At 55.4% G+C, this 922,746-nt stretch carries 844 protein-coding genes, 18 tRNA genes, 62 pseudogenes and 6 riboswitches (2 of these 930 cut by a window edge); of the genes and pseudogenes, 580 read left to right on the forward strand and 344 right to left on the reverse strand.

Features of this window, described 5'->3' with window-relative positions:
• Both N6V40_RS05600 and N6V40_RS05605 read left to right on the forward strand, forming a co-directional pair.
• Window positions 1–267, forward strand: a pseudogene (locus N6V40_RS05600) (L-lactate permease) (it extends 1,445 nt beyond the left edge of the window).
• A gap of 26 nt (window positions 268–293) precedes the next feature.
• The gene (locus tag N6V40_RS05605) at window positions 294–1,001 is read left to right on the forward strand and encodes a FadR/GntR family transcriptional regulator (RefSeq protein WP_262199335.1); all 708 of its coding nucleotides are present in this window, start codon (window positions 294–296) and stop codon (window positions 999–1,001) included.
• Window positions 1,002–1,146: 145 nt separating this feature from the next.
• Here the strand turns inward: N6V40_RS05605 and N6V40_RS05610 are convergent, their stop codons facing one another.
• Together N6V40_RS05610 and N6V40_RS17605 are read right to left on the reverse strand one after the other, a co-directional pair.
• Complete coding sequence (locus N6V40_RS05610) at window positions 1,147–1,500, reverse strand: SDR family NAD(P)-dependent oxidoreductase (RefSeq protein ID WP_262199336.1); 354 nt, start codon at window positions 1,498–1,500, stop codon at window positions 1,147–1,149.
• Window positions 1,398–2,045 carry an SDR family NAD(P)-dependent oxidoreductase gene (locus N6V40_RS17605; RefSeq protein ID WP_396268425.1) on the reverse strand — a complete coding sequence of 216 codons (648 nt, stop codon included), beginning with the start codon at window positions 2,043–2,045 and terminating at the stop codon, window positions 1,398–1,400. Before N6V40_RS17605 ends, N6V40_RS05610 begins: the two co-directional genes overlap by 103 nt.
• 7 nt (window positions 2,046–2,052) lie before the next feature.
• Between N6V40_RS17605 and N6V40_RS05615 the strand changes: the two genes are divergently transcribed.
• From N6V40_RS05615 to N6V40_RS05625, 3 genes are all read left to right on the forward strand, one after another.
• Window positions 2,053–2,532 carry a MarR family winged helix-turn-helix transcriptional regulator gene (locus N6V40_RS05615; RefSeq protein ID WP_262199337.1) on the forward strand — a complete coding sequence of 160 codons (480 nt, stop codon included), beginning with the start codon at window positions 2,053–2,055 and terminating at the stop codon, window positions 2,530–2,532.
• A gap of 608 nt (window positions 2,533–3,140) precedes the next feature.
• A complete protein-coding gene (locus N6V40_RS05620; protein ID WP_262199338.1) occupies window positions 3,141–3,911 on the forward strand; it encodes an SDR family oxidoreductase in 771 nt (256 codons plus the stop codon).
• Window positions 3,901–4,956 carry an L-idonate 5-dehydrogenase gene (locus N6V40_RS05625; protein WP_262199339.1) on the forward strand — a complete coding sequence of 352 codons (1,056 nt, stop codon included), beginning with the start codon at window positions 3,901–3,903 and terminating at the stop codon, window positions 4,954–4,956. The genes N6V40_RS05620 and N6V40_RS05625 overlap by 11 nt, the downstream gene beginning before the upstream one ends.
• 74 nt (window positions 4,957–5,030) lie before the next feature.
• On the opposite strand, the gene N6V40_RS05630 is transcribed toward N6V40_RS05625, so the two are convergent.
• On the reverse strand, window positions 5,031–5,585 hold the full coding sequence (locus N6V40_RS05630) for an OsmC family protein (RefSeq protein WP_262199340.1): 555 nt from the start codon (window positions 5,583–5,585) through the stop codon (window positions 5,031–5,033).
• Window positions 5,586–5,618: 33 nt separating this feature from the next.
• Window positions 5,619–5,739: riboswitch (SAM riboswitch) on the reverse strand.
• Window positions 5,740–5,853: 114 nt separating this feature from the next.
• Here N6V40_RS05630 and N6V40_RS05635 point away from each other — a divergent pair.
• Window positions 5,854–9,093: a DEAD/DEAH box helicase gene (locus N6V40_RS05635; protein WP_262199341.1), complete on the forward strand. Its 3,240-nt coding sequence runs from the start codon at window positions 5,854–5,856 to the stop codon at window positions 9,091–9,093.
• 15 nt (window positions 9,094–9,108) lie between these two features.
• Here the strand turns inward: N6V40_RS05635 and N6V40_RS05640 are convergent, their stop codons facing one another.
• The 3 genes from N6V40_RS05640 to N6V40_RS05650 form a co-directional block, all read right to left on the reverse strand.
• Complete coding sequence (locus tag N6V40_RS05640) at window positions 9,109–9,552, reverse strand: MarR family winged helix-turn-helix transcriptional regulator (RefSeq protein ID WP_131089165.1); 444 nt, start codon at window positions 9,550–9,552, stop codon at window positions 9,109–9,111.
• Window positions 9,553–9,562: 10 nt separating this feature from the next.
• Window positions 9,563–10,363, reverse strand: a complete 801-nt coding sequence (locus N6V40_RS05645) for an NAD(P)-dependent oxidoreductase (RefSeq protein ID WP_262199342.1) — start codon at window positions 10,361–10,363, stop codon at window positions 9,563–9,565.
• Between the two features lie 196 nt (window positions 10,364–10,559).
• A complete protein-coding gene (locus N6V40_RS05650; protein ID WP_262199343.1) occupies window positions 10,560–11,882 on the reverse strand; it encodes an enolase C-terminal domain-like protein in 1,323 nt (440 codons plus the stop codon).
• A gap of 101 nt (window positions 11,883–11,983) precedes the next feature.
• Here N6V40_RS05650 and N6V40_RS05655 point away from each other — a divergent pair, with 101 nt between their 5' ends.
• Complete coding sequence (locus N6V40_RS05655) at window positions 11,984–12,937, forward strand: LysR family transcriptional regulator (protein WP_131089162.1); 954 nt, start codon at window positions 11,984–11,986, stop codon at window positions 12,935–12,937.
• 31 nt (window positions 12,938–12,968) lie between these two features.
• Here the strand turns inward: N6V40_RS05655 and N6V40_RS05660 are convergent, their stop codons facing one another.
• From N6V40_RS05660 to N6V40_RS05685, 6 genes are all read right to left on the reverse strand, one after another.
• Window positions 12,969–13,898 (reverse strand): AEC family transporter, encoded by a 930-nt coding sequence (locus tag N6V40_RS05660; protein WP_262199344.1) that lies wholly within the window; start codon window positions 13,896–13,898, stop codon window positions 12,969–12,971.
• Window positions 13,899–13,915: 17 nt separating this feature from the next.
• A complete protein-coding gene (locus N6V40_RS05665) occupies window positions 13,916–14,857 on the reverse strand; it encodes an AEC family transporter (RefSeq protein WP_262199345.1) in 942 nt (313 codons plus the stop codon).
• 127 nt (window positions 14,858–14,984) lie between these two features.
• Complete coding sequence (locus N6V40_RS05670) at window positions 14,985–16,313, reverse strand: enolase C-terminal domain-like protein (RefSeq protein ID WP_262199346.1); 1,329 nt, start codon at window positions 16,311–16,313, stop codon at window positions 14,985–14,987.
• A 3-nt stretch (window positions 16,314–16,316) separates the two neighbouring features.
• Window positions 16,317–17,918, reverse strand: coding sequence for an aldehyde dehydrogenase (NADP(+)) (locus tag N6V40_RS05675; protein ID WP_262199347.1), 1,602 nt, complete (start codon window positions 17,916–17,918; stop codon window positions 16,317–16,319).
• Window positions 17,919–17,957: 39 nt separating this feature from the next.
• Complete coding sequence (kdgD, locus tag N6V40_RS05680) at window positions 17,958–18,896, reverse strand: 5-dehydro-4-deoxyglucarate dehydratase (protein WP_262199348.1); 939 nt, start codon at window positions 18,894–18,896, stop codon at window positions 17,958–17,960.
• Window positions 18,897–19,028: 132 nt separating this feature from the next.
• Window positions 19,029–19,928 carry a LysR family transcriptional regulator gene (locus N6V40_RS05685; RefSeq protein ID WP_262199349.1) on the reverse strand — a complete coding sequence of 300 codons (900 nt, stop codon included), beginning with the start codon at window positions 19,926–19,928 and terminating at the stop codon, window positions 19,029–19,031.
• Window positions 19,929–20,078: 150 nt separating this feature from the next.
• On the opposite strand from N6V40_RS05685, the gene N6V40_RS05690 reads away from it, so the two are divergent.
• From N6V40_RS05690 to N6V40_RS05710, 5 genes are all read left to right on the forward strand, one after another.
• On the forward strand, window positions 20,079–21,080 hold the full coding sequence (locus tag N6V40_RS05690) for a Bug family tripartite tricarboxylate transporter substrate binding protein (RefSeq protein WP_131089155.1): 1,002 nt from the start codon (window positions 20,079–20,081) through the stop codon (window positions 21,078–21,080).
• A gap of 42 nt (window positions 21,081–21,122) precedes the next feature.
• The gene (locus tag N6V40_RS05695) at window positions 21,123–21,704 is read left to right on the forward strand and encodes a tripartite tricarboxylate transporter TctB family protein (protein ID WP_262199350.1); all 582 of its coding nucleotides are present in this window, start codon (window positions 21,123–21,125) and stop codon (window positions 21,702–21,704) included.
• A gap of 21 nt (window positions 21,705–21,725) precedes the next feature.
• Window positions 21,726–23,261 carry a tripartite tricarboxylate transporter permease gene (locus tag N6V40_RS05700; protein WP_262199351.1) on the forward strand — a complete coding sequence of 512 codons (1,536 nt, stop codon included), beginning with the start codon at window positions 21,726–21,728 and terminating at the stop codon, window positions 23,259–23,261.
• Entirely contained in the window at window positions 23,258–23,650 is a 393-nt protein-coding gene (locus N6V40_RS05705) for a universal stress protein (protein ID WP_131089152.1), read from the forward strand. The genes N6V40_RS05700 and N6V40_RS05705 overlap by 4 nt, the downstream gene beginning before the upstream one ends.
• 424 nt (window positions 23,651–24,074) lie before the next feature.
• Complete coding sequence (locus tag N6V40_RS05710; protein WP_262199352.1) at window positions 24,075–25,433, forward strand: gluconate:H+ symporter; 1,359 nt, start codon at window positions 24,075–24,077, stop codon at window positions 25,431–25,433.
• Between the two features lie 108 nt (window positions 25,434–25,541).
• Here N6V40_RS05710 and N6V40_RS05715 read toward each other — a convergent pair whose 3' ends face one another.
• The 4 genes and pseudogenes from N6V40_RS05715 to N6V40_RS05730 all read right to left on the reverse strand — a co-directional run.
• Window positions 25,542–26,228: a FadR/GntR family transcriptional regulator gene (locus N6V40_RS05715; RefSeq protein WP_262199353.1), complete on the reverse strand. Its 687-nt coding sequence runs from the start codon at window positions 26,226–26,228 to the stop codon at window positions 25,542–25,544.
• Between the two features lie 68 nt (window positions 26,229–26,296).
• The gene (locus tag N6V40_RS05720) at window positions 26,297–27,430 is read right to left on the reverse strand and encodes an L-talarate/galactarate dehydratase (protein WP_131089149.1); all 1,134 of its coding nucleotides are present in this window, start codon (window positions 27,428–27,430) and stop codon (window positions 26,297–26,299) included.
• Window positions 27,431–27,627: 197 nt separating this feature from the next.
• Window positions 27,628–28,182, reverse strand: coding sequence for an NAD(P)-dependent oxidoreductase (locus N6V40_RS05725; protein ID WP_262199354.1), 555 nt, complete (start codon window positions 28,180–28,182; stop codon window positions 27,628–27,630).
• Window positions 28,107–28,619, reverse strand: a pseudogene (locus N6V40_RS05730) (2-hydroxyacid dehydrogenase); the annotation flags it as partial. The pseudogene N6V40_RS05730 and the gene N6V40_RS05725, both read right to left, overlap by 76 nt.
• A 274-nt stretch (window positions 28,620–28,893) precedes the next feature.
• Here N6V40_RS05730 and N6V40_RS05735 point away from each other — a divergent pair.
• The 6 genes from N6V40_RS05735 to N6V40_RS05755 are packed head-to-tail and all read left to right on the forward strand — an operon-like array spanning window position 28,894 to window position 34,663.
• Window positions 28,894–30,465, forward strand: coding sequence for an ABC transporter substrate-binding protein (locus N6V40_RS05735; protein ID WP_262199355.1), 1,572 nt, complete (start codon window positions 28,894–28,896; stop codon window positions 30,463–30,465).
• A 26-nt stretch (window positions 30,466–30,491) separates the two neighbouring features.
• Window positions 30,492–31,532: an ABC transporter permease gene (locus N6V40_RS05740; protein WP_262199357.1), complete on the forward strand. Its 1,041-nt coding sequence runs from the start codon at window positions 30,492–30,494 to the stop codon at window positions 31,530–31,532.
• Window positions 31,532–32,554 (forward strand): ABC transporter permease, encoded by a 1,023-nt coding sequence (locus tag N6V40_RS05745; protein ID WP_131089145.1) that lies wholly within the window; start codon window positions 31,532–31,534, stop codon window positions 32,552–32,554. The genes N6V40_RS05740 and N6V40_RS05745 overlap by 1 nt, the downstream gene beginning before the upstream one ends.
• Window positions 32,551–32,742 carry a hypothetical protein gene (locus N6V40_RS17295; protein ID WP_315973778.1) on the forward strand — a complete coding sequence of 64 codons (192 nt, stop codon included), beginning with the start codon at window positions 32,551–32,553 and terminating at the stop codon, window positions 32,740–32,742. Before N6V40_RS05745 ends, N6V40_RS17295 begins: the two co-directional genes overlap by 4 nt.
• Window positions 32,739–33,614, forward strand: a complete 876-nt coding sequence (locus tag N6V40_RS05750) for an ABC transporter ATP-binding protein (protein WP_315973779.1) — start codon at window positions 32,739–32,741, stop codon at window positions 33,612–33,614. Before N6V40_RS17295 ends, N6V40_RS05750 begins: the two co-directional genes overlap by 4 nt.
• The gene (locus N6V40_RS05755) at window positions 33,611–34,663 is read left to right on the forward strand and encodes an ABC transporter ATP-binding protein (RefSeq protein ID WP_262199360.1); all 1,053 of its coding nucleotides are present in this window, start codon (window positions 33,611–33,613) and stop codon (window positions 34,661–34,663) included. The genes N6V40_RS05750 and N6V40_RS05755 overlap by 4 nt, the downstream gene beginning before the upstream one ends.
• A 98-nt stretch (window positions 34,664–34,761) precedes the next feature.
• Here N6V40_RS05755 and N6V40_RS05760 read toward each other — a convergent pair whose 3' ends face one another.
• On the reverse strand, window positions 34,762–36,705 hold the full coding sequence (locus N6V40_RS05760) for a S8 family serine peptidase (RefSeq protein WP_262199361.1): 1,944 nt from the start codon (window positions 36,703–36,705) through the stop codon (window positions 34,762–34,764).
• A 565-nt stretch (window positions 36,706–37,270) separates the two neighbouring features.
• On the opposite strand from N6V40_RS05760, the gene N6V40_RS05765 reads away from it, so the two are divergent.
• The 9 genes and pseudogenes from N6V40_RS05765 (at window position 37,271) to N6V40_RS05805 (ending at window position 43,497) form a co-directional block, all read left to right on the forward strand.
• Window positions 37,271–38,200, forward strand: coding sequence for an N-acetylglucosamine kinase (locus N6V40_RS05765; RefSeq protein WP_262199362.1), 930 nt, complete (start codon window positions 37,271–37,273; stop codon window positions 38,198–38,200).
• A gap of 97 nt (window positions 38,201–38,297) precedes the next feature.
• Window positions 38,298–38,534: pseudogene (locus tag N6V40_RS05770) on the forward strand (Rieske 2Fe-2S domain-containing protein); the annotation flags it as partial.
• Between the two features lie 80 nt (window positions 38,535–38,614).
• The gene (locus N6V40_RS05775; protein WP_262199363.1) at window positions 38,615–39,757 is read left to right on the forward strand and encodes an NAD(P)/FAD-dependent oxidoreductase; all 1,143 of its coding nucleotides are present in this window, start codon (window positions 38,615–38,617) and stop codon (window positions 39,755–39,757) included.
• Window positions 39,754–41,010, forward strand: coding sequence for an MFS transporter (locus tag N6V40_RS05780; protein ID WP_262199372.1), 1,257 nt, complete (start codon window positions 39,754–39,756; stop codon window positions 41,008–41,010). The genes N6V40_RS05775 and N6V40_RS05780 overlap by 4 nt, the downstream gene beginning before the upstream one ends.
• A 2-nt stretch (window positions 41,011–41,012) precedes the next feature.
• A complete protein-coding gene (locus tag N6V40_RS05785; RefSeq protein WP_262199373.1) occupies window positions 41,013–41,525 on the forward strand; it encodes a DedA family protein in 513 nt (170 codons plus the stop codon).
• A 53-nt stretch (window positions 41,526–41,578) separates the two neighbouring features.
• On the forward strand, window positions 41,579–42,067 hold the full coding sequence (locus N6V40_RS05790) for an Lrp/AsnC family transcriptional regulator (RefSeq protein ID WP_131089137.1): 489 nt from the start codon (window positions 41,579–41,581) through the stop codon (window positions 42,065–42,067).
• Window positions 42,068–42,269: 202 nt separating this feature from the next.
• Window positions 42,270–42,509, forward strand: a complete 240-nt coding sequence (locus tag N6V40_RS05795; RefSeq protein ID WP_262199374.1) for a hypothetical protein — start codon at window positions 42,270–42,272, stop codon at window positions 42,507–42,509.
• 266 nt (window positions 42,510–42,775) lie between these two features.
• Window positions 42,776–43,147 (forward strand): hypothetical protein, encoded by a 372-nt coding sequence (locus tag N6V40_RS05800; RefSeq protein WP_131089135.1) that lies wholly within the window; start codon window positions 42,776–42,778, stop codon window positions 43,145–43,147.
• Window positions 43,148–43,308: 161 nt separating this feature from the next.
• Entirely contained in the window at window positions 43,309–43,497 is a 189-nt protein-coding gene (locus N6V40_RS05805; RefSeq protein WP_131089134.1) for a hypothetical protein, read from the forward strand.
• Here N6V40_RS05805 and N6V40_RS05810 read toward each other — a convergent pair.
• Window positions 43,494–43,715 (reverse strand): LapA family protein, encoded by a 222-nt coding sequence (locus N6V40_RS05810; protein ID WP_131089133.1) that lies wholly within the window; start codon window positions 43,713–43,715, stop codon window positions 43,494–43,496. The genes N6V40_RS05805 and N6V40_RS05810 overlap by 4 nt on opposite strands.
• Complete coding sequence (locus N6V40_RS05815; protein ID WP_131089132.1) at window positions 43,708–44,364, reverse strand: TetR/AcrR family transcriptional regulator; 657 nt, start codon at window positions 44,362–44,364, stop codon at window positions 43,708–43,710. Before N6V40_RS05815 ends, N6V40_RS05810 begins: the two co-directional genes overlap by 8 nt.
• 105 nt (window positions 44,365–44,469) lie before the next feature.
• On the opposite strand from N6V40_RS05815, the pseudogene N6V40_RS05820 reads away from it, so the two are divergent.
• The 4 genes and pseudogenes from N6V40_RS05820 to N6V40_RS05835 all read left to right on the forward strand — a co-directional run bounded on the left by N6V40_RS05820 (window position 44,470) and on the right by N6V40_RS05835 (window position 48,852).
• Window positions 44,470–45,896, forward strand: a pseudogene (locus N6V40_RS05820) (flavin monoamine oxidase family protein).
• Between the two features lie 3 nt (window positions 45,897–45,899).
• Entirely contained in the window at window positions 45,900–46,772 is an 873-nt protein-coding gene (locus N6V40_RS05825; RefSeq protein ID WP_262199375.1) for a universal stress protein, read from the forward strand.
• A gap of 87 nt (window positions 46,773–46,859) precedes the next feature.
• The gene (locus tag N6V40_RS05830; protein ID WP_131089129.1) at window positions 46,860–48,383 is read left to right on the forward strand and encodes an APC family permease; all 1,524 of its coding nucleotides are present in this window, start codon (window positions 46,860–46,862) and stop codon (window positions 48,381–48,383) included.
• Window positions 48,384–48,447: 64 nt separating this feature from the next.
• Window positions 48,448–48,852 (forward strand): arsenate-mycothiol transferase ArsC, encoded by a 405-nt coding sequence (locus N6V40_RS05835; protein ID WP_131089128.1) that lies wholly within the window; start codon window positions 48,448–48,450, stop codon window positions 48,850–48,852.
• Here N6V40_RS05835 and N6V40_RS05840 read toward each other — a convergent pair.
• Complete coding sequence (locus N6V40_RS05840; protein ID WP_131089127.1) at window positions 48,849–49,337, reverse strand: Lrp/AsnC family transcriptional regulator; 489 nt, start codon at window positions 49,335–49,337, stop codon at window positions 48,849–48,851. The genes N6V40_RS05835 and N6V40_RS05840 overlap by 4 nt on opposite strands.
• A gap of 236 nt (window positions 49,338–49,573) precedes the next feature.
• On the opposite strand from N6V40_RS05840, the gene N6V40_RS05845 reads away from it, so the two are divergent.
• Window positions 49,574–49,780, forward strand: a complete 207-nt coding sequence (locus N6V40_RS05845) for a helix-turn-helix domain-containing protein (protein ID WP_262199376.1) — start codon at window positions 49,574–49,576, stop codon at window positions 49,778–49,780.
• On the opposite strand, the gene N6V40_RS05850 is transcribed toward N6V40_RS05845, so the two are convergent.
• A complete protein-coding gene (locus N6V40_RS05850; protein ID WP_262199377.1) occupies window positions 49,767–50,555 on the reverse strand; it encodes a MerR family transcriptional regulator in 789 nt (262 codons plus the stop codon). The genes N6V40_RS05845 and N6V40_RS05850 overlap by 14 nt on opposite strands.
• A gap of 462 nt (window positions 50,556–51,017) precedes the next feature.
• Here N6V40_RS05850 and N6V40_RS05855 point away from each other — a divergent pair, with 462 nt between their 5' ends.
• The 7 genes and pseudogenes from N6V40_RS05855 to N6V40_RS05885 all read left to right on the forward strand — a co-directional run bounded on the left by N6V40_RS05855 (window position 51,018) and on the right by N6V40_RS05885 (window position 56,257).
• Complete coding sequence (locus tag N6V40_RS05855) at window positions 51,018–51,623, forward strand: hypothetical protein (protein ID WP_262199378.1); 606 nt, start codon at window positions 51,018–51,020, stop codon at window positions 51,621–51,623.
• A 14-nt stretch (window positions 51,624–51,637) separates the two neighbouring features.
• The gene (locus tag N6V40_RS05860; RefSeq protein ID WP_262199379.1) at window positions 51,638–51,835 is read left to right on the forward strand and encodes a hypothetical protein; all 198 of its coding nucleotides are present in this window, start codon (window positions 51,638–51,640) and stop codon (window positions 51,833–51,835) included.
• A gap of 24 nt (window positions 51,836–51,859) precedes the next feature.
• Entirely contained in the window at window positions 51,860–52,513 is a 654-nt protein-coding gene (locus tag N6V40_RS05865) for a peptidyl-tRNA hydrolase (protein ID WP_262199380.1), read from the forward strand.
• A gap of 86 nt (window positions 52,514–52,599) precedes the next feature.
• A complete protein-coding gene (hutG, locus tag N6V40_RS05870; RefSeq protein WP_262199381.1) occupies window positions 52,600–53,556 on the forward strand; it encodes a formimidoylglutamase in 957 nt (318 codons plus the stop codon).
• Window positions 53,557–53,690: 134 nt separating this feature from the next.
• Window positions 53,691–54,634 (forward strand): annotated as a pseudogene (locus N6V40_RS05875) (metal ABC transporter substrate-binding protein).
• Window positions 54,631–55,386: a metal ABC transporter ATP-binding protein gene (locus N6V40_RS05880; protein ID WP_131089122.1), complete on the forward strand. Its 756-nt coding sequence runs from the start codon at window positions 54,631–54,633 to the stop codon at window positions 55,384–55,386. The pseudogene N6V40_RS05875 and the gene N6V40_RS05880 overlap by 4 nt, the downstream one beginning before the upstream one ends.
• Window positions 55,387–55,427: 41 nt before the next feature.
• Window positions 55,428–56,257: pseudogene (locus N6V40_RS05885) on the forward strand (metal ABC transporter permease).
• 91 nt (window positions 56,258–56,348) lie between these two features.
• Here the strand turns inward: N6V40_RS05885 and N6V40_RS05890 are convergent.
• Both N6V40_RS05890 and N6V40_RS05895 read right to left on the reverse strand, forming a co-directional pair.
• Window positions 56,349–57,308, reverse strand: coding sequence for an HNH endonuclease family protein (locus N6V40_RS05890; RefSeq protein WP_262199382.1), 960 nt, complete (start codon window positions 57,306–57,308; stop codon window positions 56,349–56,351).
• Between the two features lie 205 nt (window positions 57,309–57,513).
• On the reverse strand, window positions 57,514–58,185 hold the full coding sequence (locus N6V40_RS05895; protein ID WP_262199383.1) for a metal-dependent transcriptional regulator: 672 nt from the start codon (window positions 58,183–58,185) through the stop codon (window positions 57,514–57,516).
• A gap of 288 nt (window positions 58,186–58,473) precedes the next feature.
• Here N6V40_RS05895 and N6V40_RS05900 point away from each other — a divergent pair.
• From N6V40_RS05900 to N6V40_RS05935, 8 genes and pseudogenes are all read left to right on the forward strand, one after another.
• Window positions 58,474–59,483: pseudogene (locus tag N6V40_RS05900) on the forward strand (substrate-binding domain-containing protein); the annotation flags it as partial.
• A gap of 19 nt (window positions 59,484–59,502) precedes the next feature.
• Window positions 59,503–59,937 (forward strand): ATP-binding cassette domain-containing protein, encoded by a 435-nt coding sequence (locus tag N6V40_RS05905; protein ID WP_262199384.1) that lies wholly within the window; start codon window positions 59,503–59,505, stop codon window positions 59,935–59,937.
• 14 nt (window positions 59,938–59,951) lie between these two features.
• Window positions 59,952–61,016 carry a sugar ABC transporter ATP-binding protein gene (locus N6V40_RS05910; RefSeq protein WP_262199385.1) on the forward strand — a complete coding sequence of 355 codons (1,065 nt, stop codon included), beginning with the start codon at window positions 59,952–59,954 and terminating at the stop codon, window positions 61,014–61,016.
• A complete protein-coding gene (locus N6V40_RS05915; protein ID WP_262199386.1) occupies window positions 61,017–61,985 on the forward strand; it encodes an ABC transporter permease in 969 nt (322 codons plus the stop codon).
• 40 nt (window positions 61,986–62,025) lie between these two features.
• On the forward strand, window positions 62,026–62,964 hold the full coding sequence (locus N6V40_RS05920) for a substrate-binding domain-containing protein (protein ID WP_262199387.1): 939 nt from the start codon (window positions 62,026–62,028) through the stop codon (window positions 62,962–62,964).
• A 74-nt stretch (window positions 62,965–63,038) separates the two neighbouring features.
• On the forward strand, window positions 63,039–63,962 hold the full coding sequence (locus N6V40_RS05925; RefSeq protein ID WP_262199388.1) for a ribokinase: 924 nt from the start codon (window positions 63,039–63,041) through the stop codon (window positions 63,960–63,962).
• A gap of 34 nt (window positions 63,963–63,996) precedes the next feature.
• On the forward strand, window positions 63,997–64,380 hold the full coding sequence (gene rbsD, locus N6V40_RS05930; RefSeq protein ID WP_262199389.1) for a D-ribose pyranase: 384 nt from the start codon (window positions 63,997–63,999) through the stop codon (window positions 64,378–64,380).
• A 159-nt stretch (window positions 64,381–64,539) separates the two neighbouring features.
• Window positions 64,540–64,983 (forward strand): hypothetical protein, encoded by a 444-nt coding sequence (locus N6V40_RS05935; RefSeq protein ID WP_131089112.1) that lies wholly within the window; start codon window positions 64,540–64,542, stop codon window positions 64,981–64,983.
• Window positions 64,984–65,015: 32 nt separating this feature from the next.
• Here the strand turns inward: N6V40_RS05935 and N6V40_RS05940 are convergent, their stop codons facing one another.
• Window positions 65,016–65,954, reverse strand: coding sequence for a carbohydrate kinase family protein (locus N6V40_RS05940; RefSeq protein WP_262199390.1), 939 nt, complete (start codon window positions 65,952–65,954; stop codon window positions 65,016–65,018).
• Between the two features lie 196 nt (window positions 65,955–66,150).
• On the opposite strand from N6V40_RS05940, the gene N6V40_RS05945 reads away from it, so the two are divergent.
• Window positions 66,151–67,338 carry a glycoside hydrolase family 32 protein gene (locus tag N6V40_RS05945; protein WP_262199391.1) on the forward strand — a complete coding sequence of 396 codons (1,188 nt, stop codon included), beginning with the start codon at window positions 66,151–66,153 and terminating at the stop codon, window positions 67,336–67,338.
• A 107-nt stretch (window positions 67,339–67,445) separates the two neighbouring features.
• A complete protein-coding gene (locus tag N6V40_RS05950; protein WP_262199392.1) occupies window positions 67,446–68,252 on the forward strand; it encodes an oxygenase MpaB family protein in 807 nt (268 codons plus the stop codon).
• 9 nt (window positions 68,253–68,261) lie between these two features.
• Here N6V40_RS05950 and N6V40_RS05955 read toward each other — a convergent pair whose 3' ends face one another.
• A complete protein-coding gene (locus N6V40_RS05955) occupies window positions 68,262–68,744 on the reverse strand; it encodes a DUF6328 family protein (RefSeq protein ID WP_262199393.1) in 483 nt (160 codons plus the stop codon).
• Between the two features lie 166 nt (window positions 68,745–68,910).
• On the opposite strand from N6V40_RS05955, the gene N6V40_RS05960 reads away from it, so the two are divergent.
• Together N6V40_RS05960 and N6V40_RS05965 are read left to right on the forward strand one after the other, a co-directional pair.
• Window positions 68,911–69,261: a hypothetical protein gene (locus tag N6V40_RS05960; protein ID WP_262199394.1), complete on the forward strand. Its 351-nt coding sequence runs from the start codon at window positions 68,911–68,913 to the stop codon at window positions 69,259–69,261.
• An 83-nt stretch (window positions 69,262–69,344) separates the two neighbouring features.
• Window positions 69,345–71,799, forward strand: a pseudogene (locus N6V40_RS05965) (ABC transporter).
• Window positions 71,800–71,831: 32 nt separating this feature from the next.
• Here the strand turns inward: N6V40_RS05965 and panD are convergent.
• Window positions 71,832–72,227: pseudogene (gene panD, locus N6V40_RS05970) on the reverse strand (aspartate 1-decarboxylase); the annotation flags it as partial.
• A gap of 108 nt (window positions 72,228–72,335) precedes the next feature.
• Complete coding sequence (gene hutH / locus N6V40_RS05975; RefSeq protein ID WP_242632488.1) at window positions 72,336–73,877, reverse strand: histidine ammonia-lyase; 1,542 nt, start codon at window positions 73,875–73,877, stop codon at window positions 72,336–72,338.
• 957 nt (window positions 73,878–74,834) lie between these two features.
• Here hutH and N6V40_RS05980 point away from each other — a divergent pair.
• The 3 genes from N6V40_RS05980 to N6V40_RS05990 all read left to right on the forward strand — a co-directional run bounded on the left by N6V40_RS05980 (window position 74,835) and on the right by N6V40_RS05990 (window position 76,300).
• Window positions 74,835–75,005 (forward strand): hypothetical protein, encoded by a 171-nt coding sequence (locus tag N6V40_RS05980; protein WP_262199395.1) that lies wholly within the window; start codon window positions 74,835–74,837, stop codon window positions 75,003–75,005.
• A 187-nt stretch (window positions 75,006–75,192) separates the two neighbouring features.
• Window positions 75,193–75,702, forward strand: a complete 510-nt coding sequence (locus N6V40_RS05985) for a Dps family protein (RefSeq protein ID WP_131089098.1) — start codon at window positions 75,193–75,195, stop codon at window positions 75,700–75,702.
• A 160-nt stretch (window positions 75,703–75,862) separates the two neighbouring features.
• Window positions 75,863–76,300 carry a hypothetical protein gene (locus N6V40_RS05990; RefSeq protein ID WP_262199396.1) on the forward strand — a complete coding sequence of 146 codons (438 nt, stop codon included), beginning with the start codon at window positions 75,863–75,865 and terminating at the stop codon, window positions 76,298–76,300.
• A gap of 242 nt (window positions 76,301–76,542) precedes the next feature.
• Here N6V40_RS05990 and hutU read toward each other — a convergent pair.
• The 6 genes and pseudogenes from hutU to cobA all read right to left on the reverse strand — a co-directional run bounded on the left by hutU (window position 76,543) and on the right by cobA (window position 82,752).
• Window positions 76,543–78,211, reverse strand: a pseudogene (gene hutU, locus N6V40_RS05995) (urocanate hydratase).
• A gap of 390 nt (window positions 78,212–78,601) precedes the next feature.
• The gene (locus N6V40_RS06000) at window positions 78,602–79,630 is read right to left on the reverse strand and encodes a S66 family peptidase (protein ID WP_262199397.1); all 1,029 of its coding nucleotides are present in this window, start codon (window positions 79,628–79,630) and stop codon (window positions 78,602–78,604) included.
• A 160-nt stretch (window positions 79,631–79,790) separates the two neighbouring features.
• Window positions 79,791–80,564, reverse strand: a complete 774-nt coding sequence (locus N6V40_RS06005; protein WP_262199398.1) for an IclR family transcriptional regulator — start codon at window positions 80,562–80,564, stop codon at window positions 79,791–79,793.
• Between the two features lie 87 nt (window positions 80,565–80,651).
• Window positions 80,652–81,638, reverse strand: a complete 987-nt coding sequence (locus N6V40_RS06010) for a uroporphyrinogen-III synthase (protein ID WP_315973804.1) — start codon at window positions 81,636–81,638, stop codon at window positions 80,652–80,654.
• Window positions 81,617–81,751, reverse strand: a complete 135-nt coding sequence (locus N6V40_RS06015) for a hypothetical protein (protein WP_262199399.1) — start codon at window positions 81,749–81,751, stop codon at window positions 81,617–81,619. Before N6V40_RS06015 ends, N6V40_RS06010 begins: the two co-directional genes overlap by 22 nt.
• Window positions 81,751–82,752: a uroporphyrinogen-III C-methyltransferase gene (cobA, locus tag N6V40_RS06020; protein ID WP_262199400.1), complete on the reverse strand. Its 1,002-nt coding sequence runs from the start codon at window positions 82,750–82,752 to the stop codon at window positions 81,751–81,753. The genes N6V40_RS06015 and cobA overlap by 1 nt, the downstream gene beginning before the upstream one ends.
• Before the next feature lie 290 nt (window positions 82,753–83,042).
• On the opposite strand from cobA, the gene N6V40_RS06025 reads away from it, so the two are divergent.
• Window positions 83,043–83,717, forward strand: a complete 675-nt coding sequence (locus tag N6V40_RS06025; protein ID WP_262199401.1) for an alpha-ketoglutarate-dependent dioxygenase AlkB family protein — start codon at window positions 83,043–83,045, stop codon at window positions 83,715–83,717.
• A 100-nt stretch (window positions 83,718–83,817) separates the two neighbouring features.
• Here N6V40_RS06025 and N6V40_RS06030 read toward each other — a convergent pair whose 3' ends face one another.
• Window positions 83,818–84,681: an endonuclease/exonuclease/phosphatase family protein gene (locus N6V40_RS06030; protein WP_262199402.1), complete on the reverse strand. Its 864-nt coding sequence runs from the start codon at window positions 84,679–84,681 to the stop codon at window positions 83,818–83,820.
• 124 nt (window positions 84,682–84,805) lie between these two features.
• On the opposite strand from N6V40_RS06030, the gene N6V40_RS06035 reads away from it, so the two are divergent.
• The gene (locus tag N6V40_RS06035) at window positions 84,806–86,032 is read left to right on the forward strand and encodes an MFS transporter (RefSeq protein ID WP_262199403.1); all 1,227 of its coding nucleotides are present in this window, start codon (window positions 84,806–84,808) and stop codon (window positions 86,030–86,032) included.
• On the opposite strand, the gene N6V40_RS06040 is transcribed toward N6V40_RS06035, so the two are convergent.
• A complete protein-coding gene (locus tag N6V40_RS06040) occupies window positions 86,029–86,454 on the reverse strand; it encodes a VOC family protein (protein ID WP_262199404.1) in 426 nt (141 codons plus the stop codon). The genes N6V40_RS06035 and N6V40_RS06040 overlap by 4 nt on opposite strands.
• Window positions 86,455–86,645: 191 nt before the next feature.
• On the opposite strand from N6V40_RS06040, the gene N6V40_RS06045 reads away from it, so the two are divergent.
• A tRNA-Ala gene (locus tag N6V40_RS06045) sits at window positions 86,646–86,718 on the forward strand.
• 216 nt (window positions 86,719–86,934) lie between these two features.
• Complete coding sequence (locus N6V40_RS06050) at window positions 86,935–87,351, forward strand: hypothetical protein (RefSeq protein ID WP_262199405.1); 417 nt, start codon at window positions 86,935–86,937, stop codon at window positions 87,349–87,351.
• Window positions 87,352–87,456: 105 nt separating this feature from the next.
• Here the strand turns inward: N6V40_RS06050 and N6V40_RS06055 are convergent, their stop codons facing one another.
• A complete protein-coding gene (locus N6V40_RS06055) occupies window positions 87,457–88,089 on the reverse strand; it encodes a GntR family transcriptional regulator (protein ID WP_262199406.1) in 633 nt (210 codons plus the stop codon).
• Between the two features lie 152 nt (window positions 88,090–88,241).
• Here N6V40_RS06055 and N6V40_RS06060 point away from each other — a divergent pair, with 152 nt between their 5' ends.
• From N6V40_RS06060 to N6V40_RS06075, 4 genes and pseudogenes are all read left to right on the forward strand, one after another.
• Window positions 88,242–89,459: a sarcosine oxidase subunit beta family protein gene (locus tag N6V40_RS06060; protein WP_262199407.1), complete on the forward strand. Its 1,218-nt coding sequence runs from the start codon at window positions 88,242–88,244 to the stop codon at window positions 89,457–89,459.
• Between the two features lie 11 nt (window positions 89,460–89,470).
• Window positions 89,471–89,770, forward strand: a complete 300-nt coding sequence (locus tag N6V40_RS06065; RefSeq protein WP_262199408.1) for a sarcosine oxidase subunit delta — start codon at window positions 89,471–89,473, stop codon at window positions 89,768–89,770.
• Window positions 89,767–92,662: pseudogene (locus N6V40_RS06070) on the forward strand (sarcosine oxidase subunit alpha family protein). The gene N6V40_RS06065 and the pseudogene N6V40_RS06070 overlap by 4 nt, the downstream one beginning before the upstream one ends.
• Window positions 92,655–93,260 (forward strand): sarcosine oxidase subunit gamma, encoded by a 606-nt coding sequence (locus N6V40_RS06075; protein ID WP_262199409.1) that lies wholly within the window; start codon window positions 92,655–92,657, stop codon window positions 93,258–93,260. The pseudogene N6V40_RS06070 and the gene N6V40_RS06075 overlap by 8 nt, the downstream one beginning before the upstream one ends.
• A 19-nt stretch (window positions 93,261–93,279) precedes the next feature.
• Here N6V40_RS06075 and N6V40_RS06080 read toward each other — a convergent pair whose 3' ends face one another.
• From N6V40_RS06080 to N6V40_RS06095, 4 genes are all read right to left on the reverse strand, one after another.
• Window positions 93,280–93,507 carry a hypothetical protein gene (locus N6V40_RS06080; RefSeq protein ID WP_131089082.1) on the reverse strand — a complete coding sequence of 76 codons (228 nt, stop codon included), beginning with the start codon at window positions 93,505–93,507 and terminating at the stop codon, window positions 93,280–93,282.
• A gap of 4 nt (window positions 93,508–93,511) precedes the next feature.
• The gene (locus N6V40_RS06085) at window positions 93,512–94,690 is read right to left on the reverse strand and encodes a S8 family serine peptidase (protein ID WP_262199410.1); all 1,179 of its coding nucleotides are present in this window, start codon (window positions 94,688–94,690) and stop codon (window positions 93,512–93,514) included.
• 119 nt (window positions 94,691–94,809) lie between these two features.
• A complete protein-coding gene (locus N6V40_RS06090) occupies window positions 94,810–95,523 on the reverse strand; it encodes an SDR family oxidoreductase (RefSeq protein ID WP_262199411.1) in 714 nt (237 codons plus the stop codon).
• A gap of 44 nt (window positions 95,524–95,567) precedes the next feature.
• Window positions 95,568–96,644, reverse strand: a complete 1,077-nt coding sequence (locus N6V40_RS06095; protein ID WP_262199412.1) for an alkene reductase — start codon at window positions 96,642–96,644, stop codon at window positions 95,568–95,570.
• Window positions 96,645–96,809: 165 nt separating this feature from the next.
• Between N6V40_RS06095 and N6V40_RS06100 the strand changes: the two genes are divergently transcribed.
• Window positions 96,810–97,412, forward strand: coding sequence for a TetR/AcrR family transcriptional regulator (locus tag N6V40_RS06100; RefSeq protein WP_262199413.1), 603 nt, complete (start codon window positions 96,810–96,812; stop codon window positions 97,410–97,412).
• Between the two features lie 94 nt (window positions 97,413–97,506).
• Here N6V40_RS06100 and N6V40_RS06105 read toward each other — a convergent pair whose 3' ends face one another.
• The 4 genes from N6V40_RS06105 to N6V40_RS06120 are packed head-to-tail and all read right to left on the reverse strand — an operon-like array spanning window position 97,507 to window position 101,159.
• Window positions 97,507–98,301, reverse strand: coding sequence for a strictosidine synthase (locus tag N6V40_RS06105; protein WP_262199414.1), 795 nt, complete (start codon window positions 98,299–98,301; stop codon window positions 97,507–97,509).
• A 39-nt stretch (window positions 98,302–98,340) separates the two neighbouring features.
• The gene (locus N6V40_RS06110; RefSeq protein ID WP_262199415.1) at window positions 98,341–99,195 is read right to left on the reverse strand and encodes an alpha/beta fold hydrolase; all 855 of its coding nucleotides are present in this window, start codon (window positions 99,193–99,195) and stop codon (window positions 98,341–98,343) included.
• A gap of 46 nt (window positions 99,196–99,241) precedes the next feature.
• On the reverse strand, window positions 99,242–100,237 hold the full coding sequence (locus N6V40_RS06115) for an NADP-dependent oxidoreductase (RefSeq protein WP_262199416.1): 996 nt from the start codon (window positions 100,235–100,237) through the stop codon (window positions 99,242–99,244).
• A gap of 52 nt (window positions 100,238–100,289) precedes the next feature.
• Window positions 100,290–101,159, reverse strand: coding sequence for an alpha/beta fold hydrolase (locus tag N6V40_RS06120; protein ID WP_262199417.1), 870 nt, complete (start codon window positions 101,157–101,159; stop codon window positions 100,290–100,292).
• A gap of 114 nt (window positions 101,160–101,273) precedes the next feature.
• On the opposite strand from N6V40_RS06120, the gene N6V40_RS06125 reads away from it, so the two are divergent.
• From N6V40_RS06125 to N6V40_RS06140, 4 genes are all read left to right on the forward strand, one after another.
• A complete protein-coding gene (locus tag N6V40_RS06125) occupies window positions 101,274–101,924 on the forward strand; it encodes a TetR/AcrR family transcriptional regulator (RefSeq protein ID WP_131089074.1) in 651 nt (216 codons plus the stop codon).
• A complete protein-coding gene (gene lpdA, locus N6V40_RS06130) occupies window positions 101,908–103,317 on the forward strand; it encodes a dihydrolipoyl dehydrogenase (protein WP_131089073.1) in 1,410 nt (469 codons plus the stop codon). Before N6V40_RS06125 ends, lpdA (N6V40_RS06130) begins: the two co-directional genes overlap by 17 nt.
• Before the next feature lie 81 nt (window positions 103,318–103,398).
• Complete coding sequence (locus N6V40_RS06135) at window positions 103,399–104,604, forward strand: NAD(P)/FAD-dependent oxidoreductase (RefSeq protein WP_262199418.1); 1,206 nt, start codon at window positions 103,399–103,401, stop codon at window positions 104,602–104,604.
• A gap of 48 nt (window positions 104,605–104,652) precedes the next feature.
• Complete coding sequence (locus N6V40_RS06140; protein WP_131089071.1) at window positions 104,653–105,093, forward strand: universal stress protein; 441 nt, start codon at window positions 104,653–104,655, stop codon at window positions 105,091–105,093.
• Here the strand turns inward: N6V40_RS06140 and N6V40_RS06145 are convergent.
• A complete protein-coding gene (locus N6V40_RS06145; RefSeq protein WP_315973780.1) occupies window positions 105,090–105,419 on the reverse strand; it encodes a CHY zinc finger protein in 330 nt (109 codons plus the stop codon). The genes N6V40_RS06140 and N6V40_RS06145 overlap by 4 nt on opposite strands.
• Before the next feature lie 168 nt (window positions 105,420–105,587).
• Here N6V40_RS06145 and N6V40_RS06150 point away from each other — a divergent pair, with 168 nt between their 5' ends.
• Window positions 105,588–106,967 (forward strand): MFS transporter, encoded by a 1,380-nt coding sequence (locus N6V40_RS06150; RefSeq protein WP_315973781.1) that lies wholly within the window; start codon window positions 105,588–105,590, stop codon window positions 106,965–106,967.
• A 665-nt stretch (window positions 106,968–107,632) separates the two neighbouring features.
• Here N6V40_RS06150 and N6V40_RS06155 read toward each other — a convergent pair.
• Window positions 107,633–108,556 (reverse strand): LysR family transcriptional regulator, encoded by a 924-nt coding sequence (locus N6V40_RS06155; protein ID WP_131089069.1) that lies wholly within the window; start codon window positions 108,554–108,556, stop codon window positions 107,633–107,635.
• Window positions 108,557–108,695: 139 nt separating this feature from the next.
• On the opposite strand from N6V40_RS06155, the gene mmsB reads away from it, so the two are divergent.
• From mmsB to N6V40_RS06185, 7 genes are all read left to right on the forward strand, one after another.
• Window positions 108,696–109,619, forward strand: coding sequence for a 3-hydroxyisobutyrate dehydrogenase (gene mmsB / locus N6V40_RS06160; protein WP_262199419.1), 924 nt, complete (start codon window positions 108,696–108,698; stop codon window positions 109,617–109,619).
• A gap of 8 nt (window positions 109,620–109,627) precedes the next feature.
• A complete protein-coding gene (locus N6V40_RS17300) occupies window positions 109,628–110,080 on the forward strand; it encodes an alcohol dehydrogenase catalytic domain-containing protein (RefSeq protein ID WP_315973782.1) in 453 nt (150 codons plus the stop codon).
• A complete protein-coding gene (locus N6V40_RS17305) occupies window positions 110,035–110,718 on the forward strand; it encodes a zinc-binding dehydrogenase (RefSeq protein ID WP_315973783.1) in 684 nt (227 codons plus the stop codon). Before N6V40_RS17300 ends, N6V40_RS17305 begins: the two co-directional genes overlap by 46 nt.
• A gap of 16 nt (window positions 110,719–110,734) precedes the next feature.
• A complete protein-coding gene (locus N6V40_RS06170) occupies window positions 110,735–111,799 on the forward strand; it encodes an ROK family transcriptional regulator (protein ID WP_131089066.1) in 1,065 nt (354 codons plus the stop codon).
• A gap of 68 nt (window positions 111,800–111,867) precedes the next feature.
• Window positions 111,868–112,677: a polyphosphate--glucose phosphotransferase gene (ppgK, locus tag N6V40_RS06175; protein ID WP_131089065.1), complete on the forward strand. Its 810-nt coding sequence runs from the start codon at window positions 111,868–111,870 to the stop codon at window positions 112,675–112,677.
• Between the two features lie 7 nt (window positions 112,678–112,684).
• Window positions 112,685–113,155, forward strand: a complete 471-nt coding sequence (locus tag N6V40_RS06180; protein WP_262199420.1) for an HAD family hydrolase — start codon at window positions 112,685–112,687, stop codon at window positions 113,153–113,155.
• Window positions 113,146–113,499: an HAD hydrolase family protein gene (locus N6V40_RS06185; protein ID WP_262199421.1), complete on the forward strand. Its 354-nt coding sequence runs from the start codon at window positions 113,146–113,148 to the stop codon at window positions 113,497–113,499. The genes N6V40_RS06180 and N6V40_RS06185 overlap by 10 nt, the downstream gene beginning before the upstream one ends.
• Here the strand turns inward: N6V40_RS06185 and N6V40_RS06190 are convergent.
• From N6V40_RS06190 to N6V40_RS06200, 4 genes and pseudogenes are all read right to left on the reverse strand, one after another.
• Window positions 113,496–114,704: an amidohydrolase gene (locus N6V40_RS06190; RefSeq protein WP_262199422.1), complete on the reverse strand. Its 1,209-nt coding sequence runs from the start codon at window positions 114,702–114,704 to the stop codon at window positions 113,496–113,498. The two genes, N6V40_RS06185 and N6V40_RS06190, sit on opposite strands and share 4 nt — an antisense overlap.
• 12 nt (window positions 114,705–114,716) lie before the next feature.
• Complete coding sequence (locus N6V40_RS17310) at window positions 114,717–115,118, reverse strand: hypothetical protein (protein ID WP_315973784.1); 402 nt, start codon at window positions 115,116–115,118, stop codon at window positions 114,717–114,719.
• A gap of 87 nt (window positions 115,119–115,205) precedes the next feature.
• Window positions 115,206–115,433, reverse strand: coding sequence for a hypothetical protein (locus N6V40_RS17315; RefSeq protein ID WP_315973785.1), 228 nt, complete (start codon window positions 115,431–115,433; stop codon window positions 115,206–115,208).
• A gap of 9 nt (window positions 115,434–115,442) precedes the next feature.
• Window positions 115,443–116,187 (reverse strand): annotated as a pseudogene (locus tag N6V40_RS06200) (DUF5058 family protein).
• A gap of 241 nt (window positions 116,188–116,428) precedes the next feature.
• Between N6V40_RS06200 and N6V40_RS06205 the strand changes: the two are divergent.
• Both N6V40_RS06205 and N6V40_RS06210 read left to right on the forward strand, forming a co-directional pair.
• Complete coding sequence (locus N6V40_RS06205) at window positions 116,429–116,857, forward strand: Lrp/AsnC family transcriptional regulator (protein WP_131089062.1); 429 nt, start codon at window positions 116,429–116,431, stop codon at window positions 116,855–116,857.
• An 87-nt stretch (window positions 116,858–116,944) separates the two neighbouring features.
• Window positions 116,945–117,394 carry an Lrp/AsnC family transcriptional regulator gene (locus N6V40_RS06210; RefSeq protein WP_131089061.1) on the forward strand — a complete coding sequence of 150 codons (450 nt, stop codon included), beginning with the start codon at window positions 116,945–116,947 and terminating at the stop codon, window positions 117,392–117,394.
• Window positions 117,395–117,534: 140 nt separating this feature from the next.
• Here the strand turns inward: N6V40_RS06210 and N6V40_RS06215 are convergent, their stop codons facing one another.
• The 4 genes from N6V40_RS06215 to N6V40_RS06225 form a co-directional block, all read right to left on the reverse strand.
• The gene (locus N6V40_RS06215; protein ID WP_242632487.1) at window positions 117,535–118,938 is read right to left on the reverse strand and encodes an NAD-dependent epimerase/dehydratase family protein; all 1,404 of its coding nucleotides are present in this window, start codon (window positions 118,936–118,938) and stop codon (window positions 117,535–117,537) included.
• A 163-nt stretch (window positions 118,939–119,101) separates the two neighbouring features.
• Complete coding sequence (locus N6V40_RS17610) at window positions 119,102–119,890, reverse strand: sodium:solute symporter family transporter (protein ID WP_396268459.1); 789 nt, start codon at window positions 119,888–119,890, stop codon at window positions 119,102–119,104.
• On the reverse strand, window positions 119,878–120,606 hold the full coding sequence (locus N6V40_RS17615; RefSeq protein ID WP_396268461.1) for a sodium:solute symporter family transporter: 729 nt from the start codon (window positions 120,604–120,606) through the stop codon (window positions 119,878–119,880). The genes N6V40_RS17610 and N6V40_RS17615 overlap by 13 nt, the downstream gene beginning before the upstream one ends.
• 134 nt (window positions 120,607–120,740) lie before the next feature.
• Window positions 120,741–121,703 carry a LysR substrate-binding domain-containing protein gene (locus N6V40_RS06225; RefSeq protein WP_131089059.1) on the reverse strand — a complete coding sequence of 321 codons (963 nt, stop codon included), beginning with the start codon at window positions 121,701–121,703 and terminating at the stop codon, window positions 120,741–120,743.
• 264 nt (window positions 121,704–121,967) lie between these two features.
• Here N6V40_RS06225 and N6V40_RS06230 point away from each other — a divergent pair.
• Window positions 121,968–125,459 (forward strand): annotated as a pseudogene (locus tag N6V40_RS06230) (bifunctional proline dehydrogenase/L-glutamate gamma-semialdehyde dehydrogenase).
• Between the two features lie 68 nt (window positions 125,460–125,527).
• On the opposite strand, the gene N6V40_RS06235 reads toward N6V40_RS06230, so the two are convergent.
• A complete protein-coding gene (locus N6V40_RS06235) occupies window positions 125,528–126,127 on the reverse strand; it encodes a hypothetical protein (protein ID WP_131089057.1) in 600 nt (199 codons plus the stop codon).
• Window positions 126,128–126,264: 137 nt separating this feature from the next.
• On the opposite strand from N6V40_RS06235, the gene N6V40_RS06240 reads away from it, so the two are divergent.
• A complete protein-coding gene (locus N6V40_RS06240) occupies window positions 126,265–126,816 on the forward strand; it encodes an acyl-CoA thioesterase (protein ID WP_131089056.1) in 552 nt (183 codons plus the stop codon).
• A 3-nt stretch (window positions 126,817–126,819) separates the two neighbouring features.
• On the opposite strand, the gene N6V40_RS06245 is transcribed toward N6V40_RS06240, so the two are convergent.
• Together N6V40_RS06245 and N6V40_RS06250 are read right to left on the reverse strand one after the other, a co-directional pair.
• A complete protein-coding gene (locus N6V40_RS06245; protein ID WP_131089055.1) occupies window positions 126,820–127,431 on the reverse strand; it encodes a phosphoribosylanthranilate isomerase in 612 nt (203 codons plus the stop codon).
• On the reverse strand, window positions 127,428–128,414 hold the full coding sequence (locus N6V40_RS06250) for an acyl-CoA thioesterase (protein WP_131089054.1): 987 nt from the start codon (window positions 128,412–128,414) through the stop codon (window positions 127,428–127,430). The genes N6V40_RS06245 and N6V40_RS06250 overlap by 4 nt, the downstream gene beginning before the upstream one ends.
• 88 nt (window positions 128,415–128,502) lie before the next feature.
• On the opposite strand from N6V40_RS06250, the gene N6V40_RS06255 reads away from it, so the two are divergent.
• Genes N6V40_RS06255 through N6V40_RS06265 form a run of 3 tightly spaced genes read left to right on the forward strand, consistent with a single transcriptional unit; the run spans window position 128,503 to window position 133,712 of the window.
• The gene (locus tag N6V40_RS06255; RefSeq protein WP_262199423.1) at window positions 128,503–130,245 is read left to right on the forward strand and encodes an ABC transporter ATP-binding protein/permease; all 1,743 of its coding nucleotides are present in this window, start codon (window positions 128,503–128,505) and stop codon (window positions 130,243–130,245) included.
• Window positions 130,242–132,002 (forward strand): ABC transporter ATP-binding protein, encoded by a 1,761-nt coding sequence (locus tag N6V40_RS06260; RefSeq protein ID WP_262199424.1) that lies wholly within the window; start codon window positions 130,242–130,244, stop codon window positions 132,000–132,002. The genes N6V40_RS06255 and N6V40_RS06260 overlap by 4 nt, the downstream gene beginning before the upstream one ends.
• Before the next feature lie 39 nt (window positions 132,003–132,041).
• The gene (locus N6V40_RS06265) at window positions 132,042–133,712 is read left to right on the forward strand and encodes an FMN-binding glutamate synthase family protein (RefSeq protein ID WP_396268465.1); all 1,671 of its coding nucleotides are present in this window, start codon (window positions 132,042–132,044) and stop codon (window positions 133,710–133,712) included.
• A 91-nt stretch (window positions 133,713–133,803) separates the two neighbouring features.
• Here N6V40_RS06265 and N6V40_RS06270 read toward each other — a convergent pair whose 3' ends face one another.
• The 4 genes from N6V40_RS06270 to N6V40_RS06285 all read right to left on the reverse strand — a co-directional run bounded on the left by N6V40_RS06270 (window position 133,804) and on the right by N6V40_RS06285 (window position 136,794).
• Complete coding sequence (locus N6V40_RS06270) at window positions 133,804–134,868, reverse strand: enoyl-CoA hydratase/isomerase family protein (RefSeq protein WP_262199425.1); 1,065 nt, start codon at window positions 134,866–134,868, stop codon at window positions 133,804–133,806.
• An 89-nt stretch (window positions 134,869–134,957) separates the two neighbouring features.
• Window positions 134,958–135,863 (reverse strand): LysR family transcriptional regulator, encoded by a 906-nt coding sequence (locus N6V40_RS06275; RefSeq protein WP_131089049.1) that lies wholly within the window; start codon window positions 135,861–135,863, stop codon window positions 134,958–134,960.
• Between the two features lie 46 nt (window positions 135,864–135,909).
• Window positions 135,910–136,173, reverse strand: a complete 264-nt coding sequence (locus N6V40_RS06280; RefSeq protein WP_262199426.1) for a hypothetical protein — start codon at window positions 136,171–136,173, stop codon at window positions 135,910–135,912.
• Between the two features lie 147 nt (window positions 136,174–136,320).
• Window positions 136,321–136,794 (reverse strand): Lrp/AsnC family transcriptional regulator, encoded by a 474-nt coding sequence (locus N6V40_RS06285; protein WP_207306473.1) that lies wholly within the window; start codon window positions 136,792–136,794, stop codon window positions 136,321–136,323.
• Window positions 136,795–137,038: 244 nt separating this feature from the next.
• On the opposite strand from N6V40_RS06285, the gene N6V40_RS06290 reads away from it, so the two are divergent.
• Complete coding sequence (locus tag N6V40_RS06290; protein ID WP_262199427.1) at window positions 137,039–138,277, forward strand: MFS transporter; 1,239 nt, start codon at window positions 137,039–137,041, stop codon at window positions 138,275–138,277.
• An 80-nt stretch (window positions 138,278–138,357) separates the two neighbouring features.
• On the opposite strand, the gene N6V40_RS06295 is transcribed toward N6V40_RS06290, so the two are convergent.
• The 3 genes from N6V40_RS06295 to N6V40_RS06305 form a co-directional block, all read right to left on the reverse strand.
• Window positions 138,358–139,350 carry an LLM class flavin-dependent oxidoreductase gene (locus N6V40_RS06295; protein WP_131089046.1) on the reverse strand — a complete coding sequence of 331 codons (993 nt, stop codon included), beginning with the start codon at window positions 139,348–139,350 and terminating at the stop codon, window positions 138,358–138,360.
• Between the two features lie 127 nt (window positions 139,351–139,477).
• Window positions 139,478–139,681 (reverse strand): cold-shock protein, encoded by a 204-nt coding sequence (locus N6V40_RS06300; protein WP_013349999.1) that lies wholly within the window; start codon window positions 139,679–139,681, stop codon window positions 139,478–139,480.
• 294 nt (window positions 139,682–139,975) lie between these two features.
• Window positions 139,976–141,493 carry an MFS transporter gene (locus N6V40_RS06305; RefSeq protein ID WP_262199428.1) on the reverse strand — a complete coding sequence of 506 codons (1,518 nt, stop codon included), beginning with the start codon at window positions 141,491–141,493 and terminating at the stop codon, window positions 139,976–139,978.
• Window positions 141,494–141,591: 98 nt separating this feature from the next.
• Here N6V40_RS06305 and N6V40_RS06310 point away from each other — a divergent pair, with 98 nt between their 5' ends.
• The 3 genes from N6V40_RS06310 to N6V40_RS06320 are packed head-to-tail and all read left to right on the forward strand — an operon-like array spanning window position 141,592 to window position 143,449.
• Window positions 141,592–142,179, forward strand: coding sequence for a TetR/AcrR family transcriptional regulator (locus N6V40_RS06310; RefSeq protein ID WP_262199429.1), 588 nt, complete (start codon window positions 141,592–141,594; stop codon window positions 142,177–142,179).
• Window positions 142,180–142,193: 14 nt separating this feature from the next.
• Window positions 142,194–143,063 carry an MFS transporter gene (locus N6V40_RS06315; protein ID WP_262199430.1) on the forward strand — a complete coding sequence of 290 codons (870 nt, stop codon included), beginning with the start codon at window positions 142,194–142,196 and terminating at the stop codon, window positions 143,061–143,063.
• On the forward strand, window positions 143,024–143,449 hold the full coding sequence (locus N6V40_RS06320; protein ID WP_262199431.1) for a hypothetical protein: 426 nt from the start codon (window positions 143,024–143,026) through the stop codon (window positions 143,447–143,449). Before N6V40_RS06315 ends, N6V40_RS06320 begins: the two co-directional genes overlap by 40 nt.
• 31 nt (window positions 143,450–143,480) lie before the next feature.
• On the opposite strand, the gene N6V40_RS06325 is transcribed toward N6V40_RS06320, so the two are convergent.
• Together N6V40_RS06325 and N6V40_RS06330 are read right to left on the reverse strand one after the other, a co-directional pair.
• A complete protein-coding gene (locus N6V40_RS06325) occupies window positions 143,481–144,140 on the reverse strand; it encodes a trimeric intracellular cation channel family protein (protein ID WP_131089042.1) in 660 nt (219 codons plus the stop codon).
• 62 nt (window positions 144,141–144,202) lie between these two features.
• Window positions 144,203–144,742 carry a DUF1697 domain-containing protein gene (locus tag N6V40_RS06330; protein ID WP_131089041.1) on the reverse strand — a complete coding sequence of 180 codons (540 nt, stop codon included), beginning with the start codon at window positions 144,740–144,742 and terminating at the stop codon, window positions 144,203–144,205.
• Between the two features lie 79 nt (window positions 144,743–144,821).
• On the opposite strand from N6V40_RS06330, the gene N6V40_RS06335 reads away from it, so the two are divergent.
• Complete coding sequence (locus N6V40_RS06335) at window positions 144,822–146,765, forward strand: S9 family peptidase (RefSeq protein ID WP_262199432.1); 1,944 nt, start codon at window positions 144,822–144,824, stop codon at window positions 146,763–146,765.
• Window positions 146,766–146,786: 21 nt separating this feature from the next.
• Here N6V40_RS06335 and N6V40_RS06340 read toward each other — a convergent pair whose 3' ends face one another.
• Window positions 146,787–147,188 carry an Hsp15 family ribosome-associated heat shock protein gene (locus N6V40_RS06340; protein ID WP_131089039.1) on the reverse strand — a complete coding sequence of 134 codons (402 nt, stop codon included), beginning with the start codon at window positions 147,186–147,188 and terminating at the stop codon, window positions 146,787–146,789.
• A gap of 37 nt (window positions 147,189–147,225) precedes the next feature.
• Window positions 147,226–147,582, reverse strand: coding sequence for a hypothetical protein (locus N6V40_RS06345; RefSeq protein WP_131089038.1), 357 nt, complete (start codon window positions 147,580–147,582; stop codon window positions 147,226–147,228).
• Window positions 147,583–147,675: 93 nt separating this feature from the next.
• Between N6V40_RS06345 and N6V40_RS06350 the strand changes: the two genes are divergently transcribed.
• From N6V40_RS06350 to N6V40_RS17625, 7 genes and pseudogenes are all read left to right on the forward strand, one after another.
• Entirely contained in the window at window positions 147,676–150,096 is a 2,421-nt protein-coding gene (locus N6V40_RS06350) for a Tex family protein (RefSeq protein WP_262199433.1), read from the forward strand.
• A 145-nt stretch (window positions 150,097–150,241) separates the two neighbouring features.
• The gene (locus N6V40_RS06355) at window positions 150,242–150,742 is read left to right on the forward strand and encodes a ferritin (protein WP_131089036.1); all 501 of its coding nucleotides are present in this window, start codon (window positions 150,242–150,244) and stop codon (window positions 150,740–150,742) included.
• Between the two features lie 88 nt (window positions 150,743–150,830).
• Window positions 150,831–151,559: an SH3 domain-containing protein gene (locus N6V40_RS06360; protein WP_262199434.1), complete on the forward strand. Its 729-nt coding sequence runs from the start codon at window positions 150,831–150,833 to the stop codon at window positions 151,557–151,559.
• Window positions 151,560–151,786: 227 nt separating this feature from the next.
• Window positions 151,787–152,137, forward strand: coding sequence for a transposase family protein (locus N6V40_RS17620; RefSeq protein WP_131089034.1), 351 nt, complete (start codon window positions 151,787–151,789; stop codon window positions 152,135–152,137).
• Window positions 152,058–152,990, forward strand: coding sequence for an ISAs1 family transposase (locus N6V40_RS06365; protein ID WP_396268627.1), 933 nt, complete (start codon window positions 152,058–152,060; stop codon window positions 152,988–152,990). Before N6V40_RS17620 ends, N6V40_RS06365 begins: the two co-directional genes overlap by 80 nt.
• A 185-nt stretch (window positions 152,991–153,175) precedes the next feature.
• Window positions 153,176–153,566, forward strand: a pseudogene (locus tag N6V40_RS06370) (integrase core domain-containing protein); the annotation flags it as partial.
• Entirely contained in the window at window positions 153,541–153,726 is a 186-nt protein-coding gene (locus tag N6V40_RS17625) for an IS3 family transposase (RefSeq protein ID WP_131089032.1), read from the forward strand. The pseudogene N6V40_RS06370 and the gene N6V40_RS17625, both read left to right, overlap by 26 nt.
• Before the next feature lie 370 nt (window positions 153,727–154,096).
• Here N6V40_RS17625 and N6V40_RS06375 read toward each other — a convergent pair whose 3' ends face one another.
• The 3 genes from N6V40_RS06375 to N6V40_RS06385 all read right to left on the reverse strand — a co-directional run bounded on the left by N6V40_RS06375 (window position 154,097) and on the right by N6V40_RS06385 (window position 157,268).
• The gene (locus tag N6V40_RS06375; RefSeq protein WP_262199436.1) at window positions 154,097–155,479 is read right to left on the reverse strand and encodes an NAD-dependent succinate-semialdehyde dehydrogenase; all 1,383 of its coding nucleotides are present in this window, start codon (window positions 155,477–155,479) and stop codon (window positions 154,097–154,099) included.
• Window positions 155,480–155,749: 270 nt separating this feature from the next.
• The gene (gene mgrA, locus N6V40_RS06380) at window positions 155,750–156,811 is read right to left on the reverse strand and encodes an L-glyceraldehyde 3-phosphate reductase (protein WP_242632485.1); all 1,062 of its coding nucleotides are present in this window, start codon (window positions 156,809–156,811) and stop codon (window positions 155,750–155,752) included.
• Window positions 156,812–157,130: 319 nt separating this feature from the next.
• Window positions 157,131–157,268 (reverse strand): hypothetical protein, encoded by a 138-nt coding sequence (locus N6V40_RS06385; RefSeq protein ID WP_165477297.1) that lies wholly within the window; start codon window positions 157,266–157,268, stop codon window positions 157,131–157,133.
• Window positions 157,269–157,429: 161 nt separating this feature from the next.
• Between N6V40_RS06385 and N6V40_RS06390 the strand changes: the two genes are divergently transcribed.
• Both N6V40_RS06390 and hrpB read left to right on the forward strand, forming a co-directional pair.
• Window positions 157,430–158,215, forward strand: coding sequence for an alpha/beta fold hydrolase (locus tag N6V40_RS06390; protein WP_262199437.1), 786 nt, complete (start codon window positions 157,430–157,432; stop codon window positions 158,213–158,215).
• Window positions 158,212–160,779 carry an ATP-dependent helicase HrpB gene (hrpB, locus tag N6V40_RS06395; RefSeq protein WP_262199438.1) on the forward strand — a complete coding sequence of 856 codons (2,568 nt, stop codon included), beginning with the start codon at window positions 158,212–158,214 and terminating at the stop codon, window positions 160,777–160,779. The genes N6V40_RS06390 and hrpB overlap by 4 nt, the downstream gene beginning before the upstream one ends.
• A 74-nt stretch (window positions 160,780–160,853) precedes the next feature.
• On the opposite strand, the gene N6V40_RS06400 is transcribed toward hrpB, so the two are convergent.
• On the reverse strand, window positions 160,854–162,086 hold the full coding sequence (locus tag N6V40_RS06400) for an acyl-CoA dehydrogenase family protein (protein ID WP_131089029.1): 1,233 nt from the start codon (window positions 162,084–162,086) through the stop codon (window positions 160,854–160,856).
• Window positions 162,087–162,188: 102 nt separating this feature from the next.
• Window positions 162,189–162,875, reverse strand: a complete 687-nt coding sequence (locus N6V40_RS06405; RefSeq protein WP_131089028.1) for a TetR/AcrR family transcriptional regulator — start codon at window positions 162,873–162,875, stop codon at window positions 162,189–162,191.
• A gap of 160 nt (window positions 162,876–163,035) precedes the next feature.
• On the opposite strand from N6V40_RS06405, the gene N6V40_RS06410 reads away from it, so the two are divergent.
• Window positions 163,036–163,467, forward strand: coding sequence for a DoxX family membrane protein (locus N6V40_RS06410; protein WP_131089027.1), 432 nt, complete (start codon window positions 163,036–163,038; stop codon window positions 163,465–163,467).
• Between the two features lie 103 nt (window positions 163,468–163,570).
• Window positions 163,571–163,750 carry a CsbD family protein gene (locus N6V40_RS06415; RefSeq protein WP_131089026.1) on the forward strand — a complete coding sequence of 60 codons (180 nt, stop codon included), beginning with the start codon at window positions 163,571–163,573 and terminating at the stop codon, window positions 163,748–163,750.
• 86 nt (window positions 163,751–163,836) lie between these two features.
• Here N6V40_RS06415 and N6V40_RS06420 read toward each other — a convergent pair whose 3' ends face one another.
• The 3 genes from N6V40_RS06420 to N6V40_RS06430 all read right to left on the reverse strand — a co-directional run bounded on the left by N6V40_RS06420 (window position 163,837) and on the right by N6V40_RS06430 (window position 166,340).
• Entirely contained in the window at window positions 163,837–165,282 is a 1,446-nt protein-coding gene (locus N6V40_RS06420) for a DHA2 family efflux MFS transporter permease subunit (RefSeq protein WP_131089025.1), read from the reverse strand.
• 60 nt (window positions 165,283–165,342) lie between these two features.
• The gene (locus N6V40_RS06425; RefSeq protein ID WP_262199439.1) at window positions 165,343–165,549 is read right to left on the reverse strand and encodes a PhzF family phenazine biosynthesis protein; all 207 of its coding nucleotides are present in this window, start codon (window positions 165,547–165,549) and stop codon (window positions 165,343–165,345) included.
• A 98-nt stretch (window positions 165,550–165,647) separates the two neighbouring features.
• Window positions 165,648–166,340 (reverse strand): PhzF family protein, encoded by a 693-nt coding sequence (locus N6V40_RS06430; RefSeq protein ID WP_262199440.1) that lies wholly within the window; start codon window positions 166,338–166,340, stop codon window positions 165,648–165,650.
• Between the two features lie 306 nt (window positions 166,341–166,646).
• Here N6V40_RS06430 and N6V40_RS06435 point away from each other — a divergent pair, with 306 nt between their 5' ends.
• Window positions 166,647–167,663, forward strand: coding sequence for a mechanosensitive ion channel family protein (locus N6V40_RS06435; protein ID WP_262199441.1), 1,017 nt, complete (start codon window positions 166,647–166,649; stop codon window positions 167,661–167,663).
• 79 nt (window positions 167,664–167,742) lie between these two features.
• Here the strand turns inward: N6V40_RS06435 and N6V40_RS06440 are convergent, their stop codons facing one another.
• Both N6V40_RS06440 and N6V40_RS06445 read right to left on the reverse strand, forming a co-directional pair.
• Window positions 167,743–168,387, reverse strand: a complete 645-nt coding sequence (locus N6V40_RS06440) for a YqaJ viral recombinase family protein (protein WP_262199442.1) — start codon at window positions 168,385–168,387, stop codon at window positions 167,743–167,745.
• A gap of 64 nt (window positions 168,388–168,451) precedes the next feature.
• Window positions 168,452–168,712, reverse strand: a complete 261-nt coding sequence (locus N6V40_RS06445; protein WP_131089022.1) for a thioredoxin — start codon at window positions 168,710–168,712, stop codon at window positions 168,452–168,454.
• A gap of 129 nt (window positions 168,713–168,841) precedes the next feature.
• Between N6V40_RS06445 and N6V40_RS06450 the strand changes: the two genes are divergently transcribed.
• From N6V40_RS06450 to N6V40_RS06460, 3 genes are all read left to right on the forward strand, one after another.
• The gene (locus N6V40_RS06450) at window positions 168,842–169,582 is read left to right on the forward strand and encodes an ABC transporter ATP-binding protein (protein ID WP_165477296.1); all 741 of its coding nucleotides are present in this window, start codon (window positions 168,842–168,844) and stop codon (window positions 169,580–169,582) included.
• Window positions 169,579–170,904, forward strand: coding sequence for an ABC transporter permease family protein (locus tag N6V40_RS06455; protein WP_165477295.1), 1,326 nt, complete (start codon window positions 169,579–169,581; stop codon window positions 170,902–170,904). The genes N6V40_RS06450 and N6V40_RS06455 overlap by 4 nt, the downstream gene beginning before the upstream one ends.
• Window positions 170,905–171,096: 192 nt before the next feature.
• Window positions 171,097–172,155 (forward strand): ABC transporter substrate-binding protein, encoded by a 1,059-nt coding sequence (locus N6V40_RS06460; RefSeq protein WP_262199443.1) that lies wholly within the window; start codon window positions 171,097–171,099, stop codon window positions 172,153–172,155.
• 3 nt (window positions 172,156–172,158) lie between these two features.
• Here N6V40_RS06460 and N6V40_RS06465 read toward each other — a convergent pair whose 3' ends face one another.
• Window positions 172,159–172,959: an MBL fold metallo-hydrolase gene (locus N6V40_RS06465; RefSeq protein WP_262199444.1), complete on the reverse strand. Its 801-nt coding sequence runs from the start codon at window positions 172,957–172,959 to the stop codon at window positions 172,159–172,161.
• A gap of 20 nt (window positions 172,960–172,979) precedes the next feature.
• Here N6V40_RS06465 and N6V40_RS17630 point away from each other — a divergent pair, with 20 nt between their 5' ends.
• Genes N6V40_RS17630 through N6V40_RS06480 form a run of 4 tightly spaced genes read left to right on the forward strand, consistent with a single transcriptional unit; the run spans window position 172,980 to window position 176,994 of the window.
• Window positions 172,980–173,369: an iron chelate uptake ABC transporter family permease subunit gene (locus N6V40_RS17630; RefSeq protein WP_396268479.1), complete on the forward strand. Its 390-nt coding sequence runs from the start codon at window positions 172,980–172,982 to the stop codon at window positions 173,367–173,369.
• Complete coding sequence (locus N6V40_RS17635) at window positions 173,351–174,028, forward strand: FecCD family ABC transporter permease (RefSeq protein WP_396268481.1); 678 nt, start codon at window positions 173,351–173,353, stop codon at window positions 174,026–174,028. Before N6V40_RS17630 ends, N6V40_RS17635 begins: the two co-directional genes overlap by 19 nt.
• A complete protein-coding gene (locus N6V40_RS06475; protein WP_262199445.1) occupies window positions 174,025–175,086 on the forward strand; it encodes a FecCD family ABC transporter permease in 1,062 nt (353 codons plus the stop codon). Before N6V40_RS17635 ends, N6V40_RS06475 begins: the two co-directional genes overlap by 4 nt.
• A 3-nt stretch (window positions 175,087–175,089) precedes the next feature.
• Window positions 175,090–176,994 carry an SIP domain-containing protein gene (locus N6V40_RS06480; protein ID WP_131089016.1) on the forward strand — a complete coding sequence of 635 codons (1,905 nt, stop codon included), beginning with the start codon at window positions 175,090–175,092 and terminating at the stop codon, window positions 176,992–176,994.
• Window positions 176,995–177,084: 90 nt separating this feature from the next.
• On the opposite strand, the gene N6V40_RS06485 is transcribed toward N6V40_RS06480, so the two are convergent.
• A complete protein-coding gene (locus N6V40_RS06485) occupies window positions 177,085–177,558 on the reverse strand; it encodes a MarR family winged helix-turn-helix transcriptional regulator (protein WP_262199446.1) in 474 nt (157 codons plus the stop codon).
• A 103-nt stretch (window positions 177,559–177,661) separates the two neighbouring features.
• Here N6V40_RS06485 and N6V40_RS06490 point away from each other — a divergent pair, with 103 nt between their 5' ends.
• A complete protein-coding gene (locus N6V40_RS06490; protein WP_262199447.1) occupies window positions 177,662–179,506 on the forward strand; it encodes an ABC transporter ATP-binding protein in 1,845 nt (614 codons plus the stop codon).
• Here N6V40_RS06490 and N6V40_RS06495 read toward each other — a convergent pair.
• Window positions 179,503–179,988, reverse strand: a complete 486-nt coding sequence (locus N6V40_RS06495; RefSeq protein ID WP_262199449.1) for a MarR family winged helix-turn-helix transcriptional regulator — start codon at window positions 179,986–179,988, stop codon at window positions 179,503–179,505. The genes N6V40_RS06490 and N6V40_RS06495 overlap by 4 nt on opposite strands.
• A 228-nt stretch (window positions 179,989–180,216) precedes the next feature.
• Here N6V40_RS06495 and N6V40_RS06500 point away from each other — a divergent pair, with 228 nt between their 5' ends.
• On the forward strand, window positions 180,217–181,326 hold the full coding sequence (locus N6V40_RS06500; protein ID WP_262199451.1) for a glutathione S-transferase C-terminal domain-containing protein: 1,110 nt from the start codon (window positions 180,217–180,219) through the stop codon (window positions 181,324–181,326).
• A gap of 190 nt (window positions 181,327–181,516) precedes the next feature.
• A pseudogene (locus N6V40_RS06505) lies at window positions 181,517–182,457 on the forward strand (RNase H family protein).
• A gap of 83 nt (window positions 182,458–182,540) precedes the next feature.
• Here the strand turns inward: N6V40_RS06505 and N6V40_RS06510 are convergent.
• Window positions 182,541–183,992 (reverse strand): APC family permease, encoded by a 1,452-nt coding sequence (locus N6V40_RS06510; RefSeq protein ID WP_131089010.1) that lies wholly within the window; start codon window positions 183,990–183,992, stop codon window positions 182,541–182,543.
• Window positions 183,993–184,255: 263 nt separating this feature from the next.
• On the opposite strand from N6V40_RS06510, the gene N6V40_RS06515 reads away from it, so the two are divergent.
• From N6V40_RS06515 to N6V40_RS06565, 11 genes are all read left to right on the forward strand, one after another.
• The gene (locus tag N6V40_RS06515) at window positions 184,256–184,918 is read left to right on the forward strand and encodes a serine hydrolase domain-containing protein (protein WP_262199452.1); all 663 of its coding nucleotides are present in this window, start codon (window positions 184,256–184,258) and stop codon (window positions 184,916–184,918) included.
• Between the two features lie 20 nt (window positions 184,919–184,938).
• Complete coding sequence (locus N6V40_RS06520) at window positions 184,939–185,415, forward strand: serine hydrolase (protein ID WP_262199453.1); 477 nt, start codon at window positions 184,939–184,941, stop codon at window positions 185,413–185,415.
• A 64-nt stretch (window positions 185,416–185,479) separates the two neighbouring features.
• Window positions 185,480–186,268, forward strand: a complete 789-nt coding sequence (locus N6V40_RS06525) for an SGNH/GDSL hydrolase family protein (protein ID WP_315973786.1) — start codon at window positions 185,480–185,482, stop codon at window positions 186,266–186,268.
• A 101-nt stretch (window positions 186,269–186,369) separates the two neighbouring features.
• A riboswitch (glycine riboswitch) is annotated at window positions 186,370–186,467 on the forward strand.
• 164 nt (window positions 186,468–186,631) lie between these two features.
• A complete protein-coding gene (gcvP, locus tag N6V40_RS06530) occupies window positions 186,632–189,478 on the forward strand; it encodes an aminomethyl-transferring glycine dehydrogenase (protein WP_207306472.1) in 2,847 nt (948 codons plus the stop codon).
• 12 nt (window positions 189,479–189,490) lie between these two features.
• The gene (gene gcvT, locus N6V40_RS06535; protein WP_131089008.1) at window positions 189,491–190,618 is read left to right on the forward strand and encodes a glycine cleavage system aminomethyltransferase GcvT; all 1,128 of its coding nucleotides are present in this window, start codon (window positions 189,491–189,493) and stop codon (window positions 190,616–190,618) included.
• 60 nt (window positions 190,619–190,678) lie between these two features.
• Window positions 190,679–191,059: a glycine cleavage system protein GcvH gene (gcvH, locus tag N6V40_RS06540; RefSeq protein WP_131089007.1), complete on the forward strand. Its 381-nt coding sequence runs from the start codon at window positions 190,679–190,681 to the stop codon at window positions 191,057–191,059.
• Window positions 191,059–192,381, forward strand: coding sequence for a serine hydroxymethyltransferase (gene glyA, locus N6V40_RS06545; protein WP_262199454.1), 1,323 nt, complete (start codon window positions 191,059–191,061; stop codon window positions 192,379–192,381). The genes gcvH and glyA overlap by 1 nt, the downstream gene beginning before the upstream one ends.
• A gap of 187 nt (window positions 192,382–192,568) precedes the next feature.
• Window positions 192,569–193,978: an L-serine ammonia-lyase gene (locus N6V40_RS06550; protein ID WP_131089005.1), complete on the forward strand. Its 1,410-nt coding sequence runs from the start codon at window positions 192,569–192,571 to the stop codon at window positions 193,976–193,978.
• A gap of 400 nt (window positions 193,979–194,378) precedes the next feature.
• Window positions 194,379–195,488: an NADH:flavin oxidoreductase/NADH oxidase gene (locus N6V40_RS06555; protein WP_131089004.1), complete on the forward strand. Its 1,110-nt coding sequence runs from the start codon at window positions 194,379–194,381 to the stop codon at window positions 195,486–195,488.
• A gap of 161 nt (window positions 195,489–195,649) precedes the next feature.
• Window positions 195,650–195,892, forward strand: coding sequence for a hypothetical protein (locus N6V40_RS06560; protein ID WP_242632480.1), 243 nt, complete (start codon window positions 195,650–195,652; stop codon window positions 195,890–195,892).
• A 148-nt stretch (window positions 195,893–196,040) separates the two neighbouring features.
• The gene (locus N6V40_RS06565) at window positions 196,041–196,757 is read left to right on the forward strand and encodes a baeRF2 domain-containing protein (RefSeq protein ID WP_242632547.1); all 717 of its coding nucleotides are present in this window, start codon (window positions 196,041–196,043) and stop codon (window positions 196,755–196,757) included.
• 117 nt (window positions 196,758–196,874) lie between these two features.
• Here the strand turns inward: N6V40_RS06565 and N6V40_RS06570 are convergent, their stop codons facing one another.
• The gene (locus tag N6V40_RS06570) at window positions 196,875–198,119 is read right to left on the reverse strand and encodes a CPBP family intramembrane glutamic endopeptidase (RefSeq protein ID WP_131089003.1); all 1,245 of its coding nucleotides are present in this window, start codon (window positions 198,117–198,119) and stop codon (window positions 196,875–196,877) included.
• A gap of 135 nt (window positions 198,120–198,254) precedes the next feature.
• Here N6V40_RS06570 and N6V40_RS06575 point away from each other — a divergent pair, with 135 nt between their 5' ends.
• From N6V40_RS06575 to N6V40_RS06585, 3 genes are all read left to right on the forward strand, one after another.
• On the forward strand, window positions 198,255–199,505 hold the full coding sequence (locus tag N6V40_RS06575; protein ID WP_131089002.1) for a YibE/F family protein: 1,251 nt from the start codon (window positions 198,255–198,257) through the stop codon (window positions 199,503–199,505).
• 69 nt (window positions 199,506–199,574) lie between these two features.
• Window positions 199,575–200,552, forward strand: a complete 978-nt coding sequence (locus N6V40_RS06580) for a metal ABC transporter solute-binding protein, Zn/Mn family (RefSeq protein ID WP_131089001.1) — start codon at window positions 199,575–199,577, stop codon at window positions 200,550–200,552.
• Window positions 200,553–200,572: 20 nt separating this feature from the next.
• The gene (locus N6V40_RS06585; protein WP_262199455.1) at window positions 200,573–201,691 is read left to right on the forward strand and encodes a CDP-glycerol glycerophosphotransferase family protein; all 1,119 of its coding nucleotides are present in this window, start codon (window positions 200,573–200,575) and stop codon (window positions 201,689–201,691) included.
• 7 nt (window positions 201,692–201,698) lie between these two features.
• Here the strand turns inward: N6V40_RS06585 and N6V40_RS06590 are convergent, their stop codons facing one another.
• The 3 genes and pseudogenes from N6V40_RS06590 to arr form a co-directional block, all read right to left on the reverse strand.
• Complete coding sequence (locus N6V40_RS06590; protein ID WP_262199456.1) at window positions 201,699–203,189, reverse strand: gamma-aminobutyraldehyde dehydrogenase; 1,491 nt, start codon at window positions 203,187–203,189, stop codon at window positions 201,699–201,701.
• 71 nt (window positions 203,190–203,260) lie between these two features.
• Window positions 203,261–204,706: an NAD(P)/FAD-dependent oxidoreductase gene (locus N6V40_RS06595; RefSeq protein WP_262199457.1), complete on the reverse strand. Its 1,446-nt coding sequence runs from the start codon at window positions 204,704–204,706 to the stop codon at window positions 203,261–203,263.
• Between the two features lie 342 nt (window positions 204,707–205,048).
• Window positions 205,049–205,426: pseudogene (arr, locus tag N6V40_RS06600) on the reverse strand (NAD(+)--rifampin ADP-ribosyltransferase).
• A gap of 140 nt (window positions 205,427–205,566) precedes the next feature.
• Here arr and N6V40_RS06605 point away from each other — a divergent pair.
• Entirely contained in the window at window positions 205,567–206,379 is an 813-nt protein-coding gene (locus N6V40_RS06605; RefSeq protein ID WP_131088997.1) for a shikimate 5-dehydrogenase, read from the forward strand.
• A gap of 109 nt (window positions 206,380–206,488) precedes the next feature.
• Here N6V40_RS06605 and N6V40_RS06610 read toward each other — a convergent pair whose 3' ends face one another.
• From N6V40_RS06610 to N6V40_RS06625, 4 genes and pseudogenes are all read right to left on the reverse strand, one after another.
• Window positions 206,489–206,965 carry an HtaA domain-containing protein gene (locus N6V40_RS06610; RefSeq protein WP_131088996.1) on the reverse strand — a complete coding sequence of 159 codons (477 nt, stop codon included), beginning with the start codon at window positions 206,963–206,965 and terminating at the stop codon, window positions 206,489–206,491.
• Window positions 206,966–207,029: 64 nt separating this feature from the next.
• Complete coding sequence (locus N6V40_RS06615; RefSeq protein ID WP_131088995.1) at window positions 207,030–207,497, reverse strand: hypothetical protein; 468 nt, start codon at window positions 207,495–207,497, stop codon at window positions 207,030–207,032.
• Between the two features lie 96 nt (window positions 207,498–207,593).
• Window positions 207,594–208,967: an aspartate aminotransferase family protein gene (locus N6V40_RS06620; protein ID WP_262199458.1), complete on the reverse strand. Its 1,374-nt coding sequence runs from the start codon at window positions 208,965–208,967 to the stop codon at window positions 207,594–207,596.
• A gap of 7 nt (window positions 208,968–208,974) precedes the next feature.
• Window positions 208,975–210,470, reverse strand: a pseudogene (locus N6V40_RS06625) (CoA-acylating methylmalonate-semialdehyde dehydrogenase).
• Between the two features lie 82 nt (window positions 210,471–210,552).
• Between N6V40_RS06625 and N6V40_RS06630 the strand changes: the two are divergent.
• The 3 genes from N6V40_RS06630 to N6V40_RS06640 all read left to right on the forward strand — a co-directional run bounded on the left by N6V40_RS06630 (window position 210,553) and on the right by N6V40_RS06640 (window position 213,828).
• Window positions 210,553–212,079 carry a PucR family transcriptional regulator gene (locus tag N6V40_RS06630; RefSeq protein WP_262199459.1) on the forward strand — a complete coding sequence of 509 codons (1,527 nt, stop codon included), beginning with the start codon at window positions 210,553–210,555 and terminating at the stop codon, window positions 212,077–212,079.
• Between the two features lie 61 nt (window positions 212,080–212,140).
• A complete protein-coding gene (locus N6V40_RS06635) occupies window positions 212,141–212,731 on the forward strand; it encodes a hypothetical protein (protein ID WP_262199460.1) in 591 nt (196 codons plus the stop codon).
• Window positions 212,728–213,828, forward strand: a complete 1,101-nt coding sequence (locus tag N6V40_RS06640) for an HNH endonuclease signature motif containing protein (RefSeq protein ID WP_262199461.1) — start codon at window positions 212,728–212,730, stop codon at window positions 213,826–213,828. Before N6V40_RS06635 ends, N6V40_RS06640 begins: the two co-directional genes overlap by 4 nt.
• 64 nt (window positions 213,829–213,892) lie before the next feature.
• Here N6V40_RS06640 and N6V40_RS06645 read toward each other — a convergent pair whose 3' ends face one another.
• The 3 genes from N6V40_RS06645 to N6V40_RS06655 all read right to left on the reverse strand — a co-directional run bounded on the left by N6V40_RS06645 (window position 213,893) and on the right by N6V40_RS06655 (window position 216,963).
• Complete coding sequence (locus N6V40_RS06645; RefSeq protein WP_262199462.1) at window positions 213,893–214,951, reverse strand: ImmA/IrrE family metallo-endopeptidase; 1,059 nt, start codon at window positions 214,949–214,951, stop codon at window positions 213,893–213,895.
• Window positions 214,952–215,119: 168 nt separating this feature from the next.
• Window positions 215,120–216,499 carry an aspartate aminotransferase family protein gene (locus N6V40_RS06650; RefSeq protein WP_131088989.1) on the reverse strand — a complete coding sequence of 460 codons (1,380 nt, stop codon included), beginning with the start codon at window positions 216,497–216,499 and terminating at the stop codon, window positions 215,120–215,122.
• A complete protein-coding gene (locus N6V40_RS06655; RefSeq protein WP_131088988.1) occupies window positions 216,496–216,963 on the reverse strand; it encodes an Lrp/AsnC family transcriptional regulator in 468 nt (155 codons plus the stop codon). The genes N6V40_RS06650 and N6V40_RS06655 overlap by 4 nt, the downstream gene beginning before the upstream one ends.
• 217 nt (window positions 216,964–217,180) lie before the next feature.
• Here N6V40_RS06655 and N6V40_RS06660 point away from each other — a divergent pair, with 217 nt between their 5' ends.
• The 8 genes from N6V40_RS06660 to rpsN all read left to right on the forward strand — a co-directional run bounded on the left by N6V40_RS06660 (window position 217,181) and on the right by rpsN (window position 223,000).
• Window positions 217,181–218,407 (forward strand): ABC transporter substrate-binding protein, encoded by a 1,227-nt coding sequence (locus tag N6V40_RS06660; RefSeq protein WP_131088987.1) that lies wholly within the window; start codon window positions 217,181–217,183, stop codon window positions 218,405–218,407.
• A gap of 60 nt (window positions 218,408–218,467) precedes the next feature.
• On the forward strand, window positions 218,468–219,601 hold the full coding sequence (locus tag N6V40_RS06665) for an ABC transporter ATP-binding protein (RefSeq protein WP_131088986.1): 1,134 nt from the start codon (window positions 218,468–218,470) through the stop codon (window positions 219,599–219,601).
• The gene (locus tag N6V40_RS06670; protein ID WP_131088985.1) at window positions 219,598–220,500 is read left to right on the forward strand and encodes an ABC transporter permease; all 903 of its coding nucleotides are present in this window, start codon (window positions 219,598–219,600) and stop codon (window positions 220,498–220,500) included. Before N6V40_RS06665 ends, N6V40_RS06670 begins: the two co-directional genes overlap by 4 nt.
• A gap of 1 nt (window position 220,501) precedes the next feature.
• The gene (locus N6V40_RS06675; protein ID WP_131088984.1) at window positions 220,502–221,299 is read left to right on the forward strand and encodes an ABC transporter permease; all 798 of its coding nucleotides are present in this window, start codon (window positions 220,502–220,504) and stop codon (window positions 221,297–221,299) included.
• A 150-nt stretch (window positions 221,300–221,449) separates the two neighbouring features.
• Window positions 221,450–221,950: a MarR family winged helix-turn-helix transcriptional regulator gene (locus N6V40_RS06680; protein ID WP_131088983.1), complete on the forward strand. Its 501-nt coding sequence runs from the start codon at window positions 221,450–221,452 to the stop codon at window positions 221,948–221,950.
• Between the two features lie 332 nt (window positions 221,951–222,282).
• Window positions 222,283–222,519 (forward strand): 50S ribosomal protein L28, encoded by a 237-nt coding sequence (gene rpmB / locus N6V40_RS06685; RefSeq protein WP_060702424.1) that lies wholly within the window; start codon window positions 222,283–222,285, stop codon window positions 222,517–222,519.
• Window position 222,520: 1 nt separating this feature from the next.
• Window positions 222,521–222,691, forward strand: a complete 171-nt coding sequence (rpmG, locus tag N6V40_RS06690; RefSeq protein WP_022874359.1) for a 50S ribosomal protein L33 — start codon at window positions 222,521–222,523, stop codon at window positions 222,689–222,691.
• A gap of 3 nt (window positions 222,692–222,694) precedes the next feature.
• Window positions 222,695–223,000, forward strand: a complete 306-nt coding sequence (rpsN, locus tag N6V40_RS06695; protein WP_131088982.1) for a 30S ribosomal protein S14 — start codon at window positions 222,695–222,697, stop codon at window positions 222,998–223,000.
• Between the two features lie 79 nt (window positions 223,001–223,079).
• On the opposite strand, the gene N6V40_RS06700 is transcribed toward rpsN, so the two are convergent.
• The 3 genes from N6V40_RS06700 to N6V40_RS06710 are packed head-to-tail and all read right to left on the reverse strand — an operon-like array spanning window position 223,080 to window position 226,129.
• On the reverse strand, window positions 223,080–223,673 hold the full coding sequence (locus N6V40_RS06700; RefSeq protein WP_262199466.1) for a DnaJ family domain-containing protein: 594 nt from the start codon (window positions 223,671–223,673) through the stop codon (window positions 223,080–223,082).
• Window positions 223,670–224,197, reverse strand: a complete 528-nt coding sequence (locus N6V40_RS06705; protein ID WP_262199468.1) for a GNAT family N-acetyltransferase — start codon at window positions 224,195–224,197, stop codon at window positions 223,670–223,672. The genes N6V40_RS06700 and N6V40_RS06705 overlap by 4 nt, the downstream gene beginning before the upstream one ends.
• Before the next feature lie 9 nt (window positions 224,198–224,206).
• Complete coding sequence (locus N6V40_RS06710; protein ID WP_262199469.1) at window positions 224,207–226,129, reverse strand: FAD/NAD(P)-binding protein; 1,923 nt, start codon at window positions 226,127–226,129, stop codon at window positions 224,207–224,209.
• A 290-nt stretch (window positions 226,130–226,419) separates the two neighbouring features.
• Between N6V40_RS06710 and N6V40_RS06715 the strand changes: the two genes are divergently transcribed.
• From N6V40_RS06715 to N6V40_RS06805, 20 genes are all read left to right on the forward strand, one after another.
• Window positions 226,420–227,496 (forward strand): amino acid ABC transporter permease, encoded by a 1,077-nt coding sequence (locus N6V40_RS06715; protein WP_131088978.1) that lies wholly within the window; start codon window positions 226,420–226,422, stop codon window positions 227,494–227,496.
• Window positions 227,493–228,299 (forward strand): amino acid ABC transporter ATP-binding protein, encoded by an 807-nt coding sequence (locus tag N6V40_RS06720; protein ID WP_131088977.1) that lies wholly within the window; start codon window positions 227,493–227,495, stop codon window positions 228,297–228,299. The genes N6V40_RS06715 and N6V40_RS06720 overlap by 4 nt, the downstream gene beginning before the upstream one ends.
• A 25-nt stretch (window positions 228,300–228,324) precedes the next feature.
• Window positions 228,325–229,290, forward strand: coding sequence for an ABC transporter substrate-binding protein (locus N6V40_RS06725; protein ID WP_131088976.1), 966 nt, complete (start codon window positions 228,325–228,327; stop codon window positions 229,288–229,290).
• On the forward strand, window positions 229,290–230,375 hold the full coding sequence (locus tag N6V40_RS06730) for an LLM class flavin-dependent oxidoreductase (RefSeq protein ID WP_131088975.1): 1,086 nt from the start codon (window positions 229,290–229,292) through the stop codon (window positions 230,373–230,375). The genes N6V40_RS06725 and N6V40_RS06730 overlap by 1 nt, the downstream gene beginning before the upstream one ends.
• On the forward strand, window positions 230,372–231,289 hold the full coding sequence (locus tag N6V40_RS06735; RefSeq protein WP_262199473.1) for an LLM class flavin-dependent oxidoreductase: 918 nt from the start codon (window positions 230,372–230,374) through the stop codon (window positions 231,287–231,289). The genes N6V40_RS06730 and N6V40_RS06735 overlap by 4 nt, the downstream gene beginning before the upstream one ends.
• Window positions 231,290–231,397: 108 nt before the next feature.
• The gene (locus N6V40_RS06740) at window positions 231,398–232,726 is read left to right on the forward strand and encodes an LLM class flavin-dependent oxidoreductase (protein ID WP_131088973.1); all 1,329 of its coding nucleotides are present in this window, start codon (window positions 231,398–231,400) and stop codon (window positions 232,724–232,726) included.
• A complete protein-coding gene (locus tag N6V40_RS06745) occupies window positions 232,723–232,962 on the forward strand; it encodes a hypothetical protein (protein WP_262199474.1) in 240 nt (79 codons plus the stop codon). Before N6V40_RS06740 ends, N6V40_RS06745 begins: the two co-directional genes overlap by 4 nt.
• The gene (locus N6V40_RS17640; RefSeq protein ID WP_396268499.1) at window positions 232,917–233,276 is read left to right on the forward strand and encodes a transporter substrate-binding domain-containing protein; all 360 of its coding nucleotides are present in this window, start codon (window positions 232,917–232,919) and stop codon (window positions 233,274–233,276) included. Before N6V40_RS06745 ends, N6V40_RS17640 begins: the two co-directional genes overlap by 46 nt.
• The gene (locus N6V40_RS17645) at window positions 233,264–233,692 is read left to right on the forward strand and encodes a type 2 periplasmic-binding domain-containing protein (protein WP_396268501.1); all 429 of its coding nucleotides are present in this window, start codon (window positions 233,264–233,266) and stop codon (window positions 233,690–233,692) included. The genes N6V40_RS17640 and N6V40_RS17645 overlap by 13 nt, the downstream gene beginning before the upstream one ends.
• 22 nt (window positions 233,693–233,714) lie before the next feature.
• Window positions 233,715–234,263: an SDR family NAD(P)-dependent oxidoreductase gene (locus tag N6V40_RS06755; RefSeq protein WP_262199704.1), complete on the forward strand. Its 549-nt coding sequence runs from the start codon at window positions 233,715–233,717 to the stop codon at window positions 234,261–234,263.
• A 62-nt stretch (window positions 234,264–234,325) separates the two neighbouring features.
• Window positions 234,326–234,709 carry a hypothetical protein gene (locus tag N6V40_RS06760; protein ID WP_262199475.1) on the forward strand — a complete coding sequence of 128 codons (384 nt, stop codon included), beginning with the start codon at window positions 234,326–234,328 and terminating at the stop codon, window positions 234,707–234,709.
• Window positions 234,710–234,882: 173 nt separating this feature from the next.
• Window positions 234,883–235,167: an HU family DNA-binding protein gene (locus N6V40_RS06765; RefSeq protein WP_061954273.1), complete on the forward strand. Its 285-nt coding sequence runs from the start codon at window positions 234,883–234,885 to the stop codon at window positions 235,165–235,167.
• 272 nt (window positions 235,168–235,439) lie between these two features.
• Window positions 235,440–235,724: an HU family DNA-binding protein gene (locus N6V40_RS06770; RefSeq protein WP_028268375.1), complete on the forward strand. Its 285-nt coding sequence runs from the start codon at window positions 235,440–235,442 to the stop codon at window positions 235,722–235,724.
• A 152-nt stretch (window positions 235,725–235,876) separates the two neighbouring features.
• Window positions 235,877–236,485 (forward strand): hypothetical protein, encoded by a 609-nt coding sequence (locus tag N6V40_RS06775; protein ID WP_131088970.1) that lies wholly within the window; start codon window positions 235,877–235,879, stop codon window positions 236,483–236,485.
• A 43-nt stretch (window positions 236,486–236,528) separates the two neighbouring features.
• Complete coding sequence (locus N6V40_RS06780; protein WP_131088969.1) at window positions 236,529–237,128, forward strand: copper resistance CopC family protein; 600 nt, start codon at window positions 236,529–236,531, stop codon at window positions 237,126–237,128.
• Between the two features lie 194 nt (window positions 237,129–237,322).
• A complete protein-coding gene (locus N6V40_RS06785; RefSeq protein ID WP_131088968.1) occupies window positions 237,323–239,377 on the forward strand; it encodes a bifunctional copper resistance protein CopD/cytochrome c oxidase assembly protein in 2,055 nt (684 codons plus the stop codon).
• Entirely contained in the window at window positions 239,370–240,140 is a 771-nt protein-coding gene (locus tag N6V40_RS06790; RefSeq protein ID WP_131088967.1) for a hypothetical protein, read from the forward strand. The genes N6V40_RS06785 and N6V40_RS06790 overlap by 8 nt, the downstream gene beginning before the upstream one ends.
• A gap of 139 nt (window positions 240,141–240,279) precedes the next feature.
• Window positions 240,280–242,187: an NHL domain-containing thioredoxin family protein gene (locus tag N6V40_RS06795; RefSeq protein WP_131088966.1), complete on the forward strand. Its 1,908-nt coding sequence runs from the start codon at window positions 240,280–240,282 to the stop codon at window positions 242,185–242,187.
• Window positions 242,188–242,321: 134 nt separating this feature from the next.
• Complete coding sequence (locus tag N6V40_RS06800; protein ID WP_262199482.1) at window positions 242,322–242,999, forward strand: MFS transporter; 678 nt, start codon at window positions 242,322–242,324, stop codon at window positions 242,997–242,999.
• Entirely contained in the window at window positions 242,951–243,571 is a 621-nt protein-coding gene (locus N6V40_RS06805; protein WP_262199484.1) for an MFS transporter, read from the forward strand. The genes N6V40_RS06800 and N6V40_RS06805 overlap by 49 nt, the downstream gene beginning before the upstream one ends.
• Window positions 243,572–243,578: 7 nt before the next feature.
• Here N6V40_RS06805 and N6V40_RS06810 read toward each other — a convergent pair whose 3' ends face one another.
• The 8 genes and pseudogenes from N6V40_RS06810 to N6V40_RS06845 form a co-directional block, all read right to left on the reverse strand.
• Window positions 243,579–244,601 carry a hypothetical protein gene (locus N6V40_RS06810; protein ID WP_131088965.1) on the reverse strand — a complete coding sequence of 341 codons (1,023 nt, stop codon included), beginning with the start codon at window positions 244,599–244,601 and terminating at the stop codon, window positions 243,579–243,581.
• A 63-nt stretch (window positions 244,602–244,664) separates the two neighbouring features.
• A complete protein-coding gene (locus tag N6V40_RS06815) occupies window positions 244,665–246,209 on the reverse strand; it encodes a helicase HerA-like domain-containing protein (RefSeq protein WP_262199486.1) in 1,545 nt (514 codons plus the stop codon).
• Window positions 246,210–246,227: 18 nt separating this feature from the next.
• Window positions 246,228–246,995 carry an amino acid ABC transporter ATP-binding protein gene (locus N6V40_RS06820; RefSeq protein ID WP_131088963.1) on the reverse strand — a complete coding sequence of 256 codons (768 nt, stop codon included), beginning with the start codon at window positions 246,993–246,995 and terminating at the stop codon, window positions 246,228–246,230.
• Window positions 246,982–247,646, reverse strand: a pseudogene (locus N6V40_RS06825) (amino acid ABC transporter permease). The gene N6V40_RS06820 and the pseudogene N6V40_RS06825 overlap by 14 nt, the downstream one beginning before the upstream one ends.
• A gap of 82 nt (window positions 247,647–247,728) precedes the next feature.
• Entirely contained in the window at window positions 247,729–248,544 is an 816-nt protein-coding gene (locus N6V40_RS06830; protein ID WP_131088961.1) for an amino acid ABC transporter substrate-binding protein, read from the reverse strand.
• Between the two features lie 88 nt (window positions 248,545–248,632).
• Complete coding sequence (locus N6V40_RS06835) at window positions 248,633–249,562, reverse strand: AEC family transporter (protein ID WP_131089818.1); 930 nt, start codon at window positions 249,560–249,562, stop codon at window positions 248,633–248,635.
• Between the two features lie 70 nt (window positions 249,563–249,632).
• A tRNA-Gly gene (locus N6V40_RS06840) sits at window positions 249,633–249,703 on the reverse strand.
• A gap of 96 nt (window positions 249,704–249,799) precedes the next feature.
• Window positions 249,800–250,291: an SseB family protein gene (locus N6V40_RS06845; RefSeq protein ID WP_131088960.1), complete on the reverse strand. Its 492-nt coding sequence runs from the start codon at window positions 250,289–250,291 to the stop codon at window positions 249,800–249,802.
• Between the two features lie 111 nt (window positions 250,292–250,402).
• On the opposite strand from N6V40_RS06845, the gene N6V40_RS06850 reads away from it, so the two are divergent.
• Both N6V40_RS06850 and N6V40_RS06855 read left to right on the forward strand, forming a co-directional pair.
• Window positions 250,403–252,109, forward strand: a complete 1,707-nt coding sequence (locus N6V40_RS06850) for a fumarate hydratase (protein WP_131088959.1) — start codon at window positions 250,403–250,405, stop codon at window positions 252,107–252,109.
• Between the two features lie 183 nt (window positions 252,110–252,292).
• A complete protein-coding gene (locus N6V40_RS06855; RefSeq protein WP_131088958.1) occupies window positions 252,293–252,634 on the forward strand; it encodes a hypothetical protein in 342 nt (113 codons plus the stop codon).
• Window positions 252,635–252,657: 23 nt separating this feature from the next.
• Here the strand turns inward: N6V40_RS06855 and N6V40_RS06860 are convergent, their stop codons facing one another.
• Window positions 252,658–253,527, reverse strand: coding sequence for a M15 family metallopeptidase (locus tag N6V40_RS06860; RefSeq protein ID WP_262199488.1), 870 nt, complete (start codon window positions 253,525–253,527; stop codon window positions 252,658–252,660).
• Between the two features lie 195 nt (window positions 253,528–253,722).
• On the opposite strand from N6V40_RS06860, the gene dcd reads away from it, so the two are divergent.
• The gene (gene dcd / locus N6V40_RS06865; protein WP_131088956.1) at window positions 253,723–254,304 is read left to right on the forward strand and encodes a dCTP deaminase; all 582 of its coding nucleotides are present in this window, start codon (window positions 253,723–253,725) and stop codon (window positions 254,302–254,304) included.
• 62 nt (window positions 254,305–254,366) lie between these two features.
• On the opposite strand, the gene N6V40_RS06870 is transcribed toward dcd, so the two are convergent.
• On the reverse strand, window positions 254,367–255,689 hold the full coding sequence (locus N6V40_RS06870; protein ID WP_131088955.1) for an MFS transporter: 1,323 nt from the start codon (window positions 255,687–255,689) through the stop codon (window positions 254,367–254,369).
• A gap of 225 nt (window positions 255,690–255,914) precedes the next feature.
• Here N6V40_RS06870 and N6V40_RS06875 point away from each other — a divergent pair, with 225 nt between their 5' ends.
• The 7 genes and pseudogenes from N6V40_RS06875 to mnhG all read left to right on the forward strand — a co-directional run bounded on the left by N6V40_RS06875 (window position 255,915) and on the right by mnhG (window position 262,235).
• Window positions 255,915–257,885, forward strand: coding sequence for a proton-conducting transporter transmembrane domain-containing protein (locus N6V40_RS06875; protein ID WP_262199491.1), 1,971 nt, complete (start codon window positions 255,915–255,917; stop codon window positions 257,883–257,885).
• Complete coding sequence (gene mbhE / locus N6V40_RS06880; protein ID WP_262199493.1) at window positions 257,876–258,883, forward strand: hydrogen gas-evolving membrane-bound hydrogenase subunit E; 1,008 nt, start codon at window positions 257,876–257,878, stop codon at window positions 258,881–258,883. Before N6V40_RS06875 ends, mbhE begins: the two co-directional genes overlap by 10 nt.
• Window positions 258,880–259,218, forward strand: a pseudogene (locus N6V40_RS06885) (Na(+)/H(+) antiporter subunit C); the annotation flags it as partial. The gene mbhE and the pseudogene N6V40_RS06885, both read left to right, overlap by 4 nt.
• Before the next feature lie 106 nt (window positions 259,219–259,324).
• Entirely contained in the window at window positions 259,325–260,926 is a 1,602-nt protein-coding gene (locus N6V40_RS06890) for a Na+/H+ antiporter subunit D (RefSeq protein WP_131088952.1), read from the forward strand.
• Window positions 260,927–260,938: 12 nt separating this feature from the next.
• Window positions 260,939–261,571, forward strand: coding sequence for a Na+/H+ antiporter subunit E (locus N6V40_RS06895; RefSeq protein ID WP_262199495.1), 633 nt, complete (start codon window positions 260,939–260,941; stop codon window positions 261,569–261,571).
• Window positions 261,568–261,834, forward strand: coding sequence for an MrpF/PhaF family protein (locus tag N6V40_RS06900; RefSeq protein ID WP_131088950.1), 267 nt, complete (start codon window positions 261,568–261,570; stop codon window positions 261,832–261,834). The genes N6V40_RS06895 and N6V40_RS06900 overlap by 4 nt, the downstream gene beginning before the upstream one ends.
• The gene (gene mnhG, locus N6V40_RS06905) at window positions 261,834–262,235 is read left to right on the forward strand and encodes a monovalent cation/H(+) antiporter subunit G (RefSeq protein WP_131088949.1); all 402 of its coding nucleotides are present in this window, start codon (window positions 261,834–261,836) and stop codon (window positions 262,233–262,235) included. Before N6V40_RS06900 ends, mnhG begins: the two co-directional genes overlap by 1 nt.
• A gap of 88 nt (window positions 262,236–262,323) precedes the next feature.
• Here mnhG and N6V40_RS06910 read toward each other — a convergent pair whose 3' ends face one another.
• Window positions 262,324–262,575 carry a DUF4235 domain-containing protein gene (locus N6V40_RS06910; protein WP_131088948.1) on the reverse strand — a complete coding sequence of 84 codons (252 nt, stop codon included), beginning with the start codon at window positions 262,573–262,575 and terminating at the stop codon, window positions 262,324–262,326.
• A 74-nt stretch (window positions 262,576–262,649) separates the two neighbouring features.
• A riboswitch (TPP riboswitch) is annotated at window positions 262,650–262,773 on the forward strand.
• A 65-nt stretch (window positions 262,774–262,838) separates the two neighbouring features.
• Here N6V40_RS06910 and N6V40_RS06915 point away from each other — a divergent pair.
• Entirely contained in the window at window positions 262,839–263,459 is a 621-nt protein-coding gene (locus N6V40_RS06915) for an ECF transporter S component (RefSeq protein ID WP_262199497.1), read from the forward strand.
• Window positions 263,456–265,783, forward strand: a complete 2,328-nt coding sequence (locus tag N6V40_RS06920; RefSeq protein WP_262199499.1) for an ATP-binding cassette domain-containing protein — start codon at window positions 263,456–263,458, stop codon at window positions 265,781–265,783. Before N6V40_RS06915 ends, N6V40_RS06920 begins: the two co-directional genes overlap by 4 nt.
• Here N6V40_RS06920 and N6V40_RS06925 read toward each other — a convergent pair.
• Window positions 265,780–266,655: an aminodeoxychorismate lyase gene (locus tag N6V40_RS06925; RefSeq protein WP_262199501.1), complete on the reverse strand. Its 876-nt coding sequence runs from the start codon at window positions 266,653–266,655 to the stop codon at window positions 265,780–265,782. The genes N6V40_RS06920 and N6V40_RS06925 overlap by 4 nt on opposite strands.
• A 192-nt stretch (window positions 266,656–266,847) precedes the next feature.
• Here N6V40_RS06925 and cls point away from each other — a divergent pair, with 192 nt between their 5' ends.
• Window positions 266,848–268,320, forward strand: a complete 1,473-nt coding sequence (cls, locus tag N6V40_RS06930) for a cardiolipin synthase (RefSeq protein WP_262199503.1) — start codon at window positions 266,848–266,850, stop codon at window positions 268,318–268,320.
• Here the strand turns inward: cls and N6V40_RS06935 are convergent.
• From N6V40_RS06935 to N6V40_RS06955, 5 genes are all read right to left on the reverse strand, one after another.
• Entirely contained in the window at window positions 268,307–270,322 is a 2,016-nt protein-coding gene (locus N6V40_RS06935; RefSeq protein ID WP_262199505.1) for a chorismate-binding protein, read from the reverse strand. The genes cls and N6V40_RS06935 overlap by 14 nt on opposite strands.
• Entirely contained in the window at window positions 270,309–270,818 is a 510-nt protein-coding gene (locus N6V40_RS06940) for a low molecular weight protein-tyrosine-phosphatase (protein ID WP_262199507.1), read from the reverse strand. The genes N6V40_RS06935 and N6V40_RS06940 overlap by 14 nt, the downstream gene beginning before the upstream one ends.
• Before the next feature lie 90 nt (window positions 270,819–270,908).
• Window positions 270,909–271,532 (reverse strand): LysE family transporter, encoded by a 624-nt coding sequence (locus tag N6V40_RS06945; RefSeq protein ID WP_022874312.1) that lies wholly within the window; start codon window positions 271,530–271,532, stop codon window positions 270,909–270,911.
• Window positions 271,529–271,825 carry a hypothetical protein gene (locus N6V40_RS06950; RefSeq protein WP_396268504.1) on the reverse strand — a complete coding sequence of 99 codons (297 nt, stop codon included), beginning with the start codon at window positions 271,823–271,825 and terminating at the stop codon, window positions 271,529–271,531. The genes N6V40_RS06945 and N6V40_RS06950 overlap by 4 nt, the downstream gene beginning before the upstream one ends.
• On the reverse strand, window positions 271,795–272,040 hold the full coding sequence (locus tag N6V40_RS06955; protein ID WP_262199512.1) for a hypothetical protein: 246 nt from the start codon (window positions 272,038–272,040) through the stop codon (window positions 271,795–271,797). Before N6V40_RS06955 ends, N6V40_RS06950 begins: the two co-directional genes overlap by 31 nt.
• Before the next feature lie 217 nt (window positions 272,041–272,257).
• Between N6V40_RS06955 and N6V40_RS06960 the strand changes: the two genes are divergently transcribed.
• The 9 genes from N6V40_RS06960 to N6V40_RS06995 all read left to right on the forward strand — a co-directional run bounded on the left by N6V40_RS06960 (window position 272,258) and on the right by N6V40_RS06995 (window position 284,162).
• On the forward strand, window positions 272,258–274,309 hold the full coding sequence (locus N6V40_RS06960; RefSeq protein ID WP_262199514.1) for an MMPL family transporter: 2,052 nt from the start codon (window positions 272,258–272,260) through the stop codon (window positions 274,307–274,309).
• Window positions 274,310–274,694: 385 nt separating this feature from the next.
• The gene (locus tag N6V40_RS17650) at window positions 274,695–274,835 is read left to right on the forward strand and encodes a DEAD/DEAH box helicase (protein ID WP_396268507.1); all 141 of its coding nucleotides are present in this window, start codon (window positions 274,695–274,697) and stop codon (window positions 274,833–274,835) included.
• 2 nt (window positions 274,836–274,837) lie between these two features.
• Window positions 274,838–276,130, forward strand: a complete 1,293-nt coding sequence (locus tag N6V40_RS06965; protein ID WP_396268509.1) for a DEAD/DEAH box helicase — start codon at window positions 274,838–274,840, stop codon at window positions 276,128–276,130.
• A 298-nt stretch (window positions 276,131–276,428) separates the two neighbouring features.
• Entirely contained in the window at window positions 276,429–277,295 is an 867-nt protein-coding gene (locus N6V40_RS06970; protein ID WP_262199515.1) for a pullulanase X25 domain-containing protein, read from the forward strand.
• Between the two features lie 8 nt (window positions 277,296–277,303).
• Window positions 277,304–279,547, forward strand: a complete 2,244-nt coding sequence (gene pulA / locus N6V40_RS06975) for a pullulanase-type alpha-1,6-glucosidase (RefSeq protein ID WP_262199516.1) — start codon at window positions 277,304–277,306, stop codon at window positions 279,545–279,547.
• Between the two features lie 555 nt (window positions 279,548–280,102).
• Complete coding sequence (gene dnaK / locus N6V40_RS06980) at window positions 280,103–281,956, forward strand: molecular chaperone DnaK (protein ID WP_131088940.1); 1,854 nt, start codon at window positions 280,103–280,105, stop codon at window positions 281,954–281,956.
• 13 nt (window positions 281,957–281,969) lie between these two features.
• Window positions 281,970–282,551 (forward strand): nucleotide exchange factor GrpE, encoded by a 582-nt coding sequence (locus tag N6V40_RS06985; RefSeq protein WP_262199517.1) that lies wholly within the window; start codon window positions 281,970–281,972, stop codon window positions 282,549–282,551.
• 85 nt (window positions 282,552–282,636) lie between these two features.
• A complete protein-coding gene (locus N6V40_RS06990) occupies window positions 282,637–283,614 on the forward strand; it encodes a DnaJ C-terminal domain-containing protein (protein ID WP_131088938.1) in 978 nt (325 codons plus the stop codon).
• Between the two features lie 119 nt (window positions 283,615–283,733).
• Window positions 283,734–284,162, forward strand: a complete 429-nt coding sequence (locus tag N6V40_RS06995) for a heat shock protein transcriptional repressor HspR (RefSeq protein WP_131088937.1) — start codon at window positions 283,734–283,736, stop codon at window positions 284,160–284,162.
• On the opposite strand, the gene N6V40_RS07000 is transcribed toward N6V40_RS06995, so the two are convergent.
• Window positions 284,159–284,785, reverse strand: a complete 627-nt coding sequence (locus tag N6V40_RS07000; protein WP_131088936.1) for a GNAT family N-acetyltransferase — start codon at window positions 284,783–284,785, stop codon at window positions 284,159–284,161. The genes N6V40_RS06995 and N6V40_RS07000 overlap by 4 nt on opposite strands.
• Before the next feature lie 51 nt (window positions 284,786–284,836).
• A complete protein-coding gene (trmB, locus tag N6V40_RS07005; protein ID WP_131088935.1) occupies window positions 284,837–285,694 on the reverse strand; it encodes a tRNA (guanosine(46)-N7)-methyltransferase TrmB in 858 nt (285 codons plus the stop codon).
• A 124-nt stretch (window positions 285,695–285,818) separates the two neighbouring features.
• Here trmB and N6V40_RS07010 point away from each other — a divergent pair, with 124 nt between their 5' ends.
• On the forward strand, window positions 285,819–286,229 hold the full coding sequence (locus tag N6V40_RS07010; RefSeq protein ID WP_131088934.1) for a YccF domain-containing protein: 411 nt from the start codon (window positions 285,819–285,821) through the stop codon (window positions 286,227–286,229).
• Window positions 286,230–286,300: 71 nt separating this feature from the next.
• On the opposite strand, the pseudogene N6V40_RS07015 reads toward N6V40_RS07010, so the two are convergent.
• The 3 genes and pseudogenes from N6V40_RS07015 to N6V40_RS07025 all read right to left on the reverse strand — a co-directional run bounded on the left by N6V40_RS07015 (window position 286,301) and on the right by N6V40_RS07025 (window position 288,739).
• Window positions 286,301–287,484, reverse strand: a pseudogene (locus N6V40_RS07015) (TerC family protein).
• Window positions 287,485–287,746: 262 nt separating this feature from the next.
• Window positions 287,747–288,214 (reverse strand): GNAT family N-acetyltransferase, encoded by a 468-nt coding sequence (locus N6V40_RS07020; RefSeq protein WP_131088932.1) that lies wholly within the window; start codon window positions 288,212–288,214, stop codon window positions 287,747–287,749.
• Between the two features lie 30 nt (window positions 288,215–288,244).
• Window positions 288,245–288,739, reverse strand: a complete 495-nt coding sequence (locus tag N6V40_RS07025) for a DinB family protein (RefSeq protein ID WP_131088931.1) — start codon at window positions 288,737–288,739, stop codon at window positions 288,245–288,247.
• A 114-nt stretch (window positions 288,740–288,853) separates the two neighbouring features.
• Between N6V40_RS07025 and clpB the strand changes: the two genes are divergently transcribed.
• Complete coding sequence (gene clpB, locus N6V40_RS07030) at window positions 288,854–291,442, forward strand: ATP-dependent chaperone ClpB (protein ID WP_131088930.1); 2,589 nt, start codon at window positions 288,854–288,856, stop codon at window positions 291,440–291,442.
• Window positions 291,443–291,529: 87 nt separating this feature from the next.
• Here clpB and N6V40_RS07035 read toward each other — a convergent pair whose 3' ends face one another.
• Complete coding sequence (locus N6V40_RS07035; protein ID WP_262199518.1) at window positions 291,530–292,189, reverse strand: septum formation family protein; 660 nt, start codon at window positions 292,187–292,189, stop codon at window positions 291,530–291,532.
• Window positions 292,190–292,410: 221 nt separating this feature from the next.
• On the opposite strand from N6V40_RS07035, the gene N6V40_RS07040 reads away from it, so the two are divergent.
• Complete coding sequence (locus tag N6V40_RS07040) at window positions 292,411–292,629, forward strand: DUF3073 domain-containing protein (protein ID WP_131088928.1); 219 nt, start codon at window positions 292,411–292,413, stop codon at window positions 292,627–292,629.
• 190 nt (window positions 292,630–292,819) lie between these two features.
• Window positions 292,820–293,710 carry a Sir2 family NAD-dependent protein deacetylase gene (locus tag N6V40_RS07045; protein WP_131089816.1) on the forward strand — a complete coding sequence of 297 codons (891 nt, stop codon included), beginning with the start codon at window positions 292,820–292,822 and terminating at the stop codon, window positions 293,708–293,710.
• An 81-nt stretch (window positions 293,711–293,791) separates the two neighbouring features.
• Here N6V40_RS07045 and purM read toward each other — a convergent pair.
• From purM to N6V40_RS07070, 5 genes and pseudogenes are all read right to left on the reverse strand, one after another.
• Window positions 293,792–294,930: pseudogene (gene purM, locus N6V40_RS07050) on the reverse strand (phosphoribosylformylglycinamidine cyclo-ligase).
• Window positions 294,931–295,010: 80 nt separating this feature from the next.
• Entirely contained in the window at window positions 295,011–296,534 is a 1,524-nt protein-coding gene (gene purF, locus N6V40_RS07055) for an amidophosphoribosyltransferase (protein WP_131088926.1), read from the reverse strand.
• A 13-nt stretch (window positions 296,535–296,547) separates the two neighbouring features.
• Entirely contained in the window at window positions 296,548–296,967 is a 420-nt protein-coding gene (locus N6V40_RS07060; protein ID WP_262199519.1) for a hypothetical protein, read from the reverse strand.
• Window positions 296,968–296,971: 4 nt separating this feature from the next.
• Window positions 296,972–297,351, reverse strand: a pseudogene (locus tag N6V40_RS07065) (sterol carrier family protein).
• Window positions 297,352–297,429: 78 nt separating this feature from the next.
• Window positions 297,430–298,392, reverse strand: a complete 963-nt coding sequence (locus N6V40_RS07070; RefSeq protein WP_262199520.1) for an asparaginase — start codon at window positions 298,390–298,392, stop codon at window positions 297,430–297,432.
• Window positions 298,393–298,539: 147 nt separating this feature from the next.
• On the opposite strand from N6V40_RS07070, the gene purD reads away from it, so the two are divergent.
• Entirely contained in the window at window positions 298,540–299,826 is a 1,287-nt protein-coding gene (gene purD, locus N6V40_RS07075; RefSeq protein ID WP_131088922.1) for a phosphoribosylamine--glycine ligase, read from the forward strand.
• 14 nt (window positions 299,827–299,840) lie between these two features.
• Window positions 299,841–300,746, forward strand: a complete 906-nt coding sequence (locus N6V40_RS07080) for a phosphoribosylaminoimidazolesuccinocarboxamide synthase (protein WP_262199521.1) — start codon at window positions 299,841–299,843, stop codon at window positions 300,744–300,746.
• A gap of 86 nt (window positions 300,747–300,832) precedes the next feature.
• Here the strand turns inward: N6V40_RS07080 and N6V40_RS07085 are convergent, their stop codons facing one another.
• From N6V40_RS07085 to N6V40_RS07100, 5 genes are all read right to left on the reverse strand, one after another.
• On the reverse strand, window positions 300,833–302,641 hold the full coding sequence (locus N6V40_RS07085) for an ABC transporter ATP-binding protein (RefSeq protein ID WP_262199522.1): 1,809 nt from the start codon (window positions 302,639–302,641) through the stop codon (window positions 300,833–300,835).
• Window positions 302,638–304,461: an ABC transporter ATP-binding protein gene (locus N6V40_RS07090; RefSeq protein WP_262199523.1), complete on the reverse strand. Its 1,824-nt coding sequence runs from the start codon at window positions 304,459–304,461 to the stop codon at window positions 302,638–302,640. The genes N6V40_RS07085 and N6V40_RS07090 overlap by 4 nt, the downstream gene beginning before the upstream one ends.
• Before the next feature lie 175 nt (window positions 304,462–304,636).
• A complete protein-coding gene (locus N6V40_RS17655; protein ID WP_396268519.1) occupies window positions 304,637–305,074 on the reverse strand; it encodes a metallophosphoesterase in 438 nt (145 codons plus the stop codon).
• Window positions 305,044–305,589 carry a metallophosphoesterase gene (locus N6V40_RS17660; protein ID WP_396268521.1) on the reverse strand — a complete coding sequence of 182 codons (546 nt, stop codon included), beginning with the start codon at window positions 305,587–305,589 and terminating at the stop codon, window positions 305,044–305,046. Before N6V40_RS17660 ends, N6V40_RS17655 begins: the two co-directional genes overlap by 31 nt.
• A 133-nt stretch (window positions 305,590–305,722) precedes the next feature.
• Complete coding sequence (locus N6V40_RS07100; RefSeq protein ID WP_262199524.1) at window positions 305,723–308,182, reverse strand: transglycosylase domain-containing protein; 2,460 nt, start codon at window positions 308,180–308,182, stop codon at window positions 305,723–305,725.
• Between the two features lie 138 nt (window positions 308,183–308,320).
• Here N6V40_RS07100 and N6V40_RS07105 point away from each other — a divergent pair, with 138 nt between their 5' ends.
• From N6V40_RS07105 to N6V40_RS07115, 3 genes are all read left to right on the forward strand, one after another.
• On the forward strand, window positions 308,321–308,476 hold the full coding sequence (locus N6V40_RS07105; protein ID WP_165477294.1) for a Sp36 family protein: 156 nt from the start codon (window positions 308,321–308,323) through the stop codon (window positions 308,474–308,476).
• 32 nt (window positions 308,477–308,508) lie between these two features.
• A complete protein-coding gene (locus N6V40_RS07110) occupies window positions 308,509–308,985 on the forward strand; it encodes a RidA family protein (RefSeq protein WP_262199525.1) in 477 nt (158 codons plus the stop codon).
• Window positions 308,986–309,046: 61 nt separating this feature from the next.
• Window positions 309,047–309,961, forward strand: coding sequence for an NUDIX hydrolase (locus tag N6V40_RS07115; protein WP_131089815.1), 915 nt, complete (start codon window positions 309,047–309,049; stop codon window positions 309,959–309,961).
• Window positions 309,962–310,027: 66 nt separating this feature from the next.
• Here N6V40_RS07115 and N6V40_RS07120 read toward each other — a convergent pair whose 3' ends face one another.
• Window positions 310,028–310,705, reverse strand: a complete 678-nt coding sequence (locus tag N6V40_RS07120) for a Crp/Fnr family transcriptional regulator (protein WP_131088916.1) — start codon at window positions 310,703–310,705, stop codon at window positions 310,028–310,030.
• 203 nt (window positions 310,706–310,908) lie between these two features.
• On the opposite strand from N6V40_RS07120, the gene N6V40_RS07125 reads away from it, so the two are divergent.
• Window positions 310,909–312,099: a MarP family serine protease gene (locus N6V40_RS07125; protein WP_262199527.1), complete on the forward strand. Its 1,191-nt coding sequence runs from the start codon at window positions 310,909–310,911 to the stop codon at window positions 312,097–312,099.
• Window positions 312,100–312,105: 6 nt separating this feature from the next.
• On the opposite strand, the gene aroQ is transcribed toward N6V40_RS07125, so the two are convergent.
• Both aroQ and acs read right to left on the reverse strand, forming a co-directional pair.
• Window positions 312,106–312,558: a type II 3-dehydroquinate dehydratase gene (gene aroQ, locus N6V40_RS07130; protein WP_262199528.1), complete on the reverse strand. Its 453-nt coding sequence runs from the start codon at window positions 312,556–312,558 to the stop codon at window positions 312,106–312,108.
• 125 nt (window positions 312,559–312,683) lie between these two features.
• The gene (gene acs, locus N6V40_RS07135; protein ID WP_131088913.1) at window positions 312,684–314,687 is read right to left on the reverse strand and encodes an acetate--CoA ligase; all 2,004 of its coding nucleotides are present in this window, start codon (window positions 314,685–314,687) and stop codon (window positions 312,684–312,686) included.
• A gap of 175 nt (window positions 314,688–314,862) precedes the next feature.
• Here acs and nth point away from each other — a divergent pair, with 175 nt between their 5' ends.
• The 4 genes from nth (at window position 314,863) to N6V40_RS07155 (ending at window position 316,329) form a co-directional block, all read left to right on the forward strand.
• Entirely contained in the window at window positions 314,863–315,657 is a 795-nt protein-coding gene (gene nth, locus N6V40_RS07140; protein ID WP_262199530.1) for an endonuclease III, read from the forward strand.
• Window positions 315,654–315,818: a hypothetical protein gene (locus N6V40_RS07145; protein WP_262199532.1), complete on the forward strand. Its 165-nt coding sequence runs from the start codon at window positions 315,654–315,656 to the stop codon at window positions 315,816–315,818. Before nth ends, N6V40_RS07145 begins: the two co-directional genes overlap by 4 nt.
• Window positions 315,819–315,895: 77 nt before the next feature.
• The gene (locus tag N6V40_RS07150; protein ID WP_262199705.1) at window positions 315,896–316,168 is read left to right on the forward strand and encodes an NUDIX hydrolase; all 273 of its coding nucleotides are present in this window, start codon (window positions 315,896–315,898) and stop codon (window positions 316,166–316,168) included.
• Window positions 316,169–316,173: 5 nt separating this feature from the next.
• Window positions 316,174–316,329: a hypothetical protein gene (locus tag N6V40_RS07155; RefSeq protein WP_262199534.1), complete on the forward strand. Its 156-nt coding sequence runs from the start codon at window positions 316,174–316,176 to the stop codon at window positions 316,327–316,329.
• A gap of 11 nt (window positions 316,330–316,340) precedes the next feature.
• Here N6V40_RS07155 and N6V40_RS07160 read toward each other — a convergent pair whose 3' ends face one another.
• Window positions 316,341–317,705: a bifunctional 3'-5' exonuclease/DNA polymerase gene (locus tag N6V40_RS07160; protein ID WP_262199706.1), complete on the reverse strand. Its 1,365-nt coding sequence runs from the start codon at window positions 317,703–317,705 to the stop codon at window positions 316,341–316,343.
• A gap of 11 nt (window positions 317,706–317,716) precedes the next feature.
• On the reverse strand, window positions 317,717–317,989 hold the full coding sequence (locus N6V40_RS07165) for a hypothetical protein (protein ID WP_262199535.1): 273 nt from the start codon (window positions 317,987–317,989) through the stop codon (window positions 317,717–317,719).
• A gap of 144 nt (window positions 317,990–318,133) precedes the next feature.
• Between N6V40_RS07165 and N6V40_RS07170 the strand changes: the two genes are divergently transcribed.
• From N6V40_RS07170 to N6V40_RS07200, 7 genes are all read left to right on the forward strand, one after another.
• Window positions 318,134–319,198, forward strand: coding sequence for a CpaE-like family protein (locus tag N6V40_RS07170; protein ID WP_262199537.1), 1,065 nt, complete (start codon window positions 318,134–318,136; stop codon window positions 319,196–319,198).
• The gene (locus N6V40_RS07175) at window positions 319,195–320,409 is read left to right on the forward strand and encodes a TadA family conjugal transfer-associated ATPase (protein ID WP_262199538.1); all 1,215 of its coding nucleotides are present in this window, start codon (window positions 319,195–319,197) and stop codon (window positions 320,407–320,409) included. The genes N6V40_RS07170 and N6V40_RS07175 overlap by 4 nt, the downstream gene beginning before the upstream one ends.
• Before the next feature lie 163 nt (window positions 320,410–320,572).
• A complete protein-coding gene (locus N6V40_RS07180) occupies window positions 320,573–321,118 on the forward strand; it encodes a type II secretion system F family protein (RefSeq protein ID WP_165477292.1) in 546 nt (181 codons plus the stop codon).
• Window positions 321,115–321,651 carry a type II secretion system F family protein gene (locus N6V40_RS07185; protein ID WP_262199539.1) on the forward strand — a complete coding sequence of 179 codons (537 nt, stop codon included), beginning with the start codon at window positions 321,115–321,117 and terminating at the stop codon, window positions 321,649–321,651. Before N6V40_RS07180 ends, N6V40_RS07185 begins: the two co-directional genes overlap by 4 nt.
• A gap of 141 nt (window positions 321,652–321,792) precedes the next feature.
• Entirely contained in the window at window positions 321,793–321,975 is a 183-nt protein-coding gene (locus N6V40_RS07190) for a DUF4244 domain-containing protein (RefSeq protein WP_131088905.1), read from the forward strand.
• 3 nt (window positions 321,976–321,978) lie between these two features.
• Entirely contained in the window at window positions 321,979–322,326 is a 348-nt protein-coding gene (locus N6V40_RS07195; RefSeq protein WP_262199541.1) for a TadE family type IV pilus minor pilin, read from the forward strand.
• Window positions 322,323–322,703, forward strand: a complete 381-nt coding sequence (locus tag N6V40_RS07200) for an Rv3654c family TadE-like protein (protein ID WP_131088903.1) — start codon at window positions 322,323–322,325, stop codon at window positions 322,701–322,703. The genes N6V40_RS07195 and N6V40_RS07200 overlap by 4 nt, the downstream gene beginning before the upstream one ends.
• 27 nt (window positions 322,704–322,730) lie before the next feature.
• Here N6V40_RS07200 and N6V40_RS07205 read toward each other — a convergent pair whose 3' ends face one another.
• The 3 genes from N6V40_RS07205 to N6V40_RS07215 form a co-directional block, all read right to left on the reverse strand.
• Window positions 322,731–325,061, reverse strand: coding sequence for a DNA 3'-5' helicase SftH (locus N6V40_RS07205; RefSeq protein WP_131088902.1), 2,331 nt, complete (start codon window positions 325,059–325,061; stop codon window positions 322,731–322,733).
• A gap of 100 nt (window positions 325,062–325,161) precedes the next feature.
• On the reverse strand, window positions 325,162–325,524 hold the full coding sequence (locus tag N6V40_RS07210; RefSeq protein ID WP_262199542.1) for a GNAT family N-acetyltransferase: 363 nt from the start codon (window positions 325,522–325,524) through the stop codon (window positions 325,162–325,164).
• Window positions 325,518–325,817, reverse strand: coding sequence for a hypothetical protein (locus N6V40_RS07215; protein WP_262199543.1), 300 nt, complete (start codon window positions 325,815–325,817; stop codon window positions 325,518–325,520). Before N6V40_RS07215 ends, N6V40_RS07210 begins: the two co-directional genes overlap by 7 nt.
• Window positions 325,818–325,981: 164 nt before the next feature.
• Between N6V40_RS07215 and N6V40_RS07220 the strand changes: the two genes are divergently transcribed.
• Window positions 325,982–326,881, forward strand: coding sequence for an oxygen-dependent tRNA uridine(34) hydroxylase TrhO (locus N6V40_RS07220; protein ID WP_131088900.1), 900 nt, complete (start codon window positions 325,982–325,984; stop codon window positions 326,879–326,881).
• 57 nt (window positions 326,882–326,938) lie between these two features.
• Here N6V40_RS07220 and N6V40_RS07225 read toward each other — a convergent pair whose 3' ends face one another.
• Window positions 326,939–327,082, reverse strand: a complete 144-nt coding sequence (locus N6V40_RS07225; protein WP_262199544.1) for a hypothetical protein — start codon at window positions 327,080–327,082, stop codon at window positions 326,939–326,941.
• A 53-nt stretch (window positions 327,083–327,135) separates the two neighbouring features.
• Window positions 327,136–327,516 carry a hypothetical protein gene (locus tag N6V40_RS07230; RefSeq protein WP_262199545.1) on the reverse strand — a complete coding sequence of 127 codons (381 nt, stop codon included), beginning with the start codon at window positions 327,514–327,516 and terminating at the stop codon, window positions 327,136–327,138.
• 73 nt (window positions 327,517–327,589) lie between these two features.
• Here N6V40_RS07230 and N6V40_RS07235 point away from each other — a divergent pair, with 73 nt between their 5' ends.
• The 7 genes from N6V40_RS07235 to proC all read left to right on the forward strand — a co-directional run bounded on the left by N6V40_RS07235 (window position 327,590) and on the right by proC (window position 335,589).
• A complete protein-coding gene (locus N6V40_RS07235) occupies window positions 327,590–328,921 on the forward strand; it encodes a DUF7059 domain-containing protein (protein ID WP_262199546.1) in 1,332 nt (443 codons plus the stop codon).
• A complete protein-coding gene (locus tag N6V40_RS07240) occupies window positions 328,906–329,178 on the forward strand; it encodes a hypothetical protein (protein ID WP_262199547.1) in 273 nt (90 codons plus the stop codon). The genes N6V40_RS07235 and N6V40_RS07240 overlap by 16 nt, the downstream gene beginning before the upstream one ends.
• Window positions 329,179–329,201: 23 nt before the next feature.
• A complete protein-coding gene (locus N6V40_RS07245) occupies window positions 329,202–329,852 on the forward strand; it encodes an ArsR/SmtB family transcription factor (protein WP_131088897.1) in 651 nt (216 codons plus the stop codon).
• A 193-nt stretch (window positions 329,853–330,045) separates the two neighbouring features.
• Entirely contained in the window at window positions 330,046–332,805 is a 2,760-nt protein-coding gene (gene topA, locus N6V40_RS07250) for a type I DNA topoisomerase (RefSeq protein ID WP_262199548.1), read from the forward strand.
• Window positions 332,806–332,837: 32 nt separating this feature from the next.
• Entirely contained in the window at window positions 332,838–333,857 is a 1,020-nt protein-coding gene (locus tag N6V40_RS07255) for a Ppx/GppA family phosphatase (RefSeq protein WP_131088895.1), read from the forward strand.
• Window positions 333,858–333,917: 60 nt separating this feature from the next.
• On the forward strand, window positions 333,918–334,742 hold the full coding sequence (locus tag N6V40_RS07260) for a sugar phosphate isomerase/epimerase family protein (protein WP_262199549.1): 825 nt from the start codon (window positions 333,918–333,920) through the stop codon (window positions 334,740–334,742).
• A 4-nt stretch (window positions 334,743–334,746) separates the two neighbouring features.
• Window positions 334,747–335,589 (forward strand): pyrroline-5-carboxylate reductase, encoded by an 843-nt coding sequence (proC, locus tag N6V40_RS07265; RefSeq protein WP_262199550.1) that lies wholly within the window; start codon window positions 334,747–334,749, stop codon window positions 335,587–335,589.
• Between the two features lie 91 nt (window positions 335,590–335,680).
• Here proC and N6V40_RS07270 read toward each other — a convergent pair whose 3' ends face one another.
• Both N6V40_RS07270 and N6V40_RS07275 read right to left on the reverse strand, forming a co-directional pair.
• Window positions 335,681–336,352, reverse strand: a complete 672-nt coding sequence (locus tag N6V40_RS07270) for a potassium channel family protein (RefSeq protein ID WP_131088892.1) — start codon at window positions 336,350–336,352, stop codon at window positions 335,681–335,683.
• A complete protein-coding gene (locus N6V40_RS07275) occupies window positions 336,345–337,778 on the reverse strand; it encodes a TrkH family potassium uptake protein (protein WP_131088891.1) in 1,434 nt (477 codons plus the stop codon). The genes N6V40_RS07270 and N6V40_RS07275 overlap by 8 nt, the downstream gene beginning before the upstream one ends.
• Before the next feature lie 207 nt (window positions 337,779–337,985).
• Here N6V40_RS07275 and N6V40_RS07280 point away from each other — a divergent pair.
• From N6V40_RS07280 to N6V40_RS07300, 5 genes and pseudogenes are all read left to right on the forward strand, one after another.
• Window positions 337,986–339,154 (forward strand): annotated as a pseudogene (locus tag N6V40_RS07280) (acetoin utilization protein AcuC).
• Between the two features lie 94 nt (window positions 339,155–339,248).
• Window positions 339,249–339,692: an ArsR/SmtB family transcription factor gene (locus N6V40_RS07285; protein ID WP_396268530.1), complete on the forward strand. Its 444-nt coding sequence runs from the start codon at window positions 339,249–339,251 to the stop codon at window positions 339,690–339,692.
• 157 nt (window positions 339,693–339,849) lie between these two features.
• A complete protein-coding gene (gene gdhA, locus N6V40_RS07290) occupies window positions 339,850–341,193 on the forward strand; it encodes an NADP-specific glutamate dehydrogenase (protein ID WP_131088889.1) in 1,344 nt (447 codons plus the stop codon).
• Window positions 341,194–341,449: 256 nt separating this feature from the next.
• Window positions 341,450–341,674: a helix-turn-helix domain-containing protein gene (locus tag N6V40_RS07295; protein ID WP_131088888.1), complete on the forward strand. Its 225-nt coding sequence runs from the start codon at window positions 341,450–341,452 to the stop codon at window positions 341,672–341,674.
• Window positions 341,675–341,812: 138 nt separating this feature from the next.
• On the forward strand, window positions 341,813–341,911 hold the full coding sequence (locus N6V40_RS07300) for a 30S ribosomal protein bS22 (RefSeq protein ID WP_005504750.1): 99 nt from the start codon (window positions 341,813–341,815) through the stop codon (window positions 341,909–341,911).
• Between the two features lie 101 nt (window positions 341,912–342,012).
• Here N6V40_RS07300 and N6V40_RS07305 read toward each other — a convergent pair whose 3' ends face one another.
• Together N6V40_RS07305 and N6V40_RS07310 are read right to left on the reverse strand one after the other, a co-directional pair.
• Entirely contained in the window at window positions 342,013–342,414 is a 402-nt protein-coding gene (locus tag N6V40_RS07305) for an HAD family hydrolase (protein ID WP_262199551.1), read from the reverse strand.
• A 65-nt stretch (window positions 342,415–342,479) separates the two neighbouring features.
• Window positions 342,480–342,818: pseudogene (locus N6V40_RS07310) on the reverse strand (HAD family hydrolase); the annotation flags it as partial.
• A gap of 62 nt (window positions 342,819–342,880) precedes the next feature.
• On the opposite strand from N6V40_RS07310, the gene N6V40_RS07315 reads away from it, so the two are divergent.
• Both N6V40_RS07315 and N6V40_RS07320 read left to right on the forward strand, forming a co-directional pair.
• Window positions 342,881–343,126: a glutaredoxin family protein gene (locus tag N6V40_RS07315; protein ID WP_315973789.1), complete on the forward strand. Its 246-nt coding sequence runs from the start codon at window positions 342,881–342,883 to the stop codon at window positions 343,124–343,126.
• Window positions 343,127–343,192: 66 nt separating this feature from the next.
• Entirely contained in the window at window positions 343,193–343,828 is a 636-nt protein-coding gene (locus N6V40_RS07320; RefSeq protein ID WP_131088886.1) for a redox-sensing transcriptional repressor Rex, read from the forward strand.
• A gap of 101 nt (window positions 343,829–343,929) precedes the next feature.
• On the opposite strand, the gene N6V40_RS07325 is transcribed toward N6V40_RS07320, so the two are convergent.
• A complete protein-coding gene (locus tag N6V40_RS07325; protein WP_262199552.1) occupies window positions 343,930–344,721 on the reverse strand; it encodes a hypothetical protein in 792 nt (263 codons plus the stop codon).
• A gap of 178 nt (window positions 344,722–344,899) precedes the next feature.
• Between N6V40_RS07325 and N6V40_RS07330 the strand changes: the two genes are divergently transcribed.
• From N6V40_RS07330 to ccsB, 5 genes and pseudogenes are all read left to right on the forward strand, one after another.
• Window positions 344,900–345,562 carry a histidine phosphatase family protein gene (locus N6V40_RS07330; protein WP_262199553.1) on the forward strand — a complete coding sequence of 221 codons (663 nt, stop codon included), beginning with the start codon at window positions 344,900–344,902 and terminating at the stop codon, window positions 345,560–345,562.
• Between the two features lie 4 nt (window positions 345,563–345,566).
• Entirely contained in the window at window positions 345,567–346,190 is a 624-nt protein-coding gene (locus N6V40_RS07335) for a TlpA family protein disulfide reductase (RefSeq protein ID WP_207306468.1), read from the forward strand.
• 8 nt (window positions 346,191–346,198) lie between these two features.
• Window positions 346,199–346,954 carry a cytochrome c biogenesis CcdA family protein gene (locus N6V40_RS07340; protein ID WP_131088883.1) on the forward strand — a complete coding sequence of 252 codons (756 nt, stop codon included), beginning with the start codon at window positions 346,199–346,201 and terminating at the stop codon, window positions 346,952–346,954.
• Between the two features lie 95 nt (window positions 346,955–347,049).
• Window positions 347,050–348,581: pseudogene (locus N6V40_RS07345) on the forward strand (cytochrome c biogenesis protein ResB).
• A complete protein-coding gene (ccsB, locus tag N6V40_RS07350) occupies window positions 348,574–349,638 on the forward strand; it encodes a c-type cytochrome biogenesis protein CcsB (protein ID WP_131088881.1) in 1,065 nt (354 codons plus the stop codon). Before N6V40_RS07345 ends, ccsB begins: the two are co-directional and overlap by 8 nt.
• A 279-nt stretch (window positions 349,639–349,917) precedes the next feature.
• On the opposite strand, the gene N6V40_RS07355 is transcribed toward ccsB, so the two are convergent.
• Window positions 349,918–350,322 (reverse strand): PLD nuclease N-terminal domain-containing protein, encoded by a 405-nt coding sequence (locus N6V40_RS07355; protein WP_131088880.1) that lies wholly within the window; start codon window positions 350,320–350,322, stop codon window positions 349,918–349,920.
• 53 nt (window positions 350,323–350,375) lie between these two features.
• On the opposite strand from N6V40_RS07355, the gene N6V40_RS07360 reads away from it, so the two are divergent.
• Entirely contained in the window at window positions 350,376–350,666 is a 291-nt protein-coding gene (locus N6V40_RS07360; protein WP_131088879.1) for a DUF4229 domain-containing protein, read from the forward strand.
• 141 nt (window positions 350,667–350,807) lie between these two features.
• Here the strand turns inward: N6V40_RS07360 and N6V40_RS07365 are convergent, their stop codons facing one another.
• From N6V40_RS07365 to N6V40_RS07380, 4 genes are all read right to left on the reverse strand, one after another.
• Window positions 350,808–351,692: a 1,4-dihydroxy-2-naphthoate polyprenyltransferase gene (locus tag N6V40_RS07365; RefSeq protein ID WP_262199554.1), complete on the reverse strand. Its 885-nt coding sequence runs from the start codon at window positions 351,690–351,692 to the stop codon at window positions 350,808–350,810.
• A gap of 75 nt (window positions 351,693–351,767) precedes the next feature.
• A complete protein-coding gene (locus N6V40_RS07370) occupies window positions 351,768–352,895 on the reverse strand; it encodes an AMP-binding protein (RefSeq protein ID WP_262199555.1) in 1,128 nt (375 codons plus the stop codon).
• A gap of 27 nt (window positions 352,896–352,922) precedes the next feature.
• Window positions 352,923–353,885: a 1,4-dihydroxy-2-naphthoyl-CoA synthase gene (locus tag N6V40_RS07375; protein ID WP_131088876.1), complete on the reverse strand. Its 963-nt coding sequence runs from the start codon at window positions 353,883–353,885 to the stop codon at window positions 352,923–352,925.
• Between the two features lie 176 nt (window positions 353,886–354,061).
• The gene (locus tag N6V40_RS07380; protein ID WP_131089811.1) at window positions 354,062–355,477 is read right to left on the reverse strand and encodes an MFS transporter; all 1,416 of its coding nucleotides are present in this window, start codon (window positions 355,475–355,477) and stop codon (window positions 354,062–354,064) included.
• Between the two features lie 361 nt (window positions 355,478–355,838).
• On the opposite strand from N6V40_RS07380, the pseudogene N6V40_RS07385 reads away from it, so the two are divergent.
• The 3 pseudogenes from N6V40_RS07385 (at window position 355,839) to N6V40_RS07395 (ending at window position 358,730) form a co-directional block, all read left to right on the forward strand.
• Window positions 355,839–357,061: pseudogene (locus tag N6V40_RS07385) on the forward strand (thiolase family protein).
• Window positions 357,062–357,063: 2 nt separating this feature from the next.
• Window positions 357,064–357,856, forward strand: a pseudogene (locus N6V40_RS07390) (enoyl-CoA hydratase/isomerase family protein).
• A 2-nt stretch (window positions 357,857–357,858) separates the two neighbouring features.
• A pseudogene (locus N6V40_RS07395) lies at window positions 357,859–358,730 on the forward strand (3-hydroxyacyl-CoA dehydrogenase family protein).
• 78 nt (window positions 358,731–358,808) lie between these two features.
• On the opposite strand, the gene N6V40_RS07400 reads toward N6V40_RS07395, so the two are convergent.
• Window positions 358,809–359,711: a serine protein kinase RIO gene (locus N6V40_RS07400; protein ID WP_131088872.1), complete on the reverse strand. Its 903-nt coding sequence runs from the start codon at window positions 359,709–359,711 to the stop codon at window positions 358,809–358,811.
• Between the two features lie 140 nt (window positions 359,712–359,851).
• Here N6V40_RS07400 and N6V40_RS07405 point away from each other — a divergent pair, with 140 nt between their 5' ends.
• The 3 genes and pseudogenes from N6V40_RS07405 to N6V40_RS07415 all read left to right on the forward strand — a co-directional run bounded on the left by N6V40_RS07405 (window position 359,852) and on the right by N6V40_RS07415 (window position 364,889).
• A complete protein-coding gene (locus tag N6V40_RS07405; RefSeq protein ID WP_262199556.1) occupies window positions 359,852–360,583 on the forward strand; it encodes a tyrosine-protein phosphatase in 732 nt (243 codons plus the stop codon).
• An 84-nt stretch (window positions 360,584–360,667) separates the two neighbouring features.
• Window positions 360,668–362,790: pseudogene (gene paaZ, locus N6V40_RS07410) on the forward strand (phenylacetic acid degradation bifunctional protein PaaZ).
• Window positions 362,791–363,110: 320 nt separating this feature from the next.
• Complete coding sequence (locus tag N6V40_RS07415) at window positions 363,111–364,889, forward strand: carbohydrate-binding module family 20 domain-containing protein (RefSeq protein ID WP_262199557.1); 1,779 nt, start codon at window positions 363,111–363,113, stop codon at window positions 364,887–364,889.
• 51 nt (window positions 364,890–364,940) lie between these two features.
• Here N6V40_RS07415 and N6V40_RS07420 read toward each other — a convergent pair whose 3' ends face one another.
• The 7 genes and pseudogenes from N6V40_RS07420 to N6V40_RS07450 all read right to left on the reverse strand — a co-directional run bounded on the left by N6V40_RS07420 (window position 364,941) and on the right by N6V40_RS07450 (window position 371,620).
• Window positions 364,941–365,678: a nicotinamide mononucleotide transporter gene (locus N6V40_RS07420; RefSeq protein WP_262199558.1), complete on the reverse strand. Its 738-nt coding sequence runs from the start codon at window positions 365,676–365,678 to the stop codon at window positions 364,941–364,943.
• Between the two features lie 196 nt (window positions 365,679–365,874).
• A complete protein-coding gene (locus N6V40_RS07425) occupies window positions 365,875–366,489 on the reverse strand; it encodes a TetR/AcrR family transcriptional regulator (RefSeq protein ID WP_131088868.1) in 615 nt (204 codons plus the stop codon).
• Window positions 366,490–366,521: 32 nt separating this feature from the next.
• Window positions 366,522–367,841 (reverse strand): phenylacetate--CoA ligase family protein, encoded by a 1,320-nt coding sequence (locus tag N6V40_RS07430; RefSeq protein WP_262199559.1) that lies wholly within the window; start codon window positions 367,839–367,841, stop codon window positions 366,522–366,524.
• Window positions 367,842–367,873: 32 nt separating this feature from the next.
• Window positions 367,874–368,320, reverse strand: coding sequence for a hydroxyphenylacetyl-CoA thioesterase PaaI (paaI, locus tag N6V40_RS07435; protein ID WP_131088866.1), 447 nt, complete (start codon window positions 368,318–368,320; stop codon window positions 367,874–367,876).
• Between the two features lie 115 nt (window positions 368,321–368,435).
• Window positions 368,436–369,047: a GrpB family protein gene (locus tag N6V40_RS07440; protein WP_262199560.1), complete on the reverse strand. Its 612-nt coding sequence runs from the start codon at window positions 369,045–369,047 to the stop codon at window positions 368,436–368,438.
• Window positions 368,969–369,448, reverse strand: a complete 480-nt coding sequence (locus N6V40_RS07445) for a GNAT family N-acetyltransferase (RefSeq protein ID WP_262199561.1) — start codon at window positions 369,446–369,448, stop codon at window positions 368,969–368,971. Before N6V40_RS07445 ends, N6V40_RS07440 begins: the two co-directional genes overlap by 79 nt.
• A 20-nt stretch (window positions 369,449–369,468) precedes the next feature.
• A pseudogene (locus N6V40_RS07450) lies at window positions 369,469–371,620 on the reverse strand (S9 family peptidase).
• 200 nt (window positions 371,621–371,820) lie between these two features.
• On the opposite strand from N6V40_RS07450, the gene N6V40_RS07455 reads away from it, so the two are divergent.
• From N6V40_RS07455 to N6V40_RS07495, 9 genes are all read left to right on the forward strand, one after another.
• Window positions 371,821–373,287, forward strand: coding sequence for an amino acid ABC transporter substrate-binding protein/permease (locus N6V40_RS07455; protein WP_396268538.1), 1,467 nt, complete (start codon window positions 371,821–371,823; stop codon window positions 373,285–373,287).
• Between the two features lie 26 nt (window positions 373,288–373,313).
• Entirely contained in the window at window positions 373,314–374,039 is a 726-nt protein-coding gene (locus N6V40_RS07460) for an amino acid ABC transporter ATP-binding protein (protein WP_262199707.1), read from the forward strand.
• 201 nt (window positions 374,040–374,240) lie between these two features.
• Window positions 374,241–374,690 (forward strand): DoxX family protein, encoded by a 450-nt coding sequence (locus tag N6V40_RS07465; RefSeq protein WP_262199562.1) that lies wholly within the window; start codon window positions 374,241–374,243, stop codon window positions 374,688–374,690.
• Window positions 374,691–374,831: 141 nt separating this feature from the next.
• Window positions 374,832–375,818, forward strand: a complete 987-nt coding sequence (paaA, locus tag N6V40_RS07470; RefSeq protein ID WP_131088862.1) for a 1,2-phenylacetyl-CoA epoxidase subunit PaaA — start codon at window positions 374,832–374,834, stop codon at window positions 375,816–375,818.
• Between the two features lies 1 nt (window position 375,819).
• Window positions 375,820–376,110 carry a 1,2-phenylacetyl-CoA epoxidase subunit PaaB gene (gene paaB / locus N6V40_RS07475; protein ID WP_131088861.1) on the forward strand — a complete coding sequence of 97 codons (291 nt, stop codon included), beginning with the start codon at window positions 375,820–375,822 and terminating at the stop codon, window positions 376,108–376,110.
• On the forward strand, window positions 376,107–376,967 hold the full coding sequence (gene paaC / locus N6V40_RS07480) for a 1,2-phenylacetyl-CoA epoxidase subunit PaaC (protein ID WP_131088860.1): 861 nt from the start codon (window positions 376,107–376,109) through the stop codon (window positions 376,965–376,967). Before paaB ends, paaC begins: the two co-directional genes overlap by 4 nt.
• Before the next feature lie 31 nt (window positions 376,968–376,998).
• Window positions 376,999–377,496, forward strand: a complete 498-nt coding sequence (gene paaD / locus N6V40_RS07485) for a 1,2-phenylacetyl-CoA epoxidase subunit PaaD (RefSeq protein WP_262199563.1) — start codon at window positions 376,999–377,001, stop codon at window positions 377,494–377,496.
• Window positions 377,493–378,653, forward strand: coding sequence for a 1,2-phenylacetyl-CoA epoxidase subunit PaaE (paaE, locus tag N6V40_RS07490; RefSeq protein ID WP_262199564.1), 1,161 nt, complete (start codon window positions 377,493–377,495; stop codon window positions 378,651–378,653). The genes paaD and paaE overlap by 4 nt, the downstream gene beginning before the upstream one ends.
• An 18-nt stretch (window positions 378,654–378,671) precedes the next feature.
• A complete protein-coding gene (locus N6V40_RS07495) occupies window positions 378,672–379,457 on the forward strand; it encodes an enoyl-CoA hydratase/isomerase family protein (RefSeq protein ID WP_262199565.1) in 786 nt (261 codons plus the stop codon).
• A gap of 97 nt (window positions 379,458–379,554) precedes the next feature.
• Here N6V40_RS07495 and N6V40_RS07500 read toward each other — a convergent pair whose 3' ends face one another.
• The gene (locus N6V40_RS07500; RefSeq protein ID WP_131088856.1) at window positions 379,555–380,007 is read right to left on the reverse strand and encodes an Lrp/AsnC family transcriptional regulator; all 453 of its coding nucleotides are present in this window, start codon (window positions 380,005–380,007) and stop codon (window positions 379,555–379,557) included.
• Window positions 380,008–380,232: 225 nt separating this feature from the next.
• On the opposite strand from N6V40_RS07500, the gene pdhA reads away from it, so the two are divergent.
• The 4 genes from pdhA to N6V40_RS07520 all read left to right on the forward strand — a co-directional run bounded on the left by pdhA (window position 380,233) and on the right by N6V40_RS07520 (window position 385,188).
• Window positions 380,233–381,396 (forward strand): pyruvate dehydrogenase (acetyl-transferring) E1 component subunit alpha, encoded by a 1,164-nt coding sequence (gene pdhA, locus N6V40_RS07505; RefSeq protein ID WP_262199566.1) that lies wholly within the window; start codon window positions 380,233–380,235, stop codon window positions 381,394–381,396.
• Between the two features lies 1 nt (window position 381,397).
• The gene (locus tag N6V40_RS07510; RefSeq protein WP_262199567.1) at window positions 381,398–382,480 is read left to right on the forward strand and encodes an alpha-ketoacid dehydrogenase subunit beta; all 1,083 of its coding nucleotides are present in this window, start codon (window positions 381,398–381,400) and stop codon (window positions 382,478–382,480) included.
• On the forward strand, window positions 382,481–383,920 hold the full coding sequence (locus N6V40_RS07515; protein ID WP_262199568.1) for a dihydrolipoamide acetyltransferase family protein: 1,440 nt from the start codon (window positions 382,481–382,483) through the stop codon (window positions 383,918–383,920).
• A 254-nt stretch (window positions 383,921–384,174) separates the two neighbouring features.
• Window positions 384,175–385,188: a hypothetical protein gene (locus N6V40_RS07520; RefSeq protein WP_262199569.1), complete on the forward strand. Its 1,014-nt coding sequence runs from the start codon at window positions 384,175–384,177 to the stop codon at window positions 385,186–385,188.
• A 32-nt stretch (window positions 385,189–385,220) separates the two neighbouring features.
• On the opposite strand, the gene N6V40_RS07525 is transcribed toward N6V40_RS07520, so the two are convergent.
• Window positions 385,221–386,084 (reverse strand): phosphatase PAP2 family protein, encoded by an 864-nt coding sequence (locus N6V40_RS07525; RefSeq protein WP_131088851.1) that lies wholly within the window; start codon window positions 386,082–386,084, stop codon window positions 385,221–385,223.
• An 80-nt stretch (window positions 386,085–386,164) separates the two neighbouring features.
• Here N6V40_RS07525 and N6V40_RS07530 point away from each other — a divergent pair, with 80 nt between their 5' ends.
• The 3 genes and pseudogenes from N6V40_RS07530 (at window position 386,165) to menD (ending at window position 391,236) form a co-directional block, all read left to right on the forward strand.
• Window positions 386,165–387,160, forward strand: coding sequence for an o-succinylbenzoate synthase (locus tag N6V40_RS07530; RefSeq protein ID WP_131088850.1), 996 nt, complete (start codon window positions 386,165–386,167; stop codon window positions 387,158–387,160).
• Window positions 387,161–387,283: 123 nt separating this feature from the next.
• Window positions 387,284–389,385: pseudogene (locus tag N6V40_RS07535) on the forward strand (PhoX family protein).
• A 150-nt stretch (window positions 389,386–389,535) separates the two neighbouring features.
• On the forward strand, window positions 389,536–391,236 hold the full coding sequence (menD, locus tag N6V40_RS07540; RefSeq protein WP_262199570.1) for a 2-succinyl-5-enolpyruvyl-6-hydroxy-3-cyclohexene-1-carboxylic-acid synthase: 1,701 nt from the start codon (window positions 389,536–389,538) through the stop codon (window positions 391,234–391,236).
• A 106-nt stretch (window positions 391,237–391,342) separates the two neighbouring features.
• Here the strand turns inward: menD and N6V40_RS07545 are convergent, their stop codons facing one another.
• The 4 genes from N6V40_RS07545 to N6V40_RS07560 form a co-directional block, all read right to left on the reverse strand.
• Complete coding sequence (locus N6V40_RS07545) at window positions 391,343–392,125, reverse strand: amino acid ABC transporter ATP-binding protein (protein ID WP_131088848.1); 783 nt, start codon at window positions 392,123–392,125, stop codon at window positions 391,343–391,345.
• Window positions 392,126–392,138: 13 nt separating this feature from the next.
• Entirely contained in the window at window positions 392,139–392,930 is a 792-nt protein-coding gene (locus N6V40_RS07550) for an amino acid ABC transporter permease (RefSeq protein WP_131088847.1), read from the reverse strand.
• A 110-nt stretch (window positions 392,931–393,040) separates the two neighbouring features.
• Window positions 393,041–393,829 (reverse strand): ABC transporter substrate-binding protein, encoded by a 789-nt coding sequence (locus N6V40_RS07555; RefSeq protein WP_131088846.1) that lies wholly within the window; start codon window positions 393,827–393,829, stop codon window positions 393,041–393,043.
• Between the two features lie 171 nt (window positions 393,830–394,000).
• Window positions 394,001–395,338, reverse strand: a complete 1,338-nt coding sequence (locus N6V40_RS07560) for an isochorismate synthase (protein WP_262199572.1) — start codon at window positions 395,336–395,338, stop codon at window positions 394,001–394,003.
• Between the two features lie 289 nt (window positions 395,339–395,627).
• Here N6V40_RS07560 and N6V40_RS07565 point away from each other — a divergent pair, with 289 nt between their 5' ends.
• Window positions 395,628–396,725: a polyprenyl synthetase family protein gene (locus N6V40_RS07565; RefSeq protein WP_131088844.1), complete on the forward strand. Its 1,098-nt coding sequence runs from the start codon at window positions 395,628–395,630 to the stop codon at window positions 396,723–396,725.
• A 72-nt stretch (window positions 396,726–396,797) separates the two neighbouring features.
• Here the strand turns inward: N6V40_RS07565 and N6V40_RS07570 are convergent, their stop codons facing one another.
• The 3 genes from N6V40_RS07570 to N6V40_RS07580 are packed head-to-tail and all read right to left on the reverse strand — an operon-like array spanning window position 396,798 to window position 399,166.
• On the reverse strand, window positions 396,798–397,310 hold the full coding sequence (locus tag N6V40_RS07570; RefSeq protein ID WP_131088843.1) for an HIT family protein: 513 nt from the start codon (window positions 397,308–397,310) through the stop codon (window positions 396,798–396,800).
• The gene (locus N6V40_RS07575) at window positions 397,310–397,744 is read right to left on the reverse strand and encodes a hypothetical protein (RefSeq protein WP_131088842.1); all 435 of its coding nucleotides are present in this window, start codon (window positions 397,742–397,744) and stop codon (window positions 397,310–397,312) included. Before N6V40_RS07575 ends, N6V40_RS07570 begins: the two co-directional genes overlap by 1 nt.
• Window positions 397,745–397,762: 18 nt before the next feature.
• Complete coding sequence (locus N6V40_RS07580) at window positions 397,763–399,166, reverse strand: PucR family transcriptional regulator (protein WP_262199573.1); 1,404 nt, start codon at window positions 399,164–399,166, stop codon at window positions 397,763–397,765.
• Window positions 399,167–399,280: 114 nt separating this feature from the next.
• Between N6V40_RS07580 and N6V40_RS07585 the strand changes: the two genes are divergently transcribed.
• The 3 genes from N6V40_RS07585 (at window position 399,281) to gabT (ending at window position 402,582) form a co-directional block, all read left to right on the forward strand.
• On the forward strand, window positions 399,281–400,888 hold the full coding sequence (locus tag N6V40_RS07585) for a sodium-dependent transporter (protein WP_131088840.1): 1,608 nt from the start codon (window positions 399,281–399,283) through the stop codon (window positions 400,886–400,888).
• Window positions 400,889–400,890: 2 nt separating this feature from the next.
• Complete coding sequence (locus N6V40_RS07590) at window positions 400,891–401,043, forward strand: methionine/alanine import family NSS transporter small subunit (protein ID WP_131088839.1); 153 nt, start codon at window positions 400,891–400,893, stop codon at window positions 401,041–401,043.
• Between the two features lie 195 nt (window positions 401,044–401,238).
• Window positions 401,239–402,582, forward strand: a complete 1,344-nt coding sequence (gene gabT / locus N6V40_RS07595) for a 4-aminobutyrate--2-oxoglutarate transaminase (protein ID WP_131088838.1) — start codon at window positions 401,239–401,241, stop codon at window positions 402,580–402,582.
• Window positions 402,583–402,678: 96 nt separating this feature from the next.
• On the opposite strand, the gene rarD is transcribed toward gabT, so the two are convergent.
• Window positions 402,679–403,617 (reverse strand): EamA family transporter RarD, encoded by a 939-nt coding sequence (gene rarD / locus N6V40_RS07600; protein ID WP_262199574.1) that lies wholly within the window; start codon window positions 403,615–403,617, stop codon window positions 402,679–402,681.
• Between the two features lie 261 nt (window positions 403,618–403,878).
• Between rarD and htpX the strand changes: the two genes are divergently transcribed.
• Window positions 403,879–404,757 (forward strand): zinc metalloprotease HtpX, encoded by an 879-nt coding sequence (htpX, locus tag N6V40_RS07605; protein ID WP_131088836.1) that lies wholly within the window; start codon window positions 403,879–403,881, stop codon window positions 404,755–404,757.
• 106 nt (window positions 404,758–404,863) lie between these two features.
• Here the strand turns inward: htpX and N6V40_RS07610 are convergent, their stop codons facing one another.
• Complete coding sequence (locus N6V40_RS07610) at window positions 404,864–405,352, reverse strand: YajQ family cyclic di-GMP-binding protein (protein ID WP_131088835.1); 489 nt, start codon at window positions 405,350–405,352, stop codon at window positions 404,864–404,866.
• 181 nt (window positions 405,353–405,533) lie between these two features.
• On the opposite strand from N6V40_RS07610, the gene N6V40_RS07615 reads away from it, so the two are divergent.
• Window positions 405,534–405,615: transfer RNA gene (locus tag N6V40_RS07615), tRNA-Tyr, on the forward strand.
• A gap of 138 nt (window positions 405,616–405,753) precedes the next feature.
• Entirely contained in the window at window positions 405,754–406,128 is a 375-nt protein-coding gene (trxA, locus tag N6V40_RS07620) for a thioredoxin (protein WP_131088834.1), read from the forward strand.
• A 23-nt stretch (window positions 406,129–406,151) separates the two neighbouring features.
• On the opposite strand, the gene N6V40_RS07625 is transcribed toward trxA, so the two are convergent.
• Window positions 406,152–407,123, reverse strand: a complete 972-nt coding sequence (locus tag N6V40_RS07625) for a DNA-3-methyladenine glycosylase family protein (protein WP_131088833.1) — start codon at window positions 407,121–407,123, stop codon at window positions 406,152–406,154.
• Window positions 407,124–407,253: 130 nt separating this feature from the next.
• On the opposite strand from N6V40_RS07625, the gene N6V40_RS07630 reads away from it, so the two are divergent.
• Both N6V40_RS07630 and N6V40_RS07635 read left to right on the forward strand, forming a co-directional pair.
• Window positions 407,254–408,618, forward strand: coding sequence for a cystathionine beta-synthase (locus tag N6V40_RS07630; RefSeq protein WP_131088832.1), 1,365 nt, complete (start codon window positions 407,254–407,256; stop codon window positions 408,616–408,618).
• A gap of 25 nt (window positions 408,619–408,643) precedes the next feature.
• A complete protein-coding gene (locus tag N6V40_RS07635; protein ID WP_131088831.1) occupies window positions 408,644–409,801 on the forward strand; it encodes a cystathionine gamma-synthase in 1,158 nt (385 codons plus the stop codon).
• Between the two features lie 81 nt (window positions 409,802–409,882).
• On the opposite strand, the gene N6V40_RS07640 is transcribed toward N6V40_RS07635, so the two are convergent.
• Entirely contained in the window at window positions 409,883–410,299 is a 417-nt protein-coding gene (locus N6V40_RS07640; protein WP_262199575.1) for a hypothetical protein, read from the reverse strand.
• A 305-nt stretch (window positions 410,300–410,604) separates the two neighbouring features.
• Between N6V40_RS07640 and N6V40_RS07645 the strand changes: the two genes are divergently transcribed.
• On the forward strand, window positions 410,605–412,527 hold the full coding sequence (locus N6V40_RS07645) for a DEAD/DEAH box helicase (RefSeq protein ID WP_131089806.1): 1,923 nt from the start codon (window positions 410,605–410,607) through the stop codon (window positions 412,525–412,527).
• A 118-nt stretch (window positions 412,528–412,645) separates the two neighbouring features.
• Here N6V40_RS07645 and thiC read toward each other — a convergent pair whose 3' ends face one another.
• Both thiC and N6V40_RS07655 read right to left on the reverse strand, forming a co-directional pair.
• Window positions 412,646–414,388 carry a phosphomethylpyrimidine synthase ThiC gene (gene thiC / locus N6V40_RS07650; RefSeq protein ID WP_262199576.1) on the reverse strand — a complete coding sequence of 581 codons (1,743 nt, stop codon included), beginning with the start codon at window positions 414,386–414,388 and terminating at the stop codon, window positions 412,646–412,648.
• Window positions 414,384–414,493, reverse strand: a riboswitch (TPP riboswitch). It overlaps the preceding gene by 5 nt.
• 175 nt (window positions 414,494–414,668) lie before the next feature.
• A tRNA-Thr gene (locus tag N6V40_RS07655) sits at window positions 414,669–414,739 on the reverse strand.
• A 519-nt stretch (window positions 414,740–415,258) separates the two neighbouring features.
• On the opposite strand from N6V40_RS07655, the gene N6V40_RS07660 reads away from it, so the two are divergent.
• A tRNA-Thr gene (locus N6V40_RS07660) sits at window positions 415,259–415,330 on the forward strand.
• Window positions 415,331–415,377: 47 nt separating this feature from the next.
• Window positions 415,378–415,451, forward strand: a tRNA-Met gene (locus N6V40_RS07665).
• Between the two features lie 220 nt (window positions 415,452–415,671).
• Here N6V40_RS07665 and N6V40_RS07670 read toward each other — a convergent pair.
• The gene (locus tag N6V40_RS07670; RefSeq protein ID WP_242632471.1) at window positions 415,672–416,454 is read right to left on the reverse strand and encodes a GTP pyrophosphokinase; all 783 of its coding nucleotides are present in this window, start codon (window positions 416,452–416,454) and stop codon (window positions 415,672–415,674) included.
• A gap of 340 nt (window positions 416,455–416,794) precedes the next feature.
• On the opposite strand from N6V40_RS07670, the gene N6V40_RS07675 reads away from it, so the two are divergent.
• The 8 genes from N6V40_RS07675 (at window position 416,795) to N6V40_RS07705 (ending at window position 421,908) form a co-directional block, all read left to right on the forward strand.
• A complete protein-coding gene (locus N6V40_RS07675; RefSeq protein WP_262199577.1) occupies window positions 416,795–417,667 on the forward strand; it encodes a DUF2797 domain-containing protein in 873 nt (290 codons plus the stop codon).
• A gap of 87 nt (window positions 417,668–417,754) precedes the next feature.
• A complete protein-coding gene (locus tag N6V40_RS07680) occupies window positions 417,755–418,030 on the forward strand; it encodes a hypothetical protein (RefSeq protein WP_262199578.1) in 276 nt (91 codons plus the stop codon).
• Between the two features lie 99 nt (window positions 418,031–418,129).
• A complete protein-coding gene (locus N6V40_RS07685) occupies window positions 418,130–418,576 on the forward strand; it encodes an FAS1-like dehydratase domain-containing protein (protein ID WP_131088825.1) in 447 nt (148 codons plus the stop codon).
• Between the two features lie 2 nt (window positions 418,577–418,578).
• Complete coding sequence (locus N6V40_RS07690; RefSeq protein WP_131088824.1) at window positions 418,579–419,019, forward strand: MaoC family dehydratase; 441 nt, start codon at window positions 418,579–418,581, stop codon at window positions 419,017–419,019.
• 2 nt (window positions 419,020–419,021) lie between these two features.
• A complete protein-coding gene (locus tag N6V40_RS17320; RefSeq protein ID WP_315973790.1) occupies window positions 419,022–419,312 on the forward strand; it encodes an MFS transporter in 291 nt (96 codons plus the stop codon).
• On the forward strand, window positions 419,297–420,223 hold the full coding sequence (locus N6V40_RS07695) for an MFS transporter (protein ID WP_396268633.1): 927 nt from the start codon (window positions 419,297–419,299) through the stop codon (window positions 420,221–420,223). Before N6V40_RS17320 ends, N6V40_RS07695 begins: the two co-directional genes overlap by 16 nt.
• 53 nt (window positions 420,224–420,276) lie before the next feature.
• Window positions 420,277–421,338 carry a UDP-N-acetylmuramate dehydrogenase gene (locus N6V40_RS07700; RefSeq protein ID WP_131088822.1) on the forward strand — a complete coding sequence of 354 codons (1,062 nt, stop codon included), beginning with the start codon at window positions 420,277–420,279 and terminating at the stop codon, window positions 421,336–421,338.
• 45 nt (window positions 421,339–421,383) lie between these two features.
• A complete protein-coding gene (locus N6V40_RS07705; RefSeq protein ID WP_262199579.1) occupies window positions 421,384–421,908 on the forward strand; it encodes a GNAT family N-acetyltransferase in 525 nt (174 codons plus the stop codon).
• Between the two features lie 72 nt (window positions 421,909–421,980).
• Here the strand turns inward: N6V40_RS07705 and asd are convergent, their stop codons facing one another.
• From asd to N6V40_RS07750, 9 genes are all read right to left on the reverse strand, one after another.
• Window positions 421,981–423,099, reverse strand: a complete 1,119-nt coding sequence (gene asd, locus N6V40_RS07710) for an aspartate-semialdehyde dehydrogenase (protein WP_262199580.1) — start codon at window positions 423,097–423,099, stop codon at window positions 421,981–421,983.
• A gap of 112 nt (window positions 423,100–423,211) precedes the next feature.
• Window positions 423,212–423,439 carry an NF038396 family protein gene (locus N6V40_RS07715; RefSeq protein ID WP_131088819.1) on the reverse strand — a complete coding sequence of 76 codons (228 nt, stop codon included), beginning with the start codon at window positions 423,437–423,439 and terminating at the stop codon, window positions 423,212–423,214.
• A gap of 7 nt (window positions 423,440–423,446) precedes the next feature.
• Window positions 423,447–424,022 carry a dihydrofolate reductase gene (locus tag N6V40_RS07720; protein WP_131088818.1) on the reverse strand — a complete coding sequence of 192 codons (576 nt, stop codon included), beginning with the start codon at window positions 424,020–424,022 and terminating at the stop codon, window positions 423,447–423,449.
• Window positions 424,019–424,822, reverse strand: a complete 804-nt coding sequence (locus tag N6V40_RS07725) for a thymidylate synthase (protein ID WP_262199581.1) — start codon at window positions 424,820–424,822, stop codon at window positions 424,019–424,021. Before N6V40_RS07725 ends, N6V40_RS07720 begins: the two co-directional genes overlap by 4 nt.
• An 86-nt stretch (window positions 424,823–424,908) precedes the next feature.
• Window positions 424,909–425,232, reverse strand: coding sequence for a GNAT family N-acetyltransferase (locus N6V40_RS07730; protein ID WP_131088816.1), 324 nt, complete (start codon window positions 425,230–425,232; stop codon window positions 424,909–424,911).
• 128 nt (window positions 425,233–425,360) lie between these two features.
• Window positions 425,361–426,374, reverse strand: coding sequence for an NUDIX hydrolase (locus tag N6V40_RS07735; protein ID WP_315973791.1), 1,014 nt, complete (start codon window positions 426,372–426,374; stop codon window positions 425,361–425,363).
• Window positions 426,374–428,590, reverse strand: a complete 2,217-nt coding sequence (locus N6V40_RS07740; protein ID WP_262199582.1) for an RNA degradosome polyphosphate kinase — start codon at window positions 428,588–428,590, stop codon at window positions 426,374–426,376. The genes N6V40_RS07735 and N6V40_RS07740 overlap by 1 nt, the downstream gene beginning before the upstream one ends.
• A gap of 85 nt (window positions 428,591–428,675) precedes the next feature.
• A complete protein-coding gene (gene mshD, locus N6V40_RS07745) occupies window positions 428,676–429,632 on the reverse strand; it encodes a mycothiol synthase (RefSeq protein ID WP_262199583.1) in 957 nt (318 codons plus the stop codon).
• A gap of 51 nt (window positions 429,633–429,683) precedes the next feature.
• Complete coding sequence (locus tag N6V40_RS07750) at window positions 429,684–430,352, reverse strand: winged helix-turn-helix transcriptional regulator (RefSeq protein WP_131088812.1); 669 nt, start codon at window positions 430,350–430,352, stop codon at window positions 429,684–429,686.
• Between the two features lie 126 nt (window positions 430,353–430,478).
• Here N6V40_RS07750 and N6V40_RS07755 point away from each other — a divergent pair, with 126 nt between their 5' ends.
• The 3 genes from N6V40_RS07755 to N6V40_RS07765 all read left to right on the forward strand — a co-directional run bounded on the left by N6V40_RS07755 (window position 430,479) and on the right by N6V40_RS07765 (window position 433,196).
• Complete coding sequence (locus tag N6V40_RS07755; protein WP_262199584.1) at window positions 430,479–431,219, forward strand: hypothetical protein; 741 nt, start codon at window positions 430,479–430,481, stop codon at window positions 431,217–431,219.
• 277 nt (window positions 431,220–431,496) lie between these two features.
• Window positions 431,497–432,111 carry a heme-binding beta-barrel domain-containing protein gene (locus N6V40_RS07760; RefSeq protein WP_131088810.1) on the forward strand — a complete coding sequence of 205 codons (615 nt, stop codon included), beginning with the start codon at window positions 431,497–431,499 and terminating at the stop codon, window positions 432,109–432,111.
• A 2-nt stretch (window positions 432,112–432,113) separates the two neighbouring features.
• Entirely contained in the window at window positions 432,114–433,196 is a 1,083-nt protein-coding gene (locus N6V40_RS07765; protein WP_262199585.1) for a CAF17-like 4Fe-4S cluster assembly/insertion protein YgfZ, read from the forward strand.
• Window positions 433,197–433,278: 82 nt separating this feature from the next.
• Here N6V40_RS07765 and N6V40_RS07770 read toward each other — a convergent pair whose 3' ends face one another.
• The 4 genes from N6V40_RS07770 to N6V40_RS07785 all read right to left on the reverse strand — a co-directional run bounded on the left by N6V40_RS07770 (window position 433,279) and on the right by N6V40_RS07785 (window position 436,435).
• On the reverse strand, window positions 433,279–434,307 hold the full coding sequence (locus tag N6V40_RS07770) for a 6-phosphofructokinase (protein WP_131088808.1): 1,029 nt from the start codon (window positions 434,305–434,307) through the stop codon (window positions 433,279–433,281).
• A gap of 257 nt (window positions 434,308–434,564) precedes the next feature.
• Window positions 434,565–434,807 carry a PspC domain-containing protein gene (locus tag N6V40_RS07775; protein WP_131088807.1) on the reverse strand — a complete coding sequence of 81 codons (243 nt, stop codon included), beginning with the start codon at window positions 434,805–434,807 and terminating at the stop codon, window positions 434,565–434,567.
• 40 nt (window positions 434,808–434,847) lie between these two features.
• On the reverse strand, window positions 434,848–435,096 hold the full coding sequence (locus N6V40_RS07780) for a hypothetical protein (RefSeq protein WP_131088806.1): 249 nt from the start codon (window positions 435,094–435,096) through the stop codon (window positions 434,848–434,850).
• A 13-nt stretch (window positions 435,097–435,109) separates the two neighbouring features.
• On the reverse strand, window positions 435,110–436,435 hold the full coding sequence (locus N6V40_RS07785; protein WP_262199586.1) for a PspC domain-containing protein: 1,326 nt from the start codon (window positions 436,433–436,435) through the stop codon (window positions 435,110–435,112).
• A 126-nt stretch (window positions 436,436–436,561) separates the two neighbouring features.
• Between N6V40_RS07785 and N6V40_RS07790 the strand changes: the two genes are divergently transcribed.
• Together N6V40_RS07790 and N6V40_RS07795 are read left to right on the forward strand one after the other, a co-directional pair.
• A complete protein-coding gene (locus N6V40_RS07790; protein ID WP_131088804.1) occupies window positions 436,562–437,827 on the forward strand; it encodes an ATP-binding protein in 1,266 nt (421 codons plus the stop codon).
• Complete coding sequence (locus N6V40_RS07795) at window positions 437,824–438,492, forward strand: LuxR C-terminal-related transcriptional regulator (protein WP_131088803.1); 669 nt, start codon at window positions 437,824–437,826, stop codon at window positions 438,490–438,492. Before N6V40_RS07790 ends, N6V40_RS07795 begins: the two co-directional genes overlap by 4 nt.
• Window positions 438,493–438,572: 80 nt before the next feature.
• Here N6V40_RS07795 and N6V40_RS07800 read toward each other — a convergent pair whose 3' ends face one another.
• A complete protein-coding gene (locus N6V40_RS07800; RefSeq protein WP_131088802.1) occupies window positions 438,573–439,772 on the reverse strand; it encodes a pyridoxal phosphate-dependent aminotransferase in 1,200 nt (399 codons plus the stop codon).
• A gap of 272 nt (window positions 439,773–440,044) precedes the next feature.
• Here N6V40_RS07800 and N6V40_RS07805 point away from each other — a divergent pair.
• From N6V40_RS07805 to N6V40_RS07840, 8 genes are all read left to right on the forward strand, one after another.
• A tRNA-Trp gene (locus N6V40_RS07805) sits at window positions 440,045–440,117 on the forward strand.
• Window positions 440,118–440,234: 117 nt separating this feature from the next.
• Window positions 440,235–440,483 carry a preprotein translocase subunit SecE gene (gene secE, locus N6V40_RS07810; RefSeq protein ID WP_131088801.1) on the forward strand — a complete coding sequence of 83 codons (249 nt, stop codon included), beginning with the start codon at window positions 440,235–440,237 and terminating at the stop codon, window positions 440,481–440,483.
• A gap of 72 nt (window positions 440,484–440,555) precedes the next feature.
• A complete protein-coding gene (gene nusG, locus N6V40_RS07815) occupies window positions 440,556–441,392 on the forward strand; it encodes a transcription termination/antitermination protein NusG (protein WP_131088800.1) in 837 nt (278 codons plus the stop codon).
• A 130-nt stretch (window positions 441,393–441,522) separates the two neighbouring features.
• Entirely contained in the window at window positions 441,523–441,954 is a 432-nt protein-coding gene (rplK, locus tag N6V40_RS07820) for a 50S ribosomal protein L11 (protein ID WP_022874150.1), read from the forward strand.
• 138 nt (window positions 441,955–442,092) lie between these two features.
• On the forward strand, window positions 442,093–442,797 hold the full coding sequence (gene rplA / locus N6V40_RS07825; RefSeq protein WP_131088799.1) for a 50S ribosomal protein L1: 705 nt from the start codon (window positions 442,093–442,095) through the stop codon (window positions 442,795–442,797).
• Window positions 442,798–443,150: 353 nt separating this feature from the next.
• The gene (gene rplJ, locus N6V40_RS07830) at window positions 443,151–443,672 is read left to right on the forward strand and encodes a 50S ribosomal protein L10 (RefSeq protein WP_131088798.1); all 522 of its coding nucleotides are present in this window, start codon (window positions 443,151–443,153) and stop codon (window positions 443,670–443,672) included.
• 72 nt (window positions 443,673–443,744) lie between these two features.
• A complete protein-coding gene (rplL, locus tag N6V40_RS07835) occupies window positions 443,745–444,119 on the forward strand; it encodes a 50S ribosomal protein L7/L12 (RefSeq protein WP_131088797.1) in 375 nt (124 codons plus the stop codon).
• 148 nt (window positions 444,120–444,267) lie between these two features.
• On the forward strand, window positions 444,268–445,437 hold the full coding sequence (locus N6V40_RS07840) for an acyltransferase family protein (protein ID WP_262199588.1): 1,170 nt from the start codon (window positions 444,268–444,270) through the stop codon (window positions 445,435–445,437).
• On the opposite strand, the gene N6V40_RS07845 is transcribed toward N6V40_RS07840, so the two are convergent.
• On the reverse strand, window positions 445,391–445,888 hold the full coding sequence (locus tag N6V40_RS07845) for an aminoacyl-tRNA deacylase (RefSeq protein ID WP_262199590.1): 498 nt from the start codon (window positions 445,886–445,888) through the stop codon (window positions 445,391–445,393). The genes N6V40_RS07840 and N6V40_RS07845 overlap by 47 nt on opposite strands.
• Window positions 445,889–446,632: 744 nt before the next feature.
• Between N6V40_RS07845 and rpoB the strand changes: the two genes are divergently transcribed.
• The 18 genes from rpoB (at window position 446,633) to rpsQ (ending at window position 468,858) form a co-directional block, all read left to right on the forward strand.
• The gene (rpoB, locus tag N6V40_RS07850) at window positions 446,633–450,139 is read left to right on the forward strand and encodes a DNA-directed RNA polymerase subunit beta (RefSeq protein ID WP_262199591.1); all 3,507 of its coding nucleotides are present in this window, start codon (window positions 446,633–446,635) and stop codon (window positions 450,137–450,139) included.
• Window positions 450,140–450,237: 98 nt separating this feature from the next.
• On the forward strand, window positions 450,238–454,128 hold the full coding sequence (locus N6V40_RS07855; protein WP_131088793.1) for a DNA-directed RNA polymerase subunit beta': 3,891 nt from the start codon (window positions 450,238–450,240) through the stop codon (window positions 454,126–454,128).
• Between the two features lie 689 nt (window positions 454,129–454,817).
• Window positions 454,818–455,192, forward strand: coding sequence for a 30S ribosomal protein S12 (gene rpsL / locus N6V40_RS07860; protein WP_047119685.1), 375 nt, complete (start codon window positions 454,818–454,820; stop codon window positions 455,190–455,192).
• Entirely contained in the window at window positions 455,192–455,662 is a 471-nt protein-coding gene (rpsG, locus tag N6V40_RS07865; RefSeq protein ID WP_096283700.1) for a 30S ribosomal protein S7, read from the forward strand. Before rpsL ends, rpsG begins: the two co-directional genes overlap by 1 nt.
• Before the next feature lie 69 nt (window positions 455,663–455,731).
• Window positions 455,732–457,846, forward strand: coding sequence for an elongation factor G (gene fusA, locus N6V40_RS07870; RefSeq protein ID WP_131088792.1), 2,115 nt, complete (start codon window positions 455,732–455,734; stop codon window positions 457,844–457,846).
• 239 nt (window positions 457,847–458,085) lie between these two features.
• Complete coding sequence (gene tuf, locus N6V40_RS07875) at window positions 458,086–459,276, forward strand: elongation factor Tu (protein WP_131088791.1); 1,191 nt, start codon at window positions 458,086–458,088, stop codon at window positions 459,274–459,276.
• A gap of 159 nt (window positions 459,277–459,435) precedes the next feature.
• Window positions 459,436–463,194 carry a hypothetical protein gene (locus tag N6V40_RS07880; RefSeq protein WP_262199593.1) on the forward strand — a complete coding sequence of 1,253 codons (3,759 nt, stop codon included), beginning with the start codon at window positions 459,436–459,438 and terminating at the stop codon, window positions 463,192–463,194.
• A gap of 434 nt (window positions 463,195–463,628) precedes the next feature.
• A complete protein-coding gene (gene rpsJ / locus N6V40_RS07885) occupies window positions 463,629–463,937 on the forward strand; it encodes a 30S ribosomal protein S10 (RefSeq protein ID WP_013349689.1) in 309 nt (102 codons plus the stop codon).
• Window positions 463,938–463,957: 20 nt separating this feature from the next.
• The gene (gene rplC, locus N6V40_RS07890; protein ID WP_131088789.1) at window positions 463,958–464,608 is read left to right on the forward strand and encodes a 50S ribosomal protein L3; all 651 of its coding nucleotides are present in this window, start codon (window positions 463,958–463,960) and stop codon (window positions 464,606–464,608) included.
• A gap of 4 nt (window positions 464,609–464,612) precedes the next feature.
• Window positions 464,613–465,215, forward strand: coding sequence for a 50S ribosomal protein L4 (rplD, locus tag N6V40_RS07895; RefSeq protein ID WP_131088788.1), 603 nt, complete (start codon window positions 464,613–464,615; stop codon window positions 465,213–465,215).
• Window positions 465,212–465,514, forward strand: a complete 303-nt coding sequence (rplW, locus tag N6V40_RS07900; protein WP_131088787.1) for a 50S ribosomal protein L23 — start codon at window positions 465,212–465,214, stop codon at window positions 465,512–465,514. The genes rplD and rplW overlap by 4 nt, the downstream gene beginning before the upstream one ends.
• Before the next feature lie 32 nt (window positions 465,515–465,546).
• A complete protein-coding gene (gene rplB / locus N6V40_RS07905; RefSeq protein WP_131088786.1) occupies window positions 465,547–466,386 on the forward strand; it encodes a 50S ribosomal protein L2 in 840 nt (279 codons plus the stop codon).
• A 12-nt stretch (window positions 466,387–466,398) separates the two neighbouring features.
• Window positions 466,399–466,680 carry a 30S ribosomal protein S19 gene (gene rpsS, locus N6V40_RS07910; RefSeq protein ID WP_013349684.1) on the forward strand — a complete coding sequence of 94 codons (282 nt, stop codon included), beginning with the start codon at window positions 466,399–466,401 and terminating at the stop codon, window positions 466,678–466,680.
• Between the two features lie 59 nt (window positions 466,681–466,739).
• Entirely contained in the window at window positions 466,740–467,102 is a 363-nt protein-coding gene (gene rplV, locus N6V40_RS07915) for a 50S ribosomal protein L22 (protein WP_022874133.1), read from the forward strand.
• A complete protein-coding gene (rpsC, locus tag N6V40_RS07920; RefSeq protein WP_315973792.1) occupies window positions 467,103–467,888 on the forward strand; it encodes a 30S ribosomal protein S3 in 786 nt (261 codons plus the stop codon).
• The gene (rplP, locus tag N6V40_RS07925; protein WP_131088784.1) at window positions 467,889–468,305 is read left to right on the forward strand and encodes a 50S ribosomal protein L16; all 417 of its coding nucleotides are present in this window, start codon (window positions 467,889–467,891) and stop codon (window positions 468,303–468,305) included.
• 2 nt (window positions 468,306–468,307) lie between these two features.
• On the forward strand, window positions 468,308–468,571 hold the full coding sequence (gene rpmC / locus N6V40_RS07930; RefSeq protein ID WP_131088783.1) for a 50S ribosomal protein L29: 264 nt from the start codon (window positions 468,308–468,310) through the stop codon (window positions 468,569–468,571).
• A complete protein-coding gene (gene rpsQ / locus N6V40_RS07935; RefSeq protein ID WP_013349679.1) occupies window positions 468,571–468,858 on the forward strand; it encodes a 30S ribosomal protein S17 in 288 nt (95 codons plus the stop codon). Before rpmC ends, rpsQ begins: the two co-directional genes overlap by 1 nt.
• A 312-nt stretch (window positions 468,859–469,170) precedes the next feature.
• Here rpsQ and N6V40_RS07940 read toward each other — a convergent pair whose 3' ends face one another.
• Complete coding sequence (locus N6V40_RS07940; protein ID WP_207306467.1) at window positions 469,171–469,890, reverse strand: helix-turn-helix domain-containing protein; 720 nt, start codon at window positions 469,888–469,890, stop codon at window positions 469,171–469,173.
• Window positions 469,891–469,958: 68 nt separating this feature from the next.
• Between N6V40_RS07940 and N6V40_RS07945 the strand changes: the two genes are divergently transcribed.
• The 20 genes and pseudogenes from N6V40_RS07945 to rplQ all read left to right on the forward strand — a co-directional run.
• Entirely contained in the window at window positions 469,959–470,480 is a 522-nt protein-coding gene (locus N6V40_RS07945; protein WP_131088782.1) for a VOC family protein, read from the forward strand.
• 188 nt (window positions 470,481–470,668) lie between these two features.
• The gene (locus tag N6V40_RS07950) at window positions 470,669–471,475 is read left to right on the forward strand and encodes an endonuclease/exonuclease/phosphatase family protein (protein WP_262199598.1); all 807 of its coding nucleotides are present in this window, start codon (window positions 470,669–470,671) and stop codon (window positions 471,473–471,475) included.
• 479 nt (window positions 471,476–471,954) lie between these two features.
• Entirely contained in the window at window positions 471,955–472,323 is a 369-nt protein-coding gene (gene rplN / locus N6V40_RS07955; protein WP_058254887.1) for a 50S ribosomal protein L14, read from the forward strand.
• Between the two features lie 2 nt (window positions 472,324–472,325).
• Window positions 472,326–472,670 carry a 50S ribosomal protein L24 gene (gene rplX / locus N6V40_RS07960; protein ID WP_131088780.1) on the forward strand — a complete coding sequence of 115 codons (345 nt, stop codon included), beginning with the start codon at window positions 472,326–472,328 and terminating at the stop codon, window positions 472,668–472,670.
• Window positions 472,670–473,239, forward strand: a complete 570-nt coding sequence (gene rplE / locus N6V40_RS07965) for a 50S ribosomal protein L5 (RefSeq protein ID WP_131088779.1) — start codon at window positions 472,670–472,672, stop codon at window positions 473,237–473,239. Before rplX ends, rplE begins: the two co-directional genes overlap by 1 nt.
• Before the next feature lie 57 nt (window positions 473,240–473,296).
• Window positions 473,297–473,695, forward strand: coding sequence for a 30S ribosomal protein S8 (gene rpsH, locus N6V40_RS07970; protein WP_013349671.1), 399 nt, complete (start codon window positions 473,297–473,299; stop codon window positions 473,693–473,695).
• A 20-nt stretch (window positions 473,696–473,715) separates the two neighbouring features.
• Entirely contained in the window at window positions 473,716–474,252 is a 537-nt protein-coding gene (gene rplF, locus N6V40_RS07975; protein WP_131088778.1) for a 50S ribosomal protein L6, read from the forward strand.
• A gap of 2 nt (window positions 474,253–474,254) precedes the next feature.
• Window positions 474,255–474,626 carry a 50S ribosomal protein L18 gene (gene rplR, locus N6V40_RS07980; RefSeq protein WP_131088777.1) on the forward strand — a complete coding sequence of 124 codons (372 nt, stop codon included), beginning with the start codon at window positions 474,255–474,257 and terminating at the stop codon, window positions 474,624–474,626.
• A gap of 29 nt (window positions 474,627–474,655) precedes the next feature.
• Window positions 474,656–475,333 carry a 30S ribosomal protein S5 gene (gene rpsE, locus N6V40_RS07985; protein WP_207306507.1) on the forward strand — a complete coding sequence of 226 codons (678 nt, stop codon included), beginning with the start codon at window positions 474,656–474,658 and terminating at the stop codon, window positions 475,331–475,333.
• A 3-nt stretch (window positions 475,334–475,336) separates the two neighbouring features.
• Complete coding sequence (rpmD, locus tag N6V40_RS07990; protein ID WP_131088775.1) at window positions 475,337–475,543, forward strand: 50S ribosomal protein L30; 207 nt, start codon at window positions 475,337–475,339, stop codon at window positions 475,541–475,543.
• 2 nt (window positions 475,544–475,545) lie between these two features.
• The gene (gene rplO, locus N6V40_RS07995; RefSeq protein ID WP_131088774.1) at window positions 475,546–475,998 is read left to right on the forward strand and encodes a 50S ribosomal protein L15; all 453 of its coding nucleotides are present in this window, start codon (window positions 475,546–475,548) and stop codon (window positions 475,996–475,998) included.
• A gap of 254 nt (window positions 475,999–476,252) precedes the next feature.
• The gene (gene secY, locus N6V40_RS08000; RefSeq protein ID WP_131088773.1) at window positions 476,253–477,557 is read left to right on the forward strand and encodes a preprotein translocase subunit SecY; all 1,305 of its coding nucleotides are present in this window, start codon (window positions 476,253–476,255) and stop codon (window positions 477,555–477,557) included.
• The gene (locus N6V40_RS08005) at window positions 477,554–478,126 is read left to right on the forward strand and encodes an adenylate kinase (protein ID WP_262199599.1); all 573 of its coding nucleotides are present in this window, start codon (window positions 477,554–477,556) and stop codon (window positions 478,124–478,126) included. Before secY ends, N6V40_RS08005 begins: the two co-directional genes overlap by 4 nt.
• A gap of 120 nt (window positions 478,127–478,246) precedes the next feature.
• Window positions 478,247–479,080: a type I methionyl aminopeptidase gene (gene map / locus N6V40_RS08010; RefSeq protein ID WP_262199600.1), complete on the forward strand. Its 834-nt coding sequence runs from the start codon at window positions 478,247–478,249 to the stop codon at window positions 479,078–479,080.
• A gap of 236 nt (window positions 479,081–479,316) precedes the next feature.
• Window positions 479,317–479,538 (forward strand): translation initiation factor IF-1, encoded by a 222-nt coding sequence (gene infA / locus N6V40_RS08015; RefSeq protein WP_013349662.1) that lies wholly within the window; start codon window positions 479,317–479,319, stop codon window positions 479,536–479,538.
• 99 nt (window positions 479,539–479,637) lie between these two features.
• A complete protein-coding gene (gene rpmJ / locus N6V40_RS08020; protein WP_013349661.1) occupies window positions 479,638–479,751 on the forward strand; it encodes a 50S ribosomal protein L36 in 114 nt (37 codons plus the stop codon).
• Between the two features lie 148 nt (window positions 479,752–479,899).
• A complete protein-coding gene (gene rpsM, locus N6V40_RS08025; protein WP_022874115.1) occupies window positions 479,900–480,274 on the forward strand; it encodes a 30S ribosomal protein S13 in 375 nt (124 codons plus the stop codon).
• Window positions 480,275–480,317: 43 nt separating this feature from the next.
• Window positions 480,318–480,719, forward strand: coding sequence for a 30S ribosomal protein S11 (rpsK, locus tag N6V40_RS08030; RefSeq protein ID WP_131088770.1), 402 nt, complete (start codon window positions 480,318–480,320; stop codon window positions 480,717–480,719).
• Between the two features lie 165 nt (window positions 480,720–480,884).
• A pseudogene (locus N6V40_RS08035) lies at window positions 480,885–481,887 on the forward strand (DNA-directed RNA polymerase subunit alpha).
• Between the two features lie 83 nt (window positions 481,888–481,970).
• Window positions 481,971–482,426, forward strand: a pseudogene (rplQ, locus tag N6V40_RS08040) (50S ribosomal protein L17); the annotation flags it as partial.
• Window positions 482,427–482,532: 106 nt separating this feature from the next.
• On the opposite strand, the gene N6V40_RS08045 reads toward rplQ, so the two are convergent.
• Together N6V40_RS08045 and N6V40_RS08050 are read right to left on the reverse strand one after the other, a co-directional pair.
• Window positions 482,533–482,973, reverse strand: a complete 441-nt coding sequence (locus N6V40_RS08045) for a hypothetical protein (RefSeq protein WP_262199603.1) — start codon at window positions 482,971–482,973, stop codon at window positions 482,533–482,535.
• A 175-nt stretch (window positions 482,974–483,148) separates the two neighbouring features.
• A complete protein-coding gene (locus tag N6V40_RS08050; protein ID WP_262199605.1) occupies window positions 483,149–483,592 on the reverse strand; it encodes a hypothetical protein in 444 nt (147 codons plus the stop codon).
• A gap of 182 nt (window positions 483,593–483,774) precedes the next feature.
• Here N6V40_RS08050 and truA point away from each other — a divergent pair, with 182 nt between their 5' ends.
• The 5 genes from truA (at window position 483,775) to N6V40_RS08075 (ending at window position 489,022) form a co-directional block, all read left to right on the forward strand.
• Complete coding sequence (gene truA, locus N6V40_RS08055; RefSeq protein WP_262199607.1) at window positions 483,775–484,710, forward strand: tRNA pseudouridine(38-40) synthase TruA; 936 nt, start codon at window positions 483,775–483,777, stop codon at window positions 484,708–484,710.
• A 328-nt stretch (window positions 484,711–485,038) separates the two neighbouring features.
• Window positions 485,039–485,482 carry a 50S ribosomal protein L13 gene (gene rplM / locus N6V40_RS08060; protein ID WP_131088764.1) on the forward strand — a complete coding sequence of 148 codons (444 nt, stop codon included), beginning with the start codon at window positions 485,039–485,041 and terminating at the stop codon, window positions 485,480–485,482.
• A gap of 38 nt (window positions 485,483–485,520) precedes the next feature.
• The gene (rpsI, locus tag N6V40_RS08065) at window positions 485,521–486,021 is read left to right on the forward strand and encodes a 30S ribosomal protein S9 (protein WP_131088763.1); all 501 of its coding nucleotides are present in this window, start codon (window positions 485,521–485,523) and stop codon (window positions 486,019–486,021) included.
• Window positions 486,022–486,191: 170 nt separating this feature from the next.
• Window positions 486,192–487,538, forward strand: coding sequence for a phosphoglucosamine mutase (gene glmM, locus N6V40_RS08070; RefSeq protein WP_262199609.1), 1,347 nt, complete (start codon window positions 486,192–486,194; stop codon window positions 487,536–487,538).
• A 146-nt stretch (window positions 487,539–487,684) separates the two neighbouring features.
• A complete protein-coding gene (locus tag N6V40_RS08075; RefSeq protein WP_262199610.1) occupies window positions 487,685–489,022 on the forward strand; it encodes a UDP-glucose dehydrogenase family protein in 1,338 nt (445 codons plus the stop codon).
• Window positions 489,023–489,093: 71 nt separating this feature from the next.
• Here N6V40_RS08075 and N6V40_RS08080 read toward each other — a convergent pair whose 3' ends face one another.
• From N6V40_RS08080 to N6V40_RS08095, 4 genes are all read right to left on the reverse strand, one after another.
• Window positions 489,094–490,389 (reverse strand): M20 family metallo-hydrolase, encoded by a 1,296-nt coding sequence (locus N6V40_RS08080; protein WP_315973793.1) that lies wholly within the window; start codon window positions 490,387–490,389, stop codon window positions 489,094–489,096.
• 27 nt (window positions 490,390–490,416) lie between these two features.
• A complete protein-coding gene (locus tag N6V40_RS08085) occupies window positions 490,417–492,090 on the reverse strand; it encodes an amidohydrolase (protein ID WP_262199612.1) in 1,674 nt (557 codons plus the stop codon).
• Window positions 492,087–493,742 (reverse strand): thiamine pyrophosphate-dependent enzyme, encoded by a 1,656-nt coding sequence (locus N6V40_RS08090; RefSeq protein WP_262199613.1) that lies wholly within the window; start codon window positions 493,740–493,742, stop codon window positions 492,087–492,089. The genes N6V40_RS08085 and N6V40_RS08090 overlap by 4 nt, the downstream gene beginning before the upstream one ends.
• Window positions 493,743–493,837: 95 nt before the next feature.
• Window positions 493,838–495,160, reverse strand: coding sequence for an MFS transporter (locus tag N6V40_RS08095; RefSeq protein WP_262199614.1), 1,323 nt, complete (start codon window positions 495,158–495,160; stop codon window positions 493,838–493,840).
• Window positions 495,161–495,322: 162 nt separating this feature from the next.
• On the opposite strand from N6V40_RS08095, the gene N6V40_RS08100 reads away from it, so the two are divergent.
• Complete coding sequence (locus N6V40_RS08100; protein ID WP_262199615.1) at window positions 495,323–496,507, forward strand: RsbRD N-terminal domain-containing protein; 1,185 nt, start codon at window positions 495,323–495,325, stop codon at window positions 496,505–496,507.
• Between the two features lie 102 nt (window positions 496,508–496,609).
• Here N6V40_RS08100 and N6V40_RS08105 read toward each other — a convergent pair whose 3' ends face one another.
• From N6V40_RS08105 to glmS, 3 genes are all read right to left on the reverse strand, one after another.
• Window positions 496,610–498,058, reverse strand: a complete 1,449-nt coding sequence (locus N6V40_RS08105) for an NAD(P)H-hydrate dehydratase (RefSeq protein ID WP_262199616.1) — start codon at window positions 498,056–498,058, stop codon at window positions 496,610–496,612.
• Between the two features lie 157 nt (window positions 498,059–498,215).
• A complete protein-coding gene (locus tag N6V40_RS08110) occupies window positions 498,216–498,566 on the reverse strand; it encodes a holo-ACP synthase (protein WP_262199708.1) in 351 nt (116 codons plus the stop codon).
• 90 nt (window positions 498,567–498,656) lie between these two features.
• Window positions 498,657–500,528 (reverse strand): glutamine--fructose-6-phosphate transaminase (isomerizing), encoded by a 1,872-nt coding sequence (gene glmS / locus N6V40_RS08115; protein WP_262199617.1) that lies wholly within the window; start codon window positions 500,526–500,528, stop codon window positions 498,657–498,659.
• A 167-nt stretch (window positions 500,529–500,695) separates the two neighbouring features.
• Here glmS and coaA point away from each other — a divergent pair.
• The 24 genes and pseudogenes from coaA (at window position 500,696) to N6V40_RS08225 (ending at window position 526,568) form a co-directional block, all read left to right on the forward strand.
• A pseudogene (gene coaA / locus N6V40_RS08120) lies at window positions 500,696–501,654 on the forward strand (type I pantothenate kinase).
• Window positions 501,655–501,776: 122 nt separating this feature from the next.
• Window positions 501,777–502,175, forward strand: a complete 399-nt coding sequence (gene mscL, locus N6V40_RS08125; RefSeq protein ID WP_131088752.1) for a large conductance mechanosensitive channel protein MscL — start codon at window positions 501,777–501,779, stop codon at window positions 502,173–502,175.
• Between the two features lie 173 nt (window positions 502,176–502,348).
• The gene (gene alr, locus N6V40_RS08130; RefSeq protein ID WP_242632470.1) at window positions 502,349–503,518 is read left to right on the forward strand and encodes an alanine racemase; all 1,170 of its coding nucleotides are present in this window, start codon (window positions 502,349–502,351) and stop codon (window positions 503,516–503,518) included.
• A complete protein-coding gene (gene tsaE, locus N6V40_RS08135) occupies window positions 503,511–504,089 on the forward strand; it encodes a tRNA (adenosine(37)-N6)-threonylcarbamoyltransferase complex ATPase subunit type 1 TsaE (RefSeq protein ID WP_262199618.1) in 579 nt (192 codons plus the stop codon). The genes alr and tsaE overlap by 8 nt, the downstream gene beginning before the upstream one ends.
• Window positions 504,082–504,759, forward strand: coding sequence for a tRNA (adenosine(37)-N6)-threonylcarbamoyltransferase complex dimerization subunit type 1 TsaB (tsaB, locus tag N6V40_RS08140; RefSeq protein ID WP_262199619.1), 678 nt, complete (start codon window positions 504,082–504,084; stop codon window positions 504,757–504,759). Before tsaE ends, tsaB begins: the two co-directional genes overlap by 8 nt.
• A complete protein-coding gene (gene rimI / locus N6V40_RS08145) occupies window positions 504,756–505,235 on the forward strand; it encodes a ribosomal protein S18-alanine N-acetyltransferase (RefSeq protein ID WP_262199621.1) in 480 nt (159 codons plus the stop codon). The genes tsaB and rimI overlap by 4 nt, the downstream gene beginning before the upstream one ends.
• A pseudogene (tsaD, locus tag N6V40_RS08150) lies at window positions 505,232–506,310 on the forward strand (tRNA (adenosine(37)-N6)-threonylcarbamoyltransferase complex transferase subunit TsaD). Before rimI ends, tsaD begins: the two are co-directional and overlap by 4 nt.
• A gap of 336 nt (window positions 506,311–506,646) precedes the next feature.
• Window positions 506,647–506,787, forward strand: coding sequence for a hypothetical protein (locus tag N6V40_RS17325; protein ID WP_315973794.1), 141 nt, complete (start codon window positions 506,647–506,649; stop codon window positions 506,785–506,787).
• On the forward strand, window positions 506,769–507,539 hold the full coding sequence (locus N6V40_RS17330; RefSeq protein WP_315973795.1) for a family 43 glycosylhydrolase: 771 nt from the start codon (window positions 506,769–506,771) through the stop codon (window positions 507,537–507,539). Before N6V40_RS17325 ends, N6V40_RS17330 begins: the two co-directional genes overlap by 19 nt.
• A complete protein-coding gene (locus N6V40_RS17335) occupies window positions 507,497–508,120 on the forward strand; it encodes a GH32 C-terminal domain-containing protein (RefSeq protein WP_315973796.1) in 624 nt (207 codons plus the stop codon). Before N6V40_RS17330 ends, N6V40_RS17335 begins: the two co-directional genes overlap by 43 nt.
• A 65-nt stretch (window positions 508,121–508,185) precedes the next feature.
• Window positions 508,186–509,522: pseudogene (locus tag N6V40_RS08160) on the forward strand (ABC transporter substrate-binding protein).
• A gap of 70 nt (window positions 509,523–509,592) precedes the next feature.
• Window positions 509,593–510,474 carry a carbohydrate ABC transporter permease gene (locus tag N6V40_RS08165; protein ID WP_262199709.1) on the forward strand — a complete coding sequence of 294 codons (882 nt, stop codon included), beginning with the start codon at window positions 509,593–509,595 and terminating at the stop codon, window positions 510,472–510,474.
• Window positions 510,475–510,506: 32 nt separating this feature from the next.
• Window positions 510,507–511,388 (forward strand): carbohydrate ABC transporter permease, encoded by an 882-nt coding sequence (locus tag N6V40_RS08170; RefSeq protein ID WP_262199710.1) that lies wholly within the window; start codon window positions 510,507–510,509, stop codon window positions 511,386–511,388.
• A gap of 38 nt (window positions 511,389–511,426) precedes the next feature.
• Window positions 511,427–512,404, forward strand: a complete 978-nt coding sequence (locus tag N6V40_RS08175; RefSeq protein WP_396268573.1) for a LacI family DNA-binding transcriptional regulator — start codon at window positions 511,427–511,429, stop codon at window positions 512,402–512,404.
• A gap of 102 nt (window positions 512,405–512,506) precedes the next feature.
• Window positions 512,507–514,066: a glycoside hydrolase family 32 protein gene (locus tag N6V40_RS08180; RefSeq protein WP_262199623.1), complete on the forward strand. Its 1,560-nt coding sequence runs from the start codon at window positions 512,507–512,509 to the stop codon at window positions 514,064–514,066.
• Between the two features lie 228 nt (window positions 514,067–514,294).
• A complete protein-coding gene (locus N6V40_RS08185) occupies window positions 514,295–515,863 on the forward strand; it encodes a type I restriction-modification system subunit M (RefSeq protein ID WP_262199624.1) in 1,569 nt (522 codons plus the stop codon).
• Window positions 515,860–517,107: a restriction endonuclease subunit S gene (locus N6V40_RS08190; RefSeq protein ID WP_262199625.1), complete on the forward strand. Its 1,248-nt coding sequence runs from the start codon at window positions 515,860–515,862 to the stop codon at window positions 517,105–517,107. The genes N6V40_RS08185 and N6V40_RS08190 overlap by 4 nt, the downstream gene beginning before the upstream one ends.
• A 3-nt stretch (window positions 517,108–517,110) precedes the next feature.
• On the forward strand, window positions 517,111–518,169 hold the full coding sequence (locus tag N6V40_RS08195) for an AAA family ATPase (RefSeq protein ID WP_262199626.1): 1,059 nt from the start codon (window positions 517,111–517,113) through the stop codon (window positions 518,167–518,169).
• Window positions 518,166–521,207 (forward strand): type I restriction endonuclease subunit R, encoded by a 3,042-nt coding sequence (locus N6V40_RS08200; protein ID WP_262199627.1) that lies wholly within the window; start codon window positions 518,166–518,168, stop codon window positions 521,205–521,207. Before N6V40_RS08195 ends, N6V40_RS08200 begins: the two co-directional genes overlap by 4 nt.
• A complete protein-coding gene (locus N6V40_RS08205; RefSeq protein ID WP_262199628.1) occupies window positions 521,207–522,424 on the forward strand; it encodes a Shedu anti-phage system protein SduA domain-containing protein in 1,218 nt (405 codons plus the stop codon). Before N6V40_RS08200 ends, N6V40_RS08205 begins: the two co-directional genes overlap by 1 nt.
• A 107-nt stretch (window positions 522,425–522,531) precedes the next feature.
• Window positions 522,532–523,932: an ATP-dependent nuclease gene (locus tag N6V40_RS08210; RefSeq protein ID WP_262199629.1), complete on the forward strand. Its 1,401-nt coding sequence runs from the start codon at window positions 522,532–522,534 to the stop codon at window positions 523,930–523,932.
• Between the two features lie 38 nt (window positions 523,933–523,970).
• Window positions 523,971–524,555, forward strand: coding sequence for a hypothetical protein (locus N6V40_RS08215; RefSeq protein ID WP_262199630.1), 585 nt, complete (start codon window positions 523,971–523,973; stop codon window positions 524,553–524,555).
• Window positions 524,548–525,972 carry a UvrD-helicase domain-containing protein gene (locus N6V40_RS08220; protein WP_262199631.1) on the forward strand — a complete coding sequence of 475 codons (1,425 nt, stop codon included), beginning with the start codon at window positions 524,548–524,550 and terminating at the stop codon, window positions 525,970–525,972. The genes N6V40_RS08215 and N6V40_RS08220 overlap by 8 nt, the downstream gene beginning before the upstream one ends.
• 14 nt (window positions 525,973–525,986) lie before the next feature.
• Window positions 525,987–526,568, forward strand: a complete 582-nt coding sequence (locus N6V40_RS08225; protein ID WP_262199632.1) for a hypothetical protein — start codon at window positions 525,987–525,989, stop codon at window positions 526,566–526,568.
• 198 nt (window positions 526,569–526,766) lie between these two features.
• On the opposite strand, the gene N6V40_RS08230 is transcribed toward N6V40_RS08225, so the two are convergent.
• The 6 genes from N6V40_RS08230 to N6V40_RS08255 all read right to left on the reverse strand — a co-directional run bounded on the left by N6V40_RS08230 (window position 526,767) and on the right by N6V40_RS08255 (window position 534,187).
• Window positions 526,767–528,134 carry a hypothetical protein gene (locus N6V40_RS08230; protein ID WP_262199633.1) on the reverse strand — a complete coding sequence of 456 codons (1,368 nt, stop codon included), beginning with the start codon at window positions 528,132–528,134 and terminating at the stop codon, window positions 526,767–526,769.
• A 54-nt stretch (window positions 528,135–528,188) separates the two neighbouring features.
• Window positions 528,189–528,938, reverse strand: a complete 750-nt coding sequence (locus N6V40_RS08235; protein WP_262199634.1) for a hypothetical protein — start codon at window positions 528,936–528,938, stop codon at window positions 528,189–528,191.
• A 78-nt stretch (window positions 528,939–529,016) separates the two neighbouring features.
• Window positions 529,017–530,186: a metallophosphoesterase family protein gene (locus N6V40_RS08240; RefSeq protein WP_262199635.1), complete on the reverse strand. Its 1,170-nt coding sequence runs from the start codon at window positions 530,184–530,186 to the stop codon at window positions 529,017–529,019.
• Window positions 530,187–530,478: 292 nt separating this feature from the next.
• Window positions 530,479–531,801: an MFS transporter gene (locus N6V40_RS08245; protein WP_315973797.1), complete on the reverse strand. Its 1,323-nt coding sequence runs from the start codon at window positions 531,799–531,801 to the stop codon at window positions 530,479–530,481.
• Between the two features lie 11 nt (window positions 531,802–531,812).
• Window positions 531,813–532,718, reverse strand: coding sequence for a carbohydrate kinase family protein (locus N6V40_RS08250; protein WP_262199637.1), 906 nt, complete (start codon window positions 532,716–532,718; stop codon window positions 531,813–531,815).
• Window positions 532,715–534,187 (reverse strand): glycoside hydrolase family 32 protein, encoded by a 1,473-nt coding sequence (locus N6V40_RS08255; RefSeq protein ID WP_262199639.1) that lies wholly within the window; start codon window positions 534,185–534,187, stop codon window positions 532,715–532,717. Before N6V40_RS08255 ends, N6V40_RS08250 begins: the two co-directional genes overlap by 4 nt.
• Before the next feature lie 122 nt (window positions 534,188–534,309).
• Between N6V40_RS08255 and N6V40_RS08260 the strand changes: the two genes are divergently transcribed.
• The 9 genes from N6V40_RS08260 to N6V40_RS08300 all read left to right on the forward strand — a co-directional run bounded on the left by N6V40_RS08260 (window position 534,310) and on the right by N6V40_RS08300 (window position 543,971).
• Entirely contained in the window at window positions 534,310–534,846 is a 537-nt protein-coding gene (locus N6V40_RS08260; RefSeq protein ID WP_262199640.1) for a LacI family DNA-binding transcriptional regulator, read from the forward strand.
• 97 nt (window positions 534,847–534,943) lie between these two features.
• Entirely contained in the window at window positions 534,944–535,336 is a 393-nt protein-coding gene (locus tag N6V40_RS08265; RefSeq protein ID WP_262199642.1) for a substrate-binding domain-containing protein, read from the forward strand.
• 404 nt (window positions 535,337–535,740) lie between these two features.
• The gene (locus N6V40_RS08270; RefSeq protein WP_262199643.1) at window positions 535,741–536,766 is read left to right on the forward strand and encodes a LacI family DNA-binding transcriptional regulator; all 1,026 of its coding nucleotides are present in this window, start codon (window positions 535,741–535,743) and stop codon (window positions 536,764–536,766) included.
• A 44-nt stretch (window positions 536,767–536,810) separates the two neighbouring features.
• A complete protein-coding gene (locus N6V40_RS08275) occupies window positions 536,811–538,487 on the forward strand; it encodes an ABC transporter substrate-binding protein (RefSeq protein WP_131088732.1) in 1,677 nt (558 codons plus the stop codon).
• 73 nt (window positions 538,488–538,560) lie between these two features.
• Entirely contained in the window at window positions 538,561–539,538 is a 978-nt protein-coding gene (locus N6V40_RS08280) for an ABC transporter permease (RefSeq protein WP_262199644.1), read from the forward strand.
• Window positions 539,539–539,543: 5 nt separating this feature from the next.
• Complete coding sequence (locus N6V40_RS08285) at window positions 539,544–540,518, forward strand: ABC transporter permease (RefSeq protein ID WP_131088731.1); 975 nt, start codon at window positions 539,544–539,546, stop codon at window positions 540,516–540,518.
• A complete protein-coding gene (locus N6V40_RS08290) occupies window positions 540,515–541,432 on the forward strand; it encodes an ABC transporter ATP-binding protein (RefSeq protein WP_262199645.1) in 918 nt (305 codons plus the stop codon). Before N6V40_RS08285 ends, N6V40_RS08290 begins: the two co-directional genes overlap by 4 nt.
• On the forward strand, window positions 541,429–542,376 hold the full coding sequence (locus tag N6V40_RS08295) for an ABC transporter ATP-binding protein (RefSeq protein ID WP_262199646.1): 948 nt from the start codon (window positions 541,429–541,431) through the stop codon (window positions 542,374–542,376). Before N6V40_RS08290 ends, N6V40_RS08295 begins: the two co-directional genes overlap by 4 nt.
• Window positions 542,373–543,971 carry a glycoside hydrolase family 32 protein gene (locus tag N6V40_RS08300; RefSeq protein WP_262199647.1) on the forward strand — a complete coding sequence of 533 codons (1,599 nt, stop codon included), beginning with the start codon at window positions 542,373–542,375 and terminating at the stop codon, window positions 543,969–543,971. The genes N6V40_RS08295 and N6V40_RS08300 overlap by 4 nt, the downstream gene beginning before the upstream one ends.
• Window positions 543,972–544,091: 120 nt before the next feature.
• Here N6V40_RS08300 and N6V40_RS08305 read toward each other — a convergent pair whose 3' ends face one another.
• Entirely contained in the window at window positions 544,092–544,922 is an 831-nt protein-coding gene (locus tag N6V40_RS08305; RefSeq protein WP_131088728.1) for a fumarylacetoacetate hydrolase family protein, read from the reverse strand.
• A gap of 452 nt (window positions 544,923–545,374) precedes the next feature.
• On the opposite strand from N6V40_RS08305, the gene N6V40_RS08310 reads away from it, so the two are divergent.
• Together N6V40_RS08310 and N6V40_RS08315 are read left to right on the forward strand one after the other, a co-directional pair.
• Complete coding sequence (locus N6V40_RS08310) at window positions 545,375–547,657, forward strand: MFS transporter (RefSeq protein ID WP_262199648.1); 2,283 nt, start codon at window positions 545,375–545,377, stop codon at window positions 547,655–547,657.
• 5 nt (window positions 547,658–547,662) lie between these two features.
• Window positions 547,663–548,130, forward strand: coding sequence for a MarR family winged helix-turn-helix transcriptional regulator (locus tag N6V40_RS08315; protein ID WP_242632543.1), 468 nt, complete (start codon window positions 547,663–547,665; stop codon window positions 548,128–548,130).
• A gap of 120 nt (window positions 548,131–548,250) precedes the next feature.
• On the opposite strand, the gene N6V40_RS08320 is transcribed toward N6V40_RS08315, so the two are convergent.
• From N6V40_RS08320 to N6V40_RS17345, 4 genes are all read right to left on the reverse strand, one after another.
• Complete coding sequence (locus tag N6V40_RS08320) at window positions 548,251–550,635, reverse strand: DUF262 domain-containing protein (protein ID WP_262199649.1); 2,385 nt, start codon at window positions 550,633–550,635, stop codon at window positions 548,251–548,253.
• Window positions 550,636–550,853: 218 nt separating this feature from the next.
• On the reverse strand, window positions 550,854–551,996 hold the full coding sequence (locus tag N6V40_RS08325; RefSeq protein ID WP_131088724.1) for a glutamate--cysteine ligase: 1,143 nt from the start codon (window positions 551,994–551,996) through the stop codon (window positions 550,854–550,856).
• Window positions 551,997–552,150: 154 nt separating this feature from the next.
• A complete protein-coding gene (locus tag N6V40_RS17340) occupies window positions 552,151–552,747 on the reverse strand; it encodes a THUMP-like domain-containing protein (protein ID WP_315973798.1) in 597 nt (198 codons plus the stop codon).
• A gap of 8 nt (window positions 552,748–552,755) precedes the next feature.
• On the reverse strand, window positions 552,756–553,391 hold the full coding sequence (locus N6V40_RS17345; protein WP_315973799.1) for a DUF8688 domain-containing protein: 636 nt from the start codon (window positions 553,389–553,391) through the stop codon (window positions 552,756–552,758).
• Window positions 553,392–553,840: 449 nt separating this feature from the next.
• Here N6V40_RS17345 and N6V40_RS08335 point away from each other — a divergent pair, with 449 nt between their 5' ends.
• From N6V40_RS08335 to guaB, 7 genes are all read left to right on the forward strand, one after another.
• Entirely contained in the window at window positions 553,841–555,397 is a 1,557-nt protein-coding gene (locus N6V40_RS08335) for an amino acid permease (protein WP_165477287.1), read from the forward strand.
• Window positions 555,398–555,591: 194 nt separating this feature from the next.
• Complete coding sequence (groES, locus tag N6V40_RS08340) at window positions 555,592–555,888, forward strand: co-chaperone GroES (protein ID WP_022874060.1); 297 nt, start codon at window positions 555,592–555,594, stop codon at window positions 555,886–555,888.
• 33 nt (window positions 555,889–555,921) lie between these two features.
• A complete protein-coding gene (gene groL / locus N6V40_RS08345) occupies window positions 555,922–557,526 on the forward strand; it encodes a chaperonin GroEL (RefSeq protein WP_262199650.1) in 1,605 nt (534 codons plus the stop codon).
• Between the two features lie 206 nt (window positions 557,527–557,732).
• Window positions 557,733–558,167 carry a hypothetical protein gene (locus tag N6V40_RS08350; RefSeq protein WP_262199651.1) on the forward strand — a complete coding sequence of 145 codons (435 nt, stop codon included), beginning with the start codon at window positions 557,733–557,735 and terminating at the stop codon, window positions 558,165–558,167.
• 302 nt (window positions 558,168–558,469) lie between these two features.
• Entirely contained in the window at window positions 558,470–558,721 is a 252-nt protein-coding gene (locus N6V40_RS08355; protein ID WP_262199783.1) for a hypothetical protein, read from the forward strand.
• Window positions 558,688–560,562 carry an acyltransferase family protein gene (locus N6V40_RS08360; protein ID WP_396268636.1) on the forward strand — a complete coding sequence of 625 codons (1,875 nt, stop codon included), beginning with the start codon at window positions 558,688–558,690 and terminating at the stop codon, window positions 560,560–560,562. Before N6V40_RS08355 ends, N6V40_RS08360 begins: the two co-directional genes overlap by 34 nt.
• 121 nt (window positions 560,563–560,683) lie before the next feature.
• Window positions 560,684–562,189 carry an IMP dehydrogenase gene (gene guaB / locus N6V40_RS08365; protein ID WP_262199652.1) on the forward strand — a complete coding sequence of 502 codons (1,506 nt, stop codon included), beginning with the start codon at window positions 560,684–560,686 and terminating at the stop codon, window positions 562,187–562,189.
• Window positions 562,190–562,342: 153 nt separating this feature from the next.
• Here the strand turns inward: guaB and N6V40_RS08370 are convergent, their stop codons facing one another.
• The gene (locus tag N6V40_RS08370; RefSeq protein WP_262199653.1) at window positions 562,343–562,903 is read right to left on the reverse strand and encodes a hypothetical protein; all 561 of its coding nucleotides are present in this window, start codon (window positions 562,901–562,903) and stop codon (window positions 562,343–562,345) included.
• 848 nt (window positions 562,904–563,751) lie between these two features.
• On the opposite strand from N6V40_RS08370, the gene N6V40_RS08375 reads away from it, so the two are divergent.
• From N6V40_RS08375 to N6V40_RS08395, 5 genes are all read left to right on the forward strand, one after another.
• Window positions 563,752–564,795, forward strand: coding sequence for a LacI family DNA-binding transcriptional regulator (locus N6V40_RS08375; RefSeq protein WP_262199654.1), 1,044 nt, complete (start codon window positions 563,752–563,754; stop codon window positions 564,793–564,795).
• A 92-nt stretch (window positions 564,796–564,887) separates the two neighbouring features.
• Window positions 564,888–565,988 (forward strand): MFS transporter, encoded by a 1,101-nt coding sequence (locus tag N6V40_RS08380; protein ID WP_262199655.1) that lies wholly within the window; start codon window positions 564,888–564,890, stop codon window positions 565,986–565,988.
• Between the two features lie 32 nt (window positions 565,989–566,020).
• On the forward strand, window positions 566,021–566,209 hold the full coding sequence (locus N6V40_RS08385) for a hypothetical protein (protein WP_262199656.1): 189 nt from the start codon (window positions 566,021–566,023) through the stop codon (window positions 566,207–566,209).
• 28 nt (window positions 566,210–566,237) lie between these two features.
• Window positions 566,238–567,023 carry an SDR family oxidoreductase gene (locus N6V40_RS08390; RefSeq protein ID WP_131088716.1) on the forward strand — a complete coding sequence of 262 codons (786 nt, stop codon included), beginning with the start codon at window positions 566,238–566,240 and terminating at the stop codon, window positions 567,021–567,023.
• Window positions 567,024–567,034: 11 nt separating this feature from the next.
• Window positions 567,035–567,967, forward strand: coding sequence for a 3,5-dioxohexanoate:acetyl-CoA acetone transferase (locus N6V40_RS08395; protein ID WP_262199657.1), 933 nt, complete (start codon window positions 567,035–567,037; stop codon window positions 567,965–567,967).
• Window positions 567,968–568,107: 140 nt separating this feature from the next.
• Here N6V40_RS08395 and N6V40_RS08400 read toward each other — a convergent pair whose 3' ends face one another.
• Entirely contained in the window at window positions 568,108–568,545 is a 438-nt protein-coding gene (locus N6V40_RS08400) for a VanZ family protein (protein ID WP_131088714.1), read from the reverse strand.
• Window positions 568,546–568,655: 110 nt separating this feature from the next.
• Window positions 568,656–569,870, reverse strand: coding sequence for an MFS transporter (locus N6V40_RS08405; RefSeq protein WP_131088713.1), 1,215 nt, complete (start codon window positions 569,868–569,870; stop codon window positions 568,656–568,658).
• A 111-nt stretch (window positions 569,871–569,981) separates the two neighbouring features.
• Here N6V40_RS08405 and N6V40_RS08410 point away from each other — a divergent pair, with 111 nt between their 5' ends.
• The 11 genes from N6V40_RS08410 to N6V40_RS08460 all read left to right on the forward strand — a co-directional run bounded on the left by N6V40_RS08410 (window position 569,982) and on the right by N6V40_RS08460 (window position 586,325).
• Entirely contained in the window at window positions 569,982–570,566 is a 585-nt protein-coding gene (locus N6V40_RS08410; protein WP_131088712.1) for a sugar O-acetyltransferase, read from the forward strand.
• Window positions 570,567–570,570: 4 nt separating this feature from the next.
• Entirely contained in the window at window positions 570,571–571,167 is a 597-nt protein-coding gene (locus N6V40_RS08415) for a TetR/AcrR family transcriptional regulator (protein ID WP_131088711.1), read from the forward strand.
• A gap of 153 nt (window positions 571,168–571,320) precedes the next feature.
• Entirely contained in the window at window positions 571,321–572,133 is an 813-nt protein-coding gene (locus N6V40_RS08420) for a BtrH N-terminal domain-containing protein (RefSeq protein WP_262199658.1), read from the forward strand.
• Between the two features lie 5 nt (window positions 572,134–572,138).
• Window positions 572,139–572,636, forward strand: a complete 498-nt coding sequence (locus N6V40_RS08425; protein ID WP_396268638.1) for a DUF4872 domain-containing protein — start codon at window positions 572,139–572,141, stop codon at window positions 572,634–572,636.
• Window positions 572,637–572,790: 154 nt separating this feature from the next.
• Window positions 572,791–573,942 (forward strand): GuaB3 family IMP dehydrogenase-related protein, encoded by a 1,152-nt coding sequence (locus tag N6V40_RS08430; RefSeq protein ID WP_131088710.1) that lies wholly within the window; start codon window positions 572,791–572,793, stop codon window positions 573,940–573,942.
• 745 nt (window positions 573,943–574,687) lie between these two features.
• Window positions 574,688–577,525: a hypothetical protein gene (locus tag N6V40_RS08435; RefSeq protein WP_262199659.1), complete on the forward strand. Its 2,838-nt coding sequence runs from the start codon at window positions 574,688–574,690 to the stop codon at window positions 577,523–577,525.
• 986 nt (window positions 577,526–578,511) lie between these two features.
• Window positions 578,512–579,300, forward strand: a complete 789-nt coding sequence (locus tag N6V40_RS08440; protein WP_131088708.1) for an SURF1 family cytochrome oxidase biogenesis protein — start codon at window positions 578,512–578,514, stop codon at window positions 579,298–579,300.
• A gap of 41 nt (window positions 579,301–579,341) precedes the next feature.
• Window positions 579,342–579,806 (forward strand): DUF3817 domain-containing protein, encoded by a 465-nt coding sequence (locus N6V40_RS08445; protein WP_131088707.1) that lies wholly within the window; start codon window positions 579,342–579,344, stop codon window positions 579,804–579,806.
• Between the two features lie 148 nt (window positions 579,807–579,954).
• Window positions 579,955–581,541 (forward strand): glutamine-hydrolyzing GMP synthase, encoded by a 1,587-nt coding sequence (guaA, locus tag N6V40_RS08450; RefSeq protein WP_131088706.1) that lies wholly within the window; start codon window positions 579,955–579,957, stop codon window positions 581,539–581,541.
• Window positions 581,542–581,763: 222 nt separating this feature from the next.
• Window positions 581,764–586,008 (forward strand): DUF4011 domain-containing protein, encoded by a 4,245-nt coding sequence (locus tag N6V40_RS08455; RefSeq protein ID WP_242632541.1) that lies wholly within the window; start codon window positions 581,764–581,766, stop codon window positions 586,006–586,008.
• On the forward strand, window positions 586,008–586,325 hold the full coding sequence (locus N6V40_RS08460; protein ID WP_131088705.1) for a hypothetical protein: 318 nt from the start codon (window positions 586,008–586,010) through the stop codon (window positions 586,323–586,325). The genes N6V40_RS08455 and N6V40_RS08460 overlap by 1 nt, the downstream gene beginning before the upstream one ends.
• 7 nt (window positions 586,326–586,332) lie before the next feature.
• Here N6V40_RS08460 and N6V40_RS08465 read toward each other — a convergent pair whose 3' ends face one another.
• From N6V40_RS08465 to N6V40_RS08475, 3 genes are all read right to left on the reverse strand, one after another.
• Entirely contained in the window at window positions 586,333–586,974 is a 642-nt protein-coding gene (locus tag N6V40_RS08465; protein WP_165477285.1) for an RcpC/CpaB family pilus assembly protein, read from the reverse strand.
• Between the two features lie 153 nt (window positions 586,975–587,127).
• Window positions 587,128–587,517: a 5-formyltetrahydrofolate cyclo-ligase gene (locus N6V40_RS08470; RefSeq protein WP_262199660.1), complete on the reverse strand. Its 390-nt coding sequence runs from the start codon at window positions 587,515–587,517 to the stop codon at window positions 587,128–587,130.
• A 5-nt stretch (window positions 587,518–587,522) separates the two neighbouring features.
• Window positions 587,523–587,741 carry a 5-formyltetrahydrofolate cyclo-ligase gene (locus N6V40_RS08475; RefSeq protein ID WP_262199661.1) on the reverse strand — a complete coding sequence of 73 codons (219 nt, stop codon included), beginning with the start codon at window positions 587,739–587,741 and terminating at the stop codon, window positions 587,523–587,525.
• Between the two features lie 86 nt (window positions 587,742–587,827).
• Here N6V40_RS08475 and N6V40_RS08480 point away from each other — a divergent pair, with 86 nt between their 5' ends.
• Window positions 587,828–588,448 (forward strand): GNAT family N-acetyltransferase, encoded by a 621-nt coding sequence (locus tag N6V40_RS08480; RefSeq protein WP_262199662.1) that lies wholly within the window; start codon window positions 587,828–587,830, stop codon window positions 588,446–588,448.
• Between the two features lie 180 nt (window positions 588,449–588,628).
• A complete protein-coding gene (locus N6V40_RS08485) occupies window positions 588,629–589,489 on the forward strand; it encodes a hypothetical protein (protein ID WP_131088701.1) in 861 nt (286 codons plus the stop codon).
• A gap of 87 nt (window positions 589,490–589,576) precedes the next feature.
• On the opposite strand, the gene N6V40_RS08490 is transcribed toward N6V40_RS08485, so the two are convergent.
• Window positions 589,577–590,083: an Lrp/AsnC family transcriptional regulator gene (locus N6V40_RS08490; RefSeq protein WP_262199664.1), complete on the reverse strand. Its 507-nt coding sequence runs from the start codon at window positions 590,081–590,083 to the stop codon at window positions 589,577–589,579.
• Between the two features lie 112 nt (window positions 590,084–590,195).
• Here N6V40_RS08490 and N6V40_RS08495 point away from each other — a divergent pair, with 112 nt between their 5' ends.
• The 4 genes from N6V40_RS08495 (at window position 590,196) to N6V40_RS08510 (ending at window position 593,950) form a co-directional block, all read left to right on the forward strand.
• On the forward strand, window positions 590,196–590,666 hold the full coding sequence (locus N6V40_RS08495; protein ID WP_131088699.1) for an NUDIX hydrolase: 471 nt from the start codon (window positions 590,196–590,198) through the stop codon (window positions 590,664–590,666).
• A 40-nt stretch (window positions 590,667–590,706) separates the two neighbouring features.
• Entirely contained in the window at window positions 590,707–591,612 is a 906-nt protein-coding gene (locus N6V40_RS08500; protein WP_131088698.1) for a glycine betaine ABC transporter substrate-binding protein, read from the forward strand.
• A 107-nt stretch (window positions 591,613–591,719) separates the two neighbouring features.
• Window positions 591,720–592,940, forward strand: coding sequence for a pyridoxal phosphate-dependent aminotransferase (locus N6V40_RS08505; protein WP_131088697.1), 1,221 nt, complete (start codon window positions 591,720–591,722; stop codon window positions 592,938–592,940).
• Between the two features lie 146 nt (window positions 592,941–593,086).
• Window positions 593,087–593,950, forward strand: a complete 864-nt coding sequence (locus N6V40_RS08510) for a PPK2 family polyphosphate kinase (RefSeq protein WP_131088696.1) — start codon at window positions 593,087–593,089, stop codon at window positions 593,948–593,950.
• 6 nt (window positions 593,951–593,956) lie between these two features.
• Here the strand turns inward: N6V40_RS08510 and N6V40_RS08515 are convergent, their stop codons facing one another.
• Together N6V40_RS08515 and xseA are read right to left on the reverse strand one after the other, a co-directional pair.
• A complete protein-coding gene (locus tag N6V40_RS08515) occupies window positions 593,957–594,184 on the reverse strand; it encodes an exodeoxyribonuclease VII small subunit (RefSeq protein ID WP_131088695.1) in 228 nt (75 codons plus the stop codon).
• 22 nt (window positions 594,185–594,206) lie between these two features.
• Window positions 594,207–595,468: pseudogene (xseA, locus tag N6V40_RS08520) on the reverse strand (exodeoxyribonuclease VII large subunit).
• Window positions 595,469–595,764: 296 nt separating this feature from the next.
• Between xseA and N6V40_RS08525 the strand changes: the two are divergent.
• The 7 genes from N6V40_RS08525 (at window position 595,765) to N6V40_RS08555 (ending at window position 601,567) form a co-directional block, all read left to right on the forward strand.
• Complete coding sequence (locus tag N6V40_RS08525) at window positions 595,765–596,955, forward strand: SH3 domain-containing protein (RefSeq protein ID WP_131088693.1); 1,191 nt, start codon at window positions 595,765–595,767, stop codon at window positions 596,953–596,955.
• 100 nt (window positions 596,956–597,055) lie between these two features.
• Window positions 597,056–598,153: a 4-hydroxy-3-methylbut-2-enyl diphosphate reductase gene (locus N6V40_RS08530; protein ID WP_131088692.1), complete on the forward strand. Its 1,098-nt coding sequence runs from the start codon at window positions 597,056–597,058 to the stop codon at window positions 598,151–598,153.
• Between the two features lie 62 nt (window positions 598,154–598,215).
• Window positions 598,216–599,301 (forward strand): redox-regulated ATPase YchF, encoded by a 1,086-nt coding sequence (gene ychF / locus N6V40_RS08535; RefSeq protein ID WP_131088691.1) that lies wholly within the window; start codon window positions 598,216–598,218, stop codon window positions 599,299–599,301.
• Between the two features lie 527 nt (window positions 599,302–599,828).
• Complete coding sequence (locus N6V40_RS08540; RefSeq protein WP_131088690.1) at window positions 599,829–600,071, forward strand: type II toxin-antitoxin system prevent-host-death family antitoxin; 243 nt, start codon at window positions 599,829–599,831, stop codon at window positions 600,069–600,071.
• Between the two features lie 12 nt (window positions 600,072–600,083).
• Window positions 600,084–600,341 (forward strand): type II toxin-antitoxin system RelE family toxin, encoded by a 258-nt coding sequence (locus tag N6V40_RS08545; RefSeq protein WP_131088689.1) that lies wholly within the window; start codon window positions 600,084–600,086, stop codon window positions 600,339–600,341.
• A complete protein-coding gene (locus tag N6V40_RS08550; RefSeq protein ID WP_262199665.1) occupies window positions 600,338–600,676 on the forward strand; it encodes a hypothetical protein in 339 nt (112 codons plus the stop codon). Before N6V40_RS08545 ends, N6V40_RS08550 begins: the two co-directional genes overlap by 4 nt.
• 438 nt (window positions 600,677–601,114) lie before the next feature.
• On the forward strand, window positions 601,115–601,567 hold the full coding sequence (locus N6V40_RS08555) for a GNAT family N-acetyltransferase (protein WP_242632461.1): 453 nt from the start codon (window positions 601,115–601,117) through the stop codon (window positions 601,565–601,567).
• Between the two features lie 26 nt (window positions 601,568–601,593).
• Here N6V40_RS08555 and N6V40_RS17665 read toward each other — a convergent pair whose 3' ends face one another.
• The gene (locus tag N6V40_RS17665) at window positions 601,594–601,767 is read right to left on the reverse strand and encodes a DUF2316 family protein (protein WP_207306506.1); all 174 of its coding nucleotides are present in this window, start codon (window positions 601,765–601,767) and stop codon (window positions 601,594–601,596) included.
• 256 nt (window positions 601,768–602,023) lie between these two features.
• On the opposite strand from N6V40_RS17665, the gene N6V40_RS08560 reads away from it, so the two are divergent.
• From N6V40_RS08560 to N6V40_RS08580, 5 genes are all read left to right on the forward strand, one after another.
• Window positions 602,024–603,274 carry a COG4705 family protein gene (locus tag N6V40_RS08560; protein WP_262199666.1) on the forward strand — a complete coding sequence of 417 codons (1,251 nt, stop codon included), beginning with the start codon at window positions 602,024–602,026 and terminating at the stop codon, window positions 603,272–603,274.
• An 82-nt stretch (window positions 603,275–603,356) separates the two neighbouring features.
• Entirely contained in the window at window positions 603,357–604,034 is a 678-nt protein-coding gene (locus tag N6V40_RS08565) for a response regulator transcription factor (RefSeq protein WP_131088686.1), read from the forward strand.
• The gene (locus tag N6V40_RS08570; protein ID WP_131088685.1) at window positions 604,031–605,317 is read left to right on the forward strand and encodes a sensor histidine kinase; all 1,287 of its coding nucleotides are present in this window, start codon (window positions 604,031–604,033) and stop codon (window positions 605,315–605,317) included. The genes N6V40_RS08565 and N6V40_RS08570 overlap by 4 nt, the downstream gene beginning before the upstream one ends.
• A 212-nt stretch (window positions 605,318–605,529) precedes the next feature.
• A complete protein-coding gene (locus N6V40_RS08575) occupies window positions 605,530–605,979 on the forward strand; it encodes an SRPBCC domain-containing protein (RefSeq protein WP_242632460.1) in 450 nt (149 codons plus the stop codon).
• A gap of 60 nt (window positions 605,980–606,039) precedes the next feature.
• Complete coding sequence (locus tag N6V40_RS08580; protein WP_262199667.1) at window positions 606,040–606,309, forward strand: hypothetical protein; 270 nt, start codon at window positions 606,040–606,042, stop codon at window positions 606,307–606,309.
• A 123-nt stretch (window positions 606,310–606,432) separates the two neighbouring features.
• Here the strand turns inward: N6V40_RS08580 and N6V40_RS08585 are convergent, their stop codons facing one another.
• The 3 genes from N6V40_RS08585 to N6V40_RS08595 form a co-directional block, all read right to left on the reverse strand.
• Complete coding sequence (locus tag N6V40_RS08585) at window positions 606,433–607,110, reverse strand: alpha/beta hydrolase (RefSeq protein WP_242632459.1); 678 nt, start codon at window positions 607,108–607,110, stop codon at window positions 606,433–606,435.
• Window positions 607,080–607,394, reverse strand: a complete 315-nt coding sequence (locus N6V40_RS08590) for a hypothetical protein (RefSeq protein ID WP_242632458.1) — start codon at window positions 607,392–607,394, stop codon at window positions 607,080–607,082. The genes N6V40_RS08585 and N6V40_RS08590 overlap by 31 nt, the downstream gene beginning before the upstream one ends.
• Window positions 607,395–607,482: 88 nt before the next feature.
• Window positions 607,483–607,779 carry a DUF4287 domain-containing protein gene (locus tag N6V40_RS08595; protein ID WP_131089798.1) on the reverse strand — a complete coding sequence of 99 codons (297 nt, stop codon included), beginning with the start codon at window positions 607,777–607,779 and terminating at the stop codon, window positions 607,483–607,485.
• Between the two features lie 160 nt (window positions 607,780–607,939).
• Here N6V40_RS08595 and N6V40_RS08600 point away from each other — a divergent pair, with 160 nt between their 5' ends.
• Window positions 607,940–608,983, forward strand: a complete 1,044-nt coding sequence (locus N6V40_RS08600; RefSeq protein WP_262199668.1) for a GNAT family N-acetyltransferase — start codon at window positions 607,940–607,942, stop codon at window positions 608,981–608,983.
• Window positions 608,984–609,020: 37 nt separating this feature from the next.
• On the opposite strand, the gene N6V40_RS08605 is transcribed toward N6V40_RS08600, so the two are convergent.
• Window positions 609,021–609,524, reverse strand: coding sequence for a mycothiol transferase (locus tag N6V40_RS08605; protein ID WP_131088683.1), 504 nt, complete (start codon window positions 609,522–609,524; stop codon window positions 609,021–609,023).
• 137 nt (window positions 609,525–609,661) lie between these two features.
• Here N6V40_RS08605 and N6V40_RS08610 point away from each other — a divergent pair, with 137 nt between their 5' ends.
• A complete protein-coding gene (locus tag N6V40_RS08610) occupies window positions 609,662–610,495 on the forward strand; it encodes a hypothetical protein (RefSeq protein ID WP_262199669.1) in 834 nt (277 codons plus the stop codon).
• An 86-nt stretch (window positions 610,496–610,581) separates the two neighbouring features.
• Here N6V40_RS08610 and N6V40_RS08615 read toward each other — a convergent pair whose 3' ends face one another.
• From N6V40_RS08615 to N6V40_RS08625, 3 genes are read right to left on the reverse strand one after another with little or no spacing between them, the layout of a single operon-like run.
• Window positions 610,582–611,349, reverse strand: coding sequence for an Rv2133c family protein (locus tag N6V40_RS08615; RefSeq protein WP_262199670.1), 768 nt, complete (start codon window positions 611,347–611,349; stop codon window positions 610,582–610,584).
• Window positions 611,346–611,873: an Rv2134c family protein gene (locus tag N6V40_RS08620; protein ID WP_262199671.1), complete on the reverse strand. Its 528-nt coding sequence runs from the start codon at window positions 611,871–611,873 to the stop codon at window positions 611,346–611,348. The genes N6V40_RS08615 and N6V40_RS08620 overlap by 4 nt, the downstream gene beginning before the upstream one ends.
• Window positions 611,874–611,883: 10 nt before the next feature.
• Window positions 611,884–612,567 (reverse strand): Rv2135c family putative phosphatase, encoded by a 684-nt coding sequence (locus N6V40_RS08625; protein WP_131088679.1) that lies wholly within the window; start codon window positions 612,565–612,567, stop codon window positions 611,884–611,886.
• A 143-nt stretch (window positions 612,568–612,710) separates the two neighbouring features.
• Between N6V40_RS08625 and N6V40_RS08630 the strand changes: the two genes are divergently transcribed.
• Window positions 612,711–613,544, forward strand: coding sequence for an MBL fold metallo-hydrolase (locus N6V40_RS08630; RefSeq protein WP_131088678.1), 834 nt, complete (start codon window positions 612,711–612,713; stop codon window positions 613,542–613,544).
• On the opposite strand, the gene N6V40_RS08635 is transcribed toward N6V40_RS08630, so the two are convergent.
• The 5 genes from N6V40_RS08635 to N6V40_RS08655 form a co-directional block, all read right to left on the reverse strand.
• Window positions 613,523–614,005, reverse strand: coding sequence for a DUF8821 family protein (locus N6V40_RS08635; protein ID WP_262199672.1), 483 nt, complete (start codon window positions 614,003–614,005; stop codon window positions 613,523–613,525). The genes N6V40_RS08630 and N6V40_RS08635 overlap by 22 nt on opposite strands.
• Before the next feature lie 64 nt (window positions 614,006–614,069).
• Complete coding sequence (locus tag N6V40_RS08640) at window positions 614,070–615,269, reverse strand: acyl-CoA dehydrogenase family protein (protein ID WP_262199673.1); 1,200 nt, start codon at window positions 615,267–615,269, stop codon at window positions 614,070–614,072.
• Window positions 615,259–616,857 carry a fatty acyl-CoA synthetase gene (locus N6V40_RS08645; RefSeq protein ID WP_262199675.1) on the reverse strand — a complete coding sequence of 533 codons (1,599 nt, stop codon included), beginning with the start codon at window positions 616,855–616,857 and terminating at the stop codon, window positions 615,259–615,261. The genes N6V40_RS08640 and N6V40_RS08645 overlap by 11 nt, the downstream gene beginning before the upstream one ends.
• A 27-nt stretch (window positions 616,858–616,884) precedes the next feature.
• Window positions 616,885–618,033: an acetyl-CoA C-acetyltransferase gene (locus N6V40_RS08650; RefSeq protein WP_131088674.1), complete on the reverse strand. Its 1,149-nt coding sequence runs from the start codon at window positions 618,031–618,033 to the stop codon at window positions 616,885–616,887.
• Between the two features lie 83 nt (window positions 618,034–618,116).
• Window positions 618,117–618,965, reverse strand: a complete 849-nt coding sequence (locus tag N6V40_RS08655; protein WP_262197322.1) for an alpha/beta fold hydrolase — start codon at window positions 618,963–618,965, stop codon at window positions 618,117–618,119.
• 187 nt (window positions 618,966–619,152) lie between these two features.
• Here N6V40_RS08655 and N6V40_RS08660 point away from each other — a divergent pair, with 187 nt between their 5' ends.
• Window positions 619,153–619,659 (forward strand): 2'-5' RNA ligase, encoded by a 507-nt coding sequence (locus N6V40_RS08660; protein WP_262197324.1) that lies wholly within the window; start codon window positions 619,153–619,155, stop codon window positions 619,657–619,659.
• A gap of 37 nt (window positions 619,660–619,696) precedes the next feature.
• Here N6V40_RS08660 and N6V40_RS08665 read toward each other — a convergent pair whose 3' ends face one another.
• The 3 genes from N6V40_RS08665 to N6V40_RS08675 all read right to left on the reverse strand — a co-directional run bounded on the left by N6V40_RS08665 (window position 619,697) and on the right by N6V40_RS08675 (window position 621,248).
• On the reverse strand, window positions 619,697–620,029 hold the full coding sequence (locus N6V40_RS08665; RefSeq protein ID WP_262197325.1) for a YhaZ family DNA alkylation repair protein: 333 nt from the start codon (window positions 620,027–620,029) through the stop codon (window positions 619,697–619,699).
• Window positions 620,030–620,073: 44 nt separating this feature from the next.
• Window positions 620,074–620,817 (reverse strand): DNA alkylation repair protein, encoded by a 744-nt coding sequence (locus N6V40_RS08670; protein ID WP_262197327.1) that lies wholly within the window; start codon window positions 620,815–620,817, stop codon window positions 620,074–620,076.
• 134 nt (window positions 620,818–620,951) lie between these two features.
• The gene (locus N6V40_RS08675; RefSeq protein ID WP_131088670.1) at window positions 620,952–621,248 is read right to left on the reverse strand and encodes a Fe-S cluster assembly protein HesB; all 297 of its coding nucleotides are present in this window, start codon (window positions 621,246–621,248) and stop codon (window positions 620,952–620,954) included.
• A 189-nt stretch (window positions 621,249–621,437) separates the two neighbouring features.
• Between N6V40_RS08675 and N6V40_RS08680 the strand changes: the two genes are divergently transcribed.
• The 7 genes from N6V40_RS08680 (at window position 621,438) to N6V40_RS08710 (ending at window position 627,085) form a co-directional block, all read left to right on the forward strand.
• Complete coding sequence (locus N6V40_RS08680) at window positions 621,438–622,028, forward strand: GNAT family N-acetyltransferase (protein WP_262197330.1); 591 nt, start codon at window positions 621,438–621,440, stop codon at window positions 622,026–622,028.
• 88 nt (window positions 622,029–622,116) lie between these two features.
• Window positions 622,117–622,884 (forward strand): isocitrate lyase/PEP mutase family protein, encoded by a 768-nt coding sequence (locus N6V40_RS08685; RefSeq protein WP_131088668.1) that lies wholly within the window; start codon window positions 622,117–622,119, stop codon window positions 622,882–622,884.
• A 54-nt stretch (window positions 622,885–622,938) separates the two neighbouring features.
• A complete protein-coding gene (locus N6V40_RS08690; protein ID WP_262197331.1) occupies window positions 622,939–623,619 on the forward strand; it encodes a VOC family protein in 681 nt (226 codons plus the stop codon).
• Between the two features lie 129 nt (window positions 623,620–623,748).
• Window positions 623,749–624,507, forward strand: a complete 759-nt coding sequence (locus N6V40_RS08695; RefSeq protein WP_262197332.1) for an alpha/beta fold hydrolase — start codon at window positions 623,749–623,751, stop codon at window positions 624,505–624,507.
• A gap of 126 nt (window positions 624,508–624,633) precedes the next feature.
• Complete coding sequence (locus N6V40_RS08700; RefSeq protein WP_131088665.1) at window positions 624,634–625,095, forward strand: GNAT family N-acetyltransferase; 462 nt, start codon at window positions 624,634–624,636, stop codon at window positions 625,093–625,095.
• Between the two features lie 4 nt (window positions 625,096–625,099).
• Window positions 625,100–625,531, forward strand: coding sequence for an OsmC family protein (locus N6V40_RS08705; RefSeq protein ID WP_131088664.1), 432 nt, complete (start codon window positions 625,100–625,102; stop codon window positions 625,529–625,531).
• Between the two features lie 294 nt (window positions 625,532–625,825).
• Entirely contained in the window at window positions 625,826–627,085 is a 1,260-nt protein-coding gene (locus N6V40_RS08710) for a mechanosensitive ion channel (RefSeq protein WP_131088663.1), read from the forward strand.
• 83 nt (window positions 627,086–627,168) lie between these two features.
• On the opposite strand, the gene N6V40_RS08715 is transcribed toward N6V40_RS08710, so the two are convergent.
• Window positions 627,169–628,203: a GNAT family N-acetyltransferase gene (locus tag N6V40_RS08715; RefSeq protein ID WP_131088662.1), complete on the reverse strand. Its 1,035-nt coding sequence runs from the start codon at window positions 628,201–628,203 to the stop codon at window positions 627,169–627,171.
• Between the two features lie 11 nt (window positions 628,204–628,214).
• A riboswitch (TPP riboswitch) is annotated at window positions 628,215–628,319 on the forward strand.
• On the opposite strand from N6V40_RS08715, the gene N6V40_RS17670 reads away from it, so the two are divergent.
• The 8 genes from N6V40_RS17670 to N6V40_RS08750 all read left to right on the forward strand — a co-directional run bounded on the left by N6V40_RS17670 (window position 628,317) and on the right by N6V40_RS08750 (window position 634,728).
• The gene (locus tag N6V40_RS17670) at window positions 628,317–629,015 is read left to right on the forward strand and encodes an NAD(P)/FAD-dependent oxidoreductase (RefSeq protein WP_396267613.1); all 699 of its coding nucleotides are present in this window, start codon (window positions 628,317–628,319) and stop codon (window positions 629,013–629,015) included. Its footprint overlaps the riboswitch before it by 3 nt.
• Window positions 628,988–629,443 (forward strand): FAD-dependent oxidoreductase, encoded by a 456-nt coding sequence (locus N6V40_RS17675; protein ID WP_396268641.1) that lies wholly within the window; start codon window positions 628,988–628,990, stop codon window positions 629,441–629,443. Before N6V40_RS17670 ends, N6V40_RS17675 begins: the two co-directional genes overlap by 28 nt.
• Complete coding sequence (gene thiS / locus N6V40_RS08725) at window positions 629,440–629,685, forward strand: sulfur carrier protein ThiS (RefSeq protein ID WP_131088660.1); 246 nt, start codon at window positions 629,440–629,442, stop codon at window positions 629,683–629,685. The genes N6V40_RS17675 and thiS overlap by 4 nt, the downstream gene beginning before the upstream one ends.
• Window positions 629,686–629,687: 2 nt before the next feature.
• The gene (locus N6V40_RS08730) at window positions 629,688–630,506 is read left to right on the forward strand and encodes a thiazole synthase (RefSeq protein ID WP_131088659.1); all 819 of its coding nucleotides are present in this window, start codon (window positions 629,688–629,690) and stop codon (window positions 630,504–630,506) included.
• Complete coding sequence (locus tag N6V40_RS08735; RefSeq protein ID WP_262197336.1) at window positions 630,506–631,663, forward strand: ThiF family adenylyltransferase; 1,158 nt, start codon at window positions 630,506–630,508, stop codon at window positions 631,661–631,663. Before N6V40_RS08730 ends, N6V40_RS08735 begins: the two co-directional genes overlap by 1 nt.
• Window positions 631,664–631,707: 44 nt before the next feature.
• Window positions 631,708–632,193 carry a GNAT family N-acetyltransferase gene (locus N6V40_RS08740; RefSeq protein WP_262197338.1) on the forward strand — a complete coding sequence of 162 codons (486 nt, stop codon included), beginning with the start codon at window positions 631,708–631,710 and terminating at the stop codon, window positions 632,191–632,193.
• Between the two features lie 206 nt (window positions 632,194–632,399).
• The gene (gene typA / locus N6V40_RS08745) at window positions 632,400–634,307 is read left to right on the forward strand and encodes a translational GTPase TypA (protein WP_131088656.1); all 1,908 of its coding nucleotides are present in this window, start codon (window positions 632,400–632,402) and stop codon (window positions 634,305–634,307) included.
• Window positions 634,288–634,728: a hypothetical protein gene (locus N6V40_RS08750; RefSeq protein ID WP_262197339.1), complete on the forward strand. Its 441-nt coding sequence runs from the start codon at window positions 634,288–634,290 to the stop codon at window positions 634,726–634,728. The genes typA and N6V40_RS08750 overlap by 20 nt, the downstream gene beginning before the upstream one ends.
• Before the next feature lie 71 nt (window positions 634,729–634,799).
• Here the strand turns inward: N6V40_RS08750 and N6V40_RS08755 are convergent, their stop codons facing one another.
• The gene (locus N6V40_RS08755) at window positions 634,800–635,309 is read right to left on the reverse strand and encodes a helix-turn-helix domain-containing protein (RefSeq protein WP_131088654.1); all 510 of its coding nucleotides are present in this window, start codon (window positions 635,307–635,309) and stop codon (window positions 634,800–634,802) included.
• Window positions 635,310–635,413: 104 nt separating this feature from the next.
• On the reverse strand, window positions 635,414–635,644 hold the full coding sequence (locus N6V40_RS08760; RefSeq protein WP_131088653.1) for a putative acetyltransferase: 231 nt from the start codon (window positions 635,642–635,644) through the stop codon (window positions 635,414–635,416).
• A gap of 214 nt (window positions 635,645–635,858) precedes the next feature.
• Here N6V40_RS08760 and fdxA point away from each other — a divergent pair, with 214 nt between their 5' ends.
• From fdxA to N6V40_RS08780, 4 genes and pseudogenes are all read left to right on the forward strand, one after another.
• A complete protein-coding gene (fdxA, locus tag N6V40_RS08765; RefSeq protein WP_131088652.1) occupies window positions 635,859–636,182 on the forward strand; it encodes a ferredoxin in 324 nt (107 codons plus the stop codon).
• Between the two features lie 11 nt (window positions 636,183–636,193).
• Window positions 636,194–637,308 (forward strand): annotated as a pseudogene (dapC, locus tag N6V40_RS08770) (succinyldiaminopimelate transaminase).
• A 98-nt stretch (window positions 637,309–637,406) separates the two neighbouring features.
• Complete coding sequence (locus tag N6V40_RS08775) at window positions 637,407–638,696, forward strand: citrate synthase (protein ID WP_131088650.1); 1,290 nt, start codon at window positions 637,407–637,409, stop codon at window positions 638,694–638,696.
• Window positions 638,697–638,833: 137 nt separating this feature from the next.
• Window positions 638,834–639,442: a hypothetical protein gene (locus N6V40_RS08780; RefSeq protein ID WP_131088649.1), complete on the forward strand. Its 609-nt coding sequence runs from the start codon at window positions 638,834–638,836 to the stop codon at window positions 639,440–639,442.
• 89 nt (window positions 639,443–639,531) lie between these two features.
• Here the strand turns inward: N6V40_RS08780 and dapD are convergent, their stop codons facing one another.
• Window positions 639,532–640,488 (reverse strand): 2,3,4,5-tetrahydropyridine-2,6-dicarboxylate N-succinyltransferase, encoded by a 957-nt coding sequence (dapD, locus tag N6V40_RS08785; protein WP_262197342.1) that lies wholly within the window; start codon window positions 640,486–640,488, stop codon window positions 639,532–639,534.
• 82 nt (window positions 640,489–640,570) lie between these two features.
• Between dapD and dapE the strand changes: the two genes are divergently transcribed.
• Entirely contained in the window at window positions 640,571–641,647 is a 1,077-nt protein-coding gene (gene dapE, locus N6V40_RS08790; RefSeq protein WP_262197344.1) for a succinyl-diaminopimelate desuccinylase, read from the forward strand.
• 78 nt (window positions 641,648–641,725) lie between these two features.
• On the opposite strand, the gene N6V40_RS08795 is transcribed toward dapE, so the two are convergent.
• The 4 genes from N6V40_RS08795 to N6V40_RS08810 form a co-directional block, all read right to left on the reverse strand.
• Complete coding sequence (locus N6V40_RS08795) at window positions 641,726–642,583, reverse strand: amino acid ABC transporter permease (RefSeq protein WP_262197346.1); 858 nt, start codon at window positions 642,581–642,583, stop codon at window positions 641,726–641,728.
• Window positions 642,584–642,635: 52 nt separating this feature from the next.
• The gene (locus N6V40_RS08800) at window positions 642,636–643,313 is read right to left on the reverse strand and encodes an amino acid ABC transporter permease (RefSeq protein WP_131088645.1); all 678 of its coding nucleotides are present in this window, start codon (window positions 643,311–643,313) and stop codon (window positions 642,636–642,638) included.
• A gap of 138 nt (window positions 643,314–643,451) precedes the next feature.
• On the reverse strand, window positions 643,452–644,279 hold the full coding sequence (locus tag N6V40_RS08805) for a glutamate ABC transporter substrate-binding protein (protein ID WP_131088644.1): 828 nt from the start codon (window positions 644,277–644,279) through the stop codon (window positions 643,452–643,454).
• 31 nt (window positions 644,280–644,310) lie between these two features.
• Window positions 644,311–645,042, reverse strand: coding sequence for an amino acid ABC transporter ATP-binding protein (locus N6V40_RS08810; RefSeq protein WP_207306504.1), 732 nt, complete (start codon window positions 645,040–645,042; stop codon window positions 644,311–644,313).
• A 177-nt stretch (window positions 645,043–645,219) separates the two neighbouring features.
• On the opposite strand from N6V40_RS08810, the pseudogene N6V40_RS08815 reads away from it, so the two are divergent.
• From N6V40_RS08815 to N6V40_RS08825, 3 genes and pseudogenes are all read left to right on the forward strand, one after another.
• A pseudogene (locus tag N6V40_RS08815) lies at window positions 645,220–645,995 on the forward strand (TIGR00730 family Rossman fold protein).
• Window positions 645,996–646,003: 8 nt separating this feature from the next.
• On the forward strand, window positions 646,004–646,348 hold the full coding sequence (locus N6V40_RS08820; protein WP_131088641.1) for a DivIVA domain-containing protein: 345 nt from the start codon (window positions 646,004–646,006) through the stop codon (window positions 646,346–646,348).
• Between the two features lie 123 nt (window positions 646,349–646,471).
• Entirely contained in the window at window positions 646,472–646,639 is a 168-nt protein-coding gene (locus N6V40_RS08825) for a DUF3117 domain-containing protein (RefSeq protein ID WP_131088640.1), read from the forward strand.
• Window positions 646,640–646,706: 67 nt separating this feature from the next.
• On the opposite strand, the gene N6V40_RS08830 is transcribed toward N6V40_RS08825, so the two are convergent.
• A complete protein-coding gene (locus N6V40_RS08830) occupies window positions 646,707–647,372 on the reverse strand; it encodes an O-methyltransferase (protein ID WP_131088639.1) in 666 nt (221 codons plus the stop codon).
• Window positions 647,373–647,512: 140 nt separating this feature from the next.
• Between N6V40_RS08830 and sigE the strand changes: the two genes are divergently transcribed.
• On the forward strand, window positions 647,513–648,130 hold the full coding sequence (sigE, locus tag N6V40_RS08835; protein WP_262197348.1) for an RNA polymerase sigma factor SigE: 618 nt from the start codon (window positions 647,513–647,515) through the stop codon (window positions 648,128–648,130).
• Between the two features lie 78 nt (window positions 648,131–648,208).
• Window positions 648,209–648,613 carry a sec-independent translocase gene (locus N6V40_RS08840; protein ID WP_131088638.1) on the forward strand — a complete coding sequence of 135 codons (405 nt, stop codon included), beginning with the start codon at window positions 648,209–648,211 and terminating at the stop codon, window positions 648,611–648,613.
• Window positions 648,614–648,622: 9 nt separating this feature from the next.
• On the opposite strand, the pseudogene N6V40_RS08845 reads toward N6V40_RS08840, so the two are convergent.
• The 3 genes and pseudogenes from N6V40_RS08845 to N6V40_RS08860 all read right to left on the reverse strand — a co-directional run bounded on the left by N6V40_RS08845 (window position 648,623) and on the right by N6V40_RS08860 (window position 651,628).
• Window positions 648,623–649,725, reverse strand: a pseudogene (locus N6V40_RS08845) (Mrp/NBP35 family ATP-binding protein).
• The gene (locus N6V40_RS08855) at window positions 649,722–650,336 is read right to left on the reverse strand and encodes a DUF1003 domain-containing protein (protein WP_131088636.1); all 615 of its coding nucleotides are present in this window, start codon (window positions 650,334–650,336) and stop codon (window positions 649,722–649,724) included. Before N6V40_RS08855 ends, N6V40_RS08845 begins: the two are co-directional and overlap by 4 nt.
• A gap of 42 nt (window positions 650,337–650,378) precedes the next feature.
• A pseudogene (locus N6V40_RS08860) lies at window positions 650,379–651,628 on the reverse strand (magnesium transporter MgtE N-terminal domain-containing protein).
• Between the two features lie 132 nt (window positions 651,629–651,760).
• Here N6V40_RS08860 and N6V40_RS08865 point away from each other — a divergent pair.
• Window positions 651,761–652,645 carry a YflT domain-containing protein gene (locus N6V40_RS08865; RefSeq protein WP_262197351.1) on the forward strand — a complete coding sequence of 295 codons (885 nt, stop codon included), beginning with the start codon at window positions 651,761–651,763 and terminating at the stop codon, window positions 652,643–652,645.
• A gap of 89 nt (window positions 652,646–652,734) precedes the next feature.
• Here N6V40_RS08865 and N6V40_RS08870 read toward each other — a convergent pair whose 3' ends face one another.
• Complete coding sequence (locus tag N6V40_RS08870; RefSeq protein ID WP_262197353.1) at window positions 652,735–654,282, reverse strand: aminopeptidase P family protein; 1,548 nt, start codon at window positions 654,280–654,282, stop codon at window positions 652,735–652,737.
• Window positions 654,283–654,347: 65 nt separating this feature from the next.
• Between N6V40_RS08870 and N6V40_RS08875 the strand changes: the two are divergent.
• A pseudogene (locus N6V40_RS08875) lies at window positions 654,348–655,192 on the forward strand (PHP domain-containing protein).
• Here N6V40_RS08875 and N6V40_RS08880 read toward each other — a convergent pair.
• From N6V40_RS08880 to N6V40_RS08905, 6 genes are all read right to left on the reverse strand, one after another.
• The gene (locus N6V40_RS08880; RefSeq protein ID WP_396268643.1) at window positions 655,177–656,061 is read right to left on the reverse strand and encodes a DNA-methyltransferase; all 885 of its coding nucleotides are present in this window, start codon (window positions 656,059–656,061) and stop codon (window positions 655,177–655,179) included. The pseudogene N6V40_RS08875 and the gene N6V40_RS08880 overlap by 16 nt on opposite strands.
• 78 nt (window positions 656,062–656,139) lie before the next feature.
• The gene (locus tag N6V40_RS08885; RefSeq protein WP_262197355.1) at window positions 656,140–657,765 is read right to left on the reverse strand and encodes a DEAD/DEAH box helicase; all 1,626 of its coding nucleotides are present in this window, start codon (window positions 657,763–657,765) and stop codon (window positions 656,140–656,142) included.
• A gap of 252 nt (window positions 657,766–658,017) precedes the next feature.
• On the reverse strand, window positions 658,018–659,469 hold the full coding sequence (locus N6V40_RS08890) for an RNB domain-containing ribonuclease (protein ID WP_131088630.1): 1,452 nt from the start codon (window positions 659,467–659,469) through the stop codon (window positions 658,018–658,020).
• A 121-nt stretch (window positions 659,470–659,590) separates the two neighbouring features.
• Window positions 659,591–659,812 carry a DUF3107 domain-containing protein gene (locus N6V40_RS08895; RefSeq protein ID WP_131088629.1) on the reverse strand — a complete coding sequence of 74 codons (222 nt, stop codon included), beginning with the start codon at window positions 659,810–659,812 and terminating at the stop codon, window positions 659,591–659,593.
• A gap of 64 nt (window positions 659,813–659,876) precedes the next feature.
• On the reverse strand, window positions 659,877–660,500 hold the full coding sequence (locus N6V40_RS08900) for a TetR/AcrR family transcriptional regulator (RefSeq protein WP_131088628.1): 624 nt from the start codon (window positions 660,498–660,500) through the stop codon (window positions 659,877–659,879).
• A 137-nt stretch (window positions 660,501–660,637) separates the two neighbouring features.
• Window positions 660,638–661,978 (reverse strand): glutamyl-tRNA reductase, encoded by a 1,341-nt coding sequence (locus N6V40_RS08905; RefSeq protein WP_262197356.1) that lies wholly within the window; start codon window positions 661,976–661,978, stop codon window positions 660,638–660,640.
• A 146-nt stretch (window positions 661,979–662,124) separates the two neighbouring features.
• Here N6V40_RS08905 and hemE point away from each other — a divergent pair, with 146 nt between their 5' ends.
• The 9 genes from hemE (at window position 662,125) to hemL (ending at window position 670,936) form a co-directional block, all read left to right on the forward strand.
• Entirely contained in the window at window positions 662,125–663,180 is a 1,056-nt protein-coding gene (gene hemE / locus N6V40_RS08910) for a uroporphyrinogen decarboxylase (protein WP_262197358.1), read from the forward strand.
• Between the two features lie 97 nt (window positions 663,181–663,277).
• Window positions 663,278–664,834, forward strand: coding sequence for a protoporphyrinogen oxidase (gene hemG, locus N6V40_RS08915; protein WP_262197359.1), 1,557 nt, complete (start codon window positions 663,278–663,280; stop codon window positions 664,832–664,834).
• A gap of 97 nt (window positions 664,835–664,931) precedes the next feature.
• The gene (gene hemQ / locus N6V40_RS08920; protein ID WP_131089795.1) at window positions 664,932–665,618 is read left to right on the forward strand and encodes a hydrogen peroxide-dependent heme synthase; all 687 of its coding nucleotides are present in this window, start codon (window positions 664,932–664,934) and stop codon (window positions 665,616–665,618) included.
• A complete protein-coding gene (locus N6V40_RS08925; RefSeq protein WP_262197360.1) occupies window positions 665,615–666,820 on the forward strand; it encodes a ferrochelatase in 1,206 nt (401 codons plus the stop codon). Before hemQ ends, N6V40_RS08925 begins: the two co-directional genes overlap by 4 nt.
• A complete protein-coding gene (gene hemC / locus N6V40_RS08930) occupies window positions 666,817–667,791 on the forward strand; it encodes a hydroxymethylbilane synthase (RefSeq protein WP_262197362.1) in 975 nt (324 codons plus the stop codon). Before N6V40_RS08925 ends, hemC begins: the two co-directional genes overlap by 4 nt.
• A 10-nt stretch (window positions 667,792–667,801) precedes the next feature.
• Window positions 667,802–668,311 (forward strand): uroporphyrinogen-III synthase, encoded by a 510-nt coding sequence (locus tag N6V40_RS08935; protein ID WP_262197363.1) that lies wholly within the window; start codon window positions 667,802–667,804, stop codon window positions 668,309–668,311.
• Window positions 668,312–668,319: 8 nt separating this feature from the next.
• Window positions 668,320–668,619: a uroporphyrinogen-III synthase gene (locus N6V40_RS08940; protein WP_262197364.1), complete on the forward strand. Its 300-nt coding sequence runs from the start codon at window positions 668,320–668,322 to the stop codon at window positions 668,617–668,619.
• A gap of 20 nt (window positions 668,620–668,639) precedes the next feature.
• Window positions 668,640–669,623, forward strand: coding sequence for a porphobilinogen synthase (gene hemB, locus N6V40_RS08945; protein ID WP_262197365.1), 984 nt, complete (start codon window positions 668,640–668,642; stop codon window positions 669,621–669,623).
• Between the two features lie 5 nt (window positions 669,624–669,628).
• The gene (hemL, locus tag N6V40_RS08950) at window positions 669,629–670,936 is read left to right on the forward strand and encodes a glutamate-1-semialdehyde 2,1-aminomutase (RefSeq protein ID WP_262197366.1); all 1,308 of its coding nucleotides are present in this window, start codon (window positions 669,629–669,631) and stop codon (window positions 670,934–670,936) included.
• Between the two features lie 188 nt (window positions 670,937–671,124).
• Here the strand turns inward: hemL and N6V40_RS08955 are convergent, their stop codons facing one another.
• From N6V40_RS08955 to N6V40_RS08970, 4 genes are all read right to left on the reverse strand, one after another.
• Window positions 671,125–671,973 carry a MetQ/NlpA family ABC transporter substrate-binding protein gene (locus N6V40_RS08955; protein ID WP_131088619.1) on the reverse strand — a complete coding sequence of 283 codons (849 nt, stop codon included), beginning with the start codon at window positions 671,971–671,973 and terminating at the stop codon, window positions 671,125–671,127.
• Window positions 671,974–672,084: 111 nt separating this feature from the next.
• Window positions 672,085–672,750 carry a methionine ABC transporter permease gene (locus N6V40_RS08960; protein ID WP_262197367.1) on the reverse strand — a complete coding sequence of 222 codons (666 nt, stop codon included), beginning with the start codon at window positions 672,748–672,750 and terminating at the stop codon, window positions 672,085–672,087.
• 3 nt (window positions 672,751–672,753) lie between these two features.
• Window positions 672,754–673,746 (reverse strand): methionine ABC transporter ATP-binding protein, encoded by a 993-nt coding sequence (locus N6V40_RS08965; RefSeq protein ID WP_262197368.1) that lies wholly within the window; start codon window positions 673,744–673,746, stop codon window positions 672,754–672,756.
• 246 nt (window positions 673,747–673,992) lie between these two features.
• Window positions 673,993–674,676, reverse strand: a complete 684-nt coding sequence (locus N6V40_RS08970) for a 3'-5' exonuclease (RefSeq protein ID WP_131088616.1) — start codon at window positions 674,674–674,676, stop codon at window positions 673,993–673,995.
• Between the two features lie 88 nt (window positions 674,677–674,764).
• On the opposite strand from N6V40_RS08970, the gene N6V40_RS08975 reads away from it, so the two are divergent.
• The 4 genes from N6V40_RS08975 to N6V40_RS08990 all read left to right on the forward strand — a co-directional run bounded on the left by N6V40_RS08975 (window position 674,765) and on the right by N6V40_RS08990 (window position 681,675).
• Window positions 674,765–675,049, forward strand: coding sequence for an MGMT family protein (locus N6V40_RS08975; RefSeq protein ID WP_262197369.1), 285 nt, complete (start codon window positions 674,765–674,767; stop codon window positions 675,047–675,049).
• A 106-nt stretch (window positions 675,050–675,155) separates the two neighbouring features.
• Window positions 675,156–678,362: an ATP-dependent helicase gene (locus N6V40_RS08980; protein ID WP_262197371.1), complete on the forward strand. Its 3,207-nt coding sequence runs from the start codon at window positions 675,156–675,158 to the stop codon at window positions 678,360–678,362.
• A complete protein-coding gene (locus N6V40_RS08985; RefSeq protein ID WP_262197372.1) occupies window positions 678,359–680,614 on the forward strand; it encodes an ATP-dependent helicase in 2,256 nt (751 codons plus the stop codon). The genes N6V40_RS08980 and N6V40_RS08985 overlap by 4 nt, the downstream gene beginning before the upstream one ends.
• Window positions 680,533–681,675, forward strand: a complete 1,143-nt coding sequence (locus N6V40_RS08990; protein ID WP_262197373.1) for a RecB family exonuclease — start codon at window positions 680,533–680,535, stop codon at window positions 681,673–681,675. The genes N6V40_RS08985 and N6V40_RS08990 overlap by 82 nt, the downstream gene beginning before the upstream one ends.
• 32 nt (window positions 681,676–681,707) lie before the next feature.
• On the opposite strand, the gene N6V40_RS08995 is transcribed toward N6V40_RS08990, so the two are convergent.
• Entirely contained in the window at window positions 681,708–683,060 is a 1,353-nt protein-coding gene (locus N6V40_RS08995) for a phosphotransferase (protein WP_262197374.1), read from the reverse strand.
• A gap of 316 nt (window positions 683,061–683,376) precedes the next feature.
• Between N6V40_RS08995 and nudC the strand changes: the two genes are divergently transcribed.
• From nudC to N6V40_RS09010, 3 genes are all read left to right on the forward strand, one after another.
• Window positions 683,377–684,171, forward strand: coding sequence for an NAD(+) diphosphatase (nudC, locus tag N6V40_RS09000; RefSeq protein WP_262197375.1), 795 nt, complete (start codon window positions 683,377–683,379; stop codon window positions 684,169–684,171).
• Complete coding sequence (locus N6V40_RS09005) at window positions 684,168–686,291, forward strand: ATP-dependent DNA helicase UvrD2 (protein ID WP_262197377.1); 2,124 nt, start codon at window positions 684,168–684,170, stop codon at window positions 686,289–686,291. The genes nudC and N6V40_RS09005 overlap by 4 nt, the downstream gene beginning before the upstream one ends.
• Before the next feature lie 84 nt (window positions 686,292–686,375).
• A complete protein-coding gene (locus tag N6V40_RS09010) occupies window positions 686,376–686,987 on the forward strand; it encodes a M48 metallopeptidase family protein (protein WP_131088609.1) in 612 nt (203 codons plus the stop codon).
• A 65-nt stretch (window positions 686,988–687,052) separates the two neighbouring features.
• Here N6V40_RS09010 and N6V40_RS09015 read toward each other — a convergent pair whose 3' ends face one another.
• Window positions 687,053–688,411, reverse strand: a complete 1,359-nt coding sequence (locus tag N6V40_RS09015) for a zinc-dependent metalloprotease (protein ID WP_262197378.1) — start codon at window positions 688,409–688,411, stop codon at window positions 687,053–687,055.
• A 254-nt stretch (window positions 688,412–688,665) separates the two neighbouring features.
• On the opposite strand from N6V40_RS09015, the gene N6V40_RS09020 reads away from it, so the two are divergent.
• The 6 genes from N6V40_RS09020 to N6V40_RS09040 all read left to right on the forward strand — a co-directional run bounded on the left by N6V40_RS09020 (window position 688,666) and on the right by N6V40_RS09040 (window position 693,555).
• Window positions 688,666–689,532: a YlbL family protein gene (locus N6V40_RS09020; protein WP_262197379.1), complete on the forward strand. Its 867-nt coding sequence runs from the start codon at window positions 688,666–688,668 to the stop codon at window positions 689,530–689,532.
• A gap of 41 nt (window positions 689,533–689,573) precedes the next feature.
• Window positions 689,574–689,780, forward strand: coding sequence for a hypothetical protein (locus N6V40_RS17680; protein WP_396268645.1), 207 nt, complete (start codon window positions 689,574–689,576; stop codon window positions 689,778–689,780).
• Between the two features lie 127 nt (window positions 689,781–689,907).
• Window positions 689,908–692,946, forward strand: a complete 3,039-nt coding sequence (locus N6V40_RS09025; protein WP_396267630.1) for a UPF0182 family membrane protein — start codon at window positions 689,908–689,910, stop codon at window positions 692,944–692,946.
• A 61-nt stretch (window positions 692,947–693,007) separates the two neighbouring features.
• A tRNA-Met gene (locus N6V40_RS09030) sits at window positions 693,008–693,081 on the forward strand.
• A 154-nt stretch (window positions 693,082–693,235) separates the two neighbouring features.
• A tRNA-Met gene (locus tag N6V40_RS09035) sits at window positions 693,236–693,309 on the forward strand.
• A gap of 172 nt (window positions 693,310–693,481) precedes the next feature.
• A tRNA-Met gene (locus N6V40_RS09040) sits at window positions 693,482–693,555 on the forward strand.
• 109 nt (window positions 693,556–693,664) lie between these two features.
• On the opposite strand, the gene N6V40_RS09045 is transcribed toward N6V40_RS09040, so the two are convergent.
• On the reverse strand, window positions 693,665–694,396 hold the full coding sequence (locus N6V40_RS09045; protein WP_262197382.1) for a PspA/IM30 family protein: 732 nt from the start codon (window positions 694,394–694,396) through the stop codon (window positions 693,665–693,667).
• Window positions 694,397–694,466: 70 nt separating this feature from the next.
• A complete protein-coding gene (locus N6V40_RS09050) occupies window positions 694,467–696,533 on the reverse strand; it encodes a TPM domain-containing protein (protein WP_262197384.1) in 2,067 nt (688 codons plus the stop codon).
• A 638-nt stretch (window positions 696,534–697,171) separates the two neighbouring features.
• On the opposite strand from N6V40_RS09050, the gene N6V40_RS09055 reads away from it, so the two are divergent.
• The 5 genes and pseudogenes from N6V40_RS09055 to N6V40_RS09075 all read left to right on the forward strand — a co-directional run bounded on the left by N6V40_RS09055 (window position 697,172) and on the right by N6V40_RS09075 (window position 701,081).
• Window positions 697,172–698,143: a S1C family serine protease gene (locus N6V40_RS09055; RefSeq protein WP_262199713.1), complete on the forward strand. Its 972-nt coding sequence runs from the start codon at window positions 697,172–697,174 to the stop codon at window positions 698,141–698,143.
• Window positions 698,137–698,355 (forward strand): annotated as a pseudogene (locus tag N6V40_RS09060) (PDZ domain-containing protein); the annotation flags it as partial. The gene N6V40_RS09055 and the pseudogene N6V40_RS09060, both read left to right, overlap by 7 nt.
• 189 nt (window positions 698,356–698,544) lie before the next feature.
• A complete protein-coding gene (locus N6V40_RS09065) occupies window positions 698,545–699,366 on the forward strand; it encodes an electron transfer flavoprotein subunit beta/FixA family protein (RefSeq protein ID WP_207306462.1) in 822 nt (273 codons plus the stop codon).
• Between the two features lie 12 nt (window positions 699,367–699,378).
• Window positions 699,379–700,323, forward strand: coding sequence for an electron transfer flavoprotein subunit alpha/FixB family protein (locus N6V40_RS09070; RefSeq protein WP_262197386.1), 945 nt, complete (start codon window positions 699,379–699,381; stop codon window positions 700,321–700,323).
• Window positions 700,320–701,081, forward strand: coding sequence for a PIG-L deacetylase family protein (locus tag N6V40_RS09075; protein WP_262197387.1), 762 nt, complete (start codon window positions 700,320–700,322; stop codon window positions 701,079–701,081). The genes N6V40_RS09070 and N6V40_RS09075 overlap by 4 nt, the downstream gene beginning before the upstream one ends.
• A 111-nt stretch (window positions 701,082–701,192) precedes the next feature.
• Here the strand turns inward: N6V40_RS09075 and N6V40_RS09080 are convergent, their stop codons facing one another.
• From N6V40_RS09080 to N6V40_RS09090, 3 genes are all read right to left on the reverse strand, one after another.
• Window positions 701,193–701,759 (reverse strand): anti-sigma factor domain-containing protein, encoded by a 567-nt coding sequence (locus N6V40_RS09080; protein ID WP_262197388.1) that lies wholly within the window; start codon window positions 701,757–701,759, stop codon window positions 701,193–701,195.
• Window positions 701,760–701,882: 123 nt separating this feature from the next.
• Window positions 701,883–702,344 (reverse strand): tRNA (cytidine(34)-2'-O)-methyltransferase, encoded by a 462-nt coding sequence (locus N6V40_RS09085; protein ID WP_131088600.1) that lies wholly within the window; start codon window positions 702,342–702,344, stop codon window positions 701,883–701,885.
• Between the two features lie 44 nt (window positions 702,345–702,388).
• Window positions 702,389–703,288 carry a J domain-containing protein gene (locus N6V40_RS09090; protein WP_262197389.1) on the reverse strand — a complete coding sequence of 300 codons (900 nt, stop codon included), beginning with the start codon at window positions 703,286–703,288 and terminating at the stop codon, window positions 702,389–702,391.
• A gap of 114 nt (window positions 703,289–703,402) precedes the next feature.
• Between N6V40_RS09090 and N6V40_RS09095 the strand changes: the two genes are divergently transcribed.
• The gene (locus tag N6V40_RS09095) at window positions 703,403–704,305 is read left to right on the forward strand and encodes a diacylglycerol/lipid kinase family protein (RefSeq protein WP_262197390.1); all 903 of its coding nucleotides are present in this window, start codon (window positions 703,403–703,405) and stop codon (window positions 704,303–704,305) included.
• Here N6V40_RS09095 and N6V40_RS09100 read toward each other — a convergent pair.
• Genes N6V40_RS09100 through folP form a run of 3 tightly spaced genes read right to left on the reverse strand, consistent with a single transcriptional unit; the run spans window position 704,289 to window position 705,972 of the window.
• Complete coding sequence (locus N6V40_RS09100; protein WP_262197391.1) at window positions 704,289–704,756, reverse strand: dihydrofolate reductase family protein; 468 nt, start codon at window positions 704,754–704,756, stop codon at window positions 704,289–704,291. The genes N6V40_RS09095 and N6V40_RS09100 overlap by 17 nt on opposite strands.
• Window positions 704,696–705,031, reverse strand: coding sequence for a dihydrofolate reductase family protein (locus N6V40_RS09105; RefSeq protein WP_262197393.1), 336 nt, complete (start codon window positions 705,029–705,031; stop codon window positions 704,696–704,698). The genes N6V40_RS09100 and N6V40_RS09105 overlap by 61 nt, the downstream gene beginning before the upstream one ends.
• 14 nt (window positions 705,032–705,045) lie before the next feature.
• Window positions 705,046–705,972, reverse strand: coding sequence for a dihydropteroate synthase (gene folP, locus N6V40_RS09110; protein ID WP_131088596.1), 927 nt, complete (start codon window positions 705,970–705,972; stop codon window positions 705,046–705,048).
• Window positions 705,973–706,085: 113 nt separating this feature from the next.
• On the opposite strand from folP, the gene N6V40_RS09115 reads away from it, so the two are divergent.
• From N6V40_RS09115 to mnmA, 3 genes are read left to right on the forward strand one after another with little or no spacing between them, the layout of a single operon-like run.
• Window positions 706,086–706,904, forward strand: a complete 819-nt coding sequence (locus N6V40_RS09115) for a hypothetical protein (RefSeq protein WP_262197394.1) — start codon at window positions 706,086–706,088, stop codon at window positions 706,902–706,904.
• A gap of 20 nt (window positions 706,905–706,924) precedes the next feature.
• Window positions 706,925–708,160: a cysteine desulfurase family protein gene (locus N6V40_RS09120; RefSeq protein ID WP_262197395.1), complete on the forward strand. Its 1,236-nt coding sequence runs from the start codon at window positions 706,925–706,927 to the stop codon at window positions 708,158–708,160.
• On the forward strand, window positions 708,157–709,293 hold the full coding sequence (gene mnmA, locus N6V40_RS09125) for a tRNA 2-thiouridine(34) synthase MnmA (protein ID WP_131088593.1): 1,137 nt from the start codon (window positions 708,157–708,159) through the stop codon (window positions 709,291–709,293). Before N6V40_RS09120 ends, mnmA begins: the two co-directional genes overlap by 4 nt.
• A gap of 108 nt (window positions 709,294–709,401) precedes the next feature.
• Here mnmA and N6V40_RS09130 read toward each other — a convergent pair whose 3' ends face one another.
• Window positions 709,402–709,761 (reverse strand): hypothetical protein, encoded by a 360-nt coding sequence (locus tag N6V40_RS09130; RefSeq protein WP_131088592.1) that lies wholly within the window; start codon window positions 709,759–709,761, stop codon window positions 709,402–709,404.
• Window positions 709,762–709,987: 226 nt separating this feature from the next.
• Here N6V40_RS09130 and N6V40_RS09135 point away from each other — a divergent pair, with 226 nt between their 5' ends.
• The 13 genes and pseudogenes from N6V40_RS09135 to secA all read left to right on the forward strand — a co-directional run bounded on the left by N6V40_RS09135 (window position 709,988) and on the right by secA (window position 727,077).
• Complete coding sequence (locus N6V40_RS09135) at window positions 709,988–711,616, forward strand: ABC transporter substrate-binding protein (protein ID WP_262197398.1); 1,629 nt, start codon at window positions 709,988–709,990, stop codon at window positions 711,614–711,616.
• Window positions 711,617–711,758: 142 nt separating this feature from the next.
• Window positions 711,759–712,847 carry an ABC transporter permease gene (locus N6V40_RS09140; RefSeq protein WP_262197400.1) on the forward strand — a complete coding sequence of 363 codons (1,089 nt, stop codon included), beginning with the start codon at window positions 711,759–711,761 and terminating at the stop codon, window positions 712,845–712,847.
• 2 nt (window positions 712,848–712,849) lie between these two features.
• Window positions 712,850–713,867 (forward strand): annotated as a pseudogene (locus tag N6V40_RS09145) (ABC transporter permease).
• Window positions 713,833–715,529, forward strand: a pseudogene (locus N6V40_RS09150) (dipeptide ABC transporter ATP-binding protein). The pseudogenes N6V40_RS09145 and N6V40_RS09150 overlap by 35 nt, the downstream one beginning before the upstream one ends.
• A gap of 98 nt (window positions 715,530–715,627) precedes the next feature.
• A complete protein-coding gene (locus N6V40_RS09155; protein WP_131088587.1) occupies window positions 715,628–715,999 on the forward strand; it encodes a chorismate mutase in 372 nt (123 codons plus the stop codon).
• Window positions 715,992–717,050, forward strand: coding sequence for a uroporphyrinogen decarboxylase/cobalamine-independent methonine synthase family protein (locus tag N6V40_RS09160; protein ID WP_262197402.1), 1,059 nt, complete (start codon window positions 715,992–715,994; stop codon window positions 717,048–717,050). Before N6V40_RS09155 ends, N6V40_RS09160 begins: the two co-directional genes overlap by 8 nt.
• A 135-nt stretch (window positions 717,051–717,185) precedes the next feature.
• Window positions 717,186–717,866, forward strand: coding sequence for an MtrAB system response regulator MtrA (gene mtrA / locus N6V40_RS09165; protein ID WP_131088585.1), 681 nt, complete (start codon window positions 717,186–717,188; stop codon window positions 717,864–717,866).
• A complete protein-coding gene (gene mtrB, locus N6V40_RS09170; RefSeq protein WP_262197403.1) occupies window positions 717,863–719,671 on the forward strand; it encodes an MtrAB system histidine kinase MtrB in 1,809 nt (602 codons plus the stop codon). Before mtrA ends, mtrB begins: the two co-directional genes overlap by 4 nt.
• Entirely contained in the window at window positions 719,671–721,374 is a 1,704-nt protein-coding gene (locus N6V40_RS09175; protein ID WP_262197404.1) for an LpqB family beta-propeller domain-containing protein, read from the forward strand. Before mtrB ends, N6V40_RS09175 begins: the two co-directional genes overlap by 1 nt.
• A 90-nt stretch (window positions 721,375–721,464) precedes the next feature.
• A complete protein-coding gene (locus tag N6V40_RS09180; RefSeq protein ID WP_262197406.1) occupies window positions 721,465–722,232 on the forward strand; it encodes a ComF family protein in 768 nt (255 codons plus the stop codon).
• 168 nt (window positions 722,233–722,400) lie between these two features.
• A complete protein-coding gene (gene hpf, locus N6V40_RS09185) occupies window positions 722,401–723,096 on the forward strand; it encodes a ribosome hibernation-promoting factor, HPF/YfiA family (RefSeq protein ID WP_131088581.1) in 696 nt (231 codons plus the stop codon).
• Window positions 723,097–723,300: 204 nt separating this feature from the next.
• A pseudogene (locus N6V40_RS09190) lies at window positions 723,301–724,295 on the forward strand (winged helix-turn-helix domain-containing protein).
• A 133-nt stretch (window positions 724,296–724,428) separates the two neighbouring features.
• Complete coding sequence (secA, locus tag N6V40_RS09195; protein ID WP_131088579.1) at window positions 724,429–727,077, forward strand: preprotein translocase subunit SecA; 2,649 nt, start codon at window positions 724,429–724,431, stop codon at window positions 727,075–727,077.
• Here the strand turns inward: secA and N6V40_RS09200 are convergent.
• Genes N6V40_RS09200 through N6V40_RS09210 form a run of 3 tightly spaced genes read right to left on the reverse strand, consistent with a single transcriptional unit; the run spans window position 727,074 to window position 728,371 of the window.
• Window positions 727,074–727,607 (reverse strand): Rv3235 family protein, encoded by a 534-nt coding sequence (locus N6V40_RS09200; protein ID WP_262197408.1) that lies wholly within the window; start codon window positions 727,605–727,607, stop codon window positions 727,074–727,076. The genes secA and N6V40_RS09200 overlap by 4 nt on opposite strands.
• Before the next feature lie 45 nt (window positions 727,608–727,652).
• Window positions 727,653–727,898 carry a LysM peptidoglycan-binding domain-containing protein gene (locus tag N6V40_RS09205; protein ID WP_262197409.1) on the reverse strand — a complete coding sequence of 82 codons (246 nt, stop codon included), beginning with the start codon at window positions 727,896–727,898 and terminating at the stop codon, window positions 727,653–727,655.
• On the reverse strand, window positions 727,895–728,371 hold the full coding sequence (locus tag N6V40_RS09210) for a hypothetical protein (RefSeq protein WP_262197410.1): 477 nt from the start codon (window positions 728,369–728,371) through the stop codon (window positions 727,895–727,897). Before N6V40_RS09210 ends, N6V40_RS09205 begins: the two co-directional genes overlap by 4 nt.
• A 122-nt stretch (window positions 728,372–728,493) precedes the next feature.
• On the opposite strand from N6V40_RS09210, the gene N6V40_RS09215 reads away from it, so the two are divergent.
• The 5 genes and pseudogenes from N6V40_RS09215 (at window position 728,494) to N6V40_RS09235 (ending at window position 737,467) form a co-directional block, all read left to right on the forward strand.
• Window positions 728,494–729,054, forward strand: coding sequence for a hypothetical protein (locus tag N6V40_RS09215; RefSeq protein WP_262197411.1), 561 nt, complete (start codon window positions 728,494–728,496; stop codon window positions 729,052–729,054).
• Window positions 729,055–729,145: 91 nt separating this feature from the next.
• Complete coding sequence (locus tag N6V40_RS09220; RefSeq protein ID WP_131088575.1) at window positions 729,146–729,808, forward strand: CpaB family protein; 663 nt, start codon at window positions 729,146–729,148, stop codon at window positions 729,806–729,808.
• Window positions 729,805–731,076 (forward strand): MinD/ParA family ATP-binding protein, encoded by a 1,272-nt coding sequence (locus N6V40_RS09225; RefSeq protein ID WP_131088574.1) that lies wholly within the window; start codon window positions 729,805–729,807, stop codon window positions 731,074–731,076. The genes N6V40_RS09220 and N6V40_RS09225 overlap by 4 nt, the downstream gene beginning before the upstream one ends.
• A gap of 101 nt (window positions 731,077–731,177) precedes the next feature.
• Window positions 731,178–735,970: pseudogene (locus N6V40_RS17685) on the forward strand (NAD-glutamate dehydrogenase).
• Window positions 735,971–735,979: 9 nt separating this feature from the next.
• A complete protein-coding gene (locus tag N6V40_RS09235; RefSeq protein WP_131088573.1) occupies window positions 735,980–737,467 on the forward strand; it encodes a sensor histidine kinase in 1,488 nt (495 codons plus the stop codon).
• Window positions 737,468–737,543: 76 nt separating this feature from the next.
• Here the strand turns inward: N6V40_RS09235 and N6V40_RS09240 are convergent, their stop codons facing one another.
• Window positions 737,544–738,392, reverse strand: a complete 849-nt coding sequence (locus N6V40_RS09240; RefSeq protein WP_262197414.1) for a LysM peptidoglycan-binding domain-containing protein — start codon at window positions 738,390–738,392, stop codon at window positions 737,544–737,546.
• Window positions 738,389–739,261: a LysM peptidoglycan-binding domain-containing protein gene (locus tag N6V40_RS09245; RefSeq protein WP_262197416.1), complete on the reverse strand. Its 873-nt coding sequence runs from the start codon at window positions 739,259–739,261 to the stop codon at window positions 738,389–738,391. Before N6V40_RS09245 ends, N6V40_RS09240 begins: the two co-directional genes overlap by 4 nt.
• Window positions 739,262–739,467: 206 nt before the next feature.
• Here N6V40_RS09245 and N6V40_RS09250 point away from each other — a divergent pair, with 206 nt between their 5' ends.
• Window positions 739,468–739,821 carry an Rv2175c family DNA-binding protein gene (locus N6V40_RS09250; protein ID WP_262197417.1) on the forward strand — a complete coding sequence of 118 codons (354 nt, stop codon included), beginning with the start codon at window positions 739,468–739,470 and terminating at the stop codon, window positions 739,819–739,821.
• 108 nt (window positions 739,822–739,929) lie between these two features.
• Here N6V40_RS09250 and N6V40_RS09255 read toward each other — a convergent pair whose 3' ends face one another.
• On the reverse strand, window positions 739,930–741,036 hold the full coding sequence (locus N6V40_RS09255) for a polyprenyl synthetase family protein (RefSeq protein ID WP_262197418.1): 1,107 nt from the start codon (window positions 741,034–741,036) through the stop codon (window positions 739,930–739,932).
• Between the two features lie 162 nt (window positions 741,037–741,198).
• Between N6V40_RS09255 and dinB the strand changes: the two genes are divergently transcribed.
• The 25 genes and pseudogenes from dinB (at window position 741,199) to nrdR (ending at window position 769,577) form a co-directional block, all read left to right on the forward strand.
• Entirely contained in the window at window positions 741,199–742,365 is a 1,167-nt protein-coding gene (gene dinB / locus N6V40_RS09260) for a DNA polymerase IV (protein ID WP_262197420.1), read from the forward strand.
• 181 nt (window positions 742,366–742,546) lie between these two features.
• Window positions 742,547–742,930, forward strand: a complete 384-nt coding sequence (locus N6V40_RS09265; protein WP_262197421.1) for an SCO2097 family morphological protein — start codon at window positions 742,547–742,549, stop codon at window positions 742,928–742,930.
• Between the two features lie 532 nt (window positions 742,931–743,462).
• On the forward strand, window positions 743,463–743,876 hold the full coding sequence (gene mraZ / locus N6V40_RS09270) for a division/cell wall cluster transcriptional repressor MraZ (protein ID WP_131088567.1): 414 nt from the start codon (window positions 743,463–743,465) through the stop codon (window positions 743,874–743,876).
• Between the two features lie 171 nt (window positions 743,877–744,047).
• Window positions 744,048–745,040 carry a 16S rRNA (cytosine(1402)-N(4))-methyltransferase RsmH gene (gene rsmH, locus N6V40_RS09275; RefSeq protein ID WP_131088566.1) on the forward strand — a complete coding sequence of 331 codons (993 nt, stop codon included), beginning with the start codon at window positions 744,048–744,050 and terminating at the stop codon, window positions 745,038–745,040.
• Window position 745,041: 1 nt separating this feature from the next.
• Window positions 745,042–745,821, forward strand: a complete 780-nt coding sequence (locus tag N6V40_RS09280) for a cell division protein FtsL (RefSeq protein WP_262197422.1) — start codon at window positions 745,042–745,044, stop codon at window positions 745,819–745,821.
• A 73-nt stretch (window positions 745,822–745,894) separates the two neighbouring features.
• A complete protein-coding gene (locus tag N6V40_RS09285) occupies window positions 745,895–746,317 on the forward strand; it encodes a hypothetical protein (protein ID WP_262197423.1) in 423 nt (140 codons plus the stop codon).
• 14 nt (window positions 746,318–746,331) lie between these two features.
• Complete coding sequence (locus N6V40_RS09290) at window positions 746,332–747,708, forward strand: peptidoglycan D,D-transpeptidase FtsI family protein (protein ID WP_262197424.1); 1,377 nt, start codon at window positions 746,332–746,334, stop codon at window positions 747,706–747,708.
• A complete protein-coding gene (locus tag N6V40_RS09295; protein ID WP_131088564.1) occupies window positions 747,702–749,294 on the forward strand; it encodes a UDP-N-acetylmuramoyl-L-alanyl-D-glutamate--2,6-diaminopimelate ligase in 1,593 nt (530 codons plus the stop codon). Before N6V40_RS09290 ends, N6V40_RS09295 begins: the two co-directional genes overlap by 7 nt.
• A 136-nt stretch (window positions 749,295–749,430) precedes the next feature.
• Window positions 749,431–750,801 (forward strand): UDP-N-acetylmuramoyl-tripeptide--D-alanyl-D-alanine ligase, encoded by a 1,371-nt coding sequence (murF, locus tag N6V40_RS09300; RefSeq protein WP_262197425.1) that lies wholly within the window; start codon window positions 749,431–749,433, stop codon window positions 750,799–750,801.
• Window positions 750,798–751,901, forward strand: a complete 1,104-nt coding sequence (gene mraY, locus N6V40_RS09305) for a phospho-N-acetylmuramoyl-pentapeptide-transferase (RefSeq protein ID WP_131088562.1) — start codon at window positions 750,798–750,800, stop codon at window positions 751,899–751,901. Before murF ends, mraY begins: the two co-directional genes overlap by 4 nt.
• Window positions 751,883–753,427, forward strand: a complete 1,545-nt coding sequence (gene murD / locus N6V40_RS09310; protein WP_262197426.1) for a UDP-N-acetylmuramoyl-L-alanine--D-glutamate ligase — start codon at window positions 751,883–751,885, stop codon at window positions 753,425–753,427. The genes mraY and murD overlap by 19 nt, the downstream gene beginning before the upstream one ends.
• Before the next feature lie 43 nt (window positions 753,428–753,470).
• Window positions 753,471–754,721 carry an FtsW/RodA/SpoVE family cell cycle protein gene (locus N6V40_RS09315; protein WP_262197427.1) on the forward strand — a complete coding sequence of 417 codons (1,251 nt, stop codon included), beginning with the start codon at window positions 753,471–753,473 and terminating at the stop codon, window positions 754,719–754,721.
• A gap of 91 nt (window positions 754,722–754,812) precedes the next feature.
• A complete protein-coding gene (murG, locus tag N6V40_RS09320; protein WP_131088559.1) occupies window positions 754,813–755,934 on the forward strand; it encodes an undecaprenyldiphospho-muramoylpentapeptide beta-N-acetylglucosaminyltransferase in 1,122 nt (373 codons plus the stop codon).
• 4 nt (window positions 755,935–755,938) lie between these two features.
• Window positions 755,939–757,336: a UDP-N-acetylmuramate--L-alanine ligase gene (gene murC / locus N6V40_RS09325; RefSeq protein ID WP_262197428.1), complete on the forward strand. Its 1,398-nt coding sequence runs from the start codon at window positions 755,939–755,941 to the stop codon at window positions 757,334–757,336.
• A 61-nt stretch (window positions 757,337–757,397) separates the two neighbouring features.
• Window positions 757,398–758,132 carry a cell division protein FtsQ/DivIB gene (locus tag N6V40_RS09330; protein WP_131088557.1) on the forward strand — a complete coding sequence of 245 codons (735 nt, stop codon included), beginning with the start codon at window positions 757,398–757,400 and terminating at the stop codon, window positions 758,130–758,132.
• Window positions 758,133–758,351: 219 nt separating this feature from the next.
• Window positions 758,352–759,545, forward strand: a complete 1,194-nt coding sequence (gene ftsZ, locus N6V40_RS09335) for a cell division protein FtsZ (RefSeq protein ID WP_262197430.1) — start codon at window positions 758,352–758,354, stop codon at window positions 759,543–759,545.
• A 20-nt stretch (window positions 759,546–759,565) separates the two neighbouring features.
• Entirely contained in the window at window positions 759,566–760,288 is a 723-nt protein-coding gene (locus N6V40_RS09340) for a purine nucleoside phosphorylase YfiH/LACC1 family protein (RefSeq protein ID WP_262197431.1), read from the forward strand.
• A 125-nt stretch (window positions 760,289–760,413) separates the two neighbouring features.
• Complete coding sequence (locus tag N6V40_RS09345; RefSeq protein WP_262197432.1) at window positions 760,414–760,968, forward strand: cell division protein SepF; 555 nt, start codon at window positions 760,414–760,416, stop codon at window positions 760,966–760,968.
• Between the two features lie 22 nt (window positions 760,969–760,990).
• Window positions 760,991–761,287, forward strand: a complete 297-nt coding sequence (locus N6V40_RS09350; RefSeq protein ID WP_131088553.1) for a YggT family protein — start codon at window positions 760,991–760,993, stop codon at window positions 761,285–761,287.
• A gap of 229 nt (window positions 761,288–761,516) precedes the next feature.
• Window positions 761,517–762,290 carry a DivIVA domain-containing protein gene (locus N6V40_RS09355; protein ID WP_262197434.1) on the forward strand — a complete coding sequence of 258 codons (774 nt, stop codon included), beginning with the start codon at window positions 761,517–761,519 and terminating at the stop codon, window positions 762,288–762,290.
• Window positions 762,291–762,399: 109 nt separating this feature from the next.
• Complete coding sequence (gene lspA, locus N6V40_RS09360) at window positions 762,400–762,969, forward strand: signal peptidase II (RefSeq protein ID WP_262197435.1); 570 nt, start codon at window positions 762,400–762,402, stop codon at window positions 762,967–762,969.
• Between the two features lie 32 nt (window positions 762,970–763,001).
• A pseudogene (locus N6V40_RS09365) lies at window positions 763,002–763,909 on the forward strand (RluA family pseudouridine synthase).
• Between the two features lie 111 nt (window positions 763,910–764,020).
• Entirely contained in the window at window positions 764,021–767,584 is a 3,564-nt protein-coding gene (dnaE, locus tag N6V40_RS09370; RefSeq protein ID WP_262197436.1) for a DNA polymerase III subunit alpha, read from the forward strand.
• A gap of 69 nt (window positions 767,585–767,653) precedes the next feature.
• Window positions 767,654–769,006 carry a histidinol dehydrogenase gene (hisD, locus tag N6V40_RS09375; RefSeq protein WP_262197437.1) on the forward strand — a complete coding sequence of 451 codons (1,353 nt, stop codon included), beginning with the start codon at window positions 767,654–767,656 and terminating at the stop codon, window positions 769,004–769,006.
• 82 nt (window positions 769,007–769,088) lie between these two features.
• Window positions 769,089–769,577, forward strand: a complete 489-nt coding sequence (gene nrdR / locus N6V40_RS09380; RefSeq protein WP_131088548.1) for a transcriptional regulator NrdR — start codon at window positions 769,089–769,091, stop codon at window positions 769,575–769,577.
• 80 nt (window positions 769,578–769,657) lie between these two features.
• Here nrdR and map (N6V40_RS09385) read toward each other — a convergent pair.
• Window positions 769,658–770,532: pseudogene (map, locus tag N6V40_RS09385) on the reverse strand (type I methionyl aminopeptidase).
• Between the two features lie 134 nt (window positions 770,533–770,666).
• On the opposite strand from map (N6V40_RS09385), the gene N6V40_RS09390 reads away from it, so the two are divergent.
• Window positions 770,667–770,861, forward strand: a complete 195-nt coding sequence (locus N6V40_RS09390) for an SPOR domain-containing protein (RefSeq protein ID WP_131088546.1) — start codon at window positions 770,667–770,669, stop codon at window positions 770,859–770,861.
• A gap of 123 nt (window positions 770,862–770,984) precedes the next feature.
• On the opposite strand, the gene panB is transcribed toward N6V40_RS09390, so the two are convergent.
• Window positions 770,985–771,821 carry a 3-methyl-2-oxobutanoate hydroxymethyltransferase gene (gene panB, locus N6V40_RS09395; RefSeq protein ID WP_131088545.1) on the reverse strand — a complete coding sequence of 279 codons (837 nt, stop codon included), beginning with the start codon at window positions 771,819–771,821 and terminating at the stop codon, window positions 770,985–770,987.
• 137 nt (window positions 771,822–771,958) lie between these two features.
• Here panB and glnA (N6V40_RS09400) point away from each other — a divergent pair, with 137 nt between their 5' ends.
• The 3 genes from glnA (N6V40_RS09400) to N6V40_RS09410 are packed head-to-tail and all read left to right on the forward strand — an operon-like array spanning window position 771,959 to window position 776,877.
• A complete protein-coding gene (gene glnA, locus N6V40_RS09400) occupies window positions 771,959–773,299 on the forward strand; it encodes a type I glutamate--ammonia ligase (protein WP_131088544.1) in 1,341 nt (446 codons plus the stop codon).
• A gap of 53 nt (window positions 773,300–773,352) precedes the next feature.
• The gene (locus N6V40_RS09405) at window positions 773,353–776,379 is read left to right on the forward strand and encodes a bifunctional [glutamine synthetase] adenylyltransferase/[glutamine synthetase]-adenylyl-L-tyrosine phosphorylase (protein WP_262197440.1); all 3,027 of its coding nucleotides are present in this window, start codon (window positions 773,353–773,355) and stop codon (window positions 776,377–776,379) included.
• 6 nt (window positions 776,380–776,385) lie between these two features.
• Window positions 776,386–776,877 (forward strand): DUF1990 domain-containing protein, encoded by a 492-nt coding sequence (locus N6V40_RS09410; RefSeq protein ID WP_262197441.1) that lies wholly within the window; start codon window positions 776,386–776,388, stop codon window positions 776,875–776,877.
• A gap of 33 nt (window positions 776,878–776,910) precedes the next feature.
• Here N6V40_RS09410 and N6V40_RS09415 read toward each other — a convergent pair whose 3' ends face one another.
• From N6V40_RS09415 to N6V40_RS09470, 12 genes are all read right to left on the reverse strand, one after another.
• Window positions 776,911–777,267, reverse strand: coding sequence for a hypothetical protein (locus N6V40_RS09415; protein ID WP_262197443.1), 357 nt, complete (start codon window positions 777,265–777,267; stop codon window positions 776,911–776,913).
• Window positions 777,268–777,674: 407 nt separating this feature from the next.
• On the reverse strand, window positions 777,675–778,010 hold the full coding sequence (locus tag N6V40_RS09420) for a hypothetical protein (protein ID WP_262197444.1): 336 nt from the start codon (window positions 778,008–778,010) through the stop codon (window positions 777,675–777,677).
• Window positions 778,007–778,324, reverse strand: a complete 318-nt coding sequence (locus tag N6V40_RS09425; RefSeq protein ID WP_262197445.1) for a hypothetical protein — start codon at window positions 778,322–778,324, stop codon at window positions 778,007–778,009. The genes N6V40_RS09420 and N6V40_RS09425 overlap by 4 nt, the downstream gene beginning before the upstream one ends.
• On the reverse strand, window positions 778,324–779,172 hold the full coding sequence (locus N6V40_RS09430) for a phage major capsid protein (RefSeq protein WP_262197447.1): 849 nt from the start codon (window positions 779,170–779,172) through the stop codon (window positions 778,324–778,326). The genes N6V40_RS09425 and N6V40_RS09430 overlap by 1 nt, the downstream gene beginning before the upstream one ends.
• Window positions 779,173–779,299: 127 nt before the next feature.
• Window positions 779,300–779,725 (reverse strand): hypothetical protein, encoded by a 426-nt coding sequence (locus tag N6V40_RS09435; protein ID WP_262197449.1) that lies wholly within the window; start codon window positions 779,723–779,725, stop codon window positions 779,300–779,302.
• A gap of 227 nt (window positions 779,726–779,952) precedes the next feature.
• Window positions 779,953–780,303 (reverse strand): hypothetical protein, encoded by a 351-nt coding sequence (locus tag N6V40_RS09440; protein WP_262197451.1) that lies wholly within the window; start codon window positions 780,301–780,303, stop codon window positions 779,953–779,955.
• A 12-nt stretch (window positions 780,304–780,315) separates the two neighbouring features.
• Window positions 780,316–781,605, reverse strand: coding sequence for a phage portal protein (locus N6V40_RS09445; RefSeq protein ID WP_262197452.1), 1,290 nt, complete (start codon window positions 781,603–781,605; stop codon window positions 780,316–780,318).
• An 11-nt stretch (window positions 781,606–781,616) separates the two neighbouring features.
• On the reverse strand, window positions 781,617–783,071 hold the full coding sequence (locus tag N6V40_RS09450) for a terminase large subunit domain-containing protein (RefSeq protein WP_262197453.1): 1,455 nt from the start codon (window positions 783,069–783,071) through the stop codon (window positions 781,617–781,619).
• A 620-nt stretch (window positions 783,072–783,691) separates the two neighbouring features.
• Window positions 783,692–784,315, reverse strand: coding sequence for a hypothetical protein (locus N6V40_RS09455; protein WP_262197454.1), 624 nt, complete (start codon window positions 784,313–784,315; stop codon window positions 783,692–783,694).
• Between the two features lie 115 nt (window positions 784,316–784,430).
• Entirely contained in the window at window positions 784,431–784,658 is a 228-nt protein-coding gene (locus N6V40_RS09460) for a hypothetical protein (protein WP_262197456.1), read from the reverse strand.
• Window positions 784,651–785,118, reverse strand: a complete 468-nt coding sequence (locus N6V40_RS09465; RefSeq protein ID WP_262197458.1) for a hypothetical protein — start codon at window positions 785,116–785,118, stop codon at window positions 784,651–784,653. The genes N6V40_RS09460 and N6V40_RS09465 overlap by 8 nt, the downstream gene beginning before the upstream one ends.
• Window positions 785,119–785,210: 92 nt before the next feature.
• Window positions 785,211–785,405 (reverse strand): helix-turn-helix domain-containing protein, encoded by a 195-nt coding sequence (locus N6V40_RS09470; protein ID WP_262197459.1) that lies wholly within the window; start codon window positions 785,403–785,405, stop codon window positions 785,211–785,213.
• A 97-nt stretch (window positions 785,406–785,502) separates the two neighbouring features.
• Here N6V40_RS09470 and N6V40_RS09475 point away from each other — a divergent pair, with 97 nt between their 5' ends.
• Window positions 785,503–786,045: a helix-turn-helix domain-containing protein gene (locus N6V40_RS09475; protein ID WP_262197461.1), complete on the forward strand. Its 543-nt coding sequence runs from the start codon at window positions 785,503–785,505 to the stop codon at window positions 786,043–786,045.
• Window positions 786,035–787,156 carry a site-specific integrase gene (gene xerC, locus N6V40_RS09480; protein WP_262197462.1) on the forward strand — a complete coding sequence of 374 codons (1,122 nt, stop codon included), beginning with the start codon at window positions 786,035–786,037 and terminating at the stop codon, window positions 787,154–787,156. Before N6V40_RS09475 ends, xerC begins: the two co-directional genes overlap by 11 nt.
• Window positions 787,157–787,170: 14 nt before the next feature.
• On the opposite strand, the gene glnA (N6V40_RS09485) is transcribed toward xerC, so the two are convergent.
• Entirely contained in the window at window positions 787,171–788,595 is a 1,425-nt protein-coding gene (glnA, locus tag N6V40_RS09485) for a type I glutamate--ammonia ligase (RefSeq protein ID WP_131088540.1), read from the reverse strand.
• 285 nt (window positions 788,596–788,880) lie between these two features.
• Between glnA (N6V40_RS09485) and N6V40_RS09490 the strand changes: the two genes are divergently transcribed.
• A complete protein-coding gene (locus N6V40_RS09490; protein ID WP_131088539.1) occupies window positions 788,881–789,318 on the forward strand; it encodes an RDD family protein in 438 nt (145 codons plus the stop codon).
• A gap of 74 nt (window positions 789,319–789,392) precedes the next feature.
• Here the strand turns inward: N6V40_RS09490 and N6V40_RS09495 are convergent, their stop codons facing one another.
• The 3 genes and pseudogenes from N6V40_RS09495 to lipB form a co-directional block, all read right to left on the reverse strand.
• A complete protein-coding gene (locus N6V40_RS09495; protein ID WP_131088538.1) occupies window positions 789,393–790,145 on the reverse strand; it encodes a DUF4191 domain-containing protein in 753 nt (250 codons plus the stop codon).
• Window positions 790,146–790,314: 169 nt separating this feature from the next.
• On the reverse strand, window positions 790,315–791,313 hold the full coding sequence (gene lipA, locus N6V40_RS09500) for a lipoyl synthase (protein WP_131088537.1): 999 nt from the start codon (window positions 791,311–791,313) through the stop codon (window positions 790,315–790,317).
• 32 nt (window positions 791,314–791,345) lie between these two features.
• A pseudogene (lipB, locus tag N6V40_RS09505) lies at window positions 791,346–792,005 on the reverse strand (lipoyl(octanoyl) transferase LipB); the annotation flags it as partial.
• Window positions 792,006–792,011: 6 nt separating this feature from the next.
• Here lipB and N6V40_RS09510 point away from each other — a divergent pair.
• Window positions 792,012–793,610: a serine/threonine protein kinase gene (locus N6V40_RS09510; protein WP_131088535.1), complete on the forward strand. Its 1,599-nt coding sequence runs from the start codon at window positions 792,012–792,014 to the stop codon at window positions 793,608–793,610.
• Between the two features lie 76 nt (window positions 793,611–793,686).
• Here the strand turns inward: N6V40_RS09510 and N6V40_RS09515 are convergent, their stop codons facing one another.
• From N6V40_RS09515 to N6V40_RS09530, 4 genes and pseudogenes are all read right to left on the reverse strand, one after another.
• Window positions 793,687–794,037: a hypothetical protein gene (locus N6V40_RS09515; protein WP_131088534.1), complete on the reverse strand. Its 351-nt coding sequence runs from the start codon at window positions 794,035–794,037 to the stop codon at window positions 793,687–793,689.
• A 106-nt stretch (window positions 794,038–794,143) separates the two neighbouring features.
• A complete protein-coding gene (gene sucB / locus N6V40_RS09520) occupies window positions 794,144–795,874 on the reverse strand; it encodes a 2-oxoglutarate dehydrogenase, E2 component, dihydrolipoamide succinyltransferase (RefSeq protein ID WP_131088533.1) in 1,731 nt (576 codons plus the stop codon).
• Window positions 795,875–795,990: 116 nt separating this feature from the next.
• Window positions 795,991–797,369, reverse strand: a pseudogene (gene lpdA / locus N6V40_RS09525) (dihydrolipoyl dehydrogenase).
• A gap of 285 nt (window positions 797,370–797,654) precedes the next feature.
• A pseudogene (locus tag N6V40_RS09530) lies at window positions 797,655–799,165 on the reverse strand (leucyl aminopeptidase).
• A 259-nt stretch (window positions 799,166–799,424) separates the two neighbouring features.
• Here N6V40_RS09530 and N6V40_RS09535 point away from each other — a divergent pair.
• The 4 genes from N6V40_RS09535 to N6V40_RS09550 all read left to right on the forward strand — a co-directional run bounded on the left by N6V40_RS09535 (window position 799,425) and on the right by N6V40_RS09550 (window position 804,297).
• A complete protein-coding gene (locus N6V40_RS09535; protein ID WP_131088530.1) occupies window positions 799,425–800,387 on the forward strand; it encodes a proteasome assembly chaperone family protein in 963 nt (320 codons plus the stop codon).
• The gene (locus tag N6V40_RS09540; protein WP_131088529.1) at window positions 800,384–801,646 is read left to right on the forward strand and encodes an MFS transporter; all 1,263 of its coding nucleotides are present in this window, start codon (window positions 800,384–800,386) and stop codon (window positions 801,644–801,646) included. The genes N6V40_RS09535 and N6V40_RS09540 overlap by 4 nt, the downstream gene beginning before the upstream one ends.
• An 83-nt stretch (window positions 801,647–801,729) precedes the next feature.
• A complete protein-coding gene (locus N6V40_RS09545) occupies window positions 801,730–802,833 on the forward strand; it encodes a DUF4192 family protein (RefSeq protein WP_262197465.1) in 1,104 nt (367 codons plus the stop codon).
• A gap of 252 nt (window positions 802,834–803,085) precedes the next feature.
• The gene (locus tag N6V40_RS09550) at window positions 803,086–804,297 is read left to right on the forward strand and encodes an RNA polymerase sigma factor (RefSeq protein WP_262197466.1); all 1,212 of its coding nucleotides are present in this window, start codon (window positions 803,086–803,088) and stop codon (window positions 804,295–804,297) included.
• A gap of 115 nt (window positions 804,298–804,412) precedes the next feature.
• Here the strand turns inward: N6V40_RS09550 and N6V40_RS09555 are convergent, their stop codons facing one another.
• Window positions 804,413–804,637: a DUF7455 domain-containing protein gene (locus N6V40_RS09555; protein ID WP_131088526.1), complete on the reverse strand. Its 225-nt coding sequence runs from the start codon at window positions 804,635–804,637 to the stop codon at window positions 804,413–804,415.
• 221 nt (window positions 804,638–804,858) lie between these two features.
• On the opposite strand from N6V40_RS09555, the gene N6V40_RS09560 reads away from it, so the two are divergent.
• Window positions 804,859–806,967, forward strand: coding sequence for a DNA gyrase/topoisomerase IV subunit B (locus tag N6V40_RS09560; RefSeq protein WP_131088525.1), 2,109 nt, complete (start codon window positions 804,859–804,861; stop codon window positions 806,965–806,967).
• A gap of 88 nt (window positions 806,968–807,055) precedes the next feature.
• Here N6V40_RS09560 and N6V40_RS09565 read toward each other — a convergent pair whose 3' ends face one another.
• Window positions 807,056–808,018 (reverse strand): M56 family metallopeptidase, encoded by a 963-nt coding sequence (locus tag N6V40_RS09565; protein ID WP_131088524.1) that lies wholly within the window; start codon window positions 808,016–808,018, stop codon window positions 807,056–807,058.
• Window positions 808,019–808,041: 23 nt separating this feature from the next.
• A complete protein-coding gene (locus tag N6V40_RS09570; protein ID WP_131088523.1) occupies window positions 808,042–808,413 on the reverse strand; it encodes a BlaI/MecI/CopY family transcriptional regulator in 372 nt (123 codons plus the stop codon).
• A 349-nt stretch (window positions 808,414–808,762) separates the two neighbouring features.
• Here N6V40_RS09570 and N6V40_RS09575 point away from each other — a divergent pair, with 349 nt between their 5' ends.
• Genes N6V40_RS09575 through cydC form a run of 3 tightly spaced genes read left to right on the forward strand, consistent with a single transcriptional unit; the run spans window position 808,763 to window position 814,742 of the window.
• On the forward strand, window positions 808,763–810,355 hold the full coding sequence (locus N6V40_RS09575) for a cytochrome ubiquinol oxidase subunit I (protein ID WP_131088522.1): 1,593 nt from the start codon (window positions 808,763–808,765) through the stop codon (window positions 810,353–810,355).
• Between the two features lie 23 nt (window positions 810,356–810,378).
• Window positions 810,379–811,404: a cytochrome d ubiquinol oxidase subunit II gene (cydB, locus tag N6V40_RS09580; RefSeq protein ID WP_131088521.1), complete on the forward strand. Its 1,026-nt coding sequence runs from the start codon at window positions 810,379–810,381 to the stop codon at window positions 811,402–811,404.
• A 26-nt stretch (window positions 811,405–811,430) separates the two neighbouring features.
• Complete coding sequence (gene cydC, locus N6V40_RS09585) at window positions 811,431–814,742, forward strand: thiol reductant ABC exporter subunit CydC (RefSeq protein ID WP_262197467.1); 3,312 nt, start codon at window positions 811,431–811,433, stop codon at window positions 814,740–814,742.
• Window positions 814,743–814,826: 84 nt separating this feature from the next.
• On the opposite strand, the gene N6V40_RS09590 is transcribed toward cydC, so the two are convergent.
• Window positions 814,827–817,439 carry a DNA gyrase/topoisomerase IV subunit A gene (locus N6V40_RS09590; protein ID WP_262197468.1) on the reverse strand — a complete coding sequence of 871 codons (2,613 nt, stop codon included), beginning with the start codon at window positions 817,437–817,439 and terminating at the stop codon, window positions 814,827–814,829.
• Window positions 817,440–817,537: 98 nt separating this feature from the next.
• On the opposite strand from N6V40_RS09590, the gene N6V40_RS09595 reads away from it, so the two are divergent.
• From N6V40_RS09595 to N6V40_RS09605, 3 genes are read left to right on the forward strand one after another with little or no spacing between them, the layout of a single operon-like run.
• Window positions 817,538–820,198 (forward strand): bifunctional acetate--CoA ligase family protein/GNAT family N-acetyltransferase, encoded by a 2,661-nt coding sequence (locus N6V40_RS09595; RefSeq protein ID WP_262197470.1) that lies wholly within the window; start codon window positions 817,538–817,540, stop codon window positions 820,196–820,198.
• Between the two features lie 50 nt (window positions 820,199–820,248).
• The gene (locus N6V40_RS09600) at window positions 820,249–820,836 is read left to right on the forward strand and encodes a DUF5998 family protein (RefSeq protein WP_131088517.1); all 588 of its coding nucleotides are present in this window, start codon (window positions 820,249–820,251) and stop codon (window positions 820,834–820,836) included.
• A 20-nt stretch (window positions 820,837–820,856) separates the two neighbouring features.
• The gene (locus N6V40_RS09605; RefSeq protein ID WP_131088516.1) at window positions 820,857–822,023 is read left to right on the forward strand and encodes an alkaline phosphatase family protein; all 1,167 of its coding nucleotides are present in this window, start codon (window positions 820,857–820,859) and stop codon (window positions 822,021–822,023) included.
• Between the two features lie 77 nt (window positions 822,024–822,100).
• Here N6V40_RS09605 and sepH read toward each other — a convergent pair whose 3' ends face one another.
• Window positions 822,101–823,159: a septation protein SepH gene (gene sepH / locus N6V40_RS09610; RefSeq protein WP_131088515.1), complete on the reverse strand. Its 1,059-nt coding sequence runs from the start codon at window positions 823,157–823,159 to the stop codon at window positions 822,101–822,103.
• A gap of 260 nt (window positions 823,160–823,419) precedes the next feature.
• Between sepH and N6V40_RS09615 the strand changes: the two genes are divergently transcribed.
• Window positions 823,420–823,719 (forward strand): DUF4193 family protein, encoded by a 300-nt coding sequence (locus N6V40_RS09615; RefSeq protein ID WP_131088514.1) that lies wholly within the window; start codon window positions 823,420–823,422, stop codon window positions 823,717–823,719.
• A gap of 84 nt (window positions 823,720–823,803) precedes the next feature.
• On the opposite strand, the gene N6V40_RS09620 is transcribed toward N6V40_RS09615, so the two are convergent.
• A complete protein-coding gene (locus N6V40_RS09620) occupies window positions 823,804–824,340 on the reverse strand; it encodes a DUF3093 domain-containing protein (protein WP_131088513.1) in 537 nt (178 codons plus the stop codon).
• A gap of 141 nt (window positions 824,341–824,481) precedes the next feature.
• On the opposite strand from N6V40_RS09620, the gene dut reads away from it, so the two are divergent.
• The 4 genes from dut (at window position 824,482) to N6V40_RS09640 (ending at window position 826,865) form a co-directional block, all read left to right on the forward strand.
• Window positions 824,482–824,937 (forward strand): dUTP diphosphatase, encoded by a 456-nt coding sequence (dut, locus tag N6V40_RS09625; protein ID WP_131088512.1) that lies wholly within the window; start codon window positions 824,482–824,484, stop codon window positions 824,935–824,937.
• A gap of 42 nt (window positions 824,938–824,979) precedes the next feature.
• Window positions 824,980–825,696, forward strand: coding sequence for a DUF3710 domain-containing protein (locus N6V40_RS09630; RefSeq protein ID WP_131088511.1), 717 nt, complete (start codon window positions 824,980–824,982; stop codon window positions 825,694–825,696).
• Between the two features lie 2 nt (window positions 825,697–825,698).
• The gene (locus N6V40_RS09635; RefSeq protein WP_131088510.1) at window positions 825,699–826,073 is read left to right on the forward strand and encodes a hypothetical protein; all 375 of its coding nucleotides are present in this window, start codon (window positions 825,699–825,701) and stop codon (window positions 826,071–826,073) included.
• Between the two features lie 63 nt (window positions 826,074–826,136).
• Window positions 826,137–826,865: a DUF3159 domain-containing protein gene (locus N6V40_RS09640; RefSeq protein ID WP_262197471.1), complete on the forward strand. Its 729-nt coding sequence runs from the start codon at window positions 826,137–826,139 to the stop codon at window positions 826,863–826,865.
• On the opposite strand, the gene N6V40_RS09645 is transcribed toward N6V40_RS09640, so the two are convergent.
• The gene (locus N6V40_RS09645; protein WP_131088508.1) at window positions 826,862–827,527 is read right to left on the reverse strand and encodes a potassium channel family protein; all 666 of its coding nucleotides are present in this window, start codon (window positions 827,525–827,527) and stop codon (window positions 826,862–826,864) included. The genes N6V40_RS09640 and N6V40_RS09645 overlap by 4 nt on opposite strands.
• 14 nt (window positions 827,528–827,541) lie before the next feature.
• Window positions 827,542–828,219: a potassium channel family protein gene (locus N6V40_RS09650; protein WP_262197473.1), complete on the reverse strand. Its 678-nt coding sequence runs from the start codon at window positions 828,217–828,219 to the stop codon at window positions 827,542–827,544.
• A gap of 144 nt (window positions 828,220–828,363) precedes the next feature.
• Here N6V40_RS09650 and N6V40_RS09655 point away from each other — a divergent pair.
• The 3 genes and pseudogenes from N6V40_RS09655 to acnA all read left to right on the forward strand — a co-directional run bounded on the left by N6V40_RS09655 (window position 828,364) and on the right by acnA (window position 834,606).
• Window positions 828,364–830,357, forward strand: a pseudogene (locus tag N6V40_RS09655) (APC family permease).
• A 26-nt stretch (window positions 830,358–830,383) separates the two neighbouring features.
• Complete coding sequence (locus N6V40_RS09660; protein WP_131088505.1) at window positions 830,384–831,706, forward strand: class I SAM-dependent RNA methyltransferase; 1,323 nt, start codon at window positions 830,384–830,386, stop codon at window positions 831,704–831,706.
• A gap of 164 nt (window positions 831,707–831,870) precedes the next feature.
• Window positions 831,871–834,606 (forward strand): aconitate hydratase AcnA, encoded by a 2,736-nt coding sequence (gene acnA, locus N6V40_RS09665; RefSeq protein ID WP_262197474.1) that lies wholly within the window; start codon window positions 831,871–831,873, stop codon window positions 834,604–834,606.
• A gap of 92 nt (window positions 834,607–834,698) precedes the next feature.
• Here acnA and N6V40_RS09670 read toward each other — a convergent pair whose 3' ends face one another.
• Window positions 834,699–835,313 (reverse strand): class I SAM-dependent methyltransferase, encoded by a 615-nt coding sequence (locus N6V40_RS09670; protein ID WP_165477274.1) that lies wholly within the window; start codon window positions 835,311–835,313, stop codon window positions 834,699–834,701.
• An 80-nt stretch (window positions 835,314–835,393) separates the two neighbouring features.
• On the opposite strand from N6V40_RS09670, the gene N6V40_RS09675 reads away from it, so the two are divergent.
• From N6V40_RS09675 to N6V40_RS09705, 7 genes are all read left to right on the forward strand, one after another.
• Window positions 835,394–835,933: a GNAT family N-acetyltransferase gene (locus N6V40_RS09675; protein ID WP_262197475.1), complete on the forward strand. Its 540-nt coding sequence runs from the start codon at window positions 835,394–835,396 to the stop codon at window positions 835,931–835,933.
• 196 nt (window positions 835,934–836,129) lie between these two features.
• Complete coding sequence (gene dxs / locus N6V40_RS09680) at window positions 836,130–838,097, forward strand: 1-deoxy-D-xylulose-5-phosphate synthase (protein WP_131088501.1); 1,968 nt, start codon at window positions 836,130–836,132, stop codon at window positions 838,095–838,097.
• A complete protein-coding gene (locus tag N6V40_RS09685) occupies window positions 838,094–838,684 on the forward strand; it encodes a DUF402 domain-containing protein (protein ID WP_131088500.1) in 591 nt (196 codons plus the stop codon). The genes dxs and N6V40_RS09685 overlap by 4 nt, the downstream gene beginning before the upstream one ends.
• Before the next feature lie 41 nt (window positions 838,685–838,725).
• The gene (locus tag N6V40_RS09690) at window positions 838,726–839,295 is read left to right on the forward strand and encodes a hypothetical protein (RefSeq protein WP_131088499.1); all 570 of its coding nucleotides are present in this window, start codon (window positions 838,726–838,728) and stop codon (window positions 839,293–839,295) included.
• Between the two features lie 126 nt (window positions 839,296–839,421).
• The gene (locus tag N6V40_RS09695; protein ID WP_396267668.1) at window positions 839,422–839,790 is read left to right on the forward strand and encodes a GNAT family N-acetyltransferase; all 369 of its coding nucleotides are present in this window, start codon (window positions 839,422–839,424) and stop codon (window positions 839,788–839,790) included.
• A gap of 14 nt (window positions 839,791–839,804) precedes the next feature.
• On the forward strand, window positions 839,805–840,140 hold the full coding sequence (locus N6V40_RS09700) for a hypothetical protein (protein WP_131088497.1): 336 nt from the start codon (window positions 839,805–839,807) through the stop codon (window positions 840,138–840,140).
• Window positions 840,137–840,454 (forward strand): hypothetical protein, encoded by a 318-nt coding sequence (locus N6V40_RS09705; RefSeq protein ID WP_262197477.1) that lies wholly within the window; start codon window positions 840,137–840,139, stop codon window positions 840,452–840,454. The genes N6V40_RS09700 and N6V40_RS09705 overlap by 4 nt, the downstream gene beginning before the upstream one ends.
• Before the next feature lie 84 nt (window positions 840,455–840,538).
• On the opposite strand, the gene argG is transcribed toward N6V40_RS09705, so the two are convergent.
• The gene (gene argG / locus N6V40_RS09710; RefSeq protein WP_262197479.1) at window positions 840,539–841,966 is read right to left on the reverse strand and encodes an argininosuccinate synthase; all 1,428 of its coding nucleotides are present in this window, start codon (window positions 841,964–841,966) and stop codon (window positions 840,539–840,541) included.
• 132 nt (window positions 841,967–842,098) lie between these two features.
• Between argG and N6V40_RS09715 the strand changes: the two genes are divergently transcribed.
• Window positions 842,099–843,073 (forward strand): aldo/keto reductase, encoded by a 975-nt coding sequence (locus N6V40_RS09715; protein WP_262199715.1) that lies wholly within the window; start codon window positions 842,099–842,101, stop codon window positions 843,071–843,073.
• Between the two features lie 91 nt (window positions 843,074–843,164).
• Here N6V40_RS09715 and N6V40_RS09720 read toward each other — a convergent pair whose 3' ends face one another.
• The 9 genes from N6V40_RS09720 to msrB all read right to left on the reverse strand — a co-directional run bounded on the left by N6V40_RS09720 (window position 843,165) and on the right by msrB (window position 853,127).
• The gene (locus N6V40_RS09720; protein ID WP_131088494.1) at window positions 843,165–843,638 is read right to left on the reverse strand and encodes a QcrA and Rieske domain-containing protein; all 474 of its coding nucleotides are present in this window, start codon (window positions 843,636–843,638) and stop codon (window positions 843,165–843,167) included.
• Between the two features lie 118 nt (window positions 843,639–843,756).
• Window positions 843,757–845,880 carry a 3-hydroxyacyl-CoA dehydrogenase NAD-binding domain-containing protein gene (locus tag N6V40_RS09725; protein WP_262197480.1) on the reverse strand — a complete coding sequence of 708 codons (2,124 nt, stop codon included), beginning with the start codon at window positions 845,878–845,880 and terminating at the stop codon, window positions 843,757–843,759.
• Window positions 845,881–845,890: 10 nt separating this feature from the next.
• Window positions 845,891–847,141 (reverse strand): thiolase family protein, encoded by a 1,251-nt coding sequence (locus N6V40_RS09730; protein WP_262197481.1) that lies wholly within the window; start codon window positions 847,139–847,141, stop codon window positions 845,891–845,893.
• Between the two features lie 123 nt (window positions 847,142–847,264).
• On the reverse strand, window positions 847,265–848,515 hold the full coding sequence (locus N6V40_RS09735; RefSeq protein WP_262197482.1) for an HRDC domain-containing protein: 1,251 nt from the start codon (window positions 848,513–848,515) through the stop codon (window positions 847,265–847,267).
• 50 nt (window positions 848,516–848,565) lie between these two features.
• Complete coding sequence (locus N6V40_RS09740) at window positions 848,566–849,204, reverse strand: DUF3000 domain-containing protein (protein WP_131088491.1); 639 nt, start codon at window positions 849,202–849,204, stop codon at window positions 848,566–848,568.
• A 60-nt stretch (window positions 849,205–849,264) separates the two neighbouring features.
• Complete coding sequence (locus tag N6V40_RS09745) at window positions 849,265–850,326, reverse strand: threonine aldolase family protein (protein WP_262197483.1); 1,062 nt, start codon at window positions 850,324–850,326, stop codon at window positions 849,265–849,267.
• Window positions 850,327–850,416: 90 nt separating this feature from the next.
• The gene (locus tag N6V40_RS09750; protein ID WP_262197485.1) at window positions 850,417–851,100 is read right to left on the reverse strand and encodes an SDR family NAD(P)-dependent oxidoreductase; all 684 of its coding nucleotides are present in this window, start codon (window positions 851,098–851,100) and stop codon (window positions 850,417–850,419) included.
• Window positions 851,101–851,145: 45 nt separating this feature from the next.
• Entirely contained in the window at window positions 851,146–852,531 is a 1,386-nt protein-coding gene (locus N6V40_RS09755; RefSeq protein WP_262197486.1) for a DUF6421 family protein, read from the reverse strand.
• 158 nt (window positions 852,532–852,689) lie between these two features.
• On the reverse strand, window positions 852,690–853,127 hold the full coding sequence (msrB, locus tag N6V40_RS09760) for a peptide-methionine (R)-S-oxide reductase MsrB (protein ID WP_131088488.1): 438 nt from the start codon (window positions 853,125–853,127) through the stop codon (window positions 852,690–852,692).
• 62 nt (window positions 853,128–853,189) lie between these two features.
• Here msrB and N6V40_RS09765 point away from each other — a divergent pair, with 62 nt between their 5' ends.
• The gene (locus tag N6V40_RS09765; protein WP_262197488.1) at window positions 853,190–854,413 is read left to right on the forward strand and encodes an alpha/beta hydrolase family protein; all 1,224 of its coding nucleotides are present in this window, start codon (window positions 853,190–853,192) and stop codon (window positions 854,411–854,413) included.
• Window positions 854,414–854,502: 89 nt separating this feature from the next.
• Here the strand turns inward: N6V40_RS09765 and N6V40_RS09770 are convergent.
• The 3 genes and pseudogenes from N6V40_RS09770 to N6V40_RS09780 all read right to left on the reverse strand — a co-directional run bounded on the left by N6V40_RS09770 (window position 854,503) and on the right by N6V40_RS09780 (window position 856,411).
• Window positions 854,503–854,837: pseudogene (locus N6V40_RS09770) on the reverse strand (YbaK/EbsC family protein).
• A 222-nt stretch (window positions 854,838–855,059) separates the two neighbouring features.
• Entirely contained in the window at window positions 855,060–855,500 is a 441-nt protein-coding gene (locus N6V40_RS09775) for a SufE family protein (protein WP_131088485.1), read from the reverse strand.
• Window positions 855,497–856,411: a sulfurtransferase gene (locus N6V40_RS09780; protein ID WP_131088484.1), complete on the reverse strand. Its 915-nt coding sequence runs from the start codon at window positions 856,409–856,411 to the stop codon at window positions 855,497–855,499. The genes N6V40_RS09775 and N6V40_RS09780 overlap by 4 nt, the downstream gene beginning before the upstream one ends.
• A 214-nt stretch (window positions 856,412–856,625) precedes the next feature.
• On the opposite strand from N6V40_RS09780, the gene zapE reads away from it, so the two are divergent.
• On the forward strand, window positions 856,626–857,666 hold the full coding sequence (gene zapE / locus N6V40_RS09785) for a cell division protein ZapE (protein ID WP_262197490.1): 1,041 nt from the start codon (window positions 856,626–856,628) through the stop codon (window positions 857,664–857,666).
• A gap of 24 nt (window positions 857,667–857,690) precedes the next feature.
• Here zapE and N6V40_RS09790 read toward each other — a convergent pair.
• From N6V40_RS09790 to N6V40_RS09830, 9 genes and pseudogenes are all read right to left on the reverse strand, one after another.
• Window positions 857,691–858,874, reverse strand: a pseudogene (locus tag N6V40_RS09790) (benzoate/H(+) symporter BenE family transporter).
• A 132-nt stretch (window positions 858,875–859,006) separates the two neighbouring features.
• A complete protein-coding gene (locus N6V40_RS09795) occupies window positions 859,007–859,228 on the reverse strand; it encodes an antitoxin (protein ID WP_131088481.1) in 222 nt (73 codons plus the stop codon).
• A 162-nt stretch (window positions 859,229–859,390) separates the two neighbouring features.
• A tRNA-Gly gene (locus N6V40_RS09800) sits at window positions 859,391–859,466 on the reverse strand.
• An 18-nt stretch (window positions 859,467–859,484) separates the two neighbouring features.
• Window positions 859,485–859,560: transfer RNA gene (locus N6V40_RS09805), tRNA-Gly, on the reverse strand.
• A 23-nt stretch (window positions 859,561–859,583) separates the two neighbouring features.
• A tRNA-Val gene (locus N6V40_RS09810) sits at window positions 859,584–859,655 on the reverse strand.
• Between the two features lie 52 nt (window positions 859,656–859,707).
• Window positions 859,708–859,780, reverse strand: a tRNA-Gly gene (locus tag N6V40_RS09815).
• A gap of 48 nt (window positions 859,781–859,828) precedes the next feature.
• Window positions 859,829–859,900: transfer RNA gene (locus N6V40_RS09820), tRNA-Val, on the reverse strand.
• Window positions 859,901–859,925: 25 nt separating this feature from the next.
• A tRNA-Cys gene (locus N6V40_RS09825) sits at window positions 859,926–859,996 on the reverse strand.
• A 54-nt stretch (window positions 859,997–860,050) separates the two neighbouring features.
• Window positions 860,051–860,123: transfer RNA gene (locus N6V40_RS09830), tRNA-Gly, on the reverse strand.
• 192 nt (window positions 860,124–860,315) lie between these two features.
• Here N6V40_RS09830 and N6V40_RS09835 point away from each other — a divergent pair.
• From N6V40_RS09835 to hisF, 14 genes and pseudogenes are all read left to right on the forward strand, one after another.
• Complete coding sequence (locus tag N6V40_RS09835; RefSeq protein ID WP_242632450.1) at window positions 860,316–861,158, forward strand: PD-(D/E)XK nuclease family protein; 843 nt, start codon at window positions 860,316–860,318, stop codon at window positions 861,156–861,158.
• 93 nt (window positions 861,159–861,251) lie between these two features.
• Window positions 861,252–861,815 (forward strand): peptide deformylase, encoded by a 564-nt coding sequence (gene def, locus N6V40_RS09840; RefSeq protein WP_131088480.1) that lies wholly within the window; start codon window positions 861,252–861,254, stop codon window positions 861,813–861,815.
• Between the two features lie 3 nt (window positions 861,816–861,818).
• Window positions 861,819–862,751 (forward strand): methionyl-tRNA formyltransferase, encoded by a 933-nt coding sequence (gene fmt / locus N6V40_RS09845; protein WP_262197492.1) that lies wholly within the window; start codon window positions 861,819–861,821, stop codon window positions 862,749–862,751.
• A complete protein-coding gene (locus N6V40_RS09850; protein ID WP_131088478.1) occupies window positions 862,748–864,274 on the forward strand; it encodes an RsmB/NOP family class I SAM-dependent RNA methyltransferase in 1,527 nt (508 codons plus the stop codon). The genes fmt and N6V40_RS09850 overlap by 4 nt, the downstream gene beginning before the upstream one ends.
• Window positions 864,275–864,299: 25 nt before the next feature.
• Window positions 864,300–864,962 carry a ribulose-phosphate 3-epimerase gene (gene rpe, locus N6V40_RS09855; RefSeq protein ID WP_262197494.1) on the forward strand — a complete coding sequence of 221 codons (663 nt, stop codon included), beginning with the start codon at window positions 864,300–864,302 and terminating at the stop codon, window positions 864,960–864,962.
• Window positions 864,963–865,003: 41 nt separating this feature from the next.
• Window positions 865,004–865,141: riboswitch (FMN riboswitch) on the forward strand.
• Window positions 865,142–865,255: 114 nt separating this feature from the next.
• Window positions 865,256–865,956, forward strand: a pseudogene (gene pnuC / locus N6V40_RS09860) (nicotinamide riboside transporter PnuC).
• Between the two features lie 12 nt (window positions 865,957–865,968).
• Window positions 865,969–866,244: pseudogene (locus N6V40_RS09865) on the forward strand (riboflavin biosynthesis protein RibD); the annotation flags it as partial.
• A gap of 155 nt (window positions 866,245–866,399) precedes the next feature.
• Window positions 866,400–867,005: a RibD family protein gene (locus tag N6V40_RS09870; RefSeq protein ID WP_262199716.1), complete on the forward strand. Its 606-nt coding sequence runs from the start codon at window positions 866,400–866,402 to the stop codon at window positions 867,003–867,005.
• 32 nt (window positions 867,006–867,037) lie between these two features.
• Window positions 867,038–867,661 carry a riboflavin synthase gene (locus N6V40_RS09875; RefSeq protein ID WP_262197495.1) on the forward strand — a complete coding sequence of 208 codons (624 nt, stop codon included), beginning with the start codon at window positions 867,038–867,040 and terminating at the stop codon, window positions 867,659–867,661.
• Window positions 867,661–868,908: a 3,4-dihydroxy-2-butanone-4-phosphate synthase gene (ribB, locus tag N6V40_RS09880; protein WP_262197497.1), complete on the forward strand. Its 1,248-nt coding sequence runs from the start codon at window positions 867,661–867,663 to the stop codon at window positions 868,906–868,908. Before N6V40_RS09875 ends, ribB begins: the two co-directional genes overlap by 1 nt.
• Before the next feature lie 27 nt (window positions 868,909–868,935).
• Window positions 868,936–869,427: a 6,7-dimethyl-8-ribityllumazine synthase gene (ribH, locus tag N6V40_RS09885; protein WP_262197498.1), complete on the forward strand. Its 492-nt coding sequence runs from the start codon at window positions 868,936–868,938 to the stop codon at window positions 869,425–869,427.
• A gap of 71 nt (window positions 869,428–869,498) precedes the next feature.
• Window positions 869,499–869,762 (forward strand): phosphoribosyl-ATP diphosphatase, encoded by a 264-nt coding sequence (locus N6V40_RS09890; protein WP_131088472.1) that lies wholly within the window; start codon window positions 869,499–869,501, stop codon window positions 869,760–869,762.
• A gap of 138 nt (window positions 869,763–869,900) precedes the next feature.
• Window positions 869,901–870,749, forward strand: a complete 849-nt coding sequence (hisG, locus tag N6V40_RS09895; RefSeq protein WP_131088471.1) for an ATP phosphoribosyltransferase — start codon at window positions 869,901–869,903, stop codon at window positions 870,747–870,749.
• Between the two features lie 20 nt (window positions 870,750–870,769).
• Window positions 870,770–871,540, forward strand: a complete 771-nt coding sequence (gene hisF, locus N6V40_RS09900) for an imidazole glycerol phosphate synthase subunit HisF (RefSeq protein ID WP_262197502.1) — start codon at window positions 870,770–870,772, stop codon at window positions 871,538–871,540.
• A 55-nt stretch (window positions 871,541–871,595) separates the two neighbouring features.
• On the opposite strand, the gene N6V40_RS09905 is transcribed toward hisF, so the two are convergent.
• The 5 genes from N6V40_RS09905 to N6V40_RS09925 form a co-directional block, all read right to left on the reverse strand.
• Entirely contained in the window at window positions 871,596–872,405 is an 810-nt protein-coding gene (locus N6V40_RS09905; RefSeq protein WP_262197503.1) for a hypothetical protein, read from the reverse strand.
• Window positions 872,406–872,671: 266 nt separating this feature from the next.
• Window positions 872,672–873,190, reverse strand: coding sequence for a DUF6318 family protein (locus N6V40_RS09910; protein ID WP_262197504.1), 519 nt, complete (start codon window positions 873,188–873,190; stop codon window positions 872,672–872,674).
• 414 nt (window positions 873,191–873,604) lie between these two features.
• A complete protein-coding gene (locus N6V40_RS09915) occupies window positions 873,605–874,249 on the reverse strand; it encodes a DUF6318 family protein (protein ID WP_262197505.1) in 645 nt (214 codons plus the stop codon).
• Window positions 874,250–874,511: 262 nt separating this feature from the next.
• A complete protein-coding gene (locus N6V40_RS09920; RefSeq protein WP_262197507.1) occupies window positions 874,512–875,105 on the reverse strand; it encodes a DUF6318 family protein in 594 nt (197 codons plus the stop codon).
• A gap of 225 nt (window positions 875,106–875,330) precedes the next feature.
• Window positions 875,331–875,972: a TIGR03085 family metal-binding protein gene (locus N6V40_RS09925; protein WP_262199718.1), complete on the reverse strand. Its 642-nt coding sequence runs from the start codon at window positions 875,970–875,972 to the stop codon at window positions 875,331–875,333.
• Window positions 875,973–876,106: 134 nt separating this feature from the next.
• On the opposite strand from N6V40_RS09925, the gene hisI reads away from it, so the two are divergent.
• From hisI to pyk, 11 genes and pseudogenes are all read left to right on the forward strand, one after another.
• Window positions 876,107–876,508: a phosphoribosyl-AMP cyclohydrolase gene (hisI, locus tag N6V40_RS09930; RefSeq protein ID WP_262197508.1), complete on the forward strand. Its 402-nt coding sequence runs from the start codon at window positions 876,107–876,109 to the stop codon at window positions 876,506–876,508.
• Window positions 876,509–876,542: 34 nt separating this feature from the next.
• Complete coding sequence (locus tag N6V40_RS09935) at window positions 876,543–878,114, forward strand: anthranilate synthase component I (RefSeq protein WP_262197509.1); 1,572 nt, start codon at window positions 876,543–876,545, stop codon at window positions 878,112–878,114.
• On the forward strand, window positions 878,111–878,704 hold the full coding sequence (locus N6V40_RS09940; RefSeq protein WP_262197510.1) for a Trp biosynthesis-associated membrane protein: 594 nt from the start codon (window positions 878,111–878,113) through the stop codon (window positions 878,702–878,704). Before N6V40_RS09935 ends, N6V40_RS09940 begins: the two co-directional genes overlap by 4 nt.
• 154 nt (window positions 878,705–878,858) lie before the next feature.
• Window positions 878,859–879,107: an HGxxPAAW family protein gene (locus N6V40_RS09945; RefSeq protein ID WP_131088463.1), complete on the forward strand. Its 249-nt coding sequence runs from the start codon at window positions 878,859–878,861 to the stop codon at window positions 879,105–879,107.
• Window position 879,108: 1 nt separating this feature from the next.
• A pseudogene (trpC, locus tag N6V40_RS09950) lies at window positions 879,109–879,929 on the forward strand (indole-3-glycerol phosphate synthase TrpC).
• A 106-nt stretch (window positions 879,930–880,035) separates the two neighbouring features.
• Window positions 880,036–881,382: a tryptophan synthase subunit beta gene (gene trpB / locus N6V40_RS09955; protein ID WP_131088461.1), complete on the forward strand. Its 1,347-nt coding sequence runs from the start codon at window positions 880,036–880,038 to the stop codon at window positions 881,380–881,382.
• Window positions 881,383–882,165, forward strand: coding sequence for a tryptophan synthase subunit alpha (gene trpA / locus N6V40_RS09960; RefSeq protein ID WP_262197512.1), 783 nt, complete (start codon window positions 881,383–881,385; stop codon window positions 882,163–882,165).
• Window positions 882,165–883,168, forward strand: a pseudogene (gene lgt, locus N6V40_RS09965) (prolipoprotein diacylglyceryl transferase). The gene trpA and the pseudogene lgt overlap by 1 nt, the downstream one beginning before the upstream one ends.
• A 610-nt stretch (window positions 883,169–883,778) precedes the next feature.
• A complete protein-coding gene (gene gltB / locus N6V40_RS09970; RefSeq protein ID WP_396268648.1) occupies window positions 883,779–888,398 on the forward strand; it encodes a glutamate synthase large subunit in 4,620 nt (1,539 codons plus the stop codon).
• Window positions 888,391–889,860 (forward strand): glutamate synthase subunit beta, encoded by a 1,470-nt coding sequence (locus N6V40_RS09975; RefSeq protein WP_131088458.1) that lies wholly within the window; start codon window positions 888,391–888,393, stop codon window positions 889,858–889,860. Before gltB ends, N6V40_RS09975 begins: the two co-directional genes overlap by 8 nt.
• Before the next feature lie 85 nt (window positions 889,861–889,945).
• Window positions 889,946–891,456 (forward strand): annotated as a pseudogene (gene pyk / locus N6V40_RS09980) (pyruvate kinase).
• Window positions 891,457–891,638: 182 nt separating this feature from the next.
• On the opposite strand, the gene N6V40_RS09985 reads toward pyk, so the two are convergent.
• Window positions 891,639–891,723 (reverse strand) — tRNA-Leu (locus N6V40_RS09985).
• A 188-nt stretch (window positions 891,724–891,911) separates the two neighbouring features.
• Between N6V40_RS09985 and N6V40_RS09990 the strand changes: the two genes are divergently transcribed.
• The 4 genes from N6V40_RS09990 to N6V40_RS10005 all read left to right on the forward strand — a co-directional run bounded on the left by N6V40_RS09990 (window position 891,912) and on the right by N6V40_RS10005 (window position 894,955).
• A complete protein-coding gene (locus N6V40_RS09990; RefSeq protein WP_131088456.1) occupies window positions 891,912–892,529 on the forward strand; it encodes an ANTAR domain-containing response regulator in 618 nt (205 codons plus the stop codon).
• A gap of 306 nt (window positions 892,530–892,835) precedes the next feature.
• Window positions 892,836–894,068 (forward strand): inorganic phosphate transporter, encoded by a 1,233-nt coding sequence (locus tag N6V40_RS09995; RefSeq protein ID WP_131088455.1) that lies wholly within the window; start codon window positions 892,836–892,838, stop codon window positions 894,066–894,068.
• Complete coding sequence (locus tag N6V40_RS10000) at window positions 894,065–894,313, forward strand: hypothetical protein (protein WP_131088454.1); 249 nt, start codon at window positions 894,065–894,067, stop codon at window positions 894,311–894,313. Before N6V40_RS09995 ends, N6V40_RS10000 begins: the two co-directional genes overlap by 4 nt.
• Window positions 894,314–894,409: 96 nt before the next feature.
• Window positions 894,410–894,955: a dihydrofolate reductase family protein gene (locus N6V40_RS10005; RefSeq protein ID WP_131088453.1), complete on the forward strand. Its 546-nt coding sequence runs from the start codon at window positions 894,410–894,412 to the stop codon at window positions 894,953–894,955.
• On the opposite strand, the gene N6V40_RS10010 is transcribed toward N6V40_RS10005, so the two are convergent.
• The gene (locus N6V40_RS10010; RefSeq protein ID WP_262197517.1) at window positions 894,952–895,311 is read right to left on the reverse strand and encodes a hotdog fold thioesterase; all 360 of its coding nucleotides are present in this window, start codon (window positions 895,309–895,311) and stop codon (window positions 894,952–894,954) included. The genes N6V40_RS10005 and N6V40_RS10010 overlap by 4 nt on opposite strands.
• Before the next feature lie 210 nt (window positions 895,312–895,521).
• Between N6V40_RS10010 and polA the strand changes: the two are divergent.
• From polA to rpsA, 3 genes and pseudogenes are all read left to right on the forward strand, one after another.
• Window positions 895,522–898,133: pseudogene (polA, locus tag N6V40_RS10015) on the forward strand (DNA polymerase I).
• Between the two features lie 145 nt (window positions 898,134–898,278).
• Window positions 898,279–899,595, forward strand: a complete 1,317-nt coding sequence (locus N6V40_RS10020) for a GNAT family N-acetyltransferase (RefSeq protein ID WP_262197519.1) — start codon at window positions 898,279–898,281, stop codon at window positions 899,593–899,595.
• A 217-nt stretch (window positions 899,596–899,812) separates the two neighbouring features.
• Window positions 899,813–901,288, forward strand: a complete 1,476-nt coding sequence (gene rpsA, locus N6V40_RS10025) for a 30S ribosomal protein S1 (protein ID WP_131088449.1) — start codon at window positions 899,813–899,815, stop codon at window positions 901,286–901,288.
• A gap of 326 nt (window positions 901,289–901,614) precedes the next feature.
• On the opposite strand, the gene N6V40_RS10030 is transcribed toward rpsA, so the two are convergent.
• The 3 genes from N6V40_RS10030 to N6V40_RS10040 form a co-directional block, all read right to left on the reverse strand.
• A complete protein-coding gene (locus tag N6V40_RS10030) occupies window positions 901,615–903,330 on the reverse strand; it encodes an HNH endonuclease signature motif containing protein (protein WP_262197521.1) in 1,716 nt (571 codons plus the stop codon).
• Between the two features lie 63 nt (window positions 903,331–903,393).
• A complete protein-coding gene (locus tag N6V40_RS10035) occupies window positions 903,394–904,563 on the reverse strand; it encodes a class I SAM-dependent methyltransferase (RefSeq protein WP_262197523.1) in 1,170 nt (389 codons plus the stop codon).
• On the reverse strand, window positions 904,560–905,234 hold the full coding sequence (locus N6V40_RS10040) for a YigZ family protein (RefSeq protein ID WP_262197525.1): 675 nt from the start codon (window positions 905,232–905,234) through the stop codon (window positions 904,560–904,562). Before N6V40_RS10040 ends, N6V40_RS10035 begins: the two co-directional genes overlap by 4 nt.
• An 84-nt stretch (window positions 905,235–905,318) precedes the next feature.
• Here N6V40_RS10040 and coaE point away from each other — a divergent pair, with 84 nt between their 5' ends.
• From coaE to N6V40_RS10065, 5 genes are all read left to right on the forward strand, one after another.
• A complete protein-coding gene (gene coaE / locus N6V40_RS10045; RefSeq protein WP_262197526.1) occupies window positions 905,319–905,843 on the forward strand; it encodes a dephospho-CoA kinase in 525 nt (174 codons plus the stop codon).
• A gap of 15 nt (window positions 905,844–905,858) precedes the next feature.
• Window positions 905,859–906,107: a hypothetical protein gene (locus N6V40_RS10050; protein ID WP_262197528.1), complete on the forward strand. Its 249-nt coding sequence runs from the start codon at window positions 905,859–905,861 to the stop codon at window positions 906,105–906,107.
• A 74-nt stretch (window positions 906,108–906,181) separates the two neighbouring features.
• On the forward strand, window positions 906,182–908,269 hold the full coding sequence (gene uvrB, locus N6V40_RS10055) for an excinuclease ABC subunit UvrB (RefSeq protein WP_131088445.1): 2,088 nt from the start codon (window positions 906,182–906,184) through the stop codon (window positions 908,267–908,269).
• Window positions 908,270–908,512: 243 nt separating this feature from the next.
• Window positions 908,513–909,550 carry a TerC/Alx family metal homeostasis membrane protein gene (locus N6V40_RS10060; RefSeq protein WP_262197529.1) on the forward strand — a complete coding sequence of 346 codons (1,038 nt, stop codon included), beginning with the start codon at window positions 908,513–908,515 and terminating at the stop codon, window positions 909,548–909,550.
• Window positions 909,551–909,647: 97 nt separating this feature from the next.
• Window positions 909,648–910,100 carry a MarR family winged helix-turn-helix transcriptional regulator gene (locus N6V40_RS10065; protein WP_262197530.1) on the forward strand — a complete coding sequence of 151 codons (453 nt, stop codon included), beginning with the start codon at window positions 909,648–909,650 and terminating at the stop codon, window positions 910,098–910,100.
• A 131-nt stretch (window positions 910,101–910,231) separates the two neighbouring features.
• Here N6V40_RS10065 and N6V40_RS10070 read toward each other — a convergent pair whose 3' ends face one another.
• Both N6V40_RS10070 and N6V40_RS10075 read right to left on the reverse strand, forming a co-directional pair.
• Window positions 910,232–911,518: an alpha/beta fold hydrolase gene (locus tag N6V40_RS10070; protein ID WP_262197532.1), complete on the reverse strand. Its 1,287-nt coding sequence runs from the start codon at window positions 911,516–911,518 to the stop codon at window positions 910,232–910,234.
• A gap of 2 nt (window positions 911,519–911,520) precedes the next feature.
• On the reverse strand, window positions 911,521–912,006 hold the full coding sequence (locus tag N6V40_RS10075) for a GNAT family N-acetyltransferase (RefSeq protein ID WP_262197533.1): 486 nt from the start codon (window positions 912,004–912,006) through the stop codon (window positions 911,521–911,523).
• A 38-nt stretch (window positions 912,007–912,044) separates the two neighbouring features.
• Between N6V40_RS10075 and N6V40_RS10080 the strand changes: the two genes are divergently transcribed.
• Window positions 912,045–912,821 (forward strand): metal-dependent hydrolase, encoded by a 777-nt coding sequence (locus tag N6V40_RS10080; RefSeq protein WP_262197534.1) that lies wholly within the window; start codon window positions 912,045–912,047, stop codon window positions 912,819–912,821.
• Here N6V40_RS10080 and N6V40_RS10085 read toward each other — a convergent pair.
• The 3 genes and pseudogenes from N6V40_RS10085 to N6V40_RS10095 form a co-directional block, all read right to left on the reverse strand.
• A complete protein-coding gene (locus tag N6V40_RS10085) occupies window positions 912,818–913,012 on the reverse strand; it encodes a hypothetical protein (RefSeq protein ID WP_262197536.1) in 195 nt (64 codons plus the stop codon). The two genes, N6V40_RS10080 and N6V40_RS10085, sit on opposite strands and share 4 nt — an antisense overlap.
• Before the next feature lie 36 nt (window positions 913,013–913,048).
• Window positions 913,049–913,453 carry an NUDIX domain-containing protein gene (locus N6V40_RS10090; RefSeq protein WP_262197537.1) on the reverse strand — a complete coding sequence of 135 codons (405 nt, stop codon included), beginning with the start codon at window positions 913,451–913,453 and terminating at the stop codon, window positions 913,049–913,051.
• Window positions 913,454–913,459: 6 nt separating this feature from the next.
• A pseudogene (locus tag N6V40_RS10095) lies at window positions 913,460–915,989 on the reverse strand (DEAD/DEAH box helicase).
• A 76-nt stretch (window positions 915,990–916,065) separates the two neighbouring features.
• Here N6V40_RS10095 and N6V40_RS10100 point away from each other — a divergent pair.
• Window positions 916,066–916,701 carry a methyltransferase domain-containing protein gene (locus N6V40_RS10100; protein ID WP_315973671.1) on the forward strand — a complete coding sequence of 212 codons (636 nt, stop codon included), beginning with the start codon at window positions 916,066–916,068 and terminating at the stop codon, window positions 916,699–916,701.
• A gap of 139 nt (window positions 916,702–916,840) precedes the next feature.
• Here N6V40_RS10100 and N6V40_RS10105 read toward each other — a convergent pair whose 3' ends face one another.
• Together N6V40_RS10105 and N6V40_RS10110 are read right to left on the reverse strand one after the other, a co-directional pair.
• Complete coding sequence (locus N6V40_RS10105) at window positions 916,841–917,236, reverse strand: phosphatase PAP2 family protein (RefSeq protein ID WP_262197539.1); 396 nt, start codon at window positions 917,234–917,236, stop codon at window positions 916,841–916,843.
• Between the two features lie 362 nt (window positions 917,237–917,598).
• Complete coding sequence (locus N6V40_RS10110) at window positions 917,599–918,252, reverse strand: MBL fold metallo-hydrolase (RefSeq protein WP_131088437.1); 654 nt, start codon at window positions 918,250–918,252, stop codon at window positions 917,599–917,601.
• A gap of 94 nt (window positions 918,253–918,346) precedes the next feature.
• Here N6V40_RS10110 and N6V40_RS10115 point away from each other — a divergent pair, with 94 nt between their 5' ends.
• The 4 genes from N6V40_RS10115 to uvrA all read left to right on the forward strand — a co-directional run.
• The gene (locus N6V40_RS10115) at window positions 918,347–918,724 is read left to right on the forward strand and encodes a GntR family transcriptional regulator (RefSeq protein ID WP_131088436.1); all 378 of its coding nucleotides are present in this window, start codon (window positions 918,347–918,349) and stop codon (window positions 918,722–918,724) included.
• A gap of 177 nt (window positions 918,725–918,901) precedes the next feature.
• Complete coding sequence (locus N6V40_RS10120; protein ID WP_131088435.1) at window positions 918,902–919,333, forward strand: PQQ-binding-like beta-propeller repeat protein; 432 nt, start codon at window positions 918,902–918,904, stop codon at window positions 919,331–919,333.
• 27 nt (window positions 919,334–919,360) lie between these two features.
• Entirely contained in the window at window positions 919,361–919,900 is a 540-nt protein-coding gene (locus tag N6V40_RS10125; protein ID WP_131088434.1) for a hypothetical protein, read from the forward strand.
• Window positions 919,901–920,589: 689 nt separating this feature from the next.
• A protein-coding gene (uvrA, locus tag N6V40_RS10130) for an excinuclease ABC subunit UvrA (protein ID WP_131088433.1) crosses the window boundary here: on the forward strand, window positions 920,590–922,746 show its 5' portion. Its footprint extends 714 nt past the window's final position; 2,157 of the gene's 2,871 nt are visible here — the first part of the coding sequence; it begins with the start codon at window positions 920,590–920,592; its stop codon lies off the right edge, out of view.

The raw sequence follows: 922,746 nt of genomic DNA on the forward strand, positions 1-922,746 counted from the left end.
GCGTTGTTTGCCAAGCTGCAGCAGACCGCTGGTGTGAATGCGGGTATTGACCCCAACCTATTGGTGGCTGCTAATACCTCAGGTGGTGTGGTCGGCAAGCTGATCTCCCCGCAGAACCTTGCGATCGCCGCAACCAGCGTGAAGATGGAAGGCCAGGAATCGGTCATCCTCAAGAAGGTCGCCGGATGGTCTGTAGGCATGCTGCTGGTGCTGTGCTGTTTGGTTTACCTGCAGTCCACCCCGGTGCTTTCGTGGATGCTTCCGTAGTTCTTTGACCGGCTAAAATAGATTCGATGCCTATTAACCCAGCTCCGCGTGCGTACCAGGTCGTGCTTCAAGCAATTGAGGAAGATCTGCTGACCGAGAAGCTGTCCGTTGGGGACCAGCTTCCAGGCGAACGTGCGCTCGCGGAGCAACATGGGATTTCTCGTGCCTCGGTGCGAGATGCCATTCGCATCCTTGATGTGATGGGCATAATTAAGACTTCCACGGGCTCCGGACCCAACTCCGGGGCCGTGATCATCTCCAACCCTTCGGCCGGGATCTCCCAGGCCTTGCGCCTGCATTTGGCGGCTAAGGGCATCAATGTTCGCGAGATCGTTGAATCGCGCATTCTGCTCGAGACCTGGGCTGCGCAAATGACTCCGCGCGATCCAATCCAGGCAAAGCAGGTCATTGAGCGCACTGCTGTGTTGATTATGCGTATGGATGACGCGCAACTGTCCCGCGAATCCTTCCATCGTATTGATGCCGAGTTCCACGTACTGCTGGCTTCCATGGCCGGCAATGCGGTGGTGGAGTCCATGATGGAATCGCTGCGCAACTCGATTAGTGACTATGTTGCGGCATCGATTCCTGACGACGAATCGTGGCAACCTGTGGTCAAGGTTTTACGCCGCCAACACAAGGCCATCCACCATGCTTTTGCTACTGGCCAGCGTGAACGAGCAGCGCAGCTGCTCGAAGAACACATCACTTGGTTCTACTCGCAGACGCACTAGATCCCCAAATTAGTCCGGAACCCACGTCTTCGTCTACGGGCAATACCCCAAGGCGCAGCAGGAAGACATCGATCTTAAATATGTGTTCATGGTGGCGGCCCTGCTCTACTCCAAGCCTTTAGGGACCGCCCTGTTTGGTTGGCGATTATTCGGAGGCGCTGGCTTCTTGATTCCGGTAGCGAGTCGCGAGCTCAGATCCAAGATTTTCGCCCATGATGCGGCGTTCAATTCCGGTAAATTGCTCTACTAGTTGTTCATCTTCCAGTCCGGGAAGACAAACGACTTCCCCGAGCGAGAATCCTACCCACCCTGCCTGAGCTACGTCTTCGGCCGTCATGGCACGGGGGCCCTGCGACTTTCCACCGTTCCATTCCGTGGACACCAAACCCGGGCACACTACAGTTGCCTGCACCCCGGTGCCGTGCAACTCCGATGCGAGAACTCGGGTAAAAGCCATCGTCCCTGCCTTAGCTCCCACGTACAGCGCGCGCTGTGGCAACGTTGCACTTGTGCCGGGCGTTCCCGACGACGAGTTAGTACCCGGGGTTGGTCGGCACCCGCACTAAATGCGAGGTTGGAGGCAACACTGATGATTCCACCCCGCCCGCGTCCCAGCATGCCGGGGAGTGCTGCTCTGGCCAGGACCGGTGTGACATCAGCATTTAGTGTCCAAGCTCGATCCAGCTCACCGGGGTCGATTTCTGCGAACGGCCCATAAGCGCTGACTCCTGCATTTGATACGAGGACATCAATGTCACCGGCAGCGGCACGTTCAACTGCGCGTTTCAGGCCTGCTTTCTCGGAGAGGTCTACGGTCAGGGTTTCTGAGCTTGCTCCCGCGTCGGAAAGTCGCTCGGCTAGCGCTGCTAGCCTGTCTGCTCTCCGGGCGACAAGTACTAAGTCGTGGCCCGCCTCGGCAAGAACCGTTGCCATGGCGGCGCCGATCCCAGAACTAGCTCCTGTGATGAATGCGATTGGTCGAGACATATTGACTCGAAGTGTTGACGAGTATAAAGCGTTTGATAGATGACAATGAGTGTACATTAAAGTTATGAGTGAAAATTCTATGGCGGAGACCCCGGATCCCCGAGCCCGAGTAATTTGGGCGTTGCGTCGGGCGGAGCTGGCAGTGCAGAACCTGAAAGACCGTCAGCTTCGAGCAGTGGGGTTACGCTCCTCGCACTACGCGTTGCTCGCATCGGTGAGCGCCGAACCGGGGCTTGCTGGAGCCACGCTTGCACGTCGACTCAACGTCACTCCTCAGGCAATCGCTTCTCTGGCCACCCGGTTGGAAACACTCGGCCTCATTGAGCGGAAGGTTCATCCGCGGCACGCGCAAGTGCAGGAATTGTATTTGACTGATGCAGGGCGTACCGCGTTGAACGCAGGCGAGGCCATCGTAGATGACCTTGAAGAACGGGTTGTTGAATTGCTCGGTGCCGAAGAAAGCGAGCATCTGCGGGTGGTCCTTGATCGGCTGGCGGAGCTATTGCCTGCAGAACGCACCGGAAACGAAGTGGCTAATGATTGACATCAGGGGCGTTGCTCAATGAGTTCCTTGAAGATCCGGAAGCATCTGAAAAGAATTACCTTGGGCGCAAACTTGCCGTCGAATTGACCTCACCTCGCGCGGGGCAAAGCATGTACTCGACGCCGGTAATTGAGGGATCCGATCGATCGCACGGCGAGCTACTTGCAGTTTTAGTTCTTCCTTATGGATCCAAGGCTAAAGCTTCGTTCCGAACTCTGGAGGGTATCGCGCCAGAAGGTCGTCTCGTGCTCACCGGTGAGTGCCGAATGGTGGCAAATGAGAACGTTCTGGTATTCAAAAACTGTTCCATCGCGAAAAGTTAGTTTTCGTGGACCCATAGTGTGACTGGCGGAAATGTGCGCTGCTCGACAGGGTGACCCTGCCGAACTTGCGGAAAAGCATTCCCAGCCACCCATGGCGGCTGGAGATTCTTTAAGCCATCAACTGCTCGTCCAGCAATTCATAAATCGTACTTTATTGCAACGTGCGTTACATATATCTGATATCTTTTGAGGGAGCGACGGGGCTACTTTTTGGATACACCACTAGGCCAAGGCCGGTGATGGGTTCCCGTCGGTGAATTATCGACACTTCTTGCGAGGGAATTCATGAGTCAACTTTTTGACCTATCCGGACGTTTGGCCCTGGTCACCGGGTCCTCCCGCGGCATTGGCCGCGAACTTGCCCGAGCGCTAGCCGATGCCGGCGCGACCGTCATTCTTCATGGACGCGATGAGCAACGCTTGGCCCAAACCGTTGCCGAATTTAGCAGCCATTACGGCACCGAAAAAATTCACAGTGCATGCTTTGACGTCACTGATGACGCGGCAGTACGTGAAAATATCGAGGCCATCGAAAAGAACATCGGTGCCATCCGCATCTTGGTCAACAACGCTGGAATTCAGCACCGTGTGCCAATGCTTGAGCTGGAACTAGCTGACTGGCAGCGCGTCATTGATACCAACCTGACCAGCGCGTTCTTGGTAGGACGCGAAGTTGCCCGTGGCATGGTGCAGCGCGGTGAAGGCAAGATCATCAACATCTGCTCGGTACAAACCGACCTGGCGCGCCCCACCATTTCCGCGTACACCGCGGCCAAGGGTGGCCTGCGAAACCTCACCCGCGCCATGACCGCCGAATGGGCTGGTTCCGGACTGCAAATTAATGGCATCGCACCTGGCTACATCCACACCGAAATGACCCAGAACCTCGTTGATGATGAGAAGTTCAACTCTTGGATCTTGGGCCGCACACCAGCAGCCCGTTGGGGAACCGTTGAGGACTTGGCGGGCCCGGCCGTATGGCTGGCCTCGGATGGTTCCAACTACGTCAACGGACAGACTATCTTTATCGACGGAGGCATGAGCGTTGTCGTCTAACACCCTAGCTACTAGCACCGAAGCCGTTGTTGCCCACGCGGCAGGGGATCTACGCGTTGAGCAGATCGAACTAGCCGCACCGGCTGCAGATGAAGCACGCATTTCCATCGCCTACGGCGGTATCTGCGGATCAGACCTGCATTACTGGAGCCATGGTGCTGCCGGTGAATCCATTCTTAAAGCACCTATGGTCTTAGGCCACGAGATTGTTGGCACCGTCCTGCAGACGGCCGCCGATGGCACTGGGCCAGCCGCCGGCACCAAAGTCGCCGTGCATCCGGCAACTCCCGGCGAAACTGGAGAACCTTATCCAACCGAACGTCCCAACCTGTCTCCAGGCTGCACCTATTTAGGATCTGCAGCCCGCTATCCACACACCGAAGGTGCGTTCGCCCGCGAGGTCAACCTACCTGCTCGGATGTTGCGCGCTCTACCCGAGTCCCTTTCACTACGTGATGCCGCGTTGGCGGAACCAGCAGCAGTGGCCTGGCATGCAGTTTCACGTGCGGGAGATGTTGCTGGAAAGCGCGCACTGGTCATCGGTGCCGGCCCCATTGGAGCTTTGGCAGTCGCCGTGCTCAAGCGCGCCGGAGCCGCAGAAATCATTGCGGTGGACATGCATGACAAGCCACTTCAGATCGCAACAAAGCTCGGTGCGACCTCAACCCTGCGGGCGGATGATCAAGAGTCCATCGGCAAGGTTAATGCCGACGTGGTGATCGAGGCTAGTGGCAACTACCGTGGTCTGGCCTCGGCAGTACGCGGTGCTACGCGCGGTGGACGAGTAGTCATGGTTGGCCTGCTACCAACCGGTGAGCAGCCAGCACTGATCTCGCTTGTCATCACCCGTGAACTAGAACTCGTCGGTTCATTCCGTTTTAACGACGAAATTGACCACGTTCTTGCTGCCTTGGCCGACGGGTCGTTACGGATCTCGGATGCTGTCACCCACGAGTTCCCAGTGGGCCAAAGTCTTGAAGCCTTTGAAACGGCCAAGGATGCTTCCACCTCGGGCAAGGTCCTACTGGATTTCCTTAGCGAATAATCCATTACTGTAAAACGCACTGCGGTGGCCCTGAAATTCGGGTCACCGCAGTGCGTTTTTTGGTTCAGCTGAGACTAATTATTAGCTTCAACAACGTGCACCGAGGTAGTCACCGGCACCGGGTTGACGAACAAGTCCAATACTGGGCAGTGAGCATCCACAGCCTGGCGTAGTTCTTCATAACGCTCTGCGGATTCAGGACCCGCAATGTGCACCTGCAAGTCCACGGAGGAGAAGCCCGGACGAATTGTTTCATCAATGCCAAACAGGCCACGAACATCAAGCTGGCCATCAGCGGTGATCTGCACATCATCTACTTGGATGCCCAAGTTTTCCGCGTACAGACGGTAAACAACTACTTGGCAGGAAACCAACGCTGCCAAGGCATATTCCACCGGGCTGGCCGCGATGTCGCTGCCTCCCAGTGCAGCTGGTTCATCAACGGTAAAGCTGTGCTTGCCGGCCCTGATGTTACTGGCTACAGAGTCGAATCCTTCGCCGCGAACACTAAAGGTGAGTTGTGCGCTCTGTGGGGCTGCCGAAATGCGTTCACCCCATCCAGTGCCAGCTTCTTGTAAGCGCGCAGAGCGATCTTCGGCCACGGAAAGTTTCTTGGTTGCGGTAGGCATAAGAGGTGTTCTCCCTTTTCTGACGCAAGGGTGCGCCATCGTTTACGCTTCTTGACTCTCAGGATGCGTCGAATCTTCACCTGGGGCACCCGGCACAATGGCTAGAGGGTTGCCGTCCACTCAGCCAGGGCCGTAGTGAGTGGAACTCGTGATTCAGTGATTCATTTTTATCCTTGAGTACCGCTGCGAGTAAAGCATTCGCTTAACTTTTCGTCATTACGAAGCTGTCGGTAACCGTCGATAGGATGGAGGGTAGCAACCGGCTCTATTGCGTACACAACGATTGGCGGATATGGAATACCAGCTGACTATCAAAAACTTGGACTTGGTACTGGACCAGGACACGTTGGAGATTGGTGCGTTCTACTATCAGTCGGGAAAGGTCTCGCACGTTGAACGCCACGTTGAAGCCGGTCTTACTCAAGTGCGCGGACAGGTGCTCGGCGCGCAGGTGAACGCAACCTTCCGATTTGAAGCGCAAGGGATTTCATTTGAAGGTGGTTGCAGCAAACACCCCACCAGTACTCGCTGCGAAGAAGTCGCCGCGTTATTGATTGAAACCATTAACGAAGATGATGAGCCTCTGTACGTTACCGACGGTGCGGGGCGGCCGCATGACTGGCAACGTCAAGCGGTGCCGCAGTGGGAACGTAGTCTTAACCGCCTATTGCCCGTCATCGATGATGAACCGGACGTCGCCCAAGAGCCGCTGGGCCTCATTCTAAAAATCGTTAGCGAACCACGCTACGGTAGCGATGATGCCCTGACCCTTCAGGCTCGCCCGGCGCGACAAGGTACCAAGAGCCCATGGATTCAGACCGGAGTAAGCTGGAAGTCTGTGGCCTTTGACAAGCGGTTCTCCAAAGAACAGCGCCGTGCCATGAGCGAACTAGACCAGCTACGAGAGCAGGCTGAAAAGCAAAAATACGGCTATGTCTGGGATGTTAAAGACTGGATCTCGTTAATGGATCTACCGGGCAAAGATTTGCTCGAAGCCTTCACCGCGCTGCAAGCAGCCGGAGTGCAGATCATCAACGGAAGTAGCAACGCCAAGCCCGCTGTGACCTTCAGCCCTGAGCCGGCCAATGCTTTTGTAGATCTGCGCCGGGGTGAAGATGGCTTGACCATGGAAGGGTTCATTTCCGCGCCTGATCCACAAGATTCACATGTACTCCCTGTCGGAAATCCACCGACTTTTTTGGTGTACTCGGCTAAGCCGTTGACCAAGGCCAAAGACTGGGGACTGGCAGAATTTGCTGAGCCTGTTTCAGCGGAACTTGCCTCTTTTATTGCTTCTGGAGTTCAGTTCGTTCCAGCAGTAGATGTTCCGCGTTTTGAGGAAAAACATCTTGAACGCATGCGCCACTTGGCCCCGCTGAAAAGCGTTGACGTTAGCTATAAAATTCCTGCCCCTGCTCGTCCCGTCCTGCGGCTGGCTGTATCTAGCAGCCCAGAAGTTGTCGCCCTGCGCTATTCGTGGAAGTACCCGTCCAAGGCGCCACGGCAACGTGGCATCGAGAAGGAAATCCTAGCCTCGATCAAGGACAAGCTTGGCGACGACGCTGCCTTGGGACCAGCGAACTCTTCGGGCATTTTTGAAGATCAAGACCTGAGCATGTCTCAGTCCATCGACTTCTTGGTTTATACCCTTCCGCTGCTCGAAGAGCACCCGGACGTATTAATCGAAGCGCAAAACCGTCTGCCAAAGTACCAAATTAATGACGCGCCAGCCACCGTTGCCGTTGAAGCTGGAGAAAGCACCGGAGACTGGTTCGACCTTTCGATTGAAGTCACGATTGATGAGGTCAAGGTACCTTTCCCTCAACTACTCGCAGCGCTGACTCGGCATGAGGACTACCTTGTCTTAGATGATCTGACTGTCATTCCCATCGCCGGTGCTGACTTTGCTCAGCTACGTCAACTGGTTAATGAAGCTGGGGAACTGGGCACAGTTGAAGGCGATACGATTCGCATCCACAAGCTGAGCATCGACTGGTGGCAAGAATTGCTGGACTTGGGCATCATTGAAGCTCAGCACAACGCCTGGCTAGAAACCATGAACGAGCTGACCAGTGGCGAGGAACTTGCGCCCGTAGCTCTGCCAGAAAGTTTCAAAGCGAATTTGCGCCCGTACCAGGAGCAGGGACTGGCCTGGCTGAATTTCTTGCGTACCCACTCACTGGGTGGAGTGCTCGCAGATGACATGGGCTTGGGTAAAACCGTCCAGTTGCTGGCCTGTCTGGAACAAGCTCGCACGGAAAACCCTGATCAAAAGTTCTTGGTTCTTGCCCCGACCTCGGTGGTGGGTAACTGGATCAATGAAGCGCAGCGTTTCGCGCCGAACCTTCGTACGCGGGGGATTAGCTCCACGTCAAAAAAGGCCGGGCAGAGCATCAAGGATCAGTTGGGTGACGCGCAGCTGATTGTCACTAGCTACACGATCTTCCGACTGTCCTATGAAGAGTTTGAAGCTGCCGGATTCTCCGTGATGATCATGGATGAAGCGCAACAGCTGAAGAACCACACCTCAAAGGGCTATAAGCAAGCGCGCCAGTTGCCGGTGCCTTGTAAGTTCGTTGTCACTGGTACGCCGATGGAAAATAATCTCCTTGAGCTGTGGGCTCTGGTTTCCTTGGCTGCCCCTGGACTGTTGGGCGGACAGAAGGCCTTCAAGGATATTTATCAGAAGCAGATTTCCGACGGTGATAAAGAAAGACTCGATCGTCTTAAGAGCCGGTTGCGTCCATTTGTACTTCGACGCACCAAGGAACAGGTGGTTCCGGAACTTCCAGCAAAAACCGAACAGATTCTGGAAGTTGAGCTGGAACCAAGTCACCGTAAGGCCTATGACCGTCGCTTCCAGCGGGTACGACAAGAAGTGCTCGGATTGGTTGATGACGTAGATTCCAACCGTTTCAAGATTTTGCAGTCGCTCACGTTGCTACGCCAACTGGCCTTAGATCCGTCCTTGGTCGGTGAAGGTGACGGCCCGAGCGCCAAGCTTGAGCTACTACGAGAACTGATGGCCGACGCAGTGGCTGAAGGACACAAGATCTTGGTCTTCAGCCAGTTCACCAGCTTCTTGACCAAGGCGCGGGACGTTGCCGTATCGCTAGATATTGAGCACGGTTACCTAGATGGTTCCACTAGTGGAATCAAGCGAAAAGAAATGATCGATGGGTTCAGCAATGGGGACTTCCCGGTCTTCTTCATCTCGTTGAAGTCCGGCGGTTTTGGTATCAACCTCACCGCTGCTGATTACTGCATCTTGTTGGATCCTTGGTGGAATCCGGCAGCGGAAGCTCAGGCCATTGACCGTGCACACCGCATTGGTCAGGAACGGCCGGTTTACGTGTATCGTCTGGTCGCCAAGGACACCATCGAGTCCAAGGTGCTGGCCTTACAAGCCAAAAAGACGCAGCTGTTTAATGACGTTTTGGGTGACGAATCGGAGGCTGGTCAGCAGTCTGCCTTGAGCGCTGATGACTTCTTAGCTTTGATGCAGTAGCTTGAATCGTTGTCTTTAGGTCAGCTCTTCGAAACTGATGTTCAGTCGGTGCAACAGCTGTCCAAAGTTTTGTAGTTCGCTAGCTTCCCATTCGGTGAGCTGGCGGCGCAGTTCCTGACGCAGGGTGTTTCCGCTGTCGCGCCACTTGTCTCTAGCCAGTGCCGTGGCAGAGACCAGTTGAGCGCGGCCGTCAGAGGGATCCTGGGTTCGGTTCACTAGGCCCAAGGACTCTAGCTGCTGAACCAGTCGAGAAATAGTTGCCTTATCTAGACGAAGCTTCTCGGCCAAAGCGCCCTGTTGCTGAGCATCTTCGCGGATGACAAGTCCGAGCAGGCGGTAACCAGGCGCTTGCAAGTCCGGGTGGACCGCTTTTGCGCGGCGAACGATCATATCTCGTGCGTGCAAAAGTATGGCAGTGAACTCATCTTCAACCGTCTGCAACAGCGTTTCATCTTGCATAGTCACTATTCTAGGGAGTCGAGGCCACCTCAGGAGAAATTAGTCCTTTGCGCTGTTCAGCTACCGAGGCAAAGCCATTGATATTGGAGCAGATTTCCTTCACCCGTGAAAGAAAAGTTTCTCGCGAGTGCCCCGAATAATGTGGTGTGGCAATGACCAATGGATGTGCAGCCAACCGTTGGGTTAGCGCGGGCGCAACGGTGCCTGTCGGAGCGTCCCACCAGACGTCTATTGCTGCTCCGCCAATGAGCTGTTGATCTAATACGTCAATGAGCGCTGGCGCGTTCACTATCGGTCCACGCGCAACATTGACCAACAGTGCGTCACTACGCATCATCGAGAGTTCAGTAGCGCCGATAAGATCTCTTGTTGCATCAGTCAGTGGTAGGCAAAGAACCACCACATCGCTGCATTCAAGAAGTTCGGGCAGATGCTCCATGGATTTCACCCAGTGAAGATTTTGGTTATCAGTTGAAGGCTCGCTCGGGTTTCGGCGCACCGCTACCGCTTTGGCCCCCAGGGCTGTGACTGCCGAGAGGGTGTGTTGGCCAATTGCCCCCATTCCAATGAATCCCACGGTTAGGTCCTTGACGGTACGGAACAGGGAAATGTTGGGATCTGTTGCGAGAGTGCGCCAGGTGCCCTCGGTCAATTCACGGGTGATGCTGAGCAGGCGCCGTTCGTGGGCGAGGATGGCCATCACTACGTATTCTGCGATGGAACGTTCGTGGTGGGAGGTCGTCGCAACTTGGGTGGACTCGGGCAGGTACTTCAGCGCCACGCGGTCAGTGCCGGCTCCGGTGACATGCACTAGACCGGCTGTACAGCGTTGTGCGTCTTGGTCGGAAAGTCTTGCGCACACCAAAACGTCCGCCTCGGCGATCTGCCTTGACTGTTCGTGGGGGCAAGCGATGCAACAAACTTCCAGGTGTGTCTGGTGCCCAACTGACGGAAAAGGGATTCAAAGCGGCTGACGATGGGGTCGGTCACCACGATCTGTAGTGGCCTTACCATCGTGGACTCTTCAGCTCATAGGTGGGATCGATGGACTGCATGTAGCTGGTATCGTCACGTTGCTTCAGCCCACAGTCAAGGTATTGCTGATGCATCCGCTCAAGGGCTTGCGTATCGAGTTCCACGCCCAGTCCAGGACCGGTTGGAACTTGGACCTTACCGTCTTGAATCGTCAGTGTTCCGGCCACGATGACATCGTCTTCCTCGAGTTTCCAAGGCCAGTGGGTATCGCAGGCGTAGTCAATATTCTCGGTGGCCGCCGCTAACTGAATCATGGCCGCGAAGCTGATCCCTAAATGAGAATTCGAGTGCATCGAAAGGCTCAGACCAAAGGTCTCTGCGATGCCGGAAAGTAGTTTGGACCGGCTCAAGCCGCCCCAGAAGTGATGATCGGACAGGACGATGTCTATAGCTTGCGCTTTGATGGCTGGCTGAAGATCAGCAAAAGAGACCACGCACATGTTGGTGGCGATTGGCAGGTTGATGGCTGCGCGCACGGCAGCATTATCGGCAATCCTCAGGCAAGGATCTTCCAAGTACTGCAGGGATGCTTCCAAACGGTGCCCGACTTCTATTGCCGTTGGCACGCTCCACACACCATTGGGGTCTAAACGCAGTGGGATGTCGGGAAACTCTTGGTGTAACGCCTCGATGGCGGCAGCTTCTTGGTCCGGCGGGAAGACCCCACCCTTGAGTTTCAATGCCTTGAATCCGTAGTCAGTGACCATCTTGCGGGCTTGGGCCACGATCCCTGCAGGGTCTATGGCCTCGCCCCACTTGTCGCTTTCACGTCCGGGATGATTTGCCCACTTGTAAAAGAGATAGCCACTGAAATCAACGTATTCGCGTATTGCGCCGCCGAGCAACGTGCTGACCGGTACTCCCAGGACCTTGCCTTGGATATCGAGGCACGCAACGTTGAATGCGGACAGTACTCGGTCATCTAACGAGGTCGTTGTGACCATGCCTCCGGTGCCGTGTCCGCCTTGTCCGTTGTCCTGCACTAGAGACTCAGAGACGAGTCGTGAGATGAGATTCAGATTAAACGGGTCGGCACCTTTCAGAGCAGAAGCTGCTCGACGTAGCCGCGCGACGTGGGCCTCGTCGCCGTAGGTTTCACCTAGCCCGTAGTGTCCTGTATTTGTATGCACCACCACGATTGCTCGCAACGCAAACGGTTCGTGTACTCCCACGGAATTAAGCAAGGGCGGATCCGCGAAAGCGACGGGAGTGACTTCAATTCTTTCCACTCGGCATGATGTTGATTCGCTCTGCGGCGATTGGCTAGAGACTTGCTGCGTCGTTGCATCCAGCATGGCGGGCTCCCTTGGTCGTGTAGGTCTAGACTCACCATAGAAGCCGTTATTGATACCTGTCCAAGCTAATTTATGCAATCAACGATTCAAGGAGAGCATTGATGTTTTCGCTCATTCAACTGGAGTCCTTCGTCGCTGTTGCTGAAGAACTCCACTTCGGTGCTGCCGCTGAACGACTCAACATGACTCAGCCGCCGCTGAGCCGACAGATCCAATTGCTGGAACGTGAATTATCCGCCAAGCTCTTCACCCGCACCTCGCGCAATGTGCAACTAACCGCTGCTGGCGAGGTGCTGCTCCCCAATGCCCGCAGACTTTTGGAGTTGAGCCGACGCACCAGCATGGAAGTCTCCCGTGTGTCTACCGGGGACTCTGGAACGGTGATCGTTGGTTACACCTCAGTGGCTGGCCAATCTGTTCTGCCGGCCTTACTGTCTACCGCTGCCCGTCATCTGCCGGATGTCACGCTGGTTCTGCGAGAAGCCGTTTCCATTGACCAACTCGACGCGTTGAGCAGCGGAAATATTGATGTTGGTCTATTGCGCCCAGTCGTCAATCGGGGAGGAGTGCAATCATGTCTGGTGAAAAAGGACCGACTGGTGGTGACTCTTCCAGCAGGACACTATTTGGCCACCGGCAAGGGTGTCTTGATCAAAGAATTGGTGGGGCTCCCACTGATGATGTATTCAACCAATGAAGCTAGGTACTTTTACGATCTGGTGATTCGGCTCTTCGATTCCGTGGGAAGCAAACCAACCATTACCCAAATTGCCAGCCAGATTCCTGCGCTCATGGCTTTGGTTGCCGTGGGGCTCGGGGTGTCGTTGGTGCCGGCCAGCGCCATGGACTTTGCGCCACCTGGAGTGGTTTTTGAAGAACTAACTAGCCCTGACGGACTACAAAATTTGAACCATTCTGACATCTTTATTGCTTGGGAAGAAGGTTCGGTGAATCCGGCTGCGCAACGACTACGCGAAGTCTTTATTGACTCTCTGGAAAATGTTGAAGGAACAGCGATTCCCGACAAGACTGCTTCAACCGATCGGCCTGAGTAGGCCAAAGCTGTGTTGCCGGGTCATTGGTGAATTAGTGGTGCAACAAACCAGCAAAGGCCAACATGACCGGAATACCTAGAATCGTGGTGACCAGAACGGTGTCCTTGGCAATGGTAATTCCGGCGTTGTAGCGATCAGCGTTGACAAAAATATTCTGCGCGGTAGGCAGTGCCGCCATGATAATCGCGATGTATTGACCGGTGGCGTCGAGCCTGAACAACCAGGCTGCCAGAACCCAAGCTAGGAGTGGGTGAACAACCAGCTTGAGTGCTGTTGCCACCCATACTTCGGTTCGGCGTTGTGTTGCCTTTTGCAATGGTTTAGAGCCCACCAGAGAAATGCCGAAGCCAAGAAGCATGGCCGGAATCGAAGCTCCGGCAAGCAGTTCTATGGGTGTCAGCAACAACTGTGGTGGCATCCAATGGAAGATGGAACAAGCCAACCCGGCTGCCGAAGCAATAATCATCGGGTTTGATAGCGTGCGAATCAGGAGGCTTCGCGCACCGGCTTCCCGGTTGCTTGTAGCCTTTTCCATCATCGACAGTGACACCGGAGTCATGATGGCCATCTGAAACAGGGCCACGGGTGCAGCGATAGAGATATCCCCCAACGCATAGAGCGCGATGGGCAGGCCTAGGTTTCCGGCATTCACCGTGGAAGCGGCCATGGAGCCGATTGTTCGTTCTGCAGCAGAGCGTTTAAAGAGCCACCGCGAGAGAAAATGGAAAAGTACAAACACAACGCTGGACGAAATTCCGGCGATAAACAGCTGAGAGCCGAGGGCTTCTTGAGGATTGGCGCCGGCAATTGTGGTGAAAAGCAAAGCGGGCGAGGCAATGAAGAAGGTGAGACGATTGAGGATCATTCGCCCTTCAGGGCCGAAGACATTCTTCTTTCCAGCCCAATAGCCAATGCCAATAATGGCCCAGATACCGAAAAATCCCTCGAAGACACCAAACATGAGACGGGCTTGAACTCCTAGCTCAAAAGGAACGTTGCGAGCAATGCTACCGGGATGGATAAAAATGTACTGGCCAGAATCACTTCACGAGGAACCGTAGGTTTCAGTGAGAACTGCTGACTGAACAACAGAACGTTCTGCGCGGTGGGCAAAGCGGCCATGACAACTACACCCATGAGATCCGTTAACTCAAGACCAAAAACAAACCGACCCAAAGCCCAAGCAATGCACGGCATGAGCAACACTTTGAACGCGCTACCCAAAAAGACTTCAGGCCGTCCTTCCTTTTCAGCCAATGGCTTTTGCCCATACAAGGACATGCCAAAGGCCATCAGCAACAACGGAATGGAGGCATTACCGAGCATCTCCAAAGGTGCGTGCAACACTTCGGGAAGTCTGAGATGGATGAAAGAAAAGCAGGCACCAATGGCGGTTGCGACAGTCACCGGGTTAGCGATGGATTTCAAGACGGTTCGGCCCAGCGGAAGGTTCTGCGTATCCGGGTTCAGTTTGCGCGAGATCACCGCAAACATACACAGGTAGGCTGGCGCGATGATCAACAACTGAGCTATCAAGACGGAAACTGCAGGGGTAGTACTACCCACCGCATACAGCGCCAGGGGAATGCCGATGTTCCCGGCATTGACGTAACTGGTTGCCATGGCGGCCGCCGGGAGATGGCGGGCCGGAGTCTTGAGGAAAATTCTGGAGACCACCGCGAAGAGCGCACCGGTGAGCACGGCAGTCAACAGCGCTATAGGTGTGAACACACCCAGAACTAATCCAAGGTCGGCGTCTGCGAGCAAGATGAACATCAAGGCAGGGTTGGTGATGTAGTAGATCAGCGGGGTCAGCCCGTTGGAAATGGCTTGCCGCTTACTCGGGAGAAATTTTGCTGTCGCCAGACCTACCCCGATAAGGATTAGGACTATCGCGAACCCTTGCATCACGCCGTGCATATCTTCTCCTGCTTACACTTCTCTATGACTGCGTTGAGGCCTACCAACACCACAGTGGGGACAGCCGGGACAACATCAAATGTTGTTCCAACCGCCCCCATGGTCATCACTTATTCAGAGTCAATACTTAGCGAACCAACGCTGGGCTCTTGGAATCAAAGCTCCAGCCTGGAATCAGATATTGCATTGATACCGCGTCATCGCGTGATCCGAGTCCGTGCTGCAAATACAGCTCGTGAGCCTCGTTGACACGCGCTCGGTTCAGGGTGACCCCAAGACCGGACTGTTGCGGAACTTGGATTTCTCCGTCGCGAATCTGCAGTGGTTCTTCGGTCAGCTCTTGACCGTCCTGCCAGATCCAGTGGGTATCCAACGCCGTGATGTCTCCTGGCGCTGCAGCCCCGGCTTGGGTGAACATGGCCAAGGAAATATCAAAGTGGTTATTTGAGTGAGAACCCCACGTAAGCCCAAACTCGTCACACAATTGGGCAACCCGAACGGAACCGGACATGGTCCAGAAGTGCGGATCCGCCAGTGGAATATCCACGGCGTTGGTGCGCACTGCGTGGGACATTTCGCGCCAGTCGGTGGCAATCATGTTGGTAGCGGTCTGCAAGCCGGTGGCACGACGGAACTCGCTCATCACTTCGCGTCCCGAGAACCTGCCCTCAGGTCCACAAGGATCCTCAGCGTAAGCCACAACTCCGCGCATACGCTTGCCCAAACGGATAGCGTCTTCCAACAACCATCCGCCATTAGGATCCAAGGTAATACGCGCATCAGGGAATCGTTCCTTGAGCGCAATCACCGCATCCACTTCAGCGTCGCCTGCCTGGACACCGCCCTTGAGCTTGAAGTCTTTGAACCCGTAACGTTTCTGAGCGGCTTCAGCCAAGCGGACCACAGCTTCTGGTGTCATAGCCTCTTCGCGGCGAACCTTCTCCCAGTCATCCGCGCCATGAGGTTCGCGAAGATATGGAAGATCGGTGGCGTCGGGATTGCCCACGTAGAAGAGGTAGCCCAGCATTGGTACTGCTTCACGCTGCTGACCGTCACCCAGTAGCTCTGCTACCGGCACACCAAGGTGTTGTCCGTGCAGATCCAACAGCGCAGACTCAACGGCGGTAACTGCGTGGACCGTGGTGCGCAGATCAAAAGTTTGCGCTCCACGTCCACCCTTGTCGCGGTCTGCGAAACGGCTGGAAATCTGTCGCAGCAAGGAACGGTATTTGGCTACTGGTGCCCCATGGATGAGCTTTCCAGCTTCTTCAATAGTTGAGCGAATTGCTTCGCCTCCAGGTACTTCACCTAAACCGGTGCGTCCATCAGAGTCGGTGATGATGGCAATATTTCGGGTGAAAAAGGGGCCGTGGGCACCGGAAAGATTCAGCAACATCGAATCGTGGCCGGCGACCGGAATGACCTCTACCGAAGCAATAGTTGGTTGTGCACTCATAGATTATTCTCCTGCTAACTTCAGCGTGCCATCGATGCGACGATTCAGATTCCATGGATTCTCATCTGCCAAAGGCTGGGGCAAGAGCGAATCAGGGAAGTTCTGGTAAGCCACAGGACGCAAGAAGCGTTCGATTGCTAACGTGCCAACAGAAGTGGTCTGTGGGGCAGAGGTAGCCGGGAACGGACCGCCGTGGACCATCGCATCGCCAACTTCAACACCGGTAGGCCAGCCGTTGATCAAGATACGTCCAGCCTTGGTTTCCAAGACGGGAAGAGCTTGGGCAGCAACCGGATAATCCGACTCGTTGAGCTGCAAGGTCGCGGTGAGCTGGCCTTCGAGCTGCGAGAGCGTGCTAACCAATTCTTCAGCGCTGTTGTAGCGGATGACCAGCGAAGCTGCTCCGAAAATTTCTTCCTGAAGGACAGGATTGGTCAAAAGCTGTTCTACACCAGCAGCGAAGATGACCGGTCCAGGTGCATTTTCGCTGTCACCTTCGGCACCACGTCCGAGCAGTTCTACGCCGTCCTGCTTTTCAAGGGCAGAAACACCCTCGGTCCACGCGTTGTAGATCCCCTCGGTCAGCATGGTCTGGCCGGTGCTAGACGTAGTAGCTGGAGCAATAGCCTTTACAAAGGCGTCGCCTGCCGCACCCTGTGGAGCAAAGACCAAACCTGGAGCGGTGCAGAGCTGACCGGAGGACCCGGTGACGGATCCTAGGTACGCCTTGGCATGGCCTTCTGGATCTTCAGCCAAGGCACCTTCGAAGAAGATGACAGGGTTGATGGCGCTCATTTCTGCGTACACCGGAATCGGTTCAGGTCGTGCTGCTGCGGTGGCCATCAACGCGGTACCGCCGGAACGTGATCCGGTAAAGCCAACAGCCTTGATCACTGGATCAGCTACCAGCGCCTGACCGATGGAGGCTCCCGGACCATAGATCAAGGAGAAAACACCGGCGTGCAGGCCAGCGTCGGTGACCGCCTGGGTGATGGCGCGGCCAACAATTTCACTGGTGCCCGGATGAGCATTGTGCGCTTTGAAAACTACCGGGCAACCGGCAGCCAAAGCAGAAGCGGTGTCGCCACCGGCGGTGGAGAAGGCCAGCGGGAAGTTCGAGGCACCAAAGACGGCCACTGGACCCAGCGGGATCTTGCGCTGTCGAATATCTACGCGAGGCAATGGGGTTCGCTCTGGCAATGCTGGATCGATGCGCACACCACGGAAATCACCCTGGCGAACGACCTTTGCGAACAGACGCAGCTGGCCGGTGGTACGGCCGCGCTCGCCGTTCAGGCGCGCTGCGGGCAGGCCGGTTTCGGCCATGGCGCGTTCCACGAGCTCTTGACCGACAGCTTCGATGTTATCGGCGATGGCTTCGAGGAAAGCTGCATGCTTTTCTGGATCCAGAGCACGGAAGGAATCAAAGGCTTCGGCCGCCGCGGAGGTGGCAAGCTTCAGTTGCTCGGTATCGATCAGGCTGTAGCCCGGTTCTAGCGGCTGGTTGGTGGCAGGGTTAAAACCGTTAACGGTCCGTCCGGTGCCGGTAGTACTTTGACCTGCGAGAATCGACTGCCCGGTGAGTTGCTCGATGTTGGTAGTCATGGTGCTCCTTGCGATTCGAAAAATTGCCAGTTCAGTTTTTTACAGTGCGGCGCCGGCAGGAACGATGCCGGCCTTCTGGATCAGTGCCGAAAGATCCGCTAGATCAGCTTCAGTGAGGTCCTGCAGTGGTGGGCGCACCGAGCCGGAGTCGCGACCAATGGCCTTCAGGCCGCCCTTGACGATGGACACTCCGTAGCCCTTGACGCGGTCGCGGATATCCAAGTACGGCAGAACAAAACGGTTCAGCTTTTCGTTGATTGCCACACGGTCCTGCGCACGAACGTCCTTGTAGAAGTCCAGTGCAAATTCAGGAACGAAGTTGTACATGGCTGAGGAGTAGGTGCTCATTCCCAGCTGCAACAGTGGAAGTGCGAAAGTCTCTGCGGTAGGCAGGCCACCGAGGTAGAACAGGCGGTCACCGTTCTTCGCGTAGACCTTGGTGATCTGCTCAATGTCGCCCAATGCGTCCTTGAAGCCAATGAAGTTTTCGTGGTTATCTGCCAGTCGCGCCACGGTGTCTGCGGAGTAGACAGCGTTGGCACGGTTGTAAACAATCACGCCAGTTTTGGTCGAGGAGCAAATTTTGGAGACGTGCTGGTACAGGCCTTCCTGGTCACATTCGGTCAGGTAAGGAGGCAGGAGCAGCAGTCCCTCGGCGCCAGCAGCCTCGGCGTCCTGGGCGTTCTGGATGGCCTGCTTGGTTGATCCACCTGCCGAGGCAAGAACTGGAACACTGGAACCGGCTTCTTCAACGGCCATGCGAACAACCTTGGCTGATTCTTCCGGGGTCAAGGTGAAGCCTTCACCGGTGCCACCGGCTGCGAACAAGCCCGCCACATCGAAGCTGGACTGCCACGCTAGGTGCTTGCGGTAGTTGGCCTCATCGATTTCGAGGTTCTCATCAAAGGCGGTGACTGGGAATGAGAGCAGTCCGTCTTTGAGCTTGTTTGCAAGTTCGGAAGGTGTGTACTGAGCCATGGGGGTTTCCTTTGTGTTTTTCTTCCAACGTCCGTAGTCCGTAGGAATCAAGTAAGAGTTGAATTGCTATTACTCTCACCCTAGGAACACTCAGTGATGCATGTCCAAGCCCATATTTGTATTGTTTGATACCTACTCGGCATCATTGTCGTGCAAGCTTCCGCGAACTATGGAGACCAGTCGTTCCAGCGCGGGGTTTTTGGAAGTCCTACTCCAGATGGCGTGCAGCTGCACCGGGTCCTCGCGGACCTCGGGTAGGCGCAGATAACTCACGCCGGAAACGCCGAGAAGTTTGGCGCTCTCTGGAACAAAAGCGATTCCACGTCCGGCTGCGACCAAAGCGATCATGGTCAAAATCTGGCTCACGGTATGCCGCACGTTTTTATGCTCGATATCAATCATGCGCACAACGAGGTCATAAAAGTAGCGGGCCTTGGTAGGCGAATGCATGATCAGCGGTTCATCGCGTAGATCTTCAAAGGTGAGACTTCGATTCAGTTGAGCCAATGGATGATCCGATGGCACTGCCACTACCAAACCTTCCGAGAACAGCAGGGCAGACTCAAATAAGGTTTCGTCAAAGGGTGGGCGGGCTAGTCCAAGGTCTAGGTCGCCATCAAGTAATGCGACTACTTGTTCGCTGGTCACCATTTCAGATAGGTCCACATGAACCTGCGGCATCTGTGCCGAAATTTCCCCAAGCATTGGCCCGAGCAGGCTGAAGCCAGAAGCGGCGGTAAAGCCAATGCGCAGTTCGCCGAGTTGGCCAGCTGCGATCCTTCGCGCATTATCCGGAGCACGTTCGGCTGCGATGACCAGTCTTCGGGCGTCTTGCAAAAATGCCTGGCCCGCCACGGTGAGGGCGACCCTGCGGTTATCTCTTTCCAATAACTCGACGCCAACGGTGCGTTCCAGCTTCTGGATTTGGCGGCTCAACGGGGGCTGAGTCATGTTCAGCCTCTCGGCAGCGCGGCCGAAATGTAGTTCTTCTGCCACCGCAACAAAGCTTCTGGCCTGATCCAGAGTAAACATTCAATACCTTTCGGGAATCACTCCATGCACATTCAACCTTGGACATGCATCACTTCAAGTTTCTACGCTATACCCGAGACCAACAAGGTGACTCGCCTCACGTAAGGATTCAAAATTGGTCGCTCGCACTCAAACTCGCAGGAGAAAAACATGAAAAACCGTATGGCTCGTCGCACGCTACTTGCCCTTTCGTCCGCCGGTGTTGTGCTGGCACTCAGCGCTTGCGGTGGAAACGTTGGGGGAGGGAGCGCCGACTCGGCGCAATTCCCATCTGGCCCGGTCACCCTCACCGTAGGACAGGCTCCAGGCGGGTCTACGGATTTGATTGCCCGCGCTGCCGCTGAAGGAATGGCCGATTCCCTCGGTGTATCAATGCCAGTGGTCAACAAGCCAGGGGCCAACGGCGCATTGGCTACTAAAGAGGTAGCTGCTATGAAGGCAGATGGCCAGAACCTGGTCTTGCTCAACGCTTCACTGATCACCATCACGCCGCTGGCTGTTTCTGAAAACGAAACTGTTTCCCTTGATGACCTCGATGTTCTGATGGGACTTTCGCAGGACGACTACGTCATGGTTGCAAGCAAGGCCTCGGGCCTGAAGAACATTGACGACATCAAGAAGAGCGAGAAGAAACTGTCCTTCGGCACCACCGGGGTGGGAACCGGATCGCAGCTGGCCCAGGAGCTGTTGCTCGCTCAAGCTGATATCGAAGGCACCACCGTACCGTTCGACTCAGGATCACCGGCATTGACCGCAGTCATGGGTGACCAAGTCCAGGTATCAACCATTCAGCTGGGCGAAGCTAAGCCACAGATTGATGCTGGCACCGTGGTGCCAATTACGGTCTTCTCCAAGGAACGCAATGAGTTTCTGCCCGATGTTCCGACTGCTGTCGAATCCGGCTATGAAGTTCCAGTCTCGCAGTACCGTGCCATAGCGGCTCCTAAGGGCTTGAGTGATGAAGCAAAGGAGAAGTTGGTAGCTTCCATCAAGGACGCCACCGCAGCTGATAGCTACAAGTCCTTCAACAAAAAGAACCTGCTCAGCACCCACGAGATCAGCGGCGAAGAGGTTGTCTCGGAATGGACGGAGTTGGCAGAGACCTATAAGAAACTAACCGATGAGCACGAGATTTCCCTCGCTGGCAAGTAGCCGGTAGACACCGATAGGAAACTCGAAAGCGAGAATCTCAGGATGAAACTCATAGACGCGAAACACTCGCGGCAAGATTCAAAAGAGCAAGCTACCAGCGCGCAACCGGCAGAACAGGTTCAGGAAGCTGAGGCGCTCACACCAGATGAATTGGCAGCTCAGTGGGAAGCTGAAGCGGCTGAACCAGCGGGACCAATCGCAAATTTGCTCTCTTCGTTGGTAGTTTTGGGCCTGAGCATTGCTGGCATGGTGCTGTCCGTGGGTCTGGGCCTAGGTACACCAGCTGCGCCGGCGGCGGGCATGTGGCCCTTTGTCATTTCACTCATCGCAGCTGTCATGGCAGTCGCGCAAATAATTATTGGGCGCGCTGGTGGCAGAGACGGCGAGAAGTTCAGCGCAATGAGTTGGTACGCCGCAATCGGGTTCGCAACGCTGATCTTGATGGTTGTACTGATGCCAGTCATCGGCTTTGAAATCCCATCACTACTCCTGTGCTTCGTATGGATGCGATGGCTAGGCGGTGAACGCTGGAGGTCCGCAACGATCTACTCAATTCTGATCGTTGCAGCCTTCTACGCAATCTTCATCGCTGCCCTGGGCACAACGATCCCTCGACTCTTCTAAAGCACGCAAAGGCTGACTCGCATGGAATTCTTTGGACCAGTCCTAGACGGATTTAACGTCGTCCTGGACCCCACCAACCTTTTGTACTGTTTGCTGGGCGTTGTTGTTGGCATGCTCATTGGTGTGCTGCCGGGCCTGGGCCCGGCAGCTACAATCGCCATCTTGCTTCCCATGACCTACGGCGTTGAACCAGTCACCGCCATCATCATGTTGGCCGGAATTTTCTACGGTGCACAATACGGCGGAACCATTACCTCGGTACTGCTCCGCCTGCCCGGTGAAGCCAGCTCAGTGGTCACTGTCTTTGACGGTTACGTTATGGCTAAGCAGGGTAGAGCAGGGGCGGCCCTAGGTATCGCTGCCATTGGCTCATTCTTTGGCGCCACCGTCTCGATTATCGGTTTGACCTTTCTGGCGCCACTCGTTGCCAGCTTCGCTCTGGATTTCGGTCCGCCGGAATACACGGCTCTGGCGATGCTCGGCATCCTGCTGGTAGCAACGATCTCCGGCGGAACCAAAATCAAGGCAATCATCGCCGCTGCTGTTGGCTTGTTCCTGGCAACAATCGGTCGCGATGGATTTACTGGAGCCGAGCGTTTTACCTTCGGTAATCTCTCGCTGGCCGATGGCATCGACTTTGTTCCCATCGCCATGGGACTATTTGGTCTCGGCGAAATCCTATACAACCTTGAAGAACGCCATCGTGCAGCCACTGCGCCGGTGAAGGTTTCAAATGTTTGGCCGAAAGGCAAAGACATCAAGGAAGCATCCGGGGCCATCGGTCGTGGCTCAGTTCTCGGCTTCTTCCTCGGCATTCTTCCTGGTGGTGGGGCAACCATTGCTTCGCTAGCTTCCTATGCAATGGAGAAGAAGACCGCAAAGGATCCTTCGCGCTTTGGAAGGGGCGCCATTGAAGGCGTTGCTGGACCAGAATCGGCCAACAACGCCGCAGCTACCAGCTCATTCATTCCTCTGCTGACGCTGGGCATCCCGGCCAATGCGACGATGGCAATAATCTTTGGTGCACTGCTAATTCAGGGCATTACCCCTGGGCCGCAGCTGATCAATGATGATCCTCAGTTGTTCTGGGGCGTTGTGAATTCGATGTATATCGGCAATATTCTCTTGTTGATCATGTCGATTCCGCTCATTGGTGTATTCGTAAAAATCCTCCGTGTGCGCGCTGCAATCTTGGCTCCGATCACTGCCCTGATCACCATGCTTGGTGCATACACCATTCGAAATTCAATGTTTGACGTGTTGCTAGTCGTGCTCTTCGGTGCCATTGGTTATCTCATGAAAAAGTTTGGTTTTGAACCAGGTCCTCTGGTGTTGGCGTTCGTGCTCGGTAGCTTGCTCGAATCGAATCTTCGTCGGTCATTGCTTGTGCTTGAAGGCGACCCAACAGGATTCTTCACCCGTCCGATTTCGGCGACCCTGTTGGTGCTGTTTGTCTTCGTCGCCATTTGGCCAGTTATAAAGAGCGCAATTGATAAGCGAAAGACGAGCTCAACTACCAGTGCTGTAGTTGCAGACAAAGAAAAGGAAAACGCATGAGTATCATCGTCGGATACGTTCCCTCGAATGTAGGGGAAGCCGCCGTGGCTGCGGCGATCAAAGAAGCAAGTCTGCGCGATGAGCAGTTGCTCATCGTTAATTCCTCTCGCGAGGGATCGTTAGTAGACAAGAACACTGCTTCAGAAGAAGACCTGGCCCGTGTCTTGGACGCGGCACTTAGTGCTGGAGTCAAAGCACAGGTCATCGAGTCAACTTATCGCGATGATCTAACTGAAGAGTTCTTGGGGCTTGCTGACAAGCATCAGGTCTCGCTCATTGTCATTGGATTGCGCCAGCGTTCTCAGGTCGGCAAATTCATCATGGGATCCCAGGCTCAGCGGATCCTACTGCAGGCGGAGCACCCAGTTCTGGCCGTCAAAGCGTCATGACTCGTTAGGCGTAGTCAAAAGATATATTCGGCAGGTCGTGGGCTCTCGGTTGGAGAGTCCCGCGGCCTGCTTTTTTGCGTCAAAAACGAGGGCGACTAACTGTAGAGAAGATTCAAAAAGTATGGTGATGCTGATCACAAAACTGCGGAAAATTGGCGAGGGTGGAGGGCGAGTCGAACGGTAGGCGGAGGGGATTTCTTGGCTTATCTGCGCGGATTTCAGGAGCCGGCGACCTGAGTTCGAGTCGCACTGATGCCAGCTAGGTATCAATGAATGCGGTTCGAGTCTTGGACGGACAGAAATGAACTCACTAACGTGATTGGTGGCACATGGACTTATGCGCCAGCTCACTTTGTAGCACTGTGAACGCAGTCCATTCGATGCCCAGATTCTTTTCCTGCCCCTGCTCTAGATTGGAGCCTCAATGCCATTGCTCATCGTCGCGCTGGCTGTCGTTGTTCTGTTGATCCTTATGATGAGGTTCAAGCTCAACGGATTCATTTCCCTCATTCTTGTCGCCACACTTGTCGCATTCTGGGCGGTGGCTACTGACTCGCTCACCATCGACGGCGAGGCGGCCGGGATCGCAGATATCCCCGATATCATCGCGGACGGTTTGGGCGGGCAGCTTGGCGGAACGGCTATCGTCATTGGCATTGGCGCGATGATTGGCCGTGTCATGGGTGACGCAGGCGCAGCGCAACGCATTGCGAAAAAGATTCTCTCTGTTTTTGGAGAACGTGGTGTCCAGTGGGCCATGGTCATTTCGGCGATGCTGATCGGTGTCACCATGTTCTACGAAGTCGCGTTCGTGATTTTGGTACCGGTGGCATTTACCCTTGTTCGCGCCACCAAGGTCAATCTGTTGTGGGTGGGATTGCCTATGTCGATCTCGCTGTCGACAATGCATTCGTTCTTGCCACCGCACCCGGGTCCAACGGCCGTTGCGGGGCTATATAACGCTTCAGTAGGTCTGACTCTTGCGTACGGGCTGATGATCGCTATCCCGGTCGGTGTTGCCATCGCGATGACCTGGCCACGTCTGGCTTTCGTGAAGAAGATGAATCCGCAAATGCCCGCTGGTCTGTTGGCGGAAAAAGAATTCAAGGATGAAGAACTTCCGTCCACTGCGATGTCCTTTATCGTTGCTCTGCTTCCCATCGTGCTGATTGCCGGATCGGAAGTAGCGCGTATGACGCTGGAGATGAGTGAAAGCTTCAGCAATGTTTTGGAGCTTCTTGGTTCAGCTGAGATGGCCTTGCTGATCGCATTGATCGTCGCAATTTTCGCTTTTGGGCCGATGAGTAATCGCAGCATGAGCCAAGTTGCTAAATCCATGAGCGAGGCAGCCCGTGCGATGGCCATGATCCTCTTGGTTATTGGTGCCGGTGGTGCATTCAAGGAGGTTCTGGTCTCGGCGGGAATTGCCGACTACATTGCGGAAACGACGTCTGGGTGGGATCTTAGCCCGTTGGTCCTTGCGTGGCTCATTGCCGTGATTCTGCGTATTGCACTGGGCTCGGCAACTGTTGCTGTCTCGACCGCGGCCGGCATCGCCGCTCCACTGGTTGTGGCCACCGGGGCCTCGCCGGAGCTGATGGTCCTGGCTACGGCTTGTGGTTCCATTGCATTCAGTCACGTAAATGACCCGGGGTTCTGGATGTTCAAAGAATATTTCAACCTCAACGTGGGCCAAGCCATCGCGGTGCGCACTACCTACACCACCACGTTGGCGGTCTTGGGCCTGGGTGGGGTTCTGTTACTCAGCCAGTTCATTGCCTAAAAATGCAGAAACCCTTTGTGGCCTGTGCGGAGAACTCCGCACAGGCCACGAAGGGTTTGTCTATAACTGGGGCTGCCGCTGAAAGCAACGTGCTTTGCTCAGCTCGGCTTAGGCCTCAGCCTGTAGTCGCTTCACTGAATTTGCTAGGTGCAATCTCATGGCCGCAGAGGCCAACTGAGGGTTGCCCGATGCGATGGCTTCATGGATAGCGCGGTGCTCGGCTGCGACAGAATCTAACCTGTGGCTGTCGATAGAATCTGTGGCATCTAGTCGGCGACGAGGCATGGCAATCATGCCGGGGCCAAATGTTTGAACGGCTTGAGCAAAGTACGGATTGCCGGTGGCCCTAGCCACGGCAAGATGGAATTCATAATCGCAGCTCATGCTCACCGAGGCGTTGCCCAAGGAAGCTTCAAAACCCTGAAGCGCCGATTCCATTGCCGAGAGGTCTGACTCAGAAGCGCTAAGCGCCGCACTGGCCGCGGCTTCGGTTTCAAATCCCATGCGGAATTCGATCAGTTCTCGGCGTTCATCCAAGGTGCGTGGGATCAGTGGCCGAGTTTCAACCATGGCAGCAGGTGGGGGAGTCAGTGCAAAGCTACCGGCTCCGCGCCGAGTGTAGATCAGACCTTCAGCCTGCAGGCGCGTAATGGCTTCGCGCACCACGGTACGAGAAACACCATGGGAAGCGATCAACGTGTTTTCACTCGGAAGCTTTTCGCCAGCGACTATGTCTCCAGAGCTGATTCGTTCACGTAGGTGCTCTACCAACGAAGAGGCCAGATTGGGTTTCATGCTCTGCATCCTTAAGCATAAGCGCCGATCCCCGCCAGAGGCGGGCATCGGCGCTGGTGGAGGAGGAACTATGGGCGTCCGAATTCAACGGTGTCCGTGGTCCACGCGCGAGCTTGGTCGCTGAAGGTGAACCCGAGGCCTGGGCGGTTCGGGACCAGCATCCGACCGTCCTTGGTTTCCAGATGTTCGTTGAATAGTGGGTCCAACCAGTCGAAGTGCTCTACCCATGGCTCGCGTGGGTAAGCTGCCGCCAGATGAAGGTGGATCTCCATGGCGAAGTGAGGTGCCAAGTCCAGTCCGGCTTGATCGGCGAGCGTGGCTAAGCGCAGGAACTGGGTGATGCCACCAACGCGTGGAGCGTCCGGCTGGATGATGTCGCAGGCGCGGGCTTCGATCAAGCGTTCATGCTCAGCGACCGAGGCCAGCATCTCGCCGGTGGCGATGGGAGTGTCTAGGGCTGCGGCGAGAGCCGCATGTCCTTCAGCATCGTAAGCATCCAATGGTTCTTCGATCCAGACCAGATCAAACTGCTCTAGCTTGCGGCCCATGCGAAGTGCGGTGGCGCGGTCCCACTGCTGGTTGGCGTCGACCATGAGGGGCACGTCGGGGCCGATGTGTTCGCGCACGGCAGCGACACGACGCAAGTCCTCGGCACTGTCTGGCAGGCCGACCTTGATCTTGATGCCACCAATTCCTTCCTCGATGGACTGGCTGGCGCGTTCCTTGACCTCTTCGATTGAAGCGTTAAGGAAGCCGCCTGAGGTGTTGTAGGTGCGTACCGAGTCGCGGTGCGAGCCCAAGAACTTGGCCAGTGGAAGTCCGGCACGCTTGGACTTCAAATCGTAAAGTGCGATATCCAAGGCAGCTAGGGCCTGGGTGGCAACACCTGAGCGTCCAACGGAAGCGCCGGTCCAGAGTAGCTTGGTGTAGAGCTTGGCGATGTCGTTGGGGTCCTCGCCGATCATGGTTTCGGCGACTTCCTTGGCATGAGCGTACTGAGCTGGACCGCCAGCACGCTTGGAGTACGAGAACCCCATGCCTTCATGGCCCTGCTCGGTGGTGATTTCTGCGAAGAGGAAGACGACTTCGGTCATCGGCTTTTGGCGCCCGGTGAAGACCTTGGCATCTGAGATCGGGGTGGCCAGCGGCAGTCGTGCGGTGGAGAGCTTAACGTGGCGAATGGCGTCTGGGGTGTAAGTCATGAAATCTGTGCTCCGATGAACAGGGGTGAACATTGCTTTCAACTTATCGTATAAGTTGGCAACTTATCTCACAAGTGTTTTTTGCAGAGAAATATCTTTGATTTTTTCTACCCGGTAAATTGGCGCGCACGAGTACTAGCCCATCCGTATTTTCCGGATGGGCTAGTACTCGAAGGGATCTGTGGCGCGCTTCTTGGTTATGAAATTGGCGTAAGCAGCGAACGATCCGCAAGGTAGGAACGCAGGTTATCTAAAGTCAGTGCGGCCATATCGGCTCGTGTTTCGTTGGTCCCGCTACCAAGGTGGGGGAGCAGGATAACATTCTCTAATTCCAAAAGCTCTGCCGGCACATGTGGTTCGTTTTCAAAAACATCCAGCCCGGCGCCGGCGATTTTCCCAGTGCTCAGTGCGTCAATGAGGGCTGACTCGTCAATCACGGTTCCGCGGGCGATGTTGATGACAAAGCCTTGTGGTCCAACGGCGGATAAAACTTGGGCATCCACCAACTTGGCCGATTGTGCTCCTCCGGCCGCTGCCACAATAAGGACTTCAGTCTTGGCTGCGAGGTCAACTGCTGAGTGGTGGTAGGTGTAGTTCGAGTCGGGCTTCTGGTTGCGGTTGTGATAGTGGATTTCACACCCAAAGGCTTCCAGCCTGGTGGCAATGGCTTGGCCAATGCGCCCCAGCCCAAGGATGCCGACCTTCTTTCCGCTGGCGCGGGTGGCGAGGGAAAATTCTTGCCCGGAACCCATGAGCCATTGCGGACAAATCTCTCGGCTGCACCCAAGCTGCGCAGGGTGACCAGGTAGAGACCTAAGGCGGTGTCGGCAACACAATCATTGAGTACCTCGGGGGTGTTGCTGATCTTGATGCCACGAGCGATGGCCGTCTTGGTGTCCGTGGCGTCGTAGCCGACACCAAAGTTGATGATCGCCTCCAGCGCAGGTAATCGAGATAAAAGATCGGTGTCCACGCCAAAGCGTCCAGAGCAGACTGCCACGCGGATCTGCTCGCCGTGGGCCGTGAGGAACGCCTCGCGTTCCGGCTCGGTTTCCGGAAGAGCAAGGCTGGAGAAATCCTCGGACAAGCTTTGGGCCACAGTGGGATTTACTGGTCCAACGCGAAGGATCTGTTCGCCGGCGATGGGTGCGGTGACTTGTGGCGCGGACGCGCTGATATTCGTGGGCATAACTGCATCGTAGGGATCATGATCGATTCACGTCCAACACGCAAATTGGATAGATCAATGCTCTTGAGGCATGGATGCCCCGTAAGCCTTGGAATGTAGCGCAAGTCACACTTGGCCTACTGTGCGGTACGCACTCCCGTGCCTCATCAGGCGATTCTCTGCACGGCCCAAAGCCTTGACCGGGCCCATCGAGCGGTCAAAGCTGTGCTTACGAACTTCGGCGGAAAACCCGCCTGATCACCCTTGCTCATCGCACCGTCGCGAAGGAAACGCAATGCTCTTAGTAACTCCACGCTCCCGCCGCATCCCACTGGCCTTAGCCGCCTCTGCGCTACTTGGCACCACTGCACTGTCCGGTTGCTCGGTCGCCAACTCTGAAGATGCTGCCGGTGGGTCATCGGCACCCAGCGACACCCTGCGCGTTGTGCTCCAGCAGGAGCCACCTACCCTCGAAGCCTGCGAGTCCAACCTGACCAGTACCGGTGTGGTCATTCGTTCCACCATCACCGAACCACTGGTAGAAAGAAACCCAACCAGCGGTGAACTGGAGCCCAGGCTTGCTACCCAATGGTCCAGCAAAGATGATCAGACCTGGACGCTGAAGCTACGCGAGGGTGTGAAATTCCATGACGGATCTGACTTCAACGCAGATGACGCCATTGCCACCATCGACCGCGCGGTCAATTCCAAGCTCGGCTGCAACGTCGAAGGCTACGTCTTTGGCGACGATGACCTGAAACTCAAAAAAGTCGATGACTACACTATTGAAGTGACAGCAGCCAAGAAGGACCCGATCCTTCCATTGCGCCTGTCCTTCCTAGAAGTTGTCCCTAAAGAGACATCTACGACCGAAAAAGTACGCGAACCAATTGGCACCGGCCCCTACCAGATTGAAGACTGGCAGGCAGGGCAAAGCATTAATGTGGCAGCGTTCGCCGACTACTGGGGCGAGGCCCCTGCCTATTCCAAGGCCAACTATCAGTGGCGTTCGGAAGGTAGCGTCCGGGCAGCCATGATCACCTCGGGTGAAGCCGATATCGCAACAGGGCTAAGCCCAGAAGACAACATTGGGGATTTGGGAGTTTCCTACCCAAACAATGAAACCGTGGCTCTGCGCATGCACGCCGACACTGCACCATTTGATGACATCCGCATCCGTCGTGCGGTGAACTACGCGATCGATAAAGAATCGATTGTCGCTTCCCTCTACGCAGGTCGCGACAAGGCCGCGGCCCAGCTGGTACCTTCCGGAGTAGTTGGACACAGCGATGACTTGCCCGTCTGGGAATTCAACCTCGACAAGGCCAAGGAGCTAGTTGCGGAAGCCAAAGCTGATGGCACGGACGTGTCAGCTCCAATCAACTTGGTAGTTCGTACCGCACAGTTCCCCAAGATTCAGGAACTAGCTCAGGTGATCCAAGAACAGCTCACCCAAGCCGGACTCACCGTGAATTTGAAGATGCTTGAGACCAGCCAGCACCTGACCTACCAGGTTCGTCCATTCCCTACCAAGGATGATGGGGCCATCATGCTGATGACCCAGCACGGAAACCAAGCCGGTGACGCAGCCTTCACCGTGGATCAGTACATGACTTCCAAGGGCGCGCAGTCAGCCTTTGGTACCCCGGAACTGGACAAGCTCATTGCCCAGGCTGATGCCGCATCAGGTGATGACCGCCAAGCTGCCTTCGAAAAGGTCTTCAAGTACCAGAATGACGAAGTTGTTCAATTTGCTCACATCGCTCACCAGACCGGCATGCTCGGTATTTCCTCTTCGGTAGCTTACGAGCCGAATTCTTCCAGTGGAGACGAATTGCGTCTTGCTGAAGTCACTGCGGCAAAGTAACCAACGGCAACTGAAAGTACAGCAACATGCTTACCTATTTGCGTAAAAGAATCATCGCCTCGGCGCTGCCACTGGTGGTTGTCATCGTTGGTGTCTTCGCGCTGGCCAGAATGACCGGTAATCCGGCAGCACTGTATCTACCGCTGAATGCCACTGACACAATGCGCGCAGAATTCGCTGCACGAAACGGGCTAGACCAACCGATCTGGGTGCAGATGGCCCAGTATTTCGGTGGGATCTTCCGCTTCGATTTTGGAACGTCCATGCGCACCGGACAGGACGCTGCGCAGATGGCGCTGCGGGCCTTCCCGGCAACCCTGCAGCTGGCGGCCACCACGATGATCATCGCCATCATCTTGGCGCTCATCGTTGGCTCGGCCGCTGCGATGAAGCCCAACGGCATCCTGGATCGTTGCAGCTCCTTCATCTCCATGACCGCTGCCTCGATCCCGGACTTCTGGTTGGCCATCGTAGGCATCTGGGTTTTTGCCATCACGCTAGGGGTGGTTCCAACCTCCGGTGTAGTCGGTGCAGCAGCCTGGTTCCTGCCCGTAGCCACCTTGGTCATGCGCCCCTTTGGCACGCTGGTCCAGGTGATTCGCGGGGCCATGGTCTCGGCGTTATCTGAACCGTATATCAAACTGGCACGTTCCAAAGGCGCGACCGAGTATCGGGTTATTGCCCAGCATGCCTTGCGCAACGCCGCCGCCCCTGGGCTGACGGTGGCAGGGGACCTGACCGTTGGACTGGTCAACGGTGCCGTGGTGGTTGAGACGATCTTTGGCTGGCCGGGAATCGGCAAGCTCATGATCGACTCAATTTTGCAAAGAGACTTTGCAGTGCTCCAAGCCTGTGTGCTGCTCACCGCGGTGGCCATCTTTGTGCTCAATATCCTGATTGATCTTGGCTACGCGCTACTAGATCCTCGGGTCCGGCCAAGCGCCGGCGCACGTCAACGTCGCAAGGCACGCGCCGCTCAAGGTCCAACCCAAGGATCTGAAAACCGCACGCTGGCGCCAGTTGGACCAGCGCTGAGCACGAGCGAATCTTCGAGGGGGAATCACTGATGTCAGCACTAGAGATGGCACCGCCAGCTAAGGATGAACGTCCCGAGCCGAAGAATCGGCGCAAGGCGAAGACTCAAAGTGAGAGTCGTGTTTCGATGTTCACCATGTTGCTACGCGACAGATTCGCCACGGTGGCTGCAATTTTCCTCAGCTTGGTGGTGCTCACCGCGATCTTTGGTCCCGCACTGATGGGTGAACACGCCACAGCGCAGAACTTGATGTTCATGAATAAGGCACCTTTTGACCCGGCCAACGGATGGCTTTACATCCTAGGCTCGGATTCTCTGGGCCGTTCAGTACTGGCCCGCATTGTGGTTGCCACCCAAACAACACTCCTAGTTGCCGTTCCTGCAGTATTGGTGGCCCTGCTCCTTGGCTCATTGTGGGGTGTCTGGGCGGGTTACCACCGTGGACGTCGCGAAGCCATTTCCATGCGCATCGCAGATATCATCATGTCCTTCCCTTCATTGTTGCTGGCTGTGGTGGTGCTCTTTGTCTTCAGCCCTTCGGCAGCAAATATCGTGCTGATCCTGGCGATCACTCGCATCCCGATTTACCTTCGTACCGCACGAGCAGAATCGGCCGAACTGCAGTCACGAACTTTTGTGGATGCAGCCCGCACCTTCGGAACAAATCCCAACGCGATTATTGTTCGCCACGTCATTCCAGTGGTCACTCCGACACTGTTAACCTTGGCTACTTTGGAATTCTGTTTTGTCATGCTCGCCGAGTCCTCACTTTCATTCCTTGGAATTGGTATCCAGCCACCAGACGTCTCTTGGGGACTGTTGGTTGCCCAAGGCCGGCAATATCTGCAGACCGCCTGGTGGTTATCCATCCTTCCCGGTTTAGCCATTGTGCTCACCGCGGTAGCCGCCAACGTGCTTGCTGCATGGATGCGTATTGCTACGGATCCAGCCCAACGCTGGCGCCTGGAACTGGACCGTAAAAGTACCAAGGCGTTTGAAAAGGCCACACGCCAGGCTGCAAAGATGCAGACCAAGAAAGGCAACGACAAATGATGACCGAAATACTTGAACCAACCTCCCGCACCCAGTCAGCAGACCAGGCCGTTCTTGAAGTCAAAGGTTTGGATGTCGACATTCGCACACCCAAAGGAATTGTCCGTGTGGTGAGCCAGGTCGGCTTCAGCGCACGTCGCGGCAAAACGTTGGCGTTGCTGGGGAATCTGGCTGCGGTAAATCGATGACGGCAAAGGCTATCGCCGGATTGCTTGATCCGGTGGCGTCCGTTGCGGGAGGCGTTGCGCGTCTTGATTCAAAAGATCTCTTTTCCATGACTGCCAAGCAGCGCCGGAAAGCGGCGGGAGAAGGGCTAGGGATTGTTTTTCAGGATGCCCTTGCCGCGCTCAACCCGGTGTACACCATTGGAACCCAACTCGGAGAAGCATTCAGAATCCACCGTGGGGCCAGCAGAAAACAGGCCAAAGTTGAGGCCATTGAACTAATGCGCAGGGTTGGTATCCCGGAACCCGAGACACGGGTTAATTCCTACCCGCATCAGTTCTCCGGTGGCATGCGCCAACGAATTCTGATTGCCATGGCTGTGGCCTTGAGCCCGAACTTGTTGATCGCTGACGAACCAACAACGGCGCTGGATGTCACCGTTCAGGCGCAGATCATGCAGTTGTTGAGAAATCTTCGCGAGCAAGAAGATATGGCGGTGGTGCTCATTACCCACGACCTCGCTGTAGTTGCTGAAGAAGCTGATGACGTGTGCGTGATGTATGCAGGCAATGTGGTGGAACAAGGAAGCGTTGACACCGTATTCACTCGGCCAACGCACCCTTATACCAAAGGTTTGCTTTCTTCCGTCCCCACCGATTCGCAGCGCGGAGCAGGCCTGAATTCCATCCCGGGCAGTCCACCAGAACTGAGCAAGATTCCCTCGGGGTGCGTTTACCAGGACCGCTGTCCGTTGGTTGCGGCCGTCTGCCGCGAGCAACGTCCGGCCCTGCGTGAAACCGGCCCGGGGCAGAGTGCTGCTTGCCATTTTGCTGAGCAGGTCGCCACGAGCCAAACCACTGAAGAACGTCTTGCTGTAGGAGATGATGAAAAATGAGTACTGTTCTTGAAGTTCAAGATCTTGCCAAGACATTTCATGTGGCCTCCGGCGCCGCGGGAACACGAGAGCTCAAGGCACTAGACGGAATCAATCTGAGCGTAAAACGCGGAGAGACCCTAGGCCTGGTTGGGGAGTCAGGCTGCGGAAAATCAACGCTAGCTCGTACCCTGATGATGCTGGAGCAGCCCGATGGTGGGACGGTGCGTTTTGATGGGCAGGACCCCTTTGCGCTGCGCGGCAAGCAGTTGCTGGCATGGCGGCGTAGGGTGCAAATGGTGTTTCAGGATCCCTTTGCCTCGCTGAACGCACGAATGACCGCCGGGCAAATTATCACCGAACCTTTTGCTACCCACAAAGATCTGTATCCCAGCGCTGCAACTCGAAAGCAGCGCTTGAACGAACTGCTTGACTTGGTGGGACTGCGCGCCACCGATGCTGATAAATCACCGCAGGAGTTCTCCGGCGGGCAGCGTCAGCGCATTGGTATTGCTCGCGCTTTGGCCTTGGGTCCGGATTTGATCATCTTGGACGAACCAGTTTCTGCCTTGGATCTTTCGGTACAGGCTCAGGTGCTAAATCTGCTCAACGATCTTCAGCAGCAACTTGGCGTCAGCTATATCTTCATTTCCCATGACCTGTCTGTAGTTCGCCACGTGACGGACCGAGTGGCTGTCATGTATCTGGGACGAATTATTGAAACCGGGTCTACCGAGCAGGTCTTCGATTCACCCCTGCATCCTTATACGGCCTCGTTGATGTCGGCCTCGCCAAAGTTGGACCCTGCGCTACGACCCGTGAATCGCATAGTGCTTCAGGGTGAATTGCCTTCTCCTTTAGATCCGCCCTCGGGTTGCCGATTCCGCACGCGGTGCTGGAAGGCGCAGCCGATCTGCTCGGCAGAGCGACCGGAAAGCCGAACCCGCGAAGCTGGTGGCAAGATCTTGTTGGGCATGCCCGGCGATAGCGTCAATGCCGGGCAACAGTTCGCGGAGTGCCACTTCCCGGTCGAATCGGCCGCGGAAGCCGGACTGGCAGTTTCTGCCTAACTCAAGGGGCAGTGGGAGCCAAGTCTTGAATACAAGAATAGTGAAGCCGGCGCTGACCGGCTTCACTATTTTTTGGTTCTTGATACTTCTTTAGAGGACTAGCTGGTGGCTAGCGAGGTGTCGTCGATGCGGAAGGTTGTTGCCTGGGAGCTGTCTTCAACACCCCTGAAACGCAAGGTGACGGTCTTGCCGCGGTAGTTGTTCAGGTTGATGCTTTTCTGCGCGTAGGACGAGCTTGCGTCGAGGTTTGACCATGTACCGACGTTGTAGGTGCTTGAACCATCGAGTACCTGAACGGTGAGCTTGTCGTATTGGGTAGACGCAGTGGTTTCGTCAGTCAGCACCCGCAGGTAGAACTTCAAATCTGCAGTGGTAGCAGTAGAAGGAATGGCGACCTGCTGATCCAGGGTGTAGGTGCTTGCTGTACCCCATCCGTTGAGACCGGCCAAACCGTTGCCGGTGCGAGCAGCTGTTCCGGTTTCAAAGGTGTCGGCACGATTGGCGGTCCAGGAGTCGGCACCGCTTTCAAAGCCTGGGTTCTTCAGCAGATTGCCGCTGGGCTCGGGAGTTGGCTCCGGGGTGGTTCCACCCAGGTTTGTCATGATCTTCGTGGCATCGACCAAGCCTGCACCACAGCCGATGCTGCAACCGCCTGGCATAGCGCGGGTGCCGTTCTTCAACACGGTTTCCACCTGAGCAGGGGACATGGATGGGCTGACGGACTTCATCAGAGCCACCATTCCTGCCACGTGTGGTGTAGCCATGGAAGTGCCTTGGTAGAAGGTGTAACCCTGGCTTGATGGGGTGGTGGTGCCGGTGTTGATAGTGGAAAGAATGCCTTGACCTGCGTAGCGGGTGTCGCCACCAGGTGCGGTCACGTCAACTGCAGAGCCGTAGTTTGTGTAATACGACGGTGCTCCCGATGGGTTGCTGGCAGCTACCGTAATCACGTTGTTGCAGTTTGCTGGGCGTGAGTTCGAAGCGTTTTGGCTTTCATTACCTGCCGCTACCACTACGGAAGTTCCACGAGAGACTGCGCTATCGATAGCTGCTTGGTACGTGGTTCCGCAGACTCCACCGCCACCGAGCGACATGTTGATGGTGTCAGCCGGGGTCGAGTTGGCTGGGATGCCAGACACGGTGCCACCGGAGGCCCAGATGATCGCATCTGCGATATCCGAGAGGCTGCCACCGCACTTCGCTAGGACGCGTACCGGTTGGATCTTGGCGTTGGGTGCAACTCCGGCGACGCCGCTGGAGTTGCCGGTGACTGCCGCGACGGTGCCAGCTACGTGGGTGCCGTGCCATGAGGAGTTTCCGGCGTAACTGCTGCCGCATTCGCCAGCTGCGTACCAGTCGCCCTGGTCTTGTGGGTTGGAATCTCGGCCGTTGCCGTCACGCGCCGAAGTTGAGCTGGAAACGAAGTCATAGCCTGAAATCACGTTGGAGTTCAGGTCCGTATGGGAGGTGATTCCGGTGTCCAAGACGGCCACAATACTGCCGGTGCCGGTGCCGATGTCCCACGCAGAAGGGATACGCATGCCGTTGGTTCCGTGGAAGTCCCATTGTTCGCTGTAGCGGGTGTCGTTGGGCGATAGGGAGATCTCCATCAGGGCATCAGGCTCGACTGCTTCAACCAGTCCAGACTTGGCAATTTCTGCCATAAACTCTTCGGCGTCGGCGCCCTTGAGTTTCTTGTCAGCCTTGAGAACAAAACCTCCGGTGGCCATGGCGCGCAGTTCCTTGACCGAAACTCCGGCCTCCTTGGCTGCATTGCCCCAAGCCTTGGCCCGGCCCTGCTTGTCGGCGCTCTGGGTTGACACCTTGTAAGTGACGATGAACTGGTCGTAGGACTCACCGGACTGGGGTGAACCGATCGTAACCTTCGCATCGTTGCTTGGTGCGGGAGCGGACTTTTCTGCCGGTGCCGTTACGGGCTGTGCTGAGGCGGGCATTGCGCCGGCCCCTAAGCCGGCCAAACCGATCACAACTGCGGTGGACGCAGCCAAGGATCGTCGAAGTGGGGTAGAAAAACGTGCCATTGATGTTCTCCTTAGTGGGTTTTGGGCGCACAAGGTTCGGTGATCAAGCGAAATGGGGTGTGCCGATATGGAGCGTAGCGCCTGCGATATCCAGAAAGGAAGTAGTTCTCAAATAAATCTTTTACATTCCTGCATGTGCTAAAAACTCACTTCACACTTTCACTGCAGGGAATCCAACGATTTTCAAGGCTTCGAAAAATGAATGCCAGTTACTTGCGCGATAAGGTGTTCTAAAAATTTCAGATTCGCGCTGACTACGGCAAACGCCTAACTATTTTTCGTGACTCATGGAATTTATTCGAGACGTACCGTGGGTCAGGCCGAGAATAAAGTGAAAGTTTCGACGACTTCTAGCGCGGAGAAGCGGGTCTATGATTCATTGCCTAATTCATTGAGTAATCGGTGCGGTGATTTTCCTGAGGATGCTACGTCAAGTAGTTACGACTGCTCACCTGACGATTGCGTGACTCGCAGCGAAGTCCTCGGTCCAAAAATGCGAGCTCTTGGGGCACCCGGACGGGTTCTCAAAGTAATCTGAAAACCAAGCACAAACAGGAGCAGGTAGATGACAACTGGATTATTGGCCGTTGACGGTGGGCAAAGCGGGATCAAACTTCGTCTTGAATTTGATGGTAAGCGCACTGACTCGAAATTCTCTGGTGTCCAAACCGACGAGCCGGTCCTGCCCCAGTTGGCGCGCGTGATCAATGAGTTCATCGCAGCAAGCACGGTGGACATTGGCACGGTAACCGTAGGCACCACCGGGTTAGTCAAAGAAGAACACGACGCACATCAACTCTTCAAGCTGATCGACTCAGCCACAGTTGAACGTGTTGCCTTGGCCCATGACTCGGTCACCAGCTACCTCGGGGCCCTGGGTAACGAACACGGCGCCGTGGTTGCTGCCGGTACCGGAGTGGTAACCCTCGGTGTTGGCCCTGGCAGCGTAGCCCGAGTTGATGGGTGGGGCCATATTATGGGCGACGCCGGTAGTGGTTACTGGATTGGCCAGCAAGCACTCATCGCAGTGATGCGTGACTTTGACGTACGCGGACAAGCCACCGCACTCACCGCTGCTGCGCAAGAACGTTGGCCCGATCTATCCGAGGCCTACATTGACTTACAAGCACTACCCGACAGGGTTTCTACGGTGGCCTCCTTTGCTACCACCGTTGCCGAACTTGCCTTCAGTGATGCCATTGCTGCACAGATCTGTCGCAGAGCCGGAGAGGAACTGGCTGATTCGATTGCCACAGCCTTGCGGCGCGTCGGCTTAGAGAAGCGCGACGGGAACGTTCCAGTAGCCGCAATCGGTGGTGTGTTTGAAGGTGAGTATCTGAAAGCTGCCTTCGAGACGGAGCTGCACCGACTACACCCCGGAGTGCAGATTCAGTCTGTCACCGGATCAGGGTTGGACGGAGTGCAACTGTTGGCGCAACTACCCGCCGATCATGCCCTGCAGGAGCTGGTCTCGCGCTACGGCTTTGGGAACTAGTCAGAAAAGCACAGTCATCGTGATCTGCCAGCTAGGTGCTGGCGATCAATAGATGACAAGATGAGACTGATCAGTATTGAGCATTAAAGGAGTCATCGTGAGCTATCGAGTCGGTCCCGTAGATCTAGTCCCAGAAGGCGAATCCCTGCTGGTAGATTCCAAGGACAGCGGTGCCACCGAAGACATTGCGATCTTCCATGCCGAAGACGGCAACTTCTATGCCCTTCAAGACGAGTGCACCCACGAGGTCGCGTCCCTCTCCGATGGGTGGATTGAAGACTGCTCGGTGGAGTGCCCAATTCACTCCTCAACCTTTGATCTAAAGACCGGCCGAGTGCAGTGCATGCCAGCAACGGTAGACGCGCGCACCTACACGGTGAACGTCGTGGATGGTTTTTGGAGCTCGAAGTCTAAATGCCTTCGGTCCACATCATCGGCGGTGGCGTTGCCGGTTACACCTTGGCGCGCGAACTGGTGCAAAAGCAGTATGCCGGTACCATTACGATCAGCGACGCCCAGGGCTTACCCTATGATCGTCCGGCGCTGAGTAAAGCCTTGCAGGTTGAGCCCTTTGCTCCGGTTGCTTGGTACCAGCAGCACCGTATCAACCTCATCCAAGAAACAATCACCGAGGTTAAACTGCCAGATTCGGAAACGGATTGGGTTGTCCTCGCTACCGGTACCGTGCCGAATCGGCTAAGTCTGCCCGGGGCTGAACACGCACACACGCTGCACACCGCGGCCGACGCTGTGGCACTGGCAGAAATTATCGATTCGGCCATGTTTGGCTTCCAAGTGGTGGTCATCGGGGCCGGACTGATTGGTGCCGAATTTGCTTCCACCGCTAGCATGCTCGGCGCACAGGTCACCCTGATTTCTAATAATGACGCTCCACTAAGCGCCATGCTCGGCCAGGATTTGGCCGAACAACTACACGCTGAACATGCACAACGTGGCATTCGAACCATCACCGGAACTACAAGCAGCATCGCTGCGGATCATGTAGTTGTGGACGGTGAGCGCATCGAAGCTGACTTGATCGTTAGCGCCATCGGTGTCCAACCAGATACCGCGTTGGCTGCCTCCATGGGATTAGCCGTGGACAACGGCATTGTGGTCAACGCGCAGCAACGCTCCATCACACAGCCACAGGTACTGGCCATCGGGGATGCGTCCCGGCACCAGGGCGCTCGCCGGGCTGTGCACTGGGAAGCTGCTATGGAAGATGCGGCCCAAGCGGCAGCAACCATCCTCGGCACGGACCCAGTAAAGCGTTCGGTGCCGTGGTTCTGGTCCGACCGCCATGAGATGCATGTGGAAAGTGTCGGCGATTTTGATCAAGCGGTGCGTACCGTTCATCGTTACAACCGTCGCGGTAAGATCCAAGTGACCTTCGGGCTAAATGCTCAGGGTGCTTTGGTGGCAGCTAGCATGATTGATGGTGGGCTGATGGCCAAGGCCGTGAAGCGGCTGATCGCTCGGTCTGCCTCGCTCAGCGTTGAAGAATTGGAGGACCCGAGTGTGGGACCTCGCGAATTAGGGCGGAACGGACAATGAGCACAGCCGAACCAGCGAAGCTACCTTTGGCTCTGCAGGTGCCTACCCAGCGAGTGAGCCGCGGCTGGATTGCAGCGGTAGTCACCGTCCACATTGGTATCAATGTCGGCTTCTTCGCCCCCATTCAGGTGCTCCTCGGACTGCATGCCGAGCAACTGGACGCTAGTCAAAAGGGCGCCATCTTGTCCTTGGTGACCGGCGTGGGAGCGGCCGTGTCCATGGTTGCTAATCCACTTTTTGGTGCGCTCAGTGATCGCACTACCTCTCGATTTGGCCGTCGAATTCCGTGGGTATTGTGCGGAACCCTCTGCGGGGCTCTCGCACTGTTGCTCATGTCAACGGCCCATACCGTGGGACTTTTGGTCCTTGGCTGGGCCTTGATGCAGGCTGCTGGAAACGCTGCGGTAGCTGCCATCTTTGCTGCCATTCCGGATCGTGTCCCGGTAGAACAACGCGGCATTGTGGGTGGATTAGTAGCGTTGGGACAAACCTGCGGTTCGCTCATCGGTGCGGTCATCGGCATGGTTGCCGCTGGAGATCTAGTCTTCGGCTACGCGTTAGTCGCCATCGCTGTGGCCATTTGCGCGGTACCTTTTGTCTTGATGCGCAAGGACTCGGTGCTACCCAAGGCAGCATTGGAACCCATCACGGCGTTGCAGTTTGCTCAAAGTTTCTGGATCAACCCGGTCAAGCACAAGGACTTCGGCTGGGCCTGGCTGACTCGGTTCTTGCTCTACCTCGGCAGCCAGCTGTGCCTGGTCTACCTCTTGTACTTCCTGCAAGACGCCATTGGTCATCCAAACCCGGCACAGGGTGTTTTGGTGCTGACCGCCGTCTATGCGTTCTGCGTTATTTTCTCTTCGGTGATATCCGGAAAACTTTCGGATCGCGATGGTAAGCGTAAGAAGTACGTCATCATTTCTTCAGTGATTGTCGCCTGTGCAGCAGGGGTTATGGCAGTCTCATCTACCTTTGCCATGGCACTGATTGCTGCGGTGCTGCTAGGCATCGGATTTGGTGCCTACCTTGCGGTGGACTTCGCCTTGCTGACGCAGGTGCTTCCTACAGCCGATTCACGCGGCAAGGATCTTGGCATGATCAATATTGCCAATTCCTTGCCTCAGGTGGTCGCCCCGCTGGTGGCTTGGCTGGCAGTGACTTGGCTTGGTGGCTATCCGACCTTATTCCTTTGCTCGGTAGTCGTCTCGCTTCTTGGCGCAGTGCTGGTGCGAAAAATTAAGTGTGTTCCATAGCCTTGGGTGACTCTATCTCGTGGTTGATCAACGACGCACCTTTTGGGGTGACGTTGTTGTTCTTCTTTCTTGGCGCCTTCACTCGTGGCAACGCGACGTACTGGGTGGGCCGCGGGATTGCCAAGGGTGTGGAGCGTAGCCGCTTTGAGAAGCGGCTTCACGCTCCGGGGTATCTCAAAGCCCAAAGGTTCATCCAACGCTGGGGTGCACTAGCGGTTCCGTTGAGTTTCTTGACTGTGGGTGTGCAAAGCGCGGTCAACCTCTCTGCTGGGATAAGTAAGATGCCACTGCGTCGATATGTCCCGGCCGTGGCACTTGGCGCGGCATTGTGGGCCTTGATTTACACAAGTATTGGTATGGCTGTGTTCTACGCGTGGTTGGCGTTGGACTGGCCATGGATTGTGGCAGGCATTGTCCTGCTAGCCATAGTCGCGTTTGTTGTCCTTCGCTGGCGCACTCGCGAGCGCGAGAAGCAGGCGCCGGATGCAGAACAACCTTCAGAAATAAAGGGCTGACCGGCCGTATGATGAGTGGGTCAAACCGCGAACACTGAGAGTAGGTACGGCAAATGTCGCTGAACTTATCCAAGTCAGAGAATAGTCCTGTGCAGCTCGATGAAATCGACCGCAAGCTGTTAGCTTTGCTGAGCAAGAACTCACGGCGAACAAATAACTCGTTGGCGCAGGAGCTCGGTATCGCGGCTTCGACCTGTTTGGCACGGTTGAATGCTTTACGCGATTCCGGAGTGATTTCTCGCTTCACCATCGAGGTGGATCCGCAGGTCTTGGGGCGCGAATTGGAGGCGTTGATCTTTGTGAAGATCCGCCCGGGCGCCCGACATCTTATGTCTAACTTTGCTAGTGAAATGCGTTCCAAGTCTGGGGTGCGCCAGCTGTTCTTCTTGGGTGGTGCCGATGACTTTGTCTTGCATGTGGCGGTGCGCAACTCTGCCGACGTGCGACAGTTTGTACTTGATAACCTTTCAGCTAATCCTGCCGTTGCGACCACACAAACTTCTCTGGTGTTCGAACACGGGCAGGGAAGTGGCGAATTTTAGGCCTTAAGCTCAGGCGAAGTACCCCGCAGATTTTCGTAGGAGTGATCCACGCAATGGGCCTACTTCGAAGAAATGTGCTAAACTTGTTGTTCTTCTCTTAGCAATACCGCGGTCCTCTGGCCGTCAAAGATTTACTTTGACCAAACGGATGGACCACATACGGAAGCGACTGAAGAATGGGGAGGTCGAGAAGATAATGAATTTGGAAACAACAATCGTAACGGCCGTGGTGACTCTGGCGGTTTTGGCCATCGTGAGCATCGTGATGGTTCTTCGTTACAAGCAAGAACACCAGACAGAAATTCGCCAGGCTCTGGTGGCCAAGGCCTATAAGTATGGGATTGCCTCGCCTGAGGACCTATCAAACCATGATCTGAACATGCAGATCCGCGAGGCCAAGCGCCAGCGCAAGAACAATGAGAACGATTTGAAAACTGTCTAAACAGATTCATCGTTAGAGCATTCGGCCCCAGGTTGATCAAACAGCCTGGGGCTTTTGCATGCCAAAAAGCTGCCACAAAAATGTAGGTCAATTGTTTTGGCGCTATGTCCCCGGTCACCGAAAAACTCGATTTAGCCCCAGAACCGTGCGGATTGCATCACAAGTGCGTGTGTGGTTCTCGACAAAAGACTTCCGCAGCTAAAACGGTTCAGAAATGATGGTTATAGCTGGAAAGACGTGATGGAAATGAACTAGGAGCAACAGGTATGGCAACGATCCCTTTGGGCGAAGATATTCTTTTGGCACGGCACGGTGCCAACATCGTTAAGCTTCGCCAGGATCGTAAGACCCGTTCAACTGTTGCTGTGTTGCGTGATGGTCAGATGGATACCGCATCCAACTTGCTCACCTTTTCCACCCCATCACTGAGCCCGGCCGCCAGCTTTGGTCGAGGTGCGGTGCGGTACCTGAATGATGAAGCTGAAGTGAGCCGCGGTGAGGTCCGTTCTTTGATCAAGATTTCCTTTGGCTTCAGCGCTGTGATGGGCATTGTTTTTGGCGGACTGGTTTTGGCTCTGTACAAAGTCGGCGGAAACGAAGCGATCCAGTCGCTGACATATATGGGTGGCGCTCAGTAGACCCTGCGGTGCGAAATTGATGGTGAGGTTCCAAGATAACTTGGGAGCTCGCCATTTCTTTTTGTGGGCAGAAAACTTTGAACGCGGCACGCCTTATAGCTCTCGTTTTTCTTCACCCGCAGGCATAGGATGACCAGAACTAGGCGAACAAGGAGCAGGCCATGCGTTTTGTTTTGGAAGTCAACTTCGATACCGAGAACATGCAACTCAAGCCGCTAGAAGAGCTTCAACGGATTCTGGGGGACTGGTCGCAACGCGTGGCCATGTATCCGCTGGAACCGGGGTCTCAAGAAGATGTCTACGACTCGCAGAATGAAGAAGTCGGAGAATGGGCAATCTTAGAAGACTAATCTCGGCGCTTGGAAATCCATCCGATCACATAGCCGACCGCCAGGGTTACTAGTAGGACCAGCCATAGTGGTGCCGCGGAGTGGATCAAGAAAAACTCCACACGCACATAGGTCAGGTTCTGCAAGATAAATACCAGAGCGAGAATCACCAAGGCGATGGCCGTGATCTGCTTGGCGTTTAGCGCGAATCGGCTGGGCTTGCGCTCCGGGTCAGTCATTGCTTTTTCCTGTCGCTAAGAGCCCATCGATGATGGCCGCGAGACCACGCTGGAATGAATCATCGCTGGTATTGAGCTGTGTTTCGCGTTGTGCCGCCACCGCTTGGGTGAAGTGTGGGGTGAGATCTTGGTGGTTGCTGGTATCAAAAATATCGTGGGGTGCTGCGGTGTCCATGGCCGAACCAAAGATAAAAGATTCCAAAGCAACAATGGTCGGAATGATCGTCTTCTCGGCCAGTCCGAAGTCTTTGAGACCTTGAGCTACACGCTCATACATGCCCAAGGTGCGTGGCGAATCCGAGACTGGAAGCACCGCAATAATGGGGATGAGCGGAATGTGCCGACTGAAAATATTACGGTAGTTGGTCGCCCAAAGAACTAAGGCATTTCGCAGTGGTTCTGTATCAAAAACTGACGTATCGATATCTGCCATGATCAGTTCCTGAATCCACTGCATCAGATCATGTTTTGAATCCACATGGTTATACAAAGCCGAGGGTGAAACACCTAATGACTTGGCCAGGCGCTGCATTGTTAGTGATTCATAACCACCATCGGAAACCAGTTCCAACGCGTTGACGGTAATACGTTCCCTGTTGAGCACCGCCTTGCGTGGTCGCCCTGCGCGCCTGGTTCCGGATTCTGTCATTCGTTCTCTCCCTGACGTGGGTTGCTTCACAACTCGATGTTCTTCCCCTATGCTATATGACAAGTAAATGAACCGAATTCATTTTATTGTTTGAGGGAGCTTTTCATGGAACATCTGGAACGCGACGTAGTTGTCATTGGCGCTGGCCCATCGGGTCTGACCGCAGCCTACGAGCTGAACAAAGCAGGCAAGTCTGTCGCCGTACTCGAAGCTCGAGATCGTGTGGGCGGCCGCACCTGGAGCGACCAGATGCACGGAGCCACCATCGAAATCGGCGGTCAGTGGATCAGTCCCGATCAAACTGGTCTCTACTCGCTGATCAACGAGTTGGGCATCGAAACCTTTGAACGCTACAAGGCCGGCAAAAGTGTCTACCTCAACGAGCAGGGTGAAGCCATCGTTTATGAGGGCGAAGACTTCCCCGTCTCCGAAGACAGCGTGGCCGAAATGAACAAGCTCATCGGCATCATGAACGAACTGGCCGCACAAATGAATCCAGACAAGCCATGGGAACACCCACAGGCCCAAGAGCTGGACATGGTTTCCTTCCACCACTTCCTGCGTCAGCACTCCTCGGACGAACTAGCCTGCAACAACGTCGGCCTCTTTATTGCCGGTGGCATGCTCACCAAACCAGCCCATACCTTCTCTGCACTTCAAGCAGTATTGATGGCTTCCTCGGCGGGATCCTTCGACAACCTCGTTGATGAAGATTTCATCCTTGACCGCCGCATCGTTGGCACCATGCAGGGCGTATCCAAGACGGTTGCTGCGCGGCTGGGTGAAGAAATCGTATTCCTGAATAACCCAGTGCTGAAGCTGGAATGGAATGATGACGGGGTGGTAGCTCACGGTGAGACCGTCACCGTGTCCGCCAAGAAGGTTGTGGTGGCAATTCCACCTAACCTGTACTCGCGAATCACTTACGTTCCTGCGCTTCCACGCAAGCAGCACGTCACCCATCAGCACCAGTCCATGGGCTTGGTCATCAAGGTGCACGCCGTTTACGAAACCCCGTTCTGGCGCGAAGATGGACTGTCGGGAACCTGCTTCGGGCCCAACGCACTAGTCCAGGAACTCTACGACAACACCTACACCGGAGAAAGCACCGGAACCTTGGTGGGCTTCATCTCGGATCTGAAAGCTGACGAGATGTGGGAACTGGACGATGAGGCACGTCGCGAAGCCATCCTGCAGGGCATTGCCGACTACCTTGGCGAGAAAGCGCTAGATCCAAGGTCTTCTACCTCTCGGATTTCGCTTCTGAAGAATGGACCCGCGGAGCTTACGCAACCAGCTATGACCTAGGTGGCCTGCACCGCTTTGGCCCAGTCCAGAACGATAACCTCGGACCAATCTATTTCTCCTCCTCGGACTTGGCCGGCGAAGGCTACCAGCACGTGGATGGCGCGGTACGTATGGGTCGCCGCTCGGCCGCACGCATCATCGCAGAACTTGATGGCACCAGCTACGACGAGAACTACGATGGCGTGCAGACGCTGACCTCTACCGCAGATAAGGTCAACGCCTAAATCATGAAATTGCTTGTAGGTTACACCGCCGATGAACGCGGTGCCGAAGCTATCGAACTGGCCAGCGCGCTTGTTACATCCACCCCGGATGCGTCCTTGCACATTGCCATTGTGCTTCCGGCTGCTGCACCCTTTAGCGCTGTCTACCCGGGTGGAGATCATGGATATTCAACCATTCTCTCCGCTCAAGTAGACCAGTGGGCAAAACACGCCCTGACGCTGGTGCCCGAAGGAATCCAGGCCTCGGTGGTGGCGAGATCAGTCTCCTCCGTGGCCGAAGGGCTGATTTCGCTGGCTCAACAGGTTGATGCTGACGGCATCGTGCTCGGCGGCCGCAAACGTCACCGGGCAGGGTTCTTCATGCCCGGGGCAATCGCCAACGCGTTGTTGCACTCCTCGCCAGTTTCGGTGTTCATGTCCTCACCGACTGCTATAGAAACCTTGCGAGCTGCCAACGGCAAGCTCACCAGGCTGACCGCCTTTGTGGGGGACCGGCCCGGAGCTAAAGACGTCATTGAACTCTCGGCCCAAATTGCTACAGCCTGCGCAGTACCACTTCGAGTAGCAACCCTAGTTTTGCCCTACGACGTTCAAGACCCAGACCGGGATCTTGATGCCCACGTTCAGGCAACCAGCGATTACCTTTCGCAACTGACAGCGTCCATGGAATTGGACGCCACTATTGACGTTGTTGTTGGGCGCAACCTCGATGAAGCAACTGGCCAGCTTTCCTGGCAAGACGGCGATCTCGCCTTGCTTGGCTCAGCACGCTTAGCGGCTGCCCGCAGGCTCTTTATCGGGCCTAAAGCCCAACGTATCCTTGGCAAGCTTTCGGTGCCCATGGGTGTTATCCCTAACCCGGGATCAGGCAACTAGCTTCACTTTTTAGATCTTGAAGGAAGGGTGGCTCGGTACTTCTGACCGACGCACTTATCGCCTCACTAAAGCAAAAGGTAAACCAACATGTCGCAAGACTTGAGGCAGGATTCTAATCCTGCAGCCGCTGAAACCGGTTTGCACGAAAAAGGGCTCTCCAAGGGCACCGTAGGCGTTATGGGCCTGGTGGTCATCGGAATTTCCAGTATCGCCCCGGCCTACACCCTCACCGCAGGACTGGGCGCAACGGTGGCTGAAGTAGGCACCAGTCTTCCAGCTATCTTGCTAGCAGGGTTCTTGCCCATGCTGTTGGTGGCCTTGGGCTACCGAGAGCTAAACAATGCCATGCCCGACTCAGGGACCTCGTTCACCTGGGCTACCCGTGCCTTCGGACCAATGATTGGTTGGATGGGCGGTTGGGGGCTGGTGGCTGCCACGGTGATTGTCCTTTCAAATCTGGCCGCTGTCGCAGTTGATTTCTTCTACATCCTGCTGGCCCAACTGACCGGTCACGACGAGATCGCTGAGCTGACCACCAATCTGTGGATCAACATTCCCACTACCTTGATCTTCATCGCTGTTGCCGCCTTCATCTCCTATCGAGGCATGAACGCAACCAAGGTCTTCCAGTACGGTCTGGTCGCGTTCCAGGTAGCGGTGCTGTTGCTGTTCGCGGTGATGTCCTTTACCTCGAACCAACCTTTTGACCGAACCCCGATTACCTTGGAAATGTTCAACCCAGCTGGCGTTGAGAGTTTCTCGGCCTTTGCCGCCGGCATTTCACTGTCTATCTTCGTTTTCTGGGGTTGGGATGTCACCCTGACCATGAACGAAGAAACCACGGATCCTAAGAAGGTTCCGGGCCGAGGTGCGACGTGGACTGTTCTGCTGATCATGGCGCTGTACGTAGCAGTATCCCTCGGTGTGCTGTACTGGGCGGGCGTGGGAACCACAGGTTTAGGCGCTGGAAACCCGGAAAATCAGGAATCAATTTTCGCTGTGCTCTCCGGTCCAGTGATGGGTCCGCTGGCCTTGTTGATGTCTTTGGCAATCCTCTCCTCCTCGGCAGCCTCGCTGCAGTCCACCATGGTTTCCCCGGCACGTACTTTGCTGGCCATGGGCTACTACAAGGCCTTGCCCACCAGCTTCGCAAAGATCTCTCCACGATTCATGTCGCCTTCGGTGGCTACCTTTGTTACTGCTGCCGCAGCTGCAGTGTTCTACGTGGTTACCCGTCTGGTCTCTGAAAATGCCCTCTGGGATACGATCACCGCGCTTGGCCTGATGATCTGCTTCTACTACGGGCTGACCGCATTGGCTTGCGTTTGGTATTTCCGTGCAGAGCTCTTCAGCAGTGCAAGAAACGTCATCTTCAAATTCCTGGCACCACTCATTGGTGGCGTGGTTTTGCTGGTGTTGTTCTTCGCCACGGCCTTCGAGTCGATGGACCCCGACTACGGTTCAGGATCCAACATTGGGGGAGTAGGAATGGTCTTCATTCTTGGCGTCGGAGTTCTGCTGCTTGGTGTCGTAGTCATGATCTACATGCGGATCACCCAGCCATCCTTCTTCAAGGGAGAAACCATCAAGACCTACAAGCCAATCAAGTAACTACAAAAAGAATCTTTGGCATTGAACCACCCACGAAACTCTTCGTGGGTGGTTCAATTGGTTCATGGCTAACTCGGTGCTTTTCATCTGCTCACGCAATGCCGGCAAATCTCAGATGGCTGCCGCGCTCATGGACTATATTTCTGACGGCAAAGTCACCAGCTATTCGGCTGGCACTAATCCGGGCTCTGGCATCAATCAAGAAGCTGTGGCCGCGTTGTCGCAGGCCGGGGCCGACATGTCAGGCGGAACGCCGAAGCCTATTGATCCGCAGATTGTGGATCAGGTGGACCGGGTCATCATCTTAGGTACAGATGCGCACCCGAACCTTGCCCCGACGGTGAACGCGGAACGCTGGGTGACCTATGAACCCAGTGAAGATGGAATCACCGGCGCTGAGCGCATGAATCTCATCCGAGATGAAATTGCTGAGCGAGTCAGGGAACTCTTCCACGAGCTGGAAGACTAGTGCTTGTCTTTGCTGAGTTTCTTTAGCAGTTCAGTGGTGCGGTAAGGAATTACGTCGCGCAGAATCATTGAGGTTGAGGTACGGGTAATGCCCGGGCACAGTCGAATCTCTTCACTGACGCGGTAGAGATCATCTGGATCCGTCGCCGAAACACGAATCAGTAAATCGGTGTCGCCAGCAGGTGCAACACATTCCAAAACCTCAGGGATCTGGCGAAGGGCTGCGATGGCTTCATTCAGGCTGGCCTGATTCAGTTCAGCACTGACAAAAGCACTGACACCGCGCCCCATGGATGCAGGCAGGATGCGAGCGGTGTTTGGACGCAATGCACCGGAGTGGGCCAGACGTTCCAAGCGAGTCTGAACAGTGCCTCGGGCTAGGCCCAGTTGCTGCGCCAACATCATGATCGGAACACGTGGATCAGCATCAAGCGCCAGCAGGATACGTCGGTCGGTTTCATCGAGCTGATACGTATCCGAATTCATATACTGGTCTCCTGTGACAGGTTGTGATGCGCGTGCGTAAGTACCTTCTTAGGATTTTAGTCAATATGACCAGTTGAGCCCAAATGTGTTGCGCGGACTGCCCGATAATGTTGCGTAAAAACCGGCGCTCCATGCCAGTAAAAGCGGTTTCGCGTCATCCGTGATCTCTTGTCCACATAAGCGTGCTTCACCGATGTTTTGGGAAGTAATCCAAGTACCCTATTGCTATGAGGTTTATGCGCTTGGAAGATGTTGCTGAGGAGCTTAATGTAAAGCTTCCTCAAGTCCGCGCCCTAGTAAAAAGCGGCGAGCTACCAGCAATCCAAATTGGTGGCCGTGGCATGTGGCGCGTAGAACGCGTCGAGTTGGAAAACTATATTCAGCAACGCTATGCGCAAGCTCGCGAAGAGAACACGAACGACTCCACTCTTAGGGCTGAGTAGTGTTCTTCAGATAGAACTTCAGGGCGTCACGTACCAGCGGCGCATGTCCGCCATAGTTCTTAGCAAACCGTTCGTCGGCGACGTACATGTCGGCCAAAGATTCAATGTATTGAGCATGTTTCTCAGGATCTTCAGCACCCAATGGCGTTCCCGGAACGGAAGATAACCATTGCACGTGACGTGCGGCCAGCGACTGGGCCACCTCGCTTTCTGCACTCACTTGGTCGTTGCCGGCCTGGATCCACGCGTCGTTTAGTTCTTGAACCAGCGCGAAGAATTCACTGTGCTCTTGCTTAGTCTTACTGCGCCACCATTTATTTGAGCTGTTGTAGGCCTCGGACCCCCAACGCTCGGTGACTTCTTGTTTGTACTGCTCATTGAATCCGTCAAAGCTCGTTTCGGGTTTCATAGTCTCTCCAGTTTCTAGTGCGGTAATTGAGTGCTTCAGGGCGAGAATCTGCCGGTCTAACGTTTCTCGTTGAAGCTGCAGCTGCTCGACGTGCTTCTTGAGCGCCTCACGTTCATCGCTTTGGCGCTCTAAGATCTCGGCGATATTTTCTAAGCTAAGTCCCATGTCCTTGAGTACCAGAATTCGTTGAAGTCGAACCAGCTGGTCTTGGGCGTAGAAGCGGTAGCCGTTTGAAGCCACGCGGTGCGGGCTAAACAGTCCGATGTGGTCGTAATGGCGCAGGGTGCGGCTGCTGATCCCTGCGGTCCGAGCCAAATACGCAATAGAGAATTCGTCAGGCTCTTCAAAGTTTGTTGGCTCGTTCATAGGCCACACGCTACCGGTTGACGCTACGTCAATGTCAACGAGTAGCTAAGAATCTGTTATTCGCAACTTGTGATTCAGGTCTCTCGACAGAATGGCGGAAAATTCTAGGTAAAAGTGATTCTCATTGATCATATTGACTACTGTGTCGACTGCTCGTTGCGCACGGTGAATCATGTGTAGTTCAATGAAATCAGACGACGTTGGAAAGGTAATCGCCGAATCCAATTACGACCTAACGTGTTTGTAGACCACCTGCATCTGCATCGCTAAATAAGAACTGGCCACCCACGCCAGGACTTGGTGAAAGAACTTTATCGATGGCTCGTGAGCATTCCTGTTTGCTGGAATGCTTGCGGGCCATCTTTTTGTGAGCCCACCTAAACTGCGAACATACCTCGTGCCCTTCGCGCAGTGCCCGGTCGGCTCTGGAACAATGAGCCCGTAGGTACATGAAGGAGCATTGTGGGTTCAATGAGGCGCGTCTGGCAAAACTGGTGGATGCAATTAGTCGGTGGCATTTTGATGGCGGCCATCGCTGTCTTGCCGTGGTTGTGGATCGGTGAAAAAGACCGAGCGATACTCCCGGTAGCTAGTGACGATGCTCTTGGATTGATTATCGTATTCGCTTTGACAGCACTGCTTGGTAGCTGGTGTGTTCGCCGAGTAGGTCGAGGACGAACCGGATTCGCGGTGGTGACCGCGGTAGGAATGTTCCTTGGCATGCTTGCCCTTGGTGCTCAAGGAATTCAAGCGACAAACCCGGCGGCGTTTAGTGGAGATCTGTCCAAAGCTTCAGTACACCAGCTCTGGGTATTTGGTTCGCTTCTGGTCATTAGCCAAGCGTGGTACTTCTTGAGCGCAAAGTTGCGTTTACCCGTGGCAGCACTGTTCTACGCCATGTTGGCGGTCAGCCTTGGGTACTGGTTGCAGATCGTTGCTTCGCTCATCGCCGGCGCCCAAAGTTATGCGATCTATCTGGGCTATGCAGGTGCTTTGATCTTGGGCCTCATCCTTGGTTTTGTTGGATTCCTGCGTGCCTCGAATCTGATTTTTGGGTACTGTCCTTAGCTATCCAATGGGTCATGCCCGCGGTAGTGGACAGTGCAGCGCGCGTCATCCAATCAGAGGTTGGTTTCGCCAAGGGGCTGCGTGCTTTTGGTAAGAACTTCAGCGCAACCGTGCTTGAGGTGCCATGGCAAACGCCATTGATTATCAGCCTTGCTACGGCCATGCTCACCAGCGTCATTATCGTGATCGTTCGCAAGGCACGTAGGCGCTAGGGCGATACGACCTAGAATGAACTCATGGATGAACTGCGCGAACGCGATCCCGAAGAACTGGTCCAACCCATAATCTTGAGGATCGACAAAGAAGATCCTTCAACTGAAGATGAGGGGCTTTCGGCAGTTTCTCGCGCAGCGGTCATTGCATACCTTCAGGACCCGCATAACGAGGACTGGCAGAAGTGGGCGGAACAAGCTTTCGCTAAGTCGGTGCGGCGAGCGAATCCCAAGATGTTCGCAAAGGTCCTTGAAATGTTCCCAGAGCAAATGGTTAGCGAAGTGGGCAAGGCTCAAGCTGTCGGTTTGCCACCGCTTCCGGCCGCGGATCTTCCCAAGCTGATTGCCAAGCTTCAGGTCTCAGGCACGCAGCTACCCAAGAGCGATGAAATCCTTGATTCTAAAGTAATCATCGCCGTCAATGCCTCCCTTGAAATGTCTACCGGCAAGGCAGCCGCTCAGTGTGCCCACGCGTTGTTTGCATGGTTGACCGAAAGCAGAGGTCAAGACATTGAGGGATGGCTCAAAGTGCATGCTCCGGTAGGGATTCGACACCTGCCTAAAAAGGACTTTGAAGTATTGTCACGGCGAGCAAGTGGGCCGGTGATCCAGGATGCCGGCCGTACCGAGATTGAACCCGGATCTACTACCGCATTTGTTCTCGTTCAAGCCGACTAGCAAGAACGTCTGCTGAGTCTGGAATGTCAGACAGCGTCTGAAACAATGCTCTGGTTGATTCCAGTCGAGTCTGTTTTGCTGTAGTTATGGGCGAACTACCAGAAGCACAACAAAACTCCGTGGACCGAGTCGCACCAAAATGGGCTGGTCGAGTCGACGCAGATGGTCCTGAGCATACGCGCTGGCATCAGCGTGTGAGTGAACAGGTTCAGTCAGATCTTCCTGGTGCAGTAGCGCTGATCGGGTTCTGCTCGGATGCAGGGGTGCAACGCAATCAAGGACGCACCGGTGCAGCTGATGGCCCCGCTAGCTTGCGGGCCGCGCTGAGCCCCTTGGCCATCCATAGCCAGCGGCCACTAGTGGACTTAGGCGACGTTGTGGTTACCGGTGACGATTTGGAGCAGGGCCAGGATCGGTTAGCAGCAGTGGTGGAGCAAGCCTTGGATGCCGGCGCTCTGCCGATAGTGCTTGGCGGTGGGCATGAAACCGCCTACGGGACAGCCAGTGGATTACTGAATTTCTTGGCTGCGCAGCCGTCGAAACGCATTGGCGTTCTTAATCTTGATGCCCACTTTGATCTGCGTGATGAACCTCGACGCAGCAGTGGCACACCGTTCCTTGACATTGCCCGAGTCATGGAGAAATCTGGGCGAGAATTCAACTATGCCGTTGTGGGGATCAGCCGTCCGAGCAATACCTCGGCTCTCTTCGCCAGGGCTGACAAGCTAGGTGTTAGCTACTTGCTTGATGAGCAGTGTCAGCCAGATCGCGCGCAGCGTTTTGTCTCCGAATTCTTGGATCGTATCGACGTGCTGTACCTGACCATTGACCTTGACGTATTGCCCGCAAGCGTGGCTCCCGGGGTTAGTGCTCCCGCCGGATTTGGCGTTGCTTTTGAAGTCATTGATGCCGTGTGCCGTCAGGTTGTGCAGAGTGGAAAGCTAGCTGTCGCAGATGTTGTTGAGCTCAACCCGAAATTTGATGTTGACTCTCGAACCGCGCGTAGCGCAGCGCGACTGATCTACCATCTTGCGGTGGGGTAACGGCGTCATTAGATTGATTGTTTGACCCCTCAAACATTATCCTGTGTGCAAGCGAAGTTTGTCGCTCGCGTTCTCTTGCAACGAGGCAGGAGTAGGGCCACGAAGCTCAGGATTTGAGGACACAAGTGCTAATAATGTCCGGACTGCGCAAGCCATCGCGCATGATGGCATTGCTTGTTGTGTCGTTTTTGGTGGTGGCTACGGGATGTACTCCGGCAAGTAAGTCGCAGCCGGGTATGGCCGAATCAGCTGACTCCCGACCTGTGGTGATCACGACCTTTACCGTGCTGCAGGACATCGCTCAAAACGTTGCAGGCGATCACCTGCGGGTGGAATCACTGACTCGTCTAGGAGCTGAAATCCACGGTTATGAGCCAACCCCCGATGACCTGCGCCGTGCCTCCCAAGCTGATTTGATCCTGGATAACGGGCTAAACCTTGAAGCGTGGTTCGCCCAATTTGTTCAAGAGAGCCCGGCACCGCATGTCACCGTCAGTGACGACATCACGCCGATTGGAATTGTTCAGGGGAAGGTGCTGGCAAACCGAACCCTCACGCCTGGATGAGTCCAATGAACGTGCAAAAATACGTGAACCGGATGGCAGAGGCCTTCAGCAAACTTGATCCAACCAATTCCGCTGACTATCAAGCTAACGCCAAGCGGTATCAAGCTGAACTACAAAAAGTTCAAGATGATCTTGCCACGGAACTCAAATCAATTCCCGCGCAGCAACGGGTCTTGGTTACTTGTGAAGGTGCCTTTAGCTACCTAGCTAAAGATGCCGGGCTCAAAGAAAAGTACCTTTGGGCGGTCAACGCGGAATCTCAGGCGACGCCACGCAAGGTCGCCTCCACCATTGACTATGTACGAGAGAACCACGTTCCTGCAGTCTTCTGCGAATCAACCGTATCTGATGCGGCGATGCAACGAGTGGTGGAATCTACCGACGCAAAATACGGCGGAACACTGTACGTAGATTCACTCTCAGAAGCTGATGGACCAGTGCCGACTTACCTGGAACTAATTACGCACGATACCCAGCTCATTGCCCGATCGTTGAAAGGCCAAACGCCATGATCGCCACAAGTACTACTGAGCTGGCCGTTGACGTATCGTCGGCCACCGTTCATTACGGTCCCGTACTGGCCTTGGACAACGCATCGTTGGCGCTGGCCCAAGGCACTGTCTGCGGATTGGTGGGCATGAACGGATCCGGGAAGTCCACACTCTTCAAAACGATCATGGGCCAAATCAAGCCCGACAGTGGGAGCGTAAAAATCGGTGGTACCGATCCGCTCCAAGCGCGTAAGAGCGGAATGCTCGCCTATGTTCCACAGAGCGAAGCGGTGGATTGGAACTTTCCCATATCAGTACGCGATGTTGTGATGACTGGACGGTACGGACAAATGGGATGGAGTCGGCGGGCCAAGAAGAAGGACCATGCGGCAGTCAACGAAGCGTTGGAACGGGTGGAACTGACCGAGTACGCAGACCGGCAAATCGGCCAACTTTCCGGAGGTCAGAAGAAACGTGCCTTCGTTGCCAGATGCATCGCCCAAGGTGCCAGCATCATGCTGCTAGATGAACCGTTCGCCGGCGTAGATAAACGCAGTGAAGCAACCATCACCACGCTACTGCGCGAAATTGCCGATGATGGTGGAAGCATCTTGATCTCCACCCATGATTTGCAGGCCCTGCCACAGCTCGCTGATGAAGCGGTGCTGTTGATGCGCAAGGTCCTGATGCACGGTGCACCCGAGGTCGTGCTGCAGGCAGAGAACTTGGCGTTGGCCTTCGGGCTAGATCCGATGAAACGAGATGTCTCATGAACCTACTTGAACTGCTCGCCGAGCCCCTGAGCTACACGTTCATGATCCGCGCCTTGTCGGTGACGGTTATTGCTTCCGTGCTCTGCGCGGTACTTTCTTGCTGGCTGGTGCTTATTGGCTGGTCCTTGATGGGTGACGCGGTCTCGCACGCAGTATTGCCAGGGGTCGTCTTGGCCTACATCGTTGGAGCGCCGTTTGCACTGGGAGCATTGATCTTTGGATTCTTGGCGGTGGCGCTCATCGGGGAGTGCGGGACACCACCAAACTGAAAGAAGATGCCGCGATAGGCATCGTCTTCACCATATTGTTTTCTTTCGGGCTGGTTCTCATCTCTGTCACTCCAAGCCACATCGATCTCAACCACATTATCTTCGGCAATCTATTGGGTGTCTCTGCTGAGGATCTGTGGCAAGTACTGATCTTGGGAGCGGTGACCTTCTCAATTCTGATCTTCAAACGTAAGGACTTCACGCTCTACGCTTTTGACCAGACTCACGCACACGCATTGGGAATGAACCCACGACTGATTGGTGCAGTACTTCTCGGGTTGCTGGCCATGACATCCGTGGTTGCCTTGCAAGCTGTCGGAGTCATCTTGGTCGTCGCGATGCTAATCATCCCCGGGGCCACAGCCTTCTTGCTGACTGACAAGTTTTCAAAGATGTTGATCATTGCACCGGCGCTCGCTGCGTCTGCCGGAATATTGGGCGTCTACGTAAGCTACTTCCTCGACGCATCCACCGGCGGCATGGTGGTTCTAGCTCAAGGTCTAATCTTCACCGTGGTCTACCTGTTCAGCCCTCGGCAAGGATTGATTGCCGCTTACATAGCAACAAAAAATCGGCGCAAGTCATTGGCGGCCGCTAGCTAGATCGAGTTCTCGAATGTCAATGAATCGGTTGTCGCTTCAGCAGAAAAGAACATGGCGGAGGTCAAAGACCTCCGCCATATTCATATCCTGATTATGCGCGCCAGCGAAGCTTTCCGTTGGCATCGTATTTGCAGGTGTACAGCTTGCCTGCGGCAGATTTTCCACGCTTGCCCTTGTCCACGTTCTTGCAGTAAGAACCAGGATGTACGGTGCCCTTGACCGTGCCAGGGGACTTTGTGGTCTTCTTCTTTGGAGTAGTTTTTGGCGTTGAACCAGCAGGCTTAATTGCGGTGACTTTGGCGCCCTTTTGGTTCCTGCAAGAGTTCAGCACCTTGGTCATGGCGTTCTTTTCGGGTTTTGTCACCGAAAGCGCGTACTTTTTCTTGACGCTAATTTGTGTGGCCACGTATTGGCAGCGGAAGCTCTTATTCTTTGGCAACCACTCAGCTGTATTCTTCTCGCCCTTCTGGCGATTAGCGGACGCATCAGCAGCAATAAGGTTCAGCGGATCGTTAGCTAGGGCCTGACGCTGAGATTGTGAAAGCTTCTGCGCGCCGGAAATCCACGCATTTTTCAGGGCGACCACGTGGTCAATATCGACGCTTCCAGACTTGACCTTCCAATTGATCCTCTTGCCGGTGTACTTGTCGTTCAACGTACCGGAAGCGACCGTGCACTTCTTGCGATCCTTGAACTTCACCTTAGACATATCTCGGGAGAGTGTGTCTTGGCGTTCGTCGCACTTGTCCTTGTCGAAGTCTTTCCAGCCGTTGCCGAATTTCTTGTTTCGGTTGTATCCAGTAGCGGCAGCTTTACCCTTGACCGATAGCGACTTGAGCATAGTCGTGGCTTTGGGACCGTTGAGCTTGGGCCCGGCGCTGACCTTCTTGGAGCTGGTCGAAGCGCGTTCGATGACCAAGGTCTGACCTGCGGACAACGGCGCTGGAACTGTTTCAGAAACGCTGGCCAACGACGGCGAATCTGCTGGGGCACTGCAACCGGCGAGAACCAGAATTGCAGCGCAGAGCAGGGCAAAGATTTTCCTAGGCAAGGTGAAGTCTTTCGGCAGGAAGGAATACGAGTGATGACCAAAACTCGGTGGATCGATCCAAGGATAAGAAACTTGAACTTTTCAGTAAGTTTGGTTGATTCATACTCTAATCCACATTCCGACAAATAAGCCGTTTGGGGATTGTTACTTGTGTTAGCGCAGCATTTGAAAGCTTCGACAAATGCTTTGTAGGTACCGCATCAAGCTACGTGGGAGACCCAAACTGCGGTGCTTGCACGGGCTCCGAGCTGAGCGGCTGATTTTTTCCAGCGACCTTGACGGTGATGGTGTCAGAGAAGTCCTCTGCAACCGAAACGCTGAGCTGAACTCCAACTCGGATGTCTTGATCCGAGAAATACTGAAGTAACTGCGAATCATCATCAGCAATGCGCTCGACTACAACGCGGCTGCCGTCTGCAGCGTCACTGAGATTGATTGCTTCTGGGATGCTGATGTGACCTTCGGCGGTGGGAATGGGATCGCCATGAGGATCACGGGTTGGATGATCCAAGAGATCGTCAATGCGCTTAATCATGAAATCAGAGACGGCGTGCTCTAGATTTTCGGCCTCGTCATGCACCTGGTCCCAGCGGTAGCCAAGCATCTGGACAAGGAAAGTCTCAACTAATCGATGGCGCCGAACCATGGCCATCGCGTAGCCACGGCCTAAGTTGGTGAGGGTGACGGCACCGTATGGAGTATGGTTCAAAAGACCCTGCTGTCGCAGCTTACTCAATGCGCCGGAGACCGTGGAAAGCTTCATGCCAGCTTTGGCCGCAATGACGCTGGCTGTCACTGGATCGCTGGACCACTCAGTGAGTCCAAAGATGATCTTGAGATAGTTTTGCGCGCTATCTGAGAGCTGGTTTACCGACACGTTTTCAATCATAGTCATCGGTCGGTGGCGTGGTGTGAAAAGTAGTGAGTTGATTGTCGGTTTTGTGCGTGAATAAATCTGAATTATTAGGTGCGCTGTGCGACATGCGTGATAAAGCCTCAGATCAACATCAATAATTTTGGAGATGATCGCTGGGCTAGTTGGATCTTGAGATCGTTGGTGTTGACAATGTTATCCGAGTGGTGGAAACTGTGTAATCGATTCCATGGAATCGATTACACGAAAGCAAAGGGGCTCAACGCGATGAACGCCGTCACCATCAAAGACGTGGCACTGGCAGCCGGAGTATCTTCGGCCACTGCCTCGCGCGTTCTCTCCGGACACTCTGCAACTTCTGCCGATTCCCGCGAAAAAGTTGAAGCCGCTGCCAAGAATCTGGGCTTCGTTCCCAACGCTCAGGCACGTTCCCTTCGCTCCACCAAAACTGACACCATCGCACTGCTGATTTCTGATGTGCGCAACCCCTACTTCTCTGATTTGGCTCATGCCGTAGAACAGCAAGCGCTGGCGGCCGGCATGATGACTTTCATTGGTAACGCCAATGAAGACACCGCCCAGCAGGACCAGTTCCTCGCTGCAATGCTTTCGCGTCGAGTAGACGGTCTCATCGTGGTTCCTCAGGGACTGGACGAAGAAGACGAACGCCCTAGCGAAATGATGCAGCGGATCATCAGTTCAGGTACTCCAATGGTCTTTGTGGACCGCACACTTCCTGAACTGAACGTTCCTTCCGTTTCAGCATCAAGTAGCGAAGCATTGGGGGAGGCAATTGGTGAGCTCAAAAATTGGGCCACCGAAATATCGCCTTCCTCGGTGGACCAGCCCACGCTTCCACCGCTCGTGAACGCCACCGTGCCTTTGATGAAGCGCTGCTGGCAAATGCTCTGGAATCAAACGCAAATCTGCACTTCGCCGGTGACTTCCAAGCCGAGTCAGGCGCGGACGGAGCTCGCTGGCTGCTGAACCACCCGCTGAAACCCACTGCGGTCATCATCGCAGATGCGCCTATGGCTATCGGTGCTCTCACGGTGTGGCGAGAGGCCGGAGTTCGGGTGGGCCCGGAACTATCGGTCATCGCTTTTGACGAGGTGGATGCGATGCTCATGCACCATCCGCCGATTGCAACCATCAGCCATGACCTGCGCGCAATGGGTCGTGCAGCAGTCACTGCCTTGCAAGCTGTGATGGGCAGCAATGAACCAGAACCCCAAGAATTTATTAGCCAATTCACCAACCGGGCGTCCCTCGCCCAAGCCCCGGAAACTACCGGCGCCTAGGTGCATGGAAGGAACAAAAATGAGTAATGACGCTCTGCTGGTCCTGGACAAGGTCTGCAAGTCGTTCGGCCCAGTACAGGTCATCGAGGACGTGACAGTCGAAGTGTATGCCGGCAAAGTCTCGGTACTGCTCGGCGAAAACGGTGCAGGTAAGTCCACGCTGATCAAAATGATCGCAGGCGTGCATGAACCTGATGCGGGGCAGATCCTGTTCAAGGGACAGCCCGTAAGGATCCGCGACACCAAGACCTCCGAGGCGCTAGGTATCGCGACCATTCACCAGGAACTAAATCTGGTCCCGTCGATGACTATCGCCGAGAACATCACGCTGGGACGAGTGCCCCGCAAATTCGGTATTATCAACCGCCGTGAAATGCGTAAGATTGCCCGCGATGCATTGGCCAAGCTGGAACTGGACCTAGACGTGAACACCCCGGTGGGGAGTTGGGCCTAGCCCAGCAGCAATTGGTGGAAATCGCCAAAGCCTTGAGTCTTGATGCGCGAGTGATGATCTTGGATGAGCCCACCGCAGCATTGACCACCACGGAGATCGAGCACCTGTTCCGTGTGGTCAACCAGCTGAAAACCCAAGGTGTTGGCATGGTCTTCATCAGCCACCACCTCGATGAAATCGCCGCCATCGGTGACTACGTCAACGTACTGCGCGACGGTAAATTTATCGCCACAGTTCCTGCGGACACCGACGAAAATGAACTTGTTCGTCTGATGGTCGGCCGGGATATCGATGCACAGTTCCCACGCGTAGCCACCGAGGTCAGCGGACAGCCGTTATTGACCGTTGAGCACCTGTCAGAAGGAGCGCTCAAGGACATCTCACTGCAGATTCGTCCCGGTGAAGTTGTCGCACTGGCTGGGTTGATGGGCGCTGGGCGTACCGAGTTGATTCGGGCCATCGCAGGGGCTGACAAGTACGCATCGGGCACTGTGAAGGTGTCGGGTAAAAAGCTAACCAGCTATGACGTGGCGGCCGCTACCCGCGCGGGGATCGGACATGTTCCTGAAGACCGCAAAACTCAGGGATTAGTCCTTGATGCGTCGGTAGCCGAAAACATTGGTTACGCCACCATGGCTGCCACCGCAAAAAATGGTCTGGTGGATCGCAAGGGTCAGAAGGCTCGTGCACAGAAAGTCGCTGAGCGCCTACGCATTCGCATGGGCAGCATCGATGCGCCAATCCGTTCATTGTCCGGTGGCAACCAGCAAAAGGCAGTGTTTGGCCGCTGGTTCACTGCAGGGGCGAAGGTGCTACTGCTCGATGAACCCACCCGTGGCGTGGACGTCGGCGCCAAGATAGAAATCTACGAACTAATCAACGAAATCACGGCCTCCGGAGGCTGTGTCTTGATGGCTTCCAGCGAGCTGCCCGAAGTACTGGGCATGTCTGACCGCATCTTGGTGATGAGCCAAGGGCGTATCGCCGGAGAACTATCCACTAAAGAAGCAACCCAGGACGCCATCATGGCCCTGGCTATTAGCAATGTGCATCGCGAAGAAGAGATGGGAATTAAATAAATGAGCAGCGTAGCTACTGCCCCGAAGAAGGGCTTCGATTTCAAAGCATTCTTGGCCAATAACGGCGCGCTGGTTGGTTTGGTAATTCTCTGCCTAGCCCTCTTCATCGCGACACCTCGATTCTTGACCGGGCCTAACCTGCTGAACATTGGCATCCAGGTTTCCACCATCGCCGTGATGGCCTTTGGCATGACGTTCGTGATTGTTGCCGCCGGCATCGATCTCTCGGTCGGCTCGGTCGCGGCCCTTTCCGCCATGGGTTCTTCCTATGCAGTGACCACCTCGGGCCTGCCAGATGCTCTGGCTATCCCCGTCGGTTTGGCCATCGGTGCTCTTTCGGGTTGGGTCACCGGCGCAATGAGCGCCTACGGTAAGTTGCCTACCTTCATCGCGTCGCTGGCAATGCTCACGGTGGTTCGCGGTTTGACCTTGGTCATCTCAGACGGCCGTCCAATTTCCACCGCTTCCTCGGTGTCGTGGTTAGGTGATGACCTTGGTCCGATCCCTATGCCAATCATCATTTTGGTAGTTTCCGGTTTGCTGGCTGCCTTCGTATTAAACCGGACCGTCATGGGCAAGAATGCCTTTGCGGTAGGTGGCAATACCGAAGCGGCTCGACTCTCGGGTATCCCAGTCAAGCGTGTATTGGTGACCGTCTTTGTGATTTCCGGACTGTTCGCCGCACTGTCGGGCATGATCTTGGCTGGTCGTTTGGATTCGGCGCAGCCAACCTTGGCATCAGGCTACGAACTGGACGCCATTGCAGCCGTCGTCATCGGTGGCGCTTCGCTTTCAGGTGGCGTCGGACGAATTTCCGGCACGCTCATCGGTGCCTTGGTCCTAGCCGTCATTCGTAACGGCCTGAACCTGCTCTCAGTTTCCGCTTTCTGGCAGCAAGTAGTTATTGGCGCGGTTATCGCGATTGCCGTCGGCTTTGACGTGCTGCGCCGTAAGAACGTCAAACACTAATTTTTCAAATACTCAGCCTCTGTTCAAAGGAGAACAACTCATGAAAAAACTGATTCGCACCACCGCAGCCATCACCCTTTCACTCGGCCTTGCTGCCTCTTTGGCAGCCTGCAACCGTGGCGAAACCGCAGCCGACGGAGCTTCGGCGACCTTGGCAGTTTCCACCTTGAATAACCCATTCTTCGTGGACCTGCGAGACGGCGCTCAGGCTGAAGCCGATGCTTTGGGCATGGATCTTTCTGTAGTAGATGCACAGAACGACTCCGCTACTCAGGCCAACCAGCTGGCTACCGCTGCAACCAACGGTTCAGCTGGCGTCATCATCAACGCTGTTGATACCGAAACCGCAGAGGCCGGCCTGGCCCCAGTGGTGAAGGCAAACTTGCCAATCGTTGCAGTGGACCGCGCGGTAGGCAACACCAAGGTCGCTTCCTTTGTCGCCTCAGATAACGTGGCCGGTGGTGAACAGGCGGCTAAGGCGCTGGCCGAGTCGCTCAAGGGCAAGGGAAAGATCATCGTTCTTGAAGGCGTTCCTGGTGCCTCAGCAACCAACGAACGCGGTGAAGGATTCACCAAGGGTCTCAAAGAGTTCAAAGACATCGAAGTTGTTTCCAAGCAGACCGCTAACTTTGACCGTGCCGAAGCCCTGGACGTAGTCACCAACCTGATGCAATCCAACCCAGACGCCGTTGGCGTACTGGCCATGAACGATGAAATGGCATTGGGCGCAATTCAGGCTTTGGGCGATAAGGCCGGCAAGAGCGTAAAGGTCTTGGGCTTTGATGGCACCGAAGACGGATTCAAAGCAGTGAAGGCTGGCAGCATGGTGGCAACCATCGCGCAGAACCCAGCAGAGTTGGGCAAGCAGTCGGTGCAGATGCTCTCCAAGGCTATTAACGGTGAAGACGTTGAAGCTAATGTGCAGGTTGCAGTAGATACTGTTGATTCGAAGAACATCGCAGAGTACTCCGGCAAGTAATCTTCAAGTAGCAGTATCAAGCTAAACACCGGCATTCACCGGCCGTCGGTTGAGAGAATCAGAAGGAAATAACCATGCAGCAGGACATCCAGGTCACCATCGTGGGCTCAAGCAATGTAGACATCACCGCGTTGATGGCACGTTTGCCCGGCCCAGGAGAGACCGTGCTGGCTAATTCCTACCAACTCTCACCCGGCGGCAAAGGTGCCAACCAAGCCTTGGCTGCTCAACTGGCCGGAGCGGCTACCGAATTCATCGGCGCTGTAGGCAACGATTCACACTCTGAAGTTGCCTTGGGTCAAATGCAAGAAGCAGGCGTGAAACTGGACCGGGTGGCCCGAAGTAGCGAACCGACCGGTGTGGCCATTATTCAGGTGGACTCGGCGGCAGAAAATTCCATCGCCGTGGTCTCAGGAGCCAACTCCACCGTCACCGATGAGGCGGTCAAAGCAGCAGGGGCTATTAACGGCATTCTGGTTCTACAAGGTGAAATCCCTGCTTCCGGCATCAAAGCCGCGATGGATGCGGCCACCGATCGCATTGTGCTGAACCTGGCACCAGTGATTGAACTGGAACGTGAATACCTGCTCAAGGCCAACCCTTTGGTAGTCAACGAGCATGAGGCTGAAGCGGTGCTCCAGCAGCTGAACCCGCACCCAGTCCGTGAATTTGATGGCAAGTATGAGCGACTGGCCAACATGCTGGTGGAAGAGGGCATCGCCAGCGTGGTCATCACGCTCGGGGCCAACGGCTGCCTAGTTGCGGACCGTGTGGCCCTAGACAATGGTGGGGTCCAAGTTCGTGCACTGCCCGCGGTAAAGGTCAAAGCAGTAGATACCACCGGTGCCGGTGATGCATTCACCGGTGCCGTGGCGGCACGGCTAGCTCATGGTGACGACCTTGCTCAGGCCGCAGAATTTGCCGGTAAATTTGCGGCCCTGACGGTACAGGCACACGGTGCCCAAGCTTCCTACCCGCGTTCGATCACGAACCTCTAAAACAACTTTTAAGCAAGACTCAAAGGAAGCCTTCGTGCTGAAATCTGAAATTCTCAACGCGCCATTACTTGGAGCGCTGGCTACCTGTGGCCATACCGATACCGTGGTGATTGCCGACTGTGGTTTGCCGCTTCCCAAAGGACCAACGGTGATCGACCTGGCTCTGGTTCAAGGTCTATTGAGCTTTGAGCAGGTGCTTGATGTGCTGGTCCGCAATATGGTGATCGAGCACAGCACTTTGGCTACGGAAGCCAAAGACAGTTCAGTCCAAGAGCTCTGCGAGATCAAGGGGCTGGAGCTTGGATTCATCTCCCATGAAGAGCTCAAAGCAGAACTGCCTGCAGCCAAAATCATTGTGCGCACTGGGGAATCAACTCCCTACGCCAACGTGATCCTGCACTGTGGAGTCGCTTTTTAGTACTCCCGGAATGCCGGTGACTACGATAAAGGTACCGGCCCATAAAAGACTGGCAAGATGGCTTGTCGTAACTTGTGGCACCAATGCATAGGGCCGAACAGCGAAGTTGCCGATTAGATGAATCACAGCTTTTCCGCATATTTTGAAAGGTCCACAGGGTTGGAAACGTACGTTAGAAACCGACTCTATGCGCAGATTCTGTCGTTGCCGGTTTTCACACTTTTAGCATTATTTGTCGATCTGGGAGTAAGTAAGTCGCAGGACACTCCGTTTGGTTACTACACCCTGTGGGGCGGCGTCCTCATTCCCTTTACCTCTGTCATGTTTTTTGCTTTTGCGCCGACAATTCTTAGAAAGACTCGCTCGGTGATTCGTGATCTCGTAGGAGTTTTTGCGGGCGCGACGCTATTCGGTGTAGTGGTCAGTATTGCCACTTGGAATCCGAGCAGCCATCAAGCTGACACAGCCGATTGGAATAACAGCCTTGGCCTCGTCTATTCACCGATGCTTGGCATTATTGTCATGGCATTGTTCGGTGTTATCGCGGGAGTCATTGAATACTCACTGCAGCGACGGGCTCGAATCCGGCATGGTGCAAACTAGTGCTGCTGAGCTACTTTTCTAATCTGACCGAACTAGTTCGCAGCTAGTTCTTGCTCTTCCAACAATGCCGTCAGCTCCTGGAGAGTTGGTGGCATGGCGCCCGAGCGACGAACAGCTACGGCGCCTGCGGCGACGGCACTGTGGCCCAGCTTTTCGAGCTGCGTAGTTGTCAGATTTGCCGTTCCGAGTGCGAGCAGGCCATGAAGCAGGGCGGACATGAACGAGTCTCCAGCGCCGATAGTATCGGCCACTTCGCTGAGAATTGCAGGGATCTGCACTTGCGAAGTATTGCTGGTCAGTTCTGCTCCGTCGCCGCCACGAGTGAGCACGACGAGCTTGGGGCCAAGGGCCAGAATAGTCGTAGCTACCTGCTGCTGATCTAGTTCTGGGTACAACCATTCGGCGTCTTCATCGCTGAGTTTCACCACATCGCACAGTGAGGCCATACGTTCAAAGGTGGACAGGGCCAAGTCGTGTTCGCCCACCAACGCCGGACGGATATTCGGATCATAGGTGACCAATGCCTGACCCTTGGCTTGGGCCAACAGTGCCGCCACGGCTTCAGCGCCAGGCTCTAAGAAGGTAGCGATGGATCCGGCATGAACAATCTTTGGCATCGGGTCAATGGTGTGTGGTGCGAGATCCCAGTTGATATCAAATTCGTAGCGGGCCGAGCCATCAGCTGCCAGTACCGCGGTCGCCGAAGCAGTGCGCTCTAGGTTCACCGAACCGGGCAGCAACTGTACGTCGGCGGCAGCTAGATGTGACTGAATTTTTGCGCCAAATTCGTCATCACCCAAGGCGGTAAGCAGTGCAACAGGTACACCGAGTCGACCTAACCCAAAGGCTACGTTGGCAGGTGAACCACCCGGGTGGTCAACAGAGCCTTGATCGGTGGCGACAATGTCGATCAGCGCTTCGCCGATGACCAGGATCTCGTGCGATGGGGTTGGTGCGGCGTTGGTAGTCATTATGTCTTCTCTTAGCTGGGCGGTGGGGCGAAAATGGCGGAAATTAGGGCACTGGGCACGGTGTGTGGTTCCGTGCCCAGTGCCCCTAGATAGTACAGGGCGTTAGCCCAACTTAGGCCGTGGCGGCACCGGTCATGATGGCCAGGTCGGCACCGCCACCTCCCCAGAATTCACCATCTCTAAGGATCGCATTGGCATGCTCGTTGGTGGTGGACACCGGCGTAATGACCCTAGCCAACAACTAGAAGTGCAGTTGATGGTGGGCGGCAAGATCGTGGACACCATCGCCGGAGACAACGCCGGAGCAATGAACTGGAAATCATGGGAGGTGGCCCAATACAAAGGCCAGAAAGCCCAGATCAAGGTCGTTGATCAGGCTACCGGCGGTTGGGGACACCTCACCTTGGACAATCTAGTTCAGACCGATGAACAAGTTGTTCCACGCTCAGATGAGACCACAGTGAATCTGGTGGTTGACGATAAGACCGTGCGCACCACTACAGGCTCAGATAGTGAGAGCCTGGACTTCTCCTCATGGAATGTTAAAGAGTTCGCTGGCAAGCAGGCCCAAATCGAGATTGTTGATAACAATCGGGACGGTTGGGGGCATATCCTTGCCGATGAATTTACGCTTTCGGACACTGCAGCAAAGTCCTCTTTGGAGAGCTATGACTGGTTGGACTACGGACGTGATTACTACGCGTCGGTTTCCTTCGGGAACATGCCACAGGACCAGCGAATCATGCTTGGTTGGATGAACAACTGGGACTATGCCAATGACATTCCCACTGATCCGTGGCGTAGTGCAAATTCGCTGCCACGCCAGGTAGGACTGACTCAAACCGCAGAAGGACCTCGGCTTACCCAGAAGCCGGTTGACCAGGTCAAGACCTTAGGAAGCAAGCCAAGCTACATCGAAAGCAATCGCTCGATCGCTGAAGGAACCCGCACGCTACCATCCCAGGCCTCAGGATCTATCGCCAAGGTGGATCTGACCTTTGATCCAGGAACTGCAAAGACTTCGGGCATCACCGTACATGGGGATGCTAAGAGTTCAACAGTGATCGGTTACGACGCGGATTCAAAGAAGGTTTACGTTGACCGCACCAATTCAGGGAACGTGGGCTTCAACCCTAACTTCGCTTCCGTTGAAGAAATGCCGGTGAAGCTCAACAGCAATGGCGAGGTAACCCTACAGGTTTACCTTGACCGTTCTTCGGTAGAAGTTTTCGCTCAGAACGGGCAGCGCACCCTCACCGACCAGGTCTTCCCGAACCAGGGAGCAGATCAGTTGGCGCTCTTTGCCAAGGGAGGCACTGCGAAACTCAAGACACTGAAGGTCACCCCATTGCAGCAATCGATGTTCACCAACACCGATAAATAGCAACACATCGGTGTAAACCAGTGTGGATGCTGCCACGAAAGAAATTCGTGGCAGCATCCACACTGCACTTAAGCGAACCATCTATTTTGACGCCTAAAATCAGAGTCATGAGTCAGCAAGGTTCTGAAAGCCGAGGTCGCGAGCAGTTCACTCGAATTGCCCCGGAAGCCGGCCTGCTACTAGGCGCTGGACGCGCAATCCTCATGCAGCTGGCCCACCCGCAGATCGGACAAGCTATCGCAGAACATTCGGATTTTGCCAGCAACCCACTTAGCCGGCTAATTCACACCTTGGGCTACATTTATGCGCTCAGTAATGGCACCGCCGAACAACAGCGCAAGATAATCCGTCATGTAGATAACGCACACCGCAACGTGCGCGGCACGAGGGATCTGGGCAAGGGAACGCCGGCCTATTCTGCCTTGGATCCCAAGTTGCAATTGTGGGTTGCCGCTACGCTCTACGACTCAGCCCGAGTGATCGCCGCTCAAGTGTTGCCTCACGAAGTTGAGCATGACGAACAGCTGTATCGGCAATACGCCCAGCTAGGTGATGCCCTGCAAATGCCAACGGACTATTGGCCTTCAACGCTTCAAGAGTTTGACCAGTACATGACCACAACGTTGGCGTCCTTACAGGTCACTGACCAAACAAGAGCCTTAGCCAACGAATTGTTTCTAGGCCGCAATGCGCCGTGGTGGATTCGGCTAGGGCTACCGCTGATGCGGGACGTGACTATCGCTCAACTGCCGCGGGCAGTGCATGAACAATTTGGGTTTGATCTCACCCAAAAAGTCCAACGACGCAACCGGGTGACGGTGAGTTTTGTGCGCATGGGTACGCGCATCTTGCCTGTTCGGCTTAGGCGCTTACCCATGCGCATGATGCTACGACGAATCGATCGTATGGTTTAGCTTCGGGAATTAGTCGCCAGATTCGCGTGCGTGACTTGGAATCAAAATCCGTGGCAGTGCGAGCAAAAGGAACAGGGTGACTACAACCAGTGAGCCACCGACCCACGCTCCAAGTTGCCAACCAAAAAGCACCTGCAGGACAAACCAAACACAACCCGAAACTAGCAGGCCCACGCCTATGCCAACGATTTTTAGCACAATGTGGCCCAGCTGGACGGTCTGATCCTTGAGGCGTTGACCGAAGAAATAACGGTGGACAGCCACAGGGGTAATCATCAGAAGAATTAGTAACGTTGCAGCGATCAATAGCGCTATGTAGATCATCTCCTCGGGCCGGTTGAGAATGTCAAACCTAGCCTGGAAGGGCAGCACAACCAGGAACGCAGCAAGGATCTGCACGCCGGTCTGCATCACACGCATTTCTTGAAGTAGTTCGTTCCACTTGCGGTGCGAATCGCTATCTTGGCTATCCGGATAAGAAGGTGTGTTCATTAGAAGACTCCTGAGAAGTATCGTCAATTCGAAACTGCCATCTGATCTCAAAGACTATGTTAATTGTTGGCACCTCACCTGCTAACAAATATAGTCGGCGAGCCTAAAGTGTCGGCGCTCACGGCTAGATTGGGCAGACCCGCATCAACTAACCAGGGAGGAAACGATGGCGCCGGCAAATAGCTCAAGTAGCCGCCTTGATGTTTGGAGCATGCCTAGCCGAGGGATCACGTGGTGTGACTGCGGAGCGGACCACGAGCTAACCGAAGAACATGTGTTCAATACCTTGATAGATATCGGGCTGAACCCATCACACATGCTCACCCACAGTGAGCTTGTTGAGCTGACCGCAGAAGTGTGGAGCTACGACGAAGTCTGTCGCTTTTTCCACCTTGCACTCGAAGAATCAGCACAACGGATTCATGGTGGAATCGATGAAAGATATCCACTGCGCGAAGCCCTATCCATTGTCGGATACTTCTCCAAAACGTGGCAGGGCTGTCCAGAGGCAGACTGATCCAGCTGGGACGATGAGTCGGGGCACTGAGCTGCAGACGCAGAAATTGGGCTGAGTTGAACCGGACGGATACTGTGGAGAAGATGAACAGCTTTGCATCGCCTCAGCCAACGGCCACGCAGGACGGATTTATCCATGTTCGTGGTGCCAACGAAAATAACTTGGACAACGTGGAAGTGCGGATCCCACGAGATTCAATGGTCGCCTTCACCGGGGTCTCCGGGTCGGGAAAGTCATCACTGGCTTTCGGGACAATTTTTGCCGAATCCCAGCGCCGCTTCCTAGAATCGGTAGCACCTTACGCACGTCGACTCATCGCCCAGGGCCACACACCCAAGGTTGAGTTCATCTCCGGTTTGCCTCCAGCGGTCGCATTACAACAGCGACGTGGTGCCGCAAGCTCTCGCTCAACAGTAGGAACACTGACAACCCTGTCGAATTCGGTGCGCATGCTGTTCTCTCGTGCGGGCACCTATCCTCAGGGTGCTTCCCGGCTGGACTCTGATGCGTTCTCTACAAATACTGCGGTGGGTGCCTGCCCCCAGTGCCACGGTGTAGGCACAGTTCATTCAGTCACCGAGAAGACTCTGGTTCCGGTTCCCTCATTGAGTATTCGAGACGGGGCAATCGCGGCTTGGCCCGGAGCATGGCAAGGAAAAATCTTCGGGACATCACCTCACACCTGGGCTATGACATTGACTTGCCCTTTGAACAGTTTTCTAAAGAAACACGAGATTGGTTGTTATTCACTGAGGAACAGCCTGTCGTAGAAGTCACCCCAGAGCGAGACCGTGTTGCCAAACCCTATAAGGGAAAATTCTGGAGCGCTGAACGCTATGTTCGCCATACCGTCGCGACGTCCAAGAGCGAGAACCTCCGGGCAAAAGCACTGGAATTCATGATCTCTCAGGACTGCCCTGAATGTTCCGGGACCGGTTTCCGACCAGAAGCACTACGGGTCAGCTTTGCTGGGCTGAACATCTCTGAATTCAACAATGAATCCATGCAGACACTGGCGCAGTTGTTGCGTCCTTTCGCCCACCAAGCCGGTGGTGAAGCGAAAGCCGATGTGGTGAGCACCATCAGCGCTGATCTGCTGGGTCGGATTGAAGTCCTTGTAGATCTCGGATTGGGTTACTTGAGCTTGGACCGTGCCACCCCGACCCTGTCGCCGGGTGAGACTCAACGATTGCGTATCGCCACCCAGCTACGCGCAGGTCTCTTCGGGGTCATCTATGTCCTTGATGAACCATCGGCAGGATTGCACCCGGCTGATGTTCAACCGCTCATTGAGGTACTTTCTGCACTCAAAGCGGAAGGAAATACCGTCTTTGTGGTGGAGCACAATATGGATGTGGTTCGCCGTGCACAGTGGATAGTCGATGTGGGCCCTGGAGCTGGCAGTGGAGGTGGCCGCGTTCTCTACAGCGGGGACGTGGCGGGCCTTAATAAAATTGAAGAGTCGGTGACTCGAAAATTCTTGGATCCAGAACCGGTTGCACGCCGTGAGCTCAGGACGGCAACACAATGGCTTGAACTGCGCGGGATCAATCTGCACAACCTAGTGGACGTGGAAGCGAAATTCCCCTTGGGAGTTTTGTCCAGCGTGACTGGGGTATCAGGTTCAGGAAAATCAAGCCTTGTCACCGGAGCATTGGCCCAAGCCGTTGGCGGGGCAGCTAGTCAAGCTTCCGACGACGACGCCGAGGTAGTTGAGCACGCATCCATTACAGATATCACGGGTGCTGAGCAGGTTAATCGTGTGGTGCTCATGGATCAGAAACCTATTGGCCGGACCCCACGTTCAAATGTGGCTACTTACACCGGGCTCTTTGACGCGGTCCGGAAAATCTATGCGCAGCTGCCTTTGGCTAAGGAACGGAACTACAACGCTGGCCAATTCTCATTCAACGTTGCAGGGGACGCTGCGAAAACTGCCTAGGCGAAGGATTCTTGGAAATTGAGTTGCTCTTTTTGCCAGGAACTTACGGCCCCTGCCCGCAGTGTCATGGGACTCGCTACAACGAACAAACTTTAGAAGTTGAATACCGGGGCAAGAACATCGCGCAGATTCTTGAACTCAGTGTCACCGAAGCCGAGGAATTTCTGGCTGATATACCTGCTGCTGCCCGAGCACTGGCGACCTTGCGAGAAGTCGGATTGGGCTACCTTCACCTTGGCCAACCGGCAACTGAAATGTCCGGTGGTGAAGCCCAACGCATCAAGTTGGCTACCGAACTGCAACGTCAGCGCCGTGGTCATACGCTTTATTTGCTTGATGAGCCGACTACGGGATTGCATCCTGCCGATGTTCAACTTCTGGTCTCCCAGTTGCAACAGCTTGTGGATCAAGATAATACGGTGATCGTGGTTGAGCACCATATGGATGTGGTTGCTGCCAGTGACTGGGTCATTGATATGGGTCCAGCAGGTGGCGACGGCGGTGGACGCATCGTTGCTGAGGGCACACCAGAACAGGTGGCACAAAACAAGGCCAGCCGAACTGCGCAATATCTTGCGCGTCGACTGGCCTCGTAAACGTAGTTAATTGCTGCGTAGCTGAGCGAATGGGGAGTCTGCACACCATCGGCTACAGCTTCAGCCGGGTCATCACCGAGGTGAATGATGCGGTTATCAGCATCTACGTGAACCACGCTAGGCACGTAGTTGCGGGCCTCGGCATCTTCCATTTGTGCGTAGCTGATCAAGATGACTAGATCGCCGGGGTGAACCAAATGTGCAGCAGCACCATTAATTCCAATGACACCACTGCCTGGTTCACCAGCGATGGTGTAGGTTTCCAAGCGTGCGCCGTTGGTGATGTCCACGATGCTCACCAGTTCTCCGGGCAAAATATCCGAGGCCTCCAGCAACTGCGAGTCAACGGTTACTGAGCCGACGTAGTGCAGGTCGGCTTGGGTGACGGTTGCCCGGTGGATCTTGGACTTGAACATGGTGCGTTGCATAAGACGTTTCTTTCACATCAGGTGAGTGGTTTCCCAGTAGTAAAGTTTACGCTTCTTCACGAGCACAGAACTTTTCTGACTGGGAAATCACATCCCTTGGCTACTTCTCTAGGCGGGAAGGTGCTCTCGCAGTACTCGGTGCACCGCACCGGTTGCCAGTAGCTGATCTGCAGCTTCTAGCTCAGCGGAAAGGAAGCGGTCCTCGCCTGGACCTGCAACTTTGGTGCGCAACAGTTCAAGTACCGCGCCGGTGCCGGCGCCCGGCTGCAACGGAGCTCGCATGTCTAGTGCTCGGCCAGCAATGAGCATTTCCACTGCCAAGATACGGCGCAAATTTGCTACCGAGGTGCGCAGTTTGCGAGCTGCATGCCAGCCGAGGGACACGTGGTCTTCCTGCATGGCAGAGGAGGGAATGGAATCAACGCTGGCCGGAACTGCCAGACGCTTGTTTTCCGCGACCAGACCAGCTTGGGTGTATTGGGCAATCATCATGCCCGAATCAACTCCGGGATCATCGGCCAGGAAGGCTGGCAGGTCACGCGAACGGGCAGGATCAAGCATGCGGTCGGTGCGACGCTCGGCGATAGAACCCAAGTCGGCTACTGCAATGGCCAGGAAGTCCAAGACGTAGGCCACCGGTGCACCGTGAAAGTTTCCGTTTGAGGTGACTTCTCCACTAGGAAGAACCACTGGGTTATCAATTGCTGCGGCAAGTTCGCGGGTGGCAACCATTCGCGCGTGGGTGATGGTGTCGCGCACCGCGCCGGTAACCTGCGGTGAGCAGCGAAGTGAGTAGGCGTCCTGAACTCGGCCATCACCTTCACGGTGGGAATTGACGATAGGGGAGTCGGACAACAACGCATACATGTTGGCAGCGCTTCGGCCTTGGCCCGGATGCGGGCGAAGCGCCTCATGTAGTTCAGCGCGGAATACCTGTGCGGTGCCCATCTGAGCCTCAACGCTCATGGCTGCCGTGGCGTCAGCGATATCGGCTAATTCTTCAAGATCTGCCAGAGCCATCAATAGCTGACCGAGCATTCCGTCGGTGCCGTTGACTAGTGCCAGACCTTCTTTTTCGGCCAATTCAACCGGGGTGATTCCGGCTTCAGCTAGCAGCTCGGGCACTGGGCGCTGCACACCGAAGCGGTCGGTTGCTTCGCCTTCACCCATGAGTACAAGGGCGCAATGGGAGAGTGGGGCGAGATCCCCTGAACATCCCAAGGAACCGTATTCGCGCACAACTGGAGTGATACCAGCGTTGAGCAATCCAATCATGGTTTCTAGCACTACAGGGCGTACGCCGGTGCGGCCCGATGCCAGAGTCTTGGCGCGCAAGAACATCAGCGCGCGCACGACCTCGCGCTCCACTGGTGCACCCATGCCCGCAGCGTGGGAACGAATCAGTGAACGCTGAAGCTTGGCACGGTCTTCGGGAGCAATGTGGCGTGTTGCTAAAGCACCGAACCCGGTAGATATTCCGTACACGGGAGTGTCCGCGGAAGCCAGAGCATCAATATGAGCGCGGACAGAAGCAAGTTCTTCAAGTACCGAGGCGGAAATCTCGATGTGTGCATCAAGGCGGGCTACTGCGATGACATCCTCGGCCGTGACACCGCGAAGTTCAAGGGTTACTGGGGTCGAAGAAGTCATGAAAATCAGTCCGTTCGTTACTGTACAAGGTGGTCTCCAGCTTCTATTGTTCGGCAGTAACGATTGGTTGGTGGGGGATAATCAGGGGTTATGTCTGAAATACCGGACGTGGTGTGATCGGTGTTTAGAAACCTTGATCTACGCGAGAATGAGCGTTGGGGTCAAGAGTATTGGACTGGCCACAGTCTTGTCCCGAAGCATTCCTATTTCGCCAAGCCACTGTTCTTCACCTGCATGCAGTTCCCAACGAGTCTGAAGATCTGTCCATCGCCATTCAGGTTCATTCTCGAGAGCGCTTTTTCTCGGTGGCTTGAGACTCGTCCCGCTTAAAATTCTTCCGGACGGAATCCTCTGAAGTCTTTTTGGGAACAATACCCGTTCCGGAAGCCACACCTTCTGGATTCTTGCGGCGCTCAGTTACAGTGCCTTCAATGGGAGCTGCACTGCGAACAATAGTTTTTGCAGAACTTGAGGATGATGGCTCAGATTCGGAGGAGCTTTGAATTCTCACGCACCCTGCAAGTGAGGTTGCGAGAAGTCCGATCGCTACTGCGAGCCCGTAGTGTCTTGCTAGGGATGAGTCCATGGCCAACCTCCCGGTTCAGTAGCTTGTCGTTTAGGTTTTAGCGTCTGAATATTCATTGTCCATCTGCGCTGAGCTAAAAGATCAACGATGTAGAAATCAAATTGGCGTTTGCGGGAAAGCGCAGGTCAAATGCCACTAGTTCTGCGCAGTAAACAGGCCTACCCTGTACCTATCATCAACTCTGTGTGCCAAGTGCGCGCGAACGGGAGGCAATGTGGGAACAACAGTCCAAGGACAGCCTGGTGAACTGTAGCCATCACGAGTTACGGCGTATCCAGTGGTCCATTCAATGATGAATTACCTTGGAGCGGACAGATGCCTAAAAAATTCACGGGATAGGTCTTGTTGTTGGTGGAGGACTCATCGCCACCTTGTTTCTCTTATTCATATTCACCGCCTCAGTAAGCGGGGCCGGCGCCTTGACTCCAATGTGGCTCGGAGTCATTTGGGGTGGCCTGGCCATGGCATGGGGAATCTTCCGGATGGTCGCCGGTCCTTCAACGTTGGACCGTGTGAACGGTGGAACCGACGCCGGAGCATAACGATCACTGGCGAGCAATTGTTGCTCGCCAGTTTTTTGAGTCTTGACGCGTTATGGCCACTTGCTGAATGTCTTCTCAAAATTGTTGATTCAATTCGGAATCGCCGTGCAGCGGAAGTAACGTGCAAAGAAGTGCACCGGAACTCAACCGGTGTCGGCAACGTCAACTTCAATGCAAGGGAGATGCCATGACAGACATCAAGAAAACCACAGCTAAGAAAACGACGAAGGAAAATGCCGAGCAGGGCTTTATCGCTCCAGCCTCACTTGGCGACGCTTTGCAGAACGTGCTTGTCCAGCTTCTTGACCTGCAACTGGTTGGCAAACAGATCCATTGGAACGTAGTGGGTCCAAACTTCAGGGATCTACATCAGAACCTCGACGAGATTGTAGACATTGCCCGCCGTGGCTCAGACGAAATTGCTGAGCGCATGCGTGCACTTCACGTCACTCCAGATGGATTGGCTGCAACGGTCACCAAGTACAGCAAGCTGGAGCAACCAGTTAACACCGAAATCCTGACCACAGATGCAGTTGACATGGTGGTCAAGGCACTGCAGAGCACAGTGGGTGTCATCCGAGAAGTGCATGATCCGGTGGACGAAGCGGATCCAACCACCGCTGACATCTTGCACCAGTACATTGCTGATCTAGAGCAGCAGGCATGGTTCATCAGCGCGGAAACCCGACGCCCATAATTAGCGCCATTCCGACCGGCCACTGAAACGAATGCCGCTTAGATAGTAAAATGTCGCCTTGTCTCTGAAAATTCAGAGACAAGGCGACGTCTTATTGAACTGGATCCGTAGAGCCTAGCTCTACGGAAACACCGCAACTGCAATCAGTGAAAGCAGCCGAGTGCTAGAGCGAAGATTAGAACCCCTCGTTCTGGCCCTGGTTGCCGAAGCCTTGTTCTTCGTTGTCGTCACCGAACGATCCGCGGTTGGACTGTTCACTGTCATCACCGAGGGACTGCTCGCTGTTGCTGTCACCGTACGAGCCCTGGCTCGACTGCTGGTCCTGGCCTCCGCCATAGGACTGCTCGCCGGACTGTTCGTTACCGCCGCCGAAGGAGTCCTGGCTCGACTGCTGGTCCTGGCCACCGCCGTAGGACTGCTCGCTCGACTGTTCGTTACCGCCACCGTACGACTGCTCTTCGTTGCCGCCGCCGTACGACTGCTCTTCGTTGCCGCCGCCGTACGACTGTTCTTGACCGTTCTGCTGGTCATTCGACGAGCCGAAGCTGTCGTTTTCTTCCGACTGGTTGTTCTCGAAATTTCCGAACTGCTGGTTTGAATCCTGCTCAGACATGATGTCCTCCGTGGGTCGGTAGTTCCTGACCTGACCCACGCTATGCAGGAGTAAATTCTCCTTCAAGACCTAATCGGAAGCTTTGAGGTATTCGTCATTACACGTTAAGAAACCGTTCATTGTGTCCATGTCAGACGCAATTTTTCGTTCTTTGACAGCTGACGAAGCAAGGGTTAGCGTGCATTGCCAGTAGATCAACAGGCAATGCACGCTAACTAATCATCAGATCATTTGCCGTTCATAGGAATACGCACGGAGCGCTCTTTGGCGACTTCAATGGCCCGGTCGTAACCGGCGTCCACATGCCTGATGACACCCATGCCTGGGTCATTAGTGAGCAAGGCTTCCAGCTTCGCGGCTGCTAGCTCGCTGCCGTCAGCCAACGACACTTGGCCGGCGTGGATCGAGCGACCCATGCCAACTCCGCCTCCATGATGAATCGATACCCACGATGCGCCTGAGCTGGCAGCGGTCAGCGCATTGAGCAACGGCCAGTCCGCAACTGCATCGCTGCCGTCCTTCATCGCTTCAGTCTCACGGTAAGGCGAAGCTACAGAGCCTGAGTCCAAGTGATCGCGGCCGATGACGATTGGTGCTGATATTTTGCCCTCGGCAACTAGCTGGTTGAACAGTAGCCCTGCCTTTTGGCGCTCGCCGTAACCCAACCAGCAGATTCGAGCGGGCAGCCCTTCAAATTCGACATGCTCTTGAGCGGCGTCGAGCCAACGATGAAGATGCTCATTGTTGGGGAAGAGATCCTTCAGGGCTTGGTCGGTGACCTTGATGTCTTCCGGATCTCCGGACAGAGCCACCCAGCGGAATGGGCCAAGTCCTTCACAGAAGAGCGGACGAATGTAGGCAGGAACAAAACCAGGGAACTCAAAAGCGCGGTCGAAACCACCCTTTCTGGCTTCGTCGCGAATGGAGTTTCCGTAATCGAAGACTTCGGCGCCGGCATCTTGGAAGCCAACCATGGCTTCGACGTGCTTGGCCATGGATGCTTGAGCTTTTTGGTGAAGCCAGCAGGATCCGCCGAGGCCTGCGACTGCCACTGATCCAGAGAGAATTCCAACGGAAGATAGCTCAGTGGGTCATGGGCGCTGGTCTGATCGGTGACGATATCGAAGGTGAACTCACCGGCCTTGTGGCGTTCGAGCAAGGCGGGGAAAATCTCTGCCGCGTTGCCAGCGTAGCCAACGGACAGCGCCCTGCCCTCGGCCTTGGCAGCAAACACCTTTTAAGAGCTTGCTCCAAATCCAGTTCTACATCGTCTAAGTATCGCTTGGACAAGCGACGGCGCAAGCGTGCCTCATCAACATCGATGATCAGTACGGCACCGCCATTGAGCGTCACCGCTAGTGGTTGTGCCCCGCCCATGCCACCGCAACCGCCGGTCAGCGTGAGGGTTCCAGCAAGAGAACCATTAAAACGCTTGTCAGCAATGGCAGCGAAGGTTTCATAGGTGCCCTGCAAGATGCCTTGAGTTCCGATGTAGATCCAAGATCCAGCGGTCATCTGCCCGTACATCATCAGGCCTTCGGCTTCCAGCTTGCGGAAGTGCTCCCAGTTGGCCCAATCACCTACGAGATTTGAGTTGGCGATGAGTACTCGTGGTGCCCATTTGTTGGTCTTGAAGACGCCAACAGGTTTACCCGACTGCACCAGAAGAGTTTCATTGTCTTCAAGATCCTTGAGCGTTTCCACGATGGCATCAAAGGCTTCCCAAGAACGGGCTGCCTTGCCGGTGCCGCCGTACACCACTAGATCATCAGGGCGCTCTGCCACCTCTGGGTCAAGGTTGTTCATCAGCATGCGCAAGGGGGCTTCGGTGGCCCATGACTTTGCATTCAGTTGAGTGCCCCTGGGGGCGCGGACGACGCGGGCTTCGTGGCTCATGACAATTCCTAACAATGTAACGTAGCTAACTATTTACATCATTGGCCATCGGGCAACGACTGAATACCTCCGAACAGGTAGAGCTGTCCGGTATTTCAGAATGCGTAAGAATTTGGGTCCGCTGAATTGGACCAGCCAGGATTCGCTGACCGGTCTAATCATCAAATCGCGTATGAACCCAAGAGCATCAGCAAGGCGACGCCGTGCCAGGCGGACCACATGCCTAGCAGCATGTGGTCCAACAGATCGCTTGAGCTAATGACCAATAATTTGGAGCTTCGAGTTCCATACGATGCCGAACTCCTAGAAGGGGCCGCACTAGCCGTCAGTGGGGCATGAACTAGAAATGGGGCCATTTTTGACGCAGTGGACTGAACTATCCGGCTCGAATCAGGCCAGCGTCTGTGCTAAATATTGCTCCTTGTCGGTGAACACTAACCGTCCTTGGGCTCCATTGATGATGGCTAGATGTGGTGGAACGTGACCGCATTCAGCGTTACCGATGATGGGAACGTCGAGCGTTCCCAGAGCGTCGAGAACTGCCTCGTTTTGGGTGAGAGTGTCAGAATCTGGTGCGCCAGTACGCCCGACAAGGATGGCGGCGGCTCCGTCAAAGAATCCAGCCAAACGCATGCCGTGCAGATGACGGCAGATCGTGGTGGCCTCGACGCCGGATGCTTCAATGTAAACGATTAGCGGATCGGCCGGGTCGTTCCGCAAGGATTCGGTTCTCAGATACGGAGTGCCGGCAAGATTGGCAAGCGTTTCGATGCATCCACCAATCAACCGACCTGACACGCTCACTTCATCGAGCCCTGCATCCAAGCGCTCCCAAGTTCCCTTGCCGTTCCATGCATGTTCGGTGGCTTCTGGCTCCACGCTCCAGTCATCCCAGTCGTTGATTCTGTAAACGCCTGGTGGAGACTGTTTGAAAGTGTCACCAGCAGATAATGAAGCGACATCAAGCCAGGACCGCAATGAATCGGGAACCCCATAAGGCGTGTCCATCAGGTTGCCGCCGTGGATGGTTGCATTTCCGGTTAACAAGGTGAGGGGCGCGATCAACGTTGAAATGTCGGAGTATCCCACAAGCCAGGTCGGCTCCGCCGCGGAGATTGCCTCAAAATCCAGATGAGGCAATATGTCGATAGCTGTGACTCCACCCCATGGCGGAACGACGGCCTTGATTTTCGGATCAAGGAGCATCCTCATGAGTTCTTCGGCGCGTTGTTCGACCGGCGCACTAATGTGTGTAGCGCCATCCATGCAGTTACCAAGATCCACCACAAAACCCAGATCTCGCAGGTGTTGTAGAGCGAAATCAAGACGCCCCACGAGCTCGCTTGGAACACCGCTTGATGGTGATGTAACGCCGATGATGTCACCGGTCATGAGCGGCTGCGGGTATCGAATCTCCATGGATTCATACTTCCATGCCAATCCAAGTGAGCCCAGAATACATTCCACGTGTCGTCTTCTTAAGCTGACGTTAGTGTTGAATTTGAATACGTAGCTGAACCACCGCTTTCGGCATGAATCCCTCGCAAGTGTAAACCTTGACTGCAGGTCGTATTTACGCCTAACTCAGTCGGCGTCCTTGGATCCGCGTGGTCAAGGCTGCCGCCGTGGACCGGATCTGTGTCAGCAGTTTGTCCCATTGTTGCTCTGGGACGCGGTCTGCGAGGAAAGTGACTGCGATAGCAGCAACTGGCCAATTATTCGCATCACGAATTTCCACTGCAAGAGAGTGGAAGTCTGGGGTGACGTCCCCGCGTTCTATTGCATATCCGCGTTGTGCACACTGTTCTAGTTCGCGCCGCAATTGCGAATAGTTGGTGATCGATGAGTGTTCTACTCGATCCGAAAAGCTGGCCGCATTGGGGTAGAGGGCTCGGGCCTGGGACTTGGGCAGCGCCGCCAAAATGGCACGCCCCGAAGCGGTGAGGTGCGAGGGAAGTCGAACACCTACGTCGGTGACTAGTGAGGGGCGGCCCTTGGCGCGTTCTTCCACGATGTACAGAACGTCCGAACCATGGAGGATGGCCAGATGCGCGCTTTCTCCGACCTTATCCACCAGCTGCGCGATTAGTGGTGCCCCAAGTCGAGCCAGAGGTTCCTGGCGGGTGTAGGCGCTTGATAATTCGAAGGCGGCAATGCCTAAACCGTAGGATTTTTCTTCCGGGTAATGGGTGATAAATCCTTGATCAAGCATGACTGAGAGTAGCTGGTAGACGCTCGAACGTGGAAGTTCCAACAAGGTGGCAATCATAGCGGCCGGAGTGGGAGTTTTCCTGCTGGCTAAAAGCCTAAGAATCCTCAAGGTGTTATCGGCTGCGGGGACCTTACTGCCCATGGGACCTCCTTAGTACATGGTGCTCTGTCTGCAAGACACTCTAGTCTTGGGCAGAGCTCAGGTAGCTATTGAGGTCCCGTCAGTGGTTTATACGTTCAGCCGGTAGCCGCGTTTGATCACGGTGGTGATGATTTCCGGCTGTGGCAAGGCCCGGCGCAAACGACTCAGGGTCATATCCAAGGCATGACGCGAGCTCACCTCAGGCAATGCGGCACCTAGCTCATCACGAGAGAGCACACTGCCGCCGGCCTCGATTAGGGCCCGGACCAATTCGGCCTGACCGGGAGTCAACTCGCAGTTTTGATCATCAATGGACAGCGTTCGTCCGCGTAGTTGTACCTGCCCGTGGACCGTTTCTGCTTGCAGGGTACCTAGCGAGCCGAGGTGCTCAACGAGCTGACCGATCATCGCACCCATGCGGTGGCGTTCGGGAACCAAGGGGCTGATGCCGGCTTCTTCCAAAGGCGAGGCAGTGACCGGCCCAACGGTGGCCACGGCTACACGCTCGGCTAGTGAGCGCTGCAGGGCAGGCAAGCGATTGCGAGCATTGGCTGCCGCAAACAGTGCGTGCACACTTGGTGCACTGGTGAAGGTCACCGCATCAAAGTGGGCGGCGCATAGTCCTTCAACCAAGGCGGAGATCCCGGTGTCGCTGCTGGTGTCTTGCCAACGGTAGGGCTCTACCTTGATCACTCGCTTGGCACCTAGCTCACGAAGCTGCTGCGGCATCCCGTGATCCGAGTCAGCGTGCAACTGCAGGGCCACCGTGGCGCCTTCAAGCTTGCCCTTAAGCAACTCGATGAGTGTAGAGCTGCGTCCATCCTTAGCCAACGCGGCAGGTTCAAGACCCAGTGCACGGACCGAACCGTGGGCTTTGGCCCCACGAACATAGAGATCGGACTGGCTGAACGCGGTAATCAGGTCATCACCAATACCAGCAGCCTCAGCGGTGTCCAGCCAGCGGCGGAACCCGTAAGCGGTGGTAATCACCACAACTTGAGGTTTGGCCTCGATGAGTTTGTGCGTCTGGGCTAGCAGCTGTTGTTCATCATCTAGCGGGGCCAGGCGAAGCAGGGGGTGTGCGTGACTTCGGCGCCACGGCGTTCAAAAGCTTCAATCAGTTCAGCTGAGCGACGGTCACTGGTAACCGCAATTCGGAATCCGGCTAAAGGTTTGACGATATTCATTAGGCGGTCTCCAAAATTTGTTCTGTAGGTACCGCTTGAACCAGTGATTGTGGCAAGGCGGCAACTTCACCAATGACAATCACTGCAGGATTTGAGTGATTGCGGGCTGTGCCAGCCAACTGATCAAGTTGGGTGTGGCTGGTGCGTTGGATGTCCGTAGTTCCGGACTGGATGATGGCACACGGCATATCCTTGGGCATGCCTACTTGAAGAAGTCCAGAGACGGTCTGCTCCACGGTGCCCATGCCCATCAGAATCACGATGCTGCCACCAAGCTTGGCAAGGTGTTCTAGCTGATCCAGGCTCAGCGGGTCATGGCCGGAAACGACGGTAAACATGGTGTTCACCCCGCGTGCGGTGACCGGGATACCGGCTGCGCCAGGCACCGTGATGCAGGAGCTCAACCCTGGAATCACGCTGACTGGAACATTGGCTTCGGTGGCCGCAGCAACTTCTTCAAATCCGCGACCGAAGACAAATGGGTCTCCACCTTTTAGTCGAACCACTTTGGCTCCGGCCTTGGCCGACTGAATCATCTGGGCTTCAATTTCACGTTGGGTAAGTTTGTGGTGCCCCGGCAGTTTGCCGGCGTCGATGATTTTTGCCTGCGGTGCCAGTACGGCCAGGTGCTCGCTAGGACCTAATCGGTCAGCGTAGATCACTTCGGCTTCGGCCAGCGCACGCACTCCGCGAAGGGTCATAAGATCCAAAGCTCCGGGGCCTCCGCCGAGCAGAGTAATTGAACCGGCAGGAGCAGCTGGCTGAGCGCGCATCACCGGGATTCGCGCGGTGCTCACCACAGGGTCGAAGCGTTCTGGCTCTGCATCACAAACCACCAGCAAGCCGGCCTGGCCGATTAGCTCAGCGGCCTGCTGCGGATCCTCGGCGAACAGCAGTGTGCTTCCCTGGGCCAAAAAGCTCCCCGCAACGGTTCTGTTTGCGGTGCGGTTACCAACAATCAACACCATGCACTGGGCAAGTTCGAGGTCAACGCCGATCATGATTGCCTCGATCCTTGCCGGAATTTCGTGTATGACATGGTGTGCTCCTTGGAATAAGTAGGTGCTTTCCAGCCTAGAGTGCCAGCTTTTCCCAGAGGTATCGCAAATGTTTCGGCTGTAATAATTCGAATAAAGGTTAACCTTCTGGAAATCTTCGAGTCGGTAGGAAGAAACACGACGACATTAGTGTGATTAGTGTTGCAAGGCACTGGGCCGGTCAACCTGCAAAATTCAGTGAGCGAATACACGGGAGCTTGCCGGTCGATGCCTGCAACAGGCACGCTGGGTACATGGAGTCACTATTTGATGACAGTGCCTTTGAACGCACCGGGGGACAAGTTCGTCCCGGAGCGTGGCACCTGCCCGGTTGGCTAAGCCCTACCGCGCAGGATTGGATTGTCGCACGCTTTTTCCAGTGGGGACACGGACCCGTTCCTCCCCACCGCACGCAAATTAATGGTCATCCCATGAGCGTGCAATCTTTAAGTTTGGGCTGGCACTGGAGTCCCAACCGGTACTCAAAAACCGCCGATGACCTCGGCGGTGCACCAGTGGCACCCATGGAACAATGGTTGGTTCGTTTAGGCCAGCAAGCACTCGCAGAAGCTACCGGTGATGCCGCACGTGCTGCCGCCTACCAACCGGACGCAGCCATTGTGAATTTTTATGATCAGCACGCCACGATGGGCATGCATCAAGATGCCGAGGAACGTATCAACGCCCCGGTGGTATCTCTTTCCATCGGGGACTCGGCAACCTTCCGGCTTGGGAATACGGAAAATCGCAATCGTCCCTGGCAAGAACTGCGCTTGGCTTCAGGAGACCTATTCATCTTTGACGGCCCGGCGCGCTTTGCCTATCACGGGGTGACAAAGATCCATCCGGGTACCGCCCCGGCCGACTGTCAGTTGGGCGCCGGACGCATCAACATCACCCTCCGACAGACCGGTCTGAGCGAAAGTTAGCTGCTTTAGCTATCCAAATCGACGGTGGCTTGCAGGGCGTAATGGTCAGAATCGCCAATCTCTAGGCGTTCAAGTCCGGCAGACTCGACCCCACGCAGCATCACGTGATCAATGCCCAGCATCGGGAAGGGGAGCGCGGCCAAGTCAAGGCCAGTCCCCACTTGCTGTATTTGGCCTCATCCATGGCCTTGGCAATGGGTGCAAAGTGACGGTCGGTGCTGGTGGCGTTAAAGTCACCGGCGGCAACAATCTTTGCTGATTGATCTTTGGAGACGAAGTTAGCCAGCGACGCTAGCATCATGTCGCGTTCATCGTGTCCGGTAGGACGTGCCGAGGCAGCATGAACTGAATACAGTCGCACGGTACTTTGCCCGGTATTCACATCAACGCGTAGGGCTCGATTCCAACCCAGCCCCAAATCTAGTGGTTCCGGGTTCTCCAGCGGGTAGGCACTCCACACTCCGACGGTACTGACCATGTACTTGTAAGGATGAGATTTGGCCAGTTCTTCACTGATCTGGTCTTCTTGGCCCTCGCCGATTTCTTGCAGAGTAATAACCTCTGCCCCTGCGTCAGCTAGCTCCTTGGCTGCCTGCACACCGGCTGATTCGTGCACGTTTTGGGTCGCGACTTTCAGGGCGGCCTGCGGTGCACGTTGGGTAGCGGGGATGAAGTTTGGTCCAAACAGGACCGCCCAGACAACCACCGGAACAAGTAGGCCGATGAAGCTAGCCCGGCCACGCACCACTAGAGCGATAAGGAATAGCACCGGGATACCCAGTCCTGCCCAGGGAGCCAAATTATCTACAACAAGTCCAAGTCCCAAGACATCGGGGATCTGTTGGTGGAATACCAAGAGCCCTGCCAGCGCTAGGCAGAGCAGAACAAAAAGATCCTCGCGATAATCAACGAGATCGGAAGGCGTTGGTGCGATGCATGAGACATAGGACTTAAACAGTGGCACAAAATACTGTGGGATTCGTAATTTTCAGCTGGAGAAGTACCCCGGCGATTCGACACAGTCACTACGATAGGAATAGAGCGCCGAGGATGCCGCGATCAAGCAACAGCCTAGAATTGAGTACTAAATGACTGCCTACCTGTCCGGCGGAAAATTATTATTGGCGATCCTCGCTCTGGCCATGGGTGGCTTTGGTATCGGCGTTACCGAATTTTCAATGATGGGCCTGCTTCAGGAAGGCGCCACCGATCTAAATGTCAGCAACTCACAAATGGGTCTGATGATTAGCGCTTACGCCATGGGTGTAGTTATTGGTGCGCCCGTACTGACCGCTATGGCTGCGAAAATCCCACGCAAGCGTGCGGTGCAGCTGCTGATCCTTTTCTTCACCCTGGCAAATCTTTCCTCGGCTTTTGCTCCTGATTACAACACCATGCTTATTACCCGTTTCCTTGCTGGGCTTCCCCACGGTGCGTACTTTGGCTTGGCCGGTGTGCTGGCCGGTAGCTTGGTTCCAGGAACCATGCGTGGCCGCGCCATTGCGTGGGTCATGCTGGGGTTGTCGGTAGCCAACGTCGGTGGTGTTCCGCTGGTAACCATGCTTGGACAGCAAGCTGGCTGGCGCTCAATGTTCTACATTGTTGCCTTTATCGGATTGGTGACCGCCGCACTGATTACGCTCTTTGTTCCATGGCGCAAGGTAGAAGCCGGAGCAAGTATTCGACGTGAACTTACCGCTTTGAAGAGTCCCCAGATCTGGTTGGCCATGGCCACCGGAATCGTGGGCTTCGGTGGTTTCTTCGCGGTGTATTCCTACATCTCCCCAACCTTGACCGAAGAGTCCGGGCTGGCCATCAACCTAGTACCTATTGCCTTGGCGCTGTATGGCCTGGGCATGGTGATTGGTTCTTTGATTGGTGGCCGCTTGGCTGACTGGTCGGTGTTTGGTGCCATCAAGCTTTCGAGCATCCTGATGGCTGCAACCATGCTGGTCTTCGCCGCTGTGGCTAGCTGGGTCATCCCAACGATGATCATGGTCTTCATTTTGGGTGCCGTTGGGTCCCTGTTGATTCCAAGTTTGCAGACCCTGCTGATGGACTCGGCACCGCATGCCCAGTCCCTAGCTGCCTCGCTGAATCACTCGGCACTGAACGTGGCTAATGCCTTGGGCGCGGCCTTGGGCGCGGCAGTGATTTCCGCTGGCTTCGGTTACCGTGCACCGTCGTTGGTGGGCGCAGGGTTGGCCGTCTTGGGCTTGCTCATTGCTTTGATTACGCAGATGCGTGCCAAGAAGATTGGCCTGCTCGTGGGCCGAGACGCTGTCGCGGCCCGCGAGCATACCGTTGCTGATTAGCCGCGAACAGCTGAAATATTGAACATCCAGACCACGCCGAACTTGTCGCGGAGCTGACCGAAGGAGTCGCCCCACGGGGCCTTCTCCAATGGCATTTCGATAGTGGCGCCTTCACCGAGGGTTTCCCACCACTTGTGGAGCACGTCGTCGTCGGCGGTGTTGGTGGCGTCGCTGCTTAGAGCGATGACGCCGTTGCCGGTGACGTTCATTTCTGGCGGGGTATCCGAGGCCATCAGGTGGATTCCGCGTTCAATGAACAGTGAAGAATGCATGATCAAATCAGCCGTAGCTGGATTGCCGTCGTTCATTCCCTCCTGGAAAGTCATCATCGATAGCTCGCCGCCGAGGGCTGCGTTATAGAATTCCATGGCTTCGCGGGCATCACCGGCGAAGCGAAGGTATGGGGTCATTCCAATGGCCATGGGAACGCGCCTTTCACTCAATGTCTGTTGGAACCGATCGGCCCCGAGATCATTCTTACCACTGTGCACGGACAATTAGAATAGTGGCCTGTGATTAGGGTCTCTGAGAGCGGATTTGGTGTTTTTCGATACCCTCCGGTAGAGTTTTATCTCGGTTCAACGATAGAAATATCAATGAATCCAACTCTATTGGGGGTATGGCGCAGTTGGTAGCGCGTCTGCATGGCATGCAGAAGGTCAGGGGTTCGAATCCCCTTACCTCCACAAATTTGAATAAAGATCTCTCGGTCAATTGACCGGGAGATTTTTCTTTTCCTCACGCGAATCCGAAGATCTCCTCTGGTTGGCTCCTAGGACCTTCAACGTTGGCCTAGGGTATCGGATTCTTTGTGTATGCAGGATGACAAGAACACTCGCTGCTCGGGGTAAATCATCCGCAAGTAGGGTGTACTTCCCAAGTGAAGGTGTGAAAATAAAAGAATGAATTCACGCTCGGGTCTCGTCCTTTTAGGCGCAGTATTTCTCGCTGTGCCATCGTTGGCTGGGTGTTCGATAGCGGACCCGCAGCGTGCTCTGACTCTGCAGGAGCTTGTAAACTCCGACAGCCAGGGATCAGTAGATGTCACGACTCAGCCGGAAGAAAATACTGAAATTGCCTGCGCAGCATCGGTGGATTGCGTTGAAAGCTACAGCACCACAGAGGCCAACTATTTTCGATTCGAGAGCAAAGACCGCGCCAAGGAATTCGGCGATACGCTTCAGGACGGGTTCACAATGAACTACATCGTCATGGACTTTGCGGGCAAAGACGCTTCTGTGGAGCACCAGCTATGGGCGATGCAAGAACTAGCAGGTACATGGAATGACTACGAAGGAGACTTTCCAGACCGTCGCTAGTGATCCTGCTTGATCGCTTCCCATGATGAACCCGAAATCGTGGCGAGGGGCCCAAGAGAATGGATGGTTCACGCGAGGCAGGTGAGAGGCACCGACAGGCGGAACCTAGAGTACTGCGCGCACCGAAGACTCGAAGCTGGCGATATGTTCGCGGGCAAGCTCGCTGGCGGTAGATGGGTCTTGATCCAGTACGGCCTGTAACAACGCCTGATGTTCGGCGATGTGTTCTTCAATGCTTGGCAAGCGATCCAAGGTCAGACACCAGATGCGGGTAGCTAGGTTGTCCAACCTGATCAGCGTCTCTTCCATGTGATGGTTTGCTGCAGCTTGGTAGATCAGCCGGTGTACCGCCAAATCATTTTCCATCAGCGTGCGCCGGGACTCATCACCCTTGAAGTTCGTAATGGCGTGCAGGGTCTGTTCAATCTGGGCACGTAACGATCCGCCGCCTAATGCTGCCGCGCGATCAGCTGCCAGTGGCTCTAGGGCAAGGCGGACTTCGGTGATGGCCGCAAGTTCAGTGATGTCCACCCGCGTGGCAAAGGTTCCGCGACGCGGATAAGAATGAACTAGATGGTCAACTTCCAAGCGCTTGAGAGCTTCGCGTAGGGGAGTGCGCCCGATGTTCAGTTCTTGCACCAAGGCAGCCTCATTGATCGGCTCACCTGGAGCAATGTCCAACATGATTAAACGGTCGCGCAGTATCTGGTAGGCGCGATCTGAGAGAGATTCACTCACTGAAGTCCTCCTGCTGTGCGTAGCATCCACGTAATTTTCGCCAACCCATTGACCGGGTTTCGTTTTCTATCATACAGTGAATTGCAGATTGATATATCAGTTGTCGGCAATTCATACATTGAAATGGTCCTGGCGGAGATTGGAGATTCACTGTGGCTGATCTGCTACCTGAGCACCCGGAGTTCCTGTGGGCGAACCCGGACCCTAAAAAGTCTTATGACGTAGTTATCGTCGGCGGAGGTGGCCACGGCTTGGCTACTGCGTACTTCTTGGCGAAGAACCACGGCATCACCAACGTGGCAGTCATAGAAAAGGGTTGGTTGGCTGGCGGGAACATGGCCCGCAACACCACCATCATCCGCTCGAACTACCTCTGGGATGAATCGGCTGGCATCTACGAAAAGTCACTGAAACTCTGGGAACAACTACCCGAAGATCTGGAATACGACTTCCTCTTCTCCCAGCGCGGTGTTCTAAACTTGGCTCACACCCTAGGCGACGTACGCGAATCGGTACGTCGTGTGGAAGCTAATAAGCTCAACGGGGTAGACGCAGAATGGCTTGACCCATCCCAGGTCAAGGAAGCCTGCCCCATCATCAATACCAGCGACAACATCCGCTACCCGGTCATGGGCGCCACCTGGCAGCCACGCGCCGGTATCGCCAAGCACGACCACGTTGCCTGGGCCTTCGCCCGCAAAGCCAATGAGCTGGGCGTAGACATCATCCAGAACTGCGAAGTCACCGGCTTCATCAAGGATGGCGAGAAGGTTACCGGAGTGAAGACCACCCGTGGCACCATCAACGCCGGCAAGGTCGCACTAGCTGGCGCCGGGCACTCCTCGGTACTGGCCGAAATGGCCGGATTTGAACTGCCCATCCAGTCCCACCCACTGCAGGCACTGGTCTCCGAACTCTTTGAACCGGTACACCCCACGGTAGTCATGTCCAACCACATCCATGTCTACGTCTCCCAAGCTCACAAGGGTGAACTGGTGATGGGTGCAGGCATTGACTCGTACAACGGTTACGGTCAGCGCGGTGCGTTCCACGTGATTGAAGAGCAGATGGCAGCGGCCGTGGAACTTTTCCCAATCTTCGCCCGAGCCCACGTATTGCGTACCTGGGGCGGCATTGTGGACACCACCTTGGACGCCTCACCGATTATTTCCAAGACCCCAATCCAGAACCTGTATGTGAACTGCGGCTGGGGCACCGGAGGGTTTAAGGGCACCCCGGGTGCTGGCTTCACGCTGGCACACACCATCGCCCACGATGAGGCCCATCCGCTAAATGCCCCATTTAGCTTGGAACGATTTGAAACCGGCCACCTGATCGATGAACACGGCGCGGCAGCCGTCGCACACTAGGAGCAGCCACCATGATGCTAATTGACTGCCCGCACTGCGGGCCACGCAATGAAAACGAATTCGGCTACGGCGGAGAAGCACACGTTGCCTATCCAGAAAACCCGGCCGAGCTAAGCGACAAAGAATGGTCTCGTTACCTGTTCTACCGCGGCAATAAAAAGGGCATTTTTGCCGAACGCTGGGTCCACTCCGGTGGCTGCCGCAAGTGGTTCAACGCCCTACGCGATACCGTCAGCTACGAATTTTTGGCCGTTTATGGCGCCGGCGAGGCGCAACCTGAGATCCAGCAGCTTCAAGGAGGCACCCGATGAGCAAGCCGCAACGTCTGAGCGAAGAGCTCAGCTCACGTGCCCGGATCAACCGAGACGAACCGCTGAACTTGAGCATCGATGGTCACCAAATCTCCGCCTTCCGCGGAGACACCGTCGCCAGTGCGATGTTGGCCAACGGGATTCGTGCCTGTGGTCCCTCGCTCTACCTGAAGCGCCCGCGCGGCATTCTGGCCGCCGGGGTAGAAGAGCCCAATGCACTGATTACCGTGGCTGCTCGTCATGAAGCAGACATCAACGAATCCATGCTTCCGGCAACGACCGTCTCGGTCACCGAGGGCGTAGCCGTTAGCCTGCTCTCCGGTTTGGGTGTGCTGGATCCAAATACCGACACTGCCTACTATGACCACGTACATGTACACACCGATGTCCTGGTGGTTGGTGCAGGTCCTGCCGGTTTGGCCGCAGCGCGTGAAGCCTCGCGCTCCGGCGCCCGGGTAATGCTCCTCGATGAGCGCCCCGAAGCTGGCGGAACACTTCTGGATACTGCCGGCGAGCAGATTGATGGACAGGATTCCACCGACTGGATCAGCGAAGTGGTCGGTGACTTGGCGCAGGCCGAGGAGACCACACACCTGCAGCGCACCACGGTTTTTGGCTCCTATGATGCCAACTACCTGGTGGCTGTTGAACGTCGCACCGTGCACCTCGATGCTGCGGTTGCACCCGGTGTTTCCCGCGAACGCATCTGGCACATCCGTGCCGGACAGGTCGTGCTGGCTACCGGCGCCCACGAGCGTCCGGTGGTATTTGAAAACAATGACCGCCCGGGCATCATGCTTGCCGGTGCGGTGCGCAGTTACTTGAACCGTTACGGGGTTCGTGCAGGGAGAAGATCGCGGTCTTCACCACCAACGACTCTGCCTACCAATTGGTCAGCGAATTAGCTGCCTCCGGTTCGGTGGTGGCAGTGGTTGATGCACGGCAGAACATTTCCGCCGCGGCCGCTCAAGCGGTAGCCGACGGGGTGCAAGTCATCTCGGGCTCTGCTGTGGTTGATACCGAAGCCAATGAGGAGGGGAGCTTTCAGCCATCTTTGTTGCCACCTTAGATGAACAGCGTGAGCTGGGCGAAGTAACCCGCATTGATGTCGACGTGCTGGCTGTGGCCGGTGGCTTCAACCCGGTAGTACACCTGCACTCGCAGCGCCAGGGCAAGCTGGACTGGAATACCAGCATTCATGCTTTTGTCCCCGCCAACGCGGTAGCCAAGCAGCATTTGGCTGGTGCCGTGACTGGACTGCTTGATACCGCTAGCGCCTTGTCCACGGGCGCTGCCACCGGTGCAGCCGCAGCGAGCGCTGCCGGTTTTGACACCGTTGCTCGGGTGCCACAGGCCCTGGATGCAACGATGGGTGAAACCCGTCCGGTCTGGCTGGTGCCCTCACGATTTGGTGATGACGCAGCAAACTACAAGTTCCACTTTGTGGACCTGCAGCGTGACCAGACAGTAGCTGACGTACTGCGCGCTACAGGCGCTGGCATGCAGTCGGTGGAACATATCAAGCGTTACACCTCGATCTCTACCGCTAATGATCAGGGCAAGACTTCCGGTGTAGCTGCTATCGGTGTGATTGCCGCGGTTCTGGGCATTGAAAACCCGGCCACCGTTGGCACCACCACCTTCCGTGCCCCGTACACCCCGGTGGCATTTGCCGCCTTGGCTGGACGCAACCGCGGGGACCAGTTGGATCCTGCACGGTTGACCGCCATGCATTCCTGGCATGTAGAGCACGGGGCAGAATTTGAAGATGTTGGACAGTGGAAGCGCCCTTGGTACTACCCACAAGCCGGCGAAGACATGGAAACCGCGGTTTACCGTGAGTCCAAGGCCGTACGTGAATCGGTGGGCATGCTTGATGCCACCACCTTAGGCAAAATTGAAATTCGCGGAGCAGACGCCGCAGAATTCCTGAACCGCATCTACACCAACGGCTACACCAAGCTCAAGGTTGGCATGGGGCGCTACGGCGTGATGTGCAAGCCCGACGGCATGATCTTTGATGATGGTGTAACCCTGCGTTTGGCTGAAGATCGCTTCTTGATGCACACCACCACCGGTAACGCTGCGGCGGTACTGGACTGGTTGGAAGAATGGTTGCAGACCGAATGGCCAGAGCTGGACGTGGTGTGCACCTCGGTGACCGAACAGCTAGCCACCGTAGCAGTAGTGGGGCCAAAGTCCCGCGAAGTAATCGCCAAGCTCGCCTCCAGCGTTGATGTCTCCAACGAAGCTTTTAAGTTCATGGCATTCCAAGACATCGTGCTGGATTCCGGGATTGAAGCACGACTATCGCGCATCTCCTTCTCTGGAGAATTAGCCTTTGAAATTGCCATCCCGGCTTGGCATGGACTCAAGGTTTGGCAGGACGTGTACGAGGCCGGCCAAGAATTTGGTATCACCCCCTATGGCACCGAAACCATGCACGTACTGCGTGCAGAAAAGGGCTTCATTATTGTCGGTCAGGACACCGACGGTACGGTCACCCCGCAAGATGCCGGTATGGATTGGGTTGTTTCCAAGCTTAAGGACTTTGTCGGTAACCGCTCCTACTCACGAGCAGATAACCAGCGCGAGGACCGCAAGCACCTGGTCTCGGTGTTGCCGGTAGATAAGAACCTACTCTTGCCAGAAGGTGCAGCACTGGTATCGGTGGAGGAACTGGCTGCCGAGGGGATCACCCCAATGGACGGCTGGGTCACCAGCTCCTATAACTCGGCTGCATTGGGCCGAACCTTTGGTTTGGCGCTAATCAAAAATGGGCGCAACCGCATTGGTGAAACCCTGCGAACCCCGGTAAATGGCCAGCTTGTTGAGGTCACCATCGGTGAAACCGTCCTCTTTGACCCGGAAGGAAGCCGTCGAGATGGCTAATGACACTTTGATCAAAAATGAAACACGTGTGTCCCCTGCAGCGCACCTGTACCAAGAAATGGCTGACGCTTCGGTGCCCGGGGCATTGTCGTTGAGTGAAGTTGCCTTCAGCACCAAGGTCTCGGTGCGTTGTGCACCGGGCAGTGCTGGCTTTGACGCCGTGGCAACAGCTACCGGTGTGGGTTTGCCTCAAAAGGTCGGAGAGGTGCGTGGTGAAGTGGATACCGTGGCAGTGCTCTGGTTGGGCCCGGACGAGTTCTTGGTGGCGGCCCCGGAGGATGCGCAACTGGCGGCTAAACTCGATCAAGCTCTAGGGGAAAATCCAGGACAGGTAGTGGACCTTTCGGCCAACCGCAGCGTGCTGGAACTTACCGGCGCTAAAGCCCCGCTGGTGCTACGCAAGAGCTGTCCGGCAGATCTTCATCCACGAGCATTTGCGGTGAATCACGCGATCACTACATCACTGGCTAACATTCCAGTATTGCTCTGGCGTACCGGTGAAGAAAGCTGGCGGATCATGCCGCGAGCTTCCTTCACCGAGCACACCGCGCGTTGGCTCATTGATGCGATGATCGAATTTCGTACCGAATCGATCTAGCCGGGTTAGCCTGGACGGGCTACTCGTCTAGTGCGCGGTAGGTGCGTTGGGCATCCACCGATTGCACGGAATCTAATCCACGTAACTGTGTAGCAACCTGCTCGCTGCCCTGACCAATAACTTGGCCCAGGGCAGCGAGCACTCGTTTAACTTGTAAACCGTGAGATTCAAGTTCACTCACCGCGCCGGTGGCTTCAATGCCTTCGGCCAGCGTGATGACATATACCGGTAATTCAGAGTCGGACATGAGCCTAGCTTTCTGCGCTGGTGGGGGCTTGGGCCAGGCCGGCACCCACATCGGTGGTCGGCAAAGACAGGCTGCGAGCTTCTTGGACTAACTTGTCCCACAGTTCTTGGGCTCGTAGTCCGGTGGATTCGGCCAGCAGTGCAGCAAGCCCGGCCACATGCGGGGTAGCCATGGAGGTACCACTGATGGTGTTGTAGCGTTGCGAGCCTGGCCACGAAGAATAAACATCTACACCAGGACCGGCAATGTCCACCTCGCCGCCCTCGGTGCTGATCGCTTGGGCCGAGAAGTCAGCGACCGCCAGTTTTGAGTCCACCGCGGCCACCGCCATGATGTACGGGCTATTAGCTGGTGCACCTACAAAGCCGGGGTTTCCCGCGGACCGCTGGGCATTGTTGCCGGCGGCGGCCACGATCAAAGATCCTAGTTCCAAGGCGCGCCGGCCTGCGGTGACATAGGGCGGGTGCACGGTTTTAACATCTGCGCCCAGAGACATCGAAATGACTTGGCATTTGTTTTCCAAGGCCCAGTTAATGCCAGCGAGGATAGTGGAGTCAGAACCTGAGCCGTCGGCGCCGAGCACCTTGCCGGCAAAGATATTCGCCTCGCTGGCCACGCCATAACCCGGGCCTTGCTCAGGAGTGCGTGGTCCACAGGAGGTGCCGATGCAGTGGGTTCCATGACCGTGGCTGTCGGCAGCATCTTCGCCGTCCACCAGGGATTTGGTGGTGACGTTGCGTCCGGCAAAATCCGGGTGGTTAGCATCAAAGCCGGTATCCAGAACCGCGAGGTTGATGCCCTTGCCGGTGTAAGAGCTGAGATCTGCGCCCACAGCTTGCAGTCCCCAAGTGAACTGCCCCGTGTCGGTGAAACTGTCCTTGGCTACAGCATCCGGAAGGATGCGGTAGATCAGTTCGGGTACCACCTCGGCTGGCAATTGGTGGCCTGCGCAGCGTTGGCGGAAATCATCAAGCTGGTCAGCTTTGCTGGTGACCACCGCGATGCCCAACATTGGGAAGTACTCGCTGATGGAGTAGCCCTGTTCGGTTAGCAGTTGAGGAACTTGCTGCTCGCGAGCTTCGGCAGCGATGCCCGGGGTTGCCGGATCCGCCGAATCAAAGATGATCACAAAGCGGTCGGGAACTTCGGTGGCTGCTGAGCGTGGAGAGTTTTTGCTGAACATGTCGGGCTCCTTGCTGGTTCGTGGACGTTGCACCTGCGAGTGCTTCGTACTGTACAAGCAAGGCCCGACAAGTCACCATGCCCGCCGTCCAATACCCAGCGAGCTTTTACTTGGCTGCTTTACTTGACCTGTGCCAGCTGTGGGTACAAGGCTTCCAAAGGAGCAGAAAGTCCGGACTTCACCTGAACCGAGGTTTCGTCAGCTAGAACTTCAAATTCTCCAGCCTCGGTAGCGTCAAGCACCTTGGTCACCAGAACTGATGGATCCAGTTTTGGTTCGGTGGCATGCGCCGCCATTGCGGTATCAACGTAGCCCACGTGCACGCCGACTACTTGAACGCCTGCTGGCTGCAGTTCGAGGCGCAGGGAGTTGGTCGCTGACCACAGGGCTGCCTTGGTAGCCGAGTAGATCCCTGCCACGGCGTACCAGGAGAGCGCCGAGTGGATATCGATGATCGCGGTGTTCCCGCCCTTGGCCGAAAGCACTGGTGCGTAGGCACGAGCCAGGAAGAGTGGGCCGAGGAAGTTGGTCTCGACATTGGCCCGGATTTCTTCGTCGCTCTGGACGAGGATTTCTGAGGTGCTTACGCCTGCGCCTGCGTTGTTGATCAATACGGTGACATCTGGTGCGGCTTCGACGGCGGCCTTGATGGATGCAGAGTCGGTGACATCCAGGGTCAGCGGTACAACACGCTCGTCATCCCAAACTTGTGGGTTGCGGGCCGAGGCGTAGACCTTGGCTGCGCCACGGGCCAGAGCTTCGCGGACAAAGTGTCCACCGATTCCGCCGTTTGCGCCGGTGACTAGAACTACTGCATCTTTAAGTGAAGTCATGAGAATGCTTCCTACTTTCTTTCGTGAATTTGTTTCTGTTGGTTTTAGGCGTGAGCCAGGGTTGGGTAGTCGATGTAGCCCTTTGCTCCACCGACATAGAGTGTGGCTGGGTCCAAATCATTAACCGGTGCGTCGGTACGTAGGCGTTCAACAACATCTGGGTTAGCTAGGGCAATGCGTCCCAGCGGTTCGATGTCTGCCAATCCTGCCTCGATGTCCGCACCGATAGTTTCGCGTTCGCGGCCATAGCGCACTACCAGCACGGCCGTTGGCCACGACTGGCGCAGGGAGCGCAGTAGTGCGTCATCGCCCAGGTGATGAACGTGCAGGTAGACCAGATTCAGTTTGGCCAATTCGCCGACCAAGTGTTGGTACTGGGCATGGACATCTGCTGGCTCGCCCTCGAACAGGCCTCCGAGTGGGAAAGCAGGCGAGATGCGGATGCCGGTGCGATCCGCTCCAATTTCTTCGGCAACCGCCTGAGTGACCTCAACGACAAAGCGTGAACGATTTTCTACCGAGCCACCGTATTCGTCGGTGCGTTCGTTGGCATTTGGGGCCAGGAACTGGTGCAACAGGTATCCGTTAGCGGCGTGGATTTCTACACCGTCAGCTCCAGCCGCGATGGCCGAAGCAGCTGCGTGACGGAATTCGCCAATGACTTCTTGGATATCTTCGCGGCTCAGTTCGCGTGGCACGGGAGTCTGCTTTTTACCCTCAAGGGTGAAGATCTCTTGCTCGGCGGAGATCGCTGACGGCGCTACCGGCTGACGATGATGTGGGGTGTTATCCGGGTGAGCCGAGCGGCCAGCGTGCATGAGCTGAATGAACAGGTGCCCACCTTCAGCATGAACCTCATCAGCGACCTTGCGCCAGCCTGCGATGTGCTCTTCGGTGTAGATGCCTGGGGTGTTGAAGTAGCCCTGGCCGTCAGCCGATGGCTGGGTTCCTTCGGTGATAACCAAGCCGAGGGATGCGCGCTGTGCGTAGTACTGTGCGACATGCTCGCCCGGGGTGCCGTCTGCATTTGAGCGGTTGCGGGTCATCGGCGCCAAAGCAAGGCGGTGGGGGAGTTCGATCCGGCCGAGAGTGAACGGCTGCCAAAGGGACGGGGAAGTCATAACGAGCGGTTTCCTTATCTACTAATTGTGGGCACTGTCCTAGGGTTGAGGCCTTGTTGCCTCACGCCATCGTGGAAGAATGGAAGGTGTAAATTTCCAACCCCAGCAAACGGTGACTATAATCAAAACTGAGTGTAGTCATAGTTTATTCCCGGAGGATAAAAAATGTCAGTGGCGTCCCAGCCCCTAGGGCGGCGTGAGCGGAACAAGCAGGAAAAGCTTGAACGCATCACCGCGGCCGCCAGTAAGCTCTTCGCCAAGTACGGCGTAGACGAAGTGACCACACAACAAATTGCCGACGCTGCCGATATCGGCACTGGTACACTATTCCTGTATGCCAAGAACAAAGGCGAACTGCTACTGCTGGTGCAAAATCTGCACTATGCGCAGTCTCTGGAACGCGGATTGTCGGCAGCGAATAAGACCTCCACTGCGCTGGATGGAATTCTGGCCTTTATTGAACCAATCGTTGAATGTAACCGCGTCCAGGTAGAAAATGGCCGTACCTACCTGCGTGAGATGGTTTTTGGAGATCCGGAAGAACCTCACCACGCTGAAGCCTTAGCTATCGTTGAGCAGACTCAAGCGGCCACGGCGGACCTTCTAGTCGAGCGCTCCCATATGCCGCAGGATCAGGCAAAGAGTTTTGCTTCGGTGATCTCAGCGATCATGTTCTTGGAATTGTCTGCGACGGTCAATGCCCAGTCCAGCAACTCGGAAATCATGGGGCGACTTCGCACCCAAATTTCCTCGATACTGCCAAGCTAAGCCGAGGCAATCAAGCAGTGCACTAAGGCCTGCGCTATTCGGTCAGTGGGTTGGACTGACCGATTGGCGCAGGCCTTAACAATTTGCCGGGCGGCTAGGATTCGGGTGCTGCGAGAATCTCGCCACCCTTTACGTAGCGCAGGGTCGTTTCCACATCGTAGGCGTGAACTGCCGAGGTAAAAGGCGCAATTAGCTCCGAAAGATTGGCAGCCTGACCTCCAGCGAAAAATTTCTCACGCGCCTCGTCGTCAACAAAGCCAAGAATCACCGAAGCATGTAAATGCTGGTCCTCAGGATTATCGTGCGCCACATTTGGGGTATCCCACAGCTTCTGACTCCAAGGCAGAAATACCTGGGTGCGAAGTTCAGTAAGCACCCCGGTCTCTACTAGAGCTGGTACCAAAGTTTTCTTCACGAACTTATGGAAGGCCACCGTGCCGGTGTCCTTGCCGCGGCGTAGGTACAGCACTGCGCGAGATCCCGGATGGGACCCAGGAGCCACGTCGTACCACCGGGACGAACTCGGAGGTCCGGCGTAGAGCAAGGTGCGGCGGAAGACATTAACCTCGTCTGCAAAGGCCAATGCAGTTTGCTCGCGCCCAGCCAAAGGGGACAGAGCATTTTCAAAGGTTACTTCGGCGATGCCGTCAATCTTCCGATCCTCGGGAATGAGCGTCTCCAAGGACGGGCGGGCTGGCCACCGTCCAGGATTAGCTTCTGCCAGATGAATCTGCCGATATTCACTCAAGCCCGGAGTATTGGCGATAATCCCCGAATGGGGGCCTTTCCAATAGTCCATGCCGGTTTGGCGTGGCTGGTCCTTGCACATCCACAGCAAGATCGATGAAGTGAAGTGCTTAGCGACCTCTGGTTTTGCTTTCTCACTCATGTTCAGGCCTTCCAATTGATTTTTGCGAAGAAAACGGGACTACTCGGACAGGAACTCGGCGGCGACCGGCGCGAACTTCTCCCAGTACTGGAAGACGCCACCGTGACCGGAGTTCGGGTAAATGATCAGTTCGGATCCGGCGATGCGCTGGTGTAGGTCTACCGAAAGGATCGATGGAACCATCCGGTCATGATCGCCATTGGCGATCAAAGTTGGGATGGTGATCTTTGACAGATCTGAAGGTGCCGAACGGCCAAACTTCACGATGGCCTTGAGCTGGGTTTGCAGCGCTTTAAATGCGATGTCCTTGTCGCGGTCAACGGTGCGCTCCTTCAAACGCTCCACAAAAGCCTTGCCAGCTTTTTTGCCTTCCTTGTTGCGTTCGAAGAACAAGAATTCTTTAGGATCTGAGCGGGTGATGGTGGCGCGGAAGATGTCCCAGTAGGTCACCGCAACCACCTTGTCGATGTTCCGGCCGCCACGTGGTCCGGTGCCGGTGAGCACCAATTTCCGCACCAGATCTGGGTGCTTGACCACTAGGTCCTGAGCGATGAAGCCACCCATAGAGAACGAGAAGATATCGATCTTGTCGTAGCCCAGTGCGGTAATGAAGTTGTACGCATCGTCAGCGGCTGCCTCCAAGGTGTCGGGAACTGTGCCAGAAGATGCGCCTACGCCGCGCTGATCAAAGGTGATAACGTGGCGGTTTTTTGCGATGGCATCAACAATGCGTGGGTCCCAGTTATCCAAGGTTGCTGCCAAGTGGACAAAAAAGACAACCGGGATGCCGCCCTTTGGGCCCAACTCGCGGTAGGCAAAATTGACGCCACCGGCACTGATGGTTTTTGCCGGTGCTTGCGCGTAGGAAGTGATGACTGGTTCATTTGTGGACATGATTTCTGCTCCTCCTGAGCTTGGGGAATGCTAAATGGTATGAGAACTAGGCGCCGAGGATAACAACTTTGCCTCGGGCGCCACCCTTGGCTAGAGCTTCCAAAGCTTGAGGTGCCTGATCAAATTCAAAGGTCTTGCCAACTACCGGATTGAGCACATCATTGTCGATGAGCTTGGCGATTTTGCGCAGCTGTTCGCCGCTGGCATCCATGAACAAGAACTCGTAGCTGACCCCAAGTTTCTTGGCCTGCTTGCGGATTTTGGCGCTCAACGCGGTGACGGCCAAACGGAACACTACGTTCAGACCCGCCTTAGCTGCGAAGGCAGGATCTGGTGGTCCTGAGATGCCGATGGCCTTGCCGCCCGGACGCAGGATACGCAGTGATTTCTCCAGGTTTTCGCCGCCGAGTGAATCGAGCACTAGATCGTATCCGGAGAGTTCCTTTTCGAAGTCCTGGTTGCGGTAGTCAATAACTTCATCGGCTCCCAGCTCGCGGACAAAGTCGGCATTCTTGGCAGACACAGTAGTGGCCACATACGCACCGAGGTGCTTGGCGAGCTGGATCGTGATTGAGCCAACGCCACCGGCGCCAGCATGGATCAGCACCTTCTGTCCCGGCTGAATATTTGCGCGGACTACTAGGGCCTGCCATGCAGTGAGCGCAACCAACGGCAACGAAGCGGCCTCTGCGATAGTGATGGTGGTTGGAGCCAAAGCAACGTCGGCCTCATCGATGGCGATGCGTTCGGCAAAGGTGCCAATGCGGAAATCGCGGGGGCGAGCGTAGACCGTGTCCCCGACTTTGAATCCGCGGACCTGGGAGCCGACACTGATGACAGTACCGGCAACGTCGTGGCCAAGGACTAGCGGAGTCTTGTAGGGAAGGATGGTTTTGAATTCGCCTTCACGAATCTTTTCGTCCAGCTGGTTCACGCCAGCTGCCAGTACCTTCACCAGTACGTCGTGCTCGCCGAGGGTTGGCTCGGGAACGTTGGTCTCGCTGAGCGTACCTTTGTATTTATCGATAGCGAATGCTCGCATGTTATGTGCTCCTCTTGGCTGATGTATGGATATTTGTCGAAACGTCGCTCGGTCAGCGACTCAAGAATTTAGTGATGGTTTGTGAAATTGATGCACGGTGTTGGGAGACAACACCATGCCCGGCGTCCGGGTAGATCTGCACCTGCGTTTGGGGGAGTACCCGCTTGAGCGCTTCGGTGTTTTCTGGGAAGACCATTGCATCAGAATCGCCGTGCAAATCTAGTACGGGGCCAGTGAACCCCAGGGTCACGGGCGTCGCTTGGCCCCAACGTTTGACTGCGCGTAACTGGGCCACTAATACGTTCGGCGCTACCGGCTTGTCGCGACTGCTGGTTCGGAGCTTGAGCCGAGCCTGATACCCTTTGGAGGCTTGCTTGCCGTTGTCAGTTTTTGTGAAAAACAAGACGGAGGTGGGGTTGGTCAAAGTGATTGCCCCACGTAGGACACCGCGGATGAAAGTCTTGGTCATTTGCGTCAGTCCAGGACCGCTCTGCGGTCCGGTCCCGGCGAAGACTACGCGGTTCACTAATTCGGGTGCTTGGCGTAGGACTTCCAGTGCCACCATCCCGCCCATGGAGAGCCCAAATAGATCAATTTGAGCTAGGCCTAATGCTCGGATGGTCGCTATCGCATCTTGAGCCATGGCCTCGAAATTATCTTGCGGTGTTCCGGTAGAAGCACCCACGCCGCGGTAGCCAATCAGGATGACTCGTCGCGTGGCGGCGATGGGGTCGATGAGTTCTGGATCCCAGCTATCGAGGTTCGCGCCCAAATGGGTCAGCCCGACCAGGGGCAAGCTCTCATCCTGAGCATTACCAAGTTCGCGGTAGATGAATTGTGCCCCGGCGGCATCCACCGTGCGATTTTCCGCAGCAACAAGCGATGCTGTGGCACCGTGATCTTCGTTAGGTTGCTTTGTCATTTGCGCTGTGTGCTTCCTGCCTTGTTCGCTGTGAGGATGAAAGGTTTTCATCTCCATGCTTCCGAGTATACTCAATTATGAGCAAGCTCAGATATTTTTGTCAAGGGAGGAAATATGAAGTCGGTCTATGCTCCCCGTGGTCGCAGGGAACGGGCTAAAGAAGAAAAACTTAAGCGAATTTTGTCCGCAGCCAGCTACCTGCTCGCTAAAGAGGGAATCAACAGTGTCACAACGCAACAGGTTGCTGACAAAGCAGATATCGCTATCGGAACCCTGTACCTCTACGCGGGAACCAAAGCGGAGCTTTTGATTATGGTGCAGAACCAAAAATTCGCCACCGCAATCGAAGAAGGGCTGGCTGCCGACACCTTGATTAAGGGGCCGGAGCCTCACCCCGTTCGAGACCTCATGGCTCTGATAGACCCGGTGCTGACCTGTATTCGAGAGCATCCAGAAAATGGTCGCACCTACATGCATGAGCTAGTTTTTGGCGACCCCGCAGAACCTCATCGAGCCGAGGGACTGGCCCATGCCCAGCGCTGGGAACAAGGAATGCGAAAGGTGCTCTCGGAGTACGCTGGCCTTGACGCAGCGATACTCGCTCGTGTGATCACCTCGATAGTCCATGTCACTGCAACGGCCACCATGTACCTAGATGACTCATTGCCTGTCATCCGCGCCAACGTTGAACAGCAGATCGCAGCAATCTTGCCAAGAGAAACAAATCTGTATCTAAAGGAGAACTTCCATGAACACCAGCACTAATCACTTTGACGTTGTAGTTCTCGGCGCGGGCCCCGGTGGTTATGTCGCCGCTATCCGTGCCGCACAACTGGGCAAATCGGTGGCCGTCATTGAAAAGCAGTACTGGGGTGGGGTGTGCCTTAATGTGGGCTGTGTTCCTTCCAAGGCCCTGCTGCGCAACGCTGAACTTGCTCACACCTTCACTCATCAAGCTGAACAGTTCGGCATCCGCGGAGAGGTGGACTTTGATTTCTCGGTCGCTTTTGACCGCAGTCGCACCGTAGCCGAGGGAAGAGTTAAAGGTGTGCACTTCCTCATGAAGAAAAACGGCATCACCGAGATCAACGGACTGGGTAGCTTCAGCGACGCTCACACCCTTCAGGTTCAGCTCTCCGAGGGCGGAAGCCAAACCGTCACTTTTGACAACGCCATCATTGCAACGGGCTCCACTGTGAAACTGCTGCCAGGGGTGGAAATAAGTAAGAACGTGGTGACCTTCGAGTCCCAGATCCTTTCCCGAGAACTGCCAAACTCCATGGTGATCGTCGGTGCCGGAGCCATTGGGATGGAATTCGCCTATGTCCTTGCCAACTATGGAGTCGAGGTCACGATTATTGAATACCTTGACCGGGCTCTACCCAATGAAGATCCAGAAGTTTCCAAAGAGATCGCCAAGCAGTATAAGAAGTTGGGTATCACCCTGCTCACCTCGGCCTCGGTGAATACTGTCGAAGATGATGGATCCTTAGTGACCGTGACCTATACACCGAAGGGTGCTGAACCCAAAAGCATCGTTGTGGACAAGGTGCTAATGTCCGTGGGCTTTGCTCCACGCACCGATGGCTATGGGCTGGAAAATACGGGCATCACATTGACCGATCGCGGTGCCATCGGTATCGACGACTACATGCGCACCAATGTGCCACACCTGTACGCGATTGGAGATGTGACCGCAAAGCTGCAGCTGGCCCACGTGGCTGAGGCCCAGGGCGTCGTGGCAGCGGAAACCATCGCCGGCGCAGAAACCCAGACGCTGGGAGACTACCGGATGATGCCACGTGCGACCTTCTCGCAGCCGCAGGTTGCCTCCTTCGGGCTAACTGAACAGCAAGCGCGAGATGACGGCCACGAGCTGAAAATTGCTAAGTTCCCATTTACCGCCAACGCAAAAGCGCACGGCCTGGGTGAACCCGGAGGATTCGTGAAAATCATTGCCGATGCCCAGTATGGTGAGCTGCTCGGTGCACACCTGATCGGTGCCGATGTGGCTGAGCTGTTGCCAGAACTCACGCTCGCTCAAAAGTGGGATCTGACCGCGACCGAACTTGCCCGTAACGTGCACGTTCACCCGACGTTGGGAGAAGCTTTGCAGGAAAGTTTCCACGGGCTTACTGGACACATGATCAATCTCTGAGTGAGTCGATTAAGTCCTTGCCAAGCACAGCCTCCGGGTGTGAGTATCGAGGTACATGGTTGTCGAGGAATCGGGTGCAGCATGGAATCGATCGTTGTCCTTGGTGGGGGTTTAGCCGCTGCAAGCGTCGTGAGCGAATTACGTGAGCGTGGTTATTCCGGGAAGCTGACTTTGATCAGTGATGAAACCGATTTGCCTTATGAACGTCCGCCGTTATCTAAAGGCTTCTTGCAAGGCAAGGAAGAGCCAGCGGACTTCATCGTTCATGACTCCACTTGGTACTCCGAACATGGGGTTGCTCTGCGTCTGGGTGTGGCCGGGATCAGCATTGAAGCGGAACAGCAACGAGTACTGCTAGCGGATGGCGATTCGGTGAGCTATGACCATCTGGTTCTAGCCACCGGATCGCGGGCCAGCCTCGGGAAAGAGGCTCCGATTGCCGGCTATGACTTGCCTGGTGTGCACGTGTTGCGGACGCTGAATGACGCAAAGTCTCTGCGTGAGGACATCACTGAAGGAACGCAAGTAGCCGTGGTCGGCTCTGGCTGGATTGGTATGGAGGTCGCTGCCTCGGCGCGTCAGAGCGGAGCGCGGGTCACCGTGTATTCGCCAACCGACGTTCCGCTGAGCAAGGTTTTTGGCGAGCGCTTCGGAAACTATCTCTTGGAGCTACATCAACGTCACGGTGTCGATGTGCGTACAGCACGGGTACAGGGCATCGAACGAGCGGACGGGCATCTGCAAGTGTATTCGGATGCTGGATCCTCCCGTGCTGACGTTGTAATCCTAGCGATGGGTGCGGTTCCGAATCTGGAACTAGCTGAAACTGCGGGGTTGGACGTGGACGGTGGCGTAGTTGTTGACCAGAGCCTACGAAGTAGTAATCGACAGATTCTCGCAGTGGGAGATATTGCCCAAGCTTTTAACACACATCTCGATCGCCACCTGCGCGTAGAACACTGGGATAACGCAATACGCCAAGGGAAGCTGGCCGCCGCAACGCTCACCGGCGCTGATGAGTCCTCTGACTGGTTGCCGTACTTCTTTACAGACCAGTTTGATCTGGGTATGGAATATGTTGGCCACAGTTCACCGGATGACACAACGGTGATCCGTGGAGATACTGAATCTGGAGAATTCATTATATTCTGGCAGCACGGCCAGACGGTGACTGCTGCGGCCAACGTGAATATTGGGGACGTCAACGATACGTTGCGGACGCTGGTGGGGCGGAACATCGACGCGGAACGTTTGGCCGATGTGCAGATTGATTTGACGCAACTTTAGTTCGGGATTTTTGGTGAATACCGGTTCGTTAGAAAGCAGGAACAGCTGATGGGCACGATGGTTTTGGGTGTGGAACCTGGAATGAATGCAGCCGTGTTGGCGGCCGCTGGAAAGCTGGCGAGAGAATTGCATGCACGTCTGGTGTGCGTTTATGCAGACTCTGGACGGATCATGACGCAAAAGTTGGCCGCCGGAGACCTGTTAACCTCGGCGGGCAAAGTCTCAGAGGAACTAGCGTGGGAGATTTCCTCGGTGATTACTGGTGTCGAATTCGAAACCTACACAGTTGCCGGCGACCCAGCAAAGGTGCTCAGCGCAGTAGCCGAGCAACTTGATGCTCAAATGATTGTTGTCGGTACTCGAAGAGCTGGCTTGCGCAACAGAATGACTGAAATCATTGACGGCTCCATTGCCGTCACCTTGGCGCACAAACAGCTGCGCCCCGTATTGGTTATTCCTCGACAGCCTGAAGCTGCGGAAGATTTCTAGGACGACAATTCAAAATACAGATTTTCGTGGAGTTTGCAGCCGGGGTTGAATAGCGCTTGGCAGTGCGGGCATGAAGATGAAGCACGGTATTCATCAATGCTTAGTTCGCAGCGGCAAACTCCGCAGAGAACTGCGGGTTGATCAAACTTATCTGCCGGCCAAAGTTGGGCCGGATGATCAGCCAATTCGGCGTGGCAGAGGTGGCACGGGTAATAGGTATCGCAGCAGACGTGCTTGAGCGCAATCACGTCGTTGAGCTGATGATAGTGAGCGCATCTGGTTTGTTCATCCATCTGCACACCACGCAAATTCACGTTTATCGCCACGGGACCTCCTAAGAACTTGATGGCCTGTGCAAAAAAGCACGCCGAATGTGCACAATCTGTTTCCTACTATGCACCGTTGCGACTATCTTTGACGATGTGATCCGGGTCATACTCTCTGGTGAAGCTGGTTCCGATGGGGTGACTGGCAAGGGCGTTAGGAAATAAATCGTGGCCAGTGAAACGTCAACAAAATCTGAACGCAAGGGATTGCGCAGGGTAGTAGCGGCTTCCATGGCAGGAACTGTGGTCGAGTGGTATGAATTCTTCCTCTATGCCACCGCCGCCACTTTGGTATTCAACAAGATCTTCTTTCCAGACAACGGCAATGACCTCGACAACATCATCAAAGCCTTCCTCACCTACGCGGTGGGATTCATCGCTAGGCCAATCGGTGGCATTGTCTTTGGACACTTTGGCGACAAGTACGGCCGCAAGCACCTACTACAGGTGGCCATCGTCTTGGTCGGTGCAACGACCTTCTTGATGGGCTGCCTGCCGACCTTCCATTCAGTTGGCTACGCAGCACCAATCATGCTGGTCGCCTTGCGCTTCCTTCAGGGATTTGCTGTGGGTGGCGAGTGGGGCGGCGCGGTGCTGCTAGTAGCCGAACATGCTCCGAGTAAGGAACGTGGATTCTGGGCCTCCTGGCCACAAGCTGCTGTTCCAGTCGGAAACCTGCTGGCAACCGTGGTGCTGTTGGTTCTGTCTTCCACCTTGAGCGACGAAGCTTTCTTGGCCTGGGGTTGGCGTATCGGTTTCTGGCTTTCAGTAATTATCGTCATTGTTGGCTACTACATTCGTACTCGTGTTTCGGACGCACCAATTTTCCAAGAAGCAAAAGCTGAGCTGGAGCAGAATGCTGCCGTCGGCTATGGTGTCGGAGAAGTATTCAAGCGCTACCCACGCGGCGTCTTCACCGCAATGGGACTGCGATTTGGTGAGAACATCATGTACTACATGGTGGTGACCTTCTCGATCACCTACATGGCCACTCAGTTGAAGATGGTGACCTCAACCATCTTGGGCCTGATGCTCATTGCCCACGTCATTCACGCAATCTTGGTTCCGCTGGTTGGACGCTTCACCGATACCCGCGGGCGCCGTCCGGTTTATGCCACTGGCGTTATCCTCATGATGGTCTGGGGTGTAGTGGCATTCCCAATGTTCAACACTGCCAACCTTGGCATCATCCTTGCCGCTATCGTGCTGGGACTTGCGATACACGCACTGATGTATGCTGGCCAGCCAGCCATCATGGCTGAAATGTTCCCAACCCGCATGCGCTACTCAGGTGTTTCCTTGGGCTACCAGGTCACCTCGATCGTGGCCGGTTCCATGGCACCGATCATCGCTACCTGGCTACTGAAGGTCTACGGATCTTGGGTTCCGGTGGCTGGTTACATTGTCTTCGCAGCACTGGTCACCTTGGTCGCAGTCTTCTTCATGTGTGAAACCAAGGGAACTGACTTGAGTGCCATTGACGAAGCGGACCGTTTGGCTACTGATGGTGAGGTTGAAGTAGCAAAGCATTTGAAGATGCAGAAGTAACAGCTTCTTCGATAGCCAAGAAGGTGGTCAGTTCATCACAGAGCTGGCCACCTTCTGTTTTTCTATTGCGTAGGTGCGGAGAACCCAGCGGAGCTTTCCGGGGCGCGGGCGTAGACTTTTCGTCTGGGAAAAACACGTCCAAGGAGAAAAAGATGCAACCGTGCCGACTGTATATTGTGGGCGCCAGCGGATCAGGAACAACGACGCTAGGTAGGGCCGTGGCCACTGCTTGGTCGGTGCCTCATGCTGATTCGGATGACTACTTCTGGCTCCCCAGCGTTCCGCCCTACGTTCAAGCACGGCCCGTCAAAGATCGGGTGGTTCTGATGCTTAGCATGTTTGTGCCACGCGCCGCCTGGGTCTTATCAGGCTCGGTTAATGGGTGGGCAGATTTGGTCTTACGACAATGTGATGCCGTGGTCTTTTTGTCCTTGGACCCTGCGGTGCGCCTCAGCCGGACCAGGCAACGCGAATTGATCCGTCGTGAGGGGAGGATATCGACAGTGCTGCCTTTGACGAATTTATGCACTGGTCCCAAAGTTACGACGATCCACAATTTCACGGTCGAAACCGGGCTAAACATGAAGCGTGGTTGGATACGTTGAATTGCCCTGTACTGCGCCTTGATAGTTCGCGCAGCGTGCCAGAGCTGTGTGAAGCGGTGCTTAGTTGGGAGCCTGCTCAGGGAACGGAAGAATAAACCAATCCCCATTGGCTGCTGCATCATTCAGCGCTCGAACGGTCGCCTGCACGGCCTTGCTGCGCAGAGCTTCCTCGCGGCCGACAAGCCAATATTCCGAGAGATAACTGAACTGATCGTGCAGCACCGGAATCAGATTCGGGTAATGCTTAGATAAGAAAACGGGGAGTAATCCGAGACCAGCATGATTCATTGTTGCTGCGTACTGCACGGCAATGCTGGTCGAGGAAATTGCTCGCCGCATAGGCGGTAGATGACTGGTCGCCTCGTCGAGCTTGTCCACGGTCAGAGCGGTGTCGATGTAGTAGTTCAGGCTATGCCTAGCCAGCTCTGAAAGTTGTTGCGGAGTTCCATGGACTTCTAGATATTCGGCGGTAGCGTATAGTCGCAATTCATAGTCCATGAGTTTTGTGGAAGCCGCTTTACGGACGTTGGGCTGTCCAATGACTATTTCCAAATCCATGCCGGTGCGAGTCTGCCGCGCACGCGTGGTTTCCGAAACAATTTCAAAAACCAACTGCGGATGACGGGCCTGCAACTTAGCCAAAGCAGGGGCAGCAAGATGAGCGCTGAACGCATCAGGCGCTGCCAAGCGCACGTGACCGGCGAGCGCTGGGGAATCGTCCTCGGTGCTGATCGCTGCTACCGCCTGCTCGATGGCCTCGGCACTGGCCATGGCATGGCGTCCGAGGTCCGTTAGTTCCCAACCGTTGGGTGTCTGTGTCAGCAGGTGGCCGCCCATGGCCTTTTGCAGGGCGTCGATGCGCCGGGAGATTGTCGAGTGGTTCACCCCGAGTACAGCTGCCGCTGCGGTGTAGCGACCCAAGCGTGCCACGGTGAGCAAAGCAATGAGGGATTCGAGGTGGCGGTAATCGATCTGACGGTCCATAGAACCAGTCTGCCATGGGCAGTGTGCGCCAGCGCACACTGCCCATGCGCAATTAGATTGCTCCCAAACATTGAGTGCCCCTAGCAGAGCAACCTACGCTGGCTTGAGAAGACAAAACTCAATGGTGAGGGGATATTCGATGAGCACGTACGCATGGATTGGTCTAGGCAATATGGGCGGACCGATGACCGCCAACCTCGTTGCAGCAGGTCATCAGGTGCTGGGCTTTGATCTCAACGAGGATGCCTGCAATACCGCGGCCCAAGGCGGGGTACAGATCACCAGTTCGGTCCTCGAAGCCATTGATGGTGCCGAAGTAGTCTTCACTATGCTGCCCAAGGGGCAGCACGTGCGCTCGGTGTATGAAGGTGAGGCAGGAATCTGGGCCAACTCCACCAAGGACATGTTGCTCATTGATTCCTCTACCGTGGACATCGAAACTTCACGCTATATCCATGAAGGTTCTACCCAACGTGGTTTGAACTTTGTTGATGCCCCAGTCTCTGGTGGCATTTCCGGGGCAGCTGCAGGAACCCTGGCCTTCATGCTTGGCGGTGCGCAAGAACTCATGGAGCGGGCAACCAACTATATTGCCCCGATGAGTGGGCGGACCATCATCGCAGGTACGGCCACTATGGGCATTGCCGCCAAGATCTGCAACAACATGATGCTCTTTATTGATCTGATGGCTAGCGCCGAAGGCTCTCAGCTGGCCGAAAAGCTCGGACTGGATCCCAAGGTGTTCTGGGAGATCGCTTCGGTCTCGTCGGGCAAATCCTGGGCGCAACAAACCTGGTACCCGGTCCCGGACATTATCGACACTGCCGCGGCCAACAATAATTTTGAGGCCACCTTCCGTGCGGATCTAGCGCGCAAAGATATCGGCCTTGCCTTAGATGCCGGGGAAAGCACCGGGGTGAGCTTGCCGGCGGCGACACTAGCCCGGGAACAATTTGATGAGCTAATTGCCCAAGGGCTGGGGGATAAGGACTGCTCGTTGATCGTCAAAAACCTCTTGCCTGACGGTGCGGTCCGCGGGTGGAACCCAGAGCAGGCAGGCTAAGGGTGCGCTTGATCCAGGCCGCCGTTCTTGAACAACGAGAGAATCAGCAACCCTACGCCGAACACCAACCGCTTTCATTGCGTGAAGTGCAGCTTGATGAACCTGGTCCTGGCGAAGTGCTGGTGCGCATCAACGCCGCGGGGTTATGCCATTCTGATCTATCGGTGATTGATGGCAACCGGCCACGGCCTCTACCTATGGTGCTTGGACATGAATCGGCGGGCATTGTGGAACAGGTCGGTGCCGGGGTGCAGCTGGCAGTGGGCCAGCAAGTCATTTCGGTGTTCCTGCCACGCTGCGAGAAGTGCCAAGCCTGCGCCACCGGAGGAAAGCTACCCTGCACTGCCGGTACCGAAGCCTATACCGCAGGAACGTTGCTCACTGGCACTCGCCGGCTGCAGATGGATGGCCAGGGGTGCACCACCATCTGGGTGTCTCTGCCTTTGCTACTTATGCCGTGATGGATGCACGCAGCGTGGTGCCGGTAGGAGCTGATATTCCCGCTGAAGTAGCTGCCGTACTTGGCTGCGCGGTACTCACCGGTGGCGGGGCCCTGCGCAATGCAGCCAAAGCTACGGGTGCAGAAGATGTCGCGATCGTTGGGCTCGGCGGAGTAGGCATGGCCGCTTTACTGGTGGCAGTAGGTCAACGCACCACAGGCAAGATTCTGGCGATAGATGCCAATGAAGACAAATTGACCACAGCCTTGGAACTAGGTGCTGACGAAGCCTGTACACCGCAGGATCTTTCCGGGCGTAGCGCCAGCATCGTGATTGAAGCTGCGGGACACCCACGAGCTTTTGAAACCGCGCTGGCCGCTACCGCTGTTGGCGGGACGCTGGTGACCGTGGGGCTTCCTGCACCAGGGGCGATGAGCAGCATTGAACCACTGTCGCTGACGGCTGGGGCAAGAACCATCATCGGCAGCTACATGGGCTCAGCCCTTCCAGCCAACGACATTCCCTGCTACGCAGGCTTATGGCGCGCAGGAAAACTGCCAATCGAGAAGTTGGTGCGTACCCGGCCGATGGCGCAGATCAATGAGGCGTTAGATGAATTGGCTCAGGGGCGTTCAGTTCGCCAAGTACTGCTGCCTTGACCAGTAGGATTGAGGGGTGACTGATTCGACCGCCGGTCCACGAGCACTGGCAACTCTGACCGACATCCGGGTGTTTGATTACCTGTGCACCGCACCGGCGACGCGCACCCAGATTTCTGCCGACCTTGGCATCTCCAAACCCACTGCTTCTCAAGCGATCTCACGATTGCAGGAGAACGGTTTGGCCCTGGCCATTGACCGTCCCTCTGAAACGAAGCGCGGACGTACCCCAGAACGCTACGCGCTACGCGCCGAGTTTGGTCACCTGCTCGCATTGTGCCTGCAAGCCGAATCCTTGCAGGTTCGCGCCACCGATCTGGCGGGCAACATTTTGGTGGATCGGCTCTACGCTTTGACCCCGCACAGTAGCGCCGAAGAAGTCGAAAAGATGGCGGCCACGGAGATCACCCGGGTACACAAGCAGTTGCGCTCGCCGTTGCTTGCTGCTGCAGTCAGTCAGGCAGCTCCGGTGCTCCGTGAGGATTCAGAACGCGTAGTTCCCACCGAGATTTTCCCTGCCTCAGGCGCCAACTTGGCTGGACTCTTTGATCAGAAGACGCCAGTGGTTTTGGACAATGACGTGAACTGGATGGCGGTAGCCGAAGCCGAGAACAGCGACGGCTCACTAATGATGCTCTACATCGGTGCCGGTCTTGGTGCTGGATTGGTCATTGACGGAAAGCTTCATCGCGGACGTCACGGTACTGCCGGCGAACTGGAGAACCAGCTGCTCGGTGAAAAGAACCTACGCGAAGTATTGGGTGAAGCTGGCATGTTCCAGACCCGCGTGCTCTGGGAGAAGCTGGCAGATCAGCGCACGTGGAAACCTTTCCTGAGGCCACTGAGCCAGGTGGTGGCGAATTTGGTCGGTTTTGTTGACCCGCAACAGCTGGTCGTTAGTGGGCCTGCGGTCACCGAAGAATTGTGCCAAGCACTGGCTGACGAGGTTAATGATCGATTGCTGGTTCCAGTGCATGTTCATTCTTCTGCACTCGGAGCCCAGGCTGCCGCACATGGAGCCATTGCTGGTGCGCGCGAAGTCGCATTAGATAAACTTTGGGAAAACTACCGCGAACGTTGACCAAACGGCGGAACCAATATATCGTAAAGAGTCCTTAAAATTTCTTTGCACCGCTGGGGAGAATCCTGATGGCATCATCTGACGCATCGGCAAGTAAGTCGCAGTACGCTGCCATCGGCCTTGACATGGGCGGATCTTCGATCAAGTACGCCTTGGTCGGTACCGACGGAAAACTTGTCGAAAGTACCGTGAATAAGGCGACCACCCCAGAGGGTGCTCACCCAGATGCTGTGGCCGAAGTTATGGCGCAGATCATCATCGATTTGCAGAAGGTCACCGGCGAGGATCTTGCCGGCATTCCCGTGGGAGTCACCGTGCCAGGCATCGTCATTGACGGTGTAGTGCACTCGGCAGCAAACATCGACAAGGCATGGATCGGCCTTGACGCCACCACCATGCTCGGCAAAGTCTTGGGCCGCGAAGTCCACGTGCTCAACGATGCAGATGCCGCAGGCGTAGCTGAAGTCTTTGCTGGCGCAGGTTCCAAGGACGGCATTCCACTCAAGGGCAGCACCTTGTTGCTGACCCTGGGCACCGGAATCGGTTCAGCATTCTTCCGTGATGGTGTGCTCTTCCCTAACGTGGAATTTGGCCACCTAGAAATCGACGGATTTGATGCTGAAAGCAAGGCAGCCGCACGCGTTATGCGCGAAGAGGACCTGAGCTGGGAGCAGTACATTCAGCGACTGCAGCGCTACCTGTCGCACGTTGAATTCTTGTGCAGCCCTGACTTGATTGTCATTGGCGGCGCAATCTCCGAGGACCACGAGCACTTCTTGCCTAAGCTGGAGTTGCGCGCAAAAGTTGTGCCTGCGCAATTCAACAACGCCGCCGGAGTGTTGGGCGCAGCGCAGCGCGCCATGCATCCAAACAACTAAGGAACTAATGCATACCATTGACCCGAACGCCCAAATTAAGCTCGTTGCCGTTGACATGGACGGCACCTTTTTGGACGGAGACGGTCAAATCCCGGATGACGCTTGGGGCGTGATTGACCAGCTTCAGGCTCGCGGCATCAAGTTTGTGCCCGCCTCAGGCCGGCAGTTCGCCACCCTGCGCGAGCAGTTCGCGCAGCTCGGCGAAATCGCCATCATTGCCGAAAACGGCACCGTGGTGATGGATGGCGACAAAGAAATCTACTCCAACATCATCGATTCGGCATCTGTGGATGCGGTCATTGATGCGGTCCGAGCACAAGAAGCGCTGGATGCTGGATTGGTGTTGTGCGGACGACGTACTGCCTATGTTGAACGCAATGACGAAGAATTCATGCAGGCAGTCGCACCGTACTACCGTGCAGTTGAGGTCGTTAAAACCTCAATGACGTTGATGATGAAATCATCAAGATGGCAGTGAACGTTGGCACCAGCAAGGTCCAAGAAATGGCTGATGTGCTTGATGTTCCGCTGCAGGTTGTCATCTCTGGAAGCCACTGGGTTGACGCCATGAACCACGGTGTACACAAGGGACTAGCTCTTGGTGCGCTGCAAAAGGAACTAGGCATCAACGACGACGAAACTGTCGTGTTTGGTGATTACCCTAATGATCTGGAAATGATCAAGGCAGCCACCTACTCCTTCGCCATGGCCAACGCCCACCCCGACGTTGCCGCGGCCGCGAACTTCACGGCCCCAGCCAATACCGAACACGGTGTGCTGCAGGTCTTGCGCGCCTACCTTGACGGGCGCACAGCCCTCTAGCGCCCCAAGTAGTGCATTAATCCTGCCACCGCAGCAAGAACTCCGGTATCCAGAGCTCCACGGTATTCCGGCAGGAAGAACGGCGAATGGTTGACCGCAGGTGAAGTATCTTGTGGGTCAGCGCCGCCAAACATCCAAAAGACATTGGGCACGCCGATGGCATCGGCCAGTGCGCCAAAGTCTTCGGATCCCATCGCTGGGGGAGCCAAGCGGATCTGATCTTCTCCGAACTCTTCACCAAATGCCGGTACCAGCTGTTCGGTGTGCTGCGGATCGTTGTAAAGACGAGGGAAAGTATACAACTCGGTGATCTTCGGTTGTGGCGCATCGGATGCCTCAGCTTCTGCATTGATGATGCGAGTGACAGCGGCAAGCACCTTGGCACGTACCGGGTCGGTAAGCGTGCGGATATTTAAGGTGAACACCGCGGAATCTGGAATGATATTTTCCTTCAGCCCAGCGTGGAAGGAACCACAAGTCACCACGGCAGAATCCAATGGGTTGAGCTCGCGTGAGGTGATGGTCTGCAATCGGGTAATGATGTTGGCGCCCAGCACTATCGGATCAATAGAATCCTGCGGCTGGGATCCGTGGGCTTGTTTGCCGTAGAGGGTCACCTCCAAGGAGTCGGCCATCGCCATGGCAGATTCAGGGGTCACCGAGATCGTGCCGGTGGCAAAGGGGAAAACATGCTGGCCCAGCACCACCTGCGGAAGTGGAACCTTCTCCCATAATCCGTCGGCCACCATGGCGCTAGCTCCGGCGCTGGTTTCCTCACCCGGCTGGAAAATGAAGATGACGGTGCCCTGCCACGAAGTGGAACTGCGGACCAAGATTCGTGCCGTAGCCAGCGCACTGGCCCTATGGGTGTCGTGCCCGCAGCCATGCATCACCGGTACCTCGGTGCCGTCGGAAAGCGTGCCGCGTGCGGTCGAAGCATAGTCGACCTTGGTGTCCTCCTGGATGGGCAATCCATCACTATCGGCCCGGAAAGCCACCACTGGTCCCCGACCATTTCGCAGGATGCCCACCACACCGGTGCCCCCGCACCGGAAGTTTTCGATGCCCATATCGGTGAGCTGTGATTCGATGAAGCTGGCGGTATTGTGCTCCTGCATCGACAGTTCCGGACTCTGGTGCAGGTGCAGGTAGTCCTGGTGTAGTTTGTTGGTATCGATCTCGGTGAGCTGAAGTGTGGTTTGCACGGGGAGTACCTCTTAGCTTTCTGAAGTGTAGGTTTTCTTGCGGTCGCGCAATACCCAGGAAAAGACGGTGGAGCAGATAACCACGATGGCGGTAGCGAACATCGCCAAGGATGGGGCTAGAGGGACAAACACAAAGGTCATCAGCAGCGCTAATACGATGGCAATCACGGTGGGTCGCAACGACTTCATCGCCACAATGCTCTGGACCAATACCGCCCCCATCAGTGACGGCAGAATGTACAGTCGGGCCACGTCGGTGATCTCTGCGGGAATCAGCGAAACCAGCCACGTTCCCAGCAGACCTACCAGAAGCAGCAAGCTGGTCAGGTGCACCGTTGCCGCACCACAGATAGCCATCACCGCAGCCAAGTCCCCGCGTTTGGTGCCAGGCTTGGCCAATGGTGGACTGAGCAACGATGGCCGCTGGCAGTAGCTTATTGGAGATGTTGCCGATCATGAACGCCTGGTACATGGCAGCAGATCCAAGAATCGGGAAGTACGTCAGTGGCTCGACAATCCAGAGCACTCAAAGGTTCCGGCCACGGCGAGGAACGCCACCCAGACCATGGACCCGGTGATCTCCAGTCCGCTGAAGAACGCGATGTAAATTGGACCAATCAGTGATAGCACCAGTCCAATGATCATGGTGTTTCGACCATAGCGGCTGGTTTGCTTTTCAAAGCGCTCGATCGAGGCATCAGCGCTGGAAAGTTGTGGTGTCGCAGTCATGATGATTCCTTAAGCGGTGTGCAAGAAATAGGCGGCAATAATCGAGACGACGATGGAAATACCCAACGCCCATTCCTTCAGCCATTTGAGCTGAAGCGTCTTGGCCAGATAGAGGCACAAGCCCATCATGGCCGCGGAGATGAAGACCAGAATCATGTGGACGTTGGACTTTGGCAGTTCCGCGATGGTCAACGCGCTGAAAGCCCCGAGCAGAGCTGCGGTAGGCACCAGAGCCATCACCGCAGGGTTACGTTTGGCTAGATTATTTCCACCTTTTTTGAGCAGTGGAGTCATGATCAAGGTGCAGATCATCCACATTGCACCGGAAAGGCTCATGGCCATAAAGGCCACACCGAAGACCTGCTGGGTGTAAGTCTCACCGCCGAGGGCAGCTCCCATGGTGCTGGCCGAAATGCTGGCTGAGCCGGTTTCTGCAGCGGCCGATCCGATCAACCCGATGCGTACCAAAACGGCTGGGGTGCCGAAAAGCGCCAACATGCGATGGCTACTAGCACCACGGCGAGGGATGGGCCGATGGACGCAACAGCGCCAGCACGTAAGGATTCCTTGACTTCCGCCAAGGGCATGTCCACATGCGGTGCTGCCTTTTTACGGCCCTGGTGTAGAGCACGCACTGTACAAAGATGACTGCAAAGACACCTAGTGCGCAGAACCAAAGTACTGGGGAGTTGGCAAGTGCCCAGATGTCTGTGGAACCCGGATCACCTGCCGCCATAATCTGTTGCGTTTTCATTAGCGCTTCTTGCCCTGCGAACCATTGATATGAGGCACGTCTCTTTGGGTCTCAACGATCCGCTATCACAGTACAGCTGACAAGATCTGAAAGGTTTAGCCAGATTCTTGTCTAAACACCCAGTTTGATGCGCAGTTCTCACCTGAAAATGGAGGAAATCGCGCCATTTCAGTTGAAACAAAATGGTATCTAGGCGCAAAAGTGATTGCTTATTGGGGAGTTTGGCCTGAAATTTGAATCTATGGCTGATATTCAAGTATTGGGTGAAGTGGAACGACGTATCGTCGTTGCGCTTCAGGTAGATGGCAGAGCAACATGGCGAAAGATTGCCAAAGTCATTGGTGAACCGGAAAGAACGGTCGCCCACTATGGTTCAGCATTGTTAGATGAAGGCAAGGTCAAAGTTGCAGCCATCGCTCATCGTAAGGCCGCGGTCATTGCTTCACTCAAGTGCGCGCCTGGAACTATACCTGTAGCCATTGAAGCTATCTCGCAGCGCTCAGATACTTCATTCACTTACATGGTTACCGGCGAGAGTGACGTGGTTAGCGAACTACATTATGACGGTGGGCTTGAAGACATTCTGACCTTGCAATTGCCGGCAACACCCGGACTGAGCAGCATTCAGAGTTATCCGATTCTGAAATACTTCAAGACTGTTCGAGCGTAGAGGGCAGGATCGCTCAGCGATGCTCAGGAAGCCGCGCTCACTCCCAGCGCAGGTGGGGAACTCACCACGTGGAATCCTGCCGATGGCATGACCGATATTGATCGCTTGATTGTTGAGGTCCTGCGCAACAATGGCCGGGCAAGTATCGACAGCATTTCTCGGCAGGTGAGGATGAGCGAAACTTCGGTTTCGCGCCGAGTGGACGCCCTGCTACGAGGAGAACATATCAGTATTCGCACGTTGGTTGATCCTGCGCTGATGGGGTTCCAAGTCGAAGCACTATTGCGGATTCAAGTTTCACCAGCCAGCGTGGACGCGGACGGGAATAAGCTCAAAACGTTGCCACAGGTCCGCTATGTAGCGGCAGTGGCTGGAGACGCTCAGCTGCTGGTAGAGGTCACTGTTGCTAGTCAGCGGGATCTTTACGAATTCATTGCCGCCACCGACTGGGGCGAGATGGTCCAGCTGCGCACTTCAATGGTGCTCGGAGCGCGCAAGCGTGGTGGACGAATGGTCGAAGAATTACGTTATAGGTAAGAGCGTAGCGTCAAATACGGCACTACAAAGGTCAAAATCTAATGAATGAGCCCCGCCACTCCAGCGTTCACCTGTGACTAGGTGAGAGCTGAAGGTGCGGGGCCAACGGAAGTGAAAAAATTTCAGATCATGGCAAGGCTTTATCCGGAGACGGTGGACGCAAAATCTGTCTCTTGGAATTCAAAGCCTGCGTGGGCAAGAACTTCGCTGGTGACCTTGCGTCCGGTCAATGCAACGCGTGCGTTGGAGCCCATGACCGCGGCACCAATCTTTGGCAGTACCGAGCCGGTAGGAATTCCTGGCAAGCCAGCGACGGAGCGTAGCGCCGCCATCACCTCAGCATTACGCAGCGGCGTAGGACTGGCGGCATGTACCAGTCCGGCAGGGATCTGCGGGGTTTCAAATCCAAGCATGCACCGAATGACCCGAAGCCAGTCCTGCAAGCCAATCCAGCTGAACCACTGTTGTCCGTCGCCCATGCGTCCGCCAAGACCGGTATTCACCAACATATTCAGTGGGCCAAGCAGCGGTGCATCGGGGTGCATCACCAACGAGGTGCGCAGTACATAACGCTGTGCTGCATTTACGTCAGCTTCGTCAAAGGCCTGTTCCCAGGCAGAGGCGACACCGGTCATCTCCGGCAGCGCGCGGCGGTCCGTTGGTAGCGGACTGGACTCGGTGAGATCCGCTTCGCCGGCATCCCCGAAGATTGCGGTGGTGCTGGACTGAATCCAGGTAGCTAGTTGGGGTGCGGAAGCTGCGGCATGCGCCAACGTCTGGGTGGTGGTCACACGCGAGTCAGTCAGCGCTGCGATATTTGCCGGAGTATTGCGCTTGTCCACTCGCTCACCAGCAAGGTTGATCAGATGCACCGGATGCTCACTATGAAGCACTCGGGTCCATGGACCTTGATGGACGCCGTCCCAGGTATATTGCTCTGCGGGGAAATCTTCTGCGGTTTTGCGGGTGAGCACAGCTACCGAGATGCCACGGCAAATCAGATCAGCCGCGAGGTTTCTACCCAGGAAGCCTCGGCCGCCTGCAATAACCACTTGGGCGTCTTTCTTGCGGTGAGCTGTCGGAGCGGTGATCTTATACAGTCGTGCTGCAGCTACCGCGAAGTCTTTGCATAAGGCATTGGCCACGGTGAATTTAAACGCGGTAGTACCGGGGCCGGAGAGGTTCACGGTGAAGTGCAACAGGGCGCCGCCCTCATGCTCATCAACCTGCCAGCGTAGGCTCATGGAGCCACCGGGCTGCGGCTGCGTGAACTCAACCATGCGGGTCTGGTGATTGCGTCGAGTGATCGTGCCGGTGGGCGCAGTATTCCGGTGTAACGGGCCAAAGATCTTGCCAGGAGGTAGAAGATCTACTTTGGTTCCGACGCCGCGCTGGTCGTCATGAACCACAAATCCGTCGAAGCTCTTCATCCATTGGCCGGTCTGCGACAGGTTGCCAACAATCGAATAGACGGCGTTGGGGTCGGCGGCCAGGAACTGGGTTTCGGTGCGCTGCCAGTGGGTATATTTATTCTGGGTGCTCATCGTGCTTGTTCCTTCCAGCTCGGTACATCGGGCATAGCTCAAGGCTACTGGGCGCGGCTATGTTTTCTACGTGCGACATCGGTGTGTGAAGGGCATGAAAAAGCTCCCCGTATCCTCAAACCGTGAAGGTAACGAGGACAGGGGGAGCTAGATCAACTAGTGCTTAGGCAGTGACCTTTGCGCCGACTTCCTGTTCCATCTCGGAGAACTCCGAATCGATGGCTGGATTTGGACGGTAGGTGGCCCGAGAGACCAACCAAGCAACCACCAAGGCTACGACAAAACCAGGAACGATTTCGTACATAGCCGAGGACAGTGGCTTGATATTTCCCCAGATAAAGACCACAACTGCGCCGGAAACCATGCCAGCAAAACCACCGACGGCGGTTAGCTTGCGCCAGTACAGAGCCAACAGAACGATCGGGCCGAAGGCCGCACCGAATCCGGCCCATGCGAAGGAAACCAGGTCCAGAATCGAGGAGTTAGGGTTCAACGCAAGCAACGCTGCCACGACGGCAATGAGCAGAACGCCTGCTCGGCCGAGGTTTACCAGCGCCGTAGGTGAAGCCTTGCGACCGGTGATGTTGTACAGGTCTTCCACCAACGCAGAGGAGCAAACGATCAGCTGCGAGGACATGGTGGACATGATGGCTGCCAACACAGCGGCCAAAACCAGGCCAGCAATTAGTGGGTGGAAGAAGATCTGGCTGAGCAGCAGGAAGACGGTTTCGCTGCTTGACTTATCCAGAGGCTTATCAGCAAAGTGCGCGACACCAATGAATGCGGTCAGTACTGCACCCAAGGTGGTCAGGAACATCCAGGTCATGCCAATTCCGCGGGCGGCCTTAGCTTCACCCGGGGAGCGCAGAGCCATGAAGCGAACGATGATATGTGGTTGGCCGAAGTAGCCCAGACCCCACGCTGCGGTGGAGAAAATTGCTACGGCTGCCACGATCCAGCTGCTGTCGTTGAAGGACGAGAACAGGTTAAAGCCTCTGGATTCACGGTCGTGATTCGCGAACCGAGGGTCTGGAAGTCACCCATGCGAATCACGGCAACAATTGGCACTGCGATCAACGCAGCGAACATCAAAACACCCTGAACCATGTCGGTCAAGGAAGCTCCGAGGAAGCCACCGAAGAGCGTGTATAGCAAGGTAATGAAGGCAACAAAGAACATGCCAGAAAGATATGGCCAGCCGAAGGATGCTTCGAAGAACTTGCCTGCGGCAACCATGCCTGAAGAGACATAGAAGGTGAAGAACACCAGGATGATCAGCGAAGATCCGATGCGCAACAGGTGGCGGTTGTCCTTCAGACGCTTCTCAAAGAAGCTCGGGATGGTGATGGCGTTCTCGGAGATCGCGGTGTAGGAACGCAGTCGCGGAGCGACAAACTTCCAGTTCAGCCATGCACCGATCAGCAGGCCGATACCGATCCATGCTTCGTGCAGGCCGCCGAGGTAGATGGCTCCGGGGAGACCCATCAGCAGCCAGCCGGACATGTCGGAAGCTCCGGCGGAAAGGGCTGCTACCCAAGGCTTCAGGCCACGGTCAGCGAGCATGTAGTCGTCAATGTTGTTGGTTCGGCGATACGCGATATAGCCGATGCCAAGCATGGCGGCCATATAAATTGCGATCGCAATCATCTGGAAAGTCTGGTCGGACATTATTCCTCATTACCGTTGCTGTCCCGAAACGTAGATTGTGTTCGGGACGCGGATTCAAGTGGTGCGCGTCACCACTATGACACGAAAGGTGTGGTTTCTCGCAAGTGTCATAACAGTTGTGATGGTCGATACTTCTATTCGACCGTATCGAAATCTTTGGGCGTAGCCAAAATTACAGAGTTGTTTGCGTCACTCATTCCCGGTTGTGCATGGAGCATATTGCGCACGGCCTGAATGCCCGGGGATTTGGTGGATGAATGCCGCATGGCGGTGAAAATGGTGCGGGCCGGGGCGCCGGGTAGGTCCACGGTGCGCAGGGTGTGCTGGTTGGAACGCAACACTAAATCTGGCAACATCGCCACGGCATTTCCAGTTTGAACCAGTTCCACGTGCGCCTGTAGGTCGGCGGTTTCGTACCGCAGATCCGGTTCAAAACCTGCCAGCCGGCAAGCCTGCAAAGCCCAATGTCGGCTGGCAGCTCCGTCGGGTTCAACCACCCACGGCAAACTGGCCGCGTGTTCCAACAAGGTGACTCGATCAAAGTCTTCATTGCCAACTGATCCCAAGGCGGGCAGGGCCAGACGAATCGGGTCATGAGTCAATACCCTGCGGTCAAGGTTGGAATAGTGTGGGGCCGAGTGTCCTGAATATTGCTCAGCGACGACGAGGTCAAAGCTTCGACTGCTGGTTTCTTCCAGCGCGTCAGCCGGTTCTTGCTGGCTCATTTCAACCCGCAGCTGAGGATATTTTCGGCGCAGTTCGCGCAGCACCGGTGGCATGAGTGCGAGCATGGCGGTTTGGAAGACGGCCAGCCGTACGGTGCCAGCAACTGAGGACATGGTGCCAGCCAAATCTGCTTCGGCCTGTTCCATGGCTTCAAGCAAAGTTTCGGTGTGGGCCACCAAAAGCTGCGCCTGGGCGGTGAGCTTCAGGGTGCGGCCGGTGCGTCGAAGCAGTTGCACTCCGGCCTCGGCTTCCAACTGACTAAGCTGTTGCGAAACCGAGGAAGGAGAGTAGCTCAGCGAATCGGCTACTTCGGCAATGGTTCCGCGGATGCTTAGCTCGCGCAACAGTCGTAATCGTCGCAGTTCAAGCACGGGTTTTCCGCCGTTCGGTCGGGTTTGAAATGATGCGTAAAGATACATTAGCAAACCCGAACAAATATCTTCGGTTTTGTTCACTTTTGCTTAATGCAACTTAGGTTCATACTCGAAATTGCACACAGCTAATTTGTTCGGGAACACAGCAATCGCTACCCGCCAAAAAAGCCATAACGACTTACGCGTTCGGTGCCGAACCAAGACTGAAATAATTTGCATCGAAGGGACCAATAAGTGTCTTCTCTCTCCACCCAGCACACCGTGCCAGCAGCAGTAGATGTTGATGGCAATCCGCTCACCTCACCGGCAGATCTTGCCGATGAAGTTATTGCCTTGGTGCGCCGTTGGCTCACCGAAGCAGCTGACTATCCGGTGGATGCAGCGGCTGCCCGACTGGCAGGTGTGCTCAAAGATCCCAACGGCCTGGACTTCACCGTGGGATTTGTTGACGGCGTTATTCGCCCTGAAGATCTCAACGTTGCCGCAGCCAACCTGAAGAAGCTGGCACCAAAGGTTCCAAGCTTCCTACCTTGGTACATGCGCAAGGCCGTGGGTCTCGGTGGAGCCATGGCGCCGGTAGTGCCTCAAATCGTTGTTCCTATCGCGCGCAAGGTTTTGCGCGAAATGGTGGGACACCTGATCATTGACGCGTCCGAAGCCAAACTGGGCGGAGCAATCAAGAAGATCAAGCGTGACGGGGTGAACCTGAACGTGAACCTGCTGGGCGAGGCCATCTTGGGCGAGGGCGAAGCCGCCCGCCGTCTTGAAGGAACCACCACCCTGCTTGAACGCGATGACGTGGACTACGTCTCCATCAAGGTTTCTTCCACTGTCGCCCCGCACAACCACTGGGCCTTTGATGAAGCGGTGGAGCACATTGTTGAAAAGCTCAGCCCGCTGTACGCACTTGCGATCAGCAACCCTAAGAAAAATTCATCAACCTGGACATGGAAGAGTACAAGGATCTTGAGCTGACCATTGCGGTCTTCACCAAGATTCTCTCGAAGCCAGAGTTTAAAGATTTGCCGGCCGGTATCGTCTTGCAGGCCTACTTGCCAGATGCCCTCTCGGCAATGATTCAGCTGCAGGAATTTTCCGCAGCACGTGTAGCCGACGGCGGAGCGCCAATCAAGGTGCGCGTGGTCAAGGGCGCTAACCTGCCGATGGAAACCATGGAAGCTGACATCCACGGCTGGCCACTGGCTACCTGGCACAGCAAGCAAGACTCGGACACCAGCTACAAGTCCGTCTCTGGAATACGCCTTGCGCCCAGAGCACGTGAAGAACGTACGTATCGGCGTTGCCGGACACAACCTCTTTGATGTTGCCCTAGCTTGGCTACTGGCCAAGTCCCGCAATGTCACGGACGGCATTGAATTTGAAATGCTCCTTGGCATGGCCACCGGCCAGGCCGAAGCGGTGCGTAAAGAAGTCGGCTCCCTGCTGCTGTACACCCCGGTAGTGCACCCACAGGAATTTGATGTTGCAATCGCTTACCTGATTCGCCGCCTTGAAGAAGGCGCAAGCCAAGAAAACTTCATGTCTGCGGTCTTTGAACTCTCAAAGAATGAACAGCTTTTTGAACGTGAAAAGAACCGTTTCTTAGCTTCCTTGGACGCACTGACCGATGTGGTTCCTGCACCACACCGCGTACAGGACCGAAACATTGAAGATCCAGCCTTGGCGCAGCGCGTTGCTGGTTTTGCCGATGGAACCACCGAATTCTTCAACACCCCGGATACCGACCCGGATCTTTTGCAAAACCGTACCTGGGGCCGCGAAATTCTCTCCAAGATGCGTGACTCCTCGCTGGGCAAAGACTTGGTCAAGGCGAACACCATCAACGCCGCCGGCGAATTGGATGAAGCCATCGCCATGGGTGTTGATGCTTCGCAGGCTTGGCAGGCGCTGGGATCAGCAAAGCGTGCCGATATCCTGCACCGCGGTGGACTGCTCTTTGAAGAGCGTCGCGCCACCTTGCTGGAAGTTCTTGGCTCCGAGTGCGGCAAGACCATTGACCAAGGTGACGTTGAAATCTCTGAGGCCATCGACTTTGCCCACTACTACTCGCAGCTTGGCCGCGAACTGGACTCGGTGGACGGCGCAGAATACGTACCATCCAAGCTGACCGTGGTGACTCCACCATGGAACTTCCCGATGGCCATTCCTGCAGGTTCAACCCTTTCGGCGTTGGCTTCCGGCTCGGCAGTGATCATCAAGCCAGCGACTCAGGCAGCTCGTGTTGGTTCGGTTATGGTGCAGTGCCTGTGGGACGCTGGCGTGCCAAAGGATGTACTGCAGCTTGTCTTCGTGGGTGATCGTTCGTTGGGTCAGCAGTTGGTTTCCGATGAGCGAGTAGATCGTTTGATCCTCACCGGTGGTTACGAAACCGCAGAACTCTTCCGTTCTTTCCGCAAGGACTTGCCACTGTTGGCTGAGACCTCGGGTAAGAATGCCATTATTGTTACCCCAAATGCAGACCTTGATCTAGCTGCCCGCGATGTAGTGCAGTCGGCTTTTGGTCACGCCGGACAGAAGTGCTCAGCGGCCTCGCTGGTAGTTCTGGTTGGATCGGTTGCTGACTCACGTCGGTTTAACAACCAGCTGATCGATGCGGTCAAGTCGCTGAAGGTTGGCTACCCGTGGAACCCTGAATCGCAGATGGGCCCGTTGATCGGTGAACCCGGCGAGAAGCTCAAGCGCGGTTTGACCACCTTGGGTGACGGTGAGCGCTGGGCAGTTGAGCCAAAGCAGTTGGATGACTCCGGCAAGCTCTACTCTCCCGGTGTGCGCTACGGTGTGCAACGTGGCAGCGAATACCACAAGACCGAATACTTCGGCCCAATTCTTGGTGTGATGACCGCGGCGACTCTGGAAGAGGCAGTGGAAATCGTCAACGAGGTGGACTACGGACTGACCTCGGGACTGCATTCCTTGGACCGTGGCGAGATGGCTTACTGGATGGAAAACATCCAAGCAGGCAATATCTATGTCAACCGTGGCATCACCGGTGCTATCGTTCAGCGTCAGCCATTTGGTGGTTGGAAGAAGTCCGCTATTGGTGCAGGCACCAAGGCCGGCGGCCCTAATTACCTGATCGGTATGGGTAGCTTCAAGGATGCTCCGGTGAAGGACACCGCTGCTTTGTCTCGCTTTGATGAGCGACTACTCGCAGCGGCCGAGCTGGATGAGTCACAGCTGCAGTGGCTGACCGCTGCTTTGGGCAGTGACAAGTACTGGTGGAACGCTGAGTTCAACAAGGCCAAGGACCGTTCCGGTCTGCAGGCTGAGCGCAACGTTTTCCGCTACTGCTCGGTGGATGTCACCGTGCGCTTTGAGCAAGAAACCAGTGGCCATGGTTTGGCTGAGGCTTTGCGCGTTGTTGCTGCCGGCGTCACCGCAGGCTCCCGCGTATACCTCTCGGTGGATGCGCAGCTTTCAACGCAGGTTCGTGGCTTGCTGGCTGAACACTCGGTGACCGTGGTGCGTGAAACCAGCGACCAGTTTGCTGCTCGGGCTGCCAAGCTTGCGGCGAAGACCGGTCCGGATTCGGCAGCTCGGATCCGTTTGATTGGTGGATCGATCAAGGCGGTTGCCGAGGCAACCGACGGCAAGCCAGATGTCGCCATCTACGCTTCGCCAGTGACCGGTGCCGGGCGAGTAGAGCTACTGCCATTCCTGCACGAGCAGGCAGTATCTATTACCGCCCACCGTTTTGGTACGCCAAACCACCTCAGTGACGGTTTGGTCTAAGCGCTCATAACAAGAACTACGGACGGCACCTGCCCAAGGCAGATGCCGTCCGTAGTCTTATGTGGACGTTATTTCTTGAGGGGCTTGTACTTGGCCATGTAGAAATCGGCCAATGCAGCAAGCACCGCTGGTACTACATAGCGGGCCATGCTCACCAAGACAAAGGTAGTAAGGGATCCGTGATCCGAGGTCACCGTTGCCTGCGCGAGGAATCCTAGGCCAACGGCCGAGAAAAGACCGATGATCCATCCAGCAAGCTGGCGTGAGCGCAAAGTAAACCAACCGGCCAGGGCGAGCACTGGTAGCAGTAAGCCCCACACGGTGAAGTAGCCACTGAACTGGCCGGTGAGATCAAGCGCGGAAACCAGGAACCAGTCACCGTATTCGACAGTGTCCAAGACGGGTAACTTCAGCAAGATATCCAAGATCTGTGAGAGCAGAACCAGTGCCATGGCGAAGATCTTGGTGTCCTTGCGACCAGGCAGTAGCCAGAAGCTAGATATGGCCAGAACACGGATGACCCAAAGAGCCACAATGATCAGCAAGCTTCCGCCAGTGACATAGTGCGCTGTGGCCAATAAGGTGGATCCGGCAATGCCGACAATCAAGGCGAGCCAGACTCCAATAAGTCGGGCTGGCAGTTGAATCAGTGGTTTTTCTTCGCTCACTTGGTCAAGTCTAATAATGCTCGCTGTGCAAGTGCTGTTCTGCGTCATGGCTGGCGGCTGGGTGTGCAGCGTACCCAAGGGAAATTTCAGAGAACAGCGGACTAGGCAGAAAAGTTACTGAGCGGTAATGTGATGGTATGCACATGATCTTCAGAATTCTTATGCTCTTTGTTAACAGCAAAAAGTCCAGCAAGCTCACCATGTTTGATACCAGCTCCGTGCAAATGCGAGCCACACTGACCGACATCGACTTTGCTGGGCATATCAATAACGGAATGTACTTCTCGATCTTTGATTTGGGTCGTTTTGATCTGATGTTCCGCTCCGGGGTCTGGGACATCATGCGCAAGAACAAATGGACGCCAGTGGTTCAGACCGAAACCATTACCTTCCGTAAGTCTGTGCGCTTGGGAACCAAATTCTCGCAGGAGACCAAACTGCTGGGGCTAGATGACAAGTGCATCTACTTCGAACAGCGCATTGTCGTTGACGGAGAAATCTACGCCCGCGGTTACATTGCCACCCGCATGACCTCAAGCAAGGGTGCAGTATCCAACGAGCAAATCCTCGCCGCCGTAGGCTTGGATGTTCCTGAAGACCGTGTAGTTCCAGAATGGTTGCACCAGTGGCGCGAACAAGGAGCACTGCCCGGCTCGCGCAAACCGGCACCACATAACTGGGTGGGCTAGAAACTATTCAGCTTTCGCGGCGTCAAGGAACTGAGCAATCAGGAACGGGTCTTTGACGCCGCGTGATGATTCAACACCAGAAGAAACATCTGCTCCGGTGGCCCCGGAGATTCTCAACGCCGGGGCAACATTGGCAGGGCTTAGCCCGCCGGCTACTAACCATTTGCGTCCAGCAGCCAATTCACGCACAGCAGCGTAATCCCAACTTTCACCACTGCCTGGCACGGAGGCATCGATGAGCAAAAGCTCTTCGCCCCAATCAGTGAATTCTTCCGCAGTGGCATCACGACGTACGGCACGGATGACCTTAAACCCAGCAGCCTGGGCCTGAGCCACGTCCTCTTTGGTGCGCTGGCCATGAAGCTGAACCCAGCCCACCTGTGCTTGTCTCGCCCTTTGAACCACGGTAGGGATATCTTCTGAACGGAAGACCGCAACGGTGGCAATGTCTTTCGGAACCAGTGCAACAAGAGTTGCGGCGTCTTGCGGAGCAATTTCCCGAACGCTAGAAGTCAGCACAAAACCAATCGCATCTGCGCCGTGGCTTATGGTTACCTGAACATCTTCGGCAGTGGAAAGCCCGCAGACCTTGACCAACGGTTTTACATTGTTCATGAGGCGCTCGATCCTACCAGGTGCACTGGTGTGTAACCGCCAGGTGCGTTAGCTCGAATGGCCACCAACTCACGAGCGTGCTCCCACAAGCGCCGGTCCTCTTCACTGACCGGAACCCAAGGCTTGACCGGAACGGCAGTTCCCGTCTCGTCGCGGGTGACCATCACTGTCAGGCAGTAAGTGGTTAGATTCATTTCGCGTGATTTCGGGTCACCGGAGCGCACATGGACAGCGACGTGCATACCCTTGCTGCCGGTGTATACCAAGCGAGCTTCTACCTCAACCAAATGTCCAATAAACAGTGGCTGATAAAAACGCACGCCACCGGAGAAAACAGCAACAGTATCCTGCTGGCAGTAACGGGCAGCGCAAAGCTGGGCAGCCTCATCGATCCACTTCATCACGATGCCACCGTGGACTTTACCGCCCCAGTTCACGTCTGTTGGTGCTGCCATGAACCGAAGGGTAACGCGTTCGGCGGTGCCAGCATCCGTGTATTGCTGATCTTTCATCGACGCAACGATCTGTTCACGGATCTCAATGCGTGCCAGCGCGTCGTCGCGCAGTTCTATTTCACGTACCGTGCCCGGGCTGAAACTAGGCACCGCGGTTGGTTTGCCTGATTCATCCACAGCAACAAAAATCACCAGACAGTTACTCGATGCCACGGGGCGCAGTTCGCGTGGATCTCTGAAGGAAACTTCAGTCTGAATGTGCATGGAGCTGGTTCCGGTGTAGACCACTGAGGCTGTTACTTCTACAAGATCACCGGAGTGAATCGGATCAGCAAAGTGGATATTGCCAACGTAGGCGGTGACGCAATAGCTAGTGGACCAACCTACAGCGGCAGCGTAAGCGGCCTTGTCAACCCACTCAAGTACGGTGCCCGCTGGAACCATCCCGTTGACATCAACGTCAGTAGGGGCGGCAAGAAAACGCAGGGTAACGGAATGGGGGCGCTGTTTTAGCTCCGAAGTGCTCATGCACCAAGTTTCTCTCACAAGCGCTCTGAGCGGCAATGTGTGACAAAGCCCCTGCAATCCGCCCCTGAATCTGTCCTAGGATAGTGATGTGCGTAGGCTTTTTGGAATTCTCTCAGCAACAACGGTAATGGTCGTGGCTCTGCGTATCTTCGCTGCCGCAGCTACCGCCGGATTGGTGATCTTACTGGGACAGGGATTTGACCTGTTCTATCGAGGCGAATCCCCAGACACACGTTGGTACATCGGGGTTGCCGGTGAATTACTTGCCCTGGCACTATCAACGTTCTTGGTCCCTGTGGTTATTGCGCACGATAGCCAACAGCTCACCGCCTATCATCGTTCCAAGCTGCTCAAGCATTACCTGTCCATCGGTCCGCTGGCCGTTCGACGGGCCGGCGAGGGAGAGCTGGTGCACTCGGCCATGGATTTGGTGGAACGCTCGGTGAAATTCCGTTCAAGCTTCCTTGGCCCAGCCAGTGCCGCGGTGGCCACTCCCGTCTTAATCCTTGTGTTCATTGCACTGTTTATTGACCCGCTCAGTGCCATTTTGCTTTTGATCCCCACCGCTTTGGTGCCGGTCATCGTCTTGGGATTCCAGAAGCGCTTTGGCGGATCCGCCGGTGAGTACCGCAGGGCTCAAGGAATCTTGTCGGCCACCTTCTTGGATGCACTTCGCTCACTAAATATGCTCAAGCTCAACGGTGGCAGTAGCTGGATGGGCGAAACCATTGGGTCGGCAACCGAACGGGTGCGCCAGCAGGTCATGAAACTTTTGGCCCGCAACCAGCTCATCCTCTTGGTCATTGATTCCAGCTTTGCGGTGTTGCTCTTGGCAAGCTCCGCAGCTCTAGCCTGGTGGCGAACCAGTTCAGGGGCCATGAGTCCAGGTTTGGGATTCGCACTGATCATTCTCAGCTATTTGATGCTTGCTCCGGTGAACTACGTAGGTAGTTTCTTCTACATCGGGATGACCGGGCGGGCAGCAGAGAAAAAGCTAGCCGAAATTCAAGACATTCCGATGCACCCTTCGATGGCCAACCCACTGACCGTCAATCTGTCGCAGAACGGATTGTTCATCGAAGATCTCTGCGCGAGTTACAACAACGCCGATCTGGCACTGAACAAGATTAATCTCCAATTCCCCGTCGGATCCCGAACAGCTATTGTGGGTCCCTCCGGAAGCGGCAAGAGCACCCTGATTCGGGTGTTGCAAGGACAGCTGCAATCCTCGGCCGGGATCATTCATGACGGCCGCCAAGCCATGGGTCCTGCCACTCTTAAGGCGAATACCGCGGTGGTTGAACAGCAAGCCACACTATTCGGCGTGAGCATAGCTGCGAACCTGCGACTAGGTGCACCTAACGCCACCGATGAACAACTCAGGGCGGTGATCAGCCAAGTCCGGATGGACTCATGGCTGGCAGATCAACCCCTGGGACTTGACCAACCACTGGGTGAAGGTGGGGCCCGGCTCTCCGGTGGCCAAGCGCAACGGCTTGCCTTGGCTCGTGCCCTGTTAGCACAGCGCCCAGTGCTCTTACTTGATGAACCCACCAGTGCCTTGGACGTGCACAGCGAAGCAGATATTCGCCAAAGCCTGAGAGAGCTTGGCTCATCAACAACGATCATCACCGTCACCCATCGTCTTGGACTATTAGCCGATTTTGACTACGTCGTGGTCATGGATCAAGGACGAGTTATACAGTCCGGGCCGCGCGGACAACTGGTGAATCAAGACGGTTATCTCAAAGGCGCATTAAACGATCTGTCACAGCGCACCGCGCAGCTACAGGCTTCAGGTCTACGTGCCTTGGGGGAGGGGAAAGCATGAGTCAAGAAAAGAAGCGCACTGTCTCCACAGTCTTCTGGCTCATCGGTACCACTAAGGATCTGGTACCACCGTTGGCGTTAGCCAGTGTTTTCTCGTGCCTGACGCGTCTGGCTTCGTTGAGCATTTACGTTCTTGCCGGCATTGGGTTGAGCAAGGTGCTGGGCCTGAACAGTATTGAAGTGCTCAATTCTTTGAACTGGTGGTTGCTGGCAGGATCCATCGTGGTTCTGGGCCTTGCTAAGGGCGTGCTGCGCTACCTGGAACAATATGTGGGACACCGCGTAGCGTTCCTGTCGCTAGCGCGTCTACGGCGGCGGATGTACGCAGCCTTTGAACGCCAAGCTCCCTACAACGCGGCCACTAAAAATTCCGGACGCCTACTGGCCCGAGCCACCAGTGACATCGACAAGGTTGAAGTGTTCTTCGCGCACACGCTACCGCCAGCGGTAGCCGCGGTAGTGATCAGTGCACTGGCTACTTGGGCAACGTGGATTTACTTCGGCGAACTTCCCGCGTTGATCCTACTTTGTGCTTACACGCTGATAGGCCTGATCATTCCACTCATTGGGGTGCGCACACTACGGGCCAATTCGGCAACTACGGCTTCTGCAAGAGGAGCGCAAAACCAGCTGATGAATGAAGCGATGTGGGGCATAGAAATCCTGCACAGCTTCCGCGGCGGCAACGAGACACTGAGAAAACTGCGTGAGAGCACCAGCCAATCAGGGGCTGCCAGCCTACGCACCGGCACCATCACAGCGCTACGCGCGACACTCACCCAGCTGACCATCTGGGGAAGTCTGCTGGCCCTGTTCATTGTCCTGGGCGGCCAACATCAGTTGGGTGCTCTGGTGATCTTGGGCTGCGCCGCTGTGCCTTCCTATGAAGCGGTACGAACCGTTGATGGGTTTGTGCTTGGACTCCAGGATTCGCTGGCTAGCGCTCGTCGGCTGCATGCCACAGCCACCCAAAAGCCCGAAGTGGCCGAAGTGGCCAAGCCAAAAGAACTCCCTGAAGCTGGCGCCCTAAAGATCAACGATGTGGCAATCAGCTACGGGTCCCAGCAAGTGGTCAGCGGGCTAAATCTCGAACTGAATCCCGGGGGCATGGTGGCTCTGGTTGGCGAGAGCGGATCAGGGAAATCATCGATTGCTTCCGCTGTGGTTAGAGCGGTGAACTTCACCGGGTCTATCACCTTTGGCGGTGTAGACATCACCGAAGCTGCGCTGAGCGAACTGCGGGAAAAGATCATGTTGGTCTCCCAGGAGGCAGTGATGGTTCGCGGAACATTGCGTGAAAACCTGCTGTTGGGTCACGAAGGCATCAGTGATGAAAAGTTGGAAGAAGTACTCGAAGAGTTGGGCCTGAGCACTTGGCTACAACAACAGAAATCCGGGCTCAACACGCGCTTAGGGGATCGGTCCTCAAGACTCTCTGGAGGACAGCGTCAACGGTTGGCATTAGCTCGGGCACTGGTCCGTGAACCTGCGGTGTTGATTCTTGATGAGTCCACCAGTGCATTGGACACTGCCAGTGAAAAACTCGTGTTGCAGGCAATCGAACGCCGGCGTCAGCACTCAATGAGTGTCATCATGATAAGCCACCGACTGGCAACTGTGGGCCATGCGCAGCAGATCTTGGTGTTGGAAAATGGTGCAGTCGCTGAAAGCGGAAACGCCGGGCTGTTGCTGGGGCAGAAAGACTCGCTGTTTGCACAAATGGCCATTCGTGAGGCGGATCGAATCCTCCCTGCGTAGATGCCTGACAATCACGTCCTAAACTATTAGGCTCGCACCATGATGCGAATAGTGGTTCTCCTGTTCTTAGGTGTGCTCGCGACCGGTTTTGTGATCACCGCAATCCTGGCCAGTACCTCTGGAGGATGGGTCTGGTGGATCTTGGTGGCGCTAACCGGGCTTCTGGTCTTGCTTGGAGTTCGGGACCTTGTGCAGAAAAAGCATGCGATCTTGCGCAACTTCCCCATTGTGGGGCACGCGCGTTACCTCTTTGAATTCATCCGCCCAGAAATTCAGCAGTACTTCATCGAGCGCAATACCGATGGCAAACCTTTTGACCGTGATACTCGCTCCCTGATTTATGCGCGTGCCAAAGGAGCCGACAGCCACAAGGCCTTCGGTACTGAACGCAATGTGAACGAATTGGGCCACGAGTACCTGCTTCATTCGGCGGCGCCAGTTGCTCCTCCCACCAGTCAGTTCAGAGTCAAAGTTGGTTCCAGCCAATGTACTCAGCCCTATGAGATTTCGTTGATGAATATCTCCTCGATGAGTTTCGGCGCTTTGTCAGCTAATGCTGTTTTAGCCATGAACAAGGGTGCTGAAATGGGGGAGTTTGTCCATGAAACCGGAGAAGGCGGGCTGACTAAGTACCACCTGGAGTACGGGGCAGATCTGTTCTGGGAGATCGGGTCAGGTTACTTTGGCTGCCGTACCCCCGAGGGACGGTTCAACCCGGAAACCTTCGCCAAGAAGGCTAACCACGAGAAGGTCAAGGGCATCACCATCAAGCTCTCGCAGGGTGCCAAGCCCGGATTGGGCGGTGTGCTTCCGGCAGCAAAGGTCACCGCAGAGATTGCGGAAGCCCGTGATGTTCCGATGGGTGTGGATTGCATTTCCCCAGCTAGCCATGCCGAGTTCTCGACTCCACGAGAACTAATGCATTTTGTCGGTAAACTGCGTGAGCTTAGCGGCGGCAAGCCAATCGGAGTGAAGTTCTGCGTTGGTTCGCGTACCGACATCATGGCGCTGTGTAAGGGCATGCTAGATACCGGCATCCTGGTTGACTTCATCACCGTGGACGGTGCTGAAGGTGGCACGGGTGCAGCTCCGCTTGAGTATGAAGACCACGTTGGCGCACCGCTCACCGAGGGGCTGATGCTGGTGCACAATACGTTGGTGGGTGCGGGACTACGTGATGAAGTCCGATTGGCGGCCGCGGGCAAAATTGCCAACGGATCTGACATCATCAAACGCCTGATTCAAGGTGCCGATTTCACCTTCTCCGCGCGTTCAATGATGATGGCCACCGGTTGTATCCAAGCTCAGCAATGCCACACCAATCACTGCCCGGTGGGTGTGGCTACGCAGAACAAGCGGTTGATGCGAGCCTTAGACGTAGAAGATAAAGGGCACCGCGTCTACAACTACCATCACCTGACAGTTACTGAATCTGCACAGATCATGGCATCAATGGGGCTCACCAGCCCGACACAACTAAATACCCGAATGCTACGTCGCCGGGTCAACCTACAGTCAACCAGGTCCTATGCTTCGCTGTTCCACTGGCTTCGTCCAGGCGAACTGCTTGACGAAGCCCCGGGTCTTGGAAGGAAGACTGGGAGGAAGCGGACTCAGATCACTTCGGCGAGCACGCACCATTGCATTACGAAGAACCAATGGGCGTGGGCATTGAAGCCAGCGTCGTGCGAGAGCCTCATGATGCGGTGAGCGCACCGCGTATTGAACCTAGGGAATCAGCGAAGGTTCGTCCGGTGCATTCGGACGTCACCCGACCCGAAGGCCGACCCGGAGTCGACAGCTAAAGCTGAGAATCACGCACCAAGGACCGTAATTCGTCCTGGTCAACTTCGCCTACCAGCGTAGGAGACCAGTGCGGGTTGCGGTCCTTGTCTATCACCTGAGCACGGATACCTTCAGCCAGATCAGGCCGATACATCAAGAACCGTGCCAAGCGTAATTCGCGGTCTAATGCGGAGCGCAGATCTTGTTCAACGCGGGCCTCTCGCACCGAATGGAACGCTGCACAAATGCTGGAGGGCGAATTAGCTTTCAGCAACTGTGCGGCTTGATCCGCCGCCGGGTGCACCATCTGCTCCAAACGACTAATAACTTCTTGCGGGGTATCGGCGCTGAACGCGTGATCAACCCAGCCTTGGATTTGTTCAACTCCGTGAGACTCGGGCGCCCCATGAAGTACCTCGATAGCTGAGATGATTTCTGCTGCGGAAAGTCCGAGGAATTCATCAAGCTCATCCAAGATGTTCTCGGCAAAGGAGTCGGTCACTACAACGTCAGCAAACCCCATGAAAACTGCATCCGCGCCGGCGAATGAGGTAGCGCTCATGGCGAAGTATTCCCCTAGGTGTCCTGGAGAGTTGGCCAGCAAATGACTTCCACCCACATCAGGGGTGTAGCCGATTTTGGCTTCGGGCATCCCCAATTTTGCGCTTGCCGTGACAAGCCGGATCGGCGCATGAGATGCCAAGCCCACGCCGCCACCCATCGTGATGCCGTGAGCCAGGGTGATCAGTGGCTTGGGATAGGTGGAAATAAGATAGTCGAGATCAAACTCCAAAGACAGCAGGTTGATGAAGTCCTGATGTTTTCCGGTAGTGATCGCTTGATGGAAATCTGCAATGTCCCCGCCAGCACAGAAACCCCGCTCGCCGCACCCCGTCAAAAGAACCAGTTGGATCGATGGATCCTCGGCCCATACTTTCAGTACTCTCGTCAGCTCAGTGAGCATCTGAAGAGTTAGAGCGTTGAGCTTAGCGGGGCGGTTGAGCTCTATGTGCCCAATGGGTCCATAAACATGTGAGAGAACCGTAGATCCGTTGTTGGTTTGGTTGTGAGCGCTAGTCATCAAAAGACTCTCTTGATAAATTCTTAGGCACGTGCGGTGCCAAACGGTCAGGGCCAGGTTCTACTGCGCTTGGTCTTACTGCGCGGGTTTTACTGGGCCAAGATCTGGGCTAGTCGGTCTAAGACCAGCGCCACCTTTGGCTTTTTAGAGTTCTCTGGTTTCAGCGCAAAGATGGAACGTGCCAAACGGATCTCCGGAGCATCCACGATACGAATACCTTCCGGGGCGTTGGCCATGGCAAGGTCAGGAACTAACGCGGCACCCAGGCCTGAAGACACCAAGCTCAGCGAGGCATTAAAGTCATCGCAGTAGGCAGCCACCTGCGGGTGGATGTTGTACGAAGAGAACAGCCGGGAGATCAGGGTAGCGTCCGAGGTTCCAGGGTGGTGGAAGATCCACGGCCATTCGGCCAACTGGTCAACGGTGAGCTGAGAGTCTTCGGCGATAGGCCATGAGGCGGGAATGACCACACGGAATTGGTCGTCACCTAGCCATGTGCGTTCCAGGGATGCAGGCCACGATAGTCCGCCGGGACCCACCTGGAAGATCAGCGCGAGGTCGAGGTCTCCACCGGTGCCTAGACCGGCAACGGTCTGTTGCGGTTCACCGATCCACAAGCGCAAGTTGATTCCTAGCGAGGACCAGTCACGTGCTGTCAGGATTTGTGGCAACGCGTAAGTGGCCAAGGAAGGGAAGATGCCTAGCTTGATCTCTTCAAGGTCGGTGGCCTCGGTGGAGATCGTGGCGACATCGGCCATGAGCGCGTCAAGGTCTGTCAGCACACGCTTAGCGTGGCGAACCATGCGCATGGCCCCAGGCGTAGGAGTGATAGAGCGGGCGCCTCGGACAAACAAGGTTGTGCCGGTGCTCCGCTCCAGCGCTGTCATCTGCTGAGATACAGCACTGGCCGTGTAGCCTAGGCGGGTTGCGGCCGTGGCAAAGGAACGATGCGCCACTACTTCGAGTAGCGTGCGCAGATGAACTGGATTAATCACTTCTAAAGTCTATGGCCTTTAGCCCAAGTTTTGCTTCGCCGCCGTGTCAGTCGTCATCCTCAGGTTCAAAGGTTTCGTCTTCTTCATCATCGTCGGAACCGTCGTTGGAGAATTCGTTGTCCAGATCATCTTCGGTTTCTAGATCATCGTCGTAGAGGTACTGACGCTGGGCTAGCGGATCATGATTGCGCATGGTCTCTGGCATGTCGCTGGATCCTTCATAGGCCTGAGAGTCACGTCCGTCATCAGGCTCGTAGATATCGTTGCCGTATTCCGTGCCAAATTCTGTTGGTTCGAATTCCCTGCTCATCGCGCGCTCCTTCGGTGATACGAGGGATCCACCTTCGAAGCCGGGGATACTCCTCGTGACTTCTCGTAGCACCAGCCTAGGACCACGCATCTGGAAACTAAAGACTTGTTTTAAATTTCTTTTAGGTGGTGGGAACTAGAGCATTTATTAGTGATCATGTTCGGTGTAGTGTTCCAGCAAAGGGGAGGAGCGGTAGGCCAGATGAGTGTGCAAAGCGAACGTGGTTTCCGAACGGGTGACTCCCTTGATGCGCAAGATCTGGCGCAGCGCAGACTGCAGCTGGTGAGTGTCGGTGGCAATGAGTCGAACCCACACATCTCCGCGCCCGGACGTCTCATGGATTTCTAAAACATTCGGGATCTGACGCAGAGCGGTGATGACCGTATCAAGGTCACGGTGGCTCACCTCCAAGGTGACAAAGGCCAGCACGTCGTAGCCCAACTTACCGAGGTCAATATCGCGACCGCCATCTCGAAGAATTTCTGAACGCTGCAATCGGCGCAAACGTGACTGAGCGGTATTGCGGGCGATGCCTACCTCATCAGCAAGTTCCGAAATTTGGATACGCGGGTCCTTGATTAAGGACAGCAGCACCTTGAGGTCTACTTCGTCTAAGCGCACTATATGCTCACTCCAGGGGTTGTTGCGGGGCGTTATTTTGACCAAACTGCTCAAATCCTAGCAAGAATTCTTTCGACCTGCTTTGAAAGGGTGGATATTAGTGAGTGAACGATCTGTTGCAGTAGACAAACTCAAGCAGAACGCTCAACTCACCGGTGGGGAAGCGAGTAGCCCCACCGGTTAAAACTTTTTCAGGACTGTTCCTGATCCCAAGACCTGATCTATTTTGCTACCGGGAGTGAACGTGTCCGTCATCAGTGAACTGCGCATGCAGCCCATGCAGCACCGGACGCTTTCCTGGAACCCGGGCTTGACCACACGTCTGGTCATCACGGTGGCAGTGAGCTTCCTGTTGTTGGTGGGCGCCAACCTAGCTACGCCGCTGTACCCAGCGCTTCAGACCGAACTACATTTGGGCGCGATGGGAACTACCATCGCGTTCGCCAGCTATGTCTGCTCGCTGATGCTTTTCCTATCCACCGTTGGACACTGGTCCGATCACATTGGACGTCGAGCTGCCCTGGTCATCGCCGTACTGGTCTCGCTCATTGGCACGCTCGTCTTTGCTTCGGCCTCTAATCTGGTCGAGCTTTGCCTCGGGCGAGGACTCCAAGGAACTGGCGTCGCGCTAGCTACCGGTGCCAGCGCGGCAGCTCTGCGTGAGCTTTTGCCTTCCAAGCCTGAATGGGCCTCACGCTTCACGCTCTTGGCATCCTCGGGTGGAGTTGCTTTCGGACCGGTCTTGGGCGGATTGCTGGCAAACCTTCCCGGTGGGCGAACTACCGTGTTCTTGATCCAAGCCATTTTGTTGCTGTTGATCATGGTCCCGTTGGGTACCTTGCAAGCACGTCCAGCCATTGCCATGGCCGAACGAGGCAAGCGCGGCAAGGCACTAGCCCCTCGCCGTCTGGGCATTCCAAGTACTGCACGTTCCCAGTTCTGGCTGGCCGCACTGGTAGGGTTCTTGAGCTTCGCCGTCTTCGGCTTTGTGCTCTCCTTGGCGCCGGGCTACTTCGCTCAGGTCTTTGGGCTGGAATCAAAGTGGATCATTGGCCTGATTGCCGGGCTGCCTCTGGGAGTCTCCGCACTATCCCAGGTAGTAGTGCGTGGAGGGGCAAAACTTCTTCCCGTCGGTTTGGGACTCATGGCAGTATCTACCGTTCTGCTGGCCTTCGCCGCCGAACACCACCTATTGGTCCTTGCCCTGCTGGCTCTGGGCATGGTGGGTCTGGGCCAAGGCATGAGCTTCCGCACCGCTTTTGCTAAGGCAGTTGACTCGGTCAGCGACCGTCAGCACGCGCAAACCGTGTCCACCATCTACCTGGTGACGTACCTCGGCAGTGCAGTTCCAGTGATCGCACTGGGATGGGCCGTTGGTGTATTTGGCCAGGAAACTAGCATTCTGGTCTTTGCGATCTGCTGCTCTGTTCTTGCTGCAGTTCTTGGTCTCTGGGCCATCATTGGACAGCGCACCAAAGCTTAGATTTCAGAACTAAAGCGTAAATACTTCGCCCCCGAGTTCAACAGAACTCGGGGGCGAAGTGCGTCTAGGCATTACTGCTATTACTGCGCGGCGACCAATTCGGAAGCCTTGGCGGTGATCATGACCGATTCCAAACGTTCCCGCTCTTCAGTGGGGTAGTGAATGGTGATCAGTTCATCGGCCTGAGCTGCGGTAGCGAAGTGCTGAAGGTAATCAGCAACCTGCTCGCCGGTACCTACTGCGGTGTAGCGCATCATGTCCAAGATCTGCTCTGCCTGTGGGGTGTCCATCAGCATGTCGATCTCGGCTTCGGTGAATTCCTTCTTGGCGTTGCGACCCAGGAATGCAGCCACACGGTGACGCTTGGCCACGTTGAGCAACTCGTGGGCCTTTTCGGAAGTTTCTGCCGCGAGTACACCAACACCAGCAATCACGTATGGTTCGGACAGCTGCGCCGAAGGCTGGAACTCGTCTCGGTACACGCGGATGGCTTCATGCAAAGCGGCCGGTGCGAAGTGCGAGGCGAAGGAGTATGGCAAGCCAAGCTGGGCGGCGAGCTTTGCGCCAAACAGCGACGAACCCAAGATGTACAGTGGCACGTTGGTGCCAGCGCCTGGGGTGGCGGCAACGGTAGGAACCCGTGACTCACCGGCGAGGTAGGCCTGAAGCTCAAGCACATCGTGTGGGAAAGTATCGGCGGCTGATGGGTCGCGACGAAGGGCGCGAAGGGTGGTCATATCAGTGCCCGGGGCGCGGCCTAGACCAAGGTCGATGCGGTCCCCATAGATGGTGGCCAAGGTACCAAACTGCTCAGCGATCACCAATGGTGAGTGGTTTGGCAGCATGACCCCGCCCGAGCCCAATCGAATGGTCTCGGTGTGGTGGGCTACGTGGCTGATCAGCAGAGAAGTCGCGCTGGAGGCGATGGTCGGCATGTTGTGGTGCTCGGCGTACCAAACACGCTCATAACCATGACGTTCTGCGGTCTGGGCTAGGCGGACAGAGGACTTAAAAGAGTCGGAAATAGTTTGACCGGGAGCAACCGGGGCAAGATCCAAAATAGATAGCTTCACATTTAGTGCAACCGGTCAGTGCGCTGATGTATTCCAGTGATCTGCAACGCTCATAACAAAAAGAAGGTCACCCGCAATGCGGATGACCTTCTTTTGAAAAGTCAGGCGTTAGAGCCAAAGACCTTCTTTAGAGAGCGCGGATATCTGCAGCCTGCAGACCCTTTGGACCCTCAACAACTTCGAACTCGACCTTCTGGCCTTCGTCCAGGGTACGGAAACCCTGGGTCTGGATGGCGCTGAAGTGAGCGAAGACATCTGGATCTCCGCTGTCTGGTGCGATGAAGCCGAAGCCCTTTTCAGCGTTGAACCACTTTACGATTCCGGTTGCCATGTTTCTATTTGGTCCTTTCAGACGTTTCTCGCCGGTTCTATTGGCGATCTTGGTTGTAATCTACGTAAGGCCTCACTCCCTGGTGGAAGAACAGATCTTACGAAGCAGCCAAGTCATTCACTGCACGTCTAGAAGGGGGCTCGCGTCAACCGAGGTGGTTCGACATTCACATACTTCTAACGGGTACTTCGCGAATTACTTTGGAACTACACTGCCTAGCCTACGTGCTAGCCGTCAACAATTGAATAACTTTGAACCAATTAATCAAAAATTTGGTCAAGCGGTGCGTTCAGTTCACTTAATTGCCGGTTTGATGACGCGAAATACAAGGACTGCAGCTACCAAAGACAGTGTGGCAGCGATTGTCGAAGTAAGTAATACACCGTGATCGAAGGCCTGCGCCGCCGAAGCCAGCAGCGCTTGAGCATCACTTGCGTTCAAGGATGCCGCCACCTGATGCGCACCTCCCAGAGTTTCACCTGCCAGCTGTGCCTGCTCCTGGCTTAACGATCCTGGGACCAGCAACCGTGTGGAGTAGACCGAGTTTAAGATGGAGCCCAAGACCGCGACGCCCAACACCGAACCGACTTCATAGGCCGTCTCGGAAATGGCCGAAGCAGCACCAGCCTTGGAAGCGGGAACCGCCGCCAGTGTCATGTCATTGGACAAGGTCTCGGTCATGCCGATTCCAGTACCCAATACCGCGAAGGCAACCATCAGCACCGGTGCGCTTAAGTGATCTCCCGCCAGCAACACCATCAGGTAGGCCGCCGCGGAGAAGATCAAACCCAGCGCCATAATGTTTGGCGAACCAAAACGACGCGACAGGGCCACTGCTGCCAACCCGAAGAGCATGGTCAAAACCAGTCCGGGGGTCATCCATAAACCAGCTTGGATGGGGCTGAATCCGGTGATGAGCTGCAAATGCTGGGAGACGAAGTAGATAAAACCAACCAGCGAGAAGACCCCGATGAGGTTGACCATGAGCGCTCCGGAGAAGGGTGCATTCTTGAACAATCGCATGTCAAGCATGGGGGATTCACTGGCCAGCTGCCGGCGCACAAAGGTGATACCGCTGAGAACAGCCAACCCGACACTCGCTACTAGAACAAACCACGGTGCGGTGGCGAAAGTCTTGATGGCATAGGTAAAGGGCAACAGGGTGAGGATGATCAGCACAATCGACAGCGGATCAACCCGTCCAGGATTGGGGTCCTTGGATTCGGGAACCAAGACCAACCCGCCGATCAGTAGCGGCAACAACATGGGAACTGCCATCAGGAAGACCGAGCCCCACCAGAAGTGTTCTAGCAGTAGCCCGCCAACGATTGGTCCCAGTACCGCACCTCCCGAGAAGGCAGCTGCCCAGACAGCAATAGCGGTACGTCGTTCGGTGGCGTCCGGGAAGATGGTGCGGATCAGCGACAGCGTGGCTGGCATCAGCATGGCGCCAAAAATGCCCAGCAGGGCACGAGCTGCAATGAGCTGGCTGGCGTCGGTGGCGAAGGCTGCCACGGCTGAAACAATGGCAAAACCGGTGGCGCCGATCAACAGCAGGCGGCGTCGCCCGATGCGATCTCCGAGTGAACCCATGGGGACGAGGAGCCCGGCCAAAACCAGGGCGTAGATGTCAATGATCCACAGCAGCTGATTGCCGGTGGGGGACAGAGCTTCGGTCATCGCCGGTACGGCAAAGGACAAGACGGTGTTGTCCACGGAAATCAGCAGTACCGGGAAAATTAGAACAGACAACGCCGCCCAACGACGCGGCTTGCTTAATGCAGAAGCGCGTTCGGAGATGTTTGAGCTCATAACTTTCACCTTTGGGAGTTAGTAGAAATGTGTGGTTTGCCCACAAATTGTAACTGTACCGTCTAGACGGTACAGTTACAATTGACGATAAGGTTGAATTGATCACCGCCCCAACGAAACGGAGAGCCATGGCCCGCCCACCTGCTGCTCGCAACAAAGTGCTGGAATCCTACATATCGCTGTTATGCGAAGAAGGAGAACGCGCAGCAACGCTGGACGCCACCGCAGCACGCGCCGGCGTATCCAAAGGGGGACTGCTCTATCACTTCGCGTCGAAAGAAGCGCTAGCTGAAGCGGTTATCGAAGCCGCTGAAGTACACATTGCCCATGACGTTGAACTTATGAGCAACTCAGCAGAAGGCGGCGCTGCCTACTTCATCCGCACCAGCGCCGAAGTAGACACGGAACTGGACCGCCACCTTGTGGCCCTCCACCGGCTGGCGCAGGCTGGAGTCAAGAGCGCCACAGACAAAATCGAAAGCACCAACGAGCGATGGTACGGGGCTATTCTCGAAGATGTGGGCAGCAAAGATCTCGCCCATTTGGTGATGCTCACCGGTGAGGGACTCTACGCTTCTCTTTCACTTCCAAGCAATTGGTACCAACGTAATTTTGCTGGTGAGCTCGATCGCTTACTAGAGTTAGTCTCATCAATCAAAAAGTTGGGGAATCTCAACCAACACTAAGCAGGAAGACTTCAATGGCGAAAGACAGCGACTCCACGTCTTTACGCGGACGGATCGGGGCGCTTGTAGGCATCCTTATGCTCGCCCTGTCGCTTCGTGCGGCGGTAGTTTCTGTCCCGCCCCTGTTAGCCAGGATCAAGACGGACATTGAATTTACCGAACTCACCACCGGTCTGCTGGCAATGCTTGCCCCGGTGGTCTTTGCAGTTTTCGGCCTGCTCACTCCGCGACTGATCAAGACTTTTGGGCTTGAGAAGACCTTGATCATCTCGCTCGCCTGTGCCGTACTTGGACAGCTGGCACGAGTTTTTATGCCCGAGGTCTACTCATTCCTCGCCCTATCCATCGTGGCCTTGGCCGGATATGGAATGGGAAACGTAGTCCTGCCGCCACTGGTTAAGAAATATTTCCCAGAACGCATCGGGATGGTCACCAGCGGCTACGTCACCATGATTGCCGTGGGTACCTGGATGGCACCACAGTTCTCGGTCCCACTGGCCAATGTGAGCAACTGGCAAGTCTCCATCGGAGCTTGGGCGGCACTTTCGGGCATCGTATTGATCCCTTGGATCCTTCAGCTCTTTGCTGACCGCGGGGTCAAGCGCTCGGAGCATCTGGTCGGTGCCAATGGCGTGCCTCATCCGGTTATCAAGATCAACCCCTGGAAGTCCAAAGTCGCTTGGGGTCTGGCGATCTTCCTGGCAGGTAACTCAGCCCAGACCTATGTGTACTTCACTTGGCTGCCACCGTATCTGCAAGACCGTGGACTTGATGAACTCACCGCGGGCAACATGCTGGCACTCTTTGCCATCCTTGGCCTGCCGATGAGCCTGCTGGTTCCGCTATGGGTTCCAAGACTAAAAACCCGATTGTCGCAGTACTGATTTTCACCGCCTGCTGGATCGTTGGGCACCTAGGTATTTTCCTCTCACCAACCCATAACACCGTGCTGTGGATCTGCGCTGCCGGGCTGGGTCAGGGCACCTTTGCTGTCGCCCTGCTGATGATGAACTTGCGTTCGCGAACCACCTACGGTTCGGGTGTGCTTTCCGGCTTTGCCCAGGGGCTGGGCTATGCGGGCGCAGCAGTGGTTCCAATGCTCTTTGGTGTCGTGCAGAAAGCTACGGACTCTTGGGGTGCTGCGTTCTCGATGCTCGGCGGTTGCCTCATCGTGATGCTCATCGGTGCAGTGATCATCAACCCATCACGGACCATTGAAGACGATGCGCCCACGACTGAAGAAATGGGCAAGCTCGAACGCATCGACTAGGGTTCAGCGCGAACCTAGAATCAGTGCGAACCTAGAAGTAGTGACGCTGCGGACCGTCTGACCCCGGTGCGCTGGGGTTCGGACGGTGCCAGTGTCCGGCGGCCAAAGGCACCGACCAACCGAAACGCAACGACGCAACACGGATGATAAAGGCCAGCGCAGCGATACCTGCTCCGACCGCAGCGTTCATCAATCCAGCGTGCCAGGCTACAGCTGTGAGAGCTGAACCCACCATGGCAGCCATCGCATAAATATCGCGGGGGTTGAACAGATCCGGGGTCACATTAGAAATGACATCACGCAGCAATCCGCCGCCCACACTGGTAATAATGCCTAGCAGCACGGCAGTTACCGGATTGAAGTGATGTTCCAACGCTTTGAGGGTGCCGGTGACACAGAATAGGCCCAGCCCTGCAGCGTCAAAAAGCTGAATGAGTCGGTGCAATTTCTTTACCGCCGGTGTGAAGGCATAAACGCACAACGCGGCCAAGGCTGGTGGCACAAAGTAGATCGGATGCTGGAAGGTCGCAGGGGACTCGTTAAGGATCAAATCTCTGACCACTCCGCCGCCCAAACCGCAGACTCCACCGAGGAAGGCAGAACCTAAGAGATCAAATCCGCGCCGGGCAGCCATTAAAGATCCTGCAACGGCGAAGAAGAAGATGCCGACGAGTTCGATCAGAATATACATTCCAGAGCCCTTAGCGGAGTCGGCGAAGTGTGGTCAATGCCCAATTATTGCCTGTCTGAGCCTTAGCCAACAATCTTGGCGATTTTCACCAGTGTGTTGTGGTTTCTTGTCGTGATGATTCTTCGCTTGGCTTGGGCCTGGATCAGCTTCGCTACTGGGTCAGTGGTGCTGGTTCCCTTAGAAACGATCCAGCAGATGGCCCGGCCGATGATCAATAATTCTCTGGAGTCATCTAACGTCTTGATGGCCTCGCCCATAGCTAGGGCATCATCTTCGCTCTGGCACAGCGTGAGATAACAGTGATGCTCTGCCACTGGATCAGGCAGAGGCATCCCAAAAGGTCCGGATAATTCTTTGATTTCTTCGGCGGTATAAACCAACGTGGGGATCTCGCGTTGGTAGTGCGTTGCCAGAAGTTCATTGCAAGTAGCTTGAATGATCTGCGGGTCAGACTCTTCTGATGAAAGCACCACGTTACCGCTGGCCAGCAAGGTCTTGACCTCGGTGAAGCCGGCGGATAGCAGTAACTGCGACAAGTCCTTCATAAGGACCTTTACGCCACCAACGTTCACTCCGCGAAGAAATACGGCAAATTTACTCATTGTTTTCCAAGCTCTTGAACATGAATCTTCTTAGGGGTCGTTCTGTATCCCAAAGATCGCTAGGATCAAGAATATGCCTATGCACTTGCCTTTCGGATCCTGGCCCTCATCAATCACAGCACAAGACGTTGCTGCAGGGACCAAGCCATTGGGCGGCGCCTGCTTCTACGGCGAGCGGATTATTGTCCAAGAAGGACGCCCCGCTGAAGGTGGCCGCATCACCCTGGTCGATTACGACAGCAACGGCCAAGCTGGCAAACAGCTGGTTGATGCCCCGTTCAACGTTCGCTCACGAGTCCACGAATACGGTGGAGCGAGCTGGACGCTCATCGAACAGGGCGCCGCACAAATAATCTTTGCTAACTTCAGCGACCAGCGTGTTTATTCCTTAACTATTGGCGAAGGCGAACCGACTCCACTTACCCCAGAAAGCATGGTTGATGCTGACCCGGCGCTACGTTTTGCAGAGTTTAAGCGTGGTCCCGAAGGTAGCGTCTTGGCCATCATGGAAGACCTGCGGGCAGAACCTGTACGACACATCGTGGCCATTCCCTTGGACGGCAGTGCTGCCCAAGACCTTTCCAACATACGAATTCTGAGCGCTCCGGCCCGCTTTGTAGCGGCTCCGCGCTTAAGCCCTAATGGTGAGAAGCTGACGTGGATCAGTTGGGAACACCCAAATATGCCGTGGGACTCCACCAACTTGCACCTTGCCGAGATGACTGAAGCAGGAGTGCTTAATAGCAATATCATTGCCGGTGGCGAAGATGTCTCAGTGATGCAACCTGAATGGCTTGATGATGACCGCATTGCGTTCATCTCTGATGCCAGCGGCTGGTGGAATCCCTACGTTTATCAGGATGGGTCTTCACGCACCACTCGACTAGTTGACCGTCCTGCAGAATTTGCAGGACCACTATGGCAGTTAGGCACCAGCTGGTACCTGGTGGAAAACCCACATAGCTTGCTCTGCTCATACGGAACTGGAACCAAATCCTTGGCACGAGTGCATTCGGTGACCGGGGGACTGGACGACATTTCCCTTCCCTTCACCGGGATCCGTCCTTTGGCACTCAAAGACGACTGGCTGTTGGCCGGCACCTCATCGATGACTCACGGTGAGCAGATCATCTTGATCAATATCGAAACTTTGGAACACCGCGAGATCACTCGTTCTATTCAGAGCTTGCCTGACCCAGCCATGCTGCCAGAGGTTGAAGAATTTGAATGCAAAAACCTGGCAGGCCAATCGGTACACGCGCTGCTCTACCGCCCAACCCAAGCAGGCTATGCCGGCGTAGAGGACGAGCTGCCACCATTTGTCACCTTCGTTCACGGCGGACCAACCAGTCAGGCGACGGCAACACTGAGTGCAGCGGTGGCCTATTACACCTCGCGCGGCATCGGTGTTATTGATGTGAACTACGGTGGCTCAACCGGTTACGGTCGCGAATACCGCAACAGATTGCGCGGCTCGTGGGGAGTTGTTGATGTTGCCGACACCGTTGCGGTGATCAACGCACTGATAGGTCAATCAATAGCTGACCCGGCGCGGATCGGCATTGAAGGCGGTAGCGCCGGCGGTTGGACCGTTCTTTGTGCACTGACCTTCGCTGACGTATTTACCGCAGGGATCAGCCGGTACGGTGTCTCAGACCTTGTAGGTCTGGTGCAGCATACTCACGATTTTGAATCCCAGTACATGTTCTCTTTGGTGGGCCCTTACCCAGAAGCCGCCGACCTGTATGAGAAGCGTGCCCCGATCAATCACGTATCAAAGATTTCTTGCCCGGTACTGCTGCTGCAAGGTGACGAGGACAAGGTGGTGCCACCTGCCCAATCGCAGGTTGTTGCTGATGCGCTCGCTGCCCGCGGTATCAAGCACGCCTACATTCTCTTTGAAGGTGAACAGCATGGATTCAGGAAGTCGGAGAATATTGTGCGGGCTTTGGAATCGTCGTTGGCGTTCTACTCACAAATCTTCAACTTTGAGACAGACGTGCCAGTCATCGAGCTGTCCTAGATCTAAAGAGTCATAAGAGAGCTACTGCTCGGAGCCGGGTTCCTGCCAGGAAGCACGCAAGCGATCCATCTCGCGGCGGTCCTTCTTGGTGGGACGCCCGGCACCACGCTCGCGCAAAGGAACTTGCGGGACCACCATCCGTTCACGCGGTGGAGAATGATCGATATAGCACTTGGTGGCTACCGGAGCTGAAACTCGTTTGGAGAGCAAGCCGGTGACTTCAAGGTCTCGGTCAAAACCGTCTTTGCGCACACGAACCCGATCTCCGGAGACCACATTTTGTGATGCCTTAACCGGATCTCCGTTTAAACGCACATGCCCAGCACGGCAGGCAGTAGTTGCCGCGGAGCGAGTCTTGTAAACCCGAACAGACCACAACCAAGCGTCGAGTCGTACTTTGCCACTGGTGGGAATTTCAACCATGACAAAATTCTAGATCACTGGCGTGGGAACTGATTTGTTAGTTGCTCTGGGCGGTGGCGTTGTCACAGGAGGTTTTTAACCGATCCTGGAGAGCTGCCGGGGCCTTATCCCCGGAATCAGCCAACTCGTTGAGAACGTTGACCATATCCTCCGGAAGGCCGCCGCCCTCTACAGACCCCACAATGGAGGAGAGCACACGAAGCTCACTGGAATTGATGGTGCCGTCTTGAATCGGAGCGCACGCCTGACGTACGAGTTCTTTGCTGGCAGCGTCGGTGAGTTGGTCTGACGCACGAGATGCGGTGTCTTCAACTACAGAACATCCGGCACTAAGCAGTGCTACTGATGTTATCGCAAATACCGATGCCACCTTACGAAATTTCACTTTCCCCATGGAACTAAATTCTAGCGACCGATAATGAATTTCAGCTGAATGCTAACCGAGTCGATCATCTGAACTTTAGAGCCGTTAAGACACAATGGATCGGTGAGTAGCGAGCAGAAGAACACAGTAAGTGACCACGGTGTGCAACAGCGAATCATCGCTCAGCTGGCCAAGGAACTGTCCACTGAATCCACGGTTGCCACGTGGCAGGTCAAGGCAGCGGTAGAGCTACTTGATTCGGGATCAACCGTTCCATTTATCGCTCGTTACCGAAAAGAAGTCACCGGAACACTCAGCGATAGCCAGTTACGTTTACTTGAAGAGCGCCTGCGGTACCTGCGCGAACTTGAAGACCGACGAGTTGTGGTGCGCGAAGCGATCGCCGAAGCAGACAAGCTCACCGATGAGCTTTCGGCCGCCATTGCAGCAGCGGCCACCAAGGCTGAGTTGGAAGACATTTACCTTCCCTTCAAATCCAAGCGCCGCACCAAAGCTCAGATCGCTCGTGAGGCAGGGTTGGAGCCGCTGGCAGACCTATTGCTTTCCACTCCTTCAACTGACCCGCAGCAAGCGGCAACAAAGTATCTCAATGCCGAGGCCGGATTTGCCGCCGAAGCCGACGTACTTTCCGGTGCACGTTCCATCGTCACCGAGCGGGTATCTCAAGACGTGGCACTGGCCGGTGAACTACGCGAACGCTTGTGGAAGACTGGCAAGATTTCTGCCAGCGTTTCACCCACTGCCAGCACCGAAGGCCAGGGCAAGTACTCCGATTATCTGGACTACGTTGCTAATCTGGACCGGCTGCCTTCACACCGGGTTTTGGCGCTCCTGCGTGGCGAACGTGAAGGCGTTTTGAACCTGCAGCTGGCTGAAGCTGATCCACACGATGAAGAGGCGGTAGCCCAGGCACGCCAAGGATACGAAAATGCGATCACCGCGTCGCTGGGTCTCAATGTTCCTACCGGTGCGCCAGCTGCGTCCTGGATCTCCCAGACCGTCCGCGTGGCCTGGAAAGCGCGCCTGTTAACCCGCTTTGAGTCTGATCTTCGCTCGCGACTCTTTGACGCAGCAGAAGATGAATCAGTGAAGATTTTCGCCTCCAATCTCCGCGACGTTTTGCTTGCTGCTCCGGCGGGAAATAAGGCAGTGCTTGGCTTGGATCCTGGACTCCGTACCGGCGTGAAGGTCGCGGTAGTGGATCTGACCGGTCAGTGTATTGAAACTGCCACGATCTATCCTCATGCTCCGGTGAAGAAGTGGGACGAGTCCCTAGCAACTTTGGTTCAGCTAGCCAAGAAGCATGGAACGAGCCTCATCGCCGTGGGCAACGGAACCGCTGGGCGCGAAACAGACCGTTTGGCGGCTGAGGTCATCAAGGCCTTGGGCGATTCGAAGATCAGTAAGGTGATCGTCTCCGAGGCCGGTGCGTCGGTCTACTCCGCCTCAGAACTGGCAAGCCAAGAACTACCCGATATGGATGTGTCCCTACGTGGAGCCGTGTCCATTGCTCGCCGCCTGCAGGACCCATTGGCTGAGCTGGTCAAGATCGATCCAAAGTCCATCGGCGTTGGTCAGTACCAGCATGACGTTACTGCTTCCAAGCTAGATCGTGCCCTGGATGCCGTCGTTGAAGACTGTGTGAACGCGGTCGGCGTAGACGTTAATACTGCATCCCCAGCATTACTCTCTCGTGTGGCTGGTGTGGGCCCACTGCTCAGCCGGAACATTGTTGATCACCGAAACGCTAATGGTCCATTCGCCTCACGCAAGGCTCTGCTCAAGGTTCCTCGCCTAGGTGCCAAGGCCTTTGAGCAGTGCGCGGGATTCCTTCGCATCACCGGAGGCAAGGAACAGCTAGATGCTTCGTCGGTCCACCCCGAAGCATATGACTTGGCCAAGAAACTACAGCAGGCGGCCGAAGCTCAAGGGCGTCGACTAGAAGAGCTTAGCGTTCAGGACTTTGTCACTGGACAATTCGGTGAGCCAACGATCCGCGACGTTATTTCTGAATTGCGTCGTCCGGCTCGTGACCCGCGTGGCGAATTTGTGACCGCTTCCCTCAAGGAAGGCGTTGAGAGCCTCAAAGATGTTAAGCCGGGCATGATTCTTGAAGGAACGGTTTCCAACGTTGCTGCCTTCGGAGCGTTTGTTGATTTAGGCGTCCACCAGGACGGTTTGATTCACGTGTCCGCAATGAGCTCTAAGTTCATCTCTGATCCGCGTGAGGTAGTTAGCTCCGGACAGATCGTTAAGGTCAAGGTTTTGGAAGTCGACAGTGTCCGTAAACGTATATCTCTCACCCTGCGTCTGGATGATGAGCTACCTGTAGCTGGAGAACCAAACAACAACGGTGCTTCGCGCCAGCGCAAAACGACCAGTGCTCCTCCTCCTTCTGCGCGCGGTGAAAATCAGCGTGGTGGACAGCAGAACCGTAAGGCTGGGGCGCAAGAACGGCAGCCGGCTGCTTCGGGCAACACTGCTATGGCAGAGGCGCTGCGCAGAGCTGGACTTAGCCGGTAGTTTAGGTGCTGTTCGGTTTACCTAACCTTGGTTAGCATCGGCTACGATTACTTGCTCGCAACGTGGGATGATTCCCTAATTCGGGTTGGACTAAGTGAGTGCAAACTTCAGTGACAAGTAGGGGAAATCGTCCTAGTCTAAAGACATGGAACTTACAGGAAAACTGGCAGAAGCCTTCAGCACTCAGGTAACTCTCGAACTAACCGCAGCCACGGTTTACCGTCAGCTGGCAGTTGAAATGGACGTTAAGAGCCTTCCAGGTATCGCTGGTTGGTTCCGCGCCCAGGCTGGCGAGGAAGTTGTGCACGCAGAAAAGTTCATCACTCACATGACTGACCGCTCGGCTCACCCGAAGATTGGCGAGCAGCCAGCACCAGAGCTGAACATCAAGAGCGTTGCTGATGCTTTTGCAGCATCGTTGGCTCATGAGCAGAAGGTCTCCGAAGCAATTCGTGAGCTTTACCGTCTGGCTCAGACCGAGGGAGACATTGACTCCCTTCCACTGCTGCACTGGTTCATCGATGAGCAGATTGAAGAAGAGGCAACCGTTTCTGAAATTCTGGATCGCGTGAAGCTAATTGGCAACGACGGTAGTGGTCTTTTGCGTCTGGATGCTGAGCTCGGCTCTCGTCCATCCGATGACTAATCGTGTAGGAAGTACGCATCTTCTGAAAATGGAATAAACTTAGGAAGCAACCTTCGGTTGCTTCCCTAAGTTTTTATTTGAGGTGGTTGTGAACCCATTGGGCTTACCGCATAAGTCGGCTTTGACGTCGTCAGTAACGTTAACCCATCGGACTACTGCCTCGCTGAAACTGCGCAAGGGTGCCGGACGGCACTATGTTGTGCAGAGCAACCTTGCCGAGCTCACCGAGCTCGCCTTGATTGAAGTTCAAGGATCTTGGGCCCATGTGTTTGTTAACGGAATTTACGGCTGGCTGCCCAATATCTATTTGGAGCCAATCCCGACAGTCTTTGATCAGCCAGTTGTGGCCGAGAACGAAGACGAGGATGACTACGCCGAACCGGTGCTCTCCCGTTACTCGCTGATTGAAGCGACCCACGTAACCACGGCGACACTGAACCTGCGCAAGGGCAGCGGCACGGGATATCCCGTACTAAAGGTCATAGATCAGGGCAACAAGGTTCGTTCGATGCTCCAGCAGGGCCTCTGGTCCCAGGTTCAGGCAGGAAAACTTCTCGGTTGGGTACCGAGTATGTACCTGCAGGAGATCCCGGCACGTCCAGCGCGTGGCGGTCTGATCGCCGTACCAAATCAGCGAGCGCTGACCACGATTCGACTCAACGCACGACGCGGTCCGGGCGACCACCATTCGCTGGTACGCATTCTCCCGGCAGATACCGCGGTAATTATTGTTGCGCGACAGGGCGCCTGGCGTCAGATCGACCGCGACGGCGAAGAGATGTGGGTTCCCGCTAGCCAATTGCGGACCGTTTACTAGGCCAGTCATCGGCAGAATAGCTGAATACAAGATCCACTTGCCGTGTTTGAGGCTTGGGGCCCATGGAGCTGCATGCCGGGAGCTACTAGTTAGGCGTTGTTTTCGGTGCATCAAAAGTAGTCCTGCTCCAGGGCGTCTGCAGAGTCCTGAACCGGTCAAATCGTCTTAAAATCTGAGACAAATTTGATCTGGCTTTAAATAGGCAGGAACCCCTGTTAAACATGTGAATGTTCAAGCCCACATGTCAGCACAGGAGTTCCTACGTGCCATCGTCTCATTTGCATGCCTTCATTGACCAATTTGAAGGACTCCACCCCGACATCATTCAACCCAAAACATTCCTTCGCAGCTTAGCGGCACTCCCAGATCCCCGCGCCAAACGCGGCATCCGCCATCCGCTAGCCCATATCTTAGTCATCGTCATCTGCGCGGTCATCGCAGGAGCGAAAAGCCTGGTTGAGATCGCTGAATGGGCTCAAGACACAGCCCCCACAACAGCTGGCCAGATACGGCATCGGAGCACCCCACGCTACAACGATCGCCAGGGTACTTCAGCTCCTGGATACCCGAACTTTTGAGCTGCTCCTTGCTGATTGGGCCCGAAACTTACGTCACCGAACACGCCACAACACAAGAATCAGAGCGATCGCTATCGATGGCAAAGAGGTCCGCGGAGCGAAGAACGGAAACCACCCACGCGTGCATCTGTTATCAGCCATTGACCAAGACTCCCACGCGGTGCTCAGCCAAGTTTCTTTGGGAGTCAAAACCAACGAGATTACCCAGTTCACAACCTTGTTAGATCACGTGACGGACCTTAAAGGTACCGTCGTGACAGCCGATGCCCTACATACGCAAAAGGGACATGCTAGGTATCTGCATGGGCGTGAAGCGCACTATATTTTTACTGTCAAAGGCAACCAAGCCAAGCTTTTGGCTGAGCTTGAGCAATTCCCATGGGACGCTATGCCGGAAGGTAATCGTACTATTCAGACGAAGAATGGGCGTCGGACCATTCGCACAGTCAAAAGCGTCACTGTGACCACCGGGACTAGTTTCCCGCATGCGACCCAAGCAATGCAGATCACCCGTAAATCACGGTCGTTAAACTCAACGAAGTGGCATCTTGAGACGGTGCATGCATTGACGTCGTTGCCGACACATCTTGCAAGTCCCCGAGAGTTGGGCGAACGGGTTCAAAAGCATTGGGGTATTGAGAACGGCCTGCATTGGAGGCGGGACGTGACTTGGCTGGAGGATAAATCTCAAGTCAGGACCGGGAATGCTCCGCACGCGATGGCAACGTTGAGGAATATCGCGATTTCGTTACTTAAGAATCTCGGGCACAGTAATTTGGCGAAGGCTACGCGGAAGCTACGCAATCATCCTGACCGAGTGTTGTCGCTGATCGGTTTGGACACCAGTCACTGACTTTGCAGACGCCCTGGGCGCCTGGCATTGTTATTCGTACGTCTAACGGGATTGAACGATATTCAGAGCTCATTCGATCTGCTTGGCTGCACTCGCAGCAGCGGTTGGCACACCGAACTTCGCAGCGGCGTGGTTCCCGTGCCCGGTTCATCATCAAAAGTGGTTAAGCCCTTGACCCTGACAGCTCAATCATTGACCGCCGGTCTTTCAAGGCTACGGACGTGGTGGATGTTTTGGAGGGCATCATTGCCGAAAACGGAATCCAACCGACGTTCGTGCGGTGCGATAACGGGCCTGAATTCACTGCCGGCGTGCTGGTGGATTGGTGCAACAATGTTGGGGTGCGCACTGCGTTTATCGATCCAGGTTCGCCCTGGCAGAACGGTTTTATTGAGTCGTTTAATGCGCAGTTCCGGCGTGAACAGCTCTCTGGGGAAATCACGGATACCGTGGTGGAGGCAAAGTATGCGGCCGATGAATGGAAGGACATTTACAATCAGGAACGTCCCCCATGGTTCCTTGGATGGAATGACGCCGTCCCGGTTATGGGATGAATGGGTTAGAGAGAATCAGTGAGCTATCGCATAGATGCTGGACCGCTCAAAGGGACCCAACCAGTCTCAAGTCGGAGATGTTCCATGGAGAGCACTTTAGGGATCTTGGAGAGCCCAAAGTGGAAATTGAAGCGTACATCGATTGGTGCAACACGAATCGGCGCCATAACCTTGTAGCCTGAGCAGGGACTATTATTTAGCTAGTCCAACTTTCGGGACCCAGTTCACTGCGCAAGGCAGTCTTCCGGGGTATGCAAATCCGTACAATTAGTCCGGGTAGTCGAACTGATACTGACTAAGCCTGTCAGGGTCGAGTCAGTACCTCCGGGGCGGAATTCGAGTGCATACCCGCCGGCCATGGTGGTGAGTCGCCGTATTCAAAGACCAGCAGCCGAAAGCATGGAATAGGTCTCGTCCAAAAGTGACAGTTTAGGACTTTGAGATGGATTAGTGCTGGTGCAAGTCGTGGCGAGTAGAGTCTCGTTGCAGCTATCGACAAGAGTAAAGGCAGGTATCTGAGCAATACTCGGATACCTGCCTTTACCAGTGTGGTTATTCGCCGATGTAGAACAGTCGCTTGTTCACGAATTCATCCATACCCAGTGGTCCAAGCTCACGGCCGAAGCCCGAGCGCTTCACACCACCGAAAGGCATTTCTGCACCCTCGGCACTTGGAGTGTTGACGTTGGTCATGCCGGTCTGCAGCTTCTGGGCTACCTTCGAGGCACGCTCCACGTCGGTGGAGTGCACCGAACCGCCAAGACCGTAGATGGTGTCGTTAGCCAAGTCTGCAGCTTCTTCATCGCTGGTCACCTTGTAGACCACTGCTACAGGGCCGAACAGCTCTTCGTAGTAGGCGCGCATGTCCTTGGTGATGCCGGTCAGCACAGCAGGGGAGTAGTAAGCCGAAGGGCCATCGTGCAATACGCCACCGGCGTGCAGGGTTGCACCCTTGGATACTGCATCCTGAACCTGCTCGTGCAGGGACTCTGCTGCCTTGCGGGAAGAAAGTGGTGCGAAGGTTCCTTCTGCTTCTTCCATTGGGTCACCCGGCTTCAAGCCATCGGCACGCTTGGTCAGCTCTGATACGAACTCGTCATAGATGTCTTCCATGACAATCATTCGCTTGTTCGAGTTACATGCCTGACCGGTGTTATCGATGCGGTAGCCCCACGCGGTATCAACGATTGCCGGAACATCATCCGAGTCGAGAACGACGAATGGATCCGAGCCACCTAACTCCAGTACAGCCTTCTTCAGGTTGCGGCCAGCCTGCTCACCAATGATGGCGCCAGCGCGTTCGGAACCAGTCAAGGAAACACCCTGGATGCGGGTATCAGCGATGATGGTGGAAATCTGGTCATGGGTAGCGAAGACGTTGTTGTAAGCGCCTGCTGGGACGCCAGCTTCATCCATGATTTCCTGAATAGCCAAGGCCGAACGTGGGCAAGACTCAGCGTGCTTCAAGATGATGGTATTGCCCAGCATCAAGTTAGGTGCTGCGAAGCGAGCAACCTGGTACAGCGGGAAGTTCCAAGGCATGATGCCAAGCAATGGACCAACTGGGCGCTTCTGCACGACAGCCTTGCCACCGGAGAAGGACTTGATTTCCTGATCCGCAGCTAAGGTAGGGCCCTCGCTTGCGAAGTATTCAAAGATTTCCTGGCAGTACTGCGCTTCGCCTACTGCTTCAGAAACGGGCTTACCCATTTCCGTGGTCATGATCTTGCCAAGTTCATCCGCACGTTCGGTGAAGAGTGCTCCGACTTTGGAAACAATCTTTGCGCGTTCGTTGATGTCTACGTCCTGCCATGCCTCGTAGGCAGACTGGGCGGCAGCTAGTGCCTGCTCAACTTGCTCGTCGGTTGCTGAAGCGAATTCTTCGACAACCTCGCCGGTAGCAGGGTTCAAAACCTTATAAGTTGTGGCGCTCATCAATGCTCCTCTCGTTAATGCAGATTGGTCAGCGTAAGCCTGTAACTTGACGCTATCGGACTTCACTCGATAAATGAATGTAATTCACTTCATTCCGCGTCTACTCTGAGCTTATCCTCAGATTCGTGTTTGAGCCACTATGAAGAAGCAAATTTTGAACGGTGGGAAATAACGTGCTTATTGACCACCAAGAAAGGGCCGTGGTCTGCCCAGGGAACCTAGGAGACCGCGGCCGCAGACTGATCCTCTTGGTCAGCGGCGAGAGGGGTACTAGCTGATAGCTGAGGCACGCCACCAGTCGATGCCCGCATCACCCTGAGCGATCTCTGCGATGCTGGAAAGTTCAGCTTGCGTGAACTCCAGATTCTTCAGAGCACCCAAGTTCTCATCGAGCTGCTTAGTTGAAGAAGCGCCAATGAGCACCGACGTTGCAGCGCCATCGCGCAACAACCAAGCCAGAGACATCTGTGCTAGTGACTGCTCGCGCTGCTGTGCAATCTCGTTCAAGCGACGCACCTTGGTGAGGTTTTCTTCGGTGAGCTGGCTTTCCAAAGAACGCCGGCCACCTTGACGCTCAACATCGGTGGTGGACAGATACTTATCGGTCAGCAGACCTTGTGCCAACGGAGTGAACGCAATCGCACCCATATTCTCCTTCTGCAAAGTCTGCAGCAGGCCATGCTCAACCCAAGGATTGAGAATGTTGTATGAAGGCTGGTGGATGACGAGTGGCGTGCCCAAGTCATCGGCAATTGCCTTGGCTTCAGCGGTACGTTCTGCAGAGTATGAGGAAATGCCGACATAGGTGGCCTTGCCCTGGCGGACCAAGGTATCCAGAGCGCCGATGGTTTCCTCTATGGGAGTGTCTGGATCAAAACGGTGCGAGTAGAAGATGTCAACGTAGTCCAAACCCATCTTCTCCAAGGAGGCCTCGCACGACGCGAGCAGATACTTACGCGAACCGAAAGTACCGTAAGGACCTGGCCACATGTTGTAGCCAGCCTTGGATGAGATCAGTAGTTCGTTGCGGTAGGCCTTGAAGTCCTTGCGCATCATGCGCCCGAAGTTCTCTTCTGCCGAGCCAGCTGGAGGCCCATAGTTATTGGCTAGATCAAAGTGGTTGATTCCGTGGTCAAAGGCATGACGGAGAATTTCGCGCTGGGAATCAAAAGGACGGTTATCACCGAAATTCCACCACAGCCCTAACGACAATGGTGGAAGGCGTAAACCGGACTCACCCACACGGCGGTAACCGAAATGCTCATACCTGTCGGCTGCAGCGGTGTAAGGGCGGTGCAATTCGTTGACGGCCGGGATTCGCTCGTATTCCACGAGACACCTTTCTGCCAGCGTCGATGCTGACGGGGTGGATGACGGAGGGTCTTCCATTTCAGAATATGGCAAGCGACCTGAGTCGCACGATACCTGCCGGTAAATCTGCTAAATGCGTAACGCGCATGCTGGTGGGCAGACGAGCCCAGGTAGGCGCAGCTTAAATAGAAGAACCGATCCAGCAGGCCAAGGAGGTAACGCCTGTGTGGATCGGTTCTTCTAAGTCACTCGCACCTTAAGAAGGTAATCACCACACTAGGAGCCGAGTCTTGAAACAAGCTGAGTGCTAAGTGTGTGCTCACTGCAAGATGCATAGTGATTAGTAATTTGAAGGTGGGTCAGAAGCCGGGAAGGATTCGTCTTCCCATTCTTCGACAAGCGCTTCATCGTGCTCGTCATGACGTTTCTTTTCTTCGTCAGCTGCGAGCTGTTGCTCGTCGGTTAGTTTCTCGCTCATAGTATTCCCCCTTTTTCTACTTGGATGGTCTGCCGTGATCGGTGGCCTTGGCCTGTTCACGTACTGTCAGTCTTCACCTAATGCACGGCATTGTCGATAGCTTGTACGGAACTCGGATTTCGCCATCCTCGCTTCGAAGGGATTTAATCAAAGACATGCCAATGATCAATAATCCTGTCGACGGTTCAGATATCTTCTTTGATGATGATGGTGCAGGCGGAGAGCCAATTCTCTTCTTACATGGCTCTGCTTTGTCTCGCTCTATCTGGCGGGGACTGGGGTACACCAAAGCTCTGGGCGAAGATCATCGAACTATCCGCATGGACCTGCGTGGACATGGGAAATCTTCCAAGTCTCATGACGTTGCTGATTACACGATGGACAAGGTCATCAGCGACATCCAAGCAGTACTTCAACATCTCAACGTTGATCGAGTACATGTTGTTGGCTATTCATTTGGTGCGCGTACCGGAATGCACCTGGCCATGACCCACCCTGAACAAGTTATTTCATTGATCATGCTTGGTGGCACTTTCGAAATTACCGAAGGGGAGATCGGCAAACTCTTCTTCACCGGATACCTTGAAACCCTGCGTCGCGGAGATATCGAAGGATTTGTTACTGGCCAAGAAACCAACGGCAAGCTGGATCCTGCCACAAGGCTGGCGTTTAGATCCAATGATCCGCTGGCCCTCGCTGCATATTATGAAGCAGCCGAAACAGTACAAAATGTTGAGCTGAGCGAACTGGCCAAAATTAGGATTCCCACGCTGTTGCTGATTGGCACTCGGGATCAACCCCGCTTTGACCAAAACAAAATCATGGCCCGCACGTTGCCCAATGCGCGCATGGTGGCCCTGCCCGGGCGCACCCATGGCGGAACCTTGTTCCCGATTGACCCGATCATCTCTGCCATTCGATCCTTCTGGTCCGGACGAAGCGTATGAGCGATGGTGGCTTTGATCTTGAACGGATCTCAACGGGTCTGGCCTTTGGCCCGAGCCGCAATGAGCTGTTTGATGCCCTAGCAAACAATCCTTCTGGACCACTAGTCATTCAAGCACCGCCGGGCTCTGGTAAAACCACCATTGTTCCGCCAACGGTAGCCAATGCACTAGATCAGGCAGGGTTGAACGGAAAGATAATCGTCACCCAGCCTCGCCGTGTGGCAGCTCGTGCAGCGGCTCGACGCTTAGCGCAGTTGGACGGAACCGCTCTGGGTGAGCGGGTGGGCTTTGCCGTACGTGGAGAACGAAAAAGTTCGGCCAACACCCGCGTTGAATTTGTGACCGCCGGCTTGATGCTGCGCAGGTTGCTGGCGGATCCAGATCTGGCCGGCGTCAGCGCGGTCATTATCGATGAAGTCCACGAACGCTCGATTGATACCGACCTTCTTTTGGCGATGGTGAATCAAGTCAGTCAATTGCGTGATGACCTCTCACTGATTCTGATGAGCGCCACCTTGCATGCCCAAGAACTTGCACAGTTTCTAACCCGTGAGGCTGCGGCTCCGGTGCTCAGCGCGCGCACCGCACAGTATGAGGTCGCCGAAAGCTTTGATAGCTTTTCATCGGCTCGAACCAATGAGTTTGGGCTCAAGGACGAATACCTTCGACATGTGGCCAGCGTGAGCCTTCAGCACTCCGCCGCCATGAATGCAGACAGTGATGAACCGGTTGACACCTTGGTTTTCCTTCCCGGCGTGCGCGAAGTAGAACGTGTCTGCGCTCAAATTTCGGCCAGTGGCGTCACCGCCCTGGCCCTGCACTCGCAAATATCCTCGGCGCAACAGGACTCGATACTCAATGTTCCAGAGTCGGGCAGTGCACCACGAATTATCGTCGCCACGTCCATTGCTGAATCCTCGTTGACCGTCCCTAGAGTTCATCTTGTGATTGATGCGGGTTATGCCCGCGAACCGCGCCGGGATAACGCCAGAGGAATGTCAGGGCTCGTGACCGTGGTGGCCAGCCGTGCCGCCGCAACGCAGCGTGCTGGCCGGGCTGGACGACTTGGCCCTGGACGTGTTGTGCGAACCTTGGATCCAAAGTCATTTGCTGCGGCCGCAGAATTCTCCACCCCGGAAATTCGAACTGGTGATCTGGTATCAGCGGGGCTGGCAATGGCCGTCTGGGGAACACCGCGAGGTGAGGGACTAGACCTTTGGGAAGCGCCACCAGCATCCACCATGGCTAGTGACGAGCAGGTGCTCAAGAGCCTTGGTGCCGTGGATGATTCTGGGTACATCACCGCCCAAGGTGAGCAGATGGCCAAGATTCCCACGGACCCACGAACTGCTCGCGCACTGCTCGACGGTGCACAAATCTACGGGTCCCGAGCAGCTTCTGAAGCTGTGGCTCTCTTGGCGAGCTCTGAGCGAATCGCCAGCGCGGATCTACACGAGTTGGAATCGGCAGTACGGCGCAGTTCGCATCCTGGGAACCGTGCCTGGAAGCAAGAAGCCGAGCGACTTGAACGACTGCTAGAACAGCACACCGGCGCTTCCTTAGCTAAGCAGCAACTGGCTGGCACAGAGCGCGATGCGCTGGCCGGTGTCAGCGCTTTGGCCTACCCACAATGGGTGGCGCGTAAGGTCAGCCACGATGAATATCTATTGGCATCAGGCACTCGTGCCACGTTGCCGAGAAATAGCCCGTTGGCCCATGAAGAGTACGTGGCTGTAGTCGAGGTTGCCCGTGCTGGGTCTAAAGCAATGATCCGACGTGCCGTCGGTATTGAGCTGCAGACAGCCATGGAGCTTCTTCCGCAGCTACACAAGAGCGTTGAAACTGCCGAATTTATCGATGGGAAGATTAGCGCACGAAAGATAGAAAACTTTGGCGCCATCGAGTTAGCTTCCCATCCGATCAAAGCCACTGAAGAGCTCGGTATGAAAGCTGTTGAGTCAGCAATTCAAGACCAAGGGATGGCCTTCTTCGGTGAACATGAAAACTTTGATGCTCTGCGTCGGCGAATGGCTGTGGCCTACCGTTTGCTCGGCGAACCCTTTGTTGCCGTGGATAGTCAATCGCTAAGTAATGATGCACAGAACTGGTTGCAACCTGTTCTGCGTCAGGTAGCCAACGGAAAGAACGTGGCCAAGGTTGATCTGTACTCTGCACTGCGCAACTTGCTGCCCTGGGAGCACGCTCACGACTTTGATTCCTTAGTACCGCAACGTCTAGAAGTTCCATCAGGATCAAAGATTGTTGTTACCTATCCACCGGTAGGGGACAGTGGCCCGGCGGTGGTCGCGGTGAAATTGCAAGAGTGCTTTGGACTGGATAAATCCCCGCGTTTAGTTAGGGACAAGCTCCCGGTACAGTTCCATCTACTCTCGCCGGGCGGTTTTCCGCTGGCAGTGACGGAAGACCTCGTGAGCTTCTTTAACGGTCCTTACGCGCAGGTTCGTTCCGAGATGCGTGGGCGTTATCCGAAGCATCCATGGCCGGAGAATCCGTGGGAGCATGTGGCTACGGCCAAGACAAAAAATAGATTAAATCGTCAGTAGCGATGGACAAAACGTTGGAGACCAGTTCAATGTGAACTGGTCTCCAACGTACTGACTACGTGTGTGCTTTAGTCTTAGGCGAAAGCTGAAATGCCAGTGATATCGCGTCCCATAATCAAGGCCTGAACGGTTTCAGTGCCTTCATAGGTATGGATTGCTTCAATATCGGCAAAGTGTCGCGCTACGCGGTTGCTGGTCAGAATACCGTTGCCGCCGAGCAAGTCGCGAGCGTTAGAAGCGATGGCACGAGCGGTACGGGTAGCGGTGTACTTGGCCAAAGAGGCCTGCGGGCCGGTGAGCTCGCCAGTGGTTTCTCGCTTAGTTGCCTGCATGACCAACACCTGAATGGACGCCAGCTCGGACTGCATGCGAGCCAAACGCTCCTGCACAATCTGGCTTGCGGCAAGCGGGCGGCCAAACTGCACGCGCTGCTTGGCGTAGTTCACTGCCGACTCATAGCAGGCAGTGGCATGTCCCACCGCGGACCAGGCAACGCCCAGACGAGTAGCGAACAGTACTCGTGAGGTATCCTTGAAGCTTGTTGCTTCCGGCAAGACATCTTCGTCGGGAACAAAGACGTTTTCCATGCGAATGTGTGCCTGCCAGATGGCACGCAGGGAGAGCTTATTAGCAATGGTCGTCGCGCTGTAGCCTTCGGCATCCTGACGGACAACAAAACCGCGGACCTTACCTTCATCATCGCGTGCCCACACGATGGAGACGCCACCAATCGAGCCGTTGCCGATCCATTTCTTTTCACCGCTGATCCGGTAGCCGCCCTCAACCTTGGTTGCTCGGGTTTCTAGCGACACCGAGTCAGAACCGTGGGTCGGTTCGGTCAGCGCAAATGCGCCGGGTAGCTCGCCGGCGAGCATTGGCAAACCATACTTCTGAATTTGTTCTGGGCTACCGCAGTACAGCACTGAGCGCACCGCAAGTCCACCCTGGACACCAACAATGGTGGCCACCGACCCATCGCCGCGGGCCATTTCCATGTTGACCAAACCGGCCGCCAGCGGACTCATTTTTTCGTGGGAGTCTAAGTTCAAGCCGTCACGAAGCAGATCCAGTTCGCCTAGCTTCTTGATCAGGTGCAGCGGGTACTCTGCCTTGTCCCAGTATTCATGAATGTCTGCCTTGACTTCATCCAAGATGAATTTACGTGCCTTAGCGCGCCAAGCGTTGTCAGCGGCATCCACATCAGCGAAGACTCCGGTGGGGTCAATGTTGACGTCATCTGCCCACAAATCGTAATCAGGCTCAACAACTCCGGTGGGAAATTCCATACCGGTTGACTGCTCTGTCATCTCAGGCGCTCCAAAATTGGCTAGAGGGAAAAGGTATCACCTCAAGCCTAGTGGAACTCGGTGTCATGTCAAGAAACTAGGTTTCAAAACGCGGGAGCTTTGTTAGCCTCGTTCTTTGAGCGCTGCCGAGACCGCTTGCAAGATGGACTGCTCGTCGGCGCCTGGATCCAACACTGATACAACAACGGTGGGGGCCGGCGAAGCTGTGACCGATTCGCTACCTTCAGAACCCAATAAGTCGGCAAAGCGCCCTAGGAACAACCGGACATCATGTGCCAGTTTGCCTCGGTCGGTACTGGTGGGGTCCTTGATCCAGCCGCGCAGGTGATCATTGTGAATTGCTACCAGCCCTGCGCTGACGCCCAAGCACAGAGCCTTTTCCGAGGCGGTGTTGGTCAACCCGCGTCGGGAGAGGAAGTCGTAAAAAGCGCGTTCGTAGCGATGGGTAGAAACCAGCTCTCGTTCACGCAACGAGGAAACAGAGGACAGCAGCTTATGGCGCAGCTGAGCTCCTTCTGGATTAACCGTGTACTGATCAAAAACTACATGGGCCGCATCAACAAGGGTCGAAATTGCGTCCACGGATGAGGCAGCCAGAGTTGTCTGAACGTGGGTGATGATCATTTCTTGGTCGGCAAATACCATGTTCTCTTTGGAGCCAAAACGGCGGAAGAAAGTAGAACGTGAGATCCCTGCGGCGGTTGCCAGCTCATCAACACTTGTGGCGTCAAAGCCTTGTGAAATTAGCAAATCAAGTGCGGCCGGAGGTACAGCGGAAGAAGCGATCATGATTTACGAATTTAGCACGAAACTTGTTTACAGAATCCTGAGAACAGACAAGCGCGCCGTCGAAATGATTGTGAACCACACCCGCCATGACTACGCTGAACAGTAACGCGTTCTTTTATGGAACGCTTTTTGTTCACAACGGAAAGAGAAGTGAGGGCCCATGGGAATCTCGATCGCAAACGCCGCACTACGATTGGTCAGTGGCGCATTCATTCTCAACAGCGGCATCAACAAGCTGCGCATTGATGAAGCTAGCGCAGCCGGTCTGCAGCAGATGGCCTCCAACGGTGTGCCTCAGCTAGCCGAACTAGAACCAAGTGTCTTTGGCAAGGTTGTTTCCATCTCGGAAATCTCACTGGGTAGCGCACTGTTGCTGCCACTGGTGCCATCACGTTTGGCGGGTCTAGGACTGGGTGCATTCTCTGCAGTTCTACTCTCCTCCTACCTACGTACCCCAGGTATGACCGAATCTGATGGCGTACGTCCAACTGCAGACGGCACCGCGTTGGCCAAGGACTTCTGGCTTGCAGGTATCGCAGCTGCATTGATCTTTGCTCGTAAGGGCGCCAAGAAGGTCAAGAAAGACAAATAGCATTGCGCCGTTGCTGACTCTCAAAGTTCACCAGCGGTAAGTTGAGCCTGAAGGCTGGCGTTGTTAGTGGTTAGATTTGGAACACAAGCTAAGAGGAGAACCAATGGGTTTCTTAGATGATGCAAAGAAGAAGCTGGGCGAAGCAGTCGAGAGCGCAAAAGAGTTCGCCGGTGAAGCCACCGAGAACATCAAAGACTTTGCTGCTGATGCTCAAGAGAAAATTGGCGAAAAGGTCGATGAGTTCAAGGGTGACAACACCGACGGCCCTTCGGACAAGGTCTAATTAGCACAGAGAAACGCCCTTGCGAATGACGATTGATCGTTAATCGCAAGGGCGTTTTTCGTGCCTACGGGCAGCAGGCCTTGAAGCTAGGCTTTCTTGCCAGGGCTGAGGAATGCTGCCACGATCACGGCGGCGACAGCGACAAATCCGGGTAGCAACAGTGCCTGACCCAGACCAACCGATGTTGCTTCCATCAGCGTTGCTGGATCTTTAGATCCGGCCTTTTCGATCTGTGCCTGGACACGAGAATCCATCATCACCGCGATCAATGCTGAACCCAGCACCGAACCGATCTGACGGGTGGTGTTGTAGATACCGGAGCCAGCTCCAGCATCGCGTGGAGTGAGGTCGCGGGTGGCAGCCAAGGAGAGCGACGGCCAAATCATTGCAGAGCCGACACCCTGAACGGCCGAAGGAATCAGCAACGTCCACAGCGGAATCGCGGCGTGCATCATGAACGCATAAACCACCGTGGCGCCACCAAAGAGTATGAAGCCCGGAACTGCGAGTTTGCGTGGGCTGAGCTTGTTGACCATCTTGCCCAAGCGTGGGGCGATGAAAATACCAACCACGGCCATAGGTGAAATCATCAGCGCAGACTCGGTAGGAGTCAGTCCACGAACGTTCTGCAAGAAGAAGACCATTGGCAAGCTCATGGTGGCGATAGTGACGCCCATGGCTGCGATGGCAACGTTGGCCAGCGAAAAGTTGCGGACCTTGAATAGACGCAGCGGAACCAGTGGCTCAGATTTGGTCTTGTTCTGCCACCACACAAAAACGGCCATCAGTAGGATGCCGGCAATGATTAGGTGCCATGAGGAAATTGGGCCAATGAATGGCTCCCAGTTCGAGGACTGGCCTTCCTGAATACCAAAGACTAGGCAGAACATCGCCACTGCCGAGAGCGCAACACCCAGCCAGTCAAAGGAGTGGGCCTGCGGGGCCAAACGCGGAACAAACTTGAAGACCATGACCAAGCTGACTACAGCAATAGGCAGGTTGATGAAGAAGATCCATTCCCAGCCCACGGAGTCAACTAATAGGCCGCCGGCGATAGGGCCGATCAGCGAGGCAATACCTGCTACGGCGCCCCACAGTCCCATGGCAGCACCGCGGTGCTGGTAAGGGAACAGACGGGTAATCATGGTCATCGCCTGGGGCGAGATCATCGCGGCACCCAAGCCCTGAACCGCGCGGGCTGCAACCAATGAGCCCAGCGAATCAGACAGGCCACACCACAGTGAAGCCAAGGAGAAGATGACCATACCGATGAGGTAGATATTGCGTGGTCCAAAGCGGTCGCCAAGGCGTCCAGTGACCAGTAGCGGCACTGCAAAGGTGAGCAGGTAGGCGCTGTTGACCCACAAGATGCTGGATATGTCAGCATCCAAAGAAGTCATGATGGAAGGCATCGCTGTGGAGACAATCGTGGTGTCCAACAGGATCATGAAGAAGCCGATGACTAATGCCCAGAGGGCACGCCACGCGGCTTTCTTATCAAAGTCAGTATTAGGGTTCGCAGTTTCAGGCACTGGTCAAGGTTAGTGCCTGATTGCCGACAAAGGAATCAATAGTTAGCCTATGAGGGCGAATCAGTCGAAACTCACATCACCTGAAATGCGAGTCTCCACATCGCCACTGACCCACACACCTTTTTCGGTGGCTTCGATATGCAAGATCGCGCCACGACCAACTCGGGTTCCCTGGCGTACGGTGTATCGCTGCGGAGCGTAACCGGACTGAGTCAGCCAAATGCCGAAGGCCGCGTTCAGTGAACCGGTGGCTGGATCTTCTGGCACCGCTTCTCCCGAGACAAAGGCGCGTACCTCGAAGTCGGCAGGCGGTTGCAGAACTACCGAGCCAAAGCGTTCTTCGGAACGTTCAAGGTCGGAGAAATCTAGGGGGCGAAGTTCTTCTCGGGTTCCAGAAACCCGGGGAGTACTGAACCACGTGGCTGCCAGACGCCGTGAGAAACACTGGACGCCGTATAAGGTCCGATGACTCCAACTTCAAGCCCTTGCAGGGCTTCGTAGTCTGGTTCAATCCCCAGAACGATATCTGCATCGCGCAGAACGAGACCCGCAGGATGTGGACCGTTGACCAGCCACTGGTGGTCAACCACGTCGTCCTCGTGAAGGCCCAGGCCACTAATGGCCCATTGCAGGACATCAGGTTCCAAAGGGCCTGAACGAGTCAGTGGAGGAGCTAAGAAGGCCAGGCGACGTGAATGGCTGTCGGTGCTTTCGCGTTCTACGCGGACCGGAACCAATCCTGCTTCGCACTGTTGAATGAGATTTCCGCCCGGGCCGGGGACTCCGCCTGACTCTAACCAAGCATGCGCCGCACCCAAGGTGGGATGCCCGGCGAAGGGCAGCTCGGTACTCGGAGTGAAAATACGGATTGCGTAGTCGGCCTCTTCGGAAGTGGGCTCAACAAAAAATACCGTTTCGGCAAGGTTCAGCCACTGGGCGAAATGTTGCATCTGGTCATCAGTGAGTTGATCAGCGTCGAATACGACTCCTAGCCCATTGCCATTAAAAGCAGTGGGCGCGAAGACATCAACCTGCTGATAAGCAAATGTTCGGCTCATACTTAGCATGGTGGCACATTAATCCTCAGGTTGATCGGGTGTTACGCGCAGGGCCTAGCAAAACGTAATCAAGAGATCCATGCTTAGTCCTCATGCGGTATCCGGCACCGCCAGCACCAAATCCACAACGGGTACTGTGAGCAAAACCGCTGAAAAATAACGGCCTAGACAAGGATTCAACAAGTTTCTGCACAGCATTTTTCTAGTGCCTTGTGCCATCCTTAAAACATGTCACCTACCCCCGTTGAACCTATAGACGATACGGTCGAGGAAGTTATAAAAGTTTCAAGCTTTCTTCCTGAGTCCATGCAATTCTGGGCTGTCGTTCTGGCCGGTGCAGTCGTTGCCGCGCTCTTAGCCTTCGCCTTTAGTACCGTTGCGCGGCGCATGCTCAAACGCATCGGTGTAGAAGAAGCCGATGTTCGCGCTACCCGACTTCCCTTCTTTGGATTGGTCACCTCAATCATCGCCAAGTCGGCCTTTGCCCTCTTCTACCGGGACCGTTCTTGGTACAACCCGTGGCAGTTTGTCATCCTGATCATCCTGGTAATCTTCCTGACGTGGTTCATCATCAAGCTGGTGCGCGTTGTCGAATCAGGCATGATGCTGCGGTTCGAATCAAAGTTTGGTCCTGGGCGTCGTTTGGCCAAGGTGCAAACTCAGGTGGGGTTGATGCGCCGCGTGCTCATCGCCGTATTGTGCATCCTCGCAGTAGCCGCCGTGCTGTTGACCATCGAGCAAGTCAGGGCCCTGGGCGCAGGACTTTTGGCCTCAGCTGGTCTGGCCTCGGTAGTTGTCGGTTTGGCTGTGCAATCAACGCTGGCCAATGTGTTTGCCGGGCTGCAAGTTGCCTTCACCGATTCAATCCGAGTGGATGACACCGTGGTGGTTGAGGGGGAGCGTGGCTCGGTTGAAGAAATCACCCTGTCCTATGTGGTGGTCCTACTGTTGGACGGTCGCCGAATGATTCTGCCCTCCACGTATTTCACCACCACACCGTTTGAGAACTGGTCACGTCGCAGCACTGAAATTTCTGGCAACGTCGCGTTGCAACTGAAACTTAATGCGCCGGTGGCCTACCTGCGCGAGCGCACCACCGAGCTACTTGAAGCGTCGGACTGGTGGGATGGCCGAGAAAATGAGCTTCTGGTGACGGATGTTCAGAATGGTCTACAGACCGTGACCATCTACCTCTCCTCACGAAATGCCGGAGACCTGTGGAGTCTGCGCAATATGATCCGCGAAAAGCTTTTGGGCGAGCTACTAGAAAGCTACCCGGAGTGCCTACCCGATCCTCGGATGGTTCCCGGCAACACCGTCTGATCCTGAAGTAAGAGCGTAATTAAGCAATGGACCCCCAACACCACATTAGGTGTTGGGGGTCAATTGCGTTCAGTGTGATTTAGAGGCGAAGAGCTGCCGGGCCATAGTCGTCGTAACGTTGCTGTCTGGCGGTGGCCTCGCGCAGGGCGGAAATCAAAGACTCGGCCTTGTCGATGAGGTCCTGAATCAGTTCATCATCGCGTTCCACCCAGAGGTACTCGGGCACATCACGCAACGGAATAAAATCCTGATGTTCTTCCCAAACAAACAGCGTACGTTCTGCCCCAATGACATGCTGTTGCCACAGAATCTGGCGCAGGTAGTTCTTGGGGATTCTTTTCAGTGGCTTATTGGTGGTCTTGATTTCAGCTAAGACCGGAGCACCGTCAGCATCAAATCCCAGCCCGTCGGGGGTGGCTAAATGAAGTCGTGAAGCTTGGGAATGAAAAAGCTGGGACGAAGGGAAAATGTTGAAATTTTCTTGCACCCAGGCGGCGATGACTGGCTCGCGCTTGCGACCGTGATCGGTGTAGGGATTACCGGAAAAACCGTTGCCGTAGAGCTTGTCCCACGCGGCATTCTTGATGGACTTCTCAGTGGAAAGTTTGGCCACGTCGGTGGCGGTGATGCCCTGCGCTCGTGCCCGCAGCCATTCAATACGATTAGTTGAATCAGCGAGGACGCGTTGGAAACATTCATGTTCAACGCCGGGCACAGTTATCACCTGATCTATTCTTCCCCATAAACCCAGAAGAACCGTGCATCAGCAGCTACTGAACTAGGTGAGACTAGTCGCTGGCACGGGCGATAGCAGTCAAAAGCTGAGGCAAAGTAGGAGTATTACTGGCGCGGAATTTTTCCGTGTCGCCCTGCATCAAGCGAATCATTGGCGTGCTGGTGACTCCCAGGTCCTCGCCGCGTTGAACTTGCTCCACCACATTGACTTCTTCTACTTCTAAATCAGGAAGTAGTTCTTGGGCTCTAGCTACAGTCTGGCGAGTACGAACGCAGGGTGCGCAAAAGGGCTGTGTGTACAGTTCCAATTTCATTAGTTGCTCTAGAACTCCTGTAGGACTGGTTCAAGTCAGAATCGCTCCTACTGCGGGATGAACCCTGCTCGCAGCTACTTCGGCCCGTGCACCGATGTGCAAGCAGACCAATATTGAAAACATTGAATCATGCTTGAAAATTCCATAGATCATCCACCCGTACTCAATGCACAGGACCTACGCCGTAGTTTCGGCTCCACCACCGCGCTCAATGGCGTAAATCTGAAAATCTCCCTCGGAGAATCACTGGCAATTATGGGTCCGTCAGGATCCGGCAAATCAACTTTGCTTCACGCGCTGGCAGGCATTGAACTGCCAGATACGGGAAGCCTAATCTTGGACCTTCCCGGACAAGCACGAGTAGATCTGCAACAGCTCAATGACAAAGCTCGAACCAAACTGCGCCGCCAGTCCTTCGGATTCGTTTTCCAAGCAGGACTGCTAATCCCAGAGCTTACTGCCGAAGAGAACGTGGCAATGGCTTTGATGATCAACGGAACCTCGCGTCAAACTGCGATGATGCAGGCAGGCCAAGTCTTGGCTGCGTTAGGTCTTGCTGGAATGGAGCAACGTCGAATAGGCCAGCTCTCTGGCGGACAGATGCAGAGAGTAGCGATTGCCCGTGCGCAGGTCACTGGTGCCATGGTTGTTTTTGCCGACGAACCTACCGGCGCTTTGGACTCAACTACCGGTGCCGAAGTACTAGACGTGTTGCTCGCTTGCACCGTGGGTGCGGGAAAGTCATTGGTCATGGTGACCCATGACCCGTCGGTAGCTGAGCGTTGTGACCGCGTTGTAAAACTCAGCGACGGGAACCTGATCAGTGACAGCCGCCAGGGCAGCAGCACTTTTGTGGGTCAAACCCGATGAACCTATTGCATCTAGCCTGGCTGCTGGGGCGCCCAGCCAAGGCTCGTCTAGCACCTCAAGTTCTCACCGTCAGTGCTTACGCCATGGTCAGCACGATTCTGCTGATCGTACTTGGTGGAGCGTATTCCTTCACCAGCTTTGAAGCCGAAGCTCAAGGAGCATATCTTCCATTGGCGGGAATAGCGGTAGTGCTCCTTGTGGTGCCGCTTCTAGTACTTGGGTCAGCCGCTGCCAGACTATCTGCACGAGCTAATGACCGGGCGCTATCTTCGCTGAGGTTACTCGGTGGAACCGGAGCACAGATTAGTGCGGTGACCGTGATTCAAGCGGCTGCCACGGCATGTGCCGGTGCGCTCGCCGGTGTGGTGCTGTACTTGGCTTGTGCTCCGTTGGCGTCATTGATTCGGTTCCAAGGAGCACCCATTGGCAAGGCCATTTATCTGCCGGCTTGGATTGTTGCGATAGCAGTATTCGCTGTCGTTCTTCTCTCCGCCATCAGCGCAGCTGCGGGTCTACGCAAGTTAGTTATCTCGCCCTTGTCTGTGGCTACTCGCAGAACGGTGCCGGTGCCAAGCTGGGTCCGCGCTTTGATTTCGGTAGGCAGCATCATTGTGTTGTGTTTGGTCTTCCTCAATTTGGGGAAAGTGACTGAAAGTATTGCCGTAATCATCGTGGTGATTCTTGCTGGCTTTGGTTTCGGACTACTCGTGCTGAACTTAGTTGGCCCCTACCTTGTTTCTAAGGTGGGCAAGCGCAAGCTCAAGACGGCTAAAACTCCACAACAGCTCCTGGCCGCACGAATGATCTTGGAAAGTCCCGCCGAGTCTTGGCGACAGGTTTCCGGCGTCGCGATGGCCTCATTTGTTGCTGTGGTGGGAGGCAGTGGCGCAGCCCTGATGCAACAGTCAGCAACAGATGTAATAGATCACTCCTGGTATGACTATTTACCCGGCGATATTCTCACCGGCGTTCTGGTGACCTTGGCAATAACCTTCATTTGCGTGGCTACGTCCTCCGCTATTAGCCAGAGCGCAAGTACCTTGGACCGGGCGCCACTGTACTCAGGACTACACCGCCTAGGGATGCCGTACTCCACCATGAATTCGGCGCGCACTAATTCATTGATGATCCCGGCGCTGACTGCGTCGATCGGTTTTGCGATCGCTTCGACCGTTCTGGTCCTGCCGTTGGCTGGGATGGCAGTCATCCTCAGCCCACTGACGGTGCTTACCGTTATTGTCGCCGTGTTACTTGGTTTGCTTTTGGTTAGGGCATCAATATTGGTCGCGGATCCGAAAAAGTTGCTAACGGCTGGAAGATAAAGACAGTGATCAGGGTCCATTCTCTGATTCAGTAAATGGTTAGCATCACTTCATGGGCGGTGATTAGGTACGCTTCGTGTTGCGTATTGATCCGATTACCGCGTATCGTGGCATACGGCTCGGATAGGTAACCCTTACCTATCTTGGCAGTAATGTTTCACAGAACCTCGCATAGTCTGGAATCACCGACCCATGAAAATTTCACGTCGCGCCGGAATCTTCGCCGCGTCCACCGCAATCCTCGCTCTGAGCCTGACCGCTTGCGGTTCCTCGGGCACTTCCGCAGATTCTTCGGCTGATTCATCAGCCAAAGCTGGCGAAGATTTCGCCCCGGTCACCATCAAGAACATTTATGGTGAGACCAAGATTGATAAGGCGCCAGAGCGCGTAGCTACCATCTCATGGGTCAACGCTGACACGTTGTTGGCTTTGGACACCGTTCCAGTAGGCATGGATGCCGACACTTACGGCCAGAACAAGAACAATTCCACGCAGTGGAAGGACGAGGCGCTGGCCAAGCTTGACGCCTCCATCGGTTCCGAGAAGGCTCCAGCACAGTTCACCACCGGTGATGACCCTGACTACACCGCCATCGCCAAGAGCAAGCCAGATGTCATCTTCGCTCCTTACTCGGGACTGAAGAAGGAACAGTACGAAAAGCTTAAAGAGATTGCACCGGTAGTCGGTCCAATCAAGCCGAACTACACCTCCAGCTGGCAGGAAGTCACCGAAGCCGCCGGACAGATGCTCGGTAAGGAAGATCAAGCACAAACTTTGATCAAGAAGGTTGAAGGCGACTTGGCTAAGGTCGGCGAGGACAACCCAGTCCTGAAGGATACAACCTTCATCGCAGCTGACTTGTCCGCCCCGGATACCGCGTACGTGTACTCCGAAGGCGACACCCGTCCACGCTTCTTGACGGCATTGGGCATGAAGCAGGCTGACTACGTGCAGAACAACGCCGCCAAGGATACGTTCTTCTTCACCGTTTCCCCTGAAAAAGTCAACGAGTGGGATTCAGATATCGTCTTCTCCTCAGCGATCGCCGGTAACACCACTAAAGACATCGTGAAGTCGCAGCCGCTGTACGGTCAGATCCCTGCGGTGAAGAGTGACGCGGTGGCACTGCCAGGCACCGATGAAGCAACCCTAGCTATCTCGGCAGCTTCGCCGCTGTCCCTGGAATGGTCCTTGGACACCGTGGTTCCAAAAATCGTAAAGGCTGCCGAAAACGCAGCCAAAGCAAAGTAACTGCTAGCGATTCGACGCTAGATAGTGCAACTGCGCTTCCAAGGATCGGCTAGCCGCGCCAACCAGGCGCGGATCCAGGTCGGGGTAGACAACGTCCAGCAATTGAGCTGGGTCAACGTCCGCCCCGGCCTTGCCGAGTTTAATCAGGGCCCCACGAACTTGATCCAATCGGGACTCACGATGCGCAAGGTAGGCACGCAACAACTGATGCGAGGCAGTGTGTTGCTCGCCGTGCGCTGGATGCAGGGGCATGTCATCAAGGCGCAGCAGCCGATCCAAGGAAGCAAGGTAATCTTCCAGCGTTCCGTCCGGATGATCCAAAATAGTGGTCCCGCGACCCAATACGGTGTCGCCGGTGAACAGGTGCGGGCTGACACCGTTGAGCGTAAAGCACACCGAGTCCGAGGTGTGGCCCGGAGTGAAATGAACCTGAACGTTGATGCCCGCGCAGCTAATGACTTCGTGGTCTTCCAACGCTGCCGCATCCCGGCAGTATTCGTTCAACTGGGCGCGAACCGGTGCCTGGCACAGCCGATGCAGGTAGTTGATACCGTCGGTGTGGTCGCCATGGCGGTGCGTGATCAGCACCAACTGAATTTCAAATTGGGCCAGCGATTCCAAATGAGCGGGAAGCTCGGGTCCTGGATCAATCAACACCACCGGGGTACCGGGGCTCAACGCAGAAATGTTCGGGTCGAAGAGCAAATAGGAGTTAGTCCCATCCAACGTCATTTCCGAAGGGTTATCGGCCTGCAACAAAGCGATACCCGGAGCAATCAGGGTGGGAGCGGAAAGATGATCCATAGCAATGAGTGTAGGAACCTATGACCTCGACTGAAAGTGTGACGCGCCCAGAGCACGAAGCTGCCGGTCCGCGTCTGCCACGCAAACTCGGGGCATTTATCATCCTCGGAGTGTTGTTGGTAGTTGCCATCTGCGCGTCGTTGCTCTTTGGCGCACGCGCCGTTTCGCTGTCCGCGCTCAGTGATGCGCTGTGGCATTTTGATGCCACCAACGGAGATCAAGGCGTGGTCGCTTCGCGCTTTGCACGGACCATCGGGGCCATCGTGGTCGGGGCCGCCTTGGGCATGGCCGGTGCAGGACTGCAGGGTCTAACTCGCAACCCGTTGGCCGATACCGGAATTCTGGGACTGAACGCAGGATCCGCGATGAGCGTGGTGGTTGCCATCGCTTTTTGGGTGTTAGCTCGCTGACCGGGATCATGATTGCCGCCTTTATTGGTGCGGCGCTGGTGATGACCTTGGTGTACGTGGTGGCCAATGTGGGGCGTGAAGGTGCCACCCCCATCAAGCTGGCCCTAGGCGGCGCGGCCCTGGCCGTGGGCGTAGGGGCCGTCACCAACGCGATTCTGATGATCTCGGATTCCACCCTAGATCGATTCCGCATGTGGCAGATCGGATCCCTGTCCAGCACTCCACTAGACACGTTCCTTGGTGCGGCGCCGGTTGTGGCCGTTGGAGCATTAATTGTTTTGTCTACCGCGCGGGTGTCCAACGCCGTCTCCATGGGAGATGACACTGCCACCGCGCTAGGCTTCAACTTAGGACGAGCACGCCTGCTGGGCTCGATCGGTGTGGTCATCCTGGCCGGTACCGCCACGGCGGTGGCCGGGCCCATCGCCTTTGTTGGCTTGATGATCCCGCACGCCGTGCGCTTACTGGTGGGCTCGGATTACCGGTGGTTAATGCCTGGGTCCTTGCTGGCCGGGCCGATCCTCTTATTGGTGGCTGATACCGTGGGACGAGTGATCGCGCCACCGAGTGAAATCCAAGTTGGCGTCATGTGCGCAATGATCGGCGGACCCCTCTTTATCCTGATGATGCGCAGCGGCATGAAGTCGGTGAGCCTATGAGCACCAACGAAATGACGCAAGAGACGGTGAAGCAAAACAAAGCGGAACAGAGCCGGCCGCAAAGGACTAAAAACCGGGTGCTTCGAACCACCATCTGGATGTCGGCCGCCATCATTCTTTCCATCGTGGCTTACCTGTTTTGGGGCCGCGACCGCCTACCTGCCACCGAAGTTCTACAGGTGCTTAGCGGCCAAAAGGTCCCCGGAACGAGCTTTATTATCATGTCCGATAGGCTGCCACGAGTAGCTGTTGGCGCCTTGGCTGGTGCGGGTCTTGGTATCTCCGGCGCACTCTTCCAGCGTTGGCTGGGCAACCCACTGGCCAGCCCCGATGTGATCGGCGTGGGCTACGGTGCCTCGGCCGCCGCGGTGTTCGCGATGATCACCCTGGGTTATACCGACTGGAAACTGAACGTCTTCGCCTTAGCCGGTGGACTGATTGTCGCCGCGCTGATTTATTGGCTTTCAGCGTCGGGTAAACGCACCGGGCCACGATTGATTTTGGCTGGGCTAGCCATCGGATCCATGCTGCAGGCACTGATCCAATATCTTCTGACCCAAGCTCAGGTGAATACCGCGAGCGACGTGATGCATTGGCTCTCCGGTTCACTGTCTTCGAGCAACTGGCATAGCGCCCTGGTGCTCTTGATCAGCCTAGGAATTATTGGGGGAGTCTTCCTTCCCTTTGTGCTGCGTCAGCTCAAAATGCTGGAACTGGGCGAGGATTCGGCAGCCGCACTGGGCGTCAATGTCAGCCAGGCTCGCACGCTGCTGGTGTTTGTGGCCGTCGCTATGGGGGCGATGCCCATTGCAGTGACCGGGCCACTGGCCTTTGTGGCGTTCCTTGCCGGTCCGATTAGCGCGGCCCTTTCGCGTGGGCCAATCAACATTCCCCTTGCCGGATTGACCGGCGCAACCTTGGTGATTATCGCCAATTTTTTTGCAGCAAATTTGTTCGCAGATCTTGTACTGCCGGTAGGGGTAATTACCGGCGCATTCGGCGCACCGTTCCTGATTTGGATTTTGGTGCGCGCCAACTCAACCGGAAACGGGGGCTAACCCATGGCCACTTTGCAGGCTAGCGATCTGACCTTGGCCTATGACAAGGTCACCATTGTCGACGAACTGTCCTTGGACATCCCCACCGGGCAGGTGAGCATCGTGGTCGGCGCCAACGGTTGCGGCAAGTCCACCCTCTTGCGCGCCCTATCACGACTGCTTAAGCCCACCGGTGGGCAGGTGCTGTTGGACGGGGCGGATATTCATTCCAAGCCGGCCAAGGAAGTCGCAAAGATTTTGGGTCTGCTGCCACAGTCACCAACCGCGCCGGATGGAATCACCGCCCGCGAGCTGATCAGCCGTGGACGTTACCCACACCAGGGCTTATTCAAGCGCTTCTCCGCTGAAGATGAAGCGGCAGTGAACCACGCAATGGAAATGACCGGCACCACCGAGCTTGCCGACCGTGCAGTCGACGAGCTCTCTGGTGGGCAGCGTCAGCGTGTCTGGATCGCCATGGCGCTGGCCCAGGAAACTGACCTGTTGTTACTTGATGAGCCCACCACCTTCTTGGACGTGGCGCACCAGCTTGAGGTGCTTGATGTGGTCAGCGAGTTGAATCGTAGTCGCGGCATCACCGTGGTCATTGTGTTGCACGACTTGAACCTGGCAGCGCGCTACGCCGATTATCTGGTGGCCCTGCGTCACGGAAAGATCTACGCTGCCGGGCACCCGAATGAAGTGGTGACCGAAAAGACAGTTAAAGATGTTTTTGGGATGCCAAGCCGAGTTATCCCTGACCCGGTGGGTGGCACTCCACTGGTTCTACCTATCGGACGTCACCGGGTATTGCGCACCGAGCAGGTGCTGGCCTCCAAGGGTATTTTCCGCAGTGAGCCCAAAGCACTTGAGCCTTCTACCGGTACGCAGCCAGCTGAAGCAGAACAAGATGAGACGACCGGCGAATCTGAACAGAGCGTTCGCCCGGCCTACGAGCACGTTCCAACGTTGGCTTTTGAGACCACCTTGATCAAACGTCAAGAACTCTCACCTTCCTTCCGCCGTCTGACTTTCAGCGGCAACGACCTGGATTACTTTGGGACCAACAGTCACCCATTGGATATGCGGATCAAGTTGTTGCTGCCACCAGCTGGCGGTACCGCGCTGACCGACGAAATTGCCTCGATGCGCCCGAACGCGATGACCAGTCCAGCGGATCAAGTCGGTTGGTACAAGCGCTGGTTATCCATTGATCCGGACACCCGCGGCTACATGCGCACCTACACCGTTCGTGCCTTCCGCGAAGCCGGTCACCGAGATAACGCTGGGCTCACTGCAGAGCTAGATATTGATTTTGTGATGCACGGACACATGGTGGATGGAAAGCTACACGGCGGTCCAGCCACCGAGTTTGGTGATCGCGCCCAGGTGGGTGACCAACTGTTGCTCCTTGGCCCTAATAAGTTCCTCAATGATTCCAGCTACGGCGGCATCGAATTCCGTCCAGGCGATGCCGGCCGCATTGTGCTGGCCGGGGATGAAACGGCCGCTCCGGCAATTTGTGCGATCCTTGAGTCATTACCTTCTCATGTCACCGGACATGCCCTGATCGAGGTGCCAGAGACCACCGACATTCTGGGTGCTTCGACTCGTTCTGGGGTGTCCGTACAGTGGCTTACCCGCGGAAATAGTGAGCACGGGGAGCTACTACGATCGGCCTTGCGTCAGGTCGTGGCAATCCCGGCAGCCGGTGTTGTTGATACCAACGCCGAGCCTGAAGACATTGACATTGATTCCGAAATTCTTTGGGAGACCGGCCAAGCCAACAACGCCCCGTTCTACGCGTGGGTTGCCGGTGAGGCAGCGACCGTGAAGGAAATGCGCCGTTACTTGGTGCGTGAAGCGGGTCTAGATCGCAAGCAGGTGGCCTTCATGGGCTACTGGCGTCGTGGGAAGACCGAAAACTAGAACTGAATTTTAGTCCTTGGACTATTCCAAAGCGGCGGCCCTGAAAATCATTAAATGGTTTTCAGGGCCGCCGCTTTTTGGTTTTGAGAACTAGTTGCTGCTCGCAGGCTTGCAATCGGAACGCCGTGGGCGAGGATTTTCCCTGTCTAGGATCTCCAGCAGGCGGGTGAGCTCCCTGCGATCATCGCCCGGAAGCTTTTCAAAGTACCCGTCCATGCTCTCGCGTCTAAGCCGAGTCAGCTCACCTATTTGAGCCTTGCCACTGGGGCTCAGTGCGATGAGTGTGGCACGTCGGTCTGCAGGATCCGGGGTGCGGATCACCAGCTCTTTAGCTTCAAGCTGGTCGACAACCTCGGTGGTGGAGCGCGCGGCGATATGTAGTCGCTCTGCTAAGTGCGAGTTGCGCATCCCCTGGTTTTCGGCATGGCTGAGCAGGCTCAACACTCGCGATTGATGTGGGGTGATCCCTAAGGGGATGAGGTTTTCTCGCCAGCGCCCGCGGATAACGCGCGAGGCCCGGAGAAAGAGATCTGCCAAGTCATCCTTGGACTCTTCGTTCTGCATGCTTTCAAGAATAGTGTGTTCTTCAGAACAAATTCAAGATGAAACCACATAGTGAGGTTACCTCTGCTATTCTTTGTGTGAAAAGAGTGATGAGGGAGGGTCTATGAGTTCAGGAGCAACGCACGGAGCACCGGCCGCGCTTACCGGTGGTGGCCGCATGAAAAATTCGGCCCAAGATAAACAATGGCTAGCCGAGCATCCGGTCTCACTCAAGCGTGTGGCCGAACTTTTTAGACCGCACCTGGGCTCTGTCATCGTCGTGGTCCTACTGATCGTAGCCTCGTCCATCATTGGCCTCGCTCAACCCTTCATTGTCCGCGAGCTGATTGATGACGCCATTCCCAATAGCAATGTTCGGCTTCTGATGTTCGGCGCCGGGGGACTGGTGCTCATTGCGCTAGCTGCCGCGGTGCTGGAAGTGCTGCAAACGTGGCGCGCCACCTTGATGGGGCAGCGCGTTATGCACCGACTGCGTACCGGTCTCTTTACCCACTTACAGAAACAGTCGCTCGGATTTTTCACCAACTCCCGTTCAGGGGACGTCCAATCTCGATTGATCAATGATGTCGGGCAGATGCAGTCGGTCATTACCAATTCGGCAACCAGTATCGCTTCAAACCTGACCACCGTGGTGGCAACAGCAGTAGCCATGGTTGCTATCTCTTGGAAGCTCAGTCTGATTTCTTTGATTGTCTTCCCTCCGGCAATTTTGCTGGCCAAACAGACCGCAAAGTTGCGGCGCGCGGTCACCGGTAAGCGACAGCGCGAGATGTCTAACCTGACCTCGCTGATTGAAGAGCGGCTGAGCATCTCAGGAGTACGCCTGTCCAAGATCATGGGCACTGGTAGTGCGGACGCTGCGGTCTTCGCGGATTCCAGCCATAAGCTCATTGACCTTGAAATGAAAAGCGCCCTAGCCGGACGCTGGCGCATGGCCACCATGAGCATCATTTTTGCGGCTATTCCAGCTGCCCTCTATCTGGCTGCCGGATTGCCGGTGACAGGCGAAGGAATGAGTATCGGTACCCTGGTTGCCTTCACTGGGCTACAAGCTGGGATCTTCCGTCCAGTCATGGGCTTGATGCAACTATCGGTTCAGTGGGTTTCGGCCATGGCCTTGTTCAGCAGGGTTTTTGAGTACCTTGATACTGACCAAGAATTACCGGTGCCGAAGAATCCAAAGCCGGTGAAACCAGAAAATGTTCAGGGGTACGTAGAGCTTCGCAACGTGAGCTTCCGCTACCCGCAAGCTAATCGGGCGACCTTGGATCAACTAAATCTGACACTTGAAGCCGGCACGATGACCGCAGTGGTTGGCTCTACTGGTTCCGGTAAGTCCACTCTAGGCTCATTGCTTCCACGATTGCTGGACCCAACTTCGGGACAGGTGCTGCTCGACGGAGTTGACCTCAAAGACTATGCGCCAGAAGGCATCGCGAATGTGGTCTCTGTGGTGGCTCAGGAGAGCTACTTGCTGCACGATACTGTCAGGGCTAACTTGCTCTGGGCTGCACCGGAAGCAAGCGAAGCTCAACTGTGGCAGGCGCTCGAAGCCGCACAGATTGCAGAGCTCATCCGCGGGTTGCCTCAGGGCATAGATACCGAGGTAGGTCAGCGTGGCCATCGGTTCTCCGGTGGAGAACAGCAACGTCTGGCCATCGCTCGAACCATGCTGCGCAAGCCAAAGGTTCTGGTGCTGGATGAGGCAACTAGCGCACTGGATACAGTCACCGAAGCTTTGGTGCAGCAGGCACTGGATGAGCTTGCAGTTGGGCGTACTACTCTGCTCATTGCACACCGGCTAAGCACTGTGATGCGTGCGGATAAAATTGTGGTGCTCGAAGATGGCCAGATTGCTGAGGCAGGAACCTTCGACGAGCTGGTGGCCCTTGGTGGTCGCTTTGCGCGATTAGTTCAAAACAGCGAGCTAGCCGCGCAAAGGAACTAGCAGGAGGAGCCTCTGAGCCCTTGCTTTTCCAGTGAGTCCAGGATCTTTGGCAACGCGGATTCCAGTGCTTTGCGTTCTGCAGGATCAAGGGAATCAAAGAGCGTTTCGCGCACAAAGGTGACGTGGGTCGGCGCTGCACTTTGGATGGTTTGTTGACCCAATTCGGTGAGCGCAATTTGGTGACCGCGGCGATCGGTTTCATCCGAGCAACGGCTGATCAAGCCCTTGGCTTCCATACGACGAAGCAGGTGTGAAAGTCGGGAGCGGTCCCAGCGAAGTCCTTGAGCAACGTCAGCGGGACGTAAACTTGGTTCCGGAGTCTCTGAAAGTACCGCCAAAACCGAATATTCCCCGGACTGCATTTGTGCATCGCGGAGTAACTGACGGTCCATTGCGCTGGGGAATTGCCAGAGGAACTCGCGTATCGTGCGCCAGAGTTCCTGCTCGCTATCGGTGAGCCAGCGGGTCTCGTCGCTCTTCATGATTTTCTTTCACCCTTGTATCGTTAGCCCAATAAAATTTTGTTGACGCATCAATCATCTCGTGTAAGGTTGGTTTTGGCAACATAGGCTGACACGTCAATTAACTGATGGCCAGCTACCTGCCGAAATATTGATTCACATCATCATGTTCAACGGGCAGCCGTTGTTCTAGGGTCGATGTGGAAGCACACTGAATGTGTAGAGCATGAAGGACTTTGGAGGGAAACGATGAGCGAAGAATATTCAACGAAGGGTGCCTATGTCACCGGCGGAGAATTCACCCGTGATACCAACTACATCCAAGACCGGATTGTCGCTGATACTGCGCCAGAAAATTACAGCAATGAGCATAACGACAGCAAGATCGGTCATCCGTTGGCCGGTGTTTCTGAAGGTGCCCAGCTGTGGCCAGTAGAAGCAGGGCGCTACCGCTTGGTGGCAGCTCGTGCTTGCCCTTGGGCCAACCGCACCCTCATTGTTCGCCGACTGCTTGGCCTAGAAAATGCCTTGTCCGTTGGGCTTCCCGGGCCAACCCACGACGCCCGCAGCTGGACTTTTGATCTAGATCCAGACGGGAAAGATCCAGTTCTAGGCACCGAACGAATCCAAGAAAACTACTTCAAGCGCTTTGCTGACTACCCTCGTGGCATCACCGTTCCGGCCATCGTGGATATCCCATCCGGTGCCGTTGTCACCAATGAGTACCCACAAATCACCTGGGACCTATCCACCCAGTGGAAAGAATTCCATCGCGAGGGTGCACCAAATTTGGTGCCGGAAGATCAGCTAGATGAAATGCTTCCGCTGATCAAGCGGATCTTCACCGAAGTGAACAACGGCGTATATCGCGCAGGATTTGCTGGGGATCAGAAATCCTACAGCGACGCTTACGATCGTCTTTTTGATACGTTGGATTTCCTGGAAGAGCGACTTGCTACCCGTCGTTTCTTGATGGGGGACTACATCACCGAAGCGGACGTACGTCTGTTTACTACCTTGGTGCGTTTTGATCCGGTGTATCACGGTCATTTCAAGACCAACCGCAACAAGCTGGTCGAGATGCCTAACCTTTGGGGTTATGCCCGTGATCTGTTCCAGACCCCTGGTTTTGGTGACACCATCGACTTTGAACAGATCAAGGCTCACTACTACGTGGTGCATGAAGACATTAACCCAACCCAGATCATCCCGAAGGGTCCAGTGCTAGAAAACTGGTTAGAACTCTCGGGTCGTGATCAGTTGGCCGATAACGGTCCGTTCCTCAACGGCACCGCACCGGGTGAAGTTCGAGCCGAAGAGCGCGTGCAAGCCGGCCACAACCCGTTGTACTCGGCATAGCTAGTAGAACGCTTAGGCTAAGTGGTCTTAACCCTGGGTTCGGGTGACGTTTTGAAATCGTCAAAACCTGCCAGCTCAGGGGTTTTCCATTTCTTGAGCTTTTCTTCAGTTTTAGTTTTGAGTCGAACCGTCAGCGACATGGCCCGATAGGTAGGTCAGAGGCAGGCATCAGGCGTGGCAGGATTAAAGCATGACGATCATTGCAGCTGCAGATGGATCCGCCCTAGGTAACCCAGGGCCGGCCGGTTGGGCCTGGTACGTGGATGACAATAATTGGGCGGCCGGTGGTTGGGACCACGGAACAAACAATATGGGGGAGCTGCAAGCAGTCCTTGAACTCTTCCGGGCCACCGCACACCTGCCTGATGAAGAGCTAAAGATCCTCTGTGATTCGCAGTACGCCATCAATTGCATCAGCAAATGGATGCCGGGCTGGAAGAAGCGCGGCTGGAAAAAGCCGATGGAAAACAGGTGTTGAACCAAGACATCCTCAAAGAACTTGATTCGGCCATTGTCGGCCGCAAGTACACCTTTGAATGGGTCAAGGGTCATGCCGGGCATGACCTGAACGAGGCTGCCGACGAACGTGCTCGCGCAGCGGCCACCGCTCATCAAAGGGGAACTTCCCCTGACGCTGGCCCCGGTTACATCGTGGGAAGCGCACAAGCGCCAGCCGCGGCAAGTGCTTCCACTACGTCCGCGCCGGCAGAGCCAGTTGAGCCAGCTCACGAAGCCGAACAACCCGCACAGGTATCTGCGCTAGTGTCAACATCCGGGGACTTTGCCGCGACGGTTTATGAGCTGGAGCAAGGATTCCTCGACCCACAAATCCGCACCAGCTTTACTGAGATCGCCGACTTCTTGCACCCCAGCTACCAAGAGGTGACCCGCCACGGTGGGCTACTGGATGTAGCAACCATCGGCACCCTGTTGAGTTCCGGATCCTCCCTGCCCACCACGGGGCAGATGCAGGTTCTGGCCACCCGACAGATCAGTGAAGAAATGGTGTTGCTGGCCTACCGAATGAAGCCAAGCGACTCTGAAGTTTTGGTGGTCTCCTCCTGGTGGCAACTAGGCGAACAGGGCTGGAAGCTTCGCTTCCGTCAGGAAACTATCGAGCAGTCCGCATAGCGGCCAGTGCGAGATTAGAGGCTTAAAGAACTGTGGTCCACCGAGAAAAATTCTCGGTGGACCACAGCTGTACCCGATGCTATTTATTCGTAGTGCCCGGGGCGGGTTTCGATAATGCCCTTTTTGTAATTGATGCGGTTGACCAGCCAGGTCACTGCCCAGAGCAGTACGCCAATAACCAGCAATAGGCCGGCAATTTCGTACTGCACCCAGTCCTCGCGCGAACGGGCCCACGGGCCGGCGAGGAACAGGCAGAAGGCTACGCCGAGAATCGGGATGACGGTCGGGGTACGGAAGGCATCTTCCGGTGCCTTTTCGCGGCGCAAGACCAGCAATGAAACATTAACTACGGCGAAGACGCAGAGCAACAGCAGTGCTGTGGTTCCACCCAGCGAGCCAACAATGCCGTTCTCGCTATCCAAGTTGACGTAAGCCACCAAAGCAATGGCCAGCGCGGTGCTGAACAAGATGGCTACCCAAGGGGAGCGGCGGGTGGAGTGCACCTTGCCCAAGAACTGCGGGAGCACGCCTTGACGGGCCATGCCGTAGAGCAATCGGCTTGCCATCAGCATGTTCATCAGCGCGGTGTTGACCACGGCAAAAACGGTCAAGAACGGGAAGATAGCGTCCACCGGAATGTTCGGGGCGCCCAGGCGCACCACGTCCAGCAAGATACCGGCATCTGGATTCTTCGGGTTCAGCAAGTCGCCGGTAGGGATCACCATGATCACGGTAACTGCCACGAGCATGTAGATCACTGCACACAAACCCAGACCAATAAACATGATCTTCGGGAATACCTTGTTTGGGTTCTTGGTTTCTTCCACCAAGTTCACCGAGTCTTCAAAACCAACCATGGCGAAGAAGGCGATGGCGGTACCCATGGTTACCGCGGCAAAAAGACTGCGGTCCGACGGGGTCTCGAAGACTACAAGACGGCTGATATCACCCTGACCGGACGCAATAACAGAGAAGCCGATGCCGATGATCACTGCCATGATGGCCAGCGAAATAATGGTCAAGACGAGGTTGAACCTGACGCTCTCACCCACACCTCGCAAGTTGATCAGCGCAAGGATCACGATGATGGCAATGGCAGCCCACATGCCCGCTTGTGGCGTGGTGGGGACACCATCAATGAACTGGCCAAAACCGATCAGAAGGTTCTGACCAACCAAGGTTGCTGAGGTCGCGGCACTAGTAATGCCTGAACAGGCCACGGTGAAAGCCACGATGAAAGTGACAAAATGGATGCCAAAAGCTTTGTGCACGTACAGAGCCGCGCCAGCGGCGTGTGGGTACTTGGTGACCAGTTCGAGGTAGCTAAAAGCGGTCAAAGTTGCGATGGCAAAAGCAACGAGGAACGGCAACCAGGCCGCGCCACCCACTTGGCCAGCAACCTTACCGGTGATGGCAAAAATGCCTGCGCCGATGATATCGCCCATGATGAGGAATAGCAGCAGCTTGGGGCCGATCACCCGCTTGAGTTCTGTATCCTGGCCCTGGGGTACTGGCGTGTCACTATTCACAGTCATGCGATCGAGATCATCTCCTTCAGTAGTAGGTGGCAAGCATGACAAATTTAGTTGTTGCACCCATAGTCGGCAAACCGTCTTCTGAGTTGGCTCACAGTATCACGAGTCCAAAGGTTGCAAAATGACGATAAGCGGTACTACGCCCCTCTAGCTGTGACCTGACATACGGATGGGATCTTAGTAGCATGTTGGCGAGCCAAGTGAGAATTGCGCTGGATCCGACTAGGGTTAGTTGAAAAGCGACAAGCACTTTAAGGACGTAGATGGACTCGGTGATTAGCGAAGATTTCGCACCTTTGGCTCAAGCTCTGGAAGCACGAGCTGCTGAAGAAGAAAACTACTCGGCACAGCTCGCTGTTTATCACCGGGGTGAACTCGTGCTCAGCCACAGCGTCGGTGAGCATTTAGCGGCGGATGCACTGACCTGTGTCTTCTCGTGTACCAAAGGCATGGGCGCACTGGTCATCGCCTTACTCGTCCAAGATGGCCTGATTGATCCAGCTGCCCCAATGACCACCTACTGGCCAGAATTTGGCGCCGGTGGAAAGAATAAGCTCACCGTTGGCGAGGTGCTCAGTCACCAGGCTGGCGTTCTTGGTGTTCCCGGCGGTGTACCAAGTGAAGTCCTACTGAACTCGGCTGAATATGCCAAGGTTCTGGCGTCCATGCCAAGCATCTGGCCGCTGGGTCAGAACATCGTTGGATATCACGCCATCACCATGGGCGTACTGATGGAAGAACTGGTTCGCCGCGTCGCCGGCAAAGAGCTTAAAGATGTTTTTGAAGAGCGCATCCGTAAACCTCTGTCGGCAGACGTTTATATCGGACAAGACCCGTCACTGGAATCACGCTACCGAGATGTCTTAGCTGGCGTTGAAGCGCCAAGCGAATTTTTGATCCCTTCTCGCCAGCTGGCCTGGCGGTAAACTCCGCCTCCGGATTCGCCTTGGCAGACGGTCCGGTTTACAACTGGCATGAGCTGGCCAACTCAGCCCAGGTACGTCAGATCGGTCCGGCGTCCATGGGTGCGGTAGCCAACGCTCAAGGCCTGGCCGGAATCTATGCCGCATCCTTCGGCGCCGTTCCATCCCTCGGCGCGATGCAAGGATTCCTCAGCGCGGACACCTGGTCACAGGTCTCCACCGAACTGGTTTACGGACTGGATCGAAGCAACGGTTTGTTGCAGGCTTTTGCCTTGGGATTCATGAAGGCTACCGCCCGCAATAATTACGGCTCCATCTTCGCCTACGGTCACGACGGAGCTAACTCATCTTTGGCCTTTGCCGACCCTGCCTACCAGCTCGGCTTTGGCTTCATTCCCTCACGCAACGAAGGACCCAAAGACACATCTACCGGGGTCAAGCTCAGTCAGCTGGCGCGCCAGCTGATCCTCGCCAAGAACGCCAAGGCTAAATCAAACTGAACCTTGGCAAACTGAACCTTGGCAGTGAACAGAAAAATTTAGCAGATACAAAAGTGAGATTGAAGTGAAGAAGTATTTGGCATTGGGTGATTCGTTCACCGAAGGCGTCGGCGACGTAGATTCGAATCGACCTAACCAGGTGCGCGGATGGGCCGACCGAGTCGCTGAAGTGCTCAGCGCGCAGGGCGACTGGGAATACGCCAACCTCGCGGTACGCGGAAAGAAAATCGGTCAGGTCATCAACCAGCAACTGGACCAAGGCCTGTCCATGAAGCCAGATCTGGTGAGCATCTACGCCGGCGGAAACGACATCTTGCGCCCCAGAGCAGATCTTGATGCGCTGATGCGTGGTTATGAAGGGATGGTCCGACGCTTCACCGAGGCCGGAAGCACCGTTGTACTCTTCACCGGTTTTGACACTGTCGAATCTCCCTTGTTCTCCAAGACCCGTCCGCGTACTGCGATCTATAACGAGAAAATTCGCGAGATTGCCGATAAGTACGGCGCGGTCATTGCGGACTACTGGCGTTGGCGCGAATTCTCAGACTTGCGTTATTGGTCTGTAGATCGCCTGCACATGAACGAGCTGGGACATGCACTGATGGCCGCGAGGGTTCTTGACGTTCTTGGACGACACCAGGTCACCGACGAAAACTGGGCAGATAAACTTCAGGCTCCGGTTCTGCCGGATCACGCGGTGAACTCTCGCGGCGAAAAGCTGAAGCAAGAATTGGGTTGGGCTACCGAACATTTGGTTCCTTGGGTTAGGCGCAGGCTCTCGGGCACATCCTCGGGTGATTCCTTGTCAGCAAGGTATCCGCAGTACGTTCAACTCACGGCGGTCACGAAGTAAAACTTTTGTGACAGTTCAACGCAGCGCGACTCTTTGACCTAAAGCGCGAGGCAGGTAACATGGTTGTGTGCTGCAGATCTAAGATCAGCAGCACACGCCATAGACGGATGGCGGGAGAGTCCCGTTCACACCATGGACGGGCGCCGTAGGAGCAATTCCTCCCCAGGAAACTCTCAGGCCCCCGTACCGCCATCACGAGGCAACTCTGGAAAGTAGCCGGCCAGATCCGGTTCACCGAAGGTGCAAGTGCTCGGCTTTGTTGGCCGAACACGTAAAACTCTCAGGTAGTGCAACAGGGATGGGGAGGCAAAGCGTCCTTCCTTTGGCATGCGCCAAGACAGATCCCGTGGAGACTCCAGCACCATGACCATCACGCAGACTTCGGCTTCTACGAACAGTGAATTCGTTACTCGCCACATCGGCCCGCGTCCTTCTGACGTCGCCACCATGCTTCAGACTCTTGGCTACGACAGCCTAGAATCACTGATTGATACCGCAGTTCCCGCAGATATCCGACAAGGTGCCGCACTGGATATTCCAGCAGCACTAAGTGAAACCGAAGCGCTGGCCCACCTGCGTGCGGTAGCCTCCAAAAACGTCATGAAGACCCAGATGATTGGTCAGGGCTTCTACGACACCCTCACCCCAGCGGTGATTCGACGCAACATTGTCGAAAACCCAGCCTGGTACACCGCTTACACCCCGTACCAGCCAGAAATCTCCCAGGGCCGCCTCGAAGCCCTACTGAACTTCCAGACCATGGTGATGGATCTGACCGGTCTGCCAATCGCCAACGCTTCTTTGCTGGACGAATCTTCGGCCGCCGCAGAAGCCGTGCTGATGATGCGCCGTGCTAACAAGAAGAAGGCCAAGGGCAAGACCGTCCTGGACTCCAACATCTTCCCGCAGACCATCAAGGTTGTGCAGGGCCGTGCCGACGCACTGGGCTTCGAAGTTGAAGTTGCTGACCTCTCCGCAGGCCTGCCAGAAGGCGACATCTCCGGCATCGTATTGCAGCAGCCAGGTAACAACGGCTCCATCGCAGAACACGCAAGCATCATCGCAGCCGCCAAGGACGCCGGCGCAATGGTCACCGTCATTGCTGACCTTTTGGCTTTGACCATGATCACCCCTCCGGGTGAACAAGGCGCCGATATCGCTGTGGGCAACACCCAGCGTTTTGGTGTTCCACTGTTCTTCGGTGGTCCACACGCGGCCTACATGGCCGTTGCCGATGGTCTGACCCGCTCGATGCCAGGGCGCTTGGTTGGTGTCTCGGTTGATGACGCTGGCGTTCCTGCCTACCGTCTGGCACTGCAGACTCGCGAGCAGCACATCCGCCGCGAGAAGGCGACCTCCAACATCTGTACCGCTCAGGCATTGTTGGCCATTTGTGCCTCGATGTACGCGGTGTACCACGGCCCAGCCGGGCTAAAGCAAATCGCAACCCGCGCCAACAACCACGCTCGCGTGATTGCCACCTCGCTGGTAGCAGGCGGCTTCACCCTCGCATCCAATACCTTCTTCGACACCGTTGTGGTGAACGTGAAGAACGCCGAGGAAATCATCTCCAAGGCGATCACCGCGGGCATCAACCTGCGCAAGGTCAACGACACCCAGGTTGGTATCTCCACCGATGAGGCCACCACCTCAAGCATCGTCAAATCCCTTCTTGAGGTCTTCGGCGTAGAGCTTTCGGCTCCAGAAGGCTTTGAGATCCCAGAGTCGCAGGTTCGCACCAGCGACTACCTGACCCACCCGATCTTCAACACCATCTCTTCCGAGACCCAGATGATGCGTTACCTGCGTCGTCTCTCGGACCGCGACCTGGCACTGGACCGCACCATGATCCCATTGGGGTCGTGCACCATGAAGCTGAACTCGGCTGCCGAAATGGAATCCATCACCTGGCCAGAGTTCGCTTCCATCCACCCTTACGCGCCGGCAGAGCAGACCGAAGGTTGGCGTGAACTGATCACCGACCTTGAAGGTCGACTGACCGCGATCACCGGTTACGCTGGCGTCTCCATCCAGCCAAACGCTGGTTCCCAGGGTGAATACGCGGGCCTGCTAGCCATCTCGGACTACCACGCATCACGCGGCGAGGGTCAGCGAAATGTCTGCCTGATCCCAGCCTCGGCTCACGGCACCAACGCGGCTTCCGCGGTACTGGCTGGCATGAAGGTTGTCGTTGTAAAGACTGCTGCCGATGGCACCATCGATTCCAATGACCTGGATGCCAAGATCGAAGCCAACAAGGACGTGTTGGCTGCGATCATGATTACCTACCCATCCACTCACGGTGTGTACGACGCTGACGTACGCGAAGTGTGCGACAAGATCCACGCCGCCGGCGGCCAGGTATACATCGACGGTGCCAACATGAACGCACTGGTTGGTCTGGCACAGCCAGGTTCCTTCGGTGGCGACGTTTCGCACCTTAACCTGCACAAGACCTTCTGCATCCCTCACGGTGGTGGCGGCCCAGGCGTTGGCCCAATCGGCGTAGGCGAGCACCTCTTGCCATTCCTGCCAGGCGACGCTTCGGGCACCTACACCGAACGTGACGGTGTGCCAGTGGTTGCTACCGCTTTCGGTTCGGCCGGCGTACTGCCAATCTCTTGGGCTTACATTGCGATGATGGGCGGCGACGGTCTGACCGAAGCTACCAAGCATGCAATTTTGAACGCCAACTACATTGCCAAGCGTCTGAACGAGCACTTCCCAGTACTGTTTACCGGTAACAAGGAATTGGTTGCCCACGAGTGCATCCTTGACCTGCGCGAATTGACCGCCAAGACTGGGGTGACCGCAGAAGATGTGGCCAAGCGCCTGATCGACTTCGGCTTCCACGCACCAACCTTGTCCTTCCCAGTAGCAGGCACCCTGATGGTGGAACCAACCGAGTCTGAGGACTTGGGCGAGATTGAGCGCTTCATCGAAGCGATGATCACCATCCGTCAGGAAATGGAAGAAGTGCTCTCGGGCGTTTACACCATTGAACAGTCGCCACTGCGCCACGCTCCACACACCGTTACCGCCGTGGTCAACAGCAACTGGGACCGCAAGTACTCGGTAGAGCAGGCTGCGTTCCCGGTATCGCGTCTGAAGTTCGACAAGTACTTCCCGGCTGTTGGCCGTATTGATGGTGCTTCCGGCGACCGTAACCTGATCTGCTCCTGCCCGGCTCCTGAAGCCTTTGAAGACTAAGAGGATTTCACGATGACTGAGACTACCCACGAACTAAAACGCACCGCCCTCTATGAACAGCACAAAGAGCTGGGCGCAAACTTCACTGACTTCGGCGGCTGGGATATGCCACTGAAGTACGGTTCAGAATTGGCCGAGCACAAGGCTGTTCGTTCCACTGCTGGGCTTTTTGACCTGTCCCATATGGGCGAGGTGTACCTGGCTGGACCGGAAGCGGTCACCGCGCTGAACACCGCGCTGGCAGGCAACTTTGGCATCATGAAGGTGGGCAAGGCCAAGTACTCGCTGATCCTCAATGATGACGGCAAGATCATTGATGACTTGATCGTGTACCGCCTTGAAGAAGAAAAATTCCTTGTGGTTCCTAACGCTGGCAACGCTGTGGTGGTAGCCGCAGCCCTTGCAGAGCGTGCAGCTAAATTTGATGTCCAGGTCGATAACGCTTCGGAGCGTCAGTCGCTGATTGCAGTGCAGGGACCGAACGCGCAGGACATCGTCTCCAAGCTGGCAGCTGACCAAAGCACCGTTGACTCCGTCACAGAGTTGAAATATTACGCAGCGGTTTATCTGGTGCTCGGCGGTCTTGACGTTCTGGTTGCGCGCACAGGATACACCGGCGAGGATGGCTTCGAATTGATCATCAACAATGATCAAGCGGCCGAGCTGTGGGAAAAAATTGTCACAATTGGTGCGGATCACGAGTTGGTTCCGTGTGGCCTTGCCGCACGTGACTCGCTGCGTCTGGAAGCTGGCATGCCGTTGTACGGCAACGAGCTAAGCCTAGAACGCACCCCATTTGATGCGGGATTTGGCCCTGTAGTCTCCTTCAAGAAGGAAGAAGACTTTGTGGGCCGAAAGGCTCTTGAAGCCCTGCGAGAGCAGACTCCAGCACGCAAGCTGGTCGGTCTGAAGGGTCTGGGCAAGCGCGCCGGACGCGGTGGCTACGCCATCGTTAAGGACGGCGCTACTGTTGGTGAAATCACCTCAGGACAGCCATCTCCGACCCTCGGCTACCCGGTAGCCCTGGGGTATGTGGATGCGCAATACAGTGAAGTTGGCACCGAGCTAGAGGTCGATCTGCGAGGTAAGACTTTGCCATTTGTCGTCGTCGAACTGCCGTTCTACACGCGAGCCAAGTAACGTTAAACATCAGTAGGGCCTAGCCATACGCCCGCTTATTCCCTTGGGAGAGGAAATACCGTGAGTAAAGTTCTTTCGTCATTACGCTACTCGGCAGAACATGAGTGGATCGATGCATCGTCCCCAGCCAAGGTCGGCATCACCCAGATCGCTGCTGACGCCCTGGGCGACGTTGTCTACGTAGACCTGCCAGAGGTTGGCGATTCGGTCAGCGCAGGTGAAACCTGTGGTGAAGTTGAGTCCACCAAGTCGGTTTCCGACCTGTTCTCGCCTGTTACCGGCACCGTAGTTGCGATCAACGACGAGGCTGTAGAAAACCCGGCAATCTTGAACGAAGACCCATATGGTGCCGGCTGGCTGTTCACCGTAGAGGTCGCCGAAGAAGGTCCGCTACTTTCGGCAGCAGACTACGCAAGCGCGAACGGTGGAGATGTCCAGTAATGAGCAACCAGAATTTTGAATCTCTGGCACCAGCATCGCTGACCCAGTCCCTAGCAACTCTGGATCCTGAGGTAGCACAGCGCATCGACGCCGAGCTAGCTCGCCAGCAGCGTGGCCTGGAAATGATCGCTTCGGAGAACCACACCGCCCAGGCTGTTATGCAGGCTCAGGGTTCGGTGCTAACCAACAAGTACGCCGAAGGTTACCCGGGACGCCGCTACTACGGTGGTTGCGAAGAGGTTGACGTCATTGAGACGCTGGCCATCGATCGCCTCAAGGCTCTTTTTGGTGCCGAGTACGCCAACGTTCAGCCACACTCCGGTGCTCAGGCTAACGCTTCGGTTTACCACGCACTGGTTCGCCCAGGCGACACCGTACTGGGTTTGAACCTGGCGCATGGTGGTCACCTGACCCACGGCATGAAGATCAACTTCTCCGGTCGTCTATTCAACATCGTTCCTTACGGTGTAAATGAAGAGACCAACCTGGTGGACATGGACGAAGTTGAGCGCCTTGCCGTGGAGAACCAGCCAAAGATGATCGTTGCTGGTTGGTCCGCTTACCCACGTCAGCTGGACTTCAAGCGCTTCCGCGAAATCGCTGACAAGGTCGGCGCTTACCTGTTCGTGGATATGGCTCACTTTGCAGGTCTGGTTGCAGCTGGTCTGCACCCATCGCCTGTGCCTTACGCCCACGTGGTTACCTCCACCACCCACAAGACCCTTGCCGGTCCTCGTGGTGGCATCATTCTGTCCAACGACGCGGATATTGCCAAGAAGATTAACTCTGCAGTCTTCCCAGGCCAGCAGGGTGGTCCACTGGAGCACGTCATCGCTGGTAAGGCTGTAGCTTTCAAGATTGCAGCTTCCGAAGAGTTCAAGGAACGCCAGCAGCGTACCTTGGCTGGTTCGCGCATTCTTGCTGAGCGTCTGACCCAGGAAGATGTTGCTGCCAAGGGCATCAGCGTTTTGACCGGTGGCACCGATGTGCATCTGGTGCTCGTTGACCTTCGTAACTCGGAGCTTGACGGACAGCAGGCAGAAGATCTTTTGGCACAGGTGGAGATCACGGTTAACCGCAACGCGGTTCCATTTGATCCACGTCCGCCAATGACCACTTCGGGCTTGCGCATTGGTACTCCAGCACTGGCAACCCGTGGCTTCTCGGAAGCTGCATTTGCTGAGGTCGCGGAGATCATCGCGCAGACACTGATCGCCGGTGCCGATGGTAATACTGCAGTTTTGCCAGAGCTGAAGGACCGAGTTCTGAAGCTGGCCGAGTCTCACCCGCTGTATCCGGAGCTTGCTAAGGTTTCCGAGTAACATCATCAGCTATTGATGAGGGCCCGGAAGGCGGAAACATTCGCTTTTCGGGCCCGCAGTTTTTCCTCCACATTTGTCCACCCATAACTGTGTGGATGTCCCGTTGCAAGGATGACCTCTTGCGCACCCCTTCATCTTTCCGGCAGTTAGCTATCGGAATGCCCAAGTTCTAAGGATGTGACCCGCCATGGCGGTAAGCGTATTCGATCTTTTCTCGGTTGGTATTGGACCGTCCTCCAGCCACACCGTGGGGCCAATGCGTGCGGCACACGCATTCATTGCCCAAGTAATCCGTGAAGAGAAGATAGCAGCCCTGGAGACTATCCGGGTTGATGTCTATGGGTCACTGGCCGCTACCGGTCGTGGGCACGGAACATTCACCGCCATCATGTTGGGACTTGAAGGTTTTGAGCCTGAAAAGGTGCTTCCTGCCCAAGTTGATGAGCGACTGGCGCAGATGGAAGAAACTGGCATTTTGCAGCTAGCTGCTCAGCTAGATCAGCGCAAAGATTTGAAGTACACGGTGGGGGACATGGTTCAGCACCCGCTGACCGTTTTGCCTCGCCACACCAATGGTGTGAAGTTTGTGGCCCTCGATGCCCAGGGTAACGAGCTGGTCAATGAAACCTTCTTCTCCGTTGGTGGTGGTTTCATCGTGCGCGAAGGTTCCGAAGAGCGCATCGAAAAGAACCTTGAGGAAAAGCTGCAGAAACAGCCTTATCCATTCACCACCGCGGCACAGTTGTTGGAACATGTGAAGGACACCGGCAAGTCCATTGCCGAAATCATGATGGCCAATGAGCTGACCTACCGCAGCCGTGAAGAAATTCGTTCGGGCCTGATCCACATTTACGCGGTGATGGAAGAGTGCAAGGACTCTGCCTTGGAGCGTACCGGCGTGCTGCCCGGTGGGCTCAAAGTTCGTCGTCGTGCACCAGAATGGCATGAGCGTTTGCGTAAGGAAGACAAGGACCGTGATCCTGTGTATTGGCAGGAATGGATCAACCTTGTGGCCTTGGCGGTTAATGAGGAAAATGCTTCCGGCGGTCGTGTTGTTACGGCGCCGACTAATGGTGCTGCTGGCATCATTCCGGCGGTGCTCTTCTATGCCACTCACTACGCTCCGGGCGCTAAGTACTGGAACGATGAAGAGAAGAACGATGCAGTTGTGAACTTCTTGCTGACCGCTGGTGCTGTTGGTGTGCTTTATAAGGAACAGGCTTCGATCTCTGGTGCAGAGGTTGGTTGTCAGGGTGAGGTTGGTTCGGCGTCGTCGATGGCGGCAGCTGGCCTTGCCGAAATTTTGGGTGGTACTCCAAAGCAGGTGGAAAACGCTGCTGAAATTGCGATGGAGCACAATCTTGGACTGACGTGTGACCCAATTGGTGGTTTGGTGCAGATCCCTTGTATTGAACGCAATGCGATTGCCGCGTCCAAGGCTGTTAACGCAGCGAAGATGGCGCTGATGGGCGACGGTGAGCACCACGTCACCCTTGATGAAGTGATCATCACGATGCGTGAAACGGGCAAGGACATGAGTGATAAGTACAAGGAGACGGCCATGGGCGGCTTGGCCGTTAACGTGGTTGAATGCTAATCACTAGCTGATTTTTGGTTTCGGGAGGTCGGGTAATCCGGCCTCCCGAAGCACTTAATGCACGGATTCACTGTCTTAGTCCTGATTTCTATCGCTTGTCAGATACTGAATGATTTATCCCCTAGATGCCATACGTCTATTTCGTCATTAGCACTTTGAGTAGGTATTATGAATTCTTGTCGATTCTCTGTTCGGTGCCAGTGCGGACGAGAAATAAGTAGACTTTTCCACTATTTGTCGAGGGTGGAAGCGTGGGATTGATACGAAGTCCAAGCCATTGGAATGCAGCGTCTGAGCGAAGAGGCAGGCAGGTCCAAGGCATACTCCTGCTCCCGACACTGGGGCACCGCGAAAGAATCGCCCACGGAATAAAACGGCCTTTCACAACGTCTCACTATGTATGCCTCAAAGCAAACTATTCTCACCAGTGACCATCCCAACCAAGAGTGGAAACGGTCTGCAGCTACGCAACCGTGTTGTTCTGCCGCCCATGTGTCAGTATGCAATCGATAAGCGTGACGGTGTTCCAACCACGTGGCAACTAGCTCACCTTGGCTCGATGGCACACGGCGGTTTCTCGTTGGTGATTTCCGAAGCTACCGCAGTGGCAGCTGAAGGGCGCATCTCTGACCGTGATGCCGGGCTGTGGAATGAGGAGCAGGTTGAAGCCTGGAAGCCCATTACGCAATACGTTCGTTCCCATGGCGCAGCCGTAGGCGTTCAGCTTGCGCACGCTGGCGCTAAAGCTTCGACCTATGGATGGTTAAAGGAACTGGAAGATGCCGGAAAGCTCGGCAGCATCAGTGACGAAGACGGTGGCTGGGAAACTTTCAGTTCCTCATCCTCGGACGTATTTGGGCTGAAGCCGGCAACCGCCATGAGCACCGAACAAATCGCAGCCTCAGTCCAAGATTGGGCAGACGCAGCACAACGTGCTGACGAGGCCGGATTCGACCTGATTCAGATTCACGCGGCCCACGGTTACCTGATCCACCAGTTCCTCTCGCCACTATCCAATGAGCGTACCGATGAGTACGGCGGAAGTTACGAAAACCGTACCCGTTACCTACGAGAAGTTGTTGAAGCCATCACCGCCGTATGGCCAGCGGATAAGGCCCTAGGCATTCGCTTCTCGGGTGAAGACTGGGTTGAAGAGGGCTGGCGCATCGCCGATACCGTGAAGCTTGCCAAGCAAATGTATGACCTTGGCGTGCGGGCCTTCGATCTGTCCAGCGCAGGTATCGGTGCTTTCGCCGGTCCTACGGGTCCCGGATACCAGGTGCCGCTGGCTCAAGCGGTGAAACAAGCATTGCCAGAGGACGCGTTTGTGACGGCCGTTGGTGTCATCACTGATCCGACTCAAGCAGAACATATTGTGGTGACCGGTCAGGCTGACGGGGTTAGCATCGCCCGAGCCGCCTTAGGCAATCCGCAGTGGCCAAACCATGCCGCTCAGCAGCTAGGTGCGCAGAAATCTCACCCACCTCAGTACTGGCGCGGCCGCTGGTAAAAGGCGTTGCCATGCTGAATTCTTCCGAATCCTCAGTTAGTTTCTGGTTACCTCTTCCAGCCGTTGAATAGTGATGTTAGGTTAGTCCCACGGATCTAGTCGCAACGCGGCCAGGAGTCGCGTGCGGAAGGGAGTCAGCATGGCACTACGCGCGGATTCTAATGGAATCGACGCTTCGCTCTATCGAAGGAATGGTTCTTGGAGCACAGCTCTCGTTGATGCTTCGTTGGGGACAACTGGAGCACAGGAAGCCGCTGATCGACTTCCAGACGAGGTCGCAAAACTGCTTAAGTCCCAGCAGGCTCAGCCTCAAGATGTACAAGCGCTCATTGGCGTATTGGAACCAGCAAGTGGGCTACGTGCACCAGTTGCACGGTTCGTCGCAGTTCATGATGGCGAAGTAGTTCTTAACGAAATCATTCCGGGTCTCAAGGTCTCCTCTCCTTCAGTTGACGTAGGACCGTTCCCGAATTTCACAGCCATCGCCCGTGCCCGCGGGGGTCTTTCTCTTACCTCGTCGCTGAGGTCGGAAAAGATGGCGGCGAGGTTCATCTGTATAACACTGCCTCTCCGGAGCGCATTGCTAGCCAAGGTATCGTCGGACTGCCTGAAGAAATCCATCACGCCCGAAAAGTGCCCGGCGAATATGACCAACCCAAGGCGCAGTCCGCAGCCGACGAAATGGTTCGCCGCAATGCTGACGAAGTCGCTGAGCTGATCAGAAACATGTTTGCCGAGAACTACGTGCGATTGATCGTGGTTTCTGGTGACATCAAGGCGCGCGAAGCGGTTATCGCTCAGCTACCGGTTGCCCTACGTGACTATGTTGAAGTCATTGATTCGCATACCCGAACCGGTGGCGCCGACTCCAAACAAGTAGATGCCCAGATCTCCAAACTGATTGATGACGTGAAGTCCAAGGATCTTGCGGATCTGGAGGCCAAGGTCTCCGCGCAGTCCGGCAATGGACGAGCCTTGTTAGCAGTTGGACTTGATGAGGTTGTCACGGCTCTGCAATCGGCTCAGGCAGATACCGTGCTGGTCGGACAGTATCAGGACGAGCACACCCTACGGGCACTAAGTGCTGAACCGTGGATTGCTCACCAGGAAGGCGATGACCACGCCGAGTTGGTTGCTGGTGAATGGCCTGCACCGGAAGTGCTGTTGCGTGCCACGGCACTAACGGATGCGACAATCCGTTACGTTCCTGATTCGCTAATCCCTGATGGTGCCGGAATCGCCGCCCTGCTGCGTTGGGCAAAATCCTAAACAGTCACCAAAACAACAATTGGGTTCTTGCTACGAAGATGATCTTCGTGGCAAGAACCCAATTTTAGTGTTCGACACTTTCTAGCCCACCGAATCGTTACCTACACCGACAGTTAATTAGTCCTGGTCGTGTTGCTGCGGATCGTTGTGCGTCGGTTCGCCCGGTGTTGGGCCAACCTGAGGTGAGCCGCTAGGAGGCTGAGAACCAGGGCCCAGCTGATTTGGATCGTGGAGCATAGGCGGTGGTGGCGGTGGATAGTTGCCCTGCGGATGGTTCTGCTGAGCGTTATGTTGCCAAGGTTCAACCGGCGGAGCCCAGTAGGCCTGGTTAGGGTACGGCATTTGCTGAGGAGCTGACCATGGCTGAAGTACCGGAAGTTGGGGTGGAGGTGGAAGTGCTCCAGCAGTGCGTTGAATGTCTTTCTTGTCGGCCAGCTTGGTTAGTACCGCGGTGAGCACGGCCATGAAGAGCACCGAGATGATTAGTGATGTTCCATCCGAGGACTCCTCATTCAGATCAATTTGGCCCAGCGCACCAAGCATGAACAAGAACGTGTTGTTGATGATGTGCATAGCCATCGCCGCTTCCAGCCCACCGGTTCGCCAGGTGAGATAACCAGCTGCCACAGCAAAAGCGGCAACGTCCAATAATCCGTAGACATCGTAAAGGTGCCCGAAGGTAAACAGCGGTACAGGCAAAAGAATCGCAAACAGCGGATGTTTGAGCCAACTGCCCACAACCTGCATCAGCGCTCCACGGAATACCAGTTCCTCGGCAGCACATTGAAGCGGAGTAAGTAGAAGGACCAAGATGGCAAAGAAGAGCGGATCGGCCGGCACGTCATACGGGGCTAGTTGTCCGGAGTCCTCGGTGCTTAGGCCAGAAAAGCCAAAGCTCAAGGCGAAATAAACGGCGAACAAGATGGCGCTCGTGCCCAGTGCCAGACCGAACCAGCGCCAGCGCATTTTTCCAGCTACGGAAAACAGTTGACCGACAGGTTTAGAACCAAGCAAGAGATAGGCCAAATACACGGCCGGAATCATGACGATCAATGAAACCATCGTCATAGAAAAATCTAACGGTGACGTCATATCGAGCTGCGCATCAGCGAATAACGTTTCGTCGCTAGTGCCGGCGCCAGCATCTGTGGCCCATGTTGCGGGGTTGACCAGCATGGCAACAAATACCACCAACATCACCATGATGAGTAGGGCTACATAGAATCCAGTACCCGTTCCCGCAAAGGCTATAGGCCTCCACCAGCGGTAGTTGTGGCTACGGCGCATCAAACGGTGGAATGGATAACTTTGTTCCCCACTAGTCATAGGCATAGTGGCGGGCGGTGGCAAGGGCGAGCTCATAGCTCAATTCTCTCCCTGATCTGCGTTGACGGCATGAACCTTGCGGAGGATTTATTTGTCATCCTTAGGTGTTCGGCACAATACCCATACACTTGTAGCGAATGATTCGCATTAACTGACTTGGAGCGACGCCGCGTGGGCCACCATCATGACGAACCGATATTGCAAGATCCTAAGCGACGCCGCCGTGCCTCGATTATCTTGTGGGCACTACTTGCGCCCATAGGTGCGCTCGCCCTGGTGATGGTCCTCATTCTGTGGCCACAAGGAAATTACGACAAGTTTGCACTGGACGGCAACATGGATACCGCAGGTGGCGCCACGATGGCCACCGGTACCGTCATGCGTAGTGGAACAGAGCAATGCCCCTCTTCCAAAGGCTTGGAAGACGTCGGTGGCAAGGTTCTAGATTGCAACGTCACCTACGTCATGCCAGATTCTGGTGGCGCCGAAATTCAGCTGGAGATCCCGGCCGAGATGTTGCAATCCCGGGATGCGCGTCCGGGGGATAACCTGCGCTATCTTGACCTGTCCAAGGTTGATACGACCAGCGGAAGCCCGTACGTCTTTGTCGATTTCGTTCGCACCTTGCCGATGGCTCTCTTGGCGATTGCCTATGGAGTGGTTGTCGTGCTGGTCGCTGGATGGCGCGGAGCCAGAGCGGTTATCGGTCTGATCGGTGGCATTGCCTTCATGATCTTCTTTATGGTTCCGGCGCTTATCGAAGGCGGAAATCCGGTATTAGTTGGTTTGACCGGTGCCACGGCCATCATGTTTGTCGCGCTCTATTTTGCTCACGGACTGAATGCCAAAACCTCAACGGCCCTATTGGGAACTCTCTTCGGCCTCGGCGTTACGGCCGGCATGGTGTTATGGCTGACCGACGCGGCAGCCCTGACGGGGGCCAACGGTGAATCGGCAATCACGCTATCTACCGTGGCTCCGCAGATCTCGTTGCCGGGTCTATTGATCTGTGGTGTTTTGGTTGGCGGCATGGGCGTGCTCAACGATGTCACTATTACGCAGTCCGCTACCGTATGGGAACTGGCCGAAACCTCTCCTAGGGCGAGTGCCAAAGAATTATTCTTCCGTGGAATGCGTATTGGTCGAGACCATATTGCCTCGACCGTTTACACCATTGCTTTCGCCTACGCAGGCGCCGCACTGCCGATTCTGGCCATTGCAGCCCTGAGCAACCAAGGTTTTGGTGTGACACTGACCTCGGGGGAGATGGCTGAGGAAGTAATTCGCATCCTTATTGGTTCTATTGGATTAGTACTGGCAATTCCAGTGACTACTGCCGTCGCGGTGATGGTGGTAAAAGCTACTGGCACCGGCGGAGCGCACGGCAAGAGAGCACTATTTGCTACTCAAACCGACGCCTAGGTGCGAACGGTTCTCAAAAGTAATGTAGAATTGTTCTCAATAGCAACCTTGTTTAGATGGAGATCTTGAATGAAGAAGTATCGCTCTTTGCTTGCAGCCGCTGCCGCATTGCCAGTCGCAGGACTGATCCTGACTGGATGCAGCAATACCAGCAGTGAAGCATCGAATGCTGGTACCTCTTCACTGAACGTCGTGGCAACGACCAATGTGTACGGGCAGATCGCTCGCGCTATTGGTGGCGACAAGGTCAAAGTCAGCGAGCTTATTACCTCCGGCGCGCAGGATCCTCACTCTTACGAGCCCACCACCCGTGACAAGCTCACCGTGTCTGAAGCTTCGATTGTTGTAGCCAATGGCGGCGGGTATGACCAGTTTATGGATTCGTTGGTTCAGTCCCTACCGAGCGAACAAGCTGGCGGAGTTCAGCTGATTCACGCCGTGGACAGCTCACCTATTGCCAAAGAGCATGAAGGCGAAAGCGAAGAAGAGCATGCGGAGCATGAGGGTGAAGAATCCCATGAGCATGCCGCATACAACGAGCACATCTGGTACGACCTGGACTCGATGAGCGCACTAGCTGACGAGCTGGCCGATGATTTCGGTGAAGCTGATGAAGCTAACGCGCAGGAGTACACGAAAAATGCGCAGACCTTTAAAGAAGGAATCAAAAAGCTTCAGACCCAGCTCGGCGACGCGAAGCTGACCGGCAAGACGTTCATTATGACTGAACCGGTTCCCTTCCATCTTTTGGAAGATGCCGGAATGGTCAACGCCACGCCCGATGGTTTGAGTGAAGCCATTGAAGAAGGCGAGGGCATCGCGCCGATGACCCTGAAGAAGGCGCAAGACCAGCTGGACGGTGCTCAGGTTGATGCCTTGGCATACAACGTCCAAACTGAAGGCAACGAAACCAAGGTACTCCAGAAGGACGCGGAAAGTGGTAAGGTTCCTGTCGTCGACTTCGCAGAGACCATCCTGAATGATTCCAGTTATCTTGAGTGGATGAATTCCAACATTTCGAACTTGTCTTCCGCGATCAACGGCTAGGTCATACGTAGACTACTTATATGGCATTGATTTCTTCTCAAATTTCTCAAGCGGCAGGTAAGGCAAAGTCTCTGCTCGCAGAGCGATCTGTACGCGCTGAAATAGCCCAAGGAAATCGGGAAATACAACAAGCCGATCACGTCCTCTTCTTCGCTGAGGGACCGGGCCAGTTCTACCAACTAGGTGCCTGGCTGGGGACCTTTGAGCGTTTGGTCGAAGACGGCCTGAGCGTCGGTTTGGTGCTCATGGATTCTCTGAGCGCCAAACGCGCACTGAGCGAGACCACCGTACCGTTGCTCTTCACCCGCTCAATGGAACAGATCGAATCAAAGCTTCGAGGCTGGGGAACCAAGTCGATCAGCTACGTGAACAACGCGCAGCGCAACTTCACAATGCTGCGTGTTAACGGCCCGGCGCATATCCACCTAAACCATGGTGAGAGTGAAAAGGCCTCGATGGTCTCCAATCAGCTCAAAGCCTATGACTTCGCCTGTGTCGCCGGTCCGGCCGCAGTCGAGCGCATCACCGAGAACATTGCACGTTTTGATCCATCACATCTGATCCAGATTGGTCGGCCTCAGCTTGATGCCTTGGAGCAGGAAGGGCCTTCACAGAAGATCCGGGTGCTCTATGCGCCAACGTGGGAGGGCGATTCAGAAGCGATGGCCTACTCCTCTCTAGCAAAACTCGGTGAACGAATTCTCGCTCAGCTGGTTACGGACGACCGCTTTGAGGTGCGCTTCCGACCGCACCCAAAAACCGGTGACAAGTCTGCCGAGGCTGCAAAGGCAGTCACCGCGCTCAAAGCCAATTTCAGTTCAACCCTGGATCCAGTCAGCGATGCCTCGCAGTCTCTGGTGTGGGCCGACGTTGCCATCTGTGACACGTCTGCCATGGCCTACGACGCGGTGGCACTGAACATCCCGTTGCTGCTGGCCTCCAACCGTCCAAGCAAACTCGGTGACGGCCTGCCACTAGAGCAACGGCTGGGCAACGCCAATGGTTTGGCTGACCGGGTGGCGCGATTGGCCGCAACAGGCGTGGCCGGACAGCAAAAACAGCTGGCCCAGTACTTCTTCGCTACCACCGAACCTGGAATGGCAACGCAGAAGCTGAACCAGCTGTTAGCTAGCCTCTAGTCTCCGACTAGCGCTGCTTAAAAACAGTATCCTGCCATGCGCGATGGGCCGCAGGATCACGTGAGAACATCACGTGTTTGACGTTTGTGTATTCGTCAAAGGAATACTGGCTCATATCTTTGCCCATCCCTGAGGCTTTGTAACCACCGTGGGGCATATCCGAAACGATCAGGATGTGTTCGTTGATCCAAACACATCCAGCCTGGATCTGGGCGCTGGCCCGCATCGCGCGGTCAACATTTTTGGTCCAGGCGCTGGCGGCCAAGCCATACGGGGTGTCATTGGCCAGTTCAATTGCTTCGTCATCAGACTCGAATGGCAAGGCAACGAGCACCGGACCGAAGACCTCTTGCTGGACTATTTCAGAATCCTGAGTCGCCCCAACGATCAGTGTTGGACGGTAATAGAAGCCTGGACGTTCCTCGCGGCGCCCGCCGGCCAGAACCTTTGCACCGGATTCTTCGGCTCGCACAACCATCGCAGACACCTTTTCCAAGTGCGCTTCGCTGATCAAAGAACCCATGTCAGTGTCTATGTCCGTGGGATCACCAACCACCATGGCATCCATGAGTTGGGCCACCCGTGCGGTGAACTTTTCAAACACTGAAGAGTGCACGTAAGCACGTGTGGCAGCTGTACAGTCCTGACCGGAATTGATCGTGGAGCCAGCTACCGCTCCGTGCGCTGCGGCTTCAATGTCTGCGTCATCAAACACAACAAATGGTGCTTTGCCACCGAGCTCAAGGTGCACTCGATTTGCACGCTCAGCGGCCATGGACATGATTTTTAGGCCCACCGCGGTGGAGCCGGTGAAGGAAGTCATCTTCACCAATGGGTGGCGGACCAGCGTAGAACCGACGCTTGGACCCTCACCAACCACCACGTTGATCACGCCATCAGGCAGACCTGCATCAGTCGCTGCTTTGGCGAAGAGCATCGACGTGCCAGGTGTGAGCTCACTGGGCTTGAGCACGATGGTGTTACCTGCCGCGATGGCCGGAAGCACCTTCCATGCAGCCATTTGTAATGGATAGTTCCAGGGGCTAATGGATCCGATCACGCCAATGGCCTCTCGACGGATCATTGACGTGGTGTTTCCTGCATAATCTCCGGCTGCTAAACCTTGAAGATTCCTCGCCGCACCGGCGAAGAAGTTCACGTTGTCGATGGATCCGGGAACATCAAACTCGGTAGACATTCGAATGCTCTTGCCAGTCTGAGCTGTTTCTACTTCAGCTAGCTCGTGTTCATGCGATTGAAGCTCTCGAGCAAAAGCCAAAAGATGGTCCGAGCGTTGACCCGGCGTCAGCGCAGACCATGACTTAAAAGCCTCAGCAGCTGCCTGCACAGCTTGGTCAACCTGAGCAACAGTTGCCCTATCAACGTCAAGCAATTTATCCCCGGTGGCAGGGGAGACGCGTGGAAGAACTGGTCCTAGTCCGCGCACCTGCTTGCCGTTTATGAACTGATGTCCTAATGATGGGGTGTAGTAATCCATGATGATTCTCCTGCGGAGGGTACTGAGATCAATGAAAAGTGCGGTGGTCTAGTGACGGAAAAATTCCGTCATTAGGAATCGAATCCCATGCCAATCTTGTCCATGAGGCGCAAGAATGCAGAGCGTTGTCCCTGATTGCGATCCGCTTTAATTAGGTGGTCGGTCATGAGTTTCACGCCCAGCCATGCCGCCGGTTCCGGTGGGAACGGGATGGGTTTGGTGCGCACTAACTCCAGCTCGGTCAGCTCAGTCTTTTCCCCGGCGAGCAAGTCCAGCATGACCTTCGCTCCGAAACGCGTGGCTCCGACTCCTAGCCCGGTGAAGCCGGCGCAGTAGGCTACTTTGCCTCCGTGTGTGAGATCAAAGAACGAGAAGAAACGTGAGCAGGTGTCGATGGCGCCGCCCCAAGCATGCGAGAACTTCAGCCCGTTCAACGCAGGGAAACTGCCAAAGAAGTGAGCAGCTAGTTTTTCGAAGGTCTCCGGGTTGCTGTCATAGCTTGAACGAACCTTTCCTCCAAAGTGATACACGGCGTCGTAGCCGCCGTAGAGGATACGTAAATTCCCGTCGGCGTCGATGGTTGGCCGTGAATAGTGGAAGCGGTTGTTCATGTCGGCCAAACCGACCATCTGTTCCCAACCGATGGCTTCTCGCTGCGCATCGGTGAGTGGTTCAGTCATCAGGGCGTAGTCGTAGACAGGGACGATTCGGGCTCTGTGGCGCTTGATCAATGAAGGGAAAACATTCGTAGCCAGTGCTACACGGTCTGCCAAGATTTGCCCGTCGGTGGTTAGCACCTTGATCTGCTCGTTCATTTCTACCAGTTCAGTTGCCTGCGTATTTTCGTAGAGTTCAACGCCCAGCTCGCGGCATACTCGGGCAAGCTCCCATGCCAATTTGGCCGGATGCACCAGAGCGGTGGACTGATGGTCTAACGCCCCCGCCAAGAAATCTGGTGAGTTGATAACGTTCTTGACCTGGTGTTTGTCAAGATAATCCACACCAGGTGCTTCAGCTTCCTCCGCAGCCCAAGCAATCTGATGAGCCTCGGTGGCTACGCTCAGGGAGCCCTGCCGAACAAAATCAACGTCCATGGCGTAACGCTGAACAGTGGCCTCAAAATCATCGAGGTTCTGGGCGCCGAGTTCACTGAGCAAGGCATTTTCTTTGGGCAGATGATTCTCCCCATTTGCTTCGCCGTGAACTAACGAAGCCTCACAGAACCCGCCGTTGCGACCAGAAGCCGCCCAACCAATGCGTTGGCCCTCGATAAGAACAACATGACGGTTTGGGTCTTGCTCTTTGGCCTGCAACGCAGTCCACAAACCGGTATATCCGCCTCCGACAATTAAGAGGTCAGTGGTGATGAATCCGTGCAGTGCCGGTGTTGGTTCAGGACGTCGGGCATTATCTAGCCAGTAACTGGTGTGTTTGGCTGAGGTCAGGGAAGCGGCGATGTGCTCTGCAGAAGCGGCTTCTTCGTGGCGATCAAAGGTAATGGGGTTCTGTGTGCGCATTAGTTCATTCCTTGATTAGTAGCTTCATTTTTGGGAGCTAGTAAGTCAGCGGAACGACCATAGGGCCTTGAGGTTTTGCGGTTTGTTGGGCAGACAGGATGCCAGTTGAGAGCCAGTCGGCGATCAAGGCTTATCCCTCTTCTCGGAAAAGAAGTCCGCAAAATTGAATGTGATTCATTACTCATCTAATCCTGCGGACAAACCCTTGTCAAGAGTCATGGACCAAGCGATGCAGCTTGCCACTGAATATGACAATGTGCGGATAGAACGGGCGGACGAGCCCGCGCTTGAAGTCCAATGCGAATCGTAATTAGTTGATGATTTCGCCCTTGGGGCTTTGCGCTATTGCAGCGATTCTTTCGCGCCAGGCTTGAAGTTCCGCGGGGAGAGCCGGGTGAAGTCATGCACTTCGCGGATCACTTTTAGCGGGTGAGTACTGCGGTAGGAACGAGTCGGATTACCCGGGAATTTCTTGTCGGTGACATTGGGGTCATCCTCAAATTCGCCTGTCGGTTCAACCTCGTAAACATGAGGGGCGCCATCTATGGACGCGATTTCGGCTGCTAGCCCCGCACCGTCAGACAGCGCGGTGAAGTAGACGTGGTTCATGATGACTTCTGGCCGGTAATTCGACGGGTATCCCGCAGACGGCTAATCGCCTGGTACCAACTCTGCTTTGGTGCCGTGAAAGAACGGTCCCGATTCAAGATCCTTGCTCATAGAACCAGAGCTTAGCTAATGAGATGACGCAGGGAAAGAGCCACTCACCATGCCTCGGCCCGGCGAGCATTTGGCCGGTAATCAGCTCGTAAACACGTATATTTGGTGGTGAACCACGAACAAGCTTTGGAGATTTCCACGTGCCAATTTTGAACAAAGACATGTCCCTATGCATCTCGCTTTCGGGTCGACCATCCAACCTTGGAACCCGGTTCCACAACTACCTGTATGAAGAACTTGAACTGAACTTCATCTACAAAGCCTTCTCCACCGATGATCTTGCTGGCGCGATTGCTGGTGTCCGTGCGTTGGGTATCCGTGGCTGCTCCGTTTCCATGCCTTTCAAAGAGGACGTGATGAAACTTGTCGACGAAATTGAACCGTCTGCCGCAGCGATCGATTCGGTCAATACAATCGTGAATACCAATGGTCACTTGGTTGCTTCCAACACTGACTTTGAAGCGATCGCAACGTTGATCGCACGCCACGAGCTGGACAAGATCCACAGCGTATTGGTCCGCGGTTCCGGTGGAATGGCTAAGGCCGTCGTTGCGGCGTTCCGCGATGCAGGCTTTGAAGATGTCACCGTGCTGGCACGCAATGAAAAAGCCGGCGCCGAATTGGCTGAGAAGTATGGCTACAAGTTCGTTGCGGCAGACCCTGCCCCAGGACATCAGATTCTCGTCAACGTCACCCCGTTGGGCATGGACGGCGCACAGGCCGATACCCAGTCCTTCACCGATGAGCACATCAACGTTGCCGAAGCCGTATTTGATGTTGTCGCATTCCCGAGCCAGACACCACTGATCCTTGCCGCCCAAAAGGCTGGCAAGCCGGTAATTACTGGTGCAGAGGTCATTGCACTCCAGGCCGCAGCACAGTTCGAAAAGTACACCGGCCACTCGCTGACCGATGATCAGGTAGCGCGAGCTTCAGAGTTCTCTCGCCTGTAAGCATCAATCTGACTGTCTCATAAAGAAGAAGTGCCAGCACTGAAAATTCAGTGCTGGCACTTCTTCTTGCCTTGCTATATACGCGTTGACGAACAGTCAGGGCGCCAAGCTAGCCGCGCAGTACAACCTCAAGGTCTTCAAGCGCTTGGCCAGCTGGGTATTGGCCGTTGAAGAGTTTTGAACCGTCTTCAGTAAGAACTGCAGAGAAGCGAGTCTTGACCAAACCGAATGCACGGGAAACCGAAGTCTCAGTCAATTCAGCAATAGCCACACGCTCAGTTGCTGTATCGATGGTCAGCTTGATTGCGTCGTCTTGGTTTTCCACGCGAGGCTCAATCAGATCTAGCTTCATCATTCCGCCGTGGCCGGAGAACGAAACTTGGCCGTTAAACCACACCTCATTATCGGGAGCTTCTTCTGAAAGCGAAGCAGGGAAGACCAATGAATTGCCGGCCTGCCACACACCATTGCTAGCTTCAATGCGTCCATCAGCCAAGGAAGAAATATAACCGACGAACGAGGCCTTCAGACCCCATTCCAAATGTGGCTGGAACGGATCGCCTGTTGGCGCACCATTTCCCATCATTGTTGTCTTCCTTCCACAGATTACTGACACTAAATGCTCTGTTGATCAGTATTTCATATCTGGGTTAGCTCGTTGGCTCTGGGTTCGCTGCCAGCCGATCATTACGCGGTGCTTCATTTATTACCGGACGATAGTCATCTTCCACGGCGATCGTCGCAGGGTCAAAAGTAGTCCCGTCCGGCAGAGTGAGGGTGGCTACCGCCGAAGATCCGGTCCAATGGTGGATCTCTAATTTGGTGGGGGAGAACTCTTGCTCAATGTTGGCCTGCAGATGATCCAGGGCGCGAGCGTATCCGCTGAATCCAGCACCGAGGCAAACCACCACTAACAAAGCGGCCAAGGCTGAGGTCAGTAATTCAGTACGGATCGACGCACGGCGTGCATAGGTCTGTTCACCGTCGCGAAGCGTAGCGAACTTCTTTCGGCGCACCAGCCCATGGATCAGCACAGGTATACAAATTACGAACAAGATCACCGCGACAACTAGAAACAGCATTGGCGTGGCAAAATCTACCTTGAGGAACTCTCCCATGTATTTACCCTAGCCCTGTAGTAGTTCCACGTCACTAGATCAGATCACCTTTCCCGAGTTGTGGATTCCTCATTGTCCTCCCAAAAGCGCAAGAGGTTATTCGACAAAACTATCAGCGACGATCAGTGCTTGCTCCAGACGATCCAACGCAACAATCAGCACCTCATCTTCGATGTTCATCGCCGGCACCACATGCAACCGGTTGAAGTTAGCAAACGGTAGTAAACCGGCGTTCTTCGCTGCCGTTATCACCTGGTTCATCTCGGGGCTACTGCCACCATAGGCGGCCAGCGGTTCACGAGTCTCCCGATTCTTTACCAGTTCGATCGCCCAGAACACTCCGGTGCCACGCACTTCACCAACCGACGGGTGATCTTTGGCGAACTGTGCCAGGCGTGGCCCGATGATTTCCTCTCCCAAGCGCTGCGCATTTTCAACCATGCGCTCATCTTCCATCGCAGTGATGGTCGCGACCGCTGCGGCGCAGGCCAGGGGATGGCCCGAATAGGTTAGCCCGCCCGGGTAAGGGCGCTCGCGGAATGTCTCAAAGATCTCAGGGCTGATCGCCACTCCACCGAGCGGAACGTAGCCAGAGTTCACTCCCTTGGCGAAGGTGAGCAGATCCGGCACCACATCAAAATGATCCACGGCGAACCACTTTCCGCTGCGACCAAAGCCTGCCATCACCTCATCTGCGATGTAGACGATGCCGTGCTTCTTAGTCAGTTCACGAACCCCTTGCAGGTAACCGGGAGGTGGCAGGTAAATACCCGCGGTTCCAGGAATGGATTCAAGAATGATCGCCGCAATGGTGCCCGGGCCCTCCAGCAGGATGGTGTCCTCCAAATGCTTGAGCGCGCGCTGCGTTTCCTCTTCTAAGGTGGTGGAGTTGAAGTAGGAACGGTAAGGGTAGGCCGGGAAAAAGTGCACTACCCCGTCACTGCCCTGATCCGAGGCGAAGCGCCGAGGATCTCCGGTCAGATTCACCGCCAGCTGCGTGCCACCATGATAGGAACGATAAGCCGAAAGCACCTTCTGCTTGCCGGTATGCACCCGCGCCATACGCACCGCATGCTCTACTGCGTCGGCCCCACCATTGGTGAAGAAGATCTTGTTCAGTTCCCCTGGGGTGTGTTTGGCGACCAGCCGGGCCGCCTCGGAGCGCGCATCGTTGACGTGCTGAGGCGCGATCGTGGCGATCTTGGCGGCCTGCTCTTGGATGGCAGCGATGACTTTGGGATGCTGATGGCCGATATTGGTATTCACCAGCTGACTGGACAGGTCGATCAGCTTGGTGCCGTCCCCATCCCAGACATAGGACGCCTCGGTTTTTAGGATGGTCATCGGGGTAAATGGTCCCTGCGCCTGCCAGGAGTGGAAGACATGCTCACGATCCAGTTCATAGGCACGCTGCCCGGCTGCGATCTGCGCGTCGCTGATTTCTGCGTTGGCTGCTACTTGCTCGCTCATGATGCTCCTAGTCGTTCTGCGGGAAGCCGAGGTTGATGCCACCGTGGCTAGGATCTAGCCAACGTTTGGTAACCACCTTATTGCGGGTAAAGAATTTAAAACCTTCGGGGCCGTAGGCATGCTGATCCCCAAAGAGTGAGGCCTTCCAGCCGCCGAAGGAGTGGTAGCCCACCGGCACGGGGATCGGTACGTTGACCCCCACCATGCCCACCTGGATCTCGTTTTCAAAGCGGCGGGCCGCCCCGCCGTCATTGGTGAAAATCGCGGTGCCATTGCCGTATGGCGAGGCGTTGATCAGTTCGATGCCCTCGTTGAAGGACTGGACGCGCACCACCGAAAGCACCGGGCCGAAGATCTCGTCCGTGTAGATGGACATGTTGGTGCCGACCTTATCGAACAGCGTCGGGTGCAGGAAGAAGCCTTCACCCTCGGCATCCACGGTGCCGGTGCGACCATCAACCACCAGGTCCGCTCCCGCCTCGATTCCGGCATCGATGTAGCCGGCCACCTTGGCCTTGTGCTCACCGGTGATCAGCGGGCCCATATCGCAGCCGCGGGTTCCATCACCCACGCGCAGCGTCTTGGCGCGCTCGGCGATCTTGGCCACCAGCTCATCGGCGATCGAATCGATGGCCACCACCACGGAGATCGCCATGCAGCGCTCTCCGGCGGCGCCAAATCCGGCATTCACCGCCATATCGGCGGCCAGATCCAGGTCGGCATCGGGCAAGACCAGCATGTGGTTTTTCGCCCCGCCAAAGGCCTGGACACGCTTGTTATGCGCGGTGCCGGTGGCGTACACGTATTGGGCGATCGGGGTGGAACCAACAAAGGACACCGAGCTCACCCGCGGGTCGGTCAAGAGAGTATCCACCGATTCCTTATCTCCATGCACCACGTTGAACACGCCTTCCGGGCCGCCGGCCTCGGCAAAAGTTGGGCAAGCCAGATGGCGGCCGAAGGATCCTTCTCCGATGGTTTAAGCACCACGGTATTACCTGCGGCGATCGCGACCGGGAAGAACCACAGCGGCACCATGGCCGGGAAGTTAAACGGCGAGATGATCGCTGCCACGCCGACCGGCTGGCGCAGCGAGTGCACGTCCACCCCGGTGGAAGCGTTTTGCGAGTATTCACCCTTCAGCAGATACGGCGCGTTGCAGCACAGCTCCACGACTTCCAGGCCGCGGGCCACTTCACCGAGGGCGTCGTCCAGCACCTTGCCGTGCTCGGCGGTGATGATCGCGGCCAGCTCGCCCTTGCGCTCGGTCAGCAACTGGCGGAAGTTGAACATGATGGCGGTGCGCCGTGCCAGCGAGGTGTCGCGCCACTTAGGGAACGCCGCGGCGGCGGCAGAGATGGCCAGCTCGGTGGTGGCCTTGGAGGCCAGCTGCACGGTGCGGGCCACTTCACCGGTGGCCGGGTTGTAGATCTTGCCGGTGCGATCTTGAGTCGACGTGGCGGCGTTATTAATCCAGTGCTGCAGGTTTTCGGTAGGTGTCATGGCTTCATCATGGTCGAGAAAAGTGAGTCAGAACACCGGCACTATGTCATGATTTAAGCTCGATCGATGACGGAGTGTAAAAATGCTGACGGTTAATGAGGTGCTGTCCCTGCCCATCGTGCAAGGCGCAGAACCCGAAGTGCTCTGCGCTGACGGCCTGGACGCCGAACTGCGCTGGGTGCACGTTACCGAATCCAGCGAAAACATCGCACTACTGCTCGGCGGAGAGCTGATGCTCACCACCCTGCGCAACGTGAGCGACGTCCGCGAATTTATCACCGCCCTGCGCACCGCCGGCGCATCCGGGGTCATCATCGAAAACACCAGCGGCAGCAATTTTTCCGTCGCAGATCTAGGCTTACCGGTGATCGTACTGCGCCGCCAAACCCGCTTTGTGGCCATCACCGAGGTCATCCACCAACTCTTGGTCGCCCAACAGCTTGAAGCCGTGCAATTTTCTCGCACCGTGCACGAAATCTACACCGAGCTCTCACTCAAAGAGGCGGACGAAGCGCAAATTGTCACCCGCACCGCCGCGCTACTGGACGCCCCGGTGGTCCTAGAAGATGTCCGCCACCGGGTCTTGGCGCACGCCGGCGCGCAACTTGATGACTGGATCAACCGCTCCAAATTTGTCGGCTTCCTGGAGCACACCGGGCGCAGCACGGGGGCGGAAAACTGGTTGCAAACTCCGGTGGGGGCGGCCCGCCGACGCTGGGGCCGGCTGATCGTCCCCACCGAATTAGCGGACGATGAACGTGCGGCCATGGTCCTTGAGCGTGCCGGGCAGGCGCTGACCATCACTCGCCTGTCCGGGCGCGATGAACGAGAACTGCTCTACCAAACCCGCACCGCCACCTTGCACGAGCTGATCGCCGGACATAACTACAGCGACAAGGAGCTGGCCAGCCGGACCCAAGCCTTGGGCCTGACCGCCACCGCCTACTACGTGCCGGTGGTCATTTCCAGCAGCGCGGCAGCCACGGCCACCCAAACTCAGCTGGCTGACCGTGCCCTGCTTGAAGTGCTCGATCAGCTCGCCGACATCCTGCACCTGGGCTTCCTCGCGGGTCTGCTTAAACCCGGGTACTTAGGGCTGATCCTGCCGTTGCGCGCCCGCGAATTACTGGACTCCACCCTGCAAGGATTCACCCGCCGCTTGGCCGAAGAACACAGTTCCCCGCTGGCCATCGGGGTGGGTTCCGAAGGCAACCTGCGCACCGCCATCACCGGGCTGGAACAGGCGCGAGCGGTGAGCGAAATTGTGCCGCACCTACCCACGCGCGCCCGCCCCTATTACCGCTTTGCCGACCTGCGCCTGCGCGGGGTTTTATCTGCCATGGGCAACGACTCGCGGATGCGCGCCTTTGCCCACGCCGAACTGGCCGGGTTGCTGGACCCGCTCGATGAACCCGCACTTGACCTGCTCGAACTCTACCTCGCGCACGGCGGCAACAAGTCCGCCCTAGCTAAGGCCGGCTATCTCTCGCGCCCCACGCTCTACACGCGCTTAGCCAAGCTCGAAGCCAAACTAGGGGTGGGGCTGCACTCCGCCGAATCCCGAGCCAGCTTGCAAGTTGCATTGCTCTGGCACCGCCTGCACGGCTAGTTCTCCACATCCCGCCCCGCGGTTTCTGCGCGCGCTTGCGCCCCGGCGCACACTGACAAACATGAGCACAGCAACCGCCCAAGCGCTACAAGATCTGGCCACGGCCAACAAGCTTTACGCGTCCGCTACTGCTGTGCTTTCAACCTCCGAACTTCCGGCCGGGCACGCTGCCTACTTCGTGTTGGCCACCGAAAACCATGCCTCCGTCCAGTCGCGCGCCCAGCTGCACGCCGCCCACGCACTACGCACTTCCGGCGCCCACAAACTCGACCAAACTTCCCTGCAAATCATCGCCGATCTCGGCGCCGAACCGAGCGTGGAGCAGCTGATCGCCGCCGAAGGGCACACCACCATGGGGCGCACGCACTACCGCTCCGCCCGCGCCATGATGCATGACTGGCTGGACATCCCGTGCAGCACGGTGAACGATCGGCTGGTTCAGGCCGACTGCCTCATCGGCGGCATCGACGAGTCCGGCGCACCGCTTCCGCCCTGGCTGCCCAAGCTCTCGCAGCAATTCGCCAACCCGGAAGTTGATCCTCGCCTGGTGTTGGCCACCGCGACCAAGCTGCATTCGGTCCGCAAAGACCTGGATGACGGCGCGGCGGGCGAGGCCCAAAAGAGCAGCTCGAATCCCAAGCCCTGCAGATGATTGACGGCGAACCCAAGTCAGCCCGCAAGCACATTGGCGAACTCGTCGCGCAGGTCAAAGCCGGCAAGCGACCGCTCAAGGCACTGCTTGAGGAGGTCGGGCTCTACCGCCGAGGCCTGCGCAAAGGCCTAGTTGAGTACATCCTGCGCGTCCTGCCCTCACAGGCGGCGGTGATTGAGGCTTTCTTTGCGGCCTTGGCCAACCCGTCCACGCTGGCCGGCAACCGCGACGCCTTGCAAGATACCGAGGCTGAATTCACCGGCGAGCAAGGCTCCGGCTGGGATGACGAATCGACCAAACCCGACTGGGCCCGGCAGGACTCTTCCTCCACCGACCCGCCGCCCGATCCGCCTGATCCGGGCGACGCGCCCGCCGACCCACCAGCTCCACCTGCTCCACAGGCCGACCCGCAGCCAGCGTGGGAAGACTTGAAGCCGGAGCGAAGGCGCCTGATCGGAGTGATGGCGTTGTTGATGGCCGATCATTCATCTCGAACCGCACAAGACACCGGCACCCGAAAAGGTTTGGCAACAGGTCAAGTCAGCGTCATTTTGGATTACGAAAAAATGATGGCAGGAGGCGAAAAATATGCAGTCAGCTCTTCGGGATTTACCCTCGCCCCCGGCGAAGTGCGCGCGATGATGTGTTCGGCGGGAATCTACCCGGTCATCCTCAACGGCAAATCGCTACCACTAGACCTTGGCCGCAGCCAACGGCTGTTCTCCAAAGCCCAGAGCAGAGCTCTACGCGCTGCCTATCGAGGATGCTCTTACCCGGGCTGCTCCATGCCCGTTGAACGATGCGAGCTCGACCATCTTGACGCCTGGGAAAAAGGTGGCGCCACGGATATCAATTCGGCCGCCCTGGGCTGTCCGGTCCATCACGTCGAACGTCATTGCGGCTTGTTCCACGCGGTGAAAATCCCGGGCTGTCGACCGATGGTACTACTGCCCGAGGCCTTGGATCCGGAACAAAAATTGCGGGTCAACACGTATTTCATGACGCCCGACGAGGCCATCAAGGCCGACCAGCTCGCCGATCGGATGACGGAATTATGGCGTGCCGGCGAGCTCCAAGTAGAAATCGTCGACCCCTGAAGCCTGGCCCCGAAGCCGCCCCTGAAAAAAGCCTCGAATCCCCCTATAGCCGGCTCGCCCTCAGCTACAGCGCGTGCAAATGCCCGCGGATACTCTCCCCAGGATCCTGCTGATTTTCGCCGGTGAGTAAAACAAAAGCCTGCCCAAAAGTCAGTTCGTGAATATGCTGTTCGGTCAGGCCCAATTCCTGGGCGATCCGCGCGGTACTGGCCCGGTGGTCAAACTGTAGTGAAGGGAAGACCAGCGAGAAGACCCGCGAGGTTTCCGGAGCGCTGTTGCGCACCGGCTCAAGCAGCATCTCTTGGCATAGCCAGGTGTAGGCGCTTTCGCCCAGCACCCCACACGCTCGAGCATGAGCCAGAATCACCGTGGCCGGCACCCCAAAATGTTTTTCAAGCGTGAGCAATTGAGGAATCTGCAAAAGGTTCGAGACCCGAATCTGCAAGGACAACGCCGGCATGAGCAGGTGCGCGGCGAATTGATCGGCCTCCAACTCAGCGTGGGCGATCTGCTCCCCATTTCGGCTCAGCGACGAGTGCAGTACCAGGTGCCCCAGCTCATGGGCCAACGCAAAGCGTTGCGCCGCACTAGTGCCCGAGGCCAGGAAGATGAACGCTTGGCCCTCTTCCCAGAAGCTGAAGGTTTTCACCGCGTCGAGCTCGGCGGGCAAACTGAGCACCCTCACCCCGTGAGATTCAAGCAGGTGCAGTACGTCGGGTAACGCCCCGCAGCCAAGATCCCAGTCCAAACGCAATTGTGCTGCCGCGTCAGCCGGGTTGTAGCCGGTCAGTTCCGGCACTTCGGTCGGTGGAAAATGGAAAGTTTGGGTGATCAGTCGGTATAGCTCCACACCGGTGCGCCCGGCGGCCGCTGCGGCGAGCTTCTGCGCGTTGCTGGTACGTCGCGGACTGCGGAAGAAGATCCGTTCAGCGTCGATCCCTGAGGTGGCGGGAAGGCGGAAAAATTGCTCGGCACAACCTAGCGTCTGCGCCAACGCAGTACTCAATTTTTCGGGGGCCTGGGCCAGTTCCCGCTCGCCCACGCCCAGTGACGCGGCCAGCGCTGACCTGCTCAGTGCCACACGTTCACGTGCGAGCCTGATTCGGGTCGGTTCCAGTGTCATGAGGTTCCTGCCATCTTCCAAAAGGCGATCTTGATCGTCCAATGACCTCAGACTAGTGGCCTATGACACAAAGCACCAATTGAGCGACAAACCGTGAAGAACCGCCGCTTCATATGACGCTGACTTGCAGATTTATGGCCCGCAGGCAGATCCTGCGGGCCAAATGGGTTAGATCTTGTTGACCGCTTCTTTCAGCACGGTGCGCAAGATCGATTCAATCTGGTCGAACTCGGGTTGTCCGATGGTGATCGGTGGCGCCAGCTGGATCACCGGGTCTCCGCGGTCATCGGCTCGGCAGTAAAGACCCGCCTCCCACAAAGCAGGGGAGAGGTAGCCGCGTAGCAGTCGCTCGGACTCTTCGTCGTTGAAGGTCTGCTTTGTTGCCTTGTCCTTGACTAGCTCGATCCCATAGAAGTAGCCGGCCCCGCGCACGTCGCCCACAATGTCCAGGTCGCGCAGCTTATCTAGGGTCGATTTGAAATTGTCGGCGTTGTTTTTGACGTTCTCGTTCAGCCCCTCGCGTTCGAAGATGTCCAAATTGGCCATCGCGACGGCAGCGGCGACCGGGTGCCCACCGAAGGTATAGCCGTGGTAAAAGGTGGTGTCTCCCTTGGTGAACGGTTCAAAGAGCTTGTCCGACACAACCATCACACCAAGCGGTACATAACCACTGGTCAGGGCCTTTGCCGAGGTGATGATGTCGGGGACAAAGCCGAAGTCATTGCAGGCGAACATCGAGCCGATGCGTCCGAACGCGCAGATGGTTTCATCGGAGACCAGCAGCACGTCGTGCTCGTCGCAGATTTCGCGCACCCGATCAAAGTAGCCAGGTGGCGGCGGGAAGCAGCCGCCGGAATTCTGCACTGGCTCCAAAAAGACGGCAGCAACGGTGTCCGGGCCTTCAAATTCGATGGCTTCGCGAATACGCTCCGCGGCCCAGAGTCCAAAGTCCTTCTCATTGTCGGCGAACATTTCTGGCGCCCGGTAGAAGTTGGTATTTGGCACCCGGAAGGTGCCCGGAACCAGCGGTTCAAAGGGAGTTTTCATATCCGGCAGCGAGGTGATGGCCAGGGCGCCTTGCGGGGTGCCGTGATAGGCCAAAGCGCGGGAGATGACCTTGGTCTTGCCAGGCTTGCCCTTCATTTTGAAGTGCTGCTTGGCTAATTTGAAGGCCGATTCCACCGCTTCGCCACCGCCGGTGGTGAAGAACACGCGGTTGAGGTCTCCCGGGGCGTAACTGGCAAGACGTTCAGCCAGGTCAATCGCTGGTTCATGGGCGTAGGACCACAGTGGCATGAAGGCCAGCTTTTCTGCCTGCTTGGCCATCGCTTCGGCCAGTTCGGCTCGGCCGTGACCCGCGTTAACCACAAACAGACCGGAGAGCCCGTCAAAGTACTCACGACCGGCGTCGTCGTAAATCTTGTGCCCCTGCCCGCGCGAAATGATCGGAACGTGGCCACCCTGTGCGATGGAAGAGTGCCGGGCCATGTGCATCCAAAGGTGATCGCGAGCTGCTTGCTGGCGATCGGTACCGCGTGGTGTGTTCATCGTGTTCCCCAGTTGTATTCCTGTTTTTTCAGTGAAAGGTACGTGAAGGTATTGGTGCTGAGCACGCCGTCGATCCCGCGGATGGTGCCAATCACGCGCAAGAGGTCTTCGTCGTTAGAGCAGATGACCTCGGCGAGAATGTCGGCGGTTCCGGTGGTCACCAGGCAATAGTCGACTTCTGGCAGTTCGGCGATGCGATCGGCGGTGCCGTTGATGTCTTGATTGGCGACAATGCTGATCATTGCCTGGCGGGTGAAGCCCAGTTCCAATGGGTTGGTGACTGCGACGATTTGCATAACGCGACTCTCGACCAGCTTCTGCACGCGTTGGCGTACCGCTGCTTCGCTCAGGCCCACTGCTTTGCCGATGGCGGCATAGGAACGACGCCCGTCTTCCTGCAGCTGTTCGATGATCTCCTTGGAAATTTCGTCGATGACCTGTGCTGAGTGCGAGGGTAACGTCATATCGACCTCCTTGGGTCTTGGGGGCTTTGAACCGACCCTACAGCCACTGATTCAGTTGCGAAAGGGGGTATTTTGTAAGTTTCTCGTTTCCGGTTCGTTAAATACCTGAGGAATCTTTTGTTTAGCTCTTGTTTGACTTTTGTATAGCTGACAGGATGAACGACATCAGTTTCCTATGTGACCGATCTCATTTTCACGATGCAAAAGGACGGATGCCATGTCGCACTCGCAACGACGACTACCGCAAGATCCTCAAGTTCGAGCACTGGTCCAAGCCATGGGTCAACGCAGCTTTTCTCGCCGGTCCGTGCTGTCCACCGCAGGCGCGTTAGGGCTGACCGGCCTGCTGGCTGCCTGTGGCACCGGCGGCTCCAAGGACACCAAGACCGAGGCGGTGGTGACCGATCTTTCCGAGTCCGATCAGAGTGTGAACTGGGCCAACTGGACCCTGTACCTAGACTACGACGACAAAAAGAAGACCTACCCGACCCTCGACGCGTTCACCAAGAAGACCGGCATCAAGGTCAACTACGCAGAGGACATCGACGGCAACGATTCGTACTACGGCAAGGTGCAGGGGCAGCTTAAGGCCGGCCAGGACATCGGCCAAGACATCGTGACGCTCACCGACTGGATGGCTGGGCGGTTGATTCGTCAGGGGTACGCCCAGGAACTGAACCTGGATAACATCCCGAACGCAGCGAACCTGCTGCCAAGCTTGCAGAACGTCGATTTTGATCCAGGGCGCAAACATTCGCTGACCTGGCAGACCGGTTACGCGGGCATCGCCTGGAATAAGAAGGCTTTCCCCAAGGGTCTGAAGTCCCTGGATGACCTCTGGGATCCAGCGCTGAAGGGCCGGGTCACCGTGCTGGATGAAATGCGCGACACCATGGGGCTATTGATGTTGCAAAACGGTGTGGATGTGGCCGGAAAATGGGGCGAATCTGAGTTTGGTGCGGCCACCGACGTGCTGCGCAAGAATATCGACAACGGCCAGATTCGCCAGGTCAAGGGCAACTCCTATAAGCAGGACTTCATCTCCGGGGACGCGATCGCAGGCATTGTGTGGTCCGGTGACGTGGTGCAAATGAATTTTGAGAACGACGACCAGTGGGAGTTCATCCTGCCTGAAGCCGGCGGCACCCTGTGGAGTGACAACCTGATGGTTCCGGTGGCCTCGCCGCACAAGACCAATGCGGAGAAGCTGATGGATTTCTACTACGATCCGGCCGTGGCCGCCGAGGTCGCCGCCTATGTGAACTACATTTGCCCGGTGGTCGGCGCCAAAGAAGAGATGGAGAAGATCGATCCGGAGCTGGTGAACAACCCGCTGATTTTCCCTACCGATCAGGACCTGGCCAAAGCACATGTCTTCCGCTCGCTGGAGCCAGACGAGGAATCAACGCTGGCAACTCAATTCCAGAACGCGATCGGCGCCTAAGATGCACAATCAAAGATCGCACGGGCAGAACCGCGGGCAGCATAAGGACGTGATAGGGGTATGACCACTTTGGCTCAACATACACAGAGCCCCGTAACTTCGGGTGCTGACCTCGAACTTTCGGGCATTAGCAAACGCTTCGCCAGCTTCAGCGCGGTGGAAAACCTGGACCTACTGGTTCCAGCGGGAACATTTTTTGCCTTGCTGGGGCCCTCGGGCTGCGGCAAATCCACCACCTTGAGAATGATCGCAGGACTCGAAGCTCCGAGCGAAGGCAGCATTTTGATCGGCGGGCAGGACGTCACCGCACTGCCCAGCCACCGCCGCGAAGTTAATACCGTTTTCCAGTCCTATGCGTTGTTCCCGCACTTGTCGGTGCTGGAAAATGTGGCCTTTGGGCTCAAGCGCAAAAAGGACAAACAGGCGATTGACAAGGCGCGGACGGGTCTGGAGCTTGTTGAGCTCGCGCACCTGGCCAACCGCAAACCTGCGCAACTCTCCGGAGGTCAGCAACAGCGCGTGGCCCTAGCCAGGGCGCTGGTTAATCGCCCGCAGGTGTTGTTACTTGATGAGCCGCTCGGCGCGCTGGATATGAAATTGCGCCGGCAAATGCAGCTGGAACTGAAGAAGATCCAGACCGAGGTGGGGCTGACCTTCATCCACGTCACCCACGACCAGGAAGAGGCCATGACCATGGCCGACGTGGTCGCGGTGATGAACGGCGGGCGGATCGAACAAATGGGTCCGCCGCGCGAACTGTACGAATTGCCACGCACCGCTTTTGTGGCCAACTTCTTGGGCAAATCCAACTTGATGCGCGGCACGGTCAGCGCAGTGACGGATGGCATGCTCAGCGTGGAAGTTGTCGGGCGCACCATCTTGCTTCCAGCTGAGCGCGCGGTGCAAACCGAGGGAGACGTGGTGGTCGGTGTCCGCCCAGAAAAGATCACCATCGACCGAAACCCAGTTGATGGGCAGAATCAGCTCACCGGTACTGTCGTGGACGTTTCCTTCACCGGCACCACCACGGAATACCTCGTGGACGTCGCGCAAATCGGCCTGATCGGCACCTTCACGCAGAACCGTGGCCAGCAACCGGCGGCAGAAGGTGACACGGTGTTCCTTGGGTGGGAAGCTGAGCACTCCTTCGGGCTGGCCGGGGATGAACGTGTGGACGCAGGGGTCGAGTCATGAGCGTCGATCTGCGTAGCAAGGACGAGCTACGGGCAGAAAAACGCAAAAACCGCACTGGCATTTTTCTGATCACTCCCGGGTTGTTGGTTCTGGCATTATTCTTCGCTCTGCCCGTGGTGATCTTGCTGGCGATGAGCCTGTACTCCAAACCACCCGGCGCGGAGGTCGGCGAATTTGTGCCGGGCCTGCAGTTCAGTAACTACGCGACGGTGCTTTCGGCGTACTGGCCAGAACTCTTGCGCTCCTTCTGGTTTGCGCTGATCTCCACCGTGCTGGCATTGCTGATCGGCTTCCCGATGGCTTACCTGGTGGCCGTACGGTTGCGCGAAAAAACCCTGTTGCAAGGCATCTTGTTGGTACTGCTGATCGCCCCGTTTTTCTCCAGCTTTATCCTGCGCACCCAGGCCTGGAAGCAGATCCTGGCCGATGAAGGATTTGTGGCGCAGACGCTGAAATTCATCGCGATCCTACCCGCGGACGGACACCTGACAGCCACTCCCTTTGCGGTGGTGGCCGGCCTGACCTACAACTTCCTGCCCTTTATGGTGTTGCCGATCTATGCGAACCTCGGCCGGCTTGATACCCGGTTGTTGGAGGCCTCCGGGGATCTGTATGCCAGTCCGATCACCTCCTTTGCCAAGATCACGCTGCCGATGAGCGCGCCGGGTGTTTTTGCTGGCACCTTGCTGACCTTCATTCCGGCCGCTGGCGACTACGTGAACTCGGCGTTGCTGGGCAATAACCGAGATACCACGATGATCGGCCAGGTTATTGACTCACGGTTCTTCAAAATCATCGACTACCCGGGCGCTGCGGCGCTGAGTTTTGTGCTGATGGTTTCGATCCTCATTCTGGTCACGATCTATATCCGCCGCTTTGGCACCGAGGAGTTGATGTAGCGTGAAGCAGAAAATTGGACGCTGGCTGATTCCGGTGATCGGCGGTGCGGCTTTTATTTACCTGCTGGTGCCGATCGCCTACATCTTTGTCTTCTCCTTTAATGACGGCGGCCGAGCCAACCTGCAATGGCAGCGCTTCACCCTGGATAACTGGATGAACCCGTGTGGGGCTCCAGCGGTATGCCAGTCGTTGGTGCACTCCTTGCAGATCGGCACGGTGGCCACGGTGATCGCTACGGTATTGGGCACCGGGATCGCGATCGGTTTGGTGCGGTACAAATTCCGCTTCCGCAAGCTGACCGACGTGCTCATTATTTTGCCGCTGGCCACCCCGGAAGTGGTGCTCGGTGCGTCGCTGCTGGCACAGTTTTTGAATCTGGGGTGGGAGCTGGGTTACGGCACCATCGTGATCGCCCACGTGGTCTTCTGCATGTCCTTTGTGATCGTGACGGTTAGGGCTCGCGTCTCCTCGCTGGATTCACGATTGGAAGAGGCGGCAGCCGATCTTTACGCGTCACCGGCCGCGGCCTTCTGGAAGGTGACCTTCCCGCTGTTGCTTCCCGGCATTATCGCCGCGGCGTTGTTGTCCTTCGCGATGAGCTTCGATGACTTCATCATTACGAACTTCAACTCGGGCGCGTTCCAGACTTTCCCGAAGTTCATCTATGTTTCGGCCACCCGTGGCATTCCCGCCCAAGCGAATGTTATCGGTTCGGCAATGTTCATCGTTGCCCTATTAGTAGTGGTCACAGGCCAAGTGATCAGCTATCGCAAGAAGCGGCAGCTAGAAAATTCGTGATTATCCAGAGGCTTGCACCGCACGGTGCAAGCCTTTGGTTTTCCTCAGAAAAGCTCAGGTTTAGGCGGTTGCCTAGCTTGACAATGTATTCTCTTACCCGTTGACTACCGCACTTCCTGCACTGGCAGGGCCTGAACGATTGGACCACCGATGAGCGAGAAGCCTGTTTGGCTGACCCAGTCCGAACGCGACGCATGGCTCGGACTTCAATCCGTCATGACCCTGCTCCCGTCCGCGCTGGACTCCGATCTGCAGGGGCTTGAAGGCATTACGCTCTTCGACTATCACATGCTGGCCATGCTCTCCGAGGCGGATAACCATCAGCTTTCGATGACCCAACTGGCTTCGCATACCAGCGCCTCGTTATCCCGGCTTTCGCACGTGGTTAAGAAGCTGGAACAGCGCGGCTGGCTGCTTCGAGTGCAATCTCCGGACGATGCACGTGTGAAAATCGCCTCATTAACGAAGGCTGGATGGGAAGCGGTGGTGCGAATGGCGCCTCATCACGTCGCTTCGGTTCGTGCACTTTTGTTCGATCCCCTTGATGACAAGGACGTTAAGAGTCTGGCGCGGATTACGCGGAAGATTACTGCCTCGCTTCAGCAAGATCACTGGATCTTAAAGCCGGGCGCGACCGATTTGGAACACTGAGGAATTCTCGATAAGCTAATCAGGCGTTAATCGCGTGTGTTGTTGTGCCGCCGCACGGTGGGATGGCAACTGCGCGTTGCCCGTAATACCGAATATCGTGACCACCTGAGTACGGGGACATTGCTCGACCGGTTACGAAGTTCACCGACATACATACTTTAAGGCTCTTCGGTTGGTTCTCACCCAGCCTGGTTACCTTCCTAGTGTGCAGTATTAACGGTGTTTCACTGGTTGGCGGGACTCATAACGCACAAAAGCGGTGCCGATATTTACTTATGGGCACTGTGCGCGAGTACCGCCGAATTTTACTACTAACTAACTGAGGAGTGATCATGGCAGCTGTTTGCCAGGTAACCGGTACTACTCCGGCCTTCGGACATAGCATCTCCCACTCGCATCGCCGCAACAAGCGTCGTTTCGATCCGAATATCCAGAAGAAGACCTACTACGTGCCTTCGTTGCGTCGCAAGGTGACCCTGACCCTTTCGGTCAAGGGCATCAAGCTCATCGATGCTCGTGGAATCGACGCTGTTGTTGGCGACCTGATTGCGAAGGGTGTGAAGCTCTAAGATGGCAAAGAAGGATAAGGACGTACGTCCGATCATCAAGCTGAAGTCCACCGCTGGTACCGGTTTCACTTACGTAACCCGTAAGAACCGTCGTAACGACCCAGACCGTATGGTTCTGAAGAAGTACGATCCAGTAGTCCGCAAGCACGTCGAATTCCGAGAGGAGCGCTAAGACATGGCCAAGAAGTCCAAGATCGCAAAGAACGAACAGCGCAAGGTCATTGTCGAGCGTTACGCTGAGAAGCGCCTCGAGCTGAAGAAGACTCTTGTAGATCCAAACGCAACTGACGAGGCTCGTGAAGCAGCCCGCGTAGGCCTGCAGAAGCTGCCACGCGACGCTTCCCCGATCCGCGTTCGTAACCGCGACGCGATCGACGGTCGTCCACGCGGTACCTTCCAGAAGTTCGGTATCTCCCGTGTTCGCTTCCGCGACATGGCACACCGTGGTGAGCTTCCGGGCATCACCAAGTCTTCCTGGTAAGACCTGCAAGTCATCTGACTTAGCAAAAGCCGCTCTCCTTTGGGAGGGCGGCTTTTGCCGTTAAGTTCGTCTTTAAGCACTAGCTTTTGCGTTGCCACCAACGGCGCTTGGGGATGATCGCTGGCTCTGGCTGGGCAACCGCGCGGCGACTTTGCCAAGCAAAGACCTCGACATCCACCTCACGCAGCGGTGTAATCACCGGCGGACCGCCAAGTAGCTGGCGACGAGCATCGATAATCCGGGCGTTGAAGTCCTCGACGTGCGCGCGTACTGCCGCCGGCGTGGGTAAACGATCCAGCGTCTGCTCCAAGTGTTCGTCCTCAACCCGCAAGGTTAACGCCGGTGGGCCCAGACCGGTGATCTGTTCGCGGCGCATCATCGACTTCATCCACCAGTCTGGATCATTATTATTGGTCAGGTGGTCGATCTTCTGCCCCGATAGGGCAAGGTTCTCAAACTCGCCACGGGCAAAGGCCTCATCGAGCACGGAATTGGCAACCTCCCACGCTTCATCTTCAGCGTGTAGCTGCAGCGGGGTTTTGGGCTTTTGAACCGGCGCCATGCCGGTGGCCTGGGCATACTCATCTACCGGCAGAGGCGTTTGATCGCTGGCCTTGCCCATGGCGTAGCGTGCGGCGTTCAGCGCAGCATCCGAATTCTCCGGTTGGTTCATACTCCTATCGTGGCATTAGCTTGAGCGTGAGGCAACGCCTTGGTGAAAGGCAGGTGCCCGATGGTTAACGGGTCGGCATCAAGATCAAAGTGGGGCTGGTAGCCTGCGTTCAGGTACAGCTTAAGCGCTTCGGGTTGACGCGGACCGGTGGTGAGGTAGAGCTGTGTATAACCCAGATCGATCGCGGCCAACTCAAGTTCCTGCAGAACCCTACGCGCCAGGCCACGACGTCGGTGGTCTTCATGGGTCCAGATGCGTTTGAGCTCGGCGGTGTGCTGGTCATAACGACGCAGCGCCCCACCGGCAACGGTCTGTCCGTCCTCCTCTAGAATGACAAATCGTCCCAGTGGGGCCGTGAATTCGTGGGCGGGGAAGCGCTCAAGTTCGGCGGCTACCGCACCGTTGCGATCCCCGTAGCGCTGGGTGTATTCCACGGTGAGCCCGGCAAAGAGCGGGGTTAGGCGAGGATCGCCAATCAAAACGGCATGGGCGGTGAGGTTGGGTGATTGCTGTTGCGTGGTCATCTTGATCTTCTAGCCTAGGGTCCGATGGGTTTGGGCGATGGCGCCGGCTAATTCCCACTGGTTCATGGCCGCCGGTGCGGCGAGCAGTTCGCGGGCCAGCGCGTCACTATCAGCAAAGGGCGCGGAATTGGAGTTCGGCCGGGAGAACGCGCCGCCTTGGAATCGACCGGCGGTAGCACCGGTGGCAAAGAGCCAACGGTGGATGCTCCCGCCACGACCGATGACTTGGCGCAGTGAAGTGATGTGCATTTTTCCTGAACCTCCGGGTTCTTCGGTGATCAATCCCTGGTGGTACAACGAGACCAGCAGGGGATCGGTGCTGGTTGAAATGTGGGTCGATGGTAGCCGTGCTTCGATGAACCACGGCGCGTGCACTTCGCCGGCGAGGGTTTGGGCGCAAAAAAGCTGGCGATTGGCGTCAAAACCGAATGAGGTTTCTGGACCCAAGAAGCTGATAAATCCTGCCTCGTGTAGGGCGAGTAGCTCGCGCAGACGGTGCGCCGGTGGGCCAGAATCGACAAAGCTGAAGAAGCCTTGCCACCATCCTGCTAGCTGAATTCGACCGGTGTCACTGAGTAGGGCGTCGACGACGGGCAGGGTGACAAAGGATTTGAGCAGACCAAAAAATAGTGCCTGGAACTGTGGATGATCGGCCGAATCGCGCACCCGCAAATCCTCTTTGATATGTTCGCGCACCAGCTGGTTGAGCTCTTGAGCTTGGCCTTGGGCGGGCAATGGCCGGGGGATGGGCAGCGGGAATTCTAGGTCCTCAAATTCCAGCCGGAATTCTGGGGCGACAAATTGGGCCACGAGGCTTGTGCGTTCGGGCGAATACCAAGAGATGGCATCGAAGCGGGCATGGAATTCGCTCCAGATACTTGGTGCGAATGAGTGGGGCGTGGCAAAAATTTCGCGGTAGTAAAAGAAGGCTGCTTCCTTGGCGATCAATGGCCAAACATGGGCAAAAAAGTCCAGTTCGCCGTGCTGCGCGTGTAATTCATTGACGGCTTCTTCGGTGAAGTAACCGGTGCTCAGCGGCGCAGTGGTGGTGCTGCGAATTTTGCTGTGATACGGAACCCCGCGCCGCGAACCGGCCAGAAGTTTCGGTTCCTGGCCGCTGGGCAGATAGCGCAAACTTCCGTTCTCGCCGGCAACAAACTTGCCCCCGCGGCCCTCAAAAAGCAGCACAAATAGGTCGGTGAAGGCCAGCCCCATGCCAGAAACCAAGACCTCGGTCCCGGCCGACAGTGTCTGAAAGTTGATGTCGTTGGTGTAGCCGGGCGGGATGTAGCCCAAATGATCGGCGGTGTCGGCGTGGGCGGCAAATTCTAGGGATCGGGCATCGGATTCCAACCGCGCGTCTAGGTGACCCTGAACGAGGACAACCTGATCGGCGACGATTTCACGACCTGAGGCAAGGAGCACTCGATGGGTGCTGGACTCGGAGAGCAGATCCACGGCCGTATCCTGATGGATTTTGATGACGTCCGGGCTGGCAAATGAGGCCTGCGCGCGGGCGAAAAACCAGCGTAGGTAGCAGGACTGCAAACGCCGGGTCGGAAAATCGGCAGGACCCAGGCGAGCAACCTCGGCTCGCAGCAGCGGATCGGTGAGCAATAAGGAAGGCACATCGTGAAGCTGCCCGTCGCGAATAAGCTGCACCCACTGATCTAAGGCAGGGCCGTCCTTGGCTGGGCCCAGGCACTGCACCGACGCGTCGGTAAACATCGTGACATCCGCGGCGCGCGAATTGAGTTTAAGCAGCGGGCTTTGATCTTCGCGCCAGATGCGTCCGGCACCCACCGGGAAGGGGTCAACGACATGTAGGTGCAGGGCGGTGTTGTCCAACAACTCACGGTTGGCACTGATGCGCTCGAGAATCATCGCGGTGCGTGGGCCGCCGCCGATAAAAACGATGTGCTGCTCGGACATTTTTCTCCTTTGCGCCGCCGGCCGGTAGGTGCGGAATCTGTAGTTAGCGCCAGATTAGGAGCCTTGCTTTGTCCGACGCTAGCGGGTGTGACTTGCAAGGACGCAAAGTTCACGGACCGAGATGCAGCAGCAACACGTCGTTATAAAACGCCCGGTTTTGGCCGTCACTTTTCGTCATTTCGACACATGGTGTCTTTGAGTGAACGAGCGTGAACTAGCCAGATGCGGTGGTCGTCCCCACGGCTCTAGCGTGTTCCTCAAGAGAAACAAAGCCATACAAGGAGCAAACGATGCCACCGACAAGTACCCGGGTCACCAACCCAGATCCCGTGCAGGACACAACGCCGGAGACTGCGCTGGACAAAGTTCAGAACACCGTGCAGAACACCGAGTCGGAGACAGTGCAGCCGGTAGTAACGCCGAGCTACACTACCGATAGTGCTATTGCTGACTACAAGGTGGTTGCCGCGGTCCATCCGTGGCGCTGGGTCGGCACCGTGGTTGTTGCCGGAATCGCCGCAGCGATCCTGTACTCGTTGATTACTAACCCACGGTGGGAATGGGGTGTGGTGGCGCAATGGTTCACCGCCGAATCCATTCTTCGCGGACTCGGGCAGACTCTGAAGCTCACGTTGATTTCCGGCAGCCTGGGCTTTGCGCTCGGCTTTGTGCTGGCGCTGATGCGGTTATCACGCTCGCCATTATTTAGCTCGGTGTCGTGGACCTTCTCCTGGATCTTCCGATCCACCCCGCTATTGGTGCAGCTATTGCTTTGGTACAACCTCGGCTACCTGTATGAAACCATCCGGCTGGGGGTCCCGTTCACCTCAATTACCTTCGCCGAATTCCAGACCACGAGCCTGATCAGCCAGTTTGCTGCCGCGGTGCTGGGGCTGACCCTGAACCAGGCGGCCTACAGTGCGGAAATCATTCGCGGTGGCATTCTCTCGGTGGACCAGGGCCAGATCGAAGCGGCCACCGCATTGGGTATTCCTCGCTGGCGCCGCTCCACCCGGATCGTGCTCCCGCAGGCCATGCGAGCGATCTTGCCGACCGCCTTCAACGAAATCATCGGCCTGGTCAAGGGCACCTCGATCGTCTACGTGCTGGCTTATTCGGAACTGTTCTACACCGTGCAGGTCATTTACAACCGCACGCAGCAAGTGTTGCCGATGCTGCTGGTGGCCACCATTTGGTACATCGTGATCACTTCGGTGCTCAGCGTGGCCCAGTACTACATTGAACGTCACTATTCCCGCGGTGCACTGCGCACCTTGCCACCAACCCCGTTACAAAAACTGCGTGGTTTCTTCACAACCCACGCCGCCACCGGCACCTCGATCAATTCCTCGAAAGGACAGCTATGAGCCTGGCAACCACAGAAGTTAGCACCCGCGGAGAAGTAGCGGTGCGTTCGGTAGACAAGAGCTACGGTACAACCCAAGTTCTGCACGAGATCGATCTTGATGTTGCCCAGGGTGAAGTCTTGGTCATTATTGGGCCATCGGGCTCAGGAAAATCCACCTTGCTGCGCACCATCAACCACCTGGAAAAGGTGGACCGAGGCACCATCAGCCTCGATGGCGAATTGATCGGCTATAAGGTGCGCAACGGCAAACTCCATGAACGAGGCGAAGCAGAAATCTTGGCGCAGCGCACCGAGGTGGGCATGGTGTTCCAGAATTTCAACCTCTTCGGGCACCTGACCGCCCTACAAAACATTGTTGAAGCGCCCATCCACGCTCGCAAGGTTCCCAAGGCCAAAGCCCAGGCGCGGGCCAAAGAATTACTAGCCCGCGTGGGATTGGCGGATAAAGCTGATGCCTATCCTCGCCAGCTCTCCGGCGGTCAACAGCAGCGTGTGGCCATCGCGAGGGCCCTGGCCCTGGATCCCAAGGTGGTGCTTTTTGACGAGCCGACCAGTGCGCTGGACCCTGAGTTGGTCACCGAGGTGCTCGAAGTGATCAAGGACTTAGCCAAGTCAGGTACGACGCTGATCATCGTCACCCACGAGATCGGGTTTGCCCGCGATGTCGCCGACCGAATTGTGTTTATGGATGGCGGACGAATCGTGGAGCAGGGGACCCCGAGAGAACTACTGGCCAACCCACAGCACGAGCGCACCAAATCCTTCCTCTCCAAAGTCATCGAACCGGCTTTTAACATCTAAAGCTTTGTCACTAAGGACTCGCACCATGAAAAAGTACGCAGCAGTTTCTGCCCTCTCTGCGATCGGCCTGCTCACCCTCGCCGGTTGCGCTGACCCAGGCGCCGCCGCCCCGGCAGCATCCTCGGGCGCTGAAGCCAAGAGCAGCACAACCTACAACACCTCACCAGAGCAAGACCGCATCCGCTCCACCAAAGATCAAAAGCTGGCCGACGCGGTCCCAGAAAAGATCAAAAAGGACGGCAAGCTCACCGTGGCCACCACCGCCGGCTCGGTACCACTCTCCTTCCACGCCACCGATGAAAAGACCGTGATCGGCACCGAAGTGGACCTGGCCCAGTTGGTCGCCGACAAGCTGGGACTAGAACTGGACTTGCAGGTGACCAGTTGGGAGAACTGGCCGCTGAAAACCGAATCGGGCGACTTTGAAGCAGTCTTCTCCAATGTTGGGGTGAACGCGGATCGAGTGAAGAAGTTCGACTTCTCCACCTACCGTGCAGCGTTTATGGGCTTTGAAGCTCGCGCCGACAGCGATATCACCGTGAAATCAGCCGACGACATTACGGGCAAGAAGATCGCCGTGGGTTCCGGGACTAACCAGGAAAAGATCCTGCTGGCATGGAACAAAGAGCTAGAGGACAAGGGCAAGGCACCAGCAGAACTGCAGTACTACTCCAGTGAAGCCGACACCATCTTGGCTCTATCCTCGGGACGCATCGATTTGAACATCGCGCCTTATCCTTCCACCGTGTACCGCGAAAACCAACGTGATGATCTGAAGGTGGTTGGCAAGATCAACGCCGGATGGCCTAATGAGACGCTGGTTGCCGCAACAACCAAGGCCGGCAACCGCCTCTCTGAACAGATCACCGCGGCACTGAACGAAACCATCAAGGAAGGCACCTACGCCAAGGTGCTAGATCGCTGGTCGTTGAGTGAAGAGGCTCTGCCGGAATCAGAAACCATCAACGCGGCGAACTACAAGGGCAAATAATGCGTTTTCAAGTACTAGACATTATTCCGCACCAGTCTGACCCGATCACCGGCCTGCAGGTTGATACCGCGCAACGCTTTGAACAGGTAGTGCAGTCCGCGATGCGGGCCGAGGAACTTGGCTTTGATTCCTTCTCAGTAGGCGAGCGCCACGCAGGTGCCTTCATTTCTTCCTCGCCGGCCGTTGTCCTTGGGGCTATTGCCGCGCGGACCAAGAAGATTCGGCTGCACACCGGTGTGGTGGTGCTTTCCATTCTTGATCCGGTGCGCGTAGCCGAAGATTTTGCCACCGTGGATCAGTTAAGTCATGGGCGCCTGGAGCTGGGAATTGGTAAGGGCAACGAAGTGGCGCACTTCCCGCTCTTTGGCAGGAAGGTTGAGGATCAATGGGACTTGCTCGAAGAGAACTACGAGCTGCTCAAAGCCCTCTTTGCCGATGAGCCAGTGAACTTCACCGGACGGTTCCGCAGCGAATTAGAACAGGTCACCACCAGCCCACGCCCGTTCCAGTCACGACTGCGGATCTGGCATGGTTCGGCCACCTCGCTTCGTTCGGCAGAACTGGCCGCCAAACATGGTGACCCACTCTTCTCGGCCAATGCGATCCAGCCCAAAGAAAATTACAAGGTGCTCATCGATCACTACAAGCTGGCCTATGAGCAGGCAGGCCACGATCCGGCGGCACGGTATATAGGTTCGGGCAGCGGGGCGGGAGGCGTGTACCTGGCCGATAGCACCAAGGCGGCCATCAAGGAATTTGGGCCGGTGTACGAAGCACTGACTAACCGGCGCGATGTACCGGGGAACAACACCCCGTACCGCAGCATTGAGCACGCGGTGGCCGAAGGACCCCTCTTGGTGGGTAGCCCCGAGTTTGTCGCCGAGAAGATCTTGGATTATCACCAGAGCTTCGGTCACGACCTGCAGTCCATTTCGCTGCCAACCACCGCGCCCTATGCGGCACAAATTGAAACGTTGGAACGCTTCGCAAAGGAAGTGATTCCGCTGGTGAAAACCGAGACCACCTTGTGGACCGAAACAGATCCACAGTTCAACAACACCTTAGAAAAGGAGTATGCAGTATGAGTGAGTACTCCCTGCTGCTGGCGCTCAATCTTGATGGCGCCGGTAACGATCCGAACGATTCGGCCCTCGCAGCGTTACGCGCTGAATCTGCTGAATTCCACGGCGTGAGCTTCTCCAGTGATGGCCTGCTCGACTCGGTGCAACGCGCCAGTTTTGTTGCCGCGAAAACCCAGCGCATCGCGGTGCTGCCGGTGATTGATGCCCTCTTTACCGAGCCCTTTCACACTGCAACCCAGCTGGCCAGCCTAGATATCATTTCCCACGGCCGGGCCGGATGGATCTTAGAAACGCAGAACGATTCGGTACAGGCCGACGCAGTAGGTCGCAGCATATTGCCCGAGGACCAGCTAAGTACCGAAGCTGCCGACGTGGTCACCACCCACCGTCGACTCTGGGACAGCTGGGAAGACGACGCGGTCATTCGTGATGAGGCAACCGGACGCTACCTAGATGCCACCAAGTTGCACTACGCGGATGTTGAGGGGAAAAACTTCTCGGTCAAGGGCCCGGCTATCACCCCACGCCCACCTCAGGGACAGTTGCCGATTATTGCTCCGGCCCCGCTATTTACGCCCGATGGTCTGCAACACTGCCGACTGAACGGTGCCGACGTGGTGAAGGTGAACGCAGCCAACCTTGATGAGCTACTCGCCAAAGCACAGACCGCCAGCAGCAAGGGCGCGGTAGCCATCGAACTAGACGTTTATCTGGACACCGCAGGGGATACCGGGGCCCGCCGGGCGGCCGAACAATCCGTGCAGCGAACCCCTCGCGCCGAATTTATCGGCAGTGTTGATGAGCTCATTAGCTTCCTTAAAGTTCGCGGAAGCTACCGCCAACCCGGAAGATCAACGCCGACATCTTGTCCACCTGCATCCGGGAGATCTGAGGATCGACGCAAGCGTACTGCTTGACGAAGTACTACCAAAACTGAAGCACAGCAACTTGCTGGCACCCATCGGTGACACCCTGCGCGAAACCTTCGCACTGCCGGTGGCCAAAAACCGCTTCCAGGAGGCATCATGAGCACCCAGAACCAACTACGATTCGGCGTCTTTTTCCAAGGCGTGAACTCTTCGACCGTATGGCGCAGCGAAAAGGCGGGATCCCAGATTGACTTTGCTTCCTTCCGTCAGATTGCACAGACCGCAGAGCGTGGCTTATTCAGTGCCTTCTTCCTCGGTGAGGGACTGCGCCTGCGTGAACACCTAGGTGGCATTCATGAACTGGATGTGGCCGGTCGCCCCGATGCACAGACCATGCTCGCAGCCCTGGCCGCGGTAACTAGCAACATTGGTTTGGTAGCCACCCAGAACACCACCTACAACGACCCAGCAGATTTGGCCCGTCGGCTCTCCTCCTTGGACCTGATTTCCGAGGGTCGCGCTGCCTGGAACATTGTCACCACCCACAACGCCTGGACCGGCGCAAACTTCCGCCGAGGCGGCTACCTAGAGCACCACGAGCGTTACTCTCATGCAGAGGACTTTGTGCGTACCGTACGTCAGATATGGGACGATTCCACAGTTCACCACCGCGGCAATCACTACAACGTTGACTACACCGGCACCGTTCCGGCCAGCGCACAACATCGGCCTGTGCTCTTCCAAGCCGGCGACTCAGCCGAGGGACGCGACTTTGCTGCCCGCCAGACCGACGTCATTTTCTCCGCCCACGTTGGACTGGAAGACGCACTGGAATTCCGCAAGGACATCAACGCTCGTGCAGCCAAGGTGGGACGTGCCGAGAACTCGGTGAAGATCATGCCCGGAGCTGAGTTCATCGTGGCAGAAACTGCCGCAGCAGCCGAAGAAAAGTACCACTGGGTCCGCGAACACCAGATTGGCCCACACCAGGCGTTGGCCTACCTTGAACAGTTCTGGGGTACTCGACTGGAGAACGTCGATCCTTACGGGCCACTGCCCGAATTTGATCCAGTAGTCGAGCAGAGCTCAGTGACCCGAGGTAGTGGCTTCCAAGGTGCTAAGTCTCTAGAGCTGGCTGCCGCATGGCGTGCCGAAGCCAAGGAGAAGGGGCAGAACATTATCGAGTTTGTCCGTTCCCGTTCACACCGTGCGGACCACACCTTCACCGGTTCCTATGATCAGATCGCGGACCGTTTGGCTCAGTACGCAGAACTTGGTGCGGTTGATGGCTTCAACATCACCCCGTGGCTGATTCCTACCGGGCTTGATGACATCGTCAACCACCTGGTCCCTCGGCTTCAGGAACGCGGAGTCTACCCACAGGCCTATGCGGACACTCTGCGAGAAAACCTCGGACTAACCATCGACGAAACCCATGAGCAGCGGGCCATCCAGCGACTCAAGACAGTGCAGGAAGTATCATGAAGCTCCACAAATCCCGTTACGCCTTCACCACCCTTGCGCTGATCGGTTTGGTGTCCCTCAGTGCGTGCGCCGATCCATCCGAGGCCAAGGAGAACACCGAATCTCAGGCACCGACCAATGCTGCTGACACGGCGCTATCGAGCCCGCAGCAAGAGCGTCCGGACGTCGCGGTAAATAAAAAGCTCAAAAGGTGGTTCCAGAAAAGATCTCGGCCGACGGAAAACTCACTATCGTGACCGCACCAAGTTCAGCACCACTGAGTTTTTACGCCACCGATAACACCACACCGATCGGCAATGATGCTGACCTCGCAGCGGCGCTCGCCGATGCTCTCGGCTTGGAACTAGAACTAGTTCCAGTGTCATGGGCGGACTGGCCGTTGGGTATTGAGTCCGCCAAGTACGAGGCCGCGATCAGTAACGTGACGGTGACCGAAGAGCGCAAAAGAAGTTTGATTTTGCGACCTACCGCGAGGACCTGCTCGGATTCTACGCCGATAAGGATTCGGACATTGGGCCAATCAAAAAAGCCGAAGATGTGGCTGGTTTGAAGATTATCGTCGGCTCGGGAACCAACCAGGAAAAGATCTTGGTTGAGTGGGACAAAGCTAATCAGGCCAAGGGTCTGAAACCAGTGGATTTCCAGTACTACGACGATGATTCGGCTTCAACCTTGGCGCTACTTTCTGGGCGTGCTGATGCAAGCTTTGGACCGAACGCATCCGGTGCCTACAAACAGGCGACTGCCGGAGAAGTTAAGCAGATTGGTTCCTTCCCCGGTGGGTGGCCGGATACCGCGCAGGTCGCGGTGACCACTAAGAAGGGTAGCGGACTGGCGGAAGCTGCAGAAGTGGCCATTGATGGGCTGATTAAATCTGGCGCCTACAAACAGATCTTGGATAAGTGGGGTTTGAGCGAGGAAGGAATTACCGATTCTCGGTTGAACCCACCAGGTCTGGCAGGCTAACGGTTGTAGTAGCGTGGGGAGCATGAATCGTGCAGTGCGTTTGGGTTCCCTAGAACAGTTGGGGCAGTCCGTGCCCCAGGCCAGTATTCGTGCCAACTATGAGCGCTGGAAGTCGTTAGGCGTCGGTAAAACAGCAGTGGTTACCGGCGCCAACGCAGGCTTAGGATTCTTTGCGTCCTTGGGTTTGGCTGCAGCGGGAGCGCATGTGATTCTGGCCTGTCGTAACCAGTCACGTGCCGAAAAGGCCATGGCCGCCATCCGCCGTCGAGTGCCAGAGGCCAGTGTTGAATTTATGCAGTTTGACGCTGCTTCAACCCTGTCTGCGATGGCGCTGGCCGCCGAGCTTCGAGGGCGTCAGCTGGACATCCTAGTGGCCAACGCGGGAATGATCCACACCCCGAGTACCCGAGAAGCCGGAGCCTTGGGTTATGAGCAAACCATGACCACCAATGTGATTGGACACGCCCGACTCGTCGGGGAATTGGCTGAGAAATTCAAGGAAGGACAGCTACGGCTGATCACCCTTGGATCAATGTCCACTTTGCTGATGCGCACCGATCCAAAAATCTGAAGCTGGCGCACGACTACAACCCGTACCGTGCCTACGTTCAGTCCAAGGCTGTACTGCAAAGCATGGGAATTGGTTTGGATCATCGATTACGTCAGCTGCAGTGGCCGTCTCGTTCGGTAGCCGTGCACCCGGGTTATTCGGTCTCTGGGCTCACTCCGGTGATTGAGGAAATCAACGAACCTGACTTTGCAAAGCGCCTAACGGGTCGATTACAGGGCAGTTTCGCGCAGGGCAAACATGAAGGTTCGGTGGCCATTGTCGAGGCAGCGCTAACCGAAGGGTTGGAGCGCTGTGCCCCCGGCGTCTTCTTCGGCCCGCAATGGACCTCCAAAGGCCGAATTACGCTAGCCAGACCGGCAAATGTCACTCGGAGCAAGGTGCTTCAAGATGCGGCATGGGAGATATTGATACAAGCGAATGAGGGAGTAGATCCCTTCGCGCTATAGGGCTCAGGTGAACTTTCACACCTCGATTCTCTAGATGAAATCGGCAAAATCCGCGTGATGATGCCATTTTGTCGCCAACAACTGGTAAGTTCAACACTGATAAGTCCGCGCGACCGTGCGGCATTCAAAACCCGGACCCGGGTTTTGAGGCACTAGTCCAGGAGGACAATACATTGGCTATGAACCGTAGCGAACTTGTTGCTGCTGTTGCAGCGAAGACCGAAAACTCCCAGGTTGCCGTTAACGGTGTTCTGGATGCTGTCTTCGAAGTTTTCGTCGACCAGATTTCCAAGGGCGAAAAGGTAACCATCCCAGGTTGGTTGGCAGTGGAGCGCACTGACCGTGCAGCTCGTACCGGCCGTAACCCACAGACCGGTGAAGCAATCCAGATCCCAGCTGGCCACTCGGTCAAGCTGACCGCTGGTTCGAAGCTGAAGGCAGCTGTTGCCAAGAAGTAAGCCTCTCTAAAGCTTAAGCAAGGCCCACTCTCCGATGCCGGGGGATGGGCCTTGTGTTCTTAACTGGCGTACCAGAAGTGGGCGTTGAACCCAAAAATGGTGCCGTTAGCCAAAGAATTCTGTAAGAAGATGAAAAAATCCCGGTATTTCGGCTGTTTTCGGCCATTTCGGGCCTCAACGTTTGATATGTTCTCACTGATAAGCCCGTGCGACCGCGCGGCATTCGAAGTCCGAAATCGGGTTTTGGATCACTAGTCCAGGAGGACCATACATTGGCTATGAACCGTAGCGAACTTGTTGCTGCAGTTGCAGCGAAGACCGAAAACTCCCAGGTTGCCGTTAACGGTGTTCTGGATGCTGTCTTCGAAGTTTTCGTCGACCAGATTTCCCAGGGCGAAAAGGTAACCATCCCAGGTTGGTTGGCTGTAGAGCGCACCGATCGTGCAGCTCGTACCGGCCGTAACCCACAGACCGGTGAAGCAATCCAGATCCCAGCAGGCCACTCGGTCAAGCTGACCGCTGGTTCGAAGCTGAAGGCAGCTGTTGCCAAGAAGTAAGCTTCTCTAAAGCTTGAGTAAGACCCGATTTGTTGCCGGAGATTTTCCGTCAGGCAGGTCGGGTCTTCTTTTTGACAGCGTTTGAGCGGATCTTCTACTTCGCGTAGAATCAGGCGTGCTCAACACCGATCATGGAGAACAGGCTGCAAACCGTGCCACACAAACCCGCAACCCGCGTTATGCGCGGCTGGTTGGCGGCAAGCGTGTGCACTTGGACGGCTTTTGCAGCTCACGCGCATAGCGCTCCAACACAAATGTCGTTGGTAGCCATGGGCCTGATCAGCTGCATTTCTGCGGTGATCGCCATGACGCTAGTGGGCAAAAAATTCTCCGTTTGGGCTACCAGCTTAGTGGTGCTTGCCAGTCAAGGACTGTTCCATCTGAGCCTGTTGGTGATGAGCCATGACAGTACTGGTGTTGCTGGCATGGAACACATCCAGCACACCGGGCGCAGCATCGAACTGGCGCACAACATCAGCTCCCACTATGCCAACGCACATAGTGAATCAATGCTTTATGCACACGTCATGGCTGCAGTAGTCAGCATTATCGTGCTTCACTGCGGCGAGCGTTTGCTCGGGGCTCTGGCCTCATGCCTCACTTTGTCGACTGCCCGAAAAATCCTTTCGCTTGTCCGTGTGCAAGTTCCTGAAGCTCGCGCACTGCCGGCATACTTCCCTTTGCGTTTTCAACCCAAGTTGGCGCAACTGGGGCGATTGCCCGAACGCCGCGGGCCACCTTCCTTCGTTCTTGTTGCCTAAGACATAGAACGAATTACCCCACCAGGGGCTTGGAAGGAAAACAATGAAGAGCAAAACCCTACCCACAATGAATTTGACCCGCCTCGCAGCCGTAGTGGCGTTGGCGATCCTTGCAGTATTTACCTCGGTGACCGCCGCCTCTGCTCACGACGAACTGGTGAGTTCAAATCCCAAAGCTGGGGCAACGTTGAAGCAGGTTCCCGAGGAGCTCACCCTGGAATTCTCCGGTGAACTGCAGACCATGTCAGGTGTGAACTCCACCGTGGTTGAGCTGAGCAATGATGGCAAAGCTGTCGAAGCGAAGGCTGAAACCAAGGGCAAGACCGTAACTGTCACCCCGGCGAAATCGTTGGAAAACGGCGAATACGAGCTGGAATACCGCGTCGTTTCTTCGGACGGACATCCAGTAGAGAGCAAGCTGGATTTCACCGTCAACGCATCAGCTAAGCCAACTCCCTCGATGATCAGTGCTCCAAGTGAATCTGCGCAGGCTGACCAGCCTAGCGACGCGCAGCAGGAGAATGACAACCCACTTCAGGCCGCAGGCAGCAATGTCAGCCCGGTCATCTGGGTAGTTATTGGCGTTGTGATCCTTGGTGGCGCCATTGCCGTTCTGGCCAAGTTCATGCGCAACAACAAGTAGTAAGCGCACACCTCGTAGACCGGCAGGCCAAAGATCCACCTTGGCCTGCCGGTCTCTGGTTTAGAAGCCGTTGATTAGCACCTCGCGCACGAGATTTACACGCGTGCACTGTGGGTGTGAGATGCGCCGTAGCGGTGTAGTTCCGGCCGATCTGGTCTGTGACCGTCGAGCAAAAATGAGATGATTAGAAGGATATGGATACAGCAAAGCGCACGGTTTCAGTCACCCGCTTCATCCTGCCCGGGCTGCTCGCTTCAGCGGTAGTTTTCCTGGTTGCGGTGTTGTTCACCGGCATCGCCCGTCCGGCCGAATTGGCCGATCCTGGAGCGTTTGTGCGCTGGAGCCTGCCGATCGCGCGAGCGATCCATCATTCATCCATGTCAGTGGCCATAGCCGCGTTAGTCTTTGCTGCCGCCATTGTGCCTCGAAGCATCAAAACCACACGCGATGAGCAAGGCGCGGATCATCCAGCCTTTACTCGCGCTATGAATATTGCCGCCGGTTCTGCAGTGTTGTGGACCCTTTCTGCAGCTACCGTCATGGTGCTGACCTTCTGGGATCTGGCCGGCCTTCCGATGAGCCTGGATGGGCAATATTCAGCCGCAATTCTGGACTATATTCTTTCCATCACCACCGGCCGGGCCTGGGCCTGGATGGTAGTGATTGCCGCAGTGGTGAGCTCGCTCGCCTTGGCGGTACGTTCCAAAACCGGAGTTGGTGCCACCGCGCTCTTCTCCTTCGCAGGCATCCTGCCGATGGCCTTTATCGGCCATGCTGCCGGCGGCGATGACCACTTTGCTGCTGTGAACTCCATCGGCCTACACCTGTTGGCCGTCGTACTGTGGTTCGGCGGAATTATTGTCTTGGCACTACTAGCTCCCACGCTGGAAGGCCAAGCACCGGGACGCAAGCGTGGCCAGGTACTGGCTGGAGTTGTCCTGCAACGCTATTCCGGGTTGGCAACCATTGTTGTCTTCCTGATGATCGGTTCGGGTCTGGCCTCGGCGATCATCCGCATCACCAACTGGGGACAGTGGGCCACACCTTATGGCGCGCTAGTCATCGTCAAACTTCTGATTACCTTGGCCCTGGGCGCACTCGGACTGGTTCACCGCCGCAAGGTCATTCCGCAGCTTTTGGCCGGTAAGTACACCGCGCTGCGTGCTGCATGGCAGGTAGTTCTAGTTGAAGTCATCCTGATGGCCTCGGTCATGTCGGTAGCCACGGTGCTGGCTCGAACCGCACCGCCAACCAGCGACGATGCCCCGGCAAAAACCACCCCGGCCCGTCTGCTCACCGGCTACGATCTGCCACCAGCCCCAGACACCGCCAGCTGGCTCACCACCTGGCGCATGGACTGGATCTGGGTAGCGGTATGCCTCTTTGGGCTAGCGGCCTACCTCTATGCCTTCATCACGTTGGCTCGTCGTGGCGACAAGCCCAGCGTGCCGCGCCTGATCAGTTGGGTTGTTGGCCTGTTCGCACTGTTCTACGTCACCAGCGGTGCGGTGGCCGTCTACGGCAAAATCCAGTTCTCCACGCACATGGTTGATCACATGTCGCTGACCATGATCGTGCCCATCTTCTTGGTACTCGGTACGCCTATTACCCTGCTGCTGCAGGTTTTGCCTGCCCGCGTTGACGGCACCCGTGGAGCACGCGAATGGATCCTGTTCCTGGTTCACTCTCGTTATTCGAAGGTAATCACCCACCCAATTTTTGCTGCGGTAAACTTCGCCGGGTCCATCGTGATCTTCTACTTCACCCCGATCCTGGAACCGGCCATGCGCTACCACGCCGGCCATGAGCTGATGAACTTGCACTTCCTGCTCACCGGATACCTCTTTGCGCTGAGTCTGGTGGATGCGGATCCGGTGCCTAAGCGTTACCCATACCCAATGCGCCTGGTAGTTTTGCTGGCTACCGTCGCCTTCCACGCCTTCTTCGGTGTGGCATTGATGAGCACCGAAAACTTATTGGCTCCCGACTACTTCGGCAATATGGGACGCACCTGGGGCGGCAGCGCTCTGGAAGACCAAGTGGTGGGCGCCGGCGCCATGTGGGCCATCGGCGAGGTACCCACCTTGGTCTTGGCCATCTTTGTGGTTTTGTCTTGGCTCAAACAGGACAAAAAAGACACCAAACGTTATGACCGACAGGCAGAACGCGACAACGATGCCGAGCTGGAAGCCTACAACGCGATGTTCGCCAAATTTAATCAGGCCGATCGAAGGAATCCCAATGCCTAAGACCATCAAGACATTGAGCATCCCGCTGGTGTTGTGCACCGCTTTGTCCTTGGGCGCCTGTTCCTCGGAACAGAGCCAGATGCCACAGGACCAGACGCATAAGATTGCCGCTGAAAGCACGGCCTCACCCAGTGCTAGCCCCAGCGCCTCAGCATCGAGCTCCGAGGAAGATCCGACTACCCCTGAGATGGCCACAGCAGCTGGCTCGGTGATCGCCTCACAATTGGGCTTCCCAAGCAGCGCTAAAATCAAGGGCAAAGATCTTGACTCTCTGGCCACCCCACCGACCGATACGCTCAAGGGCATCGTGGTCTTGCCAGCTCAATGCTCGGCTCCGATCAACGATTTGAACTGGTCGCCGGTGCAGTTGGGCACCCAAGCGGCACGCACTGACTTCACCAACGAATCCCAGTCCATTACCGGCTCGGTCGAAGTAGCTAAGTTGGGCAAGGACGGGAACGCGTCGGTTGTCCAGCACACCAAAAACGTGAAGAGCATTCTTTCTGAATGCAAGAGCGTCAAGCTGAACACCAACGAGTACACCGAGACCCTTAAGTTCTCCGATCCCAAGGTGGACTCGGTGGATTCTGCGCTGTACTACAGCCGCGACGGGGAATACGCCCAAAATTCGCTGGTCCTGATCAAAAAGAGCAAAGAGTATGTGGCGATGGTTTCCTTCGTTGCCAGTAACTCGTTGTCCGACGAAAAGTTCAACAAGGTGGCAACCAGCGTCATGGATGCTGCCCTGTCCCAACTTCCATAGTCGGGCAGAGCCAGAGGAATAGAACCGGGCTGGCACCGGTTGCACCTCAATGTTCCTTAACACCGTTTAGTACAGCACCGAGCCGTGGCTGATAATAAAGTTCTAACTGCCGAGCCGCGGCATTTGCGAAAGGATGACCATGAGCGCTACAGAATCCGTCCGCGCCAATTACAAGGTGCGCGCCAGTGAACTGGTAGGCCGCAACTGGCTGAATACCGGTGGTAAACAGCTGGACCTTGAAGCATTGCGCGGCAAGATCGTGCTCTTGGACTTCTGGAGCTTCTGCTGCATCAACTGCCTGCACGTACTTGACGAGCTTCGCCCGCTGGAGGAGAAGTACTCTGACGTGCTGGTGACCGTCGGTGTGCACTCGCCTAAGTTTGAGCACGAGGCTGACCCGGATGCCTTGGCTGCGGCCGTAGAGCGTTATGAAATCCATCACCCGATCCTTGATGATCCGGAGCTAACCACCTGGCAGGCCTACGGCGCACGCGCTTGGCCAACCTTGGTTGTACTGGATCCAGAGGGCTACATTGTGGCGCACTTGTCCGGTGAAGGTCACGCGCAGGGTCTGGGTTCGCTGGTTGAAGAACTGATCACCGAGCACGAGGCCAAGGGCACCTTGCACCGTGGCAACGGCCCCTACGTGGCACCAGAAGCTGTGGAAGGCGACCTGCGCTTCCCAGGCAAGGCCATCGCCTTGGCTAACGGAAACCTACTGATCGGCGATTCGGGCCACCACCGTTTGGTTGAGCTGGCCGATGATCTGTCCACCGTGGTGCGCACCATCGGCTCCGGTGTTCGAGGCTACGCCGATGGCGATGCGAACACCGCACAGTTCAACGAACTGCAGGGTCTGACCGCGCTGCCTCAAGAGCTGGCCGCCAAGGTCGGTTACGACGTGGTTGTGGCCGACACCGTGAACCACCGTTTGCGTTCGGTCAACCTAAGCACCGGCGTTGTAGGTACCTTGGCTGGCAATGGTGTGCAGCGCCTGCTGGATTCGGAAAATGCTCGTCAGGAAACCCAAGCAGTACAGCTGGGCACCGACGCGTTGAACATTTCGTTGTCCTCCCCGTGGGACGTGCTCTTCCACCCATCTGGCCAGATCATCATCGCGATGGCCGGAACTCACCAGATTTTTGCCTTTGATCCAGAAACCAATGCGGTGTCCATCTTCGCTGGAACCGGGCTGGAAGGCCTAAAGGATGGCAAAGCCGATGAAGCTTGGTTCGCCCAGTCTTCAGGCCTAGCCCTTGAGGGCGAAAACGTGTGGATCGCTGACTCGGAGACCAGCGCCCTGCGTTGGATTGAAGTTGAGAACGGGGAAGTTAAGAGCGTTAATACTGCTGTTGGCACCGGGTTGTTCGACTTCGGCTTCCGTGACGGCGAGGCTGAACAGGCACGCTTGCAGCACCCATTGGGTGTGGCAGTGCTACCTGATCGGTCCATTGCGATCGCTGACTCATACAACGGTGCGGTGCGCCGCTTTGATCCGGCCACCAAGACCGTTTCTACCTTGGCCAAGGGGCTGAAGGAACCAGCCGATGTGTTGGTTGATTCCTCGGTTGAGGGCGATCCAGTTTTGCTGGTTGTTGAAACCAATTCCCACCAGCTGGTGCGTGTGCCGATTCCTGCTGAAGCTTTGGTTGTTGATGAAGGCGCCAGCCAGACCCAGCGTCCGAAGACCAAGGTGCAGGCCGGCAAGCACGACATTGTTATTCGCTTTGCCGCTCCGAAGGGGCAGAAGCTGGATGACCGTTGGGGAGATCCAACTCAGTTGAAGATTTCTTCAAGCCCAGCAGAATTGTTGCTGGACGGTGGCGGAACCTCGGTGGGCTTGACCCGCACGTTGCAGCTGAACCCAGAAGTTGCTGACGGCGTTCTGCACATTACCGCTCGCGCTGCGGCCTGTGATGGTGAGCCAGGTGGCGAGATCCCAGATCACGCAGCCTGCCACCTTTACCAGCAGGACTGGGGAATCCCGGTTCTCTTGGATCCAGAAGGCGATGACGAATTGCTGTTGGATCTTCGTGGAGTGAACTAATCACACACCGACACAGCGTTGGTAAACATAGCTTCAAACCTCACAGCGAGGAATGCAGAGGAAACCTCAGCATTCCTCGCTGTGTCGCATTAGACTGAGGTTCGGGAGGCGCCGGAGAGATCCGGTAGAAGTTTATGGCGACGAAGATGTTCAGGGCTCTAGAAATACCCAACTATCGATTATGGATTATTGGGGCTCTAGTTTCCAACATCGGTACGTGGATGCAGCGGGTGGCCCAGGACTGGCTGGTGCTGACAGAACTGACCGACCACGATGCGGTAGCTACCGGCATCACTACCGGCCTGCAGTTTCTTCCCGTCCTTGTCCTGGCCCCTTACGCGGGTTTGATTGCTGATCGTTTTAATAAGCGTCACGTGCTCATGGTGACGCAAAGCTTTATGGGTTTATGTGCCCTGATCCTGGGTCTACTGGTTGTCACCGACTCGGCCCAGCTCTGGCAGGTCTACGTCTTGGCAGGATTATTGGGCATAGGTGCATCTTTTGATGCTCCGGCACGCCAAGCCTTTGTTTCTGAAGTGGTGCCCGGAAGCCACCTGGCTAATGCCGTCGCGCTGAATAGTGCCAACTTTAACCTGGCCCGCCTGGCCGGTCCGGGCATTGCAGGAGCGGTGATCGCACTAGTAGGCACCGGACCTGCCTTCCTGCTCAACGGTGCGTCATTCATCGCGGTGATCACCTCACTGGTCTTTATGCGCAAAGACGCGCTGCACCCTCTACTCCGGTGGCACGGGGCAAAGGGCAAGTGCGAGAAGGATTCAGTTACGTCAAAAGCCGTAAGGATCTGCTGCTGATCTTCTTCCTCGCGTTCATCATCGGAACGTTTGGGCTGAACTTCCAGCTGACCAACGCGCTGATGGCTACCGAAGTCTACGGAGTTGGCGCAGGGGAGTACGGCATCCTTGGCAGCATCATGGCGGTGGGTACCTTTGGTGGTGCGCTGCTAGCTGCTCGGCGTTCAGCACCTCGCTGGCGTTACCTCATTGGCGGCGGAGTATTCTTCTCACTGGCCGCACTAGCAAGCGCGTGGATGCCAAACTATCTTCTGTTTGCCCTGATGCTGGTCCCGGTTGGGCTCGGAGCATTAACCTTCCTGAACAGTTGCAACACGATGGTGCAAATGTCGGTGCCATCCCAATACCGCGCCCGCGTCCTAGCTCTGTACTTGATGGTGGTCCAAGGTGGCACACCGATTGGTTCGCCGTTGGTGGGCTGGCTTGCTGAGCTTTTTGGAACTCAGATTGCGGTGTCCATCGGAGCGGTTCTGTCACTGGGCGCAAGCTTGCTAGCGCTGTTTACGTGGCAGAAGTACAAGACCAATGCGGTGCCACTACGTAGCCAATTCCGCGAAATGCTGGGTAGGTAGCCTGGGGCTACTGAGCGACTTGTTGACCGCCGGCTACTGGAACCACGGAGACCTCGGTGGTGCTGGTGGTCAGCTTCGCGGTAAAGGAATACGTGTCGTTGACGGTCTTCTTTTCCTTAGAGCCAGTGCGCAGATCTTGCTCGGTCAGAGTTAATGCTGCGGAGGTCTTCAGTGGCGAAAGAACCCAGGAACCGTTGTAGTAGCTGACCTTGATGGTCGGGTACTTGGTGATATCCCAATTGATCGTTGAGGAATCAACTCGTGCCGAAGTGTTGTACGAGAAGGGGCACCCGGAAGGCATAAGCACTTGCTGGCTGGTGCAATCATCGAGGTACTTCTTGACCTTGGAATTGATGGCCGAGATGAAAGCATCAGTTGGCTCGGTCTTTAGCGCGATCTCCACTGGATCTTCAGCAGGCGCAGTGACCACCACACCACGGGTGTCGGCAGCAAAATTCTTGGTGCTGAAGCTGGCGTCAAGAACGGAAGGGTAGAAGACCGGCAGGGTGCTAACACCGGCGTCCAATGGGATCTTCTGTTCGTTGACCGTGACCTCGTTGACGGTATTGGCCTTGATCTTCACGCTAGGAAGGGTTGAAGGTTCAAAGGCCCAATTATCAAAGAAGAGCCATGACTTACCGATGTGGCGCAAGGTGTAGGTGGACTGCTTATCAACACCATCAACCTTGTAGTGCGCGGTCACGGTGCGCAGTTCTTTGTTGCCCTTCACTGGCTGTGCCTTATCAGTGGAGAAGTCTGTTACGCCCTTTTGGGTACGCTTGAGCACTTCACCGTTCAGAGCTACCGCGTCACCCTTTGGCACGGTGGCCTGCATCAGGCCCAGAGCTTTAGCACCCTCGCCATTGGCGAGGTCCTGCTGAAGTTCTTTGACATCATGCGAGGGGGAGAACAGGGTGCGATTAGCAATAATCACGCCGGCAACAGCCAAAACGAGCACCGCCACCGCGGCTAGGGTCCATCGAAGGGCCAAGGCGGTGGCGGTGATCGGCGTGGAGTTAGGAGTCTTCATCAGTAGCTAGGCTATCTGGTATTGAGCTCCAAACTGTAACTGGCCGATTTTTAGCGTCGGGTATTACCAAAGGCGGCGGCGCTTACGGTTGCCGAACATTCCTCGCAGAAGCTCGCGACCAATCATGGTTGCGGCATCTACGGCCATGTCTCGCATCGGGTTTGGTTCTGCCTTTGGCTGGCGCTGCTGGCGTGGTGCTGATTCCTGCTGCGGTGCTGGTGCCGGCTGTTCTGGTGCAGCTTCTGGCGTTGGCGCAGGCTGCGCCTTGGCCTCAAGCATTTCACGAGCGGACTCACGGTCTACCGCGGTGGCATAACGTGCAGCCAGCGGTGAGGCCTTGAGATTCGAATCCAGTACCTCAGGGGAGGCTGGGCCAATATTTGATCCTGGCGAGGACATCTTGGTCCACGCGACTGGGGTCGGAGCGCCCTTTTCATCAAGAACGGTAATGACCGCTTCACCCACACCGGCTTGAGTCAACGCTTCTTGCAGATCCACTCCGTTGACCGGGAAGGTCTGGATGATCTTCTTCAGTGCGCTCTGGTCCTTGGCGGTGAATACACGTACCGCATGCTGGATTCGGTTACCGAGCTGGCCGAGCACCTCATCAGGCAAGTCGGTAGGGGACTGGGTAATGAAGAACAGTCCTACACCCTTGGAACGAATCAACCGAACAGTATTGATGATGGCGTCGGTGAAGGCCTTGGTTGCATCCTTGAACAACAGGTGAGCTTCATCAAGGAAGAACACCAGCTTTGGCTTGTCCAAGTCACCGGCTTCAGGCAAGTCCTCAAAGAGGTCAGCAAGAAGCCACATCAAGAAGGTGGAGAACAGCATTGGCTGCTGATTGACGCTGGGCAATTCCAGAACGTTGATGACGCCACCGTTTTCGCGTACCTGCAAGAAGTCTGAGGTATCAAATTCTGGCTGGCCAAAGAATTGGTCTAGGCCCTGCGACTGCATGATGGTGATGCCGCGAAGGATGACTGCAGCGGTGGCTTTTGACACGCCGCCGAGTTGCTCCAACGCTGATGCTCCCTCATCACTGACTAGGAAGCTAATCACCGACTTCACATCGTTCAGGTCATCAAGTGGGAGTTTGTTCGTATCGGCGTAGTGGAAGATCAGCTGCAAGCATTCTTCCTGAGTCTCGTTCAACTCCAAAACACGAGCAAACAAGATTGGACCAAAAGCATCAACGCTAGCGCGAACCGGAGTTCCGTGGGTTCCTTCGCCGAGGGATAGGAACTCAACCGGGTTGGCACGGGGAGCAAATTCTTTGCCCTGTTCGGCCAAGCGGGCAGTGAGCTTTTCGGAAGCTACAGCTTCCTGTGCCAAACCGCTGAGGTCACCCTTGATGTCTGCGAGGAATACCGGCACACCAGCTTTGCTCAACTGCTCAGCCATCAGCTGCAAGGTCACGGTCTTACCGGTACCGGTAGCACCTGCGACCAGTCCGTGGCGGTTGAGCATTTTCAGCGGCAACCTGATGGGAGCGGTGGGCTCGACCTTGCCATCAATGAGGGCTACACCGAGTTCAAGACCTTCCGAAGAGAAGTTATAGCCTTCGATAAGGCTGGTCAACAATGCATTTGTGTCTTGGGTCATACCTTTACCTTATGCTTTCTAGAACGGGTGCAAAAGACGTTGAACGAAGGCTTGTGTTCTGGGATTTGTCGGAGCAGACAAAACCTGAGCCGCCGGCCCGGTTTCAACAACCACTCCGCCATCCATAAAGACCACGGTGTCGGCCACGTCGCGGGCGAAGGCCAGCTCGTGGGTGACCAGAACCATCGACCAGCCCTCTTGGGCTAGTTCCTTGATGACGCTGAGAACCTCGCCGACGAGTTCTGGGTCCAGGGCGCTGGTTGGCTCATCAAAGAGCAACAGATCAGGCTGCTGCATTAGCGCGCGGACAATGCCTACGCGTTGCTGCTGACCGCCAGACAGAGAATTTGGGTACGCGTCGGCCTTGGCTCCGAGCCCTACACGATCCAGCAACTTGTGGGCCTCGGCCAATACCTGAGCTCGGGCGCGTTTTTGGACTTCGAGGGGTCCGATGGTGACGTTTTGCAGCACTGTCAGATGCGGGAAGAGGTGGTGGCCCTGGAAGACCATCGCCGAACGATCGCGCAGGATCTGAGCCGACTTGGGCTTGGTCTTGGGATCGAAGTCCACCTGCGGTCCACCGTTGAATCCGACGGTTCCTGCATCGGCGATTTCCAGTCCGTTCAGGCAACGCAGCGCGGTGGTCTTGCCGGACCCCGAAGGGCCGATCAGGGCCACCACTTCGCCGGAGTGCACGGAGAAGTCGATGCCCTTGAGCACCTGGTTCTCGCCGAAAGCCTTGTGCAGGCCGGTGACGCTGAGCAAGGTTGAGTTACTTGGTGACATACTTTTCCAGCCTTCCTTCAACAGAGTTCTGTAGTGCGGACAACGCCAGGCAGATGACCCAGTAGATCGCGGCCGCCTCGCAGTACAGGACCATGAACTCGTAGGTCGAGGCCGTGATTTCCTGGGCCTTGCGGAACATTTCGGTGACCAGAATGGTCGAAGCCAACGAGGTGTCCTTCACTAGCGAGATGAAGGAGTTGGACAATGGAGGGATGGCCACGCGGGTGGCCTGGGGCAGGATCAGCCGGAATAGGCTGCGCGTGCGAGACATGCCAAGCGTGTATCCGGCTTCCCACTGGCCAGTCGGAACCGAGAGGATCGCGGCACGGATGATTTCCGCGGCGTAGGCCCCGATATTCAGGCTGAAGGCGATGATCGCGCTGGGCCACGGGTCAATGGTGATGCCCAGGGTGGGCATGCCATAGAAGATGACGAACAACTGCACCAGCAGGGAGTGCCGCGGACGATCGAGATGTAGACCCGGGCGATGCCCGAGAGCGCCGGGTTCTTGCTGATCCGCATCAGCGCCATGAGTAAAGCGATAACTAAGCCTAGGGCAAAGCTAATCAGTGCCAGCGGAATGCTTGCGGTGATTGCGCCCTTGGCCAAGGGCCAGAGCGAATCGATAAATAACTGCCAATTCGAATCCATGAGCTACCTTCGAGACAAATGAGACTGGCCCCACGACGTATACGTGTGGAGCCAGTCTACTGTTTCACTTGGGATGGTGCGGTTATTTGCTGACGTCTTCGCCGAAGTACTTCTTGGAGATCGAGGCGAGTTCGCCATCGGTGCGCAGCTCGTCCAGCGCGTCATCGATGGCTTCCTGCAGGTCTTCGGAGCCCTTGCGCAAGGTGACTGCGGATTCGCTCTTGTCCTCGGATTCGGCAGCGATCTTGATGCTGTCATCCGGGTTGGTCTTCTGGGCATCCAGGAAGGTCAGCTTGTCATTGACCGTGGCATCCACTCGGCCCTGCTTGAGCAGGGTGACCGACTGGGCCCATCCTTCAACCGGCTCGATGGTGGCACCGGCGGCCTTGGCTGCTTCATAGAAGCTGCTGGTCAGCGACTGCGCGGTCTTCTTGCCCTTGAGCGAATCGAAGGAGGTGATGTCGGTGTTATCGCTCTTGGTCACAACCACGCCTTCAGAGACGGTGTACGGCTTCGAGAACAGGTACTTCTTCTCGCGTTCAGGGTTGATGGCCACCTGGTTGGCGATAGCGTCGAAGCGTCCGGCATCCAAGCCAGCGAAGATCGCGTCCCACTGGGTTTCCTGGAACTTGACCTCTACACCCATCTTTTCACCGACGGCCTTGATCACTTCAACGTCGTAACCGGTCAGGTCATTGCCTTCGTGGAAGGAGAACGGACGGTAGGTGCCCTCGGTGCCCACGGTCAATACGCCAGCATCCTTGACCTTCTGCAACGCGGAACCGCCCTCGGTCGAGGCCGAAGCGGAGGAATCGCCCGAGCCGCCGGAAGAGCCGCAGGCGCTTAGGGATAGGGCAAGAATTGCGGCAGTTGCCAGCAGGGGTATGGTGCGCTTCATGATGACCTCGTTCAAGAATTGATGGGTAATGCTCTAGTCCTAACAACAGTCTAGAGACATCCGCTTATTCCGAAGGTCAAAAGTTACACTAAATTCCCAGCGCTACGGCCAATAGCATCATTAGTGGTATGGCGCAGATAGTAGTGATGAGCACGGTATCTTTGGCCACGATGACACCTTGGTCATAACGTGAGGCGCTAACAAATACGTTTTGTGCGGTAGGCAAACCAGCCATGATTACCGATGCCACCAGCAGTTCTCCACGAAGCCCAAATGCGAAATAGGCCAAGACCCAGGCCAAAGCCGGGTGCAGAATCAGTTTGGCAGCGGAGGCGATCAGTACATCGGCGCGTCGCCCGGACTTCTTCTCTAGTGGCTTGGACCCAACAAGGGAAATGCCAAAGGCCATGAGCATTGAGGGAATCGAAGCGCCAGCGATCAAATCGATCGGTTCAAGGACAATCGAGGGAACGTTGAAACCGGTCAGCGCCACCACCAGTCCAAGCATGGAACCAATGATCATCGGGTTCTTCACCGTTGTTAGCAGCAACGCCAGCGGGGTGGTGCGGTGACGCGAGGTACTGGCATCAAGCATGGCCAAGTTGATTGGCTGGTACAGCGCCAATTGGAACAAGATGATCGGAGCAGCGTAGGAAGCATCACCAAGAACGTACAAAGCGATGGGTAGACCGAGATTTGCTGAGTTCACAGTGGACGCTGACATCGCGGTGATGATTCGCTCCGAAGACGAACGCTTTAGCCACCGTGCGGTAACACCGTGGTAGGCCAGCGCGGTGAGCGCGGCAGAGATTGCAGCGATCCACAACAGCGGGCCAAGGACCGAACCAGGATCTGATTCAGCCAACGTGCTGAATAGCAGGGCGGGGCTAGCGACAAAGAAGGTCACGCGACTAAGCACGTGGCGTCCTTGATCTCCAAGTACTCCGGTGCGTCCTACGAGGTAACCTACGGCAATGACCACCCAAATGATGGAGAAGCCTTCGAGGACTCCGGTCATCATGCTCCTTGGTTTTGGCCAAATGAAACTAAAACGTCGGGGCACCTGGTGGTACCCCGACGTGAGTGCGAGCGGGCGACGGGAATCGAACCCGCGTATCGAGCTTGGGAAGCTAGCGCTCTACCATTGAGCTACGCCCGCAGGTGCACCGAGCGGCCTAATGACGGCTCGGGCATCAATCAGCATATCTCACGAATTCGACGGGACGTTACATCGCACGATTAACCGTGGGAAAAATTACGCTTGATCTTCGCTTTTTTGATTCAGCATCTGCTGCTGCAAAATGGCCACGCCATCTGCTGGAACTTCAAAGCTCAGTTCATCGCCTGGGTTGACCACAAAGCCAGTGTTATCCAGTGCGCGCACCACGGTGGCGCCCTGAACCTTCACACCAAACGGTGCCTGGTCGATGTAGGTAGATGGAATACGTTCCAAAGAAGTAAAGAGAGCCACCACGGCTTCACCGGTGGGGTTGGTCAGCAGCATTGGCTGAGCGTTTTTGTTCTCTTCGGTGACCTCTTCACGGGAGAGGAAGTACACCTCGGCACGCATAAAGGCAGCAATGACTGAACCGGAGAGTTCAGGCTTGTTCAGGCCAGCCTGCAACATCATTTCGAAGTGCGTTTTAGGCTTGGCCCGGTGCTGGTCCATTGGTGTTTCGATGATCGCGTGCGGGGCCTGTGCTGGATCCTGCCCGTCGTGCGCAGCTGGGGTGTTCTCGGTGCTCATGTACTACAGCATGTCGCGATAAAGCCTGCGGTGCAAACGGCGAATGCGGGAATTTGGGGCAAGAGGCATAAAATGGCAGATGAGCATCCACGATTGAATCAAGGACAGAGCATGCCTGAATTCCGTTATGAGGATCTTCTGCCAATTGGCGAAGATACAACCCCATACCGCAAGATTTCCTCCGAAGGCGTCGAGGTCGTCGCCGGTCCGGATGGGAAGAAATTCCTGAAGGTCGCCCCCGAGGCACTAGAGCAGTTGGCTGAAACCGCACTGCACGACATCTCGCACTACCTTCGCCCAGCCCACCTGCAGCAGCTGCGAAACATCCTCGACGATGAGGAAGCTAGCCCGAACGATAAGTTCGTTGCACTGGATTTGCTGAAGAACGCCAACATTGCTGCCGGCGGCATCCTGCCGATGTGCCAGGACACCGGTACCGCAATCGTTATGGGTAAGCGCGGCCAGCGTGTGCTCACCGAAGAGCAGGATGAAATCTCGCTCTCGCGTGGCATTTACAACGCCTACACCCGACTGAACCTGCGTTACTCGCAGCTGGCCCCGCTGACCACTTGGGAAGAGAAGTCCACTGGCAACAACCTGCCAGCACAGATCGACCTGTACGCCAATACCAAGGACGGGGCTGACACCAGCTACAAGTTCTTGTTCATGGCCAAGGGCGGTGGATCTGCTAACAAGTCCTTCCTGTACCAGGAGACCAAGGCCATCCTCAACGAGAACTCCATGTTGAAGTTCCTCGATGAGAAGCTGCGTTCGCTGGGCACCGCGGCTTGCCCTCCGTACCACCTGTCCATTGTTATCGGTGGAACTTCGGCCGAGATGGCGCTGAAGACCGCTAAGTACGGTTCGGCCAAGTACTTGGATTCCCTGCCAACGGAAGGCGCGATGACCGGTCGCGGGTTCCGCGATACCGAGCTGGAAGAAAAGGTCCTAGAGCTGACCCGTCACTTCGGCATCGGTGCCCAGTTCGGCGGCAAGTACTTCTGCCACGACGTGCGCATCGTTCGCTTGCCACGCCATGGTGCCTCCATGCCGGTAGCCATCGCAGTATCTTGCTCGGCTGACCGCCAGATGCTGGCCAAGGTTACCGAAGAAGGTCTCTTTGTTGAGCAGCTGGAAACCGATCCAGCCCGCTTCATGCCAGATGAGAACCACCCAGCGATTGCCGCTCACGACGATGAGACCGATGGCGTCTCGGGCACCGGTGGCAACTCGGTGGTAAAGATTGACCTGAACAAGCCAATGGCTGAGATCCTGGCTGAACTGACCAAGTACCCGGTCAAGACTCGTCTATCGCTGACCGGTCCGTTGGTGGTTGCTCGCGATATCGCGCACGCCAAGATCAAGGAACGTCTGGACGCTGGCGAAGAAATGCCGCAGTACCTCAAGGACCACCCGGTCTACTACGCAGGTCCTGCCAAGACTCCAGAAGGCATGGCTTCGGGCTCCTTCGGCCCGACCACCGCAGGGCGCATGGACTCCTACGTGGATCAGTTCCAAGCAGCCGGCGGCTCGATGGTCATGCTGGCAAAGGGCAACCGTTCCAAGCAGGTCACCGATGCGTGCAACAACCACGGTGGTTTCTACCTTGGATCCATTGGTGGACCAGCAGCACGTTTGGCGCAGGATTGCATCAAGAAGGTCGAAATTCTCGAATACGAGGAGCTCGGCATGGAAGCAATCTGGAAGATCGACGTTGAGGAATTCCCAGCGTTCATCGTCGTTGACGACAAGGGCGAAGATTTCTTTGCCGAGACCTTGAAGCCAACCTTCACCGGAATCCCGGTACGCGCTAAGTAGTTTTCGCAGCACCAGTCAAAGAGACCGTCAACAGAAAATGATCTGTTGGCGGTCTTTTTGCAACTCCTAGGCGATGCACAGGCGCAATTCTAGGCAAAGAGCACTAGGCGTGAGCGTGAATTCGGTAGAATTCATGAAGCCTCGCAGACCCCGAGGCACATCATCGGGATGAAGGGGAAAGCTTTGAGACGACTAACAGTCGTGAATCTGCTCCTTGGTATCCCCGGAATTATTTACTACTGGATGCTGTGCGTAGTGGTGGTTGGTAACCCGATCAGTTCTTGGGGTCGTTCAGTTCGCGACCTTCTGCAAGAGAGCTCGATTTTCCCGCTTCAAACGATGCTTGGCCCACCGTTGGCCATCGGAACCATCATCTGGATCTTTTCCAATGTGAACCTGATTTCGCGAAGGAAACGCACCGGAGCATGTCAGAAGAACAGCGGAAAAATCTTGCATTGGGCCATAGCGTTGGTCGCTTCGTTGGTCCCGTCACTGCTCTTTTTGGGCGTAGCGAGCTTCTTCTAGCCGAGAATTTTCAGGCGCAGCGACTATTCGCTGAAGCCAAAACCCCAATCGCGGTACGGCGGTAGGAAACGCAAAACGAGAAGGTCATCGTCTTTCATCACGCCGTAACCGGACTTCTTTGATTCTTCTGAAGAGTCAGTGTCGGTAGGTGCTGAGCTGTCTTGCTCTTCATCTTCGGCAACCGCGGTTGCTTTGACCTTCTTGGACGCTGATGCCTCGCCAAGCATCGTGAAGTACTCTTCAAAGGTTTCAGCCCCTGATTGTGCCAATGCCTTGGCGTGCTCCTTACCGATGTAGCGAACATGCCATGGCTCGTACTTGTAGCCGGTGATCTCTTCCTTGCCATCCGGGTACCGGATGATCAGCCCGTACTCCACCGCATGTTTGGCAATCCAGATACCTGCAGGAGTTTGCCCGAAGGCACTTTTTAGTTCAGCCTGGCTGTTGGTGTAACCAAGGTCCGCCGCCAACCCGAGCTGGTGTTCGCTGGTGCCAGGACGTGCCGAAATACGCTCGGCATAAGCGGTCCCATATTTGGTTTGGTACTGATTAAATAGCGCTGCTTGCCGTTCATAGGATCGGTAGGCACTCAGCAGATGGATGGAATGGCCGGCCGCGCGAGCATCCGTAATGAGTTGCTCCACGGCCTTAGCCGCTTCGGATCTCAACTGCATTCCAGTCCCGGCAACATTCACGAGCTTTGAGGGTGTGTAGTTCTCCGGTGAAAGCTTGGTGGTGGGATTGATCAACGCGAGCAGGCTTGATGCGTCCGTAAGCTGCGAGCTTTCGATCGCGGGCAGATCCTTATCGGGCGCGGCCTGGGCAGCAGGAATTGCTGAGAACAGCAGAGTCGAGGCAAGCACGGTGCTTGTCACTGCAGAGGCGAGACGCATGATGAAGGAACCCTTTGAGATGAAGCGATGAGTGGGAAAACAAGTCCCCTCTACAACGATAGCCCGATTTCTTCTCTAGGCGAGGGGAAGTACATCACCTCATTAGTGAAGCAGAGACGACTTAGACGACTGAAAAATGTACTTATTTGCCCGCAGAGTTCATCCAATGGCACTTCACGCGATAAGTTTGTTCACGTGTTGTATTCAGATGGTGACATTCGCAGAGAAATAGCGTCCGGTGAGATTGGCCTTGAGCCCTTTGACTCGAACATGGTCCAGCCCGCATCCGTGGACGTTCGAATTGACCGGTTCTTCCGGTTATTCGACAACCACAAGTACGCGCATATTGATCCTTCAACGGAACAAGATGAACTGACCCGCCTGGTCGAGGTTGCCCCGGACGAGCCGTTTATCTTGCACCCCGGTGAGTTTGTGCTTGGCTCCACCTATGAAGTGGTGACCCTCGGACACTCAATTGCGGCACGTCTTGAAGGCAAGAGCTCACTGGGCCGCCTTGGACTGCTCACCCACTCCACTGCAGGCTTCATTGATCCGGGCTTCTCCGGACACGTGACGCTGGAACTCTCCAACATGGCTACCCTGCCGATCAAGCTCTGGCCAGGTTCAAAGATTGGCCAGCTCTGCTTCTTCAAGCTGACCTCCGCCACCGAGCACCCTTACGGTTCCGGACCCTACGGAAACCGTTACCAGGGACAGCGCGGACCAACGGCATCACGCAGCCACCTGAACTTCCACCGCACAAACATCGAAAGCTAAACACAATGAGGATCGCCCTTGAGCCGATCCTCATTGTGTTTGGTGGATCATTCCACGGCTGATTAATCCTTGACCTTGCGCGGTGCACGGATAGGCAACAGAAGCAGCAGGCCCAGGGCAAGCACCACTAGAATTCCCAAGATGCCATAGCGCTGGGCGCCGCCGGCAGCTACTAGGGGAGTAGCTATGGCAATAGACAGGCCAAACAGTGCCGGGGCTAAGAAGGAAACCGCCCGACCCGTCGTGGCGTAGAGGCCAAAGAGTTCTCCTTCGCGGCCTGCTGGAATTAGCCTTGCCAGGTAAGAACGTGAGGCCGCCTGAGCAGGACCCACAAACAAGCACAGCAGCAATCCGAAGATCCAGAAGCCGCTGGCGCTGGGGGAGAGGAATACTCCTGCACCGGCGATGAGCAACCCGATGAGGGAACCGCAGATGACCATCTTTGGCCCGAGCACGTCATCGAGTCGACCGCCCAACACCGCACCGGCCGCGGCAACGAGGTTGCCAACAATGGCGAAGATGATTACTTCTGAGGTGCTGAAGCCAAAGGTGCCCGCCGCGATGACGCCACCGAAGGTGAAGATGGCGGCGAGACCGTCACGGAAGACGGCTGAGGAGCAAAGGAAGAACAGTAAGTTGCGGTCACTGCTCCACAAGTTCTTGATCGTTGTTAACAAGACCTTGTAAGAATCCTTCAGTGGGATCTTCGCTGAAGTGGCTGCCGGTGCCTCGGGAATGATGAAAAACAGTGGCAGCGCAAACACGAGGCACCAAGCGGCAGAGAAGATGGCGATCAATCGAAGATTCAGTGATCCGTCGGTACTGGCACCTGGCCACTGAACTATAGGGTCCACAAATCCGAAAAGCACCAGAGCGAGAGCAAGAATGCCACCAACATAGCCCATGCCCCAACCGAATCCGGAGACCTTGCCGACGGTGGCCTTGGTTGAAATCTGGTTGAGTACGGCGTTGTAGTTCACTCCGGCAAACTCGCTGACCACTGACATCAGTGCAATCAGGATGGCGCCTAACCAAAGAAACTTGGGGTCTGGATAGACAAAGAAACAGGCCGCGCAGATAACAACAAGGATCAGCGTATTGACCACAATCCACAGTTTTCGTCGTCCTGCCGCATCGGCGCGCATTCCGGTGACTGGCACCAGCAATGCGATGGCCAAACCGCCGACCGTCAGCGCTTGAGACAACACCAGCGAAGCATGGTCCTTGTCGCCGAAGAGCTCACTGGTCAAGTAGACGGTAAAAACGAAGGTGATCATCACCGCGTTGATCGCTGCCTGACCCCAGTCCCAGCTAGCCCAAGCCCAGGTGTACTTGTTCAGCCACTTATCACTGGCTGGGGGCGAATCTGGTCGAATGATTGACATGCTCGAATCGTACCCGCAAGAACGGAACAGCGAGTGAACCAAAAATCGAAATCTTGATAATCCTGTGCAAAAGCTCAAAATCAGCTGATCGCGGAAACTGGCGAAAATATTCCTCTAAAGACAGATTGCGCGAAGGCTCGCGGAAACCGGCTGATAAAATTACTACTGCGGACTATTTTTGTGGTCAATGCACTCTGCCCAACCAACAGTCGACAGAGGAGACAAGTGCTAGTAATTCTCACTGCGCTGTTTGTGACCGCCCTTTTGTGCCCGCTCTTGTTCCGGGTACTTAAACGAAACGCCTTCTATGTGGTGGCCGCTGTCCCTGCAGTGGGATTTATTTGGTTGCTGACTCAGCTACCTGTTGTACTTGCCGCAGATAACTCTCTGGCCAACGGTGCACCTAATGCGCCGCCTTCACTGAAAATTGAGTGGATCTCCGGACTCAACATCGGGTTGAACTTCCGGATGGACTCCTTATCCGCCACCATCCTGCTGCTGATTCTTGGCGTGGGCGCACTGGTGTTGTTCTACTGTGCACGCTACTTCAAAAACGATGACCCACAAATTGGTGGATTCGCTGCGAAGATGGTTGCCTTCGCCGGAGCGATGACCGGCTTGGTCACGGCCGACGACGTCATCATCATGTTTATCTTCTGGGAAATCACCAGCGTTCTTTCCTATCTGCTCATCGGCTTCAACCAAGCCTTGATCTCAGCCCGCCGTTCGGCAATGACTGCACTGATCGTCACCACCTTGGGTGGTTTGATCATGCTGGCCGGTATCTTGATGATCGGCTCCGAAGCTGGCAGCTACCAGCTCTCCGAGATCTTGGCTTCCGCAGATCGCCTCGTTTCACTTGGTGCCTACACGGACGTAGCCATAGCCTTGATCATTGTTGGTGCCATCTCCAAATCCGCATTGGTTCCTTTCCACTTCTGGCTGCCCGGCGCCATGGCCGCACCAACACCGGTGTCCGCCTACTTGCACGCCGCCGCCATGGTTAAAGCCGGCGTTTATTTGATCGCGCGCTTGGCCCCGGGATTCTCCGAAACAAACCTCTGGGTACCAATGACCGTGGGCATCGGTGTGCTGACCATGCTCATTGGTGGCTTCCGTGCGCTTAAACAGCATGACCTTAAACTGATTCTTGCTTTTGGTACGGTCTCGCAGCTGGGCTTCATCATTGCCATTTTCGGTTTTGGAACACCGGAAGCCGCCTTCGCCGCACTGGCAATGACCTTGGCCCACGGCCTATTCAAAGCGACCTTGTTCCTCAGCGTGGGCATCATTGACCACAACACCGGTACTCGTGATATTCGAAAGCTCAGCGGACTGCGCCGGGCCATGCCGATTCTGAGTGTTACCGCCGGAATCGCTGCAGCATCCATGGCGGGCGTGCCGTTGACCTTTGGCTTTGTGGCCAAGGAAGCAATTTACGAATCCGCGCTGCACTTAGAACACGGCTGGGGCATCGTTGCTTTGATCGGCTTGGTGCTCGGCGCTGGTTTGACCATGGGTTATTCTCTTCGCTTCTTCTTCGGCGCGTTCGGGGTGAAAAAGCATTCGGTGCCGTACCTGACCTGCAAGGCCCCAACACTGATCTTCCTCGCACCATTGCTCCTGCTCTCAGCCATGACGCTGGCCCTTGGCCTGTACCCACAGCTGGTTGAGCCTTTGATGATCCACTGGTCAGCAGCGCAGGGTGGACCAGGCAAAATGCACCTGTTGGCATTTGCTGGACTGAACCCAGCCTTGGGACTCAGCGCAATTTCCATCAGCCTGGGTCTTGCCTTCTACTGGATTCGCCGCCGAACAGATACCGGTGCTGCTCCGAGGCGCATGATCATCTCCGCCGAAGATATCTACCGCATGTCACTCAACGGGCTGGACATGGTTGCCATTTGGATTACCGGTCGCACCCAACGTGGTTCGTTGTCCTTCTACCTCGGCGTGATTCTTGGCGTCGTCTTAGTAGTTCCGCTGGGGATTGCCCTGACAGTCTCGACTCCTTGGCCCGATCTCTGGGTTATTGCTGACCACCCTGCCCAGCTGCTCATCGGTGCGCTGATTATTGCAGGCGCCGTGGTGTCCGTGATTGCGCCAAAGCGTTTCATGGCAGTGCTGATGGTTTCGGTCACCGGCTACGGCATGGTCGCGATCTTTGCCTTGCAGGGGCACCCGACTTGGCGCTGACCCAACTGTTGGTAGAAACCATCATTTTGGTCTCCTTCGTTTTGGCTCTGCGTGCCTTGCCAAAGCGACTGTGGGGTGGAGTTGCCAAGATCAAATGGGGACGCGCACTGCTGGCAATCGCCTTGGCCGTCATGGTGATCTACATTGCCATCGCCATGATGGGCGCCCGTGACCAAACCCGAATTTCACTTGAATGGCCAGAGCTGGCTTACCACGAGGGTTACGGAAAAAATATTGTCAACGTCGCCCTGGTTGACATGCGTGTCTGGGATACTTTCGGAGAAATCACCGTCCTCGCGGCGGCTGCAACCGGCGTCGCTTCATTGATCTTCGCCGGCCGTAGCTTCGGCTCACGGGTTCGTGCACACGAGGTGGAACCGGGCAGCATCGATTCGGGTTCCGAAGCCATGGGCAATAAGGAATCCAAAGATGTGGAACTGCGCATCGCCCGACGCTTTGCCACCAGCGGCAATCAAGACTGGCTGATGGCCGGAAGTACCCTCGTGGCCGAACGCCGGTCAATTATTTTTGAAGTGGTCACCCGGCTGATGTTCCACTCGGTGCTGATCCTCTCGGTCTACACGCTGCTCACCGGACATAACACTCCCGGTGGCGGTTTTGCCGGCGGTCTGATCGCAGGCCTTGCCTTGACCATCCGTTACCTAGCCGGCGGTCGCATTGAACTCTCTGAGTCACTCAGGATTGCCCCAGGCTTGCTTATCGGTGGCGGTATTGCACTAGCTGGACTGGCCGGAATTGTTCCGCTGTTGCTGGGCGACGAAATTTTCACCATGTATGCCGTGGAGTTCTGGTTCTTTGGAGATCAGAAGTTTGTTACTTCTACGATCTTCGATATCGGCGTGTATCTGGTGGTTTTGGGACTGGTACAGGACGTGCTGCGTTCACTGGGTAGCGAAATTGATTCACTCTCCGAAGGACGTAGCCCGGTGGACCGCCATGACTTTGTACAAGCCTCACAGACAGGAGTTGGCCGATGAGCGTGAACATCACCTTTCTCGTGATTACCGGTGTGCTGCTTGCCTGCGGTTTCTACCTAGTACTTGAACGAACCCTGACCCGTGTGTTGTTAGGCATCATGCTTTTGGGCAACGGCATCAACCTGCTGATCCTGACCACCGGTGGCCGGCGAGGCATTGCCCCGCTGTTCAAACCCGAAATTGCAGCCGAAGAATATTCAGACCCACTGCCGCAAGCATTAATCTTGACGGCAATCGTCATCACCTTCGCGGTGACAGCATTCTTGCTCGCCATGATCTATCGGTCGTGGACGCTGACCAGTGCCGATGAGCTGGCCGATGACACCGAAGATATTAAGGTGTCGCAGAAGACCGCCTACGACGAAGAGGAAGACTCGCCGGTGGCAGAGGATACGACCGAATTCGTTGACGAAGAAGGCCGACCAGTACGTGAGGGGAAGAGTGAATTTTCTAGATCTAGCACCCCTGGCCGTAGTCCTTCCGATCATTGGCGCCGGTGCCGCGTTCCTGGCCCGCCGCCAGGTGCGCACCCAACGACTGATCACCATCGGCATCCTGTGCCTGACCTTGCTTTTGGAAGCAGGCATGGTGGCAGCCGTCTGGGGCGGGGAAAGTTATGCCATCCACATCGGTGGCTGGGAGTCACCCTTCGGCATCGCACTGATGGTTGATGGCTTCAGCTCCTTTATGTTGCTGATTTCCACCTTGGTGTCACTGGCAGTGTTGTTCTTCGCTACCAGTCAGGGTCTAGCCGACGGGGATGAACCCGGACCAGTCTCGGTATTCCACCCGGCCTACCTGATTCTACTGGCCGGTGTGTCTAACGCCTTCCTGGCAGCGGACCTCTTCAACCTCTATGTCGGATTCGAAATCCTGCTCACCGCCAGCTACGTGCTGCTCACCTTGGGTGCCACAGCTGAACGCATTCGCGCCGGTACTACTTACGTGGTGGTTTCGGTGGTTTCCTCGGTGGTCTTCTTGATGGCCATCGCCATGATCTACGCCGCCACCGGAACGGTGAATATGGCGGACCTCGCGGTGAAGCTGCCACAGTTGGATCAAGGCCCGCAGCTGATCTTGCATGTATTGCTGTTGATTGCCTTCGGCATCAAGGCCGCGGTGTTCCCGCTGTCCTTGTGGCTTCCCGACTCCTACCCAACCGCTCCGGCACCGGTGACCGCCGTGTTCGCAGGGTTGCTGACCAAGGTGGGCGTGTATGCCATCGTGCGTACCGAAACCTTACTGTTCCCCGGAGGCGAAGTACGCGCCGGACTGATGGTGGCCGCAGCGCTGACCATGGTGGTCGGTATTCTTGGTGCATTGGCCCAGACGGACATCAAACGTATGCTGTCCTTCACGCTGACCAGCCACATCGGTTACCTGATCTTTGGTGTTGCTATCGGCACCCCACTAGCCATCGCGGCAACCATCTACTACGTAGGTCACCACATTATTGTGCAGACCTCGTTGTTCATGGTGGCCGGCCTGATTGAACGTCGTGCAGGTAGCTCGAATGTCACCAAGCTCGGCTCGCTAGCCAAACTTTCCCCGGCGCTGTCGCTGCTCTTCTTTATCCCCGCGATCAACTTGGGCGGCATCCCACCGTTCTCCGGATTCCTGGGGAAGTTCGGATTGCTGCACGCCGCAGTACAGGATGCTGACCCATTGACCTGGATTGTTGTTGGCGCTGGTCTGCTCACTAGCTTGCTGACGCTGCTGGCCATCATCCGTGTTTGGGCCCGTGTGTTCTGGCGACGCGCTACCGATGCTGAAGTTCCAAACCAAGAACTAGTGGAACAGGCCGCCTCAGTAGCTATTGAGACTGCTGCTGGTGGAGCGCAAAATCCGGCATTGGGTCTGAAACTGGCCAAGGAGCTTGAAGCCGATTCTTTGCCGTGGGGAATGCGCTATTCCACCGCGTCACTCGTTGTAGCCGGCATTGCGTTGACCGTATTTGCTGGACCAATCTTCGAGTTCTGTGAACGGGTCGCAGCTGAGCTCATTGCTCGCGAACCATACATCAGTGCGATCTTGCCATTGTGATTGGAGGGGACGATGTCGACTAAAAACCTGAAGCACAGAGATCAGCGTATCGATGATGCGCTTGATACTTCTGGTGTCCGTCACCGGGCAACACTCAAACAGGAATGGCCGCTGCTGGCGTTGCTGATCTTTGTCTGGGCAGCCCTCTGGCAAGACTTCTCGCCGGCGAATCTGATCTTCGGTGTCATCGTTGCGCTGATAATTGTCACGCTCTTCCCGCTGCCGCCGGTGGTCCTTTCGGGCCGTGTGAACGTCTGGTACTGCTTTGAACTGTTTATCTGGTTCATCGGTCAAGTATTTGTGGCAAGTTTCCAAGTGGCACGACTGGCGATCTTCCGGGGAAAGAAAACCCGCAGTGGAGTGATCGCCGTGGAGTTGCGTACCGACTCGGATTTGATTGTCACCGCGGTGGGACATGTACTGACGCTGATTCCTGGATCATTTGTTATCGACGTTGACCGGCGCTCATCAACGCTGTACTTGCACTACATCAACATCGAATCGAAATCCGACATGGAACGGGCCCGCGAAGCGGTGCGCGACATTGAACGTCGAGTGATCATGGCGATGGGTAGCCACGATGAATTTGAAGCAATCAAGCACGAATGCGGTCCAATTCTTGGTCGAGTAGGAGGCAAAAAATGATGACAATCGTGATGTGGATTTGCGGCATCATGCTGGGTCTAGCCACCGTTGCGTGCTTGATCCGCGTTGCCAAGGGCCCCTCGATTCTTGACCGAGTCTTAGCCTTGGACGTGATGCTGCTGATCATTTCCGTGGCGTTGTGCTTGGAAATGGTCTTCAACCGCCACACCGACTACCTGTTGTTTGTCGTTGTTGCGTGCACCTTGGGCTTCATTGGCTCGGTTACGGTGTCGCGGTACGTCTCGGATCAGAGGAACGCCTAATGGAATTGTTCCTCGATATTCTTGTCGCCGTCCTGCTGATCACCGGCTGCCTCATGTCGCTGATTGCCGGTATCGGTCTGCTTTCATTCCCCGACATGCTCACTCGGATGCACGCCGCCACCAAACCGCAAGTACTTGGCTTTCTGCTGATCTTCACCGCGCTAGCAATTCACTTGCGTAGCTGGAGTGTGGTTCCAGTATTGTTCCTGGCTTGGGGGATGCAGCTACTGACCGCTCCCGTATCCGCACATATGATTGGGCGCGCTGGTTACCGAACCAAGCACGCTGCCAAACAATCTCTCTACGCCGATGAACTGAGGCAAGTAGTGGACACGGTATCTGACGCACCGGCCACCGCGTCTGTTGAAGTCTCCAGCGAAGAGTCGAAGGACTCAAAGTAAAACTGAGCAGTGAAAAACTGAGCAGTGTAAAACTGAACAAAACAAAAAGGAACGGCCCACCATTGGTGGGCCGTTCCTTGAGCATTAGCTACTTGCTGAACCGTGCGACAACCTTGTTGGTGCCACGGTCTGCCAAGACCTGGATGGTCGCTGCGACAATCGATGAGAAGATCGCGAATCCGAGCGCCTGACGGAATGAAGCCTCAGCAGCTTCTTCGCTACCCTTGCGGGGAGCCTTATTTCCGGTGACGCCCTTCCACAGCTGATCAACTAGCTTGCTGCCGAGCAAACCGGCGCCAATCGAAATTCCGGTGGTGGCAAGTTTCTGTACTGTGTTCATATTGCCCTCGCTTCAACGTCGTAACTTATCTTTCCTCTGCCCAGCATACCTGCGGTAAGGTGGGGGAGCAGTAATTTTTCCGACAGGGGAGCGTCAGACTTCAAAAAGAAGTCGCCAAGACGCTGAGAGTGCGATAGATCGCAGACCCTCGAACCTGCTCCGGCTAGTACCGGCGAAGGAAGTCGAGCATCTCGGATGCGGACGGGTGTAGCACTATGCCATCAGTCCGTACATCTCCCCTCCTAAATATAGGAGGACCACCCATGAACCAAGTAGCCGCAAAACAGCGAACCAGCTGGCGCGTTGTCGACATCGTCGTAGCCTCAGTAATCGCCGTAGCCTCAGGAGTGATCTTCTGGGCTTGGAGCGCAGGCATGCCGCTGTTCTCGCTAGCTTTTGTTGCCTTCCCACCTGCCGCTGCACTGCTGACTGGCGTATGGCTCTTCCCAGCGGTACTCGGTGCCCTGATCATCCGCAAACCAGGTGCAGCAGTGTTCTGCGAATTACTGGCAGCCATTATCGAGGCATTGCTGGGATCTCACTACGGTCTGAGCGTCATCGTTTCCGGGCTGGTCCAGGGCCTTGGTGCTGAATTGGTCTTTGCCATCTTCCGCTACCGCAAGTGGAACCTGAGCGTTGCGCTCATTGCAGGTTTTTTCACCGGCATCTTCGCCGGTATTTCCGAAGCCTACATCCTGGCGTACTACGTGGAATACACCTCAGCACTAAAGATCTTGCACGTGCTGATCACCGGCGTCTCTGGACTGATCATCGCTGGTCTGCTGTCTTGGCTGGCCACCCGTGGATTGGCTAAGACCGGTGCACTGAGCGCACTGGCTAGCCGCCGTGCTCACCTCGAGTCCGGGAAACTGGACGCCAAATGAGTTCGCTGGCTAACCGTGGCGCTGACGCTCAAACTCGGCGGGGCGCCGAGATTTCTGCGCGTGGTTTTAGCTGGCAGCATGCCGAAAGAACAACTCCCGCCGTTTCCGGTTTAGACCTTAATATTCAGGCTGGCCAGAAAGTACTTCTTGTTGGTCCTTCCGGTGCGGGAAAGTCGACCTTGCTACATGCTCTGGCGGGGTTGTTGGAAGTCGACGAGTCGCAGCAAATGCGTGGCGAGCTACTCATTGACGGGGCAGATGCCTTTGCTCGCCAACGCCCGGTTGGGCTGATGCAGCAAGACCCGGAGACCCAAGTGGTGCAGAGCCGGGTAGCTGATGATGTCGCCTTCGGTGCGGAGAATCTTGCTGTAGATCCCGAGGTGATCCGTGAGCGCATCCCAGAAGTATTGGACGCTGTAGGTCTAGGCATGCTCTCCTTTGACCACCGGACCCAAGAACTATCCGGAGGACAGAAACAGCGACTGGCTCTGGCCGGGATCTTGGCCATGCAGCCAGGATTGATGCTCCTTGATGAGCCGACCGCCAACGTGGACCCAGAGGGGATCGGTCCCTTGCGCGATGCCGTGCTTAATGCGGCACAGCTCAGCGGGGCCACCGTGCTGGTAGTTGAACACCGGTTGGAAGTCTGGGCCCAGCACATGGACCGCATCATCGTCCTTGAGCCAGGTGGCGGAGTAGCCCATGATCTGAGCCCGCAACAGCTCATGGAGGATCAGCAGCTTCGCGCTGAACTCGCTTCGGCCGGTCTGTGGGTTCCCGGCTACCTGCCACAAATCCAACAAGTGACACTCCAGCCGGGAGGAACCTTGCTGGAGGCCAAAGACTTGGTGTGCGCCCGAGCTGAGCAAGCACCGCGCACCTGCCCGGTTACCCTACAAGTCCGCGCAGGCACCGCAACGGTCATCCGTGGTGAAAACGGTGCAGGTAAATCCACCTTGGCACTCACCGTTGGTGGCTTGCTCGCTCCTGTCGCAGGACAGCTTGATGCAAGCGAGCAGCTAGCCAATGGTCTTGGCAGCTCACCGTTTAGCTGGAAAGCTGGTGCGCTGATTGGTCGGATCGGTTCAGTGTTCCAAGAACCTGAGCACCAATTTGTGGCGCAAACCGTCCGTGAAGAACTAGCTTTTGCTCCGTTAAGAGCCAAAGCCAGTGGCGGGCGAGAACTGAAATACGAGCCGGAACAAGTTGAGCAGTTAGTGCAGTCACTGCTGGTGCGCTTGGGTCTGGAACATCTTGCTGACGCAAACCCATTCACGCTCTCCGGAGGAGAGAAACGTAGGCTATCCGTAGGCACCGTGTTAGCCGCTTCTCCAGACGTGTTGATCCTTGATGAACCAACCTTCGGACAGGATGCCAATACGTGGCGTGAATTAGCGCAGCTGCTGGTTGCTCAGTTGGAGCAGGACACCGCGATCATTGCGGTGACTCACGATGAACATTTGGCCAGCGTCTTGCAGGCTGAGCAGATTCATCTAGCTGCACTGCCAAGCGGCGACGTGGCCAAGCCTAAGGGACCGGTACTGGATGCTCCGGTGGGCGATAGCTGGCTAGCTAAGATCAACCCGTTAGCCAAGCTGGGCGCCGTGGCTACCGCAACGTTGCCTTTGATCAGTACATTGGATGCAGTCTCGGCTTTGGTGATCGTTGTTGCCAGCGTTGTGTTGTTCCCACTGGCCGGTCTCAGTCCGCTGAAGTTCCTCAAACGGGCGTGGCCGCTGCTACTGGCAGGGCTTTTTGCTGCGTGGGGTATTGCACTGGTTGGCCAAGATAGTGGCGCAGTCTATGCGCAGCTTGGACTGTTCAGTATTACCGAGGGTTCGCTGCAGGGCGGTATTGCCACCGGGCTGCGGGCCTTCGCCTTGGCGATTCCATGCATCTTGTTGTTGGCCACCACCAACCCGAGTGATCTGGGCGGGGCACTGTCTCAACAGCTTAAGGTCCCGCATCGTTTTGTGCTCGGCGCATTAGCCGGAATGCGATTGCTGGGACTGATGATTGAGGAATTTACGACGTTGACCTTGGCCCGTCGGGCTCGTGGTGTCGGAAACTTCGGCACCCTCGCTGAGCGGATTGGCGCGAAACTTGGTCAGAGCCTGGCCTTGCTGGTTCAGGCCATTCGCCGTGCCGGTCGTTTGGCAACCACCATGGAAGCTAAAGGCTTTGGTACGGCCAAACGGACCTGGATCCGCACGGCCACCTTCACCCGGACCGACGCCGCGGTACTTATCGCCGGCATCGTCCTGGGTGCTGCAGCTGTAGGTGCGGCCCTGTGGGCCGGCACCTACAACCTTGTGTGGAGTTAGCGAATTGCGTCGCTGAGGGCGCTGAGTTCTTCATGGAGCTCAGCGTCTAGACGCAATGGCTTGGCATCCAAGGTGCGCACCGGAGTGAGCAGACGGATCGAGGAAACCAACCAGACACCATCAGCCTGGTAGAGATCTTCTGGACGCAACGGGCCGTAACCCAGTTCCCAACCGTCTTGAGCAGCCGCATCAAAGATTGCACTCTGTGTGGTGCCCGGCAGGATACCCGTTTCTAGCATGGGGGTCAGCAGACGCTTGGTCTCACCATCGCGCTGGGCAACCAACACCGTTGAGGTGGGAGCTTCCAGCACGATACCGTCGGCCGAAGTGAAAATAACATCATTGGCGCCGTGCTTGCGTGCATAACGTAGGGCTGCCATGTTGATCGAGTAGGACAGGGTCTTCGCGCCCATCATCAACCATGGTGCACGTTCGGCAAGCTTGGAATCGTAGCCACGATCAAGCAAGAGTACGTCGACTCCTGATTCGCGCTGCTCTTTGCCTAGGGCCGGGGCAGGAGTGACAGTCACCCAACAGATTGCTGGATCTTCATCATGCTCACCACGAGCTGCGATCAGTTTGACCACAGCTTCCTCTGCGCCGCCGGTGGCGTCAAAGTCAGCCACGGCCGTATCAACTGCGGCATACCAGGTGCGTGCATCGGGAATGATCAGGTCTGATAGTTCAGCCGAGCTGGCCAGACGAGCAAGGTGCGCTTCAAATTTGCGAACCGCTTGGTTGGTGTAGAGCATCGATTCGAAGATGCCGTCTCCACGGGTGACTCCCTGCACGGTGACTGGAAGTTGTGGTGCGGAAATATCGGCCAAGTAGCCTGCCGGATAGGCCGGATCCAAGAATACTAGAGAACTCATACCTACAGATTATCGAACCCATAGCCCATGTGTGACCTTTGAGCTCACGGATGTTCAGACTTCTTAGTGAATCTTAGATAAGCTAAGCGGAGGAATTTGAGCTGTATTACGCAGATCAGAGCCGGAAATCGCGACGATCATCGTGCGTAACGAAGGGGTGTACCAGCAGTGTTACCGAGTAATGAAGTACTTATGCAGATCGGTAGCGTGCTGTGGAGTATCCTAGTAGCCATCGAATTGGTGGTCCGTTACTTCATGATCGGTATCGTTCCGGGCAACCGACGCCCCACCACGGCGATGGCTTGGCTCTTGGGAATCTTCTTCCTTCCGGTGGTTGGACTTTTGGCCTACTGGCTTTTTGCTAATCCACGGCTCTCGCGTAGTCGGTTAGAAAAGCAGAAGCGTGCCCACGAGCAAATCATTGACGCCACCAAGCACATGGAGTTGCCTGAAGAATTTCACTCCCAAGAAGAGTGGGTTGAATCTGCGGTCAGCCTGAACCGTAACTTAGGTGCTATGCCCCTAGAAGGTGGCAACAGTGTTGAGGTTATTTCTGACTACCGTTACTCGATGGAGTCGATGCGTCATGAAATCGACAAAGCAACACGCTACATCCACATTCAGTTCTACATCATGGGCGACGACGAAGAATATGTTGGCCCAGTCCTTGAAGCACTAGAACGCGCGGCACAACGTGGTGTGCACGTGCGCCTGCTCTTTGACCACCTAGGTACCTTGCGAGTTAAGGGCTATGGCGAGTTGAAAAAGCGTCTAAAAAAGTCAGGGATCAACTGGCGTCCCATGCTTCCCATTGACTTGATTGGTCGGCGCTGGCGCCGCCCAGACTTGCGTAACCACCGCAAGATTTTGGTCATTGATGGCGAGGTCGGTTTCACCGGGAGCCAGAACCTGATTGAACCGGGTTACAAGCGTAAGTCTTCGCATAAGGTCGGACGCGAGTGGGTCGAAATGATGCTGCGCGTTGAAGGTCCTTTGGTTCGCAGCTTGGACGTGACCTTTGCTATTGACTGGTGGCAGGAAGAAAACGACCAAGAAGTCCTGATGGACATGAACGAGGCCAGGCACCCGTTGGCCTACGAAGAACGTCCCGGGTCAACCTTGGCGCAGCTACTTCCAAGCGGTCCGGGCTTCGGCAAGGAAAATAACCTACGCCTGTTTAATACGCTGATCTACTCGGCCTCCGAGCGCTTGGAAATCACCAGCCCGTACTTTGTGCCAGATGATTCCATGCTCTACGCAATTACTACTGCAGCCCAGCGCGGGGTAGAAGTTGAACTTTTTGTCTGTGAAGAAGGCGACCAGTTCCTGGTTCACCACGCGCAGCAGTCCTACTACCAGCAACTTCTCGAAGCTGGTGTACGTATTCACTGCTACCCAGCGCCGATGGTTCTGCACACCAAGTGCTTCACTGTTGATGACGAAGTGGCGGTCGTCGGATCCTCAAATATGGATATGCGTTCCTTCAGCCTGAACATGGAAATTTCCGTGATGCTCTTGGGCAAGGAGATGGTCAACGCGGTCAACGAAGTACAGAATCACTACCGCGAGATTTCTACGGAAATCACTTTGGGGCAGTGGCGCCGTCGTCCACGTATGCAGCGCTGGATAGACAACGTAGCCCGCCTCACCGCTACGTTGCAGTAGGCTGCGGGAAGCTGGCGCCGAGGGCTTGAAGGACACCACGGGATTTGGTGATGACCTCTTCCCACTCTTCTTGTGGAACTGAGTCTGCGGTAATTGCTCCGCCCAGCCCCAAAGATAATCGCCACGACGCATCAGGCAAACGGTCACAAACCAGTGTGCGGATAACTACGGAGAAGTCGGCAGCACCGTCGGCTCCGAAATAGCCCACCGCCCCGGAGTACAGGCCGCGGGCACGGTGCTCTTCGAGCTCATCAAGGATGTTCATCGTGGACAGCTTTGGGGCACCGGTCATTGATCCCGGTGGGAAGGCTTCGCGCAAGGCCCCAGCCGCCAGTTCTGGCTGACTCAGGGTGGCGTCGATGGTGGAGACCATTTGATGCACCGTTGCGTAGCTTTCCACAGAGCACAACCGTGTCACCTTGACGGATCCGGGCACTGCGTAATGTGAGAGATCATTGCGCAGAAGATCAACAATCATGATGTTTTCTGCGCGGTCTTTTGGATGCGTTGCTAGATCATGTTTGAGTGCCAGGTCTGAGACTTCGGTGACGCCGCGTGGTCGTGTGCCCTTGATGGGTTCAGCACGTAGCTGCCCATCGTTAGACAGAGCCAAAAAACGTTCTGGAGAGATACTTGCGACTTCAAGGTCAGCTAACTTCAAGTAGTGAGCAAAGGGCGCCGGGCTGCTAAGGCGCATCCTGCAATAGGCTTCGAACGGATCAAAGTCTTGGGTAACGGCGGTCAACTCGGTGGTCAGGCAGACTTCGTAAGTGTTGCCCTCATAGATTTCGTGTTGCGCAGCGAGGATTTTGGTTTGGTAACCGGCTGCGGTGTCAGCACATGCAAATTCAGGTATCGGTAGTGTTTTGCTCCGGCGATCTTGCGGTGGATTGCCAAGAAGGATGGACAGCTGCGCGGAAGGTTTGCTGGCACTGTGTAAATGCATCTGGGAGCTCAGGTGATCAATGACCATGATGGTGTCCGGAGCGAAAAATTGCGCGTCGGGACGCGTTTGTCCCGGAGAGATTTCTGCGCTGATATTTGAGGCTGCGACTTCGCGCTTGAGCTCATAGCCGAGGTAGCCCACCCATAGTGGCAGTGGGTAGTCGGTGTGCAACTGGTTTTTTGAGGGCCAGAGGGAGCCTAGTGAGTCAAAGAAATTTTGACCGAGTTGAAGGCGCGCCCCGCCCACGGTGATGTAGGCTCCTGATTCGTTGGCCCCGAGGATTGGCGGTTGAGCACTGGTTGCAAAAGCGAGGATGGAATAGCGGTTGCGCCCCAGCGGATCATCAAGGTGCTGGCTGGTGGATTCCAAAAGAGCAGCGTGGGGTAACTGGGCTGTGAGCTGTTCAAAAAGTGCAGCCACATCAACTGGTGCCTGATAACTTTGGCGCAATGTAGGCAGGTTGGAGCCCTGAGCCGTACCGCCAAAAAGTTCCTTGATCGCTTCGGGCAAGAAATGGCTGGCGCCCAAAAGCGAGTTGAGCGGATCAGCAACTTCGGAAGTATCAATGAACAGCAGCGCATGATCAGCAGGTGAGTGAGTCTGAAGATAAACAGATTCTTGCTCTGCCCACGTAGACCAGTACGGGCGGTAGGTTTGACCGTCCCGGGCTAAAGCGCGTTCGCGGCGAAAATCTTCCGGTGCTTCAAGCCAGATGCCGAAGTTTATGATTTCGCGGGCTTGGTCGTTGAGTGCTCCGACGCCTTCAATGATGAGAATGTCGGCGGCCGTGAACTCGTGGTGCTCGCCAAGGCGATCGTTTGCCCAATCCCAGGTGGAGTAGGTGACTGTTTCTCCTGCGGCTAAGGCGGGTAGTAGGTCGTTGTACATCCGCCGGGCATCGGCGAGGCCGTGCCACCCATGGTAGAGGTCTTCAAGGCGCAGGATATTTACAGAAGAGAACTCTGAAAGGTGCTGCGCTAGTGATGATGCGAAGGTGCTTTTGCCTGAACCGGAGCGTCCATCAATGGCAATGAAAGTTGGTCTAGCGGTTTCCACGAGAAGCGATATTACTCCGCACGTAATCTACAAGGGCTGGCAGGGATGCTGAAATGAGTTTCCACGATTCGCGGAAGTCTCCGGCGTCGCCGTACCAAGGGTCATAAACACCCTGGTTTTCGTGTGGTTCATTAACTGTAACTGGGTCGAAGGACCGGAACATGCGCAGCTGAGGTCGTTGCGACGGGTCGAGCTCTGCCAACTCTGGTACCAGTTCTTCGAAGTGGTCGGTGTCCATGGCCAGGACGAGGTCCATATCGGCCAATTCATCGGCGTCGATTTGGGCAGCGACATGTTCTGAGGCGTCCAGTCCATGGCTGTGCAGGATGCTGGCGGCGCGCTCGTCGATGGGGTTGCCGACTTCGCCGTCGGTGATGGCCCGCGAGAGCACTTGAACTTCGTTGACATCGGCATTAACCAAGGCGTCTTTGAGCATGTACTCGGCCATAGGCGAACGGCAGATATTCCCCGTGCACACGATCATTATCCGGAACATGGCATCAGTCTATGGGCACAAGCGCTCTGGTGCGATAGCTACGCGCCCGAAAGTCGGGCATAAATCGGTAACGTTTCAGGGTTGATGCCGCTAGTGCAGGAACAGCAGCAGAAGAGCGACAAGGATGAACAGGACCCCGAAGAGGATGTTCAGCATCTTTGCGCCGCGGTAGGTGGCGGTGAAGCGCTGGAAAGTGCGTGCGGTTCCGGCAAAGAAGAAGTACATCACCAGGATGTCCACGGCGATGACCGTTCCGATGTACAACGCGTATTGACCCAGCAGCGGTTGATCTGCGTTGATGAATTGCGGGGTGAAAGCCAAGAAGAACACGATGGCCTTGGGATTGAGCAAGTTGACCAGGATCCCGCGGTTGAGCATCACGCGTCGGGTCAGCTGCCGCCCCGAGGTGGTTCCATCGGAGGCCACTTCCGGTTTGGACAGCAGCATTCGGATTCCCAGATACACCAGGTAGGCCGCTCCGGCATATCGGATGATGGCAAAGAGCGCTGGGCTATTGGCTACCAGGATTCCAACGCCGGCGGCGACAATCACTACATGGATGAGCAAGGCGATTTGCTGTCCGAGGATGCCCCAGATGGAGGCACGCCAGCCTTGGCGCATCGAATTGTTCATGGTGTTGATGGCGCCAGCACCGGGAGTGAAGCTGATGATGATGCAGGCGCTGAGCAGGGAAAACCACAGTGAAAGAGTCACCGGTTAATGCTAGTGCCCGCTGGCGGGTTCGAGGGATTCGCGGGACTTTGCGTTACGGCTTCTTGACGGGCAGCGTCGACCCCGGCGATGGCATCGTTCATGAAGCGGGTAACGATCTGGAGTTCTTGGTCGTTGTAGGTGCCGATGACTTCCATCATTTTCATGCCCAGCGGCATGAACATTTGGCGTCCCTTGAGCCGGGCCTTGTCGGTTGGAGAGATCCGGATGACTCGTCGATCCTGGTCGGAGCGCAACCGTTCAATCATGCCCAGGCGTGCGAGGCGGTCCAGCATCGCAGTGGTGGCGGGGAACTCAATTGCAGTTCATGGCTCAGGTCCTTGGGGGACGGCAGTGCTCCGCGTTGCTGGTACTTCATGATGATGGACAGGGCGTTCATGTCCGTTCGGTGGGTGCCGAATTGCGCTCCCGTGGATTCAACATAGCGGTCGGTTGCCTGGCTGAATTCCTGTAGGAGCACCACCAGCTGCTGGTAGTCGCTTGCAGTCATAGCCGCAATCCTAAACCGTTTTGGCCCGTGTCCAGAAAAAATAGTTCGATGGTGGAACTATCTAGGGTAATGTTGGATTCACATCGAGGATCGATGCGCAGAGCGCGACTATGAATGAGGAAACGCGAAAGTGCCACAACAAACCCAGCTAGCAAACGGCTCGTCCACTACCAGAAAAAGAAAAAGCATAGGTATAAGAGCTGGAATCTACGCTGTCTTGATTCTGCTATGGCTCGGCGTGGCTGGACTTGGCGGACCCACTTTCGGGAAGCTTTCCGAAGTCCAGACCAATGACCAGACCTCTTTCCTTCCGGCCAGCGCAGAAGCCACCCGGGCCCTTGAATGGCAGAACAAATTCCAAACTTCTGAAGCGATCCCCGCCGTCGTGGTCCTAACCGGCACGGGGAAACTCGAGGCTTCTGCCGTCACTGCGCTCGCCGAAAAGCTTGCCGGCTTCACATACCTCGAAGGGGATGTGGTTGGACCGTTTATTTCCAAGGACGGGCAAGCTGCTGAACTGCTCGTACCAATCTCCGGCGAGACCGAAGCCAAAGAAGGCGTCGAGGAACTGCGCTCCCTGATCGCCGCGGAAAAGCCCGAAGGCACCACTGCCTACGTGACGGGACCGGCAGGGTTCAGCGCGGACTTGGCTGAGGCCTTCGGCGGCATCGACGGTGTGCTGCTGGGCGTGGCACTGGCAGCGGTGCTGGTTATCCTGCTGCTGGTCTATCGCTCGTTGTTGCTGCCCATCACGGTGCTGATGACCTCGATGGTTGCCCTCTGCGCCGCGATTCTGAGCGTCTATTTCATGGCCTCGGAAGGCTGGATCCGGTTGGATGGCCAGGCCCAAGGCATCCTTTCCATTCTGGTGATTGGCGCGGCCACGGATTACTCGTTGCTCTTTGTCGCACGGCACAAGGAAGCCTTGGTCTCCGGCGCTGACAAGTGGCAGGCAGTGTCCACGGCGTTCAAGAGCTCGCTGGAGCCGATTGTCGCGTCGGGTGGCACCGTCACCGTGGGCCTGCTATGCCTGCTCTTCTCGGATTTGAACTCCAACAAGGCTCTGGGGCCCATCGGCGCTTCGGGCATCATCTTCTCGATTATTGCCGCACTGACCTTCTTGCCAGCAGTACTGGGGCTCTTGGGCAGGGCCGCCTACTGGCCATTTGCTCCCAAGCCTCAAAGCGCTCCCCAAGACCCGGGGATCCCGGCGGGCCTGTGGGGCAGGATCGCTGGATTTGTCGCCCGGCATCCACGGCCGATTTGGATGATCACTGTTGTCGTCTTGGCCGCGGGAGTGCTGGGTGTCACCGGGCTCAAGGCCCACGGAGTGCCTCAAAGCGAACTGGTGGTTGGCGGTTCCGAAGCCCGGGATGGCCAGGTAGCGCTGGGCGAGCATTTCCCTGGAGGAACTGGCTCCCCGGCAACGGTGATTGTTGATCAAGCAGATGCCCAGGCAACCCTGGACAAGGCTCTTGATGTGATGGGCGTTGACTCAGCGTACCTGCAGGCCGAAAATGGCGGCCCTGCACTTGCCGAGCGCGGAATTGAGCCGTATGAGGTCCAGGGGCGGAACCTCATTTCTGTGACCCTGGCCGATGCCGCCGACTCCGATGAGGCCAAGCAAACTATCGTTGCGCTGCGCGATGCAGTGCACCAGGTCAATTCGCAAGCGCTGGTTGGCGGCACCACCGCCACGCAGCTCGATACCAATGCAACGGCGCAGGCGGACCTCTACAAGATCATCCCCACGACTCTGGGCGCGATCTTTGTGATTCTGATGCTGCTCTTGCGCTCGGTGCTCGCGCCATTGCTCTTGATGATCACCACGGTGCTCTCCTATGGAACGGCCATGGGTGTTAGCGCGTTGGTCTTCAATAATGTCTTCAACTATGTTGGCGCGGATCCTTCGGTGCCGTTGTTCGGCTTTGTATTCCTGGTAGCGCTGGGCGTGGATTACAACATTTTCCTCATGACTAGAGTGCGCGAGGAGTCCTTGAAGATCGGCACCTATGAAGGCATGCGCCGCGGGCTGCAGGTCACCGGCGGCGTGATCACATCTGCAGGTGTTGTCCTTGCAGCAACCTTTGCCGCACTAGGGGTTGTACCCATCATGTTCCTGGGACAACTGGGGTTCATTGTTGCCTTCGGCGTGCTTCTTGACACTTTTATTGTCCGCAGCCTGCTAGTGCCAGCACTGGTGGAGGAGATTGGGCCAAAGGTCTGGTGGCCCTCCAAATTGGCACGCAAAATTGGCGCCAGCAAGTAGCGGGAACGTGGTGAAAGTCTCCGGCATATCAAGGGCAAGGCGGGGATGGTCACAGGCCAATCAGGTTCAAGCACTGTAGAGTGGATACTTGTGCACCTCCGGATTTGACCGGATGCATGCGTCGACAGTTTAGATTTCCCTCCAGCTGATTCCCCGGAATGATTCCGTGCGGATTCACCGGTGGTTGCAGGCCAGAACGATGGCCCTGCGCGGTGCGGACTTCCTCCTGGCTCGGCGAGACCCAGCGCCACGGCTCGTGGCGTGCGAATCAGAGAGAAAGCTTGAATATGTCCGTAACTTTTAGCGCCCTGGGCGTGCCCGGAAACCTTGCCAAAGTCCTTTCCGAGAGCGGAATCGAAACCCCTTCCCGATTCAGGAAGCCACCTTGCCATCCACATTGGCTGGCGGAGATGTTCTTGGCCGCGGACAGACCGGTTCCGGCAAGACCTTGGCTTTCTCGTTGCCACTGGTCGCTCGCTTGGCACAGCGTCCCCAGCGCCGCAAGGCCCGCTTCCCCGCGCATTGATCATGGCGCCAACCCGTGAATTGGCAACCCAGATCGCGAAGACTGTCGATCCCCTGGCGAAGGCTAGCGGCCTGCGCACCACCGTCATCTACGGCGGCGTGGCCCAGAGCCGCCAGGAAAAGGCCATGAACGACGGTGTTGACATTGTCATTGCCTGCCCTGGCCGTCTTGATGATCTGATCAAGCAGAAGATCGTTGACCTGTCCCAGCTGGAGATCTCGGTGCTGGACGAGGCCGACCACATGGCTGATATGGGCTTCCTGCCGGTAGTTCGCCGCATCATGGACCGCATGCCAACCGGCATCCAGCACATGCTGTTCTCTGCTACTTTGGACAACGGCGTGGACAAGGTCGTCAAGCGTTACCTGAGCAACCCAACCATTCACTCGGTGGATGCGCCTCAGGCTGCTGTGAACACCATGGAGCACCACGTTTTTGTTATCGGCAACGATGACAAGAAAGAACTGATCCGTATTCTGGCTCAGGGCACCGCACGCCGCATCATGTTCATGCGCACCAAGCACCACGCAAAGAAGATGGCTCTTGCACTCTCCAAGGCTGGCGTTCCAGCGGTGGACCTGCACGGCAACCTCTCGCAGAATGCCCGTGACCGCAACCTGGCAGCCTTTGCTTCCGGCGAAGCTAAGGTTCTTGTAGCTACCGACGTTGCCGCCCGTGGCGTCCACGTTGATGGTGTGGAACTGGTTGTTCACGTTGATCCACCAGCAGAGCACAAGGCTTACACCCACCGCTCGGGCCGTACCGCCCGTGCAGGTTCGGATGGAACCGTAGTTACCATTTGCACCCCTGATCAGCAGGGCGACGTTGCTTCGTTGCTGAAGCAGGCTGGCCTGAAGGTACCTTTCGAAAAGGTCAACCTGAACTCGCCAGTTGTTGCCAAGGTTGTTGGCGAAGTTGCTGAGCACGTTGCCTACGTTGCTCCAGCACAGCAGACCCGTAACCCAGCTAAGAAGAAGCCAGCTGGCGAATCTTCGAACGCTCGTGGTGGCCGCGGTGGCGGACGCAATGTTCGCGGTGGCGAAGGTCAGTCCCGCGGTGGCGAACGTCGTCGCTCGGATCGTGACGGCGCATCGAGCCAGTCTGAGCGTCCAGCACGCGAAGCACGTGGTGGCAACGCTGATCGTCCAGCACGTTCAGCTCGCGGTGCAAACACAGAGCGTCCATCGAACGCTTCACGCGGATCGCGTGCTGGTGGTCGCAACGCTTCAGCACCGACCGGTGGCCGTTCACGCGGACCACGTCGCGCTTCGAGCCCGACCACTAGCGGTCGCTAAAACTAAATAGTCATCACGAAGCCCTGGACAGCAAAAGCTGTCCAGGGCTTCGTGTTTTAAGCGCTCAAAAAGTGGCAATCAAGATGGGCGATGTCCCTCGTCTTGAGGTTCTACTGCAAGCGTTTTCTATGGAAAAAGATGGAAAACTTCCATAAAGATTGCCAGTTGACCTCCTTATTGATGTAAATGTTGAAAACGCTTGCACTCTGTGAATACTGCTAAGTAGTGTGGTCTGAATCACTGGCCTGCCACTTGTTGTGGCGCGCCATCAGCACTGTCGAATTCAATGGAGCATTTCGTGAACAGCACTAGCGCTACTTTCTCTGCGCGCCAACATCATTCACCCCCGCAGTACCCAAAGCGCACATGGCGCCGCTGGCTGACTGCTTTGACTGCCACTCCGGTACTGGTGCTGGCGCCGGTCTCACCGTTGGCTCTGGTGGCCGCTTCGGCTAACGGACCCACAGTCACCTTGGTTGGCAGTTTTCAAGATGAACTGGGTTGCGGTACCGAATGGGAAGCAAGCTGTGCAGCAACAGCGATGACTGATGCTGACGGGGACGGAACGTACGAGTTCGCCACCGACAAGATCCCCACTGGAACCTACGAGTTCAAGGTGGCACACAATGGTGGTTGGGATGAGAACTATGGGTTGGGCGGAGCCCTTGGAGGCGGAAACTACAGTCTTTCGGTCAAGTCGGGCGACTCGGTAACCTTCAGCTACGATTCAACAACTCATCTAGTGCAGGTTGATGGCACTAGTGCGACGATTGCCGGGGTTGGGCAATCCAAAGCGCAGTGGATCTCTGCCGATACGATTGCCATCCCGCGAGACTTAGGTAGCGGGGAAAGCTATGCTCTCTACGCTTCGAAAGATGCCAAGCTGAGGTTGGACGGGGAGGAAATTTCCGGAGCGAAACCGATTGAACTCAAAGGAGTTATCAGCGGGCTCACCGAAGCGCAGCGCAAGAAATTCCCACACCTAGCCGACTACCGCGCACTGCGCGTGAACATGTCGCGGGAAGTTACTGCAGCCGTCTTGCGCTCACAATTGGCCTTGGCGCGTTGGGATGTTCAAGACGGAGCCAAGAAGCTCACCGCATTCACCGCACTGCAAACCTCCGGTGCCATTGATGATCTCTATGCGACGGCACTTCAAAAGTAGAACTTGGCGTGAGCTTCACCGGCAAACGACCAACCTTCAGGCTTTGGGCACCCACTGCCCATGAAACGACGCTGTTGATCACCGACCAAAACGAGAAGACAACCCGGCATCAAGCCAGCTACGACGCAGCTAGTGGAGCATGGACCGTCAACGGTAAGCCACAGATGGCGGAAGCCAAATACCGGTGGGAAGTACGGGTCTTTGTTCCCGAGACCGGCAAGATCGAGACCAATATTGTCACCGACCCTTACTCGGTTGCCTTAACGACGAACTCCACTCAGTCCGTGGCAGTGAACTTGGAAGATCCTAAGCATCAGCCCAAGCAGTGGCGCAAAGCCGAAGCAAATGATGTTCAGAAAGATGTGGACCGCAGCATCTACGAGCTTCAAATCCGTGACTTCTCAGTCTCCGACTCATCGGTGACAGAAAATCTTCGGGGTCGTTTTGGAGCCTTTGGTGCCAACGGTGCAGGAAGCAAGCAACTTCAAGAACTGTCGGACGCAGGTTTGACCACTGTGCACCTGCTGCCAAGTTTTGATATCGCGACAATCCAAGAGGATGAAAAGCAGCGAACTGAAACTGACTGCAAGTTGCAGTCCTTGCCTGCCGCCTCAAGTGAACAGCAAGAATGCGTCACCGCTCATGCAGGCGAAGATGGATTCAACTGGGGATATGATCCTTTCCACTTCATGGCACCGGAGGGATCCTACGCGACTAATCCCGAAGGAGCGCAGCGTGTAGAAGAGTTCCGTGGCATGGTTGGATCCCTGCACAGCATGGGACTGGAAGTTGTGTTGGACCAGGTCTTTAACCACACCGCGGCCTCTGGTCAGGCAGAGAAGAGTGTGTTCGACAAAATCGTGCCCGGATACTATCACCGACTGGACGCCGCCGGCAACGTAGAAACCTCGACCTGTTGTGAAAATCTAGCGACGGAACATGCGGCCGCACAGAAGCTCATGGTTGATTCACTGGTGCTGTGGGCCAAGGACTACAAGGTTGACGGTTTCCGCTTTGACCTCATGGGGCATCATTCACGCGAAACCATGGAGGCTGCGCGCAGTGCATTAGATGAACTCTCACCTACACGCGATGGTGTGGATGGAAAGTCCATCTACCTCTACGGCGAGGGCTGGAACTTTGGGGAAGTAGCCAACAACGCCCGGTTCTATCAAGCCACCCAAGGTCAACTCAACGGTACCGGCATCGGTACCTTTAACGACCGGCTGCGCGACGCGGTCCACGGTGGCAGTCCGGTGGATTCATCATCAACCTTCCGTCAGGGCTTCGGTACCGGACTGGGCACAGACCCTAACGGGAACGAGGTTAATGGAAGTACCGAAGAAGCGCTCAAAGATCTAAGCCATGAAACGGACCTGGTGCGTTTGGGCTTGGCTGGCAATCTTGCCGGATTCGAATTCCTCGCTGCCGATGGCAAGGTGCACCGTGGTGACGAATTGGATTACCGCGGATCTGCTGCTGGTTATGCCTCGCAACCTGGAGAAGTAATCAACTATGTTGATGCGCACGACAACGAGACACTCTACGATCTCACCGTGCTCAAGCTGCCTCTCGAAACTTCCATGGAGGATCGTGTGCGAATGAATACGTTGTCCCAAGCTGCGGTGATGTATTCGCAGGCTGTTCCTTTCTGGCATGCCGGAACAGAACTGTTGCGCTCAAAATCTCTAGACCGAAATAGCTATGACTCGGGGGACTGGTTTAACCGAATCGACTTCTCCGGCCAGGAAAATACGTTCGGTTCTGGTCTACCTCCCAAGGCTGATAACGGTGAGAAATGGGATCTGATGGCACCGCTGTTGGAAGATCCTGAGCTCAAGCCAGATGCCAAAGCGATGTCCCAAGCTGAAGGTGCAGCTCTTGACCTCTTGCGTACCCGCAATGAAGTTGGCCTCTTGAGGTTAGGAACTGCCGAGCTGATTGAGCAGAAGGTTAGCTTCCCGCTCAGCGGTCCAAAGGCGGATCCGGGAATTATCGTGATGCGCATTGACGATACCGTGGGTGCAGATGCGGACAGCAAGCATGATGGGGCCTTGGTCGTTTTTAACGCTTCTCCTGAAGAGAAAACACAAACCCTTAAGGACCTCGTTGGGCGCGAGTATTCGCTTGCCTCTGCACTGGAAGATGGAAGCGATCAGCGAGTAAAGTCGACTTCCTTCAAGAGCGAGAGTGGCGAACTTTCGATTCCTGCGCGCACCGCCGCGGTGCTCGTGGAAGCTGAAAGCGACTAAAAGTCTTGGGTTAGTTATTTGATCAGCCGATCGCTTGCTCAGCTCTTGCGAAGCTCAATTCAAATAACTACATAGCTGGCCACGCTCATAGCGAACAACCCACCCTCGCCTCGGCAAGGGTGGGTTGTTCGTTGCCAAAGACAAAGTAGGAAATTGATCCCACGAAGCGGAAGTAAGGGAATGCAACCCGCGGTGGATTTGGTCCTCGGACTAACTGTGCTGGGCGCCTATGAAAGTCACATAACGTTGTGATTGCCCAAGCCAGCTGGATAATTCTGTAGCCCATCACGACAACTTGGGATTCAGGAAGAAGTCTTTGATTCATCGCATCTAGGGCAGTTAGTGGCGTCCGCGTAGCTGGGAGAGAAATTTTTTGCGGTAGGGGAATTATTCGCTCACCTCACCCGTTGAACAGAGCAGAACGCAAAGTTGAGTGAGGTTGGCTCAAGTTGATTTGACAGTCGAAAACGGCTGAGTAAACTTGAGTCCAGAACGCTCAATGAGGATAAACGTCCTCAGCGTTAGTACTTTCAACCAAGGCAAAGGAGAGCCATTATGTCGCGTGCTGTAGGTATTGACCTAGGAACCACCAACTCCGTAGTTTCCGTACTCGAAGGTGGTGAGCCAACCGTTATCGCTAACGCGGAAGGCAACCGCACTACCCCGTCAATCGTTGCTTTCTCGAAGAGCGGCGAAGTTCTGGTTGGCGACATCGCCAAGCGCCAGGCCGTCAACAACATCGACCGCACCATCGCGTCGGTCAAGCGTCACATGGGTACCGACTGGACCATCGACGTAGACGACAAGAAGTACACCGCGCAGGAAATTTCCGCTCGTACCTTGATGAAGCTGAAGAACGACGCTGAGTCGTACTTGGGCGAAAAGGTCACCGACGCAGTGATCACCGTTCCTGCCTACTTCAACGACGCTGAGCGTCAGGCAACCAAGGAAGCCGGCGAGATCGCTGGCATGAACGTACTGCGTATCGTCAACGAGCCAACCGCAGCTGCACTGGCTTACGGCCTGGAAAAGGGCAACGAAGACGAACTCATCTTGGTCTTCGACCTGGGTGGCGGTACCTTCGACGTTTCCCTGCTTGAGGTTGGCAAGGATGACGACGGCTTCTCCACCATTCAGGTTCGCTCCACCGCTGGTGACAACCGCTTGGGTGGCGATGACTGGGATCAGCGCATCGTAGATTGGCTGCTGGCTCAGGCTAAGGCCAAGGGTGCAGATTTGTCCAAGGACAAGATTGCCCTGCAGCGTCTGAAGGAATCTGCTGAGCAGGCCAAGAAGGAACTCTCCTCGGCTACCAGCACCAACATCTCCCTGCAGTACCTTTCGGTTACCCCAGAAGGCCCAGTGCACCTGGACGAGCACCTTTCGCGTGCTAAGTTCCAGGACCTCACCAAGGACCTGCTGGAGCGCACCCGTAAGCCATTCAACGACGTTATCGCTGAAGCAGGCGTTAAGGTTTCGGACATCGCCCACGTAATCCTCGTTGGTGGTTCCACCCGTATGCCAGCCGTTGCTGAACTGGTCAAGGACCTGGCCGGCAAGGAAGCTAACAAGGGCGTAAACCCTGATGAGGTTGTCGCCGTTGGTGCAGCTTTGCAGGCAGGCGTACTGAAGGGCGAGCGCAAGGACGTTCTGCTAATCGACGTCACCCCACTGTCCCTGGGTATTGAAACCAAGGGCGGCGTGATGACCAAGCTGATCGAGCGCAACACCGCAATCCCAACCAAGCGTTCGGAAACCTTTACCACCGCTGAAGACAACCAGCCTTCGGTATCGATCCAGGTCTTCCAGGGCGAGCGCGAGTTCACCCGTGACAACAAGGCTCTGGGCACCTTCGAGCTGACCGGTATCGCACCAGCACCACGCGGTATCCCACAGGTTGAGGTCACCTTCGACATCGACGCCAACGGCATCGTGCACGTATCCGCTAAGGACAAGGGAACCGGCACCGAGCAGTCGATGACCATCACCGGTGGTTCCTCACTGTCCAAGGAAGACATCGAGCGCATGGTTCAGGAAGCTGAAGCACACGCCGAGGAGGACAAGGCTCGCCGCGAGGCAGCTGAGACCCGTAACGCTGCTGAGCAGGCTGCCTACTCGGTAGACAAGCTGATCAAGGACAACGAAGACAAGCTGCCAGAAGAGGTCAAGACCGAGGTCCAGGCCGACGTTGACGCACTGAAGGCTGCCCTTGAGAAGCAGGATAACGACGACGAGGTCAAGGCCGCGTTCGAGAAGCTGCAGGCATCGCAGACCAAGCTGGGCGAGGCTATCTACGCCAACGCTTCGGCTGAGGGTGCTGAGGCAACTGCAGGCGAGCAGGCTCCAAACGCTGATGAAGACATCGTCGACGCCGAGGTAATCGACGAAGACGAAGCCGACAAGAAGTAGGGAGTTGGGGAATATGTCCGAGGCAAAAGACCAGAACGAAAACTTCGACACTGAGTCGGAGAACCAGCCAGAGGCCGCAAGCGAGCAGCCAACCGCTGACGCCCTGGGTCAGGCCGAGGCGATCCTGAACGAGGCTGGTGCTGGCGTGGACGAGTCGGCCGAGTCGCAGGAAGCTGCTAGCGCCGGTGAGGCCGAGCTACGCAACGACCTGCTTCGGTTGCAGGCTGAATACGTCAACTACCGTCGACGTGTTGAACGTGACCGTGCCGTGGCCCGCGAAAACGCTGTCCAGTCGGTGCTGACCACCATCCTTCCGGTACTCGATGAAATCGATGCAGCCCGGGCGCATGGGGATCTGACCGACGGACCGTTCGCTGCGATCGCCAACAAGCTGGATACCATTTTGGTTCAGCATGGCCTGGAGCGCATCAACGAGGCCGGTGTGGAATTCGACCCGAACATCCACGAAGCACTGCTTCGCCAGGCTGTTCCGGAAATTCCAGCCGACCATGTGGGTCAGGTGTTGCGTAACGGTTACCGCAAGGGAACCACCGTCCTGCGCGCAGCGCAGGTATTGGTCGCAACCGGCGAATAGCCACGAATAACACAATTGAAACTGCCCACTGCCGAGACTTCGTCAGTGGGCAGTTTCGAATTGGCATTGAAAGGATGGGGCCCTGATGGCAAGTCAGGACTGGATCGAAAAAGACTTCTACGCCATTTTGGGCGTCGCCAAGGACGCCAATGAGGCGGACATTAAAAAGGCGTACCGCAAACTTGCACGCAAGTACCACCCTGATACCAATCAGGGCGACGTGACCGCTGAACAGAAATTCAAAGACATTTCCGAAGCGCACTCGGTGCTTGCCGATAAAGAACAGCGTGAGCAGTACGACGCCATTCGCGCTATGGGTGGCGGAGCACGCTTCTCAGCTGGCGGCGCAGGTGGCGCACCGGGTGGTGGCCAAGCCGGCTTTGACGACATCTTCTCCAACCTCTTTGGTGGCGGAGGCGGGGCACGAACCCGTGGCGGACAGCCGGACTTCTCCGACCTCTTTGGTGGGGGAGGATTTGGTGGTGGCGGCGGTGGCTTCGGACAAAGCGCACCACCACGAAAGGGAGCGGACCGCACCGCGAACACCTCGATTTCCTTCTCCGGATCCATCAAGGGAACGACCATTGGGCTACGTGAGCAGAACGGCGAAGTCATCGATGTGCGCATCCCCGCGGGCATCAAGGACGGACAGTCCGTTCGCGTACGCGGCAAGGGCCAGCCAGGAGCTGCCGGCAACGGTGACCTGCTAGTCAAGGTCAAGGTTGCGGAACACCCTTTCTTCAAGCGCGAAGAAAATAATATCCGTGTCCACGTGCCGGTCACTTTTGACGAAGCGGTACTCGGCGCCAAGATCCATGTGCCAACCTTGGATGGCGACACCGTGGCGATGAAGGTACCAGCAGGATCCAACTCCGGTCGTACCTTGCGGCTGAAGGGCCGCGGCGTGAAGACGTCAAAGGCCACTGGTGACCTGCTGATCATCTTGGATGTAGTGATTCCGCAGAACCTGTCGGACGCTGCAAAGAAGGCAGTCGAGGACTTCGCTGCTGCAACACAGGACGCAGATCCCCGAGAGGACCTGGCCGCTAAGGCCAAGCTCTAAAACAGGGAAGTCCGCTTTCCTTCCTGCCGTGCCCTCGAAGTGGCACGGCAGGAAAGATAGACTCGGTGACTAGAGACTTAGGAGCAAATAAGCCATGGATGAAAGGTGGTTGAACCAACGTGAACGGTGAGTACCTGCGACCTGTATTCGTCATTTCCGTCGCCGCCCAACTGGCAGATATGCATCCGCAGACGTTGCGCCAGTACGACCGCATCGGTTTAGTCTCGCCCAGTCGACAGTCCGGCAAGCAGCGTCGCTATTCGCAGCGTGACGTTTCCTTGCTGCGCCAAGTTCAAACACTGAGCAAGGACGGGGTCTCCCTAGAGGGGATCAAGCGAATCCTGGATCTGCAAGATCAGGTTGCCTACCTGCAAACTGAAGTGAATGATCTGCGCAATGAACTAAGCGCCGTGCGCCGTGGCCAAACACGCATCTTTGCCGCCGGTACTTCCGGGGGTGACGTCGTTTCCTTGGCTCGTGGCATGCGCCCAGAACGTCGTGAACCGACCGTAACGTTGTTTACCACCCGCCGGGCTATCGGCCGCTAGAGTCGCCCGTGGCGTTCTAGACGCGCCTGAAGATTGGTGCGCACCGCTGGCCATTCGTGCGGCAATATCGAGAAAATCACGGTGTCGCGCAAGGTCCCAGTTGTTGGATCATATTTGTGATTGCGCAGCACACCGTCCTGCTTTGCACCAAGGCGCGTTATGGCGGCTCGAGAAGCAGCATTGTGCCAGTGGGTGCAGAATGCTACAGAGTAACAATCTAATTCTTCAAAGGCACGCTGCAGTAGCAAGTACTTTGCCGCCGGGTTAATTCCGCTTCCCTGAGCAGCGACCGACAAGTAGGTTGCACCGATTTCAACGCGCCTATTTGGCTGGTCAATGTTTAGATAAGTGGTGGCACCCACCGCTTTACCTGTTGCGACGTCAATGATGGCAAAGGGCGCCATAACCCCAGCATCCTGTAGCGCCAAACGATTCTTAATATCGTCAACCATCTGTTGGGCTGACGGAATGGACGTGTACCAAATCTTGTCCAGCGCGCCGGCGGTGACCACCTCGGCTAAGTCGTCGGCGTGATCCACGGAAAGCTGTTCCAGGCGTACCCCGGCGTATTCCATCGTGGGAGTCTGCGCGTACGTATTGGTTTCGGATGCAAAGGTGGCCATGGAATCCATCCTATGGATTCCATGGCCACCAAACACTTCTTGTCGTTGATATTAACCGACGCGGGTGTAAGCCAAATCGAAAACGAGACGTCCAGCCTTCAGCGCTTTGCCTTCAAAGCTGGTGAGGATGCGACGTTCAAAGCGCGGAGCCCAGCCACCTTGTTCATCAAGGAATTCTGGCTCAGGGTCAAAGCCTTCCATGCCGTCGCGGCGGACCTTGGTCAGGTTGCTCTCAACACCCGCGAGGTTGCCTGGATGCTGATTCTCAAAGTCTGCATGGGCTTCCAAGACTTCGCGCATTTGCTCCGCGTAGTTGGACCAGTCGGTAGCCAAGCGCAGGGTTCCACCTGGCTTGAGCACACGCGACACCTTGTCCAGGAAGGACTGCTTGATCAAGCGGCGCTTGTGGTGGCGAGGCTTGTGCCAAGGGTCAGAGAAGAAGATCCAGATTTCATCGGCGCTATTCTCATCAAGCATCACGTCCAAAACTTCCGGAGCGTTGGCCTGAACTGCGCGGACGTTGCTGATCTCGAAGGATTCAACCTTCAGCATTAGTTGTGCAAGTCCCGGACGGTAAACCTCAACTGCGAGGTAGTTACGCTCAGGATCATCCTTGGCAGCATTAGCGATGCATTCTCCAAGGCCGGTACCGATCTCCACGATGAGTGGAGCGCTACGGCCAAAGGCCTGCTCAGGGTCTAGCTTAAAATCATCGGCAACCGAGGTGTCGGCAATCTTGCGCGGCGGATCAATGACGTACTGCTCGGCATTGCGTTCCCATGCGCTGGCACGACGGCCTTGCAAACGGTTGCCACGACGCACAAACGACACTGGTTCTGCGCGGAAGAGATTTGGGTCCTTGGGGGCAGTTCCTTCGGCAGGGCGCTGCTGATCGCTCGATTCGCTCATGATGATTAATCCTAGCGGAGCAACGGGGTCGGTTGCTTGCCAGAAAGTGGGGGATTGGACACCCTAGGGGAAAATCCGGGGATCACCCATAGTGCAACGGCCAGCTAGGGAAGAAGATATAGCTATGACTGATTTAGTGCGCGGTATTCTCAACATTATTTGGCTGGTGTTCGGCGGGCTTTGGCTTGCGCTGGGCTACGTCTTGGCCGGCATTATTTGCTGCTTACTGATCGTAACCATTCCCTTTGGCATCGCTTCGTTCCGGATCGCAGGGTATGCGTTGTGGCCGTTCGGCCGCACTGCCATCGATCGCGGTCCGGTCGGTGCCTTCTCCACTTTGGGCAATATTATTTGGGTACTCGTTGCGGGTATCTGGATTGCTATTGGGCACATCGTTACTGCGATCCCGATGTTTGTTTCCATCGTTGGTATTCCTCTGGGCATCGCGAACCTGAAGATGATCCCCATCTCCTTGATGCCACTGGGCAAGGTCATCGTGCCTTCCGATTACTACATCGCTGGCATCCGCCGTTAGGCACTCCTGCAAAGATTTGGCCACCACCTCCGACTGGAGATGGTGGCCAATTCTTTGGGCGCAAGCAGAAGCTAGCTATTTAGATAGTGTTCGTGTTGCTGATGCGCTTCGGCAACTTCTTCGCGAATCTTCTCGACGTCTTTGGCCTTGTCCCGGTATTTCTTGGCCATCGACTTCACGTAGGCTTCCTCTTCAAGCAAGGCCTGGTAGATGCGTTCACGTTCGTTTGGATCCGAGGTGTAGGTCAGATCTGTGTAGCTACTGGCGTGACGTCCTAGGTTGCCAATAGCAGTCTGAGCCTTCCCGGCCTTGCTGAACAGGGATGCAAGTACGGTAATGAGCAAGGCACCAATGATTACGGTCAAGGACAATCCGGTACTAATTTCGATGACTTGAACGTGTTCACCGTCGTTGATGAATGACAGATTGTTTTCGTGCAGTGCGTGCAGGATCAGCTTGACGCCGATGAAGGCCAGGATCGCTGCGAGACCGTAGGACAGGTAGATCAGTCGATCAAGCAACCCGTCAAGAAGGAAGTACAACTGGCGCAGTCCCATAAGTGAGAATGCTGTCGCGGTAAAGACGATGTAGACATTCTGGGTTAGGCCGAAGATGGCCGGGATCGAATCCAGAGCGAACAGAATGTCGGTTCCACCGATGGCCACCATGACCAGGAGCATCGGGGTCAGTACTTTTTGCCGTCAATCTTGGTGAAAAGTTTGTCACCGTCGTAGCTATCGGTGGTGTGGAACAGCTTCTTGGCGATACGGATGATGAAGTTATTGGCTTCATCAGATTCATCATCTTTCTTCAGCAAATTGCCTGCAGTTAGCAGCAAGATCAAGCCAAAGAGATAGAAGACCCAGGCGAACTGGTTGATCAGGGCTGCGCCAACAAAGATGAAGCCGGTGCGGGCAATCAGCGAAAAGACGATGCCAAAGAGCAATACTTTTTGCTGGTCTTCACGGGGGACTCGGAAGCTAGCGATGATGATCAGGAATACAAAGAGGTTATCTACCGACAGTGCTTTTTCGGTGATGTAACCAGCGAAGTACTCGGTGCCCATATCGATGCCGCCGAAGATCAGTACAAAGACTCCGAAGAGCAGGGCAATGCCAACATAAATGCTGGACCAGATCGCTGCTTCTCGCAGGTTCGGAACGTGGGCCTTGCGTATGTGGAAGAAATAATCGAAGGCCAACAGGCCGAGAATGAGCACCACAGTGAGGGTCCAAATTAGGGCAGATACTTCCATGGAAGGTCCTACTTTCGTAAGGCGCGTTTAGACGATTTTGAGTAAGTCTCTTCGCCTGCTTAGAGCTGGCCGTAAAACCCGGTAGACCTATGAAGGTCCACGTATTGACGGGTGAAACGCTTATGAATACTCCCTTACGTATTTCAAGCCTAACGTGTTTTGTCAGTGGCTGGGAAGACCCGCAGTGCAGATGAAGATGTGATTAGTGACATACATGGTTCGTGTTCGCGCGTTCTGAGTGAGCGTGGATCATGTGGCCATCCTAGAGCGTTTTGCGCATCTTGACGCTGGTGGTTTCGAATCCTAAGGATTCATAGAGGCCGCGTGCAGCATGATTGAACCCAAAGACGCTTAGCCCAAGAGTCTTTGCGCCTTGGGCGAGAGCGTAGGCTTCCGCTAGTTCCATAGCTTCCCGGCCAAAACCTTTGCCTTGGTATTCGGGATCCACCATGATGTCCCACAGCCACCAATAGGCTGGATCTTCGGAGGTGTCTCGACCAATCCAGAGGTACCCGACATCGCCAAATTCATCATGATCCAGAATGAAGACCGCGTTGGAATCGGTGGGAAGGGAATCCGGAAATGATCCTGCCATGGTTCGTTCGGCATTGTCCTGCGCTTTAGCCGGACTTGTACCTGCAGTGATGAGATCTGCGACGTATTCGCTGGTACTGCGCTTGAGCCATGATGAGAATTTTTGGGCGGGGATGGGGATGAGGGTTAGTGACATCTTCGCTGCGTTTCCGTTGGTTGGGGAGTGCTACTGGCGTGCATCGATGATTTGTTCACGCACGATATCTGCGTGCCCGCAGTGCTGAGCGAGTTCACGAAGTACGTGGAGCTGAATCCAGCGTAGCGGTAGTGGCCCTCGTCGGTTTCCTGGGAAGATCTCGTCCCCACTCGTGCCCTGTACTACTTTGCGAGAGTGTTCGATGGCCTGAGTGTAGTCACGTTGCACTGATTCAATGCTGTCCGTGGGTAGGAGGTCAAAGGTCTCATCTGGGCTATCGGGGATTCCCAGTTGCTTGCGTGAGGTCCCAGCGGCAGCTTCGCCGAACCAAACGCGTTCAACGAAGGTGGCGTGCTTGAGCAATCCAAGTAACGTCGTCTTGGAATTCACTAGCTGCATACGTACTTCAGACTCCGTGAGAGTTTCCAAACTGTCGTGCAGCATCTGCCGGTGCTGATCAATGAAAACCTGAATCATTGAGTCGTGATTCGAGCTGTACACCTCGGGGGTATCGGGATTGGTCATGATTCATCCTAAGGCTCTTGCAACGTGTTTCTGGTTGGAATAAAGTCACCTACAATAGAGTTGAGTTAAGTACACTCAAGTTTATGGGTTCACCCAAAGAGAGAAAGGACGAGCGTGGACACCAAACTCACCACTAAGAGCCAGGAGGCTCTCTCAGCTTCCGGTATGAATGCCTCCACCGCAGGCAATGCGCAGATTGAACCAGCGCACTTGCTCAAGGCACTTCTGGATCAGCGAGACTCCGTCGCTGTTGCCCTGCTGAAAACGGCTGGGCTTGATGTTGATGCTCTGTCAGTGAAGGCTAGCGCCACTATTAGTGCGCTGCCATCAAGCTCGGGTAGCTCAGTGGCCCAGGCCCAGTTCTCACGTCAGCTCTTGCAGGTAGTCAGCAACGCCCAGGAAACCGCGACCGAAATGGGCGACACCTACGTTTCTACCGAGCACCTGCTCATCGCACTGGCCTCGGATCAAACCAAGGCCGGCGAAACCATGCGTGACTTCGGTGCTACCCGCGAGCTCTTGGTGGGAACCTTGCCTACCATTCGTGGGGACCGCAAGGTTGATAATCCAAACCCCGAAGCCACTTTCCAATCTTTGGAAAAGTTTGGCACTGACATGACAGCTATGGCGCGCTCCGGCAAGCTAGATCCTGTCATTGGCCGTGACCGTGAAATTCGTCGGCTTGTCCAGGTGCTTTCTCGCAGGACCAAAAACAACCCTGTGCTCATCGGTGAGCCCGGTGTTGGTAAGACTGCAGTGGTTGAGGGGCTAGCTCAGCGCATGATTGCCGGAGACGTTCCCGAGTCCCTGCGAGGCAAGACCCTGATCTCCCTTGATCTGGGTGCTATGGTGGCCGGTGCTAAGTACCGTGGTGAATTTGAAGAGCGCTTGAAGTCTGTTCTTGAAGAGATCAAATCTTCAGACGGGCAGATCGTGACGTTCATCGATGAGATCCATACCGTTGTTGGTGCTGGCGCTTCTGAAGGCGCTATGGACGCCGGAAATATGCTCAAGCCAATGCTCGCCCGTGGTGAACTGCGCCTGATCGGTGCCACCACCTTGGACGAGTACCGCGAGAACATCGAGAAGGACCCAGCCCTGGAACGACGCTTTGCTCAGGTGTACGTTGGAGAGCCGAGCGTAGATGACACCATTGCCATCCTGCGCGGACTCAAAGAACGCTACGAAGCGCACCACAAGGTGTCCATTGCTGACTCCGCACTCGTGGCAGCCTCATCGCTATCCAACCGGTACATCTCAGGGCGTCAGCTTCCAGATAAGGCCATTGACCTCGTTGACGAAGCAGCCAGCCGACTGCGCATGGAGATTGACTCAGCACCAGAGGAAATCGATGAACTGCGCCGTGAAGTGGACCGACTGACCATGGAAGAACTGGCCCTATCCGACCAGAGTGATCCAGCATCAATCGAGCGCTTGGAGGCACTACGCAAAGACATGGCCGACAAGAAGGAAACTCTTGACGCACTGAACTCTCAGTGGGAGTCGGAGAAGGCCGGACTAAACCGCGTAGGTGATCTCAAGGTCAAACTTGATGAGCTACGTGGCCAGGCAGAAAAGGCGCAGCGCGAAGGTGACTTGGAGAAGGCCTCACGTCTTCTCTACGGAGAGATTCCAGCTCTCCAGAAGCAATTGGATGCTGCTGCGCTCGCCGAGGCGAACCGCTCAACCCAAGATAGCATGGTCGCTGACGAGGTCACTGCCGATGACATCGCCGAAGTCATTTCAGCGTGGACAGGAATTCCAGCGGGTCGAATGCTTCAGGGTGAAAGCCAGAAGTTGCTGGATATGGAACAGATCCTTGGCCAGCGGTTGATGGGGCAGAAGCAAGCTGTTAGCGCCGTCTCGGATGCAGTACGCCGGACTCGTGCTGGTATTGCCGATCCCAACCGGCCTACAGGATCCTTCCTGTTCCTTGGGCCAACCGGTGTTGGTAAGACTGAGCTGGCTAAGTCCTTGGCAGACTTCCTCTTTGATGACCCGCGTGCGATGGTTCGAATCGACATGTCTGAGTACTCGGAGAAGCATGCAGTCTCACGCCTCGTTGGTGCCCCTCCGGGATACGTTGGGTATGAAGAAGGCGGGCAGCTCACCGAAGCAGTGCGTCGGCGCCCATACTCGGTGATCTTGCTTGATGAGGTTGAGAAGGCGCATCCAGAGGTATTCGACATTCTGCTTCAGGTGCTCGACGATGGCCGGCTGACTGACGGGCAGGGCCGGACAGTGGACTTCAGGAATACCATCCTGATTCTCACTTCCAACCTTGGTTCGCAGTTCCTGGTTGATCCAAGCATGGAAGAGGCGGAGAAAAAGAGCGCGGTCATGAACGTCGTCAATGCGTCGTTCAAGCCGGAGTTCTTGAACCGCTTGGATGAGGTCATCCTGTTTGATCCACTGAGCCTGGAGGAGTTGGGCAACATTGTGAAGCTGCAGATTGAGCTTCTTTCGCAGCGCCTTGCCGAACGTCGTCTGAGCCTAGAGGTTGATCAGGCTGCCAGTGGATGGCTGGCCCTGACCGGATACGATCCTGCCTATGGTGCGCGTCCTTTGCGTCGCTTGGTTCAGCGTGAAATCGGGGACCGGTTGGCTAAGGAAATCTTGGCTGGCAATGTACAAGATGGTGACACCGTTGAAGTGCTTCTTGACCAAGAGGCGGATCAGCTCAAGGTGTTGAAGAAGAGCTAATAACAAAAAGTAGGGGCATGAACAGAATCATTCTGTTCATGCCCCTACTCACTTTTTGCTCAAGACTATTGCGCAAGAAATATTTACTTAGCTTTCGGTGGTCTCTTCGGCCTTCGAATCCTCATCCTCGGAAGATTCATCCGTGGACTTTTCGTCTTCAGAATTCTCGGTCGATTCTTCAGGCAAGAGCGAAGTGCGTACGTTGCCTTCGGAGACGCTCAAGAAGCAAGAGACCGTCCGGTCGCCCTGGCCCCAGGTGCTTTCAGAAGGGCGGGAGAAGTGATAAGTCCACGTGGAGTCCAAGCCAGCGCTGGGATCAATGGAGACAGATTTGCACATATCTTCTGACTGGGTCAGTAGCTCGTTGGCGCCAGGGTAGTCGGTGCCGGAAACTTCAAAGGAACCGATCATCTGAGCGTTGTGCGCTGAATTGCAGGTCACGACAGTTTGCGTGTCCAACGGAGAATCGAATTCGCGAAGGCAATCTCCGAGTTCTAGCTGAGCTGGAGGCATTTCGGTTGCAATGATCCCGTCGAGCCCAGGGGATTCGTTGCGTTCCACGTTGTTCGCAATGGGCGAAGCTGGGGGATCTATGATGCGTAACACCACAAAGACCACGGCAGCGGCCAGCGCCAAAACGGCGATGATCATTAGTGCCCATTGGCCACCGCGTCGCTTAGGCTTCTGAGTTTCGGGCTGCAATGGGGGCAATGCCGCCTGCGGCTCCGGCAGATTCTTTTCCACCACCTGCTGGGCTCCTTCATTGTCGGGTCCTGCGAACGTTCATCAGCTCAATACATAGTCGTTGGACTAATTGACAGTCTAGCGGTATCGGAGAGTGTTGCGTTCAATGCTCGCCGGTGAATCATGTTAACCTTTAAATACGAAAGAACTGATCACATATTCGGGGGCCTTCATCTTTTAAGGTGGACCACCTTCCGACTCTACTGAAAAGAGGGGGTCACGCCATGGGGCGCGGCCGTCAAAAGGCTAAAGCACAGCGTCAGGCGCGAGACATTAAGTACTACTCTCCGTCCACTGACCTTTCGGCACTAGAACGCGAGTTGGGCGTTCAGTCCGATCATCATGCTCAAAAAATTGAGCGTAATGATTCATCGTATGAAGAAGATTATTCGGATTACGACGATCTGACTAAGAAGTACTCACGAGACGACGATGAGGATTAATCTCCTTATCTGAGACCGGGAGTTCTTGACTCTCAGTGCCACACCCAAAGCACCAAGTGGTACAGCTCTTCAGTACATTTACGACAAGCCGCAGGGACTAAGCTAAATTAGCTAGTAGTCGCTGCGGCCTTTGTCGTGTCTAACAAGCTTGAGGTGGAACGTGAGTAGCAAAGAAGAGCTATCAATCCAGATGGCGCACCACTCTGCCATACGCTCGATGCAGCGAATTGTGGAGGAGCAAGCTCCACCAACACCCGAAGCCGAAGCGCTTGAGGGTGTGAAACAAATCCTCGCTGCGGGCAACGTGCTAGTTGTTACCGGTGCCGGGGTTTCCACTGACTCGGGCATTCCAGACTACCGGGGCCCTAACGGATCGCTACAGCGTCACCGTCCGATGACTTATCAGGAATTCCGCTACCGTCCTGAAGCACGCCAACGCTACTGGGCGCGCGGCTACGTAGGCTGGCGCCACATGGATAAGGCTGAACCAAACCAGATTCACCGGCGCTTGGTGCAGTGGGAACGTGAAGGCAAGATTAGCGGAATCATCACCCAGAACGTGGATGGCCTGCACCAGCAAGCGGGATCCCAACGCGTGATCCCGGTGCATGGAGATCTCTCGACTGTGCGTTGTCTAAACTGCGGATTTAGCGAGAACCGTAGGGACTTCGACGTACGACTGGAAGCGGCCAACAAGGGTTACATAGAAGCGGTAGAAATTGATCCCGCCGCGGTGAATCCCGATGGCGATGTGGAGCTACCGCAATACCTCATCGACCAGTTTGTGATGGTTCGTTGCCTGAATTGCGATTCCTATGCGCTCAAACCAGACGTTGTCTACTTCGGGGAAAGCGTCCCAGCTGAACGCAAAGAACTCATGACCGCGTTGGAAGAAGAATCCAGCTCCTTGCTTGTGCTGGGGTCCTCCCTGGCAGTGATGAGCGGCTACAAAGTATTGCTGAACTTCGTCAAACGTGAACTGCCCGTAGCGCTGATCACCAATGGCCATGTGCGCGGAGAACAAAAAGCTACCTGGCGTTGGCGGATCCCCTTGGACCAGGCTCTGAGCCAACTGGACTAGGGCTGCCCGAACCTAAGCCGAAATAAACGAAGCGCCGCACTGACAATCAGTGCGGCGCTTCGTTGTAGGTAACTGTGCTGGCTACTTGGCGTAGGCTCCGGTCAGCAGCACTGCGCCACCGTCAACACCCTTAGCACCTTGGACGAAGTCCAAGCCTGCGTCAGCTGCCGACGGATCAATGTTTTCAACCTGACCCATAACCCATGCGCCCATACCTGACTTGTTCAGCAGCTGTACAGCACGGTCTGCCACGGCCTGATCAACGATGGCTACCATGCCAACGCCCAAGTTCAGGGTGCGCTCCAGATCTGGCTGTGGCACGTTGCCCAGAGTCGCGATGGTGGAGAAGACAGCTGGCAAAGCCCAGGTGGAGCGATCCACACGAGCCATCAAGCCCTGTGGCAGCACACGAGCGAGGTTGGCAGCAAGGCCGCCACCGGTCACGTGGCTGAAGCCATGCACACCGAAGTCCTCGCCGTTGTTCAGATCATCAATCAGATCCAAGCAGGCGGTGGTGTAAATGCGGGTTGGAACAAGCAGTTCTTCACCCAGGGTCTTACCGAACTCGGCAACCTCGCGGTCCAGTTCCCACTTAGCGTGGGCAATAACCCGACGCACCAGCGAGTAACCGTTGGAGTGAATACCTGAAGAGGCCATGCCGATAACAACGTCGCCGGCCAGAACACGTTCTGGGCCGAGCAGCTGATCAGCTTCGATAACACCGGTGGCAGCGCCGGCAACATCGTATTCGTCTTCCGCCAGCAGGCCTGGGTGCTCAGCGGTTTCGCCGCCGACCAATGCGGTGCCAGCGAGCTTGCAACCCTCGGCAATACCGCGAACGATGTCCGCGATGCGCTCTGGGACAACCTTGCCGGTGGCAATGTAGTCGGTCATGAATAGTGGCTTGGCACCTACGACGACGATGTCGTCAACTACCATGCCGACCAGGTCCTGGCCGATGGTGTCGTGGATGTCCAGCTTCTGGGCGATAGCCACCTTGGTGCCCACACCATCGGTGGAGGTAGCTAGGTAAGGCTTTTTGTAACCGGTCAAGAAGGAGACATCAAAAGCCCGGCGAAACCGCCAACGCCTCCGACGACACCCGAGGTGTGGGTAGCCTTGATCGCACCCTTCATCAACTCAACGGCACGGTCACCGGCCTCAACGTCAACGCCGGCACCGGCATAGGTGATGGAAGTTGGCTGATCATTGCCGCTCATGGCAGAGGTTTCCTATTCTGTCGTGAGCACCGGTTCTCCGGTGCCGCTTGCAACGAGATGTGTGGGGAGGTCCCGGGTACTTAGCTGATGTTTTCGAATTCGGAATCTGGGCCGGGCTCGCAACCAGGCTGGTTAGCACGCTCAAGCAGATTCTTTCCCCGACGTTCTTCCTGCGGAAGCGCGATCGGGTAGTCACCGGTGAAGCACGCGGTGCACAGACGCTCGCGTGGCTGCATGGTGGCTTCGATCATGCCGTCTTCAGAGATATAGGCCAGCGAGTCAGCACCAATGGAGGTAGCGATCTGATCCACTGCTGCACCATTGGCAATCAGTTCTGCGCGGGAGGCGAAATCGATGCCGTAGAAGCAAGGCCACTTCACCGGAGGCGAAGAAATCTTCACATGCACCTCGGAAGCTCCAGCTTCACGCAGCATACGAACTACCGCACGCTGGGTGTTGCCACGAACGATCGAGTCATCCACTACCACCACGCGCTTACCGCGCAAGACGGTTTCCAAGGCGTTGAGCTTTAGCTTGATGCCCAGCTGGCGAAGGGTCTGCGAAGGCTGAATGAAGGTACGGCCAACGTAGGCGTTCTTCACAAAACCATGGGTGAATGGAATGCCAGATTCTTCGGCGTAACCAATGGCTGCGGGGGTACCAGATTCCGGAACTGGGATCACGATATCTGCATCCGCGCTGTTTTCGCGGGCCAGCTGGCGACCCATTTCTACGCGGGACTCGTAGACCGAACGTCCAGCGATGGAAGCGTCAGGGCGGGCGAGGTAAACGTACTCAAAAACGCAACCCTTGGGGGTAGCCTCGGCAAAGCGGGTGGAGCGAACACCATTCTCATCGATGGCGATCATTTCGCCTGGCTCGATTTCGCGGATGAACGAGGCACCTACGGTAGCCAAGGCTGGCTGCTCGGAGGCAACAACCCAACCGCGGTTCAATCGGCCCAATACCAGTGGGCGTACACCGTGTGGATCGCGAGCTGCGTAGAGGGTGTCTTCGTTCATGAAAACAAAGCAGAAGGCGCCTTCGATTTTAGGCAGTAGTTCCAGCGCGGTTTCTTCCAGCGACTGTCCCTCGGTCCCGGACAAAAGAGCGGTGACCAAAGCGGTGTCGGTGGTATTGCCCTGAGCGATTTCGCCGCGGACCTTGCCACCATCTGCCTGCTGCTTGGCAACAACCATGTCAGCCAAGTCAGCGGAGTTAGTCAGGTTACCGTTGTGCGCCAAAGCAACTGTGCCGGTCTGGGTTGGACCCAAAGTTGGCTGGGCGTTAGCCCAGTGGCTGGCGCCGGTGGTGGAGTAACGGCAGTGGCCAACAGCCAGCTGTCCGCTCATGGAGTTCAAGGTGTTCTCGTCGAATACCTGCGAGACCAGGCCCATGTCCTTGTAGACATTGATGCGTGCACCGTCGCTGGTCGCAATGCCAGCTGACTCCTGCCCGCGGTGTTGCAATGCATACAGACCGTAATAGGTCAGCTTTGCAACCTCTTCGCCCGGAGCCCAAACGCCGAAAACGCCGCATTCGTCCTGCGGCCCCTTCTCGCCTGGAAGCAGGTCGTGATTTAAGAATCCGTCGCCACGCGCCATGTCAGTTATTCTCTCATGTTCTGGTTTGGTCGACACCGACCGTTTGTGTGTGGTTGGTGGCGGCCAGGTGCGCGGCCGCCCGCTCTTCAGTGGAAGGGAAAAGCTGCCTAGCCATGTTGTCCCCTGGAGTCAGTGTCCTCGGCCAGAGGAACTGCCAGATGCTTAGTGGATTTTTTGACGTGAAGCGATCAATGATCACGTACACCAATGCTCCGATACCTGCACCGAGTCCAGCACCGAACATCGCGAAGAATCCGGAGGCTGAAGCGCGGGTGTACTCCTGCGAAGGTTCGCCGAGCAAACCTGTGACCAGACCGATTAGCGCACCAAGTACGACAAAGGTCAAGATGAATGGCCAGAATTTGGGCGCCGAGTGAATTTGCACTTCGACACTTTGCTCTGCAGATCTCGGGGTAGCGGGGTGTTGCTCCATACCCTTAAGGGTACTCAATAAGTGGTAGGTGCGCGGACAAGTCTGCCCTAAGTCCAGAGGCGTGCAACTGGCCAGTTTGCTGTGCTTCACTCCAAGACGTTCGCCCGGTAGCTAACAAAAGCCAGAGTTCAGCAGGCATTTCGACTACATTGGGCGGTGTTCCACGGGTGTGCCTGGGCCCTGCTATGCACTGAGTCACACCGAAGGGTGGTACGCGTACTTCAACGGAATTTCCTCGGCACGAGAGGCTAATTCTTCCAGCAGGTAGCGAACCGCCATAGCGAGGACAGGACGGGATATTTTTCCTTGTCCTGGCTCGGTTTGAGCCCACTCGCGCACTGCCGAGCGTCCAGCGGTTTCATCAACGCGACGCTTGATGGCCATGACCTATCTCATCTCTTTGTTTCGATGACGTAAAACTGTCATATTTGCCGGGGAGTCGTCCCGGGTGGAAGTTGATCACTAAAAATCGGTCCCAGCTAACTGTAGATCAGCTGCTTGGGCACCAACTGTGGTGGCCGGCGGCTGAAGTTGCTGGTGCAATTTGCGATAGCTATTTTCATCGATGGCCGAGAACTTGTGCAGTAATGACAGAGCCAACAGATCGGTTCCTCGCGAAGAGCCATCAAGCATTTTTATCGCCACGGTGACCCCTTTGGGAGCGGCCATGGCCAGCACTCCTTCGGCACCTAACTTAGCGATGACACCAGCGTGTTTGATGACTTCGGTATTTGCTTGTCCTTCGCCCATCACCGCCCAGGGATGGTGGAGCATGGCAGTAACGGCTCGTTGAGCATCTGGATCTGAAGTAGCGAGCAAGTGATGGAAACCGCGGGCCAGACTGAGCAGGGACATTTGCACTGCTGGGGCGCCGCAACCATCTACGCCGGTGCGTGCCACCGGGCCACAGAACTCTTCAAAGACACGGTGAGCTGTTTGCTGCACAGGATGTGCCGGATCCAAGTACGTGTCGGTGTCAGCGCCTAGGGACTTGGCTGCATTCAGGAACCCTGCATGTTTTCCCGAACAGTTGAACGTCAAGCGCGACTTGGGAAGACGCTCAATGGTCATCTGCGTGCGAGTCGCTGAATCTACGGGCCACGCTTCGGGGCACTGCAAATCATCGGTACTCAGTCCAGCTGATTCCAAAATCTGTAAGGCAAGCTGCTGATGCGCAAAGCTGCCCACGTGGCTAGCGCAGGCCAGAGCTACCTGTTCCTCAGTTAGTTGTGCACCGCAGCGCAAGGAAGCGATTGCTTGGAAGGGCTTGAGTGCAGAACGCGGAAAGATCAGCGCCTCTGGGTTACCGAGAGCCAGCAACGAGGATCCGTTTTCTCCGAGCACCACGGCTACACCGTAGTGTCTAGATTCCACCGCGCCATTACGTCGCACCTGCACCAGCTGCGCACAATCGGAAATATCCACTGATCCATCCATCTGCCCAGTTTATTCGCGAACTGTGCGCACCAATGCTCAACGGCGTGCAGCAGGGTGATCCTGCGTCCAAATTCAGAGGATCTGGGGAAGTCATAGACAGCATCAGCTCCCAACTTCTCCGGTAAACTCGGCGGGGTGAAGGTACTGGTTATTGGCCCAGGTGGCCGCGAGCATGCAATTGTCCGAGCACTCAGTGCAGACCCCTACGTCAAAGAAGTTCATTGTGCACCCGGTAATGCCGGTATCGCACAGGACGTCACCACCCATCAGATCGATGCACAAGATCCAGCATCAGTGTTGGCGCTGGCCCGCGAGCTAGCTAGCGATCTGGTCGTTGTTGGACCCGAAGCGCCATTGGCAGCAGGCGTTTCCGACGCACTCATTGAGGCGGGAATCCCGGTCTTCGGCCCAACCAAAGCCGCAGCCCAACTGGAGGCTTCCAAAGCATTCGCCAAGAACGTGATGGCCGCGGCTGAAGTTCCAACCGCGATGGCTCATGTGGCGACCAACCGTGAGGAAGCCGCCAACGCATTAGACGACTTCGGCGCACCTTACGTGGTCAAGGATGATGGACTAGCCGCAGGCAAGGGTGTTGTTGTCACCTCTGACCGTGATGAGGCCCTTGAGCACGCTGAAGCCTGCTTCGCAGCCGGCGGCACTGTAGTCATTGAAGAATTCCTTGATGGCCCAGAAGTTTCACTTTTTGTTATTTGCGATGGCAAGCATGCCGTTCCACTGTCGCCAGCCCAAGATTTTAAGCGCATCTTCGATAATGACGAAGGCCCAAATACCGGTGGCATGGGTGCCTACTCACCACTTGAGTGGCTTCCAGAGAACTTCGTCAACGAGGTTATGGACCGAGTCGCTTACCCAACTCTGCGTGAGATGGAAAAGCGTGGCACTGCCTTTACCGGTGTGCTCTACTGCGGTTTGGCGCTGACCAAGCGTGGTATTCGAGTCATTGAATTTAATGCTCGTTTTGGTGACCCTGAAACTCAGGCGGTGCTTGCACGCCTCAAGACTCCACTTGGTGGCATTTTGTTGGCCGCCGCCAAGGGTCAGCTTGATGATGATGAGCAGTTGAACTGGTCGTCCAAGACCGCAGTAGACGTAGTTATCGCGGCAGAGAATTACCCTGACACCCCGGTGAAGGGTGCGGTAATTTCCGGCCTTGACGCTGCCAACGCACTGGAAAACGTGCATGTGATGCATGCCGGAACCTCCGCGGATGCCCAAGGCAATGTCATTGTTGCTGGCGGACGTGTGCTGGCAGTGGTTGGTCTAGGCGATGACCTGAGCGCTGCTCGCAAGGCTGCCTACGCAGGCGTTGCACAGATCAGCTGGAACGGTGCCCAGTCACGCACCGACATTGCATTGAAGGCCGAACGCGGCGAAATCGTCGTAGCGAAGCAAAGCAAGTAAGGGACTAGGCAGTTATGGCAGGATTGAAGACCGAAGTTCTTGACCTTGAAGGTTGGGACCATTTCTACTCGGGCAAGGTACGCGACTTGTACGTGCCAGCCGGTGTGAGCTTCGAGGACACCGACCGCGTGCTGGTCGTTGCTTCGGACCGCATTAGCGCCTACGATTTTGTACTTTCCAGCGAGATCCCAGACAAGGGCAAAGTGCTGACTCAGCTAAGCCTTTGGTGGTTTGAACAGCTCAGCGACTTCGCCAACCACGTGATCTCCACCGATGTTCCAGAAGCTGTGGCCGGACGAGCCATGGTCTGCAAGAAGCTGGAAATGTACCCGATCGAGTGCATCGCTCGCGGTTACCTCACCGGTTCAGGGCTAGCTGAGTACAAGGTCTCCAAGACCGTATGCAGCCTGCCATTGCCTGATGGCTTGGTTGACGGTTCACGTTTGACCCCTGCACTGTTCACTCCATCGGCTAAAGCTGAGGTGGGGGAGCACGACGAGAACATCACTTACGAGCAGACCGTTGAGCGCGTCGGCAACGACGTGGCTGAGGCACTGCGTGAGAAGACTGTTGCGTTGTACGAACAGGCCGAACAGATCGCTCGTGGCCGTGGCATCATCTTGGCTGACACCAAGGTTGAGTTTGGGGCTGACGCAGCTACCGGTGAAGTTACTTTGGGTGATGAGGTGCTCACCCCGGATTCATCACGCTTCTGGGACGCAGAGGCCTATCAGCCAGGTCAGGCGCAGCCGAGCTTTGATAAGCAGTTTGTCCGCGACTGGCTGACCAGCGACGCATCGGGTTGGGACAAGAACTCTGACCAGGAGCCACCACAGCTCCCAGAAGAGATTATTGAGAAGACTCGCGCTCGGTACATTGAGGCCTATGAGCGTCTAACTGGCCTAAGCTTCAGCGCCTAGGCTAGTTGCACTCCAGGATAAAACCCCCTGTCGATCCGGAGTGATATTCCGGGCCGGCAGGGGGTTTATTCGTCGGTCGGCGGACCTTAGACCAATGAGTCTTTCCATGCCTTGTGTAAGGCGGCGAAACGTCCCTGACTGGCAATGAGCTCCTGTGGTGTACCGTCCTCGGTGATCTTTCCATCGTGAACTACCAATACCCGGTCAGCGATCTGCACAGTGGAGAGCCGGTGCGCAATGATCAGCGCCGTACGGTTACCCAGCAACGTCTGCAATCCGCGCTGTACAGCTCGCTCTGAAGGAATATCCAAGGAGCTGGTGGCTTCATCAAGTATCAACACTGCAGGATCTGCCAAGAACGCTCGTGCAAAGGAGATCAGCTGGCGCTGGCCAGCGGAGACACGGCCGCCGCGTTTGTTCACGTCGGTGTCATAACCTTCGGGCAGATCCATGATGAACTCGTGAGCTCCAACTGCGCGGGCCGCCGACTCAATATCCTTTAAAGATGCGCCAGGGCGGCCTAGAGCAATGTTCTCGGCCACGGAACCCGAGAAGAGGAACGCTTCCTGAGTCACCATCACTACGTGCTGACGTAACTCTTTGTTGGACAGTTCATTGATCGGAACCGAATCCAGTGCCAACGTTCCGGAGCGAAGATCATAGAAGCGGGCGATGAGCTTGGCCAACGTCGATTTTCCTGCACCGGTCTGACCCACCACAGCGACCGTTTGACCGGCAGGGATGTGCAGATCAAATTTGTCCATGATGATCGGTCCATTGCCATAACCAAATACCGCGTCCTTGAACTGAAGATCTCCGGCCACTGTGGTGATGGACTGAGGCTGCGCAGGTTCACGCACCGTTGGTTCTTCTTCAAGCAGACCCGAGACCTTCTCCAACGCCGCTGTTGCTGACTGCAGAGACGAGTAGAACATCGCAATCTGTTCTACAGGCTGAAAGAGCCGTTTTGAGGCCAAGAGGATCGCCACCATGGCACCGACGGCCATGGTCCCTGAGATGATTCGGAATCCACCGTAGGCTAAGAGAGCGGCCACAGTGAGGTTGCCAATGAGCACCAGTCCGGGCTGCAAAACACCAAACAGGTTGAAGGAGCGGACCGAATTATCCCGGTACTTTTCCGCAATTTCTTGGTAGTTCTCGTCGTTGGCCCGTTCTCGGCGGAAAGCTTTCACAGCGCGAATGCCGGTCATCGTTTCGACAAAGGTGGAAATCACCTTGGCTGAAACGACGCGGGATTCGCGGTACAGAACTTCAGAGCGGCGCTGGTACCAGAAGAACAAGATGGTCACTGGAATCGCGGCAACACAGACTACTAATCCACTGCGCCAGTCGAGGAAGAAAATCGAAATCAGCGTGAAGATAACAAAGACGCAGGAGGAAGCCAGCTCGGAGACTCCCTGATCAAGCAGCTCTCGCAGAGTTTCCAAGTCTGAAGTCTGTCGGGAGATGATGCGACCGGAGGTGTAGTTCTCGTGAAACTCAAGGCTCAGGCGCTGGGTATGACGGAACACTTGCTGTCGCAGATCCAAGAGCATAGCCTGCGAAATTTTTGCTGCAGAGTTGATGTACCAAGAAAGCAAAAAGCCACTGAGGATCGCGCAGATAATGTAGCCGGCGCCGGTAAGGCCCAAGGCTGACCAGTTGCCCTCACGTACTTGAGGTAGCGTCCAGTCGATAGCAAAGGCAATGATTACCGGCAGCAGAACGCGTGCTGCATTGGAGAGCAACACCAAAACTACGGTGAGGATAAAAAGCTTTTTCTGCGGCAAAGCCAGTGCCCCGAGCAATCGGAAGGACCGCTGGCGTACTACCTTACGATCAGCAGCGTTGAGTTTGATGGCGTCCTCGTTGGCGACGCCTTGTGTCTGGCTCATCGGGAGGCTCCCTCAATTGCTGATTGTTCTTCATCATCCAAACTGGCAATGACAAATCTGTAGTGTTCATTGGTGCTCAGCAGGTGGGTGTGACTGCCCACCGCGTCGATTCGTCCATCGCGCAGCAACGCCACTCGGTCTGCGAGCATCACCGTTGATGGTCGGTGAGCCACGATGAGCGTGGTGGTTCCGGCGAGAACTTCTCGAAGTTTCTCGGTCACCAGTTCTTCTGTCTTCACATCCAAAGCGGACAGCGGATCATCAAGGACCAGTACGCTCGGACGGGCCGCAATGGCACGTGCTAGCGCGATGCGCTGACGCTGGCCGCCGGAGAGCGAAAGCCCCTCTTCACCGATGAGAGTATCTACGCCGGCAGGCAGGTCATAGGTGAAGTGCGCTTGGGCTACGTCTAGTGCTTCGCTCAGCAGTGCTTCGCGTTGTTCTTCGTTTAGTTGTTCTGGGGCACCGAGCAGGACGTTCTCTCGAATGGTGTTTGAGAACAATGTGGTGTCTTCAAAAGCCACGGCAATTTCGGTGCGTAGCTGATCTAATTCCCAGTCCTTGACGTTCTGTCCATGGATGAGCACTTCCCCGGCCGTTGCATCGTGCAGACGGGGGATCAAGTTCAATAAGGTGGATTTGCCTGAACCGGTGATTCCCACCAAGGCCATCGTTTCGCCAGGACGAATGTCTAGATCAATGTCGGCAAGGATCGGGCGGCGTGTTCCGGCTACATCTGGGTAGGCAAAACGAACGTGACGTAGCTGCACGCTTCCGTCTCGCGTTTCAGGGACGGTTGGGTTGGCCACAGAGACAATGTCATTGGTCGAGTCCATGACCTCAAAATGCCGGTCCAGTGCAGTCTTGGTACTCAAGGTCATGCCCAAGAGCATTCCCATGCCTTCTACCGGGCCAGCGATCACTGCGGCGATGGCGAAGTAGGCAACCAGCGCGCCGACACTGAGCGTTCCATTGGCGACTTGAGCGATACCAATGAACAGGCCAATGCCCAAGATGGTTTCTGGCACCGCGACCACAGTAAGCAAGAAACTAGCCAAGGTCTTAGCTTTGGCAATTTCGGTTTCTTGGAGGGATTTGGCTTGAGTATTAAATCCTTCGTAGATGTGTGGACCGCGTCCAAAAGCCTTGATGACACGAATACCGTGCACCGATTCTTCCACGGCGGTGGCAAGGTCTCCGGCTTGATCCTGGCTGAGCCGGCTGGCCGCACGGTATTCATTGCGGAAGCGGTAAGCCTTGATGGCAATGGGAATAGAGCCAAGCAAGTACAGCAACCCCAAGATCCACGAGTGAGTGAACATCAGAATGAGTCCGGTGATCACAGTGACGGTCTCAACGACCAGCATCATTGCGCCGAAGGCCAGCCAACGGCGCAACAGCGACAGATCCGACATGGAGCGGGAGAGTAGCTGGCCGGAGCCCCAGCGCTCGTGGAAGGCAACAGGCAGCCGTTGAAGGTGCTTGTAGAAACGAATGCGCATCTGGGTTTCAAGCCCGGCGGCGGGATTGAGCACAAACTGGCGGCGCAGGAAAATCAGTAGCGCTTCAACAAATCCGAGGGCGGCAATGATGGCAACGGAAATCCAGACTTCGGAGGTGGCACCATCACGGTGAAAAACAGAGTTCACCAGCCACGCCAACACCTGAGGGATGGCTAGGGCAACAATTCCGGCACCGAGCGCACAAAGGAATCCGCAGAAAAGCCGAGGAAGAATCGGCTTAACAAACGGGTACAATCTCTTCAACGTTGCCGAGAGCGGAACTGGATCTTTGGTCTCGACCTTTTGTGCTTGCGCCACGGTACCCCGTATTCATCCAGAAATTCGACAGAGCTTCAGCTTACAGTCACTGGTTGGGAGAATTCAATCAATTTCTGAATTTGAGAAAGAAACGCTTCACATCGGAAATGAGGAGATCCCGGGACTTCGCCAGCTAGGGCGAAAATACCGGGACCTCAAGAACAATATTTAGTGTTTAGCTACGTGCCTTCAACGTCACGAGAATTGCTTCAGGTGGGCAAGCAAAGCGGATCGGGGCGAAGCGTGAGGTGCCCAAACCGGCCGAGACATTTAGCGGAACCGTGTTGCCTGCGTACTCCCAGTCGCTCAGGCCGCGAGCTCGCCAGGTTGGCAGATCGCAGTTTGAGACCAAAGCGCCGTAGCCAGGGATGCAGACTTGGCCACCGTGTGTATGCCCAGCGAAAATAACGTCTGCCTTTGCTTCGGTGAACTGATCTAAGACTCGCTGGTATGGGGCGTGAGTCAGTGCGATACGCACGTGCGGAGCCTGGTCGCTCGTGGATGAGCCACGGGTCCATCCGGCGAAGTGGTCCCGGTTGATGTGCGGATCATCAACCCCGGTCAGATCCAGACGCAGTCCGTTCAATACCGTCGAGTGGGAGCGGTTGGACATGTTGCTCCAACCGGCTGCACCAAATGCGCGGTGCATTTCTTCAAAAGGCAGCTGGTCCTTTGGTGACGGGTTAGGGAGCCCTCGGAGCTGGAGAAGTATTTAAAAGGATTCTTCAGCTTGGGCGCGTAGTAGCAATTGGAGCCAGGAACAAAGGCTCCCGGGAACGCCATCAGCGGTTCCAATGCCTTGAGCAAAGATGGAACACCCTTGCGGTGGCTGAGGTTATCGCCGGTATTCACCACAAAGTCTGGCTTCAGGTCGGCGAGTTCACGGATCCACTGAATTTTGGTCTCTTGGCCCGGAACCATGTGAATGTCGGACAGGTGCAGGACCTTGATGTCGGCAGCACCTCTAGGCAGAACATTCAGGGTCTCACGGCGTAGTCCAAACTTCTGGGTCTCCAGCATGCCGTAGCCAATCAAGGCGGTGCCGAGAGCCAACGCTCCACCGGCCGCCAAAGCTGTTGTACCCGCTGCGTGGCGCAGCGTGGCGCCAAATGTATTGTGTTCAACCATGACTTTTCTGCCATCGTCCTTTCATGCCCGGGGGCTACTTCTCATGAAGTCCGCTATTGCCAATCTAAACCGAAAGGCCGCGTTCAACCAAAGTTGAACGCGGCCTTTGCTTGGCAGCTAGCTATTATTCGGACTAATCAGTGGACTTCGGCGGCTTAGGTTTAGACGACTGTGCCGCCTTCTTCCTTGCCTCTTCAGCCTTCTTCTTAGCTTCGGCTGCTGCCTTCTTCTTAGCTTCGGCGGCTGCCTTCTTCTTGGCAGCTTCAGCCTTTGCCTTAGCCTCGGCAGCGTCCTTCTTAGCTTCAGCCTTCTTCTTGGCGTCGTCGGCTTTCTTCTTAGCCTCGTCTGCCTTCTTCTTGGCTGCAGCATCCTTCTTAGCTTCGGCCCGATCCTCGGCAGCTTCCTTAGCATCAGCGGCACGCTGTCGAGCTTCAGCTTCTGCTCGTTGCTGGGCAGCAGCTCGCTTCTGTGCTTCGGCGGCAGCCCGAGCCCTAGCAGCGGCAGCCGCTGCAGCAGCGTCCTGCTTCTCGCCTTCGGTTTTTGCGCTTTCCGGAGTGGAAGGGATTACAGGTGCTGGACGTTTGCCCGGCTTACCAAAGCCCTTGCGCTCGTACTGAAGGACTGCATCCTTCATGAAATCGACCCACAACGGTGCAGCGTAGGTGGAGGAGTCAACCATTTCAGGTGCTTGCTTATCATTGATGATTGCGCCGTGCAGCGAATTCTGCTCAGTGGCAGCCTTGCCGTCCAGACGGCCTACCCACGTAGCGGTCGAGATGCCGGTGGTGAAACCAACAAACCAGGTCGAGGTGGCGTAGTTGTTAGTACCGGTCTTACCAGCGATTGGTCCCTCGACAACACCCTTAGAAACACGCTTGGTAGCGATCTTCTTCAGAGTCTTATCAAGATCGGCAACATAGGTTGGATCAACCTCTTGTGAGCAAGATTCGCCAGCGACCTTGTACTCGTTGTCAGCTGAATCGGTCACGCCGGTGATGGCGCGTGGCTTGCAGTACTCGCCCTTGTTGGCGAAGGTAGCAAATGCTGCTGCCTGCGACAGTGGGGTGATGTTGGCTGAACCAATGATGAACGATGGGTTAGCTGGGCTGATTGGACCTGGCTGACCATTATCAGCATCCTGATCCAAGACGCCAAGGCGCTTGGTGTAGTCAGCGATGGTGCACAAGTCGGTTCGGTAGGCTTCCTGAACGGTCGCAGTGTTAATGGACCAGTACAAGCCGGTATCAACGCTCATCGGGCGGTAGAAGCCCTTTGAAGCGTTCTTTGGCTCCCACTTGGTGCCCACGGTAGCGGTGCTGCCAGGCAGGCAGGAAGCGCGGAACTTCGTGCCAGGTTGGAAGACCTGCTTCTTTGCATTGATGGTGTCGTTCATGCGGTTACCCTCAGTGAGCCAACCCAAGGTGGTGTAAGGCTTCATGGTGGAACCACCCTGGAAACCACCGGCACCACCCTTGGAGCGCTCAACTGCGAAGTTGTAGTACGTGCTCGAGCCGGTATCTTCCTTCTCTGGACCGTACTCGGTGTTCTGAGCCATGGTCAGAATGTTGCCGGTGCCAGGCTGGACCGAAACTACTGAAGAGTGAATGTCCTTGTTGGACTTGGCGTTCGGATCGATCGCCTCGCGAGCGTCGTTGGCAGCCTTTTCGTTCAGCTTGCTGTTCAGCGTGGTCTTGATGGTCAAGCCACCACGGTAGAGCAGACCTTCACGGTCTTCCTTGGTCTTACCGTAAGCTTCATCGCTCAAGATCAGGTTGGTGACATAGTCACAGAAGTAAGCGTTGTCCTTGGCCGAGGAGCAACCCGAAGGGGAAACACTTGGCTTGAGTTCGAGATCAGACTTCACAGCCTCGTCGTACTCTTTTTCGGTGATGACGCCGGTGCGGTACATGTTGCCAAGTACCTTGTTACGGCGGTCAAGCGAACGCTCAGGGTTGTTGATTGGGTTGTAAACGTTGGGCAGCTGAACCATGCCCGCAAGCATGGCGGACTGCTGGACGTTTAGATCCTTGGCATCAACCGAGTAGAAACGGTGCGCTGCGGCCTGGATGCCGTACTCGCGACCCGAGAAGAGCACCAAGTTCAGGTAGCCTTCAAGGATTTCGTCTTTCGACATTTCCTTTTCAATAGCTACCGCGTACTTCAGCTCGCGGATCTTTGCGGCGTAATCCTTCTGACCAGAAATGGTCGACTCTTCCGAGCCGGTGAGCTCCTGGTTGTTCACCAACAGGTTGTTTACATACTGCTGGGTGAGCGTGGAAGCACCGGAACGGGATGAGGAAGTAAGGTTGCCGATTACTGCGCGGGCGATACCGCGAGGGTCGACACCCTTATGCTCGTAGAAGCGCTCATCTTCCACCGACACGATTGCCTTCTGCATGTGTGTGGAGATGTCATCAAGTTTCACCGGTTCGCGGTTCTGCTGATAGAAGGACGCAATGGTCTTTCCGTCCGCGTCCAAGATCTTTGAAGGCTCCGAAATTGGGAGCTTTTCAAAGGTGCTTGGAAGTGCACTAATGACGCTGTTACCGGTGGTCAAACCGGTTTTCGCGATAGCTGCTACGGGTACGAGCATACCTGCTGCGAGCACACCACACAGGGCGCTGATTCCGAAGAACGCAACGACTTTCCCTAACGTGGTGGCGGTATCAAAAAGGGGGACTTCTTGGCTGCCATACCTATTAGTTTACAAGGACGCGATAACGTATCCAGTATGACTAAATGGGAATACGCTACTTTGCCACTCTTGATCCACGCTACGAAGCAGATTTTGGACCAGTGGGGAGACGATGGCTGGGAGCTGGTAACTGTTGTTCCAGGTCCCAACGGCTCCTCGCCAGTGGCCTACCTGAAGCGCGAAAAAGAATAATAAATTAACACTTCCTAAAGGAGACAAAGCCCATGCAAGAAGCCACTTCTTCGCGTGTCGAAGCACGCCTAGCTGAACTCGGCCACACGCTGCCAGGCGTAGCGAAACCAGTTGCCGCGTACCTGCCGGCAGTAACTACCGGCAACTACGTGTACACCTCGGGTCAGCTTCCACTGATTAATGGTGAACTCTCAGTTGTTGGAAAGGTTGGGGCAGAAGTTTCAGCTGAAGAAGCGAAGGCTCAGGCGCAGGTAGCTGCGCTGAACGCTTTGGCTGCCATCAAGGCTGAGATCGGTGACCTAGATCGCATTAAACGAATCGTGAAGGTTGTCGGCTTCGTGTCGTCAGATCCTTCGTTCACCGGACAGCCTGGCGTCATCAACGGAGCCTCCGAATTCCTCGGTGCGGTCCTGGGAGATGCCGGCCTGCATTCACGTTCGGCCGTTGGTGTCGCCGTACTGCCGCTGGATGCGCCAGTCGAGGTTGAGGTCATCGCTGAATTTGAGTAGTTCATTTCAGTCGCCAGTTGCGCGGACCGCAAGGGCTTTTCCTTGTGGCCCGCGCAGCGGCATGGTGCGCCGAATCTTTGATGTGCCTCCGCACCAGATCCCTACTGCCGAAAATTGGTTTACCTTCGGCTCTCGCACACCTCGAAGTCCGCGCCGCGCATCCTCTGTTGCGCTGGTGCACGATTGCGCGAACGGTGTGGAAACTTACCTGACCTATCGGCCAGGCGGCTCACCGTTGGGCAACGTAGCCTTTCCAGGTGGTAGCCACGAGGCCAGTGACCGAGCAACTTACCAATGGTTTGGCCCAAGTCTTTCTCAGTGGTCCAAGCGCATGGACGTGCTGGATCAGCAATTAGTGCAGGCCTATATTGTCTGTGCCATCCGTGAGCTGTTCGAAGAGACCGGCATATTATTAGCCGGCACCGATGAGCAGTCTATTGTCGAGATGACCGACCCTGATGACTGGATGAGCGCTCGGGAAGCCATTGCGGTTCAGGACTTATCCTTTGATGAATTTCTTCGCCGTCGCGGACTGGGACTACGCACCGATTTGTTGCGCCCGGTCTCGCACTGGCTCAGCCCAAACTTTGCGCTGCGCAGATTTGATACCTGGTACTTCGCGGCTACCGTTCCCACTCGCCAAGAACCGACGTTGCTTCGTGGCAAAGGAAAATGGGCCCGCTGGAATGTTGCCAAACAAGTTCTCGCCGGCCGCGAGAGCGCCGCGTTGGGAGACCTCGTAGGCCAGCCCAACACCGTAGGGCTCAATCTTTCGCAGATTAGTTACCCCGCAGTGGAGCTGATCCTTGAGGCCATGTCGGATGCCAACGGAGTTGTGGCTTACCTTTCGCGGTCTAGGGCCCTGGACCTAAAACACCCAGACTTGCTGGTGCGCGATGGAATCCACTATCTGGAAGTGCTCGGCTCAATGAGCGCTGAGTCATCGCGTCCATGGCAGGCTCTGGCCGGTCACTAAAAAACTAGAGTTAAACACAAAGGCCGAATATCCATGATGGATATTCGGCCTTTGTACTAAGTGCGTTTAGCGTGAACGCTGACGCAGACGCTGGATGTCTAGAATCACGACAGCGCGTGCTTCTAGGCGGAGCCAGCCGCGCTGTACAAATTCAGCCAATGCCTTGTTTACGGTTTCACGCGATGCGCCAACCAGCTGAGCGAGCTCTTCCTGGGTTAGCTCGTGAGCTACCAGGATGCCGTCAGTTGCTGGGCGTCCGAAGCGATCAGCCAAATCCAACAGAGCCTTGGCAACACGGCCAGGAACGTCGGAGAAGACTAGGTCCGCTAGGGACTCGTTGGTGCGACGCAAGCGAGCAGCCAGAGCCTGCAGCAATTGGATCGAGACCTCAGGGGAGTTCAGGATCGCCTTGCGCATGTTCTCGTGGCTTAGACCTGCAAGTCGGGTTTCCGACACAGCAGTCGCCGTAGCGTTGCGTGGGTGTGGATCGAATAGGGCCATTTCGCCAAACAGTTCGCCTGGGCCAAGAACAGCAATCAGGTTTTCGCGACCATCCGAAGAGGTGCGACCCAGCTTAATCTTGCCCGAAACGATGAAGTACAGACGGTCGCCTTGATCGCCTTCACGGAACACCGATGCACCGCGAGACAGATCAACCTCGGTCAATTCTTCGGTCAACGCGGTAAATACTTCATCACCAAGCGACGCAAACAGTGGCGCGCGACGCAGTACCTCGATATCCATTAAATCTCCTGTCAACAGTAGTAGGCGCTTACTTCATTGTGCCGTATTCAGTAACAATGTGACAGTTTCCACACGTGGTTTTACCAAGAAAATGTTGAACGTCACGCTCATCAGGTCAAAACTCGCGGATATGCTCGCAGAAATCCATCAGCTTCTAAGGGTACCTTGGTTAATACAAAGTAAATGAACGCATTGGAGTCTTGGTGCTCGGAATTTTCAGCTGGCTCGACATAGTCATCTGTGCAGTTTTACTGATCTTTTTCATCATCGGACTCCGCCGAGGTTTTCTTCTAACCGTCGGTGACATGGTGGGCCTCATTCTTGGAGGTGTTGCCGCGTTCTTTGCCATCCCCTTGGTTTCAACCTTTGCCACTAATCCGTGGTGGCGTGTTGGGCTGATGGTCGCCACCGCAGCGGTGCTGATCATCCTTGGCCAAGCTCTAGGCAGGGTTATCGCCACACGCATTCGGCACTGGATGAATGTCGATTTTTTGCGTTCAGCTGATCGCTTTGCCGGCGGTGTGCTTTCCGTGGTCATTAGCGCCACGATCATTGGTGGTCTGGCGTTTTCCACCTCCAGCATGGGCATTCCGCAGTTATCCATGGAGATTGGTAAGTCAGGGATGATTACCGCTATCCGCTCGGCGACTCCGCAGTTTGTGAACTCAGCAATTTCCAGCGCACGTTCTAAAGTGATCGCTGAAACCTTGCCGGCCTTCCTGGATCCGTTTGCACCGCAGGTTGATCAGCCGGTGGACCACAATTGGCAGGCCACTGACTTGCAGCGCGCCGCTTCCGAATCAGCTGCCAAAGTCTCGGGCACCGCAGTTCAATGTGGTGTGAACCTAACCGGCTCCGGGTTTGTCGTGGCACCAGAAATGGTCATGACAAATGCTCACGTGGTCGCAGGCTTGGGCTCAGCAACAGTAGAAACCGGTCGTAATGAAGTTCACCGCGGAAACGTCGTTTACTTTGATCCTGAGACCGATATTGCTTTGCTTTATGTCGAAGGTTTACAGACCCCGGCCATCGACTTGGCACCTGATGAGCTCACTCGCGGCGACGCCGCAGCCTTCATCGGCTACCCAGCCGGTGGTCCGCAGCAAATCCGCAGTGCCGTCATCGCTTCCCGAGCCAACGTGTCTATCGCGAATATCTACGGTGAAGATCCAGGACGAATCTCTGTCTACCAGCTCAGCGCCCAAGTAGCTCAGGGTAATTCTGGCGGACCTCTGCTAGACGAAGAAGGCGAAGCCGTTGGCCTGATCTTCGCTAAGTCACGCAGCGATGATCAGGTCGGCTTCGCACTGAGTCTGGACGAAATGGAAAACGCGATGGAGCTTGGCGGCTCGAATCGAACCTCAGTGAGCACCGGGGACTGCATCGCCAACTAGCCTTGTTTACTTGCTCAGGAGGTGCACCAGTTGCTCAACGGCCAGCTTGTAACCATTAACGCCGGCTCCCACAATGATCGAGCTTGCTACCGGTGAGATGTAAGAGTTGTGGCGGAATGCCTCACGCTGATGCACGTTGGAAATGTGCACCTCGATGGTTGGAAGCTCCACACCGCTGAGTGCGTCGGCAATGGCTACCGAGGTGTGGGTGAAGGCGCCAGGATTCATGACGATACCGGCGGCAGTGCTGCGTGCTTCGTGGATCGCATCGATGAGTACACCCTCATGGTTGGACTGCAAGGTGCGCAATTCATATCCGTGGGCCGCCGCGGTGTCGCGGGCCAGCTGTTCAACGTCAGCCAAGGTGTCGTGTCCGTAAATCTTGGGTTCGCGAGTACCGAGCAAGTTCAGGTTTGGTCCGTTGAGTAGCAAGATGGTGCGCGATGCGTTGTCAGTCATGGACTCAAATCTATTACATCCTCACGCATTCGTTGCCCAACCTTTATTGATGAACGAGAAAACGCCACCGCCGTGGAGAACAATGTTGTTGTTCTCCACGGCGGTGGCGTCGAAATATTTCTGGATTACTTACCCATGGACTGGGCGATCTGACTCATGACGGTGGAATCCGAGAGAGTTGTTGCATCGCCAACTTCACGACCTTCGGCCACGTCCTTGAGCAGACGGCGCATGATCTTGCCTGAACGTGTCTTAGGTAGTTCAGGAACCACCAACACGTGCTTCGGCTTGGCGATCGGTCCAATGTCCTTACCAACGTGGTTGCGCAAGGTAGCCACAACGTCTTCACCTTCAGCAGGCTCGGTTTGCAAGATGACAAAGGCAACTACAGCTTCACCGGTGGTGTCATCCTTAGCGCCAACAACAGCTGCCTCAGCCACATATGGGTGGGCAACCAAGGAAGACTCGATCTCGGTGGTGGACAGGCGATGTCCGGACACGTTCATCACGTCATCCACGCGGCCGAGCAACCAGATGTCACCGTCTTCATCCTTCTTAGCGCCGTCGCCGGCAAAGTACATGTTCTCGAAGCGGGACCAGTAGGTCTCCTTGTAGCGGTCCATGTCGCCCCAGATGCCACGCAGCATCGATGGCCACGGTTCGCGGATGACCAAGAAGCCACCCTCGCCATCGCCGACCGATTCACCGGCTTCATCAACTACATCAATGCTGATACCTGGCACCGCTACTTGAGCCGAACCTGGCTTGGTATTGGTGACGCCGGGCAGGGGAGCGATCATGTGGGCGCCGGTTTCGGTCTGCCACCAGGTGTCCACGATCGGCGTTGGGTTTTCTTTGAGTTCACCGTTTTTGCCGTTGTTGGTGCCGATGACCTCGCGGTACCACATCCAAGCTTCTGGGTTGATTGGTTCACCAACCGAGCCCAGCACCCGCAGCGAAGACAGATCAAATCCATCGGGAATGGAACGACCCCACTTCATGAAGGTACGGATAGCGGTTGGCGCGGTGTAAAGAATGGAGACCCCATACTTTTCCACCAGTTCCCACCAGCGACCCTGGTGCGGAGTGTCCGGGGTGCCTTCATACATCAGCTGGGTGGCACCATTGATCAGCGGCGCATAGGTGACATAGGAGTGACCGGTGATCCAGCCAATGTCCGCGGTGCACCAGTACACGTCAGTTTCTGGATGCAGGTCGAAGGTATCGCGGTGAGTGACCGCACCCTGGGTGAGGAATCCGCCCGTGGTGTGCACGATGCCCTTTGGCTTGCCGGTGGTGCCCGAGGTGTAAAGCACAAACAGTGGGTGCTCGGAATCGTGTGGCACCGCGGTGTGCTCGGTGGAGGCCTCGTCGACAACTTCGTGCCACCACTTATCCAGTGGGCCAAACTCCACTGGTTCGCCGTTGCGCTTAACGACCAAGACGTTCTGCACGGTGTGGCCCGGAGCAGTCAGTGCACCGTCCACGGCAGGCTTCAGTGGGGAAGGCTTGCCACGGCGCCAGGTGCCGTCGGCGGTGACAACCAATTTTGCGTCCGCGTCATCGATGCGGCTGCGTAGCGCGTCGGCGGAGAATCCACCGAAGACCACTGAGTGGATTGCGCCGATGCGTGCGCAGGCGAGCATGGTGATGACCGCTTCAGGGATCATCGGCAGGTACACGGCAACACGGTCACCCTTGGCAACACCCAAGGATTCAAATGCGTTGGCAGCCTTTTTGACCTCTTCGGTCAGCTGGGCGTAGGTGTAGGTGCGGGTGTCGCCCGGTTCGCCTTCAAAGTAGATGGCCACACGATCGCCCAGACCGTTTTCGACGTGACGGTCCAGTGCGTTGTATGCCGCGTTGAGCTTGCCCCCGACAAACCACTTGGAAACCGGTGCTTCACTCCAGTCCAAGGTCTGCGTGAAATCGGTGTCCCAGGTAAGTACCTTGCGCGCCTGATCAGCCCAATATTGCAGGCGGTCAGCGTTGGCCGCCTCATAGCTGGCCGAGGTGGCTACGGCTTGGTCACTGAACTCTTTGCTCGGAGCAAAGGCACGGTCTTCGTGTGACAGGTTGTCTAGGGTTTTTGAATCGCTCACGGGCTTCGTTTCCTTCCGTGTAAACATAAATATTCTCTGTGATCAAAGTTACATCCTTATAAGGCTTTGGAGGTGAATTGTGTTCTCGAACAGGGAGAAAGAGTGTGATTTCTGCGCTCAACGGTCAGCTCACAGCGATGAACAGCAACTAACAACGGTGTCCCACAGTGAAAACACGGCCCGCACATGACACGATCTATCCGTGGCGAAAAAACCAAAATTGGAAACTGAACTGGGGCTCAAGCGTCGAGCGCGCAAAATTAATCGGGTGCTGGCGCAGACCTATCCCTATGCGGTCCCGGAACTCGACTTTGAAAACCCCTTCGAGTTGTTGGTGGCGACGGTGCTCTCAGCGCAAACCACCGACGTGCGGGTCAACGCGATCACCCCGGCGCTCTTTGCACGTTTCCCGGATGCGCTGGCAATGAGCCAAGCGGAGCGAAGCGAGATCGAAGCGCTGATTAGGTCCACCGGGTTCTTCCGGGCAAAAACCGATTCCTTACTGGGGCTTTCCGCGGCACTGGTCGAGCGCCACAGCGGACAGGTTCCACCCAAGCTCGAAGAACTCATCAAGCTTCCCGGAGTCGGACGTAAGACCGCCAACGTGGTGCTAGGCAATGCCTTTGGCGTGCCTGGAATTACCGTTGATACCCACTTTGGTCGTTTGGCCAACCGCTTTGGGTGGAGTGACGAAACCGATCCAGTCAAGCTGGAACAAGCGGTAGGAGCACTCTTCGAAAAGCGGGACTGGACCATGCTCAGCCACCGCGTAGTTTTCCACGGTCGGCGCATCTGTCACGCTCGCAAACCCGCCTGCGGAGTATGCCCGGTGGCGTCCTTGTGCCCCTCGTATGGAATCGGCGAGGAAATACCCGCCAAGGCTAAACAGTTGCTTAAGTATGAGCTCGCACTGGGGCGCGAAGACCTGCTGGCAAAGATGCAGGCAGGCGCCACTCGCCGGCAGCTGCGGGAGCAAGGATATGGATTGGACGCATGAGCGCACGTAGTGAACTGAAGCAGGTTATTGCCAAGATTCAAGCCAAGGTTGGTGCGGCCCAGAAGCTGCCCAAGGAATGGATTGAACTTGATCTTGGCGCCGGGCCTGCCCGCAAAGCAGCGGTGCTAATTCTTTTGGCGCCACCGGTGATGGTTCTTTAGCGCAGAACACGAGCGCTAGGGATCTGGATCTGCTTTTTGTTGAGCGGGCCACCACCTTACGCAAACATGCTGGACAGATTGCCTTCCCAGGCGGTGGCATTGATCCTGAAGATTCGGGCGCCACTGATGCAGCTTTACGCGAAGCGTGGGAAGAGACAGGGGTAGATACTAGCGGCATTGAAGTGTTGGGAAACCTCGCAGAGACCGAACTGCCGGTCTCAAACTTCTTCGTCACCCCGGTGATCGGTTGGTGGCATGCCGAGTCCAAAGTTCACGCAGTAGATCCTGGCGAGAGCGCTGGTGTTTTCCGTGCACCGGTCGCCGAATTACTGGATCCAAAAATCGGCTGACTGGCGTGGTTCAGCGCGGAGGACAGAAATTCAGCTCACCGGCCTTCCAGTTTGGTGAACGGATCATCTGGGGCTTCACCGCTATCGTCTTGGACCGACTGTTCACAGACCTGGGCTGGACCAAAAACTGGGATACCCGGCGCGAACTACAAATGAACTAGCGGCTCAACCTTTATTTGGCTTCCCCGTAGTTGGCATTAATGGCCACGCTGACGGGGAAGTATGGTGAAGCGGATCCAAACAGGGTACGCCCTGCGAGCATCGCAGCGTGCCGGACCAGCTCCTGCAGCTGGTCAGCCAATTCGACCGGGCATTCAAAAACGATCTCATCGTGAACAAAAAATACTTGTTTGCATACTGAATCCCAGCCGGCGGTGTGGATCAGATGACGGGCATGACCCATCCACACCAGCGCCCATTCGGCCGCGGTGGCCTGCACTACGAAGTTTCGGGTAAATCGGCCCCGGGAGCGAGCAGCTGCGTCGGCTGCACGTTGTGAACCTTCATCAGCGGTATCTCGTTGCGCCCGCATCCACGCATCATCGGCCGGTGGGCAACCACGGCCCAAGAAGCTGCGCACACCTTGGCCCTGTTCGCCGGCTTGGGCAGCCTGCTCAACAAATTTCATGGCGGTAGGAAAACTGCGGGTCAACGCCGCACCCACGGTGCCCGAAGCACCGCCGCCGCCACCATAAATGACCGAGAGCATCCCCAATTTGGCTTCTTGGCGGGTGGAGACCAACTTGGCATCAAGCAACCATTGGTACAGGTCATCTTGCTGCCCAGCCTTTTGCAACTGTTGATCGTTGGAGATCGCCGCCAAAATACGTGGTTCCAGTTGCCGGCCATCAGCCACCACAAAGGTCCGGCCCGCAGTGGTTCGAACGACCTGGCGGATAGCGTGGGGAAGCTGCAAAGCTCCGCCACCTGAAGCAGCCCAGCGCCCCGAAGCCACAGTGCCAAGAACATAATGTGGATGGAAGCGAGAGTTTTTCACCCACTGATCCAGCCACGCGTCCCCATGGCTGCTGGCGAGTCGAGCCAGTTTTTTGTATTCCAAAACCTGGCTCATCAACGGGTGATTGATCTGCTCAAGTTCCCAAGCCCGCACCGAACGCACCGCAAATCCAGCCTTGTGCAATGCGCGCAAGAGTTCTTGCGGGGAGTCAGGATTGAGCCCCGGGGTGTTCAGGGCAGAAGCCAACTCCTGAGCCTTGGCCGCGAGCTTTGGCGGGCGCGAATAGTCGGTGACCCGTTCGCCTAACTGTTCACGCAATAGTGCACGGTGTTCGGACTCATCCCATGAAAGCCCTGCTGCTTCCATCTCGCAGGCAATCAGCGCACCCACCGACTCAGCGTGAACTAGTAGTTCAAGGCGTCGTCGGGCACTAGGATCAGCTGGCATCGCTTGGCGTTGCTGGGTGTAGAGCGCGATGAGATCTTCCAAAGACTCACCGGAGGAAGGAGCGGCAAAGAGCGCGTCCTGATTAAAGCGGTCGGAGGAAGAAGGCGGACGTTCAAGATCAAAATCGGGGATAACTTCAGAAGCTAGGGAGTGCGGTGCATGATGCGCTGCGCCAAGGAAAGGATGTACGCCTTAGCCAGATACACCCCGGCGGCCACCAAAGGTGTCATCCACGGATCGGTGCGCAGCATGGCCCAGCGCGGTTGAAGCTCGGCCTCGGTAGTAGCAATAACGCTGACAAAGTCTTCACGAGTGACCGCGGTGGTTGGCTTGAGTGAGACTCCGGTTTCGGACTCACGGATTTCAATCAGGGCGTAGCCTTCAGGATCGGAAGCAATAAAGGCGATGGCACTCATAGCTCCATTGTGCCGTGCCAGCATCAGATATCCCCAGTTGGCTCCGGGGCTTGTACGTACTTCTTTGCCTGATGCCACGCTCGAAGTATGAAATGGCTAACTGACACCACAGTGGGACCCCAGTCTCAACGAACTGATCGCTTTGTGATCACCAAGCTTGATAACCCGGTGGGAACACTTGCCCCTGAACCAAGCCAGCTACCTGACATCAATAGGGGCAACGAACCGGTGTGCACCATCGTGAGCAACGATCCGAAAATTATTGAGATCTGTGCGACCATCGCCGTCGGCGCGGCCGTGCGCATCATTCAATGTACGGAACCTGCATCGCTATCTCTGGGGATCGCGGGCCCGGTGCTCTGGGGTAGTGATATGGCGATAGTTGCCGGCCACCAGAATTATTCGGTTGATGTTTTGGTGGGGCTAGAACCTGATGCATCCCATCTGTGGGCGCTAGCAAGCCGCATTCCCAAAGCCCGCGTTGCGCTGTTGCCCTCGGCCGGTCAATGGCTCGGAGAGTATCTAGGCTTGTGGGCCATGCGCGCCGGTCACGGCCACACCTTGGCTGTTTCCGCCACAGCTGGGGGACTGGGAACAACCACGCTGGCCATGTTATTGGCTCACGCTGGAACACTGAGCGGATTACGTAGCGTTTTGATTGATTTAGACCCACATTCACAAAGCCTGTGGCCATGTATTACCACCAGAGCGCCAGTAGGGGTTGGGTGGGAAGAATTGGTGAAGTCCGGCGGAGCACTCGCTGCCCACCAGCTTGCAGAGACGCTGCCAAAACTACGCGAGACTTCGGTACTCACCTGGTCACAGGCTAATGAACACGAAGTATTGGAAGAACAACTACTCATCAGACTTCTCGCCGCAGCGCGCCAAGGGTTCGACTTTGTGGTGCTAGATACCGGCCGGGCGGTTCATCCTCAGCAAGAGATTATCAACCAATTTCTAGACCGCCACGTGTTTGCTGCCAACAACACCACCATTCCCAAAACGGGGGAAACGGTGCTGTGCGGTGAGTCGCGTTTGCGCAGATCTACAGAAGATCACGCGCAGATACTCGGATCGTTCCCCCTCAATAGCAGGATCATCAAAGCCACTGGGCGCGGGGAACTACTTGATTGCTTCAAATCCCGCACCTTGCGACAAGGACTAGCGGATTTTTGCTTGATCCCACAAGTTCAGGAGCAACGCTCATGAGTTCAGGACGCCACAGCAAAGACGGCATCATGGTGGCCACCGGCCATGTGTTGGATGCAAAAATCCTTGAATCAGTACGCGAAAGGGCGCTGCTCTCCGGTGGACAACTTGATGCCATCGCGTTGGCCGGTGCAGTTCATGATTCGGGAGCAGCCTTGGGTGCACAAGGTGCAGCGCAGTCTTTAGAAATTCTGCAACACGAAGTTGCCGGACTGTCGATTCTTGAACCATTCGCGCGCATCCCGGATGTCACCGACGTTTTAGTAGACGGACAAGGCCAGGTATGGACGGATTCCCCACGAGGCTTAGAGCTCACCGATTTTAGCTTCTCTTCAGCTGAACAAGTCCGTGAGCTTGCAGTTCACTTAGCTACCTTGGCTGGGCGGAGACTAGATTCGGCCAGTCCGTTTATGGACATGAGCCTGAAAAACTATCGCGTTCATGCAGTGCTTCCACCTATCGCTGCCGCGGGACCGCTGATTTCAATCCGTGTAAAACACAGCACACAGCTGGGGCTGACCGAAGTGCTGCAACATTCTCTGGGCTTCTGGGATCCGCTCTTGCGTGCCATCGCCACCCAACAAATGAACTTCTTGGTCACCGGAGGAACAGGTAGCGGAAAGACCACCTTGCTTCAGGCAATGCTGGCCGAGGTAGGAGCACAACAACGCCTAATCATAGTTGAGGACTCTCAAGAGCTGCAGGTGAATCATCCCCACGCAGTCTCCCTACAAACTAGGGCAGCCAACGTGGAATCGGCCGGACTGGTAGAACTCAAAGATCTGGTCATCCAAGCACTGCGAATGCGTCCAGACAGATTGATCGTAGGGGAGTGCCGCGGCGAAGAAATCAGAGACTTCCTCGCAGCAATGAATACCGGACATCAAGGAGCCGCTGGCACCCTGCACGCAAATAATCCAGAGTCGGTTCCTGCCCGCTTGGCAGCACTGGGAGCCCTGGCTGGGTGGAGCGTTCAGGCAACCTCACTTCAAGCGTCCAGTGCATTGGACCTGATCATCCATCTCAGCCGAGGAGAGCACGGACGCCGTGGACCAGTGGCACTAGGAACTCTAGAAACCGATGAGTCAGGACGCATGTTCATGCACACCCTGATTGATCTGCACAGCACCGACCCCATGCCAGAAAAGGCTCGGGCGGTGCTGGAGAAAAGTTCGGAGCTAAGCTCATGTTCAAGATCTGCGCGGACTTGAATCAGTCCATGGCTGTAGGGCAACGGCCATGCTGATCCTTATCTGTTGCGCCATGGCGCTGGCCCTAGGGATTCCCGCACATCAAAGTGAGCATCATCAGCCCGCTCAATTCTGGAGAAGATGGAAGAAAAGCAGCCAAGGGGCCCATCAAAAGAATCTGGCCTTGAGCGAAGACGCGCGCGTTATTCGAGAACTCTCGGCACTGCTTCGAAGCGGCGTGGGTTTCTATCCAGCGTTGGAGGCCCTGCTTGAAGTTGAAGAAAACACAGGCAATATTGCCCAAGCGTTGAAGGGCTTGCAGGCAACTCATCGGTTGAACAACCAGCCCGGCAACGAATCCGTATCGCTCAGCCGAAGTGGGCATCCGGCGGTTCAACGATTGCATTGGTGCCTGAAAATTTCTGAACGCAGCGGCGCTAGTTTGGCCGAAGTCCTTGAACGGCTAGCCGAGGATCTGGAATCAGCGTTGGTAGCTCAGCAATCCTTTGATGCAGCGATGGCCGGACCGAAAGCCACCACCAAGTTACTCACTTGGCTTCCCTTGGTTGGGTTCGGCTTCGGGTTACTCGTAGGCATCGACGTGATCGGAACAATCACTTCCTCATGGGCAGCCCAGTTGAGCGTAGCCGTCGGCGTAGGGCTCTGGGTTTTGAATAGATTCTGGTGTCAACGACTCCTGCACTCAACCTCAGCGCAGGCACTGTCATGAACACACTCATCTTGTTATCCGCAGCGCTCGCCGGACTTCTTAGCCTCGGCACCGGGATTACTGCGCGAATGTCTGCTCGATTGATACCAACAGAAGGGCCATCCAAGCGTCGTGACGCCCAGCAGCCCATCGAATTCGTCCTTGATTTGAGCGCCAGCCTGCTGGATGCAGGCATGCCTATTACGGAGATCTTGGACTTGCTTGGCAGCAATATAGAGCAGTGCACCGTTTTGCGAAGCGTCGCTCGGTGTCTGGAAATGAATCTCGCGTGGGATAAGGCATGGGAAGCCGCACCCCAATGGCTTGCGCCACTGCGCAAAGCACTGCTCTTCGCCCATACGACCGGTGCTCCGGCAGCTAATCTGCTGCGTAATACTGCCGCCCTTCAACGTCGAGAACACTCGCAAAAGGTGGCACGTCTCGGAGCACAGTTCGCGACGAAACTTGTTCTGCCCCTGGGTGCCTGTGCCTTGCCCGCTTTCATTGCGTTGGGCGTTGTGCCTCTGATCATCGCGCTGTTTCCCAGCCTCTAGATTGCCTGACGAGATGTTCATAAGAGTTATACCCAGATCGTTTGCAACTAGCTCAAGAACTTTACCGACTAGCTGAGAGTGAAGATACACCGTTGGCAGCGACAAAGCCGCCAACAACTAACACTGAGAAAGGTGAAAACAATGAACGGACAGTTCCGCGAAATCATGGACCAGCTGAAGGACGAGCAGGGTTCCACAACCGCCGAGTTTGCTATGGTCACCCTGGCCGCTGTGGCATTCGCCGGCTTGCTGATCAGCATTCTATCCAGCGGCGATGTACGTGGAATGCTGATGGGTCTGATCAGCAAAGCCCTGTCGCTGTAGGCCATGAAACTCAGCGATGAATCAGGAAGCAGCACCGCAGAATTTGCGGTGCTGCTTCCGGCGGTTGTGTTGATGCTCTCGCTCTTGCTGTGTTTAGGAGTCCTTGGGATCCAACAAATTCAAGTTCAACAGGCAGCCGGGGCCATAGCTAGGGAATTGGCCCGCGGCGAAGATGGATCAACAGCAAGAGCCAGCGGAGTCAGGTTGGCTGGAAATCAGGCCAGATTCACCATATCTAGTGGCGGTGGATTGTCGAAGGTGACGGTCAGCAAATCGGTGCAAATCCCCATCGTTGGCAGCATGCAGATTCATGGCCAAGCAAGTGTTGCCGTTGAAAGAAGTAGCCAATGATAAACATTCGAGATGAGCAAGGCAGCGGCGCTGTAGTGACCACGGCATTGGTGATCATTGCCTTGCTCCTGACTGGGGCGCTACTGACTTGGGTAGCCGCCGTCCACGCGGCAATGACTGCTGCCTCGGCCGCTGATCTAGCTGCCTTGGCCGGGGCCGATACGGCGCGAGGACTGCGCCCGGGAGATCCTTGTGGCGTTGCAGGAGAACTGGCAAACGCTAACAAGGCCCAGTTGGAATCGTGCCTGGTTGAAGCCGACGGGCAAACCGTGATGGTCACTGCCAAAGTCCCCATCGCTTCCCAAATTATGGGCTTCGAAATCTATGCGGCGAAAGCCACGGCCCGCGCCGGAGCACCACCACTGGATCAGCCCTAAGCAGAGGGGAGAGACATGAGCCGGGTACTAGCGGTGGTGTCGAGGCTCGACATCGTCCAAGACGGCGCTGAGCAGCAAGATGGCTCCGGCCTTGTCCAAAGGGTTATTGCGATTGCCGCACTTGGGGGATTGGACGCAGCTCGGGCAACCATATTGGCATTCGCAAGCATCAATAGCTTCTCTGGTAGCTCGAACCCAATCGGTGAACCGTTCAAATCCGCGCTCGGCAAATCCTGCCCCGCCAGGCTGAGCATCATAAACAAAGATAGTCGGTTCACCGGTGTCCATATGCAGGGCAGTAGAAACTCCGCCAATATCCCAGCGATCACTGGTGGCCACCAGTGGCAACAAACCGATCATGGCGTGTTCTGCGGCGTGAAGTGCACCGGGAAATTGATCCACGGTTAGACCAGCGCGCAGCAGTCGTTGCTCGGTCAACGTGAACCAGATTGACTTGGTATTCAGATCACGGGCTTCAAGCTCCAGAGGTTCTTCTGAAAGAACTTCATTAGATGCCACGGACTTTCTTTGGAATGAAACGACCTGGGTGGTCACGGTGACTTCACCAAAGTAAATGTTCAGCTCACGATGGCTACTTTTACGTTCTTCAGAATCGATGGCAACCGTAGTGAGGTCTCTCGCCGTGGTGTAGTAATCCGGGTTTACTCTGCTAACGACAACAACATGATTTTGTTCATCGAGTTCTTCCACATGGTAGCTGGCACCTTGATGCACATAGATGGCACCGGGGTGCGCCTGATAGTGCGTCTGAGGAGAATCCATGGTTCCCAAAAGTGCGCCAGTTTCAGCATCAATAATGTCCACCGGCCCGCCACCGTCAGCGCGAATAGAGAACATCGCGGCCGCATGCTGCGGGTGGGTCCAGAACCAGCCGGCAGGTCGGCGCCGCAAGTAGCCTCGCTGAACTAAAGATTCGAGAAGTTCTTCAGTCTTCGGGCCGAAAAGTTCCAGCTCTTCGGGACGCAACGGGGATTCTTGGGCGGCAGCACACAAGTGTCCGCTCAGTACGTACTTATTGTGTGGATCAAAAACTGTAGCTTCGACACCCAAATCAAAGATGGCTTCCGGATGATGAGCAAGATAGGTATCCAACGGATCTTCGGCGGCAACAAAAATAGCCAAGGCATCTTGACCCGAGCGGCCCGCTCGACCAATCTGCTGGAAGAACGATGCTCTGGTACCTGGCCATCCGGCAACGACGACCGCATCAAGACCTGCGATATCGATGCCGAGCTCCAAGGCCGAAGTTGAGGTGACTCCCAGAAGCTCTCCACTTCGTAACTGCCGCTCAACTTCTCGACGTTCCGTCGGTAGATAGCCCGAACGATAGGCAGCCAAACGAACCGAGAGCTCTGGTGCGAAGCGTTCAAGGTGTTTACGTGTCAGTGTTGCTATGGTTTCGGCGCCACGTCGAGACTTGATGAAAACGATGGTGCGTACGTGATCTGCCATCAAGTCGGTGAGGATTGACGCGCTCTCAGCAATGGCAGTTCTGCGAACCGGGGCACCGTTTTCACCCTTATGCTCGGTCAACGGAGGTTCCCACAAGCCGATGACTAGTTCGCCACTGGACGAAAAATCATGGACTACCGCCTTGGCGGGTGCCCCGATGAGCCGCCCAAAAGATTCTTCTGGATCGGAGCTTGTTGCCGAGGCACCGATGAACACCGGTGTGCTTCCGTAGTGCTCACAGATTCGACGCAAACGGCGTAACAGGTTAGCTACATGGGCTCCGAAGACGCCGCGGTAGGAATGGGCTTCATCGATCACGATGTAGCGCAGACGCTTGAAGAACCGTGACCACGCTGGATGGTTGGGCATGATCCCGCGGTGCAACATATCAGGATTGGTGAAAACAAAATTGGCATGCTGGCGAACCCAAGCGCGGGTGGCCTGATCAGTATCGCCGTCGTAGGGAGCTGCGCGGACACCGGGAACATCCAAAGCTTGAACCGCGGAGAGCTGATCAGCCGCCAAGGCTTTGGTAGGGCAAATGTAGAGGATAGAAGCGGCAGAATCAGCATCATTAAATCCGCTGTCTCGCGCCTTGAACAGCACGTCCAAACTTGGCATCAGGTAGGCCATCGACTTACCCGAGGCGGTGCCGGTCGACACGATGGTGTGCTGCCCCTCATGAATGAGGTTGGCAGCTTGCGCTTGGTGCAACCACGGCTTTTGAATGCCTAAGCCTTGGAAAGTTTCGATCAGTTCAGTGCTGAGCCATTGCGGCCAGTCGCTGGTCACTTCATCTTTGGCTGGCCTTGAACGACGATGAAGAACCGCATCCGGATCATTAGTCCGGTCATACGGATCCAGCAGGGAACGCACTGACTTCACGTGGACGCCTTTCGGAACCAAAAATTGCTGAAGTTAAAGACTATCGCCGTACCCAACACTTTGATGCGTCGGATACGGCGAAAGAAAAATACTAGATAGTTCAGGCTTTGAACATGACAACTTTGCCTAGGGAAGTCCAGCCCAGTGAAGCGTAAAGCTGCTGGCCGTCAACCGAAGCAATGAGCAGGCCTTCGTCCACGTCGTGTTCCTGAGCCAAAGAGGCCAGAGCGCGCATGATCAAGGTACCCAGGCCAAGGCGACGGAAGTCTGCACCGGTGATGATGCGGTCAAAAATTGCCACACCGTTAACGGCCGACACGTGACCTGAGGCGGCCACTACTTCTTGGTTGCCCTCGGGGTGCAAGGAAACATAAGCGTGGGTGCCATCGCGTTCAATCTGGAAGACAAAGCCATCAATGGGCAACGGTACTTCAACGTCGTGCACGGCAAGTTCAGTCACCATGAGTGCTTCGTCGTCGGCAGTAACCTGTAGGCCAACCTCGCTGGCGATGGCGACCAAATTTTCGGCCGAATCATCAAACGCGGTAAGGCGACGGTTAGGGTGTTTTTTAGAGTTTCGGCGACTGCAGCCAGTTCCTCTTTAGAAGGGCCATAGATCACGTATTCCCAGTCTTCGGTGGTGTCATGACGCAGGGCAGCATGGACTCGTCCCTCATTGCGAGTTTCGTAGCCACGGGCGCCAGCCCAGCCGGTGACCCAGGTGCCGATCAGTTCATCGCTTGCGTTTGATGCCATAATTTGACCCTACCTTGTCTTTCCTAGGAATTTGCTGATGTCGACCTAATCGTTGCCTAGTTGAAACTCTTGGACCACCGGACCACTGGAAATTTCGCGACGAATCAGTGTGACGTTGCTCTTTTACTCGGCGTTTCGCGACCAAAAGCTACTAATATTGTATGGTGGCCATTCATCGCATAGTTCTGTATTACGCATTTACTCCGCTTCCTGACCCAGAGGCAATTCGCCTGTGGCAACGTTCACTGTTGGAACGTTGGGGACTACGCGGACGCATCATCATCTCCAAGCAAGGTATTAACGGTACCGTCGGTGGCGAGATCTCGGCTGTTAAGGCTTACGTCAAAGCCACCCGCGAACTTCCTGCCTTCAAAAAAATGGACATCAAGTGGTCCGAAGGCTCCGCAGAAGACTTCCCACGTATTTCGGTCAAGGTCCGCGACGAGATAGTCACCTTCGGTGCGCCCGGCGAACTGGAAGTAGACGAAAACGGTGTTGTTGGCGGCGGAACCCACCTGCGCCCCGAGGAACTTCACGAGTTGGTAGACACCAAGAAGAAGTCCGGCGAAAAGGTGCACTTCTTTGACGGACGAAACGCCTTCGAAGCGCAGATCGGTAAGTTCAAGGACGCTATCGTTCCTGAAGTTGATACCACGCGTGACTTTGTAGCCGAACTTGATTCGGGCAAATACGACCACCTCAAGGACCAGCCGGTAGTTACCTACTGCACCGGTGGCATCCGTTGCGAAGTACTCTCAGCGCTGATGGTTAAGCGCGGCTTCCAAGAGGTGTACCAGATGCAAGGCGGCATCGTTCGTTACGGCGAAAAGTATGCGGATGAAGGCCTGTGGGAAGGATCCCTCTATGTCTTCGACAAGCGTATGCACACCGAGTTCTCGGAAGATGCCGTAACCATCGGCAAGTGCGTTGGCTGTCAGGGACCAACCAACAAGTTTGAAAACTGCTCAAACCCAACCTGTCGTAACCTGCGCCTGTTCTGCGAGGACTGCGCACATGATGAGCAGCTACGTCGCTGCCCAGATTGCAACAGCGTGGATGCCTAAGCGCATCTCATAAAGAGGCTCGGCACCAATTTCTCGCGAAGTTGGTGCCGAGCTTTTCTATTTGGCAGCCACCGGCCATAATCCGGTCGATGCATCGCGTACCTCGGATTCTTCAACCTCGGTGCGATAGATCTTCAGACCGCGGGCCAGATAGTTAGGCAGCGCAGCGGGAGAATCGAGCGAGCACGTATGCAGCCACACTCGGGAGACCTCAGGTAAAGCAGGCCACCGGCTTGCTAAGCGCCACGCCTGAGTCAAAGCTTGGTCAAGTAAAACTCCGCCGAGTCCCTGGCCCGTGGCATCAGGGAAAAGTCCGAAGTAAAAATCTCCACTTCGCTTCCACCCTGCCCGGCTTCGGTGACCAGCTCGAAGTAACCGCGTGGTGCGCCGCCCCGATAGAGGACCCACGTTTCAGAACCAGGACGTATCAGAACTTCGTTCCACACTTCCCTTGTCGAATCCAACCGGTCAGTCCAATTTAGTTCGCTGCCTACGCTTTGGTAGAGGAAGCGTGAGAATTCTGGGGTGATCTGCTCAACTTGTTCAATTCGTGCGTCGCTGGGAAGGGTCTTGGTGGAGCCGATGAGCTCATCCGAGGACAGCTGCTGAAGGAAGGTAACAGTCACTTGAGTCATGCCCACATCCTATTCGGGGCAGGGCGAATCAAGCTATCTGCGCACAGTTGCGTGACTGGGTAGACTTGAAGATGTGAATGCCGCTGAATTTTCTGCCCTGGACGATACCCCTCAAAGTTCCGATCAAACCTTGATTGACTTGCTAGTCAAAGACTTGGATGACCTCGGATATAGCTACGAAAACGTCCTAGAGTTGATCGGTGAAGAAGCGGCCTCCGCATTTGCCCGGGACCAAATTCACCCGGCCTTGCGAATACTAGATCGCCAAACACCTGATTCGCCTTTGGCATCTGTGATCCGACTCTTCCAGCTGGCCCAAACCGTATCTGAATCCGCGATCAATCAGGCGTTTAGCCATGTGAAAGTGGAAGGTCTGATCAAACTCGGCCTTATCGATGCGTGGGCCAGTGGTTTCCGTGCCACCATCGCCTTGGCGCTGCATTCCTCAGACGTGGACGGTGAGCTGTGGGTGGCTCATGACCTTGGTGCACATCAGCGCCCAGGTGTATTGCGCACTGACCACGTATTGGGAATTGGCCAAGCATCGCTGACACTGGCACAGCTGACAATTCGAGCCGACGTTCAACGGGCTTTGGACCTTGGCACCGGTTGCGGAATCCAGCTCTTCCACCTGCTGTCTCATGCACAACATGTCACGGCAACTGACCTTTCGGCTCGCGCCTTGGGCTTTGCCCGATTCAATCTGTTGCTCAACCACCGGGCGCTGAAGCTTGACCCACAGAATCTTGAAGCTCGTGTGACGCTGTTGCAGGGGAGCCTCTTCGAACCGGTAGCCGGGCAGAGCTTTGAACTGATCGCTAGCAATCCACCGTTTGTGATCACCCCTCGCAGTTCTAATGAGCGAGCCAAAGACCGATTCACTTATCGTGATGGCGGCATGGCTGGAGACAACCTGGTGAGCACGCTCATTGAGCAGGCACCGCAGTTCCTGGCTCCTGGCGGTTCGCTGCAGATGCTCTCTAACTGGGAGATTCCTCGCATAGATGACGAGTCGGATGCTTCGTGGGATACACGAGTTCGCCAATGGTTCGCAGAAGACCTGGACGTCTGGGTCATTGAACGTGAGCAGACTACCCCCAGTGGTTATGCCGAAACGTGGCTACGGGACTCTTCACAGACCGAAGACTCAAGCTCCTATATTGCCGCTTACAACGCGTACCTTGATGATTTTGAATCCCGTGCCGTAGCTGCGGTGGGCTTCGGGTTGGTCTACTTCCGCAAGCCGGTAGACGGCCATCGGGTCTTGCAAAGTTATGAGCAGATCACCCACCAGGTGGAGCAGCCGCTGGCCCCGACTTTGCAGCGCGATATCGCCATGGCTGATGAACTGGCAGCCGCAGGAGAAGATTTTAAAACTGGCACCTGCTGGTGGCCGAAGACGTGACCGAAGAGCGCCATCAGCGTCCCGGAGCTGAGCATCCTGGGGTGATTTTGCTTCGCCAAGGTGCGGGTCTGCGTAGAACCGAACTCCTTGATACTGCACAAGCCGGATTTGTTTCTGCCTGCGACGGTGATTTGTCCGTAAATCAACTAGTCAACGCGCTAGATTCGCTGATTGGTGAGGGCGAGGAAGACTTTGCGGAACGGCTTTATGAAGCAGTGAAGCGCCTCTTGCTACACGGTATGCTTCGTAAAATGTGAAACAAGCGCTAAAGTTCTTGCCTATGACACGCAACACAATAGAGGAGCAGGCTCCTGCAGCCTCGACCCAGGAGAGCGAATTTCCACAGGTCGTCTCCATTACGGACCCACAGGCCATTCGTGCTTTGGCCCATGACGCGCGACTAATCGTTTTGGATGAGCTCTTTGCCTCGCAGACTACTCGCACTGCAACTGAACTCGCATCGCTGTGTGATCTAACGCCTAGCGCCATGAGCTATCACTTGCGTGCGCTTGAAAAATACGGGTATGTGATCCGTGCAGCAAGCGAAGGTGATGCCCGCGAGCGTAGGTGGCGTGCGGCCGGTGAACGGTTGGAACTGAACACTCAGATCGACTCCTCTAACGCCAAGACTGCATATCTAAACGTGCAATTAAACGCATTTAGAACACGGTTGAACGCCGAAGTTCAGCGACGCCAAAATGAAGCGAACGCAGGAATCACCCCAGATCCTGATCGCCCACCTATGCTCACTAGCGGTTTGGTCTTCCTTTCTGAAGATAAACAGCGTGAGTTCAATCGCAGAATGTTGGACCTTGTCTACGAGTACGAGGCGAAAGCTACTGCTGAGGAACGAAGCATTGACTCCCGTCGTATGTTCTACTTAATCTCGTTGCTTCCCGAATATCAGAGTTCCGGTGAAGCAGCGTTGTAAAAAGCCTCACTCAAACCACGGTTATCCCTCGGTGTAAGATCATCGGGAAATGTGGCTATAGAGTAGGCACAAAGAACGAAGCTGCGATGGCGGACTGATTCGGGGTCTAAATAAGACTCCTAAAGTCCGGACTGTTTAAAAGGAGTGCTGTGCCCCCAAGGCCAAAGAAAAGACTGGTAAGAAACTCGTTATCGTGGAGTCTCCTGCCAAGGTGAAGTCGATCGCCAAGTATTTGGGCGAGGGCTTTGACGTTGATGCATCGGTGGGGCACATTCGCGATCTTCCACAGCCATCAGAACTACCAACCGAGTTGAAGAAGACGTCGGTGGGCAAGTTTGCTGTTGATTTGGATAATGACTTTGAGCCTTACTACATGGTCTATCCAGACAAGAAAAAGCGCGTTTCAGAACTGAAAGCCAAGCTTAAAGAAGCTGACGAACTTTACCTCGCAACCGATGCGGACCGCGAAGGCGAAGCCATCGCGTGGCACCTGTTGCAGGTGCTTAAGCCCAAAGTTCCAGTACGTCGTCTGGCCTTCACCGAAATCACCAAGGAAGGTATTTCTCGCGCACTGGAAAACATGCGCGAGTTGGATACCGACCTCGTTGATGCCCAGGAAACCCGTCGTGTTTTGGACCGTCTGTACGGTTACGAGATCTCGCCGGTACTGTGGCGCAAGGTAGCTCGTGGCCTGTCTGCAGGTCGTGTGCAGTCTGTGGCTACTCGTCTGGTTGTTGAGCGTGAACGCGAACGTATGGCGTTCATCCCGGCTGGATACTGGGACGTGAAAGGCAACTTTGCCACTAAAGAAGGCGAAGGCTTCGAAGCGAAGCTCGCTGCCGTTGACGGCGCCCGCGTGGCCTCGGGCCGTGACTTTGATGACCGCGGTGCACTAAAGGCAACTCGCAACAAGCTCGCTCACCTGGATCAAGAATCGGCTCAGTCGCTGGTTACCAATCTTTCCGACACTGACTTTGCTGTCACCTCGGTTGAAGATAAGCCGTACACACGTCGTCCGGCCGCACCATTTACCACTTCCACGTTGCAGCAGGAAGCCTCGCGCAAGTTGCGCTGGAGCTCCAAGCTGACCATGCAGATCGCTCAGCGCCTGTATGAAAACGGTTATATCACCTACATGCGTACGGACTCGGTCTTCCTCTCGCAGGAAGCAACCACCGCCGCACGCAAGCAGGCCACCGAACTTTATGGTGCCGACTCGGTGCCAGCCAAGCCACGTGTTTACAAGGCCAAGTCCGATGCTGCACAGGAAGCTCACGAAGCGATCCGTCCAGCCGGTGACATGTTCCGTCGTCCCAAGGATGTGCGTTCCTCGCTGTCCAAGGATGAAAACGCACTCTACGAGCTGATCTGGAAGCGCACCGTTGCTTCGCAGATGGCAGATGCCAAGGGCTTCACCGCCACCATCAAGCTTCAGGGCACCGCTAGTGATAGCCGCGTTGCTGAATTCTCAGCCTCTGGTACCGTGATTACCTTCCGCGGATTCCTTTCGGCCTACGAAGAAGGCAAGGATGAGCAGGCTATTGAAGCTGCTGCCGCTGACGCTGAGGCACGCCTGCCACAGCTGAGTGTCGGACAGTACTTGGCAGGAGATGAGCTTCTGGCCTTGGGCCACGAAACTTCCCCGCCAGCACGCTACACCGAAGCCTCGATTGTTGCTGAGCTGGAAAAGCGCGAAATTGGTCGCCCTTCAACCTACGCACCAACAATCTCCACCATCATGGATCGTGGCTACGTCACCAAGCGTGGCGGAGCTTTGGTTCCTAGCTGGATTGCCTTCTCTGTTATTCGTTTGCTCGAAGAGCATTTTGCTAAGTACGTTGACTACGATTTCACCGCACGGTTGGAAGATGACCTCGACGAGATCGCCAAGGGTCAGCGCGCTCGTAGCGATTGGCTGAACCTGTTCTACTTCGGCAAGGGCGCAGAGTCTGAATCCGAAGGCCTGAAGCATGTAGTCGATAACCTCGGTGACATTGATGCGCGCGCCATCAACTCCATCCCAGTCACTGATGACATCACCTTGCGTGTGGGCAAGTTCGGTCCTTACCTTGAACGTGCCATCCCGGAAGGTGCTGAAGAAGGTACCGAGCCACAGCGCGCCAACGTGCCTGAAGATTTGGCACCGGATGAGCTGACTGCACAGAAGGCTGAAGAGCTCTTTGCTACCTCGCAGGTCTCGGAAAACGAACTGGGCACTGACCCAGAAACGGGCCGTGCGATTGTGGCCAAGGACGGTCGCTATGGCGCCTATGTCACGGAGATCATTCCAGAGCCAACGGCCGAAGATTTGGCTGCTCAGCCTGTGGAGTACTACAAGAATGGCAAGCCTAAGCCACCTAAGAAGCCGGTCAAGCTTAAGCCTCGCACCGCTTCACTATTCAAGAGCATGACCGTTGAGACGGTGACCTTGGATGATGCGTTGAAGCTGATGAGCTTGCCACGCGTGCTGGGTGCAGATGCTGAGGGTGAAGAGATCACCGTACAGAACGGTCGCTTTGGTCCATACCTGAAGAAGGGTAGCGATTCGCGCTCAATTGAGAGCGAAGATCAGATCTTCACCATCACTTTGGATGAAGCTCTGGAGATCTACTCGCAGCCAAAGCAACGTGGTCGCCGCGCTGCTGTTCCGCCACTGGCAGAGTTCGGTGCGGATCCGACAAGCGAAAAGAACATCGTGGTCAAGGATGGTCGTTTCGGTCCTTATATCACCGATGGGATTACCAACATCACCGTTCCGCGAGGAACGTCGTTGGAGGAGCTGACTCGCGAGCAGGCTATCGAATTGCTGGCAGACAAGCGCGCCCGCGGCCCGGTAAAACGTACCGCGAAGAAGGCGCCAGCGAAGAAGGCTCCGGCCAAGAAAGCCACCGCCAAGAAGGCGCCAGCAAAGAAGACTACGACCAAAAAGACGACCGCAAAAAAGACTGATTAGAATTTTTTGCTCGGCCAAATGAGGAGCGCACCATGCGACTAGGTGTACTGGATATCGGTTCGAATACCGTTCACCTTTTGCTCGTCGACGCATACCCAGGAGCCCGACCGGTTCCCTATGCATCGCACAAGCGTCCACTGTCCTTGGTGCGCTACCTCAACGAATACGGTGCCATTACCGAAGAGGGCCAGCAAGAGCTGATTTCATTTATTGATGAAGCAGTGAAATTTGCTGGAAGCCATCAGGTGGAAGACTTTATGGCCTTCTGTACATCGGCTATTCGTGAATCTTCCAACGGTGCCAGTGTGCTGGAACGAGTCAAAACTCAGACCGGTGTGAGCTTGATGGAACTATCCGGTGAAGAAGAAGCCGGCATGACCTTCTACTCGGTACGTCGTTGGTTTGGTTGGTCTTCGGAATCTATCCTCAACCTGGATATGGGTGGCGGTTCGTTAGAGCTGGCCTATGGCACCGACGAATTCCCACAGGCCGCATTCTCGGTGCCTTTGGGTGCCGGACGCCTGACTCGTGAATGGCTGCCGAATGACTTGCCGTCGATCAAAGAGGTCAAGGAATTGCGTACCTATGTACGCGACGTCCTGAATGACCCTTCGACCGAGCTGCGCCAATACGGAAAACCAACGTTGGCCACGGCAACATCTAAAACTTTCCGTTCATTGGCCCGCATCACCGGAGCTGCTCCGAGTGATGAAGGTCCGTACGTGAAACGTGTACTAAACCGTGACGCGCTAAAGCTCTGGACTAACCGTCTGACAGCGATGAGCTGGGCCGAGCGAGCCGAGCTGCCAGGGGTCTCAGAGATCCGTGCACCGCAGCTGTTAGCTGGCGCCATTGTGGCTCACGAAGCGATGAGCGCGTTGAAGCTGAAATCCATCCGAATCTGCCCATGGGCAATTCGTGAAGGATTGATGCTGCGCCGTTTTGATCACGTGATGTTTGCTTCAGCGACACCGCTCAGTAGTAGCGTGGGTGTGGGAGAAGTACCCTTGGCTTATGAAAAAGACCAGTTCTTGAAAGAGCCAAGTAGCTAGAGTTTCTCAGTGATACAGGTGCCCTTGAACTAGGGCGCCACCGTAACAGGAGGCAGGGGCATGGAAGACCAGAAGAGTTCTCACCGGGTGCCGGTCACCTTGTCCAGCGCGTCCGTCTACCCGCTATCGGTCCATGACGCGTTCGCTATGGCCAAAGACGTGGGATATGACGGCATTGAGGTCCTGATTACCGGAAATGCTGCAAGCCAGTCCGCTGACGCGCTCAAAAAATTGATGGATAAGTACCAACTGCCCATCATGGCCATCCACGCACCGACCCTGTTGTTGACTCAGCAGGTGTGGGGTTCGGCCTGGGCCAAGGTGGAACGCTCGGTCATCCTGGCTCAAGCAGTGGGCGCCAGCGTCGTAGTGGCACACCCGCCATTCAGATGGCAGGGCACCTACGCTGAAGGCTTCGCCGATGGTGTCCAGCGTCTGGTTGATACCACCGGGATGAAAATCGCCGTGGAGAATATGTACCCGTGGCGCGCCCGAGGCCGCGAAGCAAAAATGTACTTGCCGCACTGGAACCCAGTTCCGCAAAATTACCAACACGTCACGTGGGACTTCTCCCACGCTGCCATTGCCAATACCGATTCACGCCAAGCCGTGGAGGACCTCGGTGAGCGATTAACCCACGTGCACCTTTGCGACGGTCTTGATAACGGTAAAGACGAGCACTTGGTACCGGGCCTAGGAACACAGCGCGTGGCCGAAACCTTGCAGTATTTGCGGGACGTTCAGTGGTCAGGAACCATGGCGGTTGAAGTCTCCACGCGCAAGGCAAAGAATACCGGCCAAAAAGAAGAGTGGCTGGGAAAGACCCTTGAATTTGCTCGTGAGCACTTATCTGCAAGCTCCGAGCACGACCCAATGAAACAATGAACTTATGAGTGAAGCAACAAAGAACCTAAAACTGTCCTTCCTCGGCACCGGATCCATGAATGGTGCCATCCTTCGCGGCATTGTCGCTTCAGGCCACGATCCCAAGCTGATCACCGCCACCATCCGTAGCGACAAGCGAGCTGCAGAACTTCGCGAACTAGGCATCAACGTGCTGGTTAGCGAAGAAGACTCATCGGCCAACGCTAAGGCTGCCGCCGACTCCGACATCATTTTCCTGGGTGTAAAGCCAGTAGGAATTACTGACTTGTGTGAAGAGATTTCCGAATCCCTCACCGCAGAAAAGGTTGTCGTTTCAGTCGCTGCCGCCATCACCCTGGCAAGCATGCAGGCACACTTGCCTGCTGACCAGCCGGTGATTCGCTCCATGCCAAACACCCCATTGATGGTTGGCGCAGGCGTAGTTGGCTTGAGCCCAGCTCAAAGCGTGAGCGAAACGCAGACCGCACTTGTCAGCGACCTACTTTCAGGTTCCGGCGACGTTCACGTCATCGATGAGTCCCAGCAAAATGCACTCTCGGCGATTTCAGGATCAGGCCCTGCCTACGCCTTCTACCTGGCTGAAGCCATGGCTAACGCCGGTGTAGCGATGGGTCTGGATGAAAAGCTATCCATCGATCTGGCCCGAGCCACCGTTGCCGGTGCCGGCAAGATGCTTTCTGATCCGAACGCTAACCCGGGTGAGCTGCGCAAGGCTGTGACCAGCCCTAAGGGCACCACCGAGCAGGCCATCCTTACTTTTGATGAGCAGGGTATCCCAAAGATTATTGCTGCGGGCACCCAGGCTGCTGCTGCACGTGCGGCCAAGCTCAGCGAGGAACTAGGCTAATCGCCGTTTCTTTTTACAACTAAAGATGAGTGAGGCCGGTACCCTAAGGGGTACCGGCCTCTTCCATCCGTGCCAAGCGCCGTGCAATGGCCTACGGACGGGCCGCAAATCTTTCTAGCAAGTCCACGTGCCCAGAAACGATCAGCACGTCTCTACGGGTCACGATGGTGTCTGGCACAGCGTACGTGAAATCTTCACCGGGCGATTTCACACCGACAATGGTCACGCCGTACTTAGAACGAACCTGGGACTGCGCAAGGGTGAAGCCCTGAGTCTCCTTTGGCGGATACATCTTCACGATGGCAAAGCCGTCTTCAAATTCAATGAAGTCCAACATACGTCCACCGACCAAGTGCGCGGCACGGACCCCAGCATCTGCTTCCGGGTAAATCACGTGATTGGCACCGATGCGCGTGAGGATCTTGCCGTGCGAAGGGGTAATGGCCTTGACCCACAGATGCTCAATTCCCAAGTCCACCAAGTTCACCGTGATCAGCACGGATGACTCGATGGAAGTACCCACGCCAACCACGGCGGAGGAGAACTCTTGGGCACCAAGCTGACGTAGTGCATCAATGTTCGTGGCATCAGCGGCGACCACGTGGGTGAGCGTACTGGCCCACTGCTGAACGAGTTCTGGGCTGCGTTCGATGGCCAAAACTTCTCGGCCCTGCTTGACCAACGTTTGGGCTACGGAGGCACCAAAACGTCCCAGACCGATCACCAGAACTGGGGCATTGTGGTCTATATTCTTGTCAGCCAATGAGCGGCCTCTCTTCTGGAAGTCTAAACAGGGAGTTACGGTGGCGCATGGTCAGCGCGCTAGCTAGGGTGATGCTACCGATACGTCCAGCAAACATAAGGATACTGAGTACGTATTTACCGGCCGGTGGCATCTCTTGAGACACGCCGGTACTTAATCCGACGGTGGCGAAAGCTGAAATGGATTCGAACAAGGCACGGGAAAAACCAACAGACTCATCGATGGTGACCAAAACGCCGGTGGCCACCATGACCAACGAACCGCCCATCGCAACTACCGAGATAGCTACGCGCATTGTTCCCTGGGGAATTTGGCGACCAAACGCGGTCACTTCGGTGTCGCCTCGAACTTCGGCCATGATTGCTAGGAACATAACAGCGATGGTGGTGACCTTAATACCGCCGGCGGTGGATGCCGAACCGCCACCAGCAAACATCAATGCATCGGTGAGCAACACCGTCACCTGGTGGATGTCATTTTGATCAACCAAGTTGAAGCCGCCAGAGCGCGTCATCGTCGAGGCAAATAAAGCATGAATGACCTTGTCGCCTATGGACATGTCACCCAGGGTACGCGGGTTGGACCATTCAAATACCAGCCACAGTAGCGCGCCAGCAAAGAGCAATAGCGTGGTGACCAGCATGGTCAGTTTGGTGTGCAAGTTCCATTTTTTGACGTTGAACTTGTGCGCCAACAAGACCATGACTACTGGGAAGCCCAGCGAGCCGGCATACACGCCGACCATCAAAGGGATCAAGATCCACAGGTCAGTTTCGTAAGGCACCAAACCATCTGAGTGGGGAGTGAACCCGGCGTTGTTAAACGCTGAGACGGCATAGAAAATCCCGTGCCAAATAGAGGAAAGGAAACTTTCGCCCAGAACATAGAAGCGCGGGATCAGGAACAGCGCGATAAGTCCCTGAAGGCTCACGGCCGTGGTGATCACGATGCGCAGCAAGGAACTAACCTCGCCCAACGCGGAGGCACCTGAACTGTCCATGGACTTCTGTGCCATGAGCTTGGCGCGGACGCCCAACTTGCGTGAGACGGCCAACGACATGATCGAGGCCAGCGTCAAAATGCCCAAACCACCCATGAATGCAGCGATCAGCATGATCAGCTGTCCAACAAAGGACCAGTGCGCTGCGGTGGAGACGGTGGTTAGACCAGTCACGCAAACCGCAGAAACTGCGGTAAACAGCGCGTCGTGCAGGGGAGTCACTTCACCCTTAGAAGAAGAAAACGGGGCAGCGAGCAGGGAAGTGAAAAGTGTGATCGCTAAGAGAAAGACGCTCAGCGTTAAGCGCGCGGGGGAGCGTACGGTGATGTCAGCAATTCTCGCGCGAAACGCAAATCGTTGCTTGCGGCGCTTCTCGCGCAATTCAGCTGCCCGGGCGCTGGGGCCCAGTTCACTGCCTATGCTCATCGATAACTCGCAGTTTCTTCTGGCCGGGTGGAATAAAGATGTGGAGGTTCAAGTCCTCCTAGTAATTTACGCGTTTCCCGGGCCAAACGCTTGTCATATCGCCCTAAAGAATGACTGCGTGGCCGAATACGCCATATATTCATGAGTTGGATCACTATCAGGTAGCCTGAAAAAGTGTTAGATCCGCAGCAGGCTCCTCGCCCAACTATGGTCATGTGGGATGAACAGTATCTGAAGTACAAATTCAGCGACTGGCATCCGATGCACCCATCACGTTTAGAACTGACCTACCGCCTTAGCGGAGAACTCGAAGTGCTGAGCGCGCAAAACGTGAGTATCCATGCTCCAGAAATTGCTAGTGATGCGCTTGTGGCAACCGTGCATGATCAGGCCTACATTGATCAGGTGCGTCGGGTCAGCGAAGATCCGACACTGATTGCAGAAGACTTTGGTTTGGGCACCGAAGATGATCCAGTCTTCGCCGGCATGCATGATGCTTCGGCGCGTATTGTGGGTGGCTCAGTGATTGCCGCGCAATCCATAATGGATGAAAGTACCGTTCGAGCAGTGAACTTTGCAGGCGGCATGCACCATGCGGCGCGAAGAAAAGCCAGCGGTTTCTGCATCTATAACGACGCTGCCGCAGCGATCCAACGCATGCTCGACCGTGGGGTGCAACGGGTTGCCTACATCGATGTTGACGCTCACCATGGGGATGGCACCGAATCAATTTTTGGGATGACCCAAGAGTACTGACGATATCCATCCACGAATCTGGCCTGTCGTTATTTCCTGGAACAGGATTCGCCAACGATATTGGCGGCAAGCAAGCCGAAGGCAGTGCAGTCAATGTGGCGCTGCCGGCCATGACCGGGGATTCCGGATGGATGCGCGCCTTCCATGCGATTGTTCCCCAGCTGGTTCATGCCTTCAAGCCAGAGATTATCGTTTCTCAGCATGGTTGCGATGCCCACCGTGACGACGACATGACCAACCTCAAACTCTCCGTGGACGCGCAACGTCAGGCCGCTTTGGATATTTCCCAGCTGGCCGATGAGGTCTGCGAAGGTCGATGGTTGGCCACCGGTGGTGGCGGCTACAACGTGAGCGCAGTGGTCCCGCGTGTGTGGACTCATCTGACGGCCATCGTCGCCGGGAAGCCCGTGCCGCTAAGAACATATGTCCCGGAGACTTTCCGACGATATGTTTTGGAACGATACGGTCGTGCCACCCCGTACCTGATGGGTGATGACGCCCAGCTGTGGTGGCGCAACTGGGAAGTCGGCTACGATCCAGCCGATCCAGTGGACCGCACGATCATCGCGACTCGCAAGGAAATCTTCCCGCTCTTTGGACTCGACCCCTGGTTTGACTGAGCCTTTGAACTTCATCGGTTAGGCAATTGCCGTGAATTTCACCGTGGATAGCCCGGCGAAATCAATGGCCAGAAGGTCATATGCCGTTAGGGTTATGTGTGTGGCAATTGATGAAGTGTTCTCGGCTTTGGCAGAACCAACCCGACGCAAAATTATTGAAGCTCTCAAAAGCGAACCGAAAGCGGTGGGCGCTTTGGTAACCGAGCTGGAAATTTCCCAGCCCACGGTATCCAAGCACCTGAAGGTATTACGTGAGGCGCAGCTGGTGAGCATGGCCGCTGCCGGGCAGCGCCGTATCTACAGCATCGATACCTCCGCGCTAGAGCAGCTTGTTCGTTGGTGCGCCGATCTGCTGCCAGAACAAGTACTCGAAGAGCAACAAGAACTCCATGAATCTGAAGCGGGCACTGAGCTGGCAACAACCGCCAACCCCACTGCGCAACAGATTGGCCGCAGCGTTGGCCGAGGCCTGGAACAAGTTACTGGACGTGCTCAAGAATTCTTGGAGCGGCTTCCGCGCTTTGGCCGCCGTCGCTAAGTGATCCCCAGTTTTCAAGTTACGGTTGTGTTTCTGGTTTTTAACGGCAAATTTTAGCTCGGTGTGTTCTCCATGACACTCTCGAAAGGGGGACAGTGTCGCCACGGGTAAGTTTCCCAGTGCGCATGTTCCTGCCCCGTTTGATGAGGAGAGAAACTTGGATACGCACTTAACAACGATTCGTGATGAAGTTTTCCGTCGTAACCCCGGAGAATCAGAATTCCACCAAGCGGTCACCGAAGTATTCGACAGCCTTGAAGCTGTATCGCTCAAACATCCCGAATATGCTGAAGCAGCGATCCTGCAACGCTTGTGCGAACCCGAACGACAGATCATTTTCCGTGTGCCGTGGGTTGATGACCAAGGTCGAGTCCAAATCAACCGAGGCTTCCGCGTTGAGTTCAACTCCGCATTAGGCCCGTACAAGGGTGGACTGCGTTTCCACCCCTCGGTGTACCTAGGCATCGTCAAGTTCCTAGGCTTTGAACAAATCTTCAAGAATTCCCTAACCGGTATGCCTATTGGCGGCGGCAAGGGTGGGTCTGACTTTGATCCACGGGGAAAGTCCAACGGTGAAGTTATGCGCTTCTGCCAATCGTTCATGACCGAGCTGTACCGTCACATTGGCGAATACACCGATGTGCCTGCCGGTGATATTGGCGTGGGCGGCCGCGAAATCGGCTATCTCTTCGGACAGTACAAGCGCATTACCAACCGATACGAATCTGGCGTCTTGACCGGCAAAGGACTGAGCTGGGGCGGCTCGTTGGTTCGCCCGGAAGCAACCGGCTACGGGGCCGTGATCTTCACCCAAGAAATGCTCAAGACCCGCGGCCAGTCCTTCGACGGGCAACGGGTGATCATCTCGGGATCCGGCAACGTGGCCATTCACGCCATCGAGAAAGCTGCCAACCTAGGTGCCAAGGTCGTGACCGCATCGGACTCGGCCGGCTACATCGTTGACGAAGATGGCATCGACCTAGAACTGCTACGCCAGATCAAGGAAGTTGAGCGCGGACGTATTGCCGAATACGCACAACGCCGTGGAACCAGCAGGGTGCACTACGTTGAAGCTGGCAGCGTGTGGGACGTTGCTGGAACCGTCGCACTGCCCTGCGCAACGCAGAACGAGCTGGATGAAAGTGCCGCGAAGAAGATGGTGGCCGCAGGAACCATTGCTGTTGCCGAAGGCGCCAATATGCCAACAACCGCTGCTGCAACCTCACTCTTCCAAGAAGCCGGGGTGCTCTTTGGCCCAGGTAAGGCAGCCAACGCAGGTGGCGTGGCAACCTCAGCGCTGGAAATGCAACAAAACGCCAGCCGTGACTCGTGGAGTTTCGAACACACCGAGCAGCGTCTGACCGAGATCATGGTGGGCATTCACGACCGATGTGCGACAACCGCTGACGAGTACGGCATACCAGGCAATTATGTTGCCGGTGCCAACATCGCTGGCTTTGTGAAGGTAGCGGACGCCATGCTGGCCCAAGGCGTCATCTAGGGGAATCCTTTGATTACGACTCGCGTGTCACAGCCGGTTGTATTGGACCGTGGCTCGCGAATTGTCTCAATTAAGCAACAAAATTTTTGATTCAGATGCGCCCTGAAGTGTTGCGTGATGCGAAAGTTACCAAAGTGCGATTAGACTAGGACAAAGCGAACGTGAACCTGATCGCCGATGTTGATCCAAAGTCGTGTAAGTTCACCTTCGCTAGTAACGCGACGAAATAGAGATCAGCGTCAGGAGAATATCCCGCATGACGGATAGACAGAATTTTGCAGGAGCCCGTTTCATGACGGTAGCCGAAGTGGCTGACATGATGCGTGTTTCCAAAATGACGGTTTATCGGCTGATTCACGCAGGCGATCTGCCTGCCGTTCAGTTCGGTCGCTCCTATCGTGTACCGGAGAACGCTGTCGAATCCTACCTAAGTGCCGCGGCTATTGATCCGCAGCACGGTACTGGTTCATACGGCCGTTAGTCCGCACGATGGTCAGAGCATGACCGAAAAGCGGGTAATCTATTAAGGAACGTTTAACGTCCGGTCAACCTTGTCCTTTTGCTTGCGTGCAAGCAGATATTTTGGGTTGACGCATTTATTAGTTTGTGAGGAACCATTATGGGCTCTGTTATCAAGAAGCGCCGCAAGCGTATGTCCAAGAAGAAGCACCGTAAATTGCTTCGTAAGACTCGTCACCAGCGTCGCAATAAGAAGTAAATCTACTTCGAGCACTTTGCCGCTAGGCAATCATCGCCACCGATATGCAGTTGAACTGCAAACGGTGGCGATTGCTTTATCCAGAAGTAACTAACACCCTGCTAAGAGCCGGAACGGCGCAGGATAGAGCGCCTAGCGGCCCACAGCGCACCGATGACTCCGGCTGCTCGCAGGCTGAGCTTGGCGGCTCGTTGGCCGGTGCGGAAATCGTAAACTTGCCAGCCTCTGCGCTTGGCGTAGGCACGTAACCGAGCATCCGGATTGATGCACACAGGATGGCCAACGGCTTCTAGCAATGGAACGTCATTGTAGGAATCCGAGTAGGCCCAGGAACGCGAAAGTGAGATCCCGCGAGCCTTAGCCAGGGACCGAACAGCTTGCGCTTTTTCGGCTGCGTGAAGAATTGGGCTAGCCAACGCCCCGGTGTACAAACCGTCCTTACTTTCCACCACGGTGCCCAAAGCGCCGGAAAGATTGAGCCGATCCGAGATGACATTCGCCACTTCCAGGGAGTGGCGGTGACCAGCCAGACTTCGCGACCTACATGCAGGTGCTGACGGGCAATGGCCACGGTCCCGGACCACAGCTTCGGTTCGATGAACTCGTCATAGATCTCGTTGCCGATTTGCTCAATTTCGGCCACCGGGATTCCGCGCACCATCATCAACGCACGGTCACGAATCTGATGGATGTCGCCCAAATGCTCGCCACGGGCGGCATAGCGCAGTTGTTTCAACGCGAACCATAGGATCTCGCGGAATTGGAAGAATTTGTGTTCACGGAGTTTGCGCGCCAGTAGATAAAGCGAGGCACCGCGAACCAGGGTGTTGTCCACATCAAAAAATGCGGCGACGGTACCCGATGCCGGAGCTTGAGACTGCGTGGAGTCAAATTCTGAGGAAGACATTTGATCCAGTTTATTTCATCTTAAAGTTCAAGCGTGGTTACGGCTCGTGAGATTATGGACAGGTGAGTACTTTGCATCAGATTCAACTGTTGGTTAGAAAAGACTGCCACCTTTGTCACGCCGCTCGGCAGACAGTGGCAGAAGTGACGGGCCGGTTGAATATGGAATTTTCTGAGATAGACATAGATCAGAATCCTGATCTGTTGGCAAAGCATCATGAAGAGGTTCCAGTGCTGTTCATTGACGGACAGGTCCGAGACTTCTGGACCATCGATCCACAACGGCTTGAGCGTCTGCTCACCAACTAGCAGTTGCCACAAACATGAACATGCGCGGTGCTCGCTTAGCCCATTGGAAAGTGCAGGGGAACGAAGATGTCTGAGCTTGAAGCTCGTGTCCTGCCTGAAGCCACCTTGGCTCGACTCACTCAGTACCTGCGGGCGTTGAACACTCTCGAAGCCCAAGGGCGCGAACGCACCAGCTCCGGGGTGTTGGCCAAAGAGGCTGGGGTGAACCCCTCAATCTTGCGTAAAGATCTTTCATGGCTCGGCTCCTATGGAACGCGTGGAGTCGGTTATGTCGTGCGAGAACTGGCTGAACACATCAGTCGGACCTTGGGGCTGAACCAAGACTGGAAAGTAGCGATTGTCGGTGCCGGTAACCTGGGCCGCGCGTTGAGCGGATACGCGGGTTTCACTTCGCGTGGCTTCAACGTCAAAGCCATTTTGGATGTTGACCCTGCCCTAATCGGTGACAAAGTCGGTGAACTGACCGTTGAGTCAATAGCTGATCTTGCCCAAGTAGTAGCCCGCGAAGAAATCAATATTGCGGTGCTAGCGGTCCCTGGTGATGCTGCTCAAGATCTCGTTTACGTACTTGCTGAAAATTCCGTGCGATCGGTGCTGTCTTTTGCCCCGAAACCTTTAAAGGTTCCAACCGGCATGAACCTACGCCGTGTTGATCTGTCGACAGAATTACAGATTCTGGCTTATCTGGCCGTGCAAGGCTAACCAACTTTTAGCAATAAAAAAGGCGTTGCCTGTTTTTGTCAGTGATGACAAAACAGGCAACGCCTTAGCTATTTGCCCTGAAGTCAGGGCGCTACAGCTGTTTACCGGTAACCGGCGCGACGAGCCATGCGACGGGCTGCAATGTATTCGGATGATGGACGAAGCCAAGCAAAGACCACACCAGCAATGCCAAGCAATACACCAATGATGTAGACCGCGCTCAGGACACCGGCCTGGGAGTCGCCGTACATGCTGATGGCGGACACGGTTGAGAACATGCCGAACAGTGACAGTACAGCCAAGATGGTAGCGATGATGCGCATCGCGCCCACACCACGGCCTACAAAGAAGCCCACCAAGAAGTACAGAAGTACCGAGATGATGGCACCAACAATGCTGATGCCGGCCACTACCGAGCTGGCCTGTGCCATGAACGCTTCGGGGCTGTTCATCATCTGCTGCAGGGTTGGGTCGTTAGCCATTTCAGGCGAACTTTCCATCTGCGTTTTTAGTTCTGTCTCCACCGCTGCCCACTGGGAAGCAACCATGTTGGTGAACAGATTTGAGGTGGAGATCATCCAGCTAGCAATCGCACCGACAACACCCGAAAGCAGAATCAAGATAAAAGCAATCTGCAAGGTCTTTGGTCGGGTTGCTGGAGGCTGAACTGCGGCGTAGCCACCCTGGGTAGGGAACTGGTTGTAGCCAGCAGTCATCGGAGCTTGTGCGTAAGGATCTTGCCCGGCTTGCGGGTTCTGACCGTATGGGTTTTGACCGTACGGGGAAGGCTGCTGTGCATACGGGTTTTCACCGTAAGGGTTCGGATTTGAACCTTGAGCGCCGGACTCAGGATTGTAGGGCTGGCCGGGTTGATTCGGGTCGTAATTACTCATGATCCATCATCCTTTAGGGGTCAACTTGTTGTTGTGTTCAAGACTAGTACTCGGCGCTGTGAGCTACCCCATCCAAAAGGATGGTTTTTCTATATGGGAATCCCATGCATGGGCTGTGAATAGTTGATGGTGGACACAATATGACTATTTTGCACTGAACATTTGAGACACTGGAAGTATGCCTTTATCGACCGTCCATTTGTTGCGCCACGGGGAAGTTTTCAACCCTGACCGTATTCTTTACGGACGGATCCCCGGCTACGGGCTCTCCGAGCTGGGATTCAAAATGGCTGATGCGGCCGGCGAATTTTTCGCTCAGCGTCAGGCCGAGGGAGCCAAGGTGGTTCGCTTGGTTGCTTCGCCATTGATCCGTGCCCAGCAAACCGTTGCTCCCACCAGCCACGCCCTGAACCTGCCGATTCGCACTGATGACCGTGTCATCGAAGCCGGTAACAAACTTCAAGGCCTGTCCAAGGTCGCCGAGCACCTTCGTCAGCCGAAGTTCTGGCCATTGTTGGTCAACCCACTCAAGCCATCATGGGGCGAACCTTATGCGCAGCAGGTTCAGCGCATGCGTGAAGCCATGGATGCGCATCGTCGCGCTGCTGTCGCCGAACACGGCGAAGGCGCCGAAGTGATCATTGTTAGTCACCAGCTTCCTATCTGGGTCACTCGCCGAGCAGCCGAGAAGAAGCCGTTGTGGCACGACCCGCGTCAGCGCGAATGCACGCTGGCCTCGGTCACGAGCTTCGACTTTGAAGGGGACGAATTAGTCTCCGTGCGATACACCGAACCAAACCCCGAGCTACTGGCCGGCGCAGCGAATATTCCTGGAGCCTAAGCAAATGACTGATCCTGTGCCAACCCCGCGCAATCTGAGCCGACGCACCATGCTGCGTTCGTTGATGCTTACCGCCGCGATCGTTCCTTTGGCTGCCTGTGGCGCCAAGGAAGATACGTTGACTGCGCAAGCAAACAACGGCGATGGGAAAAACTACATTGCTGGCGACGGAGCTGTGCAGGAATACGTAGCATCCAAGCGCAGTGAACCAGTAGAGATCACCGCGACCACGTACCACGGCACCGACGTTGACTTCAGCAAGTGGGAAGGCAAGCCAGTAGTGATGAACTTCTGGTACGCCGCCTGTGCGCCATGCCGTATCGAAGCTCCAGATTTGAAGAAGTTGGCCAACAAGTTTGGTGACAAGGTGGAGTTCATTGGCGTCAACGTGCGTGATGAAGCGGAGGCAGCCAAGGCGTTTGAACGCACCTTTGACCTTCCTTATGAATCAATCCAAGACACCTCTGGCGATATTCAGCTAGCTATGACCAAGTACGTGCCTTTGCAAGCCGTTCCTTCCACCCTGGTCCTAGACCGCAAGGGACGAGTGCGCGCCCGCGTTATTGGTGCAGCGGATCCGGGCACTTTGAAGTCGCTGATCGATACTGCTTTGACCGAAGAGTTGTGAGCTAGGCATTGACCTCAAATCCATTTGCCGACATCGTCCTAGACGGGTCGTTATTACTCGCGTCGCCGGTAGCGGTGTTGGCGGGATTAGTATCATTTCTTTCTCCCTGCGTTCTGCCACTGGTTCCCGGATTTCTTGGCTACGTCACCGGTCTGACCGGAGCGGATCTCAAAGAACACCGACGAGGCCGGGTAGTCCTTGGAATCTTGCTGTTTGTTCTTGGATTCTCCGTAGTTTTCATCGCAGCTGGCGTGCTGTTCAGCCAGGCGACCGCCTGGTTAAAATTTAATGGATCTTGGGTCACCCAGATTCTGGGCATTGTCGTAATTTTTATGGGCATCGTCTTCATGGGCGGATTCTCATGGATGCAGCGTGACCGTAAGATCCATAAAAAACCACCAGCCGGGCTATGGGGTGCTCCGGTCCTGGGCCTGACCTTTGGTCTAGGCTGGGCACCGTGCATCGGCCCAACCTTGAGCGCGGTACTAATAATGTCTACCGGTGGCGGAGCCAACGTCGCACGAGGCACATTGCTCACGGCGTTCTACTGCCTAGGACTAGGGTTGCCGTTCATCCTGATAGCCCTTGGACTACAGCGCGGAATGCAGGCATTAGCGTTCTTCCGCAAACATCAGGTATTCATCATGCGTTTTGGCGGCGCAATGCTCATGGCCCTCGGCGTAGTCATGGTGACTGGCCTATGGGGCACTTGGGTGTCAGAACTGCAAAACTGGTTTGCCAATGAAGTGAGGTTGCCAATTTAATGGCGAAAAAACAACGGAAGTCCAAAGGCACCCAAGACGCACCCGCATTAGGGTTTGTCGGTACCCTGCGGTGGATCTGGACTCAACTTACATCCATGCCAACAGCGTTGTTCTTGCTGTTGCTATTGGCTGTTGCTGCTGTACCGGGATCGATTTTCCCGCAGCGTCCCTCGGGGCCAGAAAACGTCGTAGGCTACATTGACCAGCACCCGGTGGCCGGTCCATGGCTTGATCGCTTCCAGATGTTCAACGTCTATTCCTCGGTCTGGTTCTCAGCGATCTACATTCTGCTGTTCATCTCCTTGGTTGGCTGCATCATTCCGCGTGTGCGTAAGCACGCGCAAGCACTGCGTACTCCACCACCACGCACTCCGGCTCGCCTGAACCGTTTGCCGCAATATACTTCCTACGAGATTCTCGAAGGTGAGTCGGATACCCCCGATGATGACCAAATCATTGAGGACTCCTACAAGATCCTGAAAAAGCGTGGTTATCGAGTAGAACGCCGCGAGGATGCGACGGGACGTTCGGTAGCAGCAGAACGTGGTTACGTTCGTGAAATCGGCAACCTGATGTTCCACATCTCGTTGATTGGTGTGCTGGTTGCCGCCGCCGTGGGTGGGGCCTTCGGCTACACCGGACAGCGTGTGGTTGTTGAGGGGAGACCTTCGTTAACTCGCTGGTTGCCTACGACTCGTTCACTCCGGGAACCGCGTTTAATGCTGACAAACTTCCTGGTTACTCGGTGAAACTCGATAAATTCGACATCGTCTTTGACCGTGAATCAGAGGCACATTTTGGACAGCCGCTGGACTTCACCGCGCACGTGCAGGTCCGTAAGACTGCGCAGTCAGAACCGGTAAAACAAGACCTGAAAGTGAACCATCCGCTACGTATTAATGGCGCGGATGTTTACTTGGTGGGCAACGGCTATGCACCGGTCATCACCGTGCGTGATGGTAAAGGCAACGTTTCTTACTCGGGTCCGGTAGCTTCGGTTCCGCAGGACTCCGTTTACACTTCAATCTTCGTGCTGAAGGTGCCTGACGCTAAGCCCGATCAGCTGGGCTTCCAGGGATTCCTACTTCCTACCGCGCTGGTAGATGAAAAGGGATTTGGTATCTCGGGAGATCCTAACGCGATCAACCCGCAGCTGCACCTGAACTCCTTCTACGGTGATCTAGGCCTAGACAATGGCAATCCGCAGAACGTCTTTGTGCTGGATACCGCGAAGATGAAGGCACTGAACAGTCGCGACCTCGACGCCGGTGGTATTCGTCTTGAAGCTGGCCAGACCTACGATCTTCCAGATGGCAAGGGAAGCATCACCTTTGATGACCTCAAGCGCTACGTAGCCTTGGATGTGAACTACGACCCGGGCAAGCTGCCAATTGGTATCTTTGCGGCTCTGGCTCTCATCGGACTTGGCGTCTCGCTGTTTACTCCGCGTCGTCGTGTCTGGATCAAACTGGTGCAGGTTGATGGCAAGCGTAGTATCGAATATGCGCTGTTGGCCCGTGGCGAAGACCCACGACTGGAACGCGAAGCTTCAGAACTACAAAAAATCTTTGACAAGGCTTGGCCATTGGCAAGCCAGGAGCAGAACCAAGGAGCAGTAAATGGGTAACGCTGGGGCATTATCACCAATTAATGAATCGCTGGGTGAATACAGCCAGTTGTTCATGCTGCTGGCAGCCATGGTCTATGGCGTAGTCTTCATCATCTTTGCTCTTGATTTGGCCAAGACAAACAAGTCCATTACCGAGATGGACTCTGCTGCGCTCAAGCGTGACGAAGAACTGCTCGTTGGTGCTGGCAACGTTGTTGCTGGAAGCAATCGCAAACGCCGCGGCGAAAATAGCCGAGCAGATCACATCAGTGAAGAGATCGTCTCGGACAAGATGACCTACACCAGCTTCTCGGCGAAGCGCCCCATGGCGCGCATCGCCGTAGTGCTGATGTGGCTTGCCGCTGCGCTTCACGGTTTCGCTGTGGTTTCCCGTGCTCTGGCTGCTCACCGTGTGCCATGGGGCAACATGTACGAGTTCCTCACCACCGGTGCATTCCTTGTTGCCTTGGTGTACCTGATCATTCTGATCATCAAGGACCTGCGCTTCATGGGTTCGTTCATCTCTGGTCTGGTCACCTTGATGCTGTGTGCAGCTACCATCGGTTTCCCTACTCCAGTAGGTCACCTGGTGCCAGCGTTACAGTCGCCATGGATCGTCATCCACGTTTCCATTGCAGTGCTTTCCTCTTCACTGTTTGCCATTAGCTTCGCCATGAACGTTTTGCAGTTGCTGCAGCACTCGCGCATGAACCGTTTGGCTTCAGGTCTTAGCGACAAGTTGCCATTCATGCGCGTAGTACCTGGCGCAGGTGCACTGGAGAACTTCGCCTACCGCATCAACACCATCGCGTTTGTCATGTGGACCTTCACCGTGATGGCTGGCGCCATCTGGGCCGAAGCAGCGTGGGGACGCTACTGGGGCTGGGATCCAAAGGAAGTCTGGTCCTTCGTGATCTGGGTTGTCTACGCAGGCTACCTGCACGCCCGCGCTACCGGTGGCTGGACCGGCCCACGTTCAGCATGGCTGTCGATTATCGGCTTCCTCTGCGTGGTCTTCAACTTCACCATCGTGAACATCTTCTTCAACGGACTACACTCCTACGCGGGCGTCTAGACCCCGCAGCAATACACAAACGGCGAGCGACACCCATCAGGGGTATTGCTCGCCGTTTGTCGTTGGCGGATCATTCTGGGCCTTGAAGGGCGCTGGGCTCGGCACCTTGTTCCCAACTGATCTGAGCTACCCAACTGATCCACGCTACTCATCTCAGACCACGCCAGCCGAGCAACAGGTACAACAAAGCCCCGGCCTCCGTGAGCGCCACGCGAGGGCGCGGTAACGGAAATGTCGGGGCTTGTGTTCTACGGGCCGTGAGTAGGCCGCTACTGGCTTCTAGGACTTGGTGTCCGGTGAATCAGTGTCGGTGTCTTCTGATTTAGCCGGTGGTTCAGGATTAGTATTCTTTTGAATCTTGCCCTGATCTTTGAGTTCTTGCTCACGAGCCTTAGTATCTGCTTCGCGTTGTTGCTGTCGGCGCCAGACTTCTAGCTGACGCAAAAAGTCCTCATCATCATCGGGGGCAGTTTGTTGCCCTGCTGGTTGGTTTGCCGAGCTTTGAGGTCGTCCAAGAACGAACCACAATACGGCACCGATCAGCGGTAAGAGGATGATCACTACGAACCATGCGGGCTTCGGCAAGGAACGTATCAGATGCCTCGGCGCACGGCTGCATTCGATCAAGGTGTAGATCATCAAAGCGACCGAAACTACTGCTGCGAATATAAGGAGACGGACCATGTAATCATTCTAGTGATAATCGAGTTCACAGGTTCATCGGTAAACTTGAAGTTATGCAGTTTCTGAAATATACAGCTCTTCGCCTGGGCATCTTCTGCGCAGTGTTCCTTGGTCTTTCGTGGGGTCTGAACTGGCCTATCTTCGTTTCCGGAATCATCGGGCTGATCTTCGCGTTCGCGGTAGCCTACTTGTTCTTTAATAAACTTCGTCTAAAAGCGAACGAGGACGTGCGTAAAGCTTTTGCTAAAACCTCGGCAAGTAAGACGCAGAAGCAGCTGGACGATGAAGCTGTCGAAGATGAATTTGATGAAGATCAGCGACGCAATCACCGAACTGCAGAATAAACGTCAACATAATTTGCGTGCTCGGTAACTGAGTTCTTAACTCCAGTGACCTTTTGAGCAGAAAAAGTCTTGGCTCATCATTTCCCGCGAGGGCAGTGATGAGCCAAGGCTTTGGTGATTAAGCGCTAAATACCCGGTGGGCTAGAACCAAGTCTGCAAGATAATGGCCAGCGCAAAGAGCAAGGCATAGACCATGTTCAGCATGCCGGTCTGCTTGAGAACCTTAACCAGCTTGGGAAGCTCGTGTTCACGCAGCATCAGCAACGATGGTGCGATAGCTGGGATGAAAGTAAGCAGTAGCAACCACAGCCAAGGGAAAGTTCCGGTAGCTAGCAGTGGCAACAAGATCGCTACGGCAATCATCAACACGTAGCTCAGACGGGCATTGTGTTCGCCGAGGCGCACAGCCAAGGTAATTTTCCCAACCTCTTTATCGGTGGGGATGTCCCGAACGTTGTTGGCCATGAGTAGCGCGCAGCCAATCAAACCGGTACCAATCGCACCCAATATGGAGGTCAGTGGCAGTTCATTGATCTGAGTGAAGGTCGTGCCCAGGGTCGCTACTAATCCAAAGAAGATGAAGACGTAGATATCACCAAGGCCGCGGTAGCCATAAGGATTTTTGCCACCGGTGTAGCCCCACGCAGCAAAAATGGCTGCCACGCCAACTAGCAACAACGGCCATGATGCGGAGACGACCACCAGGGTCAGGCCCGCAATAGCTGCCAGGCCAAAGCAGGCGAAGGCGAGGTTGCGTACGTTCTTCGGGGCAGTGAGTTTGGAGCCCGTAAGACGGAATGGGCCGACACGATCATCGTCAGTGCCGCGGATTCCATCGGAGTAGTCGTTGGAGTAGTTAACGCCAACCTGCAACAGCAAACCGACTATCAACGCCAGAACAAAACGGACCCAGTGAAGGGTGCCTGTTTCGCCCACTGCGGCCGCGGTGCCAATAACTACCGGGGCGATGACGATAGGCAAGGTGCGCAAACGTGCACCGGAGACCCATTGGGAAAGTGTGGCCACTTTCAGTCCTTTCGGGGCAAAAGAAAAACTCGTACCCTCTAGTTTCCCGCGAATGGGCGGGCAAGGCGAATCGAGTTAGTTGCGCGCACCGAGTTCATCAATGATCAGCTTGCGGTCGAACTTGCCGTTGGGCAGTTGTGGCAACCCGTTAGGGTAGTGCCGAACATACTTTGGCACGGCTTCTTTGCCCAAGGTTCGGCGCACCGCGTCGAAGGCTGCCTCGGTTTTGGTGGGTCCGCTGAAAGCTAAGCCAACGCTTTGACCCCACTGCGGATCAGGCACTGAAACGACCAAGGTTTGGGTGAAGAATTCTTCCAGGATGCCCTCGATCTTGGAAGCTGAGAGCTTGATGCCACCAGAGTTGATCACGTCATCCACGCGCCCAACGATGCTTAGTCGCTGGCCCTGAACAGAGCCCAAATCATCGGTAACGTACCAGCGGTGTCCATCGTGTTCTACAAAGTGCTCTGCGGTGGCCTCTGGGGAATCCACGTAGCCATCGGCCAGCATGGGGCCAGAAACCCAGATGCGAGAATCGTGTTCGGCCAGCTGCACGCCGGGCAGTGCGCTGCCGTTGTACACCAATCCACCCGAGGTCTCTGAAGACCCATAGGTTTGGAAGATCTTCAGTCCGTGGTGTCGAGCGTTGACGAGCAAGTCCTTGCTGGCGCGGGCTCCGCCGAGCAAGATGGCGTCAAAGCGTTTGAGCGCGGTCAAGGTAGCCGGATCAGCGTCATCAAGCAGGCGAGCTAGCTGGGTTGGTACCAGCGAGGTGAGGCGTCGCTTTTCAACCATCTGCTGTGCAGCCTGAGTGAACGAGGAAGCTGAAAAACTACCCGACAAATCCATGACCACAGGTTTGGTTCCGGCGAACAAGGAGCGAGTCAGCACGCTGAGCCCGGCCACATAATGCACCGGCAAAGCCAACAACCACTGGCCCTCAAATCCTAGGTACTCAGCAGTGGCCTGCGCACTTGATGCCAGCGCCTCAACACTGAGCACCGTGCGCTTGGCCCGACCAGTAGAACCGGAGGTGCGCACCACCGCCATGGGTTGTTCAAAGCCGGGCAGATCCTGCTCGGTGAGGTATTCGATGCGCCAGCCTGAGTCGCTGCTTTCGTCGATGATGACTTCAACAGCCGGGCCATCGTCGTTAGCGACGTTGGCCAGTGCCGAGAGCAGTTCCTGAAGCTGTGCGTCCATAGTGGTTCCTTGTGCCGGTGCCAGTGATTAGAAGTAGTACGGGTAGTTGGACCAGTCAGGGTCCCGCTTGCCCAAGAACGCGTCGCGTCCCTCTACGGCTTCGTCGGTCATGTAGGCCATGCGGGTAGCTTCGCCGGCAAAGACCTGCTGACCGGCCAGTCCGTCATCAGCCAAGTTGAACGCAAACTTGAGCATGCGGATGGCTTGCGGGGATTGCTTGGCGATGTCCGCTGCGTATTCCAATGCAACTTCTTCCAGACGCTCATGATCAACTGATTCATTAACCGCGCCCATGCGTACCATGTCATCTGCGGAGTATTCGCGGGCAAGGAAGAAAATCTCGCGGGCAGTCTTCTGACCTACCTGGCGGGCCAGCAGCGCCGAGCCATAGCCAGCATCAAAGGAACCGACGGTGGCGTCGGTCTGCTTAAACTTGCCGTTTTCTTTGGAGGCGATGGTCAAGTCAGAAACTACGTGCAGTGAGTGTCCGCCACCCGCGGCCCAACCGTTGACCACGCACAGGACAACCTTGGGCATGGTGCGCATCAGGCGCTGTACTTCAAGAATGTGCAGGCGTCCGGCGCGGGCAGGGTCGATTGACTCGCGGGTCTCACCCTCGGCGTAGCGGTAGCCATCACGGCCACGGATGCGCTGGTCGCCACCGGAGCAGAAGGCGTGCCCGCCATCTTTGGCTGATGGTCCGTTGCCGGTGAGGATGACGGTGGCCACATCACTGGTCATACGGGCGTGATCCATAGCGCGGTAAAGCTCATCAACGGTGTGCGGGCGGAAAGCATTGCGCACCTCGGGACGGTCAAAGGCGATACGGACCGTTGGTAGGTCGCGAGTGATTTCGCCGTAGGTATTGCGCTCTACCTGACGGTGGTAGGTGACGTCGGTGAAGTCGAATCCTTCAACCACGCGCCAGCGCATTGGATCAAAGACGTCGGAAACCTTTTCGGGCAGGGCTGAGCTGTTCTGGCTATTCACCCTCTAAATGCTAGTACCTTGAACCTGTTTGCGCGGACTGTGGCGCACAAACCGATGGTTTTGAACGCAGTGAATCTCGGTGCCACAGCGAAGGGGCTTGGGAATTAGCCAAAAATTGACTGAAACCCAAGCCCCGCACGGTTGGTTGACGATAGGCGTCTAGCGTTAGTTCTTCTTCACTGGTCCTTCTTCACCGTCGCTAGAATCCCGGTGTCGTGGGCATCAGGGATCTCGGTGCCTCGTAGGGAGGCGCCCGCGGTTTCCGGCATGTACTTGATGGCGATCATGCCAATGACGCAGGCGATCATCATGTAGACCGCAGGGAAAAGTAGGAAGCCTGTGGCATCAATGGCAGCCTCATTAACGATGGCCGCGGTTCCGCCAAAGAGTGCGGTAGCAATGTTGTAGGTGACCGCAAACCCGGCGAAGCGAACATGTGAGGGGAACATGGCCGGGAACGTGGCAGTAATCGTTGCCAACTGCGGAATGTACAACAGTCCGAGTACCGCAAAGCCAACGATGGCCCAGCCAAAGCTTTGTCCCATGAGCCAGAACATTGGTACAGCCAGAACAAATAATCCAATGACCGACGTGTACCACATGGGTCGGCGGCCCACCCTGTCAGAGAGTGATCCAGCAAAGGGGATGACTGCCATCATGGCCACCTCACCGATCAAGATAGTGGCCAATGAAGCCTTGGAATCCAGACCTAACTGAGTTTCCAGATAGGTCGGCATGTAGCTGAGCAAGGTGTAATTCACGACGTTCAGTGCAATGACCAGCCCGCTCATGGTGAGCATTGGCTTCCAATAGGTCATCACTAATTCTTTGAGTGTGCTCTTCTGCTGGGTTTCTTCGGCTTCTTGCATCTCCTGGAAGACTGGGGTGTCTTCCAACTTGCTTCGCAAGTACAAACCGATCAGGCCCATCGGTAATGCGAGGAAGAACGGGATGCGCCAGCCATAAGCCATCATGGATTCTTCGCCCAGGGTGATCTGCAGCAGAAGCATGATTCCAGTGCCTAAGGCGAACCCGCCCAGTGTGCCGAACTCAAGGAATGATCCAAAGAAGCCACGTTTGCGGTCCGGGGCATATTCGGCCATGAAGGTTGCTGCGCCACCGTATTCACCGCCCGTTGAGAAGCCTTGGACCATGCGAAGCAAGACAAGCAAGATCGGTGCAAAGACACCGATGGTTTCAAAGGTTGGAAGTACACCAATCAAGAATGTCGCAAGAGACATCATAATGATGGTCAAAGCGAGGATCTTTTTGCGTCCCAGTTTGTCCCCGAGTGGACCCCAAACCAGTCCGCCCAGTGGGCGAACCAGGAAGGAGAGCGCAAAGGTGGCCAAAGCCATGAGTGTGCCGCCCTCGGAAGGGAAGAAGTGTGCGGTGATATAGGTGACGGCTACCGCATATACACCGTAGTCGAACCACTCGGTCATGTTACCCATGGCGCTGGCGGCGGTAGCTTTACGAATTTCTTGGCGTCCGGCGGTGGTATTGATGTCAGGGCCGATGTCATGAGACAAATCGGGAGAAAAAGAATCGGCAGGTGTTGCGTGGTTGGGTTGGCTGTCATCCGGTGGCATAACTGCTCCGTTGCTCTTCAGCTTTTCGTCGACCGGACGCCCAGGGGATACCTCGTTATATTGACCCTGGGTGACGGTCCACGATCTGGGCAGGTGCCCAGAGTCGGTCAATCTCCACAGGCTACGTCAGGAGAATTCGAGATTCAATGTTTGACATGGATTTGTTTGTTTAGACGCTCTGTGAAATTTGCCAAATAGGTTCACGTTCTTGACGGCGAGTGAACCTTTCTGTGATTCTATTAGTGAACGAATGGTCGGTAAGTTTATGCGGTGGTTTGCGCCACCGCGAAAAACATCTTTCCGGACCCTGACCCCTGAGGTTCAATAAGTGGGGTTGGCCCCGGAGTACAAAGGAGTATTCATGGCTGAGGCATATTTGGTGGGCGGAACCCGTACTCCTGTGGGGCGTTACGGTGGCGCGCTGAGTCCGGTACGCCCAGATGACTTGGCAGCCATCACTATTTCTCAGCTCATCAAAGCCTCAGGCATTGACCCAGCAGCGGTTGATGAAGTGATTCTTGGCAACGCCAACGGTGCAGGCGAAGAAAATCGCAACGTGGCCCGCATGGCAGCGCTCCTTGCCGGGTTGCCGGTGAGTATTCCGGGCATTACGGTCAATCGCTTGTGTGCCTCGGGGATGAGTGCCATCACCATGGCCAGCCATATGATCAAGTCCGGAGCTGCCGACATTGTGATTGCCGGCGGCGTCGAGTCCATGTCCCGCGCCCCTGGGTAATGGAGAAGCCAGATAAAGCATTTGCCAAGCCCGGAGCCGTTTTTGACACGTCTATTGGCTGGCGTTTTACCAATCCTCAATTTCTCTCCGGTGAGCTATCCCGCGAGGGCAAAGCAACTTTCTCCATGCCAGAAACGGCCGAAGAGGTGGCCCGCGTATACGGCATCTCCCGCGAGGACTGCGACGAGTTTGCCGTACAGTCCCACGCCAAAGCCATAGCCGCCATCCAGGCGGGGCACTTCCGTGACGAGATTGTTCCGGTAATTGTTAAGCACCGCAAAGGTGAAATGGTTGTTGATACCGATGAGGGCCCACGTGAAGGGACAACTCTTGAGGTGCTCGCCGGGCTACGGCCAGTAGTAAAGGGCGGCAGCGTGGTCACCGCCGGCAATGCTTCCTCGCTCAACGATGGCGCCTCAGCAATTCTGGTCGTTTCCGAACGCGCCCTAAAAAAGTACGGGCTGAACGCCCGAGCACGCATTATCGACGGCCAGGCCGTCGGACTGGAACCAGAAATCATGGGCATGGGGCCGGTGCCGGCTACCCGCAAGGTGCTTGATCGTGCAGGGCTAAAGATCGATGAGATCGGCGCCATGGAAATCAACGAAGCGTTTGCTAGCCAGTCCTTGGCCAGTATCCGAGAACTGTCAGTAGACCCAGACATCGTGAACCGCGACGGTGGGGCTATTGCTCTGGGCCATCCGTTGGGCTCAAGCGGTTCGCGCATAGTCATTAGCCTGCTGGGCCGAATAGAACGTGAACTGGCAGGTGCTGAACGCAAACTTGGTGTGGCCACCATGTGTGTTGGCGTGGGGCAAGGTTCAGCGATCCTCTTGGAAGGTGTCTAAACATGGACAACCTGACGCAGAACTTTGACACGATTCTCGTCACTGAAGGTGAAGATCGGCTTTGGGTTCGCCTGCACCGACCAGAGGTGCGCAATGCCATCGATCAGTTAATGGTTGATGAGCTACACACAGTGTGTTCCTACCTGGAAAAAACCCGAAGATCTTGATCCTTGCCGGTACACCGGGCCAAGCGCCCAGCGAGGAAAATCCCAAGGGGAGCAAGGGGATCTTTGCCTCCGGTGCGGACATCTCCCAGTTACGTGAACGTCGCCGCAATGACGCCCTGGCCGGAATTAACTCCGGCATCTTCGAGCGCATCGCCAAGCTTCCCATGCCAGTTATTGCTGCTCTAGACGGATTTGCTTTAGGTGGCGGAGCTGAGTTGGCCTATGCCGCAGACTTCCGTATCGGCACCCCCGAACTTCGAATGGGCAATCCGGAAACCAACCTTGGGATCATGGCTGCCGCCGGTGCGACCTGGCGACTCAAGGAACTCGTGGGTGAACCGCTGGCCAAAGAGATCCTCTTGGCAGGCAAAGTGCTTACCGGCCAGCAATGTCTTCAGGCTGGTCTGGTCACCGAACTGCATGAGGCGGCGGACCTTGATACCGGCGCTGAAGCTTTGGCTGATCGGATTGCCGCCCAAGACCCGCTGGCGGTGCGCATTACCAAGTCGGTATTCCATAGCCCACGTGAAGCCCACCCGCTCATCGATACCTTGGCCCAAGGAATGCTTTTGAATCCCAAGCCAAATTTGATCGTATGCAAGAATTCCTTGATCGAAAGAAGAAGTAACCATGAGCGCAAGTAACACCTTGGCCGCCGGCCAACTTCCGCAACGCAGCGGAGTGCTCGGTGGCGGACGCATGGGCGCCGGTATCGCCCACGCACTATTGATTAGCGGAAGTACCGTGGTCATAGTTGAGCGCGATGATGCCTCGGCGCAGGCTGCTTTTGAGCGAGTAGCTCAGTCCGTGGAAAAGTCCATCGAGCGCGGTGTGGTCAGCGAATCCAAGACCGAGCTACTGCAACGTTTTTCGGTCAGCACTGACTATCAGCAGTTCGCCAACGCTCAGCTGGTGATCGAAGCGGTTCCCGAAATCTGGGACCTCAAGGTTTCTTCCTTGCAAGCAGTTGAGCAGGTACTAGCTGCCGATGCGGTCTTGGCTTCGAATACGTCCTCCCTATCGGTGAGCGGCTTGGCCAAAGAATTAGAGCGTCCGGAAAAGTTCCTCGGACTGCACTTCTTTAATCCGTTCCCGCGTCCACATTGATCGAAGTAGTCATCGGTGAACAAACCGATACCAGCTTGATCGAGGCCTCACGTGGTTGGGTTCAGGCCTTGGGAAAGACCGCAGTGGTGGTCAATGATGCTCCGGGTTTTGCTTCCTCACGCCTGGGGGTAGCTATCGCATTGGAAGCGATGCGCATGGTTGAAGAAGGTGTCGCCAGCGCCGAAGATATCGATAACGCCATGGTGCTTGGCTATAAGCACCCGACCGGTCCACTGAAGACCACCGATATTGTCGGACTGGATGTGCGTTTAGGAATTGCCGAGTACCTGCATGAAACTCTGGGGGAGCGGTTTGCGCCACCGCAGATCCTCAAGGATTTGGTGGCTGAAGGAAAGCTGGGGCGCAAGAGCGGCCAAGGCTTCTATAGCTGGTAGGAAATATCGGCAATTGGTCACAACACTTTCAGTCCCGTCGGTCGTAGCTGACCGGCGGGACTGAACGTTTTAAGGAGCCTAGAACAGGTGGCCTAATAATGAAGCGAACAGCTCATCGGGATCATGCACATGACCCTTGGAAGCAAACCACTCGCAGAGGTTCAGGCAGTCACGATGTAAGAAGTCCATACCGTGCGGATTGCCAGCGAGGTCCACACATTGCGGGACATCGATAACAACTAAGCGCTCGCCGGAGACCAGAAGGTTGTACGCCGATAAGTCACCGTGAGCCACTCCCAGCCGCGCGAACTTCTCCAACGCATCGGTGAGTTGATCCCACAAAGCAGGTAGCCGTGGATCAAAACGCGCAAGCTGTTGAAGTCGCGGGGCTGCGGCGAACGGATCATCTGGGTCGGCAATGAACTCCATCAGGATTTCGGTGCCGTCGATCTGTACTGGGTAGGGCACCGGGATCCCTGCCTCATAACAACGCAAGAGATAGGTCCACTCGGCGTTGGACCACTGCAAAGCTGCAATGTCTCGGCCATAGGCAGAGTTATTGCGGATTGCGCGGTTATCACGGGAGCGACGTGCTGAACGGCCGTCACTATAGGCCTGCGAACGGCTAAATTGCAGGTGGTCGCGACTGCGGTAACGTTTGGCCGCCAGCAGGCTCTTGCGCTCGCCGATAGCACGTTCAAGCAAAAAGACGTCGCCTTCTTTGCCTGTCTTGAGGATGCCTAACTCGGTATCGAGGGCGCCAGCATCTTCAATGAGCCACAGTGGATAGGGCTGAGGACCTCTCAGAGCCTTCTCAACAAATGGCCACGTTGAGTAGCGTTGGCCGGCTGGTGGTTCATCGGTGAATGATTCATTCCAGACAGGCTTGTGCTTGTGGAATTTGAGTTCTGTCTCAGTGTCAGCGGATTTTGACGTGATCAGCTGTGAGCTGGTGGATGGTTCTCCAGCAGGGAAATGCATTGGGGGAAGTCCTTAAGGAAAGAGGTAACTGACCGGGAATAGCGGTAAACAATCATCGTTACCCCTCCTTCAATAGACTGATTGACACTTGTCAATGACTAAGACTCTACAACAGTGAATCAATATGTTGCAATGGGTAAATGAGTCAGGAAGTGAACTATCACAAGCAGGTCGGGGACCTGGCGTGGTCAGGGGCGGTGAATGCGCGACATATCTGCGGAACTTTCTATCGCATGGGTCGCCATGAATGGCTGAGCGCTGAAGGTTGGCAGCAAATGCATGCCGATGGCGTGGCCAAGGTAATTGACCTGCGCAACCCAGCGGAGATTCATCGGCGAGAACATGACCCAGCGGTACCCGAGGTCAGTCTTGCTCGTATTGAACTAGTGAACCTGCCACTGGAAACCCCGGGCAATCAACGCTTTGAGTCCATCGCGGTTCCTTACATGAATCACACCAGTATGTATCGGTTGGTCTGCGAAGAATTTGGCAGCCAGCTACGTGAGGTCTTTGAAAATTTGGCGGATTCACAAGGGGCCACCGTGATTCATTGCTCGGCAGGACGTGATCGTTCAGGACTTATTGCGACGCTCTTGCTTGATTTGGCTGGTCAGGGAAACCAGATTCTGAAGCATGATGAACTTGCGGTGCGAGGCATTAATGAATGGCACCGGGTATCGCCCCGCAAGCACCCGTACGAGAGTTTTCGTGAGGAAGAAGAACTGCGACAGGTCATCAATGAGCGCGCGGTAGCACTGGAAAAATTCTGTACTTGGATTGGTTCAGCGCAGTCCTACCTCGAACAGCAGGGTATGGACCCGGCATTGTTGGAGCGTTTACGAATCTTGGCGAAAGATGACTCATTGATCTGAGGCAGCTTAAGGTGTCCCCGGTCACGCTCTTCCTGATATGGTTTAAGTTAATACTGACCGACCGTTCAGGAAGGAATTGTGTCAATGTCGACAAAACAGATCAGCGCAGTACCCAGCTTCATCGCGGGACAATGGTGGACTCCCGAATCTCAGGGAGGAACCGAGGTTCGCGATGCCAATACCGGAGAGCTGCTGGCCTCGGTAACTAGTGACAAATTGGATGTTTCCGCCGCCGTTGTCTATGGCCGAAGCACCGGGCACCAAGAACTTGCCAAGCTCACCTTGCACGAGCGGGCGTTGAAGCTCAAGGAACTGGCGCTGTATCTGAATGAACGACGCAAGGATCTCTACGAGATCTCGTTCAAAACCGGAGCCACGAAAACAGATTCCATGGTGGATATTGATGGCGGCATTGGTGTGCTCTTTACGTTCTCTTCCAAGGGACGTCGCGAACTACCCAACAACAATGTCATTCTTGACGGCCCCACTGAGCCACTAAGCAAAGACGGCTCATTTATCGGCACACATATCTACACCGCCATGAGCGGAGTAGTGGTGCAGGTGAATGCCTTCAACTTCCCGGTCTGGGGCATGCTGGAAAAATTTGCCCCCGCCTTTATTGCCGGTGTTCCAACCATCGTTAAGCCAGCAACGCCAACGGGCTACCTGGCAGAGGCCGCAGTACGACTGATGCTCGATTCAGGCATCCTGCCAGAAGGATCCTTGCAGCTACTTTCAGGCTCAGCCCGAGACCTCATGGATCATCTGGATTACCGTGACATGTTTGCCTTCACTGGCTCAGCTGCCACCGCAAACAAACTTAAATCCCATCCAAACGTTATCGACGGGGAGTGCGATTCGCGGCTGAAACCGATTCCCTGAACGCGGCCATTCTAGGTTCGGACGCAGAAGTGGGAAGCGCCGAATTTGAGGCCTTCGTCAAGGTAGCCGTCACTGAGATGACCAGCAAGGCCGGCCAAAAGTGCACCGCCATCCGTCGCAACATCGTTCCCTCGCGCTTGGTTGACCCAGTGATTGCAGCTATCGGAGAGCGCATTGACCAGCGCGTGGTCATTGGTGATCCGCGCGTAGCGGGCGTGAATATGGGAGCTTTGGCTTCACTGGAGCAGCTGAGCGATGTGCGGGCTGCCGTGCAAGATATGATGGCTGCCGGCGGCGAGCTGGCCTATGGACGTCTTGACGCGCCAGCGGTGCGCGTAGCGCCCGAAAAGGACGCTGTTGCACAAGCCGGTGCTTTCATGTCACCGATTGTTCTTCGCTGGAATGATGCACGTAATCCACTGGTGCACTCGCGTGAAGCGTTTGGACCAGTCAGTTCGGTCATCGGCTACGAGAACCTGGACGAAGCAATCGAACTGGCTGTCATGGGTGCCGGGTCCCTTGTAGCAACCGTGTGCAGTAACGACGCTGAGACGGTGCGCGCGCTGACCTTGGGCATCGCTGCGCATCACGGACGTGTTCACATCCTGAATCGAGAAACTGCTCGTTCAACAACTGGCCACGGCTCACCGGTACCGCATCTGGTCCACGGCGGACCAGGCCGTGCCGGTGGCGGCGAAGAGCTAGGCGGAATCCGTTCGGTCAAGCACCATATGCAGCGCACCGCCGTACAGGGTTCACCAAATATGCTCACCGCGCTGAGCGGAGTATGGCACTTAGGGGCCGACCAACGATTGGCTGGAAGTGAAAAGTTTGGTGGCGATGCGCAGTACGTCCACCCATTCCGTAAGTCACTTGCCGAGCTGCGCGTTGGGGACGGATTCGCCTCGGATCTGCGTGTTGTGCACTTAGAAGAAATTAGTGAATTCGCGCAAAAAACCGGCGATACCTTCTACGCTCACACAGACGCCAAAGCCGCGGAAGCTAACCCATTCTTCCCAGGGATTGTTGCCCACGGCTATCTTCTGGTGTCATGGGCCGCGGGCCTCTTCGTTGAGCCAGCACCGGGGCCGGTACTGGCCAATTATGGGTTAGAAAACCTACGGTTCATCACTCCAGTTTCGGCCGGGGACGCCATTCGCGTGACGCTGACGGCCAAGAAAATCACCCCGCGCGTCACCGATGAATATGGCGAGGTCGCGTGGGACGCAATCTTGCACAATCAGCATGATGAGATCGTGGCAACCTACGATGTTTTGACTCTGGTGGAGAAAGAAAATATCACTTACGCAAACTTCGGAAGCTAAGCTCTTAGATCCATAGAAGGTGGGCGTCGCACTATGCGACGCCCACCTCTTTCGTGTCTGCTCCGATGAACTGTGGAGCCCATGTAAGCGTTTCCAAAATGTTCTCAAACTCATACTCATGGCAAAAAACTTTCGTCAATCTAGGCCGAGAATATCGCTGATTTAACCTGTTTACAGAAATTTACTTCTTGGTTAGACCTAAGAAAGCGTTTACAGTTGTGCCTCAGGTCACATATTGATGGGGAGATGTGTGGCTAGTCGATTCGGAGCGCAGGTTCCGCCGGATCGTTGCCCAATCATCACATCAAAGGAGCATTTCTGTGGGACTTTTGTCATCACGCGCCAAATCAACTAGACGCAGAATCGGAGCACGAGCGGCCAAACCAGCTGCCGCTCTAGCCGCCTCACTAGCCTTGTTGGCTGCCCCATTGTTCGCCGCCCCAGCTCAAGCGACAACCCCATCAAACAACGGGAAGGATGTCATTCTTAACCTCTTCCAGTGGAACTGGAACTCGGTGGCCCAAGAATGTAAATCAAGCATCGGACCAGCAGGCTTCGGGTACGTTCAGGTTTCACCACCCGCTGAGCACCTTCGCGGAACAGCCTGGTGGACTTCCTATCAGCCGGTGAGCTACAAGGTGGACTCAAAGCTGGGTAACCGCGAAGAGTTCTCGGCCATGGTCAAAAGCTGTAACGATGCAGGCGTCAAAGTAGTCGCCGACGCCGTGGTCAATCACATGGCTGGTGTGGGCCAGTCCGGTACCGGGACCGCCGGCTCGCCATTCTCGGAAGACAACTTCCCAGAGTATTCGGCCCAAGACTTCAACGATTGCCGCACCAACATTTCCAACTACGCTGACCGCTGGCAGGTTCAAAATTGCCGGCTAGTCGGACTGCAAGATTTGAAGACTTCCAGCAGCTACGTTCAGCAGAACATCGCAGACTATCTTGATGATCTGGTCTCGCTAGGTGTCTCCGGATTCCGCATTGACGCCTCAAAGCACATCCCGGCTTCTGATCTTGAGGCGATCAAATCAAAGATGAAAAACTCGGGTGTTTACTGGGTCCATGAAGTTATCGGAGCATCTGGGGAACCTATCCAGGAAAGCGAATATCTAGGTAGCGGCGACTCATTTGAATTCGACTATGCCCGTCAGCTGAAGAACGACTTTGATGCACAGATTTCCAACCTGCGTTTCATCGGTGATGGCAAGTTTAACGGCGCCAATGCTGGGGTCTTCGTGACTAACCATGACACCGAACGCAATGGTGAAACCATGAACTACAAATGGGGAGCCAAATACCTGCTAGCGAACGTTTTTATGCTTTCTTGGCCTTACGGTTCGCCCTCGGTGTACTCAGGCTTCTCATTCACTGACAAGGAATCCGGTGCTCCCGGCGCCAGCGATTCTTCGGTGCCCAACGCCAACTGTGATTCATCGGCATGGACCTGCGAACAGCGGCAAGAAGAAATTATTGGAATGGTCGGATTCAACAATGCCGTTGGCGACGCTGCGGTAAGCAACTGGTGGGACGACGGAAATAACCAGATCGCCTACGGACGAGGTAACAAGGGATTTGTCGCCATTAACAACACCGGGGCTGCCACTACCCGTCAGTACACTAGCGCGCTAGCTGCCGGGACCTACTGCGATGTCGTCTCCGGTGCGGACTGCTCGCAGAAGATCACCGTGGGAGCTGACGGCAAGTTCACCGCGACCATACCTGCGTACGGTGCACTGGCGTTGCACGTGGGTGCACTCGGTGATGGCTCAATCGGTGGGGGAACCGACCCGGTCGAAGAAGCCGGTGACGTTAGTGTGGCAGTAACTGCCGAAACCACACTGGGGCAGAATATCCGAATTGTCGGCAACCAGGCGATGCTGGGTAATTGGGACCCGGCCAAGGCGCTGGCGCTCTCCTCGGCAAATTACCCGAGCTGGACCGGCACCGTGGACCTTCCTGCCGGGACAACCTTTGAGTACAAGTACATCAAGTATGACCAGAACGGGAACACCAGTTGGGAGTCCGGAGGCAACCGCACCGCCACTGTTGGGGCCGATGGATCACTGGTTCTGAAAGACAGCTGGCATAACTAGCTCCAACAAAAAAATCCCGCCCAAAAATGGGCGGGATTTTTTGCGGAAAACTTACTTTTCAGAGTCAGCGTTCAGCTTATCCAAAGTGGCTTGCTTTGCCTTTTGCAGTGCAAGTTCTTCTTCGCTCAGTTCCTCATGAGCAACCTCTGAAGCACCGGACAGGTTGCGCCAGAGGTAGAAGCCATACACGGCGGCCAGGGCGATAAATACGTACAAGCCGATCATGCCCAGCATTGGGGAGATCATGAAGTAAATGACCAGATCAGCGATGGCCGCAAGGGCCAACAACAGCCAACCCTCACGAACGCCTCGTGCGATCATCACGAAGGATGCGAAGATCGCTGCGTCGGCGAAGTACATGACCCAAATTTCCGGCGTAGCGCTCAGGAAAGTGGAGTTGAACAAGAATGGGCCGAATCGCAAAGCAACCAACAAGATCAGGCCAACAAGCATGCCAACGGCAGACCACATGGTGATTCCAGTACGGGTTACTTCACGGGTGAACTTGCCGTGAAGCTTGTATTGGGAGAACCGCCAGAGGCCAAAGATCGGCAGCAGCAACAGCGGAATACCGTAGATCAGTCCAAGAAGGTCAAACTGCAGCGCAGAAATCAGTGGGCCGACAAAAACGGCAAGAATCAGAGTCCACCAACCCAGATCGTTGCGATGGGCCAGCAAGATTGCAGAGACGAAAACTAGCAACATGCTTGCGGCGGACAGCAGGATTTGAACATAGGAACTATTGCTGTCAGCAGTAGCCATGAAAAGGGTTTGTAAGATTGAATCCACGGTGCTCTTCACTCGATCGATTGGCAACGGCAGGTGCACAAGGCACCCCTTAGATGCTAGCCGTGATTCCTGTGAGTCAGTGAATCCTGTAAGGGTTGGATGCAACACAACCCTCGTGCCTGATGATGCAGAAACAAGAATGCGACCCTCTACCCGTAAGCAGAAGGTCGCATCCTCAAAGTTGCTAATCTAGCTATTACGACTTGGTGTGCAAACCGGTGAACAGCAAAGAGATGGCTTGTTCTTCAAGCTTCGTCGCTTCGAGGGGACCATCTACGCGGTACCAATCCACCAATGAATTGATCATGCCGAAGAGTAATCTGGCGGTGCTTCGTGGATCTAGATCTTCTCGAAGCTTGCCGTCGCTCTGCGCAGCTGTGACCAATTCAGCTAACTGGCGGTCCATGGCGCGTCGGCGCTCCAACGCTTGACGTTCAAGTTCGGTGTTGCCACGCAAGCGAAGCAACAAGGTGACGTACAGGCGCTTGTCAATCAAAATACGAATCGTTGAACGCAGGAAAAATTCGAGCCGTTCATCGGCGCTACCCTCATGGGACTGCACCTCGGTGATCACTGCTTCCAAAGGAATCAGTGCTTCATCCAAGGCAAGGCGCAACAAATCCTCTTTAGAAGGCACATGGTGATAAATCGCGGACTTGCTAATGCTCAGTCGGTCGGCGAGTTTACCCATCGAGGTCGCGTCGTACCCGTATTCGTTGAAAGCCTCAACGGCAATGCGCAATACGGTTTCCTGGTCGTAGCCGGGGCGCCCTCTTTTAGCCGGTCGACTTGCAGTGTCAGTGGTGTCCATGATGAATCGATTATTCCATGTCCCAGCTCGGATTACTGATTACGTAGGTCATAGATGCGCTTGAGTTTACCCATGGAACGCTCCAGCGATTCAGGTTCTACAACATCGATGGCACACGATGATCCAATGTGAATCTTGATCAGTTTGGCTAGTTCCTTGCCTGCGTGCTCGGCCTGCTCGGTGGAAGTATCCATGCGACGCTCCACCTTGACGGCCAACTGGTCCATGCGATCAGGGCGGGAGAGGATGAGTTGGAAGTGCGGGGAGAGACCCGGAACCTTCAGGATCAATTCTTCAACCTGGCTGGGGAACAAGTTCACGCCACGCAAGATGATCATGTCATCACTGCGTCCGGTGATTCGACCCATTCGACGGTGTCCGGGACGAACGCTGCCTGGCATTAGTCGAGTGAGGTCATGGGTGCGATAGCGAATGATCGGTAGGGCCTGTTTGGTCAAAGAAGTGAAGACCAATTCTCCGTGCTCGCCGTCGCCGAGGACCTTGGTTGGGTCAAAGGCATCAATGATTTCCGGACGGAAGTGATCTTCCCAGATGTGGCTGCCGTCTTTACGTTCATTTGATTCTCCAGCGACGCCTGGGCCCATGACTTCGGAAAGTCCATAGATATCGCAGGCATCAATATTGAACATTTCTTCTAGCTCGTGACGCATTTCTTCAGTCCACGGTTCTGCGCCGAGCACAGCAACCTTGAGCGAAGTGCTGCGTGGGTCAATGCCTTTGCGTTGCATCGCGTCCCCGATAGTCAGCAGGTAGGTTGGCGTGCACAAGATGGCATCCGGAGCGAAGTCTTGGATCAGTGAGATCTGCTTATCGGTTTGCCCACCGGACATCGGGATAACGGTAGCGCCCAGGCGTTCGGCTGCAGCGTGCGCGCCCAGTCCACCGGTGAAGAGTCCGTAACCATAGGCGTTGTGAACCTTCCAGCCTGGTTTCACTCCCGATAGGCGAAGGCACCTTGCGCCCAACTTGGCCCAGTCATCTAAATCCTGCTGGGTGTATCCAACAACGGTGGGTTTTCCCGTGGTTCCTGAGGAAGCGTGAATACGTGCAACTTCGTGCTGTGGGACGGCGAACATGCCAAACGGATAGGTCTTTCGCAGATCTTCTTTTTCCGTGAAAGGGAACAGCGACAGGTCGCTCAGTTCCTTGAGATCACTGGGATGGACGCCTGCAGCATCATACTTTTCCTTGTAATGAGGAACCTTGTTGTAGGCCAGATGCAGGGTGTCCTTCAAACGAGCAAGTTGGATCGATTCGATCTCATCACGGCTCATGGTTTCTTCTGCGTCAAGCGGGTTTGGCAGCTCAACACGGCGGGAGGTCTCAGACATGCTAGAACTTTCGTCAGGAATGGACTGGGGGATTAGCGCGATTTTGGCTTAGGTATGGTGCGGGAACGTCCGCGGAATTCGGCGATAACTTCGCTAGTGCCGTCGCTGGTTTCTTGAGTGACCGTAATGTCGTAGAGTCCGCTACGTCCTTGTTGCGAGACTCGGTTGCCGGTGGCAGTGAGTTTTCTGCCCAGCACTGCTGGCTTTAGGAAGTTGATGTCTGCTCCGGAGGCCACGGTGATGGTTTCTTCGGAGCCTTCGACTTCATTGCAGCTCATGGCGAATGCGGTGTCTGCAAGGGTGAAGATCATCCCGCCATGACCAATGCCAAAGCCATTGAGCATTTCTTCACGAAGCTCCATGGTGATGACCGCATGTCCGTCACTGGCTTCGATGACTTCAATGCCTAGCCATCGGGCGGCAGTATCATTGCGGAGAATCTCGTGGGGTAACGGCTCTTCTACCTGAGTTTTGGTCATCATTGTCCTTCGCCGATTTATTTACCGAACGATCATTAGGTAATAACATAATGTGAGCTAAGTCAAGTTTTTGAACAGTTGGGTATCCCGTATTGCGCCAGAGGGCGAGAGGAAACTAGTCGGTGAAAATGCGACGGTGTAAATCAAGGATGAAGGGTTCCTTGATTCGGTTGTAGTCCATGACCAGAGCATCTTCACCATCGGTAGCCGCGATCTGTGCAGCGGCCTGTCGCTTCACCGCGGCGTAGGCATCACGGTCAACACTGTTGTGTCGCAGATGTTCACGGAAAATCATCATTCGCAGGTATTCAGGACTGCCTGCGGAAAAGATGTGAATGTTGGCATCCGACAGCCCAGACTCAATCGACGGTTTAAACATGCGGTGCGCGTACCAGCCTGGTTCCCGGTGCCAGAACACTAAGCCTGCCTGTTGCAACGCCGCCACATACGTACTTTCATCGTTGGCATCAGGCACCAACAAGGTGATATCGATGATCGGCTTGGCTGGCAGTCCAACTACCGAAGTAGAACCGGTATGTTCCACAGCTAAGGCAAGCGGCCCCAACGCCGAGGAAATAAGGGCAGCGAGGTTCGCGAAGTCGCTGGCCCAATGAGCTTGGGGTTCTTCGATGCGAATGTTTCCGCGCGTCAGTTGGCCACCAACCGCCTCATAACCCGGGTCTTCTTCGGGCTGAGATCGCAGTAGCGGGGGTACGGCAAGGTGCACAAATATCTTGTGGTGCCGGGCCAACGCCAATCTTCGGCTGACTTGGAAATCATACAGCCGATGGCACCGTAAAACTCGATGGCATCCTTATCGGTGGTCGCCCAAATGCTTTTGCCGTGGCGCTTTCGCAGTGCCTTCAGCAAACCATGTGCCAAGCCCTGTTGCTGGTGTTCGGGTAAGACGGCGAGGTATTCAAGGCACAACGAATACTTGTCACCATGCCGGTAGGCGGCCAAGGCGCAAATGTTCCCAGATTGAGTGAAACTGGCAAGAACATTCAGAGCTTGGCATTCGTCCAGTAGTTCTTCTAGGCCTTGTTCATCGGCAGGACTAGCGGCCAGCACCAGCAACCGACGCACCGCAGAGTCATCGCGGTAGTCGGTGATGCTGATGTGGCGCATGGCCGCTACTTGCTTCATGATCAGATTAGTTTGGTGCAACCCAAGGAATCTAAGGCAAAGGCGTAATCCCAGGCGCGAGACTTCCATGACTCGTATCGGCCCGAGGCGCCGCCATGGCCACCGTCCATTTCGGTTTTCAGCACGATCGGTGCCTCACCGGTGCCGACTTCACGAAGCTTGGCAACCCACTTCGCTGGCTCAACGTACAGCACACGGGTGTCGTTCAGCGAAGTAACCGCGGCAATCTTTGGGTAGGCCTGAGCAGTGACGTTTTCATACGGAGAATACGACTTCATGTAGTCATAGACTTCTTTGCTTTCAATCGGATTACCCCACTCTTCCCACTCCAAAGCAGAGAGTGGAAGATCTGGATCAAGGATTGATGTCAGTGCGTCAACAAACGGCACCTGAGCAATGATCGCGGTGTACAGCTGCGGAGTCATATTGGCGATAGCACCCATAAGAAGTCCACCGGCGGAGCCGCCAAGGGCGACAATGCGCTGCGGGTCAGCAAGGCCGGAATCAATGACGTGCTTAGTTGAATCAACAAAGTCCGTAAAGGTGTTCTTCTTGTGAAGCTTCTTGCCCTTCAAGTACCAATCGCGACCCAACTCGCCACCGCCACGCACGTGAACGATCACAAAGATGACTCCGCGATCCAAAACGCTCAACCGCGGGATGCCAAAGCCTGGGTCCATGGAAGCCTCATAGGAGCCGTACCCGTAGATCAGCACCGGCTGCGGTACGGAGGTATCCAGATCGACACGACGCATGACGGTCAAAGGAATCTTGGTTCCGTCAGCGGCGGTAGCCCAATCCCGAGTGGAGACATACTTGCTCGGGTCATAGTCATTGACCGGCGTCTGCTTGCGTAGAACCAAGCTCTGATCTTCTAGCCACAGGTCGTAAACCCGGGCAGGGGTGAAGTCAGCGGTGTAACTGATGCGGATCAGCGGTGCATCAAGTTCAGCAAAAGTCGGGGAGGCGGTGAACAACTCGTCTTCAAATTCAGGTTCGATCGGTGCTGCTTGCGCCGCGGTTCCCAACCCTTCCAGGGCCAGAAGCTGCACGCGTTCGCAGGTGTCACGACGTACCGAGAGGATCACGTGGGAACCGGTGAGGATCGTACCTTCAATCTTCACCGTGTCCTCATGAGCAACAACGCTCTGCCACTGCTCTGGAGACGTGTCTTTACCAAGCTGATCAATGTTTGCCAAAGACACCATATTGTTCGGTGCCTGGTAGTCGTGGGTGATCAGTGCTTGGCCGGCGGCTGGCATCAAGTCGATGCCGTGTAACAAGCCCAGATCACGGGGGACCAGCAAGGTGACAGCGGCGTTGCTGTCGGTCAGATCCAGCATGCTGGTTTCCGAGTACTCAGAGTTGCCGCTGGAAATCATCAGGACTTTGCGGTCTGGGCTCAGATCAAAACCAAGCCACATGCCCGGGTCGTTTTCTTCAAAGATCAGCTGGTCTTCGGCTGCATCGGTGCCTAAACGGTGTGCGCGAATCTGGTTAGGACGCCACGTTTCATCAACCACCGTGTAGAAAACGGTGGAGGAATCAGGGAGAAAGCTAAGCCGTAAAAGACGCCTTCGATAACGTCCGGCAAGAGCTGACCGGTCTTGAGGTCCTTGATGTAAAGGGTGAAGCGTTCATCTCCTGCATTATCAACGCAGTAGGCCAGTAGATTCCCTTCTTCATTCAGCGCCATGCCACCGAGGGAGAAGAAGGGTTGACCTTCAGCCAGTGCATTGCCGTCAAGCAAGACTTCTTCGGCCGGCAAGCTCTGTTCTGCATCAATTACTGGGGAGTCCAGTCGGCTACTGGATCCGAAGTATCGGTGGCCTTAACGCGGCACTGCACGGTGTAAGGCTTGCCCTCGGCTGAGCGGGTGAAGTACCACCAACCGCGGCGGCGAACCGGTACAGACAAGTCGGTTTCTACGGTGCGTGCCTTGATCTCGTTAAACAGGTCATCGCGCAGTGGCTGCTGGGCGGCGGTGACTGCGTCGGTGTAGTCGTTTTCAGCCTTGAGATGGTTGATCACTTCAGGGCTGGTCTTCTCCCTGAGCCACTCGTAGTTATCGATGAAATCATCACCATGGAAGCTGCGGGTGGTAGGGCGCTTGGCCGCGACCGGAGGAGTGTTATTCAACGATGCATCAGTCATACCCCTATTCAATCTCACGCGCACCACTTGTGGGCACTGGCTATGCTCAGCGCGGACAGAAGATCGTTGCCGGGTTTGGATCTCTGAGCACAATAGGCGCCAAAGCTTCCGGCTAGACTCTAATGCGCCTAGGCTTGCAGGAATAGGATCATGTCTGCAGCTCGGGCCACTCGCCCTTTAGTTTGAGAAAGCGATCATCAGTGGAAAAGAAACAGAGAGTTGCCCGGCACGGGCGCCTGCAACGATGGATTGCCGCGGCAGCCATCGGTTTGATGGCGTTGGTTGTTGGTGCGCCTTCGGCCATGGCCCAAGGCAACGAAAAAGTTGACGGTCAAACATACGTCATTGGTACCGACACCACCTTCGCCCCCTTTGAATTCCGTCAGGATGGCGAACTGACTGGTATCGATATGGACATCTTGCAGCAAATTGCTGATGACCAAGGATTTAAGGTTGAAGTCAGGTCCCTTGGCTTCAGTGCCGCTTTGGCTGCCCTTTCATCAAATCAGGTGGATGGCGTCATCGCAGGTATGTCGATCACCGATGAACGTAAAGAAATCTATGACTTCTCGGAGCCATATTTTGAGTCCGGTGTACAGATGGCTGTCGCCAAGAACAAAGACGACGTCAAGACTTATGAGGACCTCAAGGGCAAAACCGTTGTCGCCAAGACTGGTTCTGAGGGTGAAACCTACGCCAAGTCCATCGCTAAAAAATATGGGTTTACGGTCAAGTCCCTAGACCAGTCCGCGACCATGTATGAATCGGTGAAGTCAGGTTCCGCTGTAGCGGTATTTGATGACTACCCGGTGCTGGCCTACGGCATTGCTCAGGGTAACGGTCTGAAGACCGTGACCGACAAGGTGCCCGGTGGCTCCTACGGTTTCGCAGTTAATAAGGGTGAGAACACCGCCCTGTTGGCAGCCTTCAACGATGGTCTTGCAGAGCTAAAGGCCAACGGCGAGTACCAGAAGATTCTGGACAAGTACCTTTCTGATCCCAGCGCTTCGACTCCGGATAATTTCTTTGATCTAGTGGCCAAGTCCTTCCCGGCCTTGATGTCCGGTTTGTGGCACACCCTGTTGGTCACCGCGATCTCCTTCGCCATTGCTATGGTGCTTGGTCTGTTCTTCGGCTTCTTGAAGCTCTCGGGCAACATCGTGCTTCGCGGGATTGCCTCGACCTTCGTCAATATCTTCCGCGGAACCCCGCTGCTGCTCTGGGCCTTCATGTTCTACTTCGGTCTGCCACAGCTGACCGGTTGGGAAGTCTCAGTCTGGACCGCAGGTGTGCTGACCTTGTCGCTGAACGCTGGCGCCTATGTTGCTGAAATCGTTCGCGGTGGTATCCAGTCGGTGGATCCAGGCCAGCTTGAAGCTTCTCGCTCCTTGGGTCTGGGCTACGGCAAGTCGATGCAGAAGGTTGTTGTTCCTCAGGCTTTCAAGATGATGACTCCATCGTTGATCAACCAGTTGATCATCAGCCTGAAAGACTCCTCGTTGCTGTTGGCTATTGGCTTTGGCGAACTGCTCTACCAAGGTCAGCAGATTTACGCAGCGAACTTCCGCGTGACCGAAACCCTGCTCATCGTGGGTGTCATTTACTTCATCGCCATCATGGCCCTGACAAAGTTGGCTAACTACGCCGATCGGAGGTTCAACAAGTGAGCGCCGTAACCGAGCAGAGCTCCCAGATGAAAATCCAGGTCCAAGACCTGCATAAGTCTTTCGGTTCAAACAATGTTCTTAAGGGCATTGATCTTGATATTCGTGAAGGTGAAGTGGTGTGTGTCATCGGGCCTTCGGGTTCCGGTAAGTCCACACTGCTGCGTTGCCTGAACAAGCTGGAAGAGATTACTTCTGGCAAGGTGATTGTTGACGGTTTTGATGTCACCGATCCAAAGGTGGATATCAATGAGGTTCGCCGTCTTGTGGGCATGGTGTTCCAGCACTTTAACCTCTTCCCGCACATGACCGTCGCCGAGAACATCATGCTTGCTCCAGTGGAGCTGAAGAAGATGGACAAGGCCCAGGCACGCGAACGTGCGCTGGAACTTCTGGAACGTGTAGGGCTCAAGGACAAGGCCAACGCCCGTCCGGCATCCCTGTCAGGTGGACAGAAGCAGCGTGTAGCTATTGCTCGTGCGCTGGCCATGGCTCCAGGAATCATGCTCTTTGACGAGGCCACCAGTGCTCTTGACCCTGAGATGGTCGGCGAGGTGCTCCAGGTTATTAAGGAGTTGGCTGACTCGGGCATGACCATGGTCTTGGTAACCCACGAGATGGGCTTCGCCCGCGAGGTGGGTGACCGAGTGATCTTCATGGCTGACGGTGTGGTTTGTGAGCAGGGTGAGCCAGAGCAACTCTTTGGTAATCCGCAGCAGGAACGTACTCGTGACTTCCTTTCGAAGGTGCTCTAGTACGAAGTTCTAAAGCCAACGGATAAGGGCCGCGCTTCCTGCCCCAGCATCACGCTGGGGTGGGGAACGCGGCTTTTTCGTGATGAAGGTAACCGGAGTAAAACATCTAAGTGCTTGAAGCTTCAACTTGATCCGAATAGTGTTGAACGGGAAATCGAGCAGGAGACCCCTGACCGGCTGACGTTTCCGAGGAGCTAGATCATGAACAATCTGGAAAATAATCCCCGCCTACTTGCCGCTGCGCAGGCCATTTTGCGCCTTGTTATCGGATTCCTATTTGCCGCCCACGGTTGGCAAAAGTTCTCCCAGTTCACCATTGATGGCACCACCGCCAGCTTCGCTCAGATGGGCGTTCCTGCCGCAAGCTTGGTTGCCCCAGTGGTAGCAACCTTGGAACTGGTGGGAGGCATCGCCCTGATCTTGGGCATTGCAACCCGAATTTTCGGCGCACTGTTGGCGCTGGATATGATCGGCGCGTTGGTTCTAACTCACGCACAGAACGGCGTTTTTGTTGCCAATGGTGGTTATGAGCTCGTGCTGGCCCTGGCTGCCGGCGCCGTCGCGCTGGCCTTGATGGGACCAGGTCGCTGGGCCATTGATCACTTGCTGTTTGGCCGTAAGTGCGGAAAGCGTGCCGCGGTCAACGCCTAGATTTGTAGCTTCAATCAAAACCCCAAGGAGTGATCCTTGGGGTTTTGTTGTACCCGCGGAGCTTTTGTTGACGTGACCGAGAGCACTCTGACATACTGAACGAACGGTCAGTATGTAATTTGTTTTCGAAGAGGTGAACCCATGGCCCCGAGTGCGCCGCAGGAACCGGGACTCAGTGCTGTCCCGAGCTACGAAGAAGAACAATCACAAGCTCGCTTTGATGCGTTGATTGATCGGGACGCTCGCGTTGAACCACGTGACTGGATGCCTGAGCCTTACCGCAAAACTTTGACTCGACAGGTCTCCCAGCATGCCCACTCAGAAATCATTGGCATGCAGCCTGAAGCTAACTGGATTACTCGTGCTCCGTCGCTGAAGCGCAAGTCCATCTTGATGGCTAAGGTTCAGGATGAAGCCGGGCACGGACTGTACCTCTACTCGGCTGCCGAGACCCTAGGCACCAGCCGCGACGAGCTCAACGATCAGCTCTTGACCGGTCGCGCCAAGTACTCCTCGATCTTCAACTACCCAGCACGTTCATGGGCGGACATGGGTGCTATCGGCTGGCTAGTCGACGGAGCAGCCATCGCCAACCAAGTCCCACTATGCCGTGCATCCTATGGTCCTTATGGACGTGCCATGGTGCGTATCTGCAAGGAAGAGTCCTTCCACCAGCGCCAAGGATTTGAGATCCTGCTGGCACTCTCGCGCGGCACCGAAGCTCAAAAGAAAATGGCTCAAGATGCCATCAACCGCTTCTATGAGCCATCGCTGATGATGTTCGGCCCACCCGATGACCAGTCACCTAACTCCCAGCAGTCCATGGCCTGGAACATCAAACGATTCTCAAATGATGAGTTGCGCCAGCGCTTTGTCGGCATGATCGCCGAGCAGGTCAAGGTCCTTGGCATGACCCTTCCAGATCCAGAACTGCACTATGACGAAGTCAAAAAGCAGTGGATTCATAAGGATCTGAACTGGGATGAATTCATGAACGTCATCAAAGGCAACGGTCCAGCCAACTCCCAACGACTCGAACGTCGCCGCGAAGCACACCGAGAAGGCGCCTGGGTCCGCGAAGCCGCAACAGCCTACGCCGCAAAACAAGCACAAAGTGAGGTCGCCTAACATGAGCCAACAGAACAACTGGCCCCTGTGGGAAGTATTTGTCCGTTCCTCCCGCGGACTCTCGCACGTGCACGCAGGATCCTTACATGCCCCTGACGCGCAGATGGCCGTGCGTAACGCACGAGATCTATACACCCGACGCAATGAAGGCGTTTCCCTCTGGGTAGTGAAATCCAGCGACATCATTAGTTCTGATCCGGATGAGAAAGATTCCTTCTTTGAATCTCCGCAGGGCAAAGACTATCGACATGCCACGTACTACAAGGCCAGTGAAGGAGTGAAGCATCTGTGAAGCACGAAGAATTGGATGCTGCACTGGACAGCTTCGGCGACGCACTGGCTTCGGCCACCCGAGTCACCCCGGGAAACGCACTTCGTCCGGAAGACATTGCCGTAGACGGTGTAGCTCCCAGCGATGAAGTGGCACAGTACGCACTGACCTTGGGTGATGACTCGCTGATCTTGGCTCAGCGACTTGCCCACTGGATTTCGAGGGCCCCTGAGCTAGAAGAAGACGTAGCCCTGGGCAACATTGCCCTAGATATCCTCGGTCACGCCCGCTCATTTTTGACCTACGCCGGACTGGCCTGGGACAAGAGTGAAGATGATTTGGCGTACTGGCGTGAGGAAGAAGAATTCACTTCGCTATGGATCGTTGAGCAACCCAACGGGCACTTTGGTGTCACCATCATGCGACAGCTGATCGTCTCCATCTTCCAGCACCTGCTCTATCAAAAGCTGGTCAGCTCAGCTGACGAAACTTTAGCAGCTATCGCAGCCAAGGCTGTCAAAGAAGTGGATTACCACCGCGACCACGCCATTCAGTGGACCATCCGGTTGGGACAGGGAACCGAAGAGTCGGCCGAAAAAATGCGTCACGCTCTGGATATTCTCTGGCCCTACGTTGATGAAATGTTCCGCGATGAAGCGGTACACCAACGCCTAGAAGGTATCGCGGTGTTGCCCTCGACGCTTCGCGACGCATGGCAAGAAGAGATCACGGCAGTTCTAACCGACGCGGGTCTGCAGATTCCTTCCACCGGCCAAGCCATGGTCTATGGACGACGAGGTGAGCACTCTGAGCATCTTGGCTACGTGCTGGCCGAGATGCAGGTACTTGCACGTAAGCATCCCGGCGCCAGCTGGTAACGACAAATAATGCCCGAGAGGGGGAGCAGTCTTGAATAAGCTGATCGCTGACACCAACGAGCTGTTCGCCATCGCCGCGAAGGTTCATGATCCGGAGATACCTGTGCTGTCCATTGTGGACCTTGGGATTCTGCGCGAGGTCACCGCCGCCGAAGACGGCACAGTACAGGTAGTGATCACCCCGACCTATTCTGGATGCCCGGCTATGGACGTGATCAGTGAAGACCTGTATTCGGCCTATAGTGACGCCGGATATCATCAGGTCCAGATCAAGCTGGTGCTGAGCCCTGCCTGGTCCACGGACTGGATGAGCGAAGATGGCAAACGAAAACTCGAAGAGTATGGGATCGCTCCTCCTACCGGCCAAGGCCACGCCGGGCGAATCACCCTGGGTATGAGTGTGAAATGTCCTCGGTGCCATTCGTTGAATACCCGTGAGCTAGCCCGCTTTGCCTCCACTTCATGTAAAGCGCTCTACACCTGCAAAGACTGTTTAGAGCCCTTCGACTACTTCAAGGTACTTTCATGACCGATCTACAAACTTCGGCTCGACGCAGAGCCGCTTTTCACCGACTCACCGTTTCGAATGTGCGTCGCCTGACCAAAGACGCCATTGAAGTCACCTTCGCTATCCCTGAAGAACTCAGCGAAGAATATGACTATGTCGCCGGACAGTACGTGGCCCTTCGCAAGAAGCTGCCCAACGCCGAGGGCGAATTGGTGGAACTGCGCCGTTCTTACTCAATTTGCGCCGCGCCCACCGGGGATGAAATCAAGGTAGCTATCAAGCGTGACCTTGGTGGTTTGTTCTCCACCTGGGCCAACGAGGAACTTGCCGCAGGTGAGCAGATTGACGTGATGAGTCCTGCCGGTGCCTTCATTTCCAAGCACCGACTCACTGAGATTAATGATCCTTCAAAGATCAACACCACCACACAAGATCGCTTTGTTGCAGTGGCTGCCGGCTCAGGGATCACCCCGGTACTAGCAATCGCTCGTACGATCCTGGAAGCCAACGAGCACAGCCGCTTTGATCTGATTTACGCGAACAAAGCCGCCATGGATGTTATGTTCCTTGAAGAGCTGGCAGACCTCAAAGACCGGTACCCATCACGCATGGCACTGCACCACGTGCTGAGTCGTGAACAGCGCATTTCACCGTTACTCTCTGGTCGTATCGACGCAGAAAAGCTAAGCTCCTTGCTCACCAATGTGGTGCAAGCACCCAGTGTGGACGAGTGGTTCCTATGCGGACCATTCGAACTGGTCCAGCTGGTCAGAGACCAACTGACTGCGCTAGGAGTACCAGCGCAGAAGGTTCGTTTTGAACTATTTACCACCGGTGAACCATCCAAGCCGCAAGGCCATATTGGCCGACCCGTGGTGGTGGACGAGAATGAGGAAAGCTACGAGATCAGCTTCAACCTCGATGGCCTCAAAGGCGAAGTTACCTCGCCGGTGCGAGCCAACGAAACCGTGTTAAACGCTGCTCTGCGTGTTCGCCAAGATGTCCCGTTCGCCTGTGCTGGCGGAGTCTGCGGAACCTGCCGTGCCAAGGTGACCTGCGGATCAGTGACCATGGCTGAAAACTATGCGCTGGAGCCAGAAGAAGTTGAAGCCGGTTACGTGCTCACCTGCCAATCACATCCGACCAGCGAAAAACTGGCCGTCGATTTTGACGCTTAGGAAAGCAAGGAATCACTCATGATCGAATTGACGATTGCCGATTCAATTGCCCGAGTTCTGCTTAATGCTCCACAGAAAATGAACTCCCTTGATGTAGCTGCCCTAGACGAGTTGTCGCTCGCCTACGACCAGGCTGCTGCTGGCGTGGCCGATGGCAGTGTTCGGGCGTTGGTGCTGACCGGCGCTGGCCGTGGCTTCTGTGCCGGAAGAGATATTTCTGCAGTGAACCCTGCCGATGATGATGTCATTGGGTATTTGGATGGCAAAGTGCAGCCACTCTTAGAGAAGATGTCGAATTTTCCGGCGCCGACCTTCGCCTTGGTTCAGGGTGCGTGTCTGGGTGTTGGTCTGGGCTTGGCCATCGCTACGGACGTTGTGTACGTGGCAGAGAACGCAAAAATTGGTTCACCGTTTGCCAATCTGGGAGCAACATTGGATTCGGGTGGGCATTGGCTTTTCACCGAGCGACTCGGAGCGCACCGCACCCTGGACATGATCTATACCGCTGAACTGATTTCCGGGGCAGAAGCCGTGAAATCCGGATTATTTTCGCGTGCTTTCCCGTCAGAGGACTTGGTGGAACGCGGCGAAGAGCTGATTGGCAAAGTGGCCCAAGGGGCAACGCAGGCGTTTGTTGAGTCAAAGCGACTGGTCCAAGAAATACGGGATCAGCGAGTTGGACTCTGGGCTTCAATGAAAACTGAAAACCGTGCGCAGGCAGCCTTGTGCGATACGCCTGACTACGCCGAAGGGTTCAAGTCCTTCCAAGACAAACGCCCGCCGGTCTTTTATGGGAAGAAATAAAACCCGTGGCAAGCCAGTGACTTGATCCGCTTGAAACTGCCTGCCTGTTCCATGGCTTTGGGAGACCGAAGTTTTGGTACAGGCGGGCAGTTTGTCTTTATCGGGTGTCTGTATCCTCAAAAATCAGGTGCGTTTGGGTATCAAGCACCGTCGGCAGTGCCTGTAATTCTTCGAAGACCACACGACGCAGGTCCAAATTGTCTGTTGCTCGCACCAGCAGGATCACATCAAAATTTCCACCCACGAGGCCAATATGTTGGACCTCAGGGATTGAAGCTAGGTGGTCGCGTAGTTCGCGCCACGAATGCTGACGAAGTTTGAGGGTGACGTAGGCGCTGGCTTTTAGGCCGGCCTTCACCGGGTCGATGACCGCCGTGTAACGAGTGATAACTCCAGCATCTTGCAGCTTGGCGATGCGCGAATAGGCGTGGGCACGAGACACGTGAACCTTCTGCGCAACCGTGGTTACTGACTGGCGACCATCCTTGGTGAGCTCGGCCAAGATGGCGCGGTCAACCTCGTCAAGTTTTAGCTCCACTTCCGCGGCCATGATTCTCCTTTTCAATGTGTCTGACGTCTCTCGATCAAACACATTTTATTGAAACGTTTCGTCCACAAGTATACGTATCTGCATCTCAACTTTCCACGATTCTCCGGCTGAGTGGATACAGAATGCAATCAATACGCATAATTAGTTGCAAATGATGTTTAGGTGAACTGAGTCATAGGGCGTGCGCCTAGAGGGCTGAGTCACAGAAGAGAAAGGTGGGAGAACATGAGCGCGGACGCATCCTCAGCTCGCATCTCTGAAGTCAGCAAAAAGTTCGGCATTACCCCCGAGGACTACATGTTGCCAGCGCGGCACATGATCAACTTGCTGAATCCAGATGGATCACTCCGTCCGGACAATGAGCAGGGTACCGAACCAGGTCACGAATATCCGCTGCCAAGTCCTGCTCGGCTCATGGAAGCCTATGCCGCACTGGTCACCGGACGTCGAGTCAACGACCAAAACTCCGCCCTGGTCCGCCAGGGCCGAATGGCTGTTTACCCATCAAGCCACGGGCAAGAAGCCTGCCAAATTGCTGCCGCGCTCTGCCTAGATGACAACGACTGGCTCTTCCCAACCTATCGGGACACTGTAGCCGTGCTAACCAAGGGCGTTGCCCCGATGGAAGTCATGACTAGCTTCCGAGGCGAGTGGCACTGTGGTTACGACCCGAAGGCCTACAAATGCGCGCCCATGTCAACGCCATTGACCACTCAGCTACTGCACGCAGTGGGCGTTGCTCACGCCGCCAAGCTGCGCGGTGAAAACACGGTTGTTGTGGCCATGTGTGGCGACGGAGCTACTAGTGAAGGCGACTTCCACGAAGCACTGAACTTTGCTGCGGTCTTCAACCTGCCGGTCATCTTCTTTGTACAAAACAACAAGTACGCCATCTCTGTCCCACTCTCACATCAGAGCGCCGCACCATCGCTGGCCCACAAGGCAGTGGGTTACGGCATGGCCGGTGAGCGGGTAGACGGCAATGACCTGATGGCACTGATGGCCATCATGACCCGAGCAGTACGCATGGCCCGCGAAGGCAACGGCCCACTGCTCATTGAGGCTCACACCTACCGCATGCAGGCGCACACCAACGCTGACGACGACAAGCGTTACCGCGAGGACTCCGAGGTTCAGGCCTGGATTGCCAAAGACCCAGTGACCCGCATGAAGACGTATCTGGAAGATGCCGGACTGCTCACCGAGGAGACCGTTGCCAAGATCTCCGAGGACGCCGAAGCGGTGGCCAAGACCTTGCGTGATGGCATGAATCAGGATGCCAACACCGATCCGCGCGAACTCTTTGAACATGTTTATTCCACCAAGAGCACTCAGCTCGCCGAACAGCAAGCATTGCTTGCTGACGAACTAGACCGCGAGGAGGCCTAGAATGACTGCCACTACTTCGCGCGTCAACCCGAACGTCAGTGCTGCCACCGCGCGTGCTGCCGCCAAAGCCGCTAATGAAAACCAGCCAGTGACCTTTGGTAAGGCACTGAATACGGCTCTCGCCGATGGCCTGGTGGCCGATAATTCAGTAGTCATTTTTGGTGAGGATGTCGGAACCCTTGGGGGAGTCTTCCGTATTTCCGATGGGCTCACCGCACGCTTCGGAGCTGACCGCTGCTTTGACACCCCACTGGCAGAATCTGGCATCGTCGGAATGGCTGTGGGCATGGCCATCAACGGTATGCGCCCAGTTATTGAAATGCAGTTTGATGCTTTCGCTTACCCCGCTTTTGAGCAGGTAGCCTCGCACGTGGCTAAGATGCGTAACCGCACCCAAGGCAAGCTCAGCCTGCCGATGGTCATTCGTATCCCTTATGCCGGAGGAGTTGGTGGTGTAGAGCACCACTGCGATTCGTCGGAAGGCTATTACGCTCACACTCCTGGACTGAAGGTGTTCACTCCGTCCTGTGTTGAGGACGCCTACCTGATGCTCCGCGAAGCCATTGATTCCGATGATCCGGTAGTTTTCTTTGAACCAAAGAAGCTCTACTGGTCTAAGGAACAGGTAGACCTTGAGCAGCTGGCACAGGAATACGAAGCAAAAAAGAGCGCAAAAAATGAAGGCCGAGCTCGTATTGCGCGTGCCGGTAGCGACGCCACGCTGATCACCTACGGCCCAAGTGTCTCCACCGCTTTGGCAGCAGCCAAGATGGCAGCTGAAGAAGGCCTCAACTTAGAAGTTATCGACGTGCGCAGCATCGTTCCGTTTGACGATGAGACCGTCTGTGCCTCGGTACGCAAAACTGGGCGAGCTATCGTGATTGCCGAAGCTCAGGGCTTCGCCTCAGTGGCTAGCGAAATTGTTGCCCGCGTCCAAGAAAGGTGCTTCCACTCTCTGGCAGCTCCAGTCTTGAGGGTCACCGGATTTGATATCCCATACCCGGCACCAACTTTGGAAAAATACCACCTGCCCAGCGCGGAACGAATTCTCGACGCCGTTGATCAACTCCAATGGGAGGCCTAAATGAGTATCAAGACTTTCCTATTACCTGACCTCGGCGAGGGACTGACCGAAGCAGAGCTGGTCCGATGGATTGTGGCTGCTGGCGACACTGTCGCCGTGGACCAACCCATCGCAGAAGTCGAAACCGCCAAGTCTTTGGTGGAGATTCCGTCTCCTTTTGAAGGCGTAGTCTCCACGCTGCACGGTGAAGCTGGCCAGATGATGCTGGTAGATGAGCCGTTCATCTCCGTGAACACCGGCGGCGAGGATGCACCGCAGACTGGGGAACCATCCGGCGAGCGCGCACAGTCCTATCGCGAAGAAGAACTTGCAGGAACACAGGCCCCTGCTGGTGAATCTGTTGACCCAAGTGGCGAGGCAGAGCAAGACGAAGAAGGCAGCGGCAATGTCCTCATCGGCTACGGCACTGGCTCAGCTCAGCGCAAAACAAGTCGGCGACGTAAGCATCGCGGGCTGGGCGCTAGTGGTGCATCAGCGACCAAGGCTTCTGCTGAAGCAGTTCGTGTAGTCAACCCGCTGGTTCGTAAGCTGGCCCGAGAGAATTCTCTGGACATTTCTACCGTGCAAGGCACCGGCCCTGAGGGTCTGATCCTGCGCACTGATGTGGAAGCTGCCGTTGCTGCCGCAGGTCAAGCGCCTACGACGACTGCTACCACTACGCAGCCAAGCACTTCGAGCACGGCCGCGAAGCCGGAAGTTTCGACAGGCACTGTGGATGCAGACTCACGTACCGGGTTGCCGGTAGCTTCTTCGCAGGTGCTCTCCGGGGTACGCAAGACCATTGCCAACGCCATGAGCACCTCTCGCCGTGAAATTCCCGAAGCGACCGTGTGGGTGGATGTAGATGTCACCAAACTGTTGAAGCTGCGCACCAAGATCAAGGAAGCCGATGGGCAGGCGCCTAGCGTCATGGCTTTGATTTCGCGTTTTGCCGTGGCAGCGCTGCAACGTTTCCCTGAACTGAACAGTCGCATTGATGTCGAGACTGATGGGGGATTGCGCCACACCGTATTTGATGGAGTGAATCTAGGATTTGCGGCTCAGACAGATCGTGGTTTGGTCGTGCCGAATGTACGGGACGCTCATAAGCTCAATGCCCAAGAGCTCTCTGCCGAGTTTGCTCGTTTGGCTACGGTTGCCCGCGAGGGCAAGGCCGGCGTGTCCGACTTGTCGGGTAGCACCTTCACGATCAACAACTACGGGGTCTTCAACGTTGATGGTTCGGCTGCCATTATTAATTACCCGGAGGCTGCGATCCTGGGGCTGGGGCGCATTATCGAGAAGCCATGGGTGGTCAACGGCAAACTTAAGGTCCGCTCGATCTGCGAGCTGACGCTCAGTTTTGATCACCGTGTCTGTGATGGTGGCACCGCTGCCGGGTTCTTGCGATTTGTTGCTGATGCAATGACGGATCCCAAGCGGGCCCTGGCGACGCTCTAGTAGTGCTGCGCTGTCACTGAACTACTCAGTTGCTGAGTGGCATCGATGATCCCTGTCGAACCCAAGTTGAAACGGGTTCGACGGGGATCATCCTTAATGCTGATATTTCAGTATTGATCGATCATTTAGTTCCATGTCAGATTAGTGTTGATAGCATGGAAATACATCTCCGCACCTTGTTGAAGTAGATGCGGCTGGTAAATGACTCCACCAACCACGGAGCCGATCAAGTGGATTATGGAAACGAGATGAAGATGACCAGGCATGCAGTGAAGAACCGTCCATGGGTATACCTGATCTTGATTCTTCCGGTCTTCATCGTGCTCGGCATTTACTTCCCGCTGGCTAATCAGCTGCCTGAGATCATCGCTACGCACTGGTCATCGACCTATCCTGACGAATTCACCCGCACTGCAGTATTTGTGCCAGTTGCCATTGGCCTGAGCATCCTAGGAACCGTCCTCGGTTTGAGCTCATTAGTTCAGCAGCGCAGGCCGGGCTTATTGTTGACGCTTCTCTTTGTTGGTTCACTAATTTCGTGGACCACGGTCGGAGTTTTTGTAGGCTCGGTGATACCAACAGCGCTCGCCGAAACACCAGAGACATCTGTCATCGGCATCTGGATGCTCCCCATGTTGCTCTGCACGCTGATAGCTCTCACTCCGCTGTGGATCTGCGGCGTCTACCAGTCGTATTCAAAGCAACTGCAAGCTCAACGACAAACACGTATCGACCAAGCTCAGGGAAGAACTGCGTCTACACCCCAGCCCGATGTGAGCGCTGGGGGCAAGAAATTTAGTGAAACGATGAAGGCCCCGTGGTGGATGCGGGCGCTCGGGATACTGATTGCTGGAGTAGGGCTATATATTCTCTTCGAATTCTTCGCCCGCCCGGGTGAAGTGAATTCGGCCGCCACCATTACCGGTCTAGTAACTTGCCTGGTCGTTAGTCCGCTAGTCCTAGGACTTTGTTTGATCCGAGTGACTATCACTGACCAACAGGTGCAGGTGGCCTCCGCAATCTTTGGGTTCCCCTTGCGCACCATCCAGCTGGTCGACATCCTGTCGGTGGCCAGTACCGAGATTGACCCAATGACGTGGGGCGGCTGGGGATGGCGCTTCTTTCCCGGTGGATCAGCGGTGGTCCTACGACGTTTTGAAGGCCTGGCCTTTGAGCTGAAGAATTCAACGCGATTTGCTGTGACGGTTCCGCACTCTGAACGTGGCGCCGAGAAACTCAATGCACTGCTGCAGAGGAATGATTCCTAAATACGGCCTTGCTGGTGACCCCGAGGAACCACTTATTGCGCAACGGTGCGCATTGGCCCCAGCACGACAGAACGTAACGCCAACCCTGTAACCAGTGATGCCGCGACGACATGTGCAATGCCCAAGACTGCGTAGGTCAGCTGTAAGGTCTCGGGAATCTTCTGAATGTGCGGGTGAGGTAAGAGGAAAGATAATCCGATGATGATGGCCCACACGATGATGCTGGTCGCGCCAACTCGTCTGGACCAGCCAGTCTTGCGCACTTCATGACTCAGCGGTTGAATCCGTTGTAATACAACGCTGGCGATAACCATCCAAAAAGCAGTGACCAGAAAACCAGCGGCGATGTCGCTCGGGCGGTGCCAACCACAGACTAGTGTTGCCACACCGGTGACTGTGGCAAAGAGCCAAACAATAGGCTGTATGACTGGGCGAAGTTTTGGTGGGGACATCAAATACATCAAGCCCATGGCCGCTGCCGCAGCAGTGGTGTGTCCCGAAGGGAATGAGTTTCCGGTCGTACCAAAATTGAAGTCCGGACGAATCAAGATTTCATGTTTGAGCAACTGCGTAGTGCCCAACGCTGCTGCCGCACCGAGAATCGCGACAATGGCCCTGATGAAACTTCGGTCTCTGATCACTCGATAGAGTAAGAAGATTCCGGCAACAACACCACAGATCACCGGAAGCAGATCCAAGAACTGGCGCACTGGATCCAGCAACTCGGTACGTGGCCACCACTGCGACCAAGCCATGAAGCTTGCTTGATCGGCCCATTGACCCGCGCGCAGCAGCACAAAGAAGACGTATTCCACGCAGAACAGGGCTATCAACAAGATGAGAGCCAACCACCACCGAATGTGGCGCGGGTGCGGAGCTGCTGAATGGCGGGGCATGCTTCTAGACTGTCACAATTACTGGTGCAAACGTCACCCAAAAAGACTGTAATTATGCCCACGCTCGCTAGGCTTAGTACATGAGCATTGAACTTCCACCGCTGGCAGAGCTGCTAGCAAACAGCCACGTTGTTCGCTTACCCATGCGAGTTAAATTCCGCGGAATCACCCAGCGCGAAGCACTGCTCATCAAAGGACCGGCCGGGTGGGGAGAATTCTCGGCCTTCCCTGAATATGGAGCCCACGAAGCCTCCCGCTGGCTCGCTGCCGGCATCGAAGCAGCCTACCAACCATTCCCGGAACCACTTCGCACTTTGATCCCCGTCAACGCAACTCTGCCGTCGGTCCCAGCCAGCGAGGTGGGTGCCGTACTTGAACGCTACGATGCACCACACACCATCAAAATCAAGGTGGCAGAACAGGGACAAGACTTGGACCAGGACTTGGCCCGGGTTGCCGAAGCCCGTCGGCTTTACCCTCACGCCGCTTTGCGAGTTGATGCAAATATGGGCTGGGACATTGAGCAAGCGGTCCATGCGCTCAAGGCCCTCAGTGAGTACGACCTGCAATATGCTGAACAGCCAGTACCGGGCATCACCGGTTTGGCTGAAGTTCGTGAGAAATTGCGCAATGCAGGCTTTGATTTGAAGATCGCTGCCGATGAAGCAGTACGCAAGCACACAGACCCGCTGGAAGTTTCTCGGCTGGGCGCAGCAGATCTCATGGTCATCAAGGCGCAGCCACTGGGTGGGATTCAGGCCGTACTGGATATTGCTAAGAAAGCTGAACTAGACGTCGTCGTTTCTAGCGCTCTGGACACCTCGGTAGGACTAGCTCAAGCGGCAGCTCTAGCCAGTGCGCTACCAGAACTGCCCTACGCCTGCGGATTATCTACCGGGACATTATTAGCCGATGACGTATGCGCGGATCCATTGCTGGCCAAAGCCGGCTACCTTCCGGTGCGTCGAATCGAAGCCGATGCCAAGAAACTTCAGGACCTACGCCCTGAAGCCTCGAAAGTTCAGTGGTGGCTACGCAGAGTTGAGCAATGTTATGAGCAGCTGGTGAATGCTTAGCCTGTAGCACCCATCTATTTCCCCGCAGTTAACTTACGCGTTGCATTTTGCACACTTCTGGGTGAAAACCTCATATCGAGTCGTTCCCCTGACAGCGAGCCCTAACTGAGGAAGTGATGGATCATGAATCCAACCCGTACCCTTTTGCCAATGCTAGGCCACACCCGTGGCGGACGTTCCGCAGCTACTTGCCACTTTAAGTGTGGAGATGCCTGCGTTAAGCCAGATTGCAATACCTCGTCCAACGGCTACTTCAAAGATATCGCCGATAAGGCAATGTCTCGCCGCAGCATCCTTGGCCTAGGCGCCGTCGGTGCATCGGCGCTAGTAGTTGGACCACAGTTCTTCGGTGCCTCTGATGCCACCGCCGCACCATTGGTGCCGCTAAAGAACGGTTCCGCCAAGGGCGGAAGCTGGCCTTTGACGCCATTGAGCCGGTGTCTCGTTCAGTAGATAACCTCACCGTTCCAGAAGGCTACGATTGGGCTCCGATCATCCGTTGGGGTGACCCGCTATTCAAGAACACCGCACAGTTTGACGCCACCAAGCAGAGTGCCAAGAAGCAGGCCGAACAGTTCGGTTACAACAACGATTACCTAGACATCATCGTTGATAAGTACTCGGGCCGCACCGGCGTGCTGGTAGCTAACCACGAATACACCAACGAAGACATGATGTTTGACGCTGCGTGGTTTGAAGCTAACAAGGACGAAGCTCGCCGCATCGCGATGAACGCTCACGGTTTCAGCGTTGTAGAAGTAAAGCGCAAGAAGCATGACAAGCAGTGGAGCTACGTCCAGGGCGGCGAACGTAACCGTCGCATCACCGCACAGACTGAATTCAAGGTAGATGGCCCTGCTGCTGGAGCCGATCTGCTCAAGACCGTTGCAGACCCAACCGGAACCAAGGTTCTGGGCACCCTGAATAACTGCTCCGGTGGTACCACCCCATGGGGCACCGTGCTTTCCGGTGAAGAAAACATTGACCAGTACTTCAAGGGCAAGGGCACTGCCGAAGAAGCACGCTACGGCATAGGCACCGCAGCCACCGAGCGCGGTTGGGAAGATACTGACCCACGCTTTGGCCTGAGCAACGAAGGCTATGAAAACGAAGCACACCGCTTCGGCTGGGTTATCGAAATTGACCCACAGGATCCAAAGTCCACTCCGGTAAAGCACACCAACTTGGGCCGCTTTAAGCATGAAGGTGCCAACGTGCGCATCGCCAAGAATGGTAAGGCTGTTGCCTACTCCGGTGATGACTCCCGCTTTGAGTACCTGTACAAGTTTGTCTCCAAGGGCACCTACTCCAAGCATGACCGCAAGAAGAACATGAGCCTGCTCTCCGACGGTGACCTCTACGTCGCAGAGTTCGCCGGCAACTCGCCAGCAAACGAAATTGACGGCAACGGCGAGCTACCAGCGGACGGCGCATTCGACGGCACCGGCACCTGGTTGCCATTGGTCAAGGGCGGCAAGTCGATGGTTGAAGGCATGAGCGTTGAAGAGGTTCTGGTTTATACCCGTCTGGCAGCAGATAAGCTCGGCGCCACCAAGATGGACCGCCCAGAAGACGTGGAGCCAAGCCCGCTGTCGGGAAAGCTGTACGTGGCACTGACCAACAACTCTGATCGTGGCAAGACCGGCAAGGAAGGCGCAACCGAGCCGAACCCTCGCATTTCCAACCGCGATGGACACATCATTGAACTGACCGAGGCAGGAAACGACGCCACCAGCACCAAGTTCACTTGGAACATTCTGCTGGTTGCAGGCGATCCGAAGGTCAACGGTTCAACGTACTTCTCTGGTTACCCTGCCGATAAGGTCTCACCAATTTCCTGCCCGGATAACCTGGCCTTCGATTCAAAGGGCAACTTGTGGATCTCCACCGACGGCGCACCAAGCACCATCGGCTACTCGGATGCACTGCACAAGGTCACCTTGACCGGCAAGGACCGTGGCCGCGTGGAACAGTTCCTGGCTGTCCCAACGGGCGCTGAAACCTGTGGCCCACTGATCCATGACAAAGACAACTCAGTCTTCGTCTCTGTGCAGCACCCGGGAGAAGGCGGCACCTTCGCCTCCCCAAGCTCGCTGTTCCCTGACTTCCTAGAGAACCCAGCCGCAGCAGGCGCAGGCCAGTTCTACGGCCCACGTCCAACCGTGGTTCAGGTCTTCAAAGCAGAGACTGAAAACCAGGGTAAGGGCAAAGGCAAAAACAAGTAGCCTTTCGGCCATCGTGTAATTAGACGCCGGTGAGATCTGTGAGTTTCGCAGATCTCACCGGCGTCTTGTTGCACCCTCACAGTCGGCGCGCGTACCAAGGCATAGACTTGGGGTAGTGCCTAAGCTGAGGAATCGAAGGAGCCACATCGCGTGGGATTGCAGCAACCAGAAGAGCAACGCGCCATCAGCACGGCTCGTGAAGTCCTCGGATCACTGATCCAGGCGGGAGTACGAGATCTAGTGATTTCTCCCGGCTCACGTAGCGCGCCCTTGGCCTATGCCGCCGCTGAAGCTGAGCACGCAGGATTGCTCACCATCCATGTGCGCATCGATGAGCGTTCAGCCGCCTTCATGGCCTTAGGTCTGGCGCAAAGCACAAGAACACCGGTAGCCGTAGCTGCCACCAGTGGTACTGCCATCGGCCAGATGCTGCCAGCCGTCATGGAGGCGAACCACACAGCAACACCACTGCTAGTCCTCTCCGCGGACCGGCCCGATGAACTACATGGCACGGGTGCCAGCCAAAGCACCAAACAAAAGACACTCTTCGGCGAACACGTCAGGGCCGCGCTCAACGTGTCTGCAGGCCAAGATCCTGTAGCCCAAGTGAATCAAGCGCTAATAGCGCTCGCCGGTAGCCAGCTGAACCCGGCCGGCCCAGTGCAGCTGAACCTGCAATTTCGCGATCCGCTGATCCCAGGTGAAGACGAAACGATTGGCTCTCAGCCCTGGACCAACATTCAGGCCGGTATATGGCCTGGTGTCGTGAATCAATCATCAACAGCAATCGTGAGTGCTCAAGTCCTTCCACAGCGTCGCACGGTTGTTGTTGCAGGACATGATGCGGGGGAGCAGGCGGCAGAGTTTGCACAACTTTTAGGTCTGCCACTTTTTGCTGAGCCCTCGTCCAACGCACGCTTTTCAACAAATGCCATTACTCATTACCGGCCGTTGATTGCCGTGGGCAGTGAACACATTGATCGTGTAGTGCTTTTTGGGCGTCCTACGCTCAGCCGGCCTGTAGCCAAACTCTTAGCTGATCCTCGAATTGACAGTGCCATCTGGCAACCGACACCAGCGCCTTGGTATGAGCCAGGGCGGCGTCGTGAGCAACCGATCAATAGCTGGGAACAGCTTGTAGAGTTTGCCGGTGTAGGCGCTGAGGGATGGCTGGCCAACTGGCAAGACCTAGATAGACACGCCCAGCAGATTCGTGCGTTGCACGGCGAAGAGTCCACGCTCAACGGGCTGGACGTGGCTGAAGTGCTCTGGGAAAACCAGCCGGAGGTTCTACTGCTCGGCTCATCTAATATCGTTCGCGATTTTGATCTGGCTGCCAAGCCGACCGAGAGTCATGGCACCAAGGTGTATGCCAACCGTGGTTTAGCGGGAATTGACGGCACGATTTCTACTGCCATGGGCTTGGCCGTGGGCAGTGGACAGCGAACTGTCGCTGTCATGGGAGATATCACCTTCGCTCATGACGCCAGCTCCTTGATGTGGGCACCTTCAGAGCCACAACCTCAACTGGATGTGGTGGTGTACAACGATGGTGGCGGTGCCATTTTCTCCACATTGGAGCACGGTGCGGTGGATGACTCGGGACGTTATGCCGAAGCGGTCGAGCGTTTGTTTGCTACTGCTCAACAATTTGATGTTCAGTCGCTGGCCAAGGCTTATGGGTGGCGCTATGAGCGGGCAACCTCCAGAGCACAACTTTCAGATATCTTGACCCAGTCAGAGGAAAAGACGCTGCGGCTCATCGAAGTCCCGGCTTCCCGTGAAACCTTGCGGGCAGATAATCAACGACTCAATCAACACATCTCAAGCCTTGTTTGGCCAGAGCCCTAAGCTGTTCACTGATTCTTTCGACAAGAAAATCCTCTGCCCCGAACACCTACCCGGTGTCGGGACAGAGGATTCTTTTGCAATAGATCTTCTTTAGCTTCTTTGGGCCTTAGATATCCACGTGGGTAGGGTCCAAGACTCGACGCAGGAAATCCTGGGTACGAGGCTGTTGCGGATTGCCAATGACTTCCGAAGCAATGCCTTCTTCAACCACCACACCGCCGTCCATGAAGACCACACGGTCAGCAACTTCTTTAGCAAAAGCCATTTCGTGGGTGACCACAAGCATGGTCATACCCGCCTGGGCTAGATTCTTCATGATCGATAGAACTTCACCGACCGTCTCAGGATCCAAAGCACTGGTTGGCTCATCAAAGAGCATCAGCGTCGGTTCCATCGATAGTGCACGGGCAATAGCCACACGCTGCTGCTGACCACCGGAAAGCTGGTCAGGGTAGCGACCACCAAAATCGCCCAAGCCAACACGTTCGAGGTGGCTGTGAGCTACCTTCTGCGCATCAAGCTTCTTGCGCTTGAGCACCTTGATCGGTGCAACAGTGCAGTTTTCCAACACCGTGAGGTGTGGGAAAAGGTTGAACTGCTGGAAAACCATTCCAACTTTTTGACGCATCTGATCAAGATTGACATCTACGTTGGTGGCATCAAAGCCACCGACCATGATCGTGCCGCCGTTGGGCTGCTCAAGTAGGTTGACACAACGCAGCAAGGTGGACTTTCCGGAACCTGAAGGACCAATCAGGCAAACAACTTCGCCCGGCTTAACCTTCAGATCGATGCCCTTGAGTACTTCGTTGGAACCGTAGGACTTACGCAGTCCGGTGATCTCCACGCCCGCGGCATTGACTGAAATTTGATTAGTGTCAGTAGACATTCTCAAGTCCTCTCTACCGCTTGGTCTTCGCTGCGCGGGATTCGAATTTACGGGCTACCAAGCTCAACGGAATGGTGATAACCAGGTAGAACAAGCCAGCAACCACCAGCGGGGTGAGGCCTGCATCCAACTGGGAGATACCGTCACGGCCGAACTTGGTCATCTCGTACTGGGCCATGGCTGCGCCAAGAATAAATGCCAACGAGGTGTCCTTGGTGAGCAAGATGATCTCATTGGTCATCGGTGGCAAAACAATCTTGAATGCCTGCGGGATGACGATGGTAACCATTGCGCGCCAGGCTGGCATGCCCAGCGAACGGGCTGCTTCGGTCTGACCCTTAGGGACAGCCTGCAAACCAGCACGCAGGGTTTCAGCGATATAAGCCGAGGAAACCAGACCCAAAGCGAACATCACGTTCACCGGCTGCGGCCACGTAGTGCCAAAAGCTTGAGGCAAGCCAAATCCAAAAGCCAAGAGCACGAGGATCGCGGGGATGCCACGGAAGAATTCAATAAATGCGGTGGCGAACCAACGATAGGGCGCGAAGCTCGCGGTTTTCAATAGGGCCAGAATCAGACCCAGTGCCAAGCCAAAGGCGAAGGCAATGATCGTGTAGAAGATGGTGTTCTTCAGGCCGACCAAAATCATGTCCGGGAACATCGGGCCGAGCTTGTCAAAGGAGAAGAACGCGTAAGCGGCCTTATCCCAGTCAATAATCGCAATCAACGCGATGATGATGCCTACAAAGACAACTATCTGAATGGTCTTGCTCGTACGGGCACGCTGACTGGTAGTCATTGCCATGGGGTTGTACCTCTCGTAAAGGTAGCGGGGGTTCGCACTTGCAACCGGGTCATGCTTGTCGGTTGGGCGGTGAACCCCCGCTGGTAGATCATTGCGTGTTCAGTGACGAGTTATTTTTCGCCGAACCACTTCACGGTCAGTTCTTCCATGGTGCCGGCATCGGTCAGGCGCTTCAGGGTTCCGTTGACCAGCTTCAAGGTGTCAGCCTTGTCCTTAGGAACGGCAACACCTAGCTGCTCACCGGTCTTGAAGTTGGCCACAGCCTTGTAATCGGCTTTGTCCTTCACCGCGTAGCCGAGGACCGACTGGTTGCCCAGCACCGCGTCAACCTGGTTGGCCAGCAGGGCCTGGGTCTGCAGACCGGCATCTTCGTAGCCGACCAGGTTCTCCAGGCCGTTTTCCTTGCCGTACTTTTCACCGGTGGTGGCCTGCTGGACACCGACCTTCTTGTCCTTGGCGGTTTCCAGATCGGTGATGCCCGAGCCGTTCTTGGCGATCAGAACCAGGTCATCATCCATGTAAGGGGTGGAGAAGTCCATCTTCTCCTTGCGTGCATCGGTGATGGAGATCGAGGAAATTGCGATGTCGCACTGGGTGCTGAACAGGCCCGATTCGATGGAGTCGAAGCTGGCGTCGATGACGTTCAAATCCAGCTTGGCGTCCTTGGCGATTTCTGCAGCAACATCCATGTCGAAGCCGACGTTCTTGCCGTCTTTAACAAATTCAAATGGCTCGTAAGGGATATCCGAGCAGACGGTCAGCTTGCCCTGGTTGAGCGGGAAGGATGCACCATCCGCTGAGGATTCGGAGCTGCTATCGGAACCGCAGGCGGTCATTGCCAAGAGTGCTACGGAGCTGAGAGCGATAGCGGCGGCGAATTTTTTCTTAGGGCTGCGCATAGGATCAAAACCTACTTTCGGGTCATTGCGAGTGGATCACTGCGATGCCCTAATCATAACCGCGGTAACACTAGCGAGAGACGCACTTCACACAAGTGTCATCGAGGGCAAGAAAAATTTACGCTGAAGAAACATGAGAGTGAAACAATTGACCGAAAAGTGATCTGCGTCCTACTCGGCGCCGAGGGCCTGGCGCATGGGGCGCATTTTTGCCCAAGACTCTGCCAGTTCATCCTCCGGCACTGAACCCGGAACGATGCCACATCCGGCGTAGAGGCGCATGAGTTTCTCGTCTTCCAAGATTCCTCCGCGCAAGGCGATGCCAAATTCTCCGTCGCCTCGGCTATCAACCCAACCCACTGGGCCCGCGTAAGGTCCACGGTCCAAACCTTCGAGCTCGCGCAGGAGCACCCCGGCCTTCTTGGTGGGTGTTCCGCACACCGCTGCGGTGGGATGGAAAATTTCAGCTACATCCAAAGCGGAGGGCAAGGCGCCTGTTGCGTCGGCACGCAACTGTGCGCGTACGTCGCTGGCTAGATGCCAGACGTTCGGTAGCTGGAGAATAAATGGTTCTTTGGGTGCGCTCATGCCATGCGAGATTGGGTTCAACGAGTCAGTGAGTGAATCGATGGCCAGCTGATGCTCATTACGCTGCTTGGGATCTTCAAAGAGTCGATGCTGGGCAAACTCAGGGTCTGCGGCTCCCGCTGCGGCACGATCTAACGTGCCGGCCAAGACGCGGGCTTCTGCCAGGCCATCGGTGACGCGAACCAGCATTTCCGGGGTGGCACCCACGAGGCCATCAACACTGTAGGTCCAGCAGTCTGCGTAACGTTCGGTCAGAGCGTGGGCCACTGCGGACAGATCGATGGGGGAGGTGCTGTGGGCTAGTACGTCGCGAGCCAGCACCAGCTTGGAGATTCCGCGCTCTTCAAAATGACCCAGTGCTTTGCGTACGGCTTCAACATAGGAGCCTGCGGTCAACTGTCCACTGGTGAGCTTGATAGCCCCTGGATCGGTGGCAGCGATGGCCGCGTCCTCCATGGCGGCGTTGACCCGGGCCAAAGCCTGCTCGTAGGTCAGATCTCTTAGTTCCTCGGCGGTGCCGGTTACGGTAATCCACGCGCCCTGCTCATCGCGTCCAACCACCAGCTGCGGGATGATCATGCGCGATTCAAAAACGCTGGTAAAGGAAAAAGCGAAGGATCCAAAGCTGACCAAACCACTACCGGGCCGGTTGATTGGATCAATGATGTCCGCGGCCTCGATGACCTGTGCAAACCACGCGCGGGCCCGCGCGAAGCGTTCCTCCCCGTGGGTGTGCAGGCGGGCGGCGGTGCCAAAACCCACCAAGCCATGCCCGTTCCGGGTCCAGACCATGCTTCGGTGACGCAATGAGTCGCCAAGCAGAGTTTGCGGGGCATCAAGATATTCAAAGGTGATGCTGGACAGCGATGGAGCCGACGCCTGATGGGCGCTGGCGCTAAGAACGGACGATTCTGCAGACATGATATGGCTAAGCCTACCGCGGGATGCCGGGGTTCAAGCGGTGGTGGTGTCCCCAGTCACGACTGTGAGATATGGCGGGTCTTGGCAGAACTGTTAGCCTAAGTCGGTAAACTCTAAACCGAACCGCTCGGTCGCTGGCCTGTAACCTGCAAAATGTTGCGTCGTGCCGATCACCAGCGGTGGACCGCATCGGTTAGAGTGAAGAGATGTTTGTCTGCATTATGCAGGCGCAGAAGTCTTCGCATTCCGCGATGGCCGCCCCGATGAAAGATAAGTAAGCCGTAGAACAGTGACTGATTCGAAGAGCAACTGGACCGCAGCCGGGCACGAAGTGTCCGACTCGATTGAGCTGAATCCTGAAACCGCTGCATTAGCTGCGGCTATCAATCTTCCCTCGGGCTTTGCAATGCTGGCCGAGGACCCGGACTTTGGTCCGGCTATTTCCATCGGTATGGCAAAGGTCGAGAAGCTATTGCGCGATGCGCTAGCTAACTCCGATCCATTGATTGATGCCTCCAGCCGGCACCTGGTCGAAGCCGGCGGTAAGCGCGTGCGCCCATTGCTGGTGCTGCTGACCTCACTGCTCGGCCACGGTGTGACCGACGAGGTCATCAAATCTGCCGCCATTGTGGAGCTGACCCACCTGGCCACCCTGTACCACGATGACGTGATGGACTCAGCTCCGCTACGTCGTGGAGCCCCCACCGCCCACGAGGTCTGGGGCAACTCGGTAGCCATCTTGGCTGGCGACCTGATCTTCGCCCGGGCTTCGGTCTTCGGTGCAGATCTGGGACCAGAAGCGGTGATGTGGCAGTCGCGAACCTTTGAGCGCCTCTGCCTAGGCCAGCTGCATGAATCCATCGGGCCGCGTGAAGGCGACGACGCGATTGAGCACCACATCCAGGTCATCAGCGATAAGACCGCTTCTTTGCTTTCCACCTCCGGTGCCTTTGGCGCTCGTTTTGGTGGAGCACCTGAATTTATTGAGACCTTGCGTGAGTACGGTGAAAAGGTTGGCGTTGCCTTCCAAGTTGCCGACGACGTAATTGACCTAGCGTCCGAGAAGGCAGATTCGGGCAAGACTCCGGGCACTGATTTGCGCGAAGGTGTTCCGACGTTGCCAATCTTGCTGTTGCGTCAGGCTGCTGAGGCTGGAGACGAACAAGCACAGGCTGCGCTGGCACTGGTTGATGCAGACCTCACTACCGATGAGGCCTTGGCCCAAGCAGTAGCAGCGGTCCGTGAGCACACCGCGCTCCACGATGCGTGGAAGGTTGCCCGTCAGTGGGCAGATTCCGCGATCCAGGCGCTGAATCCGTTGCCAGAGGGCACCGTGAAGCAAGCTTTGATCTCCTTCGCTGACGCCGTGGTAACCCGCGACGCCTAAAGAATGTTGAGACGAAAAATCTCCTGAAGATTGATTTCTTCAGGGGATTTTTTGCTTGGTCATCGCCGGTGCTCAGCGGATAACTTGTGCAGCAGTTAGTGGCTCTGGATGCTCATTAGAGAATAGAGCCGCGCGTAGTTCTTTGGCTTTGATCGCTCGTTCTTCAACCGAGACCCGGTGGCGAAGCTGCTGGTACAACTGATCATCGTGATACCGCGGGAACACATGCTGGTGGTAATGCCAGACGTGCTGGTTTCCTGCCGGTTCATTATGTTGCCTGGTACTGGTTCCTTCGGGATCCCACGCTAATTTCATGGCCAAGGCCACGCGTTTGGTTTCCTTCATGATCGCCGCACCGGTGGCGTCGTCTAGGTCGTAGAGTGCTTCCAAATGTTTGGTGGGAATGATCATGGCATGCCCGCCGTAATTACCAAACCCATCACAAGCCATTATGGCGGCCACCAGATCAGTCTGATAAATCAGATCTGTGGGTGCGCACAAGTTGTCTTGGCTGAACGGTAAGTCAAGCACCAATTCGCAAAATGGGCATTGGTAGCCGTCCGGTTGATGGGAATGGTGGAGCACTAGTCCTCCAGTTCGGCAGCCAGCTCGTCAAAGACCCATGCGAACATGTCCAGCGTGAATTCACTGAAAGTGCCTTCTTCACTGGTCCAGGTACCTTTGGCGTTATTGCGGCGATAGACAATTGGATCCGGAACATCAAGCTGTGAAGCCTTAAACGCCCAGACAAACTTCTCTTCTTCGTCTTCCAAGAACAGCAGGTGACCGTCTTCGATTTCCAGCTCTTCTGGGTCGAAGAAGTAGTGGTAGGCCTCCATGAAGTCTTCATTGTTGCCTAGGGCCCGGTAGAACTCTTCGAGCACAAAAGGAATCGAAACCTTGGACTGCGCTAGGGCTTCGCTCAGCTCTTCGCTGTTCAACCCGTCGGCTTCATTCCACTGGTCTTCCAAATATTTTGGAACCAAGGAACAGAACTTCTCTAGAAACATGTCAGCCATGTCTTTATCCTATCGAGATTAGCCAAGCTCTAGTGCGCTCAACGCGATCCAAAGCTGGACTCGGTCACTTGTCACATTCGGGTCATAGCCCGAGAGCTCTGAGATCTGCTGCATGCGATAGCGCACCGTGTTGCGATGCAACCCTAAAGCTTCGGCAACGGCGCCGACAGATCCATCCCGATTCAGGTATTCACGCAAGGTCAACAGCAAGTCTGACTCATGGGTGGAATCAAAGTCCTGCAGTGGGCCCAAAGCCTCGGTAGCCAAGTCTTGCAATGGGACATCGCGGGCAGCGAGCAGCAGCGAGGTCAAAGAAAGTTTGGTTGGCACGTTGACACGTTCGCCGTGACGAAGGGATTCAAGCGCCTCAAAGTAGCTCCAACGAATACCGGTGGTATTTGAATAGCGTCCACCGTAGCCAACGCGGGCGGGAATACCGGCAGCCACCAGATACTCATCTAGATGCTTGATTGATAGCTGCACCTTGGAGTGGGCAACAATGACCGCAAGCCGTCCTTCCATCATTGCGGAGACCTGGGAAGAAAGATCAGCTGGTAATGGCAGTGTTTGGAGTCGTTCGGCTTGAGATGAAGCCTGCACCAAGATCACTGCGTGTTCACGCTGTGGGTTTAGTCCCAGGGCGCCAAGCCGTCCGGCTGCGTCCGAGCCAACCAGCGTGCCGGCGGCAAGGTCAGCGAGTACTTGACCGTTGGCCTGGCGCTGGGAGGCGCGAAGGCGTGACTTGTTGGCCATTTCTAGGCCAATCAGTGACTGTGCGTAGTCCACGACCGGGTCATGTACGTAGGGTTCGGCCAGATGAAGAATGCACTTATCGCGAAGTCCGGTAGCCACCGGAAGTTCATGCCAGATACGTTCTGGGTCGTAGTCGCCACTGATGACCTCGCCGTGCAGGCTGAGTGCCACATCGGTGCGGATCATCCGTACGAGCTCATCAAGCATGCTGTCCAGATCTGAGGAGAGCAGCGAGCGAGCCAGCTTCTGGTGCGACTTGAGCAGGTTCTCAACGCGCTTGAGGTGATCAGCATTCAACGCCTCGGCGATGAGCCGGGTGATTGAGGCAAAAGGTACCTGATAGGGAACTTCAAAGACCGGCAATCCTACTTCGCGGGCGGCGGTGATGGTTGCCTCGGGAACCGAGGAATGTTCAAGACCGGTGCCGAAACCCAGCGCCACTGCATCATTGGCGGCCAGAACACGAACGAATTCTCGTTGGGCGGCTTTTGTCTTTTGACGCACACCGGTGGTCAACACGATCTCTCGACCGGTAAGGAAGCGTGAGGGGTCAAGTAGCTCCGTGATGGCTCCCCAGGTGATAACCACGTCGTCGCGATGGGTGTGGTCGGTCATCGGCTTCAGGTTGAGCTCGTCATGCTCAAGGAGTCCGCGTAAACTAATTGCCATGTGGCTATTCTAGTTGGGAGACGGAAAGTTCCCATTTCAGCAAAATGCTCAAATAATGGACACACGCACCCGAAAATTGACCAGAATGTGAACTTTTTGCAGTAGCTTGGATTCATGAGCTCTCCATCTTCTACACAGGGCGCTCCACTCGCATCCGAAAAGCGTGAAACCTTCAGTTCTCGAAAGTTGTTCATCCTTTCTGCGATTGGTTCAGCCGTTGGTCTGGGAAACATTTGGCGTTTCCCTTATGTTGCCTACGAAAACGGCGGCGGTGCATTCCTGATCCCTTACCTGGTCGCAATTCTCTGCGCCGGTATCCCTTTGCTATTCCTCGACTACTCCATCGGTCACCGCTACCGCGGTTCGGCTCCACTGGCTTATCGCCGGGCCAACCGTAAAACCGAAATGCTCGGCTGGTGGCAGGTACTGATCTGCTTCGTAATCGCCATTTACTACGCAGCCATCATCGCGTGGGCTGCCATGTACTGCTGGTTCTCCATCACCAAGGCCTGGGACAAGAACCCTAAGGGAGCCGAAGGCTTCTTTATGAATGACTTCCTCAAGGTTTCCGATACCGTGGGCGTTTCCTTCGACGTGGTCGGCCGCATCTTCGTGCCGATGTTGATCGTTTGGCTGGTCACCATGGTGATCATGATTGCCGGCGTTAACAAGGGTATTTCCCGAGCCAACGCGGTCTTCATGCCATTGCTGATCGTCATGTTCGTGATCCTCGTGGTCCAGTCGGTCTTCCTGCCAGGCGCCATTGACGGCCTGAACGCCTTCTTCACCCCGGACTTCGCGGCCTTGCAGAACCCGGCCGTCTGGGCTGCGGCCTTCGGCCACATCTTCTTCTCGCTGTCCGTGGCCTTCGGCATCATGGTCACCTACTCCTCGTACATGAAGCGCAAGAGTGACTTGACCGGTTCCGGTTATGTTGTTGCTTTTGCTAACTCGGGCTTCGAGCTGCTCGCCGGTATCGGCGTCTTCGCTGCCCTAGGCTTCATGGCGCACAACGCTGGATCCAGCGTTGATGACGTGGCCACCAGTGGCATCGGCTTGGCATTTATTGCCTTCCCAACCATCGTCTCCCAGGCACCTCTGGGTGGACTCATTGGTGTGCTGTTCTTTGGTTCGCTGGTCTTCGCGGGCTTGACCTCGCTGATCTCGATTCTTGAGGTCATCGTTGCGGCCTTCCAAGACAAGCTGGGCTGGAAGCGTACCCCGGCAACCTTGGTAGTTGTTCTTCCAGTTGCCGTGATCTCACTGGTGCTGTTCCCAACAACCACCGGTTTGTACCTACTGGACACCATGGACGCCTTCGTGAACCAGTTCGGCATCCTCGCTTGTGCATTGGTCTTGGTGATTGTCTTTGGCGCAGGTCTTGGCATGTTGCCTAAGCTGGCCAAGCACATGAACCGTCACAGCTCCATCAAGCTGGGCACCGGTTGGAAGGTCCTGGTTGGCGGCATCGGTCCGGCAGCGCTGGGCTACATGCTGATCAACGAAGTGCAGTCCAAGATCAACGAGCCGTACTCGGGTTACCCAGCATGGTTCAACGGCATCTTCGGTTGGGGCATGGCTGGCGCGTTGATTGTTGGCGCTGTACTCATGTCGCTGATCCCATGGGGCAAAAACTCAAAGATCGATGATCCAGAGTTTGAACAGCATCAGAAGAATGTTGAAGCTGAAGAACTTCCTGACGCAGTCGGAAAGGAATACTAGTCATGAGCGGCATCGCAATTGTATTCATGATCATTTCCATGCTGACCATCTGGGGTGGCCTGGCCATCTCACTGATCAACCTCTCACGCAATCCTGAAAAGGATGATGACCACGTGATTGAAACCGCTGAACCTGCAGGTAATAGCAACCTGTAATTTCCGCAGAAATTAGCTGTAGCCTCCTTGTTCCAAGTCCGACTTGGAACGGGGAGGCTTTGCTGTGCAGATGCACTACAAAACCAAAAGTCATTTGTGCCAACTTTGCTAGTCGCAAAGGGCCTTGAAGAATAGTCTGTTGGTTAGAACACGTCGAGCGACATGCTCGTAAAACTTTAGTGAAAGGACAAGCAGGTGGACGTTACCTACCGTATTGAACAGAAGCGCAAGATCAACGGGCCATTCCCCGGCCCAAAGTCGGAAGAACTCGCCGCACGCCGCGCCAAGGCAGTTGCTGCCGGCGTTGCTTCCACCCTGCCTGTTTACGCAGCTGACGTTGACGGCGGCATCATTGTTGATGTTGACGGCAACCAGCTGATCGACCTGGGCTCGGGCATCGCGGTAACCACCGTTGGCGCATCCAACCCAGCAGTGGCTAAGGCCGTTGCCGAGCAGGCGCAGCGCTTCACCCACACCTGCTTCATGGTTGCTCCTTACGAGAACTACATTGCCTTGGCTGAGAAGCTTGCTGCCATCACCCCAGGTAACTTCGAGAAGCGCGCAGTGTTCTTCAACTCCGGTGCTGAAGCCGTGGAGAACGCCATCAAGGTTGCTCGTGTAGCTACCGGTCGTCAGGCAGTTGTAGCCTTCGACCACGCTTACCACGGCCGCACCAACTTGACCATGGGTCTGACCGCTAAGGCTGCCCCATACAAGCGCGGATTCGGTCCACTGGCATCAGAGATCTACCGCATGCCAATGAGCTACCCATTCCGTGAAGAGAATCCAAACATCTCGGGCAAGGAAGCTGCAGAGCGCGCGATCTTGGCCATGGAGAAGCAGATCGGTGGCGACCAGATCGCTGCGATCATCATCGAGCCAATCCAGGGTGAAGGTGGCTTCATCGTTCCTGCAACCGGCTTCTTGCCACGCGTTGCTGAATGGGCCAAGGAAAACGGCATTGTCTTCATTGCTGATGAAGTTCAGGCCGGCTTCGCACGCTCCGGTGCTTGGTTCGCTTCGGACATCGAAGAGATCGAACCAGATATCGTCACCGTGGCTAAGGGCATCGCCGGCGGTATGCCACTGTCGGGCATCGTTGGCCGCGCCGAACTGCTTGACTCGGTTCACGGTGGCGGCTTGGGTGGCACCTACGGTGGTAACCCAGTAGCTGTTGCTGCAGCACTTGAGAGCATCAAGTTCATGGAAGAGCAGGACCTGCCAGGTCGCGCACGTGAGATCGAAGAGAAGTTCTTCGCTCGCTTCACCGCTTTGCAGTCCGCATTCCCAGCTATCGGTGAAGTCCGTGGCCGTGGCGCAATGATTGCTATTGAGTTCGTCAAGGCTGGTGGCAAAGAGCCAGACGCAGATCTGACCAAGGCTATCGCTGCCGAGTGCCTGGCTCAGGGTGTTGTCATCCTGACTTGCGGTACCTACGGCAACGTCATTCGTCTGCTGCCTCCATTGGTTATCGGGGATGAGCTGCTCAACGATGCATTCGACGTTCTTGAGACTGCTATCCGCAAGCTTGCTGCCTAAGGCTTAGCCCGGAAGTAAATAACTAAAGCTTCGGCCGTTCTAGTTTGAAACTAGAACGGCCGAAGCTTTTTCTTTGTGCGCTAAATGCGTTGGCAGCTAGCTGATCTCTACTGGTTCAGGAAGGTTCCGGGCCTTAGGTGCGCGAAGCATATCGACCAAAACAAAGATGACCGCAATCCATACCAGGACAAATCCCATCCAGCGTTCAAACGGCATATGTTCGTGGAACACCAGTACACCAAGGATGAACTGCAGTAGGGGAGCGATGAACTGCAGCGAGCCCACCGTGCTCAGCGGAAGGCGTCGAGCAGCCCCACCAAAGAGCAAGAGTGGAACAGCAGTGATGATGCCGCTGGAAGCCAGCAAGAGTACGCCACCGAGGTTGCTGTCTAGCAAGGTGGAACCGGTGGTCTGCGAGAGCCAAATGACGTAGATGATGGCCAGCGGGGTTAGCCACACAGTTTCGACCGTCAGTGCGCCCAATGCGGTGCCCTTGGAGCCGACCTTGTTCTTTACTAGGCCGTAGAAGCCAAAGGAGAACGCAAGGCCCAGAGAAATCCATGGCACGCGGCCCAAGCCCACGGTGAGCACAATAACGGCTACGGTAGCCAGCGCCACTGCTGCCCACTGCAAGGGGCGCAGCTTTTCCTTAAGCACCAGCACGCCGAGCAGGATGGCAACAATGGGGTTGATGAAGTAGCCCAGCGACGCCTCAAGTACGTGTCCGGTCAACACTGCCAAGGCGTAGAGAACCCAGTTGCCCGCGATCAAGACGCTGGCCAGGGCCAACTGCATCATGGTCTTTGTATCTTTGAACATCGCAATAAACTGACGAATCTGCGAGGTAATAGCGAGCAGGATCAAGCAGAAGATCAAAGAGAAGAGAACTCGCACGGCTACGAACTCCACAGCTGAGATCTCCGGGAGCAGCAAGAAGTATGCGGGGAGCAATCCCCAGATGAGATAGGCAGAGGTGCCTTGAATCAGACCATAGCTGTGTTCAGAGCGGACCGGTTTGGTGGTGCTTGATGACATGCAGAATGTACGCTTTCGAACTATTGTGAAGCAGGAAAAGGCGGAGCTACGGGGCAAAAATTGCACCCTGCAACTCACAAAGTACAACGCCTATAGCTAGACAATATTCCCCGCAGAGCGAAATACGTTAGGCAGAATTCGGTACTCTACATCACAACTGCGTTTCAAATGCTTAATACCGGAACGAAGCTGCAGGCATAAACGTTGACTAGACTAAGAAATACCAACTTGGTCTGAGTCATTTACAAGGAGTGCGTCACGGTGCATGGTCATAACAACGGACTGAAAACAGCACTGTTGCTCGGCGGAATGTTTGCCCTGCTACTGGCTATCGGTTCGCTCATTTCGGCCGGAACTGGCCGGTCAATGTTCATTTGGGTCTTCGCCCTGATCGGTTTGGGCACCACCGCGTATGGCTACTGGAACAGTGACAAGCTCGCCTTGCGTTCCATGCACGCCTACCCGGTGAGTGAAGCTGAGAATCCGATGATGTACCGCATTGTGCGCGAGCTATCGATGAACGCTCAACAGCCAATGCCGCGACTGTATGTCTCACCAACTACTTCGCCCAATGCCTTCGCCACCGGCCGCAACCCACAAAATGCTGCGGTGTGCTGCACCGAGGGAATCTTGCAGCTACTCAATGAGCGCGAGCTGCGCGGCGTGCTGGGCCACGAACTGATGCACGTATATAACCGTGACATTCTCACTTCATCGGTGGCTGCGGCGATTGCCGGTGTAATCACCTCGGTGGCACAGTTCCTGATGTTCTTTGGTGGCGGTGGAAGCAATGAAAACCGCAACGTCAACCCGATCGCACTGATCGCGTTGTCGCTCTTGGCACCACTGGCCGCATCAATTATTCAGATGGCTGTGAGCCGGACTCGTGAGTATGACGCTGACGAAGATGGAGCCAAACTAACCAACGACCCATTGGCTCTGGCCAGCGCGTTGCGAAAGTTGGAGTCCGGAATTTCTCAGGCTCCACTGGCTACGGGGGACCAGAAGCTGGTCAACAGCTCACACCTGATGATCGCTAATCCTTTCGGTTCGCGCCTGAAGCAGATGTTCTCCACGCACCCACCAATGGATCAGCGTATTGCTCGCCTCGAAGCCATGGCCGGCGGCCAGCAGTACTAGAAATCCTTAGCGGTGTTTGCGCGTAGACAAAAAGTGAGCGGCGGCTTCCCACATTGACTGTGGGATGCCGCCGCTCACTTCTAGTTCAAAGAGAACCTAAAGATGCCTACCGGAAGTTGATGAACTGAAGGTCAGCTTCTTCGAAGTCACGCAGCAGGGCCATGGTGGCCTGCAGATCATCGCGGGACTTGGAAGAGACGCGAAGCTCGTCACCCTGAATGGTGGACTTGACTCCCTTAGGAGCCTCATCGCGGATCAACTTGTTGATCTTTTTGGCGACATCTTGTGCGATGCCTTCCTTGATGCTGGACTCAATGCGGTATTCCTTGCCGGATGCAAATGGCTCACCGGATTCCAAGGACTTCAATGAGATGCCACGCTTGACCAGCTTTGACTGGAAAACATCCAGTACAGCGTTGACGCGCTCTTCAGAGTTAGCCTTCATCAAGATCTTCTCGCCACTGAAGTCAACCTCAGCGCCTACACCCTTGAAGTCGTAGCGCTGGGCGATTTCCTTCTGGGCCTGGTTCATCGCGTTAGCGACTTCCTGGCTATCAACCTTGCTGACGACGTCGAATGTGGAATCACTAGCCATGTGAATACTCCTAGCTGTAACGGGTCTGATTCGTTTCATAGCCTACCGGTTTTGCGCCCTAAATTCGGGCTGTGATCAGGCTTACAGAGAAAAGAGCCCCCTCGATTTCACATCATCGAAAATCTCCTGTAGAGTTATTTCTCGTTCCGACAAGAACAAACGTTCTTGAACGAACCATCTCGGCAGATTACCCGAGCGGCCAAAGGGGGCTGACTGTAAATCAGCTGGCAACGCCTTCACTGGTTCGAATCCAGTATCTGCCACAAAAACTCCCGGATCATTGATCCGGGAGTTTTTTGCATCCGGGCAAACTTTGTTGCACTGTGATCCGGATCTATTCCCGGTGTCAATGAAGATCACCTTTCTACGTATTTCACCTAATGTTCGGTTACCGTATAGGCATGGCTACTAGAAATGTGAGCGAAGATGACTTCGCACAGGTGATTGAAGACAACGATATCGTCCTTGTGGATTTCTGGGCAGACTGGTGCGGACCGTGCAAGCAGTTTGCACCTGTTTATGATCAGACCTCAAACAAGTTCACTGATGTTGTTTTCGCCAAGGTAGACACCGAAGCAGAACAGGGCCTGGCCCGTGCAGCTAACGTAACTTCGATTCCTACCATCATGGCTTTCCGTGAGCAGGTACTCGTCTTCTCGCAGGCAGGTGCGTTGAACCAGCCACAGCTTGAAGACTTGGTCACCGCCGTCAAGGGCATCGACATGAGTGAAGTTCACAAGCAGATCGCTGAAGAAGCAGCTCAGGCTGACTCCTAGGACTGCGTTTTGAGTTTCGGGCCCTACCTCTGCCGGTGATCCAGCGGAGCGTAGCGTGGCCCGAAGCTTTGTTTTCGCTCGCCAGAGAGCATCAACAGTCGCACCACTCGTTGCCGATGTGGTGCGTAGGGTGCCAAGAGCGCCAGCATTTGTGGATCAGTGATCCGCTTTCCGGTCAGTACTTGACCAACAAAATGGGCCAAATGGAAGTCTCCCACTGAGATGTGGTCTGAAGACCCATGCGACCGCTGAAGAGTTTCAGCGATAGTCCACGGCCCGATTCCAGGCACCGAGGCTAACGCCGCCTCCAATGTTCCAGGCGCTTTTGCCGCCGGCTTGGCATGGTTCAGTGGCTTATCCGCCCACCAATTGATGGCACCGGCTACCTGAACGAATTTTCTTATCGTTGTGGCGCGCTGCCCTTCAACCCGAGCCTGCTGCCAATCCCACCGTTGCATCTGTGCCAGATCCAGCGGTGAAGGAAAAATCTTCAACCCTTCAGGGGCCGGACCGGGCGCGGGCTGTCCAAATCGATGAACGAGCCAACGCCACGCATGGTTCGCTTCAATGCCAGTAACGCGTTGCTCAAGAATGGCACCTACTGCATGCTCAAAGATCCTGCCGGTTTTGGGGAGTACTACATCAGGATGTTCTGCCCGGTTCCGGGCAATAATCTCCGGATAGATTCCCTCTTGCAGACCTTGATCAAATTCGTTCCAATCATCCTGCGCGCCTAAAAGATTGGGCGCAGAGTCCAATGCCCAAGATGCGCCGGGACCCCATGCTTGGAAGTCGGCAGCACCTTGAAGGGTGGGTTTTGAAATTTGCAGGGTTGCTGGGCCTAGGGGAGTAGCAAAAGCCAGCCAGGCTTCACTTGCCGAAAGCCGAATCGTCGGGTCACCGAGGCCTCGGCGCAGGATACCCAGAGACTTCGTCAAAGACACCGGTCCGCTAGGAGTGAAGCTCGCGCTCCAAGATTTCTGCATATTTCGCATTTTATCGTCTGGATCTTTGAGCTTGGGGCTTCAGTGGCCTTTAGCACTGACGCAAACATCACGTCCACTGCATGACGTTTCACTACGATCGGCAAGGACAAGTGTGACAAGCGCCGGTAAAGTTCTTGACATGAAGTATGCTTCCACTGTTCTTGATCTGATTGGCAACACTCCGCTGGTAAAGCTCAACAGCGTTACCGACGGAATCAAAGCCACCGTATTGGTCAAACTTGAATACCTAAATCCCGGCGGATCCATTAAGGACCGCATTGCGTTGAAGATGGTTGAACGTGCTGAACAGTGTGGCCAGCTTAAGCCCGGCGGCACCATCGTGGAACCTACCAGTGGAAACACCGGTGTAGGTCTGGCCATGGTTGGCCAGCTCAAGGGATACAAAACCATCTTCGTCACGCCAGATAAGGTTGGCGAGGAAAAGCGCGACGTACTTCGTGCCTATGGTGCCGAAGTAGTGGTCACGCCTACCGCTGTAGCCCCTGATTCTCCAGAGTCCTATTACGGTGTCTCGGACCGACTGGTGACCGAAATTGAGGGCGCCTACAAGCCCGACCAGTTCTCCAACCCGGGCGCACCTGATAGCCACTTTGAAACTACCGGACCAGAAATCTGGAACGATACCGACGGCAAAGTGACCCACGCGGTCATTAGCGCAGGTACCGGCGGAACCATTACCGGCACCGGACGCTACCTCAAGCAGATCTCGGCGCAGCGTGCTTCAGGCCCAGTGAAAATTATCGCGGCTGATCCAGATGGCTCGGTCTACTCCGGTGGCACCGGACGCCCATACTTTGTTGAAGGTGTTGGCGAAGATATGTGGCCGGGCAACTACGATGCTTCGGTCCCCGACGCTATTGAAGCGGTCACTGATGCTGAGTCATTTGAGATGACCCGTCGTCTAGCTAAAGAAGAAGGACTGCTCTTGGGCGGTTCCTCAGGCATGGCAGTTGTTGCGGCGCTACGTACCGCGCGTGAACTCAGCGAAGACGACGTTGTAGTAGTTATCGCCCCAGATGGCGGACGCGGCTACCTTGCCAAGATCTTCAACGACAGCTGGATGCTGCAGCAGGGCTTCATCACTGATGAATACTCCGCTCTGGACTTCATCGGCTCCGCCCTGTCAAAGCAAGGCACGGAAATAATCGACGAGAACGCAACGTTGTTACAGGCGGCTAGGGCCTTACGCGAACAAGGTGCCGACGCGTTGGTCGTTGCCAGCACTTCGCTGCCAGCCCGCATTGGTGAAGTACGTGGCGTCATCGGCGCCAGCACCATTACCGAAGCGTTGCTCGGTGGAGCAGAACCAACAAGCACCATCAAGGACTTGGGAGATTTGCCCAAGCCACTGATCGGCGTAGCTGACACCCTAGAACACGCCCAAGAACTACTTAAACAGCATCCAGCGGTGCTGCTGACCAAGGGTGGCGACGTTATTGCAGGCGCCACGTCAGCAGATCTGTTGGCTTACTCAACTCGCTAATGATTTCACTTAAGGACTGATATCGATGACCGAAAACACTCAGGGATCAAACACTCGCTTCGTCCACGTGGGCCAGGAATTTGAGCCACACACCGGTGCCGTCGTGCCACCGCTGCACTTCTCGACCACCTACGCACAGGACGGTATCGGAAACCTGCGCAACGGCTACGAGTACGGCCGCGGTGGCAACCCAACTCGTGACGCCCTGCAGGCTCAGCTTGCCGGCGCCGAATTTGGCACCCACGCCTTCTCCTTCGGCTCCGGACTGGCTGCCGAAGACTCATTGATCCGCGCAATTCTGCGCCCAGGCGATCACATTGTCCTTGGTAACGATGCTTATGGTGGAACCTTCCGCCTCATTGACCGAGTGCTCGGTGACTGGGGCATCGGTAACACCCCGGTAGATATGAGCAACGAAGCTGCCCTGGCTGCAGCTATCGAAAAGAACAAGGCCAAACTGGTGTGGGTAGAAACCCCATCCAACCCAATGATGACCATCACCGACATTGCCAAGGTAGCCGAAATTGCTCACGCTGCCGGCGCACTGCTGGTCGTGGACAACACCTTCGCCAGCCCATTCTTGCAGCAGCCTTTGACCTTGGGTGCTGACATTGTGGTTCACTCAACCACCAAGTACATCGGTGGTCACTCCGATGTGGTGGGCGGTGCGGTGATCGTCAAGGACGCAGCCCTGGCAGAGAAGATTGGTTTCATCCAGTTCGCCGTTGGTGCAGTATCTGGCCCAATGGATGCCTTCTTGACTACCCGTGGTCTGAAGACCTTGGGTGTGCGCATGCGCGCACACAGCGAGAACGCGGCCACCGTTGCCCAGTGGTTGCGCGAGCGCAGCGAAGTTGAGCGCGTACTTTACCCAGGCTTCGAAGATCACCCAGGCCATGAGATCGCCAAGAAGCAGATGAGCGACTTCGGTGGCATGGTCTCGGTTCAGTTCAAGGGCGGCGAAGCTGCAGCACGCAAGATCGCTGAAAGCACCAAGCTGTTCACCTTGGCTGAATCCTTGGGTGGCATTGAATCCTTGATGAACTACCCATCGGAAATGACCCACGCGTCGGTCAAGGGTACCGAGCTGGCGGTTCCAGTGAACCTGTTGCGTCTTTCGGTGGGCATCGAAGATCCAGCAGATCTCATTGATGACCTAGAGAAGGCTTTCCGCAACCTCTAAATCAACGCATATAACGCGAGGGTGAACATTCCGTATGGAATGTTCACCCTCGCGTTTTTTGTTTATCGGGTTTCAGCTGCGCTAGCGACGCCGTTTAGGCGGCTTAGGGGAGACGACCTTGAAGTAGTAGTTGCTGCTAGGAAGCCACATGAGAGCTACACAGAACATGATGATGGCGGCCAGTAGTGAATAGCGACCAAAACGCATCAACAATGGCACCGCGGTAATCACACCGAGCCAGGTGAGATTGGTGCGGGCAGCACGTTGACCGGTGAACAAACGGTAGCCAAGAACCCCGCAGGCGCAGCCGGCGGCAGCAAAAAATATGGCCAAGGCAATGGCTGCAAAGTTCAGTGAACCTGAGTCGCTCTGCTCATAAATGAGGAAGCCACCAAAGCCTAAAAACAGCACTCCGGCTAGTAACCAAAGCATTTGCGCGATGAACAAAGCGCTGGGTACAGGCTCTTCAGGGCGGCGTGGCAAGAATGGTATTTTCACATCTTTAACACTACGTGCTTTGGCGCGGTGCCCGATCTCACACGCTCTGGGCACTGACAATTAGCGGTGGTTCGCGTTAGTGTTAAGTGTTCGCAAACTTCAAGGGTATCCCTTGCATCCAGCCCAATATTTGAGGCTGGAGCCTTCTCGTGTTGTATTTCCGCAAGTGTGTGCGGTTTCTTATGTCATAGGGGAGCGCTTGTAGAGCGTGACTTGTATCTGACTGTGTAGCCTATACGTCGTTTCTTTGGGGACGGCTAAGGCATATTCCCCAACGAATGAGGTAAATCTTCGTGTCTTCTGACATGCCCGTAAACACCGATGACAACCAGACCCCAGAAGAGCCAACCGTGCTCTTCTCCGAACTTGGTTTGGATGCTCGTGTGCTTGCATCACTGGCTGACCTGGGCTATGAAAAGCCATCGCCAATTCAGGCCGCCACTATTCCTAAGCTTCTCGAAGGCCGCGACGTTGTTGGTCTGGCTCAGACCGGTACCGGTAAGACGGCTGCTTTCGCGCTTCCTGCCCTGTCCCGCATGGCAGAGCTGGCTGACACCAATGGTCCAGCCCGCACCCCACAGATCCTGGTTCTGGCTCCAACCCGCGAGTTGGCCCTCCAGGTAGCTGAGGCTTTCACTTCCTACGCAAAGTACCTGCCAGACTTCACCGTCTTGCCAGTGTACGGTGGCTCCCCATACGGCCCACAGCTCAACGGCCTGCGCCGTGGCGCTCAGGTTGTTGTTGGTACCCCAGGTCGCGTAATCGACCACATCAACAAGGGTTCTTTGGACCTGTCCAACCTTCAGTACGTTGTACTGGATGAAGCCGACGAAATGCTTCGCATGGGCTTCGCCGAAGAGGTCGACAAGATCTTGGAAGCAACCCCAGCAGAGAAGCAGGTTGCCCTGTTCTCGGCCACCATGCCACGTACCATCCGTCGTATTGCTTCGGAATACCTGCGCGATCCGCAGGAAATTTCGGTCAAGTCCAAGCAGTCGACCGGCACCAACATCACCCAGCGTTACCTGCAGGTTATGGGCTCGCACAAGCTTGACGCCATGACCCGTATCCTCGAGTCCGAGTCATTCGAAGGTGTTATCGCCTTCGTTCGTACCAAGATGGCTACCGAGGACCTGGCTGACAAGTTGAAGGCTCGCGGCTTCACCGCTGCAGCTATCAACGGTGACATCCCACAGCAGCAGCGTGAGCGCACCGTTGAGAACTTGCGTTCAGGCAAGATCGACATCCTGGTTGCTACCGACGTTGCAGCTCGTGGTTTGGACGTTGAGCGCATCAGCCACGTCATCAACTTCGACATCCCACATGACACCGAGTCCTACGTTCACCGCATTGGCCGTACCGGCCGTGCAGGTCGTTCGGGCGACGCGATCTTGTTCATGACCCCACGCGAGAAGTACTTGCTGCGTGCCATCGAGAAGGCTACCCGCCAGCCGGTGACCCAGATGCAGCTTCCTTCGCTGGATTCGGTCAACGACCGTCGTATCCAGAAGTTCACTGATCGCATCGATCAGACCATCAGTGGTCAGGACCTGACCACCTTCCGCGAAATCGTTGAGAAGTTCGCTTCTGAGCACGAAGACCTTGATCAGCTGGAAATCGCAGCTGCACTGGCTTTGATGGCTCAGGGTGGACGTCCATTGCTGATGACCGAACCAGTAGCTTCGCCTTCCAAGAAGGCTCGCATGGAACGTGGTGACCGCCCAGAACGTGGCGATCGCGGCGACCGTGGTGACCGCGGAGATCGCGGCGACCGTGGCCCACGTGCACGTAAGACTGCTGCTGCAGGCAACGCCATGTACCGTCTGGCCATTGGCCGCCGCAACCGCGTGCAGCCAGGCTCGATCGTTGGCGCTTTGGCTAACGAAGGTGGCTTCGATTCTTCGGAAATCGGTGGCATTGAGATCCGTTCGGATCACACCTTGGTTGAACTGCCAGCAGAGCTGAGCAAGGACCAGTGGCGTGCACTGTCCAAGACCCGCATCGGCGGCGAACTGATCAGCATGGAGCTTGACTCCGGCCGTAAGCCACGCGACGACGATGACAACGATCGTGGCGGCTTCCGCGGTGGAGACCGTGGCGGGTTCCGCGGTGGAGACCGTGGCGGGTTCCGCGGCGGACGCGGTGGCGGCGAAAAGCGCTTCGGTGGCCGTGGCGGCGACAAGCGCTTCAGCGACTCGGGCCGTAGCGGTGGACGTCGCGACTACTAAGTCGACGCTCCTAAGCTAACTAGCTAAAAGCACAACACAACGCCCCTGGAACAAACCGAAAGGTTTGATCCAGGGGCGTTGTGTGTTTCTCCAAGATGCTTGTTCCAGCAGCCAGCTATTACTGGGCTGCGCTGCCTACCGGAATCTCATCTCCTAGATAAACTTTCCCGCCGCTCTCCAAGAACTCTCTACTCTTTTCTGCCATGCCTGCCAACGCCGCTTGAGCCTCCGCAGAACCGTATTCATCACGTATATCTTGGGAGATCCGCATGGAACAGAATTTTGGTCCACACATCGAGCAGAAGTGTGCGGTCTTGGCTGGTTCTGCGGGCAAAGTCTCGTCATGGAATTCTTGAGCCGTGACGGGATCTAAACTCAGCGAGAACTGGTCATTCCAGCGGAACTCAAAGCGTGCCTTACTCAGCGCATCATCGCGCGCACTGGCACCCGGGTGCCCCTTGGCTAAGTCGGCGGCGTGAGCTGCAATCTTGTAAGTGATAACACCGGTCTTTACATCGTCACGGTTAGGCAATCCCAGATGTTCCTTGGGTGTGACATAACAAAGCATGGCTGTGCCATATCGAGCGATCTCCGTAGCTCCGATGGCGCTGGTGATGTGGTCATAGCCCGGAGCGATATCGGTAACCAGTGGGCCCAGTGTGTAGAAGGGCGCACCATCACACAACTCCTGCTGGCGTTCAACATTCTCCCGGACCTTATGGAATGGAATATGTCCCGGTCCCTCAACCATGACCTGTACGTCGTACCTCCAGGCCCGCTTGGTCAGCTCAGCTAGGGTATCTAGCTCAGCGAACTGCGCGGCGTCATTGGCATCAGCAATGGAGCCGGGACGAAGCCCGTCACCCAGTGAGAAAGCAACGTCGTACTGTGCGAAGATTTCGCAGAGCTCATCAAAGTGCGTGTACAAGAAATTCTCTTCGTGATGTGCCAAGCACCAGCCGGCCATGATGGACCCACCGCGCGAGACAATGCCGGTAACCCGGTTGGCAGTCAAAGGAACATAACGCAAGAGCACGCCAGCGTGAATGGTCATATAGTCCACGCCCTGCTCACACTGTTCAATGACGGTATCGCGGAAGATCTCCCAGGTCAGTGCGTTGGCTTCGCCATTGACCTTTTCCAAGGCTTGGTAGATGGGCACCGTTCCGATGGGCACCGGTGAATTGCGGATGATCCACTCACGAGTGGTGTGGATGTCATCACCGGTGGATAGATCCATGACGGTGTCTGCACCCCATTTGGCGGCCCACTGCAGCTTGGATACTTCTTCAGCAATCGAGCTGGTCACCGCAGAGTTGCCGATATTTGCATTGATTTTCACCAAGAAGGCTTTGCCGATAATCATCGGTTCAGATTCCGGGTGATTGATATTGGACGGAATGATTGCTCGCCCGGCCGCCAGCTCGCTGCGCACCAGTTCTACATCGCACTCTTCGCGAACCGCTACATATCGCATTTCAGGGGTGATCACCCCAGCTCGTGCGTAGTGCATTTGGGTTACTGTGGCCCCCTGAACTGCACGTAGTTGTGGCGCCGTGCGTCCGGCCCATTCATCGCTGGCAGTTCCTCGGCGGACCGCTGAGCGCCCGTCATCGTGCAGATTGCGTTCGCGGCCTTCATAGACCGCAACGTCTGCTCGTTCCATGATCCACGGTTCCCGAAAAGGATTCAGTCCCTGAGTTGGTTCGCTACCTGGACCACTGGTGCGATACACCCGTAGCGGTTCATTTGGCTGGCCATTGGGGGAGTCCGCAAGTTGAATTTGCGTGACGGGAACTGAGATCCCTTCCGATTCGCGGAACGCGAGAGAGTGGGCAGGATGTTGTTCAAATTGTTCCATTGAGAAACTCACTTCCTTCGCCGGCATTACCCGGACAGGTTCAACGGTCGCGGACGGCGATAGCCCGATCTCAGCCCTTGCCATGGGGCTCCCGTGTGGTCGGAGACGACACTAGCATGAAAAAATCGGCGCACAAGAATGGGCGCCAAAATTTGACGCTAGGTCTGAGCGTTGGAAGTGGAAGATGGGGGAGAAGCGAAGTGGCAGCGGGGCCCAAGAAAATAAGTCCAGATAGACGAAAAGAGAGACAATCTGAATTCAGATTGTCTCTCTTATTTCGAGCCCCTGCCGGAATCGATCCGGCGACCTCGTTCTTACCAAGAACGCGCTCTACCACTGAGCTAAGGGGGCAACGAGTAAATACTCTACACAGGTTTTTGGCGATTTCAAAATCCGTAACGAGTTTGTAGCTGACGTCACAAGACCCCTACTCAAGTAGGAAAAACGCGGCAGGGGATCGGTTGCTCGATGGTGTTCTAAACGCGGGTAGTCTGCGCCGCGAAAAATGGCAGACCTCGCACATGTTGATATTTACCTCTTTTGACTGCGAAGCATCAAGATGTACGGATGTTTTGTTGTTGGAAAAGTGATTTTCACTGACTCAAGCGGCAGGAAAGTGGCACCGCTTGGTCGTTAGAAAAGGAACTCGTGCAGCGCTTTCCGAAGGCTGGAAATTACCAAATTGACCACTACTAATGCTCCAGTGAGCATCGTCACCTATGCGCTTTTGTGCCAACCTTCGTTCCATGTCAGCACTACGTCTTCTAGAAACATGCGTTGACTTGGGGTAACGCGACGCGGTCCGAAATTCATTGGAGGCGAATGACGATTTTTCTTTGTGCCCAAAGCCGTGTAGAGTATTTACTCGTTGCCCCCTTAGCTCAGTGGTAGAGCGCGTTCTTGGTAAGAACGAGGTCGCCGGATCGATTCCGGCAGGGGGCTCTGAGTGAGAAGTAGTCTTGGCTTCTACTGGATTGCTTCTCACTTGTGGCGGCGTAGCTCAGCTGGTTAGAGCGCACGACTCATAATCGTGAGGTCCCGGGATCGAGTCCCGGCGCCGCTACAGATTTGGCCCCGAAATTCATTGAATTTCGGGGCTTTTTCATGCTCAAAATCGAATCCTAGTGCCGTAGGTGGGACCTAGGTGTACCTCGAAAGTACCCCCGACGTCACGTCACGGATATCGGCCCCAGTTCAGAGTGTAGCGAGCAGTGCAATACAGGAACGGCCACCTACCGCATCGCAATGCGATGATGTAGGTGGCCGTTGTTTAGTTGGTGCGTCTAGAGGCTGGCGTCGTTGGGACCGATTGCACCCTTATGCGCCTGGTCGCCACTATTCGAAGCTTCCTTGGCCAGCATGAGTAGCCCTTGGATCACATCAGAATCCATATCTTGCCCATCGGGTTGTTCATTGTTGGCATCGTGACCATGAACCTCGGTGTGAAGCCGTTGCATCTGCATATCCAGTTTGGTTGCAATAGCTGCAGCGTCTGCCAGCTCGCTAGCTAGGTGGGCTGGAACTTCACCTTCGTACTTGTAGAAGATCTTGTGCTCTAGGCTGGCCCAAAAATCTTGGGCAATAGTGCGGATCTGCAGCTCTACGATCACGTTGACCGGACCGTCAGAGAGGAATACCGGAATCTCAACGATCGCGTGAACACTCTTGTAGCCGCTTGGCTTAGGGTTCTTGATGTAATCCTTGATTTGAATGACACGGATATCGTTTTGTGCAGTCAAGGTATTGAGTACCTTGTAGATGTCCTTGACGAAGCTGCACGTGATTCGAACGCCAGCGATGTCACTGATGTTTTCCCTGATCGCGGTGAGCGAGGGGTGAATCTTTCGCTGGCTCACCTTGCGCATGATGCTCTCTGGAGTTTTCACCCGCGAAGTGATGTGTTCAATCGGATTGTACTTATGAAGATAAAGAAACTCTTCGCGCAAGATGGAGACCTTGGTTAGGACCTCATCGACTGCAAACTGGTACTCCATCATGAACCGTTGGAATTGAAGGCGGAACGCCTGCGTAATTTCCTGTAGTTCGCCAGGGGCGAGGTTTGCCACCGACGGCAGCGAAACAACGCCAGGTGGGTCTTCTTGATACGGCGTAGAAATCGTAAATCACCTCTACATGTTGTGGCTATGTCAAAGGACATGAGCGCTCTCTATTTCAAGGTTAGGTCAGCAGTCTAAGAATTTGGCCAGAAGACCTCGGGAATCTATCGGGGACTAGTACTTGCTGGCCTCGATTGGGGGAGCAAAGCACAAGTACTTTGAGCTGTATGGTTCCTTGCTGGTGGCCTAAGGTTGGAAGGGCTACTTCAGAAAGGTCTTGATGGAATTCCCCAGCGCTTCACGGCAGCTATGTCATGGCATTAGCTTCTCTCAGCATGAACCCGCGCCCATGCTTCGACTGCGCACAGCTGACCAGTGGAAGACCGAATATCTTGAGTTGAACCGCTCGCTGAGCATGGATGTCGGAGAACTGAAGTTTTGCCTGGGCTATATCACTATGAATCGTGATGGTTCCCGCAACACCTTGCCATGCCCCAAGACCAAAGCACTACGCACCGGCACCCAATGCGATAGCTGCCGCCGGTTAGACCACTCCAAGTTCATGCACCAGTTCCATAAGACCGGGGAAGCCCCGGAGGGAATGCGCAAATACCTTGAACAGCCGCACTTCCTCTACGTCGCTAGTTTTGCCCATGGTGCGACCAAGGTTGGAACTACTTCCACACAGAGCAAGTGGACTCGACTCGCTCAGCAGGGCGCCGTCATAGCGCGCTATATTGCTCGCGCCAATGATGGTACAGCAATTCGTGTACTTGAAGATCTGGTCACCGTGCACGTTGCGCTCACCCAACAAGTCCGGCAGAAGTCCAAAATCAAGGGACTGGTGAGTTGGGAATTGGACCTAGCGCAGCTTGATGAGATCAACGAGCAAGCCGCTAGCAAAGCCCGTGACTTCCTCGGGGCACAACGCGGGCTGGATACCTATGGTGTTGAGCTTCGTGATGAGCTCTGGGAACAACCGGCCTTTGCCCACCCGGTCATTGAAGCGTGGAATTCCCGCACGCTACACGCCTGGAATTCTGCACTGCCCGGTGCCACCGCGGACCTGCGCATCAGAGGGGTCTTAGGTCAAAGCATCATGGCCGATAGCGGGGAAGGCACCACCCTACGACTGCTAGATGCTGCGGAACTAAAAACACGTGAAGTTCAGTTGCGACAGCAGTATGGAGAATTCAAAGAAGAACAGTCTGCATTGTTCTAAGCTTTGACGTTTAGCTGTCAGTGGAGTCACGAGAAAATACCGTTGTTCCAATGAGTCCTGCGAGGTGAGCTGAACTAGACTTGAGTTATGACCAATACTCCCTGGGAAGCTGCCTCACCGCGCTATAAGAAGCTCGTCTTTACTGCCATGGCAATCATGGGAGCAGGCATCATCCTTGCGATTATCGGCGCAAACATTCCATCTTTGCCAACGGTATACACCGCAATCGGAATCATGTTTGTAGGCATGCTTTGCCACATCGCAGGAATGGTTGTCAGGGCCAAAGACACCCGCCAGTGGCGCGTTGAGAATGGACTGGCAGCCCCACGGAAAGCCAAGAGCTCAGCCCGCGAAGGCCAGTAGAACTCAGCAAGAGTCAAGAATCGTTGATGATGCGCTGAATCCTGGCGCACCGTCGTTGCAGCACGTCATTTTCTGTTACACCAAAGTTCAGGAGAATCCATGGGCATCAATCCCGACCTGGTGGGGCGCGTTTTCCCTGCTGGAGAGTCCTACCACGTAGGACGCGAAAAGATCCGCGAGTTCGCTACGGCTACCAAAGCAACCTCGCCGGCACACTTCAAAGTGGAAGAAGCGCAGAAGCTGGGTTACAGCGATGTAGTCGCGCCCCCAACTTTTGCCATCATCGTCGCCCAGCGTGCCGATGCGCAGCTGATTGCAGACCCAGCGTCGGGCATTGATTTCTCGCGTGTTGTCCACGCGGATCAGCGCTTTACCCACCACCGTCCGATTGTGGCTGGCGATGAGCTGATTGCTGAGCTGTATGTAGATCAGGTACGTGAGATGGGTGCCGGTGCCATGATCACCACCCGCGCTGAAATCTCCAGCATCTCTGGCGAAAAGGTCGCCACTACCGTTTCGTCGCTACTGGTACGAGCTGAGGACTAAGCATGATTGAATTCGAAACTCTTGAAAAGGGAACCGTCATCGGTTCCCACACCGTCAAGGTCAACCGTGCGGACCTCGTTCGTTATGCCGGGGCCTCCGGAGACTTCAACCCGATCCACTGGAATGAACGCTTCGCCAAAGAAGTAGAACTTCCATCGGTAATTGCTCACGGCATGTTCACCATGGGTTCAGTGGTTGACCTCGTCTCACAATGGGTAGGAAACCCAGGAGCGATCATCGACTACCAAACACGCTTCACCAAGCCGGTAGTAGTTGAAGACCCAGAGGGTAGCAACCCAGCTGACTACGAGGGCACCAGCATTTTTGTTGAAGGCAAAGTTGGCGCGCTAGATGACGAAAAGCGCACAGCACGCATCGACTTGGCCGTTACTGCCAATGACAGCAAGGTACTGCTCAAGTGCCAAGTTGTGGTGCAGCTCTAAAGATGCCCCTATCCGGTAATGCGCAACCGTCGGTAATACACTGGCGCAACGCACTGATGGCCGCCTACCTGGCCAGCGGTCTACTGATTTCCGCCTTGGTATCGCGACTGCCAGCAGTACGCGACGCACTGGACCTTGACCACGCCACTGTCGGGTTGCTCTTGCTCTGCATGAGCGCAGGATCCTTCCTGTCCGTCTCGGTTTCCGGTCAACTAGTGTTGCGCCTCGGCGCAGCCAACGTGATGCGCATTGCCGCCACCCTCAGCGGTGCTTCCTCATCCTTGTTGGCGTAAGCACCGGCGTCTTTGGCAGTGCCGTTGCCACCGGTGTCTTCCTGTTCACCCAGGGGCTCGGATCAGCCTCATGGAATGTAGCCTCTAACGTCCAGGGCGCAGTGATGGAACGCGCACTGGGCAAGAGCATCATGCCGGCGTTGCATGGCTTCTTCTCCATCGGCACCGTGATTGGCGCAGGCCTCGGCGCGCTAGCAGCCCATATGGGGCTGCCGTTGCAGTACCACTACCTGCTCATGGGTCTGATCATTGTCGGCACTGTTCTCTACAGCTCCCGATTCTATGGTGAAGATTTCAGCCGTACCCCGAGAACCTCCAGCGGCCCGTCGCTGTCGCGTGCATGGAAAGAACCACAAACCGTCCTGCTGGGCATCTTGGTCTTGGGCATGGCGCTCGCCGAAGGTGCAGCAGGGGACTGGGTAGCTCTTGCCCTGGCAGATGGTTATGGAACCAGCGAAGCCACCGGAGCCGTGGGCTACGGTGTATTTGTCACCGCCATGACGCTGACTCGTTTGCTCTCCGGTGACTTGATCTTGCGTCTGGGACGAGTCATCATGATTCGGGCCAGCGCCATCTGTGCCTTTGTTGGCGTTCTGATCTTTGCCTTTGGCCATAACCTTCCGCTGGCGTTTGCCGCGCTGGTGGTCTGGGGCATTGGTGCTGCACTGACCTTCCCACTGGCCATGAGCGCAGCATCGGATGACCCACTGCATTCGGCAACCCGAGTAGCTGTGGTATCAACCATTGGCTACGGCGCCTTCTTGGGCGGCCCGCCGCTATTGGGCTTGTTGGCAGGGGCGATAGGTCTGTTGCCAGCCTTGGGTTCAATTTCCCTGCTGATCGTTCTGGCCTTTATGCTTTCCAAAAACACTGCCGGATACCCACAAGACGAAAAACGCACCGATAACTAGACTGTTGCCTTGGCGTGCAGCAATTGCCTCGACACTGAAAGTACCTTGAATCAATGCTGAAGAATCTGACTACCACCCGCGTGGGTGGACCGGCAAACCAAATGCTTACCGCCACCAGCGAAGCCGAACTGGCGCAAGCCGTTGCTGCCGCCGACAGCGCAGGCCATAACGTCCTGCTCATTGGCGGTGGCTCTAACTTGGTGATCAGCGATGAAGGCTACGCCGGCGTGGCCGTGCAGATTGCCACCCGCGGTTTGCACCTCGATGAGCAACCTAACGGCAAAGTTTTGTTGCGCGCTGCCGCCGGTGAAAGCTGGGACACGACGGTGGAGTTCAGCCTAGTTCAGGGTCTGAGCGGGCTGGAAGCACTGTCTGGCATCCCGGGCAATGCTGGGGCCACTCCGGTACAGAACGTTGGCGCCTATGGCGCAGATGTTTCTCAGTCACTGGCGTGGGTGCGAGTTTATGATCGGCAGACCAGCCAGGTGCTCAAGATGCAGAATGCAGAACTTGAGTTTGCCTACCGTGATTCGCTGATCAAGCGCACCAGCAACAACGGATCCCCACGTTACGTAGTGCTCGAAGTTGCGTTCTTGCTTGAACGAGATAGCCAGTCTGCGCCTATTCGGTACGCTGAGCTAGCCCGTCAACTTAATGTAGAGCCAGGTGAGCGCGCCGATGCCTTGTCGGTACGCCAGCGAGTTCTTGAGCTACGCCGGTCCAAGGGCATGGTCTATGACCCAAAGGATGCTGATTCGCACTCCACCGGGTCATTCTTCACCAACCCCATCGTTGAAGCTTCGGTACTGCAGAGCTTGCCGGAGAATGCGCCAAACTATCCAGTGGCTCAAGAAGGCTTTGTAAAGCTGTCGGCTGCCTGGCTGATCGACCAAGCCGGATTCACCAAGGGCTATGGCTTGGAGGGCACCTATGGGTTCTCGGTGGCTCAGGGGCGTGCCTCACTGTCTACCAAGCACACGCTGGCCATCACCAACCGTGGCGAGGCCAGTGCCAACGACATCGTTGCCATTGCGCGTGCCGTGCAGGCCGGTGTTAACGAACGCTTTGGCATTATGTTGGTCAATGAACCGTTGCTGATTGGTCTTGAGCTCTAAGCCACTGCACTAACGGATATCAAAACCTTACCGAGGAGTGTTGGCATGGCTGAGCTATCGCTACGAAAACTAACTGCTGAAGATATTGATCTACTAGAAGAGCAATTTCAATCTGTTCAGGGTGCTGGCGAAGCTCAATGGTTCGGGTTTTGGGACACGACCAAGCTGCGCACCAGGCTGGACCAAGATCAATTCATTGGCAGCAACGATGGCGCTTTGGCCATCTGTCTGGGGGAGCGCACCATCGGCAAGGTCGATTGGTTCACAATCACCAACTGGGGCCGCGCCAACACCTCCGCGTGCTGGGAAATTGCCATTGGTATTTTTGAGCCGTTCCGTGGCCAAGGTTTTGGTACGCAGGCGCAGCGCTTGTTGATTGATTACTTGTTTGCCCACTACCCAAGGCATCGAATCCAAGCCACGACAGCGTTGGAGAACACTGCTGAACGTAGGTGTCTTGAGAAGCTTGGCTTCCACCAAGAGGGAATCATTCGCCAGGCGCAATGGCGTGCAGGAGCCTGGCACGATCAGGTCATCTTCTCGGTATTACGTGATCAGTGGTCCAGCTAGACGCAAAACAAAGCACGGTCCGGAACAATTGTTCCGGACCGTGCTTTTTGTATGAGGTCTTTTACTCCGGGATTAGAGACGGCCCTGAGCGATAGCCAGCATACGACGTAGGGGCTCAGCAGCTCCCCAGAGCAGCTGGTCACCGACGGTGAACGCCGAGATGTACTCTGGACCCATTTCTAGCTTGCGGATACGTCCCACAGGGATATCCAAAGTACCTGAAGCAGCCACTGGGGTTAGCTGATTCATGGTTGCTTCCTTTTCATTAGGAACAACCTTGGCCCACTGGTTATCTGCAGCCAGCAAGGATTCGATCTCAGCTTCTGGCAGATCTTCCTTGAGCTTCAAGGTCAGTGCCTGCGAGTGTGAACGCATCGCACCGATGCGCACGCACAGTCCGTCCATGATGATGTTGTTCTCGCCTGAGGTCTGCAGAATCTTGTTGGTTTCTGCGCCGGCTTTCCACTCTTCGCGGGACTGGCCATTGCCCAAGTCCGCGTCGATCCAAGGGATGAGGGATCCACCGAGGGGAACACCGAACTGGGCAGCGTCCAAGCCACCGCGTTGGGTTTCAAGAACCTTGCGGTCAATGTCCAAGATGGCGCTTGCAGGGTCAACAAGTTCAGAAGCTACCGACGCGTTGATGTCACCGAACTGGTTGAGCAGTTCGCGCATGTGGCGTGCTCCGCCGCCGGAAGCTGCCTGGTAGGTCATGGCGGTGCCCCACTCAACCAAGTTGTTCTTGAACAAGCCGCCCAAGCCCATCAGCATGCAAGAAACGGTGCAGTTACCGCCCACAAAGTCCTTGACGCCGGAGGCTAGGGACTGGTCAATGACATTGCGGTTAACTGGATCCAAAACGATGACCGAATCATCATTCATGCGCAGCGTCGAGGCTGCATCGATCCACAGGCCGTCCCAGCCGGACTTACGAAGCTCAGCGTGGACTTTTGAGGTGTAGTCCCCACCCTGTGCGGTGACGATAATCGGCAGCTTGGACAGGGTCTGGATGTCATAAGCATCCTCTAAGGCCCCGGCTCCTTCAGCGAATGCTGGGGCCTTGCCGCCGGCATTCGAAGTCGAGAAAAACACCGGATCAATCTGAGCAAAGTCGCCCTCGTCAACCATGCGCTGCATCAGCACGGAGCCGACCATGCCACGGTAACCTACAAAACCAACAGATGAAGTCATGTATCCATCGTAGGGGCGTTTGGCCAACGGAGCCCGGTTCGTTACAGGAGTTAAAGCAGAATCACACCCAAGCCCCAGAAGGGTTCAGGTGTGATTGTGTACAGCAAAAGTTTTACTTTTCCTCAAGTGCTCTCTTGCGATTATTGATCGCCCACACTGCCGCGAAGATGAATATCTGTGCCGGCACCAGTAGGAGGATCAGGCCAAGAATCTTGTAGCCACCTAAGACCATGAAGAATCCCAATACCGCAACAACAAGCGCCAGGAGTGGGAAGAGCATGTAGCCCAAGACGAAGAGCGCCTCGGGGTGTGCCTTAAGCTCGCCAATGTATTTTTTCATGGGTGTATTAGTCCTTCTGACGCAGCCAGGTTTCAAAGCGGTATCGGGTTCCGCTGGAGGAGACGTGCCATTCGGGTTCTGTCGATTCAACCGAAGGGTCGCTGGTTCCCATAACAAAGTCTTTAGACAGCACCGGAGCAGAAGTATCACCTGCCGGATCTACATCCAGCTTGGTAATCACTGCAACGTCCAGCATGGACAATGCTTGGGCATAAACCTTGCCACCACCGATGATCCAGACTTCTTCTCCGCCCTTGGCCTCACGGGCCAAAGTCAGTGCCGTTTCGAGGCTAGTTGCTACGACGGCGCCTTCGTTGCGAAGTTGCTCGTGAGCCTCAGCCTGACAGGTTAAGACAATGTTGGTGCGCCCTGGCAGTGGACGGTACTTGGCAGGAAATGAATTCCACGTAGCTCGTCCCATAATGACCGGATGACCGGCGGTGACGCGCTTGAAGTGTGCCAAGTCTTCGGGCACGTGCCATGGCATGGAGCCTTGGTCACCAATAATCCCGTTGTTTGCTTGGGCCCAGATAGCGCCGAGCATTGGTTCAAGCTGGTTCGCGTGGCGTGACTCTTGGGTCATACGGCGACTTTTCCCTTGATCGTCGGGTGGTGCTGATAATCGTTGATGCTGAAGTCTTCAAGCGTGTAATCGAAAATCGACTCAGGCTTTGAATTGAAGCTCAACGTTGGGTATGGGTAAGGATCGCGGGACAGCTGTTCCTTCACCTGCTCCAAGTGGTTGGTGTAGATGTGAACGTCACCGCCGGTCCAAATGAATTCACCGGGTTCAAGATCCAGCTGCTGTGCGAGCATGCAGGTGAGTAGCGCGTAGGACGCAATATTAAAGGGAACGCCCAAGAACATGTCTGCACTGCGCTGATATAGCTGGCAGGAGAGCTTGCCGTCCGCGACGTAGAACTGGAAGAAGACGTGGCAAGGAGGCAACGCCATGTTCTTGATTTCCGAGACGTTCCAGGCCGAGACGATGTGCCGGCGGGAGTCTGGGTTGTTGCGTAATGCGTCGACCAGTTCAGAGATTTGATCGATGTGGCCACCGTCTGGGGTTGGCCAGCTGCGCCACTGTACGCCGTATACCGGGCCGAGTTCACCGTCTTCATCGGCCCATTCGTTCCAGATGCGCACGCCGTTGTCCTGCAACCACTGCACATTGGATTCCCCGCGCAGGAACCACAGAAGTTCAGCTGCAACGGACTTAAAATGTACGCGCTTGGTGGTGACTAGCGGGAAAGAATCCTGAAGATCAAAGCGGATCTGGCGACCAAAGACGGAAAGAGTTCCAGTCCCGGTGCGGTCTTCTTTAGACGTGCCGTTTTCCAACACGTCTTTGAGCAGGTCTTCGTATGGGGTCGCGATGTTCACGCACCCAAGTTTAGTTCACCATGTCCTCGGCGGGAACATCCGCCGAGGATGAGAAGCATCGCAGAGCCCAAAGGCAGAGACCAAAACTAGCCGGGCTGAACCACCATGTCGTTGTATTCCGGATAGCGGCGCAGGTAATCCTGCACGTAGCTGCACTCCGGAATGATCTTCAGCCCTTCATTTCGGAATCGATCCAAAACCAAGGTGACTAGAGCACGGGCATAACCGCGGCGACCAAACTCTTCATTCACAATCGTGTGCTGGATGGTGACCACATCATCTTCTTGGTGGTAACCAATGAATCCAACGAACGTGGAACCATGCCAAAGCGAAAAACGGCCTCGGCTTGCGTCATGGTCAAGGCGCAGACCGTGGTGAACAACTTTGTCAGTTGGCTGCTGGGCAGTCATGGCGATACCTCGTTTTCCGATGCGTGTGAAGTGCTTAGTACAGTCTTAGCCCTAATCGGAGCCAGATGCAACGGGTTTGGGTACTTCATCCGGGTACAGCAAAGCCCGGCAAAAATTGCCGGGCGAAGCTAGCGACTAATCGTGGTAAGGCACGTGGATTTCAAAGGACACCATGCGTGGCTTTGCTCCAGCAACCTGATGGGCCACGATGATTGATCCGGGTTCCAGATAAGGATCCACCGTGGGTAAGGCCTTGGCCAGTTCCGGTGTGGAGTTCTTAGCGAGAACTTCCAAGACAAATGGCAACACCGGTCGGTGAGTACAAATAGCTTGAGAACGGTACTTATTAAAAGCTTCTGCACCGCCTTGCGGGCGCGTTCGGGGTGACGTGTGGCCGCGTGTTCGGTCAGTGCCTTGACGTTCCTCATCTTCATTGCGTGCAAGGCCGCGTAGGGAGCCAGCGTCTGAACGCAACGAACCCACGGCGAGGTGGCAATGAACGCTGGCTGCCACGCTTCAAGCATGCGCGAAACGGCCTGAGCCTGACGTCGTCCGGTGGCCGCCAAAGGGCGTTCACCTTCCTCTTTGGTCCAGTTGCCTCGTGGTTTGGCCTTGGCATGGCGGACAATCAACACCGGTTGGGCGTTGAGCGTCTCGTTCTTATGTGCCTTAGCCAAATCTTCCAGTGGTTGTGCATCGGTCGGGTTGGTCAACATTTCCCGAGCCTTCTTCACGCTCATCCACTTGGTCTCATCGCATTCACCACCGTCGGGCTGAATAACAGTCAGTGGATCAGTCTTGGCTGCCCAGTAATAGACAACTTTTGACTTGTTCTTGACCGAGTAAGCCGTCGCCGAGAGCGGAATGCCCAGAGCAATGCGAAGACCAATTTCCTCACGTACTTCACGGATAGCGCATTCAGCAATGGACTCACCCGGATCCAGCTTGCCCTTAGGCCAGGACCAATCGTCATACTTTGGACGATGGATGAGCAAAACCTGAAGTTTTCCATCAAGGATCCGCCAAGGGATCGCGCCCGCAGCGATGATTTCATAGTCGCCGAGGGAAATTTCATCGGCATCTACTGAGCGGATAATTTCACGAACTCTGGCATGAGGATCGCGCAGTTCAAGCTCGGCCACTAGCTGTTACGCCCACTATTGCGACGGCGGGCATGCTCTTCGATGAGCCAGAACTGAACATCGGTCAGTGGGTTGCCTTCTTCATCCTGAGAATAGCGAATCCATTCCCCATTAGAGTTCAGGTGCCATGAAGCGGTCTTGTCATCCATGTACAGGCCAAGCTGGTGGATCAAGTCATCCACGTCTTCTTGGTTGCGCAAAGACACCAAGGCCTCAACTCGGCGGTCCAAGTTGCGGTGCATCATGTCTGCAGAACCGATGTAAACCAGTGGCTCTCCGGCGTTAGCAAACATGAAGACGCGGCTGTGCTCAAGGAAGCGGCCCAAGATGGAACGCACCTGTATATTATCGCTGAGTCCAGGCACTCCGGGGCGCAGTGCACAGATGCCACGGACAATGACTTCAACCTTGACGCCGGCTTGGCTGGCTCGGTACAGAGCGTCAATGATGACTTCATCAACGATCGAGTTGACCTTGATGACTACCTTGGCGTCAGTGCCGGACTTTGCGTTGGAGATTTCATTCTCGATATGCGTGAGCAAACCGGTGCGCACCGAACGAGGGGCAACGAGCAAGCGGCTGTAGGTTGAGCGTGGTGCATAGCCAGACAGCTGGTTGAACAGCTTTGAAACGTCTTCACCTACGGCGTCATCACAGGTGAGCAAGCCGAAGTCTTCATAGTATCGGGCAGTGCGTGGGTGGTAGTTACCGGTACCGATGTGGCAGTAGCGGCGCAGCTTGTCACCCTCACGACGCACTACCAAGGACAGCTTGGAGTGAGTCTTCAACCCGACAATGCCGTAAACCACGTGCACGCCAGCCTGTTCCAGTTTCCTGGCCCAGCTGATGTTGGCCTGCTCATCAAAGCGGGCCTTGATTTCTACCAATGCCAGAACCTGTTTGCCTGCTTCTGCAGCATCAATCAAGGCATCAACGATCGGTGAATCACCACTGGTGCGGTACAAGGTCTGCTTGATGGCCATGACCTTAGGGTCAGCGGCAGCCTGTTCCAAGAACGCCTGGACACTGGTGGAGAATGAATCGTAAGGGTGGTGCAGCAAAATGTCGCGGCGACGCACAGCAGCAAAGACGTTGGCGGCCTTGGCCGTCTCCGACTCGTTCAGGTAGCGGGAGGTGTGTCCCATGTGCTTTGGGTAGTGCAGCTCTGCGCGATCCAGTGAGGCGATGACGCCGAGACCACGAAGATCGAGGGGAGCAGGTAGTTTGAAGACTTCGTCTTCCTCAACGCCCAGTTCCCTGGTCAGCAACTCCATGATTTCGGAGTTGATGTCATCAGCAACTTCCAAACGAACCGGTGGGCCAAAGCGACGACGCAGCAATTCCTTCTCGAGAGCCTGAAGCAGGTTCTCGGCGTCGTCTTCTTCAACTTCCAGATCCTCGTTACGAGTCACACGGAAGAAGTGGTGCTCCACGATTTCCATGCCTGGGAAGAGCATCTCAAGATGCACTGCAATGAGCGCTTCGAGCGGAATGAAGCGAGCGGTCTTGTGCGAAGAATGCGCTGCGCGGGTGCCATCAATGCTGATCAAACGAGCAATGGTATCGGGCACCTTAAGTCGGGCAAAGAGCTGCTTGCCGGTCAAAGGATTGCGTACAACCACAGCAAGGTTTAGCGACAAGCCGGAGATGTAGGGGAACGGGTGAGCTGGGTCAACGGCCAGTGGGGTGAGCACCGGGAAGACCTGGGAGACAAACCATTTGGAAAGAATGTCGTGCTCACCACCGGAAAGCTGATCCCAGGTGGTGATGCGGATGCCGTGCTCAGCGAGGTCTGGAGAAACCGCCTCGGAGAAGACGTTAGCGTGGCGGGTCTGCAATGCGTGAGCCGAAGAGAGCAACAATTCCAGTTGGTCTACTGGGCTCATGCCGTTAGGTGCGGGAACCGCGAGCCCGGCTGCAATACGACGCTTGAGGCCAGCGACGCGAACCATGAAAAATTCGTCAAGGTTGGAAGCAAAAATCGACAGGAAGTTCACGCGTTCAAGCAACGGCAAGGTGGTGTCTTCAGCAAGTTCTAAAACGCGGGCGTTGAAGTGCAACCAGCTGAGTTCACGGTCAAGGAATCGCTCGTTGTGGAACTCGCCGTCCAGCTGTAGAGCCGGAATGACTTCAGCGGGTTCAATTCTGTCCTCATTAACTTTGGAGGAGGGAACATCGCTTAGACGAGGAGTAGTTTCCTTGGGGGAGCTAGTCATCTGCTGAACTCATTTCTTCTTGCGAGTAGATGTCAAAACACCTTGTGAAGGCGGTCCCAGTTAGTACATGGGACCGCCAGTATCACTAGTCTATCGGCTGCGGGCCGTACATAATGTCTGCATCCCAAAGTGTGAAGCCAAGGGAGCGGTAGAGCTTGACGGCTGCTTCATTTTCGGCATCAACGTAGAGAATGACCGCGTCCACGCCCTGCTCTAAAAGGTAGTTGATTCCGGTGGTGGTTAGTGAGCGGCCGAGGCCCATGCCCTGGGCTTCGGGAACAACACCAACAACGTAGACCTCGCCGGTAGGGCGGATGGATTCACCGGAGGTCTGATGGATCTTGGTCCAGTGGTAGGCGACGAGCTTCTGCTCTGCATTAAATGCCAAGAAGAAGCCGGAAGGGTCAAACCAATCTTCGGCCATTCGTGCTTCGAGGTCACCAAGGGTCAGCGAGCCCTGCTCTGGGTGATGTACAAAGGCCTGCGAATTGGATTCGAGCCACGCTGGTTCATCTTCTCCAACGCGGAAGGAACGAACGCTGATTCGGCGATCAACCGGGGCTTCTTCGAGGAAGTCGGTACCTTCGCGGCGCATACGGTAAAGCTCACGCACGCGGCTCATGCCAATACGCGAGGCAAGCTTCTTAGCGGCTTCATGATCTCCGTGCGCCCATGCCTGAGCCTGGGGCAAATCGATCAGTTCGCTGAGCTTGGTGAGCAGCGCACGACCAATTCCGGTTTTACGGTGATCGGGATGCACTACTACTTCCAGTACCCATGGCTGGTCGGCGGCTTCGCGCACAACTACGGCAATACCGGCGAGCACTGATTCTGTGCCTTCGCCAACTTCTGCCAGCAGGGTAATGATATTTTCACTGGCATCATCGGCCGCTAGAGCGACCAGAGTCTGGTCGCTCAGCGGCGGATTGCCATCAACGTTTAAGGAGTCTTTAGCAAGCTGGCGTACGTCACTTAGCGTGCGCTCATCAAGCTCGTCAGATACTTGGTGAATCGATACTGTGGTCTGTGGCAGTTCACTCATATCTTCACGATAGTCGGTAAAGGAATGAACCCGCCATAAATTAGCTGAAAGTTATGATTCGGTATGGAAACGGTAGCCGACGTTACGAACTGTTCCGATGAGTTGTTCGTGATCAGTGCCCAATTTGGCGCGCAGGCGACGAACGTGAACGTCCACCGTGCGAGTGCCTCCGTAGTAGTCGTAGCCCCAGACCTCGTGCAGCAGCTGCTCGCGGGTGAAGACTCGACCAGGGAACTGAGCTAGGTACTTGAGCAGCTCAAATTCCTTGTACGTCAGATCCAACATGCGGTTATCAATCCGAGCCGTGTAGCTGAGCTCATCGATGCGCAGTCCCGTGGTGTTTTCGGCAGCCACCGGTGCTACTGATGCTTCTGGGATCGCTGCGAGCATCAGTCGGATGCGAGCATCAAGTTCAGCCGGAATAGCCGAAGGCAAAAGGAAATCAGCGGCATGCCATTCGGAATTCAAAATACCCAACGCGCCTTCACTGACAACCAGCAGTAGCGGAAGGTGCAGGTTTGCATGCAGGATCTGTGCCAGCGAACGGGCTGGAATCAGGTCGGTGCGAGCGTCCAAAATGACAGCGTCACATTCTGGAACCTGACTCAGCGATTCGGTGGTTGCAGGAAGGAAAGAAATCTCATGCAGTAGTAATTCGAGCGCGGGAAGAACTTCGGCCGCGTTTTCGGCATGATTGCTAAGTAGCAGTAGGTGGGCCAATAGGTCGTCCTCCTACCAAGTTGTTGCGAATAAATGATCTTTACGTGTCACAGTATAAGGAAAGAATCACTTGAATCATGCATGTGAACACGCAGATGCAGACACATTACCGTCAGGAAACTTAGTTTGAGAATCAAAGTCTTATTGTGCGGGTTCGTCGCTGCTGCCCTATTGGCCGGGGCTGCAAGCCTTTCGACACTGTCGTGGCCGATGGGTCTCGTGACCGCAATATTACAGCTGATTTTTGCGTTCACTTGGCCTCGAATGGTCCGCTCCGATGCACCGTGGCCCATTTCAATCATCATTGCTATTTGTTCACTGGCGGCCACCTCCGCGACGCTGTTTATGCCCGGATCCTCTGTGATGTCACACGGTGTGGAAGTCATCGCGGTGGGCGTACTGCTGGTGTTTATCTCTCAGGTTCTTCGCGGTGCGGAGGCCGAAGGACGGCTAGCTGGCGTGGTCTCAGGAGTCACCGGCATGGTGCTTGGCGTCTTGGGATCAGCTTGGTCTGCCAGCGCCGAAGTTTCCTACGGTTTTGGCATCGCGGTCGTGACGGTCAGTGCATTGTTGGGCGCCGGAGCCATTGTGGTCACCCGCCTTCCTAACCGCATCACCATGATCCTGGCACCCTTGGTGGCAGTTGCCTTGGGAGCTGCGGCCAGCGCTCTACCGGTAGACATTCTGTGGTACCAAGGTGCCGCTATGGGACTGATTGCCGGACTTCTTGTCGGCTCATTACGAGCGCTGGCATTGGCCAGTCGAAGTGTGCGCAACCTCAGCGGAATTCTGGGGCTGTCCTCGGGAATCATCTTGCTCAGCGGTGCTTCGAGTTGGTACGTCATGGAAGTTTTGGCGTTCATCTAGAAACGAAATGAAACAACTGAGTGCGGGCTACGTCACGCGTGTCGAAGTTCTCCTCGGTATCGCGCTAAGATGAAGCCATGAATGAAAATTATCTTGCACTCGAAATTTTCTTCCAGGCACTCGTTGTGATCGCCGGTCTTGGTATGGCGGGCTTTGCAGGCTTGGTAGTAAAGCGTCTCTTCCAGGGTCAGAAGTAGGTCAAAAGCAAAAGCAGCGCACACAATAACGTGTGCGCTGTTTTTCATTTCACCAATGAATTAGAGGAAGCGAGTAGTCCATGGCATTTGATCTCCCAACGGACCTCACCCCGGAACTAGTACCTTTCGCTTGGCTCATTGGCACCTGGGAAGGTGCGGGCCGACTAGGCGACGGCGAAGCCGAGGACGAATACTTTTGGCAACAAGTCACCTTCCGTGATGTTGGTGCCCCCTACCTTGAGTACCGTAGCGAAGCATGGCTCACCGAAGCCGACGGAACTAAGCTACGAATCCTTGCCGTAGAAAACGGCTTCTGGTCCTTGGATCGCAAGCAGCAAGAAGCTGATGCAGGCCCTGGCATGACTCCGGGGGATATCTTCCCCGTGTTGCGTTCAGCTGACGACGTTCAGAAGTTGCACACCGATGAGGGCTTCAAGATTCAGGCGCACATCGTGCACCCAGGTGGGCTTTCTGAGCTGTACTACGGACTCATTGATGGCCCACGCATTCAGCTGGCCACCGAAGGACTGCTACGCAGTAAGAACGCCAAAGAATATGCTTCCTCAACCCGCATCTACGGGTTGGTTAACGGTGAACTGTTCTGGCGCTGGGATGTATCCCAAGGCAATCTTGATCTGAAAGCTCACGCTTCGGCCGCGCTCAAGCGCGTGAATACTGAAAACTCGGTGAAGTAGATATGAGCGAAACTTACCGCTCGGTCTTGCTCTCACGTGCTGGCGCCATTGAAGCCGGCGGTGTCGATGCCGGCGTTGCTGGGCACTATGGTGCGCCTACTCGTGAAGCCCGCAAGCTGGCTGAAGGTCAGGCCATTGCAGACCTGAGCCACTTTGATGTTCTCGAAATTCGTGGCGAGGACCGCGCGAGCTGGCTTGATACGCTCAGCACTCAGCGGATCACAACGCTCAAGCCAACGCAGAGCACCCAGACTTTGTTGCTTTCAATTCAGGGCCGTGTTGAACATGAGATGAAGGTGCTGGCTGACCAGGACCGTCTAGTGCTCATCGTTGAACCTGGTGCTGGAGCAGCCCTGGAACAGTTCTTGAATTCGATGCGCTTCATGCTGCGAGTAGAGGTTAACAACCTTTCGGCAACGCACGGAGTGCTGGCTGCAACTCGTCAGATCCCTACTGCGTCATCCCTCGTTTGGGTAGATCCTTGGCCTGGCGTTGTCGACGGTGGTTGGGCGTATTCACGCGAAGACCACCCGGGCAAGGACCGTCCGTGGTTGTTGCATGTGGTTGCTCTTGATCAGCTTGAACAGGCCGTAGCCGAGGAAGAACTAGCTGGCATGATGGCTGTTGAATCCTTGCGCATTGCCGCCTGGGAACCACGCTTTGGTGCAGAGATTGACGAGAAGATCATCCCGCATGAACTGGACTGGTTGCGCACTGCTGTGCACCTAGAAAAGGGTTGTTACAAGGGTCAGGAAACCGTGGCCCGAGTACACAACATTGGGCATCCACCACGTCGTGTTGTCTTCTTGGACCTTGACGGTTCGCTGCACACGCTTCCGTCCACCGGTGCTGAGGTCAAGCTGGGGGAGCGGACCGTTGGTCACATCACCTCAGCCACCCTGCACTATGAAGCCGGTCCCATTGCCTTGGCCGTGATCAAGCGAAATGTGGATCCGGATTCCGTACTGACTGTTGTTGACGGTGAAACCAACTACCCAGCAACCCAGGACGTCATCGTGACTCCTGATGCTGGACAGGTCGCTGGACGCTTTACCGGCTTCCTGCGCACCCCTCCACAGGGCTAGTACTGCCAACGCAACATCCGAATATAGGTGAGGCCGAGAATGCAATGCATTCTCGGCCTCACCTATGTTCTAGTGCTAAAGATTATCCGAAGAGTACTGCTGCTTCTTCGTAGCGATCCATTGGCACACGCTTAAGGTTATTGAGCGCAGCACGCAGTGGCACACGCAGCACCTTGGTGCCGTGCAGAGCCACCATGGTGCCCCATGCGGTCTCGTTGACCGAGTCAACTGCAGCCATGCCCAAACGGGTAGCCAGTACGCGGTCAAAAGCGGTAGGAACGCCACCACGTTGGATATGACCCAAGACGGTAGCGCGGGTTTCAATTCCGGTGCGTTCTTCAATGACCGGGGCAAGCATCTCGCCGATGCCGCCGAGGCGTGCACGGCCGAAGGTATCCACACCACGCACCGAGAAGGCCTCTTCCATTCCCTCAGGAACAAAGCCTTCCGCGACAACTACCAACGGTGCACGTCCACGTTCGTGAGCTTCTGCAACCCACTCGCAGATCTGTTCCATCGGGGTAGCAACCTCGGGAATCAAGATGGCGTGAGCACCTGAAGCCATACCGGCGTGCATGGCAATCCAGCCAACGTGGCGGCCCATTACTTCGGCCACCATGCAACGGTGGTGGGAGTCCCCGGTAGTACGCAAACGGTCGATAGCTTCTACGGCGATCTGGTTAGCGGTATCAAAACCGAAGGTGTAGTCGGTGGCGTCCAAGTCATTATCGATGGTCTTGGGAACACCAACAATTGGCAGACCTTCAGCGCAGAGGCGCTGAGCGCCAGCCAAGGTACCTTCGCCGCCAATGGCGATCAAAGCATCAATGTTGTTTTCTTTGAGTACGCGAGAGATGTTTTCAGCTCCGCCTAGCTCACCTTCAAAAGCGTTGGTGCGTGAGGTGCCCAAGATGGTGCCACCCTGCTTGGCGATGCCTCGAACGGCGGTGCGTGGAAGTTCGAAGAAGTCGCCTTCCTTAACTCCGCGCCAGCCGTCCCGGAAACCTACGAATTCGTAGTCGTAGCTCTTGATGCCGTTGAGTACGGCACCGCGGATCACAGCGTTAAGACCTGGGCAGTCTCCGCCTGAAGTCATGATTCCAACGCGCATTGGGCCTCGCTTCGTAAAGATTGGAAAGCCTCGTGCAACAAGCTGGGCGCAGTTTCGTTGAAACGTTGCTAGAGCAACAAAGATTTCCATTGGGATGTCAAATAATTGCCGCGCGTCTTTGAGCATCAATTCTGCATGACAGTCTACGTGCTTAAAGCCACAAGGGCGAGTTGCAAGTCACCGAAATGACCGCGTCTCGCCCTTATTTTGAAGCTATGCAAGTGAAATCCGCGAAACATTGCGGAAATCTTGGCTGCTCAGAACTTGCGTAACCAATTCTGCAAAATGATGCTGTCGTCCTGTGCAGGAATCAAGATCCACGCAACGATGTATGCGGCGATGCCAATGAAGGGCAACAAGAATGAGAGCAACAGGCCGATTCGCACCAAGGTGACGTCCCAGCCAAACTTGTCAGCAATGCCACCGGCGATACCGCCGGCCATACGCGATGGTCCGCGGCGTAGTGGCATTGCGCGAAGGGAATTGAAGAACTTGTCCATGGTCGAGCTCCTTAGAGTTGAGGTTCGTGAGGTTGAAGAGTTACAGGTTTGGGTCAGTTGGTGCTGGGATCTCGGTTTCGCGTTGGCGTCGTTTCCCAGCGGAGGAAAGTCCTGAAACGATCATCGCAAGTCCGGCGAAGGCCACCACGATAATGAAGAACAGTGGCATGTCCAAACTCCAGTTCAACATTGTGCGACTGAGCGTTGCGATGGCCACGACAATCAAGATCAGCCCGAAGACCAGAGTTCCAGTGGGGAACTTTTTGGCTAGATGAGAATCAGTGCTCATGGTTGTTCACTCCTTAGGAGTCTGGGTTCGTGTTGGTGGATGAAGTTGAGGTGACCACTTGCGTGTCATAGGCCGAGAATAGGCCATCAACCTCAACGGTTAGTAAAGGTGCATCCGCTGGGAAGTCGCGATTATCCTGAGGCAGTTCCCCATCCATCTGGGAATTAAAGACCCCGTCGCTGGTGATCTGCACTGGCACATCAGAGGGAAGTTTCAAATCGAGTCGGGAGAAGACTGAATCGATCTTCACTGTCGTCGGAGAAGTGATGGAATTCAGGTGGGTCAGATCCACATCCGACTTACTGAACACGGCACTGTATTCATTGCTTGATTCTTCTGACCGAACAACTTCTCGGTCCGAGGTTCCAAACGCTGATCCCGACAAGACTATGGTGAGCACCAGCAACGGAACGGCGATACCGTGCAGCCCGCCGGTGGTGCGTCCAGCTACCGCGGCCAGAACAATGGCGAGGCCGGTGATCAACAAACCCACTGCCAGTGCCACACCCCAGCCAGCTCCTGGAAGTTGTACGAAGTTTAGGTAGTCTGCACACAGCACTGCGGCCATCACCAGGACAACTAGCCCGATGACTGTGGTGGAGAGCCAACCGGGAATTGGCTCAGCCAGACGTGTCTTACGCATCGCTTTTTGCTTTGCGCTCTGGTGTGTATAGGGGTGGGTGTAAGCCGACTCGGGACTGTACGAATAGTCGTAGCTATAGCTGTTGCCTGAAGGCTCAGACGGTCTCGGTGCCATGACTTCCTCCTGATCAAAATTCTCAGTAGTGGATCCACCCGGAGCTGCGGCGGCACTGCTGCTGAAACTCTGGGTGTCATCACGCCACGTTTTCTCCATGGCGGTTGTGTGTGCTGTTTTATCCGTGGAGTTCTTCGCCGCCCGTGGCTTATGAGGCCGAGGCTTATCGAACTTCGTGTTCTTTCGACTGAAAATAATGAACAAGACCGCCGCCGCTATGGCTATAGGCCACACGACCGGTGTCACGGAATCCAAGATCCACTGAGCGGGAAAGATGCCTAAGAAAACAACAATCGTTGCCCCAGTCATCCCGCTGGTCCAGTCCTTCTTCATCGCTTGCTCTAGATGGATTCGTCCCTGCTCATCTGGCAGCAACGCCCAGGCCAAACCGTAAATGATCAACCCCAGGCCACCGAGGAAGCTGAGCACAACAACGATGCCACGCGCCAAGATCACGTCGATCTTGAAGTAATCTGCTATTCCCGTAGCGACGCCACCAAGCCACCGTGATTCCTTGCGGATAAAGGGTGACTTGCCCAGCTGGATAAAAAAGCCTCGACGCCCGGACTCCGAATTGTTCATGCTTCTATGTTCTCGTGTGATCACCGCTCACCGCTATGAGGGGATACCCTGAATTTGCCCTAGGGGTCACCCTAGATGTGCTGATCAAACACCAAAAGTCGTGCATAACGTGCTTGACTTAGAACTATGGAAAGTCCCGAACGAAGCCTCTTGGTGCGCAGCGAGAAGCGTATGATCGCTGGCGTCAGTGGTGGGCTCTCAGCGCATTTGGGTATTCCGCTGAACTATGTACGCTTGGGCTTTATCGCACTGACCGCTCTCGGGGGAATCGGCGCAGTCCTTTATGCATGGCTCTGGGTATTTGTGCCCAGCGCTGAAGAAGCGCAAGCCGATGAAATCCGTTCCTGGGGTACCCGCACGCGCAGCTTGGCCGAGGAGATGACTCGGGTACAGCAGGGGATTTTCCGTTCACGCGAGGGCTTGGAGACAAACTCTTCGTGGCGCGAGATTCTTATCGGTAGCGGGCTGCTGGTTCTTTCGGTGCTCGCGCTGGCTCAATGGTCCGGATGGAATATTCGCTGGGATCTGATCTGGCCGGGCATTGGAATTCTTGCCGGAATTCTTTTGGCTTGGTTGCAACTTGATGAGCAAGCGACGCAAGCGGCCAAGAAAAACTCCCGCCCGGTTCTGATCCGCATGGGTCTAGGGCTGATTCTGGTGATCGGTGGACTGCTGACCATCCTCAGTGGCTCGGTGGGAATCTCAGATTTGCTCGGAGGCATGTGGGCCGCATTGGCCATTATTGCCGGGGCAGTTATCGTTCTCTTGCCTTGGGGTACTCGGCTCTGGCGCGACTTCCTCGCGGAGCGCAGTTCACGTCAAGCAGCCGCGCAACGTGCAGAATTTGCTGCCCACTTGCACGACTCGGTGTTGCAAACTTTGGCCGTGATCCAAAAACGCAGTGATGACCCGGCCGCAGTCAGGACCTTGGCAAGGATCCAAGAACGTGAATTACGTCAGTGGCTCTATGGCAACCAAGACCTAAACGATGAAGATGTAGTAGTTGAAGTCCAACATGAAGCCAATGACATTGAGCAGTTACTGCTGCGCGACGTTGAAGTCATTGCTGTGGGCAATGCTCAAGGCTTTGACGGTCAGCAAGCATTAGTGGCGGCCGCCAGGGAAGCGATGATGAATGCTGCCAAACATGCCGAGGGAAAGATCTCGGTGTATCTGGAGTGTTCTGAAGAATCCGTGGAAGTCTTTATCCGTGACCGTGGGGAAGGCTTCAACGTAGAAGATGTTCCCGAGGACCGTCACGGCGTCCGCGAATCAATTATTGGCCGCATGCAGCGCGCGGGTGGAACAGCGCAGATACGAAGCAGTGAAACTGGGACCGAAGTGCAGCTGAGCATGCCACGAAGCACAACGCAGGAAGAACAAACATCATGAGCATCGAGAACAGTACTCAGAGCTATCGCGTAGTCCTGGTGGACGATCATGCAATTTTCCGTTCTGGACTCAAAGCAGATCTTGCCAGTGATATGCAGATCGTTGGTGAAGCTGGAACCGTTGAAGAAGCCATTGCCGTGATCACCGAGAAACAGCCAGACGTGGTTTTACTGGACGTGCACCTTCCCGGTGGGCGCGCTGGTGGGGGAGCCGAGGTTCTGAAAAATTGCGCCGACCTACTGGGCACCACCAAATTCTTGGCGCTGAGTGTTTCTGATGCCGCTCAAGATGTGGTGACCGTGATTCGTGCTGGCGCCCGAGGCTATGTCACCAAGAGCATCTCGGGGGCTGACATCTCTGATGCCGTGCGGCGTGTAGCTGCTGGAGATGCCGTCTTTTCGCCACGTTTGGCTGGCTTTGTCCTTGACGCTTTTGGCAGTAGTACGGCGGTATCCGAGATTGATGAAGAGCTAGATCTGCTCTCAGACAGAGAACTACAGGTGATGCGCCTGATTGCTCGTGGCTACAGCTACAAGGAAGTTGCAAAAGAACTGTTTATCTCGGTCAAGACCGTAGAATCACACGTCTCTAACGTTTTGCGCAAACTACAGCTTTCCAACAGGCATGAACTGACCCGTTGGGCAGTGGACCGCAAGATCCTCTAATACCTAGCTTCAGCAGATGCACCAAGGGCGGGGTACCAAGCAATGCTTGGTACCCCGCCCTTGTGTAGTGACTCGATCAGTTACTTCGCGTCACCCAAAAGATTGGCCAGACGCGCAACACCCTCGGCAAGATCCGCGTCACCCAGTGCGTAGGACATGCGGATGTAGCCGGAAGGACCAAAAGCTTCACCCGGAACAACGGCAACTTCAGCCTGTTCCAGAATGAAGGCAGCCAGCTCGGCGCTGGTGTTGTTAACAACGCCACGGATTTCGCGACCGAGCAGGCCACGAACATCCGAGTAAGCGTAGAACGCACCCTCAGGAGTTGGGCAGTGCAGTCCGTCAATAGCGTTCAGCCCTTCAACGATCGCCAAGCGGCGACGGTTAAAGGCAGTCTTCATTTCGTTCACTGCATCTAGTGGTCCGGCAACAGCAGCTAGTGCAGCGCGCTGGGATACGTTGGCCACGTTGGAGGTAGCGTGCGACTGCAAGTTGGTAGCAGCCTTGATGACATCGGCTGGACCGGCCATCCATCCCACACGCCAACCGGTCATAGCGTAGGTCTTAGCAACACCGTTGAGGATGACCACGCGGTCTTCAAGCTCTGGAGCCAAAGTAGCAATGGAGCTGAAGCTTGCATCGCCATAGGTCAGGTGTTCATAGATTTCGTCGGTGACAACCCACAAGCCCTTGGACGCAGCCCACTGGCCGATCTCGCGAACCTGCTCAGGTGAGTACACGGCGCCGGTTGGGTTTGAAGGAGAAACGAACAGCAATACCTTGGTGCGTTCGGTCAATACCGATTCGAGCTGCTCGATGGTGACCTTGTAGCCCTGTTCAGGACCGGCAAAGATCGATACTGCCTTGCCACCGGCCAGCTGGATTGCTTCAGGGTAGGTGGTCCAGAACGGAGCAGGGACGATCACTTCGTCTCCTGGATCCAACAAGGTGGCGAAGGTGTTGTATACGGCCTGCTTACCACCGTTGGTGACCAGTACCTGGGATGCAGAGATCTCGTAGCCGGAATCGCGCAGTGTCTTTGCGGCAATTGCTTCACGCAATTCTGGCAGACCGGCTGCGGGGGAGTAGCGGTGGTTCTTTGGATCAACTGCAGCCTTGAGCGCAGCGTCAACAATGTAGTCAGGCGTTGGGAAGTCAGGCTCACCGGCACCGAACCCGATGACTGGGCGTCCTGCGGCTTTCAAGGCCTTGGCCTTGGCGTCCACTGCAAGGGTCGCGGATTCAGAGATGGCGCCGATGCGGCGTGAAATACGAGACATGTAAAAGTTCGTCCTGTTGGTTATGGGGAGAGCTGTTAAAACCAAGTTTAGTTCCCCATGTGCAAGATTCTCAGAGCGTGAGTGAAAATGACATAAACACACTGACGCCAGCCGCTGTTCCATGCGTTCTGCGCCACACCGAGGGTTGTCAGTTCGACAATTGTGATTTCGTTGCGTAAAGTTATTTCTCGTTGCTCTGACATTGCAGCGGATCAGCCCAAGGGTTTCATCCGGTACGATGTTCTAAGTAATCAGAGCTGAGAAAAGCTCGAAGGGTAGTGGCGCAATTGGTAGCGCAGCGGTCTCCAAAACCGCAGGTTGCAGGTTCGAGTCCTGTCTGCCCTGCGCAGTAGCGATTTATCGCTCAGCGAATTATCTCACGTCACGGTGTGTTGTGGTCGGTCAGGCTACGACGCACCGTGATTGTTTCAACTGGCCAAAAAAATTGAAACGAGGAAGAACGTGACCGAATCTGCTCTTAACTCCGGTAACGGTAAGCAGAAGTCGGGCTTTTTCGCCCGAATCATGCTGTTCATCCGACAGGTAATCGCGGAACTTAAGAAGGTTGTCACCCCAACCCGTAGCGAATTGCTCAACTACTTCTTGGTGGTTGTTGGATTTGTTGTTGTGGTGATGCTGATCGTGACGGCCCTGGACTTCGTCTTCGGGCAGGGTTCGATCCTCCTGTTCACTAAACAGGTAGAACAGTAATTTAGTTGCCTCGGAGGTATAATCGCCCCGAGGCAATTTAGTGTCATTCAGTCAAAGAAAGCAGGAGCTGCAGTGTCCGACAAGGAACTCGAACCGCAGATTAATGACGAGGTCGAAAACGAGTTCGTTGAAGCCGACAGCGCTCAGGTAGATCCAGCCGCTGAGGTTGAAACCGAGCTGACCGAAGCCCCAGCCGAAGATGCTGATGACGCTGAGGTCTCAGACGTTGAAGCCGACGAAGCCGATGCTGGAACCTCGGATGAAGAAGCCGAAGTTGAAGAAGACGGCGAAACCAAGGTTGCACGCCTCAAGGAAGAATTCCGCTCGAAGCTGCGCCGCCTGCCAGGTGACTGGTTTGTTATTCACACCTACGCTGGTTACGAAAACCGCGTAAAGGTGAACCTTGAAACCCGTATCCAGACTCAGGATATGGAAGAGTTTATCTACGACATCCAGGTACCAATGGAAGAAGTCGTAGAGGTCAAGAACACTCAGCGTAAGATTGTTCGCCGTGTTCGCATCCCGGGCTACGTTCTGGTTCGTATGGAACTCACCGACGCTTCGTGGGGTGTTGTTCGCCACACTCCAGGTGTCACCGGTTTTGTTGGCAACGCCCATGATCCAAACCCATTGAGCTTGGACGAAGTCTTCTCCATGCTTGAGCACACTGTGGTTGACCCAGTGGAGCAGCCATCGGCTTCCAAGCCTGGCCGTGCCCCAATCACTGAGGTCACCGTGGACTTTGAGGTTGGAGAATCGGTCATCGTCAACGATGGTCCATTCGAAACGATGCCGGCCACGATCTCCGAGATCAAGCTGGATTCGGCTCAGCTGGTTGTTCTGGTTTCGATCTTCGAACGCGAAACCCCAGTGACCCTGAACTTCAACCAGGTCAATAAGATCCAGTAGTATTAAGTCTTCGTGCCCCGTATCGGTCGCTTATCGATGTGAGGGCACGTTTGGCTGTCGCGCCACGATAGCCAGATCCCCGTACCACGCTCCTGTGCTGCGGGAAACGCAAGAGTAAGAAGGACCCGACATGGCCCCAAAGAAAAAGGTCACCGGACTCATCAAGCTGCAGATCCAGGCAGGTGCTGCTAACCCAGCTCCACCAATCGGTCCAGCACTTGGTCAGCACGGCGTCAACATCATGGAATTCTGCAAGGCTTACAACGCAGCGACTGAGTCGCAGCGCGGTAACGTGATTCCAGTTGAAATCACCGTATACGAAGACCGTTCGTTCACTTTCATCACCAAGACTCCTCCTGCAGCTGAGCTGATCAAGAAGGCTGCTGGCGTTGCTAAGGGTTCGGGTACCCCACAGTCCCTGAAGGTTGCAAACCTTACCCAGGCACAGGTTGAGGAAATCGCCACCGCTAAGATGGCTGACCTGAACGCTAACGATCTTGCTGCTGCAGCAAAGATCATCGCCGGTACCGCTCGCTCCATGGGTGTCACCGTAGAAGGCTAATTCCGCCTTCCGCTGTTCACCTGTTGGATAGCAAATCAGAATTTAATCTAAGGCGAGACGATCCATTATTGATCGATTCGCCCGTGGCAGGACCGCGCGCGGTCCATATGACCACGACTGCATAAGGAGAAAACGCAGATGGCAAAGCGCAGCAAAGCATACGTAGCCGCCGCGGCTAAGATCGATGCCGACAACAATGTCTACGCTCCAGCCGAGGCAATTGCCCTGGCTAAGGAGACCGCAGGCGAAAAGGCTAACTCGACCGTTGAGGTTGCTTTCCGCTTGGGTGTAGACCCACGTAAGGCTGATCAGATGGTTCGCGGTACCGTAAACCTTCCACACGGCACCGGTAAGACCGCCCGCGTGGTTGTTTTCGCTAACGGTGACAAGGCAGAAGCAGCTCGCGCTGCTGGCGCCGACTTCGTTGGTTCAGACGACCTGATCGAAAAGATCCAGGGCGGCTGGGTTGACTTCGACGCAGCAGTTGCTACCCCTGACCTCATGGGTAAGGTTGGCCGCTTGGGTAAGGTACTGGGTCCACGTAACCTGATGCCAAACCCTAAGACCGGCACCGTAACCATGGATGTTGCCAAGGCTGTTGGCGACATCAAGGGCGGTAAGATCGACTTCCGCGTCGACAAGCACTCGAACCTTCACTTCATCATTGGTAAGGTTTCGTTCGATCAGAAGCAGCTGACCGAGAACTACGCAGCTGCACTCGAAGAGGTATTGCGCCTGAAGCCTTCGGCTTCCAAGGGTCGCTACATCTCGAAGGCTACCCTCGCAACTACCTTCGGTCCAGGTATCCCTGTTGACCCGAACGTAACCCGCGTTGAGGCCTAAGCTATTTAGCTTTTGATTTCGAGGGAGCATGCCGATCAGTCGGCATGCTCCCTCGAAGTTCGAGTGCAGTTCAACTGCTGTACTTGGCAATCCGTGATCAGGATCATGGCAATTGGGCTCGGGCTCGATTTGCTGTGGCTGCGTGATCTGTTTTAGACTAGAACTACCGAAGACCGTCGGTTGAGCAAATGGTTTCCTATTTGTTCCTAAAGGTCCGAAAGGACAACCAACGCAGGTTACATAGATTTGTTTTAACTTGAATAAGTTGAACTGCCCTGTGCTCCTGCGCGGGGCTATTTTTATGGCCTCGCCGGTTTTGAAACGGTACCGAACAAATCCCCGGAAGGAGTGTTATGGCAACCCCGAGCAAGACTGCAGCGATTGAAGAAATCACTGCGGACTTTAACGAAGCAACCGCGGCTGTCTTGACCGAATACCGTGGGCTTACCGTTGCACAGCTCAAGGAACTTCGCCGCGCTCTTGGTCAGGAGACCAAGTACGCAGTTGTAAAGAACACCTTGACCGCAATCGCAGCTAAGAACGCTGGCATCGATGCATTCGATGAGCAGCTTTCCGGCCCAACCGCTATCGCCTTTGTAAAGGGCGATGCTGTTGCTGCTGCAAAGAGCCTCACGGAATTCGCCAAGACCAACGAGAAGCTGGTCATCAAGACCGGCTGGTTCGAAGGTAAGGCGCTGGATCAGAGTGGCATCGCTGCACTGGCCGCACTGGAATCCCGCGAAACCCAGCTGGCTCGCGTTGCTGCAGTACTGCAGGCTCCGGCCTCCGCTGCTGCTCGCGCCGTCGAAGCACTGCGTGCAAAGCTCGACGAGAACGGTGGCGCAGCCACCGAGGAAGCTCCGGCAGAAGCCTAAGCTTTCGAGTTCTCTCGCAACGTAATCCCAAATTCATTCGGCCTTCGGGCCAAAACCGAAAGGACGCCTACCATGGCGAAGCTCAGCAACGAAGAGCTGCTTTCCGCATTCAAGGAAATGACCATCATCGAGCTTTCCGAGTTCGTTAAGGAATTCGAAGAGACCTTCGACGTTACCGCTGCTGCTGTTGCAGTTGCAGGTCCTGCAGGCGGCGGCGAAGCTGCTGCTGAAGAGCAGACCGAATTCGACGTTGTTCTCGAATCGGCTGGCGACAAGAAGATCGCAGTTATCAAGGAAGTTCGTGCATTGACTTCCCTGGGCCTGAAGGAAGCTAAGGAGCTCGTAGACGCAGCTCCAAAGGCTCTGCTTGAGGGCGTTGCAAAGGACGCAGCGGAGAAGGCTAAGGAGTCCCTCGAGGCTGCTGGCGCAACCGTAACCGTTAAGTAAGTACAGCGGTCACTCGCAACTTATTGCTAAGGGGTCCACAGGCGAAAGCCTGTGGACCCCTTAGCCGTTAACTGATACTTTCGTAGCAATTGTTTTATAACGTTTCTATTAACAGCGTTTATTCAAGTTCATTGCATAGGCTGAATATGTGTCAAACTCATTAGCCCCTCGGACCCACGCACCAGCGCCAAGACTTGGCTTACTCGATGCGTTGCGATTCACCGCTGCCCTGATCGTGGTGTTCTACCACTACACGGCATGGGGGCATGATCACTGGGGGACCAAGGCCGCTGAGTTCTGGCCGGTACTCTCTGAATTCACCCGCTACGGGCAATTGGGAGTACAGCTCTTCTTCCTCATTTCCGGCTTTGTTATTCTCATGTCCGTACAGGGCAAGAGCGTGATCGGTTTTATCGGATCCCGAGTTGGGCGGCTCTATCCGGCCTATTGGTTCGCCGTCCTTGCCGCCGCGGTGCTGTCGCTGAAGATCTGGCCGTCAGGTAACGATGGACGTACAGCCAGCGACATCGTGCCAAACCTGACGATGATGCAGTCAGCATTTAATAGCCAAGACTTTGACGGCGTGTATTGGACCCTCTGGGTGGAGCTGAGGTTCTACATCCTGCTAGGTGTTCTATTGGCCCTCGGTTTTGTGAAGAACAAACACATCATGTGGCTCTGTGCGATCTGGCCAGGCATTGGCATGTACCTGCACTTCACCAATCTGGATAAGGCGCAGGACTGGTTTGCTGGTCAGTATGCAGCACTCTTTGCAGCCGGCATGATGCTGTTCTTGATCTACCAAAGCGGACATACCCTGATGCGTTGGACGCTGCTGATCTTTGACACCGCGATCGCAGCCTTCTTCACCGGTATCAAGGGCAGCTTTGATGCGGACTATCTCTCTGGGCTACAAATCCCAGAATGGCATTTCCAAGTCCTGGCGGTTCTCTGTGTTGCAGTACTGGCCCTATGCACCCTGACTCCACTAAAGAATGTTCGTGCAAAGTGGATGGCCGTAGCCGGTTCACTGACCTTCCCGCTCTACCTATTCCACCAGCTCTGGGGTTGGTGGATCATCGAAGAACTTCACGGGGTCTTCAACAAGTACGTGCTGCTCTTTGGACTTGTTGGACTTATGCTGCTCTGGGCTTACCTGGTGGCGCGCTTTGTAGAAAAGCCATTGGGCCTTGCCCTACGCAGCGCAACCACCAAGTCGCTGACCACAGCGGTGGAATGGATCAAGAGCTCCGTTACCCGATCCGCGTTCCCTATGCCGGAGTCGAAATATCAGCAATCGTGGCATCAAATCCGCTAACAAAATCACGAGGTTTAACCAAGAGACCATGACCGCGGTCGCCACTTCCCAAGCCAATGTGTTCAGCTTCGGGTTCCTCAAAGACACTGGAATCAACAAATACGGGTAACACCGTATGAGATCCAAACGGTGTGATGGTCCCACTTTCGTAGTGGGTGACGTCCCAGGCCACGTCCGCTGGTGGCAGCGAGAGTTTGTTGACGCCTATCTGACTGCGCAGCTTCGCCCAATCGAGCTTTCGTCCACCGGGAATCAAAGCAAAGACAAACGTGTCATCCGATTTTTTGATCACCAGAGACTTCAGTAGCTGTCCAGATTTGATCCCCAACGCTTCGGCGGCCTCCTCCAGAGAGTTAACCTTTTCGCGTGGCACTATCTCGATCGGTATGTTTCGGCGAGACGCGTCCAAGGTGACTCGGGTCAATGCCTCATCCGATTGCAACTTATTCATTAGATCTCCTGACCGTCGATGTGTGCTCGAGCATAACCATTGGGTCTTGAAGATGCCATAAACCTTGCAGCCATGCCCTTGGTACATTCAGATAGTTGCATTCAGGTTTGGCAAGAACGGCAGAGACTGAAAATGCCGTCTTGTACGCGGGGGATAGGTGGGCCAATGGACCCGCGCGGAATACCTAACTCTGCACGCTGGTTGTAATTCTTGGGCCTCAGGAAATATTCGCTATCAAAGCGGAGCGTAAGTAAATGTTGCTAGCTCACGCCAAAACTCGTTCATTTGCGGTGCACCAAGGGTACAAAAGGTCCGTTTGCTGAGATGTTTGGGCGCCTGTGACAAAACGCATACTTTGAGTTCCGCGCGCGTCGCTGCCTTAGCTGGGGCCCAAGAAAAATGGTGGGTGGGCGTGGAGAAATTACCGAGAAATAGCGGAATTAGTAGGCCAAATGCGCATGAGGAAAAGGACGCGGGGCCAAAGGTAAGTTTGTCAGGTTCATCAGAAATATGAGGATCTGCGGTGGCCGGGATTTCAACGGCGAAAACTATAGCACGGATTTGTGCACCGAGTATCGACAAGCGCAATTCCCTCCGGTAGAGTAGAAATTTGCGCCTTACTGTTTGCGCGCGCGGCCTTCATATAGCGGTGGGTTGTGCGGTCCAAAAAGAGGAACTGTTCTATGGCAGGTACCTTAGCACGGTAAGCGTTCGGAAACCTGACGGTCTTTGGAAGGATCCATCTTGGTCGCCTCGAGCAACCCTAACAACCAAACCGCTAGTTCGGCTCGCGATGCTGCATACGCTGGCCGACTTTCTTTTGCAAAGATTCACGAACCACTTGAAGTGCCTAACCTGCTGGCATTGCAGACCGAGAGCTTTGACCGCCTCGTCGGCAATCAGTTCTGGGTTGAGCGCCTAGCTAAGGCTGAAGCCGCTGGTGACACCAGCGTGCCAAACGTCTCCGGCTTGGCCGAAATCTTCGAGGAAATCTCCCCAATCGAGGACTTCCAGGACACCATGTCCTTGAGCTTCTCGGAGCCGGAGTTCGCTGATCCTAAGTACTCGATTGCAGAGTGCAAGGACCGCGACGCCACTTACTCGGCACCGCTGTATGTCAAGGCTGAATTCATGAACAATGAAACCGGCGAAATCAAGCAGCAGACCGTGTTCATGGGCGATTTCCCGCTGATGACCGAAAAGGGCACCTTCGTTATCAACGGCACCGAGCGTGTTGTTGTGTCCCAGCTGGTGCGCTCCCCAGGTGCGTACTTCGAGTCCGCACCGGACAAGACCAGTGACAAGACGATCTACTCGGCACGTATCATCCCATCCCGTGGTGCATGGTTCGAGCTGGAAATCGACAAGCGCGACCAGATCGGTGTTCGCCTAGACCGTAAGCGTAAGCAGTCGGTCACCGTGCTGCTTAAGGCACTGGGCTGGAGCGAAGAGCAGATCCTGTCCGAGTTTGGCCAGTATGATTCGATGCGCGCTACCTTGGAAAAGGACAGCATCAAGGATCAGAACGAAGCCTTGCTCGATATTTACCGCAAGCTGCGTCCAGGCGAGCCTCCTACGGTTGAGGCCGCTCAGGCATTGCTGAAGAACATGTACTTCGAGCCTAAGCGTTACGATCTGGCCAAGGTTGGCCGTTACAAGATCAACCGCAAGCTCGGTGTAGAGACTCCAGTTAACGCTGAGAACGCATCGGTGCTTTCGCTCGATGACCTTGTCGCCATGATCCGCTACCTCGTAGCTCTTCACGCTGGTGAGAAGACCGTTGAAGGTACCCGCAAGGGTGAAATCGTCGACGTTCCAGTAAACGTTGACGATATCGACCACTTCGGCAACCGTCGCATCCGCGCCGTTGGCGAATTGATCGAGAACCAGATCCGCACCGGTTTGTCCCGTATGGAACGTGTTGTGCGTGAGCGCATGACCACCCAGGACGTTGAGGCAATCACTCCGCAGACCCTGATCAACATCCGACCTGTTGTTGCTGCAATCAAGGAGTTCTTCGGAACCTCGCAGCTTTCGCAGTTCATGGACCAGAACAACCCACTTGCTGGCCTGACCCACAAGCGTCGCTTGTCGGCTCTGGGCCCAGGTGGTCTGTCCCGTGACCGCGCAGGCATGGAAGTTCGAGACGTTCACCCGTCCCACTACGGACGTATGTGCCCCATTGAAACTCCCGAAGGTCCAAACATTGGTCTGATCGGTTCGTTGGCAACCTACGGCCGTATTAACTCCTTCGGTTTCATCGAAACGCCATACCGTCGTGTATCCAACTCCGTTGTTTCCAACGAAGTTGACTACCTGACTGCAGACGATGAGCTTCAGCACTACATCGCTCAGGCTAACGCTCCACTGGACGAAAACGGACGCTTCGCTGAAGAGACCGTTTTGGTTCGTGAAAAGGGTGGTGGCGGCGAGCCTGTTATCGTCGACGCCGCTGAAGTTACCTTCATGGACGTTTCGCCTCGCCAGATGGTTTCGGTTGCAACCGCACTGATTCCATTCCTCGAGCACGACGATGCAAACCGAGCACTGATGGGCGCTAACATGCAGCGCCAGGCTGTGCCGCTGCTGAAGTCCGAGCGTCCACTGGTTGGTACCGGCATGGAGAAGTTCGCGGCAGTTGACGCCGGCGACTCCGTTGTTGCATCCAAGCCAGGTGTGGTCACCGAGGTTTCTGCTGACCTGGTTGTTGTCATGAACGATGACGGCACCGAGTCGATGTACCCAATCATGAAGTTCGCTCGCTCTAACCAGGGCAACGCTTACAACCAGCGTGTGCGCGTTTCCGAAGGCGATCGTCTGGAATTCCAGTCGATCATCGCTGACGGTCCGTCCACCGACTCCGGTGAGCTGTCCCTGGGTAAGAACTTGCTTGTGGCATTCATGTCTTGGGAAGGTTACAACTACGAGGATGCGATCATCCTCTCCCAGCGCATGATCTTTGACGATGTGCTCACCTCGATTCACATCGAAGAGCATGAAGTTGACGCTCGCGATACCAAGCTTGGTGCCGAGGAAATCACCCGCGACATCCCGAATGTCTCGGAAGATATCCTTTCCCAGCTTGATGACCGCGGCATCGTCTACATCGGTGCTGAAGTTGAAGCTGGCGACGTACTGGTAGGCCGTGTCACCCCTAAGGGTGAAACCGAGCTGACCCCAGAAGAGCGTTTGCTGCGTGCCATCTTCGGTGAGAAGTCCCGCGAAGTTCGCGATACTTCCCTGAAGGTTCCACACGGCGAGTCCGGTACCGTCATTGGTGTTCGCATCTTCGACCGCGACAACGACGATGACCTTTCCCCTGGTGTCAACCAGCTGGTCCGCGTATACGTTGCTCAGAAGCGCAAGATCTCGATCGGTGACAAGCTCGCTGGTCGTCACGGTAACAAGGGTGTCATTTCCCGCATCCTGCCACTGGAGGATATGCCATTCCTTGAGGACGGTACTCCACTGGATATCATCCTGAACCCACTGGGTGTGCCAGGCCGTATGAACGTCGGTCAGGTTATGGAAATCCACCTGGGTTGGGCTGCTAAGCAGGGTTGGAAGATCGAGGGCGAGCCTGCATGGGTTCGCGATCTGCCTAACCTGCCACGTGAGTCTGAGTCCACTACTGTGTCGACCCCGGTCTTTGATGGTGCTTCGGAAGAAGAAATCCGCGGAATCCTGGATTCGACCAGCAAGACCCGTGACGGTGTGCGCCTGATTGGTAACTCCGGTAAGGCCAAGCTGTTTGACGGTCGCTCCGGCGATCCGTTGCCAGATCCAGTTTCCGTTGGTTACATGTACATCTTGAAGCTTCACCACTTGGTGGACGACAAGATTCACGCCCGTTCCACCGGTCCATACTCCATGATCACCCAGCAGCCACTGGGTGGTAAGGCCCAGTTCGGTGGCCAGCGCTTCGGTGAGATGGAAGTTTGGGCACTGGAAGCTTACGGTGCCGCTTACACGCTGCAGGAAATCCTGACCATCAAGTCGGATGATATCCACGGCCGCGTTAAGGTCTACGAAGCAATCGTCAAGGGCGAGAACGTTCCAGAGCCAGGTGTTCCAGAATCGTTCAAGGTGCTCATCAAGGAAATGCAGTCGCTGTGCTTGAACGTTGAGGTACTTGGTACCGACGGCAACACTATCGAAATGCGTGAGTCGGACGAGGAATCGTTCCGCGCCGCTGAAGAGCTAGGCATCGACCTTTCCCGGTCGGAGCCGAACTCCGTAGAGGAAGTTTAATTTGACGCCCTGCCTGCGCTAAAACCGCAGGCAGCGGCCGAAAATTCAACCCTCATTCGTATCGACTTCAGACACCATAGAAGAGAGAAAAGGACCATATGTCCAACGATTCCTCATTCGGCCTCATGCGAATCAACCTTGCCACCGCGGATGAAATCCGTGGATGGAGCTACGGCGAGGTTAAGAAGCCGGAAACCATTAACTACCGCACCCTGAAGCCGGAGAAGGACGGTCTTTTCTGCGAAAAGATCTTCGGTCCTTCCCGTGACTGGGAATGCTACTGCGGTAAGTACAAGCGCGTGCGCTTCAAGGGCATCATCTGTGAGCGTTGTGGCGTTGAGGTGACCCGTGCGAACGTTCGTCGTGAACGCATGGGCCACATCGAGCTTGCTGCTCCAGTGACCCACATCTGGTACTTCAAGGGCGTTCCATCGCGCTTGGGCTACCTGCTTGATCTGGCTCCGAAGGACCTCGAAAAGGTCATCTACTTCGCTGCTTACATGATCACCGCTGTGAACGAAGACCGTCGTCACGCCGAAATGCCTAACCTGCAGGCCCAGCACGATCTGGAACTGCGCAACCTGGCAAACAACGCCGAAGCTGACAAGAAGGCTGTTGCAGCTGACTTGGAAGCAGAGCTTGAGCGCCTGGAAGGCGAAGGCGCGAAGAACGCCGAGCTGAACAAGGCTCGCACCCTGGCCGAGAAGACTGTTCTGCAGATCGACAAGCGTGCCAAGGCTGAGTCTGAGCGCCTGCGTGCAGTATGGGATCGCTTCAAGTCCTTGAAGGTCGCTGACCTTGAGGGTGACGAAGGCCTGTACCGCACCATGCGTGAAAAGTACGGACTGTTCTTCGAAGGCTCCATGGGTGCCGAAGCTATCCAGAAGCGTCTGGAAAACTTCGACCTCGCCGGTGAAGCTGAAGAGCTGAAGACCATCATCGAAAACGGCAAGGGCCAGAAGAAGGCTCGTGCACTGAAGCGACTGAAGGTTGTTAACGCATTCCTCGCCAATGGCAACTCGCCACGTGGCATGGTGCTTGACGCTGTTCCAGTGATCCCACCAGAGCTGCGCCCAATGGTTCAGCTTGACGGTGGCCGCTTTGCGACCTCGGACCTCAACGACCTTTACCGTCGTGTGATCAACCGCAACAACCGCCTGAAGCGTCTGCTTGATCTTGGTGCACCTGAGATCATCGTGAATAACGAAAAGCGCATGATGCAGGAAGCTGTTGACTCATTGTTCGACAACGGCCGTCGTGGCCGTCCGGTCACCGGTCCAGGTAACCGTCCACTGAAGTCCCTGAGCGACATGCTCAAGGGTAAGCAGGGTCGTTTCCGTCAGAACCTTCTGGGTAAGCGCGTTGACTACTCGGGCCGTTCGGTTATCGTTGTTGGTCCACAGCTGAAGCTGCACCAGTGTGGTCTGCCTAAGCAGATGGCTCTGGAGCTTTTCAAGCCTTTCGTGATGAAGCGCCTGGTTGACCTCAACCACGCACAGAACATCAAGTCGGCTAAGCGTATGGTCGAGCGTTACCGTCCACAGGTTTGGGATGTTCTTGAAGAGATCATCACCGAGCACCCGGTATTGCTTAACCGTGCACCAACCCTGCACCGTTTGGGTATCCAGGCCTTCGAACCACAGCTGGTTGAAGGTAAGGCACTGCAGCTGCACCCATTGGTTTGTGGCGCATTCAACGCTGACTTCGACGGTGACCAGATGGCAGTTCACCTGCCATTGAGCCCAGAAGCTCAGGCTGAAGCACGCATCTTGATGCTGTCCTCGCACAACATCTTGAAGCCTTCCGATGGCCGTCCAGTGGCATTGCCTTCGCAGGATATGATCATCGGTCTGCACCACTTGACCACCAAGCGTGCTGACGAAGTTGGCGCCGGTCGTGTGTTCGCCACCATCTCCGAGGCCATCATGGCCAAGGATCGTGGCGAGCTGCACCTGAACGCACCAATCCGCGTTCGCGTTCCAGACTTCGTTCCTTCGGAAGAGCAGCCTGCTCCAGAAGGTTGGGAGCCAGGTACCGATGCACTGTTGGAGACCTCGCTGGGTCAGGTTCTGTTCAACGACACCCTGCCTGCGGATTACCCATGGGTTGCTCGCGTAGCCGGCAAGGATGCACTCTCGGAGATCGTTAACGATCTGGCAGAGCGCTACCCTAAGGTCATCGCAGCAGCTACCTTGGATAACCTCAAGGATGCTGGTTTCTACTGGGCTACCCGCTCTGGCGTTACCGTTGCTATCTCGGACATTACCTCCAACATGGACAAGGCAGCCATCCTCGCACCTTACGAGGAAAAGGCCGCCAAGGTTCAGGCTTCTTACGACAAGGGTCTGATTGCAGATACCGAACGTCGTCAGGACCTGATCGACATTTGGACCAAGGCTACCGATGAGGTTGCTGAGGCCATGAAGAACGGCATGGAAGAGTTGAACACCATTAACCGAATGGTGACTTCCAAGGCTCGTGGTAACTACCTGCAATTGCGTCAGATTGCCGGTATTCGTGGTCTGGTGTCTAACCCTAAGGGTGAAATTATTCCTCGCCCGATTAAGTCTTCCTACCGTGAAGGCCTGTCGGTTTTGGAGTACTTCATTGCAACTCACGGTGCCCGTAAGGGTCTGGCTGATACCGCACTGAAGACCGCAAACTCGGGTTACTTGACCCGTCGTCTGGTTGACGTTTCGCAGGACGTTATCGTCCGCGAAGAGGACTGCGGTACCAAGCGCGGTTTGACCGTTGCCATTGCTGATAGCTCAGCTGGCATCCGCGTCAAGCACGAAACCGTAGAGAACTCGGCTTACACCCGTACGTTGGCTGCAGACGTGAAGAACGCTGAAGGCACCGTATTGGCTACCGCCGGTTCGGACGTAGGCGACGTGCTGATCGACGAGTTGTACAGCGCAGGCGTGGACGAAATCCGCGTTCGCTCCGTACTGACTTGCGATTCGGCTGTTGGAACCTGTGCACTGTGCTACGGCCGTTCGCTGGCCAGCGGCAAGACCGTGGACATTGGTGAGGCTGTTGGCATTATCGCTGCACAGTCCATCGGTGAGCCTGGTACCCAGCTGACCATGCGTACCTTCCACACCGGTGGTGTGGCATCGGCTGACGATATCACCCAGGGTCTGCCTCGTATTCAGGAATTGTTCGAAGCTCGTACCCCTAAGGGTGTGGCTCCGATGTCCGAGGTCACCGGTCGTGTATCGATCGAGGACGACGAGAAGCAGCTGCGCGTTGTGGTTACTCCAGACAACGGCGATGAGAAGCAGGCCTACCCGGTTCTGCGTCGTGCTCGCCTGTTGGTTGAAGATGGCCAGAACATCGTTGCCGGTACTCAGCTCACTTCCGGTACCTTGGATCCGAAGCAGGTTCTTCGAGTCCTCGGCCCACGTGAAGCACAGAAGTTCCTGGTCCGTGAGGTTCAGGACGTGTACCAGTCCCAGGGTGTAGGCATCCACGATAAGCACGTGGAAGTTATCGTCCGCCAGATGCTCCGTCGCGTCACCGTGATCGAGTCCGGCGAAACCGACTTGCTGCCAGGCGAGTTGGCTGACCGTTCACGCTTCACCGCTGCGAACCGCAAGGCCGTTTCGGAAGGTCAGCGTCCAGCTGCCGGCCGTGACGAGATGATGGGTATTACCAAGGCATCGCTTGCCACCGATTCATGGCTGTCGGCTGCTTCCTTCCAGGAAACCACCCGCGTTCTGACTCAGGCTGCGATGGAAGGTAAGGAAGATCCACTGCGCGGTCTGAAGGAAAACGTGATCATCGGTAAGCTGATCCCGGCCGGTACCGGTCTGGATCGCTACACCCAGGTCAACGTTGAGCCTACCGACGAAGCAAAGGCAACTTTGTTCACCGGTACCTCGGCCTTCTCCTCGGGTCTGTACGACGATGCACTGGAAGGTGGGCTTTCGCCTGAATTCCGTGCTATCTCGATGGACGACTACGACCACGGATCGGATTTCCGCTAAACCGGAAGAACGACACCGCTAGGTAGTTGACCCAACGCCTGCCCACTTGAAAAAGTGGGCAGGCGTTGGGCGTTTAACAAGGCAATCCTGATGCGGCTGGATGTGAGCCTGCAGATACGTTTGCGCCTACAGCAGAGTAGGCGATTGGGGGAGTGGAGGACTTAGCTGCTGATGGGCCAGACTTGCTGAAAGAAAACAAAAACTAGTTGAGAATACTACTGGTTGAATAATCAACTAGAATCACCGATCTCCGCAGGGATTCGCGCCAATCCAGGGTTTCGGTGCCGTTCCTAGAGATTCAGCCTGTCGCCACGTGTGTGTCTACCGCTGTTCAGCTGTTATTCAGGGCTACTTGTTAGCCTGAATTTGAGTCAGGGGAATGTTGGTATCTTCCTTGTTGCTCAATGGACTAACCGGTGGTCACGGGTGATCTCGGTTACTGGACATGGTGGGACAGCGGATTAATGCTAGACTGAAATCAATTGTTTTATGTGTGGCAAAATGGACTCAGTCCGGGTTGCGGGTAGGTTGCGCAACGAATGCCACACTTTCGCACGCCTAGGGACTTTTAGATTCTAGTTGAGCGGTAAAGCAAGCAGCTAGCTCCATGAACCAAGCACCGAAACTCTTCTAGGCAACAGTGCTTATGACGTGGTGCCGACAAACTTAGACAATGGAAGGACACGAAAGTGCCTACTATTCAGCAGCTGGTCCGTAAGGGCCGCTCGCCTAAGGTCGTCAAGACCAAGGCCCCTGCCCTAAAGGGCAACCCAATGCGCCGTGGCGTATGCACCCGTGTGTACACCACCACCCCGAAGAAGCCTAACTCGGCTCTGCGTAAGGTCGCACGTGTGCGCCTTGCCGGTGGTATCGAAGTTACCGCTTACATTCCTGGTGTCGGACACAACCTGCAGGAACACTCCATCGTGCTCGTTCGCGGTGGTCGTGTAAAGGACCTTCCAGGTGTTCGTTACAAGATTGTACGTGGTGCTCTGGATACCCAGGGTGTTAAGGATCGTAAGCAGGCTCGTTCCCGCTACGGTGCAAAGAAGGATGGTAAGTAATGCCTCGTAAGGGTCCGGCGCCAAAGCGCCCACTAGTTTCTGATCCAGTCTTCGAATCCCCATTGGTCACCCAGCTGATCAACAAGGTTCTCGTAGATGGCAAGAAGTCCACTGCAGAGCGCATTGTTTACGGTGCACTCGAAGGTGCCGCTGCAAAGTCCGGTACTGACGCTGTTACGACTCTCAAGAAGGCTATGGATAACATCCGCCCAGCCCTTGAGGTTCGTTCACGCCGCGTCGGTGGCGCGACCTACCAGGTTCCTGTTGAGGTTAAGCCAGGACGCGCAACCGCACTAGCTTTGCGCTGGTTGGTTGGCTACTCGAAGGCTCGCCGCGAGAAAACCATGATCGAACGTTTGATGAACGAGATCTTGGATGCATCGAACGGTCTGGGTGCCGCTGTGAAGCGTCGCGAAGACACTCACAAGATGGCCGAGTCTAACAAGGCCTTCGCACACTACCGCTGGTAAGAACTGTTCGGATGAGCTGGGCATCAACCGATGCCCAGCAACTCCGGCCTCACCTTTTAGGGAGACAACGTGGCACAGGACGTGCTTACTGACCTGAACAAGGTCCGCAATATCGGCATCATGGCCCACATCGATGCCGGTAAGACCACTACTACTGAGCGCATCCTTTTCTACACGGGTGTGAACCACAAGCTCGGTGAGACCCACGATGGTGCGTCGACCACCGACTGGATGGAGCAGGAAAAGGAACGCGGTATCACCATTACCTCCGCGGCCGTTACTTGCTTCTGGAACAAGAACCAGATCAACATCATCGACACCCCTGGCCACGTTGACTTCACCGTTGAGGTGGAGCGCTCGCTTCGCGTGCTCGATGGCGCCGTTGCCGTGTTCGATGGCAAGGAAGGCGTTGAGCCTCAGTCTGAGACCGTATGGCGTCAGGCTGACAAGTACAACGTTCCACGTATCTGCTTCGTGAACAAGATGGATAAGCTGGGTGCTGACTTCTACTTCACCGTAGACACCATCATCAAGCGTTTGGGTGCAAAGCCATTGGTTATGCAGCTTCCAATCGGTTCCGAGAACGATTTCACCGGCGTGGTCGACTTGATGACCATGAAGGCATTCGTTTGGGAAGGCGACGCCAAGGGCGACGTCACCATGGGTGCAGCTTACGAAACTCGCGAAATTCCTGCTGAACTGCAGGAAAAGGCTGAGGAATACCGCGCAAAGCTGGTAGAGGACGTCGCTGAGGGCTCGGATGAGCTCATGGAGAAGTTCCTTGAAGGCGAAGAGATCAGCATTGATGAGCTCAAGGCCGGCATTCGTAAGATGGTTATCAACTCGGAGATCTACCCGGTCTACTGTGGTTCGGCCTTCAAGAACCGCGGCGTGCAGCCAATGCTCGACGCTGTGATTGACTTCCTGCCAAACCCAATGGATGTTGGCGCAACCGTTGGTCACGATCCAAAGAACGAAGAAATCGAGCTCACTCGCGAGCCTTCTGAGGACGCACCGTTCTCGGCACTGGCTTTCAAGATTGCTGCTCACCCATTCTTCGGTCAGCTCAACTTCATCCGCGTTTACTCCGGTAAGGTCGAGGCCGGCGCACAGCTGCTGAACTCCACCAAGCAGAAGAAGGAACGCGTTGGCAAGCTCTTCCAGATGCACTCCAACAAGGAGAATCCGGTTGACGAGATCCACGCAGGTCACATCTACGCAGTGATCGGCCTGAAGGATACCACCACCGGTGATACCCTTTGTGATCCAGCAAACCCAATCGTTCTTGAGTCGATGAGCTTCCCAGCTCCAGTGATCTTCGTTGCTATCGAACCAAAGACCAAGGGTGACCAGGAAAAGCTGTCGACCGCTATTCAGAAGCTGTCTGCAGAAGATCCAACCTTCACCGTTTCGTTGAACGAAGACACCGGCCAGACCGAAATCGGCGGCATGGGCGAGCTTCACCTCGACATCTTGGTTGACCGCATGAAGCGCGAATTCCGCGTGGAAGCAAACGTTGGTAAGCCACAGGTTGCATACCGCGAAACCATCAAGAAGGCTGTGGAGAAGGTTGACTTCACCCACAAGAAGCAGACCGGTGGTTCGGGTCAGTTCGCAAAGGTCCAGGTCTCGTTCGAGCCTCTGGAAGTTGTTGACGGCGTAACCTACGAGTTCAAGAATGGCGTCACCGGCGGCCGTGTTCCTCGTGAATACATCCCATCCGTGGACCAGGGCATCCAGGAAGCAATGCAGTACGGCATCCTGGCTGGCTACCCACTGGTTGGTGTGAAGGCTACCCTCATCGATGGTGCATACCACGATGTTGACTCCTCGGAAATGGCGTTCAAGATCGCTGGTTCACAGGTATTCAAGGAAGGCGCACGCCGCGCTAACCCTGTATTGCTTGAACCACTGATGAGCGTTGAAGTTCGTACCCCGGAAGAGTACATGGGCGACGTTATCGGCGACCTCAACTCCCGCCGTGGTTCGATCACCGAGATGTCCGACGCTGCAGGCGTCAAGGTCATCAAGGCTGGCGTCCCACTGTCTGAAATGTTCGGTTACATTGGTGACCTGCGTTCCAAGACTCAGGGTCGTGCAGTTTACTCGATGACCTTCGACAGCTACTCTGAGGTCCCGAAGGCAGTTGCCGACGAGATCGTTCAGAAGTCCCGCGGCGAATAATTCGCTTCGGAACCAAACTTGGCCGTGACCCCCATGTGGGGAAGTGGCCGATCGCGGAGCCGGTTTCAACGCCATTGAGGCCGGCCCCGCAAACGGCCAACGAGGGATTTGCATCACATGCAGGGCCCGCAGAGGACCGAAATTTCCATAATTATCCACGCCCCCAGTAGACTAATTGAAGTTCGTTTGCGAACCGCGCAGACGAAAAAGTCTTCTGTAAATGTTTCTAGGAGGAACTTGTGGCAAAGGCAAAGTTCGAGCGCAACAAGCCGCACGTCAACATTGGTACCATCGGTCACGTTGACCACGGTAAGACCACTCTGACGGCAGCTATCTCCAAGGTTCTGGCTGACAAGTACCCAGACCTGAACGAAAAGCGCGACTTCGCTAACATCGACTCGGCTCCAGAAGAGCGCCAGCGCGGTATTACTATCAATATCTCGCACATCGAGTACCAGACCGAGAAGCGTCACTACGCACACGTTGACGCTCCAGGCCACGCTGACTATGTCAAGAACATGATCACCGGTGCTGCTCAGATGGACGGCGCAATCCTCGTGGTTGCTGCTACCGATGGTCCAATGGCTCAGACCCGCGAGCACGTTCTGCTGGCCCGCCAGGTTGGTGTTCCAACCTTGATGGTTGCACTGAACAAGTCGGACATGGTTGATGACGAAGAGCTTCTCGAGCTCGTGGAGATGGAAGTTCGCGAACTTCTTTCCTCCCAGGGCTTCGATGGCGACGACGCACCAGTTGTTCGCGTTTCCGGCCTGAAGGCTCTGGAAGGCGACGAGAAGTGGGTTGCAGCTGTTGAGGAACTGATGGACGCTGTTGACAGCTACATCCCAGATCCAGTACGTGACCGTGACAAGCCATTCTTGATGCCTATCGAGGACGTCTTCACCATCACCGGTCGCGGTACCGTAGTAACCGGTCGCGCCGAGCGTGGCACCCTTGCTCTCAACTCGGAAGTTGAGATCGTTGGTATCCGCCCAGTGCAGAAGACCACCGTTACCGGTATCGAGATGTTCCACAAGCAGCTTGACGAAGCATGGGCTGGCGAGAACTGTGGCCTTCTGCTTCGCGGTCTGAAGCGCGACGATGTTGAGCGTGGCCAGGTTATCGTAGCTCCAGGCTCGATCACCCCACACACCAACTTCGATGCAAACGTCTACATCCTGTCGAAGGACGAAGGCGGACGTCACAACCCGTTCTACTCGAACTACCGTCCGCAGTTCTACTTCCGCACCACCGACGTAACCGGCGTTATCACTCTTCCAGAGGGTACCGAAATGGTTATGCCTGGCGACAACACCGAAATGTCGGTTGAGCTGATTCAGCCAATCGCTATGGAGGAAGGCCTCGGCTTCGCTATTCGTGAAGGCGGCCGCACCGTTGGTTCGGGCAAGGTCACCGCAATCACCAAGTAGTCTCTACTTGATGATTTAGATCCTCGGATCTGAGAAATCCCCCAGCACTGTTACGGTGCTGGGGGATTTTTGTGTCCCCAAGATTTTGCGCTAGCGATTATTTCAATAAGCTGGTGTAATTGGTGAGCATAATGGATCATCACTAGGGGAGTGGCGATAATGGTCGGTTCAACGTTGTTCGCGATTTTGCTGATCGTTCTAGCCTTCGTTCTTGGGCAAAAGCGTGGACGCAGTAAAGCCGAAGAAGACAACGTCGGCTCCGCCCAACTGCGCGAAGCCTGGCAACAAGGCTATGAAGCGGCCCAAGAATTTCTGCGCAACTCAACTCTTGCTGATCAAGGGCAGGCGCCGCCAGGTACTGCCGTGGCCCCGCTGTATGGATCAACTCCGCAGCTATCCCCACCAACCAATACTTCCTATGCGCAGCCAGTAGCTCCTGGGGTAGGCCAGCCGTATCTGACACGGCAACCCATCGGGCCAAGACCACAAGAAAACATAACCACCGGCCCCATTGTTGTAGCCAAACCGGTCAAGGTACTAACCAAGCGTGAGCGCGAACTGCGCAATATCAATATCACCTTGTATGTAGCCGCCCTGATGATCGTTGCCGCTGGCGCACTATTCCTCAGCTTCGCCTTGCCCCCAGTACTCAAGCTGGTTGGTCTTTTCTTACTGGCTGCAGTGTTCTACGTTGGTGGACTGCTCACTCACGCATTCAAATCTTCCTTGAAGCCGGCAGGCGCTGCCTTTGCCGGTACCGGCATGGCGCTGCTGCCACTGGGTGGCATCGCTACCTACAACACCCTCGATGTGTCCGGCCCAGTGATCTGGTTTGTCTTCTCTGCAATCTCGACACTGGCGGTTGGCTACGCAACGATTAGATTCAAGTCTCGAGTCTTGGCATGGGTAGCCGTACTCATTCTGGTCAGCACCTCCATGGCTGGAGCTGCGATGTTGCAGCGCGGAATGCTTTATTACCTACTGTTCCTCTTGGCGCTGTCGGTGCTCCTGCTCTTGTTGGCTGTCTTCAGTGACCGCGTGCGTAACTCTGCGTTCTACACGGCTCTTTCGAGTACAGCCCAACTACTGCCTGCGCTGGTAGGACTGTTGGCACTGGTGCTGCTGCCGGAACTTTCGAGCAGAGACTACCTATGGATCTTCTTCTTGCTCACCGGACAGCTACTGCTCAGCGTTAAACTGCTCAGCCAATTCCGGCTGTATCGGTTGTATGCTGCCCGGCTGAGCTTCATGCTCATGCTGGTCGCTGCCTGCGACTATGCAGGATTTACCGGTTCGGTCGCGGCTATCACTGTAGCTGTAGCACTAGCCTTTCAAGGTGTGCTGGTACTTCGTTATGCAGCTTCCTACCGTCAACGACTAGGCATCAGCGCGACCCACGTGCGTTATGAACGTGGAGCACTATGGGCACTGGCACTCATCGCCGCCGCACTGTCCTACTTCCTCACTGGTACTGAAGGAACTACAGGCTGGATCAGTTACGTCGCCATCCCACTGTTGATGACTGCCACAATCTTTGGCGTGATGAAACGTTCGAGGGTTGAAACCCTCGCGTTGCCGGGATTTGCGCTGGTACCTATCCTCGATCTCGCGGAGCATTTCTGGCGTCCGTTGCCAAGCCTGGCCCTGGGCATTCTCGCGCTCTCGGTGATACGCAGCAGTTCCCACCATGGCTGGAATGTGCTGCGGAGCTACGCTCGCTGGGTGCTGCTGCTTAGTTTGGGTGGTGCACTGGGCGGAACGTTGTGGGAAACCACTGGCAAGCGTTCGGATCTAGCTCTCATGTTGTCGGTGGGTGTTGGACTTACGCTCGTTGCGTTGGGCTACTGGGTTCTGGCCACATTCGCTACAACGCGTGGCGAACTTAGCGTCAAGGACGATTCGCACCGGTTGATCCGTCTGGGCGGTTCGGCACTGGTGGTGGCACTGACCTTGGTTGCCTGGCGTATCACCGGAGCATCACATGAGGCGCAGGCGCAACTTGTTGGTATCTCTTCTCTGAGCTGGTTTACCACTATTTTGCTGCTGACCGCCGTGGTCACCGCAGTATCCGGCTGGTGGCTTGCGGGCAAGACTGCCCAGCAGACGCGTCTCAACGATTCGATTCGAGGTGCGGCAAGCCTGATGCTGTTGCTGACCTACTCACTCAGCTTCAACCGAGCGAACTGGTACCTAGCCCTGGCGGTTGGAACCATTGGGCTTCTCTTCTTCCTGCTCAGCTTGCGCCAAGAGCAACGCCTGTCATGGAAAATTCGCAACGCTACCTTCGCCCAGGTGCTCTTTAGCACCATGGTTTGGTGGTTCGTTGACGTTCACCAGTTTGATATCCACGGACGCTACGTGCTGCTACTGCTCTCGCTAGTTGTTCCGCAGTTGCTACGCCTGGTACGCAACGCACTGAAGACGAAGGTTCTGTCTCAAGAACTTCAATGGATTGCCACCGGTTTACTCATCCTTGAACCGGTCAGCCTGTTTGTCTACATGTATGGTGTGCCGGACCCGGATCGAGGCGCGCTGCTACTTGCTGCACTACTTTGGGCCGTACACGGGGCAACCGCCTATTGGGCCCAACATCAGCTAGCAGTTGCTCGGCAGCTCTATATGTTGCCGACAATCTTGGGTGTAACCTTCTTGGTCTGTATTCCAGCAATGGCTTTGGGACAGAACACCGGTTGGATCCGCTCTTCGTGGTGGACCAAGGATGTTGCCAGTGTGCTCTTGTTGCTACTTGTCCTTGTGGCTACCTTGGCCGAATGGCGTCTGCGCACCAAGAAGAACTTCTCGATAGCTACCGGTGTGGGGATCTTCGTTCCGGCCATGACAGTTGCGCTGTGGCAGTTGGGCACCTGGTTCGAAGTACTGGCCCTGTTGCTGGTGGCTGTGGTGTTGGTGCTGTTCGTTGTGACTCGTCGCAGTGCTTGGTACGCGATTGCTGCAGGTGTGACCATCACGTACCTCGGTATTCGTGCGGTGAAGCTGTTGCGCGATCGTTCAGGTGCCAACGCTTTAGAAGCCATGGATCGTGTTTGGGTTTTGCTAGCTGTCGCGCTGGTCTTCTACCTATTGGCTACCGCGCATGGACGGTGGGCTCAGCCCGTACCTGCCTATCCTGAAGCAAACTACCGTAGTGACAACGCGGTGGGTGGGGCAGCGCGGTTGTACTTCGCGCAGATGATGGTGGCTGGATTTAGTGCCGGACTCATTGCGCATAGTAAAACCGACGGCGCTTTCAGCGTTATTGGGGGAGCGGCCCTCATTCTTGCGGTGGCAACAGCTACCTACATTTTTGAACTACCCGAGAAGTTCCGCCCCTATATGCCGGACGCACTCTTTGTGCTCGCGGCCCTGCTGGGCCTGAGTAGCTACGCATTCCTAGAGTCTGTGCCGCAGGCCAGCACCGTGTGCCTCTACCTGTGCGCCATCGCCGTGGTCTTGGTGATCTGGCGGAATCTGCGCGTGGACCGCCAGCTTGAACGCATCTATCTGATTTCTGCAGCGACAGCCGCCAGCCTCAGCTTGATCTTCTCCTTGATGGACGCCAATCCTGTGGTACAGATCTTGGCCTTGATCTTCTTCGCTGCCCTAGTAGCCTGGAGCCTGAAACAAGGGGATAAGTTGTTGATCTGGTGGGGCGCCATCGCCATGACGGTTGCGGTGCTGTGGTTCCTGCGCGAGCTGGCCTTCCTCTGGTTAGTCATCATTGGCTTGGGCCTGATTGTTGCTGCGGTCTTCAAATTGGTGAAGGTTGATAAGGCCAATAATCCGTCAATGCCAGAGCCAACTGCGCAGCCGCAACAACCAGCAGGCGCGGCTCCGGTGCAGCCGGGGATGCCATGGATGCGAGCTGCGCAAGAAGACGATGTGCGGCAAGATCCAACTGTCAAAGATCCCGAAGAGTAAAAGTGCAGTGTCTAATGCAGTCTCTTAGGCGCGGTGAGGTCAAGATCACGGGGCTAGAAGGCCATAAAAGATTTGCGCGATCGTTGCCGACCTGTCAGACTAGATAAGTTGCTTGATTGCAACCCGATCCTCTTTGTTGGGGTAATCGGATCTGGTTTGAACAACCGGGATTGGCTCTCACACAGGATAATGCCTGTGGTTCGGGATCAATACAACTGCTTCAAACTATAAGGCCCTCGATAAAGTGAGAACTTTGCGGTCTTGTCGTGACTGAAAATTTCACGACACGCCCGAGTTCGGGGGTCGGAGCCACCTGCGGGTGAGGAACCCGGATTTATTCGGATTCAGTCGCAGCGTAAGGCGTGCCGGTTCGCAAGAACCCGTATATAGGCACAGAAATTTTAGATAGTGCTAACAGAAAGAGGCATGACGCCATGGCGGGACAGAAAATCCGCATCCGGCTGAAGTCGTATGACCACGAGGTCATTGACGTTTCGGCCCGGAAGATCGTTGAGACGGTCACGCGCGCAGGCGCAACCGTAGTCGGCCCAGTGCCGCTGCCAACGGAGAAGAACGTGTACTGCGTTATCCGTTCGCCACACAAGTACAAAGACAGCCGTGAGCACTTCGAAATGCGCACGCACAAGCGTCTGATCGACATCGTTGATCCGACCCCGAAGGCTGTTGATTCGCTGATGCGTCTCGACCTGCCAGCGGATGTCAACATCGAAATCAAGCTTTAAGGGGAGGTGGCGAGAAAACTATGACCGCAACCCGTAATTTCAAGGGCCTGTTGGGCACGAAGCTCGGCATGACCCAGGTTTGGGATTCGAACAACAACCTGATTCCTGTCACCGTCGTGCAGGCTGATAGCAACGTTGTCACCAAGCTCATCAACGCTGAGCGCGATGGCTACACCGCAGTTCAGATCGGCTACGGCCAGATCGATCCTCGCAAGGTCACCAAGCCACTGGCTGGTCACTTCGAGGCTGCAGGCGTAACCCCACGTCGTCACCTGGTAGAACTGCGCACCGCAGACGCTGCCGAGTACACCGCTGGTCAGGAACTTTCCGTAGAGCTCTTCGAAGCCGGCCAGAAGGTCGACGTCGTAGGTACCTCTAAGGGTAAGGGCTTCGCCGGCGTTATGAAGCGCCACAACTTCCATGGTGTTGGCGCATCGCACGGTGCTCACAAGAACCACCGTAAGCCAGGTTCCATCGGCGGCGCATCGACCCCAGGTCGCGTTTTCCGTGGACAGAAGATGGCTGGTCGTATGGGTGCTGAGCGTGTTACCACTCAGAACCTGACCATTCACGCTATCGACGCTGAGAAGAACCTCCTGCTGATCAAGGGTGCCGTTCCAGGCGCCCGCGGCCGCGTCGTTCTCGTACGCAACGCCGTGAAGGGAGCATAAGTAAATGACTAAGGCACTTAACGTCGAACTGCCTGCAGAGATCTTCGACGTACAGACCAACGTCCCGCTGCTGCACCAGGTTGTCGTTGCACAGCTTGCTGCTGCCCGCCAGGGTACCCACAAGACCAAGGACCGCTCCGAGGTTTCGGGTGCAGGTCGCAAGCCGTTCAAGCAGAAGGGTACCGGCCGCGCCCGTCAGGGTTCGATCCGTGCTCCACACATGACCGGCGGTGGCATTGTCCACGGTCCAACCCCACGTGATTACTCGCAGCGTACCCCGAAGAAGATGAAGGCTGCTGCACTGCGCGGCGCTTTGTCTGATCGCGCACGCTTCGATCGCGTTCACGTGATTGAGAACTTGGTTGCAGGGGAAACCCCATCGACCAAGGATGCTCTGGCTACCTTGCGTTCACTCACCGAGCGCAAGAACCTGCTTGTCGTCATCGATCGTGCCAACGATGTTGCAGCCCTTTCGGTTCGCAACCTCGACGCTGTGCATGTTCTGTACGTCGACCAGCTGAACACCTACGATGTTCTGGTTTCGGATGACGTAGTCTTCACCAAGGCTGCCTTCGATGCCCTGGTCCAGAAGGAGGAAGCCAAGTGAGCGCGTTCTCAAAGGCTCCACACGACGTGGTCATCGCACCAGTCGTTTCGGAAAAGAGCTACGGTCTGATCGATCAAGGTCAGTACACCTTCGAGGTGGCACCTAGCTCAAATAAGACGGAAATCAAGTACGCCGTTGAAGCTATCTTCAACGTCAAAGTTGATTCTGTAAACACCATCAACCGAGTCGGTAAGCGCAAGCGCACCCGCTTCGGGTGGGGTGCACGCAAGAGTACCAAGCGTGCCATCATCACCCTGAAGGAAGGCTCGATTGACATCTTCGGCGGTCCGCTTTCCTAAGCGGAGACCACTTTAACGAGGAATTAAAATAAATGGGAATTCGTAAGTACAAGCCGACTACCCCGGGCCTTCGCGGCTCGTCGGTAGCCGACTTCGCAGAAATCACCCGATCGACTCCGGAAAAGTCGCTGGTTCGTCCGCTCACCAAGACTGGCGGCCGTAACAACTCCGGTAAGATCACCACCCGACACAAGGGTGGCGGACACAAGCGCGCTTACCGTGTTATCGACTTCCGTCGTCACGATAAGGACGGCATTCCGGCAAAGGTCGCTCACATTGAGTACGACCCAAACCGTACTGCACGTATCGCACTGCTCCACTACGCAGATGGCGCCAAGCGCTACATCATTGCACCGAACAACCTCAAGCAGGGTGACCCAATTGAAGCCGGCGTAGAAGCCGACATCAAGCCAGGTAACAACCTGCCACTGCGTAACATCCCGGTTGGTACCGTGATTCACGCTGTGGAGCTTCGTCCAGGTGGCGGCGCTAAGATGGCTCGTTCCGCTGGTGCTTCGATTCAGCTGGTTGCCCGTGAGGGTCGCTTCGCTCAGCTGCGTTTGCCTTCAGGCGAAATCCGCAACGTTGATGTGCGCTGCCGCGCAACCATCGGCGAAGTTGGTAACGCTGAGCAGATCAACATCAACTGGGGTAAGGCCGGCCGTATGCGCTGGAAGGGCGTACGCCCAACCGTTCGTGGCGTTGTCATGAACCCAGTTGACCACCCACACGGTGGTGGTGAAGGTAAGACCTCCGGTGGTCGTCACCCGGTCAACCCTAACGGTAAGCGTGAAGGACGCACCCGTCGTCCGAATAAGGAAAGCGACAAGCTCATTGTGCGTCGTCGCAAGACCGGCAAGAACAAGCGATAGGAGCCTGGAAACATGCCACGCAGCCTGAAGAAAGGCCCCTTCGTCGATCAGCACCTGTTCCTAAAGGTCGTTGCTGAAAACGATAAGGGCACCAAGAACGTCATCAAGACGTGGTCCCGCCGTTCGATGATCATCCCGGACATGCTGGGACACACCATCGCCGTACATGACGGTCGCAAGCACATTCCTGTGTTCGTTACCGAATCTATGGTTGGTCACAAGCTCGGAGAGTTTGCTCCAACCCGTACGTTCCGTGGCCACGTGAAGGACGACAAGAAGGGCAAGCGCCGCTAGGCCCCGCAAGGGATCTAGTATCGCTTAGCACTTCTTCGATAGACGAGAGAAGGATAGCAATGGAAGCCAAGGCAATTGCGCGTCACATCCGCGTAACGCCTATGAAGGCCCGGCGCGTCGTCAACCTTGTTCGTGGTCTACAGACCAACGAAGCACTGGCCATCTTGAAGTTTGCCCCACAGGCAGCTTCGGAGCCGGTATACAAGGTTGTCGCATCGGCAGTGGCTAACGCCCGTGCCGCCGCGGACCGCGCAGGTGAAGCATTCAATGAGGACGAGCTGATTATCAGCGAAGCGTTTGTTGACGAAGGTCCGACCATGAAGCGGTTCCAGCCGCGTGCTCAGGGTCGCGCATTCCAGATCAAGAAGCGCACCAGCCACGTGACTGTGGTTGTTTCAACCCAGAAGGGTGGGGAGAACTAAATGGGACAGAAGGTAAATCCGAACGGTTTCCGTCTCGGCATCACCACTGACCACATCTCGCACTGGTTCGCTGATTCCAGCAAGCCAGGCCAGCGTTACGCGGATTACGTAAAAGAAGACGTACAGATCCGTGCACTGCTGTCCAAGGGAATGGATCGTGCAGGCATCGCCCGCGTCGAAATCGAACGTACCCGTGACCGTGTGCGTGTGGATATCCACACCGCTCGTCCAGGTATCGTCATCGGTCGTCGTGGCGCCGAAGCAGACCGCATTCGCGGAGAGCTCGAAAAGCTTTCCAACAAGCAGGTTCAGCTGAACATCCTCGAGGTCAAGAACCCTGACATGGAGGCCCAGTTGGTCGCCCAGGGCATCGCCGAGCAGCTTGCTTCACGTGTGGCTTTCCGCCGTGCGATGAAGAAGGCAATGCAGTCGGCAATGCGCGCTGGTGCCAAGGGTATCCGCGTTCAGTGCTCCGGTCGACTTGGCGGCGCAGAAATGTCCCGCAAGGAGTTCTACCGCGAAGGTCGTGTGCCGCTGCACACCCTGCGTGCGAACATCGACTTCGGCAAGTTCGAAGCCAAGACCACCTTCGGCCGTATCGGCGTGAAGGTTTGGATCTACAAGGGTGACGTAACCGCCAAGGAACTGGCTGCACAGCAGGCTGCTGCTGCTCCAGCTCGCGGTGGTCGCGGTGGCGGAAACGATCGTCCACGTGGCGGCGAACGCCGTCGTCGTAACGATCGTAAGGGCGCTGCAGCTCCGGCTGCGGAAGGAGGAGAGGCTTAAATGCTTATCCCACGTCGAGTCAAGTTCCGTAAGCAGCACCACCCAAAGCGTTCGGGTGCTGCCAAGGGCGGTACCACCGTATCGTTCGGTGAGTACGGCATCCAGGCGTTGACCCCGGCTTACGTGACTAACCGTCAGATCGAAGCCGCTCGTATCGCCATGACCCGTTACATCAAGCGTGGCGGCAAGGTGTGGATTAACATCTACCCTGACCGTCCCTTGACCAAGAAGCCTGCTGAAACCCGTATGGGTTCCGGTAAGGGTTCACCTGAGTGGTGGGTCGCCAACGTCAAGCCAGGACGAGTCATGTTTGAACTCGGTGGCGTCAGTGAAGAGGTAGCTAAAGAGGCATTGCGTCTTGCAATCCACAAGCTACCAATGAAGGCACGCATCGTGCGTCGTGAAGGTGGTGAATAGGGATGTCTCTCGGTTCTAAAGACCTTAGCATTGAGTCCCTGGACGGCTTCGATTCTGCTCGTTTGAACGAGGAATTGAAGAAGGCCAAGGCAGAACTGTTCAACCTGCGTTTCCAGTCGGCTACCGGCCAGCTAGAGAGCAACGCGAACCTGAAGGCTATCAAGCGCGATATCGCCCGCATTTACACTGTGCTGCGCGAACGTGAGCTGGGCATTCGTCAGGATGTCGTCGTTCCGGTTGAAGAAACCAAGAAGGAATCCAAGTAATGAGCGAGAAGGAGAACGGTGTGGATAACGCTACCGAGCGTAACGACCGCAAGACCCTCCGTGGTTACGTGGTTTCCGACAAGATGCAGAAGACCATCGTCGTTGACGTTGAGGACCGTGTAAAGCACGCCCTTTACGGCAAGGTTATGCGTCGCAACAAGAACGTAAAGGCTCATGACGAGAACAACGAAGCCGGCATCGGCGACTTGGTTGTAATCGCTGAGACCCGCCCGCTGTCTGCTGACAAGCGCTGGCGTCTCGTTGAGATCGTAGAGAAGGCTAAGTAAGCTTTCGACTCGATTTCACGGATCTCGTGATTGAAGAATGCCCCGAACACTTCGAAAGAAGAGTTCGGGGCATTTCTGCGTCTAGGGGACGCTGGACCATTTTAAGCTACGTTCGCAATCGGCACCAGGGTTCCATAATGAACTCCCAATTCAGAGCGTTAGTACCGATTCGAATGGGTTAAGTCTTCATCAGGATTCTTGGCGTTGTGTCGTTCGATAGTTGGTCACTCGGAAATCGCTAACTGCTTCGATAATCGCTAGGGAGTAGCCGAGTACTTTCCGGAAGTCTGTCGACATGTGAGCCTGGTCGGTTTAGCCGAGGTCTACGGCTAATGTGGCAAGCGAGGCTTGCGGATGCTCGCGTAAATGCAAGGCGGCTTCTTGCAACCGGTAGCGCCGAATGACGGACAACGGAGAAAGCCCTAAGTATTTTAGGGACAGGCGTTGCAGGCTACGTACAGTCAGGTTTAGATCTGTAGCGACTTGATCAACACGTAGCGCGGTACGGTCCGCCGAAACGTAATCCAAGAATTTGTTGGCTAGCGTTCCTGATTCATTGATCGGTGGCAAGCATCGTTCGAGCCACACAGACAAATGATGAGCACAACGTTCATTCAACTGGTCGTCGCCACGTAGTTGTCGCTCTTTCAACAAGGCCTGATGAAGATCATGAGCGTTTATCGGTAGCTCTTGATCTAGTAGCTGTTGTGGTGAGCAATTGGTCAGAGAAGCAACATAAGGAGCAGCTGCAGGGCGGAGCAAGGCGGCTACCGCCCAGCCTGAACCCCGCAGGTCCTTATGGGATGCGCCGTTGCTTGGACCTGAGACAGTCACTCCCTCAGGCTGCACGACAACATTCATCAGCGGGAAAGGTAAGAGCTGTTGACGAGAACTTCTGCCGGCAGCAAGCTGCCAGCGAGAAATCCAGAACCAGCTAACGTACTGCTGCATATGTTCGGGAGGTAGGATGCGTTCGAATTCTGGGAGCCGTGCAGGATATAGAACACCTCGACCATCATGAATATCAGCCATGCAAGCGCTCCTCAAATCCGTCGCAAATTTACAAGCCCCAGCATTGCACACGTACGTAGTCTTGAGACATGAAAAATCACAACGAATTGGTGCATGGTGTCACCGGAACGCACACCACCGCTGGCGTTCCGCACGGAGTAACTTCACTGACTCCATTTCTCGCCGTTGCCAATGCGCGGAAGGCACTGGAGTTCTACAAAGATGTTTTCGGAGCGCGGATCATCGATGCCACAAGCATGGGCGGTGTTGTCGTGCATGCTGAAATAGATTTTGGCCAGGGACACCTACAGATTGGTGAGCCCAATCCGGCATACGGTCTGGTGCCACCGCCGGAGGCTCCGAACGCCTCCTACTCCTTGGGTCTGTACTGCGAAGAAGTGGATGCCGTGCTGGCTAGAGCGATTGAAGCGGGAGCTACGGTGAGGGAACCGGTGACTAATTTTGTTTCCGGCGACAGATTCGCTTCCATCATCGATCCATTCGGTGTGCGGTGGTCGATCATGAGCCGGGTTGAAGATCTGAGCGAAGAGGAAAGCGCGCAACGCGTGGCGGAATGGGCTGCTCAGCAGTCGGGTAGCGCTTCGTCGTAAACGCTTTCGCGTTGGTGGTCAACTAAGCTGAGCACATGTCAAAATATCGCCCACATCCACGTTGGCCGTGGAAGTGGGCGATATTGCTGATGACCTGTTTCAGCACTGGAGCCCTGCCGTACGTTCCGTGGCTTGCCGGCGGTTGGTTACCCCGACTTCAAGCATTCCAACCATGGACGTTACTTGCAGTGGCGGTCATCGTCTTGTTCACGCTCATGAGGCGGCGTTGGCTAGTTGCTTCGCTCACTGTGGTGCTGTTGGTGATGGGGATGGCTCCCAATGTAGTTTGGCCTAGCGATCAGGCAACGCTGGAGGGCGCTAGTGCCGATGTCACCGTGTTCTCTTTCAATGCGCTCAAAGCCGGTGCGGACGCAAAGCAACTCGCAACGAGTATCCAGCAGGTAGATCCTGATGTCGTGGTGCTTGTTGAAACGAGTGAAGCGCTGCACGACCGGCTGCGCGCGGAAGGCGCTTTAGGCTCGTTGAAATACCGCAGCGCACCGGTACCCACAGGAGGCGAACGGGATACCGTGATCTTTTCGCGGTATCCGCTAAAGGACCTCGGCGGTAGTCTGGGCCCGGGGGTCACCGGCTGGTATGGGATGCCCGTTGTGGAAGTCGAATTACCGGGTAGGACTCTCACCGTAGTGGGCGTTCACGTATATCCGCCTTTGGGCAGCGCGAAGCGGTGGGCCCAAGGCTTGTCCGCGTTACAACATTGGATAGGCGAGGAAGGCAACAAGCCGTTGATCCTAGCAGGGGACTTCAACTCGGCGAGGAGCCATCCGCAGTTTCGGAAACTGGCTTCGATTATGGACGACGAGTCAACGTTGTTTCCGCTGTCAACCTGGCCGGCTAATAGAAACGTGCCACCACTGCTGGGCATAGACCATGTTCTGTCGAGAGGATTCATTCCATTGGAACAAGAGACACTGCAGATTCATGGCTCGGATCATCTGGCGATCAAGGCTACGTTTGGCCTCATAGGCAGGTAGCGCCCTGTGCTTCATTTGAGCGGCATCGTCTATAGCAAATATTTTCTGAAAATCATTCAGGAAGCCATGGGCAGTCAGAAGAATTACCTGCAGTGTTGGTGTTAGTCGACCACATCAGAAAATTTGGCCGCGGTCATGAACGTTGATATGCCGGGGGAGTACGTGGTGTCTGATGTGACGAACGACGCCTATTTTCCGCATACCACACCATTTCGGTTTTGTGCCACTCTGCGCTAGACTTGTAACCCTGTGCGCATTGTGTTCGGGGACTATCCACCTTCGGCACGATGCAGTGCGGTCTAAATCAGTTTAGATGCACAAGTACAGCCTCGGTATTTTACGCCTCGGCCCTGCCGCCAATTGAGATCAGCATTCGGTGCGCTCGCGACGGTGGGGGTAAGCGATACGTGCCGTGGAGACCATATCCGTTCCGCAAGGCTCGATTTATAAGAGAACCAGCGAGACGACAGGAGTAAGAAGTGATTCAGCAGGAGTCGCGACTTAAGGTTGCCGACAACACCGGTGCTAAGGAAATCCTTACCATCCGTGTTCTTGGTGGCTCGAAGCGTCGCTACGCAAGCATTGGCGACACTATTGTCGCTACCGTCAAGGATGCAATTCCTGGCGGCAACGTAAAGAAGGGCGACGTCGTCAAGGCAGTCGTCGTTCGCACTAAGAAGGAAATCCGTCGTGCAGACGGTTCCTACATCAAGTTCGACGAGAACGCAGCTGTGATCTTGAAGAACGAAGGTGAACCACGCGGTACCCGTATTTTCGGCCCAGTGGGTCGTGAACTTCGTGACAAGAAGTTCATGAAGATCGTTTCGCTGGCTCCGGAGGTGCTGTAACCATGGGCGCAAAGATCAAAAAGGGTGACCTGGTTCAGATCATCTCAGGCAAGGATCGTGGCTTGCAGGGCAAAGTCCTGAAGGTCATCACCGATACCAACCGCGTACTTGTTGAAGGCGTTAACCGCGTCACCAAGCACACCAAGGCAGGTCAGACCGAATCAGGTTCGACCACCGGCGGCATCACGGTTGTTGAGGCTCCAGTGCACGTTTCTAACGTTGCAGTGGTTGACCCAGAAACCAAGAAGCCAACCCGCGTCGGTTTCCGCGAGGAAACCGTAGAAAAGAACGGCGTGTCCAAGACTGTACGCGTCCGTTTCGCCAAGGCTTCCGGAAAGGATCTGTAATGACTGAAGCAGCCACCAAGATCCAGCCACGTCTGAAGGCTAAGTACAACGCAGAGATCCGCCCTGCTTTGCAGGAGCAGTTCAACTACGTCAACACCATGCAGGTCCCAGGCCTGACCAAGGTTGTAGTGAACATGGGTGTCGGCGAAGCTGCCAAGGACTCGAAGCTCATTGAAGGTGCCGTCAAGGACCTGACCGCAATTACCGGTCAGAAGCCAGTGGTAACCAAGGCTCGCAAGTCCATCGCACAGTTCAAGCTGCGCGAAGGCATGCCAATTGGTACGCACACCACCCTGCGTAACGATCGCATGTGGGAATTCATTGATCGCTTGATCACCCTGGCACTGCCTCGTATCCGCGACTTCCGCGGTTTGAGCGACCGTCAGTTCGATGGCAATGGTAACTACACTTTCGGTCTGACCGAACAGTCGATGTTCCATGAAATCGATCAGGACAAGATCGATCGCGTGCGCGGTATGGACATCACTGTGGTGACCACCGCCAAGACTGATGACGAAGGCCGTGCCTTGCTAAAGGCTCTGGGCTTCCCATTCAAGACCAACAACTAATCTCACTACGTTACAGGTCCGCTAAGGAAACCGTAACGAGGAAGGGCTGAAGCCCACATGTCTATGACAGATCCAGTCGCAGATATGCTGACTCGTCTGCGTAACGCTAACTCGGCATACCACGACACTGTGTCGATGCCGTCGAGCAAGCTAAAAGTACGCATTGCTAACATCCTCAAGGAACAGGGCTACATTGCCTCGTTCGAGGAAGTTGCTGCAGAAGTCGGCAAGACTCTGACCATCACCTTGAAGTACGGCCCATCGCGTGAGCGTTCAATCGCTGGCGTACGTCGTATCTCCAAGCCAGGTCTTCGCGTATACGCAAAGTCCACCAACTTGCCTCACGTGCTCGGTGGTCTTGGTATCGCAATCCTGTCCACCTCCTCCGGTCTGCTTACTGACCGTCAGGCTGCAAAGAAGGGCGTGGGTGGGGAAGTCCTCGCCTACGTCTGGTAACGGAAAGGGAGAAACATACAATGTCACGTATTGGACGTCTTCCGATCACCGTTCCTGCAAACGTTGAGCTAAATGTCGATGGCCAGCAGGTCGCCGTCAAGGGCCCGAAGGGTGAACTTTCGATCACCGTCAAGGCTCCTATCACCGTTGCCAAGGACGAGAACACTGTTACCGTCAACCGCCCCAACGACGGCCGCGAGGCTCGTTCGTTGCACGGTCTGACTCGCACCCTGATCAACAACATGATCATCGGTGTCACCGAGGGTTACGAGAAGAAGCTCGAAATCCACGGAACCGGTTACCGCGTACTGGCCAAGGGCGCTGACCTGGAGCTTGCTCTGGGTTACTCGCACCCAGTAAAGGTTGCAGCCGTTGAGGGTGTCACCTACTCGGTAGAGGGCAACAACAAAATCACCGTCGCTGGTATTGATAAGCAGCACGTCGGTGAAGTTGCCGCCAACATCCGCAAGCTGCGTAAGACCGAGCCTTACAAGGGCAAGGGTATTCGTTACGCTGGCGAGATCATCCGCCGCAAGGTCGGAAAGGCTGGTAAGTAATTATGGCTATCGGAATCAAGGGCAAGAGCAAGTCCGCTCAGCGCGGTCGTCGTCACCAGCGTGTGCGCAAGCACATCGTTGGTACCACTGCTCGTCCACGCTTGGTTATCAACCGCTCGGCTCGTCACATGTTCGTTCAGATCGTGGACGACTCGCAGGGTCTGACCCTGGCCAGCGCTTCGACCATGGAAGCAGATCTTCGCAATAGCGATGCTGACAAGTCCGCAAAGTCCAAGCGCGTTGGTGAGCTCGTTGCAGAGCGCGCCAAGGCTGCTGGCATCGAAGCAGTTGTCTTCGACCGCGGTGGCAACAAGTACCACGGTCGCGTGGCTGCTGTTGCTGACGGCGCACGTGAAGGTGGGCTGGCACTGTGAGCGAAGCAACTAACAAGAAGGAAACTCAGGTGTCTGAAGCTACTGAAGCAGTCGAGACTGCATCGGCTCCCGCTACCGAGAACGCTGGATCCCGCCGTGGCGAAGGCCGCGGTCGTGGTGAAGGTCGTGGACGTGGCGAAGGCCGCGGCCGTGGCCGTGACCAGAAGGACAGCCGCAACGAAGACAAGGACAAGTTCCTTGAGCGCGTTGTAGCTATCAACCGCGTATCCAAGGTCGTCAAGGGTGGTCGTCGCTTTAGCTTCACCGCACTTGTCGTTGTTGGTGACGGTAACGGTATGGTCGGCGTTGGCTACGGTAAGGCCAAGGAAGTTCCTGCAGCTATCGCTAAGGGCGTTGAAGTGGCTAAGAAGTCATTCTTCCGCGTTCCACGTGTTGGCACCACCATTCCACACCTGGTCAAGGGTGAGGCCGCCGCTGGCGTTGTCTTGCTTCGTCCAGCTGCTCCTGGTACCGGTGTTATCGCCGGTGGTCCAGTGCGCGCCGTGTTGGAATGCGCAGGCATCCATGACGTTCTGTCGAAGTCGATGGGTTCAAGCAACCAGATCAACATCGTTCAGGGAACCATTGCTGCACTGAAGGCTCTTGAAGAGCCTGCAGCTGTTGCAGCTCGCCGCGGTCTTCCGCTGGACGAAGTTGCACCAGCAGCAATGCTGCGTCACATCCAGTCCCAGAAGGCAGGTGCTTAATCAATGGCTAAGAACATTGTTGTAAGCGACGCCAACCTGGAAATCACCCAGATCAAGTCCATCATCGGTGGTAGCCAGTCCCAGCGCGACGTTGTTCGCTCGTTGGGCCTGAAGCGCATCGGACACACCGTTGTCCGCTCCGCTGACCCTGTGACTGTTGGTATGGTCAACAAGGTCCCACACCTGTTGAAGGTTGAGGAGGCGAAGTAGAGATGGCTGAAGAAAAAGCACTAAAGATTCACCACCTGCGCCCAGCTGAGGGTGCAAAGACTGCCAAGACCCGCGTTGGTCGCGGTGAAGGTTCAAAGGGTAAGACCGCTGGTCGCGGTACCAAGGGTACCAAGGCTCGTTACCAGGTGAAGGCAGGATTCGCAGGTGGACAGCTTCCACTGCACATGCGTCTGCCTAAGCTGCGTGGCTTCAAGAACCCATTCCGCGTCGAGTTCCAGGTTGTAAACCTGGACAAGATCTCGGAATTGTTCCCAGAAGGCGGCGAAGTTACCGTAGAGGCACTTGTTGCCAAGGGCGCTGTTCGCAAGAACCAGCCTGTAAAGGTCCTGGGCACTGGCGATATCACGGTTAAGGTTGACGTGAAGGTTGACGCCTTCTCGACTTCCGCTTCCGAGAAGATCGCTGCTGCTGGCGGCTCGGCAGAAACCCTCTAAATCAGGGTTAGCCTTTGAGTGGTCCCGGTTCACGTTGAGTAATCAACGTGAACCGGGACCATTCTGCTATCGGCGAGAAAGTTTCAAAGATAACTATTAATGCTTGCCTGATCTGGCCTTTAACATTTCTATCGATTCACAGTTGCGACTCAATCGTGTGGCGTATTTGGCAGGATAGTACTGTTCACGGCTAGAATCGTTAGGTCATAGGAAGTATCTCTTCCTAGGCTCAAGCACTTACTTCAGGAGGACGCTTGTTCAGCGCCATAGCCCGAGTTTTTCGGACGCCTGATCTGCGCAACAAGTTGCTGTTCACGCTTGGGATCATCGCGATCTATCGTGTCGGTGTATTCATTCCCTCTCCGGGAATCGATTACAGCAACGTTCAGCAGTGTCTGGCAATGGGTGAAACCACCGGTGGACTTTATTCGTTCGTGAACCTGTTCAGTGGCGGCGCCCTGTTGCAGGTCTCCATTTTTGCAATGGGAATCATGCCGTACATTACGGCGTCCATCATTACCCAGTTGCTGCGTGTGGTGATCCCGCACTTCGAAACCTTGCATAAGGAAGGCCAAGCCGGGCAAGCCAAGCTAACGCAGTACACGCGTTACCTCACCATCGCCCTCGCCTTGTTGCAGGGAACCACTCTGGTGACCCTTGCCCGTACCGGTAGCCTGTTCCCAAGCTGCTCGCTACCGCTGGTTCCAGATGACTCACTGATCGTGATTCTTCTGATGATCATGACCCTCACTGCAGGCACCAGCCTGATCATGTGGATGGGTGAATTGATCACCGAACGCGGTATCGGTAACGGCATGTCCATCCTGATCTTCATCTCTATTGCTTCGGGCTTCCCATCCTCGATGGGTTCGATCCTTCAGGCACAGGGCGTGATGGCATTTATTGGTGTGCTGCTTGTTGGTTTGCTCATCGTGGCCCTTGTGGTCTTCGTGGAGCAGTCCCAGCGTCGCATCCCGGTTCAGTACGCTAAACGCACCGTAGGCCGACGCACCGTGGGTGGCACCTCCACCTACATCCCGCTGAAGCTGAACATGGCCAACGTGATCCCAGTGATCTTTGCCAGCTCCATCTTGGCTCTGCCACAGATGCTGGTGCAGTTCAACCAGAACGATGACGGAACCTTGCCAGGCTGGGCAATGTGGCTGCAAGAGCACTCCTCAACCTCGTCACCTTGGTACATGCTGGTCTACACGCTGATGATCATCGGCTTTGCCTACTTCTACGTTGCGATTACCTTCAACCCGGTTGAGGTCTCCGACAACATGAAGCAGTACGGCGGATTCATCCCAGGCATTCGCGCCGGTAAGCCTACCGCCGAATACCTGCAGTACGTGATTTCTCGAATTACCTTGCCGGGCGCGCTGTACCTCGCGTTCGTCGCGTTGATCCCACTGATCGCCTTCGTGCTGTTCAACGCAGATCAGAGCTTCCCATTTGGCGGAACATCGATCCTCATTATGGTTGGTGTGGGATTGGAAACCGTTAAACAAATCAATGCTCAAATGCAGCAACGAAACTATGAAGGGCTACTGCGATGAGTCGACTGCTAATTATTGGACCTCCAGGTGCCGGCAAAGGTACCCAGGCGGTAAAGATCTCCGAGCGTTTGGATATTGTTGCCATCTCCACCGGCGACATCTTCCGTGCCAACGTCAAGGGCGGCACCCCGCTAGGGATCGAAGCCAGTAAGTACATTGACAACGGTGACTTTGTACCTGATTCGGTAACCAACAATATGGTTGACGATCGACTGAACCAGGCAGACGTAGCCAAGGGCTTCCTGCTCGACGGTTACCCACGCACCAGCGCACAGGTCGACGCACTGGACGCCATGTTGGCTGCCAAGGGCATCGCACTGGACGCTGTACTGCAGCTAACTGCCGATGATGATGAACTGGTAGCTCGTCTGCTCAAGCGTGCAGAAATCGAAGGCCGCGCAGATGACACCGAAGAAGTCATCCGCCACCGCCTGAGCCTGTACAACGAAGAGACCCGCGTTGTTGTAGATCGCTATGAAGAGCGTGGCATCGTGCGCAAGGTCGATGGCCTCGGTGCGATCGAAGAAGTTACCGAGCGTGTACTGGCAGCGTTGAACGTCAACGCCTAAGCCAGCTCGAAATACACGGCGCAGGGATCGTGCAGCAACAATTGAACGTTGCAGCGCGGTCCCTGCGCAGTTTTTAGCAAGATCCACAAAGAAGCAACATATCTAGCTAGGGGAATGATATTGGCTTTCGGACAGCCTCGTATCGAGTACAAATCCAACTCTGAAATCCTGAAGATGCGTCAGGCCGGACTGGTTCTGGCAGAAGCGTTGGACGAAGCCGTTGCGATGGCTCGCCCCGGTGTCACCACCGAAGCGATCAACCAACTCTTCGGCAAGGTGCTGGAACGCAACAACGCCACCAGCAACTTCTTGGGCTACCACGGCTTCCCAGCGAACATCTGCGCCTCGGTCAACCACGAAGTGGTCCACGGCTTCCCATCAAACTATGAACTCAAAGATGGTGACGTGCTCAAGATTGATGGCGGCGCCATTGTTGATGGCTGGCATTCGGACTCGGCTCGCACCGTGCTCGTCGGCAAGAACATTGACCCAGCCGATCAGCGCCTGAGCGACATCACCGAGCAGGCCATGTGGGCCGGCATCGGGGCCGCTGCCAACGCACGCTTCATCGGACAGATCGGTGAAGCCATTGATGACTTTGTGACCAGCCAGCCAGGGGCCGAGCTAGGCATCCTGGAAGACTACTGCGGTCACGGCATCGGCTCAGCCATGCACATGGCCCCGGATGTGCTGAACTACAACTCCGGCCACCGTGGTTCACGCATCAAGCCAGGTATGGCACTGGCCATTGAGCCCATGCTGGTTCGTGGCAACATCGAAACCTCGATCCTAGAAGATGACTGGACCGTGGTCACCAACGACAAGTCCAACGCTTCGCAGTGGGAGCACACCGTAGCCTTCCACATGGGTGGCATCTGGGTGCTCTCGGCTCATGATGGGGGAGAAGCTGGACTGGCTCCCTTCGGTGTGACCCCATCGCCTATCAAGGGCTAATGAAGCACTAAGAACCATCAGCATTAATAGATCCAGCACGTGACCCAGCGGTCGCGTGCTGGATCTAACATTTTAAGTCAGAGAACGATTGGCACTCATCGGCACAATAGCGTATCGTTGACTGTTGGTTCGTGATTTAAGTGTGCCCAAAATTCTTTGTTTGGGAATCACCGATCAGGAGCCAGAACCAATTACTTGTTGGCGAAAAATCACCAACAAAAAAGTTAGCGGGGAAAATGGGCAAGAAGGAAGGCGTCATCCAGGTAGAGGGCACCGTCTCAGAGGCACTGCCGAACGCGATGTTCCGCGTGGAGCTGCCGAATGGACACGTAGTGCTCGCCACTATCTCGGGTAAGATGCGTCAGCACTACATTCGAATCCTCCCAGAGGACCGAGTGCAGGTTGAAATGAGCCCATACGATCTCAACCGAGGTCGTATCGTTTACCGCTACAAGTAAACCGCAGACCAAAAACTTTCTCAGTGAAAACTGAATGATTGTTCTTGGACAAGCTTTTTACTGCTCCACATTTAACTGCAACCGCAAAAGGACAAAGCCTTGAAGGTTAACCCTAGCGTGAAGCCGATCTGCGACAAGTGCAAGGTGATCCGTCGTAACGGCGTGGTCATGGTGATCTGCGAGAACCCACGCCACAAGCAGCGTCAGGGCTAATTCCGTTTTTACGGGATTCCCACGCGTAGTCAATTAGGCAGTATCAGCTAGGACTTATGTCCTGGTGTACCCCCGGGTTCGGAGGCCGGGGCCACGAGTAATCGTGGATGGTACTGCTCCAGACCTCCGTTCGTTGAAAGGTAGCCACTTGGCTCGTTTAGCAGGCGTGGACATTCCACGCGAGAAGCGCGTAATTATCGCGCTGACTTACATCTACGGCGTGGGCAAGACCCGTGCAGAAGAGACCATCGCGGCGACCGGGATCAACCCGGACACTCGCGTTAAGGATCTCACCGATGACCAGCTCGTGCAGCTGCGCGACTTCGTCGAAGGCACTTACAAGGTTGAAGGTGACCTGCGCCGTGAGGTTCAGGCTGACATTCGCCGTAAGGTTGAGATCGGATCCTACGAAGGTATTCGTCACCGTAAGGGCCTGCCGGTCCGCGGCCAGCGCACCAAGACCAACGCACGTACCCGTAAGGGCCCGAAGCGTACCGTCGCAGGTAAGAAGAAGACTCGCTAAATCTTAGCGATCTAACTCAAATACTTTTTTCGTAGGAGAAGAAATGCCCCCAAAGACTCGTGGAGCGGTACGTAAGCCGCGTCGCAAGGACAAAAAGAATATTGCGCAGGGACAGGCGCATATCAAGAGCACCTTCAACAACACCATCGTATCGATTACCGATCCGTCCGGTGCTGTTATCTCGTGGGCTTCGGCCGGCGAGGTAGGCATGAAGGGTTCGCGTAAGTCGACCCCATACGCTGCCCAGATGGCTGCTGAAGCTGCTGCAAAGCGCGCTCAGGAGCACGGCATGCGCAAGGTTGACGTTTTCGTCAAGGGCCCAGGCTCGGGACGCGAAACCGCGATCCGTTCGCTGCAGGCTGCTGGCCTTGAGGTTGGATCCATCCAGGATGTTTCCCCAAGCGCTCACAACGGTTGCCGCCCATCAAAGCGTCGCCGCGTCTAATTGATTCGCTAGGCTAGGCCTAAGAAGTCACCGAAGCATTTTCAAGTGCTCCGGTGACTATCTTGGACTCATATGCCTGCAAAAGACGAACGGCCACCTTTGGCTACCGTCGTTTCCACCCCCGTGAGGCGTCATATAGCGGACGCTCGCTGAAAGGAAATGTAAGTGCTCATTACGCAGCGCCCAACCCTGACCGAAGAAGTAGTTGCCGATAATCGCTCCCGGTTCGTCATTGAACCACTGGAGCCAGGCTTTGGTTACACCCTTGGTAACTCGCTTCGCCGTACCCTGCTCTCCTCGATCCCTGGTGCTTCTGTTACCAGTGTTCGTATTGACGGAGTACTGCACGAGTTCACCACCGTAGCCGGTGTCAAAGAAGATGTCACCGAACTGATCTTGAACATCAAGAACCTCTCGGTCTCTTCTGAGCACGACGAGCCAGTCGTTGCCTACCTGCGCAAGCAGGGCCCAGGCATCGTTACTGCAGCGGACATCACCCCACCAGCTGGTGTTGAGTTCCACAACCCTGATCTGCACATCGCAACCTTGAATGCCAATGGCAAGTTCGATATGGAACTGACCATTGAGCGTGGCCGTGGCTATGTGTCAGCAGCTCAGAACAAGAACATTGACGGCGAGATTGGCCGAATCCCTGTGGATTCGATCTACTCCCCAGTTCTTAAAGGTAACTTTCCGCGTGGAAGCTACCCGTGTTGAGCAGCGCACCGACTTCGATCGTTTGATCGTTGACGTTGAGACCAAGGAATCGATCACCCCGCGCGATGCAGTTGCATCCGCAGGTACCACCCTGGTTGAACTGTTCGGTTTGTTCCGCGAACTGAACACTGCAGCTGAAGGTATCGAAATCGGCCCATCGCCTACGGACGCAGCTATGGCTGCTGACATGGCACTGCCGATCGAGGATCTGGAACTGACCGTTCGTTCGTACAACTGCTTGAAGCGTGAGGGCATCCACTCTGTGGGTGAACTCGTTACTCGCTCCGAGGCAGACTTGATGGACATCCGTAACTTCGGTGCGAAGTCCATTGACGAAGTCAAGGCCAAGCTGGTTGAACTGGGTCTGGCCCTGAAGGATTCCCCTCCAGGCTTTGATCTGGCCGCTCGTAGCGCCATCGAAGATGGCGACGATTACGACGAAGGTCTGTAAGACTTCCGTCTAGCGACACACTACTTCATCCGCTTACACGATAAGTTTCGTGCAGGACGGGTTATTCATCTAGGAGAACCACAATGCCTACCCCTACAAAGGGTCCGCGTCTCGGCGGCAGTGCAGCACATGAGCGATTGATTTTCGCTAACATGTCGGCACAGCTCTTCGAGAACAAGAAGATCACCACCACCCTTACCCGTGCCAAGCGTCTGCGTCCACACGCAGAGCGTTTGATCACCTTCGCAAAGCGCGGAGACCTGGCATCGCGTCGCCGCGTCCAGGGCGTCATCGCTTCGCGTTCGCGCACCAACAAGTCGATCGTTCACGAGCTTTTCGAGAACATCGCACCAGCAATGGCAAACCGCGAGGGTGGCTACACCCGCATCACCAAGATTGGTAACCGCAAGGGCGACAACGCTCCTATGGCAGTTATCGAGCTAGTGATGGAGCCAGTTTCGCCAAAGCAGGCCGTCGTCAAGGAAGCCACCAAGGCTACCGAGAAGGCTGCACCTGAGGCAGAGGCAACCGAAGAGGCGTAAGTCTTCTTCGAGCTAAAGCTCATTCACCCCTAGGGGTGATAAAGAAAATTCCCGTTGAATCCGAAAGGACCAACGGGAATTTTCTAGTTTAACGAGAATTTGCTTAGCTGAAGGATTCAAGTTCAGGGCACTTGATGCCCAAGTATTCTGTTTCCTCGCTGGTGTCCTGGTCTTCTAAGGCCGTGAGCTTTTGATCGGTCTGAGCCACATTGCTACTGGTGCCTTCAGCCATTACCGCAGAGACCTGGTTGCTCTGTTCAGCTGTGGCGTGCAGTGCCTTGGCAAGCTTCTTGTCTTTGGTCTTTTCGGCCGCATCAGTGAGGATGCCTGAATACTCATCGATGACCAAGGAGTAGCCCTTCATATCACCAGCTATGAGATCTTCACTGACGTCCTCAGACTTTTGCAGCAGTTGCTTGATCGCAACCTGTTCATTGACGTAGTCACACGTATCTTGGGTATTCAGCTTTCCCGAAGCGCAACCAACCAAAACGGTGGCAGTCAGGCTTAGGACTGCGGTCGCTGCAGCAACCTTCTTGATCATGTATTTCCTTGTGTAGTGATGATGTGCCGGCCAGTGCTTTAAACAAGGACTACCGACAATGCTTTAAGCCTACACAAGCGAAGTATTCCAAGGTTTCTTTGGCTCGGGATTATGGCCTGGTGCGCAGTCTGGATTACGGCTCAAAGCCATAGGCAGTAAGTGGCGAGGGAACGAACTAGTCCGGATCCACAATCGAGCCAGGGCAGGAACGGCGGATATATTCGACATGCCCGTCATCCATCTCGTCGGTCAATTCCTCAACTTCTGCATCAAATGTTGGTTCGTTGGGGGAGCGGCCCTTGATGATTTCAATGAACTCTTGATAGTTCTCAACGCTCGTATTTAGCGCAGTACGCAAACTCCTATCGCCAGTCTGCTCAGAAACCTCTCGATAGACAATGCTGGCGGCTTCGAGGGCGTCCACTACAGGTTCTGTATTTTCTGCCAGTATGGCGATGTAGGCCATCTCCCACTTTTCTTTGATGGAATGTTCAACCGCCAATTCATCGATCAGTGCACAAGATTCGACGGTTGATAACTTTGTCGAACTGCACGCGGTCAAGGCGAGCGTGGACGTTACGGCTAACGCGGTCATAGTAATAGCGGCTTTGTTGAACATGCTCAGTCCTTCGGTTGTGACGGTGCAATGGATATCTTGATGATGGATACTTCTATGTCCGGGCCGCGGAATGCACTCAGGCTACAACTGAAGAAAGATTTCGTTTTGCCGGCTGTGGATAACAGCGTGAAGCGGGGCACTTGATTCGCCGGTTGCACCGATCTTTACGCATAATGGAAATCATGAGTACGCAGTCTGACATCATTGATCCGCTGGGAACTACCGCACTAGGAACTACGCAAGCACCAGCATGGATTCGCATGCAGATGGAGCTCAGCTATGACGGTGCCGCCTATAACGGTTGGGCACGACAGCCCAACGTGACCGGTGTCCAGCAGCTGGTTGAAGAAGCGTTGGAAATGATGATTCGGCGTCGCATCCGTGTGGTTGTTGCCGGACGGACCGACGCCGGGGTCCATGCGCGACGTCAGGTAGTGCACTTCGACTTAACTCAAGAAGAGTATGACGGGTTGCCACGCGCTTCCGAACTGGCACCTGAGCCCGCGCTGCTGCGTCGGGTCAACGGTATTCTTGGCCGCCAAGACGGTGCCGTGTGGGTCCACAAAGCTACGCGAGCACCCGAGGGTTTTGACGCACGCTTCTCGGCTCTGGCCCGCCGCTACTCCTACCGCATTGCCGACGGGCAGGACCGCTGGGATCCACTGACGCGTCACCTGACCACCTGGCACCGCGAAAAGCTAGACATTGATTTGATGAACGGCGAAGCTCAATCGGTACTGGGCCGCCATGACTTCTTGACGTTCTGTAAGCCACGTCCGCATGCGACAACCATTCGTACATTGCAGGAGTTCACCTTTATCCGTGGTGAAGACGGATTGATCCTTGCCCACCTGAAGGCAGACGCTTTCTGCCACAACATGGTGCGCGCGCTGATTGGCGCAGCCATGATGGTGGGGGACGGTCGCGAGCAGCCAGGGTTCCTGGCCGCTAGGTTGGAGATGATGGTTCGCGACTCTAGAACCAGACTTTCCCACCCGCGCGCGCTGGTCCTTGAAGAGGTCTACTACCCAGAAGCGGAAGAGCTGGCAGCGCGGGCATTACTAACGCGTGCTCGACGCACCGCAGAAGAACTAGGCAACGCCGCTAAAGATGACTGAGCGGGCGCTAAACCCCGAGAACTTAAGGGTGTTGTTGCTCACGACCGAGATGCTTTTTTGGTCGAAGACACTTTAATCCGCTAAACTTTTATGAGTTGTGTATGTCCACGTTCGACACTACACGCCCAAGCGTGACGGCTTAGTTGCATAGTCGCTGGTCTGCTGGGTGTGCGAACACTATATGGACGGCCGGTTATCATCAGTCCTCACCTGGCGTACTGGTCTAAACACAAGAACAACACGACAGCGCCTGTCACTGGGGGATCTCACCGCCTTCAGCCAACAAGCGACTGTTTGACCAGAAACGAATCAACGTAAGGCAATTACTGTGCGTACGTACACCCCAAAGCCGGCTGACCAGACTCGTCAGTGGTTTGTCATTGACGCCACCGATGTAGTACTTGGCCGTCTCGCCGTCCAGGCCGCAACCTTGCTGCGCGGCAAGCACAAGCCAACCTATGCTGCACACATGGACATGGGCGACCATGTCATCATCATCAATGCAGAAAAGGTTGCACTGACCGGTAAGAAGCTTGAGAACAAGCGCGCTTACCGCCACTCCGGTTTCCCAGGTGGCTTGAAGAGCATCAACTATGCAGATCTGCTGGAGAAGAACCCAGTTCTGGCTGTTGAGAAGGCCATCAAGGGCATGATCCCTAAGAACAAGCTTGCTGACGTTCAGATGTCCAAGCTCAAGGTCTACCGTGGCGCCGAGCACCCACACGCTGCTCAGTCGCCAAAGGCCCTGGAAATCACCCAGGTCGCTCAGTAGTCCTGGCCCCGAGAAGAAATACTTAATAGGAGATTATCGTGGCTCAGAACACTGAAGAAACCACTGAATTTGAAGGCGAAACCCCTTCGACCTACACCACTGAGACCTCTGCTTCCGCAGCAGTTGCTGACACCGAGCGTGCTCCATTGACCGTTCCAGGTGCAGCAGTTGGCCGTCGCAAGCAGGCTATTGCTCGCGTTCGCCTGGTACCAGGTTCCGGCAAGTGGACCGTAAACGGTCGCACCCTGGAGAACTTCTTCCCTAACAAGCTGCACCAGCAGGACGTCAACGAGCCTTTCAAGATCCTTGGTCTTGAGGGTGCTTACGACGTTATCGCTCGTATCAACGGTGGCGGAATTTCCGGCCAGGCCGGTGCACTGCGTTTGGGTATCGCTCGCTCGTTGAACGAGATCGATCGCGATGCAAACCGCGCAACCCTGAAGAAGGCTGGCTACTTGACTCGTGACGCACGCGTCATCGAGCGTAAGAAGGCTGGTCTTAAGAAGGCACGTAAGGCTTCGCAGTTCTCGAAGCGCTAAACCTTACTTCAAGGTCTTTTCCAAAGGCTCCAATATCCTGCAAAGGATGTTGGGGCCTTTGGCCTTTAACCGATGTAATCCACTAAGTGATCATAAATTTTCCTCATCGTTCAGTCTTGCCGTAGTGACAACAAGGTTAAATCGAAGTAGAGGGCTTATGATTAGAAACGATGGCAAGGTTATTTGGGACCGATGGGGTCCGAGGAAAAGCAAACGAACTGTTAACTCCCGAGTTAGCGCTGGAATTGGCGCAGGCAGCCTCCGTGGTGCTGGGCTTGAGTCAGTCAGAGGACGGGCGTAAGCCTGTTGCTGTGGTTGCCAAGGACCCACGTATCAGCGGTGACTTCCTGTCCGCAGCTATTGAGGCTGGCTTGGCCGCCTCAGGCGTGGACGTGATGGACGCAGGCACTCTGCCGACTCCAGCTGCAGCTTTCTTGGTGGGAGATCTAGACGCTGATTTTGGTGTCATGATTTCTGCCTCGCACAACGCGGCTCCGGATAACGGTATTAAGTTCTTGGCTCGTGGCGGCAAGAAGCTCGATGACTCTCTAGAAGATGCCATTGAAGCTTGCTTGAAGATGCCTAAGCCTCGCCCAACGGCTGGGGAAGTAGGACGTGTTGCACGTTTTGCTGACGCTGAAGATCGTTACATCATGCACCTGTTGCAGGCCCTGCCAAACCGCTTGGACGGTTTGAAGGTTGTCCTAGACTGCGCCCACGGTGCAGCATCAGGTTGCTCCCCAGAAGTCTTCAAGGCCGCTGGCGCTGAAGTTATTGTTATTGGTGCGGATCCAGATGGAATCAACATTAATGATGGTTACGGCTCCACTCACCTGGAGAAGCTACAGGCTGCTGTGCTGGAAAACGGTGCAGACCTCGGCATTGCCCATGATGGGGATGCTGACCGTTGCTTGGCCGTGGACCATGAAGGTACCGTCGTTGACGGGGATCAGATCATGGCAGTTATGGCACTGGACATGAAGGACCGCGGTGAGCTCAAGGACAACACCCTTGTAGCTACCGTGATGAGCAACCTCGGTTTGAAGTTGGCTATGGAAGCTGCGGGGATCACCCTGAAGCAGACCGGCGTCGGAGACCGTTACGTTCTTGAAGGAATGCACGAAGGAAACTACTCGCTTGGCGGCGAGCAGTCAGGCCACGTGATTTTCTCCAAGCACGCAACCACCGGTGACGGTGTGCTCACCGGCCTGATGATTGCAGCACGTGTGAAGGCTACCGGTAAGTCCCTGAAGGAACTTGCTTCGGTACTTACCGTTCTGCCACAGGTGCTGATCAACGTCCGTGGCGTGGATAAGGCTGCCGCTCCAGAATGCGAGCCGCTGCTACTAGACATCGCTGCTACCGAAGCTCGTCTGGGCTCCACCGGACGAGTGCTGCTTCGCCCATCGGGTACCGAACCAGTGGTTCGCGTGATGGTTGAAGCTGCCACCCATGATCAGGCTCAGGCTGAAGCCGAGACCCTGGCCGCCTCGGTGAAGGAACATCTTTCGCTGTAGGTAGTAGCCACTGGGCAACTTACCCGTAAATATCTAGAAAACTCACACCCCCGTACTGCGTTCCAAGTAAGAACACGCTACGGGGGTGTGGCATGCTAACTAGTAGAAACTGACATCAGTTTGTGTTCTCGGAGAGAAGGACTTTCGTGACTCTACGCATCAGCGTGATCGGCACCGGCTACCTCGGTGCAACCCATGCCGCCTGCATGGCTGAATTGGGCTATGAAGTCATTGGCGTCGATGTAGACAAAGCAAAGCTACAGCCCTTGGCCGCTGGCATCCTGCCGTTCCACGAACCTGGCCTGCCTGAGCTATTGCGCAAGCACGTAGCCTCCGGTCGCCTGCGCTTTACTGACGACTACGCTGACGTAGCCGCCAATGCAGATATTCATTTCATTACCGTGGGAACCCCACAGCGCAAAGACTCGCAGTCTGCCGATATGTCTTATGTTGACGGTGCTGTCGACTCCTTGCTCAAACACATCACCGGTGATGCATTGATTGTTGGCAAGTCCACCGTGCCTGTCGGCACCGCTCGCCGACTAAGCGAAAAGATTGCACAGAACGCCAAGGCGGGTAGTTCCATTGCCCTTGCCTGGAACCCAGAATTCTTGCGTGAAGGATTTGCCGTCAAAGACACGCTGCATCCAGACCGACTGGTCTATGGCCTAGTAGAAGAACGCGGTCTTGAACTTCTGCGTGAAGTCTATGCACCGGTCTTGGCATTAGAGGTTCCAGAGATTGTCACAGATCTTGAGACCGCTGAGCTGGTCAAGGTCGCGGCTAATGCTTTCTTGGCGACCAAGATTTCGTTTATCAATGCGTTCGCTGAGGTCACGGAAACTGTTGGCGGAGATATCAAGACGCTGGCTGACGCTATCGGCCACGACAAGCGCATTGGACGCCGTTTCCTGAACGCCGGAGTAGGCTTTGGCGGTGGTTGCCTACCGAAGGACATTCGGGCCCTTCAGGCGCGCGTGAGCGAGCTGGGTCTGAACCAGACCATGGGATTCTTATCTGAAGTTGATCAGATCAACTTACGCCGTCGAGACCGCGTTGTTTCGCTGGCCTCGCACATGCTGGACAACAATGTGGCAGGCAAGCACATTTGTGTGCTGGGCGTGACGTTCAAACCCAACAGTGATGACGTACGTGACTCACCAGCGTTGGATATTGCCGTACGCCTGTACAACGCTGGCGCAGAAGTCTCGGTTTATGACCCAGAGGGCAATGCCAACGCAGCTGGTCGCTTCCCGCGCCTGAACTACGTTGACTCGCATCAGGAAGCAGCACGCAACGCCGATCTGACTCTGGTGCTGACCGAGTGGCAGGAATTCCGCGACTTGGATCCAAATGAGCTTGGGGAAGTAGTAGCTTCCAAGATGCTCATTGATGGACGCAACGTCTTGGATCGTCCGGCCTGGCGTGAACAGGGCTGGGTTATGACCGGTCCTGGTGAGTACTTTGAACTGGGCGACAAGTAGCCCAAGCTAGCTAAAGAAACTGGTCCGTCACCGAGTGAGGTGACGGACCAGTTTGCTATGTGCCGGAAATATCAGTTGGCGGTTGCCGAAGCCAACGAGCTTGCGGCCTTATCTGGAGAAACAAAGTCACCACGAACTACTCGCGTGAGGACCTCAGTCAGCAGATCAACACCGGCCAACATATCTTGATCCTTGGTCAGCTCGCGTTCGTTGTGGCTGATCCCTTCAACGCTCGGAACAAACAACATGATGGTTGGGACAATATCCTTCATGTTCGTGGAGTCGTGACCAGCTAGCGTACGGACCACTCCGTACCTCAGTCCCAGAGCTTTGGCTGATTGTGCTGCCAGGTCCAAACCTGCTTGGTCATAGGCTTTAGCTGCCCAGACATGTTCAGCACCACGTTCGATGCGAACGTTGGCCATCTGTTCAATCTTTGCCACGCGGGCGTGCAACTCTGCATCAGCGGCGGCCAATACGTCTGGATCCGTTGAACGGATATCAACTAGCAGGTTCACCCGGCTTGCCACTACTACAGGGGAGTTGGGGAAGACATTAAACTCACCACAAGAGGTGATCACCATGTGTTCATCTGTGGAATGTTCAAGAGCAATTTCTCGGGCTGCAACAACCAATGCCGAAGCACCCAATAGTGCATCTTGACGGTCAGCAATGAACGTCGCACCGGTATGTGCTTGATCGCCATGAACAATGAATTCATACTTGTTGGCGCCCCATGTGGACTCAACGAGCCCAATGCTCAGACCCGTATCTTCCATAGAACGGCCTTGCTCAATATGGATTTCTACGTAAGCAGCAACTGATAATTCAAAGTCGCCAATGGTGCCGATGGATTCAAGAGCTTCTTGTACCGTCACACCTGTTGGATCTGTGGTTACTAGAACCTGATCCACTCGGATTTTTCCGGTGTAGACCGAGCTTCCCATCATGGATGGTTTGAAGCGGCTACCTTCTTCGTTGAACCAGTTGATCACCACAATGTTGAACTTGGGCTCACTCTCGTTGTGGGAACTTTCGGCAAATTGCTGCTGTACCCGGATGGCGGCGTGGGCTCCGGCTAGTACGCCGTAGGCACCATCAAAGCGGCCGCCCAATGGCTGGGAGTCAAGGTGTGAACCGACAGCAATCCACGGAGCACCGGGCACGAGTTCCAGCAATGAGTATTGGTTGCCCACTGCGTCGTAGTGCACCGAGAAGCCATGGCCCTCTACTAGTCCGCGGAACCAGTTACGGTTTTGACCATCGGCTACCGTGGCAGCCTGACGGTCAACGCCACCGCCGGGGGTCGCACCGTTTTGGCTCATGGACCTAAAATCATTCAGAAATGAGTTCTCTAGAGTGTTCATTCTCGCTCCTGGTAATTGCGTTGTGAGTTAGTTAGTGGCGCCGGCTGGAAGTTCAGCTTGTGCGTTGCTGTAAGTTGATACGCCGCCTACATAGGTGGCTAGTATTTCTAGGGATTCAAGTGCTTGGGCTTGTAGTGGGGTATCGGAGAGCACTACAAAGTCAGCGAGCTTGCCTCGGGCAAGTGAGCCGCGGTTTGTGAACTGGCCGGTGGCTTTGGCCGCATTGACGGTGTAGAGCTTCAGCGCTTCCAGGGGCGAAAGGCACTCTTCGAGGCCACCGAGGATCTTTCCCTTTTCGGTCCGCCGATTCACCGCTGAGGCAAGCGCGCGGCGAACGTTGTTATCTGCCACGGGCAAATCCGAGCTACCGGCAACGAGGACACCGGCATCTAGCAGGGACTGGCCACGGTAGAGCCATCCTTCACGTTCCGGGCCAACGAGCTTGGCGAACTGATCACCAAGCGGTTCAATAAAGGACGCTTGCGGGGTCACGGCAATCCCGTGCTTAGCTACCGTCGCTACCTGGTCGGGACGTGCGATCCCAAAGTGCTCGATGCGATTAGGTAGTGCGTTGCGACCGTACTTTTCTTGTAGCTCACCGATGATTTCCAAAGATAGGTCAATGGCTGCATCCCCAATGGAGTGTAGGGCTACCGGCCAACCGGAACGGTAGGCTGCCGAGACTCTCTCACGGTAGCTTTGAGCGTCATCCAGCAAGTACCCGCTGTTGTGGTTGTGTCCGCAGTATTCTTCGGTCACCGCCGCGGTAGCGCCAAGAAGTGAACCATCCATGAAGACCTTGATGGGTCCCAGCGACAAATACTCATTGCCAAAACCTGCGCCGATTCCTAGATCCAGTCCCAGCCCCGTGCCGGTGCCGTGAGCATCACTAGAGTGAGATTCTTGTACGCGTAACGCATCAAGTGTTGGCATCAGTTGGGCTCGGGCGTGTAGCTTCCCGGCGGCTAGAGCCTGTTGGTAGGCGGTGATCTCTACTGGGGAGTGGCCAATCCAACCGCCACCTACGCCGGCTTCGGTGAAGGAAGTAATACCCTCGGCGGCATAGCGACTGGTGGCCGCGTCTAAGGCACCAACAATTTGTTCCACAGAGTAGGGGAGCAGCATCTTTTGAACCAGACCTTGAGCTTCTTCTTCTACTAGGCCGGTGGGCTGACCCTGAGAATCTCGCACCACGGATCCACCCACGGGGTCAGTGAAGCCGGGGTCCAAAGCGCCAGCAAGACGCAGGGTTGCAGTATTGGTGATGGAAGCATGCCCTGAGATGTGGCGCAGGTAGAGAGGACGTTTTCCGGTGATCTCATCCAGGCGACGAATATCGGGGAACTGTCCATCATGATGCTTGTGGTTGAAGCCGGTACCGTTCAGCCAGAGATCTGGATAGTCCGCAAGCCGTTGAGTCTCAGCTTCGAGTAAGGCATACAGCTCTTCAAGCCCACGGGCACCGGAGAGATCTAGCGCTCCGAGTCCAAGACCCCACCATGTGGTGTGGCAGTGAGCGTCAATGAATCCTGGGGTGATGGTCTTATCGCCAAAGTCATGAACTTCAGTGGCGGTGCAGCCTGCGAGGTCAGCATCAAAGCCGACGATGCGTCCTGAAATGATTCCCATTTCTTGGGCAACAGGATAGTCCTCGTCAAGAGTCAGAATATTTGATGCACGGATGAGCAAGTCGAGTTTCACGCGATTGACTCCTGTGCGTTGTTCGTCGCTTGGTGAGCCACAGTGCCTGGGCCCATCGTGGTGGGGTCAGTTTTCAGATGAAGCACGGCTGGCAAACCGCTGCTCAGTGCCCGTTGTAGTGCTGGAGCGAATTCTTCTGTGGACGTCACTAGCTCACCGTGTCCGCCAAAGGATTGAATCCATTGCGCAAAGTTGGGATTCTCCATGGACGTGCCGGAAGGCCGCTGAGGATATTTGCGTTGCTGGTGATCAACGATGGTGCCAAAGATGCCGTTATCCACCACAACAATTAATGGCGTACCACCGTGGGCAAAGGAGACCGCGAGCTCTTGAGCATTCATGAAGAAGTCTCCGTCGCCACAGATGGCGACGACATGGCGTCCCGGATGCATGATGCTGGCCGCCACGGCTGCTGGAACCGAAAGTCCCATGGCACCATTGCGTGGACCAACCAGTGTTTTAGGCTGATGATGCGAAAGGTAGCGGTGCCCCCAGAGGGTAGCGTTTCCTGCACCATAGGTGAGGATGCGGTCGGAATCTAGCGCCTTTTCTAGGGCTTCAAAAGCAAGGCCCAGGTCCACACCCTGACCACCGTCGGCACCTGAACGGGTAAAAGCTAGTTGCTCACCACGTAGTTGTTTTAGCCATTGCGGGCCTCGAGATCCACGTACGGTTGTGGCTTCTGGCAGTGCTGCGACAAAGTCTGCTGGGGAAGTGCTCAGGTGCGCATCAATACGTCCGGCATGTCCGATGAGCTCAGCGTCGGTGGTCACTATGATGCTGGGTGTCTCTAGGGCCACTTGGTATCCCTCAGAGAGCACGTCCGTGCGAGCACAACCAACAAAGACCAAAAGATCAGCATTGCCCAATGCGGTTACTGCGTTCTCGGAACGTCCGTAACCGAGCCAACCAGCGTAGGCCTGTGCATCGTGATCGATAGCATCGTAGGCGCGCCAGTCAGCCATCAACGGTACGTGGGCCGCGGCGGCAAAGTCGGCAAGCGCCGTTGAAGTGGCCGTATCCCAGCCGTCGCCGCCAACAACGATAACTGGTCGTTGCGCTTCAGTAAGCATCGTTGAAAACTTAGCCAGCGCAGTTGCCGACGGTGCGGATTCAGGAAGCGGAAGTACTGCTGGAACGGGAGCATCAGTCAGCCGGATCAGTACGTCTTCTGGCAGTCCCACTACTACCGGGCCAGGGCGACCGGTGGCCGCTAAGCGCAGTGCGCGAGCCACAACGTCACCAGCTTGGTGTTCATCATCAATGACAAAAATGCCTTTGGTGGTGGTTGCAAACCATCCATCAAGACTGAACTCTTGGAAGGACGCCCGGCCTCGGTCTGCCTGTGGGATCAAGCCTACAAAGAGAACCATGGCGGTCGCGTCTTGCCAAGCGGTGTGAATAGCAATGAATGCGTTGGCAGCTCCGGGACCACGCGTGACCATAGCGATTCCTGGAACACTGCCCAACCGTCCTTCGGCCAACGCCATGAAGCCGGCGCCACCTTCATGTCGGGTCACCACAGTCTCGATGGTGGAGTCGTGAAGTCCGTCGAGGACATCCAAATAACTCTCACCGGGTACAGCATAGATACGACGCACTCCCTGTGCTTCGAGGGTCTTGACAATCAGGTGTCCGGCAGACGTAGTCATGAGAATTGTTGTTCCTTTGCATGGGAGTGCGATGAAGAATGAGCAACCTCGCGGGCAAGAATATGTGGATCTTGCCCGCGAGCTTATGCGTGAATTTAGTGCTTGAATCCGGGCAGATCCACGCTCAAACGAGGAGTGATGATTCCGGCCACCGCGGTGAACAGCGACAAGAAGATCAACATTGCAGCTGCTGGCCACCAGTGGCTGGACGCTGCTGCTACAAGGGCCGTCGCTACCAGTGGGATAAATCCGGAGATCATGCCGGCCACATTCTGGGCCAGTCCAACACCGGTGTAGCGGGTCTTAGCCGGGAACAACCCGGTCAGCACTGTGCCTGATGCTGCGTAAGGCAAGGAGAGCGCAGCGACAGCCAGGGTCATACCGATCAGGACCAGAGCGTCAACGCCGGAAACGATCATCATGAACGCTGGCCAAGCGATGATGGCGGAGAACAGACCACCGTAAGTGATGACCTTCGAAGCTCCGAAGCGCTCGCCGAGTCGACCGCCAAAGATGAGCACCGGAATTTCAACTGCGGCTGCGATGATGCCACCGAGCAGCATCAGTGAGCTCTTGTACTCCAGTACGTTCACTCCATACCAAACAACAAAGGCAGTCACCAGGTAGAAGCCACCGATGCCGAGCATGCCAGCAGCCATGCCGGTGATGATCTGCTTCCATGATTCCTTGAGTGTGGTGCGGATAGGCGCTTTTTCAGTCTCTCCGCTTTCCATAAGTTCTTTGAACACGGGGGATTCATCGAGTCGGCTACGAATGTACAAAGCAACCAACAGCATAGGAATCGCAGCCAGGAATGGGATGCGCCAGCCCCAGGCGTCAAAGTTGTCTTTGGAGAAGAAAATCGTCATCAAGAAGAAACCACCCGAAGAGAGGATGGTGCCAATCGGTGAACCGATCTGCGGCAAAGCCGCGTAGCGTGCACGACGGTGCAACGGAGCATTTTCTACCACGATGGTCATCGCGCCTGACCACTCGCCGCCCACGAAGAGTCCCTGAACTACGCGCAGCAAGACCAGCAGGACCGGAGCGAGGACGCCGATGGCGGCGTAGGTTGGGAGCAAACCGATCAGGCCGGTAATCATGCCAATGCCGACGATGGTGATCATCAGAGTTTTACGGCGACCAATCTTGTCGCCCATGACGCCAAAGACCATGCCGCCAATTGGGCGGGCAACCAGTCCCACACCGAAGGTGGCAAAGGATGCAAGTGCGGCCGCCGTGGCGTTTTCATTAGCGAAGTATTGAACGTTGAAGACCAACGCTGCTGCTGCGCTGAAGAGGAAGAAGTCGTACCACTCCATGGCGGTGCCGATGAGAGCGCCAACAGCAACCTTCGTAGCCTCTTTATCCGAGATCTGACGCGTTGCGCCAGCTTCGAGTGTTTCAGTGTCATTCATGGGATTCTCTGCCTGTAATTCCGATGGAGGGCTGTTGCATCGCTGCATGCCGCCTTGGTGACTGGGACAACAACAATCTTCGCAAGGAAACTGCGTCGCTGGTTGCACCATTTTCAACGAGTTCCATGCCACAAACGGTGCAAATGCACATAAGATGAGTGAATGTTAACTCCAGATTTCCCGGCAATCACGCAAAATCAACAATCAGGGGCTGTCGACCGTTGGCGTGAGCTTCTGCACCAGGTGGACTTGGGAGCTATCACCGACGAGTTCATGCGAAGGCTGAAAGCTCTGCCGGACTACGTTGACTCGTCGTTACCGGCCAACGAAATTCAACGTACCGGACGTGCATCATTCCAGGCCCTGCTCCTGGCGCTGGAAACCGATGAAGACGCACCTGAGTTTTTGAAAGACCGGGACAAGATCTCGGTTGACGTTGGTGTCTCACGTGCACGCGCCGGGGTGCCTATCGAAGCGCTCATGACTGCAATCCGACTCGACTTTTCAGTAATCTGGGAAGCAATTACTTCGATAGCCAATGAAGATGATGCACAACTTTTAGTGCAACATACGGCCCGCGTCTGGGAAGTCGTGGACGGTTACGCGGGAGCAACACAACGTGCCTACGTTGCTGAACTAGCCAAAATCCAAGCTGAAGCGGCGAGCATGCGCCAAAGCTATCTGGCTACACTTTTTAGTGAGAAAACTCTGACGTCTGCAGAGCTGACACGTATTGCGGAAGAACTTGGACAGAGCGTTGACACCGAGTACGTGGTGGCGGTGGCACTGTGGGATCACATTCCACAGCTGCGCCTCGTGATGGCAAAGAATCCTGGCGAGGCCCAGATCTACACCTACTCTCTGGGTGATGCGCTAGTCGTCTTTTTCCCTGCAGGTGCCCGCGCTGGCGCAGCCTTGCACAAGTTCTATTTGGGCTTGGAACAAGTCAGCTGCGGACTTGTTGGCGAAGGGTGCGCTTTGGAACGGATCCCGCAGGTCGCATCAGTGGCTACATCACTAGCAAAGCTCATTGATCCCGATGAATCAGGAGCCATGACGTGGCAGCGAGGATGGGCGCGGATGGCACGATTTGAGCTGGACCGAGCAGGAGCTCCAGATCTGGATGTTGCTGAACGGGCACTGGAAACATGCGGTGTGACCGAGCGGCGTCGTTTGCGCGAATCCGTAGCCGCGTATCTTGAAACAGGAAGTGTTTCCGTAGCTTCAGAGCAACTGTACTGCCACCGCAACACATTGATGAACAGACTCAAACGCTTCACAGAACTTACGGGAATTGACCCGACTATCCCAGCGCAAGCTGCGCGACTGGTTGTTGGGTGGTCCTAGCTAAGTCAAAGAAACGTGTAGGGCAGCCGAACGCTCTGCTTGCCTTAGGATCAAGCAACGGCTGGACCAAAAGTGGTCCAGCCGTTTGCAAGCGAAATTTGATTAGAAGCCGAAGTGCTTCATAACCTTCGGTAGATTTTCAATCAGGCGAGAAGCGCTGACCGTTCCGTCTTGAGCAGTGACTCGACCAAGATGACCATGGATTACTGCGGCGCAGGCAGCCAGTTCCAAAATGCGACGGTTAGGCACGGTGCGTGCGCCTTGTGTACCGGTTATTGAGTTATCGGAGAGCAAGTAGCCGAGGATACCGGTCAAGACATCTCCACTGCCGGCCGTTGCCAGTTCAGGAGCCGAATTCGAGACCACTAGGCTACTGCCGTTGGGTGCCACGATGTAGGTGGTTGGGCCCTTGAGGAGCACTACAGCGTTATAGGACAAGGCAGCCCAGCGTGTCCAGCGAACTGGATCTTGAGAAATCTCGTCGGGGGTCACTTTCACGCCGGCACGGCCCAGGAGCATCTGTAGCTCTTTGGCGTGTGGAGTCAGTACACGAGGCTGTTGGCTTGGTCCGGCAGGAACAACTTCCAGACCGGAAGCATCAATGACTGCAGGTTGACGGCTGGCAAAGACTTCAGCAATCGCGCCGGTTGGGGGAGTGCGTCCATCTAGACCAGGGCCAATGGCCCATGCCGAAATCTTGGCACCCTTGCCGTGAAGGTGGCGGCGTGAAGAGGACAATGCTTCTTTGATCTGATCATCATCCAGAGGCACGGATTCCGGGACGGAGATTGCAATCAATGACTGCACCGCTTCGGGTACGTGGGTGCGAAGCATGCCAACCCCGCAAGATACTGCAGCTTTGGCGGTGAGCTGGGCAGCGCCCGGGTAAAGCTCAGAACCTGCAATGAGACCCAAAACTCCACGCTGATATTTGTGCCGTCCAGCATCTCGCCATGAGCGGTGCTGATCCAACAGTTCAAGAGTCGCTGCTTCATCAACCAAGCTAGTTGCCGGGGTGATAGAGGAAAAATCAAAGTCAAGGTCAGCTACGGAGATCTCTCCGGTGACCAGTGGAGCGTCAAGAGTCAGCAGACCCGACTTCAATCCACCAAAGGTTACGGTGCGTTCGGCGCGAAGTACGTTGTCTTCTGCTTCACCGGTTTCCGGGTTCAAACCGGAAGGTACGTCGCAGGCCAGTACACGTGCGCGTGCTGGGAGTGCCGGCAGTGGGGAACCAGCGCGGTAGCCCAGACCGTAGATTGCATCAATGACTAGCGAGGCATTGGCCAGTTCGCTCTGTCCGTCAGTGAAGTCAGTGAGTGTTCCGCCGGCCTGGGTGTAAGCGGCAGCGGCTTCAGCGTGTACTTGCTCGCCATACTGCAGCGCCAGTGTGGAGACATTCTGCTGCTGTAGTTCAGCTAATGCGTAAAGGCCATCTCCACCGTTGTTGCCAGGACCAATGAGTCCTACAACAAATGCTGGTTCGGTACCCGGGTTTTCAGCCAACATCTCGGTGGCTGCTGAGGCCAGTTCCGAGGCGGCTTGCTTCATTAATGTAGCTTCACCGCGTTTGGAAATCTCTTGGGCCTCGACCCCACGAATTTGCGCAACACTGTAGACAGAGATCATAAGACAAACAATACTCAAATCCGCTGTGCGAAGCCCTATTTAGTGTCTAACGTGTCTTTATTCTTTGGATAGGGAATACTCAGCGTTCAGCGACAACCATGGCGATGGCCATATCGCCGTCATGAGACATGGTCAGATGCCAGGAAGTGATTCCTCGTAGCTCGCTGGCTGCAGCCACGGAACCGGTGATGTGTACCTGAGGATCTCCGGCTTCATCCTTGCGGATAGTGCAGTCTTGCCAGTTCATCCCCACCGGTGCGCCCAGTGCCTTGGCAATGGCTTCCTTGGCCGCAAAACGGGCTGCAAGAGAACGCAACGGAAGGCCTCGTTCTTCTTCGGTAAAGAGACGCTCTTTGAGGCGTGGAGTCTTTTCGAGCTGTCGGCCAAACCGTGGCACGTCAACAATGTCCACTCCGATACCTGCAATCATAGGTTCCAGCTTATCCGGCGTTGTTGTGGGCATAAAATTGCGGGCATCCACTTCAAGTGGATGCCCGCAATCTTGATGGTGCTTGGTGGATTACTCCACGGTCACTGACTTAGCCAAGTTACGTGGCTGGTCAACGTCATAGCCCTTTGCCGAAGCCAGTTCGCAGGCGAACAGCTGCAGCGGCACAGTGGCCAGCAGTGGCATCAGCAGGGTTGGGGTTTCAGGAACGTAGAAGACCCACTCAGAGAAGTCCTTGACTGCAGCATCGCCGTCTTCGGCGATAACCAGAGTCTTTGCACCACGTGCGCGGACTTCCTGGATGTTGGAGACAACCTTGGAATGCAGCGAATCGCGACCACGTGGGGAAGGAACCACTACGAAGACTGGCTGACCGTCATCAATCAGAGCAATTGGACCGTGCTTCAGCTCGCCGGCGGCGAAGCCTTCAGCATGGATGTAGGCGATTTCCTTGAGCTTCAAGGCGCCTTCCATTGCTACTGGGTATCCAACGTGGCGACCCAAGAAGAGCACCGAGTTAGCCTCGGACATGGCGCGAGCCAATTCCTTGATCTCATCCGCGCGGTCCAGGATGTCCTGAATCTTGGAAGGGATCTTGCCGAGGTCAGCGAGGATGTCCTTGATCTGCCCCTGGAACAGGTTGCCGCGCAACTGTGCCAGGTACAGACCCAGCAGGTAGGTTGCGGTGATCTGAGCCAAGAATGCCTTGGTGGAAGCCACTGCGATTTCCGGACCAGCGTGGGTGTAAAGAACAGCGTCTGATTCACGCGGGATAGTGGACCCGTTGGTGTTACAGATGGACATGGTCTTTGCGCCCTGTTCCTTGGCGTAACGAACAGCCATCAGAGTATCCATGGTCTCGCCGGACTGGGAGATGGAAACAATCAGAGTGTTCTCGTCCACGATAGGTTCGCGGTAACGGAACTCGTGGGAGAGCTCAACCTCAACTGGGATTCGGCACCAGGACTCGATAGCGTACTTAGCTACAGAACCGGCGTAAGCGCTGGTACCGCAGGCAAGAACAACAATCTTGGAAATCTTAGCCAGTTCCTCTGGAGCGATACGCAACTCATCAAGGGTTAGACGGCCATCAGCGTCTGAACGTCCCAAGAGGGTATCTGCCACAGCGGCAGGCTGGTCAAAGATTTCTTTTTCCATGAAGGACGGGAAACCGCCCTTTTCAGCGCTGGCTGCATCCCAGTCAACGGTGAATTCTTTGCCTTCAGCAGGGTTGCCCTGGAAGTCAGTGATGGAGTGAGTATCTGGGGTAATGGTGACAATCTGGTCCTGACCCAGTTCCACGGCGCGACGGGTGAAGTCGATGAAGCCGGAAACGTCAGAACCGAGGAAGTTCTCACCGTCGCCCAAGCCAAGAACCAATGGTGAGTTGCGGCGCGCAGCGACAACAACACCTGGGTGGTCCTGGTGGACTGCCAACAAGGTGAAGGCACCTTCAAGGCGGGCTACTGCAAGCTGCATGGCAAGGGTCAAGTCGCCCGCTGCCTTGGTGGCGTAGAGCTTGCCTAGCAGGGCAGCTGCTACTTCGGTGTCGGTTTCAGACAGGAACGTGATGCCATCGGCAACGAGTTCAGCCTTGATACCGGCAAAGTTTTCAATAATTCCGTTGTGGATCATGGCAAGCTTGCCACCATCGGCTAGGTGTGGGTGGGCGTTGCCATCACTCGGCCCACCGTGGGTTGCCCAACGGGTGTGTCCAATGCCAGTCATTGACTTAGGCAATGGAGCTTCAGCAATTTCATTCTCAAGATTGACCAGCTTGCCGGCCTTCTTCCGAGAATGAATAGCGCCATCGGCAACAACTGCGACACCAGCCGAGTCATAGCCACGGTATTCCAACCGGCGCAAACCTTCAATTAGAACGTCGAGGGCGCCATGATCGGCAACTCGGCTCGAGGTTCCTGCATATCCAACAATTCCGCACATGAGCAAAATCTTACCGGGTCAATGCCTATCGATGGGAATAATCGTGTTTGAGCACTCAATAATTGCTATGGCATAGCCCACTAGTGATAAGGAAACTAAGTGCAAATTTCTGTGGGTGGGACCCCTTAATTGGGATGTAGAGCATATTCTTGGCAGAATTTGACCTCGTGGAACCACACGGAACACTTGAAACACCCATCTCTCCTTTTGTTGATCTTGAGCGCGAGACCTGGGCGCGGCTGTCTGACCAGATGGAACAGCCACTAAACATTGCTGACATTGAACGGCTTCGTGGCCTTGGTGATGAACTGGACCTCCAAGAGGTCCGGGACGTCTACCTGCCCCTGAGCCGCCTGTTGTATCTCTACGTCGAAGGCGCCGGAGCGACTCATCAGGCAACAACTACATTCCTTGGTGAACAGACCACGCGCACTCCATTTGTTATTGGTGTGGCTGGTTCTGTAGCTGTAGGTAAATCAACCACCGCTCGCGTGTTGCAGGAAATGCTGCGCCGCTGGCCACAGACTCCTGACGTTCAGTTGATTACTACTGACGGATTCTTGTACCCCAACGCAGAGCTTGAACGCCGTGGGATCATGCACCGCAAGGGTTTCCCTGAGTCTTATGACCGCCGTGCATTGCTGAGGTTTGTTTCTGCAGTGAAGTCGGGTGTGCCTGAAGTAAGTACGCCGGTGTACTCACACCTGACTTATGACATCATCCCGGGGAGCGCAACGTAGTTCGCCGCCCGCAGGTTTTGATTGTTGAAGGGCTGAACGTGTTGCAGCCTGCACGTACCCGTTCTGATGGAACCGTGGGTCTTGCGCTGAGTGACTTCTTTGATTTTTCCGTTTACGTTGATGCCCGCACTAGCAACATCGAAGAGTGGTACATCAACCGCTTCATGCGTTTGCGCTCTGGTGCCTTCGCGGATCCAGCCAGCTACTTCCACAAGTACTCGCTGTTGAGCGATGAAGAGGCACGTGAGACAGCTCACGGAATCTGGAAACGGATCAATGAACCAAATCTGAAAGAGAATGTCTTGCCTACTCGGGGGCGTGCCCAGTTAGTCCTGCGCAAATCTGCGGATCACTCTGTACGACGTATGCTTTTGCGCAAAATCTAGCCTGAAATTATCCGGATGGAGAATATACGCGCGGGAAACGTAACCTGAGAGTTTGCCGAATTAATCGATTTCATCTGGAGATTTGCACTTGATCCTGTGCTACTCCTGTGTATGCTCTAAACATGCTTAAAGGTTTCCGCGATTTTATTATGAAGGGCAACGTTGTCGATCTGGCCGTTGCTGTTGTGATCGGTGCTGCCTTCGGCGCCGTAGTTACCGCCCTTGTTGACAACATTCTGATGCCGCTTATCGCTGCATTGGTGGGCTCCCCAAACTTCGACAGCTTCCTGCTGCTGAACATCAACGGTGTTGACATCAAGTTCGGTGTCTTCCTGACCGCACTGGTTAACTTCCTGCTGATCGCTGCTGCTGTTTACTTCGCACTGGTACTGCCAATGCAGAAGGTCAATGAAAAGCTCGCAGCTCGTCGAGGCCTGACCGAAGAAGAGGTCGAGGAAGAGCCAGACCCACAGCTGGCTATCCTGGAGCAGATTCGCGACGAACTGAAGAACCTGCGCTAAACGATCCACACAACCGTTTCTAAGGGACGGATTGAAGCATCAACAGATGCTTCAATCCGTCCCTTCTAGCTTAACTCATCAATGTGCTGCACTGCGCAAGAGACATCACAGCAACCCAGAGGGAAAAGTGGGAAGATATATACGTGAACTCTGAAGCGCTTGAAGAAAGCAACGTGACAACTAGTACCGAGAATGCGCAGAGCAACGGATTTGAACGCCGAGCAATTATTGACTTGTCGGCTATCCGTAACAACGTCAAGCAAATCTCTGACGTAGTAGCTCCAGCAGCAGTGATGGCCGTTGTTAAAGCAGACGCCTACGGCCACGGCGCTATCCCAGTAGCCAAAGCAGCAGTCGACGGTGGGGCAAGCTGGCTTGGCTGTGCCCACGTCACTGAGGCCCTGGTATTACGCGAAGCGGGACTCGAAGCGCCAATCCTTGCCTGGCTCCACACCGAAGACACACCATTTAAAGCCGCCATTGCTGCCGGTCTTGATCTTGGTGTTTCCGGCTGGGAACTAGAACGCGTCGCTGTCGCTGCACGCTGCGTACAAACCCCAGCACGTATTCATCTGAAGATTGACACCGGGCTAGGACGTAACGGATCCACCATGGATGCCTTCCCGGATCTGCTCAATCGCGCCAACGCTTTCCAGGAAGAAGGATTGCTTCGCGTCGTTGGACTGTTCTCTCACCTCGCGGTGGCAGATGAACCAGAGCGCCCAGAAACCGATGAACAGCTAGCCCTGTTTAGCAAAGCTATTGAGATGGTCGAAGCAGCCGGATTTGATCTAGAAGTCCGCCACATTGCCAATACTCCTGCCATCCTCTCGCGCCCAGATGCACACCACGACATGGTGCGCTTAGGCCTTGGACTGTATGGCCTGAGTCCTTTTGAGAGTGATTCACCCGAGAGTTTGGGACTGCGACCAGCAATGAAGGTGGTCACCCGCGTAGCCAACGTGAAAAAGGTACACGCCGGTCAAGGAGTCTCCTACGGATTGAATTATAAGACCGAAGGTGAGACCTACCTCGGTCTAATTCCCATGGGCTATGCGGATGGCTTGCCACGCATTGCTACCGGAGCACCCGTCACCGTCAAAGGTCGTAGCTATCCAGTACGGGGGCGTATTGCCATGGATCAGTGCGTTATCGATCTCGGAGCAGACATTGATCCAGACGATTTCTTGGGGGCAGAAGCCATTATCTTCGGCGAGGGCGGACAATCGGTGAACACCTGGGCACACGCAGCTAACACCATTAATTATGAAGTTGTCACTCGGGTCTCCCCACGCGTACCTCGCTACTACGTTGAAGGTAGCTGGGGTGAAGCTGGTGAGTAAGGCCAATCAGGAATTTACCTGCCAGCTAACTGACCTGGCTCACACTGAAGCTCTGGGACAGGCACTGGGGGAGCAGCTGATCGCTGGTGACCTTGTGATCCTTACTGGCGCTTTAGGTGCAGGGAAGACCACACTCACCCAGTCGTTGGGTATCGGGCTAAATGTTCGCGAAGGAATCATCTCTCCGACTTTTGTCTTGGCTCGTCAGCACCCGTCGTTGGGTGAGGGACCGACGCTGATTCATGTTGATGCCTATCGACTGAAGGATCAGAATGACGTGGACACCCTAGACTTAGAATCCACCTTGGCTGAATCAGTCACCGTTGTTGAATGGGGTCTGGGCAAAGTGGAGCACCTAACCGACTCACGGTTAGAAATCGTCCTGGACCGCGAGGCCAATGCCCCAGCAGTAGACAATCCATGGGAAGAATCCGAAGAAGAAGTGGATGAACCTAGAGAGTTCACGCTCAAAGCCATCGGCCCACGCTGGGACTCAGAAAACTTTGCTCAGCTGAAAGACAACCTGCGCTCTGCTATCAACGCGCAGCGCACCGGAGAGAAGCATGCCTAACTATCTGTCCATCGACACCTCTGCGCATACCTCGGTAGCACTGGTCGATTCCACCACTGGTTCAGTTATCGCCCAGAAAACTTCACCCAAGGGCAATGACCAAACTGAAACTCTGGCTGTCTACGTGCGAGAACTACTGACCGACAACAATGAAGAAGGCAAGGCTCTTGCCGGAATCTTTGTTGGCGTCGGCCCCGGTCCTTACACCGGACTTCGTGCTGGCCTCGTTGCAGCGCGGACCTTTGGATTTGTATGGAACGTCCCAGTGCATGGCGTGCTGTCCCTGCACGCGCTCGCCGAACACGTGAGGCAAGAAGAAAACGTACCTGAGGAATTTATCGTTGCTTCGGATGCGCGGCGCAAAGAAGTCTATTGGGCTCGATATAACCAGAGCGGTGACATCCTTGACGGACCACATGTTGCTGCGGCCTCAACACTTCCATCGCTACCGGTCTACGGTGTAGGCGCGGGTCTGTACCAAGAGCAGCTTCAAGAAGCCGGCGTTAAAGCACAAGAGCAGTCCTTTGACTGGATTGCAGATGCCGCCAATCTGGCCCAGCGGGGAATCGCAGATCTGTCCGCGGGCAAAGACCTGTCCAATACTGCGCCGCAGTATTTGCGTGAATCTGACGCGCAGGTCCCAGCATTCATGAAGCAGGCAAAAGCATGAGCCTGACCCTTCGCGAGATGACTGTCGGTGATATCCCTGAAGTCCACAAGCTAGAAACTGAACTGTTCCCAGAAGATGCATGGCCACTAGCTGCCTTTGAGTCAGAACTGGCACAAAGCGAAACTCGCAATTACTGGGTTTACGTGAGCGAAGGCAAAGTTGTTGGCTACGCCGGGCTGTGCACCGTCTTGCCTATCAGCGACGTCCAGACCATTGCCATTAGTCCGCAATTCCAAGGGCAGGGCCTTGGCCGTAAACTTCTGACGCTATTGGTTGAGACGGCTAAGGAACGAAACGTATTAGATGTCATGCTGGAAGTACGTTTTGATAATCCAACAGCTATTGCACTGTATGAATCAATGGGATTCGTAACCATTCATCGACGTGTGGGCTACTACAAGGGTGGCGTTGACGCATTGATCATGAGACTGCAATTGGATGCCCTGCAGGGACAAGAGGAAGACAACAAAGCATGAGCACCACCGAACCAATTGTTTTAGGCATTGAATCTTCATGTGATGAAACCGGTGTGGGCATTGTGCGTGGTAATCGCCTCTTGGCCAATGCGGTATCTAGCTCCATGGATGAGCACGTACGTTTTGGCGGAGTGATTCCTGAGATTGCTGCCCGTGCACACCTCGAGGCCTTTGTTCCAACTCTGCAGTCTGCCCTTGATACCGCAGAGCTGGCTCTGGATGACATTGACGCTATTGCCGTAACCAGCGGCCCAGGACTAGCCGGAGCGCTGATGGTGGGCGTCTCGGCCGCCAAGGCTCTGGCTTTGGCTACCGGGAAACCGCTCTACGGAATCAACCACTTGGTGGCGCACGTTGGCGTAGGCGTACTTGAAGGAACCATCCTTCCCCCAACCTTCGGTGCCTTGCTGGTATCCGGTGGGCATACTGAAATCTTGAAGGTCACCTCGCTGACCAATGATGTACAACTACTTGGCTCCACCATTGATGACGCTGCCGGCGAAGCTTACGACAAGACCGCGCGACTGCTAGGTCTGGGCTACCCGGGTGGCCCTGCTATCGACAAAGCAGCCAAGGATGGAGACCGCAAGGCATTCCGATTCCCGCGTGGATTGACCCTGCCCAAGTTTGTAGGCAGCGAAGAGAACCCAGGCAAGCACCGCCATAACTTCTCATTCTCTGGATTGAAGACTGCAGTGGCTCGCTGTGTAGAACACTTCGAAGCCAACGGTGAAGATATCCCTGTGGCTGACATTGCCGCTTCCTTCCAAGAAGCAGTTGTTGACGTAATTACGTCTAAGGCCGTCCGGGCAATGCAGGAGCACGGTTTGAAGACTGTACTTTTGGGCGGGGAGTCGCAGCAAATACTCGACTGCGTGAACTGCTTGCTGCTCGCTGCGCTTCTGCGGGCATCGCCTTGTTAGTGCCACCGTTCAGCTTGTGCACTGATAACGGTGGAATGGTCGCGGCGCTTGGAGCTCAGCTGGTTGCTGACGGTGTAGCTCCGTCGGGACTGGACTTTGCGACGGACTCGTCGCAGCCGGTAACGAATATTGTTCTCTCGCCCAAGGCATAGTTCATAAGAGGTCTGAACCATGGTCGCTTCTGAATGCATGAGTTGTTCTGCATTCGGAAGCGACTTTTTGTCTTCTAACGGTGGAGACATGCCTACCTGAATCTTGTTAACTGCCGAGGATAAGAGCTGGCTCACGCAACCGCGCCGCATTGCTGCAGATTCATAGGGTTCCACAGTCAGTGCAACGCTCAACATTAGGTACACAACGCTTCATGCGTCCTTGCTTTTGAACCCATAAAAGTACGTTTGTAATTTCTTTGCTTAACCGGTTGACCAATTGTGACTCACGCCACTAAAGTGTTGCTTAACCGATTAACCTCAAGGAAGAGACAGAGCATGACAGCACGAGGGTTTTACCAGCCGAACGACGCGTGGGTCGGCGATGTCATTCCTTGGCAGGAAGATGGAGTCTTCCATCTGTTCTACCTGCACGAAGATCGCGGAGCTACCACCGGGGAATGCCTTGGTACCGCGTAACTACCGAAGACCTGGTGACCTACCGTGAAAACGGCGAAGCAATCGCATCCGGTGGTTCGCTGGCCGAAGACTTCAACATCTACACCGGCAGTATCGTGCTTGATGACCAAGGTACACACCACGCTTTCTACACCGGACAAAATCCAGAGAACCTCGGACAAGACGGCCGGGCCCTTCAGCTGGTCATGCACGCCACGAGCCATGACAACATGACCTCTTGGCAACGCCACCCGGAACACACCTTCGGAGCTGGCCCAGGATATGAGTCTGGAGATTGGCGAGACCCATTTGTCTTCTGGGATGCCGATGCCAAGTTGTGGCGAATGCTCATCGCTGCTCGCCACGAAAGCGGCCCGGAACGACGACGCGGGACCATTGCACAGTGCACCTCCAGTGACCTCAACCATTGGGAAGCAGTGGAACCGTTCTGGGATCCACGACGCTACGTGGCGCACGAATGCCCTGAAGTTTTCCAGATAGGGGACTGGTGGTACATGGTCTATTCCGAATTCAGCGACGCATTCACCACACGCTATCGAATGGCGCGGGATCTAAAGGGGCCTTGGATTGTTCCCGAATACGACACCCTCGACGGGCGGGCCTATTACGCAGCTAAATCTGCAGAACGCGATGGACGTCGGTTATTCTTCGGCTGGATTGCCTCCAAAAAAACTCACATGATGACGGGCCTTGGCAATGGGCAGGAACCATGTCCGTGCTTGAAGCTGAGCAGCGCAGCGACGGAACCTTAGCTTTTCATCCGCCTCAAGAATTCCGGTCAATATTCACCAGCCAAGAAGATTCATTACCTGCCGGCACCCGGCTCGATGCAGCCGGTGGCTACAGCGATATCCTCACCGATAAGGACACCCCAAGCGCATTCCGCCTACGTGCTCACTTCGAAGTGGAAGAGGGAACCAGAGAATTTGGTGTCCTATTGCGCGCCAGCGCCGACGGCGACCAAGGGTATGCGCTTCGACTTGAACCACACCGTGGACGGCTAGTTCTCGACCGGTGGCCACGACGGGCCACCGGGACGGAACAATGGCATATCTCCGGAGATGTACCCTTTGCGATCGAGCTGGAACGACCTTGTTCTCTCGAACCTGGGCATCACGAACTAGAAGTCATCGTGGATGCAGATTTGTGCGTAGCCACTTTAGATGACTCCACAGTTCTAAGTACTCGGCTCTATGACAGGCCAACCGGCCGTGCCGGAGCCTTTGTTGGAGAAGGAGCAGTTACGATCTCTCACTTCTCAGTAGCAACGCGAGAGGCTAATCAGCCCGGCGCACAGATCAAAGAGAACAGACTCGTCGCACCCTCAGCCTGAGGGCCCAATCCAGCACTGTGCACAATCCACTTTGATGCACCTTCACTTCAACGGAGAACTGAGCCATGACCAGAACACACCGCACAACCAAGTTTCTGCCAATCCTCGCCGCCGCTGCCCTAGCACTATCCAGCTGTGGAGGAAGCTCCGCAGGAGCTGATCCCACCGACATCAATCCCACCGGAGAAATCGAGGCCCGCGAAATTTCGTGGCTGCTCTCCCGGCCAGCAGATGGCGGGGTGATCAAGACTATGGAACAAATTGCTGATGAATACGCGAAAGATCATCCTGGATTCTCGTTGAACCTCATCACCACACCAGATAGGCCTTCCTACATTCAGAAGTATGAGACTCTGGCCGCGGCTAACAAACTTCCTGAACTCTTTGACACTGATGCAACGCCTTTCGCCCAAAAGCTGGCTGGCCAAGATCGGATGGTGGATGTTGATCTTCTGCTGAAAGACCTTGGACTCAATGATGAATATCGTGAAGCGGCGCTGAACTACCAGCGGTTTGATGATGGGTCCTTGTACATGGTTCCTTTTGAATTCCAGCTTGAATTCTTCTGGTTCAACAAAGACATCTTCAAATCCGCTGGCGTTGAAGCTCCAAAATCCCTCGATGATTTCCCTGCCATGTGTAAGGCTCTGAAAGCAAAGGGCGTCACCCCGATTGCTTTGGATGGTCAGGATCAGTGGCCGTTGGAACGGTACATGTCCTATTACCCGTTCCGCATGACTGGCCCTGAATACGTGCAGAAGCTGAAGGCCGGTGAGGCAAAATTCTCTGACCCTGAAGGTAAGGCAGCAGCAGAATGGCTACAGTCGCTAGGTGAAGCAGGTTGCTTCCAAAAGGGCTTCTCATCCACCGGTTACGCCGATGCGCAAGCACTCTTTACCTCCGGTAAGGCAGCTGTCTACAATACCGGTACCTGGGAGCTGAGCAACCTGGCCACCGAACATTAGACGCTGGGGTACGTGAGGATGTTGACTACTTCACCCTGCCAACCATTGATGGTTCAGCGACGGCGGAAAACGAGTACGTGACCCCTTCAGGTATTGGCATGGCAGTAAATGCCCAGACCTATGATCCTCTGGTTCGCGACTTCTTGGCCTTTGCACTGGAACGTTACCCAGAGCTCTACGCTTCCACCGGTGCTCTCTCACCAACTACGGGTGCAAAGACCACCGTCCCAAAGAAGGCCACGAAGCTCTATGACCGTGCCATCAAGCAGGCCAATGACGTGGGCAGCAACATCGCGATGCCTTGGGATACCCAACTGGACCCGGCAACAAATACTCGCCTGCAACAGGAACTGACTCTGCTTGTCCAGGGGGACATCACCGCTGATGAGTTCGTGACCACCATGGACGCAGCGTTGAAGGAGAACGTCGGTGGCTAGCGATACACAGACAGCCTTTGTGAATAGGCGCGCACGTCCGCGGCGTCAACGCCGTAAAGCTGTTCAGTCCATGCTTCCGCGCCGCTCAGCATTATCTGTTGCAGTTTTCTTAGTGCCACCGTTGATCATTTATGGTGTCGCGGTTCTCCTTCCCATCGTTCAGTCGCTGGTCCTCAGCTTCTATAAGTGGGATGGGATCACCGACATGAGGTTTGTCGGCCTAGATAACTACGTGAAGATGCTGTCGCGTGATGATGTGTTTTGGACGGCCTTCGCCAATGCACTGGGTTATCTGGTCATCTGTTTGGTCTTGCAATTAGGTGGAGCACTAGTTGTCTCAAGCCTGCTCACCGCATTGCCTCGTGCACGGGAACTTGTCAAGACGCTGTACCTGTTGCCGGCGGTCATCTCCACCGTGGCCATTGCCTTCTTGTTCCTGCGGGTCTACTCACTTGAACCTGTTGGCATGCTCAACCAGGTATTGCAATGGGTTGGGTTGGGGGACCTACAAACTGCATGGCTCTCAAATGTGCAGACAGTACTTGCTGCAGTGTCCATCCCTGAGGGGTGGAGGTACACCGGCCTGTACATGCTGATCATCTATGCAGCGTTGATCTCAGTGCCACGAGAACTTGAGGAAGCTGCTCGCTTAGATGGGGCGTCCTGGTGGCAGGTCTTCTGGAATATCCGCTTCCCACACATTCGCCCAGTCTGGATCACCACCACGATCATGGCCACCACTTTTGCTCTGCGTGGCTTTGATATTCCTTATCTCTTGACCAACGGCGGGCCCGGTCAATCTTCAGAACTGCTGACAACCTACATGTACAAAACGGCGTTTGTTCACACGGACTACGGTTACGCCAGCGCGATCTCCGTATTCATTGTGATCGAGTGCTTGGTAGCTGTTGGCCTGATCTACCTCCTCCTGCGACGTAAGGACGAATCGTGAGCACTACTGTTCAGATTGAAACGGAAAAGCCCATGACTACACCGATAGCTGAGAAGCCACCAGCAGCACCAAAGGCCAAACGGCCACGAGGCAGCGTGCACCGTACCTTACTGATCGTGACCGTTGTGCTGATAGTGATAGTTCAGGTGTACCCGCTGCTGTGGCTGTTCTTGACCAGCTTCCGCACCGCGGCCGACTTTGCTGGTGGCAACCCATTTGCGTTGCCTTCCGAGTTCACCCTAGATAACTATTCGCGCGCATTTGCGACCGGAAATCTGGGACTGAACATCGTCAACAGCCTGATAGTTACCCTTGGCTCTAGCGCGCTGATTGTTGTTGCAGGAATGATGGCAGCCTTCGCGTTGCAGGTTCTAGGCTTCCGCTTTAGCTCGGTGGTTCGTGCACTGTTCTTGCTGGGCATTATTGTTCCGGTGCAGATCGCTTTGGTGCCATTGTTCATTGACTACTCCAAAATTGGATTACTTGATACGCACCTGTCAATGATCATTCCGCTGGCAGCGTTCTCATTGCCGATGGCCATCTATCTGTTCTCCTCGTTCTACGGATTCATTCCCCGTGAGACTTACGAGGCAGCGTCCTTAGACGGTGCCGGACCATATCGGATCTTTACTCAGATCACCTTCCCACTGTCTTTGAATACCATCGTCACGGTGATTCTGGTGAACAGTATTTTCATTTGGAATGATTTCATCTTCGCCAATACCTTTGTGCTCTCCGATGGGCTGAAGACCATTCCTCTGGGATTGCAGAACTATATTGGTGCTATGGGCAATACAGACTGGACAGCGACGTTCGCAGCCGTATGCATCTCGGTGACACCACTACTGCTGGTATTCCTAGTCCTGAACAAGGCAATGATTCAGGGACTAGAGAGCGGGGCCACCAAGGGATGAGCCAAGTAAGACAACCTAGACAAAATTCACCGGTAACCATGCGAGATATCGCACGGGAAGCCGGTGTTTCGGTGGCCACAGTATCCCACGTAGTCAATGACAAGCCTGGAGCGCGGATTGGTGAAGAAACCAAACAACGCGTCCATGACGCCGTTGCCAAGTTGGGCTACCGTACCAACGCGTTAGCCAAGAACCTCTCGGTAGGATCTTCACGATTCATTGGACTGGTTGCGGACGCAATTGCAACTACACCTTTCGCAGGCCAGATCATCCACGGTGCTCAGGATGAAGCGTGGAGACACGGATACGTTCTATTGGTCGCCAACACCGATGGCAACCAAGCCGCTGAGCAGGATGCCATCGCAATGATGCTTGAACACCAAGTACGGGGGATCTTGTATTCCACTTGGTACCACCGTGAAATCGAAGTGCCACCGTCACTTCTCCAAACAGATACAGTCCTGGTTGATTGCTTCTCCACGGGCAGCGGACTACCGGCAGTGGTGCCAGATGAAGTGCAGGGCGGTAGATCCGCCACCGAGGAACTGATTGCCGCTGGGCATGAACGGATTGCGTTCATCAATACGACAACTGCTTCACCAGCGTTAACAGGCCGTTTGGCCGGCTACCGAGGTGCGCTTGAAGCTGCAGGTCTGAGCTTCGACGAGGATCTGGTATTTCCTACAGCTCCAGAGCAGGAAGGCGGGTACGAGGTCACTGCGGCAATTATTGACAGCGGTGTGAGCGCAGTGTTTTGCCACAACGACCGAGTGGCCATGGGCCTATATGACGGGCTACGGGAACGCGGCCTACGCATACCTGATGACATCGCCGTTGTTGGTTTTGATAATCAAGAAGTCATTGCTGCCCATTTACGTCCGACGCTGTCCACTATTGCCTTGCCCCATTATGAACTTGGCGCCGCAGGCATTCGAGTTCTCCTAGGGCTTGAGCCAGAACGAGATGATCAGACGTACTTGATCAATTGCCCAACAATTCGTCGTCAGTCTCTCTGACAAAACCACCAAATATTCTCAGGCTTTTTTCGTAGCCCCAAAGATCAAGATCCTGACCGGTACTGCAGCGAAGCGGAGACCGGATGCAGAAAGGAACGCGCAATGACGCACGTATTTTCTCGCCGAAGTTTGCTACAGGTTTCCGGCATTGGAGCCCTTGGACTCTATTCGGCCACAGCACTGCCCACAGCCGCAAAAGCCGTAGCATCACAGCGCTCTTTTTATCACATGACTCCGCCGGCCGGATGGTTGTGTGATCCTCAACGCCCGGTTTTCGTCAACGGCGCTTACCATCTGTATTACCTGCATTCTGATGTGAATAACGGCCCGGGGGACTGGGACCATGCAACCACTCAGGATGGAGTTTCTTTCACTCATCATGGGGTGGCCATTGGGCAAAAACCTAATTTCCCGGTCTGGACCGGATCAAGTGTCATTGATGATACGAACACTGCCGGATTTGGTGCCGGTGCCATCATAGCCCTGGCTACCCAACCCACAGATGGCATTCGCAAATATCAGGAACAGTACCTGTATTGGTCAACCGACGGCGGGTACACCTTCAACGGGCTGCCTGATCCGGTCATCATCAATACTGATGGTCGCAGTGCCAGCACGCAGGCGGAGATTGAAAACGCGGAATGGTTCCGCGACCCAAAAATTCATTGGGATGCTGTGCGTAGTGAATGGGTTTGTGTGATTGGCCGGGCTCGTTACGCGGTCTTTTATACCTCGAAGAATTTACGAGATTGGCAGCTGAAACGGAAATTCGACTTTCCCAATCACGATCTGGGTGGCATTGAATGCCCTGACCTCTTTGAAATGACAGCGGATGACGGTAGTCGACACTGGGTACTTGGCGCCAGCATGGATGCCTACAGCATTGATTTGCCGATGACCTACGCCTACTGGATGGGACGATGGGACGGCGAACAGTTCATTGCGGATAACCTTGAACCCCAGTGGCTTGATTGGGGCTGGGACTGGTATGGCGCAGTGACTTGGCCATCGATTCAGAATCCAGAAACGCGTCGGCTGGCCCTAGGGTGGATGAATAACTGGAAGTATGCCAATCGTTCTGTTCCTACAGATTCCACTGATGGGTATAACGGACAAAACTCCATAGTGCGTGAACTGCAATTAGCAGTGCAGCCCAGCGGACAGTATTCGCTGCTGAGCACGCCGGTAAATGCGTTATCGAACTACGCCACCTCACCGATCACCTTTGACGATAAAAACGTTGACGGCAGCTTCACGCTTCCCTGGACCGGTCGCGCCTACAAATTAGAACTGGACATTTCTTGGGACTTGGCCACCAACGTTGGTGTCTCCATTGGGCGATCATCGGACGGAGCCAGACATACGAATATCGGCAAATTCGGAAGCGAAATCTATGTGGATCGAGGCCCGTCTAATCTAGAGGGCTATTCACTGAGTCCTTACACGAGGGCATCGGCACCCATTGATGTTGAAGCCCGCTCGGTTCACTTACAAATATTTGTAGACACTCAAAGCGTAGAAGTTTTTGTGAATGCCGGTCACACGGTGCTTTCGCAGCAGGTTCACTTTGCTGAAGGGGACACGGGCATTTCATTCTATACCGACGGTGGACCCGCCAACTTCACGAGTATCAGCTTCAGTGAGTTCACATCTGGCGTCTGATCTATGCTTGAGCTTTCCGATGCGTAGGAAGAACAGTCCGTTGAATTTCTCAGGATACATAGCGGTCCAGTTCAGAACGGTAGCGCCGTTCGGCAGTGCGAATGAAGTCAGTTTCATACTAAGAAATTGATTCTCTATAGACATGTGACCTGCTGAAACTGTCTGGCTGCTGGGGTAATGTTTCTCTTGAGAATTATTGAGAAATAATGAGACAAAAATAGAGAATCGATGGTCGGCACCGTGAAGGAACAGCAACGAGCAGAACTACACAAAACAATCTGGCAAGTGGCCAATGATCTTCGCGGTTCCGTGGACGGCTGGGACTTTAAGTCATACGTCCTAGGCATACTTTTCTACCGATTCATCTCCGAGAACCTCACCAACTACATCAACACGGGCGAGCATGAGTCTGGCGATGCTGAGTTTGACTTCGCAGAGCTTTCTGACGACGAAGCTGAATTTGCTCGCGAAGAAATTGTCAACGAAAAGGGCTTCTTCATTCGCCCATCTGAACTGTTTGAAAACGTGCGCAAGCGTGCACCTCAGGATGAGAACCTGAATGAAACACTTGAGAGTATTTTCCGCGACATTGAAGGATCAGCAACCGGTGCCGACAGTGAAGACGACCTCAAGGGCCTCTTCGACGATCTGAACGTGAACAGCAGCAAGCTCGGTAATACCGTGGCGAAGCGCAACGGCAAAATGGTCAAGCTCCTAGACGCGATCGGTGACCTTCCTTTGGGCGGCAAGTTCTCAGATAACACCATTGACCTGTTTGGTGACGCGTACGAGTACCTGATGCAGATGTACGCATCCAGCGCCGGTAAATCTGGTGGAGAGTATTACACCCCACAGGAAGTCTCTGAGCTGCTAGCAAAGATCACCACGGTCGGTAAGACGCGAGTGAACAAGGTGTATGACCCAGCGGTTGGTTCGGGTTCACTCCTGCTCAAGTTTGCCAAGGTGCTTGGCAAGGAGAACGTGGGCGGGTTCTATGGTCAGGAAATCAACCTCACCACCTACAACCTTGCTCGCATCAACATGTTCTTGCACGATGTGAACTACGAGAACTTTGACCTGGCTCTGGGTGACACTCTGCTGGAACCACATCACTGGGACGATGAGCCGTTTGAAGCGATCGTCTCTAACCCGCCCTATTCGATCAAGTGGGAGGGCGATGCCAACCCGATCCTGATTAATGATCCACGCTATGCGCCGGCTGGTGTGCTGGCGCCTAAGTCAAAGGCAGACCTTGCTTTCACGATGCATATGCTGCATTGGTTGGCGAACAACGGTACCGCAGCGATTGTTGAGTTCCCTGGCGTGCTTTACCGTGGTGGCGCTGAGCAAAAGATCCGCAAGTACCTGATCGACAACAACTACGTCGATACGGTGATTCAGCTTCCTGCTGACTTGTTCTTCGGTACGACGATTGCAACATGCATCATAGTGCTGAAGAAGTCGAAAAAGAGCAATGATGTTCTGTTCATTGATGGTTCCGCTGAGTTCGTGCGCGGAGGCAACAAGAACAAACTGAGTGAAGCCAACCAACAGACTTTGCTTAACGCGTTCACGAATCGTGACTCGTCTAACCACTTCGCAACCCTGGTCGATAACAGTGCTATCGCCGCGAACGATTACAACATTGCCGTGTCCTCGTACGTCGAGACCGAAGACACCCGTGAAGTCATCGACATTGACGAGTTGAATTCGCGGATCGAGCAGATCGTTGCCCGCCAGGCTGAGCTGCGCACGTCGATTGATGCGATTGTGGCTGACCTGGAGGGCGCGAAGTGAGCCGTATTGATGAATTGATTGCTACGCACTGCCCCAACGGTGTTCCTTATATGGGAGTAACCGAGGTAGCTGACTATATTCGTGGAATTACGTATAACAAGGGTGATGAGGAGCTAAATGGGCCGAGGCGTGTGCTCCGTGCAAATAACATCACCCTGTCATCGAATACCCTAAATCTTGACAATTTGAAACATGTTTCGGAGTCGGTCAGGGTCCGAGATAACCAGCGTCTTCATGCTGGTGATATTTTGATCTGTGCCGGTAGTGGAAGCAAAGACCATATCGGAAAGGTTGCGTACATATTTAGAGATATGGAAGAAACCTTTGGCGGATTTATGGGGGTTATTCGTTCGAAGGGGAAACTCGATGCTCGGTACCTTTTTCACATACTGACGAGTGATCTTTTCCTCGGGTACCTCCGGGGTGCACTTTCCACGACAACTATCAACAACCTGAATTCGCGGGTGATGAAGGGCTTCGTTATCCCTGTTCCTCCGTTGGAAATTCAGCGTGAAATCGTTGGTATTCTTGATGCTTTTAGTAAAATGGAAGCGGAACTGGAAGCGGAGCTGGAAGTGGAGCTGGAAGCCCGGAAGCAGCAGTATGAGCACTATCGGCGTATGTTACTAACCGAAGTGGAGGCTACCGGTAGTCTGGCTGAACTTGGAGAACTTGGAAGAATCGTCACTGGGCGAACCCCCAAGGCATCAGACACGTCGTCTTGGGGCGAAGACGTTGATTTTATTACCCCATCCGACATCAAGAATGGCATGAAGAGCGTCAGTATCCCTGTGCGCCGTCTTTCTAAATCCGGAGCCGATTCTTTATCGAAAGCAATTGTCCCTGCTCGATCTCTGTTAGTTACATGTATCGGAGCAGACATGGGCAAAACAGTCATAAACGAGAATAAGTGCGCAACCAATCAACAGATCAATTCCATCACTCTCAATTCTGGAATTGACACTGATTTTGTTTTCCATGTCCTGACTTCTATGCGTGGCAAAATTCGAGCACAAGGTGAACGCGCGGGCGGAACGATGCCTATTATCAATAAAAGCGATTTTTCAAAGATTAAGATCTCTCTTCCAACATTGCTGGAGCAGAAACGAATTGCAGCGATTCTCAACAATTTTGATGCTCTCGTAAATGACCTTCATAGGGCTCTCCCTGCCGAGCTTGCCGCTCGTCGTCAACAGTATGAGTACTACCGTGACAAGCTCCTCAGTTTCAGAGAGGACGTGTGAACTATGCACTACGAATCACTTGACGATTTGGCATACAAGTTGCCAAGAGGCAAGGCTCGAAACACTCTAATCTTCGCCCCGAACACCATAGGCAAGACTCGACTAGCTCAGCGTTTGAAAGAGCGGAATCCTGACGGGGTGATGCTCTACAACGCAATTGTTGAAGATGGATTCACTTGGGACAACGAACGACTTGTGCTTAGGATGAATCTTGAGTCAGTACTGCTGAGAACCATCAAAACGCAAGGTCTCGACGGGGAAATTATAAAGAACTTTCAGATATTCACGAACGATAGAATCGAGCCAACGCTGGATTTCGCAAGTGGAGAGATAACCTTCGGTATGTACAAAGGGGACAACAACTCTACTGATGGAATTAAACTATCTCGTGCCGAAGAGAGCATATTTGTGTGGTGCGTCTACTTCACAGTTCTTAGCGAAGCTGTAGATGCTTTAAGTGAGCGCCAAGATTTGCGTTCCACGACAGATTACGATGCCTTGGTATTAGCAGTAGTCGACGACCCAGTTTCTTCTATGGACGACATGAGGATTGTCTCTGTTGCGCTCGCTTTGGCCGATCTCATGGAGCGTGCGGAACCGCTTGGCTTGAAGTTCTTGGTTACAACTCACCATGCCCTTTTCTTCAACGTCTTATTCAATTCGCTGAAGTCAAAAGAACTCTCGAAACGGGCGTGTCTTCTCCAACGTGGAGTAGATACAGGGTGGGAGCTAAAGGAACAATCAAAAGATTCTCCATTCAGTTACCATCTCGGAATTATTGATGAATTGGAACGCGCAGTTTCAGAGAACAAGATTCAACGGAGCCACTTTAACCAATTCCGCACGCTTCTTGAGAAAACATCGAACTTTCTGGGGTACTCGGGATGGACACAACTCTTAACTGGACCAAACGCGTCTGTACTCAAAAGCACTCTCAATTTATACAGCCACGACCGAGTTTCGGAAATTGATTCTTCTGAAGTTTACGAGATCCACAAGGAAGCTCTAAAGACGGAATTCTCTGAGTTCCTAAAAAGGTTTAGATGGGCGGCCGCGTCATGATCGAAGCACAGGCTCGTAAATACGACACTATCGCAGTAAGCAACGAGAGTACTGTTGTTTCGGTCTATGATGCCGATCCGTCAAAAGAAACTTCGTACCAGTCGGAAGCACAGCTGGAGCGTGAATTTATTCGCCTACTCGAAGGCCAAGCTTACGAGTATGTGGAGCTGACGAGTGAAGAACACCTCGTCACGAATCTTCGAACTCAGCTCGAAGCCCTGAATCGCTTCACCTTCTCGGATGAAGAATGGCAACGCTTCTTCAAAAAACGGATCGCCAGCACCGGTGACGGGATCGTCGAAAAGACGGTGCGGATTCAAGAAGACCATGTCCAGCTGTTGACGCGTGATGATGGCACGACAAAGAACATCACCTTGCTGGATAAGCAGAATATTCACAACAACCGTTTGCAGGTCATCAACCAGTATGCGGTGGATCGCGGTGAAGGCGGGGCAAGCTTTTCCAACCGGTATGACGTGACCGTTCTGGTCAACGGTTTGCCGATGGTACATATCGAGTTGAAGCGACGCGGAGTGCCGATTCGCGAAGCCTTCAACCAGATCGACCGATACCAGCGAGATAGCTTCTGGGCCGGCTCGGGCCTATTCGAGTATGTACAACTATTTGTGATCAGCAACGGTACGCAAACAAAGTATTACTCGAACACCACGCGCCGTCAGCATATTGCCGATGCGACGGGTATGAAGAAGAAATCCAAGACGTCCAATAGTTTCGAATTCACCTCGTGGTGGGCTGATGCGCAGAACAAGCCGATTCTTGATCTGACGGCGTTCGGCAAGACGTTCTTCGCCAAGCACACCTTGTTGAATATCCTCACCCGTTACTGTGTCCTGACCAGTGACCGATTGCTCCTGGTGATGCGGCCGTACCAGATCGTGGCGACCGAGAAGATCTTGCAGAAGATCGACATCTCGACGAACTACAAGACTCTTGGCTCTCAGGAAGCTGGTGGTTACGTCTGGCACACGACCGGCTCTGGCAAGACGCTAACCAGTTTCAAGGCAGCTCAACTCGCCTCACGTCTGGAGAGCGTGGACAAGGTACTGTTCGTCGTTGACCGCAAGGATCTGGACTACCAGACGATGAAGGAGTATGACCGGTTCGAAAAGGGATCGGCGAACTCGAATAAGTCGACGGCGGTGTTGAAACGGCAGTTGGAGGATCCGTCAAAGCGGATCATCATTACGACGATTCAAAAGCTGTCAAACTTTATCTCAAAGAATAAAGGCCACGAGATCTACTCGGGCCATATCGTGCTGATTTTCGATGAATGCCACCGCTCCCAGTTTGGCGACATGCACACGGCAATTACGAAGGCATTCAAGCGGTACAACCTGTTCGGGTTTACCGGTACACCGATTTTCGCCGCGAACTCCGGCACGAGTGGCAACCCGCAACTGAAGACGACCGCACAGGCTTTCGGGGACAAGCTTCATACCTATACGATCAAAGACGCGATCACCGATCAGAACGTTCTTCCATTCCGTATCGATTACGTGAACACGATGAAGGTCGGCTCGGTCATAGACAAGCAGGTGTCGTCCATCGACACGGAGAACGCCTTACTGTCACCTGTGCGCGTCTCTCAAGTGGCCTCGTACATCTTGGAGCACTTCGATCAGAAGACGAAGAGATCCGTTGGTTATGCACTGGGGGAGAAGCGTGTACGAGGGTTTAACTCTCTCTTTGCTACAGCTTCAATTTCAGCTGCCAGGACGTACTACAACGAGTTCAAGCGCCAACAAGCCGTGCTAACGCCTGACCGTCGGCTGAAGATCGCTACGATTTTCTCCTACGCACCGAATCCTGATTCCGAAGACGGATTGTTAGATGAAGAAGGATTTGAGACAGAAAACCTGTCGGGGGATGCTCGTTCATTCCTAGAAACGGCAATTACTGACTACAACAAGATGTTTGGTCAGAGCTACGATACAAGTTCGGATAGCTTCCAGAACTACTACAAGGATTTATCTCAGCGGCTAAAGAATCGTGACCTGGATATGGTCATTGTGGTGAACATGTTCCTCACCGGCTTTGACGCGACCACGATGAACACTTTGTGGGTGGATAAGAACCTGCGCTCCCACGGGTTGATACAGGCCTATTCGCGAACGAATCGCATCTTGAACTCAGTGAAGACATACGGGAACATCGTAAACTTCCGGGACCTGGAAGAAGCAACGAACGACGCCATTGCCCTCTTCGGCAACAAGGATGCAGCTGGCATTGTGCTACTGAAACCGTACCGAGAATACTATGAAGAGTATGCGAAGAAAGTCTCTGACCTTCTAGAGAAGTTCGTTCCCGGACAGATAATCGAGGGCGAAGCTGCGCAGAATGAGTTCATCAAGTTATACAGCGAGATCTTGCGACTGAAGAACATCCTGACCTCGTTTGACGAATTTACCGGAAACGAGATTCTTTCGGAACGACAGGTTCAAAACTATCAGTCGGTCTATCTTGATCTTTGGAATGAGCGAAAGAAAAAGGACTCTGGCGAGAAGGAACAAATTACCAGCGACCTTGTCTTTGAGATTGAGCTGATCAAGCAGATTGAAGTCAATGTTGACTACATCTTGCTGCTCGTACAGAAGTATAGAGAAGAGCGAGGCGACGGAGACGATAAGGAATTACGTGCTGGCATCTCTCGTGCAATCGACTCCAGCCCCTCCCTTCGCAACAAGAAGGACTTGATCGAAGACTTTGTTGACTCGGTGTCTGTGGATGGCTCGGTTCAGGACGAATGGCAGGCATACGTTCAAGCTCAGCGTGAGAGCGAGCTTGAGGAGATCATCGCTTCGGAGAACCTGAAGCGTGATCAGACCCTAGGGTTCGTCGACTTGGCATTCACCGATGGGGTGCTGCGTACAACAGGTACAGAAGTAACGAAGATTTTGCCACCGGTGTCGCGGTTCTCGAAAGAAAAGAATCACGGCGAGAAGAAGCGCCGAGTGATTGAGAAACTAACCGTGTTTTTTGAGCGCTTCTTTGGGCTGAGTACGGGGGAGCGGCGTTGATGTCAGAAACAAAAAGCTGGCGGAATGTTGCGGAATCACTCGAAGCTACACTCGCTGGACCGACAGAAGAGCAAGTCAACATCGCGGAAGCATTAGGCATCACGATATCTGGCGATTTACCTGCGCTGGTCGCTTCTGCGATTTTGAGTGAACGCATAGCTCCGGCGCTAATGCGTTCAATGTCTGATCGCGAGCCGAATGTCGAAGCGCTTCGACAGTTGGAAGCTGCGCTTGGTCTTGCTGCTGCTCCTATAACCGAGGGGACTTCAGCAGATGTCGTATCAGCATGGATTCAATCTCGCTACAGGGTGAAAAGACTGCGCGGGATCCGCGAACTGCAACCCCAGCCAGGTGACGTAGTTCGTTTGACCGGTGCACAGCCGAACTTGATGATAATTTCCAGTGTTGACCGACGAGGTCGCATTCACATGAAGGGTGATCGAGGCTTAGGCGCATGGCCAGACAATCTACGCCTCGTTGCGCGTGAAGGCGCGCATGAAAACCATGCCGATCTCACTATTGAGATCCTGAATCACATTCGAAATAGCAAGATTGATTACGACCCCAACTTTGCCCTACTCGATAAGATCGCAAAGTATCGGCTGGATCGCCTTCGTCCTGACGGCCTTGCGCTACAGGAACTTGAGGATATTCTCGAGGGTGGCGACGGCAGCGAAGGTCCGCTTCAGCGGCTTGTTGAGCGGCACCCACAACTGCTTGCAAATACCGTTATTGGGCATAGCGGAACGTATGTCATTCCACAAAAGTCGCTCGGGTGTGAATTTCGTGCAGATTTTGTCGTTCTAGGGATCAATAGCACCGGTCCGGAATGGGTTCTCCTTGAAATCGAGGCCTCCAAGCACAATCTACATAACCGCGATGACACACTCACTGGTGCTGTGCGTCACGCGGTTGGCCAGATTCAGGATTGGCGCGAGTGGCTCACTAAAAATGTCTCATACGAGCAACAACAACTCAGCCTTCAAGGATTGACCAATAGGGCGCCGGGGCTGGTCATTATTGGTCGAGCTGAGCCAATTATGGAACGTGACGGTGCGCGGAGTCAGGCACGCGAGCAGCAGCAGAGCATCTCGATCCATAGTTGGGATTGGATTCTTCGACAGGGGCAGCAGCTTGCTAATGGAACATTCCCAACGGCCGTGTATGCGGACGGGGTCTCTCTGGAACGGTCGATCGAAGAACTGCTCAACGCTTGATAGGGCGAAGACCCTGGCAGCATTTTTTAAACTTATTAGAATATAGCGAATGGTTCATGTGGTAAAAATCAGTGAATTGCATAAATGTTTCGAGGAGTTAATGTCGCATGTATTTGTCTCAAATTCAAATTAGAAATTTTCGACAGTTTGATGATCAAGGTATTGTAGTCGAATTTCAGCCGGGAGTAGTTGCACTGGCTGGTCCGAATGACAGTGGCAAGACAGCGATTATCGATGCCATTCGATACGTTCTCACCACTAAAGACCAGGAATTCATTTCCGTCCAGCCGGAAGATTTCCATGTGTCTAAGAGTGGCGGAGTTTCCAGCGATATAACATTGACTTGTCGCTTTTCCGGTCTGTCCACTTCCGATAAATCCACGTTCCTTGAATATCTGACTCCGGCTGAAGATGGCGAGCTAGTTTGCTATCTTCAGTGGAGGTGCGTCAAGAAGACCTCGTCGACATCGCGCAGATGGAACGAGGTAACACTGAAGTCTGGATGCGACGGTCAGGGGCCGTCTGTTGATTCGGCGACAAAGAATCTTTTGGCTTGCGCATACCTGCGACCTCTGCGTGATGCTGAACGAGAAATGTCATCTGGTAGGAATTCGCGACTATCTCAGGTTCTGAATAAGTTTCCAGATATTTCAAGCGGCGACACTCTTGATCCAAAGAACCTACCGGGGAGTATCAGTGGGATAGAATCTCTGAGTCTAGCTGGCCTTTCTGACTACATTCGATATCTAGTAAATCGTCATGACGGCGTGAATGCCGCAACGACCAGCATTAATGCCGACTACCTGTCTGAATTGAGTCTCGTGGGCGATGATCTCACCGCGGAGATCAACTTTGTGAGCGGACCAGATGACACGACACGGCTGAAACAAATTCTGGAACGACTCGAGTTGAACCTGCTAGATAGTTCATCGCAATCCAGCTATGGACGATATGGCTTGGGCTCGAACAACTTGATGTATATGGCGTGCGAGTTACTTCTAATAGCTAAAGAGCGCGAAGGGTTACCACTTCTGCTTATTGAAGAACCCGAAGCTCATCTTCATCCGCAACGACAATTGCAACTGATGAGCTTTCTGGAAGGCAGAGCAACTCGTCAAGACGGGCAACCACCAGTTCAGGTCATTATTTCGACCCATAGCCCTATTCTCGCTTCCAAGGTCAAGGTCGAGAATATCGTGCTTGTCAATGAAAGCCAGGCATTTTCTCTTGCGCAAGACCGAACGATGCTATCCAAGTCAGATTATGGCTTCCTGACAAGATTCCTTGACGCAACTAAGTCAAACCTATTCTTCGCACAGGGCGTTATCGTCGTCGAAGGTGATGCGGAGAAACTACTCCTACCAACTATCGCTCGGATCCTCGGGCGTGACCTGACGAAATTTGGCGTCTCTATCGTAAACGTCGGTTCAACAGGATTGCGCCGATATACACGAATCTTTCAGCGGCAAATCATCACGCCCCTGAAGGAACCACCGCACAACCCATAATCAAGATACCAGTTGCATCTATAGGCGATCGAGACATCATGCCAAATAATGCTCCAGAGATTCTGAAATACGTGAAAAACAGTGACGACGAGAAATGGAATGGCAGCAGGAGAAAATGGCGGATCGAAAAAGATCCCAAATTCCTCAGCGACCCAAACTGGCCGAACGAAAAAGAATATGAAGCCGGCCGCGCTGCGATTGTTAATAAATTAACCGCTGACGATGGCCAACAGGTTAGGACGTTCTACGCCGACTACTGGACTTTTGAATACGACTTAGCGCACGCGGGATTGGCCAGCCAGGTGTTTACGGCGGCTAAGCTCGCTCAAGCGGATGATCGTATTCACAACGTGGATGACTCTTCGGTCGCGTTCGAGCGCGTGAAGACAGCCGCGATTGCAGAATTTCAAAAGCTGCTAGCAGCGCATGCGAACATTGAAACGCTATCAACACACGTCTACAAGGAGTTTGTCGTAGGAAAAGCGTCGAAATCGATTGCCGCTCAATACTTGGCCCAACTTCTAGAGGATGAATTCAACGGGCAATCGGAAAAGTTGAACGAAGTTCTGCCAGATTACCTAAAAGCGGCGCTTGCATATGTCACGGACTCTAGCAATGGCTGAACTCCCGCAGTGGATCTCAGAAGTGCTCTATCAGCCGACGATCGAAACTGATGAAATCGACGGCGTGGTCTCATCCATGAAAATTAAGGAGCTTGACACCGAACGCCGTAGATTCATATCGGATTTATCGTCATTCGACGTCAGTGCTTGCCCTGGAAGCGGTAAGACGACACTGGTAGTCGCCAAGGTACTGCTTCTATCCCGCAAATGGGAGTCAAAGACTCGGGGGATGCTTCTTCTCTCTCATACGAACGTTGCCAAGGATGAAATATCAAATCGTTTTCAAATTCTTGGCGAAGAGCTTCCCTCCAGCGGACGCCCACACTATGTCGGAACAATTCATGCGTTCGTGAACAAATTCCTGACGATTCCGTATCTTCTATCGATAGGAATCGAGCAAAAGGCTGTCGATGACGATCTCGCCATCAAGGTGCGAAGCCAGCTGCTGGGTCAAAGAATATTCGGATTGCGCAATTTTCTAGCGCGAAAGCATACGTCACTGGAAGCGATCAAGATCACTGATTCCAATCTGGACAAGCCCTTTGGTGAACGTCTTCTTGGTATTGCAGCGGTAGGCGCAGACTCCTATTCCTCGGCGGCGGGTGCTGCTCGCGGCTCTGTTGAACTTGGATACCTTCGCCATGACGAAATATTCGCCTTTGCCAATCGATATCTTGAATTGTATCCAGAAGTCGCTGCTGCGCTCAGGCGTCGTTTTCCATTCATCATGATTGACGAGATGCAGGACACGACAACAGAGCAAGCAAAGCTACTGAACAGGATATTTCCGCACGACCACGATGATATAAGTGTTCAGCGAATCGGCGATCCGAACCAAGCCATCTTCGGTGCAGACCACGATAACGGATACCCACAGATTAATCAGTTTTCAATCGCTGATAGTTTTCGGTTTGATGCATCGATCGCCAATCTGGCTTCACCGCTGGCCGTCTATCCTGTTGAACCTTCGGGACTTCGAGGGGTTGATATGGGGCACGACTCATCGACGAAGAAGAACGTCTTCATTGTTTTTCACCCTGACAAAATTGACAGAGTTCTTCCATCCTTCGCTCAGATCGTGGCGGACTTAGTTCCTGAGGAGGTCTTGCTCAGTAGGAAAATCTCGGCATTAGGGGCCAGACACATATTGCCAGACGGTGAGGCAGACAACGCTGCCCACTTTCCAAAAATAGTAAAACACTATCTACCGACATACCTACCAAGATCATCTACTGCAACCAACACGCACCGAACTTTCATCGCAGACGTGCTTCACGCTCGGGGAAACGTCGCAGAATCTGGTCAGCTATCGGAAGGCCTAGAACATGTAGCCGGGGGCTTATTCGGTTCATTAACAGCGGGCTGGCGTACGGTGACCGGATTACGGTTAAGCAGCGAAAATATAGACAGCTCGTAGACCTGGTGAATTCGGTGGAAGCTGAAGTATTTGAATTTCAACAAGCACTCGGCTCGATCCTGGTGTCTACAGTTGTGCCGACTTTCGGCGAGCTGGAGGAGCTAAGACAGCAGGCACTAACACTAATAACCAGCGCAACCGCTGGGCTTGGATCGACACCAAACGCGGCAGTTTTCTTCGAGGCAGTAAATAGCGAACTACTTGCGACACGTCCCAAAACCGTAGCGGGCAAACCAACAAATGCATACGTGCATCGTCGTGAGAATCTAGCGGATATTTCCGTAGAAGTCAGTTCTATCCATGCAGCTAAAGGCGAGACTCACGGAGCAACGCTTGTACTCGACACGTACAACAGGGCACGCTTCGTAGGAAAACTGATCCCCTGGCTATCAGGGAAGAAAACAAACACCACAGCCAAGACTTCATCCAGCGACAAGAAACGAATGCACGAGTGTTACGTCGCAATGACACGTTCCAGTCATTTGCTTGCGGTAGCTGCGGTAGAAAATTCACTTGGCAAGACTCCCGCTGACATTGAAAAATCAATTCAAGATCTCAAAGGTCATGGCTGGGAGGTACTGCGCATCCCAGCATAGATGGCGCGCTTGGGAAGTGCGCTCCTATTCCGTCTTTTCCTGTCTCATCGCATCGTGGGTACACCCATCTTCATAAGATTGGGTGCCAATCCGGGATGGGACAGGACTCCGGGTAGCCGAACGTTTACCAGGTGTGCCCACACGACAGTACTTTTCGGTCCCTGATTGGGTTGTACGATTCTCGTGCGTACCTCGAATTCAGTGTTGAACCCCTACTGTGAAAATGGACTTGAACATCTCTAAGGAGTCGATGCAATGATTGTTCAGCAATTGGAACTGTCCAGTTGTAACCGTGTTGTTCCCCTCCTCGGTCAGGACCCAGGAGACTTCTACTGAGTCGGCTTCGGAGTCCCTCATGACGATCACGTAGTCGTCCTGCTCGCTAGTCCACGGCGCGTTCGGACGGAAAGAGTCAGGCGTGAGCACGATTTCGGCATCTTTGTCGCGGTTGCTCCAGTCAACCGGATAGCCACGCGATGTGAAGCTTACGGGGGAAGGTGACATACCCGACCAGTATGGGGGCTGCTTCTTCAACACGGGCTCGACGACTTTATCGAGGTCCGCTTCATCCAGATCGAGGTGTTCGATCAGCTCGCAGTCATGGAGAGTGATGGTCAGGTGAGGCTTGGCGACAAACCGATCACGACTGACCACACGAATGCCGGCACCAGACAACCCGACGCCCAAGAGATGCTCGCGACCCTCGGCAAGGTGTTCGTCCTTCCGTCCCTGCCACGCAGTGAGAGCCCGTTTTCGTCCCTCAGTTGAAAGCGGTTTCTCGATACCGAAGATGCCAGTATGCAATGGAAACGGAGTAGAAACTATGCCGCTCTTGTCATTTGGCGTCGCCACTTTGGCAAATTGCTCTTCGCGGTATGCACGCACCCTCTCTATGACGTCTTGGACGCCTATCACTCGGTGAACCTGACCGACCAATTGCACCATGAGCTCTATCGGCAGCGTCCCTTCCTCGCGGGCACGCTCAACGAGAGCGAGTACCTCGCCAGAACGCGCAGTCCGTGTGTTGCTAGTGCCACGCACATATATCGCGCCATCATAGAGGCTATCGCGGCGATTATCTCCCTGATAGTCCTTGTGGCAGGGAAAGATCGTCTGGCCCTCCTGCGGCGGCTGTCCGATGACGAACAGCACCTCGCGTTCGGAGCTGACTGCGATCCGGCCGAATTCAAATGCAGGAAACTGAGGTCCCAAGTAGGGGGTAAGTCGGTCCTCTAGTTCGTGAGCTTCGGTGCCGCGCGGCACACCGAGAGCGCTGTTCTTCTCTGCGCCTATTACTAGGACTGCGTAGCCTTGGAAATGCTGGGACGCTTCACGCGGGCGTCGATTGGCCGTTCCTAGTAGAAACTTTGCAATCTTGGCCACGGTCGCTTTGGCGCTCATGACGAGTTCACTCTTTACCTCAAGATAAGTCGTCTCGGCCTCGTCTCCGACGGCGACTACGTGATCGAGGATCCTCTGTAGCGCGCGCTCACCAAGCGGAACAAAGTCGGTGTTCAGCATGGAACTTCCGGTGGGTGAACTGTCTGGAGGCGAAATTTCAGTCATGGTGTGATTCTCCTGTGGGCGGCGTTGAATTAGACAGTGGAACTGACGAACGTCTTACGTCCTTACCGATTTGGGTACAGACCAACCAGGCTCCCAGATCTCCCAACCGATCTTCTTAGCCAATTCCCCGAACCAACCTTGGACGCCTAGGCGATGGATGCAGAACCACCAGGCCTCCAGTTCGTCCGCGATGGCCCCGCGGATCCTCTTCAGATAGTAGTCGATGGCAGCATCGTCGCCGGTCGGAATTTTGTGGAACTCGGGACAGGTCTCACTGACATGCAACTCCACCCGTTCCCAGTACTTGGCCGGGTCATCGAGCTCGCCGGGTTGATCAGTCGCCAAGATATCCAAGTGGTGAAAGCGTCCCGATTTCCCGTATCGTGCGAATGTAGCGAAGACCAGCGGAATGACACTGCTATCTCTGACGTGGCCCGCGAGCCGAGCCGAATACCCCTTGGCGGTCGTGCGAGAGAGGCCCTCATCGATCGCGTCTTGGAGGCGTGCGTTCAGCTTCTCGATATCGTGGCCCCAGCCAATGAGCTCAGACTTCGAGGGCCAAGCCCCAGCATCGTCGACCGACTTGCAACTGAGCATGACCTTCATGGCTTTCTCAATCCCAATGCTGCCGAGCGAGAACACAGAGTCTCCGTCGACGTGCACATATTGCATTTTTCTGATGGCCTTGACCGAGTCGCACATCAAGTTGCGAACCGAGCCCGATTCCTCTAGCAGAGCAAACCCCTGGCGGGCCGAGAGCGCTGGGTGCAGGCCTGGCTTACGGTCGTCATTGCTCAGAGTCACGTCCGTAATTCTCCTCTCGTCGTGCCGTTATTCGTATCGTGCCGGATAGGGAGTAGAACTGTCCCACTCAACGTAACGTTAGGGCAACGGCAGCGGCTCGTCCAATGGTTGCGCCTTGGTGCTCATATCGATTCCCAGATCCTTGGCGAACACCTTACGAGTTCCGGCGTAGACCCCTTCCTTGTTTTCTGCGAGTTCGAAGACTCGTGCACCGCGAAGCTCGTGATTCTTCGTACCGCCCAAACCATAGGTCCCGAAGCCGGTACCTGGGGCGTAGCCTAGCTCGATGCCGTAGTAGTTGCCCTTGAAGGTATTGATGTGGTCGTGGCCGCAGTAGACGCCACGAACATCTCCGCGCTCCTGTAGAGCGGTGAACATGCCGGAGTTGAACGCACCGGTGTAGATGCCCTCGTTCTTGACTCCCTCGATGGAGTGCTTCTTAACCGCTTTTTCATGATCGGCATCATTCGAGGTGAACTGGGCTCCGTACCACATGTGGTGGTGCTCCCACAGTGGGATATGGGAGAACATCAAGGATGGGACCTTGCCGTAGCGTGCTTCGGTGGCCTTGGAAGCTTCGCGGTACCAAGCGATCTGCGCAGGACGGATCCAGTCGTAGGACATGAGCCCTTCGAAGTCCTGTCCAGCGATGGTCTTTGGCGCATAGCGATTCGAATCAAGCAGCCAGATGCCGAAGACCGGCGTGGCGTTCTTGGATGAGGCGATGAGCAACTGGGAGTTCGATTCTCCCTGGATCGTGTCATTCTTCGAGTTGGCGTTGAACTTGTAGCCGCGAACGAAATCGAGAATCTTGGCATCGGTCATATTCGTGCCGTTGGGCATCGAATCTTCGTCATGGTTACCAAAGGTCAGCGCCCAGGGGATACCCCGGGACTCCATTGGCTGCACTACGTTGTTGATAGCCTGCTTGACCTCGGTGACAGTTTTAGGAGATCCATTGATGACATCGCCGTTGATGAGCGCGAAGCCCGGCTTTTCCGTATCCAGAACCTTGTTCATCAGCTCTAGGGTTCGGCGATCGGTGCGTGGTCCATCTTGGGTGTCATTAAACTGGACGATTTTGAACATGCCGTCTGCGCCGAACTTCAGCTTCGGAGCCGCTGCCGGGGATTTTTCGGCGGGCGCGGCAGTCGCTGCCGTGCTACTGGCGGCGAAAAGACCGGTAATCGCGGTAGCGTTGCTGCCAATGAGTACTCCGCGGCGGGGGACAGAAGAAGAATTGCTCATAGAAGTGCCTTTCACTAGGTATCACAGGAAATGCCACACCCGAGGCGTGGACGAGTGCGCTTTGATCGTAGGAAAACCTAGTGAAGCGAAGATGAATTCAAGTCATCGTTATGCAGGTAGTGGCATAAATAAAGCATCCGAATATGAACCGGATGCAATCTGCCCCCGATTGGCAAGATTTGCAGTTGGGCCTGGTCCGAACACTGGCCTGAAATATCTGGGTGCAAGCAAGAAAGAGGTCGGGGTGCAGTCGAATTCGACTGCACCCCGACCTTACGCGAACTAGTTTGGACTACGCATCAACAGCAGTCTTTGAGTGACGAAGGAACGGGTCACCATCAACTTGTTGATCATCTTTCTTAAGTGCAAAGAATCCGTAAACACCGGCTAGCAGCACCACAATGGCAATGGTGATGAAGGTCTGCTCGTTGCCTACGCGGTCGTGCAGTGCACCCAGTGGGGTCGACAGAACGACGTTACCAATCTGTGCCGAGACCTGGAAGCCAACCATGTACAGGGTGGCTGACAGTGCTGGGTTAAAGTGCAAGGTGAAGTAACGGAACACCGGCAAGATGAACATTGGAGTCTCGATAGCGTGCAGCATCTTGATGGCCGAGACCAACAGTGGATCATCCACTAGGGCACAGCCCAAGATGCGAACGAACATGATGGCTACGCCCATGAGCAGCGAAGCGCGTACACCTACTCGGCGCATGATGATTGGGACGATACCCAGCATGGCAGCTTCAAAGAAGACCTGCACTGAGTTCAAGATTCCGTAGACGCGCTGACCGGTAGCAGGATCATCAAAGAGTCCGGTGTAGAACTCTGGGAACATCTGCTGATCAAAGACGGTGTAGAAAGTCCATGAGAGCATCACGAAGATGATGATCAGCCACAAGCTAGGCAAACGGAACAGGCCAAGCATTTCACGGAAGGAAGGCGTGGAGGCAGGGGACATGATGCCCTCGACCGGACGCTTAGGCACCGGCTCACCCTTGGCACGCGAAAATAGCAACAGCGCAAGGTGTACCAGCCCAAGTACGGAACCAATCCAGAAGTTCAGCATTGGGTTGATGGTGAACAGGAAGCCGGCGGCCAAGGCAACTACGGCGTAACCGAAGGAACCCCACATACGCGCCTGACCGTATTCAAAACCGAAACGACGGCTGTAGCGTTCGGTCAAGGCCTCAAACAGACCCACACCAGCAAGGAAGCCAATGGACAGCACAATGGCGCCAAGGATGACACCGGTCATGAAGTTGCTCTGCAATAGTGGCTGGTAGACCCATGTAACGAATGGACCAACCAGCGCGGTCACTGCAGCCAGCACAACGGCCAGATGTTTCTTAACACCCAGGCGGTCCTGGATAGCTCCGTAAGCAAACATGAGGACCAAGGTGGCCAACGAGTTCACCGAGTAGACGGTACCGACCTGTGCACCGGTCAGTGCTAGACCGGTCGTTTCACTGGTGAGCCAGATTTGGAAGAAGGACCACCAGATACCCCAAGATGCAAAGAACAACAGCATCGAGAAGGAACTTTGGAGGTATGTCGGATTTCGTAGAGAAGTTGTAAAGCCAGCCATCTTTGCCCTGGTTTCTTTCATGTGCATGTAAAGCGAGATTAGTGAGTGAGTGCGTTAGTGAAGTCTTCAAGCCATGGGGGATTTGCTCCGGCCTGTGCCACTGTCAGTGCAGCAGAAGTAAGTGCACCACGTAAAGCTTGTTCAATGTCTTCGGATTTCAGTTCGGTTCCGTCACGAAGTGCCGTCACGAGATCTGGAAGTGAAAGTACTCCATAGAGTAGTCCGGACATAAAAGCATCTCCGGCACCGATGGTGTCCTTGAGATTGGTGGGGGAGGCCTCAACGTCATAGCGCTTGCCAGCAGCAAGTGCCAGGCACCCGTCTCCACCCTGCGTCATGACAGCTAGTGCTGGACCAAGGCTAGCTACGTGTTCTAGTACTTCCCACGCTTGTAGGTCTGGGTAAAGCCACTGGCCATCCACGTCACTGAGCTTCACTACGTGGCTGAGGCTAATGAGCAACTCAATGCGCTTCAGTGTAGCTTCGCGGTCTTCTACAAGATCCGGACGTAGGTTCGGGTCATAGCTGCGCAAGGAATCAGCAGATGCATTTTCAAATGCGTCCACAATGCACTGACCGGACGGTTCAATCCATGCGGCAATAGAGCCGGTGTGCAACAAGGCAGTCTGTGCATCTGCGGCCACCGCCGGAATCTGCTGGTGGATATCAAAGGTGTAATGAGCATTGGAGTGCTCATCCATCTCCACCTGTGCTACCGAGGTGGAACGCTGGGTGACAGAACCCGGAGCAACCTGAACACCTGAATTGCTTAGATGTTCAGCAATTTGCTGACCATATGTGTCCTGGCCAAATTCGGTGTGGAACTGAACCTTGCGCCCAAGACGGGAGAGTCCAACAGCAACGTTGAGTGGGGATCCACCTGGATGTGCGGTTTCGCCAACAACATCAACCAGGGATTCACCAAGAACGGTAATCAGGCTCATGCGTTGGTACCTGCTTCAATCTCGTCCAGCGGTAGTACTGCAACCGAGGCGTTGGTTCCCTCGGCTAGTCGCAGTACGCCATAAGCTGGTGCAGATTCTCCGGTGAGCTGGTCGGTCAGTGAGCGAAGTCCATCTGCAGCGAGGATTTCAATGGAACCGTGATCTAGCAGTACCTGGACCGTGATTTCAGTCAGTCCTGCTGGCAGTGGCATGCGCTGCGTTGATGCGTAGAGTTCATGATCAACTATGCCTGCAGTACGCTCATGCGTCAGCAAGGCGGAGTCGACAGCAATTTCACTGATGAGGCTCTCGTCAGTCCGGTAGAACGACAACTTTGCTGACTCACTGACGTTGCCTGCAAGATGCAGTTCAAGCAGAGCTGGGGAACCCAGCTCAACGCGAGTCTCTGCGCCGGTTACTGACTGAGAAACAACATCGGTGACTGGCAGGCCAAGGATCTGCTGACGGATCTCGAAGTTACCTTCAGCGTTCTTGACCAAGTTCATGGTGCGAGCGGTACTCATAGAACCGCGCCATCCATCATTAGGAAGATCGCGGGCGTAATCCCAGTTGCTCATCCAAGCAATCAGAGTCTGCTGATCAACCGGTAGTCCGTGGAAGCTGACGCCGGCGTAGAAGTCACGGCCGAAGTCCAACCATTTGGCGGCGCTTAGCGCTTCAAAGTCCAGACCCTCTACGGCGGCTACGTCTTGATCCGGGGTGAAGGTAGTGCCGTCAAATTCACCAACAAAGTATTGGGTACCGGAACCGCCAGCAATGCCGCCTGGGTTCAGCGAAACAATAAGGACCCACTTGAGCTGGTCAGTTCCGGAAACTGGAAGCTGGAACAAGTCCGGGCATTCCCAGATGCCAGTGACTGCTGCCTTTGGCCCGAAGCTGGAAAGCTCAGTCCAATCAATCAGATTCTCGGAACGGTAGATCACTACGCGACGTTCAATCGCTTCTACAGCTACTAAGACCCAGTAGGAGCCTTCAGCAGATTCGTAGCGGGAGACTTTAGGGTCACGGAAGTCTTTGGAACCGCGGTCAATGACTGGGTTCTGTGCGTACTTGGTGAAAGTTGCGCCACCGTCCAGCGAGTAGGCAATGGCCTGGGACTGGTTGGTTTCGTCCTTGGCTGCTGCGGTGTAGATGGCAATAACCGGTGGGATGGTTCCGTCGCCGAAGCCACTGGTGTTGTCATGGTCCACCACGATGGAGCCGGAGAAGATGTCAGCAACGTCGCCATGCAGGATGGCAATAGGGAGTTCTTCCCAGTTCACTAGGTCAGTGCTTACTGCATGTCCCCAGGACATGTAGCCATGGCCAACACCATTGGGGTTGTGCTGGAAGTACAGGTGATATTGCTTTCCATCAAAGAACAAACCGTTGGGATCATTGATCCAGTTTTTCTTGGCTGTGAAGTGTAGCTGTGGTCGCTTCACCGCGACCTGCTGGGTTTCGGGCAACGCTGCCATCCTTCAATAAGAGAGTGCTAAATGCATTTAGCACAAAACTCTAGCAGTGTGATGTGATCCCTGCAATAGGCTAGGCTCGAATAATTGCATGTCAACGGTGGCAAGAAGGAAACGTGGAAACGCACAAAGCAAAGCGGGTAACACTAGCTGACGTGGCAGAAGCCTCGGGGATGTCCAAGGCTGCAGTCAGCATGATCCTGAACAAAAAACCAGGAACAAGACTGTCAGCCGAAGCCACCGAACGGGTCCGCGCTGTCGCGAAGGAGCTGGGCTACCGTCCTAACGCTGCCGCTCAATCCCTGCGAAGCGGCAAGACGCGCACGCTGGGATTCATTTCTGATCAAGTTACCGTCACCCGCTTCGCCTCAGAAATGATCACGGGCATCCTGCGTGAAGCCGAAAGCCGCGACCACACAGTGCTCATTGCCGAGACCTTTGGCAAGCCCGAGCAAATGGCTGAAGCCATAACGCAGATGACTCACCGAGACGTTGACGGACTGATTCTTGGATTCATGGATTCTCGACAACGTGATTTGAAGATCCCGCAGACTGAACTTCCCACCGTTCTGGTAAACGGAATAGACGAGAGTCCTTGTACCTCGGTTCTTCCCAATGAGAGGAGTCCGGCGCCAAAGCAGTTCAGCGCGTGATTGAATCCGGCGCTCAAAGCGTTGCTGTGATTGGCGAACTGAAAAATGCCGAAAAAATCCACGGATCTATCCCAGCATCACTCGACGTTTCGGATCCATGCGTCAGGCCTTGGCGGAATCAGAACTAGAGGTTCTTGGCCACTGGGTACTGGAAGACTGGAACCCCACGGATGGGTACGAGGCCACCACGCGAATGCTGGCCGAGGGCTATAAGCCAGACGCCATTATCTGCGCCAACGACCGTGTGGCCATGGGTGTCTTTCAAGCGCTCGCCGAAAAAGGTCTGGCGCCAGGAACAGACCTCTCTGTACTTTCCTTCGATGATGAGATCATCGCTACCTATCTCCGCCCGCAGCTGAGCTCAATCCGTCTTCCGTATGAAGAAATGGGAGCACTGGCTGTTGGGCTACTTCTTGATGGGAAGCTGGAACCCGTTGAACACGAAATTGATATGCCGCTCATTGAGCGTGACTCCATGAAGAACAACTGACTAAAACATTCCGACGTCACTTGCGAGGGAACTAAGAAATTTTCTTACGTTGCCCACAATTTCTGACTAGTACCTTTGCTGTCTTTAAGCGGAGCTTAGTCCGTGCAACGAAGCGACTTTTATGGCCTAGACCAGTTGCTTCTACCTGCCTCCATTTAGGTCGAGTGGACCTTTGACCTGCGCTGGCTTCACAAAGCGGCGCATTTTCCAGCAGTGATGTCCTGACTTTGTGCGCCCAAATCCGCAGGAATCAAGGAAATGCCGTCCTTTCGAACTTTCCGCCTTGACACTCATAAGTGATGTGGGTTACCTTATTTCTCAGCGTAGTAACGCGCGTTACTGAATCGTGTTAGCAAATCGTTTACACGGCAAGAAACGCACTGATCTCAAAGGGAGGAGGGGACATGTCTCAGCAATCCGTCACCATGGCCGATGTCGCCAAAGCGGCCGGAGTCAGCCGAACAACGGTGTCATTTGTACTCAATGGTCGGATGGAATCGAGCATCCCCGAATCCACAAGAGAAAGAATCAACCAGGCGGCACGCGACCTGGGCTACCGCCCCAACGCAGCCGCACGAACCCTGGCCAGCAAACGCAGCTCATGGTTCGGTCTGGTTACCGAAATCGCCACCTCTCCGTTTGCTACTGACGTGATCAAAGGAGCACAGCAGGCAGCATGGGAAGACGGCAATTTTCTCCTCGTTGCACCAAGTGACGCGGAACCGGGAATGGATCACCGTGCGGTGGAGAAGCTACTTGAACAACAAGTCGGCGGACTGATCATTGCAACTACCTGGCACCGAGAAATAACAGTGCCAGCCAACGCAAGAGCAGTTCCGTGTGTTCTGGTTAATTGCTTTGACGCTGACGGAGAATTTCCCTCAATTGTCCCGGATGAAATCGGAGGCGGTTATGCCGCCGCTGAAATCCTCGCTAACGCCGGACACACCAACATTGGGCACATCACCGTTGCCACAGGAATCCCTGCACAAATCGGGCGCCAAACCGGTATGAAGCAGGCTTTGCGTGAACATGGGATAGAACAAGACGATTCAAAAATCGTCCCCGGTGACGGTACGGCAGACAGCGGATATCACGGGACACAAACGTTACTAAGCCAACCTGATCCGCCCTCCGCAATTTTCTGCGGAAATGACCGGATCGCCATGGGCGCCTATGACGCAATCAAAGAACTCGGTTTGCGTGTGGGAGAAGACATTTCAATCGTCGGCTTTGATGATCAAGAAATTCTGGCTCCGCATATGCGACCAAAACTGACAACCATCGCTTTGCCCTTTGAAGAAATGGGCTTGGCTGGAGTATCACTACTAAACCAAATGGTAGAGGGCTCACCGATTGAGAATCGCCAAATTACCATCGGCTGCCCTCCACGCATTCGTTCATCTGTGGCCTTGCACGGCCAAAGATGAGCTTCCCCTCCGCTACACATCACATGAATGGATGAGGAACTTCAATGATAATCAAATACCTACGCCGGGCGCACCTCGCCGCGGCAGCGACCGCCGTAGTCGGTGCACTCGCCTTGAGCGGATGCGTCGCATCTAATCCTGGCGGGACTGAAGGAAGCAACGGATCAGCAAGCGCTGCGTTCCTCACCATTCCGCGTGAAGATATGGGAACTTTCTCCCGAAACTTCAACCCATTCTCACCAAATGCTGCGCCAATGACCGGTCAGTCCATCTATGAATCCATGCTGGTTTACAACCCAGCAGGCGGCGACACTGTGCCTTGGCTAGCCACAGATTGGGTAGTTGGTAAAGACGGAAAGTCACTGACCTTCAACCTTCGAGATGACGTTAAGTTCTCTGATGGCACCAAGCTGACTTCTAAGGACGTCAAGCTTTCGGTAGAACTGCAGAAGAAGATTCTTGGCGGATATGACTACCTGAAGTCAATCAAGACTCCGGATGATTCCACCGTAGAATTCATCTTCAGCAAGGCGTACACCCCGGCCCTCTATGAACTGGGCCAGCAGGTTATTGTCCCGGCCCATATCTGGTCCAAGTTTAAGAAGCCAGGCAATGAAGAGAACCCGAAGCCTGTAGGCACCGGTCCTTACACCGAGGTGGCCAACTTCCAGGCACAGTCCTTCGAGTTGGGCAAGAACCCGAACTACTGGCAAGCAGACAAGCAGAAGCTTGGTGGCATCCGCATGCTGGCCTTCGCCGGAAACGATGGTGCCAACTTGGCCGCTATCTCCGGTGACGTTGACTGGACCCAGACCTACATGCCAGATATCCAGTCCACTTACGTGGATAAGGATCCTGAGCACCGTCACTTCTGGTTCCCAACCACCGGTTCAGAAATCAACTGGCAGCTGAACACCACCAAGGAAGATTTCTCGGATGTTCGTGTGCGTAAAGCACTGAGCATGGCTGTTGACCGCGACCAGGTTACCAAGGTCGGTATGTCCGGCTACGCCAAGCCTGCCGACTGCACCGGTCTGTCCGGCAACTACGACAAGTGGCGTGATGCCTCGGTAGTGGAGAAGTGCGACTGGACCAAGCGCGATGTTGAAGGTGCCAAGAAGCTTCTTGATGAAGCTGGCTACAAGGAAAACGCTAAGGGTCAGCGCACCACCCCAGATGGCAAGCCATTCGCTTTTGATATCTCGGTGGGCTCAAGCTCAACCGACTGGCTGTCAGTAGCAAACATCATTGCGCAGAACCTCCAGGACGTGGGCGTCAAGGCCACCGTTGATTCTCCTGACTGGGCTTCGGTCACGGCAGGATATGAGACCGGTGAATTTGATACCGGCATCGTGTGGACCGCCAACGCACCGACCCCGTACCAGTACTACCTGAACCTCATGGGTAGCCAGAACGTGAAGCCTGTAGGCAAGCAGACCTTTGATAACTACCACCGCTTCAGCGACAAGAAGGCAGATGAGCTGCTGAACAACTTTGTTGCTACCAGCGATGAAGGTGAACAGAAGCAGATTGTTAATGACCTGCAGGCACGCTACAGCGAACTGGCACCAGTAGTACCGCTATTTGCCGGCCCAGAGTGGGGCGCCTACACCACCGAGAACTTCGTTGGTTGGCCAACCGAAGAAAACCCTTACGCAACCCTGAGCAATCGCGCACCAACCACTGTTTTGGTGCTCACCAGCCTAGAGCCAGCGAACTAGCAACAATTCCCTTCCGTAGTGGGCGGATTCTATCCGCCCACTACGTTGCGATCCTTAGTCAAGGACACACACCATGAGTTTCCTCTTACGACGCCTAGGCTTTTATCTTTTAGCCTTCTGGGCGTCAATCACCCTAAACTTTCTGCTGCCACGACTGATGCCAGGTGACCCCGTCACCCGCATGCTTTCTCGTTCGCAGCAACGACTCGAACCTCAACAGGTCGAAGCACTACGCACCTTGATGGGCGTAGATGGCGGACCAATCATCCCTGAATACTTTGCCTACCTTGGCCGTATCCTCACCGGTGATTTTGGGATGTCGATTTCCCGTTTCCCCACTCCGGTCTCTGAGGTTATCGCCTCGCAGCTGCCATGGACCTTGTTGCTTGGGTTGACGTCTTTGATTATCGCGGTGATCCTTGGCAACCTGCTGGGCATCCTTGCAGCCTGGCGTCGTGGCGGATTCTTGGACTCGGTGGCTCCACCGCTGTTGGTTTTCATCGGCTCATTCCCGTACTTCTGGCTAGCCATGGGTGCGCTGTACATCTTTGGCATCAATATGGGCGTAGCTCCGATGCGCCACGCCTTCTCCGTAGGATTGGTCCCCGGCTTCAACCTTGTATTCATCTTGGACGTGGCAGCCCACCTGATCTTGCCAGCGCTGACCATCGTGTTGGTTTCGCTAGGCGGTTGGATGTTGGGAATGCGCAACACCATGATTGCCACCAACTCTGAAGATTACATTTTGATGGCTGAGGCTAAGGGCCTTCGTCCACACCGCATCATGCTGAACTACGCAGCACGCAACGCGATGCTGCCTTCGGTGACCAGCATGGGCATGAGTATTGGATTTATTGTCGGTGGCGCACTGCTCACGGAAGTGGTGTTTGCCTACCCAGGTGTTGGCTACCAGCTACTTGGTGCAGTTCAAGGCCTTGACTACCCACTGATGCAGGGCATGTTCTTGACCATTACCGCCGCAGTGCTGATTGCCGACTTCCTCGTAGACCTGGTCTACGTCCGACTAGACCCTCGCGTGCGGAAGGGCTGAACATCATGAGTCAGAATGTCACAGATCCCCAAACCCTGATAGCTGAAGAGCCCACGGACGAAAGCGCAGCCAACAGAGCGCGTGTGAGCGCTACCCGCCTGTTGCGCACCTTGCTACGCAACGGCAAAGCAGTCGCCGGGCTGAGCATCATCGTTGTCTTCATCGTCTTGGCGCTGCTAGCCCCGGTGCTATTCCCGGGTGACCCAGCACGTATTACCTCTGCCGGTGCAAGCACCCCAAGTCTGCAGCACTGGTTGGGTACCACCACCAAGGGACAGGATGTTTTGGGGCTGACGCTGTGGGGCGCACGTTCCTCACTCTTTGTCGGTTTTGCCGCAGGCATCTTCTCTACCGTGGTTGGCGTCCTAGTTGGTTTGAGCGGTGCCTACTTTGGGCGCGGCCTAGACGAAGTACTGTCCTTGGTTACCAACGTGTTCCTGTTGGTTCCTGGCCTTCCTTTGCTAGTGATCCTGGCAGCCTTCATGCCGCCAGGTCTTGGAACGGTCATTGTTGTATTGGTGATTACCGGCTGGGCAGGCAGTGCACGTGTGATGCGCTCACAAGCCATGTCCATCCGAGGCAAAGACTACGTCGCCGCAGCGCTGGTCTCGGGCGAACGCCCACTGCGCATTATGGTGCGCGAAATTCTTCCGAATATGGCATCGGTGGTTATGACCACCTTGCTGGGCTGCATCATCGGTTCCATCGGTGCCCAGGCTGGCCTTGAATTCCTGGGTCTAGGGGACGTGAACACAATTTCGTGGGGTACCAACCTGTTCTGGGCCACCAGTGATGGCTCGCTGATGCTGGGTCAATGGTGGATCTTTGTACCGTCGGGTCTGGCCATCGCATTGGTTGCCTTCGCCTTGGCCCTGTGCAACTACGCAGTTGATGAAATCACCAACCCACGCCTGCGCCGACCAAAGCATGCAACAAAGAGCACCGCGGCAACCACCGTGGTGCGAAAGGAAGAAAAATGAGCGTCCCGGTATTGGAAGTCCAGGACCTGACCGTTGAATACGTGAGTGATGAACGCGCTGTACGTGGAGCGGACCGAGTCAGCTTCACCATCAACTCAGGTGAAATCTTTGGTTTGGCTGGCGAGTCCGGCTGTGGCAAGTCCACTATCGCCAACTCGATCATGAGACTACTCAAGGATCCGGCACGCATCACCAACGGCAAGATTCTCTTTGATGGCAAAGACGTGCTGGGCATGGACGAAGCATCCTTGCGAGCATGGCGTTGGAACAACGTAGCTATGGTGTTCCAATCCGCCATGAACTCGCTCAACCCGGTCACTCGCATTGGTGAGCAGTTTGTTGACGTGATTCGTACACATCGCGGTGGCAGCCGTGCCGAGGCACTGAACCGCGCAAAAGAGTTACTGCAGATGGTGCGCATTGATCCGGCTCGATTGCGCGCTTACCCGCATCAGCTCTCCGGCGGACAACGCCAACGCATCGTCATTGCTATGGCCTGTGCGTTGAACCCGCGGTTATTAATCCTTGATGAACCAACCACGGCACTAGATGTGGTGGTTCAGCAGGAAATCTTGGAGCAGATTCGTGAACTGCAAACCGAGCTTGGATTCGCCATTCTCTTCATCACCCATGACATGTCGTTGATGCTTGAGCTCTCCAACCGCATCGGCATCATGTATGGCGGTCGCATTGTTGAAATGGCTCCATCAGAGGTTCTGCGCGACGACTCAAGTCACCCATACACTCAAGCGTTGCTCGGAGCTTTCCCTCCACTTCATGGGCCACGGGTGAAACTCACCGGTCTGGCAGAGGGAACCAAATTTACTGACATTCAGGACCTTGAAGAAATCAGTCAGGGACATTGGGTGTCTCCGACTAATCAGCCAGTGCTGTCGCAAGGAGAACTGTCATGACTTCAACTGCAACGCCTCAGACCACCACCGGTCCGGCCGTTTACATTCGCTCAATGAGCAAGTCCTACAGCAGCTCTTCACTGCTCAAGCGAAAGAGGATTCCTGCGCTAAGGGATATTGATCTTGAGATTCAGCGCGGAGAAATTGTTGCGCTGGTAGGGGAGTCTGGCTCAGGAAAATCGACGCTAGCCCGTTGCTTGGCGCTACTTGAGACTCCTGATTCCGGTGAGGTCCTGGTCAACGGCAAAGAGATTGCTGGTCTCAAGGGAGCCGCGGCACGTAAGTACCGCAGCGATGTCCAGATGGTCTTCCAAGATCCCTTTGGTTCGCTGAACCCAACCTTCCGAGTTGAGCACATCCTTGAACGCGCGTTGGCTTTGCACCAACCCGAGATCAGATCCAAGCGCAATGAAATGGCCAGGTTGGTGAGCACTGTGGGTTTGAACCCTGAGGTGCTTTCTTCCTTCCCCCATGAGCTGTCCGGTGGGCAACGTCAGCGTATCGCCATCGCACGTGTGTTGGCAGCTAAGCCAAGTGTCATCTTGGCTGATGAGCCGACCTCGATGTTGGATGTTTCGGTCCGTATTGGTGTTCTGAACCTGCTCCATAAGCTGCGCGATGAGCATGGAATCAGCATCCTCTACGTCACCCATGATCTGGCTTCTGCACGTTATCTTTCGGACCGTATTGCGGTACTAAATGAAGGACGCATTGTTGAGTCAGGGGAGTCAGTGCAACTGCTGGATAACCCACGGCATCCGTACACCCAGTTACTCGTTGGTGCCGTGCCGAACCCAGACCGTAACAGCACTCAGGACGCAACTAAGCGTGCTGCCCTTCGGGAAAAGATTCAGCGCTGGTCAACCGGTGCCAACCTCAAAAAACACATGATCGATGAAACTAACCAGCACTGGGTGCTGGCCGAGGAAAGCGAGATGAATTGACCTCTAAAACCACAGACGCGAGCAATGATGGTCCGTCCCGGCGAAGTATTGTCGCCACACTTGCCTCGGCCACCGCATTGGGCCTGACCGGACTCGGCACAGGCGTAGCCAACGCTGCACCGGCAGCACCACGGGCAGAAACTAAAGCGAAAGCCACCACAGCCATGAGCTACCGCCCCAGCTTCCACTTCAGCGTTCCTGATAACTGGAAGAACGATCCGCAACGTCCCATCTATTTGGACGGCGAGTATCTGTATTACTACCTGTACAACGAGGACTACATCCTTGGTGGCACGGGTACCAGCTGGCGATTGACGACTACCAAAGACCACGTGAATTTCGCTGACCAAGGTGTCGCGATCAGCAAGCACGCCAGCAAGAACGGTGACTGCTGGTCAGGTTCAATTGTCATTGATGAGAACAACACTGCTGGTTATGGGAAGAACACGCTCATTGCCTTGGTTACTCAGGCACCTAATAGCAAGCAAGCACAGTACCTCTGGTACTCCACCGACAAGGGCCGAACCTTCCAGCCAGGTGGAACCGAACCAGTACTAGCAAATCCGGGCAAGGAAGCTTTCCGCGATCCAAAGGTTATTTGGCATGAAGAGACTTCCCGGTGGGTCATGCTCAATGCTGAAGGTGACCGCCTGGGAATCTATGTGTCTGAAAATCTGAAGCAGTGGAAGCGCACCAGTGAATTTGTGCGCACAACTCTGGGCATCCTTGAATGCCCAGACCTGTTCCGAATCCTGGCCTCTGATGGAACCAAGCATTGGGTGCTAGGTACCAGCGCCAATGGAAAGCCGCGAGACTTGCCTGCTACCTATGCCTACTGGATCGGTAAGTTTGATGGAACAAGCTTCACCACAACAGAAGATGACCCGCAATGGTTGGACTGGGGCTTCGACTTCTATGGAGCGGTGACCTATCCAGATCACCACGCTGGCGGCAGCGAGAACCCTGAACTGCGTCGTGCTATTGGCTGGAACAACTTCTGGGATTACCCGCACAACGCACCAAGCATGGCCACCGATGGTTACAACGGGGACGACATGATTGTCCGCGAGCTAAGGATGATCGCAGGCACGAGCGGGTATTACCTCGCGTCGGTTCCGGTGGCAGAACTGGATCAGTTGGCGGGCCCTACGGTCAGCCTCGGTAGCCCAAAAGTATCTGGCGAAAAGGTTCTGGAATTCTCCAGCAGCGCCTACGAACTGACCTGTGAATTGAACTGGGACCCAGCCAATCCACCGGAAAACGTTGGCTTTGAATTGTGTCGGGCAAAGACCGGGACTCGTCACGTTGCCACTGGGCTCTACTTGGCTGGTGGATTCGCTTATGTGAATCGCAAGCCGAGCTTCCACCCAGGGGATAGGAGCGAAACCAAGAGTCCGCTCAAGGTGTCCAACGGACGCGTAAAGGTACGAATCTTGGTAGACCGTTCCAGCGTTGAAGTCTTCCTCGGTGATGGACGGATTGTTCATTCACACCGGGTGTTCCCGCTAGCGTCAGATTCAGGGATCAAACTCTTTGTTTCTGGCGGCAAGGCAACCTACAAGAACCTCAAAGTGCGCAACCTGAGCTTCGCGTAGCCAATGATCTTTGAATTCATCTCGTGGGAAGTATGACGAGACGAAGACTGGGAACAGAAAGGGATGCCTCCAAGAATCTTTTGATTCTTGGAGGCATCCCTTCTCAGTGTTCAAAGACAATTAGACCGCAATGACCGGATTGGTCAGTTCGCCAATTCCCTGAATCTTGCAGGTGACTTCATCGCCAGCCGCGATCCGTCGGCTCGTGGCAGGGAAGCCCGTCAAGATGACATCACCAGGCTGTAGGGTCAAGAATTCACTGTGATAAACCAAGATCTCTTCGACGCCCCAACCGAGGTTCTGCGTAGTCGAGGTTTCTAGTGCTTCGCCGTTGTGTACGATTCCTATTTCTAGGTCTTGGTCCTCTAGACCAACAACAATCCATGGACCCAGTGGTGTGAACGTATCTGGGCTCTTGGCACTGATCCATAGTTCATCAGCTTTCTGAGCATCACGGTCCGTGACGTCATTGCCGATAGTTACACCAAGAACAACCTCGCGAGCATTGTCCAGTGTTAGATTCTTTGCTGGTTTGCCAATGACAATCGTCAGTTCGGCTTCAGGCTCGACGCGAGCGTCGGAGCTCATTAGCTCAATTGCTTGGTTCGGTCCGATGACTGAACTGGCAGCCTTGTGGAATGACTGCGGTGGAATGGCGCGGCCTGGTGCACCGGTGTTATGGGCCATGCCAAAGATGTTGGTCGGGGCGCAGGGTGCAAGTAGATCAAACTGGTCTTGTGAGACGACATCGTTGATTTCCCAACCTTCGCGTGAAGCGCTGTTTTGGTTTGCTCGTGATGTCGGGAATGGCGAATCGATGATCGTCCACTTTTGACCCTCGGGGGAGTCGTAGTCCTCCGCGTCATTTCGTACAAAGAATTGCTCTGGAATTGGTGAGTCTTTTGCGTCCTTGGGATGGACGCGGGCAATGCGATATGAAGCTTCAGGCATGAGGACATCGTATCTTCCAGAGCAGGCCCATTTAGCTTTGGGTCGCATTGCTACGAGAACTGATGAAGGAGTCATCAACAACCTGATCGCTCGCTCATCCGTGGCGCAAAGACCACTACTGTGCTGTTCAACGAAAGTATCGAAGCGTGGACTCACATCATGCTTGAAGCGAAGAGCCGTGTGTCCTAGGGGTGTGCGGCACCCACGATCCTGATTCCAGCAAGCTGTTGAATCGGGACAGCTGGAATCGCTGTGATCTTGCCAACAAAGCCAACATACTTACTGGTCAGTAACGAGGTTGGTTGTGAGGCGTAACCCCGGAATCACGCTGAAGTATAGTCTTGCAATGTAAATTTCGAGCCGTGAACGGGTCAAGTAAATAGGTTGACAGTTCTCAACCTTTTTTAGATAGTTGAGTAATGTCAACTTCTGCACCACCTATAGAACCGAGCGTGAAATCATCGGCACCGATGAAGCCCGCTCAGGTCATGCTTTCCATCTCCGGCCTCATGGCCGCCATCTTTACCGTTCTGGTTTCGTCCACCGTGGTGGCAACACCAATGCCAGAAATCGTTGCGGATCTTCGCGGTACTAACACCGAGTACACCTGGGTACTGGTTGCGGCCTTCCTGTCCATGACAGTGACCACCCCAATCTGGGGCAAACTCTCCGATATCTTCAACCGCAAGCTGCTGCTACAAATCGGCTTGATCATCTTCGTTGTTGGTACCGTTGCAGCCGGCTTCTCCAGCCAAATCGGTGGCGACTCGCACGAAGGCGCTATGAAGTGGCTTATCGGCTGGCGTCTGATTCAGTCCATCGGTACCGGTGGCCTGATGGCGCTGGTTCAGGTGGTTATGGCTGACATCATCTCGCCTCGCGAGCGCGGTAAGTACATGGGCATCATGGGTGCCGTCATGGCCGTCGGACAGATTGGTGGTCCACTGCTTGGTGGCGTTATCGCCGATAGCTGGGGCTGGGAATGGTGCTTCTACGTTTGTGTGCCATTTGCTGTTGTTGCATTCTTGCTGATCCAGGGAACCCTGCACATCAACCAGGTCAAGCGCGAGACCAAATTCGACTTCCTCGGTGCTGCACTGATCATTAGCGGCATCAGCCTCTTGCTGATCTGGATCAGCTTGGGCGGTAAGACTGCAGACTCAGGTGGATTCGCTTGGGATTCCTCGGAGAGCATCATCATGGTCTCCGCCGCAGCAATACTAATTGCTGCCACCGTTTTCTGGGAACTGCGCATCAAGGAACCAATCATCCCGTTGCGTCTGTTTGCACAGCGCACCTTTGCACTGTCCTCCGTTGCATCGATTGCCGTTGGTGTGACCATGTTTGGTACCGCCGTGTTCCTCAGTCAGTACCTGCAGCTCTCACGCGGCTTCACCCCAACCCACTCCGGTCTGCAGACTTTGCCAATGGTTCTTGGCTCCATGTTTGGTGCCATTGTTGTAGGTCAGTTGATCTCCCGTACCGGTTACTGGAAGAAGTACGTAGTAGGCGGCGGCGTAGTACTGACCGTTGGTCTTTACCTGATGTCGCGTATCGACTACGACACTCCATTGTGGTTTGTGGATCTTGGCATGTTCTTGCTTGGTCTTGGTTCCGGTGTGCTCATGCAGAACCTAGTTCTGGTTACACAGAACTCACTGCCTCCACGAATGATCGGTTCCGGTTCCGGCGCCATTGCCTTCTTCCGTAGCCTCGGCGGCACCATCGGTGTTTCCGTTCTTGGAACCGTGCTTGGTACCCAGGTATCCGACAAAATGAAGTCCGGTATGGACAAGATTCTTGAAGAAATCAACAAGGCTGCCGGTGCTCCGCAGATGTTTGTTGATCACCCTGACTGTGCAGATAGCTTGAAGTCCCTGACCAGCGGCACCGTTCCAGCCGTCAACGACCTATGTGAACCAGTGCGTACCGTCGTGGAAAGCGCCTATGGCCAGTCCATTGCCTTCTTGTTCCTGCTGGTTGTCCCATTGGCAATCGTCACCCTGATCTGTGCAATTTTCCTGCCTAATAAGCCACTGTCCAAGAAGACTGCTTCCGAGCAGATTGAGGAAGAGCTTGGCGGAGAACTTGCTGCCCTTGAGCCAGCCGAACGTGGCGGCCGCGGATACGAAGAACTCATCGCTACCGGTGCGATAACGCTGCCAACTGAAGAAGAGCTGGCCGAAGCGCGTAAGCAGTTGCACGTGGCCCGTCGGATGGATGAGCGCGACCTAGTTGATCAGGTCATGCGTAACCGAAACGCACTTCCTGGTGAAGGCGTTGGGACCACGGGGTCTGAGCAAAACGTCGAACCAAGCGTTGCCCAGAAGCTTCAGAACGCAGAGAGCGAAGTGCACCATGAAGCTGCCCGCGCAGAATTCATGGTTGAGGAACTGCAGGGAGCGCTAGAGCGTGCCCGCGCAGCTCACGCACAAATCGAAGAGCAGGTAGGTAATGCTGTTCACACTCTGAAGTCCTATGATCAGAAGCTAAATGCTCTAGGCGAGCGTGTGGATGACACTGAACGTGCACAGCACGAACTGCGTCTCCAAGCGCAGGCCGAACGCCGTGCGGTTAGCCGGATGCAAGGACGCCACGCAGCACAGAGCGAAGCTACCGCTCCTGCTGAACCACAGCCGGTCGCTGATGCTGGTACTCAGCCTTCGGCACCTGCAAAGCCAGCTGGCGAGCAGCCAAGCGGTACCGATGAAGATTCTCGGAGCGCAGGGTTGTGAGCCGAATGAATGGCCCGGCGCTTGATGACATTGAGGCTGCCTTTGCAAGGCTCGCTCCAATAGTCAAAGGACGCATGGCTAATGCGGCCACGCAGTTTCATCCTGAACTGCGTGGCGCCGGGTTCGCCGTACTTCGCATGGTCTTACTGCGCACGCTGCGTGGGCCCAAGGGAGACGTGACAGTCTCTGAAGTCGTCTCAGACTGCCACATGGACAAGTCCGTTGTTTCTCGTCAGCTCAAGGACTTGAAACAGTGGGGTCTGATTCAGGTGGAACGCTCAGAGCAAGATGCACGCGTGTATCTAGTCAGTCCTACTGACTTTGCGATGAAGCGTTTTGCGGAAATTAAACAGGCTACGCGTTCTGAGTATTCAGACATGTTTAGTGAATGGGATCCTCGGGACTTGTCCGATCTAGCGAAACTGTTGTCGCGCTATTCGGAACAAATGGAACTAAGCAGCCACGTCTCCTAGGCGACGGCGCAGAAGACATAACCCGTGGGTGGTAACTGATCATTGATCAGTTACCACCCACGGGTTTCCTTTGGCTCAATTCGCCGGTTTACAACGTCTTGAGTCGCTGGAACCATCGCATCAGAGAGCCATCCAAGATGATATCGTGAAGGGCTTCACCGTCGAATTCTGCTTCCTCGAAGAGCTTTGCGCTGCAAAGCGCAAAATCTGATCGGCGCTTGCCGCGCCGATATTCTCGTCGTTTTTGGCGAACGTGGCTGGCTTGGTCCCGAGCAATTTGTTCCACTCGCTGACACGGAACTTCTCGAGAGCCTCACGAATTTCATGACGGAGGTCAGCGGTATCTTCAATTGAAGACTCAGTGTCAGTCAGAGGCTCAAGCTGATCAATGAATTTTGTGATTTCCGAAAATTCGCTCTCAAGCTCGACTTCCTCTTGGGCATGAGCAGCATCGTTTTTCGTTGACCGTAGGGTAATGAAGAGCTCTTCAGGATCTAAGTCCATGAAGTCGAAAATCTTCCGTAGCAAGGCTACCTTGACGCCTGTTGAGGAGTGAGTACTAACTTTTAGCCCAGGTACAATTTCGCGGAGGCTAGTTGGATCCGTTGGGCTAGCCGCCGCCTCTACGAATGCGTCATTCGTCCTAGCGAACGAAAACATCTTTTCGCGATCTTTTTCGACTAGTGCCTTCAGAACGTATAGAAGTAAGTCACGCCAGTTTGCGACAGTCGCTTTTGTACCTTCAAACTCAAATCCGATGACATTCTGGTTGGTGAAGTCTGTGTCGGTGCCCATGGGCTCCACCGGTACCGGGACATGCGGTGGCTCGAATTTAGAGAATGGGTAGCTCCAATATTCCAACGCTGTCTTCGTCAAAATCTCACTGCGGGCATTGAGCTGATCCAAGCCCCAAGTATCGCTCTCCTTGAGCAACGAGTTCAGGCGATACGGTGAAAAGTTAAATCCGTTAGGTCGGGTTTTCTTGACGGCGAAATTGCTGTTCGAGTACTCAGAGTTGTAGCCAGTAACCGTTAGGTTGGCGATTCGATGGGCCCATTCGTCGTGGATAGCATCGGCTTCTTCACCTAGGTCCGATCGCCAGTCTTCAGTCAACGTTTGGGGCATGATGTGTTCAATACTCAGTTTGCCGCTCTCGATCCCGGCAGCTATGTCACGCGTATCATTTGAGTCTTGGTTCTCCAGACATTCAAAGATGTACTTTCTGCGTTCAGATTGTACTCGGTACATGTCTCGAGTCCGGAAATCGGCCTGAAAATCTTCATCAGTGGGGAACCAACCACTACCCGATCGGCGTGTAAGTAAATAGGCAAGGACGTCTGAGAACTTATCGTTTGGCTTCCTCAATTTACGGACGTCTTTGTAGAGAAGAGCAAAAATCTTATTTAGCGCGTTCGTTGCCAGTCCGTAAACCCAACGGCGGAAAAGGTAAGACTCAACGATTCTGACCGAGTCTGCGAAGTCAGCTTCTGTGACAGTTCCGTTCTGGTACTCGGCCATCAGTGGCATGAAGAAGGGCAAGGTAACGTCTTGGCGCAGTAAAGCGAGGCGGCGCAGTCGTTCGTCAACCATTGCCGAGCCGGTTTTTGCGCTGAGTATCCGCTTATAGTAGTCAGAATAATCGCGGATCTCCGACATGATTGCTTGGATGTCGCGTTCATCATTGACTATGAACTTTTTGAAACTGTCGAAGACTTGGTCCAGTTTGGGTGTCTTGGAAGTCTTGGTGATTAGATACCAACGAAGGAAAGCGTCGGTATCGTAATTCACGTTCTTTTCCATGCGGTTCCAGTAATCTTCGTACAGCAAGTTTTGTGTTGCTGAAGGAAGCCCCATCAACACGAGATTCCTAATCTTGTCGGCTTCCGAAAGTTCCAAGCCGGTGGAATTGAGGCTCTCGAAAATTCTCTGAGGGTCATCATGCTCTTCCAAATCGAGATGCATGACTTCGAGCTTGTTGATTGATGCCCAGACTTGATCAGCCGTCAATCCGAGTTGAGGTATCCGGGATAAAAAGTACCTGTAATTGGCGGTCACATTTGAGGACTCGATGTATTCGGACGCTGGACCGAAAAGCCTGCGATATGCGTCAGCGTCGTCTTTGACCGGCTTTAGCTTCACCCTTGGTTGCTGAGAAGCCGCGTCGTTCAAGAGATAGCTGTTTCTGATCTTTGTACCCAGTGACGGATCGGACGATTCGATGGATCCAGCGGTGATGAGGTCTGCAAGTGCCAACATTAGCAAGCTAACCGTCGTAAGACGCTGCTGTCCATCGATAACCACCCATCGCCAAGAACCTTCAGTCTTCCCGACGACTGCGCCGAAGAAGTGCTTTGGTCTACCTGACTGCGCGAGATCGATCAGATCTCGAAGTAATTGCTCACAGTGTTTAGATTTCCAATCGTAATTTCGCTGGTAGACCGGAATTAGCAGTTCTTTATTCTGCGCATCGTAAATTCTGAAAACTTCAGTAACTTGACCTCTCATGCCTGAATCTTAGCAATATTGTGGTTCCGGCCGAACCAGCGCATAAAATCGCTTGAAATTCCACAGGGCTAATGTTTTAGAGATGGTAGAGGAGGCCAATTCTGCATTAGCTACCGGATGTCGGCGCCGCTTCGGATAGAAACAAACAGTGCCTCATGAAATCTCGAAATTTCGAAATCTCATGAGGCACCGTTCTAGATGTTTTCTATCGAAGGTTCTTAGACCGACTTCATTCGTGCAACGTTGTCGCGCACAACAGCCTTGAAATCCCCACCGGAAGCGGCAAAGACTTTACGCTGACGCTGGTACTCGGCACCAGCCTCGATGAGACGAATGATGCCTTGAAGTTCCTCTGAACAGCCCAGCTGTTCGGCCACGGGAGCAAGGCGCTTGACTTCTGCACGCAAGTGGTCAGTCACCAACATTTCATCACCCTGAGCATTCAGGATGATGATGGCGTCCAAACCATAGCGGGCTGCGCGCCACTTGTTCTCAACGCGGAACCACGCAGGCATGATTGGGATCTTGTAGCCAGCTTCAATTGACATTGACATGTCGTGAACCAGGCACTGGGTCAAAGCGGTAATTGCCGCAATGTCATCTAGTGAGCTCAAGCCGTCGCAGATGCGCATTTCAACGGTGCCAAAGCGAGGCACTGGGCGTACGTCCCAGCGGATTTCTGAGACATCATCAATCACGCCGGTATGCAGCATGTCTGCGATATGTGCTTCGTATTCAGACCATGAATTGAAGTGGAAAGGGATGCCGGCGGCCGGAAGCTGCTGGAACATTAGTGAACGCTGGGAGGCGTAGCCGGTGTCTTCTCCACCCCAGTATGGGCTGGAAGCACTCAGCGCCTGGAAATGTGGCTGGTAATTGATCAAGCCATCGGTGATAGGCAAGGCCTTATCTCGGCTATCCAAACCAACGTGAACGTGTACACCGTAGATCACCATTTGGCGGCCCCACCACTGGGTGCGGTCAATCAGCTTGGCGTAGCGGTCTTTGTCGGTGACCGGCTGCAACGTTGGTGCTGCGAACGGGTGGGAGCCTGCGCAGTACAGATCTACTCCGTGGTCTCCGGCAACGTCATTGAGCATTCGCACGTTGGTGCGAAGTTCCTCAGCAGCACTGGCCACTGTCTTGTGCACACCGGTGACTACCTCAACGGTATTCATCAGCAACTCTGGCTTGACCGTTGGGTGCTCATCTTCATGGCTCAGACCAGCATCTTTCTTGAGCTGGTCAAGGACATCTTCAGCTACCGAGCACAAGTCCGCGTCTTCGCGATCGACTAGAGCAATTTCCCATTCAACACCAATGGTGGATTGGGCGGATTTGGCGAACTCGATTTTCTGCACGGTGCTCCTTGTGATGACTACTCGGGCGGATCACTCCGGAGCCGAACAAACAGGACAGGAGATTCACCGAAAATCGTTGTTTCTCCATACCCATTCTATATATTGCAACTCGTCGGTTGGGATAGCGAACCGATGGGAGGTGCATCACCTCAGATTAGTGAGGTGATACTTCGAAAGCTACACGCTTATCTCCAATACGTGCCAGCATCAGCGTTGCTCGGTTCTTCGCGCCCTTGGGTGCGCCGGCCAGAAGAATCTTGCGTAGCTCTTCTGGCGTTGCATCAACTCCGCGCTTTTTGATGTCCAAGGTGCCAATGCCATTGGCCTTGACCCAGCTACGCAGTTTCTTCACGTTGTAGTCGTGAACTGCTAGCACTTCATAACCACGAGCAAAGGGAGTGGAGATCTTATCTTCATGCGTGAAGTAGGCAATGTGCTCATCAAGCAGATGCCCTCCGGTGCTTTCCAAAAGCTTTGAAATCAGATGAGAACGGATCACCGCACCATCGGGTTCATAGATGTGCGCAGCCAGTTCACCAACTTCAGCTAACTTGTCATCTTTGTCCGCCACAGGGCTCGTCAATTCATGAGCGCCATCTTTGTCGATGACCAGAGCAGCGCGAGCCACGTTCTCACGCTTGAGTTTGCCAAACCAGAGGCACGCTTCAATGACTGATCCGTGATCAGAAATCCACACAGATTCTGCATTCGCAGGAATGGCATCGTGGGGCAGGCCTGGGCCAAGCTTCACGCCAACATCTAGTCCGGAATCAACCAGTTTCTCAACAAAAGACAGGGAGGGGAGAAGGCCTCTGGGTCAAAGAGTCTGCGGGTACTACCGGCGACATCGGTTCGGCGTGCCGGATCAAGCCAGACTCCGTCAATTCCAGTCAGGTCTGTTTCCTCAGCTCCACCGTGCACAACCTTGGCATTCTCAAATGGCATCAGGTTCAACGTGGTTGCTGCCGCGGTGGTTTCATCTTTTTCTACCGCGGTGACCTGCAGTCCGGCACTTGCCAGTGCAATCGAGTCAGTACCAATACCGCAGCCGAGGTCAGCCACGTGGGTTGCGCCAGCCTTGGTGAAGCGTTGGGCATGTAGCCCGGCGATGGTCAGCCGGGTGGCCTGTTCCAGACCGGCCGGAGTGAAAATCAACGAGTCAGCAAAAGGGCCAAACTTGACGCGGGCTTTGTAACGAAGCTCGGACTGGGCAATGACCGCACGAACCACTTCTGGTGCGTGCCCGTCCTTGCGCAGTTTTTCATTCAGGGTCCACGCTGCATCCTTGGAAGAGACCATGGATGGATCAATGGTGGAAAGCAATTGCCAGCCTTCTGCAGAAAGCAGAGCGGCGAATTGTTCGTTGAGCGTTGAGTCGTTAGAAGCCTGAGCCATGTCTCAAGCCTAGCGTTGATAGTTTGCTTGTTTTGTCTAGAAGCCTGTTGCCTCCAGTTGGGCGATGTGACCTATGTGACACTACGGCGTCATATTCAGATTCTCTTGATGGTCTTGAAGGTCGGTGCAATCGGGTGCTGCCCACGCCTCGGGAGAGATCGGAGTCAGGGCATTTGGGTTCAAACTGTGAAGCGTGATTCTTGGCTGGCTAAGCGAAGCTGTTTCATGGAGTGCCATTTGTTTAGAAAGCGTAATGCTTTGTTGCATCCTTCAAATGTTTCTGGCGGGTAGAGCTTTGGCTGATTTAGAGTCAGTCGTTCGAGTTAGCGAGCTGCGAAGCCAGATTGCTCGTGTTGCGCGATAAAGGCGAAGTGCATAGAGGAAAACTGAAGTGACTCAGGTCGCATTCGGTCATGGTTTGGTGTTCCATGGCACCTGTGAAGAAATCTATGCAGCGAACGACAACGACGTCGAGCAATCAATTGCCAACAAGTGTCGGGGACCTGAACGACCCTGCGCCACTGGCTCAAAACCAACTCAAGCGCGGCATGAGTAGTCGCCACCTACAGATGATTGCCATCGGTGGGTCTATCGGTACCGGCTTGTTTGTCGCCTCGGGTGGAACCATCGCGGAGGCTGGACCTGGCGGCGCTTTGGTGGCCTATGCGGCAGTCGGCCTGATGGTCTACCTGTTGATGCAATCACTGGGGGAGATGACTGCCAAGCTCCCGGTGGCTGGTTCCTTTCAAACCTTCGCTACCCGATTTGTTTCACCCTCGTTCGGCTTCGCCATTGGCTGGAACTACTGGTTCAACTGGGCCATCACCGTTGCTGCTGAACTTGTAGCCGCCGGCATCGTCATGAGCTTCTGGTTGCCCGATGTTCCGGGCTGGATTTGGGCTGCAGTATTCCTCGTGGCGCTAACGGCACTAAACGCGCTCTCGGCCAAAGCTTTCGGCGAAGGTGAGTTCTGGTTGGCCATGATCAAAGTTGCCACCGTGGTAGCTTTCTTGGCTGCTGGCGTGTTGATGATCTTCGGAGTGCTCGGAACGCAAAGTGACCCACTGGCCAACTGGAGGGAAGGCAAAGAAGTCTTCCATGGTGGTTGGCTGTCCATTCTTTCAGTATTCATGATTGCCGGTTTCTCTTTCCAAGGCACCGAGCTGGTGGGTGTTGCTGCCGGTGAAGCTAAGGACCCCCGCCGAGAAGTTCCCAAAGCAATCCGCCGAGTCTTCTGGCGCATCATGCTCTTCTACATCGGTGCCATCTTCATCATCGGTTGCCTCATTCCTTTTGCTGACCCCAGCCTGTTGGCCAGCGGTGAAGCGGATGTTGCTTCCTCACCTTTTACTTTGGTCTTTGAACGCGCAGGCATTGCCTTTGCTGCGGCAGCAATGAACGCAGTGATTCTTACAGCGATTCTCTCTGCCGGGAACTCCGGTCTTTATGCCTCTACCCGCATGCTCTACTCCATGGCCCATGACGGAAAGGCTCCCAAGATTTTTGGACGCACCAATTCCCGCGGTGTTCCGATTATCGCTCTGATGGCTACGGCAGCGGTGGGTCTGTTTGGGTTCCTGACCGCACTGGTAGGGCAGGGTGCCGCCTACACCTGGTTGCTCAACGTCTCCGGACTATGCGGATTTATTGTCTGGGTAGGCATCGCCGCATCACACTACCGCTTCCGGCGCGGCTATTTGGCGCAGGGCTATAGCGTCAAAGATCTTCCGTACCGTGCACCATTGTTCCCCTTGGGTCCTATCGTGGCGTTCATAATGCTTATTGCCGTGATTGTTGGACAGAACTATCAGGCGGTATTAGCCGGTCATGGCCTGGAAGTACTGTCCGCCTACATTGGTCTGCCACTATTCCTCGGGCTGTGGTTGGGGCACCGGTTGGTCACTAAGTCAAAGATGGTCACCCTTGAACAGATCGATCTTTCGGCTCCGGAGGACATCGAAGAGTCGGCTGCTGTGCGCTCTGCGCGAACCGGTGTGACGAACTAAGGGCATTCGTTAGCACTCGCCTTGACCGAGTGCTAAAGCACGTCCTAAAGTCAGTGTTGGAAGTTCTGCACACTTTATTGGGTGTGGAACCACCGCCTGACTGGATACCACCAACTGGCACCGCGACGACGGTTGGTCCAATGCCATAGGGCGCACCCCTACCACCATTGGTTCGTACACGAAAAGGAGAGACCATGTCTGTCTCCATCAAGCCGCTCGAAGACCGCATTGTCATCAAGCAGGTCGAAGCCGTAACCACCACCGCTTCGGGCCTTGTTATCCCTGATTCCGCTAAGGAAAAGCCACAGGAAGGCACCGTTGTTGCAGTAGGCCCCGGCCGCATTGACGACAAGGGTAACCGCGTTCCTGTAGACGTTGCTGAAGGCGACGTAGTTCTGTACTCGAAGTACGGCGGAACCGAGGTCAAGGTCGGCAACGAAGAGTACCTCGTACTCTCGGCTCGCGACGTACTGGCAGTTGTCGTAAAGTAACGCCACCCTCTCTAAAGTTTCAGGAGAAAATGCATGGCTAAGCAGCTAGCATTCAACGAGGAAGCGCGACGCGCACTCGAAGCGGGCATTGATAAGCTCGCGAACACGGTGAAGGTTACCCTCGGCCCACGCGGTCGTAACGTGGTGCTTGCCAAGACCTGGGGCGCCCCGACCATCACCAATGACGGTGTCACCATTGCGCGTGAGATCGATCTTGAAGATCCATATGAAAACCTTGGCGCACAGCTGGCCAAGGAAGTAGCCACCAAGACCAATGACGTAGCAGGCGACGGTACCACCACCGCCACCGTGCTCGCTCAGGCACTGGTTAAGGAAGGCCTGAAGAACGTAGCTGCAGGTGCTGCACCAGGTGATGTCCGTAAGGGCATCGAGCTGGCCACCGAGGTTGTTTCGCAGGCACTGGCTGCTAACGCAGTAGAGGTAGCGGATAAGGTTGCCAACGTTGCTTCCATCTCCGCTCAGTCCGATGAAATCGGCGAACTGCTTGCTGAGGCTTTCAAGACTGTTGGCACCGATGGTGTCATCACCATTGAAGAGTCCTCCACCACCGCTACCGAATTGGTAGTGACCGAGGGGATGCAGTTCGACAAGGGCTACCTCTCGCCACAGTTCATCACCGACCAGGAGCGCCAGGAAGTTGTTCTGGAAGACGCCCTGATCTTGATCAACCCTGCCAAGATCTCCACCGTGGCTGAATTCCTGCCACTGCTGGAAAAGGTTTTGGAAACCAAGAAGCCACTGCTGATCATCGCCGAGGACGTTGAGGGTGAAGCCCTTTCCACCCTGGTGGTCAACAAGCTGCGTGGCCTGCTGAACGTGGTAGCCGTCAAGGCTCCAGGCTTCGGCGACCGCCGCAAGGCAATGATGCAGGATCTGGCTATCCTTACCGGTTCCCAGGTTGTCTCGCCAGAACTGGGCTTGTCCCTAGATCAGGTAGGCACCGAGGTTCTTGGTTCCGCACGCCGCGTGACCATCACCAAGGATTCCACCACCATCGTTGATGGTGCCGGAACCGATGAAGATGTTGCTGAGCGTGTAGCCCAGCTGAAGGCTGAGCTGAACCGCACCGATTCGGAGTGGGACCGCGAAAAGCTTTCCGAGCGTCTGGCCAAGTTGGCTGGCGGCATCGGCGTCATCAAGGTGGGCGCATCCACCGAGGTTGAGCTCAAGGAACGCAAGCACCGCATCGAGGACGCAGTGTCCTCTACCCGTGCCGCCCTTGAAGAAGGCATCGTTGCCGGTGGCGGTACCGCCCTGGTTGACGCTCTGACTGCTCTTGATACCGATAGCTCCATTGTTGGCCTTGAAGGTGACGTTGCAGCTGGTGTGGCCATCGTGCGCCGTGCACTGGTTCAGCCAATGTTCTGGATCGCTACCAATGCCGGCTTCGACGGTTCAGTAGTTGTTTCCAAGGTGGCAGAGTCTCCAGCTAATGAGGGCTTCAACGCCAAGACTGGCGTTTACGAGAACCTGATCAACGCAGGTGTCATTGACCCAGTCAAGGTCACCCGTTCGGCACTGCGTAACGCAGCATCGATCGCAGCACTCGTGCTGACCACCGAAACCCTGGTAGCCGAGAAGGCCACCGAGGTTGAGGAAGACGCACACAGCCACTAAGTCATTGACTAGGCTTTGAAGCCGCCGTCGGATCAAGTTCTTACTTGTTCCGGCGGCGGCTTCTTTTGCTGTTCTAGCAATGAGAACATACGTATTGATTTGGAGCTCGCTACCGTTTTTATCAGTTTCGAGTTCAACTAACAGGAAGAAGACCAAGAAGAATGCGCATTCATTGGCTGAAAAGGCTGACCACAAAGCAAAGACGCATGGTGAACGAAGAGCTTCGTTCGTTGGGGCAAGCAGACGTGGCAGATGGAATTGAAGAATACTTAGCGACAAACGAGTACATGACTTCAGATTTTTCCGGTTCTTCAGGTGCGATTTCGGGACTTTTAAGTGGCATTTCGATTATCGTCGGCATCTGGTTTGTCGACGCCATTTCACTCGGACCCAAGATATATGTCGTTGCTTTCGCTGGAATGATCGTTAGCGTGTCCCTGATCGCCATGTACAAGCACGGCGTTCACGATGCTACTCGACTAGCCACCGTGGCGATCATCCAAGAACGGGCATCCCGTCATGAAGGCAGCGGTGCTGGCAGATCTAGCCTCGATTCCATGAATTGGTTCATGACCGGAACGGCAGCAACGGCATCCGCGGCATTGACGTATCTAATTGTTGGAAGACGTAGAGCTAAGTAAGATACGTTTCTATCAGTCCGAGCTGTTTCAGTGACAGCCATTTTCTTGATGTTGGTTGTACTGATCAGTAGTGATACACGTCAAAGTGCCGTGTTCACAGGGAATTTGACGGTTCCATCGCTCAGCTAACCTTGCGCAAGTCAGCTCAATACAAGCTCTGCATTTATTCCGTGATCAGCGTTCAAGGGCCTTTCAACCTGTGTGGGGAACACAGCGTCGATTGATAGGCTCAATAGTTGTCTGACGTGTCAAGAAGATCAAACACCGAAGTCATGCCCGAGTCCCCGACGGAAGCATAGCTTGTGACTACCGCCCTCAAACAGCCCCGGAAAAGCACAAAAGGTGCAAACTTCCGGGTCGACTTACAGGGTCTTCGAGCCTTAGCCGTATTGCTGGTGATGTCCTATCACATATGGTTCTCCAAGGTCTCCGGGGGAGTCGACATCTTCTTGATGCTCTCCGCTTTTTCCTCACCTCATCCACCGCTCGCAGAATTTCTCGCGGTGAACGCACGCCACTCATTACTGGATGGCTGCACCGGTTCTCCAGACTAATCCCGCAAGCTGCGACGGTGATCATCAGCGTTATCGTTGCCGCCTGGATCATCTTGCCCAGTAGCCGCTGGGTGGAGCTCATCGATCAGTCCAGAGCATCAATGCTCTACAAACAGAACTGGTATCTGGCTAATCATCAGGTCGATTACTACGCGTTCAACACAGACTCAGCCTCACCGCTACAGCACTTCTGGTCCTTATCCGTTCAGGGACAAATCTTCATTCTCTGGCCCATAGTCTTGGCCTTCAGTGCACTGATCTGGAAGCTGTTCTCCAAGCGTTTCAACTTCGCGTGGGTTGCCGGAACGCTCTTCGGATTGATCTTCATTGGATCTCTCGCGTTTTCCATCAACATCACTGCCACTAACCAGCAGGTTGCCTACTTCCACACCGGCGCACGCCTTTGGGAATTTGCTCTCGGTTCCTTGTTCGCCCTGACCTTGCCCTGGCTGAACACCCTGCCAGAGAAGATCCGCCGAGTTGCCGGCTGGGTAGGAATGCTCACCATCATTGGCAGCGGAGCCGTGCTGGATGTCCAAGGTCAGTTCCCGGGCTTCATGGCTTTGGTCCCAACGCTAGGCGCCGCGATGATTATCGCTGCCCCTGCACCTCGCAACTGGGCCAACCCATCAGGGTTCTTGTCCATGAAGCCATTGGTGAAGCTCGGCGACCTGTCCTACGGCATGTACCTGTGGCACTGGCCAATGCTGGTCTTCTACCTAGAAGCCTCCGGCAAGGAGCACGCTTCCTTCCTTGACGGAACGGTACTGATCATTTCTGCCATCGCGGCTTCATGGGTCACCACCAACTTTGTTGAGAAGCCGGCGGTCAATTGGCAAAACAACTTCAGCTTCCCGCACTGGGTACCGCAGACAGGTATCAGGGTCCTCGGCCAGGTGGCAGTGGTGGCCATTGGACTGGGCATCGTCAACCTCTCCGTGACCGCGTGGACCAACAATGTGGCTCACCGAAGTGCCGTCGCCGCCACCCAAAGCGTTGCCGACAACCCCGGAGCCACCGCAACCGAGGACTGGGATCCTTCACCTGCCGCATTGACGTTGCCTTTGGCCACCGAGCTGGAAGATGAATGGCAGTCTCCAGGTAGCTCCTGCGCCGGGTCCAACAGCCCTCACGATGAGCGCATCATGTTCTGCGAACAGGGTGGAAACTTTGATGGTTCTCCAGATGTGGTGTTGCTGGGGGATTCGCACATGCAGCACTGGTCCGAGGCCGCCGCTTCTGCAATTGAAGAATCCGGTGGAAGCTGGGTAATGGTATTCCACCCCGGATGTCGTTATGGCTCAGAAGCGGACCGCTCAGAAGCTGAATGCGCTGACTTCCAAGATGCAGCCCAAAAATATGTCACTGAGCTGAAACCCAAAATGGTGATGACCACGGCCACCAAGACCGTGGCCGACACAGCCGATGATGGCCGTACGCCGGGGCAGCAGGAAACCATGGTGGACCACTACGCCGAAGCTATCCAGCCATTCCTCAATGTAGGCAGCAAGGTCATCGCCATGCGCGATACCCCGCGCTACACCTACTCCATAGCCGAATGCGTTGATAATCATGCCAAGCACCCTGAAGCCTGTGACGGATCGGCTTCTGAAGCATTAGCTCAGACGAACCCGGTTCAAGGTTTCTTGGCGGATCATGATTATGGCAAGCAAGTTGTCTCATTAGATATGACCGGCTTGCTCTGCCCTGATGGGGTCTGCAAAGCTGTGATCGGTAATGTTTCAACGTACTTAGATGATTCACATCTATCCAAGACGTTTGTTGTTAGTGCCAAGCGCCAATTTGCTGATGCCTTCACCAAGGCCACCGGCTGGCAATAAGTCCTATCGGAGACCTGTTAACGCATGAGCTTGGACACAGAGTCCCGTACGGGAATAACGCTAGCGCCAAAAGGGCTCTACCATTTAACCAACCTCCGCATCCGCTCCGAAAGGTTCCTACGTGACTGAGTTCAACCCCTTTGCCTTTGAAGGACTCACCTACGACGACGTATTGCTGTTGCCTGGCCCGACGGATGTAATCCCTTCGGACGCTGACACCACCACGCGATTCACCAAGCGCATCAACATTGCAGTGCCAATCAGCTCCGCTGCAATGGACACCGTCACCGAAGCCCCAATGGCTATCGCACTGGCACGCCAGGGCGGCATCGGCGTGATCCACCGCAACCTCTCCATTGAGGCCCAGGCCAAGCAGGTTGACCAGGTAAAGCGTAGCGAGTCGGGCATGATCACCGACCCAGTCACCGTGCACCCGGGCGCCACCTTGGCTGAATGGGATGAGCTGTGCGCACAGTACCGCGTCTCCGGTCTGCCAGTAGTTGATGAGAACCGTAAGCTGCTGGGCATCATCACCAACCGCGACACCCGCTTTGTTCCTCGCGAACAGTTCATGACCACCAAGGTCTACGAAGTCATGACCGGCATGCCACTGGTGACCGCTCAGGAAGGCGTAGCCCCTGAAAAGGTTATCGAGCTGCTTTCCAAGAACCGTATCGAGAAGCTTCCGCTGATTGATGATGATGGCAAGCTGACCGGTTTGATCACCGTCAAGGACTTCGACAAGGCCGAGCAGTACCCACTGGCCACCAAGGACGACGAAGGTCGTTTGCGCGTAGCAGCAGCCGTTGGCTTCTTCGGTGAAGGCTACGAGCGCGCCATGACCTTGATTGACGCTGGCGTTGACGCCCTGGTGGTTGACACCGCTAATGGTCACTCCCAGGGTGTTCTGGAAATGATTGCTCGCCTGAAGAAGGATCCTGCTGCTGCCCACGTAGATGTGATCGGTGGACAGGCCGCAACCCGCGAGGGTGCTCAGGCAATTATCGATGCCGGCGCTGACGCCATCAAGGTTGGCGTGGGCCCAGGCTCGATCTGCACCACCCGTATTGTTGCCGGTGTTGGCGTACCGCAGGTTACCGCGATCTACGAAGCAGCTAAGGCTGCTATCCCAGCTGGTGTGCCACTGATCGCTGATGGCGGTTTGCAGCACTCGGGCGATATCGGCAAGGCACTGGTTGCCGGCGCTGACTCGGTGATGCTCGGCTCGCTGCTGGCAGGTACCGCAGAGTCGCCTGGTGACCTCGTCTTCATGAGCGGCAAGCAGTTCAAGGCTTACCGTGGCATGGGCTCGCTGGGCGCCATGGAAACCCGAGGCAAGAACACCTCGTACTCCAAGGATCGTTACTTCCAGGCGGATGCACCTTCCAACGAGAAGCTGATCCCTGAGGGCATTGAAGGTCAGGTTCCTTACCGCGGCCCATTGTCCGCAGTGGTTCACCAGCTCACCGGTGGCCTGCGCCAGACCATGTTCTACGTCGGTGGCCGAACCATTCCAGCACTGAAGGAGCGCGGCAAGTTTGTTCGCATCACCTCCGCTGGTCTGAAGGAGTCGCACCCGCACGACATCATGATGACCGTTGAAGCCCCGAACTACCGTTCACGCTAAACTCATCTGAAAATTTCCCGTCCGGGATGACGCTCAAGCGTTGTTCTGGGCGGGATTTTTCGTTTCAGAAGTAAGGGATTTCCACAGAGGACTTGTTGCATTGTCCGTACCGCGGCTCTCCTAATTCCTTGGATGATTAGCCTTGTTCACTGGTCAGTTCCAGCTGTCTCCTCGTTCCTTCTTTTCAAAGTATTTCTTCTTTGTGTTCTCACGAGCTTGCGACGTGATTCGGTCTATGTCGTCAGAGAAATGTTCTTTGGACATCGTCTTGAAATCATCAAACATCCTCTGTTCTTCTTCTGGAGACAAACCAGGAATCCAACTCTTTGTGAGGAGAATTTCTGCTGCATTGAGAACTGCAACAAGCGCCAGGAGTAGTGTTGCGGCTGCTATGTCATTGGTGATTCCGAAGGTCGCAACAAAAGTAATGAGCAAGGCGGCTGAGAACGGCAGGAGAACATACGCGAGTCCTCCCGGTTGGGTCCGGTTTCGCTGTTTGACTATCGGCCGTTCAATGACAGCGCTCATGAATTCTGCGATGAGGTAGGAGCAGAATAGGGCAACTGCCAATTGCCCGAGCGCGGTATCAAGTTTGAAAACTAGAGTGCATAACCAGGCGAGCAAGAATGCCAGCACGGCTTTGACGGCCCCAGTCATGAGATGGCCACTGATTGATTGGCTGAGTGAGGGGAATCTAGTCTGTTCTGTTGGCACACTTCACCCTATCTTTTCGCATGGTTTCCTAGAAGCAGGCCGCGACAACTCCATTGAGTCCAAGGGCCGCCTTTACCAGTTCCGCAGCTGCTGGACCCATCTGTGCCGCGAACTGTCCGCTTCGAATGGCCGACCATATGCCGGATACGCTCTTGAAGATTGCTTTGGCCTCTTTGAACCAGCCGATGATTTTTCCAATTGAAATGCCGTCCTTCGCACCCTGGAATATGATCCACAATTCCCTAGCGCGCTAAATACTTAAGTGGGAGAATAAAAGAGCACTCCAGAAATGGGGCGTCGTGGGATTAGGTGGCACCAAGTCCCTCGTAGCCATCTCTCAGAGGTGCGGAGCCCAGTGCGGTTACACCGAGCTCAGCGGCCGTATGGAGAACCACTTAGAGGACCTCAATAATGAGCCTCAAGAGGGCCACGATAAGTCTTGAAACACTGGTGAGCGTTGGACTTTCGTGGCCTTCAGCTTGCAATGGCAAGGCCTGAGGCACTTCTTCTGCTTCTTCATGGGTCATCACTCAAATCAACGGATCCTTTTCAGAACCACCAGTCGGGTACGCGGGCTGAACTTACCCGCGTTTGAAATTGAGCTGATTAGTTACCGGACCACCCCAACGACGTGCTGAATTAGTCTTCTACTAGCGCTCACTAGCTTAAGTAGTCTTAAGTGCCTCACGCTTGGTTGCAATCAACGGTGAACAATTCGCGCGCAACAGCGTCTTAGGTCGGCGGAAGGCGTTCAGAACTACTTAAGGTTGTTTAACGCATTTTCATGAATTGTAATGGTGATCACAGGAAGTATTGAGAACCACTTAATTCACCAATGGAGGTGCGCGTTGACTATTCAGTCGCAGTTGTCGCTTCGGCCTTCGCGCGTCTCCGCTGCCGCCGTCGCTCGTACCGCTGGCGTTTCTGCTGCCACGGTCAGTTACATCATGAATGGACGGCCCGGTGCTTCTGCAGAAACGCGAAGGCACGTACTGAAGGTGGCCGGTGAATTGGGCTACCGCCCACACAACACCGGCGAAGGCCACGATCCGTTGCTTACCAGGGTTGTCGGGTTGGTTCTGCCCAACATCGTGAACCAGATGTATACGTACTGGTCTCAGCACATCATCAATGCGACCACGGCTGCGGGCTTTGATGTCTTTGTTGCAACAACTGGTGATGATCCGGAAGCACTTGCGCAAGTTGCAGAGACACTGGCCGCTCGAAACGTGGACGGCGTGATCATTGCGGCGGCAATACGGGAAGACTCTCGCTCGTTGAGAACTTTTCGCCAGAAAAGGATTCCATACGTTTGCCTGTCCCGCAGTTCTGAGCATCTACCCGGCGATTTTGTCGGCATAGATGATGACAGTGCTGCGGAGGAGCTGATGACTCACGTGCTAGATCATGGCTACACCGAAGTAGCTACGATCATTGGTCCGCGAACTTCGACCGCTTCGCAAACCCGCGAGCACGCCTTCGTTAGAGTCGCTGGTTCTCGGGGAGTCCGAATAACGGGGGAGCGCCGAATTAGCACCAAACTTAGTTCGGAAGGCGGGCAGGTCGCCGCGAAACGATTATTCGATTCAGGCAACTCGCCACGCGCAATCGTTTGCGGCTCAGATGAAATTGCCCTGGGCGTCATGGAACATGCGCTTTCTCGCGGATTGAAAATACCGCAGGACGTCGCTGTTGTGGGCTCGGATGGGCTTAAGCGAAGCCGATCAAAACTCATCGGACTGACAACGATTGTTCAACCAGTTCAAGAGATGGCGGAAAAGTCCTTCGAGCTCCTGTTGGAGCAGATCGTCGAACCTCGAAAGACCTATAAACAAATCATTTGTGGTCACGGCCTGCACATTGGCGTGACTTGTGGCTGTACCAGCGAATAGCATCCGCCAGCCAGATCCATTCATCGCGTCAAATTCATTGAATAGGCCCACGGGCCATTAATTGTCATGCTCTCATGCAGAAGGAATGTCTCATGCAGACTACAAAATCCACTTCGAACATGCGCTCACCAGAGGTGCTCAACAAGGTAATTTTCCGGCGCATCATGCCGTTGCTCATCGCCGCGTATGTCATCGCATTCATCGATCGAACCAACATTGGTATGGCTAAAGATCGCATGGAAATTGACCTTGGAATATCCGCTACCGCCTATGGAATCGGTGCCGGTCTGTTCTTCCTGACCTACGCACTTTCCGAGATCCCTTCAAACCTGATCATGCATAAGGTCGGCGCCCGTTTTTGGATCATGAGAATCATGATCACCTGGGGCATACTCTCCGCATGCATGTCGCTTGTCCAAGGCGAATGGACCTTCTACATCTTGCGCATGCTACTTGGCATCGCTGAGGCAGGACTTTTCCCGGGCGTCATTTACTTCATCACCCAGTGGTTCATGGTCAAGGACCGTGCTCGCGCTAATGGGCTGTTCTTGCTTGGCGTGGCACTTGCAAATGTTATCGGTGCTCCGCTGGGCGGGCTGCTGCTGACTCTAGATGGCCTTGGCGGTCTGCACGGTTGGCAGTGGATGTTTATTATCGAGGGAATCCCTGCTTGCTTCTTGGCTATCGCGGTCTGGAAACTTCTTCCAAACAAACCAACCGAGGCAAAATTCCTGAGCAGGGCTGAGGCCGAAGATCTTGAAGCCCGTATTGCGGCTGAAGAGACCGCAGGCGCGAAGGCAGCCGGTAATTCCAAACTGATTCACGTACTCAAGGACAAGCAGATCCTCCTAGTCGTAGCGATCTACTTTGCCCATCAAATCGCGGTCTATGCCTTGAGCTTCTTCCTGCCTTCAATCATTGGCACCTACGGCGAACTATCTTCTATTCAGATCGGTCTGCTGACTGCCATCCCTTGGTTCTTCTCAGCAATCGGCGCACTACTGATACCTCGTCTAGCAACCAATGGATCACGCTCACGAGCCATAGCCGGTGCAAGCATGGTCGGCATCGTTGCAGGTTTCACCCTCGGTGCACTAGGTGGTCCTGTTCTGGGATTGATCGGATTCTCCCTGGCAGCGTTCAACTTCTTTGCACTTCAGCCGATCCTCTTCACGTACCCGCTACGCGACTGACTGGTGCGGCTCTTGCGGGAGGCATTGCATTTGTGAACACCATCGGTCTCTTCGGCGGATTCCTCGGCCCTTACGTCATGGGACTCCTAGAGGAAATCACAGGCAACAAGATGTCCGGGCTGTGGTTCATTGTCGCCATGTGCGTCATGGGAGCGTTGCTGACTTTGAAATTACGCAGAGGCACAGAAGACCCTTCCGCAGCCAACGGTTCCGGCCACTAAAACGACAATTTTCAGGAGCAACGGAATTATGAGTAATTCAAGCAACAAATTAGACCTTGATGGTTTACGAGTCCTTGTCACCGCAGGCGCCGCCGGCATCGGTCTGGCAATTGCGACAGAATTCAAGAACCTCGGCGCAACCGTCTTCGTTACGGACATTAGCGCCGATGCGGTTCGCGCCGCTCAAGCTTCTGGATTTGAAGCTGCCGTGAGCGACGTATCGGACGAGAAACAAGTCCGCAGTTTGGCCACGCAGGTAAAGGATTCCCTCGGCGGACTTGATGTCTTAGTTAATAACGCCGGAATTGCCGGACCGACTGGTCCCATCGAGACGATTGACTCTCAAGGATGGACAAGCACTTTTGATGTGAATGTCCACGGACAGTTCTTCTGCATCAAGCACTTGCTGACGCTTCTACGAGAATCTGACCGAGCATCGATTATTAACCTGTCGTCTGCCGCAGGCCGTCTCGGTATGGCCGGACGCAGCCCATACTCCGCTTCAAAATGGGCTGTTATCGGCTTGACCAAAACACTGGCGATCGAGCTTGGGGCAGAAGGAATTCGCGTGAACGCTATTTGTCCAGGCGCGGTCAACGGTCCACGGATTCAGTCCGTGATCGAGGCCAAGGCAACGATGCTGCAACGCCCTGTCGACGAAGTCTCCAATCTTTACCACGCACAGTCTTCACTGAACGAGCTGGTCGAAGCATCAGACATTGCAAACATGGCGGTGTTCCTTGCTAGCCCCATGGCACTACGCATCAACGGCCAGGCCATGGCTGTAGACGGAAACACCGAGAAGCTTTACTAGAAAGGGACATCGTGAAAAACAAACGCAAAGTAATCATCACCAGTGCTGTAACCGGGGCAATCCATACTCCCTCGATGTCCGAGCATCTGCCCGTCACCGCAGATGAAATTGCTGAGGCCGCTATTGGCGCGGCAAAGGCCGGTGCTGCAATAGTTCATATGCATGCGCGAGACCCGAAGGACGGGCGTCCATCCCAAGACCCCAAGCACTTCGAACCCATCTTAGAAAAACTGAAAAACGGCACTGACGCGGTCATCAATATTACGACTGGCGGATCTCCACATATGAGCGTTGAAGAACGCATGATTCCAGTGGCGACCTTTGAGCCGGAGCTTGCTTCACTCAATATGGGATCAATGAATTTTGGGCTCTTCCCGATGCTCGATCGGTTCAAAGAATTTGAGCATGAATGGGAACGTGAAGCCCTAGAAAAGTCACGCGATCTTGTCTTCAAGAATACTTTCGCTGACATTGAGAAGATCCTCGAAATTGGCAATGCCAACGACACGAGGTTTGAGTTCGAATGTTACGACATTTCCCACTTGAATAACCTGAGCCACTTCCACCAACGTGGATTGGCACGCGGGCCACTGTTTGTACAGTCAGTCTTTGGCCTGTTGGGCGGAATTGGCGGACACCCAGAGGACCTGATGCATATGCGTCGTACCGCGGACCGGCTCTTGGGCGATAACTACGAATGGTCGATTCTCGGTGCTGGCAAGAACCAGATGCCTCTGGCAACCATTGGTGCAGCTATGGGGTCTCACGTACGTGTTGGTCTCGAAGACTCTTTGTGGATCGGTCCGGGTCAGCTTGCCGCATCTAATGCTGAGCAAGTTACCCGAATCCGCACGATTCTCGAAGCTTTGAACTTTGAAGTTGCCAGCCCGGATGAAGCGCGCGAGATGCTTTCGTTGAAGGGCCGGGACAAGGTCGGTTTCTAGACACACATCTCGGCAAAAATGATGGAAGTCCGCGAAGATCACGGACTTCCATCTTTCTTAGCTCCGAAAGCCTGATAAAAAGTAGCCAAATCGGTTCCAACCGCCGCGCAAATTGGCGAGGGCTGGTAGGTTTCATTTCTTCAGTTGGAAGGCTTGCTTGCCTTCTGATTCCAATAACCTTTAGAAACAGCAAGCCAAATTGCCGCGCCAAGTACGCACCCTAAAGAGTTAGCCACGACATCAGTAAGTGTGGCGAAGCGGTTGGGGAGGAACAGTAGCTGGCCTAGTTCTATCAAGCCGGAGACAACGAAGCCTGCGAGGGCTGCCGTCCAGAACCGGCGAAGTCCTACGCCTAGAATGATGCCCAGCGGAACGAAGAAGATCACGTTGGCTGAAAATTCGACGAACTCGTAGTTCACAAAAGCTGGAGCGCCGTGAGCATGCAACCAGTGCAAGGTCTGTGTTAGTTCTGGTCCTGCGGATGAATCGACGGGGACAGGCCAAAACGCGATCACCATCATTGCGAGCAAGTACAGCAATGGCAAAGCCCAGCGTCGGAGCATATGGCGGCTAAGCAAAGTTCTCAGTGGGCTCCTTGACGCTGTTCATGAATTCGGGTGTTAATGCACTACCCAAGATACTCGAAGATCAGTTTTTGGCTCCGCTGCCCGAGGTGATGAATCGACTGTTACTTAGCATCCACCATGCGGTTCAGGCGTTCTGAGAACAGCATCCCCATAGCCGCTAGCAGTAGAAGGAAGAGCGGGAAAAGCCACAGTCCCACCCAGGAGGACAAGACACCGAAGAGCGGTGGCATCAGTGTCGAACCGAGGTAGGCCGCCGCCATTTGGATTCCAATGATGGCGTGTGAATTATGGCGCCCGAAATTTGCCGGTGTGGAGTGGATGATGGCGGGGTAAATCGGTGCAGATCCCAGACCAGCGATGGCTAGCCCGACTAAAGCAACTCCATTGGCTTCCAGCGGGATGAGCAGCATAAGACCACCGAGTCCCACCATGATGAAGCCACCACGAATCAGGTTGCGGTCTCCGATTCGATCAGCAAAGAATCCAGCAAGGAAGCGTCCACCAGTGATGCCCAAAAGGAAGAACGACGCAAAGGCGGCAGCCGTTGCCGGGGCCACACCGCGGTCGCCTGCAAGGTAAGTCGTAGCCCAGAGAATCGAAGTGTTTTCCAACGCGCAGTAAGCAAAGAATGCCGCAAGGACCAGGAGGACGCCCGGAATTTTCAAAACCTGCGACAGCGGAATGTGAGAGGATCCGGCCTGAGGCGCTTCACTGCTCTCGGCACTATCTTCCACCTCAGCGCGGCTGCGCATTTTCGGGGTCATGGTGTTCACCTTGCCCCAGAGGGGGAGCATGAGCACCAGAACAATAGTGAGCACGACTTGAATAAGCGCAACAACCTTGTAAGCCCCAGACCATCCCATCCCTGAGGTCAGCGCATGACTCATGATCAACGGGCTAATCGAGGCTCCCACACCCCAAAAGCTATGGAGCCAGTTCATGTGCCGTGCCGCGTAGTGCAGGGCAATGTAATTGTTCAGGGCTGCATCCACTGCTCCTGCGCCCAATCCATACGGGATGGCCCACAGACACAACATCCAAAACGAGTCAGAGAACGTAAAGCCGAATAACGCCGTTGCGGTCATTCCAACGCTGATCGCCGTTACAACTCCGGCACCAAACTTACGGGTAAGTCGTTCCGAGGCAAGGCTAGAAAAGATGGTTCCCACGGCAATGACCATGGTGAGAATACCAGCGAAGGATTGCGGGACATCAAGTTCTCTATGCATCACTGGCCAACCGGCGCCCACCAGAGAGTCGGGAAGCCCGAGGCTGATGAAGGCGATGTAGATAATAGCCAAAAGGATTGAATACATAAGGTGTTGATATCTTTCGCTGTGCCCGCGGGATGAACGCATCGCCACTGACAGGACGACCACTCAAAGTATATGTACGAGTGTACTCAAATGTCGTGTATATTCGCTGCCATGGATCAGAGTTATTTTGAATCAGACTCCCGTAGTAACCGTGAGCGCATGCTTGCCGGAGACCTCTATATCGCGGATGACCCTGAAAACGAACGCCTTCATCGACGTGGTGTCCAGCTTGCTGATGCGTACCGTCGCGCTGATCTCGCCGCAGATCCACTTGCTCGCGAGATCCTCGTAGACCTCGTTGGCACCTTGGGCGAAGGCGCCCACGTGAACTCGCCGTTATTTGTGGACTACGGCGAGAACATACACATCGGTGCCCGAACCTTTATCAACTACAACCTCACCGCGTTGGACGTCGCCACCATCACCATCGGTGAAGACTGCCAGATTGGGCCCAACGTTCAACTGCTGACGCCCACCCATCCGATTGACCCGCAACCTCGACGCGGCAAGCTCGAAGCAGCCCAGCCAATTAGCCTTGGTGACAATGTCTGGCTAGGAGGCGGAGTGATCGTGTGCCCAGGAGTGAGTATCGGAGAAAACTCGGTGATCGGTGCTGGAGCGGTAGTCACCAAGGACATCCCGGCCAACGTAGTGGCCGTGGGTAATCCTGCACGCGTGATCCGAAGCATTGGATAATTTGATGTCCTCCCGACAGTCTTCCGCCGGTTCACGCTTAGGTCGGCGCAATGATCCTGAACGCCGTGAAAAGATCATTGACGCATGCCAGAAAGTCATTGTGGAATCCGGGGTCACCGGAACGTCACACCGAAAAGTTGCGACTCAAGCCGGTGTGCCATTGGGTGCCATGACCTACTACTTTGATGGCATGCAGGATTTGCTGCACAGCACATTTTCCCGATTTGCCACCAGCATTAGTGACGATTTTGAACGTCATATGGCAACGGCAACCGATAAGGAATCGGCGTGTGAAAGGGTCTTCGAAAGAATTCTGCAAGCTAGTAGTGGCGATGATGATGAGCTGATCTTGTCTCATGAGCTCTACACCTTGGCCACCCGCGATGCTTCGTTCCGTTCGATTACTACGCAATGGATGCAGCGCAGCCGTGTGGCTCTGGAGCTTCACTTTGACCCGCTGACAGCTCGCTTGCTTGACGCGATGATTGAGGGCCTAACCATTCACCGAGCCCTGGATTCCGAAGCACGGGAGCCGAGCGAAATCAAAACTGCCATTGCTCGCATCACGAAAGATTCGCGCGAGGGTTCACTTAGTACTTAGTAATCAATCTCAAGTGCTGCTGAAGAAGTAGTTGTCCAAGTCCTTTGGTTCTGCACCAGCAAAAGATCTTGCACGCGTAGAATTATGGGCAGACAGCACCAATCGGCGTGGGATCTCACTGACTGTGCGCGACCGCGAATAAAGGACATTACTTTGGGCCAGCCAGCCAATCTGAAGAAGCAAGCACGCGAACGAATGGAACGTACGGGGGAGAGCTATACCACCGCGCGTAAGAACATTCTTACCGGTAAGCCAGAGAGCCCAAAGGCGGCTCGTGCAGCGCAGGCTCGTGACTACGCCAAAGAAGCTCGCGATGCCAAAGCTGGAATTAAGCCCAAGGCACCAAAGCCCGCTGCGGCTCCAGCGCCACAAGATGAGTTGCCTGAATACCCGGCACCAGAAGACGTCATTCAATACGATGCCGCACTGTGGCACCGAGTCCTCGTACAGGCTGGCGTCACCAACCCAGTTACCGAAGCGCCACTGAGCCAAGCACTGCTGGCAGGCCTGGCCGGTGGTATTGGCTTTATGGTCTTCACCTTCGAATACGAAGAGACCACCACCGCCACCTTAGTGACCCGCGCCCACCCAGAGCCATACACGCAGAACCTGCTGGCCCGTTGCGGTGCCAAGGTCACCGAACGCACCACCGGTTCAGCCGTGCGAGCTGTTGAATACATGGACGCTGCGCTGGATGCCGGTCGCACCGTAGCTGTACGTGTTGCTATCAACGCATTGCCTTGGATCGATGGCAATGAAGTGGATGAAGCCGAGACCATTGATCTTGTTGTTGTCGGAGATCATGAAGATGATCTGCTGGTAGATGACGGTTCAGGCGTACTGAACGTCATCAGCCAAGAAGACCTAGCTTTCGCCCGCGCCAAGCGCAAAAGGAAAAGCACTGGCTGGCTTGGGTACCTTCATCGCGCTCGCCGAAGGCTGAAACCCTGGCAACCAACGCGCTGATTGCTATCGAAGAAACCACTTCTCGTCTTCTGGGAACCCGCGAACTTTCCGGAATTCCAGATCACTTCGCGAAGAACTTCGGCATTACCGGTATGCGTACCTTTGCTGCTCGTTTGCGCGATACCACCACCAAGACCGGCTGGAGCCAGATGTTTGCTGATCAGGAGCGTCTTGCTGGCGGCATGACCCAGCTTTCGGGCTTCCTGAGTGATACCCGTTTTGGTGGCGAAGGTGCACTGCGTGGACTGTACGCAGACTTCCTTGATGAGGCCGCGGGACTTCCCGGTCTTTCGGCTCTGGGGGAGCACAGTGCAGATTACCTGCAGCTGGCACAGCTGTGGGATGAGTTCGCTGAGCTAGTGGATCCAGAAGTTACCGTTGAAAACCGCAGTGCAATGTTCTCGCAGATGGCAGATGCCATGGAGCGTATCGCTGAGGTTGAAGAGCAGGCAGCAACTGCGCTTGCAGCTACCGCGAAGTCACTGGCTTCCCAAGCTTCATAGTCCAAAAGCTTTTTGCTTCTAACCCTGCCTCACGGTGTATGAATACACCGTGAGGCAGGGTTTCTTGCTTACTGGCGGGTTGAAACACGTCATGACCGCTCGCACTAAGACCATGAAAAGCAAGAATTCGGCCGAGACTTGGTAACCTAGTTAGGTGAGTAACGAGATTGAGATCGGCCGCGGCAAGCGGGCGCATAAGGCATTTTCCCTGGACGACGTAGCGATCGTACCGAATCGCCGCACCCGTGATCCGAAGGACGTTTCGGTATCCTGGCAGATCGACGCTTTCCAGTTCGACACCCCAATTATGGGCGCACCTATGGACTCGGTAACTTCACCGGCCACCGCCATTGCCCTCGGCAAGCTCGGCGGCTTGGGTGTACTGAACCTTGAAGGTCTGTGGACCCGTTACGAAAACCCAGAATCTGTACTGGCAGAAATCACCGGTCTGAAGTCTGAATCCGCAACGCGCAATGATCCAAAGATCACCGCTAAGTTGCAGGAACTGTACTCGGCTCCGATTCAGCCAGAGCTGATCACTACGCGCATCTCCGAGATCCGTGACTCCGGCGTAGTTGTCGCTGGCTCATTGACCCCACAGCGCACCCAAGAACACTACAAGACCGTAGTGGCTGCCGGCGTGGACATCTTTGTCATCCGTGGCACCACCGTGTCGGCCGAGCACGTCTCGAAGACCACCGAACCACTGAACCTCAAGCAGTTCATCTATGAACTCGACGTCCCAGTGATCGTTGGCGGCGCAGCTGGCTACACCCCAGCTATGCACCTGATGCGTACCGGCGCTGCCGGTGTCCTCGTAGGTTTTGGTGGCGGCGCGTCCTCCACCACCCGTCGTACCCTGGGCATTCACGCACCAATGGCTACCGCTATTGCCGATGTTGCTTCAGCTCGCCGTGACTACATCGAAGAGTCCGGTGGACGCTACGTACACGTCATTGCCGATGGTGGCATGGGCAACTCCGGTGACATCGTCAAGGCCATCGCTATGGGCGCCGACGCAGTGATGCTCGGTACCGCTTTGGCTCGTGCCGAAGAAGCACCAGGCGCCGGTTACCACTGGGGCATGGAAGCAGTGCACGAGGCCAGCCCACGTGGCGACCGTGCAAAGATCGGTACCGTCGGTTCCCTTGAAAAGGTTCTGTACGGTCCATCGCATGAAACCGATGGCACCTCCAACTTGGTTGGTGCGCTGCGTCGTTCGATGGCCACCACCGGCTACTCGACCTTGAAGGAATTCCAGCGTGTAGACGTGGTACTTTCGCCATATGAGTCTGACCGCTACTAAGACACATCACTTGGGTTGCTTCGGCCGCCGAGGGAACAACTGAACAGCCACTACTTTGATCATTCTTGATCAATGTAGTGGCTGTTTTTTCGCAAATTGAACCCGCAGAACCAAACGGATGGGTGCAAGGGTCTATTTGTTCAACTCTGGCCTAGGTCGACAGGCTGTTTATTTGCTGACTGTGAGCAGTACTGAGGTACCTGCATTCTTCACTCAGGAGAGGAGAGTTCGCAGCAATGCATTCCATCGAACCCTTTTCTATTGTTCACGTAGTGGGCATTGTCATCAGCAAACACACGGATAGCGGGATTGCACTTTAGAAAATTCAGAGAAGTCCTCGATGTAACGGGTTATCTAGGCTGTGGGTGGTTGTCAGGTGAAGCCCAAATTTTCGAAACCGGTTCTTGAGGTTCGGTATCAGCGACCTGCGCGATCAGGCCTCAAATCCTGACCGCAGAGCTGCTGTCCTCGTCGGCTCAATACACCGGCCAACCAATCCATGTACAGGGATCTTGATTCAAGGTCAGTGTTCTTGAAAGTACAGCTCTATCCATGAATTCAAATGTCGGTCTTTTCGAAGATAACATTTAAGGATAAAGTTTCTCCCTCGTTAGAAGTATGAGATGCTTTCAAATAGTTGAACGATAACTTTTTTGGTTCATTGTATCGCTCTGAACCAATCGCGATACTAATTTCGCTCGCACTTTTCGCCTGGAATCTTCGTCAGGCATTCTTTGGGGGATCAATGTCTCAAATTGGAAATGAGTCTTCCATTAAAAGACTCAAGTCAACCGGCGCTTGTGCCATAGCAGTCGCACTGACCGCCTCGCTGTTCGCAGGCGCATCACCATCGCTGGCTGCTTCGGGGACGGCAGCCACGGGTGCTTCGGTAGCTGCCGTTGTATTTTCGGTTTCGGATACTTCGGCTCCGGTGTTGGTTACTTCTTCGGTTTCGCCGTTGAATCACAACTTGGCTGATGGACCTGCCGAGATCACTATCCGAGCTACTGTTACGGATGCGACGGAAGCTAATGCTCCGGTTGTGAGCGTTTCGCATGATTCCGGTCAAAGCTATGGCTTTGGCGAAATGACCCTCGTGTCAGGTACCGCAAAGAACGGCGTTTGGGAACGTAAGGTTTCGATTCCTGAGGGTTCTGCACCTGGTGCTTGGGAAGTGTCGTTGTACCCATTGAATGATTCGTTGGGTAACAGAGGCAGCGGTTTTAGAACTTTGGGAACCGTGAACATCGAATCTTCGGTTTCGGATACTTCGGCTCCGGTGTTGGTTACTTCTTCGGTTTCGCCGTTGAATCACAACTTGGCTGATGGACCTGCCGAGATCACTATCCGAGCTACTGTTACGGATGCGACGGAAGCTAATGCTCCGGTTGTGAGCGTTTCGCATGATTCCGGTCAAAGCTATGGCTTTGGCGAAATGACCCTCGTGTCAGGTACCGCAAAGAACGGCGTTTGGGAACGTAAGGTTTCGATTCCTGAGGGTTCTGCACCTGGTGCTTGGGAAGTGTCGTTGTACCCATTGAATGATTCGTTGGGTAACAGAGGCAGCGGTTTTAGAACTTTGGGAACCGTGAACATCGAATCTTCGGTTTCGGATACTTCGGCTCCGGTGTTGGTTACTTCTTCGGTTTCGCCGTTGAATCACAACTTGGCTGACGGACCTGCCGAGATCACTATCCGAGCTACTGTTACGGATGCGACGGAAGCTAATGCTCCGGTTGTGAGCGTTTCGCATGATTCCGGTCAAAGCTATGGCTTTGGCGAAATGACCCTCGTGTCAGGTACCGCAAAGAACGGCGTTTGGGAACGTAAGGTTTCGATTCCTGAGGGTTCTGCACCTGGTGCTTGGGAAGTGTCGTTGTACCCATTGAATGATTCGTTGGGTAACAGAGGCAGCGGTTTTAGAACTTTGGGAACTGTGAATTTGTCCGACCAGGTGGAACCGAAGGACCTAGTTGCCCCTGTTCCGAAGATTTCTGGTACTGCTGCGGTGGGTTCGAGTTTGTCTGCGAATGCCGGTGCATGGACCCCTTCGGGCGTATCACTGAAGTATCAGTGGAACCGTAATGGTGAGTCGATTCAGGGTGCGACTGGTGTTTCGTATCAGTTGGTTTCTGCTGATGCTGGTCAGAAGATTTCGGTGACGGTCACTGGTTCCAAGTCCGGTTTTGAGTCGGTTTCGAAGACGAGTGATTCGAAGTCGGTGGCGTTGCAGAGTTTGTCGTCGACTCCTGTTCCGAAGATTTCTGGTACTGCTGCGGTGGGTTCGAGTTTGTCTGCGAATGCCGGTGCATGGACCCCTTCGGGCGTATCACTGAAGTATCAGTGGAACCGTAATGGTGAGTCGATTCAGGGTGCGACTGGTGTTTCGTATCAGTTGGTTTCTGCTGATGCTGGTCAGAAGATTTCGGTGACGGTCACTGGTTCCAAGTCCGGTTTTGAGTCGGTTTCGAAGACGAGTGATTCGAAGTCGGTGGCGTTGCAGAGTTTGTCGTCGACTCCTGTTCCGAAGATTTCTGGTACTGCTGCGGTGGGTTCGAGTTTGTCTGCGAATGCCGGTGCATGGACCCCTTCGGGCGTATCACTGAAGTATCAGTGGAACCGTAATGGTGAGTCGATTCAGGGTGCGACTGGTGTTTCGTATCAGTTGGTTTCTGCTGATGCTGGTCAGAAGATTTCGGTGACGGTCACTGGTTCCAAGTCCGGTTTTGAGTCGGTTTCGAAGACGAGTGATTCGAAGTCGGTGGCGTTGCAGAGTTTGTCGTCGACTCCTGTTCCGAAGATTACCGGAACTGGGAAAGTCGGTAAGACTTTGAAGGTTTCTGCTGGTAAGTGGTCGCCTTCGGGCGTATCGCTGAAGTATCAGTGGAAGCGTAACGGCGATTCGATCAAGGGCGCAACGAAGTCAACTTACAAGCTGGATAAGTCTGATGCCGGGCGGAAGATTTCGGTGACGGTCACCGGTTCGAAGTCGGGTTATAAGTCGGTTTCGAAAACGAGTGATTCGAAGTCGGTGGCGTTGCAGAGTTTGTCGTCGACTCCTGTTCCGAAGATTTCCGGAACTGGGAAAGTCGGTAAGACTTTGAAGGTTTCTGCTGGTAAGTGGTCGCCTTCGGGCGTATCGCTGAAGTATCAGTGGAAGCGTAACGGCGATTCGATCAAGGGCGCAACGAAGTCAACTTACAAGCTGGCTAAGTCTGATGCCGGGCGGAAGATTTCGGTGACGGTCACCGGTTCGAAGTCGGGTTATAAGTCGGTTTCGAAAACGAGTGATTCGAAGTCGGTGGCGTTGCAGAGTTTGTCGTCGACTCCTGTTCCGAAGATTTCCGGAACTGGGAAAGTCGGTAAGACTTTGAAGGTTTCTGCTGGTAAGTGGTCGCCTTCGGGCGTATCGCTGAAGTATCAGTGGAAGCGTAACGGCGATTCGATCAAGGGCGCAACGAAGTCAACTTACAAGCTGGCTAAGTCTGATGCCGGGCGGAAGATTTCGGTGACGGTCACCGGTTCGAAGTCGGGTTATAAGTCGGTTTCGAAAACGAGTACATCGAAGAAAATCAAGAAGTAGGCGAACACCAAAGATAGATAGCAGCGATTCACCAAGCGCCTGCTAGACATGTGGAGGCCCGTTCAGTGTCCGACCAATTCAGACATTGAACGGGCCTTCTATGCATGTGTAAGAGTCGTGCACGAATTGAGCGCATTGAGCTTGGAATTCGTTCACTTTTCTATCGACTTTTTCATCGAGCTTTATGGGCTGAGGCTGGCAAATCAGCATCTTGCGAATCAGCGGGAAGTCGTAGTTTGCCCCAAAATAATTACTTGCTCTTTCGTTTTTGAGCTTGTCTCAGAGCGACTATTGCCCAGACGACTGCGAGCACGATGAAAGCAAGGCCTCGCCATTGACCGTCGGTTGTCAACTGCCAGATGCCGATAAGCAAAAGAAGCGCGGACACTACCCAAGCGATGACTGGTGAAACAAGAGTCTTGTTCATCCAATGCCCTCCTCGCCACAGCTCCAGAGAGCTACGAAACCATCTAATACGGTAATCCTAGAGGACCGTCAACCACGACTCTGGATTTGGTCACTTCAAATCCGCTCGCGCTTTCTTGCGATCACGAGTTTACTGCGCCGCGGTGAGCATGAAGTCCGAACATTTGGATTCGGTTACTTGACTCGTTGCGCCTCAACTGGCTTGTGAAGCAGTGTCCAGTTGTGCGCCGCATGCCTGGCCCGAAAACGTTAACTGTTGCCAGCGCGGAGCTTAGTTCGAGGTACGCTCACGTATTTCTGAGCGTTGGATCCCTTGGCACAATTGAATCCACAGCTGGTCAATATGGAAGCTCGAATTCCAAGAATGGAGACATACAGGTCTGGGAAGGCACCTTCTAAATAATTGCTAGGCGTCAGCGCCAGCCACGACAGCTTTGTGCTGCATGTTCCTTAACGAACGACGTGCCTGATTCGTTCCAATGAACGAAAACTACGGTTTCTGGGCGAATCTCACCCCCACTTATTTCGAGTTCTACGGCAAATAGAAGTACGGTTAAAGGGTGTTTAAAACCGCTCTGAAACTCAAGTGGATCGGCGCCCTCATTGCTGCGCTGGCCATCGCTACCGGATTTGTTGCCCTCTCGGGGTGGCAGTTCGGCTCCTCAGAGAGCGAACCGCTGGTCAAGGTTGATAAGACCGAGAATCCAGTTCAACTGACAAAACACACGGATATTGGAATTGAACTGCTTGGCACCAAAGCTGACCAGATCGTAAAATTCACCGGCGAATTTGTTCCCGGCACAGATCAGCTCATTGATGACCGCATTGAAGACGGCAAAAAAGGTGTCTGGGTCATCACCGAGTTCAAAGTTGATGGCGCCAAACAAGACGCTGGCATCGCAGTGGTGCGCGGCTGGCAGCCAGAGGCCACCGCACCGTCAGCGGCACCTAAGGGTGAACTGGAAGTCACCGGTCGACTGTTGCCTAACGAGGGTCCAGAGAACGAGCATGACCTACGCAGCAAGACCCTGCCGTCCATCACCTCAGCGCAGTTAGCCAACACATGGGATTCGGTGCTGTATAACGGTTTCATCTCCGGGCACAAGATCACCACGGTTAAAGGCGAAAGTGTTGATCAGCCAGGCATCGACATGATCTATGTTGGACCTCAGCCGCAGGAAGCTCAGGTTAACTGGCTCAACGTCTTCTACGGAATTGAATGGGTTGTCTTTGCAGGCTTCGCCATCTTCCTCTGGTACCGCATGGTTCGTGATGACTACCAGCGCGACTTGGACGAGATCGCTGAACGCGCGGCGGACGCTCGCGACAACGGCACCAGCAGCAACTAAACAAACACAAACTTTTTCTGATTCGGAAGGAATCATCAGCCATGTCCAGCACCAGCCCAGCACCGAAGCCCCGGAAGTTCGGCGGCACCCCAGCGCAGATTCGCAGCGCCGCCAAGTTCTATAAGGTCTTCGCCTACATCACCGGTGTGATGCTGTTGCTGCTCGTGGTCGAGATGATCTTCAAGTACTTCTGGTCCCTGGAACTCTTTGTTGGTGGCAGTTTGGCTGATGGCACCGCCAACTCGGTGGGTCTGTTCAACCGAGCAGAAGTCACTGGGGGAGTGAACCTGTCCTTGGGTATCTTGATTGCCCATGGTTGGCTGTACGTGGTCTACCTCTTTGCTGACTTCCGTCTCTGGTCACTGATGCGCTGGCCATTTATGCGCTTCATTACCATCGCACTCGGTGGCGTAGTTCCGTTCCTGTCCTTCATCACCGAGGCCAAGGTACACGCTGAAGTGGATCGTGAACTGGCAGCTCATCCAAAGGCTGCTAAGCGGTACTAGAGCCGAGCTAGATTATTTATCAACGGGCGAACCAGATCATCTGGTTCGCCCGTTGTTTTATTGTGGGTTTTATTGTGTGACGCCCTAGGTGACGCTGATGACAGTGCTCGTGCTGTTTCGCGCGCGGGGAACCGCGTAGACTGTAACGGTGACTACTGCTCCCCTCAATCCAGAACATAAGCCGGTTCTGGTCGTCGACTACGGGGCCCAATACGCGCAGCTTATCGCTCGCCGCGTACGTGAGGCCCGTGTGTACTCGGAGATCGTTCCGCACACCCTTTCTACTGAAGCCATTTTGGCCAAGAACCCTGCAGCGATCATCCTTTCCGGTGGTCCCTCCAGCGTTTACGCCGATGGTGCCCCCTCTGTAGGGGCCGACCTGTTTGAAGCCGGCGTACCGGTCTTGGGCATTTGTTATGGCTTCCAGGCCATGGCCAACGCTCTGGGCGGAACCGTGGCGGAAACCGGCCTGCGTGAGTACGGCCGTACCCCCACCAACTTTGAGGGCGAAGCACGCTCCATCCTGGCAGGCGCCGCACAGGCCCCTACCGTATGGATGAGCCACGGTGACGCTGTCTCGGTAGCTCCAGAAGGCTTCGAAGTACTGGCCACCACCGCCGGTGCACCAGTTGCCGCTTTCGCCAACGAGGCCAAGCGCCTCTACGGTGTGCAGTGGCACCCAGAAGTTAAGCACTGCGAGTTCGGCCAAGATGTACTGGAAAACTTCCTGTACAACGGTGCCGGCCTGGCAGGGGACTGGACCGCGGATAACATCGCTGAAGAGCAGATCGAGCGCATCCGTGCTCAGGTCGGCACCGGCAAGGCCATCTGTGGTCTGTCCGGCGGCGTAGACTCCGCAGTTGCCGCAGCCCTGGTACAGCGTGCCATTGGTGACCAGCTCACCTGTGTATTCGTCAACCACGGTCTGTTGCGCGAAGGCGAAGCCGAGCAGGTGGAGAAGGACTTTGTTGCTTCCACCGGCGCCAAGCTGTACATCGCTGATGAGCGCGAACGCTTCTTGACCGCTTTGGAAGGTGTCTCTGATCCAGAGACCAAGCGCAAGATCATCGGCCGCGAATTCATCCGTGCCTTCGAAGCAGCTGAAGCAGCGATCATCGCTGAAGCAGCTTCCGAAGGTGAGCCGGTGAAGTTCCTGGTTCAGGGCACCCTGTACCCGGACATCGTGGAATCCGGTGGCGGCGAAGGTACCTCCAACATCAAGAGCCACCACAACGTGGGCGGCTTGCCAGAGGACCTGCAGTTTGAACTCGTTGAACCACTGCGCACCCTGTTCAAGGATGAAGTACGCGCCGTGGGCCGCGAGCTCGGCTTGCCAGAGGAAATTGTTGGCCGTCAGCCATTCCCTGGCCCAGGCTTGGGTATCCGCATCATTGGTTCGGTGAATGAAGAACGCCTGTCCATCCTGCGCAAGGCCGACGCGATTGCTCGCGCCGAACTGACCGCTGCAGGCTTGGACAACGAAGTATGGCAGATGCCAGTAGTACTGCTTGCCGATGTTCGCTCGGTAGGCGTACAGGGCGATCACCGTACCTACGGTCACCCAATCGTGCTGCGTCCGGTTTCCTCTGAGGATGCCATGACCGCCGACTGGTCGCACCTGCCTTATGATCTGCTCTCGAAGATCTCCAACCGCATCACCAATGAGGTCGATGGGGTTAACCGAGTGGTGCTGGACGTCACGTCCAAGCCACCTGGAACCATCGAGTGGGAGTAATCCTTAAGCACTGCTAATCCACACAAAATCACTGTTGTGGATCGGAAGCGGAACCTGCAAACAGGCGTGTAACCCCGAAAGGGCGTTGCTCACTAGTTTCGGTTCCGCTTCACGCAGTTAAAACGTGTTTCGCACCCCTGATCTGGGCGCTTGGTGCACTACGTTAGAAAGAGGCGTATTTGCACCGCAGTGCGCCCGAAAATGGTCGGTTCAGTGAAGGGAATGACTGTCGTGGCTAGTGGACAGAATGCTACCTCCGAGCGGGTAGCAACCTGGGTAAAATCCCTAGGACAAAGTGCTGGTGCGGATACCACCTTGCGGTTTGCTCCGTCGACGTCCAACAGCATCGATATCACCCACGCCAACCCCTCGGGGCTGGCGCAATTTCTTGCCGGACGGCGCACGCGCCTGTCCACCCTGCTGCATGATGCAGAACAGTACGCCACCGCACGCCGTACCGCGCGCGCCCTGGCCGCTAAGATCAATGAGCTATGGGAAGAGCGCGGCATCGATGTCGGCTACCTAGCCGCCGGTGTTGCCAACTGGCGCGCAGTCCACGACGGTAAGAGCGAACCAGTATCGGCGCCAATTATGCTCGGCCGCATCACGCTGACTAAGCACGTAGACGCTGATGACTATGACCTGCAGCTGGTGGGTCGCGCCACCGTTTCCCCTGCCTTTGTCCGTCAGTTTGAAGCTGACCACGAAGCCCGGGTAGATATCGACGCCGTTGATGCTGCTGCGTACTCCATCGCTCGTTTTGATCCAGCTCGTGGCATGGATGCACTGCGCCAGCAGATGTCTGAGGTTCCTGGCGTTGTTGTAGGCCACCGCCTGTTGCTCTCCACCTTCTCTGAACTGATGGACCCAGCTGATCCAGCAAAGCTTTCGGGCTCACACCCGGTCATCGAAGCACTGATCCGTTATGACGAATCCGAAAAGCAAGCTAAGAGCGCGTCGGATAACAAGACAGCTGAAGCTCTAGCCAAACTTGTTGCTGCCAAGCCAAACGTTGCTGGCACCATCAACAAGTCTGACACCGACAAGACTGCTGGCGACAGTGCTGCCGCTTCCACGCCGACTACTGCTGACGAGTCCAAGACTGAAGAAGCTGGCAACGGTGAAAAGTCCGGCTCCCGCTTTGGCCGAGTGCGCAATATCCTCAAGGACAGCACCCGCTCACGCAAGCAGCCAAGCTCAACCGAGGAAACCTCGGCCCGCAAGGTGCACACCGGCCACACCACGCTGGCCAAGTCTTCAGATGATCGTGATCCAGAAGATGAGTTGTACTTGCTGGACGCTGATGAGTCCCAAGCAAAAATGCTTGACTACATTTCCGCCGGAGAATCGGTAGCAATTAACGCTGCCGCCGGTACCGGTGCCACCCAGACCGCACTGAACGCTGCCGCACTATTGGCGGCTCAGGGCAAGCGAGTTCTGGTTGTTGCCGAACAGCGCTCCGCCGCCGAAGAATTTGTTCAGCTGTTTAATCAGAAGCTGGATGCCGGAAGCCTTTTGCTGGAACCTAATGAGGATCCAGATTCCCTGCGCACCTTGCTGACCAAGGCTATTTTGCGCAATGAGCAGGCTACCGAACCGCAGCTGGGCACGATGTTCAAGCGTCTGCGCGATTCCCGCCACACCTTGCACGAACACGTGAAGTCGTTGCATTCGGTGCGTAGCCGTTGGGGTTGCTCGCCATACCAGGCGATGCAGGAGCTGGCTCGACTAGCTGCTCTAGAACCTGCGCCTTCCACCACGGTGCGCCTGAAGCGTTCGGTGCTTGATTCCATGGGTCAGCGCGGCCACGTAGCTGCACAGCTTAAGCGTGCGGCACAGCTGGGCGCCTACTCCAAGGAACACACCACCAGCCCATGGCACGGTGCTCCACTGCGCAACGCTGAAGCCACAGAGCAGGCTTTGTCCCTGGCCAGCGGTTTGGGACGCGACCTGCCGATCCTTCATGAGCACATGGAGAAGATTGCTCAGCAGTCACAGATCCGTCTGGAAGACAGCTACGACAAGTGGGGCGACCAGCTGCAGTTGCTGGTGGCCGTACGTGGTTCGCTAGATAAGTTTGAATCAGACATTTTTGAAGGCGACATTGATGATTTGATCGCGGCTACCGCGACCAGCTCATGGCGTCGTGAGCACGGCGTGGAAATGGGCTCCATTGTCCGTTCCCGTCTGCGCAAGATTGCCAAGGAATACGTTCGTCCGGGCATGCACATCGCTGATCTGCAGTCCGCCTTGCAGGCAGTTTCTGTCCAGCGTGATGCATGGCGCGCCATCGCCACCAGCCAGCGCAACCCACAGGTCCCAGGTGGACTGTTGGACGTTGAAGCTGGCTACCACGACGCTGGTGCACGCATCGATAAGCTTGCGACCATGCTGCCTTCTTCCGTTGGATCGCGCCTGCGCGAAATGCCGATTGCCGAGTTGCTGGATCTTATTGCAGCATTGGTTGACCGCCGCGAAGACTTGGGCGAACTGCCAGAACGCACGTTGATCTCCGAACAGCTCACCGAAGCTGGTCTAGGTGATCTGCTGGATGACTTCGCCGAACGTGAAATCGATACGGACGCCGTAGACAGCGAACTGGAACTTGCCTGGTGGCAGTCCGTGCTGGATGCCATGATTTCCGGGGATGACTTCCTGGCCATGAACGATGGCTCCAAGCTGGAAAAGATCGAGGCAGATTACCGTCTGGCTGACGGTGCACATATTGCTTCCGGACCAGATCGTATTCGTTGGGCTCTGTCGCGTAACTGGAAGGCTGCCCTAGCTGACCACCGTGCCGGTTCCCGCGCACTGCGAAATATGCTCAAGGACGGAACCCCAACTATCGCTGGGCTGTTCCGACTCGGTGCTCCTCTTGCTAGCTCGTTGACTCCGGTCATCGTTTCGGCTCCACTGCTGCTAGGTAGCGCACTGCCAGAAAACGCAGAATTTGATGCAGTCATCCTGCTCGAAGCCAACTACCTGTCCTTGCGTGAAGTACTTGACGCCGTTCGCCGTTCCGGTCAGGTCATTGCCATTGGCGATGAAATGCTCGGTGCCCCGAAGCGCTTTGAAGTTTCCGTGGATCCAACCGCCCGCGTTGTTGAGCACAAGCAGGACGTCTCTGCACTCTCGGCATTGAACAAGGTTTTGGTTTCAGGCTCGTTGTCCACCGTTTACCGCGGGATCGACGAAGGTCTGGTGGAGCAGCTGTCCACGACCTACTACGACTCAACAATTTCACGTCTGCCAATGGCCGTGAACATCAGTGGTAATTCGCCACTGTTGCGTAGTGAGTATGTTCCGGACGCTACCGGCTCGCTGGTCAACAGCGAAGACGGTGTCCAGACCACGGCAGCTGAAGTGGCCCGCATTGTTGACTTGGTCTTTGAGCACTTCAAGAACCAGGGTGAAGAATCCTTGGCTGTTATTGCCTCAAACCGAAGCCATGCAGCAGCTATCGCTGAAGCAATTCGAGTGCAGCTACCAAACCACAAGTACGCAATGGATTACTTGCGTTCAAAGCAGGAACCATTCGTGGTGACCACCATGGATCGTTTGATCGGCTTGCGCCGTGACGCGGTAATCTTCGCTTGGGGTTACGGCCGTACCACCCACGGTAAGATCCTGCACGAATTTGGTGCACTCTCACGCGAAGGTGGAGAACAGCTCTTTGTTGCTGCGATGACTCGTTCGCGCAGCCGCATGACCTTGGTTTCCAGCTTGCTGCCCAACGACGTTGACCTGAACCGCGTGTACCGCGGCGCTCGTCAGTTCTTTGAACTGTTCGGTCGGGTACAGGCCGGGGACTCGGGCGTAAGCGCCATGCGTAACCCACGCTTTGATCCGCTGGTTTCTGACTTGGCTCGTCGTTTACGTGAACGCGGTGCGATTGTTGCCGAGGACTACCGCGGTGTCCTTGACCTTTCAGCTCACGTTTTTGACGCGGCAGAAAGCGGCATCCGTCCGCTTGCTGTGGTCTATGACGGCACCGAGCACTACGCGGAACTCACTGTTCGTGAGCGTAGCCGCTTGCGCCCAGAATTCTTCGAGAAGCACGGTTGGCGTTATGTCCCACTGTGGACCATCGACGTCTTCACCGATCCAGGATCAGTCACCGAACGTCTGGCTACCTACCTGCAGCTCAAGGCTCCTACGACTCCTGCAGTAGCCAAGGAATCTAGCTCGCGCAGTTCACTGACTGCCGCTCGTCCGGTCTCTGCCCGTGAGGTAACCACCGACGAAGCGCCGAAGGAAAAGAGCGGGCTGCTTAAGTCCGCTAAGTCCAAGTTGGAACCGAAGGCTGAAGCTAAGGTCGAGGCCAAGAGCGAAGACAAGAGTGAGAACAAGGCACAGGAAACTGATGCTAAGTCGCCAGCTGAGCAGGTGGCACCAGAAGCCGAGCCAACCACTCCGGCACCGGTTCCAGCCAGCGAGACTGCCGAACAGGTGGAGTCCAAGAAGTAATGACTTCTGAGCAAGAACCAACGCGCGGTCGCCGTAAGCGACCGCGCGTTGTCGCACCATCACAACATCTTGAACAGCGTGTTCAGCTCACCGGAAGTTACACACCGGTGCCGCGCTCAGCGTCCGTTGACCGTGCTCTAGCTACGGGTCAATCCGCTGACGGAACTTCCTCGCCAGCAACTTCGAATCGGTCCAAGCGCACCACCGATCCATTGGCAGATCTAGTTGCCAAAGATCAGGACCCGCGTAGCTGGGGAGATTCCAAAGAAGATCTTGCTGAACTCATGAAGCGCGAAAAGCCACCACACTGGGGCTAAACCTTAGCTAGTTGACTAAGACCGCTGAGACCTTGCCACGAGAGACCGCTCCGGAAAGATCATCAGAAAGACTGCTGGCGGCAGCGACCACAATAATTCCTTCGCCCGTTGCACTGGCGCCGTTGAGCATGCCAAATTCTGAACTTGTTGCACTTTGCGGAACCCAAAGAACGGGTACAGCTTTGGCTATGGTCCGTGACTGAATTTCCTGGTCAAAGCCATCCCCGGTAGTCAGTACAATGTCCACCATCTGACCGGGATGAAGCAACGAAACTGTCGCCGGATCACTGAGTCGTAAAGGTACCGCCACTGTGCCCTCGATGGACCCAGCAAGAAGCTGAGGCCCAACCAACGCATACTTGCGCACCACCGTTCCGGCATCCAAACCCACAGCGGCTCGCTGGCCAACTAATCGGTCAGCAGACTCGAAGACTTCGCTATCTTGTGGGTCTAATCGTGCTGTTTGCACTGTGAGCTGATTGGCCGAAATTTCACTGCCGGCAGCGATGTCGCTGGACACAACAACAACTTCACGTTGAGAGAGCTGTCCTGAAGAAAAGACATTGAGTGTGCCGGCCAACGCCAAGAGTGCAAACCCGATGGCTAAAGGTTTGCGGTAGCGACGCAAGAGTTCGCTACGAGTGCGCACCGGGCGGACTTTTGGTTTAGGTATGACCGGAGGACGTGGCGCCGTGACAGTTCTGGAGAAGTAACTCATACCCCAATGCAAGCGTGGAGTCTTTGATACCCAGATGCATTGGAAACGAACTGTGCGTAAATCTGTAATCCAGACCTGTTGCCTTTACGGGATCTGATGCACCTGCGTAGGAGTGAAAACTAGATCCACCGGCTGATCATGCTCAGCTACAGGGAAGGCATCTTCGTCAACAAATTCGCTGTCGTAAACCACAGCAGCCACACGCACCGGTGAATCCTCGATCAACGGCAGGAACCGGTCGTAGTAACCACCGCCCTGGCCAAGGCGACGTCCTTGAGCGTCAATGGCCAATGCCGGAATGATGATGGTGTTGATGTCATCAAAGATGTCATTGGCAAAGCGTGGCCCCACCGGTTCCAGAACAGGTGCTTGAGCGCTAGGTAGGAACTCGATGCCCGGGGAGTATGCAGCCCAAGATAACGCGAAGTCTGGTTCACAAATGGGCAGATAAACTTCAATGCCCTCATTGACCAAGGCATCTAATAAGACTGAAGTGTCCGGCTCACCGGGGAGGAGCAGTAAGCTGCGACCTTTCGAACGATGCCGGTGCTCTGCGTGAGATAGCCGAGGACCGTAGCTGCCAACTGCTTGCCATGATCCTCCCGGGTCGCAGGATCCAAAGCTTGTCGAGCGGCCCGAATTTTGGTGCGGACAGCTTTCTTCTCTACGTCTCGGTTCTTCGAAGCATCGGCAGTCATATTTACAGCTTACGCAAAACGCAATGAATTGGAACCGGCCCGCAACGGTGCACGCCAAGTGAGCATTCGGGTATTACGATGTGCTCATGTTCTTCTCTCCTCGGGCCTCACGTCTGGTTCCTGAATTGACCTCGGACCGACTGCTGTTGCGCCAGCTGACTTTGCGCGACGAGAGAGAGTGGTTTAACTTGCGTTACACCAACTCGCGATGGCTCAAACCGTGGGACCCCACCAGTCCCTTGGGTGTGCCAGAACCCATGACCTATACGCAGATGATTCGCGCTAAGGACGAAGCTGCACGTGACGGCAGCGGCTATTCCTGGGCCATCGCTCTGCCGCAGCTTCGTCAATCACGGCCTCCGCTGATCGGTCAGGTCTCGCTTTCTTCAGTTCAGTACGGTGCGGCGCGCAGTGGGTCTATCGGTTATTGGATCGATGGCAGTCACGCGGGTTTCGGTCTGATGCCTGAAGCCTGCGCTTTGGTGATTGATCATTGTTTTCAGGATTTGGATCTGCATCGTCTGGAAATCAACATTCGCCCGGAGAACGCGGCAAGCCTTCGGGTGGTGGAAAAGCTGGGGTTTAGGGATGAAGGTCTGCGCCGGGCGTACCTGCATATCAATGGTGCGTGGGCGGATCATCGTACCTTTGCGTTGAACCGTGAAGAGCTTTCCACCACGATGCTCGAACGCATCTACGAACGATGAAGCACAATTAGCATCACTACGCGCAGAGGTCTTCACTCAAGCGACGATTCGTGGTGAAAACTTATAGACACACCGACATATGTGCGTGTCACCGTAGGAAAGGTTGCATAGGGTTGAGATGAAAGAGTCATATTCGACTCTATGAGATTTGACCGACTCAATCGGTGATGGAGGACCCACATGGCTGGCACGTCCCAGAGCGCTTCGCAGAAAGATGCTGCGTCCCAACTCAAGATACGTGTGCGCTATGGCCGGTTGTCCGTTGCACTGATCGGTGTCTTGGCAATTTTGGCAACAGTTCTCGGAGTCATCTTGGCTCCGTTCACTTCTCTCTCCTTTGGCACTGTAGGAATTTTCGCGCTGCTCGCAGTCGCTTCCTTCGCTACCTTGCGAATGCTCGCTGTACGCGACCGCAACCGCAAGCTGCTTGATCACCTTGAAGCAACCCGCCAGAAGGCCCTGCAGACCCCGGCCTTTGAAGACGCTGCCAACAAGGTCATCGCACGCAAGCACGATGGTGAAGAAGTCTTTGACGCTCGTCCAGGCTCAGCACTTCGTGCACCGGCCATCACCGCTGATGAACTTCGCGCCGAAGCTTTACGCGTAGCTCACGGTCACGGTGGCGTGAAGCAGCCAGATACTTGGGTTCCAACCCGCGTGCCAAAGCCAACCTACGTTGAAGCAAGCGAACGCATCGCTCAGGCTGCGAAGACAGCTAATGAAGCACCTGCGGTACGTACTCAGAAGGCTCCACTTCCTGCCGAACAGCCATTACGCCCAAGCAAGCAGATCAGCCTCAAGGCTTCGGAAGATGCCAAGCGTTTGGCTACCGAGGTTTCCGCAGAAGACCGTGCGGCAGTTACTTCGGTAGCTACCAAGCGTGCTGAGACTACTAAGGAAGCTGCACCAAAGGAGCCTGAAGCTCCAGTAGCGGAAACCGTTGCTCCAGTGACCGGCACCTTGCCAGCCTCTGACCTTTCGGTTTCCAGCACCAAGCCTCGTCTGAACTTAGACGCAGTAATGCAGCGCCGCCGCGCATAAAACTTTTGAGCAAAAAACAAGCTGTGATCCTCACCGAATATCGGTGAGGATCACAGCTTTTTTAATACGTTTTTGAGCTGGTCTTAACTAGTGCATCATGTCTTCTGAAGGCAGCGGACCCTGGTTGCCACGGTGATGCGCAAAGACCAAAGTGGTCTCGGTGTGCCCAACGGATTCATCGGTTGCCAAGTTATCTAGCACCCAGTCGCGCAATGCGTCCGTGGAACCTACAGCGATGTGTAGGAGATAGTCGGTGCCACCGGAAACGTGGAACATGGAGAGAACTTCTGGAAGGCGGGGGATCCGCTCCACAAAGGTATCGATTTTCTCGCGGTCATGGGCACGTAGTTTGACCGAGATCAATGCCTGAACGGTTCGGCCTACGGTCCCGAGTGCCACTTCGGCGTGATAGCCGGTGAGGATTCCACGTTCCACTAACGAACGGGTGCGCAGAAGCGCAGTCGACGGCGCGATGCCTGCGCGCTGGGCTAACGTGGCGTTGGAGATACGTGCGTTAGCGACCAGTTCGTCGATGATGATTCGATCAATTTCATCTAGATCGACGTTTGAAGAATGCTCTGAGTGCGGGGCCATAAGAATATTTCATCACATCCTCACGGCTTCAGTGGGATATTTGGCAAATAAACTGCCTTATGCCCTGAGCGGTAGGGCAAATAATCGCTGAACAAACCGATATATTGGGGATATGACACGTCGTTCTGAGCACACCGGTGAATCCTTCGATACCAGACTGGCAGCATACTGCTTGGTGGAAAACGAAGGAAAGATACTGCTGACACTCTGGGACATGCGCCACCGAGATCCAAAATTTACACCCCGCTGGTCACTGCCCGGTGGAGGCATTGATCTAGGCGAACCAATTATCGAAGGTGCCAAGCGCGAAGTTTATGAAGAGACCGGCTACGCGGTAGGGGAGCTGGAATTGCTGGATGTGACCACGGGTGTCATTCCAGGGGCAAAGCGTTACTCCGGTGAAGGTTACCCAATGCAAACTGTTGCAGTGGTCTATAAAGCCAAACTCACCGGTGGAGAGCTCCGCCATGAAGTTAACGGTTCCACCAGTCAGGCTGCTTGGTTTACCCGCGAAGAAATTCAGAAGTTGAATTGCATTGAGCGTGTAGAAAGCATCTTGCGACTGACCGCAACTGGTAAGTAACCGCTGATCTAAAAGTCTCTGCCATAGAATCTATAGGGATATGAACTTGCGAAAATCCTCTCGTCTCGGTGTCCTCTGCCTAGCCCTGCTATTGCCACTTGCCGCGTGCACTGCCAATGAGCAGACTTCCACCAACGAGTCCAGCAAGAACGTGACCTTGAAGATTGCTCGCGGTGATCGGCCAGTTGAGCAAGCACTGGCAGAGGTTTACAAAAACGCTCTGGAAGCTAAGGGTTATACCGCTCAGATCAACAAGTCCGGCGATGATCCCTTTAAACAGGTTCAAGACGGCCAAGCTGATGTGGCGATAGACCAAGCCACAACTGCGCTCTTCCTATCTAAAGATTCTGCTGGCGTCACTGGCGACGACGGCGTTCTGTCTGTTGACGATTTGAAGAAGCTGCGCTCAGAAATCAACGATGCTGATCATCAGATCACAGCACTAGATATGAGCCCGGCAGACGCGGGCAAAGAATTAGTCATGAGTGAGGCAGAAGCGGACACCCATGAGGTTGATTCGCTGTCCTCGCTGGCTAAAGCCTGCAGCAAGCTCACCGTGATCACCGATGCATCGGATACGAGCAACCTTGCCGCAGCACTGAAGACCGAGGGGTGCCAGGCGCCTAAGATCTCTGTCGTTGACTCCTCGGACATCGATACTCAGTTGCGCGCCTCGGTGGATCGAGCGGTCGCGGTCAGTGCCGGCAACGCCATCATTTCTGATGAAGGTTTTAAGAGCATTTCAGATAGCGCCAAGTTGTTTAACGCAGAGCCCTACCTGTTGCTTGCTGGCGCCAACGTGGATGACAAAGCGCAAGACGAACTGAACAAGGTAACCGCAGAAGTCTCACAGCAGACCCTGGTGGACCTGAACCGAATGGTCAACGAACCTGGGGCGATGGCGCCCAAGGAAGCGGCGACCCGCTGGGAATGGATTATCGAGTAGCAGGCTCACACTGCTCTTGGTATTCGACCCTTTAGGATTTCGGCCGCTTCCGACGGCGGTCGAGTAACAAGGTGTGTTTCACACACCTGACATGAGAAAGTGTAATCATGGCAGAATTCAAGCAATCGACGAAACTGCACAATGTCCTGTACGACATCCGTGGGCCGCTACTAGAGCATGCCCAGCGAATGGAGTCCGAGGGACACCGCATCCTGAAGCTGAACATCGGCAATCCCGCGCCGTTCGGCTTTGAAGCGCCTGACGCGGTGCTTGTCGACATGATTCGCAACTTGCCAAACGCCCAAGGTTATTCAGACTCTCGTGGCATCCTCTCGGCACGTACTGCCGTTTCGCAGTACTACCAGACCCGCGGCATCCAGACCATTGGTGTGGATGACATCTACCTGGGTAACGGTGTCTCCGAGCTGATCACGCTCTCGCTCAACGCGCTATTAAACAATGGCGACGAGATCCTGATTCCTGCTCCGGACTACCCACTGTGGACCGCTTCGGTTTCGCTGGCTGGTGGCACCCCGGTGCACTACCTGAATACCGAAGAGGAGGGCTGGCTTCCTGACCTAGAGGACATGGAAGCTAAGATCACCGATCGCACCAAGGGCATCGTGATCATCAACCCGAACAACCCCACCGGTGCCGTCTACCCGAAGGAAACCCTAGAGGGAATCTTGGAGCTGGCCCGTAAACACAACTTGATTGTGTTCTCGGACGAGATCTACGAAAAGATCCTTTACGATGACGCCGTGCACATCAACACTGCTGCGCTGGCTGATGACGTGCTGATCTTGACCTTCTCGGGTCTGTCCAAGGCGTACCGTGTGTGCGGTTTCCGCTCTGGCTGGATGGCCATCTCCGGTCCTAAGCATCAGGCCAAGGACTACGTTGAAGGCATTAATCTGCTGACCAACATGCGTCTGTGCGCTAACGTGCCCGGGCAACACGCAATCCAGACTGCACTGGGTGGCTATCAGTCCATTGATGACTTGATCCTGCCCGGAGGGCGTCTGCTGGAACAGCGCGATGCAGCCTACAACCTGCTGACCGCAATTCCGGGTGTGAGTGTTCAAAAGGCCAAGGGTTCGCTGTACATGTTCCCCAAGCTGGATCCAGAAGTGTACCCAATGCATGATGATGAAGTTTTTGCCCTTGAGCTGCTCAAGGCTCAGAAGATTCTGATCACGCAGGGCACCGCCTTCAACTGGGTCCGTCCGGATCACTTCCGTCTGGTGACCCTGCCTAACGTGCGAGACCTGACCGACGCTGTAGGACGTATTGGACAGTTCCTTGAAGACTGGCGCGCGCGAGCCTAGTCTCTGATCGCTAAGCACTGAGCTCTTACACCTTCACCGAACCATCAACCTGGTTCGGTGAAGGTGTTTTTGCGTCGAAACATCTATTTGTCAGCGCTGCTAAATTCATCCCACCGAGAAGCTGAACTGCGCGTTATGCTGGGGTCATGAGCAAATATCCGCAGAATCTGCTAGCTTCATTGCGCGTAGTAGGCCCGGTTGACTTGGCCGAGCGCGCCACCGGAGAACCTAAATGGTGGCCTAAGAAAGCTCCTCAAACTAAGGCGCAAGCAGCCAAGCGATTAGCTGAGATTGCCCTTGAACTCGCTGAACTTCAAGAACGCTTATTTGCTTCCGCATCCCACGGAGTGATCAACGATTCACTGCTTCTGGTGCTTCAAGGAATGGATACCTCCGGCAAGGGTGGAATCGTGCGCCACGTGATGGGTCTGTTTGATCCTCAGGGCGTAGACCACCACGCATTTAAGACGCCAACTGATGAAGAGAAAGAACACGACTTCCTCTGGCGCGTTGAGAAGCAGCTACCCAAGCCGGGACACATCGGCGTTTTTGACCGCTCACACTACGAGGATGTGCTGATCCACAAGGTGCAGAAACTGAGCACCGGACGACAGATTCAGGGCCGCTACCGTCGTATCCCCACCTTTGAACGCAAGCTAGGTGAGCGTGGCATCCACCTATTCAAGGTGATGCTGCATATCAGTGCCGACGAACAGTACGCGCGACTGCGCGAGCGCTTAGACCGTCCAGATAAGCACTGGAAGTACTCGCCAGGCGATGTAGATGATCGTTTGCTTTTTGCTGAGTATCAGCAGGCTTATGAGATCGCCATTGAACGTACCGCCACCGAAGATGCACCGTGGTACGTAATTCCGGCAGATCAGAAGTGGCGGGCTCGGCTCTGTGTAGCTGAGCTACTCTTAGCTTCGCTGCGTGACATTGATCCGCAGTGGCCGGAAGCTGACTTTGATGTCTCGGCCGAAAAGAAGCGTCTGGCTGAGACTAAGTAACGGGTCTTAGTCGTTAGTGTCTTCTACTCGGCTGCGTGCTTGCTCAAGACGTTGCGAGACACCGTTGAGCCAATTTTCGCAGTGTGCTGCGAGGGCTTCGCCGCGCTCCCACAGCGCGAGCGAAGCTTCCAGCGCGACGCCGCCGGTTTCCAATTGGCTGACCACGGTCAGCAGTTCTTCGCGAGCTTGCTCGTAGGAGAGGTTCTTGATGTCCTCAGGGATTGGTGTAGTCATGATGGCTCCAGAATTCTTCGAGTTAGTTCGCGGCATCGCCGGCGGGAATTGATTGTTTGGTCTGCGCGGTGAGCTGCCCTGAGGCCAACCGGATGAAGAGCTCAGAATCAACCGGGGCATCTGCGGCTTCACGCACGATACTGCCGTCAGCAAGTTGCGTGACCGAGTAGCCTCGGTCCAAGGTCTGCTGAGGAGACAGTGCGCGTACCTGAGATTTCAAATGGTTGATCTCATCCCGGGCTCGTTGCACGCGGTAGTGCAGCAGGTCCGTAGAGCGTTGCTTCCAACGCTCTAGATCTTCGGCTCGTGAAGTCACCATTACCTGCGGGTTGGCAAGCACCGGACGCTGACGTACGGAGGCGAGAAGTTGTGCTTCGCGTTCCAGCAAGTTGTTGATTGAGCGCTCAAGACGATTACGCGCCAACTGCAGTCCGGCGAATTCTTCATTAAGATCCGGAACAATACGCTTGGCCGCATCCGTGGGAGTTGAGGCACGCACATCCGCGACATCGTCAAGGATTGGCCGGTCTGCCTCGTGGCCAATGGCCGAGACGACCGGAGTCGCGGCAGCGAATACTGCACGAATCAACTCTTCGTTGGAGAACGGCAGCAGGTCTTCTAAGGCGCCGCCACCGCGGGCAATGACGATGACATCAATCTGCGGATCAGCATCAAGTTCCTTGAGCGCAGCGGTCACTTGGTTGGCAGCGTCCACACCCTGAACTGCCGTATTGATCACCCGGAATTGGGCGGATGGCCAGCGCAGTGTGGCGTTGCGCAGAACGTCCTTTTCAGCATCTGAATCACGTCCCGTGATCAAACCAATACGCCCAGGAAGAACTGGCAGTGGCAGTTTGTGCTCAGGGGCAAAGAGACCTTCAGCGCCCAAAGCTTGGCGCAATCTTTCGAGTCGCACCAATAGTTCGCCCAAGCCCACCGGGCGAAGATCTGTCGCATTCAAAGAAAGGCGACCGGTCTTCGCATAGAAGCTTGGCTTCACCTGCGCCACTACCCGAGAACCTACCTCAGGGGTGGCGTCGAGCTTGCGCATGGTGGAGGACCAAATCGTCACCGAGAACGAGAAATCCGAATCCACGTCACGCAGGGTGAGGTAGGCATGGCCATTGCGCACATTGGCTTCCAACAGTTGTCCCTCCACCCACACCACGGGGAGTTCTCAATGTGGATTTTCAGCTTCTCTGAGAGCAGGCGCAGCGGCCACGGGTTATCCGCGGTGGTCTGCCCAGCAGTAGCCGGCAGGCTTGCTGGTGATTGGGGCTCCATCCAGGCCGCTCCTTGAAAAATCGATGTATGGCACCAGCTCTCACAATCGCTGTTGCACAAGTGAGACTACCGTATGGCACCGACGGTTCTAGGGATTACTGAGCCTTTCGGTGCTCCAATCTAGATGGAGCATTGGTATCACAATGGGTGAAGTTTAGCTGTGGTTCATCGTGACTAGCAGTCTTGGAATTGCTTTTCGAACAATTGGATTAAGCCTTCGTTTTTGTGTTGCCTCGCGCTTACACCAAGCGCACACTCTTGAGCATTGGAGAATCATTCGCGAAAGGCACAGCGTCATGCATGGGGAATCAAAGAATCATCACTTCCGGCGGAGTATAGGAGCAACGGCATTATCGGCAGGATTGCTGGTCGGCTCGGTTCCACTCTCGGCCTCAGCCCTTGGCGCGGGGTCACTGTCCGTGCCGGCAGTATCAACCGTTGCTGTGGCAACCGAACTGTCCATCGACTGGCCCGCACGGGTACGAACCACCGACAACCTGAACATGCGCACCGGGTCGTCCACTGCCTATTCGGTGCTGAAAACAATCCCTAAAGGCACCTCGGTTGCCGTGGTGGGGCGCGAGTCAAACGGCTGGTACAAAGTCAGCTACGACGGCAAGAGTGGATACGTGAGCAACAGTTATGTTGTCGCCGCTTCGGTACGAACGCTAGACAGCCTCAATATGCGAAGCGGTGCATCCACCAGCTACCGAATTCTGAAAACTATTCCCACCGGGACCACGGTCTCTGCCTACGCCAAAGCCTCCAACGGCTGGTACAAGGTCAGCTACGGCGGATCCACCGGCTGGGTCAGCGGAACCTACGTCACCACCTATCCCAAGCCACCGTCAGCACCAATGAGCAGCGGGCCAAACCGGACCTCACGAGTGGTGCTGACCTTTGATGACTGCCCGAGCACCCTGAGCGCATATAAGGACACCATCAACTATGCCGCCAGCGCCAACATCGGTTTGGTCATCGCACCGATCGGGGACTGCCTAGCTTCCTACAAATCACGCTACGGGGTGGATCTGGCCAGCCTGGCCCGCGCCAAAGGCCAATGGGTGATCAACCATTCGATCAGCCACCCGGATCTGCGCCCACTGAGCTGTCAGAAGGTTGGGGCGCAACTTGGTGGCACCGGTGTCCACACCAACTTCGGGCGTCCACCCTATGGGGCAATCGACGGTTCGGTTCGTTGTGGTTACAACAGCCGCGGCATGGCCCCATGGACCTGGACTCGGGATACCGAAGACTGGAAGGTGAAATCCAAGTCCATCACCATCGCCCGTGCTGCGGCGGCGGCCAAGGGGGATACCGTGCTCATGCACATGCAGTGGTACGGCTTCTCGCCCGATTCACTACGCCAGATCAAAGCCAAACTGGCCAATCGTGGCATCGGTGTCTGCCGGACATACAAGGGTAGCGATGGGACCGGAGCGGTAGTTCGCACCCCGGTGAAGTTCCCAAGTTCGCTGCCTTGTTAGCTGGTTTTCTGATGAGTGGAGGTGGAACTCACAGGGTGCAAAGGGTGGCGCGCATCATATGAGCATGGGCTAACTTGCATCCAGTTCGTAGACTAGAGGTATGGCTACTTCCACTTCCATTCCGGTATCGCTGCCAGTCCCACGGATTCCGCGCGTACGTCGCTCTCCAGCCGAGATTGCAGCTGCCTCTCCACAGGTGAACGAACGCAAGGTTTTGCTCGCAGCACCGCGTGGTTACTGCGCCGGTGTGGACCGTGCCGTGGTGGCCGTTGAAAAGGCTTTGGAGCACTACGGCCCACCGGTCTACGTGCGCAAGCAGATCGTGCACAACCTGCACGTGGTCTCCGAGCTGGAGTCCCGCGGAGCGATCTTCGTGGAAGAAAACGAAGAAGTTCCAGAAGGCGCACTGGTGGTTTTCTCCGCCCACGGTGTGTCCCCGGCAGTGGTTCAGTCCGCGGCCGACCGCAACTTGCAGACCATCGATGCCACCTGCCCGCTGGTCACCAAGGTGCACCGCGAAGCCGTGCGCTTTGCCAAAAACGATTACGAGATCCTGCTGATCGGTCACGAAGGCCACGAAGAAGTTGAAGGTACTTACGGTGAAGCACCGGAAGTCACCACCATCGTGAACAACCCGGAAGAAGCTGACACCGTACAGGTCAAGGACCCGGATAAGCTCATCTGGCTCTCGCAGACCACGCTGAGTGTGGATGAAACCATGGAGATCGTGCGCCGACTACGCGTGCGTTTCCCCAACCTGCAAGATCCACCCAGCGATGACATCTGCTACGCCACCACCAACCGTCAGGCTGCGATCAAGAACATCGCTCCACAGTCCGATTTGGTGATCGTTGTTGGTTCAGCGAACTCTTCCAACTCGGTGCGACTGGTTGAGGTGGCACTAGATCATGGCGCTAAGGCTTCCTACCGTGTGGACTTCGCCAATGAAGTAGACGAGTCCTGGTTTGAAGGTGTCTCCACCGTCGGCGTGACCTCCGGCGCCTCGGTGCCTGAGGTGCTGGTGCGCGAAGTGGTGGCCTTGCTGGCCGAGTACGGCTTCAACGACGTCGCCGAGGTAACCACCGCGGAAGAGGACATTATCTTCTCGCTGCCTAAGGAAATTCGCGGCAAGCTCAAGGAAGCCGGAGACGAGGAACGCGCCCTTGGCGGTCGTGGTTCCCGTCCGCAGTCCAACTAAAGAATTCACGCGCCAGTAGATCATTGCGCGCTCATCACTAGCAAAAGGTAGAATTTTCTCCCGTGGCTCTTACTATCGGAATCGTCGGACTGCCCAACGTCGGCAAGTCCACCATGTTCAACGCGCTGACCAACGCCCAGGTGCTGGCAGCCAACTACCCCTTCGCAACCATTGAACCCAACGTGGGTATCGTGCCGTTGCCTGACTCGCGTCTAAAGGTGCTCGCCGGAATCTTCGGATCCGAGCGCATCTTGCCAGCAACCGTGTCCTTCGTGGACATCGCCGGCATCGTTAAGGGCGCCTCGGAAGGTGAAGGTCTGGGCAACAAGTTCCTGGCCACCATCCGTGAAGCCGATGCAATCTGCCAGGTAACCCGTGCGTTTGTTAACGATGACGTCATCCACGTCAACGGCAAGGTGGATCCGGCCTCGGATATCGAGACCATCGCTACCGAGCTGATCCTTGCAGATCTACAGACCATCGAGAACCAGCTGCCACGCCTTGAAAAGGAACTGCGCAGCAAGAAGATCGAGAAGTCCTTCATGGACGCTGTGCTTAACGCGCAGAAGGTGCTTGAAGAAGGCATCACCCTGTTCGCAGCGGGCAAGACCAAGGGCATTGACCTTGAAGAGCTTGCTCCAATGCAGCTGATGACCACCAAACCATTCATCTACGTGTTCAACACCGATGAAGCTGGCCTGGCGGATGCTGAGATGCAGGCCAAGCTCTCCGAGTTGGTTGCTCCTGCTGAAGCGATCTTCCTCGATGCACAGTTCGAGTCTGAGCTGGCCGAGCTGGAAGAAGACGAAGCCGCCGAGATGATGGAAGATGCCGGCATCCAAGAGTCCGGTCTGGATAAGCTGGCTCGCGTTGGTTACGACACCTTGGGTCTGCAGTCGTACCTGACCGCTGGTCCAAAGGAAACCCGTGCCTGGACCATCCGTCGCGGCGCTACCGCTCCGGAAGCTGCCGGTGTGATCCACACTGACTTCCAGCGTGGCTTCATCAAGGCCGAGGTCGTTGGCTTTGACGATTTGGTTGCCGCTGGCTCAGTGGCCAACGCCAAGTCTGCGGGCAAGGCTCGCATCGAAGGCAAGGAATACATCATGAAGGACGGCGACGTCGTGGAGTTCCGCTTCAATGTCTAAGCTTTCTCACCACTAGCGAAGCGCTCCTTGGATTTTGAATCTTGGGAGCGCTTTGTTGTATTTACAGGGCACTCGAACAGTGCTCTCTGCACCTGTTGATTCATGCCCATTCCTGCACCAACGCAGAACTGCATGCTTGGCGCAGTAACGAGTAAGATGGACTCACTAAGACCGGTTCCGCCTACCTCGGTAGGTCCAGGGCCGGTCCTCATTTTTGTCAGGCGCGTTCATAGACGACGACGTCTTAGAGGCCTATACGAATTCAGTCGCAGTGACCGGCGAGCAGATCGTGGCGCACACAAATATGTACTTCTCAGGTCTGCGCTATCCCGGACAACTGTTCACTGTTGATACTCACTCAAACGTTGTGTTCTAGAAGTCAGTTGGCCAATACCGGTTAACGCTCGGCCATGGGTGCTTTGTGCTGGGAATCGGGGAGTCCGCCGCGACCTCTGAGATGATCGCTAAAGCCATCATGAGCATCTGCGAGCATTGCGTACAACTTGTACAAGTCGTACCATAGAATCATGACTTCAGCGACTCTTTCCCAATTCCGTAGCCAGCAGAGCGACTACATCGCCGCTGCACAGCGTGAGCCTGTCGAGATCACCTCCCGCGGTGCGGGTCGTCGCGCTGTCGTCGTTTCTCCCGAGTTCTTCGACCGTGCGATGCAGGCGTTGGAGGAGCAAGCGGACATTCGGGCCGCGGCGGAAGCGCGCAAGGAGCCGCATGTTCCTTTTGATGACTTGATGGCAGAGCTTGGGCTCTGAATCCGGGTTGACGTGAGCTATCGGATCCTCATCTCCCGGGGAGCCGCCAAGACCTTTCGGGGGCTCCATCCGCAGGCTGCTGCACGCCTGAAGGCGGCGATCTACGAACTCGCAGAAGATCCACGTCCGCCGGGAAGTCTGCAGCTGAGCGGCGGAGAAGGCGAACTTCGAATTCGCGTCGGCGATTACCGGGTCATCTACGACGTCCAGGAAGAAGAGCTGGTGGTCTTAGTACTACGCCTCGGCCACCGTCGAGAGGTCTATCGGTGACGCCACGAGGTGAGTTGGATGAAGACAACACGACCGAGATCGCGATCGATGTCATTGCGCACACCGATCTGACAACAAGCGACATTGGCAGACTCCGCCGACTATTCGATGCGGAGTACAACCAAGAATTCGGTGAATGGGATCCGGAACTACCGTACGGCTACGCGCCGCACGACTTCCATATTGTCGCCCGACAGCACGGTGAGGTTGTCGGTCACGTCGGTTGGGCACGGCGTAGCATCCACGTCGGCGATCATGAGATTGTCGTGGGGGAGTCGGAGGTGTTTTGGTCTCCGACTGTGCACGAGGTCAACGGCTTGGGGGTCGCCTCATGATTCGTGCGGCAGAATCTATGTCGGCTGCGGGCAGTATCGCGTTCGGCTACCTCGGGTGTCGAGAAGATGTAGTTTCGTTCTACACGACATGCGGATGGAGTCGGATCTTCGCTGCGGAGAACTCAATAAGTCGCGCTGGGAAGCCCGTATTCGATGCGCCGGGGCAACCCTTGCTGATCTTACCCATCGAAGCACCGCTCAGTTCGTGGCCTGTCGGCGAGGTCGACCTATGCGGTCGCGCGTGGTGATCGCTGAAGGTTAGTATTCGCAGCAACGTGCTGTGGATCCGTCCCAAGTCCAAGTAGCCCGAGCAAGATGACCCGTAGCTTCGAGATGTCCGGTTAAGCGGACGTCTTTGAACCAGCCCGAACTACACAAGAGGTATAGATGGACATACGGCTGATCGATTCGAGACAGTCCAAGGCATTACAGCGACTCATGGAATCGAACGCACAGTATTCGCGTCTGGTTGAGGGAAGAGCTCCAGTTCCTACTGCCGCGAGTGACGCTCTGACTGCACAGCCGCCGAACGTAAGCTGCTTACAAAAGGTTGATCTCGGGCTGTGGGATGGGCAAGAGCTCGTTGCCTTTGCTGATGTGATCATCGGATGGCCCGCAAAGACGGTTGCTCACATTGGCTTGCTGATGACGGATGGTGCTCGTCAGGGAGAGGTCCTCGGCCGGATGAGGCACGACGCCGTCATTGATCTAGTTGCCCAGAGCTCGGACATCAAGTCGTTGCGACTGTCGGTCGTTGATACTAATGCTGATCTGGCGGAGCCGTTTTGGAAGAAGCTTGGCTACGTGCCCACCGGCGAATCGGAGCCATACGTGTCTGGGAGTGTGGAGTCGACCGCCCGTATCTGGTTGCGGCCGGGGGTGGTGGACTAAGCCTTTATAGCCAGGGTCCCAGTCAGTTAATCCTGTACGCGTTTGTTTGGAACACCGTACCAAACGCCAGGTGCAGCTCGCATTTCCTCATGCAATTTCGAGTAGGGCACAGGGGACTTTCCAGCGGCGATGATGGCGTTCTCAAGCGTGTCACGCTCAACCCAGACATCCCGAGGATCCGCGCTTGCTTCCAGTCGCAGCGCCGAACCGCTTCATCTTCGCTCAGCCCCTACAAAGCGAGATTATCAGCAAACTCTTGGATGGTGGCGCGACGTTCGCGTGCGTTCAGCGACATGGAAACCTCCGATGAGACGTTGACTCACAAGAACCTCTGTCTAAGCACCTTTGATCATGCTGAATTGAAACTCAACGCAACTAAACTGGTTTGCTCATTTTCGGCTCATTCTTCTGCTGGAAACTTCTCTTGAAAGCATCAGCAGCTATTTTGGAGGAAATATGAGCAGCTACGTTCCACAGGGCATGTCATCAGCGGATTCCTTGGGCATTCGCCGCCGAAAAAGCAACGAAATGATGATGAAAGTTCCGATCATCACCGCGACATTCTGGGCCGTTAAAATCCTTTCAACCACCGTCGGCGAAACATTTGCAGATTTCTTGGCCGTTAATGTGGGGTTGGGTCCATTGCCGACCACAGGCATGATGCTGGTTCTATTGGCCATCGCCCTGGTGATCCAGTTCCGCACTCGTCGTTACACGCCATGGATCTACTGGCTCACCGTCGTTCTGGTGAGCATTGTAGGAACACAAATCACCGACTTCTTTACCGACACTTTAGGCGTCAGTCTCTACGTATCCACCCTCGTATTCACCATCTTGCTTGCCGTGGTCTTCATCGTTTGGTACCTGCAGGAGCGAACACTGAAGATCACCTCCATCGATACGGTGAAGCGTGAAGCATTCTACTGGGCCGCTATTCTGACCGCCTTCGCCTTGGGCACGGCAGCTGGAGACCTGGCAACCGAAGCTTTGGGACTCGGATTCTTGTGGGGCACCATCATCTTTGGTGCACTGATCGTGGCTTGTGCCGTCGCAGCAAAGCTCGGCATGTCCACGGTGACAGCATTCTGGATTGCTTACGTGCTCACCCGACCATTGGGAGCTTCAATTGGCGACCTAATCACCCAGAACAAGGGCTATGGAGGCTTGGGACTGGGCGCTTCATTGACCAGTATCCTGTTCTTGGTCGTGATCGCAGCGTTGGTTATCCGCGAGCAGATCATCGTTCGCCGCCACGGGGTGCTCACCAAAGACCAGGCCTCCACTCGTGGACAGGGTCAGGACCTTGCCTGGGCCTTCGGAGCCAGTGCAGCACTGGTGATCGCAGCGACGCTTGTTGCCGGTAGCTCCTTGGCACCGCAGCAAGCATCAACCAGTGCAGCTGGAGGTCAACACGCGGCTCAAGGCCCATTGGGTGACTTGTCGCAGTTCTCCACGATCGTGAATGACGTGACGAACAAGGTCAAGGCTGGGAATCTGACCGGAGCAACAACTCGAGTCAAAGATCTGGAAACCTCATGGGATAGCTCCGAAGCTGGGCTCAAGCCAATGTCACCATCGGACTGGGGAACGATGGACAAGGCCATCGACCGCGAGCTGACAGCGCTACGAGCTAGCCAGCCGGTACAAAGCGACTGCCTTCACGCCTCACAGGATCTGCAGAAAGTTATCGCAGGGCTTTCAGCCTAAACTCTAAATAACAGCATTGGTGGCCGTAGTATCTGTAGCTCAGGTACTGCGGCCGCCATTCCGTGTCAGTAAAGGAGCACGCATGCCACGCATACTTGTGGTGGAAGATGACCCCATGATCGGTAGCGTGCTCATCGCACGTTTGGCCGAAGACGGGCATGTCGTGCAGCTGATCACTGATGGTCCAAGCGCTAAACACTACAGCAAATTCGGTGACTTCGATATCGTCCTGCTTGATTTGGGACTTCCAGGACTGGACGGGTTGGACGTATTGCGAGCGCTACGGCAGCCATCGACTGAAGAGTTGGCACCGGCCGTCATTGTCATCACCGCCCGTGGTAGCGTCGAGCAACGCGTCGCGGGATTAGACATTGGTGCGGATGATTATCTGGTGAAGCCCTTCGCCTATGAAGAGTTACTGGCCCGTATTCGGGCGGTTACCCGGCGCGGCTCGGTTCATCAATCCTCGATTCTGCGGGCCTGGGGCATCAGTCTTGACGAAAGTGCTGCCACGGCGACTCGTGCCAACGGAAATCCGGTCGCACTGACCAAACGGGAACTAGCTCTTTTGCGTGCGCTGCTTCTGCATTCCGGACAAGTGCTCTCCCGAACGCAGCTGGAAGCACAGGTCTATGCAGATGAAGTTGACATCGAATCCAACGCGATCGATTTCCTCATCGGAAAACTCCGGGCGAAGTTGGGTGCCTCGACGATCAAAAACATACGTGGGCTTGGGTGGATGGTGGCCAAAGAATCATGAACTCCTCACCGCCGCTTTCGTTGCGCACCCGTCTCATCACAGCCTTGATGCTTGTCATCTTGGTCATCACAGGATTGGCCGCCGGTTGGGCCTTCCAACGAGCTCAACTTGAAGCCCGCGAGGCGCAAGACGGTCTGCTCACACGTGTCGCAGAAATCGTCAAGGCTCCCGGAGCAAACTTTGAACAAGGACAGCCTTCAGATCTACCGGATGAATCAAGTTTGGTGGTAGAAATTCTTGGCCACTCAAAGAGCAAACATCAGTTGCCAGCTGATCTTAGGACCGGTTTGCAAACGATTACGCTGGGGTCCGGGGAACAACGCGTCTTCGTCGAGGACCTGGCTAACGGCAGCAAACTTGCCGTAGCCCAATCCACCGCGGTGCGACAAGATGCCGTGAGCGAGACCTTGACCTCCACGCTGGCACCAATTCTGCTTAGTGCGCCACTCATGATGGTTCTAGTGTGGCTAGTGGTGAGCTGGGCGCTGCGTCCGGTAGAAAAGCTGAGGCGAGAATTGGCCACGCGCCACGATGGTTCTTTAGATCCGTTGCCGCCAGCACGAATGCCCACAGAACTTGCAGGGTTCATCCAGACCCTAGAAGAGCACCATTCAAGGGCTGCTACCGTGCTGGAAGAACAGCAACGATTCGCCGCTGAGGCAGCCCACGAACTACGAACGCCGGTGGCCGCGGTGTCTTTCCAAGTAGAGTATCTCGCGGCAGCCCGCAGCGAGGAGGAGCGGCATGAACGCAGTGCTGCGCTGAACTCCGGAATCGAGCGCCTACGCCGGCTGTGCGATCAGCTATTGACCATGGGTGAAGTAGAACATCGCGCTGACACCCCTGCTTCATTGGATGAAATTGCGCGGACGGTAGTCAACAACCTGATGGTGTTGCCAGAAGCTTCCGAAGCCCAGATGGAATGGCAGCTAGGCGATTGCGCAGCCCAAGAAGTTCCATCCATTGCGGTACGAACAATCATCCTAAATCTCGTTCACAATGCCATACGATACGCAGGTGCTGACGGGCCCATCACCATTAGCGCCCACGCCACCAAAAAGTCACTCATCATTGAAGTCCAAGATCACGGTCCAGGAATTAAGGACCCCAAGAAGGCTACTGCTGCTTTTCATAGGGAAGCCGGGCAACATATACAGGGCAGTGGGTTGGGATTAGCCATTACCAACGGGGCAGTGGAGAGATTGGGAGGAGAACTCACGCTGGGTCCGCGCCCCGACGCGCAAGCCGGTACCTGTGCACGGGTCACCCTGCCGATCGAATAGGACTCACCGAATAGAGCATGAGTTCGGAATTTGGGGCGAACGCCGGTCAAAGGGTTCTAAGAGTGTAAGACGAAAGTGCCGGGTCCCTGCGAACATGAAGCTACCTCGGACCAAAGATTCATTCGGGCATATACCGTGGGTGCCAGACTGGCGACACTTCGAAGTGCATCAGAACGAAGCGACTGGGAAAGAGAAACTCATGAATACTGACCTTGATCTTGTTATCGAGCGCGTCATTCGTGCTCCGCGCGGCCGTGTGGAATGCCTGGACTCAGCCGGATCTCTTTGCCCAGTGGTGGATCCCAAAGCCGTATCTCTGCCAGGTCGAGAGCTTTGACGCACAGGCAGGTGGAGGCTTTGTCACCCAGATGAGCGAAGACGGCAAGAGCTTTGTACCTCATATGGACGCCGCCTTCTTAGCTGTTGACGCTGAAGAGCGCATCGTCTTCACTAACGCGGTGGATAGTACGTTGCGTCCGGCCAACCCGGTGCCGGTTTCAGTAACAGGTGAAGTGACACTGACCGATCACGTCGAAGGCACCCTCTACCGTATTGTGGCCCGGCATGCCGATACTGCTGCCCGAGCACAACACGATGAGCTGGGGCTCCTTGAAGGGTGGAGTCTAGTTACTGCGCAGCTCGCTGAACTTATTGAGGACTAAGGAAAGCGGATCTGATCCTAAAGTTTCTGCGGTGCTACTCTTGGTGCCATGTATACGGTTGTGTCTATCCACACTCCACATCCCGAGCACCGAGATGCGCTAGTCGACTCCATGCACAGGTTTGGTGCCGCAATGCGCGGTAATGACGGACTTATCGGTGTCCATACACTTCAAGATGCCACAACAGGTCGACTTGTCGGCTTGGCAATGTTCGAATCAGAAGAAGCGGCACAACGACTTTTGCCACTTGCTCGCGCAGCGGTCGAGACAGACGCATTTGATGTCTGGGAGGCACAGGACATTGACGGACTAAAGCTTTTCGAAGTCTAACGGCCGAAGCTTCAGGGCCCACATTGCCAAACTGTATGCTTTGCTGCGCGGATAGGTGATGTCTTTGTCCCCATGTGGACGCGGCCCGTTTGAAGGATGAAATCTACATACCGCTATCTAGCTCTAGAAGAGCTGGGCAATCCATTGGCTCCGGGTGGAAATCATCTTCTTGCCCAGCACAGAATCCGGAGCGCTCATATCAAAGCCATGGAAGCCACCCGGCCACACATGTAGTTCCGCTTGGACGCAAGCCTGCCAAAGCGCAGTTGCGTAGGCGACATCTTCATCTCGGAAGACCTCAGCAGATCCGCAATCGATAAACGTCGGTGGAAGCCCCGACAAGTCCATAGCCCGGGCTGGAGCAGCATAGATCGACACGTCGTCGGTGCCCTTGCGCTCGCCGAGGAGAGCGGTCCAGCCCATCACATTGCTGCTGCGATCCCAAATACCTTCTCCGTCAATCTGAACGGTGGAGATGGTGTTGTCGCGGTCATCAAGCATCGGATAAATGAGTACTTGGCCGGCCAATGCCGGGCCCTTTCGATCCCCAGCCAGCAGCGCAATGCCTGCAGCCAATCCGCCGCCGGCACTGGCCCCGGCAACGATTAGTCGGTTGGGATCAATGCCGAGTTCCTCAGCATGATCGCTGCTCCACACCAACCCTGCGTAGCAATCCTCTACAGGGTAGGGATCAGGGAATTCTGGAGCAAGACGATACTCGACGGTGACTGCCACCGCGTCGTTTTCGATAACCCAAGGAAGGAACTGGCTCAGCCCAGCCCACCGGTCACCGATGACCATTCCGCCACCGTGGGTGTAGTAAATACCTGGACCGCTTCCTGTGCGCCGTCACGTTGCAAAACCGAGACCACGATTTCTGCACCCTCAAAGCCTTTGATGGTGACGTCGCGGCGGATGATCCCAGTGCCGGCAAGAACTTGCTCCGGAGGCACTTCGGCAGGGTTAGCTTCGCGCAGCAGCGGAATCATCTCGGCGGTCAAAGTTGGCGGGAGCTCGTCCGTGGCCGAAGTCAGTATGGCCTCTGGCTCCGGATCAAAAAGTGGACGCGGATGAGAATGGGGCATCGAGGCACTTTTTTCCTATGGTCGCTTCGCTGCGACGTTTTTGTCTGCTCCGAATGCGGTGATGAGAAAGCAGAATTGTTTATTGGTCTTATTTTGCCGAAGGTTTGCTAGCTATGCCGTCGAGCCACAACGTCTCTGACTCATCGCTGTGGACACCATCGGTCCCGACATGTTTGCTGCTGATCGTTGGTCCCTTTTGGATGACGTGAACCAGTGCCATGCCGTGACCGCGCCCCAGCTCGTAGTCTTCCTTCAACCAAGTCAAGATTTCACCAGCTTTGACTCCCGGTGCATCGAGGCCTTTTTGGTGGGCGATAGCCACAAGCTGGCGAGGTGTCAGATGTGTCTTTTTCTCGATGGTGTCTAGATACGCCTGGAAGGACATGGGCTGACCTGTCATTACTAGAGGAAGGGCCAAACGGCACCTAGTGGGTAGATTACCGTCCGTTTTTACTGCAGAGCAATACCTTGAGCCTGTTCAGACCTAGAAAAGTGCACCCTCGAATACCTCGTGAGCTCGCTGTATTCATGGCAGGATGCCTTGTATGACATCGCCTGCTCCAGCATTGCCCATACCAACCTTGCATACCGCGAGGCTGAAGCTGCGTGCCTTTACCGAAGCGGATGCCGCGGAGCTGTTTGCCCTACAGAGTAACGCCACTGTGCTGCGCTACTGGGACTCGCCACCCTGGGATGACCCAGCGGCAGCCCACCGGTTCATCGTCGCCTGCAATCTTATGGCAGAAGAAGGAACTGGCGTCCGTCTGGCAATTGAGCATAGTTCCGACGCCTCGTTCCTGGGCTGGTGCACCTTCAATTCGTGGAACCCAGAGTTCCGCAATGCTTCGTTGGGGTACTGCTTCAACGAAAATGCTTGGGGTCATGGTTATGCCACGGAAGCGGTAGCCGCCGTGCTGGACTGGGCTTACACAACCCTTGATCTCAACCGGGTTCAAGCTGAAGCGGACACGCGAAATATCGCTTCGGCCAAGGTCTTAGAGAAGCTAGGGTTTCAGCTTGAAGGCACCTTGCGTCAAGACTGCACGGTCAATGGCGATACTTCGGATTCGTGGGTCTACGGCTTGCTGCGCAAAGATTGGGAAGAGCATCAACAATGCAATAAAGCCGGCAAAAGCTGGACTGCGAAGCTTGATGAGCCAGTGCCAGAAGACGTTGTGCGTTTATTGGCTACGGTGCCCGAATGGTTTGGCCAGCCCGAGGCCAACGACGAATACATCCAAGCCGCGCACACCAAGGAAACGTGGACGGTCCGTGATCATTCGGGTGCGGTCCTCGGAGTAACGCTTGTTGATCGGCACTTCGCGCATGCGGCTGAAATACATCTGACCCTAGTGGACCGTCAGGCCCACGGTACAGGCGTCGGCACCGCCATGATGAACGCCATCGAGGCTGATGCACGGGCCCGTGGGGTACGTCTTTTAGAAGTCAAAACTCTCGGAGCATCGCATCCGGACGTTGGTTATGCCCGGACGCGACACTTTTATGAGCGGTGCGGATTTCTCGCAGTAGAAGAAACTGACCTGTGGGGTCCTGGGACACCCTGCTTGATCATGGTGAAACCGTTGTAGCCGGTCTCAACGCACGAAGAGGCTTTCCACGAAACCGCTAGCTGTTGGCGGTGACTGCTCCGGCAGCGTAGGCGGCCTGGCCAATGTGTTGCGTGGCATCGTCAATGATGGAAACGAGGCGCACCCCGCGGGTTACTGGAGTCTCCCAACTCGTATCGATCACTTCAGCAAAGTCGGTTTCGGTCAACACGTTGATGTATTCGGCTAGAGCTTGAAGGCAGGCTTCGACATAGTCAACCAACAGCTGACGATCCGAGACCTGAATCTGACGAGCTTGCTCTTCGGTGTGCCCGTATCCAACTGAGTCACCGAGTTCACCCAGATCAAAACGGTCCCGGTAGGACTCCCATACTTCAGGTTTTCCGTACAAGTGCGAAAGCTGAACATCAATCTCGCGGCCGGTGTGCCAGAGCAGCCATGCCACGGAGTTCGGGTGATTTCCGGGATGAGCGTTCAATTGCTCAGCGTTCAGTTCTGGGATTCGATGGGCTGCGTCGATGGGACGTTGGATGAAATCGGCAAAAATAGCGTGAGCATTCATAGTTCCATTGTGCCTGTCCGCCTGGGCATTACCTACGATCCTGGGGTGGAAGATCCAAGTACGAGATCTAGGTGCGAGTACGCTGACGTAAAAGAGGATCAGGCCATCACCAGATGGGGACGACGAGGAGAACTGTGATGCGCGCAGACGGACTATTGGCCCTTCAAACTGGAGTGTTCCGTCTTCCTGACGGCCAGCCTGCAACATTTGAGACCTTCGAGTTCGGCAAGCTTCGTGTGTCCTCGGGTCAATTGGCTATCAGCGATCCGATACTGCTGCAGACCCCTAGTGTGCTGAGCATCCCGCCTGGTGATTACAAGGTTGTGGCAACCATTGCCCAAGTACCAGAAAGCTACGATCTAGCGTTGAGCCGACCAGCCTATCTGAGCCTGGTCCTCTCTGATCAGCCAACTGTCTCAGTTGCCCCTGCCACGTTCGAGCCAAGTCATGTCGAAGCGGGGACGCGGTTGGTAGACCAACGGGCGGGCATGCCAAATCTACGAGGTATCCCGAGCTCGGAGATGTCCAGTGTTGCGATGAGCGATGCCGAAGCTATCGTGCCCAATATGCCGTCTGATCCAGATACCTGGTTTGATACTGTCATTTCGCCCAGCGACGGTTCCGGGTGGTTCGACCGGATGGATACAGAAATTGACGGTCCACTCGGCTCCCTGATCACCACGTTGCCCAAAGCTGTTGACGGCGAAAACATTGCCATTCTGATTGCTCGGCCAGAACGGGTATTCCCCGTAGTAGAGAGCAGAGACGAAACGGGAAAACTCACCGGAATTCATATCGACTTGCTGGTTATCGGAGCGCTCAGTGAAGCACTTCATGCCTTTGACGGTCAGGATGAACTGGCGTTGGAATATGCCCACGAGGCTGAGCGGACGGCAAACCGTCAGGCTAATTCCGGCGCGCGTGAGTCTCGAGGAGTCTTGGGCCTGCTCAAGAAATTTCTCAATCTCTAGTTGGCAGGACGCCCCGCGTGTTCTGGCGCAGGTGAGACTTCATGAGATCCAGATTTTTCTAGCCTGAGCGGCTCAACAAGCTACTGCTAAAACAGTGGCCAAGGCACAGCCGGCATTTCACCGCTGGGGCCAGGAAAGACTGCGTCTTCACGCAAACTGAGGCACCGGTCCTTGAACGCTGTTAGCTCAGCAATACTCAGTAACTGGGAAAGCTGCTCGCCGAGCTGCGCATCAAGCAAGGTGATAATCCGGTCGATGCCGTCGATTTCTTCCTCGGACAGCGGCTGCCCAATCCAACCCCAGAGAACCGTGCGCAATTTGTGTTCTTCATGGAAACTCAGCCCGTGATCTACTCCGAATCGATGTCCATCGGGCATAGCTAAAACGTGGTTGCCTTTGCGATCTGCGTTGTTCACCAAGACGTCATAGACGGCCATTCGACGCAGCTGAACACTATCTTCATGCAGCAGGCTCACCTGCGCTCCACTCTCATCTTGCCCATGCAGAACCGTTTGCCAGCCGGTGGCCGGAAGCTTGTCGCTGGCCACTAGATCAACGGCGTGCTGTTCAGGGTCTACGTCTTGCCATAGCTGCACCATGCCGATACCCAATGGACCTTTACGCAACCAAGTACGTGGCACTACATTCCAGCCCAGCGCTTCAGAAACCAGGTACGCCGCAACCTCGCGGTTAGCTAGGGTGTGGTCTGGAAAATCCCACAAAGGTTTTTCACCATCAACAGGCTTGTAAACGACGCTCAGCTCACCGATGGTGCCCAAAAACGTGGCATTGGAAGCGGTGGTGATTCGACCGGTGAGTTCCAGTTCATCGGTGAGCAGATCAGATGGCGTCATGAAAGTTCTGGTCCCTGACAGGTATGACCATCTGGATCAATCGGGTAGCCACAAGTCGAACATACGGGGCGTCCGGCAGCCACAATTTCATGGGTTCGCATTGCGAAGGCACGAGCTGTGCCAACTGGCATCCGCACGTGCATCACTGCCTCAGGTTCTGACTCAGGATTATCTTCGTTCAGTGAGAAAGCTTCCAGCACAACTTGCGCCACGGTGGCATCCCATCCGAGGTTCATTGATCCGGCGCGGAAGGACTCTTCGACTTCTTCCAGAGGATCGTTATCTACTAGCTCCACCGGAGTGTGAGTCGGAACGCTGAAAGCATTACCGGAGATCGTAGAGACTTGATCAAGAATTTCGTCAATCATTTCAGCTACGACTGCAGCTTGCTGCTTTTCCAAGGCGATACTGGTCATTGTTGATCCAGCGCGTGCCTGCAAATAGAAGGTACGCGAGCCCGGCTCGCCGACGGTGCCAATGACAACTCGATCGGGCCAATTAAAATCGTGGACTATTTCCGCCATGTCTACTTCCTTAGTGTCCTGCTCCGCCGCCCACAGGGGCGTCGACTGTTTTTAGTCCCGGGGCCAACCAGGAAAGATCCCCATCTTCGGTATTGACCGAGTGCACCGTGGGGGAGCCAGAACCGTAATGCACAATCGATGCTGAAGCCGGTCCCACGTTGATACGTTGGAAAAGATCAAGATGCATTCCCAATGCGTCGGCCAATACTGATTTGATGATATCGCCATGGCTGACCGCCACCCATACCGCGTCAGGTCCGTGCTTAGCTTCGAAGTCCGCGTCTAGTCTGCGAATTTCTGCCACTGCACGGGCTTGCATTCCAGCCATGGATTCACCGTCAGGGAAGGTGACTGCCGAGGGGTTAGCTTGGACCTTCGACCAAAGGGCCTGAACGGAGAGTTCACTGAGCTTGCTGCCCTGCCAGCTGCCGTAATCACATTCGGTCAGATCTTCAGCCGACTCAAGGCTTGGTGGGTTCATCTGGTGCCGGATAATGAAGCCGGCGGTCTGCTGACAACGCTCTAACGGGCTTGAAACGATGCCGGCCAGTGGAATTGTCGCGAGTCTGGTGGCAGTGCGTTCTGCCTGTGCCTCACCGGTCTCGTCGAGGCTGACTCCAGGTGTTCGTCCGGCCAGCACGCCAGAAGCGTTGGCGGTGGTGCGGCCATGCCGCACAAGAATTACAGTGGCCATTTACCTAGCCTAGTCATCCAGTTGATTACAGGCGAGACTTTGACTGTAATCCGCCGCGTTGAGATCAAACACATCAGCGGATAATCGGAGGTAGCCGTTGCCGGTGTACGCGTCATGTGTAGAGCACACAACTAGGAGATAACTTGCCCAGTAATCAGTGGTTAGAAGTAGGCGACAAAGTCTTTCACCGGCGTTACAACCCTGCCGATGTTTCGGTAGGTGTGGTCCTTGGCCCCACCGGAGCTACGGTTATCGATACACGTAACAACCCCGAAGAAGCGCAAGAGATCATTCGTGACGTTGCAGAACTATCGGCGCTGCCGATCGTTGCCGTAGTCAACACTCACGCGCACTATGATCACACTTTTGGAAATCAGGTATTTCAGGATGCAGGGATACCTATTTACGGACATCATCTGATCCCGACACATTTCCAGGAATATGAACAACCGCTTCTGAAACAAGCTCAAAAGCAGCCACAGTCTGAAAGGGACCGGGGCTGGCATGACGTGATTCTCACGCCTCCTAGCAGGCCCATCAAGACAGCCAGCAAAGTAGTTCTCGGCAGCCGCATCCTAGAATTGTTGCCATTGGGACCTGGGCATACGGAAACGGACCTAGCCGTGTTGGTCCCCGATGCCGGAGTCTGGTTCCTTGGAGACATCATCGAAGAATCCGGTCCGCCCATGTTTGGGGAAGGGTCAAAACCACAAGGCTGGGCAGCAGTACTGGCTTCCTTATTAGAGCTAATCAAGCCCGGGCATACGGTAATCCCAGGCCACGGTGAACCAGTAGACAGCGACTTTGTTCTCCGGCAACAAGGACACCTTGAACAATTAGCGCAGGAAATCGGCCAAGCACACGCGGACAAAAAATCGCTAGAGAACTTCAGGTTCTCTAGCGATTTGAGGGCCTTGTGGCCAGAAGAATTCCTACGCGAAGCGGCGCAAGACGGCTACCGGCAACTGGGGGGGTAGTACTGGCCCTTAATCACAAAATAGGATCCGCGGATGGTTCCGGCGAGCTTTGACTTCTGGCGCGCGAACTTGAACTTATCTGCCAGCTCTTCGGGCCCTTCCATTCCGTCGGAGAGTTTGAAGCCCACTGCGCGTTTTTCACCGTCGGCTAGTCCATAGAGGACATTGATGGATAATCCTGACTCATAAAAAACGTAGGCTCGCTTGGCGCCATCTGCCTCAAAGACGCAAGCCTGCAGGGGACGAGAAGCGATTTCTAATTCGCGTTCTTTCAGCAGAATATTGTGTACCCACTGGACCACTTCTGCGCTCTGAGCTGCATCCTCAAGCACTAGGTCATGATCAAATTTATTCTTCAGATATCGCGCCTCGTTGGCACGCAACCCAGCCAAGGCTTCGGCGACCGGAGAAGTCTCTAATCCCACGGTGGACATATCTTTAAAATCAACGAGATAAGCCATATTTAGTCCTTTGCAACGCAAGCTAGGCACGTAGTGCACATCATGAATATCTTAGCCATCCCACTTAGCCAAATGCACTGAAGCCGGTGAGGTCTCTACCGAGAATGAGCGCTTGAATAGTTTCGGTTCCCTCATAGGTATGTAGCGCTTCAATATCTCCAACATGGCGTATGACGTGATTTTCCAGCAGGATGCCGTTGCCGCCGAGCATATCTCTGGCCGTTGCTGCCACCCGGCGAGCTGCCCGGGTGTTGTGGTACTTCAGCAGCGAGGCTTGGGCTGGACGGAGGTTGCCCGCGGCTTGTTCGGCTGCGACCGCGACGCACTGTAATTGCATGTTCGTCAGTTCCGAGAGCATCTGTGCAAGGAGCGATTGCACAATTTGATGAGCACCAAGCCGCTTGCCAAATTGTTCACGTTCCTTGGCGTACTGCAACGCCGCCTCAAACAAGAATAGGGCGTGACCTAGGGCGGACCAGCCCACGTTCACTCGGGTTTCCACTAGGGCCTTTGATACATCCTTGAACGACGTGGCGTTGGCTAATAGGGCAGTGCCCGGAACACGCACCTCATGAAGTCTGATCTCGGCTTGCTCGATGGCCCGTAGTACGCCTTTGCCTTGAACGGGTGTTGCTTCGTAGCCGTGAGTTTGTTGGTCAACGATGAATCCCTTGATCTGACCGTCAGTCTCATCGCGAGCCCAGACGATAGTGATGCCGCCGGCTGCACCATTTCCTATCCATTTTTTATTGCCGTTGAGTACCCATTCCTCACCATCTTTGCGGGCGGAAGTCTCAAGGCTGACAGAGTCGGAGCCGTGGTGCGGCTCGGTGAGGGCGAAGCCACCGAGCAGTTTTCCGGTGGCGACCGGTTCCAAATACTGCTCTTGTTGTTCAGGTGTTGCGAATAATTTCAGGCTGCGTAGAACCAGTCCACCTTGAACGGCAGCGGCAGCAGCCATAGAGCCATCGGCGCGGGAAATCTCCATGGTCACCAATCCGGCCGCCAGAGGTGAAAACTTCGCGTGTCCGGCGATATCCAGCCCGTCGGTGAGCAAATCAAGCTCGCCCATCCTCCGAACCAATTCAACGGGATAGTGTGCCTTGTCCCAGTGCTCGTTGATAACAGGGAAGACCTCTTCAGCGAATTGACGGGCCCGTGTCCAGTGCTCGCGGTCCGCACTGGTCACTGAGCTAAAAGCCGATAAATAATCGGTATCTAGCGGTGTGCTCAGATCAAATTTCATCCAAGGATCAGTGGCCATTCTCGGGGCCTCCGGTAGCGGCCCGTTCAGCCCGAAGTTCACGTTTAAGTAGTTTGCCCGATTGGTTGCGGGGCAGCTGGGCGACAAAGTCAACGCGTTTGGGCACCTTGTAACCAGCCATGCGAGATTTCACATGGTCTCGCACCGTTTGGGCGGTCAGATGCGTGCCTTCTCTGAGCACCACCACAGCGGTGACCGCTTCTATCCATCGTTCGTCATCGATGCCAACAACAGCGACTTCCGCAACTTCTGGCAGTTCATAGATGCAGTCCTCAACCTCGCGGGGTGCCACCAAAACACCTCCGGTGTTGATGACATCCTTGATGCGATCCACTACTTGAATGTAGCCGGAACGATCTTTGACAACTTGGTCACCAGAGCGGAACCAACCATCAATAAACGCTTGCTCAGTTTCTTCAGGCTTGTTCCAATACCCGTTCATCACTTGAGGAGAACGATATTGAATTTCACCGGGTTCTCCGGGTTCGGCAAGCATGCCCTGCGCATTGACAACTCTTGCCTCAACGAAGAAGACCGGACGACCACAAGAGGCTGGCCTGGCTTCGTGTTCTTCTGGCCTCAATACCGAGCACAACGGCCCCAATTCAGACTGTCCAAAACAGTTGTAGAAGCCGATTTTTGGATAGCGTTCACGTAACCGGGACAACACAGTTACCGGCATAATCGATGCGCCATATTGAGCTTTCGCCAGCGAGCTGAGATCCCGTGTTGCCAAGTCCGGATGGTTGCTCAACGGAACCCAAACCGTTGGGGCCAGGAACAAGGAGCCAATATGTTCGGATTCAACGAGCTCTAAAATTTCAGCGATATCCGGTTTGGAAAGTAAACGGACGCTGGCGCCGAGAGCTAGATAAGGCAATAAGAACACGTGCATCGCTGCAGAATGATAAAGCGGCATTGCAATCAACGGGCGGTCTTCGGCATCCAGATCTAGGGCGATGATGGCCGATACGTATTGGGCAATTAGGGCACCGTGGGTCATCATCGCACCTTTCGGTGCCGAGGTTGTTCCAGAGGTGTAGAGCAACTGAACGAGGTCAGTACTGGTGATTTTCACGCCTGAGTATTCTTCGGAATTCTCCTTGCTCAAGGCCGTTGCCAAAACACTGTTCTCGTTTCCTTCGAGAGGCAGCAGAGACCAGATTTCACGCACCTCGGGCAATTCGTGGCGGTCTGCCAGTTCTTGGACCAGCTGTTGGCGAGGTTGGTCTGCGATCACCAGAGAAGCCCCAGAATCTTGTAGCAGGTAGCGCAGCTCATCACCCTTCAAAGCGAAATTCACCGGCACATGAACCAACCCTGTTGAGGCGCAGGCCAAGAACAAGATGGCGTAGGCATCACTGTTGGCGGCAAAGGCCGCGACTCGAGATCCTGTGGGTAGATCAAGCGCCTTCAGTCTGCCTGCAACTTGATTCACTGCTATCGCTAGAGCTTGATAGGTCCACGTGCGGTCCTCGAATTTCAGTGCTGTGGCCAGCGGATTGCGCAAGACACCACGTTGAAGCAATGCGGGGATAGTGTTCGAATCATCGCGGGCCGTTGCTGACTTTTCTGTCCATGAACTCATAGTGAGATCCCTTGTCGCCGGATAGTTTTAGAGTCGTTCAATGATGGTGACGTTGGCTTGTCCTCCACCTTCGCACATGGTTTGCAAGCCCCAACGCGTGTCACTACGTTCTAGCTCGTGTAGTAGCGAAGTCATTAAACGTGCGCCGGTGGCGCCGATGGGATGGCCCAGCGCAATGGCGCCGCCGTTAACATTGACCTTAGACATGTCGGCACCGGTTTCCTTCTGCCATGCCAGTACCACTGAAGCGAAGGCCTCATTGATTTCGATACGGTCCATGTCCGCCATGGCCATACCGGTGCGTTCCAACGCGTACTTGGTGGCACGAATCGGTGCGGAAAGCATCATTATTGGATCATCTGCACGCGCAGAGACGTGGTGGATGCGGGCCCGTGGTTTTAGACCGTAACGTTTTACTGCTGCTTCGGAAGCGATCAATAGCATGGCCGCACCGTCAGACATCTGGGATGCAGTGGCTGCGGTATGCCGTCCGTCGTGGACGATTGGCGCGAGACTTGCCATCTTGCCGCGGTCCACGGCCCTGGGACCTTCATCTGTCTGCAACTGATCCATGGCCAGGATTTCTCGGTCAAAATATCCTCGCGCTTGAGCAGCCAGGGCCCGTTCATGGGAGGTGACCGCGAAGTCCTCTAATTGTTCACGCGAAAATCCCCAGTGTTGAGCCATCATTTCGGCTCCGCGGAATTGCGAGATTTCTTGGTCTCCGTAGCGGGCTGCCCACAGCTTGGAGCCGGTGTAGGGATCCGGGAATCCAAAGTCGGTGGCTGCCGTGTTGGAATAGGACAACGGAATGCTAGACATTGACTGAACTCCGCCAGCGATGATCAGATCACTGCTGCCACTAGCGACCGCTTGGGCTGCATAGGACACCGCTTGCTGTCCTGAACCGCACTGTCGTTCAACGGTGGTTCCGGGGACTAACTCGGAGAGTCCAGCCGCTAGCCACGCATTACGGGCGATGTCCATTGCTTGAGGACCTACCTGGTCGATACAGCCAAGAATGATCTCGTCGTATTGGTCAGAATCAATGTTGTTTCTTTGCACCAGCTCAGCGAGCGGAAAAGCAGCAAGATCTAGGGGATGGACTTGGGAAAGCGCCTTTCCGCGCCGCCCCACTGGAGTTCGAAGTGCATCGATGATGTAAGCCTCGGCCATGAGGGTCCTCCAGTTTGTTCACGTCAAAGTCTGTGTTTGACCAACAATGCCCAAGTCCGTAGCCGTTGTCTAGGGTAATGAGCTCAAGACTTTTCCAGCCCTAACATCGCGTCAGAAATCTCTTGAACGCTGTGATCGGGGATAGCAGTAGAGGCCTGGTCTAAGACGAGCAATGTGGCCCCGGGGATCTCGCGGGCCAGGGCTTGGCCGTTTCCGAGCGGGAAGAACGGATCCTTGGCACCGTGGATCACTAAGGTAGGTATCTGAAGCGACCCCAAGCGTTCTCGCCAACGCGGAGTGCAATCAATTTTTGAGAAAACGATGCCCAGCTGATTGGCCATGTGTACTGGCACAGTGTTGGGAGAGGTCCGCTCCCAAATACGCGAGGCAGTGTGCCGTGCTTGAACTGGATCATCACCCAAGATGCCGGCGCCAATGGCCGAACTGTCCGCTACGGCTTCGCGATCCGTCCAATCGGGCATGGACGAAGAGAATAACTGGCCCATGATCTGCTGATCATGTTCCGGTAAATCTTCATCAACAGGGCCCGGTGCGACAGGTCGTGTTCCGTATAGCGTGAGAGCAGAGAAAGCATTTGGAGCATCCAGCGCCGTTACTTGAGCGACCATGCCGCCCACGCCAATGCCAGCTAGATGTGCAGGACGTGGATCTAAACTTTGTGCCAGAGCAACAGCATCCGCAGCGAGATCGCGCAGCGTGTATTTCGGGTTCATAGGATCTTCGGTATCGGATTCTCCACAGTCACGTAAGTCGTAACGCACTACATGTCGGCCAGCATGGGCGATTTTTTCACACAGCGCATCGGGCCACGAAAGCATGGTGGTTCCACCAATGAGCAGCATGAGCGGATCAGTATCATCGCCGAAACTTTCGATACCTAATTTCACGCCATTAACTTCACGCGTTGCCATGTTGTTTCACCCATCAACCGTCAGCGAACTTACACGCAGCGCGGTTGAGAGTAGCGCTGCGCATGTAAGGCTTTGACGCTCATCCTGTCCCACACGCTGCAAAGCGTCAACCAGAGGATCGGCCGAATCGAGAACACTAAGCGTGAGAAACTACAACGAAGAGCAAGCTGAACGGGGAGTGATAAAGATGAGTAGATCACCAGAAAACATCTTGTTGCACTTATCCGAGTCGGAGGAACAACAGGTTCGTGAAATCTTTGCAGCGTTAGCCCTGCAGGGATTTCCCGTACAGAATCAGACTCCACATATCAGCATTACTTTCGCGCCAAAACTAGCCGACGAAGTGATCCATTGCGCCATGGACCTGCTGCCGGCAGTGATCCCGGCACAACTCAAACGAGTGGGAACGGTGGTTTTCGGAACCAAACGCAAACAAACCGTTGCCTGGTTATTGGAAACTTCCCCTCAGTTAGAACACGCGGGCCGAACCAACAGTGAAGTGAACACTGTTGGACACGGGCCACGATGGATCCCGCATCTGACCATGGGGCTACGACTTCCACGCGAGATAGTCCCTGAATACCTCCAAGCGCTCGATGAGTTGGGAGCCGAGTGTTGCCGAGAATTCACTGCCATTCGAGCTGGGTACTGGAAGCCAGGTTTGCAAGAGCTAACGGTACTTGCCCAGGGGTGAACCTAGGTTGGCTTTGGTTCAGAAGCTCTTCCCGTAACTAGGAAGATTTATCGGTGAGTTCGGGCATGAGCTCAAACTCTGCAGTATCGGTAGGCACACCATTAACTTGCAGGGACACTGAATGCGTTCCGGGGTAGTAGCGACGAGTCGTAATGGCCTTGAAGGAATGCGAACGGGCAATATCAAGGGTTTCGCCTGGGGACAGGGTGCGAGTCGTTAGCTTAAAGACCTTGGCTGTGGTTGATCCATTGGCCTTTTGGTGGTGCAGCACGTAGTCGATGGCAAGCTGTGTAGGCTCGGCACCGGTATTGCGGACAGTCGCAGTGAAGTTCACGGTTCCGCCCCAAGGAACCTGGGATTCGTGGATCAATGGCCCGTTGATCTCAACCGTCGGAGTGCCAAAACCAAGTAGCGCTAACGCCGCAGGATTACCTTTTTGATCAGCGTGCGCAGTGCATGCTTGACGAGTTTTGGTGTTGTGGCCTCTGGCGCTTGCATCCAGCGCTGGGCTGTTGAGGTGACTAGTTCGGGATCGTGGCGACTGATGTCGTTCAGGTGGTTAGCCACCGAGCGTCTAACGTACTCACTTTCATCACGGTAAAGCGCATCAAGAATTGGAATAGTGCAGGCCGGGTCATTCACGATCTGAGGAACCCTGACCGCCCAAGGCAAATAAGGACGTGTGCCTTCGCTTGCTAGCCTGCGTACATGCTCATCGGATGAGTCGGTCCACTGCCTGACAAGGTTCAGCGCTGCGGGGAGGTCATGCCTGAGCAAAACACGAATCGCAAATTCCGAGGACAACCGTGGGGTGAGCAAACCCAGCAGCGCCATGGCGTCGGTAAACGACGCTGTCGTATTTTCACTGGCGGCACGGGTTGCCACCGCGGAGGTCACCGGCCAGATCATCCACCCGCTAAAGGTCTGCGAGATTTCAGCAGTCTTCTTCACCACATTGGCCAGCTGCGTATACGACTCAGGGTAATCGGCAAGCAGGGCATCGCGCAGAGCGTCGGAGCGTTCACGCAGACTCAGCGGATCCAGAATCTTTGTTGCGCTACGAAGATTTTCTAGAGAACACTGCGGGTCGACTGCGTGGATTTCGTGTACGAGGCGTTCGGCTACGTCTACACCGATAAGTTGATCAGCAAAAGGCATATAGCCATTCTTGACCGGATCGGCCCAACCTGCGAACCCGTTTGGTCCAACACCGGCTTAGGGCTTAAACACAGTGAGAGCCACCAAAGTAGGTGGCTCTCACTGGAAGTCTGTGGGGTAGTGCTCTAGAACTATTAGTTCTGTACTAGGATCTGGAAGCTGACGCCGCCCTGCTCGTCCACTGCTGCGTCCAGTACCTTGTCGTCCAGGTCATCGGCGATGAGCTCGTCCAGGTAGACAGGGCTACCTTCACCCGAAACAACAGTGTCGGTTTCTTCTGGTTCAGGAACAATCTGAATGGCAAACGCTGCTTCTTCAGGTGCGTTCGTAGCGTCAGCCTGGTGGATGCGCAGGCCTGCTTTTTCGGCCTCAGACTGGTTGGTGACGATTGCGGTCACGATGGATGATGCTTGATCGGTCAGTGCGAGCACGATGGCTCTCCTTCCGGTTGCGTACATACCAAGGTCAAGGCATGTTCGTGCCACGATTCCAAAAACTGCAGTGAATCTCAAACTCGCTTAATAGGCACGAAATATCCTCCCCACGCAGCAGTAAAATCAGATAGGGTCCGCCCATGAACGCCTAGACTGGCAGGAAAATCAGATTCAAGGGGAGTGGCCGTGGAACAAGTACCGGGCCTTGACGTGGCACATTCGGTCGAGGGTTCGTCAGCTCAACCCACACGACGGATCTTTGCAACCTCGAAGTCTCTGGCGCTCGCCGAGTTCTTGGAAACTGACATTGATGCACTGCATTCCTTTGCCTCGGATCCGATGGTGTGCAGATATAGCCTGTGGGGTCCCAACAAGCTTGAGGAGTCTCAAGCCTTCCTGAGCGACGCACTGGTGACCAAGCCCGGCAGGTTAATGATGGCGGTCATGTTTGGTGGCGCGGTCATTGGGACAGCGTCGGTATGGACCACCAATGAAGAACAACGAATCGGCGAGCTTGGCTACACCCTGCATCAGGATTATTGGGGACAGGGCTTGGGGACCGAAGTAGCAGTCGCACTGGTAGACCTAGGATTCCGGCTCTTGCAGCTTCGCCAGATTGAAGCGACCTGCGATTCACGAAACGTCGGTTCCAGTAAGGTGCTCATCAAGGCCGGTCTGAGATTTGTAGGACGAAGGGCTGAAGATCCAGGCAGCACCGGTGGCAGGAATGAAACTCTGCTGTACATGGTTGAGTCTGAGACAAGAGCTCACAACTGATCAAGCAGCTGAGAGTTTTCCATAGTCCCTTGGTACATGCTTGCGGCTACGTAGACTGAGCACGAACCACTTTCTTCAGGAGGTCACCTTGTCAGTATTCAAAGAACGCGCCCAGAACCTAGCCCGCTTACACGAGTCGGGAGAGCTACTGGTCATGCCCACCGTATGGGATACATTCAGTGCCTCGCTGGCCCAAGAAGCTGGGTTTGAAAGCCTGACTATCGGCAGTCACCCGGTGGCAGACTCCATCGGCAGTGCCGATGGGGAGCAGATGGATTTTGCTGACTACCTTGCCGTAGTTCAGCGGATTACCGGTGCCGTGGAAATCCCGGTCAGTGCCGATGTTGAGTCGGGTTATGGACTAAAGCCTGAGGAATTGTTTGAACGCGTTTATGCTGCCGGTGCAGTGGGCGTGAACATTGAAGATGTTGTTCACGGCGAAGGTAAGCGCGTGCGAGACCGCCAAGAGCATGCCGACTACATTCACGGTGTTCGCTCAGCGGCAGATGCGGCTGGCGTTGATTTTGTGATCAACGGTCGAACCGATGCGGTGAAGCTGTCCGAGCAATTTTCTGATCCGCTAGGTGAAGCTATCGCCCGCATCAAGTTGCTTGAAGAGGCCGGGGCTCGCAGCGTATATCCCGTGGCTCTGTCCAGTGCGGATCAAGTGAAACAAGTTGTTGAAGCCGTATCCATTCCAGTGAACGTGACGGCTCACCCGGTGACCGCTCACGCTGCTGGTGATCTTGCCGCCTTGCGTGAACTGGGTGTTCGTCGCGTGAGCTTCGGCCCGCTGTGGCAGAAGTGGCTGGCTGAAGTTTCCTCGCAGCAGCTGAGCGCTTGGCGCCAGGGCTAAGAATTCAAAGTCAAGAAAAATCGGACTACGAGAAACTGATTATCGAGGGGCGAGATGTACTGGGAAAATCTGGTCTTTGACGCATCAAATCCGCATGAACAGGGCATCTTCTGGGAAGAGCTGTTCAGTGCGGAAACGTTGAGTGATAATTCCGGCGGCTACGAAACGAGACTTCAGTTTTCGGATAATAGCTTCCTGGATCTTTGCTTCCCGACAGTCAGTGACTCGGGTGTTTCAGCGCAGCGACTATTTCCTGTGGTGATCGAATCGAATGCCGATGATTATGCAACATCGGCTCATTACCTCGCGCCGCGCAGGAAGCTACAGGACCGTGCTGGGCGAGATTACCTTGTAGTTGAGCCCGGCGACGGTTCGGCTCGATTTAAGTTATTAGCAGTGGAAGTCTGGAGTGCCGATCCAGTTCGCGATATCAAATTTTGGTCAGCACTGACCGGTTGGAAACAGAGCGCAGAATCGCCCACGGTACTCCAGCACCCAAATAAGGTCGGGCCACTTTTAGGCATAGTGCCACAACAGCAGGACAAGGCCGATTCCAAGAGTTCAATTCATTTAGATCTACGCTTAGAACCAGACGATGATGTAGAACAGATCGTTGAACGAGTCGAGCAGCTTGGCGGAAGCGAATTCCACCATGAATGGGGAGAGATTCCCTGGCGTGTATTTTTGGACCCATCGGGAAACGAATTCTGTATCCTGCCTGCGCCGACCAATTGACCTTGGACCCTGCCTTCTTTCGTAGACTTAGTTGCGTTGCCGAACACACAGTTCAGGAACGCAATCGCTGAAAGTGAAGTCAATACCGCAGTTATGGACACAACGACCAAAGCGCCGATGCCGTTATTTATGATCCATGGCAATGGAGTTGATCATCGGATACTGAAGCCGTTTGAACAGACTCTCCTCTCCGGCGAGATTTTTGAACTCCACAACATTGATCTTCCAGGATTTGGTGAATGTCCTGCGCTGGACGGGGTAGCAGGCCTGCCAGAGCTAGCTGACTGGTTAGAAAGCACCATTGAATCCGTGACGGCAGGTGCTCCTTTTGCGTTGCTGGGTAATTCGATGGGAGGACTGTTGTGCCAAGAAATGGCGGATCGATTTGCGGACAACGTGCAAGGCATCTTCCTGTTGGCGACGGCAGTATTTCCCCAAGCAGAATCTCGGACGTTACCTGAGCAAGCAGTCGTGGTGCACAATCCGGCGCTGCTCGATTCACTCCCTGAAACGGATGCGCAGCTGTTCTCCGACATCGCGGTAGTTCAAACAGAACAAAGCTGGCACGACTTTTCCCAGTGGGTGCTTCCTGGTCTGAAGGCCGCAAACCTTAGGGCAATGGCCAAGCTATCCAGGCGCTATGTTCTTGATCCGTTGCCACTGGATCGGGACTTTCAACTCACAGTGCCAGTGCGGATAGTTTGTGGGCGCCAAGACCATGTCACCGGATATGAAGATCAGAGCCTATTGCTGAACCGTTACCCGAATGCACGAGTAAGCATCATTGATGCCGCTGGACACAACGTACACATTGACCAACCCGAAGCCGTGCAAAGCGCCCTGCGCTCGTGGGTCGACGAAGTCCATGATTACCAGAGAACTAAGTGATTCGCTCAAGAAGTCGTAAGATATTCAAATCATGGCCCGCTGAACCGACGAATCGTCTCGGCGAAAAATCTGTATTCAAAGTTAAACCATGAATCAGAGCCTTTGCGCGGAGATAGGAAGTAATACATGGACGAGCAGATTGTCCTACGCGAGTGGACGAGCATCGATGAAGTTCCAGACCTGCTAGACGTTTGGAAAAGTTCCGTCGAACGACGTAAAGATTTCATTTCTGCTGCGGATCTTGATGCAGTAGCTAAAGCTTTGGAATCCGTCTATTCACAATCTTTAGAAGTGATCATTGCTCAACAAGGTGAACGGATCTTAGGGTTCGCGGCTTGGAATGCTTTGGAAGTTGAGCTGCTGTGGGTGCGCCATTCGGACCGCCAACAAGGAATCGGCAAGCTCCTTTTGAACCACATTACAAACAAGAGCCCAAACGTTGAGGTGCATCTGGACGCCCAGCGTGTGCTGGCCATTGAATTTTTCAGCAACTCCGGATTCAGCTTCATTGCTGGGGGCGACGGGGCGGCTTCACCGAGGACCGTATTACGTCACGAATGCTCACCGGCAGATAACGTGGCACGATAGTTTCATGAGTGAAAATAGCCGCGCACTGCGCGAAGTAAACGTCCAGCGCACCGAGTCAGGCAAGTATGTTGCAACCAGTGCCGCCTCCGGTGCGAGCATTGAATTTGGTCAGGGTGAGGGTCTGCTCTCGCCGGTTGAATTGTTGCTGGCAGCCATTGCTGGTTGCTCTTCAATCGACGTGGACGTGGCAACAACTCGACGTAGTGAGCCAGAAAAATTTGATGTTCAGGCAAGTGGATACAAGATCACTGAAGACGGCGCAAGCCGTATGGATGACATTCACCTTGGCTTTGATCTGAAGTTCCCGGATACCGAAGAGGGGCGCAAAGCCGCCAGTATGGTGGAGCGAATCGTCAAGCTATCTCACGACAAATATTGCACTGTCTCTCGCACCGTCGAGCTCGGTGCCTCCGTGGTCAGCGAAGTGGTTGAGTAAGTCCCTTGGAGTCGATTTGGGACTTGCGGGATAACTCTTGATCTAAGAAACCGCAAGTCACTCAGGTGAATTCACTGATTTGAAGATTTGATAAGTTTCAAAAAATTTTGTGATTCAGTTGTGCCTCAGGTCACTATGTGTGAATTTCGCTGCAGACGCCCATTTTTGCTTCGAATACCGCACTAAGACCTGAATATATCCAATGAGCGTTGGCTGGGAGTTACAGTCTTTGACCTAGTCAGCGTAGTTCCTTCATCGTAGGGTCGACTTGTCCCTACGTTGAAGGAGCGGAAAATGCAGTCTGGGAACGTCTTAGGCAACATAGACTGGGCGTCAATGCTACAGAAAGTAGCCATTGCGCTCGTCATTCTCATCATTACTTGGCTTGTAGCGCGAATAGTTCGTTGGGCTGCCGGCAAATTAGTGAGCAGAGTGAAGTTCTTGCAGAAGCAAGGAAATGACGGAACTCAAATAGGGCAATCCCTCGGCAAAGTTGCCGGGCTGATTGTCTGGCTCTTTGGCCTCGTCGCTATCCTCCAGGTCTTCTCGCTTTCAGAAGTTCTTTCACCGGTGCAGGGCCTGCTCGGTGGAGTCATGGCATTTATCCCGAATCTGATCGGTGCCGGCTTCATCTTCTTCATTGGCTATGTCATCGCAAATATCGTTCGACAGCTGCTGAATACCGGACTGGGAACGGTGGACTTTAGTGGTCTCGTTCGCAAGCTGACTCCAGCCAACGAACCCGTAGACGAAGTTCAGTCACGCGAAGCTCAGGCGAAGATCGTTGGAATCATCTCCAACATTGTGTTTGCACTGATCCTGCTTGTTGTTGCTATCTCGGCACTGCAGGTCTTGGGTATCGCGGCAATTTCGGATCCTGCCCAACAGATGTTGCAGCTGGTCTTCACCGCCATCCCGCAGGTCCTCATGGCCCTTGCGCTACTGGCAGTCGGCGTGCTGATCGCTAAGTTTGTGGGTCAGCTACTGGAAACCACCCTTCAGGGCGTGGGCACTGACCGTGTTGTTGCTGAATGGGGCGTAGTCCCAGACGGCAAGAGCGCATCGGGAATCATCGCTGGAATTGTCAAGATCGCCATTATTCTGTTCTTCGGCGTGATGGCAGCCCAGATGCTGAACTTCCCAGCAATAACCAACATCCTCAACGAGATTCTGAGCCTCGGTGGCAAGATCCTCTTCGGCGCAGCAATCATCGCAGCAGGTTTTGTCATTGCCAACGTGATCGGCAAGTTCTTGGGTGAAACCACGGCTTCGAAGATCATCCGCTACACCGCAATCGCATTGTTCGTAGCAATGGGTCTGAAGTACATGGGCATTGCTGACTCAATCATCAACATGGCCTTCGGCGCAATTGTCATCGGCGCAGCTCTTGCAGCAGCGCTGGCCTTCGGCCTCGGTGGACGTGACGCAGCGGCTCGTACGCTGAACAAGATTGATACCGACAAGGTCGTCTCCAACGAGCCAGGTTCGGCGCCGCCGGCACCGCCGGCTCCACCAGCACCACCGACGACTCCACCTACGACGCCTGGCATCTAACCAGCTAGATCAAAACATCAGGGACAAAATAAAAAGTCGTGGAATCCGCTATGGATTTCACGACTTTTTACGTGCCGTTGAACTTACTCAGTTAGGTTCAACGGCAATGGAACTACAGACGGGACTGGATCATCCCGAAGTCGTGCGTATGTAAAAACATCAATACGCTCACCGTCAATTAGGAATTTGCCCCGCTCAATACCCTCACGCAGAAAACCGTTCTTTTCAGCGACATGGCGGGAACCTGGGTTATTTGCGCGTAACCCTAACTCCACGCGGTAAATGTCCTGCTCTTCAAAGAGATAATTCGCCAGGGTGGCCACAGCCCGAGTAGTCAGTGACTGCCCTCTAAATGCCTGATGCATCCAATACCAAATCCAAGCATTCTTGTTACTTGAATCTAAGGTGGCGCAAACTAAACCAATCAATCGCCCGTTCTTCGTGATGGCCAACGGACATTGACGTCGCCAATCAGCTAGTAGGGCGCCAACATGTTTACGGGCGTTAGCGGGAGTGCTGGCCTCACCTTGACGATGCATTAGTGCATCAGAGGTAAAGGCTTCAAAAACCGCGTCGGCATCTGACGCCCTGAGCTTTCGAACGCTAATTTCATCACCGGTAGTTTCTACTTGCGCATTGGTGGTATCGCGTTCTTTGTCGGTTGCCGTTGCGCTCAGTGTTCCTTGGTGAAAGAGCATTTGCCAGCGGCCCTGATCGTGGAACCACAGGGAAGTGCGATGACTTGCCCTGTGACCGAAGGTGGACCACCGGAGCAACACAAGGTTTGTTGACAGTTGTGTACCAACAGGGTCATGAACCTGTCCTGCGCTGCCACCAGAATCCTCAGCGACCAACAATCTAAGAATCTGTTCTCGGTTGTAGGTACGTCCGCTGGCTCCAATCTCACCAAAGTTCTTGTGCAATAGAAGACTCAGCTGGTCAGGGTTGTTGCGAATCGTAGGAGACAGTAGCTGCTGCTCAAACTCAACGATGGTTTCCAACAACGTGGAACCAGCAACCAATTCAGCGGGATACTTCGGAAGCGACATGTTTGTAAGTACATCACAGAAGATGACGGAACAAAGTCCGCCGTAGTTCGCTTTTATGAGCTGGGTCATGCTTATAATCGCAACATCTCCGCGGGAGCCTGAATCGACCAGGCTGAGAGGGCACTGAGCCGACCGCTATACCTGATGCGGGTCATGCCGCCGTAGGAAGGAAGCGTGCGCCTATGCATGTCAACATCGTTGGTGCCGGAATCATCGGCCTAGCCACAGCGTTTGAGCTCAGCTCGCGCGGGCACACTGTCTGCATTATTGATCCTTCACCCGGCCAAGGCGCCAGCCATGCTGCCGCAGGAATGTTGGCGCCGGCAGCAGAAACCGTCTGGGGCCAAGGACCACTGCATCAGATGTTGGCCGCCTCCAACAAGAGCTATCCAGATTTTGTGAACAGGATTCAAGCGATCTCGGGCCAGCGTCCCGACTATCTGACAAGCTCAACCTTGGTGGTGGCGGCAGAACCCGCGGACCGTGAAGCCCTACACGAGCTGGTGGAATTACAAACTTCCTTAGGCCTGTCAGCTCAAAAGCTCTTGCCCAGCCAAGCGCGAAACCTAGAGCCTGCGCTGGCCAGAAACATTGCTGGTGCGGTGCTTTGCGAGGATGATCATCAAATTGACCCTCGCTCGGTGGTACGAATTCTTCTGGAGTATTTCCAGTCGGATCTCGTGCTTGAACAGTGTGTTGAAGTGATCAAGGATGACAAGAATCAAACCACGGCCGTGCTGACGTCTTCAGGTACAAGACTGGAAGCAGAGCAAACAATTCTCTGTACTGCCCTAGGAACGGTTAGGGAGTTCAACCAGCTCCCGTACGCCCGGTTTATGGTGACATCCTGCGGATCCAAGGCCCACCCGGCCCTGCATTAGTGACCCGAATTATTCGAGGCATCGTGCACAGAGAAAATGTCTATCTGGTTCCGCGCAAAGACGGAAGTCTTGTTCTCGGAGCCAGCGTGCGCGAAGACGGGAATCCACAAGTCAACGTTGGCGCCATGTACAACTTGTTGGATAACGCTCGCAGACTTGTTCCCGGCATCTCTGATTGCTCACTGAACGAGGTCATTGCCCGAGCTCGTCCGGCAACTGCCGATGACCGCCCGCTAATCGGTCGAATAGATCCAGGGCTGGTGATCTCCACCGGCTATTCACGTCACGGAGTGCTACTTAGCCCGTTGGGATCAACGCTTACCGCTGACCTGACAGAGCACCTGCCGGCCAGTGCGATGCTCAAGGACGTTGACCCGTACCGTTTCCCTACCTACTCATCCGACACACTTTTGGAGCAAAGTTCATGACTTCAATCAGCATCACGGTTAATAACCAACCCGTTCAGGTGGACGCAGGATTGTCCCTGCGTGAATTCATCGCCAGACACATCGGCAAGGAACTAGACAAAGATTCCAAAGCCATTGACGGTAGCAAACTTGGACTGGCCGCCGCGGTCAACGGGGCAGTGGTGCCGCGTAGCTCGTGGAACGGATTTGCGGTGCAGAGCGGGCACACAATCGAACTCGTCACGGCAGCACAGGGAGGCTGAACATGGACGCGCACGAGCTTACAGAACTTAACGCAACCACGGACCCATTTGTTGTTGCTGGCCGAACTTTTTCCTCACGCCTGATCCTAGGTACCGGAGGTGCTACCTCGCTGTCCACGCTGGAAAGTGCACTTCAAATTTCCGGGACAGAACTCACCACGGTAGCCATCCGCCATTTTTCAGCATCCGGTTCAGGCAACGTTTATGAGTTGCTGCAACGCAATGATGTGATTGCTTTGCCCAATACCGCTGGATGCTTCACCGCACGCGACGCCGTGCTCACCGCACAGCTGGCCCGCGAAGCGTTAGAAACCAACTGGATCAAGCTGGAAGTCATCGCTGATGAGGACACGCTGCTACCTGATCCATTGGAACTCTATTGGGCCACCGAACAGTTAGTGGCTGATGGCTTTGAGGTTTTTGCCTATACCAATGATGATCCCGCCCTGGCCCAACGCTTGCAGGATGCGGGAGTTGCTGCAATCATGCCTGCTGGCGCACCCATTGGCTCAGGTTTGGGGATCCTGAATCCACACAATATTTCCACCATAGTTTCGCGTTCCAACGTTCCAGTCATTCTTGACGCAGGGGTGGGTACCGCCTCGGATGCGGCGCTTGCCATGGAACTTGGCTGCGATGCAGTACTGCTAGCTAGCGCAGTGACCCGGGCGCACAATGCTCCACTGATGGCCGCCGCAATGCGCGACGGAGTTAAAGCCGGTAGGGCGGCATACTTGGCCGGCCGAATCCCCAAGCGCGATACCGCACTGGCCTCCTCACCTGAAGAAGGCATGATGCAAACGCTGGTCGGTGAGTTCTAATGACTCGCCCTGCATTGTGTGAACCGGCAACAGATTTTGAAGCCGGTGCGCTTGCACGCTACTCGCGACACCTCACACTTCCTGGGGTAGGCGAAGAAGGCCAACGGCGAATCCTCAACGCCAAAGTACTGATCATTGGAGCCGGAGGATTAGGCAGTCCCATCGCCAGTTATCTCATCGCGGCCGGCATTGGACATATAGGGGTGCTAGATGACGACAGTGTTGAAATATCTAATCTTCAGCGTCAGATCATTCATCGTGAAACCGATATTGGTAATCCCAAGGTCCACTCGGTGGCCAGAATAGCTCTAGAACACAACAGTGATGTCAAGGTGGAAGCCATTGATCAAAAGCTGAGCAAAGACAACGCTATTGAACTCTTCACCGACTACGACTTAGTTATCGACGGTAGCGATAACTTCGCCACCAGGTACCTTGCCTCAGACGCAGCAGAAATTACCGGTACGCCATTGATCTGGGGAACGCTGTACCAATTTTCTGGTCAGGTTTCGGTTTTTGATCCGCGTACCGGTCCGATGCTGCGGGACCTCTTTCCCGAAATTCCGGATGCTGATTCGGTGCCCAGCTGCGCCGAAGGTGGAGTCTTCGGAGCGTTATGCGGAGTAGTCGGTTCAGTGATGAGCACCGAAGCGCTCAAACTCATTACCGGAGTTGGAGAAACGCTCTCCGGCAAGCTCTGGCTCTACGATGCGCTGTCGGCCAGTGTGCGAACCTTAGGATTTTCACTTGATCCGCAACGTACTAAAGTCACTGAGCTAGGGGACTATCAGCCAGTTGCTTGCACAGTAGAAAAAGCAGTAGAAAAACCAGTAGCCCAGTTAGAGGTCACAGCACTCCAATCAATGCTGCAAGAACAGGAAGTTCTCTTAGTAGACGTTCGCGAGGGGTGGGAGCGGGACATCGTAGCCATTCCGGGAAGTATTCACTTACCGCTGGCGAAGGTGCGCGATGAGGCTGTGCACACAATTCCTGCCGAGGCCCCGTCCGTAGTCATGGTGTGCAAGACCGGAGTCCGCTCCCAGCAGGCAGTAGAAATTGCTGCCAAGGTACTTCCAGAATCTTGCCGCCTCTACAGTCTTGCCGGCGGAACCCTAGCCTGGCATTTGCAGGTAGAAGGCGAAAAAATTAGTTACTAGTAGTCAATGCCTAATAGGGAGTTGCTGGCTGGCATAATGGCCACATGATCACCAGTGAACCCTTGGAAATTCGTGAGCTAGCTAGTCAAGATGAGCAGCAGGCCGTTGACGCTCATAATTTGATGCTTGTTGAAGACTTCGAGTTCCTTCCAACGTGGTCCGCTGATGAACACTGGGAAGATTACATTTACCGCATGAAGGCCGGGCGCCGCGGGGAGCATGTCCCGCAGGGTTGGGTTCGTTCTGCACTATTTGTAGCTTTTGACCAAGCTGGTGAACTTGTTGGGCGTGTATCGGTCCGGTATGAGCTCAATGACTCACTGCTTCAATTTGGTGGACACATCGGTTACGGCGTCGTTCCAGAATTTCGTCGTCGCGGTATTGCCGCTGAACTGTGCCGGTTCGCTCTAAACGAAGTGCGTGTTGCCGGAGTGGACCAAGCGCTACTTACCTGCGACAGCACCAATGAAGGCTCCAAAGCCACAATTAAAAAATGTGGGGAGTGCTGGACGCGGAACTTCCCGAAGTAGCGCACTCAGGTGGACCTAGCACGCTGCGTTTCTGGATTCCGACGGCAACGGAAAGCTGAATTTTTCACGATTTTCGCGGAAATTCTTGTATGTTCTGACACAGAGCACCGGAGTACTTGCTTCGAGAGCGTAAACTGGATTGTTGGGTCGACTTTGGCCCCGACCCCTTAGATCTAAAATCCTCGAGCGGAAGTGAGCCTTCACGCATGTCAGATAACACCATTAGTCGCGACGAACTTCGTAACGTAGCCATCGTTGCACACGTTGACCACGGAAAGACCACCCTGGTTAACGCCATGCTCCAGCAGACTGGCGCATTCGACAGCCATGGTGAAACCGAAGATCGCGTGATGGACTCTGGCGAGTTGGAGCGCGAGAAGGGCATTACCATTCTTGCCAAGAACACCACCGTGTTCTACAACGGCCCAGCCGCTGACGGCAAGGCAATGACCATCAACGTTATCGACACCCCGGGTCACGCTGACTTCGGTGGCGAGGTCGAGCGTGGCTTGTCCATGGTTGACGGCGTGGTTCTGCTCGTTGATGCTTCTGAAGGCCCATTGCCTCAGACTCGCTTCGTGCTGCGTAAGGCACTGAGCGCAAACCTCCCAGTAATCATCGTGGTTAACAAGACCGACCGCCCTGACTCCCGCATCGATGGCGTCATCTCTGACTCCATGGACCTGCTGTTGGGCTTGGCTTCGGACTTGGCTGATGAAGCTCCAGACTTGGATCTGGACGCCATCTTGAACGTTCCTGTTGTCTTCGCTTCGGGCAAGGCCGGTTACGCTTCGATGAACCAGCCAGCCGATGGAACCCTGCCAGACAATGAAGATCTTGAGCCACTGTTCGAGACCATCATCAAGCACGTTCCTGCTCCGACCTTCACCGAGGGTGAAGTTCTTCAGGCACACGTAACCAACCTTGACGCATCGCCATTCCTTGGCCGTCTGGCACTGTTGCGCATGATCAACGGCACCCTCCGTAAGGGCCAGCAGGTTAACTGGGCTCGCCAGGATGGCACCATGAAGCAGGTCAAGATCACTGAACTGCTTGCCACCAAGGGTCTGACCCGTGTTCCAGCTGAAGAAGCTGGTCCAGGCGAGATCGTTGCAGTTGCTGGTATCGAAGACATCATGATTGGTGAAACCCTCACCGACCTTGAGAACCCTAAGCCACTTCCACTGATCACCGTTGATCCACCTGCGATCTCGATGACCATCGGTATCAACACCTCGCCACTTGCTGGCAAGGTCAAGGGCGCTAAGGTTACCGCCCGCCAGGTGAAGGATCGCCTGGACAAGGAACTGATCGGTAACGTTTCGCTGAACATCCTGCCTACCGAGCGTCCAGACGCTTGGGAAGTACAGGGTCGTGGCGAATTGGCACTGGCTATTCTTGTTGAGCAGATGCGTCGTGAAGGCTTCGAGCTGACCGTTGGTAAGCCACAGGTTGTGACCAAGGTTGTTGACGGCAAGGTTCACGAGCCAATGGAACGCATGACCATTGACGTACCAGAAGAGTACTTGGGTGCTATCACCCAGTTGCTGGCATCGCGCAAGGGTCGCATGACCGACATGGCTAACCACGGCACCGGCTGGGTTCGCATGGAATTCATGGTTCCTGCACGTGGCCTGATCGGCTTCCGTACCCGCTTCCTGACCGACACCCGCGGCGCAGGTATCGCATCGTCCTTGGCTGAAGGCTACGAGCCATGGGCTGGTCCAATCGAATACCGCATCAACGGTTCGATCGTTGCTGACCGTGCTGGCGTTGTGACTCCATTCGCAATGATCAACCTGCAGGAACGCATGAACTTCTTCGTCAAGCCTACTGAAGAGGTTTACGAGGGCATGATTGTTGGCGAGAACTCCCGCGCTGATGACATGGACGTAAACATCACCAAGGAAAAGAAGCTCACCAACATGCGTGCAGCTTCCTCGGATAGCTTCGAGAACCTGACCCCACCACGCAACCTGACTCTGGAAGAGTCCCTCGAATTCGCTCGCGAAGACGAGTGCGTAGAGGTTACCCCGGATGCAGTTCGTATCCGCAAGGTTCTGCTGAACGCTAGCGATCGTGCCAAGGCTACCCGTGCACGCGCTCGCTCCTAATCAGCGCAAAAATAACCAAGGCAGCAACCTCTCCGCGCTCTGGCGTGGTGCGGTTGCAGCCTTGGTAGCAGGATTATTCGGTACTGCAATTCACGCGTCCATCTCCTATGTCGGCAACGACATTCCGGTGGTGTGGGGCGTGGGTGTTGCATGGCTGTTGCTAGGCATCTTGGTCTACTGGGCTGCGGTTTCTTCACAGAAGCTGTGGGCCGGGGCCTTGGCCTTCATCGGTTGCTACGTCTGTGTTGGCCTGATTTCCTACGTAGGAAATGATCAGCTCATCCTGAGCATGCAGTACTACAAATATCTGCCGGGCCCGGCCATTGCTTCGGCCTTGTGGATGTACGGAATGATTATTCCTGCAATTATTGGATTGGTGTTGGCGTTGCGAAATATTCGCAAACAGCACCGAGCCAACTAACACAGAAGGTGTTCTTCCCAGTGGGAAGAACACCTTCTGTGTTTAACGAAAAGTTTTTGTTGCTGCACCAATCAGCGATCTGCCGGAGCACTTCCGGTGACATCCAAGTGGTGAGCCAAGAAGAGGGAGGTGGCTACACCGTCTTCTTCTGGATCTCGCATTGCGTAGTCCTCAATGACCGTGCGTAACCGAGACATCATTTCTTTTTGGGATGCTTCGCTTAGCTTCAGACCGACGCGGATCACCTGAATTTCTTCGGGAGCCAGCCCATCAATCTCTTGCAGGAAGGTGTCCACGAGCATCGGAGCTGCATCGGGGATACGTGTGCCCCAGGACTGTTTGGTGCTGCGGTAGGGAACCTCTTTAGCCCCACGATTGCCGCGGCGCGCTTCTTCCGGCTCCAGATAACCATTGGTAACTAGGGTGCGCACATGGTGTAACGATGTGGCCGGATTGAGCTCAAGAATGTCCGCAATTTCCTTGTTGGTTCGTGACTCGTGGAGGCACAAACGAAGGATTCGAAGCCTCAGCGGGGAGCTGAGTGCCCGAGCTCGCGATTGGACATGTTTGTCGGATGGCATGGAATCAGCATACGCGAAATTCGATAAGTGATTGGCAGAGTCAAATCACATGTCGCAAAGAATCTGAACACAAACCACTGGCCAGTAGTTCAGTACAGAGCACTTTAGCTGCGAGGCCGGCGTCTAGCCGGTGGCGGAGGAACACGCTTTGCGTGAGTAATCGAGGAACGGTCAATACGCACCAGCTCCGAGCGTGTCTTCACGCTAATCGACTCTTCGGTAATCTCTTGCACTTCACCCAAAGCATCGCTAAATTTTTCTCCAGCCTGAGCATTGCTCAACCGGTATCGAACGACGATACGGTCACCAGTAGCCAGATCACCAAAACTAAGCATTTTTGCGCGTCATCTTTTCGTAAGAAGAATTCATCTAAAGCCCAAGAAGCCGAAATGTGAATCGTCGGTTACGTCACAGCAGGTACATGGGCGCAAAGATGTATTGATATCAGGACTAGACTGTAGTTCGAGCCGGTTAGAGATTCAAAGAGCATCACAGAATCCTGCTCGCTCGTGTTGAAACCATCAAGTGCAAGGAAAGGTCTCGGCCCTCGTGACTTACATCATCGCTCAGCCCTGCGTCGACGTGAAAGACAAGGCGTGTGTCGAAGAGTGCCCGGTAGATTGTATTTATGAAGGCGAACGCTCGCTATACATTCACCCGGATGAATGTGTTGACTGCGGCGCCTGCGAACCAGTCTGCCCCGTTGAAGCCATCTACTACGAAGATGATGTGCCCGACGAATGGGCTGACTATTACAAAGCTAACGTCGACTTTTTCGATGAACTTGGTTCCCCAGGTGGCGCCGCTAAAATTGGTAATACCGGTACTGATCACCCAATCATCAGTGCACTGCCACTTCAGAACCAAGGCTAGGTTTTACTTTTATGCTTAAGCTCCCCGATTACCCCTGGAACCAGCTCGCACCATATCGCGAGCAGGCTGCAAAGCATCCAGGAGGGGTCGTGGACCTTTCGATCGGCACGCCGGTCGATAACACCCCGCAGGTCATTCAGGACGCGTTGGCTCAAGCGGCAAACTCTCACGGATACCCCACCACGCATGGAACCGTTGAAGTTCGCCAAGCCATTGTTGACTGGTTTGCGCGTCGCCGTAACGTTACGGGCTTGAGCATCGATGACGTCATGCCAACGGTTGGCTCCAAGGAGATGGTGGCCTGGTTGCCACTGCTTCTGGGAATCGGCGCCGGGGATATAGTTGTCCGACCAAAGATTGCCTACCCAACCTATGACATCGGTGCACAGCTGGTCTCGGCTACCCCTATCGCCACCGATGATCTTGATGAACTGAGCGCCGAGGAACTTTCTCGCGTTAAGCTCATCTGGGTCAACTCGCCAGGTAATCCCACCGGCAAGGTGCGAGCTAGTGCGCAACTGCGCCAGATCGTTGAGCAGGCTCGCGAAATTGGTGCTGTGGTCGCCTCCGACGAATGTTATGCGGAACTGGGTTGGGAAGAATATGAAGGCCAAGTGCCTAGCATTCTTGACCCAGAAGTGAGTGGGGAAACCTCGATAACTTACTAGCGCTGTACTCGCTGTCTAAGCAGTCCAACTTGGCTGGCTACCGTGCCGCTTTTGTAGCTGGTGCACCAAACCTCATGCCAACGCTGGTCAACAGCCGCAAGCATGCTGGCATGATCGTTCCCGGTCCCATCCAGCACGCCATGGTGGTTGCGCTTGGCGATGACGAACATGTGGCACAGCAGCGCGAAATCTACCGTGCCCGCCGCGAAGCACTTCGCCCAGCACTAGAAAACTTCGGACTGCGGATCGAAGATTCGGTCGCTGGTTTGTACCTATGGTGCACCGCGGACCGTCCGAGCTTCGAAACAATTGAAGCCCTAGCCCAGCTAGGAATTGTTGCAGGCCCTGGCGCCTTTTACGGCGCTGCAGGAGAACGCCACGTACGCGTGGCATTGACCGCCTCCGACGAACGGATCGCGGCCGCCGTTGAACGGCTGAATTCTTCCGCCAACCGGTGAAGATGACAGTCTGATTAGCGAGATAGGGTCCAGTCGCGGTATGTTCTAAGGTGACGACTGACCTTTCGGAACTACACGCTTTCCGGTTAGGAGAAGCAATGACAGATACTACATCTGCGCAGCTACAATTTGGTGATACCAACCTTGAGCTACCGGTTATCCCGGCTGCTGAGGGCAACGACGGTTTCGCTGTAGCACCACTATTGAAGACCACCGGGAACGTGACCTACGATCCTGGCTTCATGAACACCGCGGCCACCAAGTCCGCGATCACCTACATCGACGGCGATGCAGGTATCCTGCGTTACCGTGGCTACCCAATCGAGCAGTTGGCTGAGAAGTCCAGCTTCATCGAGGTAACCTACCTGCTGATCTACGGCGAACTACCTACCGCTGATCAGCTGGCAGAGTTCGACAACTCACTGCGCCGCCACACCCTGCTGCACGAAGAGCTCAAGGGCTTCTTCGGTGGCTTCCCACGCGACGCACACCCAATGCCAGTGCTGTCCTCGGCCGTATCGGCATTGTCCACTTGGTACCAGGATTCTCTGGATCCAAAGGACTCAAAGCAGGTCGAAAGCTCGACCCTGCGCCTGTTGGCAAAGCTTCCAGTGTTGGCTGCTTACGCCCACAAGAAGTCCATCGGACAGGCACTGCTGTACCCAGATAACTCGATGAACATGGTCGAGAACTTCCTGCGCCTGTGCTTCGGCACCGCCGCAGAGCCTTACATCCAGGATCCAGACGTAGTCAAGGCACTTGACCTACTGCTGATCTTGCACGCGGACCACGAGCAGAACTGCTCGACCTCCACCGTGCGCCTGGTAGGTTCCTCGGAAGCCAACATGTTCGCTTCGGTTTCTGCCGGTATCCACGCACTTTCTGGCCCGGCCCACGGCGGCGCCAACGAAGCTGTGCTCAAGATGCTGCGCGAAATCCAGTCTTCGGGCATCTCTCCAGAAGAATTCATGGAGAAGGTCAAGAACAAGGAAGACGGCGTACGCCTGATGGGCTTCGGCCACCGCGTGTACAAGAACTACGATCCTCGCGCAAAGATCATCAAGAAGACCGCTCACGACCTGCTGGCAAAGCAGGGCAAGAACGAGTTGCTTGATATCGCGATGAAGCTGGAAGAAACTGCCCTGAACGATGAGTACTTCATCTCGCGCAAGCTCTACCCGAACGTAGACTTCTACACCGGCTTGATCTACACCGCTATGGGCTTCCCTGAAAAGATGTTCACCGTACTGTTCGCGATTGGACGCCTTCCAGGCTGGATCGCACAGTGGCGCGAAATGATCAAGGATCCAGAACTAAAGATCGGCCGCCCACGTCAGCTGTACATGGGTGAAACCGAACGCGACTACCCAGGCTACACCAAGCCATAAGGTAGCGTACGAACGCTCACAAGAGGCTTGCCATCCGTATAAAGGATGGCAAGCCTCTTGTCTGTTTTAAGCGTGCATACGGGAGTATTCTTTGACTTTAAGACCGCGAGGGTATGCCCAAAAGTCAGGTGGTACGCATGTACTTTCGTCGTGGAAACAACTGGTCATTGGCCATCAAGACCGATCAAACGATGCTCATGGCTTTGTACTTGAGGGAGTTGGGCGGTGTGGATCCGGCTGAGGCCGGACCGAACTCCCGACTGTCCTCAACGATCAAGAATCGCAACGGTGCTGATTCTTCGCACGGACAGTTTAAGCAAGAATGGAGCGCGTGGTGGGGGACTCTCACGGCCGCTGACATTGCTGAAGAACAGGCAGAAGAACAAAAACTGCACGAAAGACTGGACGCTGACGGGTTCCCTGCGCTGGCAAGACTAGCCCGCGCTCATTACGGTCAGGCAACTGTTTTTGCGCAAGCGCATGCTCAACACTTTGAGCAGCAAAGTCCCAGCTACGTTCCGCGCAGACTAGATGAGTTGGAACGGATTTTGATAGACCACGGAGTTGAACACGATACGAAAAATGCAACCCAAGAGATTCAACTCATTGATGTGCCGCTGGATGAGCCCCGAGCATGGCTGGCTGGACCGGGCACCATTGTTGCAAGTACATCCTTGATGAAAGATGCTGGTGCTTTCCGCGGTTTCATTCAGCCCATGGTCACCATCATTTTCCCTGGGGACTAAAAACAGCAGGTTACAGAAAACAGTGAGGGTAGGCGGAACGATGTTCCGCCTACCCTCACTGTTCAAAGCTCGCACAAAAGCGAGAAAATTTAGTTAGCGTGCAGTGCGCTGTTCAGCTCAACAGTCTGACCCGCGCGAGCCAATGCTTCGACCGCACCGGTAATCGAGTTGCGGCGGAAGAGAAGGTTTGGAACGCCGGAGAGCTCCAAAGCCTTCACCTGCTTGTCGCCCAAGAGTACGCGGGTGCCCGCGGTGACGTAGAGGCCGGCTTCAACCACCGAGTCGTCACCGATGGAGATGCCCACACCAGCGTTGGCGCCGAGCAGTACTCGCTCCCCAATGACGATGCGTTCCTTGCCACCACCCGAAAGGGTGCCCATGATCGAGGCGCCGCCGCCTACGTCGGAGCCGTTGCCCACGATGACCGAGGCCGAGATGCGTCCCTCAACCATCGAGGTGCCCAAGGTGCCGGCGTTGAAGTTTACAAAGCCTTCGTGCATCACGGTGGTGCCATCAGCCAGGTGAGCGCCCAAGCGCACACGGTCAGCATCAGCAATACGGACGCCCGAAGGTACAACGTAGTCAACCATGCGTGGGAACTTGTCTACACCGTAAACGGTGACAGCACCTCGGGAACGAAGCTTTAGACGGGTTACTTCGAAGCCTTCAACCTGGCATGGACCGAAGTTGGTCCAAACGACGTTAGCCAAATGACCAAAAATGCCGTCAAGGTTGATGGTGTTTGGCTGCGCCAAACGGTGGGATAGTACGTGCAGACGAAGCCACACATCTGCGATATCGGCGGGAGCCACATCGAGGTCAATGGTCATCGAGACCACTTTCTGAGTGGTGCCACGAGCAGCGTCATCCTGAGCGGCAGAAGCCAACTCACGAGGCAGGGAATCAGCCTCTTCTAGTTCACCAAGCACAGGTGCTGGGTACCAGACGTCGAGGACGGATCCATCTGCTGCGATGGTGGCAAGCCCGTGGCCTGAAGCCAAGCGTACGGAGGAGTCACTGGAGGTAGTCACAGTTTCTGAAGTCATACACTGATCGTATCGTTGTTGCCCCGGGTAACGTTGATAGATGACAGGCTAGTGAAGCTAGAAACGTAGGACTGTGAATACCGTGAACGAATTGGACCTGCGACAGGACGTCGCAGTGCTGACCGAGCAGATCATGAACATTGAATCTGTCTCCGGAAACGAACAAGCCATCGCCGATCAGGTACATGAGGCGTTGTTGAAGCTGGAGCATTTGCAGGTTCACCGTGACCAAGACGCGATTGTTGCCCGCACCAACTTTGGGAGTGAGCGCCGGGTTGTGCTGGCCGGGCACTTGGACACCGTTGCCTTGCCTCGTACTGAAGGTGCACTAGGCACCGTTCCAGCACAGGTGATTAACGGTGTGCTCTACGGACGTGGAGCCACCGACATGAAGGGAGGCGTTGCCGTTCAGCTGGCCCTTGCCGCCGAACTCACCGATGCTAAGTACGACGTGACCTATGTCTTTTATGATCATGAAGAAGTAGAAGCAGCCAAGTCTGGATTGGGCCGTCTGGTACGCAACAGTCCTGAACTTCTGGAAGCTGATTTTGCCATCCTGCTAGAGCCAACCAACGGCACCGTTGAGGGCGGATGTAACGGAACTAGCCGTTTTGTCATCCGAACCCACGGTAAAGCTGCGCACTCGGGCCGCGCATGGATGGGGCACAACGCCATTCATGATGCTGCCCCAATCCTGCAACGCCTAGCCGACTACCAGCCACAGACCATCACCGTTGAAGGATTGGACTACCGCGAAGGGATGAATGCGGTACGTATCAATGGTGGTATCGCAGGTAACGTCATTCCCGATTACTGCGAAGTCGAAATCAACTACCGCTTTGCTCCGGACAAGACTCTGGCCCAGGCCGAGGCATTGGTCTTTGAACTCTTTGAGGGCTTTGAGATTGAGCGCACCGATGGGGCCGAAGGTGCCAAGCCAGGGCTCAATCAGGAAATCGCCGCAGACCTAATCAAGATCCTTGGCCAGGAACCGAAGCCTAAATACGGTTGGACGGATGTGTCCCGCTTCTCTGCCCTCGGCGTTTCAGCGGTCAACTTTGGTCCGGGCGATGCGTTGCTGGCACACAGCGATGACGAGCACGTGGCGCAGGAAGATATCCGCACCTGTCTAAACTCCTTACGCGCCTGGCTAAGCTAACTAACGCTCTTGGCAACTAATGGCCACAAAAATGCTCTCGCTGCTTGAAGCAGCGAGAGCATTTTTGTGCCTGATTATTTAGACGCCAGGATTATTTGGATCCTTCTCGGCGCTGTCCACCGAACCGGCAGCTAAGGCACCGGCAGGTGCACCAACCAATTCAGCAGGGGCATCCTTGGACTTCTTGACGCGACTGCTCAAACGCTTCGAAACCATCTCTGCGATCTTGCTCAAGGTGAAGTTGATCAAGATGAAGATGACCGCAGTAACGATCAAAGCCTGCAAGACGTTGCCATTAGGCGAGGAGTAGGTGCGGGCGAAGAACAACAGTTCGTTGAAGCTGATGATGTAGCCAAGAGCCGAGTCCTTCAGGATCACGACAAACTGACCGATCAACGCTGGCAACATAGCCACCAGAGCCTGCGGAATCTCGATGTGACGCAACGACATGCCACGGGTCAAACCGATAGCGATGCCGGCCTCACGCTGCCCCTTAGGCAGGTTGTGAACACCGGAGCGAACCAGCTCGGCGACAACGGAGCCGTTGTAGAAGACCAGTGCGGCCACTACAGCCCACAACGCAGTATCGCCAGGTAGCTCCAGGGAGCGTGCGAAGAAGACGTTGAAGAACACGATCATCAGCAGCACTGGAACAGCGCGGAAGAATTCCACGATGACAGTACAGAAACCATTGATGAGTTTGTTCTGCGAGAGTCGACCTACACCGAAGACCAGACCAAAAATCACCGAACCGATGATGCCCAGGATGGCTGCCTTCAGGGTGTTGACCAGACCGGGCAACAGGTAGTTCTTCCAGGTGCTTGCCTGAACGAAGTCATCCCACTGCTCAGGCCTCATCTGGCCCTTACCAGCGAGGCCAAAGAAGATCCAAGCCACAACGCCCAACGCGATGATCGCGCCGACGATGTTGATCATCAGGATTCGGCGACGTGCTTTCGGACCGGGTGTATCAAAAGAATTGATGCGCTCATCGTGCCACCGCCAACTTCTTAGATAGCCAGGTTGTTACTAGGCCAACTGGGATCACGATGATCACAAAGCCAATGGCGAAGGTAAGGAAGATCGGGATGACGATATCGGCACGGAACTCAATCATCGACTTCATTACCGAAGAGGACTCGGTAGCCACAGAACCAACGGCAGCCACAGTGGAGTTCTTGATCAGAGCGATCAGGGTGTTACCCAACGGGACAATAGCGCCGCGGAACGCCTGAGGAAGGATGATCAAGCGAGCTGCTGGCATGAAGCCTAGACCAATAGCGCGGGCCGCTTCTGCCTGACCCAGCGGCACCGTATTCACACCAGAACGGATAGCTTCACAGACGAACGCTGCATGATACACCGCTAGACCGAGGACCGAGAGTCGGAAGAAGTTCGCTTGGAAATCTCCACCAAGGGTGAAGCCCAACTGGCCGTACAGTGCCAACACGGCGAACAAGATGATGATGGTCAGCGGGGTATTACGAACCAGGTTGACGTAGCTGGAGCCGATGGCTCGGAAGCTTGCCACGGGGGAGATGCGAAGCAACGCCAGGACGGTTCCAAGTACTAACGCTCCAATTGCTGCCCAGAACGTTAGTTGGATATTGACCCAGAATGCTCCGGGGATGTTGTACTCAGTGAATATGGATAAATAATTCTCCACTGTCAGCCTCTGTCTCGATGGCCAGTGAGGCGGCCAAGCGGCTATGGGAACGATGGACTGAAAAGTCGGTCATCGGAAAAACAAGAATGCCGCGGGGGCCAAGACAAATTGGCTTGGCCCCCGCCGCATCTGGTGCGCTTATGCGCAGGTGTCTGCGAGCTTTGGTGGATTAGTCTTCGAGTTTGGCTTGTAGCCGGTACCCTCGGTGTTCTTATCCAGCGCCTTCTGCCAGTCACCGGAATCAATCATCTTGGTGATCGCTTCGTTGATGGCCTTGCACTTGTCGGTGCCATCAGGCAGGCCAACTCCGTACTTCTCTTCGGAGAATGGCTTTCCAACAACCTTGAACTTGCCCTTGTAAGCAGGCTGTGCGGCCAAACCTGCAAGGATGATGTCATCGGTGGTAACTGCATCGATGGTTCCACCACTCATCTGAGTGACACATTCTGCGTAGCCCGGAAGCTCCTGCAGGTTGGTGCCTTCAGCGTAGTTGTCCTTGACCTTCTTAGCCGAAGTGGAACCGGTGACCGAGCAAAGATTCTTGCCGTTCAGTGCCTCAGGGCCGTTGATGTCAGAGTCAGAAGCAACCAACAGATCCTGGCCTGCAACGAAGTACGGACCAGCGAAGTCGATGACCTTGTTGCGCTCATCGGTGATCGAGTAGGTTGCGAAGATCATGTCAACCTGGTTGTTCTGCAACATGGTTTCGCGGTTGGCCGAAGGAGCTGAAACGAACTCAACCTTGTCCTCGGCGTAGCCCAATTCATTGGCTACGTACTTGGCAACGTCGACGTCGAAGCCGGTGTAGTTGTCACCATCCTTGAAGCCGAGGCCTGGCTGGTCAAACTTGATGCCGATGCGGATCTTGTCGCCGTCAGCTTCGCTGTCCGAGCCACCACACGAGGTTAGGGCCAGAGCTGCGATAGCTGCCATTGCGGCGACTTTACCCAAACGAGACTTACGCATAATTTCTCCTAATTGGATGCGGGTGATGAAATTAGTGGTTGGTGATGAGCTTGCCGAGGAAGTCCTTGGCACGGTCTGACTGTGGGTTGGTGAAGAATTCTTCAGGAGTTGCTTGCTCCACGATCTGACCATCGGCCATGAAGATGACTCGGTCAGCGGCCTTACGAGCGAAGCCCATCTCGTGGGTGACCACGAGCATCGTCATGCCTTCCTTGGCCAGTCCCACCATGGTGTCCAGAACTTCGTTAATCATTTCTGGGTCCAGGGCGCTGGTTGGCTCATCAAAGAGCATGACCTTTGGCTTCATAGCTAGTGCGCGGGCGATTGCCACACGCTGCTGCTGTCCACCGGAAAGCTGAGCTGGAAGCTTGTCCGCCTGGTTGGCCACGCCAACTCGATCAAGTAGCTGCATGGCCAAATCCTTGGCAGCAACCTTTTTCATGCCCTTGACTCGAATCGGGCCGAGCGTCACGTTTTCAAGAATCGATTTGTGGGCGAACAGATTGAAGGACTGGAAAACCATTCCGACATCTGCGCGTAGCTTGGCCAGTGCCTTGCCTTCGGAGGGAAGGGTCTGACCGTCAATCTTGATGGTGCCTTCGTCGATTGTTTCCAATCGGTTGATGGCACGGCACAACGTTGATTTACCGGAACCCGAAGGGCCGAGAATGACAACAACCTCGCCCTTGGTCACGCTGAGGTTGATGTTGTTGAGCACGTGCAACGAACCGTAGTGCTTGTTAACCCCAGTCAGCTGGACGATAGCGTCCGAGGTAGCCGACTGAGCCTGATGATCGCTGTTCATGCAATAGACATTACTGGATGTGACGCGTCCAACGCGCCACATCGAACAAGTCACATCTAGATGTTACAAAACTGTCACTTAGCCGGTACATCGACACGGTCTGGGTTGCTAGTGAATAACAGATAGAGTGAAGACATGGTTCATCAGCGAAAGAGTGAAAAGAACGCTCGCGAAGGGCAAAAACGCCACATCGAATCGAGCTGGCCTGGCAAGCGTCCCGAGGATCAGCTTGACCACTATCTCTTGGAGAGCCCACAAGAAGATGTAACGCATACCGACGTCTGGCGCGTTCTGCGTATTCAAGCTGAATTCGTTAATGGCTTCGGAACCCTCGCGGGCACCGGACCGGCGATTGCCGTCTTCGGCTCGGCTCGCACCGATCCAAAGAGCCCGTACTACAAGATGGCACACCATATTGGAACGCGTCTGGCGCAGGAAGGCATTACCACCATCACGGGTGGAGGCCCCGGCGCCATGGAGGCAGCCAATAAGGGTGCTGCGGATAATGATGGCATCTCTATTGGGCTTGGCATCGAGTTGCCCTTTGAGACAGGTCTAAATTCCTCGGTGAATAAGGGACTGAACTTCCGCTACTTCTTCGTGCGCAAAACGATGTTCGTTAAATACTCCCAAGGCTTCATTGTCTTGCCCGGTGGTTTTGGAACCTTGGATGAACTGTTTGAAGCATTGACCTTGGTGCAAACCCAAAAATCACCAGCTTCCCAATCGTCCTGGTCGGAACTGAATACTGGGGCGGCTTGGTTGATTGGTTGACCAATACCGTTGCTGTTGAGCGGGCAATCTCGCCTAAGGACTTGAACCTCTTTACGGTCACTGATGACCCTGATGAGGCTGTTGATTTGGTGCTGAACGCCGGCAAGAAAAAGACTGATTCGAAAGACGCGCTCTAGGGGAGTCCATGCCGTTCCTATTGATCCTCATTGCGCTGTTACTTATTGGTGCAGTGGCTTTGTTGCTTTCGAGCCAACGTAAAAAGCTTGGCGTTGGACGTCATTTTGAAGCTACGGGTGAACCGATTGTGGGGCTCACGGAGCATCAGGCATCGTTGCCACCGGTGCTGCTTCCAGAGAACCCGCGTGCTGAACACATTGAAAAAGTTCGCTTTTCGCTCGGGTTGCGTGGCTACCGTTGCGATCAAGTGGATGAGGTTCTCGACGTGCTCGCAACCGAAATTACTAGCCTCGAAAATACGATTCGTGACCTTGAGTCACGGCGTGTGATTAGCGACACGAGCGAAAATTAGTAATAATAGATGATAAGAGTCCCAACTCAGCCGGGAATCTTGGCAGAGTATGGACAAGGCAAGCGGTAGTGCGTGACGCAAAAGCACGTTGCGCGCGTTAGCCCAGACGAAGGGAACAGCTTAATGGCTGCAATGAAGCCACGCACCGGTGACGGAGCAATGGAAGTTGTCAAAGAGGGCCGGAGCCTGATCCTACGCCTGCCAATTGATGGTGGCGGACGACTGGTCGTTGAGCTGAATAACGCTGAAGCGGCCGAGCTGCGCGATTGCCTGCTCAAAGTCACTGACTAGACTTCCCTGATCGCCACGAGGCGATGGCACTCGAGGACCGACAATATTGTCGGTCCTTTTGGCTTACCTAGCGAGACTTGGAAATTGGTTGTGGCAGAACAGTAGCCACGAACAATCCCTGTTCGCTAGGGAATAGATGGGTCTGCAAACGTGGATCTTCGCGAAGCATCCGCAACGCATCGCGGGTCATCACCGTTGAGGTACGGCGAACAGCTGGCTTCGCTAGACGATGCTCATCAAAAGCGTTGTTCAGAATAATGACTCCGCCAACACCAACGATGCGTTTGGCCTCAGCAACATATTCCAGCAGTAAGTCTGCGCCAGCATCGATCAGCACCAAATCGTACGCATGATCGGCCAAGCGTGAGAGAACATTTTCAGCACGCTCGTTGATGATCCTGGCACGTGCCGACGGAATGCCCGACTCGCGTAGCCCCTGACGCATGGCATTGGCGTGCTCCAAGTCGGATTCAATGGCCGTCAACGTCAGTGAGGGGCCTACGGCTTCAAGCATGGCCAGCGAGGCGACTCCAACACCCGAACCAATTTCAACCGCGTTGCGAGGCCTACGCAAGGTGCACAACAGCTGCAACATGGAACGCCCAGCAGGATCGATGCACCGCACTCCCAGATCCTCTGCCCGTTCGCGAACCTGCGCCACATGCTCTGGCTCGCTGACGTGGTTCTGAGAGTAGGTCCAGCTCGCAAAGAGTTCTGGATTCATCGAAGGCATGGGTAGTGGTCCTCAATAGCGTTGTCTGATAATGGCCACTTCTAATCGTACCCAGCGCGCGGAGCGAAGTTGTTCAACTTGATGGTTCTCCCGCAGGGGATTCTTAGCTTCAGCTCAGCTTGTCGACACATACTTGAAGAGTGAACAATGCACCAAGTGATTCAATCTCTGCTACCCCGGCACCGGAAACCACCACGCCTACATGGGACCAAATGGTCCAAGAACATGGCGAACAGGTTTTCCGACTGGCCTACCGCCTTACCGGTAACCGCCATGACGCAGAAGACCTCTCCCAAGAAGCATTCGTTCGCGCCTTCAAGGCGTTGGATAAGTACACTCCTGGAACCATGGGTGGTTGGTTGCACCGTATCACCACCAACATCTTCCTAGATCAGGCCCGCCGCAAGAGCAAGATCCGCTTTGATAGCTTTGCCGAAGGTGCTGAAGAACGTCTGCCGGGTAACGTGATTACCCCAGAACGCTACTTTGAATACAACAATCTCGACGTGGATGTGCAAGAAGCCTTGCGTTCTCTCTCACCAGAATTCCGTGCAGCCATCGTTTTATGTGACATGGAAGGCTTCTCTTACGAGGAAGTCTCACGCATTCTGGATGTGAAGCTGGGAACTGTGCGTTCACGTATCCATCGCGGTAGGGCCATGCTTCGAGATGCCCTTGCACACCGCAATCCGGCAAACCGTACGCCAAAGTCTTTGTCACTGCCAAAGCTTCCACGAGGTTTGCGTCCAGCGAATTAGTCTGTGCTGCTGGCAGGGCGCTTGGTTATATGGCGCGGTGACTTCGTGAGTTTGTCTGAGACAAGGTAATCTTTTTACGTGGATCTTTTTGGAATCAATGGTAGCGAGTTTATTATTCTCGCAGTGCTCGCGGTAGTCATTCTTGGCCCCGAAAAGTTGCCTGAATACGCCAAAAAGCTTGCCAATTTGGTCAAAGAAGTGCGGCGCATGGCCAACGGTGCCAAAGAGCAACTGCGTGAAGAGGTCGGCGATGAAGTCGCCGACATTGACTGGAAAAAGCTGGATCCTCGTCAGTACGACCCACGGCGCATCATCAAAGAAGCTCTCATCGATGAGTTTGATGACGCAGTAAACCTAGCCAAGGAAAAGCCGAACACCCCGGTCGCAGCAGCTCCGGTGCGAACGGCTATTGCACCTCAGACTCAGAAGCAAGCTCCACTGGCTGCAAATGAAGCAGCTCCCTTTGATCCACAGGCCACCTAAGGCTTCGAGCTAGAACGACATTGGCAGCGATCGCCCGGCTAGTCCGCGCGGTCGCTGTACTAGTTTGTTGACCAAATCATTCAGGGCTGTAGCCGCTGGTGATTGGGCGTCGCTTAGCACCACTGGCTTGCCTTGGTCAGAACCCAGACGTACCGATTCCTCCAAGGGAATTTGCGCCAACAAATCAACGTCGTAACCCAACTGACTGGTCAGTGACTGGCTAAGCTTCGCGCCACCACCGGAGCCAAATACTTCCATGCGCGTGCCATCTGGCAACTGCAGGAAGCTCATGTTTTCGACAACACCGATCACCTTTTGATTAGTCTGCAAGGCAATGGTTCCCGCGCGCTCAGCAACCTCGGTGGCGGTGGACTGCGGAGTGGTGATAACCAACAGCTCACTGTTAGGCAAAAGCTGCGAAACAGAGATTGCCATGTCCCCGGTGCCGGGAGGCAAATCCAAGAACAAGTAGTCTAGGTCGCCGAAGTACACATCGGACAGGAACTGTTCCAAGGCACGGTGAAGCATTGGACCACGCCAAATAACAGGCTGGTTCGAATCCAAAAACATGCCGATAGAAATGACTTTCACACCGTGAGCTACCGGCGGCAGGATCATGTCATCCATCCGGGTAGGGTTCTGCGTAATCCCCATCAAAGAGGGTATAGAGAAGCCATGAATATCAGCATCAATCAGGCCGACCTTTAAACCCTGAGAGGCCAACTGTGTTGCAAGGTTTGCGGTGATTGAGGACTTTCCAACGCCTCCCTTGCCGCTGGCTACGGCGATAACTCGGGTCAGTGACTGCGGATCAGAAAAGGGGTGCGTCGACTAGCTAGGCGCTCGCGCAAGTCTGCACGCTGCTGCGGATCCATGACGCCGAGGGTGACGTTAACGTCCTGAACTCCAGGCACGGTGAGTAACGCGGAGCTTACTTCTTGCTCAATGGTGGAACGCATCGGGCAGCCTTCGATGGTCAACAAGATGGTGACCTCTGCTGTGCTGCCCACAAGCTGAGCGCTTTGTACCATATCAAGCTCGGTGATGGGACGACGTAACTCTGGGTCGTTGACCTTCGCTAGGGCCGCAAGAAGTTCTGGCGAATTGCTCACTTGCTGTTGTTCTTCCGATTCTGTGACTGTGGGGCGTTGACCGAATCCATTAGTCCGGTCTGTGGGGAGGAACTCTTGCCGCTGCCCTTTTTCTTAGCGCGCAGGTGCAACTCTTCGCCTTCGGTGGTTTCGAGCAGTTCTTCTAGGACGTTGCGAAGTTCTGAACGCACATAGTCACGGGTTGCGACGTCGCGAAGAGCCAGACGCAACGAAGCCAGCTCGCGGGTGAGGTACTCGGTGTCGTAGAGGTTGCGCTCTGCACGGGCGCGGTCTTCAGACAAGGACACACGGTCACGGTCATCCTGGCGGTTCTGAGCCAACAGCAGCAGGGGAGCGGCGTAGGAAGCCTGCAAGGAGAGCATCAGCGTCAACGCGGTGAAACCGATCGTTGAGTCATCAAAGCGCCAACTTTGTGGCGCCACGGAGTTCCAAATCAGCCAGAAGGCACAGAACACCGTCATGTACAGCAAGAACTGAGGCGTACCCATAAAGCGGGCAAATTTCTCAGTGACAGAACCGAAAAGATCCGGGTTAGGGGAGAATTTCGGCCAGAATCGTTGTCGTGCTGCTAGTGGGGTGTCCAGGCCATTAGTTTTACGCTGCTCAGCCATAGCTGGAACTCCTCTGCTGATCTGTCTGTTGATGGTGCTCGTTTAGTCCTGAGAGCGCCAATCATCGGGAAGGATGTGATCCAAAATGTCATCGACGGTGATGGCTCCAACGAGCCGGCCCTCTTTATTGGTCACACCCACACTGGTGAGGTTATACGTGGCTAAATGCCTGACGACTTCCGAGATATCGGCGAGATCCGACATGGATTCAAGCTCAGTATCAAGGATGTCGCCCAATGGTTCGGGTGGTGCTGCGCGCAAGAGCGCCTGAATGTGAACCTGTCCCAAATATCGTCCAGTGGGAGTCTCCAGGGAGGGCGCACCACATACACAGTGGAAGCCAACGCGGGACTCAGCTCTTCTAAACGGACGGAGGCCAGAGCTTCAGCCACAGTCGACTCCGGAGTCAAGATGACTGGAACGGGGGTCATGACCGAACCGGCAGTACCTTCGGGGTAGGCCAACAGACGGCGAACGTCCTTCGCTTCATCCTCGTTCATCAGATCCAAGAGCTGATGTTTGGTTTCCTCAGAAACACCGGCCAACAAGTCGGCTGCGTCGTCAGGGTCCATCTCTTCAAGCACATCTGCAGCGCGTTCAAGGCCGAGGGCTGAAAGGATCTCAACCTGCTCACGGTCTGGCAATTCCTGAAGCACGTCCGCAAGGCGCTCATCTTGCAGGTGCGCAGCAATTTCTAGACGACGCTTTTCATTCATTTCATGAAGAGCGTCGGCGAAGTCAGCGGGTTTCATCTCATCGTGGGTGGCCACGAAGGTGTCTGCTGACTGTGGTTCTTCTTGGGAGCCGTGACGCAGGTCCTGCCAGGAAACTAGTACCTTGTCACGCTTGCGCGAGCGTAGGCCCAGCAGTGAAGACGTAGGTACGCCGCGCTGTACGTAGTATTCATTGATTTCCCAATCCCCACGACGGGTCTGGGCCAATCCAATATCTTCAATAACACCGCGACCGGATCCATCAACAAAGGTGATGGTGCGGTCAAACATTTCGGCGACAACAAGGATTTCTTGGCCACGCTGTTGGAAGCGGCGCATATTTACCAGACCAGAACAAATCACCTGGTTGGCTTCCATCGACTGGATGCGAGTCATCGGTACAAAGACTCGACGTTTGCCGGGTACCTCGACCACCAGACCAACACAAGCAGCGGCCTTCTGCGGGCCGCGGGAAACGACGACAACATCGCGTAATCGGCCCAAGCGGTCGCCCAAGGGGTCGAAGACATCAAGCCCGAGAAGTCGGGCGACGAAGATTTTAGACACTGGTGCGCTCACCTCTCTAGACTATCGTGTCCCACTGGTCATCGCGGTGTGCAAAGCCACAGGATAGCCACTGTTTCTTTCACCGTCAGCGATAGTTACTTCACAACTAGGCAGGCTCACAGTAAACCTGTGCACAATATAGATATGACCGCGCCTCATAGAGTAAATTCGATCAGCCCCAACGGTTTGCCTCGCGGAGAACTGCTTGGACGTTACACCAGCTACCTCGACGCGCAGAAGCTCGTTGATTACTTAGCAGACAATGATTTTCCCGTTGCTTCGGTGAGCATTGTCGGTAATGACGTACGTACTGTCGAGCGAGTGACCGCGAAGCTTTCTTACCCAAAGGTGGCGCTTGCTGGTGCCGCCCAGGGTGGCATGATGGGCCTGTTTGTCGGCCTGCTACTTTCGCTATTCGGCGGCGGCGGAAACGGTCTTTACCAGATCCTTTCCTCCATCGGTCTGGGCATGGCCATCTGGATGGTGGCCGGTGTGGTGAGCTACTCAACTCGTCGCGGAAAGCGCGATTTTGCCTCCTCCAGCCAGTTTGTCGCTACCAGCTTTGACGTGGTGGTGGACTTCGAGCAGGCACAAGCCGCTCGCGCACTGGCTTCGAAACTTCCTATGCGTCCGCAACAGGGTAACGCGCAGCAGCCAGGGGCACAGCAGCCTGGCGCGCAGCAAGCACCCGGCACGCACCACGCACCAACCCAGGTTCAGCAGCAGGCGCCGGTGGCTACTACTACCCAGCCAAACCCAACGCAGGCTCCAGATACCGCAGAAGCAACTGATGCACGCAAGGGTCAGTTCCCGGACTTGCCTGATGGACGCCCACGCTACGGTGTGCGGGTGAACGAGCCAAAGTCAGCGGCGGCCGAAGAGCCTGCCACCAAGCCGGCCGAAGATTCATCAGCACAGAATAAGTCTTCTGAAGCCGAGAACGATGAAGATCTTTCAGCGGTTGAACCGACGATCAATCCTTCACAAGGTTCGCAGCACCGGGCCAAGGACGACGAGTCGGAAGCCTAAAAACTTAGAACAAAAACACTGAAGGTCTCGGTGTCATTGCTCATTGCAATGACATCGAGACCTTCAGTTTTAAGCATTGTCTGCCTAGATTAGCCGCGCAGCTTGGCCATCCATGACTCAACGTCCTCTGGGTTTCGAGGCAAAGCAGCGCTCAAGTTCTCGGCACCATCAGCGGTGACAAGAATGTCGTCTTCAATGCGCACACCCAAACCGCGGAACTCTTCAGGGATCGCAAGATCCTCGTCCTTGAAGTACAGGCCAGGTTCGATGGTGAAGACCATGCCTTCCTTGAGTTCTGCGTCCAGGTACAGCTCGGCGCGAGCCTGAGCACAGTCGTGAACGTCTAGCCCCAAGTGGTGGCTGGTGCCGTGTGGCATCCAACGACGGTGATGCTGACCTTCTTGGCTCATGGCTTCTTCTACCGAGACAGGCAAGATGCCCCACTCTGAGAGACGTTCGGCCAGAACACGGGTGGCGATCAAATGCAGATCGCGGAACTTCAGACCTGGCTTGACCGCAGCAAACGCTGCATCGGCGGCATCTAGAACGGCCTGGTAAACCTTGCGCTGAACCTCGGTGTACTGACCGGACACTGGCAACGAGCGGGTGATGTCTGCGGTGTACAGGGATTCTGCTTCGACACCTGCATCCAGCAACAGAACTTCGCCTGGTGAGACGGTACCGGTGTTGCGGATCCAGTGCAGGATCGTGGCGTTATTGCCCGAGGCTGCGATGGTGTCGTAGCCCAGTTCATTGCCTTCAAGGCGAGCACGTGCAAAGAACGCACCTTCAACAACGCGCTCACCACGCTCGTGCTCAATAGCCTTATCCAAGTTGCGTACAACATCTTCAAAACCATTGATGGTCGCTGCAACTGAACCGCGCAATTCAGTGATTTCGTGCTCATCCTTGATCAGACGAATTTCAGAGACAAACTCGGAAAGCTCGGTATCTAGGGCATCGCTGGCCTCTAGATCCTGTGCAGTGTTCATCCGTGAAGTGTCAACGAGAGCATCCATGTTCATGTCGACTTCGCGGACCAAACGAATGCGGATACCACCAAGCGCCTGCGGGCCAGCATTCTTGGTGACGGCCATTTCTAGCTGTTCCAGGGAATCGGTTGGCAAGCCGGTGCGTGCGGAGTGGGAAGACAGCGTTGGGCGCGGACCGACCCAGAACTCGCCGGAGCGGGAGTTCAGGTAGAAGTCGGTGGTGTCGCGCCCAGCCATCGGGGCGAAGTACAAAGTGGAAACGTGATTGCTGCCGTGCTCGCCAGCACCGTCATCGGTTGGTTCCATAACCAAAACTGCATCTGGTTCATGGTCAACACCGAGACCGGTCAGGTGAGCAAAGGCCGAATGTGGGCGGAAGCGGTAATCGGTGTCATTGGAGCGGACCTTCAATGGGCCGGCAGGAATGACAAGACGCTCACCAACAAAGTTTTCCGAAAGCTTGGCACGGCGGGCCACAGCGAACGGTGCAGCTGCATCCTGTTCTGGTAGCTGCGACGTGTCAGTTGCCCACGAGGAGGCCATGAATTCTTGGAATGCCTTGGACGTTGGACGCTGGGAACGGTTGTTCACTCGGTCTTCCAACGGCTGATTTGTGCCTGTGGCAGATGATTCTTGATTGGTCATAATCCAAGTGTGTCACCAACTCAGCTTTCCCAGCAAAGAATCAGCGCAAGGGATAATCTGGGAATATGCGAATTGACCTGCACACCCACTCCAACGTGTCAGACGGAACTCAAACTCCTTCCGATTTGATCCGTTCTTCTGCCACCGCTGGACTAGATGTGGTGGCGTTGACCGACCATGATCAAACCACTGGTTGGGCGCCGGCTGCCGAAACGGCAAAGGAACTGGGGGTCGGTTTCATTCCTGGCATGGAAATTACCTGCCAGGACCCCAACGGGATTAGCGTGCATTTGCTTAGTTATTTGCATGACCCCACCTATCAGCCACTGCTAGACGAGCTGGAATTATCGCGTAACGCTCGCATCATTCGTGCGCAGCGCATTGTTGAACGTCTGGCTGAGGACTACCCGGTGAGTTGGGATTTGGTCAGTGAGCATTGCCAACCGGGCGCAACCATTGGCCGTCCGCATATTGCTGATGCTCTGGTCTCTGCAGGGGTGTCAGAGAATCGCAATGAGGCCTTCGCTAATATCTTGTCTTCGCGTTCCAAATACTATGTTACCCACCCCGCAGTACGTCCGGCCGAAGCGGTCAAACTTGTCCGTGAAGCCGGGGAGTCCCCGTGTTTGCCCACCCGAAAGCCTCGCTGCGTGGACGGACCGTACCCAACTCAACGTTCCACGAAATGATCGACGCCGGTCTGGGTGGGGTGGAAATTCATCACCGAGACAACAGTGAAGAAGGCAAGGAATGGTTGCTTGACCTTGCTGCCAAAAAGAACTTGATCATCACCGGTTCCTCGGATTATCACGGAACCGGGAAACTAAACCGGCTCGGTGAGAATGTCACCGAGCCGGAAATGTTGCAACGTATTATTCAGGAAAGCAGTGGAACTCAGGCCTCGGTATAGGTAGTCGACTCGGGCAAGCGTGAACGCATCACGTCGATTGCTTCCGAATTCTGATCTACCAAGACAAACTTTCGTCCCAGCTTTGCAGCTACCGCTCCGGTCGTTCCAGAACCGGCAAAGAAGTCCAATACCCAGTCGCCTGGGCGTGAAGATGCCGAAACTACTCGACGCAAAATACCTTCAGGCTTTTGTGTTGGGTATCCGGTTTTTTCCTTGCCTGTTGGCGAAACGATGGTGTGCCACCAAACGTCGGTAGGCAGCTTGCCCAAAGCTCGCTTTTCGGGAGTGACCAAGCCGGGAGCCATGTACGGTTCACGGTCTACTTCTGAAGAATCAAAGTGATACTTCTTTGGATCCTTCACATACACCAAAATGGTGTCATGCTTAGCCGGCCAACGGTTCTTGGCGCGGGCTCCGTAATCGTAGGCCCATATGATTTCGTTCAAGAAGCTGTCGCGACCAAAAATCTCATCGAGTAGAACCTTGACGTAGTGGACCTCGCGGTAGTCGAGGTGCACATACAAGGTGCCATCTTGGGTGAGCAGACGGTGCGCCTGACGAAGCCTTGGCTCAATGAAGCTGAGGTAATCGTCAAAGGTGTCCTGGTAAGAACGCGCAGCACCAAGTTCGGTGCTGTAGGCACGACCTTGGAAACCGGTGCGGTCACCTTCACCTTCGGCAGCACGAACCATCGTGCGCTGGGCACGAGTCTGTTTACGTCCGGTGTTAAATGGCGGATCCACGTAGATCAAGGTGAAGCTTTCATCTGGCAAAGCCGAGAGAATGCTTAGATTGTCGCCGTGGTACACGGTATTGGCTGACGCCGGAGCTGACGATGATGAATCATCATCAGCTCCGGTTTCAGGTATTGCTGATTCTTCGGGTTGAGCAAGCACCGCTGGCTTAGGTTCCTTTCGGAAGAACGAACGAACTGGTGGGACTTGAAACTAGTCCTGTCCACCTGCATCGGTGCTACGGGTACGACGACGCGAACGGCGGCGTGGTTCCTGTGCTGATGCATCCGTGCCGGCCTCAGCTGAAGCATTTGGCTGGTGCGATTCGCGATGCCGCTCGTTCTCACGTGCTGGACGGTCCTGCTTGCCCTTGGAGTGGCCGTGGCGTGAATTCTCCTGCTCGCCAACGGCTTCCTGACCGGCGCGCTGTTCGGTCTTCTGACCGTTGACGGTGCGGGTACGGGAGCGCGAGTTGTTGCGACGGCGAGGAGTGCGCTGTGAATCTTCACGACGCTCCGAACCTTCGCCCTCTGCAGGGGCAGCCTTCTTTGCGCGTGGCAAACGGCCCTTGGTTCCCTTAGGAATGTCCAGATCCGTGAAGAAGTGAGGGGAAGACGAGTAGGTCTCCACTGGCTCTGGAACGTTCAGTCCCAGTGCCTTGTTGATCAAGGACCAACGAGGAACCGAATCCCAGTCAACAAAAGTTACCGCGGTGCCGGTGTTGCCAGCACGGCCGGTACGACCAACACGGTGAAGGTAAGTGTTCTCGTCATCTGGGCACTGCAAGTTGACCACGTGGGTGACGTCATCAACGTCGATACCGCGGGCAGCAACATCGGTAGCAACCAGAATTTCAATCTTGCCTGAACGGAACGCCTTCAGCGCCTGTTCGCGAGCACCCTGACCAAGGTCACCATGCAAAGAACCGGCATTAAAGCCACGGTCTACCAGCTCATCAGAAAGTCGAGCAGCCGAACGCTTAGTCTGCGTGAAGATGATGGACTTGCCACGGCCTTCAGCCTGAAGCAGGCGGGCCACCATCTCGTCCTTGTCCATGTTGTGTGCGCGGTAGACCAGCTGACGGATGTTGCGCTTGGTCAGCGAATCGTCGTCTCCTGGATCCTGGGCACGAATATGTGTTGGACGGGTCATGTAGCGCCGTGCCATGGTGATCACAGCGCCTGGCATGGTGGCCGAGAACAGCATTGCCTGGCGTACCGGAGGCAAGGCAGCCAAGATGCGCTCTACGTCGGGCAGGAAGCCAAGGTCCAGCATTTCGTCGGCCTCATCCAAGACAACGGTGCGAACCTGCTTGAGGTTCAGCACGCGCTGACGGTTCAGGTCAATAAGGCGACCTGGGGTACCAACAATCACGTCGGTGCCGGCCTTCAGAGCATTGATCTGCTCTTCGTAGGGGCGACCGCCATAGATGGTGGTGATGGAGATGTTGGAGTGCTTTGATGCCTGTGCGAGGTCGGCGCCAACCTGGATAGCCAGTTCACGAGTTGGGGCAACGATCAGTGCCTGCGGGGCACCTGGGAATTCAAGATTCTCGTAGCCTTTGTCGCCTGCACGGATCACGCGCTGCAATGCAGGGATACCAAAGCCAAGGGTCTTACCGGTACCGGTCTTTGCCTGGCCAATGATGTCATTTCCGCCCAGAGCCACCGGAAGGGTCAGCGACTGGATGGGGAAGGGATACTCGATCCCGGCTTCCGAAAGGGAAGCGACAATGTCTGAACGGACCTTGAGGTCTGCAAAGTTCTGCTTTGCTGGCTCTTCGATGGTCTGTGGGTCTTGTGGTTCGGCAGCTTCTGCCGTCAGAGTCGTGTCAGTCACGATATTAATATTCTCGTTTCATGTGGGCCCAGCTCCGGAGTGATTCCTCGGCATTTTCTGCCGTGGGTTCATCGTGCTGTGCTATTCCAGCGGAGCCGATCGCGTCGTTTCGCTTAGGAGAATCTCATTCACCTAGGGAATGGTGACCGCTGGGAAGCCACCAAGATACTGTTTTATTTCTCAGCCCATTGCGATCGGGCATCCTAATTTCTAATAGCCCAAGCATAACGGGTTCTAGTCAAAAACCTTGGGTTAGGAGTTTTGGGCCACGATTTCAAAGCTAATCTTTCGCTGTGTGGGATCAGCCTGGATCAACTTTGCGGTGACCAAAGTTCCCGGTTCGCCGTCTCCGGTGAAACTACCGGTGACCGGCAATTGCACTAGCTGTAGTTGTCCTTCGGCAGATTTCCCTTCGCCGCCGCGTGCACTTTGCACCACGATGGCTTGGAATTCTTCTCCAATACGGTTTTGTAGAAGTACTGCTTCCATCAGATCCAGCGCAGCCTTGTTGACCTTGTTGGCCGAAGCGGAGCTTGATTGCATCAGTTCTGGAAGCTGGTCCAGAGCGGTTTTCAGCTCATCAGGAATGCTCTGATTTGAGGTCAGCAAGCTGCAGGTGAGCAGTACAAAGCGGTCCACCAAGCGTCGCAGCGGTGCGGTGGTATGTGCGTAGGGCGCAGCCAAAGCGGCCTGAACGAGGTCGGTTTCGGGCTGACCATTAATAACTTGGTAGTCGGCCCCACGGAACAGTGATGCTGCGCGGTGCATAATCACCAGTTGTTGTGGGTCGCTGACATCTAGGGTGTGCAGGTATTGGCCATAGCTGATGCTCTGATCCCATGGATGACCTAGGAGCTGGGTTTGTGTGCGGAAGTCCGCTAACGCTTTGTCCTCGGGGGCAGACATGGTGCGAAGGATTCCGACGCCGGCATCGAGCATCAGCCGGGCTGCGGCAATGCCAGTCAACAAGGAGATCTGGGCGTTGTGATCTTCCAAAGGCAGAGGAACTCGGCTCACCAGCTTGTAGCCATCGTCCGTCGCCTCGACTTCTTGATCAGGCAGGGTCAGTGATGCGCCGCCGCGTAGCTGTTCCTGCTTGGTGCGCAGGGCGCCAATTTCGGCCAGTAACTCTAGCTGTTCGTTCCCGGAAGATTCGTCGAGGCTCTTTTGGGCGGAAACGTAGTCCAACTGCGCGCGGGATCTGATGCGTACCCGGCTCAGCTCAATCTCGCCAAGCGCGCCCTGAGTATCAAGGGTTATTCTCCAGTGGAAGGCGGGGCGAACCTGATCAGGTAATAATGAGCCTTGATCTTCAGAGATCAATGGTGGATGCAAAGAGATCTTACGGTGAGGAAGATAGTAAGTCTGTCCACGTTGGCGTGCTACCTCATCGAGCTTGCTGCCCAATTTAACAAACGCCGGTACATCCGCGATGGCATAGTTCACCACGTAGCCAGCTTCGTTCTTTTCCAGATACATTGCCTGGTCTAGATCCGTGGCACCTTCGGGGTCGATGGTGAAAAATGGCATGTCGGTGGCGTCGCGCTCTGGCAGTTCCAAGTCGGCCACGGCCGTCTCGGCTGCAGTGAGTGTCTGCTGATCAAAGGGCGCGGGAACTTCAAACTCGGTTTCAATTCCGAGCAACAGCTCGGCCAAGTCTTTGGTCGGTACTGGACGTGGGCTGCGGATACGTGGTTGAGTCACCCCTTAGCATTATCACAACACAGTGAACTAAGACACTATTTCGAAAAAAATGGCCGGTGTCCCGTCAACGGGAAACCAGCCATTCTTCGACAGGCGTCAAGCGCCTTGAATAATTTGTGTTCTACTGACCGAAGCCGACGCGGCGAACTTCTTCTGGGCCGATCTCAACGTAAGCGATGCCAGCAGAAGGCAGCAAAACCTCGCGGCCCTTTGGATCCTTAAGTGCCAAGACGGTGCCATCGGCGATGGCCTTAGCGACCTGCTCGTTCACTTCTGCGTTGCTGAGCTCGGATTCAAGTACAACTTCGCGGGCTACATTCTGAATGCCAATGCGGATTTCCATGATTGTCGCTGATCCTCTCAAACGATTTAGGTGTCCCGTATGGGTCCTCTGAAGACTAATTTAGCTAGTTTTCTTTGGGGAACTGTGAAATTCCGCGCCAAGCTAAACGCGAGATGAGATCTACGGCGGTTTCTTGGTCCACCGCATCATCGGTGGAAGCCCAATAACGAGCAGAAACTTGCGATAGGCCAGCCAGGGCTCGACCGGCAAGCAGGCCTTCAGCCTCGCTCATGTCGGTGTCCTGCACAACAACGCGGGCGATAGACGCAGCGAGCTTATTGTTGAAGCGTTCGATACGTCCGGCAATCAGCTGATCAGACAATACATCGGATTCAAAAATGAGACGGTAGGCCTGAGATTCGCCCTTGATGTAGCTGTAGTACGTGTTGATGGTGGCAAACACGCGCTGACGGTTATCGGTGGTGGAGCTGATGGCTTCTTCGAGCTTCTTGCTGAAGTCGGCTAAGTGAGAATCCAACAAAGCTAGGTAGAGCTCGCGCTTACCGGGGAAGTGTTGGTACAGCACTGGTTTGGATACGAGTGCCACTTCAGCGATTTCGTCCATGGAAGCGCCATGGTAACCGTGGGCAACAAAAACTTGATGGGCGGCCTGCAATAGCTGTCGGCGCCGGGCTTCACGGGGCATCCGCTGGGAGCGGGCACCTTTGCTATTTTCAAGTTCCGTCATGTCGAATCCGGCCTTTCCAGCTGCTGCGCGATGCACCGCCGATTCAATCTGGAAATTGAGCGCAGTGATCTACTTGGAAGTAGTATTCCATGCTTTGACTTGGAATGCAGAACTGTAAATCAAGAAACGAGGATTAATTATGCGGATTTTGATTCTTCGGTGACCGGGCAACTCGCAACCGGGCTCGCGGTACTTCGGACCGGCGGTACCTCAGCCAGTGGACTAACCTGTGGCTCGGATAGCTCTAATCCGTACAGGGTCTCCAACGCTGAGACGTATTCGTCGGTGCGTCCTTCGCCAGCTAATTCGCGGGCTCGTACGGTCGGAACATGCAGAAGCTGGCGGACCATACGACGCATTGCCATCTCTACTTCTTCAGCAGCTGCAGTACAACCATGCTGTGCGCGAACCTTGGCGATTTCCTGATCAAGGACGGCCTTGGTGTGCTGGCGCAGGGCCACAATCGCGAAATCTGCTTCACGCTCACGCTGAGCTGTAGCAAATTCGGTGGTGGCTTTCTTTACGATGCGACTAGCGGCGTGTACAGCCATAGCCTGCTCGGTGGGAGCAGCCATGCGGACCGATTCAAGGGTAATCAGTTCTGCGTCTGCCAGCTCAACCAAAGTTGGATCAAAGTCATGAGTTAGAGCCATGTCGATAGCGATCAACGGATGGTTTTTCACACGTAATGTTTCTAGCTCTGCACGCGAGATCTGGTGTCCGCCACCGGAACAACCAACAATCACGTCGGCTTCACGCAGTGCCTGGGGCAGAAGTTCATCGCTGAGCGGGAATCCTCCACGCTTAGCCGTGAAGTCAGAGGCACGGCCCGAATGCGAGTAAACAGAAACGCGCTTAACGCCACGTTCCTTCAGTAGAGCCATGGTTGCTCCGGCGTATGAACCGGTGCCGAAGAGCACAACGTCCTGTTCGGACCAATCGCGATCTCCGGACATCAGCTCTTCAGCCAGATCCAGTGCCACCGATACAACGGACTTGCCCTGAGTTCCCAGATCCGTATTCGAGCCGACATCCTTGGCTGCTCGGGTTGCGTTCTGGAATAAGCGGTTGAGGTTGCTTGTGGTGGTCTTTTCGGTTTGCGCTTGGGTCAGTGCACGACGTACCTGGCCGGCGATTTCGCGTTCGCCAACAACGGCCGAGTCCAAGCCAGCGCCCACGGAGAAGAGGTGCTCGATGACCGGTTCACCTTCCAGACTGGTGAGGTGGCGGGCCAAGAAGTCGGGGGAGAGGCTAGTGCTTTCTGCCAGTGCGTTCACCAAGTGATCGGTGGCGTCATCCACGTGGGAAACGTCCGCATACACCTCGAAACGGTTGCAGGTTGCTAGAACGACGGCACCATTGATGGCCGCCGAACCGTTAACGGAGGCAGCTGCCAGCCCGTCGGCCGAAGCGCTAATTTGCGCGACGGTCTCAAGATCGAGCTGCGAATGCGAAGCGACAAGAGATAAGAAAACCACAGTGTCCCCAGAATAGGACGGAACGACCGAGCAAACAACGCAGGCGTGCCTAAATCGGGCCCTTTGGGTGGGTTAGGTTGCTCACCTTCGGCTGCTTGCGGACCTCCCGAATGGGCTTTAATCTCAAGACTTGGCAGAATTAGAGTATGACCCTGTCGCAGAACCATCCGATGCTCGATGGACGTACCCAAGATTCCGCTTTGATCCAAGCTTTGACGGGCAAAACTCCGTCGCACCATCCAGTGTGGTTCATGCGCCAAGCGGGGCGTTCCCTGCCGGAATACCTGAAGTTGCGTGAAGGCGTGAGCATGCTTGATTCATGCCTGGACCCAGCAATGGCCAGCGAAATCACCCTGCAACCGGTACGCCGACACAAGGTTGACGCCGGAATCTTCTTCTCCGATATTGTCATCCCACTGCGCTTGGCTGGAATCGGTGTAGACATCGTGCCAGGCGTTGGCCCGGTACTAGATACTCCTATCCGCACCGCGGAACAGGTCGCAGCACTTCCAGAACTCACCGAAGAGTCCTTGGAACCAATTCGTGAAGCTGTGCGCTTGACCGTTGCTGAATTAGGCTCCACGCCATTGATCGGTTTTGCCGGCGCACCATTTACCGTGGCCGCCTACATGGTTGAAGGCAAGCCAAGCCGCGACCACTTGGGTCCACGCACCATGATGCATTCAGAACCAGAAGTGTGGGATGGACTCATGCGTTGGGCTGCCGACGCTTCAGGCAAGTTCTTGCGTGCACAGGTTGAAGCCGGGGCTTCTGCGGCTCAGCTATTTGATTCGTGGGCAGGTTCCTTGTCATTGCCTGACTATGAAAAGTTCGTCGCGCCTTATTCGTCGCAGGCTTTGGATTTCGTTCGTGACTTGGGTGTGCCATTGATTCACTTCGGCACCGGCACCGGGGAACTGCTAAGCGCTATGCGCGATATTGGCGTTGACACCGTGGGCGTGGATTACCGCATTCCACTGGATACCGCGATCGAACGGTTGGGCCAAGGCGTTTCGGTTCAGGGCAATATCGACCCTGCACTGCTGACCGCTCCATGGGAAGTGCTTGAAGCGCACGTGCGTGAAGTTGTTGAAGCTGGAAAGCAGGCCCGTGGACACGTAGTGAACCTGGGCCATGGTGTTCCGCCAACTACGGATCCAACTGTGCTGAGCAAAGTGGTAGAGCTCATTCACTCGCTGTAATTCAACGGGTCTAAGCTGGGAGTAGTGCCTTGGGCTTGTGCGTAATCCCGGTCCAAGGCAACCGCTTCAATGTGTGAAGGTAGAAGGTGCTAAGTACGTGAGCAAGGAATCATCGCCAGCTTCTGTAGAGCGTTCAGAGATCTCTTCGCAGTCGCCTGCCCACGCTTTGCGGTTGCTAGAAAAAGTACGCAAAGCCAATGAAACCCGACATAACAAACGCACTGCCACCGATGAGGCTAAGCCGAAGGCAGCACACGCGGTAGTTATCGGCGGTGGCATCGCAGGCCTGGTCGCTGCCCGAGATCTTCGTCAAACCGGATACGCAGTCACCGTCTTAGAAGCCAATGACAGCTTTGGCGGCAGCATGCGAACCACCGACGTAGCCGGACTGAAAATTGATGCCGGCGCAGAATCCTTTGCGGTACGTCAGGGTACGGTTGCCGCCTACCTAGATGAATTGGACCTGAGTGAAAAAATCGCTCAGACCTCGGGCCAGTCAGCCTGGTTGATTCAGGGGGACGAGCAAGAGATCGTGGCACACCCAATGCCTGCCACTGCCCTACTTGGCATCCCTGCGGATGTACGCACCGATGCTGTGCGCAACATTATTGGTCGCGCCGGCACAGTCCGTGCGGCTGCTGACCTGATCACGCCAATGAGCAAAAAGTGGGCTACCCAAAAACTTTCAGTGGCTGAAGTAGTGCGCACCCGTATGGGGCAAGCGGTTTTGGACCTGCTGGTCTCGCCGGTGATTAATGGCGTGTACTCCACCGACCCGGCTCAGATCTCTATTGACGCTGCCGCCCCTGGCCTGCGCCAAGCGATGCAGGAAACCGGATCGTTGGCCCGCGCGGTAGCTAAATTGCAGGCTTCAGCTCCTGCAGGTTCACGCGTGGGCGGACTTGAGGGTGGAATGTTTACCCTCGTTGAGTCACTCGTGAAGCAACTAGAAGACTCCGGGGCAACGCTGGTTCGTAATTCGCCAGTCACTGCCGTCAGTTACGACGCTCATGCCCAGATCACCTATACGGTAACTAGCCTTGGCCAAAAAATTCAGGCAGAGCGGGTCGTCATTGCCACACCGGCTGCACCTGCCTTAGAGCTGATTAACCCGCTGCTGGCTTCCGAGGCACAAATTAGTGCTGAGGACACGTCCAATTCCATTGCGCTAGCAATTTTGGTGGTGGACAAGCCTGAACTGGATGATGCACCGCGTGGTTCGGGAGTGCTGGTCAATAAGAACGCTCCACTGACCGCCAAAGCGCTGACCCATTCCACTGCGAAGTGGCCTTGGCTCGCAAATGAAGCTGGCCCTGGAACCCACGTGGTTCGACTGTCCTTCGGTCGTATCGGTGAGTCTGAGCCAGTGGTTGAATCCGGCAATGACGAAGCATTGATCGAGTTAGCTATCAAAGACGCTTCAAAGATTCTCGGTGTTCAATTGCATCGGGATGATGTCTTAGGAAGTTTCGTCTCGCGCTTCAGCGACATGGTGCCTTTGCAAGGTGAAGCCGCAGTGCAGCGTCGAGTCGACCTTGAACAAGCGCTGGCACCATTGGTCGGGCTTGATGTGGTTGGTGCCTGGATTTCCGGTACGGGCCTAGCCCGAGTGATCTCTCAAGCACGCCGCGCGGTGGCCATCAGCGCCCGCTAAGACTTCAGCAAGAATTTTGGATTCATCATCCATGAAAAGATCCGCAGAACAAGGAGAACATCACGTGAGCAACGCACCCGAGCACAATTCGCCCGTCATGAACGAACGCACGAATGCGGGAGAAAACCCAACTTTCTTCTACACGCTCTGGACCATCTTTAAGCGTTCCGAAATCGTTGAGCGCAGCGAAGGCGCAGCAACCGAGTTTGATGCGCTGATCGCAGAGCTGGCCACCGAAGGTGCCATCGTGCGAGGCATCTACGACGTCTCGGCCATGCGCGAAGACGCTGACATCATGGTGTGGGTCCACGGCCCATCTGCCGAGCTGCTTCAGGCTTCGCTGCGCAAGATCCGTCGCTCCGCGCTGCTGGAAGGCACAAAAATTGTGTACTCCACCATGGCTGTGCACCGCGAAGCAGAATTTGCTAAGAACCACTCTCCAGCTTTCGCCCGCGGCATCCGCGCCAAGGAATGGATGACGGTTTACCCGTTTGTTCGTTCCACCGACTGGTACACCATGGACCCAGCCGAACGTGGCAAAATGCTTCGTGACCACGGCATCCTAGGCCGCGAATTCCCTAACGTTCTGGCCAACACGGTCGCTGCGTTCTCCTTCGGTGACTACGAGTGGCAGATTTGCCTCGAAGCCGATGACATGATCGACCTTGTCGATATGATGCGTCACCTGCGCTACACCGAAGCCCGTCACCACGTACGTGAAGAAACCCCGTTCTACACCGGACGGAAGATCTCTGCTGCCGACGTGCTTGAGGTATTAAAGTGAGCCAGAGTTTTGATCCGCGCCAGGGATTCGACCAGAACGGTCAGATGATTCCTAAAGCGTATGATGCTTTGCTACTCGCCTCCTTTGGTGGGCCAGAAGGCCAAGACGATGTGCTGCCATTTTTGCGCAACGTCACCGGAGGCCGAGGTATCCCGGATGAACGCCTTGAAGAGGTGGCAGTTCACTACCGCAAAAATGGTGGTGTCTCACCGATCAACGAACAAAACCGTGAGTTGAAGGCCGCGCTGGAAGCCGAGCTGGCATCCCGTGGCATCAACCTGCCGGTGTACTGGGGTAACCGTAACTGGCACCCGTTTGTAAACGACACCTTGCAACAGCTGGCCGACGATGGTCACCGCAAAGTTCTGATGCTCGGCACCGGCGCCTACTCAGGGTACTCGGCCTGCCGACAGTACCGCGAAGACCTTGGCATGGGGCTGCTGGCCACGGGCCTAGACGGCGTGGTTGAAGTTGATAAGATCCGTCAGTTCTTTGATACTCCCGCTTTTGTTGAGCCTTTTGTTCAGAGCTTGCGGATTTCTTTGGCTAAGGTTCAGGCCCAGCTTGCTGAGGCTGGAAAAACTGACAAGCCAGTGAAGATCGTTTTTGTCACCCACTCCATTCCGATGGGGGATGCGCAGGCTGCTGGTCCGAAAGAAATTCGCGAAGCAAACAGCGAAAATCTCTACACCGCGCAGCACCGGGCCGTCGCGCAGTACATTCTTTCCCAGGTTGAAGAAGCCAAGGGATTGGACTACTCGTTGGTGTACCAGTCTCGTTCGGGTGCGCCGCACATGCCGTGGCTGGAACCGGATATCAATGACGCACTGGAAGAGGATGCTGCTGCCGGTGTCGGCGGTGTTGTTGTTGTACCGATCGGGTTTATCTCTGATCATATGGAAGTGCTTTGGGATCTAGATACCGAAGCCAAGGACACCTGTGCTCAGCTGGGTCTGGCCTTTGATCGTGTGGCCACCCCGGGTACCCAGCAACCTTTTGTTTCCGGTTTGGTTGACCTGATTGAAGAGCGTCTGCTCGGCGAAGATGGCAAGGCACGCCGGGCTGGTCGTGCCTCGGTGGTTCAGGGCGGTCCATGGTTTGATGTCTGCCGCCCAGGCTGCTGCGAAAAGCGGGCCTTGGACGGAACGCTGCGGCCAACTATTGCCGCCGTTGACTCTGAAGTTGGAGTGCCACAATCATGAGCGAATCGTTCCGAGTAGGTACTCGCGGTAGTGCGTTGGCCACCACCCAGACCGGTTGGGCTGCGCAGAAGCTCGCCGAAATTTCTGGTCTTGAAGTGCAGACCGTTCTGGTGAAAACCGAGGGTGACGTAGTGACCGGATCGCTGGCAACCCTTGGTGGTACCGGCGTCTTTGCCGCCGCTTTGCGCCAACGTCTACTGGATTCCGGATGCGACCTAGCCGTCCACTCACTCAAGGACTTGCCGACAGCGCAACCTGAGGGCTTGGTTCTGGCCTGCATCCCGGCCCGTGAAGATGTTCGAGACGCACTGTGCTCCCATGACTCACTGGGCTTGGATGATTTGCCACAGCGTGCCAAAGTCGGCACCGGTTCTCCACGCCGAGCAGCCCAGCTCTTGGCCTACCGTAGCGACCTGCAGATTGTTGATATCCGCGGTAACGTCCCTACCCGTTTGGGTCGGGTCAAAGGCATCGGTGAGACCTTGGATGACGGCAGTGTTGGCCGAAGCACCCAGGGCGATTTGGATGCGGTCATTTTGGCCGCCGCCGGAATGCGTCGACTCGGGCTGGAAAGCTACATCACCGAGTACCTAAATCCCTCGATCATGTTGCCTGCCCCGGGCCAGGGTGCCTTGGCACTGGAAGTGCGTAGCACCGGTAGCGGCCACCAAGCCTTGGATCAGGCCCTGGAATCATTTGATGATCTTCATACCCGAATGCAGGTTGTCGCCGAACGTTCCTTGCTTTCCACGCTAGAAGCAGGATGCGCCGCACCCATTGGCGCGCTGGCGCAGGTGGATGGTGCCGAGCTGGTGCTCGAAGCGGTGGCCTGCAACCCCGATGGATCTGAAGTGATGCGCCGTAGCGCTCGTACTTCCGCCGACTCCATCAACTCCGCTGTGCAGCTTGGCCGAGACCTGGCCGAATCCATGATTGCTGACGGCGCTGCCGTCGTTGCCGGTTTGGCCTGAACACCCGCTCATGACCTATCACGCCCTAATCCTGCGTAACCCGGCACGAGCCGAAGCTACGGTGCAGGAATTTGACCAGCTGGGTATCACTTCGTGGTGTGCCCAGCTGATCGATACTATCTGGCCAACAGATCGTACGGAGCTAGTGCGCATGAGCGAGCAACTGCTTGCCGGTAAGTATCAGTGGTTGGTTGTTACCAGCGTGAATACGGTGCGAGTTGTTGATCAATTGATCGGGGAGCAGCGCTTACCGGCAAGTCTGCGTATCGCTTCGGTGGGTGAAAAAACCAGCCTTGCCATTAGCGAGCTCTGGGGGCGAGAAGTAGATTTTCAGCCCACACTGCAGTCAGCGGCAGGGATGCGAGACGAATGGCAGCCTGAAACTGATGCACACCTGTGCTACCCGCACGGGGACTTGGCCAGCTCCACCTTGGCGGACGCGCTTGCCTTGCTACCGGTGAGCGTGGATGAATTTGAAGCCTACCGCAACGTTGCCGCGGGCAGCGGGGAGTACCGGTAGATTCATCGGTGCCTACCCAGGGGCTAAATATTCTGCAGGCTGAGGCGATCAGTGAGAAACTGGAACTGATGGATCTGGTCGTTTTCTCGGCTCCCTCGGTGGCAAAACGCTTCGCAGAACTTGTTGCTGGCGCGCTGCCACAGAAGCTGCGAACCATTGCCATCGGTCAGCCCACGGCCAAGGCTATGGCCCGAGCATCCATCCCGGTGCACGCGATCGCCACCCAGCCGACCCCGCGTGGCTTAGCCGACGCGGCCAAAGATTTGCTGCTGCTCAACGGTACGACCGAAGCTGCAGATAGTAAGTAGTCAAGACAGAAAGTAGAGCTATGGGTTTCCCTGAGCACCGTCCTCGCCGATTGCGGCAGAATCCAGCCATGCGCCGTTTGGTGGCTGAAAATGAGCTGTCCGCTCGACAGCTGATTTTGCCAGCCTTCGTTCGTGAAGGATTTAGCAAGCCAAACGAAATCAGCTCCATGCCCGGCGTTGTTCAGCACTCCATGGACTCGCTGAAGGCTGCTGCCAATGACGCGGCAGAACGCGGCCTGGGTGGAATTATGCTCTTTGGCATCCCTGAAGAACGCGACGAAACCGGATCTGCCGGAATCGACCCCCAGGGGATCTTGAATCAGGGTATTGCTGCGGTCCGCGCCGAGGTTGGCGACGAACTATTGGTCATGTCCGATGTGTGCCTAGATGAGTTCACCTCGCACGGCCACTGTGGTGTCCTTGATGCCAATGGCCAGGTGGACAACGATGCAACGTTGGACATTTACGCGCAGATGGCCCTGGCGCAGGCCGAGGCCGGTGCCCACATTTTGGCTCCATCGGGCATGATGGACGGTCAGATCGGTGTGATCCGCCAGGCCCTTGATCTAGCCGGACGCCAGGACATCGCACTGTTGGCTTACAGCGCCAAGTACGCCAGCGCTTTTTACGGTCCATTCCGTGAAGCCGTAGACTCCCAGCTGGTTGGTGATCGCCGTACTTACCAGATGGACAGCGCCAACCGAAGCGAAGCCGTCATCGAGGCAGAGCTGGACATCGCCGAGGGCGCTGACATGATCATGGTCAAGCCAGCCATGAGCTACCTGGATATCGTGCGCGATATTGCAGATTTCTCCCCAGTGCCGGTTTCCGCTTACCAAATTTCCGGTGAGTACGCGATGATCGAAGCTGCCGCTGCCAATGGCTGGATCGATCGCAAGGGCGCCGTTCTTGAGTCTTTGCTTTCCATCAAGCGTGCCGGTGCCCAACAGATTCTCACATACTACGCAGCCGAAGTTGCCGGCTGGCTTAAGGAAGGTAAGTAAGACTGATGTCTAACTCAGAACAGCTCTTCGCCGAGGCCCGCGAGGTCATGCCTGGTGGCGTGAACTCGCCAGTACGTGCCTTCGGTTCAGTCGGCGGCATTCCACCATTTATGGTTGGCGCCAAGGGCGCTTACCTCACCGATGCTGATGGCAAGGAATATGTTGACCTGGTCTGCTCGTGGGGTCCAGCCTTGCTCGGCCACTCGCACCCAGAAATCCAAGCTGCGGTACACGCTGCCGTTGATCGTGGTCTGTCCTTTGGCGCGTCCACCCCGGATGAGGCCAAGCTCGGTCAACTGATCAAGTCACGGATGGGCGGTGTAGACCGTGTACGCATGGTTTCTACCGGCACCGAGGCCACCATGACCGCAGTTCGTTTGGCCCGTGGCTACACAGGTCGTGACCTGATCATCAAGTTCTCCGGTTGTTACCACGGACACCTGGACGGCCTGCTGGCTGATGCAGGTTCCGGACTGGCTACCTTGGCATTGCCAGGTTCCGCTGGGGTTACCGCGGCCACCGCTGCAGAAACCCTGGTGCTGCCATACAACGATCGCACCGCCATTGAAGCTGCGTTCGCCGAGCATGGTGCCAATATCGCTGCGGTCATTACCGAATCAGCTCCATGCAACATGGGTGTGGTGACCCCTGAAGAGGGCTTCAACAAGTTCCTGAAGGAAACCACCGCCAAGCATGGCGCACTGCTCATCGTTGATGAAGTGCTCACCGGTTTCCGTGCTTCTTCCTCGGGCTACTGGGGCTTGACCGGAAAGGTCGAGGGCTGGACCGCAGACCTCTACACCTTCGGTAAGGTCATCGGCGGTGGCCTTCCTACCGCTGCGCTCGGCGGTCGTGCCGACGTCATGGACTACTTGGCGCCACTGGGTCCGGTGTACCAGGCTGGCACGCTCTCGGGCAACCCTGTAGCTATGGCTGCTGGTATTGCGCAGTTGAGCAATGCGACCGAAGAGGTCTACGCGCACCTGACCAAGCAGTCTGATGCGTTGCAGGCAGCTATCACCGAGGCATTCAACGCCGAGGGCCTGAACCACTCGATCCAGCGTGCCGGTACGTTGTTCTCGGTTGCGTTCGGCACGGCCGAAAACGGCGTGCACAACTACGCTGACGCACAGGGTCAGGAAGTCTTCCGCTACGCGCCGTTCTTCCACTCCATGCTGGACTCAGGCGTTTACCTGCCACCAAGTGTCTTCGAAGCATGGTTCGTCTCGGCAGCTCACGATGATGCTGCAATGGAGAAGATCTTTGCAGCCCTTCCAGCAGCAGCCAAGGCTGCTGCCGCGGCGAAGGCCTAAACAAGAGTAATAGAGCCCGGGGGCAGGCGGAACCATATTTTCTGGTGCCGCCTGCCCCGGGCTTTCTTGTGCCCTGAAATCTTCTGATCATAGATTCTTCCGGAACGCAAAACAGCCCGAGTTCCGTGAGGAACTCGGGCTGTGGAATGCTTCGAACTAGGAGCGGTGCTCCTCGTCAAAAGTGGGGATTAGAAAGCTGGGATGACGCTGCCGTCGGTCCAAGTCTTCTTGATGTAGGCGCGAACCTCATCGGAGTGCAAAAGCTCTTCAAGCTTCTTGATGGCGGCGGTATCTTCACCTTCACGCCAGGTCAGGAAGTTAGCGTTTGGGTTGTTGTCGCCGGATTCCTGAGCTAGCATCTCGTCCTTGTTCAGCTTTGCCTGAACGATGAAGTTACCGTTGATCACAGCAACGCCAATGGACTTGTCGCTCTTGTAGTACTGAACTACCTGCTCAGCGTTGGCATCCTTGAGCTTGAGGGACAGAGGGTTCTTTTCCTTGTCGTCCTGGACGGTGAGGATTGAATCGTCATCAGCGATGTTCTTGAGCAGGCCAGCCGTTTCCAGAACACGCATGCCGCGGATCTGGTTTACTGGGTCGTTGTTCAGCAGAACGGTGGTGCCCTCGGTAACTTCCTTAGGATCCTTGAACTGCTTCGAGAAGACGGTCATTGGCTCTACGTGGATACCGGCACCGTGGGCGAACTTGTAGCCCTTTTCTTCGGTTTCAGTCTTCAGGTATGCCTCGGTCTGGAAGTAGTTGGCGTCCAGCGATCCATCTTCTAGCGAGGTGTTAGGCAGAACATAATCGTCGTATTCAACGACGTCCAGGTCGATGCCAGCATCCTTGGCTAGGTTCTCATCAACGAAGCGAAGAATGTCAGCCTGTGGAACTGGGCTGGCGCCTACCTTGATGGTGACAGGCTTTGCTGGGTCCAAGGTTGCATTCGCATCAGCTGATGGTGAGCTGCTACCGCAAGCGGTGAGTGCAAATGCGGTGGCAATGCCGGTGATTGCAAGTGTGAGCTTTTTACGCATAACTTGTCTTCCTTTGAGTTGGAGCCGTGGGGCTCGGTTGCGAGTGAGGATTGCCGTGTCATGACATAGTCCACGGCTCCACCGGTAGACCGATGGAAGTCTTTATTTGTTTTAGCGGTGATCGACTTTGCGGGCAATCAAGTCGCCAATGATCTGTACAAGCTGCACCATGATGACGATAACGATGATCGTGGTGATCATGATTGGCATGTTGTAGCGGGTGTAGCCGTAGGTGTAAGCCATGCGACCCAAACCGCCACCGCCGACCAAACCGGCCATTGCAGAGTAACCAATCAGCGTCACTACAGTTGTTGTAACCGCTGCGATGATGCCTGGCATGGCTTCGGGAACCAGTACCTTGCGGATGGTCTGCATTTTTGTAGAACCCATGACCAGCGCTGCATCAACCTTGCCGGAGGAAACGTCGCGAAGGGCGGTTTCCACTAGACGGGCGAAGAACGGAATAGTACCGATGGTCAGTGAAACCGAGGCGGCGATTGGGCCAATCGAGGTGCCAACCACCAAGGCGGAGAACGGAATCAAGGACACCATGAGAATGGCGAATGGAATCGAGCGGGTGATGTTGATGATGATTCCGGAAAGTACGACGTTCATCCAGCGAATTGGAGTCAATCCGCCCTTGCCAGTGACGTGAAGCAGAATGCCGAGAACTAGGCCAATAACGATGGTGATGACACCGGAGATAACAACCATCTCAAGCGTTTCAACGGTGGCGGTGCCCATGGCCTTGAGGACTGTTGGAGTAAAGAAATCCATGATCTACTTGGCTCCCTTCACGGTTACGGCGATGCCGTTGGAGGTCAAATGGTTCACGATGGCGTCCAAGTCCGCATCAGCGTTCAACTGCAAGCGCAGGTGCGCGTACTGCTGTTCACCAAGCTGTTCTACAGAACCGGCCAACACGTTTACATCAGTGTTGAACTGGCGAGCTACAGAAGAAATGACGGGCTCAGTGGCCTGCTGACCGGTGTAGAGCAAGTCCAGAACCGGGCCGGATCCTTCTGCGCGTGGTGCATCGCCTGGCAGGGGAAGTAGCGTCGAGGCGAGGTTTCCGGTGGCGTTGGTGATGACCTGCTCAATGGAGCCGGTTTCAACAATCTTGCCGCGTTCTAGCAGCGAGACGGAGTCACAGGCCTGCTTTACCACGTGCATTTCGTGGGTGATGATCAGAACGGTGATGTTCAAACGGTCGCGGAGCTCTTTGACCAGTTCAAGAATCTCATCCGTGGTCTTAGGATCCAGGGCGCTCGTTGGCTCATCGCAGAGCAAAACGTCGGGGTCGGTCGTCAGTGCGCGGGCAATACCTACACGCTGGCGTTGACCGCCGGAAAGCTGTGATGGGTACGCCTTAGCAAACTGAGTCAAACCAACTAGTTCCAGTAGTTCAGCTACCTTGGCAGCAACCTGGTCCTTTGGGGTTCCAACCAATTCCAGTGGGTAGGCAACGTTTTGCTCGGTCGTGCGCGAGTCAAAAAGATTGGCGTGCTGGAAGACCATGCCGATGCGACGGCGAGCATCGCGCAGCTCGTTTGAACTGACGTTGGTCAGTTCTTGTCCGTTGACAGCTACGGTGCCAGAGGTTGGTTGGTCAAGCAGGGTCAAACAGCGAACAAGGGTGGACTTGCCAGCCCCTGAATGTCCGACGATGCCATGAATCTTCCCGGTGGGGACTTCAAGGCTGACACCATCAAGGGCAACAACATCTTTGCTGCCCTGCTGGTAGACCTTTCGCAGGTCACTAACTGTGATCACTAGGCGGGTTCCTTCAGTTCTCAAATGGGTAGAGAGAGTACCCTCCATTCAACCACCATCGAACTAAATCGCCCGAATAGGGCCGAAAATCGCCTCAAGATTCTTAGTCGAGAGTCATAAAGGTTGACATCTCGAAGATTGTTCTTCAAATTGTGACAGAAGATGAACTATTGACTTCCGCGGAATGACGCATCGGCACCTAAGGTATCTGTGACATCAGGCATAGGCGCTTGTCTTGTGTGTGAGTTACCTCTCCATGATGGGCCACGCACCGTCCACAACGGCTTCAGGCTTGGTCTTGCGCAAGTAAGTTTGGAAGCTTTCCGCCTGCTCGCGAGCCCAACCAATTTGCCATCCGTGAAGAACCTGCGGCTCGACGTGCAGCTGCGGGTAGCGCTCACCGATCTGTCGGGCCACCTCTACACAGGCAACCGCGTCAGCCAAGGAAGTGTGCGCGTTTTCTAGAACAACACCATAGAACTCGCAGGCCGCGCTCAACGTGCGCTTGCCCTTGCGGAACTTATCGACCTGCTTATCAATGATGAACGGGTCAATCACGTTGCCCGGGAAGAACGGTGGCAGATCATGACGCAGGGCCTCATTGTAAAGAACCGAAAAATCATAGGACGCGTTAAACGCGACGATCGGTGACTGCTCGGAGGCGAAAGACAACAGCTGGATGATTTCTTGAACAGACTGCTTGGCTGGTGCACCCTCAGCGCGAGCCTTTTCGGTGGAAATACCGTGAACCGCAGTTGCAGCTTCCGGGATCTCGACTTCAGGATTAACTAACCACTCACGACGGTTAACCACATTGCTCTGTGCATCTAAGAGCACCACTGATGCTGTAACGATCCGTGCGGTGTTTGTATCAACGCCGGTAGTTTCCAAGTCAAAGCCAATTGCAAGGCCCTTGTGCCATTCATTCATAGGCACAACGCTACAGGCTGAGAAGGACACAGCGGCGGCCACACGCGCATGTTGTGGATCAACGGCAGCTAGTTGGCAGAATAGGACTATGAATGAAGCTGGAGTTCAGGAACCAATCGAATATGGCCAGGCCGTCCATCAGCTGGCCCGATTGATTCCCGCGGGTGCAGTTCTGAGCTACGGCGATGTGGCCGAGCTGCTCGGCAGTGGTGGGCCTCGCCAGGTAGGCAAGGCGATGGCGCTGGCCCCTGGCGGAACGCCTTGGTGGCGTGTTTTGAGGGCTAACGGAAGTATCGCTGATCCGTTGATGCCTGTTGCGCTGGAACATTGGAATGAAGAAAAGCTGGCGCTTCCAGAGAAAAAGTGGATATGAATAAGTTCCGGTGGAACCCAACACCCGCTGCCTGGGATGAAATAGATATCCTCAGATCGTCGTTGGGCAACCCCAAAATGTCGGAAATGGATGATGAACTGTAACCATGGACGATGCACGAAGCGAACTTATGGCAGATCCCGAAAACATTGTGGATCAGCTTCAATTGGTGCGTACCCCGGTCTTAGTTACTGGTGCACCCGGTACGGGCAAAACTCGTGCGCTGATCGGCACCGCTGTTGCCCATCTGGATGCCGGCTTGGACCCGCAGTCCCTACTGATTATCGCGCCAACCCGTATGACGGCCGCTTCAATCCGTGATGAGCTAAGCCGACGTGCTGAACAGACCTTTACCGAACCGGTTGTTCGTTCATGGTCCTCCTACGCTTTTGATCTCATTAGACGCGCAAGAGTGGAAGGGCTATTGCCGTTCCTAGAGCGTCCGCCAAGATTGCTCTCTGGTCCCGAGCAGGACACCTTGATTGGGAACTTGCTTGAGGGACATTCCCAAGGACTGACTCTTGGACCGCAGTGGCCCGAGGAACTAGAACTAGCCGTTGAGACTCGTGGATTCCGCAAAGAGGTCCGTGAATTTTTTGACCGAGTCTCAGAACTTGGACTAGAACCTGCCGACGTTGAGCGCTTAGGTGAACAAGCTCAGCGGCCTGAATGGCTGGCAGCTGCAGGTTTTTATCAGGAATACAGGGATCTTCTAGATCTGGGAAGTGCCGAGGCTTTTGACCCGGCAGGGCTAATCACCCGCGCTGCCGAAATTCTTGAAGATAACCAGTCGTTCCTTCATGCCGAACAAGATCGGCTCCAATTGGTGTTGGTAGATGACTTGCAAGAAGCAACACTGTCACAGCATCGGCTTCTAGCGCTTCTGGGCAAGGACCGGGCATTAGTTGCGTTTGCCGCGCCCGACAGCGTAGTTCAGGGATTTCGTGGTGCACGCACCGATGAATTGCATCGATTTGAACAGAACTACACCAGCTCTACAACAGTCACCTATATTGAACTGACCCACGGATATCGAATGTCTGCCCTGATCACGCAGGCTTGGCAACGAATTGTACGTCGTGTACCCGTAGCCGCTGGCAGTCGTGGGCGAACGATTGAGCCACCGCAGAGTAGCGCCACCGATGTCTGTGTTGCCTTGACCTTTGAAAACTCAACGCTGGAAGAACGCTTCATCGCCCAGCGCATCGTTCAGCTCAACCTCTTTGAAAACCGCAGTCTCTCCGAGATGGCAATTGTTGTCCGTAACGGTTCCCAAGTTCGTTCCTTTAGCCGTTTCCTAGAAGGACAGGGAATCTCGGTCCAAATCCCACCGGCAGAGATTCCGCTTAAGGACGAGGGGGCGGTCCGTCCGCTACTGGACCTACTAGAACTGGCTCACAACAACTCCGTTGCTGACGATCCGTTGCTGATGCAAAACCTGCTGTTATCGCGTTACGGCATGAGCACGGCACTGGAAATCAGACGCCTGCGCCAGCTGCTACGCCAGCGCGAAGCCGCCAACGGTGGACGGCGTTCAAGCCAAGAGTTGCTTGAAGCCTGCCTCCAAGAACCAGAGCTGGCAGCTGAGCTAGGCAAGCCGGCCTTCGGACTTCAACGTCTGCTGAAAATGTACACAGCGCTAAATACCGAACTAGCGTCAGGCACCGCAACTCCCGAAACTGCGTTGTGGTCCATGTGGGAAGCCTCCGGTCGAGCCCAAGCATGGCGCGACGAAGCACTTGGTACAGGGAACTCGGCGCGTAGAGCAGACCACGACCTCGACGCCGTACTCTCGCTATTCCAAGCAGCAGAGCGATTTGTGGATCAGCTGCCAGGCGCCAGCGTGCCGCAATTTATTGACCACATCCTGAACCAGGATCTGCCGATGGACTCCTTGGCTACCCGCGCCGCGGGCGGCAACACGGTGACCGTGCTGACCACCGCTGCTGCCGCGGGCAGGCAATGGCCAGTGGTGTTTATCCCCGGTCTGCAAGAGGGGTCGTGGCCTAACCTGCGTTTGCGTGGTGAGTTATTAGGATCCAATGCCCTCGCAGACGCTGCCGAACATGGGGTCGGTTTCCTTACCACCCGCACACCCACACATTTGGTCCGCCAAATTCGCAATGACGAGTTGCGCAGCTTCAGCAACGCAGTTTCGCGAGCTTCAGAACAATTGATTTGCACGGCTGTCGATAACGAAGACAGTCAACCATCTTCCTTCCTCGACCTAGTTGAACCACCGGGGCCCGACGGACGGGAACCCACATCGGTGCCGCGTATCCGTTCGCTGTCCACACTGGTGGCCCAGCTACGCAAGAGCGCTGAACAAAGCAAGGCCGCACTGCTCGGTGCGATTGCTGCCCCAGAGGGAACTGACCCCCAAGCCCAGTACCAAGACGCGGTACAAGTTTTAGCGTTGTTGGCCGGAACCCAACAGCCTGTACGTGGCGCACGTCCAGATCACTGGTGGGGACTACGCCCGTTGTCTTCCAGCGCACCGGTGGTGCCAGAAGATCAGCCGCGCCGTGTCTCGCCGTCCAAAGTTGAAACCCTGGTTAAATCACCGTTTAACTGGTTTGTGCAAAGCGCCGGCGGCACAGCAGCACACGACTTTGCCGCATCACTCGGTACCCTCATCCACTCCATTGCAGAAGAGCACCCAGACGCCAGCGGACACGAATATCAACAAATCCTTGAGCAGCGTTGGCCAGAACTTGAAAAGCTCGATAACTGGGAAGGGCAACGAGACTTTGACCGCGCTAGCGACATGCTCAAGAAATTTGCCCAGTACTGCATTTCCATGCGGCAAGAAGGTAGAGAACTGGTCGCACGGGAAATGCCGTTCCAAATTGAAGTACCAACGCAGGATGGCACAGCGGTGCAGTTGCGAGGCATCATCGACCGTGTCGAGGCAGATTCGAACGGAAAAGTAACGGTCGTTGACCTCAAAACCGGATCGATGGCACCAAGCAAAAATGACACCTTGGAACATCCGCAGCTAGGCGTGTACCAAACAGCCATCCAACTCGGGGCCCTACAAGAAAACCCGGACACCCAAGAGTTGTCCAACCAGCCTGCCGGAGCTTCCTTGGTCTACGTCGGCACCAAAACCAAAAGCCCCACTATTCGAGAACAACCTTCCCTAGATGGCGAAGACTGGGCGAAAACCTTGATCCTTGAAGCCGCCGAACTCATGGGGCATAGCGAGTTCATTACTCGCCACGTTGCAGGTGCCGCAGGAATCCTCGGCAACTGCACCCTGCCCGAAGTCTGCCCCCTCTGCGCCGAAGGACGACAGGTCACCGAACCATGAGCAACATCAAATACACCCCCGAAGAATTGTCCCTAGCCTTAGGCGAGAAGTTTCCACCCACTGGGCAGCAGGCTGAAATTATTGCTGCCCCGTTGGAGCCCATGCTGGTCATCGCCGGCGCAGGCTCAGGCAAGACCAAAACCATGGCGGACAAAGTTGTCTGGTTGGTCGCCAACCAGTTGGTGCGTCCCGAGCAAATTCTCGGCGTCACGTTCACCCGCAAGGCTGCCGGGGAACTCTCCGTTCGTATCCGCGCAAAAATTGCGCAGTTGGTAGCTACTGGACTGCTCAGCGAAGAAGAAACTCGAGACTTCCTTGACCCAGCCGTTTCCACCTATCATTCCTATGCCAACACCCTGGTACAGGATCACGGATTGCGTCTTGGACTAGAAGAAGACAGCGCACTACTTGGCGCAGCACAGTCCTGGCAGCTGGGGCATACAGTCCTTGAAAAGTACACGGGGGACTACCACCACCTCAATAGCGCTACGAGCACTCTGATCGACGCCATTGTTTCCTTCAGCTCCGAAGCTTCGGAGCACTTGGTCACCGCACCTGAAGCTCATCAATGGATTGATGATCTGGTTCTAAGATTGCGCGCTCTGCCGATGGACGCCGAAAAGGACAAGGCGCCGACTCAGGTAGCACTCAAACTCATCGACAAGCTTGCCTCCCGCGCCACTATTGCAGAGCTTGCCGAGGAATACACGCGCGAAAAGAAAAAGCTCGGGGTGATGGACTACGGGGATCTAGTCGCTCACGCAGCACGGATTGCCCAGGAGGTCCCTGCCGCTGCGCTCGCCGAAAGGGCTAGCCACAAGGTTGTCCTGCTCGACGAATTCCAAGATACTTCCCATGCCCAGATGGTGCTGTTCTCGCAGCTTTATGGCAAGGGACATCCGGTCACTGCGGTGGGGGACCCTAACCAATCAATTTATGGTTTCCGTGGAGCTAGCGCCGGTCAGCTTTTTAGATTCCCAGAAACATTCCCCATTGTGCGCGGTGAAGAGCACCAAATTGCCCACGTGAAGCATCTGACGATTGCTTGGCGCAATACCGTCAACGTGCTTTCTGCTGCTAACCAAATCACTGCCGGTGGATCGCCACACACCGGCCCGGTCACCGTTAAGCCATTGGAACCCTCTGCCTTTGCGCAGCCTGGTCGAGTCATTCTCAATCGTTGCGCGACAGTTCGCCAAGAAGCTGAAGCCATTGCTGATCAGATCATCTCGGAATCAAGAAAAGCCGTAGATGAGCCCAAAACGAGCGCAGTACTTTCGCGTAATCGAAGTCAGCTGAGCATTATGGGTGAGGTCCTCGCTGAGCGGGGTATCGCCTATCAGCTGGTGGGCTTATCCGGGCTATTGAGCACGCCTGAGGTTACGGATCTGGTTGCATGCCTGCATGTACTGGTAGACCCGTTACGTTCGGACAAGCTCATGAGGCTACTCTCGGGCGCCAGATGGCGTATTGGAACTGCTGATCTGGCAGCCTTTGCTGACTGGTCTCGACAATTAGAACGACGCAGAGCCAAAGGACTTCGGTCAGCGGAAGTCTCTAACGAAGCAACCGGAGCGCAAGAGAACGTCGAAGAGTCAGCGCGTGCTGAACTTAATGACGCGGCGAGCCTCATTGAAGCGTTGGACTTCCTTCCTGCTGAGGGATGGCAGAGCGCTGCTGGGCGTAGTTTGAGTGCAGAGGGCCGGTTACGACTTACCGCGCTAAAAGAAGAACTAGCCTCTTTGAGATTGATAGCCAACGATGACTTGGAAACCCTCATCCGTGAGGTCGAACGGGCCATGAATCTGGATATTGAGGTGGCCGTACGTCCGTGGGTTGACCAAGCTTCATCGCGGGCAAACCTCGACGCATTTGCTGACATAGTCCGTGATTATTCTCGGAATGCACCCCGCGTGGAGCTGGCAGGATTCCTGCTGTGGCTAGAACAAGCCGCAGAGAAAGAGAAGGGGCTGCCGCTTCCGAGTGAAGACGCTGATCCGCTAGCCGTCCAGTTGCTCACGGTGCATGCTTCGAAGGGCTTGGAATGGGACATTGTGGCCGTCATGTCCCTGAATGACGGTGTCTTCCCAGGAGCAAAGTCAGATCGCTGGACTAGCGGTGACAAGGCTTTACCGTGGGAGCTGCGCGGTGACGCCAAGGATCTGCCTCAATGGGATACGGACCAACCAGCACTGAAGGAATTGCTGGAAGCAGAGTCCATTTTAAAGACAAAGTTGAGGACCACCACGTAGCTGAAGAGCGGCGCTTGGCCTACGTAGCGGTAACGCGTGCTAAATCATTGCTCATCTGCAGTAGTAGCATTTGGACTGCCACACGAAGCAAACCGACCGAACCGTCGCAGTTCTTTTCGGCTTTAGTCCCGTTGGCCGAAGGTAACGATCCCAAGGCAGAAATTGGTGTCTGGGTTAAGGACGAAGACGCTCCGGAACAAAATCCCAGCAGACTGACACCCTTGGAAGCCTTATGGCCTTACGATCCGTTGGAAGGACCACAGATTACCGGCGGTATGAACCGCACCGAATTCCCTTACTCGCGCCGCGAAGTCATGCAGGAAATTGCTCAAGACGTGCTCAAGGAAAGCGAGCAGTCCCAGTTGCTGACCGAAGAGGGGCAACAATGGGCGGATGAAGCGCGCAGGCTGCTTGCCCAGCGTGAATTCCTGTCCAATCGCGAACGGCGAGTTGAAGCACCCGAGCACGTCCGGGCCTCGCTATTTGTTGAGTTGGCTGAAGACCCGGTTTCGGTTTTGGAAAATCTCAGGCGCCCGGTACCGCGGCGTCCGGGACTTGCAGCGCGCCGAGGAACTGCCTTCCACGCGTGGATTGAGGAGTTCTACGAAAAGACTTCTATGTTGGATCTCGGCGAGATTGTCGAGCCCGCGGATGACTATCTTGACCAGGCTCTGGACTTGGAGTCCATGAAAGAGGCATTCCTGGCCAGCGAATGGTCGCAACTTCAACCGGCCTATGTGGAAGTACCCTTGGAAACCCGTGTCGGTCCGGTGGCCGTTCGAGGCAGGATCGACGCGGTGTTCCAGATGGAAGACGGCACGTGGTTGCTACTCGATTGGAAAACTGGGCGAGTTCCGCATGGGAAGGACCTGAAGAGCAAACTAGTTCAGCTGGCGGTGTACCGACTCGGCTGGTCCCGTCTTCACGGCATCGCATTAGAAGATATCAAGGCTGCGTTCTACTACGTAGCCGCCGGGATGACCATTCGTGCAGAACACCTCTCGGACGAAGCTGAACTCGAAGCGATGATCACCAACGCATTCGAGCAGCTCGACCGCTAGAGCCTGGCGACGCCAGAAGTGTCTTTGAAAGACTACTTCTTGGCGTCGTCTGGCAGTTCTGGTTCTTCTTCTTCTTCGACTGGCTCAAGCTTGGAGACGCGTGGAGCTACACCAGAGTCTTTAGACTCTTGATCTTCCTCCGGCTTGCTTTCTTTGGAGACTGACTCGGATTCACTCTTATCAGTGTCCTTTGCCGACGACTCAACAGCTGGCTTCGAAGCTGCTACCCCAGCACCAGTACCTTCAGCTGCCGGCTTCGCGAGACCCGTCGGCTGTGAAGTAGTGGCCTGATCTTCTGAATCCGAGAGCGCTGAGACCTTAGAAGTATTAATTCGTGGAGTTGTCGTGTCGTTGATGGCCACCGGAGCAGGAACCGATTCTTCTTCAGTCGAAGAATCCTGGACCTGCAGAGCTGGCTTCGCAACTTCAGCCGCAGGCTCCGCAGCAAGGGGACGTGGAGCTTCAACTACCGAAAGTGGCTGGCCACCGAACTCGGCGATGTTGTGATCCAATTCGCGAAGCATTTCGTCTGCTTCAGCAATGCGCTCAGGATCCTTGGAATCCAACGACTTCACTAGCCACTGAGCCAACGCAAATTCGGCGGCTAAAGCAGCACGACGCATGATGTGTGGATCTGCAGCCTTGCCGCGAGCTTCCATGTATGAGGAAAATACTCGGTCAGTAAAGCTCTGGTCTTCGATGGCAGACAACCATGCAAAATCATCGGCAGGGTCACCAACATGCAAATCAGTCCACCCCTTGACGGCGGTGATGCTGGAATGCGAAATCTGTAGTTGTTCCTCGTCAAATGCACCGTGCACAACGGCAGAATTGAAGCGCCAAAGCGCAACGTCTTCCATCGCGTGTTCCCAACGACGCAATAGACCGCTCGGAACCTTGCCGGTAGCAGCTGCGGTGTCTAATTCGTTGAGCTTGCGCTGTCGAATCTCATCAGCGGTGTAGGTGGGTAGGCCAGCAACTTCAACAGCTTCGTCTGGAATCTGATGTATTGCTGCCATGCACTGGCCCAGGGCCTTGGCTAGGTTGCTGCCCTTATCGACCAGCTCATCAAGTGTTGGCACACGTCCGGGCATGTCTTTGTAGACGAAGGTGCGCAGCGTGCCCTGACGGACGGTACCGGCCACCGAGGGAAGCGCAAATGGCAACGACGTACGAACTTTGGCAGAGAAGGCCCGTAAAGCGGAAAGTTCCGCTTCCAAGCGCATGCTTGCTTCATCGTGTTTTGGGGAGCGGACGCGCCAGCGGTGCTTTGCCGCATCGACAATCAGCGCTGAATCAAAATCTTCTGCGTCGTCTGACAGCGCCGCGAAACCAACCGGAGCTAATCCGGGTACGGCGGCTGTTGCAATTGCGGCGAGTTCCATGGCAGAGCGTTTCACATGTTCCACCGTATGCGAGATCGTGACCTTAGCGCTTGAATGACGCACAGAATATGGTGGGATTCACCGCGAACGTTCAGAGTCGAGGGTGATTCTTCTCCATCGTGGCTATCCACACCCGGTTTGAAGTAGGTCAGGTGCAAGGCAAGTGGACTAGATTAGAAGTATGGCCTTGGCAGACAAGTATCGAACTCCTTTAACCGGACTACCTTTTGCAAGTTCGCTCATTGAGCGTCCATTGACAGAACAACCGAATCCGGATCTTCTACGGGAAAAGCTTGCAACAGGCTCGACCAAAGTCATGCTGATCTCTGAGCGAGGCGCCGCAGCAGAGGGAGAAGAGCTCTTTTTCCTCGCCGGCCCTAGCTATGAACCTACCGAGTCAGAGCGTCTGGTCTATCTGGGCACTGCGCAATCAACGGACTATGTGCTTGCCATCGTTGATTCACAAGAACACGCGGACCTTGGCATCGAAAAGTGGTTCACCCTGCGCGAAGCCTTCACCATTCTTCCAACGCTACAAGCTGAGTTACTCGTTGAAGCCCAGGCAATCACCAACTGGATGCGTTCGGAACGGTACTGCCCTAAGTGTGGTTCCGAGGTGCAGTCTTCGAACTCGGGTTGGGGTCAGACCTGTGTTCAAAATGCCCATGAATTATTTCCCCGCACTGATCCTGCAATCATCGCTTCGGTGATTGATAGTGAAGATCGTCTGCTTCTTGGCTCCAACGCGAACTTCAAATCCAAAATGTATTCGGTGCTCGCTGGTTTTGTTGAAGCAGGGGAGTCACTGGAATCTGCAGTACACCGCGAAATCTTTGAAGAATCCGGAGTACTAGTTGGCGACGTAGCCTACCGAGGTTCACAGCCTTGGCCATTGCCTCGATCCTTGATGCTTGGATTCGCTGCCGAAGCACTCAGCGAAGAACTGGTTCCTGACGGTGCCGAAATCAAGGACTTGCGCTGGTTCACCCGAGCTGAACTACGCGAAGATTTGGAATCGGGAACAATTGACATACCTCGTGGCGTTTCAATTGCACACGCGTTGATCCGTAGTTGGTACGGCGAACCCCTTCCGGAGGCCCTGAGCAAGTGACAGAATACGACGTTCCACCAGCACAAGATTTGTTGGCTGGACTGGACGCTGAACAACGGCAAGCAGCTGAGAGCCTCAGCGGTCCTTTGTGTATTCTGGCGGGCGCAGGAACGGGTAAAACCCGTGCGATTACCCACCGTATTGCCCATGGAGTGCACACCGGGATCTACAACCCGACGAGCGTCCTGGCATTAACATTCACCACGCGGGCCGCTGCCGAAATGCGCACCCGATTGCGTCAGCTCGGTGCATCAGGAGTACAGACGAGAACTTTCCACGCCGCCGCCTTGCGACAGCTGCAGTACTTCTGGCCCCAGGCCATCGGTGGAACCTTGCCGAACCTGGTTGAGCACAAAGCACCCATGATTGCTGAGGCAGCGCGAAGACTGCGCATTTCCAGCGACAGGGCCATGGTGCGAGACCTCGCCTCAGAAATTGAGTGGGCAAAAGTCTCTATGCATACACCTGAGAGCTATGCCAAGATTGCTTCCACCCGCGAGATGCCCAACGGTCTAGAACCGGTGAGTATGGCACGAATTTTCCAGACCTACGAGGAACTCAAAGACGATCGCGGAGTCATTGACTTTGAAGACGTCTTGCTCCTGACCATTGCCATACTTGAAGACAACGAGAAAGTCGCAGCCAACGTACGCCAGCAGTATAGGCACTTTGTTGTTGATGAGTATCAGGACGTTTCGCCGTTGCAACAGCGACTTCTTGACCTGTGGCTCGGCGAGCGAAACGAACTATGCGTGGTCGGTGATGCGTCGCAGACGATCTACTCATTCACTGGCGCCCGCCCGGACTTCCTACTGAATTTCGGCGCTCGTTTCCCTGAAGCAAAAGTCGTCAAACTTGTTCGGGATTACCGCTCAACTCCCGAGGTGGTCAACCTCGCGAACAAGGTCCTATCCACTCGCCGAGTCGAATCCAACGTTCCAGACCGGAACGTAACTTGGCCTGAGCCGTTGGAACTGATCGCCCAGCGTGATCACGGAGTTGCCCCTGAATTCTTTGAATGTAGCGACGACGAAAACGAAGCCGAAGAAGTCGCTCAGCGTATCAAAAAGCTGCTCAGCGATGGACAAGACATTTCTGAAATTGCCATTCTGTACCGGACCAATGGGCAATCTCAGGCTTTTGAACAGGCACTGAGTGCACATTCCATTCCGTTTGTGATGCGTGGAGCTGAACGGTTCTTCTCCCGGCGAGAAGTAAAAGAGGGCATGCTCGCCTTGCGTGCTGCGCTGAGCGTGGCTGCAGATACCCCCGTTCCTCAGATGGTCCGTGACATCCTTTCATCTCATGGCTACTCAGCTACTGCACCAAGCGGAGGAACCGGGGCTGTACGCCAGCGGTGGGAATCGCTATCGGCCCTAGTTCGATTGGCCGATGAAGTAGTGGCCCTGAAAGCAGCGCAGGAGACCGAAGCTACTTTGCATGACGTGGTCAAAGAGTTGGAAGATCGTGCCGCGATTCAGCATGCACCGACTTTGGACGGCGTCACCCTAGCCTCGTTCCACGCCGCCAAAGGCTTGGAGTGGGACGCGGTGTTCCTTGTTGGTCTCAGCGAAGGTCTGGTACCGATTTCCTATGCGAAAGACCAGGCCGGCTACGACGAAGAGCGCCGACTGCTCTACGTGGGAATCACCCGTGCTCGCATCCACCTGTTCCTCTCGTGGTCGTTGGCCCGTACGCCGGGCGGCCGAGCTCACCGTTATCCCTCACGTTTTCTAGACGGCATCAAATCGGTTCGTCAGGCGAGCAGCAGGCAACAAAGCACTTACAAAAGACGCGAACAAAAGGTCACGCCCGCGGTGTGCACCAATTGCGGCACCTTCTTGACCAGCGCCAAAGAACGAAAGCTCAAACGCTGTGCTTCTTGCCCTGCGGCCTATGACGAAGCGCTATTTGATAGCTTGCGTGGTTGGCGTTCAGAGGTAGCACATTCCAATTCGGTACCCGCCTTTGTCATCTTCACGGATGCCACGCTCATGGCGATTGCCGAACACCAGCCGGACTCGCTGCAGGGCCTTTCCAAAATTGCTGGTGTGGGCCGCAGTAAGTTGGATCGCTACGGAGAAGCAGTTATTGCTGTTCTGGAATCTCATCGCAGTTAAAAATAGCTTTGGGCCGCATCGCGCAGTGCCAGGGCACAGCATGTAGTTTGGCACCCACGATTGATGTAAAAGGAGCAAGGTTAGTTGCCCGCTTATCCAAGCACCGTTGAATTCGTTGCAGCGGATAACATCCCAGTTCAAATCGTTCGGTCCAAAAAACGACGAAAAACTATTTCCTCGTACTGGCGTGAAAACAAGCTTGTAGTCCAAGTTCCTGCGACACTCGACGAGAAAACCGAACGCTCTTTTGTCGACGAGATGCTGAAGAAATACCGTCAGAAACAGCAGAAAAAAGAACTCGGACAATCCGACTCGGCGTTGGAACAGCGTGCCGCCGAGCTAGATCAGTTCTACTTTGACGGAGCCGCTGCAGCTCAATCTGTCCGGTGGGTTACCAACCAAAACAAGCGTTGGGGTTCGGCATCCTATGCACAACGAACCATCAGACTGTCTTCGAAGCTTCAGCAGATGCCCGCATGGGTGCGCGACTACGTTCTGGTCCACGAGCTAGCGCATCTGGCCGCACCACGGGCAGGACATGGTCCTGAATTTCAAAAGCTACTCAACAGGTTCCAACGTCGCGCAGATGCTGACCTATACCTTGATGCTTTCCATGCAGGCTATAACTCGCACGCCGCAGAACACGGACAGAATGCCGAAGCAATTGACGGATTTGGTCAGGACGACGAAAGCTAGTTAAAATACAATGTCGGGGATGAACGTTATTCGTTCATCCCCGACATTCGCTTACTACTTACAAACTACTTCTGCGGATAATCATCCGCTTCAGGATCGGTTGGATCCTTCGGATCGGTTTCCGGGTCAACATTGTCGAATTCTCCGGAGAGCAACTTATTCAGAGCTGCATCAAAGTCATCAAATTCTTCATTTGCCAATTCACGGCGCTGAGTGAAAGTTGATGGGTCTTTGAGATCTTCTTCGGTTGGCATCAGATCTGGGTGATCCCAGACTGCATCGCGACCGTCGATTCCACGCTCCTCGTGGAGGTGCTCCCACAATGTTGCTGCTTCACGCAGCTTGCGTGGACGCAGTTCTAGGCCAACCAATGAGGCGAATGCCGACTCTGCTGGTCCACCCGAAGCACGGCGTCGACGCATGGTCTCACGCAGGTGTTCAGCGAAAGGCAGGTTTGCGGCGGCCAACGAAACAACGTGGTCAACCCAGCCCTCAATCAGAGCCAGAGTCAGCTCAAGATTTTCTAGAGCCTTGTCCTGCTCGGCGGTCCGCTGTGGAGCGAACAGACCTTCACCGAGTACCGATTGCATCGCTTCAGGGTTTGAAGGATCAATATCTCGCACTGCTTCTTCAATACGGGACATGTCAATATGGATGCCGCGCGCATAGGATTCAACAGCGCCGATGAGCTTCGAGCTGAGCCACGGAACACGACTGAACAAACGGGTATGGGCGTTCTCCCGAAGGATGACGTAGAGCAGCACTTCCTGCTCCGGGATTTCTAAACCGTCGCCGAACTTGGCAACGTTAGTCCCGATAATTCCGGGAGTACCACCGGCCAAGGGAAGACCGATGTCGGTGCCGCCTAGGACGTCAGTAGCCAAACCACCTAAGGCCGTACCCAACTGCATGCCAAACATGCTGGCGCCGAGGTTCCGGAACATTCCGTCGGAATTGCCCAGTATGCCCTTCATCTCTTCAGGGATCTGATCTTTCATGGCTGCAGTGATGGCGGTAGCAACAGACTCAGCAACTGGTTCGGTAACCTGCTTCCACGTCGCCAACGTCTTGTCGTACCAACGCTTGCGAGTCCACGCTTCAGTCACCTGACCGTTGGACTCGAACGCAGTTGAATTGTTCAGCCAGAGATCAGCCAAATTTGATGCGTCGCTGATGGCGCTCAGGCGTGCTGGCGAGACTTCAGGATCATCGCTGGCGTAAGCCTGCAACGCAGTGTCTGAGGCGAGCTTCCAATTGACTGGTCCAGATGAGGCGTTGTTGCTCATCATTGCAGACATCATTGCTTGGGCCTGCTGCATCATTTTTTGCATTGCTTCAGGGTCACCCTGGGCGCCGAGCGCATCGCGCAACTGCGGAGGAAGATTGTTGGGATCAAATCCGCCACCGAAGAGCTGACCAAACATGGCAGAAAGTGGATCCTGCGGGTTGTTATCGTCGTCGTCGCCGTTGGGGCGGTTATTCGGGGGTTCTGTGCCATGCCTTTAAAACTACCGTGCCACGCAAAAAGTTCCCATGAATCTTAGCTTCAGTTCGCTTTCGGCACACTGAATACGCCATATTGCTGATGCCTTTAGACCACAAGGTTCAGTAGGCTAAGAGTGGTGACGTCTGCAAGGCGGATCTACAGATATTTTGATAGTTGGCGGGAGCAAGACCAGTGCACGAACGGGAAGCACAAGACGCGATGGTGGAACGTGACGATAACAGTCATGAACCACGAGGTCCTAAGCCCCTCAAACGATCCAGCGCCGGTGTCATAGCTCTGTTGCTGGTTGGCGTAATGATGTTCTTGCCAACGAATTTTATGATTCGTTCGCCAGGCCCAGTCTTTAATACTTTGGGCAAAGACGAGGGTAAAGACGTCGTCTCTATCGAGGGCGCAAAGACGTACGCATCCGACAGCGAACTTGATCTGCTCACTGTTTACGTCCAGGGTGGCGGACAAAACCGCGTCACAATTCCGGTTGTTCTCGAAGCAATGCTCAATCCGACCAAAGATGTCGTGCCTGAAGAAACCATCATGGCTCACAACACCTCGTCGCAGCAGCAAAATGAACAGAACGACATGATGATGACTTCATCCCAAGACTTGGCCATTGCTGCGGCCATGACCGAACTTGGCTACGACTACAAAACTTGGTTGTCCGTTGCTGACTTCTCAAATGAGCTCAACTCTAAGTTGTTGAAAAAGGGCGACCGATTGCTCAAATACAACGGCAAAGACATTTCGTCCCTTGAAGAGTTGAAAAAACAGCTCAACGCCAATGGTGAGAAGCCCGCAACGTTGACCGTGGGTCGAGCCGACAAGCAGGGCGACTACAAAAATGTTGATGTCACAGTCAAAACCGAAGCAGCCGACAACGGAGACCGACAGCTCGGCATCTTCTTAGGAACCGAACATAAGTTCCCTATCGGTGTGAAATTTGGACTCTCAAACGTTGGTGGACCAAGCGCAGGCATGATGTTTGCGTTGTCCATCATTGATCGACTGACCGAAGGATCTTTGGCGGGGAGCACCACGTAGCCGGCACCGGCGAGATCGCGGCTGACGGAACTGTCGGACCTATCGGCGGAATCGCTCAGAAGATGGTCGCTGCCAAGAAATCCGGAGCAACGATCTTCCTAGCGCCGGCAGATAACTGCAATGAAGTAGTAGGACGTGTGCCCGATGGCCTGAATGTCCTGAAGATTTCGACTCTTTCAGAAGCACATACTGCTTTGGAAAAAATCGCAGATGGTCAAGATCCATCGACTTTTGCGACATGTGAATAGATTTAGCCCTGCGTCAGGGGAAGAATGTGACGCAGGGATCAAAAGCTTGTACTCGCTCGTTCAAGATTTAGGTATACGAGTTCTACGGCTCTCATCAGCTTGTGGGACCCAAAGTAAGGAATAGATAGTGTCATATGGATCGGATAGTCCGTTCGGGGGCCCGCCAAGGCCTCGTGAACCGCAACGACCTTCCAGCCCCTCAGGCAAGAAAATTTCGCCGTTGACCTTGACCATCTTTGCGGTGGTAATCATAGTTGCGGTGTTCGTCTTCTTGTCCAATTTCTATGCGGACATCCTTTGGTTCAACCAGCTTGGATTCTCGCAGGTCTACTGGACTGAGCGCGTTTCGAAGCTTGTGATTTTTGTGATCGCCTTGGCTTTCATGTCTATACCCATGTGGTTCTCCATGCGCAGTGCCTACAAGCACCGCCCGGTATATGCACCTAACGCGGGTCAGCCAGACACCATGTCGCGCTACCAAGCCCAGCTGGAACCAATCCGTCGCTTCTTGATGGTTGGCATCCCGCTGGTTGTTGGCATTTTCGCGGCGGTGGCTGTCGCCGGACAGTGGAAGACTGTTTTGCTCTTCTTCAACCAGGTCCCTTTTGGAAGTAACGACCCTCAGTTCAACATGGATCTGGGCTTCTTTATTTTCTCGCTTCCTTTCATTGCTCTGATCAACGGCTTCCTCATCTCTGTCGTTTTGCTTAGCGGTGTAGCCGGGCTGTTGACTCACTACCTTTACGGAGGAATCCGTGTAGAAGAACGTGGTGGCATCACTATCGGTAAGGCCGCTCGCGTTCACGCTGCGGTTGTTGCGGCAGTGTTCTTGGTCTTGCAGGCAGTGAATTTCTGGATTGGCCAGTATGAGACCCTGACTGATCAGTCCGGCCGTGTCGCCGGCGCACTGTACAAGGATGTACACGCTGTAATTCCTGCGAAGATGATTCTGGCGATTATCGCTGTCTTGATTGCGATTGTTTTTGTTATCGCTGCGGTTAACGGACGTTGGCGTTTGCCACTGATCGGTACTGCCATGCTGGTGGTCACCATGATTGTGGTCAGTGGCGTTTACCCATTCTTGGTTCAGCAGTACAAGGTTGTTCCATCCCAGCGTGAACTTGAGCGCAGCTACATTGATCGGAACATCGAAATGACGCGTCTTGCCTATGGGCTAGACGATGTTGAGACCACTGATTACGATGCCAAGATTTCCACGGAGAAGAACGCGCTGGCCGAGGAAACCTCGACCACTGCCAATATTCGACTTCTTGATCCGAACTTGGTCTCCACCGCGTTCGCTCAGCTTCAGCAGTTCCGTGGTTACTACACGTTCCCAAAGAACCTGAATGTTGATCGCTACAAGGTTGATGGCAAGGTGGAAGACACCGTCATCGCCGCCCGTGAAGTTAACGTGGATCAGAACGACACCTGGGTTAACCAGCACATTAACTACACCCACGGCTATGGACTTGTTGCTGCCTACGGTAATCGTGTGGCCGCAGGTGGTCGACCTGACTTCATGCTCGGTGGTATTCCTACCTCCGGTGACTTGATCACCGATAAGGACTACGAACCACGTATCTACTTCGGTGAGAATTCACCTGAGTACTCGGTGGTTGGCGGGCCTGATGAGGGCTGGACCGATCAGGAACTTGACCGTCCAGGTACCGGTGGTGAAAACCAAGATACGCGTTACACCTTTACCGGCGAAGGTGGGCCAAACATTGGCAATATGTTTAACCGCCTGGTTTACGCACTGAAGTTCGCATCGACCGACTTGCTGCTCTCTCAGCAGGTTAATGAGGAATCCCAGATCCTTTACGATCGTGACCCTCGCGACCGTGTGAGCAAGGTAGCTCCATACCTGACCTTGGATTCCAGTGCCTACCCGGCCATCGTTGATGGGCGTGTTCAGTGGATTGTCGACGGGTACACCACGTCAAATGACTTCCCTTACGCACAGCAGAAGCAGCTGGATTCGGCGGTAGCCGATTCGCTGACCAACGCTCAGGACCTGTCCTTGAGTGGTCGTGTCAACTACCTGAGGAACTCAGTCAAGGCCACCGTTGACGCCTATGACGGATCGGTAAAGCTTTACGCCTGGGACACGGAGGATCCAATTCTGAAGTCTTGGCAGAAAGTCTTCCCAACCGCAATGCAGCCGCTGGAAGACATGTCAGCGGACCTGATTGAACACGTCCGCTACCCAGAGGACATGTTCAAGGTTCAACGAGAAGTACTGACTACCTATCACGTGGACAACCCTGACGCATTCTACGAATCTAACGATGCGTGGGCTGTTCCGGATGATCCAACATCCTCTACCGCGGGTGTAAAGCAGCCTCCTTACTTCATGTCATTGAAGATGCCAACGCAGGATCAGGCCTCGTTCTCACTGACCTCGACGTTCATCCCTGCAGCAGCGTCCAATGGGCAACAGCGAAACGTGCTCTTTGGATTCCTTTCAGCCTCGGCTGATGCAGGTTCTACTGCCGGCGTGAAGTCGGAGAACTACGGCAAGCTCAGACTGCTGGAGCTTCCACGTGACACTGCCGTACCTGGTCCAGGCCAGGCGCAGCAGAACTTCGATACCAACACCCGTGTCACGCAGGAACTGAACCTGCTGCGTCAAGGTGCTTCCGAGGTCAAGAACGGTAATCTGCTGTCCTTGCCTGTCGGTGGCGGTATCCTCTACGTTCAGCCTGTCTACGTTCAGTCTTCCGGCCAGACAAGCTACCCAACGTTGCGTAAGGTCCTCGTGTCCTTCGGTGACCAGGTTGGCTTCGCCGATACCCTCGCGGAGGCTTTGGATGAAGTCTTCGGCGGTAACTCAGGTGCAGTGACCGGTGAGAATGAAGGTGTCTCACCGGATAAGGATGCACCGGAAAGTGAAAAGGCGCCGACTCAGTCTGACGCTCAGAAACTTTCCACCGCGCTTTCGGATGCTAACAAGGCCATCACCAAGGGTCAGGATGCGCTCTCTAAGAGCGACTTCGCTGCCTACGGTGAAGCTCAGAAGCAACTGCAAGATGCTTTGAACCGCGCTATGGAAGCTGACTCGTCCATCAACGGCACGGACGTCGATGGAGAAGTGAAGCTGGACGACAACGCAGCCAGCGAATCTGCTGAGCCGTCGCAGCCTGCTGAAGGCTCGAATGGCTAACCAGTAGGTAAGCTCACCGATTTGCTTTCGCCCCTTGATGATGCAAGAATTGTCTAGTCATCGCGGGGTGGAGCAGTTCGGTAGCTCGCCGGGCTCATAACCCGGAGGTCATAGGTTCAAATCCTATCCCCGCCACGAAAGTGGAAATGGAGATCCGAAAGGGTCTCCATTTTTCGGTTTAAGCATCGGTGCTCTTTGAGCGGCTGGGTGCGGGAAAATAGCCTGCGATCAAGGTCACTTCGCTCGATTGGCTATTGAGTTCATCAGTTGGTAATGTTGTATTTACCGACGCGGGGTGGAGCAGTTCGGTAGCTCGCCGGGCTCATAACCCGGAGGTCATAGGTTCAAATCCTATCCCCGCCACGAAAGTGGAAATGGAGATCCGAAAGGGTCTCCATTTTTGGTTTAACGAGATTGACCTAATCTTGTTGGGGGCAGGGGAGCGGCCGTAAAAGCCCTCTTTTAAGGGGTGACAAAGGCCACTGGCTCTCAATTGGCCAAGTCATTCACTGATTGGTATTGTTGTATTTACCGACGCGGGGTGGAGCAGTTCGGTAGCTCGCCGGGCTCATAACCCGGAGGTCATAGGTTCAAATCCTATCCCCGCCACAAAAGTGGAAATGGAGATCCGAGAGGGTCTCCATTTTTGGCTTAACCAAAGATGGTGTGTCACTGCGCAGCAGCAACACACCATCGGAACTAATCAGCTTGTCAGCGGTTAGCCTTCAATTGCTCCGGTCTGCTTAGACTTCAACGCAGCGAGACGAGCTTCAACCTCGGTCTGCTCACCTAAGTCCTCCAGCGATTCAAACTGGGCGTCTAGACTCGACGAGGCAAGTTCAGCAGCACCGCGAACACGAGCTTCTTCACGACGGACCTTTTCTTCGAAGCGTCCGATCTCGCTCGACGGATCCATGATGTTCACGGCCTTCACCGCTTCATTGACCTGATTCTGCGCCTGGGCTGACTTAGAACGCGCGGTCAGTTCATCACGCTTGCTAGCCAGCTCGGTGCGCTTCTCCTTCATCTGGTTCAAACCAGTCTTCAGCTTCTCAACAATTTCACGTTGAGAGTTGATGGTAGGTTCAGCAGACTTCATCTCCGACTCAGCCTGAATCTGACGCTGGATGGCAACCTTAGCCAGGTTGTCGAACTTCGAAGCGTCGTCGCTCTTGCCTGTTGCACGGAACTCATCGGCTTTGTTGGAAGCAGCTAGAGCCTTGTTGCTCCATTCGGAGACGGCCTGCTCATCTTCTCGGTAGTCATCCTCCAGCATGCGAAGGTTGCCGATGGTCTGCGCAATTGCTTGTTCCGCTTCAGCAATATTGTCGTTGTAGTCGCGGACCATCTGATCCATCATTTTCTGTGGATCTTCAGCTGAATCCAGAATTGAGTTGATGTTGGCCTTGGCCAGTTGTGAAATGCGTCCGAAGATTGATTGCTTGGTCATGATGTGACCTTTCTGTTCGTCAAAATATCGCTGGTACTTCAATACTGCTAGTCAAACAATTCGGGAAGGACTAGAAGTCCCCTCCGCCACCTCCGCCGAAGTCACCCCCTCCGAAGCCGCCGCCATCGCCGCCGCCGAATCCGCCAAAGCCACCGCCGCCGAAGAAACCGTCGTTGCCACCTGAATGACCGCCTCCGCCGTGCCCGCCACCGAGGATTGTATTGATCAGGATGCCGCCCAAGACTGCGCCTCCGACACCATCAAACATTCCGCCGCCACGACCGCCACGGCCATAGCCGCCCATGGAGCCAGCGTTGCCGAAGCCATCACCGAAGCCACTAACGTCGCTTTCGGCCATCTGCGCGGCCTGGTCAGCAAGCTGGATGGCTCGTTGTGCAGCGGCGACCGCTCGTCCCGGATCGGTGCTGGCTATTGCGTGGGCTTCATCGAGTGTTCGTTGTGCCTCGGCAAGTCGAGTACGAGCCGATGACCGGACGCCACCACGACGGGCACGAATGTAGTCTTCCGTACCGCCGATGCGAGATGCTGCGGTATGCAGAAGAGACTGCAGCTGATCACGGGAAGCTTGGTCCTGTTGCGCTTGATCTCGTAGTCGCAACAGCGACTGGTTCAACGGCTTGGATGCATCATCAAGCAGAGTGATCAGGGCCAGCGGGTTGTACTTGCCGCCTGCTACCGCTTGCTGCGCACTGGTCAGTGCACTCTCAACGCCGGCAATAGGACCAGCCAAATCGGAACTAGTCCCGGTTGCGAAAGTGGCTTTGGCCTGAGCAAGATCGCGTTCCGCTAAGGCTATGGCTGCCTTGAGATCTTGTTCTGCTTGCTCCAAGCCCGCACCAGTTTTGGCAATTGCTTCAAGTAGTACGCCGGCCTGATCCTGTGCTTCCTCAGCGTTCTGCACTAAGACGGCGGCTTCGGAACGGCTAGTCGATAACTTCTGTGAAGCCTGCTGCAGTGCTGAGGCTGCGAAGGTCAACCTTTCGCCTGCCTGATCAGCGTTGTCCTTGACCTGACTTACAGCGCTGGCGTCATACGTAGCGGACAACCGCTCAAGGTCACCGACTCGTGCCGAAAGACGCTGATTCAGTGGTTGCTGATTAGCAGTCAACTCTGAAATGCGTGACTCGGCGTTTTGCTCCAGCTGACGAAGTTGTTTGAATTCATTGGCGTGCTCTTGCAAGGAGCGATTGACTTCCTGGCAACGATTAATGATCTCGGTAAGCCATGAACGCTGGTCGGCTTCGGTATCCGGGATATCATCGTCCAGCTGTTGTTGCAGCCTGAAGGATTCAGTCAGATGTTCCTTGGCCTTAGCTAGATCCTGAACGAAGACCTCAACGGACTGCTTTCCGTACTGTGCTTCTGCAAATCCGAGCTCTTGCTGTGACGAACGAATTGAATCATCGGCAGCAACCAATAATTGGTCAGCCTGTAATCGAAGCTGTTCTACTGGAATCTGCGGCTGCTGCGCTGGAGCGCCGGGCATGCCTGGGTAATTATTCTGCTGCTGTCCGGGCAACGAACGGGAGTTCTTCTTGCCACGGCGAGAAAGGAATAAGAATCCCGCGACGGCTACGGCGGCGACCAACAGCAAGACAGTAAGCAATGTGCCACCGAAACCAGTGCTAGCAGAGGACTCGCTTGAGCCAGTGCTGGCTCCGCTATCGAAATCGCGGATGGCCTCTACAGCTCCTTCAGTTGCGCCGGCCCAGTCAAGGTTGCTGAGCGCAGGAGCGATATCTGAACGGTAAAGGTCTTGATCGGCGGCAGCCAGCGGCCCGCCTTCAGCTCCACTGAAATACGCTTGGCGAGTTTCGGTCGCGACGACCAGAATGGCGGAGGAATTACCCATGCCCTTCTTTTCAGCCACAGCCTGTGCCCACTTCGCAGCTTCAGTGGGATTGGAAAATTCATCAACGTAGATGGCAAAGAGACTGATTCCGGTGTCGACCCGAAGCTCCTTGATTTCGCTTTCCAAGCGGGATTGGTCTGATCCGAGGACTCCGGAATTGTCTATGACAAAGTCGCCAGCTGGAATAGTAACCGGGGACTCGGCCATTGCCGGTGCGGTTACACCTAGCGAAACTATCGATGCGACAATTGCACCAGTGATCATTTGTCTAGCTTTTATACCCATGTCTTGTTCCCGCCCGAAAAGCTAAGTCAAACTAAGATCGAGTTGTACCCGACCTGGTGGATCCAATGATTGGATTCACACTTAGGATTGATTCTATTTGGCCTAATGAAGCACGTCTATGACATTCAGCTTGCAGATTACTTAACTCACAGGAAGCACAAAGTCATCACAATTCGATGCCACAGACCAGAGCAGAATAATAGAACTCAAGAGAAACGACAGTTCGAAAGAGGCAAGCCATGAGCCAGACCCCGAATGAGCCACGCGAAGAAAACTTGGGTGATTCCGCTAGGCCATCAAATGATCCGAGCAGCGCGGGCGCTGGCTCCAGCGAGCCGACCGCTCGGTACCCACACGTAAACGAAGACGCAAATTCCAACCTGCCAGCGGATGACGGAAATCAAACCTCTGCTCCATACACTCAGCCAATCAGCGCTGCTCCAAGTAGCACCGCTGGCTACCAAAGCCAGCAGAGTGCAGGACAGTACGGTAGCAACGGTTCGGCCTATGGTGCACCTTACGCAGCAGGCGCCGGAACTCAAGCAACCTACCCAGTTCCTCCGCAGAAGGATCCACGCGAAAAGAAGCGCTTTGCAGGAAGCACGCTAATCGCAGGCATGGTGGCTGCAGCATTAGTGGGTGGCATTACGGCAGCCGGAACCACCTACTTGCTCGATGATTCTGGTAGCTCCTCCGCATCGTCGAATTCCGGCACAAATCAGGGTGTTGTTATCAACAACCCTGATAAGGTCACCGAAGTCACCGCAGCCGCAGCCAAAGCTAGCCCAAGTGTGGTCACCATCGAGGTCTCCGGAAACGGAAGCAGTGGTTCGGGTTCGGGCATCGTTCTGGATAAGTCGGGCAATATCCTGACCAATACCCACGTGGTTACCCTTGGTGGAGAAGTAGCAGATCCCAAGATCACTGTTCAGATGAACGACGGAACAGTGCATTCTGCAAAGGTCGTTGGAACCGACCCAATGTCGGACTTGGCAGTAATCAACATTGAAGCTGACGGCCTCGTGCCGGCAACCATGGGTTCATCTTCTAAGCTGAACGTCGGCGACACCGCCGTAGCCATCGGTGCACCGTTAGGTTTGAGCGGAACCGTGACCGACGGAATCATTTCAACGGTCAACCGTACGATTTCCATTGCTTCCTCGGCCGTGCCTGATGACAGCAGTTCATCGGAAAGCCAGGACGATAACCAGTTCAACTTCCAGTTCCCTGGTCAAGAAGAACAGCAGCAACAGCAACAATCCAGCGGTTCGATCTACGTCAACGTCATTCAAACGGACGCAGCGATCAACCACGGTAACTCCGGTGGCGCGTTGGTTAACTCCAGCGGCGAAATCATTGGCGTGAACGTAGCCATTGCTTCCTCGGGTTCCGGCACCACTTCAGGTGATGAAGGCGGCTCCATCGGTGTTGGCTTCGCCATCCCGATTGATTACGCAAAGCGTGTTGCCCAGGAACTGATTGACAATGGCTCGGCTACCCACGGTTTGCTTGGCGCTACTGTCACCGCTCAGGCTTCGGATACCAGTGGGGGCAGAACGCTTCGTCCTTCTCGGTTGGTGCTCAGGTAGTCAGCGTGAGCGACGATTCGGCTGCAGCTAAGGCCGGACTTCAAAAGGGCGACGTGATCACCGGTGTGAATGGTCGTTCAGTGAAGGATTCGCAGACAGTCACCGCTGCCATTCGAGAAATCCCCGCCAACGGCGAGGCTGAAATTCGCTTCACCCGTAACGGCAAGGAGCAGACTGCCAAGGTCAACGTAGGGACCTTGTCAAATAACTAAATAAAGTCGTAATGAAGACGTAGTGAATTCAGTGACGCAGGCAAGTGACCAACTTGCCTGCGTCACTTCCTGCATATTCGTCGATAAACAACGAGTCACCCTCGATGTATCGATACGATAGTCAGTGAATAAGAAAGTCCGTCGGTGCCAGTGGCCCGATGGGCGCCATAGTTTTGTAGGAAGGCTCGAATGACCGAGGAAAACACGGCGCCGCTGAAAATAGTGGTGTTGGTCAAACACGTTCCAGATGTGCAATTTGATCGTCACATCGATTCTGGCTCATTACGCTTAGATCGCTCAGAATCCGTTTTGTCGGAACTGGACGAATACGCGGTTGAAGCAGCTGTGGCACTGGTTGAATCCCAGGGCGGTTTTGCAGCTGGGCACGAGGTCATCGCAGCAAGCATGGGTGGTAAGAGCGCCAGCAATTCCATCAAGAAGGCTTTGCAGATGGGCGCCAGCTCAGGCGTGCACCTTAACGATGAAGCGCTGATCGGTTCAGATACCGTGGTCACATCCAAGGCTTTGGCAGCTTTGGTGGAGCACGTGGGCAACGTTGATTTGGTTGTTACGGGAATGTCCTCCACTGACGCGGAAACCTCAGTCGTTCCAGCACAGTTGGCTGAACGGCTGAACTTCGCACAGCTGACCCACGCGTTGAGCGTTGACTTTGATGGTGCAAGCCGCGAATTGAGCATTCGCCGCGATCATGCCGAGAGCACGCTGACCTTGGCTGCTGCGCTTCCTGCGGTCTTGTCCGTGACAGATCAGGCAAACGATCCTCGTTACCCAAACTTCAAAGCCATCATGGCTGCCAAGAAAAAGAGCATCACTGAACTCAGCGTGGCCGATCTTGGGCTGGCCGCCGAAGCTGTAGGAGCTGCTGGTTCCCGCGTTGCTGTGCTTAGCGCTGAAGCTCGCCCTGCCCGCGAAGCAGGCACCGTCATCAACGACAGCGGCCAGGCTGGAATTGCCCTGGTTGATTTCTTGGCCGAACAAAAGCTGATCTAAGGAATTTTGAACATGCCTTCAGCACTAGTATTTTTCACTGAACTCGCCGACGCGCCTTCGAAGGCGCAGCGTGAGCTTCTGACCCTTGCCGCCAGCATTGGCGAACCAACCGTGGCTGTGGCCTCAGAGGTTTCGCAAGCAACTGCAGAACAGCTGGCTAGCTACGGCGTAGCCAAGCTTCTGGTCGCACCGGCTAATCATGCCTCGTTCCTAGAGCATTCACTTTCGGTTCTTGAAGCCGCCGTGAAGCAGTCCGCCGCGGACGTAGTCTTGGTGGCTAACGATAACTTCAACCGTGAAGTCGCCGCCCGCATCGCCGTGCGCGTTGAGGGATCAATCGTCACCGATGCCATCAACGTCAGCGCCGATTTGGTAGTCACCAAGGACGAACTGGCAGGAAGCTACAGCGCCCAGGCGCAGGCTACCGGCGGAGTCCTCTTTGTCACTCTCAAGCCAAACAGCATCGAGGATGCACCACAGAGTGCAGCCGCTGAAGTGTCCATCAACGAGCTGGCAGCAGAGACCAGCGCCGCGGAAAAGGTTCGCATCGTGGGTACCGAAGGGAAGGTTGTCTCTGACCGACCTAAACTCACCGAAGCTCGCGTGGTTGTGGCCGGCGGCCGCGGTGTGAACGGCGACTTCGGTGCCGTGGAGCAATTGGCTGACGCACTGGGCGGCGCCGTTGGTGCATCGCGTGCAGCAACCGATGCCGGGTGGATTTCACACGACGCCCAGATCGGGCAGACCGGTGTTACCGTTTCTCCACAGGTATTTATCTCCGCGGGCATTTCTGGCGCTATCCAGCAGAAGGCCGGCATGCAGACCAGCAAGTGCATCATTGCCATCAACAAAGACGTGGACGCACCCGTCTTCGAAATTGCTGATTTTGGAATCGTCGGAGACCTTGCCAAGGTCCTGCCACAGGCTGCAGAAGAGATTCGACGCCGTCAAGCATGATTGATACGACAAAATTCATTGGTGGCAACACCGAGCGAGTTCTCGCTTTCGGAGCCCATCCTGATGATTTAGACTTCGGCGCAGCCGGGACTATCGCAGCCTTCACCGCAGCCGGTGTAGAAGTTCAGTACTGCATCATGACGGACGGTGATGCTGGCGGATTTGATGATCGGGACCCAGCAGAAACTGCTGCCCTGCGTCATCAGGAACAAAAGCAGGCCGCCAGCAAAGTTGGTGTACAGACCGTACATTTCTTAGGTGAACGCGATGGCTTCCTGGAAGTCAATCAGGAAGTCTTGCGCAAGGTTGTCAGACTGATCCGTCAGGTCAAGCCGACAATCGTGATGGCCATGCACCCTGAACGTAACTGGGATCGAATTCAACGCTCGCATCCTGATCATTTGGCCTGTGGTGAGGCAGTTACTCGTGCCATTTACCCAGCGGTGGAGAACCCCTTCGCCTATCCTGAGCTGCTTCGCGACGAAGGTCTAGATGCCTACAAGGTGCCGTGGCTGTGGCTCTATGGAGCGCCGAAGGAACGTGAGAACGGTTTTGTAGACATCACCGATTTCTTTGACCAGAAGATGGATGCTTTGCGCTCTCACTTCACTCAGCACCCCGATGTTGAGGCGATGGAACGATTTGTTGTGCAGCAGTGTACTGCGAACGCTCAACGTGCTGACTTCGCGGATGAAAAGCTCGCAGAGGCTTTCCACCTAGTTGCAGTTAATGCTGACGATACGATTGCTGGTTTTTAGCCGGAGCGTTTGAACCTGTAGTACCTGAACAAAAGACAGTGCCCGTGGTCGGTAGGGAATTTCTCCCACACCGTCCACGGGCACTGATTCGTTTAAAGCTTGAATCCTTGATTAGGAACCTTCGGTATTCTGAGCGTCAGCCTTCCTAGTGAAAGGCACGTCTACCGAGGCTTCAGTATCTTCAGAAGGAGCTGCTGGGATCTTTGAATTTTCTACCGTGATGTGAATAGCAATCACATCTTCTGCGGGGCTGAATCCAGCGGACTCGTCCTCACCGGAGCTCGTAGTAATCACCGACACGCTACCCGATTCATGAACTGCCCAAGCAACGTACTTTTCTGATTCATCTAGTGGAGGCAACGAGGCTAGCTCCACGCCGATGGCGTCCTTTGACTCAGACGTGCTCAGCGTAGCTTGGCCACCGCTCTTGAGCTGCACGTTCACGCTCTGAGCATCGCTAGCTTTGGACGCCTTAGATGCTTTAGGCCCGCCAGTGAGCAAGGAAATGAGGACGGCTGCCACGACGGCAATAACAAGAATTCCAACAACTATGAAAATCCAGCGCTTGGGCCTGGTCTTTCGCTCGGCTGGTGAGCTGCTGGCCACATGGCTCACCAGATCAAGTCCAAGGTCGTCGTCCTGAGGCTCATCGCGGTGCTGTGGTTCGCTACCGTTCATTGTCTTGGATTCTCCCGAAATGTTGTCGGCACAGTTCAATACTCGCAAAGCTGCAAGCACACTATGAGCCTACTTTATAAAGATTAGGTACAGCTGTATACGTGGCGGTTGAAGACTGGTAGCTTATGCGCCGGCGAAGCCGTGCTGACGCCACGCTTCATAGACGGCAATCGATGCGGTGTTGGCCAGATTAAGCGAACGACGTCCGGACAGCATGGGAAGGCTGACCAGATCGGTAACCCGCGGGTGCTTCTTATCCTCGGCGCTCAGTCCTTCCGACTCCTTGCCGAAAAGCAAGATGTCACCTGGCTCGTAGCTCACCTCGGTGTACACGGTTTTTGCCTCGGAGGTGAACGCAAAGACACGCCCCTCGCCTAGAGCTTCGAAGGCAGCGTCGAGGTTCTCATGCACGGTGACATTAGCCATGTCATGGTAATCCAAACCCGCGCGACGCAGATTTGCGTCCTCGAAATTGAATCCTAGGGGCTTCACCAAGTGCAGTTCGGCACCGGTGATAGCGGATAGGCGAATGGCATTACCGGAATTACCCGGGATCTCTGGGGCGTTGAATACGATACGAAACACATAACCAGTTTAAGCGTTCTTCGCACGCTATTGCGCCATTGAGGTTAGTACATCGCCTCACGCAGGTGTGCCAAGGCCAAACGGTCCACAATATTTGGTGTTGGACCTGATCCCAAGAAGAGTTTTAGCTCGCGGATGAGTGCTGCAGCATTAAGAACATTCGGGGTGGTGGCCAGCGTTGGATCAGCGTTGCGGTGGTATTCGATGACCGGTTCATGGCGGTTCCCATTGGGGGAGAGCACCAAGGTAAAGGGCACCACATTCATCTGCATAAAACTTCGTTGAAGCGACGAGACTGAAAATTGTGGCGGTTGAGTCATCTTATTTCCGTGGCGCAGAACGCTGCCGTCGAAAGAGTAGTAGCCCTCGGGCAGCGTCATCGTGTTAATGACGGCCATGCGGTATCCGGCAAGAATCACGTGGTCATACTGCCCGCCATGTGGGGAATTTAGGCCATTTACTAAGCGGGCGGCCGGGAGCACATTGAGTACGTTCTTATTGAGTAGATTGATCGTATTGGCCTCACGTACGAGTCGTGAGCGGTTAGCGAACAATCCACGTTTGCGTGGTTCACCGTGGATTCTTTGCTCTGAGAGTGTGCGGCTTAGCCAGGTGAATGATTCATCCGACAGCTCGGGGACGTAGTGTGTTGAGAGCTGTGCTTTGGGCTGCTGCGGTGTTGTACGAAGTCGTTCATCGTACGGGCGAGCGGTAAAGCCGGCGCGTGGTGCCTCGCCGGGTTTCTGGAAAGTCTGGTCGTGGCTAATCGGATTGTTGTACTCAGAGATATCCTGAAATGCCTGCTGGACCTGTCTGAACTTCTCTTCACTGCCGCCGAGGTCGGGGTGGGTTGCACGCGCAGCCCGACGATAAGCTACTTTGATTTCTTCCAGGCTGGCCGAAGGAGCAACACCAAGGATTTCATACGGGCTCGGTATGCTCATGGTGCAGTGGGATCCTTTCGACGGCAACGGCCTCTTGCCGCTGCATCTCATTTTAGCTAATTGATTCTGACAAGTACTTGGGTTGTGTTGACTGCCTCAGTAATCTTTATGTACATGGCCCCCAATGACGCCCCAAGCATTGTCCGCATCGTCTTTCACCCGTCAACGGGCAATGGCAGAGCGCTGGCGCGTGCGCGCAAGGGCGCCGCGGCCTTGAAGCAGAGGGGCATTGGCTATGAGCTGTTGGACACTAGCTTCGCAGAACACGCAGAACTTCCGGCGCTGACCGACGCCCACAAGGCGTTGATCATTGTTGGGGGAGACGGGCTAATTCATCGAATGATCCCTCAAGCGCTTGGTTCAACTGTGCCGGTCGGAATCATCCCCGCTGGCAGTGGCAATGATTTTTGGCGCATGACCGGACACCGCGACTTTGAAGACTCGTTAGACAAGGTGATTTCATATTGTTCCTCTGGTACCGAAACTACGGGCGTTGATGTACTGGAACTTCAATTTGAAGTGGCTACCGATCCGCAGCCCAAGTACGCGCTGGGGGCGGTTTCATGGGGAGCCGAAGCCAAGATCAATGCTGCGGCAAATGCCTTGCCGCGCCAGCTCGGATCCTTCAGATACATTCTTGGAATTGCCTTGAGCCTCCCCAAACTTAAAGGGTTCCACACCGTAGTTCAGTCAGGACCATATCGATATGAGGGGTCCGCACTGGCAGCGAGCATCGCCAATATTCGTTCACTGGGCGGTGGCATTAGGCTCTTTCCAACCGTTGACTTCAGCGATGGCCAATTGGAATTGGCCATGGTCCGCGGCTTAAAATTGATTCCCGTTCTACCGCTGATTCCCAAGATCATTCTTGGTGCTAAGCATTCGCGGAAGGTGAGCAGGCAACTAACGGAAGCCCACATTCAGACGCGCGAGGATAGCTACGCAGACGGGGAATACGTTGGTACAGGAAACTTTCGAGTACGCGTGATCCCTGCGGCCATCAAGCTGATTTGTTGATCCGATAGTCGCTGAACAGCATGTTCTCTTCCTCAAAGAGGGAGTGCAACGAGAACTGCTGAAAGGTTTCCTTGTCGTGGGCGGTGATGCGTTTGCCTTCGCCAGCCACCAGAACAGGGGAGTAGCTCACGCAGGCCGAATCAACGGCGCCGGCTGTAGCAAACTGACCGAAAATATGAGGCCCGCCCTCGCAGTGGATGAATCCCAGATCATGTTGATCAAGGTAGGCAACAATCTCGGCGGCGTCGCAACCACCGTCGCGCTGTGCGACCTGGATCAGCTCAACGTCCTCTCCGAAGGACTGACGCAGTTCGGCGGTGACGTCAACCGTGGTGAATACCATGACCGGTACTGGAGACTGGGTAAAGATGGGGGCGTCAGGATCCAAATTTAGGCCTGTTGAGATAATTGCCAATGCTGGGTGTGCGCGCAGCCGTGAGAAGTTCTCCATTGGCTGTCTTGAGCAGAGACCAATGCTCCTTCGTAGCCTTCGGCACGAACAGTCCCGGAGCCCACCACTATGACATCGGCCAACCGACGTATTAGGGCAAAAATTCGATGGTCACCCTCTGAACCCAACGCTGCCGAGAGCCCATCAACCTGGGCGCTTCCGTCGATGCTGCTCACAAAGTTGAAGCGCACAAAGGGGCGTTGCTTGCTGTTGTAGCGTTCCAGAAGCTGTTCGTCGCTGATGTTTGTGATTGATTCAGGTAGCAAGGCTCGCATCGGTTGAACTCCTTCTAGTTGCTTTGACTGCGTTCCGGATGAGCGGGAGGATTTACGTCCCCCATATTATGAATTTGATACGCAGGTTCTCGCCAGCCGTGGGTGGCTTCTATCATGCGAACCATTTGTACCGACTCTGCGATGTTGTGCATACGTAAGATGCGCGCTCCGTTCATGGCGCAGATCGTCGCTGCGACCATGGAGCCGAGGGTGCGCTCCGATTTAGGCAGGTCCAACGTCTCTCCGATGAAGTCCTTATTCGATACAGCGGCCAAGGCAGGGTATCCCAAGTTGGCGAACTCTTCGAAGCGTTCGGTGAGCTCTAAAGTGTGTGCGGTGTTCTTGTTCAGATCGTGGCCCGGATCCACGATGATCTTGGACGGTGAAATACCGGCATCGAGAGCCACCTGAACCTTTTGACTCAGATACTCGCGCACTTCAGCCACTACATCGGTGTAGGTAGGGCGTGGGTAAATCGTTCGCGGTTTGGCCAACGAATGAGTAATCACCAGATGTACGTCGTTTTTCGCAACAACCTGCGCGAGCTCGGGATACGCCAAGCCGGTCGTATCGTTGATGACGTCGGCGCCGGCTTCGATGGCTGCCTGGGCCACTTTAGGTTGGAACGTGTCGGCGGAGATGATTACGTCGCTGGCTTCGCGCACCGCCTTGATCACCGGAACGATGCGTTCAGCTTCTTCTTCCCACGCTAGTTCTGGACCGGGAGAGAAAGGGACTCCGCCGATATCAACCCAGTCCGCACCGGCTTGTACGGCTTGAAGCGCCGCGTTCACTGCCTGATCCAAAACGAAGGTGGAACCTGCATCATAGAAAGAATCCGGGGTGCGGTTGATCACTGCCATGACGGCAATTTGACGGGAGAAATCGATGGTTTTCCGCGAAAACTCATGCACCGGAACCAACAGGTCAGGCTTGAACATCGATAACTTCTCCCTTGCAGTAAACGGTTGGTGCCAACAGGTCCTGACTCATTCATACCATTGAGCACCCGGGCAAGGCAGAATTCGGTGTCAGACCTCGCTAGGCTAAAGACATGCAGTTTTCACATATCCCAGCAGAACGTGGCCAGTGGGTAGCTTCTGCCTGCGCATCGGCCGACCCAACCACAGTGGTCGCCCAAGTTCCCGTAGGTTACGAACGTTACGTTCGGATCTTGCACCCAGCCCTGGACGAAGATGATCAATTGGTCAGCTGGGCCACTGCAGCGCATAGTCGTAATCACATCATTACCGCTGCGGATCTGTTTGAAACCGTGGCGGGTTTGGACGCGCAAGGAAACCCCACCGCTGAAGACTCATGGGTGGATACGGACTTGCCTCTGGATCAACTTCCCGAAGGTCAGTGGCAGTCACTGGTTAAGACCTTGACCGGTACTGACGCGGCAGACCAGCGATACGTTGCCGGTCTGTGGGCAGGCTACGCCTTCATCGAGGGTGGGGAGCGAATCCAAATTGATCAGGAACCCGACCCTCAGCTCACTGAAGAAGAAAATCAGCAAGCCTTTGAGGCGGCACTGGCGCTGGCCCAGCAACCAGCCTTCGGCGCAGAAGTGCTGGAATCCGCACCATTGGAATTGGGTGGCGGCTACCGGAACTACCACCTGTTTGAAGTGGATAAAGAGTTCTTGGCCCGCCCAGTGTGGGCGCGGACCTCCGACGGTGAGCAGACTCAACGCCCGGCGTTGACCTTTGCCACTGATCACCGGTGGATGCTGTCCACCGAACCATTTGATGACTGCACCATTCTTGGTGGCCCCGCAGATTTGATCGAAGCGGTGCTGGCAAACCCTGATTTGGAAACCATTGAGGTCGGCCAATTCACACGGATTGGGCATTCAAACGAGGCTGACTAAAGCCGTACCATTAAAGAGCTATGAATACTTCCGCCGTTTACCTGGATCATGCGGCAACTACTGATCTAAATCCGGCAGCCTTGGCTGCCATCACCGAACAATACTCGCGTACTGGCAACCCTTCGTCACTGCATGGGGCAGGCCGTAGCGCCAACCGTGTAGTTGATGAATCACGCCAAGCGGTCGCGACTGCTGCCGGCGCTCACCCCAGTGAGCTCATTTTTACTTCAGGCGGCACCGAATCAGACAACCTTGCCATCAAGGGACTGTTTTGGAATCGTGTGGCAAAAAACGATCACGCGCGCACAATTGCCTTGACCGGTATTGAGCACCACGCAGTACTTGATACTGCAATGTGGTTAGAAGAGCACGACAACGCAACGCTGCTCTGGCTGCCGGTAGACCACGACGGGGTTATTGATCTTGAAGCGGCGGCTGCACTATTTGCTGAACACCATGAGCACATCGCTGTAGCGACATTGATGTGGGCCAATAACGAAGTGGGTACCGTACAGCCGGTGGCGGCCTTTGCCGCCCTGGCTGCTCAGTACGGCATTCCGGTTCACTCAGATGCGGTACAGGCATTCGGCGCAGTTCAAGTGGAGTTCGCCAAGTCAAACCTAGCGACCATGGCCATTAGTGCGCACAAGATTGGTGGGCCGGTAGGCATCGGCGGGCTGTTGGTACGTCGCGACATTGTTCTCACCCCGGTACAGCACGGCGGTGGTCATGAACGAAAGCTTCGTTCCGGGACGTTGAATGCGGCCAGCGCCGCAGGATTTGCCGCAGCAGCCAACGCCGTGCGTGCACAGCTTGGTGACGAAGCCCAACGATTGAGTCAATTGCGCGAATACGCGGTACAGCGCATTACCCAGTTGATTCCTGAGGCACAGTTCAACGGACCACGTGATGCGGCCAACGAGGGCACCCGGTTGCCTGGAAATCTGCATTTCACTTTCCCTGAATGTGAGGGAGATTCATTGCTCTTCCTCTTGGACATGGTGGGTATCGCTTCGTCGACCGGCTCGGCATGTACCGCTGGCGTTCCACAGCCTTCTCATGTTTTGCTGGCTATGGGACGAGATGCGCGCAGCGCTCGCAGTGTGCAACGCTTCACATTGGGGCATACATCCACGCGCGCAGACGTTGACGCATTAATAGAAGCTTTGCCAGAAGCGTATGCAAAGGCAAAGAAGGCTGGCATGGCAGCCGATGAAAGCAGCATCCACACGGCAGGAACAGGGTTTACACGATGAAGGTACTAGCAGCGATGTCCGGAGGCGTGGACTCGGCGGTTGCCGCAGCTCGCGCAGTTGAAGCCGGCCATGATGTCGTCGGTGTCCACCTAGCCCTCTCACGCATGCCAGGAACCCTGCGTACCGGTTCGCGCGGTTGCTGCACGGTGGAAGACTCTAACGACGCATGGCGTGCCTGCGACAAGCTGGGGATCCCGTTCTACGTGTGGGACTTCTCCGACAGGTTCGCCGAAGACGTGGTTCAGGACTTCGTTGACGAATACGAGGCAGGGCGCACCCCAAACCCTTGTATGCGTTGCAACGAGAAGATCAAGTTTGCTGCCCTGCTTGAAAAAGCACTAGCTCTAGGCTTTGACGCAGTATGCACCGGTCACTACGCCAAGGTATTGCGTGATGACAACGGTGCACCAGAACTACACCGTGCCGCCGATTGGGCTAAGGATCAGTCCTACGTACTGGGTGTGCTGACTCATGAACAACTTGAGCACTGCATGTTCCCACTGGCAGAAACTCCATCTAAAGCTGAAGTACGTGCCGAGGCAGCAGCTCGCGGGCTGACCGTGGCCAATAAGCCAGATAGCTACGACATCTGCTTCATTCCTGACGGCGACACCCGCGGATGGCTTGCTGAGCGAATCGAAATGAAGCCCGGCGAAATTGTTGACCATGAGGGCAATGCCCTGGGTGAGCACGAAGGCGCACAGGCGTTCACTGTGGGTCAGCGCAAGGGTCTGCGCTTGGGCCGTCCGGCAGCCGATGGTAAGCCGCGCTTTGTGCTCGAAATCCGTCCGAAGGAAAACAAAGTTATCGTCGGTCCTGAAGCATTGCTGGCGGTAGATCAGCTGCGCGGAATCAGGATCTCTTGGGCAGGTGTTCCGATCGCTGAGGTCTTCACCGGCGAAAAGTTTGACTGCATGGTTCAGGTGCGTGCCCACGGCGACCCAGTCGAGGCAGTAGCGCATATGGAGCGTTCCGCGGAAGGACGCGACGAGCTCGTAGTCAACTTGCCTGAGGGCATGCGTGGCGTGGCACCGGGCCAGACCATGGTCGTTTACCAGGGCAGTCGAGTGTTAGGCCAGGCGACCCTTGATTCGGCCCGTTCCAGTGCGTGGGATTCTGAAAAGGTCAACTAGTTCAAAGACAAAATCCTCGCCTTCCAGATGCAAAAATCTGAGAGGGCGAGGATTTTTTACCCAAAAACAACTAGCTACCCAATTGGCGGCTAGTAGTTCATTCTGTGCTTAGCCTTCGTCAACAATGCCAAACATGTGGGCGGAAATGTCTTGGTACTCCACGCGAGTCTTACCGGCTTCTAGTTTGGGAAGCTGAGCTGGGGAGTGGATGTGGCAATGGACAAAGTCAAAGGTAGGCCACCACTTTTTGGGGCGCTCGTATTCACTGAATCCACATACTGCGCAGACCAGATGGATCCACACCGGACGCTTGCCGGTGCGGTTTTCGCGCGATTGAGCCAGCCACGCCGGTGGATTGGTGTTCAACTCTCGGAATTCCGCTTCGGTCATCCGCGACGGAACTCCATGGCGCTTGGCCATCTCTACAGGGATATCTAACGCGATTGCCGCGTCTCTACGAGTCATCATTGACATCTAGCTTATGTCACCAAAGATTTCTGGTGGGAAGAATTTTTCTAGGAGCATCAAACCGTGCAAAACGCCGTGGTCTCAAGCACATATTGATCCGTTGCCAGACGCAAATCTGGCCGGTAACCGTAGGTTTTGTTCGTATTTGGTGCGGTGCATCACTTAGGATATGTGAAACATGTGTTAATCATCACCGCACATGCGTGTACCTAGAAAAGGACCTTTCATGACTCGCACAAAGAACGGACTGCGACTCGCAGCAGCCGTTGTGGGTATTTCTGCCCTAGCTCTGACCGGTTGCACCTCAGCCGCAGAAGACAGCAACTCCGGTGACTCGGGCAAGACTAGCGCCCCCATCACTCTAGGAACCACCGATAAAGTGACCTCCCTGGATCCAGCAGCATCTTATGACAGCGGTTCGTTCATGGTCATGAACCAGATTTTCCCGTTCCTGTTGAATTCCGAGCCTGGCAGCCCAGATCCATCCAACTCCCTGGCTGAGTCGGCAGAATTCACCACTTCTACCGAGTACACGGTCAAGCTCAAGACTGGTTTGAAGTGGGCCAACGGACACGACCTGGATTCCAAGGACGTAAAGTTCAGCTTCGATCGCCAGCTCAAGATCGCAGATCCAAACGGGCCATCCTCGCTACTGGGCAACGTTGACTCCATTACGGCACCTGACGCCAGCACTGTGGTCTTCAAGCTCAAGGTTGCTACTGACCAGACATTCCCACAGGTTTTGACTTCACCGGCTGGACCGATTATTGATGACGAAGTCTTCCCAGCCGACAAGGTTCTGGATGACCAGAAGATCGTTGAAGGCAAGGCCTTCGGTGGCCAGTACGTGATTGATTCGTACAACAAGAACAACCTGATCTCCTTCAGCGCCAATGATTCCTACGCAGGTGTCTTGGGCAAGCCAGCCAACGACAAGGCTGCGATCAAGTACTACGCGGATGCCAATAACCTGAAGCTCGAAGTTCAGCAGGGCAAGATTGACGTCGCATGGCGTTCACTGACCCCAACGGACATCGAAGACCTCGGCAAGGACGAGAAGCTGACCGTTCATAAGGGTCCAGGTGGCGAACTGCGCTACATCGTCTTCAACTTCGACACCATGCCATATGGTGCCAAGACCAGTGACGCCGATGAGAAGAAGTCTTTGGCTGTGCGCCAGGCCGCTGCTCACCTGGTAGACCGTGAAGCCATTGCAAAAAACGTCTACAAGAACACCTTCACCCCTGCGTATTCATATGTTCCGCAGGGATTCACCGGAGCTGCCGAGCCGCTGAAGGATCTGTACGGCACCGACGGCAAGCCAGATGCAGCCAAGGCTAAGAAGGTTCTTGAAGACGCAGGGGTCAAGACTCCAGTCAAGCTTGCCTTGCAGTACAACCCAGATCACTACGGTCCAAACTCCGGTGATGAATACGCATTGGTTGAAAAGCAGCTTGAAGCCGACGGTCTGTTTGACGTTGATTTGAAGTCCACCGAATGGGTGACCTACCAGAAGCAGCGCGTCACCGACTACCCTGCCTACCAGCTGGGTTGGATGCCGGATTACTCGGATGCCGATAACTACCTGTCGCCGTTCTTCGCCAAGGACAACTTCCTGTCGAACAACTACGACAACCCAGAGGTCGACAAGTTGATTTCAGATCAGCGTGGCATGACCGATGTGGCTAAGCGCACCGAAGCAATTGAGAAGTTGCAGACCATGGTGGCTGAAGATCTGTCGACACTGCCACTGTTGCAGGGTTCCCAGGTTGCCATTGCTGGCAAGGACGTCAAGGACGTGGACAAGACTTTGGATGCCTCATTCAAGTTCCGTCTAGGCGTACTGAGCAAGTAATTTAGCTCTGCTCAAAAACATCAAATCGAAGGGGATCTGACGTGTGCGTGAGTACCAGCGCACGTTAGATCCCCTTGGCATGTTCCCAGATAACACCCAGTACTGGGCTCATGCCACGCATCCTGAACCATAAGGACTGACGATGACTATCACGTCACCACCCGGGCAAGAAGTTAGCCCGATAGCAGCACCTAAAGCCAAGAGCCAGGGCGGCGGATTCCTCCGTTACCTGATCACCCGATTCTTGCTGATTATTCCCACTGTTTTCATCCTCATCACAGTGGTCTTTTTCCTCATGCGCGTGACCGGAGATCCGATCACTGCAGCTATGGGTGGACGCTTGACCCCAGACCAGCTGGCCGCCAGAATCCATGAAGCCGGTTACGACCGACCAATGCTGATTCAGTACTTTGAGTACCTCGGGCAGATCTTCACCGGCGACTTGGGTCGTACGTTGAGCGATAACCGCGCCGTCACCGAAGTACTGACCACCTACGGGGCAGCGACCCTAGAACTAGCAATCAACGCCGTAATAGTCGCATTGCTCGTCGGAATTCCGCTGGGGCTGGTCGCGGCCAAATTCCGTGACCGCTACCCTGATGCCATCTTGCGCATCCTGGCGATTCTTGGCTACGCAACTCCAGTGTTCTTTGCAGGCCTGATCCTCAAACTTGTATTTGGTGTGTGGCTGGGCTGGTTGCCAATTAGCGGACGCGCCGACTGGGAAACCGAACTAACCCTCACCGGTTTGCAGAGCCCGTCAGGCATTTACTGGCTAGATGCCCTGCGAAGCGGAAATATGGAAGCGTTCTGGAACGTCGCCACGCACGCGTTGCTTCCTGCCCTGGCATTGGGTCTGCTCACTGGCGGCGTGTTCTTGCGCCTGGTACGCACCAACGCCATCGGAACCTTGGGACGTGAGTACGTTGAAGCTGGACGTTCCCGCGGTGTTAGCGAATTCCGTCTGACCACCAAGCACGCCTACCGCCCAGCACTGATTCCGATTATCACCGTGATGGGCCTGCAAATTGCCATGCTCCTCGGTGGCGCGGTACTGACCGAAACCACCTTTGAATGGTCCGGCCTAGGCTTCAAGCTCGCCGAATACCTCACCGCCCGTGACTTCGTGGCAGTGCAGGGCATCGTGGTGCTACTGGCCATAATCGTTGCCGTGACCAACTTTATTGTTGACGTTGTTGCTGCATTGATCGACCCGAGAGTCAGGTACTAAACATGACTACACCAACTTTGCCTAGCTCCGCCGGCTCACGGTTCAAATCATTACCGGTCATTTCACACCTGCGTATGTCCTCTGGACTTCAACGTGGCATGCTCGTGGCTGGTCTTGTACTGTGCGCAGTATTCATTCTCAGCGCGCTCTTGGCTCCACTGCTGGCACCATTTGGCTTTGCCCAGTCCTCAGATGCATCTGGTGACTTCCCACGCCAAGCTGCCCCGGACGCAAAGTTCCTTTGGGGGACCACTTCCACTGGGTACGACGTCTTCTCACGCACCCTGTTCGGTGCACAAACTGCAATCTGGGTCATCCTGGCCGCAGTAGTCATGTCTTTGTTCATCGGCGTACTGCTGGGACTTATTTCCGGCTACCTCGGTGGCTGGTTTGATCGCATCATGGTGGTCCTTGCAGACGCTATCTACGCTGTTCCCCTCACTGCTGCTGGCCATCGTGATGTCCATTGTGATTTCGCAAGGGCAATCCTCGCTCTTTGGCGGCATTATGGCAGCAGCAATATCCATTACTGTCGTATTCATTCCTCAGTACTTCCGTGTGGTCCGAGCCGAAGTGATGCGTCTGAAGGCAGAACCATTTGTGGAATCCGCACAGGTTATTGGCGCAAGCCCATGGCGGGTGATGTTTACCCACCTACTGCGTAACGCCACCCGTACCCTGCCATTGATCTTCACTCTGAACGCTACCGAAGCACTGCTGACCCTCGCCGGGTTGGGCTTCTTGGGCTTTGGTATCGAACCGACCGCCGCCTCCGAGTGGGGCTATGACCTGAACCGCGCGATGTCCGATGCGACCAGTGGTATTTGGTGGACTGGAATGTTCCCAGGCCTGGCCATCGTACTCACCGTGATGGGCCTGACCTTGGTTGGCGAATCCATGAATGATCTCAACGATCCGCGTTTGCGGCGCTTCAGCCGTAAAAGGCAAAGCGAATTACCCAGTCCGCACAGGCAGGAGCAAGCAAGTGAAACACAGTTCTGCAGCTTCGCCGTCGAGTAATGACGCCGAGAACGTACTGAGCATTCAGGGCCTGAACATTGACTTTGTCACCGACGCAGGAGCAGTTCCAGCCGTGCGCGGCGTGGACCTGCACGTCAAGGCAGGGAGATCCTGGCTATTGTGGGCGAGTCCGGTTCAGGCAAGTCCGTGACCGCTCGCACCGCGCTGGGAATCATGGCCGAAAACGGTGCAGCCCGCGGCGCGGTGTACCTGAACGGAAAGAACATGCTCACCCTTGGTGGGCATGAGCTACGTGCAGTGCGCGGACGCGACGTCGCGATGGTCTTCCAGGAACCTTCCACGGCACTGAACCCGGTGTACACCGTGGGTTGGCAGATCATGGAGGGGATTCGTACCCACAACAAGATTTCCAAGAAGGAAGCCAAGACGCGCGCGATTGAAGCGATGGCTCAGGTGGGTATTCCGGATCCAGAGCAGCGCGTGAATTACTACCCGCACCAATTCTCCGGTGGTCAAAAACAACGTGTGGTCATTGCAGCGGCACTGGCGCTAAAGCCAAAACTGATTGTCGCCGATGAGCCAACCACAGCGTTGGACGTTACGGTACAGGCCGAGATTCTCTCCTTATTGCGAGACTTGCGCGAAGAACTGGGTACCGCCATTGTCATCATCACGCACAATATGGGCGTGGTAGCTGACATCGCTGACCGAGTTGTGGTGATGAACCAGGGAAAGATTGTCGAACAAGCTCCGGCCCTGGAGCTGTTTGAACGCCCACAAGAGGACTACACCAAAGCACTGTTGGCTGCTGTGCCTCACCTAGGCAGAGACAGCGCTTCGGCTGCGCTGACCCAGCGTCCGCACCAGGACGCGCCAGTCATTGTTGAAGCTCAAGGGCTAGGGGTGCATTTCCCGGGTCGCTTTGGCTCACCAGGTTTCACCGCGGTCAAAGATGTTGACCTGAAAATTCACGCAGGCGAGGTTTATGGCCTTGTGGGTGAATCCGGATCTGGCAAAACCACCATCGGTCGAAGCATTGCAGGTCTGAATCGAATCAGCTCGGGTTCCCTGAAGGTGCTGGGCTATGAGATGGCATCGTTCAAGGAACGTAGCTTCAAACCCTTGCGCGAGCAGATCGGGTTTGTCTTCCAGGATCCTGCCGCCAGCTTCAATCCGCATCTGACCATCGGAGAATGTGTAGCCGAGCCGCTGGCTGTGCACCGCGAGCTGAATCCTTCCCAAAGTAGGAGCAAGGTCAACGAACTGCTTGAAGCGGTACAGCTTCCCGCAGGTTTTGCCCAGCGCTACCCGCATGAGCTTTCTGGAGGTCAGCGTCAGCGTGCCTCCTTGGCTCGCGCCTTGGCCTTGGATCCAAAACTTTTGATTGCTGATGAACCAACCAGCGCGTTGGACGTGTCGGTGCAGGCCAAGGTTCTTGAACTCTTTAGGGAACTGCAAACGGAGCTCGGCTTTGCTGCGCTGTTTGTGTCGCATGACTTGGCGGTAGTAGATCAGCTGGCTACCTGGGTGGGCGTACTTTACCGCGGTAGCTTGATTGAGGAAGGTCTTGGCTCCAAGGTCTTGGCGCAACCTCAGCATGCATACACACAGCGGTTGATTGCTTCACTTCCTGTGCCAGACCCACGTGAACAGGCCCAACGCCGAGCGCTGATTGAGGAACTGAACCAAGCCTCCAAGTAGCCCGGCAGTTTTGCCCGTGCCCCAGTTGCGCGACCCGCCGCAGCTGGGGCATGTCACTTTGTGGTGGTTTTGAGAGGTGAACCCGTAAACTTGAGACCATGAACGAGCCGAAAAACCCTGCACAACACGAGTCATTCGACCCGCACGCCAGCTCGTTGCACGGCGAGGTAAAGAATGAAGTCCTCGACGAGTTGTACGCCATCCGGGGCAGCATCGATAACTTCGACGCACAGTTGGTTTACCTGCTGGCCGAACGATTCAAAGCAACCCAGCGCGTTGGACACCTCAAAGCTGAGCACAAGCTGCCACCAAGCGATCCAAATCGTGAAAAGGCGCAAATCGAACGCCTACGCGCCCTAGCCATTGAAGCGCATCTCGATCCAGAATTCGCAGAGAAATTGCTGAATTTTGTGATCTCTGAAGTCATCCGCCATCACCAGAATATTTCTGACTCACATAACGATGCCTGAAGAACACCTCGGCCAACGCACTGACGTTTTTGTCACCTCCTTCTGTCAATTTCCCGGCACGGAACCGCTGGAAATACATGAAGTAGTGCGCGGGGAACTGGGCGAACCCAACCTCGCTGTACTCCCACAACTCGTAGACCGCGGGGTAGGGGCAGACGCGGTAGGGCGCAGCGCCACGTTGCTCGCAGACCTCGGTTTTGACTTGCAGCCCCATGGGTGGCGAGTCGGAGTTAACGACGGCATCGACGCACGGCGCGCACGCAGCATTCTGCGCAGCGACGAAAACTTGCTGGCAGATGTCCTTGGCGCGGAGCAAAAACCTGCACAGCGGATCAAGCTCAGTGTGCTTGGCCCGTGGTCGTTAGTGGCCAGCGTGTACCTGAGCAATGGGGAACGCTCGATCAGTGACCACGGCGCTCGCCGTGACATCATTGCTGCGTACGCCCATGGAGTCAGGGAACACGTAGCGCGGCTCGCCCGAGCTACCACTTTGCGATCCTTCACCGTGCAGTTAGACGAATCCCTTATCGGTGACGTGCTTGACGGAACGATTAAGACTTCCAGTGGTTATCGAACCCTGCGTTCAATTCCTCGCTCAGAAGTTCGTAGCGCCTACCAAGAATTTCTCAAGGTGCTCACGGACGAATCCTCGAACCTTTCCGTTCAACCGGTTGTTAATCTGCCAACCGCCGACGAGCGGTGGATTGAGCGTATTGATTTGCTGAACCAGGCTGGCATCACCGCGATGATTGTGGACCCGCACGGACTAAACCACCGAAAGTGGGAGCGCATCGCCGGATTTGTTGAGGGCGCCGGGCAGATCTTCCTGCAGGTTCTCACCCCGAAGCTACCTGCCCCCGGCGTAGTTGAGGCGGTGCATTCGATTCTTCGGCCGTGGCACCAGCTGGGACTCTCCGATGCGCAACTTGGATCTTTGACATTGATGCCTAGAGGGGATTTCAGTGCGTGCTCCAGCTCTGAAGCAGTGGACACTCTACAGAAGCTCTCGACCTATGCCCAAGCGTTGGAGCAAACTCGCGTCGACGCGTAATCGATTGTGTTATCACTGCCGGTCACAGCCGGAAATTACCGGTAAATCATGTATCTTTGAAAGAGTGGTAATGCTGATCTGCCCGGTTTGAACAGATGGTTGAAACCTCAGAGCTAGGTTGCAGGGGGATAAAGGATGAAAGCACGGATTTTAGTCGTTGACGATGATGAAGCATTGTCGGAAATGATTGGTATCGTCTTGCAAAATGATGGCTTTGACGCCGCATTTTGTTATGAGGGTTCAGGCGCCTTAGCGGCCTTCCGTGAATTTAACCCAGACTTAGTCCTGCTTGATCTCATGCTCCCGGGCATCGATGGCATTGAGGTCTGCAAGCAGATTCGTGCTGAGTCCGACGTACCGGTGGTCATGCTGACCGCTAAGTCCGACACCGCTGACGTAGTTCGCGGCCTGGAATCGGGCGCGGATGACTACGTTCCTAAGCCATTTAAGCCAGCAGAATTGGTAGCGCGCGTGCGTGCTCGTCTGCGACCAAATGAAACCCACGCAGCTGAAACGCTGCAGGTTGGCGAAGTCACCATTGATGTTGCTGGGCACCAAGTGACCCGTGGCAATCAAGCGGTTTCATTGACTCCACTAGAATTCGACCTCTTGGTCACCATGGCACGTAAGCCTAAGCAGGTCTTTAGCCGCGAACAGCTGTTGGAAGCTGTCTGGGGTTACCGCCACGCAGCAGACACCCGTTTGGTCAACGTTCACGTTCAGCGTTTGCGTTCAAAGATCGAGATTGATCCAGAGAAGCCTCAGATCATCCAAACCGTACGCGGGGTGGGATATAAGGCGGGTTCGGCAAGTTGAGTTCACACACGTCGACCGGTAAAGAGTTGGTTCCGCTCGACGTGTCTGCCCACTCTAAGCCGAAACGCTTTACCGTCGCTAAGCTTCGCTCGTGGATTCGGCGTCCTTGGACGGAATTGAAGCTGCGCTGGCAGCGGCATCTGATCTACCGCACCGTTATTTCCACGTTGCTCTTTACGACTCTTGCTCTGCTTGCTGCTGGCGCGTTCCTTTCTAATCAGATCGCTTCCACGCTTTACGATGAGCGAGTTAACCAGATCTCTAAGGAATCTGAGCGCGGCCTGACTCAGGCCCGTTCCATCCTTGAATCTGCGTCAACTACTGACCGCGCCTCGACTCAGGCCTTGGTGAATTCCACCTTGGCCTCCCTCGAAGGTGACGGGGCCACCGTAGTGCGTGACTTTGTGCTCATGCCAATTGCTGGAGATCAAAGTCTCTACGTCGGTCCCATGGCTTCAGGGTCATTGACCACCCGCGTTATCCCGCAAGATTTGGCCGAACGTGTGGCCGGTGAGCAGGGCATCTACTGGCGTTCTGTCGAACTTGGCAGTGCTGACCAGGCGCAGCCAGGGTTGGTTGTTGGTACAAAGGTCCTGATTCCGCCAGGCCGCGAGTACGGACTGTACTTGGTCTATGACCTCTCCAGCGTGCAGGACACTCTGGAATTCATTAACCGTGCACTGTCTTTCACCGGCCTTATTTTGCTGGTGGTAGTTGGCTTTGTTGCATGGTCGGTGGCGCGAACCGTCGTTCGACCTGTGGCTGATGCCGCCTACGTTTCTGAGCGCATTGCCTCAGGCGACCTGGACCGACGAATGAAGGTAGCAGGCAAGGATGAGGTTGCCCGACTGGGCACAGCCTTCAACCATATGGCCCAGTCTTTGCAGGAGCAGATTACCCAGCTGAATAATCTCTCCGCCATGCAGCAGCGCTTCGTTTCTGACGTGTCCCACGAATTGCGAACACCACTGACCACGGTGCGCATGGCCGCCGAAGTTATTCACGATGCCCGCGAAGATTTTGATCCACTAACTTCACGCTCTGCTGAGCTGATGTACAACCAAATTGAGCGCTTCCAGCACCTGCTTAATGATCTGCTTGAAGTCTCACGCTTTGATGCTGGTGTTGCGGTCCTTGACCGAGAATCAACGGACCTGAACGCCATTGCACGCAAAGTTGTTGATACTGCGACGCCGGTGGCCGACGAATACGGTTCGATCATCCGACTCAGCGCACCGGCCGAAGGCTGCGTAGCTGAAGTTGATCCACGCCGTGTAGAACGTATTATCCGTAACCTAGTGCTCAACGCTGTAGAACACGGTGAAAGCAATCCAATTGACGTCACCATTGCTGAAAATCATTCGGCAGTAGCCTTGACCGTGCGTGACTATGGAATTGGCATGACTCCAGAAGCCAGCCTCCACGTATTCGACCGGTTCTGGAGGGCCGACCCCGCCCGTGCCCGCACCACCGGTGGCTCCGGGTTGGGACTATCGATTTCTATGGAAGATACTCGACTGCACGAGGGCCGCTTGGAAGCTTGGGGCAAGCCCGACGTGGGTTCGGTCTTCCGCCTGACGCTTCCCAAGTCTGAAGATCACGAGATTGATTCGTCACCGCTGCCACTGGAGCCTGCCGTATCTGAAGCCATCCTGAACACCACGGGAGACAGCTTCCCGTTGACTGGCGAGGTGCCCAAGATTGGTTACACACCGTTGATTCTTCCTTCCGAAGATGAACAAGCACACGACGATGTGGCCGATCCTCGAAGCAGCGGCCCGGAGTCCAAGAAGGAGAGAAACTAGTGAAAAACAAAGCCCTCTTCTTTCTTTCTTCGCTGCTCATCGGAGCAATGACCTTTACTGGTTGTGCAGCAATTCCGCGCTCTTCCGGCGTCCAGCAAATCGAAGCTGGCGCGGAAGATTCCAGCGGCGAAAGTTACAGCTACGCGGCCGAAGGTCCAGCCGAGGGTGCGGACGCACGCGAAATTGTTGATGGCTTTGTTGAAGCTGGCCGCTCAGTTGCCGAGGACTACGCAGTGGCCCGCGAATATATGAGCACTGACTTGCGCAACACCTGGCGTGGCGATACCCAGACTTTGATCTACGAAGCGTTCAACGTGGTCAACGGTGCCGACGCGAATCAATACACAATTCAGCTAGAGATCACCGGGGAAGTAGACGCCCAAGGTATTCGGACTAACTACCCAAACCACACCACGCGTGCGGTAGATATTAAAGTAGCCAAGATTGATGATCAATGGCGGATCGTCAAAGCGCCTAACGGCACCATGCTCGAAGCCTCGACCTTCACCAAGATTTTTGCTGCACAAAGCCTCTACTTCTACGACGCTAGCTACTCCTACCTTGTCCCGGACATTCGATGGTTCACCTCGGGCTCAGGAACCACCACCTCCATGGTTGAAGCGTTGCTCAAAGGCCCAGCCCCTTATCTGCAAAATGCGGTGGTGTCAGCCTTCTCCTCGGCGAGCCAACTGGTGCGCTCCGCCGTTCCGGTGCGCGACCGTGAAGCCACTATCGACTTGAACTCGGATTCGTTTACCGACACCACAGACAACACTTTGTTGTTGATGAAACAACAGGTTGAAGCGACACTGACCGGGCTATCATCCGTGGATTCGGTCAAGATGCTGCGCGAGGAAAACGACGTGAACCTGGCGTCTGATGATTCCAAGATCGAGCCGGCACAGATCAACCCGAGCACTCAAGATACGTTGATCGGTGTTTCCGATCAGGACTTGGTCTACGTCAAGGGACGCTCGATCATTCCTGTGGGCGGACTGCCCGACGTTTCAGCTTACGATCCGCGTGACCCTGCAATGTCTCCTGTGGGCAATAGCTACGCCTTCCTCAATGACCGTCGCACCCAGCTGTGGGGGATTAACGACCAAGGCAAACTTCGTCTAGAGCTCAGCGGACAAGACTTGATCCAGCCGTCAATGGATGTCGCAGGCTGGACCTGGACTGCCGATAACGGGGCGAAGACCCCGATTATGGCAATCCCAGAAGACACCGCAACTAAGGGTGAAGCCCGTCCGATTGACGTGGCATGGCTTGAAGGTGCCAATATCGATTCCTTCCGAATTTCCCGAGACGGCGCACGTGCATTGATTGTGGCCAGTGAAGGATCTTCCACATCCGTCTACGTTGCGGGCATTATTCGTGACGCTGAAGGTGTTCCGCGTGGGCTGACCGACACTCCAATGAAAATCTATCCAGAGGTCCCGGTGAACACTGCGCTGTGGGACTCGGATAGTTCCATCATCGTAGCCAAGTTGGAAGATTCCGAGGCCGTTGAAGCTGCCCAAATTACCTTTGAAGGTGGAAGTGAACATTTGCAGCTATTGCTGGGAATGATTGGCATTGCCACCGGAGTCGGCGGAGGCCGCGAGGTCTACGCACAAACCAAAGAAAAGCTCTACACCCGTGTTGGTAATTCGTGGCACGAATTAGATGATTTCGCCCAAGACGTTTCATATCCTGGCTAAGCTGGCACTTATTCCACAATTGGTCTTGCTGCCCAGTCACGATGCTGTGCAACGCGCCTACGGTGAACCATGGGAACCTCGTGGAGCTGGTTGCGAACCATTGACAAATTCAGTCACCGAAGATCGGTGCGCTGGCTGAGCTTTGGCGGCCGGGAATTTTTGAATTTTCTTGTACCCACCAGTTGCGCGGTGTGCTCTCGGGCAGACTTTCGTCTGTGTCCAGAATGCCGCCGAGAAATACAATCCCAGCTATTCCTGCCTCCGCTACCAGACGGGCACCATCACTATGTCGAGTTGCCATTACTAGCCAATCAACTCTCGGTCAGCTCCTGCGGGATCTACGGCAAGGAACTGGCCCGCGCGGTCTTGGCATTCAAGAACAAACAACGATATTTTCTTCGCGGTGTCTTTGCGCCTTATCTTGCGGCCGTGATCAACGCGAGCTGTGTCCCGCAACCAGGGCAGCTATCGACCTTGATTGTTCCTGTTCCGAGCTCCTTGAAAGCTGTTGGGCAACGCGGGTATTCCCCGGTGTTATCAATACTTGAACATGGAATGCGCGGTGGGCTGTACTCCGGGCAGCTAGTCTGCCGTTCAGTGCTGCATTACCGGGTCCGCTCAGCTTTTGGTGGGGCGCAGAAACTCAAAAGTGGGTCTGCTCGACGAGGCAGCAGGGAACATTTCATTGCCGAACGCGCGAAGGTTCCAAGACAGCCGATCATCCTCATCGATGATGTCCTCACGACGGGTTCAACATTGCGCCACGCCGCAATGGCATGTCATGAAGCCGGATATGACGTCACTCTTGCCGTTGTCTTGGCGCTGACTAAACCGCCAAATCAGGAGCCTGAACAGTGATTTCGCTGACCGCGATAGGAATTTTGGGCTCAGAGACTTGAATCTTCTGCGTGGTGGCCTAAGGTGAAGTATGGGTTGCATCACAGATGCAGCGAAAAGCCCATCTTCAGTCCGGAAGGATGGAATTTCCGGACTGTTGTGTCACCCGACTCCCTATTGGAGGACACCATGGAGCTGAACTACAGCGGACGCAATATCACCATTTCGGATCGTTTCCGTGAGTACGTGGATGAGAAGATAACCAAGGTTGACCAGCTGGCTACCAAGGTTCAACGCATTGACGTCAAGGTCCTCAAAGAATCACATGCCCGTGACCAGAGCACGGCATTGTCCGTTGAATTGACCGTTGTTGGACGTGGCCCCGCCGTTCGAGCTGAGGCTCGCGGAGCTGACAAGTTCGCCGCCTTTGACATCGCCTTCGCAAAACTTCTTGAACGACTGCGTAAGGCTCGGGACAAGCGTAAGGTCCATCGCGGAAACCACACTCCAGTGGCCGTGCACGAAGCAACCAGTACACTACCTACGGCCTCCAGCGACAAGTCGTTGGTTGAGTCCACTCTTGAGGCTCAGAAAGCTGCAGAAGTTTCCGAGACTGAGTCCGAGGCCGAGTACTCGCCAGTGGTCATTCGCCGTAAGTCCTTCCCAGCCGAAGTGATGAGCGTTGATGACGCAGTGGACCGCATGGAGCTAGTCGGGCACCCGTTCTACCTGTTCATCGATGAAGCCACAGGAGAGCACGCCGTGGTCTACGGCCGCACACAGTACCAGTACGGTGTGATCAGCCTTGACCCGTCACTAGAATCTGATCAAGAAGCCACCACGGAAACCCGCGGGTACCGTGACAAGGCATTAGTAACCGACTGAGGGTAAGTCATCAGCGCACAAACTACGTTGGGCGGCCATCGCGTCCTGAGCCTCAAACAGGCTCGCAGGATCGCGTTGGCCGCCCAAGGCCTGTCTCGTGGCAGGACCAATCAAGAGACTTCAGCACGAAAAATTATCAAGACCGTCCAATCCATCTCACAGCTACAGGTCGATTCGGTCAATGTTGTTCGTCGGGCGCACTACATGCCGCTTTTTGCCCGGCTAGGGGAGTACAACATTGAAACCTTAGACAAGGTTTTGGCAACACCGCGTAGCCCGCTGACCGAGTATTGGGCCCATGAAGCATCCGTGGTGAGCGCCGAACTCGTTCCAGATTTGCAGGTGTGGCAACGCCGTACCTGGATCGACAAGTCAGATAATTTTTCTTCTGAGCAGCATGATCTCTCGGAACAGGTACTTGAATTTTTGGCGAAGAATCCTGGATCAAGTGCCAGAGAAATCAGTCAAGCCTTGGACGTCGCGCCGACCGCATCCAAAGAACACTGGGGCTGGAATTGGAACGACACCAAGTGCGTTACCGAGTCACTTTTTGCGCGGGCCAAGATTCTTACTCTGGGCCGCAACACCCAGTTTGAACGGCGTTACGCCTTAGCCCAAAACGTACTAGCGGCAACCGTTGACGTGAGTGAAGCTCCTCGGCAAGAAGCCCTGGAACGGCTCATCCACCGATCCCTTGAAGCCCAAGGTATAGCTACAGCGCATTGTGTTGCGGAGTATTTCCGTCTGCCAATCCGGGAAGTTAAAGCCACGTTGGCGCAACTAGCGATCGATGGCCATATTGAGCAGGTGCAAGCACTAGGGCTTAGCGAAGTTTGTTTCATGCCGCTGGGCACCAAAGTTCCCCGTAAGATCGACCAGGATTTGCGACTACTCTCGCCCTTTGATTCGATGGTATTTAATAGACGCCGTCTAGAACGATTTTTGGCTTTGAGTATCGGCTTGAAATCTATGTCCCTGAAGCGAAAAGACGGTATGGATATTATGTCTTTCCAATGCTGCTGGGGGATGAGTTCGTAGGTCGTGTAGATCTTAAAGCTGATCGTGCCCGCGGTGTTCTTCACGCCAAGAGTGTTCACTATGAACCAGGCTGGGAGAGTAGCGCCGAACTACCTTTACGCGCAGAACTTGAACGTATGGCTCGATGGCTGAAGCTGGAGAACATACAAATTGGCCTGTGAACGGCCTGTCCATCCTATTGTTGTTCGCTAGAAGAACAGCGGTCATCTGCGGGAAATAGCCAGAAGCGCTGATTTCCTCACGTAGACTAAAGACGCCAGAAAATACTGTGCTTGAGATATTGGGAGCTACCACGTGGCATCATTGCTAGAACGTATTTTGCGTACCGGCGACAAGAAGACCTTAAAGGTTCTTCGTAAGTACGCCGACACAATCAATACGTTGGAAGTCGAAATTCGCGAACTTTCAGACGAAGAGCTCAAGGGCGAAACCGACAAGTTCCGCGAACGTTTGGCTAACGGCGAGACGCTGGAAGATCTGCTCCCCGAAGCATTCGCAGTGGTTCGAGAAGCGTCTGATCGTGTTCTTGGAATGCGCCACTTTGACGTTCAGCTGATGGGTGGAGCCGCCCTGCACCTGGGTAATATCGCTGAAATGCGTACCGGTGAAGGTAAAACTCTGGTGGCTACGGCGCCGGCGTATCTCAACGCCCTAAGCGGCAAGGGCGTCCACGTGGTCACCACCAACGACTTCCTCGCCCAGTACCAGTCCGACCTTATGGGACGCGTCTTCCGCTTCCTAGGTCTGACCTGCGGTTGCATCCTGGCCAGCATGAAGCCAGAAGAGCGTCGCAAGCAGTACGAAGCAGATATCACCTACGGTACGAACAACGAATTCGGCTTCGATTACCTGCGTGACAACATGGCATGGAGCAAGGACGAGCTCGTCCAGCGTGGCCACAACTTTGTCATCGTTGATGAGGTCGACTCGATCTTGATCGATGAGGCTCGTACCCCACTGATCATCTCCGGACAGGCTTCGGGCGACGTTAACCGCTGGTACACCGTCTTCTCGAAGATCGTCTCAACGCTCAAGCGCGAAGACGACTACGAAGTTGACGAGAAGAAGCGCACCATCGGTGTACTGGAATCGGGAATTGAAAAGGTTGAGGACTACCTCGGCATCGATAACCTCTACGAAGCCAACAACACCCCGCTGATCGGCTTCTTGAACAATGCCATCAAGGCCAAAGAATTGTTCAAGAAGGACAAAGACTATGTTGTAGTCAACGGCGAAGTAATGATCGTTGACGAGCACACTGGTCGTGCTTTGCAGGGCCGTCGCTACTCCGAGGGCATGCACCAGGCTATTGAAGCCAAGGAAAGCGTCAGCATCAAGGCGGAGAATCAGACTCTGGCCACGATCACGCTGCAGAACTACTTCCGCATGTACGACAAGATTTCGGGCATGACCGGTACCGCGCAGACCGAGGCTGCCGAGTTCATGGGCACCTACAAGCTGGGCGTAGTGGAAATCCCTACCAATAAGCCAGCGATCCGTATGGATCAGTCCGACTACATTTACAAGAATGAAGTCGCTAAGTTCAACGCTGTTGTTGAGGACATCGCTGAACGTCACGCCACCGGTCAGCCAGTTCTGGTTGGTACCACCAGCGTGGAAAAGAGCGAATACCTCTCGCGTCTGTTGTCCAAAAAGGGCATCCGCCACGAGGTACTGAATGCAAAGCAGCACGCCCGTGAAGCGGCCGTTGTAGCTATGGCTGGTCGCAAGAGCGGCGTGACCGTATCTACCAACATGGCCGGTCGCGGTACCGACATCATGCTCGGTGGTAACCCAGAATTCTTGGCAGTCGCTGAGATGGAACGTCGTGGCTTGAACGCAGAGAACAACCCGGACGAGTACAACAAGGTTTGGGACGAAGTTTTTGCCAAAGCAAAACAAACCGTGGCTACCGAATCCAAGGAAGTTGCCGAACTCGGCGGCCTTTACGTGCTTGGTACCGAACGCCACGAGTCCCGCCGCATCGATAACCAGCTGCGTGGTCGTGCCGGACGCCAGGGCGACCCGGGTGAATCACGCTTCTACCTGTCGATGACCGATGATTTGATGCGTCGATTCAACTCCGGCATGGCAGAGCGCATCATGAACAACCCTTCAATGCCTGAAGATGTGGCACTGGAATCCAAGATGGTTTCCCGCGCCATTGAGTCAGCACAGGCTCAGGTTGAGGGCGTTAACGCCGAACAGCGTAAAAACGTGCTCAAGTACGATGACGTGATGAACCGCCAGCGTGAAGCTATCTACGCTGACCGTCGAGCCATCCTCGAAGGTGGTGACCTTGAAGAGAAGGTCGGCCACTTCCTAGAGGACGTCGTCAAGGCCATGGTCTTGGAAGCCACGCAGGTGGGCAACCCAGATGAGTGGGAACTCAAGTCCCTGTGGACTAACCTCAAGCAGCTGTACCCAATCGGTATCACCGTTGACGAAGTTGTTGAAGAAGCCGGTGGCATTGGTCACCTCTCCGGATCCTTCTTGGAACGCGAAATCCTTTCGGACGCGCAGTACCAGTACGAAGAGCGTGAAAAGCTTGTTGGTTCATCGACCATGCGAGATCTGGAACGCCGAGTGGTGCTTTCGACCATTGGTCGCAAGTGGCAGGAACACCTGTACGAGATGGATTACCTCAAGGAAGGTATCGGACTTCGTGCCATGGCGCAGCGTGACCCGTTGGTTGAATACCAGCGTGAGGGTTACACGATGTTCCAGACCATGATGGAAGGCATCCGCGAGGAAAGCATCGGTGCCTTGTTCAACCTTGATATCCCATCGGGTTCTGACGCCGTTGAAGAAGCAGCGCCTGTCGACGAATCAGCGAAGCCGAAGAACCTGCAGTTCACTGGTCCTGATGAAGATGGCGAAGCTAGCACCAAGCGTGCTCCAGCTACCAACGGTAAGAAGAAAAAGAAGTCCAAGCGTAACTAAATAAGTTCCACATCTGTGACTTGCCAACGTCCGTGCCATGGCTCAATCTTGAGAGCTACGGCGCGGACGCGGTCTTTAAAGCCGATGATGGCTGTGCATTCCCACGCCCCTGAAAAACAGTGATCCAGGTGCAAGGAAATGATTTGCCCATGTGCAGTGCCAGGTACTGGATCTACCGTGTAGCGGGAAGTCTCTAGTAGTGCCCTACGACGGAGCTTGTCGATGCAATTAGGCTCAACGACAAAGGCCAACTGGCTGACGCTGCGATAGCCAGCAACGATCTCAAAAACCGCACGGGCGACGGAGTACGAGATCTCAACGACAGCCCGACGTTCCGCTCGGTAGCCCTCGTTCCTACGGAAAATGTTGTCCATGGCCCTACTCAAATGGGCTGGACTATTGCACGGAGTTTCGGCGCTACCGCTTGGTGCTGAGCTTGCTTCAACACCAAAAGACGTGTCGGGGAATGCTGGGTCGTCGGAGAGTAGTTCCTTACCTAGGCTCCGTGGGGTGACGGTGATGGTGCTCATGATGACTCCTAATGATCATTGATGGGTGGTTGTTTCTTTGTGGTGCTAACGCGTGGGTGGAAGCTCTAGGACGGTACCGATTTCTAAGTGATCAGGATCTGGACCGATGACTTGCTCATTGGCTTTGTAGATTTGCGGCCAGTAGGTTGATATTTCTTCGGCAGTGGCCTGGGCTCCGAGGCGTTTGGCTGAAATGCTCCACAACGTTTCGCCTTCGGCAACCACCACCTCAGCTCCCGACTTTGCCGGCTCCCGCTTTGGCTGTGGGGTCTGCGAGATCAAGTTGTTCATTGGAACGCTGACTTGTTCGGGGAACCACTGAGCATTGGGAACGCTTCGTTGTTTAGGTTCTGATCGTTGTGGATCCACGTTCTTCTCTGCGCTTTCAACGGAGGCGTGGTTTTCCAGGGAGTCACCGGCGCGGCGTTAGCCGCGACCGCGGATGAAAGAACGATTGAGGTCCCGAGCAAAGATTCGAGTACCTTGCGTGTGAATCGTGGAGCAACTCGTTGGAAAAACCGGATGGTAGGAATGTGGCGGCGGGCCATGGCCCAAATAAGCAGCCGACGTGCCCCGTAGTGAATTGCGTACAAGGTGGCTAGGGACAAGGTTGCCAGGCTGAGTAACAGCACCATGTATGAGCTCGGATCCGAGGTAGCGCTGATCGCATGGAAGTCGATGATCCAGTGAATGCCAACAAAAACGAGGACTGACCCCGAGACGGCAAACAACAAGAAGATGGCGAATACCCTCGACGAGCTCATCCAAATCACTTCCTTAGCATCTGTTTGATACAATTTGATGTTATTTGGTAGCAATGATGACACTTTGCCGTGATTTTGTGAAGAGGGTGTTGAAACAAGTTTTTGTCTCGTACAGTTGCCACATGCGCTGGGATTCACTCTTTGACGATCTTGAAGCTCAACTGGATGAGCAAAACCGTGCTCAACTGCGCGACGAAATTTCTGAGAATGTCCGCATTGAAAGATCAACTGCTGAGCTCACTCAGACATTGGCGCGCTTCCAGGGCCAAGAACTGACAATCCGGTTATCCGGAGCAACTGAAATTCGTGCAACTCTCGGGCCCGTGTCTACTGACTATCTCTGCCTGGAAACAGACCGATCACAGTGGGTCATCAGGCGCCAAGCAGTCGAGTCAATTGCTTTGCCCCAGACCCAAGGCTCCGGCCTTAGCTGGCGGCATCAGACCAAATCCATAAGGTTCGCCAGCGTCATTCGAGGTCTGCTGCGGGATAGGTCAAGGTGCCAGATTCACGGCCGCGACGGCAATGCGCTGGCTGAAGGAACCTTGGCCCAAGTTGCCAAGGATTACCTGATTATCGACGTTCACCCGCGTGATGAATTTGCCCGCCCAGGACGAATCTCAGGCAATCTCTTGATCCCGCTGGAGTCCATCGGCTGGGTGGTTGCAACAACGCTTAATTGATCCACAGCCAAGAAAAGGTCTTTTCTAGAAGCCCAAGTTGTCGTAGGCTCACGATTCATAAGCACATCCACTGGCGGAGGGTTGAGCCTTGATGAGTGACCAAATAGTCCAAGGTGAGCGCACAACAAAAGCTGCGCGTGTCCGGCGTCCAGGGTGGAAAGACCCGAGGCTGGCCCTTGGCGCCATCCTTGTGCTTGCTTCGGTAGCCGGGACAATGTATCTCATCGGCGCAATGCACGAAACAACAACGGTCTACGTGGCGCGCTCAAACATTACCCTCGGCGAACAATTGACCGAAGAAAACCTGAAAACCCAAGAAGTTCAGCTCGGCGACACCGCGGGGAAGTATCTGCACCCGGCTTCCGGGTTAGACAAGAACTCTCGGGTGAACACCTTTGTCAGCGCCGGGGAACTGATTCCGGTCACCTCGGTTACTCAGAGCGAGCTCGGCTCACGACGACCGATCAATGTGGAACTGCCAGCGGATCTAACCTCGTCAATCGCACCGGGAAGCTTCGTGGATGTATGGATTGCCAAAAAAGAATCAGGCGGCAATAGCTACGGCGTTCCAGAGAAGCTGTCCTCAATGGTTGAAGTCGCTGCACGCGTTGAAAGTGGCGGGGGACTAGTAGACAGGCAAGGAACCAACCTAGAACTCCTCGTGGAACCAAACCAACTTGAACCACTGCTCCAAGCCTTGGCCAATGATTCGAGGATCATCGTGATCTACAACCCGGCCGGGGCAGCAGAATGAGCATCTCAGTAGTGGTGTTGGGAGGTCAAGAATCCATCGTCAGGCAGATTGAGGGCTACCAAGGTGAACTCATTGTCACCCGTGTTTGCTCTGACATTGCTGAAGCTGTCGCCGCCTGCGCCACGGGAGCCGCGGACGTCTTGCTAGTAGCCGACTCGCATCTTGTCCCGCCCATGGAACAAGTTGATGACTTGCTGATCAACCGCACAGCGATAGTCTGCATGCTAGAAAACCCATCCGATCTCAAACCCACGCCAGATGTTCTACAAGTGCCAGCAGACATTGCGATTTCAGATCTTGAACAGCGAATTGCAGCTACGGTTCTTTCGCTGAGGCAACCTGAAAGCAGCAAGGACAAGGTCTCCCCACACCTGACCGAAAAGGAACCGCGTACCGCGGGAAAGATCGTTAGCTTCTGGAGTGCACCTGGCTCTCCAGGGCGAAGCACTATCGCGTTGAACTACGCGGTGGAGCTAGCAGCCGCAGGAAAAAACGTTGTACTACTCGATGCCGATACTTACGCTGCCTCGATATCCATTCAGCTGGGCCTTATGGATGAATCGGCATCGGTAGCCCAAATTTGCCGCATCATTGACTCGGGTAGCTCGGACATCGCTCGGCTCAATGCCGCTTGCTCGCTGGTCCAAGTCGGTGACACCACGATTCGGGTAGGTACTGGAATTCCTCGTTCGAGCAGATGGCCTGAAGTGCGGGCCTCGGCATTGCGGCGAGCGTCAATGACGTTCAAGGAACACTATGACGTGGTCGTCCTAGACTTGGCGCCACACATTGCCATGGACGAACAGCTGAGCTTTGACACCCAAGCACCTCAACGCAACGCAGTGACCGTTGAGATGCTTCAGTGTTCGGATGACATTTTCATGGTCGTGAATTCAGATAGCGTCGGCATTCCACGAGCCTTGCGTGCCATCGACGAACTTGAAGAATCCTATGGGGGTCTGCAACCAAAAATTGTTTTCAACAGGGTCAGCGTCTCCAGTAGCGGACGCAGTCCAAAACGCCGATTAATCGAAGCTTGGGATCGCTTTGGTCCAATGCACGACGTGGTTGGCTTTATGCCCAATGACAGCGCCGTCTGTAGTGCGTCAGTGTTAGCAGGAAGCCCTTTACTGGAGATTGCACCTAAGAGTTCATTGCGTTCTGAAATTCGGTCTTTGACCGGCATAAAATCTACGGATATCCCCAAGAAACGGGCAACTCGTCGATTTAGCAGGAATGCACGAACTCAGGACGTGAAAACCGGGTAGGGTTGATTAGACTAGTGACCCGCAACGGCGCGGGCACATCGAACTTTGTTCTTGGAGGCGTTCAGTTGAACTCGTCGGAATCCAGCATGTCAGAATCATTCATGGATGCGACTCTCACCCCAAAATTGGTGAGCGAGTACTATGGCCAGATTGCGACCGAGGACGTGGCGGCCTACCGGCCCGACGAACTCGAATCGCGAGTGGCGGCACACCTTGAAATCGGTTATGAGCGCGAAGCGGATACCCCTAACGTTGCCATCACTCGAAATAACGGAATCTCCGTAGTTCACATCGTCACCGATGACATGCCATTCTTGGTTGATTCGGTCACCGCAGCATTGGTTCAGCTTAATTCGCCAATTCAGCTCGTGGTACACCCGACTTTTGTGGTCTCTCGTGATGATCAAAGTGGCGAAATCGTCAAGATTAGCCACGCAGGCCTACAGCATGTTGCCAGTGGTGACACCGCAGCGCTGTCTGATCTCAGCACCCTGATCTCCGCAGGTTCGGCCACCCATGTCGAATCATGGATTTCCATCGAACTGGCTCGTGAGTTGAGCGATCAGCAGGCTGAAGAACTGGTGGAGCGACTCTACAGCGTTCTGTCAGATGTTCGCGTTGCGGTCAACGACTGGCCAGAAATGTTGGACCAGGCAAAAAACATCGCGCATACCCTGCCACAGACCGCGCACGCTGAACAGATCGCAGAGCTGTCCCAGGCAGCTGAGCTGCTCGACTGGATGGCAGATGGTCAGTTCACATTCCTCGGATACCGAGAATACGATCTGGAATGCGTTGATGGTGAAGAAGTTCTTGTTGCCCGTGCTGGTAGCGGCCTTGGACTCATGCGGGAAGTTGAATCTCAGGGCCCGCAGCATTTGACCAAGCAAGGTCGCATCACCGCACGCGATAAGAGCGCGCTGATCATTACCAAAGCTAACTCACGTTCAACGGTGCACCGTGGCGTGTACCTGGACTACGTAGGTGTGAAGAGCTTTGACGCTAACGGTGAAGTTAACGGTGAACGCCGCTTCATCGGTCTATTCGCCTCTAGCGTTTACACCTCAAGCGTCAAGACCGTTCCAGTAGTTCGCGAGAAGGTTCAGGCCGTCCTGAAGAGCACGGGATTCGCTGTGAATTCCCACTCTGGCAAGGACATCACCACCATCTTGGAAAGCTACCCTCGTGATGAGATGTTCCAGATTACGGTGGAGGACCTGACCCAAACCGCACTGGGAATCCTGCGTCTGCAGGAACGACGTCGCACTTCAGTCTTCCTGCGCACCGACGATTACGGTCGCTTTGTCACCGCAATGGTCTTCTTGCCCCGTGATCGTTTCTCCACCGCGGTACGACTGCGTGTTGAGCAGGAACTGCAGGACACCTTCAATGCGGACTCGGTTGAGTACGAAGCACAGCTTGGTGCCGGCGCATTGGTCCGACTGTTCTACCGCCTACGTCTGCAGCGCAACGGATCCAACCCGCAGGTGGACCGTAACGCTCTAGAGGAACGTATTGCTAAGGCCGTTCGCTCCTGGTCTGATGCCATCGTTGACACCGCGCGAACCAACTTGGAACTGGGCGACGCCAATACGCTCTCCAACGCTTGGGCCGAGGCCTTCCCGGCTGCCTACAAGGTTCAGTTTGAAATTGAGGATGCGTTCAAGGACGTCAACCTGCTTTCCAGCCTTGATGAAGATACTGAAAGCGGACCGGTCGTTTCCTTCTACGACCCGACCAGCCGTGATGAAAAATCACCAGTCTCAAAGCGCATGAAGATTTTCGTGACGCGTCCTTTGTTGCTCTCACGGATCTTGCCAGTACTGCAGGATCTGGGACTTGAGGTTGTTGATGAACGACCTTACGAGTTGAACCCAGAGGGCATCGGACAGCGCTACATATACGACATGGGTTTGAAGTTCGATGAAGCGATCGATTTCAGCTCTGTCGAAACCAAACTGGCTGAAGCTTACAGCGCGGTAGTTCGCAACGTAGCTGAATCCGACAGCTTGAATGCGTTGGTTTTGCGCGAAGGACTGTCCTGGGAGCAGGTGGCCATGTTGCGCGCCTACGCTCACTACCTGTTGCAGCTCGGAGTGCCTAACTCCACCGGCTTTATCGCCAACACCCTGGTGGACAACGCTTCGGTAACCCACAGCATTGTGGAGCTTTTCCAAGCTACCTTCGATCCTGCCTTGAGCAGTGAAGCATCCGAGGTAGCTCGTGAAGCTGCTAAGGAAAAGATTGCGCAAGCACTTGAAGCAGTGCCAACACTGGACGCTGATACCTTGCTTCGCCGCTTCGTCAAGGTCATTGAAGCTACCAAGCGAACCAACTACTTCACCGCTCATCAGGCGTTGGCCTTCAAGCTGGCTCCTGAGGAGATCGACTTTGCGCCGTTCCCACGTCCAAAGCACGAGTTGTGGGTTTACTCGCCACGCGTTGAAGGAACCCACTTCAGGTTCGGAGCCGTTGCACGCGGTGGCCTACGTTGGTCGGACCGTCGAGAAGACTTCCGTACCGAAGTTCTTGGGCTAGTCAAGGCTCAGATGGTGAAGAACTCGGTCATCGTTCCGACCGGAGCTAAGGGTGGCTTCTACGCCAAGCAGCTGCCTAACCCTGCTCAGGATCGTGGCGCCTGGCTTGAAGAAGGCAAGGGCGCGTACAAGGTCTTCATCAGCACCTTGCTGCAGCTGACCGACAACATGGTGGCCGACGCAGAGGGGAGCACATCGTAGCTCCCGAAAACGTTGTGCGCCGCGATGGCGATGACTCGTACCTGGTTGTTGCTGCCGATAAGGGCACTGCAAGCTTCTCCGATATCGCTAACTCACTGTCCGCAGAAAAGGGACACTGGCTGGGCGATGCCTTCGCTTCGGGCGGTTCGGTTGGTTATGACCACAAGGGCATGGGCATCACCGCGCGAGGTGCGTGGGAATCGGTCAAGCGTCACTTCTTCCAGCTCGGTGTTGATACCCAGAGTGATGAGTTCAGCGCAGTAGGCGTGGGCGACATGTCCGGCGACGTCTTCGGTAACGGACTGCGTCGTACTCCGACCGTGAAGTTGCTGGCGGCCTTTGACCACCGCGACATTTTCTTGGACCCAACACCGAACGCGCAGGTTGCTTTTGACGAACGTCAGCGCCTGTACGACCTGCCTCGCTCCAGCTGGGCGGACTACAACAAGGAACTCATCTCGGCTGGTGGCGGCGTGTACTCGCGAAGCCTCAAGTCGATCCCGATTACTGCAGAGGTCCGCGAAGTCTTGGGACTGAGCGCTGGAACGGTCAAGATGAGCCCTAACGAATTGCTCAAGGCAATTCTGTCCGCTCCGGTTGACCTGCTGTACAACGGCGGCATTGGCACCTACGTCAAGGCATCCACCGAAACCAACGGTCAGGTCGGAGACCGCGCCAACGATGCATTCCGCATTGACGGCAAGGACCTGCGTGCCAACGTGGTCGGTGAAGGCGGTAACTTGGGCATGACCCAGCTGGGTCGTATCGAAGCTGCTAATAACGGTGTACTGCTCAATACCGACGCCATTGATAACTCTGCTGGCGTTGATACCTCAGACCGTGAAGTCAACATCAAGATATTTGTTGATCGTCAGATCGCAGCCGGAAACTTGAGCACTGAAGAGCGCACTGATTTCTTGCTGTCGATGACTGACAATGTTGGCGACCTTGTTTTGAAGACCAACTTCGAGCAGAACGTGTTGTTGCTCAACGAAAAGCATGCAGCGTTGGCGTGGGCTCCTGCCTATGAGCGCCTCATGCAGTGGCTTGAATCCGCAGCGGACCTCAACCGCGAGTTGGAATTCCTGCCAAGCACCGCACAGCTTGAAGAACGCCGGGCCTCGGGCGGAGCCATGACGACTCCAGAACTTTCGGTGCTCGCCGCATATTCCAAGATCCAGTTGGCTAATGCGTTGACTGAATCGGATATTGCTGATGATCCGTACTTCGCGCAGATCCTGCGCGGGTACTTCCCTGAAAAGCTCGTAGAGCGATTCGGAGATCAGCTGCAGAGCCATCCGCTGCGTAAGGAAATCATTGCCACCGTAGTTGCCAATGACGTAGTCAACGTCGGCGGTATCACCTACGTATTCCGCGCAATGGAAGAAACTGGTGCCAACGAAGTTCAGATCGCCAAGGTCTTCTGCGCACTGCGCGAGATCTACGGATTTGACCGTCAGTTTGATGCCATCAATGCCCAGCCTGCAGGAACTAGCCTGGATCACTGGGGACGTCAGCACCACGACATGCGTCGTTTGCTGGACCGCGCCACCCGTTGGTTCATCAACGGCGTCGATGAGCAGCTACTAGTCACCGAGGCGGTAAATCGCTTCAAGGACACCGTGACGCAGCTGCGTAAGGCCTTGCCTACTATCCTTCGTGGAAAAGACCTTGTGCGGTTTAACGAATGGCGTGACGAAGCGCTGGGATACGACATTCCAGAACTTCGTGCGAGCATGTGGGCTACGCAGTTCGAGTCCTTCGCTTTGCTGGACATCGCGCAGTATGTGCACCGCACTTCGATTTCTCCAATCAAGGTAGCGGAAACGTACTTCGTGCTTTACGACCTGTTTGGCGTGGACAGTCTGTTGAATCGGATTACGCGATTGCCTCGATCGGATCGTTGGCAGGCGCTGGCTCGTGCAGCGATGCGTGACGACCTGTACACCACAATCATGGATCTGACCGGCAACATCTTGGAAGCGCATGGGGATATTGCAGATCCATCAGAGCGTGTTGCTGCTTGGGAGAACGTAAACGCGGCTAACCTAGATCGTGCGAAGACAATGTTTGCTGAAGTGAACAGCCTCGAACGAGACGACATGGCGTCTCTGTCCGTTGCCCTTCGCCTGTTGCGTTCCATCGTACGAAGGTAAATACCGCCAATGGCCCTCATCACGGAAGAATTACGTCAACGCGCTGCGCTAGCACCCGGTGATGAGGACTGGCTCCACCTGCTGGTGGGGGACTGGCAACTGGTCTCGGATCTCTCATTCTCTGACCTTGTGTTGTGGTTCCCCACCGGCGATGGCTCTTATGTAGCCTTAGCGCATGTGCGCCCTTCAACTTCTCACACTGCTTTCCATAGTGACTTTGTTGGAGAGCGCATTCGTAAAGATTTACGGCTCATGGTGGATCAGGCATGGGAAACCTTGCAAATTCAACGCTCCGCGGAGCAGGTCGGTAACGACATCATCTTGGGCCTAACCACGGTTCAAGCGATTCCTCTGGTCCGCCAGAATCGTCCCGTAGCCGTCATTACCTCGCACTTTGATCCGAACCAATCACGGACCCCGTCCAACCTAGAATTGGTGTACCGGCAAAGCGCAGATGACCTGCTAAAAATGGGTACCCACGGCCTCTGGCCAGAATTTGGCAGCCCCACCGGTTCACGTCGAGGTGCACCACGCGCCGGTGATGGTTTTATTCGACTCAGTGTTGATGGTGTTGTTGAATTCGCGAGCCCCAACGCGGTATCTGGTTTCCGTCGTCTCGGTGCTGCGGATGTCCTTCAAGGCCAGCCACTAGCCGACTTGACCATGGCTTTGGTCAGCGACCGCCGGGTGGTAGACGAAACACTCCCGCTGGTGCTTCAGGGCAAGATGCCGTGGCGTACCGAAGTTGAACACCGTGGTGTCACTCTTTCGTTGCGTGCAATTCCGTTGCGCAACGAATCCAAACGTTGGGGCGCACTGGTTCTGTGCCGCGATGTCACAGAGCTTCGTCGTCGCGAAAAAGAATTGGTCACCAAGGACGCGACTATCCGAGAGATCCACCACCGGGTCAAGAACAACCTGCAGACAGTCGCAGCCTTGCTGCGCATGCAGTCGCGTCGGATGACCTCTGAAGATGGCAAGCAGGGCCTGGAACAGGCAATGCGACGTGTCTCGACCATCGCGTCGGTTCACGACTTCCTGTCTAAGGGTCTAAACGAGACCGTGAAATTTGATGACCTGATGGACCGTCAGTTCCGGTTGATTGTTGAAATCGCGTCGCCTGAACAACGCGTCTCCACACGCCGAGAAGGCGAATTTGGTATGTTGGCTGCTGACCTAGCCACTCCGTTGTCGTTGGTTATCAATGAATTGGTAACCAACGCTGTGGAACATGGTTTGGCGCAACGCGACGGCGAGGTTTCGTTGGTCGCAGAGCGCTACATTGGTACGGACGGTGTGGACTGGCTGCGCGTGGTCATTGAAGACAATGGTCATGGCTTGCCCCCGGAGCCACGACGTGAGGGGCTTGGGCTGCAAATCGTTCGAACCTTGGTGACAAGTGAACTCTCCGGTGAGATCCGTTGGTTGCCCAGAGAGGGCGGGGGAACTAAGGTCCTCATCGACATGCCATTGGACCTGGAACGAAGAAACTCCTAAGCAAAAACAAAAGACCGTAGCTACAACGATGGTCGGCGAAGCATCTAAGTGCTTGGCCGACCATCGTTTTTGCAATTTAGCGGAAGTTCTTCATGTGCGCCTTTACGCTAGCAACATAGCGCTTGGTGTCCTCGTACATGCCGTACTTCTTCACGCCACCCAGGCCCTGGTAGTACGCTGCGATGGCAGTGTCCAGGTCGTCGGTGTTGTTCAAGTTGTAACGGATGACTGCAACACCGGCAACCACGTTGTCACGTGGGTTCAGCGGGTTGAGGTTCTGACCGATGCTGGAAGCAATCCAGTCGCTTGTGCTTGGCAAGACCTGCATAACGCCTACTGCGTTAGCTGGAGAGACCGAGCGCATGTTGAATCCGGATTCCTGATAAGCATGTGCCTGTGCCAAAGCCGGGTCTACACCCATGCTCAGAGCGGTGGAACGAATCAACGCCTGCATTTCTGCGCGGCTTGGAACGTCAACTGAGTCTAGGTAGTTCTTGTTCTCGTTGGCGCTGCTGACAACATGATCTTCGTAGGTGCGACCTTCAAAGGTGTTGCCGATCTTGTCTTTCTTGACATTGCTCGTCGGCGCTACGGTTGAGCCCGAGACCTTGATCTTGGTACCAATCTTGAGCGGGGAGCTGGTGCTCAAATTTGGATTCAGATTGAGCAAAGACTTCAAAGACATATCGTGCTTGACTGCGATTCCACCGAGGGTGTCACCGGACTTCACGGTGTAAGTGGAAGTCGTTGCCTTTGGCTTGCTCTGAGTAGTCGACTTCGAAGAGTAAGAAGAACCACCCGAAACCTTGATCTTGCTGCCTGGATAAATTGGCTTGCTGGCCGAGATGTCGTTGAGCTTAAGCAGCTCGGAGAGGCTCATGTCGTGCTTCGCAGCGATTCCACCAAGCGTATCGCCTGACTTCACGGTATAGCTCGAGGTGCTCGACGAGGAAGATTCCTTTTGGAGGAGTTGGACTCGTGGCTTGAACCCGATCCGCTGATCTTCAGCTTGTTGCCCGGGAAGATGACCTTGCTTGCCGAGATGTTGTTCTTGCTCAATAGCGAGGACAGGCTCATGTTGTGCTTCACCGCGATGCTGCCGAGGGTGTCTCCGGCCTTTACAGTGTACGTGGCGGAGCTCGAAGAGCTGCTCTTAGGCTTGGATGTTGAATTCTGGTCTTTCGAATCCGAGCTGGATCCGCTGACCTTCAACTTGGTACCCGGGAAGATGACCTTGCTGGCTGAGATGTCGTTCTTGCTCAACAGCGAGGACAGGCTCATGTTGTGCTTGCTGGCGATCGCGCTGAGCGTGTCGCCGCTCTTCACCGTATAAGTTTTTGTTCCCGAGGAGTTGCTGGACTTAGGGGAATCCTGCTTTGAAGACTTCGAGGATTCGGGCTTGCCGGAAACCTTGAGAGTCTTGCCCGCGATGATGACATCGCTCTTCAGACCATTGAGCTTTTTCAGCTCCGATACTGAGAGGTTGTATTCCTTAGCCAGTCCGGAAAGAGTTGCGCCGGCAGGAATCTTGATTTCCTTCACGTCGCGCTTTGCTGCTAATCCGAGGGTTGAAACTCGTGATGCGATCAAGTGAGCCTTGATCTGTTCCTCGGCAACCTTGATGGTTTCTGGGGTGATTGCCTTGGCTAGGCTGCCAGAGGCTTTGGGGAGGGATACGGGAGTTGCCTGCGCTGCTGGTGCCAGCGCAAGGCTACCAATGACTGCAGCTGGGATAGCCGCGCCTGCTACTACGCCTAACGCATGCTTAGAGACATGTTTGGATTCGTGGGGCATGGAGTCGATCCTCATATATACGGTGAAAATAACGGCTTTTACTTCTCGGCAACCAGAAGGACGCAAGTTCCCAATGTTGTTCGTGATGCAATTGTTATCAAAGTGATACAAGGAAATTTACACTACTCCTGTGACGCATGGAAACTACTGAGGTCAGTTTTTCTAAAGTTTCTGCGGAGTTTGCGAATTTGTGGGAACCTTGAGGGGTGAAGGAAATCGTAGATATCGTCGGCCAGTGGCTGACCTTGCCCGATGTGGCAGAAGAATTAGAAATCGACATTCGACAGGTGCACCGCCTCCTGGACGAGCGTGCAATCGTGTCAGTAAGAATTGGTGAGCGCAAGGTTCGTTCCATCCCAGCTGATTTTCTCCAAGACGGCTCGGTAGTCGAAAGCCTGAAAGGTACGCTCTCGGTACTTTTGGATGCTGCGTACTCGGACGAAGAATCGATCATGTGGCTATTCACCGAGGATGATTCGCTTCCTGGCACTCCAATGGACGCCCTGCGTTCGGGCCGCAAAACAGAAATCCGACGCCGTGCTCAAGCCCTGGGCTGGTAGTTCTCCCGTACTTTAGTATTTAGAGAAACCGGCAACAAAAAGGTCTCAACCATATTCCGAGCAAACGGATGGTTGAGACCTTTTGTTATGAAATAGAGACCGCAGTGGCTACTTTGAGCGCTTGGTGACCGCGTCGCTCAGTTGTTGTAGTCCGGCCAAGGCTAGGGGAGAGATCGTTAGTGCCTCGAGCGCCACCTGCGATTGCTCGGTAAGTTCACTAATACTGTTCTCTGTTGCGGCCAAGGCCCCACTATCTCGAAGTATGTTGCTTAGTTGCTGAACTTCTTGGTCAGTCATATCTGCTGCGCCGAGTCGCGTCTGAATGAAATCGCGTTGTGCATCATCTGTAAGAAGCAATGCATGCGCAATCAGCTCCGTGCGTTTACCTTCCAAAAGATCGCCACCGATTGGTTTCCCAGTTACAGCGGCATCGCCGAATACGCCCAGTACATCGTCGCGCAGCTGGAACGCTTCGCCCAAAGGCAACGCAAAAGCAGAATATTGAGCCAGAAGCTCTTCGCTGGCGCCGGCTAGTGCACCACCTATTAGGAGCGGATTTTCCGTCGAGTACTTGGCGGATTTGAAAGTCACGATAGTTCGCGCGCGTTTGACGGCTTCACGGGGATCGTAGGCAGGACCAGCCGATTCCTCTAGTACATCCAGATACTGACCGGCCATAACTTGGGTTCGCATACGGTTGAAAATCTGACGCGCGTTGGCTGGCAGATCGCTGATTTCGGAGAAAGCTTCCTCACTGAGTGAAAGGCACAGGTCGCCAGTAAGGATGGCACTGGCTGTTCCATAAGCTGCGGCGCTGCCGGACAAGCCGAGTTGTTGGTGCTGAGCTTCGAAGCGTTTGTGCACACTTGGTTGGCCCCGACGAGTATCCGAGTTATCGATGATGTCATCATGAATCAGCGCAGCTGCTTGGAAAAGCTCCAAAGCTACACCAAGTCGGACGATGTCCGGCGAGTCCTTAGTTCCACCTGCTCCCAGAAATCCCCAGTAGGCGAACAAAGGGCGCAGTCGTTTGCCACCACGCGTCAAAGAGGTAATAGCGTTGACAATTTCCGTGGCACTGGTCGTGATTTGTCCAACCTCGACACTCTTGGTAGCTAGGAACTCCTCCAGTGCCTGCGCGACTTTTGTCGTATAGGCGCGGCTAAGATCGATGGCGTCGACCTCGAAGGAGGACAAAGAATCAGGCAATGACATGCAAAATCGTTTCTTTGAGTGAAGTACAGGTGGCGGGTACAACTCTACCGGTGAATGCTCGGCGCTGTCGGTCAACCAAGCTCTAATAATCATCATAGTGAAAACCGAACATATATTCGAGTATGGTAGTTGTGTTCGGGGTGGTTGAACCAGGAGGTCAAGATGGGGCATCGAGCGATATTGCATGTCGATATGGACGCGTTCTTCGTCTCTGTCGAGTTGCGTGACCGTCCAGAGCTGGTTGATAAACCGGTGATAGTTGGGTTCCCTGAAGGACGAAGCGTGGTGCTGTCCGCTTCTTATGACTGCCGGGCTAGGGGAGTGCATTCGGCGATGCCGATGAGCCAAGCGATTCCGTTGATGCCGGAAGCCACAATCGTTGAACCGAGCCATCACAAGTATTACGAAGCCTCAGAACAGATCATGGCCTATTTCCGAACCTTGACTCCACTGGTGGAACAGGTCAGCGTTGACGAAGCATTCTTGGATGTCACTGGTAGTGTGCGCATGCTCGGTGGGCCGGTGGAGATCGCACGAACGATTCGCCAGCACATTAGCCAAAACATGGGATTGCCTTCCAGTGTGGGAATCGCCAAGAACAAGTTTGTTGCCAAGTTGGCCTCAACCTATGCCAAGCCCAATGGGATGGCTGTTATTGCTCCGGAGCGGACCGAAGAGTTCCTGGAGGATTTGCCCGTGTCAAAGATGTGGGGCGTTGGGAAACGAACAGGGGAGCAACTGCATGCTTTGGGTATTGAAACTGTCGGGCAGCTATCGCGGGAGCCGGAGTCTCGACTCGTTGCACGGATGGGGGAGCACGGCCGATCTTTGCACCTCTTATCTAGAGGGATAGATTATCGACCGGTCGAGGTGACGCGAGAGGAAAAGAGTATCTCGGCAGAGCACACATTTGCCGAGGATATTTCTGACCCGCAAGTACTGGAAGGTGAGCTTCTTCGGCTGAGCCATCGGGTTGCAAAAAGATTGCGAGACCAAGGGCATGCCGCCGGTGGTGTGGGACTGAAAATCAAGTATCGCGATTTCACGGGACTAACACGAACAAAAACTCTTGGTGCCGCGACGGATTCATCATCGGCCATTGGTGATGCTGCGCTGTCTTTGCTCAGTAAGCTTTTGCCGCTTGCTCAGCCGGTACGACTGATTGGTGTTCGCGCGGAGCGACTGCAGGATCCTGAGTATGGATTGCAACTGAGCCTGGACCCGAAGGATGAAAAAGTAAGGGAAGCTGAACGAATGGCTGACTTGATCGGACAGAAATTCCCTCAGTCATTGGTGACACCAGCACGTTTCTTGCGGCCGCGAGAATAATCCGTTTCTGTGTGCCAGGTGGGTATATGAACCAGTGGTGAAGATCAACTGGCAGGCTGGCAACAAATGAGACTATCCTAGGAGTAAGGCTCAAATGATTTGGGGAACTTTTTCCTCCTAATCCACGTTGAACCTCACGACGGTAAATGACCGTCAAGTTTGCCTTTGGAAGGAGAAGACGATGCCGCTATCGGAACACGAGCAGCGTTTGTTGGAGCAACTTGAAAAACAGTTGCACGAAGATCGTCGCTTCGCTTCTAGTATGAAGGGGGCTGCAAGCACAGGCCGCCTTTCCACGAGTAACGTCGCGCTAGGCATACTTCTGGTGATCGTCGGTCTTGCTGGCCTCATATTTGGCATCTCCCAGCACATTATTATTCTTGGTGTCCTTGGGTTCGTTGTCATGTTTGGTGGGGTATTGTTGGCCTTGACCAAGTCCGCCTCTGGCAAACTAGGTCGAGCTGGAAATACTGGACAGAATTCAGCTGCGAAGAATAATTCGCAGTTCATGTCGGGTCTTGAGGAACGCTGGAATCAGCGCAAGCGAGATCAGTCCGATAGCTAGTCGGACACGTAGTTGAGGTGTAGCCCGTAGGGTTACACCTCTTTTTTGTCTAAAAACTCAGGCCACCTTATTGGCGGGGAAGCCTGAAGGTGACCAAGATTTCCTCCTGGATGCCACGTGACTGAGCGCATTTTCGGCCGTCCCTGCGGTGCGCGAGCAGTGCGTCATGCGACACGCCTCAAAGTGCTATTTCAAATTCTCGGCAGATTCCAAGCTTGGTTGTTCCAGCGGCGTTTTGGCGCCACCCCACTTTGCTCCCTAATCCACTCCACTTTCCACCACTGGACTCAGGATTCCCTAGATTCCGCAGTATTTCACTGCAAAATCTCTGAAACAGTAGTGAAGTCTGTCTAGGATCCCCTCGCTCCCTCCACCTGCAATCAGTCTGAGAACCCGCTAGATTGCGCTGATTTTTTACTCCAGACCCTCGCGAAACCAGTGAAATCGCATTGACAGTGGAGGGTTGTGGAGTAAAGTGGAGGCAAGTAGAGAAGAATGGGGCTTCCGGCCGATTCGTGGAGAGGTGGTGTGCATGTTCCTTGGAACGTACACGCCCCGACTCGATGAAAAAGGTCGCCTAATTCTTCCGGCTAAATATCGTGATGAATTGTCCTTCGGGCTGGTTCTTACCCGCGGTCAGGAACGTTGCATTTACGTTTTCAGTCAGCGGGAGTTTGAGAAACAGCATGAGCAACTGGCTCAGGCGTCATTGACCTCACGACGAGCACGCGACTACGCACGTGTATTCCTCTCGGGGGCATCTGATGAAGTTCCGGACAAGCAGGGACGAGTCACGATTCCGCAGGTACTGCGTACCTACGGTGGCCTTGACCGTGAAGTGACAGTAATTGGTGCGGGTAACCGCATTGAAATCTGGGACACGCAGGCATGGCAACAGTATCTGGATGAACAGGAAGACGTGTTCTCAGATACGGATGAGGACTAAGGGCTGCGGCCCAAGGTCAATCCGACAGCACAAGATGTTGGGATGAGATCTCCAGCCACCTAGAGGGGAAGATCGTCTGGCTCCACTTCCCCGGAGCCAGAAGGTTGAACTGCCACTTGGTTGGAGGGGGATCTGATTCCAACAACACTTTGAACATCGAAAGGGGGCGCAGTGCCAAATCAAGATTCTCAACGACCAGCATCAGAACGCCATGTTCCAGTACTTCTGGACCGTTGCGTAAATCTCCTAGCACCAGGTATTGAACGGGCAAATGCTGAAGGCCGTCGAGCAATCGTTGTGGACTGCACCCTTGGTATGGGTGGCCATTCAGAAGCCATTTTGAAGCGGTTTGAAAACTTGCACCTTATCGGTCTTGACCGTGATGAGCAGGCACACGAACTAGCAGGCGCTCGATTGAAGCCATTCGAGGATCGCATCGATCTAGTGCACGCTGTCTACGATGAGATCGCAGACGTAGTCGAGGACTTGGGCTTCCCAGGCATTGACGGCGTGCTCTTCGACCTTGGTGTTTCCTCGCTGCAGCTCGACGAGCGTGAGCGTGGCTTCGCTTACTCCTACGACGCACCTCTAGACATGCGAATGGACACTTCCGTAGGGCCAACCGCAGAGGACCTAGTCAACGACTTGGACCGCGAGGAACTGCTGCGGATCATTCGACAGTGGGGCGAAGAAAAATTCGCCGGACGGATCTCGACCGCAATCGTTGAGGCACGTGCCGAATCGCGAATCACCACTACCGCCGAACTGGTCGAAATCATTCGTCGAGTCGTGCCGGCGGCGGCTGCTCGCAATGGCGGCCACCCGGCCAAACGAACTTTCCAGGCACTGCGCATCGCAGTCAACGAGGAACTAGACGTTCTTGAACGTGCTATCCCAGCAGCAATGGGCGCACTGAACGTCGGGGGACGAGTTGTTGTGATGAGCTACCACTCCTTGGAAGACAAGATCACCAAGCGCCACTTTGTCCAAGGTGGCACATCTTCGGCCCCTCCGGGATTCCCGGTAGAGCTTGAAGAACATAAGGCTGAATATAAGGTCCTTACCAAAGGCACCGAAAAGCCGAGCGACCAGGAAATTGCAGAAAATTCCCGCGCAGCCTCAGCTCGTTTACGAGCTGTGGAGCGAGTGTTGAAGAGGAGCTAGGATGAGCCAACGAGCCCCGCGTCGCGTGCAGAATGCTGCAATCGTGAACAACCAACCAGTTGTCCAAGGCAACACTGCACGAGCCTTACGCCCAGAGCCCGTGCTCGCTAGCGAGTTGCCAAAGAGTGATTTGCGACAGCGAGTGACTCTTTCTTTGGTCCCACGGATCAGAGAAACAAACCGACGCTCCATGGTCACCATGTCAGCAGTCCTCGTTTTGCTCGCCTTCAGCGTTATCGTCACCCTGGTGTTGCTCAACACTTCTGTGGCACAGCGTCAGTACGACATCGTCTCGCTGCGCAATCAGGAACGTGCTCTTTCGCAAGAGAATCAATCATTGCTCAAAGAAGCGCAGTCCCTGGGTGCACCTCAGGCACTGGCTGCCAAGGCTAAAGATCTGGGTCTGGTTTCACCAGGTGCTCCTGGATTGATCAGCCTTTCGGAGAGCAAAGTGACTCAGGACGCTGAAGTAGCAGTCAAGGCTAAGGACAGCAAGCAAGAGTACGGCACATTGCCTCTGCCAGGCTCAACGACCAGCGAGAGCAAGAAGACTGAGTCAAAGGCTAAGGAAGAAAAGTCCTCGACTCCAAAGACCACTGTGGGTAAAACCTCACAAGAAGCAAATGATTCCACTGCTTCGGCTCAGGATTCCAAGGAAACCGTGGTGACTACCGCAAAAAGCAACCGCGAGGTAGCTGATAACGGTCGCCCGGTATTCCAGGAATCAGAGCTCAATGGCGGCACGATCCCGGCTCCAAGCACCAAATCCCCAGCAGGGTAGCCAGATCTTCCTAAGCTAGATAAGAGCTAGCGGATACTGCTGGAAACCACGCTGAGGGAAAGTTAGGTTCATTGTGAGCTCGACGGCAATCGACACTGTGAAAAAGCGGATGCGCTTCGTACTGCTTCTCTCGGTAATCTTGTTGGTGGTGATCCTGGGCCGGTTGGTTTGGGTCCAGGGCATCAACGCAACTTCCGTCGCCAACGCAGCCCAGGAAAATCGCGAACGCCAAGAAACCATTGCTCCGACCCGTGGCTCCATTGAGGACCGCAACGGAACAACTCTGGCCGTCTCAGTTGATCGCTACGATCTTGTCATCGACCAGCGCCAGCAGGATGAAAACATCCGCCGCGCAAAACGCGATGGTTCCAACGGCCACGAGATGGTCTCTTGGGATCAGGCCATTGATGAACTAGCTGATGCGTTAGATCAAGACCGCGAAGAACTGGCAAAAAGGTTCGCCCGCAAGGAGATGCAACTCCTAAAGGCTACGTAGTCCTTGCCAAGAGCGTGACTCCAGAAGTCCGCAACGAAGTTAACGAAATCGGCATTCCTCGCCTGTCTTCCTTGCTACGCAGCGAGCGCCAGTACCCACAGGGCGTCATTGCCGGACCACTTTTGGGGTTCGTCAAAAACTCTGAAGACCAGACCTCGGTAGTTGGTGCCGAAGGTTTGGAACTGAGCCAAGAAGATCATTTGGCTGGAACCGAAGGTAGTCGCAAATACGAGATCAGCGCCGACGGCGTTCGTATCCCGGTGACCGAGGTTGAAGAAACTCCTGCAGTTAATGGTCAGGACGTTTTGCTGACCATCGACTCAGATATCAACTACGTGGCTCAGCGCGCTGCTGAAAAGAAGCGCGACGAGTTCAACGCCGAGTGGGTTTCCGTGGTTGCCATGGAAGTTAAGACCGGCAAGATTCTGGCTATCGGTGACTCTGCCGAGCTTGATCCCAATGACCCGGGCGCGACCGATCCTGAGTTCCGTCACTCCACATCCATTACTCGTGCCTTCGAGCCAGGTTCCACCGGTAAAGCAGCAATCTTCGCTGCGGCCATTGATCAAGGTGTTGTTAAGCCCACCGACGTGATGACCGTGCCGAACAAGAAGACTTTCACCAAGGAGACCATCAACGACTCCTTGCGGCACCCAACCTACGACATGACTGTCGCCGGTGTCTTCGCCCGTTCATACAACACCGGTACGGTGATGATCGGTAGCAAGATGAGCAAGCAGACCCGCTATGACTACATGAGGGCCTTTGGACTGGGAACTCCCATCCAGGTTGGCCTCAATGGTGCTAGTGCAGGCCAGCTGGCCAAGCCAGAAAATTGGGACCGTCGTCAGCAGTACACCACCATGTTCGGTCAGGGCTACTCGCAGACTGTGCTCCACACTGCCTCGATCTTCCAGACCTTGGCCAACGGTGGCGTGCGACTTTCTCCAAGTCTGATCGAAGGCTACCGAAACGATGATGGTTCGGTCACTAAGATTCCTGACCCAGAGCAGAAACGCGTGGTCAAAGAAACCACAGCCAAAGAGATGCTTAAGGTCATGGAATCCGTGGTCGACTACGGAACCGGCTACAAGGAAGCCATCCCCGGATACCGCGTTGGTGGTAAGACCGGTACCGGTCAGGCCGCGGGTGATAAGGGCTACGACGGCTATACTTATTCCTTTGCAGGTGTAGCACCTTTGGAAGACCCACAGTACGTAGTTGTCGCAACCATGTATCGCCCTAAGGGTGACTGGAAAGCCTTCACGGTCGCTGACACGTTTACCGACGTGATGAGCCACACGCTTAACACATTCAACGTGCCACCGAGCACAACAGATTCAGAGGCGTATGACGTCTTTGCAGGTAAGGAACAAAAGAAATCTTGGTAGCCCAGAATCCCGGAACTCCACGCGAGTTGGAGCGGTACCTTCGTCCAGAGAACATGGCCGGCTTGGGCTTTGAACAGGTCTGCGGCGCTGCTGGCGCGGTTCGAACGCGAACTGCGTTCAACGCTACCGTGCAGGTTTTCGGAGTAAGCCTGAACCCGCAAGTTATCCAGCCAGGCGATGTCTTCCTTGGCATCTCCGGGGCGAAGCGTCACGGCGCAGAATTTGTTGACACCGCGATCTCCAATGGCGCGGTCGCGATTATCACCGATACCGCCGGACTGGAGTTACTGCCCGAAGACCTGTCCATTCCGGTCGCCGTGGTTGCCAACGTACGTAAATCTGCAGCGCAGATTGCCCAGGCTGTGTATGGCACCAAGGACAAGAGCCCAACGCTGTTCGCAGTCACCGGGACCAACGGCAAAACCACCACCACCTTCATGATTCGTTCGATTCTTGAAGCGCTCGGTGAAGTGACCGGACTGATCGGCACCATCGAAATGTCTGCGCGGGGTCAAATTATCCCCAGCGTTCTAACCACTCCTGAATCAACCCAGCTTCACGGAGTACTGGCGCGCATGGCGCAGCAGGACGTCACCAGCGTGGCCATGGAAGTCTCCAGTCACTCCTTGAGTTATGGACGCGTTGACGCGCTGAACTTTGCGGTGGCCGGTTACACCAACCTCACCCAGGATCACTTGGACCTTCACGGGACCATGGAAGATTACTTCCAGACCAAGGCCGAGTTGTTCACTGCTGAACACAGCCAGAGCGCGGTCGTGATGGTTGATGATCAATACGGGGCACGGCTAGCAGACCAAGCCCAGATCCCTACCTTGTCGCTGAGCTTGGATGAAAGCAATACCGCTGCACATTGGCGAGTCATCGAGTTGGAGCACTCTGGGCTCGGCCATAGCTTCACCTTGGCACACCGCGACGGACAGGTACTGCGCACCCGCACCGCGTTGCCCGGCATGTTCAACGTAGCTAACGCCGCGCTAGCAACCGTCATGGTGCTCGCAAGCGGAGTAGAACTTGACGCTTTGCAAAAGGCGCTGGATGCCAAGGATCCGCTTTCGGTGGCCGTTCCAGGTCGAATGCAGGTCGTGGCCGAGTCACCGGTTGCAGTCGTCGACTTCGCGCACAACTCTGATGCCTTGGCCAAAGCCTTGGACTCGATCCGTCCTGGTGCTAACGGGCGACGCATTATCGTCTTTGGCGCCACCGGTGAACGAGATAAGACCAAGCGCCCAGATATGGGAGCCGTGGCAGCGCGTCACGCGGACATTGTCATCGTCACCGATGATGATCCACACGGTGAAGCACCAGAACCGATTCGTGAACAAGTGGCGGCCGGAGCGCAAGAGGTCATCCGCAACGAACGCGGCGAAACGGTGCTCTACAACATCGCGCCACGCGCCAAAGCCGTGGAATTCGCTGTGAGTTTAGCCAAGAGCAACGACGCAATCCTCGTAGCCGGTCGTGGCCACGAAGTAAGCCAAGACGTTGCGGGAATTGATGTAGAACTCGACGATCGTGTGGAATTAGCCAACGCGCTAAATCTTCATGGATTTGTGACCAAATCCTAGATTGAACAAGACCACTATCGCCTCCGCACGAGTGTAAAGTCCTTAATGCCATGATTGAACTGTCTTTGACTGACCTACTGAAGATCACCGGGGAGAAGCGAGTGCTACAGTCGCTTCCGACACGCTGATCACTTCCGTGACCACGGATTCGCGTGAAGTTACTTCAGGCTGCTTATTTGTAGCCAAGCCCGGAGAATTCTCCGACGGACACGCGTTTATTGATCGCGCTTTAGCCTCCGGAGCCGTACTAGCTCTGGCAGAACGGCTGACCTACGACGATGCCCGGAACGTACATCCGGCCATCATCGTTGATGACGCTGTTGAGGCAATGGGCAAGATCGCCGCTCACATTGTTCAGTACCTGAAAGCCAAAAACGACGCCAAGGTGGTTGGCATTACCGGTTCGGCCGGAAAAACTACCACCAAGGACTTGCTAGCGTCGATCCTTTCGGACGTGGCACCGACGGTGTCACCCATCGGCTCCTACAACGGTGAAGTTGGCGTACCGCTGACGGTGTTCACTGCGACGGAACAAACTAAGTACCTTGTTATCGAGATGGGCGCTACTGGCCTTGGCCACCTCACCTACCTCACCGACATGGTGCACCCGCAGGTCGGAGTGGTGCTCTGTGTTGGTACCGCCCACGCCGGTGAATTTGGCGGCGTGCAAAACATCGAGAAGGCCAAGGGCGAACTTGTTCAAGCTTTGGACACCGATGGCATCGCAATTCTGAACGCTGATGATTCCCGTGTGGCTCGCATGGAAGACCGGACCTCCGGTGAAGTGCGTTTCTTTGGCACCAGCGAGCACAAACCAGAACGGGCAGGGGTCTGGGCCAGCGACATTGTGGTCAATTCTGCAGGACAGCCGCAGCTCACCCTTGAATTCCCTAACGGTTACAGCCAGCGGATTACCTCCGGGCTGCTCGGCCGACACCACGTCAGCAATATCTTGGCAGCTGCTAACGCGGCCTACGCACTAGACATCGACCCTGAGGCCATCGCCTCAAGCCTAGACGGACGGGCCGCCGGTAGCCGTTGGCGCATGGAGCGTATCGAACGCGCCGACGGGGTGAGCATCATCAATGATGCCTACAACGCCAACCCTGAATCCATGCGTGCCGCTCTGGTAACGCTGGCAGAACTGGGACTGGGCGAAGACGGTGCACCGGGTCGACGCACCTGGGCCGTACTGGGTGAAATGCTTGAACTCGGTGATGAACGAATTCACCAACATGACTTGCTCGGACGCTTAGCCGTTCGAATGAACATTAAGAAACTGGTTGTTGTTGGATCCGGCGCTAAGCCGGCTTACAACTCGGCCGTGCTTGAAGGTAGCTGGGGCGACGAGGCGTACTACGTTGAAAGCGTGGACGAAGCTCGTGAACTGCTGCAAGCTGAACTTCAACCAGGGGATATTGCCCTATTCAAGTCCTCTAATGGGGCCGGTCTGCGCTTCCTTGGCGACGACATCGCAGCATTCGTGAAGGAAGGCGAAGACGCGTGATCGCATTGATCTTGGGGGCTGGCATTGCCCTCGTTTTGACCATGGTGGCAATGCCGCTGTACATCAAACTGCTTACTGCTAAGCAGTATGGCCAAGTGGTTCGTGATGATGGACCAAACTCCCACGCCGTAAAGTCAGGCACCCCAACTATGGGTGGCGTGGTCTTTGTGCTCGCGGTATTTGTTGCATACTTCGCCACTCACGGCATCCTTGCCTTGATGGGACGCTCATCCTCTGGCATCACCGCCAGCGGATTACTTGCCCTGCTGCTCTTTGGAGGCATGGGTCTGGTCGGCTTCCTAGATGACTTCATCAAGATCTTTAAGAAGCGTTCCCTGGGGCTACGCGCATGGCAGAAGATCGTCCTTCAGGCGATTTTTGGTATCAGCTTTGCGGTGATGGCCTTGCAGTTCCCTAACGAACGCGGCCTGACCCCGGGCTCCACCGCGATCTCATTCCTTCGCGACTCCAACATTGATCTGGCATTTGCTGGACCGTTACTTGGACTCATCCTGTTTGTGATCTGGGCGAACTTCATCGTTACCGGTACCACTAACGCGGTGAACCTCACCGACGGTCTGGACGGGCTAGCAACCGGTGCGGCAATTATGGTCTTTGGTGCCTACACCCTGATGGGGATCTGGCAGCAGAACCAAGCGTGCGCCAACATCAGCTCGATGGATGTTTGCTACTCGGTTCGTGACCCACAGGACCTGGCCCTGCTTGGTGCCACCCTCTCCGGTGCACTGATCGCTTTCCTTTGGTTCAACGCCAAGCCTGCCAAGATCTTCATGGGCGACACCGGCTCGTTGGCTATTGGTGGCGCCATTGCCGCGTTCGCGATCCTCTCGCGCACCCAGCTGTTGCTTGTAGTCATTGCCGGTCTGTTTGTCATCGTTGCACTCTCGGTGATCATCCAGGTGGGTTACTTCAAGATCTCCGGTGGTAAGCGTGTGTTCAAGATGGCACCGTTGCAGCACCACTTTGAACTTTCGGGCTGGTCCGAAGAAAACGTCGTAATTCGATTCTGGATCCTTGCCGGCCTCTTTGTGGCTGCCGGTTTGGGACTCTTCTACTCTGAATGGGTTGTCGCACTGTGAGCGCAGATGCCAAAGAACTTTTGGACTCACTAACTAGCTGGGATGCTAACTGGAAAGGTTTGCGTGTTGTTGTTGCAGGCATGGGGCTTTCCGGCTTCTCCGCCGCCGACACACTGATCGAGCTGGGCGCCATCGTCACCGTCATTGACGGCAAAGATGATGAGAAGAACCAGCAGCGTGGCGAAACGCTCAAGATTGTTGGCGCCCACGAAGTATTGCTTGGTGCCGAACACGTTACCTCCCTACCATTGGTAGCTGGCGAACAAGCACAGCTGGTGATGGTTTCACCGGGCTGGAATCCACGTAACCCAGTGATCGCGCAAGCTGCGGATCTGGGAATTGCTATCTGGAGCGACATTGAGCTGGCCTGGCGTGTGCAAAACCGTGCCGGCCATGTGGCTCCAAAGTGGTTGGCGATTACCGGTACCAACGGTAAAACCACCACGGTGGGCATGACCGAATCGATCTTGCGTGCAGCCGGCCTGAAGGCCATCGCCGTAGGAAACGTTGGCACCCCGATTCTTGATGCAGTTCGCGAACCGGTTGAATACGACGTTTTTGCCGTAGAACTCTCCAGCTTCCAGCTGCACTACACCCACAGCATCTCGCCGTTGGCCTCCGTGGTTCTGAATATCGCAGAAGACCACGTTGACTGGCACGACGGCTTTGAGAACTACAAGGACGCTAAAGCGAAGATCTACGAGCGCACTCAAGTCGCTGCGATCTTTAACGCTGAAGAAGAAGTCACCATTTCGATGGTGGAAAATGCTGACGTCATTGAAGGCTGCCGTGCTGTTGGCTTCACCACTGATACTCCAGCAGTATCCATGCTTGGCATCGTGGAGAACCTGTTGGTTGACCGTGCTTTTGTTGAAGATCGCAAATCGAGTGCCGCTGAACTGATCCCGCTGGATCAGATCGGTGAGATTGTTCCTCGGCACACGGCAGCCAATGCAGCCGCAGCAGCGGCACTGACCCGTGCCTATGGCGTTGAACCAGAAGCCGTGTTTAACGGTTTGAGCGGTTTTGATGCTGGTGAACACCGCATCCAAGCAGTAGCTCGAAAGAACGACATCCTCTGGATCAACGATTCTAAGGCGACCAACCCACACGCCGCGGACGCCTCCTTGGCTGCCTTTACGCGTGTTGTCTGGATCGCCGGCGGCCTATCTAAGGGTGTTGAATACGAAGAGTTGGTCGCTAAGCACGCACACCGCTTGGCTAAGGTGCTGGTGATCGGAACCGACACCGCGGCACTGATTAAGGCTCTGGCTGCCAAGGCTCCGGATGTTGAGGTCATCAACATCACCGCTCTGGCACAGTCGGCACAATTGAGTGAACCAACCGGCACCGACGTCATGGCTCAGGCCGTGGCGAAGGCTGGCGAAATCGCTGAGCCAGGGGACACCGTACTCATGGCACCTGCGGCGGCTTCGATGGATCAATTCAGCTCTTATGCCCAGCGTGGCAACGCGTTTATCAGCGCCGTCAGTGATCTGATGGATAAAGCTGGCGAAGAGAACTAAGCAACCGTTTACCGTACAGATGACACCAAGGCAGGAGGCACCGATGGCGACAGAGCAACATCAGCCAGCCACGGGGGCCGCAGCAAAAACTCCCTTGTTGAGCAAACTGATTGGCACGGTTGAAAGTGCCAGCGGACGCATGGCGTCCATGGATTACTGGATGGTCCTTGCGATCTCGGTAGTACTGGCCATCTTCGGAGTATTGATGGTGCAGTCCTCCGCCTCGGTGGAAGCCATCGCCAAAGGCAAAGACGGCTTCACCGTAGCCCTATCGCAGGCGATGTTCGCCGGCGTGGGCATCCTGTGCATGCTAGGTATGCAGTTCCTCAAACCAACCAAGCTCAAAGCTCTGGCTTGGCCGGCAGTTTTTGGTGCACTGTTGTTGCTGTTCATGGTTGCCTTTACCCCGTTGGGTCACACCGTGCTGGGTAACCGAAACTGGATCAGGATCGGCCCTTTAGGCTTGCAGCCAAGTGAGTTCGCAAAGTTGGCTTTGGCCGTTTTTGCCGCCTTCATGCTTGAGAAGAAGCAGCACATGCTGCACGACATCAAGCACTTGGTCATCCCGGTCGTCGCTCCGGTTGGCATCGGCATTGTTGGCCTGGTGGTTGTCGGTAAAGACGTTGGTACTGCACTGGTGCTGCTGATGGTGATCGCCACAGCGATGTTCCTTGGCGGAATTCGCATGAAGTGGTTGGCCGGCTTCGCAGCCGTAGGCCTTGTTGGCATGGCCATCGCCGTTATGGGATCTTCCAACCGACGTCAGCGTGTGCTTGCGTGGCTGGATACCGATTGTGGTCCTAGCGACCAGCTTTGTTACCAGGCAAGTATGGGTCTGCACGCTTTCGCCTCCGGTGGCTGGTTTGGTGTGGGCGCCGGGCAGTCCCGCATGAAGTGGTCTTATGTGCCAGAAGCCCAGAACGACTTCATTTTCTCCATTTTGGGTGAAGAGTTTGGTCTGATTGGTGTGCTCTTCGTACTTGCTATGTTCATCGTCTTGGCCCTGGCTATGTACCGCATTGCGATTCGAGCCAACGACATGTACACCAAGGTGCTCATGGGTTGCTTGATGGCGTGGGTCGTTGGCCAGACGTTCGTAAACTTAGGTACGGTTACCGGAGTGCTTCCGGTCATTGGTGTCCCGCTACCGTTTATCTCATCCGGTGGTTCGGCCATGCTAGCCATTATGTTGGCCATGGGCTTTGTCCTGTCATCTGCTCGGGCTCAGAAGCTAGCTTTTGAAGCCAGCGCAGAGAAGAACCTGAACAAAACCAAGCCAACTAAGCAAAAGTAGCGCACCGTTCGCCACACAAACGTTGACGCCCTGAATTCATATTGAAGGGTACCAAGCCCGTACGTTCGGGGCCAAAGGAGTAGAAGAGCAGATGAGCGAAGCAATGCGTCTTGTCGTCGCTGGCGGAGGAACTGCTGGCCACATCTCACCCATGCTGGCGATTGCCGATGCGGTGAAAGTTGAACAAGCCGGTGCACAGATCACTGCCTTGGGTTCCCCTGGCGGTCTGGAAACCAAACTGGTTCCAGAGGCCAGCTATCCCTTGGAGCTGATCCCTAAAGCACCCATGCCTCGCAGCCTGAATCTTGACCTGTTTAAGTTCCCGTTCCGTTTCCTCACGGCACTGAACCAAGCTAAGCGTGTGCTTAAAGAAACCAAGGCTGAAGCGGTACTCGGGGTGGGAGGCTACGTCTGCACCCCGGCCTACCTAGCTGCCAAGCAGCTACGGATCCCGATCTTTGTTCACGAGGCTAACTCCGTGGCAGGTATGGCCAACAAGCTCGGCGCAAAATCAGCCGTCTTTGTGGGAACCACTTTTGCGCAGACCGGACTTCCCGGCGAAGTCCAAGTTGGTATGCCAATGCGCTCCAACGTGGCACAGATGGATCGTCACGCGTTGCGCGATGAAGCTCGTGCGTACTTCGGCGTTCCAGATGCCAAGCCGATCCTGTTGGTCACCGGTGGATCCTCGGGTGCGCAGAGTATCAACACTGCTATCGCCGACTCGCTTGATGAGCTTCATGCAGCCGGAGTGCATACCGTGCATATCACCGGACGAGGCAAGCAGATTCTTAACTCCGAGGGCCAGCTTTTGGAACACGAGGGTTACACCCAGGTTGAGTACGTTGACCGTATGGAGTATGCCTACGCCGTGGCCGATCTGATGGTCTGCCGCTCCGGTGCAGGAACCGTGTGCGAACTAGAAGTTGCCGGCACCGCAGCCGTTTTGGTCCCACTGCCAATCGGCAACGGAGAGCAAAAACTTAATGCCCGTGCTTTGGTCGCTGCTGGGGGAGCGCTCTTGGTCTCTGATGACGAATTTTCCAAGAGCTATGTCACCGAAAATGTCATCACATTGCTCGGCGATCAGCATAAACTTGAACAGATGTCTCAAGCAGCTGCCTCGTTAGGGCAGCGCGACGCCGCACAAATCATGGCGCGTCGAATTATTGAAGAAGTTTCAACCCGCCGTGGTGCGGGTCAGGAAGGCTAGAACCATGGCACTGCGCGCCAACGAACTGCACACTGAACTCGGCAAAGTACACCTCATGGGCGTTGCCGGGGTCGGAGTATCTGCGGTGGCTCGATTGCTACTGGACTACGGGCTGGAAGTTTCGGGCACCGACGCTAAGGACCTGCCGGTTCTGGACGGATTGCGTGAACGCGGAGCTCGAATCCATATTGGCTACGATCCTGCCAACTTGGGTGACGCCCAAACTGTGGTGATCTCTTCGATCATCAAGCCGGGAAACCCAGAATACGATGAGGCCGTACGTCGTGGCCTGAAGATTCTGCACCGTTCACAGGGCTTGGAAGCTACCATGCGAGGCCACGAGAAGGTCGTGACCGTCGCCGGTACTCACGGAAAAACCACGACCACTTCGCTGACCGCTCACATGCTCAAGGCTGTTGGCACACGCCCCAGCTTTGCAGTAGGCGCAAATATCCCAAGCTTGGGTACCAATGCGGAGCTTGGTGCAGGCGGATACTTTGTTGCCGAAGCCGACGAATCCGATGCGTCGTTCCTGAACTACCGACCTGACGTGATCATCGTGACCAACGTCGAGGCCGATCATCTGGATCACTACGGAACCGCCGAAGCAGTACACCAAGCCTTTGTGGACTTCGCTTGGTTGCTGCCAGAAAATGGTCTGCTGATTTGTTGCGCGGATGATCCAGGCGCTAACGACCTGGCCAATAAGATGCGCGCCGAACGCAGCGACCTGCGTGTGCGTACCTACGGGTTTAGCGAGCATGCTGATCACCGTCTCTCTGCGGCGCAGGCCACAGCAGACGGACGCTTTACCGCCAATATTGACCTAGGTGACGGTCAGAAACACACCATGGATCTGGCTGTACCTGGCCAGCACAACCTACTCAACGCTGCCGCAGCACTGAGTGTTGCGCTGGACGCAGGCCTTGACGCTGACCAAGCACTGCAGGCGCTCGCAAGCTTCTCCGGTGCAGCGCGCCGCTTTGAGTTCAAGGGAGAAGTCGGTGAAGTTCGGGTCTATGACGACTACGCGCATCACCCAACTGAAGTTTTGGCCGCTTTGTCCGCGGGGCGCACTGTTGCCGGTGAAGGCAAACTTCACATTGTTTTCCAGCCGCACCTGTTTAGCCGCACCAAGGAGTTCTACCGAGAATTCGCGCAGGCACTTTCGCTGGCGGATTCAGTGGCAGTCTTGGAAATCTACCCGGCTCGCGAAGAGCCGATCGAAGGCGTGACCAGTGAGCTGATTTCCTCGCGGATTGAAGTTCCTTCACACGTCTTTGAACCTGCTTCTGCGGTCGCACACGTGATCGAGAAGGCAGAACCCGGAGATGTCGTGATGACCATCGGCGCCGGTGATGTCACCGCGCTGGGTCCTGAAATCGTGAAATCACTGAGCTAACGCAATCAGGCAATAGTCGTAGGCCAATGACATTGGTCGTACCAACCACACAAGGCGTTCCATGGGTGAAGAATCAAAAGTCGTAGTACTTCCGGAAAGTCCGGAGAAGAAGCGACGTAAGCTGCTGATCATTATCTCGGTGAGCATTGTGGTGCTCAGCCTCGTTGCAGTGCTTATTTTGAGTTTTTCTCCTTTGCTGGCAGCGAAGAAAATTGAAGTCTCTGGCACCAAGCTGACTGACGCTAAAAAGTTGACGCAATCTTTGGAGCCGCTGAAGGGCACTCCCCTTCCACGAATTTCGGAGTCCAAGGTTCAGGAACTGATCGGTGAGCAGCCAGCCATCGACAGTGTGGTCGTTAAAGCACAGATGCCAAATACCTTGGTGGTAGAAGTTATCGAGGCGGATCCGGTGGCCATCTTGGTTGATGGCGACAAGCAGTATCTAGTCTCTGAGACCGGCAAGAAGCTTCGTACCTTGGGCAAAAAAGACAAGACGAAACTTCCGAAGATCAAAGCCAGCAATGAAACCAAGGACCCTGAGAAGTTTAAGTTGTTGACCAGCATCTTGAGCTCAGTGGATCAGGAAGTGTTGAAGGAAGTTACAACAGCGACCCTGTCCAAAGCAGGCTTTGCAGAACTTGCCCTTCCCAAGAAGCGCACGCTGATTTGGGGAGACAATACGAAGTCTGCACTAAAAAACCAGGTAGCGAAGATTTTCGTGAAAGAGCTTGGCGACAAGGATTCAGCCAAGACCACCATCGACGTTACCAACCCAGAGAATCCAGTGGTTTATTAAGTCTCGGCCTTATGGGCGCGGGAGGACGAATAAGCCGACAAATTCTGGAAAGATAGTTTTGAACAAGCGACACGCCTCGGCGGTCGTTGCACAAAGACCACACGACTCATAGCGTTTCTTATAACGACAGCTTGACAGAACCTAAAGCTTAAGGCTAAAGATGAAGGTTTTGAGCTGAAGTCGTGACATATGTAGCACATCTAACAAGGGAAGCGGGACGTGGCAGCTCCACAGAATTACCTCGCGGTCATTAAAGTCGTCGGAATCGGCGGTGGCGGTGTAAACGCAGTCAATCGAATGATCGAAGTCGGTCTTAAAGGCGTAGAATTTATCGCCATTAACACCGATGCTCAGGCTCTGCTTATGAGTGATGCCGACGTCAAACTAGACGTAGGACGCGAACTTACTCGCGGCCTGGGCGCTGGTGCTAACCCTGATGTGGGACGCCAGGCAGCTGAAGATCATGTAGAAGAAATCGAAGACGTCCTACGTGGCGCAGACATGGTCTTCGTTACCGCTGGCGAAGGCGGTGGCACCGGTACTGGTGGCGCACCAGTAGTTGCACGCATTGCGCGTTCGCTTGGTGCACTGACCATCGGTGTTGTCACCCGTCCGTTCACCTTCGAAGGTCGCCGTCGTGCGAACTCCGCCGAGTCGGGCATTGAAGCTCTGCGCGACGAAGTAGATACTTTGATCGTGATTCCGAATGATCGACTGCTCTCGATCTCGGATCGCAACGTTTCGGTTCTGGATGCATTCCGCCAGGCCGACCAGGTCCTGCTCTCCGGTGTGCAGGGCATCACCGACTTGATCACTACCTCCGGTTTGATCAACTTGGACTTCGCCGACGTTAAGTCTGTTATGCAGGGTGCGGGTTCCGCACTCATGGGTATCGGCTCGGCACGCGGTGAGGATCGTGCAGTCAAGGCTGCCGAACTCGCAATCGCTTCGCCACTTCTTGAAGCATCCATCGATGGCGCACACGGCGTGTTGCTCTCCATCCAGGGTGGCTCGGACCTCGGTCTGTTCGAAATCAACGAAGCCGCTCGCCTGGTGCAGGAAGTTGCTCACCCGGAAGCTAACATCATCTTCGGTGCCGTCATTGACGATGCCCTGGGCGATGAAGCACGCGTCACCGTGATTGCTGCTGGTTTTGACGAGCCAGATGTAACCAGCAAGCCAATGGCACCGGTTGCAGCAAAGCCAGCTGTATCTTCGCGTCCAGTTGAGCCAGTACCTGCATCAGTACCTGAACACCAGGCCCCTGCGGCACCTGCAGCTGCAAAGCCAGCTCCGGTTGCTGAAGAAAAGCCTGCTGAGAACAACGGCTCGTTCCAGGATCTTCCTGACGTTGTCGATTCGGACCTCAACGGTTCGAACGACGATCTGGATGTTCCTGACTTCCTGAAGTAAAAACAGCGAGAAGCTGAGCAGTGCTACATTTCACGTCGGACCTCGATCCGAGTATTCAGTTGGCGTTTACGTCGCAAGAAGAGGGAAACCTCGCCTTGCACGTGGATGACGATCCCCGCCTGGTAGCGGAGAATCGTAGCCGGTTGGAAGACTCGATCGGGGTTCGACGTTTCTCGCTTAATTTCATGAACCAGGTGCACTCAGCCGATGTCTTCAAAGTGCAACCGGTGGAGCGTAGCTCATGGCTTGAACCGCCGGCACCTACTTGTGATGGATTGGTTGATCCTACGGGCAAGCAGCCATTGGCTGTAATGGTCGCTGATTGTCTTCCGGTGCTCTTTGTTGGCACAGATGCACAAGCTGATCGCACGTTCGCCGCAGCAACGCATGCAGGACGTCGCGGACTGCTCGATAATATTCTCACTCGTACGGTCCAAGAGCTTCGGGCGCTGGGTGCAGATCAAATCGAAGCGATTATTGGACCTTCTATTTGCGGACGATGCTACGAAGTATCAACCGAAATGGCGGAGGAGTCCGAGTCGCTCCGGGCGGGTATTCGATCTGAAACTCGCTGGGGGAGTGCAGGACTTGATTTGCCGGCTTCGGCCGAACGAGAGCTTGTTGAGCTCGGTGTTCAGGTACGCCAAAGCGAGGTCTGTACCTTGGAAAACGAAAGCTATTATTCGTACCGTCGCACACCAAGTGCCGGACGACTTGCTGGACTGATTTGGTCCGCAGCGTAGACGTGCGCGACACACCGCGCAGAATTGAACGAATAAACGATGTCTGCCGAAATTTGTACGGTAGCGTCGAAGTAGCGGAAGCATGCAATGGGGTTGCATGCAAGGGATAAACAAGGAGAAACATCGTGGCTGACGGTCTACGTAAGGCAATGGTATATCTCGGCTTGGCGGACGCCGTCGAGCAAGAAGAAACCCATACAACATACTCCGAGCCTAAAAGCCAGGTGCGTGTTGTTGAGGATGCTGCTCCATCGCAGCGCCCTGCAGAAACCCCACGTCCGCAAGCTGTCGCAAGGCCAGCTGCAGCGCAATCACAAGCTAGAGAACCAGAGACGGAATACCGTGCTCCGGTCACCCCAATCAAGCGTGCCCCTTCAGTACGGGATGAGGATTCCGAATTGCGTCAGATTACAACCGTTCACCCACGTTCTTACAACGATGCCAAGATCATCGGTGAGAACTTCCGTGACGGAATCCCGGTGATTATGAACGTCACCGATATGGGCGAGACCGATGCCAAGCGCCTCGTTGATTTCTCCGCCGGACTAGTTTTCGCCTTGCACGGCTCAATCGAGCGCGTGACTAACAAGGTCTTCCTACTTTCTCCTTCAACCGTTGAGGTGCTGGGAGAAGACCACAAGAAGTCTGAAGCTCAGGCTACTTTCTTCAACCAAAGCTAAGAGCCCAGGAGCACACACACAAATGGTGTTCGGGATCATCTATCTCGCTTTAGCAATTCTGCAGATACTACTGCTGATGCGAATTGTGCTGGATATTACTGAAAGCTTTGCTCGCCACTGGCAACCCAAAGGCATCGCATTGATTGCAGCTACTGCAATCGTGTCGATTACTGATCCTCCACTGCGCTGGTTGCGCAGGAGAATCAAACCACTAGATCTTGGCGGAATTCGTCTTGACCTGTCGTTTCTGCTGTTGTTCATCGTTGTAATGCTTGTCAAAGCAGTGGTGTACAGCGTAGGTACCAGTACAGGGATCTGATTAGGCGGTTTTCGTCTAGAACAGGGATTGTTCTGTGAGTTCAAACCCTGTAGATTCAAAGAATATGAGACACGAGCGTAAGCTTGATTTCGTATTTAGTGTCCAAATCGTTATATCCTTTAGGAAATAGTGCTCCGACTTCACCGGTCGCGACACTGACAACAAAGGTAAGTGTTTCGCAAGGCAAGACATGGTCGTGCGGAAATGATCCCAGTATTGAGGTGACCCAATGGCTTTAACGCCAGAAGACGTAGTCAATAAGCGGTTTCAGCCGACCAAGTTCCGTGAAGGCTATGACCAAGACGAGGTAGATGACTTCCTCGACGAGATCGTAGTGGAGCTGCGTCGCCTGACCGGTGAGAACGAAACTCTCCGCAGCCGACTTGCTGAGCTTGGTGAAGATGCCGGTTCGGTATCGAAGGAACAGACCGTTCCTGCACCAGTTTCGGCAGCTCCAGCAGCAAAGCCTGCTGAGGAGAAGAAGACCGAAACTAAGCCAGCAGAGCCAGCTAAGGCTGCAACTCCAGCTGCAAAGCCGGTTGTTGAAGAGAAGAAGGCTGAAGCAAAGCCTGCGGTTGCAGAGAAGCCAGCCGCAGCACCTGCTGTTGCTGCCGCTCCAGCACCTGCTGCTTCGACTGCATCAGCTGCCGCTGCAACTCCAGCAGCCGCTCCTCGTAGCGAATCCGCAGAGTCGGCAGCCAACGTGCTGTCGATGGCTCAGCGCTTGCACGATGAGTACGTTGCCTCCGGTGTTGAGCAGCGCGACAAGATCATCTCGGACGCAAAGACCGAGGCGAACACGCTGGTTACCTCTGCAGAGGAAAAGAGCCGCAAGACCTTGTCGGCTCTGGAACAGCAGAAGTCGGTTCTCGAACGTAAGCTTGAGCAGCTTCGTGGATTCGAGCGCGATTACCGTGCTCGCCTGAAGACCTACATCGAAGGACAGCTGCGTGACCTTGAGTCCCAGGGTTCGATCGATGCAGACGCAACCAAGTCGAACTAGTCGCTGACAGGTCAAAACCTGATCTAGCTATCTAGTAAGATCAACGGTGGTGCACGGATAATATCCGGGCACCACCGTTGACGTTTAAGAGGAATCAATAGGTATTACTGTGGACGCAGTTCAATCGGGGAAAAAATCCCTGTCACCCAAAAAGTTTCTGGGCCTGGGCCTAGTTATTGCCCTGATCGCCTTGGTACTGGACCAAGTCGTGAAGATCGCGGTGGAGCAGAACATGCATCTTGGTGAATCATTTGAAGTCATTCCAGGCTTCTTGAGCATTCACTATATTTTGAACCCTGGTGCAGCATTCTCCATCGGAGAAAACTTCACCATCATCTTTGCCATACTCCAAGCAGCAGTAGCGGTCTTCGTCATTTACCTGCTCAGCCGCAAAGTACTAGTACGCAGCTGGGCGATCGCACTGGGCGCTTTGCTTGGCGGAGTCCTAGGGAATCTAGGGGACCGCATTTTCCGCGACCCAGCCTTTGGATTTGGTCACGTAGTAGACATGTTCTCCGTGAATCACTTCGCAATCTTCAATGTTGCCGACTCCTTTATCGTCTGTTCGATGATCGCCGTCGCTTATATGCTCATTCGCGGTCGAAACCTTGATGGAACCATCGGAGATTCGCCAGCAGACGAGGACCACGGGTTGGATGAAACGGAGGCTAAGCCTTGATTTCCTCAGAGACGACAACGTACGAACTACTTGTGGACCCGGACGACGTAGGGGCACGGCTAGATGCCTACTTGGCACGTAGCCTTCAGATTCCTCGAACGCTTGCTCTAAGCCTTTGCAAGGACTCACAGATACAAGTGAATGGCCGCACGGTTTCAAAAGCTGTGAAGCTTAAAGCCGGTGACCAGCTATATGTGACCATCCCGCCACAACGTGATCCATTAGAAATTAAGGTTGAGAAAGTGGAAGAGCTGAAGATCATCGCTGATGACGATGACTATGTAGTCATCGACAAGCCGGTCGGCGTAGCAGCCCATCCTTCTCCTGGGTGGGTTGGCCCCACTGTGGTGGGCGCTCTCATGGCGGAGGGCTACAACATTTCTACCTCGGGTGCAGCAGAGCGTCAGGGGATCGTTCACCGTCTGGACGTTGGAACTAGCGGACTGATGGTGGTCGCAAAGTCGGAGCGTGCCTATACCGCCCTGAAACGAGCTTTCAAGGAACGCACCCCAAAAAGATCTATCACGCTGTCGTCCAAGGGTTACCTGATCCGCTGGAGGGCACCATTGATGCACCCATCGGACGCCACCCAGGGCATGACTGGAAGTTCGCCGTCCTTGAAGGCGGACGCCAATCGGTGACCCACTACAAGGTCATGGAAGCTTTTAGTCGTGCTTCACTGGTTGAAGTTCATTTGGAGACCGGTCGAACACACCAGATCCGTGTGCACTTCTCCGCCTTTGGACACCCCTGCGCCGGAGACCAAACCTACGGTGCAGATCCCAAGCTCGGGGCAGCTCTGGGCTTGACTCGTCAGTGGCTACATGCCAAGCGATTGGGCTTCAGTCACCCCGTGTCTGGGCAGTGGGTTGAATACGAAAGTGACTACCCAACAGACCTTGACGGTGCTCTTGAGTTGCTACGCGAAGGCGACTACTAAAGCAGATCGCATAACACCTCGCCGTGCCAGAGGCAACCTGTCGGGATAACCACAGCCACCGGGTGGGCTGTGGTGACCCAAAGGGTCCCGAAGAGTCGTTAGACTGTTTGGGTGAGTGCTACACGCGACGGATTTGTTCATCTTCATACCCACACCGAATATTCCATGCTGGACGGTGCTGCCCGACTCGGCGAACTTTTTGCTGAGGCTAATCGTCAAGGCATGGAGTCCCTGGCGATTACGGATCACGGCTATCTCTTCGGGGCCTTCGACTTCTGGAGGCAAGCCACCGGCGCTGGGGTCAAGCCCATCATTGGCGTCGAAGCGTATGTCACTCCGGGCACTGCCCGTAACGATAAAACCCGTGTGAAGTGGCGTACCGACGAGTCGCAAAAAGGCGACGACGTTTCCGGTGGTGGTCTGTATAACCACATGACGCTCCTGTCCTATAACAACGTAGGCATGAACAACCTCTTTAAAGGTTCATCGCGGGCATCGCTAGACTCCGTATTTGGTAAATACCCACGCTGGGATCGAGAGCTTCTCAACGAACACCACGAAGGCATTATCGCCACCACCGGTTGCCCTTCGGGTGAAGTGCAAACCAAATTGCGTCTGGGCCAGTACGACGCAGCCAAAGCTGCAGCTGCTGAGCTGCAAGATCTTTTTGGTAAAGAGAACTACTTCTGCGAGATCATGGACCACGGGCTGGAAATCGAGCGGCGCATTACCAAGGACTTGCTTCGTCTTGCCAAAGAACTGGACATTCCGCTCGTTGCCACCAACGACCTGCACTACACCCATGAAGAAGACGCGAAGGCTCACGAAGCCTTGCTGGCCATCAACTCGGGCTCGACCCTTGATGAGCCAACCTATGACCAGGGAGGTAGCCGCTTTGCGTTCTCCGGCACCGGTTACTACCTCAAGAGCGCGCGAGAAATGCGCGAACTCTTCAAGGAATTCCCTGAAGCCTGTGACAACACCCTAGCTATCGCAGACCGCGTTGAAGTCGACTTTGATACCAACGCCAACTACATGCCAAAGTTCCCTTGCCCGCCAGGCGAGGATGAAACCAGCTGGCTGATCAAGGAAGTCGACAAGGGACTTCACTACCGGTACCCGGACGGAATTCCCGAAGCTTCACGCAAGCAGGCGGACTACGAGCTTGATGTCATCATCAAGATGGGTTTCCCGGGTTACTTCCTGGTTGTTGCGGACTTCATCAACTGGTCCAAGAGCAACGGAATTCGCGTTGGTCCAGGACGTGGTTCTGGTGCAGGTTCGATGGTTGCTTACGCTATGCGTATTACCGACTTGGACCCGCTGGTTCACGGTTTGATCTTTGAGCGTTTCTTGAACCCTGAACGTGTTTCCATGCCCGACTTCGACGTCGACTTCGATGATCGCCGCCGTTCTGAGGTCATCAAGTACGTGACCGAGAAGTATGGCGATGAACGTGTATCCATGATCGTTACCTATGGTTCGATCAAGACCAAACAGGCACTGAAAGATTCCTCGCGTGTGCTGGGCTATCCCTTCAGCATGGGTGAAACCCTAACCAAGGCCCTACCGCCAGCGGTGATGGCCAAGGATATTGCCCTGAACGATATTGAAAACCCCGAAGCTAAGCGTTATTCCGAAGCTGGGGATTTCCGTAACCTGGTCGCTAATGACCCGGAAGCTGCCCGCGTCTTTGAAACTGCCAAGGGCCTTGAAGGTCTAAAGCGACAATGGGGCGTGCACGCGGCCGGCGTCATCATGAGTTCTGATCCCATCATTGATGTGGTCCCAATTATGCGCCGTATCCAAGACGGACAGGTCATCACGCAGTTCGATTACCCAACCTGTGAAGGCCTAGGCCTGATCAAGATGGACTTCTTGGGTCTGCGTAACCTCACTATCATTTCCGATGCTTTGGAAAACGTCCGGTACAACACCGGCGACGAAATCGATCTGGAAACCCTGGGCATTGAAGATGTCGAGGCTTATAACCTGCTAGCTCGCGGTGACACGCTAGGCGTGTTCCAGCTTGATGGCGGTCCGATGCGCTCGCTGCTGAAAATGATGCGCCCGGATAACTTTGAAGACATCTCCGCAGTTATCGCGCTTTACCGTCCAGGCCCCATGGGTGCTAACTCGCACACCAACTATGCCTTGCGCAAAACGGGTCTGCAGGAAGTTACCCCGATCCACCCTGAGCTTGAAGAGCCACTGGCCGATATCCTCGGTGGAACCTATGGCCTGATCGTTTACCAAGAGCAGGTTATGGCGATCGCGCAGAAGCTGGCCGGGTACTCCCTGGGTCAGGCAGATATTTTGCGCCGTGCCATGGGTAAAAAGAAGAAGTCTGAACTGGATAAGCAGTTTGCAGGCTTCAAACAGGGTATGAACGACAACGGGTATTCCGACGCTGCGGTGAAGACGCTGTGGGATATTCTGCTTCCATTCTCGGACTACGCCTTCAACAAAGCCCACTCGGCCGCCTATGGTGTGGTTTCCTACTGGACCGCATACCTCAAAGCGCATTACCCTGCCGAATACATGGCGGCGCTGCTGACCTCGGTTGGTGACGACAAAGACAAGCTTGCGCTGTACCTGAACGAATGTCGCCACATCGGCATCACCGTTTTGCCACCGGATGTTAACGAATCGGCGCTGAACTTTACCCCAGTGGGTAAGGACATCCGCTTTGGTATGGGCGCTATTCGAAACGTTGGTACCAACGCCGTGGCCGGCATCGTCGAGGCCCGTAAAGAAAAGGGAAACTACAACGACTTCAGTGACTTCCTGAGCAAGGTTCCAGCAGTAGTTTGCAACAAGCGAACCATTGAATCACTGATCAAAGCCGGTGCCTTTGACTCGCTGAAGCATCCGCGCCGAGCCCTGGTAGCGATCCACGAAGAAGCCGTCGACTCGGTGATTCAGGTGAAGCGCAACGAAGCAGCCAACCAATTTGACCTCTTCAGTGCGTTGGGTTCTGACGAAGCTTCAGAATCGATGAATGTTGCCATCCCAGACCTGCCGGACTGGGACAAGAAGGAAAAGCTCGCCTACGAGCGTGACATGCTCGGACTATACGTATCTGATCACCCGTTGCAGGGTTTGGGCTCAGCGCTTGACCAATATGCGGATATGCCTGTCACCCACGTACTTTCTGATGATGGACCTCAAGATGGGCACATCATTTCCATCGCGGGCATGATTTCCGGATTGCAGCGTCGAATTGCCAAGAAGAGTGGCAACCCGTACGCGCGCTGTGAAATCGAAGATCTTTCGGGCTCGATGGAAGTGATGTTCTTCGGGCAGGCCTACCAGCCGATTGCCGAGATCCTGGCCGATGACCTGCTCGTGGTCATCAAGGGACGCGTCCAGCGACGCGATGATGGATCAATCACGCTCAACGCACAAGAGATGATGATCCCGGAAATTTCCGAGGACGCCAACGGCGGTCCAGTGGTCATTGGCATTCCAACGCACAAGGCTACTGAATCACTGGTGCAACGACTGGGCGATGTACTTCGCACCCATAGTGGCAATACCGAAGTGCGCGTTAAGCTCACCGGTAGCCGCGGTACCTCATTGATGCGACTGGGAATGAACTTCCGAGTTAATCCGAATCCAGCCCTGTTTGGGGACCTCAAGGTGCTGCTCGGCCCGCATTGTTTGGACGTGTAAGCACAGTTTTAGTGACCGGGTGAGGTAATCAATAAAACCTCGCCCGGTCATCGGCGTTAAGCTTGATGTGTGAGCACTATTGAAGACACCGAATTTTCAGACCTCGCCACTATCGACTGGCGCAATGAAACCCTGAGCTATGCGCAGCTCAAGGCACACCTTCCACGCCCCGAAATGAACACGCAGACGGCAACCGTTGCGGTTCAAGGCATCATCGATGACGTTCGAGCTCGTGGCATGGAAACGCTCAAGGAGCTTGCCAAGCGCTTTGATCATGTGGAACTGGAACACACCCGCGTGCCACAGCATGAGCTGGATCGAGCTCTTGCAGAACTGGATCCTCTGGTTCGTGAAGCACTGGAAGAATCCATCGCTCGCGCACGCGTCTTTGCTGCTGCCCAGCGCCCGCAGGATACCGAGGTCGGTTACTCAAATGGTGCCACCGTCACCCAACGCTGGGTTGCTGTACGTCGTGTAGGACTCTACGTACCTGGTGGTCTTGCGGTGTACCCATCGTCAGTCATTATGAATACCGTGCCGGCGCAGGCCGCAGGGGTTAGTTCACTAGCTTTGGCCAGCCCACCACAAAAAGAATTTGGTGGCTTGCCACACCCAACCATCTTGGCTGCAGCTAAGTTGCTGGGCATTGATGAGGTTCACGCAATGGGTGGTGCCCAAGCTGTTGCGGCTTTCGCCTATGGTGTGGAGGTTGAAAATGATCAACGCGGTGGTATCGAACCTGTTGACGTGATTTCCGGTCCGGGCAACGTTTTTGTCGCTACCGCAAAGCGACTGGTTAAGGGTGTTGTGGGTATCGACGCCGAGGCTGGTCCTACGGAAATTGCGATCTTGGCTGATGACACCGCCAGTGCAAAGTTTGTTGCTGCCGACATGATCTCGCAGGCTGAACACGACGCTAACGCGGCAGCAGTATTGATTACTGATTCCGAAAAGTTGGCCAGTGCAGTTCGTGGTGAACTAGTAGGCCAGGTAGCGAACACCAAGCACTCGCAGCGAGTCCGTGAGGCACTGTCGGGAACCCAGTCCGCCATTATCCTGATCAAGGATTTGGAACAGGGCATTGAAGTTGCCAACGCTTACGCGGCCGAACACCTCGAAATCATGGTGCAGGATCCGCAAGCCACGGCAGCGCGCATTACCGCGGCCGGCGCCGTATTTGTCGGTTCCTACGCGCCAGTGTCTTTGGGGGACTACTGCGCCGGTTCGAATCACGTACTGCCTACCAACGGCACCGCTGTCCACGCATCGGGACTGAACGTGAATACCTTCTTAAAAGCTATTCAGGTCATTAATTACAGCGAGGCCGCGCTGAGCGATGTCGCTGCCCACGTGATCAATCTGGCCAACGCGGAGGACCTACCAGCGCACGGTGACGCGGTAGCAGTACGAAACGCTCATTAGGCGCTAAACTTGTATGTGACATGAGTGGATTCTCGTCGCCCGCGTAATCGAGAATGCTTCACTGGCCAAAGACGGAGGTGCCATGAATTGCCCGTATTGCCGTAACGCAGATTCCCGCGTGGTCGACAGCCGAGTTGCTGACGACGGCGTGTCAATCCGTCGCCGTCGCCAGTGCACAGCGTGTTCTCGACGCTTCACCACCACCGAGACCGCGAGCTTGAGTGTTCTTAAGCAGTCAGGTGCTGTGGAACCGTTCTCCCGCAACAAGGTGATCAATGGTGTGCGTAAGGCTTGCCAAGGGCGCCCAGTTACTGACCACGACCTTGCCGTTCTGGCACAGGAAGTGGAAGAGGCCGTGCGTACCTCAGGTGCGGCAGAAATTCCTGCGCACCAGGTTGGGCTTGCAATTTTGGAGCCGCTCTCGCGTTTGGACGAAGTGGCTTACCTGCGCTTTGCCAGTGTTTATCACAACTTCCAGTCGCTCTCGGACTTCGAAAGCGCCATTGGACGTCTGCGCGATCGACGAAGTACTACGCCTCAGGGTACTCAGCGTCCATTGACCGCAGAATAGACTCAACGCTTATTAACGCGAATGCCGGTATTCAAACCTTGGTTTGAATACCGGCATTCGCTTTTTCTTAGACAGAGACCTTACGGCAGGGTTAGGATCTCTGCACCGTCGTCGGTCACCAGCAGCGTGTGCTCAAACTGCGCGGTGCGCTTCTTGTCCTTGGTGGTGACAGTCCAATCATCGGCCCACATATCCCAGTCAATGGTGCCCAAGGTCAACATTGGCTCGATGGTGAAGACCATGCCCGGCTCAATCAACGTGTTGTAGGCAGGAGCCGCATCATAGTGCGGGATGATCAGGCCGGAGTGGAAGGATTCGCCCACACCGTGGCCGGTAAAGTCTTTGACAACCCCGTAGCCAAACCGCTTGGCGTAGGTCTCGATACTGCGGCCAATGACGTTGATTTCACGTCCTGGCATCACAGCCTTGATGGCACGCTTGAGTGAATTTTCAGTGCGTTCTACCAATAGACGCGATTCTTCATCAACGTCACCAACGAGGAATGTCGCGTTGTTATCGCCGTGAACTCCACCAATGTACGCAGTGATATCAATGTTGATGATGTCACCATCTTGCAGCACGGTGGTATCAGGGATGCCATGGCAGATGACTTCGTTCAGTGAGGAGCAAAGGGACTTGGGGAAGCCGCGGTAACCCAAGGTGGATGGGTAAGCGTTGTGGTCCATGAGGAACTCGTGACCGAGTCGGTCCAGCGCATCGGTGGTAATTCCGGGCTGGCAGGCCTTACCAACTTCTTCAAGAGCTTGAGCCGCAATTCGAGAAGCAACACGGATACGTTCGATAACCTCGGGGCTCTTCACTTCTGAAGCGGAGTTCTCCGAAGGCTCTTTTTGCCAACGTACTCAGGCCGTTCGATGTGTTTGGGCACCGGAAGCTCGGGGGAGACGGTGCCAGCGGTCAAGTTTCCAATTGGTGCAGTTGCAGCAGTAGCCATGAAACTAATTCTAGCTTCATGCAGGTTTTAGCCTGGCGCGTTTCTGGCCAACTTGTAGGTGGTGTTCCACCTATTTTCTGGTTGGTGGGCTAACGTGTAAGTGGACGTACGAACCTAGAATTAAGGAGTTTGCGATGAGTTCAGCTGGCACCCCTGATGAAGGACAATACTGGTACAACGTTTCCACCAAGAGCGTGGAAAAGGGACCACAGTCTGATTGGTCGCAGTTGTTGGGCCCTTACGAAACTGCTGCCGAAGCCGAAGCTGCTATGACCAAGGTGCAGGCACGCAACGAAGCGTGGGACGAATCCGAGGAAGACGAGCAGTAGTCGTTCGCTCCTAACGGATGCCGCGATCGTGCACAACTAAGGCGGTGGCGGAACAAGTGAGTAATCACCTGTTCCGCCATCGCCTTAGTTAGTTCTAGGCATAGATAGTTCTAGGCCGCGATACTACTCTTTGAATTCGTATTCATCGGACGGGAATGATCCGTTCAGGACGTCCTGGTGGTACTCGCTGACAGCCTGTCCAACTACGCTGCGAAGATCTGCATACTTTTTGACGAAGCGCGGAGTGCGTCGCTCACCTAGGCCCAGCATGTCCTGCCACACCAATACCTGTCCGGTAGTGGCTGAACCGGCGCCAATGCCGACGGTCGGGACGCGCAACGCGGCATCAACTTGCGCTGCCGCATCACTTGGCACCATTTCGATGAGGATGGCAAAAGCTCCAGCGTCTTGGAAAGCCAATGCATCGGTTTTCATCTGTTCCACAGCATCACCGCGACCTTGTACGCGGTAACCACCCAATGCGTGCTCTGCTTGCGGGGTGAAACCGATATGACCGATGACCGGAACGCCAGCGAGGACCATGGCTTTCACATGTGCAGCGTACTGCGCGGTTCCCTCCATCTTCACGGCGTGGGCGCCGCCCTCTTTCAAAAGGCGCACTGCGGACTCGACGGCCTGTGCGGGGGATTGCTCGTAACTTCCGAAAGGCAGATCGGCGACAACCATGGCACGTTTGGTGCCGTTGGCAACGGCCTTGGTGAACACCAACATTTCATCCAGCGTGATCGGCAACGTTGAACTGTAGCCAAGCACGGTATTTGCTGCAGAATCGCCAACCAGCAGGATCTCAATTCCTGCTGAATCAAAAATTTCGGCCATCATTACGTCATAGGCAGTTAACATCGCGAATTTTTCGCCGCGATCTTTTGCCTGCTGAAGGTGATGAATTCGGATGCGGGACGGGCCTTTATCAGGATTCCCTAGGTATGGTTGAGGCATAAAATGACTTTATCGCACTTGGACTGGGCGATGCTTGTCCATCGGCCCGGCCGGAACCGATATAGTGTTGCCACAGGTCAATTTTTCTTACCGGCCGTGATCAGGTCCGGATATCAGAAATCCAAAGGTGGTGGATAATGGATCGTCAGCAGGAATTTGTGCTGCGCACCATTGAAGAACGTGACGTTCGATTTGTGCGAATGTGGTTTACCGACGTAGTTGGTTCACTGAAATCCGTTGCGTTGGCGCCTGCTGAAGTTGAAGACGCCTTTGAAGAGGGTCTGGGCTTCGACGGTTCTTCAATTGACGGCCTGTCACGAATCTCAGAATCCGACATGTTGCTTCAGCCGGATCCATCAACCTTCCAGATCTTGCCATGGCGCGGTGAAGTCGAACCGACTTCCCGAATGTTCTGCGACATCCTGACCCCAGAAGGTCAGCCGTCCAACGCGGATCCTCGTCAGGTTCTCAAGCGACAGCTCACCGAAGCGTCCAACATGGGCTTCACCTGCTATACGCACCCTGAAATTGAGTTTTACCTCCTCAAGGACGATCAGCTTGACGCCAATGGGCGTCCGCAGCCAATCGACACCGGTGGCTACTTTGACCACGTGCCGGATGGCGTTGGCCAGGACTTCCGCCGTGCTTCGGTAACGACGCTTGAAGCTTTGGGTATTTCCGTAGAGTTCTCGCACCACGAGACCGGCCCAGGCCAGAACGAAATCGACCTTCGTTACGCGGACGCATTGCAGACTGCAGATAACATCATGACCTTCCGTACCGTCATCAAAGAGATGGCGATGCAAAAGGGCATTCACGCAACCTTCATGCCGAAGCCGTTCTCAGAACATCCAGGTAGCGGCATGCACACTCACTTCTCGCTCTTTGAAGGAGACAGCAATGCCTTCTTCGAAGCCGGTCGTGAATACCAGCTCTCTGACGTAGCACGCTCGTTTATTGCGGGTATTTTGCACCACGCACCAGAGATGACCGCGGTGACCAACCAGTACGTGAACTCGTACAAGCGCCTGTGGGGCGGGGGAGAAGCTCCGAGCCACCGCTCGTGGGGTCACAACAACCGTTCGGCACTGCTACGCGTTCCGCTGTACAAGCCAGGCAAGGGTCAGAGCGCTCGCGTTGAATACCGTGGCATTGACTCGGCAGCCAACCCATACCTCGCCTACGCTTGCCTGCTTGGTGCAGGTCTGAAGGGTATCCGCGACGGCTATGAGCTGGAGGAGCCAACCGAAGATGACGTGTGGAACCTGTCCACCGCAGAACGTCGCGCCTCAGGGCACGTTCCGCTGCCAGGTAGCTTGCACGAAGCACTGCGCGTGATGGAGGAATCCGAGCTGATGGCCGAGATCCTCGGCGAGCAGGTTTTCAACTCCTTCATCTCTAACAAAAAAGCTGAATGGGAAGAATACCGTCAGGTAGTCACCCCGTTTGAGCTCACCAAGAATCTGAGTACCCTCTAGAGAAATCGCCGCGTGCTTGCACGCGGCGATTTGTGGAAGACATAAGAATCACCATGCCAGACGTATCCTCACGATCATTGATCAACGCTGGTTTCAGCGATATCGAACGGGCCAAAAAGTTCCTGCAATCACCGGAGCTCGCCCCGATTGATCCGAAGCTGATCGTGAGCAAGATGGCCCATGCTCCAGATCCTGATCAGTCATTGCTCTTGGCGTTGCGCTTAGTGGATCGTCATCCCGAGGCAATCAAGATTTTCTCGGATCCTGAAACCTGCCAGGGCTTGGTTAGACTGCTTGGCAGTTCCTCAGCGCTTGGTGAGTTCCTGATTCGTTGTCCCGAGGCACTGGAGACGGTGCGCACTGCGCCTTCCACTGAGTTTGAGCAAGCTACGCCTGAACATCTAGTGGAGAGCATGCTGGCATCAATTGATGCCAAGCGTACAACCGGTGGTCACTGGGTTTCCTCATTCACTGGAGCCGAGGGCCGCCAGCGATTGCGCACCAGTTACCGCAAGGCATTACTTGCGCTAGCCCATCGAGATCTTGGAGCCAGCAACCCGCAACGGATCCTACCCAACGTGGCCGCCGAATTAGCCGATATGGCTGGGGCCGCATTAGAAGGCGCGCTGGCTATAGCCCGCGCTGAAGCTGCCGAACAGTACGATGCGCAAGACGTGGACCGCGTGAAGGTCTCCATCATTGGGATGGGTAAATGTGGCGCTCGCGAACTGAACTACATCTCTGATGTGGACGTCATTTATGTGCACGGTTCTGCCCCGGGTATCGAAGATGATCTAGCTTCCGCTATCGCCACGGTCCTGTGCGGCAATACCGCACGAGCTTTGATGGTTCCGGGCCCGGAACCAATGCTCTGGGAAGTCGACGCCAACCTGCGTCCCGAAGGCAAAGACGGCGCGCTAACCCGCACCTTGTCATCCCACGAGGCTTACTATCGTCGCTGGGCTCATTCTTGGGAATTCCAGGCACTGCTCAAGGCCCGTTGCATTGCCGGGGACCAGGAGTTGGGTCGCTCTTATGAGCGCATGGTTTCCCCCATGGTGTGGTCTAGCTCAGAGCGTGATGGATTTGTTGAATCAGTACAGGCGATGCGTCGACGAGTCAGCGACAATATTTCCAAAGATGATATTGTCTGGCAGATCAAGCTCGGTCCTGGCGGATTGCGCGACGTGGAATTCACCGTGCAGTTGCTGCAGCTGGTGCATGGGCGAGTCGACCGGGACATTCAAATTCCGACGACCACACTAGCAATTCACGCACTAAGCCATATTGGTTACATTGGCCGTGAAGATGCGACAAACTTTGATGATTCCTACCGCTTTTTACGTTTATTAGAGCACCGTATCCAGCTCAGCCAGCTACGCCGTACGCACCTAATGCCACGGGCCGAATCTGCGCAGCGAATTCTGGCGCGCTCCATTCGAGGCGCAGGGGACCTTCAGCCGACCAGCCCAGAAAAGTTGATGCGCCGCTGGAACGAGACCAAGCGTATGGTGCGTTCGCTTCATGAGCGCATCTTCTACCGTCCACTGTTGGTCAGCGCCTCCAACCTCTCCGCTGATGATGTCAGGCTGACTGCCGAGTCGGCCCAAGCACGCTTGCGTGCACTAGGTTATCTTGACCCTAAAGCCGCTATGCGCCACATTGAGGCGTTGACCGGTGGAGTGTCGCGCAGGTCCTCGCTGCAACGACAGCTGCTACCGGTGCTCTTGGACTGGTTTGCTCGTGGTGTTGACCCTGACGCGGGGTTACTTGGATTCCGCCGACTCAGTGAATCCTTAGGCAAGACGCACTGGTTCTTGGGCATGCTGCGTGATACCAACGCCGCAGCCGAGCGCCTGAGCCATTTATTGTCCAACACCCGCTTCCTGACGGACCTGCTTGCCAATGAGCCTGCAGCGGCCGCCTGGCTGGGTTCGGATGCATCCTTGGCACCGCAGAGCCTTGAGAGTCTCTTACAGCAAAACCAGTCGATCATTCACCGCACCAAGCAGCCAGAGAGCGCAATCAGGATGATTCGCATGGTGCGCCGGCGTGAGTTCTTGCGTGTGGCTCTGGCCGATGGCGCAGGACTGCTCACGGTTGACGAGGTCGGTCAGGCACTGTCGAACATCGATGGAGCGATGATTGACGGCGTGCTAAGGGTTCTGTTGAGCGCGGATCAAGAAAAGCACGGTGAGCAGGCGGTTATTTCGGTCATTGCGATGGGTCGACAAGGTGGTCGAGAAATTGGTTATGGATCTGACGCAGATGTCCTATTTGTCCAGCGTTCCGTTCCTGGTGCGCCAGCTCAAGCTGCTCAGGAACAAGCACTGCGAGTAGTCACTGAGTTGATCTCGTGGACCTCGAAGCCGCTGAAGCCAGCAATTCCTGCTGAGGTAAAACTCAAGGTGGATTCTGACCTTCGTCCCGAAGGACGACAGGGGATCTTGGTGCGTTCCATCGACGCCTACGCTTCCTACTACGCACGATGGGCAGAAGTATGGGAACGCCAAGCTTTGCAAAGAGCGCGTCCCTTCGCTGGCGATGCTGAGCTGGCAGACGACTTTATCGCGTTGATCAAACCTGTTCGCTACGGCAAGGGACTGGAAGAGAGCGAAATTCGCGACATTCGTAAGATCAAAGCACGTGTTGAATCTGAACGACTTCCTCGCGGTGCAGATCCCAACCGGCATCTAAAATTGGGTCGCGGTTCACTGTCGGATATTGAATGGCTGGTGCAGTTCTATCAGCTGCAGTATGCCTGGCAGCACGAGTCGCTGCGCACAACCTCAACCTTGAAGGCACTAGAAGAGCTGGCAAAGATTGAACTGATCACGGAAGATGATGCTGAACAGTTGGCGAATGCCTGGCGTTTAGCCACGCGTATTCGTAGCGCTGAGATCATTACCTCCGGGCGTTCAAGCGATGTTCTGCCAAGCTCGTCGCGGGACATGGAAGCCGTGGCCCGCTGGTGTGGTTACGAGCCGCACTTCGGTGTAGAGCTCGAAGAAGATTACCTTAGGGCTACTCGTCACGCGCGAAGTATTTTTGAACTGCTCTTCTACGGTTTTGAAGACTAGCTCAAAGTGTCTTTGACCCAGATCCAACTGAATCAGTGGACAACTGCTTCGGCCGGCTATCGACGCTGGGAACGCAAGGTCTATCTTGGCTCTGGTGAAACGCTCTGGGAACGCAGTTGTGATGCTTTACTTCACTGGGAAATCAAGACACGAAGCGGGTTTGCCGTTACCGGGCAACCACGAGTAGCTATCGGTGCACACCCTGAATTACGTGTCAGGCTGGGACCGATGAGCATCGACGAACCTATCGAAGTCGTGGATGTCATCGAGGAAAGCTCACGTGTTGGCTTTGCCTATAAGACGCTGTCAGGCCATCCTGTCAGTGGGGAAGAGGCGTTCATTCTCGTTCGTGAACAGGCCGGCATCTTCCTAGTGATCCGCTCACTGACAGCGCCATCAGATCGACTGCGCTGGCGAACGATCTTCCCGTTCCTGTTGATTGCGCAGAAGTACACACGCCGTCGCTACGCCACAGCGTTGCTTAGAGAACCTTCATAGGTCAGAGGGGAGTAGGGGCAAAAGCCTCTTTGGCTACCGGTGGCTTTTTATTGTAACTGTGAGCCTTTGCTCCACGTCTGGCCACATCACGTGGATCCGTTCGGTAGCTTCCAAAGCTTTGACTCGCAGAGCGTTAGCCAACACAATGCCGAGAGGTGAGACCTCTAGGATTGTGAGTTCTTCTGTCTTCTCTTGTTCTTGAGCATCAAGTCTCCAGTTACTCATCAGCTCAGCGATGCCGCGTTCTTCCAAAAGGTATTCAGCTGCAGAATATTCGTGTGGTTCAGCGATTGCGTGTCCCAAGATATTGCGGGGGATCACTAGAGAGTAGTCGGGCGTGACAGGTTGGAGGTAGCCTACCGTCTCGCCGTCTTCACGTTGTACGCTCACCCAATCGGAAATATCCATGTTTACAGACTAACAATGACAAAAAGCTGGGTCCCACCAAAAGTGGTGGGACCCAGCTTCGACTAATCAGTCTGCCCTTATGGCAGGAGCGTGATTAGCAGCCGTAGTACAGGTCGTTCTAGAACACTCTATATGGCACTAGTTGGCAGGTGCTGATAACCGCGTAATTCCGGGGTGTATACCGTTGACCGATAATGGTCGAAAATGGGGGTAATCGAACATTCTGCGGACTCTCTGCGGACTAAACAAGAATCCCCTCCTGCCGTGCAAAGCAGAAGGGGACTCTGTATTGGCGCTGGATACTTTGGGCTAACCTGTCCCGGTAGATCCATCGTTCCTACTGGAGGGAAAAGCGCGAAGCTGCCAGCAGGTGACGTTGACGCCAAGTCTTAACCCGAGATGCGTTTCAGCTTCACGGGAATATGTGCCTGGAACCCGGTAAAGGCGCTTGCCTCACCAATAGGGTTACCTTGCACCTCGTACACTTTGCCTCGAACGGTGATCTTGTCCAAGGCAAGAATGTTCGTAGCTGGTGGGACATACAGCACGGCCTCGGTGATCACTCGGAACTGGGATGCGGTCCCGTTCGGTTCGATAGTGTCGATACCTTGGAACGATGCCCCGTGAATTGGTGGCTGAACCCGATCTTCATAGATGATCTGATTCATTGCATTTCGTCCAACTTCAACTTTCCGAATGTGGATTACTTCCTCACCGAAGATCATGCTGTGCGCCTCCGATACAGGTGCAGTACGGCCTGTTCTGGGATGGTGAAGCCCTGCAAACTCGCATAGGTCACAGACTGCGATCCAAGCTGTTCTCGAATGTTCTGCTGCGGGTTTACGAGGTATCGCGCCGTAGCAGTGATGATGACATCTTCTAGGTCTAATGTCGGTTCACCGTCGATATTGAACCCGTTGCCTCGGGTGTATGCCCGGATAAACGTGGTCACAACACGAAGGTGTTCCTGGGCGAGAGCAAGGACTTGTGTATCCCCGTCTCGCCCAAGAAACTTAGCGACCTTCGATGCGTCGATCATTACACTAGACCGGTGATCTTAATGACGGCCTCGGCATTAAGTGGCTGTGCGTCGTAGCGTGCAATGACGCGTAGAGCCTGCTGGTCGTAGTCTGCGTAACGCTCGGTGAGTACCTTGACACTCGGTGCCATGTCGCGTGCAACGGCAACCTGAGCCATGTCTACCAATGCAGCGTTTCCTGCTGGGACACGGTTGGAGATGTTGACCTTGGAACCCCATAGGCGGAATACACCGTCTGCGGTTGGGTCCGGCTGGAGCAGGTACTGTCCTGCGGTGTCCTTGACCTTGCGCAGTGCGGTGAAGTCGTTAGGGCGTAGGAACCACTGTAGCGAGGCGGTGTTTACGTTGGCTGCCAGTGCGAGGCCCCAAGCGTCCAACAGGATATCCAGATCCAGTGCGGTGGTGACTGCGAGTTCCTGAGTGCCAGCCCATGCGAAGATGCCCTGTGGGGTGGTGATGCCGTCGCCGGTGGAGCCAAGGAACGCGGTGTCCAAGGTCGATGCTACGTCGGTGACCAGTCGATCCTGAAGGGCGGTATCCAAGGCTACTACGGACTGTCGTGCCAGCTCGTTGGAGAAGCGGGTGATTACCTTGACCGACTTCATGGTGTCTGGGAGAAGCAGAACTTCATCGAAGGTCGGATCTTGTTCGGTGATCAGTTCGTTCTGACCGTGCCAAGCTGGGGTAGTTGGTGCACCCAGTTTTGGAATACGGATTGCGCTGCCGTTGGTGTCGAAGATGCGAGGGCCAGCAGCGAGGAAGATTGAAGCCTGCTCTAGAGGCTTGACCAGAATTTTCTGGACCTGTTCCTGAGTGAGTTCTGGGGCGTTTACGGTAGATACAGCCATTTTGTTGGCTCCTTTTCGTCATGATGTGAAGGTGACGTTGTTGGGAGCCAGCCCCAAAAACAATATGTGGTACAAACTCACCGGGAGTCTGTACCACATATTGTATCAGATATACCCCTAGGGGGTATCAATCCTGTTTTGGGTGATCCCCTAATTGAATTACCCGCAGATCGCGATCACCTAGGAAGCGTGATCGAAGCTGAACATCGAATTGGGTGAAGGCGAGTGCGAACTGTTCCGGGGTAATGTCGTGAAGCTGGACTTCCTTCACTGGTACATTTTCACCTTCTGGATACTTCTTCAAGAGCGCTGTCATGTTGGCTTCCTCCGGAGTATCTGCCACATACACATAGACCCTGAAATCTGGCCTCGCGCCTAGCTGTCCCGAGGCAGTCCACCCTGCGCCAATCCCGATGATCAGTTCATTGTCTTCATGGATTCCCGCCAGTTCTTCCATGCTCTTGATGTTGCTCATCATTGACACGTCCGCAGATGATGTTCCGCGCCAATCCCCGTAGGCGGTCTTTGCTTTGTCCTGAATGTACTCCGTCACGATTCCCCTTTTCTACATTGCCCCTGCGCGGAGGATCCCGCCCAGACTTACATTATTGCTTACAGGGGCGACACCTTGGCCAATGTTTCCGAACGGCTTACGACTAGCAAGATGTGGTTTGTCTGCCAGCAGTGCTTCAATTGCCGTTGTAAGCGCCTGAGCATCGTCTAGGTGCGATTCCTCGAAAGGCAGGTCGCTAGGGTCTGCAAGACGGCCTGTAGCCTCTACTAGCGCCGTGTGGAGACGCTGGGCGAAGTCATCAGCACGCTTAGCCCGGTCGCGGTGTCCCGCTGCCTCTTTGCGGAGCTTTTCCACATATGAGCGGGGAAGGTTTCCGGATCCTCGGCGGGTTCCTCCGAGGTATTCGCGACACCCTCCGGAGAGTTTCCGGAATCCTCCGGAGATGCATTTTGCAATGCACTTTGCATAACGTTTGCATTGCTGGCATCCGCGCTATGGATGTCAGCATCGTCTAGCACTTCGCTAGCAGGTGGTAGCGATTCGCTAACCGACTCGCTAAGCGGTTCGCTAACCGACTGGGTTTCTTCTGTGGTCTCGTTCAAGAGTTCCTGGGACATGATGCGCCTTTCCTAGTTGTTGGTTACTGGTAGTGCTGGAGCCGAAACAAGGCTCACTTGCTCTGGGGTCCAACCCAAAGCCTCCGACAAGATAGCCGGCAGTGGGACACCAATGCTGTGCAGTTTCACCGCTGCGTCGGTAGCCTGTGCCGTAGTTCGTGTTTCCTCCGAAGCCCAAACCGGCTCGAAGTCGTAGCCCAGAGGGTCTTCGCCAGTTTCTGCCGACTTGATCAGCGCGGCCACGTTAGCCCACGCCTGACCGAAAGTTCGTTGCAAACTGTTCGCCTTGGACACCAAAGATGCCTCTGCGGAACGAATAGCGTCAGCCGAAGGGGGTTGCGAGCTGTTAATGCCGATGTAGTGCGGAGGTAGCCCCGATAGTGCACCAATTTGGTTCGTGACCGTGGCGATAAGGTCCGAATACCCGTCGAGTCGTGCGCCGTCGAATTGACCAAACTTAGTCCCTTCGCTCTCAGATACCCACACCTTGTTAGCCTCGTTGGAGAACGGCTGAATAACGTTGCCGTCCTCGTCCTCCTGAAGCTCAAGCCCGGTAGCCCAACGTCGTGGCCGTGCATAGAATTCCGACGAAACAAGCGAGTCTGAAAGCAACTTATTCAGCGCGTCCGTGAGTCCCAAGATGTCGGTCATCTCTGATATGCCGTCCAAGTCCAGCAGACGGCCCCGATTGACCAAAGGAACCACTGGCACGACACTGAACGGGTTAGGGATAACCTCTACCGTCTGCCAGCCGGTCGAAGGGAATCCTGAGCCGTCCACAACATTGGAACTGGACACCAAACGCGTGATCTTATCGGCCTCGTACAAGACACCCTGGGCTTGCCCATCAGTAGCCCAACGCTTGAACGCTGCAATGACAGTTCGTGTCGCCGGGTCATGCTTCACAGCGACCTGCTTAGGTGACTCCACCGTGACCAGAGGACCGTTCTCGTTCGCCCAAACAATCACGAACGAACGCCCATAAACCAAAGCATCCATATGTGCCTGTGCTGAAGCATCCAGCATGTAGCAACGTCGCCAAGTGCTCCAAAGGCCGGTATCGGTTGCCTCCGATGAACCGGCCTCACGGAATCCACGAACCTCCAAACGCTCTGCAAGCGACGTAACCGCCAACTTAGGGAAGTTCACCGACAAACCCGTGAGCGTCGTCCCCAGAGCATCCCTAGCGTCCTTGGACAGGTATGCAGCCGGTTGCGTGCCGTCCCAGTACGAGTCCAGCTTGGACAACTCTGGTGCCGTGCTGTCCAACTTCTCTGAAAGTTCCTTGATGATCTTTTCCAAAACAAATCCTCCTAGAATGAAATGACGCGACCGCGCCGTTTTTTGTTGCCGTGAAAAGCTGCTCTATCCGTCGCCACTATGGCGCAGATAGCGAGATCGATTTTTCTCGGGCTGTTCTTCCTGTCCTTCGCCACCAAATCACCCAGCGCGGTTGATTTAGCGACACAATGAGCCACATGCGAAGCGAGGTCCTTATCCCCGTCGTGGCTTACCGTCCCTTCCTTGACCGCCTGGAACAAACGGTCCGTAGCCGGAGCCATACGAGTGGCATTAGCCGTGTTCCACTCAATGACGCGCCGTTCTCCGTGCTTCTGCGCCCAAGACTCAATCTCAGAGCGCCATCCCCATGGATCGCAAGCTGCTTCAACTACGTCGTACTTCTCGAAAGCTTCATCCAACGTGCGAGAAACCTCAGCACGAGGGACCCGCCAACGTTCATCTCCCGGGTTCGCCCAATGCCCAATGACGAACAAGTGAGGATCATGGACCGTGCAACCCACAAGGGCCGTACTGTCACCCGAAGCCGAACCGTCGAAAGCCATCACGATGCGTTCCCCAGGCTGAACTTCCCGTGAATTGTCCTTGATCGAATCCCACATACCCCAAGGCATCCAGCCCTCGACACCGGTAATCCACATTCCGAGCCTCAGCTGCCTAAAGACGGGTTCACGAATCGTTTTCATGACTGCCAACAGTGCATCCTCAGCAAGGAACGGTTGCTCACAAGCAAGAGCCGGATTAGCTATCTTCCAAGCTTCTCGATCGTCAATCGCACACCCATCCGGGGCCGCATACTCCTTGAAATAGAACTGCGGGTCATCACCGGCGCGTCCGTGGGTTACGAGGCCCCACATCACACTGTCCGGGCTGTTAGCCGGGGTCGAAATAGCCAAGGTGAGCGATTCAGGACGTTTACCCGCTGCCGAAACAACCGCCTCCCAAACCTTTTCCGTTACGGTATGCAGCTCATCAACTATTTGGAACGTGGGATCGAGTCCCTGCAAAGCGTCGTAATCTGCCGGCAACGGTGTCATCGTCGCGTCGTTATGTGGCATGTAAAGGCGGTCCTGGAAGATCTGGACCCGCTCCTCCAGTACCGGATTTAGTTGCACCATACGCCGGGCAAGATTGAAGATAATCTTCGCCTGACGCAGATCCGAAGCCACAATGAACACCTCGGGCGACATAGGACCCATAAACATCTCAGCGAGGCCCATCATCGCCGCCAAACCACTTTTTCCGTTGCCTCTCGGGAGGCTACATAACCCCGTACGGATACCCGGGGCATAAGCACCACGGATAATGTCCTTCTGGAACTCCCGAAGCTTCACAGGCTTACCAGCACCGTGCCCCTTAGGAACTATCAGATACTTCTCGATGAACTTGATACGACGTTTAGCGCGATCCCTAGGCCAACCAGTGAAATCTAGTGGCTCTGCCGTGATCTTAGCCTTAGGTCCAGCCACAACAACCCCTTCCCTAATGATAATCATTCTCAAATAATTGTCTCCCTGCCTAGACCCGGGGCGAAGAAGCAGAAAACTTGAACCCCTACCCCCTGTCATCGTGCTGCTCCTCGTTTGGAGTTGTGGGATCGGCAGAGAACTTCGACGTCTTGCAACCGGATTGGTTTGCCTTGCTGTTTCCGTTCCCAAGCTTGCGGACTGTGGTCTACGGTGAGGTCCATGTTGTTGCATCCTGGGATGGAGCAGAACGGTTGCATGAACCTTGCGCGCTTGGAAAGCCGGTCCCATGCTGCGTCGTAGCCTTGGTTGCGTCGGTTCTTCCCGCGAGTGTCTTTGGGTCGATGGTCGATGCAGTAGGTTTGGTCGGATACTTCACCGCAGTATGCGCAAGCCTTGAGCAGGTCACTAGAACTTCCCATAGTTGTTACTCCATTCATTCCAAGACTTAGCTCGTTGGCTCCAGCAAGGTGGGCAAGGGCAAGCGGCCCTGTGTGGTCGAGGCTGATCCATCTGCTTGGCTGCGATAGCACGAACCTTTTCCCCGTGCTTACCTTCCAGCAGTTCCTTGACGTATGAACATGCGCACCGGGGGAGACGGCACTTCAGGCAACCGACCGCGCTCATGATGCACTCCCGAAGCTCCGAAGCTGATCCATCAAATCCGGACCCGAATTTGTTTTCTCAGGTTCAGACTTCACCGGAACGTTCTTCCAAGGGTTGTTATCTTCCAAAGCTTCACCCGTGTTTGTATCGAACGTTTCTTCAGGAAAAGGAACTTCGTTATCTAAAGCTGGTTGTATGTCTGTCTGCCTGTCTGTCTGCGCTGTAAGTACGTCACGCGTGACATCCTCTGTGACATCCACACCACCCTTAGGGTCATCGGGTGTATCACCCTTGCCCTTACTGCGGTGCTTCTGCTGCCGTACTCGTTCAGCCTCACGCTTGCCTATCTGGAATCCCAAGGACTGCCTATAGACCTCGGCGTGATGGATAATCTCGTACTTGTTGCCACGGTCTGCCCAGATGCCGAAGCTAGCTAGGATCTTCCCGGCAGCTTCGGCATTAGGGCTGGAGGCGATTCGGCGTAGGTTCTTTTTCAGGAACACTCCGCTTAGGTCCTCCGTGGAATACAGGTAATGAATGACCTGAGTATGGGTGAGCTGACAAACATCATCCATATCAGCAGGAAGGTCATACTCTGCGAGCTGATCAAAAAACTCTGTACCGTACTTTGCCCAGGTCACTTATTGCCTTCCTTAGTAGATCGGTGCGTTGAGGTTGAGTAGCATCATTTGGATTGATGCGATGGTTCCGAAGAATGCGGTGACGATTCCTGCGCACCATAGGGTGTACCGGACTTTAGACATTTTCAGCACCGCCTAGCATTGAGTAGCGCAACATGCAGTCTGGGCAGGTGTAGGAGGTTCCTGTGCCCAAGCTTTTGGTGTTGTTGCTGGCAATCATCGATTCGCCGCAGAGTGCAGTTGTTGCTTCGCCGGAGTTGATGAAGACTTTCTCCACGTAGTGCAGCTCTACCGGGGCAACCGTGTTCGTCATGCCCACGGTTGCGGTCTGGGGGCTATGCATTGGTGTCACCCTTGCCCTTTGCGTAGTACTCGGCTGCGCAGTCTTTGCAGTGGCTTTGGAGTCCGTCCTTGGATCGGATCTGCTTGGAGTACTGGTCCAAGGTCTTGCCCTCGTTGCAAGCGGCGCAGATCTTGATGCCAGCGTTTTCTACGGTGCTTACTTTGGTGGCTGCTACTACTTCACGAAGCAGGCGGGAGAGTATGACCAGCTCGTCTGATGTGAAGATGCCGTTATCCGGTCCACCGGCGTTGGTGACGTAGTGGAGGATGCCACTATCTGCAGACCACGAGCTCTCGATACTGATGTCACCGTAGTGCGCACCGGGTCCAAGGTATTCGGTCCAGCTTTTGCCGTGTGGCTGGCCGTTGATGGTGTCTTGCACGGTGTAGGCGCGGAATCCTGCCGGTGGAACAATGTCGGTGCTTGGCGTGTGCCCGTTGTAGTCGATAGACTGGTTCATGGAATCATCCTTTTTCTGTGTGTTGGTTTCTGAGGCGGTAGCAGATTCTTGGTCGGAGATGCTGCCGTCTTTTTCTGTGTTCTGGGGGTCGTTCACTTGGTGGCCTCCTCGAACTGTTCGTTGAGCCACGCTTCAAGATCAGCGCGGCGGAACATTATTCGCCCACCAACGCGAGCGGACTTTGGGCCGATGCCCTTGTGCCGCCAAAAACGCATGGTGTTCACTGGGGTGCGGAGAAACTCGGCGGCTTCTTCGATCAGCATCAAGCTATACGGGCCAGTGGTCACTGGATCCTCCTTGGATATTCGTTTCTGTTGGGGTACTACACAAATGAATATACACGATTTTGTTGGGGGTGCAACAACAGTGTGCGAAACTAGTTGAATGGCAACGGATAAAAAACTAGATCTGCCCCATGTTTTCGGGGAAAATCAGCGTCGAAGAAGGTACGAAAAAGGCTGGTCACAGTCTGAACTTGCGCGTCGGATGCAAGACTACGGCTGGACGAAATACAGTCAGGTTGCCGTATCTAGAACTGAAGACGGCGAAAGGATGGTTCGCCTAGATGAAGGGCTAGCTCTGGCAAGTGTTCTCGAAACAACTCTTGATCGAATGACCGTTCCGCCTGACAGTTTCGCTACTTGGATTCAGGATCTGAAGGCGAGCGGGGAAAAGATGGTCGACGCTGCGAAAAAGTTGAATGATGCTGCGCGGGGATATGAGGATTTACGCCATGCAATTATTTACAACATAGAGACAATCTCTCTCGATGCCTCGAAGCAAAAAGCGGTGAAGTCTCTTAGGGAATCTCTCGAGAACGAGATTCACCACTTGAGGAACCTTACTAGCCTGTCCATCTATGATCTTCTGGACTGGATCGACGAAGAGGAATGGAAGATTGAAACAGGGATGGAGAATGAACTCTAATAAACTAACTCGCACTCCAGGCACTACTAATACGCGCCGTCGTAAGCCGTCTACGCGGTTCCCTAAAGGTGGCTGGCTTGGAACCTACGTTGATCCTGAGGGCAAGGAAAGGGGTAAGACTTTCGCCCGTAAGATCGACGCTCAGTCGTGGGCTGAGGGTGAAGCTGTAAAGATTCGTACCGGCACTTACATCAGTCCTACTGATGCCAGCACGACGATGAAAGTTTGGTCTGAACATTGGCTGAAGGGTCAAGAGGTCAACCGGCCTAGTTCGGTGAGACAAGCCAAGACTCATATCAAGCGGATCAACGCTACGTTTGGCGATATCGCGCTAAAGGATATTCGCCCTACGATGATCAAGAATTGGTTGTCATCTCTGAAGCAGGAAGGGCTTGCTGATTCCACTATTTACGCGCTCTATCGTCGGCTTGCTCATTTGCTCTCTGACGCTGTAGAAGACGGCCTGCTGGCACGTACACCGACCAGCCGTAAGGTTGCGCCTTCAGCAGGTAAGCAACGGCCCTATGTGGCTTCAGAGGCTCAAGTGTGGGCGCTGTATGACGCTATGCCTGAGGGCATGAAAAACGTTGTGTTGCTCGGCGCGTTTGCTGGTTTGCGTGTTGCAGAGATTTCGGCGTTGAGGGTGCAGGATGTGGACTCGTTGCGCGGGTATATCAACCCGGCGATTCAGTATCCAGGCGTTCCATTGAAAACGGCTGAGTCGAAGAATCCTATTCCGATTCCGCGTGATCTTGCTTTCGAGCTGAATAAGAATCCTGCTAAGTGGGGGAGTGAGACGTTTGTGACTCTGGAGAATGGTCGCCCTGCTGCGCCGTACACTATTGAGTCACGCTTTAGGACTGCCCGGGCCACTGTGGAGGGCTTACCGGAGGATTTCCGGATCCACGATCTACGCCACTTTTTTGCGTCGTTCTTGATTGATTCAGGGGAAGACGTAAAGAAAGTCCAGTCTGCTATGCGTCATGCTTCAGCGAAGACAACTCTCGATGTTTATGGGCATCTTATGGAAGACGCAAAAGAGTCCACACGTTCCGCCGTAGCTGGTGCTTTGGCGAATCGTGCGGACTCTCTGCGGACTAAACGGGGATAATCCCCGTCATCTAGCTAGCAGCCGTAGTACAGGTCGAACTCGTATGGGTTCGGACGCAGGCTCAGTGGCTTGATTTCGTTTTCGCGCTTGTACTCAACCCAGGTGCTGATCAGGTCTTCGGTGAATACTCCACCTTCGAGCAAGAACTCGTGATCTGCTTCCAGTGCCTTCAGGGCCTCTTCAAGGCTCTCGGGTGCACGCTGGATGTCCTTGGCTTCTTCTGCTGGAAGCTCGTAGAGATCCTTATCGATTGGCTCAGCTGGCTCAATACGGTTCTTGATGCCGTCCAGGCCTGCCATCAGCTGTGCAGCGAATGCCAAGTATGGGTTTGAGGAAGCATCTGGTGCGCGGAACTCGATGCGCTTTGCCTTAGGGTTCGAACCGGTGATTGGGATACGGATACCAGCCGAGCGGTTACCCTGCGAGTAAACCATGTTCACTGGAGCTTCGAAGCCCTTGACCAGACGACGGTAGGAGTTCACGGTTGGGTTGGTGAATGCAAGCACAGCAGATGCGTGCTTCAGCAGGCCACCGATGTACCAGCGAGCAACGTCGGACAGGCCAGCGTAGCCCTTCTCGTCGTAGAACAGTGGCTCGCCACCGGTCCACAGCGACTGGTGAACGTGCATGCCCGAACCGTTGTCGCCGAAGACTGGCTTTGGCATGAAGGTTGCGGACTTGCCCCAAGCATCGGCTACGTTCTTGACGACGTACTTGAAGAGCATCAGTTCGTCAGCAGCGTGAACCATGGTGTTGAACTTGTAGTTGATCTCAGCCTGGCCGGCTGCGCCAACTTCGTGGTGGCTACGCTCAACTTCGAGGCCAGCCTTGTCCAGCTCAACGCAGATAGCGTCACGCAGGTCAGCCTGTTTGTCAGTTGGAGCAACTGGGAAGTAACCGCCCTTGAAGGCAGTCTTGTAACCCTGGTTGCCACCCTCTTCCTTGCGGCCGGTGTTCCATGGAGCTTCGTCAGAATCGATCTTGTAGAACGCGCCTTCTGGCTTCGATTCGTAACGAACATCTTCGAAGATGAAGAATTCAGCTTCTGGAGCGAAGAATGCGGTGTCAGCAATGCCGGTCGACTCGAGGTAAGCCTCGGCACGCTCTGCAACGCCACGTGGGTCACGGTGGTAAGGCTCACCGGTACGTGGGTTGATGATGGAGAAGTTGAAAGCCAAGGTCTTCTCGATACGGAATGGATCGATGAAGCCGGTGGTGACATCTGGGATCAACTGCATGTCTGATTCAGAGATGCCAGCGAAGCCGCGGATGGAAGAACCATCGAAAAGCTGGCCGTTGACGAAGAAGTCGGCGTCTACGGACTTTGCAGGCACGTTGAAGTGCTGCTGTACGCCTGGCAGGTCGGTGAAACGGATATCGACGAACTTGATGTCCTCATCGGCAATATATGCCAAGACTTCTTCTGGACTGGTAAACATGTGCAGGTGACTCCCTGGTGAGATATGAGTTTTGGTAAACAGAACGATCAGACGGGATGGCCCCGCTGGTTCCCTTGCTTACGTATAGAGCTTACCCACAATCCGTTTCTGAATGGTGTCTCTATTGTTTCCAGCCTGTTACAAGGACGAAACTCGGGCATGTCGTATCGCTCTGATCTGGCACGATGCAGTTCGTAATAATCTGACTCGGACACTTAGCGTACTTTTTTGCGGTCAATTCACACCTTGTCACGACGCACAGAAAGGCTCGATAGACTTGAAGATGTGGAAAGAAAAGACTTCGGTTCGTGGCTTGAGGGCCCGCCACAGCACAGCACGCAACAATGGCCAGGACAAGATTTGGGCCGACCAGAAAAAGGCCCTGGGTCAATAGGACGCTTCCCTAAACGGGTCGGTGCATTGTTTATTGACTGGGGGCTGTCAATGCTCCTTAGCTGGTGGCTATTTGATCTAGGTGACCTTGCCACGCTGTTGCTGTTCTGTGCAGGACAGATTATCGGCGTAGGATTCACCGGCCACACCATTGGCCATAGAACTTTTGGGCTTCAGGTACAGTCCATGGATGGCTCGGCGCTAAGGCCCTTGCAAGGCCTGATCCGGTCTTTGCTCCTTTGCCTAGCAATTCCGGTATTCGTTACCGATAAAGACCAGCGCGGATTGCACGACCGGTTAGCCAAGAGCATTTTGGTCAACATCCGATGAGTGAAAAATTGTAGAGAAAACAAAGAAGCCGCAACAGGAAAAATTCCTGTTGCGGCTTCTTGCATGTCTAGTTCTTAGCGACCACGGGTTGCACGGCGGTTTGGCCGTACGCGGCTAGGGTCAACGCCCTTAGGGATAGGCAAGCGATTAGCAGTCAACGTGCTTAGACGCTTATCGATCGCGCTTACCTCAAGTTTGGTGATGGCCTTAGGAAGCTTCTTCATTTCCTTGCCGACGTTCACCAAGCTGGTCTGGTCTTCGTCCTGTCCAGCGTTGATGACGTGGATTGGGACGTTTGGAAGAACGCGAGCAATACGCTTGCGTTCGGAGCTAACGAGTTCGCGAACACGAGTCTTAGGACCTTCGGTAACCAGCACAACACCGGGACGACCGACGGCGAGGAAAACCAAATCCTGGTGGCGGTTGTAAGCCACTGGTTCCTGCTTCAGGATCCAGCCACGACGCAGCACGCTCATCGCGGCACCGGCAGCACCGGGACGACCTTCAAGCTGTGAGAAGGCGGCTCTTTCGGCACGACGGGACATGATGAACATTGCCGCAAGAAGAGCCAGTGGAATGGCGATGATCAACATGGTGATCCAGTTGTTGATCAAGATACCGATGACCAAGCAGACTGCAATTACAGCCAAGGCTGCCAGTGCCATCCACCAAACGACCATAGGGTCGTTGCGGCGGGTCATCTGGAAGACTTGTCCGATTTGCTTCAATCGGCCTGGTTCTTTGTTCTTCTTCTCAGCTTTTGGTTTACGCGAAAACAGGCCACGCTTTGGTTGCGCGGCTGCTTCGTTGTCGGAGTTTTTGGCCATAGTGCCTTAATTCTACGCGATATTGATCAGAGTTCTAAGCCCAGAGCGGGCGCGCGGGAAAATCATCTGCATGTGACGATCAATTGATATGTCAAAGGCCTCGTAGCCGTTGTTCAAAATTGAACTAGGGGACTACGAGGCCTTCGCAAATGTTCACAACCGAGAAGCTTTACTTGATCAGTGAAGCGGCTTCCTGACGGGTGTTGCCTGAGGATTCGATGTGCGAAAGTTCTTCTGGAATCTCGCGACCCTTCTTGCGCATGGCGCCTGCCCAGAGGCGACCGGCACGGTATGAAGAGCGGACCAATGGACCAGACATGACGCCAGCAAAGCCGAGCTCTTCAGCTTCCTGTTGCAATTCAACAAATTCCTGAGGGGTAACCCAACGATCCACCGGCAGGTGAAGATCGGTTGGGCGCAGGTACTGCGTCAAAGTCAGCAGGTCGCAACCGGCTTCATAGAGATCGCGCATGGCCTCGGAGATTTCCTCACGAGTTTCGCCCATGCCCAAGATCAAGTTCGACTTAGTGATCAATCCGCGCTTACGACCGTGGGAAATGACATCCATGGAACGGTCGTAGCGGAATGCTGGGCGAATACGCTTGAAGATACGTGGCACGGTTTCAACATTGTGCGCGTAAACCTCTGGAGCGGAGTCGCAGATAACGTCAAGATTCTCTGGCTTTCCTGAGAAGTCAGGAATCAGCAATTCAACACCGGTGGTTGGATTCATCTTGTGAATCTGACGGACGGTCTCGGCGTACAGCCAGACACCTTCGTCTTCGAGATCATCGCGGGCGACACCGGTGACGGTGGCGTAACGAAGATCCATCTTCTTTACGCTCATGGCGACCTTGAAAGGTTCCGAGCGATCGATAGGGGATGGCTTGCCGGTAGCGATCTGGCAGAAATCGCAACGACGAGTGCACTCGGATCCACCGATGAGGAATGACGCTTCGCGGTCTTCCCAGCACTCAAAAATGTTTGGGCAGCCTGCTTCTTCGCAGACAGTGTGAAGTCCTTCGGACTGCACGAGGTTTTTTAGGCCAACGTATTCGGGCCCAATGTTCAGCTTTGCCTTGATCCATTCGGGCTTACGTTCCACTGGCACTGCAGCGTTTCGCTTTTCAACGCGAAGCATGCGGCGGCCTTCTGGTGCGACGCTCATTAACGGCTCTTTCTTTCGGAGGGAATGATTGTCTAAACGATTTGAGGGGTAAGAAGTCGTTCGAGTTCGACCTGCACGCGGTCGACGATGTCTTCTGGGGTAACAGTACGACCTAGCTCAGCTGAGATGGTGGTGACACCTGCATCGGTAATACCGCACGGGATGATCTGCTCGTAACCGGTGAGCTCATTCGAGCAGTTTAATGCGAAGCCGTGCATGGTCACACCGTGACTAATGCGAAGGCCAATGGCAGCAATTTTTCTGTCTTGCTCGCCATCCTTACCGGGAACCCACACGCCGGAGCGGCCCTTGATCTGGGCTGTGGGGATACCGAGTTCACTGACAACGTTGATCAGTGCTTCCTCGATGGTTTCAACGTAGAGACGTATTGCGCTCATTTTGCGAAGCTTAACGATGGGATAGCCGACCAGCTGTCCCGGTCCGTGCCACGTGAGCTTTCCGCCTCGGTCTACGTCTACAACGGGTGTGCCGTCTAACGGAAGATCCTCCGGTTCGGTCCTCTTGCCTGCGGTATAGACCGCTTCATGCTCGAGGAACAAAACTCGCGGAGCCTGTTCGTCCGCGGCTACCGCATCATGCAACTGGATTTGGTAGTCCCAGGCTTCCTTATAGGGCACAAATTTTGAGCCTAGTCCGACTCGTTCGAATTCGATCGCCATGAGGGTTACCCTACGCCGATGTCTTTGCTGTCGCTAATTCGCTTGACGAGCCAAAATCTGTGGATAACCAACTTGTGTTTCTGGTTTTTGGACTACAACGGAGACATGAATGAATCAACGAATGTCTTATCGTGGCCAATCAGTCCCGGGTACGTCACGGTTAGACCATTAAGTGCCAAGTCACCGTGCAAAGTTTGGTTGCTGCGCCGGGAAAGTGATCAGTCTTACATGGTGCTAAAACTGAGTTTGACTATGGAGAACGTCACCTCGTTGAGGCAAAACGCCATCACTGAATCGAGGAAATATGTCGTCGATTTTTACGGGACGTTATCGACACAATTGGGTGATGGGTTGATCATGGAATACTGTCCCGGCGGAAGCGTCGCCGAGCTGGTCCATAGCCGTGGTGTCTTCAGCCTTGGAGAATGTATTACTGCGCTGGCCCCGGTCGCTCAGACATTGTCGGTGATGCATTCCGCAGGCACGAGGCATGGTGATCTGTCGCCAGCCAATGTCCTGCTTACTGCCAGTGGAATGCCTAAAATTATTGACTTCCAGGAAGCTGCATCAGAGACACAAATCCCCTCAGGTGCAGGCACACCCGGATTTATGGCCCCTGAAGCCAGTTCTGGAGAACTAGAACCCCAAGTGGGGGCGCAGGACGTTTACTCTTTGGGTGCTTGCCTATGGTTCTTGCTCTCAGGTCGGCCACCGGATCCTGAATGGAGTCGGGCTCCGGCCAGCGTCATGTTCCCAACCATCCCCGACATTGTCCACGAGCTACTGATTGAGTCATTGAGCGTTGACCCGCACAGCAGGCCTACGGCTGAGCAATTCGCCAGAACGCTATTTTCTAGTAGCGCGGCTGAGCCGATTCATTGGGAAGGGCACGTATCTGAGGATGCTACCCATTTGATGGAAACTATTCATCCGGAGATTGATCACCGGGGTCTGCGCAGTCGAAATCAGCACAGACGAGATCGAGCAGAGTCGAAGATATGCGCGGGATCCGACAAGAGTACAAATATGCACAAGCTTCGCCGCACACCCGGAGCTCTTAAAGTTGCGGGGACTGTGGTGCTAGGAATCGGAGTTTTGCTGGGAAGTTTGGTGGGTGTCAATCACCTTCGTGCTGCCACAGCATCGGACCCCAGCGCTGAATTGGTAACGCCATTGGCAGAGCCAAGCTGTCGAATCGATGATGCAGGACAGGAACCTGCCTGCGTGCTTCAGCAGGACACGGTAACTTCTGCGTTTCTCAGTCTTACTAAAAAGCGTGATGCGGCCATGGGCGCGATGAATACCAAGGCGTTGAAGGCTATCTACGCTCCGGGATCGGAGCAATTGAAACGCGATTTGGAAACAATCAAAGCGCTAGAAGAGATGGAACTGAGATTTGAAGGTCTGGAGACCCATCTTCAAGATGTGAAAGTGACTGCGCGCGGGCAAGGAAACTCGGTAATGCTGGCGGCCACTTCAACCCAGCCTGACTATAAGTACAGGGATCTGGAGGGCAAGAACGTGCATACAGTTAAATCTGCAGAACCTCAACGCGTTGAGATTGAACTGGTGCTCATTGATGAACAGTGGAAGCTCGGTAAGGTGATCCGTCATTAAACGCGCAATGGCAGGAACTGTAAACCAGCACGAGTAGTGCGCCAGTTACTGTTCCTGCCAAAGGTCAGAGTCTTGTTTAGACCCAGAGGGTGGCAACGGCAATGTTGATGAATGCCATTCCGCCTACGGCGTGGGCAAGGCCAGTCGAGACCTCTTCGCCAGCCTTGATCTTCTTGCGGCCGAGGAATGCGGCTACAGCGATCACGATAGCGATGACAATCTTCACGGCAATTTTTGCGTGGTTCACTGGATCGGTGCCAGCCTCAGCGATGCCTACCAGCGCAAGTCCGGTGACAAGCTGTGCCAGGGCACCGTACCACTGCCAGACATTGACAGTTGGCGTTTTGAAGTTGGCTAGCCAACCACCGAAGATTGCTCCAGCTCCGAGGATGTGAACAAATACCAAAATGACTTTAAGGATTTCCATAGTCCTAGCCTAATCTAAATTCGACGTAACGTAGAAAACAAAGATCGTCCCTGCTGAAAGGTCAGCAGGGACGATCTTTGTTGCGGCTATTGGTCTAATCTAAGACTTAGAGTCCTAGATCGCCTTCGAATGCGCCACCCTCAAGGCGAGCCTTGACGGTCTGCAGGAAGCGACCTGCGTCAGCACCGTCAACCAGACGGTGATCGTAGGTCAGGCACAGGTACATCATGTGACGGATTGCAATCGAATCGTTGCCATCTGCATCGGTGATGACCATTGGACGCTTGACGATCGCACCGGTGCCCAGGATTGCTACCTGTGGCTGGTTGATGATCGGGGTGTCAAACAGTGCGCCGACCGAACCAATGTTGGTGATCGAGAAGGTGCCGCCCGACAGCTCATCAGGACCGATCTTGTTGCTACGGGTACGTGCAGCAACATCGGCGATGCGCGAAGCCAAACCGGCGAGGTTCAGATCTCCTGCGTTCGATACAACTGGAACCAAAAGGCCCTTGTCGGTATCGACTGCAAATGCCAAGTGCTCGGCATTGTGGTAGGTGATCTGCTGAGTCTCTTCGTTGTACTCTGCGTTCAACTTCGGGTGAGCCTTCAAGCCTTCGGCAACAGCCTTAGCGATGAATGGCAGGTAAGTCAGGTTCACGCCGTTGGTGGCCTTGAAGCTGCTCTTAGCCGAACCGCGCAGCTTGACGATGCGGGTCATGTCGATCTCGTGGACCTGGGTCAGCTGAGTCGAAACGTCCAGCGACTCGCGCATACGACGGGCAATAACCTGACGGATGCGTGGAGCCTTTTCGGTGGTTCCGCGTAGCGAGGAAGCCTCGACAGCCGGGGCAGCTGGCTTGGCTGCTGCAGGAGCAACAGCTGGTGCGGACGATGCGGCAGGAGCAGCTGCTTCCTTAGCGGAAACGGCATCAAGCACGTCCTGCTTACGGATGCGACCGCCAACGCCGGTGCCCTTGACCGATGCGATGTCGATTTCGTGCTGGTTAGCAAGGCGGCGAACCAGTGGGGTTACGTAACCCGACTCGTTGTTCGACTCTGCAGCAGGAGCTTCTTCCTTAGCTGGAGCAGCTGGAGCAGCAGGTGCTTCTTCCTTCGCAGGTGCAGCTGGAGCAGCAGGTGCAGCCGGAGCGGCAGCAGGTGCCTCTTCCTTCGCAGGAGCCGCAGGAGCTTCTTCCTTAGCAGGAGCAGCAGCGGCGCCAGCGGCACCGATCACTGCGAGAACTGCGCCAACTTCAGCGGTCTCGTCTTCTGGAACACGGATTTCCAGAAGGGTACCGGCAACAGGGGAAGGAACTTCGGTGTCGACCTTGTCGGTGGATACCTCAAGCAAAGGCTCGTCGACGGCAACTTCTTCGCCAACTTCCTTCAACCAACGGGTAACGGTACCTTCGGTAACCGATTCGCCCAGAGCTGGCAGGGTAACTTCGGTGCCCGAAGCGGAACCGGCCGATGGAGCAGCAGCTGGTGCTTCTTCCTTAGCTGGAGCTTCTTCCGCTGCAGATGCAGCCGGAGCTTCTTCCTTGGCTGGTGCTTCTTCAGCAGCTGGTGCGGCAGGAGCGGCGTCGCCGGATCCCGAACCGTCGCCAATGCGAACCAGTGGAGCGCCAACTTCAGCGTCCTCGTCCTCAGCCACGAAGATTTCCTCAATGATGCCAGCAACTGGCGAAGGAACTTCAGTGTCTACTTTGTCGGTGGACACTTCCACCAACGGCTCGTCTACCTCTACGCGGTCGCCGACCTGCTTCAGCCAGCGAGTTACCGTACCTTCGGTAACGCTTTCACCCAGTGCGGGTAGGTTTACGGTTTCAGACATCGTCCCGTATCTCCTTGGTTTTTAAATCTTGAATTGTGGGTGGAGGCCGAGCCTCCGAGCTTTGTGCACTAGGCAGCGCGTTCGTCGAACGCGCTGCCTAGTGAAATCAAAAGCTATTAGCCGTGTAGTGCAGCGCCGGCCAGAGCCATAGCTGCTTCGCCCAATGCTTCGTTCTGAGTTGGGTGAGCGTGGATCAGCGGAGCGATGTCCTCTGGGTATGCTTCCCAGTTAACAATCAACTGTGCTTCACCGATCTGCTCGCCGATGCGACCGCCGATGCCGTGAACGCCCACGATTGGACCGTTCTTGACGCGAACCATCTTGATCAGACCGCTGGTGCCCAAGATTGCGGACTTACCGTTACCAGCGAGGTTGTACTCGGTGGTTTCGATCTGGTCTGCTCCGAACTTCTCTTTAGCCTTAGGCTCGGAGTAGCCGACCGATGCAATCTCTGGTTCGCAGAAGGTGACCTTCGGGATGTTGATGTCCTCGATGATCGCTGGCTTCAGACCGTTGATTTCCTCGATCACGAAGCGACCGTGCTGGTAACCGCGGTGTGCAAGCTGTACGCCTGGGACAATGTCGCCAATTGCGTAGATGTTGCCAACGCCGGTGTGCAGACGCTCGTCGGTGATCACGAAGCCGCGATCGATGGTGATGCCCTGCTCTTCGAAGCCAAGACCCTCGGTAACTGGACCGCGACCCACTGCAACCAGAACGATGTCTGCTTCCAGTACGTTGCCGTCAGCCAGCGAAACCTTGACGCCGTTGGCGTTCTGCTCGACCTTTTCGAAGAAGACACCAGTGTTGAACTTGATGCCACGCTTCTTAAAGCGCGCTCCAAGGTCTTGATGATGGCTGGATCTTCGTTAGGAACCAGCGACGGCAGGCCTTCAACGATGGTGACGTCGACGCCGAATGAGTTCCATACGGAAGCGAATTCAACACCGATAACGCCGCCGCCGAGCACGATGGCGCTCTTTGGCATGTCTTCCATGTTCAATGCTTCGGTGCTGGTCATAACGCGGCCACCGATTTCCAGACCGAAGGTCTTGGAAGTGGAGCCGGTTGCCAAGATGATGTTCTTGCCCTTGTAAACGGTGCCATCAACATCGATGGAATCCTGGGAGACAAGACGGCCGTTACCAGTGATAACGTTGACCTTCTTCATCTTGAGCAGGCCCTGCAAGCCCTTGTACTTTCCGGCAACAATGCCTTCTTTGTACTTGCGCACGCCACCCAAGTCGATTGACTCGAGCGAGGAGTTGATGCCGAACTTGGCACCCTCGCGAGCGTTTTCAGCCAACTCTGCAGCGTGCAGGTAAGCCTTGGTTGGGATGCAGCCGGTGTGAAGGCAAGTGCCGCCCAGCTTTTCCTTTTCAATCAATCCAACGGTGTAGCCCAGCTGGATGGCACGCAATGCTGCCGAGTATCCAGCGGATCCACCGCCGAGGATGAGGACATCAAATTCTTGCGTTGCTGCCGAATCGGCCACGTGAACGCTCCCTCGTATTCGCTAAGTGAGGCCGGCTTTGGCCGACCAGGGGATCGGTCGCAGATCTTTGGGAGCATTACGCTGGTTGGCGCGCACCATAGATCCACGGTGATGTTTCAAAACTTACCTTAGTACCGCATACCTGCCAGAGTCACCTTCGAGGGCGTAAAAGTCAGGCATGTCTCTTATTTTTAATCTCATCCCGGCATCCGATTGCCATCGGCAGTGATACCGGGATGAGATTAAGAGCTAAAAATGCTGATGAAGCAGACTGCTCATCGGTGCCTAATTTGCGGCGAGCTGCTCCGCGTAGGCAACCAACGTACGAACCTGTGAGCCAGTTCCGTTCTTCGGGGTGTAGCCCCAAGCGCTACCTTCATTAAAGGCCGGGCCAGCAAAGTCGATGTGTGCCCATGGGATCTTCTTGCCGTCAACTTCGCCGACAAATTCCTCAAGGAAGACGGCTGCGGTCATCATGCCACCCATGCGCTCACCGATGTTCGCCAAGTCGGCAACTTGGGATTCGATGCTTGGACGCAGCTCTTCTGGCAGCGGCATTGCCCAAGCAAGCTCGCCCACCTGATCGGATACTGCAACAAGATCGTTGGTGACCTGTTCGTTGCCCATGATGCCAGCGGTACGCAGACCAAGCGCCAGCATCTGTGCACCGGTAAGGGTAGCGATGTCGATCATGACATCTGGCTTTTCCAAGCTGGCAGCGGCCAAACCGTCGGCCATAACCAAACGGCCTTCAGCGTCGGTGTTCAAAACCTCTACGGTTTTGCCACCAAACATGGTCAGGACATCGCCCGGACGCGTCGAAGCGCCACCTGGCATGTTTTCAGCCAAGCAAAGCCACGCGGTGACCTTGACGTTGAGACCCAGCTCGGACACTGCGGCCACAGTCTGGAACACTGCTGCGGCTCCGGACATGTCAGACTTCATGGCGTGCATGCCAGCAGCTGGCTTTAGCGAGGTGCCACCGGTGTCAAAGGTGATGCCCTTGCCGATTAGCGCAATGTGCTTGGTTGCCTTAGCGGGGAGTACTCCACCTTGACCATTCGAGGCTGACGTACTGAACCGCCACCAACTCCGATCAGACCACCGAAGCCATCCTTAGCCAGGCGCTTCTCGTCAAAGACCGTGACCTTCAGCGGAAGCGACTTGGAGTAATCCTTCACTGCGGTAGCAAATGATTCAGGGTAGAGAACATTGGCTGGTGCATTGATCAGGTCGCGGGTGCCGCGAACAGCACGTCCGAGCACAGCCGCACGCTTCAAGACCGCAGGAAGGTCTTTGGAAGTGGCCACCGAAGTTGCAATCTGCGCTTCGGCCAAGACTGGCTTGTCGCTCTTCTTTGAGCGGTGGTTCTCGTAGCGGTAGCTGCCCAGGGCGATACCTTCGGCGATGGCTGCGACACGTTCGACCGTCTCGGAAGGCAACACGAAGATGGCGGTTTTGGTATTGGTCAGCTGGCGTGCAGCGGATCCGGCGGCACGACGAAGCTTCTCTTCGGTGAGTTCAGCTAGTTCTTCAACGCCCAGACCAATGAAAAGCAGAACCTTTGCCTTGGACCCCTCAACGCCTGGAAGCAAGGTGGCTTCGTCAGCCTTACCCGAAGCTCCTAGCGTGGTCAGCGACTGCTCCAGCGAAGAAGTAGTTTCCGAAGTGAAAGGCGAGGCAACGATGGTTGCTTTACCGTCATTCTTCAATACGCCCAAAACGAGGGTATCGGCGCTCTTGCGCTTAATGTCAGTGCCAATGGCGCTCAAAGTGAGATCACTTGAGTTGATCACAAAATCATTCCTTCTGTGCCTTTGTAGGGTCTGAGGTCCAGTGCTCCGGAATGGTAATCCGAAACGTAGTGCATGCTGTTGAGCAAAACACTTGCTACCTCTGATGTTATCCGAGGAAAAGGTTCATCGTGCGTCACTTCACAGCGAGCGTAAGCATCGAAGCGATAGTATGTAATATCGCGGTTAAATTAGGGTGAATTGGAAGATTACGAACGCCCGAGGTCCGCTAACAAGCAAGTCGGCACTGAATGAGGAGAAAATGTCCAAGGAATCGTTGATGACGTTGGTCGCAGACGACTTGGATAATTCACGCCTCCAAGGCCTCGGAATGTACGTTTTGCTCAAGAGCATGAGTGATGCGGGACAGAGCCAATCTCAGGTCACCAACGAACTATTTGGTCGTCTGGACTCTGAACTGTTTGCAACTTTTGATGCTGATGAACTGGTTGCCTACACCTCCCAGCGTCCACGGTTGACCTTCCTGGGTGATCACTTTGCCGCCTACCAAGCGCCCCGTATTGAGATTTACTTGATGACCGATGGGATGGATCGAAAATTCTGGTTCCTCACTGGAGTAGAACCTGATCTCAAATGGGAACGCGTCATCGCAGAGATTCTCGGATTTATCGAAGCCTTTAACGTGGCTCTAGTTGTTGGCTCTGCTTCGCTTCCGATGCCGGTTCCACACACCCGCCCGGTAGGCGTGACGGCTCATGGAAACCGCAAAGATTTGATCGAGAACATTTCAACGTGGAGCCCCACCGTTGAATCGCCGGCTGGAATTACGTCGTTACTCGAAATTCGGATGACTGAAGTCGGCCGCGACATTGTGGGTTATTCTCTGCACACCCCACACTATTTAGCCGAATCCGAATATCCAGCGGTAGCGGTAGCGACCCTAGAGTACGTCGGTGCCGCCCTGAAGCTCGCGCTTCCCACAGACAAACTTCGCGAGGCTGCTCGACTTCTTGAACAGCAACTAGCGGAGCAACTTGAAGCTAACAATGATGTTCGCCAAATGGTGGATGGATTTGAAGAACGCTTTGATGCCCACGTGAAGGAGCATGAGCCGCGCTCGTTGCTTCTTGACGAGGACAAGCAGATGCCGGGCGCGGAGGAACTGGGCGCAAGCGCCGAACACTTCCTCTCGCTAATCGAAAATACCAATGATTGGTTAAGGAACGGGCGCGAAGAGCCCCAATCAGGTGATCAAGACCAGTGAGTCAATCGCATTTGAATTCGTCGAAGTCCTGGTTGGTTTTCGGATTCGCAATTCTTGCTTATATATCCGCAATTTCACAACGCACTAGTTTTGGTGTGGCCGGCATTGAAGCCACTGAGCGCTTTCATGCCAGTGCGCAGATCCTAGCGACATTCTCAGTAGTTCAGTTAGTTGTCTACGCTGGGGCCCAAGTTCCAGTCGGCCTACTTCTTGATAAGTATGGGCCGCGCATACTGATCACCTGTGGTGCGTTACTAATGTCCGCTGGACAAGCGTTTCTCGCCATGTCGGTCAACGTTCCCATGGGTTTGATTGGGCGCGTCATGGTTGGCATGGGCGATGCGATGGTTTTTGTTTCCGTCCTCAAACTCTTGCCCCTGTGGTTCTCCGGATCAAAAATTCCCGTGCTCACACAGCTCACCGGTACCTTCGGTCAGCTTGGTCAATTGATCAGTATTTTCCCGTTCCACCTGATGCTGCTCAACGCCGGCTGGTCGCCAGCGTTCTCGGTAATGTCCGGGTTTGCCTTCGCTACGTTCATTACGACGATTGCATTTGTGCGCAACGGCTCTGGCTGGGAGGGTTCAGCCCACAGCTCGCATCCCAAGGATTCACGGATCGCCCTTGCACTGAAGCAGCCAGGTACCCGGCTGGGGTTCTGGACCCACTTCACTACCGCATTTATGGCGAACACCTTCATGATGACGTGGGGCTACCCGTTTCTGGTTGAAGGACAAGGCTTAGACAGCACGTTGGCCTCCGGGCTTATGTCCGTCTTTGTTGTCGTCGCGGTTGTCTTGGGTCCTGTGCTTGGAACGCTCACCGCACGCCATGCGCAACATCGTTCCAATTACGCGTTGAGCATTATTGGCCTCATGCTGCTTTTGTGGGCTGTTGTGCTTCTTTGGCCGGGACACGCGCCGTTGTGGATACTGATTATCTTGATGATCAGCGTCGCAGCCGGTGGTCCTGCCTCGGTGATCGGGTTCGATTTTGCCCGCACCTTCAACCCGCCACGCATCTTAGGCACCGCCACGGGTCTGGTGAATACCGGTGGTTTTATCGGTGCATTCGTCACGATCTACGTCATTGGGTTCATTCTCGATTTGCTCAACAACGCCAACGGCTCCACCGGCGAGTTGTACAGTCTCGGATCATTCAGAATCGCACTGTCGTTCCAATTTGTCATGGCAGCAATAGGCATTACTTTTATGCTGATCGAACGACGCAAAGCTCGCCGATTCCTAGCAGAGCAGTAGTCCATCGCCACTAGCGTCCTAGGTTCTCCACAACTGGCCAGTTCTAAGAAATAAAGCTAGTAGATGCAGTGCACGGTAAGTGCATGACAACTACACCAGAACGCCAGCCGCTATCGCTGTCCAGTTACAAAGACATTTTGGCCTATGTGCCGCATGCCCTTGGGTTCCATCCTCGTAATTCAGCGGTATTGCTACTTATTGAAGATGATCGTCTTGAAGCCACGTTGCGGGTTGACTTACCGCCATCTACTCGGCGCGAAGACGTGGAGAATTGGTCCAGCCAGGTCAACCGACTCCTTGAACGGATCCCTAGCGTCCAAGACGTCGCTCTGGTGATCTACGCTCCGGAAGATCGCCTCGCTCAGCTTGACGCGCCCTACTCATCGCTGGTGAACCATCTCGAAACCACCCTGAGTCGCAGAAGAATCCGCCTACGCCACGCGTGGTGCTTACGCGCCTCAATGATTTGGGACTACGACCCAGAAGAGGGTAACTGCGCCAAGGCCGTACCGTCACTGGTCACTAATGAAACTCACCTATCGATGGTCCTGGCTGGATCCGCACCGATGGACACGCCATGGGATGGAACCGGTATCGCAAAATGGTCAAATTCCAAAGATGTTCTCCACCTTGTTGTAGATCAAGGTGGCAACGTCATGGAGTGCCTCGAAACATGGAATCGCACTCTAAAGATGACGCAGAAAGATTCAGAGTCATCCTTGCGCGATGATCCGAGATTGGCTGCTTTACTTCTTGGATCCTTACAGACGAAATTCGTTCGAGACCTCTTGCCGTATCTGGCTGGCCAGGGACTAGAAGACACCCTGGACATCATTTTTGGCGTTTCATTTGACGCGCAGGAGGGTGCCATCGCCCCGTTATCTGATTATCTGCTTGGTCGGGGCTGGTATGCACCAGATTGGCGCAGGGTGGATCGACTGTGGGAGGTTGCTCGTGACCTTTTAGGTGTAGCGTGCGACGATAGCCGACACGCCTTACTGTGCATTCTGGCTTGGATTGAATGGGCAAGAGGGCGAGGGTCAATGGCGTTGGCACTACTGAACCAGGCGGTGGAAGAAAACGAGAAGTATGAATTAGCAGCGTTGCTTCAGAAACTCATGTCTCACGGCATTATGCCCTCGTGGGCAACGGATCAACTTCGTGCCTGGCGTGCGAACTTCGCGTGACACGGGCTCACCGGGGTGTCTCAAGTGGTGTCTGGGTGGTAATTCGTGGATAATGAAATTACAGACCCGGTTAGGTTCGAATTGCCTTGGCCTGAAATCTCACGATTTTGGGAACATAAGGCGGGCTTGAAGCGTTGTTATCAATGTGCCAGCCCCGGCGTTTAGTCACTGATTAAACGTCTTCGGACTTGACAGGGTCATAGTGGTGTTACCGGCAGGTGCATCCGGAACGCATCGTTAGAAAGGTTATTCGTGTCATCTTCTGAGACGAACGCTAATCGTCAAGCAACTGAGGCCACTGAGGCCGAGGTCCCCGAGGCAGAGGTACCAGCAGAAACTCCTGCGGCGAAGAAGCGTGCAACCAAGGCTAAGCCTCGGACCAAAAAGGTAGCTGCAGATACTGCAGCACAGGACGAATCAACCCCAGCTGTCGCAGAAGGCGACGACGATGCTGAAGAAAGCACCGATTCGAAGTCTGACGACAATTCGAAGGGCTTCACCCTCTCCAGCGGTGACGACGACGCTCCTCAGCAGCAGGTTATGGTCGCCGGCGCGACGGCTGACCCGGTCAAGGACTACCTGAAGCAGATCGGTAAAGTTGCCCTGCTGAACGCAGAGCAGGAAGTCGATTTGGCTCTGCGCATCGAAGCGGGCCTTTTTGCTACCGACAAGCTGGAGAAGGACACCGGCGCCATTGACCAGCGTTTGCGCTGGGACTATGAGCAGATCATTCACGACGGCAAGATCGCAAAGAACCACTTGCTGGAAGCAAACCTCCGTCTGGTTGTTTCGCTGGCTAAGCGTTATACCGGTCGTGGCATGCTCTTCTTGGACTTGATCCAGGAAGGTAACTTGGGTCTGATTCGTGCCGTTGAAAAGTTTGACTACACCAAGGGCTTCAAGTTCTCGACTTACGCTACCTGGTGGATCCGTCAGGCTATTACACGAGCCATGGCTGACCAGGCTCGTACCATTCGTATTCCAGTACACATGGTTGAAGTCATCAACAAGTTGGCGCGAGTACAGCGTCAGATGTTGCAGGACCTCGGTCGCGAACCAACTCCTGAAGAGTTGGCCAAGGAACTGGACATGACTCCTGAAAAGGTTGTCGAAGTTCAGAAATACGGCCGCGAACCAATCTCACTTCACACTCCACTGGGTGAAGATGGCGATTCCGAGTTTGGTGACCTGATCGAAGACTCTGAAGCAGTTGTGCCAGCAGACGCTGTGTCATTCACTTTGCTCCAGGAACAGCTTCACTCGGTTCTCGACACGCTCTCCGAGCGCGAAGCCGGCGTAGTGGCAATGCGCTTTGGTCTGACCGATGGTCAGCCGAAGACTTTAGACGAAATCGGCAAGGTTTACGGAGTTACGCGTGAGCGTATCCGTCAGATCGAATCCAAGACGATGTCTAAGCTACGTCACCCATCGCGTTCGCAGGTTCTGCGGGACTACCTAGACTAAAACTGAAAGCAAGATAGCCAGTTGAACTTTCGTTCAACTGGCTATCTTGCTTTTAAGACAAAATTGGCGGCCCACAAATAGTGGGCCACCAATTTCGAGCTAGACGAAAACGAGATTAGTCGTTAGCGTCAACCTTTGGCTTTTCGTAAAGTCGCGAGGATTCGTCCTGCCAAACTGAGGACTGTGGGCGTAGCTTAGGTTCCACATCGCGGGCGTGGTGAGCGCAGAACAGCAGCTCACCGCCGGTTGAAGCCAGCACGGCTCGCACGTAGGCCTGTGCACCACAGCGGTCGCACCGGTCAAGGGCGTTCAGTTCACGACTAGCGGTCGTAGTAGTCATTGCCAGCCTCCTAAAGTTGATGGTTACTCAATAGAACCAGTTTGGGCTTCGACTTTATCCCTAAAATGGCCGTCTTTCGCTCACCGCGTAGTTGATGTGGACAAGGTCATAGCTGTCATCGGTGGCGCCGACCGGCGGAAAATGACAGGTATTCGAACACAATAACGATTAGAATGGAAGACAAGACGTTCTTTCTTATGTAGGTAGGAGACTATAGCCCAGTGGCTTCATCCGACAATTACAGCGCGCGACATCTCTCTGTCTTGGAAGGCCTGGAAGCGGTTCGTAAACGTCCAGGCATGTACATCGGTTCAACCGACTCCCGCGGGCTAATGCACTGCCTATGGGAAATTATCGACAACTCTGTTGACGAAGCTTTGGGCGGCTTCGGTCAGGCAATCAACGTAATCCTGCATGCCGACGGATCAGTCGAGGTCCATGACGATGGCCGAGGCATTCCTGTTGATGTGGAACCCAAAACTGGTCTGAGCGGTCTGGAAGTTGTCTTCACTAAACTTCACGCTGGCGGTAAATTCGGTGGTGGCTCCTACAGCGCTTCCGGTGGTTTGCACGGTGTTGGCGCTTCGGTCGTTAACGCGCTATCGGCGCGACTTGACGTTGAAGTTGATCGTGGTGGCAAGACCTACAGCTTGCAGTTCCGCCGTGGAGAGCCAGGCAAGTTCTCGGACAAGGGACGCAAGAAGGCTGAAGCTCCCTTTACGCCGCACGAAAAGGCCACGATTCCCGAGGTCATCGCCAAAGCTAAACGTGGTGTAACCGGAACTCGAATTCGGTACTGGGCAGATAACCACATCTTTACCCCGGACGCCAAGTTCTCTTATTCGGACCTGCAGGATCGTGCTCGCCAGACCTCATTCCTCGTGCCAGGATTGCGCATTACTCTCCGCGACGAGCGTGGCCTGCCTGGTACACCCGGCGCTGAGGGACCGCATGAGGAAGTGTTCCAACACGACGGTGGTATCAGCGAATTTGTTGACTACCTCAGCAGTGACTCTCCAGTTACTGATATCTGGCGTTTCCAAGGCAGTGGTTCATTCCACGAAAAAGTTCCAGTCATTGATGACAAGGGGCGCAGCCACATGGAAGACGTGCAACGAGTTTGCGAAGTGGACGTGGCCCTGCGCTGGGGGATTGGCTACGACACTTCGGTGCGCAGCTTCGTCAACATTATTGCCACTCCCAAGGGCGGTACTCACAGTGCTGGTCTAGAGCAGGCGTTGCTCAAATCTTTCCGCAAGAATGTTGAAGCTAACGCCCGCAAGCTCAAGTTTGGCCAGAAGGACAAGCTGGAGAAGGACGACGTTCTTGCTGGCATGACTGCAGTGCTTACTGTTCGTCTTGCGGAACCACAGTTTGAAGGGCAGACCAAAGAGATTCTGGGTACCCCTCAGGTGCGCCAGATTGTCACCAAGGTGGTTGAGAAAGCGCTCAACGAACGCCTGGGATCCAACAAGCGCGCAGAAAAAGCAGAAGCAGCTACTTTGCTCGAAAAGGTAGTCAACGAGATGAAATCTCGTGTCTCTGCGCGTATGCACAAGGAAACCCAGCGTCGAAAGACCGCGCTGGAATCTTCGTCCCTACCAACCAAGCTGTTGGATTGCCGGAGTAAAGAGGTCGGGAAATCCGAGCTATTCATCGTTGAGGGCGACAGCGCATTGGGCACGGCTCGCTTGGCCAGATCAAGCGAGTATCAGGCTTTGCTTCCGATTCGCGGCAAGATCCTCAATGTGCAGAAGGCATCCATTTCGGACATGCTTTCGAATGCTGAATGCGCTGCCATGATTCAGGTCATCGGCGCCGGCTCGGGTCGAAGCTTTGACATTGAGCAGGCACGCTACGGAAAAATCATTTTGATGACGGATGCTGATGTTGACGGTGCGCACATCCGCACGCTGTTGCTCACGTTGTTCTATCGCTACATGCGTCCAATGATTGAGCATGGGCGCGTCTATGCGGCGGTTCCACCTCTGCACCGAATTGAAATCATCAATGCGGGATCCAAGCAGAACGAAGTGGTTTACACCTATTCGGAAGCGGAAATGAACCGTCTGCTTGCAAAGATCGAAAAAGAGGGTCGGCGTTACAAAGAGCCAATCCAGCGGTACAAGGGCTTGGGCGAGATGGACGCAGACCAGCTGGCAGAAACGACGATGGATCAGCGCCATCGGATGTTGCGCCGCGTTGGTATCGAACACGCGCAGGCCGCCGAGGAGGTCTTTGATCTGCTCATGGGCTCCGACGTCGCACCACGCAAGAAATTCATCATTGACGGTGCCGATGATTTGGAACGTGAACGTATCGACGTTTAGCGTTTAGAGCTCAAGAGTCCTTGGATGCAGTTCAATTGTGAACCGTATCCAAGGACTTTCTTGTTGCCTGCAAGTTCAGATTTGAAAGCTACCAAGCTAGCAGAGTTGGTGCGACTAACAAGATCGTGGGACAGGCTAGGAGCAGGACCGTGCTGGCAAGTACGAGGAAGCGAGCGAGCTTGTTCAGGGCAGTTTCGGGTGAGAGTAGACGCTGCAGTCGGCGTGAGGAAACCTCACCGCCGGGCATTCCGACCAACTCAGCATTGGACGAGCTTTTGATCATAGAAGCATCATCAACGGCTGCCGCGGTGGCGACGGTAACGATGGCTTTGAGCAGAGTCTGACGGTTGACCTGTTCCAGAGCTTTATCGTCGGCCAGCATTTCGATCAATTGACGCACGGCTTCTAAAGCCAGCTTGGAGGTTGGAAGCCAGGGGAGTGCCTCATTCCAAGCGGTAAAGGCCAAGATGAGCAAGTCGTGTCGTTGGTCCAGATGTGATCGCTCGTGCGTGATTACAGCCTGTTGTTCCTCTGGCGTAAGTTGAGTCAGCAGCCCGCGTGAAAGGACAGTAACTGACCTCGAAATGCCCGGCACACAGTAGGCCACCGGCATGTCATGATCAATGACTAATGTGTTTGGTCGAGTCTCTGAAGGATTACTCAGCAGTCGAAGTAACTGACGGTGCTTTGCTCGTTGCCTTGAGGTCCGCCATGCTGCTCGGATGAGGGTGAGCACCAGGTGGAAGCCAAATAGGAAGGCTGTACTGAGCGCAAAGAGGTGCACAACGCCTGGATATTGCACTTGCGGGTCGCCCATAAGCAGTCGCCAGCCGGCGTGCAACGCAGAAATGAGATTGTCGCCTAGAGGGGATAGCCCCCAGACCAGCATGGAGCCGATCATCGAAAGGCCACCGCCCAAAGCGATTGCTTGCCATAGAAGAACGGCCTGCACCGGCGCGCGCGTGATCCATTTAGCTTTTGATAATGCCAACGGCGTCGGCCACGCCAATGCGATAGCCAACGCCGCTAGGAAATATGAGGTGAGAAGCACTCAGTCCCCGAAGTTTGTCTAAATTATGCGGACTTTACTGAGTCCAAGATAGCACGCAGAGAAGCTGCTTCATCTGCTGTTATGCCGCCAATGAAACGGGCTAGGACTGCTTCGCGGTCCTGCGCGGTGCCAAGAGCCTCGTTGAGCAAGCCAACGGTGTGGTCTTCGCGCGAGGAGCAAGCAGCATAGCGATGAGGGCGTGTGGAGCGTTCACGTTCCACGAGCCCTTTCTTTTCTAGGCGGGCAAGCACCGTGAGCACCGTAGTAACTGCGAGTTCCTTCGCATCGGCGCCAAGTGCCGCAAGATCATCGCGAAGGTCATTCGCGGTGAGCGGTTCTGCAGAGTCCCACAGAAGGTCCATGACGGAACGTTCCAGGTCGCCAAGGCTGGCCACTAGGTCTTACCTCACTTGCTTTTAGTTCTTTCGCTGAACATGTTGGCCCAAGGCCTAGGTGTACAGCTTGAAACACCAATTGTAGCGATTTTTGCGCTAGATTTCTACAACGCGTAAAAGAGTGGTGATTCGTGTTGGTGACTCAGTGGGCTACGCGCGCAGTCAGGATTTCCCGAGCTGCAAGTCGAGGGTTTGATTGGTTGATGCGGTCGTTTCTTGGATGTGCGATGGATCTCGGAATCTTGACTTCTACAAGCTGTCGAAATCGTCTATGGTGATACGTGAAGGCACTTCTACGGTTCGTAGAAAAAGTCTCCCAAGCTCCTACAAAGCGAAAATTGAGGAATCAATGGATGCATTGGAAATTGCCCGCTGGCAATTTGGCATAACCACGGTCTACCACTTTCTCATGGTGCCCTTAACGATCGGTTTAGGACTGACCGTCGCAGTATTGCAAACCATCTGGCACCGCACCGGCAATGAACACTGGCTGCGCATGACCAAATTCTGGGGCAAACTGTTCCTGATTAACTTCATCATGGGTGTGGCCACGGGTATCGTGCAAGAATTCCAGTTCGGCATGGCTTGGAGCGAATACAGCCGCTACGTCGGAGACGTTTTCGGCGCACCACTAGCTATGGAAGCGTTGCTGGCGTTCTTCGTCGAATCGACCTTCCTCGGACTATGGATCTTTGGCTGGAAGAAGTTGCCAAAGCTCGCGCACCTAGCCACCATCTGGTGCGCTTCGCTAGCGACCATGCTCTCGGCGTACTTTATTCTCGTAGCCAACTCTTGGATGCAGCACCCGGTAGGCACCAAGATCGTTGACGGACGTGCTGTCATGACCGACGCGTGGGCGGTCTTCACCAACAACACTGCCTTGATCACCTTCCCTCACACGCTCTTCGGTGCTTTTGCCGTGGCAGGCGGATTCTTACTTGGCATCTCTTGGTTCCACCTATACCGTCGCCGGAAAGAAGGAATCGATACCGTTGATTCCAACGGCTACGTCATCGTCGGCGAAGACTTGAGCAAGGGTAAGAACCGCGACAAGACCGATTACCAAGTGTGGATCAAATCGCTAAGGATCGGCGCCGGTATTGCGGTAGTGGCCTTCTTGGGCGTGGCCCTAACCGGCCACGAGCAAGCAAAACTAATGTTCGAGCAACAACCCATGAAGATGGCCTCGGCTGAAGCTGCGTGCCACGATGGCACCGGATTCTCCGTGCTTTCACTCGGTGACATCAACGCTCATGGAGCTACCGATTGCAACGATGTTGTAGCGGTCTTCGAAGTACCTGGCCTGTTGTCCTTCCTTGCTAACGGAGACTTCACTACCGAAGTAAAAGGCGTTAATACTCTGATTCCTGAATACCAGCAGAAGTACGGTGAGTACTACCCGGATGACGAGTCCTTCGGGCAGTACGCAGGTCAAAAGATCGACTACCTTCCAGTCATGGAAGTGACCTACTGGGGCTTCCGCCTGATGATTACCTTCGGCGGTCTGTCCGCGGCCGCTGCTGCGCTGGCCCTCTGGATTACGCGCAAGGGCACGGTGCCCGAGAACAAATGGATTTCACGACTGGCTGTCTTGGGTATTGCGGCTCCTTTCGGTGCCAATGCCACTGGATGGATCTTTACCGAAATGGGACGCCAACCATTCACCGTGGCACCTAATCCGCAGATGGGTGGGGTTGACCAAGTCTTCATGTACACAGCTGCCTCGGTCTCTCCGACTGTCACTGCTGGAGAACTGCTCTTTTCACTCATCACCTTGACGTCGATTTATGCAGTCCTACTCGTTGTTGAACTGGTGCTGTTGACCAGATACATCCGGGGTGGGGTGGCCTCAGCAATGCCAGAACTCGACGCAACGGGTCACGATGATCATCCTGATTCTGACCACCACGACAACGACGACGTTTTGGCGTTCGCTTACTAGCGGCGCACTCAAAGGAGAAAACCATGGAATGGCTACCAACACTTTGGTTCATCGTCATTGCACTACTTTGGTGCGGCTATCTATTTCTTGAAGGATTCGATCTCGGGGTGGGCATGCTCATCGGTCTGGGTCGGCCTACCGAGAAAAGAAAACGACTGCTACTCAATACCATCGGACCGGTATGGGACGGGAACGAGGTGTGGCTACTAACCGCTGGTGGCGCGACGTTTGCTGCCTTCCCACATTGGTACGCATCGCTATTCTCAGCCTTGTACATTCCACTCACTGTGGTGTTGGTGGCACTGATCTTCCGTGCCGTGGCCATTGAATACCGCGGCAAGGCGATCACCGTGCCCACACGTAAGCTCTGGGATCTAGCCTTGGGAGTCGGATCGCTGGTGGCAGCTTTCGGTGTGGGAGCCCTGTTGGCTTCAACGACCATCGGCCTACCGCTGAACGAGAACGGAGACCGGATCGGCGGGGCCTTCGCGTGGCTTACCTGGCATGCCGTCCTGGGTGGTGTGGCAGTAGTTGCCTTCTGCTGGATTCATGCGCTGGCTTTCTTGCGTCTGAAAACTGACGGCCCGGTACGCCAAGAAGCAGGCAAACTAGTTGGACGCTGGCTATCAGTGGCCGTCCTTCCATTGCTGCTCTGGACGCTTTGGGTTCTGCTAAAGAACGAATCAGCATTCGCGTGGGCAGCCCTAGCGGTCGCCCTGATAGCGGTAGTGGTTGCACTGATAGCAGGTCGAGCAGGTAGAGAAGGAATCTCCTTCCTGGCGCTGGGGATCATGTTATTAGCTGCGGTTGCTGCGATCTTCTTGGCTGCTTACCCAGTAGTTCTGCCGTCCACCATTGACTCGGCATTTGACCTTACCGTCGAGAATGCTTCAAGCACTGCGTACACATTAAAACTGATGAGCGTTGTTGCGGCGTTTGGTGTTCCTCTAGTAGTGGCATATCAAGCGTGGAGCTACTGGGTATTTCGCAAGCGGTTGCGCGAAGAACACATCCCAAAAACTCACCGCGTTACCTCGATCGTCAACTAACCATTTGCACAACCGAAAGTTGAGCTATGCCAGCCCCACGTTTTCTTCCTAGAGAACTGATCTCACCCCGGCAGTTCGCCTTGCTGACGTGCTTTTCTGTCATCAAGGCCGTGGGGCTGGTTCTTGTCGCCTATGCACTCGGGCGCTGGATTGCCACCATGGCACAAGGCGGGAACCCTGATACCAGCCTCCTATACGTGGCAGTAGCAGGTGCCGTGGTGCGAGCCTTGGCAGCGTGGGGACTGAACGTCGGGGCGCGGCGCATGGGACTGGGCGCCAAAGAACGAATGCGGATGAATCTGCTTGAATCCGAAGCAGCTCAGCCAACGATTGTTGCGGCCAAGCAGAATCCAATTCCCGTGGTCGCAACGCTTGCCAGTCACGGAATTGAAAAGCTAGACGACTACTTTACGAAATTCATTCCTGCGCTGATCGGCGCAGTAGCGGTCCCGCTGCTACTCGGCCTGTTCATTTTGAAAGTTGATTGGGTCAGCGCAGTCATTTTATTGCTGACGATTCCACTCATTCCTGTGTTCATGGCGCTGATCGGAATGCACACCCAAGATACCTTGGACCAGTCGCAAGCGGCCCTAGACCGTCTTGCAAGCCAACTGTATGAGCTGGCCCAGGGGCTTCCGGCGCTGATGGGACTAGGACGTGCCCGAGCGCACGGCAACGCCATAGCCAAGGTTGGCGCCAAATATCGCACCGCGACCATGGCGAATCTCAAGACCGTGTTTATGTCCAGCTTCTGGCTGGAGCTCATCTCGACACTTTCTGTCGCGGTGCTCGCAGTCTTTATCGGTGTCCGGCTCGTCAACGGTTCCATCGAGCTATCGGCGGGGCTGACCATCTTGATTTTGGCCCCCGAACTCTTCTCCGCTCTTCGGGAAGTTGGGTCTTCCTATCACGCGGCAGACGACGGACTAGCTGCCTACGGACGCTACGTGAAGCTCAGCAGCTCCACTCCTACCGCCGGCATCAGACAGTCCACTCCACCAAGCGGCGACAACGTGCTTGAAATCGAAAACCTGAACCTGCGCTATGAGCAGGGTGCTTACGTCTACCAAGACTTTAGTCTCACCCTGGCTGCGGGGCAGCGCCACATCGTGGCTACACCCAGCGGTACCGGAAAGACAACCCTGCTCTCCCTCGTTGCTGAGGCCTACAGCAGTGACAACACCTTTGACCCCGAGCTGGTGCAGGGCAGCATCCGGTACTCAGGTTCAATGGCGGTAATCAGTCAGCATCCACGGTTTGACGCGAGCACTGGCGCCGAACAACTAGCCCAAGACGCGCCACTTGCCAGCCCGGCCATGATCTCCGAGTTGGCCAACCGTTTGTCGCTCACAGCCCTATTGGAGCGCAACATCTCCGAGTATTCACCGGGCGAATTACGCAGGCTAGAGGTCATGCGTGCGCTATTGCGCATCCACACCGATACTGAATGCAGGCTACTGCTGGCCGATGAACCCACGGCACATCTTGATCAGGGCAATGCGGCACAGGTCCGCCAGCTTCTCGAAGAGCTTCCCGAGCGTTGCTCCGTACTTATTGCCAGCCACGACCCACTGATCGATCAGACGCTGCGCACAAACCAGGGTGCTTCAGCACTGCCTGCACGGGTGCCAGAACAGCTCGAAACCACACAGCACAGCGACCAGAGCGAGCACTTCGCAGAAGTAACGACGCGAACCTTTACTCCTCGATCTGAGCTGCTGCGCCACTACCATAGCGCACCCAAGGCCGTGCTGTGGGGAACGCTCAGCGTCCTATGCGCCGTAGCGCTAGCCGCACTGAGCGGCTGGCTCATCGTTGAAGCCAGCTACCAGCCACCCATCCTGCACTTGAGCGTCGCCTTTGTTATGGTTCGAGCGCTGGGAATTGGCAGGGCAGCATTCCGCTACCTGGAACAACTGGCAATTCACGACGCGGTGCTCGGCTACGCCGGTGACCTTCGCGAAAAAATGTGGAATGCCATGATTAAAGACCCCGCACGATGGGGCTTGTTCAGCCGTTCATCGGTGGTGTTGCGCTTCCTGCTAGCTGAGGTAGACGAACTGCGGGACCAGCTGGCACGGGTCCTGTTCCCGCCGCTCTCAGCAATTGCCTTGTGGGTCCTGGCCACGATCACCCTGTTCATCATCCAACCTGAATTCGGATGGGTAGCGCTAGTTGCTGGTTTGGCGCTGGCTTTCCCTGTCCGCTGGCTAGTAAAACGCGTGGAAGGCCAACAACTTGTTGAACAGATGAATCACCGTTTTGCCATGAACCAATCTGTGCTGAACGTCCTGCGTCATAAGTCGGCGCTGCGAATCAATCAGTCCCTTGAACCAGCGATTCAAACGCTGCATGCGGAACAACAAGCCAATACTCTTGCCGCACGTCGACACGCACTCGGGCAAGGCAGCGCATCGGCGCTCGCCGTATTGTTCAGCGTTGCGATGGCAGTTCTCGTCACCTCGCTCTCGCATAGTTCAGCTTCCCTGACCGCTCTAGCAGTACTTCTGTGTCTTGCTCTGGGGGATAGCGCAGGCAATGCACTGCTGGCGGTGCAGCAGGGGCAGTCGCTCAAACAACTCACCAAACAACTTGAACGCCACGGTCTGACCAGCAATGAGGACCACAAGGCCGCAGAGGACAATCACGCCGAATCACTAAGCGGTGACGTCGTGGGCTTTGAACTGGACGCTGTGGGCTTGGGATATGGTGCTGGCCCGGACGTTGTCTCCGGGGTGGCAGCGAAAATTCCACAAGGTCAGTGGACAGCTATCACCGGTCCGTCTGGCTCAGGCAAGTCGACTCTACTGACGGCCTTACTCGGTGCGTTGCCGACTCGACGCGGTGCATTGAACGTAGTTGATGAGTACGGTCAGCGTCAGCCTATCGATCACGCGGATCTGTCATCGGTGGCATGGTGTCCTCAAGAAGCGCACCTCTTTGACTCGTCCATCCGTCGAAACCTGATGCTGGGCGTGCCCGAGGAGCAACAACGTACAGACGATCAGCTCATTGACGTCCTCAAACAGGTTAACCTGTACGACTGGTACCTGAAACAACCTTCCGGACTAGATACCAAAATTGGTTCCGGCGGGCATAACCTTTCGGGCGGACAGCGTTGCAAGCTGGCTGTGGCTAGGGCAATCCTAGGCGGGCACCAAGTTGTTCTGCTCGATGAGCCCACCGCTCATTTGGGTGTTGACGAAAGCGAAGAGCTAATGCGAACACTACGTGAGTCTTTAGCGACTCGCACCGTAGTGCTCATTACTCATGATGAACAATTGGCACAACACTGCGAGCAGCAAATAGACCTTGGCACCAAAGCGTTAATGCGCTGAAACAACTGGCTGAAACAATCAAAGGTGCCTTAGCGAATCGAAGTATCGATTCACTAAGGCACCTTCAGTGCATTTGTCTCAGGACTAGAGAATGACTCCGCCGTCGTCAAAAGGCAAAGTGTCTTCGCCCGGGGTGAAAGTTGGAGCAACCTTTGGCTGCTGCACTTCAACAGGAGAGTCCGGCTCGTCCTGTACAACTGGCGCAGGTTGTGCACCATTGACGCTTAATGTGCCGCCGAGAATGTTGATCGACTGTGCCAGCGGTGCACCTGATCCATCACGCTTTGCATACTCGGTTGGCAATGCACGAACGATGCCCGCAGTGGAGCTAGCTCGGGCCGGTCCCTGACCGGCAAAGCCAAGCTGCAAATGATCCTCGCCCTTAACAAATCGGTGCGCACGAACGCCCGCGGTGGCACGACCCTTTGACGGGAATTCAGCAAACTCGGTCAGCTTCACGGACTGACCGGACGTCCCCGGCAAGGTTTGCGAACCGGCCGCGATGGTAGCCACAACAGTTTGCTCCGCGTTGGCCGGCACCACACCAAAGAAGATCACACGATCATTCTCGCTGAGCTTGATTCCGGCCATACCTCGGCCGGTCCGACCCTGTGGACGGACCGCGGAGGCTGAGAAGCGCAAGAGCTGGGCATCGCGAGTTAAGAAGACTAACTCGTCTTCTTCGCGTGCCACGGCAGCAGCGATAACGGCGTCGCCGTCCTTGAGTGTAATGGCCTCAAATTCATCACGGTTCAGCGGGTATTCAGGCGTAACTCGCTTGACCACGCCCTGTTGCGTTCCGATAGCAATCACTTCATTGAGCGGCACCAGCGCGATCGCCGTTTCACTCTTGGCGAGCTTGAGGAACTCAGTAACTGGCACACCCTGAGCCAACTGCGGGAAGCCATGGGATTCAGGTAGGGCTGGCACGTCGATTAGCGAAACACGAATGATTCGACCGGTGCTGGTCAGCGCTCCAATTTCACCGCGTGCGCTGGAAGGTACCTGGGATACCAACACGTCGTGCTTGATTCGCGCTGAGTTGAAGTCCACTTCGGTTCGATCGGCAGTACGTGCGATCTGTCCGGTGGCAGAAAGCAGAACCCAGCATGCACTATCAGAGATTTCCAAAGTGAGCTTGGCCTGCTTGCCGTTACCAACGGCCTCCGGAAGCGCGGTGCCCTTCAACGGGGCCAACTGTGCAGACTTGAGCAACTTGGTACGTCGAGGCGTTCCGAAGGTTTCCGCCATGGTGCCAAGCTCTTCGGAAACGAGGGAGCGCAGCAGCTGATCCGATGCCAAAATCGCGCGTAGCTGTTCGATTTCTTCGCGCAGCTGTTCAGCTTCGGTTTCCAATTCCAACTTGGAATACTTGGTCAGCTGGCGCAGACGCAGTTCCAAAATGTGGTTGGCTTGCGGCTCGCTGAGGTCAAAGACCGTCATCAGTCGTTGACGAGCTTCATTAGTCTGTTCCGATGAACGGATGATGGCGATGACATCGTCGATATCAACAATGGCAATCAACAAACCCTCAACCAGGTGCAAACGATCTTCGCGTTTTGCCAGACGGTGAGTGGTACGACGGCGGACTACGTCCAGTCGGTGATCAACGTAAACAGTGAGCAGCTCGCGCAAACCCATGGTTCGCGGCTGGCCGTTGACCAATGCCACGTTGTTGATGCCGAAGGAATCTTCCATCGGTGTGTATTTGTAGAGACTTGCCAAAACTGCGTTGGGGTTAAAACCGTTTTTCAGTTCAATAACCAACTTGAGGCCATGGTGGCGGTCAGTCAGATCAACAACGTCGGAGATGCCAGAGATCTTCTTGTTGTTCACACCATCCTTGACCTTCTCGATGACCTTTTCCGGGCCCACACCGTAAGGAAGCTCGGTGACTACCAAGGCGGACTTACGGGCGGAAAGTTTTTCTAAAGCGACGGTGGCACGAGTGCGGAACAAGCCACGACCGGTACGGTAGGCATCCTTCACGCCGTCCAGACCAACGATGCTGCCACCGGATGGCAAGTCAGGGCCTGGAATGAACTTCATCAGTTCTTCAACGGTGGCTTCGGGCTCAACTAGCAAATGCTGGGCGGCGGCAATAACCTCACCCAAATTGTGTGGGGCCATGTTGGTGGCCATACCCACGGCAATGCCGGTGGTTCCGTTGACCAAAAGGTTAGGGAAGGCAGCAGGAAGAACCTCTGGCTGCATGAACTGATTGTCGTAGTTAGGGATGAAGTTCACGACGTCTTCATCCAAGTTGGCCGTCATTGCTACAGCAGAGGCGGCCAAGCGTGCTTCGGTGTAACGAGGTGCAGCCGGACCATCATCGAGAGAACCAAAGTTTCCGTGGCCATCAATCAAAGGAAGGCGCAGCGAGAAATCCTGGGCCAGACGAACCATCGCGTCGTAAATTGCGGCATCGCCGTGCGGGTGCAATTTACCCATGACTTCGCCGACCACGCGGGCAGACTTCACGTGACCCTTTTCAGGGCGCAAACCCATCTGCGCCATCTGGAACAGGATTCGGCGTTGGACTGGTTTGAGTCCATCGCGTGCGTCGGGTAGAGCACGTGAGTAAATCACCGAGTAGGCGTACTCCAAGAAGGAGGATTCCATTTCATTGGTCACGTCGATATCGACGATGTTCTCAACGAAATCCTCGGGAATCTCTTCAGACTTCTTTCGAGCCATTACTCTATTTGTCCTTCACATACTCTCTTGCGGCCTGAGCGGTCGATACTTCGTGTTGCGTCTGGGCACAACGCGAAGGTCACGACTATCCTAAGCCTATGGTGGATCGTAAACTTTCGGCGGCATATCCGGCACATTGGGAAGCTGATGTTGTGCTTCGCGATGGGACGACAGCGCATTTGCGGCCTATCACCCCGCGTGATGCGCAGGCGTTGCAGGAGATGCATAAGCATCAGTCTGAAACCTCGGTCTACCTACGCTATTTTACGTACAAGTCGTCGCTGACCCCTAAAGAGCTAGAGCGTTTCACCAACGTGGATCACACCAACCGTGTGGCATTCACTGTGGTGCGCGGTTCAAAGATTATCGGTGTTGGAAGATATGACCGTTTAGATAATCCGCGTGAAGCTGAAGTGGCGTTTAACGTCTCTGATGAATACCAAGGCACTGGTATCGGATCAATTCTGCTTGAACACCTCGCAGCGGCAGCCCGAGAAAAGGGCATTGAAAAGTTCGCTGCTGAAGTTTTGCCTGAGAACCGCAAGATGCTCACCGTCTTCTCTGAAGCCGGCTATGCGGTAGCTCGCCATTTTGAAGATGGCGTGGTGATGCTCGAATTCTCCATTAGTCCTACCGAGAAGGCACGAGAAGTCACGGAATCCCGTGAGCACCGTGCCGAAGCCAGCAGTGTGGCCGGGCTTCTGTCACCAGATTCCATTGCGATCGTTGGTGCTAGCCGGACGTGGGGAAAGCTTGGCCATGATGTTCTGGAACGACTTATCGAATCCAAATTCGCCGGCATCGTCTACGCGGTTAATGATGCAGCTTTGGAAGTCGGGGGACTAGTCTCTTACGGCAAGGTCAGCGAAATCCCGGGACCAGTGGATGTGGCGGTGCTCTGCATTCCACGCGAACGAGTATTGGAAACGATCAAAGACTGCGCCGCCCACGGTGTAAAGGCGCTCGTGATCATGTCGGCCGGATACGAATCCGCCGAAGGTCTTGGCGCCCAACGCGAGCTAGTAGCCCTGGCGCGCGCTAACGGGATGCGGGTTGTTGGGCCGGCCTCATTGGGCCTGATCAACACCGATCCTGCCGTGAACTTATACGCCTCGGGCAGCGCCGGCTCACCACAACCTGGCAACGTCGGCTTCTTTAGCCAGTCAGCAGCCATGGGAATGATTCTGCAGGGCGTAGCCATCCAGCAAGGAATCGGTGTCAGTAGCGCGATCTCAGCAGGCCTGCGTGCCGACGTTTCTGGCAATGACGCCATGCAATTCTTTGAAGACGACACACGTACCGATGTCGTTGCCATGTATCTTGAGTCCTTTGGTAATCCCCGTAAATTTGCTCGCATTGCCCGCAGGCTGGCGCGACGTAAACCAGTCGTCGTTGCCAAGACCGATGTGATGGGGCGCAGATTGCCACCGGGCCATTCGGTGCGAGTAGGACAGGCACCGGCCGGCGCAATGAACGCGATCTTGCGCCAATCAGGGGTGATCCGCGTTCGGTCCTCCGAAGAGCTACTCGACGTGTCCTCATTACTCTCAGTTTTCCCGCCACCTCAAGGGCCGAACGTTGCCGTCCTTTCGAACTCCATGACGATTGCCGAAGTGGTTTGCGATGTCGCAGAAACACGGAATCTGAATTCCGTGATCCATGGAGGCGAGCTCGATTACAGTGTGGGCCAATCTCGTGCCCTCCCGATGTTGCGCCGCAGAATTCAGCAGCTGATTGACGACCCTCAAGTGCACACTGTCGTGCTGGCACATTTGCCATATTCCGGATTGGAAACCTCTGCTGTTCTCAAGGTTGCTCGTGAATTCTTAGACCAACCCAAGCCTGTTTTGGCTCTCGTCCCTGGCTTGGCCGATACCAAAATTACCGGTGGGCTCAAACAAGGCGTGCCCTTGTACACCTCGCCCACCACAGCGATCGGTGCGCTAGCCAAGGCCTACGGTTATCAGCAATGGATCGACGTGCCCTATGAGGCCATCGAAGAGCCGGAAGGCATCGATGTTGACGGTGCCGCCGACTTCCTCAACGAACTGGGAAAATCCGTCTCGGGTTCCAACTTGTTAGAACTCACCGAATCTCAGGCGCAAAAGCTGCTTGGTTTCTACGGCATCGAAATTTTTGGATCTCGCGTGGTCAACACGGTTTCCGAGGCCATCAAAGCGGCCGATGAATTGGGCTGGCCGGTAGCACTGAAAGCCAATGATCCAGACTTGCGTCAGCGTCTAGATCTTGGCGGAGTACGGTTGAGCATTCCGGACCGTGCCAGCCTGGAATCCAATTTCACCCACATGAAGTTACTGATGAAAACCTACGGAGTGGATGCCCTTGAAGTTCAGAGCATGGCCCCGGCTGGTCAAGCTTGCGTGCTTAAGGCAGTGGAAGACCCGTTGCTTGGGCCCGTGATTTCCTTTGGCCTCAGTGGAGATCCGGTAAATCTCTTAGATGACTGGGCTCATGGGGTAGCGCCGCTGTCCGCTCACGATCTTGAACAACTCATTAGGCGTCCGCGAAGCAGCGTTCGGTTGTTGGGATATCAGGGGCTCGCCGCAGTGGACCTCGAAGCACTGAAGGACTTTATTACTCGCGTGTCTCTCTTCAAAGACAATCACCCCGAAATCACGGTGGCAAAGTTTGCGCCCATCTCGGTGTCAGCAGATTCGCTGAGCGTCTTGTCGGTGAATATTCAGATCAGCAATGCTGAGCAACGAATTGATAGCGTCCGCCGGGCGTTACGAAGCTGAGCGCAATCGCCCAACGTGAATTGACCTCGTCAACTGAGTAGAATCGAGTTATGAGTTCTCCAACATATTCGACTGCTCCTGGCGCTGAGCTTCAAGACGATCTGGTTCGTGCAGGTTTTTACCCGCAGATGGTCCAGGATGTACTTGCTGAAGCAATGATGAATCAGCCAGTGCTTGACCACTATGTTCATCTGGAAACTCATTTCGACAACACTGAAGTTCACCGACACATTACGGTCATGGTGATGAGTGAAAAAGTTCTGTTTATCTTGCATGTTGATGACCAGCAGCTCGATGATCATGGCAAAGATGTCATGGCTCAGGTTTCGGTCGAAATGATTGCACTTGCACGCATTGCATCGGTCGCAACCAGCTTTGTGTACCATCAGCCGCAGCACTATTCGGCAGCGGATCCAGTCAAGGAACTGACCTTCGGAATGTCGTGGGGTGGCACCAAACGTATCGATCTGGCTCCCGCTGATTGCGGTGACCCACAATGCGAGGCCGACCACGGTTTGAACGGTACTTCACAACCAGAGGACTTAGTGATTCGGGTGAGCGCTGAAGCTGATGGGCAACGTGCGGTCAACAAGGCGCGCGAATTTGCTGTCCGACTACGTTTGGCTACGATCTCTTGAGCCATAATGACGAGGTAAATGTGTCTGAACTTGCGGTCCCATCAACCAAAATTCCTGATGCACCGAAGTACGGGCAAGCCACCCTCTCAGAGATCCTGCCCTCTGCGGCTACTGCCTTGGGAGTACCGGGATTCGCCAACGCTTTGGGCTTGAAAAAGACCAAGCGCGTTGTAGTGATCATGGTGGACGGTTTGGGTTGGAACCAGCTCAAGAGCCACACAGGGCATGCACCTTTCTTGCGATCTTTATTTGCCGATGGGCAAAAATTGGGCACCGGTTTTCCCTCAACCACTGCAACTTCCCTGAGTAGCTTGGCCACCGGTGTCACTCCAGGGGAGCACGGCATGCTCGGATACGATGTGGTGGATCCGGCGCAACGTCGAGTAGTCAACCAACTAGGTGGCTGGCCGGCAGACCTGAATCCGGAAGCTTGGCAAACTCAGCCAACCGTATTCCAAAAAGTAGCCGAACACGGCGTACACGTGGCCACGGTTTCAATCCCAATGTTCGCCAAATCAGCATTGACCCGTGCTTCTCTGCGCGGTCCTGTGTTTGTCGCAGCGAACCAGCCAATGGCACGAGCCAAAGCCACCCACAACGTATTCGATTCACATCGTAGTGCGCTGGTCTACACCTACTTCAACGAGCTAGATAAGACCGGTCATAAGTTCGGTGTTGACTCCAGTCAGTGGCGAGACACCCTTGAGGAACTCGACTACGTCATCAAGTCGCTGGTGTCTCGACTGCCTGAAGAAACCACGGTGCTGATTACTGGGGACCATGGAATGGTCGACGTTCCCGAATCGCAGCGCATCGACTACAGCCAGTACCCAGAACTTGTTGAGGGAGTGGAGCTAACCAGCGGTGAACCTCGCGGGGCACAACTAACCTTTGCCGTCGAAACAGACGAGGCCGGCAGGCAACGAGTCAAAAATGCCTGGCACAAAGAATTTGGTACCAAAGCTTGGATCATGACACGCCAAGAAGCGGTGGAACGTGGTTACTTTGGCCCGATCACCGATGAGCACCAGGCACGTCTGGGAGATCTGATGATCCTAGCGGCAGAGTCAATAGCCTTTTACGACGGTCGTCGGGTTGCTCCGATGGCTTTCGACATGGTGGGACAGCACGGTTCGCTCACAGCGGGGGAGCGCTTCGTTCCGCTGTTAGTGCACCGAACCAAATAAGAATTTGATAAAAAATATGCGATTGGGGTAGCACCAGAAGGTGCTACCCCAATCGCATATTGTCCCTCTACTGAGGGCTAAGAATCTGTATCCTTCTTGCGCTTGCCAAACATGATGTCGTCCCAGCTAGGAACCGACGAACGCTTGGCCTTGCGAGGTGCAGAGTCATCGTTCTGCTCGGACTGCTTGTCGTCAGCGTCAGAATCATCATGATCTGAATCGGTGACAACCATCAGCTGAGAAGTGCGAGGCGAGATACCCTGCGGGAGGTTCGGCAACGAGTCATCTTCTTCCGCATCGTACTTGCTCATGCCGCGCTCAATGATGTCGTTGAAGCGTGACTCGCGCTCAGGATCCTGATCCTTGGGGCGCTGTCCACGACGAGCGTTGAGGAGAGTTACCAATTCCTCGGTCTCGTCAGCTTCAGGAGCGTTGGATGCAGGTGGCTCAGGCTCAGCCTGGCTTACCGCAGCGACCGGGCGGAAGTACTCAGGAGCTACTTGCTCGCTCAAGGTCTGTGCCCAGCGGTTGAGGTTCTTCAAAGATTTGCGTGCTGGGGAGAACGACCAGCGGGCAACGTTTCCAGCGGCACTCTGCGCATCGGTACCGAGGGATTCAACGTTGTCGCTAGGCAACGGAGAATCAAATTCAACGGTAATGATCCACTGACCCTCAGGATCTTTCCAAGAGTTCCAGCGCGCAGAATCGCTGTCGATGTGCAACTGGTTAAAACGGTGCACAACCATCGAGCCCAAGTCTGCTGGTTCTTCACCAAAGACTTCGCGGTATTCAGCATCGGTCTGTGGACCGGACACCTCTACACGACGAGCGAGTTCAGCCATGTGCTCACGTTCAGCGAGTACAGGGCCCTCATACTTAACGATGTCCTCGACTGGGATGTCCCATTCGAGCGACAGATCATAGGCAGAAGCACCGGCGCGAACTCGCGCCTGAATTTCACGCGGCGAGTGGACAGAGGATTCCTCACGGTTCCTTGGAGCCCGCGAACGGGCTATTTCTGCCATTGCACTGCGCAGTGCATCGTCAACGGGGAGCTCGTAGCTCATCCCGTCGTCACTGCTGACCTGCAGGCTGGAACCATTTTCATGAATTCCTACCAGTCTCAGCTGACGCATTAATACCCTCCACACGCTCTATTTCCTGAGTAAAACTCTGCCACCTTGAAGCCTGAATTCCTACCACCGCCCCGGGTGTGGCGCAAGAATAGTCATCAACTTCACGTCTTATTTCGTGTTCCTTCAGCCTGTGGCATACCAAGTAGCCCGAGGGAATGGATTTTGCGTAAAAACGTTATACTTCTATGCCGGTATGAGTTTTCACCCAGTGATGCTGCCGGCATCGACGAAACACCTGCAGGAAAGAGCAAAAAACGATCATGACATTTGAATCTGCTGCACCAACGATGCTCTCAGAAGAGGACCGCGCCAAGGAAATTGCATCGCTCAAGGCCGGTAAGACTGTCGAGATGGCGAACCTCATCGATGAATCGGAAACCTCTTTGGCTGAGGACTTCGTTTTGCCTGGTGGAGAGACGGCTCAAGAAGAAGCAAGCATCGAGGTCATGGCCGAGCAAGCTGACGAGTTCACTTGTGCATCCTGCTTCATGGTTCGACATCGCACTCTGCTCGCTCGTGAAGACAACGGGCAGAAATTCTGCAGCGAGTGCGAAGGATAGATCCCCAACACTTTTGCTAAGCGTTGAGGATCTAAGGGTGCTACGTAGAGCTACGGGTCAGTGCTTCCAATAGGTAGGGAAGGACTACTGGTCTTCGTTGACCTCGTGAGCCTTTTCTAGTTTCTCGGCTTCGAGTTTTCCTTCTTCGGTGAATTCGTACATAACGCCGGAGAGGGCCGCGGCCAGTTCTTCGGGGCGGCGAGTAGAGATCAGCCAGTACGGGGTGGTGTCACGTTCGTCGGTGACTTCCATCTTCACAACGCCGTCGAGCCAGCCTCGAAGCACCATATAGGCCAGCCCATGAAGCTTCTGTCCACGCTGCTTAAACGCATCGTTGCCGCGGTAGCCGGTGACTTCACCGATGAACTCTCGTTCAATGCTGGCTCGACCAGCCGAGACGGTGCTTTCGGTAACTTCGATTGCCGGTACGCGCACGAGGAAAATCACTACCAGGGCGATCAGGAAAGCAGCTCCAACGCTCCACCCAAGAATGACGTTGATTGGCGCCACCGCAACACCGGCAGTTATGGCAATAATGATTGGCCAAATCCAGGTGCTGGCTGAAGGCCAGAGTTTTTCGGTGTACAGAACGCGCGAAGCCTCAGGGCTGGTATTACTCATGATTCCAAGTTTAGGCAATATTTCTTTGAACGAGGACAGCGCCGGTGTGGACAGCTCATTCTAAGATCTGCGCGATAGAGTTAAGCCAAAGAAACAAGCGAACCACCAAGTCACAAAACACCCCGGGGGACTACCAAACCGATGAGTGAGCCAACAATCTCGATTGCCATCAAGATGCTCGATAGTGAACTGCCCGTTCCGAGCTACTCGCATCCTTCAGATGCAGGCGCTGACTTGCACGCCCGCGAAGGTGCAGTGCTTGAACCGGGTGAACGTGCCTTGGTGCGAACCGGTATCGCTCTGGCAATTCCTCACGGTTACGTCGGACTCGTGCACCCGCGAAGCGGCCTCGCTACCAAGCACGGAATCACAGTGGTCAATGCACCGGGTACTGTTGATGCTGGCTACCGTGGTGAGATCATGGTCACTCTGCTAAATACAGATAAGGCTGAATCCTTCACTATCAACCGAGGCGATCGCATCGCCCAGCTGGTTATTCAGAAAGTTGAGCAGGCGGCCTTCACGCCTGTCGATTCACTGGAGGAGACCGCACGAGGAGCCGGCGGCTTTGGATCTACTGGCGGATTCAACGCCTAACAAAGACCAGCGGACAGTAAGCCCAGATTTTTAAAGGACACCATGATTTTCAAGCGTAAAAAATCCAAAGAGCAGGAACCGGCCGTCGAATCCAACGACGTCGCTACTGAAACTTCTGAAACCACTGAATCCTCTGAGCCTAATGAGCCTAAAGCCGGCCCATTCGACATTAATGATGTTGAGAACACGGACGAGTATCTAGACTTCGGGTCGATTCTTATCAAGCCGGTGAGCGGTTTGAAGGTGCGCATGGACGTTGAAGAGTCCAACCAGCGTGTGATCGCAGTGTCGCTGGAAGTTGCTGAGTCGCGCGTCCAGCTGATGGCTTTCTCTTCCTCCAAGTCGCAGTCGCTGTGGCCTGGCATCAAAGACAAAATCAAGAGTGACATCACCGCCCAAAATGGTGAGATCTTTAAGCGCGACGGTGCCTACGGTGAAGAACTGCTGGCGCGCGTTCCACAGCAACTACCCGATGGCCGTGACGGTCATGTAGCGCTACGTTTTGTCGGCATCGACGGACCTCGCTGGTTCCTGCGTGCAGTCATCGGTGGCAGCGCAATTTCTGATGAAGAAGCAGCCCAAACCGTCGAAAACGTCCTGCGCGATGTCATCGTGAACCGTGGCGACAAGCCACTGCCTCCGGCCGAATTGTTGCCACTGAACGTGCCAGCGAATGCGCAGACCCGCCCGGTAGGCGAGGAAGCAGAACCAGAGCTAAAGCGTCCCGAACGCGGCCCTGAGATCACCCAGATTGGCTAGAGATGGCGCTCAACGGTAAGCCCGTTACCCCGCAACTGGGGCCAGCGGATCCGACACTGGACTACTTGTGCTTGGATAACCTGTCCCAGTTACCGGCCAAGGGCAGAGTGAAGCACACCGGTTACGTTCAATCGGTGAGTTACTCGCCTTCAAATCAGGCACCGTTGCTCAAGGCCGTGGTGGTGGACAAGCTAGGCAGCGTTGCTGCCCGTCGAGGCACCGTCGCGCACGTGAGACTGGTGTTTATGGGACAAAAATCTGTTCCTGGCATCAAGCCTGGGGTGAAGGTGCAGTATTCGGGAATGGTCGCGCCCGTAGAGCAAGTCCCGACGATTTTTAATCCGCGCTACATCATCGTTCCTGTCGCCCGAGGGTAACCGGAGCAAGTTTCCGCCACGCGGGGCAGCATCAGTGCTGTTGAACCAATGGAAGTGAGCAGGATGCACAACGAGGACTCAGAGCAGCAGGAGCAACCTGCGCCTGCGCCAAACCAGCAACAAAGTTTTGCCGCGATGATCGGCGCAAATTCGAAAATTGCTCAGAACGCAGATGGCGGAATCGACCTGCTGTCCACCGTGGGTGGTGTGCGTGGCATCTTAGAAACCGTCGTGCCAGGTTTTGTATTCATCATGGTTTTTGCGCTGAGCTCCAACTTGACCTGGGCTCTGATCTCTTCGATTGGCCTTGGCGTGATCTTCATGGTCATCCGCATGACCAAACGCTCTAGCCTGGTCCAGTCGGTGTCCGGCCTGATCGGAATCTTGATTTGTGCCTTTGCCGCTCGCAATTCCGGTAATGCCAAGGACTACTACATTCCCGGCTTCTACACCTCTGGCGCCTACCTGCTGGGCCTAATCATTTCCGTGGTCATCCGTTGGCCACTGATCGGATTGTTGTTCGGCTTCATTCGCAATGAAGGCGTCGAATGGCGCAAGAAGGCCGATCGCCTGCGTCGCTACCAGATTGCCACGTGGATCGTGATTGCGGTGTTTGCCGCACGCCTAGCGGTGCAGCTACCGATGTACTACACCGACCACGTTGTGGCCTTGGGGCTAGCCCGTGCACTAATGGGTGTACCCCTGTATGCAGCCGGTCTGTGGTTCGCCTGGTTACTTTCCAAACCAGCCGAGACCACAAACGTTGCCGCCCAAGATCCGACCGTAGGTTAGCGGGTCGCGTCGCGCAAGGTGCGGCGCAGGAGAGGTTCTGCTTGTGGGGTGGTGATGAAGAAGATTTCATCGCCACCCTCAACTACATCGTCGGCACTTGGTGGGAACGGCGTCTTATCACGTACTACAGCCATCAAGGTGGTGTCCTGCGGCCAACTAATGCGACCGATAGCGCGGCCAATGAGCGCAGAATCATGCGGAACCGTGAACTCGACCATGTAGACCTCACCGGTCTTCAAAGTCAGCAGACGCACCAAGTCACCAACTTCCACCGCTTCCTCGACCAGAGCAGTCATCAATCGCGGAGTGCTCACCGCGACGTCAACGCCCCATGCGTCATCAAACATCCACTCATTCTTAGGATTATTGACGCGTCCGACGGTACGTCGAATTCCGAACTCACTCTTAGCCAGCAGTGAGACCACTAGGTTGACCTTGTCATCACCACTGGCAGAGACTACAACGTCATAGTCCTCAAGATGAGCTTGTTGCAACACGGCAAGCTCGCAAGCATCGCCAATCAACCACTTGACGCCTTCAAGATCTTCGCGCTGTGCCATCTCTGGCTGGATGTCGATCAGCAGAACTTCGTGACCGTTGATCACAAGCTCTCGGGCGATAGAGGAACCGACTGAGCCGGCTCCGGCAATCATGACCTTCATGGAATGCCTCTCAATTAGTCGTTGGACAGGGGAGCAGGTGGGCTTGCAAGAATCTTTTCGACGTCCTTGCTCTGATCCAGACGCATCATCACGTGGACCAAATCGCCACCCTGCAATCGTGTGCGGTTTTGCGGGATCGTTCCCTCGCCAAAGCGAGTCAGATAGGCGACACGAACCCCAGAAGCTGCTTCTAAGTCCTTAACGAGTCGTCCGTACCAACCTCGATTCAGCGCCACTTCTGAGAGCACTAATCGGCCCGAAGGCTCGCGGTAGTCACCACGCATCGAGTAGTCCGGCAGGATGCGTCGTAATACCTGGTCGGTACTCCAACGCACAGCGGCCACCGTAGGGATACCCAAACGCTGATAGATTTCGGCGCGTCCTGGGTCATAAATGCGAGCGACTACATGTGGCACGTTGTAGGTTTCGCGGGCTACACGGGTAGCAAGAATGTTGGAATTATCACCGCTAGATACAGCGGCAAAAGCATACGCGCCATCAATTTTGGCTGCTTGTAATGTGTCGCGGTCAAAACCGCGTCCGGTGACAGTAAAACCAGAGAAGTCTGTACTCAATCGGCGGAAGGCATGAGCATCCTGATCAATGATGGCTACTGAATGCCCCGCTGAATCCAGTGTATGGGCCAACGAAACGCCGACGCGTCCGCACCCCATGATCACAAAATGTGCCACCGAGAACTCCTTGGATTGCTGCTTGTGGTGATTGACCGGCGCACCGCCTAAGTGTGCTCCGAATGCAACAATAGCGCTGTTCGGGTCAAGATTATTGGCGGTGAACCTCCCGTGTGGTTTGCACACCTGCGATAACGTTATCTCGTGCCTGCATTATTTGACGGTCTCAAGAGGATTCTTGTGGGTCGGCCTTTCAGCACTGAACAGCTGAAAAAGAAGCCGCTCCCACCAAACGTAGCGTTGCCGATTTTCTCCTCCAGCGCCCTGTCCTCTTTGGCGTACGCGCCAGATGAAATCCTGCTGACGCTGGCTATGGCCGGTGTCGCGGCAGCGATGCTGTCCCCAGCAGTGGGATTGGCAGTCCTCGCCGTTCTGGTGGTGCTGGTGCTCTCGTACCGGCAATCGGTTGTTGAGTACCCCTCCGGTGGTGGCGACTATGAAATCGTCAAGAAGAACTTGGGTGCGCGTCCCGGTACAGCGGTGGCAGCGGCGCTGTTGGTGGACTTTGTCTTGACCGTTGCGGTGTCTAGCTCCTCGGCTGCTGCTTACCTGAGCGCCATTTTCCCGGTACTAGGCGAACACAAAGCCTGGGTTGCTGCCGCGCTGGTGGCACTGTTGGTAGTTGGCAATTTGCGTGGCACCGGGCAAGGAAAATGGACCCTAGCAATTCCGGTGTACCTCTTTGTTGCGGGAATGCTGGCCCTTGTCGCCATCGGCGGCGTGATGGCATTGACCGGAAACCTTGGCCACGCGCCAAGTGCTGAGTTCACTATTGTACCCGAAGCACAGTTCTCCAATGGCCTGCACGGCGTGGTTGGAGCATTGCTGATCTTGCGTGCCTTCAGCACTGGATCTGCCGCACTAACGGGTATTGAAGTCCCCATCTCCAACGTTCAAACTTTGGCTAAGCCGCGAGCAAAAAACGCCGGAAGAATCTTGTTGGTTCTTGGCCTGCTATCGGGCGTATTAACCTTGGGAACATTGATGCTGGCGCGTGCCACCGGGATTAAGGTTGTCACCGATCCTCAGGCGTCGTTCTTGCTTGATGGTCAGCCAATTTCGCCGAACTTCGTGCAGGTGCCGGTATTGGGACAGCTGGCCCAGGCGGTCTTTGGTGACTACACCTTGGGTCTGATCGTAGTGTCCGTGTTGACCATCGCCGTCTTGCTTTTGGCTGGTAATCAGGCCTTCAACTCTTTCCCATTGCTGGCCAGCCATTTGGCCACCGACGGGTTCTTGCCTCGACAGCTGCGAACACGTGGCGATCGTCTTGGCTTCTCCAACGGCATCCTCTCCTTGGGCGTTGCCGCAATTATCTTGGTGCTGCTCTTCCACGGTGATGTCACTTCGATGGTGCAGCTCTACGTCGTGGGCGTCTTTGTTTCCTTCACGCTGAGCCAGCTGGGCATGCTGACCCACTGGAAGCGCGTCCTTGTCCCCATCTCGGACCGTAAAATTCGAGCTGTTAAGCAACGCAAACGCCTGCTGAACCTGGTTGGTTTGGTCCTGTCAGCGTTGGTTCTTGTTGTTGTGCTGGCCACCAGATTTGTTCATGGTGCATGGCTGGCGCTGCTGGGCATCCTCGTATTGATGTTCATCATGCATGGCTTGCAGCGCCACTATCAAAAGGTTGATGACGAACTCGAGGTCGACGAAGACTACGCCGTCACCGCACTGCCATCGCGTGTTCACGCGTTGGTTCTGGTCTCTACCGTGCGCAAACCGGTGCTTCGCGCTCTGGCCTTCGCGCGGGCTTCGCGGCCCTCAAAGTTGGAAGCGATCATCGTTGACGTGGAACGGGAAAAAACCGAGACCACCCTCGAAGACTGGGACCGACTGGGGATCCCCGTTCCGATTACGGCCTTGGCTTCCCCTACCGCGATATTCCTGGAGCGCTGATCGAACATATTCGTTCCATCAAGCGCGAGTCCCCGCGAGAACTCATCGTTGTCTACATTCCCGAGTATGTGGTGGGCCAATGGTGGGAACAGCTGGTACACAACCAAACTGCGCTCCGCGTAAAGAACCGCCTGCACTATGAACCGGGCGTTGTGATCGCTTCGGTGCCGTGGCGTCTGCGCAGTGCCTCAAACAACCTAGGCGGCGGAGCGACCGAAGAGTCTTCCGCACACCGCTAAAAATGCTTCCTACGAAAGACGAAAAAATGACTGAATCATCAACGTTGCAAGTACGTTTGGGCAATATCGCCCACGGCGGTCACACCGTCGCTCGCCATGAGGGGCGCGTGATTTTTGTGCGTCACGGTATTCCCGGAGAACTTGTATCGGTGCGTTTGACTGACTCGGCCCGGGAAGCGAAATTTTGGCGTGCAGATGTAGTTGAGGTCCATGAAGCCAGTGAGCACCGAGTGCCACACTTCTGGGATGCGGCTGATGCACTCAAGCACCGTGATCCCGTGGGTGGTGCTGAATTTGGGCACATTTCCTTGGCTCACCAACGCGAGTTGAAGTCACAGGTAGTGGCCGAACAGTTCACCCGCTTGGGCGGCATGAAAGCTGAGGATTACAACTTCCCCCAGGTCCAAGAAGTTGCTGGTTCAACTGACGGTTTGGGCTGGCGCACACGCATGTCCTATTCGGTTGATGCCTCCGGCAACTTGGCCATGAGTGGCTTCCGAAGCAACCAGCTCACCGCCATTACTTCGATGCCATTGGCTCATCCAGCCATCGAGGCTAGCGGAATCTATGCGGTGAACTATTCGGGTATTGACCGCGTTGAAGTAGCGGTGTCCAGTTCGGACGATCGTACGATTTTGGTTTTGCTCTCCGAGGCAAGCTCCGGTGCTGCGCTGAAGGTGGCCAAGCAATTCCCAGAAGGCGTGAACGTCGCTTCGTTCACCCAGCGTGGTGGTTCCGCCTCTGACGGCAAGGGTTCATTGGAGATCTTGGCTGGCTCGCCCTGGCTGAATGAAAAAGTGCTGGGGGAGAAGTACCGGATTACCGGCGAAGGCTTCTGGCAGGTGCACCGCAGCGCCGCGACCCTGCTTTCGGAACGAGTAGTGGATCTACTTGATCCTGTTCGTGGTGAACAGCTGGCCGATCTTTATGCAGGCGCTGGCTTGTTCTCCGTTCCCTTGGCCAAGGCTGTGGGACAAGAAGGACGGGTCTTCTCCATTGAGGGAGCACCAGGCACCCACGCGGACGCTAAAAAGAATCTTCGCGATTATCCTCAGGCGACCGTCATTCGCGGCCGGGTAGAGCACGTACTACGTCAGGTCTCCCGTGACGCGAAGCTAGATGGCGTGGTCCTTGATCCACCGCGTACCGGTATCGACAAGCAAGTTGCTGCTGAATTGGGTAGCAGTGGTGTCTCACGTATTTGTTACGTCTCCTGTGACCCTGCATCTTTCGCCCGAGATATCTCGCGTTTGACCGCTCGCGGCTACGAATTAGAGCACGTGGAGATTCACGATTTATACCCACATACTCACCACATGGAGTCCATTGGCCTCTTCGTGCGCCGTTAATCACCTGAATTTGTCCGTTGAGACACGAATTTTGGTCAAAGTTTATTCCGAGGAGTCTTTTTCTGGCAGTTGGCGATAGACTGTTTCTAGCTCTGCCGCGCTAGGAACCTGACTATCTCAGTTAGGAACTCCTAACTGGAATTACAGTGTGCGCGTGCAACAGTATGAGTGTCTGGCGAGAGGAGTCCCACGTGAGCAATGTGGACAGCTTCGGTGCCAAGGGCGTACTTGACGTCAATGGAACCGAATACGAAATTTACCGACTGAATGCGGTCGAAGGCTCAGAAAGCCTTCCCTACAGCCTTAAGGTTCTGCTTGAGAACCTGCTTCGTACCGAAGATGGCGCGAACGTAACTAACGAGCACATCAACGCACTGGGTCAGTGGGATGCGTCGGCGCAACCTAACACTGAAATCCAGTTCACCCCAGCGCGAGTCCTGATGCAGGACTTCACTGGCGTGCCTTGTGTTGTTGACTTGGCCACCATGCGCGAGGCCGTCAAGGAACTCGGTGGCGATCCAACCCGTGTTAATCCATTGGCACCTGCCGAAATGGTTATTGACCACTCTGTGCAGATTGATACCTTCGGTTTCAAGGGCGCTGTAGAGCGCAACATGGAAATCGAGTACCAGCGCAACGGTGAGCGTTACCAGTTCCTGCGTTGGGGCCAGACTGCGTTTGACGACTTCAAGGTCGTTCCACCAGGAACCGGCATCGTGCACCAGGTCAACATTGAGTTCCTGGCACGTACCATAATGACCCGCGAGGTCGACGGCGTACTGCGCGCTTACCCAGATAGCTGCGTAGGCACCGACTCCCACACCACCATGGTCAACGGCTTGGGCGTGTTGGGTTGGGGCGTTGGTGGCATTGAGGCCGAGGCAGCAATGCTTGGCCAGCCTGTCTCCATGCTGATCCCACGCGTTGTTGGCTTCAAGCTTGCTGGCTCGATCCCAGCTGGCGCCACCGCAACCGACGTGGTTTTGACCATCACCGAAATGCTGCGTAAGCACGGCGTTGTTGGCAAGTTTGTTGAATTCTACGGCGAAGGTGTCGCACAGGTGCCGCTGGCAAACCGCGCCACCATCGGTAACATGTCCCCAGAATTCGGCTCCACCGCCGCAATGTTCCCAATCGACGATGTCACCCTCGACTACCTGCGCCTGACCGGCCGCAGCGACGAGAACGTGGCACTGGTTGAGGCTTACGCCAAGGAACAGGGCATGTGGCACGATCCAAGCCGCGAAATCCGTTTCTCGGAATTCATCGAGCTGGATCTTTCCACCGTTGTTCCATCGATCGCTGGCCCGAAGCGTCCACAGGACCGCATCGAGCTGACTTCCTCGAAGGAACAGTTCCGCAAGGATCTGCACAACTACGTTTCTGACGCCGAAGATACCCAGGGTATCGGCCGTCCGTCGACCGCAGTTGAGGTCACCAAGGAAGATGGAACCAAGTTCACCTTGGACCACGGCCTGGTTTCGATCGCTTCGATCACCTCTTGCACCAACACTTCGAACCCATCGGTCATGCTGGCCGCAGCCGTACTGGCTCGCAACGCAGCCGAAAAGGGTCTGTCCTCCAAGCCATGGGTTAAGACTTCGGTTGCACCAGGCTCGAAGGTTGTCACCGATTACTACGAGAAGTCCGGCCTCATGCCATACCTGGAGCAGCTTGGCTTCTTCATCGTTGGCTACGGTTGCGCAACTTGCATCGGTAACTCCGGTCCACTGGATGCTGAGATCTCCGAGGCGATCAACACCAACGACCTCGCAGCCACCGCGGTGCTCACCGGTAACCGTAACTTCGAAGGTCGCATCAACCCAGACGTAAAGATGAACTACTTGGCTTCCCCGCCACTAGTTATCGCTTACGCACTGGCTGGCACCATGGACTTCGATTTCGAAGCTGACGCACTGGGTCAGGACTCCGAGGGCAACGACGTCTTCCTGAAGGACATCTGGCCATCGCCAGTAGAGGTCCAGGAAATCATGGACTCGTCGATTGACAAGGAAATGTTCGCCAAGGGCTACGAAACCGCTTTCGAAGGCGACGATCGTTGGAAGGCACTGGACACCCCAGAGGGTTCAACCTTCGCATGGGACGAAAAGTCGACCTACGCACGTAAGGCACCTTACTTCGACGGTATGACCGCCGAGCCACAGCCAGTGAAGGACATCGACGGCGCTCGTGTTCTGCTCAAGCTGGGCGACTCGGTCACCACTGACCACATCTCGCCTGCAGGTTCGTTCAAGTCGGAGACCCCGGCTGGCCGTTACCTGATCGAGAATGGTGTGGATCGCAAGGACTTCAACTCCTACGGCTCGCGCCGTGGTAACCACGAAGTCATGATCCGCGGTACCTTCGCAAACATCCGCATCAAGAACCAGATCCTGGACGGCGTTGAGGGTGGCTTCACCCGCGACTTCACCCAGGAAGGTGCTCCGCAGGCTTACGTCTACGACGCTGCTGAGAACTACAAGGCTGCCGGCACCCCGCTGGTCATCCTTGGTGGTAAGGAATACGGTTCGGGCTCCTCGCGTGACTGGGCTGCTAAGGGCACCGCACTGCTGGGTGTTAAGGCCGTCATCACCGAGTCATTCGAGCGTATTCACCGCTCGAACCTGATCGGTATGGGCGTTCTGCCACTGCAGTTCCCAGAGGGTGAGTCCGCTGATTCGCTGGGTCTGACCGGTACCGAAACCTTCGCAGTTTCCGGTGTGACTGAGCTGAACAACGGCACCACCCCGAAGACCCTGAAGGTTACCGCAACCGCACAAGACGGCAAGGTTACCGAGTTCGACGCAGTTCTGCGTATCGACACCCCAGGTGAAGCTGACTACTACCGCAACGGTGGCATCCTGCAGTACGTACTGCGCCAGATCGCCGCTGCTAACTAGTAGAGCCACCCCGGTGTATACCGGAGTGTTCCACTAGTAGTTACGCAACACGCAAAGTTGAAGACCCAAGGCAATTGCCTTGGGTCTTCAACTTAAGACTTCAACTGCGCCACAACATGACCGTGCAGCCGTGCCGTCGGGCGCGAGCGGGTCTGGGAGTCGAGAAGTTCAAAACCCGCGTTTTCTAGTAGCCCGACCAAGAATCGAGGTGGCAAGTACCAGGCGGGTGCGACTTTGTGGGCAAACGGTTGAACTTTGTCGCCCGCAAAGAAGCCCATGAGTAATTGACCACCAGGATTTAGGACTCGTGCGAACTCAGAGAAGATTGAAGGCAATTGTTCTGGGGGAGTATGGATTACCGAATACCACGCCAGCAGCCCAGCAAAGTGATTGTCGCTGAAACTCAGATTCGACAAATCGCCCTGCTGAAAAGTGCATTCACTGTAGCTCTTGGCCGCATGAGCCAAAAATTCTGGAACCATATCAACGCCCGTGGCGGGGCGTTGGGGACCAGAGATAAATTGAGTCCACTGGCCAGGGCCGCATCCGGCATCCAAAACGGGTCCGCGCACACCTTCGGCCCACGTAGCGATCAGCTCACGATCTTCTTTCTCCGCCTGCTCAATGGCACCGAACAAGTCGATATAGCGCTGGGCTATCGACGAGTATTCACTGGCAGTTTGGACCGAGGGTTCTACGCTACTCATTGCACCAGCATAGGCGCAGGGCAAGAGCATCAAAGATGTTGCTAAGCTCTGGATAAATACTGCGATGTGGAGAGCCATCAATGAAAGAATTATTGACCCAGCGACTGCACTTGCGCTCATGGACAACTGACGACGCACCATTCTTGCTGGACCTAGAGTCGCGCGCTGCAACCATGCGGTATCTCGGTCCGGGCGCAACTTGCATGACAACCTTGGATCAGGCACTAGCTTCCATCGCTAGACGTCGGGGAATAATCGCCAAAGGGCAAGGCATTTGGGCTGTAGCTGATCGTGAGACTGATGCGTTGGTTGGAAATGTTCTTTGCAAACCGTTGCAGGGTGAAACTCAACAGAGCATTGACCTGAATTTCCTGCAGACACCAATCGAGGTTGGGTGGCACCTGCACCCGAGTGCTCAAGGCCAAGGATTTGCGACGGAAGCGGTGAGGGAGGTCCTGAACTACGTCCGTGAATCTGGCGGGGAATCGGTCTTCGCGATCGTAGATCCAGGCAACGTCCCCTCGCAGAAAGTTTGTCAGCGCCTAGACTTTGCCCGCATCGCCGAAACCAATGGGTACGCTCAACCGGAGCATTGGGTTTTCCGGCGACTGTTGAGCTAAAGGTCGGACTTGAAGGCGCTCCCGGCATGCGCACCTTCGAAATCCACCGGCATTGCCCATGGTATTGAACCTCATTGCCCGCAAATTCGCACTAACTGGAACGGTGGCGGATAATGAGAGAAGGTTCCAACGCGGTAGACTAAGTATTTCGCATGGGCTCACAGCCACCACGGGCGAATTTGTAAAGGGGACGAGCGTGTCTTTGCTTAAGACCATCAAGAAACCAAGCGATCTTCGGGCGCTGTCCTTAGAACAACTAGACGATCTTGCAGAGGAAATCCGTACTTTCCTGATCGATAATGTTGCCCGTACAGGTGGCCACCTTGGCCCCAACCTTGGTGTTGTCGAGCTAACCTTAGGCATTCATCGAGTCTTCGATTCGCCGCAGGACTCCATCATCTTTGATACCGGGCACCAGTCCTACGTTCACAAGCTGCTGACCGGACGCCAGAACTTCGAAACCTTACGCCAGCAAGGCGGGCTCTCAGGCTACCCTGATCGAGCTGAATCAGAACACGACGTCGTGGAATCCTCACATGCCTCTGCATCCTTGTCGTGGCTCGACGGAATTTCTCGCGCCAATAAATTGAGGTCCAACAACGACCGTTATGCCGTGGCCCTAGTCGGCGATGGTGCACTAACTGGTGGCATGGTCTGGGAAGCGGTCAACAACATTGCCGCCGATAAAGACCGCAAGGCCGTCATCGTGGTTAATGACAATGGTCGGTCTTACGCCCCAACTATCGGTGGTTTGGCCAATCAGCTTCTGGGCCTGCGTCAGCAACTGGATAAGTTCCGCACCCACCCGGCGTACGAAAACGCCATGGAAAAGCTCAAAGACAAGCTCAAGGGATCCGGCGCCGTCGGCGGATTCACCTATAAGTCCCTTCATGCCACCAAAAAAGGCATCAAAGACTGGTGGGCTCCACAGGGATTGTTTGAAGACTTGGGTCTGAAGTACATCGGCCCTATTGACGGACACAACCAGCGTGCCGTCGAAGAAGCTTTGCAGCAAGCCAAACAGTATTCGGGACCAGTGCTAGTGCACGCATTGACTGAAAAGGGACACGGCTACGCTCCAGCCCGCGCCGATGAAGCTGACCAGTTCCATGCCGTGGGAATCATTGATCCCGTGACCGGTCTGCCCGTTTCCAAGTCGAGCGCGCAGAGCTGGACCAGCGTCTTTGGCGAGGAAATCGCCAAGGTAGCCAACGAACGTGATGACATTGTCGCCATTACCGGTGCCATGTTGCAGCCGGTGGGCTTGAAGAAGATGGCTCAAGAGCATCCTGAACGCGTCATTGACGTTGGCATTGCCGAACAGCATGCGATGACCACCGCGGCAGGATTAGCCTTCGGCGGGCTACACCCAGTGGTTTGCGTGTATGCCACCTTCTTGAACCGCGCATTTGATCAGCTGCTCATGGATGTTGCCTTGCATAAGGCCGGCGTCACCATCGTCCTTGACCGCGCTGGCGTGACCGGTCCTGACGGCGCCAGCCACCACGGCATGTGGGATATGGCGTTGACGCAGATTGTGCCAAATCTTCATCTGGCTGCACCACGTGACGCTGATCGACTCCGCGAAGAATTACGTGAAGCCCTGGAAATCAGCGACGCACCAAGCGTTGTTCGATTCTCCAAGGGATCAGTTGGGGAACCCATCGACGCCATCGATCGCTTGCCCGACGGTGTGGACGTGCTCGCTCGGTTGGGGGACAAGTCCGCTCCGGATGTCTTGATCGTTTCGGTTGGTGCGATGAGCGAATTGTCTTTGGACGTCGCGCAACGCCTGAACAGCCAGGGCGTTTCGGTCACCGTTGTTGATCCTCGCTGGGTATTGCCCATGCCAACCTCGGTGATTTCGTTGGCCGCTCGCCATCGCATCGTTGTCTGCATCGAAGACGGCGTCCGCGCTGGTGGTGTTGGTTCGCGTCTTCGCACCGAAATGCGTGCCGCTGGTGTTGATACTGCTCTTAATGAAGTTGGTTTGCCTACCGAATTCCTGGCTCACGGTACCCGTGCTGAAGTTCTGGACCGTGTGGGACTGACCGCGCAACAGGTGGCCCGCGACACTTTGGCTCAGGTGCTCGGAACCAAGGTCCCGTTCGCTCGTCCACTACCAGGGCAGGATCTTCCTACAGGACAGATTCCAAAGCTATGAGCTCAGTTCAGGCATGCCCCCAAGGACTTCCTCGCACACCAAAAGTGATCGCAACTGGTGAGTTGGTAGTCGCCCGTGCCTGGAAATTTGATGGCACGCCACACTGGGTAGTTCCGGGTTTCTACCTCGGACAAGACGAGTACGGGCACTGGCTCCATCAGCCCAAAGGCTCACTCGTAGCGCGTCCCGGCGTTGCCCACCTGGCTCAAAGTGATGCGTTGTGCCTCATTCCTCACGAGGGTCCGTGGATTGCCACGTTGTACGCACAGCCCACGGAAGACTTTGATGTCTATATCGACTTGTCGCACCAGATCGGTTGGCAGGCAATGAAGTCTGGTGGCTGGGAAGTGAATTCGATAGATCTTGATCTGGACGTTATTCGCTCTCGTAGTCGGGGGACATTCTTGGATGACGAAGACGAATTCGAAGAACACTCTGTGGCTATGGGCTATCCAGAGCAGCTAAAAACGGAAATGAGCGGAGCGGCGCGAGAGTTGTTGGACCTCGTCGCAACAGATGCTTCACCTTTTGACCGGTCCTATCGAAACCAATGGTTAGCCAAAGCCGGCGACCTGCCCACGACCTAAACACTTTTACTGATTTTTTACTGACCTGAAAAGGGAAAACAATGGCGATTATTCGCACCTATCGTTTAGACGACAAGAACGTACTGCACTTCCGCGAAGCGTGGTTCCAGCAGTTTGAAGACGGCGAGCTGGGTCAGTTTGTCATCAACCATGGCAGCGTTGGGCACATGTCCACCACCAGCGATGTTCAGGACGTGAACAACGACCGTGCCGACGAGCTTTTTGCGGGTTTCCTGCAGGCATGCACCGATGAAGGCTACGCCGAAATCAAGGATGAAGACCAGACTTGGGTCATCGTTCAGTACACGCTGAAGTCAGCTGCAGGTACGGAACGTGACCAGTACTTGGAGAAAAAGGTCAAAGAGGCGCTCACCGGTCACTTGGCATGGCGTGGCCTGGGCACCGTTGAGTCCAGTGATTTTGCTCCACGTAAGTTGAATATCCGTGTTCTTTCGCCGGCTCCAAAGCTCGCTGTTTCAGCTATCAAGACTTGCATCCGCGAAGCCAAGCTCGATTTCACCAAGATGAGCATCGGCACCGCTGATTACGCGACTCCAGAAAAACTCAAGCAGGTTCACCCGTTGCCAGCGAAGCCAATGACCCTGAGCTAATTGGTTTTGCCTTCTCTTCTTCCGCAACCAATGCAGGAAGCGGACTATCAGGCCGTACATGCACTCTCACGCTCATTAGGCCGAAACGCCGAACCTGCGCGTTTTGGCGTGGAAGGTTGCCAGTTAGTGCTGAAGGATTCCCAAGATAAGCTGCTTGGCTGGGCTAAGGCAAGCTGGTGGGATCCCGACGATGAACTGGCACCGGCAGGGTTCTATCTGTCCGGCGTGGAGATTGCAGCTGACTTTCAGCAGCACGGGTTGGCCTCAATCTTGACCACCGCGCGACTGGAATGGATAGCCCACCGTGCCGATCGGGCATGGTGTGTTGTGAATGCGCAAAACACTGCGTCGCTCGCGTTGCAGCGGTCTTTTGGATTTAGAGAAATTTGTAGAGCACCACAGTTCGGTTCTGTGCAGTTCACTGGCGGAAGTGGCCTTTTGCTGTGCAAGGAAGTCACCCCCAGCAACCGTGCTTCCGCCGACCGCAAGAAATAAGGAACTTAGTAGAAATGATTCCACAGGAAGATCGGGACGAGACTCCCGGTGCCCAACGCAAGGCGCCACCGATGGGTGCCACTCGAACGCCACTGCATTTGGTGTTCCAAGCTTGTGTTGGCGTGATTATCGGTCTGGGTATCGCTTCGGTGTTCTCCGGAGCTGCCCCGGCAAAGCTTGCACTGGCTGGTGTGCTGGTGATTGTTGTTGTTTGGATCGTTGAGCAGGGCTTCCGACTGCCTGCGCCTAACACCAAGCCCGGTGCCCGAGTTCGTTTGGTGTTGCGCCTTGTATCCCTAGTGGGCTTTACCCTTGCCGTTAGCCCATTGCTCACGCTGATTGAAGCATGAGCCAAGAACAACTTTCAGCTCAGCCCAAGCAGCGCCGGAGTATCAAACAATGGCTTTGGATGCTGTTGCAGGTCATTGCCGGTGTAGGAATCGGTACTGCCATGGCCAAAGCCATGTCACTACCCGAAGAACAAGTGGCGCTCATTGGTACGGTCATCACGCTGGTCACCTGGTTGGCGGATGAAGTCATTTCATTGCCTTCAAAAGATAGCAAGCGGGGCTCAGTGATTCATGGGTCGATTCGTTTTCTAGCCCTCGTTGGTTTCATCATGGCGTTACAGTCCTTGGCTGCGCTGAATGGATTTTCGCGCTAGCAGCAGCCCAAACGGGCACAAAAAACCGGTCGAAGCATTCTCTAAAATGAGAAGCTTCGACCGGTTTTGTTTAGCCGTCAGATACTAGTCTGTACCAGCGTCGAAGGCTGCAGATTCGATGGCACGATCGGTAGCAAGATCGTCGCTATCAACGCGGGTTGCGTTGACGATATCGTCAGCGCCACCTTCCTCAAGCGAGCCAACCAGCTCAGCGGTGGTTCCACCGACAAGACCCATGCTGGCGTACTGTTCTAGGCGACCGCGCGAGTCGGCAATATCCAGGTTTCGCATGGTCAGCTGACCGATACGATCCACTGGACCGAAGGCTGCGTCGCCCACGCGTTCCATGGACAGCTTGTCTGGGTGGTAACTGAGCTTCTCGCCCTCGGTGTTCACGATCGTGTAGTCATCTCCACGGCGCAAGCGAACGGTTACGGTACCGGTAATGGCAGAGCCAACCCAGCGCTGCAGCGACTCGCGCAGCATCAGAGCTTGTGGGTCCAACCAGCGACCTTCATACATCAGGCGGCCCAGACGGCGGCCTTCGTTGTGGTAGCTGGCAACGGTATCTTCGTTGTGGATCGCATTAACCAAGCGCTCGTAGGCGATGTACAGCAGCGCCATAGCTGGTGCTTCGTAGATGCCGCGCGACTTAGCTTCGATGATGCGGTTTTCGATCTGGTCGCTCATGCCCAGACCGTGGCGTCCACCGATGATGTTCGCTTCATTGACCAAGGCAACCGAGTCGGTGAATTCCTTGCCGTTGATGGCAACTGGACGTCCAGCGACGAAGGAAACCGAAACGTCTTCGGTCTTGATCTCTACGCTTTCATCCCAGTACTTAACGCCCATGATTGGCTCAACGGACTCGATGGAGCTGTCCAGCAGTTCCAGAGTCTTAGCTTCGTGGGTTGCACCCCAGATGTTGGCATCGGTCGAGTATGCCTTCTCGGCGGAGTCGCGGTAAGGGAAGTCGTGTTCCTGAAGCCACTCCGACATTTCCTGGCGGCCACCGAGCTCGGTGACGAAGTTTGGATCCAACCAAGGCTTGTAGATGCGCAGCTTTGGGTTTGCCATCAGGCCGTAGCGGTAGAAACGCTCGATGTCGTTGCCCTTGTAGGTCGAACCGTCGCCCCACACGTCCACGCCATCTTCGCGCATTGCGCGAACCAGAAGGGTGCCGGTAACGGCGCGGCCCAATGGGGTGGTGTTGAAGTAAGTCTTGCCACCGGAGCGGATGTGGAAAGCGCCGCAGGCCAGTGCTGCGAAGCCTTCTTCAACCAGTGCTGGCTTGCAGTCAACCAGACGGGAATTCTCGGCACCGTATTCCAGCGCACGGCTTGGAACGGCGTCGATGTCCGGCTCGTCGTACTGGCCGAGATCGCCAGTGTAGGTGTAAGGAATGGCGCCCTTGTCGCGCATCCACGCTACTGCCACCGAGGTGTCGAGGCCACCGGAGAACGCGATTCCGACGCGTTCGCCTACAGGAAGATTGGTAAGAACTTTAGACATGTTTCCATCCTAATGGATAAATATGCAATGCAGTGAATTGTGTCTTGGACTCTTTGCTTTTCAGACCTACCAGATAGCCTATGGGTATAAGGTCGCGCAGTGAAGCGGCAGATGAAAAACAGTGAGGTGCACATGGAATTCCGTCAACTAGGCCGCAGTGGTTTGAGCGTTTCAGTCGTTGGTTTGGGATGCAACAATCTGGGACGCTCGGGGACCGTCACGCAGAGCCAAGAAGGTACCGACGCCGTGGTTCATGCAGCCTTGGACGCTGGAATCACGTTCTTCGATGTTGCCGACAACTATGGCAAAACTGCTGGGCTCTCCGAACAACGCCTGGGTAAAGCGCTGGGCAAGAACCGCGAAAATATCGTGTTGGCCACTAAATTCGGCATGGATGTTGCCGGAGCTAACGGACCAGATTTTAACGCCCGCGGATCACGTCGCTACATCATGAAGGCTGTGGAAGCGTCATTAAAGCGTCTGGGTACTGACCATATTGATCTGTACCAATTCCACACTCCTGATGCGAACACTCCGATCGAGGAAACCCTCCGTGCGCTGGACGACTTAGTGACCAGCGGCAAGGTCCGCTACATTGGCCACTCAAATCGTGCCGGATGGCAGATCGCCCAGGCAGAGTACGTGGCTCGCGAATTGGGAACCGAACGATTCATCTCGGCGCAAAATCATTACAACTTGATTGATCGCCGCGCCGAGTTGGAAGTCCTGCCAGCCGCCCGCGAATTTGGCCTCGGCGTGCTTCCGTACTTCCCATTGGCTAACGGCCTGCTCACCGGAAAATATTCAAAGGGCCATGCACCTGCTGGTAGCCGCCTCACCCATGCTCGACAGCAATTGGTCGAGACCTCCGACTTTGAACAGCTTGATCGCTTCGCCCAGTTCGCCCAGCAGCGCGATCTGGCACCAATCGAGCTTGCCTTCTCATGGTTGGCCGCACAGGAACCAGTCACTTCTGTGATTGCTGGCGCCACTCGTCCCGAGCAGATCCAGATGAATGCTCAAGCTGTACGCTGGGTACCGACAGAAGAAGAGCGCAAGGAACTTGATGAGATCTTCCCGGCGCCGACCAAAGTGGCCCTGTTCTAGTCTGAAGAACCACTAGCTCGGACCAATAATTAAACTGAGAGGTTGCGACCCTAAAGGGTTGCAACCTCTCAATTTTTGCGCTGAAGCTTTTTTACTTGCTTTCAGTTACGTACACAACGACCTGACCGTCGGTGATTTCGGTAGCGTACCTGGCCAACGGGGCGACGGCAGGACCATCAAGAACGGTTCCATCAGCCGGCTTAAACCGAGAGCCATGGCAAGCGCAGAAGAAATCATCTTTGCTTGAATCGGGGGTGACTACACAACCTTGGTGTGTGCAGACGCTGGAGAAGGCCAGTACAGACTTTTCATCTGGGCGGAACAGTAGTACTGGTATTTCCGCGCCAGAGGGATGTTTTGCCTGAACGGAAGTGCGTGCACCGACTTCAAGATCGGACAGCTTGATGACTTTCTGCCCTTCACCGGTTGGCTTCGGTGCGGCAGAGGCCTCAGGGGTATCAGCTTCCGAATGTCCGTCACCGCAAGCGGTCAACAATGCGGCGGAACCAAGGGCTGCAGAAGCGCACATGATGGTGCGGCGTGCTGGTAAGGCGAAGTCAGTCATGGGTTTATTCTGACAGAAGTCGCTGTGACGGTGCTAAGGAATTGGAAATTAATTAATTGCTGTCACTACGACGTTGGGCCCCAACCCTAATGGATTGAGGCCCAATGTTCGCTAAGTTCTAGCTGTTGAACTTCTTGCCGTTCACTCGTTCCGCGGCTCCAACCTGGTCAAGGTAAGGAGTGATTCCGCCGAGGTGCATTGGCCAGCCGGCACCGGTGATCATGCAAAGATCAACATCGGCCGCTTCGGCCACAACGTTTTCTTTGAGCAACAGTCCGATCTCTTCTGCCAGAGCATCCTGCACCCGAAGCAGAATCTCTTCCTTGGTCGAGGGCTTCTCTCCCTGATTCAACAATGGTGCTGCCTGAGGGTTCAGTTCCTGCGAGCCATCCTCATTCTTCACCCACAGTGCAGTGATCTTTGCATCAATCAATTTCTGCAGGTTTTCAGAGACAGCGAAACGGTCTCCAAAAGCAGCGTTCAAAGATTTGTTCACATGCTGAGCCACTGGCAAGCCAACCATGGCCAACAGGGTGAACGGACTCATTGGCAGACCCATAGGTGCCAAGGCAGAATCCGCAGTCTGTGCGTCGGTACCTTCATCGAAGGCAGCCTGGACTTCGCTCATCAGTCGAAGCAATACGCGGTTGACCACAAAGGCCGCCGAATCTTGGGTCTTCACAGTGGTCTTCTTCAGTGCCTTGCCGACCACAAACGCCGTGGACAGCGACGTCTCGTTGGTCCATTCGGTGGCTGCGATTTCCAGCAATGGCATCAGTGCTACCGGGTTGAAGAAGTGGAAACCAACTAGCCGCTCTGGGTGCTTAAGATCGCGGCCCATCTCGGTCACGGATAGTGAGGACGTATTGGTGGCCAAGACGCAGTCGGGGGAGACCACGGCTTCAACTTCGGCAAAGACCTGCTTCTTAACCGAGAGCTCTTCGAATACGGCTTCAATAACAAAGTCAGCATCGGCAAACGCTTCCTTGGTTACCGATCCTGAAACCAGTGCCTTGCAGCGATTGACGCCATCTTGGCTCATGCGACCTTTGCTGTGTAGCTTGTCTATCTCACCATGGATGTAGGCAATACCCTTGTCTACGCGTGACTGGTCCAAGTCGGTGATGACCACCGGTACATTGAGTCGACGGACGAACAGTAGCGCGAGCTGGCTTGCCATCAGGCCGGCACCAACAACGCCCACCTTGGTCACCGGGCGCGCAAGCTTGGCATCCGGTGCGCCTGCTGGTCGCTTGCCACGCTTCTGTACTAGATCCAAGAACGCGTAAACAGTGTTCTGGAACTGAGGTGTACGCATCAGACCGGTCAGAGCTTCAATTTCAAGCTTGGCGGAGTCAGGCTGGGAAAGAGTCAGACCCTTTCGGAATACTTCGAGCACCTTGTATGGTGCCGGTGCTGCCTCGGAAAGCTTGGCATCAACAAACTTTTCTGCCTGATCGGCGGCTTCCAACCAGCGGCGGGCCACCTCGGGGTCGCTCGGATCCACAGCGTTGGGACGCTGGACCTGCGTGGTTCCAGTGAGTACTGAATCAACAAACCCGGTTGAGTGTTCGATGAAATCTGCTGGCTCGAACAACGCATCAGCCACACCCATCTTGTAGGCCGCAGGGCCTGAGAGCGTGCGGTTGTTGTTCAGAGGATTCTCGATCATGACCTTCAAGGCATTTTCGGGACCGACCAGACGTGGCAGGCGGTAGACGCCGGCCCACCCTGGAATCAATCCGAGGAATCCTTCAGGAAGACCCAAAGCGCCAGCTGCTGTGCTCACCGTGCGGTAGTTGCAAGCCAGTGCAATCTCTAGACCGCCACCGAGGGCTAGCCCGTTGATGAAAGCGAAGGTTGGAACGCCCAAATCGGCAAGTAGCTCATAGGTGTAGTGACCCAAAGTTGCCATGGCCGTGGCCTGATCTGGTTCGCTCAGTCGGGTGACCGCGGACAAATCGGCACCGGCGATGAGGAAGTAGGGCTTTCCCGTAATGGCCAAGGCGTGGATTTCGCCGGCCTTGGCACGTGCAGCTTGAGTCTCAAGGGTCGCACGAAGTTCCAGCAGGCCGTTGGGGCCCAGGGTGGTTGGCTTCTTGTGGTCAAGGTCGTTATCTAAGGTCAGTAGGGCGAGAGTCTTGCCGCTGGGCAGAGCAACGTCCGTGACATAGGAGTGAGTGACGGTTTCGTCGTGCATCATTTCAGCGACGGCCGCGAAGTTTTTGGTGTTTGCAGTCATTGTCTCTTCCTTATGCCTTGCTGCCAAAGTCTGCATGGTTTGGGTTTTCCCAAATGACGGTGCCACCCATGCCCAGACCGATGCACATGGTGGTGATGCCGTACCGTACCGAGTGGTCTTCAGAGAACTGTCGGGCAAGCTGGGTCATCAGGCGAACGCCGGAGGAGGCCAGTGGGTGGCCGACGGCGATTGCTCCGCCGTAGCGGTTTACTCGATCGTCATCCTGCTCGATTCCGTAGAAGTCGAGGAAGGAGAGTACCTGGACAGCAAAAGCTTCATTAATTTCGAATAGGCCGATGTCCTTGATGCTCAGTCCTGCCTTGGCTAGAGCCTTTTCTGTGGCAGGAACTGGACCGTAGCCCATAACATCTGGTTCAACGCCGGCGAAGGCGAAGGAGACCATGCGCATTTTTGGCGTCAGTCCGAGCTCGCGCGCTGCCTGTCCGCTGCTTAGCAGGGCTGCGGTGGCACCGTCATTCAGGCCAGCGGCGTTGCCGGCGCTGACTCGTCCGTGGGCACGGAATGGGGTGCGAAGATCTGCCAAGGATTCCATGGTGGTCCCTGGACGTGGTGGCTCATCGGCGGTCTTGACCGACCAGCCCTCGCCTGGACGCTTGGCAGCGACGGGAATCAGATCGGGCTGGATCTGCTGGTTTTCGTATGCCTTGGCTAGCTTATTTTGGGAGGCCACGGCGTAGCGGTCAGCGCGTTCCTTGGTGATCGCCGGGAAGCGGTCATGCAGGTTTTCCGCGGTGTTGCCCATGTTCAGGGCCTGCGGATCCACGATCTTTTCGGAAAGGAAACGCGGGTTTGGATCGGCTCCGGCACCCATCGGGTGGTTGCCCATATGTTCTACGCCGCCAGCTACAACGATGTCGTAGGCGCCAAAAGCAATGCCACCTGCAGTCGCGGTTACCGCGGTCATGGCGCCGGCGCACATGCGATCAATGGCAAAGCCTGGAACGGATTTTGGGATTCCGGCCAGAAGGCCCACGGTGCGGCCCAAAGTCAGGCCCTGGTCGCCGGTCTGCGTGGTGGCGGCGATCGAAATTTCGTCGATTTTTTCTGCCGGCACTTCTGGGTTGCGTTCGAGTAGTCCGCGAACGGCCTTGACCGCCAGATCATCGGCGCGGGTACCGTGGTAGATGCCCTTCTCGCCGGCCTTGCCGAACGGGGTTCGGAGACCGTCGATGAAGACTACATCGCGGTCGTTGAGCGAAGGGTGCACGTTATTGGGCACGGTCGAAGCGTTGGCACTCACCGTCGGGCTCCTTGGGGTTGGTTCATGCTGCCCAGCATAGGGCAGTGGCCAGCATCACTGTGACCTAAACCATACGTTACTCAGTAGTAACTTGAAGTGCAAGTGCAACCCATCACACTTTGCTTATACCTCGGCAAATGCCTGCGCAAAACCAGCTACGAGCAACTCTCGCTGCCACGGACGAGCGCCCAATTCAGCGAGTTTTTCATCAATGCCCTCGGCACTGATCAACACCGGTGGATTCCAGCACAGTTCCCGAAGATATTTAGGGGTCAGCAAGTTTTCCGCCGGAATGTTCCAGTGTTCGCTGACCTCTGCCAGCACAAGCTTTGCCGCTTCGAGTCGAGCCGAAGCCGCCGGATTCTTCTCAGCCCACGAACGTGGATGAGGCAACCCGGCCTTGCTGGCGCGCAGCTCAGGCAAGTCCTTGGTAAGTCGTCCGCGCTGAATGGCATCCATCCAGCGTGGAGCATCTCGTTTGGCGTGGCGGGTATGGAAACCCGGGATTTGAAGCAACGCGGGAACGCTGGCAGCGCGCTGCTCCACAGCTGCCATAATTGCTCGATCAGGCAAGAGTCGGCCTGGGGCAACGTCCTGGCTTTGGGCCAGAGACTCGCGGGAAAGCCATAGCTCGCGGGCGATAGCTAGGTTGCGTCGGCCCTTGAGCTTATGGACCCCGGACAGCTTGCGCCACGGTTCCTCGGCTCGCTGTGGGTCAGGCAGATTGCGTTCGTATTCAAACTCTTGGATGGCGAAGTCCATCTTGCCTTGCTCTTCAAGAATTTTGCTGATTTCCTGACGTAGCTGCTCAAGAACTTCTACATCCAAGGCCGCGTAGTTTAGCCATGCTTCAGGCAATGGGCGGGTGGACCAGTCAACGGCTGAGTGTTCTTTGGCCAATTGCAGGCCAAGTAATTCGGCCACCATAGTGCCAAGTGAAACTCGTGGGAAACCTGCCAATCGGCCAGCCAGTTCGGTGTCAAACAACGAGGTCGGGGACATGCCCAGTTCGTGAAGGCAAGGAAGGTCCTGCGTGGCAGCATGCAGGATCCACGGCTGCTGGTTCACAAAGTCACGCAGGACGCTCAGGTCATCAAGCTCTTCGGGATCGATCAACCACGTGCCAGCGCCCTCGCGACGGATTTGAAGCAGGAAGGCTCGTTGACCATAGCGGAATCCACTGGCTCGCTCCGTGTCCACTGCCAAATCCCCGGTGCCAGCACTGAGTTCACGCACGGCACGCCGCAAGGCGGCAGGGGTGTTGATGACCTCAGGAATACCGTCTCGCGGATGCGTGAGCGGAATCAGCTGAGGTTCAGGCGACTGTGAGTCTGCGGGGGAGGATGCGGAAGCGGTGGCGTCAGAATTCGGCATGATACTTCTATTCTAGATCTAACCGTCCGCCTCTAATGTGCTTGTGAGACTTAACTAAGTCGACGGTGTGGCAGTTGCTCAACACCTTCGGGCAACGGTGGTAGCCCGGCAAAGGTGCATACCAGGTCGGCCCACGCACTCAAATGCGGTCCGAGGTCCTCTGAATCCGGCGACCATGAAGCGCGCAGTTCGATGTCAATGTGGTCTTGTTCCCCGCGCAGGTTGCCAAAAGATTCTGAAATGACCCGGGTGGCAGTCCCTCCGGCCAAATGGTGGAACGCTTCACGCTCACGCAGGGAATCTTCCAGCCACGACCAGGCGACCGACGCGAGCATCGCGTCCTGCCCCATGTCGTGATCTAAGCGTGCACGCACATAGGTGACGATGCGGAACTGGCCATCCCATAACTCTTGGCCGGCCGGATCAAATAAGAGGATGAATCGTCCGGTAGCTAGTTGCTCCTGCGACTGCAGGAACGGGGTGCGGCCGATCTCTTGTCCGTGGGGACCGTGATCGGGCGAAACCGTATCGACCACGTCGCCGCTGAGCGCCAGGGCAAACGGTGCAAGCCGACCGGGGGCCGGGATTTCGGTGAACTTCAGTTCTTTGCGTACCTTGGCGTGCGACAGCTCTTCCAGGGCCTTGGCGAAGGCGCTCGGGATGGCTGAGGCAGGGCGATCGTTGGTCACAATTTGAGTCTAAACGTGCCGTACCTTGGGTTGGGTACGGCACGCCGATCCGCGCTCAGCCTAAGCAGGGACGTGGGAACCCATGAGCTCACGAAGTTTGGTGATGAACGCTGCCACGTCTTCTTCGGTGGTGTCGAAGGAGCACATCCAACGCACTTCGCCAGCTGCGCGGTCCCAATCGTAGAAGCGGAAGTGCTTGCGCAGTTCATCGCTGACAGCGGTGGGAAGCTTGGCAAAGACCCCGTTGGCTTGTGTTGGGTAAACCAGTTCCACGCCGTCGATCTGTTCAACCGCTTGAGCCAACTTGGCAGCCATCGCATTTGCGTGGCCGGCCAGTTCCTTCCACAAACCGGTTCCGTAGAGCTCGATCAGCTGGGCAGAGATGAAACGCATCTTGCTGCCCAGCTGCATGTTCATCTTGCGCAGGTATTTCATGTCCTCGGCGAGCTCCTTGCGCAAGGTCAGGATGCCTTCGCCGAGCAGGATGCCATTTTTGGTTCCGCCGAGGGACACGATGTCGACCCCTGCATCGGTGGTCAGTGCGCGCAAAGGGACGTCAAGCGCGGCCGCGGCATTGGACAATCGTGAACCGTCCAGGTGCACCTTCATTCCCAGCCTGTGCGCGTGATCGGTGATGGCCTTAATTTCCTGCGGGGTGTACAAGGTGCCAAGTTCTGTGGCCTGGGTGATGGACACGGCTAGTGGCTGTGCGCGGTGTTCGTCGCCGTAGCCCCACGCTTCCTGATCAATCAGTTCAGGGGTGAGCTTGCCATCTGGCGTTTGAACCTGCAACAGCTTAAAGCCGCCGACTCGTTCCGGGGCACCGTTCTCATCCACGTTGATATGCGCGGTGTTGGCGCAAATCACTGCACCCCAGCGTGGCAACAACGACTGAAGCGCTGTGACATTGGCTCCGGTGCCGTTAAAGACGGGGAAGATTGTTGCGTCGTCGCCAAAGATTTCGCGCGCCGTCTTACCTAGCTGCTCGGTGTATTGGTCTTCGCCGTAGGAGATTTGGTGTCCGCCGTTGGCGCGGGTGATCGCCTCAAGGATGCGAGGGTGAACTCCCGAGTAGTTATCGGATGCGAAGCCGCGTATGTTGGCGTCGTGAAGTGAAGTCATAATGTATGGATCCTTGGACTGTAGTAAAGGAATGAAGTGGGGGTGGCCGCGAAGCTTCAGAACAGCGTTCTGTATTTATTCAGGCAGTAATCAGGAGCTTGGCAGCACCATGCGCGTGCCGTTGTGTGCCACCGCATCATCGGCTAATAGATCTATGGCGCTTTGGGCCAGGTAGCTCACCGGTGTGTGTCCCGCCGGGGCATCTTCGGCCGACTTTTCGCTCAGCGCCTTCACCACCCAACTGACCGCGGCAGCATTGGGCGCGTTTTTGCTAAACAGGCGTGCGATCGCGTTGACCCAGTGTTCGGCGGCGGCCTTGACTGCACCATAGTTGGCGTTCGACGGCGTTGGGTTAGTGACTGCCTGCGCACTGACGATCGCCAATCGCCCGGATGGTGAGTCCAGCAGATCCTGGACAAACGCGCGGGTGGTATTACGCAGTGTTGTCAGCACCATGCGTTGCAGGAAGTCCCAGTCTTCATCACTCTGACCGACGATGGACTTGCCGCCCCGCCAGCCCCCAACTAAATGGATGAGCGAATCAATAGGACCGTGGTCCTCATGGATGCGTCGAGCCAATGCTTCGACGGCCGCAAAATCAGTGAGGTCGCATTCGTAGCGGGCTTTGGCGAAGGCCAGCCGTACATCGAGGCGAGTCTGATTGCTACCCACCGCCAGCACCTGCGCTCCGGCTTCCGTGAGCGCGCGAGCGCAGGCGATCCCGGAAGCCGACGTGGCGCCAGCGATGAGCACTAAACGTGGTGTTTGATTCAAGAAGAGTCTTTCTTTGCTCACAATTCCTAGCCTAAGGCAGGAGTCCTAGATTTCCGATGCACCGGTCATGCCCTTGGTCGACTCGATGACGCTGGCCATCTTCTTATTTAGCGCCTCGTAGAACATGGACAAAGGGAACTCATCATCCATTACTTGGTCCGTGATTTCACGAAGGGGAGCAGTCAGTGGCAGGGCCTGTGGTCCCTTGGCCCACTGTGAGGCAGGGTTTGGAGTCACGGTGTTCGCAACCAGTTCGTACGCCGCTAGCCAATGGGCCAGCTTCGGGCGGTCGATGGACTTCCAGTACAGTTCGTCAATTGCATCTCCGAGCGCAGCGACGACTTCTGGAACCTGGTCCCAGTCGATACGTAGTTTGGTATCGGTCCAGTGTAGAACGTGGTGCTGGTGCATCCACGCGAAGAGCAGCTGGCCACCCAAACCGTCGTAGTTACGAACGCGCGATCCGGTGATGGCAAAGCGGAAGATCCGGTCAAAGATCACTGCGTATTGAACCAGCTTAGCCATCTTGGCAGTCTTGGGATCGGTGTTGGGATCGTTGTTAATCTTCATGGACTCACGGAATGCGGTGAGATCACAACGCAACTCTTCAAGGGAGTACAGGAAGAACGGCATGCGCTGCTTGATCATGAAGGGATCAAAAGGAAGATCGCCACGCATGTGAGTGCGATCGTGGATTAGATCCCACATGATGAAGGTTTCTTCAGTCAGATGCTGGTCCGACAGTAGCTCAGCTGCATCATCCGGCAACTGCAAATTGGTGATGGTTGCAGCTTCTTGCAGAACCTTGCGGAAGCGTGCGGCCTCACGGTCTTGGAAAATTGCGCCCCAAGTAAATGACGGTGTTTCGCGAATGGCTACGGATTCCGGGAAGAGCACAGCGGAATTGGTGTTGTAACCCTCGGTGAAGTCAACAAAACGTAGGGGAACAAAGAGTGCGTTGGTGTAGCTGGTGCTTTCGAGCTCTGCGATGAACTCGGGCCACATGACCTGAACGAGTACCGCTTCCAAGTGGCGGTTGGTGGAACCGTTCTGCGTGTACATCGGGAAGAGTACTAGGTGGATCAGACCGTCGATCCGCTGGGTTTGCGGTTGGAACTGCACCAGCGAGTCCAAGAAGTCCGGAACATCAAAACCGCTCTCTCTCCACTTTTCGAGGTCAGCGACCAGCTGTTCAAGGTATTCGTTGTCATGCTCGAAGTGGACCTTGAGCGCATGAACCGAGGCGATGATCGAATCGACCAGTTCGGTGGCGCGAGGAAGCACTGCCTCGTCGGATAGAGACCCATCTTTCGCCTGCAAACCTTGGAATTCTGTGGCGGCTGATTTTAGGGTCAGCCATGCTTCGCTGTTTGCAATCTGCAGAACCTGCGCATCGCTGGCCGGCATTGGCTTGGCAGAAATCTGAGTCATTTCAATACACCTTCTTCTTTTCATGTTTGGGTAGCGCTCATGTGCTTGACATGAACGCTACGCCCAAACAATAGAAAAGTTGGTGCTGAGTGATTGGTGAATAAGTAAGTCTTATTCTTACTGTGACGCGGACCGCGCTACGATCAGAAGAATAACCCCTAAGCGTTACGCAACGTCAAGCTCAATGAGTTCATGCAAAAGCGCAGATCGGTAGGAGTATTAAACCCCTCACCTTCAAAGACGTGGCCCATATGCGAATCGCACTTGGCGCAACGAACTTCAACGCGCTTCATACCCATCGATTCATCGGTGATGTACCGAACGCGGTCTTCGGCCAGTGGGGCGTAGAACGAAGGCCAACCACATGAGGCATCAAACTTCGTGGCACTAGCGAACAGCTCAGCGCCGCAAGCTCGGCAAGCGTATACTCCCTCGGTGGTGGTGTCCCAATATTCGCCCGTGAAGGGCCGCTCCGTGCCGGCCTGGCGCAGCACCCGGAATTCGTCCGGCGAGAGAATCTCTTGCCACTGCACTTCTGTTCGTTCCGTTGCGTCGTCGGCTATTTGGTCATCATGGTTAACAGGTTCATTGCTCATACTCATAGAAACGTACAGCACCAACAGATGATTCCCACGGCACATCATGGAAAGATAAAAGTATGGCTCGGAATATCGTAGATACCTTGGAACCACGCAAAACCATCCCAGCGACCCTGCTCGGCATCTCATTGGGTGTGGGCGCCGGTTCACTAGTTGCCGCCAGCGTTTCGGCGCTCGCCGGTTATTTCGCTCGACGGGTGGTTACACCCGAGGAACGGCGTACCGGCAACAGTATGATCCGTGAAGTTGTCACCGATCATGAGGGAAAACTCTGGGTTCATTTTGCCAAGGATGCAGAAACCAACCAGCCAGGCCCCTGCATTTTCCTGACCGAATTTGATGCGTGCTCCATTCGGCTTTCAGCGCCCGAAGAGGTTCCGGGCAAACCGAAAATCGTCGCGCGCAAAATTGAACGCGTCTACCGCGGCAGCCTCGAAGGGGTGCGACGCGGCTATCTCTCCGGAGCTGTGTACGAGCACCCTGCAGATCTCGGCTATGTCGCCGAAGACGTCGTGGTGCCGTTGGAAGGTGGCGACGGGCCTGCATGGCTAGTTGAAGGCACCGAGAATAAAAACGTGTGGGTTATCGGCGTGCATGGCCGAGGCGCTAGACGCAATGAATCGATCAGGGCATTGCCAGCTCTGACTGCCATGGGCGTAACCACCTTGCTCATGAGCTACCGCAATGACGGCCTCGCTCCGAGTGCTGCTGATGGCCGCTACGGATTGGGCGATACTGAATGGCACGATGTGCAATCGGCGGTGCGTTTTGCCAAGGAGCACGGCGCTCAACAGATCATCCTGCTCGGTTGGTCCATGGGTGGAGCCATCAGCCTGCAAACCGCCGATCGAAGCGAACTGGCGTCCGAGATTGATTCGTTGATGCTCGTTGGGCCGGTCATTAACTGGGTTGACGTCCTGTCCCACCAGGCCCGCAGCAACCGCATCCCTCAATCGGTCGGTCGATTTGGCCAGTGGCTGCTGTCCAACAAGGCTGGGCGCTGGGTTACCGGACAGGCAGCGCCGGTCAACCTCAAACGCCTGAACTGGGTCGATAGGGCTAGCGAGTTGAAGCACCCGACGTTGATCATGCACAGCCGTGATGACGAATTTGTTCCGAACGGACCAAGCCTGAAACTAGCGGCTCTTCGTCCCGATTTAGTCACGCTGCGCACCTTCACCAAGGCCGGACATACCCGCGAGCCCAATGTTGATCCCCAGGGTTTTGAGCAAGCAGTCACCAACTTCCTGACCAAGCGCATCGCCGCCCGCGCCACACTCTAGGCAAAACAACTCCAGGCAAAACAAAGGACCCAGTCTGCGCTTCGTTCAATAAACGAAGTGCAGGCTGGGTCCTTTGTATACCTCGAAAATCAGCCGGTGGCTATCGGTGCCCAGATTGCAGAAGTGGCCTTGGCAGCATCATGGGGAGCGATCTCTAGGCTGAAACCACGTCGACCGCCGGAGATGAACACCGTCTCAAATTGCTGTGCACTGCTATCGATCACCGTGGCCGAAAGTTGGCGTTGTCCGAAGGGAGAAATCCCGCCTAAGACGTAACCGCTTCGGCGTTGGGCCGCGGCCTTGTCAGCCATTTGGGCTTTCTTTTTCCTAGGGCTAGTCCCACCGCTTTGAGGTCCAACATGGCCGCGACCGGAACCACGGCCACTGCTAGATCCTCGCTAGCGTTGGAACCGGTGGAAACCATCAGGGTCTTAAAAACCCGTTCACCGTTCACACCCAGTTGTGCTGCCGCTTCACCACCGTAACTTTCGGCTGAATCGCTGTGTGTATAACTATGCGCAACATAGCTAATGCCAGCAGCATCCAACGCGGCGGTTGCCGGGGTGGACGCGGACTGCTTCTTCTTGCCCACTTCTCAGTTTTCCTTAGGTTCAAAAATTACTGCGTTGTGCAGGGATAGCGCTTCCTAGGCTTCCAGCTGCTCGGTGATCTGACGCTTGATACGGCCCAGCATCGCGGTCATGCCGCGCATGCGCAATGGCGAAAGCGCGCGAGTCAGACCCAACTGCTGTGGCATATCATCGGGGACAGCCAGGATCGATGCTGCATCTGCACCATCGAGGCCAGTAGCAAGCACCGAAGCAAAACCACGGGTGGTTGGTGCCTCTGGGGGAGCGGAGAAGAACAGGTTAACCTCTCGGTTGCCTCCGGCAGCCACTTCAACCACCAAAAACAGTGGTGACTGGCATTCGACGACCTGCTCAAAAAGTTCCGGGTGCTCCGCTAGGCGCGGCGGAAGCTCGGGCAAATCTCGCGAGTAATCAAGTAGCAACTCTAGGCGGTCCGCTTCAGGAACCTCAGTGAACTCTTCGACGATCTCTTGCAGTTCGGAAGGCAGCTGGCTCATGCGCGAACTCCACGCTTGGCAGGAACCTCGCCCTTAGCTTCGCCACGCACGATCGGCACGCCAACTGCATTGCCCCACTCGGTCCAGGAACCGTCGTAGTTACGCACACTTTCGAAGCCGAGCAGGTGCTTAAGTACAAACCAGGTGTGGCTGGAGCGTTCACCGATGCGGCAATAGGCCACCACATCGTCGCCCGGCTGCAACCCGGCGCCCTCAAGGTAAATGGCTTCAAGCTCTTCACGGGAACGGAAAGTGCCGTCCTCGGCAGCGGCCTTGGCCCAAGGCACCGACGCTGCGCTAGGAATGTGCCCACCGCGCAGGGCGCCTTCCTCAGGGTAATTAGGCATGTGGGTGCGTTCGCCGGTGTATTCCTCGGCCGAACGGACGTCGATCAGCGGGTTGCCCAAGTGATTAAGTACCTGAGGCAGGAAGGCGCGGATTTTCTCATCTTCGCGTTCGATCACTGGGTACTGGGTGGCTGTCACCGCTGGCTTGTCGGTGCTCAGTTCACGACCTTCGGCGATCCATTTATCACGCCCGCCGTCCATCAAACGCACATCTTCATGGCCAAAGAGGGTGAAAACCCACAATGCGTAGGCTGCCCACCAGTTGGACTTGTCCCCGTAGATCACCACGGTGCTCTCGCGGGTGATGCCCTTGGCGGCCATCAACTTCGCAAACCCTTCACCGTCGACGTAGTCGCGGGTGACCTCATCGTTCAGCTCGGTGTGCCAATCGATCTTCAACGCGCCAGGCACGTGCCCGGTGGAGTAGAGCAAGATGTCCTCATCGGATTCGAGCACAACGAGGTTCTGCGATCCCAGATTCTCGGCGACCCACGCGGTGGATACCAACCGCTCTGGGTGGGCGTACGCGGCGTACTTCGGGTTGGACTCAACAGGCAGCGACATTAACAATCACGATCCTTGTAGTTCTAATGATTTAGCCCGCTGGGTACAGCAGGCTTTGGGCTTTACTTCTACCCTAGTCCCGAACGCGGATGATCACAGTGTGGGCTTCGACATTTTAGGCAATCATCACGAGCATTCAAGGTAAACTGACCGTTGGGCTTGCCATGGCAGGCTGCGAATTATTGAGTAATCAACTGAAGGACTCTCACAGCCAATGGCGACGATCACCCACCTGAGCGAGACCAAGCCCAACGTTTCAATCGAAGACTTGTTGGCCGGCTTCCACCCGTCCTACCGCTTTGGTGAAGTGTCCTTCGATACCTACCGTCCAGACCCGACCCAGCCCTCGCAAGCCGAGGCAGTTAATAAGCTCAAGGCTTTTGCGGAAACCGTCGGCAAAAACGGTTCGGGATCATTCTTCTCCAAATTGTTCGGGAAGAAGAAGGAAACCAAAAACGGTATCTACCTTGATGGTGGTTTCGGCGTGGGCAAGACCCACCTGCTTGCTTCGCTGTGGCACGCCGCCCCAGGTCGCAAGGCCTTCGGAACCTTCGTGGAGTACACCAACCTCGTTGGCGCTTTGTCCTTCCGCCAGACCGTTGAAGTACTCAGCCAGTACTCGCTGGTATGCATTGACGAGTTTGAATTGGACGATCCGGGGGACACCGTGTTGATGTCTCGCCTGATGCGCGAACTCTCTGACGCTGGCGTGAAGCTGGCCGCGACCTCCAATACGCTTCCTGGCGCCTTGGGCGACGGTCGATTTGCCGCGGTGGATTTCCAGCGCGAAATCAAGACCCTCTCCGAGCAGTTCGACGTTCATCGCGTTGACGGCGAAGACTTCCGCCACCGTGGTTTGCCTGATGCGCCAGTACCACTGGACGATGATCAGATCGAGGCTTTCGCAACGCAACGCTATGCGGAGAAAACCTTGGCCGTGGATAATTTCGACGATCTGGTCACCCACCTCTCGCAGGTTCACCCTTCGCGTTACCGCCAGCTGCTGGCCGAAACCGATGTTCTGGTTCTGCACAACGTAGGTACCATTACCGATCAGGCCATCGCCCTGCGCTTCGTTGTTCTTGCCGACCGCCTGTACGACAAGGATGTTCCTATCGTTGCTTCGGGCAAGCCGTTTAGCGAACTGTTCACCGCAGAGATGATGTCTGGCGGTTACCAGAAGAAGTACTACCGCGCGGTGTCACGTTTGACTGCCCTAGCCCGTGAAGGTCAGGCCGGCGAAGAGGTCAGCTAGCGCCTAGAGCCACGTAACTTTTCTTCATCGCCGAGCACTGCGCTCGGCGATGAAGTGCGTTAACAGCCCGGCCACCAGTGCCCAGAAGGCACCGCCGATTCCGAATAAGGTCAAGTTCCCGGCTGCGACCAACACGGTCACCAGGGCGCTTAGTCGCCACGTGGGATCGCTCATTGATCCGAGCAGAGCGCTGGTGAGCGTGGCGAGTAGTGCCAGCCCTGCGGCGGCTTGGAACAGTCCTTCAGGGAGGTATTGGCCAGCGAGACGATCAACGCGCTCAGTGCACCGAAGATGAGGTAAAAACCACCTGAGCTGAAGGCCGCTCGCCAGCGTAACTTCGGATTGGCCCCGGCTTGTTCTCCTGCTGCCAATGCCGCAGTGATGGCCGCTAGGTTGATGGCATGACCGCCGAAGAATGCACCGAGTGCCGAGCCGACACCGGTGAACAGCATTGAGGGCCGCCATGGAAGCTGGTATCCGAAGGAATTGAGCACCGCGACGCCCGGGATGTTCTGCGAGGCCATGGTCACGATAAGCAGCGGCACACTAATGCTCGCGATCGCTTGCCAGGTGAATTCGGGAGTTACTAAGTGCAGTTGCGGCAGCACCTGAAGTTGATCCCACGATCCGTTGCGCCAAATGTGGAAGATTCCGAAGCACACCGCTGCGAGCATACTCAACGCCACCGCAAATTTTGGTAGCAAACGCAGCCCGATCAGGAACACCAAAAGGATTCCCAGCGCAGGTACGGTAATAGTTCCCAACGCCGTGAACGGTTTGATGCACAGCGGAACTAAGACTCCGGCCAGCATGCCTTGAGCCAGCGGAACCGGGATTTTGGTCAGCAACTTGTGCAGCCCGGGGAGCAGACCGGTGAGAATAATCAGTACACCGCTGACGATGAACGCGCCGATGGCCTGTTCAAAACTGAATGCGCCTGGTGCCAGTGAGGCAAGCATCGCCGCTCCCGGTGTGGACCAGGCAATGCTGATCGGCATCCGGTGGCGCCATGACAGGGCGATCGTGCACAGCCCCACGCAGACCGACAACGCCAGCAATCCGGAGGCTGCTTGAGATGGTGTGGCCCCTACCTGAAACAATCCTGCGAGTACCACTGCGAAGGAAGCGACAAAACCCACCATGGTTGTTATCAACCCGGCAATGATTGATTGACTGAGGTGATCTTCAGAGGACGTGCGTGGAACCATAACTCATTTTTACAGGTACAGCCGGCTTGGGGATAATCACTTCCGTTTGTGAAGATAAACAGAAAAGGTACCGACCTTAGTCGGTACCTTTTCGGGATGCTCGGGCAAGGCCGAGGGGAGTAAACGAAGCAATTAGCCTTCGTTGTTCTCGCCTTCGCCACCCTCAGCGCCTCCGCCGAGTCCGTTGACGTAGTCGTTAGCACCACCCTGGATGCCGTCTACCTGGTCAGCGAACTTGCCACCGGTCTTGTCGTCGATGAAATCGCCGACCTGATCGATACCCTGCGAGACCTGATCTGGGTTCTCCTGCGCGAATTCCTCTGCCTTGCCACGCAGATCATCAAATCCTGCCATGCTGCACCTCCATTCGTTTGTGGGAACCCCTTTAGCTCCACAATTGTTCTCCACCCTAAATCGAAAAACCTAAACATGGAAGAGCTAAGCGAAACTCGGGCGTGTCGAGTCACAAAACTTAAGCAAAAATGGGAACCACTTGGAGTGATTCCCATTTTTTATTGGAGCGGTCAACGAGGTTCGAACTCGCGACCTCAACCTTGGCAAGGTTGCGCTCTACCAGCTGAGCTATGACCGCAGGATTTATATGAAGTTATGGAGCGGTCAACGAGGTTCGAACTCGCGACCTCAACCTTGGCAAGGTTGCGCTCTACCAGCTGAGCTATGACCGCATGAACATCACAACGATGTTCAGTGCGCGATACTGGGATCGAACCAGTGACCTCTTCCGTGTCAGGGAAGCGCGCTACCGCTGCGCCAATCGCGCCGAAGATTCACGAATGAATCTCGACAAAATTCAAAAAATAATGAATTCACTGAGCGGTCAACGAGGTTCGAACTCGCGACCTCAACCTTGGCAAGGTTGCGCTCTACCAGCTGAGCTATGACCGCATATATTTATTTATAACTGGATTCATGGTCTGGTGAACCATAATTCCGTGCGCGATACTGGGATCGAACCAGTGACCTCTTCCGTGTCAGGGAAGCGCGCTACCGCTGCGCCAATCGCGCAAAAAGATCTGCAATCTTCATTGCGAGGTGGGGACGGGATTCGAACCCGCGTAAACGGCTTTGCAGGCCGCTGCCTCGCCTCTCGGCCACCCCACCATACTGGTCGAAACCAGAGTGACTAGTTTTACCTAGTCGGTGAATCTTTTTGCGAGCGGACAACGAGGTTCGAACTCGCGACCTCAACCTTGGCAAGGTTGCGCTCTACCAGCTGAGCTATGTCCGCAAAATGTGTTGTTTTCTGAACGTTTCCGTTCTTTCCAACGAGTAAAAACTCTATACGAGAATTCGCATCCATCCAAATCGAAACGCTGAGATCTGGTTCACAGGGCTTAAAAACCGCGGATCTACGGGGGAAATTCATATTTCCGTCACGACTAGGAGCGAAGCGGGGTAGCTGCGTGCCATGATCGTGTGCATGACCTCTCCAAAATTAGCTATTCAGACGGACTCCGGTCGCATGTACAGTCGCCAAGTCGGCGGACCGGGGATTGTCCCATCCATCACCACAGTCATCGGCACAGATGCCATGGACCTAACTGGATGGGCTGGGTACATGGCGGCGAAAGCCCTTTCTGAGGATCAGCGTTTGGGGCAGGCCTTGGGGGACCAGCGACAAATGCGCTCGTTAATCCGCGCTGCCGCCAGCGCTTCCGAGAGCTATCGTGACCAAGCCGCCGCTCGCGGGGATCGAGTACATAACTACGCGGAAGCCTTTGCACTTCGAGCCTTGGGTATGGAGCACGATGTGGACGCGGCCAAGGCTGCGCTGGAGCAGAACAATGAGCTTGGGTACTTGCAGCACTTTGAAAAGTGGTGGGCTGATTACAACGTTGAGCCGCTCGCTGCAGAGATCACCATTTGGAACGAAAGTGTTGGCTACGCGGGAACTATCGACCTGGTCGCAAAGATCGGCGGTCGGGTGTGCATTGTGGATTACAAAACTAAAACCTCGGATCGTGACGGGATCGTCAAGCGTCCCGATGACAAGGCCATCATGCAACTAGCCGCGGCCTGCAAGGCTGAAGAACAAATCGTGGACGCCGAGCAAGGGCAGTGGAAGCCGTGGGAGTACGGCACCGACGCAATGCTACTCGCCGTGGCATTGGGAGACGCCGGCACCAGGACATTTATGGCGCCTGCACCGGCGCTTCCTGACTATTGGGCGAAGTTCTACGCGTTGAAGCGGAATTGGGAAGCGTCGTACAAGATTTCCCAGTCTCGCGCTACGCTGGCCGAAATCACGCCGCCAACTCAATAATGCCCGGTCGTGACCGCGTAGACTGGAACGGTTAGCATTCGTGAAAACGAAAGCTAATACCAATGTCAACGGCAGGGAAGGTACCAGCGGATAATGGCGATTTTGGGAATTCGGATCATCGGAGACCCCGTTCTACGCACGCAAGCGCAGGAGGTGACCGACTTTGGCCCGGAGCTCCAGAAGCTCGTCGAAGACATGGATCAGACGATGGAAGACGTCCATGGTGCTGGCCTCGCCGCGCCACAAGTGGGCGTTTCTCTGCGAGTATTCACCTACCAAATTGGCGAAGAACGTGGCCACATCGTCAACCCAGTGCTGGAACTAAGCGATGATTTTCAGGACGATCAAGTTGAAGGTTGCCTGTCCATCCCAGGTGTTGCCGCACCGGTGCCTCGTCGTCGGTACGTAAAAGCTAGTGGTTTTGATAAGTTCGGCAATCCGGTGCAGCTTGAAGGCGCCGACATGCTAGCCCGTTGCTTCCAACACGAAACGGACCACCTAGACGGGATCCTTTTCTTGGACCGTCTAGCACCAGAGGAAAAGAAGGCGGCCTACCGCACCCTGCGCGCAGCCAACTACTCACAAACCGCCAACGCTACCGTGCAAAAACGCGCTGGTGCCTTGGGGTCCAGCTTCGGCGCAGGGTTGGGGAACTAGAGCATGCGAATCCTTTTTGCCGGTACGCCGCAAGTGGCGGTTACTTCGCTTAATTACCTGCACGAAGCAGGTTTTGAGATCGCCGCGGTATTAACCCGCCCAGACGCACCTTTGGGGCGTAAGCGTGTGCTGACCCCTTCTGCGGTGGCAGCGCGTGCTGCTGAACTTGAAATACCGATCATCAAGGCAGCAAAAATTACCGAGGAAACCACCGCCACACTACGCGAGCTAAACATCGATGCTGCAGCCATTGTTGCTTATGGTGGCCTGGTCCCAGAGGCTGCCCTCAACGTACCAACGCACGGGTGGATCAACCTTCACTTCTCGTTGCTGCCTGCATGGCGTGGCGCGGCCCCGGTACAACACTCGATCATCCACGGCGATGACATCACCGGCGCAGTGACCTTCCAGCTTGAAACCGGGCTGGATACCGGTCCGGTCTTTGGCCAAGTAACCGAGCAGATCCACGAATTAGACACTGCCGGCATCATGCTCGAGCGGCTCAGCCAGTCCGGCTCCACCTTGCTGGTTCAGACCCTGCAGGCCTTGGATTCCGGGCAGGCGCTGGCTGTCGCGCAGTCCGGCTCGCACACCTATGCGCCGAAGATTACCGACGTTGACGCGCAGCTGGACTTCACTCGTCCAGCCACCGAAATCCGTCGCCGCGCGCACGGAACCACGCCGTTCCCAGGAGCCTGGGTTCAGGTTGAAGACAAACGCTATAAGTTCGGCCCACTGCGCGAGCATCGCGACCTGACCGATTTGGCGCCCGGCGAAGTACGCATCGAGGCGGGCAAACAGCCAAAGGTGTATATCGGCACCGCAACTTGGGCTCTTGAGCCCACCCAAATTCAGCCTCCGGGCAAAAAAATGATGAACGCCTCCGACTGGGCACGTGGCGTGCTCACCCAGGGAACGAAAGTGAGCTTCGCATGAGCGGGCAAGAACAACGCGGGGGATACCGCGACAACGAAGCACGTCGCAATGAGCAGGGACGCACCCGAAACCGTGGCGGTTCCGGGCCGCGTCAGTTCTCAGCGTCGGCTCCAGGCCAGCGCAAACGTCAGGCCAACCCTGCTCGACTGGTAGCCTTCAAGGTCTTGCGCGAAGTTTCCGGCGCCGATGCTTACGCCAACTTGGTGCTGCCAAAGCTGATTCGTGAGTATCAGCTGGACCGCCGCGACGCAGGTTTTGCCACCGAACTGGCCTACGGCGCATTACGTGGCCAGGGCTTCTACGACGCGATCTTGGCTACCTTGGTGGACCGCCCGCTCAGTGAGCTCGATCCGGCCATCCTAGATGCGCTTCGAGTCGGTGCACACCAGCTTTTGGCGATGCGCGTGCCAAAACATGCCGCCCTTGATGAGACCGTTTCCTTGGCCCGTGCACAGATTGGTGCCGGTCCATCCGGGCTAATCAACGCGGTGCTACGCCGTGTCTCAGCCCAAGAAGCCGACGCATGGATCCAGCAGCTGACCAAGGATGCAAGCTCGGATTCGCAGCGACTTTCCATCGAGCACTCACATCCGGACTGGATCGTCCGCGCCTTGCGTGGTGCGTTGATCGCTCACGGCCGAGATGCTGGCGAGCTCGAAGCGTTGCTGCAGGCCGATAACTTGGCCCCTTTGGTGAATCTGGTGGCCTTGCCAGGTCTTGGCGATCTTGAAGCTGCTCTTGAAGCTGGCGCTGAACCGGGCACCCTGCTCGCCGATTCTGCCACCTACAAGCACGGTGATGTGGCACGAGTTCCCGGCGTTAAAGAGGGCACGGTCCGCGTTCAGGATGCGGGCAGCCAGGTCATGGCCCGCGCCTTGGCCGGGATCGAATTGCCCGAAGCTGGCGAGGATCGCTACTGGTTGGACTTGTGCGCCGGCCCCGGCGGTAAGGCCGCACTGCTAGGCGCTCTTGCCGTCCAGCGTGATGCTCGACTGACCGCCAACGAGCCAACCACTCACCGTGCACGGTTGGTCGCCAACTCGTTGGATGCCGTACCGCACGATTACTGGATGCTGACCGAAGAAGACGGACGCACCTTCGGCGGGGCGGATTACACCGGGGACTACGACCGAATCATGGTTGATGCCCCCTGCTCAGGCCTCGGTGCACTGCGTCGTCGTCCCGAATCTCGCTGGCGCAAGGCACCTCGCGATATTCCTGAGCTGACCGCGCTGCAGGGCGAACTGCTGGACGCGGCGTTTAACGCGGTGCGCGTTGGTGGCGTCGTCGGTTTTGTTACCTGCTCGCCACATCAGGCTGAAACCCGCTTGGTGGTTGAGGACTTCCTCAAGCGCCACGAGAATGCTGCCCTGCTAGATACCGGATCGGCCGTGTCCAAGGTGATGTACCCTCAGGATGCCGACGCGTCCCATGCCCTGGGGGATGGAACCACGGTGCAGTTGTGGCCACATATTCACGGCACCGACGCCATGTTCATGGCCATCATCACCAAAAAGTCCTAGTTCACCCGAGTCACAAGGAGCACCTATGGGTCACCCACGGATTAATCCTTCGATCCTGTCCGCCGATTTTGCCAACCTCGCCAGCGAATTAGAGCGGATCCACACCGCCGACGGGGTGCACGTGGACGTGATGGACAACCACTTTGTCCCTAACCTCACGCTCGGCTTGCCGGTAGTCCAGGCCCTGCACTCGGTAGCCAAGCTGCCCATCGATGTGCACCTGATGATTGAAAATGCCGATCGTTGGGCGCCAGAATATGCGCAGCTCGGGGTGGATTCTGTCACATTCCACGCTGAAGCTTCCGCCGCTCCGATCCGGTTGGCCCGTGAGCTGCATGCCGCTGGTTCCAAGGCCTCGATGGCGTTGCGCCCAGCGACGCCGATCGAGCCCTACCTGGACATGCTCGGGGAATTGGACATGGTTCTACTGATGACCGTCGAGCCCGGCTTTGGCGGCCAAAAGTTCCTTGACTTGGTACTACCTAAGATTAAGCGCACTCGTGCGGCGATCGAAGGCACCGGAAGGCCCATCGCACTTCAGGTGGATGGCGGCATTTCGCGCGATACGATTTTGCGCGCAGCTGAAGCTGGAGCCGACGTATTTGTCGCCGGATCCGCGGTCTACTCAGCGCCTGAGCCATCGGCCGAGATCGACGTATTACGCAACCTTGCACTCGGTGGACACTGAGCCGGCGCAAATGTGCCACAATAACTTGTAGTAAACACGAATACGTGCTCCGGGGTCGGTGTAAGTCCGAACCGGCGGTGATAGTCCGCGACCCGCGTCCAAGGCCACAAGCCAAGGAAGCGGTTGAACTGGTGAAATTCCGGTACCGACAGTTAAAGTCTGGATGGGAGAAGCACGAATTTGATTTGCCTATTGGTACTGCTGATGACCCGTCAAGGGGCATCTGTCTAAAGCAGAGCCACAGGCCCATCAAATGCACACCCCGGAGCCGCCGCTTCGAGAAGGGTGAAATGATGGATTTCCTGCGGTGGCTCATAGAAGCTTTAACTCACAAATTGCGATCGGCTCCTCGGCACTTTTGGTGCGCGAAGTTGTTGGCAATATCTTTGGTCTGGCCAGCGCCGTTGGCGGCATGCGCCGTAAAGTCTGGGCCTGGCCGATCGGCATTATCGGCAACCTGCTACTGCTCACGGTCTTTTTGGGCAGCCTCTTTGATACCGGCTACACGGCCAACCTCTGGGGACAAGCCGGCCGCCAAATCATGTTCATCGCTGTGTCGATATTCGGCTGGTACCGCTGGAAACAGGCCAAAAATGGCACCGGTAACGCCGTCACCCCACAATGGGCATCCAATAAATCCCGCGTGGCGCTGGTAGCAATTTTGCTGCTGGGCACCGTCGCGCTCACTCCACTGTTCCGGGTCCTCGGATCCTACGAACCAGTGTGGGCCGATGCCTGGACCTTTGTTGGTTCGATGCTCGCCACCTACGGCATGGCCAAGGGTTGGGTCGAATTCTGGCTGATTTGGGTGGCTGTGGACGCCGTAGGTGTGCCATTACTGTTCTCCGCCGGCTACTACGCCAGCGCCTTTATGTACCTGTTCTACGGTGCTTTTACGCTGATCGGATTCTTCGTTTGGGCCAAGTCCAAACGCGACGAAAAACCCCAGATCGCCACCGACATGCCTGATCCGACGATCAGCACGCAACGCTAGGGGCACCAAGACATGGTGAAACCGCAACAGCTTGAAGCGGCGCTACGTACCGCGCTAGAAACCGCGGGGCGAGGACATCGAGGCGCCAATCCCTTGGTCGGTGCCTGCATTCTTGACGCCGGAGGCAATATCATCGCCACCGGCTACCACCTAGGTGCCGGCCACCCGCACGCCGAAGTTGATGCACTGCGTCGACTAGGCAAGATCGACCGTGCAATCGCTGCCGAACTGGCGATGATCGTCACCCTTGAGCCGTGCAACCACACCGGTCGCACCGGTCCCTGCGCGGAAGCGATCGCAAAGGCGGGCATCGGCCAGGTCTATTACGCGGTCAGCGACAATACCGCGGCCAGCGGGGAGCGGACTACCTGCGTAGCCGTGGCATTACCGCCACCCAGTTCAGCGACGATAGCGCAGCGCGAAACCTCAACCATCGCTGGTTTATGGCCAAGGAAGCGCAGCGACCGTTTATTACGGTTAAGCTCGCGCAGTCCTTGGATGGACGAATTAATGCGCCCGATGGCACCAGCCAGTGGATCACCTCGGACGCTTCGCGCAATCACGCCCACGCCCTGCGCGCCCGAGTTGACGCGATCCTGGTCGGGACAAATACTGCGGTGCTGGATAACCCACGGCTCAGCGCCCGAACCCGCGATGGTCAGCTGCATGCAAAGCAGCCGTACCGATTGGTCATGGGCCGCCGCGAGTTGCCTGCGGGTTTGGCGCTGGCTGAAACCCCGCAGTGGGAGCAGATCGCCACGCACGACGTACATGAAATCATCTCCCGCGCCAATGAGCTGGGCATCGGGCACCTGTTGATCGAAGGCGGGGCGACGGTGGCTTCGGCCTTTATCGCCGCTGATCTGGCCGACGAACTGTACTGCTACCAGGCGCCGTTGTTAATTGGCGCCGGGAGTAATTCGGTGAACCTGCCCACCACGACCTTGAGCCAGGCCCATAGCTACCGACTAGATGTTGCCAGCAACGAGTCGCTGACCCGGCTGGGAGATGACATCATGCTTCATCTTGAGCCATTGCCCCGGTCCTAGCGATCGCCCCACCAAATTTTTCAGGAGAAATAATGTTTACCGGAATTGTCACCGGCCAAGGCACCATTGAAGGAATCGAATCCTTCCCCGAGCAAGACCTGGCCGTACTCACCCTGCGCGCACCAGGGCACACCGAAGACCTAGGGCTCGGAGGGTCCTTGGCAGTTAACGGTGTCTGCCTGACCGCAACCGAACTTGATGGCGAAAAGCTGCGTGTGGACGTGATGGGTGAAACCCTGCGCCGCACCTCCACCGGTGATCTGGCCACCGGGGATCAGGTCAACCTTGAGCGCTGCACTCCAGCCGGTGCGCGCTTGGATGGCCACGTTGTTCAGGGCCACGTTGATACCGTTGGCCAGGTGTTGGCCCGTGAGGACCACGGACAGTGGACCACCTTCCGCATTTCGATCGACGACGCCTATGCACCGCTCACCGCCGAAAAAGGCTCCATCGCCCTTGATGGTATTTCGCTGACGCTCACCGGGGTGTCACCGGCCAGCAGTACAGGTGAACATTGGGTCGAAGTGGGGATCATCCCGATCACCCTGGCCGAGACCACCATGGGCTCACGCCAAGTCGGCGACAAAATAAACATCGAGGTTGACGTGCTGGCCAAGTACGTCGCGCGCCTGAACCAGTTCGGGGGCCAGCAGTAATGACCGGCTCTACCCTTGATTCCATCCCGACTGCGCTCGCGGCGCTGGCCGCCGGATCAGCGGTGGTGGTCGTGGACGATGAGGATCGCGAGAATGAAGGCGACATCATTTTTGCCGCCCAGCACGCCACCCGCGAACTGATGGCTTTCACCATCCGCTACACCTCCGGGGTTATCTGTGTTCCGATGCCCGCCGAGCGCGCCGACGCGCTGGGTCTGGGTCCCATGGTGGGCATCAACCAGGATGCTAAAGGCACCGCGTTTACCGTCACCGCCGATGCCGCCCAAGGCATCACCACCGGAATTTCGGCCGCTGATCGTGCGCTGACCACCCGTTTGCTCGCCGACCCGCACACCACGCCAGCTCAGCTTTCGCTCCCCGGGCACATTTTCCCGCTGCGCGCTGCCACCGGCGGGGTACTTAATCGCCGTGGTCACACCGAAGCTGCCGTGGATTTGTGCCAAGCTGCCGGGCTGGAACCGGTGGGCGTCATCGGTGAAATCACCAACGACGACGGCGAAATGATGCGCCTAGATGATTTGCGCACTTTTGCCGCCGAGCATCACCTGCCCATCATTTCCATCGACGATCTGGCACGCTGGCGCCGAGTTAACGATGAAATTGAACTGACCGATCCGATCAAGCTGCCCACCGCATTTGGTGATTTCACCGCACGAGCTGCCACCGCTGAAGGCCACGAACATATGGTGCTCAGCCACAGGGGACCTAACGGTTCTGCGCCGAGTAACCTAGTGCGGATCCATTCCGAATGCCTGACCGGCGACATCTTTGGCTCCTACCGTTGTGATTGTGGCGAACAGCTACACGCTTCGATGGCACAGATCGCCGCCGAAGGTGGGCACATCATCTACATCCGCGGACACGAAGGTCGTGGCATCGGCTTGGCCAACAAACTGCGCGCCTACGCCCTGCAAGAAGCCGGCATGGACACCCTGGATGCCAACCTGCACCTTGGCTTCCCGGCCGACGCTCGTGAATATTTTGCCGTGGCCGCCATCCTGCGCTCCATGGGGATCGACACTATTCGGCTGCTGAGTAACAACCCGGACAAACAAGAAAAGCTCACCAACGCCGGCATCACCGTGGACGAGCTAGTCGCCCTGCGCATCACGCCACGTGAGCAGAATTCCGCCTACCTGCACACTAAGCAGAGCAGGTTTGGGCACCGCTTGGATCTGCCGGATGTACTGACTGAAACCGAAGACAACGCCTACCACGGCGCCTAATTTCACTACTTGCAAAGGACGAAGTTCATGAGTAAGCACGGAGCACCAACCAACGTTACCGATCAGCTAAAAGATCTGGCATCGAGCAAGAAGTTCTCCAGTCTTAAGGTTGCGATCCTCGCCGCAAGCTGGCACGAAGTCATCATGGACGGACTTATTAGCGGCGCGCAGCGTGCTGCCAAAGACGCGGGACTCGAACAAAGCACCACGCTGATTCGTGTTCCTGGCACCTTTGAGTTGCCGGTTGCCGCAGCGAGTCTAGCCAGCGAGTACGACGCGATCATCGCCCTCGGTGTGGTCATCCGCGGTGGCACCCCGCACTTTGACTACGTCTGTTTATCCGCGACCAACGGCTTAACTAATGTGAGTGTTGACACCAAAACTCCTATTGGGTTCGGCGTTCTCACCTGCGATAACGAAGAGCAGGCACTGGAGCGTGCAGGCTTGGAAAACTCCAGCGAAGACAAGGGATACGAAGCGTATTCGGCAGCGGTCATGACCGTCGCGGCGCTGGGGTAGCTATCGGCTGGCCCGTCACAAAGGGGCACGCAAATGTAGCTACCGACATGAACGGGGCTAAGATTGGTAGCGTGAAAACTTTTGACGAGCTCTTCAGCGAACTATCGCTCAAGGCACAAGAACGCCCGGAAGGCTCTCGTACCGTCACCGAACTCGACTCTGGTGTCCACGGCATCGGTAAAAAAGTTGTCGAGGAGGCCGCCGAAGTTTGGATGGCTGCGGAGTACGAAACTGACGAGGCCGCTGCTGAGGAAATCTCCCAGCTGCTCTACCACCTTCAGGTTCTCATGATCGCCAAGGGAATGACCTTGGCCGACGTTTACAAGCATCTATAGCCGTAGCAGGTGCTCGACCGGGTCGCACTAGACCCGGTCATCCACCTTGCACGGCAGAAACAACGGCCAACGAATCTAATCCTTGGCGCTTGTTTATGGCTGAACGCCGCAGCGCCACACTGACGAAATGAGTCAACAATGCTCCGCGTAGCCCTACCCAATAAGGGTGCCCTGTCTGAAATTGCTTCCACTATGTTCAAGGAAGCCGGCTACCTCCAGCGCCGCGATACTCGCGAACTGGTCCTAGTCGATGAGGAAAACCAGGTTGAATTCTTCTACCTGCGTCCCCGCGATATCGCCGTTTATGTTGGTCGTGGCATCCTCGATGTTGGTATCACCGGTCGTGACTTGTACCTAGACGCTGACGTGGACGACGACGTCGAAGAGAAGCTGTCTCTCGGCATTGGCAAGTCCACCTTCCGCTTTGCCGCTCCGATCGGTTCCTTCAACGACGCACAGCAGCTCAACGGCAAGCGCATCGCCACCAGCTACGACATCCTGTTGCGCAACCTGCTCAAAAAGGCCGGCATCGAAGCATCGATCGTTCGCCTTGACGGCGCTATCGAGTCCTCGGTCCGTCTTGGCGTGGCCGATGCTATCGCCGATGTTGTCGAAACCGGCAACACCATCAAGGCTGCGGGCATGGAAATTTTCGGCGATCCGCTGCTGAAGTCTGAAGCCGTCTTGATCGGCCGAGTAGGCCACAAGCCATCCGGTCTTGACGTGCTCATCCGCCGCCTCAACGGGGTGCTTGTAGCCCGCCAATACGTCATGCTTGACTATGACGTGCGCCGCGAACAGGCTGAGGAAGCGTGTGCCCTAACCCCCGGTCTGGAGTCGCCAACCGTCTCGGATCTGGCCAACTCTGAATGGGTTGCCGTTCGCGCGATGGTCAAGAAGTCGCAGACCAACAACATCATGGATGAACTCTACGACGTGGGCGCTCGCGCCATCTTGGTCAGCCAGATCCACGCCTGCCGCATCTAGTAGATAAGGAACGTCCTTCGATGAGCGTTGCAATTCGTGTTATTCCTTGCCTCGATGTTGATGCCGGTCGTGTTGTTAAAGGCGTGAACTTTGAGGGTTTGCGCGATGCTGGCGATCCTGTTGAGCTAGCCCGCCGGTATAACGATGCTGGTGCTGACGAGCTGACCTTCCTGGATGTCACCGCGTCCAGCTCAGCCCGCGAGACTACTTACGAAGTGGTGCGCCGTACTGCCGAAGAGGTCTTTATCCCGCTGACCGTCGGTGGTGGCGTTCGCGCCGCTGAAGACGTTGACCGTTTGCTTCGAAATGGCGCTGACAAAGCGTCCATCAACACTGCTGCCGTCACTCGTCCGGAGGTCATCAACGAGATCACCGAGCGCTTTGGCTCTCAGGTGCTTGTACTTTCAGTTGATGCCCGTCGCACCGACGATCCGAAAATCGCTTCGGGATTTGAAGTGACGACTCACGGCGGACGTACCGGTACCGGAATGTGTGCCGTTGCATGGGCCAAGGAAGCGGCCGAACGCGGCGTGGGCGAGATCCTGCTCAATTCAATCGACGCCGATGGCACCAAGGACGGGTTCGATCTGGAAATGATTCGTGCGGTTCGGGCTGCCGTATCGGTTCCTTTGATCGCTTCCGGCGGAGCAGGCAAACCTGAGGACTTCCCGCCAGCTATCGAAGCCGGCGCGGACGCAGTTCTCGCTGCGTCAATCTTCCACTTTGGTCCGAAGGACATGATCGCTCAGGTGAAGCAGGCGATCCGCGACGCGGGTTATCCAGTTCGCTAGTCTCTGATCGCTAAAACGCCCAGTCCGTTTGGACTGGGCGTTTTGGTTTAAGGACTTAGTCATTGGCGATGAGTTCTTTCTTTGTTCGCCACACATCCATGGGCAACGTGTTGCTTGGCACCGCTGCCTGTCCCGGAATGGCCTGCCAAGGGCCTCCGTCGACGCTGAATTCGCCGCGGTAGAGCGTTGTTACTCTGACCCCAAATTTGCCTGTTTTAGTGTACGCGTGACTAGTTTTTGTTTCTTCGCGCAGTGTATGCGACGGCATGGCCTCGCCAGGGAAATTCAGGTTCCTAGTGGCACCATCGCCATAGTTCCAGTTCCATTGGATCGGGATGGCTTTGATCCGAACGTCTGCCTCGGAAATTTCAGACTTGAATTCCTGCGTCTCGTTACTTGCCCAGAAATGAGTATGACCGTTACGCAGAGAGAACTTGTTCGGCGTGCTCTGAATCTTCGATCCCTTGATCGGATATGAACGGAACTTTTCCGGCGTAATCCTAACCTCGGCTTGTCGTTCGATTTCATCCTCAGATAACCCAGAGGGCGGCGGATCGCCGGGGCAATAATTTTGACGAGTCAGATATTTTCCGTCCAATGTGTAGATTTGCAGGATTATCGGATAGGTACCGTCGGGGCATGGCTTGACATCGGGATTGCTGTCACAGCCAGTCAAGTTCTCTAGTCCCGGCGCACATTCATTGTATTCATGTACCTTAAATCTGGGCCGTTTTGACTGGTTTTTAGTTGAGTTTGAGTCTTTATCCGTTGGCGGCGAGTACCATTTCTCTCTATTGTTACCGTCTTTCTTCGACTTATCTTTGTGGCATTCAGTGGATCCTTCCGATATGTTATCCGTTTCCATCTGGGTAAGATACTCACCACACGCCCGTGTAGGCGCTACTGCGCTTTGGTGAAAAGTAATTAGGAACAGTGCCAGTATTAGCTGTGAGGCGTATACAAATGGAGTTGATTTCAGCATCTAGGACGCTCCTGAAATCTTGTCAACTTTCCATTTATTGCTATAAATTAGCTCAATTATCAGGTCCTTTTTGGGTATCGCCTTGAGCTTGCGGTCCTCAACATTCGCTTGTTTGTAACCGATGCTTGAGTCCACCCAATATCGGACGGTCACTGCTGCACGCTTCGAAGTTGGTCTGAAAGAATCAACAATCCTATGGTGGTGTTTTCCCCTACTTGCCAGGCATCGATCTCATTACCGAGGTCGGCTGGATCGATTATTCCTACGCCGCAGACTTCGCACTGCCGCGTGGTCACGAGCTTTATTTGCTTTGTATCGTAGGTCTCGCCAACGAAGTTGACGAGATCAAAGTAATAGTCCACGAAGGCGGCAGCACCCTTTTCGGAGTTTCTTGTTGCTTCTGCCGGGAATTTGGGTGTCGGGACGTTAACTGCCGGCCCACTGGCCGATGCCGGTCTATAAGAAGGCGTGGGCTTCGGACCGCTGGACTTCGCGGTCTGACTAGATTCGCTGGGCCGAACAGAAGTTGTTGTCCCATTAGGCTGTTGTTGATCTTCAGGTCCGGAGACACAACTGCAGAGCGTAAGTGCGACCACGCTAGCCAGTAACAAAGCTTCTCTGATCCGCATTTCTCCTCCAACATCTTGGTGAATTCTGTTTTGCGCCATCCTATGCCTTCAAACTTGCTTTGTGGAGGGTTCCGAGGACTTGTGGACTACGAGATGCAGACTCTGGAATCTGTCTTGCGGGCCCTGAGAAACCAAATAGTTTGGATGATGGGGTAACGGGGGAGTTCTCCCGTAGTTGAAATTCGCTGAGGGGGACCACAAGCATGTGAAAGCTTAATTTTCATTACGAGCACCATGTTCACAGCCCCGGTGTCACGCTGCATTCAGTGCGGTAGCACTTTCAATTGCCTCAATTTTTTCGTGACAAATATGTGCAGGAGCCTGGAACCATGGCATTAGCGGGCCGTTGATAGACATTGGGCCTGTACTTGAGTTGACCTAATCCAGTACCGCGTATCAAGAGAAGATGCTTCACTCGCATGGCCAGGACGATCGTGGTGATATCAAGCGACATCACCTGGTCTCTTTAAAGTGGACTGCATCTACTTTCCAGCCCGAATCGTATTCGAGACTGAGAGCGGCAACTTCTGAAGTCGTCTTGGGATTTCGCGACTCAACTTTTCCTGGAGTGGTGTAGAAAACGGATTCAGCTACTTCGAACCGTACAGATACGGTCGCTCTGTCCTTTGAAGGTTTGTAGTTGTTGACCACCTTGTATGTGTGCTGACCACCTACCTGCCATGTGCCTGTTATTTGTGCTCGCCCGGCAGGGTCGATCAAGGCTGTGCCGCAGATTTCGCACTTACGTTGTGAATATTTCTTCAATGGTTCTGGATCGTTTGTCTCAACGGTGTAATTGATCAAGTCAAAATAGTTCTTAGCGAAGGCGGACGCACCGGATTCTGATTGTTCTTTTGCGGCGATAGGAAGCCCGGGCACAGGTACATTGACTGCTGGACCTCTTGCCGTACCTGGTTTGTATTTTTTCGAATTCGCTGATGTTGGTGCGGAGCTGGGGGATTTGGGTGCGACACTTGCTGGCGCTGGTTCGCCCGAATCAGAGTTGGATGCCGAAGGAGGAGCCCCGTCTGCGCTACAGCTAGGGAGCAGAACTACGATTGATAAATTGACAGTCAGTTTCGGATACTTCACTGCCATCTCCCATAGGCCTTGGCGTTTCAGTTGGCGTTATCCAATGCCTGAAGTCATCTTGCGATGACGATTCTTAGGAATTTGTGGAACATTGGTCAGAGCCGACAAAATGAAGCTCCGGAATCTGGCCGTTGTTGGTGTTCCTGAAGAATAGACCTATAACTTTGTGAGTTGTCCTGTCCTACGAGGGGTAGAGCAGGATGCAGAGAAACAATCCGGAGCAGGTCATCAGTCTGCCCCGACTACCTTGTAGACGCGCCAACCTTTATCAAATTCGAGATCGAACGCTAGCCGGTTGGGGGGCAAGTTCTTCTAGCTCTTCTTGGACGATTCGTGGTGACGAGTATATTTTTGCCGTGTCTGCTGTGTATTCGACGGTCACAATCGCAACGTTCTTGCCGGATATAAATGAATCGAGAATGGTGGGATGGTGTTGGCCCCCGACTTGCCATTCGCCGGATTTTATTGCGTTCTCAGCTTCATTAATGATCGACCGATTGCAAAGCTGGCATTCTTCGGAGGAAAGGCGCTTGACCGCTTTCGCGTCATTGGACTCGATGGTGTAATTCAGTAGGCCAAAGTAATACTCGACAAAGCTTGATGCGCCTTCTTCGGTAAAATTTCTTGCCTCGATTGGCATTTTAGGCAAAGGAACATTTTTCGCTGGGCCCTTTGATGAACCTTCTTGATATACCGGCGAGGCATTGGCCGAAGGGCTCAAAATCTTATCTTCGTCGGATTTGGATGTCGACGGTGAGCTTGCTGCGCTTGGCGAAGAAGGGGAAATAGTCGTATTTCCGGTACATCCTGTAAGGACGCAGATCGCACCAAGCGTTACGAACAATAGTTTTGTGATGCCCATTTCGGTATCGCCCCGCATCTGTGATGATCTTTGGTGAACCACATACTATGCGTTTGAGCGTTCGATGCGTAGGGGCGCCGATAGAGGTGGAGTTCCACTCACGGAATCTGTAGCAGCTGTTTTCTGGCTTGACTGAAGCGCTTGACCGGAATGTCTGAAGGGTTTCGCAGTTCTCGAATTAGCCGAACTCAAGTTGCCACTCGGTGCGAACGCGGTGAAGACTGCCTAGAACCCCGGCTTGAAACCCTTGACGATTTCTAACGCGGTTTCTCCGCCTTCGAAGAGCACGAGGCTCTGATCGATGCGGCCGAAACCGTAGAGCATCAATTCGGTGACTGGACCGGTGATCGACACGGCGTTAGGTGCCTTCTTAGCCACGTGGCGCTGTCCATCGGGACGGGTCAGTATGATGCCGACCGGTGCCTTTCGGAAGAGCACACGCGACATGCGGGTGAGGGACTGCCAGAGCATCTCGGTGTACTGCTTGTCCAAGACGCGAGGAGCCCATTGGCCACGTGCACGTCGAACATCTTCGGTGTGGATGAAGTACTCGGAGAGGTTGGCAGCTTGATCGAACTTGTCGATAACAAACGGGGAGTACTTGGCCGGACCGGCGCGGAAGGTGCGAATCAGCGAGGCATAGCGTTCGGGGGACTGCGCGGCATTTGCCAGCTCGTCCACCTTGGCCTCAAGCTTCTTCGACAGCGGTTTGAACACAACCCCTGCGGCAAGGACGGATCGCTCGCGAATCACAAGGTGCGCGGCAAGATGACGGGTTTCCCACCCGTCACAAAGAGTGTCGGCGGTAGGGCCCGCGGCAAGCAGGGTCTCGGCCAACGCAAGTCTGGAAGCTTGAACTAAGTGCATCACTTTCGAAACTAGCACGCAGTGAGCATCGAATTGTGCAATGCGCGAGTAGTGTCGCCCAACTCCTGTGATGTGTCCAAGAGCAGTACGTCATAGGGAGCTGGAATACAGCCAAAACCAGTATGCTAAGAGGGATGTCTACTTCTAACGACGGCTCGAATCTGAGCCCCGAATCCCAAAGCCTGGATCCAGCAATCGCCGATCGACTTAAGCGCGACGGCAACGGACTGGTTGCGGCCATCGCACAGCAATATGACACCGGCAAGGTGCTCATGCTTGGTTGGATGGACGACGAAGCACTTCGCCGCACCTTGAGCACCGGACGCGTGACCTTCTACTCGCGCTCGCGACAGGAATATTGGCGCAAGGGAGATACCTCCGGGCACTACCAGTTCGTCAAATCTGTCGCACTGGATTGCGACGGCGACGCCTTGTTAGTGCAGGTAGATCAAGTTGGCGCTGCCTGCCACACCGGAACCGAATCCTGCTTCACCGACCGCGGCCTAGATGCCGTGGTCGGGAACCGTCCGGAATAAACTTCCCGACTGAACACGTAGAAGAAGAACACAGATGAAAACTCTCGGCAAAATTTCCTTATCGCGCGAACAATTTGCCACCATGGCTGTGGACCGTCGCGTCATTCCCGTCACGATCACCGTGCTCGCTGACTCGTTGACCCCGATCGGGCTGTACAGAACCTTAGCCCAGGGACGCCCGGGCACCTTCCTGATGGAATCCGCCGCTCCGGGTGGCGTGTGGAGCAGGTACTCGTTTATCGGCGTCAATTCGCCGGCGACCCTGAGCACACGTGGGGGAGAAGCGTACTGGCAGGGCCATGCTCCCGAAGGGCTACCCAACGGTGGCATCGGCGTTGAAGTTCTGCGCGACACCGTTCGCACACTCAAAACCGAACCAGTACCCGGGATGCCTCCGCTGACCGGTGGCATGGTCGGATTTGTCGGCTGGGACTGCGTTCGACACTGGGAGAAACTGCCTGTGCCGCCCGTGGATGACCTTAAACTCCCTGAGCTGAGCATGAACCTCGTGGCGGATATGGCCGCGCTGGATTCTGCTGAGGGAACGGTGACGCTGATCGCCAACGCCATCAACTTCGATGGCAGCGACGAGCACGTGGATGAGGCCTACGATGGAGCCGTCGCGCGCCTGCAAGCCATGCTTGATCAGCTCGCGCAGCCGGTAGAAGCCACCGCCTCGGTGCTTTCTGGCACCGATGTGCCTCGCGAAAAGCTGATGGACGCGGTGACGCATTCGTGGGCCGAAAACGAGTACTTGGAAGCGCTGGCCAAATCTAAGACGGCGATCGTCGACGGTGAAGTCTTCCAAATTGTGGTCTCCCGCCGTTTTGAGCTTGAGACCCAGGCCGATGCGTTGGACGTGTACCGCGTGCTGCGTGCGACCAATCCGAGTCCGTACATGTACCTGTTCAATTTTGAGAACGAAGATGGCGAAGCGTTCGAAATTGTCGGCTCCTCACCCGAGGCACTGGTGACCGTCAACGATTCTCATGTGGTGACACACCCGATTGCCGGATCTCGTCCGCGTGGGGCCAACTACGAAGACGACCAGCTCTTTGAGAAGTCGCTGATCAACGACGAGAAAGAACGCGCCGAGCACCTGATGCTGGTAGATCTTTCGCGCAACGATCTGTCCCGGGTCTGCCAAGCTGGCACCGTGGAAGTCACCCAGTTTATGGAAGTTGAACGCTTCAGCCACATCATGCACCTGGTCTCCAACGTGGTGGGCAAAACACGCGATGACATCGACGCCTACGATGTGCTGGCCGCGACTTTCCCCGCCGGAACACTCTCCGGGGCGCCCAAGCCCCGAGCACTGCAGCTACTCGATGAATATGAGCCGTACCGCCGCGGAATTTACGGTGGTGTGGTTGGCTACCTCGACTTTGCTGGGGATATGGATATGGCCATCGCCATTCGTTCGGCACTGCTTAAAGGCGGGCGAGCCTATGTGCAAGCCGGAGGCGGCATCGTGAACGACTCAAAGTTCGAAGACGAAGCGCTGGAAACCGTGAATAAGGCAGCCGCACCACTACGCGCCGTCTGGGCGGCGCAGTCGATGCACGCCGCACACACCATCAACACCGAACTAGGTGAAGGCAAGTGAAAAAACTAACGAGCGCCCGTTACCTGGCCCTACTGGGTGTACTGGGAGCGCTGCTGGGCTTTTGGTCCGCGACCCGCACCTGGATCACAGTGGACGTGAAGGCAACCTCGGTGCAGATCCCGCAGGTGGTGATTGATGGTGCTGACGCTGCGGCGTCGGTGACCGCCGTTGCTGTGGTGGTTTTGGCTGGTTCGCTCGCGCTGCTGATTGCCGGCAAAATTTCGCGTTACATCATTGCCGCGCTGAGCCTGTTGGCTGGTGTGGTGGCGATTACCGCCGGTATCGGTGCTTTGACTGATCCACAGTCCGTGGCCGCCACAGCGGTTTCTGAAGCCACCGGCCTGGCCCAAAATGCCGGAGATTATGCACTCACTCCGTGGCCAGCGGTCGCGATCTTGGCTGGTGCGGTAATGGCCTTGCAAGCGGTGCTGATTTTTGTCTTCGCCGCTCGTTGGCCTGCCAAAGCCAGCAAGTACGATCGCCAAGTCGCTAAAAAGGCCGACATCACCGACGATGATTCCTCCCGCAACATCGCCAGCTGGGAACAGCTTTCGGCCGGTGAGGACCCGACATCTGAACCACGCTCGTAATCTTCGGTGGTGATTCGCGCCACCGATTTGAAACGAAAGCCCGCGCAAATAGGATGTGACCGGGCACTGATGGCAGAATAGTTCTTGAAGACCATCGCCGCCGGCCAGCATCCAAAGGCCGCGGCGCAGTAACAAACATGAGGAGAGCGCGAGAATGTCGCAGAACACCGAGATCGATCCGGTCTACGCCGAAGAGATTGGCCACGGTAACTCCATTGCAGCGTGGAGCTGCGTGCTGATCATGACCCTAGGTTTTGTCGTTGGCGGCATTGCTTTTGCGCTCCTAGCTTGGCCAATTGTTTGGGTCGGCTGCGGCATCGTAGTTTTGGGCCTGATCGTCGGCGCTATCTTGAAGGCAGCCGGTTTTGGTGTGGGTGGCGCCCGTAGCGGAGCAGCACACTAAATTGAGCGTTCTTGATGACATCATCGCGGGCGTCCGGGAAGACCTGGGCGCCCGTCGCGCAATCAACGACCTAGCCTCGATCAAGGCCGCTGCCGCACAGGCTGCCCCTGCCCTCGACGCCTTTGCGGCTTTGGGCGGTGCCCCGTCGGGCGCGCGAGACACCACACTGCGGGTGATCTCCGAGGTTAAGCGAAAGTCTCCATCCAAGGGCGCGCTGGCGGACATCGCCCAGCCTGCGGTCCTCGCGGTCGAATATGAAGCCGGCGGCGCAACGGTAATTTCGGTACTCACCGAAGCCCGGCGCTTTGGCGGTTCGCTAGAGGATTTGGACGCGGTCCGCGCCGCGGTGCAGATCCCGGTGCTGCGCAAGGACTTCACGGTCGAGGAGTACCAGATTTATGAAGCTCGCGCCCACGGGGCCGACCTGATCTTGCTGATCGTTGCGGCCCTGGACGATCAACAGTTGGCCACGTTCCTTGAGCTGACACATCAGTTGGGCATGAACGCGCTGGTGGAGACGCACACCGAAGAAGAGATTGCGCGTGCGATCAAACTCGGTGCCAAAATCATCGGTGTTAACGTGCGCAATTTGAAGACGCTCGACGTTGATCCGGCAAACTTTGCACAATTGGCTCCGCTGATTCCGCTGACGCGGTGATCGTCGCCGAATCGGGGGTTGAATCCACCGAGCAGGTCACGCAGTACGCCAGCGCTGGAGCCGACGCGATCCTGGTGGGCGAGGCACTGGTGAAACACGCCGAACCGCGTGCCACGGTCGCCGAATTCATCACCGCTGGGACCCAGGCCAAACCGCAACGCTAAAAGCCGCGGGGGCAACCAGCACAAACTTTTTCGTGCCCCGTTGGATCTTCCGACGGGGCACGAGACATACCACGAATCAAGTTTCGTTCAAGAAAAGAGGGAATCGATGAGCACCCCGGAGAATTCCGCGCAAGGCCAGTCAATCGATGCACAGTCGCTCAGGCACGCCAGTGGCCCTTATTTTGGAGCCTATGGTGGCCGATGGATGCCCGAGTCCTTGATGGCCGCCATGGACGAACTGAACGAGACTTTTGAAGCCGCCAAAAAGGACCCTGAGTTCATCGCGGAGGTCAAAGACCTCAACAAGAACTACTCCGGTCGACCTTCCCTGCTCACCGAAGCCAAGCGCTTCTCCGAGCAGTACTGCGGCGGCGTGCGGATCTTCCTCAAGCGTGAGGACCTGAACCACACCGGTAGCCACAAAATTAACAACGTGCTCGGCCAGGCACTGCTAGCCAAGCGCATGGGCAAGACCCGCATCATCGCTGAAACCGGTGCGGGTCAGCACGGCGTCGCCTCGGCCACCGCGGCAGCGCTGATGGGACTCGAATGTGTGGTCTACATGGGCGCTGAGGACACCCGTCGTCAGGCACTAAATGTCGCCCGCATGCGCCTACTGGGTGCCACCGTTATCCCGGTGACCGTGGGCAGCCAGACGCTGAAAGACGCGATCAATGAAGCATTGCGCGACTGGGTAGCTAATGTGGAGAACACCCACTACCTGTTGGGTACGGCCGCTGGTGGAGCACCCTTCCCGGCGATGGTTCGCTACTTCCACGAGGTCATCGGCGACGAGGCACGTGAGCAGATCCTGGCTCAGACCGGGCGCCTGCCGGACGCGGTCACCGCATGTATCGGTGGCGGCTCCAATGCGATCGGCATCTTCCACGGGTTCCTTGATGACCCGAGCGTCGAAATCTACGGTTTTGAAGCCGGCGGCGACGGGGTGGATACCGATCGCCACGCTGCCACCATCACCCTGGGTCGTCCCGGCGTGCTGCACGGCGCCAAATCGTATTTGATGCAGGACGAAGATGGGCAGACCGTTGAGTCCCACTCCATCTCGGCCGGTCTGGACTACCCAGGTGTTGGCCCCGAACACGCCTACCTCTCTGACATCGGACGGGTGAGCTACGAGCCGGTCACCGACACCGAAGCGATGGACGCGTTTAAGGCGCTATGCCGCACCGAAGGCATTTTGCCGGCGATCGAATCCGCCCACGCACTGGCCGGAACCATCCGCCTGGCGCAACGCAAGGTGGCTGAAGGTGTGGTCCCCGAAGAAACCATCATCATCGCGAACCTCTCTGGTCGCGGTGATAAGGACGTGGGCACCGCTGCAGCGTGGTTCAACATGATCGACGAACAAGACGCTGAAGCTGAAATCAACGCTGCCAATTCGCAGAACTCCGGCGCACAGAACTCCGGCTCACAGAACTCTGAGGAGAAGTAAATGACCCGCGTGATGAGTGCCGCGAAGATCGCCGCTGCCCGTGCCGAGGGCCGACCAGCCCTGATCGGTTACCTGCCAGCTGGCTTCCCCGATGTGCAGACCAGCATTGATGCTGCCGTCGCACTGGCCGAAAATGGCGTGGACATTATCGAGATCGGCATTCCCTACTCCGATCCGGTGATGGATGGCCAGGTCATTCAGGAAGCCACCGTGCATGCTTTGGCCAATGGTTTTAAGGTGTCGCAGATTTTTGACATCGTGCGTGGCATTACCGAACGTACCGACGTCGCAGTGATGGTCATGACCTACTGGAATCCGGTGTTGCGTTTGGGCGTGGACGAATTTTCCCGTCGTTTTGCCGAAGCTGGCGGCGCGGGACTCATTACCCCGGATCTGGTTCCCGACGAGGCCGCTGAATGGATTGAAGCGAGCACCAAGTACGATCTGGAACGCGTCTTCTTGATCGCACCATCGTCCACCGAAGCCCGCGTGCAGCGCACCGTTGACGCATCCAGCGGCTTTGTTTACTGCGTATCGCTGATGGGCGTCACCGGCGCTCGCTCCTCGGTCTCTTCGGCCGCCCAAGCGGTAGTCGAGGCAGCGCACAAGGCCGGCGCAGAAAACGCCTGTGTTGGCTTGGGCGTTTCGCGCCGCGAGCACGTTGAACAGATCGGCGCCTACGCGGACGGCGTGATTGTCGGTACCGCCTTGGTTGCCGCTCTGCGCGACGGGGGAGTAGCTGCGGTAGGAGAACTCGCTGCACAGTTAAGTGGTCGAGCCTAATGTCCTTCGCTGCACAGCTGGCACTAGCGGTGCCAGCTTCCATCCCCTCGCCACCGGCGGAGTTTTCTAAGTTCAGCATCGGGCCGCTGACCATTCACGCCTACGCGCTATGCATTTTGCTGGGCATTCTTGTCGCCCTGTGGCTGACCAATAAGCGCATGCAGGCCCGTGGTGGCAACTCCGATATGCTCTGGGACATTGCCATCTGGGCGATCCCCTTTGGCATCGTGGGCGGCCGGCTGTACCACGTGTTGATCACCGACCCGATGTACTACTTTGGGTTGGGCGAGCAACAAGCGCACTTGGCCGAAATCCCGCAGCTCTGGCTCGGCGGACTAGGCATTATGGGTGCGGTATCACTCGGCGCCCTCGGTGCGTGGATCGGCTGTCGACGAACCGGTGTGCGGCTTTCGGCCTTTGCCGACGCGGCAGCTCCGGGCCTGCTCATCGCCCAAGGAATCGGACGCTGGGGCAACTGGTTTAACCAAGAACTTTTGGTTCACCAACCACCCTGCCATGGGGACTACAGATCGACCCGAACAGCTACAACTTCCCTGCAGGACTGCCCGCGGACACACTGTTCCACCCGACTTTTTTGTACGAGTCGCTGTGGAACGTGGCCGGCGCGTTGGTGCTCATCGCGCTGGATCGAAAGTTCAAGCTGCGTCGCGGTGCGCTGTTCTGCTGCTACATGATTTGGTACGGCATCGGACGTACTTTCACCGAATCCCTGCGTTTGGATCCGGCCGAAATTATTCACATCGGCCCATTGGGACTACGTGTTCACCAGTGGTTGGCGATCGCTTTGGTGATCGCCGGTGCCATCGCGCTCAGCCTCGTGCTGGCCAAGCTGCGCGGGCAGAACGTTAACCCGTTCTTCCTTCCGGGCCGCGAGCCAAAGGCAGAAGTGGCGCATGACCAGGATGTAACTGGTGATGAACCACCGGCAGCAGCAACCGAAGCAGCCAAGGACCCGAAGCATCTGGGCAAGGACCCGCAGTAGTCGCACTGCCTAGGGCATTTGGTTCGTCGGGCATCAATAGGTGCCATTGAGTGGCCGGCAAGCACATACTCTTGCCGGCCATTGCCATACCGTTTGGCGCCACTGAACTTCGACCAACGGTTTCATGACGCGCGAAGCGTGAAGTATGGCGAAATCTAGCAAAAAAGTTAGAGCCAAATTTGCCCGGGCCCGCGATAAGGCTCGGCAACATGTTCGAAACATTGCCGATACCCGAAAAACGGTAGACAACAACGGGTTTTCGGCTCCCGATCGGCTTTGCAACCGGGCCGAAAAGTGTGGCGTACACCCTAGTTTTTAACATTTTCGAAACACAAACGGTCGCACTTGAGAAACAAAAATTGCGTAACGTGTGATGTTGGCATCGTAGCGGGCCCTCAACCCCCTGGAGCGGACCTGCGATGCAGCACCACAATGAGGTGGGATATGTTCCTCCCTGGAATCTCGACGTGCCAGCATACCCCGCTGCGCGTTGTCGACGAGTTCCAGTTCGATGAAACATCAAGGCGGCCGGTCGCCCTTTTAAGGAATTATCCTCATGAGCAAAGGGTTCGGCGCGCCCATCCTGCATGAACCACAGAAAGGCACGCTCATGAGCATGACCGGAGTCCCACTGAACGCCTCGCCAGGCTCCGGCGAGAACGTCCTCTCGCCATATACACGCTTCTCTGCAATGCCTAGCGCACAGGGTCTATACGATCCTGCCGCCGAAAAAGACGCTTGCGGTTTGGCAATGATCGCGTCGCTGAAGAACGAATCCAGCCACGAGATCGTCGCCCACGCACTAACGGCACTGCGCCGCTTGGAACACCGTGGCGCTATCGGCGCCGACGAAGGCACCGGCGACGGTGCAGGCATCCTGCTGCATATGCCCGACGCATTTTTGCGCAGCGCCACCAACTTCGCGCTCCCATCTGCCGGCGCCTACGCCGTAGGTATGGGCTTCCTTCCTGCCGAGACCAAAGAGCGCGAATTTGCTCAGTCCGAGCTGGAAACGCTGGCCGCGGAAGAAAACCTTTCGGTGCTCGGCTGGCGCGAAGTGCCCGTCGACTCCTCCGTGCTCGGCGCCTCAGCACGCAAGGTCATGCCATACATCACTCAGTTCTTCGTCGCCGGTCCGACCGGTGCACCAGCACTGAGCAGCCGCGAACTAGACGCCGCCGCCTGGCGCATCCGTCGTCGCGCGCACAACAAGATGGGCATCTACTTCGCTTCGTTCTCCGCGCAGTCCATCGTGTACAAGGGCATGGTTTCTACCGCGCAGCTTGAACCGTTTTACCCGGATCTGTCGAACACCGACTTCGCCAGCCGTTGTGCGATCGTGCACTCACGCTTCTCCACCAACACCTTCCCATCGTGGCCGCTGGCTCAGCCCTTCCGCACCATCGCGCACAATGGCGAGATCAACACGGTTAAGGGCAACCGCAACTGGATGCGCGCCCGCCAGTCAACTCTGGAATCCGAATTGCTCGGCGAGGTCCCCGAAGAGCTGTTCCCGATCTGCACCCCAGGTGCATCGGACTCCGCTTCCTTCGACGAGGTCGCTGAAATGCTGATGCTTTCGGGACGCAACGTCACCGAAGCGATCATGATGATGATCCCGCAGCCGTGGGAAAACGACACCCAGATGGACGCCGATCTGCGCGCCTTCTACCAGTACCACTCGATGCTCATCGAGCCTTGGGATGGTCCGGCAGCCGTTTGCTTCACCGACGGCCAGATGGCCGGAGCGGTGCTGGACCGTAACGGTCTGCGCCCGGCTCGCTGGTGGGTTACCGACGATGATTTGGTAGTGCTTGCCAGTGAGGTCGGCGTGATCGACGTTGCCGAAGAGCACATTGTGTCCAAGGGCCGTGTGGCTCCGGGCAAGATGTTTGCCGTGGATTTGAATGCCGGCCGCATCGTTGAAGACTCCGAAATCAAGGCCGAGGTTGCCGCCTCCAAGCCATGGCGTGAATGGGTTTCGCAAAACCTGAAGACCCTTGCGGACTTCCCGGATCTGGAACACGTACGCCACAACTCGGCCTCGGTGCTGCTGCGCCAGCTCACCTTCGGTTACACCACCGAAGAGCTACGCGTGCTTTTGGCGCCGATGGCCACCACCGGCGCTGAGCCGCTGGCCGCCATGGGAACTGATACGCCCATTGCTGCACTGGCCGATCGCGCGCGCCTGCTCTTTGACTACTTCACCCAGTCCTTCGCACAGGTCACCAATCCACCGCTGGATGCCATCCGCGAAGAGTTGGTCACCTCCATGCACACCACCATCGGCCCAGATGGCAACCTGCTGAGCCTGGATAAGGTGCCTCAGTCGCAGATCGCACTGGACTACCCGGTATTGACCAACGACCAGTTGGCCAAGATCGTAAACTTGCGCGATGCCAAGGGTTCCAAGCTGTCGCTGAAGGTCCGTGGCCTGTACCGCCCGGCCGGTGGCGAGTCTGAACTGCGCGCGCGCCTGCAGGAAATCTGCGAAAAGGTCTCCGCTGCGGTCAACCGTGGAGTGCGCTACATCGTGCTCTCGGACCGTGATTCGTCGGCTGCCTGGGCGCCGATCCCATCGCTGTTGCTGACCAGCGCCGTCCACCACCACCTGCTCAAGAGCTCCAACCGCACCCGTGCGTCGCTGATCATCGAATCCGGCGACGCCCGCGAAGTGCACCATATTGCGGTATTGATCGGTTACGGCGCCGCCGCGATCAACCCATACCTGGCTTTGGAATCGGTCGAGCAGATGGCTGAAGAAGGCGAACTGCCCGGCATTGACGGCGCTACCGCCAGCTCCAACTTGATGAAGGCCCTGGGCAAGGGCGTACTGAAGATCATGTCCAAAATGGGCATTTCCACGGTCTCCAGCTACTGCGGCGCCCAGACCTTTGAGGCGGTTGGCCTCTCCCAGCGCGTGGTTGACCAGTACTTCACCGGTACCACCACCAAGCTTTCTGGCATCGAACTGGATGTGGTGGCCGCCGAGGCTGCTGAACGCCACGCTCGTGCCTACCCAGAACTCGACGGCAGCTCGCAGGCCAATGAGTTGGAAACCGGTGGCGAGTACCAGTGGCGCCGCTCCGGCCCGCCACACCTCTTTGACCCACAGACCGTCTTCCGCCTGCAGCACTCCACCCGCACCCGTCGCTACGACGTGTTCAAGGAGTACACCAAGGCTGTGGACGATCAGGCCGCACAGCTCAAGACCCTGCGCGGTCTGATGAAGCTGAAGACCGAAGGCATCACCCCGATCGACATCGATCAGGTGGAGCCGGTCTCCGAAATTGTTAAGCGTTTTGCCACCGGTGCGATGAGCTACGGCTCGATCTCCGCCGAGGCACACGAGACGCTGGCGATCGCCATGAACCGGCTGGGCGGCAAGTCCAACACCGGTGAAGGCGGCGAGGATCCGGAGCGTCTGCTCGATCCTGAGCGTCGCAGTGCGGTCAAGCAGATCGCCTCGGGCCGCTTCGGCGTCACCAGCTTGTACCTGACCAACGCCGATGACATCCAGATCAAGATGGCTCAGGGCGCCAAGCCAGGCGAGGGTGGCCAGCTGATGAGCCAGAAGCTGTACCCTTGGGTGGCTAAGACTCGTCACTCCACCCCGGGTGTTGGGCTGATTTCCCCGCCTCCGCACCACGACATCTACTCGATTGAGGACTTGGCGCAGCTGATCCACGATGCAAAGTGCTCCAATCCGAGCGCGCGTGTGCACGTGAAGCTGGTCTCCGAGTCCGGTATCGGTACCGTGGCTGCCGGTGTAGCCAAGGCCAAGGCCGACGTAGTGCTGATTTCCGGGCACGACGGCGGCACCGGTGCCTCACCGATGAACTCACTGAAGCACGCGGGCACCCCGTGGGAGCTCGGCCTGGCCGAAGCTCAGCAGACGCTGATCCTCAACGGTTTGCGTGACCGCGTCACCGTGCAGGTTGACGGCCAGCTGAAGACCGGCCGCGACGTACTGATCGGCGCCCTATTGGGTGCCGAGGAGTTCGGCTTTGCGACCGCACCGCTGGTGGTTTCGGGCTGCATCATGATGCGCGTCTGCCACTTGGACACCTGCCCTGTGGGCGTGGCCACGCAGAACCCTGTGCTGCGTGAACGCTTCAGTGGCAAGGCCGAATTTGTGGTGAACTTCTTCGAGTTCATCGCTCAAGAGGTCCGCGAACTGCTCGCTTCCTTGGGTGCACGCACCCTGGACGAAGTGATCGGTCGCGTTGAACTGCTCGAAACTGACGCTGCCCAGGTTGGTGCGCACCGCAAGGTGACCGGGTTGGCGCTGGATGCCATCACCCACGAACCAGCGGTAGAAGTTGCTGCGCGTCGTCGCCGCATCAGCCAGGACCACGGTTTGGATAAGCACCTGGATCAGCGTTTGTTGGCTGCTGCCGCTCCGGCACTAGCCGATCGCATTCCGGTAACCATCGATGCGGACATCGTAAACACCGACCGTTCGGTGGGAACCCTGCTTGGCCACCACGTCACCAAGACCTTCGCACTGGAGATCTTGGACGAGGACACCATCACGGTGCACCTCGCAGGACGAGCCGGTCAGTCACTCGGCGCCTTCCTGCCAGCGGGTATTACGCTGAGCCTGGATGGCGACGCGAACGACTACGTTGGCAAGGGCCTGTCGGGCGGCAAGATCGTCATCCACCCACCAACGAGCACCATTTCGGCTCCTGAGCAGCAGGTGATCGCCGGTAACGTGGTTGGTTACGGCGCCACCAGTGGTTCGATGTTCATCAACGGTATGGTCGGCGAACGCTTCGCGGTGCGTAACTCCGGGGCGAGCATCGTCACCGAAGGCATTGGCGAACACGGTTGTGAGTACATGACCGGCGGCGAAGTGCTGATCTTGGGGGACACCGGTCGTAACTTTGGTGCTGGCTTCTCCGGCGGTGTGGCATGGGTTGTGGACTTTGATACGGACAAGATCAACCCATTGGCCGCAAGCCAGGGGGATCTGTTGATCAACCCGATTTCCGATGCCGAAGCACAGCGCATTCACCAATTGCTCACCGAGCACATCGCACACACTGCTTCGCCACTGGCGCAGCGCCTGGTGCTGAATTGGGAAGACACCCGTACCCGCATCACCAGCATCACCCCGCGCGACTTTGCTGCGGTACAGCAGGTGCGTAGTGACGCGGAAGCCAACGGGCAGAACCCAGATTCGCCACAGGTATGGAACAAGATTTTGGAGGTGACCCGTGGCTGATCCACGCGGATTCCTGAAGGTGACCGAGCGTGTCACCCAACCCAAGCGCCCGGTACCGGTGCGATTGATGGACTACAAAGAGGTTGTTGAACGCCAGAAAGACGGGACCTTGCAGCAGCAGGCTTCCCGTTGCATGGACTGCGGCATCCCGTTCTGCCATCAGGGCTGCCCACTGGGCAACCTGATTCCAGAGTTCAACGATCTGACCTACCGTGGTCGTAAGGATGAGGCGGCAGCTCGACTGCTTTCCACCAACAACTTCCCGGAACTCACCGGTAAGCTGTGCCCGGCCCCTTGTGAGTCATCCTGCGTGCTGGGAATCAACCAGCCAGCGGTGACAATCAAGCAGGTTGAGGCTGAACTTGCAGGTCACCTGATGGACCAGGGCGACTTTGTACCGCAGCCACCAGCTCGCCACACCGAACACCGTGTCGCCATTGTTGGTTCGGGCCCAGCCGGTCTGGCCGCTGCCCAGCAGCTGACCCGCGCAGGTCACACGGTTGCCGTGTACGAGCGCGACGAAGCCATCGGCGGTCTGCTGCGCTTTGGTATCCCAGACTTCAAGCTGGAAAAGCAGGTGATCGACCTGCGCCTGGATCAGATGCGTGATGAAGGTACGATCTTCCGCACCGGCATCGAAATCGGTAAGGACATCACCTGGGAGCAGCTGCGTCGTGACTACGACGCGGTGATTGTCGCCACCGGTGCGACCGTTCCGCGTGAACTGCCCATCGAAGGAAACCAGCTCGACGGCGTGCACCACGCCATGGAGTTCCTCACCGAGAACAACCGTGTGGTTGCTGGTACCTCCAGCGTGCGCACCATCGACGCCAAGGGCAAGCATGTTGTTGTCCTTGGTGGTGGTGACACTGGTTCGGACTGTATTGGTACCGCTCTGCGTCAGGGCGCTGCCAGCGTGACGACCTTGGCGATCGGCAAGCAGCCGGGCACCGAGCGTAGCGAACTGCACCCTTGGCCGACCATGCCGGTGCTCTTTGAAGTGCAGTCATCGCACGAAGAAGGTGGCGAGCGCACCTATTTGGCTTCCACTGTGAACTTTGTCGCCGGTGAGGGAACTAAGCAGAATAAGGTGATCGGTGTTACAGTTGCAGAGACAGAATTTGTTGCTGGCAAGCGCCTCCCGAAGTCTGGAACCGAACGCGTAATCAAAGCTGATTTGGTTCTGCTTGCCCTCGGGTTCACCGGTCCGGAAGCTTCCGGACTGGACGAACAGGTCAGTATCGAATTCGACAACCGGGGCAACGTCGCCCGAGATGGCTACTACATGACGAATACCGAATCGGTGTTCGTCGCCGGAGATGCCGGTCGGGGACAGTCGCTGATCGTGTGGGCTATCGCTGAAGGTCGCGCTTGCGCCGCCTCGGTCGATAAATTCCTCATGGGCTCGACAATTCTTCCAGCACCGGTAGCTCCAACCGATAGGGCCATCAGCATCATTTGAGTGACGTAGGCTTAAATGCGGCGCATCCGATTGTGGATGGGCCGCATTTTGCCTGTGTGGACAAGAAAGGCATTTGGCTGACGGAATGAGACGCGCAAAGATTGTAGCAACCTGGGGTCCAGCCCTAGCAAGCTACGAAAACACTGTAGCGGTACTAAATGCGGGCGTAGACGTCGCGCGCTTAAACATGAGCCATGGAGATCACTCCATGCACGCACAATCGTTGGCGAACGTGCGTAACGCAGCGGCTGAGATCGGCCGCGCGGTCGGTGTTTTTGCCGACCTGCAGGGTCCTAAGATCCGCTTGGGGCGCTTTAAGGGTGACGCGAAGTACATCCTGGAGGCGGGCGAAGAATTCACCATCACCATTGATGACGTGGAAGGCACCCGTAACCTGTGCTCGACCACCTTCAAAGGTCTGCCAAACGACGTGAAGGCAGGGGACTTCCTGCTCATCAACGATGGCAAGGTAAAGCTCAAGGCCATCTCGGTCGATGCAACCTCCGTGCATTCCGAGGTAGTCGTCGGCGGCGAAGTGTCCAATAACAAGGGCATCAACCTGCCAGGCGTTGCAGTGAACGTTCCTGCACTGAGTGAAAAGGATGAGGACGACCTGCGCTGGGCACTGCGTGCCGGCATCGACATGGTTGCACTGTCCTTCGTGCGCAACGCCGAAGACATTTCGCGCGTGCATGAAATTATGGACGAAGAAGGTCGTCGCGTCCCAGTGATCGCGAAGATCGAGAAGCCACAGGCTGTGGCTGCCCTTGAAGAAATCGTCGACGCTTTTGACTCCATCATGGTCGCCCGCGGAGACTTGGGTGTAGAACTGCCACTGGAAGAAGTTCCACTGGTGCAGAAGCGCGCCGTTGAATTGGCTCGTCGCTGGGCTAAGCCAGTGATCGTTGCTACCCAGGTGCTTGAGTCGATGATTGAGTCGCCAACTCCTACCCGCGCTGAAGCATCTGACTGCGCTAACGCCGTGCTTGACGGTGCCGACGCTGTCATGCTTTCGGGGAGACCTCGGTTGGTGCTTACCCGGTCGAAACCGTGGAAACCATGTCCCGCATCATCTCTTCCACCGAAGAGCATGGTCTGGATCGTATCCCACGCTTGGGTTCTCAGCCTAAGACCACCGGTGGCGCTATTACCCGTGCTGCTGTGGAGATCGCCGATCAGGTTGACGCAAAGTACATCGTTGCGTTCACCCAGTCCGGTGACTCGGCACGTCGTCTTTCGCGACTGCGCCCAAAGAAGCCGGTTTTGGCTTTCACCCCGTTGCAGCAGACCTACAACATCATGACCCTGATGTGGGGCGTTCAGGCACGTTTGGTTGCCTACGCTGACCACACGGACAAGATGACTGCTCAGGTGGACGAAGCGCTGCTTAGCGAAGGTTTGGCCGAGGTCAACGACGTTGTCTGCATTGCTGCCGGTTCCCCTCCGGGACAGGCCGGCTCGACCAACTCGATTCGTGTACACAAGATCGGCGATCTGGCAGACGCTGGACAGCTGGTCGACGGCAAGCCAATGCCTGCCCGCGAAAAGGTTGGACCATGGGCACCGGAGAATGTTTCAACTCCTGAGTCCCTCTAGCATCTAGCTTTTACGCTGATGCCTTAAAAGTTCCGCTTCTGTTCACCTTCGGGTGGGCAGGGGCGGAACTTTTTGTGTTGGCGGTGCAAAATTCAACTTTGTGCAGTCGCTCACACCTACCCTAATTTTGGGCAGAAAAAACCGCTGGTCCGGAATATTATTCCGGACCAGCGGCCTATCTTTGGTGCCCAAGGTGGGACTCGAACCCACACATCTTTCGATACCGCATTTTGAGTGCGGCGCGTCTACCGATTCCGCCACTTGGGCTGGCACTTTGACTAGTTTACTAGAGGTTTTCCAGATTTCCTAATCGGGAACCTCGCGTCATCGCGTGAACTACAGTACATGCAAGTAGGCTTATATGTGAAACCGAGGCAACGTAGCTTCGCTGACGGAAACCATCTAACTGCCCTCCACCGCACGGGCAGGATTTTTGATCATGGAGGAAGGCGCCAATGAGCGAACTACCCGAAGTCACCCGAATTCCATCCGAGGTGCAATCCACCCCGCGTCGTGTGGTTGTAGCCGAGGACGAAACCCTCATCCGCCTCGATATCGTCGAGATCCTACGCTCCGAGGGTTATGACGTTGTTGCTGAGGCAGATAACGGACAGACCGCATTGGAGAAGGCTCGTGAATTGAAGCCCGATCTGGTTCTGATGGACGTGAAGATGCCAGTCATGGACGGCATCACCGCCGCTGAGGCGATCGTGAAGGAACGCATCGCCCCGGTAGTACTGCTCACCGCGTTCAGCCAAAAGGAATTGGTGGAGCGCGCGCGTGAAGCCGGTGCCATGGCGTATGTGGTTAAGCCATTTACCCCTGCCGATCTGACTCCGGCCATCGAGATCGCTATTTCTCGTAATGACGAGCTGCGCGCCTTGGAAGAGGAAGTCAGCAACCTCGCTGAGCAGTTTGAGACTCGCAAGCTGGTAGATCGCGCTAAGAGCTTGCTGATCACCAAGATGGGTCTGACCGAGCCAGAAGCATTCCGCTGGATCCAGAAGACTTCGATGGATCGCCGCCTGAGCATGCGCCAGGTTGCCGAAACCGTCGTCGATCAGGTCAAGTAAGTACGAACTGCTCGTTGGTAGAATCTGTGGATGTGCACCAAAACGCCGTGTGTTTTGGTGCACATTTTCATGCGACGGCTAGCTGTTGTGCCTATCCAACGAGCAATAGTGCTTACTGAGCACGGCAAGTTATTAAAAAATTAGCCGCCCGTTAGTTGACTTCCTAGATTGACGAACCGCTCAGTACGCCTAAGATTGAAACTGCGCCAAGAACCAAGTCCTGCATGCCTAAAAATATTTCGCAGATTAGCTTGTTCGAAGCCCGTACACTTTCCCTTGCCGTTCGACCTCTCAGGCTGGTACTAAATGGATTTGACGCTGATCGTCGTCCTAGTCATTGCCTTGGCGTTGTTTTTTGACTTCACCAATGGATTTCATGACACGGCCAATGCGATGGCCACCCCGATCGCAACCGGTGCAATTTCCCCTAAGAAGGCCGTTGCCCTCGCCGCAATTTTGAACCTTGTCGGTGCTTTCCTCTCCACCGAGGTAGCTAAGACAATTTCTGGCGGCATCATTAACGAAGACCCCTCCACAGGTGTAGCCATCGGGCCAGCAATGATTTTTGCTGGACTGATGGGTGCGGTGATTTGGAACCTGCTCACTTGGCTGCTGGGTCTGCCATCGAGCTCGTCGCACGCGTTGTTCGGCGGACTGGTTGGTGCCGCTATTGTCGGTGCTGGCGTGGCTTCGGTGAACTACGGCGTGCTGCTCTCCAAGGTTTTGCTGCCTGCGCTCTGCGCCCCAGTGATTGCCGGTGTCTCCGCGTACCTGTGCACGAAGCTGGCTTACGCCATCACCAAGCGCCAAAACGGTGCCTCGCCTAAACGTGGCGGCTTCCGCTATGGGCAGATTTTCTCCTCCTCGTTGGTCGCGCTGTCGCACGGTACCAACGATGCGCAGAAGACCATGGGCATCATCACCCTGACCCTGGTGGCCTCCGGCTTGCAGGATTCAGGATCAGGCGTACACCTTTGGGTGGTTACCGCTTGTGCTCTGGCGATCGCGTTGGGAACGTACACCGGTGGCTGGCGCATTATCCAGACCATGGGTTCGGGACTGACCGACGTGAAGCCTGCACAGGGCTTCGCCGCAGAGGTCTCCACTGCTTCAGCCATCCTGGCTTCCTCGCACTTGGGCTTTGCCCTGTCGACCACTCAGGTCGCTTCCGGGTCGGTTATCGGTTCCGGTTTGGGCCGCAAGGGCGGCGAGGTCCGTTGGGGCACCGCCGGCCGTATTGCCTTGGGCTGGCTCTTCACCTTGCCGGCAGCCGCGATCGTCGGCGGTCTGGCAGCCTGGATCGTACACTTTGGCACCCCAGGTCTGGTTATCGTCACTATCCTTGGAGTTGGCGCGATGCTGACCATCTGGTTCGCTTCCCGAAAGCAGTCGCACGGCTCTGACGGGACTATGTCCGACATCGATAACTCCGGAGCTGCGGTCAACATTTTGACCAAGAAGCAACGCCGCGCCAAGGCCAAGGCTGAAGCCGCGCAAGCTAAGCTCGTCGCCACGCAGAAGGATGCTGATAACTCATGATTGACTGGGTTGCCTTTGCGATCGTTGCGATCGTCACGTGGATTGCCGCGATGCTCATTGTTACCGCTTACTCTTTCGGAGTTCGCCTGCTGGCTGTAGCTAGGGACGAAGGAAAAAGTACGGGCCTTAGCAAGACTGGCGCGTATGCCTGCTTCACCGTGGCCGGTTTAATTGTGGCCTTTGGCGTGGTGCTGATCGTTCCGCAACTTAGCGAAGCGATTTTGGGCATGTCCTCAAGCCACTAAACGCTCACTATCGCTGATAGTGCTCAGCACGCTCAACATCGGCTGGGAAGTAAAACTGCATATTGCCTTCGACGGAGGCACCCCTAGACTGGAGCCATGACTAGCTTCAAGTACTACGTGGGTGCCTCCGTTGATGGTTTTATTGCCGACGGTAGCGCCGATGCGCATTGGTTCACCACCTTCGCCAAACAGCCTGGCGTGAAAAAGCACTTTGATCAGTTCTTTGAAACCATTGGTGCAGTGGTGATCGGCGGGAAAACCTATGAGGGTATCGCCAAGGAAGTCGCCGACGGGAACATGAGCTGGATGTTTGCGCACCTCCCAGTCTGGGTTTTAACCCACCACGAATTACCGACCCTCCCCGATACCGACCTGACGTTCATCCGCGGAGAAATCGGTTTCTGGAGCCAAGACATTGCGCGAAGCGCGGGGGCCGGTGACGTGTGGGTTGCCGGCGGCGCGGATCTAGCAGGCGGATTTGTTCAAGCGAACGTGTTGGACGAGCTGTTGTTAGTGACCGTGCCGGTGGTCTTCGGCGAGGGCACCAGCATTTTTGGGCGTTCGGTGCGCGCCCAACTCTCAGCGATGAGCGTTGAAGACTTGGGCAACGACATCACGCTGACGCGCTACGCGGTGGGCTAGTTTTCTACCGGGAGCATCATGTTGGTGATGCGCGCGGTGGCAATGCGTGCCCCGTCCTCGTTGCTGATCACGATCTCGTGGCTGGTGCTTCTGCGTCCTAGGTGCACCGGGGTGCATACTGCGGTGACCAAACCGGAGCGGCCAGCCTTGTGATGTGTGATGTTCAGATCGACCCCCACGGGTTGAGTCTTCCCGGCGCCGTGCAACGCTGCAGCCATCGAACCTAGGGTTTCGGCCAGGGCTGCCGACGCGCCGCCGTGCAAAATCCCGTAGACCTGAGTGTTTCCGGCGACCGGCATGGTGGCCGTGATCCGATCGACGGTGAACTCGGTGAAGACGATCTCTAGCTTTTCCACTAGTTCACCTACGCCATTGGAGCGCAAAAAGACCACGCACTGTGAGGTAGGCCGTGGCGCGTGAGCTGCTGCGCGAACGGATGTGCCGAATCTTGCGTGGGTTGAGTAGTGAAATTGTCGTTCATGGGAACTAGGCTTTCAGGTGTGAGCGAAACTACCAAGCCGACACCCGCGTCGGACAAGAGACTGCTGATTATTGACGGACATTCGATGGCGTTCCGCGCGTTTTACGCGCTGCCAGCGGAGAACTTTGCGACGAGCACGGGACAGCACACCAACGCGGTGCACGGCTTTGTATCCATGCTGCTGACGATGATCCGTCAGCAGAAGCCCACCCACGTCGCTGTCGCATTCGACCTGGATACTCCAACCTTCCGGTCGCTGGAGTACACCGAGTACAAGGGCGGGCGCAACAAGACGCCCGAAGAGTTCTACGGGCAGATCGACCTCATCCAAGAGGTCATGAAGGCGATGAACATCCCGTCCATCACCCTGGAAAGCTTTGAGGCCGACGACATCCTGGCCACGCTGGCCACCATGGGCGAGGACGCAGGCTTTAACGTGCTGGTGGTTTCCGGTGACCGTGATGCCTTCCAGCTGATCACCGACAAGACCCTGGTTTTGTACCCGAAAAAGGGCATTAGCGACATTCCGCCGATGGACGCTGCCGCGGTGGAAGCCAAATACTTTGTTCCACCACAGCGTTACTCGGATCTTGCTGCACTGGTCGGCGAAACCGCCGATAACCTGCCAGGAGTACCGGGCGTCGGCCCGAAGACCGCCGCAAAGTGGATCAACCTCTACGGGGACCTGGCCGGTGTGCTGGAGAACATTGACTCGATCAAGGGCAAAGTGGGCGAGTCGTTGCGTGAGCACGTGGACAACGTAACTCGCAACCGCCGGCTCAACCAACTGAAGCACGACCTAGAGCTGCCGGTGACCTTGGAGCAGATGGAGCTTGAGGCACCAAACCGCGAAGAGATCGAGAACCTGTTTGACGCGCTGGAGTTTAACACCCTGCGTAAACGCCTCTTTGACCTCTTTGCAGCGCAGGAGGAGGAAGTTGCCCCCGAGATAGCTGCCTTCACCCGTGTGGTGACCGACAACGCCCAAGCATTACGCGACTTTATCGATGCCGGTAAGTCCGCGCCGATCGCCGTTCAACCTGCCGTGGTTGGCGATGAAGCTGTGGGCCTTGCATTGTTCCGTGGGGCACAGGCCGTTTGGCTTGATCTTGGCGAACTTCAGGAAGGCACCGAGAACGAACTGGCAGCATTCCTTGCTGACGCCAACGCGCCCAAAATTTTCCACGACGCTAAAGCCACCATGCACCTGCTGATCGAACGTGGGCTGAAGATCGCGGGCATCAAGGACGACACGTTGATTAGTGCGTACCTGATTCAGCCAGATCGGCGTAGCCACGACCTAGAGGACGTGGTGCAGTACCACCTGAAATATGCGGTGCCGGTGCATCAGGCGAAGAAAGGCGAATTGGATCTGGGGCTGACCGCTGATTTGGCCGAACCCACCCTGGCCCAAGCTCAGGCAATCCACGACCTGTCCGCGTTCCTTGCCACCAAGCTGGCTGAGAAGCACGCCGATGTGCTGGCTGCAGAGATGGAACTGCCGCTGATCCCGGTCCTCTTTGAGATGGAACGTGCCGGTGTGGCGGTGGACGTGGATCGACTGAATGAACTGCGTGCGCACTTCACCACGCAGGTTGATCAAGCCACCAACGATGCATTTGCTGCGATCGGCCACGAGGTAAACCTTTCTAGCCCGAAGCAGCTGCAGGTAGTGCTGTTTGAAGAGCTGGATTTGCCGCGTACCAAAAAATCAAGACCGGTTTCACTACGGACGCTGAATCACTTCAAGACCTGCTGGTCAAAACCGGGCACCCGTTCCTGGTGGCGCTGATGGCTTACCGCGATGCCATCAAACTACGCCAGACCGTCGACGGTCTGCTGAAAGCTACGCACGACGATGGACGGATCCACACCACCTACGCGCAGACCGTGGCAGCCACCGGTCGACTTTCTAGTCTCAACCCGAACCTGCAGAACATCCCGGTCCGTTCAGAAGAGGGCCGACGCATTCGCGACGTGTTCATGGTGGGCACCGGGTACCAAACCCTGCTGACCGTGGACTACTCGCAGATCGAAATGCGCATTATGGCGCACCTGTCCGAGGATGCCGGGTTGATCGAGGCTTATCAAAACGGCGAAGACCTGCACCGGTTTGTCGGTTCGCGCGTGTTCAACGTCGAGCCAGAAGAGGTCAGCTCTGAAATGCGCTCCAAGGTGAAGGCGATGAGCTACGGCTTGGCCTACGGTTTGAGCAGTTTCGGGCTGTCCAAGCAGCTGAAGATCGGCGTGGATGAAGCGCGCAAATTGATGAAGGACTACTTCGATCGTTTCGGAGCGGTGCGCACCTACTTGCGTTCGGTCGTGGACCAAGCCCGCAAGGACGGCTACACCGAAACCATCTTTGGCCGTCGTCGTTACCTGCCAGAGCTGAACAGCTCGGATCGGCGTCTACGCGATATTGCCGAACGCGCGGCACTGAATGCACCTATTCAGGGATCGGCCGCCGATCTTGTTAAGGTGGCGATGCTCAAGATCTCTGCGGGGCTGGAATCCGGGAACTTTACCTCCCGCATGCTGCTCCAGGTCCATGACGAACTCATTTTGGAGATCGCCGAAGGGGAACTGGAAGCAGTGCAGGAGTTGGTGACCCACGAAATGGGCCAGGCCGCTGACCTGTTGGTGCCGCTGGATGTTCAGCCGGGCATTGGCCGGACCTGGCACGAGGCGGCTCACTAACGGGCGCAAATCTCTACCCTGATGCTGCCGGGCGCGAAGTACACTGAACTTCACGCCCGGCAGCACAGTACTATCTACCGCACTACCTACCGCCGAGCAGCATGGGGCGTGCCTGTTGAGCTTCAACGATGAAGGGTGCAAAACAGTGGCAAAAGCAATCCCTAGCCAACTCAAGTGCGTTAGTTATGACGCTGCGCAATTGGACGACGATGGGCAGCGCGCCCTGAGCATTTTTCAACGGGCCACCGCGCTCGGGTTTTATGAAGAGCTGCCCGATGAAGCGGGCGAGCCCACCTACGTTCGGCTGGCAGCAGCGCAAAAACTGCGCTTTACGATGGTGTTCGATCAACAGGCGCCGGCCGAATCTCGACATGCCAGCCAGCCGGTGCACACCTATGCGAGTTTCCCGGGGTTGCTCAACGCTGGGGGAGCGCGACCGGTGGCGGTGCATAAAATTACTGCGGTGACCGTTTCGCCCACCCATCGTCGGCAGGGTATTTTGACTCGGCAAATCACGGAGGACCTGAATTATGCGCGCAGAGGTGGGTTCGCGCTGGCAGTACTGACCGCTTCTGAGGCGAGCATCTACGGTCGCTACGGATTTGAACCGGCCACCTATCAGACTCGCTTCACGCTCAAATGTGAGGGCGGTCTAAAATTGCTGGTTGCGCTTCCCGGCACTGTGATCGACGTCGATCCCGAGCCGTTCGCAACGAAGCTTGAAGCATTGATGCGCAGCGCCTTGGCGCAGACTTTCGGTTCGGTCGATGGCACGGAATTTGATGTGGGCTATGCACTGGGGCGTTGGGAAGGGTGGGATTCTCTGGCGAAGGCCAAGAACATGCGCCATGCTGCCTACTACGATGAAGCTGGCGAACTTGGCGGATCCATTACCTATAAGTTCGGTGGTTGGGATGATGCGCAACCAAAGATGGTCGTACACAAACTTGTTGCCCTCAGCGACGTGGCGAGGTTGAAGCTGCTGGAATACGTGGCCAATCATGATTTGGTGCAGCAGGTCCATGGGCAAGGAGCATTGGATGATCCGATGCGTTTGGTATTGCACAACGTTCGGGACTACCAGGTGCGCTCCACCGACGACGTCCTGTGGTTGCGTGTACTGGATGTCATCGCCGCCTTTGAAGCTCGCGGTTACCAGCGATCGGGCCAACTGGTCATCAGCGTGACAGATCGTTTGTCGCTGATCGACGGCACGTACCTTTTTGAGGTCGCCGATGGTTCGGCAACTGTAAAGCGTGTGGCAATTGATGCGGAAGAACTGACCGGTGTAGCCCATGTGGTTCTGGGCGAACGAGAGCTGGCGGGGTTGTACTTGGGTACGGTGCAGCTCTCGCAGCTGCTGGCAGCGGGTCGGGCATCGACGAAGTCGGAGTCGGATGTGAGCGCGAGCCTGCGACTTTTTGAAGTTGATCGCGCACCCTTCACCCCTCACACGTTCTGATCAAGTGGCTGCTGAACACAGGTTTATGACGAAGTTCACAAAATGCTGACGTGGATGTTAGTGGGTTACGCTTTGACCCGCACTCTGGTATACGCGTAGACTTGTCAAGTCGTGCCATGGCACTAGTTATGGCCGCAATCAAGTTTTACCCGTTCGAAATTCCGGGACTTCCGGGGTTTCGACTGACCAAATCTATCCACATCGGAGTCCCTACTACATGACCATCACCTCGAACGAGAACAACAGCGCACCAGTTGTCGCAATTAACGACATTGGATCTGCTGAGGACTTCTTGGCCGCAGTCGATGCCACCATCAAGTACTTCAACGATGGTGACCTCGTCGAAGGCACCGTTGTCAAGGTTGACCACGACGAAGTTCTGCTCGACATCGGTTACAAGACCGAAGGTGTCATCCCTTCCCGCGAGCTTTCCATCAAGCACGACGTTGACCCAGGCGATGTTGTCGCCGTTGGTGACAGCGTTGAAGCCTTGGTTCTGACCAAGGAAGACAAAGAAGGCCGCCTGATCCTGTCCAAGAAGCGTGCTCAGTACGAGCGTGCTTGGGGCGACATCGAAAAGATCAAGGAAGAGGACGGCGTCGTTACCGGTACCGTTATCGAGGTTGTCAAGGGTGGCCTCATCCTGGACATCGGCCTGCGTGGCTTCTTGCCAGCATCGCTCGTCGAGATGCGCCGTGTGCGCGACCTGGCTCCATACATCGGTCAGGAAATCGAAGCCAAGATCATCGAGCTGGACAAGAACCGCAACAACGTTGTTCTTTCCCGCCGTGCATGGCTTGAGCAGACCCAGTCTGAGGTTCGCTCGACCTTCCTTAACAAGCTGGAAAAGGGCCAGGTTCGTCCGGGCGTTGTTTCCTCCATCGTCAACTTCGGTGCATTCGTGGACCTTGGCGGCGTAGACGGCTTGGTACACGTTTCCGAGCTGTCTTGGAAGCACATCGACCACCCATCCGAGGTTGTCGAGGTTGGCCAGGAAGTAACCGTAGAGGTTCTCGAAGTCGATCTAGACCGCGAGCGCGTTTCGCTGTCGTTGAAGGCTACCCAGGAAGATCCTTGGCAGACCTTCGCCCGCACCCACGCACTGGGTCAGGTTGTACCGGGCAAGGTTACCAAGCTGGTTCCATTCGGTGCGTTCGTACGCGTCGAAGACGGCATCGAAGGCCTGGTTCACATCTCCGAGCTTGCAGTTCGCCACGTTGAACTGGCTGAGCAGGTTGTCTCCGTTGGTGACGAACTGTTCGTCAAGGTTATCGACATCGACCTGGAGCGTCGCCGCATCTCGCTGTCGCTCAAGCAGGCTAACGAAGGTGTTGACCCAGAGGGTACCGAGTTTGACCCAGCACTCTACGGCATGGCTGCAGAGTACGACGAGGCCGGCAACTACAAGTACCCAGAGGGCTTCGACCCAGAGTCGAACGAATGGCTCGAGGGCTTCGACACCCAGCGCGCTGCATGGGAAGCACAGTACGCTGCTGCTCAGGAGCGTTGGGAAGCACACAAGAAGCAGGTTGCTGCCGCAATCGTGGCTGACGCAGAAGCAGAGCCTGCTGCTGCAGGTAGCTCCGAGCCAGCTCCAGCTTCGTACTCCTCGGAGGCTCCAGCCACCGATGCAGGCACCTTGGCTTCTGACGAAGCTCTTGCTGCACTGCGCGAGAAGCTGACCGGCAACTAATTTCGCTTTCTGCCTCGTGCAGGAATCGTGATTAGCTTTAGCTGAGCTACGAAGGCCCAACCCGAAAGGGTTGGGCCTTCGTGCATTTAAGCGGGTATTGGTGCCCACGTCGAGTCCTGCACGAGCGGCAGTGACCCTGACGGTACTCAAATTGGCGAACAGTAAGCGTCGTTGGGGCAAGGGCGGAGCAGATGCGAATGTTCGGACGCACACTAGAGACGACAGATGGATTACTTGAGGGTCTCAAGTTCAAAGACCTGGGCCCGAGGGGAGCTTGGCGATTTAGCTGTGCACATTTCTACGCTCCGGTGTGCAGATCCAGTGGCTTAGGTGGTGGCCGCAAAATGGTACTGGTTGCGGACCGGCGTTTGGGTTGGATCCATAAAGGCCGGCAGGATCACCTGAGGCACACCATCATTGGGGATGACCTTGATCAACCCGGCGTGAACATCGTGATGGTGCGTATCGCAGAGCATCGCGCTCCAATACACTGCCGTGACTCCACCTTCGGACCAGAACCAGACGTGGTGGATATTGCAGCGTTCCGGATCCATCGTGCAACCAGGCACGAGGCAGCCGCGATCACGCACTGCGACCCCTAGGCGCATGTAATTCGGATGCTTTCGTTGGGCTCGACCAATATCTAGGATTTCGCCTTTGCCACCCAAAACTATGGGAATGATTCGGGCTTTGGCTAGGGTTTGCCGTAGATCGGTGGCGCTGAGCTTAAATCCGTGGGAGGTAATACCGAATGTATCTGCTCGACCTTCAAGTTCCGCCAAGGAAATCGTGACGACGACCTGGGGTTTGATGACTGGCACCTTCAGCTCTTGCGAGCCGGCGGTGGCCTGTGCGTCAACTTGCGCTCCGTGAAGAGTTGCATCAAGTAGTCGCTGGAGGAGTTTTGAGTTGAGCTCGAGCAATGACATCAACCCATTCAGGCGTCGAGCGGCAGGGGTGATGGGAGCAGTGTCCGTGGCCTCGCTCGCGGCTGCTTCTTCATCGGTGACAAAGTCGGGATGCTCCGTGGTCGCGTCGGACGCGTTGGTTGGGTTGGCTGCGTCGGCCGGATCGGAGTTGTTATCGGTGAACGCCTCACGTGCAGCTTGACCAGCGTCGGAGCGCGGATTGTCACTTTGGGCGATGCCAGACTCGAAAAGTTCGGCTCGGGTGGGGCGCAGGGCAAGTTCGTAACGCACCAACCCATGACGCAGACCGCGCCGGAAAATTCCTTCTTGGGCCTCGGGCTGTTCTTCAGATTGCTGTTCCTTGGCGGCCTTAATAACGGTGTTGATGCCTTTGCGCCGGGTGGCCGGGTCTGCTTCTTCTAATTCGTGATCGAGTATGGCTTCAAGCAGCTGACCGTCGGCACCGCGCACCGTAGAGGTGGAGGGGGCGTCGAACTCTTCACGTACCGGTTCCAGTGCACCCAGCCGGCGTGCCACCGAAAGCGCTTCGGCAGGCGGCAGGGCCGAATCGTGGAACCGCTGGGTCAGCAAGGGAAACTGCGCCGGATACTGCTGATGTTGGTAATCGAACTGGGCAAAAACATGGTTGGCGCTGGCCACGCGCCGCAGTGCCTCGTGATGCTCAATGTGTAACCAAGAGGACAGCAAGGCAGACGTGCTGGTGAAGGTGGCACGCTGGCCGGTGCGCTCGGCAGGCCGGGTGAAATCAATGGGGCCCGCTTGTTGGGCATTAAGCTCGTCCACAGTGAGAGTATGCGCGCTGGTGGCTTCGAGAAGGTGGGCGGCGTAGATCTGGGTGCGTAGCGCGTGATGGGCGGCGGACTCGGCGATTGATGCCAAAGCCAGAGCAAAACGCGGATCCTCGCGGAAGGACTCGGCCGGTTCAGCGGTGAGCACGGAAGGTTCAGCGGTGGGTTCAGTCGTTTCCGGCGTGGGACCGGCCGGGGCGCCGACCGCCTGATGCAAAACGGGAATGAGCTCGGCCAGTGCCAGCGCCTCGTCGACGGTTAGTCGCGAGGTCTGTTGCAACGCTTCGGATAGCTCGGCTAGCGCCTGGCTGATGGTTTGGCTCATGAGCACAGAATGCTCTGTGCCGATGCGCGGGCAAGAGCGCATCGTGCGAAGTGTGGAAAAGTTTTAGTGCGCTGCGATGGAAGAGGTGACCGTGAAGGTTTTGTCGCGTGCTAGCTGGGTGGTGGGACCGACACGTCGGAGCAATTCCTTGCGGTAGCGCAGGTGGGAGTTGAAGACGCACAAGAGCTGACCGCCGGGGGCCAACACGCGGGCGGCATCGTCGATCAGTTTAAACGCGATGTCAGCGGTGACGGTATTGCCGATGTGGAATGGCGGGTTCAACGTGATCAGGCTGGCCGAGTGATCCGGAAGCCGGGACAACGCGTCGTCTTGCACGGCGGTGAGGCGGGCGGACAGGCCATTAGCCTCGGCCGCGGCCAGGGTGGATGCCACCGCGGAGGCCGAATGATCGGACGCATCAACCGTCAGGTGTCGGTGGGTGAGCGCAGCAAAGACGCCGATGGACCCGTTGCCACAGGCCAAATCCACCAACCTGTGGTGTTCGGTTAAGTCCGGCAGGTTCTCCAGCAGCAGCCGGGTGCCCGGATCCAATCGTGCCGCACCAAAAGTGCCAGCTCCGGCGTGCAGGCTAAAGCTGGTGTCGTTCACCTCATGGGTCGCGGTGGCCGGGAATTTGCTGGCGGGTTGGGATTCCAAGGGGAGGGCTGCGGTGAGGACACGTGATTTTTGGCGTGCCAACGAGACGTCGAGTTGGGCGAAACGCAAGGAGAGTACCTCGTTCATCGAGCGGCTCATATGTTTGATGCGCCCGCCGGCAAAGAGTCGGGCCTGCGCAGACGCCACGGCGGTGATGGCGGCAACCTGCTCGTCCAAAACATCCAGACCGCGGGGTAGTGCCAGCAAAATGTGGGTAGCCGACGTTGCTGCTTGAGCCAGCGGGTAAAAGGTCAGTCGAGCGGCCAGCTCGGGCAGCAAACGCTGCACATTGGCTTCGATGGCTTGGCGTGCGGTGAGCGAATCGCAGTGGACGCGTACCTGCGTGCTACCCAAGGCCAGTGCGCCCAGGCTCAACGCACCGTAGTGATCGCCGATGATCGTGATGGAATCGGGCCACGAGGTGCACGCCTCGCGGTGCCACGTCGCGCAGGTGTCCAGAATCAGCCGATCGGCAGCGTCGGCGGCAAAAAGGTTCGGTGTCTGCACATCGGGCCAGCGCTGCAGGTCAGCCAGCAGGGCCTCAAGCTCGGCGTCGGAAAACGAAGCGGGATTCAAATCAGATCAACCCATTGGGTGTTGGCGGCGGCCAGTTGCCCAGCGCCGGAGGTGAGTGTAGCGATGTGGGTGTGCAATTCTTCGGCGGCTTCGGGAGTATCGGGGATGCCGATCTGGATCAGCGCGGCCGTTGACTGCCACTGTGTGGGCTCGATCTGGTAACCGGCGGCCCGTAGCTCGTTTTCGTAGCGCGCGGCCGTTGCGTGAGCCGCGGGCAAGGTGAAGATGCGTAGGCGTTGGCGGCCTATTAACGTGGTGTGATCCAACGCGCTGGAAACCGCTTCGGAATAGGCGCGGACCAGGCCGCCAGCGCCAAGTTTAATGCCACCAAAATAGCGCACGACCACGGCGAGCACGTCGGAGAGGCCACCGCCCTGTTCTGTATCGCGCTTAGCTAGCGCGTCGAGCATCGGAACCCCCGCGGTACCCGAGGGTTCGCCATCGTCATTGGAACGCTGGGTCATCCGGTCAGGGCCAAGGATGAAGGCGGTGCAGTGGTGCCGGGCGTCAAAATGGGTTTTGCGCAAGGTCGCGATGTGTTCGCGCGCGGCGGCCTCCGAATCAACGCGGTACAGGTAGGTGATGAAGCGCGAGCGCTTGATTTCCAGCTCGTGCACGCTGTCCCCGCTGAGCGTGGTGTAGCTGGTCGCGACCGATTCGTTGGTGTTCATCGCTAATAGTTTATAGGCTGGGAGCATGAAGCATGTTGGACTGACCGGGGAGTAGCCTCCGGAAAATCTGCCGTAGCGGCTAAATTGGCCGAACTCGGGGCGGTGGTGATCGATGCCGACGCTTTGGCGCGCGATGTGGTTGCCTCTGGCACACCCGGCTTAGCTGCGATTAAAGACGCATTTGGGTCCGAGGTTTTGTTGCCCGATGGCGCTCTGGATCGCAAGGCGTTGGGTGCGATCGTCTTCGCCGATGAACAGCAACGGCAGACGTTGAACAACATTGTGCATCCTCTAGTGCGCGAGGCCGCTGGCGCGCTTCGTGCAAAGGCGCCTGAAGACGCGCTGGTGGTAGAAGACATCCCGCTGTTGGTTGAATCTGGGCAAGCTGACCGGTTTGACGCGGTGATCGTTATCCAAGCCCCACATGATGAGCGGATCCGTCGCATGGTCCAAGACCGCGGGTGGAGCGTTGAGGAAGCAAAGGCACGGATGGCTGCGCAGGCCAGTGACGAACAGCGTGCCGCGGTCGCAGATTTTGTGCTGGACAATTCCGGCAGTTTAGAAGAACTTGAGGCACAGGTCAGTGTTCTCTTCGCGCAGTTGACGTAGGTAGTAGGAGAAATAATGCTCAAGATTTCCAAATGGACGATGCTCGCGAGTTTCGCGGTGGCTCTGGTGCTGTGGCTAGGCTTTGGCGGTCGTGCCGAGTTTGTCGGCCAGGAGCAAGGCCCATATTCGCCCGTGGTCTACATTTCCGGCTGGCTAGCACTGCTGGGCGTTGTTGCAGCGACCGTGTTAACCTGTGGCTTTTTCAGCAACGCCATCGGCCGCACCGTGCGTCGTAATGCCATCCGCTACGGTATGCGCAAGTAGTGAGTTATCCCTTTAAGCTGAAAGCTGGCTAGGGCAAGGCTCAAACGGTGGGGGCAAGTGGATATGCTGGAACTATGAGTCTTGCACAGCCGATTAAGCGGGTCGTCGCTCCCTTCGAAGTGATCAGCGAATATGAGCCAGCCGGTGACCAGCCGGAGGCCATCAAACAGCTGACCGAGCGGCTAAACAACGGCGAGAAGGACATTGTTCTGCTCGGCGCCACGGGTACCGGTAAATCTGCCACCACCGCCTGGCTGGTGGAGCAGGTACAACGCCCTACCTTGGTGCTGGTGCAAAATAAGACCCTGGCCGCTCAGCTGGCCAACGAATTCCGCGAGCTGATGCCCAATAACGCGGTGGAGTATTTCGTTTCCTACTACGACTACTACCAGCCCGAGGCCTACGTCCCGCAGACCGATACCTTTATCGAGAAGGACTCCTCGGTCAACGAGGAAGTTGAGCGTTTACGCCACTCGGCCACCAATTCCTTGCTGACCCGGCGCGACACCATTGTTGTTGCCACCGTTTCGTGCATCTACGGCTTGGGCACGCCAGAAGAGTACGTGGCCGGAATGGTCACCGTGCGAACCGGTGAAGAGCTGAACCGCGATGCGATGTTGCGCCAGTTTGTCGCCATGCAGTACACCCGAAACGACATGGACTTCCACCGTGGCACCTTCCGTGTGCGTGGCGATACGGTCGAGATTATTCCAATGTACGAAGAGCAGGCCGTGCGCATCGAGTTCTTCGGCGACGAAGTTGAAGCGATCTACACCCTGCACCCGGTCACCGGTGAAGTGATTCGTGAAGAAACCGAGATGTACATCTTCCCGGCCAGCCACTATGTTGCTGGCGCCGAGCGCATGGGCAAAGCCATCAAGCGGATTGAAGACGAGCTGGCCGGACGGCTCAAAGAGCTGGAATCGCAGAACAAGCTCGTTGAAGCCCAGCGGTTGCGCATGCGCACCACCTATGACCTGGAAATGATGGAGCAGATGGGCTTCTGCAACGGCATCGAAAACTACTCGCGGCACATTGATGGCCGCGAAGCCGGCAGCGCTCCACACTGTTTGATCGACTATTTCCCAGACGACTTCTTGCTGGTGATCGACGAGTCGCACGTGACCGTGCCGCAGATCGGCGCCATGTATGAAGGCGATATGTCACGTAAGCGCACGCTGGTTGAGCACGGTTTCCGCCTTCCCAGCGCGATGGATAACCGTCCGCTGAAGTGGGATGAGTTTTTGCAGCGCATCGGGCAGACCGTCTATCTTTCGGCGACCCCGGGTAAGTACGAGCTGGGCAAGTCCGATGGTTATGTGGAACAGATCATTCGCCCCACCGGCCTGATCGACCCGGAGATTATCGTGAAGCCCACCAAGGGACAGATCGATGATCTACTCGATGAAATCCGTCTGCGCGTTCAGCGTGATGAGCGCGTCTTGGTCACTACCTTGACCAAGCGCATGTCCGAGGACCTGACCGACTACCTGACCGAGCACCAGGTCCGAGTGCAGTACCTGCACTCGGATGTGGACACCATTCGTCGTGTGGAGCTGTTGCGTGAATTGCGTATGGGTGCCTTCGACGTGCTGGTGGGAATTAACCTGCTCCGTGAGGGTTTGGACCTGCCTGAAGTCTCCCTAGTGGCAATCCTCGATGCTGACAAGCAGGGCTTCTTGCGTTCGGCGACCTCGCTGATTCAGACCATTGGTCGCGCCGCACGTAACGTCTCCGGCCAGGTGATCATGTACGCGGATAAGATTACCGATGCCATGGACAAAGCGATCGACGAGACCAATCGTCGCCGGGCCATTCAGGAAGCGCATAACAAGGAGCACGGGATCGATCCGATGCCGCTGCGCAAGAAGATCGCCGACATCACCGATCAGTTGGCTCGTGAAGACGCCGACACGCAGGAGCTACTGAACAATAACCGGTTGGCCAAGGACGCTAAGCGGTCCAAGGCCTCAGCGAGTGTGCGTAAGGATGGGTTGGCGGCTGCGCCGGCCGAAGATTTGTTGACTCAGATCGGCGATATGACCGAACAGATGCATGCTGCGGCCGCAGAGCTGCAGTTTGAGCTGGCAGCGCGGATTCGTGATGAGGTCTCCGAATTGAAGAAGGAGCTGCGCCAGATGAAGGCCGCCGGTCACGCTTAATCCTCGACCAGTTTGTGACAGGTTGGTGTGATCAAAAAGTCTGTGCAGATGCTGTGCGCTACAATGGTTTTTTGGACGTAGGGGAGTATCCCAATGCTGTGAACGTCAACACGCGAACCAATGATGCTTCGCCGGGCGCAGCAGCCGATCAATAGACAAGCATTCAATTAACTTGTTTGCCTGGATGACGGCGGAGAGACTTGCGGCGATTTTCCATACCCTCCAACGAAAGGTCGCTCGTCTGTGGGCACTCATGGGTTAACCATTCAATTCGAGATCATCGCGCTGGTCGTGCTGTGTGCGGTGCTAATCGCAGACTTGCTGTACGTCACCAAGCGACCTCACATTCCCTCCATGAAGGAAGCTGGCATCTTTGTCGGCATCTACATCACCTTAGCTTTGATCTTCGGCGGAATCCTCTGGTGGCAAGCCGGACCGCAGATCGGCCAGGAGTTCTACGCCGGCTGGATCACCGAATATGCGTTGTCGGTAGACAACTTGTTCGTCTTCATCATCATCATGGCGCGCTTCTCGGTACCTCGTAAGTACCAGCAGGAAGTGCTGATGTTCGGCATTATTATCGCGCTGATCCTGCGTGCAATCTTCATAGTTCTCGGTGCTGCCATTATTGAGCAGTGGTCGTGGGTCTTCTATATCTTCGGTGCCTTCCTGCTGTGGACCGCATGGAACCAGCTCAAGGACGAAGATGAGGACGAAGAGAGCGGTCTAGTTAAGAAGCTGACCAGCCGTATGCCGATTTCCAATGAGTTCGACGGCGCAAAACTGCGCACCGTGATCGACGGAAAGAAGCTGTTCACCCCGATGGTGCTGGTCTTCGTGACCATCGGTATGACCGACTTGCTGTTCGCCTTTGACTCGATTCCTGCCATCTTCGGTCTGACAAAGTCTGCGTTTATCGTGTTCACCGCGAACATCTTCGCCCTGATGGGTCTGCGCCAGCTGTACTTCCTGCTGGGTGGATTGATGAACCGTTTGGTCTTCCTGAAGCACGCACTGAGCTTCATCCTGGCGTTCATCGGCGTGAAGCTGGTCTTCCACGCTCTGCACGAGAACAACCTGCCATTCATCAACGGTGGCAAGCACCTGGATTACCCATGGTTGGATATCTCGACCGGTCTGTCCTTGCTGGTGATCCTAGGCGCGATTATCGTTGCGACCGTAATGTCCTTGTGGACTCCATGGGGTCGACATGCCGCCGAAGCTGCTGAAGGCGACTTGATGACGTCGTCCTCTGACAGGGCTTTGCGCGACGACATCTAATAAGCAGAATGAGCCCGCCGGTTCGCCTTCCAAGGTTGATCGGCGGGTTTTCTCTGGCTCGATGCAAGCTAGCGAACTTATCTTGGAGGTAAATTTCATGAGCGATGCACCAACTGATTCCAAATCTGTAGCTGCTGACGTTGCGCACGCTTCAGGAACAATGTCTCGCCTCCTGGGTCAGAGCGCAGGCCAAGGCCGCTCTGTGACCGCTTGGCGGGTGCTCTCTTCCTTGGACCGATTGGGCGCTCAGCGAGTGGGCGACTTGGCCATTGAACAACGAGTTGCCCAGCCAACGATGACCGGGCTGGTCATACGGCTTGAAAAGGATCGTATGGTCAAGCGTCAAGATGATCCGAAGGATCGCAGGGCCAGCCTAGTGAACCTCACCAAAGCTGGACGCAGGGAAATCGAAGGCTATCGTGAACGCGCAATGAACGTTCTTTTGGGTGGGATCGAAGGCTTTAGCGAAGAAGACCAGCGAGTTCTGGCCCGCTCTGTAGCGTTGTTGCAGCAGCTGAACAATCAGATTGCTGCAGGTTTAGATAGCTAGATCAGGCTCTCTGGCCGCTCGTCCTAGTGATCGTGCTGGCCCGAGACATGCATTAAACACACAGTATTAAACAAAGAGGCGCGCCGTTTCCAAACATGTTTGGAAACGGCGCGCCTGTGTGTTTCTAGAAATCAATCGCCCTTTGCGGCCACTTCAGGATCTTCACCGTTGGTCATGGCCAACAGGCGGCGGAAAATTGCTGGACCGTCATCGCCGATGCCATCGTGGTGGTACTCATCAGTGACCCACGTCTGTAGACCCGCAACCTGCGAGGCCGTACGCAAGGAGAACTCGCGGTCGACGTAGACGTCGTCGTGGTACACGGCAGCGGCCACCGGGACGGTGTTCTCGGCTAGTACATCCAGGTCGTAGAGTGGCGCAAAATGCTCGTGTTCGGCCAAGATCCGCGCAACATCTTCCAGCGGGCGCAGTGCTGGATCTTGGGCAAAGTGCCAACGGAAGATCATCTCGCCGGTCAACAATGGAGTTTTCGCGTGCTCGGTGAACTCCTCAAATTCACTGAGCACGTCTTCGGCGGCAAAGTTCGTCGCCTCGCCTTGGGCATAGATACTCTCGTGCATCAACGCATAGAGCGGGTTCGACGCAAACGATGACTGCGCATATAAAGCGTCAAGGAACGTATCGGAAAGTCGTAGGCCACCAGGAGTCGGGCTAAAGGCTTCTTCGAAGATATGGTGAAGCAGGTGCACGCGGGTATTTCCACCCAGGTACATGCCCAACATCTGCACCAGTGGCACAGTAACTTGCTGTCCGTTGGGCAAAAACTCGTCATGGTTTTCACGCACGTGCTGGTAAATCTGGTGCAACTTGTCGAAGTCTTCTGGATACCAGGAGAAAAATTCACGATTACGTTCGGCCATGCGTGCATAGGTTGCCCGGTACACGGTCCGTGCATCCTGATCCAACGACGCTAGCCCGCCGGTAACAAGGCAACGCGATAGTGACGCGGGGAAGAGCGAAAGATAGGTCAGCGTGCAGAACCCGCCGTAGCTCTGGCCAAAGGTGCTCCACTTTTCCACGCCCAGATGCTCACGAAGCGCTTCAGCATCTTTGACAATGGAGTCGGCGCGGAAATACTCCAAGTACCGTGCTTGTGCTGCTGAGTCTCCGCGCAGTGCCAGGGTCTTGCGGTTGGCCGGCGTGGAAAGCCCGGTGCCACGCTGATCGAGCAAGAGCACTCGGAAGTGCTTGGTGGCTTCGGCGAGCCAACCCGAAAGGGAAGCTGGCCGTGGCGACTTGCCACCCGGGCCGCCCTGTAAGAACAGCAACCACGGCTTAGTTGAGTCGGTGCTGACTTCTCTGGCAAAAACCGAGATCTTTTCACCTTCTGGGCGCGAGTAGTCCAGCGGAACATCGATGCGATGATCGGTGACGTCCATGCCGCGGTAATGTGCCATTTTTATGCTCCTTGCGATCCGAGTTCTTCAAGTGCGGCGCCATCTAGCCGTCGAGTTGTCCAACCGTTCTGTGAACCTGCGCCAATCGAGTCGTAAAACTTGATCGCAGGTTCATTCCAATCTAGGACGTCCCACTCTAAACGCTTGTATCCTCGCTGAACACAAATTTCTGCGAGCTGACGTAAGAGCGCGGTGCCGGTGCCAAGCCCGCGCTGGCTGGAGCGAACGTAGAGATCTTCCAAGTGGATCCCATGTCGGCCTTCCCAGGTGGAGTAGGTCAAGTACCAGATGGCAATGCCAACGACCGAACCCTGATCATCCTGAGCCACATGGGCGAAAGCCTGTGGGTTAGGGCCGAACAAGTGCTCTTCCAGATCCTTCACGGTGTTGCGCACCGCATCCGGTTCCTTCTCATACACAGCAAGTTCGTTGATTAGTTCCAGAATCATCGGGCAGTCGTTGATGACTGCTTCGCGCACAATACTCATGTGTTCTAGCTTACCGCTGTCATACAGCTAAAACGTCGGTGACCAGTCCTAAGGTTGAACTCATGATGGGTGGACACCACGCGGTGAGCGGCGCAGCCGCATGGTTGGCAATTACAACTCCAGTGACCGTTGGGACTGTAAACCTCGGGCTGGGAACATTCCAGATGGACCGTTGGGAGACACTCGCCGGAGCAATTGTGTGTGCCGGAGCCGCCTTGCTACCTGATGCTGATCATCACGGCGCCACGATCGCGCGCTCACTTCCGCCGTTTTCATCCATTTTTGCTCGGGTTATCGGCGAAGCCTCCGGCGGCCACCGAAACGGTACCCACTCGATTATTGGAATGGCGTTTTTCATCTTCTTGGCATGGCTGGCCAACGGTTGGGACGTGGCCACCGCGGCCCTCGGAACTATCTATCCCGGAGCAGCATTATTCGCGATTCTGCTTATATCCTTCGCAGTGAAGTCGGTTAAATTCATGCCGCCCATGCTCTGCTGGATCATCGCCCTGGCCACGGGTGCCTTTGTTGGGGTGAATGCGCCCGAAGCGAATCAGTGGTTCCTATTGGCCGTGGCAGTGGGCGTCATTGTCCATGTTGTGGGGGATATGCTCACGGTCGGCGGATGCAATTTGATCTGGCCGATCAAGATCGGGTCCCCACGATGGTTCCGCAAAATTCCTGTAATTGGCGGCTGCTGGAAGTCCAACGGTCGACTGGCAGTCCCCGTGCTGGCGGAGACCGGATCGACCGCGGAATGGTTACTGGCCACGCTTCTGACGACCTATGTTGGAATTGCGCTCATCGTTGCCTAGCTAGCTTCACCCAGCGGTGCAAGGTTCTCGCCGCAGTAAACAAGCGCGGTTCCTAGGATCAACGAGCCAATCTGCACCGTGGTCGACATCAAGGCGTCAGGGCTGAAAAGTGCCGACCAGCCACTGAGTAGACCAACTACGGTTAGCAGCACGAGGCATGCTCCCGTGACGCGGAGTCTGAATCCATTCATGGCCATACCCTACGACAACGTCACTAACTTGGCTACTCACTGCCTACGAGCCGACCCAGTGCTATCAATTCGTGCGGGACTGTCATTGAAGGTAGCTTCCCTGTCCCAAAAGCGCAGCTCTGCGGCCCTTTGCGGTTCCCGGATCACTGGTGTTCCCGACCAATTTCGGGCGACGAAAAAGTGGTCTTCGTAAGTCTTGGCCGAGCCGTCATGGTTCTGGTGACGCGCCGAAACGGTCAACAGACGCAGATCCGTAGGCTCAATGAGCACTCCGAGTTCCTCACTAGCCTCTCGAACTGCTGCAGCTGCCGCAGATTCACCCGGTTCTACATGCCCAGCGGCGGCTGCGCTCCAATATCCGTCCATGAAACCAGTGCCTTGTCGCAGTTGCAGCAAGACCTGGTCATCACGAACCATCAACGCGTAAGCGATCGCTTTCACCCGAGATTAGCCCAGCCGGCCAACGGAGGTTACGGTCACGACCGGCGCTCCGACCTCATCGGAATCATCCAAGGAGATCGTGGCGCTAATACCCCAGTCATGATGTTCGGCTGGGTCCGCAAAGATCTGACGAACTTCCCAGACACGATTGGGCAACTCGTTGACGATGAACAAGGCGCTGCTGCGACCGGTGGGACCGTCGTCGATGTCCTCGTGCTCGTCAAAGTATCCGTCCAAGGCATCGGCCCAAGCGTCGGAATCAAACCCGTTGTGGCCATCAAGCTCACCGAGGGCTTGGTCTTGCTCGTCGGCGAAGAGCTTAACCCTGCGGAACATTTCGTTGCGGACCATCACGCGGAAAGCACGCTTATTGCTGGTCAGCTTTTCCGGAGCTGGAGGTGGGGCAGTTTCGGTTTCCTCGCTCAGCTCGCCACGCGACAACTCTTCCCATTCGTCAAGCAACGAGGAGTCAATCTGGCGGATCATCTCTCCGAGCCACTCGATCAGATCTTCAAGGTCTTCGCGCAGTGAATCTTGGGGAACTGTTTGGCGCAGGGCCTTATACGCATCGGTGAGGTAGCGCAACAACACACCCTCGGAGCGCGCCAGCTGGTAGTACTGGACAAAATCGGAGAAGCCCATGGCACGTTCGTACATGTCACGAACGATCGACTTGGGCTGCACCTCAAAGTCGGCCAGCCACGGAGCACCCGAACGATATTGTTCAAACGCGGCCTCAAGCTTTTCCGCCAAAGGCATCGGATAAGTAATCTCATCCAGCGCGTTCATGCGGTCGTTGTAGTCCATGCCTTCGGCCTTCATCGCGGCAATGGCTTCGCCCCGAGCCTTTTTCTCCTGCCCGGAAAGTATCTGGCGCGGCTTTTCGAGTGTCGCTTCGATCACCGAGACGACGTCGAGGGCGTAACTGGCAGAATCTGGATCCAACAGATCCAAGGCAGCGAGTGCAAAAGGCGAGAGCGGTTGGTTCAGCGCAAAGTTCTGCTGCAGGTGCACGGTCAACTCGTAGTAGTTACCGTACTGATCTGGTTCGTCTCGGCGGACAACAACTTCGGTGGCGATCAGCTCACGTAAGATGCCCAGTGCACGCAGTTTCAACTTTCGCTGGGCGGCAGGTGTCTCATGGTTTTCGCTGAGCAAACGGACCGCGGCCTCGAAGGCGTTGTCTTCACGTTCCAAAAGGTTCAGCAGCATCGAGTGCGAAACCTGGAACGAGGACTTCAGCGTTTCTGGGGCAGCAGCAACAATCTTGTCGTAGGTCTTTTCGCCCCAGGTGACAAAGTTCTGTGGTGGCTTCTTCTTAGGGATCTGTTTGAGCTTCGAGGAACCTTCGCCGTGCTTCTTCAGCGCCTTTTCCATGGCCTTGTGATTTTCGATGGCATGCTCAGGGGCCTGAACCAGTACGGTACCAGCGGTATCAAAACCAGCACGTCCGGCTCGACCAGCAATCTGATGGAACTCGCGGGCATTAACGATGCGTGTACGGGTGCCGTCGAATTTGGACAGCGCGGTGATGACCACCGTGCGGATAGGCACGTTGATGCCCACGCCCAAGGTGTCGGTACCGCAAATGACCTTGAGTAGACCTGCCTGCGCGAGCTGTTCCACCAGGCGACGGTACTTAGGGAGCATGCCGGCGTGGTGGATGCCGATGCCGTGGCGGACCAAACGGTTCAGCGTCTTGCCAAAACCAGCGGCGAAGCGGAAGCCACCGATCATCTCGGAGATCTTTTCCTTCTCCTCACGCGTGGCTACATTAACGCTCATCAACCCGGTGGCGCGATCAATGGCGTCGAGTTGGGAGAAGTGCACGATGTAGATCGGGACCTGCTTGGTCTTGATCAGTTCCTCGACGGCTTCCTGCACAGGCTCCATCGAGTAGTAGAAGTGCAAGGGGATCGGGCGTTCGGTGTGTGCGACCGTGACGGTCGGCGTTCCGGTGCGCTCCTCGAGTTCTTTCTCAAAGCGGGTCACATCGCCCAAGGTGGCGCTCATGAGCAGGAACTGAGCCTGTGGAAGTTCGATCAGGGAACTTGCCAGGCCCAGCCGCGCTGTGGGTCAGCGTAGAAGTGGAATTCGTCCATGATCACGCATCCGACATCTGCGCGGGAACCTTCGCGCAAGGCAATGTTGGCTAAGATCTCGGCCGTGCAGCAAATGATCGGAGCGTCGGCGTTGACGGAGGAATCTCCGGTGACCATACCGACGTTTTCTGCACCAAAGATTTTGCAGAGGTCAAAAACTTCTCGGAGACTAGTGCCTTGATCGGCGCAGTGTAGAAGCTGATCTGATCGCGGGACATGGCATAAAAATGCGCTGCGATGGCGACCAAAGATTTGCCGGAGCCGGTCGGGGTGGCAAGGATGACGTTGTTGCCGCCGGCCAGCGCCATCGACGCTTCATCCTGGGCAGGGTAGAGGTTGATACCACGGGTGGTGACCCATTGGCCGAAAGCCTCGTAGATTTCGTCGTCGGAAACGTTTTTGCTGTCTGCTGGCAAATAATCGGTGAGCAACATGATGTTACTAGCCTATCGGTTCAACGCCATGTCTCGGTGCCTAGTAGCCCGTAGAACAAAGGATTAGGCTGAGGGCATGAAATGGGATCCAGCTAAGTACACAGAATTCTCCGATTACCGCGGACGTCCATATAAAGACTTGCTCGGGCAGCTAACCGAAATTGAGCCGAAAAATATTGTCGATTTGGGCTGCGGACCGGGGAATATGACTCGGCTGTTGGCGCAACGATGGCCCGATGCTCAGGTGACCGGTCTGGACTCTTCTGCGGAAATGATCGCGAAGGCTAAGTCTTCGGAACATGAACCGAACCTAGATTTTGCCTTAGCTGATGCCACCACATGGCGACCCGCCGAAAACCTAGATCTGTTGTTCTCCAATGCGATGTTGCAATGGCTTCCGAATCACCGCGAGCTACTGTCCTCATGGTTGGGCACTATGAAACCCGGAGCCTATGTAGCGATCCAGATGCCAGGGAACTTCCGTTCACCTTCTCATGCGCTGATGCGCGAAGTGGCCGAAAGTCCAAAGTGGATTCAGAAGCTCGGGGAGTACTACGCGACGGCCACGTTGTGGGAGAACCAGAGGAGTATCAGCGGCTATTGCTGCAGCAAGGATTCCAAGCAAATGTCTGGGAGACAACATTCCAGCAATTGTTGCCCGGCGATGACCCCATTGTGGATTGGGTTCGCGGTACGGCACTATTGCCGGTGAAAGCGGTATTGGACGCAGAGGACTATCTAGAATTTGAGGATGACTATCGAGCGGTAGTCAGCATTCACTACCCATCGGTGCAGACCCCGGACGGTACGAAGCTAACGAACTTCCCATTCCGTCGAATATTCGTGATCGGTCACAAACTGACCCAGTAGCGGGCAGGCACTAGTTTCTGCAGCAAATCAGGCAGAACTTTCACTGCGATGATCACGCTCAAGGTGCCTAACGCCAGCCCCGAAACTACATCGTGGAAGTAGTGTGCCCCGACGCCGACCCTAGACAGACCGATAACTATAGCTAGTGGGATCGCATATTTGGCCAGCTTCGGGACCACCAGAGTGCACACCGTGGCGATAGCGGCCGCGACTACAGAATGATTGGACGGCCAAGACCAGTCTCCCGAGGCCGGGCAAGCCATCGCGGTGAGCACATCAAGAGAATTGCACGGTCGTTTCTCGCGGAAAATTGCTTTGATGAGTTCACTGAGCACATAGCCAATTCCAGCGCCAATGCCACCGGAGGCTAGAGACAAAAAAGTGGACGATCCCGAAACCAGCAAGTGATGGTGAGCGCAACGGCGCCTAGCACTAACAGCTTGAGCAGGGCGTCGGAGCAAAAAATCACGATAGCCGACAGCAAAGATGAGGAAACGACGACGCCACTGATGCCCGAGTACAGGACATCACGTAGCGGGAAAGATAGCGCGGCGATGAGGACCAGTGCGACAACTACCATTGCTGGTCGAGTCGGTCGGATCTTATATTTCGCGGTGGGGGAAAGACTCACGAGTGGCGATTATACGGATCCGGGCTGTGCGCCAAATTCAGTGAGCTATCACCGAACTGCCAGTGCGAGATGCCCACAAGTAAACCTTGGGGCATCCGGCGACACTGTTTACCAGCCGCGTTCGCGCCACTGATCAAGATGCGGGCGTTGTTCACCTAGGGTCGTTGTGTCTCCATGCCCGGGCAATACTTTGGTTTCGTCTGGGAAGCGATCGAAGATTCGTTCGGAGACGTCGGTAATCAGTGAGAGGAAGCGCTGTGGGTCTTTCCACGTGTTGCCAACGCCGCCGGGGAAGAGGCTGTCACCGCTGAGTACGACCGGCTGTCCGGAGGAATCAACTAGCGCATAGCCAATGGAACCTGGCGTGTGTCCGCGCAGGTGGATGGCTTCAATAATTACGTCGCCGAGCTTTAACTGATCACCATGGTTCAACCCGTTGGTGATTTGAACACCAGATTCTTCAGCGATGCCGGTCATGTCCTCGGCGCCGGCATAGGTAGTAACAGGGTATTTTTCGACGATGTCGGCCAACGCACGAATGTGGTCCCAATGCTGGTGTGTGGTGGCAATACCAACAATTTGGGGATCTTGCGCATCACCTTGCGAGGCCTGAATGAGTTCTGCAATTGCAGGGACGTCGTCGGCAGCATCAACAAGCAGCTGCTCGCCGGTCCCTCGGTGAGTAATGAGGTAAACATTGTTTTCCATGTCGGAAACGGAGGTCCAGCGGATGGTCACGTCATCTAGCAATAGTTCGTTCATACCACTCACACTACGACGGAATATATGGTCAACGCGACCATTAAAGATAGGCTCGGGACAACAGAAGATACAGTTCCAACGAATGGAGCACAGCATGAGCGAACTAGCATTCATCAAGATTGACCCCAACTCCACCGTGGCGCCGTACCAGCAGGTCCGGGAACAAATACTCTCCGCCATTGCTAAGGGAAAGCTTGCACCAGGTACAAAGCTGCCTTCAGTTCGGGCGTTGTCCGGGACGCTGAATCTGGCGGTTAATACAGTAGCCAAGGTATACAAGGAGCTAGAACTGCAGGGGGCCGTCGTCACCCGTGGTCGTCACGGCACCGTGGTACAGGCGGCCGACGATCGCGGTGAGCAGGAAGTCAGCGATGCCGCAGCAGACCTGGCTCGGATTGCGCAGCTATGGTCAGTGGATGAAGCGACCGCCGTGAAATACCTGCGTGCCGCTTTTAGCTCTTTGCCACGCTGAGAAATGACGAGCTTGATGTAGCGCGAGCTACCTAGTAGTGCGCCACTGGGCGCCATAGCGCTGTGATGTTCCGTATCAAGGAACGGTTCTAAAAGTTTGTGGATAACCCTCTTGGGCCTTTGAAATCTGGGTTTAGACTCTGGAACTAAATCAATGTTCCCGGGGCAGGAAAACACCATGAATTCGACTGCACATCGCCACGTAACTTCGAAAAGCATCACCGCAATTACCATCAGCGCACTGATCCTCAACGGTGCCTTGGCCGGTTGTACTGCCAACAAGACTGAATCCAGTCCCGCGCCTGCCGAGCAAGCCGAGAAAGCCGAGGAACAAGTTCCCGTTCCCGCGAGCTTTGCGTGGAAAACCGAAGAAGTTCTCGTATCGGATCCAACCGTAATTGACGATGTGGCCATTGCCTATCGACGTGTTGGCCCGCAGCTGGAAGTGATCGCGCGGAATCTGAAAAACGGTAAGCAAGTGTGGAAGGACGAGGCACTCGGTGCAGCCGATGCGCGGGGCATCAGTCCAAGTATCGAAACCGTAGAACATGATGGCAAGAACTACGTGGCCTATACCGGAACAAGAACGGACGCCGTGGGGACACTCTAGATCGTCGATGTTGCCACTGGTAAACCAGTGAAGATCAACAACAATTTTGAACTTTGGGGAAACCGGCCAAATGTCTGCGGCAAGACTTTCTGCACTGAAGGTTCAAAGGTGCGTAATGAGCAGTATCTTGACCATCAGCACATGAAATTTGATTGGTCCAGCAAGCAATGGTTCACGGTACCTGAGAACAAGCTCGAATTCGGGTACCAGCAAGGTGGGCGCCATCTGGGCGAAGGCATCTTCTCCTACTGGGACAAGAACGACAAACAGATGCGCAATTTCTCCAAAGGAACCAAGACGTTGTGGGAACGGCCCTACGAAGAAGTCTTCGCTAAAGGGTATTCAACATCCGGCGGCTGGAACTGGACAAGCGTAGAAAAAACAAAGAAATTCTGCTCGGCTCTGGCTCACACAGCCAGGGCGATTTCTTTGAAACCGATAAAAAGAGAGCTGAATACCGGCTTGCCGATCTGTCGAAACTTGTTGCGCTTGATGCGAAGACCGGAAAAACCTTGTGGTCCCAAGCGGGTATCTCGCCACGGTGCGGATTCGACTCGCCCCAAATAAACGAAGCCAATGACGACACAATCGTTATTTGCTACTACGACGGGGCAATCAAACACTGACGGCGAGAAAAGATGACTACTACTCGGTGGAAATAGACGATGCTGCGTGGAGCGCGGTTGCATTGGATGTGAAGACCGGCGGCAAAAAAGTAGCAATACAAACTTAGCGATCCTTACGACTACGATGCCAGGGTAGAAACGGCTGGAATACCGCGCGTCGACGATAATACCTCGATACTTCCACTCAGGGGTGGCGACAAAGCGGTTAGTAACGCCGATGGCACCGTTGTCCCATTGGCGGATGTTGTGGGAGAAAACGCAATTTGTTCGGAAGATCGCGAGCCATACTTTATTTACTCCGCGACCTTAGGTACTGAAGTACCAACGGAACACAAAGCATCGGGGGACACCAGCTTCGATGAGGCCGAAATAGTGTGTAAGCGCGGGACATGGAAACCGAGTAAGGGCATGACGACGGTACAAGAATTTCGACGGGCAGGGTACGACGAGAAAGAAGTTGTTGTACTCAACGGCTTAGAAGGCATGATGGCTTACCGAATGACGGCTACGGACGGGCAGTAAGGCGCAGATTGGCGCTCGCCGAATGCGTTGGTGAGCCTGTGAAAAAATTTCTGTGAGATAGAACCACTCGTACACTTATTCGAAGTAGTTTTCGATTAGTATGGGCTCGTGGCTACTACTGCAGACAGCAATAAAACAGATCTTACGCGCCTGATCGTCAAGGGCGCGCGTGAGCACAACCTTAAGAACGTAGACATTGATCTACCGCGTGACGCGATGATTGTCTTCACCGGGCTTTCCGGTTCCGGCAAATCCTCGCTCGCTTTCGACACGATCTTTGCCGAAGGTCAGCGTCGTTATGTCGAGTCACTTTCTGCGTACGCCCGCATGTTCCTCGGGCAGGTAGACAAGCCGGACGTGGACTTCATTGAGGGCCTTTCTCCAGCGGTGTCGATCGATCAGAAGTCGACCAGCAAAAACCCTCGTTCAACCGTCGGTACGATTACCGAGGTCTACGACTACATGCGCCTGCTCTGGGCCCGTGTTGGTCACCCACATTGCCCGATTTGTCATGAGCCGATCTCCAAGCAGACTCCTCAGCAAATCGTGGATCAGTTGATAGAGCTACCTGAAAAAACTCGTTTCCAGATCCTCGCTCCGGTTGTTCGTTCACGCAAGGGTGAGTTTGTTGACCTCTTTGCGGAGCTTTCCTCAAAGGGCTTCTCGCGTGCCCGAGTTGACGGCGAAACGATCCAACTTAATGATCCTCCGAAGCTTGCCAAGCAGGTTAAGCACACCATTGAGGTAGTGGTTGACCGTCTAGCAATCAAGGAAGATGCCCGACAGCGTTTGACGGATTCCATCGAGACGGCTCTGGGCATCGCCGATGGTCGAGTATTGGCCGACTTTGTTGACCTGGATGCCGATGATCCCAAACGTGTCCGCTCGTTCTCCGAAAATCTTGCGTGCCCTAATGAGCACCCGCTAGCCATTGATGAGATTGAGCCTCGCACTTTCTCCTTCAACAACCCATTCGGTGCTTGTGCTGCCTGCTCTGGTATCGGTACCAAGCTCGAAGTTGACGAACACCTGATCGTTCCCGATCCGGAGGTCACCTTGGCTGAGGGTGCTATCGCTCCGTGGTCACTGGGTAAGGCAACCACCGAGTACTGGAACCGTCTTATTGAGGGGCTCGGCCAAGAACTTGGCTTCAGCATGAGCACTCGGTGGAAAGACCTGCCAGCCACGGCTCGCGAAGCGATTCTCAGCGGTAAAGACCACAAAGTTGTTGTTCAGTACAAGAACCGTTTTGGCCGCGAACGCAAGTACTCCACTGGTTTTGAAGGCGTCATCTCCTACGTGCATCGCAAGCATGAAGAAACCGAGTCGGATCACGCTCGCGATCGTTACGAGCAGTACATGCGTCAGATCCCATGCCCTACTTGTGGTGGCGCGCGACTGAACCCAGCTTCCCTTTCGGTGCTCGTCGGCGGCCGTTCCATTGCAGAGGTTTCTGCCATGGACCTGCGCAGTGCAGCAAACTTCCTATCTAACATTGAGCTCTCAGCGCGTGAAGCGAAGATTGCAGCTCAGGTGGTTAAGGAAATCGACGCCCGCATGAAGTTCTTGCTGGACGTTGGACTGGAATACCTGACTCTAGAGCGTGCCGCCGGAACACTTTCAGGCGGCGAAGCGCAGCGTATTCGACTTGCCACCCAAATTGGTTCAGGCCTGGTGGGCGTGCTGTATGTTCTCGATGAACCTTCGATCGGTTTGCACCAGCGAGATAACCGACGCCTGATCGATACCCTTCTGCGCCTGCGCTCATTGGGTAATACTTTGATCGTCGTGGAGCACGATGAAGACACCATCGCTGAGGCCGATTGGATTGTTGACATCGGTCCAGGTGCGGGCGAGAACGGTGGCGAAGTTGTCCACTCCGGATCTGTCGAGGGACTCAAAGCCAATACACGCTCTTTGACCGGTGACTACCTGTCGGGGCGCAAGCAGATCGACATCCCTACCAAGCGACGCAAGGTTGATAAGGATCGCAAGCTCAAGGTCGTTGGCGCCAACGAGAACAACCTGCAGGACGTATCGGTTGAATTCCCGCTGGGTCTGCTTACGGCAGTGACCGGTGTATCTGGTTCAGGTAAATCGACCTTGGTCAACGACATCCTGTACAAGGTGCTGGCCAACAAGCTCAACGGTGCCAAGCAAGTGCCAGGTCGCCACACCCGAGTGTTGGGTTTGGAGCACTTGGACAAGGTCGTGCATGTTGACCAGTCGCCAATCGGTCGTACTCCACGGTCAAACCCTGCCACC

The sequence above is a fragment of the Glutamicibacter sp. M10 genome, assembly GCF_025452055.1.
GTDB lineage: Bacteria > Actinomycetota > Actinomycetes > Actinomycetales > Micrococcaceae > Glutamicibacter.

Coding starts and splice junctions, on each gene's coding strand:
- N6V40_RS05605 (WP_262199335.1), top strand. CDS start 294: ATGCCTATTAACCCAGCTCCGCGTGCGTACCAGGTCGTGCTTCAAGCA.
- N6V40_RS17605 (WP_396268425.1), bottom strand. CDS start 2,045: ATGTACACTCATTGTCATCTATCAAACGCTTTATACTCGTCAACACTT.
- N6V40_RS05615 (WP_262199337.1), top strand. CDS start 2,053: ATGAGTGAAAATTCTATGGCGGAGACCCCGGATCCCCGAGCCCGAGTA.
- N6V40_RS05620 (WP_262199338.1), top strand. CDS start 3,141: ATGAGTCAACTTTTTGACCTATCCGGACGTTTGGCCCTGGTCACCGGG.
- N6V40_RS05630 (WP_262199340.1), bottom strand. CDS start 5,585: ATGCCTACCGCAACCAAGAAACTTTCCGTGGCCGAAGATCGCTCTGCG.
- N6V40_RS05640 (WP_131089165.1), bottom strand. CDS start 9,552: ATGCAAGATGAAACGCTGTTGCAGACGGTTGAAGATGAGTTCACTGCC.
- N6V40_RS05650 (WP_262199343.1), bottom strand. CDS start 11,882: ATGCTGGATGCAACGACGCAGCAAGTCTCTAGCCAATCGCCGCAGAGC.
- N6V40_RS05655 (WP_131089162.1), top strand. CDS start 11,984: ATGTTTTCGCTCATTCAACTGGAGTCCTTCGTCGCTGTTGCTGAAGAA.
- N6V40_RS05660 (WP_262199344.1), bottom strand. CDS start 13,898: ATGTTTGGTGTCTTCGAGGGATTTTTCGGTATCTGGGCCATTATTGGC.
- N6V40_RS05665 (WP_262199345.1), bottom strand. CDS start 14,857: ATGCACGGCGTGATGCAAGGGTTCGCGATAGTCCTAATCCTTATCGGG.
- N6V40_RS05670 (WP_262199346.1), bottom strand. CDS start 16,313: ATGAGTGCACAACCAACTATTGCTTCGGTAGAGGTCATTCCGGTCGCC.
- N6V40_RS05675 (WP_262199347.1), bottom strand. CDS start 17,918: ATGACTACCAACATCGAGCAACTCACCGGGCAGTCGATTCTCGCAGGT.
- kdgD (WP_262199348.1), bottom strand. CDS start 18,896: ATGGCTCAGTACACACCTTCCGAACTTGCAAACAAGCTCAAAGACGGA.
- N6V40_RS05685 (WP_262199349.1), bottom strand. CDS start 19,928: ATGTTTACTCTGGATCAGGCCAGAAGCTTTGTTGCGGTGGCAGAAGAA.
- N6V40_RS05690 (WP_131089155.1), top strand. CDS start 20,079: ATGAAAAACCGTATGGCTCGTCGCACGCTACTTGCCCTTTCGTCCGCC.
- N6V40_RS05695 (WP_262199350.1), top strand. CDS start 21,123: ATGAAACTCATAGACGCGAAACACTCGCGGCAAGATTCAAAAGAGCAA.
- N6V40_RS05700 (WP_262199351.1), top strand. CDS start 21,726: ATGGAATTCTTTGGACCAGTCCTAGACGGATTTAACGTCGTCCTGGAC.
- N6V40_RS05705 (WP_131089152.1), top strand. CDS start 23,258: ATGAGTATCATCGTCGGATACGTTCCCTCGAATGTAGGGGAAGCCGCC.
- N6V40_RS05710 (WP_262199352.1), top strand. CDS start 24,075: ATGCCATTGCTCATCGTCGCGCTGGCTGTCGTTGTTCTGTTGATCCTT.
- N6V40_RS05715 (WP_262199353.1), bottom strand. CDS start 26,228: ATGAAACCCAATCTGGCCTCTTCGTTGGTAGAGCACCTACGTGAACGA.
- N6V40_RS05720 (WP_131089149.1), bottom strand. CDS start 27,430: ATGACTTACACCCCAGACGCCATTCGCCACGTTAAGCTCTCCACCGCA.
- N6V40_RS05725 (WP_262199354.1), bottom strand. CDS start 28,182: ATGGGTTCCGGGCAAGAATTTTCCCTCGCCACCCGCGCCAGCGGAAAG.
- N6V40_RS05735 (WP_262199355.1), top strand. CDS start 28,894: ATGCTCTTAGTAACTCCACGCTCCCGCCGCATCCCACTGGCCTTAGCC.
- N6V40_RS05740 (WP_262199357.1), top strand. CDS start 30,492: ATGCTTACCTATTTGCGTAAAAGAATCATCGCCTCGGCGCTGCCACTG.
- N6V40_RS05745 (WP_131089145.1), top strand. CDS start 31,532: ATGTCAGCACTAGAGATGGCACCGCCAGCTAAGGATGAACGTCCCGAG.
- N6V40_RS17295 (WP_315973778.1), top strand. CDS start 32,551: ATGATGACCGAAATACTTGAACCAACCTCCCGCACCCAGTCAGCAGAC.
- N6V40_RS05750 (WP_315973779.1), top strand. CDS start 32,739: ATGACGGCAAAGGCTATCGCCGGATTGCTTGATCCGGTGGCGTCCGTT.
- N6V40_RS05755 (WP_262199360.1), top strand. CDS start 33,611: ATGAGTACTGTTCTTGAAGTTCAAGATCTTGCCAAGACATTTCATGTG.
- N6V40_RS05760 (WP_262199361.1), bottom strand. CDS start 36,705: ATGGCACGTTTTTCTACCCCACTTCGACGATCCTTGGCTGCGTCCACC.
- N6V40_RS05765 (WP_262199362.1), top strand. CDS start 37,271: ATGACAACTGGATTATTGGCCGTTGACGGTGGGCAAAGCGGGATCAAA.
- N6V40_RS05775 (WP_262199363.1), top strand. CDS start 38,615: ATGCCTTCGGTCCACATCATCGGCGGTGGCGTTGCCGGTTACACCTTG.
- N6V40_RS05780 (WP_262199372.1), top strand. CDS start 39,754: ATGAGCACAGCCGAACCAGCGAAGCTACCTTTGGCTCTGCAGGTGCCT.
- N6V40_RS05790 (WP_131089137.1), top strand. CDS start 41,579: ATGTCGCTGAACTTATCCAAGTCAGAGAATAGTCCTGTGCAGCTCGAT.
- N6V40_RS05800 (WP_131089135.1), top strand. CDS start 42,776: ATGGCAACGATCCCTTTGGGCGAAGATATTCTTTTGGCACGGCACGGT.
- N6V40_RS05805 (WP_131089134.1), top strand. CDS start 43,309: ATGCGTTTTGTTTTGGAAGTCAACTTCGATACCGAGAACATGCAACTC.
- N6V40_RS05810 (WP_131089133.1), bottom strand. CDS start 43,715: ATGACTGACCCGGAGCGCAAGCCCAGCCGATTCGCGCTAAACGCCAAG.
- N6V40_RS05815 (WP_131089132.1), bottom strand. CDS start 44,364: ATGACAGAATCCGGAACCAGGCGCGCAGGGCGACCACGCAAGGCGGTG.
- N6V40_RS05825 (WP_262199375.1), top strand. CDS start 45,900: ATGAAATTGCTTGTAGGTTACACCGCCGATGAACGCGGTGCCGAAGCT.
- N6V40_RS05830 (WP_131089129.1), top strand. CDS start 46,860: ATGTCGCAAGACTTGAGGCAGGATTCTAATCCTGCAGCCGCTGAAACC.
- N6V40_RS05835 (WP_131089128.1), top strand. CDS start 48,448: ATGGCTAACTCGGTGCTTTTCATCTGCTCACGCAATGCCGGCAAATCT.
- N6V40_RS05840 (WP_131089127.1), bottom strand. CDS start 49,337: ATGAATTCGGATACGTATCAGCTCGATGAAACCGACCGACGTATCCTG.
- N6V40_RS05845 (WP_262199376.1), top strand. CDS start 49,574: ATGCGCTTGGAAGATGTTGCTGAGGAGCTTAATGTAAAGCTTCCTCAA.
- N6V40_RS05850 (WP_262199377.1), bottom strand. CDS start 50,555: ATGAACGAGCCAACAAACTTTGAAGAGCCTGACGAATTCTCTATTGCG.
- N6V40_RS05860 (WP_262199379.1), top strand. CDS start 51,638: ATGCCCGCGGTAGTGGACAGTGCAGCGCGCGTCATCCAATCAGAGGTT.
- N6V40_RS05865 (WP_262199380.1), top strand. CDS start 51,860: ATGGATGAACTGCGCGAACGCGATCCCGAAGAACTGGTCCAACCCATA.
- hutG (WP_262199381.1), top strand. CDS start 52,600: ATGGGCGAACTACCAGAAGCACAACAAAACTCCGTGGACCGAGTCGCA.
- N6V40_RS05880 (WP_131089122.1), top strand. CDS start 54,631: ATGATCGCCACAAGTACTACTGAGCTGGCCGTTGACGTATCGTCGGCC.
- N6V40_RS05905 (WP_262199384.1), top strand. CDS start 59,503: ATGAGTAATGACGCTCTGCTGGTCCTGGACAAGGTCTGCAAGTCGTTC.
- N6V40_RS05915 (WP_262199386.1), top strand. CDS start 61,017: ATGAGCAGCGTAGCTACTGCCCCGAAGAAGGGCTTCGATTTCAAAGCA.
- N6V40_RS05920 (WP_262199387.1), top strand. CDS start 62,026: ATGAAAAAACTGATTCGCACCACCGCAGCCATCACCCTTTCACTCGGC.
- N6V40_RS05925 (WP_262199388.1), top strand. CDS start 63,039: ATGCAGCAGGACATCCAGGTCACCATCGTGGGCTCAAGCAATGTAGAC.
- N6V40_RS05940 (WP_262199390.1), bottom strand. CDS start 65,954: ATGACTACCAACGCCGCACCAACCCCATCGCACGAGATCCTGGTCATC.
- N6V40_RS05945 (WP_262199391.1), top strand. CDS start 66,151: ATGCTCGTTGGTGGTGGACACCGGCGTAATGACCCTAGCCAACAACTA.
- N6V40_RS05950 (WP_262199392.1), top strand. CDS start 67,446: ATGAGTCAGCAAGGTTCTGAAAGCCGAGGTCGCGAGCAGTTCACTCGA.
- N6V40_RS05955 (WP_262199393.1), bottom strand. CDS start 68,744: ATGAACACACCTTCTTATCCGGATAGCCAAGATAGCGATTCGCACCGC.
- N6V40_RS05960 (WP_262199394.1), top strand. CDS start 68,911: ATGGCGCCGGCAAATAGCTCAAGTAGCCGCCTTGATGTTTGGAGCATG.
- hutH (WP_242632488.1), bottom strand. CDS start 73,877: ATGACTTCTTCGACCCCAGTAACCCTTGAACTTCGCGGTGTCACGGCC.
- N6V40_RS05985 (WP_131089098.1), top strand. CDS start 75,193: ATGACAGACATCAAGAAAACCACAGCTAAGAAAACGACGAAGGAAAAT.
- N6V40_RS06000 (WP_262199397.1), bottom strand. CDS start 79,630: ATGGAGATTCGATACCCGCAGCCGCTCATGACCGGTGACATCATCGGC.
- N6V40_RS06005 (WP_262199398.1), bottom strand. CDS start 80,564: ATGGGCAGTAAGGTCCCCGCAGCCGATAACACCTTGAGGATTCTTAGG.
- N6V40_RS06015 (WP_262199399.1), bottom strand. CDS start 81,751: ATGAATATCGTCAAACCTTTAGCCGGATTCCGAATTGCGGTTACCAGT.
- cobA (WP_262199400.1), bottom strand. CDS start 82,752: ATGATCGGCGTTGACCTCGAACTTGCCCAGTGCATGGTGTTGATTGTT.
- N6V40_RS06025 (WP_262199401.1), top strand. CDS start 83,043: ATGGAGTCACTATTTGATGACAGTGCCTTTGAACGCACCGGGGGACAA.
- N6V40_RS06035 (WP_262199403.1), top strand. CDS start 84,806: ATGACTGCCTACCTGTCCGGCGGAAAATTATTATTGGCGATCCTCGCT.
- N6V40_RS06040 (WP_262199404.1), bottom strand. CDS start 86,454: ATGGCCATTGGAATGACCCCATACCTTCGCTTCGCCGGTGATGCCCGC.
- N6V40_RS06050 (WP_262199405.1), top strand. CDS start 86,935: ATGAATTCACGCTCGGGTCTCGTCCTTTTAGGCGCAGTATTTCTCGCT.
- N6V40_RS06065 (WP_262199408.1), top strand. CDS start 89,471: ATGATGCTAATTGACTGCCCGCACTGCGGGCCACGCAATGAAAACGAA.
- N6V40_RS06075 (WP_262199409.1), top strand. CDS start 92,655: ATGGCTAATGACACTTTGATCAAAAATGAAACACGTGTGTCCCCTGCA.
- N6V40_RS06080 (WP_131089082.1), bottom strand. CDS start 93,507: ATGTCCGACTCTGAATTACCGGTATATGTCATCACGCTGGCCGAAGGC.
- N6V40_RS06085 (WP_262199410.1), bottom strand. CDS start 94,690: ATGTTCAGCAAAAACTCTCCACGCTCAGCAGCCACCGAAGTTCCCGAC.
- N6V40_RS06090 (WP_262199411.1), bottom strand. CDS start 95,523: ATGACTTCACTTAAAGATGCAGTAGTTCTAGTCACCGGCGCAAACGGC.
- N6V40_RS06095 (WP_262199412.1), bottom strand. CDS start 96,644: ATGACTTCCCCGTCCCTTTGGCAGCCGTTCACTCTCGGCCGGATCGAA.
- N6V40_RS06100 (WP_262199413.1), top strand. CDS start 96,810: ATGTCAGTGGCGTCCCAGCCCCTAGGGCGGCGTGAGCGGAACAAGCAG.
- N6V40_RS06105 (WP_262199414.1), bottom strand. CDS start 98,301: ATGAGTGAGAAAGCAAAACCAGAGGTCGCTAAGCACTTCACTTCATCG.
- N6V40_RS06110 (WP_262199415.1), bottom strand. CDS start 99,195: ATGTCCACAAATGAACCAGTCATCACTTCCTACGCGCAAGCACCGGCA.
- N6V40_RS06115 (WP_262199416.1), bottom strand. CDS start 100,237: ATGCGAGCATTCGCTATCGATAAATACAAAGGTACGCTCAGCGAGACC.
- N6V40_RS06120 (WP_262199417.1), bottom strand. CDS start 101,159: ATGACAAAGCAACCTAACGAAGATCACGGTGCCACAGCATCGCTTGTT.
- N6V40_RS06125 (WP_131089074.1), top strand. CDS start 101,274: ATGAAGTCGGTCTATGCTCCCCGTGGTCGCAGGGAACGGGCTAAAGAA.
- lpdA (WP_131089073.1), top strand. CDS start 101,908: ATGAACACCAGCACTAATCACTTTGACGTTGTAGTTCTCGGCGCGGGC.
- N6V40_RS06135 (WP_262199418.1), top strand. CDS start 103,399: ATGGAATCGATCGTTGTCCTTGGTGGGGGTTTAGCCGCTGCAAGCGTC.
- N6V40_RS06140 (WP_131089071.1), top strand. CDS start 104,653: ATGGGCACGATGGTTTTGGGTGTGGAACCTGGAATGAATGCAGCCGTG.
- N6V40_RS06155 (WP_131089069.1), bottom strand. CDS start 108,556: ATGGACCGTCAGATCGATTACCGCCACCTCGAATCCCTCATTGCTTTG.
- mmsB (WP_262199419.1), top strand. CDS start 108,696: ATGAGCACGTACGCATGGATTGGTCTAGGCAATATGGGCGGACCGATG.
- ppgK (WP_131089065.1), top strand. CDS start 111,868: ATGGCATCATCTGACGCATCGGCAAGTAAGTCGCAGTACGCTGCCATC.
- N6V40_RS06180 (WP_262199420.1), top strand. CDS start 112,685: ATGCATACCATTGACCCGAACGCCCAAATTAAGCTCGTTGCCGTTGAC.
- N6V40_RS06185 (WP_262199421.1), top strand. CDS start 113,146: ATGGCAGTGAACGTTGGCACCAGCAAGGTCCAAGAAATGGCTGATGTG.
- N6V40_RS17315 (WP_315973785.1), bottom strand. CDS start 115,433: ATGACTGCGACACCACAACTTTCCAGCGCTGATGCCTCGATCGAGCGC.
- N6V40_RS06205 (WP_131089062.1), top strand. CDS start 116,429: ATGGCTGATATTCAAGTATTGGGTGAAGTGGAACGACGTATCGTCGTT.
- N6V40_RS06210 (WP_131089061.1), top strand. CDS start 116,945: ATGACCGATATTGATCGCTTGATTGTTGAGGTCCTGCGCAACAATGGC.
- N6V40_RS06215 (WP_242632487.1), bottom strand. CDS start 118,938: ATGAGCACCCAGAATAAATATACCCACTGGCAGCGCACCGAAACCCAG.
- N6V40_RS17615 (WP_396268461.1), bottom strand. CDS start 120,606: ATGTCCGACCAGACTTTCCAGATGATTGCGATCGCAATTTATATGGCC.
- N6V40_RS06240 (WP_131089056.1), top strand. CDS start 126,265: ATGCACATGATCTTCAGAATTCTTATGCTCTTTGTTAACAGCAAAAAG.
- N6V40_RS06245 (WP_131089055.1), bottom strand. CDS start 127,431: ATGAACAATGTAAAACCGTTGGTCAAGGTCTGCGGGCTTTCCACTGCC.
- N6V40_RS06250 (WP_131089054.1), bottom strand. CDS start 128,414: ATGAGCACTTCGGAGCTAAAACAGCGCCCCCATTCCGTTACCCTGCGT.
- N6V40_RS06260 (WP_262199424.1), top strand. CDS start 130,242: ATGAGTCAAGAAAAGAAGCGCACTGTCTCCACAGTCTTCTGGCTCATC.
- N6V40_RS06265 (WP_396268465.1), top strand. CDS start 132,042: ATGATGCGAATAGTGGTTCTCCTGTTCTTAGGTGTGCTCGCGACCGGT.
- N6V40_RS06270 (WP_262199425.1), bottom strand. CDS start 134,868: ATGACTAGCGCTCACAACCAAACCAACAACGGATCTACGGTTCTCTCA.
- N6V40_RS06280 (WP_262199426.1), bottom strand. CDS start 136,173: ATGAGCAGGGAATTCGAACCAACAGAATTTGGCACGGAATACGGCAAC.
- N6V40_RS06300 (WP_013349999.1), bottom strand. CDS start 139,681: ATGGCAACCGGAATCGTAAAGTGGTTCAACGCTGAAAAGGGCTTCGGC.
- N6V40_RS06305 (WP_262199428.1), bottom strand. CDS start 141,493: ATGAGCTCAAACATCTCCGAACGCGCTTCTGCATTAAGCAAGCCGCGT.
- N6V40_RS06315 (WP_262199430.1), top strand. CDS start 142,194: ATGGCGAAAGACAGCGACTCCACGTCTTTACGCGGACGGATCGGGGCG.
- N6V40_RS06320 (WP_262199431.1), top strand. CDS start 143,024: ATGGGTTCCAAGACTAAAAACCCGATTGTCGCAGTACTGATTTTCACC.
- N6V40_RS06325 (WP_131089042.1), bottom strand. CDS start 144,140: ATGTATATTCTGATCGAACTCGTCGGCATCTTCTTCTTCGCCGTTGCA.
- N6V40_RS06330 (WP_131089041.1), bottom strand. CDS start 144,742: ATGAGTAAATTTGCCGTATTTCTTCGCGGAGTGAACGTTGGTGGCGTA.
- N6V40_RS06335 (WP_262199432.1), top strand. CDS start 144,822: ATGCACTTGCCTTTCGGATCCTGGCCCTCATCAATCACAGCACAAGAC.
- N6V40_RS06340 (WP_131089039.1), bottom strand. CDS start 147,188: ATGGTTGAAATTCCCACCAGTGGCAAAGTACGACTCGACGCTTGGTTG.
- N6V40_RS06345 (WP_131089038.1), bottom strand. CDS start 147,582: ATGGGGAAAGTGAAATTTCGTAAGGTGGCATCGGTATTTGCGATAACA.
- N6V40_RS06355 (WP_131089036.1), top strand. CDS start 150,242: ATGGAACTTACAGGAAAACTGGCAGAAGCCTTCAGCACTCAGGTAACT.
- N6V40_RS17620 (WP_131089034.1), top strand. CDS start 151,787: ATGTTCAAGCCCACATGTCAGCACAGGAGTTCCTACGTGCCATCGTCT.
- N6V40_RS17625 (WP_131089032.1), top strand. CDS start 153,541: ATGAATGGGTTAGAGAGAATCAGTGAGCTATCGCATAGATGCTGGACC.
- N6V40_RS06375 (WP_262199436.1), bottom strand. CDS start 155,479: ATGAGCGCCACAACTTATAAGGTTTTGAACCCTGCTACCGGCGAGGTT.
- N6V40_RS06385 (WP_165477297.1), bottom strand. CDS start 157,268: ATGAGCGAGAAACTAACCGACGAGCAACAGCTCGCAGCTGACGAAGAA.
- N6V40_RS06390 (WP_262199437.1), top strand. CDS start 157,430: ATGATCAATAATCCTGTCGACGGTTCAGATATCTTCTTTGATGATGAT.
- hrpB (WP_262199438.1), top strand. CDS start 158,212: ATGAGCGATGGTGGCTTTGATCTTGAACGGATCTCAACGGGTCTGGCC.
- N6V40_RS06400 (WP_131089029.1), bottom strand. CDS start 162,086: ATGACAGAGCAGTCAACCGGTATGGAATTTCCCACCGGAGTTGTTGAG.
- N6V40_RS06405 (WP_131089028.1), bottom strand. CDS start 162,875: ATGATCGCTTCTTCCGCTGTACCTCCGGCCGCACTTGATTTGCTAATT.
- N6V40_RS06410 (WP_131089027.1), top strand. CDS start 163,036: ATGGGAATCTCGATCGCAAACGCCGCACTACGATTGGTCAGTGGCGCA.
- N6V40_RS06415 (WP_131089026.1), top strand. CDS start 163,571: ATGGGTTTCTTAGATGATGCAAAGAAGAAGCTGGGCGAAGCAGTCGAG.
- N6V40_RS06430 (WP_262199440.1), bottom strand. CDS start 166,340: ATGAGCCGAACATTTGCTTATCAGCAGGTTGATGTCTTCGCGCCCACT.
- N6V40_RS06435 (WP_262199441.1), top strand. CDS start 166,647: ATGCAATTCTGGGCTGTCGTTCTGGCCGGTGCAGTCGTTGCCGCGCTC.
- N6V40_RS06445 (WP_131089022.1), bottom strand. CDS start 168,712: ATGAAATTGGAACTGTACACACAGCCCTTTTGCGCACCCTGCGTTCGT.
- N6V40_RS06450 (WP_165477296.1), top strand. CDS start 168,842: ATGCTTGAAAATTCCATAGATCATCCACCCGTACTCAATGCACAGGAC.
- N6V40_RS06455 (WP_165477295.1), top strand. CDS start 169,579: ATGAACCTATTGCATCTAGCCTGGCTGCTGGGGCGCCCAGCCAAGGCT.
- N6V40_RS06460 (WP_262199443.1), top strand. CDS start 171,097: ATGAAAATTTCACGTCGCGCCGGAATCTTCGCCGCGTCCACCGCAATC.
- N6V40_RS06465 (WP_262199444.1), bottom strand. CDS start 172,959: ATGGATCATCTTTCCGCTCCCACCCTGATTGCTCCGGGTATCGCTTTG.
- N6V40_RS17630 (WP_396268479.1), top strand. CDS start 172,980: ATGACCTCGACTGAAAGTGTGACGCGCCCAGAGCACGAAGCTGCCGGT.
- N6V40_RS06475 (WP_262199445.1), top strand. CDS start 174,025: ATGAGCACCAACGAAATGACGCAAGAGACGGTGAAGCAAAACAAAGCG.
- N6V40_RS06480 (WP_131089016.1), top strand. CDS start 175,090: ATGGCCACTTTGCAGGCTAGCGATCTGACCTTGGCCTATGACAAGGTC.
- N6V40_RS06485 (WP_262199446.1), bottom strand. CDS start 177,558: ATGCAGAACGAAGAGTCCAAGGATGACTTGGCAGATCTCTTTCTCCGG.
- N6V40_RS06490 (WP_262199447.1), top strand. CDS start 177,662: ATGAGTTCAGGAGCAACGCACGGAGCACCGGCCGCGCTTACCGGTGGT.
- N6V40_RS06495 (WP_262199449.1), bottom strand. CDS start 179,988: ATGAAGAGCGACGAGACCCGCTGGCTCACCGATAGCGAGCAGGAACTC.
- N6V40_RS06500 (WP_262199451.1), top strand. CDS start 180,217: ATGAGCGAAGAATATTCAACGAAGGGTGCCTATGTCACCGGCGGAGAA.
- N6V40_RS06510 (WP_131089010.1), bottom strand. CDS start 183,992: ATGACTGTGAATAGTGACACGCCAGTACCCCAGGGCCAGGATACAGAA.
- N6V40_RS06515 (WP_262199452.1), top strand. CDS start 184,256: ATGGACTCGGTGATTAGCGAAGATTTCGCACCTTTGGCTCAAGCTCTG.
- gcvP (WP_207306472.1), top strand. CDS start 186,632: ATGACCATCACGCAGACTTCGGCTTCTACGAACAGTGAATTCGTTACT.
- gcvT (WP_131089008.1), top strand. CDS start 189,491: ATGACTGAGACTACCCACGAACTAAAACGCACCGCCCTCTATGAACAG.
- glyA (WP_262199454.1), top strand. CDS start 191,059: ATGAGCAACCAGAATTTTGAATCTCTGGCACCAGCATCGCTGACCCAG.
- N6V40_RS06550 (WP_131089005.1), top strand. CDS start 192,569: ATGGCGGTAAGCGTATTCGATCTTTTCTCGGTTGGTATTGGACCGTCC.
- N6V40_RS06555 (WP_131089004.1), top strand. CDS start 194,379: ATGCCTCAAAGCAAACTATTCTCACCAGTGACCATCCCAACCAAGAGT.
- N6V40_RS06560 (WP_242632480.1), top strand. CDS start 195,650: ATGGAATCGACGCTTCGCTCTATCGAAGGAATGGTTCTTGGAGCACAG.
- N6V40_RS06570 (WP_131089003.1), bottom strand. CDS start 198,119: ATGAGCTCGCCCTTGCCACCGCCCGCCACTATGCCTATGACTAGTGGG.
- N6V40_RS06580 (WP_131089001.1), top strand. CDS start 199,575: ATGAAGAAGTATCGCTCTTTGCTTGCAGCCGCTGCCGCATTGCCAGTC.
- N6V40_RS06585 (WP_262199455.1), top strand. CDS start 200,573: ATGGCATTGATTTCTTCTCAAATTTCTCAAGCGGCAGGTAAGGCAAAG.
- N6V40_RS06590 (WP_262199456.1), bottom strand. CDS start 203,189: ATGGATTACTACACCCCATCATTAGGACATCAGTTCATAAACGGCAAG.
- N6V40_RS06595 (WP_262199457.1), bottom strand. CDS start 204,706: ATGCGCACACAGAACCCCATTACCTTTGATCGCCACGAAGAAGCCGCT.
- N6V40_RS06610 (WP_131088996.1), bottom strand. CDS start 206,965: ATGATGGGAAATGGTGCGCCAACAGGCGATCCGTTCCAGCCACATTTG.
- N6V40_RS06615 (WP_131088995.1), bottom strand. CDS start 207,497: ATGGGAGAGTTCCTCAAGGTAGATTTTGCCACGCCAATGCTGTTTCTA.
- N6V40_RS06620 (WP_262199458.1), bottom strand. CDS start 208,967: ATGAGCGAGCAAGTAGCAGCCAACGCAGAAATCAGCGACGCGCAGATC.
- N6V40_RS06630 (WP_262199459.1), top strand. CDS start 210,553: ATGCTGACGGTTAATGAGGTGCTGTCCCTGCCCATCGTGCAAGGCGCA.
- N6V40_RS06635 (WP_262199460.1), top strand. CDS start 212,141: ATGAGCACAGCAACCGCCCAAGCGCTACAAGATCTGGCCACGGCCAAC.
- N6V40_RS06640 (WP_262199461.1), top strand. CDS start 212,728: ATGATTGACGGCGAACCCAAGTCAGCCCGCAAGCACATTGGCGAACTC.
- N6V40_RS06645 (WP_262199462.1), bottom strand. CDS start 214,951: ATGACACTGGAACCGACCCGAATCAGGCTCGCACGTGAACGTGTGGCA.
- N6V40_RS06650 (WP_131088989.1), bottom strand. CDS start 216,499: ATGAACACACCACGCGGTACCGATCGCCAGCAAGCAGCTCGCGATCAC.
- N6V40_RS06655 (WP_131088988.1), bottom strand. CDS start 216,963: ATGACGTTACCCTCGCACTCAGCACAGGTCATCGACGAAATTTCCAAG.
- N6V40_RS06660 (WP_131088987.1), top strand. CDS start 217,181: ATGTCGCACTCGCAACGACGACTACCGCAAGATCCTCAAGTTCGAGCA.
- N6V40_RS06665 (WP_131088986.1), top strand. CDS start 218,468: ATGACCACTTTGGCTCAACATACACAGAGCCCCGTAACTTCGGGTGCT.
- N6V40_RS06670 (WP_131088985.1), top strand. CDS start 219,598: ATGAGCGTCGATCTGCGTAGCAAGGACGAGCTACGGGCAGAAAAACGC.
- N6V40_RS06680 (WP_131088983.1), top strand. CDS start 221,450: ATGAGCGAGAAGCCTGTTTGGCTGACCCAGTCCGAACGCGACGCATGG.
- rpmB (WP_060702424.1), top strand. CDS start 222,283: ATGGCAGCTGTTTGCCAGGTAACCGGTACTACTCCGGCCTTCGGACAT.
- rpmG (WP_022874359.1), top strand. CDS start 222,521: ATGGCAAAGAAGGATAAGGACGTACGTCCGATCATCAAGCTGAAGTCC.
- rpsN (WP_131088982.1), top strand. CDS start 222,695: ATGGCCAAGAAGTCCAAGATCGCAAAGAACGAACAGCGCAAGGTCATT.
- N6V40_RS06700 (WP_262199466.1), bottom strand. CDS start 223,673: ATGAACCAACCGGAGAATTCGGATGCTGCGCTGAACGCCGCACGCTAC.
- N6V40_RS06705 (WP_262199468.1), bottom strand. CDS start 224,197: ATGACCACGCAACAGCAATCACCCAACCTCACCGCCCATGCCGTTTTG.
- N6V40_RS06710 (WP_262199469.1), bottom strand. CDS start 226,129: ATGTCCGAGCAGCACATCGTTTTTATCGGCGGCGGCCCACGCACCGCG.
- N6V40_RS06715 (WP_131088978.1), top strand. CDS start 226,420: ATGCCACCGACAAGTACCCGGGTCACCAACCCAGATCCCGTGCAGGAC.
- N6V40_RS06720 (WP_131088977.1), top strand. CDS start 227,493: ATGAGCCTGGCAACCACAGAAGTTAGCACCCGCGGAGAAGTAGCGGTG.
- N6V40_RS06725 (WP_131088976.1), top strand. CDS start 228,325: ATGAAAAAGTACGCAGCAGTTTCTGCCCTCTCTGCGATCGGCCTGCTC.
- N6V40_RS06730 (WP_131088975.1), top strand. CDS start 229,290: ATGCGTTTTCAAGTACTAGACATTATTCCGCACCAGTCTGACCCGATC.
- N6V40_RS06735 (WP_262199473.1), top strand. CDS start 230,372: ATGAGTGAGTACTCCCTGCTGCTGGCGCTCAATCTTGATGGCGCCGGT.
- N6V40_RS06740 (WP_131088973.1), top strand. CDS start 231,398: ATGAGCACCCAGAACCAACTACGATTCGGCGTCTTTTTCCAAGGCGTG.
- N6V40_RS06745 (WP_262199474.1), top strand. CDS start 232,723: ATGAAGCTCCACAAATCCCGTTACGCCTTCACCACCCTTGCGCTGATC.
- N6V40_RS06755 (WP_262199704.1), top strand. CDS start 233,715: ATGAATCGTGCAGTGCGTTTGGGTTCCCTAGAACAGTTGGGGCAGTCC.
- N6V40_RS06760 (WP_262199475.1), top strand. CDS start 234,326: ATGGGAATTGGTTTGGATCATCGATTACGTCAGCTGCAGTGGCCGTCT.
- N6V40_RS06780 (WP_131088969.1), top strand. CDS start 236,529: ATGAAGAGCAAAACCCTACCCACAATGAATTTGACCCGCCTCGCAGCC.
- N6V40_RS06785 (WP_131088968.1), top strand. CDS start 237,323: ATGGATACAGCAAAGCGCACGGTTTCAGTCACCCGCTTCATCCTGCCC.
- N6V40_RS06790 (WP_131088967.1), top strand. CDS start 239,370: ATGCCTAAGACCATCAAGACATTGAGCATCCCGCTGGTGTTGTGCACC.
- N6V40_RS06795 (WP_131088966.1), top strand. CDS start 240,280: ATGAGCGCTACAGAATCCGTCCGCGCCAATTACAAGGTGCGCGCCAGT.
- N6V40_RS06800 (WP_262199482.1), top strand. CDS start 242,322: ATGGCGACGAAGATGTTCAGGGCTCTAGAAATACCCAACTATCGATTA.
- N6V40_RS06810 (WP_131088965.1), bottom strand. CDS start 244,601: ATGAAGACTCCTAACTCCACGCCGATCACCGCCACCGCCTTGGCCCTT.
- N6V40_RS06815 (WP_262199486.1), bottom strand. CDS start 246,209: ATGACCCAAGACACAAATGCATTGTTGACCAGCCTTATCGAAGGCTAT.
- N6V40_RS06820 (WP_131088963.1), bottom strand. CDS start 246,995: ATGTCACCAAGTAACTCAACCTTGCTCAGCGTCACCGGCCTGCACAAG.
- N6V40_RS06830 (WP_131088961.1), bottom strand. CDS start 248,544: ATGAAGCGCACCATACCCCTGCTGGCAACTGCCGCAATTCTTGCCCTA.
- N6V40_RS06835 (WP_131089818.1), bottom strand. CDS start 249,562: ATGACCGGAGTCCTCGAAGGCTTCTCCATCATTTGGGTGGTCATTGCC.
- N6V40_RS06845 (WP_131088960.1), bottom strand. CDS start 250,291: ATGAGCACCGAGAACACCCCAGCTGCGCACGACGGGCAGGATCCAGCA.
- N6V40_RS06850 (WP_131088959.1), top strand. CDS start 250,403: ATGCCTGAATTCCGTTATGAGGATCTTCTGCCAATTGGCGAAGATACA.
- N6V40_RS06860 (WP_262199488.1), bottom strand. CDS start 253,527: ATGCGTCTCGCCTCTGCAGTGACAAGCACCGTGCTTGCCTCGACTCTG.
- N6V40_RS06870 (WP_131088955.1), bottom strand. CDS start 255,689: ATGTCAATCATTCGACCAGATTCGCCCCCAGCCAGTGATAAGTGGCTG.
- N6V40_RS06895 (WP_262199495.1), top strand. CDS start 260,939: ATGTCGACTAAAAACCTGAAGCACAGAGATCAGCGTATCGATGATGCG.
- N6V40_RS06900 (WP_131088950.1), top strand. CDS start 261,568: ATGATGACAATCGTGATGTGGATTTGCGGCATCATGCTGGGTCTAGCC.
- mnhG (WP_131088949.1), top strand. CDS start 261,834: ATGGAATTGTTCCTCGATATTCTTGTCGCCGTCCTGCTGATCACCGGC.
- N6V40_RS06910 (WP_131088948.1), bottom strand. CDS start 262,575: ATGAACACAGTACAGAAACTTGCCACCACCGGAATTTCGATTGGCGCC.
- N6V40_RS06915 (WP_262199497.1), top strand. CDS start 262,839: ATGAACCAAGTAGCCGCAAAACAGCGAACCAGCTGGCGCGTTGTCGAC.
- N6V40_RS06920 (WP_262199499.1), top strand. CDS start 263,456: ATGAGTTCGCTGGCTAACCGTGGCGCTGACGCTCAAACTCGGCGGGGC.
- N6V40_RS06925 (WP_262199501.1), bottom strand. CDS start 266,655: ATGAGTTCTCTAGTATTCTTGGATCCGGCCTATCCGGCAGGCTACTTG.
- cls (WP_262199503.1), top strand. CDS start 266,848: ATGCAGATCGGTAGCGTGCTGTGGAGTATCCTAGTAGCCATCGAATTG.
- N6V40_RS06940 (WP_262199507.1), bottom strand. CDS start 270,818: ATGTTCCGGATAATGATCGTGTGCACGGGGAATATCTGCCGTTCGCCT.
- N6V40_RS06950 (WP_396268504.1), bottom strand. CDS start 271,825: ATGCTGGACCGCCTCGCACGCCTGGGCATGATTGAACGGTTGCGCTCC.
- N6V40_RS06955 (WP_262199512.1), bottom strand. CDS start 272,040: ATGACTGCAAGCGACTACCAGCAGCTGGTGGTGCTCCTACAGGAATTC.
- N6V40_RS06965 (WP_396268509.1), top strand. CDS start 274,838: ATGGCGCCAACCCGTGAATTGGCAACCCAGATCGCGAAGACTGTCGAT.
- dnaK (WP_131088940.1), top strand. CDS start 280,103: ATGTCGCGTGCTGTAGGTATTGACCTAGGAACCACCAACTCCGTAGTT.
- N6V40_RS06985 (WP_262199517.1), top strand. CDS start 281,970: ATGTCCGAGGCAAAAGACCAGAACGAAAACTTCGACACTGAGTCGGAG.
- N6V40_RS06990 (WP_131088938.1), top strand. CDS start 282,637: ATGGCAAGTCAGGACTGGATCGAAAAAGACTTCTACGCCATTTTGGGC.
- N6V40_RS07000 (WP_131088936.1), bottom strand. CDS start 284,785: ATGGCCACCTTTGCATCCGAAACCAATACGTACGCGCAGACTCCCACG.
- trmB (WP_131088935.1), bottom strand. CDS start 285,694: ATGAGCGAATCGAGCGATCAGCAGCGCCCTGCCGAAGGAACTGCCCCC.
- N6V40_RS07010 (WP_131088934.1), top strand. CDS start 285,819: ATGACTGATTTAGTGCGCGGTATTCTCAACATTATTTGGCTGGTGTTC.
- N6V40_RS07020 (WP_131088932.1), bottom strand. CDS start 288,214: ATGTCACTAACCCTCATCCCCATCCCCGCCCAAAAATTCTCATCATGG.
- N6V40_RS07025 (WP_131088931.1), bottom strand. CDS start 288,739: ATGACCAATCCCGATACCCCCGAGGTGTACAGCTCGAATCACGACTCA.
- N6V40_RS07040 (WP_131088928.1), top strand. CDS start 292,411: ATGGGGCGCGGCCGTCAAAAGGCTAAAGCACAGCGTCAGGCGCGAGAC.
- N6V40_RS07045 (WP_131089816.1), top strand. CDS start 292,820: ATGGCGCACCACTCTGCCATACGCTCGATGCAGCGAATTGTGGAGGAG.
- purF (WP_131088926.1), bottom strand. CDS start 296,534: ATGGCGCGTGGCGACGGATTCTTAAATCACGACCTGCTTCCAGGCGAG.
- N6V40_RS07060 (WP_262199519.1), bottom strand. CDS start 296,967: ATGGAGCAACACCCCGCTACCCCGAGATCTGCAGAGCAAAGTGTCGAA.
- N6V40_RS07080 (WP_262199521.1), top strand. CDS start 299,841: ATGGCAGGATTGAAGACCGAAGTTCTTGACCTTGAAGGTTGGGACCAT.
- N6V40_RS07085 (WP_262199522.1), bottom strand. CDS start 302,641: ATGAGCCAGACACAAGGCGTCGCCAACGAGGACGCCATCAAACTCAAC.
- N6V40_RS17655 (WP_396268519.1), bottom strand. CDS start 305,074: ATGTCCAACCGCTCCCACTCGACGGTATTGAACGGACTGCGTCTGGAT.
- N6V40_RS17660 (WP_396268521.1), bottom strand. CDS start 305,589: ATGGTTGAACACAATACATTTGGCGCCACGCTGCGCCACGCAGCGGGT.
- N6V40_RS07100 (WP_262199524.1), bottom strand. CDS start 308,182: ATGCTCGTACCCGTAGCAGCTATCGCGAAAACCGGTTTGACCACCGGT.
- N6V40_RS07105 (WP_165477294.1), top strand. CDS start 308,321: ATGACTAAATGGGAATACGCTACTTTGCCACTCTTGATCCACGCTACG.
- N6V40_RS07110 (WP_262199525.1), top strand. CDS start 308,509: ATGCAAGAAGCCACTTCTTCGCGTGTCGAAGCACGCCTAGCTGAACTC.
- N6V40_RS07115 (WP_131089815.1), top strand. CDS start 309,047: ATGGTGCGCCGAATCTTTGATGTGCCTCCGCACCAGATCCCTACTGCC.
- N6V40_RS07120 (WP_131088916.1), bottom strand. CDS start 310,705: ATGGATATCGAGGTACTGCGTCGCGCGCCACTGTTTGCGTCGCTTGGT.
- aroQ (WP_262199528.1), bottom strand. CDS start 312,558: ATGACTGACAACGCATCGCGCACCATCTTGCTACTCAACGGACCAAAC.
- acs (WP_131088913.1), bottom strand. CDS start 314,687: ATGTTTACACGGAAGGAAACGAAGCCCGTGAGCGATTCAAAAACCCTA.
- N6V40_RS07145 (WP_262199532.1), top strand. CDS start 315,654: ATGAGCGCACGTAGTGAACTGAAGCAGGTTATTGCCAAGATTCAAGCC.
- N6V40_RS07165 (WP_262199535.1), bottom strand. CDS start 317,989: ATGAGTGCCATCGCCTTTATTGCTTCCGATCCTGAAGGCTACGCCCTG.
- N6V40_RS07175 (WP_262199538.1), top strand. CDS start 319,195: ATGAGTTCAGGACGCCACAGCAAAGACGGCATCATGGTGGCCACCGGC.
- N6V40_RS07185 (WP_262199539.1), top strand. CDS start 321,115: ATGAACACACTCATCTTGTTATCCGCAGCGCTCGCCGGACTTCTTAGC.
- N6V40_RS07190 (WP_131088905.1), top strand. CDS start 321,793: ATGAACGGACAGTTCCGCGAAATCATGGACCAGCTGAAGGACGAGCAG.
- N6V40_RS07195 (WP_262199541.1), top strand. CDS start 321,979: ATGAAACTCAGCGATGAATCAGGAAGCAGCACCGCAGAATTTGCGGTG.
- N6V40_RS07200 (WP_131088903.1), top strand. CDS start 322,323: ATGATAAACATTCGAGATGAGCAAGGCAGCGGCGCTGTAGTGACCACG.
- N6V40_RS07210 (WP_262199542.1), bottom strand. CDS start 325,524: ATGGTGACTGAACTTGCCGTGCACGACGTTGAAGTACCGTTGCCCATT.
- N6V40_RS07215 (WP_262199543.1), bottom strand. CDS start 325,817: ATGGCATCAAACGCAAGCGATGAACTGATCGGCACCTGGGTCACCGGC.
- N6V40_RS07230 (WP_262199545.1), bottom strand. CDS start 327,516: ATGACTCAAGTGACTGTTACCTTCCTTCAGCAGCTGTCCTCGGATGAG.
- N6V40_RS07245 (WP_131088897.1), top strand. CDS start 329,202: ATGACACGCAACACAATAGAGGAGCAGGCTCCTGCAGCCTCGACCCAG.
- N6V40_RS07255 (WP_131088895.1), top strand. CDS start 332,838: ATGCGACTAGGTGTACTGGATATCGGTTCGAATACCGTTCACCTTTTG.
- N6V40_RS07260 (WP_262199549.1), top strand. CDS start 333,918: ATGGAAGACCAGAAGAGTTCTCACCGGGTGCCGGTCACCTTGTCCAGC.
- proC (WP_262199550.1), top strand. CDS start 334,747: ATGAGTGAAGCAACAAAGAACCTAAAACTGTCCTTCCTCGGCACCGGA.
- N6V40_RS07275 (WP_131088891.1), bottom strand. CDS start 337,778: ATGAGCATAGGCAGTGAACTGGGCCCCAGCGCCCGGGCAGCTGAATTG.
- N6V40_RS07285 (WP_396268530.1), top strand. CDS start 339,249: ATGTGTGTGGCAATTGATGAAGTGTTCTCGGCTTTGGCAGAACCAACC.
- N6V40_RS07295 (WP_131088888.1), top strand. CDS start 341,450: ATGACGGATAGACAGAATTTTGCAGGAGCCCGTTTCATGACGGTAGCC.
- N6V40_RS07300 (WP_005504750.1), top strand. CDS start 341,813: ATGGGCTCTGTTATCAAGAAGCGCCGCAAGCGTATGTCCAAGAAGAAG.
- N6V40_RS07320 (WP_131088886.1), top strand. CDS start 343,193: ATGTCTGAGCTTGAAGCTCGTGTCCTGCCTGAAGCCACCTTGGCTCGA.
- N6V40_RS07325 (WP_262199552.1), bottom strand. CDS start 344,721: ATGAGTAATTACGACCCGAATCAACCCGGCCAGCCCTACAATCCTGAG.
- N6V40_RS07330 (WP_262199553.1), top strand. CDS start 344,900: ATGCCTTTATCGACCGTCCATTTGTTGCGCCACGGGGAAGTTTTCAAC.
- N6V40_RS07335 (WP_207306468.1), top strand. CDS start 345,567: ATGACTGATCCTGTGCCAACCCCGCGCAATCTGAGCCGACGCACCATG.
- ccsB (WP_131088881.1), top strand. CDS start 348,574: ATGGGTAACGCTGGGGCATTATCACCAATTAATGAATCGCTGGGTGAA.
- N6V40_RS07355 (WP_131088880.1), bottom strand. CDS start 350,322: ATGGTCCGTCTCCTTATATTCGCAGCAGTAGTTTCGGTCGCTTTGATG.
- N6V40_RS07360 (WP_131088879.1), top strand. CDS start 350,376: ATGCAGTTTCTGAAATATACAGCTCTTCGCCTGGGCATCTTCTGCGCA.
- N6V40_RS07370 (WP_262199555.1), bottom strand. CDS start 352,895: ATGGACGCACAGCTTCAGGAACTGCTCTCGGCACTGGCCAACGTCGCT.
- N6V40_RS07380 (WP_131089811.1), bottom strand. CDS start 355,477: ATGCCACCGGATGACAGCCAACCCAACCACGCAACACCTGCCGATTCT.
- N6V40_RS07400 (WP_131088872.1), bottom strand. CDS start 359,711: ATGCATTTCCCTGCTGGAGAACCATCCACCAGCTCACAGCTGATCACG.
- N6V40_RS07405 (WP_262199556.1), top strand. CDS start 359,852: ATGAGTCAGGAAGTGAACTATCACAAGCAGGTCGGGGACCTGGCGTGG.
- N6V40_RS07425 (WP_131088868.1), bottom strand. CDS start 366,489: ATGGACACCACTGACACTGCAAGTCGACCGGCTAAAAGAGGGCGCCCC.
- N6V40_RS07430 (WP_262199559.1), bottom strand. CDS start 367,841: ATGTCTGAGACCTCCCGCCGTGTTGAGCTGCCAAACCCGCTTGACGCA.
- paaI (WP_131088866.1), bottom strand. CDS start 368,320: ATGACCAAAACTCAGGTAGAAGAGCCGTTACCCCACGAGATTCTCCGC.
- N6V40_RS07445 (WP_262199561.1), bottom strand. CDS start 369,448: ATGCGCCACATCAGCATCACCGACTACCGCGATGACTCTGCGGTGCGT.
- N6V40_RS07460 (WP_262199707.1), top strand. CDS start 373,314: ATGAAAATCCAGGTCCAAGACCTGCATAAGTCTTTCGGTTCAAACAAT.
- N6V40_RS07465 (WP_262199562.1), top strand. CDS start 374,241: ATGAACAATCTGGAAAATAATCCCCGCCTACTTGCCGCTGCGCAGGCC.
- paaA (WP_131088862.1), top strand. CDS start 374,832: ATGGCCCCGAGTGCGCCGCAGGAACCGGGACTCAGTGCTGTCCCGAGC.
- paaB (WP_131088861.1), top strand. CDS start 375,820: ATGAGCCAACAGAACAACTGGCCCCTGTGGGAAGTATTTGTCCGTTCC.
- paaE (WP_262199564.1), top strand. CDS start 377,493: ATGACCGATCTACAAACTTCGGCTCGACGCAGAGCCGCTTTTCACCGA.
- N6V40_RS07495 (WP_262199565.1), top strand. CDS start 378,672: ATGATCGAATTGACGATTGCCGATTCAATTGCCCGAGTTCTGCTTAAT.
- N6V40_RS07500 (WP_131088856.1), bottom strand. CDS start 380,007: ATGGCCGCGGAAGTGGAGCTAAAACTTGACGAGGTTGACCGCGCCATC.
- pdhA (WP_262199566.1), top strand. CDS start 380,233: ATGAGCGCGGACGCATCCTCAGCTCGCATCTCTGAAGTCAGCAAAAAG.
- N6V40_RS07510 (WP_262199567.1), top strand. CDS start 381,398: ATGACTGCCACTACTTCGCGCGTCAACCCGAACGTCAGTGCTGCCACC.
- N6V40_RS07515 (WP_262199568.1), top strand. CDS start 382,481: ATGAGTATCAAGACTTTCCTATTACCTGACCTCGGCGAGGGACTGACC.
- N6V40_RS07520 (WP_262199569.1), top strand. CDS start 384,175: ATGACCAGGCATGCAGTGAAGAACCGTCCATGGGTATACCTGATCTTG.
- N6V40_RS07525 (WP_131088851.1), bottom strand. CDS start 386,084: ATGCCCCGCCATTCAGCAGCTCCGCACCCGCGCCACATTCGGTGGTGG.
- N6V40_RS07530 (WP_131088850.1), top strand. CDS start 386,165: ATGAGCATTGAACTTCCACCGCTGGCAGAGCTGCTAGCAAACAGCCAC.
- N6V40_RS07545 (WP_131088848.1), bottom strand. CDS start 392,125: ATGTCTACTGACACTAATCAAATTTCAGTCAATGCCGCGGGCGTGGAG.
- N6V40_RS07550 (WP_131088847.1), bottom strand. CDS start 392,930: ATGGCAATGACTACCAGTCAGCGTGCCCGTACGAGCAAGACCATTCAG.
- N6V40_RS07555 (WP_131088846.1), bottom strand. CDS start 393,829: ATGCGCAGCCCTAAGAAAAAATTCGCCGCCGCTATCGCTCTCAGCTCC.
- N6V40_RS07560 (WP_262199572.1), bottom strand. CDS start 395,338: ATGTCTGCAGAATCGTCCGTTCTTAGCGCCAGCGCCCATCAGGCGTCG.
- N6V40_RS07575 (WP_131088842.1), bottom strand. CDS start 397,744: ATGGCTGACATGTTTCTAGAGAAGTTCTGTTCCTTGGTTCCAAAATAT.
- N6V40_RS07580 (WP_262199573.1), bottom strand. CDS start 399,166: ATGGCAATTAGTTTACGCGGACTCCTTGAGCATGACGAGCTCAACCTG.
- N6V40_RS07585 (WP_131088840.1), top strand. CDS start 399,281: ATGAGCTCTCCATCTTCTACACAGGGCGCTCCACTCGCATCCGAAAAG.
- N6V40_RS07590 (WP_131088839.1), top strand. CDS start 400,891: ATGAGCGGCATCGCAATTGTATTCATGATCATTTCCATGCTGACCATC.
- rarD (WP_262199574.1), bottom strand. CDS start 403,617: ATGTCATCAAGCACCACCAAACCGGTCCGCTCTGAACACAGCTATGGT.
- N6V40_RS07610 (WP_131088835.1), bottom strand. CDS start 405,352: ATGGCTAGTGATTCCACATTCGACGTCGTCAGCAAGGTTGATAGCCAG.
- trxA (WP_131088834.1), top strand. CDS start 405,754: ATGGCTACTAGAAATGTGAGCGAAGATGACTTCGCACAGGTGATTGAA.
- N6V40_RS07625 (WP_131088833.1), bottom strand. CDS start 407,123: ATGCGAAATATGCAGAAATCTTGGAGCGCGAGCTTCACTCCTAGCGGA.
- N6V40_RS07630 (WP_131088832.1), top strand. CDS start 407,254: ATGAAGTATGCTTCCACTGTTCTTGATCTGATTGGCAACACTCCGCTG.
- N6V40_RS07635 (WP_131088831.1), top strand. CDS start 408,644: ATGACCGAAAACACTCAGGGATCAAACACTCGCTTCGTCCACGTGGGC.
- N6V40_RS07645 (WP_131089806.1), top strand. CDS start 410,605: ATGCCCGTAAACACCGATGACAACCAGACCCCAGAAGAGCCAACCGTG.
- thiC (WP_262199576.1), bottom strand. CDS start 414,388: ATGGAACAATTTGAACAACATCCTGCCCACTCTCTCGCGTTCCGCGAA.
- N6V40_RS07675 (WP_262199577.1), top strand. CDS start 416,795: ATGCTTCGACTGCGCACAGCTGACCAGTGGAAGACCGAATATCTTGAG.
- N6V40_RS07680 (WP_262199578.1), top strand. CDS start 417,755: ATGACCAATACTCCCTGGGAAGCTGCCTCACCGCGCTATAAGAAGCTC.
- N6V40_RS07685 (WP_131088825.1), top strand. CDS start 418,130: ATGGGCATCAATCCCGACCTGGTGGGGCGCGTTTTCCCTGCTGGAGAG.
- N6V40_RS07690 (WP_131088824.1), top strand. CDS start 418,579: ATGATTGAATTCGAAACTCTTGAAAAGGGAACCGTCATCGGTTCCCAC.
- N6V40_RS17320 (WP_315973790.1), top strand. CDS start 419,022: ATGCCCCTATCCGGTAATGCGCAACCGTCGGTAATACACTGGCGCAAC.
- N6V40_RS07700 (WP_131088822.1), top strand. CDS start 420,277: ATGCTGAAGAATCTGACTACCACCCGCGTGGGTGGACCGGCAAACCAA.
- N6V40_RS07705 (WP_262199579.1), top strand. CDS start 421,384: ATGGCTGAGCTATCGCTACGAAAACTAACTGCTGAAGATATTGATCTA.
- asd (WP_262199580.1), bottom strand. CDS start 423,099: ATGACTTCATCTGTTGGTTTTGTAGGTTACCGTGGCATGGTCGGCTCC.
- N6V40_RS07715 (WP_131088819.1), bottom strand. CDS start 423,439: ATGAAAAAATACATTGGCGAGCTTAAGGCACACCCCGAGGCGCTCTTC.
- N6V40_RS07720 (WP_131088818.1), bottom strand. CDS start 424,022: ATGACCCAAGAGTCACGCCACGCGAACCAGCTTGAACCAATGCTCGGC.
- N6V40_RS07730 (WP_131088816.1), bottom strand. CDS start 425,232: ATGACTGCCCAGCAGCCAACTGACAAAGTTGTTCACCACGGTCTGCGC.
- N6V40_RS07740 (WP_262199582.1), bottom strand. CDS start 428,590: ATGACTAGCTCCCCCAAGGAAACTACTCCTCGTCTAAGCGATGTTCCC.
- mshD (WP_262199583.1), bottom strand. CDS start 429,632: ATGAGTGAACTGCCACAGACCACAGTATCGATTCACCAAGTATCTGAC.
- N6V40_RS07760 (WP_131088810.1), top strand. CDS start 431,497: ATGGCATTTGATCTCCCAACGGACCTCACCCCGGAACTAGTACCTTTC.
- N6V40_RS07765 (WP_262199585.1), top strand. CDS start 432,114: ATGAGCGAAACTTACCGCTCGGTCTTGCTCTCACGTGCTGGCGCCATT.
- N6V40_RS07770 (WP_131088808.1), bottom strand. CDS start 434,307: ATGCGCGTTGGAATCATGACTTCAGGCGGAGACTGCCCAGGTCTTAAC.
- N6V40_RS07775 (WP_131088807.1), bottom strand. CDS start 434,807: ATGGACAAGTTCTTCAATTCCCTTCGCGCAATGCCACTACGCCGCGGA.
- N6V40_RS07780 (WP_131088806.1), bottom strand. CDS start 435,096: ATGAGCACTGATTCTCATCTAGCCAAAAAGTTCCCCACTGGAACTCTG.
- N6V40_RS07785 (WP_262199586.1), bottom strand. CDS start 436,435: ATGAACAATTCGGAGTCCGGGCGTCGAGGCTTTTTTATCCAGCTGGGC.
- N6V40_RS07790 (WP_131088804.1), top strand. CDS start 436,562: ATGGAAAGTCCCGAACGAAGCCTCTTGGTGCGCAGCGAGAAGCGTATG.
- N6V40_RS07795 (WP_131088803.1), top strand. CDS start 437,824: ATGAGCATCGAGAACAGTACTCAGAGCTATCGCGTAGTCCTGGTGGAC.
- N6V40_RS07800 (WP_131088802.1), bottom strand. CDS start 439,772: ATGTCTCGTATTTCACGCCGCATCGGCGCCATCTCTGAATCCGCGACC.
- rplK (WP_022874150.1), top strand. CDS start 441,523: ATGGCCCCAAAGAAAAAGGTCACCGGACTCATCAAGCTGCAGATCCAG.
- rplA (WP_131088799.1), top strand. CDS start 442,093: ATGGCAAAGCGCAGCAAAGCATACGTAGCCGCCGCGGCTAAGATCGAT.
- rplJ (WP_131088798.1), top strand. CDS start 443,151: ATGGCAACCCCGAGCAAGACTGCAGCGATTGAAGAAATCACTGCGGAC.
- rplL (WP_131088797.1), top strand. CDS start 443,745: ATGGCGAAGCTCAGCAACGAAGAGCTGCTTTCCGCATTCAAGGAAATG.
- N6V40_RS07845 (WP_262199590.1), bottom strand. CDS start 445,888: ATGAATAAGTTGCAATCGGATGAGGCATTGACCCGAGTCACCTTGGAC.
- N6V40_RS07855 (WP_131088793.1), top strand. CDS start 450,238: ATGTCCAACGATTCCTCATTCGGCCTCATGCGAATCAACCTTGCCACC.
- rpsG (WP_096283700.1), top strand. CDS start 455,192: ATGCCTCGTAAGGGTCCGGCGCCAAAGCGCCCACTAGTTTCTGATCCA.
- N6V40_RS07880 (WP_262199593.1), top strand. CDS start 459,436: ATGGTCGGTTCAACGTTGTTCGCGATTTTGCTGATCGTTCTAGCCTTC.
- rpsJ (WP_013349689.1), top strand. CDS start 463,629: ATGGCGGGACAGAAAATCCGCATCCGGCTGAAGTCGTATGACCACGAG.
- rplC (WP_131088789.1), top strand. CDS start 463,958: ATGACCGCAACCCGTAATTTCAAGGGCCTGTTGGGCACGAAGCTCGGC.
- rplD (WP_131088788.1), top strand. CDS start 464,613: ATGACTAAGGCACTTAACGTCGAACTGCCTGCAGAGATCTTCGACGTA.
- rplB (WP_131088786.1), top strand. CDS start 465,547: ATGGGAATTCGTAAGTACAAGCCGACTACCCCGGGCCTTCGCGGCTCG.
- rpsS (WP_013349684.1), top strand. CDS start 466,399: ATGCCACGCAGCCTGAAGAAAGGCCCCTTCGTCGATCAGCACCTGTTC.
- rplV (WP_022874133.1), top strand. CDS start 466,740: ATGGAAGCCAAGGCAATTGCGCGTCACATCCGCGTAACGCCTATGAAG.
- rpsC (WP_315973792.1), top strand. CDS start 467,103: ATGGGACAGAAGGTAAATCCGAACGGTTTCCGTCTCGGCATCACCACT.
- rplP (WP_131088784.1), top strand. CDS start 467,889: ATGCTTATCCCACGTCGAGTCAAGTTCCGTAAGCAGCACCACCCAAAG.
- rpmC (WP_131088783.1), top strand. CDS start 468,308: ATGTCTCTCGGTTCTAAAGACCTTAGCATTGAGTCCCTGGACGGCTTC.
- rpsQ (WP_013349679.1), top strand. CDS start 468,571: ATGAGCGAGAAGGAGAACGGTGTGGATAACGCTACCGAGCGTAACGAC.
- N6V40_RS07940 (WP_207306467.1), bottom strand. CDS start 469,890: ATGGCTGATATTCATGATGGTCGAGGTGTTCTATATCCTGCACGGCTC.
- N6V40_RS07945 (WP_131088782.1), top strand. CDS start 469,959: ATGAAAAATCACAACGAATTGGTGCATGGTGTCACCGGAACGCACACC.
- rplX (WP_131088780.1), top strand. CDS start 472,326: ATGGGCGCAAAGATCAAAAAGGGTGACCTGGTTCAGATCATCTCAGGC.
- rplE (WP_131088779.1), top strand. CDS start 472,670: ATGACTGAAGCAGCCACCAAGATCCAGCCACGTCTGAAGGCTAAGTAC.
- rpsH (WP_013349671.1), top strand. CDS start 473,297: ATGTCTATGACAGATCCAGTCGCAGATATGCTGACTCGTCTGCGTAAC.
- rplF (WP_131088778.1), top strand. CDS start 473,716: ATGTCACGTATTGGACGTCTTCCGATCACCGTTCCTGCAAACGTTGAG.
- rplR (WP_131088777.1), top strand. CDS start 474,255: ATGGCTATCGGAATCAAGGGCAAGAGCAAGTCCGCTCAGCGCGGTCGT.
- rpmD (WP_131088775.1), top strand. CDS start 475,337: ATGGCTAAGAACATTGTTGTAAGCGACGCCAACCTGGAAATCACCCAG.
- rplO (WP_131088774.1), top strand. CDS start 475,546: ATGGCTGAAGAAAAAGCACTAAAGATTCACCACCTGCGCCCAGCTGAG.
- N6V40_RS08005 (WP_262199599.1), top strand. CDS start 477,554: ATGAGTCGACTGCTAATTATTGGACCTCCAGGTGCCGGCAAAGGTACC.
- infA (WP_013349662.1), top strand. CDS start 479,317: ATGGGCAAGAAGGAAGGCGTCATCCAGGTAGAGGGCACCGTCTCAGAG.
- rpsK (WP_131088770.1), top strand. CDS start 480,318: ATGCCCCCAAAGACTCGTGGAGCGGTACGTAAGCCGCGTCGCAAGGAC.
- N6V40_RS08045 (WP_262199603.1), bottom strand. CDS start 482,973: ATGATCAAGAAGGTTGCTGCAGCGACCGCAGTCCTAAGCCTGACTGCC.
- N6V40_RS08050 (WP_262199605.1), bottom strand. CDS start 483,592: ATGTTCAACAAAGCCGCTATTACTATGACCGCGTTAGCCGTAACGTCC.
- truA (WP_262199607.1), top strand. CDS start 483,775: ATGAGTACGCAGTCTGACATCATTGATCCGCTGGGAACTACCGCACTA.
- glmM (WP_262199609.1), top strand. CDS start 486,192: ATGGCAAGGTTATTTGGGACCGATGGGGTCCGAGGAAAAGCAAACGAA.
- N6V40_RS08080 (WP_315973793.1), bottom strand. CDS start 490,389: ATGAACACTCTAGAGAACTCATTTCTGAATGATTTTAGGTCCATGAGC.
- N6V40_RS08090 (WP_262199613.1), bottom strand. CDS start 493,742: ATGACTACGTCTGCCGGACACCTGATTGTCAAGACCCTCGAAGCACAG.
- N6V40_RS08095 (WP_262199614.1), bottom strand. CDS start 495,160: ATGAATGACACTGAAACACTCGAAGCTGGCGCAACGCGTCAGATCTCG.
- N6V40_RS08100 (WP_262199615.1), top strand. CDS start 495,323: ATGTTAACTCCAGATTTCCCGGCAATCACGCAAAATCAACAATCAGGG.
- N6V40_RS08105 (WP_262199616.1), bottom strand. CDS start 498,058: ATGAAGCAAGCCGCCTCGGAACTGGCCTCAGCAGCCACCGAGATGTTG.
- N6V40_RS08110 (WP_262199708.1), bottom strand. CDS start 498,566: ATGATTGCAGGTATCGGAGTGGACATTGTTGACGTGCCACGGTTTGGC.
- glmS (WP_262199617.1), bottom strand. CDS start 500,528: ATGTGCGGAATTGTTGGATATGCAGGAACCTCGAGCCGAGTTGCCGAT.
- mscL (WP_131088752.1), top strand. CDS start 501,777: ATGCTTAAAGGTTTCCGCGATTTTATTATGAAGGGCAACGTTGTCGAT.
- tsaB (WP_262199619.1), top strand. CDS start 504,082: ATGCCTAACTATCTGTCCATCGACACCTCTGCGCATACCTCGGTAGCA.
- rimI (WP_262199621.1), top strand. CDS start 504,756: ATGAGCCTGACCCTTCGCGAGATGACTGTCGGTGATATCCCTGAAGTC.
- N6V40_RS17325 (WP_315973794.1), top strand. CDS start 506,647: ATGACAGCACGAGGGTTTTACCAGCCGAACGACGCGTGGGTCGGCGAT.
- N6V40_RS17330 (WP_315973795.1), top strand. CDS start 506,769: ATGCCTTGGTACCGCGTAACTACCGAAGACCTGGTGACCTACCGTGAA.
- N6V40_RS17335 (WP_315973796.1), top strand. CDS start 507,497: ATGTCCGTGCTTGAAGCTGAGCAGCGCAGCGACGGAACCTTAGCTTTT.
- N6V40_RS08165 (WP_262199709.1), top strand. CDS start 509,593: ATGCTTCCGCGCCGCTCAGCATTATCTGTTGCAGTTTTCTTAGTGCCA.
- N6V40_RS08170 (WP_262199710.1), top strand. CDS start 510,507: ATGACTACACCGATAGCTGAGAAGCCACCAGCAGCACCAAAGGCCAAA.
- N6V40_RS08175 (WP_396268573.1), top strand. CDS start 511,427: ATGCGAGATATCGCACGGGAAGCCGGTGTTTCGGTGGCCACAGTATCC.
- N6V40_RS08180 (WP_262199623.1), top strand. CDS start 512,507: ATGACGCACGTATTTTCTCGCCGAAGTTTGCTACAGGTTTCCGGCATT.
- N6V40_RS08185 (WP_262199624.1), top strand. CDS start 514,295: ATGGTCGGCACCGTGAAGGAACAGCAACGAGCAGAACTACACAAAACA.
- N6V40_RS08195 (WP_262199626.1), top strand. CDS start 517,111: ATGCACTACGAATCACTTGACGATTTGGCATACAAGTTGCCAAGAGGC.
- N6V40_RS08200 (WP_262199627.1), top strand. CDS start 518,166: ATGATCGAAGCACAGGCTCGTAAATACGACACTATCGCAGTAAGCAAC.
- N6V40_RS08205 (WP_262199628.1), top strand. CDS start 521,207: ATGTCAGAAACAAAAAGCTGGCGGAATGTTGCGGAATCACTCGAAGCT.
- N6V40_RS08210 (WP_262199629.1), top strand. CDS start 522,532: ATGTATTTGTCTCAAATTCAAATTAGAAATTTTCGACAGTTTGATGAT.
- N6V40_RS08215 (WP_262199630.1), top strand. CDS start 523,971: ATGCCAAATAATGCTCCAGAGATTCTGAAATACGTGAAAAACAGTGAC.
- N6V40_RS08220 (WP_262199631.1), top strand. CDS start 524,548: ATGGCTGAACTCCCGCAGTGGATCTCAGAAGTGCTCTATCAGCCGACG.
- N6V40_RS08230 (WP_262199633.1), bottom strand. CDS start 528,134: ATGACTGAAATTTCGCCTCCAGACAGTTCACCCACCGGAAGTTCCATG.
- N6V40_RS08240 (WP_262199635.1), bottom strand. CDS start 530,186: ATGAGCAATTCTTCTTCTGTCCCCCGCCGCGGAGTACTCATTGGCAGC.
- N6V40_RS08245 (WP_315973797.1), bottom strand. CDS start 531,801: ATGCACATGAAAGAAACCAGGGCAAAGATGGCTGGCTTTACAACTTCT.
- N6V40_RS08250 (WP_262199637.1), bottom strand. CDS start 532,718: ATGAGCCTGATTACCGTTCTTGGTGAATCCCTGGTTGATGTTGTTGGC.
- N6V40_RS08265 (WP_262199642.1), top strand. CDS start 534,944: ATGCGTCAGGCCTTGGCGGAATCAGAACTAGAGGTTCTTGGCCACTGG.
- N6V40_RS08270 (WP_262199643.1), top strand. CDS start 535,741: ATGTCTCAGCAATCCGTCACCATGGCCGATGTCGCCAAAGCGGCCGGA.
- N6V40_RS08275 (WP_131088732.1), top strand. CDS start 536,811: ATGATAATCAAATACCTACGCCGGGCGCACCTCGCCGCGGCAGCGACC.
- N6V40_RS08280 (WP_262199644.1), top strand. CDS start 538,561: ATGAGTTTCCTCTTACGACGCCTAGGCTTTTATCTTTTAGCCTTCTGG.
- N6V40_RS08285 (WP_131088731.1), top strand. CDS start 539,544: ATGAGTCAGAATGTCACAGATCCCCAAACCCTGATAGCTGAAGAGCCC.
- N6V40_RS08290 (WP_262199645.1), top strand. CDS start 540,515: ATGAGCGTCCCGGTATTGGAAGTCCAGGACCTGACCGTTGAATACGTG.
- N6V40_RS08295 (WP_262199646.1), top strand. CDS start 541,429: ATGACTTCAACTGCAACGCCTCAGACCACCACCGGTCCGGCCGTTTAC.
- N6V40_RS08305 (WP_131088728.1), bottom strand. CDS start 544,922: ATGCCTGAAGCTTCATATCGCATTGCCCGCGTCCATCCCAAGGACGCA.
- N6V40_RS08315 (WP_242632543.1), top strand. CDS start 547,663: ATGAATGGCCCGGCGCTTGATGACATTGAGGCTGCCTTTGCAAGGCTC.
- N6V40_RS08320 (WP_262199649.1), bottom strand. CDS start 550,635: ATGAGAGGTCAAGTTACTGAAGTTTTCAGAATTTACGATGCGCAGAAT.
- N6V40_RS17345 (WP_315973799.1), bottom strand. CDS start 553,391: ATGGCTCAGGCTTCTAACGACTCAACGCTCAACGAACAATTCGCCGCT.
- N6V40_RS08335 (WP_165477287.1), top strand. CDS start 553,841: ATGCAGCGAACGACAACGACGTCGAGCAATCAATTGCCAACAAGTGTC.
- groES (WP_022874060.1), top strand. CDS start 555,592: ATGTCTGTCTCCATCAAGCCGCTCGAAGACCGCATTGTCATCAAGCAG.
- groL (WP_262199650.1), top strand. CDS start 555,922: ATGGCTAAGCAGCTAGCATTCAACGAGGAAGCGCGACGCGCACTCGAA.
- N6V40_RS08350 (WP_262199651.1), top strand. CDS start 557,733: ATGGTGAACGAAGAGCTTCGTTCGTTGGGGCAAGCAGACGTGGCAGAT.
- N6V40_RS08380 (WP_262199655.1), top strand. CDS start 564,888: ATGCAGACTACAAAATCCACTTCGAACATGCGCTCACCAGAGGTGCTC.
- N6V40_RS08390 (WP_131088716.1), top strand. CDS start 566,238: ATGAGTAATTCAAGCAACAAATTAGACCTTGATGGTTTACGAGTCCTT.
- N6V40_RS08405 (WP_131088713.1), bottom strand. CDS start 569,870: ATGTATTCAATCCTTTTGGCTATTATCTACATCGCCTTCATCAGCCTC.
- N6V40_RS08410 (WP_131088712.1), top strand. CDS start 569,982: ATGGATCAGAGTTATTTTGAATCAGACTCCCGTAGTAACCGTGAGCGC.
- N6V40_RS08415 (WP_131088711.1), top strand. CDS start 570,571: ATGTCCTCCCGACAGTCTTCCGCCGGTTCACGCTTAGGTCGGCGCAAT.
- N6V40_RS08435 (WP_262199659.1), top strand. CDS start 574,688: ATGTCTCAAATTGGAAATGAGTCTTCCATTAAAAGACTCAAGTCAACC.
- N6V40_RS08445 (WP_131088707.1), top strand. CDS start 579,342: ATGTCCAGCACCAGCCCAGCACCGAAGCCCCGGAAGTTCGGCGGCACC.
- N6V40_RS08455 (WP_242632541.1), top strand. CDS start 581,764: ATGACTGTCGTGGCTAGTGGACAGAATGCTACCTCCGAGCGGGTAGCA.
- N6V40_RS08460 (WP_131088705.1), top strand. CDS start 586,008: ATGACTTCTGAGCAAGAACCAACGCGCGGTCGCCGTAAGCGACCGCGC.
- N6V40_RS08475 (WP_262199661.1), bottom strand. CDS start 587,741: ATGACTGCCGATGCTTCGAAGAACCGAGACGTAGAGAAGAAAGCTGTC.
- N6V40_RS08480 (WP_262199662.1), top strand. CDS start 587,828: ATGTTCTTCTCTCCTCGGGCCTCACGTCTGGTTCCTGAATTGACCTCG.
- N6V40_RS08485 (WP_131088701.1), top strand. CDS start 588,629: ATGGCTGGCACGTCCCAGAGCGCTTCGCAGAAAGATGCTGCGTCCCAA.
- N6V40_RS08490 (WP_262199664.1), bottom strand. CDS start 590,083: ATGGCCCCGCACTCAGAGCATTCTTCAAACGTCGATCTAGATGAAATT.
- N6V40_RS08495 (WP_131088699.1), top strand. CDS start 590,196: ATGACACGTCGTTCTGAGCACACCGGTGAATCCTTCGATACCAGACTG.
- N6V40_RS08500 (WP_131088698.1), top strand. CDS start 590,707: ATGAACTTGCGAAAATCCTCTCGTCTCGGTGTCCTCTGCCTAGCCCTG.
- N6V40_RS08505 (WP_131088697.1), top strand. CDS start 591,720: ATGGCAGAATTCAAGCAATCGACGAAACTGCACAATGTCCTGTACGAC.
- N6V40_RS08510 (WP_131088696.1), top strand. CDS start 593,087: ATGAGCAAATATCCGCAGAATCTGCTAGCTTCATTGCGCGTAGTAGGC.
- N6V40_RS08515 (WP_131088695.1), bottom strand. CDS start 594,184: ATGACTACACCAATCCCTGAGGACATCAAGAACCTCTCCTACGAGCAA.
- N6V40_RS08525 (WP_131088693.1), top strand. CDS start 595,765: ATGCATGGGGAATCAAAGAATCATCACTTCCGGCGGAGTATAGGAGCA.
- N6V40_RS08530 (WP_131088692.1), top strand. CDS start 597,056: ATGGCTACTTCCACTTCCATTCCGGTATCGCTGCCAGTCCCACGGATT.
- N6V40_RS08540 (WP_131088690.1), top strand. CDS start 599,829: ATGACTTCAGCGACTCTTTCCCAATTCCGTAGCCAGCAGAGCGACTAC.
- N6V40_RS08555 (WP_242632461.1), top strand. CDS start 601,115: ATGGAATCGAACGCACAGTATTCGCGTCTGGTTGAGGGAAGAGCTCCA.
- N6V40_RS08560 (WP_262199666.1), top strand. CDS start 602,024: ATGAGCAGCTACGTTCCACAGGGCATGTCATCAGCGGATTCCTTGGGC.
- N6V40_RS08565 (WP_131088686.1), top strand. CDS start 603,357: ATGCCACGCATACTTGTGGTGGAAGATGACCCCATGATCGGTAGCGTG.
- N6V40_RS08570 (WP_131088685.1), top strand. CDS start 604,031: ATGAACTCCTCACCGCCGCTTTCGTTGCGCACCCGTCTCATCACAGCC.
- N6V40_RS08585 (WP_242632459.1), bottom strand. CDS start 607,110: ATGGTCATCGGTGACCGGTGGGCTGGGCTGAGCCAGTTCCTTCCTTGG.
- N6V40_RS08590 (WP_242632458.1), bottom strand. CDS start 607,394: ATGCCCCATTCTCATCCGCGTCCACTTTTTGATCCGGAGCCAGAGGCC.
- N6V40_RS08595 (WP_131089798.1), bottom strand. CDS start 607,779: ATGTCCTTCCAGGCGTATCTAGACACCATCGAGAAAAAGACACATCTG.
- N6V40_RS08600 (WP_262199668.1), top strand. CDS start 607,940: ATGACATCGCCTGCTCCAGCATTGCCCATACCAACCTTGCATACCGCG.
- N6V40_RS08605 (WP_131088683.1), bottom strand. CDS start 609,524: ATGAATGCTCACGCTATTTTTGCCGATTTCATCCAACGTCCCATCGAC.
- N6V40_RS08610 (WP_262199669.1), top strand. CDS start 609,662: ATGCGCGCAGACGGACTATTGGCCCTTCAAACTGGAGTGTTCCGTCTT.
- N6V40_RS08615 (WP_262199670.1), bottom strand. CDS start 611,349: ATGACGCCATCTGATCTGCTCACCGATGAACTGGAACTCACCGGTCGA.
- N6V40_RS08620 (WP_262199671.1), bottom strand. CDS start 611,873: ATGGCGGAAATAGTCCACGATTTTAATTGGCCCGATCGAGTTGTCATT.
- N6V40_RS08625 (WP_131088679.1), bottom strand. CDS start 612,567: ATGGCCACTGTAATTCTTGTGCGGCATGGCCGCACCACCGCCAACGCT.
- N6V40_RS08635 (WP_262199672.1), bottom strand. CDS start 614,005: ATGGCTTATCTCGTTGATTTTAAAGATATGTCCACCGTGGGATTAGAG.
- N6V40_RS08640 (WP_262199673.1), bottom strand. CDS start 615,269: ATGGCCACTGATCCTTGGATGAAATTTGATCTGAGCACACCGCTAGAT.
- N6V40_RS08645 (WP_262199675.1), bottom strand. CDS start 616,857: ATGAGTTCATGGACAGAAAAGTCAGCAACGGCCCGCGATGATTCGAAC.
- N6V40_RS08650 (WP_131088674.1), bottom strand. CDS start 618,033: ATGGCCGAGGCTTACATCATCGATGCACTTCGAACTCCAGTGGGGCGG.
- N6V40_RS08655 (WP_262197322.1), bottom strand. CDS start 618,965: ATGGCAACGCGTGAAGTTAATGGCGTGAAATTAGGTATCGAAAGTTTC.
- N6V40_RS08660 (WP_262197324.1), top strand. CDS start 619,153: ATGAGTAGATCACCAGAAAACATCTTGTTGCACTTATCCGAGTCGGAG.
- N6V40_RS08670 (WP_262197327.1), bottom strand. CDS start 620,817: ATGCCTTTTGCTGATCAACTTATCGGTGTAGACGTAGCCGAACGCCTC.
- N6V40_RS08690 (WP_262197331.1), top strand. CDS start 622,939: ATGTACTGGGAAAATCTGGTCTTTGACGCATCAAATCCGCATGAACAG.
- N6V40_RS08695 (WP_262197332.1), top strand. CDS start 623,749: ATGATCCATGGCAATGGAGTTGATCATCGGATACTGAAGCCGTTTGAA.
- N6V40_RS08700 (WP_131088665.1), top strand. CDS start 624,634: ATGGACGAGCAGATTGTCCTACGCGAGTGGACGAGCATCGATGAAGTT.
- N6V40_RS08705 (WP_131088664.1), top strand. CDS start 625,100: ATGAGTGAAAATAGCCGCGCACTGCGCGAAGTAAACGTCCAGCGCACC.
- N6V40_RS08710 (WP_131088663.1), top strand. CDS start 625,826: ATGCAGTCTGGGAACGTCTTAGGCAACATAGACTGGGCGTCAATGCTA.
- N6V40_RS08715 (WP_131088662.1), bottom strand. CDS start 628,203: ATGACCCAGCTCATAAAAGCGAACTACGGCGGACTTTGTTCCGTCATC.
- N6V40_RS17670 (WP_396267613.1), top strand. CDS start 628,317: ATGCATGTCAACATCGTTGGTGCCGGAATCATCGGCCTAGCCACAGCG.
- thiS (WP_131088660.1), top strand. CDS start 629,440: ATGACTTCAATCAGCATCACGGTTAATAACCAACCCGTTCAGGTGGAC.
- N6V40_RS08730 (WP_131088659.1), top strand. CDS start 629,688: ATGGACGCGCACGAGCTTACAGAACTTAACGCAACCACGGACCCATTT.
- N6V40_RS08735 (WP_262197336.1), top strand. CDS start 630,506: ATGACTCGCCCTGCATTGTGTGAACCGGCAACAGATTTTGAAGCCGGT.
- N6V40_RS08740 (WP_262197338.1), top strand. CDS start 631,708: ATGATCACCAGTGAACCCTTGGAAATTCGTGAGCTAGCTAGTCAAGAT.
- typA (WP_131088656.1), top strand. CDS start 632,400: ATGTCAGATAACACCATTAGTCGCGACGAACTTCGTAACGTAGCCATC.
- N6V40_RS08755 (WP_131088654.1), bottom strand. CDS start 635,309: ATGCCATCCGACAAACATGTCCAATCGCGAGCTCGGGCACTCAGCTCC.
- N6V40_RS08760 (WP_131088653.1), bottom strand. CDS start 635,644: ATGCTTAGTTTTGGTGATCTGGCTACTGGTGACCGTATCGTCGTTCGA.
- N6V40_RS08775 (WP_131088650.1), top strand. CDS start 637,407: ATGACAGATACTACATCTGCGCAGCTACAATTTGGTGATACCAACCTT.
- N6V40_RS08780 (WP_131088649.1), top strand. CDS start 638,834: ATGTACTTTCGTCGTGGAAACAACTGGTCATTGGCCATCAAGACCGAT.
- dapD (WP_262197342.1), bottom strand. CDS start 640,488: ATGACTTCAGAAACTGTGACTACCTCCAGTGACTCCTCCGTACGCTTG.
- N6V40_RS08795 (WP_262197346.1), bottom strand. CDS start 642,583: ATGATCAACATCGTCGGCGCGATCATCGCGTTGGGCGTTGTGGCTTGG.
- N6V40_RS08805 (WP_131088644.1), bottom strand. CDS start 644,279: ATGCGTAAGTCTCGTTTGGGTAAAGTCGCCGCAATGGCAGCTATCGCA.
- N6V40_RS08820 (WP_131088641.1), top strand. CDS start 646,004: ATGCCGTTCCTATTGATCCTCATTGCGCTGTTACTTATTGGTGCAGTG.
- N6V40_RS08825 (WP_131088640.1), top strand. CDS start 646,472: ATGGCTGCAATGAAGCCACGCACCGGTGACGGAGCAATGGAAGTTGTC.
- N6V40_RS08830 (WP_131088639.1), bottom strand. CDS start 647,372: ATGCCTTCGATGAATCCAGAACTCTTTGCGAGCTGGACCTACTCTCAG.
- N6V40_RS08855 (WP_131088636.1), bottom strand. CDS start 650,336: ATGGCTGAGCAGCGTAAAACTAATGGCCTGGACACCCCACTAGCAGCA.
- N6V40_RS08865 (WP_262197351.1), top strand. CDS start 651,761: ATGACCGCGCCTCATAGAGTAAATTCGATCAGCCCCAACGGTTTGCCT.
- N6V40_RS08870 (WP_262197353.1), bottom strand. CDS start 654,282: ATGACCAATCAAGAATCATCTGCCACAGGCACAAATCAGCCGTTGGAA.
- N6V40_RS08895 (WP_131088629.1), bottom strand. CDS start 659,812: ATGGAAATCCGCATTGGCATTCAGAATGTAGCCCGCGAAGTTGTACTT.
- N6V40_RS08900 (WP_131088628.1), bottom strand. CDS start 660,500: ATGACGGAACTTGAAAATAGCAAAGGTGCCCGCTCCCAGCGGATGCCC.
- hemE (WP_262197358.1), top strand. CDS start 662,125: ATGACCCTGTCGCAGAACCATCCGATGCTCGATGGACGTACCCAAGAT.
- hemQ (WP_131089795.1), top strand. CDS start 664,932: ATGAACGAACGCACGAATGCGGGAGAAAACCCAACTTTCTTCTACACG.
- hemC (WP_262197362.1), top strand. CDS start 666,817: ATGAGCGAATCGTTCCGAGTAGGTACTCGCGGTAGTGCGTTGGCCACC.
- N6V40_RS08935 (WP_262197363.1), top strand. CDS start 667,802: ATGACCTATCACGCCCTAATCCTGCGTAACCCGGCACGAGCCGAAGCT.
- hemB (WP_262197365.1), top strand. CDS start 668,640: ATGGGTTTCCCTGAGCACCGTCCTCGCCGATTGCGGCAGAATCCAGCC.
- hemL (WP_262197366.1), top strand. CDS start 669,629: ATGTCTAACTCAGAACAGCTCTTCGCCGAGGCCCGCGAGGTCATGCCT.
- N6V40_RS08955 (WP_131088619.1), bottom strand. CDS start 671,973: ATGCGTAAAAAGCTCACACTTGCAATCACCGGCATTGCCACCGCATTT.
- N6V40_RS08960 (WP_262197367.1), bottom strand. CDS start 672,750: ATGGATTTCTTTACTCCAACAGTCCTCAAGGCCATGGGCACCGCCACC.
- N6V40_RS08970 (WP_131088616.1), bottom strand. CDS start 674,676: ATGAATGAATGGCACAAGGGCCTTGCAATTGGCTTTGACTTGGAAACT.
- N6V40_RS08975 (WP_262197369.1), top strand. CDS start 674,765: ATGAATGAAGCTGGAGTTCAGGAACCAATCGAATATGGCCAGGCCGTC.
- N6V40_RS08980 (WP_262197371.1), top strand. CDS start 675,156: ATGGACGATGCACGAAGCGAACTTATGGCAGATCCCGAAAACATTGTG.
- N6V40_RS08985 (WP_262197372.1), top strand. CDS start 678,359: ATGAGCAACATCAAATACACCCCCGAAGAATTGTCCCTAGCCTTAGGC.
- N6V40_RS08990 (WP_262197373.1), top strand. CDS start 680,533: ATGGGATACGGACCAACCAGCACTGAAGGAATTGCTGGAAGCAGAGTC.
- N6V40_RS08995 (WP_262197374.1), bottom strand. CDS start 683,060: ATGGAACTCGCCGCAATTGCAACAGCCGCCGTACCCGGATTAGCTCCG.
- nudC (WP_262197375.1), top strand. CDS start 683,377: ATGCTGATCTCTGAGCGAGGCGCCGCAGCAGAGGGAGAAGAGCTCTTT.
- N6V40_RS09015 (WP_262197378.1), bottom strand. CDS start 688,411: ATGTTTGGTCAGCTCTTCGGTGGCGGATTTGATCCCAACAATCTTCCT.
- N6V40_RS09045 (WP_262197382.1), bottom strand. CDS start 694,396: ATGACCAAGCAATCAATCTTCGGACGCATTTCACAACTGGCCAAGGCC.
- N6V40_RS09050 (WP_262197384.1), bottom strand. CDS start 696,533: ATGATCACTGGTGCAATTGTCGCATCGATAGTTTCGCTAGGTGTAACC.
- N6V40_RS09055 (WP_262199713.1), top strand. CDS start 697,172: ATGGTGGCTGCAGCATTAGTGGGTGGCATTACGGCAGCCGGAACCACC.
- N6V40_RS09065 (WP_207306462.1), top strand. CDS start 698,545: ATGACCGAGGAAAACACGGCGCCGCTGAAAATAGTGGTGTTGGTCAAA.
- N6V40_RS09070 (WP_262197386.1), top strand. CDS start 699,379: ATGCCTTCAGCACTAGTATTTTTCACTGAACTCGCCGACGCGCCTTCG.
- N6V40_RS09075 (WP_262197387.1), top strand. CDS start 700,320: ATGATTGATACGACAAAATTCATTGGTGGCAACACCGAGCGAGTTCTC.
- N6V40_RS09080 (WP_262197388.1), bottom strand. CDS start 701,759: ATGAACGGTAGCGAACCACAGCACCGCGATGAGCCTCAGGACGACGAC.
- N6V40_RS09090 (WP_262197389.1), bottom strand. CDS start 703,288: ATGAGCATACCGAGCCCGTATGAAATCCTTGGTGTTGCTCCTTCGGCC.
- N6V40_RS09095 (WP_262197390.1), top strand. CDS start 703,403: ATGGCCCCCAATGACGCCCCAAGCATTGTCCGCATCGTCTTTCACCCG.
- N6V40_RS09100 (WP_262197391.1), bottom strand. CDS start 704,756: ATGGAGAACTTCTCACGGCTGCGCGCACACCCAGCATTGGCAATTATC.
- N6V40_RS09105 (WP_262197393.1), bottom strand. CDS start 705,031: ATGCGAGCCTTGCTACCTGAATCAATCACAAACATCAGCGACGAACAG.
- folP (WP_131088596.1), bottom strand. CDS start 705,972: ATGTTCAAGCCTGACCTGTTGGTTCCGGTGCATGAGTTTTCGCGGAAA.
- N6V40_RS09115 (WP_262197394.1), top strand. CDS start 706,086: ATGCAGTTTTCACATATCCCAGCAGAACGTGGCCAGTGGGTAGCTTCT.
- N6V40_RS09120 (WP_262197395.1), top strand. CDS start 706,925: ATGAATACTTCCGCCGTTTACCTGGATCATGCGGCAACTACTGATCTA.
- mnmA (WP_131088593.1), top strand. CDS start 708,157: ATGAAGGTACTAGCAGCGATGTCCGGAGGCGTGGACTCGGCGGTTGCC.
- N6V40_RS09130 (WP_131088592.1), bottom strand. CDS start 709,761: ATGATGACTCGTAGAGACGCGGCAATCGCGTTAGATATCCCTGTAGAG.
- N6V40_RS09135 (WP_262197398.1), top strand. CDS start 709,988: ATGACTCGCACAAAGAACGGACTGCGACTCGCAGCAGCCGTTGTGGGT.
- N6V40_RS09140 (WP_262197400.1), top strand. CDS start 711,759: ATGACTATCACGTCACCACCCGGGCAAGAAGTTAGCCCGATAGCAGCA.
- N6V40_RS09155 (WP_131088587.1), top strand. CDS start 715,628: ATGAACGAGCCGAAAAACCCTGCACAACACGAGTCATTCGACCCGCAC.
- N6V40_RS09160 (WP_262197402.1), top strand. CDS start 715,992: ATGCCTGAAGAACACCTCGGCCAACGCACTGACGTTTTTGTCACCTCC.
- mtrA (WP_131088585.1), top strand. CDS start 717,186: ATGAAAGCACGGATTTTAGTCGTTGACGATGATGAAGCATTGTCGGAA.
- hpf (WP_131088581.1), top strand. CDS start 722,401: ATGGAGCTGAACTACAGCGGACGCAATATCACCATTTCGGATCGTTTC.
- N6V40_RS09200 (WP_262197408.1), bottom strand. CDS start 727,607: ATGAGCACCATCACCGTCACCCCACGGAGCCTAGGTAAGGAACTACTC.
- N6V40_RS09205 (WP_262197409.1), bottom strand. CDS start 727,898: ATGAACAACTTGATCTCGCAGACCCCACAGCCAAAGCGGGAGCCGGCA.
- N6V40_RS09210 (WP_262197410.1), bottom strand. CDS start 728,371: ATGAGCTCGTCGAGGGTATTCGCCATCTTCTTGTTGTTTGCCGTCTCG.
- N6V40_RS09215 (WP_262197411.1), top strand. CDS start 728,494: ATGCGCTGGGATTCACTCTTTGACGATCTTGAAGCTCAACTGGATGAG.
- N6V40_RS09220 (WP_131088575.1), top strand. CDS start 729,146: ATGAGTGACCAAATAGTCCAAGGTGAGCGCACAACAAAAGCTGCGCGT.
- N6V40_RS09225 (WP_131088574.1), top strand. CDS start 729,805: ATGAGCATCTCAGTAGTGGTGTTGGGAGGTCAAGAATCCATCGTCAGG.
- N6V40_RS09235 (WP_131088573.1), top strand. CDS start 735,980: ATGGCCCTCATCACGGAAGAATTACGTCAACGCGCTGCGCTAGCACCC.
- N6V40_RS09245 (WP_262197416.1), bottom strand. CDS start 739,261: ATGCCCCACGAATCCAAACATGTCTCTAAGCATGCGTTAGGCGTAGTA.
- N6V40_RS09255 (WP_262197418.1), bottom strand. CDS start 741,036: ATGTCATTGCCTGATTCTTTGTCCTCCTTCGAGGTCGACGCCATCGAT.
- dinB (WP_262197420.1), top strand. CDS start 741,199: ATGGGGCATCGAGCGATATTGCATGTCGATATGGACGCGTTCTTCGTC.
- N6V40_RS09265 (WP_262197421.1), top strand. CDS start 742,547: ATGCCGCTATCGGAACACGAGCAGCGTTTGTTGGAGCAACTTGAAAAA.
- mraZ (WP_131088567.1), top strand. CDS start 743,463: ATGTTCCTTGGAACGTACACGCCCCGACTCGATGAAAAAGGTCGCCTA.
- N6V40_RS09280 (WP_262197422.1), top strand. CDS start 745,042: ATGAGCCAACGAGCCCCGCGTCGCGTGCAGAATGCTGCAATCGTGAAC.
- murD (WP_262197426.1), top strand. CDS start 751,883: ATGGGTTGTCGCACTGTGAGCGCAGATGCCAAAGAACTTTTGGACTCA.
- N6V40_RS09315 (WP_262197427.1), top strand. CDS start 753,471: ATGGCGACAGAGCAACATCAGCCAGCCACGGGGGCCGCAGCAAAAACT.
- murG (WP_131088559.1), top strand. CDS start 754,813: ATGAGCGAAGCAATGCGTCTTGTCGTCGCTGGCGGAGGAACTGCTGGC.
- murC (WP_262197428.1), top strand. CDS start 755,939: ATGGCACTGCGCGCCAACGAACTGCACACTGAACTCGGCAAAGTACAC.
- N6V40_RS09330 (WP_131088557.1), top strand. CDS start 757,398: ATGGGTGAAGAATCAAAAGTCGTAGTACTTCCGGAAAGTCCGGAGAAG.
- N6V40_RS09350 (WP_131088553.1), top strand. CDS start 760,991: ATGGTGTTCGGGATCATCTATCTCGCTTTAGCAATTCTGCAGATACTA.
- N6V40_RS09355 (WP_262197434.1), top strand. CDS start 761,517: ATGGCTTTAACGCCAGAAGACGTAGTCAATAAGCGGTTTCAGCCGACC.
- nrdR (WP_131088548.1), top strand. CDS start 769,089: ATGAATTGCCCGTATTGCCGTAACGCAGATTCCCGCGTGGTCGACAGC.
- N6V40_RS09390 (WP_131088546.1), top strand. CDS start 770,667: ATGAGTTCAGCTGGCACCCCTGATGAAGGACAATACTGGTACAACGTT.
- panB (WP_131088545.1), bottom strand. CDS start 771,821: ATGCCTCAACCATACCTAGGGAATCCTGATAAAGGCCCGTCCCGCATC.
- glnA (WP_131088544.1), top strand. CDS start 771,959: ATGGATCGTCAGCAGGAATTTGTGCTGCGCACCATTGAAGAACGTGAC.
- N6V40_RS09405 (WP_262197440.1), top strand. CDS start 773,353: ATGCCAGACGTATCCTCACGATCATTGATCAACGCTGGTTTCAGCGAT.
- N6V40_RS09420 (WP_262197444.1), bottom strand. CDS start 778,010: ATGATCTTCGGTGAGGAAGTAATCCACATTCGGAAAGTTGAAGTTGGA.
- N6V40_RS09425 (WP_262197445.1), bottom strand. CDS start 778,324: ATGATCGACGCATCGAAGGTCGCTAAGTTTCTTGGGCGAGACGGGGAT.
- N6V40_RS09430 (WP_262197447.1), bottom strand. CDS start 779,172: ATGGCTGTATCTACCGTAAACGCCCCAGAACTCACTCAGGAACAGGTC.
- N6V40_RS09440 (WP_262197451.1), bottom strand. CDS start 780,303: ATGTCCCAGGAACTCTTGAACGAGACCACAGAAGAAACCCAGTCGGTT.
- N6V40_RS09460 (WP_262197456.1), bottom strand. CDS start 784,658: ATGCATAGCCCCCAGACCGCAACCGTGGGCATGACGAACACGGTTGCC.
- N6V40_RS09465 (WP_262197458.1), bottom strand. CDS start 785,118: ATGAACCAGTCTATCGACTACAACGGGCACACGCCAAGCACCGACATT.
- N6V40_RS09475 (WP_262197461.1), top strand. CDS start 785,503: ATGGCAACGGATAAAAAACTAGATCTGCCCCATGTTTTCGGGGAAAAT.
- xerC (WP_262197462.1), top strand. CDS start 786,035: ATGAACTCTAATAAACTAACTCGCACTCCAGGCACTACTAATACGCGC.
- glnA (WP_131088540.1), bottom strand. CDS start 788,595: ATGTTTACCAGTCCAGAAGAAGTCTTGGCATATATTGCCGATGAGGAC.
- N6V40_RS09495 (WP_131088538.1), bottom strand. CDS start 790,145: ATGGCCAAAAACTCCGACAACGAAGCAGCCGCGCAACCAAAGCGTGGC.
- lipA (WP_131088537.1), bottom strand. CDS start 791,313: ATGAGCGTCGCACCAGAAGGCCGCCGCATGCTTCGCGTTGAAAAGCGA.
- N6V40_RS09510 (WP_131088535.1), top strand. CDS start 792,012: ATGTCTTTGCTGTCGCTAATTCGCTTGACGAGCCAAAATCTGTGGATA.
- N6V40_RS09515 (WP_131088534.1), bottom strand. CDS start 794,037: ATGGAAATCCTTAAAGTCATTTTGGTATTTGTTCACATCCTCGGAGCT.
- sucB (WP_131088533.1), bottom strand. CDS start 795,874: ATGTCTGAAACCGTAAACCTACCCGCACTGGGTGAAAGCGTTACCGAA.
- N6V40_RS09535 (WP_131088530.1), top strand. CDS start 799,425: ATGTCCAAGGAATCGTTGATGACGTTGGTCGCAGACGACTTGGATAAT.
- N6V40_RS09545 (WP_262197465.1), top strand. CDS start 801,730: ATGACAACTACACCAGAACGCCAGCCGCTATCGCTGTCCAGTTACAAA.
- N6V40_RS09555 (WP_131088526.1), bottom strand. CDS start 804,637: ATGACTACTACGACCGCTAGTCGTGAACTGAACGCCCTTGACCGGTGC.
- N6V40_RS09575 (WP_131088522.1), top strand. CDS start 808,763: ATGGATGCATTGGAAATTGCCCGCTGGCAATTTGGCATAACCACGGTC.
- cydB (WP_131088521.1), top strand. CDS start 810,379: ATGGAATGGCTACCAACACTTTGGTTCATCGTCATTGCACTACTTTGG.
- cydC (WP_262197467.1), top strand. CDS start 811,431: ATGCCAGCCCCACGTTTTCTTCCTAGAGAACTGATCTCACCCCGGCAG.
- N6V40_RS09590 (WP_262197468.1), bottom strand. CDS start 817,439: ATGGCTCGAAAGAAGTCTGAAGAGATTCCCGAGGATTTCGTTGAGAAC.
- N6V40_RS09595 (WP_262197470.1), top strand. CDS start 817,538: ATGGTGGATCGTAAACTTTCGGCGGCATATCCGGCACATTGGGAAGCT.
- N6V40_RS09600 (WP_131088517.1), top strand. CDS start 820,249: ATGAGTTCTCCAACATATTCGACTGCTCCTGGCGCTGAGCTTCAAGAC.
- sepH (WP_131088515.1), bottom strand. CDS start 823,159: ATGCGTCAGCTGAGACTGGTAGGAATTCATGAAAATGGTTCCAGCCTG.
- N6V40_RS09615 (WP_131088514.1), top strand. CDS start 823,420: ATGACATTTGAATCTGCTGCACCAACGATGCTCTCAGAAGAGGACCGC.
- N6V40_RS09620 (WP_131088513.1), bottom strand. CDS start 824,340: ATGAGTAATACCAGCCCTGAGGCTTCGCGCGTTCTGTACACCGAAAAA.
- dut (WP_131088512.1), top strand. CDS start 824,482: ATGAGTGAGCCAACAATCTCGATTGCCATCAAGATGCTCGATAGTGAA.
- N6V40_RS09630 (WP_131088511.1), top strand. CDS start 824,980: ATGATTTTCAAGCGTAAAAAATCCAAAGAGCAGGAACCGGCCGTCGAA.
- N6V40_RS09635 (WP_131088510.1), top strand. CDS start 825,699: ATGGCGCTCAACGGTAAGCCCGTTACCCCGCAACTGGGGCCAGCGGAT.
- N6V40_RS09640 (WP_262197471.1), top strand. CDS start 826,137: ATGCACAACGAGGACTCAGAGCAGCAGGAGCAACCTGCGCCTGCGCCA.
- N6V40_RS09645 (WP_131088508.1), bottom strand. CDS start 827,527: ATGAAGGTCATGATTGCCGGAGCCGGCTCAGTCGGTTCCTCTATCGCC.
- N6V40_RS09660 (WP_131088505.1), top strand. CDS start 830,384: ATGACTGAATCATCAACGTTGCAAGTACGTTTGGGCAATATCGCCCAC.
- acnA (WP_262197474.1), top strand. CDS start 831,871: ATGAGTGTCTGGCGAGAGGAGTCCCACGTGAGCAATGTGGACAGCTTC.
- N6V40_RS09670 (WP_165477274.1), bottom strand. CDS start 835,313: ATGAGTAGCGTAGAACCCTCGGTCCAAACTGCCAGTGAATACTCGTCG.
- N6V40_RS09675 (WP_262197475.1), top strand. CDS start 835,394: ATGAAAGAATTATTGACCCAGCGACTGCACTTGCGCTCATGGACAACT.
- N6V40_RS09685 (WP_131088500.1), top strand. CDS start 838,094: ATGAGCTCAGTTCAGGCATGCCCCCAAGGACTTCCTCGCACACCAAAA.
- N6V40_RS09690 (WP_131088499.1), top strand. CDS start 838,726: ATGGCGATTATTCGCACCTATCGTTTAGACGACAAGAACGTACTGCAC.
- N6V40_RS09700 (WP_131088497.1), top strand. CDS start 839,805: ATGATTCCACAGGAAGATCGGGACGAGACTCCCGGTGCCCAACGCAAG.
- N6V40_RS09705 (WP_262197477.1), top strand. CDS start 840,137: ATGAGCCAAGAACAACTTTCAGCTCAGCCCAAGCAGCGCCGGAGTATC.
- argG (WP_262197479.1), bottom strand. CDS start 841,966: ATGTCTAAAGTTCTTACCAATCTTCCTGTAGGCGAACGCGTCGGAATC.
- N6V40_RS09715 (WP_262199715.1), top strand. CDS start 842,099: ATGGAATTCCGTCAACTAGGCCGCAGTGGTTTGAGCGTTTCAGTCGTT.
- N6V40_RS09720 (WP_131088494.1), bottom strand. CDS start 843,638: ATGACTGACTTCGCCTTACCAGCACGCCGCACCATCATGTGCGCTTCT.
- N6V40_RS09725 (WP_262197480.1), bottom strand. CDS start 845,880: ATGACTGCAAACACCAAAAACTTCGCGGCCGTCGCTGAAATGATGCAC.
- N6V40_RS09735 (WP_262197482.1), bottom strand. CDS start 848,515: ATGCCGAATTCTGACGCCACCGCTTCCGCATCCTCCCCCGCAGACTCA.
- N6V40_RS09745 (WP_262197483.1), bottom strand. CDS start 850,326: ATGACTTCACTTCACGACGCCAACATACGCGGCTTCGCATCCGATAAC.
- N6V40_RS09755 (WP_262197486.1), bottom strand. CDS start 852,531: ATGACTCAGATTTCTGCCAAGCCAATGCCGGCCAGCGATGCGCAGGTT.
- msrB (WP_131088488.1), bottom strand. CDS start 853,127: ATGAGCAATGAACCTGTTAACCATGATGACCAAATAGCCGACGACGCA.
- N6V40_RS09765 (WP_262197488.1), top strand. CDS start 853,190: ATGGCTCGGAATATCGTAGATACCTTGGAACCACGCAAAACCATCCCA.
- N6V40_RS09775 (WP_131088485.1), bottom strand. CDS start 855,500: ATGAGCCAGCTGCCTTCCGAACTGCAAGAGATCGTCGAAGAGTTCACT.
- N6V40_RS09780 (WP_131088484.1), bottom strand. CDS start 856,411: ATGTCGCTGCCTGTTGAGTCCAACCCGAAGTACGCCGCGTACGCCCAC.
- zapE (WP_262197490.1), top strand. CDS start 856,626: ATGGCGACGATCACCCACCTGAGCGAGACCAAGCCCAACGTTTCAATC.
- N6V40_RS09795 (WP_131088481.1), bottom strand. CDS start 859,228: ATGGCAGGATTTGATGATCTGCGTGGCAAGGCAGAGGAATTCGCGCAG.
- N6V40_RS09835 (WP_242632450.1), top strand. CDS start 860,316: ATGACCTCTCCAAAATTAGCTATTCAGACGGACTCCGGTCGCATGTAC.
- def (WP_131088480.1), top strand. CDS start 861,252: ATGGCGATTTTGGGAATTCGGATCATCGGAGACCCCGTTCTACGCACG.
- fmt (WP_262197492.1), top strand. CDS start 861,819: ATGCGAATCCTTTTTGCCGGTACGCCGCAAGTGGCGGTTACTTCGCTT.
- N6V40_RS09850 (WP_131088478.1), top strand. CDS start 862,748: ATGAGCGGGCAAGAACAACGCGGGGGATACCGCGACAACGAAGCACGT.
- rpe (WP_262197494.1), top strand. CDS start 864,300: ATGGGTCACCCACGGATTAATCCTTCGATCCTGTCCGCCGATTTTGCC.
- N6V40_RS09870 (WP_262199716.1), top strand. CDS start 866,400: ATGGCCAAGGAAGCGCAGCGACCGTTTATTACGGTTAAGCTCGCGCAG.
- N6V40_RS09875 (WP_262197495.1), top strand. CDS start 867,038: ATGTTTACCGGAATTGTCACCGGCCAAGGCACCATTGAAGGAATCGAA.
- ribB (WP_262197497.1), top strand. CDS start 867,661: ATGACCGGCTCTACCCTTGATTCCATCCCGACTGCGCTCGCGGCGCTG.
- ribH (WP_262197498.1), top strand. CDS start 868,936: ATGAGTAAGCACGGAGCACCAACCAACGTTACCGATCAGCTAAAAGAT.
- hisG (WP_131088471.1), top strand. CDS start 869,901: ATGCTCCGCGTAGCCCTACCCAATAAGGGTGCCCTGTCTGAAATTGCT.
- hisF (WP_262197502.1), top strand. CDS start 870,770: ATGAGCGTTGCAATTCGTGTTATTCCTTGCCTCGATGTTGATGCCGGT.
- N6V40_RS09905 (WP_262197503.1), bottom strand. CDS start 872,405: ATGGAAACGGATAACATATCGGAAGGATCCACTGAATGCCACAAAGAT.
- N6V40_RS09910 (WP_262197504.1), bottom strand. CDS start 873,190: ATGGCGCAAAACAGAATTCACCAAGATGTTGGAGGAGAAATGCGGATC.
- N6V40_RS09915 (WP_262197505.1), bottom strand. CDS start 874,249: ATGGCAGTGAAGTATCCGAAACTGACTGTCAATTTATCAATCGTAGTT.
- N6V40_RS09920 (WP_262197507.1), bottom strand. CDS start 875,105: ATGGGCATCACAAAACTATTGTTCGTAACGCTTGGTGCGATCTGCGTC.
- N6V40_RS09925 (WP_262199718.1), bottom strand. CDS start 875,972: ATGCACTTAGTTCAAGCTTCCAGACTTGCGTTGGCCGAGACCCTGCTT.
- hisI (WP_262197508.1), top strand. CDS start 876,107: ATGTCTACTTCTAACGACGGCTCGAATCTGAGCCCCGAATCCCAAAGC.
- N6V40_RS09935 (WP_262197509.1), top strand. CDS start 876,543: ATGAAAACTCTCGGCAAAATTTCCTTATCGCGCGAACAATTTGCCACC.
- N6V40_RS09945 (WP_131088463.1), top strand. CDS start 878,859: ATGTCGCAGAACACCGAGATCGATCCGGTCTACGCCGAAGAGATTGGC.
- trpB (WP_131088461.1), top strand. CDS start 880,036: ATGAGCACCCCGGAGAATTCCGCGCAAGGCCAGTCAATCGATGCACAG.
- trpA (WP_262197512.1), top strand. CDS start 881,383: ATGACCCGCGTGATGAGTGCCGCGAAGATCGCCGCTGCCCGTGCCGAG.
- gltB (WP_396268648.1), top strand. CDS start 883,779: ATGAGCATGACCGGAGTCCCACTGAACGCCTCGCCAGGCTCCGGCGAG.
- N6V40_RS09990 (WP_131088456.1), top strand. CDS start 891,912: ATGAGCGAACTACCCGAAGTCACCCGAATTCCATCCGAGGTGCAATCC.
- N6V40_RS09995 (WP_131088455.1), top strand. CDS start 892,836: ATGGATTTGACGCTGATCGTCGTCCTAGTCATTGCCTTGGCGTTGTTT.
- N6V40_RS10000 (WP_131088454.1), top strand. CDS start 894,065: ATGATTGACTGGGTTGCCTTTGCGATCGTTGCGATCGTCACGTGGATT.
- N6V40_RS10005 (WP_131088453.1), top strand. CDS start 894,410: ATGACTAGCTTCAAGTACTACGTGGGTGCCTCCGTTGATGGTTTTATT.
- rpsA (WP_131088449.1), top strand. CDS start 899,813: ATGACCATCACCTCGAACGAGAACAACAGCGCACCAGTTGTCGCAATT.
- N6V40_RS10030 (WP_262197521.1), bottom strand. CDS start 903,330: ATGAGCCAAACCATCAGCCAGGCGCTAGCCGAGCTATCCGAAGCGTTG.
- N6V40_RS10040 (WP_262197525.1), bottom strand. CDS start 905,234: ATGAACACCAACGAATCGGTCGCGACCAGCTACACCACGCTCAGCGGG.
- N6V40_RS10050 (WP_262197528.1), top strand. CDS start 905,859: ATGCTCAAGATTTCCAAATGGACGATGCTCGCGAGTTTCGCGGTGGCT.
- uvrB (WP_131088445.1), top strand. CDS start 906,182: ATGAGTCTTGCACAGCCGATTAAGCGGGTCGTCGCTCCCTTCGAAGTG.
- N6V40_RS10065 (WP_262197530.1), top strand. CDS start 909,648: ATGAGCGATGCACCAACTGATTCCAAATCTGTAGCTGCTGACGTTGCG.
- N6V40_RS10070 (WP_262197532.1), bottom strand. CDS start 911,518: ATGGCACATTACCGCGGCATGGACGTCACCGATCATCGCATCGATGTT.
- N6V40_RS10075 (WP_262197533.1), bottom strand. CDS start 912,006: ATGAGTATTGTGCGCGAAGCAGTCATCAACGACTGCCCGATGATTCTG.
- N6V40_RS10085 (WP_262197536.1), bottom strand. CDS start 913,012: ATGAATGGATTCAGACTCCGCGTCACGGGAGCATGCCTCGTGCTGCTA.
- N6V40_RS10100 (WP_315973671.1), top strand. CDS start 916,066: ATGAAATGGGATCCAGCTAAGTACACAGAATTCTCCGATTACCGCGGA.
- N6V40_RS10110 (WP_131088437.1), bottom strand. CDS start 918,252: ATGAACGAACTATTGCTAGATGACGTGACCATCCGCTGGACCTCCGTT.
- N6V40_RS10115 (WP_131088436.1), top strand. CDS start 918,347: ATGAGCGAACTAGCATTCATCAAGATTGACCCCAACTCCACCGTGGCG.
- N6V40_RS10120 (WP_131088435.1), top strand. CDS start 918,902: ATGAATTCGACTGCACATCGCCACGTAACTTCGAAAAGCATCACCGCA.